This window comes from Nocardia wallacei (assembly GCF_014466955.1).
GTDB lineage: Bacteria > Actinomycetota > Actinomycetes > Mycobacteriales > Mycobacteriaceae > Nocardia > Nocardia wallacei.
The window spans coordinates 5,464,944-6,379,896 of sequence record NZ_AP023396.1; the positions used below are offsets into that span (position 1 = coordinate 5,464,944).

Annotated in this window: 843 protein-coding genes, 10 tRNA genes, 1 other RNA gene, 6 pseudogenes and 1 other annotated feature (2 of these 861 only partly in view); of the genes and pseudogenes, 372 read left to right on the forward strand and 488 right to left on the reverse strand. The window is 68.7% G+C overall.

The annotated features are described in order from the left end of the window. A protein-coding gene (locus tag NWFMUON74_RS24050) for a zinc-dependent alcohol dehydrogenase family protein (protein ID WP_187684055.1) crosses the window boundary here: on the forward strand, positions 1–558 show its 3' portion. It extends 444 nt beyond the left edge of the window; the window shows 558 of its 1,002 coding nt (coding positions 445–1,002); its start codon lies off the left edge, out of view; it ends in the stop codon at positions 556–558. Between the two features lie 131 nt (positions 559–689). Beyond that, positions 690–1,712 carry an alpha/beta hydrolase gene (locus NWFMUON74_RS24055; RefSeq protein WP_232110565.1) on the forward strand — a complete coding sequence of 341 codons (1,023 nt, stop codon included), beginning with the start codon at positions 690–692 and terminating at the stop codon, positions 1,710–1,712. Between the two features lie 3 nt (positions 1,713–1,715). On the opposite strand, the gene NWFMUON74_RS24060 is transcribed toward NWFMUON74_RS24055, so the two are convergent. From NWFMUON74_RS24060 to cysD (NWFMUON74_RS24090), 7 genes are all read right to left on the reverse strand, one after another. After that, positions 1,716–2,330 carry a class I SAM-dependent methyltransferase gene (locus NWFMUON74_RS24060; protein ID WP_187684056.1) on the reverse strand — a complete coding sequence of 205 codons (615 nt, stop codon included), beginning with the start codon at positions 2,328–2,330 and terminating at the stop codon, positions 1,716–1,718. Positions 2,331–2,579: 249 nt separating this feature from the next. After that, entirely contained in the window at positions 2,580–2,780 is a 201-nt protein-coding gene (locus tag NWFMUON74_RS24065; RefSeq protein WP_187684057.1) for a hypothetical protein, read from the reverse strand. 335 nt (positions 2,781–3,115) lie between these two features. Beyond that, a complete protein-coding gene (locus NWFMUON74_RS24070) occupies positions 3,116–4,252 on the reverse strand; it encodes a sulfotransferase family protein (protein WP_187684058.1) in 1,137 nt (378 codons plus the stop codon). Positions 4,253–4,271: 19 nt separating this feature from the next. After that, positions 4,272–5,057 (reverse strand): SDR family oxidoreductase, encoded by a 786-nt coding sequence (locus NWFMUON74_RS24075; RefSeq protein ID WP_187684059.1) that lies wholly within the window; start codon positions 5,055–5,057, stop codon positions 4,272–4,274. An 11-nt stretch (positions 5,058–5,068) separates the two neighbouring features. Further along, the gene (locus NWFMUON74_RS24080; RefSeq protein ID WP_187684060.1) at positions 5,069–6,268 is read right to left on the reverse strand and encodes a hypothetical protein; all 1,200 of its coding nucleotides are present in this window, start codon (positions 6,266–6,268) and stop codon (positions 5,069–5,071) included. Between the two features lie 40 nt (positions 6,269–6,308). After that, the gene (gene cysC, locus NWFMUON74_RS24085) at positions 6,309–8,168 is read right to left on the reverse strand and encodes an adenylyl-sulfate kinase (RefSeq protein WP_187684061.1); all 1,860 of its coding nucleotides are present in this window, start codon (positions 8,166–8,168) and stop codon (positions 6,309–6,311) included. After that, positions 8,168–9,073, reverse strand: a complete 906-nt coding sequence (gene cysD / locus NWFMUON74_RS24090) for a sulfate adenylyltransferase subunit CysD (protein ID WP_187684062.1) — start codon at positions 9,071–9,073, stop codon at positions 8,168–8,170. Before cysD (NWFMUON74_RS24090) ends, cysC begins: the two co-directional genes overlap by 1 nt. 188 nt (positions 9,074–9,261) lie before the next feature. On the opposite strand from cysD (NWFMUON74_RS24090), the gene NWFMUON74_RS24095 reads away from it, so the two are divergent. Continuing rightward, positions 9,262–10,083, forward strand: a complete 822-nt coding sequence (locus NWFMUON74_RS24095) for a helix-turn-helix domain-containing protein (protein WP_232110566.1) — start codon at positions 9,262–9,264, stop codon at positions 10,081–10,083. A gap of 67 nt (positions 10,084–10,150) precedes the next feature. Here NWFMUON74_RS24095 and NWFMUON74_RS36960 read toward each other — a convergent pair whose 3' ends face one another. Beyond that, positions 10,151–10,396: a S1 RNA-binding domain-containing protein gene (locus NWFMUON74_RS36960; RefSeq protein ID WP_187684063.1), complete on the reverse strand. Its 246-nt coding sequence runs from the start codon at positions 10,394–10,396 to the stop codon at positions 10,151–10,153. A 244-nt stretch (positions 10,397–10,640) separates the two neighbouring features. Continuing rightward, positions 10,641–11,231 (reverse strand): TetR/AcrR family transcriptional regulator, encoded by a 591-nt coding sequence (locus tag NWFMUON74_RS24105; RefSeq protein ID WP_187684064.1) that lies wholly within the window; start codon positions 11,229–11,231, stop codon positions 10,641–10,643. Positions 11,232–11,349: 118 nt separating this feature from the next. On the opposite strand from NWFMUON74_RS24105, the gene NWFMUON74_RS24110 reads away from it, so the two are divergent. Further along, positions 11,350–12,192 carry an alpha/beta fold hydrolase gene (locus tag NWFMUON74_RS24110; protein ID WP_187684065.1) on the forward strand — a complete coding sequence of 281 codons (843 nt, stop codon included), beginning with the start codon at positions 11,350–11,352 and terminating at the stop codon, positions 12,190–12,192. Between the two features lie 71 nt (positions 12,193–12,263). On the opposite strand, the gene NWFMUON74_RS24115 is transcribed toward NWFMUON74_RS24110, so the two are convergent. Together NWFMUON74_RS24115 and NWFMUON74_RS24120 are read right to left on the reverse strand one after the other, a co-directional pair. Further along, a complete protein-coding gene (locus NWFMUON74_RS24115) occupies positions 12,264–12,626 on the reverse strand; it encodes a hypothetical protein (protein ID WP_187684066.1) in 363 nt (120 codons plus the stop codon). 105 nt (positions 12,627–12,731) lie between these two features. Beyond that, the gene (locus tag NWFMUON74_RS24120) at positions 12,732–13,787 is read right to left on the reverse strand and encodes a beta-ketoacyl-ACP synthase III (RefSeq protein ID WP_187684067.1); all 1,056 of its coding nucleotides are present in this window, start codon (positions 13,785–13,787) and stop codon (positions 12,732–12,734) included. An 88-nt stretch (positions 13,788–13,875) separates the two neighbouring features. Here NWFMUON74_RS24120 and NWFMUON74_RS36300 point away from each other — a divergent pair, with 88 nt between their 5' ends. Both NWFMUON74_RS36300 and NWFMUON74_RS36305 read left to right on the forward strand, forming a co-directional pair. Beyond that, positions 13,876–14,235, forward strand: a complete 360-nt coding sequence (locus NWFMUON74_RS36300) for a TetR/AcrR family transcriptional regulator (protein WP_232110567.1) — start codon at positions 13,876–13,878, stop codon at positions 14,233–14,235. Between the two features lie 15 nt (positions 14,236–14,250). Next, positions 14,251–14,628, forward strand: a pseudogene (locus tag NWFMUON74_RS36305) (LmrA/YxaF family transcription factor); the annotation flags it as partial. A 7-nt stretch (positions 14,629–14,635) separates the two neighbouring features. Here the strand turns inward: NWFMUON74_RS36305 and NWFMUON74_RS24130 are convergent. Next, positions 14,636–14,917: a hypothetical protein gene (locus tag NWFMUON74_RS24130; RefSeq protein ID WP_187684068.1), complete on the reverse strand. Its 282-nt coding sequence runs from the start codon at positions 14,915–14,917 to the stop codon at positions 14,636–14,638. Positions 14,918–15,068: 151 nt separating this feature from the next. On the opposite strand from NWFMUON74_RS24130, the gene NWFMUON74_RS24135 reads away from it, so the two are divergent. Continuing rightward, the gene (locus NWFMUON74_RS24135) at positions 15,069–15,890 is read left to right on the forward strand and encodes a hypothetical protein (protein WP_187684069.1); all 822 of its coding nucleotides are present in this window, start codon (positions 15,069–15,071) and stop codon (positions 15,888–15,890) included. Here the strand turns inward: NWFMUON74_RS24135 and NWFMUON74_RS24140 are convergent, their stop codons facing one another. From NWFMUON74_RS24140 to NWFMUON74_RS24185, 10 genes are all read right to left on the reverse strand, one after another. Beyond that, on the reverse strand, positions 15,891–16,880 hold the full coding sequence (locus tag NWFMUON74_RS24140) for an SCO2521 family protein (RefSeq protein WP_187684070.1): 990 nt from the start codon (positions 16,878–16,880) through the stop codon (positions 15,891–15,893). Then, positions 16,877–17,896, reverse strand: a complete 1,020-nt coding sequence (locus NWFMUON74_RS24145; RefSeq protein ID WP_187684071.1) for an SCO2522 family protein — start codon at positions 17,894–17,896, stop codon at positions 16,877–16,879. Before NWFMUON74_RS24145 ends, NWFMUON74_RS24140 begins: the two co-directional genes overlap by 4 nt. A 2-nt stretch (positions 17,897–17,898) precedes the next feature. Beyond that, positions 17,899–18,813, reverse strand: a complete 915-nt coding sequence (locus NWFMUON74_RS24150; protein WP_187684072.1) for an SCO2523 family variant P-loop protein — start codon at positions 18,811–18,813, stop codon at positions 17,899–17,901. 4 nt (positions 18,814–18,817) lie between these two features. Continuing rightward, positions 18,818–20,737, reverse strand: a complete 1,920-nt coding sequence (locus NWFMUON74_RS24155) for an SCO2524 family protein (protein WP_187684073.1) — start codon at positions 20,735–20,737, stop codon at positions 18,818–18,820. Positions 20,738–20,942: 205 nt separating this feature from the next. After that, a complete protein-coding gene (locus NWFMUON74_RS24160; RefSeq protein WP_187684074.1) occupies positions 20,943–21,824 on the reverse strand; it encodes an NAD(P)-dependent oxidoreductase in 882 nt (293 codons plus the stop codon). A gap of 319 nt (positions 21,825–22,143) precedes the next feature. Beyond that, on the reverse strand, positions 22,144–23,025 hold the full coding sequence (locus NWFMUON74_RS24165) for a TIGR03854 family LLM class F420-dependent oxidoreductase (RefSeq protein ID WP_187684075.1): 882 nt from the start codon (positions 23,023–23,025) through the stop codon (positions 22,144–22,146). 211 nt (positions 23,026–23,236) lie between these two features. Further along, positions 23,237–23,581, reverse strand: coding sequence for a hypothetical protein (locus tag NWFMUON74_RS24170; RefSeq protein ID WP_187684076.1), 345 nt, complete (start codon positions 23,579–23,581; stop codon positions 23,237–23,239). 145 nt (positions 23,582–23,726) lie between these two features. Next, positions 23,727–25,679, reverse strand: coding sequence for a vWA domain-containing protein (locus NWFMUON74_RS24175; protein WP_187684077.1), 1,953 nt, complete (start codon positions 25,677–25,679; stop codon positions 23,727–23,729). Positions 25,680–25,701: 22 nt separating this feature from the next. Next, positions 25,702–27,096 (reverse strand): ATP-binding protein, encoded by a 1,395-nt coding sequence (locus NWFMUON74_RS24180; protein WP_187684078.1) that lies wholly within the window; start codon positions 27,094–27,096, stop codon positions 25,702–25,704. A 61-nt stretch (positions 27,097–27,157) separates the two neighbouring features. Continuing rightward, complete coding sequence (locus NWFMUON74_RS24185; RefSeq protein WP_187684079.1) at positions 27,158–27,496, reverse strand: MmcQ/YjbR family DNA-binding protein; 339 nt, start codon at positions 27,494–27,496, stop codon at positions 27,158–27,160. Positions 27,497–27,667: 171 nt separating this feature from the next. Between NWFMUON74_RS24185 and NWFMUON74_RS24190 the strand changes: the two genes are divergently transcribed. Then, positions 27,668–28,396 carry a DUF6008 family protein gene (locus NWFMUON74_RS24190; RefSeq protein ID WP_197986905.1) on the forward strand — a complete coding sequence of 243 codons (729 nt, stop codon included), beginning with the start codon at positions 27,668–27,670 and terminating at the stop codon, positions 28,394–28,396. Between the two features lie 45 nt (positions 28,397–28,441). Here NWFMUON74_RS24190 and NWFMUON74_RS24195 read toward each other — a convergent pair whose 3' ends face one another. Next, the gene (locus tag NWFMUON74_RS24195) at positions 28,442–29,080 is read right to left on the reverse strand and encodes a TetR/AcrR family transcriptional regulator (RefSeq protein WP_187684080.1); all 639 of its coding nucleotides are present in this window, start codon (positions 29,078–29,080) and stop codon (positions 28,442–28,444) included. A 141-nt stretch (positions 29,081–29,221) separates the two neighbouring features. On the opposite strand from NWFMUON74_RS24195, the gene NWFMUON74_RS24200 reads away from it, so the two are divergent. The 4 genes from NWFMUON74_RS24200 to NWFMUON74_RS24215 all read left to right on the forward strand — a co-directional run bounded on the left by NWFMUON74_RS24200 (position 29,222) and on the right by NWFMUON74_RS24215 (position 32,364). Beyond that, positions 29,222–30,403, forward strand: coding sequence for an FAD-dependent oxidoreductase (locus NWFMUON74_RS24200; RefSeq protein ID WP_187684081.1), 1,182 nt, complete (start codon positions 29,222–29,224; stop codon positions 30,401–30,403). Positions 30,404–30,798: 395 nt separating this feature from the next. Then, entirely contained in the window at positions 30,799–31,680 is an 882-nt protein-coding gene (locus NWFMUON74_RS24205) for a helix-turn-helix domain-containing protein (RefSeq protein ID WP_187684082.1), read from the forward strand. Further along, positions 31,670–31,882, forward strand: a complete 213-nt coding sequence (locus tag NWFMUON74_RS24210; RefSeq protein ID WP_187684083.1) for a DUF397 domain-containing protein — start codon at positions 31,670–31,672, stop codon at positions 31,880–31,882. The genes NWFMUON74_RS24205 and NWFMUON74_RS24210 overlap by 11 nt, the downstream gene beginning before the upstream one ends. Positions 31,883–32,151: 269 nt before the next feature. Then, positions 32,152–32,364, forward strand: coding sequence for a DUF397 domain-containing protein (locus NWFMUON74_RS24215; RefSeq protein ID WP_187684084.1), 213 nt, complete (start codon positions 32,152–32,154; stop codon positions 32,362–32,364). A gap of 94 nt (positions 32,365–32,458) precedes the next feature. Here NWFMUON74_RS24215 and NWFMUON74_RS24220 read toward each other — a convergent pair whose 3' ends face one another. From NWFMUON74_RS24220 to NWFMUON74_RS24230, 3 genes are all read right to left on the reverse strand, one after another. Then, complete coding sequence (locus NWFMUON74_RS24220; protein ID WP_342452772.1) at positions 32,459–33,652, reverse strand: cytochrome P450 family protein; 1,194 nt, start codon at positions 33,650–33,652, stop codon at positions 32,459–32,461. Positions 33,653–33,787: 135 nt separating this feature from the next. Further along, complete coding sequence (locus tag NWFMUON74_RS24225) at positions 33,788–34,960, reverse strand: aminoglycoside phosphotransferase family protein (RefSeq protein WP_187684086.1); 1,173 nt, start codon at positions 34,958–34,960, stop codon at positions 33,788–33,790. A 137-nt stretch (positions 34,961–35,097) separates the two neighbouring features. Then, positions 35,098–35,865 carry an SDR family oxidoreductase gene (locus NWFMUON74_RS24230; protein ID WP_187684087.1) on the reverse strand — a complete coding sequence of 256 codons (768 nt, stop codon included), beginning with the start codon at positions 35,863–35,865 and terminating at the stop codon, positions 35,098–35,100. Positions 35,866–36,976: 1,111 nt separating this feature from the next. Between NWFMUON74_RS24230 and NWFMUON74_RS24235 the strand changes: the two genes are divergently transcribed. After that, complete coding sequence (locus NWFMUON74_RS24235; RefSeq protein ID WP_187684088.1) at positions 36,977–38,263, forward strand: FAD-binding oxidoreductase; 1,287 nt, start codon at positions 36,977–36,979, stop codon at positions 38,261–38,263. A gap of 60 nt (positions 38,264–38,323) precedes the next feature. On the opposite strand, the gene NWFMUON74_RS24240 is transcribed toward NWFMUON74_RS24235, so the two are convergent. Further along, complete coding sequence (locus NWFMUON74_RS24240) at positions 38,324–38,740, reverse strand: cytochrome c oxidase subunit 4 (RefSeq protein WP_187684089.1); 417 nt, start codon at positions 38,738–38,740, stop codon at positions 38,324–38,326. 13 nt (positions 38,741–38,753) lie between these two features. Next, a complete protein-coding gene (gene ctaC, locus NWFMUON74_RS24245; RefSeq protein ID WP_483243758.1) occupies positions 38,754–39,842 on the reverse strand; it encodes an aa3-type cytochrome oxidase subunit II in 1,089 nt (362 codons plus the stop codon). A gap of 304 nt (positions 39,843–40,146) precedes the next feature. On the opposite strand from ctaC, the gene asnB reads away from it, so the two are divergent. Then, positions 40,147–42,099 carry an asparagine synthase (glutamine-hydrolyzing) gene (gene asnB, locus NWFMUON74_RS24250; protein ID WP_187684091.1) on the forward strand — a complete coding sequence of 651 codons (1,953 nt, stop codon included), beginning with the start codon at positions 40,147–40,149 and terminating at the stop codon, positions 42,097–42,099. A 90-nt stretch (positions 42,100–42,189) separates the two neighbouring features. Then, positions 42,190–42,459: a DUF2277 domain-containing protein gene (locus tag NWFMUON74_RS24255; protein WP_187684092.1), complete on the forward strand. Its 270-nt coding sequence runs from the start codon at positions 42,190–42,192 to the stop codon at positions 42,457–42,459. Positions 42,460–42,686: 227 nt separating this feature from the next. On the opposite strand, the gene NWFMUON74_RS24260 is transcribed toward NWFMUON74_RS24255, so the two are convergent. The 5 genes and pseudogenes from NWFMUON74_RS24260 to NWFMUON74_RS24275 all read right to left on the reverse strand — a co-directional run bounded on the left by NWFMUON74_RS24260 (position 42,687) and on the right by NWFMUON74_RS24275 (position 47,212). Next, the gene (locus tag NWFMUON74_RS24260) at positions 42,687–43,436 is read right to left on the reverse strand and encodes an adenosylcobinamide-GDP ribazoletransferase (protein ID WP_187684093.1); all 750 of its coding nucleotides are present in this window, start codon (positions 43,434–43,436) and stop codon (positions 42,687–42,689) included. Continuing rightward, positions 43,433–43,750, reverse strand: coding sequence for a hypothetical protein (locus NWFMUON74_RS24265; protein ID WP_187684094.1), 318 nt, complete (start codon positions 43,748–43,750; stop codon positions 43,433–43,435). The genes NWFMUON74_RS24260 and NWFMUON74_RS24265 overlap by 4 nt, the downstream gene beginning before the upstream one ends. A gap of 104 nt (positions 43,751–43,854) precedes the next feature. Further along, positions 43,855–44,949: a nicotinate-nucleotide--dimethylbenzimidazole phosphoribosyltransferase gene (cobT, locus tag NWFMUON74_RS36310; RefSeq protein ID WP_232111208.1), complete on the reverse strand. Its 1,095-nt coding sequence runs from the start codon at positions 44,947–44,949 to the stop codon at positions 43,855–43,857. A 543-nt stretch (positions 44,950–45,492) separates the two neighbouring features. Then, positions 45,493–46,005: pseudogene (locus NWFMUON74_RS36315) on the reverse strand (bifunctional adenosylcobinamide kinase/adenosylcobinamide-phosphate guanylyltransferase); the annotation flags it as partial. Between the two features lie 250 nt (positions 46,006–46,255). Further along, on the reverse strand, positions 46,256–47,212 hold the full coding sequence (locus NWFMUON74_RS24275; RefSeq protein ID WP_187684096.1) for a helix-turn-helix domain-containing protein: 957 nt from the start codon (positions 47,210–47,212) through the stop codon (positions 46,256–46,258). An 86-nt stretch (positions 47,213–47,298) separates the two neighbouring features. Here NWFMUON74_RS24275 and NWFMUON74_RS24280 point away from each other — a divergent pair, with 86 nt between their 5' ends. Further along, complete coding sequence (locus tag NWFMUON74_RS24280) at positions 47,299–47,475, forward strand: hypothetical protein (protein ID WP_187684097.1); 177 nt, start codon at positions 47,299–47,301, stop codon at positions 47,473–47,475. 301 nt (positions 47,476–47,776) lie between these two features. On the opposite strand, the gene NWFMUON74_RS24285 is transcribed toward NWFMUON74_RS24280, so the two are convergent. Continuing rightward, positions 47,777–48,463: a DUF3043 domain-containing protein gene (locus NWFMUON74_RS24285; RefSeq protein WP_187684098.1), complete on the reverse strand. Its 687-nt coding sequence runs from the start codon at positions 48,461–48,463 to the stop codon at positions 47,777–47,779. Positions 48,464–48,762: 299 nt separating this feature from the next. Between NWFMUON74_RS24285 and NWFMUON74_RS24290 the strand changes: the two genes are divergently transcribed. From NWFMUON74_RS24290 to NWFMUON74_RS24300, 3 genes are all read left to right on the forward strand, one after another. Continuing rightward, the gene (locus NWFMUON74_RS24290; protein ID WP_187684099.1) at positions 48,763–49,113 is read left to right on the forward strand and encodes an iron-sulfur cluster assembly accessory protein; all 351 of its coding nucleotides are present in this window, start codon (positions 48,763–48,765) and stop codon (positions 49,111–49,113) included. 216 nt (positions 49,114–49,329) lie between these two features. Then, positions 49,330–50,301: a carbohydrate kinase family protein gene (locus tag NWFMUON74_RS24295; RefSeq protein ID WP_187684100.1), complete on the forward strand. Its 972-nt coding sequence runs from the start codon at positions 49,330–49,332 to the stop codon at positions 50,299–50,301. A 173-nt stretch (positions 50,302–50,474) separates the two neighbouring features. Continuing rightward, positions 50,475–51,188 (forward strand): MBL fold metallo-hydrolase, encoded by a 714-nt coding sequence (locus NWFMUON74_RS24300; RefSeq protein WP_187684101.1) that lies wholly within the window; start codon positions 50,475–50,477, stop codon positions 51,186–51,188. Positions 51,189–51,197: 9 nt separating this feature from the next. Here NWFMUON74_RS24300 and NWFMUON74_RS24305 read toward each other — a convergent pair whose 3' ends face one another. The 3 genes from NWFMUON74_RS24305 to NWFMUON74_RS24315 form a co-directional block, all read right to left on the reverse strand. Continuing rightward, positions 51,198–52,298 carry a branched-chain amino acid aminotransferase gene (locus NWFMUON74_RS24305; protein WP_187684102.1) on the reverse strand — a complete coding sequence of 367 codons (1,101 nt, stop codon included), beginning with the start codon at positions 52,296–52,298 and terminating at the stop codon, positions 51,198–51,200. Between the two features lie 57 nt (positions 52,299–52,355). Next, on the reverse strand, positions 52,356–53,456 hold the full coding sequence (gene gcvT / locus NWFMUON74_RS24310; protein ID WP_187684103.1) for a glycine cleavage system aminomethyltransferase GcvT: 1,101 nt from the start codon (positions 53,454–53,456) through the stop codon (positions 52,356–52,358). A gap of 156 nt (positions 53,457–53,612) precedes the next feature. Next, entirely contained in the window at positions 53,613–54,227 is a 615-nt protein-coding gene (locus NWFMUON74_RS24315; protein ID WP_187684104.1) for a GNAT family N-acetyltransferase, read from the reverse strand. Positions 54,228–54,317: 90 nt separating this feature from the next. Here NWFMUON74_RS24315 and NWFMUON74_RS24320 point away from each other — a divergent pair, with 90 nt between their 5' ends. Beyond that, on the forward strand, positions 54,318–55,196 hold the full coding sequence (locus NWFMUON74_RS24320) for a TetR/AcrR family transcriptional regulator (protein WP_187689394.1): 879 nt from the start codon (positions 54,318–54,320) through the stop codon (positions 55,194–55,196). Between the two features lie 10 nt (positions 55,197–55,206). Then, complete coding sequence (locus NWFMUON74_RS24325; RefSeq protein WP_187684105.1) at positions 55,207–56,715, forward strand: leucyl aminopeptidase; 1,509 nt, start codon at positions 55,207–55,209, stop codon at positions 56,713–56,715. A gap of 276 nt (positions 56,716–56,991) precedes the next feature. Here the strand turns inward: NWFMUON74_RS24325 and NWFMUON74_RS24330 are convergent, their stop codons facing one another. After that, positions 56,992–57,912 (reverse strand): AraC family transcriptional regulator, encoded by a 921-nt coding sequence (locus NWFMUON74_RS24330; RefSeq protein WP_187684106.1) that lies wholly within the window; start codon positions 57,910–57,912, stop codon positions 56,992–56,994. Positions 57,913–57,996: 84 nt separating this feature from the next. Between NWFMUON74_RS24330 and NWFMUON74_RS24335 the strand changes: the two genes are divergently transcribed. Continuing rightward, positions 57,997–58,641, forward strand: a complete 645-nt coding sequence (locus NWFMUON74_RS24335; RefSeq protein ID WP_187684107.1) for a peroxiredoxin-like family protein — start codon at positions 57,997–57,999, stop codon at positions 58,639–58,641. Between the two features lie 171 nt (positions 58,642–58,812). Here NWFMUON74_RS24335 and NWFMUON74_RS24340 read toward each other — a convergent pair whose 3' ends face one another. After that, entirely contained in the window at positions 58,813–59,151 is a 339-nt protein-coding gene (locus tag NWFMUON74_RS24340) for an oxidoreductase (protein ID WP_187684108.1), read from the reverse strand. Between the two features lie 331 nt (positions 59,152–59,482). Here NWFMUON74_RS24340 and sucB point away from each other — a divergent pair, with 331 nt between their 5' ends. Beyond that, on the forward strand, positions 59,483–61,264 hold the full coding sequence (gene sucB, locus NWFMUON74_RS24345; RefSeq protein ID WP_187684109.1) for a 2-oxoglutarate dehydrogenase, E2 component, dihydrolipoamide succinyltransferase: 1,782 nt from the start codon (positions 59,483–59,485) through the stop codon (positions 61,262–61,264). 157 nt (positions 61,265–61,421) lie between these two features. Next, on the forward strand, positions 61,422–62,321 hold the full coding sequence (locus NWFMUON74_RS24350; RefSeq protein ID WP_187684110.1) for a TIGR01777 family oxidoreductase: 900 nt from the start codon (positions 61,422–61,424) through the stop codon (positions 62,319–62,321). A gap of 18 nt (positions 62,322–62,339) precedes the next feature. Here NWFMUON74_RS24350 and NWFMUON74_RS24355 read toward each other — a convergent pair whose 3' ends face one another. Beyond that, a complete protein-coding gene (locus NWFMUON74_RS24355) occupies positions 62,340–63,944 on the reverse strand; it encodes a sugar ABC transporter substrate-binding protein (protein ID WP_187684111.1) in 1,605 nt (534 codons plus the stop codon). A 230-nt stretch (positions 63,945–64,174) separates the two neighbouring features. Between NWFMUON74_RS24355 and NWFMUON74_RS24360 the strand changes: the two genes are divergently transcribed. From NWFMUON74_RS24360 to NWFMUON74_RS24380, 5 genes are read left to right on the forward strand one after another with little or no spacing between them, the layout of a single operon-like run. After that, on the forward strand, positions 64,175–64,717 hold the full coding sequence (locus NWFMUON74_RS24360; RefSeq protein WP_187689395.1) for a GNAT family N-acetyltransferase: 543 nt from the start codon (positions 64,175–64,177) through the stop codon (positions 64,715–64,717). Continuing rightward, entirely contained in the window at positions 64,714–65,535 is an 822-nt protein-coding gene (gene lipB / locus NWFMUON74_RS24365) for a lipoyl(octanoyl) transferase LipB (protein ID WP_187684112.1), read from the forward strand. The genes NWFMUON74_RS24360 and lipB overlap by 4 nt, the downstream gene beginning before the upstream one ends. A 21-nt stretch (positions 65,536–65,556) precedes the next feature. Continuing rightward, the gene (gene lipA / locus NWFMUON74_RS24370) at positions 65,557–66,612 is read left to right on the forward strand and encodes a lipoyl synthase (protein WP_187684113.1); all 1,056 of its coding nucleotides are present in this window, start codon (positions 65,557–65,559) and stop codon (positions 66,610–66,612) included. Between the two features lie 60 nt (positions 66,613–66,672). After that, positions 66,673–68,871, forward strand: coding sequence for an elongation factor G-like protein EF-G2 (locus NWFMUON74_RS24375; protein ID WP_187684114.1), 2,199 nt, complete (start codon positions 66,673–66,675; stop codon positions 68,869–68,871). A gap of 55 nt (positions 68,872–68,926) precedes the next feature. Continuing rightward, complete coding sequence (locus NWFMUON74_RS24380; protein ID WP_187684115.1) at positions 68,927–69,670, forward strand: DUF4191 domain-containing protein; 744 nt, start codon at positions 68,927–68,929, stop codon at positions 69,668–69,670. Between the two features lie 156 nt (positions 69,671–69,826). Here the strand turns inward: NWFMUON74_RS24380 and NWFMUON74_RS24385 are convergent, their stop codons facing one another. Continuing rightward, on the reverse strand, positions 69,827–70,285 hold the full coding sequence (locus NWFMUON74_RS24385) for an RDD family protein (RefSeq protein ID WP_187684116.1): 459 nt from the start codon (positions 70,283–70,285) through the stop codon (positions 69,827–69,829). Between the two features lie 397 nt (positions 70,286–70,682). Here NWFMUON74_RS24385 and glnA (NWFMUON74_RS24390) point away from each other — a divergent pair, with 397 nt between their 5' ends. Next, a complete protein-coding gene (gene glnA / locus NWFMUON74_RS24390; RefSeq protein WP_187684117.1) occupies positions 70,683–72,119 on the forward strand; it encodes a type I glutamate--ammonia ligase in 1,437 nt (478 codons plus the stop codon). Between the two features lie 21 nt (positions 72,120–72,140). Here glnA (NWFMUON74_RS24390) and NWFMUON74_RS24395 read toward each other — a convergent pair whose 3' ends face one another. Beyond that, a complete protein-coding gene (locus NWFMUON74_RS24395; RefSeq protein ID WP_187684118.1) occupies positions 72,141–73,049 on the reverse strand; it encodes an oxidoreductase in 909 nt (302 codons plus the stop codon). A 90-nt stretch (positions 73,050–73,139) separates the two neighbouring features. Between NWFMUON74_RS24395 and NWFMUON74_RS24400 the strand changes: the two genes are divergently transcribed. After that, positions 73,140–73,727 carry a TetR/AcrR family transcriptional regulator gene (locus NWFMUON74_RS24400; RefSeq protein WP_187684119.1) on the forward strand — a complete coding sequence of 196 codons (588 nt, stop codon included), beginning with the start codon at positions 73,140–73,142 and terminating at the stop codon, positions 73,725–73,727. Between the two features lie 824 nt (positions 73,728–74,551). Here the strand turns inward: NWFMUON74_RS24400 and NWFMUON74_RS24405 are convergent. Continuing rightward, positions 74,552–74,731, reverse strand: coding sequence for a hypothetical protein (locus NWFMUON74_RS24405; protein ID WP_187684120.1), 180 nt, complete (start codon positions 74,729–74,731; stop codon positions 74,552–74,554). Between the two features lie 156 nt (positions 74,732–74,887). Between NWFMUON74_RS24405 and NWFMUON74_RS24410 the strand changes: the two genes are divergently transcribed. From NWFMUON74_RS24410 to NWFMUON74_RS24430, 5 genes are all read left to right on the forward strand, one after another. Then, positions 74,888–75,799 (forward strand): oxygenase MpaB family protein, encoded by a 912-nt coding sequence (locus tag NWFMUON74_RS24410; protein WP_187684121.1) that lies wholly within the window; start codon positions 74,888–74,890, stop codon positions 75,797–75,799. Positions 75,800–75,891: 92 nt separating this feature from the next. Beyond that, complete coding sequence (locus tag NWFMUON74_RS24415) at positions 75,892–77,253, forward strand: M20/M25/M40 family metallo-hydrolase (protein WP_187684122.1); 1,362 nt, start codon at positions 75,892–75,894, stop codon at positions 77,251–77,253. Between the two features lie 173 nt (positions 77,254–77,426). Beyond that, positions 77,427–78,263 carry an alpha/beta hydrolase gene (locus NWFMUON74_RS24420; protein WP_187684123.1) on the forward strand — a complete coding sequence of 279 codons (837 nt, stop codon included), beginning with the start codon at positions 77,427–77,429 and terminating at the stop codon, positions 78,261–78,263. Positions 78,264–78,439: 176 nt separating this feature from the next. Continuing rightward, positions 78,440–79,165: a DUF2334 domain-containing protein gene (locus NWFMUON74_RS24425; RefSeq protein ID WP_187684124.1), complete on the forward strand. Its 726-nt coding sequence runs from the start codon at positions 78,440–78,442 to the stop codon at positions 79,163–79,165. Positions 79,166–79,364: 199 nt separating this feature from the next. Further along, positions 79,365–80,495, forward strand: coding sequence for a glycosyltransferase (locus NWFMUON74_RS24430; protein ID WP_187684125.1), 1,131 nt, complete (start codon positions 79,365–79,367; stop codon positions 80,493–80,495). 38 nt (positions 80,496–80,533) lie between these two features. On the opposite strand, the gene NWFMUON74_RS24435 is transcribed toward NWFMUON74_RS24430, so the two are convergent. From NWFMUON74_RS24435 to NWFMUON74_RS24455, 5 genes are all read right to left on the reverse strand, one after another. Next, positions 80,534–80,932 carry a PPOX class F420-dependent oxidoreductase gene (locus tag NWFMUON74_RS24435; RefSeq protein WP_187684126.1) on the reverse strand — a complete coding sequence of 133 codons (399 nt, stop codon included), beginning with the start codon at positions 80,930–80,932 and terminating at the stop codon, positions 80,534–80,536. Positions 80,933–81,024: 92 nt separating this feature from the next. Beyond that, positions 81,025–81,936 carry a DMT family transporter gene (locus NWFMUON74_RS24440; RefSeq protein WP_232110570.1) on the reverse strand — a complete coding sequence of 304 codons (912 nt, stop codon included), beginning with the start codon at positions 81,934–81,936 and terminating at the stop codon, positions 81,025–81,027. Between the two features lie 56 nt (positions 81,937–81,992). After that, entirely contained in the window at positions 81,993–83,420 is a 1,428-nt protein-coding gene (locus tag NWFMUON74_RS24445) for a neutral zinc metallopeptidase (RefSeq protein WP_232110571.1), read from the reverse strand. A gap of 189 nt (positions 83,421–83,609) precedes the next feature. Continuing rightward, on the reverse strand, positions 83,610–84,836 hold the full coding sequence (locus tag NWFMUON74_RS24450; protein ID WP_187684128.1) for an RNA polymerase sigma factor: 1,227 nt from the start codon (positions 84,834–84,836) through the stop codon (positions 83,610–83,612). Next, complete coding sequence (locus tag NWFMUON74_RS24455) at positions 84,836–85,231, reverse strand: YciI family protein (RefSeq protein ID WP_232111210.1); 396 nt, start codon at positions 85,229–85,231, stop codon at positions 84,836–84,838. The genes NWFMUON74_RS24450 and NWFMUON74_RS24455 overlap by 1 nt, the downstream gene beginning before the upstream one ends. A gap of 154 nt (positions 85,232–85,385) precedes the next feature. Here NWFMUON74_RS24455 and NWFMUON74_RS24460 point away from each other — a divergent pair, with 154 nt between their 5' ends. Beyond that, positions 85,386–85,985 carry a TetR/AcrR family transcriptional regulator gene (locus NWFMUON74_RS24460; RefSeq protein ID WP_187684130.1) on the forward strand — a complete coding sequence of 200 codons (600 nt, stop codon included), beginning with the start codon at positions 85,386–85,388 and terminating at the stop codon, positions 85,983–85,985. Next, positions 85,985–86,344 (forward strand): DoxX family protein, encoded by a 360-nt coding sequence (locus NWFMUON74_RS24465; protein ID WP_187684131.1) that lies wholly within the window; start codon positions 85,985–85,987, stop codon positions 86,342–86,344. The genes NWFMUON74_RS24460 and NWFMUON74_RS24465 overlap by 1 nt, the downstream gene beginning before the upstream one ends. Here the strand turns inward: NWFMUON74_RS24465 and NWFMUON74_RS24470 are convergent. From NWFMUON74_RS24470 to NWFMUON74_RS24500, 7 genes are all read right to left on the reverse strand, one after another. Continuing rightward, positions 86,337–86,996 carry a hypothetical protein gene (locus tag NWFMUON74_RS24470; RefSeq protein ID WP_187684132.1) on the reverse strand — a complete coding sequence of 220 codons (660 nt, stop codon included), beginning with the start codon at positions 86,994–86,996 and terminating at the stop codon, positions 86,337–86,339. The genes NWFMUON74_RS24465 and NWFMUON74_RS24470 overlap by 8 nt on opposite strands. A 2,352-nt stretch (positions 86,997–89,348) precedes the next feature. Further along, the gene (locus tag NWFMUON74_RS24475; RefSeq protein ID WP_187684133.1) at positions 89,349–89,747 is read right to left on the reverse strand and encodes a hypothetical protein; all 399 of its coding nucleotides are present in this window, start codon (positions 89,745–89,747) and stop codon (positions 89,349–89,351) included. Positions 89,748–90,001: 254 nt separating this feature from the next. Beyond that, positions 90,002–90,448, reverse strand: coding sequence for a VOC family protein (locus NWFMUON74_RS24480; RefSeq protein WP_187684134.1), 447 nt, complete (start codon positions 90,446–90,448; stop codon positions 90,002–90,004). Positions 90,449–90,570: 122 nt separating this feature from the next. Beyond that, positions 90,571–91,947: a bifunctional lysylphosphatidylglycerol flippase/synthetase MprF gene (locus NWFMUON74_RS24485; protein WP_232110572.1), complete on the reverse strand. Its 1,377-nt coding sequence runs from the start codon at positions 91,945–91,947 to the stop codon at positions 90,571–90,573. Positions 91,948–92,283: 336 nt separating this feature from the next. After that, positions 92,284–95,442 (reverse strand): bifunctional [glutamine synthetase] adenylyltransferase/[glutamine synthetase]-adenylyl-L-tyrosine phosphorylase, encoded by a 3,159-nt coding sequence (locus NWFMUON74_RS24490; protein WP_187684136.1) that lies wholly within the window; start codon positions 95,440–95,442, stop codon positions 92,284–92,286. Positions 95,443–95,537: 95 nt separating this feature from the next. Next, positions 95,538–96,878: a type I glutamate--ammonia ligase gene (gene glnA / locus NWFMUON74_RS24495; protein ID WP_187684137.1), complete on the reverse strand. Its 1,341-nt coding sequence runs from the start codon at positions 96,876–96,878 to the stop codon at positions 95,538–95,540. Between the two features lie 58 nt (positions 96,879–96,936). Further along, positions 96,937–98,487, reverse strand: a complete 1,551-nt coding sequence (locus NWFMUON74_RS24500; protein WP_425300702.1) for an alpha/beta hydrolase — start codon at positions 98,485–98,487, stop codon at positions 96,937–96,939. A gap of 166 nt (positions 98,488–98,653) precedes the next feature. On the opposite strand from NWFMUON74_RS24500, the gene panB reads away from it, so the two are divergent. From panB to NWFMUON74_RS24530, 6 genes are all read left to right on the forward strand, one after another. Then, the gene (gene panB, locus NWFMUON74_RS24505) at positions 98,654–99,508 is read left to right on the forward strand and encodes a 3-methyl-2-oxobutanoate hydroxymethyltransferase (RefSeq protein WP_187684138.1); all 855 of its coding nucleotides are present in this window, start codon (positions 98,654–98,656) and stop codon (positions 99,506–99,508) included. 359 nt (positions 99,509–99,867) lie between these two features. After that, positions 99,868–100,308 (forward strand): hypothetical protein, encoded by a 441-nt coding sequence (locus NWFMUON74_RS24510; protein ID WP_232110574.1) that lies wholly within the window; start codon positions 99,868–99,870, stop codon positions 100,306–100,308. Further along, positions 100,308–101,267, forward strand: a complete 960-nt coding sequence (pip, locus tag NWFMUON74_RS24515; RefSeq protein WP_187684140.1) for a prolyl aminopeptidase — start codon at positions 100,308–100,310, stop codon at positions 101,265–101,267. Before NWFMUON74_RS24510 ends, pip begins: the two co-directional genes overlap by 1 nt. Then, positions 101,267–102,136, forward strand: a complete 870-nt coding sequence (locus NWFMUON74_RS24520; RefSeq protein WP_187684141.1) for a CHAD domain-containing protein — start codon at positions 101,267–101,269, stop codon at positions 102,134–102,136. The genes pip and NWFMUON74_RS24520 overlap by 1 nt, the downstream gene beginning before the upstream one ends. Positions 102,137–102,478: 342 nt before the next feature. Then, positions 102,479–103,318, forward strand: coding sequence for a glucose 1-dehydrogenase (locus NWFMUON74_RS24525; protein ID WP_187684142.1), 840 nt, complete (start codon positions 102,479–102,481; stop codon positions 103,316–103,318). 34 nt (positions 103,319–103,352) lie between these two features. After that, positions 103,353–103,763, forward strand: a complete 411-nt coding sequence (locus NWFMUON74_RS24530; protein ID WP_187684143.1) for a hypothetical protein — start codon at positions 103,353–103,355, stop codon at positions 103,761–103,763. A gap of 122 nt (positions 103,764–103,885) precedes the next feature. Here the strand turns inward: NWFMUON74_RS24530 and NWFMUON74_RS24535 are convergent, their stop codons facing one another. The 4 genes from NWFMUON74_RS24535 to NWFMUON74_RS24550 are packed head-to-tail and all read right to left on the reverse strand — an operon-like array spanning position 103,886 to position 105,991. Beyond that, positions 103,886–104,914 carry a hypothetical protein gene (locus tag NWFMUON74_RS24535; RefSeq protein ID WP_187684144.1) on the reverse strand — a complete coding sequence of 343 codons (1,029 nt, stop codon included), beginning with the start codon at positions 104,912–104,914 and terminating at the stop codon, positions 103,886–103,888. A gap of 30 nt (positions 104,915–104,944) precedes the next feature. Further along, complete coding sequence (locus tag NWFMUON74_RS24540) at positions 104,945–105,436, reverse strand: hypothetical protein (RefSeq protein ID WP_187684145.1); 492 nt, start codon at positions 105,434–105,436, stop codon at positions 104,945–104,947. Positions 105,437–105,473: 37 nt separating this feature from the next. Continuing rightward, positions 105,474–105,686, reverse strand: a complete 213-nt coding sequence (locus NWFMUON74_RS24545; RefSeq protein WP_187684146.1) for a hypothetical protein — start codon at positions 105,684–105,686, stop codon at positions 105,474–105,476. After that, positions 105,683–105,991 (reverse strand): hypothetical protein, encoded by a 309-nt coding sequence (locus NWFMUON74_RS24550; RefSeq protein WP_187684147.1) that lies wholly within the window; start codon positions 105,989–105,991, stop codon positions 105,683–105,685. Before NWFMUON74_RS24550 ends, NWFMUON74_RS24545 begins: the two co-directional genes overlap by 4 nt. A 217-nt stretch (positions 105,992–106,208) precedes the next feature. On the opposite strand from NWFMUON74_RS24550, the gene NWFMUON74_RS24555 reads away from it, so the two are divergent. Then, the gene (locus NWFMUON74_RS24555; RefSeq protein WP_232110575.1) at positions 106,209–107,375 is read left to right on the forward strand and encodes a helix-turn-helix domain-containing protein; all 1,167 of its coding nucleotides are present in this window, start codon (positions 106,209–106,211) and stop codon (positions 107,373–107,375) included. Positions 107,376–107,721: 346 nt separating this feature from the next. Further along, positions 107,722–108,903, forward strand: coding sequence for a helix-turn-helix domain-containing protein (locus tag NWFMUON74_RS24560; RefSeq protein WP_187684149.1), 1,182 nt, complete (start codon positions 107,722–107,724; stop codon positions 108,901–108,903). A gap of 15 nt (positions 108,904–108,918) precedes the next feature. Here NWFMUON74_RS24560 and NWFMUON74_RS24565 read toward each other — a convergent pair. Both NWFMUON74_RS24565 and NWFMUON74_RS24570 read right to left on the reverse strand, forming a co-directional pair. Then, a pseudogene (locus NWFMUON74_RS24565) lies at positions 108,919–110,366 on the reverse strand (RNB domain-containing ribonuclease). 14 nt (positions 110,367–110,380) lie between these two features. After that, the gene (locus NWFMUON74_RS24570; protein ID WP_187684150.1) at positions 110,381–110,713 is read right to left on the reverse strand and encodes a hypothetical protein; all 333 of its coding nucleotides are present in this window, start codon (positions 110,711–110,713) and stop codon (positions 110,381–110,383) included. Positions 110,714–111,806: 1,093 nt separating this feature from the next. Between NWFMUON74_RS24570 and NWFMUON74_RS24575 the strand changes: the two genes are divergently transcribed. Both NWFMUON74_RS24575 and NWFMUON74_RS24580 read left to right on the forward strand, forming a co-directional pair. Beyond that, on the forward strand, positions 111,807–113,120 hold the full coding sequence (locus NWFMUON74_RS24575) for a hypothetical protein (protein WP_187684151.1): 1,314 nt from the start codon (positions 111,807–111,809) through the stop codon (positions 113,118–113,120). A gap of 4 nt (positions 113,121–113,124) precedes the next feature. Then, positions 113,125–113,991, forward strand: coding sequence for a DMT family transporter (locus NWFMUON74_RS24580; protein WP_187684152.1), 867 nt, complete (start codon positions 113,125–113,127; stop codon positions 113,989–113,991). On the opposite strand, the gene NWFMUON74_RS24585 is transcribed toward NWFMUON74_RS24580, so the two are convergent. Both NWFMUON74_RS24585 and rnpB read right to left on the reverse strand, forming a co-directional pair. Beyond that, the gene (locus NWFMUON74_RS24585; RefSeq protein ID WP_187684153.1) at positions 113,930–114,628 is read right to left on the reverse strand and encodes a phosphoribosylanthranilate isomerase; all 699 of its coding nucleotides are present in this window, start codon (positions 114,626–114,628) and stop codon (positions 113,930–113,932) included. The two genes, NWFMUON74_RS24580 and NWFMUON74_RS24585, sit on opposite strands and share 62 nt — an antisense overlap. Before the next feature lie 269 nt (positions 114,629–114,897). Beyond that, an RNA gene (rnpB, locus tag NWFMUON74_RS24590) (RNase P RNA component class A) lies at positions 114,898–115,321 on the reverse strand. A 382-nt stretch (positions 115,322–115,703) separates the two neighbouring features. On the opposite strand from rnpB, the gene NWFMUON74_RS24595 reads away from it, so the two are divergent. The 3 genes from NWFMUON74_RS24595 (at position 115,704) to NWFMUON74_RS24605 (ending at position 117,726) form a co-directional block, all read left to right on the forward strand. After that, positions 115,704–116,591, forward strand: a complete 888-nt coding sequence (locus NWFMUON74_RS24595) for an alpha/beta hydrolase (protein ID WP_269475361.1) — start codon at positions 115,704–115,706, stop codon at positions 116,589–116,591. A gap of 10 nt (positions 116,592–116,601) precedes the next feature. After that, positions 116,602–117,072: a GNAT family N-acetyltransferase gene (locus tag NWFMUON74_RS24600; protein ID WP_187684155.1), complete on the forward strand. Its 471-nt coding sequence runs from the start codon at positions 116,602–116,604 to the stop codon at positions 117,070–117,072. A 135-nt stretch (positions 117,073–117,207) separates the two neighbouring features. Further along, a complete protein-coding gene (locus NWFMUON74_RS24605) occupies positions 117,208–117,726 on the forward strand; it encodes a TrmH family RNA methyltransferase (protein ID WP_187684156.1) in 519 nt (172 codons plus the stop codon). Between the two features lie 5 nt (positions 117,727–117,731). On the opposite strand, the gene NWFMUON74_RS24610 is transcribed toward NWFMUON74_RS24605, so the two are convergent. Next, positions 117,732–118,952, reverse strand: coding sequence for a bifunctional RNase H/acid phosphatase (locus tag NWFMUON74_RS24610; protein ID WP_187684157.1), 1,221 nt, complete (start codon positions 118,950–118,952; stop codon positions 117,732–117,734). 78 nt (positions 118,953–119,030) lie between these two features. Then, the gene (locus NWFMUON74_RS24615; RefSeq protein ID WP_187684158.1) at positions 119,031–119,768 is read right to left on the reverse strand and encodes a zinc ribbon domain-containing protein; all 738 of its coding nucleotides are present in this window, start codon (positions 119,766–119,768) and stop codon (positions 119,031–119,033) included. Between the two features lie 143 nt (positions 119,769–119,911). Here NWFMUON74_RS24615 and NWFMUON74_RS24620 point away from each other — a divergent pair, with 143 nt between their 5' ends. Further along, positions 119,912–120,346 (forward strand): OsmC family protein, encoded by a 435-nt coding sequence (locus tag NWFMUON74_RS24620; protein ID WP_187684159.1) that lies wholly within the window; start codon positions 119,912–119,914, stop codon positions 120,344–120,346. A 9-nt stretch (positions 120,347–120,355) separates the two neighbouring features. On the opposite strand, the gene NWFMUON74_RS24625 is transcribed toward NWFMUON74_RS24620, so the two are convergent. The 3 genes from NWFMUON74_RS24625 to cobC form a co-directional block, all read right to left on the reverse strand. Then, complete coding sequence (locus NWFMUON74_RS24625) at positions 120,356–120,787, reverse strand: YybH family protein (protein WP_187684160.1); 432 nt, start codon at positions 120,785–120,787, stop codon at positions 120,356–120,358. Positions 120,788–120,895: 108 nt separating this feature from the next. Then, entirely contained in the window at positions 120,896–122,032 is a 1,137-nt protein-coding gene (locus tag NWFMUON74_RS24630; protein WP_187684161.1) for a Nif3-like dinuclear metal center hexameric protein, read from the reverse strand. Between the two features lie 231 nt (positions 122,033–122,263). Continuing rightward, positions 122,264–123,310 carry an Rv2231c family histidinol phosphate aminotransferase CobC gene (gene cobC, locus NWFMUON74_RS24635; protein WP_269475291.1) on the reverse strand — a complete coding sequence of 349 codons (1,047 nt, stop codon included), beginning with the start codon at positions 123,308–123,310 and terminating at the stop codon, positions 122,264–122,266. 130 nt (positions 123,311–123,440) lie between these two features. Between cobC and NWFMUON74_RS24640 the strand changes: the two genes are divergently transcribed. Together NWFMUON74_RS24640 and NWFMUON74_RS24645 are read left to right on the forward strand one after the other, a co-directional pair. After that, complete coding sequence (locus NWFMUON74_RS24640) at positions 123,441–123,935, forward strand: low molecular weight protein-tyrosine-phosphatase (protein ID WP_187684163.1); 495 nt, start codon at positions 123,441–123,443, stop codon at positions 123,933–123,935. A gap of 5 nt (positions 123,936–123,940) precedes the next feature. After that, positions 123,941–124,810 (forward strand): SURF1 family cytochrome oxidase biogenesis protein, encoded by an 870-nt coding sequence (locus tag NWFMUON74_RS24645; protein ID WP_187689398.1) that lies wholly within the window; start codon positions 123,941–123,943, stop codon positions 124,808–124,810. A gap of 20 nt (positions 124,811–124,830) precedes the next feature. Here NWFMUON74_RS24645 and infA read toward each other — a convergent pair whose 3' ends face one another. Beyond that, positions 124,831–125,055: a translation initiation factor IF-1 gene (infA, locus tag NWFMUON74_RS24650; RefSeq protein WP_187684164.1), complete on the reverse strand. Its 225-nt coding sequence runs from the start codon at positions 125,053–125,055 to the stop codon at positions 124,831–124,833. Positions 125,056–125,293: 238 nt separating this feature from the next. Beyond that, positions 125,294–126,256 (reverse strand): cobalamin biosynthesis protein, encoded by a 963-nt coding sequence (locus NWFMUON74_RS24655; RefSeq protein WP_187689399.1) that lies wholly within the window; start codon positions 126,254–126,256, stop codon positions 125,294–125,296. Between the two features lie 218 nt (positions 126,257–126,474). On the opposite strand from NWFMUON74_RS24655, the gene sigJ reads away from it, so the two are divergent. Then, positions 126,475–127,404, forward strand: a complete 930-nt coding sequence (gene sigJ / locus NWFMUON74_RS24660) for an RNA polymerase sigma factor SigJ (RefSeq protein ID WP_187684165.1) — start codon at positions 126,475–126,477, stop codon at positions 127,402–127,404. Between the two features lie 136 nt (positions 127,405–127,540). Here sigJ and NWFMUON74_RS24665 read toward each other — a convergent pair whose 3' ends face one another. Further along, positions 127,541–129,655 carry an amylo-alpha-1,6-glucosidase gene (locus NWFMUON74_RS24665; protein WP_187684166.1) on the reverse strand — a complete coding sequence of 705 codons (2,115 nt, stop codon included), beginning with the start codon at positions 129,653–129,655 and terminating at the stop codon, positions 127,541–127,543. A gap of 342 nt (positions 129,656–129,997) precedes the next feature. Between NWFMUON74_RS24665 and NWFMUON74_RS24670 the strand changes: the two genes are divergently transcribed. The 3 genes from NWFMUON74_RS24670 to NWFMUON74_RS24680 all read left to right on the forward strand — a co-directional run bounded on the left by NWFMUON74_RS24670 (position 129,998) and on the right by NWFMUON74_RS24680 (position 131,598). Continuing rightward, positions 129,998–130,513, forward strand: coding sequence for a gamma carbonic anhydrase family protein (locus tag NWFMUON74_RS24670; RefSeq protein WP_187684167.1), 516 nt, complete (start codon positions 129,998–130,000; stop codon positions 130,511–130,513). 165 nt (positions 130,514–130,678) lie between these two features. Further along, positions 130,679–130,858: a hypothetical protein gene (locus NWFMUON74_RS24675; RefSeq protein ID WP_187684168.1), complete on the forward strand. Its 180-nt coding sequence runs from the start codon at positions 130,679–130,681 to the stop codon at positions 130,856–130,858. A 92-nt stretch (positions 130,859–130,950) separates the two neighbouring features. After that, on the forward strand, positions 130,951–131,598 hold the full coding sequence (locus NWFMUON74_RS24680) for a TetR/AcrR family transcriptional regulator (protein ID WP_187684169.1): 648 nt from the start codon (positions 130,951–130,953) through the stop codon (positions 131,596–131,598). Between the two features lie 4 nt (positions 131,599–131,602). Here the strand turns inward: NWFMUON74_RS24680 and NWFMUON74_RS24685 are convergent, their stop codons facing one another. After that, complete coding sequence (locus NWFMUON74_RS24685; RefSeq protein ID WP_269475292.1) at positions 131,603–133,336, reverse strand: Eco57I restriction-modification methylase domain-containing protein; 1,734 nt, start codon at positions 133,334–133,336, stop codon at positions 131,603–131,605. Positions 133,337–133,515: 179 nt separating this feature from the next. Continuing rightward, the gene (locus NWFMUON74_RS24690; protein ID WP_187684171.1) at positions 133,516–134,307 is read right to left on the reverse strand and encodes a nuclear transport factor 2 family protein; all 792 of its coding nucleotides are present in this window, start codon (positions 134,305–134,307) and stop codon (positions 133,516–133,518) included. A gap of 126 nt (positions 134,308–134,433) precedes the next feature. Here NWFMUON74_RS24690 and NWFMUON74_RS24695 point away from each other — a divergent pair, with 126 nt between their 5' ends. Together NWFMUON74_RS24695 and NWFMUON74_RS24700 are read left to right on the forward strand one after the other, a co-directional pair. Next, a complete protein-coding gene (locus tag NWFMUON74_RS24695; RefSeq protein WP_187684172.1) occupies positions 134,434–134,748 on the forward strand; it encodes an ArsR/SmtB family transcription factor in 315 nt (104 codons plus the stop codon). Further along, positions 134,745–135,296, forward strand: coding sequence for an SRPBCC family protein (locus tag NWFMUON74_RS24700; protein ID WP_187684173.1), 552 nt, complete (start codon positions 134,745–134,747; stop codon positions 135,294–135,296). Before NWFMUON74_RS24695 ends, NWFMUON74_RS24700 begins: the two co-directional genes overlap by 4 nt. A gap of 4 nt (positions 135,297–135,300) precedes the next feature. On the opposite strand, the gene NWFMUON74_RS24705 is transcribed toward NWFMUON74_RS24700, so the two are convergent. The 3 genes from NWFMUON74_RS24705 to NWFMUON74_RS24715 all read right to left on the reverse strand — a co-directional run bounded on the left by NWFMUON74_RS24705 (position 135,301) and on the right by NWFMUON74_RS24715 (position 138,874). Next, a complete protein-coding gene (locus NWFMUON74_RS24705; RefSeq protein WP_187684174.1) occupies positions 135,301–136,230 on the reverse strand; it encodes a universal stress protein in 930 nt (309 codons plus the stop codon). Between the two features lie 84 nt (positions 136,231–136,314). After that, entirely contained in the window at positions 136,315–136,746 is a 432-nt protein-coding gene (locus NWFMUON74_RS24710) for a pyridoxamine 5'-phosphate oxidase family protein (protein ID WP_269475293.1), read from the reverse strand. Positions 136,747–137,104: 358 nt separating this feature from the next. Continuing rightward, positions 137,105–138,874: a GAF domain-containing sensor histidine kinase gene (locus NWFMUON74_RS24715; protein WP_269475294.1), complete on the reverse strand. Its 1,770-nt coding sequence runs from the start codon at positions 138,872–138,874 to the stop codon at positions 137,105–137,107. Positions 138,875–139,093: 219 nt separating this feature from the next. On the opposite strand from NWFMUON74_RS24715, the gene NWFMUON74_RS24720 reads away from it, so the two are divergent. Further along, positions 139,094–141,028 (forward strand): erythromycin esterase family protein, encoded by a 1,935-nt coding sequence (locus NWFMUON74_RS24720; RefSeq protein ID WP_232110577.1) that lies wholly within the window; start codon positions 139,094–139,096, stop codon positions 141,026–141,028. A 146-nt stretch (positions 141,029–141,174) separates the two neighbouring features. On the opposite strand, the gene NWFMUON74_RS24725 is transcribed toward NWFMUON74_RS24720, so the two are convergent. The 4 genes from NWFMUON74_RS24725 to NWFMUON74_RS24740 all read right to left on the reverse strand — a co-directional run bounded on the left by NWFMUON74_RS24725 (position 141,175) and on the right by NWFMUON74_RS24740 (position 147,497). Beyond that, positions 141,175–143,700: an ATP-binding protein gene (locus tag NWFMUON74_RS24725; RefSeq protein WP_187684176.1), complete on the reverse strand. Its 2,526-nt coding sequence runs from the start codon at positions 143,698–143,700 to the stop codon at positions 141,175–141,177. Then, positions 143,697–146,144, reverse strand: coding sequence for an ATP-binding protein (locus tag NWFMUON74_RS24730; RefSeq protein WP_187684177.1), 2,448 nt, complete (start codon positions 146,142–146,144; stop codon positions 143,697–143,699). The genes NWFMUON74_RS24725 and NWFMUON74_RS24730 overlap by 4 nt, the downstream gene beginning before the upstream one ends. 108 nt (positions 146,145–146,252) lie before the next feature. After that, complete coding sequence (locus NWFMUON74_RS24735; RefSeq protein ID WP_232110578.1) at positions 146,253–146,822, reverse strand: dihydrofolate reductase family protein; 570 nt, start codon at positions 146,820–146,822, stop codon at positions 146,253–146,255. 126 nt (positions 146,823–146,948) lie between these two features. After that, the gene (locus NWFMUON74_RS24740) at positions 146,949–147,497 is read right to left on the reverse strand and encodes a hypothetical protein (RefSeq protein ID WP_187684178.1); all 549 of its coding nucleotides are present in this window, start codon (positions 147,495–147,497) and stop codon (positions 146,949–146,951) included. 380 nt (positions 147,498–147,877) lie between these two features. On the opposite strand from NWFMUON74_RS24740, the gene NWFMUON74_RS24745 reads away from it, so the two are divergent. Further along, positions 147,878–148,783 carry a transglycosylase SLT domain-containing protein gene (locus tag NWFMUON74_RS24745; protein WP_187684179.1) on the forward strand — a complete coding sequence of 302 codons (906 nt, stop codon included), beginning with the start codon at positions 147,878–147,880 and terminating at the stop codon, positions 148,781–148,783. Between the two features lie 15 nt (positions 148,784–148,798). On the opposite strand, the gene NWFMUON74_RS24750 is transcribed toward NWFMUON74_RS24745, so the two are convergent. Beyond that, positions 148,799–149,530 (reverse strand): MerR family transcriptional regulator, encoded by a 732-nt coding sequence (locus tag NWFMUON74_RS24750; RefSeq protein ID WP_187684180.1) that lies wholly within the window; start codon positions 149,528–149,530, stop codon positions 148,799–148,801. Between the two features lie 134 nt (positions 149,531–149,664). On the opposite strand from NWFMUON74_RS24750, the gene NWFMUON74_RS24755 reads away from it, so the two are divergent. Then, on the forward strand, positions 149,665–150,018 hold the full coding sequence (locus NWFMUON74_RS24755) for a DUF1707 SHOCT-like domain-containing protein (RefSeq protein WP_187684181.1): 354 nt from the start codon (positions 149,665–149,667) through the stop codon (positions 150,016–150,018). Positions 150,019–150,021: 3 nt separating this feature from the next. Here NWFMUON74_RS24755 and NWFMUON74_RS24760 read toward each other — a convergent pair whose 3' ends face one another. Together NWFMUON74_RS24760 and NWFMUON74_RS24765 are read right to left on the reverse strand one after the other, a co-directional pair. Continuing rightward, positions 150,022–152,457, reverse strand: coding sequence for a serine/threonine-protein kinase (locus NWFMUON74_RS24760; protein ID WP_187684182.1), 2,436 nt, complete (start codon positions 152,455–152,457; stop codon positions 150,022–150,024). Positions 152,458–152,581: 124 nt separating this feature from the next. Beyond that, a complete protein-coding gene (locus tag NWFMUON74_RS24765) occupies positions 152,582–154,111 on the reverse strand; it encodes an amino acid permease (RefSeq protein WP_187684183.1) in 1,530 nt (509 codons plus the stop codon). Positions 154,112–154,317: 206 nt separating this feature from the next. Between NWFMUON74_RS24765 and NWFMUON74_RS24770 the strand changes: the two genes are divergently transcribed. Next, positions 154,318–155,385, forward strand: coding sequence for an SPFH domain-containing protein (locus tag NWFMUON74_RS24770; protein ID WP_187684184.1), 1,068 nt, complete (start codon positions 154,318–154,320; stop codon positions 155,383–155,385). 81 nt (positions 155,386–155,466) lie between these two features. Here the strand turns inward: NWFMUON74_RS24770 and NWFMUON74_RS24775 are convergent, their stop codons facing one another. The 17 genes from NWFMUON74_RS24775 to NWFMUON74_RS24855 form a co-directional block, all read right to left on the reverse strand. Continuing rightward, the gene (locus NWFMUON74_RS24775; protein ID WP_187684185.1) at positions 155,467–160,383 is read right to left on the reverse strand and encodes an NAD-glutamate dehydrogenase; all 4,917 of its coding nucleotides are present in this window, start codon (positions 160,381–160,383) and stop codon (positions 155,467–155,469) included. Positions 160,384–160,536: 153 nt separating this feature from the next. Next, positions 160,537–161,172: a hypothetical protein gene (locus tag NWFMUON74_RS24780; protein WP_187684186.1), complete on the reverse strand. Its 636-nt coding sequence runs from the start codon at positions 161,170–161,172 to the stop codon at positions 160,537–160,539. 167 nt (positions 161,173–161,339) lie between these two features. After that, positions 161,340–162,452 (reverse strand): discoidin domain-containing protein, encoded by a 1,113-nt coding sequence (locus NWFMUON74_RS24785; protein ID WP_187684187.1) that lies wholly within the window; start codon positions 162,450–162,452, stop codon positions 161,340–161,342. Positions 162,453–162,509: 57 nt separating this feature from the next. Beyond that, entirely contained in the window at positions 162,510–162,851 is a 342-nt protein-coding gene (locus tag NWFMUON74_RS24790; protein ID WP_232110579.1) for a helix-turn-helix domain-containing protein, read from the reverse strand. Between the two features lie 11 nt (positions 162,852–162,862). Further along, positions 162,863–164,638 (reverse strand): type VII secretion protein EccE, encoded by a 1,776-nt coding sequence (eccE, locus tag NWFMUON74_RS24795; RefSeq protein WP_232110580.1) that lies wholly within the window; start codon positions 164,636–164,638, stop codon positions 162,863–162,865. Next, the gene (gene mycP, locus NWFMUON74_RS24800) at positions 164,635–165,993 is read right to left on the reverse strand and encodes a type VII secretion-associated serine protease mycosin (RefSeq protein ID WP_187684189.1); all 1,359 of its coding nucleotides are present in this window, start codon (positions 165,991–165,993) and stop codon (positions 164,635–164,637) included. Before mycP ends, eccE begins: the two co-directional genes overlap by 4 nt. Next, positions 165,993–167,519, reverse strand: coding sequence for a type VII secretion integral membrane protein EccD (gene eccD, locus NWFMUON74_RS24805; protein WP_232110581.1), 1,527 nt, complete (start codon positions 167,517–167,519; stop codon positions 165,993–165,995). The genes mycP and eccD overlap by 1 nt, the downstream gene beginning before the upstream one ends. Then, positions 167,516–169,027, reverse strand: a complete 1,512-nt coding sequence (locus tag NWFMUON74_RS24810) for a MinD/ParA family ATP-binding protein (protein ID WP_232110582.1) — start codon at positions 169,025–169,027, stop codon at positions 167,516–167,518. The genes eccD and NWFMUON74_RS24810 overlap by 4 nt, the downstream gene beginning before the upstream one ends. Positions 169,028–169,057: 30 nt before the next feature. After that, a complete protein-coding gene (locus tag NWFMUON74_RS24815; RefSeq protein WP_232110583.1) occupies positions 169,058–169,969 on the reverse strand; it encodes an ESX secretion-associated protein EspG in 912 nt (303 codons plus the stop codon). A gap of 5 nt (positions 169,970–169,974) precedes the next feature. Continuing rightward, complete coding sequence (locus NWFMUON74_RS24820) at positions 169,975–170,289, reverse strand: hypothetical protein (RefSeq protein WP_187684190.1); 315 nt, start codon at positions 170,287–170,289, stop codon at positions 169,975–169,977. A 38-nt stretch (positions 170,290–170,327) separates the two neighbouring features. Beyond that, a complete protein-coding gene (locus NWFMUON74_RS24825; protein WP_187684191.1) occupies positions 170,328–170,711 on the reverse strand; it encodes a hypothetical protein in 384 nt (127 codons plus the stop codon). A gap of 42 nt (positions 170,712–170,753) precedes the next feature. Next, the gene (locus NWFMUON74_RS24830) at positions 170,754–172,082 is read right to left on the reverse strand and encodes a PPE domain-containing protein (protein ID WP_187684192.1); all 1,329 of its coding nucleotides are present in this window, start codon (positions 172,080–172,082) and stop codon (positions 170,754–170,756) included. A 59-nt stretch (positions 172,083–172,141) separates the two neighbouring features. Further along, positions 172,142–172,459, reverse strand: a complete 318-nt coding sequence (locus NWFMUON74_RS24835; protein WP_187684193.1) for a PE domain-containing protein — start codon at positions 172,457–172,459, stop codon at positions 172,142–172,144. Positions 172,460–172,563: 104 nt separating this feature from the next. Continuing rightward, a complete protein-coding gene (gene eccCa / locus NWFMUON74_RS24840) occupies positions 172,564–176,568 on the reverse strand; it encodes a type VII secretion protein EccCa (RefSeq protein ID WP_187684194.1) in 4,005 nt (1,334 codons plus the stop codon). Then, positions 176,568–178,121 carry a type VII secretion protein EccB gene (gene eccB, locus NWFMUON74_RS24845; protein WP_187684195.1) on the reverse strand — a complete coding sequence of 518 codons (1,554 nt, stop codon included), beginning with the start codon at positions 178,119–178,121 and terminating at the stop codon, positions 176,568–176,570. The genes eccCa and eccB overlap by 1 nt, the downstream gene beginning before the upstream one ends. A gap of 4 nt (positions 178,122–178,125) precedes the next feature. Beyond that, positions 178,126–179,937: a type VII secretion AAA-ATPase EccA gene (eccA, locus tag NWFMUON74_RS24850; protein ID WP_342212906.1), complete on the reverse strand. Its 1,812-nt coding sequence runs from the start codon at positions 179,935–179,937 to the stop codon at positions 178,126–178,128. 642 nt (positions 179,938–180,579) lie between these two features. Further along, positions 180,580–181,551, reverse strand: coding sequence for a C40 family peptidase (locus NWFMUON74_RS24855; RefSeq protein ID WP_187684197.1), 972 nt, complete (start codon positions 181,549–181,551; stop codon positions 180,580–180,582). 195 nt (positions 181,552–181,746) lie between these two features. Between NWFMUON74_RS24855 and NWFMUON74_RS24860 the strand changes: the two genes are divergently transcribed. Further along, entirely contained in the window at positions 181,747–182,901 is a 1,155-nt protein-coding gene (locus NWFMUON74_RS24860) for a hypothetical protein (protein WP_187684198.1), read from the forward strand. A 332-nt stretch (positions 182,902–183,233) separates the two neighbouring features. On the opposite strand, the gene NWFMUON74_RS24865 is transcribed toward NWFMUON74_RS24860, so the two are convergent. The 9 genes from NWFMUON74_RS24865 to NWFMUON74_RS24905 form a co-directional block, all read right to left on the reverse strand. Beyond that, entirely contained in the window at positions 183,234–185,147 is a 1,914-nt protein-coding gene (locus NWFMUON74_RS24865; RefSeq protein ID WP_187684199.1) for a type VII secretion target, read from the reverse strand. Positions 185,148–185,224: 77 nt separating this feature from the next. Next, positions 185,225–187,786 (reverse strand): hypothetical protein, encoded by a 2,562-nt coding sequence (locus tag NWFMUON74_RS24870; RefSeq protein WP_187684200.1) that lies wholly within the window; start codon positions 187,784–187,786, stop codon positions 185,225–185,227. Positions 187,787–187,793: 7 nt separating this feature from the next. Beyond that, a complete protein-coding gene (locus tag NWFMUON74_RS24875) occupies positions 187,794–188,102 on the reverse strand; it encodes a hypothetical protein (RefSeq protein WP_187684201.1) in 309 nt (102 codons plus the stop codon). A gap of 31 nt (positions 188,103–188,133) precedes the next feature. After that, on the reverse strand, positions 188,134–188,493 hold the full coding sequence (locus tag NWFMUON74_RS24880; protein WP_187684202.1) for a hypothetical protein: 360 nt from the start codon (positions 188,491–188,493) through the stop codon (positions 188,134–188,136). A 9-nt stretch (positions 188,494–188,502) separates the two neighbouring features. Next, entirely contained in the window at positions 188,503–189,240 is a 738-nt protein-coding gene (locus NWFMUON74_RS24885) for a hypothetical protein (RefSeq protein ID WP_187684203.1), read from the reverse strand. Then, the gene (locus NWFMUON74_RS24890) at positions 189,237–189,596 is read right to left on the reverse strand and encodes a hypothetical protein (RefSeq protein ID WP_187684204.1); all 360 of its coding nucleotides are present in this window, start codon (positions 189,594–189,596) and stop codon (positions 189,237–189,239) included. Before NWFMUON74_RS24890 ends, NWFMUON74_RS24885 begins: the two co-directional genes overlap by 4 nt. Beyond that, on the reverse strand, positions 189,593–191,074 hold the full coding sequence (locus tag NWFMUON74_RS24895; protein ID WP_187684205.1) for a PE family protein: 1,482 nt from the start codon (positions 191,072–191,074) through the stop codon (positions 189,593–189,595). Before NWFMUON74_RS24895 ends, NWFMUON74_RS24890 begins: the two co-directional genes overlap by 4 nt. 43 nt (positions 191,075–191,117) lie before the next feature. Continuing rightward, positions 191,118–192,950, reverse strand: a complete 1,833-nt coding sequence (locus NWFMUON74_RS24900; protein WP_187684206.1) for a hypothetical protein — start codon at positions 192,948–192,950, stop codon at positions 191,118–191,120. 9 nt (positions 192,951–192,959) lie between these two features. Then, a complete protein-coding gene (locus NWFMUON74_RS24905) occupies positions 192,960–193,454 on the reverse strand; it encodes a hypothetical protein (protein WP_187684207.1) in 495 nt (164 codons plus the stop codon). A gap of 247 nt (positions 193,455–193,701) precedes the next feature. Here NWFMUON74_RS24905 and NWFMUON74_RS24910 point away from each other — a divergent pair, with 247 nt between their 5' ends. Further along, positions 193,702–195,165, forward strand: coding sequence for a C40 family peptidase (locus NWFMUON74_RS24910; RefSeq protein ID WP_187684208.1), 1,464 nt, complete (start codon positions 193,702–193,704; stop codon positions 195,163–195,165). Positions 195,166–195,184: 19 nt separating this feature from the next. On the opposite strand, the gene NWFMUON74_RS24915 is transcribed toward NWFMUON74_RS24910, so the two are convergent. Further along, positions 195,185–196,075: a transglycosylase SLT domain-containing protein gene (locus NWFMUON74_RS24915; protein ID WP_232110585.1), complete on the reverse strand. Its 891-nt coding sequence runs from the start codon at positions 196,073–196,075 to the stop codon at positions 195,185–195,187. On the opposite strand from NWFMUON74_RS24915, the gene NWFMUON74_RS24920 reads away from it, so the two are divergent. Beyond that, complete coding sequence (locus NWFMUON74_RS24920; RefSeq protein ID WP_187684210.1) at positions 196,056–196,385, forward strand: hypothetical protein; 330 nt, start codon at positions 196,056–196,058, stop codon at positions 196,383–196,385. The genes NWFMUON74_RS24915 and NWFMUON74_RS24920 overlap by 20 nt on opposite strands. Positions 196,386–196,413: 28 nt before the next feature. Here NWFMUON74_RS24920 and NWFMUON74_RS24925 read toward each other — a convergent pair whose 3' ends face one another. From NWFMUON74_RS24925 to NWFMUON74_RS24965, 9 genes are all read right to left on the reverse strand, one after another. Continuing rightward, complete coding sequence (locus tag NWFMUON74_RS24925; protein ID WP_187684211.1) at positions 196,414–197,325, reverse strand: hypothetical protein; 912 nt, start codon at positions 197,323–197,325, stop codon at positions 196,414–196,416. Positions 197,326–197,331: 6 nt separating this feature from the next. After that, a complete protein-coding gene (locus NWFMUON74_RS24930) occupies positions 197,332–199,755 on the reverse strand; it encodes a hypothetical protein (protein WP_187684212.1) in 2,424 nt (807 codons plus the stop codon). A gap of 164 nt (positions 199,756–199,919) precedes the next feature. Beyond that, on the reverse strand, positions 199,920–202,439 hold the full coding sequence (locus tag NWFMUON74_RS24935; RefSeq protein ID WP_187684213.1) for an ATP-binding protein: 2,520 nt from the start codon (positions 202,437–202,439) through the stop codon (positions 199,920–199,922). Next, the gene (locus NWFMUON74_RS24940; protein WP_232110586.1) at positions 202,439–202,927 is read right to left on the reverse strand and encodes a hypothetical protein; all 489 of its coding nucleotides are present in this window, start codon (positions 202,925–202,927) and stop codon (positions 202,439–202,441) included. Before NWFMUON74_RS24940 ends, NWFMUON74_RS24935 begins: the two co-directional genes overlap by 1 nt. Positions 202,928–202,971: 44 nt before the next feature. Beyond that, entirely contained in the window at positions 202,972–203,235 is a 264-nt protein-coding gene (locus tag NWFMUON74_RS24945) for a hypothetical protein (protein ID WP_187684214.1), read from the reverse strand. An 18-nt stretch (positions 203,236–203,253) separates the two neighbouring features. Beyond that, the gene (locus NWFMUON74_RS24950) at positions 203,254–204,267 is read right to left on the reverse strand and encodes a conjugal transfer protein (protein WP_232110587.1); all 1,014 of its coding nucleotides are present in this window, start codon (positions 204,265–204,267) and stop codon (positions 203,254–203,256) included. A 70-nt stretch (positions 204,268–204,337) separates the two neighbouring features. Continuing rightward, positions 204,338–205,462 carry a GAF domain-containing protein gene (locus NWFMUON74_RS24955; RefSeq protein ID WP_187684215.1) on the reverse strand — a complete coding sequence of 375 codons (1,125 nt, stop codon included), beginning with the start codon at positions 205,460–205,462 and terminating at the stop codon, positions 204,338–204,340. A 280-nt stretch (positions 205,463–205,742) separates the two neighbouring features. Beyond that, on the reverse strand, positions 205,743–206,636 hold the full coding sequence (locus NWFMUON74_RS24960; protein WP_187684216.1) for an ROK family protein: 894 nt from the start codon (positions 206,634–206,636) through the stop codon (positions 205,743–205,745). A 50-nt stretch (positions 206,637–206,686) separates the two neighbouring features. After that, the gene (locus NWFMUON74_RS24965; protein ID WP_187684217.1) at positions 206,687–207,166 is read right to left on the reverse strand and encodes a hypothetical protein; all 480 of its coding nucleotides are present in this window, start codon (positions 207,164–207,166) and stop codon (positions 206,687–206,689) included. 262 nt (positions 207,167–207,428) lie between these two features. Here NWFMUON74_RS24965 and NWFMUON74_RS24970 point away from each other — a divergent pair, with 262 nt between their 5' ends. Then, on the forward strand, positions 207,429–208,142 hold the full coding sequence (locus tag NWFMUON74_RS24970; RefSeq protein ID WP_187684218.1) for a MerR family transcriptional regulator: 714 nt from the start codon (positions 207,429–207,431) through the stop codon (positions 208,140–208,142). Between the two features lie 9 nt (positions 208,143–208,151). Here the strand turns inward: NWFMUON74_RS24970 and NWFMUON74_RS24975 are convergent, their stop codons facing one another. The 3 genes from NWFMUON74_RS24975 to NWFMUON74_RS24985 all read right to left on the reverse strand — a co-directional run bounded on the left by NWFMUON74_RS24975 (position 208,152) and on the right by NWFMUON74_RS24985 (position 210,673). Continuing rightward, entirely contained in the window at positions 208,152–208,349 is a 198-nt protein-coding gene (locus NWFMUON74_RS24975; RefSeq protein ID WP_232110588.1) for a hypothetical protein, read from the reverse strand. A gap of 146 nt (positions 208,350–208,495) precedes the next feature. Further along, positions 208,496–209,947, reverse strand: a complete 1,452-nt coding sequence (locus tag NWFMUON74_RS24980) for an aminotransferase class I/II-fold pyridoxal phosphate-dependent enzyme (protein ID WP_187684220.1) — start codon at positions 209,945–209,947, stop codon at positions 208,496–208,498. A 120-nt stretch (positions 209,948–210,067) separates the two neighbouring features. Then, positions 210,068–210,673 carry a TetR/AcrR family transcriptional regulator gene (locus NWFMUON74_RS24985; protein ID WP_425300744.1) on the reverse strand — a complete coding sequence of 202 codons (606 nt, stop codon included), beginning with the start codon at positions 210,671–210,673 and terminating at the stop codon, positions 210,068–210,070. Between the two features lie 136 nt (positions 210,674–210,809). Here NWFMUON74_RS24985 and NWFMUON74_RS24990 point away from each other — a divergent pair, with 136 nt between their 5' ends. Beyond that, positions 210,810–212,360, forward strand: coding sequence for a succinic semialdehyde dehydrogenase (locus NWFMUON74_RS24990; RefSeq protein WP_187684222.1), 1,551 nt, complete (start codon positions 210,810–210,812; stop codon positions 212,358–212,360). 12 nt (positions 212,361–212,372) lie between these two features. Here NWFMUON74_RS24990 and NWFMUON74_RS24995 read toward each other — a convergent pair whose 3' ends face one another. Further along, complete coding sequence (locus tag NWFMUON74_RS24995; RefSeq protein WP_187684223.1) at positions 212,373–213,350, reverse strand: zinc-binding dehydrogenase; 978 nt, start codon at positions 213,348–213,350, stop codon at positions 212,373–212,375. Positions 213,351–213,482: 132 nt separating this feature from the next. Here NWFMUON74_RS24995 and NWFMUON74_RS25000 point away from each other — a divergent pair, with 132 nt between their 5' ends. Next, positions 213,483–214,220 (forward strand): AraC family transcriptional regulator, encoded by a 738-nt coding sequence (locus tag NWFMUON74_RS25000; protein ID WP_197986909.1) that lies wholly within the window; start codon positions 213,483–213,485, stop codon positions 214,218–214,220. Between the two features lie 37 nt (positions 214,221–214,257). Here NWFMUON74_RS25000 and NWFMUON74_RS25005 read toward each other — a convergent pair whose 3' ends face one another. Continuing rightward, the gene (locus NWFMUON74_RS25005; protein ID WP_187684225.1) at positions 214,258–214,467 is read right to left on the reverse strand and encodes a DUF397 domain-containing protein; all 210 of its coding nucleotides are present in this window, start codon (positions 214,465–214,467) and stop codon (positions 214,258–214,260) included. Next, positions 214,464–215,354 (reverse strand): helix-turn-helix domain-containing protein, encoded by an 891-nt coding sequence (locus NWFMUON74_RS25010; protein WP_232110589.1) that lies wholly within the window; start codon positions 215,352–215,354, stop codon positions 214,464–214,466. Before NWFMUON74_RS25010 ends, NWFMUON74_RS25005 begins: the two co-directional genes overlap by 4 nt. A 264-nt stretch (positions 215,355–215,618) precedes the next feature. On the opposite strand from NWFMUON74_RS25010, the gene NWFMUON74_RS25015 reads away from it, so the two are divergent. Both NWFMUON74_RS25015 and NWFMUON74_RS25020 read left to right on the forward strand, forming a co-directional pair. Then, positions 215,619–215,975, forward strand: coding sequence for a hypothetical protein (locus NWFMUON74_RS25015; protein WP_187684226.1), 357 nt, complete (start codon positions 215,619–215,621; stop codon positions 215,973–215,975). Positions 215,976–216,077: 102 nt separating this feature from the next. After that, a complete protein-coding gene (locus tag NWFMUON74_RS25020) occupies positions 216,078–216,392 on the forward strand; it encodes a hypothetical protein (protein ID WP_187684227.1) in 315 nt (104 codons plus the stop codon). A gap of 26 nt (positions 216,393–216,418) precedes the next feature. Here the strand turns inward: NWFMUON74_RS25020 and fadD8 are convergent, their stop codons facing one another. The 7 genes from fadD8 to NWFMUON74_RS25055 are packed head-to-tail and all read right to left on the reverse strand — an operon-like array spanning position 216,419 to position 223,214. Continuing rightward, a complete protein-coding gene (gene fadD8, locus NWFMUON74_RS25025; RefSeq protein WP_425300743.1) occupies positions 216,419–218,056 on the reverse strand; it encodes a fatty-acid--CoA ligase FadD8 in 1,638 nt (545 codons plus the stop codon). After that, on the reverse strand, positions 218,053–219,249 hold the full coding sequence (locus NWFMUON74_RS25030) for a thiolase C-terminal domain-containing protein (RefSeq protein ID WP_187684228.1): 1,197 nt from the start codon (positions 219,247–219,249) through the stop codon (positions 218,053–218,055). Before NWFMUON74_RS25030 ends, fadD8 begins: the two co-directional genes overlap by 4 nt. A gap of 29 nt (positions 219,250–219,278) precedes the next feature. After that, positions 219,279–220,067, reverse strand: a complete 789-nt coding sequence (locus NWFMUON74_RS25035) for an enoyl-CoA hydratase-related protein (RefSeq protein ID WP_187684229.1) — start codon at positions 220,065–220,067, stop codon at positions 219,279–219,281. Next, positions 220,067–221,224 (reverse strand): thiolase domain-containing protein, encoded by a 1,158-nt coding sequence (locus NWFMUON74_RS25040; protein WP_187684230.1) that lies wholly within the window; start codon positions 221,222–221,224, stop codon positions 220,067–220,069. Before NWFMUON74_RS25040 ends, NWFMUON74_RS25035 begins: the two co-directional genes overlap by 1 nt. Then, positions 221,217–222,296 carry a lipid-transfer protein gene (locus NWFMUON74_RS25045; protein ID WP_187684231.1) on the reverse strand — a complete coding sequence of 360 codons (1,080 nt, stop codon included), beginning with the start codon at positions 222,294–222,296 and terminating at the stop codon, positions 221,217–221,219. The genes NWFMUON74_RS25040 and NWFMUON74_RS25045 overlap by 8 nt, the downstream gene beginning before the upstream one ends. Continuing rightward, positions 222,289–222,762, reverse strand: a complete 474-nt coding sequence (locus tag NWFMUON74_RS25050) for a Zn-ribbon domain-containing OB-fold protein (protein WP_187684232.1) — start codon at positions 222,760–222,762, stop codon at positions 222,289–222,291. Before NWFMUON74_RS25050 ends, NWFMUON74_RS25045 begins: the two co-directional genes overlap by 8 nt. Continuing rightward, the gene (locus tag NWFMUON74_RS25055) at positions 222,762–223,214 is read right to left on the reverse strand and encodes a Zn-ribbon domain-containing OB-fold protein (RefSeq protein ID WP_187684233.1); all 453 of its coding nucleotides are present in this window, start codon (positions 223,212–223,214) and stop codon (positions 222,762–222,764) included. Before NWFMUON74_RS25055 ends, NWFMUON74_RS25050 begins: the two co-directional genes overlap by 1 nt. A gap of 140 nt (positions 223,215–223,354) precedes the next feature. Here NWFMUON74_RS25055 and NWFMUON74_RS25060 point away from each other — a divergent pair, with 140 nt between their 5' ends. The 5 genes from NWFMUON74_RS25060 to NWFMUON74_RS25080 all read left to right on the forward strand — a co-directional run bounded on the left by NWFMUON74_RS25060 (position 223,355) and on the right by NWFMUON74_RS25080 (position 227,034). Then, entirely contained in the window at positions 223,355–224,287 is a 933-nt protein-coding gene (locus NWFMUON74_RS25060) for an SDR family oxidoreductase (protein ID WP_187684234.1), read from the forward strand. Between the two features lie 186 nt (positions 224,288–224,473). Next, positions 224,474–224,854 (forward strand): WXG100 family type VII secretion target, encoded by a 381-nt coding sequence (locus NWFMUON74_RS25065; RefSeq protein WP_187684235.1) that lies wholly within the window; start codon positions 224,474–224,476, stop codon positions 224,852–224,854. A gap of 41 nt (positions 224,855–224,895) precedes the next feature. Continuing rightward, positions 224,896–225,201, forward strand: a complete 306-nt coding sequence (locus NWFMUON74_RS25070) for a WXG100 family type VII secretion target (RefSeq protein ID WP_187684236.1) — start codon at positions 224,896–224,898, stop codon at positions 225,199–225,201. A 3-nt stretch (positions 225,202–225,204) separates the two neighbouring features. Further along, positions 225,205–226,695, forward strand: coding sequence for a hypothetical protein (locus NWFMUON74_RS25075; protein WP_187684237.1), 1,491 nt, complete (start codon positions 225,205–225,207; stop codon positions 226,693–226,695). Positions 226,696–226,710: 15 nt separating this feature from the next. Beyond that, complete coding sequence (locus tag NWFMUON74_RS25080; protein ID WP_187684238.1) at positions 226,711–227,034, forward strand: hypothetical protein; 324 nt, start codon at positions 226,711–226,713, stop codon at positions 227,032–227,034. A gap of 103 nt (positions 227,035–227,137) precedes the next feature. Here NWFMUON74_RS25080 and NWFMUON74_RS25085 read toward each other — a convergent pair whose 3' ends face one another. Next, entirely contained in the window at positions 227,138–229,339 is a 2,202-nt protein-coding gene (locus NWFMUON74_RS25085) for a molybdopterin oxidoreductase family protein (RefSeq protein WP_187684239.1), read from the reverse strand. A 275-nt stretch (positions 229,340–229,614) separates the two neighbouring features. Beyond that, on the reverse strand, positions 229,615–230,184 hold the full coding sequence (locus NWFMUON74_RS25090; RefSeq protein ID WP_187684240.1) for a CGNR zinc finger domain-containing protein: 570 nt from the start codon (positions 230,182–230,184) through the stop codon (positions 229,615–229,617). A 103-nt stretch (positions 230,185–230,287) separates the two neighbouring features. Here NWFMUON74_RS25090 and NWFMUON74_RS25095 point away from each other — a divergent pair, with 103 nt between their 5' ends. From NWFMUON74_RS25095 to NWFMUON74_RS25140, 10 genes are all read left to right on the forward strand, one after another. Then, positions 230,288–231,463, forward strand: a complete 1,176-nt coding sequence (locus NWFMUON74_RS25095; RefSeq protein WP_187684241.1) for an epoxide hydrolase family protein — start codon at positions 230,288–230,290, stop codon at positions 231,461–231,463. 90 nt (positions 231,464–231,553) lie between these two features. Then, on the forward strand, positions 231,554–231,742 hold the full coding sequence (locus tag NWFMUON74_RS25100; protein ID WP_187684242.1) for a hypothetical protein: 189 nt from the start codon (positions 231,554–231,556) through the stop codon (positions 231,740–231,742). A 122-nt stretch (positions 231,743–231,864) separates the two neighbouring features. Next, positions 231,865–233,004 (forward strand): LLM class flavin-dependent oxidoreductase, encoded by a 1,140-nt coding sequence (locus tag NWFMUON74_RS25105; protein WP_187689410.1) that lies wholly within the window; start codon positions 231,865–231,867, stop codon positions 233,002–233,004. Between the two features lie 4 nt (positions 233,005–233,008). Continuing rightward, positions 233,009–233,674, forward strand: coding sequence for a CE1759 family FMN reductase (locus tag NWFMUON74_RS25110; protein WP_187684243.1), 666 nt, complete (start codon positions 233,009–233,011; stop codon positions 233,672–233,674). Positions 233,675–233,991: 317 nt separating this feature from the next. Then, the gene (locus NWFMUON74_RS25115) at positions 233,992–234,996 is read left to right on the forward strand and encodes an Acg family FMN-binding oxidoreductase (protein ID WP_187684244.1); all 1,005 of its coding nucleotides are present in this window, start codon (positions 233,992–233,994) and stop codon (positions 234,994–234,996) included. 147 nt (positions 234,997–235,143) lie between these two features. Continuing rightward, positions 235,144–236,310 (forward strand): acyl-CoA dehydrogenase family protein, encoded by a 1,167-nt coding sequence (locus tag NWFMUON74_RS25120; RefSeq protein WP_187684245.1) that lies wholly within the window; start codon positions 235,144–235,146, stop codon positions 236,308–236,310. Then, a complete protein-coding gene (locus NWFMUON74_RS25125) occupies positions 236,301–237,686 on the forward strand; it encodes a phosphotransferase family protein (RefSeq protein ID WP_232110591.1) in 1,386 nt (461 codons plus the stop codon). The genes NWFMUON74_RS25120 and NWFMUON74_RS25125 overlap by 10 nt, the downstream gene beginning before the upstream one ends. A gap of 140 nt (positions 237,687–237,826) precedes the next feature. Further along, complete coding sequence (locus NWFMUON74_RS25130; RefSeq protein WP_187684246.1) at positions 237,827–238,543, forward strand: 3'(2'),5'-bisphosphate nucleotidase CysQ; 717 nt, start codon at positions 237,827–237,829, stop codon at positions 238,541–238,543. Between the two features lie 120 nt (positions 238,544–238,663). Next, on the forward strand, positions 238,664–239,107 hold the full coding sequence (locus NWFMUON74_RS25135; protein ID WP_187684247.1) for a pyridoxamine 5'-phosphate oxidase family protein: 444 nt from the start codon (positions 238,664–238,666) through the stop codon (positions 239,105–239,107). 45 nt (positions 239,108–239,152) lie between these two features. Further along, positions 239,153–240,289: a Fic family protein gene (locus tag NWFMUON74_RS25140; protein WP_187684248.1), complete on the forward strand. Its 1,137-nt coding sequence runs from the start codon at positions 239,153–239,155 to the stop codon at positions 240,287–240,289. A 9-nt stretch (positions 240,290–240,298) separates the two neighbouring features. On the opposite strand, the gene NWFMUON74_RS25145 is transcribed toward NWFMUON74_RS25140, so the two are convergent. Further along, positions 240,299–240,985 carry a class I SAM-dependent methyltransferase gene (locus NWFMUON74_RS25145; RefSeq protein WP_187684249.1) on the reverse strand — a complete coding sequence of 229 codons (687 nt, stop codon included), beginning with the start codon at positions 240,983–240,985 and terminating at the stop codon, positions 240,299–240,301. Between the two features lie 128 nt (positions 240,986–241,113). Here NWFMUON74_RS25145 and NWFMUON74_RS25150 point away from each other — a divergent pair, with 128 nt between their 5' ends. Both NWFMUON74_RS25150 and NWFMUON74_RS25155 read left to right on the forward strand, forming a co-directional pair. Beyond that, the gene (locus NWFMUON74_RS25150; protein WP_187684250.1) at positions 241,114–241,959 is read left to right on the forward strand and encodes a 3-hydroxybutyryl-CoA dehydrogenase; all 846 of its coding nucleotides are present in this window, start codon (positions 241,114–241,116) and stop codon (positions 241,957–241,959) included. Between the two features lie 60 nt (positions 241,960–242,019). After that, positions 242,020–242,673, forward strand: a complete 654-nt coding sequence (locus NWFMUON74_RS25155) for a TetR/AcrR family transcriptional regulator (RefSeq protein WP_232110592.1) — start codon at positions 242,020–242,022, stop codon at positions 242,671–242,673. A gap of 2 nt (positions 242,674–242,675) precedes the next feature. On the opposite strand, the gene NWFMUON74_RS36785 is transcribed toward NWFMUON74_RS25155, so the two are convergent. From NWFMUON74_RS36785 to NWFMUON74_RS25200, 9 genes are read right to left on the reverse strand one after another with little or no spacing between them, the layout of a single operon-like run. Then, positions 242,676–243,728, reverse strand: a complete 1,053-nt coding sequence (locus tag NWFMUON74_RS36785) for a hypothetical protein (RefSeq protein ID WP_187684251.1) — start codon at positions 243,726–243,728, stop codon at positions 242,676–242,678. A gap of 27 nt (positions 243,729–243,755) precedes the next feature. Beyond that, a complete protein-coding gene (locus NWFMUON74_RS25165; protein WP_187684252.1) occupies positions 243,756–244,718 on the reverse strand; it encodes an MlaD family protein in 963 nt (320 codons plus the stop codon). Next, positions 244,715–245,776, reverse strand: coding sequence for an MlaD family protein (locus NWFMUON74_RS25170; protein WP_187684253.1), 1,062 nt, complete (start codon positions 245,774–245,776; stop codon positions 244,715–244,717). Before NWFMUON74_RS25170 ends, NWFMUON74_RS25165 begins: the two co-directional genes overlap by 4 nt. Next, positions 245,773–246,888 (reverse strand): MlaD family protein, encoded by a 1,116-nt coding sequence (locus NWFMUON74_RS25175; RefSeq protein ID WP_187684254.1) that lies wholly within the window; start codon positions 246,886–246,888, stop codon positions 245,773–245,775. The genes NWFMUON74_RS25170 and NWFMUON74_RS25175 overlap by 4 nt, the downstream gene beginning before the upstream one ends. After that, entirely contained in the window at positions 246,888–247,943 is a 1,056-nt protein-coding gene (locus NWFMUON74_RS25180) for an MlaD family protein (RefSeq protein WP_187684255.1), read from the reverse strand. Before NWFMUON74_RS25180 ends, NWFMUON74_RS25175 begins: the two co-directional genes overlap by 1 nt. Further along, the gene (locus NWFMUON74_RS25185; protein ID WP_187684256.1) at positions 247,931–248,938 is read right to left on the reverse strand and encodes an MlaD family protein; all 1,008 of its coding nucleotides are present in this window, start codon (positions 248,936–248,938) and stop codon (positions 247,931–247,933) included. The genes NWFMUON74_RS25180 and NWFMUON74_RS25185 overlap by 13 nt, the downstream gene beginning before the upstream one ends. Then, positions 248,935–249,945, reverse strand: a complete 1,011-nt coding sequence (locus NWFMUON74_RS25190) for an MlaD family protein (protein WP_232110593.1) — start codon at positions 249,943–249,945, stop codon at positions 248,935–248,937. Before NWFMUON74_RS25190 ends, NWFMUON74_RS25185 begins: the two co-directional genes overlap by 4 nt. A gap of 30 nt (positions 249,946–249,975) precedes the next feature. Then, positions 249,976–250,830 carry an MlaE family ABC transporter permease gene (locus NWFMUON74_RS25195; RefSeq protein WP_187684258.1) on the reverse strand — a complete coding sequence of 285 codons (855 nt, stop codon included), beginning with the start codon at positions 250,828–250,830 and terminating at the stop codon, positions 249,976–249,978. Continuing rightward, on the reverse strand, positions 250,830–251,672 hold the full coding sequence (locus tag NWFMUON74_RS25200) for an ABC transporter permease (protein WP_187684259.1): 843 nt from the start codon (positions 251,670–251,672) through the stop codon (positions 250,830–250,832). Before NWFMUON74_RS25200 ends, NWFMUON74_RS25195 begins: the two co-directional genes overlap by 1 nt. Positions 251,673–251,952: 280 nt before the next feature. Between NWFMUON74_RS25200 and NWFMUON74_RS25205 the strand changes: the two genes are divergently transcribed. The 3 genes from NWFMUON74_RS25205 to NWFMUON74_RS25215 all read left to right on the forward strand — a co-directional run bounded on the left by NWFMUON74_RS25205 (position 251,953) and on the right by NWFMUON74_RS25215 (position 255,379). After that, positions 251,953–252,495, forward strand: coding sequence for a DUF8020 domain-containing protein (locus NWFMUON74_RS25205; RefSeq protein ID WP_187684260.1), 543 nt, complete (start codon positions 251,953–251,955; stop codon positions 252,493–252,495). Between the two features lie 216 nt (positions 252,496–252,711). Then, complete coding sequence (locus NWFMUON74_RS25210) at positions 252,712–253,584, forward strand: hypothetical protein (protein ID WP_187684261.1); 873 nt, start codon at positions 252,712–252,714, stop codon at positions 253,582–253,584. After that, the gene (locus tag NWFMUON74_RS25215; protein WP_187684262.1) at positions 253,577–255,379 is read left to right on the forward strand and encodes a GMC family oxidoreductase N-terminal domain-containing protein; all 1,803 of its coding nucleotides are present in this window, start codon (positions 253,577–253,579) and stop codon (positions 255,377–255,379) included. The genes NWFMUON74_RS25210 and NWFMUON74_RS25215 overlap by 8 nt, the downstream gene beginning before the upstream one ends. Here the strand turns inward: NWFMUON74_RS25215 and NWFMUON74_RS25220 are convergent. Continuing rightward, positions 255,357–255,500 carry a hypothetical protein gene (locus NWFMUON74_RS25220; RefSeq protein ID WP_187684263.1) on the reverse strand — a complete coding sequence of 48 codons (144 nt, stop codon included), beginning with the start codon at positions 255,498–255,500 and terminating at the stop codon, positions 255,357–255,359. The genes NWFMUON74_RS25215 and NWFMUON74_RS25220 overlap by 23 nt on opposite strands. A 387-nt stretch (positions 255,501–255,887) precedes the next feature. On the opposite strand from NWFMUON74_RS25220, the gene NWFMUON74_RS25225 reads away from it, so the two are divergent. Further along, complete coding sequence (locus tag NWFMUON74_RS25225) at positions 255,888–257,135, forward strand: cytochrome P450 family protein (protein WP_187684264.1); 1,248 nt, start codon at positions 255,888–255,890, stop codon at positions 257,133–257,135. A 296-nt stretch (positions 257,136–257,431) separates the two neighbouring features. Next, positions 257,432–258,643 carry a cytochrome P450 gene (locus NWFMUON74_RS25230; RefSeq protein ID WP_187684265.1) on the forward strand — a complete coding sequence of 404 codons (1,212 nt, stop codon included), beginning with the start codon at positions 257,432–257,434 and terminating at the stop codon, positions 258,641–258,643. Positions 258,644–258,711: 68 nt separating this feature from the next. Here NWFMUON74_RS25230 and NWFMUON74_RS25235 read toward each other — a convergent pair whose 3' ends face one another. The 5 genes from NWFMUON74_RS25235 to NWFMUON74_RS25255 all read right to left on the reverse strand — a co-directional run bounded on the left by NWFMUON74_RS25235 (position 258,712) and on the right by NWFMUON74_RS25255 (position 266,921). Further along, positions 258,712–259,983, reverse strand: coding sequence for a cytochrome P450 family protein (locus NWFMUON74_RS25235; RefSeq protein ID WP_342213077.1), 1,272 nt, complete (start codon positions 259,981–259,983; stop codon positions 258,712–258,714). A gap of 305 nt (positions 259,984–260,288) precedes the next feature. After that, positions 260,289–262,049 carry a 3-deoxy-7-phosphoheptulonate synthase gene (locus NWFMUON74_RS25240; RefSeq protein ID WP_187684266.1) on the reverse strand — a complete coding sequence of 587 codons (1,761 nt, stop codon included), beginning with the start codon at positions 262,047–262,049 and terminating at the stop codon, positions 260,289–260,291. Between the two features lie 24 nt (positions 262,050–262,073). Next, a complete protein-coding gene (locus NWFMUON74_RS25245) occupies positions 262,074–263,555 on the reverse strand; it encodes an NAD(P)/FAD-dependent oxidoreductase (RefSeq protein ID WP_187684267.1) in 1,482 nt (493 codons plus the stop codon). A 572-nt stretch (positions 263,556–264,127) separates the two neighbouring features. Then, the gene (locus NWFMUON74_RS25250) at positions 264,128–265,186 is read right to left on the reverse strand and encodes a hypothetical protein (RefSeq protein WP_187684268.1); all 1,059 of its coding nucleotides are present in this window, start codon (positions 265,184–265,186) and stop codon (positions 264,128–264,130) included. A gap of 388 nt (positions 265,187–265,574) precedes the next feature. Continuing rightward, positions 265,575–266,921, reverse strand: a complete 1,347-nt coding sequence (locus NWFMUON74_RS25255; protein ID WP_187684269.1) for a family 1 glycosylhydrolase — start codon at positions 266,919–266,921, stop codon at positions 265,575–265,577. 140 nt (positions 266,922–267,061) lie between these two features. On the opposite strand from NWFMUON74_RS25255, the gene NWFMUON74_RS25260 reads away from it, so the two are divergent. Genes NWFMUON74_RS25260 through NWFMUON74_RS25270 form a run of 3 tightly spaced genes read left to right on the forward strand, consistent with a single transcriptional unit; the run spans position 267,062 to position 268,112 of the window. Beyond that, on the forward strand, positions 267,062–267,475 hold the full coding sequence (locus tag NWFMUON74_RS25260) for a phage holin family protein (protein WP_187684270.1): 414 nt from the start codon (positions 267,062–267,064) through the stop codon (positions 267,473–267,475). Beyond that, positions 267,472–267,852 (forward strand): DUF3618 domain-containing protein, encoded by a 381-nt coding sequence (locus NWFMUON74_RS25265; RefSeq protein ID WP_187684271.1) that lies wholly within the window; start codon positions 267,472–267,474, stop codon positions 267,850–267,852. Before NWFMUON74_RS25260 ends, NWFMUON74_RS25265 begins: the two co-directional genes overlap by 4 nt. Beyond that, on the forward strand, positions 267,852–268,112 hold the full coding sequence (locus tag NWFMUON74_RS25270; protein WP_187684272.1) for a DUF4235 domain-containing protein: 261 nt from the start codon (positions 267,852–267,854) through the stop codon (positions 268,110–268,112). Before NWFMUON74_RS25265 ends, NWFMUON74_RS25270 begins: the two co-directional genes overlap by 1 nt. Positions 268,113–268,184: 72 nt before the next feature. On the opposite strand, the gene katG is transcribed toward NWFMUON74_RS25270, so the two are convergent. From katG to NWFMUON74_RS25290, 4 genes are all read right to left on the reverse strand, one after another. Next, positions 268,185–270,416 (reverse strand): catalase/peroxidase HPI, encoded by a 2,232-nt coding sequence (katG, locus tag NWFMUON74_RS25275; protein WP_187684273.1) that lies wholly within the window; start codon positions 270,414–270,416, stop codon positions 268,185–268,187. Positions 270,417–270,451: 35 nt separating this feature from the next. Then, positions 270,452–270,856, reverse strand: coding sequence for a Fur family transcriptional regulator (locus tag NWFMUON74_RS25280; RefSeq protein WP_269475362.1), 405 nt, complete (start codon positions 270,854–270,856; stop codon positions 270,452–270,454). Between the two features lie 112 nt (positions 270,857–270,968). Beyond that, complete coding sequence (locus NWFMUON74_RS25285) at positions 270,969–271,904, reverse strand: sigma-70 family RNA polymerase sigma factor (protein ID WP_187684275.1); 936 nt, start codon at positions 271,902–271,904, stop codon at positions 270,969–270,971. A gap of 10 nt (positions 271,905–271,914) precedes the next feature. Then, entirely contained in the window at positions 271,915–273,102 is a 1,188-nt protein-coding gene (locus tag NWFMUON74_RS25290) for an NAD(P)/FAD-dependent oxidoreductase (protein WP_187684276.1), read from the reverse strand. Between the two features lie 218 nt (positions 273,103–273,320). Here NWFMUON74_RS25290 and NWFMUON74_RS25295 point away from each other — a divergent pair, with 218 nt between their 5' ends. Together NWFMUON74_RS25295 and NWFMUON74_RS25300 are read left to right on the forward strand one after the other, a co-directional pair. Further along, a complete protein-coding gene (locus NWFMUON74_RS25295; protein WP_187684277.1) occupies positions 273,321–273,632 on the forward strand; it encodes a hypothetical protein in 312 nt (103 codons plus the stop codon). 129 nt (positions 273,633–273,761) lie between these two features. Then, positions 273,762–274,964, forward strand: a complete 1,203-nt coding sequence (locus tag NWFMUON74_RS25300; protein ID WP_187684278.1) for a glycoside hydrolase family 76 protein — start codon at positions 273,762–273,764, stop codon at positions 274,962–274,964. A gap of 398 nt (positions 274,965–275,362) precedes the next feature. Here the strand turns inward: NWFMUON74_RS25300 and NWFMUON74_RS25305 are convergent, their stop codons facing one another. Both NWFMUON74_RS25305 and NWFMUON74_RS25310 read right to left on the reverse strand, forming a co-directional pair. Next, positions 275,363–276,283, reverse strand: coding sequence for an SAM-dependent methyltransferase (locus tag NWFMUON74_RS25305; protein WP_187684279.1), 921 nt, complete (start codon positions 276,281–276,283; stop codon positions 275,363–275,365). 11 nt (positions 276,284–276,294) lie between these two features. Then, positions 276,295–276,573, reverse strand: a complete 279-nt coding sequence (locus tag NWFMUON74_RS25310; RefSeq protein ID WP_187684280.1) for a hypothetical protein — start codon at positions 276,571–276,573, stop codon at positions 276,295–276,297. Between the two features lie 177 nt (positions 276,574–276,750). Here NWFMUON74_RS25310 and NWFMUON74_RS25315 point away from each other — a divergent pair, with 177 nt between their 5' ends. Further along, positions 276,751–278,712, forward strand: coding sequence for a UvrD-helicase domain-containing protein (locus NWFMUON74_RS25315; protein ID WP_187684281.1), 1,962 nt, complete (start codon positions 276,751–276,753; stop codon positions 278,710–278,712). A gap of 21 nt (positions 278,713–278,733) precedes the next feature. Here NWFMUON74_RS25315 and NWFMUON74_RS25320 read toward each other — a convergent pair whose 3' ends face one another. Then, positions 278,734–279,624, reverse strand: a complete 891-nt coding sequence (locus NWFMUON74_RS25320; protein WP_187684282.1) for a LysR family transcriptional regulator — start codon at positions 279,622–279,624, stop codon at positions 278,734–278,736. A gap of 79 nt (positions 279,625–279,703) precedes the next feature. On the opposite strand from NWFMUON74_RS25320, the gene NWFMUON74_RS25325 reads away from it, so the two are divergent. From NWFMUON74_RS25325 to NWFMUON74_RS25335, 3 genes are read left to right on the forward strand one after another with little or no spacing between them, the layout of a single operon-like run. Further along, complete coding sequence (locus NWFMUON74_RS25325; protein ID WP_187684283.1) at positions 279,704–280,627, forward strand: EamA family transporter; 924 nt, start codon at positions 279,704–279,706, stop codon at positions 280,625–280,627. After that, positions 280,624–281,490 carry an NmrA/HSCARG family protein gene (locus NWFMUON74_RS25330; protein WP_187684284.1) on the forward strand — a complete coding sequence of 289 codons (867 nt, stop codon included), beginning with the start codon at positions 280,624–280,626 and terminating at the stop codon, positions 281,488–281,490. The genes NWFMUON74_RS25325 and NWFMUON74_RS25330 overlap by 4 nt, the downstream gene beginning before the upstream one ends. Next, positions 281,487–282,413, forward strand: coding sequence for an SMP-30/gluconolactonase/LRE family protein (locus NWFMUON74_RS25335; protein WP_187684285.1), 927 nt, complete (start codon positions 281,487–281,489; stop codon positions 282,411–282,413). Before NWFMUON74_RS25330 ends, NWFMUON74_RS25335 begins: the two co-directional genes overlap by 4 nt. 349 nt (positions 282,414–282,762) lie before the next feature. Here the strand turns inward: NWFMUON74_RS25335 and NWFMUON74_RS25340 are convergent, their stop codons facing one another. After that, the gene (locus NWFMUON74_RS25340; RefSeq protein WP_187684286.1) at positions 282,763–283,155 is read right to left on the reverse strand and encodes a nuclear transport factor 2-like protein; all 393 of its coding nucleotides are present in this window, start codon (positions 283,153–283,155) and stop codon (positions 282,763–282,765) included. 36 nt (positions 283,156–283,191) lie between these two features. On the opposite strand from NWFMUON74_RS25340, the gene NWFMUON74_RS25345 reads away from it, so the two are divergent. The 4 genes from NWFMUON74_RS25345 (at position 283,192) to NWFMUON74_RS25360 (ending at position 286,197) form a co-directional block, all read left to right on the forward strand. Continuing rightward, positions 283,192–283,680, forward strand: a complete 489-nt coding sequence (locus NWFMUON74_RS25345) for a MarR family winged helix-turn-helix transcriptional regulator (RefSeq protein ID WP_187684287.1) — start codon at positions 283,192–283,194, stop codon at positions 283,678–283,680. 34 nt (positions 283,681–283,714) lie between these two features. Beyond that, positions 283,715–284,230 carry a hypothetical protein gene (locus NWFMUON74_RS25350; RefSeq protein WP_187684288.1) on the forward strand — a complete coding sequence of 172 codons (516 nt, stop codon included), beginning with the start codon at positions 283,715–283,717 and terminating at the stop codon, positions 284,228–284,230. Between the two features lie 319 nt (positions 284,231–284,549). Then, a complete protein-coding gene (locus tag NWFMUON74_RS25355) occupies positions 284,550–285,299 on the forward strand; it encodes a nucleotidyltransferase domain-containing protein (protein ID WP_187684289.1) in 750 nt (249 codons plus the stop codon). Positions 285,300–285,738: 439 nt separating this feature from the next. After that, on the forward strand, positions 285,739–286,197 hold the full coding sequence (locus NWFMUON74_RS25360) for a hypothetical protein (protein WP_187684290.1): 459 nt from the start codon (positions 285,739–285,741) through the stop codon (positions 286,195–286,197). A 969-nt stretch (positions 286,198–287,166) separates the two neighbouring features. Here NWFMUON74_RS25360 and NWFMUON74_RS25365 read toward each other — a convergent pair. From NWFMUON74_RS25365 to NWFMUON74_RS25385, 5 genes are all read right to left on the reverse strand, one after another. Then, positions 287,167–288,072: a hypothetical protein gene (locus tag NWFMUON74_RS25365; RefSeq protein WP_187684291.1), complete on the reverse strand. Its 906-nt coding sequence runs from the start codon at positions 288,070–288,072 to the stop codon at positions 287,167–287,169. Next, a complete protein-coding gene (locus tag NWFMUON74_RS25370; RefSeq protein ID WP_187684292.1) occupies positions 288,036–289,835 on the reverse strand; it encodes a hypothetical protein in 1,800 nt (599 codons plus the stop codon). The genes NWFMUON74_RS25365 and NWFMUON74_RS25370 overlap by 37 nt, the downstream gene beginning before the upstream one ends. Positions 289,836–289,903: 68 nt before the next feature. Next, positions 289,904–290,194, reverse strand: coding sequence for a hypothetical protein (locus NWFMUON74_RS25375; RefSeq protein WP_187684293.1), 291 nt, complete (start codon positions 290,192–290,194; stop codon positions 289,904–289,906). A 110-nt stretch (positions 290,195–290,304) separates the two neighbouring features. After that, complete coding sequence (locus tag NWFMUON74_RS25380) at positions 290,305–290,502, reverse strand: hypothetical protein (RefSeq protein ID WP_187684294.1); 198 nt, start codon at positions 290,500–290,502, stop codon at positions 290,305–290,307. Positions 290,503–290,604: 102 nt separating this feature from the next. Next, a complete protein-coding gene (locus NWFMUON74_RS25385; RefSeq protein ID WP_187684295.1) occupies positions 290,605–290,910 on the reverse strand; it encodes a hypothetical protein in 306 nt (101 codons plus the stop codon). Between the two features lie 1,105 nt (positions 290,911–292,015). Between NWFMUON74_RS25385 and NWFMUON74_RS25390 the strand changes: the two genes are divergently transcribed. Next, on the forward strand, positions 292,016–293,419 hold the full coding sequence (locus tag NWFMUON74_RS25390) for an AAA family ATPase (RefSeq protein WP_187684296.1): 1,404 nt from the start codon (positions 292,016–292,018) through the stop codon (positions 293,417–293,419). 34 nt (positions 293,420–293,453) lie between these two features. Next, on the forward strand, positions 293,454–293,870 hold the full coding sequence (locus NWFMUON74_RS25395; RefSeq protein WP_187684297.1) for a hypothetical protein: 417 nt from the start codon (positions 293,454–293,456) through the stop codon (positions 293,868–293,870). 160 nt (positions 293,871–294,030) lie between these two features. Here NWFMUON74_RS25395 and NWFMUON74_RS25400 read toward each other — a convergent pair whose 3' ends face one another. From NWFMUON74_RS25400 to NWFMUON74_RS25495, 20 genes are all read right to left on the reverse strand, one after another. Continuing rightward, the gene (locus tag NWFMUON74_RS25400; RefSeq protein ID WP_187684298.1) at positions 294,031–294,570 is read right to left on the reverse strand and encodes a hypothetical protein; all 540 of its coding nucleotides are present in this window, start codon (positions 294,568–294,570) and stop codon (positions 294,031–294,033) included. 141 nt (positions 294,571–294,711) lie between these two features. Beyond that, positions 294,712–296,310 (reverse strand): DNA cytosine methyltransferase, encoded by a 1,599-nt coding sequence (locus tag NWFMUON74_RS25405; RefSeq protein WP_187684299.1) that lies wholly within the window; start codon positions 296,308–296,310, stop codon positions 294,712–294,714. Positions 296,311–296,458: 148 nt separating this feature from the next. Continuing rightward, the gene (locus NWFMUON74_RS25410; protein WP_187684300.1) at positions 296,459–297,163 is read right to left on the reverse strand and encodes a hypothetical protein; all 705 of its coding nucleotides are present in this window, start codon (positions 297,161–297,163) and stop codon (positions 296,459–296,461) included. A 734-nt stretch (positions 297,164–297,897) separates the two neighbouring features. Next, the gene (locus NWFMUON74_RS25415) at positions 297,898–298,743 is read right to left on the reverse strand and encodes a DUF5131 family protein (protein WP_187684301.1); all 846 of its coding nucleotides are present in this window, start codon (positions 298,741–298,743) and stop codon (positions 297,898–297,900) included. After that, positions 298,740–299,759, reverse strand: a complete 1,020-nt coding sequence (locus NWFMUON74_RS25420) for a helix-turn-helix domain-containing protein (RefSeq protein WP_187684302.1) — start codon at positions 299,757–299,759, stop codon at positions 298,740–298,742. The genes NWFMUON74_RS25415 and NWFMUON74_RS25420 overlap by 4 nt, the downstream gene beginning before the upstream one ends. Positions 299,760–299,795: 36 nt before the next feature. Then, a complete protein-coding gene (locus NWFMUON74_RS25425) occupies positions 299,796–300,821 on the reverse strand; it encodes a toprim domain-containing protein (RefSeq protein WP_187684303.1) in 1,026 nt (341 codons plus the stop codon). 5 nt (positions 300,822–300,826) lie between these two features. After that, complete coding sequence (locus NWFMUON74_RS25430; RefSeq protein ID WP_187684304.1) at positions 300,827–301,189, reverse strand: hypothetical protein; 363 nt, start codon at positions 301,187–301,189, stop codon at positions 300,827–300,829. A 2-nt stretch (positions 301,190–301,191) separates the two neighbouring features. Next, positions 301,192–301,554, reverse strand: coding sequence for a hypothetical protein (locus tag NWFMUON74_RS25435; protein WP_187684305.1), 363 nt, complete (start codon positions 301,552–301,554; stop codon positions 301,192–301,194). A 3-nt stretch (positions 301,555–301,557) separates the two neighbouring features. After that, on the reverse strand, positions 301,558–303,306 hold the full coding sequence (locus NWFMUON74_RS25440; protein WP_187684306.1) for a hypothetical protein: 1,749 nt from the start codon (positions 303,304–303,306) through the stop codon (positions 301,558–301,560). Positions 303,307–303,342: 36 nt separating this feature from the next. Continuing rightward, positions 303,343–303,708, reverse strand: coding sequence for a hypothetical protein (locus NWFMUON74_RS25445; protein WP_187684307.1), 366 nt, complete (start codon positions 303,706–303,708; stop codon positions 303,343–303,345). 6 nt (positions 303,709–303,714) lie between these two features. Then, positions 303,715–304,071 carry an ASCH domain-containing protein gene (locus NWFMUON74_RS36325; RefSeq protein ID WP_232110594.1) on the reverse strand — a complete coding sequence of 119 codons (357 nt, stop codon included), beginning with the start codon at positions 304,069–304,071 and terminating at the stop codon, positions 303,715–303,717. After that, the gene (locus tag NWFMUON74_RS25455; RefSeq protein ID WP_187684308.1) at positions 304,071–304,700 is read right to left on the reverse strand and encodes a hypothetical protein; all 630 of its coding nucleotides are present in this window, start codon (positions 304,698–304,700) and stop codon (positions 304,071–304,073) included. The genes NWFMUON74_RS36325 and NWFMUON74_RS25455 overlap by 1 nt, the downstream gene beginning before the upstream one ends. Positions 304,701–304,740: 40 nt before the next feature. Beyond that, the gene (locus tag NWFMUON74_RS25460) at positions 304,741–306,801 is read right to left on the reverse strand and encodes an ATP-binding protein (protein ID WP_187684309.1); all 2,061 of its coding nucleotides are present in this window, start codon (positions 306,799–306,801) and stop codon (positions 304,741–304,743) included. Then, entirely contained in the window at positions 306,798–307,877 is a 1,080-nt protein-coding gene (locus tag NWFMUON74_RS36630; protein ID WP_187684310.1) for a hypothetical protein, read from the reverse strand. The genes NWFMUON74_RS25460 and NWFMUON74_RS36630 overlap by 4 nt, the downstream gene beginning before the upstream one ends. After that, positions 307,874–308,656 (reverse strand): hypothetical protein, encoded by a 783-nt coding sequence (locus NWFMUON74_RS25470; protein WP_187684311.1) that lies wholly within the window; start codon positions 308,654–308,656, stop codon positions 307,874–307,876. Before NWFMUON74_RS25470 ends, NWFMUON74_RS36630 begins: the two co-directional genes overlap by 4 nt. Before the next feature lie 158 nt (positions 308,657–308,814). Then, positions 308,815–309,198 carry a hypothetical protein gene (locus tag NWFMUON74_RS25475; protein WP_187684312.1) on the reverse strand — a complete coding sequence of 128 codons (384 nt, stop codon included), beginning with the start codon at positions 309,196–309,198 and terminating at the stop codon, positions 308,815–308,817. Beyond that, complete coding sequence (locus tag NWFMUON74_RS25480) at positions 309,195–309,545, reverse strand: hypothetical protein (protein WP_187684313.1); 351 nt, start codon at positions 309,543–309,545, stop codon at positions 309,195–309,197. Before NWFMUON74_RS25480 ends, NWFMUON74_RS25475 begins: the two co-directional genes overlap by 4 nt. After that, a complete protein-coding gene (locus NWFMUON74_RS25485) occupies positions 309,542–309,754 on the reverse strand; it encodes a hypothetical protein (RefSeq protein WP_187684314.1) in 213 nt (70 codons plus the stop codon). The genes NWFMUON74_RS25480 and NWFMUON74_RS25485 overlap by 4 nt, the downstream gene beginning before the upstream one ends. A 137-nt stretch (positions 309,755–309,891) precedes the next feature. Continuing rightward, a complete protein-coding gene (locus NWFMUON74_RS25490) occupies positions 309,892–310,074 on the reverse strand; it encodes a hypothetical protein (RefSeq protein ID WP_187684315.1) in 183 nt (60 codons plus the stop codon). Beyond that, positions 310,071–310,322: a MerR family transcriptional regulator gene (locus tag NWFMUON74_RS25495; RefSeq protein WP_232110595.1), complete on the reverse strand. Its 252-nt coding sequence runs from the start codon at positions 310,320–310,322 to the stop codon at positions 310,071–310,073. Before NWFMUON74_RS25495 ends, NWFMUON74_RS25490 begins: the two co-directional genes overlap by 4 nt. A gap of 147 nt (positions 310,323–310,469) precedes the next feature. Here NWFMUON74_RS25495 and NWFMUON74_RS25500 point away from each other — a divergent pair, with 147 nt between their 5' ends. Together NWFMUON74_RS25500 and NWFMUON74_RS25505 are read left to right on the forward strand one after the other, a co-directional pair. Further along, positions 310,470–311,237 (forward strand): helix-turn-helix domain-containing protein, encoded by a 768-nt coding sequence (locus NWFMUON74_RS25500; protein WP_187684316.1) that lies wholly within the window; start codon positions 310,470–310,472, stop codon positions 311,235–311,237. A 3-nt stretch (positions 311,238–311,240) separates the two neighbouring features. Continuing rightward, complete coding sequence (locus NWFMUON74_RS25505; protein WP_187684317.1) at positions 311,241–311,711, forward strand: NUDIX hydrolase; 471 nt, start codon at positions 311,241–311,243, stop codon at positions 311,709–311,711. Here NWFMUON74_RS25505 and NWFMUON74_RS25510 read toward each other — a convergent pair. After that, positions 311,688–312,257, reverse strand: a complete 570-nt coding sequence (locus NWFMUON74_RS25510) for an HD domain-containing protein (protein WP_187684318.1) — start codon at positions 312,255–312,257, stop codon at positions 311,688–311,690. The two genes, NWFMUON74_RS25505 and NWFMUON74_RS25510, sit on opposite strands and share 24 nt — an antisense overlap. Positions 312,258–312,344: 87 nt before the next feature. Between NWFMUON74_RS25510 and NWFMUON74_RS25515 the strand changes: the two genes are divergently transcribed. Beyond that, positions 312,345–313,436 (forward strand): tyrosine-type recombinase/integrase, encoded by a 1,092-nt coding sequence (locus NWFMUON74_RS25515; protein WP_187684319.1) that lies wholly within the window; start codon positions 312,345–312,347, stop codon positions 313,434–313,436. A 75-nt stretch (positions 313,437–313,511) separates the two neighbouring features. Here the strand turns inward: NWFMUON74_RS25515 and NWFMUON74_RS25520 are convergent. The 4 genes from NWFMUON74_RS25520 to NWFMUON74_RS25535 form a co-directional block, all read right to left on the reverse strand. Further along, positions 313,512–313,586, reverse strand: a tRNA-Val gene (locus NWFMUON74_RS25520). A gap of 63 nt (positions 313,587–313,649) precedes the next feature. Beyond that, positions 313,650–314,114 carry a peroxiredoxin gene (locus NWFMUON74_RS25525; RefSeq protein ID WP_187684320.1) on the reverse strand — a complete coding sequence of 155 codons (465 nt, stop codon included), beginning with the start codon at positions 314,112–314,114 and terminating at the stop codon, positions 313,650–313,652. 99 nt (positions 314,115–314,213) lie between these two features. Continuing rightward, complete coding sequence (locus NWFMUON74_RS25530) at positions 314,214–314,573, reverse strand: DUF3052 domain-containing protein (protein WP_187689416.1); 360 nt, start codon at positions 314,571–314,573, stop codon at positions 314,214–314,216. A 141-nt stretch (positions 314,574–314,714) separates the two neighbouring features. Next, on the reverse strand, positions 314,715–315,275 hold the full coding sequence (locus tag NWFMUON74_RS25535) for a hypothetical protein (protein ID WP_232110596.1): 561 nt from the start codon (positions 315,273–315,275) through the stop codon (positions 314,715–314,717). A gap of 243 nt (positions 315,276–315,518) precedes the next feature. Here NWFMUON74_RS25535 and aceE point away from each other — a divergent pair, with 243 nt between their 5' ends. The 7 genes from aceE (at position 315,519) to NWFMUON74_RS25570 (ending at position 324,509) form a co-directional block, all read left to right on the forward strand. Beyond that, complete coding sequence (gene aceE, locus NWFMUON74_RS25540; protein WP_232111217.1) at positions 315,519–318,398, forward strand: pyruvate dehydrogenase (acetyl-transferring), homodimeric type; 2,880 nt, start codon at positions 315,519–315,521, stop codon at positions 318,396–318,398. 76 nt (positions 318,399–318,474) lie between these two features. Continuing rightward, positions 318,475–319,773, forward strand: a complete 1,299-nt coding sequence (locus NWFMUON74_RS25545) for a PucR family transcriptional regulator (protein ID WP_187689418.1) — start codon at positions 318,475–318,477, stop codon at positions 319,771–319,773. A gap of 128 nt (positions 319,774–319,901) precedes the next feature. Beyond that, on the forward strand, positions 319,902–320,816 hold the full coding sequence (locus NWFMUON74_RS25550) for an ACP S-malonyltransferase (protein ID WP_187684322.1): 915 nt from the start codon (positions 319,902–319,904) through the stop codon (positions 320,814–320,816). Between the two features lie 130 nt (positions 320,817–320,946). Further along, entirely contained in the window at positions 320,947–321,249 is a 303-nt protein-coding gene (acpM, locus tag NWFMUON74_RS25555; RefSeq protein ID WP_187684323.1) for a meromycolate extension acyl carrier protein AcpM, read from the forward strand. A 12-nt stretch (positions 321,250–321,261) separates the two neighbouring features. Further along, on the forward strand, positions 321,262–322,512 hold the full coding sequence (locus NWFMUON74_RS25560) for a KasA/KasB family beta-ketoacyl-ACP synthase (RefSeq protein ID WP_187684324.1): 1,251 nt from the start codon (positions 321,262–321,264) through the stop codon (positions 322,510–322,512). 130 nt (positions 322,513–322,642) lie between these two features. Then, positions 322,643–324,088, forward strand: coding sequence for an acyl-CoA carboxylase subunit beta (locus NWFMUON74_RS25565; protein WP_187684325.1), 1,446 nt, complete (start codon positions 322,643–322,645; stop codon positions 324,086–324,088). Between the two features lie 181 nt (positions 324,089–324,269). Then, a complete protein-coding gene (locus NWFMUON74_RS25570) occupies positions 324,270–324,509 on the forward strand; it encodes a hypothetical protein (RefSeq protein WP_187684326.1) in 240 nt (79 codons plus the stop codon). Positions 324,510–324,584: 75 nt separating this feature from the next. On the opposite strand, the gene NWFMUON74_RS25575 is transcribed toward NWFMUON74_RS25570, so the two are convergent. The 3 genes from NWFMUON74_RS25575 to NWFMUON74_RS25585 form a co-directional block, all read right to left on the reverse strand. Next, the gene (locus tag NWFMUON74_RS25575) at positions 324,585–325,118 is read right to left on the reverse strand and encodes a DUF3145 domain-containing protein (RefSeq protein WP_187684327.1); all 534 of its coding nucleotides are present in this window, start codon (positions 325,116–325,118) and stop codon (positions 324,585–324,587) included. A gap of 94 nt (positions 325,119–325,212) precedes the next feature. Further along, positions 325,213–326,046 (reverse strand): serine hydrolase domain-containing protein, encoded by an 834-nt coding sequence (locus tag NWFMUON74_RS25580; protein WP_187684328.1) that lies wholly within the window; start codon positions 326,044–326,046, stop codon positions 325,213–325,215. A 65-nt stretch (positions 326,047–326,111) separates the two neighbouring features. Beyond that, the gene (locus NWFMUON74_RS25585; protein WP_187684329.1) at positions 326,112–327,176 is read right to left on the reverse strand and encodes a phosphotransferase family protein; all 1,065 of its coding nucleotides are present in this window, start codon (positions 327,174–327,176) and stop codon (positions 326,112–326,114) included. Between the two features lie 142 nt (positions 327,177–327,318). On the opposite strand from NWFMUON74_RS25585, the gene pabB reads away from it, so the two are divergent. The 10 genes from pabB (at position 327,319) to NWFMUON74_RS25635 (ending at position 337,663) form a co-directional block, all read left to right on the forward strand. Next, positions 327,319–329,442: an aminodeoxychorismate synthase component I gene (gene pabB, locus NWFMUON74_RS25590; RefSeq protein ID WP_232110597.1), complete on the forward strand. Its 2,124-nt coding sequence runs from the start codon at positions 327,319–327,321 to the stop codon at positions 329,440–329,442. A 70-nt stretch (positions 329,443–329,512) separates the two neighbouring features. Then, positions 329,513–331,132, forward strand: a complete 1,620-nt coding sequence (locus NWFMUON74_RS25595) for a TerD family protein (RefSeq protein WP_187684330.1) — start codon at positions 329,513–329,515, stop codon at positions 331,130–331,132. Between the two features lie 485 nt (positions 331,133–331,617). Then, a complete protein-coding gene (locus NWFMUON74_RS25600) occupies positions 331,618–333,648 on the forward strand; it encodes a helix-turn-helix transcriptional regulator (protein WP_187684331.1) in 2,031 nt (676 codons plus the stop codon). Positions 333,649–334,027: 379 nt separating this feature from the next. Then, entirely contained in the window at positions 334,028–334,408 is a 381-nt protein-coding gene (locus tag NWFMUON74_RS25605) for a hypothetical protein (protein WP_187684332.1), read from the forward strand. Continuing rightward, positions 334,405–335,169: a F0F1 ATP synthase subunit A gene (gene atpB, locus NWFMUON74_RS25610; RefSeq protein WP_187684333.1), complete on the forward strand. Its 765-nt coding sequence runs from the start codon at positions 334,405–334,407 to the stop codon at positions 335,167–335,169. The genes NWFMUON74_RS25605 and atpB overlap by 4 nt, the downstream gene beginning before the upstream one ends. 55 nt (positions 335,170–335,224) lie before the next feature. Continuing rightward, positions 335,225–335,482, forward strand: a complete 258-nt coding sequence (locus NWFMUON74_RS25615) for a F0F1 ATP synthase subunit C (protein WP_187684334.1) — start codon at positions 335,225–335,227, stop codon at positions 335,480–335,482. 6 nt (positions 335,483–335,488) lie between these two features. After that, the gene (locus tag NWFMUON74_RS25620; RefSeq protein ID WP_187684335.1) at positions 335,489–335,998 is read left to right on the forward strand and encodes a F0F1 ATP synthase subunit B; all 510 of its coding nucleotides are present in this window, start codon (positions 335,489–335,491) and stop codon (positions 335,996–335,998) included. Next, complete coding sequence (locus NWFMUON74_RS25625; RefSeq protein ID WP_187684336.1) at positions 335,995–336,570, forward strand: F0F1 ATP synthase subunit B family protein; 576 nt, start codon at positions 335,995–335,997, stop codon at positions 336,568–336,570. Before NWFMUON74_RS25620 ends, NWFMUON74_RS25625 begins: the two co-directional genes overlap by 4 nt. Positions 336,571–336,732: 162 nt before the next feature. Next, a complete protein-coding gene (locus NWFMUON74_RS25630) occupies positions 336,733–337,149 on the forward strand; it encodes a group I truncated hemoglobin (protein WP_187684337.1) in 417 nt (138 codons plus the stop codon). 94 nt (positions 337,150–337,243) lie between these two features. Further along, a complete protein-coding gene (locus tag NWFMUON74_RS25635) occupies positions 337,244–337,663 on the forward strand; it encodes a hypothetical protein (RefSeq protein WP_187684338.1) in 420 nt (139 codons plus the stop codon). Positions 337,664–337,720: 57 nt separating this feature from the next. On the opposite strand, the gene NWFMUON74_RS25640 is transcribed toward NWFMUON74_RS25635, so the two are convergent. The 3 genes from NWFMUON74_RS25640 to NWFMUON74_RS25650 form a co-directional block, all read right to left on the reverse strand. Further along, complete coding sequence (locus NWFMUON74_RS25640) at positions 337,721–338,956, reverse strand: DUF8176 domain-containing protein (protein ID WP_187684339.1); 1,236 nt, start codon at positions 338,954–338,956, stop codon at positions 337,721–337,723. After that, on the reverse strand, positions 338,949–340,325 hold the full coding sequence (locus NWFMUON74_RS25645; RefSeq protein ID WP_187684340.1) for a hypothetical protein: 1,377 nt from the start codon (positions 340,323–340,325) through the stop codon (positions 338,949–338,951). Before NWFMUON74_RS25645 ends, NWFMUON74_RS25640 begins: the two co-directional genes overlap by 8 nt. Before the next feature lie 257 nt (positions 340,326–340,582). Beyond that, positions 340,583–340,909, reverse strand: a complete 327-nt coding sequence (locus NWFMUON74_RS25650; RefSeq protein WP_187684341.1) for a hypothetical protein — start codon at positions 340,907–340,909, stop codon at positions 340,583–340,585. A gap of 226 nt (positions 340,910–341,135) precedes the next feature. Between NWFMUON74_RS25650 and NWFMUON74_RS25655 the strand changes: the two genes are divergently transcribed. Both NWFMUON74_RS25655 and NWFMUON74_RS25660 read left to right on the forward strand, forming a co-directional pair. Beyond that, on the forward strand, positions 341,136–342,005 hold the full coding sequence (locus tag NWFMUON74_RS25655; protein WP_187684342.1) for a hypothetical protein: 870 nt from the start codon (positions 341,136–341,138) through the stop codon (positions 342,003–342,005). A gap of 918 nt (positions 342,006–342,923) precedes the next feature. Continuing rightward, the gene (locus NWFMUON74_RS25660; protein ID WP_187684343.1) at positions 342,924–345,308 is read left to right on the forward strand and encodes a hypothetical protein; all 2,385 of its coding nucleotides are present in this window, start codon (positions 342,924–342,926) and stop codon (positions 345,306–345,308) included. 1,073 nt (positions 345,309–346,381) lie between these two features. Here NWFMUON74_RS25660 and NWFMUON74_RS25665 read toward each other — a convergent pair. The 17 genes from NWFMUON74_RS25665 to NWFMUON74_RS25745 all read right to left on the reverse strand — a co-directional run bounded on the left by NWFMUON74_RS25665 (position 346,382) and on the right by NWFMUON74_RS25745 (position 357,013). Next, on the reverse strand, positions 346,382–346,822 hold the full coding sequence (locus NWFMUON74_RS25665) for a hypothetical protein (RefSeq protein WP_187684344.1): 441 nt from the start codon (positions 346,820–346,822) through the stop codon (positions 346,382–346,384). 209 nt (positions 346,823–347,031) lie between these two features. Then, positions 347,032–348,000, reverse strand: coding sequence for a DUF2637 domain-containing protein (locus tag NWFMUON74_RS25670; protein WP_187684345.1), 969 nt, complete (start codon positions 347,998–348,000; stop codon positions 347,032–347,034). Continuing rightward, positions 347,997–350,063 carry a hypothetical protein gene (locus NWFMUON74_RS25675; protein WP_187684346.1) on the reverse strand — a complete coding sequence of 689 codons (2,067 nt, stop codon included), beginning with the start codon at positions 350,061–350,063 and terminating at the stop codon, positions 347,997–347,999. Before NWFMUON74_RS25675 ends, NWFMUON74_RS25670 begins: the two co-directional genes overlap by 4 nt. A gap of 56 nt (positions 350,064–350,119) precedes the next feature. Further along, entirely contained in the window at positions 350,120–350,446 is a 327-nt protein-coding gene (locus NWFMUON74_RS25680; protein ID WP_197986911.1) for a hypothetical protein, read from the reverse strand. Between the two features lie 36 nt (positions 350,447–350,482). Beyond that, positions 350,483–350,980 (reverse strand): hypothetical protein, encoded by a 498-nt coding sequence (locus tag NWFMUON74_RS25685; RefSeq protein ID WP_187684347.1) that lies wholly within the window; start codon positions 350,978–350,980, stop codon positions 350,483–350,485. A 3-nt stretch (positions 350,981–350,983) separates the two neighbouring features. Beyond that, positions 350,984–353,023 carry a type IV secretory system conjugative DNA transfer family protein gene (locus tag NWFMUON74_RS25690; RefSeq protein WP_187684348.1) on the reverse strand — a complete coding sequence of 680 codons (2,040 nt, stop codon included), beginning with the start codon at positions 353,021–353,023 and terminating at the stop codon, positions 350,984–350,986. Then, positions 353,020–353,793, reverse strand: a complete 774-nt coding sequence (locus tag NWFMUON74_RS25695) for a hypothetical protein (RefSeq protein WP_187684349.1) — start codon at positions 353,791–353,793, stop codon at positions 353,020–353,022. Before NWFMUON74_RS25695 ends, NWFMUON74_RS25690 begins: the two co-directional genes overlap by 4 nt. Further along, positions 353,790–354,128 carry a nucleotide exchange factor GrpE gene (locus tag NWFMUON74_RS25700; protein ID WP_187684350.1) on the reverse strand — a complete coding sequence of 113 codons (339 nt, stop codon included), beginning with the start codon at positions 354,126–354,128 and terminating at the stop codon, positions 353,790–353,792. Before NWFMUON74_RS25700 ends, NWFMUON74_RS25695 begins: the two co-directional genes overlap by 4 nt. Further along, positions 354,125–354,505 carry a hypothetical protein gene (locus NWFMUON74_RS25705; protein WP_232110598.1) on the reverse strand — a complete coding sequence of 127 codons (381 nt, stop codon included), beginning with the start codon at positions 354,503–354,505 and terminating at the stop codon, positions 354,125–354,127. Before NWFMUON74_RS25705 ends, NWFMUON74_RS25700 begins: the two co-directional genes overlap by 4 nt. Then, positions 354,502–354,783: a hypothetical protein gene (locus NWFMUON74_RS25710; RefSeq protein WP_187684352.1), complete on the reverse strand. Its 282-nt coding sequence runs from the start codon at positions 354,781–354,783 to the stop codon at positions 354,502–354,504. The genes NWFMUON74_RS25705 and NWFMUON74_RS25710 overlap by 4 nt, the downstream gene beginning before the upstream one ends. Further along, on the reverse strand, positions 354,780–355,121 hold the full coding sequence (locus NWFMUON74_RS25715) for a hypothetical protein (protein ID WP_187684353.1): 342 nt from the start codon (positions 355,119–355,121) through the stop codon (positions 354,780–354,782). The genes NWFMUON74_RS25710 and NWFMUON74_RS25715 overlap by 4 nt, the downstream gene beginning before the upstream one ends. Beyond that, positions 355,118–355,552, reverse strand: a complete 435-nt coding sequence (locus tag NWFMUON74_RS25720) for a hypothetical protein (protein ID WP_187684354.1) — start codon at positions 355,550–355,552, stop codon at positions 355,118–355,120. Before NWFMUON74_RS25720 ends, NWFMUON74_RS25715 begins: the two co-directional genes overlap by 4 nt. Beyond that, positions 355,549–356,001 carry a hypothetical protein gene (locus NWFMUON74_RS25725; protein WP_187684355.1) on the reverse strand — a complete coding sequence of 151 codons (453 nt, stop codon included), beginning with the start codon at positions 355,999–356,001 and terminating at the stop codon, positions 355,549–355,551. The genes NWFMUON74_RS25720 and NWFMUON74_RS25725 overlap by 4 nt, the downstream gene beginning before the upstream one ends. Positions 356,002–356,006: 5 nt before the next feature. Beyond that, positions 356,007–356,162, reverse strand: coding sequence for a hypothetical protein (locus tag NWFMUON74_RS25730; protein WP_187684356.1), 156 nt, complete (start codon positions 356,160–356,162; stop codon positions 356,007–356,009). Next, positions 356,159–356,464, reverse strand: a complete 306-nt coding sequence (locus NWFMUON74_RS25735; protein WP_187684357.1) for a hypothetical protein — start codon at positions 356,462–356,464, stop codon at positions 356,159–356,161. Before NWFMUON74_RS25735 ends, NWFMUON74_RS25730 begins: the two co-directional genes overlap by 4 nt. After that, complete coding sequence (locus NWFMUON74_RS36335; RefSeq protein ID WP_232110599.1) at positions 356,457–356,624, reverse strand: hypothetical protein; 168 nt, start codon at positions 356,622–356,624, stop codon at positions 356,457–356,459. Before NWFMUON74_RS36335 ends, NWFMUON74_RS25735 begins: the two co-directional genes overlap by 8 nt. A 101-nt stretch (positions 356,625–356,725) precedes the next feature. Beyond that, positions 356,726–357,013, reverse strand: coding sequence for a helix-turn-helix domain-containing protein (locus tag NWFMUON74_RS25745; RefSeq protein WP_187684359.1), 288 nt, complete (start codon positions 357,011–357,013; stop codon positions 356,726–356,728). 327 nt (positions 357,014–357,340) lie between these two features. Here NWFMUON74_RS25745 and NWFMUON74_RS25750 point away from each other — a divergent pair, with 327 nt between their 5' ends. Continuing rightward, on the forward strand, positions 357,341–358,033 hold the full coding sequence (locus tag NWFMUON74_RS25750) for a GntR family transcriptional regulator (protein ID WP_187684360.1): 693 nt from the start codon (positions 357,341–357,343) through the stop codon (positions 358,031–358,033). A gap of 15 nt (positions 358,034–358,048) precedes the next feature. Here the strand turns inward: NWFMUON74_RS25750 and NWFMUON74_RS25755 are convergent, their stop codons facing one another. The 3 genes from NWFMUON74_RS25755 to NWFMUON74_RS25765 all read right to left on the reverse strand — a co-directional run bounded on the left by NWFMUON74_RS25755 (position 358,049) and on the right by NWFMUON74_RS25765 (position 360,070). Beyond that, positions 358,049–358,882, reverse strand: a complete 834-nt coding sequence (locus NWFMUON74_RS25755) for a hypothetical protein (protein ID WP_187684361.1) — start codon at positions 358,880–358,882, stop codon at positions 358,049–358,051. Positions 358,883–358,964: 82 nt separating this feature from the next. After that, on the reverse strand, positions 358,965–359,897 hold the full coding sequence (locus NWFMUON74_RS25760) for a tyrosine-type recombinase/integrase (RefSeq protein ID WP_187684362.1): 933 nt from the start codon (positions 359,895–359,897) through the stop codon (positions 358,965–358,967). Positions 359,898–359,996: 99 nt separating this feature from the next. Next, positions 359,997–360,070: transfer RNA gene (locus NWFMUON74_RS25765), tRNA-Ile, on the reverse strand. Positions 360,071–360,174: 104 nt separating this feature from the next. Between NWFMUON74_RS25765 and NWFMUON74_RS25770 the strand changes: the two genes are divergently transcribed. After that, the gene (locus tag NWFMUON74_RS25770) at positions 360,175–360,606 is read left to right on the forward strand and encodes a nitroreductase family deazaflavin-dependent oxidoreductase (RefSeq protein WP_187684363.1); all 432 of its coding nucleotides are present in this window, start codon (positions 360,175–360,177) and stop codon (positions 360,604–360,606) included. Between the two features lie 64 nt (positions 360,607–360,670). On the opposite strand, the gene NWFMUON74_RS25775 is transcribed toward NWFMUON74_RS25770, so the two are convergent. After that, entirely contained in the window at positions 360,671–361,687 is a 1,017-nt protein-coding gene (locus NWFMUON74_RS25775) for a zinc-binding dehydrogenase (protein ID WP_232110600.1), read from the reverse strand. A 237-nt stretch (positions 361,688–361,924) separates the two neighbouring features. Here NWFMUON74_RS25775 and NWFMUON74_RS25780 point away from each other — a divergent pair, with 237 nt between their 5' ends. Continuing rightward, positions 361,925–362,938, forward strand: a complete 1,014-nt coding sequence (locus NWFMUON74_RS25780) for a TerC/Alx family metal homeostasis membrane protein (protein ID WP_187684364.1) — start codon at positions 361,925–361,927, stop codon at positions 362,936–362,938. A 57-nt stretch (positions 362,939–362,995) separates the two neighbouring features. Here the strand turns inward: NWFMUON74_RS25780 and NWFMUON74_RS25785 are convergent, their stop codons facing one another. The 7 genes from NWFMUON74_RS25785 to NWFMUON74_RS25815 all read right to left on the reverse strand — a co-directional run bounded on the left by NWFMUON74_RS25785 (position 362,996) and on the right by NWFMUON74_RS25815 (position 368,230). Next, on the reverse strand, positions 362,996–363,133 hold the full coding sequence (locus tag NWFMUON74_RS25785; protein ID WP_187684365.1) for a hypothetical protein: 138 nt from the start codon (positions 363,131–363,133) through the stop codon (positions 362,996–362,998). Between the two features lie 51 nt (positions 363,134–363,184). Beyond that, on the reverse strand, positions 363,185–363,367 hold the full coding sequence (locus tag NWFMUON74_RS25790; protein WP_187684366.1) for a hypothetical protein: 183 nt from the start codon (positions 363,365–363,367) through the stop codon (positions 363,185–363,187). 61 nt (positions 363,368–363,428) lie between these two features. After that, positions 363,429–365,192, reverse strand: a complete 1,764-nt coding sequence (locus NWFMUON74_RS25795) for an SDR family oxidoreductase (protein WP_232110601.1) — start codon at positions 365,190–365,192, stop codon at positions 363,429–363,431. A gap of 38 nt (positions 365,193–365,230) precedes the next feature. Continuing rightward, on the reverse strand, positions 365,231–366,340 hold the full coding sequence (locus NWFMUON74_RS25800) for a PDR/VanB family oxidoreductase (RefSeq protein WP_425343073.1): 1,110 nt from the start codon (positions 366,338–366,340) through the stop codon (positions 365,231–365,233). Then, positions 366,337–367,242, reverse strand: a complete 906-nt coding sequence (locus NWFMUON74_RS25805; RefSeq protein WP_187684367.1) for a metal-dependent hydrolase — start codon at positions 367,240–367,242, stop codon at positions 366,337–366,339. The genes NWFMUON74_RS25800 and NWFMUON74_RS25805 overlap by 4 nt, the downstream gene beginning before the upstream one ends. 121 nt (positions 367,243–367,363) lie before the next feature. Further along, a complete protein-coding gene (locus NWFMUON74_RS25810) occupies positions 367,364–367,810 on the reverse strand; it encodes a hypothetical protein (protein WP_187684368.1) in 447 nt (148 codons plus the stop codon). 90 nt (positions 367,811–367,900) lie between these two features. Then, positions 367,901–368,230: a winged helix-turn-helix transcriptional regulator gene (locus NWFMUON74_RS25815; protein WP_232110602.1), complete on the reverse strand. Its 330-nt coding sequence runs from the start codon at positions 368,228–368,230 to the stop codon at positions 367,901–367,903. 52 nt (positions 368,231–368,282) lie between these two features. Here NWFMUON74_RS25815 and NWFMUON74_RS25820 point away from each other — a divergent pair, with 52 nt between their 5' ends. After that, complete coding sequence (locus NWFMUON74_RS25820) at positions 368,283–369,020, forward strand: SDR family oxidoreductase (RefSeq protein ID WP_425300790.1); 738 nt, start codon at positions 368,283–368,285, stop codon at positions 369,018–369,020. A 7-nt stretch (positions 369,021–369,027) separates the two neighbouring features. Here the strand turns inward: NWFMUON74_RS25820 and NWFMUON74_RS25825 are convergent, their stop codons facing one another. Further along, on the reverse strand, positions 369,028–369,807 hold the full coding sequence (locus NWFMUON74_RS25825; RefSeq protein ID WP_187684370.1) for an enoyl-CoA hydratase-related protein: 780 nt from the start codon (positions 369,805–369,807) through the stop codon (positions 369,028–369,030). A 205-nt stretch (positions 369,808–370,012) separates the two neighbouring features. Between NWFMUON74_RS25825 and NWFMUON74_RS25830 the strand changes: the two genes are divergently transcribed. Further along, a complete protein-coding gene (locus NWFMUON74_RS25830) occupies positions 370,013–371,005 on the forward strand; it encodes an LLM class flavin-dependent oxidoreductase (RefSeq protein ID WP_187684371.1) in 993 nt (330 codons plus the stop codon). Here NWFMUON74_RS25830 and NWFMUON74_RS25835 read toward each other — a convergent pair. The 6 genes from NWFMUON74_RS25835 to NWFMUON74_RS25860 all read right to left on the reverse strand — a co-directional run bounded on the left by NWFMUON74_RS25835 (position 370,951) and on the right by NWFMUON74_RS25860 (position 378,593). Continuing rightward, positions 370,951–372,063 (reverse strand): XdhC family protein, encoded by a 1,113-nt coding sequence (locus NWFMUON74_RS25835; RefSeq protein ID WP_269475363.1) that lies wholly within the window; start codon positions 372,061–372,063, stop codon positions 370,951–370,953. The two genes, NWFMUON74_RS25830 and NWFMUON74_RS25835, sit on opposite strands and share 55 nt — an antisense overlap. Positions 372,064–372,068: 5 nt before the next feature. Continuing rightward, on the reverse strand, positions 372,069–373,502 hold the full coding sequence (locus NWFMUON74_RS25840; protein WP_187684373.1) for an NCS2 family permease: 1,434 nt from the start codon (positions 373,500–373,502) through the stop codon (positions 372,069–372,071). Positions 373,503–373,568: 66 nt separating this feature from the next. Then, positions 373,569–375,899: a xanthine dehydrogenase family protein molybdopterin-binding subunit gene (locus NWFMUON74_RS25845; protein WP_187684374.1), complete on the reverse strand. Its 2,331-nt coding sequence runs from the start codon at positions 375,897–375,899 to the stop codon at positions 373,569–373,571. Positions 375,900–375,904: 5 nt separating this feature from the next. After that, positions 375,905–377,251: an 8-oxoguanine deaminase gene (locus tag NWFMUON74_RS25850; protein ID WP_187684375.1), complete on the reverse strand. Its 1,347-nt coding sequence runs from the start codon at positions 377,249–377,251 to the stop codon at positions 375,905–375,907. Further along, entirely contained in the window at positions 377,248–377,724 is a 477-nt protein-coding gene (locus NWFMUON74_RS25855) for a (2Fe-2S)-binding protein (RefSeq protein ID WP_187684376.1), read from the reverse strand. Before NWFMUON74_RS25855 ends, NWFMUON74_RS25850 begins: the two co-directional genes overlap by 4 nt. After that, positions 377,724–378,593 carry an FAD binding domain-containing protein gene (locus NWFMUON74_RS25860; protein WP_187684377.1) on the reverse strand — a complete coding sequence of 290 codons (870 nt, stop codon included), beginning with the start codon at positions 378,591–378,593 and terminating at the stop codon, positions 377,724–377,726. The genes NWFMUON74_RS25855 and NWFMUON74_RS25860 overlap by 1 nt, the downstream gene beginning before the upstream one ends. A 140-nt stretch (positions 378,594–378,733) precedes the next feature. Here NWFMUON74_RS25860 and NWFMUON74_RS25865 point away from each other — a divergent pair, with 140 nt between their 5' ends. The 3 genes from NWFMUON74_RS25865 (at position 378,734) to NWFMUON74_RS25875 (ending at position 384,262) form a co-directional block, all read left to right on the forward strand. Next, entirely contained in the window at positions 378,734–380,230 is a 1,497-nt protein-coding gene (locus NWFMUON74_RS25865; RefSeq protein ID WP_187684378.1) for a PucR family transcriptional regulator, read from the forward strand. Positions 380,231–380,583: 353 nt separating this feature from the next. Next, entirely contained in the window at positions 380,584–383,046 is a 2,463-nt protein-coding gene (locus NWFMUON74_RS25870) for a hypothetical protein (RefSeq protein WP_187684379.1), read from the forward strand. 34 nt (positions 383,047–383,080) lie between these two features. After that, on the forward strand, positions 383,081–384,262 hold the full coding sequence (locus tag NWFMUON74_RS25875; protein WP_187684380.1) for a PucR family transcriptional regulator: 1,182 nt from the start codon (positions 383,081–383,083) through the stop codon (positions 384,260–384,262). Positions 384,263–384,269: 7 nt separating this feature from the next. Here the strand turns inward: NWFMUON74_RS25875 and NWFMUON74_RS25880 are convergent, their stop codons facing one another. Beyond that, complete coding sequence (locus tag NWFMUON74_RS25880; RefSeq protein ID WP_187684381.1) at positions 384,270–385,181, reverse strand: alpha/beta hydrolase; 912 nt, start codon at positions 385,179–385,181, stop codon at positions 384,270–384,272. A 449-nt stretch (positions 385,182–385,630) separates the two neighbouring features. On the opposite strand from NWFMUON74_RS25880, the gene lpdA reads away from it, so the two are divergent. The 5 genes from lpdA (at position 385,631) to pnuC (ending at position 391,346) form a co-directional block, all read left to right on the forward strand. After that, entirely contained in the window at positions 385,631–387,079 is a 1,449-nt protein-coding gene (lpdA, locus tag NWFMUON74_RS25885) for a dihydrolipoyl dehydrogenase (protein ID WP_187684382.1), read from the forward strand. Between the two features lie 12 nt (positions 387,080–387,091). Then, complete coding sequence (gene pdhA / locus NWFMUON74_RS25890; RefSeq protein WP_187684383.1) at positions 387,092–388,183, forward strand: pyruvate dehydrogenase (acetyl-transferring) E1 component subunit alpha; 1,092 nt, start codon at positions 387,092–387,094, stop codon at positions 388,181–388,183. Between the two features lie 20 nt (positions 388,184–388,203). Continuing rightward, entirely contained in the window at positions 388,204–389,187 is a 984-nt protein-coding gene (locus NWFMUON74_RS25895; RefSeq protein ID WP_197986912.1) for an alpha-ketoacid dehydrogenase subunit beta, read from the forward strand. Positions 389,188–389,223: 36 nt separating this feature from the next. Continuing rightward, positions 389,224–390,567 carry a dihydrolipoamide acetyltransferase family protein gene (locus tag NWFMUON74_RS25900; RefSeq protein WP_187684385.1) on the forward strand — a complete coding sequence of 448 codons (1,344 nt, stop codon included), beginning with the start codon at positions 389,224–389,226 and terminating at the stop codon, positions 390,565–390,567. A gap of 146 nt (positions 390,568–390,713) precedes the next feature. Beyond that, positions 390,714–391,346: a nicotinamide riboside transporter PnuC gene (gene pnuC, locus NWFMUON74_RS25905; protein ID WP_197986913.1), complete on the forward strand. Its 633-nt coding sequence runs from the start codon at positions 390,714–390,716 to the stop codon at positions 391,344–391,346. 25 nt (positions 391,347–391,371) lie between these two features. Here the strand turns inward: pnuC and car are convergent, their stop codons facing one another. After that, a complete protein-coding gene (gene car / locus NWFMUON74_RS25910) occupies positions 391,372–394,875 on the reverse strand; it encodes a carboxylic acid reductase (protein WP_187684386.1) in 3,504 nt (1,167 codons plus the stop codon). Positions 394,876–395,151: 276 nt separating this feature from the next. Here car and NWFMUON74_RS25915 point away from each other — a divergent pair, with 276 nt between their 5' ends. From NWFMUON74_RS25915 to NWFMUON74_RS25925, 3 genes are all read left to right on the forward strand, one after another. Further along, the gene (locus NWFMUON74_RS25915; protein WP_187684387.1) at positions 395,152–396,234 is read left to right on the forward strand and encodes an S-(hydroxymethyl)mycothiol dehydrogenase; all 1,083 of its coding nucleotides are present in this window, start codon (positions 395,152–395,154) and stop codon (positions 396,232–396,234) included. Continuing rightward, the gene (locus tag NWFMUON74_RS25920; RefSeq protein ID WP_187684388.1) at positions 396,231–396,851 is read left to right on the forward strand and encodes an MBL fold metallo-hydrolase; all 621 of its coding nucleotides are present in this window, start codon (positions 396,231–396,233) and stop codon (positions 396,849–396,851) included. Before NWFMUON74_RS25915 ends, NWFMUON74_RS25920 begins: the two co-directional genes overlap by 4 nt. Positions 396,852–397,119: 268 nt before the next feature. After that, positions 397,120–397,965, forward strand: a complete 846-nt coding sequence (locus tag NWFMUON74_RS25925; protein ID WP_187684389.1) for a 1-acyl-sn-glycerol-3-phosphate acyltransferase — start codon at positions 397,120–397,122, stop codon at positions 397,963–397,965. Between the two features lie 7 nt (positions 397,966–397,972). Here NWFMUON74_RS25925 and NWFMUON74_RS25930 read toward each other — a convergent pair whose 3' ends face one another. Continuing rightward, positions 397,973–398,722 carry a thioesterase II family protein gene (locus tag NWFMUON74_RS25930; RefSeq protein WP_187684390.1) on the reverse strand — a complete coding sequence of 250 codons (750 nt, stop codon included), beginning with the start codon at positions 398,720–398,722 and terminating at the stop codon, positions 397,973–397,975. A gap of 106 nt (positions 398,723–398,828) precedes the next feature. Here NWFMUON74_RS25930 and NWFMUON74_RS25935 point away from each other — a divergent pair, with 106 nt between their 5' ends. Then, the gene (locus tag NWFMUON74_RS25935) at positions 398,829–399,233 is read left to right on the forward strand and encodes a hypothetical protein (RefSeq protein ID WP_187684391.1); all 405 of its coding nucleotides are present in this window, start codon (positions 398,829–398,831) and stop codon (positions 399,231–399,233) included. A gap of 12 nt (positions 399,234–399,245) precedes the next feature. Here the strand turns inward: NWFMUON74_RS25935 and NWFMUON74_RS25940 are convergent, their stop codons facing one another. Continuing rightward, positions 399,246–399,791 carry a DUF8020 domain-containing protein gene (locus NWFMUON74_RS25940; RefSeq protein WP_187684392.1) on the reverse strand — a complete coding sequence of 182 codons (546 nt, stop codon included), beginning with the start codon at positions 399,789–399,791 and terminating at the stop codon, positions 399,246–399,248. 207 nt (positions 399,792–399,998) lie between these two features. On the opposite strand from NWFMUON74_RS25940, the gene NWFMUON74_RS25945 reads away from it, so the two are divergent. Continuing rightward, the gene (locus NWFMUON74_RS25945; protein ID WP_187684393.1) at positions 399,999–401,027 is read left to right on the forward strand and encodes an FAD-dependent oxidoreductase; all 1,029 of its coding nucleotides are present in this window, start codon (positions 399,999–400,001) and stop codon (positions 401,025–401,027) included. A gap of 144 nt (positions 401,028–401,171) precedes the next feature. Next, positions 401,172–401,244 (forward strand) — tRNA-Asn (locus tag NWFMUON74_RS25950). A gap of 365 nt (positions 401,245–401,609) precedes the next feature. On the opposite strand, the gene NWFMUON74_RS25955 is transcribed toward NWFMUON74_RS25950, so the two are convergent. Together NWFMUON74_RS25955 and NWFMUON74_RS25960 are read right to left on the reverse strand one after the other, a co-directional pair. Continuing rightward, positions 401,610–402,050 (reverse strand): hypothetical protein, encoded by a 441-nt coding sequence (locus NWFMUON74_RS25955; protein ID WP_187684394.1) that lies wholly within the window; start codon positions 402,048–402,050, stop codon positions 401,610–401,612. Further along, on the reverse strand, positions 402,047–403,156 hold the full coding sequence (locus NWFMUON74_RS25960) for a helix-turn-helix domain-containing protein (RefSeq protein WP_197986914.1): 1,110 nt from the start codon (positions 403,154–403,156) through the stop codon (positions 402,047–402,049). Before NWFMUON74_RS25960 ends, NWFMUON74_RS25955 begins: the two co-directional genes overlap by 4 nt. Positions 403,157–403,305: 149 nt before the next feature. Between NWFMUON74_RS25960 and drmD the strand changes: the two genes are divergently transcribed. From drmD to NWFMUON74_RS25990, 6 genes are all read left to right on the forward strand, one after another. Further along, entirely contained in the window at positions 403,306–406,515 is a 3,210-nt protein-coding gene (gene drmD, locus NWFMUON74_RS25965) for a DISARM system SNF2-like helicase DrmD (protein WP_187684395.1), read from the forward strand. Beyond that, positions 406,512–410,525 carry an Eco57I restriction-modification methylase domain-containing protein gene (locus NWFMUON74_RS25970; protein ID WP_187684396.1) on the forward strand — a complete coding sequence of 1,338 codons (4,014 nt, stop codon included), beginning with the start codon at positions 406,512–406,514 and terminating at the stop codon, positions 410,523–410,525. Before drmD ends, NWFMUON74_RS25970 begins: the two co-directional genes overlap by 4 nt. After that, entirely contained in the window at positions 410,522–414,277 is a 3,756-nt protein-coding gene (gene drmA / locus NWFMUON74_RS25975; RefSeq protein WP_187684397.1) for a DISARM system helicase DrmA, read from the forward strand. The genes NWFMUON74_RS25970 and drmA overlap by 4 nt, the downstream gene beginning before the upstream one ends. After that, on the forward strand, positions 414,274–416,325 hold the full coding sequence (drmB, locus tag NWFMUON74_RS25980; RefSeq protein ID WP_187684398.1) for a DUF1998 domain-containing protein: 2,052 nt from the start codon (positions 414,274–414,276) through the stop codon (positions 416,323–416,325). Before drmA ends, drmB begins: the two co-directional genes overlap by 4 nt. Continuing rightward, positions 416,294–417,040: a DISARM system phospholipase D-like protein DrmC gene (gene drmC, locus NWFMUON74_RS25985; protein WP_187684399.1), complete on the forward strand. Its 747-nt coding sequence runs from the start codon at positions 416,294–416,296 to the stop codon at positions 417,038–417,040. Before drmB ends, drmC begins: the two co-directional genes overlap by 32 nt. 215 nt (positions 417,041–417,255) lie before the next feature. Then, positions 417,256–419,145, forward strand: a complete 1,890-nt coding sequence (locus NWFMUON74_RS25990) for a UvrD-helicase domain-containing protein (protein ID WP_232110603.1) — start codon at positions 417,256–417,258, stop codon at positions 419,143–419,145. A gap of 58 nt (positions 419,146–419,203) precedes the next feature. Here NWFMUON74_RS25990 and NWFMUON74_RS36965 read toward each other — a convergent pair whose 3' ends face one another. Genes NWFMUON74_RS36965 through NWFMUON74_RS26010 form a run of 4 tightly spaced genes read right to left on the reverse strand, consistent with a single transcriptional unit; the run spans position 419,204 to position 420,614 of the window. Next, positions 419,204–419,482 (reverse strand): RNaseH domain-containing protein, encoded by a 279-nt coding sequence (locus NWFMUON74_RS36965; RefSeq protein WP_187689426.1) that lies wholly within the window; start codon positions 419,480–419,482, stop codon positions 419,204–419,206. Next, positions 419,418–420,002, reverse strand: coding sequence for an IS3 family transposase (locus NWFMUON74_RS26000; protein ID WP_187689379.1), 585 nt, complete (start codon positions 420,000–420,002; stop codon positions 419,418–419,420). The genes NWFMUON74_RS36965 and NWFMUON74_RS26000 overlap by 65 nt, the downstream gene beginning before the upstream one ends. Continuing rightward, entirely contained in the window at positions 419,944–420,306 is a 363-nt protein-coding gene (locus NWFMUON74_RS26005) for an IS3 family transposase (RefSeq protein WP_187683990.1), read from the reverse strand. The genes NWFMUON74_RS26000 and NWFMUON74_RS26005 overlap by 59 nt, the downstream gene beginning before the upstream one ends. Positions 420,307–420,308: 2 nt before the next feature. After that, positions 420,309–420,614, reverse strand: a complete 306-nt coding sequence (locus NWFMUON74_RS26010; RefSeq protein ID WP_187684040.1) for a transposase — start codon at positions 420,612–420,614, stop codon at positions 420,309–420,311. 132 nt (positions 420,615–420,746) lie between these two features. On the opposite strand from NWFMUON74_RS26010, the gene NWFMUON74_RS26015 reads away from it, so the two are divergent. Continuing rightward, a complete protein-coding gene (locus NWFMUON74_RS26015) occupies positions 420,747–421,565 on the forward strand; it encodes an AAA domain-containing protein (RefSeq protein WP_232110604.1) in 819 nt (272 codons plus the stop codon). Between the two features lie 566 nt (positions 421,566–422,131). Here NWFMUON74_RS26015 and NWFMUON74_RS26020 read toward each other — a convergent pair. After that, entirely contained in the window at positions 422,132–425,935 is a 3,804-nt protein-coding gene (locus NWFMUON74_RS26020; protein ID WP_187684400.1) for a WD40 repeat domain-containing protein, read from the reverse strand. Then, positions 425,932–426,306, reverse strand: a complete 375-nt coding sequence (locus tag NWFMUON74_RS26025) for a hypothetical protein (RefSeq protein ID WP_187684401.1) — start codon at positions 426,304–426,306, stop codon at positions 425,932–425,934. The genes NWFMUON74_RS26020 and NWFMUON74_RS26025 overlap by 4 nt, the downstream gene beginning before the upstream one ends. A 210-nt stretch (positions 426,307–426,516) precedes the next feature. On the opposite strand from NWFMUON74_RS26025, the gene NWFMUON74_RS26030 reads away from it, so the two are divergent. Further along, complete coding sequence (locus NWFMUON74_RS26030; RefSeq protein ID WP_187684402.1) at positions 426,517–426,951, forward strand: iron chaperone; 435 nt, start codon at positions 426,517–426,519, stop codon at positions 426,949–426,951. Between the two features lie 57 nt (positions 426,952–427,008). Further along, entirely contained in the window at positions 427,009–427,404 is a 396-nt protein-coding gene (locus tag NWFMUON74_RS26035; protein ID WP_187684403.1) for a hypothetical protein, read from the forward strand. Positions 427,405–427,493: 89 nt separating this feature from the next. Here the strand turns inward: NWFMUON74_RS26035 and NWFMUON74_RS26040 are convergent, their stop codons facing one another. From NWFMUON74_RS26040 to NWFMUON74_RS26060, 5 genes are all read right to left on the reverse strand, one after another. Then, entirely contained in the window at positions 427,494–429,884 is a 2,391-nt protein-coding gene (locus tag NWFMUON74_RS26040) for an ATP-binding cassette domain-containing protein (protein ID WP_187684404.1), read from the reverse strand. Further along, positions 429,881–430,300 (reverse strand): VOC family protein, encoded by a 420-nt coding sequence (locus tag NWFMUON74_RS26045; RefSeq protein WP_187684405.1) that lies wholly within the window; start codon positions 430,298–430,300, stop codon positions 429,881–429,883. Before NWFMUON74_RS26045 ends, NWFMUON74_RS26040 begins: the two co-directional genes overlap by 4 nt. Before the next feature lie 5 nt (positions 430,301–430,305). Beyond that, the gene (locus NWFMUON74_RS26050) at positions 430,306–430,755 is read right to left on the reverse strand and encodes a helix-turn-helix transcriptional regulator (protein WP_187684406.1); all 450 of its coding nucleotides are present in this window, start codon (positions 430,753–430,755) and stop codon (positions 430,306–430,308) included. A gap of 85 nt (positions 430,756–430,840) precedes the next feature. Beyond that, positions 430,841–431,140 carry a hypothetical protein gene (locus NWFMUON74_RS26055; protein ID WP_187684407.1) on the reverse strand — a complete coding sequence of 100 codons (300 nt, stop codon included), beginning with the start codon at positions 431,138–431,140 and terminating at the stop codon, positions 430,841–430,843. Positions 431,141–431,216: 76 nt separating this feature from the next. Next, positions 431,217–431,618, reverse strand: a complete 402-nt coding sequence (locus tag NWFMUON74_RS26060) for a hypothetical protein (protein WP_187684408.1) — start codon at positions 431,616–431,618, stop codon at positions 431,217–431,219. A 351-nt stretch (positions 431,619–431,969) separates the two neighbouring features. On the opposite strand from NWFMUON74_RS26060, the gene NWFMUON74_RS26065 reads away from it, so the two are divergent. Further along, on the forward strand, positions 431,970–432,269 hold the full coding sequence (locus NWFMUON74_RS26065; RefSeq protein WP_187684409.1) for a hypothetical protein: 300 nt from the start codon (positions 431,970–431,972) through the stop codon (positions 432,267–432,269). A 35-nt stretch (positions 432,270–432,304) separates the two neighbouring features. Here the strand turns inward: NWFMUON74_RS26065 and NWFMUON74_RS26070 are convergent, their stop codons facing one another. The 3 genes from NWFMUON74_RS26070 to NWFMUON74_RS26080 are packed head-to-tail and all read right to left on the reverse strand — an operon-like array spanning position 432,305 to position 434,412. Then, positions 432,305–433,003 (reverse strand): L,D-transpeptidase family protein, encoded by a 699-nt coding sequence (locus NWFMUON74_RS26070; RefSeq protein WP_187684410.1) that lies wholly within the window; start codon positions 433,001–433,003, stop codon positions 432,305–432,307. A 38-nt stretch (positions 433,004–433,041) separates the two neighbouring features. Continuing rightward, positions 433,042–433,830, reverse strand: a complete 789-nt coding sequence (locus NWFMUON74_RS26075) for a class I SAM-dependent methyltransferase (RefSeq protein WP_187684411.1) — start codon at positions 433,828–433,830, stop codon at positions 433,042–433,044. Between the two features lie 24 nt (positions 433,831–433,854). Further along, positions 433,855–434,412: a TetR/AcrR family transcriptional regulator gene (locus tag NWFMUON74_RS26080; protein WP_187684412.1), complete on the reverse strand. Its 558-nt coding sequence runs from the start codon at positions 434,410–434,412 to the stop codon at positions 433,855–433,857. Positions 434,413–434,501: 89 nt separating this feature from the next. On the opposite strand from NWFMUON74_RS26080, the gene NWFMUON74_RS26085 reads away from it, so the two are divergent. Next, on the forward strand, positions 434,502–435,218 hold the full coding sequence (locus tag NWFMUON74_RS26085; protein ID WP_187684413.1) for an SDR family NAD(P)-dependent oxidoreductase: 717 nt from the start codon (positions 434,502–434,504) through the stop codon (positions 435,216–435,218). Between the two features lie 345 nt (positions 435,219–435,563). Continuing rightward, positions 435,564–435,809: a hypothetical protein gene (locus NWFMUON74_RS26090; RefSeq protein WP_187684414.1), complete on the forward strand. Its 246-nt coding sequence runs from the start codon at positions 435,564–435,566 to the stop codon at positions 435,807–435,809. Positions 435,810–436,036: 227 nt separating this feature from the next. Here NWFMUON74_RS26090 and dnaG read toward each other — a convergent pair whose 3' ends face one another. The 7 genes from dnaG to NWFMUON74_RS26125 all read right to left on the reverse strand — a co-directional run bounded on the left by dnaG (position 436,037) and on the right by NWFMUON74_RS26125 (position 443,140). Further along, positions 436,037–437,947: a DNA primase gene (dnaG, locus tag NWFMUON74_RS26095; RefSeq protein ID WP_187684415.1), complete on the reverse strand. Its 1,911-nt coding sequence runs from the start codon at positions 437,945–437,947 to the stop codon at positions 436,037–436,039. After that, positions 437,928–439,223 carry a deoxyguanosinetriphosphate triphosphohydrolase gene (locus tag NWFMUON74_RS26100; RefSeq protein WP_187684416.1) on the reverse strand — a complete coding sequence of 432 codons (1,296 nt, stop codon included), beginning with the start codon at positions 439,221–439,223 and terminating at the stop codon, positions 437,928–437,930. The genes dnaG and NWFMUON74_RS26100 overlap by 20 nt, the downstream gene beginning before the upstream one ends. 17 nt (positions 439,224–439,240) lie before the next feature. Beyond that, complete coding sequence (locus NWFMUON74_RS26105; protein ID WP_187684417.1) at positions 439,241–439,933, reverse strand: YdcF family protein; 693 nt, start codon at positions 439,931–439,933, stop codon at positions 439,241–439,243. A 68-nt stretch (positions 439,934–440,001) separates the two neighbouring features. Further along, a complete protein-coding gene (locus NWFMUON74_RS26110) occupies positions 440,002–440,679 on the reverse strand; it encodes an MBL fold metallo-hydrolase (protein ID WP_187684418.1) in 678 nt (225 codons plus the stop codon). A 45-nt stretch (positions 440,680–440,724) separates the two neighbouring features. Beyond that, positions 440,725–441,138: a VOC family protein gene (locus NWFMUON74_RS26115; protein ID WP_187684419.1), complete on the reverse strand. Its 414-nt coding sequence runs from the start codon at positions 441,136–441,138 to the stop codon at positions 440,725–440,727. Positions 441,139–441,163: 25 nt separating this feature from the next. Beyond that, the gene (locus NWFMUON74_RS26120; RefSeq protein ID WP_187684420.1) at positions 441,164–442,084 is read right to left on the reverse strand and encodes an NADP-dependent oxidoreductase; all 921 of its coding nucleotides are present in this window, start codon (positions 442,082–442,084) and stop codon (positions 441,164–441,166) included. 117 nt (positions 442,085–442,201) lie between these two features. Next, on the reverse strand, positions 442,202–443,140 hold the full coding sequence (locus tag NWFMUON74_RS26125) for an MBL fold metallo-hydrolase (protein ID WP_187684421.1): 939 nt from the start codon (positions 443,138–443,140) through the stop codon (positions 442,202–442,204). An 84-nt stretch (positions 443,141–443,224) separates the two neighbouring features. Here NWFMUON74_RS26125 and NWFMUON74_RS26130 point away from each other — a divergent pair, with 84 nt between their 5' ends. Continuing rightward, positions 443,225–444,178 carry a LysR family transcriptional regulator gene (locus NWFMUON74_RS26130; RefSeq protein WP_187684422.1) on the forward strand — a complete coding sequence of 318 codons (954 nt, stop codon included), beginning with the start codon at positions 443,225–443,227 and terminating at the stop codon, positions 444,176–444,178. Here the strand turns inward: NWFMUON74_RS26130 and NWFMUON74_RS26135 are convergent. Further along, positions 444,133–445,032 (reverse strand): serine hydrolase, encoded by a 900-nt coding sequence (locus NWFMUON74_RS26135; RefSeq protein ID WP_187684423.1) that lies wholly within the window; start codon positions 445,030–445,032, stop codon positions 444,133–444,135. The genes NWFMUON74_RS26130 and NWFMUON74_RS26135 overlap by 46 nt on opposite strands. Positions 445,033–445,058: 26 nt before the next feature. Continuing rightward, entirely contained in the window at positions 445,059–446,450 is a 1,392-nt protein-coding gene (locus NWFMUON74_RS26140) for a glycine--tRNA ligase (protein WP_187684424.1), read from the reverse strand. Between the two features lie 198 nt (positions 446,451–446,648). Here NWFMUON74_RS26140 and NWFMUON74_RS26145 point away from each other — a divergent pair, with 198 nt between their 5' ends. Beyond that, complete coding sequence (locus tag NWFMUON74_RS26145) at positions 446,649–447,044, forward strand: ArsR/SmtB family transcription factor (protein WP_228823488.1); 396 nt, start codon at positions 446,649–446,651, stop codon at positions 447,042–447,044. A 3-nt stretch (positions 447,045–447,047) separates the two neighbouring features. Beyond that, positions 447,048–447,491, forward strand: coding sequence for a Fur family transcriptional regulator (locus NWFMUON74_RS26150; RefSeq protein ID WP_187684425.1), 444 nt, complete (start codon positions 447,048–447,050; stop codon positions 447,489–447,491). A gap of 62 nt (positions 447,492–447,553) precedes the next feature. Here the strand turns inward: NWFMUON74_RS26150 and NWFMUON74_RS26155 are convergent, their stop codons facing one another. Beyond that, positions 447,554–448,510 carry a hypothetical protein gene (locus NWFMUON74_RS26155; protein ID WP_187684426.1) on the reverse strand — a complete coding sequence of 319 codons (957 nt, stop codon included), beginning with the start codon at positions 448,508–448,510 and terminating at the stop codon, positions 447,554–447,556. Between the two features lie 102 nt (positions 448,511–448,612). Between NWFMUON74_RS26155 and NWFMUON74_RS26160 the strand changes: the two genes are divergently transcribed. Further along, a complete protein-coding gene (locus tag NWFMUON74_RS26160) occupies positions 448,613–449,227 on the forward strand; it encodes a TetR/AcrR family transcriptional regulator (RefSeq protein ID WP_187684427.1) in 615 nt (204 codons plus the stop codon). Between the two features lie 10 nt (positions 449,228–449,237). On the opposite strand, the gene NWFMUON74_RS26165 is transcribed toward NWFMUON74_RS26160, so the two are convergent. From NWFMUON74_RS26165 to NWFMUON74_RS26175, 3 genes are read right to left on the reverse strand one after another with little or no spacing between them, the layout of a single operon-like run. Continuing rightward, positions 449,238–449,645, reverse strand: coding sequence for a hypothetical protein (locus tag NWFMUON74_RS26165; protein WP_187684428.1), 408 nt, complete (start codon positions 449,643–449,645; stop codon positions 449,238–449,240). After that, positions 449,642–450,451: an isoprenyl transferase gene (locus NWFMUON74_RS26170; protein ID WP_187684429.1), complete on the reverse strand. Its 810-nt coding sequence runs from the start codon at positions 450,449–450,451 to the stop codon at positions 449,642–449,644. Before NWFMUON74_RS26170 ends, NWFMUON74_RS26165 begins: the two co-directional genes overlap by 4 nt. Before the next feature lie 48 nt (positions 450,452–450,499). Next, positions 450,500–451,150: a hypothetical protein gene (locus tag NWFMUON74_RS26175; protein WP_187684430.1), complete on the reverse strand. Its 651-nt coding sequence runs from the start codon at positions 451,148–451,150 to the stop codon at positions 450,500–450,502. A 91-nt stretch (positions 451,151–451,241) separates the two neighbouring features. Here NWFMUON74_RS26175 and NWFMUON74_RS26180 point away from each other — a divergent pair, with 91 nt between their 5' ends. Both NWFMUON74_RS26180 and NWFMUON74_RS26185 read left to right on the forward strand, forming a co-directional pair. After that, on the forward strand, positions 451,242–451,862 hold the full coding sequence (locus tag NWFMUON74_RS26180) for a TetR/AcrR family transcriptional regulator (RefSeq protein ID WP_187684431.1): 621 nt from the start codon (positions 451,242–451,244) through the stop codon (positions 451,860–451,862). A gap of 82 nt (positions 451,863–451,944) precedes the next feature. After that, on the forward strand, positions 451,945–452,697 hold the full coding sequence (locus tag NWFMUON74_RS26185; RefSeq protein WP_187684432.1) for an NYN domain-containing protein: 753 nt from the start codon (positions 451,945–451,947) through the stop codon (positions 452,695–452,697). Positions 452,698–452,704: 7 nt separating this feature from the next. On the opposite strand, the gene NWFMUON74_RS26190 is transcribed toward NWFMUON74_RS26185, so the two are convergent. After that, entirely contained in the window at positions 452,705–453,931 is a 1,227-nt protein-coding gene (locus tag NWFMUON74_RS26190; protein WP_187684433.1) for an erythromycin esterase family protein, read from the reverse strand. 112 nt (positions 453,932–454,043) lie between these two features. Between NWFMUON74_RS26190 and NWFMUON74_RS26195 the strand changes: the two genes are divergently transcribed. Together NWFMUON74_RS26195 and NWFMUON74_RS26200 are read left to right on the forward strand one after the other, a co-directional pair. Beyond that, on the forward strand, positions 454,044–454,529 hold the full coding sequence (locus NWFMUON74_RS26195; RefSeq protein ID WP_187684434.1) for a MarR family winged helix-turn-helix transcriptional regulator: 486 nt from the start codon (positions 454,044–454,046) through the stop codon (positions 454,527–454,529). An 87-nt stretch (positions 454,530–454,616) separates the two neighbouring features. Continuing rightward, positions 454,617–455,090 carry a hypothetical protein gene (locus NWFMUON74_RS26200; protein WP_187684435.1) on the forward strand — a complete coding sequence of 158 codons (474 nt, stop codon included), beginning with the start codon at positions 454,617–454,619 and terminating at the stop codon, positions 455,088–455,090. Positions 455,091–455,104: 14 nt separating this feature from the next. Here the strand turns inward: NWFMUON74_RS26200 and recO are convergent, their stop codons facing one another. The 3 genes from recO to NWFMUON74_RS26215 all read right to left on the reverse strand — a co-directional run bounded on the left by recO (position 455,105) and on the right by NWFMUON74_RS26215 (position 457,053). Further along, positions 455,105–455,872: a DNA repair protein RecO gene (gene recO / locus NWFMUON74_RS26205; RefSeq protein WP_187684436.1), complete on the reverse strand. Its 768-nt coding sequence runs from the start codon at positions 455,870–455,872 to the stop codon at positions 455,105–455,107. A 540-nt stretch (positions 455,873–456,412) separates the two neighbouring features. After that, positions 456,413–456,643: a hypothetical protein gene (locus NWFMUON74_RS26210; protein WP_187684437.1), complete on the reverse strand. Its 231-nt coding sequence runs from the start codon at positions 456,641–456,643 to the stop codon at positions 456,413–456,415. After that, positions 456,640–457,053, reverse strand: coding sequence for a hypothetical protein (locus NWFMUON74_RS26215; protein ID WP_187684438.1), 414 nt, complete (start codon positions 457,051–457,053; stop codon positions 456,640–456,642). Before NWFMUON74_RS26215 ends, NWFMUON74_RS26210 begins: the two co-directional genes overlap by 4 nt. Positions 457,054–457,228: 175 nt before the next feature. Between NWFMUON74_RS26215 and NWFMUON74_RS26220 the strand changes: the two genes are divergently transcribed. Continuing rightward, positions 457,229–458,644, forward strand: coding sequence for an amidase (locus NWFMUON74_RS26220; RefSeq protein WP_187684439.1), 1,416 nt, complete (start codon positions 457,229–457,231; stop codon positions 458,642–458,644). A gap of 19 nt (positions 458,645–458,663) precedes the next feature. Here NWFMUON74_RS26220 and NWFMUON74_RS26225 read toward each other — a convergent pair whose 3' ends face one another. The 7 genes and pseudogenes from NWFMUON74_RS26225 to NWFMUON74_RS26255 all read right to left on the reverse strand — a co-directional run bounded on the left by NWFMUON74_RS26225 (position 458,664) and on the right by NWFMUON74_RS26255 (position 467,273). Next, positions 458,664–461,459, reverse strand: coding sequence for a type 1 periplasmic-binding domain-containing protein (locus NWFMUON74_RS26225; protein WP_187684440.1), 2,796 nt, complete (start codon positions 461,457–461,459; stop codon positions 458,664–458,666). 170 nt (positions 461,460–461,629) lie between these two features. Then, positions 461,630–462,532 (reverse strand): GTPase Era, encoded by a 903-nt coding sequence (gene era / locus NWFMUON74_RS26230; protein ID WP_187684441.1) that lies wholly within the window; start codon positions 462,530–462,532, stop codon positions 461,630–461,632. 146 nt (positions 462,533–462,678) lie between these two features. Further along, positions 462,679–463,002: pseudogene (locus NWFMUON74_RS36340) on the reverse strand (cytidine deaminase); the annotation flags it as partial. Continuing rightward, a complete protein-coding gene (locus tag NWFMUON74_RS26240) occupies positions 462,995–464,317 on the reverse strand; it encodes a hemolysin family protein (protein ID WP_187684443.1) in 1,323 nt (440 codons plus the stop codon). The pseudogene NWFMUON74_RS36340 and the gene NWFMUON74_RS26240, both read right to left, overlap by 8 nt. 34 nt (positions 464,318–464,351) lie before the next feature. Then, a complete protein-coding gene (gene ybeY, locus NWFMUON74_RS26245; protein WP_187684444.1) occupies positions 464,352–464,906 on the reverse strand; it encodes an rRNA maturation RNase YbeY in 555 nt (184 codons plus the stop codon). A gap of 215 nt (positions 464,907–465,121) precedes the next feature. Then, positions 465,122–466,180, reverse strand: a complete 1,059-nt coding sequence (locus NWFMUON74_RS26250) for a PhoH family protein (protein WP_187689427.1) — start codon at positions 466,178–466,180, stop codon at positions 465,122–465,124. A gap of 205 nt (positions 466,181–466,385) precedes the next feature. After that, on the reverse strand, positions 466,386–467,273 hold the full coding sequence (locus tag NWFMUON74_RS26255; RefSeq protein WP_232110605.1) for a LysR family transcriptional regulator: 888 nt from the start codon (positions 467,271–467,273) through the stop codon (positions 466,386–466,388). 101 nt (positions 467,274–467,374) lie between these two features. Between NWFMUON74_RS26255 and NWFMUON74_RS26260 the strand changes: the two genes are divergently transcribed. Both NWFMUON74_RS26260 and NWFMUON74_RS26265 read left to right on the forward strand, forming a co-directional pair. After that, on the forward strand, positions 467,375–468,610 hold the full coding sequence (locus NWFMUON74_RS26260; RefSeq protein WP_187684446.1) for an MFS transporter: 1,236 nt from the start codon (positions 467,375–467,377) through the stop codon (positions 468,608–468,610). A 213-nt stretch (positions 468,611–468,823) separates the two neighbouring features. Beyond that, a complete protein-coding gene (locus tag NWFMUON74_RS26265) occupies positions 468,824–469,099 on the forward strand; it encodes a hypothetical protein (RefSeq protein ID WP_187684447.1) in 276 nt (91 codons plus the stop codon). Positions 469,100–469,132: 33 nt separating this feature from the next. Here NWFMUON74_RS26265 and NWFMUON74_RS26270 read toward each other — a convergent pair whose 3' ends face one another. The 10 genes from NWFMUON74_RS26270 to NWFMUON74_RS26315 all read right to left on the reverse strand — a co-directional run bounded on the left by NWFMUON74_RS26270 (position 469,133) and on the right by NWFMUON74_RS26315 (position 477,554). Then, entirely contained in the window at positions 469,133–469,873 is a 741-nt protein-coding gene (locus NWFMUON74_RS26270; protein WP_187684448.1) for a 16S rRNA (uracil(1498)-N(3))-methyltransferase, read from the reverse strand. A 7-nt stretch (positions 469,874–469,880) separates the two neighbouring features. Further along, on the reverse strand, positions 469,881–471,029 hold the full coding sequence (gene dnaJ / locus NWFMUON74_RS26275) for a molecular chaperone DnaJ (protein ID WP_187684449.1): 1,149 nt from the start codon (positions 471,027–471,029) through the stop codon (positions 469,881–469,883). 60 nt (positions 471,030–471,089) lie between these two features. Beyond that, entirely contained in the window at positions 471,090–472,121 is a 1,032-nt protein-coding gene (gene hrcA, locus NWFMUON74_RS26280) for a heat-inducible transcriptional repressor HrcA (RefSeq protein WP_187684450.1), read from the reverse strand. Between the two features lie 166 nt (positions 472,122–472,287). Beyond that, on the reverse strand, positions 472,288–472,491 hold the full coding sequence (locus NWFMUON74_RS26285) for a hypothetical protein (RefSeq protein WP_187684451.1): 204 nt from the start codon (positions 472,489–472,491) through the stop codon (positions 472,288–472,290). Between the two features lie 110 nt (positions 472,492–472,601). After that, entirely contained in the window at positions 472,602–473,798 is a 1,197-nt protein-coding gene (hemW, locus tag NWFMUON74_RS26290) for a radical SAM family heme chaperone HemW (protein ID WP_187684452.1), read from the reverse strand. A gap of 48 nt (positions 473,799–473,846) precedes the next feature. Beyond that, a complete protein-coding gene (locus NWFMUON74_RS26295; protein WP_187684453.1) occupies positions 473,847–474,602 on the reverse strand; it encodes an ESX secretion-associated protein EspG in 756 nt (251 codons plus the stop codon). A gap of 99 nt (positions 474,603–474,701) precedes the next feature. Beyond that, positions 474,702–475,877: a hypothetical protein gene (locus NWFMUON74_RS26300; RefSeq protein WP_187684454.1), complete on the reverse strand. Its 1,176-nt coding sequence runs from the start codon at positions 475,875–475,877 to the stop codon at positions 474,702–474,704. After that, positions 475,874–476,392, reverse strand: coding sequence for a hypothetical protein (locus NWFMUON74_RS26305; RefSeq protein ID WP_187684455.1), 519 nt, complete (start codon positions 476,390–476,392; stop codon positions 475,874–475,876). The genes NWFMUON74_RS26300 and NWFMUON74_RS26305 overlap by 4 nt, the downstream gene beginning before the upstream one ends. A 53-nt stretch (positions 476,393–476,445) precedes the next feature. Further along, positions 476,446–477,012: a DUF3558 domain-containing protein gene (locus NWFMUON74_RS26310; protein WP_232110606.1), complete on the reverse strand. Its 567-nt coding sequence runs from the start codon at positions 477,010–477,012 to the stop codon at positions 476,446–476,448. A gap of 140 nt (positions 477,013–477,152) precedes the next feature. Beyond that, positions 477,153–477,554 carry an SgcJ/EcaC family oxidoreductase gene (locus tag NWFMUON74_RS26315; protein WP_187684456.1) on the reverse strand — a complete coding sequence of 134 codons (402 nt, stop codon included), beginning with the start codon at positions 477,552–477,554 and terminating at the stop codon, positions 477,153–477,155. Positions 477,555–477,959: 405 nt separating this feature from the next. Between NWFMUON74_RS26315 and NWFMUON74_RS26320 the strand changes: the two genes are divergently transcribed. Genes NWFMUON74_RS26320 through NWFMUON74_RS26340 form a run of 5 tightly spaced genes read left to right on the forward strand, consistent with a single transcriptional unit; the run spans position 477,960 to position 483,490 of the window. After that, positions 477,960–479,759: a nitrite/sulfite reductase gene (locus tag NWFMUON74_RS26320; protein WP_187684457.1), complete on the forward strand. Its 1,800-nt coding sequence runs from the start codon at positions 477,960–477,962 to the stop codon at positions 479,757–479,759. Positions 479,760–479,773: 14 nt separating this feature from the next. Next, positions 479,774–480,490, forward strand: a complete 717-nt coding sequence (locus NWFMUON74_RS26325; RefSeq protein WP_187684458.1) for a phosphoadenylyl-sulfate reductase — start codon at positions 479,774–479,776, stop codon at positions 480,488–480,490. Then, on the forward strand, positions 480,469–481,398 hold the full coding sequence (gene cysD / locus NWFMUON74_RS26330) for a sulfate adenylyltransferase subunit CysD (RefSeq protein ID WP_187684459.1): 930 nt from the start codon (positions 480,469–480,471) through the stop codon (positions 481,396–481,398). Before NWFMUON74_RS26325 ends, cysD (NWFMUON74_RS26330) begins: the two co-directional genes overlap by 22 nt. Next, positions 481,398–482,699, forward strand: a complete 1,302-nt coding sequence (locus tag NWFMUON74_RS26335; RefSeq protein WP_187684460.1) for a sulfate adenylyltransferase subunit 1 — start codon at positions 481,398–481,400, stop codon at positions 482,697–482,699. The genes cysD (NWFMUON74_RS26330) and NWFMUON74_RS26335 overlap by 1 nt, the downstream gene beginning before the upstream one ends. Before the next feature lie 23 nt (positions 482,700–482,722). Continuing rightward, positions 482,723–483,490, forward strand: a complete 768-nt coding sequence (locus tag NWFMUON74_RS26340; RefSeq protein WP_269475364.1) for a sirohydrochlorin chelatase — start codon at positions 482,723–482,725, stop codon at positions 483,488–483,490. Positions 483,491–483,591: 101 nt separating this feature from the next. Here the strand turns inward: NWFMUON74_RS26340 and NWFMUON74_RS26345 are convergent, their stop codons facing one another. Then, a complete protein-coding gene (locus NWFMUON74_RS26345) occupies positions 483,592–484,386 on the reverse strand; it encodes an HAD family hydrolase (RefSeq protein WP_232110607.1) in 795 nt (264 codons plus the stop codon). 314 nt (positions 484,387–484,700) lie between these two features. Between NWFMUON74_RS26345 and NWFMUON74_RS26350 the strand changes: the two genes are divergently transcribed. Beyond that, positions 484,701–485,462, forward strand: a complete 762-nt coding sequence (locus NWFMUON74_RS26350; RefSeq protein WP_187684462.1) for an SDR family NAD(P)-dependent oxidoreductase — start codon at positions 484,701–484,703, stop codon at positions 485,460–485,462. 235 nt (positions 485,463–485,697) lie between these two features. Here NWFMUON74_RS26350 and NWFMUON74_RS36635 read toward each other — a convergent pair whose 3' ends face one another. The 10 genes from NWFMUON74_RS36635 to NWFMUON74_RS36790 form a co-directional block, all read right to left on the reverse strand. Further along, positions 485,698–488,157 carry an Hsp70 family protein gene (locus NWFMUON74_RS36635; protein ID WP_187684463.1) on the reverse strand — a complete coding sequence of 820 codons (2,460 nt, stop codon included), beginning with the start codon at positions 488,155–488,157 and terminating at the stop codon, positions 485,698–485,700. 549 nt (positions 488,158–488,706) lie between these two features. Next, on the reverse strand, positions 488,707–490,293 hold the full coding sequence (locus tag NWFMUON74_RS26360; RefSeq protein ID WP_187684464.1) for an FAD-dependent oxidoreductase: 1,587 nt from the start codon (positions 490,291–490,293) through the stop codon (positions 488,707–488,709). A gap of 11 nt (positions 490,294–490,304) precedes the next feature. Then, positions 490,305–491,306 carry an AurF N-oxygenase family protein gene (locus tag NWFMUON74_RS26365; protein WP_187689430.1) on the reverse strand — a complete coding sequence of 334 codons (1,002 nt, stop codon included), beginning with the start codon at positions 491,304–491,306 and terminating at the stop codon, positions 490,305–490,307. Between the two features lie 251 nt (positions 491,307–491,557). Then, complete coding sequence (locus NWFMUON74_RS26370) at positions 491,558–492,706, reverse strand: Hsp70 family protein (RefSeq protein ID WP_187684465.1); 1,149 nt, start codon at positions 492,704–492,706, stop codon at positions 491,558–491,560. A 291-nt stretch (positions 492,707–492,997) separates the two neighbouring features. After that, on the reverse strand, positions 492,998–493,606 hold the full coding sequence (locus NWFMUON74_RS26375) for a hypothetical protein (RefSeq protein ID WP_187684466.1): 609 nt from the start codon (positions 493,604–493,606) through the stop codon (positions 492,998–493,000). Between the two features lie 324 nt (positions 493,607–493,930). After that, positions 493,931–494,926, reverse strand: a complete 996-nt coding sequence (locus NWFMUON74_RS26380; RefSeq protein WP_187684467.1) for a sulfate/molybdate ABC transporter ATP-binding protein — start codon at positions 494,924–494,926, stop codon at positions 493,931–493,933. 22 nt (positions 494,927–494,948) lie between these two features. Next, positions 494,949–495,758, reverse strand: coding sequence for a sulfate ABC transporter permease subunit CysW (gene cysW / locus NWFMUON74_RS26385; protein WP_187684468.1), 810 nt, complete (start codon positions 495,756–495,758; stop codon positions 494,949–494,951). Then, positions 495,755–496,615, reverse strand: coding sequence for a sulfate ABC transporter permease subunit CysT (gene cysT, locus NWFMUON74_RS26390; RefSeq protein WP_187689431.1), 861 nt, complete (start codon positions 496,613–496,615; stop codon positions 495,755–495,757). Before cysT ends, cysW begins: the two co-directional genes overlap by 4 nt. Before the next feature lie 8 nt (positions 496,616–496,623). After that, on the reverse strand, positions 496,624–497,664 hold the full coding sequence (locus NWFMUON74_RS26395) for a sulfate ABC transporter substrate-binding protein (RefSeq protein ID WP_187684469.1): 1,041 nt from the start codon (positions 497,662–497,664) through the stop codon (positions 496,624–496,626). A 195-nt stretch (positions 497,665–497,859) separates the two neighbouring features. Beyond that, entirely contained in the window at positions 497,860–497,949 is a 90-nt protein-coding gene (locus NWFMUON74_RS36790) for an Ms4533A family Cys-rich leader peptide (RefSeq protein WP_324194030.1), read from the reverse strand. 65 nt (positions 497,950–498,014) lie between these two features. Between NWFMUON74_RS36790 and NWFMUON74_RS26400 the strand changes: the two genes are divergently transcribed. Beyond that, a complete protein-coding gene (locus NWFMUON74_RS26400; RefSeq protein WP_187684470.1) occupies positions 498,015–499,049 on the forward strand; it encodes a M48 family metallopeptidase in 1,035 nt (344 codons plus the stop codon). Positions 499,050–499,068: 19 nt separating this feature from the next. On the opposite strand, the gene NWFMUON74_RS26405 is transcribed toward NWFMUON74_RS26400, so the two are convergent. Together NWFMUON74_RS26405 and NWFMUON74_RS26410 are read right to left on the reverse strand one after the other, a co-directional pair. Next, entirely contained in the window at positions 499,069–499,332 is a 264-nt protein-coding gene (locus NWFMUON74_RS26405; protein WP_187684471.1) for a hypothetical protein, read from the reverse strand. A 92-nt stretch (positions 499,333–499,424) separates the two neighbouring features. Next, on the reverse strand, positions 499,425–499,652 hold the full coding sequence (locus NWFMUON74_RS26410; RefSeq protein WP_187684472.1) for a hypothetical protein: 228 nt from the start codon (positions 499,650–499,652) through the stop codon (positions 499,425–499,427). A 110-nt stretch (positions 499,653–499,762) separates the two neighbouring features. Between NWFMUON74_RS26410 and NWFMUON74_RS26415 the strand changes: the two genes are divergently transcribed. After that, positions 499,763–501,802 (forward strand): glycoside hydrolase family 15 protein, encoded by a 2,040-nt coding sequence (locus tag NWFMUON74_RS26415; protein ID WP_187684473.1) that lies wholly within the window; start codon positions 499,763–499,765, stop codon positions 501,800–501,802. Positions 501,803–501,805: 3 nt separating this feature from the next. Here the strand turns inward: NWFMUON74_RS26415 and NWFMUON74_RS26420 are convergent, their stop codons facing one another. The 4 genes from NWFMUON74_RS26420 to lepA all read right to left on the reverse strand — a co-directional run bounded on the left by NWFMUON74_RS26420 (position 501,806) and on the right by lepA (position 508,874). Further along, entirely contained in the window at positions 501,806–502,075 is a 270-nt protein-coding gene (locus tag NWFMUON74_RS26420; protein WP_187684474.1) for a hypothetical protein, read from the reverse strand. 59 nt (positions 502,076–502,134) lie between these two features. Beyond that, complete coding sequence (locus NWFMUON74_RS26425) at positions 502,135–503,928, reverse strand: P-loop NTPase family protein (protein WP_187684475.1); 1,794 nt, start codon at positions 503,926–503,928, stop codon at positions 502,135–502,137. Further along, on the reverse strand, positions 503,925–506,768 hold the full coding sequence (locus NWFMUON74_RS26430) for a hypothetical protein (RefSeq protein ID WP_187684476.1): 2,844 nt from the start codon (positions 506,766–506,768) through the stop codon (positions 503,925–503,927). Before NWFMUON74_RS26430 ends, NWFMUON74_RS26425 begins: the two co-directional genes overlap by 4 nt. Positions 506,769–507,029: 261 nt before the next feature. Next, positions 507,030–508,874, reverse strand: a complete 1,845-nt coding sequence (gene lepA / locus NWFMUON74_RS26435) for a translation elongation factor 4 (protein ID WP_187684477.1) — start codon at positions 508,872–508,874, stop codon at positions 507,030–507,032. A 427-nt stretch (positions 508,875–509,301) separates the two neighbouring features. On the opposite strand from lepA, the gene NWFMUON74_RS26440 reads away from it, so the two are divergent. Both NWFMUON74_RS26440 and NWFMUON74_RS26445 read left to right on the forward strand, forming a co-directional pair. Continuing rightward, positions 509,302–509,871: a type II toxin-antitoxin system PemK/MazF family toxin gene (locus NWFMUON74_RS26440; protein WP_187684478.1), complete on the forward strand. Its 570-nt coding sequence runs from the start codon at positions 509,302–509,304 to the stop codon at positions 509,869–509,871. A gap of 33 nt (positions 509,872–509,904) precedes the next feature. Further along, positions 509,905–510,756 carry a class I SAM-dependent methyltransferase gene (locus tag NWFMUON74_RS26445; protein ID WP_197986916.1) on the forward strand — a complete coding sequence of 284 codons (852 nt, stop codon included), beginning with the start codon at positions 509,905–509,907 and terminating at the stop codon, positions 510,754–510,756. A 7-nt stretch (positions 510,757–510,763) separates the two neighbouring features. Here the strand turns inward: NWFMUON74_RS26445 and NWFMUON74_RS26450 are convergent, their stop codons facing one another. Together NWFMUON74_RS26450 and NWFMUON74_RS26455 are read right to left on the reverse strand one after the other, a co-directional pair. Then, positions 510,764–511,555, reverse strand: coding sequence for an aquaporin (locus NWFMUON74_RS26450; RefSeq protein ID WP_187684479.1), 792 nt, complete (start codon positions 511,553–511,555; stop codon positions 510,764–510,766). Positions 511,556–511,704: 149 nt separating this feature from the next. Further along, positions 511,705–512,907 (reverse strand): cytochrome P450 family protein, encoded by a 1,203-nt coding sequence (locus NWFMUON74_RS26455; protein ID WP_187684480.1) that lies wholly within the window; start codon positions 512,905–512,907, stop codon positions 511,705–511,707. Between the two features lie 212 nt (positions 512,908–513,119). Between NWFMUON74_RS26455 and NWFMUON74_RS26460 the strand changes: the two genes are divergently transcribed. From NWFMUON74_RS26460 to NWFMUON74_RS26480, 5 genes are all read left to right on the forward strand, one after another. After that, on the forward strand, positions 513,120–514,043 hold the full coding sequence (locus tag NWFMUON74_RS26460; protein ID WP_187684481.1) for an AraC family transcriptional regulator: 924 nt from the start codon (positions 513,120–513,122) through the stop codon (positions 514,041–514,043). 160 nt (positions 514,044–514,203) lie between these two features. Then, positions 514,204–514,467, forward strand: coding sequence for a 30S ribosomal protein S20 (gene rpsT / locus NWFMUON74_RS26465; protein ID WP_187684482.1), 264 nt, complete (start codon positions 514,204–514,206; stop codon positions 514,465–514,467). 158 nt (positions 514,468–514,625) lie between these two features. Next, entirely contained in the window at positions 514,626–515,660 is a 1,035-nt protein-coding gene (locus NWFMUON74_RS26470; protein WP_187684483.1) for a phosphatidylinositol-specific phospholipase C, read from the forward strand. A 49-nt stretch (positions 515,661–515,709) separates the two neighbouring features. Then, positions 515,710–515,967 carry a FitA-like ribbon-helix-helix domain-containing protein gene (locus tag NWFMUON74_RS26475; protein ID WP_187684484.1) on the forward strand — a complete coding sequence of 86 codons (258 nt, stop codon included), beginning with the start codon at positions 515,710–515,712 and terminating at the stop codon, positions 515,965–515,967. Further along, positions 515,960–516,367, forward strand: a complete 408-nt coding sequence (locus NWFMUON74_RS26480; RefSeq protein ID WP_187684485.1) for a type II toxin-antitoxin system VapC family toxin — start codon at positions 515,960–515,962, stop codon at positions 516,365–516,367. The genes NWFMUON74_RS26475 and NWFMUON74_RS26480 overlap by 8 nt, the downstream gene beginning before the upstream one ends. A 9-nt stretch (positions 516,368–516,376) precedes the next feature. Here the strand turns inward: NWFMUON74_RS26480 and holA are convergent, their stop codons facing one another. The 15 genes from holA to NWFMUON74_RS26555 form a co-directional block, all read right to left on the reverse strand. Further along, positions 516,377–517,348 carry a DNA polymerase III subunit delta gene (gene holA / locus NWFMUON74_RS26485; RefSeq protein ID WP_232110608.1) on the reverse strand — a complete coding sequence of 324 codons (972 nt, stop codon included), beginning with the start codon at positions 517,346–517,348 and terminating at the stop codon, positions 516,377–516,379. Positions 517,349–517,358: 10 nt separating this feature from the next. Further along, positions 517,359–518,888, reverse strand: a complete 1,530-nt coding sequence (locus NWFMUON74_RS26490) for a ComEC/Rec2 family competence protein (RefSeq protein ID WP_187684487.1) — start codon at positions 518,886–518,888, stop codon at positions 517,359–517,361. A 434-nt stretch (positions 518,889–519,322) separates the two neighbouring features. Continuing rightward, positions 519,323–520,372 (reverse strand): ComEA family DNA-binding protein, encoded by a 1,050-nt coding sequence (locus NWFMUON74_RS26495; RefSeq protein WP_187684488.1) that lies wholly within the window; start codon positions 520,370–520,372, stop codon positions 519,323–519,325. 316 nt (positions 520,373–520,688) lie between these two features. Further along, positions 520,689–521,576, reverse strand: a complete 888-nt coding sequence (locus tag NWFMUON74_RS26500) for a class I SAM-dependent methyltransferase (RefSeq protein WP_269475365.1) — start codon at positions 521,574–521,576, stop codon at positions 520,689–520,691. Positions 521,577–521,588: 12 nt separating this feature from the next. After that, a complete protein-coding gene (locus NWFMUON74_RS26505) occupies positions 521,589–522,431 on the reverse strand; it encodes a DegV family protein (protein WP_187684490.1) in 843 nt (280 codons plus the stop codon). Between the two features lie 196 nt (positions 522,432–522,627). After that, on the reverse strand, positions 522,628–523,365 hold the full coding sequence (gene octT, locus NWFMUON74_RS26510) for a diglucosylglycerate octanoyltransferase (protein ID WP_232111226.1): 738 nt from the start codon (positions 523,363–523,365) through the stop codon (positions 522,628–522,630). Between the two features lie 350 nt (positions 523,366–523,715). Continuing rightward, positions 523,716–524,630, reverse strand: a complete 915-nt coding sequence (locus tag NWFMUON74_RS26515; protein WP_187684491.1) for a hypothetical protein — start codon at positions 524,628–524,630, stop codon at positions 523,716–523,718. 178 nt (positions 524,631–524,808) lie between these two features. Then, entirely contained in the window at positions 524,809–525,450 is a 642-nt protein-coding gene (locus tag NWFMUON74_RS26520; protein WP_187689434.1) for a histidine phosphatase family protein, read from the reverse strand. Between the two features lie 68 nt (positions 525,451–525,518). Next, complete coding sequence (gene rsfS / locus NWFMUON74_RS26525; RefSeq protein ID WP_187684492.1) at positions 525,519–525,914, reverse strand: ribosome silencing factor; 396 nt, start codon at positions 525,912–525,914, stop codon at positions 525,519–525,521. After that, entirely contained in the window at positions 525,911–526,549 is a 639-nt protein-coding gene (gene nadD / locus NWFMUON74_RS26530) for a nicotinate-nucleotide adenylyltransferase (RefSeq protein ID WP_187684493.1), read from the reverse strand. Before nadD ends, rsfS begins: the two co-directional genes overlap by 4 nt. 58 nt (positions 526,550–526,607) lie before the next feature. Then, a complete protein-coding gene (locus tag NWFMUON74_RS26535) occupies positions 526,608–527,318 on the reverse strand; it encodes a hypothetical protein (RefSeq protein WP_187684494.1) in 711 nt (236 codons plus the stop codon). Between the two features lie 66 nt (positions 527,319–527,384). Next, positions 527,385–528,824, reverse strand: coding sequence for a vWA domain-containing protein (locus NWFMUON74_RS26540; protein ID WP_187689435.1), 1,440 nt, complete (start codon positions 528,822–528,824; stop codon positions 527,385–527,387). Positions 528,825–528,868: 44 nt separating this feature from the next. Next, entirely contained in the window at positions 528,869–529,744 is an 876-nt protein-coding gene (locus NWFMUON74_RS26545; RefSeq protein WP_187684495.1) for an AAA family ATPase, read from the reverse strand. Between the two features lie 193 nt (positions 529,745–529,937). Further along, positions 529,938–530,981, reverse strand: a complete 1,044-nt coding sequence (locus NWFMUON74_RS26550) for a DUF8017 domain-containing protein (protein ID WP_187684496.1) — start codon at positions 530,979–530,981, stop codon at positions 529,938–529,940. Positions 530,982–531,320: 339 nt separating this feature from the next. Next, positions 531,321–532,589: a glutamate-5-semialdehyde dehydrogenase gene (locus tag NWFMUON74_RS26555; protein ID WP_187684497.1), complete on the reverse strand. Its 1,269-nt coding sequence runs from the start codon at positions 532,587–532,589 to the stop codon at positions 531,321–531,323. 23 nt (positions 532,590–532,612) lie between these two features. Here NWFMUON74_RS26555 and NWFMUON74_RS26560 point away from each other — a divergent pair, with 23 nt between their 5' ends. After that, entirely contained in the window at positions 532,613–533,479 is an 867-nt protein-coding gene (locus NWFMUON74_RS26560; RefSeq protein ID WP_187684498.1) for a ribokinase, read from the forward strand. Here NWFMUON74_RS26560 and NWFMUON74_RS26565 read toward each other — a convergent pair. Both NWFMUON74_RS26565 and NWFMUON74_RS26570 read right to left on the reverse strand, forming a co-directional pair. Then, entirely contained in the window at positions 533,467–534,270 is an 804-nt protein-coding gene (locus tag NWFMUON74_RS26565) for an NAD(P)H-binding protein (protein ID WP_187684499.1), read from the reverse strand. The genes NWFMUON74_RS26560 and NWFMUON74_RS26565 overlap by 13 nt on opposite strands. Before the next feature lie 53 nt (positions 534,271–534,323). Beyond that, positions 534,324–535,223 (reverse strand): helix-turn-helix transcriptional regulator, encoded by a 900-nt coding sequence (locus NWFMUON74_RS26570; protein ID WP_187684500.1) that lies wholly within the window; start codon positions 535,221–535,223, stop codon positions 534,324–534,326. A 74-nt stretch (positions 535,224–535,297) separates the two neighbouring features. Here NWFMUON74_RS26570 and NWFMUON74_RS26575 point away from each other — a divergent pair, with 74 nt between their 5' ends. Next, on the forward strand, positions 535,298–535,975 hold the full coding sequence (locus NWFMUON74_RS26575; protein ID WP_232110610.1) for a methyltransferase domain-containing protein: 678 nt from the start codon (positions 535,298–535,300) through the stop codon (positions 535,973–535,975). 10 nt (positions 535,976–535,985) lie between these two features. On the opposite strand, the gene NWFMUON74_RS26580 is transcribed toward NWFMUON74_RS26575, so the two are convergent. Then, positions 535,986–536,546 (reverse strand): TetR/AcrR family transcriptional regulator, encoded by a 561-nt coding sequence (locus NWFMUON74_RS26580; RefSeq protein WP_187689436.1) that lies wholly within the window; start codon positions 536,544–536,546, stop codon positions 535,986–535,988. A 109-nt stretch (positions 536,547–536,655) separates the two neighbouring features. Here NWFMUON74_RS26580 and NWFMUON74_RS26585 point away from each other — a divergent pair, with 109 nt between their 5' ends. Together NWFMUON74_RS26585 and NWFMUON74_RS26590 are read left to right on the forward strand one after the other, a co-directional pair. Next, a complete protein-coding gene (locus NWFMUON74_RS26585; protein WP_187684502.1) occupies positions 536,656–538,494 on the forward strand; it encodes a nitroreductase family deazaflavin-dependent oxidoreductase in 1,839 nt (612 codons plus the stop codon). Between the two features lie 103 nt (positions 538,495–538,597). After that, positions 538,598–539,419, forward strand: coding sequence for an IclR family transcriptional regulator (locus NWFMUON74_RS26590; RefSeq protein WP_187684503.1), 822 nt, complete (start codon positions 538,598–538,600; stop codon positions 539,417–539,419). Between the two features lie 64 nt (positions 539,420–539,483). Here the strand turns inward: NWFMUON74_RS26590 and NWFMUON74_RS26595 are convergent, their stop codons facing one another. From NWFMUON74_RS26595 to NWFMUON74_RS26605, 3 genes are read right to left on the reverse strand one after another with little or no spacing between them, the layout of a single operon-like run. Continuing rightward, a complete protein-coding gene (locus tag NWFMUON74_RS26595; protein WP_187684504.1) occupies positions 539,484–540,152 on the reverse strand; it encodes a class I SAM-dependent methyltransferase in 669 nt (222 codons plus the stop codon). A 54-nt stretch (positions 540,153–540,206) separates the two neighbouring features. Then, the gene (locus tag NWFMUON74_RS26600) at positions 540,207–540,614 is read right to left on the reverse strand and encodes an MmcQ/YjbR family DNA-binding protein (protein ID WP_187684505.1); all 408 of its coding nucleotides are present in this window, start codon (positions 540,612–540,614) and stop codon (positions 540,207–540,209) included. A gap of 10 nt (positions 540,615–540,624) precedes the next feature. Beyond that, on the reverse strand, positions 540,625–541,536 hold the full coding sequence (locus NWFMUON74_RS26605) for an LLM class F420-dependent oxidoreductase (protein ID WP_187684506.1): 912 nt from the start codon (positions 541,534–541,536) through the stop codon (positions 540,625–540,627). A 151-nt stretch (positions 541,537–541,687) separates the two neighbouring features. Between NWFMUON74_RS26605 and NWFMUON74_RS26610 the strand changes: the two genes are divergently transcribed. The 3 genes from NWFMUON74_RS26610 (at position 541,688) to NWFMUON74_RS26620 (ending at position 545,021) form a co-directional block, all read left to right on the forward strand. Beyond that, positions 541,688–542,728 (forward strand): glycoside hydrolase family 172 protein, encoded by a 1,041-nt coding sequence (locus NWFMUON74_RS26610; RefSeq protein WP_187684507.1) that lies wholly within the window; start codon positions 541,688–541,690, stop codon positions 542,726–542,728. A 57-nt stretch (positions 542,729–542,785) separates the two neighbouring features. Further along, a complete protein-coding gene (xylB, locus tag NWFMUON74_RS26615) occupies positions 542,786–544,183 on the forward strand; it encodes a xylulokinase (protein ID WP_187684508.1) in 1,398 nt (465 codons plus the stop codon). A 103-nt stretch (positions 544,184–544,286) separates the two neighbouring features. Further along, positions 544,287–545,021, forward strand: a complete 735-nt coding sequence (locus NWFMUON74_RS26620; RefSeq protein ID WP_187684509.1) for a nucleotidyltransferase domain-containing protein — start codon at positions 544,287–544,289, stop codon at positions 545,019–545,021. Between the two features lie 76 nt (positions 545,022–545,097). Here the strand turns inward: NWFMUON74_RS26620 and NWFMUON74_RS26625 are convergent, their stop codons facing one another. Further along, positions 545,098–545,934 carry a glycoside hydrolase family protein gene (locus tag NWFMUON74_RS26625; protein ID WP_187684510.1) on the reverse strand — a complete coding sequence of 279 codons (837 nt, stop codon included), beginning with the start codon at positions 545,932–545,934 and terminating at the stop codon, positions 545,098–545,100. 158 nt (positions 545,935–546,092) lie between these two features. Then, the gene (locus NWFMUON74_RS26630) at positions 546,093–546,689 is read right to left on the reverse strand and encodes a class I SAM-dependent methyltransferase (RefSeq protein ID WP_187684511.1); all 597 of its coding nucleotides are present in this window, start codon (positions 546,687–546,689) and stop codon (positions 546,093–546,095) included. A 165-nt stretch (positions 546,690–546,854) separates the two neighbouring features. Here NWFMUON74_RS26630 and NWFMUON74_RS26635 point away from each other — a divergent pair, with 165 nt between their 5' ends. Both NWFMUON74_RS26635 and NWFMUON74_RS26640 read left to right on the forward strand, forming a co-directional pair. After that, entirely contained in the window at positions 546,855–547,733 is an 879-nt protein-coding gene (locus NWFMUON74_RS26635) for a TIGR03619 family F420-dependent LLM class oxidoreductase (RefSeq protein ID WP_187684512.1), read from the forward strand. A gap of 146 nt (positions 547,734–547,879) precedes the next feature. Next, entirely contained in the window at positions 547,880–548,290 is a 411-nt protein-coding gene (locus NWFMUON74_RS26640; RefSeq protein ID WP_187684513.1) for a hypothetical protein, read from the forward strand. Positions 548,291–548,296: 6 nt separating this feature from the next. On the opposite strand, the gene NWFMUON74_RS26645 is transcribed toward NWFMUON74_RS26640, so the two are convergent. Further along, positions 548,297–549,013, reverse strand: a complete 717-nt coding sequence (locus NWFMUON74_RS26645) for an SDR family NAD(P)-dependent oxidoreductase (protein WP_187684514.1) — start codon at positions 549,011–549,013, stop codon at positions 548,297–548,299. A gap of 66 nt (positions 549,014–549,079) precedes the next feature. On the opposite strand from NWFMUON74_RS26645, the gene NWFMUON74_RS26650 reads away from it, so the two are divergent. Continuing rightward, positions 549,080–549,592 (forward strand): MarR family winged helix-turn-helix transcriptional regulator, encoded by a 513-nt coding sequence (locus tag NWFMUON74_RS26650; RefSeq protein ID WP_187684515.1) that lies wholly within the window; start codon positions 549,080–549,082, stop codon positions 549,590–549,592. Positions 549,593–549,606: 14 nt separating this feature from the next. Here NWFMUON74_RS26650 and NWFMUON74_RS26655 read toward each other — a convergent pair whose 3' ends face one another. Continuing rightward, on the reverse strand, positions 549,607–550,860 hold the full coding sequence (locus tag NWFMUON74_RS26655; protein ID WP_187684516.1) for an erythromycin esterase family protein: 1,254 nt from the start codon (positions 550,858–550,860) through the stop codon (positions 549,607–549,609). Positions 550,861–550,970: 110 nt separating this feature from the next. Next, complete coding sequence (locus NWFMUON74_RS26660; protein WP_187684517.1) at positions 550,971–551,435, reverse strand: DUF6194 family protein; 465 nt, start codon at positions 551,433–551,435, stop codon at positions 550,971–550,973. Positions 551,436–551,497: 62 nt separating this feature from the next. Between NWFMUON74_RS26660 and NWFMUON74_RS26665 the strand changes: the two genes are divergently transcribed. Continuing rightward, positions 551,498–552,247 carry a MerR family transcriptional regulator gene (locus NWFMUON74_RS26665; protein ID WP_197986918.1) on the forward strand — a complete coding sequence of 250 codons (750 nt, stop codon included), beginning with the start codon at positions 551,498–551,500 and terminating at the stop codon, positions 552,245–552,247. Positions 552,248–552,308: 61 nt separating this feature from the next. On the opposite strand, the gene NWFMUON74_RS26670 is transcribed toward NWFMUON74_RS26665, so the two are convergent. After that, positions 552,309–553,256, reverse strand: a complete 948-nt coding sequence (locus tag NWFMUON74_RS26670) for a TIGR03564 family F420-dependent LLM class oxidoreductase (RefSeq protein WP_187684518.1) — start codon at positions 553,254–553,256, stop codon at positions 552,309–552,311. A 99-nt stretch (positions 553,257–553,355) separates the two neighbouring features. Here NWFMUON74_RS26670 and NWFMUON74_RS26675 point away from each other — a divergent pair, with 99 nt between their 5' ends. Next, positions 553,356–553,928, forward strand: coding sequence for a TetR/AcrR family transcriptional regulator (locus NWFMUON74_RS26675; RefSeq protein WP_187684519.1), 573 nt, complete (start codon positions 553,356–553,358; stop codon positions 553,926–553,928). A gap of 279 nt (positions 553,929–554,207) precedes the next feature. Here the strand turns inward: NWFMUON74_RS26675 and NWFMUON74_RS26680 are convergent, their stop codons facing one another. The 3 genes from NWFMUON74_RS26680 to NWFMUON74_RS26690 form a co-directional block, all read right to left on the reverse strand. Continuing rightward, the gene (locus NWFMUON74_RS26680) at positions 554,208–554,720 is read right to left on the reverse strand and encodes a hypothetical protein (RefSeq protein ID WP_187684520.1); all 513 of its coding nucleotides are present in this window, start codon (positions 554,718–554,720) and stop codon (positions 554,208–554,210) included. Positions 554,721–554,956: 236 nt separating this feature from the next. Next, positions 554,957–555,223, reverse strand: a complete 267-nt coding sequence (locus tag NWFMUON74_RS26685) for a hypothetical protein (RefSeq protein WP_187684521.1) — start codon at positions 555,221–555,223, stop codon at positions 554,957–554,959. A 204-nt stretch (positions 555,224–555,427) separates the two neighbouring features. After that, the gene (locus tag NWFMUON74_RS26690; protein WP_187684522.1) at positions 555,428–556,012 is read right to left on the reverse strand and encodes a TetR/AcrR family transcriptional regulator; all 585 of its coding nucleotides are present in this window, start codon (positions 556,010–556,012) and stop codon (positions 555,428–555,430) included. A gap of 148 nt (positions 556,013–556,160) precedes the next feature. Here NWFMUON74_RS26690 and NWFMUON74_RS26695 point away from each other — a divergent pair, with 148 nt between their 5' ends. Both NWFMUON74_RS26695 and NWFMUON74_RS26700 read left to right on the forward strand, forming a co-directional pair. Beyond that, positions 556,161–557,033, forward strand: a complete 873-nt coding sequence (locus NWFMUON74_RS26695) for an LLM class flavin-dependent oxidoreductase (RefSeq protein WP_187684523.1) — start codon at positions 556,161–556,163, stop codon at positions 557,031–557,033. An 11-nt stretch (positions 557,034–557,044) separates the two neighbouring features. Next, positions 557,045–557,263 carry a hypothetical protein gene (locus tag NWFMUON74_RS26700; protein WP_187684524.1) on the forward strand — a complete coding sequence of 73 codons (219 nt, stop codon included), beginning with the start codon at positions 557,045–557,047 and terminating at the stop codon, positions 557,261–557,263. Here the strand turns inward: NWFMUON74_RS26700 and NWFMUON74_RS26705 are convergent. Both NWFMUON74_RS26705 and NWFMUON74_RS26710 read right to left on the reverse strand, forming a co-directional pair. Next, on the reverse strand, positions 557,254–557,877 hold the full coding sequence (locus NWFMUON74_RS26705) for a hypothetical protein (protein ID WP_187684525.1): 624 nt from the start codon (positions 557,875–557,877) through the stop codon (positions 557,254–557,256). The genes NWFMUON74_RS26700 and NWFMUON74_RS26705 overlap by 10 nt on opposite strands. 152 nt (positions 557,878–558,029) lie before the next feature. Further along, positions 558,030–559,607, reverse strand: a complete 1,578-nt coding sequence (locus tag NWFMUON74_RS26710; RefSeq protein WP_187684526.1) for a serine/threonine-protein kinase — start codon at positions 559,605–559,607, stop codon at positions 558,030–558,032. Between the two features lie 325 nt (positions 559,608–559,932). Here NWFMUON74_RS26710 and NWFMUON74_RS26715 point away from each other — a divergent pair, with 325 nt between their 5' ends. Genes NWFMUON74_RS26715 through NWFMUON74_RS26725 form a run of 3 tightly spaced genes read left to right on the forward strand, consistent with a single transcriptional unit; the run spans position 559,933 to position 563,184 of the window. Continuing rightward, the gene (locus tag NWFMUON74_RS26715; RefSeq protein ID WP_232110611.1) at positions 559,933–562,419 is read left to right on the forward strand and encodes a sensor histidine kinase; all 2,487 of its coding nucleotides are present in this window, start codon (positions 559,933–559,935) and stop codon (positions 562,417–562,419) included. Beyond that, positions 562,397–562,813: a roadblock/LC7 domain-containing protein gene (locus NWFMUON74_RS26720; RefSeq protein ID WP_187684527.1), complete on the forward strand. Its 417-nt coding sequence runs from the start codon at positions 562,397–562,399 to the stop codon at positions 562,811–562,813. Before NWFMUON74_RS26715 ends, NWFMUON74_RS26720 begins: the two co-directional genes overlap by 23 nt. Beyond that, the gene (locus tag NWFMUON74_RS26725; protein WP_187684528.1) at positions 562,810–563,184 is read left to right on the forward strand and encodes a DUF742 domain-containing protein; all 375 of its coding nucleotides are present in this window, start codon (positions 562,810–562,812) and stop codon (positions 563,182–563,184) included. Before NWFMUON74_RS26720 ends, NWFMUON74_RS26725 begins: the two co-directional genes overlap by 4 nt. 27 nt (positions 563,185–563,211) lie before the next feature. Here NWFMUON74_RS26725 and NWFMUON74_RS26730 read toward each other — a convergent pair whose 3' ends face one another. Then, positions 563,212–565,167 (reverse strand): GMC family oxidoreductase N-terminal domain-containing protein, encoded by a 1,956-nt coding sequence (locus NWFMUON74_RS26730; RefSeq protein ID WP_187684529.1) that lies wholly within the window; start codon positions 565,165–565,167, stop codon positions 563,212–563,214. A gap of 168 nt (positions 565,168–565,335) precedes the next feature. Here NWFMUON74_RS26730 and NWFMUON74_RS26735 point away from each other — a divergent pair, with 168 nt between their 5' ends. Further along, positions 565,336–566,187, forward strand: a complete 852-nt coding sequence (locus NWFMUON74_RS26735) for a crotonase/enoyl-CoA hydratase family protein (protein WP_187684530.1) — start codon at positions 565,336–565,338, stop codon at positions 566,185–566,187. A gap of 14 nt (positions 566,188–566,201) precedes the next feature. Here NWFMUON74_RS26735 and NWFMUON74_RS26740 read toward each other — a convergent pair whose 3' ends face one another. Together NWFMUON74_RS26740 and NWFMUON74_RS26745 are read right to left on the reverse strand one after the other, a co-directional pair. Further along, complete coding sequence (locus NWFMUON74_RS26740; RefSeq protein ID WP_187684531.1) at positions 566,202–567,005, reverse strand: hypothetical protein; 804 nt, start codon at positions 567,003–567,005, stop codon at positions 566,202–566,204. Between the two features lie 94 nt (positions 567,006–567,099). Beyond that, positions 567,100–567,582 (reverse strand): hypothetical protein, encoded by a 483-nt coding sequence (locus NWFMUON74_RS26745; RefSeq protein WP_187684532.1) that lies wholly within the window; start codon positions 567,580–567,582, stop codon positions 567,100–567,102. Positions 567,583–567,731: 149 nt separating this feature from the next. Here NWFMUON74_RS26745 and NWFMUON74_RS26750 point away from each other — a divergent pair, with 149 nt between their 5' ends. The 4 genes from NWFMUON74_RS26750 (at position 567,732) to NWFMUON74_RS26765 (ending at position 572,964) form a co-directional block, all read left to right on the forward strand. Next, on the forward strand, positions 567,732–568,658 hold the full coding sequence (locus NWFMUON74_RS26750) for an alpha/beta fold hydrolase (RefSeq protein ID WP_187684533.1): 927 nt from the start codon (positions 567,732–567,734) through the stop codon (positions 568,656–568,658). 182 nt (positions 568,659–568,840) lie between these two features. Beyond that, positions 568,841–570,916, forward strand: a complete 2,076-nt coding sequence (locus NWFMUON74_RS26755; RefSeq protein ID WP_280334446.1) for a RecQ family ATP-dependent DNA helicase — start codon at positions 568,841–568,843, stop codon at positions 570,914–570,916. Positions 570,917–570,959: 43 nt separating this feature from the next. After that, a complete protein-coding gene (gene ligD / locus NWFMUON74_RS26760) occupies positions 570,960–571,925 on the forward strand; it encodes a non-homologous end-joining DNA ligase (protein WP_187684535.1) in 966 nt (321 codons plus the stop codon). A 103-nt stretch (positions 571,926–572,028) separates the two neighbouring features. After that, positions 572,029–572,964, forward strand: a complete 936-nt coding sequence (locus tag NWFMUON74_RS26765; protein ID WP_187684536.1) for a D-isomer specific 2-hydroxyacid dehydrogenase family protein — start codon at positions 572,029–572,031, stop codon at positions 572,962–572,964. A 19-nt stretch (positions 572,965–572,983) separates the two neighbouring features. Here NWFMUON74_RS26765 and NWFMUON74_RS26770 read toward each other — a convergent pair whose 3' ends face one another. From NWFMUON74_RS26770 to NWFMUON74_RS26790, 5 genes are all read right to left on the reverse strand, one after another. Further along, the gene (locus NWFMUON74_RS26770; RefSeq protein WP_187689439.1) at positions 572,984–573,652 is read right to left on the reverse strand and encodes a sterol desaturase family protein; all 669 of its coding nucleotides are present in this window, start codon (positions 573,650–573,652) and stop codon (positions 572,984–572,986) included. Positions 573,653–573,687: 35 nt separating this feature from the next. Continuing rightward, the gene (locus NWFMUON74_RS26775; protein ID WP_187684537.1) at positions 573,688–574,413 is read right to left on the reverse strand and encodes a FadR/GntR family transcriptional regulator; all 726 of its coding nucleotides are present in this window, start codon (positions 574,411–574,413) and stop codon (positions 573,688–573,690) included. A gap of 31 nt (positions 574,414–574,444) precedes the next feature. Beyond that, the gene (locus NWFMUON74_RS26780; RefSeq protein WP_187684538.1) at positions 574,445–574,630 is read right to left on the reverse strand and encodes a hypothetical protein; all 186 of its coding nucleotides are present in this window, start codon (positions 574,628–574,630) and stop codon (positions 574,445–574,447) included. Beyond that, positions 574,602–575,360: an ABC transporter permease gene (locus NWFMUON74_RS26785; RefSeq protein WP_187684539.1), complete on the reverse strand. Its 759-nt coding sequence runs from the start codon at positions 575,358–575,360 to the stop codon at positions 574,602–574,604. The genes NWFMUON74_RS26780 and NWFMUON74_RS26785 overlap by 29 nt, the downstream gene beginning before the upstream one ends. A 128-nt stretch (positions 575,361–575,488) precedes the next feature. Next, on the reverse strand, positions 575,489–576,769 hold the full coding sequence (locus NWFMUON74_RS26790; RefSeq protein WP_187684540.1) for a glycosyltransferase: 1,281 nt from the start codon (positions 576,767–576,769) through the stop codon (positions 575,489–575,491). A gap of 61 nt (positions 576,770–576,830) precedes the next feature. Between NWFMUON74_RS26790 and NWFMUON74_RS26795 the strand changes: the two genes are divergently transcribed. Next, complete coding sequence (locus tag NWFMUON74_RS26795; protein ID WP_187684541.1) at positions 576,831–579,416, forward strand: cytochrome P450; 2,586 nt, start codon at positions 576,831–576,833, stop codon at positions 579,414–579,416. On the opposite strand, the gene NWFMUON74_RS26800 is transcribed toward NWFMUON74_RS26795, so the two are convergent. Next, positions 579,401–579,823, reverse strand: coding sequence for a pyridoxamine 5'-phosphate oxidase family protein (locus tag NWFMUON74_RS26800; protein WP_187684542.1), 423 nt, complete (start codon positions 579,821–579,823; stop codon positions 579,401–579,403). The genes NWFMUON74_RS26795 and NWFMUON74_RS26800 overlap by 16 nt on opposite strands. Positions 579,824–580,020: 197 nt before the next feature. On the opposite strand from NWFMUON74_RS26800, the gene NWFMUON74_RS26805 reads away from it, so the two are divergent. Then, positions 580,021–580,794, forward strand: a complete 774-nt coding sequence (locus tag NWFMUON74_RS26805; protein ID WP_187684543.1) for a GAF and ANTAR domain-containing protein — start codon at positions 580,021–580,023, stop codon at positions 580,792–580,794. Between the two features lie 125 nt (positions 580,795–580,919). Then, entirely contained in the window at positions 580,920–581,522 is a 603-nt protein-coding gene (locus tag NWFMUON74_RS26810) for a hypothetical protein (RefSeq protein ID WP_187684544.1), read from the forward strand. Between the two features lie 7 nt (positions 581,523–581,529). Here NWFMUON74_RS26810 and NWFMUON74_RS26815 read toward each other — a convergent pair whose 3' ends face one another. The 8 genes from NWFMUON74_RS26815 to NWFMUON74_RS26850 all read right to left on the reverse strand — a co-directional run bounded on the left by NWFMUON74_RS26815 (position 581,530) and on the right by NWFMUON74_RS26850 (position 592,720). Next, positions 581,530–582,078 carry a DUF4254 domain-containing protein gene (locus tag NWFMUON74_RS26815; protein ID WP_232110612.1) on the reverse strand — a complete coding sequence of 183 codons (549 nt, stop codon included), beginning with the start codon at positions 582,076–582,078 and terminating at the stop codon, positions 581,530–581,532. Between the two features lie 438 nt (positions 582,079–582,516). Next, positions 582,517–583,449 carry a hypothetical protein gene (locus tag NWFMUON74_RS26820; protein ID WP_187684545.1) on the reverse strand — a complete coding sequence of 311 codons (933 nt, stop codon included), beginning with the start codon at positions 583,447–583,449 and terminating at the stop codon, positions 582,517–582,519. A 34-nt stretch (positions 583,450–583,483) separates the two neighbouring features. After that, positions 583,484–584,431, reverse strand: a complete 948-nt coding sequence (locus NWFMUON74_RS26825; protein WP_187684546.1) for a ScbA/BarX family gamma-butyrolactone biosynthesis protein — start codon at positions 584,429–584,431, stop codon at positions 583,484–583,486. Further along, positions 584,428–585,336, reverse strand: coding sequence for a nucleoside-diphosphate kinase (locus NWFMUON74_RS26830; protein ID WP_187684547.1), 909 nt, complete (start codon positions 585,334–585,336; stop codon positions 584,428–584,430). Before NWFMUON74_RS26830 ends, NWFMUON74_RS26825 begins: the two co-directional genes overlap by 4 nt. After that, complete coding sequence (locus NWFMUON74_RS26835) at positions 585,333–586,421, reverse strand: SDR family oxidoreductase (RefSeq protein WP_187684548.1); 1,089 nt, start codon at positions 586,419–586,421, stop codon at positions 585,333–585,335. Before NWFMUON74_RS26835 ends, NWFMUON74_RS26830 begins: the two co-directional genes overlap by 4 nt. Continuing rightward, positions 586,418–586,666, reverse strand: coding sequence for an acyl carrier protein (locus tag NWFMUON74_RS26840; protein ID WP_187684549.1), 249 nt, complete (start codon positions 586,664–586,666; stop codon positions 586,418–586,420). The genes NWFMUON74_RS26835 and NWFMUON74_RS26840 overlap by 4 nt, the downstream gene beginning before the upstream one ends. Next, on the reverse strand, positions 586,663–590,052 hold the full coding sequence (locus tag NWFMUON74_RS26845) for an AMP-binding protein (RefSeq protein ID WP_187684550.1): 3,390 nt from the start codon (positions 590,050–590,052) through the stop codon (positions 586,663–586,665). The genes NWFMUON74_RS26840 and NWFMUON74_RS26845 overlap by 4 nt, the downstream gene beginning before the upstream one ends. Next, positions 590,042–592,720 (reverse strand): phosphoenolpyruvate synthase, encoded by a 2,679-nt coding sequence (locus tag NWFMUON74_RS26850; RefSeq protein WP_232110613.1) that lies wholly within the window; start codon positions 592,718–592,720, stop codon positions 590,042–590,044. The genes NWFMUON74_RS26845 and NWFMUON74_RS26850 overlap by 11 nt, the downstream gene beginning before the upstream one ends. Positions 592,721–592,995: 275 nt before the next feature. On the opposite strand from NWFMUON74_RS26850, the gene NWFMUON74_RS26855 reads away from it, so the two are divergent. The 3 genes from NWFMUON74_RS26855 (at position 592,996) to NWFMUON74_RS26865 (ending at position 595,418) form a co-directional block, all read left to right on the forward strand. Continuing rightward, the gene (locus NWFMUON74_RS26855; protein WP_187684552.1) at positions 592,996–593,700 is read left to right on the forward strand and encodes an ESX secretion-associated protein EspG; all 705 of its coding nucleotides are present in this window, start codon (positions 592,996–592,998) and stop codon (positions 593,698–593,700) included. Positions 593,701–593,775: 75 nt separating this feature from the next. Next, positions 593,776–594,150, forward strand: a complete 375-nt coding sequence (locus NWFMUON74_RS26860) for a hypothetical protein (RefSeq protein ID WP_187684553.1) — start codon at positions 593,776–593,778, stop codon at positions 594,148–594,150. Next, on the forward strand, positions 594,147–595,418 hold the full coding sequence (locus NWFMUON74_RS26865) for a hypothetical protein (RefSeq protein WP_187684554.1): 1,272 nt from the start codon (positions 594,147–594,149) through the stop codon (positions 595,416–595,418). The genes NWFMUON74_RS26860 and NWFMUON74_RS26865 overlap by 4 nt, the downstream gene beginning before the upstream one ends. A gap of 234 nt (positions 595,419–595,652) precedes the next feature. On the opposite strand, the gene proB is transcribed toward NWFMUON74_RS26865, so the two are convergent. The 10 genes from proB to NWFMUON74_RS26915 all read right to left on the reverse strand — a co-directional run bounded on the left by proB (position 595,653) and on the right by NWFMUON74_RS26915 (position 609,474). Then, positions 595,653–596,780 (reverse strand): glutamate 5-kinase, encoded by a 1,128-nt coding sequence (gene proB, locus NWFMUON74_RS26870; protein WP_187684555.1) that lies wholly within the window; start codon positions 596,778–596,780, stop codon positions 595,653–595,655. A 57-nt stretch (positions 596,781–596,837) separates the two neighbouring features. Next, on the reverse strand, positions 596,838–598,298 hold the full coding sequence (gene obgE / locus NWFMUON74_RS26875; protein WP_187684556.1) for a GTPase ObgE: 1,461 nt from the start codon (positions 598,296–598,298) through the stop codon (positions 596,838–596,840). A 99-nt stretch (positions 598,299–598,397) separates the two neighbouring features. After that, positions 598,398–598,664: a 50S ribosomal protein L27 gene (gene rpmA / locus NWFMUON74_RS26880; RefSeq protein ID WP_187684557.1), complete on the reverse strand. Its 267-nt coding sequence runs from the start codon at positions 598,662–598,664 to the stop codon at positions 598,398–598,400. A gap of 43 nt (positions 598,665–598,707) precedes the next feature. Beyond that, a complete protein-coding gene (gene rplU, locus NWFMUON74_RS26885) occupies positions 598,708–599,019 on the reverse strand; it encodes a 50S ribosomal protein L21 (protein WP_040747090.1) in 312 nt (103 codons plus the stop codon). A 275-nt stretch (positions 599,020–599,294) separates the two neighbouring features. Then, positions 599,295–602,732, reverse strand: a complete 3,438-nt coding sequence (locus NWFMUON74_RS26890) for a translation initiation factor IF-2 N-terminal domain-containing protein (RefSeq protein WP_425343074.1) — start codon at positions 602,730–602,732, stop codon at positions 599,295–599,297. Between the two features lie 461 nt (positions 602,733–603,193). Beyond that, on the reverse strand, positions 603,194–603,610 hold the full coding sequence (gene ndk / locus NWFMUON74_RS26895) for a nucleoside-diphosphate kinase (RefSeq protein ID WP_187684558.1): 417 nt from the start codon (positions 603,608–603,610) through the stop codon (positions 603,194–603,196). 197 nt (positions 603,611–603,807) lie between these two features. Next, the gene (locus NWFMUON74_RS26900) at positions 603,808–604,197 is read right to left on the reverse strand and encodes a DUF4233 domain-containing protein (RefSeq protein ID WP_187684559.1); all 390 of its coding nucleotides are present in this window, start codon (positions 604,195–604,197) and stop codon (positions 603,808–603,810) included. Between the two features lie 13 nt (positions 604,198–604,210). After that, positions 604,211–605,584: a bifunctional tetrahydrofolate synthase/dihydrofolate synthase gene (folC, locus tag NWFMUON74_RS26905; protein WP_187689442.1), complete on the reverse strand. Its 1,374-nt coding sequence runs from the start codon at positions 605,582–605,584 to the stop codon at positions 604,211–604,213. A gap of 100 nt (positions 605,585–605,684) precedes the next feature. Continuing rightward, a complete protein-coding gene (locus NWFMUON74_RS26910; protein ID WP_187684560.1) occupies positions 605,685–608,369 on the reverse strand; it encodes a valine--tRNA ligase in 2,685 nt (894 codons plus the stop codon). 187 nt (positions 608,370–608,556) lie between these two features. Further along, on the reverse strand, positions 608,557–609,474 hold the full coding sequence (locus tag NWFMUON74_RS26915) for an NAD(P)/FAD-dependent oxidoreductase (RefSeq protein ID WP_187684561.1): 918 nt from the start codon (positions 609,472–609,474) through the stop codon (positions 608,557–608,559). 77 nt (positions 609,475–609,551) lie between these two features. Here NWFMUON74_RS26915 and NWFMUON74_RS26920 point away from each other — a divergent pair, with 77 nt between their 5' ends. Together NWFMUON74_RS26920 and NWFMUON74_RS26925 are read left to right on the forward strand one after the other, a co-directional pair. Then, positions 609,552–610,136, forward strand: a complete 585-nt coding sequence (locus tag NWFMUON74_RS26920; RefSeq protein WP_187684562.1) for a helix-turn-helix domain-containing protein — start codon at positions 609,552–609,554, stop codon at positions 610,134–610,136. Positions 610,137–610,191: 55 nt separating this feature from the next. Then, entirely contained in the window at positions 610,192–610,857 is a 666-nt protein-coding gene (locus tag NWFMUON74_RS26925) for an AAA family ATPase (protein WP_232110614.1), read from the forward strand. Positions 610,858–610,869: 12 nt separating this feature from the next. On the opposite strand, the gene NWFMUON74_RS26930 is transcribed toward NWFMUON74_RS26925, so the two are convergent. Both NWFMUON74_RS26930 and NWFMUON74_RS26935 read right to left on the reverse strand, forming a co-directional pair. Continuing rightward, positions 610,870–611,805 carry a YegS/Rv2252/BmrU family lipid kinase gene (locus NWFMUON74_RS26930; protein WP_187684563.1) on the reverse strand — a complete coding sequence of 312 codons (936 nt, stop codon included), beginning with the start codon at positions 611,803–611,805 and terminating at the stop codon, positions 610,870–610,872. Between the two features lie 130 nt (positions 611,806–611,935). After that, entirely contained in the window at positions 611,936–613,513 is a 1,578-nt protein-coding gene (locus tag NWFMUON74_RS26935) for an FAD-binding oxidoreductase (RefSeq protein WP_187689444.1), read from the reverse strand. A gap of 113 nt (positions 613,514–613,626) precedes the next feature. On the opposite strand from NWFMUON74_RS26935, the gene NWFMUON74_RS26940 reads away from it, so the two are divergent. Both NWFMUON74_RS26940 and NWFMUON74_RS26945 read left to right on the forward strand, forming a co-directional pair. Continuing rightward, complete coding sequence (locus NWFMUON74_RS26940; RefSeq protein ID WP_187689445.1) at positions 613,627–614,241, forward strand: TetR/AcrR family transcriptional regulator; 615 nt, start codon at positions 613,627–613,629, stop codon at positions 614,239–614,241. 542 nt (positions 614,242–614,783) lie between these two features. Then, positions 614,784–616,382, forward strand: a complete 1,599-nt coding sequence (locus NWFMUON74_RS26945) for a glycerol-3-phosphate dehydrogenase/oxidase (RefSeq protein ID WP_187684564.1) — start codon at positions 614,784–614,786, stop codon at positions 616,380–616,382. A gap of 23 nt (positions 616,383–616,405) precedes the next feature. Here the strand turns inward: NWFMUON74_RS26945 and NWFMUON74_RS26950 are convergent, their stop codons facing one another. After that, positions 616,406–617,200, reverse strand: a complete 795-nt coding sequence (locus NWFMUON74_RS26950) for a VOC family protein (protein WP_187684565.1) — start codon at positions 617,198–617,200, stop codon at positions 616,406–616,408. A 191-nt stretch (positions 617,201–617,391) separates the two neighbouring features. On the opposite strand from NWFMUON74_RS26950, the gene NWFMUON74_RS26955 reads away from it, so the two are divergent. Both NWFMUON74_RS26955 and NWFMUON74_RS26960 read left to right on the forward strand, forming a co-directional pair. Next, positions 617,392–619,662, forward strand: a complete 2,271-nt coding sequence (locus NWFMUON74_RS26955; protein WP_187684566.1) for a molybdopterin-dependent oxidoreductase — start codon at positions 617,392–617,394, stop codon at positions 619,660–619,662. After that, positions 619,659–620,156 carry a winged helix-turn-helix transcriptional regulator gene (locus tag NWFMUON74_RS26960; protein WP_187684567.1) on the forward strand — a complete coding sequence of 166 codons (498 nt, stop codon included), beginning with the start codon at positions 619,659–619,661 and terminating at the stop codon, positions 620,154–620,156. The genes NWFMUON74_RS26955 and NWFMUON74_RS26960 overlap by 4 nt, the downstream gene beginning before the upstream one ends. A 4-nt stretch (positions 620,157–620,160) precedes the next feature. On the opposite strand, the gene NWFMUON74_RS26965 is transcribed toward NWFMUON74_RS26960, so the two are convergent. After that, the gene (locus NWFMUON74_RS26965) at positions 620,161–620,601 is read right to left on the reverse strand and encodes a MarR family winged helix-turn-helix transcriptional regulator (RefSeq protein ID WP_187684568.1); all 441 of its coding nucleotides are present in this window, start codon (positions 620,599–620,601) and stop codon (positions 620,161–620,163) included. A 99-nt stretch (positions 620,602–620,700) separates the two neighbouring features. On the opposite strand from NWFMUON74_RS26965, the gene NWFMUON74_RS26970 reads away from it, so the two are divergent. After that, the gene (locus NWFMUON74_RS26970) at positions 620,701–622,134 is read left to right on the forward strand and encodes an MFS transporter (RefSeq protein WP_232110615.1); all 1,434 of its coding nucleotides are present in this window, start codon (positions 620,701–620,703) and stop codon (positions 622,132–622,134) included. A 4-nt stretch (positions 622,135–622,138) separates the two neighbouring features. Here NWFMUON74_RS26970 and NWFMUON74_RS26975 read toward each other — a convergent pair whose 3' ends face one another. Together NWFMUON74_RS26975 and NWFMUON74_RS26980 are read right to left on the reverse strand one after the other, a co-directional pair. Then, complete coding sequence (locus NWFMUON74_RS26975; RefSeq protein WP_187684569.1) at positions 622,139–622,561, reverse strand: tautomerase family protein; 423 nt, start codon at positions 622,559–622,561, stop codon at positions 622,139–622,141. Between the two features lie 43 nt (positions 622,562–622,604). After that, the gene (locus tag NWFMUON74_RS26980) at positions 622,605–623,306 is read right to left on the reverse strand and encodes an SDR family oxidoreductase (protein ID WP_187684570.1); all 702 of its coding nucleotides are present in this window, start codon (positions 623,304–623,306) and stop codon (positions 622,605–622,607) included. Positions 623,307–623,428: 122 nt separating this feature from the next. Between NWFMUON74_RS26980 and NWFMUON74_RS26985 the strand changes: the two genes are divergently transcribed. Further along, a complete protein-coding gene (locus NWFMUON74_RS26985) occupies positions 623,429–624,004 on the forward strand; it encodes a TetR/AcrR family transcriptional regulator (protein WP_187684571.1) in 576 nt (191 codons plus the stop codon). Between the two features lie 33 nt (positions 624,005–624,037). Here the strand turns inward: NWFMUON74_RS26985 and NWFMUON74_RS26990 are convergent, their stop codons facing one another. The 3 genes from NWFMUON74_RS26990 to NWFMUON74_RS27000 all read right to left on the reverse strand — a co-directional run bounded on the left by NWFMUON74_RS26990 (position 624,038) and on the right by NWFMUON74_RS27000 (position 626,018). Then, positions 624,038–624,532 (reverse strand): hypothetical protein, encoded by a 495-nt coding sequence (locus NWFMUON74_RS26990; RefSeq protein ID WP_187684572.1) that lies wholly within the window; start codon positions 624,530–624,532, stop codon positions 624,038–624,040. 183 nt (positions 624,533–624,715) lie between these two features. Beyond that, positions 624,716–625,471: a class I SAM-dependent methyltransferase gene (locus tag NWFMUON74_RS26995; protein WP_187684573.1), complete on the reverse strand. Its 756-nt coding sequence runs from the start codon at positions 625,469–625,471 to the stop codon at positions 624,716–624,718. 127 nt (positions 625,472–625,598) lie between these two features. Continuing rightward, complete coding sequence (locus NWFMUON74_RS27000) at positions 625,599–626,018, reverse strand: hypothetical protein (protein ID WP_187684574.1); 420 nt, start codon at positions 626,016–626,018, stop codon at positions 625,599–625,601. Between the two features lie 157 nt (positions 626,019–626,175). Here NWFMUON74_RS27000 and NWFMUON74_RS27005 point away from each other — a divergent pair, with 157 nt between their 5' ends. From NWFMUON74_RS27005 to NWFMUON74_RS27025, 5 genes are all read left to right on the forward strand, one after another. Next, positions 626,176–628,479 carry an FdhF/YdeP family oxidoreductase gene (locus NWFMUON74_RS27005; protein ID WP_187684575.1) on the forward strand — a complete coding sequence of 768 codons (2,304 nt, stop codon included), beginning with the start codon at positions 626,176–626,178 and terminating at the stop codon, positions 628,477–628,479. 19 nt (positions 628,480–628,498) lie between these two features. Continuing rightward, entirely contained in the window at positions 628,499–629,350 is an 852-nt protein-coding gene (gene fdhD / locus NWFMUON74_RS27010) for a formate dehydrogenase accessory sulfurtransferase FdhD (RefSeq protein WP_187684576.1), read from the forward strand. 28 nt (positions 629,351–629,378) lie between these two features. Further along, the gene (locus NWFMUON74_RS27015) at positions 629,379–629,759 is read left to right on the forward strand and encodes a nuclear transport factor 2 family protein (RefSeq protein WP_187684577.1); all 381 of its coding nucleotides are present in this window, start codon (positions 629,379–629,381) and stop codon (positions 629,757–629,759) included. 122 nt (positions 629,760–629,881) lie between these two features. Beyond that, positions 629,882–631,042: a class II histone deacetylase gene (locus NWFMUON74_RS27020; protein WP_187684578.1), complete on the forward strand. Its 1,161-nt coding sequence runs from the start codon at positions 629,882–629,884 to the stop codon at positions 631,040–631,042. Positions 631,043–631,136: 94 nt separating this feature from the next. Continuing rightward, positions 631,137–631,667, forward strand: coding sequence for a hypothetical protein (locus NWFMUON74_RS27025; RefSeq protein WP_187684579.1), 531 nt, complete (start codon positions 631,137–631,139; stop codon positions 631,665–631,667). A 234-nt stretch (positions 631,668–631,901) separates the two neighbouring features. Here NWFMUON74_RS27025 and NWFMUON74_RS27030 read toward each other — a convergent pair whose 3' ends face one another. Next, the gene (locus NWFMUON74_RS27030) at positions 631,902–632,360 is read right to left on the reverse strand and encodes a MarR family winged helix-turn-helix transcriptional regulator (RefSeq protein ID WP_187684580.1); all 459 of its coding nucleotides are present in this window, start codon (positions 632,358–632,360) and stop codon (positions 631,902–631,904) included. 68 nt (positions 632,361–632,428) lie between these two features. Here NWFMUON74_RS27030 and NWFMUON74_RS27035 point away from each other — a divergent pair, with 68 nt between their 5' ends. Further along, positions 632,429–633,022 (forward strand): TIGR03086 family metal-binding protein, encoded by a 594-nt coding sequence (locus NWFMUON74_RS27035; protein ID WP_187684581.1) that lies wholly within the window; start codon positions 632,429–632,431, stop codon positions 633,020–633,022. Positions 633,023–633,177: 155 nt separating this feature from the next. Further along, complete coding sequence (locus tag NWFMUON74_RS27040) at positions 633,178–633,750, forward strand: carboxymuconolactone decarboxylase family protein (protein ID WP_187684582.1); 573 nt, start codon at positions 633,178–633,180, stop codon at positions 633,748–633,750. A gap of 79 nt (positions 633,751–633,829) precedes the next feature. Here the strand turns inward: NWFMUON74_RS27040 and clpX are convergent, their stop codons facing one another. The 7 genes from clpX to NWFMUON74_RS27075 form a co-directional block, all read right to left on the reverse strand. Further along, on the reverse strand, positions 633,830–635,110 hold the full coding sequence (gene clpX, locus NWFMUON74_RS27045) for an ATP-dependent Clp protease ATP-binding subunit ClpX (RefSeq protein WP_187684583.1): 1,281 nt from the start codon (positions 635,108–635,110) through the stop codon (positions 633,830–633,832). Positions 635,111–635,427: 317 nt separating this feature from the next. After that, the gene (locus tag NWFMUON74_RS27050; RefSeq protein ID WP_187684584.1) at positions 635,428–636,096 is read right to left on the reverse strand and encodes an ATP-dependent Clp protease proteolytic subunit; all 669 of its coding nucleotides are present in this window, start codon (positions 636,094–636,096) and stop codon (positions 635,428–635,430) included. 31 nt (positions 636,097–636,127) lie between these two features. Then, positions 636,128–636,715, reverse strand: coding sequence for an ATP-dependent Clp protease proteolytic subunit (locus NWFMUON74_RS27055; RefSeq protein ID WP_187684585.1), 588 nt, complete (start codon positions 636,713–636,715; stop codon positions 636,128–636,130). A gap of 213 nt (positions 636,716–636,928) precedes the next feature. Then, positions 636,929–638,320, reverse strand: coding sequence for a trigger factor (gene tig / locus NWFMUON74_RS27060; RefSeq protein WP_425300372.1), 1,392 nt, complete (start codon positions 638,318–638,320; stop codon positions 636,929–636,931). A 121-nt stretch (positions 638,321–638,441) separates the two neighbouring features. Beyond that, positions 638,442–639,014 carry an FKBP-type peptidyl-prolyl cis-trans isomerase gene (locus NWFMUON74_RS27065; RefSeq protein ID WP_187684587.1) on the reverse strand — a complete coding sequence of 191 codons (573 nt, stop codon included), beginning with the start codon at positions 639,012–639,014 and terminating at the stop codon, positions 638,442–638,444. A 374-nt stretch (positions 639,015–639,388) separates the two neighbouring features. Then, a complete protein-coding gene (locus tag NWFMUON74_RS27070; protein WP_187689447.1) occupies positions 639,389–640,822 on the reverse strand; it encodes a sensor histidine kinase in 1,434 nt (477 codons plus the stop codon). A 141-nt stretch (positions 640,823–640,963) separates the two neighbouring features. Next, positions 640,964–641,449, reverse strand: coding sequence for an NUDIX hydrolase (locus NWFMUON74_RS27075; protein WP_187684588.1), 486 nt, complete (start codon positions 641,447–641,449; stop codon positions 640,964–640,966). Positions 641,450–641,578: 129 nt separating this feature from the next. Here NWFMUON74_RS27075 and NWFMUON74_RS27080 point away from each other — a divergent pair, with 129 nt between their 5' ends. The 6 genes from NWFMUON74_RS27080 to NWFMUON74_RS27105 all read left to right on the forward strand — a co-directional run bounded on the left by NWFMUON74_RS27080 (position 641,579) and on the right by NWFMUON74_RS27105 (position 646,341). Then, the gene (locus NWFMUON74_RS27080; RefSeq protein WP_187684589.1) at positions 641,579–642,118 is read left to right on the forward strand and encodes a hypothetical protein; all 540 of its coding nucleotides are present in this window, start codon (positions 641,579–641,581) and stop codon (positions 642,116–642,118) included. 76 nt (positions 642,119–642,194) lie between these two features. After that, the gene (locus NWFMUON74_RS27085) at positions 642,195–643,190 is read left to right on the forward strand and encodes a hypothetical protein (RefSeq protein WP_187684590.1); all 996 of its coding nucleotides are present in this window, start codon (positions 642,195–642,197) and stop codon (positions 643,188–643,190) included. A 56-nt stretch (positions 643,191–643,246) separates the two neighbouring features. Further along, positions 643,247–643,849 (forward strand): TetR/AcrR family transcriptional regulator, encoded by a 603-nt coding sequence (locus NWFMUON74_RS27090; protein ID WP_187684591.1) that lies wholly within the window; start codon positions 643,247–643,249, stop codon positions 643,847–643,849. A 75-nt stretch (positions 643,850–643,924) separates the two neighbouring features. Continuing rightward, complete coding sequence (locus NWFMUON74_RS27095; RefSeq protein ID WP_187684592.1) at positions 643,925–644,821, forward strand: alpha/beta hydrolase; 897 nt, start codon at positions 643,925–643,927, stop codon at positions 644,819–644,821. Between the two features lie 28 nt (positions 644,822–644,849). Continuing rightward, on the forward strand, positions 644,850–645,311 hold the full coding sequence (locus tag NWFMUON74_RS27100; RefSeq protein WP_187684593.1) for a hypothetical protein: 462 nt from the start codon (positions 644,850–644,852) through the stop codon (positions 645,309–645,311). A 160-nt stretch (positions 645,312–645,471) separates the two neighbouring features. Beyond that, positions 645,472–646,341 carry a polysaccharide pyruvyl transferase family protein gene (locus NWFMUON74_RS27105; RefSeq protein WP_232110616.1) on the forward strand — a complete coding sequence of 290 codons (870 nt, stop codon included), beginning with the start codon at positions 645,472–645,474 and terminating at the stop codon, positions 646,339–646,341. Here NWFMUON74_RS27105 and NWFMUON74_RS27110 read toward each other — a convergent pair. Beyond that, entirely contained in the window at positions 646,328–647,329 is a 1,002-nt protein-coding gene (locus NWFMUON74_RS27110) for a saccharopine dehydrogenase (protein ID WP_187684595.1), read from the reverse strand. The genes NWFMUON74_RS27105 and NWFMUON74_RS27110 overlap by 14 nt on opposite strands. 83 nt (positions 647,330–647,412) lie before the next feature. Here NWFMUON74_RS27110 and NWFMUON74_RS27115 point away from each other — a divergent pair, with 83 nt between their 5' ends. Both NWFMUON74_RS27115 and NWFMUON74_RS27120 read left to right on the forward strand, forming a co-directional pair. Further along, positions 647,413–648,018 carry a TetR/AcrR family transcriptional regulator gene (locus tag NWFMUON74_RS27115; protein WP_232110617.1) on the forward strand — a complete coding sequence of 202 codons (606 nt, stop codon included), beginning with the start codon at positions 647,413–647,415 and terminating at the stop codon, positions 648,016–648,018. Positions 648,019–648,511: 493 nt separating this feature from the next. After that, positions 648,512–649,717 carry a hypothetical protein gene (locus NWFMUON74_RS27120; RefSeq protein ID WP_187684596.1) on the forward strand — a complete coding sequence of 402 codons (1,206 nt, stop codon included), beginning with the start codon at positions 648,512–648,514 and terminating at the stop codon, positions 649,715–649,717. Between the two features lie 3 nt (positions 649,718–649,720). Here NWFMUON74_RS27120 and NWFMUON74_RS27125 read toward each other — a convergent pair whose 3' ends face one another. Then, complete coding sequence (locus NWFMUON74_RS27125) at positions 649,721–651,691, reverse strand: NB-ARC domain-containing protein (RefSeq protein ID WP_187684597.1); 1,971 nt, start codon at positions 651,689–651,691, stop codon at positions 649,721–649,723. Positions 651,692–651,825: 134 nt separating this feature from the next. After that, on the reverse strand, positions 651,826–653,130 hold the full coding sequence (locus tag NWFMUON74_RS27130) for a flavin-containing monooxygenase (protein WP_187684598.1): 1,305 nt from the start codon (positions 653,128–653,130) through the stop codon (positions 651,826–651,828). A 112-nt stretch (positions 653,131–653,242) separates the two neighbouring features. Between NWFMUON74_RS27130 and NWFMUON74_RS27135 the strand changes: the two genes are divergently transcribed. Beyond that, positions 653,243–653,677 carry a MerR family transcriptional regulator gene (locus NWFMUON74_RS27135; RefSeq protein WP_187684599.1) on the forward strand — a complete coding sequence of 145 codons (435 nt, stop codon included), beginning with the start codon at positions 653,243–653,245 and terminating at the stop codon, positions 653,675–653,677. A gap of 95 nt (positions 653,678–653,772) precedes the next feature. Further along, positions 653,773–654,114 carry a cupin domain-containing protein gene (locus NWFMUON74_RS27140; RefSeq protein WP_187684600.1) on the forward strand — a complete coding sequence of 114 codons (342 nt, stop codon included), beginning with the start codon at positions 653,773–653,775 and terminating at the stop codon, positions 654,112–654,114. An 80-nt stretch (positions 654,115–654,194) separates the two neighbouring features. On the opposite strand, the gene NWFMUON74_RS27145 is transcribed toward NWFMUON74_RS27140, so the two are convergent. Both NWFMUON74_RS27145 and NWFMUON74_RS27150 read right to left on the reverse strand, forming a co-directional pair. Beyond that, positions 654,195–654,271: transfer RNA gene (locus tag NWFMUON74_RS27145), tRNA-Pro, on the reverse strand. A 6-nt stretch (positions 654,272–654,277) separates the two neighbouring features. Next, positions 654,278–654,348 (reverse strand) — tRNA-Gly (locus tag NWFMUON74_RS27150). Positions 654,349–654,799: 451 nt separating this feature from the next. Between NWFMUON74_RS27150 and NWFMUON74_RS27155 the strand changes: the two genes are divergently transcribed. Both NWFMUON74_RS27155 and NWFMUON74_RS27160 read left to right on the forward strand, forming a co-directional pair. Then, a complete protein-coding gene (locus tag NWFMUON74_RS27155; protein WP_187684601.1) occupies positions 654,800–655,795 on the forward strand; it encodes a GGDEF domain-containing protein in 996 nt (331 codons plus the stop codon). Between the two features lie 44 nt (positions 655,796–655,839). Next, positions 655,840–656,670 (forward strand): DUF1542 domain-containing protein, encoded by an 831-nt coding sequence (locus tag NWFMUON74_RS27160; RefSeq protein ID WP_187684602.1) that lies wholly within the window; start codon positions 655,840–655,842, stop codon positions 656,668–656,670. A gap of 9 nt (positions 656,671–656,679) precedes the next feature. On the opposite strand, the gene NWFMUON74_RS27165 is transcribed toward NWFMUON74_RS27160, so the two are convergent. Together NWFMUON74_RS27165 and NWFMUON74_RS27170 are read right to left on the reverse strand one after the other, a co-directional pair. Continuing rightward, on the reverse strand, positions 656,680–657,495 hold the full coding sequence (locus NWFMUON74_RS27165; protein ID WP_187684603.1) for an Fpg/Nei family DNA glycosylase: 816 nt from the start codon (positions 657,493–657,495) through the stop codon (positions 656,680–656,682). A gap of 22 nt (positions 657,496–657,517) precedes the next feature. Beyond that, entirely contained in the window at positions 657,518–657,988 is a 471-nt protein-coding gene (locus NWFMUON74_RS27170) for a ribose-5-phosphate isomerase (RefSeq protein ID WP_187684604.1), read from the reverse strand. A gap of 96 nt (positions 657,989–658,084) precedes the next feature. On the opposite strand from NWFMUON74_RS27170, the pseudogene NWFMUON74_RS36350 reads away from it, so the two are divergent. Further along, positions 658,085–659,119: pseudogene (locus NWFMUON74_RS36350) on the forward strand (M48 family metallopeptidase); the annotation flags it as partial. A 596-nt stretch (positions 659,120–659,715) separates the two neighbouring features. Here NWFMUON74_RS36350 and NWFMUON74_RS27180 read toward each other — a convergent pair. Next, positions 659,716–660,375, reverse strand: coding sequence for a mycothiol-dependent nitroreductase Rv2466c family protein (locus tag NWFMUON74_RS27180; protein WP_187684605.1), 660 nt, complete (start codon positions 660,373–660,375; stop codon positions 659,716–659,718). A gap of 155 nt (positions 660,376–660,530) precedes the next feature. On the opposite strand from NWFMUON74_RS27180, the gene NWFMUON74_RS27185 reads away from it, so the two are divergent. The 4 genes from NWFMUON74_RS27185 (at position 660,531) to NWFMUON74_RS27200 (ending at position 664,343) form a co-directional block, all read left to right on the forward strand. Continuing rightward, positions 660,531–661,751, forward strand: coding sequence for an NAD(P)/FAD-dependent oxidoreductase (locus NWFMUON74_RS27185; protein ID WP_187684606.1), 1,221 nt, complete (start codon positions 660,531–660,533; stop codon positions 661,749–661,751). 88 nt (positions 661,752–661,839) lie between these two features. After that, the gene (locus NWFMUON74_RS27190) at positions 661,840–662,241 is read left to right on the forward strand and encodes a YciI family protein (protein ID WP_187684607.1); all 402 of its coding nucleotides are present in this window, start codon (positions 661,840–661,842) and stop codon (positions 662,239–662,241) included. Between the two features lie 495 nt (positions 662,242–662,736). After that, positions 662,737–663,939, forward strand: coding sequence for an RNA polymerase sigma factor (locus tag NWFMUON74_RS27195; protein WP_232110618.1), 1,203 nt, complete (start codon positions 662,737–662,739; stop codon positions 663,937–663,939). Next, positions 663,936–664,343: a DUF1801 domain-containing protein gene (locus NWFMUON74_RS27200; protein ID WP_187684609.1), complete on the forward strand. Its 408-nt coding sequence runs from the start codon at positions 663,936–663,938 to the stop codon at positions 664,341–664,343. The genes NWFMUON74_RS27195 and NWFMUON74_RS27200 overlap by 4 nt, the downstream gene beginning before the upstream one ends. Here NWFMUON74_RS27200 and NWFMUON74_RS27205 read toward each other — a convergent pair whose 3' ends face one another. After that, a complete protein-coding gene (locus NWFMUON74_RS27205; RefSeq protein WP_187684610.1) occupies positions 664,344–665,171 on the reverse strand; it encodes a phosphoribosylaminoimidazolesuccinocarboxamide synthase in 828 nt (275 codons plus the stop codon). 120 nt (positions 665,172–665,291) lie between these two features. Here NWFMUON74_RS27205 and pepN point away from each other — a divergent pair, with 120 nt between their 5' ends. The 4 genes from pepN to NWFMUON74_RS27225 all read left to right on the forward strand — a co-directional run bounded on the left by pepN (position 665,292) and on the right by NWFMUON74_RS27225 (position 669,778). After that, positions 665,292–667,883 (forward strand): aminopeptidase N, encoded by a 2,592-nt coding sequence (gene pepN / locus NWFMUON74_RS27210; RefSeq protein ID WP_187684611.1) that lies wholly within the window; start codon positions 665,292–665,294, stop codon positions 667,881–667,883. Positions 667,884–667,970: 87 nt separating this feature from the next. Next, a complete protein-coding gene (locus NWFMUON74_RS27215; RefSeq protein ID WP_187684612.1) occupies positions 667,971–668,579 on the forward strand; it encodes a ClpP family protease in 609 nt (202 codons plus the stop codon). After that, complete coding sequence (locus NWFMUON74_RS27220; RefSeq protein WP_187684613.1) at positions 668,576–669,166, forward strand: ClpP family protease; 591 nt, start codon at positions 668,576–668,578, stop codon at positions 669,164–669,166. Before NWFMUON74_RS27215 ends, NWFMUON74_RS27220 begins: the two co-directional genes overlap by 4 nt. A gap of 36 nt (positions 669,167–669,202) precedes the next feature. Beyond that, positions 669,203–669,778 carry a YdeI/OmpD-associated family protein gene (locus NWFMUON74_RS27225; protein ID WP_187684614.1) on the forward strand — a complete coding sequence of 192 codons (576 nt, stop codon included), beginning with the start codon at positions 669,203–669,205 and terminating at the stop codon, positions 669,776–669,778. A 3-nt stretch (positions 669,779–669,781) separates the two neighbouring features. Here the strand turns inward: NWFMUON74_RS27225 and NWFMUON74_RS36970 are convergent, their stop codons facing one another. From NWFMUON74_RS36970 to NWFMUON74_RS27250, 5 genes are all read right to left on the reverse strand, one after another. Beyond that, positions 669,782–670,213, reverse strand: a complete 432-nt coding sequence (locus tag NWFMUON74_RS36970; protein WP_425300705.1) for a helix-turn-helix domain-containing protein — start codon at positions 670,211–670,213, stop codon at positions 669,782–669,784. A 152-nt stretch (positions 670,214–670,365) separates the two neighbouring features. Beyond that, on the reverse strand, positions 670,366–670,833 hold the full coding sequence (locus tag NWFMUON74_RS27235; protein WP_187684616.1) for a DUF5130 family protein: 468 nt from the start codon (positions 670,831–670,833) through the stop codon (positions 670,366–670,368). Further along, the gene (gene ctaJ / locus NWFMUON74_RS27240; RefSeq protein WP_187684617.1) at positions 670,820–671,095 is read right to left on the reverse strand and encodes an aa3-type cytochrome oxidase subunit CtaJ; all 276 of its coding nucleotides are present in this window, start codon (positions 671,093–671,095) and stop codon (positions 670,820–670,822) included. Before ctaJ ends, NWFMUON74_RS27235 begins: the two co-directional genes overlap by 14 nt. Positions 671,096–671,164: 69 nt before the next feature. Continuing rightward, on the reverse strand, positions 671,165–672,763 hold the full coding sequence (locus tag NWFMUON74_RS27245; RefSeq protein WP_232110619.1) for a glycoside hydrolase family 13 protein: 1,599 nt from the start codon (positions 672,761–672,763) through the stop codon (positions 671,165–671,167). Positions 672,764–672,886: 123 nt separating this feature from the next. Further along, on the reverse strand, positions 672,887–673,303 hold the full coding sequence (locus NWFMUON74_RS27250) for a globin (protein WP_187684619.1): 417 nt from the start codon (positions 673,301–673,303) through the stop codon (positions 672,887–672,889). A gap of 185 nt (positions 673,304–673,488) precedes the next feature. Between NWFMUON74_RS27250 and NWFMUON74_RS27255 the strand changes: the two genes are divergently transcribed. Together NWFMUON74_RS27255 and NWFMUON74_RS27260 are read left to right on the forward strand one after the other, a co-directional pair. Then, on the forward strand, positions 673,489–674,184 hold the full coding sequence (locus NWFMUON74_RS27255; RefSeq protein WP_232110620.1) for an HNH endonuclease: 696 nt from the start codon (positions 673,489–673,491) through the stop codon (positions 674,182–674,184). A gap of 230 nt (positions 674,185–674,414) precedes the next feature. Continuing rightward, positions 674,415–675,368 (forward strand): NAD-dependent epimerase/dehydratase family protein, encoded by a 954-nt coding sequence (locus NWFMUON74_RS27260; protein WP_187684620.1) that lies wholly within the window; start codon positions 674,415–674,417, stop codon positions 675,366–675,368. Positions 675,369–675,384: 16 nt separating this feature from the next. Here NWFMUON74_RS27260 and NWFMUON74_RS27265 read toward each other — a convergent pair whose 3' ends face one another. Then, on the reverse strand, positions 675,385–675,957 hold the full coding sequence (locus NWFMUON74_RS27265) for a helix-turn-helix domain-containing protein (RefSeq protein ID WP_187684621.1): 573 nt from the start codon (positions 675,955–675,957) through the stop codon (positions 675,385–675,387). A 72-nt stretch (positions 675,958–676,029) separates the two neighbouring features. Between NWFMUON74_RS27265 and NWFMUON74_RS27270 the strand changes: the two genes are divergently transcribed. Both NWFMUON74_RS27270 and NWFMUON74_RS27275 read left to right on the forward strand, forming a co-directional pair. Beyond that, positions 676,030–676,719: an AzlC family ABC transporter permease gene (locus NWFMUON74_RS27270; protein WP_187684622.1), complete on the forward strand. Its 690-nt coding sequence runs from the start codon at positions 676,030–676,032 to the stop codon at positions 676,717–676,719. 122 nt (positions 676,720–676,841) lie between these two features. After that, positions 676,842–677,162: an AzlD domain-containing protein gene (locus NWFMUON74_RS27275; RefSeq protein WP_187684623.1), complete on the forward strand. Its 321-nt coding sequence runs from the start codon at positions 676,842–676,844 to the stop codon at positions 677,160–677,162. Between the two features lie 40 nt (positions 677,163–677,202). On the opposite strand, the gene NWFMUON74_RS27280 is transcribed toward NWFMUON74_RS27275, so the two are convergent. The 7 genes from NWFMUON74_RS27280 to NWFMUON74_RS27310 form a co-directional block, all read right to left on the reverse strand. Next, positions 677,203–677,895 (reverse strand): DUF8010 domain-containing protein, encoded by a 693-nt coding sequence (locus tag NWFMUON74_RS27280; protein ID WP_187684624.1) that lies wholly within the window; start codon positions 677,893–677,895, stop codon positions 677,203–677,205. A gap of 51 nt (positions 677,896–677,946) precedes the next feature. Further along, positions 677,947–678,375 carry an acyl-CoA thioesterase gene (locus NWFMUON74_RS27285; protein WP_269475366.1) on the reverse strand — a complete coding sequence of 143 codons (429 nt, stop codon included), beginning with the start codon at positions 678,373–678,375 and terminating at the stop codon, positions 677,947–677,949. A gap of 209 nt (positions 678,376–678,584) precedes the next feature. Next, positions 678,585–683,486 (reverse strand): NAD-glutamate dehydrogenase, encoded by a 4,902-nt coding sequence (locus NWFMUON74_RS27290; RefSeq protein WP_187684626.1) that lies wholly within the window; start codon positions 683,484–683,486, stop codon positions 678,585–678,587. A gap of 283 nt (positions 683,487–683,769) precedes the next feature. Next, positions 683,770–685,446 (reverse strand): energy-dependent translational throttle protein EttA, encoded by a 1,677-nt coding sequence (ettA, locus tag NWFMUON74_RS27295; protein WP_187684627.1) that lies wholly within the window; start codon positions 685,444–685,446, stop codon positions 683,770–683,772. A gap of 44 nt (positions 685,447–685,490) precedes the next feature. After that, complete coding sequence (locus tag NWFMUON74_RS27300; protein WP_187684628.1) at positions 685,491–685,946, reverse strand: single-stranded DNA-binding protein; 456 nt, start codon at positions 685,944–685,946, stop codon at positions 685,491–685,493. Positions 685,947–686,130: 184 nt separating this feature from the next. Beyond that, positions 686,131–687,087: a threonine/serine dehydratase gene (locus NWFMUON74_RS27305; protein WP_232110621.1), complete on the reverse strand. Its 957-nt coding sequence runs from the start codon at positions 687,085–687,087 to the stop codon at positions 686,131–686,133. Further along, the gene (locus NWFMUON74_RS27310) at positions 687,084–689,123 is read right to left on the reverse strand and encodes a bifunctional copper resistance protein CopD/cytochrome c oxidase assembly protein (RefSeq protein ID WP_187684629.1); all 2,040 of its coding nucleotides are present in this window, start codon (positions 689,121–689,123) and stop codon (positions 687,084–687,086) included. The genes NWFMUON74_RS27305 and NWFMUON74_RS27310 overlap by 4 nt, the downstream gene beginning before the upstream one ends. A 188-nt stretch (positions 689,124–689,311) precedes the next feature. On the opposite strand from NWFMUON74_RS27310, the gene NWFMUON74_RS27315 reads away from it, so the two are divergent. The 4 genes from NWFMUON74_RS27315 (at position 689,312) to NWFMUON74_RS27330 (ending at position 690,539) form a co-directional block, all read left to right on the forward strand. After that, positions 689,312–689,385: transfer RNA gene (locus NWFMUON74_RS27315), tRNA-Arg, on the forward strand. A 185-nt stretch (positions 689,386–689,570) separates the two neighbouring features. After that, the gene (locus NWFMUON74_RS27320; RefSeq protein ID WP_187689452.1) at positions 689,571–689,879 is read left to right on the forward strand and encodes a PadR family transcriptional regulator; all 309 of its coding nucleotides are present in this window, start codon (positions 689,571–689,573) and stop codon (positions 689,877–689,879) included. Next, entirely contained in the window at positions 689,876–690,232 is a 357-nt protein-coding gene (locus NWFMUON74_RS27325; RefSeq protein WP_187684630.1) for a DUF1048 domain-containing protein, read from the forward strand. The genes NWFMUON74_RS27320 and NWFMUON74_RS27325 overlap by 4 nt, the downstream gene beginning before the upstream one ends. A 1-nt stretch (position 690,233) precedes the next feature. Beyond that, entirely contained in the window at positions 690,234–690,539 is a 306-nt protein-coding gene (locus NWFMUON74_RS27330; RefSeq protein ID WP_187684631.1) for a DUF1048 domain-containing protein, read from the forward strand. Positions 690,540–690,597: 58 nt separating this feature from the next. On the opposite strand, the gene NWFMUON74_RS27335 is transcribed toward NWFMUON74_RS27330, so the two are convergent. The 3 genes from NWFMUON74_RS27335 to NWFMUON74_RS27345 all read right to left on the reverse strand — a co-directional run bounded on the left by NWFMUON74_RS27335 (position 690,598) and on the right by NWFMUON74_RS27345 (position 693,881). Continuing rightward, on the reverse strand, positions 690,598–692,160 hold the full coding sequence (locus NWFMUON74_RS27335; RefSeq protein WP_187689453.1) for an AMP-binding protein: 1,563 nt from the start codon (positions 692,158–692,160) through the stop codon (positions 690,598–690,600). 70 nt (positions 692,161–692,230) lie between these two features. Continuing rightward, positions 692,231–693,196, reverse strand: a complete 966-nt coding sequence (locus NWFMUON74_RS27340) for an SDR family NAD(P)-dependent oxidoreductase (protein WP_187684632.1) — start codon at positions 693,194–693,196, stop codon at positions 692,231–692,233. A 4-nt stretch (positions 693,197–693,200) separates the two neighbouring features. Then, positions 693,201–693,881, reverse strand: coding sequence for a TetR/AcrR family transcriptional regulator (locus tag NWFMUON74_RS27345; RefSeq protein ID WP_187684633.1), 681 nt, complete (start codon positions 693,879–693,881; stop codon positions 693,201–693,203). Positions 693,882–694,061: 180 nt separating this feature from the next. On the opposite strand from NWFMUON74_RS27345, the gene NWFMUON74_RS27350 reads away from it, so the two are divergent. Beyond that, positions 694,062–694,637: a putative immunity protein gene (locus NWFMUON74_RS27350; RefSeq protein ID WP_187684634.1), complete on the forward strand. Its 576-nt coding sequence runs from the start codon at positions 694,062–694,064 to the stop codon at positions 694,635–694,637. Here the strand turns inward: NWFMUON74_RS27350 and NWFMUON74_RS27355 are convergent. Together NWFMUON74_RS27355 and NWFMUON74_RS27360 are read right to left on the reverse strand one after the other, a co-directional pair. Beyond that, complete coding sequence (locus NWFMUON74_RS27355; RefSeq protein ID WP_187684635.1) at positions 694,615–694,968, reverse strand: hypothetical protein; 354 nt, start codon at positions 694,966–694,968, stop codon at positions 694,615–694,617. The two genes, NWFMUON74_RS27350 and NWFMUON74_RS27355, sit on opposite strands and share 23 nt — an antisense overlap. A gap of 104 nt (positions 694,969–695,072) precedes the next feature. Then, on the reverse strand, positions 695,073–696,575 hold the full coding sequence (locus tag NWFMUON74_RS27360; RefSeq protein WP_187684636.1) for a flavin-containing monooxygenase: 1,503 nt from the start codon (positions 696,573–696,575) through the stop codon (positions 695,073–695,075). 458 nt (positions 696,576–697,033) lie between these two features. Here NWFMUON74_RS27360 and NWFMUON74_RS27365 point away from each other — a divergent pair, with 458 nt between their 5' ends. Then, entirely contained in the window at positions 697,034–697,927 is an 894-nt protein-coding gene (locus NWFMUON74_RS27365; protein ID WP_187684637.1) for a helix-turn-helix domain-containing protein, read from the forward strand. Between the two features lie 9 nt (positions 697,928–697,936). Here the strand turns inward: NWFMUON74_RS27365 and NWFMUON74_RS27370 are convergent, their stop codons facing one another. Together NWFMUON74_RS27370 and NWFMUON74_RS27375 are read right to left on the reverse strand one after the other, a co-directional pair. Next, positions 697,937–698,344, reverse strand: a complete 408-nt coding sequence (locus tag NWFMUON74_RS27370) for a nuclear transport factor 2 family protein (RefSeq protein WP_232110622.1) — start codon at positions 698,342–698,344, stop codon at positions 697,937–697,939. A 24-nt stretch (positions 698,345–698,368) separates the two neighbouring features. Further along, positions 698,369–699,454 (reverse strand): fatty acid desaturase family protein, encoded by a 1,086-nt coding sequence (locus NWFMUON74_RS27375; RefSeq protein WP_232110623.1) that lies wholly within the window; start codon positions 699,452–699,454, stop codon positions 698,369–698,371. Between the two features lie 170 nt (positions 699,455–699,624). On the opposite strand from NWFMUON74_RS27375, the gene NWFMUON74_RS27380 reads away from it, so the two are divergent. Together NWFMUON74_RS27380 and NWFMUON74_RS27385 are read left to right on the forward strand one after the other, a co-directional pair. Further along, on the forward strand, positions 699,625–700,296 hold the full coding sequence (locus NWFMUON74_RS27380) for a hypothetical protein (RefSeq protein WP_187684638.1): 672 nt from the start codon (positions 699,625–699,627) through the stop codon (positions 700,294–700,296). A gap of 88 nt (positions 700,297–700,384) precedes the next feature. After that, positions 700,385–700,699, forward strand: a complete 315-nt coding sequence (locus NWFMUON74_RS27385; protein WP_187684639.1) for a DUF3349 domain-containing protein — start codon at positions 700,385–700,387, stop codon at positions 700,697–700,699. A 306-nt stretch (positions 700,700–701,005) separates the two neighbouring features. Here the strand turns inward: NWFMUON74_RS27385 and NWFMUON74_RS27390 are convergent, their stop codons facing one another. From NWFMUON74_RS27390 to NWFMUON74_RS27415, 6 genes are all read right to left on the reverse strand, one after another. Beyond that, complete coding sequence (locus NWFMUON74_RS27390) at positions 701,006–701,626, reverse strand: alpha/beta fold hydrolase (protein WP_187684640.1); 621 nt, start codon at positions 701,624–701,626, stop codon at positions 701,006–701,008. Continuing rightward, entirely contained in the window at positions 701,623–702,309 is a 687-nt protein-coding gene (gene biuH / locus NWFMUON74_RS27395) for a biuret amidohydrolase (RefSeq protein ID WP_187684641.1), read from the reverse strand. Before biuH ends, NWFMUON74_RS27390 begins: the two co-directional genes overlap by 4 nt. Further along, positions 702,306–703,604: a cytosine permease gene (locus NWFMUON74_RS27400; RefSeq protein ID WP_187684642.1), complete on the reverse strand. Its 1,299-nt coding sequence runs from the start codon at positions 703,602–703,604 to the stop codon at positions 702,306–702,308. The genes biuH and NWFMUON74_RS27400 overlap by 4 nt, the downstream gene beginning before the upstream one ends. Beyond that, complete coding sequence (gene atzD / locus NWFMUON74_RS27405; RefSeq protein WP_187684643.1) at positions 703,601–704,647, reverse strand: cyanuric acid amidohydrolase; 1,047 nt, start codon at positions 704,645–704,647, stop codon at positions 703,601–703,603. The genes NWFMUON74_RS27400 and atzD overlap by 4 nt, the downstream gene beginning before the upstream one ends. Continuing rightward, complete coding sequence (locus NWFMUON74_RS27410; RefSeq protein WP_187684644.1) at positions 704,644–705,960, reverse strand: nucleobase:cation symporter-2 family protein; 1,317 nt, start codon at positions 705,958–705,960, stop codon at positions 704,644–704,646. The genes atzD and NWFMUON74_RS27410 overlap by 4 nt, the downstream gene beginning before the upstream one ends. 120 nt (positions 705,961–706,080) lie before the next feature. After that, the gene (locus NWFMUON74_RS27415) at positions 706,081–706,725 is read right to left on the reverse strand and encodes a GntR family transcriptional regulator (protein WP_232110624.1); all 645 of its coding nucleotides are present in this window, start codon (positions 706,723–706,725) and stop codon (positions 706,081–706,083) included. Positions 706,726–706,804: 79 nt separating this feature from the next. Here NWFMUON74_RS27415 and NWFMUON74_RS27420 point away from each other — a divergent pair, with 79 nt between their 5' ends. Further along, complete coding sequence (locus NWFMUON74_RS27420) at positions 706,805–707,014, forward strand: hypothetical protein (RefSeq protein WP_187684646.1); 210 nt, start codon at positions 706,805–706,807, stop codon at positions 707,012–707,014. A 4-nt stretch (positions 707,015–707,018) separates the two neighbouring features. Here the strand turns inward: NWFMUON74_RS27420 and NWFMUON74_RS27425 are convergent, their stop codons facing one another. Beyond that, entirely contained in the window at positions 707,019–707,933 is a 915-nt protein-coding gene (locus tag NWFMUON74_RS27425; protein WP_232110625.1) for an alpha/beta hydrolase family protein, read from the reverse strand. 50 nt (positions 707,934–707,983) lie between these two features. Continuing rightward, positions 707,984–710,095, reverse strand: a complete 2,112-nt coding sequence (locus tag NWFMUON74_RS27430; RefSeq protein WP_187689457.1) for an acyltransferase family protein — start codon at positions 710,093–710,095, stop codon at positions 707,984–707,986. A 265-nt stretch (positions 710,096–710,360) separates the two neighbouring features. On the opposite strand from NWFMUON74_RS27430, the gene NWFMUON74_RS27435 reads away from it, so the two are divergent. Together NWFMUON74_RS27435 and NWFMUON74_RS27440 are read left to right on the forward strand one after the other, a co-directional pair. Next, positions 710,361–710,933 carry an Rv1733c family protein gene (locus tag NWFMUON74_RS27435; protein WP_187684647.1) on the forward strand — a complete coding sequence of 191 codons (573 nt, stop codon included), beginning with the start codon at positions 710,361–710,363 and terminating at the stop codon, positions 710,931–710,933. 354 nt (positions 710,934–711,287) lie between these two features. Then, positions 711,288–712,976: a serine/threonine-protein kinase gene (locus NWFMUON74_RS27440; RefSeq protein ID WP_187684648.1), complete on the forward strand. Its 1,689-nt coding sequence runs from the start codon at positions 711,288–711,290 to the stop codon at positions 712,974–712,976. 24 nt (positions 712,977–713,000) lie between these two features. On the opposite strand, the gene NWFMUON74_RS27445 is transcribed toward NWFMUON74_RS27440, so the two are convergent. Next, positions 713,001–713,735, reverse strand: coding sequence for an FHA domain-containing protein (locus NWFMUON74_RS27445; protein ID WP_197986919.1), 735 nt, complete (start codon positions 713,733–713,735; stop codon positions 713,001–713,003). Positions 713,736–714,018: 283 nt separating this feature from the next. Here NWFMUON74_RS27445 and NWFMUON74_RS27450 point away from each other — a divergent pair, with 283 nt between their 5' ends. The 3 genes from NWFMUON74_RS27450 to NWFMUON74_RS27460 all read left to right on the forward strand — a co-directional run bounded on the left by NWFMUON74_RS27450 (position 714,019) and on the right by NWFMUON74_RS27460 (position 716,137). Continuing rightward, positions 714,019–714,567: a TerD family protein gene (locus tag NWFMUON74_RS27450; protein ID WP_187684650.1), complete on the forward strand. Its 549-nt coding sequence runs from the start codon at positions 714,019–714,021 to the stop codon at positions 714,565–714,567. 88 nt (positions 714,568–714,655) lie between these two features. Beyond that, on the forward strand, positions 714,656–715,093 hold the full coding sequence (locus NWFMUON74_RS27455) for a nuclear transport factor 2 family protein (RefSeq protein ID WP_187684651.1): 438 nt from the start codon (positions 714,656–714,658) through the stop codon (positions 715,091–715,093). A 36-nt stretch (positions 715,094–715,129) separates the two neighbouring features. After that, positions 715,130–716,137, forward strand: a complete 1,008-nt coding sequence (locus tag NWFMUON74_RS27460; RefSeq protein WP_187684652.1) for an MsnO8 family LLM class oxidoreductase — start codon at positions 715,130–715,132, stop codon at positions 716,135–716,137. A gap of 100 nt (positions 716,138–716,237) precedes the next feature. Here the strand turns inward: NWFMUON74_RS27460 and ctaD are convergent, their stop codons facing one another. Beyond that, positions 716,238–717,977, reverse strand: a complete 1,740-nt coding sequence (ctaD, locus tag NWFMUON74_RS27465; RefSeq protein WP_187684653.1) for an aa3-type cytochrome oxidase subunit I — start codon at positions 717,975–717,977, stop codon at positions 716,238–716,240. A gap of 216 nt (positions 717,978–718,193) precedes the next feature. Beyond that, complete coding sequence (locus NWFMUON74_RS27470) at positions 718,194–720,383, reverse strand: glycosyltransferase family 39 protein (RefSeq protein WP_187684654.1); 2,190 nt, start codon at positions 720,381–720,383, stop codon at positions 718,194–718,196. A 171-nt stretch (positions 720,384–720,554) separates the two neighbouring features. Here NWFMUON74_RS27470 and NWFMUON74_RS27475 point away from each other — a divergent pair. Beyond that, positions 720,555–720,630 (forward strand) — tRNA-Gly (locus NWFMUON74_RS27475). A gap of 42 nt (positions 720,631–720,672) precedes the next feature. After that, the gene (locus NWFMUON74_RS27480; protein WP_269475367.1) at positions 720,673–721,227 is read left to right on the forward strand and encodes a Uma2 family endonuclease; all 555 of its coding nucleotides are present in this window, start codon (positions 720,673–720,675) and stop codon (positions 721,225–721,227) included. A 46-nt stretch (positions 721,228–721,273) separates the two neighbouring features. Here the strand turns inward: NWFMUON74_RS27480 and NWFMUON74_RS27485 are convergent, their stop codons facing one another. From NWFMUON74_RS27485 to uraD, 4 genes are all read right to left on the reverse strand, one after another. After that, positions 721,274–722,050, reverse strand: a complete 777-nt coding sequence (locus NWFMUON74_RS27485; RefSeq protein ID WP_425300516.1) for an IclR family transcriptional regulator — start codon at positions 722,048–722,050, stop codon at positions 721,274–721,276. 87 nt (positions 722,051–722,137) lie between these two features. Further along, positions 722,138–723,043, reverse strand: coding sequence for a factor-independent urate hydroxylase (gene pucL, locus NWFMUON74_RS27490; protein WP_187684656.1), 906 nt, complete (start codon positions 723,041–723,043; stop codon positions 722,138–722,140). A gap of 6 nt (positions 723,044–723,049) precedes the next feature. Beyond that, complete coding sequence (gene uraH / locus NWFMUON74_RS27495) at positions 723,050–723,385, reverse strand: hydroxyisourate hydrolase (RefSeq protein WP_187684657.1); 336 nt, start codon at positions 723,383–723,385, stop codon at positions 723,050–723,052. Further along, a complete protein-coding gene (gene uraD / locus NWFMUON74_RS27500; protein WP_197986920.1) occupies positions 723,382–723,879 on the reverse strand; it encodes a 2-oxo-4-hydroxy-4-carboxy-5-ureidoimidazoline decarboxylase in 498 nt (165 codons plus the stop codon). The genes uraH and uraD overlap by 4 nt, the downstream gene beginning before the upstream one ends. 247 nt (positions 723,880–724,126) lie before the next feature. On the opposite strand from uraD, the gene NWFMUON74_RS27505 reads away from it, so the two are divergent. The 6 genes from NWFMUON74_RS27505 to NWFMUON74_RS27530 all read left to right on the forward strand — a co-directional run bounded on the left by NWFMUON74_RS27505 (position 724,127) and on the right by NWFMUON74_RS27530 (position 730,227). Next, positions 724,127–724,945: a hydroxypyruvate isomerase family protein gene (locus tag NWFMUON74_RS27505; RefSeq protein WP_187684659.1), complete on the forward strand. Its 819-nt coding sequence runs from the start codon at positions 724,127–724,129 to the stop codon at positions 724,943–724,945. Beyond that, a complete protein-coding gene (locus NWFMUON74_RS27510; RefSeq protein ID WP_342212974.1) occupies positions 724,915–725,862 on the forward strand; it encodes an NAD(P)-dependent oxidoreductase in 948 nt (315 codons plus the stop codon). Before NWFMUON74_RS27505 ends, NWFMUON74_RS27510 begins: the two co-directional genes overlap by 31 nt. After that, positions 725,862–727,553 (forward strand): glyoxylate carboligase, encoded by a 1,692-nt coding sequence (gene gcl / locus NWFMUON74_RS27515; RefSeq protein ID WP_187684661.1) that lies wholly within the window; start codon positions 725,862–725,864, stop codon positions 727,551–727,553. The genes NWFMUON74_RS27510 and gcl overlap by 1 nt, the downstream gene beginning before the upstream one ends. After that, positions 727,550–728,758 carry a glycerate kinase gene (locus NWFMUON74_RS27520; protein ID WP_187684662.1) on the forward strand — a complete coding sequence of 403 codons (1,209 nt, stop codon included), beginning with the start codon at positions 727,550–727,552 and terminating at the stop codon, positions 728,756–728,758. The genes gcl and NWFMUON74_RS27520 overlap by 4 nt, the downstream gene beginning before the upstream one ends. A gap of 424 nt (positions 728,759–729,182) precedes the next feature. After that, a complete protein-coding gene (locus NWFMUON74_RS27525) occupies positions 729,183–729,560 on the forward strand; it encodes an allophanate hydrolase-related protein (RefSeq protein ID WP_187684663.1) in 378 nt (125 codons plus the stop codon). Positions 729,561–729,678: 118 nt separating this feature from the next. Then, positions 729,679–730,227 carry a hypothetical protein gene (locus tag NWFMUON74_RS27530; protein ID WP_187684664.1) on the forward strand — a complete coding sequence of 183 codons (549 nt, stop codon included), beginning with the start codon at positions 729,679–729,681 and terminating at the stop codon, positions 730,225–730,227. 132 nt (positions 730,228–730,359) lie between these two features. Here NWFMUON74_RS27530 and NWFMUON74_RS27535 read toward each other — a convergent pair whose 3' ends face one another. Together NWFMUON74_RS27535 and NWFMUON74_RS27540 are read right to left on the reverse strand one after the other, a co-directional pair. Beyond that, positions 730,360–730,506, reverse strand: a complete 147-nt coding sequence (locus tag NWFMUON74_RS27535; RefSeq protein WP_187684665.1) for a DUF1059 domain-containing protein — start codon at positions 730,504–730,506, stop codon at positions 730,360–730,362. 44 nt (positions 730,507–730,550) lie between these two features. Continuing rightward, positions 730,551–731,372, reverse strand: a complete 822-nt coding sequence (locus NWFMUON74_RS27540; RefSeq protein WP_187684666.1) for an LLM class F420-dependent oxidoreductase — start codon at positions 731,370–731,372, stop codon at positions 730,551–730,553. A gap of 163 nt (positions 731,373–731,535) precedes the next feature. Between NWFMUON74_RS27540 and NWFMUON74_RS27545 the strand changes: the two genes are divergently transcribed. The 4 genes from NWFMUON74_RS27545 (at position 731,536) to NWFMUON74_RS27560 (ending at position 736,025) form a co-directional block, all read left to right on the forward strand. Continuing rightward, positions 731,536–733,164: a cutinase family protein gene (locus tag NWFMUON74_RS27545; RefSeq protein WP_187684667.1), complete on the forward strand. Its 1,629-nt coding sequence runs from the start codon at positions 731,536–731,538 to the stop codon at positions 733,162–733,164. Positions 733,165–733,376: 212 nt separating this feature from the next. Then, on the forward strand, positions 733,377–734,159 hold the full coding sequence (locus NWFMUON74_RS27550) for an ABC transporter permease (RefSeq protein ID WP_232110627.1): 783 nt from the start codon (positions 733,377–733,379) through the stop codon (positions 734,157–734,159). Continuing rightward, complete coding sequence (locus NWFMUON74_RS27555; RefSeq protein WP_342452773.1) at positions 734,152–735,000, forward strand: ABC transporter permease; 849 nt, start codon at positions 734,152–734,154, stop codon at positions 734,998–735,000. The genes NWFMUON74_RS27550 and NWFMUON74_RS27555 overlap by 8 nt, the downstream gene beginning before the upstream one ends. After that, the gene (locus NWFMUON74_RS27560) at positions 734,997–736,025 is read left to right on the forward strand and encodes an ABC transporter ATP-binding protein (RefSeq protein ID WP_187684668.1); all 1,029 of its coding nucleotides are present in this window, start codon (positions 734,997–734,999) and stop codon (positions 736,023–736,025) included. Before NWFMUON74_RS27555 ends, NWFMUON74_RS27560 begins: the two co-directional genes overlap by 4 nt. On the opposite strand, the gene NWFMUON74_RS27565 is transcribed toward NWFMUON74_RS27560, so the two are convergent. After that, the gene (locus tag NWFMUON74_RS27565) at positions 735,947–736,624 is read right to left on the reverse strand and encodes a DUF4389 domain-containing protein (protein WP_187684669.1); all 678 of its coding nucleotides are present in this window, start codon (positions 736,622–736,624) and stop codon (positions 735,947–735,949) included. The genes NWFMUON74_RS27560 and NWFMUON74_RS27565 overlap by 79 nt on opposite strands. Positions 736,625–736,748: 124 nt before the next feature. Then, positions 736,749–737,069, reverse strand: coding sequence for a hypothetical protein (locus NWFMUON74_RS27570; RefSeq protein WP_187684670.1), 321 nt, complete (start codon positions 737,067–737,069; stop codon positions 736,749–736,751). A 373-nt stretch (positions 737,070–737,442) separates the two neighbouring features. Between NWFMUON74_RS27570 and NWFMUON74_RS27575 the strand changes: the two genes are divergently transcribed. Further along, positions 737,443–737,997 carry a DUF4254 domain-containing protein gene (locus tag NWFMUON74_RS27575; protein WP_187684671.1) on the forward strand — a complete coding sequence of 185 codons (555 nt, stop codon included), beginning with the start codon at positions 737,443–737,445 and terminating at the stop codon, positions 737,995–737,997. A gap of 5 nt (positions 737,998–738,002) precedes the next feature. Here NWFMUON74_RS27575 and NWFMUON74_RS27580 read toward each other — a convergent pair whose 3' ends face one another. From NWFMUON74_RS27580 to NWFMUON74_RS27590, 3 genes are read right to left on the reverse strand one after another with little or no spacing between them, the layout of a single operon-like run. After that, positions 738,003–738,326, reverse strand: a complete 324-nt coding sequence (locus NWFMUON74_RS27580) for a hypothetical protein (protein WP_187684672.1) — start codon at positions 738,324–738,326, stop codon at positions 738,003–738,005. Next, positions 738,327–739,475 (reverse strand): fatty acid desaturase family protein, encoded by a 1,149-nt coding sequence (locus NWFMUON74_RS27585; protein WP_187684673.1) that lies wholly within the window; start codon positions 739,473–739,475, stop codon positions 738,327–738,329. It lies immediately after the preceding gene. A gap of 16 nt (positions 739,476–739,491) precedes the next feature. Continuing rightward, on the reverse strand, positions 739,492–740,652 hold the full coding sequence (locus NWFMUON74_RS27590) for a ferredoxin reductase (RefSeq protein WP_187684674.1): 1,161 nt from the start codon (positions 740,650–740,652) through the stop codon (positions 739,492–739,494). 163 nt (positions 740,653–740,815) lie between these two features. Here NWFMUON74_RS27590 and NWFMUON74_RS27595 point away from each other — a divergent pair, with 163 nt between their 5' ends. Next, positions 740,816–741,430 (forward strand): TetR family transcriptional regulator, encoded by a 615-nt coding sequence (locus NWFMUON74_RS27595; RefSeq protein ID WP_425300548.1) that lies wholly within the window; start codon positions 740,816–740,818, stop codon positions 741,428–741,430. Positions 741,431–741,486: 56 nt separating this feature from the next. Further along, entirely contained in the window at positions 741,487–742,365 is an 879-nt protein-coding gene (locus NWFMUON74_RS27600; RefSeq protein ID WP_187684675.1) for a Vgb family protein, read from the forward strand. Positions 742,366–742,374: 9 nt separating this feature from the next. On the opposite strand, the gene NWFMUON74_RS27605 is transcribed toward NWFMUON74_RS27600, so the two are convergent. Continuing rightward, positions 742,375–743,250, reverse strand: a complete 876-nt coding sequence (locus tag NWFMUON74_RS27605) for an alpha/beta fold hydrolase (RefSeq protein WP_187684676.1) — start codon at positions 743,248–743,250, stop codon at positions 742,375–742,377. Between the two features lie 137 nt (positions 743,251–743,387). Between NWFMUON74_RS27605 and NWFMUON74_RS27610 the strand changes: the two genes are divergently transcribed. Then, the gene (locus NWFMUON74_RS27610; RefSeq protein WP_187684677.1) at positions 743,388–745,367 is read left to right on the forward strand and encodes an AfsR/SARP family transcriptional regulator; all 1,980 of its coding nucleotides are present in this window, start codon (positions 743,388–743,390) and stop codon (positions 745,365–745,367) included. Positions 745,368–745,373: 6 nt separating this feature from the next. Here the strand turns inward: NWFMUON74_RS27610 and NWFMUON74_RS27615 are convergent, their stop codons facing one another. Continuing rightward, complete coding sequence (locus NWFMUON74_RS27615; protein ID WP_187684678.1) at positions 745,374–745,931, reverse strand: type 1 glutamine amidotransferase domain-containing protein; 558 nt, start codon at positions 745,929–745,931, stop codon at positions 745,374–745,376. 181 nt (positions 745,932–746,112) lie between these two features. Here NWFMUON74_RS27615 and NWFMUON74_RS27620 point away from each other — a divergent pair, with 181 nt between their 5' ends. From NWFMUON74_RS27620 to NWFMUON74_RS27630, 4 genes are all read left to right on the forward strand, one after another. Further along, a complete protein-coding gene (locus tag NWFMUON74_RS27620) occupies positions 746,113–747,024 on the forward strand; it encodes an SDR family oxidoreductase (protein ID WP_187684679.1) in 912 nt (303 codons plus the stop codon). A gap of 389 nt (positions 747,025–747,413) precedes the next feature. Then, positions 747,414–747,977, forward strand: a complete 564-nt coding sequence (locus tag NWFMUON74_RS36355; RefSeq protein WP_232110628.1) for a helix-turn-helix domain-containing protein — start codon at positions 747,414–747,416, stop codon at positions 747,975–747,977. A 17-nt stretch (positions 747,978–747,994) separates the two neighbouring features. Next, positions 747,995–748,993 carry an XRE family transcriptional regulator gene (locus tag NWFMUON74_RS36360; RefSeq protein ID WP_232110629.1) on the forward strand — a complete coding sequence of 333 codons (999 nt, stop codon included), beginning with the start codon at positions 747,995–747,997 and terminating at the stop codon, positions 748,991–748,993. A gap of 106 nt (positions 748,994–749,099) precedes the next feature. Beyond that, positions 749,100–749,582, forward strand: a complete 483-nt coding sequence (locus tag NWFMUON74_RS27630; protein WP_187684680.1) for a hypothetical protein — start codon at positions 749,100–749,102, stop codon at positions 749,580–749,582. A 7-nt stretch (positions 749,583–749,589) separates the two neighbouring features. Here NWFMUON74_RS27630 and NWFMUON74_RS27635 read toward each other — a convergent pair whose 3' ends face one another. The 4 genes from NWFMUON74_RS27635 to NWFMUON74_RS27650 form a co-directional block, all read right to left on the reverse strand. Further along, a complete protein-coding gene (locus NWFMUON74_RS27635) occupies positions 749,590–750,345 on the reverse strand; it encodes an AraC family transcriptional regulator (RefSeq protein WP_232110630.1) in 756 nt (251 codons plus the stop codon). A gap of 27 nt (positions 750,346–750,372) precedes the next feature. Next, positions 750,373–750,738 carry a DUF4345 family protein gene (locus NWFMUON74_RS27640; protein ID WP_187684682.1) on the reverse strand — a complete coding sequence of 122 codons (366 nt, stop codon included), beginning with the start codon at positions 750,736–750,738 and terminating at the stop codon, positions 750,373–750,375. Beyond that, on the reverse strand, positions 750,735–750,878 hold the full coding sequence (locus NWFMUON74_RS27645; RefSeq protein WP_187684683.1) for a hypothetical protein: 144 nt from the start codon (positions 750,876–750,878) through the stop codon (positions 750,735–750,737). The genes NWFMUON74_RS27640 and NWFMUON74_RS27645 overlap by 4 nt, the downstream gene beginning before the upstream one ends. A 117-nt stretch (positions 750,879–750,995) precedes the next feature. Then, positions 750,996–751,895 (reverse strand): helix-turn-helix transcriptional regulator, encoded by a 900-nt coding sequence (locus NWFMUON74_RS27650; RefSeq protein WP_232110631.1) that lies wholly within the window; start codon positions 751,893–751,895, stop codon positions 750,996–750,998. Positions 751,896–751,998: 103 nt separating this feature from the next. On the opposite strand from NWFMUON74_RS27650, the gene NWFMUON74_RS27655 reads away from it, so the two are divergent. Beyond that, positions 751,999–753,138 (forward strand): MFS transporter, encoded by a 1,140-nt coding sequence (locus tag NWFMUON74_RS27655; RefSeq protein ID WP_232110632.1) that lies wholly within the window; start codon positions 751,999–752,001, stop codon positions 753,136–753,138. 50 nt (positions 753,139–753,188) lie between these two features. Beyond that, positions 753,189–753,416: a hypothetical protein gene (locus NWFMUON74_RS36365; RefSeq protein ID WP_232110633.1), complete on the forward strand. Its 228-nt coding sequence runs from the start codon at positions 753,189–753,191 to the stop codon at positions 753,414–753,416. Positions 753,417–753,533: 117 nt separating this feature from the next. Here the strand turns inward: NWFMUON74_RS36365 and NWFMUON74_RS27660 are convergent, their stop codons facing one another. After that, positions 753,534–754,505 (reverse strand): YihY/virulence factor BrkB family protein, encoded by a 972-nt coding sequence (locus NWFMUON74_RS27660; RefSeq protein ID WP_187684685.1) that lies wholly within the window; start codon positions 754,503–754,505, stop codon positions 753,534–753,536. A 202-nt stretch (positions 754,506–754,707) separates the two neighbouring features. Here NWFMUON74_RS27660 and NWFMUON74_RS27665 point away from each other — a divergent pair, with 202 nt between their 5' ends. The 3 genes from NWFMUON74_RS27665 (at position 754,708) to NWFMUON74_RS27675 (ending at position 756,282) form a co-directional block, all read left to right on the forward strand. Beyond that, positions 754,708–754,884, forward strand: a complete 177-nt coding sequence (locus NWFMUON74_RS27665) for a hypothetical protein (protein ID WP_187684686.1) — start codon at positions 754,708–754,710, stop codon at positions 754,882–754,884. 170 nt (positions 754,885–755,054) lie between these two features. Beyond that, positions 755,055–755,492 carry an ATP-binding protein gene (locus tag NWFMUON74_RS27670; protein WP_187684687.1) on the forward strand — a complete coding sequence of 146 codons (438 nt, stop codon included), beginning with the start codon at positions 755,055–755,057 and terminating at the stop codon, positions 755,490–755,492. Further along, positions 755,482–756,282, forward strand: coding sequence for an RNA polymerase sigma factor SigF (locus NWFMUON74_RS27675; RefSeq protein ID WP_187684688.1), 801 nt, complete (start codon positions 755,482–755,484; stop codon positions 756,280–756,282). Before NWFMUON74_RS27670 ends, NWFMUON74_RS27675 begins: the two co-directional genes overlap by 11 nt. A 7-nt stretch (positions 756,283–756,289) precedes the next feature. On the opposite strand, the gene NWFMUON74_RS27680 is transcribed toward NWFMUON74_RS27675, so the two are convergent. The 5 genes from NWFMUON74_RS27680 to NWFMUON74_RS27700 form a co-directional block, all read right to left on the reverse strand. Further along, a complete protein-coding gene (locus tag NWFMUON74_RS27680; RefSeq protein ID WP_232110634.1) occupies positions 756,290–756,682 on the reverse strand; it encodes an anti-sigma factor antagonist in 393 nt (130 codons plus the stop codon). 57 nt (positions 756,683–756,739) lie between these two features. Further along, complete coding sequence (locus NWFMUON74_RS27685; protein ID WP_232110635.1) at positions 756,740–757,414, reverse strand: TetR/AcrR family transcriptional regulator; 675 nt, start codon at positions 757,412–757,414, stop codon at positions 756,740–756,742. Between the two features lie 3 nt (positions 757,415–757,417). Next, the gene (locus tag NWFMUON74_RS27690) at positions 757,418–757,882 is read right to left on the reverse strand and encodes a response regulator (protein ID WP_187684689.1); all 465 of its coding nucleotides are present in this window, start codon (positions 757,880–757,882) and stop codon (positions 757,418–757,420) included. Continuing rightward, positions 757,879–759,495, reverse strand: a complete 1,617-nt coding sequence (locus NWFMUON74_RS27695) for a sensor histidine kinase (protein ID WP_187689464.1) — start codon at positions 759,493–759,495, stop codon at positions 757,879–757,881. Before NWFMUON74_RS27695 ends, NWFMUON74_RS27690 begins: the two co-directional genes overlap by 4 nt. Positions 759,496–759,917: 422 nt before the next feature. Then, on the reverse strand, positions 759,918–761,168 hold the full coding sequence (locus NWFMUON74_RS27700; protein WP_187684690.1) for a PP2C family protein-serine/threonine phosphatase: 1,251 nt from the start codon (positions 761,166–761,168) through the stop codon (positions 759,918–759,920). 292 nt (positions 761,169–761,460) lie between these two features. Here NWFMUON74_RS27700 and NWFMUON74_RS27705 point away from each other — a divergent pair, with 292 nt between their 5' ends. From NWFMUON74_RS27705 to lysA, 6 genes are all read left to right on the forward strand, one after another. Beyond that, entirely contained in the window at positions 761,461–761,835 is a 375-nt protein-coding gene (locus NWFMUON74_RS27705) for an ATP-binding protein (protein ID WP_187684691.1), read from the forward strand. Positions 761,836–761,845: 10 nt separating this feature from the next. Next, positions 761,846–762,397 carry a PadR family transcriptional regulator gene (locus NWFMUON74_RS27710; protein WP_187684692.1) on the forward strand — a complete coding sequence of 184 codons (552 nt, stop codon included), beginning with the start codon at positions 761,846–761,848 and terminating at the stop codon, positions 762,395–762,397. Continuing rightward, complete coding sequence (locus NWFMUON74_RS27715) at positions 762,394–764,430, forward strand: NADPH-dependent 2,4-dienoyl-CoA reductase (RefSeq protein WP_187684693.1); 2,037 nt, start codon at positions 762,394–762,396, stop codon at positions 764,428–764,430. Before NWFMUON74_RS27710 ends, NWFMUON74_RS27715 begins: the two co-directional genes overlap by 4 nt. Next, the gene (locus tag NWFMUON74_RS27720; protein WP_187684694.1) at positions 764,430–765,104 is read left to right on the forward strand and encodes a VOC family protein; all 675 of its coding nucleotides are present in this window, start codon (positions 764,430–764,432) and stop codon (positions 765,102–765,104) included. Before NWFMUON74_RS27715 ends, NWFMUON74_RS27720 begins: the two co-directional genes overlap by 1 nt. Further along, positions 765,101–765,898 carry a mycolate reductase gene (cmrA, locus tag NWFMUON74_RS27725; protein ID WP_187684695.1) on the forward strand — a complete coding sequence of 266 codons (798 nt, stop codon included), beginning with the start codon at positions 765,101–765,103 and terminating at the stop codon, positions 765,896–765,898. Before NWFMUON74_RS27720 ends, cmrA begins: the two co-directional genes overlap by 4 nt. A 162-nt stretch (positions 765,899–766,060) precedes the next feature. Then, complete coding sequence (gene lysA / locus NWFMUON74_RS27730) at positions 766,061–767,404, forward strand: diaminopimelate decarboxylase (RefSeq protein ID WP_187684696.1); 1,344 nt, start codon at positions 766,061–766,063, stop codon at positions 767,402–767,404. A 253-nt stretch (positions 767,405–767,657) separates the two neighbouring features. On the opposite strand, the gene NWFMUON74_RS27735 is transcribed toward lysA, so the two are convergent. Further along, on the reverse strand, positions 767,658–769,328 hold the full coding sequence (locus NWFMUON74_RS27735) for a helicase HerA-like domain-containing protein (RefSeq protein WP_187684697.1): 1,671 nt from the start codon (positions 769,326–769,328) through the stop codon (positions 767,658–767,660). Positions 769,329–769,715: 387 nt separating this feature from the next. Between NWFMUON74_RS27735 and orn the strand changes: the two genes are divergently transcribed. Both orn and NWFMUON74_RS27745 read left to right on the forward strand, forming a co-directional pair. After that, on the forward strand, positions 769,716–770,330 hold the full coding sequence (gene orn / locus NWFMUON74_RS27740) for an oligoribonuclease (protein ID WP_187689465.1): 615 nt from the start codon (positions 769,716–769,718) through the stop codon (positions 770,328–770,330). Positions 770,331–770,383: 53 nt separating this feature from the next. Further along, positions 770,384–770,456, forward strand: a tRNA-His gene (locus tag NWFMUON74_RS27745). On the opposite strand, the gene NWFMUON74_RS27750 is transcribed toward NWFMUON74_RS27745, so the two are convergent. Beyond that, positions 770,448–770,783 carry a hypothetical protein gene (locus tag NWFMUON74_RS27750; protein WP_187684698.1) on the reverse strand — a complete coding sequence of 112 codons (336 nt, stop codon included), beginning with the start codon at positions 770,781–770,783 and terminating at the stop codon, positions 770,448–770,450. The two genes, NWFMUON74_RS27745 and NWFMUON74_RS27750, sit on opposite strands and share 9 nt — an antisense overlap. A gap of 187 nt (positions 770,784–770,970) precedes the next feature. Between NWFMUON74_RS27750 and NWFMUON74_RS27755 the strand changes: the two genes are divergently transcribed. Next, entirely contained in the window at positions 770,971–772,518 is a 1,548-nt protein-coding gene (locus tag NWFMUON74_RS27755; protein WP_187684699.1) for a PucR family transcriptional regulator, read from the forward strand. A 49-nt stretch (positions 772,519–772,567) separates the two neighbouring features. Here the strand turns inward: NWFMUON74_RS27755 and NWFMUON74_RS27760 are convergent, their stop codons facing one another. The 3 genes from NWFMUON74_RS27760 to NWFMUON74_RS27770 form a co-directional block, all read right to left on the reverse strand. Further along, the gene (locus tag NWFMUON74_RS27760; RefSeq protein WP_187684700.1) at positions 772,568–773,095 is read right to left on the reverse strand and encodes a hypothetical protein; all 528 of its coding nucleotides are present in this window, start codon (positions 773,093–773,095) and stop codon (positions 772,568–772,570) included. A 141-nt stretch (positions 773,096–773,236) separates the two neighbouring features. Then, positions 773,237–774,580, reverse strand: coding sequence for a DUF2252 domain-containing protein (locus NWFMUON74_RS27765; RefSeq protein WP_187684701.1), 1,344 nt, complete (start codon positions 774,578–774,580; stop codon positions 773,237–773,239). A gap of 94 nt (positions 774,581–774,674) precedes the next feature. Then, positions 774,675–775,886 carry a L,D-transpeptidase gene (locus NWFMUON74_RS27770; protein WP_187684702.1) on the reverse strand — a complete coding sequence of 404 codons (1,212 nt, stop codon included), beginning with the start codon at positions 775,884–775,886 and terminating at the stop codon, positions 774,675–774,677. Between the two features lie 315 nt (positions 775,887–776,201). Here NWFMUON74_RS27770 and NWFMUON74_RS27775 point away from each other — a divergent pair. Then, positions 776,202–776,277: transfer RNA gene (locus NWFMUON74_RS27775), tRNA-Lys, on the forward strand. Positions 776,278–776,553: 276 nt separating this feature from the next. On the opposite strand, the gene NWFMUON74_RS27780 is transcribed toward NWFMUON74_RS27775, so the two are convergent. The 11 genes from NWFMUON74_RS27780 to NWFMUON74_RS27830 form a co-directional block, all read right to left on the reverse strand. Continuing rightward, the gene (locus NWFMUON74_RS27780; protein ID WP_187684703.1) at positions 776,554–778,077 is read right to left on the reverse strand and encodes a recombinase family protein; all 1,524 of its coding nucleotides are present in this window, start codon (positions 778,075–778,077) and stop codon (positions 776,554–776,556) included. A gap of 44 nt (positions 778,078–778,121) precedes the next feature. Next, entirely contained in the window at positions 778,122–778,514 is a 393-nt protein-coding gene (locus NWFMUON74_RS27785) for a recombinase family protein (protein ID WP_187684704.1), read from the reverse strand. A 209-nt stretch (positions 778,515–778,723) separates the two neighbouring features. Further along, positions 778,724–779,209, reverse strand: coding sequence for a hypothetical protein (locus tag NWFMUON74_RS27790; protein WP_187684705.1), 486 nt, complete (start codon positions 779,207–779,209; stop codon positions 778,724–778,726). Beyond that, positions 779,199–780,122, reverse strand: coding sequence for a replication-relaxation family protein (locus NWFMUON74_RS27795; RefSeq protein WP_187684706.1), 924 nt, complete (start codon positions 780,120–780,122; stop codon positions 779,199–779,201). The genes NWFMUON74_RS27790 and NWFMUON74_RS27795 overlap by 11 nt, the downstream gene beginning before the upstream one ends. A gap of 166 nt (positions 780,123–780,288) precedes the next feature. Beyond that, positions 780,289–782,466 carry a type IV secretory system conjugative DNA transfer family protein gene (locus NWFMUON74_RS27800; protein WP_187684707.1) on the reverse strand — a complete coding sequence of 726 codons (2,178 nt, stop codon included), beginning with the start codon at positions 782,464–782,466 and terminating at the stop codon, positions 780,289–780,291. Continuing rightward, a complete protein-coding gene (locus NWFMUON74_RS27805) occupies positions 782,463–782,675 on the reverse strand; it encodes a hypothetical protein (protein ID WP_187684708.1) in 213 nt (70 codons plus the stop codon). The genes NWFMUON74_RS27800 and NWFMUON74_RS27805 overlap by 4 nt, the downstream gene beginning before the upstream one ends. A gap of 153 nt (positions 782,676–782,828) precedes the next feature. Continuing rightward, complete coding sequence (locus NWFMUON74_RS27810) at positions 782,829–783,026, reverse strand: hypothetical protein (RefSeq protein ID WP_187684709.1); 198 nt, start codon at positions 783,024–783,026, stop codon at positions 782,829–782,831. Continuing rightward, positions 783,023–783,607: an MT-A70 family methyltransferase gene (locus NWFMUON74_RS27815; protein WP_187684710.1), complete on the reverse strand. Its 585-nt coding sequence runs from the start codon at positions 783,605–783,607 to the stop codon at positions 783,023–783,025. Before NWFMUON74_RS27815 ends, NWFMUON74_RS27810 begins: the two co-directional genes overlap by 4 nt. Before the next feature lie 345 nt (positions 783,608–783,952). Then, on the reverse strand, positions 783,953–785,035 hold the full coding sequence (locus tag NWFMUON74_RS27820) for a hypothetical protein (RefSeq protein WP_187684711.1): 1,083 nt from the start codon (positions 785,033–785,035) through the stop codon (positions 783,953–783,955). A 20-nt stretch (positions 785,036–785,055) separates the two neighbouring features. Then, positions 785,056–785,886: a hypothetical protein gene (locus NWFMUON74_RS27825; RefSeq protein ID WP_187684712.1), complete on the reverse strand. Its 831-nt coding sequence runs from the start codon at positions 785,884–785,886 to the stop codon at positions 785,056–785,058. A gap of 103 nt (positions 785,887–785,989) precedes the next feature. Continuing rightward, on the reverse strand, positions 785,990–786,244 hold the full coding sequence (locus NWFMUON74_RS27830) for a hypothetical protein (protein ID WP_187684713.1): 255 nt from the start codon (positions 786,242–786,244) through the stop codon (positions 785,990–785,992). A 169-nt stretch (positions 786,245–786,413) separates the two neighbouring features. On the opposite strand from NWFMUON74_RS27830, the gene NWFMUON74_RS27835 reads away from it, so the two are divergent. The 3 genes from NWFMUON74_RS27835 to NWFMUON74_RS27845 all read left to right on the forward strand — a co-directional run bounded on the left by NWFMUON74_RS27835 (position 786,414) and on the right by NWFMUON74_RS27845 (position 790,393). Next, positions 786,414–786,950: a hypothetical protein gene (locus NWFMUON74_RS27835; RefSeq protein ID WP_187684714.1), complete on the forward strand. Its 537-nt coding sequence runs from the start codon at positions 786,414–786,416 to the stop codon at positions 786,948–786,950. Positions 786,951–786,968: 18 nt separating this feature from the next. Then, a complete protein-coding gene (locus tag NWFMUON74_RS27840; RefSeq protein ID WP_187684715.1) occupies positions 786,969–788,798 on the forward strand; it encodes an ATP-binding protein in 1,830 nt (609 codons plus the stop codon). A 330-nt stretch (positions 788,799–789,128) separates the two neighbouring features. Then, positions 789,129–790,393 (forward strand): IS3 family transposase gene (locus tag NWFMUON74_RS27845; RefSeq protein WP_425301314.1). Its coding sequence is split into 2 segments (ribosomal slippage): positions 789,129–789,411 and positions 789,411–790,393, totalling 1,266 coding nucleotides; the frame shifts between segments, so codons are not numbered across the junction. A gap of 227 nt (positions 790,394–790,620) precedes the next feature. On the opposite strand, the gene NWFMUON74_RS27850 is transcribed toward NWFMUON74_RS27845, so the two are convergent. The 3 genes from NWFMUON74_RS27850 to NWFMUON74_RS27860 all read right to left on the reverse strand — a co-directional run bounded on the left by NWFMUON74_RS27850 (position 790,621) and on the right by NWFMUON74_RS27860 (position 791,899). Further along, positions 790,621–791,307, reverse strand: a complete 687-nt coding sequence (locus tag NWFMUON74_RS27850; RefSeq protein ID WP_187684716.1) for a histidine phosphatase family protein — start codon at positions 791,305–791,307, stop codon at positions 790,621–790,623. 134 nt (positions 791,308–791,441) lie between these two features. Then, a complete protein-coding gene (locus NWFMUON74_RS27855) occupies positions 791,442–791,624 on the reverse strand; it encodes a hypothetical protein (protein ID WP_232110636.1) in 183 nt (60 codons plus the stop codon). Then, positions 791,621–791,899: a hypothetical protein gene (locus NWFMUON74_RS27860; protein ID WP_187684717.1), complete on the reverse strand. Its 279-nt coding sequence runs from the start codon at positions 791,897–791,899 to the stop codon at positions 791,621–791,623. The genes NWFMUON74_RS27855 and NWFMUON74_RS27860 overlap by 4 nt, the downstream gene beginning before the upstream one ends. 92 nt (positions 791,900–791,991) lie before the next feature. On the opposite strand from NWFMUON74_RS27860, the gene NWFMUON74_RS27865 reads away from it, so the two are divergent. Further along, positions 791,992–793,238 (forward strand): IS3 family transposase gene (locus NWFMUON74_RS27865; protein ID WP_425300524.1). Its coding sequence is split into 2 segments (ribosomal slippage): positions 791,992–792,286 and positions 792,286–793,238, totalling 1,248 coding nucleotides; the frame shifts between segments, so codons are not numbered across the junction. Continuing rightward, positions 792,273–792,404 (forward strand) — a sequence feature (AL1L pseudoknot). It overlaps the preceding gene by 132 nt. 405 nt (positions 793,239–793,643) lie before the next feature. Further along, positions 793,644–794,885: a helix-turn-helix domain-containing protein gene (locus NWFMUON74_RS27870; RefSeq protein ID WP_187684719.1), complete on the forward strand. Its 1,242-nt coding sequence runs from the start codon at positions 793,644–793,646 to the stop codon at positions 794,883–794,885. Between the two features lie 17 nt (positions 794,886–794,902). Here the strand turns inward: NWFMUON74_RS27870 and NWFMUON74_RS27875 are convergent, their stop codons facing one another. From NWFMUON74_RS27875 to NWFMUON74_RS27885, 3 genes are all read right to left on the reverse strand, one after another. Beyond that, a complete protein-coding gene (locus tag NWFMUON74_RS27875; RefSeq protein ID WP_187684720.1) occupies positions 794,903–795,757 on the reverse strand; it encodes a helix-turn-helix domain-containing protein in 855 nt (284 codons plus the stop codon). Continuing rightward, the gene (locus tag NWFMUON74_RS27880) at positions 795,754–796,290 is read right to left on the reverse strand and encodes a DUF6879 family protein (RefSeq protein WP_187684721.1); all 537 of its coding nucleotides are present in this window, start codon (positions 796,288–796,290) and stop codon (positions 795,754–795,756) included. The genes NWFMUON74_RS27875 and NWFMUON74_RS27880 overlap by 4 nt, the downstream gene beginning before the upstream one ends. A gap of 87 nt (positions 796,291–796,377) precedes the next feature. Then, positions 796,378–796,602 carry a hypothetical protein gene (locus NWFMUON74_RS27885; protein WP_232110637.1) on the reverse strand — a complete coding sequence of 75 codons (225 nt, stop codon included), beginning with the start codon at positions 796,600–796,602 and terminating at the stop codon, positions 796,378–796,380. 251 nt (positions 796,603–796,853) lie between these two features. Here NWFMUON74_RS27885 and NWFMUON74_RS27890 point away from each other — a divergent pair, with 251 nt between their 5' ends. The 5 genes from NWFMUON74_RS27890 (at position 796,854) to NWFMUON74_RS27910 (ending at position 800,859) form a co-directional block, all read left to right on the forward strand. Further along, positions 796,854–797,120: a hypothetical protein gene (locus NWFMUON74_RS27890; RefSeq protein ID WP_187684722.1), complete on the forward strand. Its 267-nt coding sequence runs from the start codon at positions 796,854–796,856 to the stop codon at positions 797,118–797,120. Between the two features lie 160 nt (positions 797,121–797,280). Beyond that, a complete protein-coding gene (locus NWFMUON74_RS27895; RefSeq protein WP_187684723.1) occupies positions 797,281–798,243 on the forward strand; it encodes a nucleoside triphosphate pyrophosphohydrolase family protein in 963 nt (320 codons plus the stop codon). Between the two features lie 22 nt (positions 798,244–798,265). Next, positions 798,266–798,859 carry a hypothetical protein gene (locus NWFMUON74_RS27900; protein WP_187684724.1) on the forward strand — a complete coding sequence of 198 codons (594 nt, stop codon included), beginning with the start codon at positions 798,266–798,268 and terminating at the stop codon, positions 798,857–798,859. Further along, positions 798,856–799,815 (forward strand): TylF/MycF/NovP-related O-methyltransferase, encoded by a 960-nt coding sequence (locus NWFMUON74_RS27905; protein ID WP_187684725.1) that lies wholly within the window; start codon positions 798,856–798,858, stop codon positions 799,813–799,815. Before NWFMUON74_RS27900 ends, NWFMUON74_RS27905 begins: the two co-directional genes overlap by 4 nt. 21 nt (positions 799,816–799,836) lie before the next feature. Beyond that, a complete protein-coding gene (locus NWFMUON74_RS27910; RefSeq protein WP_187684726.1) occupies positions 799,837–800,859 on the forward strand; it encodes a nucleotide kinase domain-containing protein in 1,023 nt (340 codons plus the stop codon). Positions 800,860–801,033: 174 nt separating this feature from the next. Here the strand turns inward: NWFMUON74_RS27910 and NWFMUON74_RS27915 are convergent, their stop codons facing one another. Both NWFMUON74_RS27915 and NWFMUON74_RS27920 read right to left on the reverse strand, forming a co-directional pair. Beyond that, a complete protein-coding gene (locus tag NWFMUON74_RS27915; RefSeq protein ID WP_187684727.1) occupies positions 801,034–801,369 on the reverse strand; it encodes a histone-like nucleoid-structuring protein Lsr2 in 336 nt (111 codons plus the stop codon). A gap of 129 nt (positions 801,370–801,498) precedes the next feature. After that, a complete protein-coding gene (locus NWFMUON74_RS27920) occupies positions 801,499–801,828 on the reverse strand; it encodes a hypothetical protein (protein ID WP_187684728.1) in 330 nt (109 codons plus the stop codon). A gap of 273 nt (positions 801,829–802,101) precedes the next feature. On the opposite strand from NWFMUON74_RS27920, the gene NWFMUON74_RS27925 reads away from it, so the two are divergent. Genes NWFMUON74_RS27925 through NWFMUON74_RS27935 form a run of 3 tightly spaced genes read left to right on the forward strand, consistent with a single transcriptional unit; the run spans position 802,102 to position 803,915 of the window. Further along, positions 802,102–802,686: a hypothetical protein gene (locus tag NWFMUON74_RS27925; RefSeq protein WP_187684729.1), complete on the forward strand. Its 585-nt coding sequence runs from the start codon at positions 802,102–802,104 to the stop codon at positions 802,684–802,686. Between the two features lie 33 nt (positions 802,687–802,719). Continuing rightward, positions 802,720–803,025 carry a transposase gene (locus tag NWFMUON74_RS27930; protein ID WP_187684040.1) on the forward strand — a complete coding sequence of 102 codons (306 nt, stop codon included), beginning with the start codon at positions 802,720–802,722 and terminating at the stop codon, positions 803,023–803,025. Positions 803,026–803,027: 2 nt separating this feature from the next. After that, on the forward strand, positions 803,028–803,915 hold the full coding sequence (locus tag NWFMUON74_RS27935) for an IS3 family transposase (protein WP_187684730.1): 888 nt from the start codon (positions 803,028–803,030) through the stop codon (positions 803,913–803,915). Between the two features lie 204 nt (positions 803,916–804,119). Here the strand turns inward: NWFMUON74_RS27935 and NWFMUON74_RS36640 are convergent, their stop codons facing one another. Then, on the reverse strand, positions 804,120–804,248 hold the full coding sequence (locus NWFMUON74_RS36640; RefSeq protein WP_269475295.1) for a hypothetical protein: 129 nt from the start codon (positions 804,246–804,248) through the stop codon (positions 804,120–804,122). Positions 804,249–805,027: 779 nt separating this feature from the next. On the opposite strand from NWFMUON74_RS36640, the gene NWFMUON74_RS27940 reads away from it, so the two are divergent. The 5 genes from NWFMUON74_RS27940 (at position 805,028) to NWFMUON74_RS27960 (ending at position 808,574) form a co-directional block, all read left to right on the forward strand. Beyond that, positions 805,028–805,441, forward strand: coding sequence for a hypothetical protein (locus tag NWFMUON74_RS27940; protein WP_187684731.1), 414 nt, complete (start codon positions 805,028–805,030; stop codon positions 805,439–805,441). Between the two features lie 111 nt (positions 805,442–805,552). Continuing rightward, positions 805,553–805,987 carry a hypothetical protein gene (locus NWFMUON74_RS27945; RefSeq protein ID WP_187684732.1) on the forward strand — a complete coding sequence of 145 codons (435 nt, stop codon included), beginning with the start codon at positions 805,553–805,555 and terminating at the stop codon, positions 805,985–805,987. Beyond that, positions 805,980–806,639 (forward strand): antirestriction protein ArdA, encoded by a 660-nt coding sequence (locus NWFMUON74_RS27950; RefSeq protein ID WP_187684733.1) that lies wholly within the window; start codon positions 805,980–805,982, stop codon positions 806,637–806,639. Before NWFMUON74_RS27945 ends, NWFMUON74_RS27950 begins: the two co-directional genes overlap by 8 nt. Positions 806,640–807,066: 427 nt before the next feature. Then, entirely contained in the window at positions 807,067–807,957 is an 891-nt protein-coding gene (locus tag NWFMUON74_RS27955; protein ID WP_187684734.1) for a nucleotidyltransferase domain-containing protein, read from the forward strand. Continuing rightward, positions 807,954–808,574, forward strand: coding sequence for a Cap15 family cyclic dinucleotide receptor domain-containing protein (locus NWFMUON74_RS27960; protein WP_187684735.1), 621 nt, complete (start codon positions 807,954–807,956; stop codon positions 808,572–808,574). Before NWFMUON74_RS27955 ends, NWFMUON74_RS27960 begins: the two co-directional genes overlap by 4 nt. A 1,077-nt stretch (positions 808,575–809,651) precedes the next feature. Here the strand turns inward: NWFMUON74_RS27960 and NWFMUON74_RS35770 are convergent. After that, on the reverse strand, positions 809,652–810,089 hold the full coding sequence (locus NWFMUON74_RS35770) for a helix-turn-helix domain-containing protein (RefSeq protein WP_197986923.1): 438 nt from the start codon (positions 810,087–810,089) through the stop codon (positions 809,652–809,654). 482 nt (positions 810,090–810,571) lie between these two features. Between NWFMUON74_RS35770 and NWFMUON74_RS27970 the strand changes: the two genes are divergently transcribed. Further along, positions 810,572–811,087, forward strand: coding sequence for an MmpS family transport accessory protein (locus tag NWFMUON74_RS27970; RefSeq protein ID WP_187684736.1), 516 nt, complete (start codon positions 810,572–810,574; stop codon positions 811,085–811,087). A gap of 71 nt (positions 811,088–811,158) precedes the next feature. Next, a complete protein-coding gene (locus NWFMUON74_RS27975) occupies positions 811,159–811,536 on the forward strand; it encodes a PLD nuclease N-terminal domain-containing protein (RefSeq protein ID WP_187684737.1) in 378 nt (125 codons plus the stop codon). Here NWFMUON74_RS27975 and lepB read toward each other — a convergent pair. Continuing rightward, positions 811,533–812,285: a signal peptidase I gene (lepB, locus tag NWFMUON74_RS27980; protein ID WP_187689468.1), complete on the reverse strand. Its 753-nt coding sequence runs from the start codon at positions 812,283–812,285 to the stop codon at positions 811,533–811,535. The two genes, NWFMUON74_RS27975 and lepB, sit on opposite strands and share 4 nt — an antisense overlap. 207 nt (positions 812,286–812,492) lie before the next feature. On the opposite strand from lepB, the gene NWFMUON74_RS27985 reads away from it, so the two are divergent. From NWFMUON74_RS27985 to NWFMUON74_RS27995, 3 genes are all read left to right on the forward strand, one after another. Then, positions 812,493–813,746, forward strand: a complete 1,254-nt coding sequence (locus NWFMUON74_RS27985; RefSeq protein WP_187684738.1) for an MFS transporter — start codon at positions 812,493–812,495, stop codon at positions 813,744–813,746. 32 nt (positions 813,747–813,778) lie between these two features. Further along, positions 813,779–815,218 carry a proline--tRNA ligase gene (gene proS / locus NWFMUON74_RS27990; protein WP_187684739.1) on the forward strand — a complete coding sequence of 480 codons (1,440 nt, stop codon included), beginning with the start codon at positions 813,779–813,781 and terminating at the stop codon, positions 815,216–815,218. An 80-nt stretch (positions 815,219–815,298) separates the two neighbouring features. Beyond that, positions 815,299–815,940, forward strand: a complete 642-nt coding sequence (locus NWFMUON74_RS27995) for a TetR/AcrR family transcriptional regulator (RefSeq protein WP_187684740.1) — start codon at positions 815,299–815,301, stop codon at positions 815,938–815,940. 12 nt (positions 815,941–815,952) lie between these two features. On the opposite strand, the gene NWFMUON74_RS28000 is transcribed toward NWFMUON74_RS27995, so the two are convergent. Next, a complete protein-coding gene (locus NWFMUON74_RS28000) occupies positions 815,953–816,327 on the reverse strand; it encodes a cupin domain-containing protein (RefSeq protein ID WP_187684741.1) in 375 nt (124 codons plus the stop codon). 80 nt (positions 816,328–816,407) lie between these two features. On the opposite strand from NWFMUON74_RS28000, the gene NWFMUON74_RS28005 reads away from it, so the two are divergent. From NWFMUON74_RS28005 to NWFMUON74_RS28015, 3 genes are read left to right on the forward strand one after another with little or no spacing between them, the layout of a single operon-like run. After that, positions 816,408–816,866 (forward strand): MarR family winged helix-turn-helix transcriptional regulator, encoded by a 459-nt coding sequence (locus NWFMUON74_RS28005; protein ID WP_232110638.1) that lies wholly within the window; start codon positions 816,408–816,410, stop codon positions 816,864–816,866. A gap of 43 nt (positions 816,867–816,909) precedes the next feature. Further along, positions 816,910–817,242 (forward strand): hypothetical protein, encoded by a 333-nt coding sequence (locus NWFMUON74_RS28010; protein ID WP_187684742.1) that lies wholly within the window; start codon positions 816,910–816,912, stop codon positions 817,240–817,242. 33 nt (positions 817,243–817,275) lie between these two features. Next, complete coding sequence (locus tag NWFMUON74_RS28015) at positions 817,276–818,316, forward strand: crotonase/enoyl-CoA hydratase family protein (protein WP_232110639.1); 1,041 nt, start codon at positions 817,276–817,278, stop codon at positions 818,314–818,316. A 43-nt stretch (positions 818,317–818,359) separates the two neighbouring features. Here NWFMUON74_RS28015 and NWFMUON74_RS28020 read toward each other — a convergent pair whose 3' ends face one another. Further along, on the reverse strand, positions 818,360–818,827 hold the full coding sequence (locus NWFMUON74_RS28020; protein ID WP_187684744.1) for a MarR family winged helix-turn-helix transcriptional regulator: 468 nt from the start codon (positions 818,825–818,827) through the stop codon (positions 818,360–818,362). Between the two features lie 59 nt (positions 818,828–818,886). On the opposite strand from NWFMUON74_RS28020, the gene NWFMUON74_RS28025 reads away from it, so the two are divergent. Further along, the gene (locus tag NWFMUON74_RS28025; protein WP_187684745.1) at positions 818,887–819,864 is read left to right on the forward strand and encodes a pirin family protein; all 978 of its coding nucleotides are present in this window, start codon (positions 818,887–818,889) and stop codon (positions 819,862–819,864) included. 129 nt (positions 819,865–819,993) lie between these two features. Continuing rightward, positions 819,994–820,308, forward strand: a complete 315-nt coding sequence (locus tag NWFMUON74_RS28030; RefSeq protein ID WP_187684746.1) for an excalibur calcium-binding domain-containing protein — start codon at positions 819,994–819,996, stop codon at positions 820,306–820,308. A gap of 79 nt (positions 820,309–820,387) precedes the next feature. Here the strand turns inward: NWFMUON74_RS28030 and NWFMUON74_RS28035 are convergent, their stop codons facing one another. Next, positions 820,388–820,612 (reverse strand): DUF3618 domain-containing protein, encoded by a 225-nt coding sequence (locus tag NWFMUON74_RS28035; RefSeq protein ID WP_187684747.1) that lies wholly within the window; start codon positions 820,610–820,612, stop codon positions 820,388–820,390. A 110-nt stretch (positions 820,613–820,722) separates the two neighbouring features. Here NWFMUON74_RS28035 and bcp point away from each other — a divergent pair, with 110 nt between their 5' ends. Beyond that, positions 820,723–821,193: a thioredoxin-dependent thiol peroxidase gene (bcp, locus tag NWFMUON74_RS28040; protein WP_187684748.1), complete on the forward strand. Its 471-nt coding sequence runs from the start codon at positions 820,723–820,725 to the stop codon at positions 821,191–821,193. Between the two features lie 55 nt (positions 821,194–821,248). Here bcp and NWFMUON74_RS28045 read toward each other — a convergent pair whose 3' ends face one another. Continuing rightward, positions 821,249–822,514 carry a DUF7159 family protein gene (locus tag NWFMUON74_RS28045; protein WP_187684749.1) on the reverse strand — a complete coding sequence of 422 codons (1,266 nt, stop codon included), beginning with the start codon at positions 822,512–822,514 and terminating at the stop codon, positions 821,249–821,251. Positions 822,515–822,687: 173 nt separating this feature from the next. Between NWFMUON74_RS28045 and NWFMUON74_RS28050 the strand changes: the two genes are divergently transcribed. Continuing rightward, positions 822,688–823,374 carry a TetR/AcrR family transcriptional regulator gene (locus NWFMUON74_RS28050; protein ID WP_187684750.1) on the forward strand — a complete coding sequence of 229 codons (687 nt, stop codon included), beginning with the start codon at positions 822,688–822,690 and terminating at the stop codon, positions 823,372–823,374. Positions 823,375–823,383: 9 nt separating this feature from the next. Here the strand turns inward: NWFMUON74_RS28050 and acpS are convergent, their stop codons facing one another. Further along, positions 823,384–823,806 carry a holo-ACP synthase AcpS gene (acpS, locus tag NWFMUON74_RS28055; protein WP_187684751.1) on the reverse strand — a complete coding sequence of 141 codons (423 nt, stop codon included), beginning with the start codon at positions 823,804–823,806 and terminating at the stop codon, positions 823,384–823,386. A 246-nt stretch (positions 823,807–824,052) separates the two neighbouring features. Next, positions 824,053–833,442, reverse strand: coding sequence for a type I polyketide synthase (locus tag NWFMUON74_RS28060; protein WP_187684752.1), 9,390 nt, complete (start codon positions 833,440–833,442; stop codon positions 824,053–824,055). 385 nt (positions 833,443–833,827) lie between these two features. Here NWFMUON74_RS28060 and NWFMUON74_RS28065 point away from each other — a divergent pair. After that, positions 833,828–833,909, forward strand: a tRNA-Leu gene (locus NWFMUON74_RS28065). Positions 833,910–835,559: 1,650 nt separating this feature from the next. Here NWFMUON74_RS28065 and NWFMUON74_RS28070 read toward each other — a convergent pair. After that, a complete protein-coding gene (locus tag NWFMUON74_RS28070; protein ID WP_187684753.1) occupies positions 835,560–839,288 on the reverse strand; it encodes an nSTAND1 domain-containing NTPase in 3,729 nt (1,242 codons plus the stop codon). A gap of 197 nt (positions 839,289–839,485) precedes the next feature. Here NWFMUON74_RS28070 and NWFMUON74_RS28075 point away from each other — a divergent pair, with 197 nt between their 5' ends. Beyond that, positions 839,486–839,674, forward strand: a complete 189-nt coding sequence (locus NWFMUON74_RS28075; protein WP_187684754.1) for a hypothetical protein — start codon at positions 839,486–839,488, stop codon at positions 839,672–839,674. A gap of 81 nt (positions 839,675–839,755) precedes the next feature. Here the strand turns inward: NWFMUON74_RS28075 and NWFMUON74_RS28080 are convergent, their stop codons facing one another. Beyond that, positions 839,756–840,097: a hypothetical protein gene (locus NWFMUON74_RS28080; RefSeq protein WP_187684755.1), complete on the reverse strand. Its 342-nt coding sequence runs from the start codon at positions 840,095–840,097 to the stop codon at positions 839,756–839,758. Between NWFMUON74_RS28080 and NWFMUON74_RS28085 the strand changes: the two genes are divergently transcribed. Both NWFMUON74_RS28085 and NWFMUON74_RS28090 read left to right on the forward strand, forming a co-directional pair. Beyond that, positions 840,090–840,335: a hypothetical protein gene (locus NWFMUON74_RS28085; RefSeq protein ID WP_187684756.1), complete on the forward strand. Its 246-nt coding sequence runs from the start codon at positions 840,090–840,092 to the stop codon at positions 840,333–840,335. The genes NWFMUON74_RS28080 and NWFMUON74_RS28085 overlap by 8 nt on opposite strands. Before the next feature lie 114 nt (positions 840,336–840,449). Beyond that, on the forward strand, positions 840,450–840,908 hold the full coding sequence (locus NWFMUON74_RS28090; RefSeq protein ID WP_187684757.1) for a hypothetical protein: 459 nt from the start codon (positions 840,450–840,452) through the stop codon (positions 840,906–840,908). 504 nt (positions 840,909–841,412) lie between these two features. On the opposite strand, the gene NWFMUON74_RS28095 is transcribed toward NWFMUON74_RS28090, so the two are convergent. Continuing rightward, complete coding sequence (locus NWFMUON74_RS28095) at positions 841,413–843,635, reverse strand: SulP family inorganic anion transporter (RefSeq protein WP_187684758.1); 2,223 nt, start codon at positions 843,633–843,635, stop codon at positions 841,413–841,415. A gap of 342 nt (positions 843,636–843,977) precedes the next feature. On the opposite strand from NWFMUON74_RS28095, the gene NWFMUON74_RS28100 reads away from it, so the two are divergent. After that, positions 843,978–844,205: a PepSY domain-containing protein gene (locus NWFMUON74_RS28100; RefSeq protein WP_187684759.1), complete on the forward strand. Its 228-nt coding sequence runs from the start codon at positions 843,978–843,980 to the stop codon at positions 844,203–844,205. 97 nt (positions 844,206–844,302) lie between these two features. Here the strand turns inward: NWFMUON74_RS28100 and NWFMUON74_RS28105 are convergent, their stop codons facing one another. Then, the gene (locus tag NWFMUON74_RS28105) at positions 844,303–844,626 is read right to left on the reverse strand and encodes a rhodanese-like domain-containing protein (RefSeq protein ID WP_187684760.1); all 324 of its coding nucleotides are present in this window, start codon (positions 844,624–844,626) and stop codon (positions 844,303–844,305) included. A gap of 100 nt (positions 844,627–844,726) precedes the next feature. On the opposite strand from NWFMUON74_RS28105, the gene NWFMUON74_RS28110 reads away from it, so the two are divergent. The 14 genes from NWFMUON74_RS28110 to NWFMUON74_RS28175 all read left to right on the forward strand — a co-directional run bounded on the left by NWFMUON74_RS28110 (position 844,727) and on the right by NWFMUON74_RS28175 (position 865,410). After that, positions 844,727–845,182: a MarR family winged helix-turn-helix transcriptional regulator gene (locus NWFMUON74_RS28110; RefSeq protein ID WP_187684761.1), complete on the forward strand. Its 456-nt coding sequence runs from the start codon at positions 844,727–844,729 to the stop codon at positions 845,180–845,182. Between the two features lie 492 nt (positions 845,183–845,674). Next, positions 845,675–847,126: an ABC transporter substrate-binding protein gene (locus tag NWFMUON74_RS28115; RefSeq protein WP_187684762.1), complete on the forward strand. Its 1,452-nt coding sequence runs from the start codon at positions 845,675–845,677 to the stop codon at positions 847,124–847,126. Positions 847,127–847,242: 116 nt separating this feature from the next. Beyond that, positions 847,243–849,876, forward strand: a complete 2,634-nt coding sequence (locus tag NWFMUON74_RS28120) for an oligopeptide/dipeptide ABC transporter ATP-binding protein (protein WP_232110640.1) — start codon at positions 847,243–847,245, stop codon at positions 849,874–849,876. 48 nt (positions 849,877–849,924) lie between these two features. Further along, positions 849,925–850,926 carry an ABC transporter permease gene (locus tag NWFMUON74_RS28125; protein WP_187684764.1) on the forward strand — a complete coding sequence of 334 codons (1,002 nt, stop codon included), beginning with the start codon at positions 849,925–849,927 and terminating at the stop codon, positions 850,924–850,926. A gap of 568 nt (positions 850,927–851,494) precedes the next feature. Beyond that, a complete protein-coding gene (locus tag NWFMUON74_RS28130; protein WP_187684765.1) occupies positions 851,495–852,544 on the forward strand; it encodes an isopenicillin N synthase family oxygenase in 1,050 nt (349 codons plus the stop codon). An 88-nt stretch (positions 852,545–852,632) separates the two neighbouring features. Further along, positions 852,633–853,682, forward strand: coding sequence for an isopenicillin N synthase family oxygenase (locus tag NWFMUON74_RS28135; RefSeq protein ID WP_187684766.1), 1,050 nt, complete (start codon positions 852,633–852,635; stop codon positions 853,680–853,682). Continuing rightward, on the forward strand, positions 853,675–859,902 hold the full coding sequence (locus tag NWFMUON74_RS28140; protein ID WP_269475296.1) for a type I polyketide synthase: 6,228 nt from the start codon (positions 853,675–853,677) through the stop codon (positions 859,900–859,902). The genes NWFMUON74_RS28135 and NWFMUON74_RS28140 overlap by 8 nt, the downstream gene beginning before the upstream one ends. Further along, positions 859,889–860,542 carry a hypothetical protein gene (locus NWFMUON74_RS28145; protein ID WP_187684768.1) on the forward strand — a complete coding sequence of 218 codons (654 nt, stop codon included), beginning with the start codon at positions 859,889–859,891 and terminating at the stop codon, positions 860,540–860,542. Before NWFMUON74_RS28140 ends, NWFMUON74_RS28145 begins: the two co-directional genes overlap by 14 nt. A gap of 48 nt (positions 860,543–860,590) precedes the next feature. After that, complete coding sequence (locus NWFMUON74_RS28150) at positions 860,591–861,385, forward strand: cupin-like domain-containing protein (RefSeq protein ID WP_187684769.1); 795 nt, start codon at positions 860,591–860,593, stop codon at positions 861,383–861,385. A gap of 9 nt (positions 861,386–861,394) precedes the next feature. Further along, a complete protein-coding gene (locus tag NWFMUON74_RS28155; protein ID WP_187684770.1) occupies positions 861,395–861,667 on the forward strand; it encodes an acyl carrier protein in 273 nt (90 codons plus the stop codon). A 19-nt stretch (positions 861,668–861,686) separates the two neighbouring features. Beyond that, a complete protein-coding gene (locus NWFMUON74_RS28160) occupies positions 861,687–862,142 on the forward strand; it encodes an ester cyclase (protein ID WP_232110641.1) in 456 nt (151 codons plus the stop codon). Further along, on the forward strand, positions 862,139–863,488 hold the full coding sequence (locus NWFMUON74_RS28165) for a cytochrome P450 (protein WP_187684772.1): 1,350 nt from the start codon (positions 862,139–862,141) through the stop codon (positions 863,486–863,488). Before NWFMUON74_RS28160 ends, NWFMUON74_RS28165 begins: the two co-directional genes overlap by 4 nt. Before the next feature lie 78 nt (positions 863,489–863,566). After that, positions 863,567–864,457 carry a phytanoyl-CoA dioxygenase family protein gene (locus NWFMUON74_RS28170; protein WP_187684773.1) on the forward strand — a complete coding sequence of 297 codons (891 nt, stop codon included), beginning with the start codon at positions 863,567–863,569 and terminating at the stop codon, positions 864,455–864,457. A gap of 50 nt (positions 864,458–864,507) precedes the next feature. Continuing rightward, entirely contained in the window at positions 864,508–865,410 is a 903-nt protein-coding gene (locus NWFMUON74_RS28175) for a phytanoyl-CoA dioxygenase family protein (protein ID WP_187684774.1), read from the forward strand. Here NWFMUON74_RS28175 and NWFMUON74_RS28180 read toward each other — a convergent pair. From NWFMUON74_RS28180 to NWFMUON74_RS28190, 3 genes are all read right to left on the reverse strand, one after another. Beyond that, positions 865,347–865,853, reverse strand: a complete 507-nt coding sequence (locus NWFMUON74_RS28180; protein ID WP_187684775.1) for a DUF6879 family protein — start codon at positions 865,851–865,853, stop codon at positions 865,347–865,349. The two genes, NWFMUON74_RS28175 and NWFMUON74_RS28180, sit on opposite strands and share 64 nt — an antisense overlap. Positions 865,854–865,921: 68 nt before the next feature. Next, positions 865,922–866,980 (reverse strand): 2OG-Fe(II) oxygenase family protein, encoded by a 1,059-nt coding sequence (locus NWFMUON74_RS28185; protein WP_232110642.1) that lies wholly within the window; start codon positions 866,978–866,980, stop codon positions 865,922–865,924. A gap of 141 nt (positions 866,981–867,121) precedes the next feature. Next, on the reverse strand, positions 867,122–868,627 hold the full coding sequence (locus NWFMUON74_RS28190; RefSeq protein WP_187684776.1) for an MFS transporter: 1,506 nt from the start codon (positions 868,625–868,627) through the stop codon (positions 867,122–867,124). 175 nt (positions 868,628–868,802) lie between these two features. On the opposite strand from NWFMUON74_RS28190, the pseudogene NWFMUON74_RS28195 reads away from it, so the two are divergent. The 6 genes and pseudogenes from NWFMUON74_RS28195 (at position 868,803) to NWFMUON74_RS28220 (ending at position 876,032) form a co-directional block, all read left to right on the forward strand. Next, positions 868,803–870,912 (forward strand): annotated as a pseudogene (locus tag NWFMUON74_RS28195) (acyltransferase family protein). A 201-nt stretch (positions 870,913–871,113) separates the two neighbouring features. Then, positions 871,114–872,250: a glycosyltransferase gene (locus tag NWFMUON74_RS28200; RefSeq protein WP_187684777.1), complete on the forward strand. Its 1,137-nt coding sequence runs from the start codon at positions 871,114–871,116 to the stop codon at positions 872,248–872,250. A gap of 142 nt (positions 872,251–872,392) precedes the next feature. Next, the gene (locus NWFMUON74_RS28205; protein ID WP_187684778.1) at positions 872,393–872,761 is read left to right on the forward strand and encodes a hypothetical protein; all 369 of its coding nucleotides are present in this window, start codon (positions 872,393–872,395) and stop codon (positions 872,759–872,761) included. A gap of 24 nt (positions 872,762–872,785) precedes the next feature. Next, complete coding sequence (locus NWFMUON74_RS28210) at positions 872,786–873,475, forward strand: response regulator transcription factor (RefSeq protein ID WP_187684779.1); 690 nt, start codon at positions 872,786–872,788, stop codon at positions 873,473–873,475. Continuing rightward, the gene (locus NWFMUON74_RS28215; RefSeq protein ID WP_187684780.1) at positions 873,472–874,899 is read left to right on the forward strand and encodes an ATP-binding protein; all 1,428 of its coding nucleotides are present in this window, start codon (positions 873,472–873,474) and stop codon (positions 874,897–874,899) included. Before NWFMUON74_RS28210 ends, NWFMUON74_RS28215 begins: the two co-directional genes overlap by 4 nt. 128 nt (positions 874,900–875,027) lie before the next feature. Next, on the forward strand, positions 875,028–876,032 hold the full coding sequence (locus tag NWFMUON74_RS28220) for a small ribosomal subunit Rsm22 family protein (RefSeq protein WP_187684781.1): 1,005 nt from the start codon (positions 875,028–875,030) through the stop codon (positions 876,030–876,032). Between the two features lie 40 nt (positions 876,033–876,072). Here NWFMUON74_RS28220 and NWFMUON74_RS28225 read toward each other — a convergent pair whose 3' ends face one another. Then, positions 876,073–877,047 (reverse strand): helix-turn-helix transcriptional regulator, encoded by a 975-nt coding sequence (locus NWFMUON74_RS28225; RefSeq protein WP_187684782.1) that lies wholly within the window; start codon positions 877,045–877,047, stop codon positions 876,073–876,075. Positions 877,048–877,156: 109 nt separating this feature from the next. On the opposite strand from NWFMUON74_RS28225, the gene NWFMUON74_RS28230 reads away from it, so the two are divergent. The 4 genes from NWFMUON74_RS28230 (at position 877,157) to NWFMUON74_RS28245 (ending at position 903,525) form a co-directional block, all read left to right on the forward strand. Beyond that, on the forward strand, positions 877,157–877,579 hold the full coding sequence (locus NWFMUON74_RS28230; protein WP_187684783.1) for a VOC family protein: 423 nt from the start codon (positions 877,157–877,159) through the stop codon (positions 877,577–877,579). 351 nt (positions 877,580–877,930) lie between these two features. Continuing rightward, the gene (locus NWFMUON74_RS28235) at positions 877,931–879,343 is read left to right on the forward strand and encodes a hypothetical protein (protein WP_232110644.1); all 1,413 of its coding nucleotides are present in this window, start codon (positions 877,931–877,933) and stop codon (positions 879,341–879,343) included. Then, the gene (locus tag NWFMUON74_RS28240; protein ID WP_187684784.1) at positions 879,340–880,914 is read left to right on the forward strand and encodes a hypothetical protein; all 1,575 of its coding nucleotides are present in this window, start codon (positions 879,340–879,342) and stop codon (positions 880,912–880,914) included. The genes NWFMUON74_RS28235 and NWFMUON74_RS28240 overlap by 4 nt, the downstream gene beginning before the upstream one ends. Before the next feature lie 9 nt (positions 880,915–880,923). Continuing rightward, positions 880,924–903,525 (forward strand): helix-turn-helix domain-containing protein, encoded by a 22,602-nt coding sequence (locus NWFMUON74_RS28245; RefSeq protein WP_187684785.1) that lies wholly within the window; start codon positions 880,924–880,926, stop codon positions 903,523–903,525. A gap of 4 nt (positions 903,526–903,529) precedes the next feature. On the opposite strand, the gene NWFMUON74_RS28250 is transcribed toward NWFMUON74_RS28245, so the two are convergent. Next, positions 903,530–904,009 carry a GbsR/MarR family transcriptional regulator gene (locus tag NWFMUON74_RS28250; protein WP_187684786.1) on the reverse strand — a complete coding sequence of 160 codons (480 nt, stop codon included), beginning with the start codon at positions 904,007–904,009 and terminating at the stop codon, positions 903,530–903,532. Between the two features lie 87 nt (positions 904,010–904,096). On the opposite strand from NWFMUON74_RS28250, the gene NWFMUON74_RS28255 reads away from it, so the two are divergent. The 5 genes from NWFMUON74_RS28255 (at position 904,097) to NWFMUON74_RS28275 (ending at position 909,019) form a co-directional block, all read left to right on the forward strand. Further along, complete coding sequence (locus NWFMUON74_RS28255) at positions 904,097–904,915, forward strand: class I SAM-dependent methyltransferase (RefSeq protein WP_187684787.1); 819 nt, start codon at positions 904,097–904,099, stop codon at positions 904,913–904,915. 103 nt (positions 904,916–905,018) lie between these two features. Then, positions 905,019–905,987 carry a TIGR00341 family protein gene (locus NWFMUON74_RS28260; RefSeq protein WP_187684788.1) on the forward strand — a complete coding sequence of 323 codons (969 nt, stop codon included), beginning with the start codon at positions 905,019–905,021 and terminating at the stop codon, positions 905,985–905,987. 85 nt (positions 905,988–906,072) lie between these two features. Further along, positions 906,073–906,513: a putative copper homeostasis (lipo)protein LpqS gene (gene lpqS / locus NWFMUON74_RS28265; RefSeq protein ID WP_232110645.1), complete on the forward strand. Its 441-nt coding sequence runs from the start codon at positions 906,073–906,075 to the stop codon at positions 906,511–906,513. A gap of 101 nt (positions 906,514–906,614) precedes the next feature. After that, complete coding sequence (locus tag NWFMUON74_RS28270) at positions 906,615–907,742, forward strand: PLP-dependent cysteine synthase family protein (RefSeq protein WP_187684789.1); 1,128 nt, start codon at positions 906,615–906,617, stop codon at positions 907,740–907,742. A gap of 47 nt (positions 907,743–907,789) precedes the next feature. Further along, positions 907,790–909,019 carry an MFS transporter gene (locus NWFMUON74_RS28275; protein WP_187689473.1) on the forward strand — a complete coding sequence of 410 codons (1,230 nt, stop codon included), beginning with the start codon at positions 907,790–907,792 and terminating at the stop codon, positions 909,017–909,019. A gap of 9 nt (positions 909,020–909,028) precedes the next feature. On the opposite strand, the gene NWFMUON74_RS28280 is transcribed toward NWFMUON74_RS28275, so the two are convergent. From NWFMUON74_RS28280 to NWFMUON74_RS28290, 3 genes are read right to left on the reverse strand one after another with little or no spacing between them, the layout of a single operon-like run. Then, the gene (locus NWFMUON74_RS28280; protein ID WP_187684790.1) at positions 909,029–910,198 is read right to left on the reverse strand and encodes a zinc-dependent alcohol dehydrogenase; all 1,170 of its coding nucleotides are present in this window, start codon (positions 910,196–910,198) and stop codon (positions 909,029–909,031) included. Between the two features lie 12 nt (positions 910,199–910,210). Next, positions 910,211–910,723: an SRPBCC family protein gene (locus NWFMUON74_RS28285; RefSeq protein WP_187684791.1), complete on the reverse strand. Its 513-nt coding sequence runs from the start codon at positions 910,721–910,723 to the stop codon at positions 910,211–910,213. An 18-nt stretch (positions 910,724–910,741) separates the two neighbouring features. Continuing rightward, complete coding sequence (locus tag NWFMUON74_RS28290) at positions 910,742–911,221, reverse strand: DUF4383 domain-containing protein (protein WP_187684792.1); 480 nt, start codon at positions 911,219–911,221, stop codon at positions 910,742–910,744. 182 nt (positions 911,222–911,403) lie between these two features. On the opposite strand from NWFMUON74_RS28290, the gene NWFMUON74_RS28295 reads away from it, so the two are divergent. The 3 genes from NWFMUON74_RS28295 to NWFMUON74_RS28305 all read left to right on the forward strand — a co-directional run bounded on the left by NWFMUON74_RS28295 (position 911,404) and on the right by NWFMUON74_RS28305 (position 913,273). Then, the gene (locus tag NWFMUON74_RS28295; RefSeq protein ID WP_187684793.1) at positions 911,404–912,294 is read left to right on the forward strand and encodes a manganese catalase family protein; all 891 of its coding nucleotides are present in this window, start codon (positions 911,404–911,406) and stop codon (positions 912,292–912,294) included. Positions 912,295–912,321: 27 nt separating this feature from the next. Beyond that, positions 912,322–912,906, forward strand: coding sequence for a hemerythrin domain-containing protein (locus tag NWFMUON74_RS28300; RefSeq protein ID WP_187684794.1), 585 nt, complete (start codon positions 912,322–912,324; stop codon positions 912,904–912,906). Positions 912,907–913,081: 175 nt separating this feature from the next. Beyond that, on the forward strand, positions 913,082–913,273 hold the full coding sequence (locus NWFMUON74_RS28305; protein WP_232110646.1) for a hypothetical protein: 192 nt from the start codon (positions 913,082–913,084) through the stop codon (positions 913,271–913,273). A 5-nt stretch (positions 913,274–913,278) separates the two neighbouring features. Here the strand turns inward: NWFMUON74_RS28305 and NWFMUON74_RS28310 are convergent, their stop codons facing one another. Together NWFMUON74_RS28310 and NWFMUON74_RS28315 are read right to left on the reverse strand one after the other, a co-directional pair. After that, a complete protein-coding gene (locus NWFMUON74_RS28310) occupies positions 913,279–913,929 on the reverse strand; it encodes a nitroreductase family protein (protein ID WP_187689474.1) in 651 nt (216 codons plus the stop codon). Between the two features lie 24 nt (positions 913,930–913,953). After that, on the reverse strand, positions 913,954–914,953 hold the 3' portion of the coding sequence (locus tag NWFMUON74_RS28315) for a fumarylacetoacetate hydrolase family protein (protein WP_232110647.1). The gene runs 245 nt beyond the window's last position; only the last 1,000 of its 1,245 coding nucleotides appear in the window; the start codon falls outside the window, past its right edge; its stop codon occupies positions 913,954–913,956.

Sequence of the window (914,953 nt, forward strand, 5' to 3'; positions counted from 1 at the left end):
GGCCTGCGCCCCGGCGACCACGTGCTGATCACCGCCGCCTCGAGCGGCGTCGGCATCGCCGCCCTGCAGACCGCCGCCCGTATCGGCGCCATCCCGATCGCGGTGACCAGGACCGGCGAGAAGCGGCAGCACCTGCTCGACAACGGCGCGGCGCACGTCCTCGCCGCGGCCGACACCGATGTGGTCGCCGAGACCCGCCGCATCACCGGCGGCGTCGGCGCGCAGGTCGTCTTCGACGCCGTCGGCGGCCCCGGGTTGGCCGAATTGAGCACGGCCGCAGCGCATGACGGCACCATCGTCGTGTACGGCTGGCTCGACCAACGGCCGATGGCCATGCCGATGAACTGGCCGCTGCGCGTTCACGGCTACGCCAACATGGAGCTGTCCGCCACCGCTGCCGGCCGCCGCCGCGTCAACCATTGGATCGCCTCCGGAATCCGCGACGGCGTGCTGCGACCGCACGTCGGCGCGGTCTTCGACGGCCTGGACAGCATCCGCGACGCCCATCGCCTGATGGAATCGAACGCACACACCGGCAAGATCGTCGTCAAACTCTAACCGCGACAGCGTATTCCAGCAGATACAGTACGGCTACGGAGCGGTTCGCCGGATCGGTGGCAGGCGCGCCGGCAGTCTTGCGTGTCGCAATGCCGGGAGTTAACCTGCGTCACCGACGAAAGGAGCCCCGCGTGCGAGCCTCGACACGGACCGCGGTGGTATGTCTTGTCGCGGCACTGCTCTCGTTCGCGGGGAGTGCGGCCCGGGCCGACGAGACCTCGTCTCCGGATGCCTGCCGATCCTTCTTCGTGCCGGTTCCGCAGGGACAGCTGGCCGCGACCCTGTGCCGACCGGATACGCCGACCGATACCGTCATGGTGCTGATGTCCGGGTCCAATTACAACGGCACCTATTGGGATTTCGCGTACCAACCGGAGACCTACAACTTCCGGCAGGCGATGAACCGCGCCGGATACGCGACACTCGTCGTGGACCGGCTCGGCAACGGCGCCAGCACCCGGCCACCGGCCCTCTCCCTGACCGCCTCGGCCACCGCCGATGCGCTGCACGGCATCGTGCAGGGCCTGCGGCGGGGGCTGGCAGGTGCCGAGCCGTTCGGCAAGGTCGTCACCGTGGGTCACTCGCTGACGTCGGGAACCTCGGTGATGGAGGCCAGCGCCCACCACGACGTCGACGGCGTGGTGCTGACCGGATATTCGCATTCGCTCGAGATCGGCGAGACGCTCGGGGTCATCTCCACCTATCACCGAGCCATCGAGGAGCCCGAATTCGCCGGGCGCGGTTACGATTCCGGCTATCTCGTCTCTCGCCCCGGTACCCGGCTGCACGACTTCCACGCGCCCGGCAATATCGACCCGGAGGTGCTCGCGCGGGACGAGCGGACCAAGGAGCCCTTCTCGCTCACCGAATATCCCGACGGTCTGCTGTCCACCCTGCCGGGCATGTCCGGCCGCATCGACGCGCCGGTCCTGGTCGTCAACGGCGGACTGGACAGATTGTCCTGCGGTCACGAGTACGCGGTGTGCGCGGATTCCGCGACGCTGCACGCCGCGGAAGCACCCTACTTCGCCCCCGCGGCCCAACTGCGCACCTTCGTACTGCCCGGCAGCGGGCACGCCGTCAATCTCGCCGGCAACACCGTCGAATATCAAGCGGCAGTGATAGATTGGGCGAACTCCACCATCGGGCACTGATGCTCACTCCGTGCGGGACAGCACCGCCACCAGGAAATCGGAGTCGTCGGCGAAGGGACGCAGATCCCAGGTCGACAGCCGCAGATCCGCTGTGAGCCCGGCGGTTTCGGCGTCGGCCAGGAATTGCGGGAACTCGTAGCCGCGCTCGGCGCCGAAGCCCACGACAACCCGGCCGGCCGGCGCGAGGTGGCGGGCGAAGCCTCGCAGCACCACCTCCCGGGTCGACGGCGCCAGGAAGGTCATCACATTGCCCGCGCACACGATGACATCGAAGCCCTCGGCGATCCCCCGAGCGGGTAGATCCAGTTCGGCGAGATCACCGACCAACCAGGTCGGCCCGGGATAATCCTGCTCCGCCGCCGCGATCAGCTCGGGATCGACATCGACACCGACCACGACATGCCCGGCCCGGTGCAGATACCCACCGATCCGCCCCGCCCCGCACCCCGCGTCCAGCACCCGAGCGCCCCGCCCCACCATCGCATCGACCAGCCGCGCCTCCCCGACGATATCCCGCCCCTCGGCCGCCAAAGCCCGGAACCGCTCCACATACCACGCCGAATGCGCAGGATCGGCAGCAGTCATTTCCTCCCACTTACTGGGGACACGTCCACTCATCGACCACTCCTCCGCCCTCACGCCACTACGAGTCCACTGTGCCACCGCCACATCGCCGATGATCATGCACCCTTCTGCATGGCGCTGGATTGGTGCGTTGGGCACGGCTCTGTCCCTGAACAAGCATGGGCTACCGCGTTGAAACCGATGATCTGGGGGATGCGCAGGTCTGCGCAAAGCCGACTCAGGACTCGATCTTCGTACCCACACCACAAGCAATACTGATTGAACTGAGGAATCTATCTTCGGCTAGTTGCCCTGCGCCCAATTCGCGAATGTCGTCCAAGGAATCGGAATCGCACGATGCTGGCCCTTCGGCCGCCAGTCGAGACTACCTTCGGAGACCGACAATGTGCCCAGCACGGCACCGTCGACTTTGACATCGAAATGCAGGTCGATGCCGTTGATACGCAGGTTGTTGGTCGAAAGTCGGACATCGTGATCGGCCATGGTGAATACCTCCTCGTGGTACAGCCCAACCTCGCCCTGTCACGCGGAGCGCAGGGCGCGTTGACATCCGTGAGATCGCCCGGAGCACCGCGCGTGTGACATGCGATGCCGCGCGATAGCGGACGACGCACGACCTGGTTGCGGGGATGAGCTCACGACCCGGCCGCGCTCCATCAATGTTCGGTGAGGGATGCGCGGTGGTTCGTGGCCGAGACGGCACCGGCGATGCGGGATCGAGCAGCTCAGCTCGACGAGTAGGTCGGTAAATGTCTCCTGACCGAGCAGGCGAGACGGCATGGCGCGAAACCGTTTGAACGTAGCGTCAGCTCTGACACCTACGAGGTGCGGAAGTGGGCCTCCACCTCGGCCTCGCTGAGGCCGTAGTCGGACAGGGAATAGCGGTGGGCGGGTTTGCGGTCGCCGGTGCGGCTTTCCTCGTCGAGGGCGGTCATGGCGGTGCGGGCCTCGTCGGTGAATTCGATGCCGAAGGAGCGGTAGATCGACTCGACGGTGCCGAGGGGGTCGGCGCGGAGGTCGGCGAAGTCGATGTCGAGGAATTGGGCCTGGTCGTAGCGTTTGCGGGCGGCGGTGAACTCGTGCAGGCCGCGCGACCAGAGTTCCAGTTGGGTTTCGCCGATGCGGCGGCCGGTGAAGGTGTCGGACCAGCCGCGGGCGGCGTGCTCGGACAGGCTGCAGACCGAGGCCAGCACCGTCGCGGGGGCGCGGTGGGTCTGGATCACCAGCGCGTCGGGGTAGACCGCGAGCAGCGCGTCCAGGGCGAACAGGTGACTGGGATTCTTCAGGATCCAGCGGCGGTCGTCGCCGAGGCCGATCAGCTGCAGGTTCTTGCGGTGCCGGGCGTAGGCGTCGGTCCAGTCCTGTGTGCGCAGCCACTGCGAATAGGTCGGCAGGTACGCCAGGCATTCGTAGGACACCGACTTCACGGTCTGCCGCAGCAGCTGCCAGCACTCCTCCACCTCGGCGGCGGTCATGTAGTGCAGGCCCATGAATTCGGGATTCTCGACGTGATGCTGGGCGAACCCGGCGTCGAGCTGCCGATAGACCGGATTGTCGGCCCAGGTGTCGCGGGGCGGCCGCGGCTGCGGGAATTCGGCCAGCCACATCTCCAGCGCTTGATGGCGGGGGTCGGCGGCGAGCAGCCGATGCAGCGCGGTGGTGCCGGTGCGCGGCAGGCCGGTCACGAAAATCGGCCTGGTGACCGGTGTTTCGGCATACTGCGGGTTGGCCTTCCAGGCCGCCTCGCTCAACGCGCGAGCCACCAGGGCGCCGCGCAGGAAGTAGCGGTTCATCTTGCTGCCGAGTTCGGTCAGGTCGGCGTCGCGCTGGTAGGACTCCAACAGCACGCCGAGCGCCTCGCGGTACTCGTCGGAGCCGAAGTCGGTGAGCCCGCAGGCTTTCGTGGCCGAGGCGTGCAGGTCCTCGACGGTGCCCACGTCGGTGCGAACGGTCATGAGAATCGGTCCTCGGGGCTCAGGCGTGGTATTCGCCGCAGTTGACGTCGAGGGTCTGGCCGGTGATGGCGCTGGACCAGTCGGAGGCCAGAAACACCACCGCGCGGGCGATTTCGTCGGGTTCGGGCAGGCGCTTGAGATCCGACCGGTCGGCGGTCTGCTGATAAACCTGCTCGGTGGTGATGCCGTATTTCTTGGCCACCTCACCGAAGTACCACTTCAGCTGATCGCTCCAAATGTAGCCGGGCGCAACGCTGTTCACCCGGATCCGCTGTTTACCGAGTTCGGAAGCGAGCGTCTGCGACATGGCGAGCAGCGCCGACTTCGCCATCTTGTAACTGCCGTACCGGGGTTCGGAGTGCCGCAGCACCGCGGAGTTGATCATCACGACCGCGCCCTTGGACGCCGCCAGCGGTTCGGTGAACGCCTGTGTCATCCGCAGCCCGCCCAGCACGGTGAGGTCGAGGCTGTCGCGGATCTGCTGAAAATCCGTGCGCGCCAGCGGTTTCATCGAGGGCACCGCGAAGGCGTTGTTGACCAGGGCGTCGACCCGGCCGAAGGTGTCCAGGGTGCGCCGCACCAGGTTGGCGACCGCCTCGTCGTCGGTGATATCGGCGGGCACGCACAGGGTTTCGCCGCCGTTGGCCTCGATCTGCGCGGCCACCTCTTTCAGCCGCGACTCGGTGCGCGCGGCCAGCACCACCTTCGCACCGGCCGCGGCCGCCTCGGTACAGATGGAACGGCCCAGCCCGGGCCCTACGCCGCTGACGACGACGACCTTGTCGGTCAGAAGTGCGGTACTCATCGAAGTTCCTCTCATCCCAGCATCCGTTGCGCGAAACCGCGCTGGCGCGCCGCGATGCGGTCCCGCCAGGCCGCCTCATCGACGGTGTTGTGCTCGTAGTGCGGCAACAGGTCTCGGACCTTCTCGAACGGCACCAGCTCGAGCGCGGGCCCGTCGGCGGCGGTCAGCGGCCGGTCCACGCGCTGCCAGCGGAACTGCAGAATGCCCTGTGTGCAGCCCGTGGTCTCCACCCAGTTCGCGATGCCCGGATCGCGTGCCGAGACCACCATCCGGATCATGCCGTCCGGATCGACCTGCGCCTGCGCGGAATTGAGGCTGGTCTGATGGTTGACGTAGTCCAGCGAGATGTACCACCGGCTGCCGAGCTGGAACCCCTGATAGGGCATATCGGATTTGGGCACGGTGATGACCAGCGCCTGATCGTCCGCGAGATCGAAGTGGCCGACCGAGGAGTACTGGGTACTGAGGCCGCCGGGTGTGAGCCTGGGCTCGGTGAGGGTGTTCACCGGCAGATCCAGATAGAACCATTTCGGGAAGTTGAACCAGGTGTGGATGCGCTGCAACAACATTCGCGCGGCCGCCCGATAACGCTTGCGCAGCTGATCGGCCGTCGGCGCGGCGGGCGCGGTGCCGACGGTGTCGAGCCGTTCGATGCGGATGCTGCCCTGCCGCTCGGCGGTCCAGTCGCCGTACACCTCGCGCACGGCGAGCATCGACGCGCCCTCCCCCAGCACGAAGTAGTTCGGGCCCGGATTGTCCTTGGGCGGACCGAATCTCAACTGATAACTGCCGTCCGCGGCGATGTCGAGGCGGCGGTCGTCGAAGGCGTCGTCGCCGTTGGGCACGTCGGTGGCGCTGTAGTCGCCCTTGAGCACCTGGAAGCTCAGATCGACGGTGCTGCCGCGGGTGCCGGTGATCAGGTACTCCGCGCCCGGCTCGACATTCGCGTGATAGTAGAGCGTGTCGGGATTGTCCAGGCCCATCTTGGTGTACGGGCCCGTGGAGGTGACGAAGTACGGGTGGCTGGTGCCGTGCGCGCGCGACAACTGCATGACGGCCTGGATGCTGCCCGCTAGATAGTCGTAACCTTCGGCAAGATCGCGCTGGTCGCGGATGAATTCGGCGGTGGCGACCAGCTTCTCGGCCTCGGCGATCGCCGCGCGCAGCGGTTCGGTCAGATCCGCGGCGGGCTCGGTGGGTGGATGGGACATCTGCTTCCTAGGTGTCGGTACGGAAAGGCTTGCGGCACTGTCACAGTCGCAGTTCGCGCCGGATCAGCGCGGCGACGTCGGCGGGATTGCCGTGGTCGGGGGTGATGACCAGGTCGGCGTGCTGGGGCCGCTCGTAGGGGGAGTCGATGCCGGTGAAATCGCGGAGTTCGCCCGCGCGGGCCCGGGCGTACAGGCCCTTCGGGTCGCGACGCTCGCACACCTCCAGCGGCGTGTCGACGAAGACCTCGTGCAACGGTAATCCCTTGTCCCCGTGCACCGCTCGGGCCAGCTTGCGCTGCGCGGCGAAGGGGCTGATCACCGAGACGATGGCGGTCACCCCGGCGTCGGCGAACAGCGCCGCGACCTGCGCCACCCGCCGGATGTTCTCGCGGCGGTCGGCATCGGTGAACCCGAGATCGGCGTTGAGCCCGTGCCGCAGGTTGTCGCCGTCGAGCAGATACGCCGGGCGGCCCGCGGCCACCAATTGGCGCTCCAGTTCGACTGCGATGGTGGACTTTCCGGAGCCGGACAGGCCGGTGAGCCAGATCGTCGCGCCCGTATGCTGCCGTTCGGCGCGGGTGACCGCCGAGCTGTGCCAGACCACGTCGGCGGTGGTCGTCGCGCGCGGCCCGGTGTCGCGGGCCAGGATCATTCCCGCGGCGACAGTGTGATCGGTCGCCTCGTCCACGAGAATGAAGCTGCCGGTCCGGCGGTTGTCGCGGTAGTTGTCGAACATCAGCGGCCGGCCGCTGCGCAGCGTCAACCGCCCGATGTCGTTGAGCGCCAGGCTGTCCGCGCCCGGCACGCGGTGCAGGGTGTTCACGTCGAGGCGGTAGTCCAGCTCGGTGACCCGGACGCGAGTGGTCTGCGCGGCCGTGCGCAATTCGTATTCCGCCCCGGGGCGCAGCGTGGTGTCGTCGGAGAACCAGCACACCATCGCGTCGATATCGCGGTCGAGGTGCGGACGGTTGCCCGGGCGGGCGAGCATGTCGCCGCGCCCGACATCGACATCGTCGTCCAGCGTCAGCGACACCGCCATCCCGGTGAACGCCTCGTCCACCTTGGCGCCGCCCGGCCCCCAGATGCGCGACACCCGCGTGCTGCGGCCCGACGGCAGCACCACCACCTCGTCACCGGGCTTGAAGATCCCGCCCGCGACCGTCCCCGCGTAGGTGCGGTGCGCGCGATCCTCGGCATTCCCGGCGGCGGGGCGGATCACGTACTGCACCGGCAGCCGGGCGTCGATGAGGTTGCGGTCCGAGGCGATGTGCACGTCCTCGAGATGACGCAGCAGCGGCGGGCCCGCGTGCCACGGCGTATGCGGCGAGGCGTCCACCACATTGTCACCGTGCAGTGCCGACACCGGGACGAAACTCAGATCCCCGACGGTCAGCTTGGCCGCGAAATCCGCGAATTCCGTGCGTATTTCGTCGAACCGGTGCTCCGACCAGTCGACGAGGTCCATCTTGTTGACGCACACCACCAGGTGCGGCACCCCGAGCAGGGTGGCCAGGAAGGCGTGCCGCCGGGTCTGCTCGACCACGCCCTTGCGCGCGTCGACCAGGATCAGCGCCAGGTCCGCGGTGGACGCCCCGGTCACCATGTTCCGGGTGTACTGCACGTGCCCCGGAGTGTCGGCGATGACGAATTTCCTTCGCGGCGTGGTGAAGTAGCGGTAGGCGACGTCGATCGTGATGCCCTGCTCGCGTTCGGCGCGCAGCCCGTCGGTGACCAGCGCCAGATCCGTCGCCGCGTCGCCGCGCTGCGCGCTGACCCGTTCGATGGCGGCCAGCTGATCGGTGAACAGGCTCTTGGAGTCGTAGAGCAGCCGGCCGATCAGCGTGGACTTGCCGTCGTCGACGCTGCCCGCCGTGGCCAGCCGTAACAGATTGCGGCTCATCAGAAGTAGCCCTCCCGCTTGCGGTCTTCCATGCCGGACTCGGAGATCCGGTCGTCGGCCCGGGTCGCGCCGCGTTCGGTCAACCGGCTGACGGCGGTCTCGGTGATCACCGCCGCCGGGTCGGCGGCCTCGCTCTCCACGCAGCCGGTGCAGGTGGCGTCGCCGACCGTGCGGAAACGCACTGTCGCCTCGAAGGTACGCTCGCCCTCGCGCGGCGTCAGGAAACGACCGGCGGCCAACAGCATTCCGTCCCGTTCGACCACCGTGCGGCGATGCGCGTAGTACAGCGACGGCAGTTCCACCGCCTCCCGGTCGATGTACTCCCAGATGTCGAGTTCGGTCCAGTTCGACAGCGGGAACACCCGAATGTGCTCGCCCGCACGATGTCTGCCGTTGTAGAGATTCCAGATCTCCGGCCGCTGAGCGCGTGGCTCCCAGGCGCCGAACTCGTCGCGGAAGCTGAACACGCGCTCCTTGGCGCGCGCTTTCTCCTCGTCGCGGCGCGCGCCGCCGAACACCGCGTCGAAGCGGTGCTCGCGGATGGCCCGCAACAGCGTGGTGGTCTGGAGCCGGTTACGGGTCTGCCCCGGGCGCTCGGTCACCCGCCCGGCGTCGATGTCGTCCTGCACCCGCGCCACCAGCAGCCGGGCCCCGAGGCGGGCCGCGGTGCGGTCGCGGAAGTCGATCACCTCGTCGAAGTTGTGCCCGGTGTCGACGTGCAGCAGCGGGAACGGCAGCGGCGCGGGCCAGAACGCCTTGCGCGCCAGCTCCAGCATCACCGCGGAATCCTTGCCGCCGGAGAACAGCAGCACCGGCCGCTCGAAGGTCGCCGCCACCTCGCGGAAGATGTGCACCGACTCGGCCTCGAGGGCCGCCAGATGCGACAGCTCGTATCCCGTCCGCATCACACGCTCACCCACTCACCGCGCCGAATACCGCTGCCCGGGCAGTGTGCACGGGTTGCAGTGTCGAATATTCGACGCTATCGTTCGATATTGTGACACCGACGATAGGCCGATCCGGCCGCGCCGGTCAAGAACCTGTTTCAGAAAACGGGTCCGCGGCCGCCGCATCACCGCCGACGCACCGCGTGGTGCGGGTGATCGAGCTGCTCTCCCGGCACCCCGTCGAACACCTGTCGCTCGCGCGGATCGTGCGCGACACCGGGTTGTCCCGCGCCACCGCGCACGCCGTGCTCACGCAGTTGACCGCCGACGGCTGGACCGCCCGCGACGACGACGGCAACTACGGACTGGGCCTGAACCTGCTGACGGTGGCCCGGCGCGCGGAGGCGGCGTTCCCGCTGCGCCGGCTGGCCGCCGAGCCGATGCGCGCGCTGTCCGCGCGCCGCCGCACTCCGGTGTTCCTGGCCGAGCGTGACACCGATGCCATCGTCATCACCGAGGTGGTCGGCACGCCGTCGGTGCCCTGGATCCGCGCGGGCCGCCGGCTCCCCCTCGCCCCGCCGGTGGCCCGCGAATTCGTCGCGTGGGCAAGCGATTTCGAGCGCGCCGCCTGGCTGGACCGCGCCGACCCCGCCCACCGCGACCGCCTCGAGGCCGTGCTCGCGGCCGTCCGCGACCGCGGCTACTCGGTCGAGCGCCTGGCCGACGAGTCCGCCCCCATGCTGGAAGCCCTTGCCGCCCTGCGCAATTCCCCGGTCACCGACCCGCTGCGCAACCGCCTCGGCGCCATGATCGCCGACCTCATCACCATCGACTACCTACCGAACGAACTCGGCGACGAGAACGCCGTCGTCACCGTCGCCGCCCCGATCCACCTCGGCGACACCGTCATAGCCGCCCTCGTCACCTGCCCCGACACCCGCCTGTCCGCCACCCAGCTCGCCCAACTCGGCACAGCCACCGCCACCACCGCCGGCACCATCTCCGCCGCCCTGGTCTCAGCACGCTGACCGCCCGCGGGGAGCGGCCTATGATCGCCGGTGTGGGGCCAGCCTGAACCTGGCCCCACACCAGGTATTACCGAACGGGAGTGACGCTCAGTCGCGGTGGTCCCCACTCCGCGATACGAACCGGTATCGAGTCACCGACCCGTGGGGTCCGGTCCCAGGAATCCTTGTGCAGCAAGCCATGGATTCCGGGCGCGACTTCGACGAACGCGCCGAACGGAACGACCGTGACCACGGTCGCGTCGACGACGGTGCCAACCCCGTGCCCGTCCTGGAATGCCTGCCATCGGGCAAGCGAAACCTCATGAGGGGACATTGATTTCACCTCCTTCCGCAGTCCCGAGAGATCGTTGGGATGCGTTCGGAGGGCGGGCCTCTGGCCCGCGCCGCGCTCACCGCGCGGCCGGGAAACCTGTCTGTGTGCGGCCTACGGCCGACCCGGCAGTCACGAATGCCAGGGTAGCAGAGCCGAGCGGTGCCGCGGTGCCGTCGTCACAGGGGGCGGGTGCGGCGATGGAAGATATTGCGCGGGAAATGATTCCGTGTGCCGGGGCGCAGCATCACGAGGTGCGGGTCGATGTTCCGGAAGGCCAGTTCGACAGTGTGTGATGGAGGGCCTCGAGGATGCTGCGCCAGGTGGCGTCGGTGGGGCGGGAGTGGGCGAAGCCGCCTGCTGCCTCGAGGGTCGCGAAACCGTGGAAGGTGGCGCGGAGTAGGCGGGCCGCGTCGAGGGCCTCGGTTTCACCGAGGTCGTAGCCGCGCAGCATGGCGGTGGTCACGTCGATGCTGCGGAGCAGTTCCGGCTCGTCGCCGACTTCGGCGGGGTCCATGCGAATCTGGGTGGCGGCGTAGCGGCCGGGGTGTTCGAGGGCGTAGGCGCGGTAGGCGTCGGCGAAGGCGATGAGTGCCGCCTTGGCGGAGCGGCCCGCTATGGCCGCGCCGATGCGGTCGTTCAGTTCGGCGCCCGCGCGCAGGGCCAGCCGGACCCGCAGGTCGTGCAGGTTGCGCACGTGGACGTACAGGCTCGGATCCTTCACCCCGACCTTGCGGGCGAGGGCCGAGAGGGTGAGGTTCTCGAAGCCGATCTCGTCGGCGAGTTCCGCCGCCGCGCCGACGACTCGCTCCGCTGTCAAGCCCGCCCGCGGCGACATACCTCCACCTCCCTACCGACATCGAATCGGGCCAACCCTAGTACGACCGTCGATCGGGCACGAACTTGCACCTAATGCCATTAGGTTTTAGCCTCATAGTCCAAGGAAAGGAGGTCTCATGCAATCCGAGACCCTGGCCGTCCCCGGCGCGACGCTGTACTACGAACTGCGCGGCGACGGCCCGCTACTGCTGCTGATCCCCGGCGGCGGTGGTGACGCGGGCGTGTTCGACGAGGCGGCGGAGGTGCTCGCGCGGCATTTCACCGTCGCCGCGCTCGACCCGCGCGGCTACTCGCGCAGCACCCTCGACCGGGGCGAACCGGAAGAACAGCAGGTCGCGGTGCAGAGCGACGACGCGCACCGGCTACTGAATCAGCTGACCGACGAACCCGCCTTCGTCTGCGGCACCAGCAACGGCGCAATCGTCGGCCTGGACCTGCTGGCCCGCCACCCCGACCGGATCCGCACCCTGATCGCCCACGAACCGCCCTGCTTCGCGGTACTTCCCGACGCCGCAACGCATCTCGCCATGGTCGAGGAGGTCTACACACTGTTCCGGACCGAGGGGCTCGCCGCCGCCTCGGCACGTTTCCTCACCGGAATCGGCGGCGCGATGAAACCGGCACCGGACATCTCCGAGTTGCCGCCTCGCACCGCCGAGCTGTGGCAGCGGCTGGCGGCCAACGCCCCCCGCATGTTCGAACACGAGCTACGCCAGTTCACCGCCTACACACCGGATTACGCGGCACTGGCACCGGTGGCCGACCGGCTGATACCCGCCGCCGGTCGCGAGACCCGCGGCAGCCTGCCCTACCGGCCGATCGCGGAAATCGCCGCCCGCCTGGGCCGCCCGGTCACCGAATTCCCCGGCGCCCACAACGGACTACGCACCGACGCAGTCGATTTCGCACGGCAACTGATCGGGATTCTCGTTCCCGCGCGGGCCGCCGACCGCTCGTAGCCGTCCGACGGCCCTGCCTGGACCGCACTGTGCTCCGGCGGACCCGGCCGCCGGAGCACAGTGCGCGTCGATCACTGGAACGACGAGAACCGGATGTCGATGATCGCGCCCGTCAGCGTGATCGGCACGCCGGGGGCCTCGTTCGGGTGCAGCCGGGCCAGGACCGGGCCACCGCACTCGCCGCCGTTCTCGGCGCGGGTGTAGATGGTGGCGTAGTACGGGGTGGTGTTGCGCCAGTACATGGTGCGCGGCGCCTCGGCGGTGATCACGGCCGGGTAGCAGGTGTTCTCGGCCGGGTCGTCGACGTGGGCGGTCGCCGCCAGGTTCTCCATCACCACGAACTGGCTGACCGGTTCCTGCGCCCACGACGGGCCGAAGGCGAACAGCGAGGCCGCAACTGCTGCCGTTGCCGCGGCGACGGTGCGTTTCATCATCAGGCTGGTTCCTCTCGAGAAGCGGGCTTTCCGCCCCGTACCCTTATCACGGAAAACCGTTCCGTGGCATGGTGCCACGAAGTTACTCCGCGGTGAAGCCGTGGCCTACGCCCGGTCTTCGGTGGCGAGCACGGTGGGCAGGTGCACGACCTGGCCCGCGTAGGCCAGGCCCGCGCCGAATCCGAGCAGCAACGCCGTATCGCCGGGCCGTGCGGCGCCGGAACGCAGCAGCTGCTCCATGGCCATGGGGATGGACGCCGCACTGGTGTTGCCGGTCTCGATGATGTCGCGGGCCACCGCGACGGAGTCGGGCACGCGCAGCGCGCGGACCAGCGCGTCGGTGATCCGGATATTGGCCTGGTGCGGCACGAAGGCGTCCAGGTCGTCCACGGTGACACCGGCGCCGTCCAGCGCGTCGCGGCACGCCTTCTCCAGAAACGTGACCGCCCAGCGGAATACGGCCTGCCCGTTCATCCGGATGTAGGGCCGCACCGAGGTGCCACCGGCGGCCTCCGCGGCGGCGACCTCGGCGAAGTACTCCTGAAAGTCCTTGTCCTGCTTGATCGCCGCGGTCTGGCTGCCGTCCGAGCCCCACGCCGCCGGGCCGATGCCCTCCGCCTCGGCCGGTCCGACCACGACCGCGCCCGCGCCGTCGGCGAAGATGAACGCACAGCTGCGGTCGGCGGGGTCGAGCAGATCCGACAGCCGCTCCACGCCGATCACCAGCACATACCGGGCCTGGCCCGCCCGGACCAGGCTCGCGGCGTCGGCCAGCGCGTAGCAGAAGCCCGCGCACCCGGCCGAGACGTCGAAGGCGGGGGTGTCGTGCAGGCCGAGTTCGGTCGCCACCACCGCTCCCGCCGACGGCCCGAGCACCATCTGCGAGGAGGTCGCCAGCACCACCGCGTCGACCTTCTCCGGCGCCAGGTCCGCCGCGGCGAGCGCGTCGCGGGCGGCGGCGGTGCTCATCGAGACGATCGTCTCGTCCGGCTCGGCCCAGCGGCGCTCGGCGATGCCGGAGCGGGTCCGGATCCATTCGTCGGAGGAGTCGATGCGATCGACGATCTCGGCGTTGGGGACGACCCGGCGCGGTCGATAGACGCCCAAACCGAGCATGGCGGCGTGGGTGACCGGGGTGGCGGTGGCGATGTGGGCGGGCATGGGCATCCTCTCCGGGTGAACCAATCGGTCCACACGGATTACGTCTAGCATGGACCGAACGGTTCACACAAGTGTCGAAGGAGATCCGTTGACGACCGGACCGCGCGGCCGGCTGATCGCGAGCACCATCGCCACGGTGCAGGAACACGGCGTGCACGCGGCCGGGCTCAGCGAACTGCTGAAACGCAGCAACGCCTCACGTAATTCGCTGTACCAGCATTTTCCGGCCGGCAAGGGCGAACTCGTGGAGACCGCCGCCCGGATCGTGTCGCGGGTGGTGTACTCGCACGTCAGCGTCGCCGCCGAGGCGCTGGCGCAGGCGCCGTCGGTGTCGCGGTGGCTCGACGAGCTGTTCGCCTTCTGGCGCGATCCGCTGGAGTCCAGTGAGTACCGCGAGGGCTCGTTCATGATGGCCGCCGCCCTGGACGAACTCGATCCCGCGGTGTAGGCCGCCGCCGGGCAGGCATTCACCGAGTGGACCGATCGCCTGGCCGCCGGGCTCGTCGCCGCGGGTGCCGCACCGCACGCCGCCGACGCCCTGGCCGGGGTGCTGCTCTCGGTCATCGAGGGCGCCATCCTCCAGAGCCGAGCCCTCAAGAGCGCCCACCCCTTCGACGACGCCCGCACCCAACTGACCCTCCTCCTCGAACACCAACTCCCACCCCGCCCCACTCACCCGCACCGCGACGGGAACACCACCGCGCCCGACAACGCCACCCACACAGCCCACGGCGGCGACACCCCCGCCCACGACACCACGCGCCCAGCCCACGACAACCACACCGCGATTCCCGACACCACCCCCACGGCCCGCGGTGGCGACGCCGTGGTTGTCGATTAGCGCGGGCTCAGGCGCCCTGCAGCCGGATCTCGGTGTTGAGGGTTTCGGCGGCTACGGTCAGTTCAGCTTCGCCGGGGTTGTCGCCGATCTGGGCGGCCAGGTCGCCGCGGGTGATCAGGGTGAGGCCGTCGGATTCGTCGGCGGCGCCGGGGACGAGCTGAATTCGGCCCTCCAGCAGGACGAGTCGGGTGCCGGGGCTGCCGGTTTGGAGTAACTGGCGCAAGTCGCTCTCGGTGACCTGCGACGGCGAGCCCGCGGACCGTGGTTGCTTGTGATCGTCGGGGGTCATACGGCCCGGGTGCCCGCCCGCGGGAGCAACAAACACCGGCCCTCGAGGCGACGTTGCTATCGTGGAAGCGCGCCCGGGGTCGGCGCCGATCTTTGTAGGGGGCCTGCGGACTGTGGACGAGCGACAGCAGGATTCGCCTTTCGTCCGCTCGATGTCGACGCGGGTGGAACGCCGCGCGACCTCTTACGCCGCCGCCGTGGACCAGTTCCTCGCCGGAACGCCCACGGAACCACCCCGCACCGACGAACAGCAACTGCTGGATTCCTTTACCGCACATGTCGAATCGGTCGTGGCCCGCTACGACCCACCCGGAATCCGGCGCAACAGCGACAGTCTCGTGTTCCGCCGCATCTACGCCGCCGCCCGGCAGCCGCGTACCACCCGACCGCTACGCGGCGAGCGGATCGTCTCCCCCGAACTGCTCGCCGCCCTGCTCGCCGCCGAGGTCGAATACCGCGGCCCGCTGCGGCTGAGCCGCGCGCAGACCAGAAACCTCGCCGAGATCTACGAGCGCCTGGGCGACACCCTCACCACGGTACTTCCGGCCCACGCCGCCTTGGCATTTCGGCGCGCGGCCAGTCTGTACCGGCAGGACGAGGATGTCGACGGCGAGGACCGGTGCAACCTGGAGTTGGCCCGCGCCCGCCGCCGCGCCCAGCCCGTCCGCTGGCGCCGGGTCGCGAACCTGTTCCCGGACCTGTTGTGCGGCTACGGTTATCGGCCGTTCCGGATGCTGATCTGGATGGCGTTGCAGCTGCTGTTCTTCACCACCATCGTGCGCGCGCTGTCGACGCAGTCGACCATGACGATCATCTACGAGTGCCTCACCAACTACCTCAACCCGCTCGGCCCCGACGACACCGCCGGACTCGAGGGCGTGGAGCGGCTGGTGTTCGTCGTCGAGGCGTACACCGGGCTGCTGACCACCTCGGTCTTCTTCGCCCTGCTGGTCCGGCGCTGGTTCCGGCTGTGATCACCAGTCGTTGCTGCTGATCTTGGAGTTACGCAGCGCGTTGAGCGTCGCCGTCATCATCCGGTCGCGCAGCTGTTCCGCGCGCGCCGACCACTGCCGGGTGAAACCCGGGGCCGCCTCCAGCTCCGCCCAGAGCGCCCGCAGCGGGGGCGGGGTGTGCGCGCCCGGCATCCACAGCGGCACCAGCTGTTCCAGCATCGGCGCGAGCAATATCGAAGCGTCGCTGGAGGATTCGAAGCGGTCGGCGTCGCGCAGCAGCTGCGTGATGGTGGTGAGCAGCCAGTCGTGGACGGCGAGATCCTCGCAGAACCGCTGCGCCGCATCGACATCGCGCGCCGCCACGGTGACGCGCACCGAGCGCAGCGTGTCGTTGTCGAGCCGGAACGAGAAGCTGGGCGGCTGCTCGGGCGCGGCGGCGATCTCCACGGCCCAGCGCAGTCGGGTGGTCGCGGCCCGGATCGGGACCTGCCGGTCGAGCCGGGTGTCCATCCGGACCAGCGTCGCGAGTCGGCCGCTGATCGCCGCCAGATCGAGCCGGTCGGGCTCGTTGCCGCGCAGATAGCCGTCGGCGAGCCGGCGTCCGGAGTCGGGCCCCAGTTCGGTCACCGCCTCGACCGTGCCCGCCCGGGCCAGGTAGTGCACCCAGGGCTGACGCTGGTTCACGCTCGCCTGGGTCACCGCGGTCTGGGTGGAACTCTGCATCACCCGGCCGCCGATCACGATCACGCGCGACAGCACGGTGCCGATGCCGTGCACGGCCCGGCCCGACGCGGTGGCCAGCGTGCAGTCCACGCCTTCCACCCGCGGCGACGAAACAGCCAGCGGCACCGGGCGTTCCAGCGACGTCACCCCGCTGCCGGGCTTCACCGCGTCCAGCACCTCGACCACGGCCGAGGTGTCGAGCACGGTCCGCGACGGCAGCAGGCAGGTGTGGATGTCGCCGAGTAGGGCGACGGGTGTCTCGGCCGCCCCCGGGCCGGCGGGAGTCATGTGAGGCACCCGTCCAGCAGCACGTGAGACAACCGTTTGCTGGTCTCGCGCGGCACCGCGACCGGAACCCGTTCGCGCCCACCGCGGGCCGCGATCAACTCCCAGACCTTCTCGTCGAGTTCGAGATGGTCGAGGATCACGTGCACAGCGTGCTCGATACCCAGGTAGTTCTGCGGCAGTATCGACAGCGAGCGGTACGCGGCGAACGGTTTCGCGTCCGGGTTCAGCTGGATCACCGCCGGCATCTCCCACCAGTGGTCCTCCCACCCCTCCTCCCGCTTGCGCAGCTGGGGATGGAACGGCGCCGCGCCCTCGACGCGCACCATGCCCAGCCGCAGCAGCTGCCAGATCGACGCCAGGAACGGGCACGACCAGCGGGTGTGCTTGTCGCCGACGCCCTCGATCGGGCTGTCCCACATCTCGGTGTCGAGGAATATCGAATGCACGCGACGGCCGTACGCTTGCGGCGGCCGGTATTCCTGCGCGCGCATGGCTTGCGCGGGATCGTGGTCGGAGGAGCGGCGGCCGTTGCACAGCCAGCCGGACTCCACGTCGGGCGGCCGCCGGCCCGTCGTGTTCTCCGCCGGTTCGGCCACCACTCGCGCGGCCATGGTTTCCGCCAGCTTCACCATCGACCCCGTCGGAACGCCGTCGACATATATCGGGAATTCCCAGCACCCGGCCTCGCGCGCGAGATAGTCGATGCGCAGCCCGCAGTCGTCGGCGGCGTCGAGGAGTTTGTCCAGGATCTGGGTCGGGTCGGTGTCCGGCGCGAAGTAGTCGTCGATCAGGAAACAGGTGCTGACCCGCGCGGCGGGCCCGAATCGTTTGCGCGCCGAGGCGGTATGGAACTCGACCTGATCGGCCACCTCGCGAAATTGCGCGCGGATGTTGTCCTGCCCGTTGATCAGTTCGTTCATGTAGAAGTGGCCGGTCTCGATCGACAGATGCGACAACGGCACCTCGGCGACCCGGATCTCTTCGGTCGCCTCGCTGTACACGGGTGACTCCGGCACTGTCAGACCCCTTCCCACACCGCGTCGTCGGTCAGACCACCGGCCAGCTCCTGAAAAGCCACCACCGTTTTCTCGTTCGCGATCTTCGCGGACACGTCCGCGTCGAGGATGACCTGCTCACGCCACTGCAACATCGGCTCCATCGGCGTCGAACCGAGGACCACACTCCACCCCAACTGATTGGCCGTTGCCAATTTACGCAACGCGTCGTCCTGCGCGCGCAGCCACGCCGCCTGCGGCCCGCTGTCCGCCGACGCGTGATCGTTGGCCGAGGGCACCGCGGTGCGCACATAACGGATCGCGGCCGCCAGCTTCTCGGGATCGTGGCCGCACTGGGCGCCCGTGGCCAGCAGTCCGTGCGGGCCGTGCACCAGGCCGTTCGTCGCCAGAATGTGCTGGCGCGTCCAGCGATGGAACACCAGCCATCGGGTGACCGCACCACGCAACTGCTGTTTCTCGGTGGCGCGCAGGGCGATCTCCAGGGCCACCGAGCGCCCGGCGCTGAGATCCACGATCGTCACGTCGAATTCCTGCTCGCAGGCCACCAGCAACTCGACGCACCGCCGCACGGTTTGGTCGTCGGCGGTCAGGAATTCCGCGCCGCCGCGATCGCCCGGGTAGAGCATCAGCTTGTAGGGGTGGCGGGGCTCGCGCAATTCCGCGCGACCCGTTTCCGAGCGGACATTGCGCGGCGTGAGTTTTCCGCCGGCGCCGAGCAGATAACCATGCAGCCCGTCGTTGTCGGGCGTGCCCCGCTCCATCCGGTTGACCTCGAACAGGGCGCCCGACGTCGGCGATCCGAAATCGAAGTCGAGATAGGCGACGTTGCGGCCCGTGATGCTCAGCCGATACGCGACATTACAGCTGGTCACCGAGCGTCCGGTGCCGCCCTTGTCCGAGGTCGAGAAAACGAGCACGGCGCTACACGCTCCTTTGCGCGTCCTGGTCGGCGAACACCAATCCGTCCAACTCGCGCAGCGCCTCCGCGCACAGGCTGTGCGCGGTGCCGGGCCGTTCGTCGATCACCGCCCGCGCGCGTTCCAATTGCTGGTGCACGGTTTCCAAGGCGAGGCGATTCTTCGTCATGTCCTGTTCGCTGAGCTGCAGCAATTTCTGGTTGAGCAGATGCTCGGCCTCGTTGAGCAGTTCCAGCGCGCGCACCGCGGAGGTGGTGGACCGCAGCGGCGGCTCCCGGAAGGTGAGGTCGGCCGCGACGAGGCACTCGATCACGCGCTCGGTCAGATACCAGGACGGCAGCGAATTCTCATCGTCCGCCGATTCCGCGGACGGCGGCTGTTCGCTCGACCGGGCCGGGGCCGAGCCGGGTGGGGACTTGACCTTGAACACCTCTTCGGCGTTGTCCCACAGGCCCTCGGCACGACCCTTCTTGAAGGCGCGGCGCTCCAGGTGATCCATTGTCGACTGCGCGAGTTCGAGCAGGCGATCCCGCGTCGTGAGCGTCCCGGACAGCCTGGCGGCCTGCAGGGTTCGCTTGAGCAGGACCGGCGCGTAGTCCGACACCGTCCATTCCAGCAGCGGGCCCTTGTCGATATCCCTGCTGCCCAGCAGCGACAGCCGGACGCCCGGCACGTGCAGGTCGCGGGCGCGGTCGTCCTCGGTCAGGCGGCGGATGATGCGGCCCCGGCGCGCCAGCTCGTCGAAAACCGGTGTGGCCCTGGTGAGATCGTCGTCGCTGGCTTCCCGGTTGATCAGGTCCTGGATCAGCACCGCGGACACCGACAGACTGAAGTAGTCGGACTCCTCGCCGTCGGAGGTGCGCCAGGGAATGTCCTCGAGCGGCCAGCGGCCCTCGCCGTAGCGCGCCATGGCCGACCAGTACCGCTGCGCCAGGTCCCACCGCAGCTGCAGTGCCTCGGCGAGCCGCCGCTGCTGCGCGTCGAGCAGGTCCAGTTCGCGGGTCCGCGGCGAGGTCAGGTCGTTGATACCGTCCAGCGCGACCACGGTGAAGTACAGATAGGGCCGCCCGACCGCGTAACCCGGCTGCGAACCGATGGCGGCCTCGACGAATTCGATGGGCGCGGCCTGCCGGGCGACGCCCCAGCTCCAGCCGCACTCGAACAACAGTGTCTCGTCCTCGAGGTCGATGTCCGGGGTCTGGCTCAGGGTGACGTCGCGGCGCAGCCGCACGCGCAGCCGATCGAGCCGCCGGTTCACCGACGCGACCACTGTCTCGTCGGAAGCGCCGGTCTGGTTGAACATGGTCAGCATGACCCGGCCCGCTTCGTCTTTCGGGTCCACGGTGTTGACGACGAAACTGCGCACCAGGCCGGTCATGGCGGCCGTCAGCCGCGCGCCGACCTGCTCCTCCAGCGCATCGATGCGCGCATCGATCGACCTGGCCGGAGTGGGACGGGTCATCACCCAGCGCCGGAACGCCCGCAGGAATTTCAGCGTGGCCAGGCACAGCGTCAGCGACATCGAGTAGGAGTCGACCACGTCCAGCTCGCGCTGCCGCGCGGTCGGCGGATGCGCGTCGTCGCTGGAGCGCAGGTAGGTGCCGGCCGAGAAGATCGGTTCGCCGTCGGGCCCGGTGTAGCGGGCCCAATAGTCCTCCAGCACCTCGATGAGCTTGAGCCCGATCTTCGCGCCCCGGCCCAGCGGCGCCATCACCACCTCGACGTCGTCGGACAGCTCGTCGGGGTTGTCCAGGGCGAAGCTGGCGATCTCGGTGGCGGGGTAGAGCAGGCACAGCAATTGCTCGGCATCACTGATGGAATTGGAACCGTCGCGGCCGCCCCAGACCCACGTGCCGTCGGCGTAACAGGTACGCAGCATCGACCGCCAGACTGCCAGGATCTGCCGCCGTGGCTGAATTCTCATCGACCGCCGTCCCCTTCACCGCTCGTCGAAAGCGTCTCGCGCACACGGGCGTGCGTCGGTCCCGCAGCGGCGATGCCAGGCGAAATTAGCATGGGTTGCGACCTTTCGCTGGTATCGGCGCCGCGGCGGCCGACGTCGTCCGCGTTGCGCGGTAGGACTCTATTGTCCGTTACGACAGGCAAATCCGGAATTCGGCGGACCCCGTTCAGCGACCCGGCCCGGCCAGCCCCTCGTACATGCGCTCGGTGGCCTCGGCGCCGTGCCCGTCGGCGATCTGGCGGTCGACGAGCGCCTGCACCGGTCGCAGAACGTCGAGCGCCACTCCGGCGTCGCGGCCGGACCGCACGATCGCGTCCAGCGCCTTCTTGGTGAATCGCAGGTCCTGCACGGGTTTGCCGTAGTCACCGCTGTCGATCACGCGGCCCTGTTCGGGCAGTGTCGACGACACCGCGGAGAACCACGCCGCGGCGCGGTTGCCGAAGTCCTCGGCGGAGCCGCCCACCGAGCGCACCATGGCCGCGCCGTGCTGGAATCCGGCGAACATGATGTACATGCCCGCCAGCAGCGCGAAGTCGTAGAGCGAGGCCATGCCCGCGTCGTCACCGAAATACTCTGCGGCGCCGAGCAGTTCGAGCGTCGGCCGGTGCTCGTCGAACACCCGCTGCGAGCCGCTGTAGAGAATCTTGGACCCGGGGCCGCCGATCATGTCCGGAACGGCCATGATGCCGCCGTCGAGATAGTCGATGCCGTGCCCGGCCGCCCAGCGCGCCAGCTCCCGCGCGTCCTCGGGCGCGGTGCTGGTGAGGTTGACCACCGCCCGCCCGGCCAGCTCGCCGGCGATCGGATCGAGGGTCTCGTGCACCGAGGCGTGATCGAGCAGGACCACCACGACCAGGTCCCCGGCCCGCACCGCCGCGCGCGCCGAATCGGCCCGTGCCGCTCCGGCCGCGACCAGTTCGATGTCCTTGCCCGCGCTGCGATTCCACACCGTGGTCGGGTGCCCGGCCGCGAGGAACGCCGCGGCCAGCGCACCGCCCATCGCACCGAGGCCCAGTACCGTCACGGGAGTCCGCGAGGTTGTCGTCATATGCCGGTCAGCTCCTTCGAAAACGAAACGAGTGGTTTCGCGCGCGCTGACCTCAGATTTGCCCATACCCTGCCGCCGGACAAGTACTTACAATTTCGTCGGGTACTCACCGGAAGGTATGTGAACAGGTGGGGGAATCGGGCCCGGCGAAAATTCGACCAAACCGTTCGGCGGGCAGGTCCGACTACTGGATGGTGTCCGGTGGTTGCCTCGCGGCCTGCCGGGCACTGTCTCGGATACAACCGGCGCCGATGGACGGACGCACCATGAGCCGCTTCCGTCCCTCGGCGCCGGCCCCGAAAAGGTATGGGGCGCAAGCTCAGTTCTGCCGCGGCAGCAGTTCCGTGATGAATCCGTCGAGGAACTCGCCGACCGGAGTCTCCCCGACCGTGCCGACGACGAACTTGCTCAGCCCGGCCTCCAGGTAGCCGTCGATCAGCCGGTGCAGTTCCTTCCAGCTGCCCGCGACGAGATCCGACGGGTCCACCCCGGGCCTGCGGCGCACGATCGCGACCGCCAGGTCGTCGGGCAGGCCGTCCGGCGCCAGCAGCACGCTGGTACCGAAATGGTCGGCCTCGATCTCGCGGCCCGCCTCGGCGGCGGCCGCCTGGATCGTCTTGCGGCCGTCCGCCGCCTCGGCGGGCGTCAGGAAGCTGCCGAGCCAGCCGTCGGCGAGACGGCCGATCCGGCGATACGCCGCGGGCGCGGAACCGCCGAGCCAGATGTCGAGGGGCCGCGCGGGGCGGGCGCCGAGACCGGCGTCGCCGACGGTGAAGAACTCGCCCTGGAAAGCGAACCGGTCACGGTCGAGTGCGGTCCGCAGCAGCCGCAGGGATTCATCGAACACCGCGCCGCGCTTGCCCTGTGGCACGGGAAACAGCTCGCGTTCACCGGCGCGCGCCGGTTGCAGGCCGAAGACCGGCAGCACCCGTTTGGGCGCCAGCCCGGCGAGCGAGGCCAGCTGCTTGGCCACCAGCACGGGATGTCGGCCCGGCAGAATCGCCACCGAGGTGCCGACCTTCAGCCGAGTGGTCCGGCCCAGCGCGAACGCCATGCCGACGAACGGATCGACCGACCTCGAATACACCAGCTCCGACAGCCACAGCGAATCGACTCCGGCCGACTCCAGCCGGTCCACGAGGGCCGCGAACTCCTCCGGACCGGTGCCCGAACTCGTCCCGACGCCGAAACGAATCTTCACTCGCCTACTCCTCCACCGGTCGGGTCGATCGTGCCAACCGTCCGCGGCGCGCGATCCATTCCCGGACAGCAGGAAACCCGCGCGGCTGGGCCCTGGAGGGCCCGGCCGCGCGGGTCGGAGTCGAGGACCGGTGGTCACCGCCGGAAGACTATGTCCTCTGGCCCAACGGTCACCGCCGTAAGACGCTGCCGTCGGGGACCGGTGGTCACTCTCAGAAGGCGCTGCCGGTCGACGGTCCGCGGCCGTACCAGCCCGGGTTGTATCCGCCGTACCAGCCGGGGTAGTACCCGCCGTACCAGCCACGGTGACCCCAGCCGCGGTGGCCCCAGCCACCATGGCCCCAGCCGCGGTGGCCCCAGCCACGGCCGTGGATGTCCTGCGCGGCCGCGTCGCCGGGGGCGGCGGCGGGCTGCTGCTCGACCACGAGCGGCACCCCGGCCTCGGGAGCGGCGAACGCCGGCGCGGCGACCACGATGGGTGCGGCGACGACAGTCAGAGCGGCGACGACCCGGAACAGACGCTGCCGGGAACGTACGGTTGTGTGATTCCGAGACATCGGAACGTCCTAACCTGCAATAGATTTCACGGATGGGCGACCGCCGCGGCCAGGCAGCCGCACGAGCCATCCCTTACCCTGAACAATGTACCGTTGTTTAACGGCACGTTCAATAGTGGGGTACCGGGAAATCTCGCCCGGCCGGTTACCCCCGCCGCCCCCGCAGGTAGTCGCTCACCACGGCCGCGCCCAGCCCGTCGAGATCCGGCGCCACCACACGCCCGCCGCTGCGCCGCGCCATCAGATCGACGAACGCCGCCAGCCGCGGATCCTCGCCGAGCATGAACACGGTGACCGACGCGCCCAGTTTGGCGAGGGCGTCCACCTGGGCCATCGTCACGCCCAGCGTGCGCGGGTCCGGCGGCCAGTCGAAGTAGGCCTCGCCGTCCGGTTCCAGGTGCGCGGTGGGCTCGCCGTCGGTGACGACCAGCACCACGGGCACCGCGTCCGGATGCCGGCGCAGGTGCCGCCCGGCCAGCAGCAGCGCGTGGTGCAGGTTGGTGCCCTGCTCCCAGACCGGTTCCAGCGCGGTCAGCTCACCGAGGTCGACGGTGCCCGCGTAACGGCCGAAGGTGATGAGATCGAGTGCGTCGGAACGGAATCGGGTGCCGATCAGGTGGTGCAGCGCCAGCGCGGTGCGCTTCATCGGCACCCACCGGCCGTCCTGCACCATCGACCAGGAGGTATCGACACACAGCGCGACGGCGGCCCGCGCGCGCTGCTCGGTCTCCATGATCTCGACGTCGGAAACGTCCAGTGTCACCGTGCGACTGCCCGTGGACGCCGAGCGCAGCACGGCATTGCGCACGGTGCGCGGCACGTCCCACGGCTCGGTGTCGCCGAATCGCCAGGCGCGCGCGGCACCGGTCGGCTCGCCCGCCGCCCCCGCCCGCGCGGTGTCGCGCTCGCCGCGCCGGGAACGCAACTGCCCCACCACATCTCGCAGCGCCGTTTCGCCGAGTCGCCGCAACGCCCTGGGCGTCAAACGCAGTGCGCCGTCGGGCGCGCGCTCGAACAGGCCCTGGCGGCGCAGTTCCCGCTCCAGCTCGGCCAGCCGGGCGGCATCCACCCGCGCGTCGTCGCCGAGCTGGCGGGCCAACGCGTCGAGGTCGATGTCCTCGAGTCGCGCACCCGGATAAGACTGGCCGAGTTGCTCTGCGAGAGCGTCCAATTCGGCCAGGTCCTGTAGCGCCTGGGCGCCCTCGCCGAGCCCCAGCGGGTCCTCCCCACGGAAGCGCTGCGCCGACTCCCAGTCCTCGCCCGGCCGCAGCGCGCGCAGGTTGGCGTCCAGCGCGGCGACCTGTGCGGCGATGCGCGGATCACCGAACGCCTGCCCGGCCAGCTCGGCCAGTTCGGCCCGCTGCTCGGCCGACATCGAATTCATCATGCGCTGGGCGGCGGCCGAGCGGGCGGCGAGCGCATCGATCAATTCGTCTGTGTCGCGCGGGTTCTCGGGGAAGAACTCGCCGTGCCGGGCCATGAAGTCGGCGAACTGCCGGGTGGTGTCGTCACCGCGGGCGTGCGCCGCGAGCAGGTCGTTGAGATCCGACATCATCTCCCGGATGCGCTCGACATCCTCGGGCGTGGTGCTCTCCAGCGCCTGCTTCATGCCCTGGAAACGCGATTCGAGCAGGTCCCGGCCGAGCAGGTCGCGAATCTTCGCGTAGTTCTCCCGGCCGGTCTCCGAACGCCAGGTGTACTCCGACAATTCGCCGACCGCGGCGGCCGTGCTCGACGGCAGCGCGTCCAGTTGCGCCTCGGCGAAACGGGCGTCGTCGGACGGGTCCGGGAACAGGGCACGGCGTTCGGCCTCGAGGGCCTGGTCGAGCAGTTCCCGGATCTGCTGCAGCGACCCGTCGAGCCGGTGCCGCCGGGAGATCTCCGCACGACGCTGCCACAACCGGCGGGTCAGCTCGTCGAGGCCGCTGGTGTCGCGCATGCCGCGCCGCAGCAGCTCCTCCAGCGCGGAACGCGGTGAGCTGCCCTCCATTACGTCGCGGCCGATCTGGTCGAGCGCCTCGCGCAGGTCCAGCGGCGGCGCCAGCGGATCGGGGCCCTCGTGGTACGGGCCGTAGGAATAGCGATCGGGCAGGGTCATGATGCCTCACAGGCTGGAACGGTCACCGGCCGTACACCGTCGTGCCCTCGTCGGAGTCCTTGGCGATCTGCCGGGCCAGATACAGCGACTCCAGCGCGAATTCGACGGCGGCGGCGATGCGGGTCGGGGAATCCTCGGCGCCCACCCCGAGCCGGGTGGCGACCTCGTGCAGCACCGGCAGTTCGGGCAGCGCCGCGAGCACCTCCTGGCCGGGCACCCGCTCGCCGGTGGTGACGAGGTTGCCGTCGCCGATCGCCTCGGCCAGCGGTCGCAGGTTCAGTCCGCCCAGCCGCTCGCGCGCGGTCTCGGCGAACGAGCGCCGCAGCAGATGCGTCAGGTGCTCCTGCTCGCGTCCCTCCTCACCGGATTCGAATTCCAGCTTGCCGCGCAGCACGGCGGGCACGGACTCGAGATCGACCGGGCGGGCGACCGCGGGCCGCTCCCCCGTGATCGCGGAGCGGCGCAGCGCGGCGGCCGCCACCGTCTCGGCCGCGGCGACCGCGAACCGCGCGGACACGCCGGAACGCTGGTCGATGGCGGCCGATTCGCGCAGCTGCCGCACGAACCGGGCGAGGACCTCGATCAGCGGATCGCCGACCTCGGCCACCAGGTCCGCCTCCTGCCGGACCAGATCCACCTCGGCCTCGATGCTCAGCGGGTAGTGGGTGCGGATCTCGGCGCCGAACCGGTCCTTCAGCGGGGTGATGATGCGGCCGCGGTTGGTGTAGTCCTCCGGGTTCGCGGTGGCGACCAGCAGTACGTCCAGCGGCAGGCGCAGGGTGTAGCCGCGCACCTGGATGTCGCGCTCCTCCATCACATTCAGCAGCGCGACCTGAATGCGCTCGGCCAGGTCGGGCAGCTCGTTGATGGCGACGATGCCGCGGTGGGCGCGCGGGACCAGGCCGAAGTGAATGGTCTCCGGGTCGCCGAGACTACGGCCCTCGGCCACCTTCACCGGGTCGACGTCGCCGATCAGGTCGCCGACGGAGGTGTCGGGGGTGGCGAGCTTCTCGGCGTAGCGTTCGGAACGATGCCGCCAGGCGACGGGCAGGTCGTCCCCGAGTTCGGCGGCCAGCCGCCGACCGGCCGGGCTGATCGGCTCCAGCGGGTGCTCGCCCAGTTCGGCGCCCGCGATCACCGGCGTCCACTCGTCGAGCAGGCCCGCGAGGGTGCGCAGCAATCGGGTCTTGCCCTGGCCGCGCTCGCCCAGCAGCACCACGTCGTGCCCGGCCAGCAGCGCGCGCTCGAGTTGCGGCAGGACGGTGCGGTCGAAGCCCACGATGCCCGGCCACGGATCGCCGCCGGAACCCAGCAGGGTCAGCAGGTTCTCGCGGATCTCGGTCTTGACGCCGCGCGGCTGGTAACCGGCGGCGCGCAGCTCGCCCGCGGTGCCGGGCAAGTGTTCTGGAACAGTCACGACATCGACGCTACGACGATTTCGCCCTCCGGTCGACGTGGAGTAACTCCAGCGAACCCGCTCACCCGGCCTCGTCCACCAGGTTTCGCGGCGCGGCCAGCCGCCACGAGTCGGTGACGATGGCTTTCAGCTCGTCGCGATCGTCCAGCGCCGCCAGCCGCACCCGCACCCAGGCGTTGTTCGCCTCGTGCGCGGCGATCCAGAATTTGGCGGGCTCGGCGACGACCAGTTCGTCGCGGTCGACGATCGGGCAGCGCACGGCCATCGACGTCTCGTTCTCGGGCAGGGTCAGGAACAGCTTGCCCGCCACCCGGAAAATCGGCATACCCCAGGCGAATTGCTCCGACGTCTCCGGCAACGACAGAGCAAAGGCGCGGACCTCGTCCCCGGTGGCACTCATGCCACGTATCTTTCCAGGCGAGCCCACCGTGGGATTTTCGGGCGAATTGTGAGATTTTTCAAGGCCGCTGAAAACCGGCACGGACGATCTTGCGCCGATGTAGGTTCGAGCCGCAAACGATCGGACGCCACGATCGGCGCGGTCGCCGGGCGAGCCGGAAGGCGGTTGGAGATGCAGCACACTGCCGAGGTCAGCGGATGGGCCGTCGCCGGGGCCATCGGGATGGTCGTCTGGATGGTGGTGATGTGGGCGGGGGTCGCCGTCCTGTTCCTGTGCCTGCGTAAGCCGTTGCGGCCGTGGATGTTCCAGACCGGGCTCGCTGTCGTCGGACTGGGCGTGCTGGCGCAGCTCGGGCACTTCCAGGAGCACGTCGCCCAGGTCGCCTACTGGGTCGGGCATTCCAACGAACCGGGCTGGATGACGCCGTGGGGCACCGCCCTGGCCAACGGGTTCGGCCAGGTGGACCATATGAAACCCGCATTGGGCATGGAGATCCTGCACCTGGTCGGCAACTTCCACTTCCTCGCCGGGCTGGCCGGTGTCGCCCTGATCACCCGGCACGCGGTGGCGAGCCGGGCGCGGCGCTGGGGGCGGATGGGCGTGCTGATGCAGGGCATCCACGGGCTCGAGCACATCGCCCTCACCGTGTCGGTGCTGTTCGGGGCCAAGGCGATCGGTCTGTCCACCTGGTTCGGCCTGCTCGACGCCGGGCCCGGCCTCTGGACCTACCGCGTCTGGTGGCACTTCTTCGCCAACGTCATCGGCACCACGATCTTCGCCATGGCGCTCTACCACCTGTGGCGGGAGCGGGCGGCCATCGCCGCGCCCTACTACGCCGCGACCACCGGCAAGGCCGCGACCACGACCACGGCCGACGAAGCGGTCCCGGCCCTCACCTAGTATTGAAACAGCACTCTTCGCGCCCTCGTCATCCCGGGTGCGGTATCAGCCGGGGAGCTGCTCCAGCCTGAGCAGCCGCGCCAGCACCGCCGCCTGGTCGGCGAAATGGGCCAGGAATTCCGGGGATCGGGGGTCGACGCCGCACACGCCCTCGACCACCTGCGGCAGCGTGGTCGGCGCCATCGCGGCCGCCATCAGCATGACCAGCAGGCACGCTGGGTCCACCTCCTCCGGCAGGTGGCCCGAATCCCGCAGTGCGCGTAGCTCGTCGACGCTCTCGCCCAATATCCGCGCGCGCGGTTCGTGGTCCGGGTCGCTGTCGGGCCCCGTGTACTGCAACCCGCTCCAAGCGAGCAGGCGCGCGCCGTCCGGATTGTGCACCGCCTCCATGGCATAGCGGCGCAACTGTTCGGGCAGCGGCGTGCCCGGTGGCACCAACTCCCGCCGCCGCTCCTGCCACTGCTGCGAAACAGCCTGGTACAAGCCTTCTTTGCCGTCGAAGTAGTAGGAGATCAGCTGCACGTTGACGCCCGCCCGGGCGGCGATGGCACTGATTCGCGCGCCCGCGTACCCGTGCGCGCCGAACTCGGCGGCGGCCGCGTCCAGGATCAGCGCGCGGGTGCGTTCCGGATCGCGCTGCCGCTCCTGCGGCTTGGGGGACCTGCGGGGTTTCGGGACGGACACACCTCGGATCATACCTCCGCCTGCTTTTCTCAATCCTCTACATGAACTAATCAAACAAATACTTGACAGAGTTGTGCGAGCGATTGACGATGAAATGGTGGCGCGGGCGACAGCACCCGCCGGAGGACGAAGGATCCCGAAATGCCTGACGTACCAAGAATTCTCATTGCCGGTGCGGGCGTCGGCGGGCTGGCGCTGGCCCAGGCGCTGCGGCAGGGCGGGCTGGCGGTCGCCGTCCACGAGCAGGACCCCACGCCGCAGACCCGCAATCAGGGCTACCGGCTGCACATCGACGCCGACGGCAACGCCGCACTGCGCGCCTGCCTGCCGCCACAGACGTTCGACCTGGTGCGCCGCACCAGCGGCCGCAACGACGACGTGCTGGGCATGTACACCCACCGCCTGGAGCAGGTGATGGTGCAGCACTTCCCCGGTCTCACCGACGACGAGATCACCAATGTCGACCGCAACGTCTTCCGCCGGGGTCTGCTCACCGATCTCGACGTCCGATTCGGGCACACCCTGACCGGATACGAGATCACCGAATCCGGCCGGGTGCGAGCGCATTTCGCCGACGGCACCGCCGACGAGGGTGACCTGCTGGTGGGCGCCGACGGTGTCGGCTCGGCAGTGCGGCGGCAGTTGCTCCCGCATGCCACGGTGCGGGATCTGGGCATCCGCTGTGTCTACGGCCGGATGGTGCTGACGCCGGAGACCGAGGCGCTGTATCCGGCCGCGATCCGGCGCGGGTTCAACTGGGTCTCCGACGACACCGGATTCGGGGCCGGATTCGCGCCGGTGCGCTACCGTTCCCACGTCGACGGCGCGCCGGACTACACGATGGTCACCCTGCTCGCACGCCCGGAGCGGTTCGGCGTGCCGGACGCGGAACTGTTCACGCTGCCCCCGGAGAAGCTGTGGCAGCTCACGCTCACCGCCACCGCTGGATGGCATCCGGAGCTGCGGGAAATCTTCGCCCACGCCGAACCCGGCACGTTCTTCACGATCGCGTTGCGGGCCGGGCAACGGGTCCCGGCGTGGCCGTCCGGCCCCGTCACCCTGCTCGGCGACGCCATCCACACCATGCCCCCGACCGGTGGCGTCGGCGCGAACACCGCCCTGCGGGACGCGGCGACCCTCGCCGGAGAGTTGCTCGCCGCGGCGCGCGGCGAACAGTCACCGACCGAAGCGGTCGCCGCCTACGAAACCGTCATGCTCCCACGCGGTTTCGACACCATCGATGCCTCGCTCCGGATGGCGGATCAGCTCTTCGGCGCACAGCCGGAGTCGGACCGACCGAAAACGGCGATAACACGCTCGTAATATGGACGCTTGCTCGAATTCCCGCGTCCCGCACCGTATTTCCGCGACACGTCGCGACTCGCCGAGACGTTCGCTACCGGAAACGTGTCGAACATGTATTTTGTTCGAGACGAATTCGGTTGTACCTCTTGTACATTGAGCATCATTCGGGACCTTCGGTCGATGTTGTCGTTCGGGGGCGAGTAGTCCCGGCACATTTCCATCCAGGGCAGGGGAGATATGTGCCGAGGACCGGGCTCGTCCGTGGTGGGAATAGGACACACCAATCAGCAGTGACCGGGAAGGCGAAACGGGAAACCGTTCGGATCCGGCCGAAAGCCCAGCACATGTGCCGGAATTCGTGCCGGAACCTTCCCGAATCGGCAACACCGGACGATCGGAAAGGGGACGAATCTATGGGGGACAGCAGCATCACACGCCGTGAGCTCGGGCGGTTGCTCCGCGAGGCGCGCGAGGCGATCGGGCTGACACTGGACAGCGCCTCCCGGCTTTTGGATTGGGGCACGAGCACGTTGCAGCGATACGAGAAGGGTCAGAATCAGAAGATTCGAGACCGCGACCTGGATGCGATGATCGAGATCTACCGCATCGATCCGGAACAGGGCGAGGCGCTGCGCGGTCTGGCCAAACAGGCAGCGGAGAAGTCGTGGTGGCACGAGTTCGGCGATCTGATTCCGGCGAACTTCAGTGTGTTCATGGGGTTGGAGTCGGCGGCAGAGAACTTGACGACCTATCAACCGGACCTTGTTCCGGGCCTGCTGCAGACGGCGAACTACGCGAGCGCACTGGCTCGGCTCTCGAATCCTGGTGACACGGACGAGGAACATGAGCGTCGCATCGAAATGAAGATGCGGAGACAACACCTGATCACTCGAAGGATCAAGCCGACGCAGCTCACCGTGGTACTCGGTGAGACGGTGCTCCGCCGAGTGATCGGCGGTGGGTCGATCATGGCGGCTCAGCTGAAGCATCTGGCCGATATCGGCACCCGGCCCAATGTCAGCATCCGCGTGCTGCCGTTCGCTTCCGGCATGCCGACGGGCGACTTGATCGGAACGTTCGTCATCCTCGAGTTCCCGGAGGACAGCCGAGGTGCGCCGATCGAGCCGACGATCGTCTACGCCGAGAACTACACCGGCGACATGTACTCGGAGAAAGTTGGCGTCGTGCAACGGTATTGGGCAGCGTACGAACGCATTCGGCAGGTAACGTTGGACGAGGTCGGCAGCAGGGCGCTGTTGCGCAATATGGTAAGGGAGTACCAGCGTGAACGTTGATCTATCCGGAGCCCGGTGGTTCAAGAGCAGCCGCAGCGGTGGGTCGAAGGACTGCGTCGAGGTCGCCTTCCTCGATCAAGGCTTGGTCGGTGTCCGGGATTCCAAGAACCCGTCCGGCCCAGCACTCGTCTTCACCCCGGGCGAGTGGGACGCCTTCGCGGCGAGCGTGCGAGGCGGCACGTTCCCCGCCTCCGGTGAGTAGTTCCGGCGCACCGCCGGGCGAAGAGAGTACCGAACGGCCTCGTACCGAACAGGATTCGGTGCGAGGCCGTTCGACCGGAGCACGGTCCGCGGGGTCAAGCCGGACGTGCCGATCCGTTCAGGTTCAGCGACGCCGAGAACTACACGAGCGTTCGTCTCGGCGAAAGAAGGCGGCGCGCAACGGTATTGGGCAGCACGAACGAATCTGGCATGTAGCGTTGAACGAGATCGGCCGCAGGACACTGTCCCGCAGACCAAGGGAGTACCAGCGTGAACGTTGATCTATCCGGAGCCCGGTGGTTCAAGAGCAGCCGCAGCGGGGCTTCCAAGGACTGCGTCGAGGTCGCCTTCCTTGAACAGGGCTTGGTCGGTGTCCGGGATTCCAAGAACCCGTCCGGCCCGGCATTGGTCTTCACCCCGGGCGACTGGGACGCCTTCGCGGCGAGCGTGCGAGGCGGCACGTTCCCCGCGTCCAGCGAGTAGTCCCGGCACAAGCCCGGCGAAGCGAGTACCGGAACGGCCTCGCACCGAACAAGATTCGGTGCGAGGCCGTTCGACCGGAGCACGGCCTGTGGGGTCAAGCCCGGTGTCCCGACCCACTCAGGTTCAGCGGCGCGGAGGGCGGGAAGCTGACCGGCAATGCCGTCAATGCCCGGTGGAAGGGACCCGGACGCCAGGCGGGCGCGCCCTCCGAGACGTCGAGGGTGATCTCGGGCAGCGCGTCGAGGAGCTGGTCGATGGCGTCCTGGGCGATCAGGCACGCCAGCGATTGCGCGGGGCAGGCGTGCGGGCCGATGCCCCAGGCCAGATGGGAGCGATTGCCCGTCAGGGCACCCGTGCGGATGGCGGGATCGTTGTTGCAGGCGGCCATGCTGATGACGACCGGCTGATGGGCCGGCAGCCAGACGCCATCGATGAGGATCGGCTGCCGGGGATAGGTGATCAGCAGATTCGCCAGCGGCGGGTCGTCGAACAACACCTCGTCCAGGGCGTCGCGGGAGGACAGGCTCCCGCCCAGCACGCTGTCGCCGAACCGATCGTCGGTGAGGATCACCAGCAGGGTATTGGCGATCAGATTCAGTTCGAATTCGATGCCCGTCCCGTAGACCTGGGACACATGATGCGATACCTCCACATCGTCGAGCGCCGACGAATGCTGTTGCAGCACAGAGGTGATGTCGTTACCCGGCTCGGAGCGTTTGAGAGTCACCAGACTCATCAACGCCTCCCCGAGGATCCGGTTGCCTTCCTCGGCGTCGACGCCCTCGAGCAACGCGGCCGTACCGGCGGCGACCTGCTGCCCGATCTCGGGCGGGCAGCCGAGCATGTAATTGACGACCTCGAAAACCAGCGGATACACGTACTGACTGATCAGCTCGGCCCGGCCGTCCTGGCAGAAACCGTTGATCAGCGGAATCGCGATATCCTCCACGATCCCGTGCAGCGCGTACAGATCCACGGTGTCGATGCCCGCCGTGATCGCCTGCCGATACCGCGCGAAATCCGCCCCGGTACTGCGGCTGGCCATCGGACGCCATTCCAGCAGCGGCAGGATCGGGCAGTCGGCGGGCACGGACTGCTGCCAGACGCGCGGGTCGGCGGGAAAATGCTCGGGGTCGTTGAGAATTCGCACCGCGGTGCGGTAACCGATCACCAGCGTGGCCGGTACGCCGGGCGCCAACTCCACCGGAGCCAGCGGGCCGTACTGCGCCCGCATCTCGCGGTAGACATCGTGGGGGTCGGCGGCGAACTCGGGTGAGTACAGGGCCACCCGGGGGCCGTCGGAATCTATCGGTGAATTGTGAATAACGGGACACGTCTGCCCGCGCGTCCCGGAATGCGAGGTACTCAACAATAACTCCAGACTATTCGGATCGAATGTGGAGAGAAGGTGATCGCCCGCCGATCAGACACCGAGAGCGGTCAACGCGTCGTGATCGTCGATCGCCGTGGTGATCCGTTTCAGCAGCGTCAGGCATGTTTCGGTGGATTGCATCTTGGGCTGATAGGCCGCCCGGCCGATCGTGAAAGCCCATGCGGCATAGGCGAACATCGACTGCTGGCGGTAGAGCAGCCAGGCGTCATCGAAGGACGGCGCCGCACCACCGGCCTGCCCCAGCTCGTCGAGGTAGGCCGCCAGCAGGTCGCGGTCCCACGCGCGGCGGTCCTCGGGCTCGCACCCGGAGTTCACGGCGTAGGCGAAATCGTGTGCCCAGCCGCCGCGCATCACCACCTGCCAGTCGACATGGCCCATCCGGCCGTCGCGGGTCACGTAGGTCTGCCCGATGTGCGGGTCGCCGTGCAGCAGGGTCGGGGGAATGTCGTGGGTGGCGATCTCGATCGCGCGCTCCACGCCCGCCCACAACCGCTCGCTCTGCCCGTGCAGGGCCTCGGGCACGACCTCCGCCGCCCGCTGCAAGCCGACCTCGCAGCGCTTCTTCATATCGATCGCGGCGAGATAGGCGTCGAGCATGTAGGCGGGGGTGTTCAGGACCGCGATGGACGGGTCCGCCCAGAACGTGCGGTGTAGTCGGGCCAGATTGCGGACCAGGTCTTCGATCTGGTCGCGGGCGATGGGAGCGGTCGGCTCGCTGAACACCGCGCCGCGCGTCGCCGCGATGTTCTCCATCAGCGCGATCGACCGCCACGACGACGGATCGGAGACACCCCAGTAGCCGATGGGGGCCTCCAGATCGACTCGCGGGCGGAAGTCCCTGAAGAAGCGGGTCTCCCCCTCGATCATCTGACCGCCGCCCAGCAGGATCCGCTGACTGAACGCGGTGGTGGTCTTCGCGAACAGTTCGGTGGGCAGGCCCGCCGCCACGCCCGCGTCGTTGTACTCGACCCGGATCGCTACCCGGGTCGACGTGCCCTGGCTGCCGTCGGCGTTATCGAACGACAGCACCTCCGCTCCCGGCACGTCACGGCACAGCACCGCCGTGAGCCATTCCGGGGTGATCGTCTCGCCCGAGACCGGCACGTCGTCGATGGACCGCGCCTTGGGCCGGGTGATCTTCTCGCCTAGTAGGTGAGCACCGACCACGACGGATCGCCCGAGCAGCCAGAGCTTGTGGTTCATGCGCTTGCCTCTGTTCCGAAGTACGACAACACCGTCCGAGCCACCCGCGGCTGGATCACAGCGGCGCGGGGCCCGGACATGGTAGCCCGTCGTGCCGGAAATCTATGCACAACAACCACATTGCCCAGCCAGACGCGCTACCCTCGGAGGCGATACGCTCCGCCCGGGTCTCCGGCGACGTAGCGGGCCCAGGTCTGGGTGCCGTCGGCGTGGTCCGGGCAGGTATTGACGCCTTCCCGGAAACCGCGAGCGACCCTGCCCCACAGCGGGACACGCAGCGTCCGGCGGGGCCGGCCGCGTTCGGCGCGCCACTGTGCGGCCAGTTCGGCCAGGGTCAGCACCTCGGGCCCGCCGAAATCCGGTGCCCGGCGCAGCGGCTCGCCCTCGATCAGATCGGCCACCCGCACGGCCACGTCCCCGGTGGCCACCGGCTGGAAACGGAAGTCCAGCGGCAGCGGGGCCAGCGGCAGTCGCTCGACTGCCCCGAGCGCGGCGGCGATCAGGTCGTGAAACTGCGTGGCCCGCAGGATGGTATGCGGCACACCACTGTTCGCGATCAGCTCCTCGCAGGCGAGCTTGTTGCGGTAGTACCGGAACGGAATCCGATCGATCCCGACGATCGATACGTACAACAGCTGCCGCACCCCGCCCGCCACCGCGAGCAGATTCCGGGTCTGCGCCGCATCCGGTCTGCCGAACCGCCGAAAGTCGGAAGCGGCATGCACGATCAGCTCGGCCCCCTCCGCCGCCGCCCGCACGCCTTCCCCCGTCGCCAGATCACCGACATGCGTGCCCACCTCCTCCCGCCGCGACAAGACTCTGACGTCGTGCCCCCGCACCCGCAACCGCTCCACAATGTGCCGACCGAGCGCCCCACTACCCCCAGCAACCAGAACCGTACTCATCGACCCGCTCCCCTTCCCACAGCAGCCACGCCCTCGAAACAAACCCGCCCCACCTGATTACCCCCCTCCGATCCCCACCACAACCGCCACCACTCGACCCACTTCCCCGACCACCCACCCACTACTCGACCCACTTCCCCGACCACCCAGGACCCGCCCGCCTCCTACCAGACCGGCCTGGTGCGCCTCGTCCAGGCCACGCGCCGGCTGCGGCTTGGTGTGGCGGCCCATCTGCACGCCCTGGCCAAAACCGTCCCCCGCCCAACACTCACTCCAGTTATCCCCCACCACCCACCTCCGTTCTCCGACCGAGCACCCGTTGCACCACGCTCGATGCCACCCTGCGATCGAGCACCTGTTGCCCCACATTCGATGCCCACTCCCCAACCAACGACCCACCTCCCACCGCGCGATGCCCACTCACCACCCAAGATCCGGCCACTTCCAAAACCGCCCAACGCTCGCGCCAGTTCCTCCCACCAACCACTCGTTGCCGGACACTCGCCCCGTTCCAAGACCAAACAGTCCTTGCCCCACACTCGATGCCGTTCTCCGACCGAACATCTCGCTACCCGAACACCGAGCCGTTCCCCGACCAAAGCATCCGTCGCTCAACATTCGATGCCCGCCCGCGCCCAAGGCCCCGTTGCCCCAACACTTGTTACCTGCCCCGCGCCCAAGCATCCCGCCACACCGACCCGGTCTCCAACCGAACAGCCGCAGCCCACCACTCGACCCCTTTCCCCGACCAAGCAGCGCTGCTCAACACTCGATGCCCACCCCGCGCCCAAGCCCCGTTGCCCAACACTCCACCCGGCCTGCGAGCGAGCAGCCGTTGCCCAACACTCCACCCGGCCCTGCGAGCGGGCAGCCGCTGCCCATCACTCCACCCCGCTCAGCCACCGAGCACCCCGTTGCTCATCACTCGACGCCCACCCTGGCGACCTGTTGTGGGCGACGCGCCGGGGTCCCCATCCACGACGCGGGCTCGGGGCAGACGAACGGGCGCGACTGTGGTTAGCTGTGGGGCCATGAGCGTGCGCAGCGAGCGAGTCCTGAAATACCATGCGCCCGTGCGCATGCCGGAGCCGAACAGGAGCGAGGCGACGGTATGAGCACCCCTTTGGCCGATCCGCCGGAAGAATATCTACCCCGCGACACCGCCGACGTCGTCCGCACAGTGCGTGACTCCCGGCCCCAGCCGCTGACCGTCCGCGGCGGCGAGCGCGGCGAACACGGCGGCGACTACGAGGACGACCTCGCCCCGCCGGACCGCCGCGTCGTGCTGTCGCTGCGGCGGATGAACCGCGTGCAGGCCGTCGACGCCGACGCGCGGCTGGTGCGAGTGCAGGCCGGCGCGCGCCTGTCCGATGTCGACCGCACCCTCGCCGCGCACGGCCTCGGGCTGCCCATCGTCGGCGACCATCGCGAGATCACCGCGGGCGGATTCGCCGCCGTCGGCGGTCTCAGTGCCGCCTCGCACCGCTACGGCATGTTCAGCGACAACGTCGTCGCGCTCGAATACGTCGATCCCGAGGGCAGATTCGGCACGTGCGGGCGCACCCACCACGCCGACCGCTTCCGCCGCATCCTCGGCGGCGCGGGGCGCACGGGCATCATCACCGCCCTCACCCTCGAGGCCGTCGAGGTCGACAAGGACCACACCTGGCTGGCCTCCGACCCGCACCGCTTCCTCGACTTCGACACCTTCGTCGAACATTCCGTCGCCGAGATCCGCAACCCCGGCGACGCCATGCTCCAGGTCGGCCGCTGGGTGGACACCTCCCCGCTGCGGGTCTCGCGGCCGGTCGGCACCGGGCACGTGCAGCTGGGCACCGTGCGGTTCGGGCAGTGGTCGAGCCTGCACCCCACCACCGCCACGCCGTCGCTGCGCGCCCGCCGCGAACTCGGCGCCCGGGCCCGGAAGTCGCTGGGCGCCATCGCCTCCGCCGCCCGCGGCCCCGCCGGTATGCCGGTGCGCAACGCCGCCGCCGGCGCGCTGATGTTCGCGCCGAAGGTACTCACCCTGCGCGACGCGGAGTTCCTCGCCGACACGGTGATCACCTCCGCCGAACGCGGCCCGGCCCACCGGGTCGCGGTGTTCGCCCCGCTGTCGACCTACACCGCGGTGTTCCACCGGCTGCACGACCTGTTCACCGACTACCGCGAGCGCAGCGGCTGCTTCACCGTCATCTCCGCCATGACCTACGGTGTGCGGTCGCCGTACCTGCACGAGCTGTCCGGCGAGGACCACGGTTTCATCACCTTCACCTGCCGCGTGCGGCCCACCGGGACCTACACCGGCAAGTCCGGCACCCCCGAACTGCTGCGCGAGATCGACGCCGCCATCGAGGACATCTGCCGCTCGGAACGCGCCCGCCGCTACGACACCGAGTAACCGGCAACACAGCACGGCGCCCCGGTCGGAATTCGACCGGGGCGCCGTGTTCGTCTGCGTCTAGTGCTTCTCCGGACCCAGGTGGTACTCGAAGACCAGTCCGCCCACCGCGATCAGGATGCAGACCACCCCGATGCCGATCAGCCAGAACTGGAAGAACGCGAACCCGATCGCGGTCACCGAGGCGGCCGCGGCGATCAGGATGGGCCAGAAGCTGCCGGGCGAGAAGAAGCCCAGGTCGCCGGCGCCGTCCGCGATCTCGGCGTCCTCGTAGTCCTCCGGCCGCAGATCCAGCCGGCGGGCCACGAAGCGGAAGTAGGTGCCCACGATCAGGGTCAGGCCCGCGGTCAGCACGATCGCGGTGGTACCGGCCCATTCGACGCCGGTGCGCGACTGCGCGGTGAAGAAGGCGTAGACGATCGCCACGATGATGAAGAACACCGTGAGCAGCTCGAAGATGCGTGCTTCGACCTTCATGTCAGTTCTTTCCTCACTTGCTCTCGGCCTGGGCGGCTTCGCGCGCGGTGCGGTTGCTGTCGAACGGGTGCGTCGTCACGGCCACCGGCGACTCACCGATGCTCGCCAGCGCGTCGGCGTTGGTCGCGCCCTTCTCCCGCGCCTGCAGGTAGCGCTCGAACTTGTCCGGCGAGACGGCCCGGACCTCGAAGTTCATCATCGAGTGGAAGGTACCGCACATCTCGGCGCACCGGCCGACGAAGGCGCCCTCCTTCTCGATCTTGGTGATCTGGAAGGTGTTGTCGGAGTGGTTCTGCTCCGGGTTCGGCATCACGTCGCGCTTGAACAGGAACTCCGGCACCCAGAACGAGTGGATGACGTCGGCCGCGGCGAGCTGGAACTCCACGACCCGGTTGGTGGGCAGCACCAGCACCGGGATCTCGTTGGTCGAGCCGATCGTCTCGACCTTGTCGTAGTGCAGGTAGGAGATGTCGTTGGCGGGCAGGCCGTTGTTCGGGCCCGGCTGCGCGTGGCCGTCGACCTTGCGCTCCCTGTACTCCTCGACGATCTCCTGGTTCAGCGCCTGCCGGTTGGCGTCGACACCGTCGTAGACCCGGCCGCCGGACAGCGTGGCCTTCTGGTAGCCGAACTTCCAGTTCCACTGGAACGCGGTCACGTCGACCACGACGTCCGGGTTGTCCACCTTCTCGTGCACGTAGTTCTGCACGACCACGGTGAAGTAGAACAGCACCGCGATGATCACGAACGGGATCGCCGTGTAGGTCAGTTCCAGGGGGACGTTGTAGCCGGTCTGCCGGGGGAACTCCGGCGAACTGGACTTCTTGCGGTGGAAGGCCACCGTCCAGAAGGTGAGGCCCCAGACCAGGACACCCATCGCCAGCGCGGCGACCACGGACCAGGTCCACAGTTCGCGCATCCGGGTCGCCTGCGGGGTCACACCCGTGGGCCAGCCGAACCGAAGCACGGGGTTGTCGATCGAGCAGCCCGAGACGAGCAGCACGGTCATCCCCAAGGACACCGCCAGCCCGGCCCGCCGAAGGATGCGGCCCCGCCCGGCTCGGGCGGGTCGTGCCCCTATCGCTTCGCTCGCCTTGTGCGCCACGCTCAACGCCTTCCTGGTCGTCTCTCCGACTCGCCGCCGCCCGGGTGGGGCCGGACAGCGCGTATCCAGCATGTTCGGGTGGCCCGGGACCGGACCGGCACAAACGCACGATCCGGGCCGGGAGTTCCCGAGTACTACGCAGCGTAGACCAAACCGGGTACCGCGTTGTGCCCGGGTCGCATTCGACACACCGGAAAGCGGCCGACGACCGGGACAGCACGCCGACTCCCGGTACGGCATACTCGGAGACTGGGTTTCGCTCCTCCCGCCCGCACCCGATCCCGGAAACGAGGTTCTCGACGCAGTGTGTGGACTGCTCGGATTTCTGACAGCTGACGTGGCGAGCAGCGCTGGTTCCCGCCCTATTCCCCCCCGCGATGTCGTGCAGCAGGTCTACGACGCGTTGCAGTGTGGCCGCCACCGCGGGCCCGACGAGCGCGGTACCTGGCACGACGAACACATCATCCTGGGCTTCAATCGGCTGTCGATCATCGACATCGAGCACTCGCATCAGCCGCTGCGCTGGGGGCCGCCGGACAGCCCGGAGCGCTACGCGCTGGCGTTCAACGGGGAGATCTACAACTACCTGGAACTGCGCGAGCAGCTGCGCTCCGAGCACGACGCGCGGTTCACCACCGAGGGCGACGGCGAGGCGATCGTCGCCGCCTACCACCACTGGGGCACCGACGCGTTCGCGCGGCTGCGCGGCATGTTCGCCTTCGCGATCTGGGACACCGAGACGCGGCGGCTGGTCCTCGCGCGCGATCCGTTCGGCATCAAGCCGCTGTTCCTGGCCACCGGCCCGAACGGCACCGCCTACGCCAGCGAGAAGAAGAGCCTGCTGGAACTGCTTGCGCCGCTGGGCCTTTCGGACGAGCTGGACGTGCGGGCGCTGGAGCACTACACGGTGCTGCAGTACGTGCCGGAGCCGGAGTCGCTGCACAAGGATGTGCGCCGACTGGAGTCCGGGTGCTACGCCACGCTGGAACCGGGTGCGGCGCCGCAGATCACACGGTACTTCGAGCCGAAGTTCCGGGTGCGGCCGTTCGCGGCGGGCAGCGCGGAGCGGCGGTATCGCGAGATCGCCGAGGTGCTGGAGGATTCGGTCGCCAAGCACATGCGCGCCGACGTCACCGTCGGCTCGTTCCTGTCCGGCGGTATCGACTCGACAGCCATCGCGGCGCTGGCGATCCGGCACAATCCCGATCTGCTGACGTTCACCTCCGCATTCGAGCGCGAGGGGTATTCGGAGGCCGACGTGGCCGCCGAGACCGCGGAGGCGATCGGCGCCAAGCATTACATTCGCACCGTGAGCCCGGAGGATTTCGCCGGGGCGATCCCCGAAATCGTCTGGTATCTCGACGATCCCGTGGCCGATCCGGCGCTGGTGCCGCTGTACTTCGTCGCCAAGGAGGCGCGCAAGCACGTCAAGGTGGTGCTGTCCGGCGAGGGCTCCGACGAGCTGTTCGGCGGGTACACGATCTATCGGGAACCGTTGTCGCTCAAGCCTTTCGAGTATCTGCCCCGGGGTGTGCGGCGGTTGGCGGGCAAGTTGTCGGAGCGGATTCCGGACGGCACCCGCGGCAAGAGCCTGCTGCACCGCGGCTCGCTGCCGCTCGAGGAGCGCTACTACGGCAACGCGCGCAGTTTCAGCGACGCCCAGCTGCGGGCGGTGCTGCGCGATTTCCGCCCGGAGTGGACGCATCAGGACGTCACCGCGCCGATCTACCAGCGATCGCGAGGCTGGGATCCGGTCGCGCGCATGCAGCACCTGGACCTGTTCACCTGGCTGCGCGGCGACATCCTGGTCAAGGCCGACAAGGTGACCATGGCCAACTCGCTGGAGCTGCGGGTGCCGTTCCTGGACGCCGAGGTGTTCCGGGTCGCCGAGCAGATCCCGTTCGACCAGAAGCTCACCAAGGAGACCACCAAGTACGCGCTGCGCCGGGCCCTCGAGACGATCGTCCCGCCCCACGTGCTGCACCGGCCCAAGCTGGGTTTCCCGGTCCCTCTGCGGCATTGGCTGCGCGGCCCCGAACTGTACGACTGGGCCGCCGCCCAGATCGCCGATTCGCAGACCGACCACCTGCTCGACAAGTCCGCGATCAAGGCGATGCTGGAGGCACACCGCACCGGCGCCGCCGACCACAGCCGCCGCCTGTGGACCCTCCTGGTCTTCATGATCTGGCACGGCATCTTCGTCGAGAACCGCATCAAGCCGGAGATCCAGGAGCCCACCTACCCGGTGCGGTTGTAGGCGGCCTGTCCGAATTCGCCGGCCGCCGCGAGCCCTGCGCTGTTGCGATCGAGGCGGCTAGGTGTCCGACCTCGGCGCTACGCTCGGGGCATGTGTAGAAACATCACCGCGCTGCGGGGGCTGGAGCCGGAGGCGACGGCCGAGGAAATTCACGCGGCGGCGCTGCAGTACGTGCGCAAAGTCGGCGGCCTGTCCAGCATCTCCGCGTCGAACCGGGCGGCGGTGGAGGCCGCGGTCGCCGATATCGCCGCGGCCACCACCCGCCTGCTCGCCGACCTGCCCGAGCGCAAGGTGCCGCCGAAGTCCGTCCCACCGCTGCGCCGTCCCGAGGTCCGGGCCCGCATCGAGGCGCGCTCCTGAGTAGGACACCGACGTCCGAATCCACATCCGCGTGCGCCGGGCCGTATCTGCGGAGTCTTACCGCTGTTGCAGAGTTCTTACCGCTGTTGCCCGGTGCCCCGGGAATCGCGTGCGCCGGTCGTCAGGCGTATCTACAGAGTCTTGCCGGTGTTGTCCTGTGGGAAGAATGACCGTCGCGGATAGGGCCGCCGATCGTCTCGACCTTGTCGTAGTGCAGGCAGGAGAGGTCACCGCCCGCACGAAGCGATGACGGCGGTGCAGGTGACGGCGAGTTCGAGGGTGGCGCCGAGGACGTCGCCGTTCAGGCCGTCGAAGCGGCGTACGCAGTGTCGGACGAATATCCAGGCGATACCGAGACTCGCGGCTACGGCGAGTACTCCGAGCCAGCGATGGTCGGGTGTGGCGAGAACGCCCGCACCGAGCGCGAGCAGCGTCCAGAGGCCGATGGTCGGCAGCGACTGTGTCCCCGCCACCAAACTGCCGAATCCGGCCCCCGGTGCGGACGGGTATCCCCGGCGGCAAGCCAGGACGACCGCGACCCGCCCCACCGCGACCGCCAGCGCGATCGCGAGCCAACGACCGTCCGCCGCCAGCGCCGCGAACGCCAGCGCCTGCCCGCCGATCGCGAACACCAGCGCGGCCACGCCGAACGGCCCCGCCCCGCCACTCTTCATGACTTCCCGCGCCCGCTCGGGCGGCCCGTAACTCCCGAGACCGTCCGCCGTATCGGCCAGCCCGTCCAGATGCATCCCCCGCGTCGCCGTCGCCAACGTCCCCACCCCCAACAGCCCCGCCAACCCGAAACTCATTCCCGCCGTACCCGACACCCACATCACCCCGGCGACACCCGCACCGAGCACCACCCCCACCACCGGCGCAAGACCGATAGCCCTTCCCGCCCCCACTCGGTCCACCGTCTCCGGCCCCCGCACCGGCACCACCGTCAACCAGGAGACCACCAACCGAACCGAATTCACCCCCACCACCCCCACACCCCAACGATCGACCCGCCCACCACCCGCGACCCCACCCCACCCGCAGCGCACCACGCCGCCAGCACCGCCCGCGACCCCGCCCCACGCACCAACCACCGCGCCAATTCACCCGCAGCGCACCACGCCACCACCACCGCACCCTCCACCGCCCGCGACCCCGCCCCGTGCACCGATCGCCGCGCCGACTCACCCGCAGCGCACCACGCCGCCACCACCGCCCGCGACCATGCCCCACGCACCAACCACCGCGCCGACTCACCCGCAGCGCACCACGCCGCCAGCACCGCACCCTCCATCGCCCGCGACCCCGCTCCACGTACCGATCGCCGCGCCGGCTCACTCGCGGAGTGCCGACTCGGGGGTCGGGGGCCGGGGTGGTGCCGCCGATCGAGGCGCATGGTCAGGGGGTGGGTTCGGAGGGGACGCGGGTGGTTTCGTCGGCGGTGCTCACGCCCGCGTCGGCGAAGGTGGCCATGTCCGCGAGGGTGGCGACGGCGGCGCGGAGGACGGGGAGGGCGGTGAGGGCGCCGGAGCCTTCGCCGAGGCGCATATCCAGGTCGACGAGCGGGTCCAGGCCGAGGCGGTCGAGGGCTCGGGCGTGCGAGGGTTCGGTGGAGCGGTGCCCGGCGACCCACCAGGCCCGGGCGCCGGGGGCCAGCATGTCGGCGAGCAGGGCGGCGGCGGTGATCACCACGCCGTCCAGGACGACGGGAGTGCGGCGGGCGGCGGCCTGCGCGAGATAGCCTGCGGCAGCGGCCAAATCGGCGCCGCCCGCGACGCGCAGCAGCACGACCGGGTCGTGGCGGTGCGAGCGGGCCCGCCACATGGCGTCGCGCACCGCGGCGGCCTTGCGCATCCACGCGGCGTCGTCTATGCCCGTGCCGCGACCCACCGCCAGCACCGGCTCGGTGTCGGTGAGTGTGGCGATGAGAACCGTTGCGGGAGTGGTGTTCCCGATTCCCATGTCACCGGCGATCAACAGGTCGGCGCCCCCGTCGATCTCCTCGTCGGCGATCGCCTTCCCGGCCGCCAGCGCGGCGTTCACCTCGGCCTCGGTGAGCGCGTCCTCGCGGTCGATGCGCCCGGAGGAGCGCCGCACCTTGTATTTCGACACCGACGGATCGGTGTCGCCGTCGACGGCGATGTCCACCACCCGCACGGTCGCGTCCGCCAGCCGCGCCAGCACGTTCACCGCCGCTCCCCCGGCGAGGAAGTTGGCGACCATCTGCGCGGTCACCTCGCTCGGATACGCCGAAACCCCGTGCCGCGCAACACCGTGGTCCCCCGCGAACACCACCACCCGAGCCCGCTGGAACTGCCGCGGCGGGCACACCCCCTGGCAGGCCGCAACCCAGTTCCCCAACGTCTCCAACCGCCCCAGCGCCCCGCCCGGCTTGGTCAACTCCGACTGCCGCGCCTCGGCCTGCCCCCGTACCTGCGCGTCGGGCGCCACCACGGGCCCGAATTCCGGTGCGACAGCGGGGAACTCGCTGATCCACGCTCCCTCATCGGAATCACCAACCGAGGCAACCGGCCCAACATCCGTACCGAATCCGGCTGTGCCCGCGGCTGCCACTTCTTCCGAGAGCACGCCCCCTGCCACGGCATGTGTTGCCCTGGAGGGGGTTTCATCGTAAGGCCCGGCTGGCGTGGAGGTAGACATGCCCGCATGCGCACCACCGACTGCCGATGAAGCAGACTCCGCGCCTCGTGCCCGGGCCGAGGTACCGGAATCCACGGCCCCGGCCTGCGCTGGAAGGCCGGACTCCCCGGCCGTCGCCTGCGCGGAGATGGCGGGGCCCGCCGCGGTACCGATCCCGGCCTTCCCGTACGTGGCATCGGACGCTGATCCGGCAGGGCCGGGACCTTCGCCACTCGACGGAGGTGCACTCCCAGCGCGGGCGGCGTCGTCCACGACGGCACCCGTGGAAGACGCGGCGCCCACAGCGTCGTCCGCGACGGCACCCGTGGAGGACGCGGCGCCCAGCATTGCCACCGGCGCACCGGCGGCGGTCGCGTTCGGTTTGATCCTGGTCGGGATCCCCGCCACTACCAGGTACACCTCGTCGCATACCGCCGCCAGGCGCTGGTTCAGCTCGCCGAGTTCGTCCTGGAACAACCGGCCCGAACGGGTCGCGGGGAGGACACCGAGCCCTACCTCGGGGCTCACGATGATCAGCCGGTGCCGGTAGCCGGTCACGGCCGCGACGAGGTCGTCGGTGTCGGGGCGTACGGTGCCGCGGGGTCCTTCCCACGCCGACCGTGCATCGATGCGCCCGGTCAGCCAGGTGCCGAGGTCGTCGATGAGCGTCACCGCAGCCGGTTCGGCGAGCAGCGCGACCGGATCACCCTCGACCACATTCCACACCCCCGGCCGCCGGACCCGATGGGCCGCAACCCTTTCGGCGAAGTCCGCATCGGACGGATCGACCACGGCCGTCGCCACATACCGCACCGCCCCGGCCCGCCCGGCCAGCTCCTCGGCGAACGCCGACTTCCCAGACCGCGCCCCGCCGAGCACCAGCGTCCGCACCCCAGCATCCTTCACCACGCCAGAACGGTACCAACCCGACCCCTCCGGAGACGCGCACGCCCGCCCACCTCCACCCGCAGCTCACCTCAGCAGTACCGCACCGGCGACAGACAACATCTGCCGCGTGTCGGCTGCGCCCGCACACCGGTCGACCACACGTGCCGTGTAGTGCCGAACACATACACGGCGGCATCCCGCACAACGGCGAACAACACCTGTAGCGCTCGAAGCGTCGACCGGGCGGCAACCGGGTTCGGGCCTGTTGCCCTCAGCCGCCGAACCGGCGACGGTAGTCGGTCGGGGCGATGCCGACGAGGCGTTGGAAGTGGTGGCGGAGGAGGGCCGCGGAGCCGAAACCCGAACGGGAGGCGATGGTTTCGAGGTCGAGGGTGGTTTCCTCGAGGAGGTGTTTCGCCAGCAGGACGCGCTGGTTGGTGAGCCACTTGACCGGCGTGGTGCCGGTTTCGGCGACGAAGCGGCGGGCGAAGGTGCGCGGCGACATGGCCGAGCGGGCGGCCAGATCCTCGATGGTGTGTGCGAGGTCGAGGTGCTCGGTCAGCCAGAGGAGTGTGTCGCGCAGACTGTCGGTGGTGCATTCCGGCACGGGCTGCTCGATGAACTGGCGCTGGCCGCCGTCGCGCTGCGGCGGTACCACCATGCGGCGGGCGATCTTGTTGGCGACCGCGCTGCCCAGTTCGCGCCGCACCAGATGCAGGCAGGCGTCGATGCCCGCCGCGGTACCGGCGCTGGTGATCAGATTGCCCTCGTCGACGAACAGCACATCCGGATCGACGGTGGCCGAGGGATACCGTTCGGCGAGCTGGCCCACATAGCGCCAGTGCGTGGTGCATTTGCGCCCGTCCAGCAACCCGGCCGCGCCGGCGAGGAAGGCGCCCGAGCACACGGTCAGCACGGTCGCCCCGCCGTCCGCGGCGGCACGCACCGCCCGCACCACGCGCGGATCGAACTCGTGGTCCGGTGCGACGGGAAACGCCGGAATCGCGACCAGGTCCGCATCACCCACCGCGTCCAGGCCGTGTTCCGGAGTGAGCGTCACCCCGGGCGTACTGGACTGCAGCGGCCGCCCCGGCTCGGCACCGCAGACCCGGAAGTCGAACGACGGCAGCCCGTCGTCGCGGCGATCCAGCCCGAAAACCTCACAGACGACGCCGAATTCGAACATGGCGACGTTCGCGCTGAGCACCGCGGCGACCTTGGACAGCATCCGACGAGTCTACTTGGCCGGATATTTACGAACAATGTCTTTACTGCCACTGGTGGCAGTAAGTGATTGGCAGAAAACTTACTGCCATGCTTACCTTGCTGCTCACCTTCCTCTTCGTTCTCCTGATCGTCCTGGCTGTGCGCGTGTTCCTGCATCACGGGCTCACCCTGCCGCCCACGGGCTCGAGCGCCGTGGACGACCGCGACGCCCAGCGCCTGGATCAGGAACTCCGCGCCATCACCGCCATACGCGAACACGGTTGAACCACACCGGAACCTGCGCCGTCCGGTCCGGCCACATTCTGACATCCCACCCGGCTACGCTCGGCCATCCCGCCCGGCGACGCTCCGACAACCCACCCGGCCACGTTCGACCAACCCGCCCAGCCACGCTCCGACAACCCGCCCGGCCACGCTCCGACAACCCACCCCGCCACGTTCGGCCAACCACCCAGCCACGCTCCGACAACCCACCCGGCCACGTTCGACCAACCCGCCCGGCCACGCTCCAACATCCCGCCCGGCCACGTTCGACCAACCCGCCCGGCCACGTTCTTCGGCCGGGCTAGACCGAATCGCCCGGGTTCACCCGTGGCTTGGGCGCGCGCATGCGGCGGATCTGCGAGGCCCGCACGAACGCGTACCAGCCCAGCGACCACGACGAGGTGGTGTCGTCGGGGAAACGCTCCTGTACCCGCTTGTTGATGGTCCGGCCGATCAGGAAACCCTCGCCGACCATGAACACCATCATCACCAGCATGGCCAGCGTGACGTAGGCCTGCACCGCAGGCGTCAGGAACATGGTGAGAATCAACACCAGCGCCAGCGGCATGAACAGCCCGACCAGATTGCGCCGCGCGTCGACCAGGTCCCGCACATAGGCGCGTACCGGTCCGCGATCGCGCGGTAACAGGAACTTGTCCTCCCCGGCGAGCATGCGGGCGCGCCGGTCGGCAGCGGCGGCGCGGCGCTCGGCCGAGGCCACCTTGCGATCGGCCCGGCTGCCGCGCGCGGCCTTGCGGCGGGCACGGGCTTCCTTCGAGGTCATGGGCGCGGGCGCGACCGGCCCGCGCCGCCTGTTCTCGGCATCCCGGCGCTTGGGAGTGGGCCGCCCCTTGCCGGTGGTGGCCGTGGCGGCCGGCCGCTCGGAGGGGGTGGCCGAGTCGCCGCCGGACGCGCCGGCCTGGGCGGCCGAGGTCTCGTCGGCGAGGTCGTCGGTCTTGCTGGCATCGCCGCGGCGGAGGAACTTCACGCCGACCAGGCTATTCGATGGCACATCGCCCTGGAAATCCGGTTCGCCGAGTCGCTGTGTCCTGTGCCATAGTCGACTGTTCACCCCCCGCTAACCGGTCGTTTCCGGCCGTGACGAGAGTACCGTCGAGAGCGGACAGCCACATTCGGCAGGCATGACGCCGGGGTGCGGTGGGGTACACGGACTAGGGCGCCATCGACCACGAGTGGCAAGATTGGAATAGCCACCCGCGAAGTGGCGTTGACAGCTTCCGAGCCGTGCGCTGTTCACGGGTTGAACACGGGTCCCGAGGAGACTTCATGACTGTGCAGAACGAGACCACCACTCACGGTGTGACGCTGACCGACGCGGCCGCCTCCAAGGCCAAGGCGCTGCTCGATCAGGAGGGCCGTGACGATCTGGCGCTGCGGATCGCCGTGCAGCCCGGTGGCTGTGCGGGCCTGCGCTACCAACTGTTCTTCGACGACCGCGCGCTCGACGGTGACCTCACCGCCGAGTTCGGCGGCGTCAAGCTGACCGTCGACCGGATGAGCGCCCCGTACGTCCAGGGCGCCGCGATCGATTTCGTCGACACCATCGAGAAGCAGGGTTTCACCATCGACAACCCGAACGCCACCGGCTCCTGCGCCTGCGGCGACAGCTTCAACTGAGCAGCCACCTCAGCGCGGAATCCCAGTGGGATTCCGCGCTGACTGCTGCCCGAGTGCCATGAGTTCCGTTGCCGCACAAGGGGTCCGGCGACCCAGACACTCCGGTGCGCTGGGGTGGTGAGGTCGCAGTTCGACGGTGTACGTTACGGACGACTGATTTCGCCCGCTCATGGGTAATAGACCAGTGCGCCCGAGACCCGACACCGAAGGATTCCCGTGACCATCGCCGTGTCCGCATCCATTGCGACGGACAATCTCATGCACTTCCCCGGACGTTTCTCCGAGGCATTGCTTGCGGATCAGCTCCAGCACGTCTCGCTGAGCTTCCTCGTCGACGATCTGGCCATCCGCCGCGGCGGTGTCGGCGGCAACATCAGCTACGCCATGGGCCTGCTCGGCCGGTCGCCGCTGTTGCTGGGCGCGGTCGGCGCCGACTTCGCCGAGTATCGCGAATGGCTCGAGCGCCACGGCGTCGACTGTTCGGCGGTGCTGACCTCCAGCACGGCGCACACCGCCCGCTTCATCTGCACCACCGATACCGAGATGGCCCAGATCGCGACCTTCTACCCGGGCGCGATGAGCGAGGCCCGTGACATCTCGATCGCCAAGGTGTCGCAGACCCGCGAGCTGGAGCTGGTGCTGATCGGCGCCAACGATCCCGAGGCCATGCTGCGCCACACCCGCGAATGCCGGGAGCTGGGCATCCCGTTCGCCGCCGACCCGTCCCAGCAGCTCGCCCTGCTCGACGGCGAGCAGGCGCGGCAGCTGATCGAGGGCGCGGCGTACCTGTTCACCAACGAGTACGAACTGGGCCTGCTGCGGCAGAAGACGGGCCTGACCCTGGACGAGATCGGCGCGCGGGTCGGCATCCGGGTCACCACGCTGGGCGCGAAGGGCGTGCAGATCGTCGACCGCGACGGCACCGAGGTGAACGTCGAGGTGGTGCCCGAGCGGTCGAAGGTGGACCCGACCGGGATCGGCGACGCGTTCCGCGCCGGATTCCTCACCGGCCACACCGCCGGGCTCGGCCTGGAGCGCGCTGCGCAACTGGGTTCGCTGATCGCGGTGCTGGTGCTGGAGACCGACGGCCCGCAGGAGTGGACGCTCGACCGCACCGAGGCGCTGGAACGGCTGCGCGGCGCCTACGGTCCGGCGGCCGCCGACGACATCGCGCCGCTGCTGCACTGACCGAAATCGACTGCGCCGCCGCCGCAGTCGGCGCGGCGCGATTTCGCAATCCGTCACAGGTGAACCGGCGATTCCGCCGTGCGAGTTTCGTTTCGACTGCGCCCGCACTATGCGGTGACGACTCACAGTCGGTCGAAGGTACGCCGGTCGCCACCGAGCCATAGGGTATACGCATGGGATCCGACCGTTTGTATTTTCGTCAGCTGCTGGCCGGCCGGGATTGGGCCGTGGGCGATCCGATCGCCACGCAGATGCGCAATTTCGCGTATTTGCTGGGCGACCGAGACAGTGGCGAGTGTTTGGTCGTGGATCCCGCATATGCCGCAACCGATCTGGTCGATATCGCCGAGGCCGACGGGCTGCGCGTGAGCGGCGTACTCGCCACCCATCACCACCCCGATCACGTGGGCGGGACAATGCTCGGATTCACCTTGCGAGGCGTGCGCGAACTGCTGGAGCGGGTGCAGGTCCCGGTGCACGTCAATGCCGAGGAACTGCCGTGGGTCGCCAATGTCACCGACATCGCGCCCAGCGAACTGACCGGTCACGCGCACGGCGACAAGGTGACCGTCGGCGGGTTCGAGATCGAATTGCTGCACACTCCCGGGCACACGCCGGGCAGCCAGTGCTTCCTGTTCGAGGATCGGCTCGTCGCAGGCGACACACTGTTCGTCGACGGCTGCGGACGCACCGATTTCCCGGGCGGCGATTCCGACGCGATGTTCCGCAGTCTCCGATATCTAGCGGGCCTATCGGGCGACCCGACCGTTTATCCGGGCCACTGGTATTCGCAGGAGCCCAACGCCGCGCTGTCCACGGTGCGCGACAGCAACTATGTGATGCGGCCGCAGACGCTCGAGCAGTGGCACATGCTGATGCCGGGATAGCGACCCGGCTCAGATCAGCTTGCGCATCCAGCCGTGAATATCGGCGAACGTGCCGCGCTGAATTCCGGTCAGCGTCTCGCGCAGTGCCATGGTGACCTCACCGGGTTCGCCGTCGCCGATGGTGAATTCGCCCTCGGCCGAGCGCACCGACGCGACCGGGATGACGACCGCCGCGGTGCCGCAGCCGAACACCTCGGTGATCTCGCCCGACTCCACGCCCGTGCGCCATTCGTCGACCGAGATCTTGCGCTCCTCCACCTGGTAACCGGAATCGGCGGCCAGGGTGAGCAGCGAGTCGCGGGTGATGCCCGGCAGCAGAGAGCCGGACAGTTCCGGGGTCACCAGCCGCGCCTGCGAGCCCGCGCCGTACACGAAGAACAGGTTGTTGGTGCCCATCTCCTCGACGTAGCGGTGTTCGCAGGCGTCGAGCCAGACCACCTGGTCACAGTCCTGGTCGGCGGCCTGCTTCTGGGCCAGCAGCGAGGCGGCGTAGTTGCCCGCCACCTTGGCTTCGCCGGTGCCGCCGGGCGCGGCCCGCACGAACTCGGTGGACAACCACACCCGCACCGGCTTCAGGCCGCGCGGAAAGTACGCTCCCGCAGGCGAACCCAGCAGCAGGTACTTGTATGCCTCGGCCGGTTTCACGCCCAGGCCCGCCTCGGTGGCGAACATGAACGGCCGCAGATACAGCGAGTCCTCCCCGCCCGCCGCCGGCACCCAGTCGGCGTCGACCTCGAGCAGCTGGCGGATCGATTCGATGAACAGTTCCTCCGGGAGTTCGGCCATCGCCATGCGCCGCGCCGAGCGCTGGAAGCGGCGGGCGTTGGCGTCGATGCGGAAGGTCGCGATGCTGCCGTCGCCGTGCCGGTAGGCCTTCAGTCCCTCGAAAATGGCCTGACCGTAGTGGAACACCATGGTCGAGGGGTCCATCTGCAAGCTGCCGTACGGCTCCACCCGCGGATTGGTCCATTCCCCGCCCACATAGTCGATCGACACCATGTGATCGGTGAAGAAGCGCCCGAAACCGGGTTCCACCAGCATCTCCTGCCGCCGCGCCGCCGGGGTGGGCGAGGGATGCGGGATACGGGTGAACTGTGCGGCAACGGTCATGATTCCGATCCTAGAACCCGGCGTTCCGCCCGCGATGCCAGGCCTACCTCGGTGGATTCAGGAGGTGTGGGGGGTGACGAAGGGCGGGCGGGTCACCTCCGCGCGGAGGCGGCGGCCACGGACGTCGACCTCGACCTCGTCGCCCGGTTGCAGGCCCGCTGCCGTGTCCAGCAGGGCCAGGGCGATGCCGACCTTGAGTGTGGGTGAGAAGGTGCCCGAGGTGGTCTCGCCCACGACCTCATCGCCGCGCAGTACCGTCTGGCCCTGGCGCAGCACGCCGCGGTCGAGTGCCACGAGTCCCAACAGGTTCCGGCGCGGGCCCGCCGCCTTCTCGGCGGCGAGCGCGTCGCGGCCCCAGAACTCCGGCTTCTTCCAGCCGACGGCCCAGCCGCAGCGGGCCTGCACCGGTGAGATCTCCGGCGACAGTTCGTGACCGTGCAGCGGGTAGCCCATCTCGGTGCGCAGGGTGTCGCGCGCGCCCAGCCCGGCCGCCTGGCCGTCGCGGGCGCGGACCTCCGCCAGCAGCGCCCGGAACAGCGGTTCGGCGTCCGACCAGCGCGGCAGCAGCTCGTACCCGTGCTCGCCGGTGTAGCCGGTGCGGCAGACCCGGACCGGGCGGCCGTCCCACTCGGCGTCGGCGAAGGCCATGTACTCCATGGCGGTCGGCAGGCCCAGCGCGTCCAGCACCTCCGCCGAGCGCGGCCCCTGCACCGCGAACACCGCGTACCCGCGATGCTCGTCGGTGACGGTGATGCCGTCCGGCGCCGCCTTCCCCATCTCCGCCACCACGGCCGCGGTGTTGGCGGCATTGGGCACCAGGAACAGTTCGTCGTCGCCGACGTAGTACGCGATCAGATCATCGATCACCCCGCCCCGCGGCGTACAGCACAACGTGTACTGCGCCTTCCCCGGCCGGATCCGCCCCAGATCATTGGTCAGCACCGAGTTCACGAACTCCGCCGCCCCCACCCCGCGCACGGTCGCCTTCCCCAGATGACTCACATCGAACAACCCGACCGCGGTCCGCACGGCCGTATGCTCCGCCACCGTCCCCCCGTACTGCACCGGCATCTCCCACCCCCCGAACGGCGCAAAACTCGCCCCCAACTCCACATGCACGTCATGGATCGGGCCCCGCAGCAGCATCGAGTCACTCACCCGAGCGAGCTTATCGAGTGCATTCCTCCGGTACTCGGGCAGCGCGATCAACCGGTGTGGCACGCACCGGCGGCGCTCAGCTGGAGAACCACAGGGGCAGCACCCACCGGGAGCCATCAACCGGGAAACCGAACGGGTGATACCCACCAGGAGCCCTCAATTCGGGAACCACATGGGATAGAGGGTGGGGCCGTTCTCCGGAAGTGCGATCGGGTCGCCCTGGTGGGCGAAACCGTGGCGGGCGTAGAGGCGGGCGGAGCGTTCGGTGCTGGCTTCGAGGTAGGCGGGAAGGCCGTCGCTCGCCGTGGCTTTCACGCGGGCCTCGACGATGGCTCCGCCCGCGCCCGAGCCGCGGTGCCGCGGAAGAGTGACGATCGCCTGGAGGTAGCGGTGCGGGAACTGGGTGGGGTGGCGTTCGGCGATGGCGGCGGTGACGGCCGCCATGCGGCGGAACGGCGGGAGCGGAGTGTTCTCGAACAGGTGCCGCGCCTCCTGCGCCTCCTGCCGGACCCGGTCGAGATCCGGCAGCGTCTGCCACAGCGATACCGACCAGATGTCGTCGCCGGCGCCGGCCACCCAGATCTCGTCGTCGCGCAGGGCGCGGGCGACCACCTCGGGCACGTACTCCGCGCGGAAGCGCTCGGCGATGTCCGGGTGGCCGTCCAGCACCCATGCCGAGACCGCCTCGTCGGCGCTCGCTTCGGCGAATACGCGCGCCACCGTCTCGGCCTCCGCCGGTTCCGCGCGGCGCACCGTGAGCTGTGTCTGCATTTGACCTCCCGAAAGTGAACACTGTGCTTGTTCGCCAACATATGGGGCGGCTAGCGGTGATACGAGTATTTCGTCACACTGCAATGTGTGATGAAAACGGCCTGCGCGGTGTGCGGTGGCGAGCTGCCGCAACCGCGGCGTGGCCGCCGACGCCGGTACTGCTCACGCGCGTGTCAGGCCCGCGCTTACCGCGCGCGCCGCGACACCGCCGCGATACCGCCGCGCCGGGCCCGGCCGCGACGGCTCACGACGGTCGGAATCGTCCGCGCCGCAGTGGAATTGGCCGATCGCGACGGCCTGTCCGCCCTGTCCATGCGTCGGCTCGCCACCGAATTGCAGGTCGCGACCGCCGCCCTGTACCGCCACTTCCCCGATCGCGACACCCTGCTCGCCGAGATGGCGGAACTGGTCATCGCCGAAATACCGCCGCCGCCAACGGATCTCGTAGGCTGGCGGGAACGCATCGGCTACGAGGCCCGGGGGGAATGGCAGCTCTACCGGCGACATCCGTGGATGCTGCCGGTCCTCGCACGGACCCAGCCGCCGGTGGGACCGGCCCTGCTCGACAGTCTGGAAAGGTTCTTCGCCGCCTTCGAAGGGCCGGACATCGACCGCGATGCTGTGCTCTCGATCTACCTGTCGGTCTCCGGTCTGGTCCAGGGCCTCGCGCTGCTCCCCGCCTCCGAACGCGCCGGATCGGCCGAGACCTTCCGCGCCACGGCCCTCGAGCTGGTCTTCGCGCACACCTACCCGACTCTGTCCCGTTACTTCGCCGCGCCGACCGACAGCATCGACCTGGATTTCGACCGGCTGTTCGAGGACGCCCTTGCCCTGCTCCTCGACGGCATCGCGGCCCGGCGCCCGCCCACCGGAAACGGCCGATCGGAGGCGCCCACCGCGCCGCGCGGCGCCGTCGGAAGCGCGCCGCCGGCACCCTGCCCGACGCTCACAAATCCGCCCGACCAGTAGCCTTGTCCGCATGACAGCTGTTGCAGATCGTTCGCTCGGACCGGAACTGGCACGCACCGTAGACATCGGCGCCGACACCGATGTGCTCGTCATCGGGCTCGTGACGACCGACGACGGACCGGCGGTCACCCCGGACGACGCGTTCGAGGACGTGCTGAGCGCGGAGGTCCGCGCGGCGCTGACCGAGCAGTTGCGGGCCGTCGGCGCGAAGGGCAAGGCCGAGGAGCTGACCCGTATCCCCGCCCCCGCGGGCCTGGGCGTCACCAGCGTGCTCGCAGTGGGGCTGGGCGCGGCGGACAAGCTCGACGCGGAGCAGATCCGCAAGTCGGCCGGGGTCGCGGCGCGCGCGCTCGCCGGCGTGGACACCGCCACCACCACACTGTCGGGGCTGGATCTGGGCGCCGCGGCCGAGGGCTTCTACCTCGGCGCCTACACCTTCACCCCGTTCCGCTCGGGCAAGTCCGCGCCCAAGCCGGACGAACAGCCGGTGCGGCGCATCGAGTTCCTCGTTCCCGAGCCGGATTTCGGGGAAGAGGCGCTGTTCCGGGCGCAGTGCACCGCGGAGGCCGTCGCCACCGCCCGCGACTTCGTCAACACCCCGCCCAGTCACCTCTACCCCGCCGAATTCGCCTCGCGCGCACAGCAACTGGCCGAGGCCGCCGGGCTGGAAGTCGAGGTGCTCGATGAAAAGGCGCTGGAGGCACAGGGTTTCGGTGGCATCATCGGTGTCGGCAAGGGTTCCTCCCGGCCGCCGCGGCTGATCCGCATCACCCACCGCGGCGGCGCGAAGAAGGTCGCCCTGATCGGCAAGGGCGTCACCTTCGACACCGGCGGCATCTCCATCAAGCCCGCCGCCAACATGGAGAACATGACCTCGGACATGGGCGGGGCGGCCGCGGTCATCGCGACCGTGCTGCTGGCGGCGCGGCTGAGCCTGCCGATCACGGTGACGGCCACCGTGCCGATGGCGGAGAACATGCCCTCGGCCACGGCCCAGCGGCCCGGTGACGTGCTGACCCAGTACGGCGGCACCACTGTCGAGGTGATCAACACCGATGCCGAGGGACGGCTCATCCTGGCCGACGCCATGGTGCGCGCGGGCGAGGACGAGCCCGACTATCTCATCGACGTCGCCACCCTGACCGGCGCGCAACTGGTCGCGCTGGGCACCCGGACCCCGGGCGTGATGGGCACCGACGAGTTCCGCGACCGCGTGGCCCGCATCTCCCAGGAGGTCGGCGAGAACGGCTGGGCCATGCCGCTTCCCGCCGAGCTGCGCACCGACCTCAACTCGAAGATCGCCGATCTGGCCAATGTGACCCCGCACCGCAACGGCGGCATGCTCGCGGCCGGTCTCTATCTGAAGGAGTTCGTCCCCGAGGGCGTCGAGTGGGCCCACCTCGACGTCGCCGGCCCCGCCTACAACACCGGCGGCCCCTTCGGCTACATCGGCAAGGGCGGCACCGGCGTCCCCGTCCGCACCCTCATCGCCGTCCTGGACGACATCGCCGCCGAGTAGCCCCTCGGCCCGCGCGGACACCTCGTGGTCGAGACGGCGCAGTCCGCCACGTCGAGGTGGAAGTATCCGCGCGGGCCGGGCCTTTCCCGTCGCCAGTCACACGAACACCACGCCGAGTGAAGTCGGATAGGGTCGGTGCGGGCGAGTGGCTGCCCGATACGGTCGGATGCGTGAACGGAAGAGTCACCGCTCGAGCGGGCCGATGTGGCTGGTGCGGAGCACTTTCGCGGCGACAGGCGCCCGGCGCGCGAGTGGGAGACCTCCCGTGGCAGGAGCTCAGGAGGCGTGGCGGCGGGAGTGGCGGTAGGCCGTCGGCGCTTGGCCGTGCACGCGTTTGAAGGCGCGGGAGAAGGCGAATTCGGAGGCGTAGCCGATGCTGCGAGCCACCGCTGCGACGGAGTCGGGGGTGTCGCGCAGGCGGCGGGCGGCCAGTTCCATGCGCCAGCGGGCGAGGTAGGTCAGGGGCGGTTCGCCGACGAGGGTGGTGAAGCGGCGGGCCAGGGTGGCGCGGGAGATCCGGACGCGGTCGGCCAGCTCGGCGACTGTCCACGGGTGCGAAGGGTTTTCGTGCAGCAGGGCCATGACCCGCGCGATCTCGGGGTCGCGCAACGCCAGCAGCCAGGACGCCGCCGCCTCGGTGCGCGACTCCGTCCACGCCCGCAGCGCGTGGATGAACAGCACATCGACCAGCCGGTCGACCACGGTCTGCGTGCCGGGCCGCTCCGCGCCCACCTCGGCGGCCAGCAGGGTCAGGGTGGCGGCCAGTTCCGGCCGGTGCGCGGCCTGTTCCGACGACAGGTGCACCACCGGCGGCAGCAGGGTGAACAACGGATGCGAGCCGTAGTTGTCGTAATGGTAAGCGCCGCAGACGGTTCGGGTGCTGGGGCCGGGACCGTCCAGCACGATGGCCCGGCGGCCGGGCGGCGGAGCGATCCGCTGATACGGCGTGAGCGGCGCATCCGGCGCGCTCGCCAGCGCGTGCCCGCCGCCGGTGGGCAGCAGCACGAAATCACCGGTCGCCAGGGGCAACGGCGCGAAACCCGGTCGCAGCAGCCAGCAATCGCCCGCCACGACCGCATGGAAGGCCGCCATCGGCACCTCGTCCAGCCGCACACCCCACGACCCCGCCGCGGTCAACTGGGCCAGGACCACACCACCCACTCCGGTCGCGGCCAGCACGTCGGTCAGCACATCCACGACACCAGTGTATGAGACGCGCTGCTATCCATTCGCGACGCAGGGTCATGGCCGCGGCGACCGTGCGGACATACCGTCGAGGACATGCCAGAAAGCTACTCGCACAACCTGATTCGATTCCAGGAACAGTACGCCGCCATCCTGCCGGAAGAGCTGCTGCAGCAAGCACAGCAGCACGCCGAAAGTCTCAGCGGTCTCGGCTCCGACGCCCTCACCACCGGCGCACTCGCTCCGGACTTCACCCGCACCGATCAGCGCGGCACACCCTTCACCCTCACCGACGCGTTGCGCGAGGGTCCGGTCGTGCTGACCTTCTACCGCGGCGGCTGGTGCCCGTACTGCAATGTGCAGCTGCACACGCTGCAACAGGCCCTTCCGGAGTTCCGCGCCCACGGCGCCCGGCTGGTGGCGATCTCACCGGAGCCGCCGGACGATTCGCTCACCACCGCCGAACGCCACGCCCTGGAGTTCGACGTGCTCTTCGACGACCGCAACGGCGTGGCCCGCGCATTCGGACTGGTGTTCACCGTGCCCGAGGATGTTCGAGAGCTGTACCGGACAGCGGGCGCCGATCTCACCGCCACCAACGACGAACTGCCGATCCCCGCAACCTATGTCATCGACACCGATCGCCGCATCCGCTACGCCCACGTCGACGGCGACTACCGGCACCGCGCGGAAGCCGCCGACATCCTCACCGCCCTGAGCGAACGAGCCTCGGCCACATAGAGCATGGTGGACTCACACCTCGAGCCTCGGCCACACCCCCGTCGTGGACTCACACCTCGAGCCTCGGCCACACCCCCGTCGTGGACTCACACCTCGAGCCTCCGCCACGCCCCCATGGTGGACTGACACCGCCGCGAGCTTCCGCCCAACCCCGCGTCGCGGACTGACGCCCTACGGTTCCCCCAATTCCTGTTCCAATGCGCGCTTGCGTTCGATGCGGCGACGGGCGTCGAAGTCTCGCATGCGTTGGGGGTAACCGGTGCGGCGGACGTCGTAGACGGGGATGCCGAGGCGGCCGGACAGACGCCGGGCGCCTTGCTCCCCGACCACCCGCCGCGTCCATTCACCATCCGTGGCAACAAGAACCACCGTGACATCGGTCACGGTGGTTTTCGGTTCCACGTAGGCCTCGACACCGATGTGGTTGCGGACCCAATCGTCCAGATAGCGGAAATCGCCGGCACCGGAACCGCCCGGCCCGCTGCGGCGGAAACGATCCAGCAAACCCATCTCCGCCCCACCTCCTCGTTCCAAGAACCGGACACGCTCGGACCCGGTCCATCGATACTGCCAGTAGGACGGTGTGCGCGGCGCGAGCCGGGTCCGCCCGCCGCGAACGCCACCGGTCCGGACGGGGTAGCACCCCGGACACGGCACGCCCTGTGCTACGCGCCGCGGCGGCGAGTGCAAGGATGGAGACCCGGAACATGAACCACACACGGATCTCCGGTGCCACACAGAATGTTCGGTGGCAGTTCGGGCAGCCGCCGCGATCGCGGTGGGCGCCCGCCGAGAGACGAACTGTTGTAGACCCGTCGAGCAGTTAGAGGAGTCAACGGACATGGCCTTCTCCGTCCAGATGCCAGCGCTTGGTGAGAGCGTCACCGAAGGCACCGTGACCAGGTGGCTGAAGCAGGAAGGAGACACGGTCGAGGTCGACGAGCCCCTGCTCGAAGTCTCCACCGACAAGGTCGACACCGAGATCCCCTCACCGGCCGCCGGCGTGCTGACCAAGATCGTGGCCCAGGAGGACGACGTCGTCGAGGTCGGCGGCGAGCTCGGCGTGATCGGTGAGGCCGGCGAGGCCCCCGCAGCCGAGCCGGCCCCTGCCCCCGAAGCCGCCGCCCCGGCACCCGCCCCCGAGCCCGCACCGGCTCCCGCGGCCGCCGCCCCCGCTGCGGCGCCCGCACCGGCGTCGGCCCCCGCGCAGTCCGCCGCGAGCGGCACCCCGGTGAAGATGCCCGAGCTGGGCGAGTCGGTCACCGAGGGCACCGTGACGCGCTGGCTCAAGCAGGTCGGCGAGCAGGTCGAGGTGGACGAGCCGCTGCTGGAGGTGTCCACCGACAAGGTCGACACCGAGATCCCGTCGCCGGTGGCCGGCACACTGCTGGAGATCAGCGCGAACGAGGACGACGTCGTGGCCGTCGGCGGCCAGCTCGGCGTCATCGGAAGCGGTTCCCCCGCCGCTGCTCCCGCGCCAGCCCCGGCCCCCGCACCGGCGCCCGCGGCTCCGGCTCCGGCGCCCGCGCCGCAACCGGCACCCGCACCCGCCGCGCAGCAGGCACCGGCACTGCAACCCGCCGCCGCGCAGCAGGCGCCCGCGCCCCGGCCCGCCCCTCAGCAGGCTCCGGCACAGCCGCCCGCTCCGGCCGCCTCCGGCGGCAACGGCGAGGCTCCGTACGTGACCCCGCTGGTCCGCAAGCTGGCCGCCGAGAACAACGTCGACCTCGCATCGGTCAAGGGCTCGGGCGTGGGCGGCCGCATCCGCAAGCAGGACGTGCTCGCCGCCGCCGAGAGCAGCAAGCCCGCGGCGGCACCCCAGCCCGCCGCCGCACCGGCCGCGGCCCCGGCGCAGTCCTCCGCTCCCGCCGCCTCGGTCGGTGTCCGGCCGCAGCTGCAGGCGCTGCGCGGCACGGTCCAGAAGGCCAGCCGCATCCGCCAGATCACCGCGGTCAAGACCCGCGAATCGCTGCAGGCCACCGCGCAGCTGACGCAGACCCACGAGGCCGACGTCACCAATATCGCGGCGCTGCGGGCCCGCGCCAAGGACGCGTTCAAGGAGCGCGAGGGCGTCAACCTGACGTTCCTGCCGTTCTTCGCCAAGGCCGCGGTCGAGGCGCTGGGCGTGCACCCGAACATCAACGCCTCCTACAACGAGGACACCAAGGAGATCACCTACCACTCGGCCGTGCACCTGGGCATCGCGGTGGACACCGAGCAGGGCCTGCTCTCCCCGGTCATCCACAACGCCAGTGACCTGTCGCTGGCCGGCCTGGCGCGCGCCATCGCCGACATCGCCAACCGGGCCCGCACGGGCGGCCTGAAGCCGGACGAGCTGGCCGGTGGCACCTTCACGATCACCAATATCGGCAGCCAGGGCGCGCTGTTCGACACCCCGATCCTGGTGCCGCCGCAGTCGGCGATGCTGGGCACGGGCGCGATCGTGAAGCGGCCGGTGGCGATCGCCGACAACGGCAACGAGTTCATCGGCATCCGCTCGATGTGCTACCTGCCGCTGACCTACGATCACCGCCTGATCGACGGCGCCGACGCGGGCCGCTTCCTCACCACCATCCGGCACCGGCTGGAGGAAGCCGCGTTCGAGGCCGACCTGGGCCTGTAACAGGAGACTCGGTGACCGCATGAAGGTTGTGATCGCAGGGTCCCCCAGGATGAGCGGGACGGCCCGATGGAGGTCGTGATCGCCGGATCGTCCGGGATGAGCGGGACGACGCTATGAAGGTCGTGGTCGCGGGATTCTCCGTGAGCGGGACGGCCCGATGAAGGTCGTGATCGCCGGATCCTCCGGGTTGATCGGGACGGCTCTGGTGGCGGCGCTGCGACGGGACGGGCACGAGGTGGCTCGCCTGGTGCGCCGCCCCGCGGCCGGTCCCGACGAGTTCTCCTGGGATCCGGTCCGCGCCCGGGTGCCGCAGCCGGCGCTGCGGGACACGGACGCGGTGGTCAACCTCTGCGGCGCCGGTCTCGGGTCCCGGCGCTGGACCGGCAGCTTCAAGCAGGAGCTGCGCGACAGTCGCCTCACGCCCACCGACGTGCTCGCCGAGGCGGTCGCCGCCGCGGGGGTGCCGACGCTGGTCAACGCCAGCGGCGCGCACTACTACGGCGGTGCCACCGGCGACCGCGTGATGACCGAATCCGATTCCGCCGGAACGGGTTTCCTCGCCACCCTGTGCCGCGACTGGGAGGGTGCGACGCAGCCCGCGGCGGAGGCGGGCGCGCGTGTGGTGTTGCTTCGCAGCGCCGTCGTGCTGGCCCGCCGCGGCGGCCTGCTGGGCATGCTGCAGCCGCTGTACTCGCTGGGTCTGGGCGGCCGATTGGGCAACGGCCGCCAGTACCTGCCGTGGATCTCGCTCGACGACGAGATCGGCGGCATCGTGTTCGCCCTCACCCACGACACCGTGTCCGGCCCGGTGAACCTGACCGGCCCCGCCCCGGTGACCAACGCCGAATTCAACCGCGCCCTCGGCCACGCCATGCACCGCCCGGCCCCGTTCGTCGTCCCCGCCGTCGCCTTGCGCCTGGCCCTCGGCGAGTTCGCCGACGAGGCGATCCTGCACGGTCCCCGCGCCATCCCCACGGTCCTGGAAGCGGCCGGATATCGCTTCCAGCACAACACGATCGGCGAGGCCCTGGCCGCGGCCGTAGGCAGATCCGCCTGATCCACGGTAATTCCCGGACTATCGGTACAGCCGTTCGATATCGCGCGCCGCCGCGACGGCCGCCGCCTCCGGATCGCCGCCCGCCACCACCGCGACCTCCATCCGGGCCAGTGCCGCCCAGGTCTGTCTCATCTGCGGGAACGACGGCATCGGACGACCCCGAGCGCACAGTCGCGCATAATCCGCGACCGCCGGATCGTCGGGTACGCGGTGCGTGCCGACCGGCGCGACCACGTGCCGGCACAGCGCGTCCATCACGTCGTCGTGCGCGAGGTAGTCGGCGAACAGGTCGAGCGCGGTCACCCGGCTGCGGCCGTGCCGTGCCAGCATGAGCCCGTGCACCGCGGTGAAGGCCGGTTCCGCCCGCGCTCCGTCGAGTCCGGGCACGGCGCTGACCGCCACCGGAACCTGCGCGGCCCGAATCGGTTTCAGCGCGTCCGCGGTGGTGACGAGAAACGGCGCGCGGCCGGAGACGAAGAGTTCGAGCGCCTCGGCCTTGCCGACGGAGCGGCGCAGCACGCCCATGCCCGCCTCACCCAGTTCGCGCAGGCACTCGAGGGCGGCCACGGATTCCGCGGTGGCCAATCGGACCCGGGAGGTGTCCCAGCCGTCTGCCGTCGTATCGAACAGCCGTCCCCCGGCACCGGCGAACAGCGGCCACATCTGGAACGGCTCGCCGTCGGCGCCGACCCGCAGGGCGAGCGGCTCACGCACTCGCCCCTCCGCCCGCAACGCCAGACCGATCTCGAGCAATTCGTCGAGGCTCGACGGCGCGTCCGGGACGAGGTCGGTGTTCCGGAGCAGCGCCGTGGTGTCGATGGTGGTGGGAATCCCGTAGAGCCGCCCGTCGACGGTGAGCGCCTCCAGCGTCCACGCGGGGAACGCGGCGCGATGGTCGTCGGTCAGCAGGATCGGCGCGATCGAGTTCCGCTCGATGAGTTCGCCGATCCAATCGTGCGGGTAGACAGCGGCATCCGCGTCCGGGATGGCCGCCAGCTCGTCGGTGATCCGGTCGAGAGTCAGGGTGCGGCCCTCGGTGACGAACGAGACGCCGACGCCGTAGGTGTCGCGGAAGTCGTCCTTGAAGTTCGACAGGGCCTCGGACCGTACGCCGTCGGCCACCACGGTCACGTGCGGCTGCAGTTCCTGCAACCGCCCGTACTGGTTGCGCTGCCAGCGCACCCCGGACGCATCGGTGAAGGTCACCATCACCCGGCGCACCGCGCGCCGCCGCTCTGCGGGCCCGGCGGAGATCCGGAGGAAGATCGGGTCCGGCGCGGGCGGCACCACCATGTGCTGGATCTTCGCGCCCTCGCCCGTTCCGTCGACCGGCAGGATCGTCGCGTACAGCTGATACACGGGCGCCTCGGAGGCATTGCGCACGAAGACACCCGGCTCACCGTCCGCGTTCTCGCCCCACCACGCCGAGATCCGCGCGGCCTGGCTGCGACGTTCGAATAGATCCTGCTTCTCCCGGCGTTCGGCATCGACCCGATCGCGCTCCGACTCGATCCCATAGGTGCGCCTGGCCACGACGACCGCGATCGAGGCGAACACGAGCGCCAGCAGTGACCCGGCCCCCTGCATCCACTCCGGCGCCTGCTCCACCACCCCCGCGGCCATGTGCTACTCCTGCCGTGCTGCCCGGACGACCTCCCTGCATCTTGGGTCCTGCGGCGCGTACTGTCCACCGAGTCGGAAGATCCTCCGGCGCAACGACACTCACAGCACACGTCGGCAACCCCGCCCGTCCGGACCTACTCCCAGATCAGCGGGCCGCGACCGACCCGGACCACTGCGGATCGCCGCGCACCGCTACCGTTTTCCCGGTGGGTGAGAACGGAGCGGTCGGTGTGGTGATCCGGGATGCGCGGGAGACCGATCTGCCGGAGATCCTGGCGATCCACAACCACGCCATCGCCGCGACGACCGCGATCTGGGACACCGAGACGGTCGGGCTCGAGGAACGGCGCGCATGGTTGCGCGAGCGCCGGGCCGGTAGCTACCCCGTGCTCGTCGGGGAGATCGACGGCGCGGTCGCGGGATACGCGAGTTACTCGCAGTGGCGGCCGAAATCGGGCTACCGGCAGACCGTGGAGAATTCGGTGTACGTCGCCGACAGCTATCAGCGCCGCGGCGTCGCCACCGCCCTGCTGACGGAGTTGCTGGCGCGGGCCGAGCGGTCCGGCCGGGTGCACGCGGTGATCGCCGCGATCGAGTCCGCCAACACCACCTCGATCACGCTGCACCAGCGGTTCGGCTTCCGGGTCATGGGCGAATTGCCCGAGGTGGGACAGAAATTCGGCCGCTGGCTGGATTTGACGTTGATGCAGTTGACACTGCCCGCCGACCCTGTCCCCGAGGCCGGTAACCATGGCGTAACCTCGCTCTGGTGAGCGAGCCTGCCAGCGCACCTTCCACCCGGGGCGAGCCTACGAGCAAACCCGCGCCGCCCGGCGTCGCGGCCACCGACGGCCACCGCGCCGCACGCTCGGCCCGCTACGACGACGCCCCCGTGCTCGTCGAGCATCTGGGCCTCATCGACTATCACAGCGCGTGGGACATTCAGCGCACCATCGCCGCGGAGCGAGCCGAGGGCCGCGGCCAGGATCGGCTGCTGCTGCTCGAGCACCCCTCGGTGTTCACCGCCGGCCGCCGCACCGAACCGGGTGACCTGCCGCTCGACGGCAGCCCGGTGGTCCGGGTCGACCGCGGCGGCAAGATCACCTGGCACGGCCCCGGGCAATTGGTCGGCTACCCCATCGTGCGTCTGGCCGAGCCGGTCGACGTCGTCGATTACGTGCGCCGCTTGGAGGAGGCCCTCATCGCCGTGTGCACCGGCTTCGGCGTCGACTGTGGCCGGGTGTCGGGCCGCTCCGGTGTCTGGGTGCCGGCGACGGCCGCGCAGCCGGAACGGAAGGTCGCGGCGATCGGCGTGCGGGTGCAGCGCGGCGTCGCCCTGCACGGCATCGCCTTGAACTGCAATTCCGCCCTGGAAGGCTTCGAGACGATAGTGCCCTGCGGCATCCACGACGCCGGGGTGACGACACTGAGCCGAGAGCTGGGCCGCGAGGTCACCGTCACCGAGGCCCTCACGCTGGTCTCGGATGCGATCCTGCGCGCGCTCGACGGCACGCTGCCCGTCGCCGACCACGATGTAGCCCGGGTCACACCCCTCGCTACCGGGAACGGAGCACCCGTCGAGGCCGAATGATCACGGCGTAGCATCGGTTCGGTGACCTCCGTCGACACCCCGACATCGAACCGCTCGGCACCACAGCACGCCGCAGCGCCCAACGGCCGCAAGCTGCTTCGCATCGAGGCCCGCAACGCGGAGACCCCGATCGAGCGCAAGCCGTCGTGGATCCGCACCCGCGCCACCATGGGCCCGGAGTACTCGGAACTCAAGGGCCTGGTCAAACGCGAAGGGCTGCACACGGTCTGCGAGGAGGCGGGCTGTCCCAACATCTTCGAATGCTGGGAGGACCGCGAGGCCACCTTCCTCATCGGCGGCGAGCAGTGCACCCGGCGCTGCGACTTCTGCCAGATCGACACCGGCAAACCGGCCGCGCTGGATCGCGACGAGCCGCGCCGCGTCGCCGAGAGCGTGCAGACCATGGGGCTGCGCTACTCGACCATCACCGGTGTCGCGCGCGACGATCTCGAGGACGGCGGCGCCTGGCTGTACGCCGAGACGGTGCGCGCCATCAAGCGGCTCAACCCGCACACCGGCGTGGAGCTGCTGATCCCCGACTTCAACGCGATTCCCGAGCAGCTGGCCGAGGTGTTCTCCGCCCGGCCGGAGGTGCTGGCGCACAACGTGGAAACGGTGCCCCGGGTCTTCAAGCGCATCCGCCCCGCCTTCCGCTACGAGCGGTCGCTGCGGGTCATCACCGCCGCCCGCGAGGCCGGGCTGGTCACCAAGTCCAACCTGATCCTCGGCATGGGCGAGACCCCGGAGGAGGTCACGCAGGCGATGCGCGACCTGCACGAGGCCGGGTGCGACATCCTCACCATCACCCAGTACCTGCGGCCCTCGCCGCGGCACCATCCGGTCGAGCGCTGGGTGAAGCCGGAGGAGTTCGTCGAGCACTCCCGGGCCGCCGAGGAGATGGGTTTCGCCGGTGTCATGGCCGGGCCGCTGGTCCGTTCCTCCTACCGCGCGGGCCGGTTGTACGCCCAGGCCATGCAGCGCCACGGCCGCGAGCTGCCCGCCGAGATGGCCCACCTCGGCGACGAGAGCACCGCCGCGCAGGAGGCCACCTCGGTGCTGGCCCGCTTCGGTTCCTGACCCCGGCCGGGATCTGACGAATCGCTGACAGGCCGCGGCCTCCGGTGGGAAGCTCGGACTATGGCCGAGCGAGCGAGCACATCGGCAGGCGCCAACGGCGCGACCATCACGGCCGAGCGCCCCGACACGATCCGCAACGTCGTCCTGGTCGGCCAGAGCGGCTCGGGCAAGACCACGGTGGTCGAGGCCCTCGCCGTCGCCACCGGTGCGGTCACCCGGGCCGGCCGGGTCGAGGACGGCACGTGCGTCTCCGACTACGACGACATCGAACAGCGACAACACCGGTCCGTCCAGCTGTCGGTGGTACCGATCGGCTGGGACGGAATCAAGATAAACCTGCTCGACACACCGGGTTACGCCGATTTCGTCGGGGAGCTGAGGGCCGGTCTGCGCGCCGCGGACGCGGCCCTTTTCGTCGTCTCGGCCGCCGCGGGCGCGGCGGGGGTGGGCGGGCAGACGATGGCGCTGTGGGAGGAGTGCGCGAGCGTCGGCATGCCGCGCGCGCTGGTGATCACCCATCTCGACGCGGCCCGCGCCGATTTCGACGAGATCACCGCGACCTGCCGCGAGCTGCTCGGCGGCGGCGCGGCGGAAAGCATGCTGCCGCTGCACCTTCCGGTGTACGGGCCGCGGGGCGCCGACGGGCACCGGCCCGTGACCGGCCTGATCGACCTGCTGAGCACGCACGTCTTCGACTATTCGCAGGGTGCGCACACCCAGGCCGAGACCACCCCGGACCAGGCGGCGCTGATCGACGAGGCGCGCGGACGGCTCATCGAGGGCATCATCGCCGAGAGCGAGGACGAGACCCTCATGGATCGCTACCTCGAAGGCGCGGAGATCGATCTCACCACCCTGGTCACCGATCTGGAGCGGGCCGTGGCGCGCGGCACCTTCCATCCCGTCCTGATCGCGGCGCCGCCGCCGGAGGGCGCCCGCGAGGGGCTGGGCATGGTCGAGATCCTGGAGCTGATCACGCGCGGATTCCCTACTCCCGCAGAGCATCCCGTGTCGGCGTCGGGGCTCGACGGTCAGCGCCCCGCCCCGCTGTCCTGCGATCCGGACGGCCCGCTGGCGGCGGAGGTCATCCGCACCGCATCCGATCCGTACGTCGGGCGGCTGTCGCTGGTGCGGGTGTTCTCCGGGACGCTGCGCGCCGACGAGACCGTGCACGTCTGCGGGCACGGCCCGGTCCAGGAGCGCAATCACGACATCGACGAACGGGTGGGCGCGGTGTCGCTGCCGTTCGGCAAGCAGCAGCGCCCGCTGGGCCGGGCCATCGCCGGGGACATCGCCTGCGTGAGCAAGCTCGGCCACGCCGAGACCGGTGACACGCTGTCGGCCAAGGACACTCCGCTGCTCATCGAGCCGTGGCGGATGCCGGAACCGTTGCTGCCGGTGGCCATTCGCGCGCACGGCAAGGCCGACGAGGACAAGCTGTCGCAGGGACTGGCGCGGCTGGTCGCGGAGGATCCGGCGGTGCGACTGGAACAGAACGGCCAGACCCGTCAGCTGGTGCTGTGGTGCCTGGGCGAGGCGCACCGGGAGGTCGCGCTGGAACGGCTGCGGTCGCGGTTCGGCGTACAGGTGGACACGATCGAGCACCGGGTCGCGCTGCGCGAGACGTTCGCCACCACCGCCTCCGGGCGCGGGCGTCACGTCAAACAGTCCGGCGGGCACGGCCAGTACGCCATCTGCGAGATCGAAGTGGCGCCGCTGCCGGAGGGCTCGGGCATCGAGTTCGTCGACAAGGTGGTGGGCGGGGTCGTGCCGCGGCAATTCATTCCGTCGGTCGAGAAGGGCGTGCGAGCGCAGGCGGCCAAGGGGGTGGCTACCGGATATCCGCTGGTGGATGTGCGGGTGACACTGTTCGACGGCAAGGCGCATTCGGTCGACTCCTCCGACGCCGCCTTCCAGACCGCGGGTGCGCTGGCGTTGCGGGAGGCCGCCGCGGCCGCGCGCATCAGCCTGCTGGAACCGATCGCCGAGGTGGCGGTCACCGTCTCCGACGATTACGTCGGCGCCGTACTGAGCGATCTGTCGAGCCGCCGCGGCCGCGTCCTCGGCACCGAACCGACCACCGGGGCGCGCACCGTGATTCGCGCCGAGGTCCCCGAAATCGAACTCAGCCGCTACGCCATCGATCTGCGTTCGCTCGCGCACGGCAGCGCCCAGTTCACCCGCGCCTACCTCCGCCACGAGCCGATGCCCGCGCAACGCGCCGAGGCCCTGCGAGCCGAGTCGAACAACTCGGGCTGAGGCCCCCCGCGTCCCCCCGCCGAAGCGACCGGGCATTCCCGATATCCTGGTGTCCATGGCAGCAGGTAAGGGCGGGAAGCCGTCCAAGGAAGCGAAGGCCGCGGCGAAGGCGGCGCGCAAGCAGGCGTCGAAGGAGCGGCGCCAGCAGCTCTGGCAGGCGTTCAACATGCAGCGCAAGGAAGACAAGCTGCTGCTGCCGCTGATGCTCGGCGCGTTCCTCGGCATCGCCGTGGTGCTGTTCGTGATCGGCCTGTTCGTGCACCTGCAGTGGTTCTTCCTGCCGGTGGGTCTGCTGCTGGGCGCGCTGGTGGCGTTCATCATCTTCGGTCGCCGGGTACAGCGCAACGTGTACGCCAAGGCGGAGGGCCAGGCGGGCGCCGCCGCCTGGGTGCTGGACAATCTGCAGGGCAAGTGGCGTGTCACCCAGGGCGTCGCGGCGACCACTCAGCTCGACGCCGTGCACCGGGTGATCGGCCTGCCGGGTGTCATCCTGGTCGCCGAGGGTTCTCCGTCGCGCCTGAAATCCCTGCTGGCGCAAGAGAAGAAGAAGACCGCCCGGCTCGTCGGCGATACTCCGATCTACGACGTCGTCATCGGCAACGAGGAGGGCCAGGTCCCGCTCAAGGGCCTGCAGCGCTACCTCACCAAGCTCCCCCGCAATATCGACACCAAGCGCATGGACCTCATCGAGGGCCGCCTCTCGGCGCTCGCGACCCGCGGCGGCCCCGCTCTGCCGAAAGGCCCGCTGCCAAGCGGCGCGAAGATGCGTGGAATGCAGCGCACGATCCGCCGCCGCTGAAATCTCGCGTCAGGCCCGCGTCGAGTACTGCAGACGCGGGCCTTCGTATGCCGTCCTGGCGCTTCAGGACGCTGGGCTTCACAATGCCTGCCCGGCACTCCGCACTCCGACTTCGTATGTCGCGGAACTCCCTCGGTGGAGCGAGCATGCACGCGGTCAGCGGGCGCGGACGAGGGCGGTGCCGGTGGCGCGGTCGTGCATGCCGCGGCCGTCGGAGTCGGTGAACAGGGCGGGCACCACGAAGATCAGCAGCACCTGCCGGGCCAGGGCGCGCACGAATCCGACCGTGGCCTCGGCATCGATCCGGATCACCCGCAGGCGCAGGAAATACTGCCCCGGAGTGAACCCGAACAACGTCACCGTGACGACACCGATCACGAACCACACCAGCAGCGTGAGCGTGTTGATCGACCCGCCCCGCGCGATGATCGCGGCGATCCCCATGGCGATGAACCAGTCGACGAACAGCGCGACGATCCGCCGCAGCAATGACACCAGCGACCCGGCGCCGTCTTTCGGCAGCCCCAGCAGCTCCCCCGGATATTCGCCCGCACCCGGCTGGTCCGGGTCGGCCGCATCGGGTCCGGACAACCAGGAACCGGTGATTCGCGCCATGCCCCCAGCTTAGGCCGCGGGTCGGAGTCGACCGCATCACACCCGGGGGGCATCGCCCACGCGGTGCGCTGTCTCCGCGCGACTCACGAGCCGATGGTTGCGCGCGGGAAGCTCTCCGCCCCGGACACCGCGCGCGGGGTGGTTCTCAACACATGTTCGCCGGGTCTTCGCGCACACCGGTATCCGGGTAATGGCAGGATATGCGTGCTGGTCGGGCGTCGATCGGCCCCGGGCGCGGTATCGATCCGCTCGGTCCGGGGCAGACGCCTGCGGCTAGCAGTACGTGTAACACTGGCGAAACACAGTCTTGATTGTCGGGAAACACCGCGTCCATAGCGTTCATCTGCGACACCCAGCAATCGGCACAGGCTGGGAACCGATCCGTAAGGAGTACTAAGTGGCGTTCAGCACGGCCGACGAGGTCATCAAGTACATCAAGGAGGAGGAGCTGGAGTACGTCGACGTCCGGTTCACCGACCTCCCGGGTGTGCAGCAGCACTTCTCGATCCCGGCGAAGGCGTTCACCGCCGACCTGGCCGAGGAGGGCCTGGCATTCGACGGATCGTCGGTGCGCGGTTTCCAGTCGATCGACGAGTCGGACATGTTGCTGCTGCCCGACTTCAGCACCGCGCGCGTGGACCCGTTCCGGGCGGCGAAGACGCTGAACATGAACTTCTTCGTGCACGACCCGTTCACCCGCGAGGCCTACAGCCGCGACCCGCGCAACGTCGCCCGCAAGGCCGAGGAGTACCTGCGCAGCACCGGCATCGCCGACACCGCGTACTTCGGCCCCGAGGCGGAGTTCTACATCTTCGACTCGATCCGCTACGACTCGGCGATGAACGGCTCCTTCTACGAGATCGAGTCGGTCTCGGGTTCGTGGAACACCGGCGCGGAGTTCAACCCGGACGGCACCCTCAACCGCGGCTACAAGGTCCGCAACAAGGGCGGCTACTTCCCGGTCGCTCCGTACGACCACTACGTCGACCTGCGCGACAAGATCTCGACCAACCTGCAGAACGCCGGCTTCGAGCTGGAGCGCGGCCACCACGAGGTGGGCACCGCCGGACAGGCCGAGATCAACTACAAGTTCGACACCCTGCTGGCCGCCGCCGACGACCTGCAGCTGTTCAAGTACATCGTCAAGAACACCGCGTGGGCCGAGGGCAAGACCGTCACCTTCATGCCGAAGCCGCTGTTCGGCGACAACGGCTCGGGCATGCACGTGCACCAGTCGCTGTGGAAGGACGGCAAGCCGCTGTTCCACGACGAGGCCGGCTACGGCGGGCTGTCGGATCTGGCACGGCACTACATCGCCGGCATCCTGCACCACGCGCCGTCGCTGCTGGCGTTCACCAACCCGACGGTGAACTCCTACCACCGCCTGGTCCCGGGCTTCGAGGCCCCGATCAACCTGGTGTACTCGCAGCGCAACCGCTCCGCGGCCGTGCGCATCCCGGTCACCGGTAACAACCCGAAGGCCAAGCGCCTCGAGTTCCGCGCGCCGGACTCCTCGGGCAACCCGTACCTGGCCTTCGCCGCCATGATGATGGCCGGCCTGGACGGCATCAAGCGCAAGCTCGAGCCCGCGGCCCCGGTCGACAAGGACCTCTACGAGCTCCCGCCGGAGGAGGCCAAGAACATCCCGCAGGCCCCCACCAGCCTGGCGTCGGTCATCGACAAGCTGGAAGAGGACCACGAGTACCTCACCGAGGGCAACGTCTTCACCGAGGATCTGATCGAAACCTGGATCACCATCAAGCGCGAGCAGGAGATCGCCCCGGTCAACCTGCGCCCGCACCCCTACGAGTTCGAGCTGTACTTCGACGTGTAAGTCGTCGTACCGCAAGCATTCTCACGGAGCCCCAGCCGAGTCCGGCTGGGGCTCCGGCGTTCCCGGAGCGCCTGTGGTGTTCGCCGAAGCCGTCCACAATGCTGCCTGTAGCCGCGGATCATGGGACCGCGCGGCGGATTGCACGACCTCCGGATGTCCGCGGATCTCGAAGAGTCCGCCGGGACCGTAGTACTCGCCGCCGCGGGCGGTGGGGTCGGTGGCGGCGCGCAGGGTCGGCAGCGCACCCATGGCCGGGGTGCGGCCGAACAGCTTGGCAATGGCCAGGTTCGGGATGCGGAACCACGGTGGGGAATACCGGAAGACCTCGGTACTCGCGCCGCCGGGGTGGGCGGCCAGCGCGGCCACCGGGCGGCCCGCCGCGCGCAGCCTGCGATCCAGTTCGTAGGTGAACAGCAGGTTGGCAAGCTTGGAATCCGCGTATGGGCTGATGCCGCAAGGCTTTCCGGTCTCGTCGAAGCGTCCGAAGCGATGTCCGATGCTGCTCACGGTGACGACGCGACCGCCCGGCGCGAGCAGGTCCAGCAGCAGGACGGTGAGCGCGAAGTGGCCGATGTGGTTGATGCCGAACTGAACCTCGAGGCCGTCGGCGGTGTGACCGTCCAAGCCCGTGACTCCGGCATTGTTGATCAGCAGGTCGATCCGATCGTGGCGCCGGATCTCGGCGGCCGCCGTGCGGACGGATTCCAGCGACCCCAGGTCGAGCCGCACCGTCTCGACCGTCGCGCCCGGCGCCGCCGCGCGGATGCGCCGGGCCGCGTCGGCCGCCCGCTCGGGGTCGCGGCAGGCCAGCAGGACCGTCGCGCCCCTGGCCGCGAGCGCCCGTGCCGTCTCGTACCCGATTCCGGTATTCGCGCCGGTCACCACCGCGACCCGGCCGCGTTGATCCGGCATGTCCGCCTCTGTCCACATGTCCGCTCCTAAGATGAACCAACTGTTCATATTAAAAATGAACTACTCGTTCATGTATTGTCAAGAGCGACCGACGACAGGGAGCTTCCGATGACCGCACGAACGCCGCGCCGGGCCGACGCGCAACGCAATCGGGAGGCGATCCTGCGCGCTGCCCGCGACCTCGTGATCGCTCGCGGGCCGCAGGTCGGCATGGACGAGATCGCTTCCGCCGCAAGCGTTGCCGTCGGCACGCTGTACCGGCACTATCCGACGAAGCAGGACCTGATCGAGGCGATCGTCACCGAACTCGAAGCCCGGATCTCCGCCTCGCTGGACGACGCGGCCGCTCGCGTGCGCGCCCGCGAATCCACCGCGCTGGACGAGATCGTCCGCCTGCTCCACCAGGTCACGGTCGAACTGCGTGAGGAGCGGCTACTCCGGCACACCGTCACCGACCATGCGGGCGATGCCCTGCACCGGCTCCGGAACAATGCCGCCGCGGCGGTCGCACGGCTGATCGCCGCCGCCCATCGCGACCACAGCCTTTACGCCGATGTCACGGTCGACGACGTGATCCTCCTGCTCACCACCGCGCCGGACGACAACGCCACGCGCGCAACACAATCCCGCTGGCTGACCCTCGCGCGCCGCGCGCTGTCCCCCGAGCCGGACCAGGCTTCGGGCACACAGCAATGAACTCCCGAGGTTCACGACTCAGCGCTCCAGATGCGGGTTCAGCGGTCGAGGCCCCGCAATCCACGACCCGGCACTACAGGTGCGGGCACAGCGGTCGAGGCCCCGCAATCCACGACCCGGCACTACAGGTGCGGGCACAGCGGTCGAGGCCCCGCAATCCACGACCCGGCACTACAGGTGCGGGCACAGCGGTCGAGGCCCCGCAATCCACGACCCGGCACTACAGGTGCGGGCACAGCGGTCGAGGCCCCGCAATCCACGACCCGGCACTACAGGTGCGGGCACAGCGGTCGAGGCCCCGCAATCCACGACCCGGCACTACAGGTGCGGGCACAGCGGTCGAGGCCCCGCAATCCACGACCCGGCACTACAGGTGCGGGCACAGCGGTCGAGGCCCCGCAATCCACGACCCGGCACTACAGGTGCGGGCACAGCGGTCGAGGCCCCGCAATCCACGACCCGGCACTACAGGTGCGGGCACAGCGGTCGAGGCCCCGCAATCCACGACCCGGCACTACAGGTGCGGGCACAGCGGTCGAGGCCCCGCAATCCACGACCCGGCACTACAGGTGCGGGCACAGCGGTCGAGGCCCCGCAATCCACGACCCGGCACTACAGGTGCGGGCACAGCGGTCGAGGCCCCGCAATCCACGACCCGGCACTACAGGTGCGGGCACAGCGGTCGAGGCCCCGCAATCCACGACCCGGCACTACAGGTGCGGGCACAGCGGTCGAGGCCCCGCAATCCACGACCCGGCACTACAGGTGCGGGCTCAACGGTCGAGGCCCCGCAATCCACGACCCCGGGTATTTCAGGTGCGGGCTCAGCGGTCGAGGTGCGGATGGCAGCCGAGGGAGGCGCTGTACACGGCCGGGCGACGATCGGCGGCGGGGCGGGGCGTGCGCTCGGCACCACGGAACCGGCCGAGCGCGCGGCGGGCACGGTCACCGAGCGCGGGCAGCGAGGGACGGTTTTCGAAATGCGGAAGATGAACGTGGATCACAACAAACTCCCTTCACCGCCAACCGAGCGAGACCCCCATTCTTCCACCAATAGGTGGTCCGCACCGTCAATTTTCCCGCCCTTGCCGACCCCGAGATAGGGTGAGATGATTCGGTAGTAACTTTCTCATGTTGTCTAGTGGTCAGAGGAGATCACCATGACCGCGTCGGTAGCCCGGATCGACCGCACCGCCAGCGAACTTCCGCCCCGGCAGCCCTTCCGCCCGGGTACCAAGATGTGGGACGAGACGGGGCTGATCACCTTCTCGCTCACCGCCGGTTCGGCGTTCCTGCTGCAGACCATGGAGCCCACCATCGCCGCGGTCGTGGACGAGCACTCGACCTTCCGTACCGATCCGATGGGCCGTGCCACGCGCAGCCTCGCCTCGGTGATGATGTGGATCTACGGCGGCGAGGAGGCGCTGGCCGAGGCGGACCGGCTGCGCAAGATGCACGCGACGCTGAACACGGTCGACGCCGCGGGCGTCCAGCACAAGGCGCTGTCGTCCGGTCCGTGGGCGTGGGTGCTGCACACCGGCACATTCGCCTTCACCGAGGGCAACCGATACTTCACCCGCAAGCCACTCACCGCCGCGGAGAAGGACGAGTACTACCGCGAGACCGTGCAGTTGATGCGCAATTTCTCGGTGCCGCCCAAGGAGATTCCGGCGACCTTCGGCGATTGGCAGAAGTGGTTCGACGAGATGGTCGACAACCATCTGGTGGCAACCGATGTCGCCCACGACTACCTGCGAGTCATCCGCCATATCGCCCCGCCGACCTTCCTGCCGCGCGTGCTGGCGCCGCTGTGGCGGGCCGTCACCGCGCCGATCGGCCGCATGCAGTACTTCTGCACCGTCGGCACCACCCCGGAATCGGCCCGCCGCAAACTCGGTCTCACCTGGACCCCCGCCGATGAACGCAAACTCCGCGTACTCGGCTGGGTCATCGGCCGCACAGTACCGATGCTCCCCGAGCGGATCCGCTACTTCCCCATCGCCTACGAGGCCCGGCGTCTGGAACGCGACCGCGCCCGGCTGCGGAAGATGATCGACCTGCGCCCGCGCTGACGCGACGACGCGGCGCGGTGGTGCTTCGCCGCCGGGGCGCACGTGCTGAACAATGCAACGGTGACAGTTTCCTCTCTCGAGCGTGGTAACCGATGACCAGCACGCCCGCGGCGACCGGCGTAGACGACCGGACCGCCGAACGGCTGGCCGCGGCGCTGCGCTGTGCGACCGTCTCCTCCGACACCGGTCCCGCGTCCTGCGCGGCCGAGGCCGAGTTCGACAAGCTGGCCGCACATCTGGAGCAGTGCTTCCCGCTGGTGCACGCGGAGCTGGAGCTCACCCGTTTCGGCCACAGCCGCCTGTATCGCTGGGCGGGCGCCGAAACCGGCACGGCGGCGATTCTGCTGGCGCATCTGGACGTGGTGCCCGTGGACGACGAGCAGCGCTGGACCCATCCGCCGTTCGCGGGCGCGGTGGACGACGAGTTCGTGTGGGGTCGCGGCGCCATCGACGACAAGAGCCGGGTACTGGCGATCCTGGAAGCCGTCGAGGCGGCGCTGGCCGCGGGCCGCCGGCCGGACCGGACGATCTTTCTCGCCTTCGGCCACGACGAGGAGGCGCTCGGCTGCGAGGGCGCCGCCCGGATGGCCGCGCATCTGCGTTCGCTGCGGGTGCGGGCGGATCTGCTGATCGACGAGGGCGGCGTGGTGACCGACGGCATTGCGCCGGGCGTGCGGCGCCCCACCGCCTTTCTGATGCTCGGCGAAAAAGGCTGGGCGACAGTGCGTCTGGCCGTGACCGACCCCGGCGGGCATTCCTCGATGCCCGGCCGCCAGACCGCGGTCGGGCGGATCGCGCGGGCGGTGGCGCGGCTGCAGGACCGGCCGATGCCCCTGCGCATGCCACCGGTGACCGCGGACATGCTCACCCGCATCCGCCCTGCCCTGTCCACGCTCCCCCGCGCGGCGCTGGGCCTGCTGCCGCAGGCGAACGCCGCGGTGACACGGCTGATGGCGGCGCGACCGCAGACCGAGGCGCTGGTGCGCACCACCACGGCGCCGACCGTCATCCGCGGCGGCGTGAAGGCGAACGTCCTGCCCCAGTCGGCGGAGGCGTTGGTGAATTTCCGCATTCTGCCCGGAGATTCGGTGGCCGGGGTGCTCGAGCACTGCCGCCGCGTGGTGCGCGACAGCGGAATCGACCTCGAGCTGGTGGGAATGTCGTCGGAGCCCTCGGACATCACCGGGCCCGGCCCCGCCTTCGAGATCGTCGCCGACATCGCCCGCGCCGTGGTGCCCGGTGCGGTCGTCACCACCGGAATCGTCCCCGGCGCCACCGACTCTCGCTATTACGACGGCCTCGCCGCCACCCGCTGCAATTTCGCCCCGGTCATCCTCGACGCCGCGGACCTGAAACGCATCCACGGCACGGACGAACGCCTCTCCCGCACCAACTACGCCCGTCTCATCGACTTCAACCGACGCCTGATGGACCACTACACCCGCCGGACGTAACCCGCCGACCGAACTCGTACCGGGACTCGGCAGGCACGGCCCCCGGCATTTCGCCTGGCTCACACTCCCCGAGACGAATCGGTAGACGATCGGCATGTCCCGCGCACCTGCACCTCGGGCCGACCGGAACGTGCGAGACTGGGCGGCGGTGCGGGGCGGCGGACGGAGGAACGATGACGCGGACCGAAACCGGGGAGTTCGAGGGGCGGGGCGGGACCGTGTTCTGGCGGGCCTGGCTGCCGGATGAACAGGCGCGGGGAGTCGTCGTGCTCGTGCACGGCGTGGCCGAGCACTCCGGGCGCTACGAGCATGTCGGCAAATGGCTGGCGGACAACGGCTTTGCCGTATACGCCCCCGACCACATCGGACACGGCCGCTCCGCCGGAGCCAAGGCGAACATCGATTCGGTCGACGGTGCGGCCGACAATGTCGCGACGCTCCTCCGAACCGCGAGCGCCGCGCACCCCGACGTGCCGAAATTCCTTGTCGCGCACAGCATGGGCAGTCTGATCACGCTCTACCTCGCCACCCGCGCGCCCCTGGACGTGGCGGGCATCGCGGTATCGGCGCCCCCACTGGTCATCTCCGCGGGCAATCCGCTGCAACGGCTGCTGGCTCCGGTACTGAGCCGGCTGACGCCGGGACTCGGTGTGCTGCAACTGGATTCATCCGCGATCAGCCGCGACCCGGAGGTGGTCCGCGCCTACGACGAGGATCCACTCGTATTCCGCGGCAAACTCCCCGCCCGCACCGGCGCGGAAATCCTCCGGGCCACCGAGATCGTGTCCCACCGCCTGGACCGCCTCACCGTCCCCACCCTCGTCCTGCACGGCACCGCCGACGCCCTCGCCGCCCCGGACAGCGCCGACCTCATCGAACAGCACGCAGCCACCCCCGACCTCACCGTCAACCGCTACCCCGGCCTCTACCACGAAGTCTTCAACGAGCCGGAACAAGAAACCGTCCTCACCGACCTCACCACCTGGCTACACCAGCACCTACCCGCCTGAGCGGCGTACCCGCCCGAGAACGCGCGATCGGCGGACGCCATGTTGTGCCTGGGTGGTGCGTTGATCGCCCCGGGCGAACTACTCGGCCTCGCCCGCCATCGCACGATCCCCAATCGGCCCGTAAGATGACCGGAACTGTTCAGCTGGTGGCAACCGGGCGCTGCTAGCGTGCGCGCGTGCCTGCACGCTTGGTGGTGAGTGTCCATGACGTGGCTCCGGCGACCGCTGCCGAGACCGAACGGTGGTGTGCGGATGCCGATGCGTTCGGAATTCCGGTGTCGCTGTTGGTGATTCCGGGGCCGTGGCGGGGAACGAGTTTGGCCGACGCGCCGGAGTACGCGACATTTCTGCGGGCGCGACGTGCGCGCGGTGACGAGATCATGGTGCACGGCTGGGAGCATCGAGCGCTGGGAACGGGTCCGTTGCCGCGGCGCGCGATCGCCCGGCTGGTCGCTCGCGGGGCCGCCGAATTCGCCGCGCTCGACGCCGAGGCGGCCGAGATGCGGCTGCGCCGCGCCACCACGGTGATGGGCGAGTTGGGCTTGAACAGCACGGGATTCACCCCGCCCGGCTGGCTGGCGTCGCCCGCTGCCGAGCAGTCCTTGCGGCGGGCGGGGTTCTCGCACACCACGGATCATTTCGGCGTGCGAGACCTCCGCTCCGGCAGACGAATCCGTGGATTCGCCCTTTCCCAGCGCCCGGGTGGCGGCGGGGAGCGCACCGCGGCGCGGCTGATGCAGACGCTCTCCCGGCGGACCGCGGCCCGCGGCGGTTTCGTCCGCATCGCACTACATCCCGACGACCTCCACCGCCCCGCCCTGCGCGAGGCCGCCCTCCGCGCGATCGACGCGGCACTCTCGGCGGGCGCGAACGCCACCACCTACGCCGAGGTGATCGGGTGACCTCCCGCGCCGGGCGCCCGACACCGCTCGTCCGGGCACCTGCGGGGCGCCGGAGAGAACCCGGCCCCGAGCACCTACGACTCGGGGCCATCTGTTCCGCGCGTCCTCGAAATCTCGTGCGCACCAGCCGACGCCGATGCGCGCGTCGCCGGTCTGTCTTCAGTGGGACACGATCGGGTTCGGCGTCAGGGGTCCGCTGATGCGGATAGTCCAGCTGGCGAACTTCTACACCCCCGCCTCGGGTGGTCTGCGTACCTGCGTCGACGAGATCGGGCGCGGGTATGTGGCCGCCGGGCATGAGCGCGTGCTGGTGGTACCGGGGTTGGTCGATGCGGACGAGCACACGGCGGCGGGACGTCGAATCACCGTGCGGGGGCCACGTTTCGGCAGCGCCGGGTATCACGTGCTCACCGCCCGGCGCACCCGCCCACTCCTGCGGCACCTGCGGCCGGACGTGCTGGAGTGCAGCGACAAGCTGAGTATGCGGTGGCTCGCGCCGTGGGCCCGGCGAACCGGTGTGCCGCTGGTCCTGTTCTCGCACGAGCGCATCGACGCCATCCTGCGGACCCGTGTGCCACCGGGATTCCCGCTCGTCACCGCCGCCGACCTGGCCAATCGGCGGCTCGCGGCCCGGGTGGAGCGCATCGTCGTCACCTCCGAGTTCGCCCGCGCCGAGTTCACCCGCATCGGCGCCCGCAATGTGCACCGCATTCCGCTGGGCGTGGACCTCGACACCTTCCGGCCGGCAGCTACCTCGACGGCCGAACGTGGCAGGCCGACGACCGAATCCGGTAAGCCACAGCTGATCCTGGTGAGCCGACTGTCCCGCGAGAAGCACCCCGAGCGCGCGATCGAAGCGCTACAGTTGCTGCGGCACAAGGGAATCGACGCCGACCTCACCGTGGTCGGCGACGGTCCCCTCCGCGCGGACCTCGAGCATCTCGCCGCCGGACTACCGGTGCGCTTCCAGGGCCATGTCCCCGGTCGAAAAGCGGTGGCGGACATGATCGCCGCGGCGGATATCGCCTTGTGCCCCTCTCCCGCGGAAACATTCGGCCTGGCCGTGCTGGAAGCCCTCGCCTGTGGCACCCCTGTGGTCGTTCCGCACGCGGGCGCTGCCCGCGAACTCCTCGGCAGCCCGGGGTCCGGCCTCGCATGTGACGGCACCCCAGCAGGTCTCGCGACCGCGACGCGCGACCTGCTGTCCCTCCCCCTCGCACAACGCCGCCGCGCCGCCCGCCACAGCGCCGAACGCTTTCCTTGGTCGCGCACGGTCACCGGAATGCTGGACCTCTACGAGAACTTCGAACCTGCCCTACGCTCCGCCTGACGATCCGCACGCAGGTGGTGACGGCGATGCGGGCCCGGCTACTCGCCGCCACGACTCGTGAAGTCGAAGGATCCGCCGTCGATACCCCAGGAGATGATGCGGTCCGGGTGAATCCGGATCACCGCCCGCTCCTGGGGCGGGAACGGCGGCTCCTCGTCCGCGAGCGCCACGGCCGTGCCCCGCACCTCGATACCGCGAATCACGTACGGCTCCAGGGAAACCTGCTGGTCGACAACGAACGACACCCGGCTGCCCGCCTCGACGTTGCGATACTTCCGGCTGGCACGCATCCGCATTCCCCCGATATCGATCGTGCCGTCGGCGTTCACCCGGTAATTGGTCGGGTTGTTCTGCACGACACCGTCGGGCGAGACGGTCGCCAGCCGGCCGATCCCGGCCTCCGCGAGGAACTGCTGTTCGTTGCTGGTGAAGGTCATGTCGGTTACTCCTAGGCTCCAATTTCTAGCGTCGCTAGAATGTAGAGCGACAGTAACATCCCCTCGGCCACGTTGTCTAGCGCTGCTAGGTCTTACGCCCGGCCGCGCACGCCCACCGGGTCTCCCGCCCCGGCGGCCCCGACCGGTGTATCGCGTTCGTCATGCAGCGTGGGCGAATTCGCCAGCAGGACGACACCGCCGATCACCGTGACGGCAGCGGCCGTGAGAGGCAACGCCCGCGGGTAGGCCGAGGCGGTGAACAATGTGAGCCCCGCGGCGTAGCTGAGGACCGGATCGGTGATCGTCATGGTGGTGAGCGCGGTGGGGAGCGACCCGCGGGCGAAGGCCTCCTGGGTGAGGATGCCGCCGATCACGGTGGAGAACGGCACCCCGAGCCACGCCCAATGTGGTTGCGGCAGCGCGGGAGTCGCGACAGCCATCAGCACGGCGGTGGCGGCGAAGCACCATCCCGCCGCCACCGCCGTCAGCGCCGAACGCCACTGGGTGCCGCCGAACACCCGGCCCGCGACCAGCAGCACAGCCACCGCCACAAGGACGAGGCACCCGGCGATCGGCAGCCGGTCCGCACGCACCGGTCCCACCGGAACGGATTGCGCCACCAGCATTGTCAGCCCGCAGCACACCGCGACGGTGCCCGCCCAGTCGCGGGCCAGCAGCCGGATCCGGCGCCGCCGAGCCGCGAACGGCAGCGCGAACAGCAACTGCACCACCAGCAATGCCTGCACCGTCGAAATCGACCCGTACCGCAAAGCGACCGCGTGGCACAGGAATCCGGCGGCACTGCACGCCTGCCCGAGCAGCCAGCGCCGGTTGGTCAGCAGGGTCCGCGCGATCCCGGCCACGGCCAGCGGCCCGGACGCCGACTCCACGGCGAGCGCCGCTCCGCGCACACTGCCCTGCTGCCACGCCGCCGACACCGCGAACAACAGGGCGGCCGGCAACGCCGCAGCGCTACCGGCCGCCCACGGCCCGAGTGTCAGCACAGGCCCATCCTCGGCGTGTCCGGTGAATCCGGAGTGTCGCCGGAATGGACCCTGGGCTACTTGTAGGTCGCCAGGCAGGCGCCCTCACCATCGAGCACCCCGGTCCGGAACGCCTCCAGCCGCTGGTAGCCGCCCGGCACCAGCTTGCCGTCCACGTCACTGGCCGCGAGACCGTCGGACAGCAGGCCCGACACGGCGGCATCCAGGTCCCCGGACGTCAGCCGCGGATCGCTGGCCGGGTCGCTCAGCTTGGTGGTGATCACCCCCGACAGGCACGCCGTGCGCAGGCCCGCGGACTCCGCGCCGGACAGCGGCAGGTTGCGCTCCTTCTCCACGGCGAGCGCATAGCGCGAGATGAACACCAGGAAGGCGTTGTAATTGCCTTCCACCACCGCCGACAGCGGTTCGTCCGCGCCCGGCAACGCCCCGGCTCGCGCGGCCAGTCCCGGCACATTGGCGCCGATCTTGTTGGCGGCGGGGCAGTACGAGACCGGCTCCACCGCGGTGTCCTGCGGGCAGTTCCGCACGATGCCGGAGTAGTCGTACTGCGGCGGCTGCGCCAGCGGGTAGATACGGCCCAGCGCCTGGGCGACCAGATCGAGCGACGCGTTGTCGACCGGCAGCTGGTTCTCCTGGTCGTCCTCCTCGAAGCTGGTCGGCAGTCCGCCGCGACGCTCCTTGATCTCCTTCTTGTTGATCGTCTTGCAGCCTTCGGTGCCGTCCTGCCAGCCGATCTGCACCGCGGTCACCCGCTCGAACGCCGAACCGTGCGAGTTGTTCCTACCCTCCGGATCGTGATCGCGGACGGCGACCGCCGCACCCAGCACCCCGTTGAGCCCGTCGGTGGTGTTGAGGGTGAAGTGCGCCGAGCCGCCCTCCGCCACCCGACGCAGGAACACCCCGGCGAAGCAGTCGGCCTGCTGCTCCAATACCAGTGTGGGAGTGAAGAATCCGTTCAACCGGGCCTGATCCTGCAGCGAATGACCGTACTCGTGGGCGAGCACCATCACCACCGCCATCTTCCCGTACTTGTCGGTGATCAGCGGCAGCAGTTTGCCGCGGTCCCAGCCGATGGTCTTGTCCAGCTTGCAGTACGCCGCGTTGACCATGCGGTAGGTCGTCGACTTGCAGAATTTCACCGCCTGCTCCTCGGGAGCGCGCGCGTCCCAGGAGATGAAGCGGTCCACGGGTTTGAACGTGCCCTTGAAGAACTTCGGATACTCGGCGCCCCAGTACTCCTGGAGATCCGCCAGCGTATTCAGCGCCAGCCGGTCCATCTCCCCGCCGTCGCCGTTCTCCGCCTGCAGCGGCGCGTCCGGCACGCCCGAGCGAGGGCCGCTGGGCCCGTTGCCCTGGGTCGCGCCGGCGACCTCCCACGGGTCACCGGAGTCGGTGACCCCCGCCTGCTGGACCGCGGTGCCCGTCGACTCTCCGCCGCATCCGGCCAGCGCCGCGACCAGCACGAGCAGTCCCGCGAGTGCCACGAACCGCGGCCGTATGTGTCGTATCAAATTGTTCGCCTCCCCGATTACCGTCACGCACCCGGACCACGACGATCCGGTTCCGCGCCAGCGGTTCCCCCGTCTCCGAGCGCCCACATCGTAATCGCTTGCCACGCCGTTGGCGCAACGTCGCCTCGACACCCAGGTGCGGGAAGTTCGGCGTTTCGGGGTTCACGCCAGCCGGGAGGCGCGCGCGTTCAGATATCGCTGCTGCGGGAGGCTTCTCGCGCGCGCCGCCGCCGCGCGGTAGGCGGCTCGGGCGCCGTCGCGATCACCGAGCATCTCGCGCAGATGCCCTCGCACGGCATCGACGCGGTGGTCGTCCGGCAGTCGTTCGGCGACCTGCTCGACCAGAGCCAGGCCCGCGGCGGGTGTGCGGGACATCGCCACGGCGACGGCGTAATTCAGCAGCACCATCGGATTGTCGCCGAACTCCAGAAGCCGCTCGTACAGCAGCGTGATCTGCGGCCAATCGGTCGAGGCGTAGTCCGGTGCCTCGTCGTGCAGCGCGGCGACAGCAGCCTGCAATTGGTAAGGGCCGACGGGACCCTGCGGCAACGCGGCAGTGATCAGCTCGACACCCTCGGCGATATCTCGTGCGCGCCAACGGCTCCGGTCCTGCTCCTGCATGGGAATCAGCTCGCCCGCGGGGCCGGTTCGCGCCGGGCGGCGGGCATCGGTCAGCACCATCAGCGCCAGCAGACCCGCGACCTCGCTCTCGCCCGGCAGCAGGCGATTCAGGAGCCGGGTCAAACGGATTGCCTCCGAGGACAATTCGGATCGATGCAGATCCGCACCGGACGTCGCCGCGTACCCCTCGGTGAAGATCAGATACAGCACGTGCAGGACCGCCGCGAGCCGTTCGTCGCGTTCGGCCGGCGAGGGCGCGGCGAAACGGATCCCGCTCTCGGCGATCACCTTCTTGGCCCGGGTGATGCGCCGGGTCATCGTCGCCTCGGACACCAGGAAGGCACGGGCGATCTCCGCGGTGGTGAGGCCGCCGACGGCGCGCAACGTCAGCGCGATCTGCGAGGACGCGGACAGCGCCGGATGGCAGCACATGAACAGCAGGATCAGCGTGTCGTCGGCGTCGGCAGGCCGGTCGGCCGCCGGTGCCAGCCATTCCTCCGGCAATCGCCGGTGCACCACGGCATCCTCGCGCGCTCGCCGCGCCTGCTCGCTGCGCAGCAGATCGGTGAGCCGCCGCGCGCCGACGGTGATCAGCCAGCTCAACGGCCGCTCCGGCAGCCCCTCCGCCGGCCAGCCGGTGGCGGCCGCGAGCAGCGCCTCCTGCACCGCGTCCTCGGCAGCGTCGAAATGCCCGAACCGGCGCACCAGCGCGCCGAGGACCTGCGGCGCCAGTTCGCGCAGCAGGTCGTCGAACTCGGTGCGGGACATCAGATCTCGTCCGCGGACTCCATGATGGGCCGGACGTCGGCGTAGGCGCGGTCGTAGGCTTGCTGCGGCGCCGGGCAGCCCCGCAGCCGCGCCGCGATCTCGGTGGCGCGGTCGAAGCTCTCGCACTCGACGATCCAGTATCCGGCCAGTACCTCCTGGGTCTCGGCGTAGGGGCCGTCGGTGACGAACGCCGCGCCGTCGCGGTTGCCGACGCGGCGGGTGTGCACCGGGGCGGCCAGGCCACGGGTCTCCACCAGCTCGCCGGACTCCTCCAGTTCCCGGTTGAACGCGGTCATGAACTCGGTCATCTTCGCGAAATCCTCCGGGGTCCAGGCGGATTCGCCGCTGCCGCCCATGCCGTCGTAGTCCTGCTGCGAGCCGTAGCTGAGGATCATGTACTTCACGGTCACTCCTTTCGACCGGCGCCCCGTCGGCGCCTCTCACCGGGTACGTCGGAGCTGTCCCTCAGTTTCGGACATCGCACGGCGGAACGCACGGAACAATTTTCTTATGGAACTCACGGTTCCGTATGTGCTAGGTTTCGGAACCGTGAGTTCCGAAACTTCGCCGCCGCGGCCGGGCCGCCCGTTGTCCGGCGACACCGACCGGGCGGTGCGAGAGGCCACGCTCGCGCTGCTGGCCGAGGTCGGTTACGCCGGGCTGCGGGTGCAGGACGTGGCCGACCGGGCCGGGGTCGGCAAGGCCGCGCTGTACCGGCGCTGGCCGTCGAAGGCCGCGCTGGCGCTGCATCACCTCATCGGCGATCTGCGTCCGCGCGAGTATCGCGACACCGGCAGTCTGCGTGGTGACCTGCGGGAGGTGGCAACGGATTTCGTCACGCGCATGGCCCATCCGCGGGTGCGAGCGGTGCTGCCGGAGATCCTGGTCGACCTGCTGCGCGACCGCTCGCTGCAGAGCGTTTTCGAACAGGTCTGCCTGCTGCCGGAGCAGGAACTCATCCGCCGGGTCGCCGTGCGGGCGGTACAGCGTGGCGAACTCGCCGCGCTGCCCGACTTGCGGTGGGCACACGCACAATTCGCCGGGCCGCTGTTCCTGTGGCTGCATCTGCTCGGCGGTGACGACTCGGGCCTGGTGGATCGAGTCGCGAATACGGTGGCGGCCGCCTGGCTGCATCCTGAGGAGTACTGATGAACATCTGGTTGTGGGTGGGGCAGATCGTCCTCGCCGCTTCCTTCATTCTCGGCGGACTCGCCAAGGTCGCCGTACCCGAGGACAAGCTGCGCGGCGCGATGCCGTGGGTCGACGACCTGTCACAGCGCGCGGTGACCGGGATCGGCGTGGTCGAAGTGGTGGGTGGCGCCGGTGTCGTGCTGCCCTGGGCGACCGGCATCGCGACGATCCTCACCCCGGTCGCGGCGGTGGGGCTGGCGCTGGTGATGGTCGGCGGGTTCGCCACGCACCTCCGCCGCGCCGAGTACGGCCGTTCGCTGTCGAACGTCGTGTTGTTCGTGATCGCGGTCCTGGTCGCGGTCGGCCGGTTCACCTGACAAGTTGCGAACCGGACTCCGGGGCAACGTATTTCGGCACGGCCTCGGCCAGTGCGTCGTGCAGGACCGTGGCCGTCTTCCCGGCGCGTTTGCCGTGCAGTACCACCTCGGTGAACCCGTCGACGAGCGCCTGGGCGGGATCGAGCGGGTTGTAACTGCCGCCGAGCAGGGAGTCGGTGAGCGCGGTCTGCCACGCCTTCTCGTGCGCTTTGAAGCCCCCGGCCCGGTCGAGGGCGTGACCGTATTCCTTGACGACGGCCGCGTACACGGCACGCTCGAACTTGCGTCTGGACCACCGCCGTCGCGGTTGCTCGGACTCTTCCGGCCGGATCACGGTTCGATCCAGCACGAGCCAGAAACCGCCGCTGTCCTCGGTACCCGGCCCGGGTCCGGTCCGCTGCACCGCGGCACCGCCGGGCTCACCGATCTCGATGCCGCGCAACGGAATCGGATACTTCGCATGCAGATCGTCGAGCGCCGACGCGATCACGCGAGCCGTACGTGGATCGAGCCCGTCCCGATCACATCCGATGATCTCGAGACTGCGGACAGGCGGCTCCTGCCGAGGGTCCGGCAGCGGGTCCGTAGGCAGTTGCGGCGGTTGCCGCAGCACAGGTTGCGACCCCGACTCCGCTGCCACGGGTTCGCCCACCGAAGGTTCGGTGGATCGCGGTCCGGCCGACCGAGGCCGAGGCCGCAACAGATCCGCCGACGAAGGATCGGCCAACACCGGACCACCCCGAACCTGCGAGCCCGCCGCCGAAGGCCGCGGCCGCAAGAGGTCGGCCGAGGACGGATCCGCCAACACCGGACCACCACCAACCCCAACCTCGGCCCGCGAATCGCTCACCACAGGGCGGGGACGCAGCAGATCGGTCGAGGAGGGATCCGCCAGCAGGGGACCACCGACCGCACCTGCTTTCGACCGCGATTCCGTCAGCACAGGACCGAGTACCTCTGCTTGCGATTGCGTCTCCGCCACCATCGGGGGCACAGCACTATGAGGGTCGTCCGCTGTCCGCGATTGCGGTACCCGAGGGCGAGGCCGCAGCAACTCCGCCGACGATGGGTCCGCCAGCACCGGACCGCTGGGGACACCTGCCTCCGAACGCGCCTCCCTCGACACGGGGCGCGACCGCAGGAGCTCGTCCGACGACGGATCGGGCAGCACCGGACCACCCGGGACGCCGGTCTCCGACCGAGGTTCCTGCGGCGCGGACCGAGGCCGCAAGAGGTCCGCCGAGGACGGATCGGGCAGCACCGGACCGCTACGCACACCTGTCGGCGGTCCGGATTCCTCGAACGAAGGTCCGGGCGGCGCGGCGTTCGTGAGCGACGGGGTCACAGGGATCGCCTCGGCGCGCTGTTCCGAAGGCCGTTTCCTCGAAACAGGCTGGGGCCGGGGAACATCCACCGACGCCGGTTCGGCAGGCACGGGCTCGGGTGGGGGAGGCTGCGGCGCCGGTGTCCGGGCTCGCGGCGGTCGCTTGGGCGGGGGCTGGGCCGACAGCCGGCCGGTCTGCAGACGGCCGGGCGGCAGGGGCTTGGCGGTGCCGTACGCGTGGGTGTGCCGTGGATCCGGCTTGCGTACCGGCTGCGGTGGTGAGACAGGTTGTCCTGACGGCGAATCGGTGTCGGTAGCGGGAACGGATGCCGAAGCCGTCGAGGGCTGGGCCGCTGATGCCGGATTCGAACGGACAGAACGTTTGGTCCACGGCGTCGGGCCGGGCTTCCCGGCCCGCGTACCGGAGGACGAAGTAGCGACAGCATCCTGACCCGGCGCAGCCTCCGCCCTTGCCCTCCGCACTCGCTGCCCCGTCACCTCCGACCCCGCCCGCTGAACCGGCACGGTCCCATGCGCCGCCGTGCCCAGCATCCGCCGCCGCTCCGCGACATCCGACAACGCCGACTGCTCCACCACCACCCGTCGCGTAGCACCGGTCCATGCGTACCCCGGCCCCACACTCGACATCGACTCCCCCGCCGAATCCCGCCCCTGTGCATCCGCCAGCGCACCTTCGACGGCCGAATCCCCCACCACCACATGCGACAACACACCCTCGACCCCTGAATCCCGCGCAGCCGCATCCGGCAACCCACCCCCTACCGCCGAATCCCCCACCACCGCATGCGACAACACACCCTCGACCGCCGAATCCCGCGCGGCCGCTTCCGGCGACCGACCCTCGACCGCCGAATCCTGTGCCGCTGCAACGGGTAACGCGCTCCCCACCGCCGCACCCGACGCCGAGCTCCGCGCCACGACGGGCTGCGCCGAATCCCGCGCCGAGTCCTGCCCCGCTGCGCCCGGCGACCACATCTCCCTCGCCCCTGCGTGCGGCGACGGATATTTCGCCGCGACGCCCGGTATCGCCCCGTGCGTCGCCGGGTCCGAGCTCGCTTCCCGCGCCGCCGAACCCAACATCGCCCGCGGGTTCACGATGCCGGGAAGCCGCCCCCGCGTCACCCCACTCGGTGGCGCTGCCCTTTCCGCCGAGCCGGGCATCACTCCCGACGGAGCCGTACCTGTCTCCACAGGCGCCCGAGCCTCGCCCAGATGAGTTTCGGCGGCGGCGATGGCCTCCTTCAAACCGTCGACGGTCCGCGAGGCCTGGGCGATGAGCTGCTCCAACGTCGCCACCAGCGCACGCAATGTGTCCGTGTCGGACTGCGGGTGCTGGCTCACCGATCTCTCCTGCTCGTTTCACCGCTCCAGCACCGGCCAACAAGACCGATGCCACCGGCGGCGAGAACTACTTTCCCACGCCCGGCGCGACTCAGCCTCACCAACAGCGAGGATGGCTGTGTCATGCCCACGATCGATCGAATCATCGAAACGTCATCCGCGCCAACAGCAGCGGCACGGAGCCGTATGGCCGGGCTGTTCGATCCCATGCTGTTCAGGCTGGGTGACTCCTACGGCCGATCGCGCAGTCGGCACCATGTCCCGTGTCGGGAAGGCAATGGCCCGAAGGGGTTCGGCCATTGCCTTCCCGGCGACACATCAGGCGGCCAGGGCCGCGGTGATCTTGCGGGCCATCTCGGCCGCCGCCGGGCCGGGCTGCCCCTGCCGCGTCCGGGTCGCGGACTCCACCGCGACGGTGACCGTGCCGCGGAAGTTGTCGGCCTCCGCCGGGTCCTGCCGCTCGAGCAGGTTCACGGCCGCGGCCAGGGCGGGGAGAACCTGGTCGGCGAGTTCGGCGACAGTCTTTCCGGTCAGCTTGATGTCCTTGGACTTCGCCGCGAGCACGTGCCCGGTCAATCCGGTCGCCGACGCCAGTGCGAGGGTGCCGTCCGTCGCCGCCCGGTGCGAGGATCCGCCCGCGGCCGCCATCAGCGTGACCGCGCCGTAGGCGGCGACGCGCAGGGTGGACTTGTCCTGGTCGGTCAGGGTGATGGTCATGGTGTGTACTCCTTCATCGTCGGTGCCGCCCGGATCCTCTGTGGCCCGGCCGTTTTGTTCGATGTACACACTGTCGCCGCCCCGGCTGACAGCCCCCTGACGCCGACCTGACACCTCCCCTGACACGGATGACGGAGCTGGAAACGGTGGATGGACGGCGACCTCAGCGCACGGGAGCGGGCACGAGTGAGAGCATCGACCGCGGCGGGGGGTGTCGTCCTTGGTTACGTCGACTTCCGGATCGGAGACGATCCCTACTGCACGCAGAATTCGTTGCCGTGCGGGTCGGCCATGGTGGTCCAGGCGCCGCCGAGGTTGCCGTCGTAGAGGCGGCGGGCGCCGAGTTGTTCCAGGCGCGCCACCTCGGCCGCGCGGCGGTCGGGGCCTACCTCGAGGTCCAGGTGCAGGCGGTTCTTGGCGGTCTTGGGCTCGGGGACGCGCTGGAAGACGATGCGGTCGCCGCGCGCGATCCCGGTCTCCGGGTCCACCTCGGCCCGCGGTTCGCAAATCGCGGCGAAGTCCAGCCAATAGAGCCGGTCCGCCACGCGCACCACGCGATCGGCCTCGAGTTCGGCCGTGTCGACCATGCGCCGCAGCAGCGGCGTGTGGTTCTCCACGACATATCCGAGAGCCTCCGCCCAGAACCGGGCCAATTCGTTGGGATCGGGTGTATCGATGACAACCTGGTAGCGAGTGGTCATACCGCTCCTCGACGACGACATGCGTGAATGTCGTTCCACTCAACCATCATTCCGCGGAGCGATGTGCCGAGTCCTGCCGTGGATCACACCGAGCGGGCGCACGCTCCGCAGACCAGGCGGACTCAGTCCTGCTTGCGGTGCGGTACGAACTCCAAGGTCAGCAGAGCCGCTGCGGTGAAGACGATTTCGCGCCAGCGGATGAGGACGAAGCGGTCGTCACCGAAGGAGTTGAACTTGCGCAGGAAGCGATACAGCGACTCCAGGCGGATCAGCGGGTCCAGGGTGCGGGCGGCGACGTAGACGGCCTGGCGGGAGCGGGTGCGCTCCTTCTCGGCGAACAGCTCGGGAAATGCCGCGAAGGCCAGGGAGATACGCTGGACGCCCTTGTCCCGCCCGTAGTCGACCAAGTCCACGATCATGCGCTCGTCCAGGCCGTTCGGCGCGTCCTTGCGGCGCCACGGCACGTCCAGGCTCAGCTCGGTGCCGCCGTTGGACTCGCCGTAGCGCTGGAACCCGACCACCCGGCCGTCCGCGTCGCGCGCGATGACCAGCAGCATCCCGGGGTGCCGTCCGTCGAGCAGGTGGTCGAGGATCATCGAGAAGCCGCGCGTCTGATGACCCTTGCCCCACTCGTCCACGATGTCGAGCAGCGTCGAGCGCAACGGCGCACCGATCTCGATCTCCTTGACGATCTCGGTGCTCACCCCGAAATTGCGCGTACGGCTGACCGCCTGGCGCAGATTACGGAACTTGCGGCCCACCATGTCGAAGTGCTCGACATCGATGACCACGTCGCGGCCGATCGGAATCGCCCGTAGCCCGTGATGGTCCACCGCCCGGCCGCGCCACAGCTCGGTCAGCTCCGGGCTGGCGCCGAGTACCGCGATGCGCCAGCCGTGACTCATCGCGAACTCGGAGAACTCGCTGATCAAAGCGGGAAAATCGGCGCGGTTGCCGACCGGGTCACCGGCCACCACCGCGATGCCGAACCGGGCCCGATAGCCCACGGCAGCGGTCGAATTGGCGTTGAAGAAGTACGACTTCGCCGAATGCAGGGCGAAGGGCGCCAGCGGATCTCCGACGGTCCGATCGACCAGCGCCGCCACCCGATACTGCTGATCAGGCTGCGGGCGCGAGTTCTGCGGCAGCATCAGGATGAACCCGGTCGAGGCCAGGCAGACGAAGCCGACGCCGGGGTGCCCGTTGTGGTAGGCGATATTGGAGACGCCGAGCACCAGCACCGCCACCGTGAAATGCGGCAGCGTCAGGGGCCGCCGCAGGTGCAGCCCGCGCGCCACGAACAGCCCAGACAGCGACACGGCCACGAACCAGCCGTGATCGACGCCCTCGCGCGACGCCCGGTCGGCCGCGTACACCAGCACCACGCCGACGAGCACCAGCACCACGATCAGCGGCACCCGCACCGCGCGCGTGGGCGACAGCGCCGCATCCCGGTAGGTCTTCCGGTAACCGGCGACGGCAGAGTTCAGTTCGGGCACGTCGGAGCCCCCGGCCACACGCCCACGAACATCCTCGTCATGTCCGTCCTCCCGCTGATCGCGTCCTGCACCACAAGCATGCAGAACAAACGTTCCGGTCGGTAATGCCGAGCGCGACGAGACCCACAGCGATACGGTCTCACCCGCGAGGCATTCCCCCGGATCGGCATCCACCCGAATCATAGGATGAATCCGACGGCGCAACGCGCACGTAATTCAACGGATACTCCCCCGCCGGTGTTCCCGCAATGGGTTTATGCCTTGTGCCACACCGCGATCCGCCGATCGCGTGACGTACCGATTTCCGCAGGTCGGTAGGCCGTGCGCCTCCGCACCTCAGCTCCCGAACACGCGCTCCACGACGAATTTGGCGCGCCTCGTCACCCGCATGTAGTGGTCGAGGAATTCACTGCCGTCGTCGTTGGGCCACCCGGCGACCTTGGCTACCGCCGATAGTAGGCGTCCCGGGCCGGGCAGCTGATCGGCCGGCTTGCCGCGGACCAGGACCAGGGCATTGCGGGCACGGGTCGCGGTCAGCCAGGCGTCGCGCAGCAGCTCCACGTCATCGGCGCCGAGCAGATCGGCGCGCTCGATGGCGTCCAGGGACTCCAGCGTGGACGTGTTGTGCAGTTCGGGCACCTCGTGGGCGTGGCGCAACTGCATCAGCTGGACGGTCCATTCGATGTCGGCGAGACCGCCGCGACCCAGCTTGGTGTGCGTGGCGGGATTGGCGCCACGCGGCAGCCGCTCGGAGTCGACGCGGGCCTTGATCCGGCGGATCTCGCGCACCGCCTCCGCGGACACCCCGCCCTCGGGATAACGCACCTGGTCGATCATGTGCAGAAACCGCACGCCCAGCTCCTGATCACCGGCGATCTGGTGGGCGCGCAGCAGCGCCTGCACCTCCCACGGTTGAGCCCACTGCTGATAGTAGGCCTGATAAGCGGCCAGCGTGCGCACGAGCGGACCGTTGCGGCCCTCCGGGCGCAAGCCCGCGTCGACCTGCAGCGGCGGATCGGTGCTCGGCGCGCCCAGCAGCCGCTGCACCTGTTCGGCGACGCCGATCGCCCACTTCACCGCGACCGTCTCGTCCGCGCCGGACCGCGGGTCGCAGACGAACAGCACGTCGGCGTCGGAGCCGTAGCCCAGTTCCTTGCCGCCGAGCCGGCCCATGCCGATGACCGCGATGTCGGCGGGCGCGGGCACGCCCGATTCGGCCTCGCTCGCCCGGATCACCGCCAGCAGCGCGGCCTCGAGCACCGCGACCCACACCGACGACAGCGCGTTGCACACCCGCGGCACCTCGAGCATGCCCAGCACATCGGCCGACGCGACGCGGGCCAGTTCGTGGCGCCGCAGCGAGCGGGCGGTGGCGATCGCGCGCTTGGGATCGTCGTAGCGGGCCGCACCGGCGAGGATGCCCGTGCGCACGTCATAGAGCTTGGGCGACAGCAGTAATGGGCCCGTGGGTCCGTCGGCGAACATGCGGATCGTCTCGGGGGCGTTGATCAGCAGGTCCGGCAGATAGGCCGAGGAGCCGAGCACGATCATCAACCGCTCGGCGACGGCGCCCTCGTCGCGCAGTTCGCGCAGGAACCAGGTCTGGGACTCGAGGCCCTCCGAGATCCGGCGGTAGGCCAGCAGGCCCTGATCGGGATTGGGGGTCTCGCCCAGCCATTCCAGCAGCGTCGGCAGCAGCAGCGCTTGGATGCGGCCCTTGCGGCCGACCTCGCCGGTGAGTGCCTTGAGGTGACCGAGGGCGTTCTCCGGTGCGGCGTAGCCGAGCGCGGCCAGCTGTCTTACCGCCGCCTGCGGGCTCAGCCGCAGCGCGGCCGCGTCCAGGCGGGCGACCGATTCCAGCAACGGCCGGTAGAACAGCTTGGCGTGCAGGCGCCGCACGCGCAGCCCGTTGCGTTTGATCTCGCTGCGCAGCACGCCCACCGCGTCCTGACGGCCGTCGGGGCGCATGTGCGCCGCGCGCGCCAGCCAGCGCATACCCTCCTCGTCGTCGGGGGCGGGCAGGGTGTGGGTGCGCTTGAGCCGCTGCAGCTGCAGCCGGTGCTCGAGCAGGCGCAGGAACTCGTAGGAGGCGGTGAGGTTCGCGGCGTCGTCGCGGCCCACGTAGCCGCCGGCGGCCAGCGCGGTCAGCGCCTCCACCGTGCCCTGCACGTGCAGCGACTCATCGGCCTTGCCGTGCACCAATTGCAGGAGCTGCACGGCGAATTCGACGTCGCGCAGGCTGCCGTGGCCCAGCTTCAGCTCGCGCTCGCGCAGATCCGCCGGGACCAGGTCCTCGACGCGGCGGCGCATGGTCTGCACGTCCGCGACGAAATCCGGCCGCTCCGAGGCATTCCAGACCATCGGCATGACCGCCGCCCGGTACCGCTCGCCGAGCTCCAGGTCACCGGTGGCGGGGCGATTCTTCAACAGCGCCTGGAACTCCCAGGTGCGCGCCCACCGCTTGTAGTAGGCGAGGTGCGACTCGAGCGTGCGGACCAGCGCGCCCGCCTTGCCCTCCGGCCGCAGCGCGGCGTCCACCTCGAAGAAGGCGTTCCCGGCGACCGTCATCAACTCGGCCGCGAGCCGGGTCGCGGTGTGGTCGGCGGGCTCGGCGACGAACACCACGTCCACATCGGACACGTAATTCAGTTCGCGCGCACCGCATTTGCCCATCGCGATCACCGCGAGCCGCACCGGTACCGGCCCGTCCGGGCACACCCGCGCCACCGCGACCGACAGCGCCGCGGTCAGCGCCGCATCCGCCAGGTCGGTGAGATGGCGGCCGACCCGCTGGTACGGCAGCACCGGTTCATCCTCCACGGTGGCGGCCAGGTCGTGCGCGGCCAGCAGCATCAGCTGATCCCGATACCGCTTGCGCAACAACGCGATTGCCTCGGGGCCCGCGACGGATGCGCGGTACAGCGTAGCGGTGGTGTGCTCCGTGGTTCCACGGGCGACCGCCTCCTGGCTCGCGTGCTGCGCCGGGGGCGTCTGCTCTCCGGTCCCGCGAGCCTGGACCGGCTCGCCCGCGGACCCCGCCGAGGACGTCCGATCCACGGGTCCGCGCTCCGCCCCCGCGGGCTGGGGGCCGGGTTCGGGCACGGCCCCGACAGCGTCGAGGAGGTCCGCGACGAGTTCGGCGGGCGTGGGCAATTCCGTGCGGCGCAACAGTTTCCAGGTATCCGGTTCGGCTACCAGGTGGTCGGCGAACGCGCTGGAGGAACCGATCAGCGCGAACAGCCTGCCGCGCACAGAGATCTCGGTGCGCAGCGCCTCGTCCAGTTCGTCCCAGCCGGGGCCGAGCCGTTCGCGCAATCGCACCAGTGTCAGTAACGCCAGGTCGGCATCGGGGGCGCGCGAGAGCGCCCACAACAGTGGAATGCTTTCGACGTTGTCCCACGCCAATTCTCGCAGCGAATCGGCGGCCGTCGGTTCGAGCAGCCCGAGCCGACCGGCGCCGGGCACCGCGGGACGGGCAGTCGGTGGCCGTACCATGCCCCACAAATTACAGGGTCGGCGGCGGCAGCCGAGCACACATCCCGGGGAACGGAGAAAGTGTTCTCGGTTCGTGCCGCGGCCGGACACCTACCTCACAGATCCAGGTATTCCTGGAGTTCCCACTGCGTGATCTGGGCGCGGTAGCCCGCCCACTCCCGGCGCTTGTTGCGCAGGAAGAAGTCGAACACGTGCTCGCCGAGGGTCTCCGCGACCAACTCCGAGCGCTCCATCGCCTTGAGCGCCTCGTCCAGGCTGCCCGGCAGTTCCTTGAAGCCCATGGCGCGGCGCTCGGCGGTGGTCAGCGACCACACGTCGTCCTCGGCCTCCGGCGGCAGCGTGTAGCCCTTCTCGATGCCGCGCAACCCGGCGGCCAGCAGCACCGCGAACGACAGATACGGGTTGCAGGCCGAATCGGGGCTGCGGATCTCGACGCGCCGCGAGGACTGCTTGTTCGGCGTGTACATCGGCACCCGCACCAGCGCCGAGCGGTTGGACCGGCCCCAGGAGGCCGCCGTTGGCGCCTCGCCACCGTGGATCAGGCGCTTGTAGGAGTTGACCCACTGGTTGGTCACCGCGCTGATCTCGTTGGCGTGCTCCAGGATTCCCGCGATGAACGCCCGCGCGGTCTCGGAGAGGTTGTTCGGATCGTCCGGGTCGGCGAAGGCGTTCTGCTCACCCTCGAACAGGCTCATGTGCGTGTGCATCGCCGAACCCGGGTGCGCGGCGAAGGGCTTGGGCATGAAGGTCGCGCGCACGCCCTCGTCGATGGCCACCTCCTTGATGAGGTAGCGGAACGTCATCACGTTGTCGGCCATCGACAGCGCGTCGGCGTAGCGCAGGTCGATCTCCTGCTGGCCGGGCGCGCCCTCGTGATGGCTGAACTCCACCGAGATGCCCATCGACTCCAGCGCGTCGATGGCGTGGCGGCGGAAGTTCGGGGCCTCGTTGTGCACGGCCTGGTCGAAGAAGCCGCCCTTGTCCACCGGGATCGGGTCGCCCTTGGTGTCCATTTCGGCCTTCACCAGGAAGAATTCGATCTCGGGATGCACGTAGCAACTGAAGCCGAGATCACCGGCCTTGTTCAGCTGCCGCCGCAGCACGTGCCGCGGGTCGGCCCACGACGGCGAGCCGTCGGGCATCGCGATATCGCAGAACATGCGCGCGGAGTGCTGATGTCCCTTGCTGGACGCCCACGGCAGCACCTGGAACGTCGACGGGTCCGGCCGGGCGACCATATCCGCCTCGGACACGCGGGCGAAGCCCTCGATGGCCGAACCGTCGAACCCGATGCCCTCCTCGAAGGCACCCTCCAGTTCGGCGGGCGCGATCGCGACCGACTTCAGATACCCCAGCACGTCGGTGAACCAGAGTCGTACGAAGCGGATGTCCCGCTCCTCGAGCGTCCGCAGCACGAATTCCTTCTGGCGATCCATACGCGCGAGCGTAAGCACCCGGCGTTAAATCCGTGTTACATAGCCATTGTCAGGCAAATTAACCGCATGTGAGACCGGCCGGAGGCTCGGTCAGATCGATGAGGTAGCCGATCACGGCGTCGTCCACGCACGGCACGCCGCCGGACAGGAACGCCGTGTGGCGGGTGCCCTTGTTGGTGATCAGCGCCGCGTTCAGCTCCTTGGCCAGGTTCACCCCCGCCTCGTAGGGCGTCGCCGGATCCTGGGTGGTGGAGACGACGACCGTCTTCGGCAGTCCCGACACGGTGATGTTGTGCGGGGTGGACGAACTCGGCACCGGCCAGAACGCGCACAGCTCGAGCGGCGCCTGCCCGCTGGCGTGGCCGTCGTCCAGGAACGGGGCGACCTTGCGGTATTCGGCGTCCTGTTTGTCGGCCACCGCGCGGTCCTTGACGGCCGGGTCGTCCACGCAGTGGATGGCCATGAACGCGTCCTGGGAGTTGTCGTAGGTGCCGTCCTGGCGGCGACCGTCGTAGAGGTCGGCCAGGCGCAGCAGGATGTCGCCCTGGCCGGTGGCGAGCTGGGACAGCCCGGCGCTCAGCACATTCCAGTTGTCCTCTGCGTAGAGGGTGTTCTGCACGCCGGTGATCGCGTCGCCGTAGGTGAGCGGGCGGCCGTCGTCGGTGGCCGCCGGATGGTCCCACAGCGGGCCGACCAGGGCCTGGAACCTCGCTACCGCCTGCGCCGGGTCCGCGCCGAGCGGGCAGTCCGGCTGCCGCGCGCAGTCGGCGGCGTATTCGTTGAACGCCCGCTGGAAACCGGCTGCCTGCTGCACCGATTCCTGCACCGGATCGGCGTCGGGATCGAGTGCGCCGTCGAGGACCAGAGCGCGTACCCGGTCCGGGAACTTCTCGGCGTAGGACGACCCCAGGCGGGTGCCGTAGGAGTAGCCGACGTAGTTGAGCTTCTCGTCGCCGAGCACCGCGCGGATCACGTCCATGTCCTGCACCACCTCCCGGGTGCCGACGTGGGCGAGGAAGTCGTTGCCGGTGCGCTCGGTGCAACGGGCGGCGAACTGCTTGTTCTCCTCCTCGGCCGCCGCGATGCCGCCGGGGCTGTTGTCCTTCGGCGGTTCGGCGCGCTCGTCGTCCCATTCCTCGGCGGTCATGCACGAGATCAGCGGCGTGGACGCGCCGACGCCGCGCGGGTCGAAACCGATGCGGTCGAAGCGCTCCGCGAGCGGGGTGTCCTGGCCCTGCTGCGACATCCACAGGCCCGGCTGACCCGGCCCACCCGGATTGAACAGCAGCGAGCCGATGCGCTGGCCGGTCGCCTTGATCCGGGAGATCGCGATCTGCGCGGTCGCGCCGTCGGGCCGGGCGTAGTCGACCGGCACGGTGACCCGGGTGCACTCGGCCGACTTGGGGAAGCGGTCGGTCCCGTCGCCGAAGTTGTCGCAGCCGCCCCACTGCGGCGCCTGGGTGTAGAACTTCTCCAGATTCGCCGGGGACGGCGTCACCGCCGAGGGCGTGGTGATGTCGTCGTTCGACGAAGTGGAGCAGGCGGTGACCACCAACGGGGTCACGCACATCAGGGCCACCGCGGCGAGGAGACGGCCGGTTCGCGACAAGGGCATACGGACGATCCAACCAGACGAAGCTGTGTGATGAATTGCATGGTCGGCGAGCCTTAAACGGGGTGTCGGGCCGGTGGCACACTGGACGGGTCCGCAAGGGACGAGTCACGACAACCCGGGGACCCGTACGGGCCTCGAGGAGACGACGAAAGGGACGATGATGTCCGCATCCGAAAAGTCCGCCGAAACCGCTGCCTACGGCGCCGCACCGACAACTTCCCGACGGAAGACGCGAGTACAGCACCTGCAGCAGCTGAAGGCCGCGGGCGAGAGGTGGTCCATGCTCACCGCCTACGACTACTCCACGGCGAAACTGTTCGAAGAAGCCGGGATTCCGGTGCTGCTGGTCGGCGACTCGGCCGCCAACGTGGTGTACGGCTACGACACCACCGTGCCGATCACGATCGACGAACTGGTGCCGCTGGTGCGCGGGGTGGTGCGGGGCGCGCCGCACGCGCTGGTGGTCGCGGACCTGCCGTTCGGCAGCTACGAGGCCTCGCCCGAGCTCGCGCTGGCCTCCGCCACCCGGTTCATGAAGGAGGGCGGCGCACACGCGGTGAAACTCGAAGGGGGCGAACGGGTTTCCGAGCACATCGCGCGGCTCACCGCCGCCGGCATCCCGGTGATGGCGCACATCGGGTTCACCCCGCAGAGCGTCAACACCCTCGGCGGATTCCGGGTGCAGGGCCGTGGCGACGGCGCCGAGCAGCTCATCGCCGACGCCATCGCGGTGCAGGAGGCGGGCGCGTTCGCGGTGGTCATGGAGATGGTGCCCGCCGAACTCGCCGGCCAGGTCACCCGCAAGCTGACCATTCCCACCGTCGGCATCGGCGCCGGCGCGGACTGCGACGCCCAGGTGCTGGTGTGGCAGGACATGGCCGCCTACACCAGCGGCAAGACCGCCAAGTTCGTCAAGCACTTCGCCCAGCTCGGCGACCAGCTCCGCAACGCCGCGGCAGCCTACGCCGACGAGGTCCGCCGCGGGGTCTTCCCCGCCCCCGAACACAGTTTCTGAAGTTTGTCGGCAGGCGTGCTCCGACCGGCGAGTGCACTGTCCGGGGAGACGCGGCGGTAGTCGCTGCTGTCCTGACGTGCCTTCCGGTTGCGCGGTGTCGGTCCCGGCCGAGAACATGCCTGGACGAGAACCGGTTCACCGTGCGTCGACCACGGCGGCTCCGTCCGGGACGTCGCGGCTTCGTCAGCGGCGGCATGCTCCCCTTCTGTGCCGAAGGCGTGCCGTCGCCGCGTCAATAGCTCGGATCGGGCAGGGTTGCTCTCCGCGACGGGAACGGCGGCGGCCGGGGATCGGTGGCAGACTCGAAGTCCGACCGAGCACGGAACGAGCAGAGGGAACTGATGTCGCAGAGCCGTTGGATGACTCGCGGAGCGCTGGGGACGGCCGGGCTGGCCGCCATCGCACTGATCGCCGGATGCGGGGGCGGCGGAACCACCGGATCGCCCGAGCCCGCCGGATCCAGCGGGTCCGCCACCTCCACGGCCGCGCACGCCAGCGGCTCGGCCACCGCCGGCAAGACGCAGGGCCCGGTCGAGGTCCCCGACCAAGTCGCCAAGCAGCTGTGCGACCGGATTCAGCCGCAGCTGTCGGACTGGCGGGTGCAGGGCCCCACGCTGGGCCGGGTGGCGCTCAACATCACCGTGCACGAGTGGGCTGCCTTGAACGGCGGCCTCAATATGCAGGTCCTCGGCGACAAGTCGGTGGTCGACCGTATCACCACCACGTCCTGCCCCGACGTTCGCAGCCAGGCGCTACAGGCGCTGGAACTGTCCGACCTCGCGGCGGGGATCGCGTTCTGATGCGCACGCTGTACCCGTCGCTGCCGCCACACCGCGAGGGCCTGCTCGATGTGGGCGACGGACAGCAGCTGTACTGGGAGGAGAGCGGCAACCCCGACGGCAAGCCGGTGGTGTTCCTGCACGGCGGTCCCGGCGGCGGTACCGCGCCGTTCCACCGCCAGTTCTTCGACCCGCGCGCGTACCGGATCGTGCTGTTCGACCAGCGTGGTTGCGGCCGGTCGGTGCCGCACGTCGCCGACGGCGCGAGCCTGGAGACCAACACCACCTGGCATCTGGTCGCCGACATCGAGAAGTTGCGCACGCATCTGGGCATCGAACGCTGGCAGGTGTTCGGCGGCTCGTGGGGTTCGACGCTGGCGCTGGCCTACGCGCAGACCCACCCCGATCGTGTCACCGAGCTGGTGCTGCGCGGCATTTTCCTGTTGCGGCGCAAGGAGATCGACTGGTACTACAACGGCGCCGCCGGTTACGTCTATCCTGACGAGTGGGAGAAGTTCCTGGCCGCGGTGCCGGAATCCGAACGCCGGGGAGATCTCGTGAGTGCCTACCATCGCCTGCTGCACTCCCCCGATCCCGACGTGTACGTCCCGGCCGCCGTCGCCTGGTCGAGCTGGGAGGGGGCGACGAGTTCGCTGCGGCCGCAACCGGATCGGGTCGCCGAGACCGCCGAGCACCGGTTCGCGCTGGCGTTCGCGCGCATCGAGAATCACTACTTCATGCACGGGGGCTTCCTCGACGAGGGGCAGCTGCTGCGCGACATCGACCGCATCGCCCACATTCCCGGCGTGATCGTGCAGGGCCGCCACGACATCGTGTGCCCTGCGGTGAGTGCGTGGGATCTGCATCGCGTGTGGCCGAACTCGACCCTGCACCTCGTCGCCGACGCCGGTCACGCCGCCAGTGAGCCGGGCATCACGCACCACCTGGTGGAAGCCACCGACAAGTTCCGGAGTACCTGATGCGCACCGCAACCGGCCCCGCTCTCCGCGCCGCTCTCGACGAGGACGTGGACCGGTTGCTGTCGGCCGAACCCGAGGTCCGTGCCGACGCCCACGACTCGGTGCACCAGATGCGCGTCGCGACCAGGCGGCTGCGCAGTGTGCTGCGATCGTATCGGGATGTCTTCCGCCGCAAGGAGATAGACGAGATTCGCGAGGAATTGCGCTGGCTCGCCGGGCTTCTCGGTGTGGCCCGCGACGCCGAGGTGCGTGCCGAACGGTTCGCGGCACTGGCCGCGGAACAGTCCGGTGAGCAGCGGCGCGTCTGCCGCCGACTGGTGACGGTGGAACGCCACCGGTACGCCGAGGCCCATCGCGAGGTGCTGCGCGCACTCGACGGCGAGCGCTACCGGCGCTTGCGGAGACGGCTGAAGGCGCTGCGCCGCGACCCCCCGCTGCGCCGCAAACGCGTCCGCGCCGACGCCACCCGGACGTTCTCCGGTGTACTGCGCGACGACTTCCGGCGGGTGCGCCGTCTGGTGCGCGCAGAGGAGACGGTCGAGCCCGCCGACCGCGTCGAGCATCTGCACGAGATCCGCAAGGCCGCCAAGCGTTTACGGTATTCCGCGGACGCCGCCGTCCCGGTCCTAAACGGCCCCGCCGAGGAGCTGTCCGCCCGCGCCAAGAAACTCCAGACCGTCCTCGGCGACCACCGCGACGCGATCGAGGCCATGACCACCATCCGCGCCCGCGCCGCCGCGGCCTCCACCCGCGGCATCGTCACCGCCGACTACGACCGCCTCTACGACGCCGAATCCGACGCCGCCCGCAAGGCCCTGGACCAATACCCCGCCGCCACCGAATTCCTCCGCCACAAATACGGCCACTGACTTCCGGCCCACCGCCCCCAGCCCACTCCCCGCGGCCACACGCGTCCGCTCCCCGCGGCTGCACGGCACGAGTCGCACGCCCAAGGCTGCACGCGGGGCCTTCTGCCGACGGGGATGCACGGGTTGCACTCCCTCATGGCTCACGCGGTGCCATTTCACGGCCGCACCAGTCCTCGTGCCAGCGGCTGCACGGGTGCAGTCCACACGGCTGGACGGTGAGTGGCTCGTGAGGACGGTGGTTCGGGGGCGGGGCGTGTTTCGGTGCTTGCGTGCCGGGTAGCGCCGCGGTGTAGGGGCAAGTGCGTAGTGGGCGGCTTGCCGGACCATGGAGGGAGCGAGCGGATGGGATTCGCCGAGCAGCAGCAGGATGTTCCCGGTGTGCAGTCGGCGATGGAGCCGGTGCCCGACTGCGGTGAACACAGTTATCGCGGTAGCGGGAAGCTCACCGGCAAGGCGGCGGTCGTCACCGGGGCCGACAGTGGCATCGGGCGTGCGGTGGCCATCGCCTTCGCCCGTGAGGGCGCGGACGTCCTGATCTCGTACCTGAACGAGCACGAGGACGCCAAGGAGGTCGCCGAGCTGGTGCGGGAGGCGGGGCGCACCGCCGTGCCCGTGGCCGGTGACGTGTCCGATCCCGCGCACTGCCAGGCGCTGATCGATACCGCGGTCGCGGAGTTCGGCAAGATCGACATCCTGGTCAGCAACGCCGCCTACCAGATGACGCACGAGACCATCGAGGAGATCAGCACCGAGGAGTTCGACTACACCTACCGGGTGAACGTCGGCGCCTACTTCGCCCTGGTGAAGGCCGCGCTGCCGCACATGCCGCCGGGTGGGGCGATCATCGGCAGCTCCTCGGTCAACTCCGATATGCCCTCGCCGACGCTGGCGCCCTACGCCGCCACCAAGGCGGCGATCGCCAACCTGTCCGCCAGCCTGGCACAGCTGTTGGGGCCCAAGGGGATCCGGGTCAACAGCGTGGCGCCGGGACCGATCTGGACGCCGCTGATCCCGTCGACCATGCCGCCGGAGAAGGTGGCGAAATTCGGCGACGACACTCCACTGGGCCGGGCCGGGCAGCCCGCCGAACTCGCGCCCGCGTACGTGCTGCTCGCGAGCGACGAGGGCAGTTACATCTCCGGCGCTCGCCTCGCCGTCACCGGCGGCCGGCCCATTCTGTGAATCACCCGGCGGACCGAATACGGAGGTGGTAGTCATGACCGATCCACAGGACACCTGGGACCCGCCGCAGGACACCGGCGCGCCCGACTCGGTGGAAACCGATCCCGGTGCGCTGAACAGCGCGGAGGATCTCGACGAGGACCGTCTGCAGTCCGACCCGCTCGAAGCGGGCATGGATCCCCCGGAACGCTGGTCGGAGGCCGACCGTTACGGCACGACGCCGTGGGAGGAAGCCCACGACCGGCCGCTGCGCGACCGCCTCGCCGAAGAACAACCCGACACCGAGCCGTCGCCGCCGGAGGAGGACACGCGCCCGGCGGAGGTCGACGCCATCGACATCCCCGACGGCGTGCCGGACAGCTACGACGAGGAACTCGGAACCTCCTCCGATGTGGCCGGAGGCTCTGTCGCCCAGGGCATTCGAACTCCCGAACCGCCGGACTGAACGCGACTCGTCCGTGATTCGGCCCGCGCGGCGACAGTTGTCGCGGCGCGGGCCGAAAGCCTCACTGCGGCAGCGACTCTCGGCGTGCGGTTGCGGCATGTCGGGGACGGCATCATAGCCGCTCAGTCGCGGGTGCGTTCCCGTCTGCCGCGCTCCCTTTCCCGTTCCTCCCTGCCACCGCGCGTCCGGCCCGCTTGTGGCGGTTCACGGTGCGGCGCTTCGTTTCCGGGTGTAGGGCGACTGACATGCACGATGTCCGCTACCTCGCGGACCATCTCCCCGGGCCGTCCGGTCGCCGCCGCTTCCCGCGCCCGCCGGGCCTGCTCCGCGAGCCGATCGGCCGCCTCCCGCTGCCGCTGCCGCTCCATCTCATCGGCCTCGGCACGTTCCCTCTGCTTCACCTTCTCGGCCGCATCCGCTTCCTCCCGCGCCCGCACCGAGTTTTCGACATTCGTCTCTCGATCCCGGGAGAACAATGCCCGGTACTTCTCCGCGAACTCCCGCACCACCCGATCAGCCGCTTCCTTCTGAACCCGCGCACGCTCCTCGCGAGCTTCCCGCTCACGCTCGGCCCTTCCCCGCGCCTCCTTCGCCTCGGCTTCTCTCCGACGTACGATCTCCCGGATATTCGCAAGTCGTTTACGAGCTCGATCGGCACGATCCAACTCGTAGACCCGGATCAATTCAAGCTGCTTCGCGGCAATAGATTGACCGAGTTTCATCGCACGTAGGGCATCGTCGCGCGAAATGACTTCGTGCCGAAATCGCCCAGGGAAGTCACGGGCCATGCTCGACATCTCTTCCTGAATAGTCCTCGGAACGGCCTCCCCCGACACGGTCTCCCAGCCGCTGTGCGTAAGCTGCCCGATTTCGAGCGCTGATCGCTCTTTCTCCAGTTGCCTATAGGTCTCGCGTTCGTTGAGCCGTCCCGATTTGCGCTCCATAGAACGCGTTCCCCTGCCGTCCGTCTTCGCATTGTCCAGAACGCGCGAACCTTTAGGGGTTTCCATCTTGAATTGCCGGACCCAACCCCGTTCTGCGGTTTCACCGCGTTCGTGCGCCCTGCCCAGCTCGAAGTACAGACCTTTCTCGTAGTTAGAGAGATTTCGCCGGAACTTGTCGTACTCGTCATCGGGCACGGTTGTATCCACCCCCCGTCAATACTTCCCGACGAACTCTTCCTATCCCTTGCGGGTTTTCTGTATATCTCGAAGCGCTGCGGTGATAACGTAATCTGCCATCTCGGCATCACGGCGGAACAAATAGTCCGTCATCGACAGGACGCTCATGACTTCTTCGCCGTCACCGTACTGCACTGCAGGACTGAAGTCGGTATACAAAGGTGCACTGCTCCATTGAGGGCGGTTGGTCCATGCCATTCCGGCCCGGCGTATAAAACATTCGCCATAGAACCGGATGAATTGATCCGCAGCGTCCCGGTTTTCGGCGGCGCGCAATCCATGACTGTCACCGAAGTATTCTTTCGATGCTTGAAGTATCGCCACCGTCAGTGGACTGTTCCACCACGCTTCAGAATAGCCAGCGATTCCGGGAACCGTCTCGGTGAGAAATTTGCGAACCTGCGATTCCATATGATCGGACGCAACCCAATCCAAGAACGCTTGTGTCTTGGCATCGAATTCGATGTCGAAACCGAGTTGTTCGTCGCTCATCGTTTCCCCTCGCGTCGGCTGTACCGGTGTGCGGAGCCTATCGGGTCCGGCCCGAATCGGGCCTGATCCGCCCGGCCTCGACCAGCGCCCGGAACGCGGCCCGCTTGCGGGGGCAGTCGCCCACGCTGCACTCCACATGCATCTGCATGATCGCGTGGGCATGATCGAGTGTCAGCGGTCCGATCGGGGCGTTGTGGGTCCACCAGAGGGCCGACAACTCCCGACGGGGCGACGCCGGGTCGTCGGTCACGCGAACACCCCTTCCCGAATCAGCGTCCAGCGAGCGAAACTCAGTCGCGGAGAGACTGTTTCGATTTCCGCGAGGTACAGAATGCCGTTCACCTCCAGCGGGCTCAGATGCTGCGGGGACGGGGTGATCACCACGTCCACGTCGGCGGCACGTACCTGGTCGGCAAGCGGGACGAGCGACGGCTCGGGCCAGACGACCACATAGCCGAGGTGCCGTGCCATACGTTGTACCTGGGCTCGGTCCCACATCGGCGCGTCGGATACTTCCGGATCGATCCATCCCAGCGCGGTCGGTCGAAATCTCATACTCGGCACTCCCTCCCGTTGTCGGTGTCGGAGGCGTCACAGCGGGGGAGCCGGACGGGCGATCTGCCGGGCTACAACCCCTGTGTGAAGCCGAAACCGACGCTAGAACCGGCGGGAACGACCGAGTGACAGTGCGGTGACAGCTGTCCGGGCAGTGGAGTGGTCGGTACGCTCGTGGTCAGAGCGTGTTTCCTCCCGACGTGCTGGAGTGGTGGCAGTGACGACAACCGGTAAGCGAATAGCCGCCGAACGAAAGCTCGCTGGCCTGAAACAGATACAGCTGGCGCAGCGGACGAACTACAGCTTGTCCATGGTTCGCGCGGTCGAGCAGGGCCGGGAACCTGCTTCGCCCGCGTTCATCGCCGCCGCTGCTCGGGTACTGCGGGTAGAGCCCGAGTTGCTGACCGGCGTCCCCTATCGCGACACCATCGAGCAGGACGGGCCGCTCGAGGGTTCTGTCGAGCTTCGAACCATCCTCGCCGAGGGCAGCTACGTTGAGCCACTGGAGCCTTTGCCGTTGGTGCGGTTACAGGCAGAACTCGACGACATCGACCGGGTGTACTTTGCCGACAAGGGCAGGGTGGCGCTCGCTCGGCTGCCGGAGGTAATCAGACGGTTGTACGGGGCGTTGCACACCGAAAGCGACCCCGCCCCCGTGTACACCACGCTCGCGCAAGCGTTTCTTACCGCTGAGCGATTGTGTCGCCGCTTCGGATTCACCAGCCTCGCTCCCACGGTCATAGACCGGCTGGAGTGGGCGGCAGAACGAGCCGACGATCCCCTGTACGTACCGCAATCGCTCATCAAACGCGCACGTGTTCTCATGTATTACGACCGTGCCGACGTAGGGCTGAAGCTGATTGAACGCGGACTGAACGCGATCGAGGGCACAGGCGAAGGCGTGGATGCCGTGCGCGGTTCCGCACACCTCACGGGCGCAATCATTGCGGCGCGGGGCTTCCGTCCCGATACTGCCGAGGAGCACTTGCACGAAGCACGGCGAATCGCCGGACCCATGAAGCACGAAAGCGACGCGTACGGAACGTTGTTCGGCCCCGCGAACGTCGGGATACATTCGGTCGCCGTAGCGCTCGAAGCCGGAAATCCCGATAAGGCGGCGCGCGAAGGAACACGTCTCGTACTCCCGAAGAAAATCGCCCCGCCCCGAGCCGGTCACCACTGGCAGGACGTAGCCCGCGCGTGGTTGCTTATCGGACAGCCGGACAAAGCACTTCACTCGCTGAACTTGGCGCGGCGGATCGCTCCCCAGCAGACGCGGTTGCATCCGTCGGTGCGCGAGACGTTGCACGGGATCGCGTCGGCGCAGCGGCGGCAGTCGGAGACTCTGGTCAGCTTCGCGTCGTGGGCGGGTGTGGCGCTGTAGATCGGAGGCCGGAACGTAGCGCTCGGTCGCAGGCGCGTTCTCGGCCGCATCGCTCCGTTTCCATACCGTGATCGGGAATGTGCGGCTCGAATATGCGATCCATTGTCATCGAATTCGATGTCGGAACCGAGTCGTTCGTCGCTCATCGTTTCCGCTCATGTCGGCTGTAGCGACCAGCGCCCGGAACGCTGCCTCCCGTTCGTCGGACTACTACCCTCTGTGATGACGAATCCGGCGCTAGACCCGGCTGGAACCATCGAGGGACAGTACGTGACAGCTATCCGGGAGAGTGGAGTGGTCGGTACTCTCGTGGTCAGAGCGTGTTTCCTCCCGACGTGCTGGAGTGATGACGGTGACGACAACCGGTGAGCGGATTGCGGCTGAGCGTAAGCTCGCCGGCCTGAAACAGATACAGCTCGCGCAGCGGACGAACTACAGCCTGTCCATGATCCGTGCGGTCGAGCAAGGGCGAGAGCCCGCGTCCGCCGCGTTCATCGCCGCGGCGGCGAAGGCGCTGCACGTCGAGCCCGAGTACCTGACGCAGACGCCTTTCTACGACGTCCTGGAGCAGGACGGCCCACTCGAGGGCATTGCGGAATTGCGGTCGATTCTCGCGGAAGGCGCTTACGTTCGCCCGGTCGAACCGACTCCCATTGCCGAACTGACCACGGAGATGCAGGGCGTAGACACGGCTTACCGCAACGACAAGGGCCGCATCGCGCTTCAGCGCATTCCCCCGCTTATCCGGCAGTTGTACGGCGCTCTACATGCCGCACGAACCGACTCGGAACGCGGCCGGGTCTACACGCTGCTCTCGGCGGCATACGTCACTACCGAACGGCTGTGCCGCCGGTTCGGATTCACCGCACTGGCACCTGTGGTTCTGGATCGGCTCGAATGGGCGGCCGAAGGTGCTGATGATCCGCTCTACGTCGCTCAGGCAAAGGTGAAGCGGGCGCGAATCTTGATGTACCACAACGCGAACGACGTTGGTCTGCGGCTAGTGGAGGACGGGCTGGACCTGATCGAGGGCAATACCGAGCGAGCGAACGCTGTACGTGGCTACGCGCATCTGTGCGGCGCGATAGTCGCCGCTCGTGGCTTCAACGCCGACACGGCCGTAGCTCACATCGAGAGCGCGCGTCGGCTGGCGTGTGGCTTCGACCGCGAATCCGATTTGTACGGAACGCTCTTCGGGCCTGCGAACGTCGGTATTCACTCGGTAGCAGTTGAACTCGAATCCGGAAATCCCGACAAGGCCGCCCGTACGGGGGCCGCGCTCACCTTGCCCGACGAGATCGCCCCGCCCCGAGCCGGTCACCACTGGCAGGACGTAGCCCGGGCATGGTTGCTTGTCGGGCAGCCGGACAAAGCACTTCACTCGCTGAATTTGGCGCGGCGGATCGCTCCCCAGCAGACGCGGTTGCATCCGTCGGTGCGCGAGACGTTGCACGGGATCGCGTCGGCGCAGCGGCGGCAGTCGGAGACTCTGGTCAGCTTCGCGTCGTGGGCGGGTGTGGCGCTGTAGGAACCAGCGAGGCTGTCAGTCCTGCGGGAAGGCGAAGGTGACCGTGCGGGTGGTGGGGTCGGCCGTGATGAGGCGGACTCGGACGTGGCGCCCTTCCGGTGGCGCGCCGAGGCATTTGGCGAGTACCGGGGGTTGGGCGATGAAGACCTCCGCCGCCCGGGAGCCGTTCGCTTCCCGGACGACGACGGCGTCGAACTCCGTGCCGAGGCGCTCGGCGAGGATCGTGGACTCGGTGAGGTCCAGGCAGGCCCGTTCGAGCTTGCCCGCCAGGGCGTCGCTGCGGCGCATGGAGTCGGCGACGGCCGTGAGGCCCTCGGTCGCCCACCGCGGGACCGGCGTCCCGGCGCAGCGGGCCAGGCAGATCTCCGCGACGTAGCGGTCGCCCAGACGTCGCAGCGGCGCCGTGGCGTGGGCGTAGGGCGCACCGATTCCGCTGTGCTGCAGCACATCCGGAATGTCCCCGGCGAGCACCGTGTAGGACGCGCCGCGCAGCAGCGAGGTCGCCTCGGACAGAGCACCAGCGCGGCGGGCGAATCGGCGTCCAGCGCGGCCAGCAGGCGGCCCACAGGCGCGTCGGCGGGCCAGTCCAGCCCGAGGGCGGCGGCGGTGCGGCGCAGCGAGTCGATCGCGGCACGCGGCGGGACGGGCATGGTCCGCAGCAGGCCGAGTGGCTCGGCGTTGTCGCCGCCGAGCATGATGCGCGCCGCGCACATACCGGTGAGCAGCGAGACCTGCTCGTTCCAGTCGTCGGCGGCGGTGCGGGGTTCCACGATCAGCTGCCAGCGCGCGGCGTCGTCGGGCGCACGGTCGTGGCTGTCGCGCACCACGGTCTGCGCGGGCAGCCGCAGGCCGATCGCGCCGCGGCCCAGTCCGGCCTCGATGCGCAGTCGTCCGAATTCCGGCAGCGCGGCGATCGAGGGGTGCGGACGCCCGGCGTCGGCGTCGGCCTGCACGCCCGCGTAGTCCAGCCGGGCGCGCGAGCGCACCATGGCGCGCCGCACCGAAACCTGTTGGGGCTCAGCGGATTCGTCGCACTCGATGGTCCACAGCACGGCGGGCCGCTCGAGATCGGGGAGCAGGCTCGCGGAGCCTTCCGACAACACCTCGGGGTGTAGCGGCACCGTGCCGTCGGGCAGATAGAAGGTCTGGCCCCGGGACAGCGATTCCCGGGCGAGCGCCCCGTCGGGGGCGACAACGGCGCCGACGTCGGCGATCGCGTACTGCAGCAGGAAGCCGGTGGGGGTGCGTTCGAGATACAGCGCCTGGTCCAGATCCAGCGCGCCGGGCGGGTCGATGGTCACCAGCGCAATGTCGGTGCGATCGGCCCGGACGCCCGCGAACGCGTCGACCGCGTCGCGGGCCTCCGAGACGGCCTCGGACGGATAGTCCGAGGCCAGCCCGAATTCGGTTCGGACGGCGCCGAAATCGACCGGCGCCGACACGATCCTGGGATGAAGCTCCACGCGGGGCGCTGAAACTACTGCAGCGCCAGCATGGTGCCGTTCAACTGATCGAACGGCCCGTACACCGTGAACACGACCCGGCCGTCCGGGTACTGCGACGACAGCCCCGACGCGGCGTCGAGCGCCTTGCCGAAGGACGACGCCGACGGATGCGGCAGACCGGAGATCGCCTGGCCGATGTGCGACTGGTGCACCCACTGGGTGTCCCCGTGATTGAGGTCGACCTGCACCCCACCCGGCAGCGGAGTCACCGCGACCGCGTTGGCGGACCCGGCCCCCAGCACACCGATAACCGAAGCAGCACCGGCGATCATCGCACCGGCAACCAGCTTGCGAACTACTCGCATAGAGATAGAACCTGCTTTCCGACGTTCGTTGACACCCACAGCCCCGTTGCCACCCCCAGCAACGGAACCTTCCAACGCGCAACACTTTATGACGTCGATCACCTATACGGCCAGTTGAAGACCGATAGTCACCTCGAAAACACCGACCGCGGCGCGGTTCTCCCCCTATATGGCCGGTTTCCGCGACGACGGCCCGGCGCGTCGGGCGTGGCGGGACCAGCGGGCATGGGGTACCTGCGGTCACACGAACCCGGACCGTGAGGACCGGACGGTCGACTTTCGTGCGACCACCACACCCCGCCTCGCCTCATATGCCACATGCTCCCCATTGGTCGCAACCTGGCAACCACCGTGGCCGAGCGACAGCCGAGAGCGGTCGGCTATGAAATCCGGGCCCTCCGGAGTTTCCGGACAGACGGGACAGGTGCCACGAACCGCCGCGATCCCCCGGCCAAAGACCGATTTCCGCTGGTAGTGCGCCGGGTCGCGGTCGCTGTTACTGTGACCCGAGCGCGTCAGGGACGTCTGTTCCCTCAGTCGTGCGCGCAATTGTCACCATCGTCGAGAAACAAGGGAGTTCCGCACCGTATGTCGTCCATCGTCTACGACTACCTGTTGCCGCTGCTCGGGCCCGAGCAGGCCGCCTACTGGGCACAGATCCTGGTGATCAGCCCGGCGGGCTGAGGACGTCCCAGCTCCGGCCGGCGATCGCGCCGGCCGCGCGGCGGTACCCGAATCCGGGTGCCGCCGTTGCTGTTTTCGGCCCCACCAAGATTGCAATTCGAACGCGGACCGGTCCAGGTCCGGTTACGCGCCGAACCGCGCTGCCCCGCATCGCGATACCCGAACCGCCGGGAATTCCTCCGGGTGCCGACCCGTTCGACCACGGAACTCTTTCGCTCCCTGCCGAATTGACCGGACCGATGCCGGACAGCAGACCGTTCCGTCCGTGATATGTAAACGAAACACGCAGCGGCGCCGAGTGATTCGAGGTTCTCCAGTCCGCTCCACTTGTCGGACCACCCGAGTAGCGTGGCAATTACCAGCGCCCCATCGCGAGTTCGCGGGGCCGTGTTCCAGAGGCGGAAGGGCCGTGTCGAACATTGACGAGCGCATCCGGATGGCGGTGGAATGGCTGCGTGGCAGCCAGCTTCCGCATCCCAGCGGCGGCGCAGGCTGGGGCTGGATTCCCGACGTGCCGCCGAACCCGCAGAACACCGCCGAGGTGGTCTGCGTACTGCACCGCGCCGGCTGCGAGATCCCCCGTGCCGCAAAGGTTGCCGCGCTGGTCCGGGCCACCGTGGTGGAGCGCCCGATCGGCGACGAATGGTATTTCCGCACCCCGATAGACGTGGCCTGGCGCATCCGCGCGCTGCGTTGCCTCGAGGTCGAGGAGACCGATCCCGGACTCCTCGGCGCGCTCCGATCGCTGCTGGATCAACAGGATTCGGAGACCGGCGGGTGGCGCATGTCCGGCTTCCTCGGCCCGGTCTCGGTGACCGCGACGGCCGCGGCGGTGCAGGCCCTGATCGGCGGCGGTGGCTTCGACGGCGAACGGCACCAGGCGATTTCGCGCGGGATCGCGTTCCTGGTGTCGTCGGTGTTCCAGGAGCCGCGAACGCTGCCGATGTACGCGGCGGCGCACATCGCCACCGTGCTGTCGCGCCCGGAGATCGCCGAGATCGGTGACAAGCGCGCCGAACGAGCCTGCACGCTGGCGGTCAAGCGGCTGCTGACGGGCCTGCGCCGCGACGAATGCGAGATCGACACCGAGATCTTCCGCCGCGACGACCTGGTCGATACGTGGCGGCACCTCACCCTGCATCTGGCCGTCGCCGCCGTGGTGTCCGCCGACAGCCGCACCATCTTCGATCCCGCCGTCCGCGCCGGAATCGTCGAACTGCTGGAGATGCAGGAGGTGGACGCGCTGGCCATCTACCGCGGCGGGTTCCGCATCTCCTCCGAGGGGCCGGTCACCTCCTACGCCACCACGCAGGCGCTGGAGGCGCTGCTGCAGGTGCGCCCGGCGATCAACGAACGGGTCAACCCGGCGAAGGTGTACGACGAGATCTGCCGTGCCGACGGCGCCCACCACACCGACCCGCAGGCCGTGGCGACCGTGCGCGGCCGCCGCATGCTGATGAATTCCACTGCGGGGGTGGCCCTGCTGCTGCTCGGGGCCGCCGCCGGGGCCACGGTATTCGCGCTGGCCGTGGGCTTCGATCAGGCGCTCGGCAAGATCGGCAGCCGCGCGCTGGTGGTGTGGGGTACGGCGCTCATCGCGTCCGGCACCTACTGCGGACTCGCCACCAGGTTTCCGCGGCTGCCGAAACGGCGGGTGGCCGGCGCGGTGTTCGCCGCGTACACCGCGCTGGTGCTGCCGGTGATCAGCTTCCTGCTCGCGTAGTCACGTGCGCGCCCCACTGGTCCCGGTCGCCCTCATGGTGGCGGTGACCTGTCTGTGGGGCACCTCCAGCGCGCTGCTGGCCGTGCTGGCGGCCCCGGCCACCGCGGGGCTGGTGGCGCTCGGCGGCGCGGTGACGCTGCTGTTGCTGGCGTGGTCGCGCGGCGAGCGGCCCTGGGAGACGCTGGCCGCGCAGCCGGCGCTCTACGTCCGATTGGGCGCGCTGGAGACTGCGAATCTGGCGCTGTATGTGGCGGCGCTGCGGATCGGGCCGCTGCCGGTCGTGGTGGCGCTGCATCTCACGGCCCCGGTGCTGATCATCACGATGGCCCTGGTGCGCGGCCGCCGTGCGCCGACCGTGCCGGTGCTGCTGGAGCTGATGCTGGTCGCGGTGGCGATATGGCTGGTCACGGGGAGTCGGCCGGAGGCCGGGGCGGGCGGGTTCGCGGTGGCCGGGTGCCTGCTGGCGCTCGGCAGCGCGGCCTGCGTCGCCGCTCTGGTCAGCCTCGTCGCACGGGAGGCCGGGCCGGGCAGCACGATCACCTCGGCCGGTCTGCAACTGCTGCTGGCGGGGGTGGCGAGCAGCCCGCTGCTGGTTGTCGAACCGCCCAGTGCGCGAACGGTTGTCGCGCTGGCCACGGTGGGCGCGTTGCTGCTCGGTCCGGGGTTCGCGCTCTACTGGCAGGCGCTGCGCTGGCTGGACGCGGCCACGGCCAGCATCATCGGACTCAACGAGGCGGTGGTGGCGGCGCTGGTCGGCGCGTGGTGCACCGAGACCCGGCTGACCGCCGCGACCGCCGCCGCGGGGGTGCTCATATTGCTGGCAGTCGGGCTGGAGCAGCGGTCGGCGTCGCGGCGGCGTGTGCCGCCCTGACGAATTCGGCGCAGGCGCTCGGGTCCTTGTCGCCGCGTCGACCGTCGACACCGGAGTTGACGTCGACCCAGGACGGACGCACCGCCTCGATCGCCGCCGCCACATTGCGCGGGTTGAGCCCGCCGGCCAGCATCACCGGGAAATCCTCGCCCGCGAGCTTGTCCACGATGCGGGCGCTGATCGACCAGTCGTGGGTGCGGCCGGTGCCGCCGAGCCGGTGCGCCGAGCGCGAATCCAGCACCACCCCGTCGCAGTCCGGCGCCGCCTCCACCGCAGCGTCGATCGCCTCGGGGCCGGTGACGTGCACCGCCCGGATCACCCGGCGACCGGCCGCCCCGGCCTTCACCGCGCGCACGGTGTCGAGGGTGATCAGGCCGTGCAGCTGGATGCAGTCGACGCCGATGTGGTCGGCCAGCCGCAGCACCGCGTCGGCGTCGGTGAGATGGGTGACCAGCACCCGCTCCACCGTGGGCGGCACCAGCCGCGACAGGCTGCGGGCCTGCTCCGCGGAGAGCACGTCCTCACTGAAATGTGTTGTGCCCGAGATGAAACCGGCCGCATCGGCATCGGCCGCCAACACGGCCCGGAGATCGGATTCGCTCCGGATGCCGCAGATCTTCGCTCGGACGTTGATCATCCGGCACACGATACTGCCTAGTCTGTGCCGCATCCGGCGGGCTAACGCCGGAGAAGGATCGCTTACTGTTGCCGACGCCGGGCACCGGACCGGCCGTCGTCAGCCGACACCAGCGCCGCCCAGCCCGGGACGGCCGCGTCGACGTTGATGCATACCCCCTCAGTATGAATACCCCCAACACCGGGAAGGTATCACGCCCCGATCACAACGCGACAGAGCCTTTCGCCCCCACCTCGATAGCCTGCCCGTCGCTACGGCACGAAAAGGTGGGGACGAGTCGGTCTGTAAGCCGGATCCTGTCCCAGCTGGTGCTGGGGGCGGCCATCCATCTGGGTGTTCCGTTGCCGGGCACCTCGAGCGGTCCACCCGCAGGCTCGGGCGAGCAGCCCTCGGGCGCCTGCGCAACCGCACTCCGGGGAGTGCGGCCTTCGACCTTGCTCCGGGCGGGGTTTACCTAGCCGCCCCGGTCACCCGGGGCGCTGGTGCGCTCTTACCGCACCGTTTCACCCTTACCGGCGCTTCGCCTTCGGAAAGGCTCGGCGCCGGCGGTTTGTTTTCTGTGGCACTGTCCCGCGGGTCACCCCGGGTTGCCGTTAACAACCGCCCTGCTCTGTGGAGTCCGGACTTTCCTCGGCGACAGGCGGCGGCACAGCCCGTGCCCGTTCCTGTCGACGCGGCCGCCCGACCGACTCGTCCGCCGCTATTGTGCCGTCCGGGCTCACCGGGCCGCGCACGACCCCCTGATCACCAGAGATCCTGCCGGTTCTCGGCGTCCCCTGATCCGCTGCCCCAGTATGCGGGCGGCCGGGCGAGACCGGCGCCCGACTCGGTGCCATGGGCGCAGGTGGCCGGGCGAGACCGACGTTGTTCACTGCCCCATGAAGCAGGCGGCCGGGAGAGGGCGGGTGGGTTGGGGCCGTGGGGGTTTCGGGTCGTGGGCAGACTGACGACCATTGACTTCTACCCGGGCCGCGACACCCCGAAACCTCGGCACGTCGTGCGGGCCGCCGGACCGGCGATCCGGACAGGGATCCAGGTCAGCGCTCGATCCCGCAACGAGTTACGGTATTTCGCCATGGAGCGTGTCGAGGTGGGGTTCCCGTCGGGAAGCGAACAGTGTGCAGCGTGGCTCTATCGCCCTGACGGTCCGCCGAAGCCGCGGCCGCTGGTGATCATGGCACACGGACTCGGCGCCGATCGGGAAATGGGCCTGGACCGATACGCGCGCCGCTTCGCCACCGCCGGAATGGGCGTGCTGGTATTCGACTACCGGCACTTCGGCGCCAGCGGCGGCACCCCGCGACAGGTGATCCACATCGGCCGCCAACGCGAGGACTGGCGGGCCGCCATCGCCTTCGCCCGTACCCTGCGCGGTTTCGACGCGACCCGAATCGCGTTGTGGGGCACCTCGTTCGGCGGCGGGCACGTGCTGTCCATCGCGCACGAGGACGACTACCTCGCCGCCGTGGTCGCGCAGTGCCCGTTCACCAGCGGCTGGGCCGCGGCGCGGGCGAAGGGGCCGATCAGCCTGTTCAAGACCGGCACCGTCGCCACCACCGACGTGCTGGTGGGGCCGATCCGGCGCAAACCGGTCGGGGTGCGGCTGGCCGGCCGCAAACGGTCCGCCGCCTTGATGAGCGCCTCCGACGTGCCCGAGGGTTTCGGGCGGCTGGCCGAGGAGAGCGCGCAGTACCAGCCGAAGGTAGCCGCGCGCATCGGGCTGTCGGTGCTGTTCGACTCGCCCTGGCGGCGCACCAAGGGCATCAAGGTACCGGTGCTGTACGCCGTCTGCGACAACGACTCGGTCGCCCCGGTCGCGCCCACGCTCAAGGCCGCCGAGCGCACCAAGCACGCCGTCGTGAAGCGTTACCCCATCGGCCATTTCGACATCTATTTCGACGACTGGTTCGAGAAGGCCGTCTACGACCAGGCCGACTTCCTGGTCTCGGTGCTGCGGCCCTGACGAGCACGGCATGATCGTGCGGCAGGTCGGCGTCGACGAGTGGCCGGTGGCCCGGATGGCGCGGCTCGACGCGCTGGCCGGGTCCGCACCGGGCACTTTCTCGCTGTCCTACGGCGAGGCGGCGGAGTGGGACCGGCAGCGGTGGCGGCGGTGGCTGGCCGACCGGACGTTCTTCGTCGCCGAATCCGCGTCGGAGGTGCTCGGGTGTGTGGGCGGGGTGACCGAATTCGGTACGCCGACACTGGTTTCGATGTTCGTCACCGCGCACGCCCGGGGCACCGGGACATCGGACCGCCTGGTGGAGGCCGTGGTGGACTGGGCGCGCGCGGCGGGGCACGATCGACTGCACCTATGGGTGACGCACGGCAACAGCCACGCCGAGAAGCTCTATCTCCGGCACGGTTTCGCGCGGTCGGGGCGGAGACGGCCGGGCTCGCCGGCGCAGCCGCGGATCGACTACGAGATGGTGCGGGCGCTGTGAGGACCGCGCGCGGTATCCTGGATCGAGATCAGCGGGCGCTCCCAGCCGCCCGCCCGGCGATGGCCCCGGTGCGCCGCGAAGCACCGTCCGCATGAAATGCGTTGTGCCCCACGGGAAGGTTGTTCCCGTGCACCGATGAGTGCCGCGCGGGCCCGCACGCCCGCCGACATCCGCCGGCAGCGGCGGCCGCGCGCACATACCTGCTGGAATCACCTGATCGCGGCACCGCTGTGGCCCAAGCACGGGGTGAATCTCGGTACGCTGCTGCGCACCTGCGACGCCGTCGGGGCCTGCCTCGCGGTGCCGCGCAAACCATGGGTGCCCGAGGCGCTGCAACGCGGCAACACGCTGCGGCACCGGCAGTGCGTGCACTGGGTGGACGGCCGCGTGGACCGCTGGCTGGACCGGCAGCGGCGCGGTGGTTCGGCGGTCGTCGGGGTCGAGCTGACCGACGAATCGGTGCGGCTCGGCGACCTCCCGGCCGCCCGCAAACGCACCGTCGTAGTGCTCGGCAACGAGGGGTCCGGGATCCCGCCGGAGGGCATGGAGCGGCTGGATCTGGCCGTGGAGATCCCGATGGTGGGAACCGGGCACAGTCTCAATGTCGCGGTCGCGGCGTCGCTGGTGCTCTACAAGCTGGCCGGATTGTGTTGAGCGGGTTACAGATACGACGTATCGTTCACCAAGCGCACCGACGCGCCGCCGTCGGGATAGAACTCTGCGATCGACAACGACGCCAGATCCAGGTGCAGCCGGTACAGCAGCGACGGGCCCACCCCCAGTGCGAGTTGCAGCAGCGTTTTGATCGGCGTCACGTGGCTGACCACCACCACGTTCTGCCCCGGATACAACGCCACGATGTCGCGACGGGCCGCCTCCACGCGCTCGCGCACCCGCTCGAAGCTCTCACCGCCCGGGGCGGGCAGGCTCGGGTCGCCCAGCCAGCGCGTGTGCAGGTCCGGATCCCGTTGCGCCGCTTCGGTGAAGGTGAGGCCCTCCCACTCGCCGAAGTCGGTTTCGATCAGACCGTCGAGGACCCGCACCGGCGCGTTCAGGGCCTGAGCGGCGGCCTCGGCGGTCGCACGCGCGCGGCCCAGGGGGGAGGTCACGACGGCGGCGATATCACCTTTCGCCGCAAGGTGTTCGGCCGCCCGCGCGGCCTGCTCGCGGCCCAGCGCGGTCAGCGGCGGGTTGCCGCGGCCGGAATACCGGCGCTGGACGGAGAGTTCGGTCTGCCCGTGCCGGAGCAGCAGCATCCGGGTGGGGCGGCCGCGCGCGCCGGTCCAACCGGGGGCGGTGGTCGTGGTGGGGTCAGACGAATGAGCTTGCGTCGCTACGGTTTGCGCCGATTCGGCGGATTGCGATTCCGGGCTCGCCGCTCGGGCGTCGGCCACCTCGTCGATCCAGCTGGGAAGTTCCTGTTCGATGCCGACCGCCGACCCCCGCGCCTCGGCCTCGCGGACCTCGGTGATCAGTTTCGCGTCGTCCATCGCCTCGTTGGCCAGGCGGTCGGCGTGCGAATTCTGCGCGCGCGGAATCCATTCGAACCGGACCACGTCGAAACCGGCGACCAGCTGCCGGGCCCGCTCGGCGAGGGGCACCATCGCGGCGTGCTTGACCTTCCAGCGGCCCGACATCTGCTCCACGACGAGTTTGGAGTCCATGCGAACCTCGACCTCACGGGCGCCGAGTTCGGCCGCGGCCGCCAAACCCGCTATCAGGCCGCGGTATTCGGCGACATTGTTGGTCGCGATGCCGATCGCCTCGCGCCGCTCGGACAGCACGCCCACGTGCGCGGCATCCCACACCACCGCGCCGAATCCGGCGGGCCCGGGATTACCGCGCGAACCACCGTCGGCCTCCACGATCACCTTGGTCACCACCGCACTCCCTCCACCTGATCCGCACCGACGGCGTGCGGCGACGCCCGTCGTACTCCCGTCCCGAAATCGCTCCGCTTACAACCCGGATTGCTTGGTGCGCACCAGGATCGCGCCGCACTCGGGGCAGCGGACCACGACCTCCGGGTCGGTCTTGGCGATCCGGGCGATCTCGCCGCGGTCGAGTTCGATGCGGCAGGCGCCGCAGCGCCGAGCCTGCAGCAGCGCGGCGCCGACGCCGTGCTGGGCGCGTTGCTTGTCGTAGATGCCGAGCAGTTCCGCGGGGAAGGCGGTGAGCAGTCGTTCGCGGTCGGTGGCGCAGCGTCCGGCCGCGACCTCGAGGTCGGCCAGCGCCTCGTCGCGGCGGCGGCGGGCGTCGGCGAGATCTTCCTCGGCCTTCGACAGGTTGGCGCCCGCGTGCTGATGGTCGGCGACGGCCGCCTCGCGGCGCTCCATCACGTCGAGCATGTCGTCCTCGAGCACCGTGCGGCGGCGTTCCAGGCTGGTGAGTTCGTGCTGCAGCTCCGACAGTTGCTTGGCGCCGACGCTGCCGGACTCGAGCATGCCGCGGTCGCGCTGTTCGCGTTTGCGGACGCTGTCGACCTCGGTCTCCAGTTTGCGGATGTCCCGATCCAGGTCGTCGATCAGGATCTCGACCTTGACGGCCGCGTCCTTGCGCGTGCTGCGCTCCGCCTCCAGCCGCTGGACCTCCTGCTGCTCGGGCAACACCTTGCGGCGATGCTCGATCCGGGTCAGCTCGGCGTCGACGGCGGCGAGGTCGAGCAGCTTGGACTGGATCGATGGTTCGACATTCAACGCGGAACTTACTCCTCGACGCTATGGACGGTTCGGCGGCAGCGGTGGCCCGGTCGGGCGCCCGACACCGAAGTTCAACCGTACTCCGCCCACGGCTCGTTTCGTCCCAACCCCGCGACGAGCGCTGTGGCAGGCTCGTCGGCATGCATCATTACGAGGTGGAGGTCGTCTGGAGCGGGGCGACGACGGACTATCGCTCGTATTCGCGCAACCACGAGGCGCTCGCGCCTGGCCGCCCGCCACTGCCCGGCAGCGCCGATCCGGTGATCGGCCGCGGCGACGCCGACCGGTGGAATCCGGAGCTGCTGCTGGTCGCGTCGCTGTCGGAATGTCACATGCTGTGGTACCTGCATCTGTGCACCGAGTCGGGCATCGTCGTCACCGACTACCGTGACGCCGCCGAGGGGACCATGGACGATCAGCGCTTCCAGCGGGTCACGCTGCGGCCTCGGGTCACGATCACCGATCCGGCGCGCGTGGATGCGGCGCGGGAACTGCACGCCGCGGCGCACCAGCGCTGCTTCATCGCCAACTCGATGAATTTCCCGGTGGTGCACGAGCCTGCGGTCACCGCCTGAGGCGGTCGGTCAGGTCGCGGGCGGGGTGAAGTCGTCGAGGCCGTTCACCCGGGTGTTGTGGGCGGCTCGGATCAGCCAGGTGTCCGCGCGTCGGACCATGACCAGGGTGATGTAGCCACGCCGGTCCGAGGCCGAGTCCTGGCCCGGCAGGACGTGATCGGGCCAGCTCCAGGCGGTGTGCACCAGGGCGACATCCGGGGCGAGTTCCCGTACGCTCACCACCTCTTGCGAGTAGTTCTTCTTCTGGGCGAGGACCGACTCCGGGACATCCTCGTGCCCTTCGACATTCTCCCGCCGCGTCCGCCACCAGATCCCCCGGTGGGTGATGAAATCCGAGTCCTCGGTGAAATAGGCGCCCCACCGGTCCATCTCGTGCCGGATCCAGAGATCGGTGTGCGCTGCCAGAATGTCGCGAATCCGCTGTTCGTCGTCGGCGTCCATACACCGAGGATGCAGGCTCAACATTGGTTGAGGTCAAGCGGAGCGGTCCCGGTGACCGCGGTGTCGGTCGTGCGACGAGCAGGTGTCCCGACGAGGGTAGGCGCGGGCTCAGTCGGCGGCGCCGAGGGTCCACGGGTCGGTGCGGATCGAGCAGACGCGAGTTTCCACGGCCGGCAAGGCTTTTCCTACGATGTCGGCGGCTTGGGCGCACCAGGGGAATTCGGTGGCCCAGTGGGCGGCGTCGATCAGGGCGGGTCCGCCCGCGCGCAGATGTTCGTCGGCGGGGTGGTGGCGTAGGTCGGCGGTGACGTAGGCGTCGACGCCGAGGCGGGAGACGGTGCCCAGGAAGGAATCCCCCGCGCCGCCGCAGACCGCGACCGTGCGAATGGCCCGATCCGGGTCACCGGCCGCGCGCACGCCCCACGCGGTACTCGGGAGCGCGGCCCGGACTCTGGCGGTGAATTCGCGCAACGATTCCGGCCGGGGCAACTCGCCCACCCGGCCCAGGCCGCACTCGGACGGCAGCGTCGCCCGCTCGGTGACGTGGAAGGCGGGTGATTCGTAGGGGTGAGCGGCATGGAGGGCGGCCGATACGGCGGAGCGCGCCGACGGTGGCGCCACCACCTCGATCCGGTCCTCCTCGACCCGCTCCAGCGAACCCACCTCTCCGATAGTCGGATTCGCGCCTTCCAGCGGCCGGAACCGGCCGGTGCCCGGCACCTGCCAGCAGCATTCGCGGTAGTGATCGCTACCGCCCGCACCCGCGGCGAACAGTGCCGCGAGGACGGCCTCGGTGTGCGCACGAGGCACCTGCACGACCCATTTGTCCACTGCCGCAGCCGGTTTCGGCTCCAGCGGGCCGGTGACGGTGAGACCCAGCGCCTGCGCCAGCGCGTCGGACACGCCCGGATCGGCGGAATCGGCATTGGTGTGCGCCGTGAACAAGGCGCATCCGCCGCGAATCAACCGGTGCAGCAGCGCACCTTTGGGCGTAGCGGCCGACACGGTGTCGACCCCGCGCAACAGCAGCGGGTGGTGCACCACCAATGCCTGTGCGCCCCAGTCGATCGCATCGTCGACCACGGCAGCGGTCGCGTCCACGGCGAACACCACCCGCGACACCGATTCGGCCGGATCACCACACACCAGCCCCACCGAATCCCACGATTCGGCCAGCCGCGGCGGATACGCCGCATCCAGCACCGCGATCAACTCCGACAGCGCCACCGCTTCCGTCCGGGTCACCGAACCACCTCCACTCCAGTCACATTCGCTCTACCCACACCGATCGCGTCAGGCCGACGACCGCCCCGTTCGGCATGCCGCGCCGATGCCCGTTCCGCTGCCTCGTAGGGGCCAGGGTCGTTACGCCACAGCGCTGCCCTGCCACCACGGTCGAAGTGCGAGCGCCCGACACTCGCACCGAACGCGCCTTCACGGCAAGTGGGCGCGTCCGGTGCGCGGGGGCCGGGTCGGTCATAGGCCCACCTCTCGGATCGCGGCGACCAGGCGGTCCACGTCGGCGGGGCCGCGTACCGCGAGGCGGAGGTGGCCGGGGTCGAGGCCGGGGAAGGTGTCGCCGCGGCGGACGGCGATGCCCTTGTCGGCCAGGCGTTTGCGCAGGAGCTCGGCGTCGGGTACGCGGACCAGCAGGAAGGGCGCGTGGGCGGGCTCGTGCACCTCGATGCCGAGTTCTCGCAGGCGGGGGATCATCGCGGCGCGGTCGGCCGCGATATGCTCGGCGCGGGAACGGGTTTCGGTGACGGCGCCCGGTTCGGCCGTCGCGGCGATCGCTTCCAGTTGCAGCGTGCCGAGCGGCCAGTGTGCCCGGCCGTGGTTCAGGCGCGCCAGGACGTCCGGCGCGCCGAGGAAGTAGCCGCAGCGGAGTCCGGCCAGGGCCCAGGTCTTGGTGAGGCTGCGCAACACCAGGAGGTCCGGAAGGGACTCTGCGGCAACCGATTCCACTTCCCCCGGCACCGCGTCGGCGAATGCCTCGTCGACCACGACGATCCGTCCAGGCCGCCGTAGCGCGCGGATCGTATCCGCCGGATGCAGCACCGAGGTCGGGTTGGTCGGATTGCCCACCACCACCAGGTCGGCCGCGTCCGGCACCAGATCCGGCTCCAGGACGTACGGCGGCGCCAAGACCACTCGGGCGACCGGCACATCCGCTTCCCGCAGGGCCAGTTCCGGCTCGGTGAACGACGGATGGATCACCGCGGCCAGCGCGGGCGACAGGCGCGGCACCATCGCGAACCCTTCGGCCGCGCCCGCGAGCAACAGCACCTCCTCGGGATCTCGCCCGTGCCGAGCCGCCACCGCCACCCGCGCGGCCCGCTCCTGCGCCGCATCGGGGTAACGCCCCAGCTCCCCCAGCCGCGCCGCCAACCGCCCCCGCAACCACTCCGGCGGCCCACTCCCCTGCACGTTCACCGCGAAGTCCACCATCCCCGCCCGCACCTCGACATCCCCGTGATGTCGCAACCTTGCCCGATCCACCTCGTCGGCGAACTCGCCACTCACCGGCGCACCTCCCCGGCCGCACCCCGCGCCCCGGCGGCAGGGTGCGGGGCGTTCCTTCGGCGCGAGGTGGTGGTGTCCTGGGGCACAGCCAACCACCCTACGTGGGCGGGGGCGGTGGGGACCGGACAGAATGGCTGTTGTGGGTGAGCTGCATGTGACCTTTGTCTGCACCGGGAACATCTGCCGGTCGCCGATGGCCGAGAAGATCTTCGCGGCGCATCTGGAGCGGGCGGGGCTCGCCGATCGGGTACGGGTGAGCAGTGCGGGAACCACCGCGTGGCACGTCGGGTCCGATGCCGATCCGCGCACCACGGCGCTGCTGCGGCGGCACGGCTATCCGATCGGTCATATCGCCGCCATGATCGATGCCGATCATCTCGCGGCCGACCTGGTGGTGGCGCTGGCCACGTCGCACGAGCGCGAGCTGGCGCGGCTGGGCGTGCCCTCGGCGCGGCGGCGGCTGCTGCGCGGTTTCGACCCGCTGGCCGACGATCCCGATGTGCCGGATCCGTATTACGGCGACGATGCCGAGTTCGAACTCGTCCGCGAGCAGATCGAGGCGGCGGTGCCCGCCATGCTCGACTGGGTCCGCGAACAACTCGGCGAAAGCGTCCCCCGCCGATGACTCTGCTGCGCCGGCTCACGTTCCTGCTGCGACCCAGCTGGCTGATCCTCGCCGTCGTCGTGGTGGCGTTCGCCTACCTGTGCTTCACCGTTCTCGCGCCGTGGCAGCTGGGCAAGAACAACTCGACCTCGCATCGCAACGATCTGATCGCCGCATCGGTGAACGCCGCCCCCGTGGACGTGACGGCCCTGCTGGACGACCCCGGGGCCGCGGACACCGAGTGGCGCCGAGTCGTGGCCACCGGCAGTTACGTGCCGGGCTCGACGGTGGTCGAGCGGCTGCAGCGGCTGAACGACGCACCGGCCTTCGGCGTGCTGGCCACGTTCCGGCTCGACGACGGCCGGACACTGCTGATCGATCGCGGACTGGTCGCCGCCGCGGACGGCGTCCGCATCCCGCCGATCGCCGAACCGCCCGCGGGCCCGCAACGCATCGAGGGCCGGGTCCGCCGATCCGAGGGCGTGGCGCCGGGCAAGGAACCGATGACCCAGGACGGCTACCGCCAGGTGTATTCCGTCGACACCGGCCAACTTTCGACCGTCCTGGGCAGTCCCGTCGACGCCATCCCGCCCGACGGCGGCTACCTGCAGCTCATCGAGGGACAGCCGGGCGCCTTCACGCCGCCGCCCCTGCCGCAACTCGACGCCGGGCCGTATCTGTCCTACGGCCTGCAGTGGATCGCCTTCGGCATCATGGCGCCGCTGGGCCTCGGCTATTTCGTGTGGGCGGAGATCCGGGAACGGCGCAGGGAACGTGCCGCCCCGGCCCCGATCGAAACTACCGGTGGCACAACCGAACCGGATTCACCGGCGCACTCGGCCGTCCGATCCAATGCCGACCGCCTGGCGGACCGGTACGGCAATGCCGAACACTGAATCCGCCGGGCGCGTCCGCACTACGTCCGGTACCGGAACAGGATTCGCCCGCGCGTGAGGTCGTACGGGCTGAGTTCCACGAGCACCCGATCCTGCGGCAGGATCTTGATGTAGTTCTTCCGGATCTTCCCGCTGATGTGCGCGAGCACCTTGTGCCCGTTGTCGAGTTCCACGGTGAAGGTGGCGTTGCGCAGACACTCGATCACGGTGCCCTCGATCTCGATGCCCTTCGATGTCTTCGTCATCGCAGCGCCACGGGTGCGACGTGGGATGCGCGCGCATCCGCAGCGGTGTTCACAGAATTCATAGGTATTGCCTTTCGGGATGCCTTGTTGCGCAGGCACTCCCGGCGACACCTAGGCCGATCGCCGAACCGTGAACACGAGGGGGAGCACCCACATCGATACAGCGTTCATGGGTCTCACCTCCTGGCGTGATGTCACGGTTCCCGGACGGTAACAGCCCGGACTGTGTCCCGGCTATTCATTTTCCGCGAGCGCGGAGCCGGGCGGCGGCGACGGCCACGGCCAACGCCGCCGCGGCGAGCTGGACCGCCTCGGACAGGCGTACGGCGCGGCGCAGGTCGGGGACCTGCGGGGACGGCCCGTCACCGAGGGTCGGGCGAATCTCGGTGCCGTGCCGGTAGCGGGTGGGACCGCCGAGCCGGACACCGAGCGCACCGGCCATCGCGGCCTCGGCCACGCCCGCGTTGGGGCTCGGATGGGCGGCGGCGTCGCGGCGCCAGGCTCGGACCGCGGCCGCCGGATGACCTCCGACCGCCGGGGCCAGCAGTGCGGTCAGCGCTCCGGTCACGCGCGCCGGGAGCAGGTTGGCCAGGTCGTCGGTGCGGGCGGCAGCCCAGCCGAACCGCCGGTAGCGATCGTCGCGGTAGCCGACCATGGCGTCCAGGGTGTTCACCGCCCGATAGCCGAGCAGGCCCGGCACCCCGGCGACCGCGCCCCAGAACAGCGGGGCGACGGTGGCGTCGGAGGTGTTCTCCGCGAGGGATTCGACGGCGGCGCGAGCGAGCCCGTCCGCGTCCAGCGATTCGGGATCGCGTCCGCACAGCGACGGCAATATCCGCCGCGCCGCCGCGACGTCCCCGGATTCCAGGCGCCGGGTCATGTCCGAGCCGGTCCGCGCGAGTGTCGTCCCACCGAGCGCTATCCACGTCGCGATGGCCGTCGAAACACCTTGCGCCACAGTGCTTCCCGCTCCGCGCCGAGTTGCGAGAAACCGTTCCACCCCGGCCGACACCGCGACCACTCCCCCGACGAGCACCAGCTCGTGGGCTACCCCCGCCCCGCGCGCGTCCCGGTGAGCGACCTGCTCCAACGCCCCGGCCACCGCGCCGAATCCCGCCACCGGATGCCACCGCCGCGGATCGCCGGCCACCCGATCCAGCACGAACCCCAGGCCCAGCCCGATCGCCCTCGCAGTCCCCATACGCACCGGCCGAGCGTAACCGGGCCGGTTCCGCAACCCACCCGGCAGCTTCGCATCGGACCCGCCGAGCGGCTGCCGATCCGACGCCACGCCCCGCACGATTTCCGCTGGCCGCCGATCGACGAGTACGCCGGGGCCCACCCGATGTCACACCCGGCCGACCTGCGTCGTCACCTCCATAACGCACCGATAGGCTCGGGCGGACGGAAGGAAGCAGGGTGACGACTGAGGGGTTGATCGGCGAGGTCGATCGGGCGGAGTTGGCGCGGCGGTTCGAGGAGCATCGGCAGTATCTGCGGCGGCTGGCCTACAGCACGCTGGGCAGTCTCAGTGACGCCGACGATGTGGTGCAGGAGGCCTGGCTGCGGTTGCAGCGGTGGCACGAGAACCGGGGCGCGGACGAGCGGATCGACAACCTGCGCGCCTGGCTGAGCACCGTCACCGGACGGCTCGCCCTGGACCAGTTGGGCTCGGCCCGTGCCCGGCGCGAACAGTACGTCGGGGAATGGCTGCCCGAACCGGAGGTCACCACGATGGACGATCCCGCCGACCGCGTCACCCAGGACGAGCGGGTCACCACCGCGCTCCTGGTCGTGCTGGAGTCGCTGTCACCCGCCGAACGCACCGCGTTCGTGCTGCAGGAGGTGTTCGGCATGAGCGCTCCCGAGGTGGCCGATGTGGTGGGCCGGACACCGGCGGCGGTGCGCCAGTTGGCCTCTCGCGCGCGCAAACACGTCGAGCAGGGCACGCCGCGCTTCCCGGCCAGCCGCGACGAGCACGAGAAAGCGGTATCGGCGTTCGCGGTGGCGTGGCGGTCCGGCGACCTGAGCGCGCTGCTCGGCGTGCTCGATGAGAAGGTCGTGCTGACCGCCGACGGCGGCGGCAAGGTGCCGGCCATCCGCAAGCCGGTGCGGGGTGCGGAGCTGGTCGCGAAGATGTTCCTCGGCTGGTACCGGGCGGGCACCGGCGCGTGGGGGCGGCACGTGCTGGTCAACGGCGGTCCCGGCCTGCTGGTGTTCGACGGCGCGCATGTCGGCGTGTTCTCCTTCATCGTCGAGGGCGACCGAATCACCGGCATCAACGTCGTCCGCAACCCCGACAAGCTGCACGACCTGCCCCCAGCCGAGGAACCCGACTGGTACCTCTGAGCGAGGGCGGGCCGCGGTAAGCCCGGTCGGGCAGATCTCGCGGTCCGGCACGGTCGACGCGGAACCGCGCGGCCGGGCAGGACTCACCGCAGATCTCGCGGTCCGGCGCGGACGGCGGGGAACCGCGCTCGTCACCTCAGGACTGGCGGAGTTCCCAATCGCTCGGTAGGCCGTCGACCTTCACGGTGGTGCCGCGTGCCTGGATGGTGATGGTGGCGGGGCCCAGGCGGAGGTCGGCGAGACGGACGCGACCGGCGCGGTCGGGCAGGCGCGGGGCGATGCCCAGGGTGCGGTTGGGGACGTCGGGCTGCAGGCCGAGGTAGGAGCGCATCAGCAACAGGGGCGCCGCGCTGGACCACGCCTGCGGCGAGCACGAGGTCGGGTACGGCACCGGCGCGGGAAAGTCCTTGCGGGCGAAGCCGCAGAACAGCTCCGGCGGCCGCGCGCCGAAACCCATGATCGCCTCGAGCAGCCCACCGGCCAGGCGTTCGGCCAGTTCGGTCGCGCCGGGGATGTGGTGGTAGCGCAGCAGTCCGGCGATGGCGATCGCGGTGTCGTGCGGCCACACCGAGCCGTTGTGGTAGCTCATCGGGTTGTAGCGGCCCATGGATTCCGACAGGGTGCGCAGCCCGAACCCGCTGTCCATCCCGGTCTCCGACAACCGCTCGATGAGGGTGGCCGCGCGCTCGTCGGGCACGATGCCGGTCCACAGGCAGTGCGCGACATTGCTCGACAGCGCGTCCACCGGATTCTTCCGGGCATCCAGAGCCATCGCGTACCAACCGGATTGGGGTAACCAGAACGCCTCGTCGAAGCGCGCCGCGAGTTCCGCCGCCTGGGCACGCAGCCGGGCGGCGCCCTCGGCGTCACCGAACGCCTCGGCGATGTCGGCCCGTCCCAGCCGCGCCGCGTAGACGTAGCCCTGCACCTCGCACAGCGCGATCGGCGGATCGGCGAGGCGGCCGTCGGCGAAGGAGATCGCGTCCCAGCTGTCCTTCCACCCCTGATTGGCCAGGCCCTGATCGGTTTTGCGGCGGTACTCGACGAATCCGTCGCCGTCGGTGTCGCCGTAGGAGTCGATCCAGGTGAGCGCGGCGTCGGCGGCGGGCAGCAGCGCCTTGACGATCGATTCCTCCGCGCCCCAGCGCCAGCATTCGGCCAGCAGCATCACGAAAAGCGGTGTGGCGTCGACGGTTCCGTAGTAGACGGTGCCGCCGAGTACCTCGTCACCGGCGGGTCCGTGCCGCATCTCGTGCATGATGCGGCCCGGTTCCTCCTCGGTGATCGGATCCACGTGGGTGCCCTGCAATGCCGCCAGCTGCTGCAGCGTGCCCAGCGCGAGATCGGAGTCCAGCAGCAGCGCCATCCACGACGTCAGCAGGCTGTCGCGGCCGAACAGCGTCATGAACCACGGCGCGCCGGCGGCCACGTAGGTCGGGGCGTCGCCGCCCTGGTCGTCGATGCGCAGCGCGCCCAGATCGCCCTCGGTGCGCTGCAGGATCGAGGTGAGGCCGGGGTCGCCGGCGGTCAGGCTGGTGGCGGTGGCGCGCCACTGCTTCATCCGGTAGGTGGGGCTGTCCTGGTCCTCGTCGCTGAACGTCGCCTCGATCGCGCGGTGGCCGATGATCGGGCGGCAGCGCACGGTGGTCTGCCAGTGCCCGCGCCGCGGCACGACGATGCGCCAGGTCAGCGTGCCGGGCTGGGCGGCCGGACTGCCGTCGGCGGTGATGGTGAGGCCGCGTCCGGGGTCGTCGCGGTCGGCGAGATGCAGTTCGCCGTCGGCGGCGGCCAGCTCGCAGCCGACGCTGTGCACCTGCCCGGCCTTGACCGCGAACAGGTCGGCGAAGTCGGCGTCGACGTTCAGCGACAGGGTCATCGCGGTGTCCTCGTCGCCGAGGTTGTGCACGGCGATGATCTCGCGCATGCCGTCGCCGATCATCCTGCGGCGCAGGATCAGCACGGTACTGTCGGCGACGCCCTGCCGGGCCGGTTTCCGCAGCACGAACCGCGCGCGGAAGGCCTCCGACATCATCACCGACAGCTGTTCGGGCCGGTGGCCGTCCAGGCGCAGTTCCCACCGGGAGACGACGCGGGCGTCACGGTAGAACAGCCCCTGCGAGGTCCCGGCGTTGATGTCGCCCAGCGGATCGGACAGGCAGAACGTGCTCGCCTCGACCATCGTCACCACGCCGCCTCCGCCGCCGATGATCGGCATCGGCTGACCGGCGTTGAACACCGAGGGCGCGCTCATGCCCGCACGCTCCCCGCGATCCGGGCAATTTCACGAAACGGCACGAGACTCATCGCCTGTCTCCTCGTCGGTGAGGTGGGAAGAGCGCGATCTGACAACCAGCATCGGAAAGTGACACACGCGTGCGCTGCCCACGCTGTCAGAAACCCCCACCCCACTCAAGATCGCACGATTGACCGCTCCCGGTTGTTACCCCATCGTTGCCGGGACGGCGGTCGCTCACACCTCGGTCGAGCCCGAGATCGGAATCGGCTTGCGCAGCCACGACCAGTCGATAGCCTCGCTCATGCGGTCGGCGTAGCCGCTTCGGAGTTCGGGTGGAGCCGACTATGTTCGGTGACCATGAGGATTCGGTTGGGTGAGCACGCGCCGCAGATCGACGAGAGCGCCTGGGTCGCGCCGAACGCGACCGTGATCGGGCGGGTGCGGCTCGCGGCGGAGGTGAGTGTGTGGTACTCGGCGGTGCTGCGGGGGGATATGGAGGAGATCTCCGTGGGGGCCGGGACCAATATCCAGGACGGGTGCGTGCTGCATGCGGATCCGGGTGTGCCGCTGACCGTCGGCACCGGAGTGTCGGTGGGGCACAATGCGATTCTGCACGGCTGCACGGTCGGTGACGATGTGCTGGTCGGGATGGGCGCGACCGTGCTCAACGGCGCGGTGATCGGCGCGGGCAGCCTCATCGCCGCCAACGCGCTGATCCCCGAGGGCGCCCGGATCCCGCCCGGATCACTGGTCGCGGGCGTCCCGGGCAAGGTGCGCCGCGAACTCGGCGAGGCCGAACTGGAACGTATCCGGCTCAACGCGACGGTCTACCGGCACAGCACGGCCGTGCATCGCGACGGCGTCGAACTGTGATACAGCGCACACTGGTCAGATGACCAGCTACTCCTCTTGTTAGCATTTGGCCAGCGTGCCCGGGGTTCGGTCGACGGCGTCGACACGACGGCGGACGGCTCGTTACGCGAGGCGAGCCACGCCCGGACGACGGGCTCGGCAGGTGGGCAAGCAGGAGGTTCAGCGGTGGCGTACGAGCAGTCCGGTATGCACCGGCCCAAGGGGCGGATCAGCGTGGCCGATATCGCGGCCCAGCCCGGGGGGATCGAGGCACTACATCGTCGAGTACACGAATTACGCTCCAGCGGAATAGATTTCGCCGCGAATGCGATCGAGCAGGAGATGACGGCGCTGAATCTGCGCTGATCGGCGCCGGGGCGCGACACGCCAGCCGCGGTTGCGGGTGCGATCCGATGAGATAATGATCCGCACCCCTTCCGCATTCGACTGGAGATTCGATGCCCTCGGTTCCCCCCATCCTGGCGCGCATCCTCGAGAAGCCGCGAGCCGACGGCGAGCAACTGCTGGAGAGCGCGTTGTCGGCATTCCTGGATTTCGGGATCAAGCGCACCAGCATGGGCGAGATCGCACGCCGGGCCGGGATCAGCCCCGCCACGCTCTATCGCCGCTTCGAGTCGAAGAACGAACTGATCGAGGCGGTCGGCGTGCGGGAGGCGCAGCTGTTCGTCGCCGAAATCGACCAGCGCGTCGCCGAGATCACCGGCGCGAGCACCGCCGAATCGGCCACCGCCGCCGAGGATCAGCTGGTCGAGGTGTTCGTCGCGTTCATCACGCTGCTCGCACGCAACGAATTGCTGCGGCGGCTGCTGCGCACCGAGCCCGATCTGATCCTGCCGCGGCTGACCACCGAGGCCGGGCCGATTCTCGCGGTGGGGCGCGCCTACCTCGCCGAGAAACTGCGCGAACTGCAGAAGACGAACCCCGCGCTGGACTTCGACGCCGACCTGGTCGCCGAGATCATGGCCCGGCTGGCGCAGTCGCTGGCGCTGACGCCCGACGGGCTGATCCCGGTCGGCGACCAGCGAGCCGCACGGGAATTCGCCCGCCGCACTCTGATGCCGATGGTGGGAGTGCCGCGCGGCTGAGGCGTCAGAGGCGGAAGGCGGCCGCCACCCGCTCGTCGAGGAGAGCGGAATTCGGTTCGGCCGCACCGTCGACGAAGCTGCGCACCAGGTCCGTGAGTGCCGCCGCCGCGGGAGTCGCGGGGTCCGGGAGCGGCAGGCGGCCGACGTACTGGGTGATCCACCGGCGGCGGCCCGCATACAGGCGGTTGCCGCACACCGCATCGTAGAAGCGCAGGCCCAGGGTCGAATTCGCCACTCCCATCAGTAGATACGCGAGCGACTCGGCGCCGCGGTCGGGCAGCGAGATCCAGTAGCAGTCGCCGTTGACGATGGCGCCGCTGCGGTCGAGCGCGAACCGCGGGCGCACGCTGATATCGGGAAACACCAGCTTGGGCCGCGACCACAGGTGCGGGCGCTGCGGGACCCAGATCTCGAACCACTCCCGGCCGCCGGCGGTGACGTAGCCGCGTGCGGCCAGGGTCTCCTTGTGCGCCGCGAGATATGCGGCGGCAGCGGGGAATTCGGTCAGATCCACCGGCGTGCGGCGCGAGCGGGTCACATCGTAGGGATAGAGCACCCGGGTCGGTTGCGCCCGCGCGATCCGCCACGGCGCCAGGTCATGATGGGTCAGCAGATCGAACAGCAATTCCCCCTCCGGCCGCGGATCCCGCTCCTCCCACCGATCGGAGATGAATACCCGATCCGCCGTCGTCTTGATTCCCACCCGGATCCGCACCACCTCCCCGAACGTCCGCCAGGTCCCCGCCGCCACCCGCCGCAACCAGTCGTCCACGCCGGGGCGCGACATCCGCCACGGGATGGCGGGGTCGGGGGCGGGCGGCCGGGCCGAGACGGGTTGCGGCACGGGCGCCGGATCGCGGGTGGGTGCGGACAGGTCGTCGCCGGTGGCCAGGGCGCCGATCTCGATCGCGATGGTTCGGCCGCCGTGGGTGATCACGGTGTCGGCCGGGCCGGTCAGGGCCGTGTAGAGGTCGAGGGTGGAAGTCGTCGGGGCAGTGTCGAGTTCGTATGCGGAGACGTAGCGGCAGGGGGTGGTGGCCCGGGCACGGACGGCGATGGTGATCGCGGGGAGGACGGCGGCCTCGAACAGCCGGGTGTCACCGAGGTCGTACAGCTCCACCGGGGTCAATTCGGACCGCAGCAGGGCGCGCAGGTTGGTACCGGCCTTGGTGGTCAGAAAACGGTTGGCGCACAACAGCCCCAGCACACCGCCGGGCCGCAGCAACCGGGGCACGCTCGCGACGAACGGGTGTGTCAGGTCGATCCGGCCGGTGAGGCCGAACTGACGGGCCAGCAGCCGAGCAGCCGTCGAACCCAGCTGCTGCGTCCGCACATAGGGCGGGTTGGTGATCACCGCATCGAAGTCCGCGGCGGCCAAATCCGCTGCCGCGGTGAGGAAGTCACCGGCATACCACTCGATGTCGAGACCCGCGGCCCGCGCCCGGGCCGCCCGCACGGCCTCGGCGTCGAGATCGAACCCGGTCAACCGCAACCGAATCCCCGGAAACCGCCCCGCCAGCTCTCGCCCCACCGCCAGCAACAACTCCCCATCGCCGCACGCCGGATCCAACACCCGCACCTCGCCCCGAGGCACCACATGCTCCACCACCCGCTCCGCCAGGAACCCGGCCAGCCGCTCCGGGGTGTAATGCCGCCCGTGCCGCTTGCGCACCCCCGCCCCGCCGGACCCCGCACTCGCCCGCCGGTCGGCCGATGCCCGCCCGCCCCAGCCATCCATACCGGGCATTGTGCCCGCCCGCACCGCACACCGCGCGCAACCGAGCAAACCGACGCGACGATGACGACGATCGGTCGGCCACCCGGGAAACCGCGCTCGACAGCCGAAGCGGAAAAGTGGCGAAAGACCGCGTGCTCCTCGCCGGGGAGTATTGCGCCGCCCGACGCCGAGCACGCGCCTCAAACGTAGATGCGAGCGGCCTTGATCTGCTCGCTGTTTCGCGTGAACTCGAGTTCGGCGATGCCTCGGGCGGTGGGGGTGGTGATCGTCGTGGTGATGAAATTGCCTGCGGCTATGGCGGTTTCGGAGCGGAGGTCGGTTGCTTGCTGGAGGAAGCCCGCGACGCCGAGTGGGGTGCCCGACCAGAGGAGGGTGGCGTCGGGGGTGAGGGCCGACCGGGCGGAGGTGTCGCCGCGGGCGGCCGCATCGAGGAAAGTGGCGGCGGTGCGTTCGGCGGTCGCGCCGACTCGGCGGAAGCCGCGGGCGAAACCCAATGCGCCGCCGAGGCCTTGGTTGCCGAGCAGTTGTGGCGCCAGCTTGGCGGCGGCGAGCAGGCCCGGCGGGCCCGACATGAGGAGTTGGCCGACCATCACGGGAAGCTCCCAGTGCGCGCGCAGTGTGCGGATGCGCAGCTCGTCGGCCGTGCGGGTGAGGTCGTAGCGCAGGTGCATGGGGACGCGCAGCGTCACGCCGGTGGACATGGTGGTCTCGATGGTCAGGTCGCGGTAGACGGTCATGCCGCAGACCACGTCGTGGTGGACCCGGAACGCGATGCCGTTGGGCGCGATGAAGGTGTCGTAGAACCGCTCGATCGCGGCGGTCCCCCGGTGTGGCCGCGACCCGACCGGATCCTCCACCAGTGCGTCGGGGGCGAACAACCCGACCCACGCGGCCCGGTCGTGGACGGCGACGGCCTGCGGCGACCGCTCGACGGTCGCCAGCAGTTCGGCAGCGGAGGCGGTGGCGGACATGGTTTCCCTTCACATCGGAGCGGCGGCCTCCCACCAATCTATAACTCGTTCCAATTCAACGATCCCGAAATGATGATCCGTTATATGCCTTGTAAGGTATATACCCCACAGGGTATATTGAGCGGCGTGACGACCGATCTCTTCGCGGTGGTGGCCGAACCGCAACGCAGGCGCATCCTCGATCTGCTGCGCACCGGTGACGCCACCGTCGGCGAACTCGTCACGCGGCTGGAACTACCGCAACCGACGGTGTCGAAGCACCTGAAAGTGCTGCGCGACACCGGCTTCGTCACCTGCGAAGTGGCGGCACAGAGACGGATCTACCGCCTCGCTCCCGGCCCCTTCGAACAGCTCGACACCTGGCTCACGCCCTACCTGCGGCTGTGGGACCGCCACCTCGACGCCCTGGGCCGGCACCTCGACCGAAAGGACCCCCCATGACCACCCGCCGATATCACCCCAGCCCCCTGCATCAGGTCGAACTCGTCGATGAGAACGGCCACTGGTCGCTCGTGTTCACCCGGGAGTTCCCGCAGGCCCGGGCGGCGGTGTGGACCGCCCTGACCGAACCGGACGAGCTGCGCGAGTGGGCGCCCTACACCGCCGACCGCGCACTTTCCGCGACCGGTCCGGTCACCCTGATCATGATCGACGGCGAGCACCGGCAGGAACTGCCGGGCCGGGTCACCACCGTCACCCCGCCCGAGGTCCTCGAATACACCTGGGCCGGCGACGTGCTGCGCTGGGAGCTGGCCGAGCACGACGGCGGCACCCGGTTGCGCCTGACCCACCGACTCCCGGAGCGAGCGGTGGCGGCGCAGCTGGCCGCGGGCTGGCACCTGTGCCTCGACGTGGCCGCGGAGCTGCTCGCGGGCAGCCCGATCGGCCCCATCGTGGGTGCGGCGGCGCTGAACTACGGCTGGTCCGACCTGAATCGGCGATATTCCGAACGACTCGGCGTGGCGGAACTGGACCCGCCCACCTCCTGAACGCCTACGAATCTTCTTGCCCGGCCCCGCCTTTCGCGCCCTCCCGGACGACCACGATCGGGCACTCCACCGCTTGCACCAGCGCGGAACTGGTGGAGCCGAGCAGCATCCCGGTGAATCCGCCCCGCCCGTGACTGCCGACCACTACCAGCTGCGCCCCCTCCGATTGTTCCAGTAGCGCGCGAACGGGCCTGTCCTGCACCAGGATCCGGCTCACCTCGACATCCGGGTAACGCTCGGTGTGCCCGGACAGCGACTCGGCGAGCACCGCGTCCTCGCTGTCGCGGATCGCGTCCCAGCCGCTGACCGACACGTCCAGCGCGGCACTGACATCCGTCCAGGCGTGCAACGCGATCAGACCGACCTTGCGCCGCGACGCCTCCTCGAACGCGAGTTCCAGTGCGGGCACGCTGTTCTCGCTGCCGTCCACGCCGACCAGCACCGGCTTGCTCGCCGACACCGCATCCGCCGCCGCACGCACCACCGCGACCGGGGAGTGCGCGTGCCGGGTCACCGCCGTGCTGACCGAACCCAGCAGGCCCCGCCGGAACGCCCCGAGGCCGCGGCTGCCGACCGCGACCAGCCGGGCCCGGCGGGAGCGGTCGATCAGCACCGGAATGATCGGTTCGGTGACCACCTCGGTGGTGATCGCGGGCGCCTCCCCCGGCGCGGCGGCGCGGGCCGAGCGGGTGGCCTCGGCCAGGATCCGCTCGGCATCGGCGTGCAACCGAGCCAGGTCGTCCTCACCGAGCACCGGGACCGGGCCGAACACGGCCGGTAGCGACACGGACGTGAGCAGGTGCAACGCACAGCCGTGCAGGGCGGCGGCGGCCGCCGCCCAGGCCGCGGCATGATACGACACCTCCGATCCGTCGACCGCCGCCACGATCGGCGGGCGCGGGTCGGATTCCGAGGTGGCCGGATTGTCGGTCATCGCACTCCTCCTGTGTCGGAACCTGGTTCTCGCCCTCCATCATGTCGCGCGAGCGGGCCCATGCGACGTCCGGCGGGTGTCGCACTAGCAGCCGCGCTCGACGAGCCTCATGCCCGTGACGATTTCGGGCTCGATCGACACCACGGTGGCCTGCTCCCCGTCGACCCACGACTGCAACAGCGATTCGTAGCGCGCGACGCGGCCGGGATCGGTGACCGGGCGCGCGAACCCCACCACCACGACCGACCAGCCCACGCGCCGCACCGCATCGATGTCGTCCGCCTCGTACGCGACCACCACCGGCGAGCTGCCGCCCATGGCGGTGGTCAATTGCGTGGTGAAGCGGGTGCGCAGCACCACCGCGCCGTCCTCGACGAGATGATTGACCGGGCGGATAGCCGGTAACGCGTTGCGGGTGAAGACAATTCGGCCGACCGCGGCACCGGCCAGCAGTCGCATCGATTCGGTGCGGTCCAGGTGCACCACGGCACGGCCGCCGCCGGAAGCGTCGGCCACGACGCCCTACCGAGCCCCGGCGTCGCCGCGTGCCGCCGTATCGGTATCCCATCGCAGCTGCGCCGTGCTCACCGCCACCGACCCGCTTCCCGTCTCATGATCGCGACCCCTGGGGAAATCCCATCACCGCGCCGATACGGGCATGTAGGGCCGAAGGTCCCAGGAATGTGCCCACAGGTCGGTTACCACCGGTGGCGGCCCGCGGCGCGGCAATGTGATTACCCCACGAAGGCCGTTCGGCCCTTCAGTGGCACCGGTCCGGACGGCAGTGTGGCGGCCGGCGCTACGACGCCGACCTCGGTCTCGTCACCCCGAACCACCGCTGACCTCCGCGGGGCCGCACCGGCGGGCACTGGGGTCAGGGAAGTGGCACGGACCAACGCACGAGGGTGCCCGGGCGTTCGCCGGAGTCGGTGGAACATGGTGTGACAGAGCAGTTTCCGCCCGCGCGTTCGGCGCGGCGCGCCATATTGACCAGGCCGCTCGCGGTGACGGCGGCCGGGATGCCGCGGCCGTCGTCGGCGATGGAGACGACCAGGTCGTCGCGCACGTCGACCTCGACGGTCAGCGTCGCGGCGCCGGAATGGCGGACGGCGTTGCTGACCGCCTCGCGCACCACGGCTTCCGCCTCGTCGGCCAGGTCCGCGGGCACCACCGACAGCGGGCCGGTGACGCGCACCGTGACATCGATGCCCGACTCGGCGGTGTGCTGCCGGACCGCCTTCTCGATCCGCTGCCGCAAGCCGCCGTACCCGACCTCGGCGACGTGCAGATCGAAAATGGAGGTGCGGATCTCCTGCACCACCGACTGCAGGTCGTCGACCGCCGCCGAGATCCGTTCCCGCACATCGGCCCGGCGGCTGCGCGGCACCGTGCCCTGCAGGGTCAGCCCGACCGCGAACAGCCGCTGGATCACGTGGTCGTGCAGGTCGCGCGCGATCCGATCGCGTTCGGCGAGCACGTCCAGCGCTCGCATGCGCTGCTGGGCGTCGGCCAGTTGCATCGCCAGCGCGGCCTGCGCGGCGAACGCCTCGGCCAGCTCCAGGACCTCCGCGTCGTAGGGCGTGCTGTCGGTCGGACGGGCCGTCACCAGCAGGCCCAGCGCTGCCTCGGGCGTATACAGCGGCAGCATCAGCAGCGGCCCGGCGCCCACGCCGACCTCGGCACTGAGCCCCGCCGCCGTGGCGTCCTCGAACCGCAGCGCGGACCGTCCGGCGAAGGCGTCGCGGGCTGCGGTGTCCGCCAGCCGGAGACTGCCGCCGGGATCGACGCCACAGCCGACCGAGTACGCGATATCGAGCTCCGCCACTTCCTCCGGCGCGCGGTCCGGCTCGGGCGCCACGGCCAGGAACACCCGATCCGACCGGGTCAGCCGCCGGACATGATTGACCAGATGTGCGAACACCCGCTCCGGCGCGGTGCCGGCCAGGAACTCCGTGGTCAGGTCCCGGGTCGCCGCGATCCACGCCTGCCGGGTGCGCGCCGCCTCGTACAGCCGGGCATTCTCGATGGCGATGCCCGCCGCCGCGGCCAGCGCCTGCACCATCACCTCGTCGTCCTCGGTGAACTGCCCGCCGCCGACCTTCTCGGTGAGATACAGATTGCCGAAGACCGCCGCCCGCACCCGCACGGGGACCCCGAGGAAGCTCCGCATCGGCGGATGGTTCTCCGGGAAGCCGACCGACGCCGGATGCTCGGCCAGGCGGTCGAGCCGGATCGGCTTGGGCTGATCGAACAGCAGGCCCAGCACGCCGTGTCCGCGCGGGAGGGCGCCGATCCGCATCCGGGTGGCGTCGTCGATGCCCTCGTACACGAATCGGGACAGTTCGTGTCCCTCGCCGCGCACCCCGAGCGCGCCGTATCGGGCGTCGACCAGGGTGATCGCCGTGTGCACGATGGTGCGCAGAGTATCGTCCAGTTCCAGCCCGGCGGTGACCGCGAACATGGCCTCGACCAGCGCGTCCATCCGATCCCGGACATCGATGATCTGGTCGACCCGCTCGCGGATCTCGGCCAGCAGCTCACGCAGCCGGAGCTGGGACAGCGCGTCACTCACCGAATAGCGCCCGGATTCCGGGCCGCCGTCCGGACCAGCGGTCTCAGCCTGCTGTCGGTCGTGCGGCTGCACAGCTATTCATTCCCCTCCCCGGACGCAGCCGGAGTTCGGTGTCCAGGCGCCGCCGCGACGGCGAAACCTCACGTACCCGAGTTTAGGTCAGGGCACGGCTCGTGCGACGACGCTTGCGTCTCGCGGCCGAAGATCACCGGTCGACCAGCCCGGCGCATACGAGACCGGATGCCGGGTACCCGCCCGAACGCAGGCCCACGAACATTCGGAGACGCTGCCGTGCCGACCCTTCCCGTGCTGAGCGACCGCCCGCCGCCGGTCTTCCGCGACCGGCGCGAGGCGGGCCGGGCGCTCGCCGCTCTGCTCGAGCACTACCGCGGCGACGAGACCGTGGTGGTACTGGGGCTGGCCCGCGGCGGGGTACCCGTGGCCTGGGAGATCGCGGCGGCGCTGGCGGCGCCGCTGGATGTCCTGGTGGTCCGGGCACTCCGGGCGCCGGGCCGTCCCGAACTCGTCATCGGCGCACTGGCCCCCGACGGCCGCGTCGTGGTCAACGACGACATGGTTCGCGGCCTGCGGCTCACCGCCGAGCAGGTGCGCACCGCCGCCCGCGACGCGGCCGCGGAACTGCCGCGCGACCGGGCCACGTGTCGCGGCGACCGGGCGCCCGCCGCGCTCGCCGGGCGCACCGTGATCGTCGTCGACGACGGATCTTCCACGGGCGCAACGCTGTTCGCGGCGATCGACGCCGTCCGTGCCGCGGAACCGGCCCACCTGGTGGTCGCGGTCCCCGCCGCGCCGGAATCCACCTGCCGGGAGGTCCGCGGCCTCGCCGACGACATGGTGTGCGCCACGATGCCCTCGCCCTTCCTGGCGGTCGATGCCGCGTTCTGGGATTTCACCCAGGTCGGCGCCGAGGAGGTGCGGCAGCTGCTGGCGGCGCCCACCACCGGTGCGCCGGCGCCGCCCGATCCGGTCGCGGCCCTGCGCAGGGCCGCGGTCCCCGCACCGGCGGGCGTCCCGCCCGGCGACGTGCTGGACGAGCTGGTCGGCGACGCGCGTTTCGTTCTCGTCGGGGAAAGCTCGCACGGCACCCACGAGTTCTATGCGGCGCGGGCCGCCATCACCCGCCGGTTGCTCACCGAGCACGGCTTCGATGCCGTTGCGGTGGAAGCGGATTGGCCCGACGCCTACCGCGTCGACCGTTTCGTGCGCGGCGCGGGCGCGGACCGAACCCCCGACGAGGCGCTGCGCGGCTTCGAGCGTTTCCCGGCCTGGATGTGGCGCAACACGGTGGTGCGCGACTTCGTCGGCTGGCTGCGCCGGCACAACGACGGCCATCGTCCGGCCGGTTTCTACGGCCTGGATCTGTACAGCATGCATCGCTCGATGCGGCGGGTGATCGACTATCTCGACCGGGTCGATCCCGCCGCCGCCGAACGCGCCCGGCGGCGCTACGCGTGCCTCGACCGGGCGGGCGAGGACGACGGGCAGGCCTATGGGTACGGGGCAGCGTTCGGCGCGGGCGAGTCCTGCCAGGCCGAGGTGCTGCGCCAGCTGGCCGATCTGCAACGCAACGCCGCCGCCCACGACGGCGACGCCGGGTTCGACGCGGTGCGCAACGCCTGGACGGTCCGTGCCGCCGAGTCCTACTACCGGGCGATGTTCGGCGATCGGGTGTCGTCGTGGAATCTGCGTGACGAGCACATGGCCGACACGCTCGACGCCCTCGCCGAATATCTCGGCCACGACGGCGCACCGGCACGAATCGTGGTGTGGGCGCACAACTCCCACGTCGGCGATGCCCGCGCCACCGAGATGGCCGCCGACGGTGAGCTCTCGCTCGGTCAGCTGGTGCGCGAGCGGCACGGAAAGGACTGCCGCAGTATCGGTTTCGGCACCTGCCACGGCACCGTGACCGCGGCGAGCCGCTGGGGCGGCGACAGTGAGCGCAAGACCGTCCGCACCGCTCTGCCCAGCAGCTACGAGGAACTGCTGCACGACACCGGGCACGAGTCGTTCCTGATCCGCACCGATTCCGCCGCCGACGCCCTGCGGCAACCCCGCCTGGAACGCGCCATCGGCGTGGTCTACCAGCCGGAGACCGAACGGCACAGCCACTACTTCCACTCTCGCCTGGCCGACCGGTTCGACGCGTTCATCCACGTCGATCGCACGACGGCGCTGACACCGCTCCCGCCTGCCGGGCGGTAGTACTCCGCCAACCCTTCCCGAGTCGGGAATGATTTCGCCTCGGTCGACGGCCCCTCATTCCCTGTATCGAGCAGCTCCGGCGGCCACGGCTGCGTGGCGGACGCGTCCGCGAAGTGCGGCAGCGCGCGCTGACCTGCCCGATTCGATCATCCCCGCGGGCGCAGCCGCACGGGACGCTGCCGGTACGCGGCCCGGACCCGGTCGGTCAGTTCCGCCGGAACATGTTCGATGACAGCGGCTCTGGTGGCGGCCGGTAGTTTCCGGCGGATCGCCACCACCTGGGCGTCCACCGTCCGTACCGACGTGCCGCGCCGCACCGCGATGGCGCTGTTGGCCCAGCCCGCCGCCACCAGGACGGCGATCTCGCGTTCGGCCGCCGACAGGTCGTGCCAGCGGGAACCCTTCCCGGCAGCGGCGGGCGGATCCTCCCTCGGTTCTCCCGCGCGCAGGGTGCCCAGGAAATACCGCTGCAATTCGTTCAGTTCGGGACGCAACCGCGCGCCGCGACGAACCGCCGCCGCGTAGCCGTCCGGGCCCAGGACCGCCGTCGCCGTCGCGGCGGCGTGCCGGATCCCCCGCGCCACCAACGGCACCGCGTCGGTGTCGACGCCGATCGAACGGTGCAGTGTCGCGACACCACCCTGCAGGACGGCGATTTCGGTCGCGGCCGCGGTCAACTCCGCCGGGTCCGCGGTACCGTCCGCGCGCCGCTGCGCCAGATCGAGCGCCAGCGCCCCGGCGCAACAGTGCACGATCCATCCCGCGGTCCACGTATTGCCGGTTCCCACACGGTCTGTCAGCAGAGCGCGCCCCAGCTCGACCACGCCCCGGGGCCCGTCGCCCGCCGCCGCGGTCGCGGCGTCCAGCTCGGCCGCGGAAACCACCCAGCCCGCCACCGCCTCGAGGGCGCGGACCGGCCATCGCCGGCCGGGCGAGTCGTCCGCGGTGTCGAAATAGGCGCGCGCCAGCGCGAGGCACAGCTCGGCCCGCCGCGCACCGGTGTCGCGGCCCGCCGCGGCGAACTTGCGCACCGCCCTGGCCAGCACCTCGATCGATCGCGGATCCTCGTGCAGCAGCAGTAGTTCCTGGCCGCGGGCGAATTCGAGCACGGCGGGCAACCCGATGTCGAATGCCGCGGTGTCCCGCCATTTCCGGCGTACCCGCGGATCGGCCGAATGCACCGCGACGCACTCGTCGAGCAGCTGCCGGACGCGGTCGGGGCGGCCCTGCCACAGCGCGACGACGGCGAGCCGGGCGGTCGCGACGATCCGGAGTTCCGCGGGCACCCACGCGGTTCCGCGCGTCACGTCCAGCGCGCGCTCGGTGAGGCGGGCGACGGCACGGTTGGCGCCGGTGACGAACGGCACCCGCAGGGCCAGCAGGGTGGCGGCGCTGTCGAGCCCGACCGCCGCCTCCGCCGGGTCGGTGAGCCCGCTCTCGATGCCGAGCAGGATGTCGTCCCAGGACGAGCGGGCCCAGCGCAGCCAGTCCTCCTCGTCCGGGCCGTACCAGGCGGTCAGGCCCGCGACGACCTTCTCCCGGTAGTAGCGGCGGTGGCGGAACAGCAGCCGGGCCTCGACCCCGTCGCGGCGGCGCAGCCGCTCCCGCGCGAAGACCCGCACACTCTGCGGCAGGTAGTACCGCACCGTCGTCTCGGTCATTCGCGCGCCCACCAGTGAGCAATCCACCAGCCGGTCGAGCCCGCGAAGCAGTTCGTCCGGCGGCAGTTCGGGATCGGCGCAGACCGCCACGATCGCCTCCGCCTCCGCGCCGCCGCCGCGGTCCTCGGCACCGGCCGGGTCGAAAGCCGCGAATACCGAGAACCTTTCGAGCAGCAGCCGCTCGGCGGGCGCGCACAGCTCGAACGACCACGCGATGACATCGGCGACGCTGCGATGGCGGTCCTCGATACCCGCGCGGACGCCGTGCGACCACCGCAGCCGCCGGTCCTCGCCGTCGCCGCCCAGCTCACGCAGCACGGCGGCCGGTGGCCGGTGCCGTAGGCGCGCGGCGGCCAGGCGGATGAACAGCGGATTGTCGTCCACCCGGCGGCAGATCCGCGCCACCAGCGCGCGATGCTCACGGTCGTCGGGTACGGGCCGCCCGGTCAATTCGGCGCGGCGGCGGAACAATTCGGCCGCGTGCTCGACCGGCAGCGAGGGCAGCACGACCACGTACTCGTCGATCCAGCTCACCGGCTCCCGGCTGGTGGCCACGATGGTCAGCCCCGGCAGCGCGGCCAGTAGCGCGCTGATCAGCGGGCGCACTCCGGCCAGCACGTGCTCGCAGTTGTCCAGCACCAGCACCGTCCGCGGCGCGCCGACGGTGGTGAACGCCTCGAGCAGGCAGGTCCACGCCGGACGGCCCGCGATATCGGAACGCACGACCGACGCCACCATCTCCTCCGCGACGACCTCGGCGTCGGCGCCCGGAGGCAATCGGGCCAGCCGGATCCAGTGCACCGCCGCCCGGGTCGTCCCGCGGTACCGGCGCAGCGCCTCGGCCGCGAGCGTCGTCTTCCCGACACCGCCCGGCCCGACCAGGGTGATCATCCGGGTGGCGGACACGTCCAGCAGCTCGCCGAGCCGGTGCAGCTCGCCTCGCCTGCCCACGAATTCGCTTGCCGCCGAAGGGATCTCGTCTCGACGCGGCGCGGATGCGGCAGCGTTCACGGCCGGTCCACCGGTCGGCGCGGCGCGCGGCGGGGCCGGCGCCCGGCCTCCCGTCGCACGGCGTCGGCCAGCTCGCCCGGGATGTGCTGGATGATCTCCTTGCGCGACGGGGTCAGCAACTTCTGCCGGATGCTCGCGACCTGCGCGTCGACGGTGCGTACCGAACTGCGGCGCTTGCCCGCGATCGCGCTGTTGGACCACCCGGCCGCGGCGAGCACCGCCACCTCCCGCTCGGCCCGCGACAGCGTGTCCCACCGCCTGGGCACCGACGCGGGCTCGGCGCCTTCGGAACTCGGGTCGTCGGGCGCGCGGTCCAGCACGTACCGCCGCAGCGTGTCGAAGTCCGGTGAGACAGCGGCCCCTTCGTCGCGCGCCGCCGCGTAGGCCCGTTCCCCGATCACCACCACCGACAGGTCCGCGGCCCGCTGCAATTCGGTGGTGATCAACGGAACCGTCTCGATCACCGTGCCCGTGGCGCGCACGCACGACCGGAACGCGCCCACCAGCCGGGCCATCTCGGTGGCCGCGGCCGTCCGCACGGGCTCGTCACCGGCCACCGACGCCTCCAGGACCGTGCGCGCCGCGACCATGATCCGGGCCCCGATCGCCCAGCTCACCGTCCAGACGTCACCGTCGATGAGGTGCTCGGTCAGGACGCTGCGCGACATCGCGGCGGCCTCGGTGAGGTCGCCGTGAGCGACCAGGGCGACCGCGCGGGCCAGCCGGGCCCACCCCCGGGACAACTGCGAACCGCTCGCCGTCGAATGCTCGAGGATCCGCGCGGTGGTGTCCAGCGCCACCTGCCGCTCCCCCACGAAAGCCGCGGCGAGTGCGACGAATACGCCGCTGAGTTCCTCCCCGACCAGGTCACCGGCAGCGGCGCCCTTGCGGCGGGCCCGCTCCAGCACCGCGATGGCGCGCGCATCGGCGTGCACGAGCATCAGTTCCAGTCCGCGGATCCATTCCACCGGCGCGGGTAATCCGAGATCCCGCTCGGCGTGGTCCCGCCAGGTGGGGACGGCCGCGGCCGGCAGGCAGGTGGCGGCGCACTCGTCGAGCAGGCGCGCGGCGTCCTCGATTCGCCCCTGCCACATGGCGACCCACGCGAGCAGGGCCATCGCCCGCACGCGCAGCTCGTCCGGACGCGGGTCGGCCGCGCGGGTCGCCTCGACGGCGAGGGCGGTGAGCCGGGCGAAGGCCGGGCCGCCGTGCGTGGCGAAGGGGATCCACATCGACAGCAGCGCGGCCGCCGTCTCCAGCGCCACCACCGCCTCGTCCGGGGCCGACAGGCCCGTCTCGATCGCGAGCAGGATGTTGTCCCAGCTCGAATGCACCCGGTCGTGCCGGTCCTGCGCCTCGGGTGTATTCCAGATCGATTGCCCCGCAACGACTTTGTCCCGGAAGTAGCGGCGGTGCCGGGCCGCGGTCGCGGCGGCGTCGACCCGGCCGCGCAGGCGGTCGTAGGCGAACACCCGCACGCTCTCCACCAGGTACCAGCGCACCGCCGTGGCGGTGTGGTGCTCGGACAACAGTGATCGCTCGGCCAGCTGTTCCAGCAGCGGTTCGATCGTGTCGGCCGGGAGGGTCGCGTCGGCACACACCGCCAGTACCGCGTCGAGGTCGATGCCGTTGCGCAGCGACCGCTCGTCGTCGGTTTCGCAACCGGCGGCGAAGACCGACAGCCGTTCGAGCAGGAGCTGTTCCGCGGGCTCGCACAACTGATAAGACCACGCGATCACGTCGTAGACGCCTCGATGGCGCGGCTCGGCGCCGGCGCGGGCGCCGTGGCGCCACTGCAGGCGCTTGTCGTCGGCGTCGCCGGTGAGTTCGCGCAGCACCATGGCGGGGGGCCGCTGCCGCAGCCGGGCCGCGGCCAGCCGGATGAACAGCGGATTGTGGTCGACGTGGCGGCAGATCTGCCCGACGATGTGGAGCAGGGCGGGATCGTCGCCGATCGGCCGCCCGGTGAGTTCGGCGCGACGGCGGAACAGCGCGACGGAGTGCGCCGCCGCGAGCGGGGGCACCGGCACGATGTGCTCGTCGACCCACCCGAGCGGCTCCCGGCTGGTGGCCAGGATCGTCAGGTCCGGCGTCCGGCGCAGCAGGTCGGCGACGATGCGGCCGACCGCCGCCAGCACATGCTCGCAATTGTCCAGTACGAGCACTTTTCGAGCGGTGTCGACGCGGATCGCGGACCGGATCAGATCCTCGGTCACCGATTCGGGGCCCAGTTCGGCGAGGCCGACCCAGGACACCGGCACGTGCGCGCCGCGCAGCACCTCGGCCGCGAGCCTGGTCTTGCCGATACCGCCCGGGCCGATCAGCGTGACCAGCCGCGCGCCGCCGTCCAGCAGCGACCTCACACGCTCGACGTCCGCCCGGCGGCCGACGAATTCGCTGGTGGTAGCTGGGAGGACCGTGCCAGGTACCGGTACCACAGACATAATGAGGGAAACTTAACCTACTCGGCTCGGGCTCGTCGCGGCTTTTCGGTTCTTCCGTACCAGGTCACGCCCGTGACCGAGGCTGCGCCCCTACGCTTTTGGGCCCGGTCAGCGCGGCGCGGGAGCCGATTGCTGGTAGTGCACCTGCACGACCGCGCTGTCGAAGGTCATCACATCGACCAACTGCAGTCCGGCCCGGTCCAGCGCCGACGGGAACAGCGGAACGCCGCCACCGAGCAGCAACGGGTGCACGAACAGCCGGTACTCGTCGATCAGGTCGTGCTCCATGAACAGCGTGGCGGTCTGGAGGCCGCCGAACAGCACCATGTCGCAGTCCGGCCGCGCCCGCAGCGCCGCGACCTCCTCGACGATCGAGTCGGCCACGATGCGAGTGTCCCAGCCCGCCGCGCGCAGCGTGCGGGAGAAGACGAGCTTCGGTGTGGTCTTCCAGCAGCGCGCGAAATCCACATAGAACGGCGAGATCGCCGGATCCGCGTCCGCTGTGGGCCAGAACGACGTCATGATCTCGAATGTCTTGCGCCCGTAGAGAAACAGATCGGCCGCCCGCAGCTCGTCGAGGAACGAGGCGCACAGTTCCTCGTCCACCACCGGCCAGTGAATCTGCTGGTCGGGGCCCTCCGCGAAACCGTCGAGTGACATCTGCATCCAGAGCGTCACGCTTCCCATCACATACCCATCTGCGCGTCGGTGTGAAAGTGGGATTTTGGGCACAATCACAGTCGACGCGCATCGGTAGTTCTGGATGGAATATACCTAAGTAGGTCCGCTCCGGCCGGTTTCGCCTCAGAGCAGCGAACCCTCCCGGCAGGATCCCGACGAGCGCCAGGTCGGCTCCGGACGCGCGCCGTCGAAGCGCCACTGCGAGACCGGACCGGCTGCGCGCCAATACAGTCCGCCGCCCACCGGCACCGCCTCGTAGACGTCCTCGGTGCCTTCGATCAACTGGTCGCCGACGCAGTAGTCGGTGTAGGAGGTGCCGGGCTGGCGCGCACCGGGGCTGAACCGGCCCGCCGGGTTGGACCCGGCACCCGGATTGCTCACGGTGCTCGCCTGATTCGCGATGCCGCCGCGGTTCCACCGCGGCCCGCCGAGCAGGTCGGTGCCGCAGGTGAACGCCCAGCCGCCGGCATAGACGGTCTGGCCCTGCGGATGCAGCTCACCCGCCCACAGGCACGGCGCGGTCGACTGCGCGGTCGCGGTGGCCGGCACACCGAAACCGAGAGCGAGGCCGAGGCCCGCCGCGGTCGCCGCAGCCGCGGCACCGGCCGCCCTGATCAGGGCGGTGCGCCCCGGCCGCGTCGGGATGCTGCGCAGTTCAGTGGTGGTGGTCATCGGCGTGGTCTCCATTCGCCAGTCCAGCGGTCGACATCGACTCATCGACACACGAGTGAATGTACCGTTAGTTGACGGCACATAGCGCATGGCTCATTACCAGTCGTGGGAACAGGGCTCCGAGCGGCTGCGGACTTCACCAGCACCCCCGTTCCCATCGGCGGGAAGTGTGGTGACGGTCGGCCGGGCATCTCCGTTTATGCTGCGAGGGCACCACCGATCAGGGCGTCGGCGGACGAAATCATCCAGTACTGGAACGAATTACGGAGAACACGCCATGGCGCGGCGGAAGGTGAGCGATGCCTCCTAAAGAGATTACGCTGACGCCGCCAGCCGAAGCCCCGGTACTGGCCTCTTACACGTCACATACCCAGACGGTTTTGAACAAGTTGCTCAAGGCCCTCGGTGACGGCACCGCGGACACGATCACGATCCAGAAGCTGGACGACCTCGATCAGGCCGAGGACATCACCGGCGAGATGGCCACGCAGCTCAATCAGGATCAGAGCAAGAAACAGGACTATCTCACCCGGCTCAACGACCTGGACACCAATATCGCCGACATCGCGAAGAAGTCGGCCGGTGTCTCGAATACCGCGGTCAGCGAGGTCGAAGAACTCGGCACCGAAGTCCAGGGCATCCTCGACGCGGTCCCCGACAAGCCCGATCTGCCTCGGCAGTTTCTCGCCATCAGCGCCATCGACAAGGCCGTCGGTGACAGCGAGCAGTCGGTCACGAATGCCCACCAATGGCTGACCGAACAATCGGTCAACATTCCCGGGTACGACGGGCCCGGCAGTGGCCCGGTATCGACTCCCCGGGTGCCGCACAACAACTCCGGCAGCTACGACAGCAGCTACACCGACCGGGTGAGCAGCGTGTCGGGCAGCACCGCTCGGAATGTACTCAGCGAAGAGCAGGTGCGGGCGCACATCAAGGAAGCCCTGAAGGCCCTCGGAATCACCGATCCGGTCGCGATCCAGAATTGGACGGAGGGTTATATGACCCTCATCAAACGCGAATCGGGCTTCAATGCCGGCGCGATAAACCTCAACGACTCGAATGCCGCGGCGGGTCATCCTTCGCAGGGCCTGACGCAGACCATTCCGTCCACTTTCGAGGCATACCACGTGGCAGGCACGTCGAATGTCATCACCGATCCCACCGCGAATATCGCGGCCAGCATGAACTACGTGATGCACAGGTACGACGTTTCCCGCGACGGTTCGAACCTCGCTGCCAATGTGCAGCAGGCCAATCCGAACGCCTCACCGAAGGGCTACTGATCGGCGGCAGCCGTTTCAGGCGCCGGGTAGCACCTCGGCCAGTTCCCTGTCCTGGTCCAGATATTGCGCCACCGAGCGGCTGATGAGTTCGCCCGCTGCCTGTTCCGGGCCGACGCGGGTGGCCGACAGGCCCGACACCAGCTTCGCCAGATCGGTCGCTCCGCCCTCGGACCGGCGGAACTCGGCCCAGGAGGTGCGTTCGAACAGGTCGACGAACCGCCGGGCGATGCGCTCGCAGTCCGACCGCAAACGCTCCAGCTCGTCGATGATCGCGTCGTCGGGCACGCCCGCCGCGGCGAAGCGCTCGGCGACATCGAGCAATTTGTGGTTTCGGACCCGGTAGGTCGCGGCGTCCACCGGCTCGTAGACACCCAGCGCGACCACCCGCGAAAGCCCCTGCGGCACCGAGCTGTAACGCTGTTCGAGTTCGGTCGCGGTGAGCGTCTCGCCCGGCGGCTCCGCCGGGACCGGGCCCGCGACCTCGCCGACGCCGAGGATGTCGCCGAGATCGTCGCCGCGGTCCCAGGCCTCAAGCAACTCCTTGATGCCGTTGAGTTTGATCCCCCGATTCAACAACCGACTGATCACCCGGACCCGGTTCAGATGATCCGGCCCGTAGAAACCCGTCCGCCCCTTCACCTGGGGCGGCGGCAACACCCCCCGCTCGTGATACACCCGCAGGCTGCGCACGGTCGTACCGGCGGCACGCGCCAGCTCATCGATCGTGTACTCGGTACCGGCTGTCATACCTCAAGGAAACCACACCGAAACAACGCGGAGCGTCGCAGCAGGCCGTGCCGATCACCGGCATCGGGATTTCTTCCCTGCGATGGTTATTCGGATAATTCGGGAGAAAACGAGTCCGAGCTATCCTGCACGGCATGACAGAAATTCCGGATTCCCGCCTCATGGCGGCCGACCGGGAACGCGCGCTACGGGAACTGTCCGAACAACTCGGCGCGGGCCGACTGTCGCTGACGGAATACGACGAACGCAGTGCGCTCGCGGCGTCCGCCACGACCAAGGCGGAACTGGCCGAACTGTTCATCGACCTGCCCGTGGCGGCACAGGCGCCGCCCCCGCCGGGCGACACCACCCTTCCCAGAATGGCGACCCTCGCGCTCGTCGTGGTGGTGTTCGCCGTCGTCTGCGCCTTCGTCACGGGCAACTGGTGGTGGTTGCTGTTGTTCGCCGCGTTGCCGGTGATCGTCGTGACCGGGCTGCGCTCGCGCTGACGACTACCACCGCGTCCGCGGCCGCACCTGGTTGGCCAGGTCGACCAGGCGGTAGCGGTGCATGCGGTCGGCCGCGGTGCGGGCCAGATCGCGCAGACAGGCTTCGACGCCGCGCCGCAATCCCGGCACGGTGAGCGGGAATCCGAGCAGTTCGGCGTCGGGCACCCGCGGCCGCCCGCCCGCGCGCAGCCATTCCAGCGCCGCCCCGACCACTACCACCCGAAGTTGCAGCGCGCGCGGCGCGTCGGGCACGTCCTCGAGCCGGGCCGCGGCCTCGGCCAGATCCTGTTCGGTCACGTCGGCGACCGGACGCGACACCAGCAGCAGGCAGCCGGTCAGATGCGCGACGCTGTGGTGGCGGGATTCGGCGGGAACCTCGTCGAGCACCGCGACGGCCTCGGTGATCTCGCCGTCCGCGGCCAGCCGGCGGGCCAGGCCGAAGGCCGCGCTCACCACACCGTGATTGGTCCGCCACACCCGCCGGTAGTAATCGGCGGCCGCGCGGTGCCAGAACTCGACGTCACCGGACTCGCTCAGATGCTGGAGCACGAGTTCGGCGGTGGCGGCCAGGGCCAGGGCCGGGGCGATCTCGCCGGGCAGCATCGAGTGCACCGCGTCGAAACTGCTGTAGGCGCGCTCGAAGCGACTGTCGAGCAGCGCCGCGACGCCGGTGTACCACTCCAGCCGCCAGTCCGCCTCGTACCGCGGCCGCAGATCCGCGAGCAGCCGCAGCGCGGGCACGATCTCGCCGAGCTCGAGATGCGCGCGCACCGCGGTGAGCGTGCCCTCCAGCTGGAACGACGCGGGTTCGGCGATGACGCCGGCGGCGATGCGATCCCGGGTGCGCCGCAGGGTTTCCAGCGCGTGCTGCGGGTCGCCGTGCAGCAGCGTGGACAGCAGATCGGCGCTGGGGTCCTCGCTGTCGATGAGCGGCACCGGCAGCGCCGCGCAGACCCGCCCGGCGTCGAGGGTGGGCATCCGCTCCGTGCCGTCGAGCATGCCGTCGGTCTGGCCGATCACCGTGTCTATGCCGAAATCACCACGCAGCGAACCGAATTCGACCGAAGCCTGCGGATGTTCGCGACCGGTCTCGCAGGCCATCACCATCCGCAGCACGCCGGTGAGCTGACAGTACATCGAATAGGTGGACGGGAACCGGCGCTGCGGATCGGGGTCGGTCGCGCGGCAGAGCAACCGGTACAGGGCCGGGTGCGCGGCCAGCAGCGGGTCGTCCTCCGGTGCGGGAATCCCGGGGAGGAAGTGCCCGCCCTTGTCCCGCGGCAGGTCCAGCACCAGCGCGGCGAGCGTGCGGCCGACGGTGTAGATGTCGGACACGACCGTGGGCCCGGTGTCGGTGATCTCGGGCGCCTGATAGCCGGGGGTCCCGTAGATGCTGCCGTAGGACTCCATGGCCGCGACCGCACCCAGGTCGATGAGCTTGACCTCGTCCTCGCTCACCATGATGTTGTCCGGTTTGAGGTCGTTGTAGGACAGCCCGAACGAGTGCAGATAGTCCAGTGCCGGAAGCACTTCCATGATGTACGCGATGGCCTCGGCGATCGGTATCCGGTCGGGCGCGCGCTCGTCGAGCACCTTCTTCAGCGACTGCCCGCCGACGTACTCCATGACGATGTAGCCGTCCTCGACGTCGCGCCGGGACTTGTGCTTGACGAAGTTGTGGATCTTCACGATGCCCGGATAGGCCACCTCGGACAGGAATTGCCGCTCCGCCAGCGCCACCACGTGCGCCTCGAAATCGAGCGGATTCTGCAGCCCCTTGAGCACCACCCAGCGGTCGCTGACATTGCGGTCGACGGCCAGGTAGATCCAGCCCAGCCCGCCGTGCGCCAGACAGCCCTGCACCTCGTACTGCCCGGCCACCAGTTCGCCCGTTTCGAGCTGCGGCCGGAAGTTGAACGGCGAGTTGCACTTCCCGCACACCCCGGCCACCGCGCCGGGCTCGCCGTCGGCGGACCGGCCCACCGGGGCCTCGCATTTCCAGCAGAATCGCTTGGCTTCGGCGACCTCCGGGGTGGCCAGCACGGCCGACCGCGGGTCCACCGAGGCCACCTTGGGCATCTCCACCATGCCCTCGCCGAGGCGGCGCGGGCTGGGGCGCGAGCGGGCGCTGCGGCCGGATCCGGCGTCGGCCTCGGCCAGCAGCCGCAGCTCCGCTTCGGTCGCCGACAGTTCCTGGCCGGCCGTGCCCGGGCCGTCGTCGTCCGCCGTGGCTCGCTCGGTACCCCGCGAGAACAATTGCGCGGGTTGGGTTCCCGACACCAGCTTGCCGGTCTGCGGACCACCGAACCGCTGCGCCGGATCGACGGGCCGCCCGGCGGACCAGGGGTGCGCGTTGGCCGGAATCTCCGTGCCGCGCATACGCCGGTTGGCCCACGGGTGCGGCAACGGGTGGTCGGGCGTCCCGGACCGTTCCGACATGAGGAGCCTCCCGAACCCGCGGATGAATCGCGCCCTCATTCTGGTCCGCCGTACGCTACGGGTGACATAGACCATTCCCCTCGGTGGGAAGAGGATCGCCCCGGCCGCCGGGGCGATCGTCGAGCTATTCGGTGTCCGGCTTCTCGGCCGCCGGAGTGGCCTGCTCGGCCTCGTTCTGCAGCGGACGCTCGGCCAGCACGGGGAACTGCCCGGTGTAGCCCAGTCGCTCCTCGGCAACCCGCAGCACCCGCCGCCGCGCCAGGAACCAGCCGACGATCAGGCCCGGGAGCATGACGCACACCATGGCCAGCACCGCACCGCGCTGCACGTCGTCGTCGCTGGTGGCCATCAGCACCACCACGGCGGCGAGGAAGATCAGCGTCGCGACGGAGGTATAGGGCGCGCCGATCAGCCGGAAGGCGGGCCGCTCCGCCCGTCCGGCGCGCGACCACCGCCACAGTTGCAGCTGGCACAGCACGATCGCCGTCCACGCGGTGATGGTGCCCAGCGCCGACATGTTCAGCACGATCTCGAACGCCTTGTCCGGCACCACCGCGTTGAGCCCGACGCCGATCAGCGCGATCGCGCCGGTGGCGAGGATGCCGACGTACGGCACGCCCGAACTCGACATCCGCGACGCGACGGCCGGGGCGCTGCCGTTCATCGACATTGAGCGCAGGATCCGCCCGGTGGAGTACAGCCCGGCGTTGAGGCTGGAGAAGGCCGCGGTCAGCACCACCAGATTCATGGTGGAACCCGCGCCGCCGACGCCCAGCTTGTCGAAGAAGGTGACGAACGGGCTCTCCCCCGAGGTGAACGAGGTGTAGGGCAGCAACAGCCCGAGCAGCACCAGCGAGCCGACGTAGAACAGCGCGATGCGGGCGATGACCGAGTTGATCGCGCGCGGCATGATCTTCTCGGGATTCTCCGCCTCACCGGCCGCGGTGCCGACCAATTCCACTGCCGCATAGGCGAATACGACACCCGTGGTGACCGTGATGAGCGGTAGCAGCCCGGTCGGGAACAGGCCGCCGTGCTCGGCGATCACCGCCGGGCCGGTGGGCTCGCCGTCCACGGTGAACCGCCCCGCCAGGAAGACCGTGCCGACGATCAGGAAGGCCACCAGCGCGACGACCTTGATCAGCGCCGCCCAGAATTCCAGCTCGCCGAACCAGCGCACCGAGATCAGATTGATGCCGACCACGATCGCCAGCGCGATCAGCGCGATCGCCCACTGCGGAATACTGCGGGTGCCTCCCCAGTAATGGACATACGTGGCGATGGCCGTGATGTCTACGATCCCGGTCATACACCAGTGGAAGAAGTACATCCAGCCGACGCCGAAGGCCAGCTTCTCACCGTAGAACTCGCGGGCATAGGAGACGAACGATCCCGAGGAGGGCCGATGCAGCACCAGCTCGCCGAGCGCCCGCAGGATGAAGAAGACGAAGATGCCGCAGACCGCGTACACCAGGAAAAGCCCGGGACCCGCCGTGTGCAGCCGACCGGCCGCGCCGAGGAACAGCCCGGTGCCGATGGCCCCGCCGATGGCGATCATCTGCAGCTGACGCGGCCGCAACGCCTTGTGGTAGCCCGCGTCCTCGGCGTGCAGCGCGTCGGCCGGCGTCTCGGCGGACGGTCGAACTGTGGTCATCGTGCGGGCCTTCCCGTGACGCGGGTCATACCTTCGTCAATGTACCGTCGAACAACGGCACTATCAATAAGGAGACACTGTTTCGGGCACATCGCAATGTGTCTGAAACACAACGCATCCGGTGCCGCGTCACCGCTGGTCGGCGCGTTGAGCGGACCGTCACACAGCGGTACGCTGGCTATTGATTCGCCTGATGGAGCGTAGTTATGGCATGGTTCGAACGGGAGTTCATCGCGGTCCCCGAGGACCGCAAGAACCAGATGGTCTACAAGTGGCCGGACGTCAACATCCGGCGCTTCACCCGGGCGATCGTCAACGCCGACGAGGTCGCGCTGTTCGTCCGGACCGGGCAGGTCGTCGCGGCGCTCGGCCCCGGCCGCCATCGCATCGACGCGCAGGAACTGCCGGTCCTCGGCAGCCTGGTCGACACCCTCAGCGGTGGCAACTTCTATCGCGCCGAGCTGTACTTCATCTCCACCCGGGAGTTCTCCGGCGTCAAATTCGGTGGGCGACTGGCGGATATCGTCGACCCGGTCAGCGAGCAGGTCGTGACGCTGCGGGCGTTCGGTGAATTCGCCCTGACCGTGCGCGATCCCGCGGAGCTGATCACCTCGCTGGCGGGCACGGCCGATCTGGCCAGTCCGTCGGGGGTGCAGTCCTGGAGCGCGGACCTGCTCCTCAAGGCGATGAAGGTGGCTGTCACCCAAGGGGTTTCGAGCGGCGAGTGGCCGATCCTCGGACTGTCCGGGCACCTGCGCCCGATCGAGGACGCGGTGGTGCGGCAGACCAATCTCACCCTGTACGAGTACGGCCTGCGCATCGCGCGGATGGGCAACTTCGACATCACCCTCGCCCCCGAGGACGCCGATCGGCTCAAGCGGCTGGCCAAGGACATCACCTACATCCGGCTGACGGGCGACTTCCAGCGGTACGCGGCCGGTGAACTCGCGCTCGGCGCGAGCGCGGGCCTGTCCCGTCCCGGCGGCGACACCGGGGCCGGGATGCTCGGTGCGGCCTTGGGGCTCAACGCCATTCAGGCGCACACCAACGGTCAGCCGCCGTCCGCCCCGCCGCACTCGGCCGCCCCGGGCGACGCCGCGGGGCAGACCGCCTGTGCCGCATGCCATACCGCCAATCCCGCGCACGCCCGGTTCTGCATGAACTGCGGCGGGCAGCTCGCGCGGCAGCGCTTCTGCGGCAGTTGCGGCACCGAGATGCCCGCGGCGGCGCAATTCTGCACCGCCTGCGGCGCACCGGCCGCCACCGACGGCTGAGCCCGAGCCGGAAGCATCCGGCCCGGGCTCCGGGTGTCAGGCGTGGTCGGCCGCGGGTTCGGCCGCGGCCGCCGGCGGGTGTCAGGCTTGGTCGGCCGCGGGCTTGGCCGCGGTCACCGGTTCACCGCTGCTGACCATGCTGCGCACCTGGCGGGCCGCGACCGACAGCGTGGCCAGGTCGTAGCTGCCGGTGGCGTCGATCTCCGCGAGCGCCGCCCGGGCGCGCACCAGCCGTGACCGGTTGGTCGACTCCCAGTAGGCGATCTTCTCCTCGGTGCTCTCCAGCGGCTCGGTGGTGGTGAGCACGTCGACGGTGAGCGCGCGCAGCGAGTCGTACAGATCGTCGCGCACGGCGAGCCGGGCCAGCGTGCGCCACCGGTCGCCCCGATCGAGGCGGGCGACCGCGGTGAGCAGCCGCTGAATCTCGAAGTGCTTGTCGAGCGTGTAGTACAGCGCGGCCACCTCGGCGGCGTCGCGGCCGCAGATGTCGGCGATGTCGAGCACGTCCAGCAGCGTGAAGCGGTGGATGAGCAGGTACACCTCCTCGGCCAGCTCCCGGGGCGCGCCGCGGTCGATCGCGCCCTGCGAGCGCCGCAGCACGTCGTCGGCGACCGGACCGGGCCGCCGCGCGGGCACGGCGTCGGCCAAGGCGCGCACGCCGTCGCGGTAGCGGGCGATGCCCGCGCCGATGGCCAGCGGCTGCGGCCGGTTGATCAGCAACCAGCGCGAGGCGCGGTCGAGGGTGCGCTTGGTCTCCAGTTCCAGCTCGTCACGCACCGACGTGGGCAGCGCCGCGGTCCGGATCCGCTGCCACAGCGACCGCAGATCGAAGATCTCCACCGCGGCGGTGTAGGCGCGCACGGCGTCCTCGGTGGTGGCGCCGATCTCCTCGGCCAGGCGGAAGGCGTAGCTGGTGCCGCCGAGGTCGACCATGTCGTTGACGACCATGGTGGCGAGGATCTGCCGCCGCAGCGGATGCCGCTTGATGGCGGCGCCGAACCGTTCCCGCACCGGCGCCGGGAAGTACGTCGGCAGCAGCGTCTCGAAAGCCGACTGGTCCAACAGGTTTCCGGCCAGCAGATCGTCCTTGAGCGACAGCTTCACGTGGGCGAGCAGGTTGGCCAGCTCCGGGGAGGTGAGTCCGGTGCCCGCCGCGGCGCGCCGATCGATCTCCGCGTCCGAGGGCAGGGCCTCGAGCGTGCGATCCACCCCGCGCCGGTTCTCCAGTTCCGCGATCATCCGCCGGTGGACCTCCAGCATCGGCGCCGCGTGCGCGCGCGACAGGCCCATGCGGAAGTTCTGGGAGATGTTGTCGCGCAACACCAGTTCGGAGACCTCGTCGGTCATCGAGGCGAGCAGCGCGTTGCGTTCCTCGGCGGGCAGTTCGCCCGCCGACACCAGGCTGTCGATGAGGACCTTGATGTTGACCTCGTGATCGGAGCAGTCCACTCCGGCCGAATTGTCCAGCGCGTCGGTGTTCATCCGGCCACCGTTGCGGCAGAATTCGACTCGGCCGAGTGCGGTCGCACCGAGGTTGCCGCCCTCGCCGATCACCTTGACCTGCAACTGGTTCGCGTCGACACGCACCGAATCATTGGACTTGTCACCGACATCGGCGTTGGTCTCGCCCGCGGCCTTGATGTAGGTGCCGATGCCGCCGTTCCACAGCAGATCCACCGGCGCCAGCAGGATCGCCTTGATCAGCTCCGGCGGGGACAGCGTGGTGACACCCGGGTTCAGGCCGAGCGCCGCCCGCACCTGTGGCGAGACCGGCACCGCCTTGGCGCCGCGGTCGTAGACGCCGCCGCCCTCGCTGATCACCGACGCGTCGTAATCGCGCCACGACGACCGCGGCAACTCGAACAACCGCCGCCGCTCCGCGAACGACCGCGCCGCATCAGGATCGGGATCCAAGAAGATATGCCGATGATCGAACGCGGCCACCAACCGAATGTGCTCCGACAACAACATCCCGTTACCGAACACATCCCCCGACATGTCACCGACACCCACCACAGTGAACTCCTGCGACTGCGTATCGATATCCATCTCCGCGAAATGCCGCTTCACCGACTCCCACGCACCCTTGGCGGTAATACCCATCGCCTTGTGGTCGTAGCCGGCCGAGCCACCGGAGGCGAAGGCGTCGCCGAGCCAGAATCCGTAGGATTTGGCGACGTCGTTCGCGATGTCGGAGAAGGTGGCCGTGCCCTTGTCGGCGGCGACCACCAGGTAGGTGTCGTCGCTGTCGCGGCGCACCACCCGGGCGGGCGGTAGCACCTCGCCGGTGTTGTGGTCGACGTTGTCGGTCACGTCCAGCAGACCCGAGATGAAGGTGCGATAGCAAGCGACGCCCTCGGCCTGCAACGCCTGCCGATCCACCGCCGCGTCGCCCGTCGCGGCGGGCGGATGCTTCACCACGAAGCCACCCTTCGCGCCCACCGGCACGATCACCGCGTTCTTGACCGCCTGGGCCTTCACCAGACCCAGGATCTCGGTGCGGAAATCCTCCAAACGGTCCGACCACCGCAACCCGCCGCGCGCCACCGGACCGAACCGCAGATGCACGCCCTCGACCCGCGGCGAATACACGAAGATCTCGAATTGCGGCTTGGGCCTGGGCAATTCGGTGATCGAGTGCGGGTCGAACTTGAACGAGAGGTATTCGGTGAGGTTGCCGCTGTCGTCGGTGCGGTAGTAGTTGGTGCGCAGTGTCGCGGTGATCAGGCCCAGAATCGCGCGCAGGATGCGGTCGGTGTCGAGACTGACGACCGCGTCGATCTCGCCCTGCAACCGCTCGGCGGCGGCCGCGGCGCGCGCGGAGGCCACCGGCCCGACGCCCTCCGGATCGAAGTAGGCCTCGAACAGTTCGGCGAACGAGCGCGCCGTGGTCGGCTGCGTCAGCAGTACGCGGGTGATGTTGCCGAAGGTGTAGGCGAAGCCGACCTGCTGCAGGTACTTGGCGTACGCGCGCAGCATCGACACCTCCCGCCAGCCCAGACCGGCCCGCAGCACCAGCTCGTTGAGACCGTCGATCTCGGTGCGGCCGAACCACATCGCGGCGACGGCGTCGGCGAACCGGCGGCGCAGGTCGTCCTCGGACACCGTCGGCGCGCCGGGCGCGGCGGGGACCGACGCGCCGCGCAGCGCCGTCACCGGGATCCGCAGCCCGAAGTCGTAGATCCAGCGGCGGGCACCGCCCGGGAGATCGAGCCCGTAGGGCCGCTCCTCGACCACCTCGACGCCGAGGCTGTGCAGCAGCGGCAGGATGCGGCTCAGCGACACCTCGGCGCCGGTGACATAGAGCGTGAAACGCCATTGGTCATCCGCTGCCCCGGCCCGCCGGTACAGGTTGGTGTCGATGTCGCCGTCGGCGAGCCCTTCCAGCCGCTGCAGATCGGCCAGCGCGCGCGAGGGCTCGTACTCCTGCTGGTAGCCGGGCGGGAACGCCTCGGCGTACCGGCGGACCAGTGCGGCGGGAACCGTCGGCACCCCGGCCGCCTCCGCCACCAACCGGTCCGACCAGGTCAGGGTGGTGGCGAACAGCAGTTCCTGAATGCGCTCGCGGTTCGACTCGGAGATGTCGGCGGGCTCCGCGCCGGGCCGGCGGTGCACCGTGAAATACACGACCGCCAACTCCGATTCGGTGGCCCGCGCGGAGTACGCGAGCTGCTCGGCGTCGAACTCGGCGCGCAGCACGTCGGCCATCCGCAACCGGACCTCGGTGCCGTACCGGTCGCGGGGCATGTAGACCAGGCAGTAGACCGCGCCGCTGCGCCCGTCGCGCCGGATGAACAGTCGCACCTGGCGGCGCAGGCCCAGATTCATGACCGCGGAGACGGTTTCGAACAGGCGCCGGGCGTCGGTGGAGAACAGCTCCACACGCGGGAAGGTCTGCAGCATCTCCAGCAGCGCCTGACCCGAGAACGAGTTCAGGCCGAACCCGGCCCACTCGATCACCTGGTGCACCCGCCGCGAGATGACCGGGATGTCGAGAATGTTCTCGTGCGAACCGGCCACGGTGAACATGCCGACGAAGACGTGCGCGCCCTTCGGCCGGTCCGGGCGCTGCCCGCCCTGCTGAGCGCGCGGGTCCGGGTCGCCGTAGTCGCCGACGCTGACGAAGTAGATGTCCGGCGAGCCCGGCATCACCGCGTCCGCCGACCCGTTCGCCAGCCGCAGCACCGAGCTGTCGCCGTCGAAGGCCGGCACGGCGATCTGCGCGCCCGACTCGCCGCGCAGCACGCCGAGCGCGGTGCCCGGAACCTTGTCCGGCTCCGCGAATCCCGGCTGCGGCGTCGAGCCGGACAGCTGGTAGTAGCCGTACCCCAGCAGGGTGAAATGACCGTCGGCGAGCCAGCGCAGCAGCCGAGCGCAGTCGGTGACCTCGTCGCCGGGCAGCCACTCCGAGGCGTGGTCGAGGCGGTTGGCCAGGCCCAGCATGGTGCGCACCATCGCCTGGGAGTCGTCGTCCACCTGCCGGATGGTCTCGAGCAGCCGGAGCAGCGTGGACTCGATCCGCTCGATCAGCTCGTCTTCGACCTCGGCGCCGAGCTGCACGTGCATCCAGGACTCCCGCACGGCGTGCCCGCCCCGGCCCGCCACGGCGGTGCCGTCGCCCTCGGCGGGCGCGAGCGCGCGCAACCGTCCGCGGCTGTCGCGCAGCACGTCGAAGACCGGATGGACCACCTCGGTGACCGGTGCGCCGAGACGCCGCAGCGCCGAGGTCACCGAGTCGACCAGCAGCGGCATATCGTCGTTGACGATCTGGATCGCGGGGCCGAAACCGTCGCCGCTGCGATAGACGCGCGCGAGGATGCGACCCGGCGGGCGCAGTGCCGCGAGTTCGAGGTGCTGGCGGTAGATCTGCTGGGCCCGGTCGCTGATCGCCGGTGTGGCGGCGCCGGGCTGGATCCAGCGGAAGTAGATCGCCTCCAGATCGGTCGGATTGTCACGGAAACGCTTCCACGAGACCGTCTGCTGGGTGGTCGCCACCATTCCTGTGCCTTCCCTGACTGCGAATTCCCGCCGACCCGATCTGTCTACCAAAGATTGGTACATTACTTAGCGGTACGTTATAAATTGTAACATTATTTTGTGGGAAGGTTGTCCCCACCAGCAGGAACAGCGCGCCGGACACGGCGCGGGCGATCAGCGGAGCAGACCGGACCGCTGCAGGAAGGTGCGCGCACCCGACCGGTCGGTGAACGCGCCCGTCTCGAGCCGCAGCCCGCTGCGGCTGTCGGCGTACATCACCGTGGACGACGGGCCCACCGCCGCGAACACGGTGCCGTCGGCCACGGTCGTCGCCCCGGCGGCGCGCCAGCGCGCGATGGTGTCCGCCACCCGATTCGGCTGCTCCCGCTGCACCGACACGGTCAGCGCCCGGCCGCCGGTGATGCCGCCGGAGAGCAATGCGGAATTCGCCTCGACGACACAGGATTCCGAGGCGCCAGAAGGATCGGCGGAGCGGCACTTCGCCGCCCCGCGCAACGGTTCCGGCAGCGCCTCGGCCGAGGAGGACCCGCCCCCGAGGACGCCGTCGGCCCCGCCGAGCCCGCCGACCGACGACAGGTCCGGCGCGCTGCCGCTACACGACCGCATCACCACGATGGCGAGAATGACCATCGCCACCAGAATCGCGACCGCCGTCCGCCACGACATCGACGCCAGCCGCTCGGTGATGATCTTCGCCGCGTCCGACGCCACCTCCTTGCCGGCGCCCTCGGCGGTCTTCGCCACGTCCGCGGCAGCGTGCTCGGCGCCGTTCAGCAGCCGGCCCGTCATGGTCGAGAACTGCTGTCCCGCAGGATGTTCCGCGTGCTCCGGAGCCCCGGGATGCCCCGCATGGCCCGGGTGCGCCGCCGCCGAGAGCGGCGCACCGCAGTGGGCGCACCGGGAGTCCGCCCCGCTGTTGCGGTGCGAGCAGTACTGGCAGATCAGATGCGACAGAGTCAATGTCCGGTGATCACAATCGAGGAGATGGCGGTGGTGTTGACCGACGGCTCACCCTTGGACTCCAGGACCGTCAGCGTGATCTTCGATGCGCTCACCGCCGGTTTGATCTCTGTGGTGACCACGTTGCGCTGGTCCAGCGTCTGCTGGGTGTAGGTGGTGGCGTTGGCGTCGTCGAACCGATAGGACACCCGGCTCACGGTGCGATACTTGTTCCACTGGTCGGTGCCGTCCGAGCCGACGGCGTCGAACCCGGGCACGATCCCGATCGAATCGACCTGATAGGTCTTGCCGAGATCGATCGTCAGCACCTGGCCGTCGACCCGGTAGGCCCGCGGGCACCGCCACGCCTTGCCCGACTCACCGGAAAATGCCTCCATCGCGTCGGTGCCGCCCTGCGGGCAGTGCGCCTTCGCGGACTGCACCTGGATCGCCGCGGCGGCCGGGGTGGCCGGGGGCGCGGAGGTCTGCAGCGGGGTGCCGCCGGAGGCCTGCGTGACCACCACGTTCTGGCTGGAATTGTCCTCGCCGCCGGTGGTCACCAGGACCAGGATCAGCACCAGCACCAGCGCTCCGGCGACGGCCAGCGCCACCTTCGGTTTGCGCAGATGCACCACCGCGGTCTTGCCCAGCTCGCCGACGCTGGTCGGTTGCGAGGCGGCCGACTTCTGCTCCGGCGCGGGCGGTTTCGGCTCCGACCGGGTCTCGGCGGGTTCGCCCGAGGCACGCAAGCGGGACGCGGCCGCCTCGGAGTGGTCGGCGGTGAACTCCAGACCGGCCGAGGAGTCCGGCGGCTGTCCGTTCAGCAGCGCGAGAATCCGGTCACTGGCCTTCGGCCCGGAACTGGGACGCCGCCGAGCGGACTCGGGCGCCCCGGAGATCTCCGGACCGGCGAGGGACGCGGACGACGCCTCGGCCGAGTCGGTGTCGTCGGTGGCAAGCTCGTCGCCCAGAACCGCGGTGCCGGTCACGGATGCCGACGGCTCGCCGACCGCTGCCGCCCCGGTCGGTTCCAGCCCGGGATCGGCGAGCAGCGCGTCCAGGACCGCGCTACGGTGGCGAAGAAATACGTCTCCCGGATCCTCGGCGGGCATGGTCAGGATGGTATCCATACCCGCTACGGGCGCGGGCGGGCCGAGCTTCCCGTTGCTGAGAACAGCAGACGCCGGTCAGGAATTGCTTTCCGCGGTGATGAAATATTCGGGCGGCACGTCGAAAACCCGGGCCAGCGCGATAATCAGATCCAGCCGCGGAATGGCCTCGCCGTGGATCAACCGATACAGGCCCGACTGCGACACCGGTACATCCGGATAAGCCAGCTCCAAGTGCTGCGCCAGCGAGTACAGCGTCAACGACCGCGTCGAACCGTCCTCGGTCGACACCACCGATTCCGAGATCAGTTCCGACAATCGCCGGGAAAAGATCGCGGCCGCCGCCTGCCGCGGCGTGAGCGCGCCCTCCCCGTCCGGTTCGTGCCGTGCATCGCCTTCCGACTGGGAGTCCGCTACCACGCCGATAAACATTACCGACCCATTTCTTCCCGACCTACTTCGCCACGCCCTACCGACCGGTCACCTAGGGGCGGCACCGGCGGCACGGGGCCGTGCCCGTTCTCGGGCGGGACCACCCCGGGGCCGCCCGCCATCGGATTGTCGCCGGGATCCAGATAGTCCAGATACCGGGTCTCGCCGCGCGGCTCGATCAGATCCACCCGCACGGTGCGCATCGGGATACCGACATCGACGGCCGACGGGCTGACCTGATCGATGGCCAGATCCGCGGTGCGGCGGCGCGGCTGGCCCGGATCGCTGATCGTGACGGTGGTCGGCGCGGCCGAGGCGCGCGGCGGCACCTGGTCGAAGACCGTCACCATCGCCTGCGACTCCGGTTCGGCGCCGGGGGTGCCCGACTGCCCCTCGGGTACCAGCCGCAGCGACGCCGGATCCCCGACCGCCGCCACCAGCTGCTCCCACCGCTGCGGTCGCGCCGAGTACACCTCGACGTCGGCGCCGACCACCATCGCGCGCAGCACGATCTGTTGTGCCACAGGCAATTCGGCGCGCACGTCGATGGTGCGACGCTGCGGGTTGTACAGCGACGGATCGAACAGCGGCATGGCCAGCGTGTGCCGCGGCTGCCCGCTGATCGAGCCCAGGATCTGACCGTTCGGACCGATGGCCATGGTGAGCCCGTCGACGACCTCCTGGGAGGCGATGTCGCGGCCCTGCTCGTCGCTCGGCACGGCACGCACCGACGTACCGGTCGGCAGCGAGGCCAGCAGCGCGGCGGACTGCCGCCCGCCCAGCGGCAGCAGGTAGTCGACCGGCGCGCTGGTGACCGCCGGGCCGACGTAGCGCACCAGGCCGCGAGCGCCCACCGCGCCACCGGCCAGGCTCACCACCACGGTGGTGCGGCCGCGGTTCCACGACCAGCAGTCGTCCAGGCCGGTGTCGCCGAGCCGCGTCCAGTCGATCAGGAAGCTGCTGATGCTGCGGCTCGCCACCGAGGACTCCAGGTGGCCCCACTTCTCCCGCAGATCCGACAGTTCCACGCCCGCGTGCAGCAGCCGGGCCGCGCGCCAGAGCGCGTCGGCGGGCAGCGGCTGTGCGTTGACGCCCCGCTCCCGCAGCCGCCCCGCGATCCGATGCGCCGCGCTGGCCAGTGCCTTCGGCGCGACCTCCGCGCACGGCCCGCGGCGGGTCAGCGCCTCGAGGTTGCGCTCCTGATCCAGGCGGACCACCAGCCACGACATCCGATTGCCGACCACCGGGTGCGAGCCGAGCAACTGGTCGTAGAGCATGCTGTAGCTGCCGCCCGGCCGGACTCGCTGACCGGTGGTCACGATGTCGATGTCCACGGCGATGCCGTACTGGTCCAGCAGCGGCATCAGGGCCTCGGCGCTGATGGTGTCCTCGGTGTAGATGGTCTGTTCGGCGATGACCGTCGGCAGGTCCAGATCCGGCGCCAGCTGGATCATCGCGACCAGCGTCGTGCCGTCCTCGTGCACGCCGCACACCCCGGCCGCGACCTGGACATCGGTCACCTCCCACGGCCGGGACCGCTCGCGGGCGCGGGACTCCCGGCCGACGCGGAACGCCATCCAATCCAGCAGCCATCGCACCGCGGTGCGATGGCCGAAGCGCACGGTCACCGCCGCCACCAGCACGCAGACCACCACCCCGAGCACCCACCACGGGGTGTGTGCGGACATCCCGGCCAGCACCGGACCCCCACCGACCGTCAGTACGGCGAACGGGCCGCGTTCGACTCCCCCGACCCGAACACTCGGAAAACTCACCTACGCCTCCGCAGTACACCGTCCGCACCCACACCCAGCAACACCGTTCCCACGACGATCGCCGCCGAGACCACGAGCGGCTTCAAGTCGCGCGGCCGCGGTGGATCGGGGATCACCAGCGTGGCGCGCTTGTACAGGTCCTCGGGTGGTTTGGGTGGGGTCCGGTAGCTCAGTGCGGCCAGCGGATCGATCATTCCGGCGCCGGCCAGGTTGTCCAGCCCACGCGGCGTGCCGTGCGCGCTGACCTGCAACCGCGCCATGATCTCGGACGGGGTCTCGGACGGGAACCGCGAGCGCAGCAGGGCGGCCACGCCGCTGACGTACGCCGCCGCGAACGACGCTCCGCCCACCGGCACCAGCTTGCCCGCCGATCCGACGCCGTTGATGAGCTGGGTGCCGCCGGGCCCGAGCGACTCGATGCCGGCGCCCGGGGCGGCGATACCGACCCACGGTCCCATCAGCGAGCCCGACATCGGCGTTCCCGACGCGGTGGTGAACCCGACGGTCAGCACATCGGGGGCGAACCAGCCGGGCGCGGAGATCGTCTTCACGTCCCGCCAGTTGCGCGGGTCGCTCGGCCGTCCCGGGTCGACGTCGGGGTTCTGCGCGCAGCCCGTGCCACTGGTATTGCCCGCGCCGGCCACGATGAGCGCGCCGCGCACGTGCACCGCGTAGCCGATGGCGGCCGCCAGCATCGACTGATCGACCTGAGCGTCGGCGGTGACACAGACCGGCAGGCCGACGGTGATCACGCCCGCGCCGAGATTCGCGGCGTGGGTGATCGCCCGCGCCAGCGTCCGGATGTCGATCACGGACTGGTTCTCTCGGGACGAGTCGGGCTTCTCCGGGCGAAAAGCGTTGGAGCGGTAGCGAATCGAGATGATCTGGGCCTCCGGCGCGACGCCCACGAACTTGTCGGCCGGATCGGAGGCCGCGCCGATGATCCCCGCGACCAGGGTGCCGTGCGCGTCGCAGTCGGACAGGCCGTCGCCGCCCGCGGCGACGTAATCGCCGCCGCCGACGAGGTTGGGCAGCCGCGGGTTCGGCGTCACTCCCGTGTCCACCACGGCCACGGTGACCCCGGCGCCGCGGCTCAGCGCCCGCGCCCGCGACAGCTCCAGCGAGGTCTCCGGCGGCGGAGCCTGTGTGGTGTCGCTGTTGGGCAGCAGACCGGTCGCCAGGCAGCCGTCCTCCTGCTTCATCGGGACCTCGGGTCCCGGCGGTCCGTCCGGCGGCGCCGCCCCGACGATCACCTCCGGCGGCGCCAGCGCACCCGCCGGACCGGCCGCTACGCCGAGGATCACGCCGACGACCACCGCCGCGCAGATCCGGATGCCGATTCCGGCAGGGTTCATCAGATTCCTCGCATGGCGGTGTAGATCCCCATGATCCAGAACGCGAGCACCGGGACGACCAGGATCAGCGCGTACTCGATGAGATCGATGACGCGGCGGGTCACCGGCGACAGGCGCACACCCGGCAACCGCAGCGCGGCCACGCAGGCCGCGGCGGCGGCCACCGCCATCACTGCGACCACGACCATGCGAGCGATCGGCGTCTCGTAGGCGCCGACCAGCACGGCGCCCACCCCGACCACGGTGACCGCCGATGCGATGACGAGGGCCACGGCCTGAATGCGATCCGGGTACCAGCGCGTGCGCAGCGCGACGATGCCCGCGACCGCCGCGGCCAGCACGATCTCGCGGATGCCGCCGGGGCTCGCGGCGGCCGAGAGCACGGTCGCCACCGACAGCACCGTGGCCGACCCGATGATCAGGCCGCGCAGGCTGGTCACCGCCAGCCGGGCGCGGTCCTCGATGCGCAGCGAGCGGCGGCGATCGTCCTCGGTGCGGTCGGGACCCGGATCGTCGGCCGTGGCGGTCTCGGCGTCGAAGATGTCGGTCAGGGTGGCCGGGGCCACCTCGGTGCCCGGGTCGGGCAGGTCGGGGGGCCGAATCCGGGCCGCCACCACGGCAAGTCGCGGTGCGGCGGTCAGCAGGATCAGCCCGATGAACACCGCGCCGCCCGTCATGTGCTGCTCGGACACCTCGAGGTAGGCCATCGGCAGCGCGGCGATAGCGACGGCGATGGCGATCACCAGCACCGCCGTCAGGACCGTCGTACTCACCTTGGTCAGGCGCAGCGTCGTCACCGCCGCCGTGGCTGCCATCACGGCGCCCGCGGCGATATTGGCCGCGGCGAACGGACCGGGTTCGCTGTAGGCGGCCGGCACCAGCATCGCGCCGCCGGCGAACAGCAGCGGCAGCGCGGACAGCACCAGCCCGAGGCACAGCATGTCCCCGTCGGCCCGGCGGCGCAGCGCGAACCCCGCACCCCAGCAGATCAGGCCGAGCAGCAACGCCGGCAGCCCGCACCACAGGACCGAACCCGACCGCATCCACGACCACGAGAGCAGCGCGGCCGCGGCGACGGCGCCGACCCCCAGCGCGGACACACCGGTGACGGCCACCGTGCGCGGGTCGAATTCGGAGAACTCGCGCTCGTTGATCAATGCCAGCGCGTCGGTGATGTCCTCGACGACCGGAGTGAACACCTCGGAGGACTCCACGGCCGACAACATCAGCACCGTGCCGTCGATGACGTCGTGGTCGGCGAGGCTGCGCCAGCGCGGCATCGGCAGTTCGCCGGGACGGGCGAGACTCCACTGCCCGCTGGGCGGAGCGAAGTCGACGTTCTCGTCATCGATCGCCCGCGACAGGACCGCGAGCAGGTCGTCCATGAACGTTTCGATCGTGAACTTGGTCGGCACCACCACGTCGACCTGGTACGAGGACACCATCACCGCGATGCGTGCTCGCGCCACTTCCGCCGATGCCTGGGTCGGCGACGCCGCCGCCGGCCCGGCCACCGCTGTACTCACAACCGTCCTCCACGACCCGTGGCGACCTGCCCCGGGAACCCGTCACCGAGCGCTGCCGCCAACTCTTCGAACGCCAGCGCCGTCTCCTTCTCGAGCAACCGCAGATCCACCTCGCCGCCCTCGGCCAGGTGTTCGTCGTAGGGCAACTGGAACGTCGGGCGCTGCGCGGTCGCGAAGAGCTTCTCGATCTGCGCGACCTCCACCATCGGCTTCGCCGCCTGCGGGTGCACGATGGCCACCACCGAATTGGCGATCAGGTGCTGCAGGCCGTGCGCCGCGAACCAGTTCAGCGTGGCGACCGCGCCCTTCACACCGCCCACCGTCGGGGGTGTCACGACCACGACGGCGTCGCTGGTCTGCAGTACCGCGCCGGTGACCGAATCCAGCACGCCGGTGCCGCAGTCGACCATCACCAGGTTGTAGTGCCGGCGCAGTACCGCGACCGCGTTGCCGTACTCCGGCCCGGACAGCGCCTCGACGGCCTCGGTGGACCACGGCGAGGCGAGCACGGACAGGTCGGCCTCGTTGATGGAGGTGAACGAGTGCACCGCGGAGAACGCCTCGAGGTTCTGCGCACGGACCAGATCCCGCAGCGTCAGGCCGTAGGGATGTGGCCTGGTGCGCGTGGGCAGGTCACCGAAGTCGGGATTGGCGTCCACCGCCACCACGCGGTCGGGCCGCAGGCTCGCGAACGTCGAGCCGAGGGCCGCGGTGACGGTGGTGCGGCCGACGCCGCCCTTCACACTCACCACCGCGATCTGATAGGTCGAGGTGAGCTGCCGCCGGATGCGCGCGCGGCGCTCCTCGGTGCGCTGCTCCGCCGGGGACAGTCCCAGATTGAAGCCGACCTTGTTCAGCGCACCGCGCATGCCCTGGGTCGAGCGCAACTGGGCGCGCCTGGTGGCGGAGATCTCGGCCAGCAGGTCCATCGACGTCAGGGAGGCGGGCAGCACCTCGGGGTACGCCACGTCGGTATGCGGGCGGTCGATGCGCTCCAGTCCGCGGCCTTCGTCGGTGACCGAGCGGCTCGGCGGCGTCGGCTCGGCGGCGCGGAGCGGCTGCTGGGGCCGGACCTGCGCGGCCGTCGTCTCCGACTGCTGCATGGTGTGCTGCTGCGCCGAATAGTGTTGTGCCGCAGGCTGTTGCGGCGACCGAGCGGGCCGGTCCGCCGCGGGCTGCGCGGTCGGGGGCGGCGCGGACGCCGACTGGGCGGGCCCGGATGGCGCGGACGCCGACTGAGTGGCCCCGGGCGGCGCGGCGGGGGGTGGCGGCGCGGACGGCGTCCGATCGGGCTGTGACTGGCCCGGGGCACCGACCGTCGGCGCCGACGCGGCCTGGGTGGGCAGTCCGGAGGTGTAGCGGAAGGCATCCGACCGGTCCTCCGCGGGTGCGGGCTGTTCCACCGGCGCCTCGACGGCGCTCTGCTGCGGGGAAAAGTACGCGTCGTAGCCACCCCGAGCCCGCACGGACTCGGCCGGATGTCCGTTCGTATTCGGTGCTCGGTTCATGTTCCCTCGTCCCTCTCGATCAGCCGGATGTCACCCGGTCCGGCTGGTAGCGAACCAGCTGCGGTTCGGCAGTAGTTCCACCAGGGCGGCGATCCCGGCCTGCAGCGCCGCGTCGTCGCCCGGAGAGTACGTCGCCCAGACCGTCCCGTCGACGGCGACGCTGGGGGTCACCACCACCCGACCGGACAAAGTATCCAGCACGGTCAAGGCATTGGCCGGGTCGGCCGTCCTGCCGTCGTGGTGCTCGATCATCACGACTTCGGCGCGCCGCGCCACCTCGTCGAAGACCCGGTCGAGCACGCCGGCGGTGTGCGGTTGTGCGCCCAACTCCAGCAGCGCCTGGCGACGCTGCTCCACTGGTTCGGCCTGCACCTCGGCGATCTGCTCCGAATTCGCGCGCATCGGCTCGAATCGCACCGGCGGGCAGGGGCCCAGCGCGGCGGTCAGAGCCGCGGTCAGGGTATCGAGCTGCTCTCCTTCCTGGAAGACCTCCTGGATCACGACGTGGTCGTCGTTACGCACCGCCAGCACGTGGGTCTCGCCGGAACGCACCAGCGACATCCGCAGCATGCCGGCCGGTTGACCGTCCAGGCCGGTGTCGAGCACCCGTACGGCCAATTCCGTATCCGGCCGGTACAGGCACTGCAGCCAATGCTCCACCGTAGGGTGAACACCGCCGCCGACGAGAATGCCCGCCTCAGCGAGCTGCCCGGCGACGACAGCGTTCACCCGATCCTGGTCCTCGATGCGGTACACGTTCGACACCAGGGCCAGCACCAGCGGATAGGAGTCGATGCCTACCATCCCCTGCAGGAGCAGGGCGGCATCGACGTTCAGGTCGATCGCGACCGGTTCGCCTTCTGCTCCCGGACCGGCCGTGTCGCCCTCCGGTTCCAGCCCCTCGTCTGCCGACAGGAATGCCGGGTGAACAGTCGACGACACGGTGATTACGACCTGCCGAGAGCCGCGAACCGGTTGCCTTCCTGAATGTCGACCTGGTTGATGTGCCCGCCGGAGTTGACGTTGGCGGAAACGGTCGAGTTCAGCTGCTTGACGGCACCGTCGTAGTTGGCCAGATCGGTGTTGAAGCTGGTCATGGTGGTCGAGTAACCGTCACCCATGGCGCCCTTGAGAACGGCCTCCAGGCCCTTCTGCAGGCCGCGCAGGCGCTCGGTGTTCTCCATCATCGCGGCGACCAGCTGGCCGATCGTGCCGGTGGCGATTTCCGCGGCACCGTAATCGACGTGAATAGGCTTCGTCATGAGAATTTCCTTCCTAGATACCTTCGGGATCGTTCGAGTCAGATGTTGAGGTTGAGCCGGTCGGCAGCGCTGCGGGCGGCGCTGTCGCTGACGAAACCGTCGTTCGCCCCGATACTGCCGTCTCCACCCATCTGGGCGTAGACCTTTGCCGCGGCGTCCATGTCACCCTCGTTGAAGGAGACGTGGTTCTTCTGCATCACGTCGACGATGCCCTGCAGATCCTTGGCCAGCTTCGTACCCTTTTCGTACGCGTCGGCCAGGGCCTTGTAGATTGCGTCACCCGTCTGGCCCTTGACGGCCACGTACAGCTCGTCCTGGGCGCTCGACATCGTGCGGAGGTGGGTTTCGAGTTCACCCATACCGACGAATGTGTTGTTCGCGGTCTCCCGGACCAGATCGGGATCTACGTCCGTAATGGCCATTACTGTTCCTCTCCATGAACCTGGATACTCGACCTCGGTGCGTTACCGGGGACGTTCTGACAGGGCTACGGGGGTGTCGTCCTCTTCGCGTTCGATCACGCCCACGGCCACTGCTTGTTCGGCCAAGTCGTCGCGGCGATCGCTGTCGGCATATTCGATGACGCCGACGATCGGAGGCTTCTCGAGCACCGGCACCTCCTCGAATTCGCCGGGTACGAACACCTTCGACTTCTTGTTCTCCTCCTTGTCCCGCCGACGGCGGCGCATCCGCGCCTCGGGGGCCGACACACCGCGGCGCGGTGCCCGGTTCGCCGCCGGTCCGACCGACGGCTCGCTCGCCACGGCGCCGAATGCGCGGCCCGCGCCGGGATTCCAGTTGGAGGGCATCCGGAATCCGGTCGATGCGCCCGACATCTGGCCGACGCCGCCGCTCAGCATGCCGAGCCCGACGAGACTGCCCATGCCGCCGTTCAATCCGGCCAGCGTGGTCGAATAGGGCGAGGTTCCGTAGAACCCCTGCTGATCCGCCGAGATGCCGTCGATCCCGTTGACCCCCGAATCCCCGCCCGTGCCACCGGAACTCATATCGGGTGCCAGCCGCTCGGCATCGGTCGGCGTGGTGGAATCCCCCGCCGGATCGGTGGGCCGCAGATCGGTCGGATCCTTGTCGCCGAGCGAGCCGAGATCATCGCCGTTGGGCGTGGGATCGTTCGTCCCGGTCGGCCCATCGGTCCCGGTCGGCCCGTTGGGCGGACCGCCCGGGTCGGTCGGTCCGGGCGGCGGGGTGCTGGGCGGGCCGGGCGGACCGGGCGGGTCGCCGATGTTCAGGTATTGCGTCGGGTCCGAACCGCCGCCGGTCACGATGGGCGGCGCGGTCAGCGGCGGCGGCAGCGCCGCCAGCGCCGGAACCACCTCGCCCGCATAACCACCCATCACTCCGGCGGCCGCGGCCCAGATGGCCATGTACTCCGCCTCCATGGCCACCAGGCCGGCCGCGGCGCCGGGCATCGTCGCCGCGGCGGCGAGCATGACCGTTTCGCGAGCGCGGAACGAGCTGAGCCAGGCGGCTACCGCCGACATCTCGCTCTGTGCCGCGGAGAACGCACCGGCCATGGTGTCCACGAGTGTCCCCGCCTCCGCGGCCACGGCGGCTTGTTCGCGCAGCCACGCCGCGTAATTGCGGAATGCACCCTGTGCATTACTCGAGGAGAGCCCCTGCCACGTCGTCGCCATTTCCGATGTCGAGCCGTCGAAAGTAGCGGCGGTGGCATTCAGCTGAGCCGCCGCCAAGGAGAACGTGGCCGAACTGATCAGTGTCGTGAATACGCCCGGGCCGCCGAGCAGACGCAGAATATTGATTTCCGGTGGCATAGCACCGAAAGCAAGTGGCATCGCCATGGCAGAGACTTCCGCGTGGAAGGGATTGAAACCTACGGTCCGATGGCCGCGCCCTTGGCCTGTACGGCCTCACCACTCAGGATGTCGCTGCCGGAGTAGGACTGCCCGACCACGGGCAAGGTCACCGCGCCGGTGGCGCCCAGCTCGATGCCCTGCGCGGTCACGCCGAAGACGGATTCCGCATAGGGCGCCAGGACCTGGGTGATAAGCAGGCTGACATCGTCCAAACCCGGTGGGAACGGCACGGCCGATGGCGCCGCCGCCAGCATCGACTCCATCATCGCGGTGGCGTTGACACCCAACCGAGTACCGATGCTGCTGAGATGGTCGCTATCTACCTGGAGATACATGGAAGTCTCCTAACAACTGACGCCGACTCTTGTCGAGCGGTACAGAAAGAACGCTAAGGCATCCCCAATCTTGGGAACACGGCCCCGACCGGCCGGTCCGCTACTCATTCCGCGTGCGTGGGCACGGCGCCCTGCACCAGGTCGCGGCGGGACAGCAGCGGCTCGACGAAGATGCCGCGGCCCACCGGTTGCTTCGACGGCCGCACGTCGCCGATCAGCATGCCGTCCATCTTGGTGCCGTCCATGATGAGCCCGGAGCAGTTGAGGTTCTTGACCTGGCCCAGCACGCTGTCGTACAGCGCCATGTCGGCCTGCGCGATATTCCGCGCCGCGATGAAGTGGAATCCGGTATCGCGGCCGTCGACGATCAGATCCTTCAACGAGTCCAGCGGATTCATCGCGCCGCGCTGCACCACCATGTGATAGTCGTCCACCACGACGAAGATTTCCGGACCGCTCCACCACGAACGATCCCGCAATTGCTGGGGCGTGACATTATCGGGCGGGCGGCGTTCGCGCATCTTGCGGGCGAATACCGGCAGGGCCTCGATCAGATCGCGTTCGCTGGTCAGATATCCGACCAATTGTTCCTGCGGAACGGCCTCCATGTGCTGGCGGCGGTAGTCGACCAGCAATACGCGTGCCTGATCGACCGTGAAACGCGTCCGAATCGATTCCAGCAGCGACGCCAGGACCGTCGATTTACCGCAACCGGACGAGCCCAGAATCGCCAGGTGCGGCGAGTTGCCGAAATCGATCGTGGCGGGCCCGAGATCGGATTCCCGGACACCGAACGGCACGACGAGACGCTGTGCCAGGGTGGTCGGCTGCGGAATGTTCGCGAGGATCTCGGTCAGGGCGATCCGGTCCGGCAGCAGTTTCACCGGCGGTGCTTCGCGTCCGGCGTACCTGGTGTTCAGCTCGGTGATCGCGCCCGCCACCCCGGCCGCGGCCGTGTCGGCGTTCCCGTCTCCGTCGATGCGCGGCAGCGCGGTGAGCATGTGCAGGCCCTCGCTCGAGATGCAGCGGCCGGGCCGGTCCGGCGGGATCGCGGTGACGATGGCGCGGTGGGAGGTGAAGACGGTGTCGGTGAGGTCGCCGAGCCGCAACTCCAGCCGGGTCTGCAGCATGTCCTTGATGTTCGGCCGGATGGCGGCCCAGCGGGAGCTGCTGGCGACCAGGTGGATGCCGTAGTTCAGGCCCTGGACCGCGATCGATTCCATGATCGGCATGTATTCGTCGTAGAACGGCCCGTTGACCGAGAAGCCGATATCCCAGCCGTCGATCACGACGAACACGTCGCCGTGCAGGTCGCCCCGCGCGGTCAGTTCCGCCGATTCGCCCGGCGAGCTGCGGCGGCGGCGGAACTCGCGCATGGAATCGATATCCAGTTCGCTGAACAACGCCTGCCGGCTGGCGAGCAGGTTCGTGATCAGCGCGAAGGTACGCCGGATGCGGTCGATGTCGCGGCCCTGCGCGACCGAGCCGACATGCGGCAGGTTGCGCATCGCGGTGAGGCCGCCGGAGAAATCCAGGCAGTAGAACTGCACCTGTTCGGGCGTGTGCGTCAGCGCGGTCGACATGATCATCGTCTGCAACGCGGTCGACTTGCCCGACTGCGGGCCGCCGACGACGGCCATGTGCCCACCGGCCCCCGACAGATCCACCGACCAGACGTCCTGCCGCTGCTGGCGCGGCTTGTCCACGATCGCCATCGGAACCTGCAGCGTGCCCGCCTGTACCGAGGGCACCAGCTTGTCCAGCGTGGGCGGGACGTTCAGCGGCGGCAGCCACATCTTGTGCGCGGGCCGGCCGATGCCCGCGAACTGCTGCAGCGCCGTCTCCATCAATGTCACCGGCTCGGCGTCGTGCGTCTCCGGATCCGGCGCCACCGCCTCCTGCTCGATGATCGGCTGCGGCTGGACGTCGATGATGTGCGCGGCGGTGAACTGCTGCGGCGGGCGATAACCACCGCCGGCGCGGCGGGCCCGCCGGACCGAGGCCGCCGAGGTCTGTGCGGGCGCCACGTACGGCGAGCCCACGTACGCGGCCTGGAACCGCTGCAACTCACCCGCACCCACCCGCAGATACCCGGCGCCGGGCTTCTTGGGCAGATGGTAGGCGTCGGCGGTGCCGATCGCGTCGCGCGAGTCGCTGGTCTGGTTGGTACGCAACGCGACCCGGTAGGACAGGTGCGCCTCCAGCTCACCCATCCGGTTGGCCGGAACCTTCTGCGAGGCCAGCAACAGGTGGATCCGCAGCGAGCGGCCCAACCGGCCGATCGCGACGAACAGCTTCGAGAAACTCGGGTACTGCTCGAGCAGCTCGGCGAACTCGTCGAGAATCACCAGCAGCGTCGGCAACGGTGGCAGCCGGGCACCCTGCTCGCGGGCCCGCTCGTAATCGGCCACGCTGGCGAAGTTCCCCGCGTCGCGCAGAATCCGCTGGCGCCGGGCCATCTCGCCGTTGAGCACGTCCTCCATACGAGTGACGAGGTCGGCTTCCTCCTCCATGTTGGTGACCACCGCCGTGACGTGGTGCAACCGATCGAACCCGAGGAAGGTAGCGCCACCCTTGAAGTCCACCAGCAGCAGATTGAGCACATCCGGCGAATGCGTCGCGATCGCCGAAAGCACCAGCGTCCGAAGGAATTCCGACTTACCCGAACCGGTCGCGCCGATGCACATGCCGTGCGGGCCCATGCCCTCCTCGGCGGATTCCTTGATATCGAGATACACCACCCCGCCCGCCGGATCATGCCCGAACGGGATGTTCAGCCGCGCGCGGTCGGAGTCGCTGCGCTGCACCCAATGCCGCTCCACCCGGATCGCGCCCGGGTCCGGGATACCGACCATCTCCTCCCACGACGTCCCACCGCTGGACTGCTCGGCGACCACCGCCTCCACCACGGTCGAGAGCCGATACGGCGACACACTGCGAGCCAGCGCCGTCATCGCGGGCACCGACATGACATCGGCCGTCCCGACCTTGCGGGTGCCCCGGCTGTTCACCTCGAACAGCGTCCGATCGGCATCGACGGTGAACCGCAGCGACCGCGGCAGCACCTGCTCCACCGGACCCAGCCGCAACCAGGTACAACCGTCGATACCCGAAATATCGCGGTCGCTCACCCCCGCGCCCATATCGACGACCAGCAGGAAGTGCTTACGGTCCGCGCTGGGTTCACTGTTGGCCGAGAACGGCCCCCGGTTCAGACCCACGAGAACCTTCGCCCGCAACTCCGCCACATTGCGATAGATCATCCGGCTCGACCCGATCGCGTCGGTATCACTGGGATGCTGGGTATGCGGCAACCACTTCAGCCACGACCACTGCGGCGCATCCGGATCCGACAACACCGCGGCCACCGCGACCTGGTCCGGTCCGTGCGTCACCACGATCTCCGCGAGCATCGCGCGAACCAGCCCGTACACCTCCTCCGCCCCGTCGAACGCCACCAGCGGCGCGGACAGCAGATTGATCGCCACCGGCATCCCGCCGACGGTCGAATACGCCTTCGCGAACCGCGTCAACTCGACCACACCGACCGGATCCAGATCCGAGGTCGGCGCCGCCTCGGGCACGATCACCCGCACCTGATTGGCGATCCGGCCCCGCCCCACCCGCGCGCGCAAGAACTGCGGACTGGCGACCTGAACCTCCCACATCCGAGTCGTGCCGACCAGCCGCGACAACCCGTCCGGGCCCGGATGAGTATGGCGCAGATAGGTATACAACTCGGTCTCGGCCGTATGCACCGACTTCCGGTTGTCGGCCAAGCTGCGCAGATAGTCCTTACGCTCCTCGTTCAGACTCGCCGAATTCGAGCCACCCCCGGCCGCCCCGCCCAGCATGCCGAACATCGACCCCAGCATCATCATCGGGAAGAACAACATCATCGGTGACAACTGCCCGCCGTTGCGGAACATCATCACCATCATCCCGACCATGGCCGCCACCATGACCACCGGCATGATCATCCGCAGCCGCGACGCGGGCACCGGCTTCGGCAACTCCGTCGGCGGCTGCAAACGCAACTCCGTAACCGCCGGCGCCTTCGGACCCCGCACCATGCGGGCCGGTCGCACGAAGCGACGGGTGCTGCTCATTACCCTCCACCTCCGAGCCCGACCGCGGCGACATCGGGTGCGATGGCGTCGTGCGCGATCTTCGCCTCCTCCTGCGACAGCGCGGGGCCGGGAGCGAACAGCGACACGATGCTCCACGGTGCCAGCACCGGGTTCTGCAACGCGAGCGAGCGCAGCGTCTGGTCCCCGCCGCCGGGCGATTCGAGCTTCACGTTGATCCCGTAGCGAACGCCGCTGTCGGAGATCCAGAACAGCGATTCGCGGCGCGGCGACACCGGATCCGCGCCCGTCACCTGGACGAAGCGACCGCTGCCGCGGGGCAGGTACGCCGCGTCGGCGGTGGCGCCGCCGGAGAACGGCGCGGTCACCAGCGGGGCGGGCCGGTTCTGTTCGTCGGCGCTCAGCGGCAACCGCCGTCCGACCACGAGTTCGGTCAGCGCGTTCGCGTCGTTGCCGGTCTTGGACCAGTGGTAGCAGGTGACCGCGGATTTCTCGGGATCGACCAGGCGCACGGGGCGATCCGGGAAGTTCTGGGTGCCCGGCCAGATGCCCGGCCGCAGATTCGCGGCGATCACGTCCGGCCCGACCGTCCGGCTGCCGGCGATGCCCTGCGAGTCGGCGTTGCGGATCATCGCCGCCACCACCGAGCTGATCTGGACCACTCCCGATCGCGAGACGACGTAGTACGCCGCGCCGCGATCGGGCAGCGACACCGTCAGCACCGCACCGATCGGCACGGTCAGCCCGGTGACCAGCGTGACGGTCGAGCCCGCCTCGGGAATCTGCGGTACCCGCAGCGGCGCGGTCTCGGGAACGCTCTTGACCAGGCCGGGGGACGCGGGCATCACCGGTGCCGTGGCATCGATGCCCAGCGCCAGGGCCACCGCGGAATCACCCGGATCGATCGCGGCCCGCACCACGCCGGAACCCTTGCGGTAGACCAGCCAGGTGGTGTTGCCGTCGCGCAGCAGCCGGGCCTCGCCCTCGCCCAGCAGCCGGGTGCTGTCGCCGTCGATGGTCAGGGTGGTGCCGATGGCCGTGGTGCGCACCGGCGATTTGGCCCGCGTCGGCAGACCGGTCTGCTGGTTGATGGGCGCGGACGCACCGATCTGCACGGCGTCGCACACCGCCCAGGACGAGGTGCTGCCGCCGCTGTCCACCATGTTGCCGGGCGCGCCGGGGATGCCCACCGTCGGACCCTTCGCGTACTTCTCCAGTTCGTCGCGCGAGACCGGGACCGGATTGTCGGGCGAACCGACGATCAGCCGGGCGGAGGAGAGGTTCAACGCCGGGAACAACCGGTCGCCCAGGTGGACGAACAGCGCGCCGGAATCCTTGTCCGACACGATCTTCGCCTCATCGACGTGTTTCGCGGGTTTGAAGAACGCCATCACCGCCGCACCGGCCACGGCTACGCAGGCCAGCGCGACGCCGACCGCCAGGGCCGTGGACCGGCCGCGTTGCGGGTCGTCGATCATCGAGGCGTCGCGCCGCACCAGAGCGTGCTCGATCCGGCGCAGCAGGAACCGCCAGCCCGAGATCTGGTGCTTGGTCACCACCCGGAAACGCGCCACGGCGTCAGCTCGTCGTCGTCGGTGCCAAACCGGCCAGCGCGGCGCTGATGTCGAAGGCGTCGATCGTCATCAACTCTTCGTTGGTCATCGAAGCGACATCGACGTTGTCGCGGGTGAACCGGTAGTCGCGCTCCGCCTCTGCCGACTCGACCACATTGCGCACGAAGCGCCCGTTGCCGGCGAGGTCGATGAGCCGCCGGCCCTTGCGGGTCTGCTCGGACAACTGCTCGCAGCGATCCCGCAGCACACCCCGCGCCTGCTCGGACAACAGCGAATCCTTCTTGCGGGCAATGTGATCGGCGATCTGAACCAGTTCGTCCGCGCTGTAGCTGGAGAACCGGATCCGCTTGGTGAACCGGGACGCCAGACCGTCGTTGGAGGACAGGAAGCGGTCGATCTCGTCCTCGTATCCGGCGATGATCACGACCAGTTTGTCGCGGTCGTTCTCCATCCGCGCCAGCAGCGTGTCGACGGCTTCCTTACCGAACGCGTCACCGCCGGACAGGCCCTCCTGGATCAGGGTGTAGGCCTCGTCGATGAACAGCACGCCGCCGAGCGCGGAGTCGATGAGCGCGTTGGTCTTCGGTGCCGTGTGCCCGAGGTGGGTGCCGACCATGTCGTTGCGCGAGACCTCCACGACCTCCGCGTTCTCGACGACGCCGAGCCCGGCGAGGATCTTGGCGATGACCCGGGCGATGGTGGTCTTGCCGGTGCCCGGCGGGCCGGAGAAGATCAGGTGCTGCGAACGCCCTTCGACGGCGAGGCCGCGCCGGGCGCGGACCTGATCCATCAGCACGCCGGACTTCAGCCGGTCGACCTGCTCCTTGACCGAGTCCATACCGATCTGGGACTGGAGTATCTCCGACGCCTCGGCCAGCAGCGCCTCGCGTTCCTTGCGGGCCTCGCTGGCGGCGGCCTCGGTCGGGTCGTCGCCGGACTTGGGGTCCCACTTGTCGCGGCGGGACGCGAGCAGCGCCGGTGTGGTGACCTCGAGCCGGTACGCCTTGTCGCGCACCGCGCGCTGCCACTCCTCGCGCTCGGGCCACAGCGAGGACCCCTGCAGGCCCTTGAGGACCCGTTCGGACGCCTCGTGATCGCCGGTGTGCCGCAACAGCATTCCGAGCAGGAAGTGCGCGTCGGCCCAGATGTAGGACAGGTTTCCCGAGGAGCTGTCCTCGACGATCCGCTGCGCCCGCGGCATCGCCTCGCCGAACCGGCCGAGGTGGGTCAGCGCTTGGGCGGCCATCAGCTCGGCGGCGATGTCGAGCAGCCCGTCGTCCAGCATCGGCCGCTCCGACCGGGCACTGAGCACGTCGGTCCACCGGGCGGTGCGGAAGTACAGCGACATCCGCACGAACGCGGACACGTCGTCGCGGGGCACCTCGTCGAGGATCGACTCGGCCTCCTGCCATTCGCCGGCCTCGGCGTAGGAGCATGCCTGGGCGATCGCTATCTGATCGCGGTCGGCCATCGCCACGCGTAGCCCGTACATCCCGATCTCGACCTGGCACCACAGCGAACGGTCGACCAGACCCGCCCGCTGCTGATCGCGATACAGGTTGTGCACGGAGCGATAGGCGCCGTAGATCACCTCGGAGGTGACCTCACCCGCCATCGCGCGACCCAGCCAGGCATCGCACATATCCGGATCTAGATCGGTTGCCGCCCGGAAGGCCGCTGTTGCCTGTGCTTCATTGCGCACGCCCCCGGCGACCAACCCCAAAGATTGAACACCTGTGTAGAACGCGTCCTCGGCCGCTGACACCTGGACTTCCCTTTCGCCATGTCGCCTGACCGAACGATAGACACACCGCACTCGGCGACCACGAATAAACCTTCCCAGATTTGAGAAGGGACGACCCGCGGCCACCAAGTTAACTGCCGGTGGACAGAAAATTATAACGTTATTGAACGGCCCATTATATAACGATAGTATCCGACCGGGTCGCGCCTTCCCACCAATCCTCACGGTGCGACCCCACGACAGCGGCCGGTGAGCAATCCCCTCCCGGCCGCTGTCAGCGTCCCGCCCGGTTGTCAGCAAGTTTCATGGACCCGCTCGACACGCCCGGCAATCATTCGATGATCCGTCAGCGATACCGCCCCACCTGCGCAAACGGATTGTCAGAAGATTTCCACGTTCCACTATTGAATGAGCCGTTATTTAGCGGTACATTGATCTCAGGGTCAACAGTTCCTCATCCTGGTGACCCTCTCCGGGCCGGCGGCCCGGTGGCCGCGATCCGGCCGCCAGCCGCCGCGAAGGATGGTAGTTCCCTCTATGTTGCTGTCGGACCCCCTCATCCCGACAGCTTCGCCGCACTGTGGCCGGAGGGCCGGTAACCGCCGGCCACAGTGCGGCAATCTGCCGCTCCGAGCGCGGGTTCGCGCTCGATTCTCCGGCTCACATCACCCGCACGGCTCACATCACCCGCACAGCTCACATCACCCGCACAGCTCACATCACCCGCACGACGACCGCGTCGCTGGGCATCCGCGACCAACGCACCGTCGATCCCGAGTGCGGCGCCTCGATGACCATGCCGCCGCCGGCCGCCAGTTGCACATGCTCCGGCCCCCGCACGCTGAACGAACTGGCCGGGAACACCAGATCGCCGGGCCGCACGTCCTGCGGGGGAATCCGGACGCCGCTGTAGATCTGCTCGTAGGTCGTGCGCGGCAGGTGCACGCGGCCGTCGGTGGCCTCCGCGACGGCGTACTGCGTGAGACCCGAGCAGTCGAACCCGCCGCCGGTGGGACCGCCGACACCGCCGCCGCCCCAGATGTAGGGCGTGCCCAGCCACGCGCTCGCGGCCTGCACGGCATTGCCGCCGGCCGTGCCGTCGGAGGGGATCGGCTTGCCCATGCGTGGCAGCCGGGTGGGGCCGTGCGCCGCGGACGGCGTCGCCCGCGACCGCCGCCGGCGCCGCCGCCGCGTCGGCGTAGCCGCATGGCGCTGGCGCTGTTTGGGCATCGGTGGCGGCGAGATCTGCGCGGCCTGCCGCTGTGCCGCGGCGACATCGGCATCGACCTGCCGGGTAGCGCCGGTGATCGTCTGGTGCGCCACGTCGAGCATCGCGGGGCCGCTGAAGCGCGAGTCGCCGATCGAGGCGATCGCCCGCAACCGGGCCTGCAGGTCGGAGATCTGGTTACTGATGTGGTTGCGGCCGTTGACCGTATCGTTGCCCGCCGTCCCGACGGCCTGATGGACGACGCCGTCCTTGTCCGCGTGCGTGGCCACCACCGAGGCCTGCATGGCTCGCGAGTCGGCGTAGCCGTTGGTGCCCGCGCCGCGATGGCCGTTGGCCATGTTCTCCGCGAGATCGCGCAGCGCGGCGGCCTGCGTGGCCGGGTTGGGCTGCCCCGTGCCGTAGAGACCCAGCAGGTTGCGCAGGACCGAGTCCACATCGTCTGTCAGTGCCGGCGCCATACGACCTCGCCATCGTTCATCACCGACTGCCTTTCAATGTTTCGGGCCAGCACACTGCACCGGCGCGAATCACGCGGAATGCGCACGCAGAAGTTGTCAACGACTATGCGCTATAGCATCTCCCGATCGAAACGCCTCTCCTTCCCAGTCGCGGGAAGAAGTAACAATGGGTAGGGAATTCGAGGAGGCGAAGGTATGACGGCGAGTACTGCGGACTCCGGTCTCGGCAACCCGTTGTCGTTTCTCACGGGCGCGTCGAACACCGTATCCGGCACCGGCCCCGCCGGTTCGGCGCAGTTCGCCTCCCTGCTCGGCGGCACCCCGCCCATGCTGAAGTCCGTCGAAACCACCGCGACCGATGTGACCGACAGCGAATACGGTGTGGGCAAGCATTATTGGACGGTCAAGCTGCATCGGCCCGCCGGTGCCTCGGCCGGGCTGAAGGCCGTCATCCAGCTCGCCGAGACCGCCATCCAGACCGCGGTCGACCTCCTCGGCCGCGGCACCCCGGTGCTGCCGCCCAAGGTGGACGACCTGTTGAAGCCCGCGGTGTACGAGGACCTCGGCGAGGGCAAGGCATCCGAGGAGTACACCGAGGCCTTCGAGAAGGTCCAGAAGCGGCAGAAGGCTCTGGTGGGCCTGGACGACGAGGTGGTGAAGGCGGCGATCGTCGTCGCCGACGGCAAGGACAAGACCCTCGCCGCGATCAAGAACATCGTCAAGGCCCTCAACGCGAAACTCGAGGCGGTGGGCGGCGGCAAGCTCAAGGCCGCCCAGGAGCAGCAGCTCATGACGTTGATCGCCCGCGCGGTGGAGGCGGTCTACAAGCTGGTCAACGCGGCGGCGGAGGTCAACGACGAGGTCGCGGGCGGCTCCGAGGGCGCCGCGCAGGGCGCCTCCCAGGCCGGTGGCGGCGCCGGAGGCGGGGACGCCGGTTCGCTGGCCTCCCTGCTCCCGATGCTGGCGATGATCCCGATGGGGCTGATCTCGATGGCGCCCGCGGCGATCGACATGGCCCAGAAGTTCAACGAGAAGCAGCAGGAACAGGCCGCCGGCGGACCTCCCCCGGGCGACCCGAACGCGGCCCCCGGCGCCCCCGACGCGGCCCTCGCGGCCGCGCCTCCCGGCGACCCGACCGCGCAGCCACCGGCAGGCGCCGCCCCGCCGGCGGGCACCGAGAACAACTCGACCGGCGCCGCCGTCCTGCCTACCACCGGCCCCCTGCGCGCCCGCCGCGACCGCCCGGCCGGAAACAACCCCGCGGCCCCCGACAAGCCCGCCGAGGACCCGGAACACCCGGACACGGGCGACGACGGCACCGCCGTGGCCGGTGCCCAGATCATCACCTGATCACCAACCGAAAGCGCTGCATCCCAAGGCTTTCCGGCGCGTCACCCACACCTGCCTACGCCACGTCTGCGTAGTGCGCTGCACCGCAACGACTTCACCGCATCCTTGCCCCGCAGCACATCTCCGCAGTCCGGCCATCGACCGTACGCCATCTCGCCCGGCCCGACCGGGTGTCTCGGCCGATACGGTGTGCTTTCGGCCGGAACACCAAGGCGGACCATGGGTTCCGGCCTGGTGCACGCCGGGATGGCAAGATCTCGTGCAGCGCCGAGGTGGGAGCCAGAGGCAGGCCGGGTCGAGACCCCGTCCTCAGAGCGAGGACGGGGCGCTGGTCACGACTGGTTCTGCGGGCCACCCGGGGGCGGCGTGGCAGGTGGTGTGACGGCGACCGTCGGGGCGGAAACCGGCGGCGGGGCCGAAACCTGACCCCCGGGCGCGACGACCGAGGTCGGCGGGGCAGCCGGGCGGACGACGCGCTCGTCCACGGCGGTGGCGACCGCCGCGGGGGCCGCGACGAACTGCGGATGCTCGACGATCTGGGCGTGCGCGTAGACGGCGTCGCGGAGTTGCTGGCGGGTCGGCTCGTCGGCCAGCAGCAGCGCGAGTTCGTTGCATCGCCGCTCGAAGACCATGGCCCGCAGGGCCGGATTGTCGTCCACCCGCAGGGCACCCGGCTCCACGCGGCCCACGTCCACCCGCCGCGACAGCATCGCCGCGGCCAGCAGGTCGTCGGCGTCGCGCAGTTCCCGCCACAAGGCCGCAGGGACCTCCTGCCCGTTCTGCAGCAGGCCGATGATGCGCTGGCGCACCCCGCGCGACAGCGCCGCCTCCGCGGGCGTCGTGCCCGCCCGGCCGACCTGCGCGTGCGCGTCGGTGGCCAGGTCGAGACAGGTGGCGCGCACCCGGTTGTCCGGGACCGAGGCGACGTGTTGCAGCGCCGCCGCCGACCCGGTGAGACCGAGCCGGTCGGCCGTGTCCACGGTGAACGCCCGCAGATCGAGATCGTCCGACGGGCCGACCAGGCCCTCCATCGGCACGTCGGCGAACCGGCTGCGCAGGCTCGGGTCCAAGGGTCCGGACGACACCAGCGCGCTCAGCCGGGCACCGGCCTTCGGACCCCAGGCCAGGCCGAACTCGACCAGGATGCGCGCCGGGTCCGACACACCCTCCCAGGGCGATCCGTCCTCCTCGGCATCGGACAGCACCTCGTCCCACGACCAGGGCGTGGACACCTCCTGCGGCAGGAACACACCGGGCGGCAACCACCCCCGACCCTCGTTGGAGGTGATGAACACGCCCGTACCGGCCGGTCCGCGCAGCACCGCGACGGCCCAGTGCAGGCCCACGGCGGTGGTGTCGGCGGCGGCCAGCACTCCACCGAGCAGTGTCTTGGCGAGCACCAGATCCTCGTCGACCGCGTCACCGACCACGTAGGCCGGCTCGGCCGCCTCGTCCTTGGCCTTCGCCACCGCTGCCGCGAACGGCGTGACCACCGGCATCGGCGGGACATCGGACCGCGCCCCGGAGGACTGCACGCCGGACCGCTCGTCGAACGATCCGCCGCCCGGCCCGCCACCCGGTCCGCCGCTGGGGCCACCCGGCGGGATCGAACCGACCGGCGGCACCACCGAACTCGCCGGTGCGGTACTCGTGGCACCCGGACCACCGGACGATGCCGCCGCCGGGACGCTGCCCGGCCCGGCGGTGTCGGCTCCGGTCACGCCGGACCCTGGGCGGCCGTTGTCGGTCCCCGCCGGACCGCCTTCCGGTCCGGACGGACCGGAAGGTCCGGCGCCGTTCGGCCCGGTGCCGGTCGACGGCCCGCCTGCCGGACCACCCGGCGGCGTGCCCGCGGGCCCACCTCCCGGCGGGCCGGAGGGCGGCGTGGTACCCGGGCCACCGGGCGTCACCTGGGGCATCGGCTGCGGGTTGACGTTGTCGCCCGCCAACTTGATGTCGCGGCTGCCGTCCTGGTCGGCGCGCTCGTAGGCGAGCGCGGCCTCGCGCAGCGAATTCGCGGTGTACTGGTGTTCGTCGGCGAGCGCGTTACCTGCGCGTTCGCGCGCGGTGTAATACCGCACCAGCGCCTGATGCACCGGATGCGCGATTTTTCCGTACGTCTCGGGGAAGGCGTTGAGCCAATCCGACGGCGGCTGCGCCCATTTCCGAGTGTCGTCGGCGATGCCGTCGTGCTTTTCTGCCAGCTGACGCAACAAGTCGGGATCGATGTACACGTTGTCCGGCATGTCGTATCAGATCCTTTCCCAGCACCGACGTGCTCATTGTCGCGTCTTCCCAGCAGTGGCAGGAGTTTGTCGCCGCGTTATCGCCGCCGATCCGGGCCGGTACTGATGGCAGCGCGCTGTCGTGCCGCCGCCTGATCCGCGGCGGCCGCGGCCATCCGCCCGAACAATGGATGGTCGACAATCTGCCCGTGCGCATACACCGTGTCGCGCAGCGTCTGCCGGGTCGGGTCCTGCGCCAGCAACAGCACGGTTTCGTTGCAGCGCCGTTCGAACGCCAGGGCGCGCACCGCCGCCGTGCCGGAGACCGAGCGTGGATCGGAATCCTCGTTCCGCAACTGCCCGACCGCGATTCGCGACACGTCGGCACGCAGCGGCAGGACCGAGGCCGCCATCAGATCGTCGGTATCGCGCAGCTCTTCCCACCACTCCGCCGCCACCGGCCGGCCGTGCTGCATCGCCCCCAGAATCCGTTCCCGCAGCGCGGGCGCGCCCAGTGTCGCGGGATTGCCCGCGTTCATCTTGGCCACCCGGATATGCGCGTCGACGGCGAGTTCGAGACAGCGGCCCCGCAGCCGCTCCGGCCGCACACCCGCCACCTGATCCAGCAGTCGCGGGGCGCCGACCAGGCCGAGCCGGTCCTCCAAACCGCTCGCGGGAGCGGAGTAATCCATCGTCGGCGCGGCCTGGACCGAACCCTCGGCCGCGATGTCACCGAGCTGGCGCAGCATGTCGGCATCGATCGGCTCGGAGGACACGAGCGCCGACAGCCCCGCACCGGATTTCACGCCCCATGCCGCCGCGAACTCGACCAGGATCCGGGCGGGGTCGGCCAGGCCCTCCCATGGCGCCTGCTCCGATACCGACCACGTCCACGGGGTCGACAGCTCCCGGGGCAGGAAGACCCCGGCGGGCAGCCATCCCCGGCCCTCGTTGGAGGTCACGAACGCGCTGACCCCGCCGGAATGCCGCATCACCGATACGGCCCACGACACGCCCAGCGCCGTGGACTCGGCCGCAGCGAGCAGGCTGCTCAGCAGCGACCGCGCCAGCACCAGGTCGCCGTTCACCCGCTCCCCGACGACGAACGACGGGCCCGAGGCCGCGATCATCGCGAAACCGACCGCCTCCCTGAGCTTTTCGTGCCCGTCCGCGGCATCCGCGGGGGCCGCCGCGGCGTCCACGCGACGGTCCTCGGCGCCGGTCCTGTCGGGCGGTTGCGGGCGCACGGGCGTCGGCTTGCCCGCCGCGGTCGACGCGCTCGCGGGCGGCGGTGCGGACCCGGCCGGTACCTTCGGTCCGCCCGGGGTCGACTTCGAATCGACCGGCGGCGGCGCCTTCACCTCCGGCGCGGACACCGACCGAGCCCGATCCGGCGGCCCGCCCGGCGCGGCGGCGGTCGGACCCGGCCGGGACGTGGCCGTGCCCGCCTGCGTGACGGTGCCGGGCGTCGTCGTCTGCGCGGGCACGACACCCATCGGCGTGCCGAACGGCATCGCCGGGTTCGCCGCATCGGCCGGGGTGACGTTGCCGGACACGGTGTTTCGAGTGGAGGTGGATGCGGGGTCGGCTCCATCGGCGTGCTCCCCGGCCGCCGAGTCGGACGTGCCGGTCCGGCCGTGCACCGGAGGCCCCGGATCGTCCAGTGCCGGCTGCGGCCCGTCACCGTGGCCGCTGTCACCGTGGCCGCTGTCGGCGTGCGAGGGCCCCGCCGAGGTCGCGGGCCCGGCCGGGGCGTAACCGGGAGCGGAACCGGTGGGCGCCGCCGACACCGGGCTCGGCCCGGCCGACACCGGCGGCGCGGCGGGCGGGGCGTCCGAGGGCCCGTTCGGGTCGCCGATGGGCGCGTGCGGCCCCGGCGGGAAACCCGGCAGGTGCGGCAGCAGCGGCCGCCCGTCCGGCCCCACCGGTCCGTCGGGACCCCACTGAATCGGAAGCGGGAACGGGAGATTCGGCCGATCGAGCGGCGTGTCGCCGGGCCCGCCGGGCCCTGGTCCGCCCGGCCCCGGACCGGTCGGCCCGGTGTGCGGTCCCCCGGGCGCGTCGGGGTGGCCGGGTCCCCAGTGGCCGGGCGGGCCCGAATGCCCCGGGCCTCCGGTCGTCCACGGTCCCGGCAGTCCGAGCGCCTCGGCGATCAACGACAGTTCGGGCAGCCCGTTGGGTCCGAGTTCCTGCAGCGACAAGGCGACCCGTTCGTCGACGGCCCGCCGCGCGTTGTCGATGATGCCGGCGACCCGCCGGGCTTCCTCGTCGGAGTTGTCGCCGTCGCCGTCGGTGTCCTCGGCTCTGCCGTTGCCGATCGCGCGGGTGGCCTCGTCGACGATGTCGAGAATCTTGTTCCGGGTCCGATACACCAGATCGGACATGCGCCCATAGGTGTCGGCCGCGGCGACCAGCGCGTCGACGAACGCCTGCGGCGTGCCGACCTGGGCGAGCATGTCCCGCTTGACCGGCTCCAGCCCGTGGCTGGCGCGCACCCGCTCGTCGAACGCGCGGCGGGCGCGCTCGGCCTCCTGCGGGTCGATCGCGGCGGCGCCGTCGCGGGCCTTCGTCTCGAGGCCGTGCCAGTCGCCCGGCGAGATCACCGGCCAGTTGTTCTGGACGATCGCGCCCCAATACGGGCTGTTCCGCTCCGGCTCCATCCGGTACTCAGACGGGTTCGGCCCGATGCACCTGCAAGCCGCCATCGATATCGGCGGTCGCCAGCACGGTGGTGGTTTCCGTGGCGTTCTGGTTGGTCGTGATGGCGTAGCCCGCGTGCGCGGGCGTCGCTTCCCGCAGCATCGCCGGAATCAGCCGATGCACGCCGGCGCAGCCGTGGTCCAGCGGGGACTGCGGGCCGCGTGGCAGGTTCAGATCGTCGGCGACGGCGTCGACATGATCGGTGACCGACGTGACGGCCGCGCGGAACTTGCCGGCGGCGGCGATCACCTCGTCCGGCTCGTCCATATCCAGCATGTCGCTGCTCCTGTTCTCTCGGTGCGGGCGCTCAGGCGGACTGGCCGAACTCGGCGTTCTCCATTGCGCGGTACGACGTTTCGGTCGGCAGGTCGAACGCGTCGATGGTGTAGGGCCGCGCGCCGTTGCGTTCCATCTCGGCCCGCAGGCCGACGCGGGACTTGGCGTGCGCGAGCCGGGCGAGCCGCACGATCTCCTTGGACAGCCAGGCGTCGCCGTTCTCGCGGGCCTCATCGGTCAGGTGCAGGCCGACGATCTCGCCGTCGCCGTTGCAGGCGACCCCGGCCGTGTGGTCGGGGTTGAAGACCTCGTAGATCGTGTGCTGGCGATCCGGCGGTGGCGCCTGCTCGACGTCCTCGTCGAATTCGTCCGCTTCGTAATTCACGGTCATGTGCTGCTCCTAGGTCGCGCGGGCGTCGGGGGCGCTCACCGTCACCCGGTCGGGTGGCGGGGCCACGGTCGGACGGTCGGGCGGCGCGGCGCTCTGGTCGGCCGCCTCGAGTTGGTCGGCGAGCACCCGCCACTGGACGTCGTCGAGAGTCAGCACCTGACGCAGCCGCCAGAAGCGGGCGCGCAGATACATCTCGCCGCTGCCGTCGTCCGCGACGTCGATATGGTCGGGCTCCTCCGTGGTGGGGTTGAACGAGATCGTCGTCACCGGCGGCCGCTCGTCGTCGACGCTCACGATCGTGGCGCCGCCGCCCGGAATGAAGCTCTGCCGCAATCGCGGACTGTCGACCAGCGCCACATCGCCGCTGTTGGTGACGATCGTGATCTCCGGGTTCAGCAGCAGCTGCAGCACCCATGACCGGGCTACCGTCTCCGGCCGGGCGGCGTTGATCGCGAGATCGAGGCTGGCCGAAAGGTCCAGCACCAGAACCGATTCCGCCGTGGTGACGCCGACGATCACCAGCCGCCGCGACGTGCCCGTCGGATGCGGCAGGTCGTCGGCGGCCAGCGTCATCACGTCCGAGCCGACACCGCCGCCGGCGGCCGGATACACCGTGACCGTGCCCGTGGCGATGTCGACGGTGAAGGCGGAGATCGGGTGCGAAACCCGGTCCGCGACACCGACCAACCGGCTCAGCCCCTCCTCGTGCAGCCACCGGATGGTGTCGGCGACGGTCACATCGGTCATGCCGATCGTCCCGGTGCCGCGGGTTCCGGCTCGGACGCATCGATCGGGTCGGAGTCGACCCCCGGCTCGGCGTCCATCAGCACCCGATACTGCCGGGCCGCGTCGCCGGTGCTGTCGCGAATCGCACCGATGATCTCGGCGACCAGCTCCTCGCTGGTGAAGCGGTCGGCCGTACCCGGCGCGAGATAGAGGCCGGTCAACCGGCCCATCGCGTCGACCTCGGGGATGACCGCCCCGCTCGCCGAGGGGCGGCGGGCGCGGATCCCGTCGATGCGTTCGCGCAGATCGGCGATGCGGTGGCGCAACTCGCGCGCGGCGTCGAGCGCCGCCTGCACGTCGGGATGGATTTCGCTCATGTGGAACCTCCAGCTCGTGTCTGGTCCTGGCCGGCCGGTCCCGGCGTCGGTGGTGTCACGGTCGGCGCGATGGTCGGCTTCTCGCCGATCACCTGCTCGGTGTGCGGCGTGTCGTCGACGTACATCAGCCGGTCCGGATGCCAGGCGACCACCCGGTTGCGCTCATTGCTGCCGCCGGCGTTGGCCCCGCCCATACCGGGTGTCATCGGCATGTACGGCATCATCCCCGAGCCCGCGCCGGCGCCGCGCGCCGCCCCGCCGCCGACCGGATTTCCGGTGCCGCGCAAGGGTTCTGCCACCGATGCCGTGCCCGCGCCGCTGAACCCGGCCGCCGAGGCGACCATCGGGCCCATCGCCGGACCGGACGTCTGGTTGATCGCGCCGGAGACGTCGCCGACGGACGGCACCGCGCCCCCGGTGAAGTCGCCGCCGCCACCGCCGCCGAGGCCGGACATGTAGTCCGCGCCGAGGCCGTAGTCGCTGTAGTCGTAGTCGCTCAGGCCCTCCGAGGAGTCCCCGCCCTGATCCCCCGCGAGCTGGCCGGCGCCGCTCATCATGGAGCTGAGCAGACTCGGCAACATCTGCATCATCGCGTCACTACTGGAGGACGAGGCATTCTGACCGGAGGACTGCGCCTCCCCCGCCGCGTTCTTCCCGTTGACCGTGCTGGAGTAGCCCGTCATCGTCTCCGCCGAGCGCGCGTTCTGTTCCTCATACTCGGCCAGCGCCTTCTGGATACCGAGCTGGTCCTTGGTGCGGATGGCTTTCAGCAGCTTCTTGCGGGTGGCGATGATCTCCTCGGGGGTCGGGTGTTTGGCTTTGGCCGTATCGAATGCACCGGTGTAGGTGTCGACCATGTCGAGCAGCTTCTCCAGTTCACCACGTTTGTCGTCCAGCTGGCTCCGGTAGCGATGCAGGTGCCCGGCCGCCTCGGCACCGACCGGGGTCCAGTGTTGCAATGCCTGCGCGGCCGCATCCACACCGGAGACGATCTTCGGGTGGGCTCCAGCCAGGAAGTTGCGCACATCGTTGGTGAATCCGTTCGCGGGCCCCGTCCCAGGCCCGGCGCGCAGCTGCTGCGCATAGACCAAGGGATCTCCTGCCGCAGCGGCTGCGGGCATATTGAATGTCGGCGGTCGCCACTGTCCCGGCATTGCCACAGGGGCGACGGGATTATCGATGACCTCACCGCCACTGCCATTCACTTCACGCGCGCCTTCGGTGTCGGCGCCGGTGTAGTCCGATGCCGACGCGCCGACCTCGTGGGCCAGGCGGTGGATGTCGTTCAGCACGCCGGCCATGCCGTTGAACGCGTCCGCGGCCTTGTTGTTGAGGTGCGGGACCGAGCCCGCCGAGATCGGATCCGACCCCGCGGGCATGACCCACGACGTCGGGATCTCGCCGCCGGTCCCGTCAGCGAGCTCGGCGAGTTTGGACGCCGCTGCGGCCAACTGCGCCGGATCGACATTCAGCGCCATGACTGCCTCCTCTCACCTTCGGCTCCACCTCGCGGATGGCCGATCACGCCGGGGCCGCGACGGCCGGGGCGCCGGCCGTCGGGTCCGAACCTGTCGGCAGCGCCGGAGCCTGGTCGCCATGACCGCTCGCAGAGCCGTCCCCTTCGACGCCGTTCGGGTGCGCGAATCCGGAGAACTGCCCGAAATCGCCCTTCTTGCCCGACATCTGGGGGGAGAACTGCTGCAGCTCGCCGTCGATGATGACCTCCAGCGTCCCTTCGCCGCCGGAACCGCTCGAGCTGCTCGAACCCGACCCACTCGAACTCGACCCGCTCGAGCCGGAGCCGGACGACCCCGAACCGGAGTCACCCGAGCCGAGCGACCCGGGACCGGAGTCGACGGGCCCGCCGGTCGGCGTGATGGAACCGTCCACCGCGAGATCCATGCCGGTGCCGGAATCCATGCCGCCACCGCCGTCGCCGGACTTCCACACCACCAGCAGCGCGGTCTGGCCCTCCCAGGTGGCGACGTCGCCCGTCTCCAGCTGGTACGGATCGATCCGCGCGCCGATCTGCTTGTCGTCGGTCCACTTCGCGGGCGTGTTCTCGTAGGCCTTCTTGGCGGAGGTGTCGGCGTGGTTGCCGAAGGCGGCATCCAGCGCGGCGGCCACCGTCGGCCAGACCCGTTGCGTGCGTCCGTCGGGGAACGTGTAGAGCACCTTGCCGTCGGCGCCCGGCTCGCGGGTCGGCGGCGGGCCCTGCGGCGGAGCATCGCTCTTGGGCGGCGGCGCGGCCTGCGACGACGGCGGCGGCGCGGCCGGAGCCTGCTGCGCGGGCTGGGCGGCAGTGGGCGGCGCCGCGGGCTGTGGCACCACCGGTTGCGGGTAACCGCGCATATTGCGGTCGGGGTCCAGCTCGTTGCGACGGTCCTCGAGGTCCCGATCGTTCATGCCGCGCTGCATCATCTGCGACATCAGCATCGGCAGCAACATGCCCATCATGTCCATGCCGCCACCCATCCCGGCTCCGGCGCCGGCCGGGGTCAGCCCGGCTCCGGCGCTGGGGTCCAGGCCGCTGCCGTTCGAACCATTGCCCAGGCCGTTGGAGCCGTCCAGGCCGTTCGAACCGTCGAGGCCGTCCTTGCCGGTGCCCAACGGATCCTTGCTGCCGGAGGGGTTGAGCCCCGAGTCGTCGGCACCGAGGTCGATGGGCTTGAAGCCGGGGTCTGTGGTGGCGCCCGTCGGACTGGTCGGGTTGAGCCCGGTCGGATTGTAGGAGGGGTTGGCATTTCCCGGGTTGACGGCGCCGAGTTTGGTCTCCAGCGCGTTCAGACGATCCAGGATCGCCTGCATTTCGCTGGTTTTGCCATTGGTCTGGTCGCCGATCCTGTCCTGAGCGGTCTTCGCCTGTTCGACCGCTGTCTGGGTTTCTTTGATGGCCGTATTCAGGTAATCCAGGATGAAGTCGTCCTGAGATCCACTCGGCGCGGGTACCGGAGCCTTCGCACGGAGTCCCTCGATCACCGTATTTATACCCTGCTGGGCAGCGGTCGAGACCGCAGCGGAGTCCTGAGCCAGTGGAGATATATCCTTGTCGAGCGCGACCAGCTTGCGAAGTGACTCGCGGAGAGTTCCGCTCAGCGTGACATAGTTCGCGATGACGCTACCGGCCAAGCTGTGACCGAGGCCATCCGAGGCCTCGGCCTGTGGAGGAATTTCCGGCGATTTGTCCGGAGGAGGCTTCTTGGTACCCTTTCCCATACTGTCGAAAGTCTGTTTGAAGAATTTGGGCAGACTTTCGTAGATACTCGCGGTGGTTTGGCTGAAACGAAATGGCTCATGCTCCGGACGGTATTTCGACATATCCGGCATATTGAGCGACGTCATCTCCAGCGGCATATTTCGCCCCTACGCCGGAGTCGGCAGTTCTTTTGTCGGCAGGGGGCCTACGGCCCCTTGCCCGTTCGGACCGGACTGCGCCGGGTGCATATAACCCCCGAGTTTATTACCGCCTATGCCGGATAACGCGGCGGCGGCGGTACCGCGGCCCATATGCCCCATCGACATGAGGGCCAGCTCCCGCCGGAAGCCGAGCCCCACCGAGCCTCTGCTGAATGCCAACCCGAGATCCGAGGACAGGCTGCGGCCGAGATTTCCGAGTCCACCCTTGAACAGGCCGCTGGTGGCACCGCCCACCAGGCCACCGCCCAACATACCGAGTCCACCGCTGATGAGTCCGGTTTCGAGACTGTCGCCCCAGCTCTTGCCATCGATGTAATGAGCCGCCAGGGTGCTCGCGGCGCCCCCGAGCAGCGCGCTGCCGGCCGGACCGCCGAGCGCGAACCCGACACCGGTCGCCACTCCGCTGACGACATCCGACCAGCCGAGACCGAAAAGACCCATTACATCACCATTTCCACGAAATCGACAGCCGTAACCGATCCGGTGGGCCTGCTGGACTCATTGTCGAGGATTCCCAGTAATGGGAACCGCCTTCCAGCGGCCGCGCGTCAGGATGGAGCCGGAGGACGTAGACTGACGTGCGCGAATTGCCCTGACGGCCACCGAGTTTCCCGGCGCCGAGCTGGATGGGGAGGCGAGGAATGAACTTGGACCACGTGCCCCGATGGTGTGTGCCCGGCGGTGACCGATGACGAGCCCGGCCGAGGTGACGCCCGAGGTCGTCGAAGACGCCGAGGCGACCGGCACCGACGGCGCCCCGCAGCCCACGCCGTGGTCGAGCCGGTCCGGGCCGCAGCGGTCGCGGTCCGGTGACCGCACCGCGACCCCGGGCGGGCCGGCCACCCCCGACCAGAACCGGCCCGCGGCGCAGGGACAGCCCGCGCCGAACCCACCGAGCACCGGGCCCGGCACCACCCCGGCGCCGGGCCCGGGAACAACGACTGCCGGGCCACAGCCCGCGCCACCGGCAGACGCCACCGCAACCACGGCGCCACCGAATCCCGCTGCCCCGCAAGGCGCGACGACTCAACTCCCCCAACCCCCGCCCGCCGCCGCACCGCCCGCCGAGGAACCGGGACCGGACCTCGACGCGCTCGCCGAACTGGCCCCGGCCGCGCTCTCGGCCGGTGCGATGGCCATGACGATGCTGCCGATGCTGGCATCCGCGCTGTCCGGACTCAACGGCGGCGGCTCGAACGGACAGACCGGCACGGGCGGCGCGACGGGAACCGGCGGGTCGACCGGGACCGGCGGCGCGGCGGCCGGGAACGGACAGCTCTCCCCCGAGGCGCAGCACGCGCTCGCGGTGCTCAAGAAACTGCAATCGGTCTACGGCGAGGGCGACCCGCTGAGCCCGAAGACGAAGAGACTCGCCGACGAAGCCGGTTCCACGGCGACCGGGACCGGATCCACCGCGAAGGCGGTGAAGCTGCGCCGCCTGTACCAGCGCACCGTGTCCACCGCGTTCAACAATCTGGACAACCAACTTGTCCGGTACATGAAGAGCCTCGCGGGCAATCACTCGCTCGACAAGGCGGCCGTCAACAAGCTGCTGCGCGATGTCGATGTCGCGCTCGCGGAACTCGGTCCCGCCGCCTATACCAAAGAGGGCCAGATGCGCGTGCACCAGATCCTCACGGTGGCCGTGCAGCGCGCCGAGAAGATCGTCACGGGCGGACAGGCCTCCTCGTCGGCGACGACCGCGCAGATCAACGAACTCACCAGGCAGTACATCTACAACCTGGCAGGCCAGAACTACACGCCCAGAACCGTTTCCGCCGCCGGCGCGTCACCGACGGCGCAGCGAGCGATTCAGGAGGCACTGGCCCAGGTCGGCGATCCCTACGTGTGGGGCGCCGAGGGGCCGAATTCCTTCGACTGTTCCGGGCTGATGCAGTACGCCGCACGGGCGGCGGGTGTCAACATTCCGCGCGTCGCGGCCGACCAGTACCGCCAGCTGCCCAAGGTCCGGCCCCAGGATATCCAGCCGGGCGATCTGATCTTCCCCGCGGCACAGTACAACGGCGGCAATCCCGGCCACGTGATGATGTACATCGGCAACGGAAAATGCGTCGAGGCACCCAGCGCGGGCAAGAATGTCCAGGTGACATCGTTGCCGAGCAGCTACTACGCCAGCCGCTTCACCGGGTGACCTGCTGACCCCGCGCGGGTCAATAACCCACATAGGAACCGCCCGCACGCATCTGCGCGATACCGGGCACGTCGCTCACCGATCCGTAGCGGGCGATGGAGTACCGCACCCCGGCGATGATGTTGTCGACCGGATTCCAGATGTCGCGGTGACCGGGCAGCGCATACGCGTTGAACGTGGAATCGATGGTCTGCATGAGACCTTTCGACGGATGACCGGCGGCGGCATTGCTGTCCCACAGGTTGATCGCGTGCGGATTGCCGCTGGACTCGTGCTGAATGATCGCCGCGATGGCGGATGGATCGATCTGCCTGATGTCGTAGCCGTGCTGCTGCAGGATGTGCAGCGCCTGGTTGATCCACACGCCGGTGTTACCCGACGGAACCCCCCTCGGCGGTCCGCCACCGGCGCTCGCGCGGCGCACCGCCTGCGGCGCGCGAGCCGGATTCGACTCGGCGACATACCGATTCGCGAGCGCGGTCACCTGTTCGGCCGTCACCGCGGTCGCCGCCTGCCCTTGTCCGAGCACGGCCCCGGCACGTTGCAGCGCGTTGCCGAGCGTCTCGATCACCTGGCGCTGGCCGGCCGCGGTGTTGGCGACCGGGCCGAGTGCCGTGAGCGCGGCATCGGTTTCGGCGATGATGGCCGTGACCGCCGCACGACCGGCCGTGGTGTCGGCGGCCGCGCCGCCGAGCAGCCGCGACAGCTCCGCGTTGAGGTGGCCCATCGCGTCGCCCTTCCCCGCGCGGCTGTGATCGCCGGCCGTATAGGTCCGGCTGACAGCGTTGTCCCAGGCCACCGGTCCGGTCGGCGCATCCGAGGGCGTCAGCTGCGGCGGCGCGTAGGGTTGCTCGGCCTGACCCGGTGCGCCGGAACCGTACTGGGCCGCGATGGCGACCAGCGCGCCCATGGCCGCCGCCGCCATCGGCATCGACGCCGCCGCGGAGGCGCCGTCCGCCGCCGAAGCGGTTGTCGCGGAAGGGTTCTGGGTTGCCGTCGCACCATTGGTCGTGGTGGGCGTCTGGTTGGACGTTGCGGTCGGCCGGGGCGCGGCGGACGCGGCGGGTGCCGGTGTGCGCGGTGTCGACTTCCGTCCGTCACGGTCGCGGCGCGGCTCGGCGACGGCAATACTCGCGCGGGCATCCGGCCGGCCGCCGCCGCTGGGATCAGTCCCGTCGCGCTCCGTAACCATCCGCCGCCTCGCCGTTCATCCGCCGTGACGCCGTCTTCGGCGATGCGGCCGCCCGTTCACGCCGCACCTCGCAGCACCCGCTTCACCCGCACATCGGCATTCGCCGGAACGAACTGCTGGACCGCTTGCCCGGTCCCGGGCTCGACGGTGACCAACTGCGCCCCGCCGACCGCGACGCCGACCCGGGTGGGCGCGTTGTCCCGGAAGTCCCAGAACACCAGATCGCCGGCCGACATCGCCGACACCGCGACCCGCTGGCCACACGCGGCCTGTCCGGCCACGGACACGGGCAGAACCACGACGGTCGGGAACACGTTGGCGTTGGTGATGGCGGCGCAGCCGCCCTGCGTGTACCCGGCTCCCCCGGCTCCCGCTGCCGACGCCGACCGGTCGGCGTCCTGCCCGGTTGCCCCGCCGGTGTCACAGCGGCCGGTCACCAAGGTCGCCGACGCCTGGGCGATCACCGACCTGGCGAGCGCGGCATCGTTGGATTCGCCACCCGCATTCTGCGCCGAACCACCACCCTGCAGCTTGCTCAGCGCGAGTTGCCGCGCGCACTCGGAGGCCGGCCCGTTGTTGAAACTGCGCAACGGCGGCAGCTGATAGGGGGCCGCCCGCATCGCCGTCAGGCAGGTGCGCTGCCAAGCGGACACGGATTTGTCGTCCGGCGCGGCGGTAAGGCTCGCATAAGGATTCGTGGTCGGCGCCGCCGACGGCAGCTGCGTCGGATACCGCGATTCGTCGCCACCCGGAACCGGTTGCTCGGTCCGGACGACCGCGGAATCGGGCCCGATCGCGCTGTCGCACTGGTAGTGGAAGTCCGACGACAGCGCCTCGGTGGTGCTGCCGGTGACCACGACCACCAGCAACATGATCAGGATGATCAGCACGACCACGACGAGGATGATCCACCCCCACGTCGGGATGAGTGCCACCAGCATCGAAAGCATGATCACGCGATTGAGCATCGGGACCTACCTCAGCAATCTCGCCACATCGGCGAGCCCGCTGCGCCAACGCGCATGGCTGGGGTTGCCCGAACTCGGCACCACCGACAGCGCCGGACTCTTGGTGGATCCCGTCAGCCTGTTCTGTGTCTGGATCGTTTCGTAGAGTTCGTTCCGGACGTCGCGCATTCGTTGCTGGTCGGTGATGTCGGCCATCAGGCCCCTGCTGCGGTCGGCGACGAGTTCTTCCATGTCCTTTGCGTGCTCGTTGACGATCCAGCGCCGCATGCGCTCCGCGTTTTCGGGGGTGAGGTTGTTCAGCATCGCGTGCTCCGCGCCCGTGATGTGACCGTTCCGCAACAGGTCGGCCGCGGTTGTAGGGTTGTTGCCGGCGGCGACGTCGTTCAACGCCGTTATCATGTCGTTCTTGGCCTCCCGAGCCGTCCCGCGCCGCATATACCGCTCCACGAAAGCGGTCTGTGCACCGGCGTTCGTTCCGCCGTCCAGATCGATACCGCCGCGCCTGGTGCGCCGGTATACCCGGACGGCTTGGCGCAGGGTTGCGTAGTCGGCGGCGACCTCTTCCGCATCGATCCTGCCGAAGGGCTGTCCGGACTGCGCTCGGTTCAGATAGGCGATAGAGGAGTTCTGCGCGCGCTGCACGGAAGCCACCATGAGCGAAAGGTCGGCGTCGGTGAATGCCTCGTTCTTACTCATCGTCTCGACGATCTGTCGGGAACGTGCCCCGTACAGCGCCATCTTCTCGTTCTTGCCGCCTGCACGGCGGTGTGCGCCCAAGACGTCGGCGACGGTGCCGCCGGCGTCCAGTACACCCTGGACACCCGCCGCGGTGCCGCGGATGGTATCCATGCCCCCGTAGACCTCGGCGTCCAGGCCGTACTGTTGACCAATCTGTTGCCACTTCAGGTAGGACGCGTTGTACATGCCGTCCAGGCCACCCATCCGGGTCTCGTCCACCCAGACGCCTCCCTGCGCCCTGGCCATCTGCGCCTTCAGCCGGGACTGCGGATGGAACGACCCGGGCAGGCCGCCCAGCAGCCATTCCGTCAGCGGTGAGTTGGCCACGGTGCTCACCGCGGCGAATGTGGCCAGACCGTGCAGGTGGTGATCGGTGCCCACCTGCCCCATCCCGATAGCTCGGCCGCCGCCGCCACCGCCGCCACCGCCTCCTCGTCCCAACGCCCCCTGTGTGGCGAGGGCGAACCGGTTGGCGACCCAGTCGTTGCCGTGATCCAGGCTGTCACTCAGCTTGCTCAACTGCATGATCGCGACGATCATCACCACCGCGCCTATGAAGAAGACCGCCATCTGCTGGCCCTGCGCCTGATGGAACAGATTGCCCAGGAACAACACGTAAAAGCCCAGAAACACGGTATAGGCGGCCATCTTCCCGGCCGCGATGAATCCGTCGGCGACATTGCGGATCAGGAAGGTCTGGGTCGGGCCGTAGATGAAGCCACCCGCCGCGAACCCGACGATCGACATGAACCCGTGGTAGATCGCGTCCAGCGCCGCCTTGATGACCTTGAGCGAAAGATACACCGCGAACAACAACAGTACCCCGCCGCAGAGCAGCAGGATCAACCCCGCACCGATCTGGCTCACCGAGGCGTCGCTGGCGGCGGCATACGCCGCAGAATCGCCACAAGCCTTCATACCGTTCTTGATTCGCTCACCGCTGCCGGAATTGATGCCTGCCGACCACATGGCTTCGCAGCCGGGTCGTTGATCGACGATGTGACCGAAGTTCCAGACCTGCAACGGCCGCCGCGCGAAATTATCGGCGAGATCGGCCTGCATGGTTTCCACCAGTGCGGTCGGATCGGGATTCCCATTGCCGTTGAGCCCAGCGGCCACCGTAATACCCAGGTTGCGTCCCTGCGCGAGCCATCCGTTGGAGCCCAATACCTCACCGAGCGGCTCGGACAGAAACAGCGTGCCCACGATCGCGACTACGAGCATGGTCACGACCTGCAACGTCGCCTTGGTGTAGAAACCCCGACCGACGAAATACGCGACGAAAAAGGCCCCGACCGTCGCCGCCGTGATCAACATGAGCGGGGTGGCGAGCTGCCCGGTGAGATTGACCGCCACACCGTGCAGCGCCGAGCTGAAGGCATCGAGCCACCGGAAACTCAGCGCCCATCCGATCAACCAGATCGAAGAGGTGACAAGCACACTCCAGCCCGCGAACTCCAGATTGATGATGATGGATATACCCGTGTTCACCGGCTCGAACAGACTGCCGCGGTCGGTCACCAGCTGGTATCGCGACAGCGGCACCCCGCTGGAATCGTGAATGTTCATCCAGCTCAGACCGCTGTTGCCGGGTTCGGTGTGGCTCGTCTCGGTATCGGTGATCGTGCTGGTTTGCGCCGTCGCGACCGCCCCGATGATCATCGGGAATACGACCAGCAACAGCACGGTCACTGTAGACCACACGGTCCACCAACGCCGCCGCGTGACGGCGGTCCACCCCACGAACCGCCGCCACAGCGCCGAGGGACGCCAGTGACGGCTGTCGAACAGCGCCAGCTGCCAGGCCAGTAGCCTGTGTTCGTCCTCCACCCGGCGATCGAGACCGCCGATCGCGCTCATGACACAGCCTGCCGTTCCGGCACCATTTTCCGAATCACCTCGGGCGTACTGCCGATCGCCTCGGCACGATCCTCCCGGGCGGGTCCGAGGATTTTGCCCCGGCCGATCCGATTGAGGGCGTCGCGCATGAACATCTCACCGCGTCGCTCCTCGGGCACCTGCCGCCCCTGCCCGACCGGCGGCGATGTCTCCTCGCGCAGCACCTGGAGCAGGAACGGCGCCTCGTTCAAATCCACGCCCAGCCATTCGAGGCTGTTGCGAGCCAGCGTCTCGTCGCGCTGCCGGAACACGAAACGGTTCGGGATCAGGTTGTGCGCCGCGCCCTGGAAGTCGGTGGCCGGGTCGTGTGACGCCAGTCCGATCGCGGCCAGGTGCTTGCGGCCGTCACGGCTGAAGTCCGAGGTCACCGCGCCACCGACCTGAGTCTGGGTGAAGTGGTGCGCCTCGTCCCCCACCAAGAGCCCGAATCGTCCGTTGTCGGTGAGGAACGCGTCGCGGGCCGCGACGCCCACCAGCTCGTACAGCGCGGTGCCGAGTCGCTTGGTCAGCGGCAACCGGTTGTACAGGTGCGGGGTGGTGAGTTCCTCCGCGGACGGCAGCGTCAGGTTGTGGCTGCGAACCACGGTGGCCGCGGCGTCCAGCCGCAGCGTGGGCAGCCTGGGATCGAACAGCACCGGCATCCGGTCCACGATGGTGCCCAGCCGGGCGGCCAGATCGGCGTACTCCTCCCCGTACCGGCCCTCGTCGCGCATCCGGCGCACCACATGGAACAGATCGAGCATGCTGCGAATGCCGTGTTCCTCGATGCCCTTCTGGCTCAGCAGGTTTCCCATCGCCGCGCCCGCGCCGCTGGTCGGCGAGAGATCCAGCAGCGGCAGGATCGAGTCGAGCGCGCGCTCGCCCGCCACGCGCCGCGGAAACAGCCGCAACGGATCGAGCGAGACCGACGGATTGCTCAGGTCGATCACCACCGCGTCATCGATGGACGACGCGAAATGCTCCCACTCCCCCACCTGACTGCGGTCGATGGCGAGGAACTGCCCGCCCATGTCGTGGACCAGCACCGCCATCAGTTTCAGGAAGTACGACTTACCCGAGCCCAGCTCGCCGGTGACCGCGAACGAGGCCGACAGGTCGTGCAGTGCCGCTTCCATGATCCCGAAATGAATCGGCTCGAAATTGCCCGACAGCAGATTGACACCGATCACCGGCCCGCTGTCGTCGCCGATCTGGCTCGTGGTGAACGGAACGAATCCGGCCCACATGTCCGACGGGACGATATGCGCGAAGTCTTCGTACGCGCGCCGGGGCGGGCTGCCGGGAATCATCATCGACCACAGATCGACCTGCGCGCCCAGCGGCGTGGTCATCTCGACCTGAAAACGCTTGTAGCGCCGCTTGATCTTGTTCACCGCGTCCATCGTCGCCTCGTGCGACGGGCTGCCGACGGCGATCACAGTGGTGAACGAGACCTCCGATTCGCCCCCGTTGACCTCGAAGTGGTGGTTGTATTCACCGAGCGTCTGCGCCTTGGACATCAATGTGTTCTGCGCGAAGGAGACCTCCTGGTCGCGCTGATCCATCTGCTCGCCCAGCCGGCGCAGATTCAGTTCGTTGTTCTTGAGCACCTGCTCGGCGGGCTTGGTCGACACCCGGATGCCCCAGTCGACGGTGACGTCGTCGAAGCCCTCCAGCACCGCGAGAAATTCGCTGCCGCCGGGGAAGGTCATGCCCGCGTAGGGGAACGAGTGCGGTGTGATCATCGCCTGATACGAAGGCCAGTAATCGAATTCGGGCTGGACGACCTTGATCACGGGAACGAAGGAGGGCCGCAGTCGCCGCTTGCTGTCGGACTGGGCGCCCTCGTCGAGCGCCGCGGAGCGGAACACCGCCGCGGTCGCGTCGTCCAGGATCCCGGCCCGGGTCGGGGCGACCGGATCGCCGCCCGCGCCGCGCGACAGATAGTGCTCCCACAGCCACTGGAACAGCGAGGCAGGCACGGGCGTCGGCTCGAAGTCGGCGCCGATCCGCGACAGGATCTCCTTCGCCTTCTGGTCGTACTGTTCGAGATCGCCGCGAGAGATCATCGACGTGTCCACGGTCGTGGCACTGCCACGCCATACTCGCGACAGGCCGGAGATGGCCGAACCGGTGGTGCCCACCGGGATGGTGAGCAGATGCAGCCGGGTCTGCGGCGAGATCGCACGCACCCGCTCGTAGGAGGAGACGACCTCGAGCGCGTAATCCTCGCACTCGTCGAGATCGACGCCCTCGACCATTTTGCTCAGCACGTCGAGCGTATTGAGCCGAGCTTGAATTCCCAGCAGCAGCGAACCGCTGGGCAAATTGTTTATCAGTGCGTGGTGCGCGGCCTTCACATCGTATTTATCGCTCTCCTTGCGGAGACCGTAGCCGAGCGGAGTGATGAAATACGTCGCGGTGACGAGACCGGAATGCGTGAATTGGAGGTTGCCCCGAATAGCCGCGGTGGGCTGCAGCTCCCGCTCGAATGCCATCAACCCTGCCCTTCAACCGATACGCCGCCACCGTTCGAGCTCGACACCCGCTTGGACACGGCACTCCATTTTTCGACAATGCTCGCCGCCGGCTCGTACACCGTCGTCGGCGTTTCGGCCACCTCGACCGCGAGGCTCTCCCGATCGGGAAGAATCACCACAACACTCTCCTCGATGAACATGGTGTGCCGCGCGGATTCCTCGGTCACCGGCATACCGGACGCCGAGACCGGCTTGCGGATGACGAGCAACCGGCCCACCCACAGAATTCGCGAGGTCATCCGCACGCCGGTGTAGGGAATCAGCCCGAGACCGAACACCGCGGCAATGGTCACGATCGTGCCCGTGATGAAGGTGACCGCGGGGTTCAGCGGCAGCGTCATGGCGAATACCGAGGTGATCAGCATGAGCACCACGCCACCCACCACCTGAGGCAAGGTATACGGCCCGAACGGCAGCTTCTGCCCGTTCTGCGCCTTGCCGACCATGGTCGGCACCCGTTTGACCGGGGTGTATACCTTGATCAGCTGACTCAACGATAACTCCCGATCGGGTGATCGGGCACCACGTTGTTGGCGTCGACGCGCGCGTAGTTGATCAAGGTGGGCAGGATCCACAGCAGCACGGCGGCAAGGATTGCCGACCCGGCGACCATCAGGATCTTGCTCGGTGACAGTTTCGACTTCGCACCCTCGGAGATCAGCAGGCCGATGCCGACGATGGCGATGATGATCATCCCGAGCCAGCGCACCGTTTCCAGGATGTACTCGAGGATGATGCCGAGTTGAGTGCCCATGTGACTGCCCTTTCCGGATCAGTTCTGTCGTGCGGGCGGAACCGACACCGTCGTCGACGGCGCGGTCGTGGTGGCCTGCGCGGGAGCCCCGCCGCCCTGAGTCTGGTCGGCCACGATGGTCAGCGGAGTACGCAGCGCGGGAATCGGATCCACGGACTGCACCTGCCATTGGCCGGTGGTGCGCACCAGCGTCAGCGGATAGGCGAGCGTGGGTATCCCGCCCTCGGCGCCCTTGGCGTTGACCGTGGCCAGCACATGCGCCGTGGAACCGGTTGTGCCGCAACCGGAGTCGTCGGAGGTGACCGATGCCGTCTCGACCGAGGTGAACGGCGACGGCGACGGCGCGACGATCTCGGAGTTCAGCACGGTGTAGCGGGACAGATCCCCGTTCCCGGACAGGTACGCCTTCACGAAGCCGGTGGCGACCTGGGTGAGCGGGGTGTCCGCGGCACAGGTCGCGGAGTAGGACAGCGCCAGGTCCCCACCGCGGGCCGGGCGCTCCACGAGGGTGGGTATGGCCAGCGCCCGCAGGCCGTCGGTGACCGACACGGCGACCCGGTAGTACTGGCGCGTCGGCCCGTCCTTACCGGCGGCGGCCGCGCCCGAGGCCCCGCCCAGTTGAACCGACACGGTCACCGACCACACCTCGACGTTGCCCGCCGACACCTTGCGCGCCGCGTGCACCACCTGCGAGTCCGCGATCTGACGATGATTGCTGGGCAACGTGATCTGTTGTCCCGCACTGACATACTGCGCGACGCGCTCCTGCTGATCGGTCGTCGCGGTGAGATAGGTGACCACGAACTCGCGGGCGAAGGACTGCGCCAGCTGCGAGCGGCCGATGATACCGACGGTCGTCTCGTCGGACGGGCCCTTCGGTGGCGTGGAGAACCAACTGAGCACGGCGTGGCCGCCGCCGAGAACGGCCAATACGGCCAGGACGCTGACAACAATATTGTCCCGTCGGCGTCGCGCGGCCATCTGACGAAGCAGTACTTCGCCCGAATCCCCCGATCGCGACTTTGTTCTCACCCTCGAAATAGTAGAGATCGCACTGGTCGGCACCGGCGCACTTTCTTCCCGGTACTGGGAATGCCGGTAATCAGCATGCGGGGCTGCGATTCATGCGCCCGGACAGCCAATGTCGCAGTTGATCATCGTATCCGATCGGGGATCGCGTCGGCTGCGGTTCCAGCGCGTTGCGATGCGGCTCGACCACCGGGGTATCCACCGCGACGCGCACCATCTGCGCGATGGCCAGCGGTCTGCTGGAATAGCCCGGATACGGGTACAGCAGCAGCGATGTCGGCGTGTAGCCGCCGGCGTAGTTGAGCGCCCGCACCGTCACCCCGGCCGTGTCGCCGGTGCGCAGTCGATCGCCGAGTTCGACCAGGCGGGCGCGGTCGTCGGGATGGAACACATCGATCGGCCGGAACAGATAATCCCAGCGAATCCACGGCGCCGGATCGGTGAGCCAGTGCGAAATGCTGGTGTATTCGAGCTGCACGACCGCCAGATGGGTACCGGCGCGCCGATGCGCCTCCCGCAGCCCGACCCGCTCCAGCGTCGGCCACGCCGGGGAGGTGTGCTCGGAGGTGATGTCCTCGATCAGCAACCACGCGCCCCGGGTGCGTTCGTCGTCGCGCACGCGAATCGTGATGCGCCACTGCCCCAGCCGGCCCATGCCGTCGGTCACCGCGACGTCGAACTGCATCTTGCCGCCGGGCTTGGGATCGTAGAGCAGATCCAGCATCTCGGCGTGCCGATCGAACGACGAGATCCGGTGGAACAGTTCCGCGATCGACATCCGCGGCACGTACTCCTCGGGCGCGATGCCCGCCAGCCGCGTGATGCCGCTGGGTTGCTGGAGCGTCTGCGAGTGCAGGTCCCAGATCGCCCCGACCGCGGGACCCGGTGTCGGTGGCATGGACAGGGCAGGGCCGAGCCACAGCCGCACGGCATGGACGTCACCCGCCGGGCCGAAAACGGGCCGCACCTTCAGTACATAGGGCCCGGATCTGGTGGAGATCCGGACATCGGCGTCCTCGGCCTGCTCGCGCGCGGCCTGGATCAGCTCGGCGATGCGGGTCGTGCTGATGGCGTCGTAGCAGGCGGGCATCTTGGCCAGCAACCGCTGGATAGCCCGCTGCCACCCGGCGAACTCGCGCGCCGAATCGCCGACCGACGCCACGGACATCTCTTGCGCGCTCAGGGTCTCGATCGTCACCCATGGGATCACTGCGTCGCTTCGCATGTGCCTGCCCGTACCAGCCCGTTCCTTCGCCTGCATGACCCAGTCGAGCCATGCGTTACTCGAAGTAATGTACCGTTAGATAGTGGCCCATACAATAGGTACTGGTAGGTAAACCGGGACACGGTGTCCTGTCTACGGCTCACAAAAAACCAGAGTCTTAACAGTGCACCAAAACGAACTTAAGGTCCAGTCGACCTCCATGGGGGTGAAGTCGGCGAATTCGCCGAAAATCGTGCAGCCGGTCCGGGCGCGGTCAGTCGCCGTCGGGAGTCATCGCGAGCACGCCGGCGCCCGCCAGCACGCCGACGTCGCCGAGTTCCGATGGCACGACCCGCAGTCCGGTCAGGAAACCGAGCCGGGCGTGGGTGGCCACGGCCGCGCCGATCGCCTTCCACAGCGGCGAGCCGGCCACGGCCAGCGGGCCACCGATCACGACGAGATCGATGTCGAGCAACGGAGCCACGGAGGCGATCACGCGCCCCAGCGCCGTGCCCGTCCGCTCCATCGCGGCCACCGGAATCTCCTCGCCGGCAAGCGCACCGGCAACGAGGTTTTCCGCCGAGCCGCCCGTCCAGCCCTGCCCGGTCGCCCACCGCACCATGGCGTCGGCGCCGGCGACCGCCTCCAGACAGCCTCGGCCACCGCAACCGCACCGTTCGTCGAACCCGGGCACGAGCATGTGACCGATGTGCCCGGCATTGCCCGTGCGGCCCACGACGGTGAACCCGCCCACCGAGACACCGGCGACCACGCGATCGGACAGCAGGATCGCCAGCGAGTCCATCACGGTGCTGGTGGCGCCGAAATTACGTTCGGCCAGCGCCAGGCACACACCGTCGAACGCGAGGCGCACCTCCGCGGCCGGAAACAGCTTGCGCACCTGCTCGACGATGGCGAACCCGGTCCGCCACTCCGAGATCTCGGCGGGCGCGACGATTCCCGCGGCCATGTCGATCGGACCCGCCGCCGCGATCCCCACCGAGGAGACCTCGGCGTTGCCCGCGGCATCCAATAGCAGTTCCCGGCAGGCGTCCCAGACGCCGCGGGACGGTACGGCGATGCGCCGAATCTCGTCCTCGCCCACGTCTTCGGCCACCCGGCCGGCGGCGAACCGCGCCGGCCCGATCTCCAGTGCCAGTTGTGTCATCAGTTGCCCACCGCCGAGATATTCCGGAATGTCGAGGCACGAACCATAACTCAGTGGCCGCCGGTTGTGGCGACAACCCGGCGACGGCCCAGCACGATACGCCGGTGCGGCGTCGGCGGCGCGGGCTCGGTGCAGACCGGCCGCGGCCCGTTGTGGATGATGCGCAGCGGCCGCTTGTGGTCGATCGGCGTGGCGCGGTGGCGATCGAGGTTCTCCACGACCCGGCCGGCACTGTCGTAGGCGACTCCGGCCCAGATCATCGCGCGCGGGGCGTCGCCGCGCGCGATCAGCGTCTGCGCCAACTGATCACAGTTGGCGAACAGCGGGCAACTGTGGCAGGTCCGAATCGCGGAGCGCCAGGATTCCGGCGTACCGACATCGAGATCCCAGTCGTCGGGACCGTCCGCGCAGGGTGGCCGATGGGTGGATTTGGTGGTGGTGACGCGGGCGGTCGAGGTGATGATTGCGGCCGGGAGTTGCACCGGCGCAGGGGTTTCCGAGACCAGCCGACGAGGCTGAGTGGTACGCATAGCCGTCTCCGAGGATGCCGAGGGCACGCCGAGTTCGCGTGACCCGTGGTCGGGCGGACATCAGGGCTGCTCAACAGTCCCCGGAAAACCAGCAGTGAACTGCTGTAGCTCGCACGTTAATGGACGATTCGAAGGTGGGCAACCACTTCCACGCTACTTAACGGCACGTTGACCAAGTCGTGATGCTGGCGTATCGTCGCTTAACGGCTCGTTCAGCCACGGTCCGTTTCAGTGTGGCGTAGGTTGTGGTTTCCTGTGAGGTATGGCTGCAGTGGAGTACACCATTGATGAACTGGCGCGTGCAGCCGATACCACCGTGCGCAGCGTGCGCGTGTATCACGAGCGGGGCCTGCTGCCCTCCCCCGATGTCCGGGGCCGGATCGGATACTACGACACCGACCACCTGAACCGCTTGCAAACCATCAGTCGGCTGCTGAGCCGGGGGATGAAACTCAACGGCATCCGGGAGTTGCTCGACGCCTGGGATCGCGGCGACGGCCTGGCCGAGGTGCTCGGTGTGACCGACCAACCCCCGGCCGCGGCGCCCGCGCCCGCCGCCGCCCCCGAATCCGCCGATGCCCCACCCGAACTCGAATTGCCCGATTACGTCAAGGAAGCACTCGCGGGCAGCGACGACCCGCTCGACGCCTACCGGGTGATGAATCCGCGCTGCCACGACCTCGCCTCGCGGCTGGTCGATTCCGGCCTGCCCACCGAGTCGGCGATTCAGCTGGTGGAACGGCTGCGGCAGGAATGTGACCGGCTCACCGGCAGTTTCGCCACCGAGGTCTACTACCTGCTCGCCGGCCAGCAGTACGAGCGGTCCGAGCGCACGCCCAAGGACTACGCGAAGCTCGAGACCGAGTTGGCCATCGCGCGGCTCATCGCCACCCGCGCGGCAGCCGAACTCATCGACCAGTCCTTCGGCCGGCACGCCGAGACCCCGCCGCACACCGCCGCCCGCAAGCCGGCCTGAGTCGCGCGGCTACTGGGTCCAGAGGTCGGCGTTCGGCAGGTCGGCCAACGCGTCGGTGACCTGGTCGTCGATGTGCACATCCACGCCGTGGCGCGGCATTTCGGTGGCGACGCGGGCCGCGATGGTCGGCGCGGCGCGATAGTCGAGCACGACTCCGCCCTGCGGGAACCTCATCTGCACATGGACTACACGCTGAATTTCAGGCATTGCGTCACACCCACCAGACTTCGGTTTGCACGATTGCGTCCAGCATCCTTCGAGCAACTCTCAGTGTATCGACGTTGCCTGGCTCCGGCTCGCCACCGGCAGGACATCTACCGGACAACCGCGTCACCGCAGGCGTCCACCGACGCTCACGCTACGACGCGCAGCGTCCGCAGTTCCGGATCGGAGGGATCGGGCACGTTCATGCCCGCCGCCAGGCCGGAGCGCAGATAGTCGACCACCGCGCGGTCCACCAGTTCGCCGGGGATGATGACCGGAATGCCCGGCGGGTACGGCGTCACCTGCTCGGCGGCGATCCGGCCGGGCGCCTCCTCGATGGGCACCGCGACGGTGGGGCCGAAGAACGCGTCGCGCGGCCGCAGCACCGACTCGAGCTGCAGTTCCCGCGGCGACGGCAGCCGGATATCGTGCGGCTCCGGATCTTTCAGTTGCACCCGCCAGGCGGTGAGCGCGTCGACCAGCGTGTCGATGGTGGTCTTGTCGTCGGCCATGGACAGTGTCGCGAGGACGCGGCGGTGGTCGCTGTGGCCGAGGTCGATGCGGCGGTTCTCGCGCAGCCAGTCGACGATCTCGAAACCGGTCGCGCCGGTGGCCGATACGTCCATCAGCACCTGCATCCGGTCGAGGTCGTGCGAGGCCTCGACGCCGAGCAACTCCTCCTCCATCACCTCGATGCCCGGAATCCGCGCCAGTTCCGTGCGCGCGCGGGCCGCGTTTTTCAGTGCGGCGGTGAGCAATTCGCGGCCGTGCTCGACCATCTGGCGACGCCAGCCGTCGATGGCGCTGTAGAGCAACACGTTCGGGCTGGTGGTGGTCAGCAGGTCGGCGCACAGCTGCAACCGGCCGCGGTCGACCAGGTCGCCCTGCACGTGGAACACCGAACCCTGCTCGAACCCCGCGCCCATCTTGTGCACGCTGACCACACAGATGTCCGCCCCGGCATCCATCGCCCAGGTCGGCAGGTCGTCGTGGAAGGGCAGGTGCGCGCCCCACGCCTCGTCGATGATGAGCGGCTTGCCGCGTTCGTGGCACACCTCGGCGATACCGGCGATATCGGCGCAGGTGCCGTATGGGCTCGGGCTGACGATCAGCGCGCCCGCCGCATCGGGGTACCGTTCCCACACCTCGCGGACCTGCTCGGGCGACGGCGGATGCGAGATGTGGCGCTCGGCGTCCCACCGCGGGGTCACCCAGTACGGCTGCACGCCGGAGAACACCAGCCCGGCGATGATCGACTTGTGGCTGTCGCGGCCGACGATCAGCCCGCCGTCGCCGCCCGCCACCGCCATCATCGCGGCCTTCACCGACAGCGAACTGCCGCAGGTGCTGAAGAACGCCGTATCCGCGCCGACCGCGTCGGCCATCAGCGATTCCGCCTCGCCCAGCCGGTGCCCGAGCGACCGCCGATCGTCGAGGCCGGGCGTCGCCAGCACATCACAGGCCAGCGCGTCGCCGAGTATCTCCCGGACCCGCCGGTCCGCGCCGCGTCCCTGCCGGTGGCCGGGCGGTGTGAAGCCGTAGCGGCCCAACCGCTGGTACTCCGCCAGCGCGTCGAGTATCGGTGCACGTGAATGGTCCATCACTGCCGTCATACCCGGCCGCGCCGGCGATATGCACGCGAGCCGATCTTGATTGCGCGAACGATCGGCTATCGCGGCGCCGGCGACTGTCCCGGCCGCGGTCACCACATGCGCACGGAGCTACACGGGCGGGCCCGCCAGGATGGCGGTGACGACGTCGACCAGTTCGCCCATCACCTGCTCCGGGCCGAGTTGCACGCCGGAGATGGCGAGCAGGTTCTGGGTCTGGTGCACGTCGCCGAGCACCTGGAAGGTCAGGGTCATGGCCTGGGCGAGGCGGAAACGCACTGTGTGGCGCGGCAATTCGGGATACCGGCGCTCGAGCAGCGCGGTGAAGCGGACGGCCTGATCGGTGAATCCGTCGGCGACGGTGCGCAGCGCCGGATGGCCGCTGCCGAGGATGCCCGCGATGAACTTCACCCACGCCGCGCCCTCCCCCACGGCCATCTCCCAGACCGGCACCACGAACGCCTCGGCCAGGCCACGGGCGGTGACGGCGCCGGTCTGCTCCATCTCGTCGAGCAGCACGGTGCGCCGGGCGGCCACCGCGTCGCTGCGCTGCCGGATCAACGCTTCGATCAACGCGTCCTTGGAGCCGAAGTGGTAGTGCACGGACGCGACATTCGTTCCGGCGGCGGCCATGACGGCCCGCAGCGACACCGCGTCCACCCCGCGCTCGGCGAACAGGCGCTCGGCGGCCAGCACCAGCCGCTGATCCGTCGGCATCGCCAGTTCGTCCGCGGTTACCCGGAGTTCGGCCTCGCCCGTTCCATTGGTCACCCGCCGCATTGTAATCAGGTGCGGACCAGCATTTCCGACTATCTCTATCAAGTGATCTAATCAACTGATAGAGTGCCTCGGCATGAGCACGCCGACCGCCCTCGTGCACGACCTCGCCGAGCTGACCGGGCTCGTCACCGGGGACCTGGGCAGCGCGGTACCGGTGGTCGAGGTTTTCACCGGCAAGCCGGTCGCGCGGCTGCCGCAGTCGTCGGAGGCCGATGTCGACCGTGCCTTCGCGCGGGCGCGCGCCGCGCAGGCCGAGTGGGCCCGGTGGCCGGTGCGCCGGCGGCTGGCGGTCTTCGAGCGGTTCCACCGTCTCGTACTCGAGCGGCAGTCCACGATCACCGACCTGATCCAGCTGGAGACGGGGAAGTCGCGCCGCATGGCGTTCGAGGAGCTGTGCGACATCCCGATGGTCATCAGCCACTACCTGAAACACGCCCCCCGACTGCTGCGCCCGGTCCGGCATCCCGGCGCGATCCCATTCGTCAGCACGTCCACCGAGTTGCGCAAGCCGCGCGGCGTGGTGGGGGTGATCGCACCGTGGAACTTCCCGTTCGCGATCGGCTTCTGCGACGCGATTCCCGCCCTCATGGCCGGGAACGGCATCGTGCTCAAACCCGACAACCGCACGCCGCTGAGCCCCGCCTACGGCCTGAAGTTGTTGCGCGAGGCCGGAATTCCCGACGGCCTGGTCCACATCGTCTGCGGCGACGGCCCGGTGGTCGGCCCCGCGGTGGTGGACCGGGCCGACTTCGTCATGTTCACCGGTTCGGAGCCGACCGGCCGCCGGGTGGCCGCGCAGGCCGCCGGACGCCTGGTCGAGGCGTGCATGGAACTCGGCGGCAAGAATCCGATGATCGTGCTGTCGGACGCGAATCTGGACGAAGCGGTCGAGAGTGCCGTCGCCGGGGTCTTCGACAACACCGGCCAGCTGTGCCTGCACATCGAGCGCGTCTACATCCACGAATCGGTGTATCCGGCGTTCCGGGACCGTTTCGTCGCGCGGGTCGCCCGGATGCGCGTCGGGCCCGGCTACGACTTCGACGCCGAGATGGGCGGACTGGTCTCGCAGGACCACCGCGACCGGGTGGCCGCCCAGGTCGACCGGGCGGTCGAACACGGCGCCCGGGTACTCACCGGCGGCCGCGCCCGCCCGGATCTCGGACCGACCTTCTACGAACCGACCGTGCTCGAAAACGTCACTGCGGGAACGGATCTGTTCACCGACGAGACCTTCGGCCCGGTGGTCGCGCTCTACCCGTTCACCACCGTGGACGAGGCCGTGCGGCTGGCGAACGACACCCGCTACGGGTTGAGCGCCAGCGTGTGGAGCCGCGACCTGGCGGCAGCCCGCGCACTCGGCGCCCGGCTCGAAGCCGGGCACGTGAATGTCAACGACAGTGCGGCTCTCGCGTACGCGAGCAAGAACGCGCCTTCGGGCGGCTTCAAGGCGTCGGGCATGGGCGTGCGCAACGGCGACCAGGGGCTGCTGAAGTTCACCGAATCGACCAACATCGCCACGCTGAAGCGCCAGGTCCTCACGCCGCCACCGGATCAGCCGTACGACGAGTACGTGGACCGCACCCTGCGCATGCTCCGCGTGATGCGCCGCTTCCGCCTGCGGTGAGCGAAGCGGGCGCTAGGGGATCACCACAACCTTTCCGGTCGCCCGGTCCGCTTCCATGTAGCGGTGGGCCGCCACGATGTCCTCCAGGCCGAACACGCGGTCCACGTCGGGGCGATAGGTCCCGGCCTCCACCTCATCGACGATCCGCTGCAGGGCCGCCGCGCTGCCCCGGCAGTCGTCGCTGTGGAACGAGGTGAGTTTGGTTCCGGAGGGGATCATCGCGATCGGCTCGAAGTCCCGCAGCGTCCACCCGCTGAGCGAGCCTGCCACGCACACCGTGCCGCCGCGCCGGACCAGGCGCAGCGACTCCGCCGCCGTCCGCGCCCCGACCAGGTCCAGGACGTGGTCGGGGCCGTCCGGCCACACCGCGCGCACACTCGCCGCCAGCGATCCGCCGTCATCGATGAGCACGTGGTGCGCTCCGGTCAGCGCCCCGGCTTTGCCCGGCTGCCGGGTGGTGGCGGCGATCTCCGCGCCGCGGGCCGCCGCGATCGAGGTCGCGGCCATGCCCACCGAGGAGGTGCCGCCGCGAATCAATAAGCGCCACCGGGCATCCGGCGCGGGACCGAGCGCGTCGAGCGCTCCCTGCGCGGTCAGGTACGTCTCCGGCAGCGCCGCCAGGACGTCCCACGGCAATGTCGTCGTGATCGGCATCAGGAGCGCGTTCGGCAACAGCGCGTACTCGGCGTAGCCGCCGTCGAAGGCCCGGCCCATCTCGCCCATCACCGCCGCCACGGTCGTTCCTTCGGGCAGCGCCGGATCGGTGGACGCGGCGACGGTGCCCACGCATTCGATTCCGAGTACTCGCGGGAAGGTCACCGTCGGCGAATGTCCTTGGCGGGTCCGCAATTCCGACCGGTTCAGACCCGCGCCGCGCACCCGCACCAGACTCCAGCCCGCCCGGACGACCGGTACCGGCAGCTCACGGATCTCCAGCATTTCCGGGCGGCCCGCTCCGGTACAGACCGCCGCTCGCATCGTCGCACTCATGCCTCCACTGTCGCGACAGGACGGCGTGTCCGGCTACCGATAGATTGCCAGGTTATGCCCGTAGGTCGCCAAACTCCCCCGAAGTCTCTCCTGTGGCCGTCCGGTGGCGTGCATCTGTGGTCGTCCGGAGGCGTGAGCGCGGTGGACACCCACACCCGGGGACATCTGGTCTACGCGGCGAGCGGCGTCCTGACGGTGCACACCGAGGCGGGCACCTCGATCGTCCCCGCCAACCGCGTCGCCTGGACCCCCGCCGGCGTCGCCCACCACCACCGCGCCCACGGCCCGACAGACATGCGAATCGTCTTCCTCCCCCACTCCCACGCCCGCCTCCTACCGCCCCGCCCCACGGTCTTCACCGCCACCGCCCTCGCCCGCGAAATCCTCCTCGCCCTCACTGTCCCGCCGGGCGGATCTGATTGCGAGCCAAAGGATTGCGGCCGGACGCGGAATCGCGGCAAGGCAGCGCGCAGCCGTCTGCGGCGAGTTCTCGTGGATGAACTCTTCGAAGCCCGCGAGCGGGCTCTGGAGCTACCCGAGCCGCGCGACGACCGCCTGCGGGCCGTGGCGGAGCTGCTGTACGAGAACCCGGCGAACAATTCCTCACTGACCGAACTCGGGCGTGCGGTAGGAGCCAGCGCCCGCACGCTCAGCCGACTGTTCCACGACGAACTCGGCACAACCTTCTACGCCTGGCGCACCCAGCTACGCATCTACCACGCGCTGGTGCTCCTCGCCGAGGGCCACGACACCACCCATGTCGCACATGCCTGCGGTTGGGCGAACCCCAGCAGCTTCATCGCCGCCTTCACCACCGTCCTCGGCACCACCCCGGGCCGCTACCGGACAGGCCACCGCGCCACTTCATAAGCAGCACTGCCCGGTTACCGCGCGTCGTATATGGCCGTCACGCGGAGGGGCGATCGAACTCCCCGCCTCGAACGCCGGAAGTGAAGGCATCCCACTCACCCGGCGTGAAGATCAGCGCTGGGCCGGACCGGTTCTTCGAGTCACGCACGCCGACCATGCCCCCGTCGAGATGCGCGACCTCCACGCATGCTTGCGCTTCCTTGCTTCGGCTGGACTTGAACCACTTCGCCCCGGACAGGTCGATCACCCTTCGTACTCCCTTGCGATCTGGGCGACCAGTTCTCTGGATGCGCCCTCCCCCAACGCTACACGGCGGATACCCGCAAGCCCCTGACGATATTGCCGAATCTCTGCCTCTCGCTCCAGGTAGAGGGCACCCGTGTAGCCATCGACGTAGACCAGTGGAGGTTCCGACAGGTAGGCCCTCGGATGCTCCGGAAACTCCAGCATTACGAAGCTGCCTACCTGCAATCCGACATGCATTCCGGCACTCAGCGGTACGACCTGGAGAGTCACGTTGGGCATCTCACTCACTTGCTCCAAATGGCGCAGCTGCCGTCCCATGACAGCAGGGCCACCGATCGGATAGCGCAGAACCGACTCGCACAACAGCGCCTGAACATTGAAACTATCCCTGTCCTGATTCAGTCTCTCTTGCCGCTTGATGGTCAGCTCGACGTTTCGCTCGACCTCTGTGGGGCTTGCCTGTGGTTCGAGCGCCCATACTCCAGCACGGCGATAGTCGGCCGTCTGCAGAATCCCCGGCACCAGGGTGAGCTGGAACGTCGTCCATTCGCGAGCAAACTCTTCGAGGCCGATGAAAAGGGCAAACACTTCGGGGATCACGTCTTCGTAGGGCTGCCACCAGCTCCTTTGCTCGGCCAACTCCACGAGACCGACGAGAGCTCGCATCTCTTCCGGCGCGGCCCCGTAGAACTCACACAGAGCTTGCACATAGATTTCTTTCAACTTCGGCCCCGGCTGGCCGGTCTCGATCCGCCACAGGGTCTGTGGTGACACTCGAATGGTCTTCGCGGCCTCCTTGGGCGGCACGCCCGCCCCTTCGCGGAGACGCTTGAGGGCACGGCCGAGCATGCGCCGCGCCAAAGTGGAACCGGTTGCGCTCGTGGACATTCGTTAGCCTCGCTATCGGACGTTGTCAGTTTGGAATCGATTTGCTCTACCGCGTGGAATTTCGGAAGAAACTCGACTGCTGCGCCCCCTGAACCGTTCCGAGCTGGTGGTGGGAGGCGTACTACTGAATGCACCGATGGCGGAGACTCACTATTGGTGAGGCCAAATCGTCCCCGCGCTACCGGGTCGCAACCGGTGTGGGCGATGTGAGTCTACTCCGAGCACCGGTCATCGAGTCAACAAACACACCGAACGAAGGTTCGAATGATGACGAACATGCCTGCGGCACAACCAAATTCAATGCGCATTCTGGTCGAACCACCTGAGTTGTGCGATTTCGCCGACCTGCGACTGGCGCACGAATTGATGCGTCGCCATCGCGCGTGCCGCGCCGGGCGGTGCCTCTGGAAGTCGGCAGCACATCACACGCTGGCGCTGGCGGGACACCTTGCGCCGCAGTCGAAGACGCCTCGCGAGCGCGCCGCCGAGCGCGGCGTCGATTTCCCGGCGGTCGGCACCGATGGACCGCCGACCGCTGACGGCCCGCCGCTGCGGACCTTGCGTGAGGTTCTCGATCGACTGACGGAACTGGGGCGGCCGAACACGAACGAGGGGATCTGAGCGGTGCGAGGCGAGACGAGCGCGCATGAGACCAGGGCAGACGGCTGGTCCGCGACCTGGCAATTGCATCACGGCCGACTGCGAATCACGCTGGTACGCAGGGTGTCCGAGAACGAGCCCCTCCTGTCGAGCCCACTCGCGACCGCTCCCGACCTCACCGTGCTCCGCGAACGACACCCGGAGCTGTCACGGCTGTGGGACGAGGTGCGGGCCGACTTCTGGCGACCGACACGTACGGCTGCCGCATCCCCGGCGGCGCGCATCCAGCAGGTCACACTCCGCTCGCGCCGCGCCGGATACCGCATGGTGCGACAACCCCAGCCGCCCCGCCTCTGGACCCTGCTCGACGCGGACGACGGCATGCCCCTGCACACCGCCCGAACCCTCGACCAGCTCGAACAATGGCTGGACGAGTGAACGGGCGGCCGGTACCTCCTACGCCGTCAGCGGTCGAGGTGCTCCGCCGCGATCGCCCGCACCGCCTTCTTGTCGATCTTCCCGAGTCCCGTGAGCGGCAGGTCGTCCACGACGAGGACGTGTTTGGGTACCTGCACGGAACCCTTGCGGCGCTTGACTTCCTGCTGGATCTCGTCGGTCACCGCCGCCACGGCGGCGGTGTCGGCGGCGATCTCCTTGTCCAGCACCACGACCGCGGTGACCGCCTCGCCCCAGCGCGGGTCGGGGACGCCGACGACGGCGACGTCGAGCACCTTCGGGTGTTCGGAGACAACGTCTTCCACCTCGCGCGGGAACACGTTGAATCCGCCGGTGACCACCATGTCCTTACTGCGGCCGACGATGTGCCAGTACCCGTCGGCGTCCTCGCGGGCGAGGTCGCCGGTGTGCAGCCAGCCGTCGCGGAAGGTCTCGGCGGTCACCTCGGGCAGATTCAGGTAGCCGCCCGCGAGAAGTGGTCCGGAGACACAGATTTCGCCGACCTCACCCGGCGCGACCACAGTGCCCTCGGCATCGATCAACGCCGTGCGCAGGGCCGCCGACGGCCGCCCGCACGAGGTGAGGCGCTCGCGGGTGTGCTCGCCCTTGGGCAGATAGCTGATGGCCATGGGCGCCTCGGACTGCCCGAAATACTGCGCGAAGATCGGCCCGAACCGCTCGATGGCCTGGGTCAGCCGGGTCGGATCGATGGCGGACGCGCCGTAGTAGACCGTCTCGAGCGACGACAGATCGCGCTTGTCGATATCGGGATGATCCAGCAGCGCGTACAGCATCGACGGCACCAGCATGGTCGCGGTGATCCGGTGTTCCTCGATGGCGCGCAACACATCTCCGGCGTCGAACCGCGGCAGCACCACGCACTGCCCGCCGAGCAGCACCACCGGCAGGAAGAACGCCGCGCCCGCGTGCGACAGCGGCGTGCAGATGAGGAACTTCGGCCGCTTGGGCCATTCCCACTCCGACAGCTGGATCTGCGTCATGGTCGCCATGCCCCCGGCGGTACCGATGACGCCCTTGGGCTTTCCGGTGGTGCCGCCGGTGTAGCTGATCGACACCACGAAATCCGGTGGCACATCGACGGCTTCGATCGGTTGCGGCTCGAATTCCGCTGCGGCGGCGATGAGGTCCACCCCGACGTCGGCGAGTTCCTCCGGCACCGGCCCGAGCACCAGCACCCGCGTCAGCTCCGGCACCCGGTCCACCAATTCCCTCGCCCGCTGGACGAATTGCGGGAGCGGGTCGATCACCAGGCTGGTGATTCCGGCGTCGGTGAGCACGTGCACGTGGTCGTCCAGGCCGCCCATCGGGTGCAGGGCGGTGCGGCGGTGGCCGCGAATCTGCCCGGCGCCCAGGATGAACAGCACCTCGGGCCGGTTCAGCGCGAGCAGCGCGCTGGGCGTGCCGGTGTCCACGCCGTGCGCGGCGAACGCGGCGGCATAGCGGCTGATCGCGTCGATGACGTCGGCGCCGGTGAGCACGGTCTCGCCGAGGGTCATCACCGGATCGCGCCGGTGTCGCCTCAATCCCGCGAGCAGCGAGTGGCCGTTGTGGACCGGCAACCGCAGGCGGGTGGCCGGATCAATCGCGTCGGTCGATGTTTCGAGCACTGTCTCTCCCATACTCATGCGACACCGGGTGCTGCGTAGACGGTAACCATGCAGGCTCCGCCGAGGCCGAGATTGTGCGCCAGCGCCACCCGCGCGCCGGCGACCTGCCGCTCCCCCGCCAGCCCCCGCAGCTGCCAGGACAACTCGGTCGCCTGCGCCAGTCCGGTGGCGCCGAGCGGATGACCCTTCGAGATCAGGCCGCCGGACGGGTTGACCACCCAGTCACCGCCGTAGGTGGTGGCCCCGGAGTCGACCAGCGCGCCGGATTCGCCCGCCCCGCACAGGCCGAGGGCCTCGTAGGTGATCAGTTCGTTGATCGAGAAGCAGTCGTGCAGCTCGATCACGTCGACCTCGCCGATGCCGAGTCCGGCGGTCTCCAGCGCGCGCCGGGCGGCCGTGCGGGTCATGGGCGCGCCGACGACGTCGATCATCGAGCCCGTGTCGAACGCCGACGCGTCGTCGGTCACCAGTTCCTGCGCCAGGATCTCCACGGCCTGGGCCTCGAGGCCGTGCTCGCGGACGAAGCCCTCGCTCGCCAGCACGGCCGCGCCCGCGCCGTCGGACATCGGCGAGCACTGCGACCGGGTGAGCGGGCCGTGCACCGGACGGTCGCCGAGCACCTGGTCCAGGGTGTAGGGAACTTGGAACTGCGCCAACGGGTTTCGCGTGGAATGCTCGTGATTCTTCACCGCCACCCGCGCCAGCTGCTCGGCCGTGGTGCCGTAGCGCTGCATGTGTTCCACGGCCGCGTTGCCGAAGAACTGAGTGGTCATCGGGGCGGTACCGAAGTCGTACTCGGCGGCCATCACCCGCAGGTGGGCGTCGATAGTGGTGACGGCCGGTTTGGTGGCCGGTCCGGCCATCGCCTCCTTGGTCATCTGCTCGAAGCCCACGGCCAGCGTCACGTCGGCCAGGCCCGCCCCGACCCACTCGCGGGCCAGCATGATCGCGGTGGAGCCGGTCGCGCAGTTGTTGTTGACATTGACGATCGGGATGCCGGACAGCCCGACGTCGTAGAGCACCCGCTGACCCGCCGCCGACGGTTGGAACACATAACCCACCGCGGCACGCTGAATCCGGTCGTAGGTCAGGCCCGCGTCGTCGAGCGCGCCACGCACCGCCTCGCCCACCATCTCGGGATACGTCCACTCCCGCGAGCCGATCTTGACGAACGGCGTCATCGCCACCCCGACGACGAAAACACGACGCATACTCGATCCATCCTCCACTTCCGTGCGGGTCACTTGCCCGTGAACCTCGGTTCGCGCTTCTCCACGAACGCTTTCCGGCCCTCCCGGGCGTCGTCGGAGGTGATGACCTCGCGCACGAACCTGCCTTCGATCGCCCGCGCGTCCTCGTCGGGCAGCCAGCCGCTCGCCAGCAGGGCCGCCTTGGCGTGCTGCACCGCGAGCGGGGAATTGCGGGCCACCCGGTCGGCGATCTGGTGGGCCTTCGCGAGCGCGGTCCCGGTGGGGACGACGTGGCCCACCAGGCCGAATTCGTAGGCCTCCCGGGCGGTGAGCGGGTCGCCGGTAAGGATCATCTCGACCGCCTTGGTATAGGGGATCTGCCGTTTCAATCGCACCGTCGACCCCGCGCCGGGAATGAGTCCGCGCCGCACCTCCGGCAGCCCGAAGGTCGCCTGCTCCTCCGCGATGCGAATGTCGGTCTGCTGCAACATCTCCAGCCCGCCGCCGAGGCACGCGCCGTTCACCGCCGCGATCAGCGGCTTGCGCAGCGAACGGGTGAGCAGCAGGCCACGGCCGATCGCGGCCGGGTCGAAGTCGGCGCGGTCGCGCCCGCCGGTCATCCAGCCGTCCCCGAGATCGCCACCGACACAATAGGTTTCACCCGCACCGGTGAGTACAGCGACCCGGATGTCGTCGTCCGCGTCGATCTCGTCCCAGGCGCGGGCGAGCAACCCGATCATCTCCAGGTTCAGGGCGTTGCGGCGCTGCGGGCGGTTCATGGTCACCACAGCCACCGCACCGGCGCGCTCGAACCGAATGGATTCGCCGGTGCCACTCATCAATTCGGCCTTTCACTGCCGACGACCCACAGGGCGTGGAACTGTGACGCACCGCCCATGGCGTGCCCCACCGCCCGGCGCGCGCCCTCGACCTGGTGTGCCCCGGCCAGTCCCCGCACCTGCAAGGCCGCCTCGAGAAAACGGACCAGACCCGTAGCGCCGGTCGGATTGCCGGACAGCACACCACCGGACGGATTGATCGGCAGCGCCCCGTCGAAGCGCGTGGTGCCGTCGTCGACGAGCTTCCAGCCCTCGTGCAGCGGCGCGAGGCCGATGTTCTCCATCCACATCGGCTCGTACCAGCTGTACGGGATGTACAGCTCGGCGACGTCGATTTCCGCGGCGGGAGAACCGATTCCGGCCTGCCGGTAGGCATCTGCCGCGCATTCGGCGCCCGCGCGCGGGTTCACCTCGTCCCGACCCGCGAAGTGCCCGGTCTCGGTGCGCCACGACATGCCGTGGATCCACGCGGGCGGGCGAGCCGGGTTGCCGACGTCGGCCGCTCCGGCGAGCACGATCGCGGCCGCGCCGTCGGAGGACGGGCACGACTCCAGATACCGGATCGGGTCCCACAGCATCTTGGACTCACGGACCTTCTCGACCGTGATGTCCGGCATGTGCACGTGCGCGAAGGGATTGCGCAGCGCGTTGAGCCGATGGTTGACCGCGACCTGCCAGCCGATGTGCTCCGGCGCTCCCGACCGGCGGATGTACTCGCGGATCACCGGGGCGAAATGCCCGCCCGCTCCGGCCCCGAGCGACGCGCTGAACGGCAGCCCGCGCGAGAGCGCCCATGTGAAATTCCCTTCGGACTCTTTGGAATACGCCGCGACCAGCACCCGGCGCGCGAGCCCCGCCTCGATCAGGTGCGCGCCGTAGATGGCGGCGTGCCCGCCGACGCTGCCGCCGGTGAACACCCGCGTCACGGGCAATCCCCGGGCGCCGAGCGCGTCGGCGAGATACAGCTCCGGATTCATGACCCCGTCGAACAGGTCGGGCGTCTTGGACAGCACGACCGCGTCGACGTCGCCGAGTTCGAGTTCGGCGTCGGCCATGGCGGCGGCCACGGCCTCGCGCACCAGCGCGCCGATGGTCGTCTCCCGGCGCTTGGCCTGTTTGCCCTGGCCGATGCCGATAACGGCGATGGGTTCAGGCACGGGTGTCCCCTTCCAGCAGGCAGACCATATTCTGTTGCAGCGCTTGGCCGTTGGTGGCGTGGGCGAGGGCGCGCCCGGCCCGGCCGGTGCGCACGGCGGCGGCCGCCTCGCTGATCCGCAGCAGCCCGGTGGCGGTGGTCGGGCGGCCCGCCAGCGGCCCGCCCGAGGGGTTGATCGCCGTGGCCGCGCCGAGTCCGAGTTCGCGGGCCAGCAGCGGCTCCTGCGCGGAGTATTCGATGTGCAGTTCGGCGACATCGACGTCCGCCGCGGCGAAGCCCGCGAGCTTCGCCGCCTCGGTCGCGGCCCGGCGTGCCGACGGTGCGTGGGTCAGGTCCCGCGCGCCGGGGTAGTGGGTGTCCATCCGGTGGTCGATGCCGCGCACCCAGGCCGGGTGCTCGGTGAGCGATCGGGCCACGTCCCCGGCGGCCAGGACCACCACGGCGGCCGCGTCGCCGACCGGGGCCACGTCGTGACGGCGCAGCGGCGATGCCACATACGGTTCGCTCAACAGGGCGTCCGTGGCGTACTCACCGCTGACCTGCGCGTGTGGGTTCGACCGGGCGTCGGCCAGGCTGCGCGCGACGATGCGCGCCATCTCCTGCTCCGTCGTGACGCCTGCCTCCAGCAGCGCGCACGCCTGCAATCCGCCGATCGCGTCCTGGTGCGGGCGCAGCGGGGTCAGCAGGTACGGATCGAGCTGGGTGGGCACCACCTGGTCCAGGTCTCGGGGCAGCGAGCCGCGCCCGATCCCGTACACCAGCGCGATATCGCCGTGCCCGAGTTGCAGCCACGCCCACGCCTCGTAGAACGCCCACGCGGCATCCATCTCCACATGGGACTCGGAGATCGGCGGCCACGCGCCCACGGCGTCGAGCGAATCGATGTAGGCGAAGGTGCGGCCCTCGTGGAAGTCGTGGCTGCCGGAGACGACGAAATCGACTCTGTCCCGGCTCAATTCGATGTCCGCGAGTGCCTCGCGGATCACCGGCAGCAGGATGCCGGACATGTCGTCGCGGCGGTTGGCCGCCAGGCACGGCGACTGGGCACTGGTGACGACGGCGACCTCACGCATCGCGCACCTCCGTGACGGGCCGGTAGTGGCGGATGCTCATCCAGGACGGTTCGAGATCGCCCTCGGCCCAGACCGGTTCGACCTCCATGCCGATGTGCACGTCGGCGATGTCGACGTCGCGGATCAGGTGCATCAGCCGGGTGTCCGCGCCGTGCGGGCGGATATAGGCGACCACGTAGGGCGGGTCGATGGTCTGGCCCGGGAACGGGAAGCTGACCACGCAGAAGGTCGACACGGTCCCGCGGCCGTCGAGTTCGGCGGGCTGGTCCAGTTCCACCAGGCAGCGGGCGCAGAACTCCGGCGCGGGCAGGTAGACGTGCTCGCACGAGGGGCAGGTGCGGGCGAGCAGGCGGCGTTGCGCCAAGCCGCGCAGGAATGTGGACCGGCCGGTGCCCGCGACGAAGGTGTACTCCATGCGCAGCGGTGTCGGCATCAACCGGACTGGTTGCGGCAGTGGGCGATTCATCACGCGTCCTCCGGTTCGAAACAGGCGAGATCGCGCATCTCGCCGCGACGTTCGGCCGCCCAGCGGGCACGCACGCGCAGACCCCGGCGCGGGACCGACGGGTCGCCGCCGGTATCGAGGGCGTGGAAGAAGGTGCCCTCCGCGCCGTCGATGCGGATCAGCGCCCAGGCGAAGTCGTGCGCGACCGGGTCGCCCGGCCGGTGCGGGACCCAGGTCCACGACTCGACACTGCCCACCGGGGCCAGATCCACCAGGTCGGTCAGCTCCTCTCCGGTCACCGGATCGAACTCGGCGGGCGGGCACACGACGGTGCCGCGCGCGGTTCGGGCGCCCAGCAGTCGCGCGTCCCGCAGGCCGCCGAGAAACGTTCCGAGGACCGGGCCCACCGTGCGCTCGAACGGGAACTCGATCTCGTACGGGGCGCACAGGCTCTCCTCGCCACCTGCCGGCATCGGCCATCTCCTCTCGTCGACCGAAGTGTGCCTCAATCACCTGATTCAATCAAGTGATTGAGGATGGGCGGTTTTCCGCATACGCTGCGCACAGACCGCGGTCCGGGCGCGGTCCGGGGTGAACGGCGAAAGGGCGAGACATGGCACGGACATCGAAATACGTCCCGCTGACCGGGCGGGTCGCGGTGATCACGGGTGGGGCGCGCGGCATCGGGCGGGCGACCGCACACGCGTTTCTGGCGAAGGGGGCGAATGTGGCGCTCGGCGATATCGACGCCGACCTGGCCGTCCGGACCGCGGAAGAACTCCGGGTCCCCTCGCACACCGCCGGCTCGCCGTCTGCCGCCAGCGGCCGCGGCTCCGCCGCCGAACAGGGGGGCCGGGTCGTCGGCCTACCGCTGGACGTGACCGATCCGGCCTCCTTCGCCGCCTTCCTAAACGCGGCCGAGACCGCACTCGGCCCGATGGACGTGCTGGTCAACAATGCAGGCATCATGCCCTCCGGCATGTTCGCAGATGAAGCCCCTGACCTCACCGACCGCATTCTCGACATCAACGTCCGCGGCGTCATGACCGGCACCCGCCTGGCCCTCCAGCGCTTCGTGCCGCGCGGCACCGGCCACCTGATCAACATCGCCTCACTGGCAGGCACCGCGGGCATGCCCGGCCTCGCCACCTACTGCGCGAGCAAACACGCCGTCATCGGCTTCACCGAGGCGATCCACCTCGAACTCGCCGACACCGACATCCAGGTGACCGCGATCCTCCCCGGCAACGTCCGCACCGAACTCTCCGCAGGCGCGAACATGCCCGCCTGGATGCTCAAAGCCACCACCATAGAACCCGAAGCCGTTGCCGCCGCGATCATCTCGTCCCTCGGCCGCAACCGCCCCTTGATCACCGTCCCCCGCACCCTCACCCCGGTAATCCGAGCCAGCTCCCTACTCCCCCACCGCCTCCGCCGCCTCACCTCCGACCTCTCCGGCATGACCACAGCCTTCACCCACCCCGACCCCCAAGCCCGAGAGACCTACCACCGCCGCATAGCCGAGACGATGCTCGAGAACAAGTAATCTCTTCGACCACACTCCAGCCACTCATCTCACCGGGCCGACCTGGCCTGACACAGTGCGCCACAGTCGATTTCCACGCCGGGGGCCTGCCCGTACAGCATCGCAGATCGATGAGTGTGACGTCATGAGGTCTCGCCGGGCCGACAAGGCTGGCGAGATCGCGCATGGCTTGGGAAGGTTGAGTACGTGGCAGATACAGGCAACAGCGCTCCCGCCTCGTTCGCGGTGGTGCCCGACCATGTGCGAGATACCGGGCAGTTCGTCCAGCAGACCGCACAGGCCCTCATCTCCGGCCTGCGCAGCGCCGACACGGAGGTTCAGGGCCTGATGTCAACCTGGACCGGCCGGGCCGCCGACAGCTATTCGCTCGGCTGGGATGAAGCACGGCAAGCGGCAATCGATGTCCTCGAAGCGCTCGAGACCATGGCAGAACTGCTCGGCGTCACCATCGAATCATTTACCGATTTGGAGAACAACAACACCGCCGACCTCACCGGCGATGGGCTGCTGGACTTCAGCACCCGACCCGCCGCGGCCCCGTCCACCACGCCGATACTCGACACTTAGCAGGCAGATTCGATGACACAACCATCCGTGAGGCGACTGCCGTGACCACCACCAACAGCGGCGGATACAGTGTCGACCTCGAGCACCTGAACGACGTCACGACCCGGCTCGGCGGCCTGGTCGGGTTCATCGCCGACTCACTGGCCGGGCTAGATTCCAGAATCGCTGCCGCACACCAGTCCTGGAGCGGGCAAGCGGCCGACGCGCACGCCACCGCGCACCGCGAATGGTCGCAGGCCGCCACCGAGGCCCGCGAGGGCATCGACACCATGCGCGCCGCCGCCGCGACCGCGCACACCGCCTACACCGACGCGCTGACCACCAATCTCGGCATCCTGGGCCGGTAACGCGTGACGACACCCCTGGTGATCCGGCCCGCTGTCTACTATGACGCCGCGGGCGCCTTGACCACCGCCGCGAACAACCTGTTCACCGAGGTGGATAGCCGTTATGGTGCCCTGTCGGCAGGGGCGAGCATGGCCGGCACCTACGAGGAAGCGAAGAAGTGGGCCGAGTCCTACGACCAGCACGCTTTCGACGCACTGACCGGCGCGGCCGCGCTGGCCCGCACCATGGCCGCCTACGCCGGAACGCTGCGCACCCTGGGTCACAACCACGACGTGGCCGAGCACACCGCCACCCACGGCGACAACACCCCTGCCCCGGATCCGCCGCCGCTCCCGGCACCGCTGCTCTACACCTGCCACGCACCGCTGCCGTCCGCGGGCGGCCCGGTCAATGGACTGGACGAGCCACTGAGAATCGCCGAGAAGGTGGGCATCATCGTGCCCAACGGCGACACGGAGAAACTCGGCTCGGTCGCCGATGTGTGGACGCAGATGCAGACCGCGCCCGCGGTGTCGAACCTTCCGGCGGAAATCGAGCGCATCAAAGGGTTTTTCGCCGACATCCAAACCCCGGAATGCGAGTACATCGAGGGCCACCTGGCCCAACTGAAAACCGCGGCCGACGCGGTCCCGGCATCGTTCGGGGTGCTCGCGACCGCCTGCCGCGACCACTCCACGCAGCTCGCCGCGCTGCGGGAAGAGCTGAAAACCCAGCTCGAGGATCTGGGCAAGGAACTCGCCAAAGAGCTGGCGATCACCGCTGCGATCGGCATCGCCACGTCGTTCGTCACGTTCGGTATCGGCGCCGCGGTGGCGTCGGCGAAGGCGGTGGAAATCGCCGCGCGGTTCGCGCGCCCGATCCGCGCGATTATCGACGCCTGGAAAGCGCGCAACAAATACGAGGGCGGTATCAAAGGCGCGCGGACACTTCAGGATGTCGCCAAGGAGCGTAAAGCGCTTCAGGATATCGAGCAGCTCGGCAAGAAATCCGCCGACGATCTGGGCAAGCCGTCCGGAATGGCGACCCGCGCCGAACTCACCCAGGAAGAGAAATTCATTCTGAACCGTGGGCCGACCGACCGCTACGGCAACGACATGATTTCCGCGATTCGCGAGAACCGCGTGACACCGCAGATGCAGGAGGATATCAACGCCTACAATCGTGCGCTCGACAAGTTGCCGCCCTACGAGGGCAAGGTGGTGCGGCACACCGAATTGCCCAAGGATGAACTCGACTCCTACATCCCTGGTCAGCCGAAGACCGAACGCGCCTACACGTGTACATCGACCAACCCACTCGGCACCGGCGGTGGTGTCAACGTCGGTACGAAAGATGTCGAGTACCGCATCACGAGCAAGACCGGTCGCCAAATCCACGAGTACGGCGGCACCAAGGACGAAGTGCAGTTCAAGGACCAAACCGATTTCTTCGTCCGTAACAAGTATTTCGACGACGAGTCACAGCGATGGATCATCGTCATGGACGAAATCTAGGAAGGAATGTACGCCATGCCGAAAAAAGTCGGCGGGAAGACCTTCTACACCCGCGAGGAATACGAAGAACTGCACCCCGGTGTGAAACTGCCACCCGTGCCGACCCCCGAGGAACAGGAAGCCAACCGCGCCGAGTGGGACGAGTGGATCCGCACCACGCCCCCGCTGCCCGAAGGCGAACCGAACTACCTGAGCAGCAAGAACTATCGCGACGACCTGGTAGGCACCGAGTTCGAAGGATGGACCCGCACCGCGGACGGGCAATGGCTCGACAAGCACGGCCGTCCCGCCTATGACGCCAACGGGCAGCGCATCCAGTACGACACACCTGGTAACTGAGCCGCGATCAGCGGCGAACGCGGAGGGGCGGGCCGAACGGCCCGCCCTTCGTGCGTCGCGACCAGGACGGAGACGATGACTCGGATGTACTCGCGGGGCCGGACTACCGGGCGCTCGCGGCCGCGGTTTCGGCTGGGCGGCCCTGGGTTCCGGGCGATGTGGCCGTGACGCTCACCCACGTATTGTTCACCGCCGACGTGCCCGAGAGCGGGTCGACCAGGGCTGGGTCGTGGAGGAGGTTGACGTTGGCGCCGGGGAGGGAGGCGGCCAGTTGCCAGCCGACGCCGGGTTCGCTGTGGCCCCAGCCGTGCGGGATGGCGACTGTGCCGGGGCGGATGTCGTCGCTGATCTCGACGGTGACGACGATGGAGCCGGTGGTGGAGGAGACGGTGACCGGGTCGCCGGCGGCGAGGCCGCGCGGGTCGGCGTCGGCGGGGTGCACGAGTACCGTGCAGCGGTCGCGGCCCTTCACCATGGCGGGGACGTTGTGCAGCCAGGAGTTGTTGCTGCGCAGGTGCCTTCGGCCGATCAGGCGCAGGTCGTAGCCCTCGGGTCCGGCGGGCGGGGCCTGGCGTACGTCGTCGACGATCGCGCGGGCGGCGGTGACGAAATCGGGCGGGGCGATACGCACCCTGCGGTCCCGGGTACCGATCAGCTTGGGCAGCCGCGGGCGCAGCGGGCCGAGGTCCACACCACCGGGCGCCTCGCGAACATCCTTGACCCGCAAGCCTTTCCGGCCCCGGCGCAGCACACCGTACGGCCCGGCCGCGATGCCCAGCGCGCCCAGCCGCAGCGGGCTGAGCCGCTCGAACACGCCGTTGAGGGCGCGGCTGGTCAACCGGCGGGCGGGCAGCGGCACCACCTCGGTGATCATCCGCGCCAGAATCTGCCAGTCCTCCAGTCCGTCGGCCGGTGGCTCGAAGACCCGGGCGTCGTACCGCAGGTTGTTGCGCACGCTGAACACGGGGAACAGCAGGTTGACGTCCTCGCGTTCCAGCGGGGACACCGGCGGCAGGATGATGTCGGCGTGCCGGGTGGTCTCGGTGATGTACATGTCCACGGCCACATAGAAATCCAGCGATTCCAGCGCCGCGTCCAGGCGACCGGCCTGCGGGGTCGACAGCACCGGATTCCCGGCGTAGGTGATCATGGCGCGGACCTGTCCCTCCCCCTCGGTCAGGATCTCGTCGGCCAGCGCCGCCACCGGCAGCTCGGAGCGGAACGACTTGTACCTGCCCGAACGATCAGTCCACGCGCCGTGCGCCATTGGCAGGTACTTGCCGACCCTGGGCGCGTCGACCGGCGGAGTCGAGAACATCTGGCCCCCGGCACGATCCAGATTTCCGGTAACCGCGTTGATGGTGTTCACCAGCCAGTGCGTCAGCGTGCCGGTCACCTGCTGGCACACGCCGATGCGCGCGTACAGCACCGCCGACCGGGCGGCCGCGTGCTCACGCGCGAAGCGGCGGATGGTCTCCGCGTCGACACCCGCGTGCGGCGCGGCCAGCTCCGGAGTGAAATCCGCTACCAGAGCGCGCAATTCGTCCCAGCCCGCGCATTGCCGCCGAATCGCCGCTTCGTCGCAGAGGTTCTCGGTCGCCAGGACGTGCAGCACGGCCAGCAGCAGGTGGACGTCGCCGCCGGGGACGACCGCCATATGCTCGTCGGCCAGCCGCGCGGTCTCGGTGCGGCGCGGGTCGATCACCACGACCTTCCCGCCTCGGCCGCGCACATCCTTGATGCGCTGCTTGGCGTTCGGCATCGTGGTCACCGAACCGTTCGAGACCGCCGGATTCGCGCCGAGGATCACCAGCCGGTCGGTGCGGTCGATATCGGCGATCGGCATGAGCACGTTCGAGCCGAACATCCGCCAGGCCGCGAACTCCTGCGGGAACTGATCGATCGAGGACGCCGTGTAGAAATTGCGCGTCAACAACGCCATCCGCAGCAGCGCCCCGTACAGCACCGAGGAACTGTGCGCGGCCGGGTTACCCAGATACATCGCGATCGCGCTCGGCCCGTGCTCGCGCCGGATCGCGCGCAGCCGCCGCCCGATCTCCCGGAACGCCTCGTCCCAGCCGATCGGCTCGAACCCGTCGCCAACCCGCCGCACCGGCGTCCGCAGCCGGTCCGGGTCGTGGTGCAGTCCGCCCATCGCGGTCGCCTTCGGGCAGATATACCCTTGCGACAGAACGTCTTCCGGGTTCCCCTCGATCCGCGCGACCCGATCCCCCTCGACGGTGACCAGGATCCCGCAGTGCGCCTCACACAGAGTGCACTGCCGAGCAACAATGCGAGTACTCATAGCTCATCCTCTCAGGCGACGGCCCATCGCGAGCGTACCGCTCCCCTCTCCCCGGGTACACCCACCGCAGTCGGATATCGACACGCCAGGTTTCGGCTCGGCGTGTGCCCATCCATCGCGGCATCGGCGCCCGGCCTGCGGCCGTGAACGCACACCTTCGCAGGTCCGAAACCCCTTCCGATCGGAGGTCTTCGCACATGACCGTGACCGATGAGTGCCTGGACGACAACGCGCGGTCCGCCGAAGGGCTGCGGAACATCCGGCTCGGTATGTCTTTATGAGCTGGATTCCTTGCGGTGGCTGGCGTTGAAGCGGGCTTTCTTCTGACGGTTGCCGCAGGTGTTCATGTCGCACCATTTGCGGGTGCGGCTTCGGCTGGTGTCGAAGAAGGCGGCTCGGCAGGTAGGGGAGGCGCACAGGGCCAGTTTTCCGTCTCGTTCGCCTGCGATGATGCTGATCGCGTCGGCGGCGATCACGCCCAGGGCGTCTGCCACGCAGGTCGGCGAGCTGAGTTGCCAGTGCCGATTGCCTTCGGGCGCAAGGATTGCCGATGCGCGGCCCTGAACGCTGCAGTCGTTGATCACTCGGACCGCGGCGGCGGGTAGGGCGGCTCGGGTAGCGGCGGCCGTGGCAGCGGCGTGGATCGATTCCCGCAGTTCCCGGGCGCGTTCGAGCTGGGCGGGGGTGCAGGAGTCGACGGCGAGGCCGTTCACCCGCAGCCAGTCGACCAGGCGCTGCGGCGTGGGAATGCGCTCGATCGCGTCGCCGTGACGCTCCGACAGCGTCCCCGTGAAGCTGGTCGCCAGCACGTTACCGAGGCGAAAGTCGGGAAACCCAGCAGGCATGGAACCACCATAGCCGGTTGCAGCCCGGCTCGATCGCGTGTTAGAACCGTCTTAGCCGGTTCACGACGAGCCGCAGCCCGCTCAGCGACGGCCTGGAGGTCTCATGCACGGTTCACCCGCCGACGTGCGCGCATTCGAAACCCGCGCACCCGACGCCGACCTCGACGATCTGCGCGCGCGATTGGCCGCGGCACGCCTACCGGAGCCGGAGACGGTCCACCCCGCCCCGCCCGGCCCGCGCCGATGGGCACAGGGCGTCCCCCTCGCCGATCTCACCGAGGTCGTGAACTACTGGCGCACGGAGTACGACTGGCGGTCGTTCGAAGCGCGCCTCGACCGAATCGGCCAGTACCGCACCACAATCGACGGTCTGGGCATCCATTTCCTGCACCGCCGCTCCACCCGCGCGGACGCCACGCCCCTGATCGTGACCCACGGCTGGCCGGGCAGCATTGCCGAATTCATCGACGTGATAGACGAATTGGCCGATCCGGAAGACGCCGCCGCCCCGGCGTTCCACGTGGTGGTCCCGTCGTTACCGGGCTTCGGCTACAGCGATAAACCCGCCGCCACCGGCTGGGGAACCGAAAAGATCGCGGCCGCCTGGGTGGAACTGATGCGAAGGCTCGGCTACCGCAGATTCGTCGCGCACGGCGGCGATTGGGGAGGCGTGATCACCACGATCCTCGGCGGCAGATTCCCCGAGCACGTCCTCGGCATCCACACCACGACCGCGCAGTCCCCGCCCGGCTTGCCGACGGAGGGCCTGACGGCGCTCGAACGCGCATGGACCGAGGAGACCAGCCATTTCTGGCGTCACCGCGCGGCATACGCGAAACAGCAGGCGACCCGGCCACAGACCATCGGCTACGCCCTCGTCGACTCACCCGTCGGACTGCTCGCCTGGATCCTCGACAAGTTCGCGGAGTGGACCGACACCGAGGACAGCCCGTTCGAAACCATCTCCAGGGACCGCATTCTCGACGACGTCACGCTGTACTGGCTCACCCGCACCGGCGCCGCCGCGGCCCGCATCTACTACGAAAGCCACAACTCCCTCGACCCCGAACTCCGCGTCGACGTTCCGTCCGCGATCACCGTATATCCCCGCGACATCGAGAAATATCCGCGTGGCTGGGCCGAGAAGCGATTCCGGCAGATCGTCCGCTGGCGGTCCCCCGAAATCGGCGGGCATTTCCCGTCCCTCGAGGTCCCGGAGTATTTCGTCACCGACGTTCGAGAAGGACTTGCCGCGGTACTGGCCGCGAACCCTTCCTGAATCGGATTTCAGGCCCGTTCAGGCCCGCTTCAGCCACCCGTTGCGACAGTGGCCCCGCGATCGATACCACCATCGAGCGAGAGGCGGAATATGGACCACACAGTGCGCATCGGCCGGCACCCCTACCGGATCGTCGGCAAGGCTCCACTGTCGACGGTGTCGCGGGCCTGCTACGGCAAGCACCGATACACCTTGCAGCGCGTGTCGGACGGTTCACTGTGGCTGGCCTTCGGCGCCCGGCTCACCGCCGCGTCGGAACTGGTCTGCGCACGCCGGTAGTTCTCGGCCCCGGCGTGCGCCGTTCCGCACGCCGGGGCCACCGGAATAGGCCCGCACGGTACCGTGTTCCCTTGGTTGCCATGTCCACCAAATTGGTGGAGCCAGGAACCGAGGAGGACACCGTGCAGTTCGGAATCTTCAGCGTCGGGGACGTCACCGCCGACCCGACCACCGGCCGGACGCCCACCGAGGCCGAGCGCATCAAGGCGATGGTCGCCATCGCGTTGAAGGCGGAAGAGGTCGGGCTCGACGTGTTCGCCACCGGTGAGCACCACAATCCCCCGTTCGTGCCGTCGTCGCCGACCACCATGCTCGGCTACGTGGCCGCCCGCACCGAGCGGCTGCAGCTGTCCACCGCGACGACGCTGATCACGACCAACGACCCGGTGAAGATCGCCGAGGACTTCGCCATGCTGCAGCACCTGTCCGACGGCCGGGTGGACCTGATGCTGGGCCGCGGCAACACCGGCCCCGTCTACCCCTGGTTCGGCAAGGACATCCGCGAAGGCATCCCGCTGGCCATCGAGAACTACCACCTGCTGCGCAAGCTGTGGCGCGAGCCGCAGGTGAACTGGCAGGGCAAGTTCCGCACCCCGCTGCAGGGCTTCACCGCCACGCCCGCGCCGCTGGACGGGACGCCGCCGTTCGTGTGGCACGGCTCGATCCGCTCGCCGGAGATCGCCGAACAGGCCGCGTACTACGGCGACGGCTTCTTCCACAACAACATCTTCTGGAACGCCGAGCACACCGCGCAGATGGTGAATCTGTACCGGCAACGCTACGAGCACTACGGGCACGGCGCCGCCGACCAGGCCGTCGTCGGTCTGGGCGGGCAGGTGTTCATGGCCGAGACCGAGGCGGCGGCCAAGAAGTTCTTCCGGCCCTACTTCGACGACGCGCCCGTCTACGGCCACGGACCGTCGCTGGAGGAGTTCACCGAACTCACCCCGCTGACCGTGGGGACGCCCGAGCAGGTGATCGAGCGCACCCTCGGTTTCGCCGACAATGTCGGCGACTATCAGCGCCAGCTGTTCCTCATGGACCACGCCGGGCTGCCGCTCGAGGTGGTGCTGGAACAGCTCGAGATCCTCGGCCGCGAGGTCGTGCCGGTGCTGCGCCGCGAGTTCGAGGCCCGTCGCCCCGCGCACGTGCCCAGCGATCCGCCGACCCACGCCACGCTGGTGGCCGCCGGGCCGGACACGCCCTACCACCTCGTCGAGCCCGCCCGCGAACGTATGCTCGCCGCTGCCCCGAAGGAGTGAACCAGTGAGCCGCACCGTCGTCGTCCTGACCGCAGGACTGTCCCAGCCGTCCACCACCCGGCTGCTCGCCGATCAGTTGTCCGGCGCGGTGGCCGCCGCCGTCACCGCGCGTGGCGAGTCCGTCGACTTCGAGGTGGTCGAATTGCGGGATCTGGCAACGGATCTGGCGACCACCCTGACCACCGGCGGCCTGCCGACTCCGGCGGTCGCCGCGGTCCGGGAGAAGATCTCCGCCGCCGATGGGGTCATCGCCGTCACACCCGTGTTCGCCGCGAGCTACAGCGGCCTGTTCAAGATGTTCATCGATGTCCTGGACCCCGACGCGCTCAACGGCATGCCGGTGCTGATCGCGGCCACCGCGGGCACCCCGCGTCACGCGCTGGTGCTCGACCACGCCATGCGGCCGCTGTTCGCCTACCTGCGCGCGGTCGTGGCGCCGACCGGAATCTTCGCGGCGACAGAGGATTTCGGCTCCGAGGGGCTCGCCGATCGGGTGCGGCGCGCCGCCGCCGAGTTCGCGCCGCTCGTTCTCGCCGAACAGACCGCGGTCGCGGGCTTCCTCGACGAGCAGCCCCCTCGGGCACGCACCTCCGGCAACTCCCTCCCCGCCCCGACCCCGTTCGCCGAGCTACTCGCCGGGCACGACGGCGTGCTCGCCGGGACCGACTAGCGCCTCGTCCGGCCAGGTCGCGCGCGCAATAATCCGGCGACGTCGGCCGTCATCCTCGCGATAATGGCCGACGCGTGGAACACCTCGATCACGTCATCGACGGCTACGGGGCCGACGTCGACCTCGACGTGATCCGCGCATGGTGGTAGCTGCGCGCCTGACGACGGACAGAGCCCCCGGCCGGAGTCTGCCGCCTGCCACTAGCGCGGCGTTTGCGCAAACTCATGGCAACGCCCAGCATGGACAGTGACCCGTGGCCCGCCGCCCTGGACGCACGACCCCTGACGGGTCACCGACCCCAACGGAGGCTGGAAACCATGACCTTCCCGAACCCGTCCGGCACCCGCACCGAACCCGACGAGGAGACCATCCTCGCGGTGATGCGGCTCGCGCAGCGGGCACCGTCGGTCCACAACACCCAGCCCTGGCACTGGGTACTCGCCGACGGCGAACTGCATCTGCACACCGACCCCGACCGCATGCTGCCCGCGGCCGACCCGCACAGCCGCCAGCAGGTCATCAGCTGCGGCGCCATGCTGCATCACGTCCGCACGGTGCTCGCGGCCCGCGGCTGGCACACCGACATCACCCGCCTGCCCGACCCCGCGCGGCCCGACCACCTGGCCGTGCTCTGCTTCCGGCCCTGGCCCGATCCCCCGGCCGGCATCGCGACCCGCGCGGCAGCGATCGAGCGGCGGCGCACCGACCGCCTCCCGCTGCTCGAACCGCGCGGCTGGGACGAACTCCTACCCGCCCTGCGCAAACTGGTCGCACCACACGATCTGGTTTTCGAGGTACTCGAAGACGATGCCCGCGAACAGCTGGCAAAGGTTTCCGCACGGGCCACCACCGCCCGCGACGACGACGCCATGTATCAGATGGAACTGGACTGGTGGACAGGCCATTCCGGCGCCGCGGAGGGAGTGCCGGAAACCTCGCGGGTCTCAGCCGCCGAGGCCGCGCGAGTCGAGGTCGGCCGGGAATTCCCCACCGTCGCGCATTCGATGCGCCGCCCCGCCCTCACCGACCGCGCCGAGTTGGTCGCGCTCGGATCCTACGGTGACGCGACGCCGCAGTGGCTGCACACCGGCGAGGCGCTGTCCGCCGTACTGCTCGAGAGCACTGCCGCGGGCCTCGCGACCTGCCCGATCACCCATGTCACCGAACTCCCCGCGGGCCGCGGCGCCGTCGCCGACCTACTTCCCGACCGCGCCACACCCCAGGTCGTGATCCGGATCGGCACCGCACCCGCGGGCGAACCGGACCTGCCCGCCACCCCGCGCCGCCCGCTCGCCGACATTCTCACCGTCCACCACAGCTGACCGAGGAACTCCCGCGAGGTTCGCACCGTCGAAGACGATGCGCTGCCGAGAGCGCCCGTCGCCCGGATACTATTGGCCGGGCGACAATAACGCGCGGCCGGTGGAACGCAGCCGGCGACCTACGCGCTGCCTCGGAGGAGGTCCCACATGGACGAACTGGCCGAAACAATCTCGCGGATGCGGGCTTTCATCGATTCGGAGGTCATTCCGCACGAGCCGGTGCTGGCCGCCGACGATGCCGAGGCGGGCGCCGCGCTCGCCCGGCTGCGCGAGCGGGCCAAGGAACTCGGGTTGTGGGCGCTGGGTCATCCGGCCGAACTCGGCGGTGGCGGTGTGCCGTTCCTCGACTTCGTCTACCTGAACGAGATCATCGGACGTTCGGAGTTCGGGCAGCTGGCCGTGGGCTCGGTGTCCATGCAGGACACGCTGATGCTGCACCGGCACGGCACCGACGAGCAGCGCCGCCGCTGGATCCCGCCCATGGTGGCCGGTGACATCCTGCCGTCGGTGGGGCTGACCGAGCCGGAGGTCGCGGGCTCGGATCCGACCCTGATCGCCAGCCGCGCCGAACTCGACGGCGATACCTGGATCATCAACGGGCACAAGTGGTTCACCACCGGCGCGCGCCAGGCGGCGTACTGCACCGTGTTCGCCCGGACCGAACCGGAAGACGTGCCCGCGCACGCCAGGATCAGCGCGATCATCGTGCCGACCGACACCCCGGGCTTCGAGATCGTGCGCTCCATCCCGACGATGGGCCACGATCCGAGCGACCACTACGAGGTGCGGCTCACCGACGTGCGCGTGCCCGCCGCCAACCTGCTGGGCGAGCGCGGCAAGGGTTTCGCCGTGGCACAGGACCGCCTCGGCCCCGGCCGGATCTTCCACTGCATGCGGTGGCTCGGGCAGGCCCAGCGCGCCTACGAACTCATGTGCGCACGGGCCAACGCCCGCTACGCGCACGGCTCACTGCTCGCCGAGAAGGGCGAAATCCACAGGTACATAGCGGAATCCGCCGCCGAGATCCACGCCGCCCGGTTGATGACCCTCGACGCCGCCCGCGCGATGGACGCCGGGGAGGACTACCGGGTGCGCGTCGGCCTGGTGAAATTCTGGGGCGCGCGCATGCTGCACAACGTCATCGACCGCGCCATCCAGGTGCACGGCGCGCTCGGTCTGACCGCCGACACCCCGCTGGAACGTATGTACCGGCAGGCCCGCTACGCCCGCGTCTACGACGGTCCCGACGAGGTGCACCGCATGTCCGCCGCGCGCCGCCTGCTGCGTTCCCCGGAGGCCGCGCCGTGGCGGTGACACCGGTAACCCCTGCGGCCGAGGCGATTACGCTGGCCGACGGTGTCGGCGCGGTGCTCGCCGCGGCGACCGGCCGGGCGATCACCGATGTGCGGGTGCGGCCGTTCACCGGCGGGGCGAGCAGACAGGTGTTCGCGGTCGAGGCACGCGACCCGGCGGGCACTGCGGTACGGGCCGTACTGCGCCGCGACCCGCCCGGCCACGGTGACACCGCGCGGATGCGGGCCGAGGCGGCGTGCCTGCGGGCCGCCGCCGGAGCCGGGGTGCCGGTCCCGACCGTGCTCGCCGCCGGGGACACGGCGCCGGGGATCGATGCACCCTATCTGCTGATGGAGCTGGTCGGCGGGGAGTCGATTCCCCGTAAGCTGCAACGGAATCCGGAGTTCGCGCTGCTGCGCGACCGGCTCGCCGGAGAACTCGGCCGCGTGCTCGGACTGCTCCACCGCACCCCGCTCGATACGCTCGGCATGCTGGACGACGGTGACCCACTCGACATGATCGAGCAGGTCTACCGCGATCTGGGCGATCCCCGTCCGGTGGTCGAAATGGGATTGCGCCGGCTGCGCGAGGGTCCCCCGCCGCGACGCCCGAACACGCTGGTGCACGGCGACTTCCGGCTCGGCAACTTCCTCGTCGAACCCGACGGTATCCGCGCGGTGCTCGACTGGGAACTGGCCCACATCGGCAACCCCGTCGAGGATCTGGGCTGGCTGTGCGTGCGCGCCTGGCGTTTCGGCGCCGCGGCGCCGGTCGGCGGTCTCGGCAGTCGCGAACAACTGCTGGACGGCTACGAACAATGCACCGGCACCCGCCCGGCCGCGGCGGAGTTGCGCTGGTGGGAGGCGTTCGGAACGCTGAAGTGGTTGGTGCTCAGCATGTTCCAGGCCGAACGCCACCACAGTGGGACGGAACGCTCACTCGAGCTCGCGGCGATCGGCCGCCGTGTCTGCGAATCCGAGTACGACCTGCTCATCGCGCTCGATCTGCTCGACGGCACGGCGTCGGTGCCCGCGCCCACGACACCCCCGCCCACGGTGCACGACCGCCCCGGACCCGCCGAGATACTGGAACTCGTCGCCGAGGCCCTCACCACCGAGATCGGCCCCGCCCTGACCGCGGACCACTCCCGCGAGCGCTACACGCTCCGGGTCTGCGCCAACCTCCTCGCCATCGCGGCCCGCGAACTCCACGCCGGCCCCGCCGCCACCACCGTGGTCCGGCGCCTACTCACCGCCCTGGGGTGCGATTCCGAAGCCGCCCTGGCCGACCGCCTGCGCACCGGCGCACTCCCCTACTCCGACAACGCCATTCGCCACGCGGTGACCACCGCCGTCCTCTCGCGCCTCCGAGTCGCCAACCCCCGATACGCCGAATAGGGCACCCGCGCCGCATCCGTCCCCGTCCGTGCCGCCGGGCAGCCGCACCCGGTCAGGCGGCCATGGCGCGCGTGGACCGGGTGATCGACTTGCCGTGGCGGGCGGGCATACTCGGTCGGGGATCGAGGGTTAGGACTGGCATGGACGATCACTATCTGGCGGCGGCGCTCGCTCAGGAAGCCGGTGAGCTGTTGCTCGCCATCCGGGCGGAGGGCGGCGCGGTCGGCGACCGGCGGTCCAACACCCTGCTGCTGGACCGGTTGCGGCAGGAGCGGCCGGACGATGCCGTGCTCTCGGAGGAGAGCCCCGACGACGCGGTGCGGATCGGCCGGTCACGGGTGTGGATCGTGGACCCGCTCGACGGCACCCGCGAGTACGGCCAGCCGCCCCGCGACGACTGGGCGGTGCACGTCGCACTCGCGGTGGACGGCGTACCCGAAGCGGGCGCGGTCGCGCTGCCCGCCCAGGGCGGCCTCGTGCTGCACACCGGTGAACCACCCGTGCTCGCGCCCCCGCAGGCCGGACCCGTCCGGGTCGCCGTCTCCCGCAGCCGCATGTCGCGGGAGGTGCAGCGGTTGACGGCCGAGCTGTCGGCGACACCGGTGCCGATGGGTTCGGCGGGCGCGAAGGCGATGGCCGTCGTGCGCGGCCTCGCCGACGTCTACGCGCACTCCGGCGGTCAGTACGAATGGGATTCGTGCGCGCCGGTGGCCGTCGCCGCGGCGGCCGGACTGCACGTCTCCCGCCTCGACGGATCCCCGCTGCGCTACAACCGCCCCGACCCCTACCTCCCCGACCTGCTCATCTGCCGCCCCGAACTCGCCGAATCCGTGCTGACGGCCGTACACCGCGGCTGAGTCCGGCCCATCGCCTCGGCGCGCCGGAGCAGCCGACGCGTCCGGTCGTGGCGCTCGACGGAGACCGAGTCTTCGCCTTTCCCGACCGCGCGGCGGGCACGGCGCACGTAGACTCCGCACGTGACCGATCTCGCGGACTTCGCACGGCTGCTCGCCGGTGATCACGGCCTGTGCGTCGTGTCGACCGCGCGGGCCGACGGCACCATTCAGTCGTCCCTGGTGAACGCCGGGGTCCTGCCCCACCCCGCCACCGGCGAGCAGGTGATCGGCATGGTGGTGCGCGGCGGCACCCGCAAACTCGAGAACCTGCGGGCCCGCCCGCACACGACCGTCGTCGCCCGCGTCGGCTGGCAGTGGGCCACCGCCGAGGGCCCGGTATGGATCACCGGCCCCGACGACCCGGCCCCCGGCATCGACCCCGAACGCCTACGCCTGCTGCTCCGCGAGATCTTCACCGCCGCCGGCGGCACCCACGACAACTGGGACGAATACGACCGAGTGATGGCCGAAGAACACCGCACCGCCGTCCTACTGACTCCCACCCGTATCTACAGCAACAGCTGAAGCCGCCCGATCGACGTAATGATTACGTCATAGTAGTCTGGCATCATGCTGTTTCCGACGCCCACCCTGACTGCCATCGATGAACACGTCTTGGCCGAGGTGGATCGGATGCGAGCCGACCTGCGTCACGAAGTTCGGTCGAAGCCAGGTAAGTGGGTCGGCGGCCTACGCAAATTCCTGACAGCAGATGCTGTCGCGGCGTCGAACTCCATCGAGGGGTTCAAAGTTTCGACGGTCGACGTCGAAGACCTGATCGCAGGTGAACGGGATGTCGAGGTTTCCGAGGAGGACAAGGCCGAAACGCTCGCCTACGAGCGAATGATGACCTACATACAGACGCTGCACGATGTGGATGACTTCGCCTACAGCAAAGGTTTGCTGAATTCGCTGCACTGGATACTGCAGGGGCACCGGCACACCGAGCGACGACCGGCCGGCCAATGGCGGCGCGGACCGGTCTATGTCACCGACGCCCGCGATCCGAGCATCGCCGCGTACACCGCACCGGACGCGGATCGAGTGCCTTCGTTGATGGCGGAACTCGTGGACTGGCTCGAAACAGACGACGGCACACACCCGCTCGTCCGCGCGGCAATGGCCCATCTGCACCTTGTCTCCATCCACCCCTGGGCGGACGGCAACGGGCGAATGTCGAGGTCCCTGCAAACGTTGTTGATCGCTCGGGAAAGCGTTCTCGCGCCGGAGTTTTCGTCCATCGAAGCTTGGCTGGGTAGGCCCGGCAATACCTGGGAGTACTACCAGGTTCTCGGTCGGCGCGGCAATATCTATCAACCGGATCAGGATGTATCAGAATGGATCAGGTTCAATCTGACCGCCTATCACCAGCAGGCGCAGACGGTCCACGCCCGGTGGGTTCGGGCCGCCACCGTGTGGTCGATGCTGGAAGAGTACCTAGCAGGTATCCGCATAGACGAACGGGCGGTCAGCGCGCTGCATGATGTAGCTCTGTCCGGCCGGATCCGGCGAACACGCTACGAACTGGCCGAGGGGCTGAGTTTGCAGCAGGCCCAACGTGATCTGCGTGATCTCGTCACGCTCGGCGTCCTCGAGCCCGTCGGGCGCACCAGGGCCCGCTTCTACCAGGCGGGACCCGATTACCCGGCGGATGTGCTGGAGGTCGCCAGGACCCCGACCACGCTGACCGATCCCTATCGTCGTTAGTGGGGTGGGTCAGGGGAGGTGGGCGGACAGGAGCCAGGCCGGGATGGACTTGCGGCCGTTGCCTTCGTCTCGCAGGCCCGCGCCCATCAGTTCTTCGAGGTTGGGGAGGTTTTCGGGGAGTTGGGCGTGGATGCGGGCGGGGCGGATCTCGTCGATGGTCCAGTAGCGGCCGACGATGTCGCGCAGTTCGTCGGCGGTGACCGGGTTGACCGGGTCCACGGGGACGGCGGCCTTGTCGAAAACCAGCACGAAATAGGAGGCGCCGGGGGCCGCGGCGCGCACGATCGACTGCTGATAGCCCTCGCGTAGTTCGACCGGCATGGAGTGGAACAGGGTGCTGTCGACGATGGTGCCGAAGCGGTTGTCGTAGCCGGTGAACGAGCTGATGTCGGCGACCTCGAAACTCGCGCCGGTGAGCCCGCGGGCGGCGGCCGCCCGGCGCGCGAGTTCGATCGCCGTCGGCGACTGGTCCAGGCCGACGGTCGTGAAACCCCGCTCGGCCAGGTGCAGCGACAGCGCGGCCTCACCGCAACCGGCGTCGAGCACCTCGCCGTGGAACTTCCCGGCCGCGATGAGCGCGGCGATCTCCGGCTGCGGTTCGCCGATGCTCCACGGCGGGCGGCCGCCCGCGCCCATCTCGGGCCGCTCACCGCGGTAAGCGGATTCGAACATCTCGTCGGACGAAGGAGTTGTCATACCTCCCGGTGTACCAAAGGGTTCCGGTGCTCCGCACGCACCGGACGAGACCGCGGGACGGGGCTGTGCGACCCTCGTAGCGAAAGTTGTCGCGCCCGGTGCGGCGCCGGAGGACGAAGGAGAGACGCGTGCAGCGGATCGGCGTGATCGGTGGCGGAACGATGGGGGCGGGCATCGCCGAGATTGCCGCGCGAGCCGGCGGCGAGGTGCTGGTGCTGGAGCGCGACGCCGACGCCGCCGACGCGGCCGTCGCCCGCCTGGAGAAGTCGCTGGCGCGGGCGGTGAAGTCCGGGCGGCTGGAGCAGGCCGACGCCGACGCGGCGCGCGCCCGCGTCACGCTCACCGTCACCATCGACGACTTCGCCGACCGCGAACTGGTCATCGAGGCGGCCCCGGAGATCGAGGAACTCAAGGCCGAGTTCTTCGCCAAACTCGACGCCATCGTCTCCCCCGAGACCATCCTCGCCACCAACACCTCCTCCATCCCGGTGATCCGGCTGGCCAACGCCACCACCCGGCCCGGCCGCGTGGTCGGCCTGCACTTCTTCAACCCGGTGCCGGTGCTGCCGCTGGTCGAGATCGTGGTCACGCTGAAAACCGAACGGGCCGTGGCCGATTCGGTGACCGCCTACGCCCGCGACGTGCTGGGCAAGCGCACCATCGAATCCAAGGACCAGGCCGGATTCATCGTCAACGCGCTGCTCATCCCCTACCTGTGCGCGGCGATCCGCATGTTCGAGACCGGTTTCGCCAGCGCCGAGGACATCGACGAGGGCATGGTCTCGGGCTGCGCCCACCCGATGGGCCCGCTGCGCCTGACCGACACCATCGGCCTGGACGTCACACTCGCCGTGGCCGAGTCGCTCTACCAGGAGTTCGGCGAACCCCAGTACGCCCCGCCGGTGCTGTTGCGCCGCATGGTCGAGGCGGGCTATCTGGGCCGCAAGACCGGGCGCGGGTTCTACACCTACTGATCCGGCGCCTGCCTGCGCATAGAATGGCTGGTCGTCGGCTAGGTGGTGGGAGGCGTTGGTGTGACGCGGTTGTCCGGCGTCTACGACGCGTCCAAGCCGGGATTGCCGCGGGGGCGCAGCAGCCTCCCGGCCGAACAGGCGCGTGAGGAGCAGCGCTCCCGGCTGCTGCGCGGGGTGATCTCGGCGGTGGCGGAGAAGGGGTACGCCGCCACCACGGTCGCGGATATCGTTGCGCGCGCGAGGGTTTCGCGACGGGAGTTCTACCAGCACTTCACCGACAAGCAGCAGTGCTTCCTCGACGCCGCGCTGGCCGGCGCGGAGGTGGTGTTCGCCGCGCTGGAACCGCCCGCGGAACAGATCGACCCGCTGGACATGCTGCGGCGTAGCATCCGCGGATATCTCGGATTGTGTTCCGCCGAGCCGGAATTCACGCGCTGTCTGATCATCGAGCTGCCGGGCATGGGGGAACTGGGGCTGGCGCTGCGCAATGTCGGCTATCAGCGGATCGCGGATATCCTGCGGGAGTGGCACGTTCGGGCGCGGGAGGTTCGCCCCGAGTGGCCCCCGGTGCCGGGCGCGATGTTCACCGCGGCGGTGGGGGCGATAGAGGAACTGGTACTGGGGCCGATCAGCGCCGGGTGCCCGGACGAGCTGCCCGAACAGGAGCAGTCGGCGGTGGAGGTGCTGCTGCGGCTGTTCGCCGTGCCGGAGTGAGGTCAGCGGGTGGGCAGCGCGCCGTCCAGGCCGCCGACGTCGGTGATCTGCCAGCCGCCGTTGCTGTCGACGGTCACGTTGTAGGTGACCGTCATCTGACCGCCCTTGGGGTTCTGGGCATTGGTCGAGGTGACGTCGACGAAGACATTGACCTTGTACACACCACCGGACACCGAGGCGACCTTCGCCGCGATCGGCACGGCCGTGGAGGTCCACTTCAACGGCAGCAGAATCTCCTCCAGCTTCGGCGCCGTGGCGTCGAACTTGTTCGCCAGCTGCGGACTCGTATTCGCCTTGAGCTTGCTCACCCAAGCCGCCACATTCTGATGGTCGATGGTCGACGCCCCGACCGCGTAATCCGTCGCCACCTGCTCGGCGTGCCGCTCCCCCACCTCCCCCGCCCGCACCCCGTCCAACTCGTCCCGCGCCGCCCACCACCCGAAACCGGCCACGGCCAGCGCGGCCACCAACACCGCAACCCCAACCGCCACACCGATGGCCGAGACCGACACCGACACGGTCCGGCCCGTGCCGCCCCGCCGCTCCCGCCCGGTCCCAGCCGATTCAGCGTCGACTACCGCATGTGCCGCCGCTCCGGCCCGTCCCGCGGCCGCCCGGCGTCCACCGCGACTGCCCCCACCACGGCCCTTCCCACCCGCACGCCCGGCCCCCGCCTCGCCCGCGCCACTGTCCGCCTCGCCACCCGGCGAGCCGACTTCCTTCCCCACCGCTTCCGCGTCACCCGCCTCGGCCGCACCACCGTGCTTTCCGCCAGGATCCCCGCCCACCCCCGAGTCCGCGCCGCGAGTCGCCCCCGAGGCCGACCGGCCCGCGTCCTTGTCCGAAATACCCTGTTGCCCAAGGGCTTTGTCATCGCCCGCGCCTACCGAACCCGCAGCTCCGGAACCGGCGGCGGCCTCGACCGGCTCCCCGCCCGATTCGGCGACGACCGCGCCGAGCGGCTCGGCCGGTGTGGCGTTGCCGGTCTCGCCCGGGAGCGGTTCGCCTGCCACGGCGTCGGAGATTGCGTTGTCCGAGTTGGGTTCTGCGGGCATGGGTGATTCCTTTGCGCGGGTCCGGAGTCAGTTGAGGGCGATGCGGAGGTGGATGGCGCCGTCGTCGGGGTCGGTGGAGGCCAGGGCCGCGGAGATGAGGGCGCCCAGGTCGATGCGCGGGACCACCCCCACGACGGTGTCCACCAGCGGCCGCAGGATGGGGGCCAGCGGGGCCAGCTGCGGGCCGATCTCGTCGACCCAGGTGCCGAGCCGGTGGACGAAGGGCACCAGACCCATGTCCTCCTGATACATGCGGGGCGCGTCGCCGGTGCGGAACAGCCGGCCGATCGACTCGGCGATATCGTCCACGCGCTGGCCGAATTCGATGAGCGGCGGGCGGGCGACCGTCATCGCGGGCCCGGCGTCGGCCATCTGCGGGGCGATGCTCTGCAGGTCGCGCAGCAGTTCCCCGACCTCGGGCGACCGGTCGGCGATGGCGGCGGCGAGCAACCCGGTGGACCGCGACAGTTCGGGTATCACCGCCTCGGTCCCGGTCAATGCCGTGGTGAAGGTGTCGACGAGCGCGTTGGCGGCGGCCGGATCGATCCGCCCCAGCACCCGGGTGACCAGCCGGGCCAGCTCCGGGATCGACAGCGGCGGACGCACGAGTGCCGTATCGACCGCCTCGCCGTCACGCAGGTTCCGCCCGCCCGGCGTCCGCGGCGCGAACTCCACGTAGGGCTCGCCGAGCCAGGACAGGTTCTCGATGGTGACGAGGCTGTCGGCCGGAACCTGGTACGCCGCACGGATATCCATCGTCACCCGTACCCCGGCGGCGGTGGAGTCGACCGCGGCGATCTCCCCCACCTCGATACCGGACAGCAGCACCGGCGACCCGGTCGCGAGACCACCGGAGTCGGGCACCCGCATGGTGACGGTGGTGTACTGCGCGAACGGATCCGCGCCCACGACACCGAACGCGAGGTAGGCCGAACCCACCACCGACACCACGGCGATCGCGCCGAGCGACAACACCGAACGCGCCTTCATCGCACCACTCCGATCATCCGCAGCGTCCGCAGGATGTGTTCGACCTGCTCGTCGGCGGGCACCGGCGGCCCCTGCTCGGGTGTCACCGTCACCCCGCGCAACCGCACCTTCGGCCCGTGCTCGACGAACGGGATGATCTTGTCGCGGATCACCGCGACCAGGGCGTTGAGATTCGACGGCGCTTGCAGATCCAGTGGCCGGCTGGTGAACAGCAGCGGGAAGATCGCCCCGAGCGCACCGTCGGCGGACTGTGCCACGGGCGCGAGCCAGGTGAGCGCGTGCGCCACCGGAGCCATGCCGCCGAGCACGCCGATGACATTGACGATGGTGGCGACGGAGGCCGACAACTGTTCCACGGCGGGTTCGGTGAGCAGCTCGGCGAGGGTGTCGCGCCGGCGATTCATCACCTCGGAGTCCTTGGTGAAACCGTTCAGCAGATGGTCGACCTGATCCAGATTGGCCGACAGATCCGCGGCGTCGGCGCCGAGCACCTGGAAGATGCGCGCGGTCTGCGCCGGATCCTCCGGCAGCACGCCGTTGAGGTCGGTGATCAGGTCCTGCAGGTGGTCGATCGCGCCGCCCTGCACGAAGGTCGCGACCCCCGCCAGGGTGTCCTCGACGCGGACCGCGGGCCGGGTCTGGCCGACGGGAATGGTGTCGCCGTCGTGCAGGAGCCGCCCGAACCCGTCCGGCGGCGTGGTCAGCGCGATGTGGATGTCGCCGAGCAGCGTGTTCTGCCGCAGCACCGCGGTCGTCGTGGTGGGCAGCTGAACGTCGTCGTCGATCTCGGCGTCGACGATCACGTGCCCGCCGGGCCCGCGATCCGGCTGTGCCAGTGCGATATTCGTGGCGACGCCGACCTGTGCGCCGTTGGCGATCACCTTCGCCCGCGCGGGCAGATTCAGCACATCGGTGAACTCGATGCGCACGTGATAGCTGGGCCCGGCCACCCCGGCACCGGGCAGCGGCAGCTCCGCCGGATCGAAGGCGCAAGCCCCGCAAGCCGATACGGCCACGATCAGCGCGGCCGAGGCCGCGCGGCGCAGTCCCGCCCTCATCGCGCACCCGCCGAGGCCAGGACCATCCGCACCAGGTCGACGTTCGCCATGTCGTCGGCCGCCGAACATCGGCCCGGCGCGACCAGATCGACCGCGGCACAGATCTTCTCGGCGTCCGGCGTGGGAATCGCGACTCGCGGCGGCGCGAAGGTGAGTCCCGGCGCGCCGGTACGGGGGTCGAGGATCGCGGTGAACGCGCCGGTGATCACGGGAACCATGTCGAGGATCTGGCGCAGGGTGGCGATGTGCGCGCCGAGGAACCGGATCAGCGGCACCGACGCGTCCAGCAACAGGAAGATCGGATCCCCGAACATCGTGGTGATGTCGTTCAGCATGGGCAGCACTCGGCGGAAGTGGTCGATGATGACGGTGGTCTCGCTGAACAACTCGTTGTTCACCTGCCGCAGGATCTGCTCCAGCCCCAGCACCATCGCGTCGATCGTGCCCCAGTGTGTGGACACGCTGTCGGCCAGCGCCGAGAGGCTGTCGACGATGCCCGACAGTCGGCCGATGGCCGCGTCGGGATGGTCCAGCGCGGTACCGAGCTTGCCGATGACGGCGTTGAGCTGCGGCCCGGTGCCCGCCGTCGCCGCGTTCAATTGGGTTACCAGACGGCCGATCTCGTCGTTCTGCTCGGGTTCGGGCCCGAGCAGCTGTTCGGACAGCTCGGCCACGGCGTGCAGCGTCTCGGTCAGGCTCTTCGGCGTCAGCGTTCGGGTGAGACACTGCCCGGGATCCCACCGATCGGGCACGGCGCCGCTGTTGAGCACGGCCAGATCGCGGTCGGTGGTGACATTGCGCGACAGTGTCGTCGCGGCGGCATCGGCCAGGACCGGGTGCGCGGCGTCCACGGCGAACTCGACCCGCACCTTGTCCCCGGCGGGCCGGACATCGGTGACCGTGCCGACGGGAATGCCCCGCATCGTGACGTGATTGCCCGCGTACAGTCCGATGCTGTCGGGCATCAGCGCACAGTAGGACACCGTCTTGCGCAACGGATTCGCGACGACGAGATAGCCGACCACGGCGACCACGACCAGTACCAGCGCACCGGCCACCGACATCGTCACCCGCGAACCGAGCACGGTGTGCAGAGCGTGTCGTCGGATCATCAGCAGGCCTTTCCGGGTACCGGGACGCAGATCTGCCCGAGCAGCGTCCCGCCATCGACCGGCTGCTCGGCCACCACGGTCGCGGCGGGATCGCCGACCTGTACCCGGCCGTCGGGCAGCACCAGCCCGGTCAGGTGCTCGCCGATGCCGTGCACGGAATCGACCAGGCCGCTGAGCTTTTCACCGATGCTCTCCAGCTCGTCGATGGCATCGGCCAGCTGGCGGGCCATCGGCTTCAGCGTCGTCTCCCAGGACGGTTGCAGCGCCGCGACGCGGCCGAACACCGAACGCAACAGCTGCACGGCCTCGCGCACCTCGGCCCGCTTGTCCCCGAGCAGCGTCTCGAGCAGGGTGATCTTCTCGATCATGCGGCGCAGCTGGCCCTTTCCGAGATTCACCACGCCGAGGTACTCCTGGGCGACCGCGATACCCTTCGACACGTCGGCGCGCTGGCGATTCAGGACGTCGACGAGATGCTCTGCGCCGGTGAGCATTTCCCGGATACTGCTGGGCGCCTGGGTGAGCGAGTCGGCGAGCGCCGTGAGGTTCTCGCGCAGCGTGCCGCCGTCGATGCCCCGGACGGGGTCCACCGCGTCCTGGAAGGTCTCCATGAGGCTGTACGGCAGCCGCACGTGGTCGGCCGGAATCGCCCGGCTGCCGAGCGGTGTCGTCCCCGCCGGGAACAGGGCCACGTAGTGGCCTCCGACCAGGGTGAGCATCCGCACGTCCAGCGTGGTCTCGCTGCCCACGAAGACGTCGTTGTCCACGGTGAACCGCATGATCACCTTGTCCGGTCGCAGTTCGAGTTCGTCGACCTCGCCCACCGAGATACCGGCCAGCCGCACGTCGTCACCTGCCTTCACGGTCTCGGCCTCGGTGAGTTCGGCGGTGTAGGTGGTGCGGCCGAACGGGATCGCGTACACCGCGGCGGTCACCAGCAGCGCGAGGACCACCAGTACCGCGCCGAGCGCGCCGAGCCCGAATTCCCTGCGCCGCGTGCTGATCTCGTCTCGGCCGTAGAGCACCCGGCGCACCGTGCGGGTCACGCGTTGCATATCGACACCCGCTGTCCGTCGAGCAGGATCTGCAACGGCCGCGGCACGGCCGCATTCCCCTTGCTGCACACCGGCGACGAGCCCGGAATGCGCTGCGGTATCGACGCGTCCAGCGCGGCCAGCGCCGCGGGCAACCGGCTCAGCACGTCGACGACCAGCTGCGGGTCCGGAATCAGCAGGCGCAGAATGGCTTCGATGTCCGGGTTGTCGTTCTCGGTGAACCCCAGGGTGGCCAGCAGGCTGTCGGCCGGTCGCAGCACCGGCGGCGCGGTGAGCGAGAAGTCGATCAGGCCCACCACATTGCGCTGCAGGGAGTCGAAGATGTCGGCGGCGTTGCCGAGCAGCGTGATCAACGGCGCCGAGGCGCCGCCGATCTTGTCGTTGATCTGGGACATATTGCGTATCAAGGTGGTGATGACCCGCTGGCGGTCGGTGACGTAACCGGCCAGTTCCCCGATGGCGTCCAGGGCCGGGCCGACGCCGCTGCCGTTGCCCTCGATCACCGCGAGCATGCTCGTGGTGAACTTGTTGAGCTTCTCCGGCGACAGCGTGGCCAGCACCGGTTTCAGCCCGTTGAACAGGCTGGTCACATCGAACGAGGGCACGGTGTGCGCGACGCCGACGGTGGCGCCCGCACGCAGCGGCGCACCGGGCTCGGGCGCGTGCTGCACGTCGATGTAGCGCTGCCCCACCAGGTTCTGATACCGGACGGCGAGTTTGCTGTTGTCGAACAACGGCGCCGAGGTCGCGAGATCGAATCGCACCTTCGCCTTGTCGCCCTGCAGCGCAATATTTTTCACCTGGCCCACCGCGATCCCGCGCAGCCGCACCTCGTCTCCGGCGCGCAGGCCGTTGACATCGGTGAACAGCGCTGTGTACGTGCGGGTCTCGCCGTCCACCGGCTGTCTGATGACCGAGACGATCGCCACCAGCAGCAGCCCGATCACCGCGGCGAACAGGGCGAACCGCCAGGCGGCGCCGCGCGTTGTCTTCATCGTCCACCTCCGTCGGGAAGCGCGGCCGCCCCGACCGCGATCACGGGGATGTTGCGCAGGTCCACATCGGCCTGCAGCACCGGGCCGTCGGGAGTGTCGGGCAGCGCGGCGCCCATGCGCTCGATCAGCTCGCGCACCTCCGCGCCGGAGCGCCGCGGCTCCGGCACCATTCGCGCGACCACCTGCAGCACCGGTATCGCCAGCTCGGTGTAACCCGCGAAGCCGGTCTCGGCGTAGCGCAGCGCCCGCGCCACCTCGGGCAGCAATTGGTCGATCACCATCGAGATGCCACCGTCGATCCGTACGCGATCGTTGCGCAGCGTCTCGATCCGGTACACGCGGTCGAGCAGGTCGACGAGGGAGTCCATGAAGTCTCCGCCACCCTCGAGCGTGGTGCCGAACCGCCCGAGGATCAGCGACAGCGGCACATCCTGCACCTCGGTGACGGTGCGGGCCAGCGTGACGACCGATTCCAGGAAGGGGGTGAAGGCCCGGGTGTCGGCGGCCAGGGTGGCCAGCAGCGTCACCATGCGCGGGGTGAGCACGGCATCACCGACCTGCGACAGGCTGCGCAGCAGGTTGCCCATGGTGGCGTCGTACACCGCGTCGGACGCCGACAGGTTCAACACCGTGTCCGGCCGCAGCGGCGGACCACCCGGTCCCCGGCGCAGCTCGATCTCGCTGATGCCGAACAGGTTTCCGGTCGCGTAGTCCACGCGCAGGCTGGTGTCCAGGCCGGGCAGGCGCGCGGAATCCAGTCGGAGCGTGATGTTCTGGGTGCCGCGCTCGCCGGGCACGATGCCGGTGACGCGGCCGACCCGCACACCGTCGAGCCGGACCTCGGTGCCCGCGGTGACGCCGTCCCCGATGCGGCTGGTGCGCAACACGATCCGGAGTCCGGGCTCCGCACGCACCGCGCGATAGGTCACCGTCACGAGCGCGACCAGCACCACCACCGCGAGGGCCAGCGCACCGACGGCCAGCGCGCGGTGACGATCGACGGTCACTCCGGGAATCCCATAGTTCGGCATCGGCGCTCACCCCGTGAAACTGACCGCGGAGTCGATGCCCCACAGCATGATCGACAGCACCATGTCGATGGCGATGATCGCCACCGAACTCGCGCGCACGGCCCGGCCCGACGCGATCCCCACCCCTTCCGGACCGCCCGCGGCGAAGAATCCGTAGTAGGAGTGCACCAGGATGACCACGGTCGCGAAGACCGCCACCTTGACCACCGCGGCCACCACGTCGAAGCCGGAGACGAACTGGAAGAAGTAGTGGTCGTAGACCCCCGCCGACTGCCCGTGCACCAGCGTGATCAGCCCCCGGCACGCCAGATACGACAGGATCAGCGCGATCAGGAAGGTCGGCACCATCGCCACCGCGCCGGCGATCACCCGGGTCGTCACCACGAACGGCACCGACCGCAGTCCCTGGGCCTCGATGGCGTCGATCTCCTCGCTGATCCGCATGGCCCCGATCTCGGCGGTCATCCGGCAGCCCGCCTGACCGGCGAAGCCGACCGCCGCCGCGATCGGCGCCAGCTCCCGGGTGATGGCGTAGGCGGACACGATGCCGGTCACCGGGCCCATGCCGAGAATGTCGAGGGTGGCGAAGGATTCGATCGCGACCGACGCGCCCATCACCAGGCCCAGCACGATCATCATCGGCACCGTGCCGCCGCCCACGATCACCGAGCCCGCACCCCAGGTCATATTCGAGATCGCGCGCATCGTCTCCGCGCCGTAGCGGCGCAGCGTCAGCGGAATCGCCGAGAGCACCTGCCAGGTGAAGGCCAGCGCGAATCCGAGCGACTCGATCCAGGACAGCCCGAACCGGTGGCCGCGCAGCCGTCGCAATCCCTTGGGGGCGTAGCTCGATGCCGTCATCAGGCCAGCCTCGTCGGCAGGAACATGGCGGTGATCTGCGTGATGACCAGGTTCACCAGCACGATCGACACCACCGACAGCACCACCGCCGCGTTCACCGCGTCGGTGACCCCGCGCGGTCCGCCCTTGGCCTCCAAGCCGCGCTGGCAGGCGATCACCACCACCAGGAATCCGAAGATCATCGCCTTCACCAGCGAGATCCAGACGTCGGCGAGCGTGGTGAACGATCCGAACGTCGTCCAGTAGCTACCCGGCGTGACGTTCTGGCCGCCGACCGCCACCGTGTACCCGGCCAGCACGCCCACGAAGATGATCAGCACGTTCAGCAGCGGCGCCACCACCAGCATGGCGATGATCCGCGGAATCACCAGGCGGTGTATGGGACTGATGCCCATGGTGGTCAGCGCGTCGATCTCCTCGCGGATGGTGCGCGCGCCCAGATCCGCCGCGATCGCCGCCGCGCCGGCCCCGCCGAGCAGGAAGCCCGTCGCCAGCGGCGCGCCCTGTTTGATGACCCCCAGCCCGCCGGTCGCGCCCAGTAGCGAATCCGCGCCGAGCGTGCGAATCAGGTTGCCCACCTGTACCGACACGATGACGCCGAACGGAATGGCCATCAGGATCGCCGGAATCGCGGTCACCGTGACCAGCCACCAGCCCTGCACGATAGCCTCGCGCCAGTGCAATCGGCCGCGCACGAGGTCGGTAACCGCGCCGAGCACCGCCTCCTCGGCGATGCGCACCGCGCGCCCGAAGGTGCGCACCGCGGACACCGCGGTGTCGGAGAAGTTCCGTCGCAGCACTCGTGCGGCGGAGGGGAGCGGATTCGGAACGGTAACTGTCACAACGGCTTCGTTCGACGGCTGGGCGGTACGGCGTTCATTGGTACGAAATATTTCCTTTGGCCGACGCCGGATCGGCTCAACGCTGGAGGTGTCCCAATTCCGGACCGCGCGAGCGCCGCGTCGTCACAATGCGGCGGCCGCGCGGGCGGGCGCGTGTCGGTCCCGGACGGTAGTATCGGCATCCGGTCGCCGGGTTCGGTGACCGAACGAAATGTCTGGCCGGGCACGGCCATTCAGGGGATGTGTCGGCACAATACTGCCGACGGAATGTGGGGAATCGATGACAGTCGACAAGTTCGCCGCCGCGGCCCTACTCGCGATCGGCGCCACCGCCGCCACCGCCGGCATCGTGCACGCCCAACCGGCACCCGCCACCGAGATCGCCGTGCGGGCCACCGATCACGGCATCGGCTACACGACCGCACCGACCGCGGACCACCTGGGCGTGACCACCACCGTCGAGTCGGGGCGGTTCGTCGCCGCTCCCGACGCCACCTCGATCGCGCTCACCGACGCCACGGGCGCCACCGTCGCGGTCGTGCCGCTGGGCCTGCAGACCGCCGCCGGAGCGGTCGGGATCACCCCGCGCATCGACAACGACGGCCGCACCCTCACCCTCACACCGCACTCGGCCACGGCGGCGCAGTCGATCGACGAAGCCGCCGACACCCTGGCCCGCAAGCAATACAACGCCGGTGTCGGCGCGCTCATCGGCGCCGGTATCGGCGCGGTGATCGGGTTCTTCCTCGGCGGCGTCGGCGCGCTGGTCACCGTCCCGATCGGGGCCGGCCTCGGCGCGCTGATCGGCTACTCCACCCCGTAGCGCGCATCGGCATCACCACCCGCGGCCCGGCCGCCGGATATCCGGTGGCCGGGCCGCGGGTGTATACCGCACGCGGAAACCTTGGTGCAGTTCCCAATTCGCGGCCGATACCGGGAACGGTCACCACATAATTTCGCCGAACCTCCCTCGGCGTAGCTCCTCTCGTCTTCTCCTGGATCGCACAGCGATTCGTCCTCGGTGCGATCAGGAGTCACCATGTCGAACGAGGAAACAGCGTTCACGGCCGCGGGTCGCCGCGACTTCCTGCGGTACGCGGCGAGTTTCGCGGCCGCCGCGGGTATCGGCGCGGCGGCAGCGCCGATCGGCGCACGATCACCGGGCCCGCTCGGCGCCTTCGAGGCCCTGGTGCTCGACTCGGTTCGCGGCGTCTGCGTGATGGTGTTCCCGGGACCGGACGAATGGTCCCGGGTACAGGGCGTGACGTGGCCGGGCCGCGGGCCGATCGAGTCCGGTGGCGGCGAGTTCATCGTCGAGCTGTTCGACCAGTACCTCGCTACCGGCGACCAGCTGACCAGGCCGCTGGCCGCCGCGCTCGCCGCCGGACTGAACGACCTCGGCATACCCGCGGCCCCGCTGCTCGGGGTGTCACCGGAGCAGGGGCGCACCCTGGACCAGGCGCTGGGATTCGCCTACTCCGATCGCACACTGCCGTTGTCTCTGCTGGTAGGGCTGGTGCTGACCTTCGGTGCGCTGCTGATCGCGCCCGCCAGCCTGGTCGGACCGCTCGGGTCGCCGTTCGCCCGCCTGAGCCTGCGCGACAAGTGCCGGGTGATCGAGTTGCTCGAACGGCCCCTACCGGCCCTGGTCGGCCTGATCGACGGCGGACTGCCCGGCCCGCTGCGCGGTTCGGCGAGCGGCTTCCTGCGATTCGCGGGCGGGATCCTGTTGGAAGGCACCGCCTTCGGCGTGCATTCGGAGATGGCCATGTTCGACCCGGTGGCACGGGCCGTCGTCGGGCGGCCGCCGTCGTGGGAACTCACCGGCTACCGCCCGGCCGGCCTGCTCGAGGGCCACGACGAGCTGATCGGCTACTACCAAGGCCGTACGGAGGTGCCCGCGGATGCGTGACGTCATCGTGATCGGAGCGGGCGGCGGCGGGCCTGTCATCGCCGCCGAACTGGCCGGGCGCGGCCTGGATGTGCTGTTACTGGAGGCGGGCCCGCGCCACGGCGCGCCGAGCGAGCAGTGGTCGCACGCCGAGAACGACGCCAACAACCCCAACCACGGTTTCCTGCGGTTCGGCCCGCAGGACCGGCGCCAGCCCGCATGGTTCCGGGAGTGGGCGTCGAACGTCTACGCCTGGCAGCTGGCCGGGGTCGGCGGGACCACCGCGCACTACTTCGCCAACAGCCCGCGCCCGTACCCGGGCGTATTCCAGGGCTATTCGGGTCCCGACGCGGCCGCCTACGATCGCGCGCACGAATTCCCGTTCCCCTACGCGGAATTCGTGCCGTATCTGGAGTGGGTGGAGGCGACGCTGCCGGTGCAGACCGCGGCCATGGGCACCAAGGAGCAGCTGACCTTCCGCGGCTGCGAGAACGTCGGGCTGCCGGTGCAGACCACCCGCACCACCACCGGGGCCTCGTTCCGGCCCCAGCAGAACGCCATCCTGCAACCCGGCGGCAATGCCGGGCGCAGCGATCGCGCCGACCTGCTGACCTATCCGGACGCGACCGGCTGCACCTTCTGCGGGCACTGTTTCCAGGGCTGCTACGAGCCGATCGGGGCGCCACGCAACCGCGCCGCCAAACGCTCCACCGACAACAGCTATGTGCCGCTGGGCCTCGCCGCCGACGCCGTCCGTCCCGGCGGCCGGGCCGTCGAACTGCTCGCCGACAGCTTCGTACAGCAGATCCACACCGAACAGCACGGCGGCGAGCTGGTCGCGACCGGCGTCACCTGGCGCGACAATTCCAGCGGCGCGCGGTTCACCGAGGACGCCCGCGTGGTGGTGCTCGCGGGCGGCTCGACCGAGAGCCCGCGGCTGTGGCTCAACAGCGGGCTGCCCAACCCCAACGACTGGGTGGGGCGCGGGCACACCGACCACTTCCTGGACTGGGTCGTCGGCAGTTTCGACGAGTACACCGGTAACTCCAAGGGCGCCAACTCCTCGGCCCGCGTCGACTTTCCGGGCCACGGCGGCATCGAGAACGTCGGGCTGACCCCGGCCATCCAGGCGTTCTCGATGGCCCTGTCCGACAGCGGCGTACGCGGCGTCTACGACAACGGCCGCGCCCCGCTGGGTCCCTGGGACGGCCCGGCCGGGCGGCTGGTCGGCACGGAGCTGATGGAACTGCTTTCCGGCGGCATCGACCATCTGCTGAACTTCCTCGTCCTCACCGACGACCACGTCGAGCCGCGGAACCGGATCAGCCTGTCGCTGTTCCCCGCCGACGAGAACGGCGCCCCCGCCAAGATCGATGTCGCACGGCGGCAACGCGATCCGCGGACGCTGGCGAACCGGGAGTTCATGGCCGCCCGCGCCGCGGAGATCATGCGGGCGGCCGGGGCGCGCAAGGTGTACCGGGTGGACTGGGCGCCATTGCTGCTGCACGTGCACTCGTCTATGCGGATGGGCGCCTCGCCCGCGGACTCGGTGCTCGGCGCCGACGCGCAGGCCCGCTGGGTCCGGCGGCTCTACATCGCCGACAATTCGGCACTGCCGAACGCCCTGGGCGGGCCGAATCCGACCCTGTCCACCCAGGCGCTGGCGACCCGCACCGCCGAGCACATCTTCCGCGACTACTTCGGCGGCGACACCTGGGTCGACAAGGAGTCGCCGATCGTCAGCACCGATGCGCGGATCTCCGCGCGCCTGACCGACCTCGGCGACCCGGGCGTCACAGCAGGAGCAGGCCGATAGCCGCGGCGGCGACCAGCAGGACCCACACGGCCATGACGCCGTTCGCGGAAGTCGTGGAACCGAAGCACTCGGCCACCCGAATCGGTCGATGGTCTCTGGTCACCGGATCAGAGGTGTTCATTGTGATCATCCTCTCGGGACTCGCCATGTCGACGCGCACTGCGTCCTCATCGATCGCCATACCCGCCCACGTTGCGTACCAACAGGTTTGAAGTTCGCAATGCTGTGACCCCGCTCACCGCCGGCGGCGATCCGGCAAATGCCCGGACCGGTCGGTCATTCGACCTGCGGGACCGGCGGCGGGTGCGTAGGATCGGACAGCGTTGCCCGAAAGATGCTCCAGGGCAATACGTTTGCTAGACCTCGGGATACCGTCGGTGCGATCCGGCGTCAGGGTGGGGCGGTCGAAGCAGTGCCTTATCCGCGCGCGGCGAGTCGGCGGCGTCCCCGGTGACGTTCCCACCGCCGGACCCGCAACCGTCCGGCCGCAGTCAGTAAGGAGCTCCCGATGTTGGAGTCTGTGTCGCATCCGATCGTCCTGAATCCCGACGGCGTGGACATTCAGGGCGAGTCCGCCCGCATCCGCGCGCAGGGGCCCGTCACCGCGGTCGCGCTACACGACGGTGTGCGCGCCTGGTCCGTGACCGACCAGGCCATCCTCCGGGATCTGCTGCGCGACAAGCGCGTATCCAAGGACCCGCGGCAGCACTGGCCCGCCTTCCGGGAGGGCCGCATCACCCCGGCCTGGGGTCTGTTCACCTGGGTGGCGGTGACCAACATGTTCACCGCCTACGGCGCGGACCACACCCGCCTGCGCCGGCTGGTCCAGCCCGCGTTCACCCAGCGGCGCACCGACGCGATGCGACCGCGCATCGAGGCGATCACCGCCGACCTGCTGGATCGGCTCGCGCAGACGCCGCCCGGCGAAGCGGTCGACCTCCGCGAGGAATTCGCCTACCCGCTGCCCATCCGGGTCATCTCCGAACTGATGGGCGTGCCCGAGTCGCTCAATCCCGGCCTGCGCACCTGCGTCGACGGCATCTTCGACACCTCCCTGACACCCGAGCAGGCCCAGGCCAATTTCGCCGAGATGCAGCGCATCCTGCGCGAGCTGGTGGAATATCGGCGCGGCACTCCCGGTGACGATATGACCAGCGTGCTCATCGCGCACCGCAGCGAGGAGGACGGCTCGGCACTGACCGAACAGGAACTCGTCGACACCCTGCTGCTGGTGATCAGCGCCGGACACGAGACCACTGTGAATTTGCTGGATCAGGCGATCTACCTCCTGCTGACCCGGCCGGACCAGCTGGCGCAGCTGGAGTCCGGCGCGGTCGACTGGAAGAACGATCTGGTCGAGGAGGTGCTGCGGTACGAGGCGCCGGTCGCGCATCTGCCGCTGCGCTACGCCGTCGAGGACATCGATATCGAGACCGCCGACGGCGTCGTCCACATCGGCCGCGGCGAACCGATTCTCGCCTCCTACGCCGCGGCCAATCGCGACCCGAAGGTGCACGGCGACACCGCCGACCAGTTCGATGTGACGCGAATCAACAAGGCGCACATGGCCTTCGGCTACGGCGCGCACCTGTGCCTGGGCGCGCCGCTGGCCCGGCTGGAGGCCGAGGTGGCGCTGCCCGCCCTCTTCCGCCGCTTCCCCGGCATGCGGCTGGCTGCCGACCGGTCGGAACTGGGCACGGTGGCGAGTTTCATCTCCAACGGCCACAAACGACTGCCCGTGCGGCTGACCGCCTGACCCTCGCGGCACCGTCCGAACGGTCCGGTCGCCATGTTCCCGGCGGCGGCCGGACCGGCCGGTCAGCGCTGCGGATTCACGATTAGCCTGCGGGATGCTCCGAGGGTAGCTACGATGTAGGGCTGTTGCCCGAATTGTTCTCAGGGGCAACAGGTTTGACTCATCATGGGTTTGTTTTGCCGCGAGCGCCGGACGCACCCCGGCCGTCGGCTGAGAGAGGGCGCCGATGCCCGCATTACGTCTTGTCTACCGTTTGGAGATCATCTGTGACCGGTTCTCGTCCACCAGGCGCCTTCATGGACTCGCCGTTGTTCATCGAGGGGCAGCGATTCTCGATGTACACACCGGAATTCGCCGCCGACCCCCATCCCGCGTACCGGGAAATGCGCCGCCAGCACGGTTCGCTGGTACCCGTCATGCTCGCGCCCGGTGTGCCGGCCACCTTGGTGATCGGTTACCGCGCCGCGCTGGAGATCCTCAACGACCCGGGGCATTTCCCGGCCGATCCCCGCGCATGGCAGCAGTCCGTCCCTGAGAACTGCCCGCTGCTGCCGATGCTGGAGTGGCGGCCCAACGCGCTGCGCACCGACGGCCGCGAGCACGACCGCTACCGGGAGGCCAATACCGCCGCGATCGACGGCATCGACCTGAACGCGATGCACACGGTGGTCGAGCGGATCGCGATCGGGCTGATCAACACGTTCTGCGAGGAGGGCTACGCCGATCTGCTCGAGCAGTACATCTACACGCTGGTTCGCAGCACGCTCGACCACATGCTGGGCTGCACCGCCGATGTCGGCGAACGGGTCGCCACCGGCAGCGCGATGATGTTCGACGCCCAGGGCGACGCCGAGGCCGGTAACCGGATGCTGCTCGAGGCGCTGCAGGAACATATCGCCTACAAGCGCGCGCATCCCGGAAACGACATCACCAGCCGGTTGATCGGCCATCCCGCCGGGCTCGACGACGCGGAGATGGTGCACCAACTGGTCACGCTGTACGCGGCCGGTGTCGAGCCGGGGGTCCATCTGATCGCGAACACGCTGCGCATCATGCTCACCAACGACCGCCTCGGCGGCGATCTGGTCGGTGGCAGCCTGTCGACCCGTGACGCGCTCGACGAGGTCCTGTTCACCGATCCGCCGCTGGCGAACTACTGCGTCAGCTACCCGCGCCAGCCCATCCTCATCAACGACGTCTGGCTGCCGGCGAACCAACCGGTCGTGATCAGCATGGCCGCCGTCGGCGCGGACCCGTCCGTCACCGGGGGCGACCGCACCGGCAACCGGTCGCATCTGGCGTGGAGCGCCGGGCCGCACGCCTGCCCCGCCCGCTCGGTGGCCTACCTCATCGCGCAGGACGCGATCGACCAGCTGCTCGACGCCCTGCCCGACATCCGCCTGGCCGTGCCGGTCGAGGAACTGACCTGGCGGCCGGGCCCGTTCCACCGGGCGCTGGTGTCGCTGCCGGTGGCGTTCCCGAAATCCGCACCGTTCAACCTGGGCTGAGGACACCGGGCGCCCCGCGGCCCGCACATTCCCCGCGGCCGCGGCGGCGGTGGTCGGCGGCCTCCGGTTTACATGACGGGCAGCGGCGGCGACGGCGAGAAGGTGACCGGCAGATCCACCAGGGCGCGGTGGAACGGCCCGGGCCGCCACACCAAATCCCTTTCGGCCCTTGCCATTTGCATGTCCGGAATGGCGTCGAAGAGCTGATCGATGCCGGGTTGCACGGTCAGCCGCGCTACGTCCTGCGCCGGGCAGCGGTGCGGCCCGGCGCTCCACGCCAGGTGCGAGCGATTGCCGATGCTGCTCTCACCCAACTCCGTGCCGCGGATCTCCGGATCGTTGTTGCAGGCGGCCAGGCTGATCACCACCGGCTTGTGCGCGGGCAGCCACACCCCGTCGACCATGATCGGCTGGCGCGGGTAGGTGGTGCAGAAGTTCGCCATCGGCGGGTCGTTGAACAGCACCTCGTCGATCGCGTCCACGGTCGACAGGTTCCGGCCGAGCACGTTCTGGCTCTGGAACCGGTCGTCGGTCATCATCAGCCGCAGCGCGTTGGTGATCAGGTTGCGCTGCGCCTCGAATCCCGCGCCGTAGAAACTCATCAGCTGCGCGAAGACCTCGTCGTCGTTGAGTTCGTACTGCGGGTCGGCCAGCACCGAGGTGACGTCGTTGCCGCCGTACTCGCGCTTGAGCTGGATGAGTTCCATGAGCGCCATCTTCAGCGTCTGCATGCCCTCGGGACGGCCCTCGAACCGCTCGGCCATGCCCTGGGCCACCCGCGTCCCGATGTCGGGCGGGCAGCCGACCATATCGTTGATCACATCGAGCACGAGCGGAAAGGCGTACTGCGTCACCAGATCCGCGTAGCCGTTGCCGCAGAAGTTGTTGATCAGCGGCCGGGCCAGCCGCTCGACCGTGGCGGGCACGGCGTGCAGGTTGATGTTGTTGATGGCGGCGACCGAGGGCCGCCGGTACCGTTCGTGCGCGGCGCCGCTGTTGTACCGCGCGGCGGGCAGGTAGGCCATCATCGGGCGGACCGGCGAATCCGCGGGGATGGTGTCCTGCCAGGTGCGGGGGTCGGTGGGAAAGTGCTCCGGATCGTTGAGAATCCGTACGGCGGTGGCGTATCCGATCACCAGGGTGGCCGGCACGCCGGGCGCGAGCATGACCGGGACCAGGGAGCCATAGCGTTCCCGCCAGTTGCGGTAGGCGCCGTGCGGGTCGTCGACGAACTCCTGGGTGTACATGGGTACCCCGTCGTCGATGTCACCGGAGGCCGCGTGCTGGACGGGGCACATTCCGGTCGCGGTGGTGTAGGAGGGGGGCTGTGGTGTGGTCAAAGACGTGACTCCAGACAAGCGAACTGAGGTAAGCGATCAGTGAGCGCGGGCACGTAAAACACGTAATACCGGCCGCGTGCCGCGAGCGAATACCGCGGCGCGCCGGGTCGCTGAGGGGTCGAAACTGCAGCCTCCATGACCCGTCGACCGGAAACCTGGCGACTCGCCCACGGGTAGCAACATAGCAACGATCGCGATCGCGTGCGGCGGCATCATCCCAGAGCTGGCCCGAACTCACCATCGACGCGCGGATGTAGCTGCGCGCCGACCCGGCACGCCGCGGCCCAGAACCGGCCGTGCCCTGCTCAGGTTGCTCGCAGCTCGACCAGGGCCGCCATCACGCTGTGCAGAATGTGCGTTTCGCCCCATCCGCCGAATTCGGTGGCGGCGGACGCGCATTCGAGATGCAGCCCGCCGGGAACCGTACCGACCGCCCGGCAAACGCGGAGGAACTCCGCGATCGCGGCGCCGACCTCACCGACGCGAGAGCCGCTGTTGCCGTTACGGGTTCGCCCGCGGGCCCGCATCGGGTCGGCCATCCAGCACACCGGTGTCGACCGCGCGGCGGCCGCCTCGATCAGCCGCGGCAGCCAGTCGCCGATCGGCTCGGCGCCCAGGCGCGCCACGAGGGTGAGCCGCCCCGCCTGTTTGCCGGGATTCAGCTCCAGGCACAGCCGCTCGACCTCGCGGGGCGTGGTCTCCGGCCCCACCGATACGGCCACCGCGTTGCGGACCCGGGCGGCGAACCTGGTGTGCGCCTGCGTATTTCGAGCCCGGTCGCCGATCCAGACCAGCTGCGTCGAGCAGTCCCACCAGTCCGGGCCGTGGCGGGTGAGCGCGGCGGCGTACCGCAGCGTCGGCGCCTCGTGCGAGATCCGCAGCCGCGTCATCGAGCTGAACAGCTCGCGCGCGGCCGTCGGCGCGGCGGCGGCCAGCGGCAACAGCCCGGCGACCTCGCGGAACACGTCACGGGCCACCTGATCGGTGGACCGGTCGGCGGCATGGCGCAGCAGATCCGCGCTCGCCGCCACCGGCGCGTGCCGGGTACGCCAGTAATTGACCGCGGCCGCGGCGTGAAAGTAGGTCTGCAACAACGGATCCGGCGTCTCCGCGGCCGTGCCGAGGCGGCCGGACAGGTGGCTCACCGGCACCACCCGGACTTCCGCGCCGAGCCCGTGGGCGAGCACCGCGGTGGCGGCGTGGACGAGCGCGCGCCGGGCCGCGAGCGAACGGGTGTCGCAGACCAGGGGCGCGTCGTCGCCGTCACCGAGATGCAGCACGAAGGCCCGGCCGCGGGTGGCCGCGGCCAGGTCGCCGATCAGCGCCTCGCAGTCGCTCGGGTCGACCAGCGGGGGCAGCGCCCGCAGCCGCTCGACGCTGCCCGGCGGCGCCTCGTCCTGCGGGACCGCCGATTCCCACAGCGCCGTCGCCGGGTCGGCCGCGTCCGGCTCGGGGGTATCGGGCTCGTCGGACCAGGGCAGGTCGCCGTCGGCGGCGATCTCGGCGCAGTCCGGCGGAATCACGTCCGGGTTGAAGGACTCCCGGATGTAGCACAGCGGCCGATCACCGAGCACTATGACGTAGGCCTTGGCGGCGCACAGGCGGCCGTCCGGCCACCGTGCCACGCCCGCGCGCAACACCTGCCGCCGCTGGGACACCCCGCGCGACACCAGGGTGTACCCGATCGGCATCTGCACGTCGTCCACCCCGCATGCGGCGGCCGGGCCGCTGACGGTGACGACGTGGTTGACCGACACGGTCACCAGGTCGGGGTCGATCAGGCACGAGCGGCGGACGATGACCCGGTCGGCGCCCGACACCTGCAGGGCATCGGTGACCGCGGCCGGAATCCGCGCGGCCGCGACGTCGTCCTGCCGCAGCACCCGCACCTGGAGTTCGGTACGCAGGATCGCCTCCAGCACCGGCATCGTGAAGCCGTCACTGGCCAGCAGCATCCTGGTGAGCGGATGCGCGAATTGCGCGATTTCGTCTCTGGGGGACCGCGCCCCCGAATCGCCGGGCGACTGGTCGCCTGGCGATTCGGGGACGGAGTGAACGATGGTCACGACAACATCCGTGTCCGAGGACCGCTACACGGCCTCGGCGTCGCGCTTCGGCGGGATGAACGGCCGGACCACGCCCTCCATTTCCGCGGCCGTGCGCGGCCGGTTGGTGAGGCCGAGCACGGGCGCGGTGGTGATGCGCACGTCACCCATCACCGTGTCCGCACCCAGCGGGTCGCGCCAGATGTTCCATACCGGGGACATGTCCAGATGCCCCATGTACTTGATGTTCACGCCGTCCTCGTCGAGGTGCTCGGCCTCGGCGACGATGGTGTCGGTCTCGATGCGCCGCTGTTCGCCCGCCGACTCGCTCACGTCGGTCAGCCCGGCCATGATCCGGGTGAACGATTCCTCCGGTGTGTCACCGGCTTTCACGTCGGTCAGCGTGCTGGCGTGCGAGAAGTACTCGTTGGCCCCGATGTACTGCTCGTACATGCGCGACACCAGCACCAGGAAGCGCTCGTAGGCACGGCGATAGGTGTAGTCGAAGAACGCCAGTGCCTCCGCCTCGGGCATCTCCCCGCGCAGCGCGGTGGCGATGGATGCCGCGGCGCACAGCCCGCCGTACGTCGCCAGGTGCACGCCGGTGGACAGCAGCGGGTCCAGGAAGCACGCCGAGTCGCCGACGATGGCGTAGCCGGGACCGCAGAACCGGTCGGACACATAGGAGTAGTCCTGCTCCGCCCGTACCTCGGTGACCTGGCGGGCGCCCTCGAGCATCACCGCCAGCTTCGGGTTCTTGCGGATGGAGTCGTGATAGAACGCCTCCCGCGAGCCGAGTTCGCGCACCCGCGCCCCGGCGACCGTGGTGGGAACCACGTAGCCGACGCTGTAGCGGCCGTCCGCCAGCGGGATGTGCCAGAACCAGCCGCCCTCGTCGGTCGAGACCACGTTGATCGCGCCCTCGGGACTGTCGGGGTGCAGGTGCGCGCCCTCCCAGTAGGACCAGACCGCGATGTTGCGAAAAGCCTTGTGCTGCTTGCGCATATCGAAGTACCGACGAGACAGCAGCCCGGCCCGGCCGGATGCGTCGACGAGGAAGTCGAAGGTGGTGGTGCGGACCTGATCGTCACCGGCGAGGGTCCATTCGACCGCGGTCGGGCGGTCGTCGTCGAACACCACGTTCTGCACCGTGGCCTGCTCGATCACCTCGGCGCCCTGCTTGGCGGCGTTGCGGAGCAGGATGTTGTCGAATTCCGCGCGGTCGACCTGCCAGGACCATGCCTCGGCGTCGACGAGCTTGGACCAGTCCAGCAGCCAGGTGTCGTCCTTCCACTGGAAATATCCACCGCGCTTCACCTGGAACCCGTGGGCGGCAACCTCGTCGTACGCACCGGAAAGGCGCAGCGTCGACAGGCACGACGCCAGCAGCGATTCCCCGATGTGGTACCTCGGAAATTGGTCCTTTTCCAGGAGTGTTACTCGAATGCCCGAGCGTGCGAGCAGGGCTGCCGTGGTCGACCCGGCGGGGCCTCCACCTACTACTAGGACGTGCGGATTGTTCCCCATAGCAAACTCCCTGGAAACTGCCGACAACAAGAACGCGCGCGTCTACACCGGCGACCGGACCCACTCCGGGCTCCAGGCTGGCCAGCAACCCGAACCAAGCATTGCCGCTGGATAACTAGAAGACGTAGCGCAATAGTTATTGTAGGAAACGATCATTGAAAGCTCAAGTGCAAGAACATTTTTCGGCGGTCGACAGCGCCCCGCGCGGGGTGCTGAAAGGTAGCGGATATCCACAGAGGGCGCGGCGTGCCGCGCTGTCGCCCACGGCATGTCGGTATCGATGCCGAAGGAATCAGGGAAACCCGGAAGTACTACCGAGCCGAACGCTTCGCCGGGAACGTCACCGGAGGGACGGAAGGCCTGGCCGGAAGCGGCAACGAACATCTCGTCTCGTCATCACCCGCTCTTCCTCGTAAACATCGGTTTGGCGGCCTCGATCCAGGGTACGGCCATCGACGTCCGCACGGGGGCGTTGCGGGCAAATCGGTCGAAAGTCTGTGTTCGCACTATTGCGAATGCGCAGCACAGGCTCCGCCCCAGGGCGATTCGTCGATACGGCGGTGTTCGGCTGTCTACCCGCGTGGACCGGCGGCGAGGGCGACCGTCGTCGCGGCGGCCTGTTCCGCCTCCGCCACCGAGCATCGGCCCAGGCCACAGGCGGTCGCTATGCCGTAGGCCGGGCGGCCCGCCGCCGCCTCGAACAGGTCACGGGCGCGGGCACTCTCGTCGCCCGGGTCCGAGGAGGCCACCCCGGCGATCACCCGCCAGCCCGGATCGAGTTCGCGCAGCGGCGCGTAGAAACCCGGGTCCAGCGGCGCCGGCTCGGCGCCGAACGCGCACGGCACGTGCACCGGCGGCAGCGGGACCCCCGCCTTGTGCAGTCGTCGCGCGGTGTGATTGAGCAGCGTGACCGCCGGGGCGAGATCGCGCGGCGACAGCAGGCTCTTGTGCTGATAGTCGCCGTAGCACAGGTGCACGACCCGGTCCGCGCCGATCGCTTCCATGCGCCCGAGGAACCCGGCGAGCTGCCCGGCGACGAGTGGCGCCACCGCCCACTGGGAGCGCAGCTGCTGGGCTTTGACCATGCTGAGCAACGCGAGCGGCGACTCCACCTGCCAGACGACGCTGTCGCCGTAGCGCTGCTGGACCTCGGTCATCTCCCGCAGCACCGCCTCGGTGAACACCGGCAGATTGCGCAGCGCGGCGATGACGACTCCGCTGTGCCGCAGCGCCCTTCCGACCGGCAACCCGGCCGAAACCGCCGCCCCGGCGAAGACGAACATCGCCAGATCCAGCGGATTCGGCTGACTAATCTGCACTTTTACTCCAGCCAGCGCCGGTCGCTCGCTCCGCAGCGTCTGCCAGGCCGCGACGACGTCGCCGATGCGCTCGACGCGGTCCATGGCCACGTGCTCGGGCTGCAGCTTACGGCCCTGTCGCACACCGTAGCTGGGGAAAGCGCTGTAATCGGCGTAGTCACCGGCTGCGACGATCTCGAAGACATCATGCTTTTCACGGGTCCGTAGGTACTCGATGATCCAGTCGGGGTCCAGATCACACGGCACGCCCGTCACCGGGTTGCCCGCGGCGTGGTCGGCGAACCACTGCAGTACGGCCCTGTTTCCCGTCATCAATTCTCTCGGAAGAGACCCGACAAAGTGTGCGTACCTGGCCTGATGCGGCTCTGCTGTGCTGTTCATGCGGGCCCTGCCATCCGTTGCTCGAGCCGGGCGCTCGGCCCGGCCACGTCGTTCGTCAGCCTTTCCAGGGTACCCGCGCATACCGCCCCGCTACTCCCGTTCCTGAGAGACGACCGCATCGCACCAGCTCGGCGCGGTTTCGGGCAACCTCCCAATAGCATTAGCGGGCAACGGTTTTCACGACCAACCGCGAACCGGGCGCGAACATCGGCCGAACGCGCCGGGTCCGGCTCCGGCTCCCGGCAACCGCATCGACGGCCCCCGAACGCCATCCGGCGGCACCGGAATCGCCACGGTGCCGCCGGAGTGAGCCGGAGCGCTACCCCGCCGCCAGCGGGGTGAGGCAGCTCGCCGGCGGATCGACGAAGATGCACAGCGACGGCGCGTGCGAGGGCCGGTACCCGGCGGGGACGCCGCCCTCGGCGACGATCCGCGAATAGGCGCCCACGGCGTCGGTGGGGCGGCGGGTGAGCGACGGATCGGTGCGCACGTCGACCGTGTAGAGGCCGAAACGTGGTGTGTAGCTGCCCCATTCGTAGTTGTCGGTGATGCTCCAGTAGTTGTAGCCGATGACGTTCATCCCGTCGGCCTTGGCGCGCTGCAGCCAGTACACGGTGTCGCGGAGGTGATCAGCGCGGGTGTAGCCGTCGGCGCGGGGCAGGCCGTTCTCGGTGGGCATGCCGTTCTCCACGACGTAGAGCGGCTTGCCCGGAAAGCGCTTCGAATAGTGTTGCAGCGCATAGTAGATGCCCTCCGTACGCAACGGCATCTCCCAGATGCGCGGCCCCGGCAGGGTCGGGATCGCCGAGCCGCTGGCCCGGGAGATGGCGCCGAGCAGCGACTGCGCCGGATCGAAGCCGAAATAGTAGTCCACGCCCACGAAGTCGAGCCGGGCCGCGACCCGGTCGGCGAACGCGCCGTTGACCTGGTCCTCGGAACCGGCGACGTAGCCGACGTTGGCGGTCACCTGCGCGCCGGGCTGCACCTGGTGGATGTAGTCGTAGATGTCGTTGTGGGCCTGGACGATTCGGTCCTGCATGCTGCCCGCGTCGGCGGCGCCGCCGCGGATCTCGTGCTGGATGTAGGCCGCGGGTTCGTTCACGGTGACCCACAACGGGTTTCGCGAGGCGTAGCGGTCGACCACCGCGCGCATATTGGCCAGCCAGTCGCCGACCATGCCCGCGCCGCGCCAGCCGCCGCGATCCGCCGCCCAGCCGGGGTACACCCAGTGATCGAGGGTGATCATCGGCCGCATACCCGCCGCGACGATATTCGCCACGACGTCGTCGTAGAAGCGGAAGGCGTTCTCGTCCCAGACGCCGGGCTCGGGCTGCAGTCGCGCCCATTCGACACCCACCCGGAACACCCGCACGCCCATGTCGGCGGCCAGGCGAATGTCCGACGCGTACCGCTCGGTGAAGTCGACCGAATCCTGTAGTGGCTCGAAGCCGGGGTTCTTGGCGATGTAGCGCGTCCAATTACTGTCCGGCGCACGGCCTTCGGACTGGAATCCGGAACTCGCCACACCCCACAGGAAACCCGCGTCGAGTGGTGTCAGGGCGGCCGCCCGCAACGGCGGGGCGGCCAGGGACTGCGTACCGAGCAGCAGAGTCGACGCGATGACGACGAACGCGGCCAGGACACATCGTTGAAACCGAGATCGCATCGGCTCAGCGTAACGGCCCGCACCCGGTCGACGCCGGAGATCGCGGCTAGTCGATACAGCCGCAAAGGTTTCCGCGATTGACCGCCGCCCGACCGGGTAGCCGAGACAACGACACGCCTCAGCGAGGAAAGGAGTCCCTGGTGGTAGACGAAATCAGGGCGGCGCCGGCCCGGGAACGCCCGGTGGGCGAGCTGGTCGGCGACGCCTCCGAGCAACTGTCCCGCCTGGTCCGCGACGAGATGCGGCTGGCCGTCGCCGAGCTGCAGCAGAAGGGTAAGCGCACCGGAGTCGGGGCGGGCCTGTTCGGCGTCGCAGCCGTGCTGGCGTTCTACGGCGGCGCGGCCCTGGTGGCCTGTGTCGTGCTGGCGCTGGCGTCGGCGCTCGCCGGGTGGCTGGCGGCGCTGCTCGTCGGTGTGGCGCTGCTGCTGGTCGCGGGAGTGACGGCGCTGATCGGGGTCAAGCAGGTGCGCGCCGCGACGCCACCGGTCCCGCAGGAGGCAGTGAGCGGCGTGCAGACCGATATCGAGACGATGAAGGAAGGACTGCGCCGATGACCGGATCACATCGCGACACGGACGCCGAGGCGGCGACGCCGACCGAACCGGATGCCATCAGACGCGACATCGAGCGGACCCGCGCGGAACTCGGCGAGACTGTGGACGCATTGGCGCACAAGGCCGACGTCTCCGCCCGCGCCAAGGAGAAACTGCACGACACCTCGACCGCCGCACAGGCCAAGGCGAGTGAGTTGTCGGCACGGGCCGAGGACGCCGCCGGCCGGGCGATCGCCACGACCGAGGCGCGCGCCGACCAGGCCGGCGCGGCCGTGCGCCGTCGTCCGCTACCCGCCGCCGCGGCGGCCGCCGCGGCCGCGCTCCTGGTCACCTGGCGTCTGATGCGGCGCCGCAACCGCAAAGAACGGGCGTCGTGATGAAGCTGCTCTACAAACCGCTGGGCATGCTCGTCGGCGTCCTGGGTGGCCTGGCCGCGTCCGCCGTTTTCGCGCACACCTGGAAGCTGCTGACCGGCGAGGACGACGCGCCCGCCGCCACCGACCGCGACCGCGGCTGGGGCGAAATCGTGGCCGCGGCCGCCCTGCAGGGCGCGGTCTTCGCCACCGTGCGAGCCGTCATCGACCGCGGCGGCGCCGCCGGGTTCCGCAAGGTCACCGGCACCTGGCCAGCGGACTGAAAGACATACGACGCGTTGCAACGACGACGCCGGGCCGTCCCCTGTGGGGGCAGCCCGGCGTCGTCGGTGGAATCAGCGGAGGTCGAAGCGGTCGTTGTTCGCCACCTTGACCCAGGCGGCGACGAAATCGTTCACGAACCGCTGCTCGGCGCCCTGCTGGGCGTACACCTCGGCCACCGCGCGCAGCACCGAGTGCGAACCGAAGACGAGGTCGTTGGCGGTGGCGGTCCACTTGGCCGCGCCGGATTTCCGATCGAAGCCCTCGTAGACGTTCTCCGCCGACTCCGACGCCTTCCACTCGGTGTTCTGATCGAGCAGATTGACGAAGAAGTCGGTGGTCAGCGTGCCCGGCCGGTCGGTGAACACGCCGTGCGCGCTGCCGCCGTAGTTGGCGCCGAGCGCGCGCAGTCCGCCGATCAGTACCGTCAACTCCGGCGCGGTGACGTCGAGCATGTAGGCGCGGTCGAGCAGCAGCCGCTCCAGCGGCGCCTTCTCACCGGGGCGCACATAGTTGCGGAAGCCGTCGGCCCGCGGCTCGAGCACCGCGAACGACTCCACATCGGTGTTCTCCTGTGTCGCGTCCGTGCGCCCCGGCGCGAACGGCACCGTGATGTCCTGGCCCGCGTCCTTGGCCGCCTTCTCGATCGCCGCCGATCCGGCGAGGATGATCAGATCCGCCAGCGAGACCTTCTTACCCCCGGTCGCCGAGTCGTTGAACTCCCGCTGGATCTGTTCCAGCACGGGCAGCACCTTCGCCAGTTCGGCCGGTTCGTTGACCTCCCAATTCTTCTGCGGCTCCAGCCGGATCCGGGCGCCGTTGGCGCCACCGCGCTTGTCGGTGCTGCGGAAGCTGGCCGCCGACGCCCACGCCGTCTTCACCAGTTGCGGCACCGACAGGCCCGACTCGAGGACCTTGCCCTTCAGCGCCGCGATGTCCTGCTCGTCGATCAGCGCGTGGTCGACGTCCGGCACCGGGTCCTGCCACAGCTGCGGCTCGGGGACCCACGGGCCCAGGTAGCGGCTGATCGGTCCCATGTCGCGGTGCAGCAGCTTGTACCAGGCCTTCGCGAACGCCTCGGACAGCTCCTCCGGGTGCTCCAGCCAGCGGCTGGTGATCTCCCGGTAGATCGGGTCCTCGCGCAGGGCCAGGTCGGTGGTCAGCATGGTGGGCGTCCGCGCGGGGCCGTCGAACGGGTCGGGGATGGTGCCCTCGCCCGCGCCGTCCTTCGGCTTCCACTGCCATGCCCCCGCCGGGCTCTTGGTCAGCTCCCACTCGTAGCCGTACAGGTTCTGCAGAAAACCGTTGCCCCACTTGGTCGGAGTGGAGGTCCAGACGACCTCGAGGCCGCTGGTGATGGCGTCGCGGCCCTTGCCCGAGCCGTAGCTGCTCTTCCAGCCCAGGCCCTGCTGCTCGATCGGAGCGCCCTCGGGCTCGGCGCCGACCAGGTCGGGGTCGCCCGCGCCGTGGGTCTTGCCGAAGCTGTGCCCGCCGACGATCAGCGCCGCGGTCTCCTCGTCGTTCATGGCCATGCGGCCGAAGGTCTCCCGGATGTCGCGAGCGGCGGCCACCGGGTCCGGACGGCCGTTGGGGCCTTCCGGATTCACGTAGATCAGGCCCATCTGGACCGCGCCGAGCGGACCGGCCAGCTCGCGGTCACCGCTGTAGCGCTCGTCGCCGAGCCAGGTGTCCTCCGGACCCCAGAAGACCTCCTCCGGCTCCCAGATGTCGGGGCGGCCGAATCCGAAACCGAAGGTCTGGAAGCCCATCGACTCGAGCGCCACATTGCCGGCGAACACCAGCAGGTCCGCCCAGGAGATGCTGTTGCCGTACTTCTGCTTGACCGGCCACAGCAGGCGGCGGGCCTTGTCCAGGTTGGCGTTGTCGGGCCAGCTGTTCAGCGGTGCGAAACGCTGTGCGCCCTGCCCGCCGCCGCCGCGCCCGTCGGCGATGCGGTAGGTGCCCGCCGCGTGCCAGCTCATCCGGATGAACAGGCCGCCGTAGTTGCCGTAGTCGGCCGGCCACCAGTCCTGCGAATCGGTCAGGACCGCCGCGACATCGGCCTTGAGCGCGTCGACGTCGAGCTTGGCGAATTCCTTCGCGTAGTCGAAGTCCTCGCCCAGCGGGTTCGATTTGGACGAGTGGGCGTGCAGCACCGAGACGTCGATCTGCTCCGGCCACCAGTCCCTGTTGGTGCGCGGCCGGTGGTCGGTCTTGGCGGTCGGGGACGGGATCGCCGGGTTCTCGCTCTCGCTGTTGCTTCGAGTCGCGGTGTCGGAAGCGGGTGGGCGGCTATCTGATGTCACGTCATTCCTTCCTGAATGGGTGATGCGGGCTGCGGTCAAGGACGTTGTGATGCCGCGCAATCGGGGCACATGCCCCAGTAGATGACTTCTGCTTCGTCGATCGAGTAACCACGGTCGTCGGACGCGGTCAGGCAGGGCGCCGCACCGACCGCGCAGTCGACGTCGGCGATCGCCCCGCACGACCGGCACACGACGTGATGGTGGTTGTCACCGACGCGCGCCTCGTACCGGGCCACCGACCCGGACGGCTGGATGCACCGCAGCAGACCGGCCGCGGTGAGCGTGCGCAGCGAGTCGTACACCGCCTGATGCGACACCGTGGACAGCTGATCGCGCACGGCGCGGATGACGGAATCCGTATCGGCGTGCGGATGCCCGTGCACCGCACGCAGTACCGCGACCCGCGGCGCGGTCACGCGCAGCGAAACCCCCCGCAGCATCTCCTGGAACTCCGTGGCCGTTGGCACCTTTGGAAGTGTCGTCCCCATTCTGGAACGAGTCAAGCATTTGATTCGGAACGGGCGATGTCCCCGAGTGCGCGCGGGAAAGTGCCTACCAGGATTCGATCAAGGGCGCGTCGTGCTCGTGCCGCCGCCACTGCTCGGTGAGGCGGCCGAGCCGCGCGGGCGAGGCCATGCCGCAGACGGACGCGATCTTGTCGCCACGAACCTCGAGCACGGCGACGCCCACCACGCGGTCGTCGAGCACGGCGATGACCGCCGGGGCGCCGTTGATCACTCCGGTATGGATGGCCGGGGAGCCGCCGGCGAGTTTGCGTTTCGCCGGAGTCGGTTTGAACGCGGCACGGGTCGCGGCGGCGAACCGCTCCGGAACCGAGTACCGCAGCAGCTTGTCGTTCAGCCCCGCTCCGTCGGAGACCGCGGTCGCGTCGGCGGTCAGCAGCGCCACCAGCCGTTCGGTCCGGCCCGAGGCGGCGGCATCGACGAACGCCGCCGCGATCCGGTGCGCCGCGGCGCGATCGACCCGCGTCGTACCGCGCGCGGCGGCGAGGTGTCGCCGGGCCCGATGCGCGTGCTGCTGACTCGCGGACTCGGTGATGTCGAGTATCTGCGCGATCTCGGCGTGACCGTACGAAAACGCTTCGCGCAGAACATAAACCGCCCGTTCGACCGGCGACAGCCGCTCCATCAGCAGCAGCACCGCCAGGCTGACCGATTCGCGCTGCTCGACGGTGTCGGCCGGACCCAGCATCGGGTCGCCGTCGAGCAGCGGTTCGGGCATCCACGCGCCGACCGCGCGCTCACGCCGCACCTTCGCCGAGCGGAGCCGGTCGACCGCCAGATTGGTGACGATCTTGGTCAGCCAGGCCTCCGGCGCCACGATGTGGTCGCGGTCGGCGGCCTGCCAGCGGAGGAAGGCGTCCTGCACCGTGTCCTCGGCGTCGGCGGCCGAGCCGAGCAGGCGATAGGCGATCGAGGCCAGCCGGTCTCGGCTGGCCTCGAAACGCGCCACGGTGGCAGTGTCCATGCGCGACACCCTAAGCGGCGACGGCCTTCGCCGACCGCTCCCGGGTGGTCGCCAGGCGGTGCTTGCGGCCGGGCATCCCGTAGGTCGGGCGGCTGATGCTCCAGGCGGCGGTCGAGAGGATCGCCGACTTGAAGCGGGCGGCCGGCCGGCCGAGCAGCGCCCAGGATTTCGATCGCGCGTCACCGTCGACCATCTGGAAGATCCCGTCCCGCCGCCCGAGGCTGATGTGGTTGCCGACGTAGGCCAGCGTGGTCGTCGAGACCTTGCGCCCCGTCAGATCCCCGATGATCGTCGCGGTCGCCTGCATGCCGGTGTATCCCGCCGAGGCGCACGACATCGGCAGTGGCCGCCCGTTCTCGCCGATCACGAACACGCTGTCACCGGCGACGTAGACGTCCGGATGCGACACCGACCGCATCCAGCGATCGACCGTGATCCGGCCGTCCGGCTCCACCGCGATCCCGCCCGCCGCGGCTATCGGATGGGCGGCGAACCCGGCCGCCCACACCGTCGCGTCGGCGGCATACACGGTGCCGTCCGCGACGACGACTCCGTGTTCGGTCACCCGCTCGACGGTGGCGTGCTCGTGCACCGCGATCCCGAACCGATCGAACGCGCGCAGCAGGTGACGACGGGCCCGCGGCCCCAGCCAACCGCCCAGTTCGCCGCTCGTCACGAGGCTGACCCGCAGGCCCGGCCGGGATTCCGCGATCTCGGTAGCGGCTTCGATCGCGGTCAGGTTGCCACCGACGACCAGCACTTTCCCGTTCTCTCCCAGCTCGTCCAGCCGAGCCCGCAGGCGCAGCGCGGCCGGTCGGCTCGCGACGTGGAAGGCGTGCGTGTCGACACCTGGAATCCCATGTTCGGCGGCGGTGCTGCCGAGCGCGTAGACCAGGCTGTCGTATTCCAGCCGCTCGACACCCGCGTCGTCGGCGACCACGACGGCCCGGCGGTCGGCGTCGACGGCGGTCACGCGCGCCACCCGCAACCGAATCCCGGTGCCCGCGAACACATCCGCCAGCGGCCGGTACGGCAGCTCCTGCCCCGCCGCGAGCTGATGCAACCGCAGCCGCTCGACGAAGTCGGGCTCGGCATTGACGACGGTGATCTCGAAGTCGTCGGAATGCAGCCGCCGCGCAAGATATCCCGCGACGTAAGCTCCGGCGTATCCGGCCCCGAGAACAATAATGCGATGCATGGTCCGCTCCTGTCTGTTGCGTGCACACCCTGAACGAGACAGCCTCCGGTTTCCTGACAAGCTGTCCCCTATGGCGTGCATCACGACGGGTGCCATGCCAGGATTCGGAGACCCATGCCATGTCGAAACCGACGCCCGTACCAGACCGAACGACGGCCCGCAGGCACGTACTCGCGCTGTTTCTCATGTTGATCGCGGGAGTGTTCGTGGGAGCGGTCGTGACGACCGTCATCGCGATCGCCCTGTTCATGCATCGCACCGAAACGGTTCACACGTACCCGGCATCGCCGCGCGGCGGTGGTTACGCCGCAGCGGTGAAACGCGTCCACAGCCCCATGGACCTCGACAGCTACGAGATCTGGCTCGGACCGTACCTCGACGACGACGTGCCGCGCGGTCACGTCGTGGCGATACCGCTGGCCTGGAGCACCGAGCCACATATCGAATGGACTCCCGACACGGTCGTCATGCGTTTCGAGCCCGGCGGCGAGATTCGCGTTCCCATGACGATGGTGCTGGACAATCGATAGCCCTGCCCCGCTCTGCCCTCGTCCCCGCTCTGCCCTCGCGCAGCGGTCGCCGCGTTCCGTGTCCGGAGTTAGCATGTGGCCGCAGGATTCGGCTCCGGTGATCGTTGGCGGTAAAGGAAGTCCGAGCGGATGGATCGCCGGAAGAAGGGGATCACCCGGCGCGGTTTTCTCGTAGCGGCGGGCGCGTCGGTCGCGCTGACCACCATGGCGCAGCCGACGCGGGCCGTGTCCATCACGCGGCAGGTGTCCGCCGCTCCGGTGCGGCCCGGAGAACGTGCGAATCTGGCGGAACAGGCGACGGTGCAGCGCCATGTGCGCGCGCTGTGGGGTCGGCCGCGAAGACAGCTCGGTATGCTCGTCTGGCCGGCGTCCCTGCTGGACCAGTCCTTCGCCCGCTGGTGCTACTGGTGGCAGGCCCACCTCCTCGACTGCGCCGTGGACGCCGCGCACCGCGACCGCACCCCCGAACGCCTCGATCGCGTCGTCGCCCTGGCGCAGGGCATCCGAACCCGCAATCTCACCGGCTGGACCAACCGCTACTACGACGACATGTCCTGGCTCGCACTGGCACTCGAACGCGCCGACCGCCTGCTCGGCCTCCGGTTCGGTGACGCCATCGGCGAGCTGCGCGCCGCCCTGCTCGACGGCTGGAACCCCGTCGGCGCGGTGCCCTGGCGTTCCGACGACGATTTCTACAACACTCCCGCGATCGGACCGGCGGGGATCTTCCTGGCTCGTTCGGGCGAATTATCCCGCGCTACAATGCTTTCCGAATTTCTGCACACACGCCTACGCGATCCCGGCAGCGGCCTGGTCCTCGACGGCGTCCATGAGCCCGGCGGCCGACTCGAACGCACCGTCCACACCTACTGCCAGGGCGTAGCCATCGGTCTGGTAACCGAATTGGCCACGCGCACAGGCGCATCGATCCACCACCACCGCGCGGGCGAACTCGTCGACGCGACCGGGAAGCACCTGACGAACGCCGGAGTGATCACCGCCGCCGCCGGTGACGACTCGGGCCTGTTCATGGGCATCCTCGCCCGCTACCTCGCCGAAACCGCACTCGCCCTGGGCAATACCACCGCCGCCGACATCGTCCACGCCTCCGCCCGAGCGGCCTGGAGGCATCGCGCCGAAGTCCAGGACCTGCCCTTCTTCGGCATGGACTGGACCCGTCCCGTCACCCTCCCCACCCACCCGGAAACCCGCCCCGGCCTCACCCACTCCCCCGCCGCCTCGTCGGCGAACCTCAGCCGCGACCTCTCCGTCCAGCTCAGCGGCTGGATGCTCCTGGAGGCCGACCACCGCCTCACCGCCGCGGGGCTGTGAGCCCGCGCCAGCGCCGCAGGCCCGAGCACCTCGGCAACGGGCAACACCGCCCCCAGCCGCTCCGCGACGACAACCTCCACCACCGAAACCCGCCCGCACACCTCCCGAACCACCTCCGCCACAACAACTTCGGGCCAGTGACAATCACGAATCCCCCACCCGCACAGCCCCGCCCCCACCCCGCAGGACACATCCTCGACCCCGGCGAAACCACCACACTCAGTCCACCGGGCGAAAACGAGACCTGAACTCCCGCAAGCTCCGCCCACAGCCCCGCGCGTGTGTCAGCACCGCATCAATCGTCATGAAAAATCCCCTCCCCGCAATGAGCATCGGTGACAATCTCGCACTGACATCCCTCTCACCCCACGTCGCACCCTCAGCTTCCTCGGCCGCGGTTACTGCGTAGTCCCCGCCCGCACCCCGCTGACGTAGACAACATCCCCCATCCGCAATTCGTCGTCGCCGATCGGTGCAAGTCCGTTGGCGGCGAACAGCGCTCGACAACCAACCGTGTTCAGCACCCAGCCTCGATCGACCAGGTACGGTGCCGCCTCGTTACGTTCACCGAAGTACCGCAGCCTCGCATGGTCGAGATCGAATCCCTGCGCACGCCAGCGTTCGGAGAGCCGACGCAGCCCTTCCTTCGTCTCGGCATCGTCACCCGGCCGCGGATTGGGCCGACTCTCGGTAGCCACCCGGCTCCCCGGCACGCTGAGTTCGGTGATGGTGTCCAGCAGCCGATCCTGCGCCGCGGGCGGCAGATAGCCCAGCAACCCTTCGGCGCTCCACGCCGTCCGACTCGCCGGATCGAATCCGGCGTCACACAAGGCGGCGGGCCAATCGTCGCGCAGATCGACCGCGACTACTCGCCGATCGGCAGTGGGCTCAGCACCCAGCTCGGCCAGCGCACGAGTCTTGAACTCGAGAACCTTCGGCTGATCGACCTCGTACACCACGACCCCATCCGGCCATGGCAGCCGATACGCCCGGGAATCCAGCCCCGAGCCCAGAATCACCATCTGCTCGATACCCGCCTCGACCGCCTCGAGAAAGAACTCGTCATAGAACCGGGTACGCACCTTGGCCCCATCGATCGCCACCTGCTCGACCGAATCCTCAGCCGCCACTTCGCCGCTCGCCAGCCGAGTCAGGAAGTCGATGCCGACCGCCCGAACGAGCGGCTCCGCGAACGGGTCATTGATACGCGCCGGATCCATCCGAGTCGCAATAGCCCGCACCGCCGCAGCCATGGTCGCGGTCGCACCGACACTGGATGCCGCGTCCCACGAGTCGCCATCATGTCTGATGAAAGTCATGTTCCTCCCGCTCAACTATTTCCGGTCGAAGGGTCCGTCCGCGCGAGCACGTCGAGGTAGTCGATGAATCGCGGCGTCGGCCGGATCGTGACGCCGTCCTCGCTGGAGCGAGTGATGGCGGCCAGATCCAGAGTTCCGTTCTGCCACCAGTACACCCACGAGTTGATCGGCCACGGGCACCGACATCCCCCTCCCGCAGCGACCGACCACACGATTCGACCGAACTGTCCGATCCCCTCGTCCTCGAGCGCGGCGATCCAGGTGTCGGGGTCGGCTGTACGCCGGGACAATCGCGGCAGTGTCCCCGATCCCTTCTGCGACGAAGTGCGTCGCCCTTCGATCCCCGCATCGAGTCCGAACCATCATCTCTCGAAACCACCGGCCCCTGAACGTGTTTCGTGCCTCGCACCCGGGATCATTTGATTATTCTCATAATTGAACATTGTTCGAAGGCTCGAGGGGGAAATATGCCTGACATCAACCGTGAGAGACGTCGTAGGTGGATCGAGCAGCGACTGGCCGCGGTCCCGAATCTGACCGCTGAGCAGCGCCGATTCCTCTCGATCCCCTTGATGGAGCGCCACTGGCACGTCCTGATCGACCGCACGACACCCCGGAATGACCGGCCACGGGCGTTCGCGGTCGGACCGACCGGGGTGTATGCCTTGGTGTTCACCGAACAGGTATCGGACCGAGAGTGGCTGCGCGGCATCCGAATCCGTGCCGAGGAGGTCTTCGCCGGTGTGGCGGCGGGGCGTAGCCACTATGTGCCGCACATGCTGGAGGTCATGCTGCTCATGCCGCGCGCGGTCCACGTCGCCGCGCACGATCCGTTCGTCTCGGTGGACGAATCCACGATGCGACACGCGTTGCGCAGCGGCGAGAATACCCTGTCGACCCGGTGGATCGGTCATATCGCCGCCACGGTCGCCGGACGAAGCGACCGCTTCGATTGGATCGATGCGGAAGCGGCACCGGCCGCCGAACCGGTTGTGTCCGAAGGGTTGTTGGATGTCACCGAATTGCGTGAAGACGAGCGCAGCAAGATGCTCGGCAGGCCGTTTCAGGAATGGATGACCTTCCTGGACCCCGACCAGATCGGCCTGGTGAACGTCAACTTCAACGGTCCCGCGCGCTTCAGCGGCCCTGCGGGCACCGGCAAATCGGTGGTCGCGCTACATCGAATGGCCCGCTTCGCCAAACTGAATCCCGGTCGACTGCTGTTCACCAGCTTCGTGAAAACCCTTCCCTCCTACCACGAGTCGGCGTTCCTACGGCTGGCTCCCCAGGCGACCGACCGTGCCGAGTTCATCGGCTTGCACGCATGGACGATGCGTTTCCTGAAACGTCGCGGCGTGACCTACCGCGTCGGCGACGACGAGGTGTACGAAGACGCGTTCGCCCGCGCCTGGAGCAAGGCGCGTCACGTGCTCGGCAGGATCAACGACACCGACTACCAGTATTGGAAGGACGAGGTCGGGCGTGTGATCAAGGGCCGTGGCCTGCGAACCGTGGAGCAATACCAGGCGGTCGGCCGGGCGGGTCGCGAGGGTGTCGCCCTGGGCCCGAACCAGCGGGCCGACGTGTGGACCTTGTTCTATGAGCCCTACCAGGCACGACTGGCCGAGCGCGGAATCGTCGACTTCAACGACGTCATCAGCCAGGCCGTAGCCGAGTTGCGCGATCGCCCCCTGGACGATTCCGAGGACTACGCGCTGGTCGTGGTCGACGAGGTGCAGGATTTCACCTTGCTCGAACTGACGTTGGTCCATCACATCGCCGGCGGCGGACCGGAAGCTCAACTACTTCTGGTCGGCGACGGGCAGCAACAGGTGTACGCCGGTGGCTGCAAACTCTCCGAGGCCGGCATCCCCCTTCCGGGTGGCCGTGGACGAGTATTGCGGACCAACTACCGCAACCGCGCAGCGGTGCTTCGATTCGCCCAGCGCGTCGAGGCCGGCAACACGGTCGACGACCTCGACGGCGGCCCCGGATTCGTGCTGCGAGACAGCGATGCCGTATTGCCCGGCGGCAACGCCGTGGAGAAGGTGGTGCGGCGAGCCGACATCGACGCAGAACTGGTACGCGCGATCCAGGAATCCGGCTTCGCCGATTCGGACGTCGCAGTGATCGTCGGCAACCGACGCGATGCCCTGCACTACCAACGGCTCCTCGAGGGAGCCGGTCTCCCGGTGTTACCACTGGACCGATACGACGGCAGCCAGCACGCCCGGATCAAGGTCGGCACCGTACACCGCGCGAAAGGCATGGATTTCGCCGCCGTCTTCCACATCACCGAGAAACAGCAGAAGCCGCTGACCGAACTCACCGGCGGCGCCCGCGACCGCGCCGAACTACTGACCCGGCAAGCCCTCGTCGCCATGAGCCGCCCCCGCGACTATCTGTGGGTGGCGTATTTGACGGACTGACCGCCCGCACGGCTGTCAGGCTCACGATTGCCGCCCCGTGCGGTGGGGGATGGCGAGGAGATCGAGAAACGCGGCGGCCGCGGGCGAGCATCCGGTTCGGCTCCAGATGCCGTACTCCACGCGAGCGGGCGCGTCGGAGACCTCGAGAGCGACGACGCCGGCGAGCTGAGGGGCATACGCGGAGGGGAGCATGGCCACCGCGAGTCCCGGCTGCACGAGCCGGGTGATGTAGTCGGCGGTGGTGACCTCGAAGGCGACATCGCGATCCAGTCCCGCGGCGGCGAAAGCCTGATCGGACTGGACGCGTCCGGCAGTGTCGGCCGGCAGGTCTACGAACACCTCCGCCGACAGCCGCCGCAGATCCACGGTCGACTCGCCGGCGAGCGGATGATCCGGCGCCACAATGGCGACCAGCCTGTCGCGCGCGAGTTCGCGGGCGGCCACACCGCGCGGGCGGCCGGTGGTCGGCAACCCGAGAAACGCGACGTCGAGAACACCGTGCTCGACCTGTTCGATGAGGTCGTCACTGGCGCCGACACGCAGGTCGATGCGGACGTGCGGATAACGCTCGCGAAAGTCACGCAGCGCACCGGGTATATCGACGGCCGCCACGGTCGGGATCAATCCGAGGGCCAAGCGCCCTCGCACCTGACCGATCGCCGCGGCGACCTCGGCGACCGCTCGCTCGGCGGCGTCGACGCTCTGGCGCGCCGAAGGCAGAAACGCGGCTCCCGCCGGAGTCAGCCGCACCCGGCGACTGGTCCGATCGAACAACCTCGCGCCGAGTTCCCGTTCCAGGCGGGCGATCTGGTGACTGAGAGCGGACTGCACGACCAGGCAGCGTTCGGCGGCCCGGGTGAAGTTGTTCGTCTCGGCAACGGCGAGGACGTAGCGCATCTGCTGCAGTTCCATACATCGATCGTGGATCGAGATCGTTGCGGTGACAAGCATGTGTTGGACTCATGAATAGTTTCCCAGCAGACTTCGAAGTATGAAAAGCCTTGCACTACAGGGTGTTTCCGGCGTTCCCCGCGTCGCATCGACGGCGCTCGCCCCTGCCGCGTGGGGGACGACCTACATCGTGACCACCGAACTGCTGCCGCCGGGCCATCCGCTGTTCGCGGCGCTGCTCCGGGCGCTGCCCGCGGGTCTGATCGTGCTGCTGTTCACCCGGGCCCTGCCGAAGGGCGTGTGGTGGGCGAAGGCCGCGGTGCTCGGAGTGTTGAACATCGGCCTGCTCAACGCGCTGTTGTTCATGGCGGCCGAACGTCTGCCCGGCGGCGTGGCCGCAACGCTGGCAGCCGCACAACCGCTGATCGTGGCCTTGCTGGCCGTCCCCGTGCTGCGCGAGCGCCTGACCGTCCGGCGGCTCGCCTGGGGAGTGACCGGGGTGATCGGCGTCGGACTGGTGGTGATCGGCCCGGACGCGACGTTGAATCCGATCGGAGTCGCGGCGGGTCTGGGCAGCGCGGCGTCGATGGCTCTCGGGCTGACCCTGACCAAGCGGTGGGGGCGGCCCGCCGACACCACGCCGACCGCCTTCGTGGGGTGGCAGCTCACCGCGGCGGGTGTATTTCTGCTGCCGGTCACCTACCTCGTCGAGGGCACACCTCCGGCGATCGACGCCCCGGCTGCCCTCGGGTACCTGTGGCTTGGCCTGGTCGGCGGTCTGGTCGCCTATGTGCTGTGGTTCCGTGGCATCGCCCTCCTGCCGGTGGCCTCCGTCGCGGTACTCGTACTGCTCTCGCCGCTGGTCGCGGCGGTTCTCGGTGCCGCGGTCCTGGGCGAGACACTCGGACTGGTCCAGCTGGCGGGGTTCGGGCTCGCGCTCGCCGCGATCGTCGCGGGGCAGCTGCCGACGCCGGGCCGCCTGCCGGTCGCGACGACGCCCGCACTGGAACGAGCCGTTCGATGACAGCGGACAGAGTCTTTCTGGTCCTCGGCGCGACGGGGAACCAGGGCGGCGCGGTCGCCCGCGCGCTGCTCGGCAACGGGCGGCGGGTCCGCGCTTTCGTCCGCGATCCGCATACCGCGGCGGCGGCCGAACTCGCGAGGCTGGGTGCGGAGCTTGTCACCGGAGATCTCGACCGGGCGCGGTCGCTGCGTGCAGCCGCCCGCCGTGTGCACGGAATATTCAGTGTGCAGGCCGTCGATCCGGCCGATCCGCGTCCGGAAACCGAAGTGCGGCAAGGCAAGAGCGTTATCGACGCCGCGGTCGCCGAGGGGGTGGGGCATGTGATTTACAGCTCGATCGCCGCATACCGTTCCGGCGTCCCACATTTCGACACCAAGACAGTCATCGAACAGTACCTCGACACCGCAGGGCTGCCCGCGACCGTAGTCCGGCCGGTGTTCTTCATGGAGAACTGGAGATACCTGCTGGCGAAACCGGACAACGGCGTCCGTGTCGGCACGGTGCCACTGGACCCGGACACGCGACTTCAGATGGTCGCCGCCACCGACATCGGGCGTATCGTCGCAGACGCGTTCGAGCGGCCGGGAGAGTACATCGGCGAGAAGCTCGAAATAGCCGGTGACGAACTGACGGTGCGGCAGATCGCCGCGGCGTGCACCGAAGCGGACGGTGTGCCCACCCGGGTAGAGCGCCCGGACCGCTTGCCTCCCGCGGTGGCGGACATGTTCGCGTGGTTGGACGAGCACGGCTACCGGACCGACATCACAGCACTCCGCCGTCGCTTCCCACAGCTGCTGACGTTCGAGACATGGTTGCGGACCGAGGCGCGGCCTGCCCCGGCTCGGACAGGAACCGCGTCGTGAAGGCCCGTTTCGTCGTCTCCATCGTTCTCGTCGTGCTCGGCGTGGGGATACCGGCGCCCGCGCCGACGGCAGCCGCGGATACCTTGCCGACCGTCATCGAGCTGCCCGCGGGTTTCCGGCCCGAAGGGATCGCGATCGGAAAGCTGCCCGAAGCATTCGTCGGTTCGATGGCCGACGGCAGCGTCTACCGTGTCGACCTGACCACGGGGCGCGGCGCGATCCTGAGCCGCGGGCCCGGCACACCCGCGCTCGGTCTCGGACTGGACGATCGCGGGCGGTTGTTCGTCGCCGGCGGTCCCGCGGGCGACGCTCGCATCGTGGACACCCGCACCGGCACCGTGCTGGCGACCTACCAACTCGGTACGCCCCCGGAGACATTCGTCAACGATGTCGCGTTCACCTCGACCGGCGCATGGTTCACCGACTCCCGCTCACCGGTGCTGTATCACCTGCCTCTCGACACCGACGGCACGCTACCCGCTCCCACGGCCGTGGAACGAATCCGACTGACGGGCGACATCGCTTACGCCCCAGACGAATTCAACGCCAACGGCATCGTGGCCGCCCCGGCGGGTACCGGGCTGATCATCGTACAGTCCGCGACCGGCCGACTGTTCCACGTCGACCCCGAGACCGGCACCACACACGGAATCGATCTCGGCTCCGAATCGGTACCCGACGGAGACGGCCTGCTCATCACCGGCGACACCCTCTACGTCGTCCAGAACCGATTCGACACCATCGCCGAAATCGCCCTCCACCGTGGCGGCCTCACCGGCACCCTGCTCCGGCGACTCACCGACCCACACCTCGAACAGCCCTCGACAATCGCCGCCCACGCCGGACGGTTCTATCTCCCGAACACCCGCTTCGCCACATCCCCGGCACCCACGACTCCCTACACCGTGGCCGTCCTCGACTGACTCAACGCTTTCCACACGCTCACAATCCTCGATGACTCGCTGACGGCGGCGGGCGAAGTCGGCCTGACGGGCGCGAATCATGGCGTCGACCATGGTTTGCGCGCTCCCGTCCGGGCGAATATCGGGGAGGGGTGGCCGGATCGGTGGCCTCCTCCGAGGGCATCATTCGGCTTGGCCCAGTCGTCGGCGGCGCTGGGGAGCCGTTCCCGGTTGCGCAGCAGATCTGCCGGGCAGGACTCCAAGTCCGGTAGGTAGGAGACGTCGGTGGAGAAGTGCGCGCGGCCGGCGCAGCGGAACCGGGCCGGGCCGAGCGCCAACCCGAGGCCGCACCTCGAATACGAGGCCGTTGTCAGGGTGGGTAGCAGTCGTAGCTTTCCTGCCGCAGGACCCGGCCGGTGTCGTCGTAGGTGAGAAACAGCGCCACCTCGGCGTGGAGGAGGCTGCCCGCGCGGTGGCCTGCGACGTGCTGTGCGAGGACGCCGGTCCATCGCAGTCGCACGGCGACACGGTGTGCCTGGCTGATCATGTCCCGGATGTCGTATCGCTGCGACGCGAACAGTCGCCTTCCGGCCAGAGATGCCTCGAGCAGCGCTGCCAGGTCGCGGGTCCGGCCCGCCGGGACGACGCGGCTGGGGTGTTCGATGTGGGTCGCCGCCGGATGGAAGAAGGGTCGCAGCTGGTCTCCCGCGACGCCGCCTTCGAGAGCGGCGAGCAGCGCACGGGCCTTGTCCTCGAAACCCATGTACACAACCATAGTTGTGCAACTATGGTTGTGTACATGGGTGAGGTGACTCTGGAGAACTTGGACATCGCGACCCTTGCGATGCTGACCGGTGAGGCTGCACGCGCTCGTATGACCGCACGGATCAGGGCGCTGGGGTTTTCGGGTATCCGCTCCGCGCACGGGTACGTTTTCCAGCACCTGATCGACCGCGCTCCGACGGTCGGAGAACTCGCCGAGCAGCTCGGCGTGACTCAGCAGAGAGCATCGAAACTGGTCAGTGAACTCGAATCCCTCGGTTACGTCCGCCGCCACGGTGATCCGGCCGATTCGCGGGTCCGCCGCATCGCGCTCACCGAGCGCGGTACCGACTGCGTCGCGGCCGCACGCCGGCTCCGCGCGCAATGGCACGCGGCGCTGGCCCGGCGGCTCGGGACGAGCGCGATGACCGCGCTCACCACCGGTCTGGCCGCATTCGCCGACCAGCTCGGCATCGAGGAGCCGGTGCGTGAGCGGCGGGTGGCGCTGCCACCACACGAACGGTGACGCCGTTACCGGCAGGCACAGCAGGAGCGGGGCGATGACGCGATTCGGCTTGGGACGCAACGGCGCATGGTCGGCGCTGGCCGCAGGCGTCGCCACGCTCGGTGTCCTCGAGACCGCTGTGCTGCATTTTCTCGCGCGCGCGTATCTGCCCGCAGCGGCCGCGGTCACGGTCGACACGGTCGCGGTGGCCGTCACGCTGCTGGCGATCCTCGCCTTCGCTTCACCCCTGTGGGGATCGTTTCGCCTGGACTCCACCGCATTGCGGCTGCGTTTCGGCTGGCTCGCCTCGGTCCGTATCCCGCTGCCGGACATCGATACGATCCGCCCTGCCACAGCCGGCCTGCGTCACCCGGTCACGCTCGGCCTCGATTACGACCAGCGATCCGGGCTGCTGAGCGTGGTGCGCTCCCCGTCGTCCCCGCTCGTACGCATCGAGTTGACGACTCCGATCCGCGCCCGCACCCAAGGCTGGAAACATGTCCGAGTGCGCACCGTTCTCGCCACCATCGACGACCCGGACCTGTTGCGGCAGTGCGTGTCCGGCGCCTGATAGCCCGGCTCGTTTCACTGCTGGGCGGTGCTATTCGCCAGCTGCGCTATCCGCTGTCAGATCACAGCGCTGATGCGGAACGAGCCGGCGCTGGGTCGTGTCCCGCACCGTCTCCTTGCGGCCGAGATGGCGTCTGCACCAGGGGAACACCCTGGCCACCGTGGTGGCCGGACACGCGCTGGCACGGCGGCGCTGGCCGCTGGGGTACGATCAAGATCATGGCGTGACGTCGAATTCGACCACATCCGGTGAGCTACGGCACCGTTCGAGCCAACCCGCTCCGGTGCTGCTCTGTCGACTATCCGCCATGGAGAATGTCATGACCGACGAACAATTCTGCGACATGGTCGCCGCACACCTGGCCGCCCTGCCCACCGTGGAAGCGGTCACACTCGGCGGCTCCCGCGCCATCGGCACCCACACCCCCGACAGCGACTGGGATTTCGCCATCTACTACCGTGGCCGCTTCTCTCCTGACCGACTGCGTGAGATCGGTTGGCCCGGAACGGTTTCCGAGATCGGCGCATGGGGTGGTGGGGTGTTCAACGGCGGTGCCTGGCTCACCATCGACGGCCGGGCCGCCGACATCCACTATCGCGATCTCGACGTCGTCGAACACGAAATCGCCGAGGCACGCCGAGGCCGGTTCCATTGGGAGCCACTGATGTTCCACCTGGCCGGGATTCCCAGCTATCTGCTGATCGCGGAACTGGCCCTCAACAAAGTCTTGCACGGACAACTCCCACGACCGCAGTATCCCCAAGCCCTGCGCATCGCCGCACCGCCGATCTGGCGCGACAAAGCAGAACTGACACTGCGCTATGCCCGCACCGCCTACGCCGCGCGCGGCCAGGTCACCGAATTCGCGGGCGCACTCGCCACCGCGGGCATGCAGACCGCGCACGCTGTACTCGCCGCACGTGGCGAATGGGTCACCAACGAGAAACGGCTCCTACACCGAGCGGGGCTACGCGAACTCGACGACATCATCGCCGGACTCCGTCCCGAACGAGCGACCCTCGACCAGGCGCTCTCCCGCACGCAAATTCTGCTGCGCTCAGCGGAATAGCAGCGACCTCTCCGTGTCAGGTGTGCGCTGCCGTTCGAACGCCGGTGAGCGTTCAGCGGTGCGAGGATCCCACCGAAATCCCAGGCGATGAACTGGCGAGCGACCCGGCCGCCTCACCCACGGGGTTCCGCCGGGAGCGGCGAGTGTTCGATTCCGCAGATCCGCTTGCCAGGTCGTAAGTACGGAAGGTCGCTACAGCCTGCGCAATCCGCAAGAGCTTGCTGGGACCGTTTGCGCCCCAGGCGCATCGAAGAGTGGTGAAGGAGATGCCTTCAAGCTGGGGAGCCCCTATATCTTCGAAATCTTCGAAGGAACCGGGAGGAGTAAGGACGAGGCCACAATAGACGCATGGAATAAGGCCCAAACCGCAGTGCCCCAACGCAAATGGTGAAGCGCTGGCGTCGTGGTCACGCAGAAACGCTCACAGGAAGGAACCTGCGTGGAGGACGATGAGCGTCGAGTGTGGGAACTCGCAGTGGAGTTGGGGCTACCCGACGCCACCGGGGTCGGTGCCCTCGACGGGGAGGGGATCCATCCGATTGCACTGCTGCTCGAAGAGAGTGCCCATCGGATCCGTGGAATCAACCGCATCCCCTGCTTTACCGCATTCGGTCCCGTCGTGGAACTCGACGAGTTCGCTCAACGAGCATGGGGGGAATCGTACGACCCGGCACGTATTCCCGTCGAATGCCGCCTCAGCGTCTACGTGACTGATACCGAACTGGACGAACTGGCGCGGGCAGTCACGGATGATCTCGGCCTGGACCATGACGGCAATTCGACAACGGTAGGCCGGAAGGTCGCAGTGAGTCTGAGGCCGATCTCGTTGGAGTTGCACGAAAACCGCTTCTACCAGCACCTCGTCGATCAGTACGAAAACCGCCCTGGCGCAGACTGATACAGCCGCCAATTCGATCGGAACTCTGACGGTGCGGTCATCCGTCGGTACGCAGCAATCGTGACAGGCTCTCCCCCGCACGTGCAGCCGACCTGAGGTCGTGCCGACGCTGGACCAGCTTGACCGGTCCAGCAAGACGGCCGCAGCTGCGCGACCCGCTCGCAGAGCAGGTCATTATTCGGATAGCGTTTCTCTCATGAGCAGGCGTCAATCGGCGTGGTCGTGGAGGCTGAGCACCCATGGTTGATTCGTCCCTCATCGAGCAACTCACCACGTTGGAGGACTGACAACGCTGGCACTGACCGCCAACAGTGCAGCCGCGCAAGCAAATTCGGGGACCTTCGGCCCTATACCGAGACAGTTCCGGCCGAAAGGATCTTCTAATGCTGAAGTACGTCGTCGGCGCAATCGCCGCCATGGTCCTACTCCTCGGCTTCGGCCCCACAACGGCAACAGCGCAGCCTGTCCCGTCGTCCTCACGCAGACCGCGACGGAGGTATCCATGCCTCCGGGAGACACCGTGGAGGTGCGGACCGGCCTAGGGCCGGGATCGGAGCCGTCCTCGGCGGGCTCGCGGGTCTACCCTTCTTCGTCCTCGGAGCAGTCCCCGGCGCGGTAATCGGAGCGTTGATCGGCGCTGGCATCGGGGCGGCGTCCTGGTACATCGCAAACGCATATGTCGGCGGCTGACGACATGGATGGACTATGAAGTCCTTTATCGAAGTACGGACTGAGCTCAGCCCGAGTCGCCGAGACGCCCCTACGGCGCAACTTAATCTCCACCATCGCCCACGAACGGCGGTCCAACAGCGCGAGTACTGGAGCACGACTTTGGCTGGATCCGTCGCGGCAGCGGGCCCGCTCCGGCCACCCTCACTACGGGAACCACGATCTCGCGCCTCTCCACGCACGACGGCGGACATGAAGTTGCACGATCTGAATTCCATTCAGCCTGGGGCGGTTTCGTGGTCAACCAGTCAGGTCACCTCGCCGCATTCGCTCAATCACGGCATCCGACGTCAGTTCATCCCGGGCTTCCGGGTGTTGCCAGTAGAAGTGGATCAGGTGGTAGACGAGCGCCGAGTCGATATCGAACTCCAGGGTGTAGATCTCGAGCACCCCTGCGCTCTTGCGTTTCCGCGCCCACCGATCCGGCTTGTCGATGGTTATCGAGTTCGGTCGTGCGGGCAGTCTGATCGTTGCGAATCGAGGTTGCGGCACGGCAGCCACCTCGATGACATTCTTCCATTCGACGATCTGCCGCATGTGGCCGTCGCCGAGTTCGATTCCGGACGGGGTCAGTATGATTCGTTTACCGTTCTTGGCCGCAGTGAGCGTCCTGGCGAGCAGCCAGACGAACAGTGCGGAGGCCAACAGCAACGCCAATGCGCCCAGATAGCCGCGAACGGCCTGTCCCGATGTCGAATAGTCCTCGAACAGGCGGATCACGACCTGAGGGATCGCGAACACTAGTCCCGCGACCAACCACGCCGTGGTGATCAGCGGAAACCAGCGCCATGCCGGCACGATGAGACCGGTATCGCCGGTCCTGGATTGTCCCGTCAGTGCGGCGGAGGTTCGGCGTGTGCGAACGATGCGGACGGGAATCAGGGCGGTGGCCACCAGAAACAACGTGGCGGCGATGCCGAAGAGTGCCTGTTGTCCGTTACCGCTCACGATCGCGGCGAGCGTCATCACCAGAGCGATCAGCGTGAACAGGATGAGGATAGGGAGCGTTGCGAAAACTATGACCCGGCGGCGACTTTCCGGTCCGAAACCGTCTGGCCACGGAAGTGGCGATGACTGATCGATGCGGGACTCGCCTGGGGGCATTGTCATCACTTCACTGCCTTCACGATGTTCTCTCCTGCCCATCCGCCGACACCACTACCTACGAAACCGCCGATGATCGCGCCGCCGATGGCGCCAGGCGGTCCGAGCCACGCCCCTCCGGCTGCACCTGTAGCCGCACCCAGGCCAATACTCCCGAGAGCCGATCCGGCACCAGAGCCGACTGCTTCCCAGCCGTCCTTGCCGTGTTGCCAGTCGTCGTAGGACTGGTACGCGGAGAAGCCGATCGAGGCCAGCGGGCCACCGACTTTGCCCGCCCTCGACAGCATGTCGGTCTGCGACCCGAGCCGGGCGGCGTCGTCACCCAGTTCCATGGCGTGGGCTGCCTGCTGTCCGGCGTGTCCGCTACCAGGGTTCTGCAGGGCCATGCCCCCGAGGTTTCGCGATTGTTGGGCCAACAGCCCTGCCTCGTGGGCAAGGGATTTGCCGCCCTGGACTGCTCCCTCGGCGGTGCCGCTCGCTGCCGCGTCACCCGCGGTCGCGAACGGATGTTTGCCGGTTCCGTCGATGGTGGAGGACACGGGGTTGTTCCCCGCTACTGCTTCAGACCAAGATCGCACCATGTCCCAGGGGCCAGCGGCCGGTTTTCCCGGTTCCGGAGGCTTGGTTTGCAGGACCGAACCATCGGAAAAATTGACCAGAGTCGAGCCGTCGGGCTGTTGGGTCAGGTGACCCCATTTCCCTTCGCCGAATTGCATATTCACCGAACCGTCCGGGCCGATGAATCCCTTGTATCCGGCACTGTTGGACACGCCGACAAGTTGTTCCTGGCCATCGGCGCCGATCACGTTCGAGTAGGTCACCGTCGCGCCGTTCGGTGCGGTCCACGAACGGTTTACCTGATCACCGTTCTTTGCCTCGGTGATGACGCCGCGGCTGTCGGGCAGCTGGGTCGAAGTCGACACCAGGCTGCGGCCATTGGGACCCACAGTGTAAGTCTCGGTCACACCGGGCGACTTCGGGACCTGTTCCAGCTTCGTGGTGGACCCGTCCGGATGCGTCACCACGGTGTCGATGACACCGGAGCCATCCGACCGGGGCGTGGCGACCGACGCGGTGATCGTCCCGTCCGGGTTCCGGGTAGTCGTGTGCACTGTCCCGTCGGGGTCGGTGATCGATTCGATGAAATTCGGCGGGCCGCCGTTCTCGGGCGGCTTCAATGTAATCGTCTTGCCGTCGGCAGTGGTGACTTCGACCGGGCGGCCTTCCTCCAAGGCTTGGATCGCACCGGTCGGTGTGAATCCGGGGGGCGCAATGAGGCCCTGACCGGGATTCAAGGCGCGCAGGGTCTTCGACGGAGCTTCCTGGACAACCAGAGTGTTGAGTTCGGACTTGGCGGTAGCCAGCTTCGCCCGCACGCCATCAGCGACGCCGGCGGCGTGCCGCAGCGCGCCCAGCATGTCAAGAGTGTGCCGTCCGGCCTCGGTCGTCACCGCGAGCACGGCAGCCTGGACATCACCGCGGTCACCGCCCGCTTGTTCGAGTTGCCGCACCTTCTCCCGCGCGGTCACGATGCCGGTGTCGCCGACTTCGAATCCCGCGCCGACGTACCCGTTGCGCTTGTTGATTACGAAGTTTTTCGCATCCTGCAGCTCGGTCTGGCTCACGGACAACGCGTCCTTGATGGTGCTGATCTTGCCGGAGATGTGGCTACCGGCCGTCTTCTCATTCACCACCCGACGGGCCGCCGCGTCGGCGCCGGCACCCTTCCACGACTCGGCCAGATCGTCCTGCTCGATCAACATCGACCGCAGCTTCTCGTCGAGCTTGGTCACCAGCGTGCCCAATGCAGTTGCACCTGTACCGAGAGTGTCCGGCTTCCAGCCCTCGACGTCAGGTACTCGCAGCGGACCGGTCATTGCAGGCCCCGCATCGCTTGCAGACGACCTGCGAAGTCCTGGTCCTGAATCTCGTACTTGTCACCGGCACCGCGGGCGATCTCCGACATCTCCGCCGGTCGCGATGCGAAACTGACCAACGCGCCCTTGATCGCGTCGCACACCTCCGTCAGAGCGCCCTCCACGGTGGTGCCGGGAAACGAGCCGTCCGCGCCCATGGTGACACCGTCGGCCAGGCTCTCGATCTCCCCTGATAACCCGTCCAGCCATTTCGACCATGTACGCAGTGCGTCCGGATCAACCTGCACGTGCTCCCCCTCCTCACCGACAGCCGTAGCCCCAGGCCCTGGAATCAGGGACTGATGATACAGCCGGTATGGAGGTGAGACCGATCATACTGCGGCCCGGACCACGACAACTATCGCATGGCAACCATCAGGGTGTGGTTCGCCGTCACAGCTGTCTCGTGGCCGCGCAAGTGCTCGATGCTCGGAACGGCGGCGGTGTCGTACGGTGCGACCGCGGCGGGCAACTCGGCGATGCACATGTCCGCACGGAACTCGACCAGTTCACCCGCGACGATCTCAAAACCGGCATCGCCGCCCGGACCGACCATGGCGGACCAGGGACTCCCGCCGCCGTACGCTCAACGCGCTACGCGCCATGAGTGAAATGACCGGTACGGCAGTCGGTTTCGAATCTTCGGCCATTGGTTGCCCTACGGGATGCGCCCGGAGTCCGGCTTGATATGCCGGGCCTTCACGAGGACCTGATAGGTGACGCGCTTCCGTGGACAGTCCTCGCGGTTATACGCCAGGTGCTGCTGCATGATCCGGTGGGCTGCCGCGACCGTCACCGGGTACTCCGGCACCTCGTGTGTCCACCCCACGGCCCATAGAACTTGTGTCGACGCCTCGCTGTCGTGCCGCTCGTACTCGCGTTCAGCGCGAAGCAGCGGGTACACCACTCCCCCAGTGACCACAAGCAGCGCCGCGATCACCAACCAAAGCGCCCCGAGGTTCATACCTGCCCATCTGACAGGGAAGTATCGTCCAGCGGGCGAAACTCATACGGGGGCAGGCAGTTTCGACATCAACGATGCACATCAGCGCGTGCAGCTGGATCGTATCGAGATGGGTCGGCGACGGTACGATCACGGCGTCGACGTCAGCGTCACGCACCTGGTCGACAAGCGGAAGCACGGACGGTCCAGGCCAGCCACAGGCGATAGCCGAGTTGGCGTGCCAGCCTGCGGATTCTGGCGTTCTCCAACTCCGACCATGCGCTGACCGAAATGTCTACCCAGGAAGCCCTGCCCGGGGCGGGTGACGAGTGGGCGCAGAGGGGTTCGAACCCCCGACCGCTGGTGTGTAAAACCAGTATGTCCGTCAACATCTGAATAGCTTTGCTTCCTGCGTCTTTGGCGCGAACCGAACGTGCACTACAAGGCGGTTTCTGAACACAGGACGTGGACACGAAAGAACATTGAATCCCATCAATGGACACGTGTCTGCCCCATGTTTTGCCCCACACAAAGCCCTCGGTGCCCCATGTGCTTCCAAGACCAGATAGCCCGAGGGCGATTGGAGGTGCTGCGGAAGCCCACCACCGACGGATTATGAGTCCATTGCCTCAGAACACTGCCCTGACCTGCGTATATACTGCTCACAGGCGAGCAAAGTCGTAAAATCTAGAGCTGTTGAACGGCAGTCTTAGCGATCTTGTTCACTACGCCAGCGTCGTTGGCTCAAGCCCAGTATCGCGCACCAACATCTACGCAGTTCAGATCCGGCATTCGCCGGGCCGGGCCTGCCTTGCTTCGTGCCAGAACGAGACTCCTCCGCCATTCACTGCCCGACAGGGCTGCCGAGAACTCGGTGGCTGAGCGTAGTTCCGCGTTGGCAGATCCAGGGCGACCTCCGCGTACCAGGACGCCTAAGAGTCCCCGCAGGAGTACCACGAGTGCCGTAGGGCCAGCAGCTAATCTACCGCCTAGCACGGGCTTCGAAGCCAACGACCGTCGTGGACTACAAAGATTTTTCTTTGCTTTCAGAGTTAGACTGGAAGAGAAAAGCATGTATAGTAGCCGTTCGGACTTAGCTCTGAGCTGTCACGACGAAGGACGAAACGTGCGTTTACGATTGGTTAATACCGGTACGGTCCGAGAGGCCACCGTGGACCTGCGAGACCTCGTTGTTGTCATGGGTTATAACGGTTCGGGGAAATCTACTATTGCGACAGTGCTTTATGCAGCAGTAAAATCCGCGTCAAGGGGTCGACGCAGAGGTCCGGTCGCAGGTTCTCAACGAAGCATCCGAGCTTCGAGAGCTATTCGTAGTCAGGGACGAGAATTTCGTAGGGAAGCCAACAGAATTCTAGAATCTGCACCGGAGCTTGACTACGATGAGTTCGCAAACCGCATTGTAGATGCTGCGGGTTTGATTTATCGATCGATTTTGCAGGAGTTTGGCGCTGCCTTAGCACATGAAATTGCCGCAGGATTTGGTTGCTCCGTCGAAGACCTGCCGACAAGGAATGTCCAAGGCAAGAGACTTCCCATGCGAATCATCGTGACGAGCGAAAATCCACAGTGGGCTGTTACACTTCGAGTTCGAAGGAAAGACGTATTCGTCGAAGCAGAAGTGCAATCCGAGATCACATTGTCCGACATCGACAATGACGATTATATCAGCTATCTGGCGGAGCGCGTTTCTACAAGCAAAATTCCACTGTCGTCGTTTATATCGGCCAAAATTTTGGACTATGTCTTCGCTGATATCCCTCCTGCTGCCCACTTCCTTCCGGCTGCCCGTGCCGGACTCCTACAGTCCCATCGCCTAGTTGCTGCAACAATGGTTCAGCAAAGTCCATTCATTGGTATCTCTGATCAAATTGCCTTGCCAAGCCTTTCCGGTGTTGTGGCAGATTTTGTCGCGGAAATTCTCTTGGGAGAAAGGAGGAGTGACCGCGCGTTTACTCAACTGGCTCGAAAGCTAGAGCAAACGGTACTCGGCGGGCGAGTAGAACGCTTGGGCTCCACATCAGAGTATCCCGAGATTCAATACTCGGACAGAACCGGTGACTACCCGTTACACCGCACGAGTTCTATGGTATCCGAGCTAGCCACCCTCGTACTTCTACTCAAATCTCATGTTTCTAGCGGTGAGCTGCTAATTGTGGAGGAACCCGAGAGCCATTTGCACCCTCGGGCCCAGGCACAGCTTGCAGGGGTGCTTTATGAGGCTTCCCAAAAAGGTTTGAAGGTTATGTTAACGACCCACAGCGACTACTTCGTCTCAGAGCTTAACATAAAGATATCCGAAGAAGGCTCCACGAGGAGTTCTGGTATCTCGAACGGTAGAGTGGTGGCATATTGGGCCAACCGCATTCCTGATGACGGTACACGGCTGGAAAAATTGCCGGTAGATCCACTTGACGGCATATCTCAAATGTCGTTCACCGAAGTCGCGGAGGCCCAGTATGGGAGGCAAGTCCAACTGCAAACCAACGCGGCAAAAAAAGCGGAGGAGTAAAGGCGGAGAATCCTTCCCTTGGTGCGATTGTTGCATGGTAAATAAGGTGCAGGATTCTGGCACCGATGCCAAGACCCCTACGGTAGACCGCTCAGGTGAAGATATTGATTGGCAGATAGCCTCTGGTACATTAATACAGAAGAATCATGACACCACTGGCAAATTGTGCGATTTTCTGGTATCGCGCGAGTCGAGGGATCGCGCCTACATTACCGTAGAACTGAAAAGTAGAGTCCAGGACGTCCGGTCGATTATTGAGCAAGTTCAAAATGGTGCAAATATTCTTAACCAGTGCGGCGAAGATTCTCAGCAGTTCTTCGCAGTTCTAATTAAATCCAGAGGCATCAGCCCGCACGCCTACAAAATCCTCAAGGCGGCCAGAATAAACTATAGGGGTAGAAAATTCATGATTCGTGTCGAAAAATCCGGATTCGATCTATCACAACTATGATTGTTCGAAACATGGATAACGAGCGGTCTCCCGTTGATTCGTCACCGAACGCAATCACTCATCTGTTTCTCAAAATTCTTCTCCACCACGGGCGTGTCGCCGATGTTCTGCCGGTGAAGCAACGGCCCCCGGGCGATCCGCTCCACGGTGGACGAGAACCTCACCTCGGCGATTGATCCGGCGTGCCGCACCGCCGCCGACGATCGGCATCGCGATCGCGAGCCCTGCCATGCCCTTGCCGGTTGTTGAGTACATCGACCACATCGCGGGTGCGGTACGCGCGCCGCTTCCCCGTGCTGCTGTCCTGATAAGAGGCGTGCTCATCAAGGAAGGCCCGGTACTGAGTGACGGTCTTCCCGTCGACACCCAACAACCGTGCTATCGCGCCGAGCGTCCGATACTCGTCGGGGTCGATGGGCATCTCGTAGGCCGCCGGCCGACGCTCGTCCTGCCAGCGGGCCAGCCACGCATCGACCGCAGCACTGTCGTACTCGCGGGCACGCGGGCCGCTGCCGGTCCGCGCACGCTCCTGCTCGGCGGCGGGGAAGTCCGGGCGTGTGGCCCAATGGTTCTGCACGGTTTGCAGGCTGAGATTGCGTTCCGCAGCCCATTCGGCGAGCGTGACCAGCCGTCGACTCATCCTCCTATTGTGGTTGCCTGCGTAGCCGATTCGGTGGCGGGAGCCGGCCGTCTCGATCACCCCGGTTCTCCTTCCCGTGTACGGGCCCGCGGCCGGCGTTACGCTGGCGGTGCCCTCCTTCGTGGGTGGGCGCCGGGCGGCCGGTATGTCCGACCGCGACCTGTCCGGTCGCGGGTTACCGGCCGCCCATCCCCTTGCTGGTTACCGGCTCCAGCGGTCGATGTCCTCGCCGGTGATCGCTTCGACCAACGCCGATATCAGGATCTCCGCGACCGGTGGCGTGACGGCGTTGCCGTACTGGCGGACCTGCTCGCGGTTGTTGCCGAGCACGGTGTATCCGGTCGTGAAGGCCATCGCGTCGCCGATCTCGCGGGGCTTGAGCATGCGGAACCGGACATCGTCGATCGTCGTTTCGCTGATCGCGTCGACGAGCGCGTACCGGTCTCGGGTGGACTGCGTCCCCATCGGGCGGTCCACCGGCCGCGCGGCACCGGTGCCGTAGTACGGGACCAACAACGCGTCCCGCAGCTGCGGCGGCACACCACCGGGAGGCACCACCAGGCCGTGATGGTTGCCGCTGGCGGTCACCGTGGCGAGGGCTTCGGTCACCGCGCGGGCGTCGCTGCCGCCGCCGCGTAGTTCGGCGACGAACGGCAGGAACGCCAGCGCGGTCTCCGCCCGTGTCGTCTGCACCCGCTGCGGCCACGTGGCCGGGCGGGCCTGCTTGCCGTCGCGGCCCTCCACCGGCACCAGCAGCGGCGGAATCATCACCCCGTCGTTCTCCCGCGTGGTGCGCGCCGCAAACGGCAGCGTCACCGGCACCGGGGCCTCGCGCCAGGTGCCGCCGGTCGGTACGACCATCGGCATCGACGCGTACCGGCGCAGCCCAGCCTTGATCCGCTCCATCGTCTTCGGCGCCAGCGGGCCGACACCGATGACCTCCTTGGTCTTCTTGTCCCGGAACGTCTTGATCGGCTTGTCCCCGATCCGCTCCCCCGGCTCACTCCAGTCGATCGCGGCGGCGGCGGGCATCGTCGGTGGCTCCACCACCGCGTTGCGGCAGCGCACGCGCGGGCAGCGGTAGTGGTACTGCTGGCGGTACCGGCCCATATCGCTGCCCTGGTTCTTGAACACCTGGAGCGCGGCCACCCACTCCTCGCACGTCGTGCAATACGCCAACGGCCGCAACCACTTCGACCAATCCGGCTCACGCCCAAGCCCGGTATCCCAATACGCCACATACAGCCGGTCGCGGGACTGCGGCGCCACCGGCGTGCGGGTCGGCTGGGCGTGCATCGAGTTCATCGCGATCACCCGCGTCCGGTACCCCAAGGCGCGGATCTCGCCCAGCCAGCGGTCCCACTGATCCCACGCACGGACCTCGACGACGTTCTCGACCACCCCGGCGCGGACCTTGCCGCCACGCTCGATCACTCCCCGCAGATACATCGGCACCTCTTCCATCAGCGCCCGGCTGCGGTCGGCCGCCTCGTCGCGTGGGGTGTCGAACAGGTCGCCCTGCATCGTCCGGTCGTAGTCGCGGGTCTTGCCGCGCGCTGAGGACCATTGCGGGCATTCCGGGCTCGCCCAGAACAGATCGGCCACGGGCCAGCGCGCGACCTTGTCCTTCGCTTCGCGGATGTCGCCCAGGTAGTGGTCGGTGTCCGGGAAGTTCGACGCGTGCGTTTCGATCGCGCGGTCCCAGTGGTTCGCCGCGCGGCTCACCCGCACGCCCGGCACGGCGTGCGCGCCCTGCGAGCTGCCTCCCGCTCCGCAGAACCAGTCCATCAACTCCAGCATCGCTGTGTCCCTTCCGATTTCGTGGGTGGAAGGAAGTGGTCGAGGTGTCCGGCCGCCACCACTTCCAATCAACAGTTTACCCGTTTTTAGTCAACAAACGACCCGCTTTCGAATCGAGTACTACTCCAATGTCCTTGATGCGTATGCGTCAACCTCGCCCGTTCTCGGAACCACGGTCCTGCTCGTCGTCGGGCGCGGTGAACGGTTCCTGGCAGACGCCGCACAGGATCGGCCCGGCGTCGATGGTCTTCTTGTGGGCGCGGACGCGCCGGACCGGTGAGCACATGCAGACCAGCGCGCGGCCGTTGCGAGCGGCCTTCTCTCCGTTCTCGTCGCCGCCGTCGCCGTCGTCACCGTTCCCGCCGGCGGGCTGGTGCTCGGATCGGCGGTGCGCGACGATCGCCGCCGCCAGTGCCGCGATCTCGCGTTCGTGCCGCGCCGCGGTCGCGTCCGGCACGACGGTGCCCGACCAGCCGCGCTGATTGTCGCGGGTCACGGTCAGCCCGAGTTCCTGTGCGATGTCGCGGAATTTCTTGTTGTGGTAGGCGCCGGCCCGGCTGGTGTCGGTGACGCCGCGCGTCTGAGCGATGCCGTGCGCGGCTTCGTGCAGCAGTGTGCCGAGCACGTCCCGGGCCCCGAATGCGAGACCTTCACCGCCGACGAATAACTCCGGCAGCACCTGCTGACCGTGCTTCCACCGGTCCGGCCCGAAGTGACCGAGCTTGAGCCCGCGCCGGCCGACCGACCCCGCGGCCATTGTCACGACCACGTCCGGGATATCCGGGTATCGCGCACGCAGATTCGCCCACACCGATTCGATTGCGGCAACCAAAGAGCCAGCGATGGCAGTCATCGCACCCTCCCAGAATGTATTGATGATTACGCGTCAATTCTACCGGAATAGCCTGCTCAACAACAGATTTGATGGTTACGAATCAGCCGGAATTTGAGGCGTAAGAATCAATTTGATTTGAGTCATACGCATCAATTCAGCGTGGGCCGATCTCTCCTTTGTGGTCCTTTCCCCATCTCCCGGTCTACATGCCCGGCGAGCCGATTCCTGATGCGTACGAATCTAAACTATCCGCGCCCAGCCCGTCACCTCCCTTTGTGGTCGATGCTCGAAAACTGCGCGACCGCGCCACGTCTTGACCACGGCACTGAGCGCGTCCTGACGCGCGAACACGCATCCGCAGGATGCGCCGATATGCCAACGCGCCCAGCTCTACCAACGCGACGTACGCACCCAACCCCTCCTTTGTGGTCCCTCTCTTGTGGTCTCTACTTTGTGGTTCTCCCTCTTCTGATTCCTTTCCTTCCCAACTGTTTGGTGGTGGTTTCCCCCTCGCCCGGCCGACACTCTCTGTGAACAGCGAAGCCACAGAGAGTGTCGGCCGGGCGAGGGGGAAACCAGCGCCAAACACCCACGTCACAGGCTTAGCCGATCGGAATCTGATCGGAAAACCATTCCGATCCATTCCGCATTCATTCCGAAACGATTCCGCATTGGTTCCGCATCGGAAATCGTTGCTGGACACAGCAATAGGCCCGTCCGGCAGCTGCCGGACGGGCCTACGTGGTCGTGGTTTAGCGGGTTCGGAGCGGCGGCATCTCGTCGTGGATGCGGTCATCGAACACGCGCCCGTTCTGTTTCGGAGTCCGGCCTCCCCACTGCTTGAAGAAGAACGGGATACCGGCGTCGGCGCAGTCGTCACGCAGGTCACGCACCCATTCCGGCCGCATCGGGCGGGCACCCGGACCAGATTCGCCGCCTACGATCACCCATCCGATCGCTGGCGCCGGTGCCCAGTTCGAACACGGTCCCCTGCAGCCGCATTCGCTGCGGTCCGCGTCGTCCGGGCGGCGGCAACCACAACGACCGGGGCACTCGTCCGAGTACAGGTGGCCGACCAGGTCGAGCGGTCCCAGCAGCGGCTCGCACGACAGGAACCGCACCGCGGCCGGGATTCTCACCAAATGCTCGACCCTGGTCACAGCATTCTGGTTCTCCACCGAGACACCCATCCACAGGTTCGCCGGCCACTCCATCCGCTCCGCCAGTCGGCGCGCCCGCAGCGACCGTTTCGTGAGCACCTGGTAGGTGTGCTGCGGGGTCTCGCGGATCACGTCGAATACATCGCGGGTGAACACCTCCGGCACGTGGGCGTGGAACAGGTCGGACATGCTGTTGACGAACACCAGCCGCGGCGCCCGCCACCGGCTCGGAATGTCCAGGGCCGCAGGGTGAATCGTGACGCCGAACCCGGGTCCGGAGGTGCGCGGGTCGCCGTCGGCCTGGTATTTGGGTGCGCCCATCGCTTTGAGCCGTTTCGCCATCGCCATCGCGTAGCAGTGATCGCAGCCGGTGCTGACGCGGTCGCAGCCAGTGACCGGGTTCCAGGTCGTCTCGGTCCATTCGATCCCGGTGCTCATGCAGTTGTCTCCTTGTTCGCTGTCGCGGTGACGACATGCAAGCTGCGTCCGGCGTCGCTGCTGTCGGGGGCGGTGGCGCCCTCGGCGACGATCCGCGCGACGGTGGAGTGGTGCAGCCCGAACGCCTTGCCGACTTCTCGGGTCGACGACACCCGTCGGTACATCTCGCGAATACGGTTGTCGCGGTCGGCGTCGCTGCCGTTGTCGATTGCTGTCGTGTCCTGTCGCGATGACCGTTGCGGCAGTGGCGCGCTGTCGAATCCTGGTCCGCCGCTGTCGCATGACGTGTCCACTGCGAGGGTGGGCATGCTCTCGCGGTGCTGCGGCGGTGCGTCGTTCACGGTGGTGGTCGCCGGGTGGTGTTCGCCACTTTCGGAGAGCAGGGCGAAGCCGCAGGCGACCATGAGCCCGTCCAGTACCAGGGGACCGACTCCGGCCCCGACCTGTCCGTATCCCCAGCTGTCGAGGACGTCGTGGACGTGGCCGTAGGAGATGACCGCGGATCCTGCGGCGACGGTGCCGACGCCGGCGTAGCGGGCCAGCAGCCATGCCAGCCCGGGGCGCCACCGCACCCGGGACAGCACTTCGACCGACAGCAGCAGGCACACCGGCCACACCGCCGACCCGACTTGCGGTGCGACACCCGGTGCCCAGCCCGGCGGCATGTGATCGGCGGGAAGCCACGTGTGCAGCCAGTTCATCACGATCGAGAACACAGAGCCGAACACGAACCCTGCCCACGCCACGAACCGGCCACCACGCGGTGCGTCGCCGGTGTCGCTCGCGCGACGGGATTTTCGACGGTGCGGCGACGGCGCGACAGCCGTGTCGCCATGCATCGCGTCGGCCGCCATTCCGTCGGCAGTCTTGGTGACCGGTGCCGCGGCGATTGTCGTTTCGTCAGTAAGGCGCTGTGGGTTTGCCTCGACCGATGCGACGGGGGCTGTCGCGAGCGACACCGGCTCGTCGGCTGCTCCCTGCGCGGCGGCGGGGTGCTGGCCGTTGGAGATGGTCATCGGGGTCCCTTCTTCTTGTGGTCTGGCCGGTATCCGTCACCGGGTGCGGGCGGTGAATCGCTGCCGCGGCGGGCCGTGGTCTCGTTCGGGTGGTTGACGGAAGTGCCGGTCCAGGTACGGCAGCGGGGCCAGGTCCTCGATGCGGTGGCCGCTGTCGAGGTGGTCCGTGAGGTCTTTGCCAGCGGCGGCTTGCAGGACCCGGATCTCTCCGACGTGGCCGTGCAGGGTTTCGGCGACTTTTGCGGCGTGCCGGTACCCGACGGGGTCGCGGTCGGCGACGATGATCACCCGGCCCGCGCCGTGCAGCCATTTCGCGTGGTCGTGGGTCCATTTCCCGGCACCCATGGCGTTGCAGGTCGCGACCTGCCCCGCTGCTATAGCGCGGTCGACGTCCTTCTCGCCCTCGCAGACGTAGATCTCTCGGCCGCGTTGGACGGCGTCGATGAGTTCGGGGAGCCGGTACGGGATGGGCGCGAATCCGGTGTGTTCCCAGTCGGTCCCGGTCCATCGGGCCTGCCAGAACCCTTTCGCGTAGCCGTGCTGGTGCGGGGTCTGCATGCGGGTGACCGCGCCCTCCACCCGGCCGTCGGGCCACCGATACAGCGCGGTATCAACGGTCTCGGCCGGCCCGGTCTGCTCCCCCAGCTCCCGCCGCGCGGGCGGCGGGAGTCGGGCGTAGTCGATCGCCTTGTCCACCAGTGACTTCCGCGACCGCTGCTGCACCGGCTGTGCCGGTGCGTGCCGCTTCGATGGCTGCCAGGTGCGGCGGCGGTCGTCGCGTTCGGGGAGCCGGTCCCACAGGTCGCGCACCCGCAAACCGATCTGCTGCAGCACGTCTTCGTCGTCGCAGCGCGCCCAGCAGCGCACGATGGTCTTGCCCTGCCGGGCGTCGTAGCGCACGCCGAGACTCGGGTTGTGGTGGCCGCCGTCGCCCTCGTGTACCGGGCACAGGTAGTTCGTCCACTGCTCGGGGTTGCGCGGATACGGGGGCGGGCCGACGCGGCGGGTCAGCGCGTCGGTGACGATCTCGTAGGAACGGCCCTGCTCGTTGTGGTCGCGCATGGCCGTCACCGGGTTCTCGGGATCGGTGACCGGGCACGCTCTCGGCCGGTGAGCTGGCGGGCCTGGTACTGGCTGCGGTGCTCGGCATCCGACAGCCCGGCGTCATGGCCGTGGGCGCGCTGGTCCTCGACGCGGTCGAGGAACTCGGTCATGACCGCGGGATGCTGCCGCCAATCGGCGTACGCGGTCTTGAGGTAGGCCCACTGGTGGCCGTGCGGACCGAACAGCCACCGCTTGCTGATCTCCAGCTCCGCATCCCGGTCACGGTGCCGATCCTCGCCGGTGACACCCGGCGTCTCGGCGGTCCGGCGGAGGCCGATCACAGCGGCGAAATCCGCGCGCATGGCTTCCTCGTGCTCGCGATGCATGACTATCGGCCTCTCTCGGCCCTGCTGCGGGTCCGCTCGGTCTCCACGAGCCGACCGGCCTGCTCCACGCTGCGGTACTGGACGTCGGTGAATCCGCCGTTGTCACCGGTGGCGCGGCCGTGGCGCAGGTTTTCGGTCAACCGGCGCATGGTGTCGGGGCGGTCGCGCCAGTCGTGGTAGGCGTCATCGAGGAACTGCCAGTGCTCGGCGTGGGGGCCGTTCAGCCACCGCTGGTTGTACTGGCGGCTGTGGTCGTAGAGGGCGTCCATCTGCTGCTCGGTCACCCCGGACCGATAGGCGGAGTGGTTGAGTTCGACGCGTTCGGCGAACTCGCGGCGCATCGCTTCTTCGTGTTCGCGTTCCATGGGTTATCGGCTCCTTTCGATGCCGTTGCGGCCCGGCCGTCCGTGCCCGTTGCCGCTGCCGTTGATGTGTTCGGTGACCGCGTCGCGGGGCATCGGCTGGGTGTTGCCCAGCTCCTCGTCGGCGGCGATCCGTGCCGGGCTGCCGTACCGGTCGTGTTCGGGGGTTTGGCGGGCGAGTTTCTGCACCGCTTCGTCGCGTTCGGTTTTGAACCGGTCGCGTTCGGACTTGTAGCGGTCGCGGTCGATCTGCACCTTGACCAGGCGTAACCCGTTCTGCCGCAGGTCTTCCAGTTCCCGGGTCTGGCGCAGGTTCGTGTTCTTCAGCGACTCCACCTGTGCCTGGGCGGCCTCCCACTTCCGCTTGTGGTCGTCGCGGTCGGCGGTGACCGCGTCCACGCCGCGCTGCAAGATCTCCGCGCGCCGTTTCAGCTGATCGCGTTCGGCGACAACACCTCTCAACTCCGCGATCTGCCGCTCCAGCTCCGCCAGCCGATCCGCCTGCGACCCGCCCGCCGCAGCGGGCGGCATAGGTGCGGCGCCGTCGTCCCGTTCCCGACCGGCCGCAGCGGTGACGGCGCGCTGGCGGGCGGGGTGCCCGTTGGTCTGCTCGCGCCAGGCGGTGACCTCGTCGGTGACGAACCCGCTCGCGCCTTCGACGGTGAACAGCGGCTCCTCGCTGCCCCGCTCGGTGGCGGTGACCTGGATCGGGTGATCCGGGCCGGACGGCATCGCGGACACGGTGCGCGCCGCCCAGGCGGCGGCGTCGGCCTCGGTCGGGTGCAGCCCGAGCCGGTGGTGGCCGTCGACGGTGCGGACGGCGGTCTCGATGCGGGAATTCGCTGCGGCGGTGTTGAACTCGCGGGTGATGTCCTCCTCGGTCAGTCCCGCCTGCTTCGCCCGCGCCGCGGCGGTACGGCGGGCTGCGTCCAGCTCCGCCCGGCCGTCGGCATCCGCGTGCGGGGAATACCAAGTCCAATGCGCCTGCGCCAGCCGGATCTCCTGCACCGCCTCGGCCTGCTCGCCAGTCAACGGCGCGTCCGCGGCCCGTCGCTGGTTCGTGCCGGGCGGTGACGGCGTACCGGTGGTGGTTTGCACGGGGCGAGTGGCGGTCTCGGCGGTGACCCTGTCTCCGGAGTCCGGGCCGTTGCGGCGCGGGCCCGGCGCCGCGTGACTGTGCTGCGGCGGGGTCCAGGTCACCTGCGGCGGGGCGGGGGGACGCTGGTAGGCGGGCTGGCGTTCGATCCCGGCGGCGGCCTGGGCGCGGGCGACCTGCGCGCGGTAGCGCAGGGCATCGATGCCCTTCACCTTCCGCGCCGGGCCGAACAGGTTGCCCAGCTCGTACTCGGGGAAGCGTGTGGCCGCGGCCAGCCCGTCCAGAGCGATGCCCTGCTCGGTCGTAGTGAGCGCGTTCGACCGCAGAATGCGGTCCTCCATGTCGCTGTAGCGGCGGCCCAGCGCGGTCCGGTCCTGCTGCCGCTGCCCGGCGTCGGTGCGTGGATCGGCGGCGCGGGCGTTGACCTCGGCGGCGTAGCGGCGGTAGCCGTCGAGCATCTTCGCGGTGCTCTGCAACGCCATGCGCCGCATCTCCTCCTGCGCGCGCAGCTGCTCGCGCCACTGGCGGCGGATGTCCTGCTTGATCCGGTGGCGTTCCCGCCACGACACCGCCTGCGCCAACTGCAGCAGCGCCTGCCGCATCGAGACCACAAAACGGGAAGCCTCCCGCCCCATCTGGTCCATCTCGTTATCCGACATCTGCGTGAATTCCTTTCCTAGATTTGGGATTTCGGGCTATCGGGTGCGTTCGATCCGCCGATGACCGCGGCGGGTTTCGAGCTCGGCGGCGGCCTGATCGGTCAGCTTCAACCGGGTCGCGTGCCGGGCGCGGGCGACGGCCAGCTGTTGCTGGGCGCAGTCGAGTTCGCTTGCGGTCATCTCCAGCCCGTGCAGCACCGCATCGGTCGTGACCACGGGGTCGACCGGTTCCCCGAGGTTGTCCACCGCCAGCGCGGACGGGTGCGCCCGCAGCTGCCCGTACTCGCGGCGGATCTCGGTCACCTCCCGCCGCAGCTCGTTCAACCGGTCATCGACACCGTGCAAGCGGTCGTACAGGTCCGCCGGCGCGGTCCGGATCGGGTCGAAGTCGTTGTTGCTCATGGTGTTTCACTCCTGGGTTGTTTCGAGGTAGCGCCAGCTGATGCGGGTGACCTCGGTGGTGGGGGTACAGCCGCGGTGGGTGCGGCAGAAGAACGCGATGAACTCCTCGCGGCTGGCGTGCGGGAATCCTTCGGCGGTCACATCGGCGGCGGTGATCGCGTCCAGGCGCTCGCGGCGCACGCTGGTCACCTCTACCTCGGCCAGGCGCACCAGCGGCTCGCCGGGCTTGCGGCCCATGACTTTCCGGCACAGCGTCACCCGGTCCCCGGGCCGCAGCACCCGCCAGCCGAGGCGGCGGGTAACGGTCTTGCTGCGGTCGGTCACCTGCGGCTCGGTCAGCGACACCGACATCAACCGCGCCATCAGCACTCGCCGTCCTCGACCGCGGCAGCGGCGCGGGTGTTCTCGTGCCGGGTCCGCGTCGCGGCGGCGCGGCGGGCGAGCCACTGCACCGCCCCTGCCAGCACGCGGGCGAACGCGGCGCTCAGGTGGCCGACACCGGTCACGGCGGCGGCGAGGACATGCGGCAGCGGCGGGCGCAGCGCGGCGTTCCACCACAGGTAGGCCAGCCAGCCGACGCCGTACCCGGCGACCGGGATCAGCACCGGCGCGGGCTGCCCCCACCCGGCGGTCACCGCGACCGCGACCACAACAGCCGAACCGGCCGCGGTGCCGCGCACGACCGGGACCAGGCTGCGCCGATACTCCGGCAAACCCACCACCACCTCGGCCACCTGACCGCCGTCGCCGTCACCGGCATCGGCATCGGGGTTGTCGCGGTGTGGGACGGGCCTGATCGGCGCCGGGACGGCGGGCTCGACCGGCGGCGGGAGCTGGGCGGCGTGGCGGTCGGCAGCATCGCTGGCGGCAACGAGGTAGGCGCTGATCTCGTCGGCGAGAATGTCACCGAGCACCTTCGGGTCCTGCGACTGCTGGCGTCGCTGGTTGCGGTCGTTGTTGTCGTCGTGGTCGTCGTTGCGGATGATGCGCATGACGTTGTGCTCCAATCGGATTCGGCGAGTGGTGAGTGGGTTATGCGGTCGCGGCGGCGTCGCCGGCGACCTGGGTGCGGGTGGTGGCTTGCGCGGCGGCGGGGGTACCGGGCAGCGGCGACAACTTGCTGGTGTCGAGGGGGACGACGTGGCCGAACCAGGCGCGGCCGGCCTTCGCGTACACAAACTCGCCGGTGTCGAAGCGGCGGACCCGGTCGGGGTCGACCAGCCACTTCTCCCCCACCGACACCTGGCCCTCGTCGCCGTGGCGCTGGCCCTTGATCAGGTGCCGTGACGGCAACATGGAACGCACGGACCCGAAGTGCTTGCACAGCTCACCGACGTTCTCGCAGTAACCCAGCAGCACCCCGCCCGCGCACGCCTTCAACAGCCGGTTCAGCGACCACTGATCGGGCGCGATGGACTCCGGTGACTGCCCGGAGAAGATCAGCGCGACCCCCTGGGAGCGGCCGCGTTCGGTGATGTCCTCCAGCCCGATCGACCCCTTCTTCGTGGTCAGCGCTGACGCTTCGTCGAGGAACACCGTCACCGAGCGGCGCTCGTCGCGGGCGGTGCGGCCGGCGTGCTGCATCACCATCCGCAACGTGGCGCCGACCTGGGCGCGGGCAGCGTCCTTGTCCAGGGCGGGCACGGTCATGAACAGCATCGACAGCTCACCGATCCGCTTGCCGCCGTCGAACACCACCTGTCCGTCGTGGTCTTTGAGCTGGTCGAACAGATTGCTGCACTTGATCAGCGCGTCATCGATCTGCGGGACCTTCTCCTCCTGCATCGCATCGACCTGCCGCACGACATCGGGTGCGTTGCCCCAAATGTCCTTGAGCTTGTCGGGGTGCAGCCGCTCGAGGAACTCCGCCGAGCTGCGCGGCGGCCCGATCGGCGCGTCCACCACCAGCGCCGCGATCCGGGCGCGCATCCCGTCGAAATGCTCGCCCTCGCTCGTGGTGGCTTCCGCACCGCCGCTGAGCAGCTCCTCCACGATCGCGCGCAGATCCCGGGCGGGCATCCCGGACCAGATGTCGAGCTTGTCGCCGCCGGGCACGACGAACCCGATCTCCTCGCGGGGGATGCCGAGCGCGAGCATCGCGGCCAGCATCTCCAACCCGAGATTGCGGTCGTCCTCACCGCCCTTGCAGGTAATCAGCACCAGCTGCGGCTTCGGGTGCTTGACGGCCATGCCGGGCACGTCTTTCCACCGCTGCCACGCCAGGTACTCGTAGCAGAACAGGCCGATCCCGTACTTCTTGATCGTCTCGGTCTTGCCGCTGCCGGTGGTCCCGAACAGCAGCTGATGCCGCTTCGCGTCCCGGTGCGGCACCGCCAGCCACTGCTCGTGGCGCGTGGTCAGCTCCCGCCACAACCCCGCCGGCCGCGCCGTCGCCCGATCCGCGAGCGTGCCGAGCACGATCGAGGACCCGGCGCTGTGCGGGGCGCCGAGCTTCGCCGCCCGCGCCGCGGCCCGGAACTGCTTGACCGCCAACGCATCCTGCACCCGCTCCGTACGACCCAGCGACTTCAACCCGACCGTGTTCGTCTTCAACACGAACTTCGCCCAGCAGTACGTGCCCGCCAGCGCCGCCACCGGCACCCCGAGAGTCAGCATCAACCGCAGCCCGGCCAGATCACCGGCCGCGACCTCACACGCCCCCGTCCAGAACAAGCTCAGCGGGGTCGACCACGAACCCCCAGCGACCGCCGACAAGACGGGCAGCATCAGCGCGCCGATCGCGAAGTTTCGCAGCCGGTGCGGCGACAACGGCCACCCCGCCGCCACACCGACGATCATGACCAGCATCGCCACCACGACCAGCCCGCACACCAGCGACGTCCCCGCCACATGCGCGGCCTGAGAGATATCGGGCAGATGCCAGCCGTCGACGTGCGCCACGACCGGATCGGTCACCTGACGCACCGGCTCCGGGGTGCCGGGCGGCGCCTCGGGATGCACGGCGAACGGATCGAACACCATGCCCGCGTCGGCGCCGTCCGGCCCTGCCGGGGCGGTGTCGGGAGTGGTGGGAGTAGTGGGGGTGGTGTGGCAGTCGCCGGGGGTGATCAGCCACTGGCAGTTATCGGTCATGATGCTTCCTTGGAGATGTGAAGGACGGTGCGGGCGTGGCGATTTGCCTTCCTGGCCTCGCGCACGGCGCGACGTTCGGTGAGGAATTGCTGCCACTGCTCGTCGAAATCGCCGATCGCGAACAGCAGTTCGGGCAGGTCGAGTTCGGGCGGGATGCGGCGGCGCGCGGCCTCGACCGCGGCCATCACCGATGTGGTGCGGCACAGGTAGAGCACGCCGGTCATCCGCTGCGGCTCGGCGTGGATCGCGGCGCGGAACGCGCCCTGCATCGCGGTGTCGAGATGGCGGGGGTCCTTCTCGGTCAGCTCGACCTCCAAGGCCCACCAGCCGTAGATGCCGTCCACGACGCCGAGGAACCAGCCGTCATGCACATGCGGGCGACCGGGTCGCGGTTCGCGGCCGGTGCTGACCTCCAGCACCGCCTTCCCGCGCCGCATCTCCTGGCTCCGCAGCCGGACACCGGCCTGGTGGCGCAGCACCCGCTCGGACACCCACAGCTCCGGATCGGAGCCGACCAGCATGATCCGGGCCTGCGCCACCGCCCGGTAGTGGTTGGCGAACATCAGCGGCGGCTGCCACTCACTGGGCCGCCACCCCAGATAGCGGGCGGCGACATCGCGGCGCGGCCACACCCAGGCACGGCCGCGCTGCACCTTCGCCATCGACACCTGCCCGTTGTCGACCAGCAGCTTCGCGATCGCGTACGCGCTGGACTCGTAGACGTTCAGGAACTCCGCCAGCACATCGATCTGCATGCCGTGCATGTGCGACAACCCGCCCAGCACCTGCGCCTGCCGCTCGGTCACCTGATCCGACCGCGGCCCCGGCAGCACCCGGCCCATCGACCCGGCCGGCACCCCGATCTCCGCCGCCACCTCCGCCGCGCTAAACCCCTGCGCTCGCAAGGCGGCGGCCTCACCGAGGATCTGCTCGACCTTCCGCAACGGGATCCCGAGCTGCTCGCGGATCGCGGTGTAGGACAGGCCCGCATCGCGCAGTCCAGCCACGATCCGTACCCGATGCCGGCGCTCCAACGCGGCATACCGGTCCGGCCGGTTGTTCATGTTGTGGTTCATCGGGTGCGTTCCCTTCGACTCGGCCGCACCGGTGCGGCCTCGCGGCGGGCAGCGATGTCACGGCGCGCCTGCACCGCGACCGCGCCCATGGCCTCGATCTGCGAAAACTGCTGTGCTACCGGCTGTTTCGGATCGGAGCGGGTGTAGGCGCGATCGCGCTGCACGGTGCGGTCGGTGGTGCCCAGCCGTTCGGCGATCTCTTGGGCGGACAACCCGCGTTCGGTGAGTTCGGCGACCTGGTCGCGGCGTTCGTCGGTCGTCGATCGCGACGTCCAGCGGGCCCGCACCGGCTTGCCTCGCGGGTCGTCCAGTGCGGCTTCGTCCCACTCGAACGGCAAAGCCCAGCCGCTGCGGCGGCCCTTCGCCCGAGCCCGCTCCGACGGCCCGGGAAGGAACTGCAACCGGTCGAACAACTCCTTGACCTGCCGATCCCGCGCCGCCAGCACCGACTTCCCCGCTTGGCCACCGCGGTAGTTCTTCCCGATCAGCGCCTCCATCGCGCCACTGTTCGACCGCATCCCCAACAGCCGCGCCAAATGCGCACGCGGATACCCCGACGCGATCAACGCCTGAACCCGGCGCTGCGCACCATGGATCGGAACCAACGCGTTCTCGGGTGTCACATCGGCGGCCCGCTCGGGCACCTTCACCGCGAGAATCGCCGCCTCCACCTCCGCGGTCACCCGCGCCTGCGGGTCACGGGCCACCCGGCCGACCGTGACATGGTCGACACCGGCCAGCCGGGCCACCTGCGCGAAACCCAAACCCGCCGCCTGCAACCGGCCAATGTGCTCGCGTGCCGCGTCCGACTCAGCGGGCGATTGCGGATCCCACCGGCCATAGGCGATCTGCCGATTCCGGTACTGCTTGTAATGGCGCCGGCACATCCCCCGCGCATAACCCGGGCCGCCGCAACCGCAGCTCAAACGCTCGCCACTCATCGCGACCGCCCCCGCTCCGCGCGTCGCGGCTGCTGAGCGCGACGAGCGGCCAGATCAGCGCGGGCCTGCTCGATCAACTCCCGCATATCCGCGGCATCGATCCCGCGCCGCTCACACGCGGCCGCCGACCGCACCCACCGCGCAATCCGCAACGAATCCAACTGCGCCGCAGTCGGTTCCCGCTTCTCCCGCGTCTGCTGCGCGTCGTAGAGATACGCCTTCCGCCAGCCACGACCGCGCACCTGCGCCTCGTACTCCGCTGTCGGGCGCTTGTTCTCCGCGTCCAACTGCCGCCACGTCCGCAAATGCCGCGGCGCCATCCGCCACGGCCACGTCGGCAACCCGAACCGCCGACCCTCCGGATCCAAATAGGCGCTCACCGCGACCGCCGCCCATCACGAGCCGCGCACCGCTCCCGTGCCTCGGCAAGCTGCTGCGCGACGGCCGCCTTGGCCTCGGCCCGGATCTCGGCCGCGCGTGCTTCGCCGTACCGGGTTACGAGCAGGCGATCCCACGCCGCACGGCTTTCCGAACCGACCTGCTGCCTGGCCTCCAGGGCGTAGGTGTAGCGATCCCGCTCGAACCGGTCGTTCCTGAATTCCTTCGCCTCGCTGATGTCATGGGCAGCGTCTCCCATGTCGCGCAAGACATCCCAGACCGCATCGAGCCGCTGGTACTCGGCCTCCAACGCCGCAACCTCATCGCCGCTCTTGCCCGTTGCGGTCATCGCGCCACCCCCGGCAGTGTGGTCGGAGCGACACAGTCACCCGACAACTCCGCCCGCGTGGCGAGCTGGTCGTGGCGGCAGATGTTCGGCGACGGCCCGTAGTCCGGCTGCGTCACCATCGCCGCCGTGCAGCCCGCCATACCGACCAGCAAGGCACCCACGAACAGCACACCGGCCACGGCCGGCGGCAACGCGGTCAGACCCCGCAAGAACCCACCGACCAACTCACCGCCACCGGAGAATTCCCGGCCATGCATCGCATGCGCAGCGTTCCAACCAGCCGAGCCAGCGCCCGGCGCGAACCGGCCGTACCCGGAAACACGCGGGTCCTCGTGCGAAAACAGCGTCATCGCCGCCACCCCCGCCGACGCCACGCATGACCACCTGGGCCGAACACCCGCACCGCGATCAACCCGACCACCAGCACCGGCAGCACCACGCCGAACACCAGCGCACCCACCACGCCCGGCTGCGAATACACCGCCGCTGCGGCGACCAATCCGACAAGAAAAACCGACCGAGCCCTCATGACACGCCTTCGTGCTTCCCGGACGCCATGACGTATTCGGCTCCGATCGGCTGCGCCAACGCGCGCACAGCGCTTCGGCTGACAAACAACAGCCTCGGCCCTTGTCGATATCCCTCCAGAAGCTCCCGATCGATCCATCGACGGATCGTTTTCGGGTGAACTCCACCCGCCAGCTGAGCGGCGGCACGCAGAGAGATCAGGTCGTCTGGCAGCTGGCCGGACGACGCGGCTTTCACCTTCCTCGGCATGTGTCCTCCTGTGACTAAATGCGTCTTGATGTGTTGGGACACAGGAAGATTCGCTCAGACAGGAGGTACGACATCACCCCACAGCGGGACTTGTGCGGACGTCTCCGAGACGGCTAAGATGTCCCTAGACGTCCCAGGGAGGCCACCATGCCGAACGACCGATTGCGCGACGCACTGCTTCGCAGCGGACTCACCCCCGAAACTGCTGCGGAATCGCTAGGCGTAAGCGCGAAAACCGTCGAACGCTGGGTGAGGAATGGCAGGATTCCGTACCCGAAATATCGCTACCAAATCGCCGCACTCGTCAAGGAGTCGGAGCAGTTCCTCTGGCCTGATGCAATCAGCGCGGAGCGCTCGGCTGAGGTTTCGACGTCCGAAGTAATCACCGTCTATCCACATCGCCATGAACTCCCCCGAGACCTGTGGCTGAATCTATTCGATCAGACGGAACAGCAGTTGGATATCCTCGTCTACGCGGGCATGTTCCTGACGGACGACACCTCACTCTTGAAGAAGCTGAAGCAGAAAGCAAAGCAGGGCACTCGGGTACGAATAATGCTGGGCGATCCGGACTGTGACCAAGTTGCTCAACGAACTGCGGAAGAAGCTATCGGAGAAGGAGCCATAGCCGCAAAAATTCGCAATGTGCTCGCATTCTTCAAGCCGGTCTTCGGCGAGCCTGGTATAGAATTCCGACTCCACAGCACCACGCTGTACAACTCAATTTTCCGTTTCGATGATCAGATGATCGTAAACATGCATGTATACGGCCGGATGGCACCGCAGGCCCCTGCAATGCACCTGCGGCAATTGTTTGAGGGCAGCCTGTTCGAGGTATACGCAGAGAGCTTCGAGACAGTATGGAGCGAAGCTAAGCCGCTTGAACAGAGCCAAACATCGACGGCGAGGAAGTGAAGCATGGCTCGAACGGAATACTACAACGATCCCAACGCACCGCAACCAAATAGCATTGTCGTCGCGGCAACCGCTTTTGTTCTCAACGAGAATCGGCAAGTGTTGATGATTCAGCGCAGCGACAATGGCCGATGGGCTATACCTGGGGGTGGTCAAGATTTTGGGGAGACCATCGAAGAAACCGCAGTCAGAGAGACACGAGAAGAGACCGGTATCGACATCGAGATCACCGGCTTAGTGGGCATCTATTCCAACCCGAACCACGTGATGGCGTATACGGACGGAGAAGTCCGCCAACAGTTCTCGATCTGCTTCCGAGCGCATCCAATCGGCGGTCAGATGCACACTAGCCCGGAATCACCGAACGTCCGATGGGTCGCCCAGTCGGATTTGGATGAGATGGATATACATCCGTCCGTGCGCCTCCGTATCGATCACGGATATGCCGACCTACCTCAGCCTTATCTCGGCTAGATCGAATCCTGCTATCCGCGATTCAGTTCGCTGCACCGCTGCGGAAAGCTCGGCTCGTGCCTCATTGATAAACTCATAGACGAGAGTCCCTGCCCCATACCGTGACAGAATCTCTGCGATACGCTGATCAATAGTGAGTAGCTCACCATCAGGACCAGTGGTCATGTCGCAATACCAGAGAGCATCACGCAAGGGCGAGTCCTCATCAGCGAAGACAGACAACTCTTTGCCTAAGCCTCTCATTCGCGCTTCCCGAATAGCACAAGAATGCCGCGCGACGAGAAAAACTATCCTGTCATCCCATCCCAAAGAGCGCAGATACACCGCACCGTCCAGGGGATGAAACTTCGTGGTCGCTAGTGGCGGCGCGTACCCGATATCGTGAAGCCAGCAGGCAGCAATCAAGGTCTCGCCTTCGGCGCCAAGGGCTGGCGCGATTCGCGTACCCTGTCGAGCGACACCGCTGACGTGCCGCCACCGGCGCGGTAGATCCTCAGCGAGACGAGCCTCAGCGAGTATCCGGGCGTCGCTCACAAGTTCACTCATCGGACTGACGCTACCTCGACACTCAGACTGCGAACATAGGCATCGGGACTCTGCGGGGACACGGTGACGCAGGAGGGAGCAGTAAAGATGGGTTGGGCCGAGAAGCTGCCGAGCGGCCGATACCGCGGCCTCTATCGGGACAGGGAGGGCCGCAAGCGCAGCGCCGGCATCTTCGCGACCAAGGAGATCGCGCGACGCAAGGCCACGGCCAAGGAGGACGCGGAGCGGGAGAACCCCACGCGGCCAGTCCCGGCGCTCACCTGGGCCGACTGGCTGCCGCGGTGGACAGCTCAGCGGACCGTCGAAGAAGGCACCCTGTCGATCGACAACAGGCGAATCAACAAGCACCTCAAGCCCAAGTGGGGCCCGCTGCTCCTCACCGAGATCACTCAGCCGGACATTCAAGAGTGGGTAGCGAGTCTGCCGTTAGCGCCAACCACGGTGGACAAGTGCTACCGGCTCCTCAGCGGCTCCCTGAAGGCGGCAGAGCGAGCCGAGCTGATCCCGCGAAACCCGTGCGTCGACATCAAGCTTCCGAAACCAGGCCCATCGCCTGAGCGCTACCTCGAGGACGAGGAGTTCGCCGCCCTGCGGGATCCGCTCGAACCATTCGATCAGCTCGTGGTCGATGTCCTTGTCGGAACAGGCATGAGAATGGGTGAGGCCCAGGGCCTGCATAAGGAGCACGTCGACCTCAAACGCAAAGTCATCACCGTGGAATGGGCTTGGGACAAGGAGTCCCGGAGGCTTAAGGCGCCCAAGGACCATGAGCGCCGGGCGATCCCGATCGGCGACACTCTCGCGCAGACGCTCGCGGCGGTCATCAAACGTGACGGGCTCGGCGAACCGGCGCCGGTGCGATACTCCACCGGTCGATCCGTGCGGACTGGCCTCCTGCTCGCCCACACCGACGGTCGGCCATTCGATCAGGACAACTTCGGCAAGCGATTCCAAGCGGCACAACGGGTCGCCTGGGTCGGCGAAGGCGACGACCGACGCCGACTTGGAAAGGTCCGGCCGCACGATCTCCGCCACACCTATGCCGGCCGCCTGGTGCGCGCCGGGGTACCGCTGCAAGCGGTCCAGAAGCTCTTGGGGCACGCCTCGATCCGGACCACCCAGCGCTACGCCAGCCTCGCCGAAAGTCAGTGGGAGAACATCCGAAATGTGCTTGGCTGACGCACCCGTGCCCCACGTTTGCCCCACAATCATCGGCATGGGGCAGAAGTGAAACGGAATGACCAGCGAATTTGCTGGTGGGCGCAGAGGGGTTCGAACCCCCGACCGCTGGTGTGTAAAACCAGTGCTCTACCACTGAGCTATACGCCCGAGTCCGCGCCCGCCGGGAAGAAGCGGGACGGAGGTGCTGGTTGCCCGAAAGCTTGCAGCGGGTTACGAATCTAACGCAGCGAGGGCTTTCTCCCAAGCTGCCTGGTCACGGGGCTCGCCGGGGCCGTTCATTTCGGAGAAGCGGATGATGCCGTCCTTGTCGACGACGAAGGTGCCGCGGTTGGCGAAGCCGGTTTTGTCGTTGAAGACGCCGTAGGACTGGGCTACGGCGCCGTGCGGCCAGAAGTCCGAGAGCAGGGGGAAGGTGTAGCCCTGCTCCGCGGCCCAGATCTTGTGGGTGGGCGGCGGGCCGACGGAGATCGCGAGGATCTCGGCGTTGTCGTTCTGGAACTTCGGCAGCTCGTCGCGGACCTTGCACAGCTCGCCCTGGCAGATACCGGTGAACGCCAGCGGGTAGAACACGATCAGGACATTCTTGTGCCCGCGGTAGTCCGAGAGGCTGACGTCCTGGTTGTTCTGGTCCTTCAGCGTGAAATCCGGTGCGGCCGTGCCCTCTTCGAGTGGCATGCGCGGTCCTCCTGTGATCGATGCGGCGTCCACGATCCCGGCGTGGGGGCAGCGGCGGGCAGCACGGACCCACCCCCACAACCTTAATCGAACCGCCGGTCAGCGCTGCTTCGAGGGCGTCTTGGGCTGCATGAGCTTGGTGCCGGTCCAGTCGCCCAGGCTCACCGGTGTGGTGGAGGTCAGGCCGGCCGTGGGGGCCGACTCGGCGATCTCGCTCGGATCCACATGGCCGGGCTGTCCGGTCTTGGGGGTCAGCACCCAGATCACGCCGTCGTCGGACAGCGGGCTGATGGCATCCATCAGCTCGTCGGCGAGATCGCCGTCACCGTCTCGCCACCACAGCATGACGACGTCGACCACCTCGTCGGTGTCATCGTCCCAGCCCAGTTCTTGGACCACCATTCCGTGAGAGATGCCAAGCTTCTGAGCGTTGTTCTGCGCGTCCGCCGCGGCGACCACGGTGGTGTCCTCCTCAACTGCCGACAATAGATAGGTGCAAGCGAACATGGTTATCGGCCGCAGCGCAAGCCGATCCGCCCAAATACATTCCGAAATGTCGCGTAACGAGCCGTATCGTCCGAGGTCGGACCGGTAAGCCGGTCACCGTGCGGGACAAGCATTCCGCACCGTGTTGAGCGCGTCGTTGACCCGCTTGCTGGCGTCGTTGAGCGGTCCGACGGGTGCGGTGTAGGTCATCTTGCGCGATTCCTCCGCCAGCGCCCGCGCGGCCACCACGTAGTCGGTGAACTTCTGCGCCAGATCCGCCGGTAGCGCTTCGCCCGAGGCGGTCACACGGCTCTCGACCGTGCGGGCCGCGTTCTCCAGGGTCTCCGCCGCGGCGTCGCGCTTGGCGTCCTGATCGGGCGCGTTGGCGTCGTGGGCGTCGACGAACTCGTTGTACTTGGTCACCGCGACACCGGACAGATCGCGGAACGGGCTGCAGTTCTCCGAGACGGCCTTGTCCTGCGCGGCCGCCCGGGCCGAGGAGGTCGCCGCTGCCGACGACGCCGCCATCTCCGTCCGGAACGCTGCCGCGTCCACCTCGTTCACGGTGGCGGTACCGTGGACCGAGCTGGAGCATCCCGCTACCACCAGTCCGGTGCCGACCGCAAGGGTCGCGCACGCCAACCCGAACCCGCGTGGGTTCAGCAGTTTCATCATCCTCCCCGCTTCTCGACCTCGGCGGTTTCCATCGGGTGTTGTTCACGGTGCGCACACCGCAGTTGCCTGGAGAACGGTACTGGATTTCCGGCTGACATGATGACCTGGGACGCATCATCGACAAGGATGTGAGATGCGCCCCACCGTGAGGCACGGACAACCCGCCTACCAGCGCGGCTGTCCGGGGTTAGAGCCATCCGCTTGTCCACCCCTGTACGAGGAGCTTTGATTTTGACAGACGTGATGCACCCGAAGTCGTCGAGTTCCACCGCCAACGGCGCTGCCGCCGATTCGGAGTCGGCACCCGCGCGTCCGGCCGGTGCCCGTGTGCGTGTGATCCGCGAGGGGGTGGCATCGTACCTACCGGACATCGATCCGGAGGAGACCGGCGAATGGCTGGAGTCCTTCGACGAGATGCTCGATCGCGAGGGGCCGGGACGTGCGCGCTACCTGATGCTGCGCCTACTGGAACGCGCCGGTGAGCGCCATGTCGCCATCCCCGCGCTGACCTCCACCGACTACGTCAACACCATCCCCACCGAGAACGAGCCCTGGTTCCCCGGCGACGAGGAGGTGGAGCGCCGCTACCGCGCCTGGATCCGCTGGAACGCCGCGGTCATGGTGCACCGCGCGCAGCGGCCGGGAATCGGTGTGGGCGGCCACATCTCGACGTACGCGTCCTCGGCGGCGATGTACGAGGTCGGCTTCAACCACTTCTTCCGCGGCAAGGATCATTCCGGCGGCGGCGACCAGATCTTCATCCAGGGGCACGCCTCCCCCGGCGTCTACGCCCGCGCGTACCTCGAGGGGCGGCTGACCGAGGACCAGCTCGACGGGTTCCGCCAGGAGTACAGCCACGGCGGCCCGGGGCGCGGGCTGTCGTCGTACCCGCACCCGCGCCTGATGCCCGACTTCTGGGAATTCCCCACGGTCTCCATGGGTTTGGGCCCGATGAACGCCATCTACCAGGCCCGGTTCAACCATTACCTGCACGATCGCGGCATCAAGGACACCTCGGATCAGCACGTCTGGGCGTTCCTGGGCGACGGCGAGATGGACGAGCCGGAGTCGCGCGGCCTGATCCAGGTGGCCGCCAACGAGGCGCTGGACAATCTGACCTTCGTCATCAACTGCAACCTGCAGCGCCTGGACGGCCCGGTGCGCGGCAACGGCAAGATCATCCAGGAGCTGGAGTCGTTCTTCCGCGGCGCGGGCTGGAACGTCATCAAGGTCATCTGGGGCCGTGAGTGGGACGCGCTGCTCAGCGCCGACCGCGACGGCGCCCTGGTGAACCTGATGAACTCCACCCCCGACGGCGACTACCAGACCTACAAGGCCAACGACGGCGCCTACGTCCGCGAGCACTTCTTCGGCCGCGACCCGCGCACCAAGGAATTGGTGAAAGGCCTGTCGGATCAGCAGATCTGGAACCTCAAGCGCGGCGGCCACGACTACCGCAAGATCTACGCGGCCTACGCGGCGGCGCTGGCGCACCAGGGCCAGCCGACGGTGATCCTGGCCAAGACCATCAAGGGTTACGGCCTGGGCAAGCACTTCGAGGCCCGCAACGCCACACACCAGATGAAGAAGATGACGCTGGAGGACCTGAAGGCCTTCCGCGACGTGCAGCGCATCCCGATCACCGACGAGCAGCTCGAGGCCGACCCCTACCTGCCGCCCTACTACCACCCCGGCAAGGACGACCCGGCCATCCAGTACATGCTGGACCGCCGCCGCACCCTGGGCGGTTTCCTGCCCGAACGGCGCTCGGCGGCAAAGCCTCTGCAACTTCCCGGCGACGAGCCGTACCGCTCGGTGCGCAAGGGGTCGGGCAAGCAGAACGTGGCCACCACGATGGCCTTCGTGCGGCTGATGAAGGAGTTGTTGCGCGACAAGGAGATCGGCAAGCGGATCGTCCCGATCATCCCGGACGAGGCCCGCACCTTCGGGATGGACTCCTGGTTCCCTTCGTTGAAGATCTACAACCGCAACGGCCAGTTGTACACGTCGGTCGACGCGGAGTTGATGCTTGCCTACAAAGAGAGCCAAGTGGGCCAGATCCTGCACGAAGGCATCAACGAGGCCGGATCGACCGCCTCCTACACCGCGGTGGGCACCTCCTACGCCACCCACGGCGAGCCGATGATCCCGCTCTACATCTTCTACTCGATGTTCGGTTTCCAGCGCACCGGCGACGGCCTGTGGGCCGCGGCCGATCAGCTGGCCCGCGGATTCATTCTCGGAGCAACCGCCGGGCGAACCACGCTGACCGGTGAGGGCCTGCAGCACAACGACGGTCACTCGCTGCTGCTGGCGTCCACCAATCCGGCCTTCGTGGCCTACGATCCGGCCTTCTCCTTCGAGATCGCCCACATCGTGCGCGACGGCCTGCGCCGGATGTACGGCGGCGGCGCTCCCGCACCGGATTCGACGGTGCTGCCCGGCACCCGTCCGCAGATGGCGAACGACACCTTCGGCGGCGAGAACATCAGCTACTACATCACCATGTACAACGAGCCCTACCCGCAGCCGGCGGAGCCGGACGACCTCGACATCGAGGGTCTGCTCAAGGGCATCTACCTGTACAAGCGCGGTGGCGAGGGCGAGGTGCGCGCGCAGCTGCTGGTGTCCGGCGTGACCGTGCCCGACGGGCTGCGCGCGCAGGAACTGCTGGCCTCGGAGTGGGGTGTGCAGGCGGACGTGTGGTCGGTGACCTCGTTCAGCGAACTGCGCAAGGAGGCGCTGGCCAAGGAGATCGCCGCCCTGCGCGAGCCGGGCACCGATCCCGGCGTTCCCTATGTGACACAGGCGCTTTCGCGCGCGGAGGGCCCGTTCGTCGCCGCCTCGGACTGGCTGCGCGCGGTGCAGGACCAGATCCGCAAGTGGGTGCCCGGCGACTACGTCACCCTGGGCACCGACGGCTTCGGCTTCTCCGATACACGCCCGGCCGCGCGACGCGTATTCAATGTGGACGCGCAGTCGATCGTGGTCGCCGCGCTGCAGGCGCTGGCCCGGGCGGGCAAGGTCGACCAGGCCAAGGTCGCCGAGGCCGCGACTCGCTATCGCATCGGCGACGTCGACGCCGCGGAGAAGTCGACCAACACCGAAGACCAGCCGGCGTGAGCGCACCGGGCGCGGGGGCCCGGCCGCCGCGGGAGAGTATGGAGTAGTGGAACGTAAACCGCCGCGGCCGCGCCGGATCACCGACACGTCCTCGTCACACGAGGTATATCTGCCGACCGGCGCCCTCTCGCCGTATCAGCAGACCCGCGATCCGCTGCCGGACACGCTGCTGAAGCGGGTGAAGCAGTTCTCCGGGCGATTGTCCACCGAGGCGATCGCGTCGATGGAGGACCGGCTGCCGTTCTTCGGTGATCTGGACGCCGCGCAGCGGGCCGGCGTCCAGATGCTGGTGCAGACCGCGGTGGTGAACTTCCTGGAATGGCTGCAGGACCCCGAGAGCGATATCCGGTTCAGCCTGGACGCTTTTCAGGTGATCCCGCAGGATCTGGCGCGGCGGCTCACTCTGCGCCAGACCGTCGACATGGTCCGGGTGGCCATGGAGTTCTTCGAGCAGTGGCTGCCGGCGCTGGCCCGCAACGACCGGCAGCTGGTGGCGCTGACCGAGGCGGTACTGCGCTACGGCCGCGAACTCGGTTTCGCCGCGGCCTCGGTGTACGCCAGCGCCGCCGAGTCCCGCGGCGCGTGGGACACCCGGCTGGAGGCGCTGGTGGTCGACGCCGTTGTGCGCGGAGACACCGGGCCCGAAATGCTCTCGCGCGCGGCCACATTGAACTGGGACGCCACCGCGCCGGCGACGGTGCTGGTCGGCATACCCCCGAGCGACCAGGTCACCGTGGTCGGCTCGGTGCACACCCTCGCCGCCCGGCACGGCCGCGCCGCGTTGGCGGTCATCCAGGGATCGCGGCTGGTCATGGTGGTGAGCGGGAATCTCGGCGACATCGGCTATCCCTCCCCGTTCCTGGTCGATCTGCTGGCCGAGTCGTTCTCCGAGGGGCCGGTGGTGATCGGCCCGACCACCCGCACGCTGTCGGCCGCGCACGTCAGCGCGGTCGAGGCGATGGCCGGGATGGAGGCGGTGGTGGGCTGGCGCGGGGCGCCGCGGCCGGTGCACGCCTCCGAACTGTTGCCCGAACGGGCCCTGCTCGGAGATCGTGCTGCGGTCGAGGCTCTCAACGAGTATGTTGTGCTACCGTTGGCCGCCGCCGGATCGGCCTTGGCCGACACCCTCGATGCCTATCTCGATTGCGGCGGAGCCGTCGAGACGTGTGCACGCCAGCTGTTCGTTCATCCAAATACGGTCCGCTATCGGCTGAAGAGAATCGCCGATATCACCGGCCGTGATCCGATGAATCCGCGCGACGCGTACGTGCTCCGGATCGCCGCCACAGTAGGTCGTCTGACACGAACTCGTAACGAATCACCAACTTCCGCCCCAGAAGCCTCTCCGGCCACGTTTTACGAAGATGGGATGTAACGACTCCGGGGAACCGGTCGATCCCGGCGGTCCACTTGCCGTTTTGTGGGGTCCACACAAAACCCGTCCGGAAGCTTCATCGGCGTCGACATCTCGCCGGAGGCCCTCCACGGTGTTTTGTTAGAGGCGTGATCGCGTTGTACGCCCCAGGACAGGGCTCCCAGACACCCGGCATGCTCGCGCCTTGGCTCGATCTTCCCGGCGCGCGTGACCGTCTCGAACTGTGGTCCAAGGCTTCCGGCCTGGACCTGGTGCAGCTCGGCACCACCGCCACCGCGGACGAGATCAAGGACACGGCGGTGACCCAGCCGCTCGTGGTCGCCGCGGCGCTGCTCGCCTACGCGGAGATCTCCGACGAGTCGTTTCCGGCGGACACCATCGTCGCCGGCCACTCGGTCGGTGAGTTCGCCGCCGCGGCCATCGCCGGGGTCATCACCCCCGACGAGGCCGTGACGCTGTCGGCCATCCGCGGCGCGGAGATGGCCAAGGCCTGCGCGCTGGAACCGACCGGCATGTCGGCCGTGCTCGGTGGCGACGAAGCCGCCGTGCTCGACCGGCTCGCCGAACTCGACCTCGTCCCGGCCAACCGCAACGCGGTGGGCCAGATCGTGGCGGCGGGCCGCCTGGACGCGCTGGCCGAGCTGGCGGCGAACCCGCCGGAGAAGGCACGCGTCCGCGCGCTGCCCGTGGCCGGCGCCTTCCACACCGGGTTCATGGCTCCGGCCCAGGACGCCGTGGCCGAGGCCATCGCCCAGATCACCCCGGGCGAGCCGACCCGGACCCTGCTGTCGAACTTCGACGGTCAGCCGGTGACCTCCGGCCGTGACGCCGTCGACAAGCTCGCCGCGCAGGTCACCCGGCCGGTACGGTGGGATCTGTGCACCGAGACGGTGCGCGCGGCAGCGGTCTCCGCGGTGGCGGAGCTGCCACCGGCCGGAACCCTGGTGGGCATCGCCAAGCGGGAGCTCAAGGGCACCCCGAATCTGGCCCTGAAGACCCCCGAAGATATCCCCGCGTTGGCCGAACTGTCGGCAAACGGTTAGCTTTCCACGCGGTGCGCAACGATGCGGCCGCGAACGGGACGGACGGAAACGCCCGGCCGTCTCGGATCGACAAAGAAAACAGACCGAAAACCAATCGGACCCCCGAGAGTAATAAGAAGGGAGCCACCAAGTGGCCGCTCTGACCCAGGAACAGATCGTCGAAGAGCTCGGCAAGATCATCGAAGAGGTGACCGGCATCGAGCCCTCCGAGGTGACGATCGAGAAGTCCTTCGTCGACGACCTGGACATCGACTCGCTGTCGATGGTCGAGATCGCGGTGCAGACCGAGGACAAGTACGGCGTGAAGATCCCCGACGAGGATCTCGCCAGCCTCAAGACCGTCGGTGACGCGGTCAACTACATCCAGAAGCTCGAGGCCGAGAACGCTGACGCGGCCGAGGAGCTCAAGGCCAAGTTCGGCCAGGGCGAGTAAGGGCCCGATACCGTGACCACTCCTTCCACCTTGAACGGGAACTTTCCCAACGTCGTCGTTACGAGCCTGGCGGCGGCCACGTCGATCGCGGGCGACGTCGATACGACGTGGAAGGGTCTCCTCAACGGCGAGAGCGGCATCGACGTTCTCGACGGGGACTTCATCGAGGAGTACCAGCTCCCGGTGCGCATCGGCGGCCGGATCAAGCTCAATCTCGAGGATGAGATCCCGCGCGTCGAGCGTCGGCGCATGTCCTACGTCGAACAGCTGGCGTTCGCCCTCGGCAAGAAGGTCTGGGAGAACGCCGGCGCGCCGGAGGTCGACAAGGAGCGTCTCGGCGTCGCCATCGGCACCGGCCTCGGCGGCGGCGACGCGCTCATCGACTCGGTCGACAAGCTGAAGAACGGTGGCTACCGCAAGATCTCGCCGCTGGCAGTTCAGATGGTCATGCCGAACGGGCCGTCCGCCGTGGTGGGTCTGGAACTGCAGGCCCGGGCGGGAGTGGTCACACCGGTCTCGGCGTGTTCGTCGGGTTCGGAAGCCATCGCGAACGCGTGGCGGATGATCGTCATGGGCGACGCCGACATGGTCGTCACCGGCGGCGTCGAGGGTTACATCGACGCGGTGCCGATCGCGGCGTTCTCCATGATGCGGGCGATGAGCACGCGCAACGACGATCCGAAGGCGGCCTCGCGGCCGTTCGACAAAGATCGTGACGGCTTCGTCTTCGGCGAGGCCGGCGCGCTGATGGTCATCGAGACCGAGGAGCACGCCAAGGCGCGCGGGGCCACCATCCACGCGCGGCTGCTGGGTGCGGGCATCACCTCGGACGGTTTCCACCTGGTCGCACCGGATCCCTCGGGTGACGGCGCGGCGCGGGCCATGCAGCGCGCGATGCGTTCGGCGGGACTGTCGCCGCAGGACATCACGCACATCAACGCGCACGCGACCGCCACACCGATCGGTGACACGGCGGAAGCGAACGCGATCACCAAGGCCGTCGGCGACCACGCCTCGGTCTACGCGCCCAAGTCCGCCCTGGGCCACTCGATCGGCGCCGTCGGCGCCCTCGAGTCGGTGCTCACCGTGCTCAGCATCCGCGACGGCATCGTGCCGCCCACGCTGAACCTGGAGAACCAGGACCCGGAGATCGACCTCGACATCGTGCACGGCGAGGCCCGCCGTCAGGAGATCGAGTACGCGATCAACAACTCGTTCGGTTTCGGTGGGCACAATGTGGCGCTCGCCTTCGGCCGGTACTGACACGTAGCGGTCAATTCCACAGCGATCCCGGTGGGGTTTCCGGTAGCGGACAACCCGCGAAAACCCCACCGGGGCTTCCACATTCGCAGCCGCGTGAGCGACTCCACATTCCCCTCGAGGAGAGAACGCGATGACCATCATGGCCCCCGCCGCGGCGGACGCCACCACCGATCCCCGCGATCCGCTGGGCCGGTTGCAGCGCTTCTTCGATCCCGGCACCGTTCTCCCGCTACATCCTCGTGACAAGTCCGGCGTGCTGGCCGCGATCGGTGAGGTCGACGGCGTGCGCACCGTCGCCTACTGCTCCGACGCCACCGTCATGGGCGGCGCCATGGGCGTCGAGGGCTGCAAGCACATCGTCGACGCGATCGATACCGCGATCGAATCCCGCATCCCGGTCGTCGGCATCTGGCATTCCGGTGGCGCCCGGCTGGCCGAGGGCGTCGAGGCGCTGCACGCCGTCGGCACCGTATTCGAGGCCATGGTCCGCGCGTCGGGCCTGGTCCCCCAGATATCGGTGGTGGTCGGCTTCGCCGCCGGCGGCGCCGCCTACGGTCCCGCGCTGACCGATGTGGTGATCATGGCGCCCGAGGGCCGCATCTTCGTCACCGGCCCCGACGTGGTGCGGTCGGTGACCGGCGAGAACGTCGACATGGCCACCCTCGGCGGCCCGGTCACGCACGGCAAGAAGTCCGGCGTCTGCCACATCGTCGCCAATGACGAGGACGACGCCATGCACCGCGGGCGCAAGCTGGTGTCGATGTTCGCCGAGCAGGGCGAGTTCGATATGTCGGCCGCCCAGCACGGCGACGTCGACCTGAAGGCGATGCTGCCCGAGTCGGCCAAGCGCGCCTACGACATCAAGCCGATCATCCACGAGCTGCTCGACAATGTCACCAACACCGACGGCGACACCGAATCCTCCTTCGAAGAGCTGCAGGGCGGTTACGCGCGCAGCATCGTCACCGGTCTGGGCCGGCTCGCGGGCCGCACCGTCGGTGTGCTCGCCAACAATCCGCTGCGCATGGGTGGCTGCCTCACCTCCGAAAGTGCCGAGAAGGCAGCGCGTTTCGTGCGGCTGTGCAACTCCTTCGGCATTCCGATGGTAGTCGTCACCGACGTGCCCGGCTATCTGCCCGGTGTCGGCATGGAGTGGGAGGGTGTGGTGCGCCGCGGCGCGAAGCTGTTGCATGCCTTCGCCGAGGCGCAGATTCCGCGGGTCACGCTGGTCACTCGCAAGATCTACGGCGGCGCCTACATCGCCATGAACGCCCGTTCGCTGGGCGCGACCGCGGTGTATGCCTGGCCGGAGGCGGAGGTGGCCGTCATGGGCGCCAAGGCCGCGGTCGGCATCCTGCACAAGAAGGCCATCGCCAAGGCTCCCGAGGAGGAGCGCGAGGCGCTGATCGAGCGGCTCACCGCCGAGCACGAGGCCATCGCCGGCGGTGTCGGCCGGGCCCTGGCCATCGGTGTCGTGGACGAGGTCATCGATCCGGCCAAGACCCGCTCCACCATCGCCGCCGCACTGGCCGCGGCCCCGGCGAAGGCCAGCAACAACAAGAACATCCCGCTGTAAGTGGTTGTGCCGCAAGGGCGGGCGGTCCGGTGAGCCCGGACCGCCCGCCCTTGCGTCGTCTGCCCTGTGGACAACTCGCATGTTGTGGACAACCCCGGTCGCGAGACGGGTAGCCGACCCCTCCGGCGCGTAGGCTCCCAGACGTCCGCACACACATCGCGGCACCACCGAGGGGGATCACATGAACGCGGAAGAACAGCTCGCCGAGATGCGCACCGACCTGCTCGCCGCGCAGGAGGCGCTGGAGCAGGCGCACGACGACTACCGCCGCCTCCGCGACGACTACGTCCTCATGCAGTACGAGCAGATCGCCATCCGGCACGAGGTCATCGAGCTGGACCATCTGGTACGCGAGAAGATGCGGGAAATGGCCGAGGAACTGCGCCTGCTCCGCGGCGACGAGGGCTCGCCGGACGGTTGAGCCTCCCGGCCCACGTCGCGACGCACAGGGGCCTCGGCTCGGTGCGCGTCGTCGCGACGTGGCAGCGGGTCGGGCTCAGCCCACATCCCGGCGCAGCCAGGTGACCTCGGCGCCCTCGCCGCCCCAGCGGAAGGGCTCCAGGTCGTCGTCCCAGGGTGTGCCGAGGGCGTTGTCGATCTCGGCGGCGATCTCCGCGGGGGTGTGGCGGCCGCGCTCCCGCGCGACCCGCACTATTTCCCGCAGGCGGTTTTCCCCCACCATCACGTCGCCGTTGGCGCCCGTGGCACCGCGCCACAGGCCGAGGCCGGGGGCGAAACTGTAGCGTTCGCCGTCGACCCCTTCACTGGGATCCTCGGTGACCTCGAAACGCAGTACGGGCCAGGCCCGCAAAGCGGTAGCAATCCGAGATCCGGTGCCCACCGGCCCGACCCAGTCGGTGGTCGCGCGCAACTGCCCCCGGGCGGCTGGCTGCGATGTCCAGCGCAGTTTCGCGGGGGCCTTCAAGGTCGACGAGAGCGTCCATTCGATGTGCGGGCACAGCGCCGCCGGCGACGCATGGATGTACACGACACCAGACGTCGCGTCAGCGAACTGATTCGATGCGCGCACCTGTACCTCCAGCTTCGACGTAGGACGTCTTCCCCAACATCCCGTCGAGCCGGTGCGTTGCCCGAGTTTACTGGAGTGCCCGGAGTTACGGGTGTTACTTTTCGGCCGTGTCGCGTGACGTCGTGATTTCGTCGATCACCCCGTCGCTGAACGTCGGCCACACCGCGCGGGCCCAGTCGCCGAAGTTCTCGTCGCTGAGCGCCACGCACGCCACCCCGAGGGCCGGGTCCACCCACAGGAAGGTGCCGGACTGCCCGAAGTGTCCGTAGGTGCGCGGCGAGTTGGCGGCGCCGGTCCAATGCGGAGTTTTGTGGTCGCGGATCTCGAAGCCCAGACCCCAATCATTGGGGCGTTGGGTGCCGTACCCGGGCAGCACCCCGTTACGGCCGGGGAATTGCACCTCGGTGGCCTCGGCCAGCGTTTGCGCGGAAAGCAGTGCGGGCCGCAGCAACTCACCGGCGAATCGCAGCATATCGTGCAGTGAGGAGCGTGCCGCATGTCCGGCCGAGCCGGTGAGCACCGAGGATTTCATTTCGAGCGGCTCGAATACCGCCTCGTGCAGGTACTCCGCGAAGTCGATGCCGGTCTGGTCGGTCACGAACTGGGCCAGGCACTCGAATCCGGAACTCGAGTAGATGCGCCGTTCCCCCGGCTCGGCCATGATCACATTGGTGTCGAAGGCCAGCCCGGAGGTGTGCGCCAGCAGATGCCGCACCGTCGACCCCGGCGGCCCGGCCGGTTGGTCCAGTTCGATGGCGCCCTCTTCCACGGCCACCAGAACGGCGTATGCCACAAGAGGTTTGGTCACCGAGGCGAGCGCGAACACCCGCTCCCCGTCGCCCGCCACCGCGATGCCGCCCCGCGGGTCCGCCACCCCGGCGGCGGCATGCCGAACCGGCCACTCCCGAATCTGCTCCAGCGCTCGCACCCGCACGAGCCTACGACCCGCCTCCGTCGCCCTCGCAACCGGATCGGCGTGTCCCGCTGAGAGATTCACTCCATCAGGCCGCGCGCCATATCGAACAGCTCGAGAGTGATGGCGTGCAGGAAATCGCCGACCTGCTTGGGCGCCTTGCCCGCGAAGGCGCGGGCGTGCGTGCCCTCCAGGACGATGCCGAGCTTGAAGCAGGCCAGCACCGTGTACCAGGTGACGTTGCTCAGATCGCGATCGGAGAACCGGCCGTAGTGCTCGATCATCTCCTCCGGCGTCGGCAGTCCGCCCACCTCGCCCAGCTTGCCGATCAGCGCGCCCTTCGTGCCGCCGGGTTCCGGCCGGGTGGCGATCTGCCAGCCCAGGTCCAGCAGCGGGTCGCCGATGGTCGACATCTCCCAGTCCACCAGCGCCGCGACCTCGGGCCCATCGTAGGAGAACATGATGTTCGCCAGGTGGCAGTCGCCGTGCAGGATGCCGGGTCGCCACTCCGTGGGCCGGTTGCGGTCGAGCCAGTCGCCGACCTGCTCCACGCCCGGAATCTCCGGTCCCGGGTAGCCCTCGTTGGCGCTGTAGGACTCGAGTTCGCCCAGCCAGCGTGAGACCTGCCGCTCCAGGAACCCGTCCGGTTTGCCGTAGTCGGCCAGTCCGAGCGCCTGGTAGTCCAGCGAGCCGAGCCGCGCGATCGCCTCCACCGCCGACAGCCCCATCTGCCGCCGCATCTCCGGATCACCGGCGTACAGCGCGGGCAGCTCGTTCTGCGGATTGAACCCGGTGATCGGTTCCATCAGATAGAAGACCGCGCCGAGCACCGACTCGTCGGGACACGCGGCGATCACCTCGGGCGCGCGGACCCCGGTGCCGGTCAGCGCCCCGAGCAGCCGGGCCTCCCGCCGGATCACCTCATTGCTCTTGGGGCGCAAGTGTTTCGGACCCCGGCGCAGCACGTAGTCGCGCCCGCCGCGGGCGAAGCTCAGCATGATGTTCTGGGTGCCGCCGCCCAGTGCCGTCACCTGCTCGAACTCGCCGCCGGGCAGGCCCTGCTCGTCCATCCATTTTCCGACGATGGTGAAGTCGACGACGTCACGGTCCACTTCGGCCGGTTGCACCACAGACATGCCCCACATTCTGCACCAACGACCGCAGGCAACTGAAGGCATATGCCCTCAATGCGGTGTGCGGGCGGTTCGCCCGCACCCGATACGGTGACAGCATGAGCACGACCCGCTCCCGTCGGCACGGGAGCCGCAGCACCCGGTGGTCTCGTCGGTGACCGTTCCGCCCCTGCGCACGCTGCTCGTCGACAACTACGACTCGTTCACCTACAACCTCTATCAACTCATCGCCGAGGTGAACGGCCTCGAACCGGTCGTGGTGCGCAACGACGCGGCCGAGACGCCCCCGCTGTCCGGCTTCGACAACATCGTGATCTCCCCGGGGCCGGGCCGCCCGGACGTGCCCCGCGATTTCGGCATCTCCCACCGCCTCATCGCCGAGGCCGACCTCCCGCTGCTCGGGGTGTGCCTGGGTCACCAGGGCATCGTGCTGGCGGCGGGCGGGTCGGTGACCACGGCCCCGGCCGCACGGCACGGCCACCCCGACCGGATCACCCACGACGGCCGGGACCTGTTCGCCGGGGTGCCCGCCGAATTCATCGCGGTGCGCTACCACTCGCTGTGCGCGGCGCGGCCGACGCCCGACGCCCTGGAGATCACCGCGACCGCCCCCGACGGCGTCGTCATGGGCGTGCGGCACCGCGACCGGCCGCAGTGGGGCGTGCAGTTCCACCCCGAATCCGTCGCCAGCGCGCACGGCGCCACGATCCTGCGCAATTTCGCCCGCCTTACCCGCGACCACGCCGCTCGCCACCGCCCCGGACGACGCCCCGTTCGGGTGTCGGGCGAGACGGCGCGCGCGAGCGTTCCGCGAGCGGAATCGCGAGATCGCGTGGAGTTGCGGGTGCTGCACGACGTGGTGGGGCGCGCGGTCGATGGTGAGGCGGTGTTCGGGGCGCTCTACTCGGCGTCGGCGGAGGCGTTCTGGCTCGACAGTGCCCATGTGGAGCCGGGGCTGGACCGATTCTCCTTCCTCGGGGACGCGTCCGGCCCGCTGGCCGAGGTGGTGCGGTACCGGGTGGGCGACGGGTGCGTGGAGGTGGCGTCGCGGGCGGGGCGGCGCGTGGTCGCCGGGACGGTGCTCGACTATCTCTCCGACGGCCTGCGCCGCCGAACGGCCCGATTGCCAGACGTTCCTTTCGATTTCGCGGGTGGGTACGTCGGCTATCTGGGTTACGAGGTGAAGGCCGACTGCGGGGCCGCCGCCGCGCACCACTCGCCCACTCCCGACGCGCAGTGGATCTTCGCCGACCGCCTGATCGTCGTCGATCACCTCGCGGGACGCACCCACCTGATCGCCCTCGCGGACTCGGATTTCCTTGCGGACCAGCAACATTGGCTCACCGAAACCCGCGCTCTGCTCGGCACGCTGCCCGACTGGGCCGAGCCCGAGCCGCTGCCGCTGCCCGCCGACGAGCCGGAGGTCGCCGCCGGAGCCGGGCGGGGCCGCGAGCGCTATCTGGCCGACATCGAGGAGATCCGGGCGCAGTTGCGCGCCGGGGAGAGCTACGAGGTCAACCTCACCGACACCGTGCACGTCGCCGACGACGCCGACGGCGCGGCAGTGTATCGCCTGCTGCGCCGCTGCAATCCGGCGCCCTACGCCGCCTTCCTGCGCTTCGGCGACGTCGAGGTCGCGTGCTCGTCGCCGGAACGATTCCTGAAGGTGAACCGCACCCGAATGGTGGAGAGCAAGCCGATCAAGGGCACCGCACCGCGCGGGCACACCCCGGCCGCGGACGAGAACCTGCGTCGCGCACTGGAATTGGATCCGAAGACCCGCGCCGAGAACCTGATGATCGTGGACCTGCTGCGCAACGATCTGGGCCGGGTCTGCGAGGTCGGCAGCGTGCATGTGCCCGAACTGATGACCGCCGAGACCTACGCGACCATGCACCAGCTGGTGTCGACGGTCCGCGGCCGATTGCGTCCGGAGGTGGACGTGATCGATTGTCTGCGTGCGTGTTTCCCCGGCGGATCGATGACCGGGGCGCCCAAGCTGCGCACCATGGAGATCATCGACGGGTTGGAAACCGAAGCGCGCGGGGTGTATTCGGGCACCATCGGCTTCCTCGGGCTGAACGGCACGGCCGATCTCAATATCGTCATCCGCACCGCGGTCCGGCACGGCGGGCAGTGGCGGATCGGGGCGGGCGGCGCCATCGTGCTGGACTCCGACGCCCAGGCGGAATACCACGAGATGGCGCTCAAGGCGGCCGCCGCGCTGCGGGCGGTCGCGGCGGCGCGGCGGCCGAACCCCGCCGTGACAACGTCCTGAACACGCGCTCTACCAGCGGCAGCGTCGAATTTCCGGCATGTCGGCACCGCCTGGCATAGTTCGGATCACGATGACAGCCACCCACAGCGGTTCGACGCCGGTACCCACCTCGCTGCTGACCGTGCTGCTCTCCTGGCGGTCGGGGCACGCGGTGGACGCGCATGCCCTGCTGCTGTCGGACAGCGGGCAGGTGCGGTCCGAGCGCGACGCGGTGTTCTTCAACGCGCCCCGGCATCCGTCGCAGGCCGTCACGCTGGATCAGCAGCCGCTGCCGGGCACCGCGCGGCTGTCGGTGTCGCTGCCGCGCACGGCGTCCGAGGTGACCCGGATCGTGGTGGCGGGCTCGGTCGAGGAGGGGGAACTGGCCGAGGTGCCGGGGCTGACGGTCAGCGTCGAGGACGCCGCGGGGCTGGTGGCGCGGGCCGATATCGCGGCCGCGACGGGCGTGCGGGCGATGGTGCTCGGCGAGTTCCATCGGCACGAGGATCGCTGGTGGTTTCGCGGCGGCGGCCCCGGAAAGCCCGGACTCACCGAACTTTTCGTCGTTTTCGGCGTCACGCCCGGCCGCTCCCTCTCACTGCAGCGGACCACCGTCGACGACCGGGTAGGCGAAATCTTCGCCGCCCCAACCGATCCCGATCGCCCCGATTGGCATCCGGACCCCGGCGGCGACGCGCTGCGCTGGTGGGACGGCTCGGCGTGGACCGAGGAGACCGCATCGCGGCGGCCCTCGGATCCGCGCGCCTGTACCCGGTGCGGGCGGCGACGCGGCTGGCGGGTCCTGGGCGCCCCGGCACCGTGCCGGGCCTGCGCCGCCGAGATCGAGGAGTACCTGCGCGGCTGGCGGGTCCGGGCCTGGCGGGTGCTGACCGGCACCGGCCCGCGCTCGCCGGACTGGGACGAGCTGTGGACGGCGCTGCGCTATCGACACATCCCGGCCGACACCGGCCGGGCGGCGCTTCGTGCTCCGGGCTCGGCCTGGCTGGAGCGGCTCACCGCGTTCGCCGAGGTGGACGGCGAGGTCACCGCCGATACCGTGGACGACTTCGAGACGGTCGCCGAGTCGCTGCGGCTCGCCGGCCCGATGGTCGACGAACTGCGCCGCCGGCTGCACCGCGGCCGCACCCTGTCGCGCTTGCGCTCGGGCGTGCTGCCGCACGTACGCGCGACCGACCTGCACCTGGACCCGGAGGAGCGCGTCCACGTCGACGTCGCCGCGATCCGGGTCCGGCAGCTGGCCCGCGGGCCCAAGACCACCGCGGGACGGCTGATCTGCTCGAACAAGAAGCTCCGGTTCGTCGGCCCGGAGGCGGGGGTGGAACTGCCGTGGTCGCGCATCGTGTCCGTCACCGCCGCGGGTGACACCGTCTCGATCTCGGCGACCGCCGCGCGCGGCGGGGCCGACTTCGAGGTCGACGACGCGGAGCTGGTGGCCGCCGCGATGGAGGGTGCGCTGCGGGTGGCCAAACGGCTCGCCCTCGCGCCCGGTCGCCGCGACCGCCGCTCCATCCCGCCGGAGATCAAAGCCGAGGTCTGGCGCCGCGACGGTGGTCGTTGCGGCGAGTGCGGCGCCACCCACTATCTCGAGTTCGATCACGTCATCCCGCTCAGCCGCGGTGGCGCGACGAGCGCGGCGAACCTGCAGATTCTGTGCCGCGCCTGCAATCGCGCCAAAGGCTCACGGATCTGAGGTATTCGATTGACCGACAGGTCACCGGCGAACGGCCGGTCGATCGGATGCGCGCCGCACGCCGTTGTCCGGCACCACCTCCGACACGTGCGCCGTTGCACGTGCCTACCGTCCCGACACCTGTCTGGTACCCGGATTCCCGATCTGCGCGCCCGAAACCTCCCGGCTCCCGGAATCGCTTCCAAGCCGACTGACTGGTTTATTTTCCGAGGCACCGGTCTGCGATCCGGCTACAGTCCAAACTCATTGACGTGTAGCATGATTCACGCGGTGAGCCGCCGTCGGCCAGGGTGGGAAAGCGCCTCGGCGGTCACCATGGATTTGTGCACCGGCTGAATCCGGATGTCCCGCGAGACATCCACTGCCGCAACGATGCCGCTTCTACACACCTGGCTCCTGCCGGGGCCGCCACTCCGTTTCAGTCGGGCACATCCGTCCGATGAAGGGACTGGAGTATGCAGTTGTCGGTCGCTCGGGACCGAGCCGTGGGGGACGAGACAATCACCGCGCCGCCGCGCGGCGGGGATCCGGACCGGCTGCGGGCCGCCGCGGCGGTAGCGGTGCTGGGCGGTGACGCCACCGTCCAGCTGTCGGCCGCGCTGGCCGGGCTGGATTCGGGCCGAATACGCAGCGTCCTAGCGGATTTCGCGGAGGCGGGCTGGGTCGAGCGGGAACGCTTCGCGCATCCGGCGATCGCCGCGCGCGTCCTGCTGGACCTCCCGGACGAGCAGCGCCGCGAACTGCACGGCCGGGCGGCGGAGCTCCTCCACCGCAGTGGATTTCCCTGCACGGTCGTCGCCGGGCACCTGCTGGCGGCCGGCGACGCCCGCAGCACCTGGGCCGCGCGGGTATTGGTGGCCTCCGCCGACCGGGCCCTGGCGAATGACGAAATCGACAGCGCGGCAGAGCAACTCGAATTGGCATACCGGGCCGGTCGACGCGCGGACAGTCGAGCCGCGATCGCCGGGCGGCTCGTCTCGGTCGAGTGGCGGCGCAGTCCCTCCAGCCGCACCCGCAATTTCCGGCGACTCGAGGCGGCGCTCTACACCGGCCGAGTACCCTACGCCGACCTGCCCGCTGCTGTGCTGCACATGCTCTGGCACGGCTGTCACCAGCAGGCCGACCAGGCGCTGGCTCGGCTGGCGCGCGGCCCGGCGGGCACGCTGACCTTCAGCCCGCGCGTCGATTTCCTGTGCGCGTGGCTGCGTTACACCCATCCGCCGCATCTCGAACGACATCACCGGCTGTTCGCGGACCGGGTCCGGATCGGCGCGGGCAGCACCGCCGATCGCGAATCGCCCCATCGGCAGGCCGCCGACCTGCTCACCGCCCTGCGGGTCCAGCACCCGCCCGTCGACCTCGCCGCTGCGGCCCAGCGCCTGCTGGCCTGCCACCACCTCGGCCCCACCACCGTGGAGGCGCTGGTCGCCGCCGTCGACTGCCTCATCCACACCGGCCGCCTCGACACCGCGGACGCCTGGTGCGCCTCGCTGCTCGCCGAGGCGGCGGCCCGGCACGCGCCGACCTGGCGCTCGATCTTCGCCGCCCTGCGCGCGGACGCGCTGCTGCATCGCGGGAATCTCCCCGCGGCCATCGAATACGCCACGCTGGCAGTGGATCTGGTGCCGCCGGAACATCTCGGGGTATGGGCGGGCCGCCCGATCGCGGTGCTGGTGCGCGCGTTCACCGCGCAGGGCGACCACGCCGAGGCCGCCGCCCAGCTGCGCCGCCCGGTGCCCCGCGCGATGCTGGAGTCGCGGTTCGCGCTGCCGTATCTGCGGGCCTCCGGTCACCATTGCCTGGCGGCCGGGCGCCCGGCGGAGGCGCTGCGGCACTTCCGTCACTGCGGCACCCTGATGCGGCAGTGGGGCCTGGATTTCGCCTGGCTGGTGCCCTGGCGCAACGACATGGCGGCGGCCTACCTCGACCTCGGCGAGCGACGCCGCGCCCGGGCGCTGGCGACCGTGCACCTGGAGTTGATCGGCGGGCCGGAGCGGCATCCCAGCGGCGGGGTATCGCTGCGGCTGCTCGCGGCCACCGGAGACGCGCACCACCGGGTACCGCTGCTGCGCCGCGCGGTGACCGTGGCTCGCACGGGTTCCGATCACCTCGAACTGGCCACGGCCCTCGGTGATCTCGCGCACGCTCACCGGTCGATCGGCGACGCCGACACGGCCGGGCCGCTGCTGCGGGAGGCCGTCCGGCTGGCCGAGTCGTGCGGTTCATCCGCACTGGTCCGGCGGCTGCGCGGCGACCGCAACCCGCCCGCCGCGCCGCACCCACCGTTGCGGGCGATGCCGGGCCGCGCCGACGCGCTGAGCCCCGCCGAGCGGCGAGTGGCCGAGCTGGCCGCGCTCGGCAAACGCAACCGGGAGATCGCCGAGCTGCTCGAGATCACCACCAGCACGGTGGAGCAGCACCTGACCCGGGTGTACCGCAAGCTCGCGGTCGCCCGGCGCGGGGAGTTGCGTTTCGTCCTGGCCATACGGGAAACAGCCGAATCGGCCGCCGGATAGAGGTGGGCCGACCGCATTCGTGCGTATTTCGAGATATTAATCCCGATTGTCCGTAATTCTCCATTGATTAGCTTTTCCGGCGGCACCCCGATTCGCGGTGCGGTAGCGAATTGTGCTGATACACGGGGGGTTTCGATCGCGAGTCGAGGGACCGGCCCGGCAACAGGCCGCAATGGATTGCGGCCACGCATGCTGCGAAGTAGCCATTGATTTCCGCGAGGAATGCACCGGAATGGTAGCGGAGCAGTGGCTGCAAAACAATTCAAGATCAACTAAAGAAAGATCAAAAAGCTTGCTACCCAACGAACTTCGCCTGTGTATGCTGAGGATCGATCGAGTTCCCATAACGGAATGGGACGACGCGAGGGCGGTGTCGTAGGTGAATGTCAACAGGCTCCGGATACGCCGTGCGGCCATCGTAGCGATTGCTGTCGGCGTGCTGGCCCTGATGGCGGCGGGCGCATTGGATCATTTGTTGCTGGGTGTATTCACGTGCGTCGGCCTCGGATTGGGCTGGGCGAATGCACGACTCACCTGGTCTTCGGTCACCCGCATAACCCGGTCGGAAACGCCGAGCAAACAGGCCCTGACGGTATCCACCGCCGGACGGCTGTTCGGTATCACGGTGCTTTCCCTGCTGGTGGCGTTCCTGGCGCGTCCCGACGGAATCGGAATCTTCTTCGGACTGGCCGTATTTCAGGTCGTCCTCATTCTCCTCACCGTCGTGCCCGAAGTGAAAGGGCTCCGCCAGCTGCCATGACGACTCCCGCTCTACTGCTCGCCCAGGAAGGCGAGTCCGAACCGAAGATCAAAGTCGGCCACCACGCCGTGGCACACGCCTTCGGCATGGAATTCAATGTCGACACGATCGTGTCCACCTGCGTCGCCGCACTGATCGTCATCGCACTGGCGATCGCCCTGCGTATCAAACTGACCTCCGGCGTACCCAACGGCGTGCAACTGTTCTTCGAAACCGTCACGGTCGGCATGCGTAATCAGGTGGAGAGCGCCATCGGCATGAAGATCGCGCCCTTCGCGCTGCCGCTGGCGGTCACGCTGTTCACCTTCATTCTGCTGTCGAATTGGCTGTCGGTACTGCCGGTGCAGTACGGCGACGGTGAGCTGATCGCTCCCCCGGCCTCCGACGTCAATTTCGTCTACGCGCTGGCATTGTTCGTCTTCGCCTTCTATCAGGGCGCGGGTATCGCCCGGCGCGGGCCGCTCACCCACGGCAAGCTGCTGCTGAAGGGTCATACCGGCTGGGGCCCCATGGTTTTCGTGAACGTCATCGAGGAGATCGCGAAGCCGATTTCGCTCTCGCTGCGGCTGTTCGGCAACATGTTCGCCGGCGGCGTGATGATCTCGGTGATCACGCTGTTCCCCTTCTGGATCAGCTGGGGACCCAACGCCGTATGGAAACTGTTCGACATGTTCGTCGGATTTATCCAGGCGTTCATCTTCTCGCTGCTGACCGTCCTCTACTTCAGCCAATCCATGGCGTTGGAGCACGAGGACCACTGAGCCGAAACCTGATCGGCGCCGCCGGTCGACCAATGTTCGAGAACAGGAAGTGAAAATGGCAGATCCAGCAACCGCGACCATCATCCAGGGCGCTCTCATCGGTGGCGGTCTCATCATGGCCGGCGGCGCCATCGGTGCCGGAATCGGTGACGGTCTCGCGGGTTCGGCGTTGATCAACGGCGTCACCCGGCAGCCGGAGGCCGAGGGTCGGCTGCGCGGCAACTTCTTTCTGACCGTCGGTCTGGTCGAGGCCGCCTACTTCATCAACCTGGCCTTCATGGCGCTTTTCGTATTCGCTACTCCCGGTAAGTAATTCACCATGTCCCCGCGAACAGATGTGGCCGCCGAGGGGAATTTCCTCATCCCCAACGGTACCTTCTTCGCCGAGCTGGCGATCTTCCTGATCGTGCTCGGCGTCATCTGGTTCTTCGTCGTTCCGCCGATCCGGAAGGTGCTGGCGGAACGCGAGAACCGGGTCTCGGAGACCGCGGTCAACAGCAAGGAGGCGAAAGAGACCTTCGCCGAGGCCGAGGCCCGCTATCAGACCGCGCTCGAGAAGGCCCGCGCCGAGGCCGCCGACATCCGCAACCAGGCCCGCGCCGAAGGCCGGGCCATTCTGGAGGAGATGCGCGGCGAGGCGCAGCGGGAGGCCGACGAGATCGTCGCCGAATCCGCCGCGCAATTGCGCGCCCAGGCGGACCAGGTGGCCGCGGAACTTCGTCAGGAGGTCGAGCCCCTGGCTCAGTCGCTGGCCGCACGCGTGGTCGACGGCGATGATCGGCACGCCGGAACGGGTTCCGGCCATCAAACAGGACGGGCGTCGTCATGAAACATCCCAGTGGCGTGCTCGCCGAGGGCGTCTACGACATCACCATCGATTGGCCGGTGTTCCTCAGCCAGCTGTTCGGTTTCGCGGTCATCATCTTCGTGGTCGTGAAATGGGTTGTGCCCCCGGTGAAGACGCTGATGGCTCGGTCCCAGGAAGTCGTGCGCAAACAACTCGAGGAGAGCGAGCAGGCCGCGGTCCGGCTCACCGAGGCCAAGCAGGCCTACGACAACGCGATCGCCCAGGCGCAGGCCGAACTCGAGGTATTGCGGGCCGACGCGAAGGCCGACGCGGAATCCATCATCGCGCAGATGCGCGAGGCGGCCGCTGCGGAAGTCGAGCGGGTGCGCAAGCAGGGTCGCGCGCAGATCCTGCAATTGCGCCGCCAGATGATCCGCGACCTGGAGACCGATCTGGCCGCCGCCATGCTGGAGCTGACCGAGGAGAAGGTCCGCGATCGGGTCAGCACCCCGCAGGCCAAATCGGACAGCATCGAGCGTTTCCTGGAAGATCTGGAGGCGCTGGCCAATTCGGGCAGCGGAGTCGAACGCCAGGTGCAGCCGCGCTGGAACTGAGCACAGCGCCGCCGGGAGCAGTCCGTCCCCGGCGGCGCTGTACCGTGCGCCCGGGACCTCACACGGCATCGTTTCGCGCTGTGAGTGTGGCGCAACGCACATGCCATGGACCGGCGACTGTCGAATAACCGGATCGAAATCAACGGGTGCTGTCCTTGAAGCATGAGCATCACGTCATGGTTCAGGTCCAAGTCCGAGCCGGCCGCGGTGGCCGAGCCGGGCACGATCTACGAGCAGATCGGCGGCCGGGAAGCGCTCGAGGCAGTCGTCGAGGATTTCTACGTGCGTGTCCTCGCCGATGCCGAACTGGCCCCGTTCTTCACCGGTACCAACATGTCTCGGCTGAAGGGCCGTCAGGTCGAATTCTTCGCCGCCGCACTGGGCGGGCCCGAGCCGTATACCGGTGCGCCCATGAAACAGGTGCACCAGGGCCGCGGTATCACGATGCACCACTTCGGGCTGGTTGCCGGGCATCTCACCGACGCGCTGAAGGCCGCGGGTGTCCCCGACGATCTGGTCGCCCAGATCATCGGCGCCGTAGCCCCGTTGGCCGACGACATCGCCTCGGCCACCGGATAGCGATCGGTCCCAACACTGGGAATGGTCGCTGGTCGGGCGAGCCGCCCCGACGTACCGTTGCCGGGCCCAGACCACCCGTCAGCGGAACGAGGACATGCTCTACCTGAAGATTCTCGCGTGGGGCTTGGTCGCGGGCCTGGTCAATTCGGCCGCCATGGCGGTGCTCTACGGCAACCCGTGGGTGGCGCGTATTCACGCCGCGGATCAAGAGGCGAATACCGCCGGGCCGAGCGCGGGCGCCGGTTCGAGGAACTTCGGCGCCCATTTCCTCGGCACCCAACTCGAGGTGTACGTCGTAACCATCGGCTACGCCTGGCTGCACCCGCTACTTCCCCTGCACGGCCTCATCGGGGCGCTGGCCCTGGCACTCCTCTTCGCGGCCCTGCGAACCTGCGCGCCGGTCTGGGCCCTGTGGCTGCGGGCCACCCACTCCCCCCGCTATCTCGCGGTAGAGGTCGCGGCCGGCGTCCTCAGCAGCGTCGCCATCACCCTCACCCTCTACCCGCTCATGTAACCCGTTCATCGCAACCGAGAGCAGGGCATGACCGAGGTCCGGGGTCATGCCCGCGAGTCACTCGGAACCGTCGACGATGGCAGTGATCAAGGTGCGGCCGTTCTGACTGGTCACGGTGACCGTCTGCACGAATTGCGCCGGCAAGGTACCAGGCCATTGCTCGAAAAGATCCAGGCGCCACAGTGCGCCGCTGCCGACAGGCAGCGGTGTGATCCGGGTGCAGTATCGGGTTCCGTCCGGAGTGCGGTCTATACCCTTCTGGATCACGTCGGCTGACGGGACATTCGCGTCCGGGGTTACCACCGCGCGGGCAGCAGCGCCGGAGCGCTGTACGTAGTAGGCGTGTTCGAAGGCGAGGATGGCGCTGGGCGCGTCGGCGGTGCCGCCGGGGCCGGTGCCGGTGGCGAAATCCGGACCACGGGTGTCGCGGCACTCCGCGGTAGCCATTGCGTCCCCGGGCGGTGCCGGGGCAGGACCGATCGAAGGCGCTACCGGGGCGCCGTACCCGGGGACCTCGGCCGGCCGCGTGCCGACGTCGCTGGAACCGCCGGCTGTCAGCACTGCGGCGTCGATCAGCATCGCACCGGCGATCACGACCAAACCTGCCCCGGCCACCAGCGACAACGTCAGCGCAGCACCACGGCGACGCCGTGCGGCACGCGGCTCACCGCGACCACGTTGTGACCGTCGACGTGCCGCCGCGCCGCGGGACGGGTCGACCAGTGCCGCCGCGACCGCGGTGTCGGGAATGGCCCACCCGCTCTGCGGCGGCCGGTCGTTGAATGTCTTCTCGTCGTCGCCGCGCCAGGTTTTCCAGACCTGCGTGTCCGCGACATCGGGGTCGAAGTCGTCGTCGCGCGCCGGAGGAAGCGGCTTCTCATAGCCCCGCGCATCGGCACCGAGGTACGCGGCGACGTCGATCTCCTCGATCCCGGCGCCCACTGCTGCCGCCGCGGCACTGCCAGGAGTGGTAGTCGGCGGTCGTCGGGCGGCGTCCAGGTGCTCGATGTCGTCCTGGCGCGGTGCGCGGTCCCGGCGTACGGCGTCGATCCAACGTACCTGGGCGCCTTGTTGTTCGGCGTTGTCCAGGCGGTCGCCTCGATGCTCCTGGCCGGGGGGTGGCGCGGGGTTGTCGCCGGTGTCGGCGTGCTGCTCCCCGGCCATGGCCGCTGGTGGTTCGGCCGGGGAGATACCCGCACGCAGCAAGGGCAACGGAGGTGCGAACGGGTTGGATCCGGCGCTGCCGGTCTGCTCGGCGCCCGCCTTTTCGGGGCCGGTATCGCGGTCACTCATCGGCGGAAAGGTCGGCGGGGAACGGTCCGGTAGCGAGCACCGTATCGACAGCGTCCGCACTGATCTGCTGCCCGACCGGAATCACGGTGACGCCGAGTTGCCCACGGCGCGGCATCTGGACCCCGGGCGGTGGCGGCACAACATCAGGCGATGGCGACGGCGCCACAACATCAGGCGATGGCGACGGCGCCACAACCTCAGGCGACGGTGGTGGCGCCACAACCTCAGGCGACGGTGGTGGCGCCACAACCTCAGGCGACGGTGGTGGCGCCACAACCTCAGGCGACGGTGGTGGCGCCACAACCTCAGGCGACGGTGGTGGCGCCACAACCTCGGGCAACGGTGGCGGCGCCACAACTTCAGGCGATGGCGCCACAACCTCAGGCGACGGCGCCACGGTGCCGGGCGGTGGTGGCGGTTCCTCGACACCGAGGCCTGCGAGCGGCGGGTTGGCGGGTGGGGGCGGCAGCGAATCGTATGGCGGGGCAAGCGGTTCCGGCGGAGGCGAGGCCGACGGCTGGTCCGGCCCGCCCCCGGCGTCAGGCGAAGGAACCGGAACGTCGCCGGGCCCGGCATCAGGTGCGGGCACCGAATCATCACCCTCGTCGGCGACCGGTGGCGGCTCCGACTCAGCACCCCTCCCAACCTCGGGCGTCGGCAGCCGATCATCGCCATCGGCACCGCCATCGGCACCGGCACCGCCATCGGCACCGGCACCGGCACCGGCATCGGCATCGGAGGACGGTGCTGAGGCGTCGCCCTCCGCAGTGCTCTGGTCACCCTGTCCGGGCTGGTCACCGGCCTGGTCTGGGCCGGTGCCGTCCTGCGGTGGCAGGCCGAGGACGGCCGGGAGGCACTCTTCGACGCCGTACCCGACTGCCTCGGCCACGCGTTCGACAAGGCCGGTTCCGGCCTGCACCGCCGCGTTCAGCGCACTGGTGCCCAGTTGCACCGCCGCTTGCAGAGCTGCGATTTGCACCTGGGCCTCCGCCAGCTTCGTCATGGCGGGAGATGCAGCCGCGCCGGCGCCGAGACTGGAGGTGTCGGGCTCTGCGGTCGTGGCGGCCTCGGAGACGGGAGTGGTGACGGCGTCCAGGCGGCGGCCGTGGTCGTCGAGCTCGGTGCGCGCCGCGGTGATCACCACCAGGGCCTCACGCAGTGCCAGCGCGCCACGGTCGATCACCGCGTCGGTGTCCGAGAGCGCGCTCGCGACGGACATCATTCCATTTGCGTCGCTACGGAATTCGGCGATGATGCGGTCCATCCGGGCACGGGCGATGCTGGTGGTGGTGTGCGCTGCGGCCAGCAGATCCAAATAGGTGCCGGTGCGGTCGTGCAGTGCGATCACATCGGCGGCGGCCGCGCGCATCACCGGGACCGCGGCATCGGCGGCCGAACCGATGGCGGTCGACTCCACCGCGGCGATACCGGCACGGTGCGCATCCTCGGTGCCACCGAGGTGGGCGGCCGCGTCGCCGAGGGCACCGGAAATGGCGGCGGCCGGCACACTCGCACCCGATCCGAGCGCGGTCCGCAACGCATACAACGGCCCGGCCAGAGCAGCAACCAACGGCGGATCGGGGATGTCGACGCCGGTCACGCCCGTGCCCGCGGAAGTCAGGCCCCTCATGCGAGCGCCCACCCAGCGTCACTGATCCCGGCCGCGACGTCCGCATCGGTCACGCTGGTGACGTCGGCCAGATAAGACAGCGCCTGCCCGCAATGACCTATCTGCCCCGATGCGGCGGTCAGTGCATCGACGTGGCCGCCGACCGCGGACACCCAGCGAGTGACGAAGTCGCGGCCGATCTCGCCGAGATCCCTGATCAGAGCGTCGATGTCGGTGGCATCCGCGGCGGATCGTGCCGCGATGCCCAATACGGCGGCCACGTCGGCGGCAGCCGCGGTATAGGCAGCCACGGCCGCAGCATCGACGTGTAACTGCTGCTGCATGGGGCCTCCCTCACCCTCGCATCGGTCGAATACTTGGACGGCGGACGGACCCGTTCGGTTCCCTCTCCACGAATCCATCGAAGGAGGCGGCGACACCGCAGGTCACCGCTGCGGCTCCGAATCACATTCGCGCGAGGTAGAGGTCGCGGCGGGTCCTCAGCAGCGTCACCCTCACCCTCCACCCGCTCATGTCACCGTTCACATTGGCGCAGTTACAATCTGGGCCATGCCTCCGAGTTCAGGGCCCGCTATTGGAAACAGTCTGGTTATCTGCACGACAGTTCTGACGCCGGGCCCGAACTATCAAACGTGGATCGATTACCACCTGCGCCGCGCCGACCTGATCCTCATATTCATGGACGACCCCGGCGAACGGCCCCTGTTCGAGCCCTTCGCAAAGCATCCGAAAGTGATACTGCTCCCCGGACACGAGCGCAGTGATCTGACGCCGTCCGGCCTCATGGATCGAATCAATACCAACACGCAGTTCGTGGTCAATTTCGCCGCGAATCACGGGATCGACTGGGTCATGGCGCTCGACCAGGACGAGATCCTGTTCGACGGCGGTGACACCAGCTGGCGGTCCATGCCCGACGTGGGTCACATCACGTTCGTGAACCACGAAGCCGTACCGGTCGATCACGAGGTTTCCAACTTCTACACCGAATGCACCCTGTTCCGGATCAACGGCCGAAGCGAATTCATGGCCTACGGCAACGGCAAGAGCGCCGTCCGCGCCACCTCCGGCGTCCACGCGGGAGCCCACGACTTCTCCGGCTACCGCGGTGAGCATCGAATTGTCGAAAAACCCGCCATCCTGCACTACCCGAACCCTACCTTCGACAGCTGGGTAACCAAGTTCAGCAACTTCACCAACTTCTCCGACAATTGGCGCGACAACCCGGACGACCCCATCCGCCTCTCTTTCATGCTTCGCTCCCGCGACCTGGTACACGCCGCCATCGAAAGCGGCGACTGGGACGAGGCCCGCGCCTACTTCCACTCATGGATCCCCGACACCGACACCCGCGAAAAACTACTGACCACAGGCGCCTTACAACACTTCGACCCCATGGCGGAACAGCCCGGCCGCTGACCATACTGATGATCGTCAGCGCTATTGCCATCACCCCCAAGCCGAGATACGTCAGGAACTGCACGAATCACGCAGCCAGGCTCCTGTCCTTGGGCAAATGAGCCGGAACACTGACAGAGCCTTCGGGCAAACCCGCCATAAGAGCGAGACGATCCGCAGTAGGCGTCACCGTATCGATGATTACTCTTGCCTGTCGGCCGTGTGCAGCGCGGCCTATGCCGCCACGCGACTCGGGTCGGCAATCGTGGAGGTGCGCGGTCCCATGTTCGACTTCCCCGACCATCCGATCGTGACCACTGCGAACCAGCAGCCACGTAGGTTCCATGCGGCCCCGAACCGCCCTTCCCCCAGCATCTTTCAGGTCGTCCAACGAAGTCGCCAGGGCACAAAGCACTCGATCGGCCACTGCGAAAGAACTTGCAGAGCGTCGTGCTGCCGTCGGCGACTCGTCGGCCGACTCTGCGCTTGCGGGTCTCCGACGATTCCGACGATGTAGCCCTGACGCATGTGAAGTGGGACGGGTGGGGCTCGAACCCACGACCAACGGATTATGAGTCCATTGCCCCAGAACACTGTCCTGACCTGTGTATACGCGGCTCAGAGCCAAGCAAAATGGTAAAATCTAGAGCTGTTGGGCGGCAACGTAATGATCTTGCTAGCTAGCCCCGCGTCGCTGGTTCAAACCGCAGTCTCGCGCACCAACGTTCACGCAGGCCCTGCCCTGGGCCTTTTCTCGGTTCATGCCAGAACGGGCAGCAGACATCCCCTGCCACACGGCCGGCAACCGCCAGCTGTTGGCACTGCCCTCTAGCTTTCCGCCAGCTCAGCCACAGCCGGGTGCAACACCTTAAGCCGACCAAGCGATGCGCATGTAGCACGTTCCATCTACCCGGTACCGCTCATCGAGAGGACGTAAACGTGGATCTCTGGCCCCTACTCGTAGATGACCTGCTGACAGGCTCATACTCAATCGAACGACAGCTTCGGCCTCGTGCTGTTGCGATTGCCACACGGCGCAACTCGATCGAAGATGCAACTGAAGTAGTAGTCGCGCTTTGCTCAAAATGGGCAGGAGGCGCGATGCCAATAATCTCGATCGACCCTGCGAAGCCCGAGATAAGCGAAAAACTCTCCCATATCATCCAGGCAAGCAATATCGACGCTCTCGAAGGGCGAAAGATCCTGCCCCAAGAAGTAGAAGAACGTTATTCCGATATACACGGGAATGCAACACAGTATCTCCTTCGGCAACTCGTAGAGGATGCCATAGACCGTCGGGTGCAAACATGCAGGGGGATAGATTTTCAAGACCCATGGTACATCTCATATCTAGCCATCTTTGGCAACCTCCCAACCACCGCCGATCGAGACAAGAACCAGTACAACGACCTCAGATTAGATCTGACATTCGACGATCTGATCGATATTAGGGGAGTCGAAGCCAAACCTTCTGCTAGAGATTTGGTGGAAAGGATTAAGAGCGGAGACGCAATATCTGCCGTAAATCTGACAAGAATTCGCCTACCAGCAGGGCTATCCGCCGGATATAATAAAGGTTTCCCAAGTACATCACGGTTTACCTACGGCCAAAGCACGGCATCGTCTAAATTTGGCCCCAACATTGTCGTCGTTTACGATCCCGGTAGTGTTGATGATCTGGCATTAATATGGAATCTCCGAGCACGATTCGCGCATATCGACGGATTGCCAGTGGCAATCCCCTACAGCGATTCAACATCAGATGACATTGAAATAGTAGCCGGATCAGACGGCCTTTGCCACTACTTTGGATTTGACCACAATGTTGCCCTGACTTCGTTCTCCATTTCACAAAGTGCCCTACAAGAAATAGATACGGACGAAATATTCAGTGTTGTTGACCCAAACGATTTGCTTGGCGAAATCTATGGATACTGTGTTTCATCGACAGAAGTAGTACAGTTTACAGAGGGATCAGCTACTATACCATCGTTTTCTTCGACTGACATCAAGGAACTCGGCCAAGGCTATCTCGGCAGTTCCCGTGCTACATGGCTAGTCCTAACTACGATCATCAAAAACAACGTATTGCCATACAGCGAGACCATGCGACGCGGGAAGTGGCGCACCGAGCCAGGCTACCTCCGAGGGAAGATCTCTCACGTGGGAGAACTAGACTCGTTCCGGTCAATATCGCACCCTTCCGGCCTCGAAACGTTGCATGCGCTCGGTAGGGATCAAAATATTGAACTGCGTCCTAGTGACGCCGGTCGGGCAGCTGAGCACTTAATACGAGCTGCAGACGGAAATATTGCAATGCTCACGGCTCCTGGAGTTGTTGCAGTTTTATCGGAAATGAGCCGTCGAGGGCATGCCAGCCTTGTGAAGCGACGCCTCGATCAGTATCTGGCGGGCTCAGATATTATTGAGGGCTCGGATCGCTACGAAGAATTGCGGGCGAAGCTCGACCTCGCTATTGGCACGCCCGACCTCGAAGAGGTCGGATATATGACCTTTAATCGAATTCGAGAAATTCTCGGAATTTCGAGAAATGAAGCTTCCGTATGGGTGGAATGGGCCATTGCGCATCGCATCCTGATACGCGGGTTCGAGGCGGAGTGCCAGTATTGCAATTATCATCAATGGCGAGCATTTGCGGACTCCGTTCCTGAACTAATCTGCCACGGGTGCGGCCGCGTAATTGTCAATCCGTTCGGGGTTGACAGGATTGAACACAGATACCGTCCTAGTGAAACCTTGCTTCGTGCTATGAATAGCGACGTTCTAGCGCCTATTCTTGCAATGCGCCATCTCGCAAAGATACTCGGCAAAGGGGCAATGTTTGGAGCATATCCAGGCATCGAGCTATTCGAGCCAGGCGCAAAACAATCGATGGCGGAGATTGACGTATTGGCAGTAATCGCCAACGGAAAATGGGTTCTAGGCGAATGCAAAGCTCGGGCACGAGGTCTCAATGAGGCTGAATTGGCTAAACTTTGGAAAGCTGCGGACCGCGTGAATGCGACTGTCACTTTCTGCGCAACTCTTGACCGCGCTAATATCTGTGGGGACGTCTGGCGAGTCTTGGCGGATCCGAACGGCCGACCGCACTTCTCCTTGACCGCCGAGCATCTTTACGACTTACAGTCCATCGGACCTACGTACGGCCAAGATTATTTTTCTTGGCGTAGCGACTATACGATTAGAAGAGCAGACGGAGCTGAAGTTTCCGAAAAGGAATTAAATGCCGAGTTTGGCGAATTCCTACTTCGGGTCAATTCAGATACAGGCAAATGGCGACGCGCGCAATGGGAAGTCGAATAGAGGAAAGTACGCCAGCGCAAATTCTTGCCCCTGGGTGGGACCGCCTGCGTGACCATCCCGGGCAGGCCACCGGCCTGCCCCTCAAGAGCCTGCTCGTCGCGCGTAGAGGCTCCAGGGTCAAGGGTGGCCGAAGGCCATCGGCGCAGCCGACGCGAAGCGCCCTTGAGGCTGGAGGGGCGCGCGATCACAATGCAGGCGGTCCCACCCAGGGGCATGTGGCCGAAGGCCGCACCAGTCCTTCCGCGAGCCGTGCTCGCGCACGACGGCGGCCTACGCCGTCGCACCTACAGCGAAAACCGCTGGCCGCGGCAGCAACCCTAACACGAACACGAGTCCGGCGGCACCAACCGAAGCCTAGGCACACGGCGTGCCCAGCAAGCCGGAGGTGACCCAACTTAGCGACGCTGGCAACAGCGTGGCGAACAAAGGCCGTTCACGGCCGACTTCGACACGCTAGCCCGTCGCGGAACCACCTTGCCAACGCAACATCCGCACCCAAACGCAACCACGCACCCCAACTCGATCTCGGTACCCACCGGATTCCCAACCGCACCCCACAACCCAACTGTCCCGTTCCACCCGCCACCAATGGAGAGCACATGCGCACGAAGTGGGTATGTGCTCTCCATTGGTGGCGGGTGGAACGGGACACCCCGAAACCCCAGCTCAGGGTGGGAATCCGGTGGGTACCGAGATCGACATCAGACGTTAGCTGAGCTAACGTCTGTTATCCAACACTTGTTGAACAACTTTCGAACGCCGATCGACCATCGAAACAGCCGAAAACCGCTCTCGCATCGACCACGGCCCGCCTCACGAAGGACGTAACCCGCTCCCTCAGCGGTGCGATTGTGGCCGACGAGTCGTCTGCGTCAAGGGCGCCTGCGGCGTCGCTGCGCGATGGCCTGCGGCCACCCTTGACCCAGCCGCCCGCGTCGGCGCGTTCCGCTTCGAGAGGGAGCGGGCAAAGAGTGGGTTACCTGCTGGTGTCACGTTTCTCGGTGGTTGCTTGCTGTGCACACGAGAAAGCCCCCGGCCACGTGGGCCGGGGGGCTGGCTGCCGGGGCTGCTGGTTACGCGGTGGGCGGGGTGTAGGTGCCGCCGTCGTAGATGCGGCCGCCGCCCTGGGCGTGTCCGGCGAGCATGAAGCCCTCGATCCGGCCGCCGATCGCGATGCCCTTCTCCCCTGCGGCGCGGATCGCCTCGGACAGGGCCTTTTTGACGTCGCGGTCCAGGCGCAGCGACCGCTGCCCGTCGTCGTCTTCGTGGTCGCGAGTGTCGGTCTGCACGATCAGCACGTTGTCGATGACCGGCTGCCCGGTCTCGATGGGGCTGGGCTTGCGGTCGACCCAGTAGAGCGGCTGGCCGGTGCTGTCGCGGCGGTGACGCCGCTCGACGGCCACGATCTCGCCGGTCAGGGTGTCGCCGCGCTGGGCGTCGCGGCCGAAGGCGTTCGGGACGCCGGCAGTCATCAGGTCGGCGTTGATAAGGTCCAGATCGGTCGATGCGGTCATTTCAGTTACCTCCAAATAGGGTTGGAATCTGCTGGTGGTGAAGGGGATTGGTGGGGCAGGCTCCCCGCCTGCCCCTTGGTTGGGCTTGCCCTCGGGTGGTGCGAGGCTCGCGGGTCCAGGGTGTTCATCGCGCCAGCGACGCCGCAGGCGCCCTTGACGCGGGAGGATCACCACCCGGCACACACTCCCGAACCACCCAGTGGGGCCGGTCAGTCGGTCAGGGTGGCCGGTTCCTCCTCCCTGTCCTCGCGGTCGCGCTCGATCCGCGCGGGCACCGCGGCGTCGACGTCGTACTGCTCGCGGGCCGCGGTGATGGTCCGGGTGACCGCGGTCTTGCTCAGCTCGACGTGTTCGGCGATCCGCGCGTGGGACCAGTTCTCCTCGAACTTCAACCGCAAAATCGCGGCAACCTTGCCGGTGTCGCGGCGCCCGGCCGGGTCCGCACCGCACACCGATTCGGCGATGCGCTGCCACGGGTCCGGTGCGCTCGGTTCGAGGGCGGTGCGCGGGCCGGTCTCGATCACTCCGGCCGGTTGCTGTGCGGTCAGTTCCGCTGAGCGCGAGTAGGTCTCGGTGCGGACCTCGCGCACCGACACGGTGCGTACGGGGTCGTCGGTGCGCACCGGTTCCGGCGCGGTGCGCACCTCGTCGGCACCGGCGGTGCGGTCGGTGCGTGCCAGCACCAGTAGTGCGATGGTGGCTTGCCCGATGGCGCCGTCGATGATGAGCGGGAACAGCCACGCCAGGTGTTCGCTCATCCCGACCTGGGTCGACAGTTCCCGCAAGGCGTCGAACGACAATCGGAACGCGACCCCGGCGATAGCGGCGGTGAGCGCGACAACAGCCCAGTACGCGAGGCGGGCTTTGTTCTGGGCGCGCACGAGCAGGCCGACGCCGTGGGTTGCTGCCAGCAACGCTACTGGCGGGAAACTTGCCACGAACGCGGCGACCCAGTGCTTTCCGGTCGGTGCGTTGATCCAGGCGTGCACGATGTTGCCCGCGATCGACATCGCCGCCACGAGCAACAACTCACCCCAGAAGAACCGGATCGCCGCGGTCTCCTCAGCGGTCCGCGCACCAGCCGGTTTCCCGCCCTGCGCACCGGTCGCGGCGCGGTGGTGCGCAGGGTCGCTACTGCGCACCGCGTGCGCACCGGCCCGGTAATCGGTGCCGGTCATCGGTCGAACCCTCCCCATTCCAGCCCTGTGATGCCGTTGGTCGACGGCACCGTCTCCATCGCCGGGACATCCGGCGCGGCAGGTGCGGACCCGTCGTGGTCGTGGCTGGCAACGCTTCCGCGATCGATCAGCAGATCGTCACGGCCGCGTAGCAGGTCGTCACGCTCGTCGAGGGCTCGAGCCAGTTCGCCACGCAGGTTGCGGTTCTCCTCGGCGAGCCGGTCGAGTTCGGAGATGCCTCGTTCGCTGGGCGCGGTCGCGGATTCAGGCATGTCCGGGTTCGCCGTGGTCGCCATCGGCCCAGTTGCCCGCGGCGGGAGCGGGCTACGGACGGGGTCGTGCATGTACTCGTCCCACGCCAGAGAGTCGACGGCACACACGATCTCCTCCTGGCCGTCCCGGGCCGAAGGTCGCGGTGCGGCATGCCCGTTGCCTGCCTGCCTGCTGGGCCGGGTGGCCGCTTCCTGCCGCTCGAATGCCGCGATTACCTCCGGCATGCTGAGCACGTCCTCGAGTTGGTGCCGAAGCTGGTCACGTTCGGCCCGCACAGCGGACAGCTGCGGCAGCAGGTCGGCCGCCGACTCCCGGCCCGCCCGCGCCCCGCCGGACACGTGCATCTGACCGCGGTCGATGCGGAGTTCGTCAGCCCCGGCGAGCGTGGCCCGCGTCAGGTCCGCCGCGCCGCCGCGTTCGAATCGAGCCCGGTCACGCTCGAACTCATAGCGCCGATCCAGTTCGCGGTCGACATCAGCCAGGGAGCCATGCAGTTTGTCGATCGAGGACGGGTGGGTATCGCCATCCGCTCCAAGCGGGACACTGCGGTCCCATACCACGACGGCGACCGTGGTCCGCTCGTCTGCCGTGATCCATGGCAGCTTGTGCTGCGCCCAGTCGTACGCCTCGGTCGCGGTGCGAAAGGTTTGCACATGTAGCCCCGTGGGGTCACCACTGTTGAGTACCGTCACGAACCGGTCGTCGGAATCGGGAGCGTACGGCTGCCAATCCGCCGGTGGGGCCTCGAGCTCTTGAAGGAGAGCCCGTTCGCAGTCCGGACTCTCCTCGTGTGCCCAGAACCGACCCATCCACGGCGTGTCCGCGATCTCGTCGGCCGTGCCGGGCTCGGCGTCGGTCCGGAATACGCGTTCCAGCTCCCAGCGGCCCGCGCGTTCGGCGTGGCGCACCATCGCGTGCGACGGCTCGGCCGCCATGTCGGCACGGACCTGGCGCCATTGGTCATAGGTCAGCCCGGACGACTCGATCGCCTGGTTGATCCGGGTGTCCAACTCGCTCAGCGTCCGCAGATGCCGCTGCAGAAGGTCCGGGTCGTAGTCGTGCAACCGCTGCCCGCGCTCGTTCCACAATCGGTCCTCGAACACACGGCCGGTGACCTGCGTGTACTGGCGGACACCGATCAGCCGCCGCACCTCCTCGAGCCGCTCCTCGGGAGTGAACTGCGCGGGCCGGTCGGCGCGGCCCCGGACCCCGGTCCGGCCGCGGTCGAGAAATCCGTGCCGGATCCTGGCCAGCCGGTCAGCGGCTCGCGCTTTCAATGCGGCGACACCGGCCAGCGGGCGGCGCTCGTTCCACGGCTCCCACTTCTGCACACCCCGGATTCCGGCGAAATGCGCCGCGTCCAGGGCCTTGTATGCCTGCCCGCGCTCCTCGCGGGTCAGCCACGGCGCGCTGTTGATCTGCTGCGCGAGCTCCTGGCGCCGCGTGGCCAGCTCCCATTGCGCCCGCGCGTACAGTTCCGCCGACGCCGAAGGCGAATGGTGCAGCGCCAACGAACTTTCCTGATGCCGTTCGAACTGCCGATCGAGATGGTTGTAGAACGCGCGGCGGTCGGTGCGCCGCTGCTGGCCCTGCTCGCGCAGATCGGCTTTCCACTGTCGCTTGATTTCACGGCGATGCTGCTTCATCTGCCGCGTCATCTCCCGATGCAGCCACGACGGCACCCGCGTGGCCTGCGGGTTGAACCGGCGCCACTGCTGGAACGTCGTCACCGCGGCATGCCCGAACCGGGCCAGTTCGCGGGTGATGTCGTCAACTTCGTGTTCTGTCATGGTGTTTCACTCCTCGATGGGTCGAATGATGGGGCGTATCTGCGCGGAGCTGGTGGTCACCAGTCCCGCAGCCCTTCGAACTTCCGGCGCGCGGTGATGGCCTGCCGGAGCACTCGTCTTTGCAGCTCGGCACGGCTGAGCCGGTCCACTCGTGTCAGGTGCAGTTCGCCAGCGAGGGCCAGCAGGCTCTCGCGGTCCAGCTCCTGCGTGCTGAGGTACGCGGCGCCGTCCTCGACGGTGCTCAGCGTGCGCAGGTGATCGGCGATGTCCGCGGCGGAACTGGTTACCGGCTCGGCTGGAACGTGGTCGGTCAACGGCGCGGGATCGAGGTCGGAGGACGTCTCGGCCGGGCGCTCGGGCAGATCGAATTCGTAGTGGGACAACGCATTTCCTCTCAATCAGCGGATGCTCAGGGGAAGTCAGTTCGCCGCCGCGGGCCGGGTCTCCGCCGACCGGGACCCGGTGCGCGTCACCGCGCGGGCGGCGCGGCGGGTCTGGTTGAACACCCAGATCGCGGCTGCGGCGATCCAGCGGCCGACCGTGGCCGCGGTGCGGCCGATCAGGACAGCGGAATCGCGGGGGCCGGGGCGGCCCGCGGAGACCCACAGCCCGTAGCCGAGCCAGCCCAGCGCGTACACGATCAACGGCCCCGTTTTCGGCGCCGGGGACAGCAGCAAGACCAGGAACACCACGGTCGCGGCCAGCGCGGGCGACCACACCCGCGCCGTGTCGCGGACGCTGCGCGTCTTCGACATCGCGGGCTTGGCCCACTGCTCCACCCGGCCGCCCGACGGCACTCGGGGGTCACGCATGCGGGCGATGGCCTGATCGGCATCGGCGATGGCGTCGAGGTCGGCGGCGAACCGCTCGACCAGTACGTCCTCGTCGTCGTTGATCTCATGGGGGTCGATGCTCATGGGTTATGCGCCTTCCGTGACGGTGGCCTGGTCGGCCTGCGGGGTGGTGGATTCGGTGAGCCCGGGAAGTGGGCGCACCTGGTCGGGATCGAGTGCGGAGACGTGGCCGAAGGTGGCCTTGCCGCCGATGACGTGCACGACGTCGCCCGGGGCGAACGATGCGAGAACCGCCGGCGGGACGATGAAGGAGTCGTCGGGCTGGACGTTGCCTTCGTCGCCGTCGCGGGTGCCGCCGATCAGCTTGCGGGACTTGGCGAATGTCGGGCGGGTGCCGATCTTCTCCGCGAGCTGTCCGGCGCTGTAGGAGCGCATCACGAACACCCCGCCCGAGCAGGAATCGAGCAGCCGGTGCCGGGCGTCGTCGTTCGGACCCAGGCCCATCCACGACTGGGTGAACCAGCCCGAACCGCACCCGGCCGACCGCAGCAACTCGACCGTGCGGGCCGCGCCTTCGTCGCCGCACACCTGCGCGAACTCGTCGCAGAACAGGTGCACCGCGCGGCCGTGGTCACGGCCCGCGAGCGCGAACACCATCGAGATCAGCGCCGCGAACTGGGCCTTCGCCAGAATCGGCGCGGTGGTGCCCTCCAGGCAGCAGTACACCAGGTCGAACTCGGCGAGGTCGCGTTCGCCGTCCAGCGCGGACCCCAGTTCGCGGAACAGGTTCGCCATCGCCGACCGCTCACTGAGCAGGATCGGGGTGGTCTTGCCCTCGTAGGTGATCGCGGTGATCTCGTCCTGTTCGCCGTCGTGCCCGGCCCAGCCCTTCACCAGGACGTTCTTGTTCATGCGGCGCATGAACTCCACCGAGTCACGCGGCGGGTTCTCCCCCGGCCCGAGTTTCTTGGCCCGGTCGGGCATGTCGATCACCAAGTGCAGCAACGTTTTCCGTGCCTGCATGTAGTACGCCTCGGCCGGATCCATCCCGCTCGCGTCGACCCCGGCCCCGATCAGGGCCTCGAACCGCGGCCGCATGTCCTCGGCCGTGCCGGTCCACAGCGACAGGTGGGTCTCGTCGGGGAAGATCCCGATCCGCTCCCGCGGAATGCCGAGCCGCATCGCCGCGGCGGCCACCTTGCGGGCGTTGCGGCGGGCGTCCTGCGCGCCCTTGAGATCGAGCACGATCGCCAGCGGACGGCCGGGCCGGTCCGTGCGCCACCACTGGGTGTGACGGCGCCAGCCGGTAGTCCACCACGACAGGATCATGCGATCCATCGCGGTCGTCTTGCCCGACCCCGGCCCGCCGACGCAGGCGAAATGCTCACCGAACGCCAGCCAGTCCACCGTGAACACGTCGTCGTGGCGGCCGGACAACCGGCCCGTGACCGACTTCGCCGGAGCCACGCTCACCCGCCGCGCCGCCCGGCCGATCACGATCCGTGGATTCACCGTGCCGCGGGTCAACGGCAGCTCCGTGCGCGACAGCCGCGCCGCTGACCGCTGCTGCCGCTGCTGGCGCGCCCACTCCGACCGCTTGGTGCGGTCCATCGACTTGCGGCCCCGGGTCTCCAGGATGTGGGCGAACCGCGCCGACATCAACGCCGCCATCATCCAGCCCGTGGGCACCAATACCACGCTGGCCGAAGCGATCCCGGTGATCGGCATCCCGGCGGCAACCTCGGCCGCGCCGTGTGCCACGGCGTTGCTGGGACCGTGCCAGCCGTCCAGTGCCAGCGACGACGCCGGGAGCAAGCCCGCGCCGAACGCGAAGTTCCGCAGCCGCACCGGCGTCCACGCGAACAGCCACGACGAACCCGCGACCATCGCCGCCGCGGTCACTGCGGTCACCGTGCCACCGAACGCGGCCGTCACCTCCGCGGCGTGCAGTAGATCGGAGGCGTCGATATCGGGCAGGTGTAGCCCGTCCAGGTGCTTGAGCGGCCCGGAGTCCGCGCCGGGGATCGGCGGGGCTTCCGGCGTGATCCGGATGACCTCCTGCGGTGCGTCCGCCGGGGCGGGCTGCGCCGACGTGGCCGGGCTGCACTCGGGGCGGAAATCGAGAACAGGCGCGCAATCGGTCGGGCGCGCAATCGGACTGGTCATGATGCTGTTCCTCCGACAACAGACAGACCCCGGCCGTGACCAGCCGAAGGGTTGAGAAGTGTGGTGAGATCCCGCGAGACAACCTGCGGGCCACCGGGAGATTTGTCGAGGTCGCGCGCGGCGGCCGCGAGACGGGAACGAACCTCCGGGGAGTCGACGTAGTAGCGCAGGCTCACCGCCCCGGCGTCCTTGGCCGCGTCGTAGGCGGCTTGCATGGTCGTCCGCGCGTCCGCCGACCCTTTGCGGGTCAGCTCGACTTCGATCGCGTGCAGATCGCCGTCGTCATCGGTCCAATGCCCGTCATGAACATGGGGCATCTGCTCCCCCGCCCGCGTGGCGAACCCGTTGCGGTGCCGCAACACTCGCTCCGACACCCACGAGTCCTCGATCCGGCCCTCGGCCAGCGCGAGCCGTACCCGCGCGACCGTCGCGAGATGGTTCGCCATCATCGGGCCGGGAACCCATGGCTTGACCGTGAATTCGAGCAGTTGTGACGCCACCGGAGCGGTTGGCACCACCCACGACGGACCAGGCACCGGGCGGGGAAGGTTGTCGAAATCGTCGACGACGATCTTTCCCGCAGTGCGGAACCGTCGCGTGACCCGATATGCGTTGATCTCGCTGCCGCCGGTCTCGGCGGCCATGCCGGGCCGCGGCTTGCGCAGCGGCCAGCAGGCCAGCAGAGCGGCGAACACGTCCATCGGCGCGGCGCCCATCTGCGACAGCCACAGCAGCGCCCACGCATCCCGTGGTCCCAGCCGTACACTCATCGGTCGAATCCCTCCCACCGCAGGCCCGCCGCCGTGCTGTCCAGCTCCAGCGATGGCGCTACCGGGGCGTGCCGGGCACGTGCGGCACCGAGCCGTTCGAGCGAGGCCGCGGTGGTCAGCCGTTCCATGTCCGGGTCGTAGACGTGCATGGTTTCGCGGTCCAGCAGGTCATCGACCCGCCGCTGCATCCCGCCCAACTCGCTGGTCAACTCCGCGATCCGCCGATCCCGCTCGCCGACCTGACGGCGCAGCCGCTCCACCTCCGCGGTCAGCTGCGCGACCCGCTCGGTGCTCAGGTCAGCCGCCGGAGCAGCTGGACGTACATCGAGGTTCATCGGTCGAACCCCTGCCACTCGGGTTCGGCGTCGACGCGCGGCAGTCCATCGCTGTCGGGCGTGCTGACTGCTTGACTCGCCCAGTCGGCGTACGGGGACCGCTCCAGCGCTCCCGGTGCTTCGCGCTGGCCGGACAGGGCGGTCGGCAGGTCCTCGGGGATCTCCGCGTAGGGGCGGATGGCCTCGATCGCGGCGTCCGGGGTGTCGATCTCGCCGGGCTCGTTGCCCAGATCCAGGCTCAGCACGTCTTCCCCGTCGACGTCGACGCCGTCGTAGACCTGGGCGAAATAGGTGCCCAAGCCGCGGTCCCAGCCGACGTAGATCTCCCGATCCGGGACGCTGTTATCGAGCGGGGTCAAACGGACACGGTTGTTCATCGGTCGAATCCCTTCCACGGTTCGGCCTGCTCACGCTCGGGTGACCAGGGATCAGGTAGGTGCTTGCCGGAGGCCAGCCACTGGCCCGGCGCACGGTTCGGTGTGTTGATCTGCACGGGCTCGGGCAGCTCCACCCGGATCAGGCGATCGGTCTGCCCGCTGCGCTTGGCGGCCTCGGCCAGATGCGGAAGCTCGGTGATCGGCACCAGCACGGACCGCTGCGGATCCGCCGGCCGTTCCTGAGGCGCGTCGTCACGGCGAGAGTGGTTGCGGCTCATCGGTCGACCTCGTCCCACAGCGGACCGTTGACCAGGTCCCACATGACGGGCAGCTGGCCGACGTCGAACCGAAAACCTTCGGCCCAGCCGATCGCCCAGCCCGGGTACTCGTCCTCGAAATCTGCGTGTGGACGGTCGACCACCCAGGTCAAGGTGCCGTCGACCCGCAACCACGCGTAGACGTCGAACCACAGCCCGTCTGCGAACACCACGACGGCGTCGCCGCTGCGAGCGTGCGGAATACCTCGCGCTGTCAACTCCGCCACCAGCAACCACGACCGCAGCCGCCTCGAATGCGCCAGTTCGTGAACGACTCCGGCCAATACACGGCGGCTCATCGGTCGAACCCCTGCCACGCCATATCCGGCGGCTCCGGCTGTTCCCACTGCGCGCCCGGATCCCCGATCACGGCGGGATCGACGTCGGCCGGGTCGATCCCGCGCCGCTGCATCGCCCGCAGCCGCTGGGTCCGGCGGCCCTTCTCCAGCCCGGCGAGACGGCCCGGGTGCGGCGGCTGCTTCGGCACCGCTTCCTCGACCCGGTACAGGTACGCCGTCAACGGTTCCCGGCCATTGGCTCGCGGCCGGACAACCTGGCCCGCAATATCTTTCGCGTCACCGGGTCGCAACGGCGGATCCAGCTTCGCCAGCTGCCGCCGCGTCTTGCCCAGCTCAGCCGGAGCGGTGTTCCAGTAGAAGGTCGGCACACCGAACCTCGCGCCGTCCGGATCCGGAAGATCGCGGGTGCGAACATCTTTCGGCCCGATCACCGCGCCACCTCCGGCCCCTCGGCCGGAGTCGGCTCCGGTGCGCAATGCGCCGGTACCGGACCCTCCGCCGGAGCGAACGGATACGACGAGCTGGTCTGGCACACGTACACCACCGGCGCGTGCGGCTCGCGGTCGCCGAAGAACAGGCAGCCCGCCACGATGCCCGCCGCGAAAATCACCGCGACGCCGTAGCCGTAGAGCTTCCACCGCTGCTGCTGCGCCCGGATCACCTCCGGGCGGCTCGCCACCGTCACCGGCCGCGGCCGCCACACCTGAGGCTCAGGCTGGGCCACCTGCACCGGCTGCGGCGGCTGGTACACCGCCGAGTACTGCTGGTGCACCGCCGGGCCGTGCACCACGCCCTGCGCGCCCTGCGGGCTGTAGTAGGTGTCCAGAATCCCGATCGGCTCACCTGTCGACCGATCGAACGTCCAGTGATAACGCTCCATGCCGCTCATCGCCGCGCCCCCGATCGGCGCGGACGGCGCCGCCAGGCCGCCACCAACGCGACCACGAACACCACCGCCAGCACCGTGCCCGGTGACCAGACGAACAACACGACCGCCAGCAGCAGCGGAACGACCAGGAACTCAGCCGGAAGCAACCTCATGCCGGATCACCTCCGACAGGCAACGCAACCGTCGACTCCACCACGGTCGCGTCGTTCGCATCCGCAATGCCGGCATCCAGCAGGTCCCGGAGCAGAGTGGCCTGCTCCAGCGTCAGCTGCATCGTCGTGCTCGCCCGGCCCGGATAGCCTTCCTCCACCGCGACACAGACCTTGTCGATGTGGTCGGCGTAGCGCACACGGAACGAGCCCCACACGGACGTACTGACATTGACTCCGTCGACGTCAACGGCGTGCCCGTGCTCGTCCACCTGCGCTACGTGAGCACCCATGAAGTCACGCATCACGCCGCCCCTTGCCCGGATTGCGCCGCCGACGAGCCTGAGCAGACTTCAGTGCGAGCCGGGCGAAATGCGCCTTCCGGGCATGCTCGGCCCGCCGCGCCCGTTCCTCGGGCGAGAGCGCACCGTGCGGGTCGACTTCGTGCTCAAACTTGCTTGCCATAGCGGCTCGGGCCTTCGCTGTCCGCGCGGCGCGATCTGGGGTCTTTGCCCAGGACGTATGCGCAGCGATCCGGGCTTGAAGCACTCGATCGTCACGGGTGCTCATGCGACACCGCCCGACTCGACCGGCTGCACCAAGGCGGTGACATCTGCCTTGCTCACGTAGAGGGCACCCGACGGAAGGCGGCGGTACGCCTTGAGAATGCCGCGGGCGATCCACCTGCGAACCGTTGTCGGATGTACGCCATCAGCGACAAGGGCCGCTTCGCGAAGTTTGATCAAATCTCCTGGAACACAGGGTTTTTCGGAGATTTTGGATTCGACCCAACTGACGTGCCTGCGCTGGCTGCCAGGCGTCACCGTTGGACGCACGCGATTTACACTGGACATGCTTCAGGGACTCCTATCCATCTGAAGTGCAGAAATGCTGGAGCGGGCGGCAACCCGCTTCGGTGATCAGCTCCCCGGCGGCGGCAACCACCGGGGAGCTTTTTCGTTGGCGTCACCTGCCTGATCGACGGCGACAACTCCAGTGTATATACACAGCTGTGCATGCACAAGACTGTATATACACAGATTCGCTCCGGTCGGCGCAGTCGGTGGCTAACACAAGGACGGCGCGCCTGAGCTGCACAAAGAGGCCGCGTGTGCATATACAGTTGTGTATGCTAAGAACGATTTTCAATAAGACGCCAGCGCGCCCGGAAGGATCGGTTCATGCCTGAACCCGCATACGTTGCCATCGCCGCGGAGTACGCACGTCAAATCCGAAGTGGTCAACTCCCCGCCGGCACCCAGATGCGGAGCCTCAACGAACTGGTCGAGCGGCATGGCGTATCGAAGATCGTCATCATCCAGGCGATCCAGCTGCTGGAGCGCCAAGGGCTGGTTCGGACCGTCCCCCGTCGCGGTACATTCGTCACCGACCATCCGCATCTAGTTCGCGTGGCACCTGAGCGGCAGATGGAAGACCCTGAGGACACGTTCGGTCACGAGGCTGGCGGAGAGGTCCGTGTAGTGCGAGAGACCGAGCGGCTGTCCGCGTCAGAAGATCTCGCAGACATGCTCGAGATCTCAACTGGGGCCGAGGTGCTGCACACGGTCACCCGCGCCACAGAGGATGGCCGACCGATCTCGATATCCGACACCTACCAGCCAACCGAGGCGCCGGACATCTCGGCAGCCAAGGTGCTTGAGGAAACGGTGGCGGATCGCATCCCGCGGGATCAGCATGCCAAATGGCTTGGCACGCCTGCGGGCGACCTCGTCAAGACGATCCAACAGCGGTACCTCGGTCCCGATGGAGAGGTGCTGATGCTGTCCGACATCTCCTACCCCCGGGACCGTTACGACAAGTTCGTCTTCCGGATGGAACTCACGCAGCCGCTGAAGCAGTCCCCCACCGAATAGCGGAACCTGCGCGGCTCATCGACGGACCCAGCCTTGCGCCGCGTCTGAAAGGTTCCACCACGAAACATATTGCGGGTCTTCGCATTCCAGCTTCCAATCGGATGCCAGACCATCGAAAAAGGCATCGTCTCCGGTCTTGCCGCCTTTCGGCTCGCCCACATACACAAGCCGCTGCCCTCCAGCGCGGCCGAACTCCGCGAGTGCAGTGGAGGCCATCGTGTTGCCCCAGCCCGGAGGCCAGCACAGGAACAACACGTCATCGGGCCTGAATGACCGCGCCGTGAACTCCTCGAGGTCGCCAACCCGGTACCAGGTGTCACGCTGTCCAGGCGCGCCCGGGAACGACACGTTGTCCGTCGCATCCGGCGGTTCGGAGTCGTATGCGTCGATTTCCAGACCAGAGGCAGCCAGTTGCGCCGCCCAATAGCCGCGGCCAGCACCGAGTTCGACCACTCCCCTGTCGCCGCAAAACTCCCTCATCCAGTTGATCGTCTCCGGCGAAGGGATCGCGTAGGCGTAGACCGCCTGCAGGATCGTCTGTGCGAACCCGAGCCGCGCACTTCCTTGGCGGCGTCCTCCATCCGCCAGGCGGCGCCCTTCCTCTTCGCTGACCGAAGGCGCAACGATGTCCCAGTACGGATTCTGACTCTCCGCGGTGCCGCCGGTCATGTAGTGCACGAACCGAAGGTCGAATGCAGCGTCAGCCCGATCGTCACCAGTGCCGGGCAGCATGGGTGCCGTATCGAGGTACTCGGCCACCTTCGGATACTCGGCCTGGAGGCGATTCGGGTCACCGAGCAGAGCGGCCAGTTGATCACGACGTTCGGTCGACAGCACCAAATCGGACATGCTGTTGATTCTGCCTTGAAACACCAGGGTTTCGAGATCAACTTGCCGAAAGATGCTGGCTGGCGGTGAAGTTCGGGCGAGCCTACAGCTGGTCACCCAACCGCGCTCGGCGGTGCGCCGCCTTCGCGCGTTCATCCGCGACAGACTTTCCGTACTTCGCCAGCATCTGCCGTGACCGCCAACCCGCCAGCATCATGAGGTCTTGTTCCTGGCCGCCGTTGTCGAGCCAGTTGTGCGCGAAGAAGTGCCGGAACTGGTGTGGATGGATGTGGTCGATGCCGGCGGCCTGACACCGGCGCTCGACCATCTGTCCGATGCCGTGATCGGTCATCGGCCCGAACTTCCCCAGCCACAGTGCGGGTTCCTCGTTGACGGCCTTCGGGTGCTGGGCTCGGATCCGCAAGTACCGGCGTAGCGCCGTGCGCGTCTTGTCCCCGAACGGGACAGTCCGCGGTCGGCGGCCTTTGCCCAATACGGTCGCAGTGTTCTCCGCGAAGTCGAGGTCGTCGACGGACAAGGCCGCGAGTTCGCCACGGCGACAACCGGTGTCGAGGAACAGGCGGATGATTCCGGTATCGCGGCGGTCTTCGAAACTGGTGCCCCCGCACTCGGCGAGTAGTTTTTTCAGGTCATCGAGAGGTGGCACCGGAACCTGTTGCTCCGGCGCGTCCGGCAGCGTCATCCGGTCGAACGGGTTGTCGACGATGATTTCTTCCGCCTTCAGGTACTTGAAGAACTGCTGAAGGCTTCGAAACTGGCCGCGGGCGTACTCCGGTGACAACGGTTCACCGGTCCGCAGATTCGTCCGGGTGAGCAGGGTCTCCATGTACCTGCCGAGGTGGTCTCGTGTGATCGCCGGTGCGACCGTGGGAAGCTCGTTCGCGATCAGCCAGGCGGCGAAATACGTGATGTGCTGGAGGTAGCCGTCGATGGTGCGCGGGCTACGGTTCTTGCGCCGCAGCTCTGTCGCGAAGTCATCCGCCAGCTCCCGGATGTCGTCCAAATCCGAGGTCATACCGCCCAACGCTACCCGCAAAGTCTAAAGCTGGACAAGCGCTGTTCTGGATCAACTCGGCTGAACGATTCAGCGTTTCCGCTGGTGAAATCGGTTGAGTGGGACGGGTGGGGCTCGAACCCACGACCAACGGATTATGAGTCCGCGGCTCTAACCGACTGAGCTACCGTCCCCCGGCTGCCGCATGAGATGCGGGCGTTGCGAATGGTACCGGGTTCGGTGGAGCGGGACCTAGTCGGATCGCCGGATAGGGGGGGCGGACGGATGGAGGTTGGTTGTGGCGGGATTGTTCGTGCGGGTTCTGCGGGGGCATCAGTGGGTGTACGAGAAGTCGGGTGGGGTGGTGGGGCACCGGCTGCTGTTCGGGAATCCGACGTTGTTGCTGCGGACGGTGGGGCGGAAGACGGGGCAGGCGCGGACCAGTGCGCTGACCTATGCGCAGGACGGGACGGATTATGTGGTCACGGCGTCCAATGGCGGGTCGCCGCGGCCGCCGGGGTGGCTGGCGAATGTGAAGGCGCGGCCCGACTGCGAGATCCAGGTCGGGCGGCGGCGGATACCCGTCACCGCCCGCGCCACCTATCCGGACGACCCGGACTACGCCCGGCGGTGGCAGCTGGCCGACAAGGTGAACAAGGGCCGGTACACGCAATACCAGACGATGACCGAACGGCCGATCGCGCTCGTCGTGCTGAGCCCGCGGACCTGACGCGACGAGCCGACGACCGAGCGGCCGATCATGCCGGCCGGGCTCGGAGCGCCCACGGCGGCCCCTAGACGGTCAGGATCGTGCGTCCCACCGCCTGACGAGCCTCGATGGCGGCGTGCGCCTCGGCGGCTCGTTCCAGCGGGAAGGTCTGGCCGACAACAACTTCCAGGTGTCCCTCGGCCGCCAGTGCGAACGCCCGTGCGCCCAGCGCGTGGAAATCGCTGCCCGCGGCAGTGATATCCATCAGGCTCGACACGCTGATGCCCTGCGCTGCAGCGTGTTCGGTGTCGAGTTCGGCGAATCCCCCTGCCGCGTTGCCATATCCGAAGAAGCGGCCGCCCGGTGCGACAACGCCGAGCGCGTCGCGGCCGATCGGCCCGCCCGCGCCGTCGAGCACCACGGCCACGCCCGCGCCCCCGGTCACCTCCAGCACGCTGTCCGCCCAGCCGGGTTCCTCGTAGTCGATCACCTCCGTCGCGCCGAGCCGCCGCGCCAGATCGAGCTTCCGCTGTCCGTGCGCCGCGGCGATCACGGTCGCCGCGGCTGCCCGCGCCAACTGGGTGAGCAGGATGCCGAGACCGCCACCGGCCGCCGTGATCAGCACCGACTCACCGGCACGCAGCGCCGCCTGCTCGGCCACCGCCAGTGCCGTCGTGCCGTCGTGGACCAGGGCCGCGGCGGGCACGAAGTCGCCGGGCAGTTCGGTGAGGGTCCGCGCCTTGGCGAGCGCCTGCTCGGCGTACCCGCCGATGGGCAGCCCGCCTCCGATACCGCTGGCGGCCGTCGCGCTCGCTACCCGTTTGCCCAGCCACTGCGGATCGACGCCCTCCCCTACCGCCGACACCACTCCGGCGACCGCGCCGCCCGGCACGTACGGCGGGCGCACGGGAAAGAAGTCGGTGCCCCACCCGCTGCGCAGGCGCGCGTCGAGGAACATCACATCCGCCGCCGCGACGTCGATCACCACCTCGCCCGTTCCGGCCACCGGAGTCGGCGCCGTACCCGGCACCAGCACATCCGGTCCGCCGAAAGTCTTCGCCTCGACCACTCGCATCCTCGCCACGTCCCTTCGAATCGGCATTGCGGAATCCAGCCTGTTACCTGAAGCAAGGTTCAGGTCAAGGGGTCGAATGCCGGAATTTCGCCACACGGTCGCTCGGTTGGAGATCGAGCGGAAACTCGGTTACTCTGGTCGCCGAGGGGAGTACTTCCCAAGCGCCATGCCGGTCAGTACGGATTCCGCCATCGGAATCCCCGGGTGGCCACCCGAGTGAGGGTGAAGGAGACCTCGGGTGCTTTGCCATGCCCGAGGAGACTTATGAGCCCCACCGATACCGTTCTCGCAGCCGAGGGATTGCACACCATCGGCACGCCGTGGCTGTGGGCCGCGACCGTCGCCGGTGTGCTGGTCCTGCTGGCGCTCGATTTCGTCGTCACCCGCAAACCCCACGAGGTGTCGATGCGCGAGGCGGTCGGCTGGTCGGTCTTCTACATCGCGCTGCCGGTGATCTTCGGATTCGTCCTCTGGGCCGGCTACGACGGCACCGTCTCCACCGAATTCTTCACCGGCTATCTGCTGGAGAAGTCGCTGTCGGTCGACAACCTGTTCGTCTTCATGCTGTTGCTGGCCGCCTTCGCGGTTCCCGCGGCGCTGGCGCAGCGGGTGTTGTTGTTCGGCATCGTCGGTGCGCTGGTGTTGCGCGGCATCTTCATCGCACTGGGCGCTGCCGCGCTCGCGTCGCTGGACTGGGCGTTCCTGCTGTTCGGCGCCATCCTGCTGGTGACAGCGGCGAAGCTGCTCATGGACGCGGCGAGCGGGCACGAGCAGGAGGTCGACATCTCGCGCATGCGGTCGGTGCAGCTGCTGCGCAAACTGATGCCGGTCACCGACGACTACCGCGGCACCCGGATGACGGTGCGCGAGGCGGGCAAGCGCGCCCTGACCCCGCTGGCCCTGGTGGTGACGGCGGTAATGGCCACCGACCTGGTGTTCGCGGTCGATTCGGTGCCCGCGGTGTACGGCGTCACCGGCGATCCCTACCTGGTGTTCGCGACCAACGCGTTCGCGCTGCTCGGTTTGCGCGCCCTGTACTTCGTACTGCAGGCGGCGCTGTCGCGGCTGGTGCACCTGGCGTACGGCCTGGCCATCATCCTGGCGTTCATCGGGGTGAAGCTGGTGCTGCACTGGGCGCACGGCATCTGGGACTGGCTACCCGAGATCCCGACGGTGGCGTCGCTGGGTGTGATCGTGGTGGTGCTCGCGGTGGTGACGCTCACGAGCCTGCGGGCGACACGCGGCGACAAGGACGCGGCAACCACCGCGGCGTCGTAAGGCCGACTTGCCTGCCCGCGTGAAGATCGGCTGACGGATTCCTTGTACGCCCGGGCTTCAGTCGGTCCCGCTGTCACTGTCGCCGGAGTCCCCGGAGTTCCAGCGGCCGCGGCGGGGACCGGCGACGGTGTGCTTGACGACGATGAGCACGAGCCAGAGCAGATACAGCCCGGCCGCGACGAGCATGACGTTCATGACCGCCAGGCTATGAATCCACGCCAATGATCGGCCAAAGATCCGGTTGCCCTAGCCGATACCGCAGGACTGCGAGCACAACACGTCGTCACCGTCGTAGCCCGGGCCCTCCTCGTCCCCGGACCCGGTGTGGCCCCGATCGTTCGGCGCCTGGGCATCGACCACCGCCCTGACGATCAGGGCGATGCACCCGCAGACCAGGACTACGGCGGCGACGAGGGTGACGGTTTCCATAGCCGCAACCTAGGAACGTCGACCTATGGGCTGCTTAACGTTCGGTTGGAGACCGACGGGCTTACGTCAGCTTCACCCGGGCTGCGACGAAGCGGGCCAACGCCGGGGCGAAGCGGTTGAAGTGGTACTGCAGGTGCGCTTCCGGAGTCACCGGCACCACCGCGCGCCCCCGCTCGACGGCCCGGACGATCTGCGCCGCCACCTTCTCCGGGCCGTAGCCGCGCATCCGGTAGAGGTTGTCGTATTTGACCTGCCTGCGGGCCTGCTCCTCACCCGAGACACCCGAGAATCTGGTCGTGGCAACGATATTCGTGTGGACGATGCCGGGGCAGACGGTGTGTACCTCGATGCCCTTCCCCGCCAGCTCGGCACGCAGGCAGTCGGAGAACATGAATACCGCCGACTTGCTGGTCGAGTACGCGCTGAACCCGCGCTGCGGCATGTAGGCGGCCATGCTGGACAGGTTCACGATGTGCCCGCCGAGCCCACGCTCGGCCATGGCGGCACCGAAGGTGCGGCAGCCGTTGATCACGCCGCCCAGGTTCACCCGCAGCACCCGGTCGAATTCGCTCGCGCTGGTGGCGAAGAAGTCGCCGGCCTGCCCGATGCCCGCGTTGTTGATCAGGATGTCGGGCACACCGTGCGCGGACTGTACGGCGGCGGCGTGCTCGGCCACGGCGGCCCCGTCGGAGACGTCGAGCGCGTAGGGATGCGCGAGACCCCCTGCGGCGGTGATGAGTTCGGCGGTTTCCTTGGCCGCGTCCGCGTCGATGTCGGACAGCACGATCTCGGCGCCGCGGCGCGCGAACTCCAGCGCCGTCTCCCGGCCGATCCCGCTGCCGCCCCCGGTGATCACGACGAGCTGATCCTCGAACGGCCGGCGCTCCCGGCCCACCTCGGCCCGTCGCAGCGCCCGCGTGGCCGTGCCGCCGCCGACCGACTCCACGAGTTCGGTGGTCGCCGTGGCCAGCAGTTCGGGGTGTGAGAACGGCAGCCAGTGGCCGCTGCCCACCTCGCGGCGCCACAACCGCGGCGCCCACTGCTGGGTGTCGGCGTATCCGGCCGGTCGTACCGCCACGTCCCGGCGCGCGATGACGAGTTGCACCGGAACCTCGGTGCGGCGTTCGCGCGGATTCAGCAGGCGCTGCACGATATTGGCGCGGTAGATCCGCATCCCGTCGAAGAAGTCGGAACGGAACGCCGGGCCCAGTTTCACGTTCCGCGGCTCGGTCTCGTTCATCAGCCCGACGAAGCGCTGCCACACCTTCTCCGCCGACAACGGCCGCAGCACCACCCGCGGGACGCCCGGCGTCATGAACAGGAAGGTGTAGGCCGAGGACAGCAGCTGGGTGAACGGCCCCCACACCGCACCGCGAGACAGCTTGTCGCGCATCCACTTTCCCAGGTGGTCCAGGTTGGGTCCGGAGACCGAGGTGAACGAGGCGATCCGGTCGGCGGCGTTCGGTTCGCACACCGCCTCCCACATCTCGACCGAACCCCAGTCGTGCGCGAGCACGTGGACGGGCCTGCCGGGACTGACCGCGTCCGCGACGGCGAAGAAGTCGGCGGCGAACCGATCCAGCCGGTAGTCCGCGGTGCGGGTGGTGCGGGTGGACCGGCCGTGCCCGCGGGTGTCGTAGGCGACCACATGGAACCTGTCGGCGAGCAACGGGATTACCCGGTCCCAGAGGTGATGGTCGTCGGGCCAGCCGTGCACCAGCACGATGGTTTCGGCGTCCGGGTCACCGTATTCGTAGACGGCTAGGTCGAATTCGCCGCTGCGGACGGTCCGCTCCACATCCGGAACGGGAATCTGGTCGGTCACGATGTTCTCCTTCGGCATGTCGCCGGGCGGGCGGGGATTCACAGATCCAGTACCAAACGGTCACCGTCGCAACGGGATACGCAGATCAGCATGGCACCGTCGGCGCGCTCGTCCGGAGTGAGCACGGTGTCGCGGTGGTCGACCGCGCCGGACAGCACCCGGACCTTGCAGGTGCGGCAGAATCCCTGCCGACAGGAGTACGCGGTGTCGGGTCGTGCCGCCAGCACCTGTTCCAGCGCCGTCCGGTCGGCGGGTACCGCCACCACCTCGCCGGTGCGGGCCAGCTCCACCGTGAACGGCCTGCCGTCGACGACCGGCGGCGCCGAGAATCGCTCGGAATGCAGTTCCACGCCGGGCATGTCGCGCACGGCGGCGGCGATCGCGGCGGTCATCGGCACCGGGCCGCAGCAGTACACCGAGGTGTCGGGCCCCACTCGCGGCAGCAGGTCCGCGGCGGTGGGCAGGCCGTGCTCGTCGTCGGTGCGCACGGTCTCGCGCGCGCCGAAACTCTCGATCTCGGCCAGGAACGGGATGGTGTCGCGGCTGCGCCCGGTGTACACCATCGACCAGTCCACGCCGAGCCGGTGGGCCATGCGCACCATCGGCAGAATCGGTGTGATGCCGATCCCGCCGGCCACGAAATGCACTCGGGTGGCGTCGGATCCGTAACCGGGCAGGACGAACGGGAAGGCGTTGCGGGGACCGCGGACGGTCACGCGCGCACCGGCGCGCAGCGACTCGTGCACCTCCAGCGATCCGCCGCCGCCGTCCGGGATGCGCCGCACCGCGATCCGGTAGTGGCGCCGGTCGGCCGGGTCGCCGCACAGCGAGTACTGCCGCAGCGTGCCCGAGGGCAGCTCCAGATCGAGGTGCGCGCCGGGCCGCCAGCTCGGCAGCTCCCGGCCGTCCGGCGCGGTGAGCAGCAGGCTGATCACGTCGGAGTCGTGGGCCTCCACCCGGCGCTGCACCACCGTCATGCTCAGCCGGCGGTCGTCCACGCGACCGGCGGGGCGGCGCCGGTTGACCAAGGCGCTCCAGCGGAAGCGGGTTTCGGCGACGGTGTGGAACACCCGCATCGCGCGATCCGTCCGGGGGCGGCCGTACAGATCGGCCGGTGGTCGATCGGGCCCCGTGCGATGCGTGGTCACGACGAGATCGCCTGCGCAGCCGGGGATTTCGCCAGGTACGCCACGGCCTGGGCGGTGGACCCGACCGACGCCGGGGTGTAGCCGGGCTGGAACACCGACAGCGCGCTCCACAGCAGCGACGGGACGCCCGGCAGCGCGCCACGCCACATCGCGCCGAAGATCTTCAGTGTCAGTCGCGGATAGCGCAGGTTGGGCAGCGAATCGTCCTGCTGCACAAGGTACTTGGTGCCGCGCATCAGCAGCGCGACGAAGATCGGGAACGTGATGAGCATCAGCGCGCAGCGCCGCACATAGCCGATGTCGAAATACTCGGCGACCTCGTGCGCGACGAAGCGGTGCTCCACCTCCTCCGCCCCGTGCCAGCGGAACAGATCCAGCACGTTCAGGTCCGCGCCGAACCGCTCGAGGTCGGCGTTGAGCACCCAGTCGCCGAGGAAGGCGAAGAAGTGCTCGAGGGTGGCGATGAAGCCGAGGCGTTCGACCAGGGCCTGGAATTCCGCGCGGGCGGACCGGCCGTCGCGGGGGCCGAGCGTCGTGCGGAACAGGAATTCCATCTGGCGCACGTACGGCTCGACATCTATGCCGTGCGCCGCGAACACCTCGTCGAGCACGCCGTTGTGAGTTTCGGCGTGCATCGACTCCTGACCGATGAACCCGAGCATCTGCTCACGCAGCTTCTCGTCCTTGACCAGTGGCAGCGCCTCGGAGAACGTCCGGCAGAACATCCGCTCGCCCTCGGGCAGCAGCAGGTTCAGCGCATTGATCAGGTGGGACCCGATCGGCTCGGCCGACATCCAGTGCAGCGGGGTGTCGCGCCAGTCGAAGTGCACATTCCGGGCCTGCAGAGCCACCTCGCCCGGATCGATCGTCTCGCGACCTGCCCGAAGAGGAAGTAACTTCATCGGTACTCCTGGTGTTCCGGTCACAGCGGCCGGTGTCGGCCGTTGCTACATGACCGTAGCAATAGTGCACCTGTATCCGCTACCAGGAGTTACACCTAGAGTCGCGTCACGGAACCGCCGGTCAGCGGCGTGTCATCGGGCTGGTCAGCGTTTTTCCGTTCGCGTCGGTGGTCGTGGCGGTCGTGAAGACGTGCCCGGGTTCGACCACATCGGACAGCACGATATGGACCGGCACGCTGACGAAGTTGCCGGCCGCGCAGTTGGGGTCGCAGGTGTTGAAGTGCTGCACACCGTCACCCTCGGCCCGGTCCGGTCCCCAGGACTTCCAGTCGATCCGCTCCACTCGCAGCCCGAGATCCGCGCACGCCATGATGACATTCGCCGGGCGGACCGCGGGCTTGCCGAACGGACAGTCGATCACCTCCGGCAGCTCGTTCGCCGTCGGCGACTGACCCGCCGCGTCCGTGTCCTGCCCGCCGCAGCCGGCGAGGGCAATCACCGCCGACACCACCGCCGCAACGGCCGGCCGACGGTGGCGTGCCGGGAAACCGATCGTCCGCACCGTCATCTCCATCCCACTGTGTACCGGCGTGCCCGCACGCCGCCCCTGACCGGATCATGGTCCATCCGCGCCGCCTTCGCACGCGGCACGCGCAAATTACCGCGTCGCGCCCGAGTGGCCGTCGGTCCAGCGCCGCGACCAGTCCCAGAGCGGCTGCAGCGCGACGGCGAGTTCGCGGCCGATCGGAGTCGGCTCGTAGGCCTTGTCCGCACGCTTCACCACCAGCCCCGCGCTCTGCAGATGCTGCAACCGCACCGACAGCATGCTCGACGAGCAATTGCCCATCCGGCGCCGCAGCTCCAGGAAACCGATGGGCCCGGGCTCCAGCTCCCACAGCACACGCAGCATCCAGCGCTGGCCCAGCAGTTCCATGGCCGCGTGAATCGGCGCCGGATCCGCCGCCTCGCGCCGTCTTGCACTTCTCATTTCGAACTACCATAGTGATTCTGAAATAGAAGCGATCGAGTGGGAGTGCATGGTGGGTTCGCAGCGAATCGTGGTGGTGACCGGGGCGTCGCGCGGTATCGGGGCGCAGACGGCGCGGATCCTGGCCGCCCGCGGCGACCACGTGGTACTCAACTATCGCGAGAAACGCAGGCGCGCAGAGCAACTCGCCGACGAGATCGCCCAGAACGGCGGGAGCGCCTCGATCGCCGGTGCGGATCTGTCGGACGAGGGCGCGGCGCGGGCGCTGGTCGAGCAGGTGGCGAGCCGGTTCGGCCGCCTGGATGTACTGGTGCTCAACGCCTCCGGCGGTCTCGAGCACGGCGCCCCGCCGGACTACGCCATGGCCATCAACCGCGACGCCCAGGTTCGCCTGGCCCGGATAGCGTTGCCGCACATGCCTTCCGGCGGCCGCATCGTGTTCGTCACCAGCCATCAGGCGCACTTCCACGGCCGCAAGCCGGTCCCCGACGCCTACCGGCCGATCGCGGCGAGCAAGCGCGCCGGTGAGGACGAGCTACGGGCGATGATTCCCGAATTCACCGCTCGCGGTGTGGGTTTCACCGTGGTATCGGGTGACATGATCGACGGCACCATCATCGTGCGGCTGCTGCGGCGGCGCGATCCGGCGGCCGTCGCCGCGCGCACCGAGCACGGCGAACTGCCGACGGTGGACGAGTTCGCCACCGCCGTCGCCGATGCCACGACCACCGCGGCCGAACCCGGCCACACCGTGTACGTCGGCGGCGCGGATTACCTGGCGCGGCAGTGATTCCGATTCAGTCCGGCCACACCGGATCGCGCTTCTCCAGGAACGCGGCCATGCCCTCGCGGGCGCCGGGCAACTGTGAGGCGGCGGCCATGACCTCGAGGGCGAGGGCGTAGCCGTCGGCCTCGGGACGATCCAGCTGAGCGTAGAGGGTGCGCTTACCGAGGGCCTTGCTCGCGCGGCTGCCCCGGGTGGCGCGCGACATCAGCTCGTCGACCGCGGCGTCCAGTTCGGCGTCGGGTACCGCGCGATTGATCAATCCCCACTGCTCGGCGGTGTGGGCATCGATCGGGTCGCCGGTCAGGGCCAGTTCCATCAGCCGTTTGCGCCCGACCGCGCGGGCCACCGGCACGGCCGGGGTGTGGCAGAACCATCCGCCCTTGCCGCCCGGCAGCGCGAATCCGGCCGATTCCGCCGCGACGGCCAGGTCGCAGGAGGCGACCAGCTGGCATCCGGCGGCAGTCGCCAGCCCGTGCACGCGCGCGATCACCACCTGCGGTACCGATTCGATGGTGGACATCAGCTCGGTGCACAGCGTGAGCAGCTCGCGCACCTCGAGCAGATACCGCGCGGCCACGTCGGCGAAATCGTGCCCCGCGGAGAAGACCGGGCCGTTGGCGGCCAGCACGATACCGGTGGCGTCGCTGTCGCCGGCGGCCCGGAAGGCGGCCAGCAGCTCGGCCAGGTGTTCGGCGGACAGGGCGTTGCGCCGCTCCGGCCGGTTCATGGTGATCCGGAGGGTGCCGTCCGCCCGTGCGACGAGCAGGTGCTGATAGTCCGCTGCGGTCATGGCTCCCACCGTAATCCCGGACGGGCCATCGATGCCCGATCGTCACCTGTAGCCGCGGTCGATCCGCGCCGACGCGGTCACGGCCCACGCTGTGGTCCCGGGTGTGGTCACCGACCGGCAGTCGCGCGGACATCGCCCGCACCGACCCGTCCCGATACCCTCCGGGGAATTGTTCGCCGCCTGGCTGCGGCGAATGCTCGGCCACATGAACGACACTCGATACGGGCTGCTGTTGCCCGCCGGACAGGCGCAATTGTCGGCCGGAGGTTCGGCGCGAGCCCTGCTGGATCTGGTGGTGCGAGCGGAACGCCTGGGCTTCGACTCGGCGTGGGTCGGCGATTCGCTGCTGCGGGCCCGCGTGGAACCGCTGACGCTGCTGGCCGCCGCGGCCGCGGCGACCGAACGCATCACCCTGGGCACGGCGGCGCTGATCCCCGCCTATCGCCAGCCCGTGCAGACGGCGTTGACCCTGGCCTCGCTGGATCTGCTGACGGCGGGACGGCTGATCCTCGGTGTCGGGGGCGGGTTCCCCGGGCTCAGCGAGCCGGAATTCGAGCTGTCCGGGGTGCGGTTCAAGACACGGTTCTCACACCTGGACGACACGGTGCGGCTGTGGCGGCGACTGTGGGCGGGCAACTCGGAGCCGTTCCACGGCAAGGTGCTTCGCTACGACTGGCTGCCCGAGGTGCCGCCGCCGCACCGGCCCGGCGGTCCCCCGATCTGGCTGGCCGGAATCACCCCCGCCGCGCTCGCGCGCACCGGGCGGCTGTACGACGGCTGGCTCCCCTACCCGCCCGATGTCGCCGACTACCGCTCGGGCCGCCGGGCCGTCGCGGCGGCGAGCGAGGCCGCGGGGCGGCCCGAGAACGCGGTCACCCCGGCACTTTTCGCCACCGTTCACATCGACGACGACGCGGAACGCGGTCGGGCGGCGCTGGAGGAGTACTGCCAGGCGACCTACCGGATGTCGCGGGACGCGGTCGGCGCCATTCAGGTGATGATCACCGGCTCGGCGGAGCAGGTCGCCGCCGGACTGGACCGCTACGTCCAGGCCGGTGCGCGACACCTGCTGATCCGCATCGCGGCCGTGCGACCCGAGGACTTCGAGACCCAGCTGGATCGCGTGACGGACCTACTGGGCAGCTACCGGCTCGCGCCCATCGGCGGCGGACCCACGGCCTGCGGTGCCACGAAGTGATGAATGGGGCCGTCCGTCGCGGCCAGCGCGCGGCCCGAGCCACCACGGCGCACCGCCACGATCTCGGCGGCCACCGCCACGGCGGTCTCCTCCGGCGTGTGCCCGCCGAGGTCGAGGCCGATGGGCGAATGCAGCTGTGCCAGTTCGGTTGTGGTGAGTCCCGCCGCGCGCAGCCGGGCCAGGCGGTCGCGGTGGGTGCGTCGCGAGCCCATGGCGCCCACATAGGCGGCGGGACCGCGCAGCGCGATTTCCAGAACCGGCACATCGAACTTCACGTCGTGGGTGAGCACGCAGATCACCGTGCGCGCGTCCACCCCGGTGCGGGCCAGATAGCGGTGCGGCCACTCCACCACCACCTCGTCGGCCTCGGGGAACCGTGCCGGGGTGGCGAACACCGGCCGCGCGTCGCAGACGGTGACGTGATAGCCCAGGAACTTGCCGATCCGCGCGACCGCTCCCGCGAAGTCGATGGCCCCGAACACGATCATGCGCGGCGGCGGAACATACGACTCCACGAAGATCTCGGCGGCAGCGTCCGCCGAAACGCCTGGACCGCAGCCGATCACGCGCACGCCGGTGACGCCGAGGTCGAGCATCGCCCGCGCCTCGGCCATCACCTTCGCATCGAATCCGGTGCCGTGTGCCCAGTCCGGCCCCAGCGCCAGCGTGGCGCCGCTGTCCATATCCCGGACCAGGGCCACCGGACCGACATGGGACAGGGCCGTGTCGATGATCTCGCGTTCGCGTGGACCGACCGGATGGACGAATACCTCGAGCGCACCGCCACAGGTCAACCCGACCGCGAACGCGTCGGAGTCGCTGTAGCCGAAGGTCTCTCGCCGTGGCCGGCCGGTGCGCAGCACTTCCCGGCAGAGCTCGTAGACCGCGCCTTCCACGCAACCGCCGGAGACGCTGCCGACCACCGCGCCCGTCTCGTCCACCGCCAGCGCCGCACCCGGTGGGCGCGGGGCGCTGCCGGTGACGCCGACGATGCTCGCCACCGCGTACCGCGTACCGGCCGCATGCCATTGCCGCAGTCGCTCGGTCAGTTCACGCACGATCTTCACCCGCCCAGCAGTACTTCGATACCGGAGATGGCGAAGTAGCCCGCGAAGACCACGCTCACCACCCATACCAGCCAGTGGATCTCGCCGAATTTGCCGCGCGCGGCCTTGATCACCGTGTACGCGATCAGGCCCGCGCCCACACCGTTGGTGATCGAGTAGGTGAACGGCATCGCGACGATGGTCAGGAAGGCGGGTACCGCGACCTCCGGATCGCCCCAGTCGATCTTGCGGGCCTGGGTCATCATCAGCGCGCCCACCAGCACCAGCGCCGGTGCGGCCGCCTGGATCGGCACCACCCCCGCGACGGGTGTGAAAAAGATTGCCAGACAGAACAATCCGCCGGTCACCACGCTGGCCAGGCCGGTGCGGGCGCCCTCGCCGACGCCCGTCGCCGACTCCACGTACACCGTGCTGCCCGCGCCGCCCGCGGCCCCGCCGATGACCTGCGCGACGCCGTCGGTGGTGAGCACGCGGCCCAGGCCGGGCATGGTGCCGCGCTCGTCCAGCAGTCCGGCCTCGTCGCACACTCCGAAGATCGTGCCCATCGCGTCGAAGAAGCCCGTCAGGACCAGCGTGAACAGCACCACGCCCGCCGTCATGGCACCGGCCCGGGCGAAGCCGCCGAGCGGGTCGATGTGCAGCGCGAGACCGAAATCCGGCGCGGCGAACAGCTTGTCGGGCAGTTCGGGAACGACCGTGCCCCACGCGCCCGCGTCGATGTCGGCGACCGCGTTGACGAGGATGGCCAGCGCGGTGGCGATCGCGATACTGATCAGGATGGCGCCCGGCACCTTGCGGATGTAGAGCGCCAGCATCACCAGCAGGCCCACGCCGAACACCAGCACCGGCCAGCCCCGCAGGTGCCCGTCCGGGCCCAGCCCCACCGGCGGCCCGGTCGGCGAGCCGTGCCCGACCACCCCCGCCGACACCAGCCCGATCATGGCGATGAACATGCCGATCCCGACACCGATCGCGTTCTTCAACGCCAGCGGGATGGCATTGATGATCATGGTCCGCAGCCCGGTCGCGGCCATGATCACGATGATCACGCCCATGAGCGCCACCAGGCCCATGGTCTGCGGCCAGGTCATGTGCGGCGCGGCCTGGTAGGCCACCACCGGTACCACGCCCAGCCCCGCCGCCAGCGCCAGCGGCACGTTGCCGACCAGCCCCATCAACACGGTGGACAGTCCGGCCGAAAACGCTGTGGCGGTGGTGAGCTGGGCGATGTCGAGACGGCGGCCGTCGATGTCGGTGGCGCCGCCGAGAATCAGTGGAACCAGCAGGATCACGTAGGCCATCGCGACGAAAGTCGTGACGCCGCCACGGATTTCCCGAGCGACGGTGGTGCGCCGCTCGCGGAGACGGAACAGCCGGTCGAAGGCGGACCGGGCGGCCGCGGGACTGGTACGGATCTGTACTTGGGTCATTGGCGGGTGCCCTCCTAAGGGCAGACCTGCGGTCCGTGCCGTCTTACGAACCGGGCGGACGGTGGATCAGCGGCTTCGGATGATGTCCGTCGGACGGACCGGCACGCGGGTCAGGTCCCCGGTGCCGCCGGCGGCCCGGCAGGCCTGGCGGATCGCCGAGACGATGGCCGGGGTGGACGACAGCGTCGGGGGCTCTCCGGCGCCGCGCAGCCCGTAGGGGGCGTGCGGGTCGGGGTTCTCGAGGATCTCCAGCCGCTGTGACGGAGTGTCGAGAATGGTCGGGATGAGATAGTCCGTGAACGAGGGGTTGCGCACCTTTCCGTCGGTGACCTGGATTTCCTCCATGACCGCCAGACCGAGGCCCTGCACGGACCCGCCGTGGATCTGGCCCTCCAGCGACAGCCGGTTCATGATCTTGCCGACGTCCTGGACCGCGTCCAGCGCGACGACCTTGACCAGGCCCAGCTCGACATCGACGTCCACCACCGCACGATGCACGCAGACGGCGAGCTGGGTGTGGCTGTTGCCCTGACCGGTGACCGGGTCCATGCCGGTGGTCGGCCGGTGCTGGTACACGCGGGTCTCTTCGACGAACCCCTCATCCAGCACGTCGACGAGCGCCGCGAGTACCGCACCGTCGCGGGCGACCACCTTGCCGCCCGCCAGCTTCGCCGCGCCGGTGTGCCCCTGCGCGACGGCCAGTTCCAGGACCCGGGCCCGGACCGCCTCGCAGGCGGTCTTGACCGCGCCGCCGGTCATGTAGGTCTGCCGGGAAGCCGAGGAGGAACCGGCGTCCCCGACGCCGTTGTCGGCCGGATGGATCGTGACCCGGTCGACGCCGAGTTCGGTCCGGGCGATCTGCGCCTCGACCGTCACCAGTCCCTGCCCGACCTCGGCCGCCGCGGTGTGCACCAGCGCGACCGGTTCTCCCGCAACGACTTCCAACCGCACCCGAGCCGTGGAGTAGTCGTCGAAGCCCTCGGAGAAGCAGATGTTCTTGATGCCGACGCCGTACCCGATCCCGCGCACCACGCCCTCGCCGTGCGTGGTCTGCGAGGCCCCGCCGGGCAGGTTGCGAATGTCATCGGCGTCCAGCGGTTCCGGCAGTGGCATGCGCTCCAGCTGACCCAGCATCTCGCGCAACGGGGTGGGCGCGTGCACGATCTGCCCCGTGGCCAGCTTGGAACCCTGTGTGACGACATTGATCTGGCGAATGTGCACGGGGTCGAGGCCGAGCGCGTCGGCCAGCTTGTCCATCATCGACTCGTGCGCGAAGCACGCCTGCACCGCGCCGAAGCCCCGCATCGCACCGCACGGCGGATTGTTGGTGTAGACGCCGTACGCGTCGACCTCGAGATGCGGAAACTCGTAGGGGCCCAGCGCCAGTGACGACGCGTTGCCGGTGACGTTGAGCGTCGCCGAGGTGTAGGCGCCGCCGTCGAGGACGATCCGCACCTTCGCGAAGGTGAGCTTGCCGTCGCGGGTCGCGCCGTACTCGTACCACAGCTGCGCCGGATGCCGGTGCACGTGGCCGAAGAACGACTCCTCCCGGTTGTACACCATCTTGATGGGCCTGCCGGTGTACATCGCCAGCATGCCGGCGTGGATCTGCATCGACAGGTCCTCGCGGCCCCCGAAGGCGCCGCCGACCCCGGCCAGTGTCATGCGGATCTTCTCGTACGGCAGGCGCAGGCACGGGGCGATCTGCGACAGGTCGTTGTGCATCCACTGGGTGGCGACGAAGAATTCCAGGCCGCCGTCCTCGGTCGGCACCACCAGGCCCGATTCCGGCCCGAGGAACGCCTGGTCCTGGATGCCGACCTCGAACTTCTCCGACACCACCACATCGGCGAGCGCCCGGCCCACCTCGATGTCGCCGACCCGGACCGGCTGGTGGCGGGCGATGCCGCCGCGCTCCTGCACCCGATGGGTCTGCGGATCCTCCACCACCGCAACGGGATCGGTGACCGGCTCCAGTACCTCCCACTCGATCTCGATGGCCCGCATGGCGCGCCGGGCGATCTCGGGGTGGTCGGCGGCGACCAGGGCGACCGGCTCGCCCTGGTGGCGCACCTCGCCGATGGCCAGCACGGGCTGGTCCCAGGTGTGGTCGAGACCGTAGTGCTTGCGGCCGGGTACGTCATCGCAGGTGAGCACCGCGTGCACACCGGCAACGGCCAGCGCGGGAGCGATATCGAGGGCGACGATGCGGGCGCGGGGGTGCGGGCTGCGCAGCGTGGCGCCCCACAGCATGCCGTCCATCCAGAGGTCGGAGGAGTAGGCGAACTCGCCCTTCACCTTCAGGGTGCCGTCCGGTCGCAGCGGGCTGGCGCCGACGCCGCCCTTGCCGGGCGCGGCGACTCGCTCCGGGAACCTGGTCGAACGAGTGGATGTCATGGCTGTCACTCCTCGCGCAGTAGACGGTGGCGGGCGGTGGCCCCGGCGCGGGCGACGGCGTCCCGGGAGACGGTGCGCAGTTCGTCGTCCGCTACCACCGTGCGACCACCGACGAGCAGTCGCGCCAGGGGCGGGGTGGGCCCGAAGACCAACGCGCAGACAGGATCTCCGAGAGCGGCGCGGAAGCCGTCGACCCGCCACACCGCGAGGTCGGCGAGCTTGCCCGGCTCGAGGCTGCCGATCTCGCGGTGGCGGCCCAGATTTCGGGCGCCGCCCAGGGTGGCCATGCACAGCGCCTGGCGCGCGGTGAGGGCCTGCGGGCCGTGCACCGCCCGCTGGAACAGCAGGGCCTGGCGCATTTCACCGGCCATCGAGGTCAGCTCGCTGGACGCGGCGCCGTCCACCCCGAGCCCCACGGTGGCGCCCGCGGCCAGCAGATCCGACACCCGCGCGATGCCCGCTCCGAGGCGGGCGTTGGAGGTCGGGCAGTGCGCCGAGCCGCTGCCGGTGTCGGCGAAGCGCCGAATGTCCTTGTCGTGCAGGTGCACCGCGTGGGCGAACCATACGTCGTCGCCGAGCCAGCCGATCTTCTCCATGTATTCCACCGGTGTGCAACCCATGTGCTCGCGGCAGTACTGTTCCTCGTCCAGGGTCTCGGCGAGGTGGGTGTGCAGGCGCACGCCCTTGTCCCGGGCCAGGGCCGCCGACTCGCGCAACAGGGTCTCGCTCACCGAGAACGGCGAGCAGGGCGCGACCGCGACGCGCAGCATGGAGTCGAACGACGGGTCGTGGTATCTGTCGATGGTTTCGGCTGTGGCACCGAGGATCTCGTCGGTCCGCTCGACCACCTCGTCCGGCGGCAGGCCGCCCTCGGACTGCCCGCGGTCCATCGAGCCGCGGCACGGGTGGAAGCGCAGCCCCACCTCGGCGGCGGCGCGCACCTCGGCCTCGAACAGGTCGCCGCGCCCCTTCGGGAAGATGTAGTGATGGTCGGAGGAGGTGGTGGCGCCGCTCAACGCCAGCCACGACAGGCCCGCCGCGGCGGCGCCGTAGGTGATGTCGGCATCGATGTGTGACCAGGTGCGGTACAACCCCGTGAGCCACTCGAACAGGGTCGAATCCTGGTACATCCCTTGGGTGGCCCACTGGTACAGGTGATGGTGGGTGTTGACCAGGCCCGGAGTGACCAGGCAGCCGGTGCCGTCGATATGTTCGGCGCCCTCGATACGCGGTGCGGGGCCCGCGCCGATTCCGGTGATCCGGCCGTTCTCCACAGTGAGGTGTCCGTTGGGGATCTCCTCGCCGACAACCGGTGCGAGGTAAGCGTTCTCGACGATCAGCCGGTGCGTCATTCGGTCACCGCCTTCCGTTCGGCCGCCGCCCGGACCGCGTCCAGGATCTTCTCGTAACCGGTGCAGCGGCACAGGTTTCCGGCGAGCGCCTCGCGGATCTCCACGTCCGAGGGTCGCGGGTTGCGCTCGATCAGGTCGTGCGCCTGCACGATCAGGCCCGGGGTGCAGAAGCCGCACTGCACGGCACCGGCCGCCAGGAACGCCTGCTGCACCGGATCCAGTTCGTCGGCCGTCGCGGCCAGGCCCTCCACCGTCCGCACCGAGCGGCCGTGCGCCTGCCCGGCGGCGACCAGGCACGAGCAGACCGGGGCGCCGTCCAGATACACTGTGCACGAACCGCATTCGCCTTGTTCGCAGGCGTTCTTGGAGCCCGGCAGGCCCATCCGCTCGCGCAGCAGGTAGAGCAGGCTCTCGCCCTCCCAGACGTCGTCGACGTCCTCGGTCGATCCGTTGACCTCGCAGCTCACTCGCATCAGGCCGCCCTCCGCCGCGCCGTGTGATCGTTCCAGGCCCAGGTCAGCGTGCGGCGCGCCAGCACCGACAGGGCATGCTTGCGATAGTCGGCGGTGCCGCGCACGTCGTCGATCGGCCGGGCCGCGGCCGCGACCAGTTCGCCGAATTCGCGCGCCACCGCATCGGTCAGCGGCGCCGGGTCGTCCCACGGCAGCGTCTCGGCCAGATACCGCTCTGCCGCGCCCGCGCGCAGCGGCGTGGGCCCGGCCGAACCGATACCGGCGCCGACCGCGCGCCGATCCGGATACACGGCGACAGCGAACGAGCAGACGGCGATCACCATGGCATTACGGGTGCCGACCTTGGCGAAATACTGCGGCCCGGACGCCGGTTCCAGCCAGATCGCCCGGATCAATTCGTCCGGCTCGAGCGCATTCCGTTTGACCCACACGTAGAAATCGTCGATCGGGATCATCCGGGGGCCGCGCGCCGCGGATTCCACCTCGATCACCGCGTTCGCCGCCAGCAGCGCCGGATGCGTATCTCCGGCGGGCGACGCGGCACCGAGATTGCCGCCTACCGAAGCGCGGTTGCGGATCTGCGGCGAACCCACCGTCCGAGCCGCCTGCGCCAGCGCGGGCAACTCCCGTCCCAGGTCACGAATGATTTCGACGTACGGTACGCCGGCACCTATCCGCAGCCGCCCGCCGATCCGCTCGATGCGCCGCAATTCGCGGCACGGATTCAGGTCCAACAGCGCGTCGGGGCGGCCTTTGTCGAAATTCAGTTCGACCATGACGTCCGTGCCGCCCTGAATCGGGGTGGCCCGCGGGTGGTCGGCCCGCATTTTCAGCGCCTCCGCCCAATGTCCGGGTCGCAGGAATTCCATCGTCACTCCATCGGGTTCGATCGGTGTTCCCCGAGTACACCCGGGCGCGGGCGGACGCGGCCACGACCGGACCGACGAACTGTGCGCCAGTTCACACGGCGGTATTCGTACTTATCTCCAAACCGGTAGCGTCGAAGATCATGCGCCTTCGCTCGCTGCTCACCATGGACCTGGGGCTCGAGCTCGTCACCGGGGAAGACGAGCTCGATCGGTTCGTGCGCTGGGTCGTCACCCAGGATCTGCTCGATCCCGGCCGGTATCTGTCCGGCGGCGAGCTGGTGCTCACCGGCATGCAGTGGCGCGGCGGCCCCGCGGACAGCGAGACGTTCGTCGCGGCGCTCGCGCGGGCGAAGGTGGCGGCGCTGGCGACCGGCGACGCCCGCTACGGCGCCCCGCCCGACGATGTGGTGCGGGCCTGCCGCCGCCACCGCATCCCGCTGTTCCGGGTGCACGAGACGGTGGCGTTCGCGACGGTCACCGAACGCATCACCCGCGACCTGTCGACGGGCCGGGCGGCGGACCTGTCGGCGATTCTGGACCGGCACCGGCAATTGGTGTCCGGGGCCGGACTGGGCTCGGTGCTGGAGCTGATCGAACGCGATCTGGGCATGCGCTGCTGGGTGATGTCGTCGACGGGCCGCGTGGTGGCCGGGCCGCACCAGCGCCCGCCCGCACAGGTCGTCACGGATTTCCTGAGCGCCCGCCGCCTGCCGTGCGTCACCGCCGCCGGCGGCCGCCCGTACTCGCTGTTCGCCGTCGACGAGCACGGCACCTCGCGGGCCGCCGACTGGGTGCTGGTGTTCGACGGCGACTGGTCGGACTGGACCGAGGAGCGCCGCGCCCTGACCGGCGAGCTGGCCGCGGTCGTCTCGCTGGAACGCGCCCGGCACGACGACCGGCAGAGCGCCGAGGGACGCCTCGCCGAGGAACTCGTTCAGCTGATCGTCTCCGATGCCAAACCGGCAGAGATCGTCTCGCGGCTGCAGCTGACCGGACTCGGCGCGGCCGACAGTTACGTCGCGGTGGCCGCGGCCGCCGAAGACGGGTTGCGGCCCAGGGAATTACGCGCGCTGTTGCGCGAAATCCTGTACGGGCGAACGCCTGCCGCCGGTGTCGTGGACGGCGAGGCGATCGCCCTGGTACCGACCGACCAATCCGTGCTCGACCTCGTGCACGCGGCACTCGACACCCTCGAGCCGGGACTGGGCGACAGCCGGCTGTCGATCGGGGTGAGCGGCATCGTGGACGGCGAATCGCTGCGCGGCGCGGTCGAGGAGGCCCGGCACGCCCGGCGAGTGGCCGCCGACCGCCGTCGCCCCGCCTGTGTGGTGGGCCACGACGAGCTCGCCACCCACATGATGCTGCTGGCCAGCGTGCCCGACGAGGTGCGGCGCATGTTCCGGCTGCGTCTGCTCGACCCGCTGATCAGCTACGACCGGAACAACAGCGCCGATCTCGTGCACACCCTGGAAATCTTCCTGGAGACGTCCGGCTCCTGGGCCCGCAGCGCCGAATCGCTGCACGTGCACGTCAATACGCTGCGCTACCGGATCGCCCGCATCGAGGAACTGACCGGGCGCGACCTGTCCCGACTGGCCGACCGCGTCGACTTCTTCCTGGCCCTGGCTTTGCGCTGAACCCGCGGCGGGCTCCGCACGGCACGAGCGGGCGGACCGATTCGGAATTCCGCGAACATCATGATATGGCAACAAGATTCACCGCTACGAATATCTCACACGGCGGGTGACGGCCCGGAGACGAGTGTGAACCGGCAGTGAACACCCGACGGCGTGGCGGAGACGAAATACCAACTGGTTCCGGCTGTTTCGGAGTTCTCTGTTCACCGCTGCGAGGTCGGTCGTTCATTCCGCGGCGATAGCCTTCGAGAGTCGTTTCCGGGGACTGTCGAGCAGCCCCGAGGTTTGCCTATGCCAATGCTCTCCTTCGTGTGCCGAGCTTCGGTCCGACGTGCACAGAAACGAAACAGGTTGTGGCGGTCAATAACTGGAAATCCGATCGGTGGCAGCCGGCCCTCTGGCGGCTCCCCGAGGTGATCCGGCATTGCCGGGGGTGGATAGTCGCGACGCGGCGGCGGCGTTGGACGGCGGGAATCCTGCTCGCCGTCTTCGTCCTGTTCGTATTTCCGGGTCTGCTGGGCACGGCGGCCACGGCCGACACCGCCTCCGGCCGCACCGCGGGATCGTCGGTGGGCAGCGCGCTCGCCTGGACCCATGTCGCCGACTCCTCGGGGGTGGAGGCCTCCAATTATCTGTTCGCCACCGACCACGGCGGCCTGCTGACGCCGGGCAACACCGCGCTGTCCATCGTGCTCGGAATGGAATTCGCGGGCTGGAAGATCATCGTCGTCACCGCGATCTGGCTCATCGGCTATGCCCTCAGCTTCGAGTGGCTGAACCTGCTCGCCAAGCCGCTGCTCGGCGTGGCGCACAGCTTGTCCGGACAGCTCGCGACGCCGATCATGCTGATCACGGCCGCGACGATCGGCGCCTTCTGCGTCGCGTGGTTCGTCGCCCGCGGGTTCTATTCCAAGGCGACCATGCAGGTCGTGACCATGCTGCTGATCGCGGTGCTCGGGCCGATGTTCCTCGCCGAACCGCTGGCCGATGTGCTGTCGCCGCACGGATGGCTCTCGCAGGGACGGGATCTCGGCATCACGGTGGCGGCGGGCCTGCACGGGGACACCGCCGTGAACCCGGAGCACATGGTCTCCACCATGCAGGCCACCCTGACCGACAACACCGCGCGGCGGCCCCTGCAGGTCTGGAACTACGGGCACGTGATCGACAGCCGGCCGAACTGCCGGGCCGCCTGGTCGGCGGCGATCTCCTCCGGTAACGAGGAACGGGTCAAGAAGGCGATCCAGGCCTGCGGCGACAGCGCCGCGAAGGAATCGATGGACAATCCGAACTTCGAGCAGATCGCGACCGGTCTGCTGCTGCTCATATCCGGGGCGATCCTGCTGTTGTTCGGGGCCGTGCTGGCGCTCAAGATAATCAAGTCCGCGCTGGACACCATCTACCACGGGATGATGTCGATATTCGGTTTCGCCGCAGGCGGTTTCGTCTACGGTCCCACGCAGACGTTCCTCATCCGCAATATCGTGGACAGTTTCGTGGCCGCCCTGCGCATGACGGTGTTCACCGTCTTTCTCGGGGTGTACATGCTGATCCTGGGCGAGTTGTTCGCGCTGGCCGGGGATCAGGTGATGGTGGTGTTCATGATCGGGGCGATCGTGGAAATCGTCGCGATATTCCAGTTGCGGAAACTCAGCAAGAGCCTGGACAACGGCAATGAATGGATCGCCAACCGGTTCGCGCTCGCTGCTCAGGGCAATCGCGCGGGCGCCGGTGGTGGCAGCGGCGGTGGCGCGAAGGCACTGGGCATGGGGACCGCGAGCGTCAATCGTTCGATGGGCGCGGGCCTGCTGCCCGCTCTCGCCGCGGTCAGCACGGTGAGCAATTCGCCGGTCACCGAATGGCTGTTCGGGGCGACCCGTTCCCCGCTGCGGCCGAACGCTCGCATGGAGCGGGCGGCGCAGGTGGGGCAGTGGGGTTTCTGGGGTTCGCCCGGTGTCGGCGGTCCTGGGGGCACGTATGCCCGGTCGTACATGAAATGGGAGCAATTCGAGCGGGGCGCGCGCGAGGCGGCCATGCAGAACGGCGGTATCAACACCTTCCGCGGAGCGGCCGCGGCCCTGCAGGGTCTGGAGGACCTTGGCGGCGGTGGCAGCGACGCCTGGGCCGTGCTCAGGTCCATCGGGTTCACCGACCAGAACGTCATGCACCACTCCATCCGGTCGTGGCAGATCGTGGATGCGAACGCCGACGACGAAACCCTCGCCGACAAACATCTCGGGCACGTGGTCGCCGCCGCCAAACGAGCGCAGGAGTCCGCGAACAATCTCGTGCACGGCCGCGGCAGCGCCGAGGAGGCCGCCGCGGACATGGCGACACTGCAGGCCGCCGCGTTCCGCTTCCATCGCGCGAATCCGTTGGGCGTGACGCTCGACGGCGGCGCCTACACCGGAGCGCAGCAGGCGTTCATCAACGACTACATGGCCGACCCGACCAAGGCGAAGATCAAGCAGTTGCAAGACCTGGCCAACGGCGATACCTCGCAGGCCACGGGGATGCTCGCGAACGTCGGTGGCAAAGACGGCGCGGGCCGCATGCTGGCGGCCATCGGTAACCGCCACGCGACCCAGGTGCTGGACTCGGTCAACAACGTCATGCGCGATCCCGGCAACTACCAGTTGCTGCGGGACGCCAGGCGTCATATCGCCGCAGCGAGCACCACCGACCAGTGGGCCTCGGGCCGGTCGAGAACGCCGTGGAACTCGCTGGCGACACCGGGCGGAATGCCCGCGACGTCCTCGTGGCAGTCGGCGTGGCGCGGGGCCATGAGCGGCGAGTTCGCGCGCATGCTTCGTTGATGACCGCGCGGCGCGGGCGGTAGCGTGAACCGCCATGGCCGCGCCGCATCCGCCCCTGTCGACTCCGGGGACCCGGACGCTGGCGGACGCGTGCCGGGCCGATATCCCGCGACTGACCGGCCGGTTGATCTCGGCGATCTTCACCGACAACCCGGAATGGACCGATTACACCTCGGTGCCCCGAGCCGAATTGCGCGACGGCTGCCGCCGTTACCTGACGCGCATCCTGCAGTTGCTCGGCGGCGAGCCCGGCGACCCCGAGCGCGACGACGTGGCGGCGGCGATCGGGCGGCACCGGGCCGAGCAGGGCGTTCCGCTGGAGGCGATGCTGCGGACGTTCCGGCTCGGCGGCGGCATCGTGTGGGAGGCGCTGCTGGACAAGGCCGACAGCGCCGGGCCGCAGGAGATCCGGGAGGCCGGGACGGCGATGTGGGCGGTCATCGACGGACTGTCCTCCGCGCTGGTCACCTCCTACCGCAACACCGAGCTCGAGCAGGTGCGCCGCGACGAGCGGCGCCGCCACGCGCTGATCGAGGATCTGCTCGCGGGCCGAGCGCACGACGCCGGGTTCGCCGCCCGGGCCGCGCGGGAATTGAATCTGCCGAGCCACGGGGCATATCTGGTGGTGGCCGCCCGCGGCGACGACCGCCCCTTGCGCGCGGGCGCCGAGACGACGTTGTCCGCCTTGGGAATTCGCTCGGTGTGGCACGACCACATGGACACCACCATCGGCCTGGTGGCGCTGGAGACCCGTGACAGCGCGGCCGTGCTGCGGCAGCTGCGGCCGCTGGTGCGCGGGCGCGCCGGCGCCTCCCCCGCCGTTCCCGGTCTGGCGCAAGTGGATTCGGCACACGCGTCGGCGCTCACCGCGCTGGAGACGCTGCCCGGCGACGCCACGGGCTTGGTATCGCTGGACGAGCGCTACCCGGAGGCGCTGCTGACCCGCTCGCCCGACCTGGCCGACCAGCTGGTCGCGCACATCCTGGGCCCGGTGCTCGAGCTTCCGGCGAAGGAACGCGACATCCTGCTGCAGACCCTCGCCGCCTGGCTGGCGGAGAACTGCTCGGCCGCCAATGCCGCCCCGCGCCTGCATTGCCACCGCAACACGGTGATCAACCGGCTGCAGCGGATCTCGACGCTGCTCGGCCGGTCGCTGGAGGGCCAGCGCTCCTACGTGGAGCTGTCGCTGGCCCTCGCCGCACTGCGGTTGCCCTGACGATCTCTCATGCGCCGAGCGCGGCGGCCAGATGCGGCCACGAGTCGTGCAGGTCGGCCTCGAACTGACCCCAGGTGTGCGAGCCCTCCGGCCGGTTCACATGGATCGCGGGGATGCCGAGCTGGGCGAGCCGCCCGGCGAAGGCGCCGGTGCAGGCGCTGGCTATCGCCTCGACCGGCGGGAACGGCAGACCGCCTTCGTCGATGGCACCCGGCGCGCCGGTGGCCGCCGACAGGTAGATGGTCTTTCCCGCCAGCGCGCCGGCGCGGGCGAACGCGTCGTGCACGGGCCAGGCCCCGGTGCCCGGGAAGCCCCACATGTTCCCCGGGTTCGCGCCGCCCTTGACGAGTTGCGCCGAGACCAGGCCGATTCCGGCGGGATCCGAGGACCACGGGCAACCGCTGTAGGCGGCGACCGCGCTGTAGCGTTCCGGCGCCTGAATGGCCAGGTCGATGGCCGAGGCAGCGCTCATCGACACCCCGGCGACCGCGTTGCGGCCGGTGCTGCCCAGGTGCGGGTCGAGCGCCGCGGGCAGCTCCTGGGTCAGGAAGGTCTGCCAGCGGCCGCGGCCGACCACGGGGTCGTCGGAGAGCCAATCGGTGTACATGCTGTAGGCGCCGCCGATCGGCATCACCACGTTGACGTGCTTGTCGGCGAAGAAATCCCGGACGTCGGTGTCGTCCCACCAGGAGATGCCGTCCAGGCCGCCGCCGATACCGGTCAGCAGGTAGAGCGTGGGCGCCGATCCCCCGGCGGCCCGGATCACCCGGTTGCTCACGACGCGATCCATCGCCGGGGAGTAGACGTCCACCTGCGAGACGGAACCGCCCAGGGGGTTCTCGCCGACCACCCGCGCCTGCGCCGACGCCTCGCCACTGGACCAGATACCTATCGCGACGGCGCCCATCAGCACACTCATGAGCGCGGCCGACCATCTCGAAGCCCTCACCATTCCGTTGTACGCGGAAGATCACCCGAGCGCAGCAATCCCGGGCAGATCAGCGCGTCGGAGCCCGCGTGTCATCGATCGACTTGCGCGCCAAGCGGTTCGCAGCAACCCGGTGTGGCGGCCGGTGCCCGGCGTCGGAGCACAGGTCCGGCCGTGTGCTGCGCCCGGACGCGACCACTACGGCAACCTTCCGGCACAGAACCGCGCCGAGCGGTCGAAAGTTCGGCCACTCGGCGTGTCTCGCTGTGCGGTTCCCCAGCGAATCAACCGGACCAATTGGGCACTGAGCCCATTTTCGGAGCGTGATTCCTGGGCTTCCGGGTCATTGTTTGTGCACTGCGTGGCGACGAGACTCTTTCGCGATGACCCGTGCCACAACCTGGGCGGGGTCGGAATCGTCGAGATTAGGAGCACCACGAGTGCCGGAGTTCGATCTTTTGGTCGTGGGCGGCGGCCCCGGCGGGTACGTGGCCGCCATCCGCGCGGCGCAGCGCGGGCTGTCGGTCGGCCTGGTGGAGAAGGAGCGGCCCGGCGGCGTCTGCCTGAACTGGGGCTGCATCCCGACCAAGGCCATGCTGCGCTCCGCCGAGGTCTTCCAGACCGTCAGTGCCGCAGCCGATTTCGGCGTGCTCGCCGAGAACGTCCGGTTCGACTTCGACGCGGTGCGCCAGCGCAAGGACGGTGTGGTCGAGGAACTCACCGACGGGGTCGCGGGCCTGCTGCGCGCCAACGGCGTGACGGTGCTCGAGGGTCACGCCCGGTTCACCGGGCCCACCACCGTCGAGGTACACGAGGTGGGCCCGTCGCCGGTCTTCCCCGGGGGCCCGCGCTACGCCGCCGCCCCGACCACCGCGATCCGCCGCGTCGACGCGCGCGACGTGATCATCGCGACCGGCTCGGTTCCCGCCCGGCTGCCGATCCCCGGGGCGGACCTGCCCGGCGTGATCACCTCCGACGGCGCGTTCGGGCTGACCGAGGTGCCCCGGCGGCTGGTGGTGGTCGGCGGCAGCGCGGTCGGCGCCGAGTGGGCGAGCCTGTTCGCCACCTTCGGCAGCGAGGTCACCATCGTCGAGTTGCAGGACCGCCTGGTCCCCTTGGAGGACACCGACATCGGGACCGCGCTGGGCCGTTCGTTCGCCAAGCGCGGCATCACCGTCCTGACAGGATCGACGGTCGAATCGATCACGGCCGCGGCGCCGTTGCGCGTCACCGTCGCCGGGCCGCACGCCCGCGCGCTCGACGCCGATGTGGTGCTCGTCGGGGTCGGCCGCCGTCCCAACACCGCGGACCTGGGCCTGGACGCCGCCGGAATCGGCACGGACGCACGGGGTTTCATCGAGGTCGACGACCAGTTGCGCACCGACGTCGAGCACGTCTACGCCATCGGCGACGTCACCGGCCGAGCACTGCTCGCGCACGTCGCGTCGCATCAGGGACTCACCGCCGCCGACGTGATCGCCGGACGTCCCGCCCACATCGACTACACGGTGATCCCCGCGGCCACCTTCACCCATCCCGAGATCGCCTCGGTCGGTCTCACCGAGGAGCAGGCGCGCGCGGCCGGCCACCAGGTGCTGACCGCGAAGTTCCCGTTCGCGGCGCTGGGCCGGCCACGCACCTTCGGCGACACCGAGGGCTTCCTGAAGATCGTTGCCGGACAACAGCATCAGGAAGTGCTCGGCGTGCACATCATCGGCCCGTCGGCCAGCGACCTGATCACCGAGGGCGCCCTGGCCATCGCGCTGGAGGCGACCCTCGACGAACTCGCCGACACCATCCACGCCCACCCCACCCTCGGCGAGATCGGCATGGAAGCGGCCCTGACCGGGCTGGGCCTGCCGGTACACATCGCGCCGCGCCAGCGTTGAGGAGTCCCACCCGTGACCACGACCACCGCCCCGCGCAAGAGCACCCGCAAGGCCGCCGCCAAGCCGACGACCGAGGCGGACAACAGGTTCGCCGACGAGGACCCGCGGACGCTGCGCGGGCTGTATCGCGACATGCTGTTCGTGCGCCGGTTCGAGGAGCGCACCGCGCAGAGCTATCAGCAGGCCAAGATCGGCGGCTACTGTCACCTCAATCTCGGTGAGGAGGCCACCGTCGTCGGCCTGGCGGCGGCCATGCGCCCCACCGACTACCTGTTCACCAACTACCGCGAACACGGTTACGCCCTGGCCAAGGGCATCGAGCCGGGGCGCGTGATGGCCGAGTTGTACGGCCGCACCACCGGCACCTCCAAGGGCTGGGGCGGGTCGATGCACATGTACGACACGGCGACCCGGCTGCTGGGCGGCTACGCCATCGTGGGCGGGCAGGTCCCGCTGGCCGTCGGCGCCGCGCTGGCCATCGACTACCGCGGCGGCGACGATGTCGTGGTGTGCCAGATGGGCGACGGCACAACGAATATCGGCGCCTTCCACGAGTCGCTGAACATCGCGGCGCTGTGGCGGCTGCCCGTGCTGTTCCTGGTGATCAACAACCGGACCGGCATGGGTACCACGGTCGAGCGGTCCTCGGCCGAGCCCGACCTGTACAAGCGGGCCGACTCCTACCGGATGCGCGGCGAACGGGTGGACGGCACCGACGTGCTGGCGGTCCGCGATATCGCCGCCGAACTGCTGGAAGGCGCACGGCGCGAAGGCAAACCGGCGCTGCTGGAGGCGGTCAGCCACCGCCTCAAGGGGCACTCCGTCGTCGACCCGGCGAAATACCGTTCCGCCCAGGACATCTCGGCCGCCCGCGAGCACGACCCGATCGTGCGGTTCGCGGCCGAACTGGTCGCGGCCGGAGTGCTGTCGGAACAGGACACCGCCGACCTCGAGGCCGAGGTGCGCGAGGGTGTCGAGGCGGCCGTGGCATTCGCCGACGCCAGCCCGCATCCGGAGCCGGACAGCCTGTTCGACTACAACTACGCCACCCCGGTCCCCGGCGACTCCCGCCGCCTGCCCGCCGACCCGCTCTTCACCGTCTGAGGACTGCCACCGTGCCTGTCATGACCTATCGCGAGGCCCTGCGCGACACCCTGCGCCAGGAGATGCGCCGCGACGACGACATCCTGCTGATCGGCGAGGAGATCGGCGTTTTCGAGGGTTCCTACAAGATCACCGCCGGTCTGCTCGCCGAGTTCGGCGAGAAGCGGGTGCGCGACACACCGATCGCCGAGGAGGGTTTCGTCGGCGCCGCCATCGGCGCGGCCATGCTCGGGCTGCGACCCGTCGTGGAGATCATGACGATCAATTTCTCGCTGCTCGCGCTGGATCAGATCGTCAATCACGCCGCCAAGATCTACGGGATGTTCGGCGGCCAGACCAGTGTGCCGATGGTGATCCGCACTCCCGGCGGCGGCGGACAGCAACTGGGCGCGACGCATTCGCAGAACATCGAGCTGTACTACGCGTTCGTGCCCGGGCTGAAGGTGGTCGCGCCGAGCACTCCCGCCGACGCCCGCGCCCTGCTGCGGGCGGCGATCGCCGACGACGATCCGGTGCTGTTCCTGGAGAATCTGGCGCTCTACAACACCAAAGGTGAAGTGCCCGAAGATCTTCCGCCGATCCAGATTGGCAAGGCCGCGGTCACGCGACCGGGTACCGACATCACGCTGATCGGCTACTCCCGGATGGCCACCGTCGCCACGCAGGTAGCCGAACGGCTGGCCGCGGAAGGGATCTCGGCGGAGGTGATCGACCTGCGCAGCCTGCGGCCGCTGGACCGGGACACCCTGGTGGCGTCGGTGCGCAAGACCGGCTGCGCGGTGATCGGCGAGGACGACTGGCTCACCTACGGCATCGGGGCCGAGGTCGCCGCCTCGATCTCCGACGGGGCCTTCGACTACCTCGACGCGCCCGTGCGGCGGGTGGCGATGGCCGAGGTGCCGCTGCCCTACGCCAAGCCGCTGGAGCGGCTCGCGCTCCCCTCCGCCGACTCCCTGTACACCGCCGCGGTGGAAACCCTTGCGGCCGTGGGCCGCCGCCGGTGAGCGCCGCCCGCACGCCCACTCCGAAGGACACCCCCCTTGCCTGAAATCACCATGCCCCGCCTGTCCGACACCATGGAGGACGGCGTCATCGCCTCCTGGCTCAAGCAGGTCGGCGACCAGGTCACCCGCGGCGAGGTGCTCGCCGAGATCGAAACCGACAAGGCCCTCATGGAATTGGAGGCCTACGACGACGGAGTCCTCGAGCAGATCCTCGCCGACGCGGGCGCCCGCGTCCCGATCGGCGAGCCGATCGCCATCGTCGGGGACGGGACCGGACCGCGGACTACCGCGGGCGCACAGGCGGTTCCGGGCGCATCGGCCCCGGCAGCACCGGCTGTCGAGGCGTCCGGTTCGGCCAGCCGGGCATCGGCCGTGCAGACCGGCGGCTCGAGCTCGGCCGAGGAGCCGAAGCCGGGACAGCGGCCCAAATCGTCTCCGCTGGCCCGCAAGATCGCTCGCGAACTGGGCGTCGATCTGGCCGCGGTCACGGGCACCGGGCCCGGCGGCCGGATCACCCGCCGCGATGTCGAGTCCGCCCGTGCCGCAGGCGTTTCCGCGCCGCGGACCGGCGCCGAAGCCGTGGTCGGCGACACGGCCTACGATTCCGGTCCGGGCGGCCGATCCACGGCCCCGGCGCACACCGAACCGGCCGAGGCCACCGGGACCGTCGGCGGCGCACCGGCATCCGGCGATCACGACGAGGTGCCGCTGACCACGATCCAGCAGGTGTCGGCCAAGCGGCTGGCCGAGAGCATGCGGCAGGCGCCGCACATCTATCTGACGAGCGCGATCGACGTCACCGAACTGTTCACGTTCCGCGGCCGGATCAACGCCACGCTGGAGGCCGCGGGCAAGGGCAAGGTCAGTGTGAACGATCTGCTGGTGAAGGCGGTGGCCTCGACACTGCGCGCGGATCCGGCGGTGAACGTCTCCTTCGCCGGTGACAAACTGGTGCGTCACCACGGGATTCACCTCGGCGTCGCGGTGGCGACACCGGCCGGGCTGCTGGTGCCGGTGCTGCGCGACGCCGACCGCAAGAGCGTCTCGGAGATCGCGGCCGAGACCCGGGAGCTGGCCGGGCGGGCACGCGACCGCAAGCTGCGCGCGAACGAGATGTCCGGCGGCACGTTCACCATCTCGAACCTGGGCATGTTCGGCATCGAGCAGTTCACCGCGGTCATCAACCCGCCGGAGTCGGCGATCCTCGCCGTCGGCGCCGCCCAGGACGAAGTGCGTCTCGCCGACGGCGAGGTGGTCGCCCGCAAGATCCTGCGGGTGACCCTGTCCGCCGACCACCGCGCGATCGACGGCGCCGTGGCGGCCCAGTTCCTGCAGCACCTGAAGGAACTGCTGGAACACCCGCTGCGCATCATCACCTAGCTCTGCACCACAAGTGCACGAGGAACCCGATCCCCACCTCGGGCGGGCGGGAGTAGTGCCGGGGTGACGGGCAGGCCACCAGCCGCCCGTCACCCCGGTCCGTTCCGGCGGGAATACCGCGCGCCGCCTCGCGGGTTGGGCGAGAGGTGGACGCGGGATTCCAGCTCTTCGGCGAGCACATTCTCTGGACCGACCTGATCGGGAACGTGCTGTCGCTGGCCGTGGTCTGGCTGGCCATGCGCAAGACGATGTGGACCTGGCCGGTCCAACTGGCCGGTGCGCTGCTGCTGCTCGCCGCCTCGCTGGACGCGCACGTGCCCGGGAACGCGCTCAAACAGCTTCTGTTCCTCGCGCTCGCCGGATACGGCTGGGTCGCCTGGACCCGCGGCCGGCGCGACAGCGGCGGTCTGCTGGTACGTCCCGCGACCGCGCGCGAACGCGCCGTCCTGCTGACCGTGCTGGCGCTGGGCACCGTGCTGGTGGCCGAGCTGTTCATCCGGCTGACCTGGCTGCACATCGCGTGGTCCCCGTGGGCGAACGCGTACATCTTCGTCGGCAGCGCGATCGCCACCTTCGCGCAGAGCCGCGCCCTGGTCGACTTCTGGATCATCTGGATGCTCGTCGATCTGGTCGGAGTCCCGCTGGCCTTCCATTCCGGCCTGTACGTCTCCGGCGCGGTCTACGGCATCTTCTTCGTGATGGTGCTGTTCGGCTTCACCCGCTGGCGCCGCGAGTATCGGGCCCGGCAGCGCCTGCTCGCGCCGCCGATCACCGCGTGAACGGCCGCGCGAGCGGCGCGCCCGCTTACAACAGCCCGCGCAGGCGCAGATCCGCCGCGTACTTCTCGATCAGCGCGGGAGTCAGGTGCGGGATATCCGCGGTCGCGCCGATCCGCTCCTGCTGCACGGCTGCCTGAAACTTCTTCGCGGGCAGGACCGCTCCCGGCATCGGAACGTCCGGTTGCCGATAGGCGTGCAGCAGCGGCAGCACCGAATGGCGGCGCTGCGCCTCCGGCAGGGCCCGCAGGGCGGTCTCGAACCGCGACAGCCAGTGCGCGTAGTCGTCGATGCGCTCGATCGGATGGCCGGCGGCGATCAGCCAGTCCACGAACACATCCAGCGACAAGCCGTCGTCGTGCGGGTTGAGCACGTCGAAGCTCTCGAACCCGTTGTCGACCCGGGCACCGAGGGCGGTGATCGCCGCCGCGGTGAAGTCGGCGGGCAGGCCGTCGTAGTGCGCGCGCTGTCGATTACCGCCGGAATCGGTGCGGTAGAACGACTTCGGCGCCACCCCGGTCGCGAGGACGCTCAACAGCAGCCGCGTGAACATATCGGGCAGGTTGAACTGACCGGCGTAGCGGCTGTGCGCCAGGATCATGTCCGAGCGGAACACCGCCACCGGCAGCCCGCACAGGTCGTGCGCCTCCCGCAACAGCACCTCACCCGCCCATTTGCTGTTGCCGTAACCGTTGGCGTAACTGTCGTCGAGCGAGCGCCGCGCGCTGATCTCGCGGATATCGCCGTCCTCGGTGAATCGCTGCGGGTCCACCTGCGCGGCCACGCCGACCGTGGACAGGTAGGTCACCGGCTTGAGCTGCCCGGTCGACGCCAGCCGGATCACCTCCGCGGTGCCGACGACATTGGGGCCGAACAGCTGGTCGTAGGGCAGCACATGGTTCACCAGCGCCGCCGGATGCACGACGAGGTCCACGGTGTCGGTCAGCCGACGCCAGTTCGACTCGCCTACACCGAAATTCGGCTCACCGATATCTCCCGCGAGCACTTCCAGCGTGCCGTCGGCCAGCTCGCGGTACCGCCGCAGCAGCTCCGGGTCGCCACTGTCGAACACGCCATCCAGCCGTGCCCGGGCCGCCGCGGCGTCGCGGCCGCGTACCACGCAGACCAGCGTGCCGCCCGAAGTATGCAGCCGCTCCAGCCATTCCAGGCACAGGAATCGTCCCAGGTAACCGTTGGCGCCCGTCAGCAGCACCGTCCGCGGCGGGTGTGGCGCGCGGGGCAGGCCGGCCGCGTCCGCGAGGGTCGCCGCGTCGATGAACTTGTCCAGGGTCAGGTCCGCGGCGCGGATCTCGGTACCGCCGCCGTGCACCGACTCCGCCGTGGGCCGGGTGCCGCCCGTGCGGCGCTCGGTCTCGATGTAGGCGGCCAGCGACCGCAGATCAGTTGCCGGACCGACGATTACGCTCACCGGCACGTCGACGTCGAAGATCTCGCGCAGCAGATTCGACAGCGACAGCGCCGACAGCGAATCACCGCCGAGGTCGGCGAAATGCGCGTCGGGCATCAGATCCGTTCCGGCGCAGCCCAGCAGCGCCCTGGTGGCACGGCCGACCGTATCCAGCACGGGCAGCTCGGCAGCGGCCGTGCGCAGCGCGGACAGCTCGTCCTCCTGCTCGCGCGCCAGCTCCTCGTAACGCTGCTCCAGTCGCGGCCCGTAGCGTTGCTTCAGTTTGGGCCGCAACAACTTCGCGATGCCCGACAGCAACCCGTTGGCCATGCTGAACGGCTCGGTCTCCAGCAGGAAGTCGCGCGGAATCTCGTAGGACTCGAGTCCGGCGTCCTTGGCCACCCGCTGCAGCGACTCCGCGATGGCCGCCTTCAGGTCGGCGACCTCCGGGTACGCCGATACGGCGGCGGCGGTCGGCACGACCACCGCCAGCAGGAAGGCGCGCTCGCTGGAGCCGTACACATAGATCTGGCGCACCAGCGGGCTTCCGGCGTAGACGGCCTCCAACTTCGACACCGCCACGAACTCGCCCTGGGACAGCTTCAGCACGTTGTTGCGCCGATCGACATACACCAGCTGGTCGGGGCCGATCTCGGCCATGACGTCGCCGGTGCGGTAGAAGCCGTCGGCGTCGAAGATCTCGGCGTTCAGTTCCGGGCGCTTGTAGTAGCCCGACACCAGCGTCTCGGCCTTGATCAGCAGCTCGCCCCGCGGATAAGGCTTGTCGGTACCGAAATACCCCAGCTCCGGCACGTCCACCAGCTTGTAGTCCTGCACCGGCGGACGCTGCAGCCGATTGTTGAGCAGCACCCCGCCGCCGGTCTCGGTGGCGCCGTAGCCGTCGAACATCCCGATGTCGAGCACCGACTCCATGAACGCACGCATATCCGGGGACACCGGCGCGCTGCCGACCAATGCCAGCAGTAGCCTGCCGCCCAGGAAGTGTTCGCGCAGTTCGGTTTTCAATTCCCGCTCGACATCAGCCGGGTCGCCACCGGCCGCCACCTTGCGGTCCACCTCGCTGCGGAAGCGCTGGAACACCATGTCGCACACGCGCGGAACGAAGAACACCAGTGTCGGCCGGGCCAGCGAGATGTCCTCGAACAGGGTGGACATATCGCTGCGGGCCGCGAAGTACACGGTGCCGCCGACCGCCAGGCAGCCGATCACCGACGCTCGCCCGGCGATGTGGCTCATCGGCATGTAACCGAACCCGATCGCGGGCAGCGGATGATCGCCGCCGCTGCGCCACATCCGGGCCAGCATCCGCTCGGAATACATTGCGCCCTTGGGTGTTCCGGTACTCCCGGAGGTGTAGATCAGCAACGCGAGCTCGTCCTCGGCCGCGCCGGTGCGCAGCGGGGCGGGCGGCAGCGCGCGACCGCGGTCCAGCGCGTCGTCCAGCGTCTCGACGAGCACCGATCGACCGGCCAGCCGGGCGCGGGCGGCCGTGAGCGCGCCGCGGTGGTCGTCGTCCCCGGCGTGATAGTCGAAGACGACCAGCGAGCGCACCGACTCGGCGGCGAGCGCCAGATCGACTGCGGCACCGAGCTGTTCGACGTCGCTGGCGAGTACGCGGGGCTCGGTTTCCGCCACGATCGGCGTCAGCTGTGCGAGCGACCCGCCCGCCTGCAGCGGCACCCCGACTGTTCCCAGGTAGGTGCACGCGAGATCGACGATGGTGTAGTCGATACTGGTGAAGCCGAGCACGGCGACGAAATCGCCTGCGCGCGTAGGCCGTTCGGGATCGTGATGCCACGCGGCGGCCAGCGCCCGCACCCGCTCCCACAATTGCCCGTAGGTGATGGTGTCGAATCGGGGCAGCAGCCGCGCATGGCGGCGGCCGCTGTCGTCGGCGATGTACTCCACGGCACGCTGACCGGCCGCCGGTCGGTCGGCGTATCCCGTCATGAGAGTGGCCACAACCTGCGCCGATCCCAGCTCCGGCGCCTGCACGGCCCTGCTCACGGCGTCGTCCGGCAGCGCGGCGCGAAGCTGCTCGTCGCGCCCGATCAGCTCCGTCGCCCGCCGTACCAGTCGTTGCTGTTCCTGCGTGATATCCATCCCCAAGACGTCCATACCCGACCTCTCCGAGTTGTCCGGCACCCTGCTCGACAGTCGATGCGCGCGGGGCAAGCACATCCCGCCGCAATTAATTTCCCACGCTAACTATCACTACGGTCGCGCCGTCCGCGACACACTGTCAAGTGCGTCGTCGCGGGTCACGGCATCGCCCGAGCTAGGCGGCATTGAGGCGTGCGTCACATCACGCGCGGCGGACACGGTTACGATCCGAGGTGGTGGCTCGCCGCGGCGAGCGGTGGCAGTGAGGAGAGGTCCATGTCCCAGAAGGTTCGCGGCGTCGTCGCCCGCAGCGCCGGAGCGCCGGTCGAGATCGTCGACATCGTCGTCCCGGATCCGGGGCCGCACGACGTGGTGGTGCGGGTGCTGGCATGCGGGGTGTGCCACACCGATCTGACCTATCGCGAGGGCGGCATCAACGACGAGTTCCCGTTCCTGCTCGGCCACGAGGCCGCGGGCGTGGTGGAGACCGTGGGCGACGCCGTCACCCATGTGCAGGCCGGTGACCGAGTGCTGCTGAACTGGCGCGCGGTGTGCGGCGCCTGTCGTGCCTGCAAGCGCGGAAAGCCGTGGTACTGCTTCGACACCCACAACGCGAGCCGCCCGATGACGCTGGCCGACGGCACCACCCTGACCCCCGCGCTGGGTATCGGCGCGTTCGCCGACAAGACCCTGGTGCACGAGGGCCAGTGCACCGTCATCGACGCGGAGACCGACCCGGCGGTGGCCGGGCTGCTCGGCTGCGGCGTGATGGCCGGACTCGGCGCGGCCATCAATACCGGCAACGTGCGCTACGGCGACTCGGTGGCCGTGATCGGCTGCGGTGGCGTCGGCGATGCCGCCGTCGCCGGGGCCCGGCTGGCCGGCGCGACCACGATCATCGCCATCGACCGGGATCCGCGAAAGCTGGAGTGGGCCACCGAACTCGGCGCCACCCACACGCTGCGGGCCGGCGACGACGTGGTGGAGCGGGTGCAGGAGCTGACCGGCGGTTTCGGCGCGGACGTGGTGATCGACGCGGTGGGCCGCCCGGAGACCTGGAAGCAGGCGTTCTACGCGCGCGATCTGGCGGGCACCGTGGTGCTGGTCGGCGTCCCCACGCCGGACATGCGCCTGGAGATGCCGCTGATCGACTTCTTCTCCCGCGGTGGGGCGTTGAAGTCCTCCTGGTACGGCGACTGCCTGCCCGAACGCGATTTCCCGATGCTGCTGGACCTGTACCGCCAGGGCCGCCTGCCGCTGGAACGCTTTGTCACGGAACGCATTCCGCTCGACGGGGTGGAACCGGCGTTCACCACGATGCACCACGGTGAGGTGCTGCGCTCGGTGGTGGTGCTGTGAACATCGAGCGCGTGGTCACCTCCGGCACCTTCGAATTGGACGGCGGTTGCTGGGATGTCGACAACAACGTCTGGGTCGTCGGCACCGACGCGGAGGCGGTGATCGTCGACGCCGCTCACGACCCGGCGCCCGTACTCGCCGCCGTGGGCGACCGCAAGGTCACGGCGGTGGTCTGCACCCATGCCCACAACGACCACATCAACGTCGCACCGCAGCTGGCCGCGGCGACCGGAGCGCCGATCCTGCTGCACCCCGCCGACGACATGCTCTGGCGCGCGGTGCATCCCGAGGTCGACTACCGTCCGCTGGCGCACGGCCAGCGAATCCCGCTCGGCGACACCGCTATTCAGGTGTTGCACACGCCCGGCCACTCGCCGGGCTGCTGCAGTCTGTACCTGGCCGAACAGCAGGTCGTATTCACCGGCGACACGTTGTTCTCGGGTGGCCCCGGCGCGACCGGACGGTCGTTTTCGCATTTTCCCACCATCATCGAGTCCATCCGAACCCGGCTGCTGGCGCTGCCGGGCGACACGATCGTGCACACCGGGCACGGCGACTCCACCACCATCGGCGCCGAGGCGCCGCACCTCAGCGAGTGGATTCACCGGGGGCACTGACCGATTCGCCGCCGCGGTCGGCCTGTTGAATTTCACACATCAACTACCAAGCAATCGCTTGGGTTGGTAACCTCGGCAGGGTAGGAGGACGGTGACCGGCATCGGTCGGGCAGACGATGCGCACGCACCGTGCCGGTTCGCGCACACGCGACCATCAGGGAATATCAATGGGGATGTGACCAAGGGCAATTCGATTCCGTCCGGCACCGCCGGGCCGGTCGCGGCGTGCCGCCGTCCGTCGATGACTCGACAGACAGGAACACCACCCATGACCAGCCGGAAGATTCCGGATCCGAACCACCCGCTGCTCCCCCTGGCGCGGGCATACACCAACTACTTCACGCCGACGGTCACCGGCGCGCAACACGTGCCGGAATCCGGTCCGGCACTGATCATCGGCAACCACTCGTCGATCTACTGGGCACCGGAAATTTGGATCACCCTGCTGACGATGATGGACCGCAGGCCGACCGAGCCCAGCTTCGGGCTGGCGCACGAAATCCTGCTGCGCACACCGCTTCTCGGCGACAGCCTGCGCGATCTCGGCGCCCTGCCGGCTTCGTGGGAGGCCGCGACGACCGGTGTGAAGGACGGCGGCGCCGTGCTGGTGTACCCGGGCGGCGATTGGGAGGCGTGCCGTCCCTGGACCGACCGCGGCCGCATCGACTTCGCCGATCGGAAGGGATTCGTCCGTCTCGCACTGCGACTCGGTGTTCCGGTGATTCCCGCCGTCGCCACCGGCGGCCACGACTCCATCTTCATCGTCAGCCGCGGCGAACGCACCGCACGGCTGCTGCGGCTGGACAAATTGCTGCGCGCCAAGGTATTTCCGTACACCGTCGGCCTGCCGTTCGGCTTGGCGCCGATCGTGCCGCAGTTCCCGCTGCCCGCCACCGTGCAGCTGAGTTTCCTGCCGCCGCTGAGCTGGTCCACCGAACCGGGCGATCCCGACAACCCGGCCGAGGTGGACGCCTGCTACCGCGACACCGTGGACACCATGCAGCGCGAACTCGATCGGTTGCGCGCCGAGATCCCCAATCCCGTCGCCACGGGCATCAAACGGCACCTCGCCGACCTGCCGGGCCCGCTGTCGAGCCTGGCCGCGATCGTGTGAGCGACGATCACGACGACATCACCGCCTCCATCGAGGCCACCAGCCGGGCGGCGTGCTCGCCGAGATAGAAGTGGCCGCCGTCGTAGGTGGTGAGTTCGAAATCGCCGGTGGTGTGGTCGCGCCAGGCGCGCACCTCCGCGAGGGTCACCTTCGGATCGTGCAGGCCGATGTGCGCGTGGATCGGCGCGGAGACGATGGCGCCGTCCTCGCCGCGGTAGGTCTCGGCGGCCTTGTAGTCGGCTCGGAGGGCGGGCAGGATCGCGCGCAGCATCTCCTCGTCGTCGAGGACCCGGGCGTCGGATCCGTCGAGACGCCGCATCTCCGCGAGCACACCGGCGTCATCGAGCAGGTGCACGGTCTCGTTGCGCACCTGCGACGGCGCCCGGCGGCCGGAGACGAACAGGGCGGCGGGCCCGGTGCCGCGCGCCTCCAGCAGGCGCGCCACCTCGAACGCCACCGACGCGCCCATGCTGTGCCCGAACAGGTACAGCGGCCGGTCGAGCCACGGAACCAGTTCCGCCGCAACGTGTTCGGCCAGTTGCGGCACGCTCTCGAGGCAGCGCTCGTGGCGGCGGTCTTGGCGCCCGGGGTACTGGACGGCCAGCACCTCGTGCGCGGGCGCGACCATCCGGGAGACCGGATGGAAGTAGGTCGCCGACCCTCCGGCGTGCGCCAGGCAGACCAGCCGCGCGGCCGGATCGGCGCGCGGATGGAACCGCCGCAGCCAGGACCCGGCTGTTCGTTGTCCGTCGGTCATCGAAACCCTCTCGTGCGATGTCCTCCGACATTGTCGCGGTGTTCGGTCGTTCCGGCCACCGCAGGTCGGCCGGACAGCGCGAAAGCCCGGCGGCCGAGGAGTTTTCGTGTTCGACTGCGGGCACGGCCGAAGGGAGGTTCCCCTTGCTGGATCGTTACGGCAGCTCGAGATCGGCGACCCCGTCACCGTGCAGGTTCCCTGCGACAATCCGCACTGCCTGTCCGGGGCGCACGGTGTGGTCGCGGATTTCCGTTCGGAACATGTGCTGGTGCGCCTGGCGGCCACGCCGATCGGGCACGCGGACGAGACCGTGGTGTCGGTGGGTTCGAGGCAGGTCGAATACGGGCACACCGGCGTCGATGCGAATTCGGCCGCGCGGCAGCGTTGTTCGCCGGAGGACTATGCGGCGGCCTGCGTCCGCGCGGCGGCGGCGCTCGCGACCGATCGGAAGATCATCACCGGTGCGCAGGCGGCGCGAATGCTCGCCGCCTGGCAGCGGTCACGGCGGTAGCGGACCGCGCGATCACGGTGTGGAGTAGCCGATCAGCGCGCCGATCCCGGCCCCGATCGGCACCGTCACCAGGGCGCCGACGCCGCCCAGGAAGAACCCGATGACCGCGCCGATTCCGGCGCCGATGAGCGCGCCGACGACCGCGTTGTGCTGCTTGCGCGCCTGGGTCTCGGCCTCGTCGATGTGCTGGGCCACCTGCGCCGCAGCGGAGTCCGCGGTCAGTGTCAGCGTGCGGCCGGCCGGGTCGATGCGCGGTGTCAGGCCGACGGTGCCGCCCGCGACCCGCACGGCCAGCGGTACCGTCACGACCTCGCGGCCCGCGACATCGGTGAGCGTGACCGCCCGGCCGTCCGGGGCGAGCGTGAATCTGCCTGCGGTGACGGTGGTGCTCACCCCGGTGTGGTCGGCCGTGGGCGCGGACACGTAGGCGATGCCGTGGTCGACACCGCTGATACCCGCCTCGGCCGCCGGTGCGGGCGCCGCCCCGACGACCCCCGCGGTGACGCCGGTGGCCCCGATCGCGAGCAGGGCGGTAGCAGCGATTCGCTTGGCTCTCATTGCCTTCCCCTAATTCCCTCGGCTCGGTAACAGCCGAAATTCCCCGGGCCGGATCTCGGCCGCTCCCATTGTCCCGCGAAAACCCTGCGCAGCGGTCCGTTCCCGGAATCTCGTGGTCACGTCACGACAAAGCCCAGGTATCGTTGCTTTTCGGATCGAAGGCATCAGTGGACACCCATCGCTCGGCCGCACGCTAGGAGCCACCACATGGTCACGATCATCGGCGGCGGTATCGCCGGCACCGTTCTCGCCGGAGCGCTGGCGCGGCACGGTCACCCGGCCACCGTGTACGAGCGGCAGGCGCACCCGCGCAACGGGCAGTTCCTCGTCCTCGACGGGCGCGCGCACGCCGCGCTGCACAGCCTCGGCGTGCCGATGGACCGGCTGCACAACGTGTCTCACCCGCTCACCGCGATCCGCATCGCCTACACGGACAACGAGCGCACCCGGCCCAGCGACGGCCACCGCCTGTATTTCCGCGACGACCTCATGGGTGTGCTGAGCGATTTCGCCGGGACCGCGGGTGCGCAGCGGCACGACGGCATCACGATCACCGACCTCGATCCTGCCACCGGCACCGTGGTCAACCGTGCCGCGGCCGTTGCGGCCGATGACCTGATCATCGGCGCCGACGGCGCCGACTCGCTCGTCCGCGCCCGCCTCGAACCCGCCCGGTCGGCTGAATACGCCGGGCAGACGGTTGTCTACGGCACCACGCGCGTCGCGGTGCGGCCCGGCAGCGCGCCCTCGGTCCTGCACTTCCAGGGCCGGGTGGGCACCGGCACACTTCCCACGAGCACCTTCGGTCACTTCTGGAACGACGAAGTGGCCGTGTGGTTCTGCCGCATCACCCAGCCCGAACTCTCGCCCGAGGACCTCGGGACCCACCCGGCGCCGGACTGGACCGAGGCCGTCCGGCAGTCCGCCCCGGCCATCGCACCCCTCGTCGACACCATGCTCACCGAGACCGACACCGTCCGGGTCATCAACGCCCGCAACGTGCCGCTCGCCACCGCCGCACCGCCCCGCTCCCCCGTCATCCTCTGCGGCGACGCCGACCATGCCCTCACCCCCGCCGCCGGCGTAGGCGCCCGCGACGCCATCGAGGACGCGGCGGCCCTCGCGACCGCCCTCACCACCGGCGCGGACCCGGCCGCGGCAATGGCGGAACGCCGGCGTCAACTGGTCGAGGAACGAGACCGCATCGCACGGCTGTACGAGCGACCCCGGAAGTAGCGCAGGCGCGCAAACCACACCCACCGCCGTCCCACACCGCCACACCCGCCCCGAGAACCCCCAGGTAGAGCCCCGATTTGGGCCCCCGACAACCCATACGCTAAAGTTTCTCCTCGGCCCGCCCAACACAACGAGCCACCACAGTCCCCTATAGCTCAATTGGCAGAGCAGCCGACTGTTAATCGGCAGGTTTCTGGTTCGAGTCCAGATGGGGGAGCATAAATTGCCAGGTCAAGCGCTGATAGCCAAAAGCCCGGTCCGGTCGGACTGGGCTTTCACCAAAAGTACGCCAAGTATTCAGCGCCGGGGCTTCGTCAGCTGGTCATTCCCAGCCCAATCCAAGTTCCAGCGACGAATCCTATGCCTGCTCGGGCAACACGATGTAGTGCCGCTCGGTGACACTCTCGCGCGAATGCCCCAGTTGCTTGGCGACCGTCTTTCGAATCCCGATGCTTCGGCGATCAGCGTGGCGACAGCCTTCCGGGACGTGTACTGGGTGAATCGTTGTGAAGCTCGCGGCGCAATGAGGGTCTCGACGAGGCCCCCAAACTGAGTGCTTCTCACTGGTCGAGTCGCACATGATCAAGTGGGCTCGCGAAGTGTGGGCGACAGCATGGTCCGTTGCGTCCGGACTCCCCACCGGTGTGCGTGTTGCAGTAGCGCCGGATCGTCGGTAACTAGGATTCCGTCTGCGTACGCGGCCCACTCGCGCAGCACATGCCACGTTTCGGCCTCACTGAGGCGGGACAGCGGGTCGTCGGGATGTCCGCCGAACACTGCCCGTCGCCGCAGTTGCACCTGCTGAATTTCGTCTGGATCGGAGATTTCCAGCGGCTCGCCGAGCCAGCCTTGCGACACGATCGAAGCGATGGCCGTGCTCGCGCCGTGCGTCCGGCCGGCCTCGAAAGCGGTCGCGGCCGTCCATCGACCGCGACCGTGCAACAACGACCGCAGGGTGTCCAGGCGACCTGACATCGCATAACTGCGCACCACCGTGACGTCCGGAAACAGGTAGGCGCTCACGAAATTTGGTACTCCCCCGGATCTGATTCCAGCGCTGCCCGCAGTCCTGCCTCATCTAGTCCCGCCAAGGTGGCGTAGGGCCGCAACGTAGCTACTCCCCGCTCATAGGCAGTGTAAGTGTCCCGGACCAGCAAACCCGGCGGGCGGGCTGTGCGCGCGGCGATGACCTGCCTGCTGTAATCCGCGCTGCGTCCAGCGATGGCCGCGGCTTTTGCCGCGCTCAGGCGGCGATACTCGTCGCAGAGTCCGGCATCTATGAGCCGCAAATCGAGCATTCGATAGGCCAGCGCAGCGGGGGAAACCACGAGATCACAGACGAGCTCCGCGAACGTCGCCGTCCCGAAGCCGTCGGCTTCCACTGCCCCGCGCAGAGTCGCCTCCGGCATAAGGAACGCCGCAGCGAAGGCGTTCGCCCGCTGCTCGGTGGGGTCCCGCCGCTGCTCGGGTCCGAAGATGTTCTCGTCGAGATGGATTCCTTGATCGTCACCGGCGAGGAGGTGACCGAGTTCGTGGGCGAGAGTGAACCGTTGCCGGGCCGGCACCGCGACGGTGGTCAGCACGATCAGCTTCACATCGTCCGCCGAAATCGCCAGCCCGTCGAACTCTTGGTCCGAACTGATGTCGGCGATGCAGATATCGGCCCCGAACGCTGACTCGACGGCGTCCAGCAATTCGGGGCCCCAAAGGGGGGTGGCGTCGGCCGACAGCCGGGCCGCGGCCGCCGCCGCCAGTCGCTGACCCTGTGCTCGATATGTCCCGTCCACCAGGTCGAGCGAGAGCGGTTGCCACGGTTGCGGAAACCCGAGCGCGGCCATGTCGGAACGCATGGCACCGTATTGCCTGGCGATGCGCAAGATGTCCGTCGCGTTGCCGCTCGAGGTGCGCGCGGCGACGGCCAGCTGTGGTTCAGTACCAGTCACAAACCAATCGACGGTACGGCCAGACAGTTCGGCGATGCGCGCAAGATCTACCGAGGAGAAGCGCCGGATGCCTTTGAGCGACTTGGAAAGCTTGGACTCGTCGAGACCGATGCGCGCCCCGAAGTCGCGCTGACTCAGGCCGGATGCCTGGATAACGTCGCGCACTCGGTCTGCGATGCTGGTCACGAAGCGTAGCTTACGGCACTTGCGAAAATCGCAAACTACGCGCATGATTGCTACCCGAGACGGTCGAAGCCGGTGTCGTTACGGCAGCGCCGTCGCCGTTGCACCATCGAGAATTCTCAGCGTGCATGTGTAGTGGGGAAGGTCCAGACATGACAATCGCATCCGACGAGCGCCCGGCCGCCGAGCAGGCGCGGTCGGCCGGTGTGCCGGCCGTGCCGGAGCCCGGCCAGCTTGTCAACGTGCGCGGTTCGCGATGGGTTGTCGCGGACGTTCGTGTACAAGGGCTACCGCGCAGCCCGGCGGACGAAGGCACGCCGGGGCTAACCCACGTGGTCACGTTGCAATCTTTCGAGGAAGACCGGCTCGGTGAAGAGTTGGCCGTGGTGTGGGAGCTCGAGGTCGGACACACACGGGAGCCGGATCAGGGATTGCCCCCGACGATCGGCGCGGAGAATTTCGATGATCCGAACACCCTCGCCGCCTTTGTCGACGCTGTGCGCTGGGGCGCGGTCACCTCGGCCGACCCGAACGCTTATCAGGCGCCGTTCCGTAGCGGCGCGAATATCGAGGCCTACCAGCTCGAGCCGTTACGTCGCGCGCTGCAATCGGCCCGGACGAATCTCCTTCTCGCCGATGATGTCGGCCTCGGCAAGACGATCGAGGCCGGGCTTGTCATACAAGAGCTACTGCTGCGCCACCGCGCCCGATCCGTGATCATCGTCTGCCCTCCGAGCCTGGCGCTGAAGTGGCAGGACGAGATGCGGGAGAAGTTCGGCCTCGAATTCGTGATCGTCAACCGTGAACTGATGGCTCAGGTGCGTCGCACCCATGGGTTGGATGCCAACCCCTTTCGCCTTTTTCCGCGGGTGATCGTGAGCATGGCTTGGCTGCCGACGTTGCGGGCCCAGCGACTGCTGCGCCACATCTACGCCGACGCCAAGAACAGCTCGACAGCCCGGCGATTCGTGTTCGACATCCTCGTCGTCGACGAAGCCCACCACGTCGCGCCGTCGAGCCCCATTTCCCCGTCGGGACGGCGTGGCTATGCAATCGATAGTCAGCGCACCCTCGCAACCCGTGAGCTCGCGGCACGTTGCGAACATCGCCTGTTCCTCAGTGCGACACCGCACAACGGCTATACCGAGTCGTTCACGGCCCTGCTCGAAATGATCGACGGCCGCCGGTTCAGCCGGGGCGCAATCCTGGACGAGCAGGCGCTGCGTGAGGTCGCGGTGCGGCGGCTCAAGACCGAGATCACCGGTATGGGATTCAAGCCGCGGAAGCTGCGCACGCTGTCGTTCACCCCGGCCGAGGATGAGCAGGAGAAGTTCGCATTGCTGGACCGGTTGCTCACCGAGAGTGCACGCAAGAACCGGAAGGCCCGTTCCGGCGACATCGTCGCCATGCTGCTGAAGAAACGATTCCTTTCCAGCCCATGGTCTTTCGCGCGCACTCTGGAGCTCTACGACGCAGCCGCGGCGACCGGTCGCTTGCCGGATATTGATGACGACGACAGCGAGTATTACCAAGAGGTGCTCGGCAGCAGTCAATCCGACGAGGAAGAGGGGGAGCAAGACCAGCCGGAATTCACCACGCTTCGGCGCAGCAAGGGCTCCGATCCGCTGCTGGCCGCAACCCCCGCGGAGATCTCCGAGCTGGTCACTTGGGGATACAGCTACCAGCACCGGGCTGACTCCCGCCTCGAGACACTGGTCGGGTTCCTCGACAGCATCTGCCGGCCTGCCGGGCCCACGAGCTGGTCGAACGAGCGGGTCGTGGTGTTCACCGAGTACGCCTCGACTCTCGAGTGGATCGCTGAGGTTCTTCGCCAGCGCGGCTACAAAGATCGCCTCGCCATCATCCAGGGTTCGACGCCGACGGAAGATCGAGAGTTGATCCGAGCGCGCTTCACCCGCGCCCCCAGGAACGAACCCGATGATGTACGAGTGCTTTTGGCGACAGACTCGGCCGGCGAAGGCATTGACCTGCAGTCCCACTGCCATCGCCTGGTCAACTACGACGTGCCGTTCAATCCGTCCCGGCTCGAACAGCGAATCGGCCGCATCGACCGCTACGGCCAGCGGGAGGCGCCGCAGATCTTCCACTTCGCCCCTGACTCGGCCTCGGCCACGTACGCCGCGGATCTGGATTTCATGCGCCGGATCGCCGAGAAGGTCGGGCAGGTCGCGGTGGATCTGAGCTCGGTGAACCCGGTGATCGACGCGGAGATACAGGAGCATTTCAGCCCGACCGGCATCAATCGCCGCAAGCAGCGACCGTCGACCGAAGACAGCGGCGCGGCAATCATCACCGGCGCGCTGGCCAGCGGCCGTGAACTCAACCGTCAGCTGACCGAGCTGGCCGAAGGCTACACAGAGCAAAAAGCCGGAATGCACCTTACCCCGGCCAATGCCCGCCGCGTTGTCGACACCGCGCTGGCGCTCACCGCTCAACCGCCGTTGATCGAATACGGGGATCAGGACACCGCGGCCGAGGTGTTTCAGGTCCCCGACCTCGGTACTGCGTGGCAGCCCGCGCTGCGCGGCCTGGACACTCGACTCGAGCCTGGCGTGCTGCGCCCGATCACCTTCGACGAGGAGGCGGCGCGCGGCCGGGCCGACCTGGTGCACATCCATCTCGGTCACGCCCTGATGCAGCGGTCGGCCCGCATCCTGCGCAGCACCCTATTCAGCGCGGATTCCGCGATCCACCGGGTGACCGCGGTGGTGGTCGAGGACCTGCCGGAATCCTGCGTGGCCGCCGTGTCGCGGCTGGCTCTGGTAGGCCGCGGGGGCGTGCGGCTGCACGAGGAGGTGTTCCTCACCGGCATCCGCATCCGCGGCCAAGCGATGGCCGAGGAGAAGGTGGAGCGACTCCTCGACAACACGCTCGACGCCGAACAATTAACCCTCGCCGACGCCGATGTGCGGTCCACCTTGGCCCGCCTATGGAATGCCGACAACTCGCGGCTGCGAACTCGTTTGCTGGCCGCGATGGAGCGCCGCGCCGAATCCAAACAGCGCATCGTCGAGACGACGCTCGAGCGACGGCGCGACACCGACATCTCGCGCGCACGAGAGATTTTCGGCGCGTTCCGCCTCAATCTCGAACGATCCCGGCAGCTGCTGGCCGACGAGATCGCCGGCCAGGAGGAGATGCTGTTCCCCGACGACATGCAGCGTCAGCGCCGCCGCGACCTGCGCGCCATGGAAGACCGCCTGGCCAATTTGTCCGATGAGGAACGCCGCGAGGTCGATTCGATCGCCGAACGCTATACCGACATCAAACCGCACGTGTCCGCCGCCGCCGTGGTGTTCGCGTTGACACCCGCCGACGCGCGTCCTGGAGTTCTGAAATGACCTCGCCGAAACCCCGCCCGAAATCGAGCGCCGATCTGCACCGCGCCTGGCTGGAACTGGTCGATGCCGACGGACCGTTCTTGTCGGTGCCCGCACTGAAAAGACTATGGCCACAAGGCATGCCGCAGCTGGGCTGCGATCAGCTCGCGATGCTCCGGGATGCCAAGCCCGTATTCGAGAAGGCCTGGGAAGAATGGGACAGCGACCGCGAGAGCGTCGGCGCCCTAGAACGTTACCGGGCGGCGCGCGACGAATGGGTCGATCTCATTCTGCGTGACGTCGCCGGGTGGGGTGCGAAACTTACTGCGCCGCAAGGACATCTGGCGGAGGTAGCGGCCCACTCGCCGGATCGTTCCGTGACGGTCCGCCCGACCGCGGCGCTGGCGCATGGCGACCTCGTGGGGGCACTGGTGCTCGTCGTCGACCCGGTCGATTCCCTGCGCGACGGGCTCGGCGACGGCTGGGCGGCCGCGCCGATCGACCGGATGGAGGAGTTGCTGCGCACCGCCGCGGTGCCGGTGGGCATCGTGACCGACGGGCGCTGGTGGGCACTGGTCAGCGCGCGGGAAGAGACGATGGTCGCCTCCGGCATCGTGGACGCGCAGACCTGGATCGAAGAGCCGATCACCCGCAACGCGTTCTTCGAGTTGCTCAACCGACGCGGCCTCATCGGCGGGCGGGCCGAAGACCGGCTCACCGAGATCTTCGCCGCGTCGGTTGCCGCCGCCGAGGAGATCACCGAAACCCTCGGCATTCAGGTCAAGCGTGCGGTGGAGCTGCTGGTGCAGGCCATGTCCGAAGGGGCCGCCGGCAGCATCGAGCACGGCGAACCGAACCCGCTGCCCGCCGATCGCGGCCAAGTGTACGAGGCGGCGGTGACGGTGATGATGCGGGTAGTGTTCCTGCTGTTCGCCGAGGAACGCGGACTGCTGCCCCAGAGCGAGCTGTTCACCCAGGGCTACGGCATCAGCGACCGGTTCGACGTGCTGGATCGCCGGGCTCACGAAGAGAACAAAGAAGCTTTGGACGCGACCTTCCACACCTGGCACCGGCTACTGGCCACCTCCCGCGCCCTGTATCTGGGCGCGTCTTTCGAAGACCTGCGGCTGCCCTCCTACGGCGGCTCACTCTTCGACCCGGACCGGTTCCCGTTCCTCACCGCCCGCACGGCCCATGACACCCTCGCGGTGACCATCAGCGACCGGGTGATGCTCGAGGTGCTGCGGGCCGTCCAGTTCGCCCAGCTCAAAGGCGAACCGGCGCGGCGCATCTCCTTCCGCGACATCGACGTCGAGCAGATCGGCTACATCTACGAAGACCTCCTCGGCTACACCACCAAAGAGGTCGACGTGGTCACCGTCGGGTTGATCGGCAGCAACGGCGAGGAACCGGAGATCCCTCTGGGACTGCTGGAATCGCTGGCAGACCCGAACCCGGACAAATTCGCCGCCGCAATCCTCGATTGGGTGAAGAAGGACCAGCCCGCCGCCAAACCGCCCTCGAAAGCGGCCCTGGTGAAGGCCATTCGAGCAGCTGACATGGTAAAGGACACCGAGCGAGCGTTGCGCGCCGTGACCACCGACGCGCCGCTGCGCGACCGGCTGCGCCCGTTCATCGGCATCATCCGCCGCGATCTGCGCGACCGGCCGCTCGTCGTCCTGCCCGGCGGTGTGCTGGTGGTCGAGACCCCTTCCCGCGCGAACTCCGGCGCCCACTACACGCCCCGCGACCTCGCCGAGGAAGTCGTCCGGTACGCGCTGGAGCCGCTGGTCTATTCGCCTGGCCCGCACGATACCGCCGACGCCGACGGCTGGCGGCTGGTGTCCTCGGAGCAGATCCTCGACCTCAAGGTCGCCGACATCGCCTGTGGTTCCGGCGCTTTCCTCGTCGCCGCCGCCCGCTATCTCGCGGCCCGGCTCACGGAAGCCTGGCAGCGGCAGGGCGAGGCCGTCGGCAATGCGCACGGCCTGTACATCCGAGCCGTCCGCGATGTGGTCGCCTCGTGCCTGTACGGCGCCGATATCAACGGCATGGCCGTGGAGATGTGCAAATTGTCGCTGTGGCTGGTATCGCTGGACCCGAAACTGCCGTTCTCCTTCGTGGATGACAAAGTACTGCACGGCAATTCACTGCTTGGCCTCACCGACCTCGACCAGCTGCGGCATCAGCACATCTACCCCGACCCGCAGCAGCTGATGACCTCCGATATCGATGTAGATGCTGTTATCAACAAGGCGATCCGGTTGCGCCGAGCTCTCGCCAGTCCGATCAGCGATGCCGATCCGCAGCGGTTGGCAACCACTAAACGGCGGCAGTGGCGCGAATTTGGTGAAATCACCGAGCAGCTGCGCCGTATCGCCGACGGGGTCGTGGCAGCCGGGCTGCCGCTGGGTGGTAAGCCCGGCCGTGCGTTAACCGAGGCGTACGAGAACCTGCGCATCGCCGTCGGCATGGCGTACCCGGCCGATGGCAGCGCGCCAGATTCGGCGATGCTGGACCGGATCATCGAACGCGGCCTCACGCCCACTGTGCCCACCGACTACGAGCGTTGGGAGCCGTTGCACTGGGTGCTAACCGTTCCGGACGTGCTGGAGCGGGGTGGGTTCGATGCGGTTATCGGCAACCCGCCATTTCTCGGTGGCCAGAAGCTCACAGGCACTTTGGGTACCGACGTACGAGACTGGTTAGTCCAGGTGTTAGCTGCCAGACAGAGGGGCAAAGCTGATCTCGTCGCCTACTTCTTCCTACGCGCCATGTCACTACTCACTCCCCACGGCAATCTCGGGCTGATTGCGACAAACACCGTTGCGCAGGGAGACACCCGGGAAGTCGGCCTCGATCGCATGGTGACGAATGGGCTTACCATTACCCGAGCCGTCCAGAGTAGGACATGGCCAGCTGCCAGTGCGAACCTGGAGTATGCAGCGGTGTGGGGCACTCGGAATCATGTGGCGGACGGGGTGCCACGGAATGCAGATGGTATTCGGGTGCGGCGGATATCGTCGCTTCTTGAGTCTGTCGGACGCGTGGACGGATTGCCTGTTCGATTAACTGAGAACTTAGGCGTATCGTTTATTGGATGCTACGCGTTAGGTATGGGATTTTTCCTTGAACCCAAGGAAGCTTTGGAATGGCTGGAAGCCGATCCGAAAAACGCCGAGGTGTTGTTCCCGTACATGAACGGCGAAGATCTTAATTCCCGACCTGACACGTCACCTTCCCGGTGGGTAATTGATTTCTACGACCGCACTGAGGAGGAAGCATCATTGTATCGGCTGCCTTTTCAGCGGATTTCGGAAACGGTAAAATATGAACGACAAAAGAACAACCGCAAAGCAGTCCGGCTCCGCTGGTGGCAACATGCCGAGAAGCGCCCTGCGATGCGCAGAGCCATATCTAAACTAGATGAAGTGTTGGCGATCGCCCGAATCAGCAAGGCGGTGATGCCTGTGCGCGTAAAAAATAACCGGATTCTTAATGAGATGACCGTCATATTCGCCACAGATTCCTATGCCGACCAAGCGCTGCTGTCTTCCGCTGTGCATCAAGTGTGGTCGATCACCTACAGCTCGACTCTAGAGACGAGGGTCAACTATGCACCGTCCGATGTATTCGCAACCTTTCCGCGTCCAGAAGCCAGCGTCGACCTTTATAATCAGGGCCGAATTCTCGATGCCGAGCGCCGCGAGATCATGCTCCGTCGCGAACTCGGCGTGACCAAGCTCTACAACCTGATCAACGACCCGAAAGTCTCCGATTCTGCCGACCCGGATATCGCCCGCCTCCGTCGGATCCACGTCGACCTCGATGAGGCAGTCTTGTCCGCCTACGGCTGGGACGATGTCCCCTTGGACCACGGCTTCCACACTTACCGTCAGATGCAGCGCTGGACGGTGAGCCCCAGCGCCCGCGTGGAGATCCTGGACCGACTCCTGGAGGAGAACCACCGCCGCGCCGCTCTGCAAGGTAAGGCGCCGGCGGCGCCCGACACCGAGGAGGACGACCAGTGACCACCACCGAGCCCGGTCGCTCCACGACACCCGCCGACGCCCCGGCCGCCAATTCGTCCCGCTGGGACGGCTCGGCGTACCGCCTGAAGCACCCACCGGACGGCCGATCGTGGACCGCCCGGGAAGACCTGGTCGACATTCTGCACCGCGAACTCCTCGGCCCTGCCCACGGCGAGCACGAAATCCTCGACACCACACCTGATTCCGCATATCTGATCGGCCGCATCGCCCCGTACAAGCTGACCGCGGGCCGCGCCGCCCCCACGAACGCCGACACCGGCGAACCGGACACCGATGTGGGTGACGACCTCGACGCGCAGGAAGTGCAGGGCGTTCCGGTGCCTCCGGTCGACGAGACCACGACAGGCTCCGACGAGGACACGGTAGAGGACCAGCCACAGAAGCGCGGCCTGGTGATCCCGTCGTCGATGGGGTTGCGCTGCCAGATCCCCGCCGATCTGGAGCAGTTCACGGTGACCGCGTCGTGGGCGATCTACCGGCCGTTCACAGACGCCCCGGAGGGCGAGAGCACCGGGCATCCGCGGTTCCAGCGAATCCCGTTCGAGTTCGCCACCCCGATCAGGGTGGCCGATCTCGAGCAAGGCGCCACTACCGAAGTGTCGCTGCGGGATTCGGTGGTGCTGCGCATCGATCGTTACGACGATGACCGCAACGATCGCCGAGTCATCGAGATCGCGCTGTGCAACAACCGGGAGACGCCCCGCAAGATCCCCACCGACGCCTGGCTCTACCAGACCGAGATTCTCGTGACCGCGGACGGAGCCGAGGTGTTCCTGCCGGTGCAGGACCCGCTGCTCGAGGACCGGTTCGACCGCGGCGAGGACAACCGCCTGTACCTGCAATACCGCAACCGGCTCGAGTTCGCGATCGGGCGCACCTGCTCGGTCGATTGGAAGGTCGCCGCGGGCGCGCGCCGCGCGAGTGCGGTGTACACGACGTGGCTGCCGGTCACCGAAACGCCACACACCGTGCCAGGCGAGGTCGAAGCGCTGCTCGATATGCGTTTGCTCGCCGAAGCCGATGTCGACGAGCTGCGCGCCGGGCTGGAACCGATCGTCACCGGTTACGCGGCCTGGCTCGATGATGAACTCGCCCGCGCCGAAGGGCGCGGAGAAGAACCCGCGCTGCCGCCGCACCTGCTGGCCGAGGCGCAGGATGCCATCACCGAGGCCCGCCGGGTGCACGAGCAGCTGGCCGCCGGGCTCAAGCATCTGCTCAGCGACGAACACGCGCTGCGCTGCTTCCGGTTCATGAACGAGGTGATGGCGCAGCAGCGCATCCACAGCCAGATCGCGCAATTGCGCACCGAGAAGCCATTTCTCGATATCGACGCCGCCCGCAACGAGGTGCTGTCGCAAGGCGCACGCGCGCATTCCTGGCGCACCTTCCAGCTCGCCTTCGTTCTCATGCAGCTGCCGATGCTCACCGATCCCGCCGCACCACGCCGCTCCAGCGACCTGGCCAAGGCGCAGCTGCTGTTCTTCCCGACCGGCGGCGGCAAAACTGAGGCCTACCTAGGCCTGGCGGCCTATACCTTCGCCATCCGCCGACTGCAAGGCGTGCTGAACACGCCCGACGGCGCGCTGGACGGCAATTCCGGCATCGCGGTCCTGATGCGTTACACGCTGCGGCTGCTCACCGCCCAGCAGTTCCAGCGCGCCACCGCGTTGATGTGCGCGGCCGAGATGGTGCGCCGCGCGGACCCCGACACGTGGGGCGCGGAGCCGTTCCGGATCGGGCTGTGGGTGGGCACCGATGTCAGCCCGAAACGGGTCGACGAAGCCGAAGAGCAGTTGAAGAAGGCCAGCGAGGGGCGCGGCCACCGGATGACGGTGCTGCAGATCCAGCGGTGCCCCTGGTGCGGCAACAGCATCGACGGACATCGCGGCGACGTAGAAGTCGACATGAGCGCCCGCCGGGTCCGCGTGTTCTGCAGCGACGACCTGGCCGAATGCCCGTTCTCCCGCGGCGGCTCGGCCGTCGAGGGGCTGCCGGTGCTCACTGTCGACGAGGAGATCTACCGGCTCGCGCCCACCTTCCTCATCGCCACCGTCGACAAGTTCGCGCGTCTGGCCCGCGAAGGCGAGGCGGCAGCGCTGTTCGGCTACGTCTCCACGCGATGCGAACGCCACGGGTACGTGCACCCCGATTACGCCCATTGCAAGGTGAAGGTCGGCGAGAAGCACAATGCGAGCAAGGAGAAAAACCTGCCAGCGGCGGCCGTGCGGTCGACCGGGCGCTTGCGGCCGCCGGACCTGATCATCCAAGACGAGTTGCACCTCATCACCGGCGCGCTGGGCACGACAGTCGGGTTGTTCGAGTCCGCGATCGATGTACTGTGCTCATGGCGCACCCCGGACGGGCGTAAGGCGCAACCGCTGATCGTGGCCTCCACCGCCACCGCCCGTAACTCCGCCGAACAGGTGAAGCGACTGTACGGCCGCGGAGTCACCATTTTCCCACCGCAAGTGCTCGATGCCGGCCGGACATTCTTCTCCCGCGAAATCGGGGTGCGCACCGAACGCGACGACCCCGACTCTTCCGATAAGCAGCCCGGTCGCCGCTACGTCGGGATCAGCACGACGGGCGTGCGGATCACCACCGCCCAGATCCGGATCTCCGAAATCCTGCTGGCCGCCGGACAACTGCTGCTCAACCGTTTGGGCACGGCAGCCGACCCCTACATGACCCTCGTCGGCTATTTCAGCGCCACCCGGGAACTCGCCGGCATGGTCCGCTACCTCGGCGACGACGTGCAGACCCTGCTGTCCAAAGGTCGCCCGTGGTCGCTGCTGCCGCGGCGCGACGGCACCATCGGCAGCCTCAATACCGAGGAACTGACCTCTCGACGGTCCGGCGCCGACATCACCGCCATCCTCGACAAGATGGCGGTGAACTTCGACCCGGCCTTCGACGCCACCGGCGCCAAACGCGGTGACAAACGACGGCCCACCGCCCCCTACGACGCGGTGCTGGCCACCTCGATGCTGCAGGTGGGCGTCGACGTCACGCGGCTCGGCCTGATGATGGTGGTCGGTCAGCCGAAGAACACCGCCGAATACATCCAGGCTTCCTCGCGAGTGGGCCGAGATCCTGCCCGGCCGGGGCTGGTGGTGTCGGTCGGCAACTGGGCGCGCCCCCGCGACCTCGCCCACTTCGAGCAGTTCAGGCACTATCACGAAACCTTTTACGCCCAAGTCGAGGCGCTGTCGGTGACGCCGTACTCGGTGACCGCGCTGGACCGCGGTCTCGACGGGGTGCTGGTAAGCGCAGCCCGCGTCCTGCAGGCAGGCAGCCGCGACGGCCTCTCCCCAGAAGCGCACGCAGGCCGCGTCGTCGACTGCAAGGCCTTCCTCGACGAACTTTTGGAACAGCTGGCCGCGAGAATGGCGCGAGCGAGCGACGAAGCAGCCGTCGAGCATGCCCGGTCGCGGCTACGCAACCGGGTCGATCACTGGTTCGATCGCCGCGCCGAGGCCGATAACCGAGGCCACCAACTGGCCTACGAGAAACTGCCGAACGACAAGTTCGAGCCGTTGATGATGAGCGCGGAAGACGCCGACCAACTGCGCGACAGCCGCACCGCCGCGCCGTTCGAAGTGGCCAACTCCATGCGCGAAGTGCAGCCGGAGATCAATCTGCTCGTCAGTCCCGATCCGGCGAAACTGCGCTACGACATTCCGCTCAGCGCGCCCCGCTGGGAGCTGCCCGAGGCGAAGGACAACGCATGACCACCCCCGCCGACACTCACCCGGCCGACAATTACATCTACGACGACAGCCAGACCGTCGACCCGCTCGGCGACATCGACATGCAGCACAAGAAGGGCGTCAAGAAGAACCGGGCGAAGGTCGGGTCGGCGCGACCGTCGTCGCTGCTGTACACCTACGGCCCCGGCTCAGTGCTGGACCTGCCGAACTTCACCATCATGCCGATGGGTCTGGACGAGTGGGACCTCATCTGGGAGCGCCGGGCCACCGCGCCGGTCATCCATGCACCCAGATTGAAGGATGCCGTCCGAGTGCTGCTGCGGTCGCGCGATGTCGAGCTGCGTCCGTTCCCCCGGCAGGCGAACACCACCTCCCGCAGCGACGAAGGTAAGGACCTCGGCGTACCGGCTCGGGTGTTCCCGCAGTGGCTGCGCTGCACCGGCTGCGACCTGCTGGCACCGCTGGACGAGTTCCAGTACAGCAACACCCATCCGTATCGGCCGGACCTCGCGGCGTTCGAACATGCTCCGTGTCCGGGGCGTCGAGGGGAGAAGGCGCGTTTCAAGTCTCGGCCGACAACGCCCGCACGCTATCTGCTGGCGTGCGCATTCGGCCATGTCGACGAATTCCCGTACCAGCAATGGGTGCATCGCGGACGCTCGTGCACCAAGGCCACCCATCCCACGTTGAAGATGTCGGACCGCACGACCGGTAAGGGTGGTGTCGCCACGATCACCTGTACGGCGTGCGAGAAGAAGCGGGCGATGAACGAGGCGCAGGGTGAGCTCGGCCGGGAGCGGTTGCCGAAATGCCGTGGCAGACATCCACATCTGGACGCCTTCGCGACCCAGGGCTGTGGGGCCGATCTCCACCTGATCCTGGTCGGCGCGTCGAACCTGTGGTTTCCGGTCAGCCAGTCGGTGATTGTCATGCCGGAATCGTCCGCCGAACACAATCAAGACCTGGCCGACCGAATCCGGCTCGCGCTGGGGGAGGAAAGGCTCGCCAAGTACCGCAATGCACCAGATATCTTGCGCGACTTCCTTCGTGATGATTTCGACCTGTCCGCTGTGGACGACGCCGATCTGCTGAAAATCGCCGCTGCTGCCGCGATGCCCCCAGCAGAGCCCACCGACGAGGACGCCAACGCCTGGGACCCCGTCGATCTGCTGGTGCCCGAATGGCAATACCTGCAACGTGATCCGCTCGGTGATGGTCACTCCGATCGTGCCAAGGACGAGGCGAGCGGTCTCACGCTTTCCACCCGGAACCGTGGACCGAACCTGCCTACCGTAATCAGCCGTATTCTCGCGGTGGAATCTCTGCGCAAGGTCAATGCTCTCGTCGGTTTCACGCGGATCGATGAGTTCGACCGGGTAAACGATGTCGTCGGGCGGATGGTGCGCCTGACCCGGAAACCGAAACCGCGCTGGACGGTCGCCACGGAGGATCGCGGCGAAGGCATTTTCATCCAGCTGGACGAGTCGGCGGTTGCCCCATGGGAATCCGCGATCGTTGATACCGAGCCGTGGATTCTGCACCGGGCAGCGCACGAACGCAACTACCGTAATCGGACGTCGGACACGGCAGACAACTACGATCCGCACAGGCGGTTTCGGCCGCCGCGGTACTGGCTGGTGCACAGCTTCGCCCATATCCTGATCCGGGAGCTGGCCATGACCTGCGGTTACAACGCTGCCAGCCTCAGCGAGCGACTCTATGCCTGGCCTGCCGAGAACGGCCGCCCGCCGGCCGCCGGCCTGCTGATCTGCACCACTGCGTCCGACAGCGACGGCACGCTCGGCGGACTGGTCGAGCAGAGCCGTCCCGACCTCTTCGAAGCGGTGGTGAATCGTGCGCTACGCAAGGCCCGCCGCTGCGCCTCGGATCCCATTTGCGCCAACCGCATTCCGCAGGATCCGGAGGAGTTCCTGCACGGCGCGGCCTGCCACTGCTGTCTCATGGCCTCCGAAACCTCCTGTGAACGCGCCAACCGGTTCCTCGACCGACGGTTTCTGATCGATCTACCCGGACACGATGGCTTTGGCTTCTTTTCGCACCCCAAGTGATGCTGCTCGCGCGCTCGGTGAATTGCTCACCGGAACTGAAGCCCACGCTGTCGCCGACCGGCTCGCCGACGGTGACACCGTCACCGTCGCCATGACCTGGGTAGCCGGTCAGCGCCGGACTCGGGTACGGGCGCTGCTCGACGCAGTGGGTGACCGACAGCAAGCAGTCATCGTCCTCCGTGCCATCGCCGGAGCGCGTGCCGCACACACCTCGGTCGAACCGCTCTGGACGCTGCCCGGCGCGCTCGCCGGAAGCGGCCGCCTTACCAGTCAGGTCACCCACCTGGTCGATGGCGCCCGGCAGTCGGTGGTCTGCTCCACGTTCAACTTCCAGCGCAGCTCGGGGCTGTGGACGGCGCTGCGCCGCGCGGCGCAGCGTCCAGGGGTCGCTGTGCGAGTGTACCTGGATACCCGGGCCGCAGACCAGCGGCCCGCAACGTGGTCGCCGACCACCGCACAGGTCGCCGACCACGTGAAGCCAGGAACAGTGCTGCGGACGAAAGTCTTCGACGGCGGCTACGTCCGCAATCACGCCAAGTTCCTCATCATCGATCACCGGTTCGTACTGGTCACCAGCGCGAACTTCTCTCGCAGCGCCGAACATGAGAACGTGGAATTTGGTCTGTACGTGGACAATTCGAATCTGGCAGAGGCAGTCGAGCGACAGCTTCACGAGATCGAAGACCTCGTCTACGAGCCGATCGGCGACGAGTGACGTGCGGTTAAGGAGAAGCGAATGGCCGTCCTGCGCATCGGCAAAGAGTTCCTGCTCGATTACGGCAAGCTCGACCGGCCCCTCCAAGTGAAGATCTCCGAGGTCTTCGGCCGGTTTGCCGATGCCACGCACACCGGAATACATCTGGAAAAATCAACGCCGCCCGCCATCCGCGGTACCGGTCCATTCGGATCGACAACTTCTGGCGCGGCATCGTGCTGGCCCCGGAATCGGGCAGTACCTACCTGCTGCTGCGAGTTCTGCCCCACGACGACGCCTACGCCTGGGCCAGTCGGCACGAACTGACCGTCAACCGTGCCACCGGCGGTATCGAAATCGGCGATATCGCTGCCCTGGACGCACTGGTGCCCGACCTGGAGTCGGAAAACCAGCAAACGGCGACCAAGCTGTTCGAGCACGTCAAGGATAAAGACCTCGTCCGGCTCGGGATCGACGAGCGCACAAGGCGTTTCGCCCGCTCCCTCACGTCCGCCGAGCCGCTGGAGGCAGCGCAGGAGTTCCTGCCCAGCACCCAATGGCAGGTTCTGTACGGGCTCGCCGCCAGGATGACACCGGACGAGGTCTGGGCCGAGTTGGGCGCCGCGCTCGCGTCCGAGAACATCGACGTCGACGATATCGACGCTGCGATCGAGCGCAGCCATGACAGGGTCGTCGTGGTCGATGGGCCGGACGAGCTGAAAGCTGTCTTCGACAACCCGTTCGCGCTGTGGCGCATCTTCTTGCATCCATCCCAGCAAGCCGTGGTCGACGCTACCTACAACGGACCCGCCCGTGTCAGCGGCGGGCCGGGTACGGGTAAAACCGTAGTGGCGCTGCACAAGGCACGACGGCTCGCCGAAGCCGGAGCCGGCCCCGTCCTGTTCACCACCTTCACCTCTACGCTCGGCGACTCGCTTCAGGACGGGATCGGCATGCTGATCGATGATCCGGTCACGGCTGCACGAGTTTCCGTCTGTCACATCGACCGGCTTGCGAATCGCATTTTCCGCGAAGTGCATGGAACCCCGGCTTTCGTCACCGATGAGGCCGAGCTGTGGCGAGCCGCTGCCGTATCCCAACCGCATCCGTTCACCGAGACCTTCCTCGCCGAGGAGTGGCGGCAGGTGGTACTCGCCCAGCAGATTGCCGACGAAGACGGCTATCTACTTGCCGATCGCCGCGGGCGTGGCCGACGGCTCGGCATCCGCCAGAAGTTGCAGATCTGGGGCGTGATAGCCGCTTTCGAGCAGCTTCTGCGCGATCGTGGACTGTGGACCTACGAGACGATTCGGCGCGAAGCCACCCGAATCCTTGTTAGTCGGCGCGACAAGCCGTATCGCCATGTCGTCGTGGACGAAGCACAAGACCTCAGCCCCGATCAGTGGCGCCTGCTGCGCGCCGCGGTCACGCCGGGTACCGACGACATCTTCATCGCCGGCGACCCGCATCAGCGAATCTACGACAACCACGTCACACTCCGCGATGTCGACATCAACATCACCGGCAGATCGCATCGGCTATCGATCAACTACCGCACGACGGCGGAGATCCTGTCCTGGAGTCTCGGCATCATGCGCGGTGAACCGGTCGACGACATGGCGGGCGGAGTGGATTCGCTTGCCGGATGCCGTTCGGAAGTACATGGTCGAGCACCCGGAGCAGCCGGGTTCGATTCCGCCGGCGCCGAAGTGAACCACCTGGTCGAGAGAGTGCGCAACTGGCTCGATTCCGGAATCGACCCGTCCGAGATCGGGATCGCCACCCGGGCGAAGTACTTCGGCGAACAAATATATCAAGCCCTGCGCATCGCTGGTATTCCCACGCATCTCCTGGTGCAGGGCCGAGCCGCAACCGACGCCGTCTCGGTCGGCACGATGCACCGCATGAAGGGCCTCGAATTCCGCTGCCTCGCCGTCGCCGGCGTGGGCGCCACCGCCGTGCCGTCCCCGAGCGCCGTCACCCCCGCCGACGAAGACCGCCACACGCATGAGCGCGATATCCGGCGCGAGCGTTCCCTATTGTTCGTGGCCTGCACCCGAGCTCGCGAACAGCTCTCGGTCACCTGGCATGGGCCGGTGAGCCCGTTCCTGTCGAAACAGGTGTGACTCTCCTTGCCTGAGTTGACGAAGCACCTCCGCTAATCCGGGTTCTCCCTTCCCATGTTCAGGCTTCGGAATGCTCCGGCTCGTAGCGGGGATGATCTTCGTCAGCGCACTGCGCCAAGTGCAACGGCGTGGGCAGCCGGGTCCGGTCGTCCCAGGAGACGGCCTGTTGGCAAAGGCGCGCTGTGAGCGCCGCGAGTTCGTCCATACGCCAGCCGCCCGGTTGAGGAATCGAGATCTCGATGTGAGGTTCCCCCGCCGAGCCGGAGAGCGGATTATCTGGTTCCGGCCAGAACCCGTTGATGGTAGCTGGCTTCGTACTCGTCGGGTGATCGCCAATCCAGCTTCTTCTGGATGCGCTGGGTGTTGTACCAGCCGTCGATGTAGGAGAACAAGGCGTTCTCCGCGTCTTCCCTTGTGCGCCAGGAGTTCCGGTACACCAGCTCGGTCTTCAGTGTGGAGAAGAAGTTCTCCATGAGCGCATTGTCGTAGCTGTCTCCGACCGACCCCATCGACTGGGCTATTCCGTTGTCGGCCAACCTGTTTGCGAACCGAATGGCTGTGTAGGTCGAGCCGCGATCGGAATGATGGACCAGTTGTCCGTCACGCACATCCCGCACCCACACCGCGTATTCCCGGGCCCCGAGTACCAGCTCGGTGTCGCAGCGGTCGGAGCATTTCCAGCCCACGATCCGGTTGGAGAACGCGTCCCGGACCGCCGCCAGCCAGAACACGCCCTCGCCGGTCGGGATCCGCGTCGCATCCGCCACCCGCAACCGGTCCGGGGTGTCCGCGGTGAAGTCACGGTTGACCAGATCCGGTGCCGGCGTGGCGCGGCGGTCCTGCCGCGTCGAGGGAATACGCCATTTTCTTACGCAGGAACGCGCCCTGCAGCCCCGCCCGCCGCATCAGCCGCTCGACTCGTTTGCGGCCGACCGCGATACCGCGGCGGCGCAGCATCGCGTGCACTCGCGGCGATCCGTAGGTGCCGCCGGAGCTGGTGTGGATATCGACGATCTCAGCCAGCAATTGTTCGTCGGCCAGCCGCCGCCGCGAGGGGTTCTTGGCCTGGGCCAGCCATCCATAGAACGTCGACGACGCGATGCCCAGCACCCGCAATACGAGCTCGACCGAGTGCTGCGGGTGATCTTTCACGAACCGCACGATCACCTCCGGGTCTGGCCGGGCTCCGACGCGAAATACGCACTCGCATCACGCAATACGGCGTTCACGCGTTCGAGTTCAGCGACCCGCTTGCGTAGTTGCTTGTTCTCTTCGGCCATGTCGGTCGTCGGCCGATCGCTACGCTCGCCGGCGTCCGCTTCGGCCTGGCGGATCCAGTTCCGCAGAGCCTCGTGATGCACCCCCAGCTGCGCGGCCAGCTTCCGGATCGTCGGCTTGGGATCCGCATCCCGATACAACCTGACCGCCCGAGCCCTCAACTCGTCCGGATACTTCTTCGATGCTGCCACTGATGAACTCCTTCCGGCCCCTATCGGACCACGTCAGAGCTCTCCGTGAAAGCGGGGGAACCTCAGATCGCGGAACGATTCGATCGTGGTCTGTTCGTAGGCGATCCGGGACAGCTGGACCCTTTCACCATCGTGGGAACCGAACGCTGGATCGGACTGCCCCACGACCCGACCCAGAACGGCGTCACCGTGATGCTGCAGCACAACCCGGACACCCCCGAGCACCGACTGCCCGTGTCCTGGCGCCTGCCACCCACCGCCGCCCCCACCATCGCCGAGGCGTTCTACCCATTTACCGGCGGCTTCACCGCCGGAATCGACACCGGCACACGTTCCTTGGAATTCCGCACCGCAGCCTTCGGCAACACCGATCTCGACGAAACCCTGGCTATGGCCCTCGCCACCGGATGGGCGTTGCACGAACTGCCCCGCCGCCACGTTCCCCGCACCGACGCTCAAACCATCCAGACTGCTGCAAACTTGGCCGGCCGACTGCTCGACCGTGGCGCCGTCGCCACCTGCGAGCGCCACCGCGACGGCCGCCTGCTGGACGCTACCGACATCGCGATCGGCGTCGCACACCGCGACCAGGCCGACCTGGTCCGGGCCGCACTCTCCCGCACAGGCAACCCGAACGCGGCACGGGTCGTGGTCAACACCGCGAATCGGTTGCAGGGCCGCGAGTTCGAGGTCGTGATCGTGGTGCACCCCTTGTCCGGCCGCCGGGACGCCACCTCTTTTCACCTCGAGGCCGGCCGACTGTGCGTGCTCACCTCCCGCCACCGGCAGGCCTGCATCGTCATTGCCCGCGAAGGAATCACTGACCTCCTCGACAGCCATCCCTCGACCGACCCGGTCCACCTGTCAGTGCCCGCGAAGTTCCCCGACGGCTGGGAAGCCAACCAAGTCGTAATGGCCAAACTCATCGCCGATCACCGCGTCGCCGCATGATCGCAGAAGACCAGGGCCAGGCACACCATCAACCCGACAAGGGCTTGTTTGAGCCGGATGCATAGAAATTGTGCACGTCCGGTTCTGAGGGGCCGGGCGCAGCAATGCGCCCCGCCTACCCGGGCGTTGGACAGGCCGCAGGTCGGCCTGTGCGCTCGCAAGGTCCTTCACCGATCGACTGCAGGCTGGCCATATGAGGTGCTGGTGTCGATCAGGTGCCGCTCGTCCGCTGTTCGGTGTGGTCGACGGCGCGCGTTCGGATTCGACCCCTGCCCAAATATTCGCCAAAGATTCGAGTCGATTTCGAGAGTTCCGCATGCAAACCTGCTGGGTGCATGGGGAATTTCGTCCGTATTAACTCGAACCCTTAAGCGCACAGAGCCCGCAATGCTTGGCGTGGCCAGTGCCTTTTCGGAGCTCGTTATCGGCAGGTTTCTGGTTCGAGTCCAGATGGGGGAGCGTAAATTGCCAGGTCACCGGACGGTTCTCGGGTCGCTGCCCTCGGGTTGAGGGTGTGTGGTCGGATCCGGCAGGGCCGCTCGGCCGGGCCGAATCCCGAGGGAGTGTTACGGGCACAGCTGCTGATACTTCTGCTCTTTCGGCACGTAGCGGTTCCACTCGTCGCGGGTGAAGCGTCCATCGGCCCAGTCGCAAAGATGTTTTTCGGGCTCGGCCGTGAACGTGACATCCCAGAGCCGCACGGTGCCGTCCTTGTTGCCGACGGCGAGGGTGCCGCCGTCCGGCGAGAACGCCACCGAGGTGACTCCGCCGGCCGGACCGGCAAGGGGGTCGCCGATCTGCCGCCGAGTCCGCGTATCCCAGAGCCGCACGATGCCGTCGTCACTGGCGACGGCAAGGGTTTCATCGAGCGGGGAGAACGCCACCGACGACACCGGGCGGGTTTGCTCGCCGAGTTGACTTGGGGCGGTTCGTTTTCGCGTATCCCAAAGGCGCACTGTGCCGTCGCTGCCGCCCGCGGCGAGGGTTTCGCCGTCCGGGGAGAATGCCACCGAGGAGACCGGATGGGAGATATCGGGGGACGGATCGCCGAGACTCCGATGCCCGCTCGTGTCGTAGAACGCCACCAGGCCCCTGACACTTCCGACCGCGAGGATGCCACCGTTCGGGGAGAACGCCACCGACGAGATGGTGTCGGAGCCGTCCCACCGTAACGGATCGCCGATCCGCGACCGGCGCTGAACGTCCCACAATCGCACTGTGCCATCGTGGGCGCCGGTGGCGAGCACCCCGCCGCCCCGGTCGAACGACACCGAACTCAGCCAGCTGTACGAGCTGTCCGGCAGGACATCGATCTGCTGCCGATTCCGCACGTTCCACAGTCGCGTTGTGCTGTCGTGGCCGGTGGTGGCGAGCATCGTCGCGTCCGGGGAGAACGCCACCGACGAAACCGCTCCCTCGTGACCGGACAAAGAGTCGCCATTCTGCCGCTGTCTCTGCGTGTCCCACAACCGTGTTGTGCCGTCCTCGCCGGCCGTGGCCAGCGTCCGCGCGTCCGGAGCGAACGCCACCGACGAAACGGGCCCGGCATGGCCGTGCAAGGCGTCGCCGATCGGCCTGCGAGACCGCACGTCCCACAGTGTCACCTTCTGGTCGAGGCCACCGGCGCCGAGCGTCCCGCCGTCCGTGGAGAACGCCACCGACGAGACACCGCCGGAATGATTGGTGACTGGGGCCCCGATCTTCGCCCCGGTGGTCACATCCCACAGTTGCGTAGTGTCGTCGCTGCCGCCGGTGGCCAGAGTTCTGCTGTCCGGAGTGAACGCTATCGCGGAGACGGCGCCGATGTGGCCGGACGATTCGCCACCAACCTGCTGCGGCCTCGTCACGTCCCACCACTGCACAAGACCGGAAACTCTGCCTACGGCAAGGGTTTTCCCATCCGGCGCCATGGCGACCGCGGAGATCGCGGCAGTGTCGGCACCGGGAATCAGGTCACCGAGGGGCTTTCCGGTCCGGACGTCCCACCGTCGCAGCGTATCCCCACCGGTGATCAAGGATGCGCCGTCCGGTGTGAACGCCATCGAGCGGACGTTGCCCAGATCGACGAGAGAGGTGAGATATTTCCGTGTACGCACCTCCCACAGCATCACCGAGTTGTTCCACGGCGTGAACATGCCGCCGAAGCTCTCGACCGCCATCGTCCCGCCGTCCGGGGCGAACGTGATCGAGGCGACCTCACCACCACGGCCTGCCGGTACCGTCAACGGCTCCGTCATGGCCTGCCTGGTCTGCGTATCCCACAGCGCCATTCCGTTGACGGTGCCGATCGCGAGGGTTTTCCCATCCGGTGCGAATTGCATCGCGGTGACGAGTGGGACAGGCACGATGTCGCCGATCTGTCGTCGCGCCGCGGGATCCCACAACGTCACCCCATAGATGTTGCCCACAGCCATGATTCGGCCGTCCGGAGAGAAGCTCACCAGAGCGCCGCGGTCGGGACGATCGGCGAAGGGTGTGTTCCACGGATTGCCGCCGTCAATCCTCCCGATCAAGGGGCTGCGGGCCGCGGTGACCATGGCCAACCGGGACTCGGACTTGGAACCCGGATCGATCCGCCAGGCGGCGAGGGCGGAGAGCCTGGCGCCCAAGGGGTCCGTTCCGGCGAGGAGTTCACTCTGGGCGATCAGCTGACGCGCCACAGCGATATCACGCTGCCGCGAAGATTCGTTGCTCGCCCGGAGCGCGACGACAGCGGTGGTAGCCAGGACGACGACCATTGCCGCGAGGAGGCCGACCAACGCGCGCCGGCGGCGGACTCGGGCACGGTCGGCGGCCTTGGCAGCGGCGAGGAACCGCGCATCGATGTCGCCGAGCGGTGCGTGCCGGGTGGGATCGGCGGTGGCGCGGTCCACAGCCGCGGTCGCGACCTCGAGCACGCTGCCGGTGTAGAGGTAGGACGCGTCGCGTCCGTGCCGGGACCATTCCTCGGCCGCGGCACGCAGGCGCGCGAGAACGACACGGTCGGCCCGCGTCTCGGCCAGCCAGGTATCCCGCAGCAGCGGCCATGTGGTGAGCAGGACCTCGTGGCTGATCTCCACGGTGTCGGCCCCCAGTGTGAGTAGCCGCTCGGCCGCGAATGCCTCCAGGACCGCCGCGATATCGCCGGGGTCGCCGACACCGGTGATGTCGCGGCGTCGCAGGCGATCGGCGTAATCGGCGCCGTCGGCGCCGGGAACGGTGAGCCGGGTGAAGATCCGCCGCGCCACCGTGCGCTGCGGCGGGGTCAGCGAGTCGTAGGCCCGCTGTGCGTTATCGGCGACGGCACGGTCTATCCCCCCGGCGTTTTCGTAGTCGGCAACCGAGAGCGTGTCGCCGCGCCGGGCGTGCCATGTCCGATCCAGGGCGTAGGACAGCAACGGCAGTACCCCCGCCGTCGACCGCTCCGTGACTCGTGCCGTGGAATCGGTTGTGCGGGTGCGGATTTCGCGCAGAAGTTGCTCGGTGAGATCGTCTTCGACACGGGAGCCCGCTCGTTTGGCCGGTTCGGTGATCGCCAGCCGCAATTGCCGTTCGGTCATTGCCGTGACGAAGTAGTGCTGCTGGACCGCATCTGTCAACTGTTCGTAGTCGCCGCAGTCGGCTTCGAAATCGGCGCGCACCACGAGCACCACGAGCACCGTGGTATCCGCATGACGGGTCGTGGCAGCCGCGTGCAGCGCGGTGACGAACGCTTGGCGCTGTGCGGAGTCCGAGCACTGGGTGAATACCTGCTCGAACTGATCGATTATCAGGACCAGTCCACCGGCGTCGCCCGACTCGGGTGCGGACAACGTGCGGGCGGCGTGGGCGGCGGTCACGGCGAATCCGGTCGGATCATCCCGCACTTCGCGTCGTACGGTCGCCGCCTCGAGTCCGGCCAGGTGCGCGGTGGCCACCGCCAACTCGTCGACCGGGGAGTGCCCGGGGGTCAGCAGCAGACAGGGCCACGCGTGTGCCCGCGGCACCCCGCCCAAGCCCTGCCCGCGGATACGGGGTATGACACCGGCGCGCATCAGCGACGACTTCCCCGCGCCCGACACACCCGACACCAGCACGATCCCGGGCTCTCGCACCCGCCGCGAAAGCCGATGCAGCACTTGGTCGATCGCCGCGTCGCGGCCGAAGAAGAACGGCGCGTCCCGCTCGGAAAACCAGCCCAGACCCCGATACGGCGACTCGACCTCACCGCTGACACCGATCAGCGGAGCCGGTGCCACCCCGTCGGTCCACGTCCCGCGGTAGCTGTAGATCACCTGCGTGTTGTGGTCACCGATCTGCACGCCCTGCGCCGCACGCGCATCGACCACCCGGTTGGCAGCGCTGCCGGACTCCTCGCCCACGCCACCGGGATCGCGACCGCCGCCGGTCATCCGAAGGTGTTGTGCTGGGTGCCGTGATCGCCGATCTGTACACCCTGAGCCTGGCGCAAATCGATCCTGCTGCGGGCGTCCTCGACCCGGTCCGACGGCAACTGCGACAGAATGGTCTCCGCGACCGACCGCAGTTCGTCGTCCTCGGCCCAGCGATGCCGTCGCAGCACGTCCTCGAGTTCATCGATATTGCTGCCCGACGCGGCCTCGTTCGCCTCGATCACCGCGACGGCGGCGGAATCGTCGCCACCACTGGTGAGCCGCTCACGCAATGCCGCATACGCGTCCCGGACGGCCGCCGACGCGGCGTCCTTACCCCCGGCTGCCGCCCCCGCGATCAACGCCGTCGTGATGATGGTAAACGGATCCACCCGTGCTCCTCCCGAAACACCGTGCGTGCACGGTAGCACAACTGCACCTCTACAGATGGCCGATGAAGTCGAATCACGTTGCCGAACAGCACAAGTCGGATCTCCGCGGGAACTCCGGCCGTTCAGCCGATCAGGAATCGAGAAGCATGCGGCGTGCGCGCATCCCTAGGCTGAGGTGATCCGTTCGATCTCCCTGGGAAGGAGCAGCGTATGTCGGCGGCAGAGGAGGATCAGGGGCTCAGCGTGGAAGAGCGGGCCGCGGTCAAGGAGCGTGCGAAGGAGGTACGCGGGTCGCGGCGGCGGTCGAAGAAGGATCCGGAGGCGGAGGTGTTGGCGAAGATCGCCGAGATGCCGGAGGAGGATCGGGTCCTCGGCGAGCGGATCCACGCGCTGGTCAAACAGTATGCGCCGGGCCTGGCACCGAAGATTTGGTACGGGCAGCCCGCGTATGCCAACGATGCGGGGAAGATCGTGTGCTTCTTCCACTCCGCCGCGAAGTACAAGACACGCTTCGCGACTCTCGGGTTCGAGGAGGGCGCCGCGCCGGGAGAAGGCACGGTGTGGCCCACCGCGTTCGCTGTCACCGGGCTGACGGATGCCGATCTCGAGTATCTCGGCGGACTCATCCGCCGAGCAGCCGGCTGACGGAAAGTTCGAGAACCCAGCGGTGTTCCTCCGCCACACCGTGGAAAGCTGGTTCGTATGGCAGCGGATGAGCGCCGGGTGATTGTGGTGGATGCGGCGAATGTGGTGGGGTCTCGGCCCGACGGGTGGTGGCGGGATCGGGCCGGGGCGGCGCGGCGGTTGCTTGCCGCGTTGGCGGCGAGTGCGGAGCTGCCGGGCGGGGTGGTCGTCGTGTTGGAGGGGGCGGCTAGAGCTGTTGCGGGCGAAGGGTTTCCGGGGTTGCGGGTGGAGTTGGCGGAAGGGTCGGGGGATGACGCGATTGTCGATGTGGTGGCGGAGGCCGTCGGGGCCGGCAGCGGGCCGGTCACCGTGGTGACTGCAGACCGTGGGCTCCGGGGCCGGGTGGAGGCCCTCGGAGCCGAGACGGTCGGGCCACGGTGGCTGCTCGAGCGCATCGAGCGTACGGCGCGATAGCCTCGTCGGCATCGGACCGGCCGGGGCCGACGAGACTACTGCGGCGCCGAGCGGCTCGACGCCGACGAGGTGACGAATTCCCTTGCGGCTCAGGACCCTACGTAAGCCGCGAGGTGCTTGCCGGTGAGGGTGGTGCCGTCGGCGACCAGGTCAGCGGGGGTGCCTTCGAAGACGATGCGGCCGCCGTCGTGGCCGGCGCCGGGGCCGAGGTCGATGATCCAGTCGGCGTGGGCCATGACGGCCTGGTGATGTTCGATCACGATGACCGACTTGCCGGATTCCACGAGGCGATCGAGCAGGCCGAGCAGCTGCTCGACGTCGGCCAGGTGCAGGCCGGTGGTGGGCTCGTCGAGGACGTAGATGCCGCCCTTGTCGGCCATGTGGGTGGCCAGCTTGAGCCGCTGCCGCTCGCCACCGGACAGCGTGGTGAGCGGCTGGCCGATGGTCAGGTAGCCGAGGCCGACGTCGGCGAGCCGCTCCAGGATCTTGTGCGCGGCGGGCGTGCGCGCCTCGCCGTCGGCGAAGTACCGCTCGGCCTCCGCGACCGACATGGCGAGCACCTCGGCGATATTGCGGCCGCCCAGGTGATAGTCGAGCACCGCCGCCTGGAACCGTTTGCCCTCGCAGACCTCGCAGGTGGTGGCTATCCCGGCCATCATCGCCAGGTCGGTGTAGACCACCCCCGCGCCGTTGCAGTTGGGGCAGGCCCCCTCGGAGTTCGCGCTGAACAGCGCCGGCTTCACGCCGTTGGCCTTGGCGAACGCCTTGCGGATCGGGTCGAGCAGGCCCGTGTACGTGGCCGGGTTGCTGCGCCGCGAACCGCGGATCGGGGTCTGGTCGACCGATACCACTCCGGCCGCAGCCGGGATCGAACCGTGGATCAGCGAACTCTTGCCCGAACCCGCGACTCCCGTCACGACGCAGAGCACGCCGAGTGGCACATCGACGTCCACGTTCTGCAGGTTGTTGGCGTTCGCGCCGCGAATCTCCAAGGCGCCGGTCGACTTTCGCACCGACTTCTTCAGTTCGGCGCGGTCGTCGAAGTGGCGGCCGGTGATGGTGCCGCTGGTGCGCAGTTTGTCGACGGTGCCCTCGAAGCAGACGGTGCCGCCGCCCGCGCCCGCCCCGGGACCGAGATCCACGACGTGGTCGGCGATCGCGATGGTCTCCGGCTTGTGCTCGACCACCAGCACCGTATTGCCCTTGTCGCGCAATCGCAGCAGCAGGTCGTTCATCCGCTGGATATCGTGCGGATGCAGGCCCGCGGTCGGCTCGTCGAAGACGTAGGTGACATCGGTGAGCGAGGAGCCGAGGTGGCGGATCATCTTCACCCGCTGTGCCTCGCCGCCGGACAGGGTGCCCGCCGGGCGTTCGAGCGAGAGGTAACCCAGGCCGATCTCGACGAACGAGTCGAGGGTGTGGCGCAGCGAGTCCAGCAGCGGCGCCACCGACGGCTCGTCCAGCCCGGCCACCCACTCGGCGAGGTCGGTGATCTGCATAGAGCAGGCGTCGGCGATGCTGACCCCGGCGATCTTCGAGGATCGTGCCGCCTCGCTGAGCCGGGTGCCGCCGCATTCCGGGCAGACCTGGAAGGTGACGGCGCGCTCCACGAAGGCGCGGATGTGCGGCTGCAGCGCGTCGACGTCCTTGGACAGCATCGACTTGCGGATCCGCGGGATCAGGCCCTCGTAGGTGAGGTTGATGCCGTCGACCTTGATCTTGGTCGGCTCCTTGTGGAGCAGGTCGTTGAGCTGTTTCTTGGTGTACTTCTTGATCGGCTTGTCCGGATCGAAGAAGCCGCAGCCGGTGAAGATGCGGCCGTACCACCCGTCCATGCTGTAGCCGGGGATGGTGAGCGCGCCCTCGTTGAGCGACTTGTTCTCGTCGTACAGCTGGGTCAGGTCGATGTCGTTGACCGAGCCGCGCCCCTCGCAGCGCGGGCACATACCGCCGGTGATGCTGAACTCGCGCCGCTCCTTCACCTGGGCGCCGTTGCGCTCCACCGTTACCGCCCCGGCGCCGCTGATCGAGGCCACGTTGAAGGAGAACGCCTGCGGCGACCCGATGTGCGGCTGCCCGAGGCGGCTGAACAGGATGCGCAGCATGGCGTTGGCGTCGGTGGCGGTGCCGACCGTGGAGCGCGGGTCCGCACCCATGCGCTCCTGGTCGACGATGATGGCCGTGGTCAGGCCCTCGAGGACGTCGACATCGGGACGCGCCAGCGTCGGCATGAAACCCTGCACGAACGCGCTGTAGGTCTCGTTGATCAGCCGCTGCGACTCGGCGGCGATCGTGCTGAACACCAGCGAACTCTTGCCCGAACCGGATACGCCGGTGAACACCGTGAGCCGCCGCTTGGGGATCTCGACGCTGATATCCCGCAGATTGTTCACCCGCGCGCCGTGCACGCGGATCAACTCGTGGCTGTCGGCGGCTCTCGGCGCAGGCGGCCTCGCCTCCGTCCTGGTGGCCTTGGTCATGGTGCCTCTTTCAGTTCCTGGACACGGACCATATTGCCCGCGGGATCCCGTACGGCGAAGTCGCGGATGCCGTACGGCTGCTCGGTCGGCTCCTGGACGACCTCGGCGTCGCCGGCCTGCAGGCGCTCGAACGCGCCGTCGAGATCCTTGGTGCCCAGGTTGATGCTGGCGTAGGTGCCCTTGGCCATCATCTCGGCGACCGTGCGGCGTTCGTCGTCGGTCAGGCCCGGGGTGGCGTCCGGCGGGTACAGGACGATGGACACGTCGGGCTGATTCGGCGGGCCGACGGTGAGCCAGCGCAACCCGTTGTACCCGACGTCGTTGCGGAGTTCGAAACCGAGCACGTCGCGGTAGAAACTCAGTGCGGCCTCGGGGTCGTCTTGCGGCAGGTAGCTCTGATTGATGGTGATGTCCATGGCGATCACGCTAACTGCGGCGTGCTGACCGGCGCTTCTCGATTCCTGATCGGTCTGGTGACCTGTTTGGCCACGCAGGACGGCATGCCGACCGTCGCCTCCGCCGCCTCCCGCCGGTAGGTGCTGGGCGGCATGCCCACCAGTTCGGTGAAGCGCGTGCTGAAGGTGCCGAGCGAGGAGCAGCCGACCTCGAAACAGACCTCCGTGACGCTGAGATCGCCGCGGCGCAGCAGCGCCATCGCGCGCTCGATACGCCGCGTCATGAGGTAAGAGTACGGCGATTCGCCGTAGGCGAGCCGGAACTGGCGGCTCAGATGCCCGGCCGACATGTTGACTCCGCGGGCCAGCGCCTCCACGTCCAAGGGTTGCGCGTACTCCCGGTCGATCCGGTCGCGCACCCGGCGCAGCAGCGCGAGGTCGCGCAGGTGCTGCCGAGCGGATGGTTTGCTGGTCACGTAGGGAATCGTGCCATACGCCACCGACAAGTAGCCGACGAACGGCGCATATGCGCCGGTGACCCGGCGCCCCGCGAAACAACCCTTATCGGCCCGCGCGCAGGCCGATGTCGTGACCCGCTCGCCGATACCGCGAGCCGCGGTTGGAGGGACCGCGCATGGGCGGCAGCGTCGTGCTCGGCCGCCCGAGCACCCACCGCGCGGTCGCCTGTGCCTCGGAGCAGCAGGCGATGAGCCGGAGGCGGTCGGCCTGGCCGTAGTCCGCGTCATCGATCTCGGCACGCAGGTCTACGGCACGGCGCTCCATCAGCCGCGCGTCGGCCTCGTCCAGACCGCGCCGCGCGTGCTGGACCGTGGTAAGAATCCTGCGTTGCAGATCATCCATCCGGACCTACTCTCCCCGCCGAGTCGCACCGATGACGAAGCCGAATCGCGTTGTTGCCGGAAGCCGACCTCGCCGCCTAGATCGGTGGGTACCCGTGCGCGTGATCGACAAACAGATCCGATCCGCGAACGCGGTCCGCGCGACGTAAGTTGTAGCGCCACAAACCATTCGATCGACTTCGCGGCCAGTCGAAGGCAAACATGTTGTGGCAGAACCCGATCTGGCTCTCCAGGAACGGCCCGGCGGGCGGCTGCACAAGATAACGTTTCGATAACCACCGACCGGGGTACACCTCCTGCATGACAGCCATGAAGCACTCACTCGCGCGCTTGGCGGGGGTGAACAGCGGATCAGCGATTCTGGCTGCGATGATCTGTTTGATTGCACTGCTCGGAATCGGCGTGATGACGCGCTCGGCACCCACCACCGCGATCGCTACGGCCGCGGTCACCGCGGGAGTGCTCGCGACATTGCGCATCCTGCCGCACGACCGATAGGTTTACCGCCTTCTGCCGGAAGGCTTTTCGACGCCGCCGGTGCGGTCGCCCCCCACCCTGAGGCGGAAGACGGCCCCTCGGGACGAAGCCTTCCCGCGCATTCCCGCGCGACCGACTGCGCCGACGAATCCACCGACGGACCACTCCGTGGCGTACCACCGTCAAGTGGCATAAACCGCCGCCATAGCAACCCCTGACTGCTCACCGCGCACAACCCGCGAAAACCCCTTCCTCCACCCCGCAATTCTATGTACCATCAAATGGCGGCACATTAGTCAGGTGCAACACGGCGCCCGGCCGGAGCCCCTGCCGCGCAGATGAAGGACACAGCGATGAGCACAGCACGTCGGATACTCGCCGGGACCCTGGTCGTGGGTGCCCTGACGGTGGTCCCGGCCACGATCGCACCGGCCGCGTTCGCCGCGCCCGGCGGCTCCACGTCGGGCAACAGCGAGAACCACTCGGGTACTCGCAACGGCGGCACCCGGGAGAACTACAGCAGCGACGCCAACGGCACCGGCTTCGGCGATGCCGGCGGGACCGACGCACAGACCCGCCGCCGGTCGCCCTACCTGGACCGGTACGGCTACCAGGGCCCCTACCGGCAGCACAACCCGTACGGCAGCCGCTAGCATCCAGTCCGGCGCCGTCCAGGCATGAAACACGTTCAGCTGGAATATATTCCGATGACCGGTCGCCGCGCGGGCTGCAAGGCGCCGAGCAGGGCTCGCATCACCTCCGCGGCGACCGCCACACACCCCGCGGTCGGCGCGCCCACCTCGACGTGGACGAAGAACGCCGACCCCCGGCCCGCCACGACCGGGTCGCGGTTGTAGTCGATGACCAGGGCGTAGTCGTATTGCGGCGCAGTCCTTCCCAGGTTCTCCGCGGCCCGGGTGTCGAACGGGCACTCGGACTCGGCACATCGAAAACTGCGGTTGTACAGCGGGCTCGCCGTGTCGGAGACCCACCACCAGGTGTTTGAGGAGTCGACTGACAGGTACGGCAGCCCGGAATCCACCGGTAACCGCCCGAAGCCCTCGGTCAGCGGGAAGATGCCTGCCGGCGTGTACGCCGAGCCCTCCGCGGCGCGATCCGAAATCCCTTGCCTGCCAACCCATGCCGGAGCGGTAAGCGTCTGTTGCCACCGCCCGGGCCCGCGCTCCCACAGTTCCAGCGTGCCGTGATCGGCGCCCGGCGCCGCGGTGACCCACACGACCTGGGTGCCAGGCACGGCCGCCGGATCGAACGGCGGTCGCGCACCGGAGTTTCGAGGCAGCGCGACGACGAGTCCGGCAGCCGCGAGCAGGACGGCCGCGGCCGCCCAGCCGACCTTTCCACGGAAGGGGTTGCGGGCCAGCTTCATTCATACTCCCGTCGGCGCTGAACGGAACCGGACGACTGTCACCTCCGATACGGCACACACTCCACGAGCAGGAACAGCGGGCGGACGAAGTGCTCGTCCCACCACGGATCCTGCTCCCGCATCTCGTCGGTCGGATGCGGTTCCAGCAGCCGCGTGATCGCGAAACCCGCCGAGGTGATCATGCCCAGGTACGTCTCCAGCGAGTGGAAACTCTGGACCGACGGCACAGGTGAAACCCTGCCCGCCACCTCGAAGCGCTGCTGCACGGTGCGCACGCCGAAGTAGGCGTCGATCGCGAAACCCGTGTCCCCACCGGCACGTTCCGTGCGTGCGGTGTAGAAACACGGGTGCATGCCGAGCAGCAGCATCCGCCCCGACGGCCGCAGGACTCGGCCGAACTCGGCGAAACGCCGCTCGGGCGCGGCGATACCGTTCGGCAGGCGGTTGGCGACGACCACGTCGATGCTGGTGTCCGCCAACGGTAGTGCCGCCACATCGGCGTGGTGGAAGGTCGACGACGCGGGCCGATGGTCGGGATGGGTGCGCGCGGCGACGATGAACTCCGCGCAGGTGTCGACCCCGTGCACGTGCGCGGCGCCGCGCCGGAGCAGCTCGCGGGACAGGTAGCCCTCGTCGCACCCCGCGTCGAGGATGGTCAGCCCGCGGCAATCACCGAGCAGCTCGAGCAGTGCCGGATCGGTCAGGCGGTCCTGATACGGGTCGAGCCGCTCGCGCACGATCTCGATCCAGTACTCCGCGTTCTGCGCGTAGGCACTGGTCACCGCCTCGTCTCCCAGCAACCGCTCCTCGCTTTCGCCTCGGGACACCGCGGTCATGGTAGCCAGTCCGCGTCATTCGCGACCGGCGCGCAACCCGTCGAGTACGAACGGCAACGACTCCCGCCATGCCGACGGCCCGGTGTTCTCACCGAGCAGCGACAGTGCCCAGATCAAATGCACCACATTCTGATCGGTGGCGTCGGCGCGGATCACCCCGGCGCGCCGGGCACGGTCGAGGACCGCCGAGAAATGCGTCATCCCCCGAGCGCAGGCCTCGGCCAGCCGCGCCGCGGCGGGGTGGTCACCGGTGAAGGCCTCGAGCAGACCCCGGTCGGTGGTGAGCTGGGTCAGCATCCGCTCGACGAAACCGGCGAACGCCAGCCACGGGTCCGGTTCGGCCGCAGCCTGTTCGGCGAACTCGTCGAGTGCGTGCAGCCGGGGCGGCAGCAGTGCGTCGATGAGCGCGTCGCGGGTGGGGAAATGGTTGTAGAGGGTGCCGATGCTCACCCCGGCGCGCCGCGCGATCTCCTCCAGTGACCCCGCGAGGCCGTGCTCGGTGAAGACACCGGCGGCCTCCCGCAGCAGCCGGTCACGGTTGCGGGCGGCGTCGCGGCGCATCGGTTTCGTCACCGGCCCATTCTACAAACTTGAGGGCTCCCTCAATCTAGTGCTAGCCTGCGAGTGAAAATGAGGCACCCCTCAACATTTGGAGGAACACCATGAGCACACCTGTCGCGGCGATCATCGGCGTCGGTCCCGGGCTCGGAATGTCGATGGCACGCCGCTTCGGCCGGGCCGGGTTCCGCGTCGCCGTGGTCTCGCGGAGCGCGGATCGGCACCCCGGTTACCTGGCCGATCTCGCGAGCCACGGCATCGCGGCGACCGCGCACACCGCCGACGTCACGGACCCGGCCCGGCTCGCCGCGGTGCTCGACGACATCGCGCAGACCGGCGACATCGGCTTCGCCTACTACGGTCCCGGGCCGACCACACAGGACATCGTTCCGATCACCGACCTGGACATCCCGACGGCGCAGTCGGCCTTCGACTGGGTCTGGCCCGCCGTGCGGGTCGCGGGTACCGTCCTGCCCGGCATGCTGGAGCGGGGAAGCGGCGGACTGATGTTCGCCGGTGGACTGTCCAGTGTCCGGCCGATGCCGATGCTCGGCCAACTCGCGCTGGCCGCCGCGGCGCTGCGCAACTACGCCCTCACGCTGCACGCCGCCATGGCCGAGCGCGGCGTGTACGCGGGCACACTCACCATCGGCGGCCTGGTGGAACGCGGCGACATCCATGCCATGGTCACCGCCGATCCCGCGAAATACGGTGTCGCCGAGGGACATACCCTCGACCCCGACTCGATCGCCGATACGGCGTGGGAGATGTACGCCTCCCGCACACGCGCCGAAGCGGTGTTCGACGTGCTCGGCGGATGAGTACGCGTCTCGCTGAGGTGAAATGCGCGACGGGCCCCGGTGAACACTTCCTAGGCAGACAAGCACACTGTCTCCACTGAGGTCCGGGACCCATGGAACGCTTCGTGGGCAGATGAGCGCGCGGCCTTCGCTGTGGTGAGTGCGTAGCAGGCCCGGCGAATCCCGTCCGGCATGGTCGATCGGTGGGATCGGCCTGGTGGGCACGGCGCGGTCTGTGGGAGTTGTCGGACCCTTCTGGCATGGTGAGCTGGTGTCGTCTGGTGCGGGGGGACAGCCGGATCGACAGCGAGACGAGGCGTCGGGCAGGATGTACGGCGCGGACAGTGACTGGGAGGAGCCCAAGGAATGCTGCGGTTGATCATCGGCCTCGCAGCCGGATACGTGCTCGGCACCAAGGCCGGGCGAGCCCGCTACGAGCAGATCAGCAAGACCACCCGCGCCATCACAGCCAGTCCGGTCACCCGCAAGCTCGTCCAGGTCAGCCGTCAGAAGCTGTCCGACAAGCTCAGCACCCAGCCCAAACTGGAACCGATGCAACCGATCGACGAGCGCACCACCATCCTGGTCCCCCACGACCAGCTCCGCCGCTGAACCCAGGCCGCAGCTACCCACTGCTCGGCTCCCCCGGCCAGCCGCGACCCCCGAGCAACCGCGCTGCCTCGGCAGCCCCGCTGCGCAGCAACCTCACCACCGCAGCAACCCGCTGCTGCAACAACCCCCCGCAAGCCGCAGCAGCCCCGCGGCCGCAACAACCCCCGCAAGCCGCAGCAGCCCCGCCGCCGCAACAACCCTCTACCGCAACAACCCCGCCGCCGCTGCTACCCCGCCGCGAAGTCGGGGCCGTTGCCCATCGCCTGGGCCAGCAGGCTCTTGCGGTACTGCTCCAGTGCGACCAAGTCGCCGAACAGGGCCATGTAGGCGTCCGGTTGCTCGGTGGAGGAGACGCGTTGCAGCTTGGATTTCAGTTCCGCGATCTGGCGCCCCACCCAGGCCTCCTGGGTGCGGGCCAGCACGCCGGTGACGAAGCGCTGGATGTCGTCCACCGACTTCACCGGCAGCGGCTCGGCGGACAGTTCGGATACCAAGGCGCGCAAGGTGAGATCGTCGGTGTGGTCGGCGACCCGGCTCACCCATTCGGCGCCGCCCAGGCCCGCGCCCGTGCCGCCGGCCTCCGCGATCGCCGCGCGCACCGCGACGAACGCCGGGTGGGTGAACGCCTCCGGTTCGAGGGAATCGAACACCGGTCCGGCCAGCGCCGGATACTGCAGCGCGGCCGCCAGCACCTGCCGCTGCGGCACCAGCACCGGATCGTTCGGGTTGGGCCGCGCCGCCGGATGCTCGGAAACCGTTGCGGCCGAGGTGGATTCGCGGACCGGAGCGCCGTTCTTGCGGGGGCCGCGCCGGGCGGCGTCGCCGACCCGCCGCACCACCAGTTGAATGTCGTCCCAGCCGACCCACCCGGCCAGCTTGGTCGCGTACGCCTTGCGCAGCGCATTGTCCTTGATCTGCGCCACCACCGGCACCGCGCGCCGCAGCGCGTCCACCTGCCCCTCCGGGGAATCCAGATTGTGCTCGGCGAGCAGGCCGCGAATCACGAACTCGTACAAGGGCACCCGGCGCGCCACCAGATCGCGCACCGCGCCGTCGCCGGAGCGCTGGCGCAGTTCGCACGGATCCTGGCCGTCGGGAGCGACCGCGATGTAGGTCTGCCCGGCCAGCTTCTGATCACCGGAGAACGCCTTCAGCGCCGCCGCCTGACCCGCCTCGTCGCCGTCGAAGGTGTAGATGATCTCACCGCGCCAGAAGTTGTCGTCCATCAGCAACCGGCGCAGCACCGACAGATGCTCGTCGCCGAATGCGGTACCGCAGGACGCGACGGCCGTCTTCACCCCCGCCAGATGCATGGCCATCACATCGGTGTAGCCTTCGACCACGACCGCCTGGTGACTCTTGGCGATCTCCCGCTTCGCCAGGTCCAGGCCGAAGAGCACCTGAGACTTCTTGTACAGCACCGTCTCCGGGGTGTTGATGTACTTGGCGGTCATCTGGTCGTCGTCGAACAGCCGCCGCGCGCCGAAGCCGATGATGTCGCCGCCCAGATTGCGGATCGGCCAGAGCAACCGGCGGTGGAAGCGGTCGATGGGGCCGCGACGGCCCTGCCTCGACAGCCCGGCCGCCTCCAGCTCCTTGAAGTCGAAACCCTTGCGCAGCAAGTATTTCGTGAGGGTGTCCCAGCCGCCGGGCGCGTAGCCGCAGCCGAACTGGCGGGCCGCGTTGCCGTCGAAATTGCGCTCGGTGAGGTATTTGCGGGCCGCCTCGGCCTCGTGCTCGTCGAGCTGCGCGGTGTAGAACTCGTGGGCGGCGGCGTTGGCGGCGACCAGGCGCGAGCGCGTCCCGCGGTCGCGTTGCACCGACGTGCCGCCACCTTCGTAATTGATCTTGTAGTTGAGCCGGTCGGCCATCTGCTCGACGGCCTCGACGAACCCGATGTGCTCGATCTTCTGCAGGAACGCGAACACATCGCCGCTCTCCCCGCACCCGAAGCAGTGGAAGTGACTGTGGTTGGGCCGCACGTGGAACGACGGTGACTTCTCGTCGTGGAACGGGCACAACCCCTTCAGCGAATCGGCACCGGCCCGCTTGAGCGACACGTACTCGCCGACGACGTCCTCGATGCGTACCCGCTCACGGATTGCCGCGATATCACGATCAGGGAGTCTTCCGGCCACGATCACCGAGTCTAGCCCCGCCGTCCAGCCCCGCGGCGACCCGCTCCAGGCGGCTCTCGGTGTAGGAGGCGATCTGGTCGACGATCACCCGGACGCGTGCGGTGTCGTCGCCCGCCTCGTCCCACCACGGCAGCAGCACGGCGTCGAGGCTGTCCGGCGCGGTGCGCAGCAGATGCTCGGCGACCAGCAGCAGCCGCTCGCGTTGCGCGGCTTGCCGCTTGTTGTGCGCCGGATCGGACATCACATAGCGCAGCGCGACCGTCTTGAGCATCGCGACCTCGGCGGCCACGATCCGCGGCACCTCCAGGTCGGCGCCGTAACGGCAGAGCCGCCGCCCACCCCACGCCTCGCGGGTGGCCTCCACGGCCGCGGTGGCGAACCGCCCCACCAGGTCGCTGGTCAGCCGTTTCAACGCGACCGAGGCGCGCAGCGTGCCGTCGTACTCGGCGGCCGCCGCGATCACCGGCAGCTCGGACAGCCGCCCCGCCGCGGCGATCAACTCCTCGAGACTCAGCGTGCGGTGCTGGATGCGGCCGAGTTCGGCGAGGGCTCGCTGTTCGCTCGGATCGGCGAGCGCGCGCAGATCGATGCGGCCCGCGATCACCCCGTCCTCGACATCGTGCACCGAGTAGGCGACATCGTCGGACCAGTCCATGACCTGCGACTCCAGGCACTGCCGGCGCTCGGGCGCGCCCTTGCGCACCCAGTCCAGCCGCGGCAGGTCCACGTCGTACGCGCCGAATTTCGTGCCCGGACCCGTTCTGCCCCAGGGATATTTGACGGTGGCGTCCAACGCGGCGCGGGTCAGGTTGAGGCCGAAGCTCTCGGCGCCGTCGAAGACCTTCGGCTCCAGCCGGGTGAGGATGCGCAGATTCTGCGCGTTGCCCTCGAAACCACCGTGCGCGTCGGCGAATTCGTCGAGGGCGCGTTCGCCGTTGTGGCCGTAGGGCGGATGGCCGATGTCGTGGGCCAGCCCGGCGAGATCGACCAGGTCGGGATCGCAGCCCAGGCCCTCGGCGATGCTGCGGCCGATCTGGGCGACCTCCAGCGAGTGGGTGAGCCGCGTGCGTGGCGTGTCACCGTCGCGCGGGCCCATCACCTGGGTCTTGTCGGCGAGCCGGCGCAGCGCCGCCGAATGCAGCACCCGGGCTCGGTCGCGGGCGTAGTCGCTGCGCCGCGCGGGCGCCGGCGACCAGCTCAGTCCCGCGGTGTCGGAGGTCTCGGCGACCATCCGCTCGCGATCCGGATCACCGTAGGCGTCCGTGCCGCCATTCATGCCTGCTCCTGCGAAAATCACTGCTCCGCGGTGTATTCGAAGTCCGCGGAGAAATGGGTGAGGTGGTACCACAGCAGCGCGATCGTCTCGCGGGCGATGCCGTGCAGCTGAGACTCCCGGGTGTAGACGGCCGGGCCGGTGCGGGTCGGCGCCGTCCAGGCCCGCAGGTTCTCGTCGCGGGTCATGGTGCGGGTGCGCAGCGAATGCCACGGGTCGCTGACCAGCACCGCCGACGACAGCTCGCGCTCGTGCATGGCGGAGGCGACCGCTTCGATGCTCTGGAGGGTGTCGGAGCCGGTCTCCACCGCCAGGATCCGGTCCGCGGGCACGCCCTGATTCACCAGGTACCGCTTGCCGGAGGCGGCCTCGGTGTAGTTGTCGCCGATGCGTTTTCCGCCGACGGTGATCACCAGCGGGGCCACGCCGCGGCCGAACAGCTTCTGCGCCTGCTGCAGCCGCGCCTCGAACACCGACGAGGGGGTGCCGTCGTATTGCGCGGCGCCCAGCACGACGATGGCGTCGGCGCGCGAGTAGTCGTCGATGCGGGCAACCTGCCACACCCGGATCGCGGTGCCGCCCACGACCGCCAGCGCCATCAGCACCGTGCCCGCGATCAGCCGGCGCACCCAGCGCGGTATCGAGGAACCGCTGGTGCGGGGCGCGGGCATGGCCGAGCGGGCGAGCGCGGGACGAGTCGGAGCCGAGGGCATTCCCCGAGTCTGCCAGTGCTCGATCACGCCGAGGTTGCGGTGTGATGTGTGCTGCACCCAGCGGGTTTTCACCAACCGCGCTGACGCCACTCGGCCAGTTGCGGGCGCTCGGCGCCGAGCGTGGTGTCGTCGCCGTGACCGGGATAGACCGCTGTGTCATCGCCGTAGCGATCGAACAGCTTGCTCGTGACGTCACCGAACAGCGAAGCGAAGTCCCCCGGTGAAGTGGTGCGGCCCACACCGCCCGGGAACAGCGAATCACCGGTGAACAGATGGGTGCGCCCGGCGTTGTCGGTCAGCGCCAGTGCGACCGAGCCCGGCGTGTGCCCGCGCAGATGGATCACCCGCAGCGCCAGCTTGCCCAGGTGGATCGTCTCGCCTTCGGCCAGTAGACGATCCGGCGGCACCGGCAGCGGCTCGGCGTCCAGCTCGTGGGCGGCCGTCGGGACGCCGGTGCCCGCGACGACCTTCTCCAGCCCCTGCCAATGATCGAAATGCTGATGGGTGGTGACGATCTGCCGCAGCTGCCCGGGCGCCTCCTGGCCGAGCAGCTCGAGGATGCGGTCCGGCTCGTTGGCCGCGTCGATCAGCAGGGCCGCGCCGGTGGCGGTGTCCTGCACCAGATAACAGTTGTTGTCCATCGGGCCGACCGACATCTTCACGATGCGTGCGCCCGGCACGTCGCGTTGCTGCGGATTCGAACCCGGCGAGACATGACCCGTATACGGGGTATCGATCGCGATCATCCTGCCGATCGTAGCGGCCGGGTGCGACCGGAACGCGGATCCCGGTCAGCTCGCCGGTGGCACCGGCCCGCCGGAACGGGTGGTCAGCCACTGCTGGATCTCGATCAGGTTGCCCTCCAAATCCCGCAGGTAGGCGCAGCGGACCCGGCCACCGAATTCGACCGGCCCGGCGGCGATTTCGGCGCCGCGCGCCCCGAGTTCGGTCAGGTACCCGCCGAGATCGTCCACGCGCAGCGAGATCAGCGCGGAGTCCGGCGATCCCGGGCGCAGGATGCCGCCGAGCGCGGCATCGAGGTCCTTGCGATCGTGCAGCGACAGACTGCTGCCGAGGTCGGGCTCGAACGCCGCGTACGGCGGCTCGGGCCGCTCGAGCTGGGGCTTCAGGCCGATGACGTCGCGATAGAACTCGAGACAGCGGTCGAAATCGGTGACCAGCAGCCGAATCTGGGTCAGGTGCACGGCGTCGAAACTACGCCCTCCCCGCTCACGGACGAAGGACGATCTTCCCGCGGGTGTGACCCCGCTCGAGTTCGCGGTAGGCGTCGCGGACCCGGTCGAGGGGGTAGGTGGCGGCGATGGGGATGGTGAGGGTTCCGGCGGCAGCCAGGTCGGCCAGTTCGGCGACGACGTCGATGGTGTCGGCGGCGGCATTGCCCTCCGCCTTCACGCCGTACTTCTCGACCGCCGCGAAGTCGATGACGGTGTCGACGCGCTCCGGCGGCACGCCGAGTTCCAGGGCCAGGTCCACATAGCCGGAGCCGTGGAAGTCGAGGAAGGCGTCGAGGCCGTCGGGGGCGGCGGCACGGATGCGCTCGGCGAGCCCGTCGCCGTACTCGACCGGCATCACGCCCAGCGACCGCAGCCAGTCCGCGTTGCCGGGCCCGGCGATGCCGATGACCGTGGCGCCGCGCGCCCGAAGCAGTTGCACGGCAACGGTTCCCACTCCCCCGGCCGCCGCAGAGACGGCGACGGTGTCGCCCTCCTTGGCCTCCACCGCGCGCACCGCCGCGAACGCCGTCGTGCCCGCGACGAACAGCGACCCCGCCACCTCCCACGACAATCCGGCGGGCTTGGGCGCCACCTGGTCCACCGGCACCACCACGTGCGTGGCGTGGCTCGCCCGCTGATGGGTGAACCCGACCACCTCGTCACCGACCGCGATCCCGCTGACGCCCGCGCCGAGGGCCGTGATCCGGCCCGCGAGGTCGCTGCCCTGCCCGGACGGGAACGTCGCCGGCCAGCGCTCGTGCAGCAGCCCGGCCCGGATCTTGGACTCGCCCGGGTTGATACCGGCGGCGACCACGGCGACCACCACCTGCCCGGCCCCCGGTTTCGGGTCCGGGACCTCGACCACGTCCAGCACGTCGACATCGCCGTACCGATCGAACCTGACCGCCCGCGCCATGGGTTGCCCCTTCCTGTTGGAGGTCTGCTGTACGGGCCGGACAGCGCGCCCGGCGCCGAAATTTCCGGCCCACATCTGTGCTGTTTCCGGTCCGGGCCGGATTCACACCCCGGCGCGTCAGGGGGTGAAGGTTTCCAGGTGTCCCAGCACGACGAATTCGCTGTCCGGACTCGCCGCCGCCACGGCGCCGCGCAGCGGTTCCAGGCCACCGGCGTCTCGGGCCGGCTCGGCCAGCGGGTAGTCGAAATCGTCCCAGTGCGTCGGGAGCACGTATCTCGGGTTTCCCACCGCGCGCAGGAGCCGCGCCACGTAGTCACGCACCTTGGCGCCGCCCGTCGGCAGCAACAGCACCTCCGGCCGCAGCCCGGCGAGCTCGGATTCGATGTAGTTGGAGCCGCCGAAGTCCAGTACGCTCACGCCGCCGCCGGTGACCTGGTAGGCCAGCGTGCCGCCCTCGACCAGGTCGCTGATCACCTGCGGCCGCGGCAGTTCCACCGCGCCCAGGCCCGGACGTGTTCCGGGATAAGGGATCTGAGCGCGAGCGCCGAGTTCGGAGTGCAGGGACCGCAGCACCCGGATCGAATAGCCGTCGAACACCAGCTCCTCGCCGCCGGTCACCAGCGCCAGCTGGTCCTCCGGAGTTCCCAGCGCGGCCAGTAGATTCAGGTGCGTCTCGGTGCCCAGCACCGTCGCGCCCGTGCGCTGCGCGAGGTACGGGACGTCCGTGAGGTGGTCGTAGTGGCCGTGCGTGACCAGGATGTGGTCGGCGCGCAGTCCGGCGGCGAGATGGGCGTCGATCAGCGCGGTGTCCACCGACAGCGGCGTCTGCGGGTCCGCGCCCTCCTTGCTGTACGTGCCGGTGCGGAACCGGGTCAACCACGGATCGATGAGCACGCTCCTGCCGCCGACCCGGATCTCCCAGCCGTTGTTGCCCCACCAGCGCAGGGTCACGCCGCCCGGGGCCGGGCCGCCGCCCCGGCTCGCGCAGGCCGCCGTCAGCGCCGCCGCGGCGGCCGCGCCGACACCGAACAACCGTCTCCTGTTCAGCTCTGTCATGCCCGGTACCGAACCACGGGTATGAGACGTACGTCCAAGACCGATCCACGCGCCGACCGATATCGGCTCCGCTATCGTCGCAGCGTGGACCCGCTGCGCAAGCTCCGATACTTCGTCGCCGTCGCCGAGGAACTGCATTTCGGCCGCGCCGCCGACCGGCTCGCGATAGCGCAGCCGTCGCTGAGCCAGCGCATCCGGGAACTGGAGCAGGACCTCGGCGCACGGCTGTTCGACCGCACCAGCCGCAGCGTCGAACTCACCGCGGCGGGCCGGATCCTGCTGGCCGAGTCGCGCGCCCTGCTGGCCCGCTGGGATCGCACGAAAACTCTTGTCGGGAAGGCACATCGGGGCGAGATGGCCGCGCTGCGAGTGGGGGTGCCGCCGGATCTGGCGGGCCGGGTGCTGGCCGCGATGCTCACCGCGTTCGAACGCGAGTGTCCCGAGCTCGGCGTGGACCTGCAGGAGTTGACCACCGCGGAGCAGGTGCGCCTGCTGGCGGATCGGCAGCTCGACGCCGGGCTCCTCCAGCATCCCGCCGATGTCACCGGCCTCGAACTCGGTCCGGCCGTCGACACCCCGCTCGGCGTGGTGCTGCCGCGCGATTCGCCGCTGGCGGCACGGTCGGAGCTGGCACCGGCGGAGCTGGCCGGGCACGGCCTGGTGCTGTTTCCGCGAGCGGCCGCGCCGGGTGTCTACGACGCCACCCTGCACACCTGCGCGGAACACGGTTTCCGCCCCACCGCCGTGGTGCACGCGCGGAATCCGGAATTCGTGCTGGGACTGGTGCTTTCGGGTCAGGGTGTGGCATTCGATCAAGGGATGGTGGCGCAGAAGGAGCCACGGGTGGTGTGGCGGCCGATCACGGGCGGCGTACTACGGCGGCGGATGTCACTGACGTGGCCGTCCGAGGCGCCGCATCCTGCGGTCCGGCGGCTCGCCGAACTGATCGTCGAAGTCCTTCGCACGGACGGGGTTTCGACACTGGCACCGGCTCAGGACGAGGCACTGCCCTGGCACGTACTGATCGGGCGGCGGTGACCGATGGCCTCGATCGCCACCCGCGCGGCCTCCCCGATCGCCCTGTCCACGTGCGGCATTCGCGGATCCAGCACCTCGGCACGAGTGAAAACCGCTACGGCACAGCGCAATCCGCCGGGATACTCGACCACGCCGATCTCGTTGCGCACGCTCGGCAGCGTTCCCGTCTTGCTCCACACGCGCACGTCCGACGCGAACGCCGAACCCAGCCGATGCTGGTTGAGTTGCAGGCCCATCAATTCCCGCACCCAGGCGCAGGCTTGCGGGGAGCCGGCACGGTCGCGCGCGATCAGCTCCAGCAGCCGGGTCATCTCGCGAGGCGTGCTCGCCGAGGTACGGGCGGGATCGAGGATGCGCAGCGCGAACACCTCGTCGTCGGACAGCGCGGGATAGCGGCGCGCGAACGCCGCGGCGTCGGCGACACCCATGTCCTCGGCCATCGAGGCGAGCAGATCACGCAGCGAGCCGACGATCCGGGTGTGCTCGAGCCCCAGTTCGCGCACCAGGGACCGGACATTGTCCAGCCCGACGCGGTCGAACAACAGGTCCGCGGCGGAGTTGTCGCTGACCGACAGCGCCAGGTAGGCGGCATCGCGCAGACTGAACTCGACATCGTCACGGCAGCCCGAGGTGCCCGGACCGCCCAGCCGATACGCCGCCGTCGAGCGCACCCGGTCGGCCGGATCGAGCTGCCCAGCGCCGAACTGCCGCGCCAGCTCGAGCACCAGCGGCACCTTCACCACCGACGACAGCACCACGGGTTCGTCCGCGCCCCAGCCGGTTTCACCACCACAGCCCAGACATCGGGCGTGCAGCCAGCCCCGCACGCCGACGGCATCGAAAACGGCTCTCATGCGGGCGATTTCGGCGCTCGGACGCCCTACGCCCCGATCAGCCGCTGCGCCAGGTAGCCCTCGACCCGGTCCAGCGCGATCCGCTCCTGCGCCATCGAGTCGCGCTCGCGCACCGTCACCGCCTGGTCCTCGAGGGTGTCGAAGTCGACGGTGATGCAGAACGGGGTGCCGATCTCGTCCTGGCGGCGGTAGCGCTTGCCGATCGCCTGCGCGTCGTCGAACTGCACGTTCCAGTTCTTGCGCAACTGTGCGGCCAGATCGCGCGCCTTCGGCGACAGGTCGGCGTTGCGGGACAGGGGCAGCACGGCGGCCTTCACCGGCGACAGGCGGCGATCCAGCCGCAGCACGGTGCGCTTCTCCATGGCGCCCTTGGCATTGGGCGCCTCGTCCTCGGTGTAGGCGTCGATCAGGAACGCCATCAGCGAGCGGGTCAGACCGGCCGCCGGCTCGATCACGTACGGGGTGTAGCGCTCGCCGGTGGCCTGGTCGAAGTAGTTCAACTCCTGGCCCGAGTGCTCCGAATGCGTCCTCAGGTCGAAGTCGGTGCGGTTGGCCACGCCCTCCAGCTCACCCCACTCGCTGCCCTGGAAGTGGAAGCGGTACTCGATGTCGACCGTGCGGGTCGAGTAGTGCGAGAGCTTTTCCTTCGGGTGCTCGTAGAGCCGCAGGTTCTGCGGGTCGATGCCGAGGTCGGTGTACCAGGCCAGGCGGGTGTCGATCCAGTACTGGTGCCACTGCTCGTCGTCACCCGGCTTGACGAAGAACTCCATCTCCATCTGCTCGAACTCGCGGGTGCGGAAGATGAAGTTGCCCGGCGTGATCTCGTTGCGGAAGCTCTTGCCGATCTGCGCGATGCCGAACGGCGGCTTCTTGCGCGCGGTCGTCATCACGTTGGCGAAGTTGACGAAGATGCCCTGCGCGGTCTCCGGGCGCAGGTAGTGCAGGCCCTCCTCGGACTCGATCGGGCCGAGGTAGGTCTTGAGCATCATGTTGAAGTCGCGCGGCTCGGTCCACTGGCCGACGGTGCCGCAGTCCGGGCAGGCGATGCCGCTCATCGGCACGGAATCCGGGTCGGCGATGTCGTTCTTCTCAGCGAACGCCTCCTGCAGGTGGTCCTGCCGGTGCCGGCGGTGACAGTTGAGGCATTCGACCAGCGGGTCGTTGAACACCGAGACGTGACCGGAGGCCACCCACACCTGACGCGGCAGGATGATCGAGGAATCCAGGCCCACCACGTCGTCGCGGCTGGTCACCATGGACCGCCACCACTGCCGCTTGATGTTCTCCTTCAGTTCCACACCCAGCGGGCCGTAGTCCCACGCCGACCTGGTGCCTCCGTAGATCTCGCCACTGGGGAAGACGAGACCCCGGCGCTTGGCGAGGTTGGCGACGGTGTCGACCTTCGACTTGGGTGCCACGACTGGAGCTCTCCCTCTGGATGAGTGTGGTAAGCGATTCGGTCCAGAGTATCGGCACGGCCCCGGCGCGGTCGAAGCAGTATCCGCACATCACGGGCATCCCGCCCGCGTTCGCCCGGCCCGAACCAGAGTGTCGGATTGACATGCGCACTTTTGCATACCAATAATGGCATCGGTTTCCAATAAGGAGTTGGTTCGATGACCGCCGACAGTGGTGCCCCCGCACGGCGTAGCCGCGTCGCCGTGGAGGCGCCCACCCCCATCCCGCACGACCCGTATCCGTATCGGGCGCCCTCCGCTCCGGCGGTGCCACCGCGAGGCATCCTGGACAACGCGGGCGAGCTGCTGCGCGCGCTGGCCGCACCGGTGCGCATCGCGATCGTGCTGCAACTGCGCGAGTCGCCGCGCTGCGTCCACGAGCTGGTCGATACCCTGGGCGTGACGCAGCCTCTGGTGAGCCAGCACCTGCGCATCCTGAAGTCGGCGGGCGTGGTGCGCGGGGAACGTACCGGGCGCGAGGTGATCTACGAACTCGTCGATGATCATCTGGCACGTATCGTCGTCGATGCCGTCGCACATGCCGAGGAAGGGTGATTCGTGCCGGAGAACACGGGCATAAAGGACAAGACCGTCGGAGTTCGCAGCACTCGCCAGCGCAGCGCCATCGCGGCGCTGCTGGGCGATATCGAGGAGTTCCGGTCCGCCCAGGAACTACACGACGAACTGCGCCGCCGCGGTGAGGGCATCGGCCTGACCACCGTCTATCGCACACTGCAATCGCTGGCCGACGCCGGAAAGGTGGACGTGCTGCGCACCGACACCGGTGAGTCGGTCTACCGCCAGTGCTCCAAGGGACACCACCACCATCTGGTGTGCCGCCACTGTGGCCGCACGGTGGAGGTGGAGGGCCCGACCGTCGAGGCCTGGGCCGAGACCATCGCCAGTCAGCACGGCTTCACCGAAATCAGCCACACCATGGAGGTTTTCGGCACCTGCCGCCACTGCGCCGCCGTCCACGAAAGCCACCGGGCCCACGCCTGATCGCCGAGGCGAACGGCAGAACCGCGCCCCGACCGGACGACCGGGGCGCGTTCACTCGCCGATCAGGCGGGTACCGGTTCCGGGGCCGGGGAACGGCGGGGCAGTAGGGCGCCCGCGCCGAGCATGAGCAGTGCCGCACCGGCCCAGCAGAGCAGCACGATCAGCGGGGCGGCGGCGCCGTGGCCGTCGAAGAAGGCGACCGAGCGGATCAGCGTGGCGGCGGCGCCCGGCGGCAGCAGCTGGCCGATCGCGCCCCACGGCTGGGGCAGCAGCTCGGGCGCGGAGGTCGCGGCCGAGAACGGGTTGCCGATCAGCAACATCAGCAACGCTCCGAGACCGATTCCGGCGTTGCCGATGAGCGTCGCCAGCCCGGCGACCGTCCCCGCCACCGCGAACGACACCAGCCCGGCGATCGACGCCAGGGTGAGGTAGGAGCCGGGCACCAGCTGCATCCAGGTCTGCACCACGACCATGCTGAGCAGTCCCCCGGCGATGCCGAACGACAGCACGCCGATCGCACGCGCCGCGGCCGTCGGCACCAGCAGGCTGAGCAGCACTCCGCCCGCGATACCGGCCATCACCAGCGGCAGCACCATCGCACCGAATCCCGTACCGCGCGGATCGTCCGGGTCCGCGGGCACCACGTCCTGCACGGCGGCGGCCGGAGCGCCCGACATCTGCTGGGCGATGGCCGTGAGCTGTTGCGCCACAGCGGGACTCGCCGCCGAGGCGACCAGCACCCGGGGTGGCCCGCCGTCGGTCACCACGGCGCCGTAGGCGTCACGCTGCTCGATGGCCGCGCGGGCGGCCGCCTCATCGGTCACGGTGGTGATGTCGAAGGCGTCGCGATCGCGCTCGGCCAGCTTGGCGGCGACCATGCTCGCCGCCGGACCCGATACCGCGACCGGTAGGTCGCGCGGCCCGATATTCGCGGCCGGCCAAGCGAAGGCGATGAGCATGACAGCTTGCACCAAGGCGGCGGCGAGGCCCACCGCGACGGCGCGCGACGTGGCATTCATGACGTACTCCCAAAGAAATCGGAGGATCGTTCTTTTTGTGCACCCACCGTCGCACCGGCGACCGAGCTTGTCAAGAACGGATATTCGTTTTATTTTGGGGACATGCCCCGTGTCAGCGAGGAACACCTCGAACGCCGTCGCCAGCAGATCCTCGACGCGGCCCAGACCTGTTTCGCGAACAAGGGCTTCCACTCCACCTCGATGCAGGACGTGTTCACCGAGTCGGGGCTGTCCGCGGGCGCGGTATACCGATACTTCAAGAGCAAGGACGACCTGATCGCCGCCCTGGCCGCCGACGCGACGCAGCTGCTGCGCGGCATCCTGGACGACATCATCAATCGCGATCCGCTGCCCACACCCGGCGGTCTGATCGGCGCGCTGACCGCGGAGATCGTCCACCTCGGCGAGCGCACCGGCCGCGTTCGCCTGGCCCCGCAGGCCTGGGCGCTGGCCCTCACCGACGAGACGGCCGCGCACTACGTCCGCACGGCGATGGGTGCGCTGCGCGACCGCTGGCAGGACTATGCCGAGCGGATGCGCGCGATCGGCTGGCTACCACCCGATGCCGACACCGACGCCGTGGCCAAGGTTCTGCTGGGGCTCATGCCCGGATTCATCCTCCAGCATCTGGTGCTCGGCGATGTCACACCGGACGATATGAGCCGCGGCATCGACACGCTGTTGCCCGGCTACCGGCACGCCCCGGCCGCGAGCTAGCGCGGAACCCTCAGGGCACCAACCCTTTCCGGGCCTCCCCCGCCCCGGCCAGCACGAGCAGCAGCATGGTCGACAGCGCCTCGTCACCGAGCCCGGCGGCCGGGAAGGTGTAGCGCAGCATCACGTCGGCGAGCTTGTCGCGCACCTTCACCGTGAGCGAGCCGAATTGCAGCGCGCCGTTGCGGTCGGCGACGCGCTTGTGCAGCTGCGCCTTCAGCGGGCGGTCCCAGGCCAGCAGGCAGGTGAGGGTCAGCACGTCCAGCCCGGGCGCCAGGTTCACCCCGCGCAGCGAGCACAGCGCTCCGTCGTATTCGAAGCCGATCCCGCCGTCCTCGACGCGGACGTCGATGTCGTATCCGGCCAGGCAGGCGCCCGCCCGGGCCTGCAGTTCCTGTGCGGCGGCGGTCTCGCTGGTCACTTCACGCCGCCGAAACGCCGGTCCCGCTTGGCGTACTCCACGCAGGCTTCCCACAGGTTGCGGCGGTCGAAGTCCGGGAACAGCGTGTGCTGGTACACGAACTCCGCGTACGCCGACTGCCAGATCAGGAAGTTCGAGCTGCGCAGCTCGCCCGAGGGACGCAGGAACAGGTCCACATCGGGCATGTCCGGTTCGTCGAGGTACTGCGCGAACGTGGACTCGTTGATCTTCTCCGGGTCGAGTTCACCGGCGGCCACGCGGCGGCCGATCTCCCTTGCGGCGTCGGCGATCTCGGCGCGCCCCCCGTAGTTGACGCACATGGTGAGAGTCATCACCGTGTTGTCCCTGGTGAGTTCCTCCGCGACCTCGAGCTCCTTGATCACGCTGCGCCACAATCGCGGTCGGCGTCCGGCCCAGCGCACCCGCACACCCATCTCGTGCATCTCGTCGCGGCGGCGGCGGATCACGTCGCGATTGAAGCCCATCAGGAAGCGGACCTCGTCGGGGCTGCGACGCCAGTTCTCGGTCGAAAAGGCATAGGCCGAAAGCCATTTCACGCCGATCTCGATGCACCCCTCGACGGTGTCCATCAGCACCGCTTCGCCGCGCTCGTGCCCGGCGGTGCGCGGCAGCCCCTGCTCCTGCGCCCAGCGCCCGTTGCCGTCCATCACCAGCGCCACATGCCGGGGCACGAATTCCAGCGGCAGGTTCGGCGGCGTCGCGCCCGAGGGGTGCGGTGCGGGCGGGCGAATCGTGCGGGTGGGCGACGCGGCGGTTGGGGTGCGGTTACCGATCACGGGTTCCATCCTGCATCACGCGGCCGTGGGCCGGTCCGCTGCTCCCCGCCTCGGCGGTCATCCCCGCAGCAAGGTCACGCTGTAGACGACGATCCAGCCGATCCACCCGAGCCAGCCGACCAGGCCCGCGAGCGCGATCCGGTTGACGCCCTCCACGTTGTACGGGCTGGCCGACGCCGCGACGAACAGTAGTGCGGCGCTCGAGTAACCGAGCCAGGCATGCCAGTCCGGGATGAAACCCGCGGTGGTCCCGGCGGCGGAGAAGCCCAACAGCGCGATCGCGAGGAACATCTGGTTGTAGCCGAACAGCACATTGCTCAGTCCCCACAGCGCCACGGTGGAACCACGGTCGTGCCGCGCGGCCGCGGCCATGCCGAACCGCAGCGCTTCCACGCACGCGAAGGCGACGTTCTGCATGAGCACCCCGGCGAACCCCACCAGCGCCCAGGCCCGGGCCGCCGACCCGCCCTGCCACAGCCGGTCGACCAGCCCGGCGGCGAAGACCGTCGTGCCCAGCCACAGCGTCGGCACCAGCACCGACGGCAGTTTCAAGGCGTTCCCGACGGTCGCGAAGGAGTCCACGACCGCGTCGAGACCCTGGCCCGCCATCGGCATCGGCAGCCGCCCGCGCGCATAGATGATGTTGATGACGACCCCCGCGAGTACGAACCCGAGACCGCCCAGGGCCGCCAGATCGGCGAAACTCATGCGGGCACCCCTTTCACCAGGCCAGGCAACCCGCCCGATATTGGTTTTACGCTAACTATATTGAATATAGACACACCCGAACAGGAGGGCAATGACCCCGCCGGAACGACGGCGCTACGACTCGCTGCGTCGCCAGGAACAAGCGCACCGGACCCGCGCCGACATCGCCGAGGCCGCGCGGCGGCTGTTCGTGAGCCAGGGCTGGGCGGCGACCACGGTGCGTGACGTGGCGCGCGAGGCCGGAGTCTCGGTGCCGACCGTTTATGCCGCCTACACCAACAAGCCCGGCTTGGTCTGGGCGCTCGTCGAGGCGGCTGACCTGTCGGCCGATATGTCGCGGATGCTCGCCGGTCTCGAGGGCTCGGCGGACCCCCGCGCGCAGCTCGCCGCGATGGCCGGTTACGACCGGCGGTTGTTCGAGCGATCCGGCGATCTCATCGGGCTGATCCGCGAGGCGGGCCGCACCGAGCCCGAGCTGGCGCAGGTGTATCGGCAGGCGCGGCGGCTGGCCGACGACACCCGGGTGGAAGTGTTCTCCGCGTGGCCCGCGGCGACGCTGCGCGCGGGCCTCGACATTCCGGCGGCCGTCGACATCTTCGCGGCGCTGTGCAATATCGACGTCTACAACACTCTGACCGGCGAACGCGGCTGGTCCCCCGGCCGGATCGAGCACTGGTGGGCCGACACGCTCGCCCGCGAACTGCTCCGCTGACCCACCCCGCGCGCAACCGCCCCGCGCGGCGGCCTCGCGATACGGTGGTGCCGACCGCCGCCGAACGACGAAGGGTATCGCCGTGACCAGCGAGAGCACGACCAGGCTAGCGGTGCTGATCGATGCGGACAACGCCCAGCCGGCGATCGCGGACGGCCTGCTGGCCGAGGTCGCCAAATACGGCACCGCCCATGTGAAGCGGGCCTACGGCGACTGGACGAGCACCAATCTGAAGGGCTGGAAGGACCGGCTGCTGGAACAGTCGATTCAGCCGATCCAGCAGTTCGGATACACCACCGGCAAGAACGCCACCGACTCGGCGATGATCATCGACGCCATGGATCTGCTCTACACGGGCAAGCTCGACGGCTTCGTGATCGTCTCCAGTGACAGCGATTTCACCCGGCTCGCCAGCCGCATCCGCGAATCCGGGCTCACCGTCTACGGTTTCGGCCAGCGCAAGACGCCGCAGCCGTTCGTCGCCGCCTGCGACAAGTTCATCTACACCGAAAACCTCACCGACACAGCCGAAGAGGCCCCGGCCAAACCGCATCGGACGGGCGCCAATCAGCTGAAGGGTGATGCCAAGTTGATGAATCTGCTGCGCAATGCCGTCGACGCGGCCTCGGACGATTCGGGCTGGGCGATGCTGTCGGGTGTCGGCTCGATAATCAACAAGCAGCGTCCCGACTTCGATCCGCGTACCTACGGGTACCGCAAGCTCGGCGACTTGTTCGCTGCCACAACATTGTTCGACATCGAGGGCCGCAGCCCCGGCGAGGGCAAGCCGGAGATCACCTACGTCCGGGATATCCGGTACCGGCCGTCGACCTGATCGAGGTCTACCGGGTCAGGGGCGGCGGATCGAGCGGATGGGTGGGCGTGACACTACGCACGCGGAACAACAGATCGAACCAGTCGCCGAGCCCCGCGCCGGAGATGTGGTGGTCGGTATCGCGCTCGGGGCGATAGGTTCCGACGATCAGGCGCAGCCGCGTGGGGCGATGCAGCCACTGCCGCACCGAATCCGGCTGCGGTGCATGCAGATCGAGCAGATAGCCGTCGTGCCCGGGGATATCGAGGACGGTGTCGGCGAACTCGGGTGCCGGGGCGGGCACGGCGAGATCCGCACGCAGGCGGCCGTCGTGGAAGGTGATTCCGGCCGAGAGGTAGGCGGCTCCGAAGCGCTTGCGCAGCAGGTAGCCGGTGGTCGGAAATTCCTGCGCCAGCGCCGACAGCGTGAGCCGCCCGGCGACAACGGTATTCGACATCCCCTCCCAATACACGATTCGCTGGCCCGTCGCGTCGTGCCAGGCGGTGATGCGGTCCGCCGCGGCCACCGCCTCCGCGGCGAGGTCGCGCCCACCGGCGGCGAGACTCGACTCGTGGTACCGCAGGATCAGCCGCGCCGCGTCGAGCACGGTGGCGGAGTTCGGCAGCGACTCGACCAGGGTCAGCGCATCGCGGGCGTGGTCGGCGAAAGGGCGTCCGGGGTGCGTGCCGTCGGCCCGCTGGATGTGCTCCCCCAGCCGGTGCGCGGTGATGATCGGGTCGTAGTGCGCGCGCAGTTCGCCGAGGCGCTCCGGCGCCACGTGCGCGACGAAGTCCGAAACCAGCGCGTAGTGCGACAGCTTGGCGGCCTCGGGCGTCAGGCCGAACAGTCGCAGCGGATCGTCCGGGTGAGCGCGATTGAACGCGCGCGCCCATTCCAGGACCGCGAGGGTTTCGGTGGTGCGCCACGGTACCCAGGCATCGCGCAGCAGTGCCGCCGGATCTCCGATTCCACCCCTGACGTAGGCATCCAGCGCGGCGACGACCGTCTCGTCGTCCAGCAGGGCCAGTGCACGGAAGCCCTTCCGCTCCACCAGCTCTCGCAGCACCCGATGCGCCAGCACGGCGACCTCGTGTGCGGCGCGGGTGGCCGTGCCGAGGCCGACGACGACCGCGTCGCCGATCCGGTCGATCAGCGTGTCGGGCAGCGGCGCATCGGGCGACGAGCCGTCGAACGGCCGCGCCGCCGCGCGGATCCAATTCGTGACCTCGTCGGTGTCGAATTCTCGATGCGCCATGACGCCCTCCTACAGTTGAGCCGATGACCGTGCCGTGGGCACGAGCGAAACAGGTATCTTTGCAGTCAAAGATATTTACCTTTGACCGCAAAGGTAAATGGAGGTGAGGTGGATGTCAACAGCGAACTCCGCGGCGGGTGACGCGGGACCGGACACCGACGACGCGATCCGGGCGATGCTGTTGCTGATGCCCCGGCTGGTCGGCCGGGCCAAGCGCACCCAGCCGCCCGCGGAACTACGCTCGCTGGCGCCGCGCCACCTGTCGATGCTGTCGTACCTGCTGTTCGACGGGCCGATGACGGTGAACGAACTCGCCGCACGCCTGGCGGTCGCACCGACCACGGTCAGTCTCATGGTCAGCGACCTGTCCCGGGCGGGCGTGCTCGAACGCACCGAGGACGACGCCGACCGCCGCCGCAAGATCGTCAGCATCGCCGAGGCGAGACTGCCGGCCATCCGCGACTGGCTCGCCCGCGGCGCCGACGCCTGGCGCACCGCACTCGACCCGCTCACCCCCGGCCAGCGACAGACGGTGATCGATACCCTGCTCGCCTACGAAAAGGCCGTCACAGAGCCAACTCCGGATCCTGAGCGGTAATCAAGGTGAGGACATTCCTGCCGCAGCACTTCTCCGGACGGGCGTTGTCCGGGTAGCGTCGGCCGCCGAGAACCAAGGAGTGGAGGCGTGATGACACGGTTCGGCCTGTGGCGGCCCACCGTCACCTTCTGGCGGGTGGCGACACTCGTCCTGGTCGCACTCCCGCAGCTGCTCGACACCCGCATTCCGGACCTGTGGAACGGCGCGGCCGAGCCCGTGCACGACGACACGGCGACGGTGATGGCGGTGACCTACCTGTCGTCGCCGCCGCTGCCGGAGCAATGGCTCGAGTATCTGAGCGAATCCGGACTCGCGGTGCTGGTGCCCGCGATCGCCCTCGTCCTGCCGAGCAGCTACGCGCGGACCGGAACGCTCTGGGCCGCAGGGATTCTGGCCGCGCTCGGCCTGGCGGACGGATACCTCGGCATGTCGGCTCTCGAAGGTACCGGCGGGTCGACCACGCTGCTGTTCATGTCGCCGTGCTACCTGCTGGCCGCGATCACGCTCGGGCTCAGTGCCCGATCGGCCCACACCGAACCGAGCGAGCCCACGCCGAATTAGGCGGGAAGGTCGACTCAGCCGACGCGGCTCTCCTCCGCCACCCCGTGCGGACGAGAGCGCTCGATGAGCGGCAGGGTGCGTAGCTGGCGTTCCAGATGCCATTGCAGGTGAGCGGCGGTGAGGCCGCTGGCCTGGCGGCGGACCGGTTCGGGCACGGCATCGATGCCGGACCATTCGCCGCGATACAGGGCGTGCATCAGATCCAGCACACCGACGGCCGGAGTCGCCGAGCCCGGCGGGCGGCAGTGCACGCACACCGCTCCCCCGGCCGCCACGTGGAAGGCCCGGTGCGGGCCCGGCGTGGCACACCGGGCGCATTCGTCCAACGCCGGGGCCCAGCCCGCGAAACCCATGGCGCGCAACAGGAATGCGTCCAGGATCAGCTCGTGCGGGCGCTGGTGGGAGGCGAGGGCGCGCAGGGCGCCGGCGGTCAGGGTGTGCAGCCGCGGCGCCGGAGCGCGCTCCTCACCGGCCAGCCGCTCGGCGGTCTCGAGCACCGCGCACGCGGTGGTGTAGCGCCCGTAGTCGGCGACGATCTCCGACGCGAACGCCTCCACCGTGTGCACCTGGGTGACGGTATCGAGGTTGCGCCCCGGATACAGCTGAATGTCGACATAGGCGAACGGCTCCAGCCGAGCCCCGAACTTCGACCGCGTCCGCCGCACCCCCTTGGCCACCGCCCGCACCAGCCCGTGCTGCCGCGTCAGCAACGTGACGATACGATCGGCCTCCCCCAGCTTGTGCTGGCGCAACACCACCGCATGGTCCCGATACAAACGCACGGCCCCATCCTCCCACGCCCCGCCGACGACGCGGGACACCACACCGTCACGGGAATCGCCGAAGACCCGGCACCGAGTCCTGGCGGATCAGTAGGCACGGCCGGAGTCCGGCTTGATGCGCCACGCCTCCACAAGAGGCCGACAGGCCGCGCCCTTGCGCGGGCAATCCTCCCGGCGACAATCCCGATGCTGCTGCATCGCGGCGAGCGCCTGCGGCACCGTGAACGGCCGCCCCGGTACTCATGACTGCCCCAGCTGACATGAGAATGCCGTCCAGCGAGCGAAACTCATTCGCGGCCAGACGGTTTCGACGTCTGTGATGCACATCAGCGCGTGCAGCTGGACCACGTCCAGGTGGCTGGGCGATGGCGTGATCACGGCATCGACATCGGCGGCACGTACCTGGTCGACCAGCGGGAGCACCGATGAGCTCGGCCAATACAGGGCATACCCGAGTTGCCTTGCGAACCTGCGGATAGCGACAATGGCACTTTCACGGACACGGCCGAAAGAGTGCCACGTTCAAGCAAACCGCTGTGGTCAGTATTCCAATTCGAGCATGTCCGAGAGCTGTCGCGTCTCCGGTGTCAGCATGCGTCGACGGCTGACGATCCGGCCGAGCAGATCCTTCGCCATGCGCTGTTCGACCAGCCACGGTCCGGCCTCGTGAAACAGCTTCGTGGCAAGAGTGGGTCGAGATGAATCCAGGCCTGGGCCTTGGCTGCTGACCACGTAGTCCGGATACAGACGCACGGGCTCGCCTACCGTCACGGCTGGACCCCCACCCCCTCCGCATACACCTGGATGATGCGGGGGGCGTGGATCGTGCGCAGCATGAGGGTGGTCCAGCCGGTGCGGGAGCGGTTTACGGCGAAGTCGTCGGCCTCGAGGAGCATGCGTTCGGGGCCCTGGTGTTCCATCGTGACCGCCGGGTGACCGAGTGGCACGTCCACCAGGGCCGTGCCGTTGCCCCAGACGATCAGGCGGCGGCGGCTCATGGCGATGGTGCCGGCGGCGATGTTCTCCCAGTTGGAGGAGGCGTAGTGCAGCGTGGTCCGATAACTGCGGTGTGCCACCGACCCTCCGACCGGGCCGAAGACCACGATCCCTTCCGATTCGAGATCCGAACGCAGTTGCAGCGGTAGCTCTTTCGAGCCGAACGCTCGGGACATCCACTTCACGGAGTGCCATCGTAGGGGGATCGCGCCGTTCGCGCCGATGGAGCTGGTCGAGCGACCTGCGCAAATGCCGAAACCCGACATCACAATTCGAACACGTCTCCGCAACGCGTACCAAGCTGGACGCACGACCAGATGCGCGCTAGGTTTCGAACGACACCAGGAGAGGGAGACCACCATGACCTCGGCGCCCGCCCGTGACCTCGGCCTGGCCGAACTGGCCGCCGCGATCGGCACCGGCACCACCTCCGCGGTGGCCGCCACCACCGCCGCCCTCGACCGGATCGAGGAGTCGCAGCCCCAGCTCAACGCCTTCCGGGTGGTACGCCGCGAGCGCGCCCTCGCCGAGGCGGCCGACGCCGACCGGCGGCTCGCGGCCGGGGATCGCCTGCCGCTGCTCGGCGTCCCGATCGCGATCAAGGATGACACCGATATCGCCGGGGAGCCAACCGCTTTCGGCTGCGGCGGCGACTTCCCACCCAAGACCGAGGACGCCGAATCGGTGCGGCGGCTGCGCGCGGCCGGTGCGGTGATCGTCGGCAAGACCAACACCTGCGAGATCGGCCAGTGGCCGTTCACCGATGCCCGGGCGTTCGGTTACACCCGCAACCCGTGGCACGCCGGGCACACGCCCGGCGGTTCCTCGGGCGGCTCCGCCGCCGCCGTCGCCGCCGGACTCGTCCCGGCCGCACTGGGTTCCGACGGCGCCGGGTCGGTGCGGATCCCGTCGTCGTGGACGAATCTGGTCGGCATCAAGCCGCAGCGCGGACGCATCTCGACGTGGCCGCTGGCCGAGGCTTTCAACGGGCTCACCGTGCACGGCCCGCTGGCGCGCACGGTCGCCGACGCGGCCCTGCTGCTCGACGTGGCCGCCGGGCCGCACCCGGGCGACAAGCACACCCCGGCCCCCGTGCGCGTCTCCGACTCGGTCGGGCGCGACCCGGGCCGCCGCAAAATAGCCCTGTCGCTGCGCATCCCGTTCACCGCCACGCGGACGGCGCTGGACCGCGAGGTCGCCGCCCGGGTGCACGCGACCGCGGGCGCCCTGCGCCGCCTCGGACACGAAGTGATCGTCGCCGACCTGCACTACGGCCTGCTGCTGGGCGCCACCTTCCTACCGCGCTCGATGGCGGGCATCCGGACCGAACTCGCGAAACTGCCCGGCGCTCAGGTGGATTCGCGCACCAGGTGCAACGCGGCCCTGGGCCTGCTGCTGGGCGGCCCCGCCCTGTTCGCGGCGCGGGCGGCCGAACCGTTGCTGCACAAGCGCATCGGCCGCTTCTTCGACGACTACGACCTGGTGCTCGCGCCCACCACCGCCACCCCGCCGCCGCCGGTCGACGCCATGGACGGCCTCGGCGTCTCCGCCACCGACGCGCTCATCACCGCAGCCTGCCCCTACACCTGGCCGTGGAACGTCCTGGGGTGGCCCAGCATCAACGTCCCGGCGGGCTTCACCGATGCCGGACTTCCGGTCGGCGCCCAGCTGATGGGTCCGGCCGAGTCCGAGCCACTGCTGGTTTCCGTTGCCGCCCAACTGGAATCGGAACTGCGTTGGGAGCGGCACCGCCCCGAGCCCTGGTGGGCGCGGTAGCCCGCTCGGACCACCGGTATCAGAGCGCCGGCGCGCTCCATGCCTCGTCGTCGACCCGGGAGGCGTCCGGGCAGCGATTCGACCGCGGATCGCCCGATTCCAGGTCGATCGCGGAGCCGTACAGGAGCACACAGCGCTGTTGCTGTCCCGAATCGCGAATATTGTCCGTGCGGAGAATTCCCAGCGTGGCATCGTGCGCGACGCGGTCCTGGTCGAAACGCAACGTCCCGGTCAAGCCGACATAGGGCTCATCGCGCATCTCCATGGCGACGGCGGCACGGTTCGGGACGGTTTCGGCCGCACCGACCCGCTCGAGTCGGCCCGCATTGCGCCGCGCCGCGTCGAGAATCATTCCGGCCACCTCGTACGCCAAACCGGTCCGGTCGGCGGGCCACGCCGGTCGATACCTCTCGCTGTCCTGGCTCAGTTCGGCAAGGAGGGCGCAGAACTCCGAATACGCCGGGCTGGCCTGCGGCCTGCCGACTCGCCCCGCGCCCGCGACGCAATCACGACCGCCCAGCACGGCCGGGGCGCCCTTGGTCACGTAGCGCACCGACAGCCCGATCGGGACGGCCTCGAGGCCGTGCGGATCGGCGATCACCCGGGTTACCGCGTCGTCGCCGAGGACGGTCGGCAGGTCGGCGCCACCGCAGCCCCGCACCGCGGACTCGAGGAACGGCACGAAATCGTAGTTGCGCCCGGCGAAGAAATGCACTGTGCTCGACTCGGCCACACCGTCGGAGCACAACGGATCCATCCCGCTCAGCTCACTCTGATGGGCCCACGGATGCGACTCGACGCGAATGGGCCTGGAGCCCAGCTCTTTTCGCAAGGCCGCGACGAGCGACCGCACGTACAGATCGGCGGGCTCGTCCGGATAGTAGATGACCACCCTGTCGTAGCGGCGCTGCCCGGCACGGGCACTTCCGTCCGGAAACCGCGCGCCCACAACATAATCGGAGACCAGCCGGGCCTGCTGCACGTTGTCCGGCACCGGCTGCAGGTACAGCGGTGACGCATCTGCGAGACCGTCGCCGGACAGCGTGGTAGGGACGACCGGCACACCCATCTCCCCGAAGCGGCCGATGACCTGCTCGGTGTCTTCGCTGCTGCGATCCATCCCGACCGCGGCCAGCACCCGGGGATCCGCGCGCACCAGCGGGCGCAACAGGTTGTCGACGACCCAGGGCGCGGCCCGCATGTTCAGCCCGCCGTTGGCCACGACCACCCGCAGCAGCGGCGCCGAGGCTTGCGGCGCCCGGTTCAGCTGACGTTGCCGCATGGCGAGTCCCGCAAGCTCTTCCGCCTGCGCCCGGGGGTAATACTCGCTGCTGTTCGCGGAGTAGGTCAACCCGGCGAAATAGATCAGCGACACCAGCGGCCGCCGCGGGCTCGCCACATGCCGCTGTTCGGCGATCTCGTTCTGGCGGAACACCTCTCGCTGCATATCGGTCAGCACCGGATCGGAGCCGAAGGTCAGCCGGTCGTCGGCGCTGTAGCCGACGCACTCCCCCGCGCGAATCACGGTGCCCGCGTGGGATTCACATGGTGCCTGCGGCGGCAGCAGCGACCGGGCCACCGGAACAGCGGCCACCAGCAGGACGACCACGGCCACCATGGCGACGACCTGCCGGCGCCGCGTCCAGAACGGCGGCAGGGGCGGCAGAGACCCGGGTCCGGCGGGCAACGGCGCGTCCGCGCGTGCCAGTGCGCCGGGCAGCGCCAGCGCCAGGTACCACGCACCGTCGGCATGCCGCCGCCGCAGCGCGCCGATGGCGTCCCGCCATTGCGCCAGCGGTCCGCGCGGCGCTCCGGTGCGGCCGGGCGGTTCGGCGAAAAACTGCTCGATCTCGCCGACGGGCCGATCGTCCGGGGCAACGGTCATCGTGGCGACGACTGCCAGCGGATCGAACATCCCGGTGTCGTTGCGAATGTCGTTGATCGCGCGCAGGAATTCGCCCGCGACGCTGCCCGGTTCCGCCGACTGCAGCAGCACCACCGGGTAGGCCGTGCGCCGCCAGCTCGACGGCCGCAGCAGGCGGCGGCGATACGCGCACCGCAGATCCTCCAGAAACGCGTGCACGAGCAGCTTGGCAACCTGCTCGGGGTCCTCGTGCCGCCGGTTGGGCTGGACCAGGCGGCCCGCGAAACCCAGGAAACTGACCGACAATTCGGGGCTGAGGTACCGCTGACCCATGAACCAGCGCGCCTCCCGCGACAACCCCGGCGCCCGCCCGCTGACGAACAGCCACAGCTGCAGCGCCGGCCACAGCCGCACCAGCACCTGCACCGGCCACGGGGTCTTGTCCGCGGCGGCGTCGGCCGCGTCGTGCACGGCGCCCTGCGGGCGGCCCCGGGCCACGCGCAGCAACTCGGGCACGCGATCCTCGAGTTCCGCCGTGACATCGACATCGGCGGCGAATTCCCGGCCGACCAGCCAGGCCGCGATGCGGTAGCGCGGGAAGGTGATCGGCCCGGCGCCGGAGTTGTCCATGGCCAGCCCGATCCGCAACCGGTCGAGCAGTCCGACCAGCGCGGTGAGGTCAGCGGTCGCCGCACCCCTCCTCGGCGGATCGGCGGTCACCAGGACCCGCGGGGCCGCCCGCCCGTTGCCCCGCACCAACCACGCCGACGTCCGCTCCAGCAGTGTGCTGTCGGCGGCGTTCGCGCCGACCAGGCATACGATCGGCGGTGGCAGCGGCCGCCGCCGGTGCCGCAACACGGTCCGCCAGACATGCGGCCACACCCGCGGCTTCTCGTCCGGCACGAACAGCGCGCGCAGCAGCGCCAAATACTCGACGACGATCTCCGGCACCCTCAGTCCCCATTGTGCAGCGCGTGGCGGGCACGGCGGTCACCCACCCGGTACGACGTGTTCGCCCGCACCGTGCTGCTCATCGCTGCGGTACGGCTGAAAACCCGAGTGTGCCAGGTAATCCCGGATCGTGCCGGGCTTCGCGTCCCGCGAACGACGCCGAGCCCGGTTCAGAAGCCCAGTTTGCCCAGCTGTTTCGGATCGCGCTGCCAATCCTTGGCGACCTTGACGTGCAGGTGCAGATAGATGCGGGTGCCGAGGATGTGCTCGATCTGCTTGCGGGCGGCGGTGCCGACTTCCTTCAGGCGCGAGCCGCCCTTGCCGATCACGATCGCCTTCTGGCTCGGGCGTTCCACGTACAGCAGCGCGTGGACGTCGAGCATGTCCTCGTGTTCCTCGCGCGGCAGCACCTCCTCGATGACGACCGCCAGCGAATGCGGCAGCTCGTCGCGCACGCCCTCCAGCGCGGCCTCGCGGATCAGCTCGGCCATCAGGGTTTCCTCGGGCTCGTCGGTCAGCTCGCCGTCGGGGTAGAACGCCGGGCCCTCCGGCATTTTCGAGGCGATGACATCGACCAGCACCTCGACCTGCTCGCCCCGCACCGCCGAGACCGGGACCACCTCCGCCTCCGGGCCGAGCAGTTGCGACACGGCGACCAGTTGCTGGGCGACCTGGTCCCGGCTCACCTTGTCGATCTTGGTGACCACGCCGAGCAGGGTGGTCTTCGGCGCCATCTGGGTGATCTGCTGGACGATCCAGCGGTCGCCGGGCCCGATCTTCTCGTCGGCGGGGATGCACAGGGCGATGAGGTCGACCTCGGAGTACGTGTCGCGCACCAGATCGTTGAGCCGCTGGCCCAGCAGCGTGCGCGGCCGGTGCAGGCCGGGCGTGTCGACGAGGATGAGCTGGGCGTGCTCACGGTGCACGATGCCGCGGATGGTGTGCCGGGTGGTCTGCGGGCGCGAGGAGGTGATGGCGATCTTCCGGCCCACCATGGCATTGGTGAGCGTCGACTTGCCGGTGTTCGGGCGGCCGACGAAACAGACGAAGCCGGAACGGAATTCGCCGGTCATTCGAACACCCCGGACTCGGCGTCGGGATCGAAATCCTCGGGCAGGTTGCCCCGGCGCGGTGCGGTCACCTCACCGCCGATGGGGTTTTCCACCCCGTACGGATTCTCCTTCGCCGCGCTCCCCGCCGCCGTGCCGGTGAACGTCGCGACCACCTCGCCCTTACGGTCGGTGAGGACGATCCGCGCCTGCCGCGACACCTCGTGCACCGCGGCGGCGCCCGGGTCCTGGCGTTGCCCGCCGACCACCACCGCCGCCTCGAAACCCTCTGCGCCACTGGAGATCGCGGCCGCCACGGCCGCCTGCAACGCGGTCAGCGACAGGGCCCGCAACTCCACGGTGCCCGCGGCGTAGGTGCGGCCGTCGGTGTCGCGCACCGCCGCGCCGCTGCCGCCGCCGCTGCGGCCCATCGCGCCGCGGGCCAGCACCAGCAGCTTGTTGTCCTCGGCGTCCAGCCCCGCGGTGTCAGTCATCGCCTTCTCCATCCTCGTTCCCGGCAAAACCGTTGTCCCCCTTGCTTTTCGCGTCCACCTTCGCCGGTGCGCGCTTGACCACCACGGTGTGCACCCGCACCCGGCCGCGCGCATCGGCGCCGCCCTCGCCGCGCAGCTGCAACCCGTGTACCACGATCTTCGAACCCGGCAGCGGCACGCGGCCCAGGGCGTGCGCCAGCAGGCCGCCCACGGTGTCGACGTCCTCTTCCTCGATCTCCATGTCGAACAGCTCGCCGAGGTCGTCCACCGACAGCCGCGCCGACACCCGGTACTTGCCGTGGCCGAGGTCCTCGACGGGGGCGATCTCGTCGGTGTCGTACTCGTCGGCGATCTCGCCCACGATCTCCTCGAGCACGTCCTCGATGGTCACCAGTCCGGCGATGCCGCCGTACTCGTCGACCAGCAGCGCCATGTGGATGCGGCGGCGCTGCATCTCATCCAGCAGCGCGTCCAGCGGCTTGGAGTCGGGCACGAAGACCGGCGGCCGCATCACCTCGCTGACCCGGACCTTCCTGCCCCGATCGGCGTAGGGCACCAAGTCTTTCAGATACACGACGCCCAGAATGTCGTCGACGTTCTCGCCGACCACCGGGATGCGGGAGTGCCCGGACCGTACCGCCAGCGACATCGCCTGCGAGGCGGTCTTGTCCGCCTCGATCCACACCATCTCGGTACGCGGCACCATCACCGCGCGCGCCGGGGTGTCGCCGAGTTCGAAGACCGACTGGATCATCCGGCGCTCGTCGGAATCCACCACGCCGCTCTGCTGGGCCATGTCCACGACCTCGCGCAGCTCGACCTCGGAAGCGAAGGGGCCGTTGCGAAAACCTTTACCGGGGGTGATCGCATTACCGATCAGGATCAGCAGGCGGCTCACCGGGCCCAGCAGCGACCCGATCGTCTGCAGCGGCAGCGCCGCGCCGAGCGAGATCGAATACGCGTGCTGGCGGCCCAGCGTGCGCGGACCGACACCGATGACCACATAGTCGACCAGCACCATCACCACTGCGGTGACCAGCAGCGCCCATCCGGTGCTCAGCCAGTCGGCCAGCGCGGCCGCCAGCAGCACGGTGGCGGTGATCTCACAGACCAGGCGCAGCAGCACCATCAGGTTCACGTAGCGAGGGCGGTCCACCACGATGCGGGCCAGGCGACGGGCGCCGCCGCGGTCGGCGCGCACCAGATCGTCCACGCGGGCGGGCGAGATGGTGGCCAGGGCCGCGTCGATGGCCGCGAACACGCCACCGACGGGGACGAGCAGAATCGCCAGCAGCAGCAGGGTCAGCGAATTCACGCGCGGCCCTTCGCGGGTGGTGACGGGGCTCGGCTCATGCCGGGTCCAGAGGGTCGCCGGGTGCGGTGAACCCCGTCTTGCCCAGCAGGCGGCGATCGCGTTCGGCGAGTTCGGCCCGGCGCTGCGCCTCGCGCAGGCTCTCGTACCATTCGGCGAGCAGACGGTTCTGCAGGCCGAACATCTCCTTCTCCTCCTCCGGCTCGGCATGGTCGTAGCCGAGCAGATGCAGGACGCCGTGCACGGTGAGCAGCGCCAGTTCGTGGTCGAGCGCGTGCCCCGCCTTGGTCGCCTGCGCGGCCGCGAATTCCGGGCACAGCACGATATCGCCGAGCATCGACGGTCCCGGCTCGCCACTGTCCGGGCGGCCGCCGGGCTCCAGCTCGTCCATCGGGAACGACATCACATCGGTCGGTCCCGGCAGGTCCATCCACCGCATGTGCAGGTCGGCCATCGTGTCGAGATCGACCAGCACCATGGACAACTCGGCCGCCGGATGCACATCCATCCGCCCGATCACGAACCGCGCGACACTGACCAACTCTTCCTCGGATACGTCCATACCCGACTCGTTGGCGATCTCGATACTCACCCTGTCAGCCTAATCGGAGGCGCGGTTACCACCGGGCAGCGGTGCACACCAGCCCGCCGCCCACCACAAGCAACTCACCCGACCACCACGGTTTTCGGCGCGGCTCGGTTTTCGGGTGCCGCTGCGAAGCGACGAAGGAGCCAGCAGCGGCGCCCGAAAACCGAGCCACAGGGCGCCGAAAACCCGCCGCAGCGAAGCGAAGGCCAAATTACAGCCTACCGCCGGGTGGATCGGCTGGCAGCGCGGCGCTGGGCCCTGTTGCCCGGGTAGTGCGGGACCTGGGGGCGGTCCTCGGCCTCGTAGCGGTCGTAGGCGTCGACGATCTCCGAGACCAGGCGGTGGCGCACCACGTCGCTCGAGGTGAGTTCGGCGAAGTGGATATCGTCGATGTCGGTGAGGATGTCGCTGACGACACGCAGGCCCGACCGCGTTCCGCCGGGCAGATCGACCTGGGTGATGTCGCCGGTGACGACGATCTTGGAGCCGAAACCGAGCCGGGTGAGGAACATCTTCATCTGCTCGGGCGTGGTGTTCTGCGCCTCGTCCAGGATGATGAAGGAGTCGTTGAGCGAACGGCCGCGCATATAGGCCAGCGGCGCCACCTCGATGACACCGGACGTCATCAGCTTCGGGATGGCCTCCGGGTCCATCATGTCGTGCAGCGCGTCGTAGAGCGGGCGCAGGTACGGGTCGATCTTCTCGTTCAGCGTGCCGGGCAGGAAGCCGAGACGCTCGCCCGCCTCCACCGCGGGACGGGTGAGGATGATCCGGCTGACCTGCTTGCCCTGCAGCGCCTGCACGGCCTTCGCCACCGCCAGATAGGTCTTGCCGGTACCGGCGGGGCCGATGCCGAACACGACGGTGTGCTCGTCGATGGCGTCGACGTAGCGCTTCTGGTTCAGCGTCTTGGGCCGGATGGTCTTGCCGCGACGGGACAGAATGTCCAGGCTCAGCACCTCGGCCGGGGAATCGGAGGATCCCTCGGTAAGCATGGAGAACGTGTGCCGCACCGCCTCGGGTGTCACCACGCGGTTGCGTCCGGTCAGCGCCACCAGCTGCTCGATGACCCGCTCGGCGAGTGCGACGTCGGCGGCCCGGCCGGTCAGCGTGACCGAATTGCCGCGGACGTGAATATCGGCGTCGAGCAGACGCTCGAGTTCCCGAAGATTCTCGTCGGCCGAGCCGAGGAAGCCGAAGACTGATTCAGGAGCGAGTTCGATGCTGGAACGTACGGTCCGTGCGGCGGGGCTGGAGCCGTTGCCGCCGGCACCGATGCCGGCCTGGGGAGTAGTCGGGTCGCCGATGTCGCCTGAGGTTCGCAATAGGTGCTATGGCCTGCTTTCGTTCTCGAGCGTGTCGATTCGTTGTGCTGAAAGTTTAGCTCGGACCACCGACAACTCCCAGTGAATATGTGGCCACCACCAGGTCACGGGCCCGTTCCGCTCGGTTTCGCCGAACGCGAACAGGGGTACGCGCGACTCAGCGCTGCGACCAGTCGAAAGCGAAGTCGCGGAAGCGCCCGACGGCGTCGGTGGGCGCCGCGGCCGCGGACCAGATCAGCCCGGCCGCCCGCACGGCGCCCGGGTCGGCCAGTGGTACCAGGACCGGGCCGGGTTGCGGTCCGCGTACGGGCGCCTCCTCCATGGGCAGCAGCGCGACGCCCAACCCCGCCGCCACCAGGCCCGCGACGGTCACCAGATCCGTCGACTCCAGGCCGATGCGCGGCCGGAAATCGGCCGCGGCACAGAGGTCGTCGAGGATGCGGCGCATGCCGAAGCCCGTGGGCATGGCGATGAATTCGGTGTCCGCGGCCTCGGCCAGCCGCACCTGCCGCCGCCCTGCCAGCCGGTGATCGGCGGGGACCGCCAGCGCCAGCCGCTGCCGCAGCAGCGTTCGCCAGCCGAGCCCCGCGACCGCCGGTTTCGGCGACACCAGGCCCAGATCGGCGTCGCCGTCGAGCACCTGCGCCGTCACCACCTCGGCGGCGTCCTGGCGGAGGCTGAAGGTGATGCGGCCGGAGCCGCGGCGGAATCCGGCGACCAGGTCCGGAACGATCCGCGCGCCGAACGAGTGCAGGAACGACAGCCGCACCACGCCTGCGGCCGGGTTCACGAGGTCCGCGAGTTCGCGTCGGGCGGCATCGAGTTCCGCTTGGGCACGGCGGGCGTGCTCGTAGTAGACGCGGCCGGACGCGTTGAGCGTCAAGCGTTTTCCGTGTCGGTCGAACAGCCGGACGCCGAGCCGGTGTTCCAGCCGGGCCAGCATGCGCGAGAGCGTCGGCTGGGCGAGGTGCAGCTGATCGGCGGCCGCGCCGACTCGCTCCCGCTCGGCGAGGGTGAGAAACCAGTGCAAATCGTCACTCGGCACGCGCGCGCACTCCCGTCGGACCTTCGCTAATGCCGTCTCGGCATGAACTTCGTGATCATTATGCATTTCCTTTCGAAGGAGCGGGTGTCGAAGCTGGAGATATGACGACCGCGCCCGCCACGGCCTCGACCGCCACCTCGGCACACGAGCGCCGGATCACGCTGGCCCTGTTCGCGGCGGGGCTGACCACCTTCGCCTCGATGTACAGCGCGCAGGCGCTGCTGCCGAGCCTGTCCACGGCGTTCTCGGCGACACCGGCGCACGCGGCGCTGGCGGTATCGCTGACCACCGGGCTGCTGGCGCTGGCGATCGTTCCGGTGAGCGTGCTGTCGGGACGGTTCGGGCGGACGCGCGTGATGGTCACCGCGGCGGTGGTGTCGAGCGCGGTCGGGCTGGCGCTGCCGTTCAGCCCGACGCTGGATGTGCTGCTGGCCGGGCGCGCCGTCCAAGGGCTGGCGCTGGCGGGGGTGCCCGCCGTGGCGATGGCCTACCTGGCCGAGGAGGTCGGCACCGCAGGGCTGGGTGCGGCGATGGGAATCTACGTGTCCGGCACGACGATCGGCGGGCTCGCCGGACGGCTGCTGCCGGCCTTCACGCTGGAACTGGCGTCGTGGCGGTGGGCGGACGCGGTGGTGGCGGTCGCCGCGGCAGTGTGCACGGTGTGGTTCGCGCGGTCGCTGCCGCCGTCCCGGCGGTTCGTCGCCCAGCCACTCGGAATTCGTTCGCTGGCAAGCGATCTCGGCGGGCATCTGCGCCATCGCACCCTGCTCCCGTTGTTCGGGCTGGGGTTCGTGCTGATGGGCGGCTTCGTCTCGATGTACAACTTCCTCGGCTACCGGCTCATCGGCGAGCCGTTCGGATTGTCCGCGGCCACAGCGGGTTCGGTCTTCCTGATGTACCTGGCGGGCACCGTCACCTCCGCCACCGCGGGCCGCCTGGCCGACCGGCACGGCCGCGCCCGCATCCTCACGATCTCGGTGGCGACCATGGCAGCCGGTCTGTTGATCACCCTGCCCGACAACCTGCCGCTCGTCCTGCTCGGCGTCCTGCTCTGCACCGCAGGCTTTTTCGGCGCCCACTCGGTCGCCAGCGGCTGGGTCGGGGCCGCCGCCACCGGCAACCGCGCCACCGCCTCCTCCCTCTACCTGTTCGCCTACTACCTGGGCAGTTCGCTGGTCGGCGGGGCCGCGGGCATCGCCTACAGCCGGCACGGCTGGGCGGGCCTGACCACCTACGTGGCCGCCCTACTCACCATCGCCGCAGCCCTGTCCACAACTCTCGCCCTGCGATCCCGCCCTCACCCCATACCATCCGGAAGCACCCGGAAGGCGGCGTAGTGAGCCAGTGGCCGGAGCGTACGAAAACCCCGCCGGTCCGAGGTAAGTACCGCGCAGGTGTCGTATCCGGCGGCCAGCGCAACGCAGTCCGCGTCGACCGGGTCCGAGCGAGCTGTGTGATGCCGGTCACAACATTGCTCTGCGGGGAACCGCGGTCACTCCCGAGCGTCCAAGGCCATGAGGGACAACATCTTTCGGAACGAAGGAAATCGCATGGGACTTCGGATGGCTACTATTCTCGCCTGCACGGCGATCTCGGGATTCGGTCTGGTCACCGCCGGTGCGGCCGTGGCGACGCCGCCGGTCGTGCAGGTGGACCATCAGCAGCAGCCCGGGCCGCCGGAAGGCTGCCCGCCGCCACCGCTGGGTCCGGACGGCAAGCTGCTGCCGCCGCCGCTCGGTCCGGACGGCAGGCCACTGCCGCCGCCCACCGGCGCCGACGGCCGCCCCTGCACGCCGCCCCACGGCAAGCGGCCGCCGGGAGCCTGACGGCCTTCGCATACAGGTCAGGGTGGCGCCCGGTCACCAGCGGGGGGTCAAGGCGCCCAGGGCGCCCAGGGCGACGGCGGCGGCGGTCGAAGTGCGCAGGACGGTGGGGCCCAGTAGGGCCACGGAGGCGCCCGCTTCGGAAAGGGCCGTGAGTTCGCCGTCGTCCAGGCCGCCTTCCGGGCCGACGATCAGCACGATCCGGGAGGCCGCCGCGACGGGCAGGTCGACGAAGCGCGATCGGCCGGACTCGTGCAGGGCGACCACGATCCCGTTGTCCGCCTTGGCTTCTCGCACCAGGTCCAGCACGTCCGGTGTGCGATGCAGGTCCCGGACCTCGGGAATGTAGGCCCGGCGGGACTGCCGGGCCGCCGAGCGCGCGGCGGCCCGCCACTTCTCGACGCCCTTGTGCGCCTTGCCCTCCCAGTTGGCGACGCAGCGCGCGGCCTGCCAGGGCACCACGACGTCGGCACCCGCCTCGGTCATCAACTCCACCGCCAGCTCGGACCGGTCCGATTTCGGCAGCGCCTGCACCACCGTCACCGGCGGCGAAACAGCTTCCGCGACAACCCGATTCAGAACCTGCAGCTCCAGCATGTCCTTCCGCGCCGCGACGACCTCGGATTCGGCCAGCACACCGGCGCCGTCGGAGAGCGTGACCGGCTCGCCTACCCGGATCCGGCGCACGGTCGCGGCATGGCGGCCCTCGGGACCCGCCAGCACCGCGACACCGCCCGGCTCCGGAATCTCGTCGAGGTAGAAGACCGTCGCGGCCACGGCCCGCTCAGCGTCCGCTGAACGAGGCCCGCAACCGCGCGAACAGGCCGCTGTTGTGTTCCGACTGCGCCGAGAGCACCTCGGTGCGCTCGCCGTTGCGCGTCGCCTTGTACTTGCGCAGCAGGTCGGACTGCTTGCTGTCCAGTTTCGTCGGCACCACGATGTCCAGGTGCGCGACCAGATCACCGCGCGCGCTGGATCGCAGCTTCGGCATGCCGTGCCCCCGCAGCACCGACACCTCGCCGGGCTGGGTCCCCGCGGGAATGGTCAGCTCGGTCGGGCCGTCGAGAATCGTGTCGATCACCACGGTCGCGCCGAGCGCCGCGTCGACCATCGGCACCCGGATCGTGCAGTGCAGGTCGTCGCCGTCGCGCACGAACATGTCGTGCGGCTGCTCGACGATCTCCACGTACAGGTCGCCCGCGGGGCCGCCGCCGGGACCGATCTCGCCCTGCGCGGCCAGCCGCACCCGCATGCCGTTGGCCACACCGGCCGGAATCGGCGCGGCGATCTCGCGACGCGACCGCACCCGACCGTCGCCACCGCACTTGCGGCACGGATCCGGGATGGTCTCACCGGTGCCGCGGCAGGTGGGGCACGGCCGCGAGGTCATCACCTGGCCCAGGAAGGACCGCTGCACCGTCTGCACCTCCCCGGCGCCGCCACAGGTCTCGCAGCGCACCGGCTTGGAGTTGCCGTTGGTGCCCGCGCCCTGACACACATCGCAGAGCACCGCGGTGTCGACGGTCAGGTGCTTGGTGACCCCGACCGCGCATTCGGCCAGCGACAACCGCGTCCGCAGCAGCGAATCCGCGCCCGGCTGCACCCGGCCGCGCGGCCGGCGCGGACCGGCGTTGCCCATACCGCCGAAGAACGCCTCGAAGACATCGCCCAGACCCCCGAACCCGGCCCCGGCGAAACCGGCACCGCCGCCCGCCGACTCCATCGGGTCGCCGCCCATGTCGACGATGCGCCGCTTCTCCGGGTCGCTGAGCACCTCGTAGGCGGTCGACACCTCGCGGAACTTCTCCTGCGCGTCCGCGTCCGGGTTGACGTCGGGGTGCAGCTCCCGCGCCAGCTTCCGATAGGCGCGTTTGATCTCCTGGTCGGTCGCGTTGCGGCCGACGCCGAGAATTCCGTAGTAGTCCCGTGCCACTTGCGTCTCTAGTCCTGTTCCGAATCTGTTCCGCTCACAACCGTTGCGGCCGTGGCCAACTCATCGCTCGGCGAGCACCTCGCCGATGTACCGGGCGACCGCCGCCACCGAGGCGATCGTTCCGGGGTAGTCCATGCGGGTCGGGCCGACAACTCCCATGCCCCCGAGCACCGTACCCGGCACACCGTACCCGGTGGACACCACGGAGGTTCCACGCATCTGTTCCACCTGCGTCTCCTCCCCGATCTGCACGGTCACCATGCCCGGCTGCTGCGCCGCGGCCAGCAGTTTCAGCACGATCACCTGCTCCTCGAGCGCTTCCAGCACCGACCGCAGCGAACCGGGGAAACCGAAGTCGCCGACATTGCGGGTGAGGTTGGCGGTACCGCCGAGCACCAGCCGCTCCTCCGGATGCTCCACCAGCGTCTCCACCAGGACCGTCGAGACCCGCACCAGCACGTCGCGCAGCCGCGGCGGGGCGTGCTCGGGCAGTTCGGCCACCGCCGTGGACGCCGCCGACAGGCGCTTGCCGTCCATGGCCTTGCCCAGCATGCCGCGCAGCGCCGCCAGATCCTCCTCGTCGACGACCGTGCCCAACTCGACCAGGCGCTGATCGACGCGGCCGGTGTCGGTGATCACCACCAGCAGCAGGCGCGCCGGATTCAGTGCGACGACCTCGAGGTGGCGGACCGTCGAGGCCGAGACGGTCGGATACTGGACCATCGCGACCTGGCGGGTCAGCTGTGCCAGCAGGCGGACGCCGCGGCGCAGCACGTCGTCCAGATCGACGCCGTTCTCCAGGAATTCGATGATGGCCCGCCGCTCGGCCGGTGACAGCGGCTTCACCTCGGCGATGTTGTCGACGAACTGCCGGTAGCCCTTGTCGGTGGGTATGCGACCGGAACTGGTGTGTGGCTGGGTGATGTAACCCTCCGCCTCGAGCACCGCCATGTCGTTGCGTACTGTGGCGCTGGACACGCCCAGATTGTGCCTGTCGACCAGCGTCTTAGAGCCGATCGGTTCCTTGGTCGCGATATAGTCCGCGACGATCGCACGCAGGACCTCGATCCGCCGTTGCTCCGTGCTCGGCATCGGCCCCACCTCCTCGCTCGCCATCGGTCCGGCCGGGCGCGTGACCGCGTCACGACACGGCGCGATCACACGGATCCCGGGTTCATCCGGAACCCAGTCTAATTGCCCAGCGGACAATTACCGGCGCACACGTCCTGACCTGTGTGGGGATGGGGCGCCGCGCAGGTTATTCGGGGCCGGCGGCCTTACCGGCGGCCGCGTCCAGACCGAGCATGGCCAGCAGCGACGTGCAGTCGTCGGCATCGGTGGCGTAACTGGCGACCGCCCGCGCGGCCATCGCGCAGCGCCGCGTGTTCTCCGCCTTCTCCGCGGCGCGGGACTCGGCGAAATCGCTCTGATCGTTGACAAGGGTGATGCGTGCCTGCGGCATGAGACTCCTCGGGGTTGTGTCGAACGCTACACCCCCGCTCGCGCGCTCTCGGCCCCAACCACGGAATCGCCGAGGGAGCACGGCGGCAGATCCGGCGAATCGGGCGGCCGTCAGGTGAGCAGTTCGCGAACGACCGCGTCGGCGAGCAGGCGTCCCCGCGCCGTGAGAATCATGCGGCCGCGGACTTCTCGGGCCAGGCCGTCCGCGACGATGCGGTGCGCGGCGGCGCGCCCGGCGGCATCGAGGTCGTCCAGCGGCAGGCCGGAGCGCAGGCGGACCACGAGCATGACGCGTTCGGTGTACCGCTCCGCCGCCGTCAGCGCCTCCCAGCCCGCCGCCGGGAGCCCGCCCGCCGCGACCCGGTCCGCGTATCGCGCCGGATGCTTCACGTTCCACCACCGCACGCCGCCGAGGTGACTGTGCGCGCCCGGACCCGCACCGAGCCAGTCACCGCCGTCCCAGTAGCCGAGGTTGTGCCGGCAGCGGGCGGAATCGCTTGCGGCCCAGTTGGATACCTCGTACCAGGTGAGCCCCGCGGAGACGAGACGCGCGTCGATGCGTTCGTAGCGGGCGGCGAGGACGTCGTCGTCGGGGGCGGGGAGTTCGCCGCGCCGGACCTTGCGGGCCATGGCGGTGCCGTCCTCGACGATCAGCGAGTAGGCCGAGACGTGGTCGACGCCGGCGGCCAGCACCGCGTCGAGACTGGCGTCCAGATCGGCATCGGTTTCGCCCGGCGTGCCGTAGATGAGGTCGAGGTTGACGTGGTCGAATCCCGCGGCCTCGGCCTCGCGGGCAGCGGCTACCGCGCGGCCGGGCGTGTGCGTGCGGTCGAGCACCTTCAGCACATGCTCGGCCGCGGACTGCATGCCCAGCGATACCCGCGTGAATCCCGCCTCCCGGATGCGCTCGAAGAATTGCGGCGAGGTCGATTCCGGATTCGATTCGGTGGTTATCTCGGCGTCGGGGGCGAGGGTGAAATTCGCGCGGACCGCGGCCAGGACCTCCGCCAACCCGTCACCGCCGAGCAGCGAAGGGGTCCCACCGCCGACGAATACCGTCGACACGTCCGGCTGCGGGCTGGGCAGCGCGGCGAACGATTCCGCGGCTGCGGCGAGTTCGCCTCGCAACGCCGCCAACCACGATCCCGGCGACGCGGAGGTGCCCAACTCTCCGGCGGTGTAGGTGTTGAAGTCGCAATATCCGCACCTGGTCGCGCAGAACGGCACGTGAACGTAGATGCCGAACGGGCCGCCGCCGAAGTCCCGCAGCGCGGGATCGGTGTCAGGGCGGATGGCAGACGAGGTCACCGGTCCAGTCTGCCGATACGCCGAGTGTGACGTGCACCTGGGTGATCGCTACCAGGTGGCGGGCTGATCCTCCCGCAGACGTGCCAGGCTTCGCTCGATCCAGTTCTGGAAATGGCCCGCCAGATCCTGGGCCGTGGCGGGACGCACGGTGATGTGCTCGCGGGTCTGCTGCTGCACGTAGCGACCGTCGCCGGTGACCTCGAACCAGCCCATGGCGTACCAGGGATCGGGGCGGCTGTGCAGGTAGCCGGTGAGCAGTCCGGCCACTCCGGTGCCGTCGAACGGGCGCTCGGTGAGGCGGTCGAATCGTTCGCGCGGGGCGTTGCGGCTGTACCCGTCCGTTCGGGCGCTCAGGTCGCCGACATGGAACGTCTCCGGCTTGGCGGTGCCCGGCGGAGCGGCGGGCAGGATGGCGGCCAGTCGTCCCGGCAGTTGTTCGGTGCGGAACAGGCGGCACCGGATCGGACCGTCGACGCCGTCGGCGGCCGTCTGGGTGAGCATGACCGCGTGGTAAGGGGTCCGGGCGCCGAGCACCCGGTACTCGCGAGGTCGTCCCTTGCCGAGAACCGTTGACTCACCGCCGATTTCGATTCGGAGTTCGGAGGTGGTGAGGGTGTGGAAGGCCAGGTTGATCTGTTCCAGTTCCTCGTGGTCGTACCGTGCGCGCACGGCCACCCGGTGCGCGGCGACCTCATCGTTGGTCGCAAGACGGCTGGTGTAGCGCAGCGGATGCGGCAGGCGGTCGTTCGCGTCGCTGTACCACAGCACCGCGAAATCGTCGGGCTCCCAGCTCCATTCGGCCATCGTGAGATCTTTCGTTCGGTCGTGCGCAGCGCAGCTGCACCCGAAAAAGGTGCCGGGTCAGCGGAACTTGGGCGGAGAGATAGTCGAGTGCGCCGAGGGTCAGCCGGCAGACGGTGGCGGATCGGCATAGTCGCCGCCGATCACGCCGCCGGGAATCGTCTTCGGCGCGGGACCGAGCAACTCCTCCGCGTTCTCCATGTTCCGCAGCCAGTCGGGCAGTTCGTGGTCCTTCTCATCGTCCTCGGACCTGCCGCGGCCACCGCCCAGACCACCCATCCCGGGCATGCCCGCCGGGCCGTACCCTGGCACACCCGCACGGCCCGCGCTCGCCGCCGCAGCAGCACCGCCCGCGCTCGGCTGCCCGCCGACGAAACTGCGCCCCGGGCCGGCGTTACCGAGACCGCCACCACCCAGACCACCGCCACCGCCGAGACCGCCGCCGTGCCCCGCCGAGTATCCACTCGCCGTCGTCGGCGCACCGATACTGGCAGGAGTCGTCCCGGCCGACTGCTCGCCCAGCACACTTGCCGGGGTCGCCTGCGGCGATTGGGTGCCGGCGGGACTAGTGGAGGACGGATCTTCCGGGGTCTCGCTGGATTGCTCGTCGGTTTGCGACGGAACATTCGGCCCACCCGTGCCGTCGTCGGATGTGTTCCCGCCGATGCCGGGAATTCCCGCACCTCCCGGCACGTAGCTGTTGTCGTTCGTCTCCGGCGGTTTGTAGAGCGGGTTCGTCGGGCTGTCGGGTACCGGGAGAACTGGAATCTGCTTGTCGGCCTGAACAAAATTCGCAACGTAATTGTTCTTCATGGCCTCTCGCGCGGCATTCTGGCAGTCGTTGCGCACGTGAGCGGAATTGGGTCCATGCCATATCCCGAGATTCCAGCTCCGCGGGTTGTAGGCGGCGCCACCGTCCGGCGGGCGGTCCACGGCGTTCTTGGTGTTGTTCACACCATCGATTGCCGACGCGACCTGCTGAGCGAGATTCTGCAACGGAACGGTCAGGTCCAGCGCACGTTGGGCGTAGTTGCCGATCGCGGTCCTGGACATTTCCGCCGCAGGGCCTTCCCAGGCCGCCTCACTGGAATGACGGATCCGATTGGCGAACAACTCCGCTGCCGAAGTCCAGCGACGTGCTATCTGCCCATACTCATCGACGCTCTTATTAGCCTCGGTCGTATTCAACGGATTGAAGGCATTGTAAATACGCCAATGATCCCAGCTGTCGGTATGCTCACCACCATCGGTAATCCGAGGATTTTCGGTGCCACTCATTCCGCCGCCCCGATCGCCGGGGGCGGCGTAACGCCTGGCTGAATCTGCTTGGTGCCGATCGGACTGGGCGGCGTGTTCGCCATCAACTCGTTGTAGCGAGCAGCAAATTCTTGATCGGTCGACATGTAATTCTGAGCTATCGTGCGGTGTAGAGTCTGAATTTCATCGACTATGTCATAGTGCTGTTGCAGGATATCCCACACATTGTTGGCGCTGTCTTTCGCCGGATCGACGATCTGGGCTTTACCACGGAACCAGCCGACCACAGTCGCGGCAGACTTCAACCCATCCGTTGTCTCGCCGAGCCCCCAATGCTCACGTCGAGAAATAGTCTGCGCTATTCGCTGGAGTTGCTGAATCTCGTCCTTGAAGGCTTGACAGTCACGTTCGATGTATACGAATTCGTCAGCGTTCACCACGACTTTATCACTGAAGCTGACAGTCAGATTGCCACTCTCTGCGTCTTTCACAAGACCCGCAATAGGGCTTGCAGGCTGCGTGTCCCCATCAGCCATGATCACCGTCCTCCCCACCGCCGGTCGACGAGAATCGACCGGAGATTACGATATTACGCTCCCGCTGCGATCGCCGGGGCGATTCCTTCCGCCAGCGTCTTGGCAATATCACACGAGTGCTGCGTGCCAGATTTCTTGCGTGATCTCGGGTTATCGATGCTGATCTCGAGACTCCCCCCTTTCATCTCGACGTTGATCGCACAATCCACATGTGGATCCTGCCCGCCGAGATAGGACGTAACCGCGGGACGCCCAGCAATGGTCAACTCCTCGGCGACGGTGAATTCCTTGTTGGCGCGGACCATGTCCAACGTAATGTTGGTGGTGTCGATCGTGGCGCTGTATCCGTCGGATTGGATCCACCCGCACCCACGCCACTTGATACCTGCGTTGCCGTCCTTGCTGTCGACTTCCGGCTTGATCAGCTGCTCCGACTGCAGGAGCGACTGTGGGATGTCCTTGCAGGCGTCGAATCCTGCGGGTACCTCTGCTGCGATCGTGGGTGTCGGCGAGGCGGAGCTACCGACCGAGTCGCCGTCGCTGGAATTGCATCCGGACAGGACGGCGGTCAGGCCCAGGATCGCGATACCGCCCCGCATTGGTTTCCCCCAGCTCGCCATGTCGTCCTCTCACCGGTACGGTCCCGTTCGAGGCCGGACCGGCTCCGCCCCCGTCGAGCTCGAATAGACCGTACCGGCGAGGTCACAGGCGCGCAAAGGATGTGGGCGGTCCGCGGCGCGGCTGGGGCGGGGGCGGCGACTCAGTCCGTGAGAACCCCGGTGTTCTGGCAAGCGGTCAGCAGCCAGCGGCCGTCTTCCTTCGTCATCACGTACAGCGGGGAGCCCTCGCCCGTGATCTGCCCCGCGTTGTCGAAGTAGAGCTGGCGGACCTTGACCGCGGCCACGTCGGGGCGCAGGTGGCGGATCAGCACCACCTCGTAGGTGGCGGTGCCGTCGCGCATGGCGCCGGGGAGGACCTGTGCGGTGAATTCGGCGATGGCGGCGCGGCCGACGAGGAGCTTGCCGTGGGCGGTGGTCCAGATGGCGTCGGGGTGGAAGAGGGCGACGAACTCGTCGACGAGTTCGTTCTGCTGGGCGTGCTGGACGGTGGCGACGATCTCGCGAATGGCGGCCGTGTCGCGGTCGGCCGAAGTGGCTGTCATGAACCGATCTTCGAACCCCAACCGAACTCGAGGTCAAGGGGTCGAGATCATTCCGGGCGGAGGTTCTGCCGCCGATCTATGACCGATCTCACAAATTCGATCAATCGTCCAGGGAATTTCCCTCGAAATTCCGGAAAATATGGGTGTGCGGTCGGAACGACCCTGCTGACATGGCACAATAGGGTCCATGACTGGGCTTGGAGTACGACTGGTGGCGCGTCGCCACGTCGACTACAAGCGTGTCTGCAGTGCCCGCTGTCTGCCGGATCGCCTCCGGTAGCGCGGCCTTTCCCGACTCCGGCGTCCTCTCGCGGCGCCCGACTTCCCGGCCGCCCGAATACCGAAGGCGTGAGCCAGCCCCTCCCGCCTGCCGCAAGGCCTGATCCACCCCGCAGGAGCGACCCTATGACGTCGAGTACCGACGCCGGTCCCACCCCCGAATCCACCCGCTCCGAGCGCGAGCAGGAGATCGCGCGCGAGCGTGCCGCCGCCGCACGTGAGCGCCGCGCCCGCCCGCGCCCGGCAGCCGGTCCGCGCGAGCGCACCGGCAAGCCCGTCCGCCGCAAGTCCGAGGGCCAGTGGGCGCTCGGCTACCGCGAACCGCTCAACCCGAACGAGCAGAGCAAGAAGGACGACAACCCGCTCAACGTCCGCGCACGCATCGAGAACATCTACGCCAAGGGCGGTTTCGACTCCATCGACAAGAGCGACCTGCGCGGCCGCTTCCGCTGGTGGGGCCTCTACACCCAGCGCGAGCAGGGCTACGACGGTACCTGGACCGGCGACGAGAACATCGACCTGCTCGAGGCGAAGTACTTCATGATGCGGGTGCGCTGCGACGGCGGCGCGCTGAACGTCGAGCAGGTGCGCACCCTCGGCGGCATCTCCACCGAGTTCGCCCGCGACACCGCCGACCTGTCCGATCGCGAGAACCTGCAGTACCACTGGATCGAGATCGAGAACGTGCCCGAGATCTGGCGCCGTCTCGAAGCGGTCGGGCTGCAGACCACCGAGGCCTGCGGCGACTGCCCCCGCGTGGTGCTGGGCTCCCCCCTCGCCGGTGAGTCGCTCGACGAGGTGATCGACGCCTCGCCCGCGATCGAGGAGATCGTGCGCCGCTACATCGGCAAGAAGGAGTACTCGAACCTCCCGCGCAAGTTCAAGACCGCGATCTCGGGCCAGCAGGACGTGGTGCACGAGATCAACGACGTCGCGTTCATCGGCGTGGAGCATCCCGAGCACGGCCCCGGCCTGGACCTGTGGGTCGGCGGCGGGCTGTCGACCAACCCGATGCTGGCGCAGCGGGTCGGCGCGTGGGTGCCGCTGGACGAGGTGCCCGAGGTGTGGGAGGCCGTGGTCGCGCTGTTCCGCGATTACGGCTACCGCCGCCTGCGCACCAAGGCCCGGCTGAAGTTCCTGATCAAGGACTGGGGCATCGAGAAGTTCCGCCAGGTGCTCGAGGAGGAGTACCTGAAGCGCAAGCTCGTCGACGGCCCCGCGCCGGACAAGCCGACCCGGCCCATCGACCACGTCGGCGTGCAGAAGCTGCGCAACGGGCTCAACGCGGTCGGCTTCTCCCCCATCGCCGGCCGTGTGACGGGCAGCATTCTCACGCAGGTCGCCGACGCGGTGGAGCGCATCGGCGCCGACCGCATCCGCTTCACCCCGTACCAGAAGCTGATCGTGCTCGACGTGCCCGACGACAAGGTCGACCGGCTGATCGACGAGCTGGAACCGCTGGGCCTGCACGCCCGTCCGTCGATGTGGCGGCGAAACCTGCTGGCGTGCAGCGGTATCGAGTTCTGCAAGCTGTCGTTCGTGGAGACCCGCAAGCGCTCCCAGGTGCTCGCGCCCGAACTCGAGCAGCGGCTCGCCGACATCAACGCCCAGCTGGACGTGCCGATCACGATCAATATCAACGGCTGCCCCAATTCGTGCGGCCGTTCCCAGATCGCCGACATCGGGTTCAAGGGCCAGCTCGTCGACGACGGCGACGGGAATCAGGTGGAGGGCTTCCAGGTTCATCTGGGTGGCAGCCTCGGGTTCGACAGCGCCTTCGGTCGCAAGCTGCGCCAGCACAAGGTGACCAGCCTGGAACTCGGCGACTACATCGAGCGTGTGGTGCGCAATTTCGTCAAGAACCGCAACGACGGTGAGCGGTTCGCGCAGTGGGCTGTCCGCGCCGACGACGCCGACCTTCGGTAACGGGAGATTCAACTATGGCAACCACTTTGGAGAAGCTCTCCGAGCACGAACTGCGCAAGATCGCGGAAGACGGTGCCGCGCAGCTCGGTCCGGACGCCTCGGCGACCGAGCTGCTGCAATGGACCGACGAGACCTTCGGCCCCGGTTACATCGTCGCCTCGAACATGCAGGACGCGGTGCTGGTGCATCTGGCCGCGCAGGTCCGCGGCGGCGTCTCGGTGCTGTTCCTCGACACCGGCTATCACTTCGCCGAGACCATCGGCACCCGCGACGCGGTGGAGACGGTGTACGGCGTGAACATCGTGAACGTGCGGCCGGAACACACTGTGGCCGAACAGGATCGGCTGCTCGGCAAGGATCTGTTCGCGCGTGACGCGGGCGAGTGCTGCCGCCTGCGCAAAGTGGTGCCGCTGCGGAAGTCGCTGTCCGGCTACAACGCCTGGGTGACCGGCATTCGCCGCGTGGAGGCGCCCACCCGCGCCAACGCCCCCCTGATCTCCTTCGACGAGGGCTTCGGCCTGGTGAAGATCAACCCGATCGCCGCCTGGTCCGACGACGACATGGCCCGCTACATCGACGAGCACGGGATTCTCGTCAATCCCCTTGTGGAGGAAGGATATCCATCCATCGGTTGCGCTCCGTGCACGCGGAAGCCGGAACCGGGATCCGATCCGCGAAGCGGCCGCTGGGCCGGCCTCGCCAAGACCGAATGCGGGTTGCACGCGTCATGACCACTGCCACCGACACACGATTCGACACCCTGGCCGCACTCGAGAGCGAGTCCATCCATATCTTCCGCGAGGTCGCGGGCGAGTTCGAGCGGCCGGTGATCCTGTTCTCCGGCGGCAAGGACTCCACGGTGCTGCTGCACCTGGCGCTCAAGGCGTTCTGGCCCGCGCCGCTGCCCTTCGCGCTGCTGCACGTGGACACCGGGCACAATCTGCCGGAGGTGCTGGCGTTCCGCGACCACGTCGTCGAGAAGTACGGGCTGCGGCTGCATGTCGCCTCGGTCGAGCAGTACCTCGCCGACGGGCGGCTGACCGAGCGGGCCGACGGCATCCGCAACCCGCTGCAGACCGTCCCGCTGCTGGACGCCATCGCCGAGAACCGGTTCGACGCGGTGTTCGGCGGTGGCCGCCGCGACGAGGAGCGCTCCCGCGCCAAGGAGCGCATCTTCTCGCTGCGCGACGCGTTCGGCCGCTGGGATCCCAAGCGGCAGCGGCCCGAGCTGTGGAATCTGTACAACGGCCGGCACGCGCCGGGTGAGCACGTGCGGGTGTTCCCGCTGAGCAACTGGACCGAGCTCGACATCTGGCGCTACATCGCCCGCGAGGACGTCGAGCTGGCGACCATCTACTACGCCCACGAGCGCCCGGTCTACCAGCGCGACGGCATGTGGATGACGCCCGGCTCGTGGGGTGGCCCGGCCGACGGCGAGGAGCTGGTGGTGAAGTCCGTGCGCTACCGCACCGTCGGTGACGGATCCACCACGGGCGCAATACTTTCGACCGCCGCGACCAACGAGGACATCCTCGCCGAGGTCGCCGCGTCGAGGCTCACCGAGCGCGGCGCCACCCGGGGTGACGACCGGGTGTCGGAGGCCGCGATGGAAGACCGCAAGCGAGAGGGTTATTTCTGATGTCCGACCTGTTACGACTGGCCACCGCCGGCAGTGTCGACGACGGCAAGTCCACACTGGTCGGACGCCTGCTCTACGACACCAAATCCGTGCTGGCGGACCAGATCGACGCCGTGACCCGCGCGTCGGTCGACAAGGGCCTGGCCACGCCGGACCTGTCGCTGCTCGTGGACGGGCTGCGCGCCGAGCGGGAGCAGGGCATCACGATCGACGTGGCGTATCGCTACTTCGCCACTCCCCGGCGGACTTTCGTGCTGGCCGACACCCCCGGCCACGTGCAGTACACCCGCAATACGGTGTCCGGCGCGTCGACCGCGCAGCTGGTGATCCTGCTGGTCGATGCCCGCAAGGGCGTGATCGAGCAGACCCGCCGCCACGCCGCGGTGATGGCGCTGCTCGGGGTGCCGAAGCTGGTGCTCGCGGTGAACAAGATCGATCTGGTGGACGACGCCGCCGGGGTCTTCGACCGGATCTCGACCGAATTCAACCAGCTCACCACGAAACTCGGCTGGGCGCCGGAGGACGTGGTGGAGATCCCCGTGTCGGCGTTGCACGGCGACAATGTGGCCTCCCGTTCGGAGAACACCCCGTTCTACGACGGGCCGTCGCTCATCGAGCATCTGGAGTCGGTGCCGGTCGACGCCGACAGCTCCGGCAGACACCAAGTGGGACTGCGCTTCCCGGTGCAGTACGTGATCCGCCCGCGCACCGTCGAATACCCGGACTATCGCGGTTACGCCGGTCAGGTGGCGGCGGGCGTGGTGTCGAAGGGTGACGAGGTGGTGGTGCTGCCGTCGGGCATCCGCAGCACGGTGGAGCGGATCGACACCCCCGATGGCGAACTCGCGACCGCGCATCCCGGCCACAGCGTCACGCTGGTGCTCACCGACGATGTCGACATCTCCCGCGGCGACACCATCGCCGCGGCCATCGACGCGCCCGAGCCGATCGATTCGTTCGACGCGACGGTCTGCTGGCTGGGCGACAAGCCGCTGCGCCCGGGCGCGCGGCTGCTGCTCAAGCACGGCACCCGCACCACCCAGGCCATCGTCGGCGGGCTGCTGGAGCGCTTCGACGAGCAGCGGCTGGCGGCCGACCCCGACCCGGAGTCGCTGTCACTCAACGACATCGGCCGAATCTCGGTCCGTGTCGCCGATCCCATCGTGGCCGACGACTATCGCGTCAACCGGCACACCGGCAGCTTCCTGCTCATCGATCCGGCGGGCGGCAACACCCTCGCCGCCGGGCTGGTCGGCGACGTGCTGACCGCGGTCGAGGTCGGCACGGAGACCGGGGTCTGAGAGTGAACCGTTCGTGCGGCCCGGTGGGCAACGGCGCGACCGGCCCGGCTCGTCGGCCGGGTGCGCCCGCGCTGATCGCGGTGGCGCATGGCAGCCGTGATCCGCGTTCGGCCGCAACGATGTTCGCGTTGATCACCGATCTCGCGGCACGGCGGCCGGATCTGGATGTCCGGCTGGCGTTTCTGGACCTGAGTACTCCGTCGGTGGAGCAGGTGGTGGATGCCGTTGCCGCCCGAGGGCATACCGAGGCGGTGGTGGTTCCGCTGCTGCTGGGCAGCGCGTTCCATGCCCGGGTCGACCTGCCCGGTCTGCTGGCGGCGGCGCGGGCTCGGCACCCGCGGCTGCGGCTGAGCCAGGCCGACGTGCTCGGTGCCGACCATCGCCTGGTCACCGCCGTGCGCGAGCGCGTCGTGGCGGCCGGGGCCGATCCGGCGGACGCGGATGTCGGTGTCGCGATCGCCGCCGTGGGTTCCTCGTCGCCGGAGGCCAACCGGTGCACCGAACGCATCGGCCGCTTGCTCGCCACCGGTACCGCGTGGCGCACCTCGGTCTGCTTCGCCACCACGGAACCCGCTCTGCCCGAGACGGTTTCGGACCTGCACGCCCAGGGTTGCGGGCGCGTCCTGGTGGCGCCCTGGTTCCTGGCACCCGGCCTGCTCACCGATCGGCTGATCGCGGCCGCGCCCGGCCTCACCCACGCGGACACCATCGGCCCGCACCCCCTGCTCACCGAGGTCGCCCTCGAACGGTACCTCGACGCCGCCACGCCCCACCTCGATCTGTCGGCTTGACGGTCGAGACGCCGTTCGAACCGTCCGGCGTCGCAACTCGCGTCCAGCGCTCCCGAACGATCGGGCGGGCAGTGCGCCGTCCACCCGTCCTCCGGTGTCGTTCAATTGCGAAACCAACGCTCCAGGATGACGGCCACACCATCGTCCGCCACATCGGCGGTCACCTCGTCGGCCAGCGCGAGAATCGGCTCGACGGCGTTGCCCATGGCCACGGATTGCCCTGCCCAGGAGAGCATTTCCCGGTCGTTGTAGCCATCGCCGATGGCCAGGGTGGCCGCGAGCGGGATGCCCAGTTCCTGCCGCAACAGTTCGAGCGCCCAGCCCTTGGACACGCCCTGTTTGGAGGCCACCAGCCAGGGCTCCTCCTCGCCGTGCACCCAGCCGGCACCCGGCAGGCTCTGCTCGGCCATCACCTGCACCATGTCGGCGAGCGAGCCACCGGGCCACCAGCCGTTGAGGCGGGTGGTGGGCTCGAGGCTCAGGTCCCGATCCTCGACGAAACGGAATTCGCCCAGCCGGAAACTCCCGGGGTAGTACCCGGTCGCCCACGTGCCCACCCCGACCTTCTCCACCGACAGCACCATGTCGGGAAACAGCTTGCGTAGCACCGCTATCGAGGGCTCCGGGTCGAAGGTGTGCAGAGACACCGGGGTCCAATTCGAAATGTCCACGTGCACAGCGCCGTTCGAGCACAGTGCCCGGCCCTCGGCCAGGCCCAAGTCCTCCAGCACCAAGCGAGTGGCCAGCAGGGTGCGGCCCGTGGTGATCACGACGTGCGCACCCGCGGCGACCGCGGCGCGCACCGCGTTGCGCACGCGAGGGGTGATCGACTCACCGGTGCTCAGCAGCGTGCCGTCGACGTCGAGGGCTATCAGCTGCGGAATCTCTGTCTCCACGCGCTTCATTGTCACCGATGACGCGCCCGCGTATGCCCTCCCCGCGGAGATCACCGCCGGTCGTCGCGCTCCTGGGGCGGCAGGTACGGCGTGATCGCGTGGGTGAATCCCGTGCCACCGAAGGTGACCTCGAGGACCGGCATCACGGTCCCGATGATTCTCGCGTCCACTCTCCCCAGTGTCCGCTCGGTCCCACCTCGAATGATATATGACACATCAACTCTACGTCCGGTTTCCGCCAGCTCGACTCCGATCGCGTTGGTTGACTGAGTTCTGTCAGCGAAAAACGAAGAACCGCAATGAGAGTGGAGACGATGAGCGAACGATTCGCGTCCAAGGTCGTGCTGGTGACGGGTGCCAGCTCCGGTATCGGGGCGGCGGTGGCGCGCCGGGTGGCGGCCGAGGGCGCCGCGGTGGTACTCGGGGCCCGGGACAAGGCGTCCGGCGACCGGGTGGCCGAGGAGATCCGGGCGGCGGGCGGGCGCGCGGTGTTCGTACCGACCGATGTCACCGTGGCCGACGAGGTGGCGCGGCTGACACAGGCCGCGCTCGACGAATTCGGCAGGCTCGACGCGGCATTCAACAACGCGGGTGCGGTGAACGCGTTCGGCCCGATCCAGGACATCGACGAGGGCGGTTGGCGGGCCGACCTCGAGCTGAACCTCACCGGCGTGTATTACGGCCTGCGGCACCAGGTTCCGGCGATACTCGGTTCCGGGGGCGGCGCGATCCTGAACAACGCGTCCAATCTCGGCGTGGTCGGCATGGGCTCGGTGGCACCGTATGTCGCGGCCAAACACGGCGTGGTCGGGCTGACCCGGGCGGTGGCGCTCGAGACCGCGCAGCAGGGTGTGCGGGTCAACGCCCTGGTCTCCGGCGCGGTCGATACTCCCGCCTTCCGCTCCTCGATGGGCGCCACGCCCGAGGGCGCGGCCGCCGTCGCCGCTCTCCATCCCCTCGGCCGCATCGCCCGCCCCGACGAGATCGCTTCCCTCTGCGCCTATCTGCTCAGCGACGAATCCACCTTCGTCACCGGTGCCGCGATAGCCATCGACGGCGGCTTCACTGCCCAATAGTTATGGTGCACAAAGAAAATGGGTGACACTCAGCGCATGGCGGCAGGGCGACGTGCGCGCACGGCAGAAGCGCACGCACCCGTCGGAGTACTCGGTCGGGTGTGAGTTCGGGCGTGGACCCCGCACGGCTCCACGTCCGGCCTCGAGCTGGACGTGGAGCCGTGCGGGGTCATCGGCGCCGTATCCCGTCGCGATATGTGCTGCGGTGCGGGCATGTCGGGTCCGGTCGACTTCGTCATCGGCGGGAGCCTCCCCCGCCGCCACCGTTGCTGCCGTGGGAGCCGCCGGAGGAGGAACCTCGCGATGAGGAACCTCCGGGCATCGAATCGCTTCTCGAGCCGCGGGAGGTTCCGGCTGTCGAGGAGCCGGAGGTGCCGCCGGAGCGCCCGGAGGACATCGAACCGCCGCCCGTGGTCCCGGTGTTCGAGGAATGGCCGCCCGCGGCCCCGCCGTGCGATGGACCACCGCCGGACGCGGATGTGCCGCCGGAAGTTCCACCTCCGGAAGAGCTTCCGCCATCTGACGCGCCACCGGAAACCCCGCCCCCGGAGATCCCACCGCCACCCTGAGACGAACCGCCCCGCGCCCCATCGGCGCCACCGCCCGACCCACCGCCGCCCTGCCCAGACCCAACACCACTACCACCTGATCCCACGCCACCACTGGCACCGCCCGATCCCACCCCTCCATTAGCACCACCGGGGCCCACGCCTCCATTAGCGCCGCCAGATCCGACACCACCATCGCCACCGCCAGATCCCGCACCACCATTGGCACCACCCGAACCAACACCACCACTGGTACCGCCAGATCCGAAACCACCATTGGCACCACCTGATCCCACGCCACCACTGGCACCGCCCGAACCCGCCCCTCCATTAGCACCGCCAGATCCCGCACCACCATTGGCACCGCCCGAAGCAACACCACCATTGGCACCGCCAGATCCCGCACCACCATTGGCACCGCCCGAAGCAACACCACCATTGGCACCGCCAGATCCCGCACCACCATTGGCACCGTCCGGCCCCGTCCCGGAGCTCGCTCCACCTTGTCCCGTATCCGGGCCGGTGCCGCTGTCGACGGGATTGGTTTGCCCTGTGCCGCTGCCTTTCCCGGGGCTGCCGGTTCCTGCGCCGTCGGATCCGGCTCCGCCGGTGCTGGTGCCGGGAGACCCGTCCGGTCCGGCTCCGGGGGCGTGGCCGAGGTGGTCGGAGATCGGGGGGCCGGAGGTGTCGGACGGGTTGGGCAGGGAGGTTCCGGGGAGGTGGGGGGACGGTGCCCCGGTAGCGGGGCGGGGTGTTGCGCCGGATGGGTTGCCCGGCAGGCTGATCGACGGGATGGCGCTGACCGGGCCGATCGTCGGCGAGGTGAACGGCAGGGGGTTGGTGAATCGCGCCGGGTTGGCGTAGGTGGTCACCACCGGGCGGTCGGTCGGAACGCAATGGGTGCCGCGGTCGCGAACCGTGCGGTCGGCGGTCGATGCCGAGTTCGGCCCAGCCGACATCGACTGTGCCGACGCACCTTTCACACGCAGGGCGGCCGTCGGCGACAGCAGTCCGTCGGCGCCGGCCGACCAGGCGGGCGCGGGCGCGCCGGCCGACCACGCGACATCGCCATCGAGCGCCTGGAACACGCGGCCGCCGCGGAACTGGTTGCCGGCGGGACCGGCCAGCGCGGGTGCGAATTCCAGTGCGGGACCGTCGGTTCCGAGGGGCGCGCTGCCGAGCATGGAGGCCGCCGACATGGCCACCGCCGACGCGACCGCGGCGCCCGAGATCGCGGCCGCGCCCCGGGCGTACCTGCCGAGCTGTATGCCCGGGTCGGCCATCCGGGCGGCGGCGAGTGCGGCGCCGATGGCCACGGTGTGCGCGGGATCCTGCGACATCACCAGGGGGCGACCGAGTTCGCTCAGCACCCGGGCCACTTCCGGCGGCCGCGCCGCACCGCCGACCAACAGCACCCGATCGATGTCTCCCACGGTGAGCCCCGCCGCGTACACGCACTTGCGAACCAGCCGAAGCGAATTGCGGACCGTCCACGTGCGTAATCGGGTGGTGTCGTCCAGCGGCACCACCTGCGAGACCGGCGGCGGCGCCCCGGGCGCGAGGGCACGCGCGTACCGGGCGAGTACGGTGCCCAGCGGGCGGCCACCGTACTCGTGCGAACGCATCGACTTGCCGAGCACGCCACGCTTGTCGCGATCCCCCTCAGTGCGCACGACCGCGACATCGAGGGTGTTGCCACCCAGGTCGTAGACCAGCGTGAGCCCGTTCTCGGACACGCCGTGCTCGGCGTCGAGCCATTCCACCGCCGCGACCGCTTCCGGCATCAGGGTCACGTCGGTGGCGCCCGCTCGCTCCAGTGCGTGCCGCAGCGGCGACAGCCGTCGGTCGGAGTACACGGCGGGATAGGTGGCGACCGGCCCGGCAGCCGACTCGTCGATCGCGAGAAGGCAGGCGATCACCGCTGCCACCAGATCGGCCTGGGTCCAGATCCGCCCGTTCACGACCACCGGCTCGGTATAGCGCGTGAGATCGGCGAAATCCGTTATCACCGGGGCGAATCGCGGCAGCGTACCCATTCGCGCGCCACCCGCGCTGTCGAAGGTGACGGCCGTGCGACGCACGCGCACGGCAGGTTGATCCCGATCACCGGCAGCGACCCAGACGGAGTTCACTGTGCCGATGCTCATACCGAAACCGACTGTCATTGCCATCCCGTCAACGCACCGAGACCACGGCCTCACGCAATCGAACCATGTGGTCGCGGTCGTTTACCAAATAGCGCACACAGGTTAGCTGTCGACCGGCTATTTCGAATACCGAACGGCCGGAAAAAGTTTCATACCCACCGGTCCATAACACAAAAGCACTGATAGGCCAGCGTCCAAGGCCCTGAAGGTAGTTCGGCTTCCTGCCCAGCGGTCAACCAGCAACTAAAAGTGGCTACCTTTCAGTAATCACCCGCGCATACCGACCGGTGTGCCGCAATACGCGGAAATTGATCACGCGCCACCCGGATAGAGGCCGCGGAACCCCAATGGCTGAAAGATTGCTACCCCCACTCTTCGAAGCGATTCCGGCAGATCCCCCACCACGTACGAACCGCCCGGTTCGTTCAAAACGAAACCCTGTCAAGCTTTCTCACGAGGTCACACCACAGCGCCGCAGCCGATGCGTCCCCATACGAAACCGCGCCCGAGCCCCGCACAGCGCGGGACTCGGGCGCGACAACAGTGCGATCAGGCGCGGGCGAGCACCTTACGCTTCCACCAGGACCGACCGGCGGTAGCCCCACCGCGGATCGCCGCCGGTCGCCGCGCGGCGATCAACCGGTCGAACTCCGCGGCCCCGGCGGCCGGTTCGGCCAGCCGCCCGGAGTTGAAGTCATCCACCAGCTGCCGGATGGTCTCCTGCGCGCAGGACTTGTTGGTGCCGATGAAACCGGTCGGACCGCGCTTGATCCAGCCGGTCACGTAGGTCGCGGGGAACACCGCGCCGCCCGGCGCGTCCAGCACCCGGCCCTGCTCGTTCGGGATCACGTCGGCCCGCTCGTCGAACGGCAGCCCGGGCAATGCCACACCGCGGTAACCGACCGAGGTCAAAACCAGTCCGGCGTCGAGGGTTTCGACCACGCCGGTGCCGGCCGCACGCACCGTACCGTCCTCGGTCGTGCGAAGTTCGTTGCGCTCCAGCTCGATTCCCGCCACCCGGTCGGTGCCCAGCAGCGCCGTGGGCGACGACAGATAGCGGAACACGATGCGCTTGCGGGCACCCACCGGCCGATCGGCGACACCGCGCAGCAGGCGCAGCTTCTGCTCCACCTTCTGCGACATACCCGGAATCGCCTCGGGCACTTCACCCTCCACGACGATATCGACGTCGGAGCCCAGGAGGCCCACGAATTCCGGGACGGTGAACGCCGATTCGGCCGGACCACGCCGACCGACGACGACGACTTCCTCGATCTTGCTGTGCCGCAACGCCTCCAGCGCCGCCGGGGACACGTCCGTGCCGGACAGCGTCTCGGGATCGACGGTGAGGATGCGAGCGACGTCGAGCGCCACATTGCCGTTGCCGACGATCACCGCGCGCCGCTGCGACAGATCGAACTCGCGGCCCGCGTGATCGGGATGCCCGTTGTACCAGGCCACGAACTCGGTGGCGGACACGTTGCCGGGCAGGCCCTCGCCGGGCACCCCGAGCTTGCGGTCGGCCGAGGCCCCCACCGCGTACACCACCGCGTGGAAGTGCCGCAGCAGCTCGTCGTGCGAGACATGCTCGCCCACAGCCACGTTCAGATACGACCCGAAGCCGGGCTGGGCGGCGATGGTGTCGAACAGCCGGCTCACCTGCCGCGTGCGGGTGTGGTCCGGCGCCACGCCGTGCCGGGCCAGCCCGTAGGGCACCGGCAGCCGGTCGAAGACCGTCACCGAGACGTCGGGCTGGGTCAGCAGCTCGTCGGCGGCGTACATCGCCGACGGGCCGGAGCCGATGATCGCGACCCGCAGCGGGCCGCGGCCGGGCTCGACCGCGGCCGCCGGGATCGGCTTGGCCAGCACCGGCCGGGGCCGGGCCTGCCGGTAGAACTCGGCGTTGATCTCGATGAACGGCTTCTGCTCGTCGGTGAGCTTCTTCGACGAGGTGATCGCGTCCACCGGGCAGGCCGTGGCGCACGCGCCACAGTCCACGCACGCCTGCGGGTCGACGTAGAGCATCTCCGCCGACAGGAAGTCCGGTTCGTCCGGCGTCGGGTGGATGCAGTTGACCGGGCAGGCGTAGACGCAGGAAGCGTCGCTACAGCACGACTGCGTGACTACGTAGGGCATCGCCGGTCCGCTCAGCCGGCCCGGGAGCGCAGCGGCTCCGAACGGTACCGGGTGGTGTGGCCGTCGATGTGCAGCAGCTTCCACACCCGCTTGGCGATCGGGTTCATCAGCCCGATGTCCTTGGCGAGCGTGCGCACGTCGCCGAAGAAGTCGCTGAACTCCCGCTTGGCCTCGTCGGTGCCGTAGAACAGCTCCTTGCGCACGTAGTCCGGGATGTCGAACTCGCGCCAGAACGACCGCGGCGGGGTGTAGATCGAGCGGCCCAGGATGTACATCACCACCGGCATCAGCAGCGACAGCGCGAACTTGTTGAGCGGCTTCGCCTCCGGCACGTGCTGCTTGAGGAACTCGTGCGCGAACGAGATATGCCGCGCCTCCTCGGCCACGTGAATGGACATCACGCCGCGCATGATCGGGTGCACTTCCTCGCCCGAGCGCAGAATGGCCTTCTGGATGTGGTCGATCGGCTCCTCACCGGCGAGCACGGCCATGAAGAACAGGTTCGGGAACTTGGCGGCCACCGGCGCGCCGATGTACTTGAACTTGCTGACCAGCGGGCCCATCCCGGGCACGTCCAAGCCGATGCGGTTCACCATCTCCTGGAACATCAGGGTGTGGTTGTGCTCCTCGATCATCTCGTGGGAGCAGTACCGGAACTCCGGCGAGCCGTTGGGCAGGCCGAAGTTGTGCGTCACCATGCCGCTGATCAGGATCGACTCGAACTGCAGACCGACCTTGGCCACGTTGGCCTGGCGGTACTTGCCGATCGCGATCTTCCGTTCCAGCGGCAGCGCCTGGTACCAGGGATGGCGGCCGAGGGCGTCACCGGACACCGGCAGCACCCAGCGCTCCTCGCCGGCGTCGGCGGCGAAGTCGGGGTTGTCCCAGTCGATGTCCTCGAACGGGTCGAAATGCTTGTTGACCGAGCCCTCGGACAGCAGCATCAGCTTCTGCGCATACTCCTGAGCCTGGGCGACCACAGGGTCGACGTCGGGCGTCGCGGCAACAGACATTGTCGTCACAGCCTCTCCATCTCGCTTACTAACTGTGTCCCATAGTTACACCAACACCCGAGATGGTCAATAGCGACATGACACCGGGACGGATTCGAGTGCACATCTGTACACCGAAGATCCCCCAGTATCGCAACGCAGCGCAGGCCAGGGCCGCATAAGCGAACCCCTACCGTGCGGTACCGTGTCTCGGATCACGTTCACCGAGTACCGCGCATGAGGCGGTTTTACACGATGGCGATCATGGAAAGTCAGCGATACAGATGTACCAGGCAGGAATCGGCGGTCACCGCGCCGACGGTGGCCTCGTCACCGGCGACGGCGGTCGCGGCGAACAGCGCGCCCGTGGCGACCAATGACACGGTGATCGCCGCTCGGCTCAGCCGCCGCCCGAGCAGGCGGCCGGCACCGGCCCGCTCGGCACCGGCATGGCCCGTGCTCCACCAGCTCCGGCGGACCCGGACCGGACCGAATTCCTCCTCCGCGGCACGCCGGGCGAGGATCGCCGCGCCCTCGGCGACCGTGCGCTCCGGGTCCGGCGCCACGATCACCGGTCGGGCCAGCGCGGACGCGAGCACTTCGGCCACCTCGGGCGGACGGGCTGCGCCGCCGACGACCAGGACGCGGTCGACGTCGGCCATGGTCACGTCGGCGATGCGCAGGCACTGATAAACGACTTCGAGGGATTTGCGCACATGAGCCGTGCGGCGCTCGGTGATCACCGTGTCGGTGTCGGCGTCCGGGTTCTCCTTGGACCGCCACTCGGAGCGCGCCATCTGGGCGCCGAACGCGCGGCCGCCGAATTCGGTGGAGCGCAACGACTCTCCGACCACCGGATTACCGGGGCTGCCCGCCCCGACCCGGACCAGCGTGACCCGCAGGCCGGAACCGCCCAGGTCGTAGACCAGCGCCAGGCCCGGCATCAGGGGCCCGCACGTCTCCTCCAGCCAGGCCGCGGCCGCGACCGGTTCGGCGGCCAGCACGGCCTGCCGCAGGCCCACGGAGTCGAGCGCCTCGCGCAATTCGTCCACCCGCTGCGGTGGATAGCCGACGGGGTGGGTGACGGTGATGCCGTGTTCGGGCGCCGGTTCGGTGCCGAGCACATCGACCAGCACGGTCGAGGCGACCGTCGCGACCAGATCGGCCGGTGACAGCGCGCGGTGGCCGACCCGCGCGGCCGGGGCCGTGCGCTGGGTCAGGTCGGCGAAATCGGTGATGACACGGCCGTGTTTGGGAATGCGGCCGACCCGCGCGGTGCCGGTGCTGTCGAAGGTGAGCGTGGTGCGCCACGTCGCGGGCTGCCCGCCCGACCGGCGGCCGCCGGCCCTGCCGCCGATCCCGCCCTCGACGGCACACACGGTGTTGACCGTGCCGATACTGACTCCGAGCCCAACCCGCATCAACGTCCCACCTCGATCGACTACCGCAACCGAACCGTGATCCGAACGAGATACAGGCAACCATGGTGCTGAGAGATTGCCAACTACCGGACAAGTGGTTGTCCGCAAGAGCGCCGGTTGCGTGGCGCCCCGCCGGGCTATCCGACATAACCACGTCAAGCTGGGTAGAAGTTGATCTTCGAGGCGTCTCGAATCGCCGCTGCCAGCGGACGCACCGAGTCGAGGATGGTTTGCCGAAAAGGAACTCGCCATGTCGAAGCCGCTGCGACGCAACGCTTCCTTCCCGGCCGGTCATTCGGCAAGGATGTCGGCGACCATGGCCGCGGCCTGCTCCTCCCATTGCGCGTAGGCCGTCGGGAACGCCGAGACCTGGGCGGCCTGCGCCGACTGCCACAGCGGCAGCTCCCGGTAGTCCGGGACGCGGGCCGTGAGCGCGTCGAGGAAGGCTCCGGCGGCGTACGCGGGATCGGTCACCTGCTCCGGCGCACCCCAGCCGGTCGACGGGCGTTGCTGGAACAGGCCCAGCGAGTCGTAGTCGACGGCCACGGTGAGGTTCTCCAGCAGCGACTCCTGCAGGGCGGTGGCCAGCGCGATCACCGCCGCGTAGACGGGAAGCGCGCGCTCCCGGGCCGCCGCCACGACAATCCGCGCGTTGTCCCATTGATGCGGACTCGGCTCGAAACGCTGCTGGTATCCGATGGTTTCGTGCGGGAGCAGTTCATCCGGCGCGGGGTCGGTATAGGCGTCGCGCGGGGGCAACACGATCGGGTCGGCGTAGTTCCGGGTGAGTTCTGGCGCGATCGGGAGCGACCGCTCGTGCGCCGCGGCATTGTTTCCGGCGCAGAGCGCGAGCACCCCGCAGACGGCCACCACCGCCAGCGATATTCGTGGAAATGGCATGGAAGCAGGCTTTTCTGTGCAGCCGACGCTCCCCCACCCGATTCCTTGCTCGCAATGTCGTCACACGGCAGCGACGGCGGTGACAGGGACTACCCGGCGCAATTTCCACCGGGCGAGAATATGCGATCGCGCAGCCGCGCGACCCGACGAGCGCACGTTCCGTAAGACAGCGGAATTACTCGTTTCGCATGAGTGGTATTCGATCACATTCAAGCGAAAGCAGACGCTATTTCTCGACGGTGTGTCGCAGCGCGCGGCACACCGGCGGCCCGTGATTTCCGCATGATCGAAACGTGATCGGGCGAGCGCTGTAATGGAGGTGCGTCAACTCGCCGACAGGTCTGGAATTCTCGTTGCCCGGGCGTAGACGGTTTCGCCGTCGGCCAGCCGCAGCGCCTCCGCGTCACCGCGGGTGACCTGCGCGGTGAACAGATCGCCGGTGGCCGCGTTGCGCAATTCCAGCCGTACTTCGAAGCCCAGCCGGACCACCCGCTCCACGGTCGCGCGGGTGACACCGGCCGATTCAGCGGTGCCCTCGTGCTCGGCCAGGGCCATGCCGGGATCGCGTCCGATCCGAATATCGTGCGGCCGCACCAGATGCCCGTTCAATTTCGCCACCGCGCCCAGGAACGACATGACGAAATCATTGGCCGGGCGGTCGTAGACGTCCTCGGGGCTGCCCACCTGTTCTATGCGACCGGCATTCATCACCGCGATCCGGTCGGCCACATCCAGGGCCTCCTCCTGGTCGTGGGTGACCAGCACGGTGGTGACGTGCACTTCCTCGTGCAGGCGCCGCAGCCATTTGCGCAGGTCGTGGCGGACCTTGGCGTCCAGCGCGCCGAACGGCTCGTCCAGCAGCAGCACCTGCGGGTCCACGGCCAGCGCCCGCGCCAGGGCCATGCGCTGGCGCTGCCCGCCGGACAATTGCGCCGGATAGCGGTGCTGGAAACCGTCGAGGCCGACGATGCCGAGCAATTCGTCGACCCGCTTGCGGATCTCGCTCTTGGGCCGCTTGCGAATCTTGAGCCCGAAAGCCACATTGTCGCGCACGGTCATGTGCTTGAACGCCGCGTAATGCTGGAAGACGAATCCGATATCCCGCTTCTGCGGCCGGACCCGGGTCACGTCGCGACCGGCGATGGTCACCACACCGGAATCCAGCGACTCCAATCCGGCGATGGACCGCAGCAGCGTCGACTTACCCGAACCCGACGGCCCGAGCAGCGCGGTCAGCTCGCCCGAGGGAATCTCGATGCTCACATCGTCGAGGGCCGCGAAGGTGCCGTAGGACTTGTTCGCGTTGGTGACAGTAATCATTTTCCTGCCTCCGGCATCGTGATCATTTCGCTGTGCCCCGCTTACGTTCCAGAACGGTCATGAGAAGAAGAGTGACGAGTGCCATGCCCATCAGCAGGGTTGCCGCACAGTAGGCACCGAAGATATTGCGGTCGTTCATGTATCGCGCGTTGACCAGCAGGGTCAGGGTCTGCCCGCCGCCGGGCAGGCCGGTGGCGACCATGATCACCGCGCCGAATTCACCCAGCGCACGCGCGACCGTGAGCACGATGCCGTAGGTCAGGCCCCAGCGAATCGCCGGGAGGGTGATCCGCCAGAACGTCTGCCAGCGCGAGGCGCCCAGCGTGGTCGCGGCCTGCTCCTGATCGTCGCCGATCTCGTGCAGCACCGGCTCCACCTCGCGCACCACATAGGGCAGCGTGACGAAGACCGTGGCGATGACCATGCCGGGCAGTCCGAAGATGACCCGGAAGCCGAGGCTCTCCACGCCGCCGAACCAGCCGCTCGCGCCCCACAGCATGATCAGCGAGACGCCGACGACCACCGGCGACACCGCGAAGGGCAGATCCACCACGCCCTGGACCAGAGTGCGGCCGGGGAAGTTACCGCGCACCAGCGCGATCGCGGTCACGATCCCGAAGATGACGTTCAGCGGCACCACGATCAGCACGATGACCATCGAGATGTTGAACGCCGAGATGGCCGCCGGGGTGGAGATCCAGTCGACGAACTGGCCGATGCCGTTCTCGAAGCTGCGCCAGAGGATGATGACCAGCGGCAGCACGAGCAGGGCCAGCAGATACAGCAGCGCCACCGTACGCAGCGACAACCGGGTGAGGACAGACAGTTTCATCGCGTCGCCTGCTCCTTGCGCGCGCTGCGGTCGGAGAACAGCCGCAGCACCAACAGTGTCACGAACGAGATCACCAGAAGCGCCACCGACACCGCCGCCGCGTTCACCGGGCGATCGACCTCGATCTGCTGCTGGATGTACTGCGAGGCCACCTGGGTCTTGCCGGGGATGTTGCCGCCGATCAGCACCACCGACCCGAACTCGCCGATCGCGCGGGCGAAGGCGAGCCCGCCGCCGGAGATGATCGCGGGCACCAGCGTCGGCAGCACGATGCGGCGGAAAGTGGTCCAGTTGTCCGCGCCCAGCGAGATCGCCGCCTGCTCCACTTCGGCGTCGGCCTCGATCAGCACCGGCTGCACCGAACGCACCACGAACGGCAGCGTCACGAACGCCAGCGCCACCACCAGGCCGGGTTGGGTCGCGTTGAGATGCACGTCGATCGGGCTCTGCGGACCGTACAGCGAGAGCATGACGATGCTGGCCACGATGGTCGGCAGCGCGAAGGGCAGATCGATCAGCGCGTTCACCACGGACTTACCCGGGAAGTCGTCGCGCACCAGCACCCACGCCACCAGCGTGCCCATCACGACGTTGAGCAGCGCCACCACCACCGACACCAGGACGGTCACCCGCAACGCGTCCAGGGCGGCCGGAGCGGTCACCGCGTCCCAGAACCCGGACCAGCCGTTGTCGAAGGAGTGAAAGGCCAGCGCGGCCAGCGGCAGCAGCACGATCACGCTCAGCCAGAGCACGGCTGTCGCGATGCCCAGCGGTCCGACCGACCCGGTCACCCGCAGCCACGAGCGCAGGCCGCCCTTGTTTCTCGGCGGCGCGGGAGACCCGGCGCCGACACTGATGTCGCTCACTATTTGGTCGCCTTGTCATAGATGGCCGCGATACTGCCGGAGCCGGGCGCGAACAGCTCCTTGTCGACCTGTTTCCAACCGCCCAGATCCGCGATGGTCCACAATTGCTGCGGCTGCGGGAAGTCCTTGTTGAATTCCTCCGCCACCTCCGGGTCGACCGGACGGAACCCGGCCTGCGCCCAGGCCCGCTGTCCCGCCGGGGTGTACTGGAAGTCCTTGAACGCCACGGCCTTGTCCAGGTTGCGGCTGGTCTTCAGCACCGCGATGGGGTTCTCGATCTTGAAGGTGACCGCGGGCACCGTGTACTCGATCGAGTCGCCCTGGCGCTGCGAGAAGATGGCCTCGTTCTCGTAGCTGAGCAGCACGTCGCCGGTGCCCTGCAGGAAGGTCTCGGTGGCCTCGCGGCCGGATTTCGGCTGCACCTTCACATGCTCGGGGGTGACCAGTTTGCTCAGGTAGTCGAGCCCGCCCTGCGGGTTCTTGCCGCCGTCGCTCTTCGCGGCGTAGGGGGCGAGCAGGTTCCATTTGGCCGATCCGGAGCTGAACGGGTTCGGCGTGACCACCTCGACGCCCGGCTTCAACAGGTCGTCCCAGGTCTTGATGTTCTTCGGATTGCCCTCGCGCGTCACGATCGCCACCACCGAGCCGAACGGGATGCCCTTGTGGGCGTCGGCGTTCCAGTTCTGGTCGACCAGGCCCGCGTCGACCAGCCGGGTGATGTCGGGCTCTACGGAGAAGTTCACGACATCGGCCTGCGCGCCGTCCTTGACCTTGCGGGACTGGTCGCCGGAGGCGCCGTAGGACTGCTGCACCTGCACCCCCGACCCGGCCGAGGTCTTGTTGAATGCCGGGACGACCTTGTCGAATCCCGGCTTCGGCGTCGCGTAGGCGTACAGGGTGAGCGTGCCGCCCTTGCCGCCGCTCGCGCTGGTGCCGGGAATGTCGCTGGCGCCGCCGCTACAGGCGCTGAGCACGGCCATCAGCACGACCAACGCGACGACCGGCGTGACCCTGATCCGGACCCACGGGCTGCGAGACATCGGATGTGAACCCTTCCTGTGCCCGCCGGTACCGGTCACGACCCCGACGGTGAAACTCCGACTTTGCCGCTACTCTTTGCCGCACAAGGGATTTCGGCAATGGCGCGGCCGACCCGAGGGGCCGCCACGACGGAAACGCTCCGAAAGGTGCGTCGGCAAGTCTAGGGGAGCCGATCCGCGCGAGCGTCACCGCGCTCAGCGACAGTGAATGTCCGCGACCACGAGGCAGCCGACTGCGATCAACGCCAACTCGTGGCGGACCTGCGGCAAAACACTCGATGACACGGGCAAACTGTAGCAGAGCAGAATGACTACCCGCTAATCAACCGAAAACGAACCGGGGGAACCAAATGACCAGTCCGGACCGTATCCGACGCAGCTTTCCGGGCATCAGTACACGCGCCTGGGAGCACCCCGCCGACCGGACGGCCCTGGTGGCACTGCGCTCGTTCGCGGGCTTCGACACGGTGCTGCGCACGCTGTCGGGACTGCTGCGCGAACGCCAGCACCGGCTGCTGTATCTGGCCACCGCCGTGCGGGTCGACGAACGCCAGTTCCGCACCCTGCATCAGCTGCGCGCGGACGCCGTCCGGATCCTCGACGCCCCGGCGGCACCGGAGATGTACGTGCTGCAGGACCCGTCGGCCAACGCGCTCACCATCGGCATGGACCAGCCGTTCATCGTGCTCACCACGGGCCTGATCGAACTGCTGGACACCGAGGACCTGCGCTTCGTGATCGGCCACGAACTCGGCCACGCGCTGTCCGGGCACGCGGTCTACCGCACCATGCTGATGCATCTGCTGCGCCTGGCATCGAATGTCGGCTGGATGCCGGTGGGTGGCTGGGCGCTGCGGGCCATCGTGGCCGCGCTGATGGAGTGGAGCCGGAAATCCGAACTGTCCGGCGATCGGGCGGGACTGCTGTGCGGCCAGGACGTCGATGCCTCGGTCCGGGTGCACATGAAGCTCGCCGGCGGGGCCATGGTGCACGAGATGAACCACGCGGCGTTCCTGCAGCAGGCCGACGACTACGACCGCACCGGCGACCTGCGCGACGGCGTGCTGAAACTGCTGAATCTGGAACTGCGGACGCACCCGTTCTCGGTGCTGCGGGCCGCGGAACTGCGGCGTTGGATCGCGGCGGGCGACTACGACCGGATTCTCGACGGCCGCTATCCGCGGCGCGAACACGACCGCAACACCCGGATCAGCGACGAGATCCGCGAGGCCGCGCGCGCCTATCGGGAGAACTTCGACGCCTCCGAAGACCCCCTGATCCGCACGGTGCGCGACCTCGGACGCGATGTCGGCGCCGCGGTGAGCACCGTGGGTCAGGAAGTGGGTGATCGAGTGTCGAAAATCGGAAAACGGTTGGGGCTGTGAGGAACTCGGCGTCAGCCGATCACTCGTCCTCGACCTCCGGCGGGCTCTCGAGCAGGTCGAGGATCCACTCCTCGGTAGCGGATTCCTCGCCGTCCTCGTTGGTCTCCTCCACCCGCAGCTGGTTGTGCAGCCGCACGCCCAAGCCGAGCACCTGAGCGGCCCGCACCATCTCCACGGCCTCCTCCGGAGACGCGTAGTGGGTGGCGAGCACGCGCGGTCCCTCGTCGAGCTCGTCGGAGTCCAGCAACTGCGTAATCTCCGCGAATTCCTCATCGGTTGGCATGCCGTGCACAGTACCTCAGCGGGTCAGCAGCCAGGCGACGATCACCAGCACCAGCAGCGCGACCAGCGCCAACTGCACGCGGGAGCGCGGCATCACGCCGCCTCCTCGTGCATCGGCGGCGCGGGCCGCCCACTGTCGGCGCCCGTGGACCGGTCGCGCCCCAGCAACCGCAGCACCACGCGCAGGGCGCGGTCGAGCAGGAAGGCGATGGCGAAGCTGGCCGGGATGGCGCCGATCATGACCACCAGGAATTGCGGGAGGAACGGCAGCCCGGCCACCCACAACTCGAAACCGTCCCACCAGCCTGCTATGCGATGCACGACCTCAGCCTAATGCTTGTCTCGGTGGCGCTGTCTCCGGCGGGCTCGGTGCGGCCGGTCGCGACCGTCGCGCTGTGGACTTGGTGTATGGGAGCGCCGATGATGTTCGTATGTCGTCCTACGATGAGCCGATCAGCGACGTGCCGGGTGTCGCGCAGCCCCTGGAACCGGCGGTCCCGCGCGACGCGCTGGAGGATGTGCCGGACGCGTCGCTGGCCGGGGGGTTCATTCCGGCGGCATCCGGGTCGTCGCATCGGTCGGCGTATCCGCCCATCGACGACTACGCCTTCCTGTCCGACTGCGAGACCAGTTGCCTGATCGCGCGCAACGGCGCGGTGGAGTGGATGTGCCTGCCGCGACCGGATTCCCCGAGCGTGTTCGGGGCGATGCTGGACCGGAGCGCGGGACATTTCCGGGTGGGGCCGTACGGAGTGAATGTGCCTGCGGCGCGGCGCTATCTGCCGGGCGGCATGATCGTGGAAACGACCTGGCAGACCGAGACGGGCTGGCTCATCGTCCGCGACGCGCTGGTGCTCGGGCCGTGGCACAACAACGACAAGCGCAGTCGCACCTACCGCCGCACGCCGCGCGACTGGGACGCCGAGCACATTCTGCTGCGCACGGTGAAATGCGTGAACGGCGTGGTGGAGCTGGAGCTGACCTGCGAACCGTCCTTCGATTACCACCGCGGCGTGGCCTCGTGGGCCTACACGGGGCAGGTCTACGAGCAGGCGACCGCCACCTGCTCGGACGTCGCGGGCGCGCCCGAGCTCACCCTCACCACCGATATGCGGCTGGGTCTGGAGGGCCGGTCGGCCCAGGCCCGCACCCGCATGCAGGAGGGCGACGAGGTGTTCGTGGCGCTGTCCTGGTCGCCGCTGCCGCCGCCGCGCACCTTCGCCGAGGCCGCGCAGAAGATGTGGGCCACCACGGAATACTGGCGGCAGTGGATCACGCTCGGGAAGTTCCCGGACCACGAGTGGCGCGGCTACCTCCAGCGCAGCGCGCTCACCTTGAAGGGCCTCACCTACGCCCCGACCGGGGCACTGCTCGCGGCCGCCACCACCTCGCTGCCGGAAACCCCTGGGGGCGAACGCAACTGGGACTACCGCTACAGCTGGGTGCGCGACTCCACCTTCGCCCTGTGGGGCCTCTACACACTGGGCCTCAACCGCGAGGCCGACGACTTCTTCGCCTTCCTCTACGACGTAGCCAACAGCGACAACGGCGACACGCTGCCGCTGCAGGTGCTCTACGGCATCGGCGGCGAACGCGAGATCACCGAGTACGAACTCGGGCATCTGCACGGCTACGACGGCGCCCGCCCGGTCCGCATCGGCAACGACGCCTACCAGCAGGACCAGCACGATATCTGGGGCACCATCCTGGATTCGGTGTACCTGCACGTGAAGTCGCGCCAGCAGGTGCCGGAATCGCTGTGGCCGATCCTGGAACGACAGGTGCAGGCCGCGATCGAGCACTGGCGCGAACCCGACCGCAGCCTGTGGGAGGTGCGCGGCGAACCGCGACACTTCACCTCCTCGAAGGTCATGTGCTGGGTGGCGCTGGACCGCGGCGCGAAGCTGGCCGAGATGCACGGCGAATACGACTACGCCGAGAAGTGGCACGACATCGCGGCGGAGATCCACGCCGACATCCTCGACAACGGCGTCAACGCCGACGGCGTCTTCACCCAGACCTACGGCGGCGACACTCTCGACGCCTCACTGCTGCTGGTCCCGCTGCTGCGTTTCCTGCCGCCCGACGACGCGCGGGTACGCAAGACCGTGCTGGCCATCGCCGACGATCTCACCGAACAGGGCCTGGTGCTGCGGTATCGCACCGAATCCACCGACGACGGGCTGAGCGGCAAGGAGGGCACTTTCACCATTTGTTCGTTCTGGCTGGTGTCGGCGCTGGTGGAGATCGGTGAGGTGCAGCGCGCGCGGCATCTGCTGGAGCGACTGCTCGGCTACTCGAGCCCGCTCAAGCTCTACGCCGAGGAGATCGACCCGAGATCGGGGCGGCATCTGGGGAACTTCCCGCAGGCCTTCACCCATCTGGCGCTGATCAACGCCGTGATGCACGTGATCCGGGCGGAGGAGACGGTCGGCGCGGGCGAGTTCCACCCGGCGCACCGGACCGCTTGAGCCTCACCGGTCGGCCGGCGACTGGCCGCCCGTCGGCGTGCAGCGGATCGTCTCGAACTGGGCCTGCCCACGCCACTCCGGGCGCGCCCGCAATCGCGCCTGGGAGACTCCGTTGCGAGCCTCCACGACGACGGGCTCCAGCTGCTGACCGTCGTAACCCTGGGCGGTGCAGCTGTAGGTCGGTACGGCGGCCGCCTCGGGGGCGACCATGACGGCCACCGCGGACCCCAGCAGCAGCGCGACCGGCAGTCCGGTGAGAAGTTTGGTGCGCACAACGACTCCATCCCGCGACAACACGTTCGGCCAGGTAACTTACCCCACCCGGCCGCGGGCTAGGCCGCGTCGGCGCGTTCGCGGATATCGCGCAGGCGAACCAGGGTCTTCTCGATCTCGGTGAGGCGGCGGTCGCGGCTCTCCGGGGAATGCACGGCGGCGGCTTCCTCGGCGGCGCGCAGGGATTCGTCGACCGTGCGCAGGGTCTGGTTGGCGATCTCGGTGAAGTGGTCGCGCAGGGTGCGCTGCACGTTGCGCAGCCGGAACCGCGATTCCTTGCTGACCTGGAAGATCACGTCGTCCATCAGGCGCGCCACGGCGACCTTGGCCTCGGCCTGGCGGCGGTCGCGGCGCATCTTGCGGTCCTCCCACACCGCGTTGACTCCGAGCGCCGCGGCGGCCGCGCCCGAATACCAGTTCACCAGCGGCAGATTCAGCAGTTGGGTGAGCACGCCGACCATCAGCAGGCCGCCGTAGGAACCGCGCATGGCGTTCAGAACCGATTGGGTGACACTGACCTTCGCGCTGCCCAGCGGTTCCAGTGAGGCCACCGGCTCGAGCACCTCGCCCGGATTCTCCAGCCGCATGTCCGGCAGCGGCACATCCCATTCGGTGTGCGGGAACTTCTCCGACACCTGCTCGGCCAGCTCGATCGAGCGGTAGTGCGCGATGACGAAGTTCTCCTCGACCGCCTCGCAGATGCGGGCGTCGAGGTCGGCGCCGAACTCCTGCCAGCGGCGGGCCGGGTCGCGCTTGCCGATCTCCGTCTCGGCCTCCCGGATCAGCGTGCGCAGCCGGTGCCGCAGGTCGTGTTCGATGTCGGCCATCAGTTCCGAACAACCGTCGGCCAGGGTGACCTGCCAGTTCGCCGAGCGCTGCCGCAGTTCGTCGGCGTCGGCGCGGGCGGCGCGCAGTTGCTCGGTGAGGGCGCTGCGGCGGCGCGGGTCGCGCAGCGTCTCGGCCTCGGTGCGCAATGCCATCGCCAGGTGGTCGGTGCTGGTCCGGATGTCGCGGACCGCGGCTTCGCGGGCCACCGCGTCGGCGCGGCCCAGTACGTACTCGCGCAGGTGATCCAGCAACTGCGGCACGCCGGACTCGAGGTCGCGGCGCTGATCGCCGGACGCACGCAGGTGCAGTTCGGCCGAGACGGGCGCGACGGCGAACCCGAGACCGGCCGCGTCCAGCAGTTCCCGATTGCGCTGCTGCACCCGCGCCCAGTACGGGTAGCGATCGATCTTGTTGAGCACGCAGATCACCGTCGGGCACACCTGCTGGATGCGCTGCAGCAACGCGATCTGGTCGGGCGTGTACTCGGCCCCGGCGTCGGCGACGTAGAGGACGGCGTCGGCGGCCGCGATCAGCGACCAGGTGGTAGGGGTGTCGGCGGGGGCGCCGGGCGCGTCCATCACCACGAAGCCCTCGGCCAGCAGCGGGCTGGGCTCGGTGAACTCCGCGCGGATGACGTCCGCGGCGGCGAGTGCCGGGCCGGGGTCCAGGGGGTCGACGGCCTGGCGTTCGGTGCGCCCGCCGCCGATCGCGCGGACCAGGGTGGCCGTCGGCCGCGGGCCGTACTCGGCGATCGCGGGCACGCTGATCGGGCTGTCGGTCGGGCTGACCGCCGTCCCGACCAGGCCGTTGACCAGCGTGCTCATCCCGTTCTTGGGTTCGCCGACCACGACCAGGCGCACCCGGGGATCGGCGACCCGCGCGCGGGCCATGCCGAGGCGGGCGGACAGATCGGCCCGCCCGGCCGCACGGGTCTGCTCGAGCAGGTCGTCGAGCAGCCCGAGCAGCGGCGCCATCGCGTCCGGATGCTTGGCGGCGGCGGATTCCACTGCGGCCGTTCCGGTCACAGCATGATGTGGTGGTCGGTGACCGGATGCAGCACCGGGTGATCGAGTTCCGCACCGGTCGGGCCCGGCAGCAGCGGGCCCGACAGCGCGTGGTGGTCGGCGGCGGACAGGCCCACCGGCCAGGCCGTGGCATCGGCCGAATCGGCTTGGTACGACACGGGTTTCACCGGGTGCACGCCACCCGGCGCCGGGTCGATGGTCGTCGGCGGCTTCACCGTCTGCGGCTGGGTCATCGGCTGCGTGTGGGTCGCGGCGCCGCCGCTGTCGCCGGGATCCGGCTGCACCGGCTTGCTGATGCTGGGAACCGTCGGGGCATGACTGGGCATGGTAGTGGGGTCGGAGCCGGTCGGTTCGTGGGAGGGCAGGGCGGGTTCGCGGCTCGGGCCCTCGTGTGCGGGGAGGGTCGCGGTCGGCTCGACGCTGTCGGACGGGGTGGGGCGGTGTACGCCGCCGGGCTGGTCGGAGTCGGTGTCGCGCGGCGGCGTGACCGTGGGGGTGACGCTGGTGGGGTCGGTGTCCCTGGTCCCGCTCGGGGACGTTCCCGGCCTGGTGGTGCTGTCCGGCGTGGAGGGGTCGGGTTTGGTGGTGGTCGGCTCGGTGGTCGGCGCGACCGTGGTCGACCGGCCCGGGCCGAAGATCGGCAGGCTCGGCGCGCTCGGGTCGGTGCTGTGCGGCGACGTGCCGCCGGGGGTGGTGGGCCCGACATGCGGCAGGGTCGACGGCGTGGCGCTGCCGGTCAGCGCCTGGGTGGGCGTCGACGACGGCGAATCACCCTGCGGGCGAGCCGAACCCGGGTGCCCGGCATGATCCGAACCACGGTCGGACAGCGACGGCCCGGCCACGACGGGAACGGTCAGCGGCACCGAACCGGGGTGGGCGAACAGGACATTGCCGACCGGATGCGCGGCCACCTCCGGCTGCACGGTGTTCTGCAGCGGTGTCACGGCGACCGGCTGCGCGACGACCGGGGCGGGCGGCGGCACCGGCGCGGGCGGCGCCGCGATGGGCGCGGAAGCGGTCGAAATAGGTTGCGCGACAGCGATGTTCGATACCGGCGCGGCGGCGGCCATGGGCGCGGGAGCGGCGGCCGCCAAGGGTGCGGGAACCCCCACCGCGCTCACGGCAACCGGAACCGGCGCTCCACCCACCGCGGGTGCCCCACCCACCAACCCCCCGGCCTGACCACCCGAACCAACCCCCGGCACCCCCGAACCAGCGGCCTGAGAACCCCCCGAACCGCCGGGCTGCACCCCCACGCCCCCAACCCCCTGTCCCCCGACGTCATTCACACCCGCCGACTCAACCCCCTGCCCACCTTGCGAATCACCGGCCGACGCACCCCCAACCCCCGGCACGCCCACCCGGCCAACACCCTGCACGCCATGCGCCCCCACACCCTGCACACCTACCGAGCCAGCGCCCTGCGCACCAACGCTCTGCGCACCCACCGCGCCAGCACCCTGCACACCGTGTCCGCCAACGCTCTGCGCGCCCAACGGATCAGCACCCTGCACACCGTGTGCACCGACGCTCTGCGCGCCCGACGGATCAGCGCTCTGCGCACCGACGGGCTGCGTGCGCAAGGGGACGGCATCCTGCATGCCGTGGGGATCGGCGGGCTGCGGGTCCATCGGGCCTACGGTGTGCGCGCCAATGGTGTTCGCGCTCAATGTGTCAGCGCCGTGTATGCCGGTGATGGGCGCTCCGCCTGTTGCACCGTGTGGTTCGGTGGGTGCGGAATCTGTTGCGGTGCCCGCGAGGTTCGGGGCGGAGGACGTGCCCGGGGCTTGTGCGCCGAGGGCGGCGAGGTCGCCGTCGTCGGCGGAGGCGCTCGAGGTGTTGCCGAGCCAGTCGCCGTAGTGGTCGAGTTGGTGGCCGACGTCGCCGACGACGATGTCGAGTTGGGCGCTGCCGGTCACCCAGATGCCGTCGAGGCCGATGTGGGCGTCGAGCGTCGCCTGCGTGTCGAAGAACACGCCGAACATGTCGCCGTCGCCGATGCCGTCGAACGCGTAGCCGGGGGCGGTGCCGTCGGGCAGGCCGAAGCCGTTGGCGCCCAGCCCGTTCATGCCCGGCAGATTCAGGCTGCCGGTGCCGGGCAGACCGAGGCCGTGCCCGAACGAGCCCGCCGGATGCGGGTGCGCGTCGAACGGCCCGAACCAATGCCCGTCCTCGTCGTCGGGCAGCACATGGCCGGACGAGGCGACGTCCCCGACCGTGGAGCTGGTCGGATGCGTCAGATAACCGGGCAGGTCGAAGCCGTCGTCGCTGAAGCCGGGCAGGCCCGGCAGTCCGAAACCGGGATCGCTGAGCGAACCGAACGGCACCGACCCGGAATCGCCGTAGTCGGGCATCGTCGACTGCCCCGAACCGGGCGCCTGTCCCCCGGATCCACCCGACGTGACCGACGGCGAATACCCGTCACCCGTCGGGACCGAGTACCAGTACCCGCCACCGTTGAAAGAGCCGTCCGGCGTGGACAACCCGAAGCCACCATCCGGCGGCGGAGCCCACTGGTGCGGAGCGGGCGCGGCCGGAGCCGCCGGAGCGGTCCCGCCCAGCGCCGGGGGCGGCACGGAATCCGGATCCGGATCGGGATAGGTCACCACCGGACTCGGCGCGTCCGGCTGCGGATCGTTGGGAACCAGACCCGTGATGCGGCTGGTGTGCGACTCGTTGGTGGGCGCCGGGGAACCGTTGGAAGCGATCAGCGCGCCGCCGGTGACATACGCGCCCGCCCGCGCCACCCGCGCGACGCCGGTGGCGACACGATATGCGGCGTCTCCCGCGTGATCGCCCGCGCCCGGATCGTCGTCCTCGATGGGCAGGTCACGCGTCATACAAACTCCGCTCTCAGGTGTTCGGTGTCCGAACCGAACGGTGGTGTTGCCAATTGAGATCGCTTTACACCTTATTTCCGGACAACCGGCCTGTCACATCCTTCGGCCCTGGTCGGCCCGGCCGTCATTGAACCGCCGGACGGGAACGCCCGCATACGCCGGTGCGCTCCACATCCTGGCAGCGCTCGTTTCAGTATGAAAGCCCCAAGATCAACGGGCAATACCAACCGGTCAAGCGCTCAGACCAGCGGTTTCGCGCCGCTACTTGCCCTTCGACTTATCCGCCGACGACTCCGTGGAGAGCGCCGCCACAAAGGCCTCCTGCGGCACATCGACCCGACCGATCGTCTTCATGCGCTTCTTGCCCTCCTTCTGCTTCTCCAGCAGCTTGCGCTTGCGGCTGATATCGCCGCCGTAGCACTTGGCCAGCACGTCCTTGCGAATCGCGCGGATATTCTCGCGGGCGATGACCTTCGACCCGACGGCCGCCTGAATCGGCACCTCGAACTGCTGGCGCGGGATCAGCTCCTTGAGCTTCTCGGTCATCCGCCGCCCGTAGGCCTGCGCCGCGTCGCGATGCACGATCGCCGAGAACGCGTCGACCGCCTCGCCCTGCAGCAGGATGTCCACCTTCACCAGGTCGGCCTCCTGCTCGCCCGCCTCCTCGTAATCGAGGCTGGCATAACCGCGGGTGCGCGACTTCAGCGAATCGAAGAAATCGAAAATGATCTCCGCCATCGGCAGCGTGTACCGCATCTCGACGCGCGTCTCCGACAGATAATCCATGCCGCCCAGCTCCCCGCGGCGCGACTGGCACAGCTCCATGATCGAGCCGATGAATTCGCTCGGCGAGATGATGGTGACCTTCACGATCGGCTCGTACACCGCCCGCGACTTGCCCTCCGGCCAGTACGACGGATTCGTGACGACGTGCTCGGTGCCGTCCTCCATGAGCACGCGGTAGATCACGTTGGGCGCGGTGGAGATCAGATCCAGATCGAATTCGCGCTGCAGTCGCTCGCGAGTGATCTCCATGTGCAGCAGGCCCAGGAACCCACAGCGGAAACCGAAGCCCAGCGCCACCGACGTCTCCGGCTGATAGGTCAGCGCGGCGTCGTTGAGCTGCAGCTTGTCGAGAGCGTCACGCAGATCCGGATAGTCCGAGCCGTCCACCGGATACAGGCCGGAGAACACCATCGGCGACGGCTCCCGGTACCCGGTGAGCGGTTCGGCGGCGCCGCCCCGCGCGAAGGTCACCGTGTCACCGACCTTCGACTGACGCACATCCTTCACACCGGTGATGAGGTAGCCGACCTCACCGACGCCGAGCCCCTGCGTCGGCTTCGGCTCCGGGGAGACGATGCCGATCTCCAGCAACTCGTGCGTCGCGCCGGTCGACATCATCTTGATCTTCTCGCGCGGCGTCAGCTTGCCGTCCACCACGCGGACATAGGTGACCACGCCCCGATAGGTGTCGTAGACCGAGTCGAAGATCATGGCGCGCGCCGGCGAATCGGACTCGCCCACCGGCGCCGGGACCTTCTCGATCACGGTGTTCAGCAACTCCGGCACGCCCACACCGGTCTTACCCGACACCCGCAGCACGTCCTCCGGCTCACAGCCCACGATATGGGCGAGTTCGGCGGCATAGCGATCCGGATCCGCGGCGGGCAGATCGATCTTGTTGAGGACCGGGATGACCTCGAGATCCTTGTCCAGCGCCAGATAGAGATTGGCCAGCGTCTGCGCCTCGATCCCCTGCGCCGCGTCGACCAGCAGGATCGCGCCCTCACACGCCTCCAGCGCCCGCGACACCTCGTAGGTGAAGTCGACGTGACCCGGAGTGTCGATCAGGTGCATCACGTAATCGGTGCCCTCGACCGACCACGGCAGCCGGACGTTCTGGGCCTTGATGGTGATACCGCGCTCGCGCTCGATATCCATCCGGTCCAGATACTGCGCGCGCATCTGCCGCTCCTCGACCACCCCGGTCAGCTGCAGCATCCGGTCGGCCAGGGTGGACTTCCCGTGGTCGATGTGGGCGATGATGCAGAAGTTCCGGATCCGCGCGGGATCGGTGAACGTCGTATCGGCGAAGCTAGGCACTCCACTCCTGTGTCTGATTGCGCCGCCTCCGGCGTCGCGGGTTTGCGGTGTTCGATTGCCGCGGCTCCGCCACGGCGGGTTTACGGCGCCCTTGTGGCTCTGTTTTCGGTGGCCGCCGCTGGCTCCTTCGTCGCATGCGCGGCGACCACCGAAAACAGAGCCGCGCCGCAAACCGTGGTGGTTAGGCGGTGGGGTTCACTTACGTTTCAGCTTATGGGCAAGCTCGGGTGAAGTTGTAACGCCCCTCCCCATGGGGCAGGTCTGTGGCGTGCCAGGCGACCCAGATCACAGCTCGAGCTATGTCCCTGGTCTGCCACATGCCTGTTCGTGATCGGGTCCCGCAGGCTGGCGGACGGCAGTTTCGCCCCTCGCGCAAAGGGGTTGGGGTGGGGTGAGTTTGCGTGCTCGCGCCGTTATAGTCCGACTCATGGCCAGCACGTGGAGCTCACTCGGCAAGCAGTTGGGGACCATTGCCAGGGAGCAGGGGCCCAAGATCGTGAAGAAGCAGGCGCCGAAGCTGGTGGGGCGGGTGCAGCGGTCGCCGGTGTGGGAGCGGGCGCTGGGGCGGCGGAAAGCGCCGGTGGTGGCGGTGCGGCCGACGGCGTCGACGCCGGTGCCGACGCGGGAGCGGGCCCGGCAGGTGGTGTACTGCCCGCAGTTGGACGGGCGGGCGGATCCCGGTGAGATCGTCTGGACCTGGGTGCCTTTCGAGGAGGACCCGAGCAACGGCAAGGACCGGCCGGTGCTGGTGGTGGGCCGGGAACGGAAAACGCTGCTGGGGCTTATGCTCTCGTCGAACCCGGAACGTGCTCACGACCACCATTGGATCGAGATCGGTTCGGGGCCTTGGGATTACGCGGGGCGGCCGAGCTGGGTGCGACTGGATCGGGTGCTGGACGTGCCGGAGGCGGGCATCCGCCGCGAGGGTGCGGTACTGCCGCGCAAGACCTTCGATCGGGTCGCGCACCGGCTCTGCGCGGAGTACCACTGGTTCTGAACAAGCCGGGCGGACGACGACGAAGGGGGCGCAGTGGACAGCACGCCCGAGGACAGCACCGCGGCCCTGCGACGAATCATCGAACGCAATTGGGACGCACGCACTCCCATCCATGTGGCCTCGCGGTTCTACGGCGTCGACGGCAGCCGGGACGCGGACTCGTGGTTCGCTCCGTTCGAATGGGACGACCTCGGCCCACTCGCCGGCCGCGACCTGGTGCACCTGCAATGCCATCTGGGCACCGAGACCATCGCCTTCGCGCGGCGCGGTGCCCGCGCGACCGGGCTCGACATCTCCGGCCGCGCGATCGAGTACGCGCACCGCATCGCCGACGACCACGGCGTGCGCATCGACTACGTCAGATCCGATGTGTACGACGCGGTCCGCGCCCTCGGTCCCGAGCGCTTCGACATCGTCTACACGGGCAAGGGCGCGCTGTGCTACCTGCCCGACCTGGACCGCTGGGCCGCGGTGGTCCGCGACCTGCTGCGGCCCGGCGGCCGGTTGTCCCTCGTGGAGTTCCATCCCCTGCTGACCTCGCTGGGCCCGAAACCCGGCCCGGACGACGGCCCGGAACTGCTGCTGCGCCACGACTATCTCGAAGGCCGCGGCGCCGTGGAGCACAACGCCACCCACACCTACACCGACGGACCCGCTCTGCCCGCCGACGCGACGCGCGTCTACGAATGGGCGCACGGGCTCGGCCACGTCGTCACGGCCCTGGTCCGGGCGGGACTGACGGTCACCGGCCTGCGCGAGACCGAACTGCTGCCGTGGCCGCGCTGGGAACGTATGGTCCGCGACGAGGCGAGCGGATGGTGGCGGCTACCCGAGAACGACCCGCGGGTGCCGCTGCTCTACGCCGTCACCGCCGCCAAGCCGTGACACCGAATCACGAGGCCATGTTCCGGGAGCGGCCGAACAGCAGCCCGTACACCAGCGCGCCGAGCAGCCCGCCGATGAGCGGGAACACCACGAACACCCAGACCTGAGCGAGCGCACCCGGCTGGTAGGGCGCGACGGCCAGGCTGCGGGCCGGATTCACCGAGGTGTTGTCGATCGGGATCGAGATGAGGTGGGCCACCGCGAGCGTGATGCCGATGGACAGCCCGGCCAGCGGCACATCCGACAGCTGATCGGTGGAGGCCAGCACCACGAACACCAGCAGCGCCGTCAGGATCACCTCCACGGTGATGGCCGCGGCCAGGCCGTAACCGTTCTGCACCAACGTCCCCATCGGACCGTCCACCTGCAGCTTCGACGGACTGTGCGCGCCCCATCCGTTCGCGCCGAGACCGTCGCGGACGCGGTGGTAGCTCGGCAGGTTCTGCGCCAGCGCGTACACCACCGCGCCGGCCGCGAACCCGCCGATCAACTGCGCCACAACGTAATAGAACGCGGTGATCGCGGTGATCCGCCCCAGCACGAACTGGCCCAGCGTCACCGCCGGGTTCACGTGACATCCCGAGATCGGCCCGATCGCGTACACCAGGAACAGCAGCGTGAACCCGAACGCCAGCGCCACCCCGAGCGCGCTCACCCGCTCCCCCGCGATGACCGCGGTGCCCACGCCCCCGAGCACCAGCACGAAGGTGCCGATCGCCTCGGCCAGCAGCTTGCGCGTCAGCGGCACCGGCCGCCGTTCGACGTCTTCCTCGACAACTTCCTGAGCAGTCGGAGACATGTATCTGCCACCCTTCCCGTTCGAACGGAATGCTTCGAGATCAGGTAACGCGCGGAGAATTCGGACGCTACGCCGGCCGGTACCCCGGCACAACGGAAACCGCGCCGCCACGCCGGACTTTCATGAATCGGGCACACGGCGCGCGGCGATCAGCCCGCGGAATCGAGCAGTATCGGCAGCTCGATCGGCCCGGTCGTGCTGATCTGCGGCGCGTATGCCAGATCCGCCGGATCGCAGGCGAGCGCCAGCCGCGGAAACCGGTTGAACAGCATCGACAGTGCGATGCGGCTCTCCAGCCGGGCCAGCGGCGCGCCCAGGCAGAAATGCGGTCCGCGGCCGAAGGCCAGCTGGTCGCGGTGGTCGTGGTCGATGTCGAAGGTGTCCGCGTCGGGGTAGTGCCGCGCGTCGCGGCCCACACCGCCGTGCCAGAGCACCATGCTGCCCGCCGGGATGTCCACGCCCGCCACCGTGACGTCGCGCAGCGGATAGCGCATGAGCGCGCCGACGACCGGCGAGCCGTAGCGCAGCGCCTCCTCCACCACATCGGCCCAGCGGGACTGCTCGAGCGCCTTGGCGCGCTGCTCCGGATTCGTACACAGGGTGACCACGGCCGTGCTCAGCAGATGCACGGTCGTCTCGTGCCCGGCGACGATCACCAGCCACAGCATGTTGACCAGTTCCTCGGTGGTCAGATCGTTGTCCTCGTTGGCCCGCAGCAGGGCGGTGGTCAGGTCGTCGCCGGGTTCGCGGCATTTGCGGTCGAGCAGTTCGGTGAAGTAGCCGATCATGCCGGTCATCGCGTTCTGGGCCTGCTCGCCGGTGCTCGTGGCCGACACGATGGTGGCGGTCCAGTCCTTGATCCGGGTCTGCTCCACGCCGGCGGGCACGCCGAACAGCTCGCAGATCACCCGGACCGGCAGCGGCGTGGTGAAATTCGCGACCAGGTCGATCTCGTTGCCGGCCGGGAAGTTCGCCATCAGATTCGCGGTGATCTGCTCGATCCGCGGTTCCAGCGCGGCGATCCGGGCGGGGGTGAAGGCCTGGCCGATCGTCTTGCGCAGCCGGCGGTGCTCGAGGCCGTCCAGGTTGAGCATGTGGTCCATGTCGGTCAGCGCGCGCAGCGGCCAGTCGGCCGGGATGGTGCCGTCGCGCAGGGCCGGGCAGTTCGCCGCGTTCTTGCCGAACACCTTGTCGTCGAGCACCTCGCTGACGGCGCGGTAGCTGACCGCGACGAACGCGGGCACACCCCCGGGCAGTTCGATCGGCACCACCTCACCGGCGGCACGGATGCGGGCGTAGGTCGCGTGAACGGATTCGCCAGCGGTAGGAAGCTGGATGACCGCGTCGGACATGATCGTCTCCCAAGAGTTTTCCGGCTGTTCCACCGCAGTCTCGGTGCTGCCGGGCGCCCGCCGGTACCTCTTGCGGGATCTCCTGCCCGCCAAAACAATTCATCGGCACAAAAACGTAAGTCATCGGGCGGCGGGCTCGCGCCGCTGTCGCGACTGGTGGAGAATTTCACGCACGCACCGGTCGCCGTCCGAGCCGAGGGATCGAGCCAGCCATGAGATACGACCAGCTGACCATCGAGGACGCCCAGCAGTGGACCGAACTCACCAACACCTTCGTGCCGATGGATCATCGGATCGGCGCGCCGGAACGCTGGACCTCCACCCTGAGCGTGCAGCAGACGGCGACCTACAGCCTGCTGCGCTGGGACGAGCCGGGCGACCGGGTCGCCTACCGCACGCCCACCCATGTCCGCCGCACACCCGCCGACGATTTCTATTGGCTGGTCATCCCGCGGCATGCCGCCTTCACCCTCGGCTGGCACGGCGAGGTGCTGTCGGTGCCCCCGGGCCGGGCGCTGCTGATGGGACTGGACCAGGTGTGCCGGATGCGGCCGGGGCCGACCGCGCTGGCCCTGCAGTTGCCGCGCACCGAGATCGACCACGCGCTGCCGGCCGAGGCGCCGCGGCGCACCGTCCTCGATCTCACCTCGGGGCTCGGCCGCGTCACCGGGTCGCTGATCCGCAGCGTGCACGCCGAGCAGTCCCGGCTCGGGGATCGGGAATTCGAGGGGCTGTGCGATCGGATCGGCGAGTTGCTGTGCATGCTGGCGCTCGGAGACCTGCGGCCTCAGCGCGCGCAGCTGGACGAGACGGTGGCGACGGTCCGGCGCTACGTGCGCGACACGGTGGGCGTCGGCGATGTGCGGCTGCCCGCCGTCGCCCGCGCGCTCGGCTGGTCGCCGCGGCAGTTGCGGGCGGTCCTGCAGCAGGCCGGCACCACCTATCGCGATCTGCGCCGCGAGGAGGGCCTGCGGGTCGCCCGCGACATCATGGAACGCCCCGGGCCGCCCGCGATCAGCATCACCGAGATCGCCGCGCGCAGCGGTTTCACCGCGACCTGGTTCTCCGCCGCCTTCAAGGCGCGCTACGGTGAGACGCCCCGGGAGTTCCGGCAGCGGCGCACCCGTTCCGAGTGATCTCCACCACGGCGTTCCTCGCCTCGGTCCGGGGGGATTTCGCCTCGGACCGTGCCAACTGGTAACCTCGATCGTCGGCGAGAGGCCGCGCAGCTGGCGCGGCGCGCCCGGAGACTTCAGAGCACGAAACCAACTGACGACAGGAATCAGAGGAACAGGCGTGGCCAACATCAAGTCCCAGATGAAGCGGATCCGCACCAACGAGGCGGCGCGGCAGCGCAACCAGTCGGTGAAGTCCGCGCTGCGCACCTCCATCCGCAAGTTCCGCGAGGCCGCGGCTTCGGGTGAGAAGGCCAAGGCGCAGGAGTTGCTGGTCTCGGCGAGCCGCGACCTCGACAAGGCCGCCTCGAAGGGCGTCATCCACGCCAACCAGGCCGCCAACAAGAAGTCGGCGCTGGCGCTGGCCTACAACAAGCTGGGCTGATCGCGCGCGGTAGCACTACCGCGCACCTACGTTCGTGATGCCGCCGTGGCAGAGGGTCTGTGAGAGCAGACGACCACGGCGGCTTTTGTCGTGTCCCGCAAGCGGACTCGCCAGGTAGGTCCCCCGTCGGATACCGTGAGTGGGTGTTCGGTGGGGAGTTGAGCAGGATAGCGGTACTGATCGCGGCGGGGGCGGCATTGGCCGGATGTGGCGGATCATCCGCTCCCGCAACGCATCCGGAGCCGGTGGCGGCCACCACGGCGGTGGAGTCGGCCGGGTTGCCGGGGTTCGGGTCGACCGGCGCCCACGGGAAACTGGATTCCGCGCGCAATCCCGACTGGATGGCCGCGGTGCCCGACGACCGCCCGCTGAGCCGGATCTCGATTCCCGGCACCCACGACACCCTGGCCGTGCACGGCGGTAAGGCCGGTCCGGCGGTGGTCACGCAGGAGGCGTTCGACAAGGGCTGCGCGGACGATCGCTGCACCTCGCGACAGAGCCTGCGCGTTCAACTGGAGGCCGGTATCCGGGCGCTGGACGTGCGGGTGCGCCGCGACGAGACCGATTCGCTCGCCGTGCAGCACGGGGGTTTCTTCCAGCGGGTGAATTTCGACGACGTGCTGGGCGTGGTCGACGACTTCCTGTCCCGGCATCCGCTCGAGACGGTGCTGATGCGCGTGAAGGCCGAATGCACCACCGTCGCCAGGCCCTTCGGCTGCACCGACGCCGGTGGCGTGCCGCCGGATCTGGCCCGGATCGACCGGTCGCTCGCCGCGCATCCGCGGGTCTGGCAGCCGTCGGCCACCGGCCGTGCCGAGATCCCCGCCCTGCGGGAGGTGCGCGGGCGGATCGTGATCACCCAGTTCAGCGATATCGCCGACGGCGGCGGTCGCGGCATGGCGGTCGACGCGCAAGACCTCTGGGACGGCCCCGACATGGACGTGAAATGGGCCGCCATCGCCGCCCACCTCGACCGCGCCGCCACCGCCGCCCCCGGCACCCTCTACCTCAACTACCTCTCCGCCAACGGCGCCCCCGACCCCACCAAACTCCCCCGCCGCTACGCCTCGGTCGAGAACCAGCACACCCTGGACCACCTGCGCACCACCCCCGGCACACCGACCGGGGTCCTGATGACCGACTTCCCGGGCCCAGCCCTGGTCGAGGAGATCATCCACCACAACGTGGGGTAAGCGGGTTCTGCAATAGCTGCAATGCAGGCAATGCAGCTACACTGATGGCATGACCGCGCTGACCATACGCGACGTCCCCGACGAGGTGCTGCAGGCCGTCAAAGTCCATGCCGCACAGGCCGGTTTGTCTCTTCAGGCGTACATGCTCACGTTGCTCGAGCACGAGGCCACCCGTCCCGCTCCGCTGGCGCCGGTGGGCGAGACCAGGGGCCAGCGCGCGGTCCGTCGCGCTCGCGGCAGTGCGAACAACCCGGAGACCAGGGGGATGTCGACCGAGGAACTCATGAAACTGCTGCGCGGTGCCTAAGACTCTGGCCGATACCTGCGTTCTGCTCGACATGCTGGGCGACGACCCGAAATGGGCGGACTGGTCTACCGAGCGGATACAAGCGGCCATCGATGGCGACGGCTTGGTGATAAACCCGATCGTGTACGCCGAGGTCTCGATTCATTTCGCAGAGATCGAAGCGCTGGAGGCGGCGCTGCCACCGGCGGACTTCCACCGTGAGGCGCTGCCCTGGGAGGCGGGATTTCTCGCCGGGCGTGCCTATCTCCATTACCGGCACCGGGGAGGCGCGAAGACTTCGCCGCTGCCGGATTTCTATATCGGTGCACACGCACTGCTGAACGGCCACCGCCTGCTGACTCGCAACCGCAAGGACTTCCGCAGCTACTTTCCCGCCCTGGAGATCATTGCGCCCGAATAGATAAGTGGGTCAGCGGGTTTCGTGGAGGTCGAGGATGCGGGAGAGGGCATGTTCGAGGGCGAAGTCGGTGTCGGCGGCGCCGCCCTTGACGTCGGCGTTGAGGGCCGCGACGACCTGCAGGGCGGTGCCGATGGTGGCCGGGGTCCAGCCGCGGGCCTGCGCTTGGGCCTTCTTGACCTTCCACGGCGGCATGCCGAGTGAGGAAGCCAGTTTGAACGGGTCGCCGCGGCCGGCCGAGCCGACCCGGGCGATGGTGTGCACGGAGTCGGCGAGGGCGTCGGCGAGCAGGACGGCCGGGACGCCGCGGTCGGTGGCCCAGCGCAGCGCTTCCATGGCGGCCGGGCGGTCGCCGGAGACGGCGAGTTCGGCGACGTCGAAACCGGTGACCTCGGCGCGCCCGGAGTAGTAGCGGCGCACGGCGGCGACGTCGATCTTGCCGCCGGTGTCGGCGGCCAGCTGCGAGCAGGCTGCGGCGAGTTCGCGCAGGTCCGAGCCGACGGCCTCCAGCACCGTCTGCACCACCTCGCCGGGGACGCGGAGACCCGCGGCGCGGAACTCGTTGCGCACGAACTCGATTCGCTCTCCGGCTTTCGATACCTTGGCTGCCGGATGCACCACAGCTCCGGCCTTCTGCAGGGCCGGGGCCAGCGCCTTCGCCCGCCCGCCGCCGGTGTGCAGGATCACCAGCACCACACCCTCCGGCGGGGCCGACGCCGCCTCGGTGATCACCGCGACGGCATCCTTGCCCGCCTCGGCCGCCGACTCCAGGACGATCACGCGATCCTCGGCGAACAGCGACGGGCTCAACAGTTCCGCCAGCTCCGAACTGCTCGCATCACCCGCCCGCAGCCGATCCACCGGTAGTGCCTCCGGATCCGGTGCGGCCGCGCGCACCTGCGCCACGATCGCGGCGACCGCGCGCTCGATCAACAACTCTTCTTCACCGAGCACGAGATGGACGGGTGCGAGGCGTTCGGTCACGCGCCCGATCCTACGGGTGCGGTCCGACATCCCGACCCGCGCCCGAGGACCTTCGCCCCCGTTCACGGTCGCTCTCCCGGCGGGTGGCCGGGTGGGCGAGGCGGTACAGCACGAGCACCAGGACGCCGACTGTGGCGGTGGCTGTCAGGCCGGTGCGGACGCCGCCGGGGACGGTGAGTGAAATATCCAGGGCGGCACCGTGTTCGGCGACGGTGAGTAGCCACCACAGGGGCGGGCCGGTCAGCTGGAGCAGGAGGGTGGCGGCGGGCTGGTACAGGCAGGACAGGGCCGCGGCGAGGGTGCCCAGGATCGTGATGGGCGCTACCACCGGCTCGACCAGCACGTTCGCCAGGATGGCCAGCAGGCCGACGTGGCCCGTCAGCGCGGCGATGATCGGTGTCGTCACCAGGAAGGCCGCGGTGGCTACGGCGAACGCCTCGGCCAGCGGGCGCGGCCAGCCATGTCGCCACAACCACAGCGCCCAGGTGGGCGCCAGCAGGATCAGCCCGGCCGTCGCGAGCACCGACAGTGCGAATCCGGCGTTCACGGCGAGTGCGGGCGAGTACGCGAGCAGCCCGAGCACGGTCGCGCACAGGGCGGGGAGTGCTTGTTTGCGGCGCCCGGTCGTCGCGGCCAGCAACGCGATCGCGCCCATCGCGGCCGCGCGCAGCACCGAGGGCGACGGACGCGCCAGGATCACGAACATCACCAGCGCGGCCGCCGCGAGCGCGATACCCAGCCGGGCGTCCAGGGTCAGCAGCCGCACCGCGAGCAGCACGGCGGCGAAGAGGATCGAGACGTTCATGCCCGATGCGGCCGTCAGGTGCGCCAGGTCGGTCTTCTCGAAATTCTCCCGCACGTGCTCGGGCAGCCGCGACACGTCACCGGCGACCAGCCCCGGCAGCAGCCCGGCGGCATCGTCGGACAGCGCGCGATCACACGCGGCCACGAACCTCGCCCGCACCTCGCCCGCGACGTCCTGGTACCACGGCGCTTCCGAGACCGTTCGAGGCGGCCCCTGCGCCCGCAGCACCACGACCGTCAGATCCCGCCGCCACGGCCGGTCGGTCCGCGCCCGGAATTCCACCCGCTGCCCCGGCAACACCGTCGACCAGCCCTTGTCCGGCGCGATGATCACCACCGCTCCACCCGCCCGCACCGGCACCTCCCCGTGCCGATACTCGATCAGATCGGCCCGCACCAACCATTGTCGCCCGCCGAAAGCCTTGCGGGTCAACGGTTTCGGATCATCCACCGGTGTAGCCACGATCGTCACATAGGTGCCCGGCGCCGCAGCCCCCAGCGGATGCGTCACCACCCGATACTCCTGCCACGCAGCCGCCACCGCGAACCCCCCGCCAGCCAGCACCGCCGCCAACACCGACATCACCACACCGCGTCGCCGGGTTACGTAGCGTGCGGGCCGCGCTCTGACCCGCGCCGAACGCCACACCCACCCGATCAGTACCGCCCCGACCACAGCCAGCCCCGCCGCCAATCCCAGCCCCACCCGCCACCCGCCGACCACGGCCACAACCATTGCGCCCCAACATATCCCCACCGCGGGAACCAATCGAACATCGAGCGGCTGCGGCCCGACAACCGGCGCTTCCTCGCCTCGCCGCTCTCGTCCCGACCTCGATCCAGCGGAACCATCGACGGCCGCCGCAGACGCGGCGGCGGACACCCCGTGACGGGTCGGTCGAACCTGCGAGTTCCGGCCGCCGTCATCCCGCCGAGCCCGCCACCTGGGCTGCGCGAACAACCGCGCGCCGGCGTGGCCGATGCGGTCGACAACGGTGTCGATCAGCGACGCACTCGCCCGACCTCGAAGCCACCGAGACTCCGCATCACCGTGCCGAATTCGCCGCCGTGGACGCGGATTCGATCGCGAGCCGGCGCCGGGCCGACTGTGGGACGGTGCGGCGGTGGGTCTCGGAGTCGGATCGCGGGACGGGTCAGGGTCGGGCGTGTTCATACCGTCACCAGGTCGCGGATGCGGGCGAGGCGGGACGGGCCTATTCCCGTGACCTCGGAGAGTTGGTCGACGGAGGTGAAGCGGCCGTGTTCGGTGCGCCAGGCGAGGATGGCGCGGGCCGTGGTGGGGCCGACGCCGGGGAGGGCGTCGAGTTCGGATTCGGTGGCGGAGTTGAGGTCGACCTTCGCGGTGGGGGACGGCGGCGGAGCGCCGGAGCTACCGGGGGTCGGGGACTGGCGGGTGCCGGGGATGACGACGCTGCCCAATTGTGGTGGGCCGGGATGCGATCCGGCCGGGCCGACCACCACCTGATCGCCGTCGGCGAGCCGCTGGGCCAGGTTCAGGCTCGCCAGATCGGCGCCGTCGCGGGTCGCCGCGGCCGACAGGGCGTCGGCGACACGGGCACCCGGCGGTAGGCGCAACAGTCCGGGATGCTCGACCAGGCCGATCACGCTGACCACCAGCTCAGCGCCACGAGTGGGCACGGACGTGGCAGCTCCCGCGTCCGCCCCGCGAGTGCCCGGGGACGCCGGTGTGGCCGCGCCGGAGTCGGTCCCCTGGCTGTCCGGCGCTGGTGCGACCGCGCCGATCGCACCCGCAGTCGGCAACGCGTCGAGTTCCGCAGCCGCGCCGGTGGCGCTCACCGCACTGGTCCGCACGGCCGGAAGCGGCGGAACAGGTTGCGCCACAGGTCTTTCCCGCTGTGCCGCGGCGCCGGCGACGATCACCGCCACCACCCCGGCCACGGCGAGCACCAGCACTCCCCGCCGCCCCGGATCGAGCCGGGTCCCCCGGAACCTCTCCGGCACCAGCCGTTCGTGCCACGTCGAGAGACCTCCCGACGGTTCACTCAGCCACTGCGGTGTGCGCGGCCCCTCGACAGTCTCGCCCCAGTCGTCGGCCGCGGACCGTTCCGGCCCCCGCTCCTCCGCCCCGAACTCGTCGAGATCCCAACGCCCACCCGGAACCGACCGTGTACCGGCCGGATCACCGGCCAGCACCCCGAGCCGCGCCCGCACCCGCCGCTGCTCCTCGTTTCGCGCCATGCGAGCCACCGTAGGACTCCGCCACACCGAGACCTCCGGGCCGACAAGCCCTTTCGACAAGCCTGGGGACAACCGATCCACTGTGCACAACCGGCCCCGCCGAGTCCCGACATGTCACACCGACCTGATAGCCCCGCAAGCCTGTCCATCCGGCCTCCCCTCGCACCGCCCGGGAAGCCCGTGCCGATCTCGGCCTCCCCGCCGCCGACAATCGGCACCGAGACGATCCCCACGGTGACCGACCGCCCTGAACGACAGAGCGGCGACCGATCAGCACCGGTCGGCCACGACTGAAGACCTTCGCCTGGAGACCGCCTCAGGCTCGAGGACGGCGGGCGTAGTGGACGGTTCTGGCGGTCAGGAGAAAAGCGTCGGGACGTTGGTCGATGCCCTGCGGGTCGGTGGGGTCCAAGAGGCGGTCCAGGGTGGCGCGGTCGTCGGGGTCCAGGTCGTCCTGCATGCCGCGGTAGCGTTCGAGCCACTGGCGTACCGAGCGGCGGGGGCCGGGGGCCAGCGGGGCGGGGTGGTCCACGAGGAAGCTGCGGCTGTGGGCGTCGACCAGGCCCGCGGCGCGCAGCAAGGCAGGCCAGTCCTCGGTGACGGCCACCGCGCCGGGCAGTTCGGCACGCATCCGGTCGAATCGCTCCGCCATCGCCGCGTCCAGGCGAACCTGCAGGCCGGGGCGTCCGAATCCGATGTCGCGCGGCAGCCAGCGCGCCGACAGGCCGCCCTCGGCGATGGCCAGCACGCCGTCGGGCCGCAGCAGTCCGGCCATGCGGGTGAGCGCGTCGAGCTGGTCGCCGACATGGTGCACCACATTCGCCGACCACACCAGGTCGGCGTCCGGCAGTCCGCTGAGATCCTGCGGGAATTGCGCCACTCGGGTCTGCACGCGCACGCCGAGGTCACGGGCCCGCTGCTCGGCCCGGGCGAGCAGTTCGGGCGTGCCGTCCACGGCGACCACTTCGGCATCGGGGAACCGCTGTGCCAGCAGGCCCGCCGCCACGCCGGGACCGGCGCCGATATCCAGGATCCGCTCCGGCTTCAGGTCCGACAGCTCGTCGAACGCGCCGTGCAGGTAGGGGCTGTATGCCTCGGCCTCGTCCACCAGCATGTCGGCCATCGCGGCCCAGTCGAAATCGTCGTGGTTCATGACCTCCACGATGCCGACAGGATGCGCGCGACGGCAAAGATTGTTGCCGATCCGGCAAACGGGTCAAGCACAACCGCCGGGCACCACCAGCACGCCGACCGCTCCGGACCCCAGATGTACCGCGAGCGTCGGCCCGAATTCCGCGCTGACCAGTTCGCGGATGCCGGGGATGAGATCGCGGAGCTGCGCGGTGATGGTGGTAGCGGCCTCGGGCGCGCCGAGATGCTGGACGGCCACGGTGGCGCCGCCCTCCCCGGCCGCGTCGACGGCGGCCGCGACGAGTTTCGCGTGCGCCTTGGATCGTGTGCGGGCCTTCTCGCGCAGTTCCAGACGGCCGTCGACCATCTGCAGAATCGGCTTGGTGACCAGCTCGGTGCCGAAGAAGGCGGCCGCCGAACTCAGGCGGCCGCCGCGCCGCAGCTGCTCCGTGCGATTGACCACGATGAACGCCCGGCCGCGCGCCGCCGCCGAAGCCGCCGCGTCGTAGACGACGTCCAGCGTCGCGCCCTCGCGAGCCCGGCGCGCGGCGGCCAGCACCGGCAGTCCGGTTCCGAGCCCGGCGCTGAGCGAATCCACCAGCCGCACCCGCTCGGCGGCGTCCATGTCCCGGACCGCCTGCCGTCCCGCCTCCCAGGTGGCCGACAGCTGCCGCGAAATGTGCACGGCCACAACGCCGTCGCCCTCACTGAGCGCCAACGCCCGCTCGTAGGCGACACGCAGTTCGCCCGGCGCGGCGGCCGAGGTCGTCACGGTCGAGGACGCGTAATCGATCGGCTCCTCGTCGACGCCTTCGCGGTACGCCCGATCATCGACCAGCACGTGCAGCGGCACGACCAGAATGCCCAGCTCCTCGACCAGGGCAGCGGGCAGGCTTGCGGAGGAGTCGGTCACCACCACGACAGCCACGGCTACCCGGCCTCTTCCGAGCCGAGTGGTCCAGGTGTCATCGGACGTCGCCGCGACTCAGCGCCCGACCGCGGACAACCGGAATGCCCGGTGGCGAAGCGGGTTCGGTGAAGGTCGTGGGGGCGAAGCCGCGGCGGTTGATGGTCGAGAGCGCGAAGCGCCGAGCGGGATCGTTCGGCGTCCGGGAGGATCCGGTTCATGCACCGGCCTCGGGTGCGCGGGCTTCCGCCAGCGCCTTGACCATGGCGCGGGCGACGGCCGTGTGGCCTTCCCAGCCCCAGTGGATGCCGTCGGGATTGGCGTCGCCGTGGAAGATGTTGTCGCGCACGGCTTCCGCCAGATCGACGAGCGGTACGCCGGACGTCTCCGACCAGGCGCGCAAGGCCCGCACCGCCGGTTCGCGACCGGTATGGACGCGGCCGTAGGCATCGCAGTCGTGCACCGACGGCAGCACGCCGATGATCGGGAGTTCGGGTCGCAACTGCGCCAACGCGTTTCGCGACTGCTCCAGGTAGCCGACGCTGACGTGCGGCGGCAGCGCCACCGGCCGCCCCAGCTTGGACAGCCGCGGTTGCAGCCACTGGTAACCGGTCCGCACTCGCCGCCGCAGCGCGGGCGGTCGCACGTAGCGGATGAGCTCGCGCAGCGCGGTCGGCAGCGGCGACGGCAGCGAATCCATACCGCCGGTGGCGAACACCACCGCACCCGCCCGCGGCACCGCCGCCCACACTCGCGGATCGCCGATCAGCGCCCAGTGTGCGTCCCGGCACGTCCACCCGATACGAGCAACCAGCTCCACATCCCAATCCAGTTCAGCCGCAACCAAGTTCGGCCAAATGCGCGGATCGTCAGCCGCCAGCCCGCCCTTCGGCCCGAAGTAGGCCAGCGAATCCGCGAGCACCAGCAGCACCGGCCGACCTCCCCCAGCACTCACCGCCGCGTCGCCGTCCGGACCTGCCGTCGGGGTGTCGGCGAAGGCCACCGCATCGCCTGCCGAACCCGCCGCCGGAGCATCAGCGAAGGCCACCGCATCGCCTGCTGAACCCGCCGCCGGAGCATCAGCGAAGGCCGCCGCGTCACCGTCCGGACCTGCTGTCGGGGTGTCGGCGGAGGCCGCCGCGTCACCGTCCGGACCTGCTGTCGGGGTGTCGGCGGAGGCCGCCGCATCGCCTGCCGAACCCGCCGCCGGAGTATCAGCGGACGCCGCGGAGTTGCCTGGTGCGGTGGAGGGGCGTGGGTCGGGCTGTTCGAGGTGGTTGTCGGAGTCGGCCGGGCCGGGTGGGGTCACGTCGATCGTCCTCGGAACAATCGCGATACCGCCCGGCGCAGACGGCCACCGGAACCGGGATCCGCCTCCGGCGCGGCGGGAGTCGAAGTTGCGTCCGTCTCATCGCTCGCGGAGGCACCTCCGGGCTCCGACTCGGCTTCGGTATTCTCCTCCGCCGCAACGGGATCGGGTGCCGACTCCGCCGACACACCAGGCTCGACAGCGCCCGATTCCGCAGCGCTACCCGCCTCGCCGTCGACCTGCTCCGACATGGCCTCACCCGACGGGCCGTCATCCTCCGCAACCGGCTCCGACACGGCCTCGCCCGACGCGACGGCCTGCTCAGTAACCGCCTCCGACACGGCCTCACCCGGCGCGTCAGCCTGCTCCAACAACGCCTCCGACACGGCCTCGCCTGACGCGTCAGCCTGCTCCGCAACCACCTCCGGCACAGCCTCACCCGACGCGTCAGCCTGCTCCGCAACCACCTCCCGCACAGCCTCACCCGACGCGTCAGCCTGCTCCGCAACCACCTCCGGCGCGGCCTCGTTCGACCTCTCGACCTGCTCGGTTGCTTCGGTCGCCGCGGTCCCGGCATCGGGAGCGGTATCGTCCTGTCCGACAGTCGGATCCGATGCCGCGGCCGGTTCGTCTACCTGGGCAGCGGCTACGGTCGGCGCAGCCTCGTCACCCGCTGCCGTAGGTGTGGCGCTGGCGCTTTCGGCCTCCGAGGTCTTCCCGTCCTCTCCGGACACAGACCGATCCGCAACAGGCTGCGACTGCGACGGTTCCGCCGTCGCATTCGCGCTCTCCGATTCTCCCGGCACGGTCTCCTGCGGTGCGGCCGGTGGCGTCACCGGACCGCCGAACAACACGTCCGGCAGATGGCGCACCGGCGCTTCGGAGGCCTTACGGAACAGTTCGTCGGGCACGGATTTGCCGCGCTCGTAGTCGGATTCGGCCTCCGGTTCCGGATCGTGCTCTGCCTCGGTGGGCGCGGGCCCACCGAACAAGGCGTCCGGTAGGCGCCGCACGGGCACCTCGGACGCCTTGCGCAGCAATTCGTCGGAAACCTGCCGGACCGGTTCGTCCCGGTCGTCGGAGGACTTTTCAGAGGACATCAGGTGCTACCTTCGCCGCCGCGTTCCACACATCCAGTCGCCACCCGGGCTGCTCGATGCTCGGACCGTGACTGCTCAGCTGCACCCAGCTGGTATTGGCCAGCCCACCGAGCACGGGCCAGTTCTTCCGGGGCAACTCCAGCAGCGCGGCGGTCAGAGCGGCGATCAACCCGCCGTGCGCGACGAGGATGATGGTACGACCGGGCCAGTCGGTGCGCGCGGCGAACAGCTCACGAACCACCGGCAATGCCCGGGCTCCGACCTCCAGCTTGCTCTCCCCGCCCGGCGGGGTGAAGTCGGCGTTGAGCCGCCAGGTCTGGCGCGCGCCCGGATACCGCGTATCCACCTCGAGGTGCGTCAGCCCTTCCCACTCGCCGAGGTCGGTTTCGCGCAGCCGCCGGTCGCGCACCACCTCCAGCGACGTGTGGTCGGCCAGCGCCACTGCCGTGTCGTAGGCGCGCCGCAGATCCGAGGACACGATGGCGATCGCGTCGTGGCCCAGCAGCTCGCGGGCGGCGTCCTTGGCCTGACGGCGGCCCAGCTCGCTCAGTTCGGTGTCGATCTGGCCCTGCATGCGGTCGGCGGCGTTCCACTCGGTCTGCCCGTGCCGCAGCAGGATCAGGCGGCGCACATTGGCGTGCTTGTCGTAGCGGGCGCCCTGCTCCTCGGACTCGTCGAGGGCGTCGCCGAACCCGAGGCTCACTCGGAAACCCCGGTCTCGTCGCCGCGCGCGCCCCCGATCCCGTCCACCGGAACCTGCGGGCAGTCCTTCCAAAGCCGTTCCAGGCCATAGAAATCGCGCTCGTCGCTGTGCTGGATATGCACGACCACCTCGACGTAGTCCAGCAGCACCCAGCGCCCTTCGCGGGTGCCCTCCCGGCGCACCGGCTTGTGCCCGGCCAGCCGCAGTTTCTCCTCGACGTTGTCGACGATCGCGTTGACCTGCCGCTCGTTCGGCGCGGACGCGATCACGAAACAGTCGGTGATCACCAGCTGTTCGGAGACGTCGAGCACCACCACGTCGGAAGCCAGCTTCTCGTCGGCCGCGCGCGCGGCGATCCGCGCCATCTCGACCGCTTCGACGGATGCCGTCATCCAGCTCTCCCGTTCCCTCCCGGCACGTACAGGTGCCGCTTCGATATGTACTGCACGACCCCGTCCGGGACGAGATACCACACCGGCCGCCCCTCGGCGGCCCGGCGACGGCACTCGCTCGACGAGATCGCCAGGGCGGGGATCTCGATGACGGTGACCGCGTCGGCCGGCAGGTCCCGCAGGTGCTCGGCGAGGTGGTCGATGTTCAACTCGTACCCCGGACGACTCACCCCGACGAATTTCGCCAGCTCGAACAGTTCCGCCCAATCCTGCCACGTGAGGATGCTGGCCAGCGCGTCCGCACCCGTGATGAAGTACAGGTCCGCGTCGGGATGCTGACTCTGCAGGTCACGCAGGGTGTCGACGGTGTAGGTCAGCTTGGCCCGGTCGATGTCGGCCCGGCTCACCGAGAACCGCGGATTGGACGCGGTCGCGATGACGGTCATCAGATACCGGTCCTCGGCGGGACTGACCTGCTTACTCGATTTCTGCCACGGCTGCCCCGTCGGCACGAAAATAACCTCGTCGAGGTCGAAGCGATGCGCGACCTCGCTGGCGGCAACCAGGTGCCCGTGGTGGACGGGATCGAAGGTCCCACCCATCACACCCAGTTTGCGCCGACCTGTTTCTTGCACGAATGCCGAGCTTACTGGGCGCGCGACAAAGTACCCGGCACCGCGGGCGGTACAGCGCTCAGTCGGACAGCGGGGGCCGGACATCCCGTGGGCGCGCCGCGGCACGCCCTCTGGCCACCGCACCGGCGAGCAGCCGACGAACCATCGCCACCGGCCGCGCGGCGGCACGGGCGGCGGCGGCCGCGGCCAGCAGGTCGCGATGCAGGTCGCGGCAATCGCGATCGTGCGCGGCGAATCCCGCGCCGATCTCGAATACCGTTGCCGCGCTGCGATATCGACGCACCGCAACCAGACAGGTGCCGAATTGCTCGTGCAGGATCGCGATCTCGGGAGCCGGGTAGGGGAGTCCCGGGCACGACAGGCCGCGCCGGTAGAGAACGGCGGCGGCGCTGTGGCGTCCGGACCGGTAGTGAATGCGGGCGGCCAGCAGCGTGTGGTGAGCGGCGTCAGCGGCCGACAAACCCTGCCAGTGGTCGGCGGCGACGAGCGCCGCGGCGGCCAGATCGGCCTCCCGGCCGGGTTGCCCGCAGATCGCCGTGACGATCAGCGTGTGCAATCGGGCGAGCTGTTCGGCGGACAGGATCCCCGTCCCCGCGCGCACCGCCCGCCGCAGCGCGCCCTCGGCCACCGCGGGGGTGTCGGCCAGTCGCGCCGTGCCGAATTCGATCAGTGCCGACAGCGCTTCGGGGCCGGACCCGGAATCGTCGGACGATACGAACCGCGACGGGTCGGCTGGGCGCTCGTCGGTCTCCCGGGGTCGGCTCGGCACGCGTGCATGGTCGCCCGCCGCACTTGCGGGCGGCTTAACGACTTCTAATGCCCGGCAACGTCGCTGTCACACGGGCAGCAGGCGGCTGACCACGGTGGTGAGTTGACGGGCCGAGCGGCACTCGTGCATCTCGATCACCTCGGCGTACCGCTTGGCAGCGGAATCGCCTGTGCCCCACATCTTTTCCGACTCCGGATTGAGCCAGTAGGCGTGCTTGGCGACCCGCACCAGTTCCTCGAGCGTGCCCAGCGCCGGATCGCGGTAGTTGGTGCGGGCGTCGCCCAGGATCAGCAGCGAGGTGCGGCTGGTGACGGCGTCCGGGAAGTTCTCGGCGAAACCCTCGAGGGCGGTCCCGTAATCCGAGTGGCCCTCGATGCCGACCACCCGGGCCTCGGTGAAGATCCGCCGCGTCACCTGGTCCAACGGCGTGACCTGGTCGAACAGGTCGGTCACCTCGTCGACGCGGTCGACGAACGCGAAGATCCGCACCCGGGAGAACTGCTCGCGCAGCGCGTTCACCAGCAGCATCGTGAAGCTGGAGAATCCGGCCACCGAACCCGAGATGTCGCACAGCAGTACGAGATCGGGCCGTCCGGGGCGCGGTTTGCGGGCGGCCAGCTTGATCGGGACGCCGCCGGTGGACATGGATCTGCGCAACGTCTTGCGCAGGTCGATCTCCCCGCGCCGGGACCGGCGACGCCGCGCCGCGAGCCGCGAGGCCAGCACGCGAGCGAGTCGCTGGCTGCCCCGGCGCAGTTCGGCGAGCTCGTTCTCCGAGATGCGCAGGAAATCGGCGTCCTCGGCCTGGCGCTGCACCCCGTAGGTGGCGACACGATCGCGGCCGATGCGCTCGGCGACGCGGCGGCGGGTCTCGGATTCGACGGTGCCGCGGAAGTCCTTGATGCGCTGCCGGGCGGTGCGGCGGGCGACCTCGTCGTCGAAGTCGGAGGTGTCCGTGCCCGCGGCCAGTCCGGCGAGGATCTTGCTCACCAGCAGTTCGGGCTGCAGGTCCTTGAGAGTCTGATACGCCGAGAACGACGGGCCGTTGGCGGACTGGTACCGACCCATCTGCTCGACCATCTGCGCGGCGAGATCCTGTAACTGCCGCGCCCGCTCGCCCGTGGGGTCGGCAACGAGCAACTCCGCCAGCATCTTTCGCAGCTCGATGATGTCGACCTCGCCGTCGGGTTTGCGCGGGATCTCCACCTGCTGCGCACCCGCGCGCTCGCCGAGGGCGGCCGGGAACCAGAGGTCGAACATGCCGTCGAAGGTGGGCCGCTGCCCGGCGCGGCGCACCAGCGCGCAGGCCAGGCCCTCGCGGAGCATCTCGCGGTCCATCAGGTCCAGCACCGTGAGCACCTGGGCTGCGTCCACGGTTTCCGACGGACCCACGGGAATTCCGCGGCCGCGCAGCGCCGCCACGAAGCCGACCAGGTGTCCCGGCAGTCCGTGCGGCGCAAGGGGTTCCGGTTCCGTCGCCGGCGGTTTGCCGGAGGCGGACCGCAGCGCCGCCGAGACCAGGGAGCGGGTGCCGCGCGTGCCGGACACGATCAGGCCAGCTTCAGCTCGGCCAGCGCGCGCTGGTGGTCGCTGCGGTGTTTGAGCACCACGCCCAGGGTGGCGCGGACGGTCTTGTCGTCGAGGTCCCGCAGGCCGAGGGCCAGCAGTGTGCGCCCCCAGTCGATCGACTCCGCGACCGACGGCAGCTTCTTCAACTGCATGCCGCGCAGCACGTGCACGACCCGGACCAGCTGCGCCGACACCGCGGGCGCGAGTTCGGGCACCCGGCTGGCGAGGATGCGCCGCTCCAGTTCCTCGTCGGGGAAGTCGATGTGCAGGTAGAGGCAGCGGCGCTTCAACGCCTCGGACAGTTCGCGGGTGGCGTTGGAGGTGAGCACCGTGAACGGGCGGCGCACCGCGGTGATGGTGCCGAGTTCGGGGACGGTGACGGCGAAGTCACTGAGCACCTCGAGCATCAGGCCCTCGATCTCGACATCGGCCTTGTCGGCCTCGTCGATCAGCAGCACCGTCGGGTCGGTGCGGCGGATCGCGGTGAGCAGCGGGCGCGACAGCAGGAATTCGTCGCTGAAGACGTCGGCCTTGGTGTCCTCCCAGCCGTTCTCGCTGGACGCCTGGATGCGAAGGATCTGCTTGGCGTGGTTCCACTCGTACAGCGCCCGCGCCTCATCGATGCCCTCGTAGCACTGCAGGCGCACCAGCTCGGCGCCGGCGACCTGGGACACCGCCCGCGCCAGCTCGGTCTTGCCGACACCGGCCGGACCCTCGATCAGCAGCGGCTTGCCCAGCCGGTCGGCGAGGAACACCGAGGTGGCGGTCCCCTTGTCGGACAGGTAGCCGGTCTTCGCCAGCCGCTCGATCACATCGTCGACCGACGCGAAGATCGGCTCGTGCACTGCGGTCTGCACTGATCCTCCTCCGGACTGCACTGATCCTCCTCCGGAGCGGCCCGCCACTCCCGTACGGCCCGCCGACCCGCAGGCCGCGGGCACAGTGGTATGCACCGTATAGACATTCTCGTCCGACGGTACACATCCGGCGTACCCCGCTGATACCGGGTGTAAGGAATCGCACGCCGTTCGGGCCGCCGACTCGGGCTGGTCAGAGGGGGCGGACGCTGCCGAGGATCTGCTGGGCGGTGGACGGGGTCAGTTCATCGGTGGTGCCGGTGTCGGCGACGATGCCGAGGACCAGCGTGGAGCCGCTCGGCGCGGTGAAGGCGAAGGTGTGGACGGTGTACGTGGTGGTGGTGCAGCCCGGCTTGGAGGGGCGCCAGGTGCCGGAGACCTGAATTGCCTTGCCCGTCATGCCTTTCGCGGTGAGCGATCGCGGCGGGGTGGGTGTGGCATCGGTGGAGCTGCTGTAGCCCGACCTGGCCGCGCTCATCCCGATGGCGCGGGCGGCTTCCGCGAGATCGGTGGACGGGGACGGGGATACGAAGGAGACCGTGCGGTAGGCCGAACCCGGGCAGTAGCTTTCGCCATCGGAAGCCGTTGCCGTGCCCGCGATCCGGTACGTACTCGTCGCGGCGACGGTCCAGGTAGCCGGGACGTCGTAGGCGATGCCATAGTTCAGTGCGGCGACCGTTCGAAATCCCGGGACAACCGGGGTCGGTGCCTTGGCCCCGCTGGTCCGTGGCGCACTCGAACGGGTACTGCTCGCCGAACTCGCCTGGTCCGGCGACGAGTCGCGATTCACCACCAAGACCACGGCTCCCACGATCGCCAGCACCACAACCACACCCGCGGCCAGCAACCCGATCAGCAGCCCCTTGTTCCCCCCGCCCGGCGGCGGCGGATAGCCACCTTGATACGGATACTGCGCCTGCCCTGGATACCCGTACGGCTGCCCGGGATATCCCGCCTGCCCGGGATACTGCGGCGGGACCTGACCGTATCCCCCAGCCCCGGGTTGCCCCTGGTAATTCCCCTGTCCCCCAGGAAATTCCGCAGGATACGCATACCCGGCCGGCGGCTGCCCCGCCCCTCCGTACAACACCGTCTCCGGTGCCCCGGACTGCGCCACACCATGCCCGCCGGTCTGCCCCTGCCCGCCGTACAGCACAGTCTCCGGCGCCCCGGCCTCCGCACCCTGCCCTGGCCCGCCGGGTTGTTCGAAGCCTTGGTCACCGGGCTGACCCGGCATGCCCGGTGGAGGGTAGCCCTGCTCGCCTGGCTGGCCCGGAACGTCGGACTGCATCGGGACCTGACTACCGGATCGGCCCGATCCGCTGGGCTGGGCGTGGCCCTGCCCGGCGGTCCGATTCTGTCCCGGCTGACCGGGTTGGGCGAGATCATGATCGCCGGACTGACTCTGCCGCGGCGTTTCGGGTTGGGAGAGACCATGGTCGACTGGTTGCCCTGGACTGGCCGGTTGCTTCGGGGGCTGGTCGGCTGGGTGGGGTGCCGCGTTCCACCACTGGTCGTCTGTCATCGTGTTCTCTCTGTTCGTTCGCCCGGGGTGGGGCGAACCGGTGCCGCGGGGTCAGGCGGGGCGGGTCTGGCCGTCGCCCCAGACGATCCACTTGGTGGAGGTGAGTTCGGGGAGACCCATGGGGCCGCGGGCGTGCAGCTTCTGGGTGGAGATGCCGATCTCGGCGCCGAAGCCGAACTGCTCGCCGTCGGTGAACGCGGTGGAGGCGTTGATCATGACGGCGGCCGCGTCGACCCGGTTGCCGAACTCGCGGGCGGCGGCCAGATCGCCGGTGACGATCGCCTCGGTGTGCCCGGTGCCCCAGGTGTTGATGTGTTCGACGGCCGCGTCCAGACCGGCGACCACCCGCAGCGCGATGTCCATACTCAGGTACTCCTCGCCCCAGTCGGTGTCGTTCGCCGGGATCAGGCCGGGCAGGTCGCCGTGCACGGTGACACCGTGCCGCTCCAGCGCCTCGATCAGCCGGGGCACCGCGACGGTGGCGATGGCGTCGTCGATCAGCACGGTCTCGGCCGCGTTGCAGACGCTGGGGCGGCGTGTCTTGGCGTTGAGCAGGATCGCCTCGGCCATGTCCAGATCGGCGGCGGCGTGCACGTAGACGTGGCAGTTGCCGGTGCCGGTCTCGATGGTGGGCACCTGCGCGTCGCGGACCACGGCGTTGATCAGACCCGCCCCGCCGCGCGGGATGACCACGTCGACCAGGCCGCGCGCCTGGATCAGATGGGTGACGCTGGAACGATCCGCGCTGGGCAGCAACTGCACCGCGTCCTCGGGAAGTTCTTGCGCCGCAAGGGCTTCCCGCAGCACCTCGACGAGCGCGGCATTGGACCGGGCCGCGGAGGAGGAGCCGCGCAGCAGCGCCGCGTTCCCCGACTTCAACGCCAGCCCGAACGCGTCGACGGTGACGTTGGGCCGCGCCTCGTACACCATCCCGACCACGCCCAGCGGCACCCGCACCTGCCGGATCTCCAGCCCGTTCGGCAGCGTCGAGCCCCGCACCACCACACCCACCGGGTCCGGCAGGCCCGCGACCTGGCGCAGCCCTGCGGCGATCCCGTCGACGCGGGCCACGGTCAGGCGCAGCCGGTCGAGCAGCGACTCCTCGGTGCCGGCCGAGCGGGCGCTCTCGACGTCCTCGGCATTGGCGGCGAGCACGCGGTCCGCGGCGGCCAGCAGCGCGTCGGCGGCGGCGTGCAGCGCGGAGTTCTTCTGTTCGGTGGTGAGCTGGGCGAGCGTTCGCGACGCCACCCGGGCGCGGCGCGCCGCGTCGTGCACCACCGTGCGGACGGTGTCCTGATCGGTGGCAGTGGGAGCAGTCATGGGTATCAGCCTACTGTGCGGATATGGCGCGAATCGCGGTGGTGGGCAGCATCAACATGGATCTGGTGACGACGACCGGGCGGCGGCCGGAACCCGGTGAGACGCTGCTGGGCCGGGGCTTCGAGATGGTGCCCGGCGGCAAGGGCTCGAATCAGGCGATCGCCGCACGGCGGGCGGGGGCGGAGGTCGAGTTCGTGGGGGCGGTCGGCGACGACCTGTTCGCGCCCGTGCTGCGCGAGGTGCTCGGCGACGCCGGGGTAGGGACGCGGCGGCTGCGCTCGGTGTCGGGCCCCAGCGGGGTCGCCTCGATCGTGGTGGACGACACGGGTGAGAACACCATCATCGTGGTCGAGGGCGCCAACGCGGCGCTGACCGAACTCGCCCCCGCCGACCTCGCGGCGGTCGCGGCGGCGGACGTCCTGCTGTGCCAGTTGGAGATTCCGCTGCCGACCGTGCTCGCCGCCGCCCGGCACGCCCGCGCTTCGGGTACCACGGTGCTGCTCAATCCCTCTCCCGCGCAGGAGCTTTCCGCCGAGTTCTGGTCGGTCGTCGATATCGCCGTGGTGAACGCGGGCGAGGCCGCGCGCCTGGCCGCGCCGCTGGAGAGCGTGGCGCACGTCGTCGTCACCCGAGGCGCGGCGGGAGCGGTGTACCGCGGTCCCGAGGGCGAGGTGGCTCAGCCGGGCATCCGGGTCGAGGTGGTCGACACCACCGGCGCGGGCGACATCTTCACCGGCGCACTCGCCGCGCACTGGCACGAAGGCCCCGCCGCCGCCCTCGCCTGGGCCTGCACGGCGGGCGCCCTGGCCACGACGAAACTCGGTGCCAGCGCGGCGATCCCGAGCCGCACCGAGATCGAGGCGGCGCTGGATCGGGCTCAGCGGAACTGATCGGCGTGAGCGGCGGCCCATTCGGCGAAGGTGGTGGCGGGGCGGCCGGTGAGATCGGCGATGGCGGTCGTCGCCTCCTGGGGGTGCTCCACCATCGCCGCCAGGCCGTCGACGTACCACTCGGCGAACTCACCCATCGCCGGGCGCAGCCGGTCGACGGTCTCCTCGCGGGATTCGGTCTCGAACGACAGGTCGCGCCCCAGCGCCACGCCCAGTTGCCGGACCCGCTCCGCCCTGGTGAGGGTCTCCGGCCCGGTCAGCGGGTAGGCGATGCCGTCGTGGCCGTCCTGCGTCAGCACCGTCGCGGCGACGCGGGCGATATCGTCCATCGCGATCGGCGCGTTCGCGGACTCGGGATACGGCTCGCGCACCGTGCCGGTGGCGCGCACCTGCTCCGCCCACATCGTGGTGTTCTCCATGAATTCGCCCGCGTACAGGTGCGTCCACGGCACGCCCGATTTCTCGACGGCGCGCGCGATGGGCTGCCAGTCGGTGGTCTCGTCGCCGGACAGGTCGACGATGCGGCCGACGCCGGCCTGCCGGGCCAGCTCCACCACCTCGGTGACGGTTTCCAGCACGGGCGCCAGATACATCCGCTGCACACCCTCGAGTGCCGCGGGCAACGTCGACACCCGGCGCAGATACCCCCGCACCACCTCGACGCCCTCGGGTAGCTCGGCGCGTTCGGGGTGATTGGACAGGGCGCGAATGTCGTCCGCGCCCAGCGCAATCAGATGATCGACCACTTTCCTACCGATGTTCCCGGTGGCTCCGGTGACCAGAATCTTCATGGGAGACAGGCTAGTTGCCCGCACCCGGCCTCAGCACATCGAATTCGGTCCCGTCACGACGGGGCCGCGGCCGCGGCGCGCCACCGGCGGGGCGGGGCGCCGTGCGTGCGATGGAACAGGCGGGTGAAGTAGCCGGGGTCGGCGACGCCGACACGACGCGCGACCTCGGCGACCGGCAGTTCGGTCTCGGCCAGCAGGCGCCGCGCCTCGGCCATCCGGCGGTCGACGATCCAGTCCTGCACGGTGCGGCCGGTGCGACGGCGCACCACGGTGGTCAGGTGTCCGGGCGTCATGCCGACCGCGCGTGCCACGTCGCGCAGCGACAGCGGCTCGCCGTGCCGCCGCTCGATCACGTCGAACACCTCGGCCAGCAGGGGTTCGCCGCTGCGCCGCAGATCGCCCACGACATCGGCGGCCAAGCGGGCGAGATCGATGAGCAGCAGGGTCAGGTGCGCGCACGCGGCCTGCCGATACCCTTCGTGCCGTTCGGCGAGTTCGGTCTCGATCGCCGCGATCGCCGCGTCCCACAGGGGGCGGCGATCCGGGGGCACCTCCAGCCGCAGCAAGCCACCGGAACGGCCGTGCAGGAACGGGAACAGCAGCGGATGCGACCGCCACGCCGGCCACGGCGTCCGGCCGTCGTCCAGGACGGCCGGATCGAAGAACACCCCGACTCCGCTGCCGACCGTACGAGCCGCGGCGATGTCGACGACCTGGCCTGCTCCGATCACGTACACGACGGCGTCGCCGGCATAGAACAGCACCGGGAAGTCGTGGATGTGCGGGCGCACCTCCCGCCGCACGCCCGGTGCGCCGCCGTCGCGCATCAGCATGGTGTGGCCGTCGACAGCACTGAAACGCAGCAGCGACACCGGCGGGACGGCGTTGTCGGTCCGGTAGTCGTACACGGGCACACCCCGCCGGTGCCCCACCACTCTGGTCGACTCGCGCACGTCACCGAAGATAGTCCCATTTTCGCCGATAATCACCCCACTACCCGCGGCTACCGGCGCTCACCATGGATCGTATGACCGAACATCGTCCACATTCCGTCACCACCGCGATGGGCAACCGGCACGACTACCTGCCCGCCGCGGGTCGCGACGCGTTCCTGCCCGCCTACGATCTGCTGACCCGGCTGCTCGGCGCGCCACGGCTGCACGAGCGTCTGGTCGACCAGGCCGAACTGCGCGACGACCACAGAATTCTCGAAATAGGCTGCGGCACTGGCAATCTCACGCTTCGGGCGAAACGCGCCCGGCCTGCCGCCGAGGTGATCGGCACCGATCCCGATCCCCGCGCTCTGGCCCGCGCGGCGCGAAAGGCACAGGGACAGCAGGGCATTCGGTTCGAACACGCCTACGCTCAGGAACTCCCGTACGGCGACGGCGAATTCGACCGGGTGCTGTCCTCGCTGATGCTGCACCACCTCGACGCCGACATCAAGCAGGCGCTGGCCGCCGAGGCATTTCGGGTGCTGCGCCCCGGCGGGCGGTTGCACGTGGTCGACATCGGCGGTCCGATGACGCCCGCCGACGGCCTCGCGGCGCGGCTGACGCTGCGCGGAGAACACATCGGCGGGAACCTCGGCGACGGTATCCCGCGACTGTTGCGCGACGCGGGTTTCGACTGCGCCGTGGTGGACTCACAGCCGCACCGGCGCCTGGGTCGCGTCACCTACTACCGGGCGGTCCGGCCGGACTGAGAACCACCGATCATCGGGTGTATCCGGCGACCAGATCCGACAGCTGGGCGCCCACCCGTTCGAGCGGCTCGGCGGAGCGGGTGGCCAGCGACATCACCACGGCGCCCTCGATCGCGGCGATGATGGTGGTAGCCAGCGACAGCGCGCGCTCGGGAGCCACCCGCTCCGCGCGCAGCCGCTCGGCGAGGATCCGCTCCCAGTCGGCGAAGGTCGCGCCGGCCGCGTCCGCCGCCGCCGGTGCCTCCGAACGACCCAGCGCCGCCGCCACGATCGGGCATCCGGCGGTGAAATCGCTCGACACCATCGCCTCGCGCCACAGCGACGGGAATGCCGCCACCGCCGCGGCCAGGTCGGCACCGGCGGTGAGCTTGCCGATCAGCACGCTCGCCGCCTGCCCGGCCGATCGGGTGGCCGCGGCCACCAGCTCCGCCTTGCCCTCGGGGAAATTCAGATAGACCGACCGCCGCGAGATGCCGCTGTGCTGCAGCAGCTGCGCGATGCCGGTGCCCGCGACCCCGTTGCGGCGCATCAGATCGACGGTGCTGTCGATCAGCCGCTCCCGCGCGCCCATGGTCCGATTCCTCTCCGTCCGCACTGCGAACAGCCTACCTTGCCCTAGACCGATCGGTGTACTACCGTGCTGATAAACCGATCGGTCTACCGCGACGGAGGAGCATCCGATGGCGAGCCTGCACGACCCACTACCCCTCCCGTGCGGGCAGACGCTGCCCAACCGGATCGTGAAAGCGGCGCTGAGCGAAGGGCTCGGCGACTCCGGCGCGGGCCCGGACGAGCGACTGCACCGGCTGTATACGCGCTGGGGCGCAGGCGGTTTCGGCTTGATCGTCACCGGCAATGTGATGATCGACCGCACCCAACTCGGCGAGCCGGGCAATGTCGTCATCGAGGACGAACGGCATCTCGACGAGCTGACCCGGTGGGCGAAGGTCGCCAAGGACGGGGGTACGCCGGTGTGGATGCAGCTGAATCATCCAGGGCGGCAGGCGAACCCGCTGGCTACCCGGAACCGCCCGGTGGCGCCGTCCGCCGTCGCGCCCGGTATTCCGGGCCTGCCCGTGCCGCGGGCGCTGACCGAATCCGAAATCACCGACCTGATAGCCCGTTTCGCCACCGCGGCGCGGGTGGCCGAGGCCGCCGGGTTCGACGGGGTGCAGATCCACGGCGCGCACGGTTACCTGGTGTCGCAGTTCCTGTCGCCGCTGGCGAACCGGCGCGCCGACGATTGGGGCGGCGACGCCCGGCGGCGCGGGCGTTTCGTGCTCGAGGTGGCGCGGGCGATCCGCGCGGCGGTGCGGCCCGGATTCGCGCTGGGCATCAAGCTCAACTCGGCCGACTTCCAGCGCGGTGGTTTCACCGAGGAGGAGTCGCGGGCGGTGGTCGAAGCGCTGGCCGCCGAGGGGCTGGATCTGATCGAAATCAGCGGGGGCAGCTACAAATCGCCCGCGATGATGGGGCGGGCGCGCGGCACGTCGGCTAGCACGCGGGCGCGGGAGGCGTACTTCCTGGAGTACGCCGAGACCGCACGGCGCGCGGCGGGCCCTGTGCCGCTGGCGGTGACCGGCGGCTTCCGCTCGCGGTCGGCGATGTCGGCCGCGGTCGGCAGCGGCGCCTGCGACGCCGTCGGCCTGGGCCGGCCCGCCGCCGTATTCCCCAGCGCCGCAGCCGATCTGCTCAGCGGGCGCACGGCAGCACTGCATCCCCCGGCAATCTCCCTGGGCCTGCCCGACCGATGGACTCGCGGCCGCATGAGAACCGTCGACGGTGCGCTGGACCTGCAGTGGCACACCGACCAACTGCACCGTCTCGGCGCCGGCTCCGCCCCCGACCTCGCCCGTTCCCCGTGGTGGACCGCCCTTTCCATGGTGCGGCGCAATGGAATCGACGCATTCCGGCCGCGCCGCCGCAGCAGCGAACCGGGCCACGACCGACTCCCTCGCTACAGCTTCCCCCGCAACGGTTTCGGGCGCGCATTGGGACGAAGCAAGTTCGAGCGTGGGGCGGGGCGGGGTGGGTGCGCGTCGAGGCGGGGCGAGGGCGACGTGATTCGTCGGGAGGCGCTGGCGCGCAAGTTTCGGATCGAGCGGAATGTGGGCCGGTACGTGGCCAATCCGGCCTTCCGGGTGCTGGATCGGCTGGGGGTGCGGTCCACCTTGGCTACGGAGCTCGAGACCGTCGGGCGGAAATCCGGTCGGCCCCGGCGGGTGCCGGTGTCGGCGCTTTTCGACGACGAGGGGGCGTGGCTCATCTGCCAGCACGGCATGCGTTCGGGGTGGGGTAACAATGTGCGGGCGAATCCGCGGGTGCGGCTGCGGCGCGGGGACCGGTGGTACGACGGGACGGCGGAGTTGCGGCCCGACGACGATGTGGTCGCCCGGGCGCGCGCCTTCGCGCCACATCCGCTGCTCGCTCCGCTCACCGCGGCCGGGTTCGCCGCGTTGCAGACCACGCCGGTCTCGGTGCGAGTCACGTTCACCGGCAACGATTCCGCCGCGACGTGATTCGTGCGCGAGGCGCCGACGTTGTGACCGCAAACACAAATTGGGAAATTCCACATGTCGCGGGGATGTACTTCTAGACTCCACGTGAACAACGGAGGTACCCATGACCGTCACCGTGCCGCCCGCGGAACGCTCCACTCCCGCCCCGCGTCACGCGACGGAGAACCGCAACGCGCTGCCCGTCTCGATGATCGAGCGGATGACCCTGATTCTCGACGCGTTCGACGTCACCACCCCCACCCTCACGCTGCTGGAATTGGTCGAACGCACCGGCCTGCCGCGTTCCACCGTGCACCGCATCCTGGACCAGATGATCCGCCTGCGCTGGCTGGCGCACACGACCGGCGGCTACCGCCTCGGCATGCGCACGCTGGAGCTGGGCGGCCTGACCGCCGACCACAACGAGATCCGCGACGCGGTCGGCCCGCTGCTGCACGAGCTGTCCCAGCGCACCGGGATGGTCGGCCACCTCGCGGTGCTGGACGGCCGCGACGTGGTGTACCTGGACAAGGCCGGTGGCCGGTTCGCCACCGCCCTGCCCACCCGGCTCGGCGGCCGCATGCCCGCCCACGCGACGGCGCTGGGCAAGGCGGCGCTGGCGGCGCTCGAACCCGCCATCACCGAGGCGGCACTGCGCACCCGGCTGCCCCGCCTCACCCCGCGCACCGTCTCCGAGCCCGACGCCCTGCGCCGCGAACTGGCACAGATCCGCCTGCGCCAGGGCGTCGCGGTCGATCGCGAGGAGGCGGTTGCCGGAATCGCCTGCGTCGCAGCGCCTTTGCGAGTTCGCGGCACCGCACCGGCCGCACTCTCCCTGTCCGGCCGAGCCGAGGCCATGAGCTTCGACCGCTTGGCCCGCGTGGTGCTGGAGGTGGCCCACGAGGCGGGCCGCGCCCTGTCTCCCCACCACGCGACCTGGCACTGAGCCTGGTTCCCCACCACCTCGAACGTTCTCAGCTCCCACGGACGATTCCGCAGCCGCGGCCGGTTCAGAGGCGGCGGATGCGGGCCAGCCAGGCGGCGGTGTCGATGATGCCGTCGGCGGTGGGCTTCAGGTCGAGGGTCTCGACCTCCGCGGCGACCAGGCCGGTGACGCGGCCGCGGTAGCTGCTGGGCTGGAGATCCTCCAATTCCCAACCCGTGCCGAAGGATTCGCGGATCAACGTGTCGCTGATACGCGGTCCGATACCGGGTTCGGCGGTCGAGAGCGCCAGCACGTGCACATACCCGCCCGGCTCGGTGAGAGTGTGCAGGGCGCGCACATAGTCGGCGCGGGCCTCGGGCTCCGTGCCGAAGATGTGGAACAGCGCGCTGTCGACGATGGTGTCGAACACTCCGAGTTCCGCGGCGGCCGCGGGCTCGCGGCCCAGCCGCAGTGCGTCGGCGACCCGGAATCGCGCTGCCGGAACACCCTTCTCGGCCGCGTTGCGCCGGGCGTGGGCGACGGCGCTGGGCGACAGGTCGACGCCCAGCACGTCGTAGCCGAGCCGGGTGAGCATGATGGTGTGCTCGCCCGCGCCGGTGCCGGGGTCGAGCACCCGCCCGCGGATGTGGCCCGCGCGCTCGAGCGCCACGATCGCCGGCTGCGGCTCGCCGATGACCCACGGCGCGGTGTCGTTGTCGTAGGCGGTGTTCCAGAACTCTGCGGTCTGCGTCATGCCCTCACTGTGCATCCTCAACCACACTCGAGGTCAACACCGGCGCTGCGCGGTTCATCCGCGCTCCGCCAGCCAGCGCTTCGCCCGCGTCGGCGAGGCGCGGGACAGCCAGGCGTCCTGGACCACCTCGGTCAGCTCGTCCAGGCCGAGTTCGCCGATCCGGCTGCCCCGCAACAACACCGACAGATGGCCGTCGAAGTGCGGCGTGCTGAAGAACGGCGAATCCGGATCCTGCACCAACGCCAGCTTGTCCGACTCCGACGGCACCCAGAACACGATCACATCCGCGAAGCGCTCCCCCGTGGCCGGGTCGAACGCGTCCGGGCGCGGCGTTCTGAAGAAGATGAACGACTTGCGCCCGACCTGGTAGATCGCATTGCCCTGCGGGCCGTACTCGACCGTCACGTGCGGCATGGCCTGTGCCAGCTCGTGCACATCGTCCACCCGGGCGCGCCGTGCCATCTCCCCTACCTCAATCGGCAAGTCCGGCAAGGAGTTTGCGGGTGCGAGCCGCCGCGTCACCACCGGCGAACACGACGCCGTAGAACTCGGTGGCGCCCGCCTGGGAGACCTCCCGCAGCCGCGCCGCCACGTGCTCCTCGGAGCCGATGATCGCGAGATCCGCCGGCCCCGCCGCACCTTCCCGATCCATCATCGCCCGATACGACGGCAGCGAACCGTAGGCCCCGAACACCTCCGCCGCCGACTGCCGTGCCCCGTCGACGTCGTCGGTGACCAGCACGGGCAGGGCGCAGACCACGCGCGGCGCCGGGCGGCCCGCCTCGGCCGCGGCGGCGGTGATGGTCGGCGCGATGTGGTCGCGAATGGTGGCCGGGCCGGTCATCCACAACACGGTCCCGTCGGCCCGCCGACCCGCCAGCTTCAACATCTGCGTGCCCATCGCCGCGACCAGGACCGGTACCCGGCCCTCGTTCGGGACGCTCAGGGCCAGCTCGGCGCTGAGGGTCTCGCCCCGGTAGGAGACCGTCTCCCCCTCGAGCAGCGGCAGCAGGATCGACAGGTACTCCTTCATGTGCCGGGCGGGCCGCTCGAACCCGTAGCCGAACATGTTCTCGATGACGACCTGATGCGACAGGCCGATACCGAGCGTCAGCCGCCCGGGGCCCACCGCGAGCACCGCGGTGCGGGCCTGCTGGGCCATCGCGGCCGGATGCCGCGGATAGGTGGGTACGACGGCGGTCCCCAGCTCGATGCCCGGCACCTGGCTCCCGGCGACCGCAAGCGCGGTCAGCGCGTCGATGCCGAAGATGTGCGACAGCCACGCCGAGGCGAATCCCTCCTCGGCCGCCTGCGCCAGGTCGTCGGTGATCCGGCGCAGTGCGTCGGGGCCGGTCGGTTCGTTGAGCAAGATGCCGATCCGCACGGTGGGGCCTCCTCGGTCGATGTATCGAACACGTCGGTGAGTCGAACACACAGCGTCCGTCAGTTCATCCAGCCTATGCCCCGGGCCGCCGGGTTCGGCTCTCTCGGGGCCAATCGCGACCGCGCGGGCCGGGTCGCATGTCAAAATCCCGATGGTGCACGAACTATGGCGGCTCGACCAGGGACGTACCCGCTCGATCAGTCCGGAGAACCCCACCGGGGCGCCGGGAGCGGGCGCACGCGCGGCGACCGGGACCGGCGCGACCGCGGCCGGCGACCTGGGGATCGGCTGGAAGGTGTCCCCCTCGATCGACCTCGCGCCGGACGAGACGGCCACGCTGGCCGACGTCTCGGGGCCCGGCGTCATCCGGCACTTCTGGCTCACCACCGACCGCACCGCCCTGAACCGGCTGCGGCTGCGCATGTATTGGGACGACGAGGCCGACCCCGCCGTGGACGTGCCGCTGGGGGCGTTGTTCTGCAACGCGTGGGACGAACTCGCGCTGGTGAACTCGGAAATGGTGGTGGTCGCGGCCGCCGGGGGACTGAACAGCTTCTGGCCCATGCCCTTTCGCGCGCACGCCCGGGTCACCCTGCACAACGGTGGCGCGGCGCCGGTGCCGGTGTACTACCAGCTGACCTATCTGGAGCAGGAGGTGCCGCGCTCGGCGGGTTACCTGCACGCGCGGTGGCGGCGGCGCAATCCCCTGGGCCGTCCGGCCGTGCACACCATCCTCGACGACGTGCCCGGGCCGGGCCGCTACGTCGGCACCTACCTTGCGATCACGCCGAACGCGCCCGGCTGGTGGGGTGAGGGCGAGGTGAAGTTCTATCTCGACGGCGACACCGAATACCCGACCATCTGCGGCACCGGCACCGAGGACTACTTCGGTGGCGCCTGGAACTTCGACCTCGACGACGCCTACCGGACCTACTCCACCCCGTACCTCGGTTTCGTGCAGGCCCTGCCCGACGACCGGATATATCAGCCCGAGCAGCGGTTCGGCATGTACCGCTGGCACGTGCGCGACCCGATCTGCTTCGACCGGAGCCTGCGGGTCACCGTCCAGGCGCTCGGGTGGCGCGACGACGGCTGCTACCTGCCGCTCGATCGCGCCGATATCGCCACCACCGCACTGTGGTACCAGCATCGATCGGTGACCGGGCGGCGTCGGTCGCCGATGTCGCGGTGATCGGCCGGACACCGGCATGGTGCAGGTGGCCGGTGCGCCGCGGAAGGAGTGAAGCCGATGTTGGTAGCCGGGGTCGACAGTTCGACTCAGTCGTGCAAGGTCGTGGTGTGCGCCGCGGACAGCGGAAAGATCCTGCGGCACAGCAAGGTTCCGCACCCGGACGGCACCGAGGTGCCCGCCGACGCCTGGTGGCGGGCGCTGCGGTCGGCGCGCGACGGCCTGCTCGACGGCGTATCGGCGATCGCGGTGGCGGGTCAGCAGCACGGGCTGGTCGCGCTGGAGGCCGCGGGCACGCCGGTGCGACCGGCGCTGCTGTGGAACGACACGCGTTCCGCGCAGGCCGCGCAGGACCTGGTCGCCGAGTTCGGCGGACCGCGGGCCTGGGCCGACGCGGTCGGCATCGTGCCGCTCGCCGCGCACACCGTCGCCAAGTTGCGCTGGCTGGCCGATCACGAACCGGCGCACGCCGATCGGGTGGCGCGGGTGCTGCTGCCGCACGACTACCTCACCTGGCGGCTGCGCGGCGGCACCCCCGACCTCGAACCGACCACCGATCGCGGCGACGCCTCCGGCACCGGCTACTGGTCGCCGAAAACGGGCGAGTATCGCAAAGACCTTGTCGCCCTGGCCTTCCGGGATCGGATGCCGGAGCTGCCCCGGGTGCTCGGTCCGGCCGAACCGGCCGGGCACACGTCCGACGGCCTGCTGGTCGCGGCGGGGACCGGCGACAATGCCGCCGCCGCACTGGGTCTGGGCATCGACGCGGGCGATGTCGTGGTGTCGCTGGGTACCAGCGGGACGGTTTTCACCCGCGCCCTACATCCCAGCGCCGATGCCGGCGGGGTCGTCAACGGCTTCGCCGACGCCGCGGGCGCCTACCTTCCGCTGGTGTGCACGCTGAACGCCGCGCGGGTGCTCGACCGCACGGCCGCCCTCGCCGGTGTCGGCCTGCGCGAGCTGGAAACCCGTGCCCGCCAGTCGGTCCCGGGCGCGGCGGGACTCACCCTGCTGCCCTACCTCGCCGGGGAGCGCACGCCCAACCTCCCCGACACCACCGGCACCCTGCACGGCCTGACCCTGTCGAACATGACCCCGGAGCATCTGGCCCGCGCGGGCATCGAGGGCATGCTGTGCAACCTCGCCGAGGCATTGGACCGGCTCCGCGCCGACGGCATCCGCCCGCGCCGAGTGCTGCTCATCGGCGGCGCGGCCGCCAACCGCCTGGTCGCCGAAATCGCCGCCCAGATCTTCGAGGTGACCGTCGCCGTCCCCGAACCCCAGGAATACGTAGCCCTCGGCGCCGCCCGCCAAGCCGCCTGGGCCCTCACCGCCACCCCCGAACCACCGCCCTGGGCCGCGCCCCCGCCCCAGGAATTCCCCGCCCCCGCCGACGGCCCGGGCCGGGAAATCCGAGCGCGCTACGCACACACCCGCCGCCTCATCCACGGAAAGTAGCCGCGCGGCCCGTACCGACACACGTCGCGACGGTCTCCGCCCTCCGACGTGGATCTGTGGCCGGGCCCTTCCCTGCCGCCTACTCCGATGTCACCATGGCGACATGCGGCCGGACGACTTCGAACTTGCCGAACTGCTGGTGCGGGAACGGTTTCCGGAGGCGCGGGCGGCGTGGCTGGGTGGGAGTACGGCGGACGGGAGTGCTACCGCTACCTCGGATCTGGATATCACCGTGCTGCTCGCGGGGCCGCCCGCGCCGTATCGGGAGTCGCTGGTGCACCGGGGGAAGCCGGTGGAGTTGTTCGTGCAGACCGAGACGTCGATAGCGTATTTTCGCCGGGTCGAGGGCGAGCGGCGGCGGCCCGGGACGTTGCGGTTGATCGGGCGGTCGGTGGTGCTGGTCGATCGGGACGGTAGCGGTGCGCGGATGCGCGCGGAGTCGTTGCGGAAGCTGGCGGCGGGACCGAAGGCGTTGAGCGAGAGCGAGTTACGGTCCGCGCGCTACGGGCTCACCGATCTGCTGGACGATCTGTGCGGCGCGACCGATCCCGACGAGCGGCTGCTGATCGGGACCGCGCTGTGGACGCAGACCGCCGACCTGATCCTGACCGGCAATCGCTGCTGGAGTGCGGGCGGCAAGCGGCTGCATCGCGAACTGGTGGCGTTCGATCGGGCCGATGGCACCGACCACGCCCGGTCGCTGGCAGACGCCCTGCGTGCGGTCGCGGGCGGTGACGCCGGGCCCATGACCGCGGTCGCCACCGCCGTCCTGGACACGTTCGGCGGCCGCCTGTTCGACGGATACCGACTGGACGGGCCGACCGCCGGAAAGCCGTAGGCCCGGAAACCGAGCTTCGTATAGACCATCCCCCGCCCCGGATTCTGTCACGGGCCACGCACACCTGTCACGACCGTCAGTCCGCGAACCGCAACCGCGCGAGGTGTACCCCGCCCTGCCCCCACCCCGCGCGGGTGATCCACAGCGTGCCGTCGTCATCGACGATCTCCGCCGCGTGCGCCGCGATATGGCCGACCCGGTCCGCCGGACGGAAGTGCAGGGGATCGTCGCTGCGAAAGACGTCGGTACCGACGTAGCGGGGCCGCGGGCCGAGGAACAGATACCAGAAACCGTTGTGGCACAACACGAACGGCGATTCCGTGGGTCCGGCGCCGGTGCCGGTGCGTGGGTCGGTGTAGGCGATGGCGCGCTCGCTCCAGTGCACCAGATCGGTGCTGGTCCGATAGGCGACCACGTGGTGTCCCCCGCCCGGTGCGCTGGTCGCGCAGTAGTACATGACCCAGCGGTCCCCGAGCCGCAACACCATCGGATCGCGGGCGTCGTACCCGTCGCGGAACAGCGAGCCGTCCGGGTGCCGAGTCCAGCGCCACAGGTCGGTGGAGGTGGCGAGGTTCATCGCCGTGGCGGTGCGGTCGGTCCCGCCGCCGTCGTAGTACATGAAGTACCGGCCGTCGGCGCGAACCACATACGGCGCCCACAGGTGGGTCTCGCCGTAGTCCGGGTCGACGGTCAGGGCGGGCGGGCGTTTCGTCCACGGTCCCGTCAGCCGATCCGCCGTGGCGTGCGCGAACGCGGCCTCCCGCCACGGGTCGGCCGGTTCGGTACCGGTGATGCCGAACAGATGCCAGCCGTCCGCGCCCCGCACCACCGTGTGATCGTTGATGTACCACGGCCGCGTCTCCCCCACGCTCGGGTCGTAGACGCGACGAAATCGGCCCGCACTCACCTGCACCCGTATACGGTGCCCGCTCCGGCCGTCCCCGCACACACGGACACGCCGTCGAATCGCACGGCGCGAATCGGGCACATGGGGTCACCTGTCGCCCAGCGCTGTTCGCCGCGGCCGGTTTCTCTCCTGCTGTTCCGCGACTACTCCTGGTCGCGCGACGCTCAGCGGTCGCGGCGGGCACGCAGGACGACGTCGTGGGTGTGGTGGGTACCGGCAGGCGGCGGCCCGATGCGTCGGCGGGTCTCGGATACCTCGATGTCCCAGCCGGAATCGAGCAGTGCCGCAACGTCGGCGGGGTGATAGAAGGCGTGGGGATCGAAGTCTTCGTGACCGGTGAGATCGGCGAGGTCGTGGCCGACGAAGAGCAGGATGCCGCCGGGCGCCACGGCGTCGAGCAGGCCGCGCAGCGCACGATCACCGGCTTGCCGGGGAAAGGGAAAGTACTGCACCGATACCAGGTCGAAGGCGGCGGCGGGCGGCGGCGTGACGGTCAGGTCGGCGCGAGTCCACGCGACCGCGCCCGGCCCCGGCACACCGGCGGCCCGAGCCCGTTCCAGCGCGACCCGAGAGATGTCCACGGCGGTGACCTGCCAGCCCTGCCCGGCCAGCCAGCGCGCGTCACCACCTTCGCCGCAGCCGACATCGAGCGCCTGTCCGGGCGGCAGGCCCGCGGCCTCGGTGACCAGCACCGCGTTGGGCTCGCCGCTGAACAGTAGATCGCGGCTGCCGTACCGCTCGTCCCAGAACTGTGCGTCCATGGTGGTTTCGTCTCCTGACTGCCGAGGCCGGTGCACGAACCGGCCTTCCCCAATCTGCCTCCGCCGCCACGGTTCCGACAAAGTCCTTTGCCGAATCAGCAAATCCCTGCTACCGATCGGTCATAAATATTGAACTAGCCAGTTTTTCTCGCTAGCCTGACCGGCATGCTGGGATTCGCGCTGCCACAGTTCGGAAAGTCCGCCTACGACGACATCGCACACTTCGCGTCGACCGCCGAACGGCTGGGCGCGGGCAGCCTGTGGGTCGGCGACCGACTTCTCGCCCCGACCGATCCGGCCCGGGGTTACGCCGGCACGGACAGCATCCCGCCGGAGTTCCGCACCGTGCTGGACCCGCTGGTCGCGCTGACGGTCGCGGCGACGGCGACCACGACCGCGCGGCTGGGCAGCAATGTGCTTGTCGCGCCGTGGTATCCGCCCGTGGCCCTGGCCAGGCAATTGACCAGTATCGACGTGATCAGCGGCGGTCGGCTGCTGCCCGGGTTCGGCATCGGCTGGTCGCCGGAGGAGTTCCAGGCGGCGGGTGTGCCGCTGCGCGAGCGCGGCGCCCGGCTCGACGAACTGCTCGACGTGTTGAACGCGATGTGGACCACCAATCCGGTCGAGCATCACGGTCGGCACTGGACGATCCCGCCGTCGTGGGTCGACCTGAAACCGGCGCAGCGCCCGCACCCGCCGATCCATCTGGGGGCGTTCACCCCGCCGGGCCTGAAACGGGTCGGGCGGCGCGCCGACGGCTGGCTGGCGGTGGTGCAGGTACCGGGTCGCACGCATCGCGCCGACGAACTCGAACAGCAACGCGCGGTCATCGATGACGCCGCGCGCGCCGCCGGGCGCGAACCCGAGGCCGTCCGCACCGTCGTGCGCGTCAATGTCGCGGCGGGCAGCCGGGTCGAGCAGGTCGCCGACACGCTGCGGTTGCTCACCGACGACGGTTACGAGGACACCTTCGTCGACCTGATGTTCGCCGTCTCGGGCCTCGACGAGCACCTGGACTGGGCGAACCGACTGCTCAACCCCTGACCCCCGCAGGTCAGCCACCTTTTGTCGCGATGTGCTATGCCGCGGGCGAGCGATACGGGAGCATGGACGGGTGGTGCGCTGCGCGCCGCGGTGTTCTCCAGATCGTGTCCGTGATCCACTTCCGCTACGCAGGAGGACCGAGATCCATGGCGATTTATCGGAACTACCGACGTCCCGCCCTGATGGCGACCACCTTCGCGACGATGGGCCTGGCGATCGCGGCGACCGCCGCTCCCGCCTTCGCCGCCAACACCATCGACCTCACCGGCGTCGGCCCGGCCAATATCGGCGTCGACTACACCTGCGAGGCCGCGGCCGGGGTGACCGCCATCCGGGCGATGGTCGGCGACCCGAACGCGGACAGCCCCTCGGCCTCGGGCGCCCAGAACCAGGTGACGTGCGACGGCACCCAGCAGACCGCCGTCATCGTGCTCACCGGAACGAACGGCGAGGAGGCGCCGCTGTCGGCCGGTCAGACGGTGCAGGTGCGGGTCGCGCTGGTGGACGCCGACGACATCGTCGTCACCGGTCAGGCGAAGGTGGTCGGGCTGCGCTGAACCCGCTCAGCGGGTGGTGTACGCGCCGCCGTTGAGATGGATGGTCTGCCCGGTGAGGTGGCGGGCCTGCGGCGAGGCCAGGAACTCGACCAGCCCGGCCACCTCCGCGGGCCGCCCCGGCCGCTTGTCGTGCGTGGCCGCGACCAGCTGTGCCAGCCGTTCGTCGGTGAGGCGGCCCTGGAAGAAGTCGGTGTCCTCGATGTATCCGGGAGCCACCGCGTTCACGGTCACCCCGGCCGGACCCAGCTGCGCCGACAGCCCCGCGGACCAGGCGGCCAGGGCGGCCTTGGCCGCGCCGTAGGAACTCCCGGCGTACTCGGCGCCGATCGACCCGATATTGATCACCGACCCGCCCGCACGCAGCCGATCCCGCAGCGCCGTCGTGGTCAGCACCGCGCTGAGCACGTTCGCGGCCAGATTGTCGTGCCAGCGCTGCGCGGTAGCCGCCAGCGAGTCCGGTTCGGGACCCGAGAAATCGGCATTGCCTCCGGCCATGTTCACCAGTACATCCACACTCGGCCCCACCTGCGCGGCGAAATTCTCGACGCTCGCCGGATCCGTTGCGTCGCAGCGAATTCCGACCACCCCCAGTTCGGCCGCGGTCCGCTCGACCCGGTCGGAGCGCCCGGTGATCACCACCTGCTCGCCCAGTTCGGCGAAGCGCTGCGCGACCGCCCGCCCGAGTCCGCGGCTGCCGCCGGTCACCACGATCGTTCTTGCCATCGGTTCCCTTCCATCGGTATATTTAGCGCTAAACATACACCGCTCGGGAGAATCGGGACAGGACGAATGACGCTCGACACAGTGCCGACGGCGGCACAGATCGCCGCGGCCTGGGACCGTGAACTACCCGGCGCGCGAACGCGATCCATCGAGATCATCACCCCGCTGTGGGGCGTGGCGAAACTGCTCGCCGACGAGCGGCAGCGCACCCTGCTCCGGCTGGGCATCGATGAGTCGACCCTCGACCTGCTCAGCACCCTGCGCCGGGCGGGCCCGCCGTATCAACTCACCACCCGGCAGATCACCGCCCGCAGCCTGGTCACCGCCGGTGCCATCTCCCAGCGCTTGACACGCGCCGAGGCCGCGGGGCTGATCACCCGCGCGCCGACCACCTCGTCGCGGCGCGGTGTGCTGGTGACGCTGACCGCCGAGGGACACGAGGTGATCGAGCGGGTCGTGCGCGAATTGCTGGACTACGAAACGACTCTCACCGATCGACTCACCGCCGACCAGCAGGCCGCCCTCATCGACGCCCTGCGCTGCCTCGCCGCCGCCGTGCGGCCGAGTCACGAGTTGTGAACCACGGCAAAGGATTACCCTGAGTTCCGCGCGGAATGGAACTCCGGCAGCCACCGCACCGGCGCGGTCTCGCGAATGTGGATCAGCACGTCGAAGGCGCCGTGCAGCGAGGACAATCGCAGGCGCGCGTCGGCGTCCTCGGCGGGATCGTAGACTCCGCTGATCACCCGGGCCTGCGCCGAACCCTGCCGCCACTGTTCGGCCGCGGCCGGGACCTCGCCGCGCAGATCGATATAGAAGGCAGGCAGATCCACGACCGCCAGGGTCGCATCGATCAGGTCCGGCGCGGGCGCCGGCGCGGTGGCCACGCCGAGGTCGCCGTGGTGGAAACCGACGGCCACCGCCGCGTACCGGGCGACGAAGTGCCGCCGCAGGTGCGCGCCCGTGCCGATGAAGGATTCGGCATTCTCGCCACCGACCTCGATCGCCAGCCCGGCCGTGTGCGCGAGGCCGTCCCAGTAGACGATGCGCGCGCCGGTGGCGTCGTGCCGGTCGATGACGGTCTGCGCCGACGGTCGTTCGTCGCGGCCGAAACCGCCCAGTCCGGCGACGCTGTTCTCATGGAAGGCGACGATGCGGCGCATCCGCTCGACCGCCTCGGCGTGCTCGGCGGCGGCCGCGTCGCTCGGCGACAGCGACTCCACCAGCGCCAGCGCGTCGCGCGCGTGCTCGGCGAACGGGCGGCCGGGATGGATGCCCTGGTGCCGCTGCACATGCTCGTCGATGCGGTGCGCGCTGCGGATGACCGACAGGTGTGCCTCGAGCTCGGCGGCTCGCTCGGGTGCGATCCGCCGGACGCGCTCGAGCGCGACATCGTAATCGGAGGGCTGTGCCGCGACCGGTTCGACGCCGAACACGCGCACCCGATCGTCGGGATGGTTCCGGTTGAACTCCCGGATCCATTCCAGCGTCGCCACCATCTCGGCGGTGCGCCAGGGCCGCCACGCCTGTGCGAGCACCGACCGGACGTCCCCGGCCCCGGTCGCGACATACGCGTCGATGCGCTCCCCGGACGGCACGGAATCCTGGATCGCGAGGGCGCGGAACCCGTGCTCGGTCACCAATCGGCGGAACAGGCGCTCGCGCACGCCGTAGGTCTGCCGGGAGAACCGGGTCGACTCCCCGATGCCCACGACGGTCGCGGTCGCCAGACTGTCGGCCAGGGCGTCCAGGTCGGCACCCGCGTCCGTCGCCTCGGTGCCGAGCACGGGATGTGCCGCCGCGCGCAGCCACTCGTGCAGTGCCGTGTCGGTGATCGTGGTGGTCATGCGGTCCTCCCGGATCCTCGAGGTGTCGAACGCCTTCAGCCTCACCCCTCAACAATGGTTGAGGTCAAGGCGCGCGCACAGTGACCCGGGTCGCACCTGTGGCGAGTCCGCTACCGGGCACGCCGCTGGTAACGCGTGCGGGCACGGTCGTGGGCCGCGCGCAGCAGTTCCCGGAGAGGCTCGCGAGTGCGCGGACCGGGGTCGACCACGGCCAGCCAGCCCGCGCCACCGTAGACGGGATGGGCCAGCACGGTGTCGGTGATGCTGGAATCCCCAGCGCGGCCGGCGCTTTCGCGCGGCGGGTAGCCGGTCCACGCGGTGAAGGCGTCCTTGCCGGCGCTGATGTTCACGCGGAAGGCGCCGGGCCGATCCAAACGGGAAGCACGATCGTCGGGGTAGTCCTTGGTCACGATGGTCGCGAAGGGCTGGGTCGCGGTCGGCACCTGGCCATCGGGTGCGTAGTAGAAGAACGCGTCACCCCACGCGATCTCGGGGGTGCCGTCGCCGGGGCCCGGTCGCAGCACCAGCACGCCGCCGAGCGATTCGATGAACTCGATGATCTCGTCGATACTCACGCATTCCAGCGTTACATTGAAGTGCTTGTGGAGACTCTAGGTCGAAGTGCCGAGGTGAAGGCGTGAGAAGTCGCAACTCGCTGCGGACGGTCGAGGTGGCTCGGCGCACCGGCTACTCCGTGCAGCAGATCCGCAATCTGGAGCGCCGCGGCGTACTGCCCGCGGCGACGCGCACCGGCAGCGGTTACCGGGTCTACGACGAATCCCACGTGCACTCGGCTCGCGCCTATCGAGCACTGGCCGCGGCCGCCGGTCCGGTCGAGGCCAAGGAGATCCTGCGCGCGGCACATCGACGCCCGCTCACCGGCATGCTCGCACTGCTGGACGCGGCGCATGCCCGTCTGGACCGCGAGCGCCACGACCTCGCACTGGCTACCGCGGCCGTCCGCGCCATCGCCGCGGAACCACTCGCGGACCCGCGGCCCTCGGACGCGATGACCATCTCGGAGCTGGCCGACGCGCTCGGCGTGCGCCCGTCGACGCTGCGGCACTGGGAATCGGCCGGACTGGTGACGCCCGGCCGGTATCCGACCCGCGCTCGGAGATACGCGCCCGACGATGTGCGGGATGTACGGATCGTGCACCAGCTGCGCCTCGCCGGATACCGCATCCCCGCGCTCCGGGACCTGTTGCCACGATTGCGGGACACCTTCCGAGACAAAGATATTCACGCCGCCGATATTCACGCCGCCCTGGCGGCCAGGGAGGCGAGCATCGAATCGCGCTCCCGCGCCCTGCTCGACGGTTCGGCGGCGCTCGGCCATCTCCTCGCCCGAGACTCTCTCACCGAAACGGGGGAGCCGCAGCGGTGACATGGGTGACGATCCGCGTGGGCCCCTATTCCATCGCCGAAACAGCGTGCACCACAACATGTCAGGGTGTCGCGAGTTGCCCGGAGAAGTCCCGGCGGCCTGCCGGCAGGTCGGCGAGCAGGGCAACGGTGCGCCGCTGTTCCGCGGCAGTACCGTAGGGCGCGGCCATGAACTCGGTGACCCCGACATCGCGAAAGCGCGTGAGCGCCTGTGCCACTACGGTTTCGGTGCCCACCACCGCTACGTCCGCGGGCCCTGCCGCGCCCTCCCGATCGAGGGTCGCGCGGTACTCGGGCACCTGACCGGCGAGGGCGAATTGGCCGGCGATCCGGGCGCGCACCCCGTCGGAATCGTCGGTGACACACACGGGGAGTCCGGCCACGATTCGGGGAACCTGCCGTCCGGCCGCGGCGGCCGCCGCGGTGAGCGCCGGAACAATGTGCTCGCCAAGTGTTTTCGGCCCGGTCATCCAGGTCACGACCCCGTCGGCGAGTTCGCCCGCCAAGCGCACCATGCGCGGCCCGAGCGCCGCGACCAGCAGCGACGGCGTCGGAATCGGGCCGGGTACTTCCACCGCGCCCACGGCGGTCAGCGTCTCCCCGTGGTGGTCGACCCCGTCCCCGCGCAGCAGCGGGCCGAGCACGGTCAGGTACTCGCGCATGCGCCGCACCGGCCGGTCGACGGGCAGCCCGAACATTCCCGACACCATCGCACCGACACCCGCACCCACGCCCAGCGTCAACCGGCCCGCCACCGCGGCCTGCGCCGTCAGCGCCTGTCCGGCCAGCACCAGCGGATGGCGTTGCGGCACCGGCACCACGGCCGTACCCACATCGATTCCGGGCACGGCGGCGCCGGCCACCGCGACGGCGGTCACAGCGTCCCAGCCCAGCGCCTGGCTCGACCAGGCCGTGCCGAACCCAGCGTCGGCCGCCTCGCGCACCTGGTCGACGAACGCCGCCAAGGTCGTGGGTCCGCGCACGTCACCGACTGCCACACCGATCCGCATTCTTCGTTCTCCTCGCCGAATGAAATGGGGTGCCCACCCCACTTTCGTCTCGGTACCATACGGAGGACCCACCCCATTTAGCAAGAGGTGCCGGAACGAATGACGGAAAGAACCAACTCCCCCGGACGGCGGGCCGACGCTCGACGCAACCGGGACCGGCTGGTGTCCGCGGCCGGAGCCGTTGTCGCCGAGTCAGGGCCCGACGCTTCCCTGGAGGAGATCGCCCGCCGGGCGGGAGTCGGGTCGGCCACCCTGCACCGCCACTTCCCCCGGCGCGCCGAACTGCTGGCGGCAGTGCTCCACGAGCGCGTGTGCGCACTGTGCCGACGCGCGGAAGACCTTGCCGCCGAACCCGATCCGGGCGCCGCACTGCTGACCTGGCTGCGCGCCGTGGTGGCGCACGCCGCCACCGTCCGGGGCCTCGGCCCGGCCCTCACGGGTTACGATCCGGACCCGGAGTTCGCGCCGCACACCATGATCCGATCGGCGGCCGCACAATTGGTCACCCGCGCTCGGGCCGAAGGCGCCATCGCCCGAACCACCACGGTCGACGATGTGCTGCAGCTCGCCAACGGAATAGCCCTGGCCACCGAATCCCTCCCCGACCCGACCCACCGCGCCGAGGCTCTGGTCACCCTCATAGCCCACGGCCTGCTACGCCCGAACGAATAGACGCCCAGGCGATTTCGCTCATCGGAAACCACGATCCCCCGCCCGGCCCGACGAGGTTCGAGCCAGGCGGCAGGCCAGCGGGACCGAGCCCGACAGCAGGCCAGCGGAACGCAGCCGGGCAGCAAGCCAACAGGACCGAACCAGGCAGCAAGCCAGCGAAACGCAGCCAGGCAGCAAGCCAGCGAAACGCAGCCGGGCAGCAAGCCAACGGAACGCAGCCGGGCGGCAAGCCAACAGGACGGAGCCGGGCGGCGGGTCGGCGGGACAGGGAGGCGAGGGTCAGCGGGACGGGGGGAGCATCAGCACGGGGTCGTGGACGGTGACGAGGATGATGACGTCGCCGTAGGGAGCTGTGCCGCGGGCCAGGCGATGGGCCATGCGGGCCAAGGGTATTTGCCAGCGGTATTTGGCGTCGAGTTCGGACTGGACGAACGGGACCAGGGTGCCGCCGGTGACCACCTGGGCGCGCCCCTGCAATTGATGTGACCCGAGCACGGGACTGCCGCGCCAGTCGCCGGGCTGCACGACGACGCGGCCGTCGCGCGCCAGCTGCTCGGCCTCGGGCGCGTAGGACGAGGTGCGGAACGCGAGCTGGTTGTGACCGATCGGAACCACCAGCCGCGGCTTCGTCACCAGCTGCTGCGGGCCCGCCACCCACGTCACCAGTACCGTCTTCGCCTGCTGCCACATGTTTCGCGGGCCCGGCCGACCGGCCGTCGGCTGTGGAACGGCGGCGGGGTCCGGCTGGGCGACCTGCAGGGAGGTCGGAACGTCGACCAGGGTTCCTGTCATCACATTCGATCCTTTCCGGTGCCGATACCACCGGCCGGTTCTCGGGCAGCACGACCCGGCGAGCGCGGGACCACACAGGCCCACCACAGATTTCGCCGCCGATGCCGAAAGCCGCGCCCGACACTGCCCGAACGTCGTCGGCCGGCTACCTCCGATACTCCACACACCTCGGCAACCCGGCAACAACACTGATCAGAGCGGTTCGGCGGGTGGGGTTCACGGGCCCGTTCCCGGATTCAGTTGCGCCGCACGCTGTCCTCGTGGGCGAAGTCGCCGGGCGTGCGGTCCTCCCTGTCGCGCCGCTCGCGGGCGGTTCGCCGGGAGGCGACGACGTAGGGCACCGTGCCGAGCCCGGCACCGAGCAACGCGCAGGAGACCACGCCGACCACGAACGTCGGCACACCGAACGAGGACGCGGCGGGTGTCAGGAATCCGAGCCCCAGCGCGAACACCAGCACAGCGCCGGATGGTAGGGCGAACAGGGCGATCAGTCGCTTGCTCATGAGGTATCCCCCTTGCAGGACAAAGAGAATCGGCACGACCCGATAGCGGCCCGGGTGAGCGTCTCCCCCCGATGGAGACCGTCGCGCAAGATCATACTGACCGGCCGGACTGGCACAACGCCAGTAGCACGAGCGACTTTCGGGCAGATTAGGGACCAAAGTCCCTAACGGATTGAACGCCGTTCCGTTTGTTCTCGCTTCGGTTCAGATGCGGCGAAGGCCCGCGACGAGGAGTTCGACCATGCGGCGGGCGTCGTAGCGCGGGTCGGCGCCGGCGCCGATGCACAGGTTGCCGACGGCGCGCAGCAGCTCGTATGCCTCCATGTCCGGACGGATGTCGCCCGCCGCCGCGGCGGCGTCGAGCAGGTCGGCGCACACGGGGACGAGGCGGTCGAGGAAGTAGGTGTGCAGCGTGCCGAAGGCGGCGTCGTCGGCCTGCAGCGCCTCGGCGAGACCATGCTTGGTGACCAGGAAATCGACGAACAGATTGAGCCAACGGGCAAGTGCCGCACGGGGAGTGCTGCTGGTCGCCGCGAGCGTCGGACCGGCCGCGGCGCAGGACTCCACCTGATGCCGATAGACCGCCACGATGAGATCGGCCCGCGTCGGGAAGTGCCGGTAGATCGTGCCGACACCGACACCGGCCTTGGCGGCGATGTCACGCACCGGCACGTCGACGCCGGAGGCGACGAACGCCGCGGCGGCCGCGTCCAGCAGCGTCTGCTCGTTGCGCCGCGCGTCGGCACGCTTGCGTGCGGCCGGTCTCGCGCCGCCGTTGTCGTCGGCCATCGCGCGGCCACCTCTCTCATCGCCCTTGGCAAACGGAACACCATTCCGTATGTTTGTTATCGGAACAAGGTTCCGCTTGCTCCAGCATGCCACACCCGGCACGAGGCCGCCGCCCATTGCTCGACGCGGCCCGGAAGGACGAACCACCATGGCGCACAATCCCGCTCCCAGTTTCGGCATCATGACCGCGCCGATGCAGGTCGACTACCACGACATTCTGCGAGTGTGGCGGGAGGCGGACACCGTTGCGGAGATCGAGCACGCGTGGCTGTTCGATCACCTGCTGCCCATCGCCGGTGATCCGACCGGGCCGATCCACGAAGGCTGGACGCTGCTGTCGGCCCTCGCCGCGCAGACCCGGCGGCTGCGGCTCGGACTACTGGTGACCAGCAACCGGTTCCGGCCGCCCGCCGTGCTGGCCAAGATCGCCACCACGGTGGACATCGTCTCCGGCGGGCGGCTCGACTTCGGTATCGGCGCGGGCTCGCGGCCCGACATCCCGATGGCGCGCCGCGAGTACGAGGCGCACGGGCTCCCGTATCACGACGCCCGCCACGCCGTCGAAGATCTCGCGGAGGCCCTCACCGTGATTCGGCGGTTGTGGACCGAGACCGAACCGTTCGACTTCCATGGGGAACACGTGCACCTCACCGGTGCGAACGGCAACCCGCGCCCCGTCCAGCGCCCGCACCCACCGATCATGATCGGCGGACGTTCCACCGGAGTCCTGCGCCTGGCCGCCCGGCACGCCGACCTCTGGAACATCCCGGGCGGCGACCTGGACGACTGCATCGAGCGCAGTGCCCGGCTCGACCGCTACTGCGCGGACATCGGCCGCGACCCCGCCGCGATCACCCGCTCGATCGTCCTCCCGGCCTCCTACGACCGGCCCGACGACACCCGCAAGGCGATCCGCGCCGCCATCGCCGCCGGTTTCCCCCACCTCGTCCTCAGCCTGTCGTCCCCCTATCCCCCGCAGGTCGCCCGCTGGGTCGCCGACGAACTGATCCGGCCGCGCTGAGCCTGCCGCAGGTGATCGATGCCCTGCGGCGGCTGGGCTCGACCCCGCATCTGGAACGGGTGCTGCCCGAGGCGCTGGCGGGACGCGATATCGATGTGCGCGATATCGATGTGATGGCCTTCGCCGTCACGAGAAACCTTCTCCGCCATGCCGTTCAGTGCTGGAACCGGCACGCACACCCGTGGCGCCCGAGCCGCGTGCTCGGGCGCCACGGCGGGCGTCAGTTGTAGACCGCGCCGAACGACGGGACGGAAATGGTACCGAGCTGATACTGGAAGCCGTCGGGGTTGGCGTCGCTCACCGGAACCGGCCAGCGGTGCCACAGGGTGCCGTAGACCGCGGCCGCGATGGTGCCGGGCCCGGGGTCGAGGACGGGGGTGCGGATGGTCGTGTCGACCGGGATGTCCTGGTGCTCGATGAGGGTGTTGGTCCCGCTGCGACCGTTGGACAGGTTGAGCCACACCACGTCCAGCCGCGCACCGCTCTGGTTCGGCGCGATGGTGCCGGGTCCGCCGAAGAACCCGAACCGGAACCCGTCCAGCCCGAGCGCGATTCCCGAACCGTAGACGCCGGGCCCGCCGCCGCGGCCGATGTCGGACTGCGCGGGGATCTGGAACGGCTGTGCCGGCAGCGCCACGTCGAAGCTCGCGGGCAGGGCGGCGGCGAGGCGGTCCACGGCCTGCTCGGCGGCGGGATTCCCGGCCGCCACCGCGTGCAGACGCTGTACCGCGGCGGTCCAGTCCGGCGCCGGATCGGCGGCGGCGGGACCGGCCGCGAGCCCGGCGGCCAGCAGCCCGGCCGCGACGGTCACGGTGAGACGGTGGGTGAAGCGGGATCTGCGCATATCGGATCTCCTCGAATTGTGCTGTACCGCATGGCCACCGGGTACGCCTCGCACCCGATCCACGCATAAAAGCACTTTCCCGGCGGCGGCGAGCGGGGGCTCGCCGGGCGCCGGGCGGGATTTCGGCACTCCGCGTCCCGGCGCGGCCCAGGCTAATAGGTCCGCAAGGTCCGCACAGCGCCTTCGAAGAGGTCGTCGCCGCCGGTGTTCAGCTCGCTGTCGATGGCCCAGTCGACGATGACGCGCCACGGTCGGCCGTCCGCGTCGTAGAACAGTTCCCGTTTGCGCCACAACTGCCCGGCGTCGCCGCGGAACGTCATGGTGATCGACATGCTCGGCCGCCCGTTCGCCTCCACCTCCGCGAGCGTCACCTGCTGTTCGGTGATCCTGGTGCTCTCCCGGTACAGCCGGTACCAGTAGTCCGCGCGCTCCCGCGGTGTCCCGACCGGCACATCCCAGCGCAGCACCAGCAGTTCCTGATGGATCTGCCCCTTCGCCAGCTGGAACGCCACCCCGCCGCCGTGGTCGTAGAGATCGTAGGGCTCGTAGGCGTCGGGGACCGCGACGGAGATGCCGCCCCGGCGCTCGGTCTTCCAGCCCGCGGGCACGGCGGCGGGCCCCGGCCCGGAGCGCCCGCCGAGATCACCGGCCCACACGGCCCCGGCGACACCGGCACCGGTGACGACGACGGTGATCAGCGCGGCGAGCGCCGTCCGGAGGCGGCTCCGGCGACCCGCACGCAACCCTGCCGGAACGCGAGACTCCTTGCGCGACAGACTCTTGCGCGCCGCTCCCGGCGCCGCGACGCGGGCGAGGACGGCGGCGGCCGCCTCGGCGCTCGGCCGCTTGCCGGGATCCTTGTCGAGCAGCGCCATGATGAGGTCGGTCAGCTCACCGGCGTGCAGCGGCGCCTGCGGCTCGGCGCGGAGCACCGCCTGCAGGGTGGCGTGCCGCGTCTGCCGCCAGAACGGCGAGAAGCCCTCGACCGCGGTGTAGAGCAGCGCGCCGAGCGCGAACAGATCCGACTCCGGCCCCGGCACCCGGCCCAGCACCCGCTCCGGCGCGGTGTAGTCGGCCGAGCCGATGAGCGCGCCGGTGCGTGTCACCGGTGTCTCGCCCTCGATGTGGGCGATACCGAAATCCGTCAGCACGACACGGCCACCGGGTCCGAGCATGACGTTCGACGGCTTCACGTCGCGGTGCAGCACCTTGCGGACGTGGGCGGCCGCCAAGGCGCGCACGATCGCGAGCCCGATCCGCGCGGCCGCCGCGGGCGAGAGTGTGCCGCCGGTCAGCACGTCGGCGAGCGTGCGGCCCTCGATCAGCTCCATGACGATCCAGGGCCGCCCGTCCTCGGAGACCACGTCGAAGATGGTGACCACCGCCGGATCGTCGATCTGCGCGGCGGCGCGGGCCTCGCGTTCCAGCCGCGCGAACGCCGTGCGCCGGCTCTCCTCGGGCAGCGGCTCCGGCAGCCGCGGCTCCTTGACGGCGACATCGCGGTCGATCACGGTGTCGTGGGCGCGCCACACGGTGCCCATCCCGCCTTGCCCGAGCCGCTCGGTCAGCCGGTACCGATTGCCCAGCAGCACACCGTCTTCGAGCGTGTCCCGGTGGGCCCGATCGGGGGTCGTCTCGCGCGCGGCGTCCGGGAGTGCGGAGGTCTCGGTGGGCGCGCTCCACTTGCCGGCCTCGTCCGGCTGCGGCGGAGCTGCCCGGGTGACGTCCATCGCTGCATGATTCTTCGCTGGTCCCGGGCACGACGGTGCTGTCGGCGGAACCCGCGGTCGCGGTGCCCGGCGCGGGTCAGTTTAGCCGGGAATCGCGGCGGCGGTGCGGGATACGGCGCGGCCGCGGCCGAGCACCTTCGGGCAGAACATATTACGCGTCGGACAATGTCGGGGATACATGGTCGGTTCGCGGTGTTTTCGCTACCCTCTGGGCGGAAGAAGTTAGGCGCCGTTCTGGTACAGCGGTGCAGAGGAGGTGGCACGTCGGTGACTCGGATGCCGATGCGGCCGGGCGCGTGCGAACTCGGAGACGGACGGATCAACTGTGGATAGTGGGCCGGAACTGCCCAAAAATCGTCTGGGAATCACCGGTTGGGGCCGCCGCGGCGTACGCGGCCGGGTCAGCGTCCGGGTTCGCCTGCTGGCGATCGTGCTCATCTCGAGCACGACGCTGCTGGTGATCGGCGTGGGCGCGGCCGCCTACCTGGTGAAGTCGGGCCGGGAGGCCACGCAGTGGGCCGACCTGGCCAGCAGCACGACGACACCGGCGATCCTGATGGTGCAGGCGTTCGAGGAGGAACGCCGACTCTCGGTGCTGCACCTGGCCGGTGACCCGCAGGCCCAGACGCAACTCGTCGACGCGCGCAAGCGTTCCGACGAGGCGCTGGCCGCGGTCATCGCCAAGGGCGACGCGGCCCGCAAGCTGAACCCCGACGGCTCGGCCGCCGATATCGAAGGCTTCAACAAGCTGTTCGCGATGGTGCCGCAGCTGCGCGGCGGCGTGGACGCCCGGCTGGCGCCGCAGGACGAGGTGTTCGCGGTCTTCACCAGCATCATCGAGACCATCGTCGGGGCGTCGATGATCGCCGCGCGGGTCGCGCCCGACGCGGCCATCGCCATCGAACTCGGCTACGGCGTCGAGCCGCTGCGCGCCGCCGAGGCGCTGTCCAAGGCCGATACGCTCGGCGCGACGGCGCTCACCGTGGGCGAACTGACAGCGGCGCAGCTGACCGAGTTCACCCGCTACGTCGGCGAATTCCGCGGTGCCGTCACGTATTCCGGTGCTGTGTTGAAGGGCACCCGGCTGGCACAGCTGAAGGCGATCACCGACAGCCCCGCCTGGCAGCAGCTGACGGCCATGCAGGACGCCGTCGTACTGCGCGGTCCGGTGACAGCGGACGACACGCGCCCGGAGAGCAGCGGCCGGTCCCGCGACGCGCGGGCGACGCGCACCACGGATCTGCCGCTCGGCGTCACCGATTGGCAGCGGGTCTCCGTCGAGGTGAACTCGGCGCTGCTGCGGTTGTGGGAGGACCAGAGCCGCGACGCGCACGTCATCGCCCGCGAGCAGGGTGACGACACCGCGGCCCGCTCCCTGGCGGGCGGCGCGGCGGTGCTGGTGATCGCGACGCTGGCCTTCGTGGCCGCGCTGATCCTGGCCAACCGGTTCATCGGGCGGATGCGCCGATTGCGCCGCGATACTTTGGAATTGGCCGACCAGCGGCTGCCCGACATCATGGGCCGCCTGGAGGCGGGCGAGGCGGTCGACACTCGCGCGGAGGTGCCGCGCCTGGACTACGGCACCGACGAACTGGGCCAAGTGGCCGAGGCGTTCAACCGGGCCCACCTCGCCGCGGTGTCGGCGGCGGTCGCCGAGGCGACCACCCGCGCCGGAGTCAACACCGTGTTTCTCAATATCGCGCATCGCAGCCAGGTCGCGGTGCACCGGCAGCTGGCCCTGCTCGACCAGGCCGAGCGGCGCGAAGAGAACCCCGACCAGCTCGAATTGCTGTTCCAGCTGGACCATTTGGCGACGCGCGCCCGGCGCAACGCCGAGAATCTGATCATCCTCGGCGGCGAGCAGCCCGGCCGCCGCTGGCGCAAACCGGTGCCGCTGCTGGAGATGATCCGCAGCGCGGTCGCGGAAAGCTTGGACTACACCAGGATTCAGACCGGACGCGTCCCGGAGGTGCGCGTCGCCGGCAAGGCCGTCGCCGACCTCATCCACCTGATGGCCGAGCTGATGGACAACGCCACCGCGTTCTCCCCGCCGCAGGCGCGCGTCGAGGTGACCGCGACGACGGTCGGCCGCGGCGTGGCCGTCGAGATCATCGATCAGGGCCTCGGCATGTCCACCGAGGAGATCGCCGAACGCAACCGGGTGCTGGCCGAGCCGCCGGACTTCAGCGTGGCCGCGCTGTCCTCCGACACCCGGCTGGGACTGTTCGTGGTCGCCAAACTGGCTACGCGCCACGGTGTTTCGATCAGACTGGGCGAGTCGGTCTACGGCGGCATCCGGGCGGTCGTGCTGATCCCGACCGCCCTGATCGAATCGGGCGAGCCCCGCGACGGCGAGTCTGCGCCGGACACCGGCGAGTACACGGCGGTCGATGCGCGCTCGGGTGCCGGGTCCGGGTCGAACGGCAGCGCATCGGAGACCTCGGCCGCGCCCAACGGTAGCGCTCCGGCCGCGTCGGCGTGGTTCGAGCCGGGACGACCCACCGTCGCGGTCGCGGACCCGCAGGACGACCGCGAGGCCGTGACCGGGCCGCAGTACCGGCCGCCACCCACACCCGCCACCCCGGCCCGGCCACCGCTGCCCCGCCGCCGCCGGCAGGCCACCGCCGTGCACGACGAGCAGGCCGCGCCCGTCGCCGAGCCGCCGCGCCAGCGCACCGCCGACGAGGCCCGAAACCTGATGTCCGCCATCGAGGGCGGCACTCGCCGGGGTCGCCACGTGCGCCCCGACGAGCCGACCGAAACAGAACAATTCCGAGGAGACGGCAACGATGACCACTTCCCAGCGCACTGACCTCGGGTGGCTGCTCGACGAGCTGATCAGCGGCCTGGTCGGAGCCCGATCGGTGGTACTGCTGTCCACCGACGGCCTGCTGCTCGGCCACTCGGCGCAACTCGAGCGCGCGGACGCGGAGAAGTTCTGCGCGATGGCGTCGGCGCTGCACAGCCTGGCACGCACCGCCGGCGGCCACTTCGACGCCGGTGGCGTCTGCCAGACCGTGGTGGAACTCGACCGCGCGGTGCTGTTCGTCACCGCCGCCGGTGAGAACGCCTGCCTGGCGCTGCTGGCGTCCGAGACCGCCGATATGGGTATGGTCGCCTACGAAATGAATCAAACCGTCCAGCGGGTCCGCGCCCACCTGGCCGTCGACCTGCGGCAGCAACCGAATATCCCGAGACAGCAATGAGTTACCCGCGCGAGTCCTGGTACGAGGAGGATGCCGGCCCCCTCGTCCGTCTCTATGCCGTCACCCGCGGCCGAGGCCGCGCGGCACGATCGGAGCTGAACACCGGCACACTACTGCTCGACGCGGGCGCCGGGCTTCCAGTGCGGCGCAGCGAACCCGAGTACACCGCCATCGTGCGGCTGTGCCGGGTGCAGCAATCGGTGGCCGAGGTGTCGGCGCGGCTGGGCCTCCCGCTGACTCTCACCAAGGTGCTGGTCGGGGATCTGATCGATGACGGGCGGCTGGTCTACCGGTCACCGGCCCCCGTCGCGGAGACCGGCGCCGACGTCGACCTGCTCCGGGCGGTGCTGAACGGCATCAAGGCCCTCTGACACCGTCCGGAGCCGACGACGGAGCGATCAGATCAGCTGCGCGGCAAGACGTTTCGCGTTCATGTAGGCAATCGCCTCGATCGTGACCATCGGGTTGACCCCGGAGGCGGTCGGGAAGCTGGAGCCGTCCGCGACGACAATGTTCGGCACGTCCCAGGTGGCGCCGTCCGGGTTGGTGGCCGAGGTGTCGGGCGAACCGCCCATGCGCGCGGAGCCCATGATGTGCAGCGCACCCATCGAGCACTGCCCCGGGCCGTATCCGGCCGCCCGGCAGGCCGCGACGAACTCCTCGTGCGATCCCCGCTTCCCCGGCTCGTAGGCCACACCGGCCTGATGACCCGAGAAGATCCGGCGCGCACCGGCGGCCGCGAGGATCCGTGCCGAGCCCTCGAGGCCGGTGTGCAGGTGGGCGGCGTCGTAGTCCGAGAGCCGGTACTTCACCACCGGCTCGCCGCTGCGATCGACCGACACGGTGCCGTGGTCGCGGTCGCGGGTGATCACACCGACGGAGTTGGAGTACGCGAAATCCAGCATGGTGGAACGGAATTCGGCGGCACCGCGCCAGCTCATGAAACCGGTTGCCAGCGCCGGGTTGATCGGGCCCGTCTCGTAGATGACGCCGTAGCCCCGGCCGTCGAGATCGGCGTGCTCGCGGCAGATCCGCGCCTGCATCCCGCCCTCCCACGGGCGGATCTCCTCGTCGAACACGCCGAACACCACCGCCGCCGGGTGCAGTCGCAGATACCGCCCGATGTTGTTGTTGCGCAATCCGGAACGCCGCAGCAGCGCCGGGGTCTGGATCGCGCCCGCGGCCACCACCACCGCCCGCGCCCGCACCCGAAATTCGACCCCGCCGGAGGTACGTGCCGAAACCTCCTCCGCGCGGCCGCTTTTCACCGAGATCCGCCGCACATCGGCGTCCACGACCAGGCGGGCGCCCCGCGCGGCCGCCTCGGCCAGCCAGGTCTTGGTCACCGATTGCTTGGCGCCCAGCCGACAGCCGTAGCCGCACCGGCCGCATTCGGCGCCGGCATCGCAGGCATCGGATACGTTGCGCGGCAGGGTATCCACCGCCCAGCCCAGCGCCTGTGCGCCGCGCTCGAGTACGGCGTCGCGCGCCGACAGCGGGGACCGGCGGTCGTTGACGCCCAGGCGGCGCTGCACGGTTTCCAGTGCCCGGGTGTACTCCGGCTCGGCGAACTGCCGGGCGCCCAGTTCGGCCCATTCGGCGCGGACATTGTCCGGGGTCGGCAGCGACGTACTCCAGTTCACGACGGTGCCGCCGCCCAGGCAGGTACCGGCGACCAGGGTCAGCTGCCCTTCGGCGGTGGCGGACGGGCCCGGCGCGTACAGCGTTCGCAGGGCGTCGAGTTCGCCCTTGCCGAAATCCCGGTCGTCGTAATAACTTCCGCGTTCCAGGACCACCACGTCGAGACCGGCCTCGGCCAGCACCGCCGCGGCCGTCCCGCCGCCCGCGCCCGAACCGATCACCACGACGTCACAATCCAAGGTGTCGGGCTCGGTGATGCGCAGCGGTGTCAGCGCGGGCTGCGGCGCGGTCCGCAACGGGCCGAAGGGTGCGGCGTAGCCGATCTCCTTCCACAGCGGGTTGGCGCCCGTCGGGCCCGGAGTCGCGTTGTATGCCAGCAGCGAGGCCTGCTTGAGCGCCTGGAACACCGCCCGGACGGGGGCCAGGCGCGAATCGCCGAGCCGCAGCAGCGCCCGCTCCCGCTCGGCCTGCGACAGCGTGGAGTAACGCCGCGGTCCGCTACCGGTCAGCAAGCCGAGCAGCCGCGAGTCCCACAGGTCGAGCAGCCGGGCCAGCTGCTGCTGCTCCGCCTCGCGCGGATTGCGCGCCAGCAGACCGAAAACCGTGTCCACCGCGCCGAGTTCGGACGCCGACGGCAGCGTCAGTCCGTCACCGGGAGTGAACGTATCGCAGATCATGCCGAGCGCCGCGCGCTGCTTGGCCGTAGGTTCCATCAGGCTCCACCCTTCGTGCTGCCTGGATTTCTACCATGGTGGGAGAACCTTCGCTCACAAAGAACCTAAGTACCGGGCGGTATCTCCGCACTCTGGTTAGGAATGGCCGATCACTTGTATGGGCGGCCGAAGCAGCTCCGAGCCGACGGGGATGGCATGCTCTGCGCCATGGCCGATATTCGCCTGGACATCTCCGATGCCGTCGCCACCGTCACCCTCGACCGCCCGGCGCAACTCAACGCCTTCACCCTCACGATGCGCGACGAGCTCATCGGCGCGTTCGACGCGTGCGACCGCGACGATCGGGTGCGGGCGGTGGTTCTCACCGGCGCCGGGCGCGCGTTCTGCGCGGGAGCCGATCTGTCGGCGGGCGCGCAGACCTTCGAGGCGCCCGAGGACGACGGCACGGAGCCGTTCCGCGACAGTGGCGGCGAGGTGGCGCTGCGGATGTTCGATTCCCGCAAACCGATCATCGCCGCGGTGAACGGGCCCGCCGTGGGTGTCGGGATCACCTTGACGCTGGCTGCCGACTTCCGGCTGGCCGCCGAGGGCGCGCGCATCGGGTTCGTCTTCAATCGCCGCGGCATCGTGCCCGAATCGTGCTCGAGCTGGTTCCTGCCGCGCCTGGTGCCGATGCAGACCGCGCTGGACTGGGTGTACTCGGGCCGGTTGGTCGAGGTGCGGGAGGCGTACGAGGCCGGGCTGTTCTACGCACTGCACCCAGCCGGCACGCTGCTCGACGAGGCATACGCGCTGGCCGGTCGCCTCACCACGCATTCCGCACCCGTGTCCGTCGCGCTGGCACGAAAGATGTTGTGGCGCAACCTCGGCGCCGACCACCCCATGATCGCCCACCGCGTCGAATCCCGGGCCCTGCGCTCGCGCGGCGCGAGCGCCGACGCGCGCGAGGGCGTGTCGTCGTTCCTGGAGAAGCGCCCCGCCCGCTTCCCCGACAGCGTCGACCGCGACCTCCCCGAAGTCTTCGCCCCCGACCTGCCGGTCCCCCCGTTCACGCCGTAACGGGCGGCCGGAATTTATTCGGGTGTGCCGCGCCCCTTCGACCGCTGACGACTCAACCTCCACCGCCTCATACCGACACTCTTCTCGGTTCGCCCGAGCAACTGGGCAAGCTCCTTTATTGTGCGGTTCGACAAGATCTCCGCATCCTCATCGCGCGTCCATGCCCTCCGGGCACAGCCGTACCGCAAGTTGGGAGCCACCCACCGACCTATCTCATGTGCCGCCCCGGCTTTGCGGCGGATCGACAAACATCGCCGTGGATAACACCAACGTGCCAATTCCACCGCTGGACCGTTGGCAACCATCACGTTGAAGACGCCATCGCGTCGATTGCGGCGTGCTGTGCGCGTGACTCCACAAACCGCTGCGATCTCTGCGCAAAAGTACTGCGCAATGAAGGAACTTGCCGTGACCAGGCTGATGAACGGATATCCGCGAGCGGTGAACCCGACCGCGCCGTCGCCGTCGATAATTCCACGAAGATAATCCGGACTGGAGAAATCCTGAACCGGCGGCCTGATCCGGTCGTGCTTTCTACCCACCAGCACGCCGAACTCTTCGAACTCCGCACGAGCTGCGCGAGAGTAGATATGCATGAAGCTCGTGATATAGACATCCGAGTAGTTGGTTCGTCGAGTCCGCGTTCCGATATGCGTATGCACCGGAATATGACGTTGCAGCCGCGGCAGTATATCGGCGTCGCGCTCGGAAACTTCGATGGTCAATCGACCCTTTCCTGAGGTGCTACCAGAATGCGTGGCATCAGTTTGGAAGAGTCCGACCATATAGGAAACGGCTGGCGAGTTCAATTCGAACATATTTGCATGATATGCCTGCTGTCTCCATCGGGGAGAATTACAGAGCATTCATCGTACAGATCATCGGTTGATATCTGTACATCGGGCTGAGGGTTCAGTTCTTTCGTAGGGTGCCGACGATTCCCGCGCCGAGGAGGAAGAAGCCGGAGATGAGGGCGAAGCCGTAGGTTACCCAGGCGTGGAGGGCCACCTGCATCGATGGGTCGAGGAAGGGCAAATCGGTTATCAGGGCGAAGGTTTCGTCGGGGAAGAGTAGGTGCAGGATGCCGGGGAGGATGCCCCAGACCAGTGCCGCCACGGTGGTGCCCAGCGGCGCGAACGCGGCCGTTACGACGACGAGCAGGAGCAGCAGGGAGCCGCCGATGATCTCGAGCGACGCGGTCCAGCGGTCGGTGACCGCGCCGACGATCACCCAGTAGCGAATGTCCGCGCCGCCCTTGGCCGCCAGGGCGATGCCGATCGGCGTCACCACGAGGCCGAACAGCACGCCGCCCACGGTGCGGCCGCCGAGGCCGCGGTTCTGGAACTGTGCCCCGGGCGGCGCCCAGCCCGCAGGTGACTCGAACTTGTTCGGCATCGCCCGTCCCTCCTGCAGGTCCCGCACGCCCGCGAGATCTCGCCGCCTGTGCCGCACTCATTGTCATGCCTGGGTCGGAAAAAGTCCGCCCCTGGTCGGAAATGTTCGCGGCGTGGCCTTCTGGCGGTCGCCGCTGGTTAGCATCGGGTATGCGCTCGACCGATGTCACCTCCGAACCGCCCGCGCTGCCCGGTGTGCGCCGCTCCTACGTCACCGCGCGAGGCGTGCGGTTCCATGTGACCGAGGCGGGTCCGGCCGACGGGCGGCCCGTGGTGGTCCTGCACGGCTGGCCGCAGCATCACTACACCTATCGTCACCTGCTCGCCGATCCACCGGCGGGGATGCGGATCATCGCACCGGATCTGCCGGGGTACGGCTGGTCGGGGCCGCCGCCGCACCGCTGGGCCAAAGAGGATGTCGCCCGCGATGTGCTGGCGCTGCTCGACGCACTCGAGGTACCGCGCGCGCTGCTGGTCGGGCACGACTGGGGCGGTTATGTCGGTTTCCTGATGGTGCTGGCCGATCCGGGCCGATTCGACGGTTATCTACCCCTGAACATCGCCCACCCGTGGCAGACCGCCCGCACGATGGCACCACACTTCTGGCGTTTCCTGCTCTACCAGCCGCTGGTGGCCGGTCCGGGTGTGCCGTTGCAACGGCACACCGGCTTCCTCGAGCGCGTCTTCCGGCTCGGCGTCACCCGAGCCGACGAGTTCACTCCCGAGGTGATCCGCACCTACACCGACCGCTTCCGCGATCCGGTCACCGCCCGCGCCGCCACCGACACCTACCGCACCTTCCTCCTGCGCGAGGTCCCGGCGAGCCGCCGCCCCGAACGCCGCCGCGCCACCGTCCCGATCCGCGCCCTGTTCGGCACCGACGACGGCGCCATCCATCGCGACCTGGCCGCCGCCGAGACCGCGAACGCCGACGACTACACCGTCGAATACGTCCCCGGCTGCGGCCATTTCATCCCCGAGGAGCGCCCCGACCTGGTCCGTTCCCGCCTCCTCGACCTCGCCGCCGCAACCACCGCCGACCGCTTCGAAAACGAATCCGGTTCGAGCAACGCCTGATTCGCTGCTGTCACCATTCCGATAGACCGAGCACGCTCAGTTCGTCGTGACGCGGGGGCAGTGGCTGCAGGCCGCGTATTCACGCACCCGGCTGGTCCGGGAGGGGGTGCGGGAACGTGGGAGGGGTGCGGGAAGCGGCAGGGCGTCGCTCGGTGTCGGGGTGGTGAGGCACGATGGAGCGCGTGACTACTACCGAGCTGCGGGATTCCGCCGAGGCACTGCTGCGGGAGCTGGCTGGGCCGCGGGCGCGGCTGCGGGAGGACCAGTGGACGGCGATCGAGGCGCTGGTGGTGCAGCGGCGGCGGGCGCTGGTGGTGCAGCGCACCGGGTGGGGTAAGTCGGCGGTGTATTTCATCGCCGCCAAGCTGCTGCGGCGTGACGGACGAGGGCCGACGGTGATCGTGTCGCCGCTGTTGGCGCTGATGCGCAACCAGGTCGCGGCCGCGCAGCGCGCCGGCGTGGTCGCGGCCACCATCAACTCCGGCAATGTCACCGAGTGGGACGATATCCGCGCGCAAGTGGCGGCGGGCGAGGTGGACGTGCTGCTGGTCAGCCCGGAGCGGTTGAACAACCCGGATTTCCGTGATTCGGTACTGCCGAAGCTCGCCGCCGACGCGGGCCTGGTGGTGATCGACGAGGCACACTGCGTCTCCGACTGGGGGCACGACTTCCGTCCGGACTACCGCCGCATCCGCACCCTGCTCGCGGACCTGGGCAGCGAGGTCCCGGTGCTGGCCACCACCGCCACCGCCAACGACCGGGTCGTCACCGATGTATCCAGCCAGATCGGCACCGATACCCTGGTGCTGCGCGGTTCGCTGGACCGCGAGTCGCTGCACCTGTCGGTGGTCCGCATCGACGACGCCGTGCAGCGCACCGCCTGGCTGAGCAAGCAGCTGCACGAGCTGCCCGGTTCCGGAATCATCTACACGCTGACCGTGTCCGCCGCGCACGACCTGGCCGATCTGCTCGCCACGCGAGGCCACCGGGTCGCCGCCTACACGGGGCAGACCGATACGGCCGAGCGGGAGTCGCTCGAGCAGGCCCTGCTGGACAACGAGGTCAAGGCCCTGGTCGCCACGTCGGCGCTCGGCATGGGCTTCGACAAACCCGACCTCGGATTCGTCGTGCACCTCGGCGCGCCGTCCTCCCCCATCGCCTATTACCAGCAGGTGGGCCGCGCGGGCCGCGGCACCGAACGCGCCGAGGTGCTACTGCTGCCCGGCCCGGAGGACCGCCGCATCTGGAGTTACTTCGCGTCGGTGGCCTTCCCGCGCGACCATGTGGTGCGAGCCGTGCTCGCGGTGCTGGATCGCGAGCACGCCCAGTCGACGGCCGCGCTGGAACCGCTGGTCGAGCTGAACCGCTCGCGCCTGGAGATGGTGCTGAAGGTCCTGGACGTGGACGGCGCGGTGCGGCGGGTGCGCGGTGGCTGGCTCGCCACCGGCGCCGAGTGGGTCTACGACACCGAACGCTACGAGCGCCTGTCGACCGCCCGCGAGACCGAGCAGCAGGCCATGATCGACTACCAGTCGACCACCGAGTGCCGGATGAATTTCCTGCGCCGCCAGCTCGACGATCCCGCGCTGGGTGCGGCGGGCTGCGGCCGCTGCGACAACTGCACCGGGTCCCGTCCCGACACCACCGTCGGCACCGACGAGCTGACCGCCACCCGCGCCCGCCTCGACCGCCCCGGCATCGACCTGGCCCCGCGCAAACAGTGGCCGACGGGAATGGCGAAACTGGGAATCCCGTTGTCCGGCAAAATTTCCGAGGGCGCGCAGCCGGGGCGGGTGCTCGGCCGTCTCAGCGACCTGGCGTGGGGCAAACGCCTGCGCGCCCTGCTCGACGGTCCGGACGAACCGGTCCCCGACCACATCGTGCAGGCGTGCATCACCGTGTTGCGCGAATGGGATTGGGACCGGCGCCCGACCGCGGTCATGGCCCTGGAGTCGCCGACGCATCCCCGCCTGACCGCCGATCTGGCCGCCCGGCTCGCCCGCATCGGCCGCCTGCGCGATCTGGGCGCCCTGCGCACCCGGACCGACCGGCCGCCGGTGTCGGCCGTCAACTCCGCGCACCGCGTCGCCGCGCTGTTCGACTCCTGGGAGCCGCCCGACCTGTCCGCCGCCGACGGCCCGATCCTGCTGGTCGACGCCCTCACCGATACCGGCTGGACCTTCACGCTGGCCGCACGCACGCTGCGGCTGGCCGGGGCCTCGGCGGTGTTGCCGTTCGCCTTGGCGACACCCACCTGATGCACCCTGCCCGCGGCGGTGATCACCGACTATCGTCGGACCGATGGTCGGCAAGTCTGGCTCGCCGGCGGTCGAGCTGACCGTCGGGGAGCGCACGGTGCGAGTGTCGAATCCGGATCGGGTGTACTTCCCCGAGTCCGGAGCGACCAAGCTCGATCTGGTGCAGTACTACCTGAGCGTCGGTGACGGGATCGTCAACGCGCTGCGGGACCGGCCGTGCATGTTGCACCGGTTCCCGAAGGGGCTGCCGGGTGGGAAGGTGCACCAGAAGCGGCTGCCCGCGGGTGCGCCGGATTGGATTCCGACCGTGCGGGTCCATTTCCCACGCTACGGCCGGACCGCCGACGAACTGTGCGTGAGCGAACTCGCCGATGTGATCTGGGCCGTGCAGATGTCGACCGTGGAGTTCCATCCGTGGAACTCGCGGCGCTTCGACACCGAGAAGCCCGACGAGTGGCGCATCGATCTGGACCCCATGCCGGACTGCCCGTTCTCGCGGGTGCAACGGGTGGCCGGTGTCGTGCGCGAGGTGCTCGGTGAACTGGGCGCGGTCGGCTGGCCGAAGACATCCGGCGGCAAGGGTTTACACGTCTACGTGCGGATCGCGCCGGACCACGGCTTCCAGGACGTCCGCCGAGCCGCGCTCGCATTCGCCCGCGAGGTCGAGCGGCGCGCCCCCGAGGACGTGACCACCACCTGGTGGCGCCGCGACCGCGACCCGGAAATGCTGTTCGTCGACTACAACCAGAACGCTCGCGACCACACCATCGCCGCCGCCTACTCGGTGCGGGGTGTTCCCGAGGCCACCGTCTCTACCCCCGTTCACTGGGACGAGATCCCCGATCTCGACCCGCGCGACTTCACCATTGCCACCGTCCCCGACCGTTACGCGAAACTCGGTGACCTGCACGCCGGCATCGACAACGCGGTCTTCGATATCGACCAGCTCCTGGAATGGGCCGATCGGAACAAGGTCGAGGTCGACCTCGACGATCCGCCCGAGTCCTGACCCGGGCCCGCCGATCACCTCCGCCCTCCGCCGGGTACGGTCGCGCTCGGGCGGGTGCGCCCGGTGCCATGGCGCGTCCATCGTGTGCGGAGGAGAGGTGCGCATGTCCGAGGCTGGTGTTCCGATCGCTCTCGGTCCGGCGGCGAGCGGCCTGCTGGAGCAGGCGATCGGCGCGGGCGGAGCCGTGGTGGCGCCGCTGGCGCAGGCCAGAGCGCTGGTGTGGGACGGCGGTCCGGCGGGATTCCCGCGCGAGTTGCCCGCGGGGATCGAGTGGGTGCAGTTGTTCTCCGCCGGGGTCGAGGAGTGGTTCGACGCCGATGTGTTCCGGCGGCACCCGGACGTGGTGTTCACCTCGGCGGCGGGGGCTTTCGCGCGGAGCGTGGCCGAGCACGCGTTGCTGCTGTTGCTGGCCGGGGTGCGTTACCTGCCCGAGCATCTGCGTGCCCGCGAGTGGCGGCAGACCGAATTCTTTCCGCATGTCGGGACGTTGCGCGGCGCCACGGTGGCGATCGTCGGCGCGGGCGGCATCGGGCGGGAACTCGTCACGCTGCTGCATCCGTTCGGTGCGCGAGTGATCGCCGTGAATCGTTCCGGCACCCCGGTTTCCATGCCCGGGGTGGTGGAGACGGTTGCGGCGCACCGCCTTCCGGAGGTGTGGCCGCGCGCCGACCATGTGGTCGTCGCCGCACCCGCCACCCCGCAGACCCGCCATCTCGTCGGCAAGGCCGAACTGGCCCGATTGCGGCCGACCTCGTGGGTGATCAACGTCGCCCGCGGCAGTCTGGTCGACACCGACGCTCTCGTGCAGGCGCTGCGGGACGGCACGATCGGCGGTGCGGGGCTCGACGTGACCGACCCGGAGCCGCTCCCGGACGGGCACCCGCTGTGGGAACTGCCGAACGCGATTGTCACGCCGCACGATTCGAACCCGCCCCACCTGCGCAATGCCGCGTTCGCCGAGCGCGTCCGCGACAACGTCGCCCGCTTCGTCACCGGCCACGACCTGATCGCTCGCATCGACGTGGTCGCCGGGTACTGAGCCCGGGCACTCGTTCGCGTCACACCGCGCCGGAGGCGTGCAGCGCCTTGACCGTCGGAGATGCGGGAATCGCTCCCGGATCGGGGTGCGTGCCCAGGACTCGATCGGCGGTGCCGGAGGTGGTGACCGTGAACCAGTAGTGCTCGTTCTTGAAGTGGTGCAGCCGGTGATTGCGCCGCACCGCCTGGAACAGCCGGGTGCGGGGTTGGTAGTCGGTGTGGATCAGATAGTGCGTCCACTCGTAGTTCAGCCCGAGCAAACCGAGGACCATGAGGAAGGTCAGTCCGAGACCGAGGCGCGGAAAAGCAAGTGTCGCAATGAGAATCAGTACCGGAAGCAGCCACAGGAACGTCTGCCACGGGATGAAAACGAGCGGCACGTCACGCGGATCGGCATGATGCTCCCGATGTTTGCGGGCCAGCAGACTGTCGATCGTGAGCGGGCCCAACCGGCGCGGCCGCCAGTGCAGCACGCACACGTGGATCACCCACTCCGCGAAGGGGAACACGGCCGCCATCGCCACCGGCACCACGGCATCGGTGAGCTGCCAGTCGCCGACCACCACCCGCGCGGCCAGCGCCACGACCAGCATTCCGGCAATGATCCACGGCGACGGCCGACGCGCGAATACGCGAAACGCGCCCCCCAGCGTCACCTGGCGTCGCCCGCGACTCTGCTCGGCGGCCATCCGGCCGCGACGCGCGTGTATCCGATCGATGACTCTCATTGCGGTTCCTCCTCGAGCCGACGCAGCATCGCGTCGAATTCCGTTGCGGCCAACGACAGCAGCGCGTGCGCGGCCGCTCGGGCCGCGGTGCGATCACCGGCCCCGATCGCCTCGGCCAGCACGCGATAGCGATCGATCCGGCCCACCTCGGCCGCCATCACCAGCGCCAGCGCCGACAGAGCGGGCTCATAGACCGCGCGCAGGTTGTTGAACAGCAGCCGGAACACGATCGAATCGGCACCGTCCACCACGTGGTCCCAGAATTCGAGAGCCACCACCTGTTGCCGGACCGGGTCCTGCTCGGCCGCGAGCTTTTCCAGCGACTCCCCCAGCACGGAGGCGAGAGTGGCACCGGCACGGTCGGCCGCCAGCGCGGCGACCTCGCACCCCATCGCCAGCCGCGCCTCCAGGATGCTGCGGATCACCGCCTGGTCGAGTTCCCCTTGCCGAAAGATGAGCCGCGGCAGCATGTCGACCCCCGCGAAACGCCGGAAGTCGCGGATCGTGGTCGCGCCGCCCTGACGCACCTCGACCAGACCGGTGTGCGCCAGCCGCTGCAGCGCCTCCCGCACGGTCGGCCGCGACACACCGAGCACCTCCGCCAGCTGCCGTTCGGCGGGCAGGGTGGCCCCCGGCGGCAGCTCACCGTCCAGTACCTCGTCGACGAGCTGGTCGAACACCGTGTCGGGAACTGTCCGCCGATCGATTCGCTGCAAGGCCATGCGCCGACAGTAGATGCGGATTGGTAAGAGGTCAAGTGGTCAGACCAGTTGCCCCCAGCGCGCGTTCGTACCGCTCGATCAGAGCGCGAACGGCCGCCACGAGCCCCGGGGAGGCCACGACCTCGAAATCGGTGTCGACCATGCCGAGATACAGCGCGAACAGCTGCGGACCGTCCGAGTCCGGCGGTTCACCGTCGCTCGAAAAGTACTGCGGCACCGAGGAATCCGGCGGCGGCCAGCGCCAGGCACCACACCACCGCCGCCACCGGGCTCGTCCCCACCGCGGTCCCGGCGAGCAGGCCGCGGAGGGTGGCGACGACAGGGGTGGCGGGCTGATGGTCGGCGACACCCCGCAACCAGGACGGCATGGTGGCGGTCGGGACGAACGCGCTGCTCACGTACGGGATGAACATGATCGCGTAGGTGAATCCGCCCGCCGCTTCGGGATTGCGGGCCAGCAGGCCGAGCGCGATCGCGATCCAGGCGACGGCGTGCACGAACAGCAGGATCACACCGAGCACTGCAGCCCATGCGAGCGGCCCCGCGTGCGGGCGGAAGCCGAGCGCGACCGCCGCGACGAGCACGATGGCGATCACCCCCGAATTGCGCAGCACCCCTTCGCCCACATGCCCGGCCAGCAGCGCCTGCCGGAACGCGGGCAGCGTCCGGAAGCGCTCGATCGCCCCGCCCTGGACGTCGCGCGCCACCGCCGTCGCCGTGATGGACGCCCCGAACCCGGTGCACAACAAGATGATTCCCGGCACGGCATACGCCACGTACGGCATGTCGACCTGTATCGCGCCGCCGAACACATACACGAACAGCAGCATGATGAGAATCGGCAGCAACATCGAGATGAGCAACGTATCCCGGTCCCGCAGCGTACGCCGCAGACAGCGCCGCACCATCACCCACGAGTCCGCCCCGGCCGCCGCGATCACCGCCATACGCCGCCCCCCGATTCCACCGCACCCCACCGACCAGCCGGCCCACCGTCACCACCGCACCCCACCGACCGGCCGGACCCACCGGCACCACCGAATCACCCCGCCCCGCTGTCCTCGTGCGCTCGGGTTCATCGGCCCGCGGCCTCGACGATGTCGGCCGTGCGCGCGGTGGCGTCGTCGTTGGATTGCAACCGCGCCGCAAGGTCTTTCGCGCGGGCGGCGAATTCCGGGCGCAGGATGCGGCGGACACCCGCGGCGAGCCGTTCGCGATCCAGCCGCCGGAAACTCACGTGCGCGCCGACTCCGAGACGTTCCACCTGCGCGCCCCACATCGGCTGGTCGAACGACACCGAGCACACCATGGTCGGCAGCCCGGCGCGCAGTGACTCGAAGGTGGTGCCGATGCCGCCGTGGTGCACGGCGGCGGCACACAGCGGGAACACCAGGTCGTGGGCGAGCGGGCCCACCACCCGGATCTGCGGCCCGGTTTCGGCGTTCGCGGCGTCGAGATCGCTCCACCCGGCGCTGACCAGTCCGCGCAGTCCGAGTTCGGCGCACACCTCGGTCACCATCGCCAGCACCGCGTGGGTGTCGCGAATCGGCATGCTGCCGAAGCCGAAGTACACCGGCGGCGCGTCCTGCCGCAGCCAGGACATCAGGTCGGTGTGGTCGTCGGCCAGTTCGCCGACCGCCTCGCGCGTCGTCCGCTCCAACGGCAGGAATCCGACGAACGGCCGCCGCGGACCCCACTGCTCGGGCAGGCCGGGCACCAGCGCGGCGTCGTAGATCTGCACCTCGGGCACGTTGTCGCGTTCGAGCTCGGCGGCGGTGCTCGCGGTGGTGCGCGGCAGGCCCAGCTCCCCGCGCAGCCGGTTCAGGTAGCGCATGAACACGACGCGGCGCAGATTCTCCGCCACCGCCCAGGTCGCGCGATTGATCGCGGCCGGGGGACGCCACCGCGGCGGCAGCGCGCCGGGGAACGGGTAGGCCGCGTTGGCGCGCGAGGGGAATCCGTGCAGCGACACCATCGGCACCTGCGCCGCCTCGGCCACCGCGTGCGCCCGGTCCTCGGTGAGCAGCGTGGACACGATGATGTCGGCGCCGGCGCACACGTCGATCACCTCCCGGTTCATCCGGTCGGCGTAGTCGGCCATCTGCTTGCCGACCAGCTGCATGAGCCGGAAGCTGCTGCCCGCGGCCAGGGCCCGCTGGCCTTCCGGCGAGGAGTACAGCTGCTGCACGTCGGGGCCGCAGCTCTGCGCCGGGAGCCCGGCGCGGGTGGCGAAGTCGATCAGATTCGGCGGTGCGCCCAGCCGGACGTCGTGGCCCCGGCGCCGCAGCTCCAGCCCCAGCGCGACAGCCGGTTGCACGTCACCGCGTGTGCCCGTCAACGGGATCGCCACCTTCATTCCGTCTCCTTCCCGATCGAACGTTCGCCCGCACCGTCCGCGCCACCCGTAGGGTGAGGGCGTGCACATCGCGATGTTCACCGATTTTCACCCCGGCACCGTCGGCGGCATCCAGACTTCGGTGAATTCACAATGCCGCGCCCTGCGACGGCTCGGGCATCGTGTCACGCTGTTCACCAGTCCCGGACCGGCGACCTCCGATCCGGATGTCCGAACGCTGGCCGGCCTGGCGGGCGTACGCGTGAACGGTTACCCGATGGTCATACCGACCAAGACCAACAATCGGTTCATCGATGCGGAATTCGCCGCGCACGAGCCGGTCGATGTGGTCCACGTCCACACCACCTACGGCGCGGGCATCCTGGGCGTGCGGGCCGCCCGCCGCCACGGCTTGCCGCTCGTGCAGTCGGTACACAGCCGCGACGACGCCTTCATCGAACACACCTCGCCCGCACCGTATCTCAGTGCGGTGGCCATGCGGGCCCTGCACGGGTTGTTCCTGCGCGATCCCGCGCCGATCCCGCGCAACGACGAGTCGCGCGCCGCCCGGCACGCCTGGAGCACCGTCGTCGGGCACGCCCGCGCTGCCGACGCGGTGGTGGTCCCGACCGAGCACTTCGCCGCCCGATTGCGCGCCCACGGCCTCGAGCGCCCGATTCACGTGGTGTCCAACGGCGTCGACGACGATCTGCTCGATTCGCTCGGACCGGCGGCCGACACCGGGGACACGACGCCGTTGCGGGTGCTTTGGTGCGGGCGGCTGTCGGCGGAGAAGCGCGCCGTGGCGGCCGCCGAGGCCGTCGCCCGCGTGCCGGGCTGCACTCTCGACATCTATGGCGACGGTGACGACGAGGACCGCGTGCGGGCCGCCGCCGGGACGGCGGCGGACCGGATTCGATTGCGGGGCGCGGTGTCTCAGGCCGACTGCCTGGCGGCCATGCGCGAGCACGACGTGCTGCTGTTCCCGTCGAGCGGTTTCGACACCCAGGGCATGGCGCTGCTGGAGGCGGTCGCGGTCGGGCTTCCGGTGGTGTACTGCGATCGCGATCTGGCGGAGTCGCTGCCCGACGGCGGGGGCGTGTGCACCCGCGACGCCTCGCCCGCCGCGATCGCCGAGACGCTGCGCGAGCTGGCCGCCGACCGCTCGACACTGCGCGCCATGCGCGAAAAACTCTCCGCCCGGGCCGATTCCGTTCGCCAGTCCCGGCAGACCGACCGCGTTCTGGCCGTCTACCGCGAAGCGGCCGTGACGGCGGCCACCGGCGAGGCGGCGAAAGACGCTGTGCCAGAGCCTTCTTCCGGTATTCCGACCGCGCCCGGCGCGCTCCCCCTGCTCGGCCACAGCCTGCACGTCCTGCGGGACGCGCTGGGTTTCGTCGCCTCGCTCACGCCGCTCGGTCCGGTGGTGCGCGTCCGGCTGGGCCCCCGCCCGGCCTATGTGCTCACCACGCCGGAGCTGATCCGCGAAGTCGCCTTCGGCGCGGCGGGTGAATTCCACCGCGAGGACCTGCGCGAGGCGGTGGGCGACATCATCCACGCCGCCTCCAACGTGCTCAGCGGCAAGCCGCACGAACTGCGCCGCCGGCTGGTGGCCCCGGCCCTGCGGCAGCGCCGCCTGCTCGAATACGCCGAGGTGGCAACGGATATCGCCGAACGCTGGGCGAGCACCCGCCGTCCCGGACCGGTGAACCTGATGGACGAGGCGCACGCCCTGGTCCTGGACACGGTCTCGGCCACCCTGTTCACCGCCGATTTCGGCGCCGACGCGAAACAGCAGATCCGCGAACACATCCCGTGGCTGCTGGGTCAGGTGATCCAGCGCGCCGCCCTGCCCGCTCCCGTGCGCCGGATGCGGCTGATCGCCGATCACCGTTTCCGGACCCGGGCGGCCCGGCTGCGTACCGAGATCGGCGCGGTCGTCACCGAATACCGCCGCCGCGACCACGATTTCCACGATGTGCTGTCGGCGCTGGTGCGGCACGTCGATCCGGAGACCGGGGTCCGGTTGTCCGACGAGCAGATCGTCGACGAGCTGCTGCTGATGCTGGCCGCCGGCGTCGGCTCCACCGCCTCGATGCTCGGCTGGCTGTGGCACGAACTCATGCGGAATCCCGACGTGGCCGAGCGGGTGCGCGCCGAACTGGACTCCGTCGTCGGCGCCGGGCCGGTCCGCCCGGAACACGCCGCGGCCCTGCCGTATCTGCGGCTGGTGCTGCAGGAGACACTGCGCGTGTGGGCGCCGTGGGTCAGCACGGAGACCGCCGCGAGCGAGGTCCGCCTCGGTGACATCACGCTGCCGCCCGGCGCGGTGGTGGCCTTCAGCCCGTACATGATTCATCACGACCCGCGCTGGTTCCCGGAGCCGGAGACCTTCGATCCCGAGCGCTGGGCGCCGGGCCGGGTCGAGTCGATCGACCGCGCGGCCGTGCTGCCCTTCTCCGTCGGCCCCCGGCACTGTCCCGGAAGCAACTTCGCGATCCTGACCATCACACTGCAGACGGCGGCGCTGCTGACGCGCTGGGATCCGATTCCCGATCCCGGTTACCGGGTGCGCCCGTCCAATCGCGACTTCGTCGTCGCGCCCAGCCGGCTGCCGGTGACCCTGCGCCCGCGAACCGCATCCGCCGCCCCTCAGGGCGGCGACTGATCCTCCGGGTCGACGAATTCGACGCCGGTGATGATGTCGGGCTCGATGCGCACGATATGGTCGCGGGGACCGGGTAACCAGGGCCGCAGCAGGGTCCGATAGCGCTCGATCTCGTCCGGATCGGTAACCGGCTCGGCGGTGCCGGTGATGATGACGCACCAGCCGCGCCGCGTGCGCTCGTCGATGGTGTCGGCCTCGTAGGCCACCACCTGCCGCTCCGGGCTCATCGCGGCCCCGCGGTTGGCGTGGACGACGATCGCGTCGTCGTCGACGATGTGGTTGACCGGGCGGATGGTCGGCAGCGCGTAGCGGGCGAACACGATGCGTCCGAACCGCACACTCGCGAGCAGCCGCAGTGCCTCGGCGTTGGTCAAATCGCGCGGTACCTGCTGCGCGGGAGCGCCCATACCGTCGATTATCCGCCGATGCTCGCCATCGTGCAGAGGGGAGGTGAGTGGGCTCGACGGCCGCCGCTGCCGTGGGTGATCCTCGGCTCCGCTGGTCATTCGCTATATGTCCCACTCGTCGTGAACCGCGTGCATCGGGGTCCTAACGACGTTCCCGTAATCGCACCCGGTCAAACTGCGAGGTGCTAGAAAGGCTGATGGCCGCGGCACCGTACCACCCCGACGAATTCGCGTTCGGGCTGGCGGAACTGACCGCGCTGGTGCTGTCCACCCCCGATGTCGAGACCTCGCTGCGCGACGTCGCCGATATCACCGCGAAGATGTTGCCGAATCACCCGATGGTGGCGATCACGCTGCGCCGCAACGACGCAGCGGTGACGGTGGCCTCGACCGGTCCGCACGCCACCGTGATCGACGAACTGCAACGCGGCCAGGGTCTCGGCCCCTGCCTGGAGGCGCTGAACACCGCCGAGCCGGTGGCCGTCACCGATATGGCGGCCGAGAAGCGCTGGGGCCGCTACCCCGCCCGTATGCTGGAACAGGGCATCATTTCGGTACATTCGCAGCCGCTGCTGGCCGGCGGCGCGGCGGTGGGCACGCTCGATCTGTACTCGACGCATCGGGGCGCGTTCGAACAGCCTGCCCTCCAGGCCATTTCGCTCACCGCCCAGCACACCGCCGTGCTGCTGAGGTCGGCGATCAGCACGGCGCGCCAGACCGAGCTGACCGCGCAGTTGCAGGCGGCGCTGGCGTCGCGCTCGATCATCGACCAGGCCCTGGGAATCACCATGGCACAACGCCATTGCGACCGCGACGGCGCGTTCGAGGTGCTGCGTGCCGCGTCCCAGCGCGGCAATGTGAAGCTCGTGACCGTCGCGGCCGCCGTCATCCGCGGCGTCACCGGGGCCGATCCGACGCCGCCGCATTTCAACCGTCCCAGCCGGTCTCGATCGGCACGGCGAGATATCTGACGGCCACGATTGTTCGACGGCACAGCGGCCTCGGCCGGTATCCGAGGCGGTTACACTTCTGGCAGAAGTCATTCCCGAGTCCAGTAGCGCGGCTGGGGACCTCTTTCCTATCGCAGAAGGTTGCCATGCCCGCTGTCGCGCATTCCGCAGCTCGGTCCGCTCACGCGGTCACCGCACCCCACCAATCCGGCGCCCTCGGCCATCCCCTGCCCCCAGTCACCGCATCCGACGAAACCGATACCCTCGGCCATCCCCTGCCCCCAGTCACCGCATCCGACGAAACCGATACCCTCGGCCCTCTCCTGCCCCCAGTCACCGCATCCGACGAAACCGATACCCTCGGCCCTCTCCTGCCCCCGGTCACCGCATCCGACGAATCCGATGCCATCGGCCGTCTCCTGCCCCCGGTCGCCGACCACGCCGAGCCGGCCCACGTCGCATTCGGCACCGAAGTCGCGTTGCCGCAAGCGCCGCAGACCATTCCGGAATCCAACGACCGCCTGGTCCGGCACCTGTTCGACATCGGACTGCAATTGCATACGGTCCGCGCGGTTTTCGAACAGGAGTTCAGTACCCCGGAGCAATTGCGCGCCGCCCGCGCCGCGGTGGTGACCGTGCTGGACGATCTCGACACCCTCATCCGCGACGCCGGAACGGCGATGCTGGACCTGGCCGTGCAGCAGGCCCCGACCGCTCCCGCGCGCACCCGCCGACGGCGGCGGCGCTGACGACCAGTCAGCCGCTCTCCCCGGCCACGCTGCGATCGGGCCGCGGCCGGCGCGGCACGGCCGTCCGCTGCACCAGGCCGGTCCAGTCGTCGGCCAGCGTCGCCAGCAGGAACCAGGCGGCGTAGACCCGCTCGTCGCCGACATCATCGATGCTGCGCAATAGGTGGGCGGCGCGGACCTGGGCCGCGGCCATGGCGTCGACGGCCGCGCCCAGCGACCGGGTGCGCGGCCGGGACACCGTGTGCTCGGCCGCCCAGCGGTCGATGCGCGCGATGAGTTCGCCACGGCGGCCGTCGATTTCGGCCGAGCGCAGCGGGTCGCCGCGGCGCTGGTGGTGCAGGGCGGCGAGGGCCTGCGCCCAGCGGGTCACCGGGTGGTCGCCGGGCTGGTCACCGATGTGGCCGAGGAAGGCGGCAAGCAGTTCGTGCCAGTCCGGCAGGATGGGGGCGGGTCCGTCCGTGCGCCACCGGGCGGCGCGCGAGCGGCGCACGCCTCGACCGGAGACCACGGGCCCGGCGGACGGTCGGTCCACACCGTCCGGTTGCGGTACGAACATCTCGGTGTACCTCCAAGCGGCGAACGGGCGCACCCGGCGCCACACGCGAAACGCCGGACCGCGAGCCCGGTGCGGCAAGGGCGGACCGCACCGGATCCGGCGCGCCGCAATCTGCGAAGGGGACATCTCCTGCGGCGCCGGGTGCACTGTCAAGCATGCGCGTTTCCCCCGGCCCTCCCACTGCCCTTCCGATGGCCCTCCGGTGACCATCGCACCGGCACAGGGCAACGCAAGCCATAGCCCTACGGTGACCACCGCACCCGTACAAGGCAACACGAGCCATAGCCCTGCCGTGACCACCGCACCCGTACAAGGCAACACGAGCGGTATGCCTGCCGTGACCACCGCACCTGTGCAGGACTACACGAACGGTAGCCCTGCGGTGACTACCGCACCAGCTCAGGACAGCGGTAGCCCTGCGGTGACTATTGCCTCGGCTCAGGGCAGTACGAGTGCCTGCGCGATCAGGGTCGCGTACAGGGTGAGTACGAACAGCACGGCCGGGATCAGGGGGTACGGTTCGTCGCGGGGGGCCGTGGCGAACCGGGTCGCGGCTGCTAGAGGGAAAGTCAGCAGGGCCGGGGGAATCCATGCGACCAGTGCGCCGGGGAGGTCGAAGGTCCAGGGCCGCACGAGAATCAGATCGCAGGCGACGGCGATCACCGCACACGCCACCCCGGCGGCCGTGCTCCCGGCCGCACCGAGCGCGTTCGAATAGAACCACTCCCCCGGGCGCGGCTCGCGAGCCGTCTTGCGGGCGAACTCGAACTGCAGGAAGGCACCGGCGAAGAGCACCGCCACCGCCGCGGCGGGCCACCCGGAGTCGACCTGACCGGTGTCGATCGCCGACACGACGAGGTAGCCGATGATGAACAGCTGCACCGGATAGGTGACCGCGAGATTGACCATGATCGCGTCACGCACGGTCGCCGACGCACGCTCCAGCCCCCACAGCGCCAGCCCGTAAGCCAGCGCCGCGGCGACCGCCACCGCCGAACCCACCGACAGCGCAAGCGATCCCGCGATCGCACCCGCAGCGATCAGCGCCATCGCCATCCGCAGGTCCGCGGCGCGCACCGCCCCGGTCACCAGCGGCCGATCCGGATGGTGGACGCGGTCGTAGTCGAGGTCCTTCTGCTCGTCCACCATGCGCAGGTACAGCAGCACGAACGCCACCACGACGATCCGGACCACGGTCGCGCCGCCGGGCCGCCACGACGCGTCCGGATGCGACACCAGCGCGGCCGTTCCCTCCAGCGCCAGCGTGAACAGCACCGCGTACAGCAGATAGTGCGGTTCGTAGCGCGCCCGCGTGAACCGGGCGAGCCGGACCGCGGCATTCCCGTCCCGCACCGCGACCCTGTCACTCATCCTCGTGCCCAACCCCTTTCACCGCCTACACCGATCACGCCGCGAACTCCAGCTCGATGTGGGCGGCCGCCGCGCCGCACTGCAGCACGTCACATCGAACGGTGTCCGGCGCCGAGCCGACGAGTTCGGCCGTGCACTCGGCGCCGCGGTCCAGCTCCACGAAGCGGTCGAACCGGCTCGCGACCCGCCGCAGCCGGGGTGTGCGCGGCAGCAGCATGGCCACAGCGGTCTGGCGGGCCGCCTCGATAAGCAGGCTACCGGGCACATGGTCGAGCGGATGATCGAACAGGAACGGGTGCGCGGTGTCCGCGGCGAGCGCGGCCGTGGCCGACCCGCCCGCGTGCCGGACCGGCGCGACCACCACATTGCGCCGGTTCTCCCGCCCCACCGCCGCCGCGTCCGCCCGCTCGGTGTGCCGGGTTGCGGTGTGAAAGGGTCCGAGCCCCAGGCTTTCCCGGAACTCGGTACGCGTGCGGGCCCACTGCCGCGGGGTGATCCAGAAGAACGACCCGTCGACGGTCATCATGGGCGTGCCCGCGCACTCGATATCGAGCACCATGTCCAGCCCGCAGACCACCCCCTGCCGCCGGTGCCGGCGGGCGATACCAACGGTCATCACCAGATCGGCGGGCGCCGAGCCGATCGACCACGCGGCGGTATCGGCGGCGGTGCCGTTGAACTCGCGCACGACGAACGCCATATCCTGTGGCACGGCGAAGAATTCGTGCGTGATAGCGATCGCGGCCTGTCGCGCGGCCTCCATCACCAGCAGCGGATCATACTGCGCGACAAGGGGTTCGATGTGATCGCCATAGTAGGCGTGCATGCGCGGCAGCTGCGCGCCCGCCACGAACTCCTCCGGCGACCGCGCGTGCAGCGAGGTGACGAAGACCTCGGAGACCGCGCAGCGGTGCGCCAGCTGCCGGGAGATGGTGCGCAGGTGGCTCGCGGCCTGCACCATCGCGGTGTCCGTCGTCGTCATGGGAGACCCTCCAACCAGTCGGATGCGCCTACCGACCGCAGCGTCTGCGGTCCGGTTCCGGTGCGCATGGGAAGTACCTGGGATCCGAGCACGATCACCGACCACGGATCCATCGCCCGGTCCGCCGCCCAGGCCGCGCGCAGCAGCGCGGCACAGGCTTCGTCGGACTCCGGATCGAAGCCGTCGGGTGGGCCGCCGAGATCGGCCAGGATGCGTTCCACCGCCGCAGCACGCGTGAATTCGCGTGCGGGCGTGCGGGAATAGAGCTCCTCGGCCAGGTCGGCGGCGTGCGCCGAGCACTCCGCGCCGGTGCCGATCTCCGCCAGCACTCGGGAGCGGGCGTGCTCGTCGAAATAGACGGCCAGTTCGCGCAGCACGTCGGCCGGGTCGTCCGGCGAATGCACCAGATTGAGCAGATAGCTGTCGCGGCCGAGCAGGTGACGCAGCTCGCCGGGGCGTCGCTTGCGCGGGTCGGTCGCGCCCTTCGCGGCGGTCAGGCGCACCGGTGTCGGGAGTTCGCCCACCGGTCCGCCGACCACCAGCACGAGGGCATCGGAGATGCCGACGAGCAGATCGGCGAGGCGACGCCGCTCGGGGGAGGCGATATTCCAGGCGTAGTACCACAGGGCCCGCACCAGATGGCGGTTCACCGCCAGGGTATGTGCGCCCACCACCCGGAAGTCGTTGTGGCGCAGCCAGTCCAGCGTGGGACGGACCGCGCGGGCGACGATCGCGTCCGGCTTCAACAGCAGCATCGAGTGCTCACACGCGAACTTCGCGGCGTCCAGCCCGGCCGCGTCGAGCTGTGCCACGGTTTCCTGCACGTAGGTGTCGCCCGCGTAGCACTCCGCCTTCCCGGGCAGCGGCGTGAGCGGGGTCAGCAGGTCACGCAGCGCGGGGATCACCGGCGCTCACCCCCGTCGATTCCGGCGGCCGCGAGGACCTCCTCGATCGAGGGCAGCGGTGTGCTGAGGTACCCCGACTCCAGGCAGTGGTCCAGCAGCACCCGCAGGTATTCCTTGCCGCTCTCCGGCGCCGGACGGCCCAGCAGCGCTTCGGCATTCGCCGTACCGAACCGCACCCGGCGGGCGAAATAACTGGTGTACAGCGCGCCCACGCGCAGGTAGTACTCCCGTTCGACCGGCTCCAGGTCGTCGGCGTCGAACGAGGCCTCCGGCACGAAGGTCGCGACGTGGAACGACGGGTACTCGGCCAGCACGTCCGAGACCTCCCGCAGTGACAGGCTGTCCCGGCCGACCGCGTGGAACGTGCTGCCACACCAGTTTTCGACATCGGTGGTGACCGCGGCGATCACCTCGGCGACGTGATCGACCGGCGCCGGCGCGAGAGTCGCGTCGTAGCGGCCCGGCAGGGACCTCAGTTTGCCTTCCACGATCAGCTTCACCACCGAGTACAGGTTCTTGTAGTCGCGGACCACTCCGGTACCGGTCGCGCCGGTGACGATGCCCGGCCGCACGATCGCCCAGCGCAGCCCCGGGGTACCACGGACGAGCAGCTCGGCGCGGAACTTGCTGTCCTCGTAGCCGTTTCCGAATTGCTGCCCGGCCTCGAGCTCGTCCTCGGCGATCGTCCCGCCGCGCAGGCCGCACACGTAGGCCGTGCTGACGTGCACCAGCGGAACGTCCCAGCGCAGGGCCTGCTCGACGGCGTGTGCCGTGCCACGCACGTTCAGTTCGTCGTACTCCGCGGCGGTGGCGTCGAAGGCCGTGGTGGCCGCCGAGTGCACGAGTACGCCCACCCGTTCCGCCAGCTCGGCCTCGGTCCGCGCGTCCAGGCCGAAGCCCGGTTCGCGGACGTCACCGCGCACCGTCCCGACGCCGTCCACAACGCCGCCGTCGTTGCGCACCAGTGTCGAATTGCGGTGCAGCACAGCGGTGACCGGATTGCCAGCGGCGGCGAGGCGGGCCGCGACCTCGGCGCCGACCAGCCCGGTGGCGCCGGTGATCAGTACCTCCGAGCGGCCCGTCATGACAGGGTCCGCTCGATCAGGGCGATCACGTCGCCGACCCGCAGTACCCCGGCCACCTGCTCGGGCCGGTAACGCGGCAGCCCGAAGGCCCGCTCCAGCACCACGGTCAGTTCCATCAGCCGCAGCGAGTCGAATCCGAGGTCCTCCACGAGGCGCCGATCGTCTTCCGTCTCGCCCGGTTCGGGGGCCATGGCGGCGACGAGCTGCCGGACACGTTGCGCCACATCACTGTGCACGCCGGTCATCGGGGTCCTCCTTCTCGCAGATGCGGTTGCCTGCCGCCGGAGGTGAGCAGATCGCGGGCCTCGTCGAGCGGCAGGTCGGTGTCGAGATAACCGGCGACGCGCAGCCAGTCGTAGCTGATGTCCAGGGTGCGCCGCCACTGCTCCCGAGAGTCGAAGGAGGCCGGGAAGTCGTCACCGCCGACATGGCCGCGCACCCGGGTCACGAGATCGTCCAGCCGAGCCAGCTCGGCCAGGGAGTCGGCACCGGCCGCGAGCGTCCGCGCGAAGTTTACCCGGCTCGCCTCCTCGACCGACCGCAGCAGTTCCCCGCGCAGGGAGGCCGCGCCCGGCAGCAGCCGGGCCAGCGTCGGCACCGGGGCGACGTCCGCGGGCAGTGGATGTATCCCGTACGCGCACAGCACCATTCGAACCGCCATCGCCACCATGCGGTGCGCGGCGATGTCGGCGACGGCGCCCTGCCCGGCCTTCATCGCGCCGACCAGGTCCTCCCGTGCGTTCTCCAGCACCACGTTCGACCACACCAGGTCGAGTGCGCAGGCGGTGAAGCGTTCGGCGGGCAGCGGGGCGAGCGTCGCGATCGCCGCGTCGGCTCGTCCGGCGCCCGACAGTCCCAGCACCGGCAGCGCCGGGGACGGCGCGGGGGTGTACGGGCGCAGCGGCTTGCACATCGCCAGTGCCGGTGTGATCGGGCCGTCACCGCGCCACTGCAGTCCGACCAGTCCCAGCCGCACGAACTCGGCCAGTTCGGGCCCGATGTCGGCGCGCCCCAGCACCTCGCGCAGCGACCGCCGCAGCACCACCGAACGCCACGCGCGACCGCCCGCCTCCGACAGCGCGAACACCTCGCGGTCCGCGCGCAGCACGTGCACTCGCTCGCCGATGCTCCAGGTCGTGACCCCGGGTATCCGCGCCAGTACCACCAGATCCGGATCGTCGGTCACCCCGGTCACACCGAATTCGGCGGCCAGCGCGACGATCTCGGCGACCGTCGCGGATCGCGGCAGCGCGCGGTAGCGGCCGATCAGCTCCGCCGCCCGTGGTCCCGGCGCACCGCTCACCGGACGGGTGAGGATGCGGTCCACTTGTTCGGGCAGCCACTTGGTTTCGATGTAGGTCTCGCCGTACGCGGTGGCCCAGGCCTTGACCGCCTGCAACAGCCCGTCGCGAGCCCAGGCCGCGGCCTCCTCCCGTTCACCGAGGGCGGCCAGGGCGACCGCGTAGCGCAGGGCCTGGCGGGCGCGCGCGGTCCACCATTCGCCGACCTTGCCCGCGAACTCCGAATTCGGCAGCAGGGCAAGCAGTTCGGCGAGTTCCGGGCAGCCGGGGTCGGCGCGCAGGACGGTGGCGCGTAGGAAACGCTGACAGCGGTTGAGCACGTCCTCGTCCAGAGTGGCCGGGTCCGCGGCCTGCGCCACCCGGCGCAACTGCGCGCGCAGCTGGGCCACCGAGCGGGTACGCACCTCCACCCGGCGGCCGTCCAGGAACAGCACCGTGGGCAACGTCGGCAGGTCCTCGTCGCCGGGCGCGACGGCCAGGAAGTCGACATCGGACCCCTCGTTGCCGAAGCCCTCCGCCAGCGAACCCTCGAACAACACCGCCGACCGCTCCGGCACGCTCACCTGGTCCAGGGCGCGGTCGAGCAGCCGCCGGGCCGCGGGGACGGTCAGCACGGGTTCGGGTCGCGCGTCGCCGGGTGAATCCTGCTCGGCATCGGTCGCCTCGTGGGTGACGGCACCCTCGAGTCCGCCGGCACCGAAGAGCTGCCACATGTGCCGCCGCCGCGGTTTGCCACTGGACGTACGCCGGATGAAGCCGCGCGGGCCGGTGACGATTCGCGCGGTCTGGGCCGGGCCGAGCGCGGCCCGCAGCACACTGCGGGCCTGTTCCAGCCATGGGCCGGGCGCGGTCTCGGCGAACAGGACGACACCCTGGGCGCCGGCCTCGGTGAGTGCGACGGCGGCGAGTTTGCCCTTGGTGATACCGGTTTCGCGGGCGACGCGGGATTCGATGTCCTCCATGAACACCGAGCGGCCGCGCACCTTCAGGCTCGAGCCCATCCGGCCGAGCACGAAAACCTCGTCGCGATAGCGGAATCCGGCGTCGCCGGTGTGGAGCCGACCGTTGTCGATGCGGGTGCCGCCCTCGGCGGGCACGGTGTAGCCCAGCGCCACCGAGTCACCGGTGACCACCATCTCCCCCAGCGTGCCGTCCGGCAGCTCGCGGCCGTCCTCGTCGACCACCCGCACCCGCGACTGCGGCGTGGAGAAGCCGAGCCCGGTGATCCAGCCCGGCCCCGCCACCCAGCGGCCGTCGCCGAGTTCGGCCTCGGCCACCGGCCGCACCGGCTGCCCGAACCGCAGGCTCGCACCGTCCAGCCGCAACGCCGTGATCGGCCGATCGCGGGCGGAGGAGGTCACCATCAGCGTCGCCTCGGCCAAGCCGTAGGCCAGCGTATAGGCCCGAGCCGAAAAGCCCTGTGGCCCCGCCAATTCCGCGAACGCGTGCAGATCGGCGACCTCCACCGGTTCCGAGCCCACCGCCAGCGTCCGCCATCCCGACAGGTCCAGCCCGGCCACCTCCTCGGGCGAAATCCGGTGCGCCACATAGCCGAGCGCGAACGACGGCGACGGGGTGTGCTGCGCGTGGGTCATCGCCCGCAGCCACCGCATCGGGTCGCGGATGAACTGGTCCGGCCGCATCAGATACAGGTCGCCCTGATTGGTGACGGTGGTGAAGAACGCGCCCACCAGGCCCATGTCGTGATACAGCGGTAGCCAGGACGCCATCGCCTCGCCGTCGCGCCAGTCCACCAGCCGGGTGATCATCGCGATGTTGTTGGCCAGGTTCCGCCACGACACCCGGACCCCGCGCGGTGTCCCGGTGGAACCTGAGGTGAACTGCAGCAGCGCGCACTCGGCGGGCGCGCCGAAATCACGCTCGGACACCGGTTCCGGATCGTCGGCGAGCACCGGGTCGTCGGTGCGGCCCGCCTCGGCCATGGCCTGGCACACCAGCGGCCGCAGCTCCGCCGCAGTCACCACCAGCCGCGGCCGGGCCTGCCGCAGAATGGCCGCGACATGCGAAATGTACTGGGCGAGATCACCGAAGGTGGGCGGGGCGATCGGGGTGAACACGCCGCCGCACGCCCACACCGCGTAGAACGTCGCGACGCAGGGGAACCCGGTCGGCATGATCACGCACGCGCCCTCGCCGTCGCCCAGTCCGGCGGCACGCAGGCGCGCGGCCACCGCCCAGGCCAGGTCGGCCAGTTCCCGATAGGACCGGAACTCCCAGCCGTCGGCCTCGTCGGCCAGATGAATGCCGGTGTCGGCGGCCGGATTCGCCAGCCAGCCCCGCACCGCGTCGATATCGTTGTCAGCCTGCATGGGGACCGTCTCCTTCGGCCAGTACGGTAACGGTGCCACCGGTGCCGTCGACTCGGATCGACATGCCGGTGCGGAGCATCGTGGTGGCGTCGCGCAGCTGCACGACGGTCGGCACGCCCAGCTCGCGCGCCACGATCGCGACGTGGGTCAGAGGGCTGCCGCGCTCGATCACCAGCGCGGCGGCCGACGGCAGCGCGGCCACCCAGCCGGGATCGGTGCGGTAGGTGACCAGCACGCCGCCCGATACGTCGCGCGGCTGGTCGACCACGACGGCCGGGCCGGTCCCCACCCCGGGGCCCGACGGCGTGCCGGTGAGCACGGCCCCGGCGGTCGCGGCGGGCATGTCTGCGATCGGCACCCAGCCCTGCGCCGCCAGCTCCGCGCGGCCGAAACCCGGTCCGCGCGTGACGAATCGCGAGGGCGCGACGAGCCGGGCATCGGCCGCTCGCTGCTGGGTGCGGGCGGCGATCAGGGCCCGCAGCGAGTCCGTGTCCGCCCCCTCGTAGCAGCCGCGCAACTCCTGCACGGTCAGCTGGAACACATCGGCGAAGTCGTCGATGACGCCGCGCGCGGCCAGATCGCGGCCCATCACCCGGATCATCCGCTTGACCATTCCGAACGCGCGGGTGCGGCAGAACCGCAGCCGCTCGCGGTGCGCGGCGCACCGGCCGACCTTGCGGCGCAACCGTTCGTACAGCGCCCGGCGCACGCCGTGCAGGTGCTCGTCCAGGTAGGTCTCGGCCTCGGTGCCGCGACGCGTCTGCTCCTGCGGCAGGGCGGCGCGCAGCAGCACGAACAGGCTCGCGGGATCCTCGCGCAGATCCGGCGTCTCCAGCTTCAGTTCGTCGATGCTGCGATAGCCGTAGCGCGCGATGTAGTCGTCCACGCGGGCGAGGAAATCGGTCCTCCCCGCGCTCGCCAGTTCGTCTCGAACGCCTTCCGGCGCAGTCGTTTCGACGAGGGCGCGCAGTTCCGGGTCGGCGCGCACGACCTCCGCCAGCGCCGCCATGGCGCGCGCCGGTTCGGCCGACTCCACCTCCTCGCCCGGGCCGGCGACCGCGTACAGGAACCACTCCGGCGCCTTGGGCAGCAACAGTTTGGTCAGCACGTAGAGCAGGCCGGTGAGGGTCAGCAGCATCGCGTCCAGCACCATCATCGGGCCCCAGCGCCGGACCAGTTCCCGGTCCAGCCGTCGGTAGCGGGCGTAGGCCTGCTCACCGGTCAGCGCGGTGTCGTCGACCGTGTCGAATTCGTCGTAGACGCGGTAGAACTCGGCCAGGAACCGCCGCATCATGGCGTCGATGCCCACGACGCGCCGCACGTAGACCGCCGTGGTCACCGTGCGCGACCACAATCGGGCGAGCGGATTGCCGAAGGTGAAGGGGCGCAACGTCTTCGCGAGGTCGTCGGACAGCGGCTCGGCGACGCCCAGGGCCGCCTCCAGCACCCGGCGGTTGAGCGGGTAGCCGGGGGCGATGCCTACCATCCGGTACCAGTGCAGCAGGTTGTAGTAGACGCGGCCGTGGAAGCAGCCGAGCAGCACGCCGGTCCAGTCGTCGGTCTGGCGCAGCTGCCGCGGCGGCACCCGCAGCGACTCCGCGTAGCCGCGGTAGACCCGGCCGTAGATGTCGGCGGCGGTGGTGAACGTCAGCGGCGAGGTGATGCCGTTGAAGCTCTCGAGGATGTTGGAGTTGTCCCAGATGCGCAGCTCATCGGGGCCGAGCCGCTCCCCCGCGCCACGGAGCTGGGCCCCCACCGGGGTGGTGATCGGGCGGGCCTGCAGTACCCACAGCCCGTCGGCGTCGGCAGCCCATTCGATGTCCTGCGGCCCGCCCAGCGCCGCCTCCACCCGGCGGCCCAGTTCGACCAACTCGCTCAGCTCGGCGTCCGACAGCACCGGCGCGTCGCGCTGCTGCTGCGGCACCGGGACCTCGACGCAGCCGTGCTCGCCGTCGGGCCGGACGGCGGTGGTCTTCTCGCCGTGCACCGATTCCACGACCGTGCCCGAAAGCTTGTCGACTACAAGGGAATCCGCGTCCACCGCGCCCGAGACCAGTCCCTCGCCCAGGCCGTAGACCGCGCCGACGACCAGTTCGTCCGGTGCGCCGGTCATCGGGTTCGCGGTGAACAGCACCCCGCTCGTCCGCGCCTCGACCAGGCGTTGCAGCACCACCGCCGGAACGCCCGGCAGCGGCAGGCCGTGAGCGAACGCGTAGCGGATCACCCGCTCGGCGAACGCCGAGGCCCAGCAGTCGCGCACGGCGGCGGCCACCGCCTCGACGCCTCGCCGGTTGAGAAACGAATCGAACTGCCCGGCAAAGGAATAGGCCGCACCGTCCTCGGCGGCCGCCGAGGAGCGCACCGCGATCGCCGCCGCGCCGAACCGCGCGCAGGCGGCCGCTACCCGGTCGGTGACCTCCGGCGGCAGTGGCGCCGCGGCGATCCGCTCGCGCAGCGCGGCGCCGCGCCGCAGGGCCTCCTCGACCTCGGCCGACTGCGCGAACTCCGCTGCCGCCGTGACCAACTCGTCGCCGAGCCGATCGAACAACCCGGCCTCCAGTACCACCCACTCCGGTACCCGAAACCCATTCTCCCGCAATCGCCACAGCCCACGCGCCTTACCTCCGCCGGCCTCGGCACCCTCGGTGTCGGGACTCACTACCTGCACACACCCTCCCGTCGCTGACGCGGCACCGCCTGCGTGGCGGTCTCGCCACGAGTACATCCGACATACCCGGCCTTCGGGCGGTTCCTCACTCGGAACGACCTCGAATTCGCTGGTGCGCAGGCGGACACCACGGTGATGCTGGGATATAGGCTCGGTATCCGGAGGTGTTAACGGGTATCTCCGCGGATCGCGGATTCGGTATCGCCTGGCCGCCCGCACGGGGCCGGGCTAGGCTACGAGGCGCTCGTGACCATCGGCGAAGGGTGTTTGTCGGCGTGAGTTGGTCTTTCACACCGGACGAGTTCGCACACATCTGGCGCGAGACCGACCTGGATCGGCACCCGTTCCCGCTGCGGATCCTGGAAACTCCGCGCACCGAGGACGAGGCCGCCGCGCTGCGGCGCACCCTCGAGGCCCGCCTGCCGCTGCGCGCCGACCCCGACCTGTCCGCCTGCCTGCGCATTCTCGCCCGGCCGCAGACCCGGGTGGTGGCCCTCGGCGGCGGGCACGCGCCCGGCAGCGAGATCCGGGTGCTCGGCGCGGCCGTCTACGACCACGCCGTGCTCGCCGTGCAGGAACCCGGCGGCAGTCCCGGCTTCGGCGGCAACGTGCGCATCTCCATCGGCCACAGCGCCAAGCTGGGTGCGCGAATCGCGGCGCTGCTGCCCGAGACGCCACCGGGCCGGGAGCCCGCGCGGTCGGCGCCCGCGGCCGCGGTCCGCGACGAGGAGACGGTAGCGGCCACGCAGCCGCCGGTCCCGCGCATCCGGCGGCTGCTGCTGCGGCCGCACACGGCCGAGGGGCATATCCGCATCGAGGCGGCCCTGGACCGGGACAACCCGCCCACGCCGGTCTACTACACCTGGATCGACGTCGCCGACGACGGCCGCTACCTGATCCGCGCCGGTGCCGAGGTGCATGTCGTTCCCGCCTCCGCGCAGCAGCTCGCCACCCACCTACAGAAAAGGATTGCGAGGTGAACCGGCCGCACGGCTGACCGGGACGCTCCCGACCGATTAGGCTGGGTCACGACCGACCGATCAGAGGGGGTGCGCATGACGATCGAGGCGAGTCAGGCCGACATCGCCAAGTTCCTGGACGCGGCGCAGCACGGCTCGGTCCGGTTCGACCCGGCAGCGGCGCGCCGGTGCGCGGAACTCTACGACCAGCAGATCGCCCGGCTGCGGCACCTGCAGCAGCGCCTGGAATCGGTGTCGCAGCTGCACGGCTTCGGCGGCTTCTTCTCCGCGGAACAGCTGCAGGCGGGGTTCTCGCGCAAGGCCCGCGACGCCTCCGAGCTGCTCGACCGGCACATCGCCGCCTCCTATCGGATGAAGGAGGGCTTCCTGATCAGCGCGGGGCTGTACGAGGAGGCCGATGCCGCGCACGCCGCCGCGCTGCGCGCGGTCTCGTCGAGGCTGTCGCGATGACCACGGAATTCCGGTACGGACCGCAGCCGCGCCGCAACGACCCGGACTACATCAGCGCGATGGAGCATTTCGAGTCGCTGACCCACGAGCAGATCCACGCCGGCACCCAGCGGATCGACGCCGGTGAGATCCTGCAGGCCTCGCTGGTGTGGCTGGAGGCGGCGGGCACCCTCACCACCTCCATGCCCCTGACCCGCAACGAGGTCGACCGGGCGATGAACGGCGCGGCCTGGCAGGGCGCGGCCGCCGACGCCGCCGACGCCTGCACCCGCGGCCTGGCCGAATCCGTCGAGGAGCTGGCCGCGATCATGGGCGAGGTCGGCGCCCGCCTCGGCGCGCTCGCGGCCGCGGCCGAAGCGGTGAAGCTCGCCGTCGTACCTCCCGGCAGCTCCGGCCCGATCGGCACCATCGCCCGAATCCTGGAAGCGGCACACGTCCTCGACGCCCAGCTGGCCCAGGAGGCCCTCCGCCAAGAGGCGCTGCTGGCCATGAACATGATCTACAAGCCCGCCTACACCGCCGCGGGCACCGCAGTACCGGCCCTCCCCGACTCCCCCGCCCTCCCGGGCGGCGCTCCCGAATCTTCCCACACGAAACCTGCTGCCCCACAATACCTTCCACAGCAGGATTCGTCCCCGAACTCGGCTCCACCGCAGGATTCGTCCCCCCACACCGAACCACCACAGGGAGCGCCCCCGCATACCGCACCACCACAGGAACCCGCCCCCGACACCGCACCACCGCAGGGACCGCCACCGCATACCGCACCACCACAGGCCCCGGCTCCGCACACCGCACCGCCGCAAGGACCGGCCCCGCACACCGCACCGCCGCAGGGCTCGGTGCCACCGGACTCCGGTCCCGGTCCGAGCGCGCAGCCGCCGACGCCGCAACCGCAGCCGGATTCCCCCGCTCCCGGCCAGCAGGCGCCCCCGCCGCCCCAATCCTCCACGCCCACAACACCTCCGCCGCCTGCCACACCCGCGCAACCGGCGCCCACACCCGAGCACGCCCCCGCTCCGCCTCCGGCCGCCCCCGCTCCGCCTCCGGCCGCCACAGCTCCGCCACCCGCCACACCGTCACCATCCCCGCTACCTCCGCCTCCCGAGCCCGTCCCGGCCCCACCTCCGCACACGCCCCCGCCACCGCTGGAGCCCGGCCCACCCCTCTCCGACGAAGAAGGCCAGCCCGGCATCACCGGTCCCATCCCGGACACCTCCAGCCCCACCACCCCCGAACAACCCGGAGTCAGCCCGCCTGCCCGCTGATCAGTTCGCCTGCGGTCACTGCCGTGATACCGCGACCGGTATCACGGCAGGTATCAGTTGCCAGCGGGGTATGCGGTGGCTTTCGCAGTGCGCTTGCCGGAAGAACTCGACCATTGGCTGGCCCGCCGGACCAACCGTGAACACGCCAACCTGATACAGCGACTGAGCGACGCGTGAGCATTCGCTACCTGAGCGCCGAAGATACCGTGGCCCTCGGTCGCGCGACGATCCCGACTACACCTTCACCAAGTCGTCCGCGTGAATGACGGGGCGCTGCATGCCTTCCGGGAGTTCGGAGGTGGAGCGGCCGACCATGGTCTGTAGTTCGGTGCTGTCGTACTCGGCGACGCCGCGGGCTACCACGTGCCCGTCGGGGTCGACCAGGTCGATGACGTCGCCGCCATGGAAGCGGCCGCGGACGCCGGTGATGCCGGCGGCCAGCAGGGAGCGGCGGCATTGGGCGACGGCCTGCACCGCGCCCTCGTCGAGGAGTACCGCGCCGCGGCTGTCGGCGGCGTGCCGGACCCAGAACTTGCGGGCGGACAACCGGACCGGGCGGGCGGCGAAAGCGGTACCCACGGAGGCGCCGGTGAGTGCGGCGGCGGCATCGGTCGCGGCAGCGAGCAATACCGGCACTCCGGCGTCGGCGGCGAGGCGCGCCGCCGACAGCTTCGACGCCATGCCGCCGGTGCCCAGCGCGCCGCCGCTACCCGCTATCACGCCGTCCAGGTCGGCGCTGCTGCGCACCTCGGGGATGAATTTCGCGGCGCCCTTGCGGGGGTCGCCGTCGTAGAGGCCGTCCACGTCCGACAGCAGCACCAGCGCATCCGCGCCGACCAGATGCGCGACCAGCGCCGCCAGCCGATCGTTGTCGCCGAAGCGGATTTCCTCGGTGGCGATGGTGTCGTTCTCGTTGACCACCGCGATCGCGTGCAGCGACCGCAGCCGATCCAGGGTGCGCTGGGCATTGCGGTGATGCTCGCGGCGGGAGAAGTCCCCGGCGGTCAGCAGCACCTGACCGACGGTCCGCCCGTACCGCGCGAACGACGTCCCCCAGGCGTGCGCCAGCGCCAGCTGACCGACGCTGGCCGCCGCCTGCTTGGTCGCCAGATCCCTTGGCCGCGAAGACAATTTGAGCGGCGCGATACCCGCGCCGATGGCGCCCGAGGACACCACGACCACATCGGATCCGGCCCGCATCCGCGCCTCGACCGCGTCGGCCAGCTTGTCCAGCCGCTCGGTATCGAGACCGCCCGCCAGACTGGTCAGCGCCGAGGACCCGATCTTCACCACCACACTGCGCGCGGTCGCGACCGCCTCGCGCGCGGCACTGGTCTCCCGGCCCGAATCAACCTGCGTCATAACAGAACTCACTCCACAACACCGAACATCGTTGCGCCGCGGTACCGTTCGACGGCCTCATCGGCCGTCCTCGTCCTCCGAGACCAGGCCGCGCCGCACCCGGGAGGCGTGCTTGCGCTCGGCCGCCGAGATGCGTTCGGTCTGATCGAGCCGGGGATCGGTACCGCGGCCGGTCATCACCAGATCCACACCGGCGGAGATCTGCGGTTCCCAGTCGAAGCTGATGTCGCCGATGGTGACCGGCGCGCCGGGCTCGGCGCCCAGCCGCTCCAGCTCGGCCTCCACGCCGAGGCGGGCCAGCCGGTCGGCCAGGTAGCCGACGGCCTCATCGTTGTCGAACTGCGTCTGGCGCACCCAGCGTTCCGGGCGCTCGCCGCGCACGATGAAGCCGCCCTCGACCTCCGGGTCGACGGTCACCGTGAAGCCGCTCTCGCCACGCACCACCGGCCGGATGACCGGGCGCTTGGGCGCCGCCTTCGGATGCGCCTGCCGGTACTCGCGAATCAGTTCGGCCAGCGCGAAGGTCAACTGGCGCAAGCCTTCCCGGCTCACGGCCGAGATCCGGAACACGGGCCAGCCGCGCTCGGCGAACTCCGGGGTCACCAGTTCGGCCAGTTCCTCGGCGTCGGGGATGTCGACCTTGTTGAGGATCACCACGCGCGGCCGGTCGGCCAGATCGCCGAGACCCGCATCCGCTTGCAGCGCGGGCCGATACGCGGCCAGCTCCGCCTCCAGGGCGTCCACGTCCGACACCGGATCGCGGCCGGGCTCGAGGGTCGCGCAGTCCACCACGTGCGCCAGCACCGCGCACCGCTCCAGGTGCCGCAGGAAGTCCAGGCCCAGGCCGCGGCCCTCACTCGCTCCCGGAATCAGGCCGGGCACGTCGGCGATGGTGAAGGTGGTGTCACCGCTGGACACCACACCCAGGTTGGGCACCAGCGTGGTGAAGGGGTAGTCGGCGATCTTCGGCTTGGCGGCGGACAGCACCGACACCAGCGACGACTTCCCGGCCGAGGGGAACCCGACGAGCCCGACATCGGCGACCGATTTCAGCTCGAGAACGAGATCGCGCTCCTCGCCCTCCTCGCCGAGCAGCGCGAAGCCGGGCGCCTTGCGTGCCCGCGACACCAGGGCCGCGTTGCCGAGTCCGCCGCGGCCGCCGCGGGCCGCGACGAATCGGGTGCCCGCACCGATCAGATCCGCGAGGACGTCGCCGTCCGGGCCGATCACCACGGTTCCGTCCGGGACCTTCAGCAGCAGCTCACCGCCCTGCTTGCCGTTGCGGTTGCCGCCCTCGCCGGGCTTGCCGTTGCCCGCCTTGGCGTGCGGGTGGAAGTGGAAGTCCAGCAGGGTGTGCACGTTGGGATCGACCTCGAGGATCACGTCCCCGCCGTTGCCCCCGTCGCCGCCGTCGGGCCCGCCCAGCGGCTTGAACTTCTCCCGATGCACCGAGGCGCACCCGTGCCCGCCCTTACCGGCGCGCACATGCAGCACGACGCGATCGATGAACTTGGACATATTCCTGATCATCCTCCTTCTCGAATGGTCGGCTGCAAACAGAAAACGGGCCAGGGTGTTTGTCACCCTGACCCGCTTCGAAGTGTGGTGGAAGGCGGCTCAGGCCTGCGCCGGCTCCGGGACCACGATGTTGACGGTCTTGCGGCCGCGCTTGGTGCCGAACTTGACCGCGCCCGCCTCGAGGGCGAACAGCGTGTCGTCGCCGCCACGGCCGACGTTCACACCCGGGTGGAAGTGCGTGCCGCGCTGCCGGACCAGGATCTCGCCGGCCTTGACGGTCTGGCCGCCGAAGCGCTTCACGCCGAGCCGCTGGGCATTCGAGTCGCGACCGTTACGAGAGCTGGACGCACCCTTCTTATGTGCCATGGTTGTTGAACTCCTCGTACATGGGGGGAAACCCCGTAGTCGCTTACTTGATGCCGGTGACCTTCAGGACCGTCAGCTTCTGACGGTGGCCCTGACGCTTGTGGTAGCCGGTCTTGTTCTTGAACTTGTGGATGCGGATCTTCGGGCCCTTGGTCTGCTCGACGACCTCGGCGGACACCGACACCTTGGCCAGCTTGTCCGCGTCGGTGGTCAGCTCGGAGCCGTTGACGACCAGCACCGGCGCCAGCGACACCGCGGCGCCCGGCTCACCCTCGATCTTCTCGACCTTCACCAGGTCACCGACCGCGACCTTGTACTGCTTTCCGCCGGTCTTGACGATCGCGTACGTTGCCATCGGTCGGCTACCCTCTTCCTCTACTAGTGCTCGGCACTTTGCTCATGCGGCGACTCCCGGTCGACAACCGGAGACCGCCGTAGGTCTGGTCTGGTAATCACGCTGCTTCCGCGCCTGCGCTTCGAGAAGCGCCACAGCTTTCAGGTGACACAGCGCAATGCTGTCACCGAGCAGCGACTGGCCAAGATTACAGGACCCGCACCCGCCCGGCCAAACCGGGGTCCCGGCGGATCGAAGCGGGCCCGCACCGATCGGCGCGGGCCCGCCTGCGAATCTCAGTTCGGCTGTTCCGGCGCTCCCGCGGCCCGCCCGGCGGACCGGCGGCGCGGACGGCTGCGCGGCTCGACCGGAGCGGCGGGGATATCGGTGAAGTCCACGGTCGGCTGCTCCTGCTCCGCACTGGAGAGCACGAACACCGCCGCCTGACTGTCGGTGCTGAGCGCCGCGCCGGTGCGCGCCACCCGGCGACGCCCCCGGCGCGTGGCCTGGGCACCGGTCTGCTCACCGGCAAGAGCCGCACCGGCGACTCCGGCCGCGGTCTCGTCGGAAACCCCGGCGCCACCGGTCGCGTCGGCCGCGGCGCCGCCGACGGCAGCAGCCGCGGCATCCACATCAGCGGATTCGGCATCGGTGGATTCGGCCGCCGCGACGCCGGACTCGACCGTCTCGGGCTCGGCCCCCGAAGTCACGACGGACTCCGGCGCCGCACCGGACACTGCCGGAGTTTCGGACGCCACATCGGATTCGGCCGCTGCGGCCTCGCCTGCCGTCGAACTCGGGGCCTCAGCGGCGTTCGCCTCGGCCCGAAGTGCGGCCGACCGGCTGCCACGCCGGGCCCGCCGCCGCGACCGACCGGGCGTTCCCTCTTCCGAGCCCGCCCGATCGGCGGCCCGGCCCGTGCTCGAATCCGCCTGCGCCGCAGTCGAAGCCACCACCTCGAGATCGGCCTCGGCGGCTTCCTGCACCGCTTCCGCGGCCGCCACCGCGACCTCGGCCTCGGCGGTCGCCACCGAGGCGGCCTCCTCGGCCTGATGCGCGGCCATCGCCAGCGCCACCGGGTGCGCCCGCTTGGCGGCCGCGTCCTCCTCGGAATGCGGCTCGGCCGATACGGCGGTGCCGTTGGTGGCGGGCACGGCCGGGACGGGCGCCGGCGCCTTGTCCTTACGACGGCGCCGACCCTCGCGGCGCCCGCTGCTCTCCTCCGCGGCCGGGGTCTCGACCGGATAGTTGTGCACCAGGATGCCGCGTCCGTGGCAGTGCTCGCAGGTGGTGGAGAACGCCTCGACCAGACCGGTGCCCAGCTTCTTGCGGGTCATCTGCACCAGCCCCAGCGATGTCACCTCGGACACCTGGTGCCGGGTGCGGTCGCGCCCCAGCGCCTCGGTCAGGCGGCGCAGCACCAGATCCCGGTTCGACTCGAGCACCATGTCGATGAAGTCGACGACGATCATGCCGCCGATGTCGCGCAGGCGCATCTGCCGCACGATCTCCTCGGCCGCCTCCAGGTTGTTGCGAGTGACCGTCTCTTCCAGGTTGCTGCCACCCGCGCCGGTGAACTTTCCGGTGTTGACGTCGATGACGGTCATGGCCTCGGTGCGGTCGATGACCAGGGTGCCGCCGGAGGGCAGCCACACCTTGCGGTCGAGCGCCTTGGCCAGTTGCTCATCGATGCGGAAGCTGCCGAAGACGTCGACGTTCGGGTTCTCGTGCCGCTCGACGCGGGCCAGCAGGTCCGGCGCCACCGTGCGGATGTAGTTCTCCACGGTGGTCCAGGACCGGTCGCCCTCGATGACCAGTTTGGAGAAGTCCTCGTTGAACAGGTCGCGGATCACCTTGACCAGCAGGTCGGGCTCCTCGTAGAGCGTCTTCGGCGCTCCCGAGCCGTTCTTGGACTGCTCCTCGATGGTCTTCCAGGTGGCCTGCAGCCGCTCCACGTCGCGGGCCAGCTCGGTCTCGGCGACGCCCTCGGACGCGGTGCGGATGATGACCCCGGCGTCCTGCGGCACGATGTCGCGCAGGATCTCCTTGAGCCGCTTGCGCTCGGTGTCGGGCAGCTTGCGGCTGATACCGGTGGACGAGCCGCCCGGCACGTACACCAGGAAGCGACCGGCCAGCGAGATCTGCGTGGTCAGCCGGGCGCCCTTGTGCCCGACCGGGTCCTTGGAGACCTGCACCAGCACGGTGTCGCCGGGCTTGAGCGCCTGCTCGATCTTGCGCTCCTTGCCGCCGAGCCCGGCGGCCTCCCAGTTCACCTCGCCCGCGTACAGCACGCCGTTGCGGCCGCGCCCGATGTCGACGAACGCGGCCTCCATGCTGGGCAGCACGTTCTGCACCTTGCCCAGGTACACGTTGCCGACCATGGACGCCTGGCCACTGCTGGTCACGAAGTGCTCGACGAGGATGTTGTCCTCGAGCACGGCGACCTGGACGGTGGCGGCCGGATGTTCGGGGAAGGTCTTCTCGCGCACCACCATGACCCGGTCCACCGATTCGCGGCGAGCCAGGAACTCCGACTCGGTCAGGATCGGCGGGCGGCGGCGGCCGGCCTCGCGCCCGTCGCGGCGGCGCTGTCGCTTGGCCTCGAGCCGCGTGGAGCCGGTGATGCCCTGCACCTCGTCGCCGGAACCGCGGCGCTTGTTGCGCGGCTCGCGCTCGTGCACGACGGTGTTCGGCGGATCGTCCTCGCTCGCCTCGGGCTCGGCGTCCTCGCCCGCCTTGCGGCGACGGCGACGGCGACGGCGGCGGCTGGAGCCCTCCGGCACGGCGTCGCCGTCATCGGACCCGTTCTCGGCGGACTCGTCGTCCTCGGCGGCGGAATCGGACTCGGACTCGGAGTTCTGGTCGTCCTCGGCCTCGTCGTCCTGGTCGCTGTGCTGTTCGCCACGACCGCGACCGCGGCCGCGGCGGCCCCGGCGACGGCGGCGGGAGCGATTGCTGTCGTCACCGTCGTCGCGGGACTGGTCGTCGTCCCACGCGTTCCCGGCGTCGTCGGCATCGGTGTCGGCGTCTTCGGCCCGCTGTTCGGCCGGTCTGCTCGGCTCTTCCGGGGCGGGCCGGTCGGCCTCGGCCTCCTCGACCGGCGCGGCCTTCGCTTCCGCGGGCGGGGACTGCCGCTCGGCGCGCAGCTTGCGCCGCATCTCCTGGGCGGCGGTCGCGTCGGGCGGCAGGAACAGCGGGGCGGCCACCACCGCGGGCGGCTCGAAGGCGACGGGTTCGGGAGCGGGCGGTTCGGGGGCGTGGAAGGGGCTGGTGAACAGCGACTGCCGCAGCGGGCGATCCGGGACGGCCAGCGTCTCGGCCGTCTCCGACGAGGGGTCGGCGGACTCCGCGTCACCGCTCGCTGCCGCCGTGCCGACGGATACCGCGGTCCGCGTCGACGCCTCCGAGCGCTCCGGCTCGGCGGGCTCCGCGGTATCGGCAGGCGCGGCGTCCTCGGCGGCCGGGGCGCTGCTCGACTCGGACGTCTCGGGGACGAGCGCCTCCCGCACCGATTCGGCCACCCTGCGGTCCAGGCTGGACTGCGCGCTGCGGGCCTCGGCGCCCAGTTCGGTCAGGTGGGCCAGAATGCGTTTGCTGGTGGTGCCGAGCAGTTTCGCCAGCGCATGGACCCGGATACGTTCGGGCAACTGCGCCGCCTCCCCTGCCCCGGCCGCCTCGTCAGAAGCGGATTCACCATTACTTTTCGACGTTCCCAGCGGCTCTTGATCGGCCACGAAATCTCCTCGGGCCCCCGGGCGCGTCCCTCCCGTACGGGGAGGTGACGCGGCCGACGCGGGGGCACTGTTCGTTCGCCTCACGCCGCGGGGGCGCGAGGTCCAATGGTCTCGCCCCGCGTGCCCCGTTATCACCTTGTCGTTCGTCGGTCGGCTAACTGGTCACGCGGCGCCTGGCTGTTGGCTTCAACACCGGATGCGAGCGCTCATCCAGCGTGCCCACCGGATGGCCGAGTCTTGGTAACCGTCCGTGGGCAGCGATGATCGGCGTCGTACCGCGGTGCCATGGCCGCGACCGCCACCTGCCGCAAACGGCGGGCGTCGATCACTTCCACAGCCAGTATCCCACACCGTGCGCCGGGCATTCGCCATCGACGTACTGCCGCGGCGGCGCACGGGCCCCGCGAACCCCGCCGAGCTCCGGCGGGGTGGCGGCGCCGGGCACGGTGTTCCGGGCGGTCCTACTGGGGAAGCTCGGGGAACCAGAGCGCGATCTCGCGCTTGGCGGATTCGGGCGAGTCGGAGCCGTGGACGAGGTTGTACTGGGTCTCGAGCGCGAAGTCGCCGCGGATGCTGCCCGGCACCGCCTTCTCGACCGGATCGGTGCCGCCGGCGATCTGCCGGAAGGCGCTGATCGCCCGGGGCCCCGCGAGGACCGCCGCCACGACCGGGCCGGAGGTGATGAACTCGATCAGGGAGCCGTAGAACGGCTTCTCGGCGTGCTCGGCGTAGTGGGCCGCGGCCAGCTCCTCGGACACCGTCTTCAGTTCCAGCGCCGCGACCTTCAGTCCCTTGCGCTCGATGCGGGTGATGACCTCACCGATCAGCCCCCGGGCCACGCCGTCGGGCTTGATGAGTACCAACGTCTGCTCAGTCACGGCGACACTCTAGCTGTGTTGTCTGGCGGCGCCTTCGGCGCCGCGGGTTCGCGGCCCCCTGTGGCTCGGTTTTCAGCGGACGAGACTCGCGCTTCGCGCATGCGCTTCGTCCGCTGAAAACCGAGCCGGGCCGCGAACCGTACCGGCTGGCCTTGGGCGGATGGTCTTTGGACGGATGGTCTTTGGACAGATCGGCTTCAGGCTCGCTGGCTCGGGAGGAGGCCCTGGTCCATGCGGCGGCGGACATCGGAGCGCAGGACGAGGATGAAGGCCCAGACCGCGGCGAAGACTACGCCGATCACGAAGATCGAAATATGGATGAAGCCACCCAGCAGGAGCAATACCTGTAGGCCGAGGTTGAATGGCAGTGCCCACGACCGCCGTTGCAGGCCCGCCCCGAGGATCATCAGTACGGCCAGGCCCACCAGGCACGCCACCGACCACCAGGCCAGGCCGCCGCCGACCGATGCCACCACCGGCAGTGCCAGCAGGACGGTGATCGCCTCCAGCACCAGCGCACCGGCCATCACGCCGCGCAGGCCCTTCCACGGATCGGCCGCGGGCGGCGGGACTTCCTGATCACTCATGGTTGTGCCTGCCTCATGCGGGATCCTTTCCGAACAGGGAGCGCGCCGCACCGGCGGTGACGACCGAACCGGTGACCACGATGCCCGCCCCGGACACCGGTTCGCCGGATTCGGCGGCCTCCTCCGCGATCGCGATCGCGGTCTCGACGGCGTCGGTGAGGGTGGTGGCGGTGACGACGCGTTCGTCGCCGAAGCGCTGAACCGCCAGATCGGCCAGATCGTCGGCGGCGAGGGCGCGCGGAGAACCGTTGGTGGTCACCACGATCTGGTCGAGCACCGGCTCCAGCGCGGACAGGATGCCCGCAGCGTCCTTGTCCGCCAGCACCGCGACCACGCCGACCAGCTTCCGGAAGTCGAACTCACCGGTCAACGTCGCCGCCAATGCCTGAGCGCCGGCCGGATTGTGCGCGGCGTCGATGAAGATGGTCGGCGCGCTGCGCATCCGCTCCATCCGCCCGGGGCTCACCGCGGCCGCGAATCCGGCTCGCACGGTGTCGATGTCGAGTTGTTTCTGCGCGCCCGCGCCGAAGAACGCCTCCACCGCCGCCAGCGCCAGCGCCGCGTTGCGTGCCTGGTGCTCGCCGTGCAGGGGCAGGAAGATCTCGTCGTACACCCCGCCCAGCCCCTGAATCTCGAGCACCTGGCCGCCGACCGCGACGCGCCGCGACAGCAGCCGGAACTCCGCGCCCGCCCGGGCCACGGCCGCGTCGGCGGTCACGGCCCGGCGCAGCAGCACGTCCATCGCCTCGGGGTCCTGCTCGGCGATGACGGCGACGGTCTCGCGCGGCACCAGCGGATCCTCGGGCGCCTTCTTGATGATCCCGGCCTTCTCCCCCGCGATGGAGGTCAGGTCCGGGCCAAGATACTCGGTGTGGTCCAGCCCGATCGGGGTGATGACCGCGACCTGACCCTCGACGACGTTGGTGGCGTCCCAGGTGCCGCCCATGCCGGTCTCGATCACCGCGACATCGACCGGAGCCTCCGCGAACGCGGCATAGGCCATGCCGACGAGTACCTCGAACTTGCTCATCCGCGGCCCACCGGCATCCTGCGACTGGCGATCGATCATCTCGACGTAGGGCTGCAGCTCGCGATAGAGCTCGACGTAGCGTGCCGGGCTGATCGGCTGATTGTCGACGGCGATGCGCTCGGTCGCCAGCTGCAGATGCGGGCTGGTGAACCGGCCGGTGCGCCGGTGCATCGCGGTGAGCAGCGCGTCGATCATCCGGGTGACCGAGGTCTTGCCGTTGGTGCCCGCGACCTGGATCGCCGGGTAGCCGCGCTGCGGCGAGCCCAGCACATCCATCAGGGTGGCGATGCGGGTCAGCGAGGGTTCGATCTCGGTTTCGCCCCAGCGCTGGTCGAGTTCGGCCTCGACCAGGGCCATCTCGGCGAGATCGACCGGAGACGGTCCCGAATGCAGGCGTTCGGCCCCGCCGCGCTGCCGCTCCGGTTCGTCGTTCACACCGCTCCCTTCCTGGTGATGGTCACTTGCGCGCCGCGATCTCGTCCAGCCGCGCCCCGATCCGCGCCACCTCCGATTCCGCGACCTCCCGGCGGCCGCGGATCTTGGCGACGACCTGATCGGGCGCCTTGGCCAGGAACGCCTCATTGCCGAGCTTGGCGGCGGTGCTCGCCAGTTCCTTCTGCGCGGCCGCGAGATCCTTCTCCAACCGGCGGCGCTCGGCGTCCAGGTCGACCGTGCCGGAGGTATCCAGTTCCACCGTCACGGTACTGCCGGACAGCCGCACCTCGACGGCGGCGGTGGCCGAGAAGCCGTCACCGGGCTCGGTGAGGCGGGCCAGCGCGGCGATCTCCGCGCGCAGTCCGTTCAGGTCGGCGGCCTCGATGCCGACCAGCTGCGCGGCCACCTTCTGCTTGTCGGTGAGGCCCTGGTCGCTGCGGAAGCGGCGGATCTCGGTGATGAGCTTCTGGGCGTCGGCGATTCGCCGGGCCGCGACCGGGTCGGCGGCGACCCCGGTGGCCTGCGGCCACTGCGCGATCACGATCGATTCGCCGCCGGTGAGGGCCTGCCAGAGCGTCTCGGTGACGAACGGGATCACCGGGTGCAGCATCCGCAGCAACGCGTCCAGCACGCTGCCCAGCACCACGCGGGTGCTCCCGGCCCGCTCCTCGGATTCGGCGAACTGCACCTTGGCCAGCTCCAGGTACCAGTCGCACAGTTCGTCCCAGGCGAAGTGGTACAGCGCCTCGCACGCCTTGCCGAATTCGTAGCGGTCGAACGCCGAATCCGTCTCGGCGCGAACCTCTTCCAGGCGATCGAGGATCCAGCGGTCGGCGTCGGTGAGCGCGTCCCGGCTCGCGACCGTCCCCGCGACGGCGCCGTTCATCAGCGCGAACTTGGTCGCGTTGAACAGCTTGGTGATGAAGTTGCGCGAGGCCTGCACGTGCGCCGGGCCGACCGACAGGTCGCTGCCGGGCTGCGCGCCCCGCGCGAGCGTGAAACGCGTTGCGTCGGCGCCGTATTCGTCGATCCAGTCCAGCGGATCGATACCGATGCCCTTCGACTTGGAGTACTTGCGGCCCTGCTCGTCGCGAATCAGTCCGTGCAGGAAGACATCCCGGAACGGCACCGGCGCCGCCCCCGGCTGCTTGCCCGCGGCGATGGCCGGATCGTCGGCGACGAACGTGCCGAACATCATCATCCGGGCGACCCAGAAGAACAGGATGTCGTAGCCGGTGACGAGCACGCTGGTGGGATAGAACTTCGCCAGCTCGGGTGTGGCGTCGGGCCAGCCCATCGTGGAGAACGGCCACAGCCCGGAGGAGAACCAGGTGTCGAGCACGTCCGGATCCTGCACGTAGCCCTCGGGCGCCTGCTCGTCCGGACCGACGCAGATGATCTCGCCCTCGGGGCCGTACCAGATCGGAATGCGGTGGCCCCACCACAGCTGCCGCGAGATGCACCAGTCGTGCATGTCGTCCACCCAGGCGAACCAGCGCGGCTCCTGACTGGGCGGGTGAATCACGGTGTCGCCGTTGCGCACCGCGTCTCCGGCGGCCTTGGCCAGCGACTGCACCTTCACCCACCACTGCATCGACAGCCGCGGCTCGATCGGCTCGCCGCTGCGCTCGGAATGGCCCACGCTGTGCACGTACGGGCGCTTCTCGGCGACGACGCGGCCCTCCGCGGCCAGCCGCTCGCGCACCTTCAGCCGCGCCTCGAACCGGTTCATCCCGTCGAATTCCGTGCCGGTGCCGGTGATTCGGCCGGATTCGTCCATGATGGTCGGCATCGGCAGCTGGTGGCGCAGACCGATCTCGAAGTCGTTGGGGTCGTGGGCCGGCGTGATCTTCACTGCGCCGGAACCGAATTCGGGGTCGACGTAGTCGTCGGCGACGATCGGGATCTGCCGTCCGGTGATGGGGTGGTAGAGGGTGGTTCCGATGAGCGATTGGTAGCGCTCGTCGTCGGGGTGCACGGCCACGGCGGTGTCGCCGAGCATCGTCTCGACCCGGGTGGTGGCCACGATCACGTGCGGCTCGTCGTCGTTCAGGGAGCCGTAGCGCAGCGACACCAGCTCGCCCTCGACGTCCTTGTAGTTCACCTCGATGTCGGAGATGGCGGTGCGTAGTTCCGGCGACCAGTTCACCAGCCGCTCGGCGCGGTAGATGAGACCGGCGTCGAACAGCCGCTTGAAGATCGTCTGCACCGCGCGGGACAGGCCGTCGTCCATGGTGAAGCGGTCGCGGCTCCAGTCGACGCCGTCGCCGAGGCGGCGCATCTGGCCCTGGATGGCGCCGCCGGATTCGCGCTTCCAGTCCCAGACCTTGTCGATGAACAGCTCGCGGCCGAAGTCCTCTTTCGTCTTGCCGTCGACGGCGAGCTGCTTCTCCACGATGGTCTGGGTCGCGATGCCGGCGTGGTCCATGCCGGGCAGCCACAGCACCTCGTACCCCTGCATCCGCTTGCGGCGGGTGAGCAGGTCCATGAGGGTGTGGTCGAAGGCGTGGCCCATGTGCAGATTGCCGGTGACGTTCGGCGGCGGCAGCACGATCGAGTAGGGCGGCTTGTCGCTGTCGGCGCGGGCGGTGAAGTAACCAGCGGCTACCCAGCGCTCGTACAGCTCGGCCTCCACCTCGCCGGGATTCCAGCTCTTGGGGAGGGCATCGGCACGATTACGTGAGTTCTCAGAGGCTGTGCTGGTCACCGTGCGATTCTAAGGAGGGGGGCCGAATACCCGAAGGGCGGGGTTTTCGGCGGATGAGGGACACCGAAAACCCCGCCCACGAGATTCAGACTACCGCCGATCCCGACCCGGTCGCACTATCCATATGCAATTCTCAGGTTTTGCCCGAAACCGTTGCGTTGGTGCGGGTTTGCCTCTCGGCCGCGGCTCAGGAAGCGGGTGAGACCTCGGCCTCGACCAGATCGGCGTTGATCGCCATGGCCGCCGCCGAGGCCGCGCCCGCCGCGGTGATCACCTGGGCCCGCGGATCGGCCACATTGCCCGCCACCCACACGCCCGGAACCGAGGTGCGACCCGAGGCGTCGGCGACCACCCAGCCCTCGGCGTCCAGAGCGCAGCCGAGCGCCGACAGCACGGTGTTGTCCGGGACGAAGGTCGGCGCGACGAACACCACCGAGCGGGGCACGACCTCGCCGTCGGCGAGCCGCACGCCGCACACGCGGTCGTCCTCGACGACCAGTCCGGCCACCTCGCCCTCGACGATTCGCACGCCGCGGCCGATGATGCGGTGGCGCTGCTCGGCGGTCAGCGTCATGGTGTGTGGGAAGAAGACGAGGTCCGCGGACCACTGCGGGAGCAGCAGGGCCAGGTGTACCGCGCGGGCCAGGGCGCCCGGCTCGGTTCCGCCGATGAGGCCGAAGGGCCGATCCGACACCTCGTAGCCGTGACAGTACGGGCAGTGCAGCACGTCGCGGCCCCAGCGTTCTCGCACGCCCGGCAGGTCCGGCAACTCGTCCCGCAGGCCGGTCGCGACGAGTATCCGGTGCGCCCGCAGTTCCCGGCCACCGGCGAGCCGCACGGTGCAGCCGGGCCCGGCGTCGACCACCCGATCATCGATCAGCTCCACCCCGTACCCGGCAACCTCGCGGCGTCCGGCGGCGAGCAGTTCGCCCGGCGGCATGCCGTCGCGGGACAGGAAGCCCTGCATGTGTTCGGCCGGCGCGTTGCGCGGCTGCCCGGCGTCGACCACCGCCACCCGCCGCCGTGACCGGCCCAGGACCAGCGCCGCCGACAGTCCGGCCGCGCCGCCGCCCACGATCACCACGTCGTATCTCGTCTCGCTCATGCTCGCGACGGTGCCGCATCGGTGCCGAAACAGCAAAGAAATTTGCCGTTTCCGGGAAAGCGCGGAAGATCGGGACGATGACCGGCAATCCCGCCCTCGACGCCGCCCTCGCCGACGTCGGACCGCGCCTGCGCATGCTGCGCACCCGGCGCGGCGTCACACTGACCGAACTCGCCGCCGCCACCGGCATCTCCAAGAGCACGCTGTCGCGGCTGGAGTCCGGTCAGCGGCGGCCGAGCCTGGAACTGCTGCTGCCGATCGCGCACGCGCACGAGGTGACCGTCGACGATCTGGTCGCGCTGCCCCGCTTCACCGACCCGCGGGTGCAGGGGACGGCCCGCCGGGTCGCCGGACGCACCATCCTGCCCCTCACCCGGCGGCCCGGTGCGATCCAGGCTTACAAGATCACCATTCCCGCCGACGAACCGCCCCCGGAACCGAAGGTGCACGAGGGGCACGAATGGCTGTATGTGCTGTCGGGCCGCCTGCGCCTGCTGCTCGGCGGGCACGATCTCGAACTGGGTCCGGGCGAGGCCGCGGAATTCGATACCCGGCAACCGCATTGGTTCGGCAGTGCGGGTCCCGGGCCGGTGGAAATCCTGAGCATCTTCGGCAGGCAGGGCGAGCGGATCCATCTGCGGGCACGACCCAGGACGGACTGAGATCTCAGGGTTTTCCCTGTTGCCGAACGGATTTCGAGGCGGGACCCTGGAATGGGTGAACCCTCCCCTGGACCCCGGGCGTGCTCCGGCACCCGACCCACGCATCGTGACCCCGGCGGCCGTCTCGGATCTGCGCGGCCGCACCGTCGCCGAATTACGTTATCCGGCAAGGGCTGCTCTGCTGTTCACCGGCGTGCCGGGGGCGGGCAAGAGCACGGCGCTGCGACAGCTGTTCGGCAGTGTGGACGACACGGTGGCGGCGGTCGTCCGCCGGGGCGCGACGCTGGTGGACTCCCAGCAATCGCGCAATTGGTGGCGGCTGCGCCTGGGATGGTTGCCGTACGCGCTGTGGCTGCCGATCGTGCACCTCACCCACTACGGCCGGATCCACCGCGCGCTGCGCGAGGCCCAGACCCCGGTTGTCGTGCACGACTGCGGAACCCGCCGCTGGGTCCACCGGATGATCACCGCCTGGGCCACCCGCAGCGGCCGCGAGGTTCACATCGTCATGATCGACGTCGCGCCCGGCGCGGCCCGTGACGGCCAGCGGGTCCGCGGCCGCCGGGTGAGCCGGATCAGTTTCGCCCTGCACAGCGCGCGGTGGCACCGACTGGTCGACCGGGTCGTCGCCGGGAGCGCACCTCGTCCCGCCCCGGCCTCCGTGGTAATCGTCGACCGGGCAACGGTTTCAGGTCTGCGAGCGGTCTCGTTCGACGTTTGAGCCCGCACCCGGTCAGGGCACGAGGACGGGCTGTGCGGCGGGTATGGCGCGGAAGGTCGCCGGGAGGACCCCCGCCGGTTCGCCGTCCGCGGTGGCGGGGGCGCCCGGCGCGGTCAGAGTTGTCGTCGCCGCGCGGTATTGGCTGACGGCCGGGTGGTCGATGCGCTTGCCCGAGGACAGGGCGGGGAGCAGGCGCAGCATATCGCGGCGCGACATGGCCCCGACGACGGTGAGGTCCAGCAGCCCGTCGTCCAGGCGGGCATCGGGACAGATCAGCATGCCGCCGCCGTAGGTGCGGCCGTTTCCGACGGCGACCATCACCGCGGGCGTCTCGATCACCGTGTCGCCGGATTCGCCTGGCGTGCCGGACAATTCGATGCGGTAGGGCACGGCCAGGCCGCCGGTGAGTTCGGCGAGCGCGGCGACGGTGTAACGCAGCGACCCCTTCGGCCGCCGCATCCGGTTGGCGCGCAAGGTGACCCGGGCGTCGAAACCGGTGCCGGTGACGGTGGCGAAGCGCAGCGGCCCGCCGTATTCGGCCCGCACCGTGCCGGAGTCGATCTCCCCGAGGTCGATCGCGCGAGCCTTACCGGCCAGGACGATATCGACGGCCGCTGTGACATCGTCGGGAATGCCCAGCTCGCGGGCCAGGTCGTTACCGGTACCGCCCGGCACCAGACCCAGCGGCACCCCGCTGCCCGCGAGTGCCTGCAGCGCCAGGCACACCAGACCGTCACCACCGGCGCACACCACGGCGTCCGGCGGCGTGCCATCGGCCAGTGCCGCCCGGACCAGCTCGACCGATTCCGCGGCGGTCGCGCCGTGCACCTGCGCCACCTCGACGCCGCGATCGGCGAACCGCGCCCGCGCCGCTGCCGCCGCCACCGCACCCCGGCCCTGCCCGGACAGCGGGTTCGTGACCAGCAGGACCGATGGGGTACCGCTCACAGCTCCGACCTCTCACCGTACGTGCGGACATCCGCCGAGATCCGCTTGGAGAATGCTACGGCCGACCCGTCGCCGTCCGCGTGGTCGCGGTCCTGCCTCGACAAACCCACAGCGGCGCAGCGGAACTCGCTCACGGGATCAGCTTGCCGGGATTGAGGATGCCGACCGGGTCGACCGCCGCCTTGACCGCGCGCAGCACCTCGACACCGAGATCGCCGATCTCCGCGGACAACCACGGGCGGTGATCCGCGCCGACGGCGTGATGATGGGTGATGGTCCCGGCCGCCGCAGCGATGGCATCGCCCGCCGCGCGCTTGGCCCGCAGCCACTGCTCGATCGGATCGTCGAGTTGCTTCGCCACCACGGTGAAATACAGCGACGCGCCGGTCGGATAGGTGTGCGAGATGTGGCACATCACCAGCGCCGGAGTGCCCTGGGCCGACAGCGAATCGGTGAGCGCCGCGGTCACCTCGGCCTTCAGCCGCGACAGGTTCGACCAGCTGGTCGCGGTTTCCAAGGTCTCGCAGAGGATTCCGACATCCAGCAGCGCGTCGCGCAGATACGGCGCGGCGAACCGGCCGCGCTCCCATTCCCGGGCAGGCTGTTCACCGAGCGCGGTGCCACCGGCCGTGGCGAGCAGCGCGGTCGCCTCGGCGGTGCGGGCCGCGACGTGCGCCGCGCTGCCCTCGAACGTGGTGATCGCCAGGCACCCCGTCACGGACTCGCCGCCGACGTCGCCCGAACGCGCCAGGTTGAGCCCCGTCTCGGCCTCGTCGGACAGGCGCAGCACGGTGGGCGCCGCCCCGGCTTGCACCACGGTGCGCAGCGCCGCCGCGCCGGTGGCGAAGTCCGGGAACGACCAGGCCTGGTACGCAACGGTTTCCGGCACCGGATGCACCCGCAGCGTGACCGCCGTGATCACCCCGAGTGTGCCCTCCGATCCGGCGAACAGTTCCCGCAGATCGGGGCCGGCGGCCGAGGCGGGGGCGCGCCCGAGGGCCAGGGAGCCGCCCGGGGTGGCGATCAGCATGCGCTGGATCATGTCGTCGAAGCGCCCGTAGCCCGCCGACGCCTGCCCCGACGAGCGGGTCGCCGCGAAGCCGCCGATGCTGGCGAACTCGAAGCTCTGCGGGAAATGGCCGAGCGAAAGGCCATGCTCCCCAAGGATTCTCTCCGCCTGCGGGCCGGTGAGTCCCGCGCCCAGGGTGGCGGTGCCACTCACCGGATCGATTTCGCTCACCGTATCGAGCCGCCGCAGGTCGACGGCGATCACGGCGTCGAAGCGATCGCGGACCGGGTCCACGCCGCCCACCACGCTGGTCCCGCCGCCGAAGGGCACCACGGCCAGACCCTGTGCGGCGCAATACGCGAGCACCGCTACCACCTGCTCGTGGTCGGCGGGATAGACGACGGCGTCGGGCGCGTCCTGCGGGCCGTCGGCGCGACGGCGCAGCAGATCGGGCGTGCTCTTGCCACCGGCGTGCAGGAGCCGGTCCCGGTGGTCGACCGATACGTACTCCGCACCGACCACCGCGGACAACCCCGCGAACCCCGCCGCCGTCAGCGTCGAGTCGCGGAGCGGCACGTCGCCCTCATCGCGACGAGCCACCGGCTCCCCGGACACTCCGAACACCTGCGCCAGCAGCGTCCGGATCCGCTCCGGAAGCGGCGCATGACCGGCCGGAACACCCCAGGCGTCCCACACCATACGCGGGCGCGACCCCGACTCGCCCGGCATTCGCGGCGAAGTGTGCTCATGCATGTCCGTCATGCGTTACAGTCTGACATAGAATGTCAAGCAGTAACGAAGGTGGCACCGCCATGCACACGATCGACACCACCGGCACCGACGAGATGTCCGCCATCGACGTGGCGATCCTCGACGCGGGTCGCGCCTGCGTAGAGGAATTCGGTGTCCGGCGCACCACGCTCTCCGAGGTCGCGCGCCGCGCCGGGGTCAGCCGGCCCACGGTGTACCGCCGCTGGCCCGACACCCGGTCGCTGATCGCGGAGCTGCTGGTCCGCGAAATGCGCGGCATCGTCGGCAAGACGATGCCCGCGCGCGGCCCCGCACGAGCCCGGCTGGTGGAGGGTGTGGTGGCGGGCGCGGCCATGCTGCGCTCGAACCGGTTGTTCGCCAAGATCTTCCGCACCGACACCGACCTGATGCTGACCTACGTGTTCGGCCGCCTCGGCCGCAATCAGCACGAGCTCATCCTCCTTTTCGCCGCGGTCATCCGAGAGGGCCAGCGCGACGGTTCCATCCGCGACGGCAACCCCGACCACCTGGCCACCATGGTCCTGCTGATGAGCCAGTCCGCGGTCCAGTCCGCCGCCACGGTCGGCGACCTCCTCGCCCCCCACCACCTCGACACCGAACTGGCCCGCGCCATCGACGGCTACCTCGTCCCCGACGGCGCCGAGCGACTCGCATGACCACCGCACCTGTCACGAAGACCTTTGCAGCCCAGACCATTACGCAAGCCGGCGTGGCGCGCTGTGCGCCCGGATGCCCGTCCACGGGACAACTCCGCGCCGGGCGGCCCAGCGGCACCGCGCCATGGTCGCGGCGGGATCGCCGTCCGGGTCGGCCCGGGCGACCGACGAACGAGAATGGACACCCGGCAGCGGCGAGTACGCCGATGAGCGGCGGACCGGAACAGCCGGTAGCGGCAGCGACGATACACGCCGATACGGCCTGGGCTACGACAGCCCGGACAGGGCGGGCGACGAGGTGCGCCGATACGGCCCGGGCTACGACGGCCCCGGCAGCGGGCAAGCGGCAGCGACGAGACACGCCGATATGGATATGGCCAGGGGTGGAACAGCCCAGGCAGGGCAAACGACGAGGTGCGCCGATGCGGCCTGGGCAGGGCAGCCCGAGCCGGTGGGCGGGCGAAGTGCCATGGGTGACGGGAGTGGCCGATGCGGGGCGGCCGGGACGGGCAGGGCGACCGGTGATCGAGAGGTGAGGTGCCATGGGTGATCGGAGTGGCGGGATATCCTGGGGGGCAAGTGGTTCGGGGGATTCGGCGCTCAACGCGGGGCGGCGGGAGCGGGAGTTGCTGGCGCTCGGGGATGGCGCGGTGGTGGATGTGCTGGTGATCGGGGGTGGGATCACCGGTGTCGGGACGGCTCTGGACGCGGCGAGCCGAGGGTTGCGGACCGTTCTGGTGGAGCAGCACGATCTCGCGTTCGGTACCAGCCGGTGGAGTTCGAAGCTGGTACACGGAGGGCTGCGGTATCTGGCCAGTGGCGGGGTGGGGATCGCGCACGAGAGCGCGGTGGAGCGCGACGTGCTGCTCACCACCACCGCACCGCACCTGACCCGGGCGCTTCCGCAGGTGGTGCCGCTGCTGCCGGAGGTCGGCGCAGCCCAGCGGACGCTGGTACGGGCCGGATTCGCGGCGGGTGACGTGCTGCGGCGCACGGCCGGTACCCCGGCGGCGGTACTTCCCCGGTCGCGGCGGATCGCGGCCGCCGAAGCCTTGCGCTTGGCTCCGACGCTGCGCCGCAACGGTTTACGCGGCGGCCTGCTCGCCTGGGACGGGCAGTTGGCCGACGATGCCCGCCTCGTGGTCACGATCGCCCGCACCGCCGCGGCCTACGGGGCGGCGGTCCTGACTCGGGTTCGCGCGCAACAGGTCACGGGCGATTCGGCAGTCCTGCACGACACCCTGACCGGCGCGACCCTCACCGTCCGAGCTCGTTCGGTCGTCAATGCCACCGGCGTCTGGGCCGACCGGGTCGATCCGAGCATCGAACTGCGCCCCAGCCGCGGCACCCACCTGGTGTTCGACGCGGCCGCGTTCGGCGGCCTGAGCGCCGCGCTGACCGTGCCCGTCCCGGGCAGCACCAGCCGCTTCGTCTTCGCCTTCCCGGCCGCGCACAACCGCGTGTACCTCGGCCTCACCGACGAGGACGCACCCGGGCCGGTCCCGGACGAGCCGGAGCCCTCCGCCGCGGAGATCGACTTCCTGCTCGAGACCGTCAACACGGTGCTGCGCGAGCCCTTGCGCCGCAGTGATATCCGCGGACGCTTCGCCGGTCTGCGTCCGCTGCTGCGCACCGCAGGCGACAGCACCGCCGACATCTCCCGCGAACACGCGGTGCTGCACTCCCCCGGCGGCCCGATCACCGTCGTCGGCGGCAAACTCACCACCTACCGCAAGATGGCCGAAGATGCCGTCGACGCCGCGGTGGCCGCCGCCGGGCTGTCCGCCGAGCCCTGCCGCACCAAGCGAATACCGTTGGTGGGCGCGGTCTCCGGCGCCGTTCGCGACCATCTCGCCGCGCCACCGGTGCTGATCGAACGGTACGGCGCCGACGCCACGGAGATTCTCCGCTCGGCTCGGGAGAATCCGGCGCTCGCCGAGCCGGTCGCACCCGGAATCGACGTGCTGCGAGCCGAGTTCGCCTATGCGGTCACCCACGAGGGCGCGCTGCACCCGGACGACCTGCTGGACCGCCGCACTCGCATCGGCTTGGTCGACTCCGACCGCGCGGCCGCCCTTCCTGCCGCCCGAGCCGCGTTCGCCGAGTCGCCGTCGGGCTCCGGTCCTACCACGCGCGCCTGACCACACACCGTGCCAACACCGCCTCAGGACTTGTTGCCGCCCAAGCGGAACCCCACTCCCGTGGGATCGGTCACGGCGGCCATTCGCCCGTACGGAGTGTCCTCCGGCTCCTGCACCACCGCGCCGCCCAGATCGACCACCGTCTCGACGGCGGCATCGACATCCTCGGCGCCGAAGTAGACGTGCCAGCCGCCCGGCACCTCGACGGGGAACACCGAGGTGTCCATCACCCCGCCGAGCATCGGCGTGGTGGAATGGATTGTCGTGTAACGGAACTCGGCGGCGTCGGAGATGGTGAACGGATCCTGCCAGCCGAACGCGTTGCGGTAGAACTCGAGTGCCGCCGGATAGGCGGCGGTGTGCAGCTCGAACCACGACGGAATACCGACGTGCTCGCTCCACCGGCCGTCGCTGACGGTCCCGAGCGCCCCGAATCCGCGGTGGACGCCCGGCTGCCAGACGCCGATGCCCGCGCCGCCCGGATCGCCGACGACGGCCATGCGGCCCAGAACCGCCACGTCCATCGGCGGCAGCACCACCTGCCCGCCGTTCGCGGCGGCGGCGTCGACCGTGGCCTGCGCGTCGGGGCTGTTCAGATAGACGGTCCACTGGTCGGGCCCGCCCGAGGTGCCGTCGTTGCGCATCGCACCCGCGACGGGCTCGCCGTCCTTGCTGAAGGAGATATACCCGCCCAGCTCCGGGCCGCCCCGTTCGGCGGCCCAGCCGAACAGCTCGCCGTAGAACGCGACGGCACCGTCCGGGTCGGTGGTGAACAGATCGACCCAGATGGGATCGCCGGGCTTGAAGGTATAGGTCATGATCGCTCCTCGGTCGCGGTCGAAGGTCACCGGTAGAGACGGCGCGACGCCCGCGAACTCATCGGGCCGCTCGGCCTGAAGAATGGTTCAGGTCCAATGGTGATCACCGACCGGCACGAGCCCGCTCGCCGGGAACCGAGCCGCCTCGACAGTGGGTAGCGTTTGTGAACTTACCGGCGTACGCTCCTCCCATGACCGAGTGGCAGCCCACCGCGTGCATCCTCTGCGAGTGCAACTGCGGCATTCAGGTCCTGGTCGGGCCCGACGGCCGTCGTTTCGAGAAGATCCGCGGTGACAAGCTGCACCCCGCCTCGGCGGGCTACACCTGCAACAAGGCCCTCCAGCTGGACCATTACCAGAACGGGCGCACCGGCCGCCTGACCGCGCCGCTGCGCCGCCGCCCCGACGGCACCTTCGAGGAAATCGACTGGGACACCGCGATTTCCGAGATCTCCGAGCGAATGCTGCGGATCGGCGCCGAACACGGCGGCGAGTCCATCTTCTATTACGGTGGCGGCGGCCAGGGCAATCATCTGGGCGGCGCCTACGCCCCGGCCACCATGGCGGCCTACGGCATGCGCTACCGGTCCAGCGCGCTGGCACAGGAGAAGACCGGAGACTTCTGGGTGGGCGCCCGCATGGCCGGGCATCCGCTGCGGGCGGATGTCGAGCACGCCGAGGTCGCGTTCTTCGTCGGCAAGAATCCGTATCAGTCGCACGGCTTTCCGCGTGCCCGCACGGTACTCAAGGAGATCGCCCGCGACCCGGGCCGCTCCATCGTCGTACTCGACCCGGTGCGCACCGAGACCGCCGAGCTGGCCGACTTCCACCTGCAACTGCGTCCCGGCACCGACGTCTACCTGCTCACCGCGATGGCCGCGATCCTGCTGCGCGACGACCTGATCGCGCACGACTGGCTGGCCGAGCACGCCGACGGTGTCGCGGAGGTGCTCGCCGTCCTGCGCACGGTGCCCATCGAGAAGTACTGTGCCATCGCCGATGTCGATCTCGACCTGGTGACCGCCGCGACGCACCGCATCGCCCGCGCCGAGTCCGTCGCCGCCCTGGAGGATCTCGGAGTCCAGATGAACCGCTACTCGACGGTGGTCAGCTATGTCGAGAAGCTGGTGTGGCTGCTCACCGGAAATCTCGGCAAACCCGGTACCCAGTACGCCTTTTCGGGTCTGACCGCACTCGGGCACGATCGCGGCCATCCCGCCGACGCCGGGCCGCGCAGCCCCGTAGCCGGCGCGCGGATCGTCAGCGGCCTGGTGCCGTGCAACGTGATCAGCGAGGAGATCCTCACCGACCATCCGGCCCGCTATCGCGCCATGATGGTGGAGAGCGCCAACCCGGCGCATTCGCTGGCGGATTCGGCCCGGATGCGGCAGGCGCTGGCCGCCCTGGATCTGGTCGTGGTGATCGACATCGCGATGACCGAGACCGCGCGGCTGGCCGACTACGTACTCCCGGCACCGACCCAGTTCGAGAAGTACGAGGCGACGTTCTTCAATTTCGAATTCCCGCGCAACGTCTTCCAGCTACGGCACCCGATACTGCCGGCACCGCCGAACGTGCTGCCGGAGCCGGAGATTCACGCCCGGCTCGTCGAGGCGTCCGGCGCCGTGACCGAGGACGACTACGCCCCGCTGCGCGACGCGCTCGCCCAGGGCCGGGAGGCGTTCGCCATGGCCTTCCTGGGCATTCTCGCCGACCGGCGCAAGGCGAAACTCGCACCGGTACTACTGTATCGGACGCTGGGCCCCACCCTCCCCGACGACGCCGACGCCGCCGCGCTGCTGTGGGCCGCCGCCTACAACTGCGCCCGCAAGAATCCGAAGGGTGTCGAACGCGCCGGATACGGCACCGGCCCGCAGGCCGGAGAGCGCCTGTTCGAGGCGATCCGCACCGGCAGGCACGGCGTGGTCATCACCGACGACGCCGTCGAGGAGACCTGGAATCGCCTGCGCGACGGCAGAATCGAACTGAACATCCCCGAACTGCTGGCGGTGGTGGCCGATCTGCCCGAGCCGCCGGCCGCGCAGGACTGGCCGTTCGTGCTGGCCGCCGGCGAGCGGCGGGCCTTCACGGCCAACACGATCATGCGCGACCCGCGCTGGCGCAAGCGCGACGACGGCGGCGCCCTGCGCATCAGCACCGCCGACGCCCAGCGGCTCGGCTTGGTCGCCGGTGACTTCGTGCGCGTCACCACGCGCCGCGGCAGCACCGAGGTGCCTGTCGAACCCACCGACCGGATGCGCGCCGGTCACCTCGCCCTGCCGAACGGCTCGGGCCTCACCGTCTTCGACACCGACGGCACGGCCGTCTTCGACACCGACGGCACGGTGCTCACCAGCGGCGCGGCACCGAACGAGCTGACCGAGTACGACGCTCGCGACGAATGGGTCGGCACCCCGTGGCACAAGTACGTTCCCGCCCGTATCGATACCGTGGACGCATGAAACGCACGACCTTCGCGAACTGGCCCTGCTCGGTCGCCCGCACCGTCGACCTGATCGGCGACTGGTGGACGCCACTGGTGCTGCGCGAAGCCTATTACGGCACAACGCGTTTCGACGACTTCGAACGGGTGCTGGGCCTGAGCCGCAACGTCCTCACCCAGCGCCTGACCCGGCTGGTCGAGGAGGACATGCTGCAGCGGGTCCGCTATCAGGAGCGCCCCGCCCGCTACGAGTACCGGCTGACCGACAAAGGACGGGACTTCTTCCCGGTACTGCTCGCGATCATGCGCTGGGGCGACCGCTGGGTCGCACCCGAGGCGGGTCCGCCGGTCGTCGCGCACCACGAGACCTGCGACCACGACACGCACGCCGAGGTGGTCTGCGCCCACTGCCGCGAGCCGCTGCGGCACGGCGAGGTGTCCTCGCGGCTGGGGCCGGGCTTCCCCGACCGGCACCGCGACACCGCCTTGGCCACCGGACGTTTCACCGCCTGACCGGTCAGTCCGCGTCCGCCTCCAGCTTGGGCACCAGGCGCTCCAGCATGCCCTCGAGCAGCCGCTCCTCCGCGGGCGACAGCTCGGCGAGCGCCTGGTAGGCGCGCACCTGCGCGCCGCGAATCCGCTCGGCCAGTTCGCGGCCCGCGTCCGTCGCGGCCAGGTACTTGACCCGCCGATCGGACGGATGCACCGTGCGCCGGACCAGGCCGCGCGACTCCATCCGGTCGGCGACCCCGGTCAGATTCGACGGGTCGCACGCCAGCCGCCCGGCCAGCACCCGCATGGGTAGTTCGGCCGGCGGCTCGTTGAGCGCCAGCAGCAGCTTCGCCTGCGTCAGCGTGAGCCCGTGGCCCTCGGCCGCGGTGAGGAAATCGTGCAGGTACGCGGACACGAATCGCGAGATCAGCACCGCGAGCGCACTCTGCGTTGTGCCCGGTGTCATTGCACCGATCCTACCGCCACGATTGACAACCGCGATCTTTGAGCCCTTAGATGCTTGAAGACTTCAAACATATCTTGCTTCAAGCTTCTGGAGGTGTCCGTGGCCGCACGCAACGGCTCGCTGCTGACCGGCATCCTGGCCTTCGCGGCGATGATCGTGACGGTGATGCAGACCCAGGCCGTGCCGATCCTCGGCCTGATCGCCACCGACCTCGGCGTATCGACCACCTCGGTGAGCTGGGTGACGACCGCGACGCTGCTGTCGGCGGCCGTGTGCACGCCGCTGCTGGGCCGCGTCGGCGACCTGTACGGCAAGAAACCGACGCTGCTGGGCGTGCTGGCGGTGGCCGCGGTCGGCTCGGCCGTCTCCGCGCTGGCCGGATCGCTCGGCATGCTGCTGGCCGGAAGGACGCTGCAGGGCGTCGCGACGGCGATCTTCCCGCTGGCACTGGCCATGCTGCGCGAAGAGATTCCGGCCGCGCGGCTGCATCACGCGATGGCCATCGTGAGCGGCACGCTCGGCTTCGGCGGCGGTCTGGGACTCGTCGCCACCGGCCTGCTCACCAAGGGCAGCGATCCGGACTACCACGTCGTGTTCTGGTTCACCGCCGGGCTTTCCGTGCTCGCGCTGCTCGCCGCCGCGATCGCGGTACCGGCCACCGGCGTGCGACACCCGGGCAGCGTGGACCTGCCCGGCGCGGGCACGCTGGGCGGATTCCTGATCCTGCTCCTCCTACCGATCTCGCAGGGTCACGAGTGGGGCTGGACTTCGGCCGCGACGCTGGGCTGCCTCGCCGCGTCGGCCGCGCTCGCGGTGCTGTGGGTGGTCACCGAGCGGAAGGTGGCGGCGCCGCTGGTGGATCTGCGGATGTTCACCCATCGTCCGGTGCTGTTCACCAACCTCGCCGGGATGTTCGTCGGTTTCACGATGTTCCTGCTGTTCATGGGCATCTCGTATCTGGCCCAGATGCCGCAGCACGTCACCGGGTACGGCTTCGAGGCCTCCATCCTGCGGGCGTCGGTGGAGTATCTGCTGCCGACCGCGCTGGCGTCGATGGTGGCGGCGCCGGTCGGCGGCATCCTGGTCGGGCGGCTGGGCGGGCGGCCGGTGCTCGTACTCGCCGGACTGGTCGGCGTCGCCGGATTCGCCTGGCTGGCGCTCGCGCACGCCGCCGCGGCCTCGGTGATCGGGGGCGGTGTGGTGGTCGGTGTGGCGATCAGCCTCGCCTACGCGGCCATGCCCGCGCTCATCGCGGGTGCGGTGCCGCACCATCAGAGCGGCATCGCCAACGGGATCAACTCCATCTCCCGGACGGTCGGCAGTTCGCTGGGCAGCGCCGTCATCACGACCCTGCTGACCGCGAAGCTGCTCCCCCGGCTGCCGCTGCCCGCCGAGGGACAGTTCACCATCGCCTTCTGGGTGGGCGCGGGCGCTTGTGCCGCAACGGTTCTCGCCGCGCTGGCCGGTCTGCGTCCGGAGTCGCGCGATGAGTTCGCCGAGACACCGGCGGCGGAGGTCGCGGCCGTGCGGTAGCCGCTCAGTACGGGGCGGGCTTGTTCGTTCGCGCCCACTCCTTTTCGGCGTCGGTGCCGGGGCCGGGCGGGAACAGTCCGGCGATCATCCAGAGATCGCGCGGCGACTCGTAGGTGTGGAACTCCCAGTGCAGTCCGCGATCTCGGGTGTAGGGCTCCATGACGGCGTTGAGTCGAGCGGTGGAGCGCCTGCGTAGTTCCGGGTCGTCCAGGTGACGCGCCAGGTGTTCCACGACGATTCGTACCGTATCGGCCGCGGGTCGCCCGCCGACGTAGAACGCGGACCGCGGGACCTCCTCGAACAGCACGACCACGTAGAAGGCGGGCAGTCCGAAGCCGGTGTACAGCTCGGTGACGTCCGCCGCGAAATCCTGTCTGTCCTGCTCCGAGTAAGTGTTCGCGGGATGGTAGATGCGCCACAGTGGCATGGGGGTGTCCTCTCGTGTGCACGGAATCCGTTGCGCGACAGCGTCAGCGGGCGATCCGGAGGGTGAGGTTCTCCACCGGTCCGGCCAGCGCCGCCTTCACCCGCCTCGTCACCTCGTCGACCAACACCTCGGTGTCACCGGCCTCGACACCGTCGAATACGGCCGCGGCCACTCGGCTCGGATCGATCTTGTCGACCGCCAGCTGCCGGACCATATCGGTATCGGCGAAGCCGAGATGCACCCCGACCACCTGGGTCCCCTGGGCGGCCAGTTCCAGCCGCAGCGAGTTGGTGAGCGACCAGAGCGCCGCCTTGGACGCGCCGTACGCCGCCGCGCCCGCGCCCCACGACAGGACCGAATGAATGTCCACCAGCGCACCCCCGCCCTTGGCCGCCAGCACCGGCGCGAACGCCTGGGCGACTCGCAGCGGGCCGAAGACGTTGGTATCGAAAGTCGCTACGACATCGGACATTTCGGCCGTCAGCAGCGGCGCCGGATGCAGCACGCCCGCATTGTTGACGACGATCTCGGCGTCACTCGCGCGCGCCGCCGCGGCCGCCACGGACGTCGGATCGGTGACATCCAGAGCGAACGATTCGACCCGGGGATCGTCGGCGGGGCCGGGCTCGCGCGCGGTCGCGTAGACCTTGGCGGCACCGCGGCGCAGCAGTTCGTCGACGAACGCCTGCCCGAGTCCGCGCCGGCCACCGGTCACCAGCGCGACCGCGCCCTCGATTGTGCTCATGTGTCATCTCTTCCGCGTCGTAGTAGATTTTTAGATTATGTCCATCATCTAACTGGATGCGCAAGACTGGAGGCGCCGATCGCATGCAGTGGGCGTGCGACGGCTCGACGGAAGGGGTAGGCGTGCCGAGAACGTCTCGGGCACAGGCGGAATCGCATCGCAGGGAGGTACTCGACGCCGCGGCGGCACGGGTGCGTGAACGCGGCACGGCCGCGGTGACCGTGCCCGAGGTGATGGCGGCCGCCGGGCTGACGCACGGCGGCTTCTACCGCCATTTCGACTCCAAGGACGACCTGATCGCCCAGGCGTGCACGGCGGCGTACGCCGAGAAGATCCGCGAGATGGAGCAGATCCGGGCCGCCAGCGCGGACGAGGCGGCGGCCCGGCGCGCGTTCATCGCCCGGTACCTGTCTGCCACCCACCGTGACGCCGCCGGGCGCGGATGCGGGATCGCCGCCCTGGCCGGGGATGTCGGGCGCGCAGAGCCGGACAGCCCGCTACGGCGCGCCTATCTCGACGGCATCCGCAATATGCTGGGCAAGCTCGCCGAATACGGCGAACGCCCCGCCGACGACCGCGCGGTTCTCGTCGAGTTGTCGGTGCTGGCCGGCGCCCTCCTGCTCTCCCGTGCCACCGCCGGCGACGAGCTGTCACAGGAGATCCTCGACGCGGCCAGGGAGTTCCTGCTCGACAGATGACCAGGCGTTACCCGCACCGAATCCGCCGCATCGTCAGTCGGATTCGCGCAGGCCCAGGTCTTTCTCGGCGTGGAGTAGGGCGAGGACGTCGAAGCCGGAGTGCAGCATCTCGTCGACGCCGACGTCGTCGGAACGCTGGTGCAGGTAGGCCAGGGCCTCGAGCGCCGTCTCGCTGCCCGCCACGCGCAGCGCTTCGGCGCGGCTGACCGGTCCGTCACCGCAGTTCTGGTGGATGACGTAGGCGTACAGGATGCGGCGGACGTCCTGCTGGACCTCGGTCGCCTTCAGGTAGGTGTTGATCTCCGCGGCTGCGGCGGTGCGGGAACCGTCGGACTCCACGACCGTGGCCGTATAGGTGTAGTTCCGTTCCGATTTGGTCCAGCGCGCGCCGGTCAGATGTCCGGTCCGGAAGCCCACATCCGCGAGCCGCTCGGCGATCTGTAACGGATCCTCGGAGCGCAGATAGCCGGCAGCCGGCTCATCGAGCCCCGCCCGCTGCGGGTACGCCTCGTAGACGACCTTGATCACGAGGCAACCCTAACCGACACCACCCCCACGAACGCCCCGCCTGCACAACCTCGGTCATCCCCCCAGCACCACACCCGCTTTCCCCACCCTCCCCCACCCGAAATCCCACGGGCACCGCACCCACCACCAACGCCGTGGTGCCCCATGCCGACCGAAGGCTGACCCCCGACGGATACATCGCCGCTAGGGTTTTCGGGCCTCGATGAGGGTGCGGGAGGAGTGGGCCAGGAAGGGGCCTTGTTGTTCGATCAGGTTGTGCAGGGTGTGGAGACGGGTGCGGTGGGAGTCGACGGTGAAGCCGGGGACGATCCAGATCACCTTGCGCAGGAAGTAGACGATCGCGCCGATGTCGTGGAACTCCATGCGCAGCCGCTCGTGCCGCTGGTCCACGACCTCGAGCCCGGCCGCGCGGGCCGCCGCGGCCTCGTCGTCGGGGTGGCGCTCGCGGCGGGCCTCGGGTTGCGGTCCGAGGAAATACTCGACCAGCTCGAACACGCTGGCCGGGCCGACGTGCTGGGCGAAATAGGTGCCGCCGGGCCGGAGCACCCGGGCGATCTCGTGCCAGTGGACGGTCGCCGGATGTCGGCTGGTCACGAGGTCGAATGCCGCGTCGGCGAACGGCAGCGGGGGTTCGTCCGGGTCGGCGACCACCACGGCGCCCCGCGGGTGCAGGAGCGCGGTGGCCTTCGCGATGTTCGGCGGCCACGACTCGGTGGCGACCATCGTCGGCGGGAACACGGCCGCTTCGGCGAGGACTTCACCGCCGCCGGTCTGGATATCCAGTGCGGCCGTCGCGCTCGCGAGCCGCGCGCTCATCGCGCGCTGATAGCCCCAGGACGGACGCTGTTCGGTAGCCCGCCCGGCCAGCCAGGAGAAGTCCCACCCCGCCACCGGTGCCGCTTCCGCCTCCGCCAGTAGGTCGTCGAATGTCCGGTCCATGCCCGCGCATTCTGCCGACAACTCGGCCGGGTTTCGAATGAATTCCCCACTACCGGTGCCGGGGGGTGTGGGGATTCTCCGGATCGGACCGAGTCGGTGATCGCGGCCGCCGCCGTCGATCCCCGGGCTAACCGCCGAAGACGCCGCAGCCGAATCCGAGCGGGACGCCCTGGCCGACGCGCAGGCCCAGCGGGGCGGGCGGCAGTTCGGCGGGCTGGCCGTCCTGGACCGCGGTCAGCGTGTGCGGGCCCTGGGTGGCGGGGACCCATCCGGCCAGCGCGTAGGCGCCGGCGGGCCGGACCCGGGCGACGGGAACTCCGTTGTCGTAGAAGGTGACCGGGGCCGCGGGGTCGTCCACGAACGCCTGCAGGGTGTAGCGGCAACCGGTGCCGTAGTTCGTCGCGCGGCCGACGCTCAGATCGGGTGTGGCGCCGAGCCTGGTCACCGACGCGTCGGCGGGCTGGGCCGCCAGCAGTCCGAACGCCGCGGCGGCGACGGCTCCCGCGGCGACCGTGCTCGCCCGGCGGGCCGGAGTCCTCGAAATCATGTGCATAGTTCCTCGTCGTATCGGGTGCTCGCTGCGCGGTACCCGGCACCCTACCGCGTAAGCTCGACCACCTGGGACGGTTTGTGCCGCCACTGGTCCCCGCCGGTCACCACCGGTCGATCGACGGATCCGTCGTAGGCAGGAGGACGAGACAGTCATGCATCGCAAGGCGCCGACACAGGACATCGACGAAGCCGAACTCACCGTCACCCCGCCCGAACACGAGGCGGCCGGACTCACCGCGGTCGCGGTCGCGCTGAATCGCGGTGTCGAGGAGATGGGCCTGATCCGTACCGGCCGCACCCTCGCCCGCCTCAACCAGCGCGCCGGTTTCGACTGCCCCAGCTGTGCGTGGCCCGACCCCACCGGCCCCCGCCGGGTCGCCGAATTCTGCGAGAACGGCGCCAAGGCCGTCGCCGAAGAGGCCACCCTGCGCACGGTGACACCGGAGTTCTTCGCCACGCACTCGATCGCCGAGCTGGCGACCAAGTCCGGATACTGGCTCGGCCAGCAGGGCCGCATCACCGAACCCATGGTGCTGCGCCCGGGTGATACGCACTATTCCCCCATCGCGTGGGAGGAGGCGTACCGCCTGATCGCCGACACGCTGCGCGGCCTCGGCAACCCGAACGAGGCCGTGTTCTACACCTCCGGCCGCACCGCCAACGAGACGGCATTCCTGTATCAGCTGCTGGCCCGCTCGTTCGGCACCAACAATCTGCCCGACTGCTCGAACATGTGCCACGAATCCTCCGGCGCGGCGCTGACCAGCTCGATCGGCATCGGCAAGGGCTCGGTGTCGATCGACGACTTCCCCAAGGCCGACCTGATCCTCATCGCCGGGCAGAACCCGGGCACCAACCACCCCCGCATGCTCACCTCCCTGCAGCACGCGAAGAAGCACGGCGCGCGGATCGTCGCGGTCAACCCGCTGCCCGAGGCCGGGCTGCTCGGTTTCCGCGACCCACAGACCGTGCGGGGCTACACCACCGGCCAGCGCATCGCCGACGATTTCCTGCAGATCCGGCTCGGCGGCGATATGGCGCTGTTCCAGGGCCTGGGCAAGCTGCTGCTGGAGGCGGAGGACCGCGCCCCCGGCACCGTCGTCGACCGCGCCTTCGTGGACGGCCACACCGCGGGTTACGACGCCTACGAAAAGCATGTGCGCGCCGTGGATCTCGATGTGGTCGAGGAGGCCACCGGCCTGACCCGCGCCGAACTCGAGCACACCGCGGCGTTGCTCGCGGAGTCGAACGCCACCATCATGTGCTGGGCGATGGGCCTGACCCAGCAGCGCTACGGCGTGCCCACCATCGAGGAGGCGACCAACCTGCTGCTGTTGCGCGGCATGATCGGCAAACCCGGTGCGGGCGTCTGCCCGGTGCGCGGTCACTCCAACGTGCAGGGCGACCGCACCATGGGCATCTGGGAGCAGATGCCCGAAACCTTCCTGACCGCATTGGATTCCGAGTTCGGCATCCGTTCTCCGCGCGAACACGGCTGGGACACTGTAGATTCCATCCGCGCGATGCGCGACGGCCGGGCGAAGGTGTTCGTCGCCATGGGCGGCAATTTCGTCTCGGCCACCCCCGACACCGAGGTCACCGAGGCCGCGCTGCGCGGCTGCGAGCTGACCGTGCACGTCTCGACCAAGCTCAACCGCAGCCACGTGGTGCACGGCCGGACCGCGCTCGTTCTGCCCACGCTCGGCCGCACCGATGCGGACATATCCCCCGACGGCGCCACACAGCGTGTCTCGGTGGAGGATTCGATGTCGATGGTGCATCTGTCGACCGGCCGGTTGCGGCCGGTCAGCTCCCAGCTGCGCAGCGAGGTCGCGATCGTGTGCGAACTCGCGCGCGAACTGTTCGGCCCCGCACACCCGGTGCCGTGGGACGAGTTCCGGCGCGACTACGACCGCATCCGCGACGCCATCGCCCGGGTGGTCCCGGGCTGCGCCGACTACAACGCGAAGGTGCGGCAGCGCAACGGCTTCCAATTGCCGCACCCACCGCGCGACGCCCGCGAATTCCGCACCGCCACCGGCAAGGCCAATTTCGCGGTCAACGAGCTGCGCTGGCTGCCGGTGCCCGAGGGCCGGTTGATCCTGCAGACCCTGCGCAGCCACGATCAGTACAACACCACCATCTACGGCCTGGACGACCGGTACCGCGGCATCCATCACGGCCGCAAGGTGGTCCTGGTGAACCCCGCCGACATCACCGCGCTCGGCTTCGCCGACGGCGACCTGGTGGATCTGGTCTCGGAGTGGACCGACGGCATCGAACGCCGCGTCGAGGGGTTCCGGCTGGTCGGCTACTCCACCCCGCGTGGCAACGCCGCCGCGTACTATCCCGAAACCAATCCCCTCGTGCCGCTGGACCACGTCGCGGAACGATCGAACACGCCGGTCTCCAAGGCGGTGACCATCCGCCTGGAACGTCATTCGCACACCCGATGAGCGACACCGAGGCCCCGCAGTGAGCAGAGTTACCGCACGCCGCAAGACACTACGACTCACGCCCGACGGCCAGATCCGCCGGCCGGACACCCTGGCCGTCGAGGAGCCCCTGGAACTGCGCGTCGACGGGCGCTCCCTCACCGTCACCATGCGCACACCCGGCAGCGACATCGATCTCGCACACGGCTTCCTGCTGGGCGAGAACATCATCGGCTCGCGCGACGACATCGTCTCGGCCCGCTACTGCGCGGGCACCGACGAGAACGGGCAGAACACCTACAACGTGCTCGATATCCAGTTGCGTACGCCCACACCGGTTCCCGCCCGCAACTTCCTCACCACCAGCGCCTGCGGCCTCTGCGGCAAGACCGCGCTCGACGAGGTCCGCACCCGCACCCGATTCCCCCTGCCCGCCACCGGCCCGCTTCTCGACACCGCCGTCCTCGCCACACTCCCCGGTGAATTGCGTTCGCGCCAATCGGTGTTCGACGCGACCGGCGGCCTGCACGCAGCGGGCCTGTTCACCGCCGACGGCGTCGCCCTCGCGGTGCGCGAGGACGTCGGGCGGCACAACGCGGTGGACAAGGTGATCGGCTGGGCGCTGCGCGAGAATCGCGTGCCCGCAACCGATCTCGTTCTGATCGTCAGCGGCCGCGCCTCCTTCGAGCTGGTGCAGAAGGCCGTCATGGCGGGGATACCCGTGCTCGGCGCCGTCTCCGCGCCCAGCTCGCTGGCCGTGGACCTGGCCGAGGAGTCCGGACTCACGCTGGCCGGATTCCTGCGCGGCGACACCATGAACATCTACACCGGGGCACATCGGCTGCGGCTGCCGGACACCGCGGCCGCGAACGGTGCTACGCTGCGCCACTAGAACACGTTTCAATTCAGTGGGAGTGTGCATGGCAGCGCAGCAGATCCGCGCGGCGGTCGAACGGTACGTGCAGCTGGTGGCCACCGGCCCGACCGCGGACATCCTGGCGCTCTATGCGCCCGACGCGATCGTGGAGGATCCCATCGGCAGCGAACCGCGCCGCGGGCACGCCGCCATCGGCGAACTCTACGACGTCCTCGCACAGGTCCAGCGGAAGACCGAACTGGACGCCGTACGCGTCAACGGCCGCCACGCCGCGGTCTCCTTCACCCTGATTACCGAAGCGGGCGGCACCCGCATGACACTGTCGCCCATCGACGTCATGGAGTTCGACGACGAGGGCCGCATCACCAGCATGCGCGCCTACTGGGGTCCCGACGACGCGAAGGTCGACCCGCTCGAGGGCTGAGAACCCACTCGGACCGGTTGCGAAGCGGTCGCCGGTGTGTCTCTATGGAGAAGCTTCGTCGGTCGATGAAGTGCGATTCACCCCGGCGGCCTGCCGCGTCGCCGGCTCCTAGGAGCTCCACCATGACAACTGGATACGTCTGGAACACCGTGTACGGGTGGGCCGACACCGGCTCGGGCAGCCTGTTCCCCTCCGACGCCACCGCCGGTCTGCAGCCGATCGGCCATCACCTCGCCCACCCCGACACCAAGCGGCGCTTCCACGAATTGGTTTCGGTCTCCGGGCTTCTGGACGAGTTGCGATCGATCCGGGCCGTCCCGGCCGGCGAGGAAGACATCCTCCGGGTACACACCCCGGAACATCTGGCGCGGATCCGGGCCGAGAGCCTGCAGCCCAAGGGCGGCGACGCCGGCGACGGCTGCTCACCGTTCGGCCGCGGCGGATACGAGATCGCGGCGCTGTCGGCGGGCGGGGCGATCGAACTGGTCAAGGCGGTCGTCGAGGGAACCGTGGACAACGGCTACGCGCTGGTGAACCCGCCCGGACATCACGCCATGCGGGCCACGGGGATGGGGTTCTGCATGTTCAACAACGTGTCCATCGCCGCGGCCTACGCCAAGGCGGTGCTGGGCCTGGAACGCGTGGCGATCGTCGACTGGGACGTCCACCACGGCAACGGAACTCAGGACATCTGGTACGAGGATCCCTCGGTGCTCACCCTGTCGATCCACCAGCACCTGTGCTTCCCGCCGCAGTCCGGTTTCCGCGAGGAGCACGGTACCGGCGCCGGACACGGATACGCGATCAACGTCCCGCTCCCGCCGGGCAGTGGCGACGCGGCCTACCTGCACGCCGTCGAGCGGGTGGTGGCCCCGGCACTGCGCGCGTTCCGGCCCGAACTCGTGCTCGTCGCATCGGGTTTCGACGCGAGCATCCTCGACCCGCTGGCCCGGCAGATGGTCACCAGCAGCGGCTTCCAGCAGCTCACCCGCGCGCTGCTCGACCTCGCCGCGCAGCTGTGCGCCGGGCGGATCGCCTTCGTCCAGGAAGGCGGCTACAGCCCGCACTACGTCCCCTTCTGCGGTGTGGCCGTACTCCGGGAGCTGCTCGGAAAGGAATATGTCGCCGACCCCTACACACCGATCGTCAGCACCCAGGGCGGCGACGTTCTGCTCGAGCACGAGGCGGCCGCCATCGAGGCCGCCGTCCCGTTGCTGACAGTGCTGACCGAGCGCGGCGGCGACCGTTCCGGCGGATCTCGCGAGCTGACCACCGCGCCCTAGTCCACCGCCCCCTTCGCCGCCCCTTGTCCACACCGAATGTCCGGTTTACGGTTGGCAGCATCCGATCTGGCGGGGCGGCGAACGGGAGGATCCCATGCGGATCTCGGTGCAGCGTGCGGGCGACAACTTGCGGGTGCGGATGCGGCTGGACGTGAACCGGCGGCGGTGGCTGATCACGACCGTCGGGCTGTGGTTGCTGACGCTGACCGGTGTGATCACCGGCCTGTGGGCGGTCGTGGCTCCGGCCGCGTGGTTTCGCGCCTATCCCGGCCTCGGGCTGAAGTGGGTGTCCGCCGACGGTCCGTTCAACCATCATCTGTCCGCCGATGTGGGCGCGTTCTTCCTGGCGCTGGCGGCCGTCTCCGCCGCGGCGCTGTACTACGCCGACAGCCTGCTCGCCCGCGCCGCCGGGCTGGGCTGGCTGGTCTTCGGGGTGCCGCACCTGATCTATCACCTGGCCCACCGACCGGACGAGATGTCCACCGCCAATTACGTTTTCAGCCTGATCGCGGCCCTGCTGCTACCCGTGCTCGGCGCCGCCGTACTCATCGCCGCACCCCGCGAGCGCGTCCAACTGCGCGACCCGGCGCCCTTCACCATCCGCCTGCCCGGCCGCAAACGCTGACGCGCGCGAGAAACTCTCGTCTGCCCGGCCGCACATATCGTCCTCGCGAGCATCTCCGGACCGGACGATGAATTCTCCCGCGCCGCGCCGTCGTAACAAGTACAGCCGCTCAGGCGATCCGGAACATACGGGATAAAGGTTCAACGGCGAACCACGGGGGATCAACGGCGATCCCCGGCAGCGGGCGCGGCCGGTACACCGGCCGTCACCGATTCCGCACCGAGATCGGCAGCGTCACGCCGAGGTGACGTCCCCGCCGACGATGTCGTCGCGTGGCAGGTCGGCGAGGGTGGCGAGGGCGCTGAGGAAGCCGCGGCGGTCGGCCGCCGACAGGCGGCTCAGCAGCCGCTCCTCCATGGCCTGGATATCGGCTTGCGCGGCAGCGGCCAGCGTGCGGCCGCGCGCCGTCACCGCGAGCAGCTTGGCCCGCCGGTCCGCCGGATCGGGCCGTCGTTCGATCAGGCCGCGCTCCTGCAGGTCGTCGAGGATCGGGATGATACGGGTCTTGTCCGCGCCGATCTCCTCCGCCAGCACCCCCTGACCGCGGGCCGGGCCACGCCCCAACGCCAGCAGCACCGAGTACGCCCACATGGTCAGCCCGTGCGAGTCCAGAATCGGCCGCTCGGCCGCCATCAGGGCGCGACCGAGCGGCGCGATCATCGCCGCCAGATCCGGACGCTCCGTCTTCGCCATGCGGACAAATCTACGTCCTCATAATAATAAGCATAGACATATTATATGCATCTGCTTATTATCTATACATGCTTGATATTCGTGAACTGAACCGGCGCGCCGTGGACTACAGCGTCGACGTCGTCTCCGCCGTGAAACCCGCCGACCTCAACCGCCCCACCCCCTGCTCGGCCTGGAGCCTCTCGGACCTGTTGTCGCACATGACAGTTCAACACCGCGGATTCGCCGCCGCGGCCCGTGGACACGGGGCGGACGCGGCCGTCTGGCAGGCCGGGCCGCCGCCCGCGGATCCCGTGGCCGAGTACGCCGCCGCGGCGGCCGATGTGATCGCCGCCTACGCCGAACCCGGAGTGCTGGAGCGTCCGTTCGCCCTGCCCGAGTTCGGTCCCGGCGTCGAGGTGCCCGGCGGCCAGGCCGTCGGCTTCCACTTCATCGACTACGTCGTGCACGGCTGGGACGTGGCACGCACCCTCGCCCTGCCGTATCGCCTCGACGACGAGCTGGCCGAACCGGCGTTGCAGATCGCCCTCGCCGTCCCCGACACCGAACAGCGCGAGCAGTCCGGTTCCCCCTTCGCCCGCGCCCTCCCGGTTCCCGACTCGGCCACCGCCCTCGACCGCATCCTGCGTTCCCTGGGCCGCTCCCCATCCTGGCCGGAGTGATCCCGGCGAAAAGCACGCCGGGAATGGAGCGGACGCACGCCGGAAATGGAGCGGACGCACATTGGAATGGCCTCGTGACCGTCTTCACACCTCCTGCCCGTCACGCTGGATCAGGGTTTCTCGTCCAAGGGGTAGTCCCCTCGGAAGGAGAGATCATGAGCAGCACCCGAATTCCCGCCGTCGCACCCGAGCAGGCGGGGCTGTTCACGCGGCTGATGTACCGGTACAGCAAGCGCCGGTTCGGTGAGGTGCCGGAGCCGTTCGCGGTCGCGGCCAACCATCCCAGGCTGCTCGCAGCCAACGCGGTGCACGAGGGCATGGTCGAAAAGGCCTGTACCGCACTGCCGTTCCACATCCAGGAGATCGCGGTCTATCGAGTGGCGTGGACGGTGGGCTGCTCCTGGTGCGTCGATTTCGGCGCCATGCTGATGCGGCTGAGCCATCTCGACATCGACAAGCTCGAGCACATCGCCGATTACGAGACCTCGCCCTCCTACAGTGACGACGAGCGCGCCGCCATCGCCTACGCCGACGCCATGACCGCCACCCCGACCACGGTCACCGACGAGCAGGTCACCGACCTGAAGAAGCGTTTCGGCACCAAGGGCGTGATGGAACTGACCTATCAGATCGCCCTGGAGAACTCACGGGCCCGCAGCTACTCGGCTCTGGGCATCACCGCCCAGGGCTTCAGCACCGATTCCTGCCGAGTCCCCTGGGCACAGTAGGGCGAATCCTCCACCGATCTCCCGGAAAAGCCGTCAGCCCACCGCAGAACAGCGGTGGGCTGACGATCGGAGGGAAGTCTCAGGCCGACTTCTCGCGGCGCTCCGGTGGCTGGCGCTTGCGGGGCACGATGGTCGGGAGCACGTTGTCGTTGACGGTGTCGGCGTTCACGACCACCTTGGCGACATCGTCGCGGCTCGGGATGTCGTACATCACCGGCAGCAGCACTTCCTCCATGATGGCGCGCAGGCCACGGGCGCCGGTACCGCGCAGGATCGCCTGATCCGCAACGGCTTCCAGCGCGTCCTGGGTGAATTCCAGGTCCACGCCGTCCATTTCGAACAGGCGGACGTACTGCTTCACCAGCGCGTTCTTCGGCTCGGACAGGATGCGCACCAGCGATTCCTTGTCCAGGTTGGTCACCGACGCGACGATCGGGAGCCGGCCGATGAACTCCGGGATCAGGCCGAACTTGATCAGATCCTCCGGCATCACCTCGGCGAAGTGATCGGCGGTGTCGATCTCGCTCTTGGAGCGCACCTCCGCGCCGAAACCGATGCCCCGCTTGCCGACCCGGTCCTGAACGATCTTCTCCAGTCCGGCGAACGCACCCGCCACGATGAACAGGACGTTGGTCGTATCGATCTGGATGAATTCCTGGTGCGGATGCTTGCGGCCACCCTGCGGCGGCACACTGGCCTGCGTGCCCTCGAGGATCTTCAGCAGCGCCTGCTGCACGCCCTCGCCCGACACGTCGCGGGTGATGGAGGGGTTCTCGCTCTTGCGGGCGATCTTGTCGACCTCGTCGATGTAGATGATGCCCGTCTCGGCACGCTTGACGTCGTAGTCGGCGGCCTGGATCAGCTTGAGCAGAATGTTCTCGACATCCTCACCGACGTAACCGGCCTCGGTCAGCGCGGTGGCGTCGGCGATCGCGAACGGCACGTTCAGCATCTTGGCCAGGGTCTGCGCGAGGTAGGTCTTGCCGCAGCCGGTGGGACCCAGCATCAGGATGTTGGACTTGGTGAGCTCGACGGGCTCGTTGCGGGAGTCGCGGCCCTTGTCCCCCGCCTGGATTCGCTTGTAGTGGTTGTACACCGCGACGGCGAGCGTGCGCTTGGCGGTGTCCTGCCCGATCACGTACTGCTCGAGGAAATCTCGGATCTCCGCGGGCTTGGGCAGCTCATCGAGCTTGACCTCGCTGGACTCGGCCAGTTCCTCCTCGATGATCTCGTTGCACAGATCGATGCACTCGTCGCAGATGTACACCCCTGGTCCCGCAATGAGCTTCTTGACCTGCTTCTGGCTCTTTCCGCAGAACGAGCACTTGAGCAGATCGCCGCCATCACCGATGCGCGCCATCTCGTGGGTCCCTACTTCCTTGTCCGCGTGCAACCGTCTGTCCAGCTGCCGACAAGCCGCCTTCCGAACAACGCTACCCGCCGCACATCGATCAATGTCCGACCCGATCGGATTTCGACGCTTCGGCAGTGTCGTTCGGGCCTTCGGCCGTGCCGTCAACCTCTGAGCAAAGGTCCCTAGAGTGACCGTACCCGGTAGATCCGACGGAGGTCGACAACTCGAGCATGTTTCTCATGTGCGCCTCCCGCCGCCGCAGCCCATATTGCCATCGCGACGGGTGCTCGCGCGGCGATACCGGACGACGGGAGGCGCGGTGATCACTTCTTCTGCGCGCTGAGCTTGCGGTACTCGAACACCTGGTCGATGATGCCGTATTCCCGGGCTTCCTCGGCGGTCAGGATCTTGTCGCGGTCGGTGTCCTTGCGGATGGTGTCGGCGTCCTTGCCGGTGTGCCGGGCCAGCGTGGTCTCCATCTGCCGCCGCATGCGCTCGATCTCGGCGGCCTGGATCTCCAGATCCGAGACCTGGCCCTGGATGCCACCCTCCAGCGACGGCTGGTGGATCAGCACGCGGGCGTTGGGCAGGCAGGCGCGCTTGCCGGGCGTGCCGGCGGCCAGCAGCACCGCGGCGGCCGAGGCGGCCTGGCCCAGGCATACGGTCGCGACGTCGGCGCGCACGTACTGCATGGTGTCGTAGATCGCCATCAGCGCGGTGAACGAGCCACCGGGCGAGTTGATGTACATGGTGATGTCACGGTCGGGGTCCAGCGACTCCAGTACCAGCAGCTGCGCCATGATGTCGTTGGCCGAGGTGTCGTCCACCGTGGCGCCGAGGAAGATGATGCGCTCCTCGAACAGCTTGTTGTAGGGGTTGGACTCCTTGACACCGAAGCTCGAATGCTCGATGAACGAGGGCAGGATGTAGCGGGCCTGCGGGCCCGCCGGGGCGATACCGGACAGGCCGGCGCGGGGATCGATGAGAGTCATCTCTGTCTCCAAAGGTTCTCGAGGCGGTGAGCTAGTTGGCGGTGCCGTTGGCCTGGCGGGCGTGGGTGATCACGCTGTCGATGAAGCCGTACTCCAGCGCCTCGGCGGCGGTGAACCAGCGGTCGCGGTCGGCATCGGCCGTCACCTGCTCGATCGACTTGCCGGTGTGGTGTGCCTGCAGCTCGTTCAGCTCGCGCTTGGTGTGGGCGAACTGCTCGGCCTGAATGGCGATGTCGGCGGCCGAACCACCGATACCGGCCGACGGCTGATGCATCATGATCCGCGCGTGCGGCAGCGCGTAGCGCTTGCCCGGCGCCCCGGCCGTCAGCAGGAACTGGCCCATCGAGGCGGCCAGGCCCAGACCGTAGGTGGAGATGTCGCACTCGACCAGCTGCATGGTGTCGTAGATGGCCATGCCCGCGGTCACCGAACCACCCGGGGAGTTGATGTACAGCGAGATGTCGCGCGTCGGGTCCTCGGCCGACAGCAGCAGGATCTGGGCGCACAGCTTGTTGGCGATGTCGTCGTCGACCTGGGTGCCCAGGAAGATGATGCGCTCGCGCAGCAGACGCTCGTACACCGAGTCACTGAGGTTGAGCCCAGCGGTCGGCGATGTCATGACCGGCTTGGCCCCATCAAAAGCGACAGCCTCATTGATTGTCACGGATACCTGCCCTCTCTCACCGGCTCGGTGCTCGCAAGCACAGCCTGAACTGATTCGCTTTCCCAAACCCTAACGAAGCAGGGCGGCACCGAACTCCCGGTACCGCCCGCATTCGCTCACAGCGCAACGTCGGCAACCGCACCGGGCGCCGGCGCCGCGCGCATCCGACTACTCCGCGTTCGCGCCGGCCTTCTCCGCCGACTCCTGCTCGGCCGCCTCCGGCTCGGCGTCGGAATCGTCGGGGCTGCCGAACATTTCGGCGGTGTCGACGACATTGCCGTCGGTGTCGGTGACCTTCGCCTGGCCGACCACGGTGGCCAGCGCCTTGCCCCGGCGCACGTCGGCGAAGATCGCGCCCAGCTGGCCGGCCTGCTGCACCTGCTGGATGAACTGCTCCGGCGACATGCCGTAGCGCTGCGCCTGGAACAGGATGCGCTCGGTCAGCTCCTGCTGGCCGACCTCGGTGTTCTCCGACTCGGCGACGGCGTCGAGCAGCAACTGGGTCTTCACCGACTTCTCGGCGGCCTCCTTGGAGTCCTTGTCGAACTCCTCGCGGGAGGACCCCTGCGCCTCGAGCGCCTCGGCGAACTTGGCCTCGTCGTGGTCGAAGCCGTGCACGGCGTCGTGCAGCACGGCGTCGATCTCGCCCTGCACCGCGCCCTCGGGCAGCGGCACCTCGGTCTTGTCCAGCAGTGCTTCGAGCACCTTGTCGCGGATCTCGCCGGCCTGCTGCACCTTCTTGCCCTGCTCGACCCGCTTGCGCAGGTCGTCCTTCAGCTCCTCGACGGTGTCGAATTCGCTGGCGAGCTGGGCGAATTCGTCGTCGACCGCGGGGAGCTCACGCTCCTTGACGGAGTTCACCTTGACGGTGATGACCGCCTCCTTGCCGGCGTATTCGCCCGCGACCAGCGTGGAGGTGAATTCCTTGGACTCTCCGGCCGACAGGCCGATCAGGGTCTCGTCCAGGCCCTCGATGAGCTGACCCGAGCCGACCTCGTGCGACAGGCCGGTGGTCGACGCCTCCTCGACCTCCTTGCCGTCGACGGTGGCCGCCAGATCGATGGAGACGAAGTCGCCGTCCTGAACCGGGCGCTCCACGCCCTTCAGGGTGCCGAAGCGCTGCCGCAGCGACTGCAACTGCTGCTCGATGTCCTCGTCCTCGACCGAGATCGGGTCGACGGTCACCTCGATGCTCGCGAAGTCGGGCAGGGCGACCTCGGGGCGGACGTCGACCTCGGCGGTGAACGCCAATTCCTGCCCGTCCTCGATCTTGGTGATCTCGATCTCCGGCTGGCCGATGACCTTCACCTCGGAGGTCTGCACGGCCTCGCCGTACTTGGTCGGCAGCGCGTCGTTGACGACCTGCTCGAGGATCGCGCCGCGGCCGAGCCGGGCCTCCAGCAGCTTGGCGGGGGCCTTACCCGGGCGGAAACCGGGAATGCGCACCTGCTGGGCCAGCGCCTTGTACGCCTTGTCGAAGTCCGGCTTCAGCTCCTCGAAGGGCACCTCGACATTGATGCGGACCCGGGTCGGGCTCAGCTGCTCGACGGTGCTCTTCACGGACATGCTCCTTGTTCGTTGTTCTCTGGGTTGACGTCGTCGGTTCCCCCCGATCGCATCCCGCCCAGCCTAGTCGACCTGCGTGAGCGGGCCGAATCCACCTCACCTCCGAGAGGGACCACTATCCTCCGACCTTCACCGCGTCGGTCACGAAGACCAGGGTCTCGTTGGGTCGCACACCGTTGCCGCCGCGCCCGTAGCCCAGATTCGGCGGGATGATCAGCAGACGGCGGCTGCCCTCGGTGACCCCGGCCAGGCCCTGATCCCAGCCGGGAATGACCTCGCCCGCGCCCAATGTGAGCTTGAAGGGCTCGCCGCGGTCGAAGGAACTGTCCAGCTTCTGGTGGTCCGACCAGGTGACCAGCGTGTAGTTCATGGTCAACGGCTGGCCGGGTTGTGCGGCCGGACCGGTGCCCACCACCAGGTCCTTGGTGATCAGCTGCTGGGGCGGATCGCAGTCGTCGGGGATGGTGATGGTCGGGGCCTCGCCGAAGCCGCCGGTGGTCTCGATGTCCTCGGCGGTGCACTCGCGGCCGTGGCGCTGCGGCGCGGCCTGCGCGCGCGAGGCGGCCGCCGCGGACGTCGTCGGCGACGCGGCGGAGCCGGACTCGTCGTCGTCGCTGCCGCACGCGGCCAGCGCGAGTACCGCGGCCGCGACCATCCCGGTCGACACGATCCTGCCCACCATGCGCATGCCGCGCTCCTCCTCCTGTCCGGGCCACGCCACCACGGCGTCAGCGGGTTGCCGCGCCGAACCTACACGCAGACACGCCCCCACGCATCGATCCGCCACGCAGCACCCGGCCCCCTGACGGAACTCCGCCGCACCCGTCCCGTCCCCAACCCGTCCCGCTCACCGATGCGGCATCGACCGGGGCTACCGCCGTGAACGTCACACCTCACCCGTTCGCTGTCCACGTTGCCCTGCCGCCGCGCGCGACGTCGCCGGGCCGGTACCACGTGCATGTCATGCCGCGTCCGGTCAACGCCCACACACACCCGGCCCAGCGCGCGCGGCGTCGACCGGGGCGGTACCACCGTGAACGTCGCACCGTTCGCCGACCACGCTCACCCGACCGCCGCACGCGAGGCCGACCGGGGCAGTACCACCGTGAACGTCGCGCCTCGTCCCGGTTCGCTGTCGACGCTCACCCGGCCGCCGTGGGCGGCGACCAGGGCCTGCACGATCGACAGGCCCAGTCCGGTGCCGCCGCTGGCGCGGGTGCGGGAGGAGTCGGTGCGGTAGAAGCGCTCGAAGACCTTGGACGCGGCCTCGGGCGACAGGCCGGGGCCCTGATCGGAGACGTCGATGCGGACCTCCTCGGCGCCGGGCGTGAGCCGCACGGTGACCGGCGTTCCGGGCGGGGTGTGCGCCAGCGCGTTGCCGAGCAGGTTGCCCAGCACCTGCCGCAGCCGGTCGGCGTCGCCCTGCACCTCCAGAGTGCCGGTGCCCGAGGCGATTTCGAGCGATATGGCACGGGTCGAGGCGCTCGATTCGCGGGCGGCCATCGCCTGCGCGCTGTGCACCGCGTCCCCGGCCAGCGACAGCAGATCCACCGGCTGCCGTTGCAGCGGGCGCTGCGCGTCCAGCCGGGCCAGCATCAGCAGGTCCTCCACCAGCAGGCCCATCCGTTCCGCCTCGACCTCGACGCGCTCCAGCACCAGCCGCGGATCCTGGCTCGCCCCTTGGCGATACAGCTCGGCGAAGCCGCGGATGGTGGTCAGCGGAGTGCGCAGTTCGTGACTGGCGTCGGCGACGAACTGCCGCATCTTCGCCTCCGAGCGCCGCGCGGCCTCCTCCGACGCCTCGGTCGCCGCGACGCCGTGCTGGATCTGGGCCAGCATCGAATTCAACGATCGCGCGAGGTGATCCACCTCGGTGTCGACCCCGCGCACCGGCACGCGGCGACTCAGATCACCGGCCGCGATGGCCGCGGCCGTCTCCTCCACCTGGCGCAGCGGGCGCAGGCTGCGGCGCACCACCACATAGCCGCCCACACCCAGCAGCAGCAGCGCCGCCGCACCGGTCCCGGCCTCGAACATCAGTAGGCGAGAGACGGTTTCGCGGTTGTCGTCCAGGGACAGGGCGATGGTGGTGGAGCCGTACTGGTTGGCGGTGGTGAGCACCCGCCACTTCGTCGACGAGCCGTCCACCGAGTCGACGGTCACCGGCGTGCCGACCGGTACCCCGGACAGGTCGGGCCCGTTCGCCGGCGCCGGGCGGCCGGTGTCGTAGACCTGCCCGTCGGGCGACTTGCGCACTTCGTAGAATTTGCGCGGCTGATCGGTGGGCGCGGGTTCGCGCGGCGGCGGACCGGGCAGGTCGGCCGGAATCCAGATGGTGCCCTGACTCCCCGTGACCTGCCGCATGGGATGTGGTCGCGCCCAGCCGCGCGCCGAATCGTAGAGCTGCTCGTCGGTCCGCTCGGTGAGCGAGCGCGACAGTGCCGAGGTGACCGCGAAGCCCGAGGCGACCAACACCACTCCGGCCAGCACCACCATCGCGACGACCAGGCCGATCCGCAGGGGGATCGCCGATATGCGTCGGCCGAGCGCTGCCCGCACCCTCAACGGAGCACCCTTCACGCACCCATCTCTACTCGGCGACACTGGGAGATTGCTGGAAGCGGGCTGGGCGTTTTCTCAGGAGTCCGCCCGGGCGCCGTCGAGGTGCTCGGCGAGCCGCCGCAGGAAGGGCCGCTGCCCGGTGCTCAGCTTCTCCTGCGCGGTGGTCAGATCGAACCATTCGGCGCGGTCGATCTCGGGAAACTCCCGCAGCCGCCCCGACCGCGGCGGCCATTCCATCTCGAAGGTGCCCGGAACCACCTGATCCGGGTCGAGATCGCCCTCGACCGCCCACACCAGTACCTGCTTCTTGCCGCGGCCGCTCCCGTAACGCACCTCCCCGAGCGCGACCCAGTCCCCGTCGGGCACCGGCAGCCCGAGTTCCTCGGTGAACTCCCGTCGCGCCGCGAGCAGCGAATCCTCGGTCTCCGGTTCGTATTCGCCCTTCGGAATCGACCAGGCCCCGGCATCCTTGCGTGCCCACAGCGGCCCGCCCATATGCCCCAGCAACACCCGAACCTCGGGCGCGCGTCGGAACAGCAGGACTCCGGCGCTGTATTTCATGGTCGTCCAGTGTGCCGCACACCGCGCCGCGGGAGGACACGCGATACCCCGCGAAATCCCAACGCGCACCGCAACCCACCTCCCGGCAGTGGTGACAGGCGCAACCGGTCGGCCACCTAGGCTTGTCGGATGACCACTCCGAGCACCCCGTGGTCGAGCCGGACCGAGGCACGATCCACCGAACAGCTCGGTACGACTCCCGCGAGCACGTCCACGCCGCGACCGGACGGCGAACCACCGCGACGGAGCAGGTCGACACCGCTGTTCGACGCCGGGATGTTCGTCGGAATCGGCATATTCACAATCCTTCTCATCGTTTTCGGCCACGACGCGTTCGAGACGTCGTCGAAAGCGCCGCAGTCGCCGGACCGGGCGGCCGCCGCGCCGCAGAATCCCCGGGCCGGTAATCCGGCCGTCCGGATCACCAGCGGTTTCACGGTCGGCAAGGTGATCGCGAACGACGGCGCGACCTTGCGGGTGCGGGGCGTGTCCGGGTCGACGACGGTCGTGCGCACGGACCCGGACACGCGCGTCATGGTGTTGCCGGGGTCGCGGGTGTCGGATGCGCGGCCGGGCACGATGGTGATGGTGTACGGCGACAAACAGGGCGACGGAGCCATCGTCGCCAACCTGATGATGGGCGTGACACTTCCGATTCCGGGACGCTGAGCACGTCGGCGCCGGCCTTCCCAGGAGCGGGACTTTTTCGGCGTTCGGGCTGCTGCGCCGCACCTACACTCGATTCATGGCGCACCCCACACCCTGGGGATCGAGCGAAGCCTCGCCCGATCCGCCCGATCCGCCGGGCCGGACGAAACGTGCCGCGTACCGCAGGCCCGACCTCGCGCCGTATCTGGCTGCGGCACGGGAGAACTGGGGTTACGTCACCGCCGCCGTCGCCGGTCTGGTCAGCCTCATCCTCTTGTTTCAACCCTGGCTCACCGCGTCCGGACCCGACGGCCGCGCCTCCACCAACGCGTTCGGCCGGATCGATGCGACCACCGCGTATCTGACCGCGTGGTCGTCGGACCACAACCCGATCGCGAAGATCACCGGACTCTGGGCGATCATGGCCGCCGCCGCCATCGTCGTCACCTGTGTCACGGCCGTACTCAGTCTGCGGCTGCGCACGGAACTCACCTCTCGCGCCGCGGCGATATCCGCCGTGGTGGCCGCGTTCTTCATCATCATGACGCTGGTCTACATCAACAGCAAAGCGCCCGAACTGAAGGCGATGACGGCCCGCAAGTACGACGCGGGCGGTCAGCTCGGATCGCTGATGGCCTGGGCCTTCGGCAACGGCACCCTGGCCATTCCGGGCATCGCGCGCAAGCCGTACTCCAGCGCCGGGCTGACGCCATGGGGCATGGTGGCAGGTGGGTTGTCCCTGGTGGCGGCCGTGGCCGCGGTGACGCAATGGCTGCTCGATCATCCGGCCAGCCGGATGCGGCTGCGGCTGAAGTTCCGTTCTCCGATCGTCGCGACCAGCGCGGCCGACGTCGCCCCGAGCGCGTCGGATGCCGCGTCCGGCCCGGCCGGGCAAGCCACGGCCTCAGCCCAGGCAGCCACCGGCTCGTCCGGGCAAGCCACTGCCTCGGCCCAAGTAGCCACCGACTCGTCCGGGCAAACCACCATCTCGGTCCAGCCGGGCTCGTCCGGGCAAACCACAGGCTCGTCGGAGCAATCCTCGCGTCCGGCCGAGAATGCCGGGGAGCCTGGCGGTTCCGGTAAGGCCGACTGATCCCGGCGCCACCTGCAGCGCGCGACCATCGGGCGAGCGCTGAGTACCGTGAGCGCATGCCGGACCGAACGCCGACGCGGGGAGGACGCCCGCGCGATCCCGCGGTGGACGCCGCGCTGCTGGCCGCCGCGGCGCGTCTGGTCGCCCAACGTGGTTACGGCGCACTGACATTGCAGGCGGTCGCGGACGAGGCCGCGACCAGCCGCCCCGCCCTGTACCGCCGCTACTCCGACCGCGCCGAACTGGTGGTGGCCCTGCTGATCGACCGGTTCGGCCTGCACCCCGGCGCACAGGATCTGGGCGGGATCGAGGCCGAGATGCTGGCCATCCAGCGGCATCAGGTCGAACTGTTCAACGACCCGGTATTGCGCAACGCCCTGCCCGGCCTGCTCGAGGACCTGTCGCGCAGCCCGGAGCTGGCACAGCGTTTCCTCACCCGTTTCCTGATTCCGCGGCGGGTCTCCACCGCGTGCATCCTGGATCGGGCGGTGGCCCGCGGCGAGATCGCCCCCGGCACCGACCCGGAGTGGATCTGCGACCTCATCACCGGCCCGATGCTGATGCGGGCCCTGGTCCCGATGCTCGGCCCGATCGACGAGACCCTGGTCCAGCTGACCGTCCGGTCCGCCCTGGACGCCGTGGGCTTCCCGCGCGACTGAACCCGATTGTGGTTGACGCCACACTGCCGTACCCATAAGCTCCATTACGTTACAGCGCGTAATGGTATCGGAGGCATGATGCGCGTCGATCTCGAATTCCGCAGCGGCGGAGCCACTTTGCGCGGTTGGCTGTACCGGCCCGAGCACGTGCCCGAAACCGGCGCCCCGCTGGTGGTCATGACGCACGGCTTCGCCGGGGTGAAGGAGTGGGTGGCCCCGTTCGCCGAGGTCTTCAGCCGCGCCGGGCTGGCGTGCCTGGTATACGACCACCCCGGCTTCGGCACCTCCGACGGCGAGCCGCGCTACGAGGTCGACCCGACCGCGCAGATCGAGGGCTACCGTGACGCCATCACCTTCGCACAGACCTTGGACGGCATCGACGCGGGCCGAATCGCGGTGTGGGGCACCAGTTATGCGGGCGCGCACGTGCTCGTGGTGGCGGCCACCGATCGCCGGGTGCGGGCCGTCGTGTCGCAGGTACCGCTGACCCACGGCTGGGCCACCTTCAGTCGATTGGTGCCGCCGACCATGCTGCCCGTGCTGCACGAGGCGATCGCCGCCGACCGCCTCGCCCGCGCCGCGGGCAAACCGCACCAGACCATCAAGGCGGCGTCCGACGATCCCGCCGACCTGGTGGCGATGCCGGGCACCGAGGTCTACGAGTGGCTGATGGCCAACGGCCCGCAGATCCCCACCTGGCGTAACGAGGTCACGCTCAGCAGCGTGGACAAGTTCCAGTCCTACGCGCCCGAGGCGTTCCTGCGCCGGATCTCACCCACCCCGCTGCTCATGGTCGTCGCCGAGCACGACACCCTCACCCCGACCGATATCGCCCTGGCCGGATACGCCGAGGCCCTCGAGCCCAAGCAGCTGGAACTGGTGCCCGGCGGCCACTTCGCGGTATACGAGCAGCGGTTCGATCAAGCCTCCGCCGCCGCCCGCGATTTCCTGCTCACCCACCTTGCCGGGTGACCACGAAGACTGCGGTGGGCATCGGTTCATGACAGTTCTGGCCTTGGCGATCGGCGACGCCGAATTCACCGCCAGCGCGGTGGCCGCCGGTATCGGCGCATCCGACGTCCGGCGCATTCCCGTTCCGGCGGCGGCGAAGTGGAACGCCTGTCGCGATCTCCTGCTCGAGGTCGCCGGAGACGACGAGATCACCGCGATCGGCATCGCCTGCCCGAATCCGAGCGATCTTCCGGCCGCCGCGGTGCGCCGAATGTTCCCGGTCGCCATCGTGCAGGTGGCGACCCGGGAGCTGTGCCGCCTGCTGGCCGAGCGAAGCCTCGGCCCGGTGACCGGCCCCGAGGTGGTGCTGGCCGGTGCGGGCATCCTGGCGCTGCTCGCCGAGGAGCGCGCACCCCGCGGCCCGTCCCGCCCGACCACCTTCACCACCGAGCCCCGCGCCACACCCCGCCCGAGCCGCCGCGCCCTCGCCTGCACACACCGCCACCGGTAACCCCCACCGCCGAACCGACCATCCCGGCCACCACGCAGCCCCACCGCGGTTCGGTCCCGCCGGGCCGACGAGTTCCGGCATCCACATACCGTTGGTGAAGACTCGCGGCGGGAGGATTGGGGTGGTCGGGAGCGGGTAGAGGGCTACCATGCGAGTCCTTGTGACCGGATGGCCCAGTTTCGTGCACGGCGAGGCGACCGCCGGGGATGTGGCGAGCATGCGCCGGGTGTGCGATGTGCTGGCGTCCGCGGGCATCCCGCACGACTCGGCGTGGAGCCCGGCGTTCCACCCGGACGCACTGCATCTGGACGATGCCGACTCCCGGCAGTACTCGCACCTGGTCTTCGTGTGCGGACCTGCCCACGGCGAACAGGTGCGGCAGTTGCACGAGCGCTACGCGACCTGTCGGCGCATCGCGGTCGGCGTCTCGGTGCTGGACCCGCAGGACGCGTCGGTGACCGGGTTCCACCGGGTCCTGCCTCGCGACGACCCGGAGACCGCGCGCCCCGACCTGGCCGTGGCGGCGGGCATGACCACGGTGCCCGTCGTCGGCGTGGCATTGGCCCCGGGGCAGTCCGAATACGGTGCCGCCCGGCGTCATCGGTCGGTCCACGAGGCATTGGAACGCTGGCTGGGCGAGCTCGACTGCGCCCGCCTCGCGATCGATACGAGGCTGGCCTCCGACGACTGGCGGCAGTGCGCGACACCCGATCAGCTCGCCTCGATATTCGCCCGGCTGGATGCGGTGATCACGACCCGCCTGCACGGTCTGGTCTTCGGATTGCGCGCCGGGGTCCCGGTGCTGGCGGCGGATCCGGTCGCCGGTGGCGGCAAGGTCACCGCGCAGGCGCGGGCGCTGGACTGGCCCGCGCTGGTATCCGCCGACCAGACCCTCGATCGGGATCGGCTCGACCGCTGGTGGCAGTGGTGCCTGTCGCCCGCGGGACGGGAACGTGCCGGTCGGCGCGAGTTCGTCGCCACCGAGCCGCTGGCCGGCAAGCTGCTCGACGAATTGCTCACGCGTCGGTGAACGTCGCGCCGACCTCGATCATCCGCTCGACCGCGTGCGCCGGGTCCACCAATCCTTCCGGGGTGTGCAGGCCCGCCGCCACGGGGTCCCCGCGCAGTCCCAGCAGTCGTTCGGCGCCGAGTGCGACACCGAGCGCGGTCAGCGGGCGTTGTCCGGCCGGATGGAAGAGGTAGCGGCTACGGGTCAGCGACGTTCCCGCGGGACCTACGCCCGCCAGCTCGATGCGGGTCTCGAGGGAGGGAGGCCCGCCACGGCGCCGACTCGCGGATTCGCCGACGGCGAAGTCGAAGCGGACCTCCGGCGCGCCGGTCGCCAGCGCCAGGCTCGGCACGTCGAGGATGGGAATGGTCCGGCCGGGCAGCGACGTGCCATCGATCCTGCGCACCTCCGCCCCTGCCTGCTCCTCCGGCAGCCAGGTGAAGACCCCGTCGCGGCGGATCAGCCCGGCCGAGGTCGCTGCCAGCAAACGCTCCAGATCGGCGATCGCGGCGGGCCCACCGGCGTCGGTCTCGTCCAGCACCGCGCCGATCCGGATGGCGTCGACTCGGTCGAACTCGCGGGCGAAGTGCAGGGTCGCGAGCACGACGAGACCGGCGAGATAGTGACTGGCCAGCAGGATCGGAGCCGCGCCCGGCCGCTGCGCGCCCGCGACGACCTCCGGTCCGATATCCACCAGGCCGCTGGAGATGCCCAGATACGGCACGGCATTGCGCTGCGCGTAACGCAATCCGTGCAGCTGCGCGTCCCACACCGCCGCGATCACCGCCGAATACGCGGGTTCGGCGGGCAGGCCGAGGTCGCTACGCCGCAGGTCGAGGGTCACCGCGGTGGCATTGCCGAGGTCCGCGGCGACCCGCGCCGCACGCTCCGCGTTGCGCCCGGCGATGGTCAGCGGCAACCGCGGATGCCACTGCCGCAGCAACGCCGCCGCGCCGCCTCCCGCCTGGCCGGAACCGCCCATGATCAGTACCGATTTCGATTGTGCCACTGGTGGAGTCCTCTCTCGGTGTTAACCTACAATTTGTAGTCTACATTTTGTAGCTATACTGGGCGGCAAACGCAAGGAGGATCGTGAAAAGGTCACCGGCTCGCCTGTCCAAGCAGGCGCGGCGAGAGCAGTTGCTCGACACGGCCATGGCGGTGGTGCGCGCCCACGGCGCCGACCGATTGACCCTGCCGACCCTCGCCGAGGCCGCCGGAGTGAGCCGGCCGATCGTCTACGACCACTTCGACACCCGCCCGCGCCTGCTGCTCGCCCTGTACCGACGCCTCGACGAACGCCACCGCGCCGCCACCGAACAGGCCCTGCGGGATGCCGCGCCGGAACCCCGCGAGATCGCTCGGGTCATGAGCGCCGCCTACTTCGCCTGCGCCACCGACATGCCGGAATTCAACGCCATTTCCGCGGCGCTGAAAGGAGATCCGGAGATGGAGGCGATCCAACACGAACTGCTCGACGGCTACACGGCGATGATGGCCGCCGCACTGGCCCCACACTCCGATCTCACCGCCGAGGCGCTGCGCCTGCGGTGCACCGGCGTGCTGGGCGCCGCCGAAGCGATCGCCACGGAGTTGAACCACGGCCGCACGACCGCCTCCGAGGCCGCCGCCGCCCTCGCCGACCTGATCGTCGGCAGCACGGCCGCCGCGAAACCGCGCTCGGCCCAGCGCAATTAGGGGGGCCGCTACGATCGTGGCCGTGTCACCCCCAGACAGCCGGCGTCACGGCTCCACATCGGACTGGTCCACCTATCCGAACATCCGCACGGTTCTGGCGGTCACGCACAATACGACGGCAGCGTCCCGGCTCTTCGATACTCTCGACCTGCTCGCGGCGGATCCACGAATCCGTATCGAATTCTCCTGCCCGGGGTCGTCGTACTTCGACACGGATCTCGCGTCGTTTCTCACCGACCGCGGTGTCCTAGCGATTCCGTGGCAGCAGGCGATGGCGGACGAGTTCGATCTCGCGATATCGGCGAGTTATGGCGGAGAATTACACCGCCTGCGCGCGCCATTGATTGTCATGCCACACGGTGCGGGATACAATAAATTACTCCACAAACCACAAACCACAAACCACAAACCACAAACCACAAACCACAAACCAGTATTCGGATTATCTCCCGAATGGTTGCTGCACGCGGGGCGCGTCGTCCCGTCGGTGATCGTGCTTTCACACACCGAGCAGGTGGAGCGTCTACGGCAGTCGTGTCCGGCGGCCGCGCCCAGGTCGCTCGTTGCCGGTGACATCTGCTTCGATCGACTGCGAGCGAGTATGCCGTTGCGGCCGAGTTACCGCCGTAGTTACGGTCTCCGCCGCGGGCAGCGCCTGATCGTCGTATCGACGACGTGGGGCAAGGATTCACTCCTGGGCACCGCCCCGGATCTACCACGCACAATCGCCGCGGCGTTACCGTCGGACGAATATCGGACAGTACTCGCACTGCATCCGAATATCCGCTCGTTCCATTCCCGCTGGCAGGTCGCGGAGTATCTGGCGGGAGTCGCACGGGCGGGCGTCGATGTTCTGGACAGTGTGCGGGATTGGCGCACGGCGGTCGCCGCCGCCGACCTGGTCATCGGTGACCATGGGTCCATTCCGTTCTATGCCGCCGCGGCGGGTATTCCGGTCTTGCTCGCCGCGGCGCCGTTGCCTGCCGTCGACCCCGTTTCACCCGTCGCCCAGCTACTGCGAACGGCGCCGAAACTCGACATCGCCACAGATATCGAGCGGCAGGTGGAGCGAACCATCTCATCCCACAATCCACAGGAATACGCCGAGCTGTCCGCGCTCGCGACGTCCGAACCAGGTGGCGGCGCGGCAACGCTGCGCGCCGCGGTCTATCGCGCACTGCGCCTGCCCGAACCCGCCGAACCCGCCGTCACCTCGGTGCTTCCGCTGCCCGAACGCGCCCTCGGCGGCCCGAATGCCCATGTCGTGCATGTCGACATCGCTGCCGATCGGTCGGCGACGATCACCCGCTTCCCCGCCGAACGCCTCCACACCGACCTGCCCAACGGCGCGGGCACGCACCTGGCGGTGGGTGTGACCGAAACGCACGCCCAGTGGCTGTACTCCGCCGATGTCCTGATCGGGGACACGGGCGCGGATACCGAGGGGTGGGTTGCCGAATCGCTGTCCCGGCTACCCGGGTGCGCGCTGGCCACGGCACCGACACCGGACGGCGACTGGCTGGTGGGCGACAGAACATCGCTGCTGCGCGTGGCCGCTTCCGATCCCGCGCACCACTTGTTCGCCTCCGTGGCGTACCAGCTCATCAGCCGAGGGCGGACACTGGGCGAACTGACAGGTCGGTGGATGATCCGCTGCGCCACAAGTAGTTTCGTCGTCACCGTCGCCGACGCGGCATGACCGTTACTCCGCCGACACGGTATCGATCTTCTCCTGCACCCCGGCGGCGATGGCGCGGAATGCGAGGTCGGAGTAGATCGCCTGCCCGGCTCGGTAGCGTTCCAGCGCCGCCGCCCGGTTCCCCGCCGCGCTCGCGCAATCGCCCAACGCCACAAGGATTTCCGCCTCGTCGAACCGTCGCCGTCGTTGCCGCATCACAGTGCGTGCGCTCTGCAGCAGATCCTCGGCCTCGCCGACCGCACCGCCTTGCTCGAGCAGTTTCCGTCCGCGCCAAGCCAGGATCTTCGCGACATTGTCCGGTTCGGGCCGCTGCGCCGCGGCGAAAAAGTTCTGGGCGTCCGCGAGCAAGGTCAGCGCCGGACCCGGCTCCTCCACCTTCGCCCGGTGCAACGCCGCCAGCGCCAGTCTGCGACCGTCGCCGATCCCGCGAGCGAGTTCGTAGTTGTGCCGCAAGGTGTCTCGCGCTTCCACGACTGCTCCGCCGACGAGCTGCGCCAGCCCGAGTCCTTCCAGCGCGGACGCCTCCAACTGAGCGGCGAGGCGGGAGGCCGGCAGCATCCGCGCGGCCTGGACCCCGCGTTCGAAAGACGCCGCCGCGGGCGACGCCTCCTGTCGCCAGTAATGCACGAAACCCGCCTGCGTGTGCAGAAAACTCGCCGCCTCCGCCATGGTCGACCGCTCCGCCGCGGTGATGCCGTGCGCGTTGACCGCGAGCATCGCATCGAGGCGTTTGTCCTGTTCCTGGAACGGCCACAGCAGCACACACCACCGCACGACGAGCGCGTCACGGTCGGCGCCCAGCGCGTACTCCAGCGCGACCACCAGATTGTCGTGTTCACGTCGCAGCCACTCGCGCGCGCCGTCCGCATCGGTGAACTCGCCGGTGCCCGGCCCGGGAAACCGCACGGAGGGAAACAGCAGGTTCCGCCACGGCCGGTTGGGCGCGAGCAGCGTGTCCGCGGCCTTCAGGCCGCGGTCGTAGTAGTCGATCAGGCGTTCTTCGCGGCGGTCGCGCTCGCTGTCGGCGAGCCCGCGCGCATGCACGCGAACCAGATCGTTGATCTCGTAACCGTGCTCGCGTTCGGCGATGAGGTGCAGGTTCGCCAGTTCGATTGCGCACCAGTCGACTTCGTCGGCCGGCAGATTCAGCGCCGCGGTCAGGGCCGCTGCGGACAGTGTCCCGGCATGCGATCGCAGGCCGAGTGCCCGGTAGCATTCCCGGGCGGTCTCCGACAGGGACGTGTACGCGGCATCGAAGATCTCCGGCAACGACAGCGCCGTCGACCGCCGCCGATCGCTGCTCAGCAGATCCGCGAACGAGCCGATCCGCCGCGCGGGGTGCTGCGCGATCATGCTCCCCACCACACACAACGCGAACGGCATGGCGGCGCAGAGGGCGACGATCCGCCCCACGGCGTCCGGCTCCGCGGCGACTCGCTGCGGACCGACTATCCGGCCGAGCAGAGCGCGCGCCTCGTCACCGGGCAGCGGATCCAGCTCGAACACGCGCCCTCCCCGGCTCAGGTCCGCGGCGGAGTTCCGCCCGGTCACCACGATCAGCGATCCGCCGTCGGCCGGTTCGAGCCACGACACCTGGGCCGCGGTGGCGGCGCCGTCCAGCACGACCAGCATGCGGCGACCGCGCGTGAGGGTGAGGTAGTGGCCGTGCCGCGCTTCCGCGAGGTCGGGCAGGTCCTCGCGCCGAACACCCAGTGCCACAAGGCTGTTGGCGAGCAGATCGGGGATCGACGTCGTGTCCGAGAGCCGATGGTAGAGCTGCCCACCGTGATAGTCCTCGGCGAGGCGATGCATCAACTCCGTCACCACGGCGGTCTTCCCGACGCCCGGTAAACCCTTGATGACCACCGTCGCATTCCCCGCCGCCCCCGCCGCATGGTCCTCGACCGCCGCCAGCACCGCCTGGCGATCCACGAAATTGCCGTTCCGCGGCGGGATCTGCCTCGGTACGTCCACCACCACACACCTCCCCTGCGCCGCACGCAGCCTACCCGAGTGGACCCCCCGCCGGAATGCCGACGCGCACAGCCGCACGACCGGGCGCGGCGCCCGGACCGTGCGGCTCGGCCCGCGCCGACCACCGGACGTCGCTACACCATGAGCGAGGCGCTGGAGCCGGAGCGCATGATGTGGTCGATGTGGATCTGGCGCGCGATGAACCGCCCGTTCTCGACATTGGCTGAAATCGCCGCGGGAGCAAGGGAATTGCCGTCTGGCAGGCCGGCGTAGTAGAGCCCCGGTATCGATCCGAGGATGCCCTTCTGCTGGATGGGTACGCCGTGCTCGTCGAGTGCGCGTCCGGGCAGGATCGCGTAATCGGGCCCGAAGCCGGTGCACCAGATGATCGTGCCGATGTGGTGGCGGGCCAGGTCGAGAGTCGGTCCGAAATCGGTGATGTGGTCGGTGCGCACCGTCGGTGCGGGGTGCTGCTCGGGCGCGACGAAACCCCGTCGACGCAGCCCGGTGTCGATCGTGTCGAGCACTTCTCGCAGCGAGCGCGCGGCGTCCCGCGCGATTTCCTCGACATTGTCCGCCAGCTCCAGGACGTGCCCCCGGGCAGCGCGCGTGGAGCCGACCAATGTCACGCCCTTTTCCGCCAGCGTGCCCAAGTTGAGCTCTCCGGCACCGTCTTTCACGGCTGTGACGGGCAAGCCCGGCAGTCGGCGCCGGTCCTCGCCGACATGCCGAGGGTCCGGGGTGACGAAATCGTCGTAGAGGGAGAAGACGTACATCCACTCGTGGATCGTGCGGCCGCGGTAGTGGCGCGGGTAGGTGCGATGCCGCCCGACCGACAGGAAGACACGACGTCCCCGATCGGCCAGTTCGTCGGCGATCTGCTGGCCGCTGATTCCCGCGCCCACCACCAGGACGGCGCCGTCGGGCAGGGATTCCGGATTGCGGTAGTCTCGCGAATGCAGCTGCACCACAACGGGGTCGACGTCGGAGGCCAGGCCCGGAACCCGAGGTTTCGCGTAACCGCCCACTGCCGCAACGAGATTGCGCGACTCCACCACTCCGCCGGTGGCCAGGTGCGTCCGAAATCGCACCTCGTCGCCGTCGTGGGCGGTTGCGGGGCATTCGACCTCGCGCACCGGTGTGTGCTGCCGTACCCGCAGCTTCCGCCGCGCCACGTAGCGGCGTAGATGCTCGGCCAGTTCCGGCCCCGACATGAATCCGTTCGGGTCGTCACCGTCGTAATCCCAGCCCGGAAACCGCACCGACCGATTCCCGCTGCCCACCAGCAGGCTGTCCCACCGTTCGTGGGCCCACGCCTGGCCGATCTCGGCCCGCTCCAGCACGACCGCCTCGCGCCCGATGTCCTGCAGCGCCGCGGCGACTCCGCATCCCTGCTGGCCGGCGCCGATGATCACCGTCTCGCAATATTCGACATCCACCCGAATCAATCCTTCCGAGGTCAGTAGAGCCAGCCAGTTGTTAGGCTTGCCTTACCGAATCATCTGAAGTCGGGTGGAGATCAAGTCCACGACGAGACGAACGGTGTGTGACATGAGTGACGCCCCGAACCATCCCGATGAGCTGGTCGGGATCGGTGCGGCTGCCCGCCGCTACGGTCTGGCCGAATCCGCGCTGCGCTACTGGGAACAGCGCGGCCTGCTGCGCCCGGCCCGGCGCCGGTCCCGCTGGCGACTGTACGGACCGGAGGAGTTGCACCGCATCGGGCTCATTCACATGTGGCGCGAGACCGGCCGGCTGAACCTCGACGAGATCGAACAGATCCTCACCGCGCGCAACGACAACTGGCGCCGCGCCGTCCGCGGCCGCATCGCCGCCATCGAGCAACAACAGCAGCGCCTCGCCGCCGCGCGGGCACACCTCGAGCACCTACTCCACTGCCCCGACGACAACCCCGCCGAGCAGTGCCCCTATCTCCGCGAAATGACCGCGGCCCGAGCGGTTTCGACAAGCAACCGTGACGCATAGGAGGAACTGCGGCAGCCGGGACTTGACCTGAAGCACAGTAGAGGTTCTAGGTTCGCGACCTAACTCGACGCCTGACCACTACGAAAGGTTCCACCATGGCAGTGACACCGCCGCGAGCCCGCAGGTTCGGCTCGGAGATCGGCTCCGACGCCGTCCGCTTCGGCGACCGGATCCTCATCGCCCCCGCTCTGGACAAAGCGGCCGGAGAGTCGATGAGCGCCTACACGACGTTCCTCTACGCCGGCGCCCGCGCCGACCTTCCGGCACCCTATGCGGAAATCTGGGTCGTCCTCGACGGAACACTGCGTGTAGGCGGCGAGGGCGACGCCGTAACCGTGGGCGCAGGTGACTTCGTGCACGTTCCGGAACAGACACCCGGCATCGTCGAGGCGGTCGAGGACACCACGATGGTTTGTGTGTCGGTGCCCGCTCACTGACGAGGGTGACGACAACCGGTCGATCCGACCTCGAACCACCCGCGGTCGGCTCGCCGACCATCGAGGTCTGTGCCGAATAGTGGTCGGGATGACAGGATTTGAACCTGCGACCCTCCGCTCCCAAAGCGGATGCGCTACCAAGCTGCGCTACATCCCGATAGAGAGCGGGCGACGGGAATCGAACCCGCACCATCAGCTTGGAAGGCTGAGGTTCTACCATTGAACTACGCCCGCACGCATACGACACCCTGGGATCGCCACGATGTCGTCTGCGCCTAGGACTGTACCGAATCCCGGATCCGAAACGCCAATCGCCGCGACGGCTCGGGCCGGCCGGGACGAAATCTTCGTCACAGTGCCGTGAACCCAGCATCCCTCCGGCGCGCCGCATCCGACACGCGTAACACGCCGCTCACGACACGCAGGCGAAGCTGTAACACTCCTGCCTGATCAGCGATGACAAGGACGGTCGCCATTCGCGAGATATCGGAACAGGTTGTAAAACACCATTTTTCGGTATCGAGTGGCTTGCTAGGATCCTTTTTGCCGGACGGGGGTATCTGGAAAGGGGGCGGTGAGCGTGCATCGAGCTAGGTGTACCGGACCGCAAGGTAGTGAGCACGATCCGGAGGGCGTGACCGGTCGGGGTACCGGCGCAGACGGCGTTCGCGTGAGGTGAGCATCGATGCCCGCCGATCTCGAGACGCAGGCCAAAGCGGCCACCACCCGGGACTGGGTTCGTGCTGTCTACAGCAGCAGCGGCCTGACCGTACCGCCCGCCCATCTGGAACAGGTTTTCGCAGGCATCATCGACGAACTGATGGATCTGGCGCGCTCCGAGCCGTTTCCGGTCGCGGCCGCGCGGGCCATCGGCCGCCGGCTGGGCGAGGCGCCGTTCGACCGCACCCGCATGCTGGCCCCGGCCACCCGCGCGCTGCTGGGCTTCGCACCCGGTGAGCCGGGTTCACTGGTGGCCACGCGCTGGCCGTTCGTCGCCAGCCATGCCATCGACGCCTACGCGGAGGCCCTGCAGCAGCGGGCCCTGGCCCAGCAGGAACGCAACCTGACCGAGGCGGTGTCGGTGCGAGTGCAGGAGATCGCCGCCCTGCAGCACCGGCTCCGGCACGAGGCCACCCACGACGCCCTGACCGACCTCGCCAACCGGTCACTGCTCCAGGAGCGGGTGCGGCTGATGGCCACCGACCGCTCCCGCGGCGTCGGCCTGCTGCTGATCGACCTGGACGACTTCAAGCAGATCAACGACGGCTACGGCCATTCCGTCGGCGACGAGGTCCTGGTGGAGATCTCTCGCCGCCTGCGCGCGACCTGCCCGCGCGACACGGTGGTCTGCCGGTACGGCGGCGACGAGTTCGTGCTGGCGCTCCCGGCCCGCCGCAACACCCTGAGCGAGCTGGCCATGCGCATCCTCGCCGCGCTGCGGGACCCGGTGCTCACCGCGAGCGGTCCGATTCCGGTGTCGGCGAGTGTGGGCACGGCCTATTGCCCGCCGGGCCGGTCGTGTGATTTCTCCGACCTGCTGCGCAGCGCCGACCGCGCGATGTACTCGGCGAAAACGGCCGGCAAACGCCGGTTCGCGCTGTCGGAAATGGACGAGGAGGAGCCGGAACCCGGCAGCTACGCACCCGCGCGGCTCGGCTACGACACGGCCGTCGCGGGCTGATCGGCGGCCGGTCGCGCCCGGCGCGCCCGCGTACCCTGGTCCCTGTGACAACCCTCTTTGTCCTCTTGGTTCTCGTTCTGGTGGTGTTTCTGGCCGTGTCATTCTTCGGACGTTCCGCGCAGCGCAACCGGCAGGCCACCGAGCTCGCCGACGCCAAGGCCGATGCCCGCCGGCTCATCGAGCGCCTCGGCGGGCAGGTCTACAACCTCGTCGGCAACGACGAGGCATCCAAGCAGGCCCTGGCCGACGCCGGTGAACGGCTCAACGCGGCCGGTTCTCAGATCGATCAGGCGAGCACCGTCGCGCAGGCTCGGCTGGCGAAGGAGACCGCGGTGGAGGGCCTGTACTACGTGCGCGCGGCCCGCACGGCGATGAACCTGGACCCGGGCCCGCCGGTGCCCGAGCTGGACGGGCAGCGTTCGGCCGGGCGGGTCACCGAGGACCGCACGGTCGACTTCGAGGGCCGGCGGATCGAGGCGTCGCCGTCGCCCTCACCGCAGACACCGAACTACTACCCCGGCGGCCGCGTCGCCGGACGGCCGGTCCCGGCCGGGTGGTACTCGGAGCCGTGGTGGAAGACCGCGCTGGTCGCGGGCGCCTGGGGCATCGGGTCGGTGCTGTTGTTCGACGCCCTGTTCAGCGGCATGTCCGGGGTCGCCTACGGCGCCTCCGGCTTCGAGAACGGGTACGGCGAGGGCTACGACGCCGGATTCGCGGCCGGGCAGGACGCCGACCAGGGAGCCATCGATCAGGGTGGCGACCAGGGCTTCGCGGACCAGGGCGGATCCGATGGCGGCTGGGACGGCGGCGGATTCGACGGCGGCGGCTGGGATGGTGGCGGATTCGACGGGGGCGGATTCGACGGCGGGTTCTGACGACTCCGGTCAGCCGGGCTGACAAGTAGGGCACCAGAACAGATTTCGGCCCTCCAGCACCGCGTGCAGCACGGTGGCTCCGCAGACGCGGCACGGTTCACCCGCGCGACGGTAGACGTAGGTGCGAGGCTTGCCCGCGGCGTACGACGGTGCGCCACGGTCGTGTTCGCGCCGCACGACGACGATCTTCCCGCGCCGCACCCCGACCCGCATCAGTTCCACCAGGTCGGTCCACAGCTCGTCCCATTCGAGCGCGGTCAGGTCGCGGCCCCGGCGCTGCGGTGAGATGCCGTGGCGGAACAGAAGTTCCGCGCGGTAGACATTGCCGACACCGGCGACGACGGTCTGGTCCATGAGCAGGGCGCCCAGCGTGCGGGTGGAGCGGCGGATGCGCTGCCAGGCACGGTCCGGATCGGCGTTGCGGCGCAAGGGATCCGGGCCCAGCCGGGCGGTGAGCGCCGCGACCTCCGGTTCGCGCAGCACCTCGCAGGCGGTGGGGCCGCGCAGATCCGTCCCGTACAGCGGGCCGTCGGAGCGGCCCGCGCCGACCATGCGCATCCGGACCTGCCCGACCGGGTCGCCCAGTGGCACGGCCGATTCCGTGAACGTTCCGTAGAGCCCGAGGTGAACGTGCACGACCAGGCCCGAATCGTAATGGTGCAGCAGGTGTTTGCCCCACGCCTCGGCACGCACCAGCGTCCGGCCGTCCACCAGCGCCGCGCCCGCAGCGAAACGGCCCTGCGGGCTGGAGACCCGCACCACTCCCCCGGCGAAATACTTGTGATGCGCTTTCGCCAGGCGATGCAGCGTATGCCCCTCAGGCATCGGCGATACTCACGCGGACGGCTCAGCTCTGCGGCGTGGGGGCCTCGCCGGACTTCTCGTACTCGGCCAGGATGTCGATGCGGCGCTGGTGGCGCTCCTCGCCCGACCAGGGGGCGGCCAGGAAGGCGTCGACGATGGCGAGCGCGTCCTCGGTGCTGTGCATCCGGCCGCCGATGCCCATCAGCTGGGCGTTGTTGTGCTCGCGGGCCAGGCGCGCGGTCTCGATGCTCCACGCCAGGGCGCAGCGGGCACCGGGCACCTTGTTGGCTGCGATCTGCTCGCCGTTGCCGCTGCCACCGATGACGATGCCGAGGCTGCCGGGGTCGGCGACGACGCGACGGGCGGCGTCGATGCAGAACGCCGGGTAGTCGTCGGCGGCGTCGTACACGTGCGCTCCGCAGTCGAACACCTCGTGACCGGCCCGGTGCAGGTGGTCCTTGAGGTGGTTCTTCAGCTCGAAGCCGGCATGGTCGGCACCCAGATATACGCGCATGGCAGCGATTGTGTCAGGCGCTCGAGCGACGGTGCGCCCGGGGCCGACGCGGTGTGCCGAGAGCGCGCCGGGCCGTTACTGCCTAAGGTTCAGCTCATGCAGTTCGACGACAGCACGTCGCCCCCGACAGTATTCCCGGGGCAGCAGCCCGAAGCCGCGGCCGGACGCAATCCCGTTGCGGCGCTGGCCGATTGGGATCCGCGGCTGGGTCCGCCGGGCTGGGCGCCGCAGACGCCGTACTCCCCGCCGCCGCCTCCGGTGGTGCAGCACTCGCGCGGGTTGTCGCCGTACGGCATGCCGGCCCGGCACAGCTGGGAGATTCCGCTGCTGGTGATCGTCATCGTGGTCACCACCGTCGGATATCTGCTCAGCATGGTGTTGTTGCTGGTCGGGGAGATCAACGACTACATGCTGCTGCTGTTGGGGGCGCCGATCCTGCTGTACCTCGGTCGTGGTCTGAACTACGCGACGCAGCGGCTGAACGCGGTCCGGATGTCGCCCAGCCAGTTTCCCGAGGGGTACCGGATGGTGGTCGAGGCGGCGCAGCGCTTCGGCATGGCCACCGTGCCCGACGCGTACGTGATCACGGGCAACGGGCAGATCAACGCGTTCGCGTCCGGGCACGGGTTCCGCCGCTACGTCGTGGTCTACAGCGACCTGTTCGAGGTGGGCGGGCAGGCCCGCGACCCCGACGCGCTGGCGTTCATCATCGGTCACGAGGTAGGGCACATCGCCGCCGGTCACGTGTCGTACTGGCGGCAGCTGGGCATGTTTTTGGTGCCGTTCCTGCCGATCCTGGGCAATTCGCTGATTCGTAGCCAGGAGTACACCGCGGACAATCACGGCTACTGCAACCGGCACGTCGGCGCGCCCGGCGCGATGCGGACGCTGGCGGCCGGCAAATGGCTCAACCCCCTGGTCGGTTTCGACGAGATGGCCGACCGGGCCGCGCAGGAGAAGGGCTTCTTCGTCTGGGTGGCCAACGCCATGTCCTCCCACCCGGTATTGACCTGGCGCATGTGGGCCCTGCGCGACCGCAGCCGCCACGGCAAACTGTTCTGGCGGCCCAGCGCCCCCTTCGCCCCACCTAATTCCGCTCGCCCCCAAGGCTTCCCACCACCCGGCGGCCCGGGGTACCCGCAATCCACCCCGCCGACGGGAACGTACTACTCGTCCCCCGGCCAACCTCTCCCGCCGACCGGACAGAACTACCCCGGAACCGGACATAACTATCCGACAATAGGACAAAGCCACCCAGCGGTCGGCCCGAGCAACCCGGCGGGCGGGCAGAGCTACCCGACAAGCGGCCCGAGCAACCCGACGGCCGGGCAGAGCAACCCGGCGGGCGGGCAGAGCAACCCGACGAGCGGCCCGAGCAACCCGACGGCCGGGCAGAGCAACCCGGCGGGCGGGCAGAGCAACCCGACGAGCGGGCAGAGCAACCCGACGGGCGGGGAGAGCTCGCCGACGACTGAGCACAGCGCACCGACAGCTGGAGAGAGCTACCGCCCGGCCGGACCGGCTTCCCCGTCGAACGGACCGGGGTACCCACCGCGGGACGGCGCCGCGACGGGCGAGAGGCCGGGCGAGCAGCCGAAGGATTCGCAGTAGCAGGCGATCCGGCCTGAGCCGGCACACTCCCGTGGGACGCGGCATATTCACCACCTCGGCGGTGATTCGCTCAGGCCGGTTGCCGGAGTGGGTCTCGCCGGCAGGCCCGCGGCCGATCAGTCGAACTGGGGATCTTCGGTGCGGGTTCGCTTGAGCTCGAAGAAGTGCGGGTAGGAGGCCAGCGCTACGGCGCCGTCCCAGACCTTTCCGGCGTCTTCGCCGCGGGGGATCCGGGAGAGCACCGGGCCGAAGAAGGCGACGTCGTTGATGTGGATGGTGGGAGTGCCGACGTCCTTGCCGACCTTGTCCATGCCCGCGTGGTGGCTGGCGCGCAGAGCCTCGTCGTAGTCGGTGCTCGACGCGGCCTCGGCCAGTTCGGCGGGCAGGCCGAGTTCGGCGAGCGAGTCGGCGATGACGGCGGCCAGCGTCGCGCCGCGGTCCTCGCGTTCGTATTCGTCGCGGCGGTTGTGGATGCGGGTGCCCATGGCGGTGTAGAGCGGCGACAGCACCTTGTCGCCGTGCTGCTGCGCGGCGGCGATGGCCACGCGGACCGGGCCCCAGGCGGTCTTCATCAGCTCCTGATAGATCTCGGGCAGGTCGTCGCGGCCCTCGTTGAGCACCGCCAGGCTCATCACGTGGAAGTGGGTCTCGATGTCGCGGACCTTCTCGACCTCCAGAATCCAGCGGGAGGTGATCCAGCACCACGGGCACAGCGGGTCGAACCAGAAATCCACCCGGTCCTTGGCGCCGGTCGGGTTGGTCGTCGTGTCGCTCACGTCGGGGTCCTCTCGGAAAGTCGGTCCGGCGCCGCCGAGTCTCGCGGGCGCCGTCGACAGTCATCAACGACGGAAACTTCCGGATATTTCCCGAGGCGCGCGGCGGGGCGCAGTAGGGTCGGAATCGACCTGGTTGCCGTCGCACGGAGGTTTCCATGAGCACAGATTCCAGGTTCGTCATCGTCGGTGGCGGGCTCGCCGCGGCGAAGCTTGCGGAGGCGTTGCGCGCCAACGACTTCGCCGGATCCATCACGCTGATCGGCGCGGAGGAGCACCTGCCCTACGAGCGGCCGCCGCTGTCGAAGGAGCATCTGCTGGGCAAGCAGCAGCTCGCCGATTTCACCACCGACCCCGCGCACTGGTACCGCGACCACCACGTCGAGCTGATGCTCGGCACCACCGTCACGGCCGTCGACCGCGCCGCCAAAACCGTTGCGCTGCCGGATGGTTCGACCCTGCCCTACGACAAGCTCGCGCTGGCGACCGGCTCGCGGCCCAGGCGGCTGCCCCTCCCCGGCGCCGACGCCGCGGGCGTGTACGAGCTACGAACCATCGAGCAGTCCGACGCGCTGATCGACCTGTTCGGCTCGGCGCGGCGGCTGGCGGTGATCGGCGCGGGCTGGATCGGGCTGGAGGCCGCCGCCGCGGCCCGCGCCGCCGACGTCGAGGTCACCGTGCTGGAGACCGAGCAGGTCCCGCTGCGGGCCGCGCTCGGCACCCGGATGGGCCAGGTGTTCGCCGACCTGCATCGCGCGCACGGGGTAGACCTGCGCTGCGGGGTCGAGGTCGGCGAGATCACCACCTCCGGCGGCCGGGCCACGGGCGTGCGGCTCGAGGACGGCACCGTGATCGAGGCCGACGCCGTGCTGCAGGCGGTCGGTGCGCGGCCGAATATCGAACTGGCCGCCGACGCCGGACTCGCCGTGGCGAGCGGCGTGCTGGTGGACGAGAGCCTGGCGACCGACGACCCGGACATCGTGGCCGTCGGCGATATCGCCGAGCACCAGCATCCGGTGCTGGGCCGTCGGATCCGCGTCGAACACTGGGCCAACGCGCTCAACCAGCCCGCGGTGGCGGCCCTGACCATGCTCGGCGAACCCGCCACCTACGACCGGCTGCCGTACTTCTTCACCGACCAATACGATCTCGGCATGGAGTACACCGGGTACGTCGCCCCGGGTGCGGACGCGTCGATCGTCGTCCGCGGTGACACCGGCACGCGCGAGTTCGTGGCCTTCTGGCTGGACTCCGGCAATCGCGTGCTGGCGGGCATGAACGTCAACATCTGGGATGTCACCGACCGGATCAAGGAGTTGATCCTCGCGGGCGACCCGGTCGACCCGGAGCATCTGGCCGACACCTCGACGGCATTGTGACCACGGTCACTCACCGGATGCGTCGAAATTCGACGGTCGGCTCCGACCTGTCCGCGAGAGCACCGCAGCGAACAACCAGGAGCCGATCGTGAAGTACATGCTGTTGAAGACCTACGGCCCGACCGCACACTGCGACACCCCGCCGGACCAGTGGACGCCGGAGGAGATCGCGGCCCACATCGAATTCCAGCGAACGCTGGGCGAAGAGCTGCGAAAGTCCGGAGAACTGGTGGACGCCCAAGGCCTCGCCTTCCCCGACCAAGCCCGCATCGTCTCGTCCGACGGCCGCTCGGCCCCGGTCGTCACCGACGGCCCCTTCCCCGAGACCAAGGAGTTCCTGGCGGGCTATTGGATCGTGGATGTCGAGAGCCCCGAACGCGCCATCGAGATCGCCGCCCGAGCCTCCGCCTCCCCGGGCCCCGGCGGCACCCCGATCGGCGAGTACATCGAGGTCCGCGCCATCATGTCCGCCCCCTCCCCCGACGCCTGACCCGCCATGCCCACCCCGCCCGGCCCGGCCCGGCCGCGCGAAGCAGACCCGTCGACCCGGGCGGAAGTAGTTCGGCCGGACGACACCGCGTCGGCCGCCCGAACCACCCCGGCAGCAGACCCGGTCCGGGCGGCTGAGGCAATTCCCGCACCGGAGGTCTCGGCCGCCCAGGCGCCAACGGTGGCACGGCCGAATAGCGCCGCAGTGACAGCACAGACGCTGGGGGTGGGGCCGACGGAACGCGCAGCCGAGACCGCCGAAGCGGCACGAACCGATCGCACGACGGAGACAGCACGGGCGGCGGAGGCGAAGCGAATCGATCGCACGGCAAAGACAGCGCGGGCCGTGGAGGTGGGGCAAACCGAACGCGCAGCAGAAACTGCGCGGGCCGTGGAGGCGAGGCGAACCGATCACGCAGCAGAGACAGCACGGATGGTGGCGGCGAGGCGAACCGAACGCGCAGCAAAGACAGCGCGGGCCCTGGAGGTGGGGCTGTTGCTGCGGGAGGTGGTGCCGGGGGTGGTGGGGGTGGTGGCGCGGCGGGCGGGGGACTTCTATGCGGCCGAGGAGGCTGTGCAGGAGGCGATGGTGGCGGCGGCGACGCAGTGGGAGGCGGAGGGGCTTCCCGAGAATCCGCGGGCGTGGCTCATTCGGGTGGCACAGCGGCGGTTGGCGGATTCGGTGCGGGCCGAGGTGGCGCGGCGGCAGCGCGAGGCGACCGTGGCGGTCCGGGAAGTGCTGCCGCCCGACGATTTCGATTCCGGTCAGGACGACACACTGACGTTGTTCCTGCTCTGCTGTCATCCGGCGTTGTCCCCGGCGAGTGCCATCGCGCTGACGCTGCGGGCGGTGGGTGGACTCACGACGGCGGAGATCGCCCACGCCTTCCTGTTACCGGAAGCGACCATGGCACAGCGCATTTCGCGGGCGAAGCAGCGGCTGGCGGCGCTGGAACGCCCGTTCGGAGCGCCGATCGAGCCGACTGACGGCTCCCGCCTCGCCGCGGTCCTGCACGTGCTGTACGTGATGTTCACCGAGGGGCACACCGCGAGCACCGGCCCGCAGCTGTATCGCGTCGATCTGGCCGCCGAGGCGATCCGCCTGACCCGGCTGGTGCACCGGCTACAACCCGACGATCCCGAGGTGACGGCACTGCTCGCGCTCATGCTGCTGACCGATGCCCGGCGTCTGGCCCGGACCGGCCCCAGCGGCGAACTGGTTCCCCTGCTCGAACAGGACCGCTCGCGATGGGACCGCGCGCGGCTGTCCGAGGGCATCCGCCTCGCCACCGCCGCGATCGGGCACGGCCTGCGGGGACCCTACCGCCTGCAAGCCGCGATCGCCGCGTTGCACGCCCAGGCCCGGCGCGCCGAGGACACCGACTGGGAGCGAATCCTGGTGCTGTACAACCTTTTCGAAACCCTGGCCGACAACCCGATGGTCACCCTGAACCGCGCCGTCGCCACCGCCATGGTGCACGGCCCCGCCGCCGGCCTGGAGCTGACCGCCACCCTGGCGGACCGATTGCCCGGAAACCACCGTCTCGACGCCGTCCGCGGGCACCTGCACGAAATGGCCGGCGACCGTACCGCCGCGGTCGCGGCGTACACCGCCGCGGCCCGGCGAACCACCAGCGTCCCCGAACGCGACTACCTGACCCTGCGCGCCGCGCGACTGAGAAACGAGAGCCCAGCATGACCGACCAGCAGCCATACGTGAAAGACGCCCGCGTCGACACTTACATCGATGCCCTGCCGGAATGGCAGCAGGCGATCTGCCGTCAGGTCCGCGACCTGGTGCACTCCGCCGATCCGGAGGTCACCGAGACCGTCAAGCGCCGCGTCCAGCCGTACTTCGTGCTGCAGGGCAACATCTGCGCACTACTGGCCACCAAGGACCACGTGAACATCTTCCTCTACGACGGCGGCATCGTCCCCGACCCGGAGCACATCATCACCGGCGGCCACGACAACAAGACGGCGCGGATGATCTCGCTCTACCGCGACGACGAGATCAACACCACCGCCCTGGTGGCGATGTTCCGGCGGATCATCGCCGACAACCGCGCCGGTGGATGGCGAAAGATCAAGGCGCGCAGCTGATCACGCGGGCCACACGGCTCCGGTGATCAATTGGTACGCCTCCCGGTACTTCCCTCGCGTGGCGTCCACGATCTCGGCGGGGATCTCCGGGCCGGGAGGTTCCCTGTCCCAGCCGGTGGAGGTCGCCCAGTCCCGCACGAACTGCTTGTCGAACGAGCGCTGCGGGCGGCCCGGCTCCCACTCGGCGGCAGGCCAGTAACGCGAGGAGTCGGAGGTCAGCACCTCGTCACCGAGGGTGAGAACGTCTCCGTCCCAGCCGAATTCGAACTTGGTGTCGGCGATGATCACGCCGCGCTCCGCCGCGTACGCCGCACCGCGGGTGTAGATGTCGAGGGTCAGGTCGCGCAGCCGCTCGGCGACCTCGCGGCCCTCCTGCTGGACCACGTCGTCGAAGGTGATCGACTCGTCGTGCCCCACGGACGCCTTGGTGGTGGGCGTGAAGATCGGCTCCGGCAGTTTGTCGCCCTCCCGCAGCCCGGTGGGCAGCGCGATCCCCGAGACAGCGCCGGTGCTCCGGTACTCCTTCAGCCCCGATCCCGACAGGTACCCGCGGGCGATGCACTCGACCTGCACCATCTTCAGCGGCTTCACCCGCACCGCGCGCCCGGCGAACTCCGCCGGGACGTCCGTGGTGGACAGCACATGATTCGGTACCCCGGCGAAGTACTCGAACCACCAGTTCGACAGCTGGGTCAGCAGCGCGCCCTTGTCCGGGATCGGTGTCGGCAGCACCACGTCGTACACCGACACCCGGTCGGAGGCGACGAGAAGCAGCGAGTCGCCGTCCTCGTACAGATCGCGCACCTTGCCGGCGTGGATGTGCCTCAACTGTCCTCCTCGTGGCTGGCCGAAACCTCAGCTTACCGAGGCCACCGGCCGCCACCACCACGGCCTCACGTGGCATTCTGGGCAGCGACGCACAGTTCTCCGACCGACGAAGGAGCCTCCTTGTCCGCACCGAATCTCACCCGAGAGCAGGCGATCACGCGTGCCGCGACGATCAGCGTGGAGAACTATCGCGTCGAACTCGATCTCACCGGACAGCCCACCAGCGCCGAGGCGCCCGCATCGGAGACGTTCTTCTCGCGCTCCACGGTGACCTTCACCGCGACGCCGGGGTCGGAGACCTTCATCGACTTCGTCGGGGCGGGCGTGCGCTCCGCGGTGCTCAACGGCACCTCGCTGGAGATCGGCGAGTACGACGAATCCGTGGGCCTGACCCTGACCGGCCTCGCCGAGCGCAACGAGCTGGTGGTGGAGGCCGACTGCGAGTACTCGCACACCGGCGAGGGCCTGCACCGCTTCGTCGACCCGACCGACAACAAGGTCTACCTGTACTCGCAGTTCGAAACCGCCGACGCCAAGCGGATGTTCGCCTGCTTCGACCAGCCGGATCTCAAGGCCACCTACGACATCACCGTCACCGCCCCGCAGGACTGGGAGGTCATCTCCAACGGCGCCGCGCTCGAGACCCGCGAGACCGGCACGGTGGTGACACACACCTTCGCCACCACCCCCCGCATGAGTACGTATCTGGTGGCGCTCATCGCCGGACCCTACGCCAAGTGGACCGACACCTACACCGACGCGCACGGCAGCATCCCGCTGGGTATCTACTGCCGCGCCTCGCTGGCCGAATTCATGGACGCCGAACGGCTTTTCACCGAGACCAAGCAGGGCTTCGGCTTCTACCACGAGAACTTCGGCGTCCCTTACGCGTTCGGCAAGTACGACCAGCTGTTCGTGCCCGAGTTCAACGCCGGGGCCATGGAGAACGCGGGCGCGGTCACCTTCCTCGAGGACTACGTGTTCCGGTCCAAGGTGACCCGGGCGTCCTACGAGCGGCGCTGCGAGACGGTGTTGCACGAGATGGCGCACATGTGGTTCGGCGATCTGGTCACCATGAAGTGGTGGGACGACCTGTGGCTGAACGAGTCGTTCGCCACCTTCGCCTCGGTGCTGGCACAGACGTCGGCCACCGAATACTCCAGTGCCTGGACCACTTTCGCGAATGTGGAGAAGTCGTGGGCGTACCGGCAGGACCAGCTGCCCTCGACCCACCCCATCGCCGCCGACATCCCGGACCTGGCCGCGGTCGAGGTGAACTTCGACGGCATCACCTACGCCAAGGGCGCTTCCGTGCTCAAGCAGCTGGTGGCCTATGTGGGGCTGGAGCCGTTCCTGGCCGGTCTGCGCGACTACTTCGCCGACCACGCCTACGGCAATGCCACCTTCGACGATCTGGTGGGCGCGCTCGAAAAGGCGTCCGGCCGAGACCTTTCCGGCTGGGGCGCGCAGTGGTTGAAGACCACCGGCCTGAACATCCTGCGTCCCGACTTCGAGGTCGACGCCGACGGCCGGTTCACCCGGTTCGCCGTGCTCCAGGAGGGCGCGTACCCCGGCGCGGGCGAGCGCCGCGTGCACCGCCTGGCCGTCGGCGTCTACGCCGATCAGGACGGAAAGCTGGTGCGTACCAAGCGGGTCGAGCTGGATCTCGACGCCGCCGAACGTACCGAGGTGCCCGAGCTGGTGGGCGTCCCGCGCGGCAAGCTGGTGCTGATCAACGACGACGACCTCACCTACTGCTCGGTGCGGCTGGACCCCGAATCGCAGGAGACGGTCGTCACCCGGATCGCCGACATCGCCGAATCGCTGCCCCGCACGCTGTGCTGGTCGGCCGCGTGGGAGATGACCCGGCAGGCGGAACTGCGGGCCCGCGATTTCGTCGCGCTGGTGCAGCGCGGCGTCGGCGCCGAGACGGAAATCGGTGTGGTGCAACGCGTTCTGATGCAGGCGCACACCGCGCTGGGCAGCTACGCGGACCCGGAGTGGGCCGCGCGGGAGGGCTGGCCGGGGTTCGCCGACCGCCTGCTGGAGCTGGCGCGGGCGGCGGAGCCGGGGTCGGACCATCAACTGGCCTTTGTGAATTCGCTGACCGGGGCGCGGCTGTCGGAGCAGCACGTCGAGGTGCTCCGCGCGCTGTACGAGGGCGACCCGGCGGAGGCGGGCCTGCCGGGGCTGGTGGTCGACACCGATCTGCGCTGGCGGCTGGTGCAGGCACTCGCCAAGTCGGGCGCGGTGGATGTCGACGACGACGCGACGCCGGTGATCGACGCCGAACTCGACCGCGATCCCACCGCCGCGGGTCGTCGCCAGGCCGCGGCCGCCGCCGCTGCGCGGCCGCTGCCGCAGGTCAAGGAAATCGCCTGGAACACGGTGATGACCGATGACTCGGTACCCAACATCACCGCCCGCGCCATCGTCGGCGGCTTCGCTCCGGTGGGCCAGGAAGAACTGCTGACCCCGTACGTCGAGCGCTACTTCGCGGAGATCCCCGAGGTGTGGGAGCGCCGTTCCAGCGAGGTCGCCCAGACCGTCGTGGTGGGGCTCTACCCGCACTGGGCCATCACCCCCGAGGCGGTCGCCGTGGCCGACAAGTTCCTCGCCGCCGACCATCCCCCGGCGCTGCGCCGTCTGGTCTCCGAGGGCAAGGCGGGCATCGAACGGTCCCTGCGCGCCAGGGCTTTCGACGCGCGCTGAGGCGCGCGCTGTCCGCGCTGCTGTGGGCAGATCTGCTCACAGCAGCGCGGAGCGGTTTTCGGGGGCCGGCTCGGGCACCGTGGGGTCATGGCTCACGACGACAACAAGGCCCCGCTGTTCAGCTGGCGCGCCCGCGAGCAACTGCTCAGCCGGCGCATCCTGGTCCTCGACGGTGGTCTCGACGACGACAACGGAACGCTGCTCGCGACGCAGATGCTGACGCTGGCGGCCGAGGACCCCGATTCCGGTATCTCCCTGTGGATCCACTCTCCCGGCGGCTCGGTGCCGTCGATGCTGGCGATCCGCGACGTGATGCGGCTGGTGCCGTGCGACGTGTCGACACTGGCGCTGGGGCTGGCGTGCAGCGCGGGTCAGTTCCTGCTCTCGGCCGGCGCGCGCGGCAAACGATTCGCGTTGCCGCACGCCAGGATTCTCATGCATCAGGGCTCGGCCGGTATCGGCGGGAGCGCGGGCGAGGTCGAGGTGCAGGCCGACGATCTGCGCCACACCGTCAACACCGTGCTCGGCCTCATCGCCGAGGACACCGGACAGCCGTTCGACCGCATCTACGAGGATTCGCTGCACGACCGCTGGTTCAGTGCCACGCAGGCGCAGGAGTACGGCTTCATCGACGGCATCGTCGACTCGTTCCACCAGGTGATTCCGCAGCGGCAGAAAGTGGGGATCTCGGCATGACCAGCTACACCATTCCCAATGTCATCGCCCAGCATCCGCGCGGCGAACGGATCATGGACGTCTACTCGCATCTGCTCACCGAGCGGATCGTGTATCTCGGCACTCCGATCGACTCCGGCGTCGCCAACGCGCTCATCGCCCAGTTGCTGCATCTGGACGCCGACAGCCCCGGACAGGACATCAACCTCTACATCAACTGCGAGGGCGGCGACCTGTCGGCGATGCTCGCGATCTACGACACCATGCAGCACGTTCACTCACCGGTGGCGACCACGTGCGTGGGCCAGGCCATCGGAGTGGGGGCGGTGTTGCTGGCGGGCGGCGCGGCCGGGCGGCGCTCGATGCTGCCGCACACCCGGATCGTGCTGCACCAGCCGGCGGCGCGCGGCCAGGGCGCCATCCCGGATCTGATCCTGCAGGCCGACGAACTGGTCCGGATGCGCGCGGAGATCGAGGCCGTGCTGTCGAAGCACACCGGTCAGGCGGTGGAGACCCTGCGCCACGACACCGACCGCGACCGGGTGTTCACCGCGGCCTCGGCGGTGGAGTACGGCCTGGTCGATCAGGTCCTCGGTCCGCGCGACTGAGGCGGCGAGGCCCGGCGGCGGCGATAGCCTGGGCCCATGGACACACTCGACGGGGTGGAGATCATCGCCTTTCCGGACGCCGAGGCTTTCGAGAACTGGCTCGCCGTGAATTACACCCGCGCCGAAGGCGTTTGGATCAAGGCGGCCAAGAAGCGGTCCGGTATCGCCTCGATCTCCTCGGACGAGATGGTCGACGCCGGACTGTGCTACGGCTGGATCTCCGGGCAGCGGCGGTCGCTCGACGAGCACTATTACCTGCAGCGATATCTGCCGCGCCGCCCCCGGAGCCTGTGGTCGCAGGTGAATGTCGACAAGGTGGCGACGCTGATCGCCGCGGGGCGAATGCGCGAACCCGGGCTGGCCGAGGTACGCCGGGCCCAGGAGGACGGGCGGTGGGCGGCGGCGTACGCCTCGCAGCACACGGCGACCGTGCCGCCCGATCTCGCGCAGGCACTTCGCGACGACGCCGAGGCCGCTGCCGCGTTCGAGACGCTGAACCGGACCGGGCGATATCGGGTGATCCTGCCGTTGCTCCAGGCTCCGTCGCCGGAGATCAGGCGGGCCCGGCTCGACAAGGCCGTGCGGGCGCTGCGCGCGGGGACCGCCCGTTAGCGCTCAGGCCGCGAGGGCCATGAGCGTCGGGCCGGTGTCGCGGTCGCGCCCGGCCCGTTCGGGGACGGCGGGCCGGGTGCGGACGATCCGGCGGCGCTGGTTCGCCAGCTCGATGAGGTCTGCGGGCGACAGATCCGGGGTGCCCGCGAGTGTCGGCAGGACAGCGGGGCGACGGACGGCCGGGCGGGCGAGGCGGCGCTGACGCCGCAGTTCGTCGGCGACCTGTTCGGTGAGACCGCCGAGGGAGGTGCCGAGCGCACCGGCCAGCGCGGCGATCATCTCGCTGGACGGTTCCTTGCGGCCGCGCTCGACCTCGGACAGGTACTGCGGCGACACGCCGGCGCGCTTGGCGGTCTCGGCCAGGGTCTCGCCGTGCTCCTGCCGCAGCGCGCGCAACCGCTCACCGAGCACCTCACGCCAGAGCGGTTCCCGCACAGGCTCTTCCGGACGCGCGGGCGAGCGATCGTCGCGTCCGCCGGGGATCGAATGAAGTCGCGGGTGCTCGGCCATACTCCGAGCCTAAGGCCGGGCGCCCGCGGCCCGCCCCCTGATTCCGCTCAGAGCGTAATCAGGGGCGGGTGGCAGGGTCAGGGGCGGCCGATCGCGGCGGCCATCACCCGCACGGCCGCCACGAGACCGTCGATCAGCTCGCCCTGCCGGAACGAGCTGAGCGCGGCGGTCACCCCGAGCTGGCAGACGCGGTCGTTGACCCGGTCGGCAACATCGCGGCCCGAGCGGACCTCGATGGCGCGATCGTTCGGCGAGACGGCGATGAGCACCGAGCGCGCCGCCTCCGGTGTGGCCGGGAAGAGCGCCTCGACGCCGGTCGCCGGATCCGGGCGCAGGTCGCCGATGAAGATGTTGAACCGCACCTTGGTCGCGCGGGTGGCCTCGGTGAGCGTGTTGTCCAGCAGCAGCCGTTCGGTGTCGTCGAACGGCGCCTCGTTGAACACATCGCCCGCCTCGTGCACGCCGGACACCCGGCCGCTGCTGGTGACGGCGTATCCGCGCGGCAGGTCGGCCTCGACCACCGCGGGCCACTCAGAACTTGCCACTTGCCCGGCCTCCGATCAGCTCCGCTCCGGATTCGACAGCCGCATGGGTGCCATGCGAATGGTCGGCGATGTGGTGACCGTAGACGGTCACCTCATCGGTCGCGCTCCACAGCACCGGGTCCGCGGTCCACTTGTCGCCGAGGTTGAAGTGAACCGGCTTCTCGCCGGGCAGCGGCTTGCCGAGATACGACAATCCGGCGATCACCGCGTATATCACCAGCGGGATGCCGACAAAGATCAGCACTGTCTCGAGAATGCTCACAGCCCAACGGTAGACGATGCGCCCGACTCGGGCGTCGACCGGTGAGCCCCGCGGCTCGTGTCGCGGCGCTCAGACCAGCCAGGCCGCCGCGTTCACCGGCAGCCGGTTGCCGTCGAGCGGGGCGCTGGACAGCAGCACCTCGCCGGGCGGCAGCGGAATCGGCTCGTCGGAGGCGTTCAGCGCGCACACCAGCCCACCCGGCCGCCGGAAGGCCAGGCAACCGGCCGGACTGCCGTACCAGTCGAGTTCGTCGCCGGCGAATTCCGGTCGCAGCGCGCGCATTTCGATGGCCGAGCGGTACAGCGACAGCGTCGAGTCCATGCGTTCCAGCTGCGCCTCGACGGTGAGATCGGCCCACTGCGGCGGCATCGGCAGCCAGGACCGGCCGGTGGTGAAGCCGAACGGTGGCCGGTCGCCCTCCCACGGCAGCGGCACCCGGCAGCCGTCCCGGCCGCGTTCGGTATGCCCGGACCGCTCCCAGGTCGGGTCCTGGAGGACCGCGTCGGGCAGGTCGTCGACGTTCGGCAGGCCCAGTTCGGATCCGTTGTAGACGAACACCGCGCCCGGCAGCGCCAGCTCCAGCAGCAGCATCGCGCGGGCCCGGTCCACCCCCACGCTGCCGCCGCCGTACCGGGTGACCTCGCGCTCGACGTCGTGATTGGACAGCGTCCAGGTGGCGCTGGCGCCCACGGCCGCCACCGCGTCGAGCGAGTTGTCCACGGCCGCACGGATACTCGTGGCGTCGAAGGGGGTCTCGGCGAGCCGGAAGTTGAAGGCCAGGTGCAGTTCGTCGGGCCGCACGTACTCACCGAAGCGGACGTTGTCGTCCACCCACACCTCGCCGATGGCGACCGCCCCCGGATACTCGTCGATGATCTTGCGCAGCCGCCGGTGGATGTCGTGCACGCCCGGGTTGTTGAAGCGCGGATCGTCGTCGTCGTGGACGAGCATGCGGGTGTCGACGGTGTCCATGTCCGGCAGGCCCGGCGGTTTGGCCATCCCGTGCGCGACATCGATGCGGAACCCGTCGATGCCGCGGTCCAGCCAGAACCGCATGGTCTGCTCGAAATCGGCCGCGACCTCGGGATTGTCCCAGTTCAGATCGGGTTGTTCGGGGGCGAAGATGTGCAGGTACCACTGGCCGGGGCTGCCGTCGGGTTCGGTCACCCGGGTCCACGCCGGGCCGCCGAACACGCTCGGCCAGTTGTTCGGCGGCTCGGCGCCGTCGGGACCGCGGCCGTCGCGGAAGATGTAGCGCGCCCGAGCGGAACTGTCCGGTCCGGCGGCGACAGCCGCGGTGAACCACGGGTGCCGGTCGCTGGTGTGGTTGGGCACCAGATCCATGGTGACCTTGATCTGCCGGTCGTGCGCCTCGGCGATCACCTCGTCCAGCACCGCCAGGTCGCCGAACAGCGGGTCGATATCGCGCGGATCGCTGACGTCGTAGCCGCCGTCGGCCATCGGCGAGCGCATGACCGGGCAGATCCACAGCGCGTCGACGCCGAGGAGTTCCAGATAGCCGAGCCGGTCGCGCAGGCCGGCCAGATCGCCGACCCCGTCGCCGGTCGAATCGGCGAACGACCGCGGGTAGACCTGATAGAAGACTGCCGAACGCCACCACGGCTTGTCCGACGGCGAGGCCTGCTCCCCGGGGGATGAAGCTGTCACAAACGCCAATAGTGCCAAAGGTTTCCGGCAAAAGTCGCCCCGGGGGCGCGTGTTGGCGAGATCGAGCTAACACCCAGCGAGAATCGGACACGCTCCGCTCCGTGCCCAGTTCTCCGCGCGCCGTCAGACAGGCGAGTTGATCAGCGAATTCGCCGCCATCTCCAGATAATCCAGCAGCGCCCGGCGATGCTCGTCGTCGAGCACCTCCGGTTCGATCTCCGCCACGCCGATCCGCATGCAGCGCAGCCACGCGTCCCGCTCGATCGGTCCGATCCGGAACGGCATGTGCCGCATCCGCAGCCGCGGGTGACCGCGTTCGTCGGAGTAGGTGCGCGGGCCGCCCCAGTACTGCTCGAGGAACATCCGCAACCGGCGCTCGGCCGGGCCGAGATCCTCCTCCGGATACAGCGGGCGCAGCACCTCGTCGGCGGCCACCTCTCGATAGAAGGCCGCCACGATGCGCCGGAACGTCTCCGCTCCGCCGACCGCCTCGTAGAAGGATGTCGCCGTCTGCTCGCCGGAACTCACGCTCGCCAGCATATCGCCGGGTTCCGGGGCCCAGCATCCCCGTCGCACATACCACCCGCAGGCGTAACCGCTCGTTCATCCACAGCACAGACGGAAAGTGTCAAATCAGCTGGCAAAGGCGTCGATTCCATGGTCAACTGGTTGGCAGTGTCTGCCGAGATACCACACGAAACGGATCTGACGAATTCGGGGTTCCCATGAAGCAGCGGCAGGGCGCTCGGTCACACGAGGCCAGAACGCACCGACAACTCCAGCCCGCCGACGTCCACAATCGTGGGTCGGGGGCTACTCCGCTGCATGTCCTGTCCGATAAACGCTCTCATCCGGGTGCTGCCTGGCAGCACCGCACCATCGAACCAGCGCCCCCGGTGGCCGCGTGGTCGAAGCGCCGGGTGTTGCTTCTGAACGCCACCTACGAGCCGCTCACCGCACTGTCGGCCCGCCGCGCGATCGTCCTGCTGATCTGCGACAAGGCCGATACCGTCCACCACAATCCCGAGGGTCCCGTCGTGCATTCCGCGGGCGCCTCCGTCGCCCTGCCGTCGGTGATCCGCTTGCGCAACTATGTCCGCGTGCCGTATCGCGCCCGGGTCCCCATGACCCGCGCGGCGCTGATGCATCGCGACCGCTACCGCTGCGCGTACTGCGGCGGCAAAGCCGAGACCATCGACCACGTGATTCCCCGCAGCCGCGGCGGCGCCCACTCCTGGGAGAACTGCGTCGCCTCCTGCGCACCGTGCAACCACCGCAAGGCCGACAAGCTGCTCAGCGAGCTGGGCTGGACGCTGCACCATCCGCTGGTGTCGCCGAAGGGCCCGCACTGGCGTCTGCTGTCGACCACCGCCGATCTGGACCCGGTGTGGTTGCAGTATCTCGGCGAGGGCGCCGCGTAATTCTCGCTCGCTTCGCTTCGTGAGCGTCGGTTCACGACGTCATCGGCCATCGTCATGCCTCCGGCGTAGTGCGTGAGCCTGTCGAAAGCCACCAGTCCGCACGCCGAGTCGGCGGCGGGCGTTCGGATCACGAGACTCTGAAGAGAGCACTGCTCTTGACAAGGGTGGGCGCACCGAGGCATGCTCGATACATCAGAGATCAGCGCTCACAAAAGTGAAAGGTGCGCACCATGACCGAACTGCACGTCGTCACCGGAGCCGGACCCGTCGGCACCACCGTGGCCGAGCAACTCGCGGCAGCGGGTAAGAACGTCCGCGTCCTGACCCGATCCGGGAGCGGCCCGGTCCATCCGCTGATCGAGCGTCGAAAGGTGGACGTCACTCGGCGCGAACAACTTTCGGCTGCGGTCGACGGCGCGGTGGCGGTCTACCACTGCACGCACGGCTCCAAGTACGCCGCCCGCACCTGGTGGGCCGAGTTGCCCGCCACCGAGCAGACCGTGCTGGAGGTGGCCGGGGCGGCCGGTGCCGTGGTCGTCTTCCCGGAGAGCTTGTACTCCTACGGGCCGGTCGACCGGCCGATGACCGAAAACATGCCGCGCGCAGCGGATTTCGGCAAACCCGCCGTGCGGGTGGCGCTGCTGCGGGCTCGCGACGCCTCGCCGACTCCGACCGTCAGCGTCGCGGCCTCGGACTTCATCGGCCCGCACGTGCGCATGTCGCACGCCGGGGAGCGGATGGTCCCGAATATCCTGGCGGCCAGAACGGTTCAGGTCTTCGGCAAGGCCGACCTGCCGCATTCGTTCACCTACATGCCCGACCTGGCGGCGGCGATGATCGCCGCGGCGGCGGATCGGGCGCTGTGGAACTCCTTCCTGCACGCGCCGACCGCACCCGCGGTATCGATGCGCGAACTGGTCGCGGCCCTGGCGCAGGCCGCGGGCGTGCCCGCTCCCAAGGTGCTCGCCATGCCCGGCTGGGCACTGCGGACGGTCGGTGTGGTGAACGGCATGATGCGTGAACTGGCGGAGATGAACTACCAGTTCGAGCGGCCCTTCGAGCTGGACTCCAGTGCCAGTGAGCGCAAGCTCGGCGTGCGGCACACGCCCCTGGACGAGGTCGCCCGCGGCACCGTCGCCTGGTGGAAAAGCGTTATGGCACAGGATGAGAGGACGGCCGCGTAGCCGGAGAAGGCCGCGATCAGCCGTACTCGCTGGCCTGGATACCCCAGGTGCCGGGCTCGAGGGCCTCGAAGATGTGCGGCTGATCGCCCGGGTAGCGGATGTAGTCACCCGGACCCAGTTCGACCGGATCGGCGGCCGGGCCGGCCAGGGCGCGACCGGCCGCCAGGATCAGATGCTCGATCTCGCCGCGCGAATGCGGCTCGGAACGGCGCGGCAGGCCCGGCTCGGCCGAGATGCGGTAGATGTCGCGGCGGGCGTTCGGCGGGCTGGCCGCGAGCAGCGCCACCTGGTAGTCGGCCTGCGCCGACGCCAGTATCGGACCCTCCCCCGCGCGGATCACCCGCACCTGCGGTCGCGGCGGGTCGAGCAGGCGGGAGAACGGAATGCCCAGCGCCACGCACAGCGCCCACAGGGTTTCGATGCTGGGATTGCCGACACCCGATTCCAGTTGCGACAGTGTGGATTTCGCGACACCCGCCCGGCGGGCCACCTCGGTGAGCGACAGACCGGCACGGGTCCGCTCGCGGCGCAACGCGGCGGCGATGGCCTCCTTCGGCGGGGCGGACTGGGCGTCGTCGTGCTCGGTCATGATGGGTTCAGACAGTACCGGGCGGCGACGGCGCGATTGACGCGCCCGGCTGCGACGTTCAATATAGTAGCCGTGCGTTCGATATGGCGAACACTCGATCGGAGTGATCTCACCGGGATAGCGACCATCTGCCTGGCGGTGGTGGCGATCGGCGTCTCCTACGGCGCGTCGGCCGTGACCGCCGGGATGCCCGCATGGTTGCCGATCCTGCTCAGCGTGCTCGTGCTGGCCGGGGGTTCGGAGTTCCTGTTCGTCGGCATCGTCGCAGCCGGGGGCGGGCTGGTCGCGGCCGTGCTGGCCGGGCTGGTGGTCAACGCTCGCCACCTGCCGTACGGGCTCGCGGTGCCCGACGTGGTAGGCACCGGATGGCGGCGGCTGCTCGGCACCCATGTCATGAACGACGAGTCGGTGGCGCTGGCCCTGGCCGAATCCGACCGCGACCGCCGCCGCGCCGCCTTCTGGCTGTGCGGCCTCGGCGTGCTGCTGGCCTGGCCGCTGGGGGCGCTGCTCGGCGTGCTGGTCGGCACCGCGGTTCCCGACCCGGACCGCTTCGGCCTGGACGCGGTATTCCCGGCGGTGCTGCTGGCCCTGGCATTACCCGCGCTGCGCGCCGACCGGGCCACCCGCCGCGCGGCGCTGGTCGGCGCGGGCATCGCCGCCGCGACCACACCGTTCCTCGGCGCCGGACTCCCCGTACTCCTGGCCCTTCCCGCCGCGCTGTTGGCGTTCGGCTGGGGCGGAAAGGCCGCCGAACCGGCCTGACCATCGCACGAGCGCATATCGGCGCCCTGCACCTGCGCGCGCCGGTTCATCCCACTCGATCCGAAGGGAATGACGATGACCGTTCGTACCGCCCGCCCACTCGACCCCGCAGCGACAAGGCGATGACCGTCGAGACCACGCTGATCGCCGGCGCGCTGGCCTTGGCGGCGGGCACCTACGCCCTGCGCTTCGCGGGGCCGGTGTTGCGCCGCCGCATCACTTTTCCGGCTCGCGTCACTCGGCTGCTGGAAGCAGGCTCGGTCGTGCTGCTCACTGCCCTGGCCGTCACCGAACTGGTCCCCACCGCTCACAAGGCCGGCTTCGCCCTTCCCGCAGGCGTTCTCGTCGCCGTCGTCCTGGCCTGGCGCCGCGCCCCGCTCATCCTGGTCGCGCTCTCCGCGGCCGTCACCGCCGCCCTGCTCCGCCTGCTCGGCGTGGCATGACCCGGCATCGGCGGATCGGACGGGGACCGGTCGGCCCGAATCAGCGGGGGGTCAGGGGCATGCCGGGCCCGCGGCGGCGGGCCACGGAGCCGTAGCGGGCGTCCAGGCGCAGCCACGTTCGGGCGGCGCGGACGCGGACGATTTCGGTGGGGGCGATACGACGGGAGTCGGCCTTGTCGCCGGAGTGCGGGATGAAATCCATGGCGGTGAGGGCGAATACGACGCGCATCGGGACCTCGACCTGTTGTCCGCCGCCGGTGACGGTGAGGACCGCCTGGTCCAGCAGCGAGACCGGTGGACCGAAGCCACTGCCGTGCTCGGCGGCCACCTCCGCACCGCGTTCGGCCAATTCGACCAGGCTGCGCGCCGGGACGTCATCGACGTGAACCCAGCCGTCCGCCGGCGGCAGCGCCGTGCGCCACGCCGAATCCATCGAGAATCCGAGGTCGATCGGGCCGCCCGCGCCGGGACCGGCCAGGCCCGACAACAGCGTGTCGCCACCCACGGTCACGTCGTCGACACCGAGGTCGGCGACCACGGTCCGGACCGCGAGCGCCTCGAAACTGGTTGCGGCCCAAGCCGCCACGTAGCGGTCACCGCGCCGGCGCAACCGGATCACGGCCGCGGGATCCAATCGCACCGCCCGACCGACGAAGGTCGCCAGATTCTCGCGCTCGGCCGGATCGGGCACCCGCAGCGCTCGCTGGTCCGAACGGTCGAATCCCGGCAGCATTGCCGCTGTCCTCATTTCCGCGCGACCCGTCCGGCCGCGCTCATCGCCTCGTCAGTCGGACTTCCACTGCGCGAGGTATTCGCGCTCGGCCGGGGTCAATCGGCGCAGCCGCTGAGTATCGATGTCGAATGCGGCCATCTGGGTGCTGGCGATCACCGCGGGCGCCGAATCCAGCGCGACGCCGTTCGCGCGCACCTCGTACCCGATGGTGAAATCGACCGCTCGCAGCTGGTCGATCCACATCGCCACATCCAGCGGCGTGTCCTCGTGGCGCAGCTGGCCCCGGTAGCGCACGTGCAGATCGGCCAGCACACAGCCGGAACGCAGCCCCGCCGTCGGGCGGTCACCCTCGAACAGCCACGGAATGCGCGCCTCCTCCAGCAAGGTCACCATCCGGGCGTGGTTGATGTGCTGGAAGACATCCATATCCGACCAGCGGACATCGACCTTGGCGTGAAAACGCTTGGGCAGTACGGCGATATCGGCCGACTTCGCGAGCCCGTTCACCGAACCGACACTCGTCACACGTAACCTCCGATCGGAGCAGCGGGTCATTCGGCTACCCAGTATGCCGGGTTGGCCGCGCACCCTCTGCTGCGACACCGCCGAGCGGACCGCGGCGCGTCCGGTCCGCGCCGGTCAGCGTGCCGATCCACGGCTTTCTGTGAATCGGCACAACCGGCTCGAGCTCAGCGCGGCACCTCCGACTGCGCGCCCACGCCGCTGACCATGCTGCGCACCTGGCGCGCCGCCACCGACAGCGTCGCCAGGTCGTGGGTGCCGGACTCGAACAGTTCCGCCAGCGCGGCGCGGGCACGGCCCAGCCGGGACTGGTTCTTCGATTCCCAGTACGCGATCTTCTCCTCGGCCGTCTCCTCCGGATCACCGCCGGACAGCACGTCCAGCGTCAGCGAGCGCAGCGACCCGTACATGTCGTCGCGCAGCGCCAGCCGGGCCAGCGCGTGCCAGCGGTCGCCGCGCTCGAGGTGGCTGACCGCCTGCAGCAGCCAGTCGATCTTCAAATGCTCGTTGAGCGCGTAGTACAGCGCGCCCACCTCTTCGCCGCTGCGGTCGGTGATGTCGGCGATGTCGATGACGTCCAGCAGCGGGAACAGGTTGAGCAGGCCGAAGACCTCGGTCGCCAGCTGCTCGGGCACGCCGCGGCCGACCAGCTTCGCCGACTGTGCCTCCAGCGTGTCGATGTGGTGGCCGCGCAGCCATCCCGGCACCTTGGGCGCCAGCTCCCGCACCGCCCCGCTGTAGCGGTGGATCTCGGCGCCGACCGCGATGGGCTGCGGCCGGTTGCTCAACAGCCAGCGCGAGGCCCGGTCCAGGGTGCGTTTGGTCTCGAGTTCCAGATCGTCCTGCACGGCGGTGGCGATGTCGGCCGCGCGGATGCGGGTCCAGATCGACTGCAGATCGAAGATCTGGGTCGCCGCCGCGAATGCGCGCACCGCGTCGGTCGCGCTCGCGCCGATCTCCTCGTTGAGCCGGTGCGCGTAGGTGATGCCGCCGAGGTCGACCATCTCGTTGACCACCATGGTGGTGACGATCTCCCGCCGCAGCCGGTGCCGCTTGATGGCCGCGCCGAAACGCTCGCGCAGCGGTGCCGGGAAGTACTGCGGCAGCCGGGCCGAGAAATACGCGCTGTCGGGCAGATCCGACTCGAGCAGATCGGTTTTCAGCGAGAGCTTCGCGTGGGCCATCAGATTGGCCAGTTCCGGCGAGGTGAGCCCGGCGCCGGCCTCGGACCGCCGCTTGATCTCCGCGTCCGAGGGCAGGGCCTCGAGTTCGCGGTCCAGGCCCCGGCGCGCCTCCAGGTCCTCGATCAGCCGCTTCTGCACGTTCAGCATCCGCGGCGCCTCGGTGCGCGACATGCCCATCAGGATGTTCTGGGACACGTTGTCCTGCAGCACCATTGCCGACACCTCGTCGGTCATCGAGGCCAGCAGCGGGCCGCGTTCGGCGGCGGGCAGCTCTCCCGCCGACACCACGCCGTCGATGAGGACCTTGATGTTGACCTCGTGGTCGGAGCAGTCCACGCCCGCGGAGTTGTCCAGCGCGTCGGTATTGCACTTGCCGCCGTTGCGGCAGAACTCGATCCGGCCGTGCGCGGTCAGCCCGAGGTTGCCGCCCTCGCCGATCACCTGGACGCGCAACCGGTTCGCGTCGACACGCACCGCGTCGTTGGATTTGTCGCCGACCTCCGCGTTGGATTCGGTACTGGCCTTGATATAGGTGCCGATGCCGCCGTTCCACAGCAGTTGCACCGGCGCCAGCAGAATCGCCCGGATGAGTTCGGGCGGCGACATCGACACGGTTCCGTCCGGCAGCCCGAGCGCGCGGCGTACCTGCGGGCTGATCGGCACCGATTTCACGGTGCGGTCGTAGACGCCGCCGCCCTCGCTGATCACCGACGCGTCGTAATCGCGCCACGACGACCGCGGCAACTCGAACAACCGCCGCCGCTCCGCGAACGACCGCGCCGCATCAGGATCGGGATCCAAGAAGATATGCCGATGATCGAACGCCGCCACCAACCGAATGTGCTCCGACAACAACATCCCGTTACCGAACACATCCCCCGACATGTCACCGACACCCACCACAGTGAACTCCTGCGACTGCGTATCGATATCCATCTCCGCGAAATGCCGCTTCACCGACTCCCACGCACCCTTGGCGGTAATACCCATCGCCTTGTGGTCGTAGCCCACCGAGCCACCCGAGGCGAAGGCGTCACCCAGCCAGAACCCGTACCCCTTCGCCACCTCGTTGGCGATATCGGAGAACGCCGCCGTGCCCTTGTCCGCGGCCACCACCAGGTACGTGTCGTCCCCGTCGCGGCGCACCACCCGCGGCGGCGGAATCACCTCGCCGGTCGCGTGATCGACGTTGTCGGTCACGTCCAGCAGACCCGAGATGAAGGTGCGATAGCAAGCGACGCCCTCGGCCTGCAACGCCTGCCGATCCACCGCCGCGTCACCCGTCGCGGCGGGCGGATGCTTCACCACGAAGCCACCCTTCGCGCCCACCGGCACGATCACCGCGTTCTTGACCGCCTGAGCCTTCACCAGACCCAGGATCTCGGTGCGGAAATCCTCCAAACGGTCCGACCACCGCAACCCGCCGCGCGCCACCGGACCGAACCGCAGATGCACGCCCTCGACCCGCGGCGAATACACGAAGATCTCGAATTGCGGTCTGGGTCTGGGCAATTCGGCGATCTCGCCCGGCTCGACCTTGATCGACAGGTACTCGCGCGGCGCGCCCTGCTCGTCGGTGCGGTAGTAGTTCGTGCGCAGCGTCGCCCGCACCAGGCTCAGGATGGCGCGCAGGATGCGGTCGGCATCCAGGCTCACCACCTCGTTGATGCGTTCGGCGACCGCCGCCTCCAGCTCCGCCGCCCGGTCCGCGGCGGCCGAGTCGGGGTCGAACAGCGCCGCGAACAGGTCCACGAACAGCCGCGCCGCGTCCGGTGAGGCGAGCAGCACGCGGGCGATATTGGCCTGGCTGTACGGAAAATCGGCCTGCTGCAGGTACTTCGAATACGCCCGCAGGATCGACACCGTGCGCCAGCTCAGGCCCGCGCGCAGCACGAGCTCGTTCAGGCCGTCGGCCTCGGCGCGCCCGTACCACAGGGCGTCGAATGCCTGGGTGAACCGCTCGCGCAGGCCGCGCTCCCGCATCCCGAGGGCCTCGAGGCGGTCGGTCTTCTCCACCAGCTCGGCGTCCATGTCGCGGTCCAGCGCCATGCGCAGCAGGTCGGGCCGGGCCTGCAGCCCGAAATCGTAGATCCAGGTCTCGCGGCCGTCCTCGAACTGCAGCTGGTACGGCCGCTCGTCGACCACCTCGACACCGAGGCTCTGCAGCAGCGGCAGCACCTGGCTCAGCGAGATGCCACCGCCGACGTAGAGGGTGAAGCGCCACGAACCCGGCTCGGCGCCGGGACGGCGGTACAGGTGCTGGTCGATCCGGCCCGCGCCGAGCCGTTCCAGGCGGACGATGTCGGCGAGCGCACGGCCCGCCGAGAAGTCTTCCTTGTAGGCGTCGGGCAGGGCGGCCGTGTAGCGCTGCACCACGGCCGGATCCAGCACCGTGGAGGCGGCCACCTCGTCGCGCAGGTGGTCGTCCCAGGTGCGGCTGGCCTCGGCGAGCAGACCCTGGATGCGCAGCCGGTTGGTCTCCGAGACATCCACCGGGGTGCCGGGTTCCGGCAGCCGCACGGTGAAATACACACTGGCCAGCTCGCTTTCGGAGACCCGGGCCGAATAGTCGATGGAGACGCCGCCCAGCTCGCGCACCAGGATGTCCTGGATCTCCAGCCGGACCCGGGTGGTGTAGCGGTCGCGCGGCAGGTAGACCATGCAGGCCACGAATCGGCCGTAGGAGTCCGAGCGCAGGAACAGCCGCACCTGCCGTCGCATACCGACATTGAGCACCGCGCCCGCGGTGTGCCGCATCGTCTCGACGTCCGCGGAGAACAGCTCGGTGCGCGGGAAGGACTGGATGACCTCGAGCATCGCTTGACCCGAGAAGGAGTCCAGGTCGAAGCCGCTCTGCTCGATCACCGATCGCACCCGGCGCTCGACCACCGGAATGTCGAGCACGTTCTCGTGCATCGCGGCCACCGTGAACACGCCGATGAACAAGTGCTCGCCGGTCACGGCGCCGGAGGAATCGAATTCCGCGACACCGACGAAGTACGGGTACACCGACCGGTGCACGGTCGCCGGCACCAGGCCCTGGGTGAGCATCAGCAGCGGGCGCTCCCCGCTGTCCACCGGGACCCGGAAGTCGGTGCCCACGTCGGGACGCAGCACGCCGAGTGAACTGTCCGCCACCACAACGGGTTTCCCCTGCGGATCGTCCGTGGCGGGGCGCTGGTACCGGGCGTAGCCGAGCACGGTGAAGTGCCCGTCGGCCAGCCAGCGCAGCAGGTTGGCGCAGTCGATCAGGTCGGTCGGGGAGAACGGTGGCGTGCCTTTCTCGGCCGCCGCGGCCAGCTCGTCGGCGAGCCGGTCCTGCACGGTGCGCATGGCCTCGGTGTCACCGATGACCTGGCGCACGTCGGTGAGGACGTCGGCGATGCCGGTCTCGAGTTCGGCCAGCAGGTCCGGGCTGGTCGAGGGATGCAACTGCACATGCATCCAGGACTCCCGGCGGCCCGCCGTGCCGTTGCCGTCGACCTCGTGCGGCACAGCGGATTCCAGCGCGCCCTCGGCGTCGCGGACCACCTCGAGGATCGGGTGGATCACCTCGCTGATGCTGACCGCCTGCCGGCTGAGGTAGGAGGTGACCGACTCCACCAGCAGCGGCATGTCGTCGGTGACCATCTGCACCGCGGCCCCGAGGCCCGAACCGTCGTCCGGGTAGTACACCCGCACCCGCGCCTGTCCCGGCGGGCGGAGCAAACCCAGTTCGATGTGCCGCCGGAACACCAGGTTCGAACCCCCGGTGATCGCGCAGTCCACATCGCCGGCGTCCACGTGGCGGAAGTACGCCTCCTCGAGGCTCGCCAGTTCGCCGCGCAACTGCTCCGGCAAACTCGCGACCCACGCCACGGTGGACATATCGGACGAGACCGTCATTTTCTTCGCCAACTCCCTCGGATTGGGTTCCGCAACAAAGTGACGCCGGAGTCGAGAGTAGCTGGGCGCCGCAGACGCCGCCGAGGAATCTCCCCAAACCTGCGACTACGGCAACCCGCCCGAACGTTCCGGTTGGTACGACCGCGCCCGCGCCGTGCCGAACTTCCAGGTAGCGCTCGACAAGCGTTGCGCCGGTGGTTATTTGGCACACGCTGGAAATATGACGAACGACACTGTTTGCTTCTGGATAACCCCTCGGTAACCGGCGCCGCGCGACGGAATATCAGTCGCGGGTCAGCTTGCGGTGGGTGACCCGGTGCGGGCGCGCGGCGTCCGGTCCGAGCCGCTCCACCTTGTTGGCCTCGTATGCCTCGAAGTTGCCCTCGAACCAGAACCAGGCGGCCTCGTTGTCGTCGTTGCCCTCCCACGCCAGGATGTGGGTGCAGGTGCGGTCGAGGAACCAGCGGTCGTGGGAGATGACCACGGAGCAACCGGCGAACTGCTCGAGGGCGTTCTCCAGCGAGCCGAGGGTCTCGACGTCGAGGTCGTTGGTCGGCTCGTCGAGCAGGATCAGGTTGCCGCCCTGTTTGAGGGTGAGCGCCAGATTCAGGCGGTTGCGCTCACCACCGGAGAGCACGCCCGCGGGCTTCTGCTGGTCCGGGCCCTTGAAGCCGAAGGCGGAAACGTATGCGCGCGAGGGCATTTCCTGACTGCCGACCTGGATGAAGTCCAGGCCCTCGGAGACCACCTGCCACACCGTCTTGTTCGGGTCGATGCCGGCGCGGTTCTGGTCGACGTAGCTCAGCTGGACCGTGTCGCCGATCCGCACCGTGCCGCTGTCCGGCTGCTCGAGGCCGACGATGGTCTTGAACAGCGTCGACTTACCGACACCGTTGGGACCGATGACACCCACGATGCCGTTGCGCGGCAAGGTGAACGACAGATCCTTGATCAGCTGGCGGTCGCCGAAGCCCTTGTCCAGGTGCTCGACCTCGACGACCACATTGCCCAGGCGCGGCCCGGCCGGGATCTGGATCTCCTCGAAGTCCAGCTTGCGCATCTTCTCGGCCTCGGCGGCCATCTCCTCGTACCGGCCGAGGCGGGCCTTGTTCTTGGCCTGGCGGGCCTTGGCGCCCGACCGCACCCACGCCAGCTCGTCCTTCAGCCGCTTCTGCAGCTTCTGGTCCTTCTTGCCCTGGACCTCCAGGCGCTCGGCCTTCTTCTCCAGATAGGTGGAGTAGTTGCCCTCGTAGGGGTAGGTACGGCCGCGGTCGAGCTCGAGAATCCACTGGGCGACATTGTCGAGGAAGTAGCGATCGTGGGTGACGGCCAGCACGGCGCCCGGATACTGCGCGAGGAACTGCTCGAGCCACAGCACGGACTCGGCGTCGAGGTGGTTGGTGGGCTCGTCGAGCAGCAGCAGGTCGGGCTTGCTCAGCAGCAGCTTGCACAGCGCGACGCGGCGGCGCTCACCACCGGAGAGGTTGGTGACCGGCTCGTCGGGCGGGGGGCAGCGCAGCGCGTCCATCGCCTGTTCCAGCTGGGAGTCCAGGTCCCAGGCGTCGGCGTGGTCCAGGTCTTCCTGGAGCTTGCCCATCTCCTCCATCAGCTCGTCGGAGTAGTCGGTGGCCATGAGTTCGGCGATCTCGTTGAAGCGGTCCAGCTTCACCTTGATCTCGCCGAGGCCCTCCTCGACATTGCCGCGAACGGTCTTCTCCTCGTTCAGCGGCGGCTCCTGCTGCAGGATGCCGACGGTCGCGCCGGGAGCGAGCCAGGCGTCCCCGTTGTTCGGCTGGTCCAGGCCTGCCATGATTTTCAGCACGCTCGACTTACCGGCGCCGTTCGGACCGACAACGCCGATCTTGGCGCCCGGGAGGAAGTTCAAGTTCACGTCGTCGAGGACGACCTTGTCGCCGTGCGCCTTGCGAACTTTCCTCATCTGGTAAATGAACTCAGCCATGTGCGAAAGCCTATCGGTGTGGGTGTGTGCGGGACGAAGCGGAGCTACCGCGGGGGCGCCGCGGAGGGGAATCGCTCGTCATCCGGCGCTCGATGATCCGCCTCGACATCAACGGGCGCGGGGACGGTGGAGTTCCCGCCCGGAGGGTGCAATACGGGGGCGGAGCAGCGGGCGAGGTCCGGGCCCAGGGCGGTCGCGCGCATTTCCAGGTCGTGCCGGGCCACTCCCTCTCTGGTCTGGTACTCCGCGGTGCGCAGTTGCCCGTAGGCGATGACGGGGTCGCCGCGGCGGATCGAGGCGTCCACCCCCTCGACCAGCCGCCGCCAGCAGTTGACGGTGAGATAGAGGGTGCCGTTGTCCACCCAGCTGCCGCTGTCGCGATCGAACCGGCGGGCGGTGCTCGCCATCCGGAACGACACCACCTGCTCGCCGCCGGGCAGGCTGCGCCGTACCGGATGCGTGACGACGTTGCCGATGACGGCCGTATTCGCCTCGTACATGTTCCGCCCCTTCGTTATTCGGTCCCTCGACGGCGCGCGGCCGCGCGGACCGATCCCCTGTGCCCCGTGCGATCGGGACACGTCCAGCCTGATCGATCGCCCGCCGCCGCAACAGACCGAATTCGGATCTGTGGATGAATATCCCGGCTGTGGATACCCGCCGTTCCGCTGTGCGCGGCCGCTCCTACAGCGTCGCCAGATCCGTGTTCGCCCCGCACAGCACGATCACCGGCCGCTCCCCCGGGCCGGGCACGTACGCGCCGCTCTGGATCGCCGCCAGCGCCACCGCGCCGGCCGGTTCGACCACGATCCGGAATTCCCGCCACAGATACTCGCGTGCCATCGCGATCGCGTCGTCGCTGACCAGCAGCGAGCCCATCCGGTACCGCTGCGCGAGTTCCAGCGGAATGTCACCGATCCTGGTGGCGCCCAACGCATCCGACGCCAGGCCGCTGACGTGCACGTCCACGGGGCGGCCGGCGGCCAGGGCGGCGTGCAGGGTGGGCGAGCCCTTCGGCTCCACGCCGATCACACGGCCCCGCAGCCCCAGTGCGGCCGCGATCCCCGACGCCAGTCCGCCTCCGCCCACCGCGACCAGCACCGGCGGACGGCCGCGGACCTGGCGCTCTATCTCGAGCCCCACCACGCCCGCTCCGGCCACCACGGCGGGCAGGTCGTAGGCGTGCAGTTGCAGCGCGCCGCGCTCCACGGCCAGCTGCGCCGCGTAACTCTTGGCGTCGGCGTAGGTCGTGCCGTGCCAGAGCACCTCGGCGCCGTAGGCCCACATGGCGGCCACCTTGGTGTGTGGCGCCGACTCGGGCACCACCACCGTGCAGGATCGTTCCTGTACGGCGCACGCCAGCGCCGCGGCGATACCGGCATTGCCGCCCGAGGCGATGACGACGCCGCGCCGATCGGACCGGTTCTCCAGCAGCGCGTTCAGGCTGCCCCGCACCTTGAAAGTGCCGCCGTGCTGGAGGTATTCGAGTTTGAAGGTCACCTTGATCGGACCGTGCGGCCCGGTCACCTCGGTGTGGAACACGGGCGTGACCCGCACCCGCCGGCCCAGCCGCAGGCGCGCGGCCCGCACATCGGACCGGTACAGCCGCTGCACATTTCCCGTCGTGGGCGCGTCGGTCACGGCCGGGTCCCCCGATCCCGCCGCGCCAGCTCGGCGAACATGGCATTGTGCGCGGCCAGATCTGCGTCGTGGTCGCGTTCGGCGGCGCGGTCCATCCGCTTGGCCATCCGGTCGTCGCTGCGCGACCACTGGATCAGCAGCGCCAGCATCACCAGCACCAGCGGGATCTCGCCGCTCGCCCAGGCCAGGCTGCCACCGGTGCGCTGATCGCCGAGCAGGTCGGTGTTCCACCCCAGCCCGATCGAGCGGTAGAACGAGGCGCCCAGCACGGTCGTCATACTCATCAGCGCGACGCCGAAGAACGCGTGGAACGGCAGCGAGCCGAACACCATGCCCACCTTCGTCATCGACTGCACCTGCCGCGGTTTCGGATCGATCCCGAGCACCACCCAGTAGAAGAGGTAGCCCGACACCAGGAAGTGCAGGTTCATCAGCAGGTGCGCGCCGTGCGAGTCGACCACCGAATCGAAGATGCCGCCGAGATACAGCGCGTAGAAGCCGACGACGAAGAACGCCGTGGCCACGACGGGCTGAGTCATGAAGCGCGAGACCGGATTGTGCACCGCGGCCAGCACCCACTCCCGCGGCCCCGGCGGTGCGTCGCGCCCGGCCGGTGGCAGCGCGCGCAGCGCCAGCAGCACCGGACCGCCGAGCGCGAACAGGATCGGGGCCAGCATCGACAGCAGCATGTGCTGGGCCATGTGCACGCTGAACATGGCCGGGGCGTAGCGGCCGACACCCGAACTGGTGGCGATCAGCAACACCGCGCAACCACACAGCCAGGCGACGGTGCGCCCGGCGGGCCAGGCGTCGCCGCGGGAGCGCAGTCGCCGCACCCCGGCCAGATACAGCACAGCAAGCACGAGGGACAGCGTCCCGAAGATCAGATCGAAGCGCCAGTCGAACAGGAGTCGCGCGACCGTGGGCGGGCCGGCCAGGTCGTATCCCAGCTCCACTTCCGCCGGGGTGGGCACCCGTCGTAGGTCCGGGGGCGGCGTGCGGCCCAGCCCGACGGCGAGCCCGACGGTGGCCGCGAACACCAGCGCCTCGACCCCGGCGTAGCGGATCAGCGCGGCACGGTCGCGCGGGTTCTTCCGCAGCGCGGGCACCGCGATGCGCCGCTGCAGGAAACCGATCACCCCGAGTGCGCACAGCGCGGCCGTCTTCGCGATCACCAATCGGCCGTAGGTGGTGGTGAACAATTCGCTGCCCGGCACCCGCACCCAGGCATTGACGACCCCGCTCAGCGCCACGACCGCGAACGCCCCGGCGGCCACGAGCGAGAACCGCCGCGCCGCCAACCCGGTGTGCTCGCCGCCGCGCACGGCGTAGGCCAGCACCGACAACAGCCCGCCCACCCACAGCGACACCGCGACCAGGTGCAGGATCAGGCTGTTGGTCGCCACGTCGTGCGCGCCGCCGGACGAGGAGTGCCCGGTCAGGGCGACCGGCATCAGGCACAGCACCGCGTACCCGAACAGCACCGGCGTCCAGCCCCAGCGCAGCGCGAGGCGGCAGCCGATCGCGAGGGCCAGGGCCATGAAGGCCGTCGTCCGCCACGAACCGGCGACCTCGACCTGCGCGATGGCATGCCACACCCGGTCCGGCCGCAGCGTCGACCGCACGGGTTGCCCGGTGGTGTCCGACAGCGTCAGCGGCACCAATACCGCGGCCGCTCCGGCCCATCCCAGCGCCGCGATCCCGGCGCGCCGCAGCGCCCGGTACCCGCCCACGTCCAGCAGTCCATTACGCTGCGGCGGCGTGAGGAATGCCGCGAACAGCAGCGAACCGACCGCCACCGCCGCGGCCAGATCGGCGACCGCCCGGACCGCCGGCAGACCGTAGGTGGTCAGCGGACCGGGATCCGGGATTCCGAGCAGCGTCAGCGCCTGAGCTGCGGACAGACCCACCACCAGCGGTGCGACCAGCGCCGCCAGGGCCGTGGCGATCGCGGTGAGCACCGGGAACATCGCCGCCGACTCCGACCGGACGCCCTGGGATTCGGGTTCGACGGACGGGTCCTGCGGTGACGACATGCGGTTCAGCCTAGTTCGGCGCCCACACCCCCGGCCGTCCCGGTCCGCACCTGCCGTCGCCGCCTGTGGCCCCGCTGACATGCCCGCGAGTTGCGCAGCGGCAGCTCGGACGAAATCTGGACGCTCGCTATACTAATCGCGCTGGACACCGTGCCGAGAACCCGGCATGGTGTGTGGTGCTGTGCACTGCCTCCGTAGCTCAGTTGGATAGAGCAAGGGCCTTCTAATCCCTAGGTCGCAGGTTCGATTCCTGCCGGGGGCACTTCACCTTCCGATCGGCGGCACAGGTCGCCGGATCAGGGGTACCCATACCGCTCGATGCGCAAACACCAGAACTTTCCGGCGGACACCCCCATGTCCTCGCTACTCTGTGATACAGTCTAGTGGTAGTCGGTACCACCGAATAGCGGTCGAGCGGAAGGAGTTGCCACGGACAACTTGACGGAGATGCTGAAGGGGACGTTGGAGGGGTGCGTTCTCGAGATCATCGGGTCCGAGGAGACGTACGGGTACGCGATCACGCGGCGGCTCAATGAACTCGGCTTCTCCGATGTCATCGAGGGCACTGTCTACACCATTCTGGTGCGGCTGGAGAAGAACAAGCTGGTCGATGTTTCCAAACGACCCTCCGAGGTCGGACCGCCACGCAAGTTCTACGCACTCAATGATGCGGGGCGCGCGGAACTCGCCACATTCTGGGCGAAGTGGGAGTACGTCTCGTCGCGCATCAACGAGCTCAAGGAAAGCAGGAAATGAACGTCTGGGACACGATCACGGGCAACGATCTCAGCAGGGAGTACAAGGCCTTCGAGGAACGCGCCGAAGCTCTCCCGGCCGAGTATCGAGCGGCATGGAACGAGATCAAGGCCAACCTCTTCCCCTACGCGGACTTCACCGGCCGCAACCTGATGCCGATCCTCGACAGCACTCTGGGCCTGCTCGAGGAGACCGCGGCGGACGGCCAGAGCGTGCAGGAGGCGCTGGGCGAGGACATCCGAGCCTTCTGCGCGGCGATCGCCGGTGAGGAAGGCGCCAAGAGTTATCGCGACAAATGGCGCGAGCAGTTGAACAGGAACGTCGCCCGAAAACTGAGCCGGCTGGGAGAATGAGATGGGTATTCGCGACATCATCGAGGGCAGGCGGGAGTGGCGAGCGCACATGGCGCGGGTCAAGGCGCTCCCACCCGATTACCAGATCGTCTACCAGGAGATGCAGAAGTACTTTTTCAAGGTCGGGCCGGTCGAGCTGGCCGACGGCAGCCTGCTGTCGGGCGTGGTCGATTTCTTCGAGGAAGGGGTCGCGGGCGGCAAAAGCGTCATGGAAATCGTCGGCGATGACGTCGCGGCATTCTGCGACGATCTGATGAAGGACTCGAAGACCTTTGCCGAGATCTACCAGGAGTCGGCGTCGCGGTAGCGGCTACACCAGCCGCCTACCCGGCCTTCGTGCAGGTCGATCTCCTCGGCGGGGCGGATCAGGAGGCGTCGCGCAGCCGCCCGCGCAGCACCTTGCCGCTGGCGTTGCGCGGGATCTCGTCGAGCACGACGAACCGCTTGGGCACCTTGTAGCGCTCCAGGCCGGCTCGCACGTACTGCCGGAGTTCGTCGTCGGACGGCGTCTCGACATCGGTGGCCGCGACGACGAAGGCATGCAGCACCTGCCCGAATTCGGCGTCGGGGACACCGATGACCACGGCGTCGGCAATGCCGGGATGCGTGGTGAGACGCTCCTCGACCTCGCCGGGAAACACGTTCTCCCCACCGGAGACGATCATGTCGTCGGAGCGGCCATCGATGTAGAGCAGGCCCCGCGCATCGATGTGGCCCATGTCCCCGGTGTTGACGTGACCGTCGACGACCTCCTTGGCCGTGGCCCGGGCAGTGGCGTCGGGGGTGTAGCCGGTGTATTCCAGGGCGGTGCGCACGAAGATCATGCCGGTCTCCCCGACCGGTGCGGCGGTGCGGTCCGCGCGCAGGATGCGCACCGACACGCCCAGCGCCGGACGGCCCGCCGTGTTCGGTGCGGCCACCAGATCGGCCGGGCCCGCGATGGTGACCAGACCCGCCTCGGTGGACCCGTACCCGTTGATCAGGATGGGACCGAACGCGTCGAGCACGCCCGCGACGGTGCCCGCCGAAATCGGCGCGGCGCCGGTGACAATGCTCCGCAGGGCCGAGCGGCTCGGGGCGGATGCCGCGAGTTCGGGGACGGCCAGCAGCCGCTGCAACATGACCGGAACCGCCATCAGCACCGTGACCCGATGCCGGGCCATGTCGTCGAGGGCGAGGCGAGCGTCGAAGCGGCGGCGGCAGATCGCGGTGGCGCCCAGTGCCAGCGGTCCGAGCAGCGCGAGCAGGCCGAAACCGTGGAAGAACGGCGGCGCCACCAGCACGCGGTCCGAGGAGCGCAGCCGCAGCAGCGCCATGGCGGTCGCGGTCAGCAGCGCGATCGCCTGCGGTTTCACCACGCGCGGCACGCCTTTGGACAGGCCCGTGGTACCGGAGGTCAGCAACGTCAGCCGCACTGCCCGGCGCACCGGCGGCGGAGCCGGATGGTGTTGCGCGGCAAGCTGGTCCAGTGTCGGCGGCCGCGCAGCCGATCCGGGCTCGTGCCAGGCCAGCACCCGTATGCCGGGGTAGCCGGCTTCCTCGACGGCCGCCGCGTATTCCTCGTCGTAGACGAGGACGTCGGGGTCGTGGCGGCGCAGGATCGCCGCCAGTTGCGGCGGCGGCAGCTCGGTATTGACGAAGATCAACTCCGCGCCCAGTTGCGCGCCCGCGCCCATCGCCTCGGCGAACCCGCGATGATTGCGGCAGACGATGCCCACCGATCGCGGCGCGGCGGGCGAGAGGGCATACAGCGCCGCCGCGATCGCCTCCGTGCGCCGCTGCAACTGCCGGTAGGTCAGCTCGCCGCGTTCGTCGATCACCGCGATGCGCTCGGGGAAGCGAATCGCGCTGGCCGCCAACAACATCGCCGGGGTCGGGCCGAACCGGCGGAAGTCCCGGGCCAGGGCCGCCAGCGCCCGCGGCGCCATCGGAGACAACAGCCCCGACGTCGCGATGGCCGGTACCGCCGCGGCCCACTGCCGCACACTCCGCCCGAAGTCAGCGCACACCGGAACGCACCTCCGGCGTCGGCTCGGCGGGCCGCGACGCCCGCACCCGGGCCAGCGAGGCCTGCGTATCGCCGAGGAACCGGTAGACGAAGCCGAGCAGCCATTCGTTCGGAACACGCAGCAGCGGAACGAGAATCGCCGACGGATGCCCGTAGACCGGGGTCAGCGTGCGCGGCTTGCGCACCACCGCGCGGGCGATCACGCGCGCCGCGTCGGTGGGTGTCTGGCCCGGCAGCAGCCGCATCCAGCGGCTCGGCGCGCTCATCCGGGTGTGCATGAGCCCGGCGTAGAACGTGGTCAGGGTGACGCCGTCGGCGCGCGCCTCCATCCCCACCGCCCGCAGCCACCAGTCGAACGCCGCCTTCGACGACAGGTAGAAGCCCCATTTCGGCACGACCGGGAACATGATGCCGACCGTCGACACGTTCACGATGTGCCCGCGCCCGCGAGCGCGCATCGCGGGCAGCAACGCCAGCGTCAGCCGCATCGGGCCCACGTAATTGGCTCCCGCGGTGGCGGTGACGTCCTTGGGCCGGTCGTAGGACAGGTGAACCGATCGCCGCAGCGACTTGCCCGCGTTGTGGATCAGGTAATCGACCTCGCCGAAATCGAACAGCACCGAGGCGGCGAACTCCGACACCGACTGCTCGCTGGTCAGATCCAGCGGATAGGCGAACGCCTGTCCGCCCGCCGCGGTGATCTCATCGGCGAGTTCGCCCAACCGGTCCATCGACCGCGCCGCCAGCACCACCCTGGCGCCTGCCCGCGCGAACAATCGCGCGGTGGCCTCACCGAGTCCGTAGGACGCGCCGGTGACGACGACGACCTTGCCCGCGACCTCGGCCCGCAGCGCGTCGCGGTCGCGCAGTCCGCGCGGGCCGATCAGGTAGGCCACCGCGCGGGCGATCGGGTGCGACGCCAGCCGGGAAGGGCTGGAGGGCAAGGGGTTCGACATCGAACTACTCCACAGTGTCGGCGGGACGGGTCAGCGACGGGAGGCCGAGCAGCGACGACAGCAGCTCCGAATCGGGTATCGCCGCGTCCAGCACCCGCTGGGCCAGTTGAATATCCGGATCCGAACGCAGCGCGCTGAGCACGGTGCCGAAGAGGTTGGCCACGATGAGATCCCGGACCTGTTCGCGCGAGATCTCCTCGCTGTGCACCCAGTGCAGTACGACGCCCTCGATGAAGGACAGGTAGCCGTTGATCGCCGTGCGCAGCACCCCGCTGGTGTCGCCGCCGGTGATCTCCACGGCCAGCGCCTCCGCGACCCGGCGGCGATGCCGATCGCGGATACTGCGTACCTCCGCGTCGGCCACGTCGGCGATCAGCGCCTCGAACCCACTGGCCTGATGCTCGGCGCGGTCGAGGAGCTGGTCCACTCCCCGGTGCAGCCGGTCCAGCGCGGGCCCGCGCATCGACACCAGGTCGCTCCAGAACTCCTCGGCCGCCTGCTCGAGCACCGCCAGGTAGAAACCCCGCTTGCCACCGAAGTGGTAGCTGATGGACCCCGCGGCCACCCCGATCGACCGAGCCAGGTCCACGATCGACACATCCTCGTACCGCTGCTCGCTGAACGCCGCCCGCCCCGCCTCCAACAAGGCGGCCCGAGAAGCCTCACCCCGCCGGTTGCCGACCACGACCCTCCAATTCTTGAACCAGATTCAAATCTGACCGTAGTGCGGGGACCAGGGGCTGGTCAAGGATTTGAATACACTTCAAAATGTCATGCCGACAGGCAGATTTGAGGGTTTCTCGCCATATGCCGACAGTTCCGCTGGAAAGTCCCCACCGAAGGTTCAACGATACTGTGCAACCACATGGCCGATCAGAAACCGACGATCGCACTCACCATGGCCGAGTTGCGCGAGATCACCGCCTACGCCCTCGCATGTGCCGAACCCGCCCTGTCCCTCTTCGAGCGTGACTGCCCGGCCGACCGGCGGCCCCGCGCCGTATTCGAGGAGGCGCGCAGGTTCACCGCGGGAGGCGGGCGGACCAAGGCACTGCGGGTGACCGCCCTGGACGCACACCGCGCCGCACGCGCGGCACTGGAAGTGGGACGCCTTGCCGCCGCCGACGCGGCGCGCGCCGCCGGGTACGCGGGAGCCGCGGCGTATCTGCATCCACTCGCCCAGGCGCATCAAGGCGGGCACATCCTCATGCCCGCGGCCCACGCCGCTCGCGCGTTCGAACTCGACGCCGATGATCACCGGGTGGGTGACGACTACCTCGAAACGGCAAGGGAGCTGGCCGGTCCCATCGTGGTGAGTGTTCTGTCGCGATATCCGGTGCCGCCCCCGGGCCGCGGGCGGGTGGGAGATCTCTGGCGGAAGCTGGACTCCGCGCTGCGCGGACTGGGTGACATCACAACTAGGCGGAGACCAGCAGGGTGATCAGTGATATCGACGCGGCCAGGAAGACCAGGGTCGCGACCCTCCGGACCAGGTGCCGATGCTGTCGCGGGAAGGCCCGGGGCACAACGACGGCGGCGACCGATCCGGCCACGATGCCCAGTACCGTGCCGAATATCAGTCCGTAGCCGTGCGGGTCGGTGAGTGGATCGGACGAGAAGCGCGAGTCGGCCACCAGGTAGACACACCGCAGCCACAGGCCGGCGGACAGTATCCCGACAACAGCGCATACGGCCGTGACCGCGAACTCCCACCAGCCGCCGATCCGTGCGCGATCGGACTTTCGGTTGGATGTACCCGCGAATTCCGACATGTCCCCTCCCCCCACCATGACACCAGAAGTTCCGCGATCACGCACCCGGGTCGACCGCTGGGCACCGCCGGAATCCCGGCGGCGCCTCGACCGGCATCACTCGGCTAGGCCGGAATGTTCTCGGTGGTATCTCTCGCGGCCCTCGCGATCGTGGTGAAGGACCGTGCCGGGGCATGCCGCAGCATGCGGGCGAAGGTGCGGGCCGAGGCCGGCCACGGGTTGGTGACGGCCCCGCTCTCGTGCTTGTACCAGCTCGAACCGGCGGACGACCAGACGGTGCGGCAGAGCGCGGCCCGCATCCACAGCTCGTAGGCGGCCATCGCGTCGGCGCTCACTTCGATTGCGGCGGCGTCGGTTTCGTCTCGCCACCGCAGGCACTTCATGATGTAGTCGATCTGCAGTTCCTTCATACTCGGATTGCTCCCCGCCGGATTGAACGAATTGGGCCCGGCGATGAGGAAGGCATTCGGGAATCCGGGCACCGCCAGGCCCATGAATGCCGAAGCGCCCGAGCGCCATTGGTCGTGCAGCAGCCGTCCGCCGCGACCGCGCACCGCGATCGGCGCGAGGAATTCGGACGCCCGGAAGCCCGTCGCGTACACGATGACCTCGGCGCGATGGCGCGTACCGTCGACCGTCTCGAGGCCGTCGCGGGTCAGGCGCGCGATCGGCGCCGTCACCAGCTCGACGTTCGGTTCGCTCAGTGCCCGAAGGAAATTGCTGTCGAACAGGATTCGCTTGGCGCCGATCGGATAGTCGGGCGTCAGCCGGGCGCGCAGTGCCGGGTCCGCGACCGAGCGACGCAGGTACGCGTTCGCGAGCCACCGAGCGGGCCGAGCCGACCAGCCACCCCGCATGATCGGCGACAACAGCGAATCCGCGGCCTGCGACAGCAGCCGACGATAGGCACGATGACCGCCGGGCAGGTGCAAGGCGGTCCGGGCGAGCACACCGAACTCCCGGCCGGGTTTGGGCAGGATCCACTGCGGCGAGCGTTGGAACACAGTGACTTTGCGCGCGGTGGCCCGCAGCATTGGCAGCACCTGCGCCGCACTGGAACCCGTGCCGACCACCGCGACGTCCCGGCCGCCGAGGTCGACGTCGTGGTCCCACTGCGCGGTGTGGAACGACGCGCCCGCGAATTCGCTGTGGCCGGGGAACACCGGCACATTCGGGCGATGAAGCTGACCGACGGCGAAGACGACGATGTCGGCGGTGAGACGAGTTCCGTTGGCGGTCACCAGCGCCCAGCAGGCGGCGTGTTCGAGATAGATCGCCTCGGTGACCGCCGAGTGCGGCCGCAGCCGGGCCGTCAAACCCTGTTCGGCGACCACCTTCCGGAGATAGTCCAGGGTGTGGCGCTGGTCCGGATATCTGGTGCGGGTGCTGCGATACGGGGCGAACGAGAACGAATACAGATGCGCCGGAACGTCACAGCTGCAACCGGGATAGGTGTTGTCGCGCCATACCCCGCCGAGTCCGGGGCCGCCCTCGAGGATGACGAAGTCGTCCACCCCGGCTCGCCGCAGCGCGGCACCCATGCCGATACCGCCGAATCCCGACCCGATGATCACCACTGAGTAGTGCAATCTCGTTACCACCTCCATGCGAGAAGACCTTCAGTAATCGATTGGCAACCCTACTGTCTCCTGCTCCCATATCTGTAAACGTGACGTCGCCACAGCGGTTTTCGATTTTCGGCAACTGTTGAGCAAGCACATGCTCGAGGCGGCCGGGCACACCACCGGCAATCACTGCGGGCCGGGAGCGCCCATCCCTGAATCACACGCGGAAAACGCACCGTCGCCGGTCGGTCGCGGTGCTACGAAGGCCGCCGCGGCGACCCTCCGCAAACCCGGCTCGGGGCACAGAGGTGGACGAATGCCCAGCGTCGCGCGCCATTACCCGGGAGACCAGCGACGACGGCAACGGCAGTCGGCCAAGAGATTCCGGACGGTACGGAACTCTGGCCTAGGCCCGCCGGAGGGGTATGATGTTGCATCGACGCGGTGTGGTCGGCGGTCTTGGACACCGCTGGTGATCGTCGAGCATCGGAGTAGAGGTCATGATCCCAGAACCGGTTCAGTCTCGGATCGGCAGCGTGGATTCGCTTGTCGCCGAACGTGGTCCGACAGCGCTGCGGATCGCCGTGGGCGGGCAGCTCCGCAAGCTACGCGAGCAGTGCGGGATCACCCGCGACGCCGCGGGCGAGCACATTCGCGGTTCGCACGCCAAGATCAGCCGTCTGGAACTGGGCCGCACCGGCTTCAAGGAACGCGACATCCGCGACCTGCTGACGCTGTATCGCGTCGACGATCCGCAGGATCGCGAGGCGTTCCTCGACCTGGTACGCAAGGCCAACCAGCCGGGCTGGTGGCACCGCTACAGCGACCTGCTACCGCAGTGGTTCGAAACCTACATCGGCCTCGAGCACGCCGCGCACTCCATCAGAACCTTTGAGGCGCAACTGGTTCCGGGCCTGCTGCAGACCGAGGCCTACACCCGCGCCGTCGTCGCGCTCGGGCACCAGGAGGACGAGGCCAACCGGCGCGTCGAACTGCGCCGCCAGCGGCAGAAGATCCTCGACCGCGAGGGCGGCCCGACGCTGTGGGCGGTGCTGGACGAGACGGTGCTGCACCGGCCGATCGGCGGCAACGACGTGCTGCGCGGGCAGCTGGAGCATCTGGTCGAGATGTCGGATCGGCTGAACGTGACGATCCAGGTGCTGCCGTACGCCGCGGGCGGCCATGCGGCCGCGGGCAGTTCGTTCACCATGCTGCGCTTCGCCGAACCCGAACTCCCCGACCTGGTCTACATCGAACAATTGACCAGTGCGATCTACCTGGACCGCCTACGCGATCTGGAGATCTACCGCCTGGTCATGGACCGCCTGAGCGTGCAGGCCGAGCCACCGGAGGTCTCGCGGCAGATGATGGTGGAGGCCGCCGCCCGCCTGTGAGCGGCCGGTTCATCCTTGCAGTGGCGTGCGGCGGGGCCGCACGATCCGGTGCGTGATGCGCCAGCCCGCATCGGTCCGCTCGACCGTGTCCTCGTAGGTGACACTGCCGACGGACCCGTCCGTCAGCACCCCGAACCCTTTGGACAGCGCGTGCACCGTGCCGTCCGTCACCGGGTTCAGCACGATGTTGGTGACGTGGTGGGCTACCGGATTCCCCTCGCCCAATGCGAGCGCGGCCTCGCGGCAGGCGGACAGTCCGGTGAGCACACCGCCACCGAGGGCGCGTACGTCGTAGACGACGTCCTCGGCGAACAGTTCGTGCCATCCGTCGAAATCACCGCGGTCGGTCAGGTGTCCGTGCAGGTTGATCAGATCCGTGATGGCGAACCGGTCCTCCACGGTCAGCACGGCGGTCACCTCTCGATGCTCGGGTGGAACTGGTCAGTGGACTTCGACGACTTCGCTGGCGTCGCTGCGCCGTTCGGCGGCCACGGGCGCGGGGGCCGCCGGCACGACCGGGGGGCGGCGGATCGACTCGCCGACGGCGTGCAGATGGCGCAGCGCCTGGGCGTAGGAGTCGAACAGACCGGTCTCGCTGTAGGGCACGCCGCGCTCGCGACAGAACTCCACGACGAGCGGCTGGGCGTGACGCAGATTCGGGCGCGGCATGGACGGGAACAGGTGGTGCTCGATCTGATAGTTCAGGCCGCCCATCGCGGTATCGATGAGCCGGCTGCCGCGCACGTTGCGGGAGGTGAGCACCTGACGGCGCAGGAAGTCGGTGGCCTCGTCCGTGGTCAGCACCTCCATGCCCTTGTGGTTGGGGGCGAAGGTGCAGCCCATGTAGAACCCGAACAGCATCTGCTGCACGGCAATGAACACCAGCGCCTTGCCCGGCGGCAGCACCGCGAACACCACGGCGAGGTAGCCGACGGCGTGGGCGGCCAGCAGCGCGCCCTCCCAGCAGCGGTGCGAAATGGGCCACCGCGCTACCGCACGCGCGCTCGCGAAGTGCAGGCTTCCGGCTTCCAGCAACAACATCGGGAAGAACAGCCAGGCCTGATAGCGGAAGACCAACCGCCGCAATCCCCGTCCGGCTCCCGCGCGGTCGTGCGAATGCGCCAGCACACCCATGACATCGGGATCGGCGCCCTCGGTATTGGGATGGGCGTGGTGACGGTTGTGGTTGCTGGTCCACCAGCCGATGCTGACGCCGATGGCGAGATTGCCGGCGATCAGGCCGAACAGGTGATTGGCGCGGCGCGTCCGGAAGATCTGCCGGTGCCCGGCGTCGTGGCCCAGGAAGGCGAGCTGCGCGAACACCACGGCCAGCCAGACGGCCACCGCGAGCTGCCACCACGAGTCACCGACGACAATGAACGCCGCCCAGCCGCCTACCCACGCCGCACCCGTGATCGCGCTCTTCCAGCCGTAGTACCGCAAGCGGCGCTCCAGCAACCCGGCCTCGCGAACCCGCCGCGACAACAGCGCGTATTCGCTGCCCCGCAAAACCCCATTGCCACGCACGGCCAGCTCCGCTCCGACTGTCGTTGTTCCCGGTACACGATGCCATGTCCGGCGACCGGTCTCCGGCTGCCGTACTTCCCGTCACCGGCGATGGACTGCGATCGCGGCGCACCCGTCCGGCGCCATGATCCCGTGACAACATGTCCGCCGGGTGAACGAGCGTCGGGTCGGTGGATCCGTCCGCGGCCACCGCCCGCGCCGCCATCGTCGCACAGTGCGCCGGACTCGCGGCGGCGGGGCTCGGGCCTGACGTGATCCGGGGCCATTTCGGGCTCGGTATCGCTTCTCCGGCGCGGTATTCTGCCGAGGTGGCGGGTCGGGGGAACGAATTCAAGCCGGATGCACGCGATCCCAAACGCGTGCTGTTGCGCACCGGATTGCCGGAGGGCGTCTCGCGGGCGGAGATCACCTTTCGCGTGGGCGGCGGAATCCGGGGAACGCGCGTGGTGCGCCGATCCGAAGCGGAGTTCGCCCACCTGCGGACCGCCGTGGACGGTGTCTACGAAGGTCCGTGGAGCGCGCCGGAACAGGTGACCCCGGCCGCGGCCACCCATTACATCGACCAGGCCGAGCAGCGAACGGCCCTGCGCGCGGCCGAGATTCAGCGGCACCGCGAGTCGATCGACCTGACCTGCCCGTGGTGTGCGCGGCCACGCACCTACATCGGTGTGCTCGGGTTCGTCACCGGCCATGCCGGGCTGCTCACCGACCATCCCAGCGAACTGGGCCAGCAGGTCGAGAAGCAACACGCCTACCGGTGCGACCGGTGCGGATCGATGCTGTACTTCGCCGACGGCTACCTGGCGCATCCGCTGCCCGGCCGCCCGGCGAACCCGTCCTGAACGACCGCGTTTGCGCTCGAAAAGCAGGGCGAGGACGATGATTCCCGCGCAGTTCCGAAGCCCCGACAGTCCGCAGAACCGGAGACCGATGGCACTTTCCGCACTGCTCACCAAGATCGTCGACTGGTTGCGCGCCGGATATCCGCACGGCGTGCCCGACACCGACTACGTGCCACTGCTCGCCCTGCTGGCCCGGCGCCTGACCGAGGACGAGGTGCGTGCGGTCGCCGAGGAATTGATCGCGCAGGGCGCCCTCCCCGCCGACCGAGCCGACATCGGCGTCGGCATCACCAGGATCACCGACGCGATGCCCCGCGAGGCCGACCTGGCCCGCGTCCGCGAGCACCTCCTCGCCGGCGGCTGGCCCATAGACGACAACACCTGGCCAGGCACCCTCCCCTGACCACCTCCGAACCAGCCACCCCGCCGCCACCACCCTGCCGCACACCTACGACCACCACACCAACACTCCCGCACCAACGGCCCAACGCACCCGCACCGCCACACACCAACAGCGCCACACACCCACACCCCACACACCAACGGCCCTACGCACCCGCACTCCCACACACCAACGGCCCTACGCACCGCACTCCCACACACCGACAGCGCTACGCACCGCGCTGCCACAACCCAGCGGCGCGACGCACCTGCCGAGGCCGTCGACTATCGCCCCCGGGCACGCCGCTCAACATGCAGCGCGCCGCCTTCACTCCGCGAAAGACGCGAGCAGGTGGGGGTTGGCCAAGCCGCCTTCCAGGTGCGCGGCGTGGCCGACGCCGGGCAGGACCAGGCGGCGGGTGTTCAGGAACCGCGCGAGTGCCGTGACCGCGCGGTGGCGCGGGCCGGGCGAGAGTTCGCCGACGGAGAGCACGATGCGATCGGGGGCGGGGAGCGGAGTGGGCTCGAACGCGGCGAACATGGCGAACTCGGCGGCGACCGTCGCCCGTGTCGCGCGGGTGCGGCCGGGCTGCCACGCCGGGCCGTAGAGCGCGTGCCCGAATCCCTCGATTCCGCCCGAAGCCAGCCCGGCCGCCACGTGGTCCAGCAGGCCCGGGGCGAGTGAGCCCGCGGCGGGTTCGTGCAGCAACGCACCGGCCAGCGGCACCCCGCGGGCCGCCAGTTCCAGGCCGAGGGTCGCCCCGCCGCTGACGCCGAACACGAAGGCGCCCAAGCACATCGGGGCGAGGAAGGCGATCTCGGTGTCCAGGTCCCCGGACTGCGGGCGGTCCGGGGCGAGCACCTCTGCGGTCCCGGACAGCGCGGCGGCCGTCGCGTCCCAGACCCGGGAATCGGTCGCGGCGCCGTGGATCAGGACGACACGTCTCATACGCCGAGCACGGCGAGCAGTTCCGCCGAGGTCGCCACCGCGCCGAAGATGCCGCCCTGCATGGTCACCATACTCAGCGCCGCCTCGTGGTGCCGGCGCTCGGTCGCGCCCGTGCAGTCCGACAGCAGCAGGCATTCGTAGCCGCGGTCGTTGGCCTCGCGCATGGTGGTGTGCACGCACACGTCGGTGGTGATGCCGGTCAGCACGAGATGGGTGATGCCGCGGGTGCGCAACAACAGGTCCAGGTCGGTGGCGTAGAACGCGCCCTTGCCGGGCTTGTCGATCACCGGCTCGTCCGGCAGCGGCGCCACTTCGGGCACGATTTCCCAACCGGGTTCGCCGCGCACCAGGATGCGCCCGCACGGGCCGACGCTGCCGATCTCGGCGCCGACGCGCGCCGAGCGCCAGCGCTTGTTGGCGGGCAGATCGGCCAGGTCCGGGCGATGCCCTTCGCGGGTGTGGATCACGGTGAGGCCGCGGCGGCGGGCCGCGGCGAGCACGCGCGCGGTCGGCTCCAGTCCGGCGCGGGTGAGAGCGAGGTCGTAGCCCATCCGGTCGACGTATCCCCCGGGCCCGCAGAAATCGGTCTGCCAGTCGATGAGCAGCAGTGCGGTGCGGGCCGGATCGACGGCGCCGTCGAACGGCCAGGCGTAGGGCCGCGCGGCCACGGTCGGCAGGGTCATACCCGAATCTCCTTGTCTCGAGCGGTAATCGCGCACGCGGCGGTGAAAACGACCGCGGCGGTCAGCAGGCCCACCACGGCATCGGACAGCTGCGGCGCGCAGGCATGGGTGAGCAGCGCGGCGGCCGAACCACCGAACCACCCGGCGAACGGCGGCCAGCGCAGCGCGCGCACCCGGCCGCGGGCGCCGAGACCGAAGCGCGGCAGGACGAGCTGGTCGAGAATGACCACCGCGCCGATCGGCGGCACGATCACGCCCAGCAGATTCAGCCACTGCTCGAACCACGACCAGATCCCGGCGACCGCCAGAATCACCCCGGCCGTGCCGAGCACGATGGTGAGCCGCCGCATCCGGCCGCGGGTGAGCTGACTCCAGCCGACCGCGCCGTTGTAGAGGCAGTGCGTGCACACCGAGCCGAGATTGACGAATACGAAGGCCACGGCCAGCGGCACCAGCAGTCCGCCGTGCTCGATGAGCAGGCCGAGAAAGTCGCCGCCGGCGGTGCCCGGATCTCGCGCGCCGCCGAGCGCGACGATCAGTCCGCCGATGACGAGCGCGATCGTCTGCCCGATCGGGAAGGCCGAGAACGCCGCGAGGAAACCCTCGCGGCCGCTGCGCGACCACCGCGTGAAGTCCGCCGTCATCGTCCCCGAATCCACGAACGACGCGATGACCAGCGTGACCGCCGCGCCGAAGCTCATCACACCCGTGCCCTGGTAGGTGGTGGGCGAGGCGGGCGCGTCGGCGGCGGCCAGCCCGACGGCCACCAGGCCGAGCACCACGTAGAACGGCGCGGCGATCATGCCGATCACCGACAGCGCCCGGATTCCGAGCAGCGTGACGGCGACGAACGCGACTCCGGTGCCGAGCGTGGTGAGTCGCTCGTTCCAGCCCAGGCTGTCGTGCAGGATCGCCCCGGCCATCCCGGTCTGGAAGGCGAACCAGCCGATCACGACGGTCGCGAGGAAGCCGGACGGGATCGCGGCGGCGCGGCGGCCGAAGGTCTCCGCCGCGGTGAGCGCGAAATTCTTGCCCGTGCGTCCCGCGAGGTAACTCAGCGCGCCGACGTAGAGCATCAGGATCAGGCTGCCGGTCGCGATGGCGAGCATCCCGCGGCCGAAGCCGAGCGACGCCACGATCAGACCGCCGAAGATGGCGCAGGTCAGCACCATCGGGAACCCGAACCACACGGCCGAGACGGACCACAGTCCGCGCCGGTGCTCGGCGGGTACCGGTACGTCCTCGAACTCCTCGATGCCCGGACCCGGCGTGCCGGTGATCGTGGTGGTGGTCATCGCCGCACCTCCGGCAGCTCGTATACGACGGTGATACTGCCGCCACCCGGACGGCCTTGATGCTCGGCGCCGCCGGAGACGTAGATCGCGCCGTCGCCCTTGAGCGCGGCGAGCAGACCGCCGACGGCGGCGCGGGCGTGGCGGGTGGCGTTGACATCGGAGTCGGTGAGCATGGTGTGCCGGTGACCGCGCACCGCGCCCGACGGGTCGGCCTCGGCCTTGGCGAAGATCTGCCGCACGGTGCCGCCGCGCCGCGCGACCTCGTCGAGCAGTGCGGTCACCGCCGCGAGGTCGAGCGCGTCGGCCATCTCGCCGTGCAGTGCCCGCAGCGGATTGGCGGCCGCGGCGCTCTCGGCGACGACGAGGACGTGGCAGTCGTCGAGTTCGGCTCCGGCGCTTGCCGATGCCCGCGCCGACGATACCTCGGCGGTCCCCGCCAACGCCGCCGCCGCGGTGCCGGTATCGCATTCACCCAGCGCGACCGCGATCCCGAGCGCACTGGCCGCGCGGGAGCGGCCCATCGACTCGTAGGTGTCCTCGCAGACCGGCTCCAGCCCGGCGACCCGCAGCGCGGCGATCTTGGCTGAGGTCAGCAACGGACACTTCACCAGCACGAAATGCACGTCCGCGGCCGCGACACCGAGTTCGGAGACGAGCTTGCCGACCGTCTCGGCGACGGCCGCGACCTGCGCGGGCCGCCCGATCTCCGCCGGGTCCAGCGCGCGGGTGCGTCCCGCGGCGGCGACCAGGCCGCGGTCGAATCCCGGATGCCGGGTCTCGTCGCGGACGAACAGGTTGACGTGCGGGCTCAGCACGCCCTCGGTGCCGCCGGAGAACACGGTGACCGCGGCCTCGGGCAACAGGGGTTCCCAGACCGCGGCGGCCAGGGTGCGGCTGAAGTCGTTGACGCAGCCGTTGCCCTCGGTCTTGCCGATGACGGCGACCACGTCGGCGGCGCGATGCCCGGCGGCGGTGAGCGCGGTCAGCGCGCGGACGTCGGCGGGACCGGCCGTGGGCACGGTGAGCAGGGTTATCGGGGTCATGCGGAGGCGCTCCTGCGAGACAGCGGGCCGAGATGGTGGAAGGCGAGATTGAGGCCGAAGGCGACGATGACCGTGCTGGTGACGGCCCCGCCGAAGATGATCTCGGCCGCCGACGGCAGCCCGGAGTACACGCCGGGCGAGACGATCGGGATCATCCCGGCGCCCATCGCCAGCGACACGATCAGCAGATTGCCGCTGCCGGAGAAATCGACCTTCGCGATGGTCGCGATGCCTACTCCGGCGACGGTGGCGAACATGACGAGGCTGACCGATCCGATCACCACGTCCGGCAGGCTCGCCACCAATTCGCCCATCTTCGGCGCCAGGCCCAGCGCGACGAGAATGCCCCCGGCCACCCCGGCGACCCGCCGGCTGGTCACGCCGGTCATCCGCACCAGGCTGACATTCTGCGCGAACACGGTGTCGGGGAACGAGGTCAGGAATCCGGCCAGCAACGCGGACACTCCGTCGGCGGCGAGCCCGCGAGCCAGCCGCGCGGGTGCCACACTCTCGCCGGTGGTCTCCGAGACGGCCAGCAGGTAGGCCGTCGACTCGGTATAGATCACCAGCATGACCAGGCACATCGAGATGATCCCGGCGACCGGGAAGGTCGGCGCGCCGAACAGGAACAGCTGCGGTAACCCGAACCAGCCCGCCCCGCCGACACCGGCGAAATCGGTCATCGAGAGCAGTGCGGCCACGCCGGTCCCGAGCACCAGGGCGATCAGCACCGCCGACTGCGCGAGCAGACCCCGGCCGTAACGCAGCAACGCCACGATCAGCAGCACGATGCCCGCCGCCAACGCCAGTCGCGCGCCACCGGCCGGTTGGTCACCGAAGATCATCGTGACCGAATTGCCGATCAGCGACAGTCCGATCATCGTCACCGCCGCACCCCGCACGACCGGCGGGAAGAACCGGATCAGCCGCGAGAACGGCACGGCGACAAGGACACCGAAGATACCGGCGGCGATCATCGCGCCGTAGACCGCGGACAGTCCGTACTCCTGGCCGATCAGGATCATCGGCGTGACCGCGGTGAACGACGCTCCGACCACGACGGGCATCCGCGCGCCGAGCAGGCGGCCGAGCCCGGCGGCCTGCACCACCGTGATCACACCGGCGACCAGCAGGTCTGCGTTGACCAGCACGGCCACGGTCGATTTCGCGAGGCCCAGCGCCGCCCCGAAAACGAGCGGCACGGTGACGCAACCGGCGTACATCACCAGCACGTGCTGCAGGCCGAAAAGTACTGTGCGCCAAGCGGACAGGTGGTGGGGTGGTGATTCGGTGCCGAGTGCGGCGGCGGTCATGCGGGCCTCCAGCGGACGAGCTATCTCACTGGAGATTTGTATACAAAGAGTATTTCTACTGCGTTTCCATTGGTTCAAGCCGCGTTACGGCCCAGCAAAGCGCAAAGGTTTGTATACGACCTAGTCGTTTCGCAGGCCCGCCACCAATGCCTCATCCTTCGCGATGTGCTCACCCATCAGATAGCCGGCTTGGATCGGCGATCGGCCGAGGATCGCCTGGGCGATGGCCGCGTGATCGCTCCACGAACCGGCCGTGCGAGCCTCCAGCTGCTGATCGAAGATCCACGACACCCGCCCGAGGATCTGGCCGAGCATGATCTGGAGCTGATGATTGCCCGAAGCGCGCCCGACCAGCGTGTGGAATTGCACGATCAGCGCGGGCAGCTCGTCGGGCGCGGCGGTGCTGCGCCCCAGCTCGACGACCCGCCGCAGTTCGTCGGCGACCTCTCCCCCGCCTCGCTCGGCGGCCAACTGCGCCGCCAGCACCTCGAGACCGCGCCGCACCTGCACCAGCTCCAGCGCGGCCGCACCCGCGGTGTCCGACACCGTCGCGCCGCGATACCGGACCAGGGTCACGAATCCTTCACTGTGTAACTGCGACAACGCTTCTCGGATCGGCACTCGCGAAACCTCGAAGCGCCGTGCCAGATCCGTCTCGCGCAGCCGGTCGCCCGGCGCCAGACGCCCCGCGAGGATGTCCTCCCGCACCGCGTGCGCGATCGCCTCCCGCGGTGCCACTCCGATACTCTCTTCACCGGCGGCCACGCCGAGAGCGTAGCGGCCGGCGGCGTGCCGGGGCCGCAGCTGCCATGATGGAAGGGCCGCCGGAACGGGGAGGATCGTCATGCGTCTGATCTCGCTGCTGATGTTCGTGTGGTTGATCGTCGGAGTGGTGGCCGCCGGCCAGCGGGGCTATTTCACCCAGATGTCGCAGAGCTGCGGCGATTTCGGCACCATCGCGCTGAATGTGCTCGCCGGTCCGCTGAATTACCTCGGTGTCGACCCCAAGGTCACCGAATGCACACTCCCCGAACCCAGTTCGACGCCGTCGTGACCGTTCAGCGCTCCCGTGCGACGTTGTCGAGGATGGTCTTCCACGCGCCGGCCCAGGCCGCCGAGGCGGGCGCGGTGAACTCGGCGTGGCCCACACCGGGCAGGATCTGCAGATCCGTCGAATTCCCGGCGCGGGTGGCGGCGGCGACGTAGCGACGGCTCTGTTCGAGGTCCACTACCCGGTCGGCCTCCCCGTGCAGCGCGCTGACATGTATGCCGCGCGGCAGCTGTTCGATCGGGGACGCCGCCAGGTAGCGGTCGGGAACCTCGTCCGGGGTGCCGCCGAGCAGCTTGCGCACCGCCCCGTCGCGGCCGTTCCGCACCGCCAGCACCGGGTCCAGCACCCCGGCCAGCACGGTGAGACTGCGGATCCGAACCGCTTGCCGGGCACCGGGATTCGCCGCGTGCCGCCCCGCCGCCAACGCGGCCAGATGGCCACCGGCGGAGTGCCCGGCCAGATGCACGCGCCGCAGGTCCAGCCGCCCGCCGCAACGCTGCTGGACCACGGTCGCCAGCGCCTCGACGGCCTGGTCGACGTCGGTGAGGGTGACCGGCCAGCCCCCGGCGCCGTTCACCCGCCGGTACTCGATGTTCCAGACCGCCACACCCTGCTGGGCCAGTGCCGTGGACTGCGGGGCGAACTGCGCCAGCGTCCGGTACTGCGCCCAGCTCCCGCCGTGGACCAGCACCACGACCGGATAGGGACCGCGACCGCTCGCGGGCAGGTAGAGATCACCGTAGGTGTCCGCGGCGTTCCCGTAGCCGATGCGCAGCGGCGTATCGGGTGTGGCGGGCGAGCCCGCGGCGACCACCTCGGGAGTCACCGGCTCGACCGCGCCGTATCCGGTGGTGAAGGCCACGGCCGCGGACACCGCCGCGACGGCCAGTGCCCGTAACCGGCCGCGCCTGGTTCTCAGCACGATCGGGCACCTCCGCACTCGGTGATCACTCCCCCGGCAATCCTAGCCGCCTACCACCAGCCGAGTATCGGCTGCAATCGGCGCCCCAGCGGCCCGGCCAGCGACCGGGAGTAGCTGGCCGTCAGGTGATGCTCGTCGTGATAGACGAGCACGTTGCCGCCGACCACCGGGCACACGTCCGGCTCGCAGACGGCGTCGGTCATGTCGATCGGGAAGACGTTGGGGAACCGGGAGGCGGGCTCGAGTTCCGGATCCACCGGGTCCAGCGCGTCCGCCCGGCGCATGCCGCACCCGATCGGATTGCCGCCCTGGGCAAGGCAATCCGCCGCCCGATAGCGCACGCCGTCGCGCCGCAGCCACGGGGTGTCGCGGACTGCGATGACGTTCAGCCCGCGTTCGCCCAGGGCCGACCAGACGTCGAGGTAGTCCTGCGGGGTCTCGTCGCCGCGGTCGTCGCGCGGGCGGGTGCCGGTGGTGAAGACCCAGTCCGGCCGGTCGGCGTCGAGGCGGTCGATGGCCGCGCGGGACCAGTCGCGGCAGTCCGGGATCGACTCGCCCTTGTAGGTGGCGTCCTCGGAGAGCGTAAGCGGGCAACCCATCTTCAGATACACCTGGATCCGGAACGAGTACTGCGCGGCCAGCACCTGCAAGGCCGGAACCCAGTGTTCGGCATGGGAACTCCCGGCCACCGCGAGCGTGCGGGTGGCGTTCGGATCGCCGTAGGTACAGGTGATGACCTCACGGGTGTCCCAGTCCGCGATGCACCCGTCCGCGGTCGGCGGCGGCACATCGGCCGGGGCCTCGAACACGCTGGGACGCATCGAGGCGTGCGGTACGGGCGCGCCGGAGTCCAGCGCCTCCGCACCCGGATACTGCGCCACGTCCAGCCCGGCGACCGCGTGCGGCGGGTTCAGCCTGGTCACCGCGACCTGCCAGGTACCCGCGGCCACGGCCACCAGCACCGCGACCAACGCGACCGCCAGCCCGGCGGCCCGGCGGTAGCCGACGAACGCGGCGAGACCGGCCCGCGCGGGGCGCGTGCGCAACCGCAGCGGCTCCTCGACCCAGCGCTGCGTCACCCACGCCAGCAGCAGCGACGCCACGATCACCAGCAGTCCGCCCGCGAAACCGGCGTCGGTGCGGTTCTGGTCGGCGAGGAAGAAGATCAGGATCGGCCAGTGCCACAGATACAGCGGATAGGCCAGATCGCCCAGCCACCGCGCGGTCCGGCCCGACAGCAGCCGGATCGGCCACGGCGACCGGCCGGCGGTGCGACCGGTGCCCGCGACGATGACGGCCACCGCAGCGCCCACCGGCAGCAGCGCGGCGGGACCGGGAAAACGGTTGGCGCCGTCGGTGATCAGCCATCCGCACAGCACCACCCCCGCCAGACCCAGCCCGCCCAGCACCGCGCGCACGATGCGCGGCGGCGACAGATACGGGGCGGCCAGTGCCAGCCCCGCGCCGATCAGCAACTCCCAGGCCCGCGCTGCGCTGTCGTAATAGTTCCAGCCCTGCTGCGTGGCCGTGCCGTGCGCCGCGTAACCGAACGACAGCAGCGCCGCCGCCACGACCAGCACGCTCAGCACCGGCCGCACGCTCTCCGGACGGCCGACCCAGCGCGCGGCCCGCACCAGCGCCGCGACGACCAGCACGGCCACCAGATAGAACTGGCCCTGCACCGACATCGACCAGAGATGTTGCAGCGGACTCACCGACGGGTCGGCCGCCAGATAATCCGACCACGTCGACGCCAACTGCCAGTTCTGGACGTAGCACAGCGAGGCCAGGGTCTGCGCGGCGATATTCGCCCACTGCGTATACGGCCGCAGCACCACCGCGGCCAGCAGACCGGCGCCGAGCACCACGACCATGGCGGGCAGCAACCGGCGCGCGGTACGGCGCAGCGTGAAAGCCACACCGACGGAACCGGTTTCGTCGGCCCGCCGCAGCAGCAGACCGGTGAAGAAGAAGCCGGACAACACCAGGAACACATCCACGCCGCCGGACACCCGCCCGAACCAGATGTGGAACACCACCACCAGCGCGATGGCCACCCCGCGCAGGCCGTCCAGATCCGCGCGGTAGCCGGAGACCGGCGGCGCGCCGTACCCCGCGAACGAACCGGCAGTCCCTGCCGCCGTGCGGGCCGCTCGATTCATCACCGCGCCGCGAACCACCCCGTCGCCGACAGCGGTCGCTTCCGACCGCGAGCTTGCACAGCAGGATGAAGGCGGATCGACGACGACACGACCATTCTCTTACCACGGGTAAAGATTCCGGGCCACTCGTTCGGAACTCTCGGGCCCGGCCGCGTAGCACCGAGCGTGCCGCGAACGACAAACAGGATGTGAGCGAGCGCCCAGGTCGAACACGGTGTGAATCATGGCCGCCGGGCCGGGGCGACATGGGAAGAGGGTCGTCGAGGTGCAGGATCATCCCTCGATCAGTATTCGCCTGCTACGGGCCGGGCCGTGGAGCGGCAACCCCCTGATGCGTCCGGGCGACCGGGTGCTGGGCGTGCTGCGCGTGGTCGCGGCGCTGGCCTGTCTGGTCGCGGTGCCGTTGGCGGGCGCGGTCGGCACCGCCGTCTACGGCGGCCACGCCGACCGGATTCGCGTCGAGCACGCCACCCGGACGCATGTCGAGGCCACGATAGTCGAGGACCCGCACAGGGTGCGGGCGGCGCGCGGCGGCACCGAGGCCACGGTGCGGTGGGAGCATGACGGGCGCACCGGAACCGCCGTCGTCGCGGTGCCCGCGTCCGCGTCGCGCGGTGCACGGGTGACGGTGTGGCTGGACCCGAGCGGTACCCCGACCGACCCGCCGATCTGGTCCGGCGCGGCCGTTATGGCCGGGATCGCCGCGGGCGCGGCCGTTCTCGCGGCGACCGCGCTGAGCGGGGCGGGCCTGTGTGCCGCGGTGCAGGGCGCGCTGCTGCGCCACCACACCCGGCGGCTGGATTCCGAATGGCGTCAGTTCAGTCCCGGACACCTCTGATCTCCCCGACACCTCTGATCTCCCCGACACCTCTGATCGTCGGGTCGGCCACGAGGTAAACCCGGGGCGCAGCGTGCAGCAACACCTGCGGCGCGTGAAATGCCGGTCCTGGGATGCGCTTGCCGGGAGGTTCCGAAACGGAAATCCGGTTTGACACGCTGCGCCCGGGTAGACGAGGAACGCGACAACGCACACGCTCCGTCCCGTACGCTACGGCCTTCCCGCCGCTGGGCAGTCGTCCGAAATGCCGCCCGGGACAACCGGACCGAGTTGCCGGAACCGCCCTGCCTCGACCGCCCGCACCGTCTACACTGCGCTCGCCGGGATCTGGGGTCGGACTACTAGGGCGGGCGCATGACGAGCGTCGGGGACATCATCGCGGGCCGATACACCTTGCTGGAACTGTTTCTATTGGGCGGCGAGGGCATGGTGTGGCGGGCGGCCGACGAGGAGTTGGGCCGCGACGTCGTCCTGAAGTGCCCGCGCCCGGGCGACGCCGGCAGCGCCGAGCGCCTGCGGACCGCCGCCCGCAACGCGGCCCGGCTGCGGCACCCGCACATCGTCGGCGTGCACGACATCCTCGTCCAGGACGGGGTGTACTGGCTGGTCATGGAGTACGTGCCGGGACGCTCGCTGGCCGAGATCGCCCGCCGGGAACGCGAACTCGACGCGTCGCGAGCCGCCGTCATCGGCGAGCAGATCGCCGCCGCGCTGGCCCACTGCCACGACAACGGCATCCTGCACTGCGACGTCTCGCCCGAGAACATCATCGTCACCGCCGCGGGCGACGCCTTGCTGACCGACTTCGGCAGCTCGCTGGATCTGCGCGACGCACCCACCGGTGAGAGCCCGAAGTTCGATGCGGCACGGGGCAAGTGGCAATATCTGGCCCCCGAGATCGAGCGGGGTGCGCCGCCCGGCCCCAAGGCCGACGTGTTCGCACTGGCCGCGTCGCTGCAGGCCGTCACCGCGCGCCGCCGCCATCCCGGTCCGCTCGAGGCGGTCCTGGCCCAGCAGTTGCGGCCGAGCCCGAATCACCGGCCCACGGCCGCCGCCGCGGCGGCCCGGTACGCCCGCGCCGAGCGCCCCGCGCGCGGCTGGAATCGCGTGCTGTTGCGGCGGACGGCGATCGCGGCGGTGGAGATCGTCGCGGTGGCCTCGTTCGTCGCGGCCGGTGCGATGCTGCCCGTCGCCGCGGCGGACAATCCGGTCGGCGAGCCGCGTACCGCCGATCCCTGCGCGCTGCTCGACCCGGCGGCGCTGGCGCCGTACGGGCGGATCGACCTGACCACCGACGACGCCAACTTCGACACCTGCGACCTGAGGGTGCGGCAGTGGGGCGAGGATTTCCACCCCGACACCGGCCATGTCCGGCTGACACTGTCGGCCGACGCTCCCGAGCAGACCTCGCAGATCGCCTTCACCCGCACCGGGAACGTCACGATCGCCGCCGAACCGCCCAGCGGCACGAGATGCGTTCGCACCCTGATCCTCTCGGCCGGTGGCAATGTCGAGATCACCGGCGAGCGCAAGGTGCCGGACGGGCCGGACCCGTGCGCGCTGGCCGACGCCGTGGTGGTCGGCGCGCGAAATACCCTGTGGCACGGCCCGATTCCACGGCGGCCCAGCCCCTTCGGCGCGAATTCGCTGGCTCGGCACGAGGCCTGCGGACTCGTGGACGGATCGATGCTCGCCCGGGTGCCGGGCATCGACGCGGTCCACCCGGCCGCCGGTTTCGGCGACTGGTCGTGCCGCTGGGACAGCACCATCGACGGTCATCTGACCCTGCGCTTCGACCGCGACACGCTGAAGACGGCCGCGGACGGGCAACCGCTGCTGCTCGCGGGACTGCCCGCCTTCCGCCGCTCGGACCGCAACGACTGCACGGTGCAGCTCGAGTACCGCCGCTTCCGTGGGCCGACGGGCGGCGACCGCGCCGAGGTCGTCGTGATCAGGTACGCCGGAACGCCAGCACCGCCCGAACAACGCTGCGCCACCGTCACCGAGCTGGCGACCGCCGTCGCGAACAACCTGACCCGGTAATCTGCCCCTCCCGCGGCAGGCGCGTCAGCCTTCGCCACCGAAGTCGATCAGGGCCAGATCGCGCGGGACCAGGGTGCCGGACAGCATCAGTTCCTGAATCAGATTGTGGTTCAGCATGTTCCCGATCGGCTGCGGTATCTCGTCGGCGGTCAGTCCGGCCACGCCGAGTCCGGACAGGCGCTGGCGGACACCGAGGACGAGGTCTTCCACCCGGCGGCGCTTCCAGCCCGCGTCCGGCTGGAGGTAGGCGAGTAGCCGCGCGGTCGCGTCCCACGTCCACGGCTGCGGACGCGCCTCGTGCCGCAGGTACCGCTGACCGAGCACGACCAGTGCCAGGCGTTCGGCATCGGTGAGGTCGTAGGACATCGCCGGGCTGGTCACATGCCGGTGCCGCGGGCCGGGCTCGCGCAGTTCGGCATTGCTGACGAAGATCTCCAGCAGATGCTCGCGCCGCTCCGAACCGCGGATGAACAGCGGCGTGTAGCCGGGCTCGAGCGCCACCGGGTCCTCGTCTCGAAACAGCAGGCACGATTCGGCGACCCGGATCGGCTGGGCGCCCAGGTTGCGCACCCACCATCGGCCGTCGCCGCACCGCAGGGTGCCCTGGTGGCGGCTGATCCGCAGATCGTTCTCCCCGACGCAGACGTGCACCAGCGGCCGGTTGCGGCCGAAGACCACCTCCCGCCCCTCCTTAGGGCCGAAGCTGACCCCGCCGACGAGCGACAGCGCCGACACCGTCCCCGCCACCGGTGCCGACACGCCTCGGGCGAGGCTGTCGTGCGAGGCAGGCAACCGCCGTCCACCTACGGGTTCCAACGTGCCGCACATCCGAATCACCCTGCCTCTCCGCTGCCGAGTCGCCGCTGCACCGATCCTGACATCGGCCTCCGGGACCGGTCCCGGAAATGTGCTGCGACGGGCGCCCGGGACCGGAATGCGGTCGGGGCGGGCCGCCGCCCCGGGGCCCGGATGCGGTTAGGGTAAGCCGCGAATCGCTTGGCGGTCCGACGGTTTCGGGGTCGCCGGAGGAAGGGGAGAGACGGTGCTCGTTCCGCTGCACGACGACGGCGGCGCCCCGCTGGACTACATCGGCATGGCGCTGGGCTGGGCCCCGGCGCTGGGCCGGCGCTGGTTCGGGGCACGCCGACGGCCGATCGACCTCAATGCCGCCGCGCTGCTGTTCGAGGGTCATCGGCTGCTGGAGGTCGTCTATCACGAACACTTCGACACAGCCGACGGTGCCGTCCGCCTGCACGGCGACAATGTCACCGGCGTGGGCCGCGGCGACGACGAGGTGCTCACGGTCGAGTTCACTCTGCTGCCGGACGCCGTCGACGCGGTGGTCCTGCTGATCACCTGCTACACCGACCAGACCTTCGACGACATCGACAGGGCGTTCTTCCGCCTGTTCGACGCCGACTCCGGCGCCGAGGTCGCCCGGTACAACCTGCCCCGCGGGCCGCACACCGGGCTGGTGGCGGGCGTGCTGGAACGCGGGTCCGACGAGTGGCGATTCCGGCAGGTCGTCGAGGGCATCGCGGCGCGGCACCCGGCCGATGCCGTCCCGCTACTGACCCGGTATCTCGGCTGAGGGCGCCGCCGATTCGCCGGTTTCCGCCCGCCCGCCGCCGAGTCCTGGTGACATGGTTGCCGGTGCGCGGCACCGGGAGGAGGCGAATATGTGGTCGCTACAGCAGATTTCGGACCGGCTGGAGATCGAGGATCTGATGGTCCGGTACTCGCACGCGGTCGACACCCGGCAGTGGGAGTTGCTCGACGAGATCTTCACTGCGGACGCGGAGATCGACTACACCGCGATGGGCGGGCCCAAGGGCGGCCTGGCGGAGACGAAAAGCTTTCTGGCGCAGACGATGCCGAATTTCCTGGCGTTCCAGCATCTCATCGCCAACTCTTCGATCACCGTCGACGGCGACCGGGCCACAGGGCGAACCATGTGTCACAACCCGATGGTCGTCGCCGACCAGGCGGGCAAGCAGAGCCTGATGCTGTGCGGCCTGTGGTACCTCGACACCTTCGAGCGGGTCGACGGCCGCTGGCGTATCGCCCGCCGCGAGGAGGAGAAGAGCTACCTGTTCGTCGCGCCGTCGGCGGGCTGAACGGAATCAGCGGGCTTCGCGTGCGTTGTCCTGACTATGACATCGTTGCAGTCGGTACGGTTCTCGATCCTGGACCGTTCCCGCGTCCGGCAGGGTCAGTCCCATCCGGCGGCGCTGCGGGACACCGTCGAGTTCGCGCAGCTGGCGGAGCGGTGGGGCTATCACCGATTCTGGGTGTCGGAACATCACAGCGTGCCGGGCGTCGCCGGGTCGGCCCCGACCGTGCTGGCCGCCGCCGTCGCCGCGGCCACCGAGCGGATCCGGGTGGGCACCGGCGGCGTGATGCTGCCCAACCACCAACCGCTCGTGGTGGCCGAGCAGTTCGGCGTGCTGGAGTCGCTGTTCCCGGGCCGCATCGATATGGGCCTGGGCAGGTCGGTCGGCTTCACCGGGGGCATCCGGCGCGCGCTCGGGCACGACCGGGAGGCCGCCGACGACTTCGACACCCAGCTCACCGAACTGCTCGGCTACTTCACGGATGGGCGGGACGGGGTGCACGCCTGGCCCGCCGAGGGTCTGCGAGTTCCGGCGTTCCTGCTTGCCATCGGTTCCGGCGCCGAGCGGGCCGCTCGGTTCGGGCTGCCGCTGGTGATCGCGGCCGCGCACGGCGAGGACGCGATGGTGCGCTCGATCGAGCAGTACCGCACGGACTTCCGGCCCACGCCGTGGGGTGGCGCGCCCACCGTGATCGTGTCCGCGTCGGTGGTCGTCGCCGACTCCGCCGAGCAGGCCCGGCGGCTGCTGATGCCGGAGGCGTGGTCGGCCGCGTATTCCCGCACCCGCGGCGAATTCCCCGCATTGCTACCGCCCGAGGCCATCGATCCAGCGACGATGACCGAACGCGAACGACGCCTCTTCGACGAATCCATGCGGGGACAACTGGCAGGTACCGAGGACACCGTCGCGGCCGGACTCGAGCGCCTGCTCGAACGCACCGACGCCGACGAGATACTCGTCCACACCAGCACCTACGACCGCGCGGCCAAGCTGGAATCGCATCGGCGGCTGGCACGACTGGCGGGGCTCGCGCGAATCCCCACATAAAAAGCTCTGTGCCCCATGTCGGGGCACAGAGCCTTGGTCGCCTCGAGGGCACGAACCAGTGCCGAGCCTATTTCCACTCGAACACCGATCCGAGCGGATACTAACTCGGCACGACCGGATGGTCGCGGACGTCGCCGTGCGGGTTGCGCCGGAATCCCACGTGCGCCTCGGCCCGCATTCGCTCGATCATGTGCGGGTAGTGCAGTTCGAACGCCGGACGCTCCGACCGGATGCGCGGCAACTCGTAGAAATTGTGCCGCGGCGGCGGGCAGGTGGTGGCCCACTCCAGCGAACTGCCGTAACCCCACGGATCGTCCACCGTGACGACCTCACCGTAGCGGTAGCTCTTGAAGACGTTCCAGATGAACGGCAACACCGAGGCGCCCAGGATGAAGGCGCCGATAGTCGAAATCGTGTTCAACAGCGTGAAATTGTCCGTCGGGAGGTAGTCGGCGTAGCGGCGCGGAAATCCCTCGGCACCCGCCCAGTGCTGCACCAGGAACGTGGTGTGGAAGCCGACGAATGTGGTCCAGAAGTGCCATTTTCCGAGCCGCTCGTCCAGCATCCGGCCGGTCATCTTCGGGAACCAGAAGTAGATGCCGGCGTAGGTGGCGAACGCGATCGTCCCGAACAGCACGTAGTGGAAGTGCGCCACGACGAAATAGCTGTCCGAGACGTGGAAGTCCAGCGGCGGGCTGGCCAGGATGACACCCGACAGCCCACCGAACAGGAACGTCACGATGAAGCCGACCGAGAACAGCATCGGCGACTCGAAGGTCAACTGCCCCTTCCACATCGTGCCGATCCAGTTGAAGAACTTCACGCCCGTCGGCACCGCGATCAGGAACGTCATGAACGAGAAGAACGGCAGCAGCACCGCACCGGTGGCGAACATGTGGTGCGCCCACACGGCGATGGACAGGGCCGCGATCGCGAACGTCGCGTAGACCAGGGCGGTGTATCCGAAGATCGGCTTGCGGCTGAATACGGGGAAGATCTCCGTCACGATGCCGAAGAACGGCAGCGCGATGATGTACACCTCCGGATGCCCGAAGTACCAGAACAGGTGCTGATACAGGATCGGCCCGCCGCTCGCCGCGTCGTAGATGTGGCCGCCGAGGTGCCGGTCGTAGGCCAGCGCCATCAGCGCCGCGGTGAGAATGGGGAAGGCCAGCAGGATCAGCACGCTGGTGACGACGATGTTCCAGGTGAAGATCGGCATCCGGAACAGGGTCATTCCCGGGCAGCGCAGGCACACCACGGTCGTGATCATGTTGACGCCGCCGAGAATGGTGCCCAGACCCGAGACCGCGAGGCCGAGAATCCACAGGTCCGCGCCGACGCCCGGGGCGTGCACGATATCCGACAGCGGGGTGTAGGCGGTCCAGCCGAAATCGGCCGCGCCGCCCGGGGTGACGAAACCGGCCGTCGCCATCGTCGCGCCGAACAGATACAGCCAATAGCTGAAGGCGTTGAGACGCGGGAAGGCCACGTCCGGTGCGCCGATCTGCAAGGGCAGCACGATATTCGCGAACGCGAACACGATGGCGGTGGCGTAGAACAGCAGCATGATCGTGCCGTGCATGGTGAACAGCTGATTGAACTGTTCCGGCGACAGGAATTGCAGACCCGGACGCGCCAATTCGCCGCGCATCAGCAGCGCCATCACGCCGCCGATGAGGAAGAATGTCATGGCCGTGGTCAGATACATCTGGCCCAGCATCTTCGGGTCTGTCGTGGTGATCGCCTTGTACAGGAACGACCCTTTCGGGCCGCCTCGCGCCGGATAGGGCCGCACGGCCTCGAGCTGGTCCTCCGGTTTCGGAGATACAGCAGTCAACACATCCTCCTAGGTCGTTCCCGCAACTCGTCCGCGCTGACGGAACCGGCATATGAAACCCACGAATGACGCGCACACCGAACGCAAGCAGCATACTTGCAGCTATTCAACGGCGTGCGGGGAACACTCCGGACGCTCGTCGGGCCCGGGGCCGCGGACGGCGGCAGGCCCCGCGTCCGGTGGGCGCGGGGCCTGCGTATCGAGAGGGAACTGCCGTCAGGAGGTCGGCTGGGTCAGGTCGTAGACCGTGGTGCCACCGACCGTGGTGGCGGTGAAGTGCTCCTGCACCCACGCGGTGATCTCCGCCGCCGATCCGGAACCGCCGCCCGGACCGCCCATGCCGCCACCGGCGATGAAGTAGCGCACCTCCCCGTTCGCGACATACCGCTGGAACTGTGCCAGCGTCGGAGCATCGTCACTACCGGTGAACCCGCCGATCGCGATAATCGATGTGCCGGTGGACAATTCGAGCCCGCCCGCCGACTGCGCCCCGACCGTCGCCGCCGCCCACCGGTTGGTGGTGCCCTTCAGCAACTGCTGCAATTCGGCATTGTTGCTCGCGGAGCCGCCGGGTATGGCGCCGCTGCCACTGGCTGCGACATCGCCGGGAGCTGTGGCGGACACGGTGCCACCGCCCGAGGCGGAGCCGGCGCCACTGGCCGAGGCATCACCAGCGGCGATGGCGGAGTTGGTATTCGGAGCACCGCCGGTACCGGTGCCACTACCGGAGGAGGCGGTGTTCGAGGCATCGCCCGTACCGCTTCCCGCGCCGGGCATCTGCCCTGGCGTGCCGTCGCCCGCACGGGCGCCGAGGCCCCGGCCGGCACCGCCCGCGGCTCCGTCGGGCCGCGCATCGCCGCCCGCTCCACCGGGGCCGCCCATGCCGTGGCCGGTCTGCGGGCCGGAGGTCGGGATGGAGCCGCTGTGCGCCGTGGTGACGGTGTCGATGGTGTAGGCCGTCGCGCCGCCGAGCCCGAACAGCAGGCCCGCCGCCGCCACGACCACCGTGAGGCGGCCGAGCCGGTGCGCACCGGCGACCAGGACCAGCGCGACCACGATCGAGCCGACCAGCACCGCCCACCGCAGCGCGGGGAACCAGTCCGGAGTTCGGCCGAGCAGCACGAAGTTCCACACGCCGGTCGCCGCGAGCATGCTCGCCAGCACCGCACGTACCGCGAAACGGTCTCGCTCACACCATAATTCGGCCGCGGAGAGACCGACCAGCGCCGCGATCGCGGGCGCCAGCGCGACGGTGTAGTACGGATGAATCGTGCCCTGCATGAAGCTGAACACCACCCCTGTGACGAGAAGCCAACCGCCCCAGAGGATCAACGCCGCTCGCGTCCGGTCCGTGCGCGGCGCGCGCCGGGTCAGCCACAGTCCCGCGACGAGCCCGATCAGCGCGGCGGGCAGCAGCCAGGAGATCTCCGTGCCCATCGAATCGCCGAACAACCGCGTGATTCCGGTGCTGCCGCCGAAGCCGGTGTTGGCACCGCCTCCACCACCGCCCCCGCCGCCGTTGCCCTCGCCGCCGAGCACCCGGCCCAGTCCGTTGTAGCCCAGCGCCAGCTCCAGCAGGCTGTTGTCGGTGGAACCGCCGATGTACGGCCGCGAGCCGCTCGGCCACAACTCGACCAGCAGGATGTACCAGCCGGCCGAGACCACGACCGCGAGCAGCGCGCCGAGGAGCTTTCCGATCCGCTGCCAGAATCCGATCGGGGCGGCGAGCAGGAACACCAGCGCGAACGCGGGCAGCACCAGGAACGCCTGCATCATCTTGGTCAGGAAGCCGAATCCGATCGCCGCCCCGGCGAGCGCGAGCCAGCGCCCGCTGCCGCGCTCGGTCGCGCGCACCGTGCAGTACGCGGCGGCGACCAGCAGAAACACCAGCAGCGCATCGGGGTTGTTGAATCGGAACATCAGCGCGGCCACCGGCGTGAGCGCGAGCACGCTACCCGCCAGCAAGCCGGCGCCCGGCCCGCTCCAGCGCCGGACCGCGGCGTAGACCAGGCCGACCGAAGCCACCCCCAGCAGCGCCTGCGGCAACAGCATGGAGAACGAACCGAAGCCGAACAGCTTCCCCGACAGGCCCATCAGCCACAACGACGCGGGCGGCTTGTCGACGGTGATGGCATTACCCGCGTCCAGCGAACCGAACAGCAACGCCTTCCAACTCTGCGTGCCCGCCTGCGCGGCGGCGGCGTAATACTCGTTCGCCCAGCCGTTTTCACTCAACGCCCACAGATAGGCGACGGCCGTGGCGGCCAGCAGTACCAGCAGCGCGGGAACAGCCCAGCGCGGCCGATCCGGTGGCCCGCCCGCACGGCGGTGCCGATGCCGTCGTCGGTCCGGCGGACTCGGGGGTGGCGGCGTCTCTCGCCGCACGGGCGCCTCGATCGTGGTCATATCGGTCCTCTCGTGTCTCGATCCCATGGTCGAGCCACCAACTGGGTCCGCCGTCTGCCCACGCTGTGGTGTTGCTGTGAGCCCCCTGCGCCCACCCATCCCGCACCACCAGCCGATTAGCCCTCCCCCACCCCCATCCGCTATCGTTTACCCGTCGCCGAACGGCACAATGCGGATGTAGCGCAGCTGGTAGCGCATCACCTTGCCAAGGTGAGGGTCGCGGGTTCGAATCCCGTCATCCGCTCCACGAATCAACGGATAGCCGGGGAAATTCACCAGCCAGATCGAGCTGCGGGAGGGCACGGCCGTGCGGGCTCGAGGCGGATCAGCCGAGCACCAGGACTGCAGCGTCGAGTTCCGAAATGCGTTGCGCCGCTGCGCTCATGACGCCATGACGACTCAGCCGGGGCATTGCTGGCGCGCCACAACCGAAACGGACGTCCTCTTCGGCGAACCCGGAAAATCCGACTTCTCGACCCCAGACTTCCTGGTCTACCGCTGCCTCGAAAGTCCGTACCAGGACATCCGCGCCACCGACGTCCACATCGCAGGAGTAGTACTGTCTCCCTCCGATACCGAGCGTGACATCGAGGCACAGAAGGCTCAATATGCGAGTGCGGGTATCCCCTGGTATTGGGAAGTCCTCCTCGGCAACAACCGTTCCATAGCAATCGTTCGGGCCTACGCCCTCGCAACAGGCCACGGACGCTTGCCGGCCGGGGCGTCACCACTGCGCCCCTCGAACTATGTCGTCGCCGGAGAATGGCCTGCCGCCACCACCGACGGAATCACGTTCGACTTCCCCTTCCCCATCCAGATCCCGTGGAAAGAACTGGAGTTCTGACCCCGGAACCCGCACTGCGCCAATACATTCCAGTGGGCCGCCGAGCTCAGGATCCGGCGTGGCTCTCGGCCGACAATTCCCGCCCCACGTTGGCGGCGGTTTCCTGGAGTAGCGGGATGATGGTGTTCATGTCCAGGCCCGAGACTCGGGATTGGGGGCCGGAGATGGAGATGGCGGCTCGGGTGGGGGCATCGGGGATGGCTACGGCGAAGCAGCGGACGCCTATTTCTTGTTCGCCGTCGTCCTGCGCATAGCCCTGGATGCGGATGCGGTCTATCTCGGTGCGCAGGACGGCGGGGTCGGTGAGGGTGTGGGGGGTGCGGGGGCTCATGGACAGGCGGGCGAGGACGCGGTCTGCTTCTTCGGGGGCGAGCGTGGCCAGCACGGCCTTGCCGACGGCGGTGCAGTGCAGGTCGACGCGCTGACCGACCTCGGTGAACATCCGCATGGCGTGCGGCGAGGGCACCTGCGCGACATAGACGACCTGGTCGCCGTCGAGCACGGCCATATTGGAGGTCTCACCGGTCTGATCACGCAGGCGCGTCAGGTGCGGCCGGGCCGAGGCGCCGAGCACCCGGCCGGCCGTCTCACCGAGCCGAATCAGTCTCGGCCCCAACGAATACCGCCGCGACGGCTGCTGACGGATGTAGCCACCCACGATCAGCGTGCGCAGCAACCGGTGAATGGTCGGCTGCGGCAACCCGGACGCCTCGGCGAGCTGCGACAGCGTGGCCTCACCGCCCGCGTCGGTCACCAGTTCCAGCAGTTCGAAGGCGCGGTCGACGGACTGCACCCCGCCGGTCCGCGGGCCCGCTTCGGTCACGGCGCTCCTTCCCTCGTCGATGGGCAGCCCTACCATTCTCGCAGCCGGGTTCCACTTGGCGGAAGTTCGTACCGCGGAATCGACAACCTAGCAAAAGCCGGGGATCCCCTGCCACGCCGCGCCCGGCTCGGTGGCGTCGTCCCGCTCGACGGTGGCTTCGATCAGGCCGTACGGGCGGTCCGCCGCGATGAACACCTCGCCCGGGTTGTCGAGGCCGAAAGGCGCCAGGTCGTAACGGAAGTGGTGCTTGTTGGGCGCGGAGAAGCGAATCTCCGCCACCTCCCGATGCTGCTCCAGCACCGCCCGGCCCATGCTGTAGAGGGTCTGCTGCAGGGCGTGCGAGTGCACAGCGGCGAACTGGCGCAACAGGATCGACCGGATGGAGTCGTAGGACTTGTCCCAGTCGATCTCCGTGTGGTCGTAGCGCCAGCGGGTGACCAGCGACGTCGCCATGATCCGGTCGTCGGTCTCGGCCAGCGTCGTGTACTTGTCCTTGAAGTAGCCGCGGAATTCCGACCCGGTCGACTTCAGCACCACCAGGTCCTTGATGCCGGATACGACGTGCGCGCGCCGATCCGGCCCCACGCCGTCCACGTTGATCACCGTGGTCCGCACGCCGCCACCACGGTGCACGAAGGAGTGGTCGTGGCCGATTCCGTCGACGGGGATTCTGTCCCATGCGTATTCGTCGAGTTCGATGCGCGCGCCGTCGGCGCCGGGACAGCGGGCGATGAAGTGGTCGGCGAGCAGGAGGCCGAAGTCCTCGATCGCCGCCACGCCGTGTTCCTTCGCGAAGGCGAACACGGTGTTTTTCTGGGTGTCGGTGGGCAGAACGTCACGCTGGTCGCCGGTGATGTGGGCGTCGGCGAACCGACCGCGCAGCGAGGTGGAGACATTGAGATCGCGAATGGAGTGCCGCGCTGTGTCGCGATGGACGCGCACGAGTCGGTTCTCGGCCTTGCCGTACTGATTGGGCCCGAGCTGGATGGCCATGACTGTTCAACTCCCTCGATAGGTGGATGTGGCGAACGGGGACAGCAGCAGCGGCACGTGGTGGTGCTGCGCGGGGTCGGCGACGGTGAAGGTCACGACCGCCTCGGGAAAGAAGTGCTCGCGGGCGCCGAAGTAGGCCGCAGTGTCGAAGGTCAGGCGATAGTCGCCCGGGGTCACCGTCGCGGGTCCGATCGCGGATACGCGGCCGTCGTCGTCGGTGTGCGCGGCGCCCAACTCCCGCCAATTCCCGGCCACGCGAAACTCCAGGCGCACCGGGATATTTCGCGCCGGTACCCCCGCTGCGGTGTCGAGCACGTGTGTGGTGATGGCACTGCGACTCATGGGGACACCGCCCCCTCCAGCCGCTTTCGTGCGATAGCGGCGAGTTCCCTTCGGGTGACCCGGATTTCGTCGACCGGGTCGTTGTCCAGCCGACTCGTGAGGTCGGTGAGCAATTCCCGTCCGCCACGCCCCGCCGCGCACACCAGGTAGATGTGACCGAACTTGGTCTCGTAAGCCAGATTGCCGACCCGCAGGCGTTCGGCCAGGTCGGCGTCGGTGACATCGACACCCGACTGCTCGCGCGCGGCGCGGGAGCCGTGCGCGGTGGCCGCCCCGATCCGTGGATGGTCCGCCAGCGCCTGCCGCAGCTGCGCTTCGGTGAGCGCGAGCGCCGCGCTCTCGGCCAGCGCTACCAGGGCGTCGCGGTCGGCGTACGGGCGGGCGGCATCGACCGTGTCGACCCACTCCGCCACGCCCACAACATCTTTCAGCACCTCGCGCCAGGTTTCCGTGGGTAGCTCGTTGATACGGAAGATCGGGAGCGGTTCTGTCACCGGATACACCTCCGCCCGGGGAACCGGGGATCTTGATTCTGCATTACGGAATCTTACTTCCATCAGCGCCGAACCTAAGCCAGTCCAACACGCAGTGTCAACGGCCCACCGAAACTTCGGCACAAGTGTTGACCACCACACTTGCCACGGGTTACCGTCGAAGTACGGAAGTTAGATTCCATAATATGGAATTCTATCGGAACGCTTGGCTCCCCCCGTCCGTGGGAGACGACCGAGAAGAGACCAAATGACCCCACCACTCCCCTACGCGGTGAACCTCTCCATACTGTTCACCGAACTCCCCCTCCTGGACCGCCCCGCCGCGGCCAGGGCCACCGGATTCGACGCGGTGGAGTTCTGGTGGCCGTTCACCACCGCCACCCCCGGCGAGACCGACATCGAGGATTTCGTCCAGGCCGTCGAGCAGACCGGGGTGCGGCTGATCGGCCTCAACCTGTACGCCGGAGACATGCCCGGCGGCGACCGCGGCCTGGTGTCCTGGCCCGGCCGCGAGCAGGAGTTCGCCGACAGCGTCACCGTCGCCGCGCGGATCGGCCGACGACTGGGCTGCCGAGCGTTCAACGCGTTGTACGGCAACAGGATCGACGGCATCGACCCCGCCCAGCAGGACGAGCTGGCCGTGCGCAATCTCGCACTGGCGGCAGACGCTCTCGCCGAAATCGACGGCACCGTGCTGCTCGAACCGGTCAGCGCGATCGCCGCCTACCCGTTGCGGTCGGCGGCCGACGTGGTCGGCGTGCTCGACCGGGTCCGCGCCGCGCACGGCTCGCCGAACCTGGGCCTGCTCGCCGACCTCTACCACCTCGCCACCAACGGCGACGACCTGGACCAGGTCATCGAACGCTACGGCGACCGCATCGCCCACGTGCAGATCGCCGACGCCCCCGGCCGCCACGAGCCCGGAACCGGCGACCTCGATCTCTTCGGTTACGTCGACAAGCTCGGCGCGGCCGGCTACCGCGGCTACATCGCCGCCGAATACGTCCCCACCGGCGCCAGCGCCGACAGCCTGGCCTGGCTGCCCACGACAAGGAGCAACGCATGAGCAGGATCGGATTCATCGGCCTCGGCATCATGGGCTCGCCGATGGCGGGCCACCTGGTGCGGGCCGGGCACGACGTCACCGGCTACACCCTGAACAGCGCGGCGCTGGAGAAGCTGACGGCCGAGGGCGGCACGCGGGCGGGCAGCGTCGCCGAGGCGGTGCGCGACGCCGAGTTCGTCGTCACCATGCTCCCCAACCACCCCGAGGTGGAGGAGGTGACGCTCGGCGCGGACGGAGTCTTCGCCCACGCGCCGAAAGGCGCTCTGCTGATCGACTTTTCGACCATCCGGCCGGAGAGCTCGATCGCCATCGCCGAAGCCGGTGCACAGCAGGGCTTCGGGGTACTGGACGCACCCGTTTCCGGCGGGCAGGCCGGTGCCGAAAAGGGCGTGCTCTCCATCATGGTCGGCGGCGCCGAGTCCGACTTCACGGCCGCCACAAGCGTTTTCGAGGCCGTCGGCAGCACGTACATCCATGTCGGCGAACACGGAGCCGGGCAGATCGTGAAAGCGGCCAACCAGCTCGTCGTCGGCGGCACCTACGCCCTGGTGGCCGAGGCGATCGTGCTCATGGAGGCGCTGGGGGTCGACCCGGGCAAGGGCCTCGAGGTGCTGGCGGGCGGCCTCGCGGGCAGCCGGATCCTCGAACTCAAGCGCGCCGCCATGGTGGCACGCGAATTCGCGCCCGGATTCCGGATCGACCTGCACCACAAGGACATGGGCATCGTCGCCGCTGCCGCGCGCCAGGCGGACATCGCCCTGCCGACCGGCGCGGTGGTGGCATCGCTCATCGCGGCGGGCCGCGCGCAGGGTTACGGCGCACTCGACCATTCGGCGCTGCTGAAGGTCGTCGAGAACCTCAACGGCCGCGGCGCGAACCAGCCCGGCCCGCAGCATCTTTCAGAAGGGAAGCAATAATGGCAAGAGTCCCGGTCATGCAGGCCGTACTCGACGTGCTGCTGTCCGAAGGCATCGACGTGACCTTCGGCTGCCCCGGCGCCGCCATCCTGCCGCTCTACGACGCCATGCGCCGCACCGGCATGCGGCACCTCATCGTCCGGCACGAGGAGGGCGCCACCCACATGGCCGACGGCTGGGCACGCACCACCGGCAATGTCGGCGTCGCCATCGGCACCTCCGGCCCGGCCGGGACCAACATGATCACCGGTCTCTACACCGCCCACGCGGATTCGGTTCCGATACTGTGCGTTACGGGCCAGGCCGAGTCGAACAAGCTGCACCAGGAGGCTTTCCAGGCCGTCGATATCGTCGCCATCGCCGAGCCGGTGACGAAGTGGGCGGTCCAGATCAAGGAAGCGGCCCAGGCGCCGTGGATCTTCCGCGAGGCATTCCGGATCGCGCGGTCGGGCCGCCCGGGACCGGTGCTGATCGACCTGCCGCTCGACGTGCAGAAACAGGAGATCGAATGGGATGCGAGCATCGACGCGCCGCTACCGGTGCCGCCGGTGCTGCCGCATCCGCCCCGGGTCGCCCGGGCACTGGATCTGCTGCTCGCGTCGGAGCGTCCGCTGATACTGGCCGGTGGTGGCGTGATTCTCGGCGAGGCGCACGCGGAGCTGGCCGAGCTGGCGGAACTCCTGGGCGTCCCGGTGCAGGTGACGCTGATGGGCAAGGGCGCCTTCCACGAGGACCACGCGCTGTTCGCGGGCATCACCGGCGTGCAAACCAGCCAGCGGTGGGCCAATGCGGCGTTCCTGGAGTCGGATCTGGTGCTGGCGCTGGGCGCCCGCTTCGGCGACCGGCACACCGGCAAGCTCGACGTCTATCGCGGGGATCGCAAATTCATCCACGTCGATATCGAACCTACGCAGCTGGGCAAGGTGTTCGGGCCCGACCTCGGGGTGGTGTCGGATGTCCGGCCGTTCCTCACCGCCCTGCTGGCCGAGGCTCGTAAACGCGAGCAGCGTAAGGATTTCGGGAGTTGGTCGGCACGGGTCGCCGCGCTGCGCGGGTCGCTCACCCGGCGCGACGACTTCGACGTGACGCCGATCAAGCCGCCGCGCGTGTTCAAGGAGATCAACGAAACCTTCGGCCAGGACACGTATTTCGTCACCGCGATCGGGCTGTACCAGATCTGGTCGGGGCAGTTCCAGAAGGCATACCTGCCGCGGCACTATCAGGTGTGCGGGCAGGCGGGCCCGCTCGGCTGGGAGATTCCGGCCGCCATCGGCGTGAAATCGGCCCGGCCGGACGCCGAAGTCGTCGCGGTGGTGGGCGATTACGGATTTCAGTTCCTGGTCGAGGAGTTGGCGGTGGCCGCGCAGTACGACGTGCCGTTCGTGATCGTGATGATCAACAACGAATATCTCGGGCTGATCCGCCAGGCCTCGCTGCCGTACGAGATGAACTATCAGGTCGACATCCACTACGACGAGTTCGGCACCGACAACATCAAGATCATGGAGGCCTACGGGTGCTCGGGACGACGGGTGTACGCACCGGGCGATATCGCCGACGCCCTCACGTGGGCGCGCGAGCAGGCGGAATCGAGAGCGCGGCCGGTGCTGGTGGAGATCATGGTCGAACGCGAGGCCAACACCGCCCACGGCCCCGCCATCGACGCGGTCCGGGAGTTCGAACCGGCATGAGCGGTCCGCGAATCGTGCTGGCCCCGGACAAGTTCAAGGGCTCGCTCACCGCCGCCGGGGTCGCCGACGCCGTGGCCGACGGCATCCGGCGGGTACGTCCCGACGCCGATATCCGCCTGGTTCCGGTGGCCGACGGCGGGGAGGGGACGGTGGACGCGGCGGTGCGCGCCGGATTCGACCGAGTGCCGGTCGAAGTCTGTGGCCCCACGGGTGCGTGGGTGTCGGCCGCCTTCGCGCACAACGGATCCGTGGCCGTCGTGGAGGCGGCCGCGGCGTGCGGGCTCGCGCTGCTGCCCGACGGCGTGCCCGCACCACTCACCGCGACCAGTCTCGGTGTCGGACAACTGCTCCGGGCCGCTCTGGACCTGGGCTGCCGCACGTTGGTGCTCGGTGTGGGCGGCAGCGCCTGCACTGACGGCGGCGCCGGTCTGCTGGCCGGTCTCGGTGCCGACCTGCTGCGAGCCGACGGCCGCCCGGCCGATCCGGGCGGTGGTGGGCTGACCGATATCGCATACCTGGACCTGCACGGACTCGATCCCCGCAGCCACGAGGTGGAGTTGGTGCTCGCCAGCGACGTCGACCATCCGCTGCTCGGGAACAGCGGTGCCGCAGCGGTTTTCGGCCCGCAGAAAGGCGCCGGCGCGAGGGAGATATCGGCACTGGAGGCGGGCCTGACGCACTGGGCCCGGCTGGTCGCCCAGCGCACCGGATTCGACGCCGCCGACCGGCCGGGCGCGGGCGCGGGCGGCGGCATCGGATTCGCCGCGCTCGCCGTGCTCGGCGCCCGCCGGGCCGGTGGTATCGAAATCCTGCTGGACGTGGTGGATTTCGACCGTCACGCGCGCGGCGCCGACCTGATCGTCACCGGCGAAGGCTCCCTCGACGCCCAAACCCTGCACGGCAAGGCACCGGCCGGAGTGGCCGCCCGCGCCGCGGCACACGGAGTCCCGGCGGTAGCAGTGGCAGGCAGGCAGCTACTCGACGACAAACAGCTCCGCGCCGCGGGTTTCACCGCCGCCTACGCCCTCACCGACCTCGAACCCGACCCGCGCCGCTGCCACACCCACGCCCCAGAACTCCTCACCCACCACGGAGAACACATCGCCCGCCAGCACCTACCGCCCTCTCGTGCCCATGACCGACATCCGAACGCACCACTGAACCGGCGGCAACCCACACCCCGCCCACCCGACACGCACCACTGAACCCGGCAGCAACCCGCACCCCGCCCACCGAAACGCACCACTGAACCCGGCAGCAACCCACACCCCGCCCACCCGACACGCACCACTGAACCTGGCAGCAACCCGCACCCCGCCCACCGAAACGCACCACTGAACCCGGCGGCAACCCGCACCCCGCCCACCCGACACGCACCACTGAACCCGGCGGCGACCCACACTCCTGCCCGCCTGAGACGCCTGGACCGCGGCGACCAGGCACCTTGCCGCCGATCACATTTCCGACTTCCGCCCGAGGGCGGAGGCTCCGCCGGTCCTGCGGAGGCCGGGCGCCGGTCAGCCGTCGACGGGCCCCGGTTTCCGTTGGATCGGCGGGGCGGTGTGGTCCGGGCGTGCCGGCGCCTCGGACCACACCCGAGACCATCCATCGACCAGAACGGAGATCCCCATGGTCCTGATGTTCCTCAACGGCGACGGCATGCGCGGCGGGCGCCTGCACGACCAGCTCGCCGGAGCCCCGCTGCTCCGCACCGCCCGCACCGCACCCAAATACCGCTACTACTCCGTCGGCGACCGCTTCCCCGCCATGGTCACCACCGAAACCGAGGGCCGCGCGGTCACCGGCGAGGTCTACGACGTACCGCTGGAAACCCTGCGCGACAACCTGATTCCCGCCGAACCACCCGAACTGGAACTCGGCCTCATCGAACTGGACGACGGCACCGCCTGCCTCGCCACCGTCCTGCGCCACAACCACCTCGACTCCCCCGAGCTGATCGACATCTCCCACATCGGCGACTGGCGCACCTACCGCACCGCCACCTGACCACCGCAGCGACCCCGCTTGCGCAGGTCTGCCACGGCGGAGTGGCCCGGGGAACTATGTTCGAGGTGCCCCTTGTCGCCGAACAACGAGGAAGCGGGGTGCGATGCACTGGGATCAGATGACGGCCACGTCCGACGACCTGCGCAAACGCGCGACAAGACTGCGCCGGGGCGTCGGACAGCTCGGCGTCGTCGAGTCGATCATCGATGCCGCGACCGGACCGTGGCTGGGTGCCATGGACGCCGACGGCCGCGGCACCGCCGAACTGCGCATGCACCTGGCCGGGCGCTACCGCCTCACCGCCGTCGTGACCAGCGCGGGCAAGCTCAACCTGGTGCAGATGCAGACGCCCGAGCCCGGCGCGGAGCGGGTGCTGTCGTCGAAGCCCGCGCTGCGGCGGGGCTGGGAACCACCCGAGGAGATGCCCAAACAACCCGACTGGCTCGACTACGTCGTGGACTGGGTCGCGAAGGCCAGCGCCGACGTCGACCGCCGCGCCGTCATCGAGTGGCATCTGGTCGGCGCCGACCGCAAACTGGCCGCCATGAACGACACCATCGACAGCCTCCGCGTCAGCCTGCTCGAACGCGAGCAGCTGCGCGACGAACTGGCCGCCGAGGTCGCCGAGCTGCGCTCCGAACTCGATGCCCTCGGCCCAACGAACTGACGAGCGCCCTCAGAGCTGCCGCACAACCGCGCCCTGCTCGTCGAGAATCGCGATGGACGGCGTGCCGTCGGCCGCGACGAGCAACCGAATGCGCGGACGTCCCTGCTGATCACAGAGCATCAGAGGCTCGAATCAGTATGCGATGAACAGGATTTCGTCGCGTGAGTACTCGTGCCCGGGGTGGTTCTCGGCCAGGTGCTTCTGGGTCTTCTCGACGAGGTCGTCCTCGTCGGAGCCGACGATGGCTTCTCCGCACGGGCAGTTGAGATTCCGCTTCATGAGCCGTCCTTTCTCCTCGACCGGAAGTCTAGGTGTTCACCGCGCTATCCGGCATAGCGGCTGGCGAGCTTCGCGTATTCGTCCAGCGTGCGCAGGGTTTCCGCTTCCGGGACGGTCGGCAGGGCGATGGTGACGCGCTCCACTCCGGCCTCGGCGTAGGCATCGAGGAGCTCCGGGTCCGGCGCCACGGGGGTGATCGCGACCGGCAGCTCGTGCCCGTCGAGGGCGGCGAGCTGGGCGGGAACCTCGGCCGCCGTCGCGACCCCGTTGGGCACCCACCCGACCCCGTGCCGGATCGCCCGGCGGGCAGCGGCCTCGCCACCACCGATGAAGATCGGCGGATGCGGCCGCTGGACCGGTTTCGGCCAGGCGTACATCGGGTCGAAATTCACGAAGCGGCCGTGATACTCGGCGAGGTCCTCGGTCCAGATCCGGACCATGGCCTCGAGTTGTTCGTCGAGCAGCGCGCCGCGGGTGCGCGGGTCGGTACCGTGGTCTGCCATCTCCTCCCGGTTCCAGCCCACGCCCACACCGAACACCACCCGCCCACCGGAGAGCAGGTCCAGGCTCGCGACCTCCTTGGCGGTGTGGATGAGATCGCGCTGAATCAGCAGGGTGACACCGGTTCCGAGCACGAGCCGCTCGGTGACGGCGGCGATGGCGCCGAGCACCACGAACGGATCGAGGGTGCGGTAGTAGACGCGGGGCAAGTCGCCGCCGCCGGGATAGGCCGACTCCCGGCTCGCCGGAATGTGCGAATGCTCGGCCAGGAACAGCGATTCGAACCCGCGCTCCTCCAGCGCCCGGCCGAGCGCCGGACCGCCGATGCCTTCGTCGGTGAGGAAGGTGTTGACTCCGATCTTCATACCCAAGCCGAACCTCCCCGGCACCGGCCCGTATTCCGCGCCCGGCGCGCCACCGGCGAACCCTCCGTAACATTCCGCTACCCGGAGGCGACGTCTCCGGTGACACATGGCCCGTCGGGGGGCTCGTCCATCCTCTTGTCGAAACCTGGAATGGAATCAGGACATGGCTCTTCGCGAGTTCATCGCGCGGCATCGGATCGCTTCGGCCGTCGCCGCGCCCGCCGCGCTCGGAGTGGCGGCGATCGTCGCCGCCTCCTTCGCGCTGACATCGACGCCACAGACCCGGGACACCCAGCTGACGTCGTCGGTCACCGAATGCCACGACATGGTGACCATCTCGGTCGCCGGGCGCAACGACACCCCGGTCGCCGGGACCACGAAACTGCTGGTCGACGCCAACGGCAACGAGTTGCCCGCCGCGCTGTCGGGCGACCACAGCAGCGAGTGGGTCGACCCGGTCGTGACCGCGCCCGCGGGCGCGGTCGAACCCGGCTCGTACGCCGCGGTCTACATCGCGTATCCCGCGAACATGGCCACCTACGAGGACGCCGTCACCGCCGGGGTCGCCAACACCCAGCAGGTGATGCGGGAGATCTCGCAGGCGTGCCCCGACACCAAGTTCTCGATCGTCGGCTACAGCGAGGGCGCCGATGTGGTGCGCCGGGTCGCCACGACCATCGGGCATCAGGAGGCCGACAAGGACGGCCGGTACGGCATCGTCGACCCGGACGACGTGCTCGGCGTGGTCATCCTCGCCGATCCCGGGCGTTCGGCGGGCGAGGGCCCGTTCCCCGGCGCCAAGGACCCGTACAGCAATCCCGACGGATTCGACAAGGCGTATCAGAACGGCAAGCAGCCCGTCCCCGGCCAGGGCGCACTGCCCGGAACCAGCGGTGACTTCGGCGCGCTGAACGGCAAGGTCGCGTCCTTCTGCTCCGACGGCGACCTGACTTGCTCTGCGCCGCAGAATATTTCGCTGCTGCAGCTGGCGGTCAACGTGGGCCGCCAACTGAACGTGGACCAGTTGGAGCGGGAGGGCCTCACCCCGGCGACCGGTCAGGACGTCGCCGTGGTGCTCGGCCGCATCGCGCTCGCCGCCTTCGCCGACATCCAGTCGCAGCCGAACTGGATGCAGAGCGACGAGACGTTCCTCCAAGTGCTGCTGCGGGTTTCGGACCCGTCCTACAAGCCCGGCCAGACGCCGAAGCCACCGGCTCCGGCGGACTCGATCTCGACCGGCGAGATGTCGCCGCTGGCCTATCTGCCGCAGAAGGTTTTCAACGAGATCGTCGGCCTGATCGTGACCAACCAGAACACGATCCCCGTCATCCTGAGTGATCCCTACCAGCAGACCTTGGGGCCGAACCACACCGGCCACCACTTCGACTACTGGAAGGACGCCGACCCGGCCAACGGCAAGCCGCTGACCTCCGCCGAGTACGCGGCCGCATGGCTCACCCACCTGGCGCAGCAGGCCCAGGCAGGCAAGAAGGTCGACCCCACCTCCCAGCCCGAAGCGGCCGACCTCGCCGCCGCCTACAAGGCAGCCACCACCTCCGCCTCGCCGACGACCACCGCGACCACGACGGCGGCGGCCACCACGACCACCACCGCGCCGCCGACGACGACCAGCACACCGACGACAACCGAAACGGCCACCACCACAAGCAGTCCCGCACCCACGACCCCACCGACCACGACCCCACCCACCACGACCACTCAGACCACGAAGCCGACCACCACCCAGCCGACCACCACCACGACCGGCCCGACCGTGGCCGCGGCGAAGTAGCCCGCACATCACCGGGCAGCGGGGACCGGCCACGTGCGGCATCACGCTGCGCGTGGCCGGTCCCCGCGCCGGTAGGTGAGCAATCTCGGCGCGGCCGGAGCGGCAACCGCTCGGTATCGGTTTCGGAACATCCTCGATTCGCCAATCATGTTGTGAACGCAACGCGATCGCCGTAGCGTGAATTGGTTGTGCGCGCTGATCCAGGTGTCTATTTGCGACTGGCAGAGGCAGGATTCCGCAGGCAGTGGCACTACCGGCTGGCAATGTTCGCCGGCATGTGCACCAATGTGGTGTTCGGGCTGGTACGCGCCTCGGTCATGCTCGCGGCCGTGCGAGCAACCGCCGAATTCGGTGGTTACACATCGGATTCGATCAGCGCGTACGTCTGGCTGTCGCAAGGGTTGCTGGGGGCACTCGGGGTGATGGGACCGCCCCTGGACATCGTCGACCGGATCAAGAACGGCGATGTCGCCATCGATTTCCTGCGCCCGGTCGACATCCAATTCTCGTACCTGGCCGGTGATCTCGGCCGGGCGGGCTGCGCCCTGCTGCTGCGGGGGCTGCCCAGCGTCGTCGCGGGCACCCTGACCTTCGAACTCGGCCTGCCGCGCACCGGGACGCCGTATCTGCTCGGTGTGGTGAGTGTGGTGCTGGCGGTGACCATCTCGTTCCTTCTGCTGTTCGCGGTGAGCCTGGTCGGTTTCTGGCTGGTGGAGACGCGCGGCATCCGGCTGCTCTACCAGATCGTCGCCACCTTCCTGGCGGGGCTGTTCGTGCCGGTGCACCTGTTCCCCGGCTGGCTGTACACCGTCGCCACGCTGACGCCGTTCCCCTCGCTGCTGCAGGGACCGATCGATGTGCTGTCCGGCCGCGCGACCGGCGCGGCGGCAGTGCAGATCCTGGGCGTGCAGCTGTGCTGGGTGCTCGTCGGCGTCGCCCTGGGCCGGCTGCTGCTGCGCGCGGGCCGCCGCAAGCTGGAGGTGCAGGGTGGCTGACCCGGCGGACCGACGAGCCACCGAACCGGCTGTGCCGCACTGCAACTGCTGCACGCCCTACATCGCGGTGCTGCGCTCGCGGATGCGCTCGCAGCGCGCCTACCCGCTGTCGTTCGGCGCGGATCTGTTGTCCTCGCTGCTGATCGGCATGGTGGAGTTCGCCGAGGTGTGGGTGATCTACCACAACGTGCACGTGCTCGGCGGGCTGAACATGAACGCGATGCTGCTGCTGTTCGGATTGTCCAATCTCACCTTCGCCCTGGCCCAGCTCGCGGTGGGCCACACCGACACCCTGCCCACCTACATCCGGATGGGCACTCTCGACGCGTTCCATCTGCGCCCGCAACCGCTACTGTTGCAACTGATCACCAGCGACGTCTCGCTGCGGCGGCTGGCCCGCGCGACCGTGGCGGGCGCGGTGTTCGGCACCGGCCTCGTCGTCAACGACATCGCCTGGACCGCACGGACCTTCACGTTGCTGGGGATATCGCTGCTGGCCGGTGTGGCTATCTTCGCCGGGCTGTTCGTGTGTGCCGCGGGGTTGCAGTTCTTCCTCATCGACGGCTCGGAGTTGACCAACAGCTTCACCTACGGCGGCTCGTTCGCCTCCCAGCAACCGGCGTCGGTGTTCTCCCGGCCGCTGACGCTGGTGTTCGGCTTCGCGGTGCCGGTGGCTTTCGTCGCCTACCTGCCCACGATCGCGCTGCTCGGCCTGCCCGGCCCGGCGTGGTTGCCCGCGGCACTGGCGTGGGCGACTCCGGTCGCGGCACTGTGGATCTGGGTTCTCGCACTGATGTGCTGGCGCACGGGTGTACGGCACTACCAGGGAGGCGGTGGATGAACGCGATCGAGATCACGGACCTGACGCGGCAGTTCGTGTTGCGGCGCAGGGAGGAAGGGCATTGGCGGCGCCGACGCGAGGTTCTCACCGCGGTCGACCGGATGAGTTTCACCGTCGAAACCGGCACGGCAGTCGGTTATATCGGGGCGAACGGGGCGGGCAAATCCACCACCATCAAGATGCTCACCGGGATCCTGGTGCCGACCGCCGGCACGGTGCGCACCTGCGGCCTGGAACCCGTGCGCCAGCGCCGCGAGCTGGCGGGGCGGATCGGGGTGGTGTTCGGGCAGCGCTCGCAGCTGTGGTGGGATCTGCCGCTGCGCGAGTCGTTCACGATCCTGGCCGCCATCCACCGCCTCGAACCGGACGCCGCCCGCAAGCGCACCCACGAACTGGTCGAACAGCTGGAGATGGCCGACACCCTCGACACCCCGGTGCGCCAGCTCTCTCTCGGCCAGCGCATGCGCGCGGAAATCGCTGCGGCGCTGCTGCATTCGCCGGAGCTGTTGATTCTCGACGAGCCGACCATCGGCCTGGATGTGCTGTCCAAACAGCGGCTGCGCGATTTCCTGTCCTACGAACGCGTCCAGCGCGGCACCACGCTGCTGCTGACCACCCACGACATGGGCGATATCGAGCGGCTGTGCGACCGGGTGCTGGTGGTCGACCACGGCCGGCTGGCCTACGACGGCTCGCTCACCGGCCTGGCCGCCACGGTGGGGGTACGGCGGGTGCTCGTGGTCGACCTCGCCGTGCCCACCACCGATCTGATCGGCCTGCCGGGCGCTCGGTTGATCTCCAGTGAGGGCGGCGGCATTCGGCAGCGCCTCGCCTTCGATACCGAAACCACCACGGCCGCACAGCTTCTCACCGCCGTGTCGGCGCGCGCCGAGGTCCGCGACCTGTCTATCGAGGAGCCCGATATCGAAGACGTGGTGCGCCGCATCTACGACGCGGACTCCGGCTCGCGCGGCCCCTGGTCCAGGCGGAAGGGCGGGTACTCGTCCCGCATCAGCGACGTATAGGCGCGCACCCGGATCGTCCACCGGTTCACGCCCATCACGAACGCGTACAGTCCGCCGGGATAGCGGCCGGTGAACAGCAATCCGATCACCGCGATGACGATGAGAATCCCGAGCAGCGGCGGGAAGTACATGCCGCCGCCGTCGTCATCGCCACCCCAGAACTGGCCGCCGCCGGTCAGCGCCCACACGATCAGATACTGCGGGATGGCCAGCAACCACCATTTGATCAGCACCAACCCCCGCGACAGCCGCTCCGGGTAGTCGACCTCCAGATCGGCCGGGTAGTCGTCGTTCGAGCGCAGACTGAACGGCGGATACCGGTCGGTGCCCAGCGCCGACAGCGCGTAGAAACGCACCCGCCACGACCAGCGCATGACACCCACATTGAAGTCGAAAAGCCCGCGGGGATAACGGGTTGTGAACAGAATGGCAAAGAAGGCGATGACGGTCACCACGGCATACGCGATGCTCAGGAACAGCAGCACGATGTAGTGCGGTACGGCCAGAATCCATTTGACGATCCACTGCCACCGCGACAGCGCGGGGTCGAGATCTCCGCGCACTCGGATCGGGTTCGGATCGACGGTTTCCGGGTTCATGATCACGCTCCTCTCGGGCGTTTCGGCCCAGCGGCCGGGCCGGTTGTGCCGTCAATTGTTTCTCATGCGACCGGAAATCCACGGGACTTTCCGCACTGGACGTGTCATGCGGGCGGGTGCGGGCTCACCCCGGCAGGTTGCCCTGCGACGAGTACAGGCTCACCGCGCCCTCGTCGTCGAGGAAGGCGTTCACCAGCATCGTGCGGGCGGCCAGCAGTTCCTCGCCGTCCGGGGCCGCGGTGGTGATCGAAATCTGGGGTATGGCCGCCCAATTCACGACGTAGCGCTCCGGCGGCCCCGCGGTGCCCGACACGTGGGCCAGCCGGAACACCGAAACGGTCCGGCGTTCCATGAGATTGCGCACCACCTCGGCGATTCGCTCGGGATCTTCCAGCGCGAACAGGAATCCGAAGGTCAGCTCCGGGGAGGACACATAGGCAGACACGAAGTAGCAGGCTATCGGACGAAACCCCCGCCGCGGCGCGGGATTGCTCTCGTGTCGCTGCCGGATGAGCACCGATCTTCGCGATCATGTGACCCCGTCGTAATGGTGTATAACGATTGCCCGCAGCTTCGGTGTTTCGGGCGTCCGGCTGTTGCGTGGGTTCTGCCGACGCGCTTTCCTGAATATGTCCCGCACTTCCCGGACACCCTTTCATCGCATCGTCGCGGATTTCCCGGTTTCTTCACCGTGAGCGTTTGTGGTGGGCTGCCGTGTCCGGGCCCGCGGGGCTGCGCCGGAGCCGAGGGGAGCCCCTCTCCGATACCCCCTCGGCCCTGGCGTATCCAGCGAACGCTAGTGCGAGGGTGGGAACACCATGTCCACCGAATACGCCGACGGCCGTATCGGATTCGGCGCACCGCCGTCCGCGGCGGAGCTCCTGCGGGCCTTCCGCGCGGACCGCGAACACCACACTCACCCCGTGCTCGACGCGGCCGCGGCGCTGGTGCGATGTCACGAGCGGCGGCGGCACGCCCAGCGCGACGCCCGCGCGCCCGGCGTACCCAGCAGCCGGGTGGCCGCGTGCAGTCAGGTCGTCGACGATGTCGACGTCGTCCGGATGCGGCTGATCGCGCGCATCGATACGTGGGTGGCCGAGAACATCCCGCACCGGGACGGCGCCTCGCTGCACACCGAGACGCTCGGCTCGGTCATCGATCGGATGGCGGCGAAATGGGTTGCCGCCCAACATGCTCTCGGCCTGCCCGCACCCGATGCGCGGCCGGGCAGCCGGTCGCGCACCGGGACGGCCCACCGGGGCGTGAACGGCGAGGCACACCTGCAATGGGTCCGCCTCGCCGAGCTCGCCGACGGCTACAAGGATCTCATCACCGACGTCACCGAACACCGCCGCCGACTACCGGTCTTCTGAACGGCTCAGCGGTCCCGCGGGTCGACGATCTCGACGTCCGCGTCGATATACGGCTGTTCGGTGGACACGTGTGGCGTCTGCCGCGGCTCATCGAGCAAGACGTCGGGCTCGTCGCGCCCGGCGTTCACATCGGCGGCGGCGGCCTGGTCGCGCGCCGCGGCGGCGGCCGCCTCCCGCATCTCGATCGCGTCGGTGACCCACTCGCCGATCTCCCGGGTCACCTCGGCGACGGTGCCCGTGATGATCGACGCGATATTGCCGACGTGCCGTGCCCCGGACGACGTCAGCTCCTGGATCAGATCCTTGTTGCTTTCGAACTTCCCGATCATTCACACGCCCGCTTCGCTAGGATGCCGCTCTCGCATCACGATAACACCTGGCTGCGGGGTATTCCCGGAGAGCGCGGGCGGCAGTGCGAGCCGGAACAGCTTCAGCCACACCTCGCCGACCTGCTTGCTCAGCGGGCCGGTGTTGTAGGGCAGGCCGTACTTCTCGCACAGCGCGCGCACCTCGGGAGCGATCTCGGGGTAGCGGTTGGCCGGCAGATCCGGGAACAGGTGGTGCTCGATCTGGTGCGAGAGGTTTCCGGACATGATGTGGAACAGCTTGCTACCGGTGATGTTCGCCGAACCGAGCATCTGGCGCACGTACCACTCGCCCCGGGTCTCGTCCGCGGTCTCCTCTTCGGTGAACGTCTGTACGCCCGCCGGGAAGTGGCCGCAGAAGATGATCGAGTAGGCCCAGACATTGCGAACGATGTTGGCGGTGGCGTTCCCGGCCAGGGTGGACAGGAACAGCGGCCCGCTCAGCAGCGGGAACACCACGTAGTCCTTGAGCACCTGCTTACCGGCCTTGCGCAGCTGCCCCTTGGCCAGCCGCTTGATGTCGGACCACTTGCGCTTGCCCTTGACGATGTTGTCGGCCTCGAGGTCGTGCAGCATCACGCCCCACTCGAACAGCATCATCAGCAAGAAGGCGTACACCGGGTTGCCGAGGTAGTACGGATTCCACTTCTGGCCCTCGTCGATGCGCAGCACGCCGTACCCGATGTCGCGATCGCGGCCGTGGATGTTGGTGTAGGTGTGGTGCATGTAGTTGTGCGAGTGCTTCCACTGGTCGGCCGGGCAGACCGTATCCCATTCGAAGACACGGGAATTGAGCCCCGGCTCACGCATCCAGTCCCACTGGCCGTGCATGACGTTGTGGCCGATCTCCATGTTGTCCAGGATCTTCGACACACTCAGCGCGGCGACACCCGCCAGCCAGAACGGCGGTAGGAAGCCCAGGTACATCAGGCCGCGCCCGGCGACCTCGAACCCGCGCTGCGCCTTGATGATCGAGTAGATGTACTCCCGGTCGCGCTCGCCCAGGTCGGCGGTGATCCGCTCGCGCAGTTCGTCGAGCTGACGGCCGATCTCCTCGACCTGCTGCGGGCTGAGCACCAGCGGGCCGTCCTTGGTTTCGGTGAGAATGGTCATGAGTTGTTCTCCCCTTTCAGATTTCGATGTCGACGTCGCCGACCGCGGCACTGACGCAGAGCTGGATGGGCTGGTCGGGGTCGCGGTCCAGCTCGCCGGTGCGCAGGTCACGGGTGCAACCCGACCGCTTGACGGCCGTGCAGGAGAAGCAGATACCCATACGGCAGCCGTAATCCGGTGTGAGACCGGCCGACTCGGCCTGCTCCAGCAGGCTGGCGCCGGCATTGGCCTGCTGCACGCCACTGGCCGAGAACGTGGTGGTACCCGTGACGTCGGCCGGATCCACCGGCGTGGTCGAGAGGACGAATTCCTCGGTGTGCAGCCGGTCTTCCAGCCCCTCGACCTGATAGACGCGGCGCACCGAGTCCATCAGCGCGGGCGGGCCGCAGACGAAGGTCTCCCCCGTCGCGAACCACGGCGCCAGTTGCTCCACCGTGTCGTAGTCGAAGTAGCCGACAGGACGCGCGTCGGCCGCGCACGACCAGGGCATGCCATCGGGTGCTGCCGCGGCGTCGGCGGGAGCGGCCGGTGCGCCCGGGTCGCCCAGGCGCTCGCCCACACCGCAGCTCGGGTACCGCAGTTCGATGCGGAAGTTGTCGTGCCGCGCGGCGATGTCCTCCAGTTCCGCGCGATGCGGCACCGCCTCCGGCGCCTTCGCGTAGTGCAGGAAAACCACTGCGCCCGAATGCTTCTCCCGGTCGAGTGTGCGCAGCATCGACAGCACCGGCGTGATGCCGCTGCCGCCGCTGATCAGCAGGACCCGCTCCGGACGCGGATCGGGCAGCGCGAAGGTGCCCGCGGCGGGAGCCAGGTCCACCACCATGCCGGGGGTGGCGTGCCGGTAGAGGTACTGCGACACCAGGCCGTGCGAATGCGCCTTGACGGTCAGCCGCAGGCGCCGGTTCCCGCGTCCCTGCGCGTCGATCGGCGAATAGCAGCGGGTGTGCTTCACGCCGTCGATCAGCACACCGACCTGCACGTACTGTCCGGCGCGATGGCCGGTCCACTGCCAGGTCGGGCGCAGCGTCAAGGTCACCGAATCCGACGCCGAGTGCCGCACGTGGGTGATCTCGGCGCGCATGTCGCGCAGGGTGAGCGTCGGCCGCACCAATTCGAGATAGCGATCGAGCGGGTGCGGCGAAGTCAATGTCTGCACCAGGTCGATGAGTCCCACCATTCGGTTCTCCCAGAGCCTCGACGTAACGACTAGATTTTCGGTGCACATCTGTACACTCAGATAGTGTGCCTGCTGGTGCCATACAAGTTCAACCAGCAGATGCTGTGACCGAGGCAACATCCCTAGGAGAAGACGAATCGTGAACGGATGTATGCTCAGCGATGTGAGTGAGCAGGTGGAGTCCCGAGTCGAGCGCAAGGAGCGCACGCGGCAGGCCCTGCTGGAGGGCACGCTGGCGCTCGCCGCCGACCGTGGCTTCGCGGCCCTGTCCCTGCGCGAGATAGCGCGCTCGGCGGGCATCGTCCCGACCGCGTTCTACCGCCATTTCGCCTCACTGGACGAACTGGGCACCGCGCTGGTGGACGAGGGGGTGCGCCAACTGCGCCTGGCCCTGCGGGAATTGCGGCGCACGCCGGATGCCCGGCTCGCCGAGACCGTGCGTTTCGTCTTCGGCCAGGTCGCCGGGCGAGAGGCGTTGTACGGCTTCCTGATTCGGGAGCGGCACGGTGGGTCGGGCGCCCTGCGCGGCGCGATCGCGGTCGAGATGCAGCTCATCACCCGAGAGCTGGTGGTCGATATGTCGCGGATCCGGGCATTGGACACCTGGTCTCCCGACGATCTGGAGCTGGCGGCCGACCTGATCGTGTCCACCGTCGCCGACCACATCGCCGACTACGTGGCCGCGACGCTGCGCGACCGCGTGGACATCGTCGATCGCACGGTCCGGCAGGTGCGCATGATCGCCCTCGGCATGGCCGCCTGGCGATCTTCCAGCTGAGGCGCGGCGATAGGGTGGCGGTCGTATCAACGGCGGCGACCATGGGAGAAGCCTGCGTGACCAGCGTATCGATCGAGGAGTTTCCGGTAGCCGACGGCGGGCCGTACGCGGTGACGACGGGGCCCGACGGCGCGCTGTGGTTCACCTTGGTACGCGACGGGCGGATCGGCCGGCTGATTCCGGGCGGCGATCCGGACTATCACCGGCTCGCGCCGGACTGCGGTCCGACGATCATCACGCCGGGCCCGGACGGCGCGCTCTGGTTCACGGAGTATCGGGCGCATCGGATCGGCCGCATCGGCGTCGACGGCTCGGTCGCCGAGTTCTCGCTGCCCACAACGGATTCCGGACCCTTCGGCATCGCCGCCGGTCCCGACGAAGCGTTGTGGTTCACCGCGACCGCCGCCGATAGGATCGGCCGGATCACCACCACCGGTGAGGTTTCCGAATTCCCGCTGCCGCGCACGGGCGCGTTCGCGTCGGCAATCACCGCGGGGGCCGACGGCGGCATGTGGTTCACCATGAACCAGGCCGACGCGATCGGGCGCATCGGCATGGACGGCGCGATCACCGTATATCCCTTGCCCACAACCGATTCGGCACCCGTGGGGATCGCCGCCGGTCCCGACGGGGCGGTGTGGTTCGTCGCGATCGCGGCGGGCTACATCGGACGTATCACCCCGGACGGCGAGGTCACCGAATTCCCGCTACCCGACCGCGCCGGGCGGCCGCACGCGATCACGGCGGGCGGCGACGGCCGGTTGTGGTTCACCGAGTGGGCGGGTAACCGCGTCGGCTCCGTCACGGTCGACGGCGTCATCGAAACCCATGACCTGCCCACCGCCGGTGCCGAGCCGCACGGCATCGCGCCCGGCCCGGACGGCGCATTGTGGACGGCGTTGGAAAACGGTGCGCTGGTACGTATTACACCGTGACGAGGGTTCTCATCGCTCCAGCAGGGCGCGCAGTTCCGCGGTGATACGGTCGGGGTCCTCCTCCGCCATGAAGTGTCCCGAGGTGACCGTGGCGTGGGTCAGGTGCTCGGTCCACGCGCGCCAGCGGGCCGCGGCGTCGAAGCCGAGGGCGGCGCCCCAATCCTGCTGAAGCACGGTCACCGGCATGCGCAGGAGGTTTCCGGCAGCGCGGTCGGCCCGGTCGTGCTCGAGGTCGGTCGTGGCGGAGGCGCGGTAATCGGCGACGATCGAGGGCACGGCCTCGCGACAGGCATCCAGGTAGGCGGCGCGGATTGCGGCCGGGAAGGCGTCGAGACCCCAGATATCCAGGAAGTGGCCGAAGAAGGCGTCCGGGGAGTTCGCGATCAGCTGCTCGGGCAGGCCCGGCGGTTGCGCCATCAGATACAGGTGGAACCCGACCGCCGCGTCGACGCCGTGCATCACGTCCCACATGTCGAGCGTCGGCAGCACGTCCAGGCAGGCCAGATGGGTGATGGTGGCGGGATGGTCGAGTCCGGCCCGGAAGGCGACCAGGGCGCCGCGGTCGTGCCCCGCCAGGGCGAACCGCTCGTGGCCGAGGGCGGCGGCCAGCGCGACGATATCGGCCGCCATGGTCCGCTTGCTGTAGGTGTCGCCGTCGGCCTCGGCCGGTTTGTCGCTGGCACCGTAGCCGCGCAGGTCCGGGCAGATCACGGTGAAGTCGGCGGCCAGCCGGGCGGCCACGTGGCGCCACATCAGATGAGTCTGCGGAAATCCGTGCAGCAGCACGATCGGACGCCCCCGCCCGCCGATCGCGACATTCAGCGCGACGCCGGGCGCGACCGGCACACGGCGGTACTCGAAATCAGGGATGGTCGGTGTATCCATGAATCACTTTCGTCGGTAGGGAAGCCGCCGGTGCGGCGGTCCTCACCGACTCTGCCGCGAGCGAATCAGCATCCGATCAGTACGGTGGCCAGGGGTGGAGGCGTTGTTCCATGGTCGTCGAGACGGTAGGGAGCAGGATGCGCGAGGTCACGTTCGGCGTGCTCGGGCCGGTGACCGCCTGGGGTGCCGACGGGGGCGTGCTCGGGTTGAAGGGGCCGCGGCATCGTGCGGTGCTGGCGCGGTTGATCGTCGCTCGCGGGCGCCTGGTGCCGGTGTCGCGTCTGGTGGAAGACCTGTGGGCGGACCCGCCCGCGAGCGCGGTCGGCGCGGTTCGCACCTTCGTCGGCGACCTGCGGCGCGTGCTGGAACCGGACCGCGCGCCCCGCGCTGCCCCGCGATTGCTGGTGACCGAGGGGCCCGGTTACGCGTTGCGGGTCGCGCCGGACGCGGTCGATTCGTGGCGTTTCGAAACGGCCGTCCACGCGGCGGCGGGGTTGCCGCCCGCGCAGGCGGTGCGGCGGCTCGACGACGCGCTGCGTTTGTGGCGTGGCCTGTCCTATGCCGAATTCGCTGCGGAGGAATGGGTTCGCAGCGAGCGTGCCCGCCTGGCCGAGTTGCGCTTGCACGCCGTCGAACAGCGTGCCCGGGCCCGGCTGACATCGGGTGCGGCGGCCGAGGTGATCCCGGACCTGGACGCCCACGCGGCCGACCATCCGTGGCGGGAGGACGCCTGGGCGCTGCTGGCGTCGGCGTTGTATCAGGCTGGGCGCCAAGCGGATTCGCTCGCGGTGCTGCGCCGCGCCCGTGCGGCGCTGGCCGACGAACTCGGCTTGGACCCCGGCCCGCGCCTGCGCCGGTTGGAGGCCGACATCCTGGCGCAGGATCCGCGCCTGGAACCACGCCCGAGTCCCGCGACGGCGGCCGCCCAGGTGTGGACGGAGGCCGCCGCCGCGTACGACCGCACCGTTTCCGCCGGAGCCCACGCCCGCCTGGATTCGACCGTGAGCCTGCTCCGCAACCTCGCCGTCACCGGTGGCACCGGCCTCGAACTGGCGCGGGGTCATCGGCTGGCGGCCATCACGGCCGCCGAGGAATTCGGCGACCCCGACCTGACCGCCCGGGTGATCGGCGCCTTCGACGTCCCCGCGATCTGGACCCACAGCGACGACCCGTGCCAGGCCGAGCAGGTGGTCGCCGCCGCCGAACGCACCCTGGCCGCGCTACCCGCCGACGCACCACACGACCCGGTGCGCTGTCGCTTGCTCGCCACGATCGCCCTCGAGATGCGCGGCAGCCGCTCACCTCGCGGGCCCGAGGCAGCCCTTCGCGCCGAGGAGATCGCGCGACGGCTCGACGATCCCGCGCTGCTGGCCTTCGTGCTCAACGGCAAGTTCATGCAGTCGTGCACCCGGGCCGGGCTCGCGGCGCGGCGTGGTGAGATCGGTTCGGAGCTGATCGATCTGGCGGCCCGGCACGGGCTGGCGTCGTTCGAGATTCTGGGGCATCTGATACGGCTGCAGGCATGCGCCGCATTCGGTGATTTCGATGCGGCGGATCGTCATGCCGCCACGGCGGACCGCTTGGGCGAACGGTACGAACGGCCGTTGACCGGCGTGTTCACCGAGTGGTACCGCGCCCTTCGCCGCGCCGCCGGGTCCGGAGCCGATGCGGAACTCGCCTATCGCGCTGCCGCGCATCGTCTCGACGGTGCGGGGATGCCCGGGGTGCAGCGCGGCCTGCTGCCGCTCGCGCTGCTGTGCTTGCGGCTGTCGAGTGGCTCGTCCGCTCGCGATGCCGCCGAACACGTTGACCCGGAACAGGATTGGGGGCCGTACCGGCCTTGGATAATGCCATTCGTCGCGCTTCGGGAGAATCGCGATCCGGACGCTCGAGCCGCCTTGCGAGCGCTGCCGGAGGCGCCCGCCGACCTCGTGTACGAGGCCCGAATCTGCTTGGAAGCGGCCGTCGCGCTGGCGATAGGCGACCGAAAGACGTTGCGGCAGGCGCACACTCGGTTGCTACCCGCCGCCGCGGAACTCGCGGGGGCAGGTAGCGGCATGATCACCATCGGGCCGGTGCGGGACTGGCTGGACCGAATCGCTCACGCGCTGGATTGAATCGCGTCAGCGGCTCGTTTCGGCGGCGATGGCGTCGACGAAGTCGGGCAGGTCGTCCGGTTTGCGTGAGGTGATCAGGATCCAGCCGTTGTGGTCGCAACGCATCACCGACTGATCCACCCATTTCCCACCGGCGTTGACGATGTCGGTGCGCAGCGACGGGTAGGACGTCAGCGTCTTGCCGGGCAGCACCTCGGCGTCCACCAGCAGCCACGGACCGTGACAGATCGCGGCGATCGGCTTTCCCGCCGACTTCATGGAACGGACCAGTTCGCGGGCACGGTCGTCGGTGCGGAGCGTATCGGCGTTCACCGTGCCACCGGGCACCACCAGCACGTCGATGTCGTCGGGTGCCACGGCGTCCAAGGTGACGTCGGGCTGCACCGATTCGGCGGGCTCCAAGTCGTGGCGATAGGTCTGCACCGCTTCGCCTTTCATCGCGGCGTGCCGCACCTGAGCGCCACGTTCGCGCAGGCCGTCGCGTGGCACCACCAACTCGTCGTGCTCGACCCCGGCATTGGAGGTGACGATCAGGACGCGCACACCCTCGAGTTCCGCGGACACGGTTACCTCCTCTTCTCGGTTACCTGTGCGACCTACCCGGCGCGAAACGGCCCAAACGGCGGCACGCATCGCGCCCTGATGACAGCGGCTGACATAGGCGCTATGCTGATGACAGCGGCTGACATGAGCCTCTCTCGCACCGCGGTGCGAGCCTTGAACTCATCGCAGGAAGGTGTTCACCATGCGGGTATTCGTCACGGGAGCGTCCGGGCACGTAGGTTCCGCCGTGGTCCCGGAACTCCGCGCTGCCGGGCACGAGGTCGTCGGCCTGGCTCGGTCCCAGCGATCGGCCGACGCGCTGGTCGCTGCGGGCGCCGAGGTACATCGCGGCAACCTCGACGATCTAGAAGATCTCGCCGCCGCCGCGACCGCCGCCGACGGCGTGGTCCATCTGGCCTTCAAGCACGAGGACATGATGGCGGGCGATTACCTCGGCGCGGCCGACGCCGACCTGCGTGTCGTGGAGGCGTTCGGCGACGCTCTGGCTGGGACCGGTAAACCGCTGGTCATCACGTCAGGCACCGGGATGCTCGCCGCTCTGAACCGGGTCGGCACCGAGGACGACGCGCTCGCGTCCGGGCCGCGCATCGACGCCGAGAACACGGTGATCGGCTACGCGGACCGCGGCATCCGGTCCAGCGTGATCCGGCTCCCCCCGACCGTGCACAGCGACCTGGACCACCACGGTTTCGTCCCGACCCTGATCGCCATCGCCCGCGAGAAGGGTGTCTCCGGCTACGTCGGCGACGGCGCCAACCGCTGGCCCGCCGCCCACACCCGCGACGCCGCCCACCTCTACCGGCTCGCCCTCGAATCGGCCCCCGCCGGCTCGCGCCTGCACGCCGTCGACGACGAGGGCGTCCCCTTCCGCGACATCGCCGAATCCATCGCCCGCCACCTGAACCTCCCCACCGCGACCATCCCCCCGGAATCGGCCCCCACCCACTTCGGCTTCCTGGCCCCCATGGTCACCATGGACAACCCCACCTCCAGCACCCGAACCCGAAACCTCCTCGGCTGGAACCCCACCCACCCCCACCTCCTCGAAGACCTCGACACCGGGCACTATTTCGAAGCCCCAAACAAGCCCTGAACGCGCGGGGCGCCCGAACCACGTCCGTGCTTCGTGCACAACGGACCAACTGATCGCGATTCGTCCACAGCGAGCGCGTACTCCCGGTCCCCGCCGACGGCTACGGCAATCCGGTCGACCAGCGCATCACCGTTCACCAGAGCAAGATCCACGTTCAGCGCGTGCAGTGCTTCCACACCCGATTCCAGGTGAGCGATATCGCCGGTCGCTGCATCGACCCGTATCGCATGCACTGTTCGTGGCGCGAACCACGAGTCGTACGTTGCAAAAGCCATGCGGTACGCAAGATGTCGACCTGCGGGTGCTGTCGATCGAACCGCCCCGCCATGGCTTCCAACAAGTCGGACAACAGGAACCGTCATGCTTCCCCCTTCGCATTCCATTGCTAGATGGCAGCAGCGGCCCGAACCACAACGACCGCGGGCGGTCTCGGCACGGGATCACCGGCGAACCCGTCCGCGCCCGGTACAGGTTGCGGCAAGCGCGATTTGGAGGCATCAGCCGATTCGTTTCTCGCGGTCCCAGGATCGAGCGCATCGCGCGATGGCTGTATCGGAAGGAAAAAGATTGCCGCAGTGACCGCTACCAACACGGCGACCAAGCTGATAATCAGGATCATTCGACACCTCGAGGTCGGTTCGTCAGGTGCCGTCGACCGTGGGCTCGACTCCGAATACGGCCGGGTACATTCCGTACCCCTGGCTGATTGGCTAGCCTTGATTCGGGGAGCGACGAGGAGGCGCATCGTGGATGGCGAGGAGAGCCTGGCGATCGGGCGGCGGATCAAGTCGCGGAGGGAGCGGGTGGGGATGTCGCGGCCGGTGCTGGCCGGGCTGATCGGTAAATCGGCGGAGTGGTTGAAAGCTGTCGAGAACGGCGGCTTCAGACGCCGAAGCTTCCGGTTCTGCTGCGCATCGCCCAAGCTCTCGAGATTCGGGACCTGGCCGAACTGACCGGTGACGGACATGCCGTGCCGGTCGCGGTGTTCGCTGGGGCGCGCCATGCGGCGTTGACCGAGGTGCAGAGCGCACTGACGGACTTTCGTGCCGGTCCGGCCGAACGGCGGACGCCGACGCGGCACCTAGCCGAACGGCTGCGGCAGGCGTGGAACATCCGGCATGCCAGCCCGGACCATCGCACACAGTTGGGTGCGTTGCTGCCAGGGCTGATTCGCGACGCGCAAACGGCCGCGCGCACGCCCGGCGCCGAACGCCGCGACGCCCGCCGAATCCTAGCCGGGGTCTACCAACTCGCCGACTTCTACGTTGCCTACCAACCTGCCCCGGAACTGGTCTGGATGGTCGCTGACCGCGGGCTCAATGAGGGCTACGAAGCCGATGATCCGTATGTGATCGCCTGCAGCGCATGGTCGATGGTGCAGGCACTGCGCGATTGCGGTCGATGGGAAGAGGCGATCGGACTCGCTCGCGACTCGATCGACCGTTTGACGCCCTACCTCGATAGGGACAGCACCTCGGACGATTGGCGCGGCATCGCGGGCGCACTCGACGCCGAGATCGCCTACGTGCACGCGCGGCGCGGGCGACACGGCGACGCCTGGCGCTACTGGGATCGCGCCGATCGCACCGCGAAGAAGCTCGGGCCGTCGTATCGGCATGTGCAGACATCGTTTTCGCAGCCGGTGATGGGTGCGCACGCGGTGACGCTCGGCGTGGAGCTGCGGCGTCCCGGCGAAGCGTTGCGGGCAGCGCAAGCACTCCACGCGGATCGAATCGCCTCCGTCCCCCGCCGCAGCAGGCACTTCATCGAAGTCGCCCGCGCTCACAACCACCGCGGTGATTCGGTCGCCGCACTCGCCCTGCTGTCGGAATCGGAACGCACCGCGCCGGAAACCATCCGATACAACGGTTTCGCCCGCGACCTGCTCCTCGGCCTGCTGAAATCACCTCCACCGGGTAGGCGAGACGAGGTACGAGCCTTGAGTCATCGCGTCGGCGTAGCAGCCTGATCGCCAGGGCTCGAGACAACGAGAGCGGCCGTGTCGCAATGCATTACGTCGCACGGGTCTGAGGAAATCCAGACCACTCGGCTGCCAATGGGCCTACACTTGGTAAGTGGGTCGGGAGCAGTGGGAAACACCGGAAGAGCAGGCCATTCGTCGGAAGAACCGGCTGCGGCTGGCCGTCGTGGGGCCTATCGCGATTTTGATTGTGGCGATTGCGGTGATCGCGTACGTCCGCAATCCGGAAGATACCGATTCGGCGACCCATGCCGCGCCGGTGTTCGTCGGGGGGTGGCAAGGGGCAGCCGACAACGGTCGGGAGACCTTCGATGTCGCCTTGACCATCAACGGCGAGGGGGCCGAGCAGGCCGCCACCTCGTCGCATACCAACAGAGCCACGGGGGCTCGCTGCGATCGGGTGGAGCGCGTGGTCAGCGCTTCGGAGACCGAGCTGACTCTCGCCGCGAAGTCGGTCACCGGAACGGGCTGCGACAAGGACGCGCAGTCGACGATCCAACTGCACACCGACGGGTCCATCGCTTATCGCACCGGCGCTGTCGGCACCACCATCAACGGTGTGCTGCACAAGGTTTGAGCCCAAGTCAACGACGCACCACGATCACCGTCCCCTGTGACAGCAGCGTGGTCGCGGTGAGGCCGAACATGGCGCGGAAGGTATCGCTGAAGTGGCTGGGTGAGGCGAATCCGGCTGCGGTGGCGGCGGTGGTGAGGTCGCTGCCTGCGGCGACCGCCGACGCCACCGAGAGCATTCGCACCCACTGGCGGTAACGCCGGAAACTGGTTCCGGCGCACGCGGCGAACAGATGGAGGAAACGAGAAGTCGACAGGCCCGCCGCGGCGGCGAGCTGTGGGGCGCCGAGATCCGCTGCCGGATCATCGAGGATCGTGTTCATGGCCTGCCGGATACGGTGATCGGCCACCCCGGGCGCCTCGCCCTCGAGCAGGATGCGACGTATCTCCTCGGGATCGGCGCGGCCGGACAGTGCCGCGAACAATTCGTCCTCGGCGCGGTGTGCCGACGCGATCGGCTCGGATCGATCCAGCATCGCGGCGCGCAGGCGGTCGGCGTGTACCGAACGCGGATCCAGGTAGAAGAACAGCATGCGGCCGTCACCGGCGTCGATGCGGTGCACGGTGCGAGCTGGCACCAGCACACTCCGGCGGGTGCGCACGCCGGTGGACGGGGTGGTGACACGGAACGGGGCGTCCACCCCGAACGCGAAACAGTGGACCGGCGTCGAATGCGCATCCAGGTGGAAAGACGGCCCGAGATACGCGGCATGACCGGCCCACAGCCACACCATCCGGGTGGCGCGTTCGGGCAACGCGGCAGTCATACCGGTCATAATCCCAGTTCGCACCGTTCAGGCGACGACCAGCACCACCGCCGCGCCAAGGGCTTCGACGAGGAAGTAGAACCAGATCGGATAGAAGGCGGTGGCGCCGTCGAGCACCCGGGACAGCACACGTCCGGCCGCCATTCCCGCCAACGCCACTCCCACGGTCACCGCGGCCCCGCTGCGCAGATCGCCGGTGCCCGACGCGGCCCACCCCAGCAACCCCGCGATCGCCAGCCCGAATCCGCCATAGACCGCACGGACCTCCGAACGGCTCACCGCGCTGTCCACAACCAGCCCGAACGGCCGAGCCAGCAACGCCGGCGCCACCAGCGCGTAAATCCCCATGCCCGCGAAGAACAGGCCGACCGCGGCGAGGACCACCGCCCTCATCGCTCGTTCCCACCGGCTCGCACCAGGATCGTTCCGCCCGCCAGCACCGCCAGCCCGACGAGATCGACGATCGCCACCCGGACCAGGGCATAGGCTTTGCCCACCGACAGCGCACCGAGCGCGGGCTGCCTGATTCCCACGGGTTACTCCTCGGGCTCGAATTCACCCGATACTCCCCCGCCCCGGCAACATCGCGCTTCCGAAATCGTGCTGCCCGGATCGACCGTGCGATAACCTCACGGGTCGCGCCGACGAACTCAGGCGGTGGCCTCGGCGTGATAGCGATCGAAATGCTCTCGCCAAGGCCGGGCGCGCTCCTCCGGAGACATGGCGAGCAGGCGGTTCAGCTTCTCCCAGTCGGAATTTTGGGCAGGAGTGAGTATCTGGACCCAGGAACCGCTCATCGACGGTAACGACATGCTGGTCATGACGACCTCCATATCGCCGCTGGCGACATTGCGAACCATACGGTACCGGCCCAGCGGCGAGGCGACGTCGTTGCGCGCCCACAGAGCGGCGAAACGCGCACTGCGCGAACACATGTCGTCGATGAACGCGGCCCATTCCGGATCGTGCAGATTCTTGGCGTAACCGCTGCGCAGAAACCCGACCATGCGGCAGATCTGCTCGGGCTGACCGGGGTACGGGTTGCAGCAATCCTCGGTGAAGAACACCTTGCGAATCACATTGCGCTCACCCCGGATGAACCCCGGGCACAACGCGGCGTAGGCCTCGTTGTGGGCCAGCACGTCGTATCGCGCCGACAGCAACACCGCCGGTAGCGGATACAGGTGATCCAGAATCACCTGCAATTCCTCGGGAACCCCCTCCTCGGCATGCCAGCTCGGCACGGTCGGCACATCCGCCAGCCGATAGAGATGGGCCCGCTCGACAGCATCCAGCGCGAGGGTACGCGCGATCGCATCCAGCACTTGCACACTGACGTTGATGTCCCGCCCTTGCTCCAGCCAGGTGTACCAAGTGACTCCCACGCCCGCGAGCTGGGCAACCTCCTCACGCCGCAACCCCGGCGTACGCCGTCGCGGGCCGGAGGGCAGCCCCACATCGTCCGGCGTGATCCGAGCCCGGCGAGTCCGCAGAAACGCCGCCAGCTCGGTACGCCGAACCTTCCGTACCGTCCGCGACTCGGCAACCATGCTCCCCATCCTCGCCGACCAGCAACCTGGTATCCAGGTGCTGCCACTACCAGGATGAGCAGGCTCCTGTTACCCGGATCCGGGGTGACGCAGGCTCGGCGGCATGACACGAACGTTGCCTGAAACTCCACCGGCGACCGGCGTATCGGCGCTGTCGTCCGGTCGGTCCCTGACCGTTCTCGCCGTGATTCTGCTCGGGCAGTTCATGGCGGTGCTCGATGCCTCTATCGTCAATGTCGCCATACCTTCCATCCGTACTTCGCTCAATGCCAGTGGGTCGGCGTTGCAGCTGATCGTGTCCGGTTACGTGATCTCCTATGCGGTACTGCTGGTGACCGGTGCGCGGTTGGGGGACAAGGTCGGGCAGCGGGCGATGTTCCGCACCGGGCTGGCGGTGTTCACGGTGGCCTCGCTCGCCTGCGGGCTGGCATGGAATACGTTGGCGCTCATCATATTCCGTTTCGTCCAGGGTGTGGGTGCGGCAACCATGGTGCCGCAGGTGATGACGCTGATCCAGAAGACGTTCGGCGGTGGCGCGCGGGCGCGGGCATTGTCGGCCTATGCGGCGGTGATCTCCGGCGCTATGGTGGTCGGGCAGATCGTCGGTGGACTGCTCGTCAACGCCGACATCGCCGGAAGTGGTTGGCGCGGCGTATTTCTGGTGAATGTGCCGATCGGCCTGGCACTGCTGGTGCTCGCGCCGAGGGTGCTCCCGGGCGCGACCGTCCGGGTCGAGCGCAAGCTGGATCTGGCCGGATTGGCCGCCCTCACCCCGGCCGTCCTGCTGCTGGTGCTGCCCCTCGTCCTCGGCCACGAGCAGCGCTGGCCGACCTGGACCTGGGTCGCGCTGGCTGGTGCGGTAATCGGTTTCGCCGTCTTCGCCCTCGTCGAGCGCCGCGTGCACCGGCGCGGCGGCGAACCGCTGTTCGCCGATCGGGTGCTGCGCGCGCCCGGTCTGGTGCTGGTCGCGGTCACGCTGTTCGTGATCATGTCCACCTTCAGCGGCTGGCTGTTCGTCACCGCGATTCATCTACAGGGCCCGCTCGGCTACTCCGCGCTGCACGCCGGTCTGCTGTTCATCCCGTTCGGCGGGGTCTACGCGCTCGCCGGACTGAACTGGCAGCGGATACCGAAACGCCTGCAGCCGTTCACGACTCCGGGCGGTCTGGCGGTCGGCGCGGTGATGATCGTGCTGCTCGGCCTGCGCCTGCGGGACGGCCACGCCATGGGGCCCTGGAACTGACGATCTTCGGCGTCACGGGCCTCGGGTTCGGAATCGCCTTCAGCCCGTTGATGACTCGCGCTCTGAGCAAGGTGCCGCCCGCTCTGGCCGCCGACGCCAGCGGAATCCTCGTCACCAGTGTGCAATTGGGCATCGTGATCGGCATCGCCGGTTTCGGCTCGCTGTTCCTGAGCCAAGCCACGGCCTCGTCCGCGACCCACGCCCTCGGCGTCACGGGCGTGGCCGAGGGGATAACGGTGCTGGTCGCGAGCGCGCTGGCGGCCCGCGCCGTGCGGTGACACGTGCAGAAGGGCACCCCGCGAGACTCCGCGAGGTGCCCTTCCCGTATCCGAGCTGGTGCGAGCACCGCCTCAGATGGTACAGAGAAAATCGGAATCTCTCTCTACCGCAACAGATCACCCGCAATATCGCGGCGGCGACGTCATCGCTCGCGTATCACGCGGCGGCAGAATGGGCTCGTCCTCCTCGGCCTCCGCGCCGTCCTCGATGAGCCGCCCCCGCGCCAGTTCGGCGTTCAGCCCGGCGCCGAGCAGCGCCGCCACATTGAGAATCCACAGCCACACCAGGAAGATCACCGCCCCGGCCAGCGATCCGTACACCTTGTTGTAGGAGCCGAAATGCGCCACGTACACACTGAATCCGGCCGAGGCGACGAGCCACACCAGCACCGCCAGCACACTGCCCGGAGTCAGCCACCGGAATCCCGGCTGCCGCGCGTTCGGCGCGACCCAGTACAGCAGGCTCACCACCGCGCCCATGAGCACGGCGACCACCGGCCACTTCGCCAGCGACCACGCCGAATTCACGAACCACCCGCCGCCGAGTCGATGCACGACGGCGCTGGTCGCCAGGCCGACGACGGCGCACAGCCCGATCAGCACCACGAGCGCGGCGGTGACGCCGAGTCGCATCGGCACCGTTTTCCACACCGGCCGCCCCTCCCGCACCTCGTAGATTCCGTTGGCCGCCCGCACGAACGCGCCGACGTACCCCGACGCGATCCACATCGCCACGGCCAAACCCACGAACGCCAGCGGCCCGGCGAGCTGCCGGCTGCCCTGTAGTTCGTTCACCACATCCACCAGCAACTCCGTGCCCCGGCCGGGCCCCAGCTCCCGGATGGCCCCGATCAGCGGTGAGGTGGCCGACGGCCGCAGCAGACCCACGAACGCCGTCAGCATGATCAAGCCCGGAAAGATCGAGAGCACACTGTAATAGGTGAGCGCGGCGGCCCGATCGGTCAGCGTGTCGTCCCACAGCGCGACGCCCAGCCGCCGCACCGCCGTCCACCACGTGCGCTTGCGGAGCCCGGTCGGACCCGCCGACCAATCCACCGACGCCTGGCCGCCTGTTTCGGATCCGTTCACCTGCGCCTCCCTCACCGGGGCGCGATACCCGAATCACGGAGATCACAAACTACGCCGACACGGGGTGAGCGGCCTACGATCGATGAGAACAGCTGCGCCGGAATGACAACGAACACACCTGTTTGAGATCTCCGTGGCTGTCTATGTACTTCACGGACGCGGCCCGCCGGGCCGCGCGTGAAGACGGTGAGGAGAGGTCGGCGTGGCCTGGGAGCTGGGTTGGCTGGTACCTGTGTCGGTGACGGCGATAGGTAGCGCGGCGGTGGTCGTGATCGCGATGTACTGGATGTTCGCGGTCGGATACGAACGGCAGATCCGCGCCCGCTTCCGTGGCAGCGCCGCCCGCCGCCGCTGGGACTCCCACTATCTCGGCATGTGATCGGAGGAGCAAGACCCCGATCGATCCCCGGCCGTGGCGCCCCGACCGCCGCACATCGTCGTCCGATGCGCGCGTCGAGGTAGACGCCGCGCCGGGAATTCCGCGGCAGGCCACATCACAGCGCGCTACGCCGGTACGCTCGCGCGACGGCACAGAACAGGAGTGAACGCATGGATTCGAGTGACGAAGTCGCCGAGCCGGTGACACCCACCCGGACCATCGGCGTGCGGGTGCGGGCGGATTTCGAGGACCTGGCGCTGCTGCGCGCCGTGACCGAAACCGTCGCCCTCTTCGCGGATTTCGCGATGGACCAGGTCGTCGACATCCGCCTGGCCGTGGAGGAGGTCGCGGGCGCCCTCGTGCAGGACAGCGTGCGCGACACCGAGCTCGACTGCGCGTTCGAGTACGACCGCGCGGGCATGCGCGTGCGGATCACCGGGGTCACCACGTCGGAGAAGGGCCCCGACGAGGGCGGCATGGGCTGGCACATCGTGTCGGCGCTCACCGATGCGCTGACGACGTCGGTGGGCCCGTTCGAATCGGCGCTGGGCGGGCACCGCGCGACCATCGAATTCTGCTGCACCGCGGCGGTCACCGATGACCGATGATCGCTCCACGCCGCGGCGGCCGCGGCGCTCCACCCCCGACAGCTATGACAACATCGAGCCGCTGTTCGTCCAGCTCCACGCGCTGGACCCGGACGATCCGCAGCGCCGGGCGCTCCGCGAAACCATCATCTCGCGGTGCCTGCCGGTCGCCGAGCACATCGCGCGCAAATTCTCCGGGCGCGGTGAGAGTTTCGAGGATCTCGTGCAGATCGCGCGGGTGGGCCTGGTCGCGGCGGTCGACCGTTTCGATCCCGAGGTCGGCAGCACATTCCTCGGCTACGCGGTGCCCACGATCATGGGCGAGGTCCGCCGGCACTTCCGCGACTACACCTGGGCGGTGCGAGTTCCGCGGCGGCTCAAGGAGATTCAGATCAAGCTGGGCCCGGCGACCGACGACCTGACGCACCGGCTGGGCCGGGTGCCCACGGCCCGGGAGATCGCCGAAGAACTCGACGTCGATCTGGCCGAGGTGACCCAGGCGCTGATCGCCCGCAACGGCTATCAGGCGAGTTCGCTCGATTCGGCCGCCGACACCGACGACGGCGCCTCCTCACTGCTGGACACCCTCGGCACGGAGGAGCCGCAATTCGGCGCGATCGACAACTATCTGGCCGTCAAACCGCTGCTGGCCGCGCTGCCCGACCGGGAGCGCCGGATCTTGTCCATGCGGTTCGGCGACTCGATGACCCAGCAGCAGATCGCCGAACAGCTCGGCTGCTCCCAGATGCAAATTTCCCGGATTCTGTCGAAAACGCTGAAGAAATTGCGGGATCAGGCGCTGCAGGAGTAATCGGGAGTCAGACCGCTTCGAATGCCTCGTCCACCGTGCTGCAGAGATTGAGCAGCTCCGAGAGCCCGGTGACGGTGATCGGCCGGGAGGTCGCCGGCTTGTCGGCGACCACCCACAGCCGCGCGCCCTCGGGAGCCGACCGGGAGCAGCCGGCGAGCACCGCCAGCCCGGCCGAGGCGAGAAACGTCACAGCGGTGAGGTCGACGATGGTGGCGGGCGGTTGCGCGCCCTCGCGCCAAGCGGTTTCGATCGCTTCCCGTAGCACCGGTGCGGTGAGAACGTCGATCTCGCCGCTGACACGCAGCACCGTTGCCTTGTCCCGTGCGTCGGCAACGATGTGAATACGCGTCTCGCTGGAGTTGTCGGTCACTGCACGATTCGGTTCGGCGCTATCGGTCACGCCTGGCAGTTTACGTTGTATCCACGGCGAGCGGGAACCGGAACCGGGATACGCTGATCAACGGCGGGTGAGCAGGGCCTCGAGTCGGTCCAGCAGAGCCTCGAGGGCGTCTTCGAACTCTTCCAGCGACTGGTCCTGCGCCAGCATCGGTTGCAATCGCCGCAATTGCGGGTAAGCGGAGAGATCGCGCACCGGCGCCGGGCCGGATGCCGAATCCGCCTGCGGCGACGGGGTGCGGGCCGACACTTCCAGCAGCAATTGCCCCAGCAGGAACGTCGTATACGACCGATACGCCACCACCGCGGCGACGTCGTCGAATCCATAGGACAGCAACGTATCCAGGAACGTTTCCATCCACTGCAGGCTGCGCAGCGGCGGGCGTACCCACGGCGCCTCCGGCGGGCGCGTGGCCACCAGCGGAAACAACTCCGGATGATCCAGCGCGATCTGCCGCACCCCGTGCGCCAGCCGCACCAGGAAATCCTGCCAGCCGTCCTCCTGACGGCGAGCCGCCAGTTGATCGGTTCGCAAACGGTCCACCAGATGGTCCACGATTCCGCTGAGCAGATCCTCCCGGCCGTGCACATATCGATAAAGGGCCATGGCCTCGACCCCGCATTCCGCACCCAGCCTGCGCATCGTCAACCTGTGCAGGCCCTCGCGATCGACCAGGTCGATAGCCAGTTCCAGGATCGACCTGCGATTCAGCGGCGGGCGCGGTTCATCGGGCACTGATCACAGCACCGGACCCAGTTTGTTCGGTTCGCGGGGCAGCCGGACCACCTGCACGAAGAACTCATCGATCTGCTTGATGGCGGCGATGAACTGGTCCAGATCCACCGGCTTGGTGACATAGGCATTCGCGTGCAGTTTGTAGCTGCGCAGAATGTCCTCCTCGGCCGCCGACGTGGTCAGGACGACCACCGGAATATGGGCGAGTTCGGCGTCGGATTTGATCGTCGCCAATACCTGGCGCCCATCGTATTTCGGCAGATTGAGGTCCAGCAGGATCAGGTCCGGGCGCGGGGCGTCGGCATGGTCGCCACGGCGATACAGGAAGTCGAGCGCCTCCTCGCCGTCGTGGGCGACGTGCATGGTGTTGCCGATCTTGTTGTCGGCGAAAGCCTCCCGGGTCATCAACTCATCGCCCGGATCGTCCTCCACCAGCAGGACGTCGATGGGTTGGCCTGCCACGGTCATGCCGGTGCTCCTTCCACCTCGGCCGGGGTGGCCGCGGTGTCTTCGTTGTTCGCCGGAAGTGTGAAATAGAGTCGAGTGCCGTCGGTGTAGGTGGTGTCCAGCCAGATACGACCGCCGTGATATTCGACGATCTTCTTGCACAGCGCCAAACCGATCCCCGTTCCACCGTATTCGTCGCGGCCGTGCAGCCGCTGGAAAATCACGAAGACCTTCTCGCTGAACTCGTCCGGAATGCCGATGCCGTTGTCGGTGACGCACAACCGCCAGATCTCGCCCTCGTCACCGGGTTCCGAGACACAGTCTATGCGTACCACCGGGTTCCGGTCGGGGTGGCGGAACTTGACGGCATTGCCGATCAGGTTCTGCCACAGCATGACCAGCAGGGTCGGGGCGGCGTGCAGTTCGGGCAACTGCTCGGGCCGGTGCACCCGCGCGCCCGATTCCTCGATCGCGGTGCCGAGGTTGTCCAGGGCGCGGTCCAGCGCCTGATCCAGGGAGACGACCACCTTGTCCTCACCCAAGCGGCCCACGCGGGAGAAGGTGAGCAGGTCGTTGATGAGGACCTGCATTCGCCGCGCGCCGTCCACGGCGTACATCAGGTATTGCGTGCCGCGCTCGTCGAATTTGTCGCCGTAACGCTTCTCCAGCAACTGGCAGAAGGAGGCCACCTTGCGCAGCGGCTCCTGCAGATCGTGGGAGGCGACGTAGGCGAACTGCTCGAGTTCGGCGTTGGAACGGCGCAGTTCGACAGCCTGCTCGTCGAGTTCCTCGGCTTGGCGCGCGAGGACCTGCTGCTGCGCGCGGGAGGAGGCGAGTTCCTCGACGATGCGCCGCCGCATCGCCTCCACCGTCTGGGCCATGGTGCGCAGATCGGCGGGGCCGCGCGCGGCGATGCGGTGCTCGAAGTCACCCCCGGCGACTCGCAGCGAGGCCGAGCGCAGATCCTGCAGCGGCCGCGTCACCAGCCGCCGGACCAGCACGGCCGACACCACGCCGGTGAGCAGGAACAGCGCCACCATGCCGCCCAGGACCCAGTCCCGCACGGCACGCGTGTGCGCCAATTCGGCGCGGTCGGCGGCGATCGCGGCGCTCAATTCCGCGTTCTGCGTATCGAATCGGGCACGCAGGCGATCGAATGTCGCCTTGCCGCCCAGCACCGCGTTCGGGCCCGCCGCCGGTGCGGAGTTCGCGGTGACGGCATCGATCAGTGGCAGGGCGTACTCGGTGCGCCACTGCGTCGCCAACTGTTCGACGGCATCGAGTTCGGCGACCAGCTCCGGCCGGTCGCCGATCAGGCTGCGCATCCGCGCGGCCGCCCGGGCCTCGTCCTGCTCGCCCTGGAAGTAGGGTTCCAGAAACTGCTCGTTCGCGCTGAGCGCGTATCCCCGCACGCCCGTCTGCTGGTTCATCAGCGCGGCCTGCAGCCGATACGCCTCGGTAGCGGCCGGTTCCGTCCGATCGATCAGCCGATCACTGACCTCCCCGGTCTGCTGCAGCAACCGCACCCCGACCCCGGTAGCGACAATCACCAACAGCACCATGCTGGCGAGCACCACATAAAACCACCTCTGCACGCTCAGTCGCCCGACCAAGCCCCCGGGCCGCGCCCCCATCACCGGCACCCGCCGCGAGGCAGCCACATCCGCCCGCGGGGAGTTCACCACATCCGACCGCGACACGTCCTCCCCCGACCGCGACGCATCCAACACATCCGACCGCGAGACATCCAACACATTCGACCGCGAGGCATCCATCTCTTCCGACCGCGAGTGGTTCACCACATCCGACCGCGACACATCCACCACATCCGACCGCGACACGTCCTCCCCCGACCGCGAGGCGTTCACCACATTCGACCGCGACACGCCTTCCCCCGACCGCGACACGTCCACCACATCCGGCCGCGAGGCATCCACCTCTTCTTGCTGCTGTGCAGGTGTCTCTTGCCGCGCCGGTGCGCCCACCTCGTCTCGCGGTGATGTGGGCGTCTCGTGCTGTGGCGATCCGGCCCCGTCCCGCGGGCTCGACGGGCCCGTCATCGGGACTCGTCCGTGTCGTGGGCCCAGCGGACGTAGACCGCGGCGACATCGTCGGCCAAGCCGCCCTTGTCTTCGGCCAGGGCCTCGGCGGCGGCGATCAGTTCGTCCACGAACGGGCCCGGGTCTCGTCCGGCGGCCGCGCCGGCCAGCTCGAGCAGGCCCTCCTCGCCGAGCCGGTCGTCGCCTGCGCCGTTGTGGCCCTCGAACAGGCCGTCGGTGAACAGCAGCAGGCCCGCGCCGGGCGGCAGGCTCATCTCGTGCACCGTGCACTCGATCGGGTCCGGGAGCAGGCCGAGCGCGGCGCAGCCGGGAACCTCCACCCATTCGACCGACTCGGCTCGGTGCAGCAGCAGGCCGGGGTGCCCGACCCGCATCAGCTGTACGGTCGTACGGTCCGGCAGCAGCGTCACCGTGGTCATCGTCGCGAAGATATCAGTGCCGACGCGCTCGGCGAGCAGCACCTGCTCGAGCAGCCGGAGTTGCTGCGGCCCGGTCGTTCCGGCGAGAACCAATGTGCGCCAAGCGATTCGCAGTGCCACGCCGAGTGCCGCCTCGTCCGGGCCGTGCCCGCAGACATCGCCGACCACCACGTGCACCGACCCGTCGCCGGTGCGGACCACGTCGTAGAAGTCACCGCCGAGCAATCCGCTCGCGCGGCCCGAGCGATACCGGGCGACCACATCGACGTCCCCGCTCGGGCCCAGCAGCGGGGTGGGCAGCAGGCCACGCTCGAGCCGGGCGTTCTCGCGGGCCCGCATCTGGCCCGCCCGCAACGCGGCGGTCGCGCGTTCGGCCTGCTTGCGCTGCACGGCATAGCGCACGGCACGGCCCAGCAATTCCGGCTCGACCCGGCCCTTGACCAGATAGTCCTGCGCGCCGGCGGTCACCGCCGCCAAGCCCGCCTCCTCATCGGCCAGGCCGGTGAGCACCACCACCGCGACGTCGTCGGCGCACTCCCGCACCCGCTGCAGGCCGTCCATGCCGGAGGCGTCGGGCAGGTTCAGATCGAGCAGCACACAATCGGGGAGCACGGTGTCGAGCTGTTCGATGGCCTCGCGGATCGAACGCACCCACAGCAGCCGCAGCGGCGGCGCGGTATCGGCGGCCAACTCCTCCACCAGCAACGCATCGCCCGGATCGTCCTCGACCAGGAGCACCAGCGGCTCCTGACCGTCCCCCACCGCGGCGGCGCGCGCGGACCGGGCGAGGGCGCCCTCGGCGCCCGCGCCGTGGTCTCGGGAAAGCATCGGCAAAACTCCTTCCATCGCACAGCGAGCCGTGGGGAAGCCGTGTGCGTCCGTCACGAAAGCCGGAGCTTCCAGCCGCTTTCTCGACGTAGAAGTGCCGCCCGCGGGAAGTTTACGTTGTAAGCGCTCAAAAGCGCATAGCCACCGGCCGGACGGGTATGCCAAACTCGTGGCGTTGCGAAACGACTCCCGCTCCCGCGGTGCCGGATCGGGCAGGAGAAAGCAGAGACAGTCGTCGAGCCGTGGCGGGGAACGCATCCGATTGGACCTCGACGCGACAACGCCTGCCCGATTGCGAAGTCTGGTCCAAGAACTGCTGGCCGACTGCGAGGAGTTGTCCACCGCGGACGCGGTACAGATCACCGATGAACTCGCCAGCAACGCGCTCAGGCACGCGGCAGCACCACGGACCTGCACGATCATCTTGTCGGATGGACCGCGCCTGCGGATCGAGGTCGCCGACGCCTCGCCGATCGACCCCCGGTTTCGTTCGCCGGACGCGACGGGCGGTCTCGGCTTGGTGCTGGTGGCTCAGATGTCCTCGGCGTGGGGTGTGATCCACCACGGCGACCGCAAGATCGTGTGGGCGGAGCTGACCGCCGAACAACGCGGAAACGGCCCGCCGTCGCTATGCACCGAGTTGCATAGTACACCGCGTATCAATTAACCTCGGGCGCATGGCCCTCGAACATGCGCTGCTGGTATCGCTGACCGAGCGCGCCGGTTCGGGCTACGAACTCGCGCGCCGCTTCGACAAATCCATCGGCTTCTTCTGGAAAGCCACCCACCAGCAGATCTATCGCGTCCTCAAGCGCATGGAGCAGCAGGGCTGGGTCACCGGCGAGGCCGTGCCGCAGGACGGCCGCCCCGACAAGAAGGTCTACCGCGTCAGCGCCGCCGGTCGCGCCGAACTGGCCCGCTGGATCGCCGCGCCGAGCGAGGACATCGGCCCGCTGCGCAGCGAACTCGGCATCAAGATCCGCGCCGCCGCCCATGGCGACCTGGCCGCACTGCTCGCCGAGGTCGCCCGGCACCGCGACCGGCACGCCCAGCGGCTCGACGTCTACCGGCTGATCGAGAAGAAGGACTTCCCCGCGCCACACCGCCTGACCGGCACGGCCCTGCATCAATACCTGGTGCTGCGCGGCGGCATCCGGGTGGAGTCGGGCTTCGTCGAATGGTGCGACGAGGTGCTGGACGCGCTGCGACCGAAAGGTGAAACCCGATGACGCCCAACCCGTATCCGCATCTGTTCCGGCCGCTCACCGCCGGCGGTGTCACCCTGCGCAACCGGGTGGTGATGGGCTCGATGCATACCGGCCTCGAGGACCGGGCCTGGGACACCAACCGGCTGGCCGCCTATTTCGCCGAGCGGGCCCGCGGCGGCGTCGGGCTCATCATCACCGGCGGCTACGCCCCGAACCGGGAGGGCTGGCTGCTGCCGTTCGGCGCCAAGCTCACCAACAAGACCGAGGCATACCGCCATCGCGCGATCACCGGCGCCGTGCACCGCGAGGGCGGCCGGATCGCATTGCAGATCCTGCACGCGGGCCGCTACGCCTACGTGCCGTTCAGTGTCTCGGCCTCCTCGATCAAGGCTCCCATCAACCCCTTCCGGCCGCGCAAGCTGTCGGGCAAGGGCGTCGAGCGCACCATCGACGACTACGTGCGCTGCGCGGAGCTGGCGAAGTTCGCCGGATACGACGGTGTCGAGGTGATGGGCGGCGAGGGCTACCTGATCAACCAGTTCCTCGCCCCGCGCACCAACAAGCGCACCGACGAGTGGGGCGGCTCGGCGGCGAACCGGCGCCGGTTCCCCGTGGAGATCGTGCGGCGGATGCGGGCCGCCGTCGGTGACGACTTCCTCATCGTCTTCCGGCTGTCCATGGCCGAGTTCGTGGAACACGGCCAGACCGAGACCGAGATCCTCGCGCTGGCAACCGAATTGGAGTCGGCGGGCGTCAGCATCATCAACACCGACATCGGCTGGCACGAGGCCCGGGTACCGACCATCGTAACCTCGGTCCCCCGGGCGGCATTCGTCGAGTACACCGCGAAAATCAAAGCGCGGGTGAGCATTCCGGTGTGCGCGTCGAACCGGATCAACATGCCGGAGGTGGCCGAGGAGATCCTCACCCGCGGCGATGCCGACCTGGTCTCACTCGCCCGGCCGCTGCTCGCCGACCCGGAATGGGTGGTCAAGGCGCAGCAGACCCGGGACGACGAGATCAACACCTGTATCGCCTGCAACCAGGCCTGCCTGGACCACGCCTTCGTCCACAAGACCGTGTCCTGCCTGCTCAATCCGCGGGCGGGGCACGAGACCGAACTGCGACTGCTGCCCACCCGGCGGATGCGGCGGGTCGCGGTGGTCGGCGCGGGCCCGGCCGGGCTGTCGGCGGCGGTCACCCTGGCCGAGCGCGGGCACAAGGTGGACCTGTTCGAGGCCGACGACAAGATCGGCGGGCAGTTCGACATCGCCCGGCGCATCCCCGGCAAGGAGGAGTTCAACGAGACCATCCGCTACTTCACCCGCAAACTCGAGGTCAGTGGGGTGCGGGTGTTCCTGAACCGGCGGGTCGACGCGGCGGAACTGGTCGAGGGCCGCTACGACCACGTGGTGCTGGCCACCGGCGTGCGCCCTCGCATCCCGGACATCCCCGGCATCGACCACCCGAAGGTGCTCACCTACGCCGAACTGGTGCGCGAGGAGAAACCGGTCGGCAAGAAGGTCGCCGTGATCGGCGCGGGCGGAATCGGTTACGACGTCAGCGAATATCTCACCGTGGACGGTCATCCGGCGCTGAAACTCGAGGAGTGGAAGCAGGAGTGGGGCGTGACGAGCGACGATCCGGAGGCGCCCGGACAGCTCACCGCGCCCAGGCCGTCCCCCGCCGCCCGGGAAGTGGTACTGCTGCAACGCAAGTCGTCGCCGTTCGGCAAGAGCCTCGGCAAGACCAGTGGCTGGGTGCACCGGGCGGCGTTGAAGGCCAAGGGCGTCGAGCAGGTGGGCGGGGTCAACTACGAACGCGTCGATGACCGCGGCCTGCACATCAGCTTCGGCGAGCAGCGCGAGCGGCCCACCGTCATCGAATGCGACAACGTGATCGTCTGCGCCGGACAGGAATCCGTGCGCGAGCTGGAGGCGCCCCTGCGACAGGCGGGAGTGTCGGTTCATCTGATCGGCGGCGCCGACGTGGCGGCCGAACTGGACGCCAAGCGCGCCATCGACCAGGGCACCCGGCTGGCGGCGGCGCTGTAATGCCGGAGTTGGTGAGCCTGGGCCTGCCCGGCGACGAAAAGGCTTGGACCGCACTCGGTTTCACCGTCGACGCGCACGGCAGAATGCCGGTCGGCGCGGTGTCGTGCGTCGTCGGCATGCCGCCGAGCTGGGGGTTCGACGAATTACGCGGCGACGCCTCGGAACTCGGTGTGCCGGAACTGCTCAGCGAGAACACAGCCGCCGCGGGACCGGAGCGGCAGCTGAAACAGTTGCTCGAGCATCTGTCCGACGATCCGGGCAGCGCCGACAAACACGATCGGAGCAGCACCCATCCCAACGGCGTGACCTTCGTCGACCACATCGTCTACCTGGTCAACGATCTGGACGAGTCCGTGGCCGCCCTGGCCGACGTGCTCGGCATGCCGCCGCGCCGCCGCTTCCATCCGCGCGGGCCGTCCGGTCCGGAGATGGCGTTCTACCGGGTGGGCGAGGCCTTCATCGAGGTCGTCGCCGCCCGGCAGCCACCATCGCTGATCGGCATCGCGTTCGGCACACCCGATCTGGATGCCACCGTCGCCGCCGTGCGCGCGGCCGGCGGGCCGATCGGCGACCCGAAACCCGCCGTGCAGGGCGGGCGCATCGCCAGCGTGTGGAACGGCCACATCGACTGGGGCATCGCGTTCATGGAGCCACCGGTAGGCTCCGGGTCGTGAGCCTGCCTGCACCGACCTCCGAGAACCGTGCCGTCGTCACCGGAGCCTCCTCCGGCATCGGCACCGCGCTGGCCGAGGAACTCGCCCGGCGCGGATATTCACTGATCCTGGTGGCCCGCCGGGGTGATCTGCTCGGCGAGCTGGCCGGGCGGCTGACCGAGCGATACGGCGTCGTCGCCGAGGTGCGCGCGGTGGACCTGTCCGACCGCGAACAGCGGGCGCCGCTGGCCGAGGAGCTGGCCCGCCGCGAGATCGTGATCCTGTGCAACAACGCCGGAGTCGCGACCTTCGGCCCCGTCGCGAAGCTGGACCTGGACTTCGAACGGGCGGTGATGGAGCTCAACGCGGTCGCCGTGCACGACCTCACGCTGGCCGTGCTGCCCGGCATGACCGCGCGCGGCGGCGGTGGCATTCTCATCACCGGCTCGGCGGCAGGCAACATGCCGATACCGAACAACGCCACCTACGCGGCGACCAAGGCATTCACCAACAGCTTCTCCGAATCGCTGCGCGGCGAACTCACCGGCACCGGCATCAACGTCACCCTGCTCGCGCCGGGCCCGGTCCGCACCGACAACCCCGATCAGGACGAGGTCGGCAGCAAGATCCCCGACTTCATCTGGGTGTCGGCGGCCTACACCGCCAAGATCTCCCTCGACGCGCTCGAGCGCAACAAGATGCGGGTGGTGCCGGGCCTGATCAGCAAGGGCATGAGCGTCGCCGGGCAGTACGCGCCGCGGGCGGTCACCGCGCCGATCGTCGGCACGTTCTACAAGAAGCTCGGCGGTAGCTGAGCCGGGCGTGCGGCCGATCACAGCGGTGTCAGGACGGCGTCAAAATCGCGCCGTCGCATGTCAAGGCCGTGTAGTCGGCCGTTTCGGCGCCCCCGGAAGCGGCGTAGTCCTGTCGGTGGCCCCGCAGCACAGGCGAAAGCGGGGAACACCGCAGGAGAGATCGTGACGCTGCTCGAGATATTCCCTTCGCTGCGATCGGGAATGCCGTCCCCACGCGTCGACACGACCGTCTGGCCGTGCGAGACCCACTACGACGAACTCGGACGCATCACCCTGGGCGGGGTCGCCCTGGCCGACCTCGCCGACCAGTACGGGACCCCGGCCTACGTCCTGGACGAGACCGAGATCCGCCGCCGCTGCCGGGCCTATCGCAAGCACTTCCCGGAGGGCGAGATCGTCTACGCCGCCAAAGCGCTGCTGACCAAGGCGGTGGCCGGATGGATCGCCGAGGAGGGGCTGTCGTTGGATGTGTGCTCGGGTGGCGAACTGGCCGTGGCGCTGGCCGCCGGGGTCGATCCGGCGCGCATCGTGCTGCACGGCAGCGGGAAACCGTTCGCCGAGCTGGAGGCCGCCGTGGCCGCGGGGGTCGGACGTATCGTGATCGATTCGCTCACCGAGATCACGCTGCTGTCGGCACTGGTGTCGCGACGGCAGCAGGTGCTGTTGCGGCTGTCGCCCGGCATCGATGTGCACGGGCATCCGGCCGTGAAAACCGGTGTGGCGGACCAGAAGTTCGGCTTTCCGCTGGGCAGTGCGCAGACGGCCGAGGCGATCGAGCGGGTGCTGCGCCAGCCCGCGCTCGAACTGGTCGGCTTCCACTGCCACCTGGGTTCGCAGATCCACGACCCGGATTTCTACGGCGAGGCGGTGCGGCGGCTGGTGGCCGAAATGGCCAGGGTGCGTGCGGAATACGGGACGGTGCTCACCCAGCTCGACCTCGGCGGCGGGCACGCGGTGGCCTATCGGTCGGGTGACGCCGAGTTGAATCTGTACGAACTGGCCGACATCGTCGAGGACGCGCTCGATGCCGCGTGCGCGCGAAATCGCTTCCCGCGCCCGCGGATCACCCTCGAGCCCGGCCGCGCGATCGTCGCCCGCGCCGGGGTGACGCTGTACCGGGTGATGACGGTCAAGCGCATCGAGGGCGGGCGCACGTTCGTCATCGTCGACGGCGGCATGAACGACAACCCGCGTGTGGCCCTCTACGGCGCCCGCTACGACGCCGTCGTCGCGAACCGCCACCCCACCGGCCCGTTCATGACGGCCACGGTCGCCGGCCGCTACTGCGAAGCAGGCGACATCCTCGCCCCCGACGTCCGCCTCCCCGCCGGCCTCCGCCCCGGCGAAATCCTCGCCGTCCCCTGCACCGGCGCCTACCACCACAGCCTCGCCTCCACCTACAACGGCGTAGGCCGCCCACCCCTCATAGCCGTCCGCGAAGGCCACACCCGCCCCCTGGTCCGCCGAGAAACCCCAGCCGACCTCCTGTCCCGAGACCTCGGCTGACCCTCAACCCACATCCACCCGCATTCTCGGCAACCCACCGACCACCGACCACCGAGCACCGAGCACCGAGCACCGAGCACCGACCACCGACCACCGAGCACCGAGCACCGAGCACCGAGCACCGAGCACCGAGCACCGAGCACCGAGCACCGAGCACCGAGCACAACAAACCACCCGACAGTACCCACCGCAACGGACCCCGCCCAGGACCCACCATTCCCTGTCTTCCCGCGCCCTGCGCGGGAAGACAGGGTCACCGCCGCCGAGTCCCGAAAATGCTCCGGCTGATCTCCCTGCCCGCTGCCGTGGCCGCGGAACGCAAGAAGCCCTTCACCGCGGGATTCCTCATGATGCGCTCGGCCGCAGAATCCTCGGCCCTCGTGGATCGACGTTCCGGCTCCGGCTCCGCCGCAACGACTTTCGCGGCGAGACGTTCGTACGCCGATTCCCGATCGATGGTCTCGCCGTACTTGGCGTGCAACTCGCTCCCCTGCGCGGCCGCGCGAATGGCGTCCTCCCCGATGGTGTCCATCAGCGACCGTGGCGGGCGCAGCCGCGTCCACGCCACGGGCGTCGGCGCGCCCTTCTCCGACAGCACCGTCACCACCGCCTCGCCGATACCCAGGGTGGTGAGCGCCTGTTCGAGGTCGTACGCGCTGGTCTTCGGGTATGTGCGCACGGTCTTGGTGAGCGCCTTCTGGTCCTCCGGTGTGAAGGCGCGCAGCGCGTGCTGGATCCGCGCGCCCAGTTGGGACAGCACCTGATTCGGCACATCGGTCGGCAGCTGCGTGCAGAAGAACACGCCGACACCCTTGGAGCGGATCAGCTTCACGGTCTGCTCCACCTGATCCAGGAACGCCTTCGACGCGTCGTTGAACAGCAGGTGCGCCTCGTCGAAGATGAAGACCAACTTGGGCTTGTCGATATCGCCGATCTCGGGCAATGTCTGGAACAGATCGGCCAGCACCCACATCAGGAAGGTGGAGAACAACACCGGTCGCGACGACTGCGCACCCAGCTCGAACAAGGTGATCACACCCTGCCCGCCGACCGTGCGCAGCAGATCGGACGGATCCAGTTCCGGCTCGCCGAAGAACGTGTCGCCGCCCTCGTTCTCCAGGTTCACCAGGGACCGCAGGATCACACCGGCGGTGGCGGCCGAGACGCCCCCGATACCCTTCAGATCCGCTTTGCCCTCGGGGCTGGTGAGGTGCTGAATCACCGACCGCAGATCCTTCAGGTCCAACAGCGCCAGGCCCTGCCGGTCGGCCCAGTGGAAGATCAGGCCGAGGGTCGACTCCTGAGTCTCGTTGAGCCCCAGCACCTTCGACAACAGAACCGGCCCGAAGGAGGTGATGGTGGCACGGATCGGAACCCCGATGCCGTCGGTACCCAGGGAGACGAACTCGACCGGGAAACCCGTTGGAGCCCAATTCGTTTCCCCCGTCTCCCGGGCCCGCGCGGTGATCTTGTCACCAGGCTCCCCGGGCCGCGAGAGCCCCGACAGGTCGCCCTTCACGTCGGCCAGCACCACCGGAATCCCAGCGGCGGAGAGCTGTTCGGCGATACCCTGCAACGTCTTCGTCTTCCCGGTACCGGTGGCGCCCGCGACGAGACCGTGCCGGTTCATCGTCCGCAGCGGAATGCGCACGCGCGCAGACGAATCCACGGACTCGCCCACCACTACCGTACCCAGCTCCAGCGCGGCACCCTCGAAGGCATATCCCGCCGCGATCTCCTGCGCGACCGCATGGCCGGACGCCGATTGCGGCGCAGAACTTTCCACACCACCGTGAGCGGCACCCGTCGCCGCAGCCGCCTCGCGCTCAGCGGCCTCCGCCGCGGCCGCCGCCTCCGCCGCGACCCGCGCCGCCTCCGCGGCCGCCTTGCGCGCTGCCGCGGCCTTCTCCTGAGGGGTTGTCATCGCCGATCCTCCGTCTGCCCTGCCAACTTTCCGCCAACATTGCCGACCGCCTGATCAAAGCACGGATCTGCGCAAACCATATCTCCCACGACACCAGCGCGGGAGCAACCGCAGCACAGCAACTTCACGGCGACACTGTGGCGGCAAGCGGGCAGCGCCCGCAACCGCCGCGCGGCGACGGCAGCAGCGACCGACCACACCCGACACCACCCCGCCGCCACGCGGGACCCGACCGCGACCCTCGTCGGCCGAGACGACACCGCCACCCCGCATATGCGTGGTCGGAGCGCACTCGCCGCGCGCACTCACCCGAGGTCCCGCGGGGTCGCCGGTGCACCGAACGCCTGCCGACCGAGCTGTAAGGTCGACCTGGTGTCGGAGAAATACATGGTGTGGATGGATTGCGAGATGACCGGCCTGCGGCTGGACAGCGACAAGCTGATCGAGGTCGCCGCGCTGGTGACCGACAGCGATCTCAATATTCTCGGCGACGGTGTCGACATCGTCATCCACGCCGACGACGCCGCGCTGGCCGCCATGCCGCCGGTGGTCCAGGAGATGCACGCCCGCTCCGGCCTCACCGAGGAGGTGCGCCGCTCCACGGTCACCATGGCCGAGGCCGAGCGACAGGTGCTCGACTACGTCAAGCAGTACGTGCCCACCCCCCGGACCGTCCCGCTGGCCGGCAACTCCATCGCCACCGACCGCGGCTTCATCGCCCGCGACATGCCCGACCTCGACGCCCATCTGCACTACCGCATGATCGACGTCAGCTCCATCAAGGAACTGTGCCGCCGCTGGTATCCGCGCATCTATTTCGGCCAGCCCGAGAAGGGCCTCGCCCACCGCGCCCTGGCCGACATCAAGGAATCGATCCGCGAACTCGAGTACTACCGCCGCACCGCCTTCGTCCCCGCCCCCGGCCCCGCGACGTCCGACATCGCCGCAGTAGCCGCCGACCTCCTCTCCCGCCGACAATCCCCAGCTCAGCAACCCGATTAGGCACTACACCGAGGTACGCGATACGATCTAGCCCGCCGGTGCAACCGGCAATGGTGGCTGTAGTTCAGTTGGTAGAGCACCAGGTTGTGATCCTGGCTGTCGCGGGTTCGAGTCCCGTCAGCCACCCTGAGAGGCCCGGGTCGGGCGGTCAATCCGTCGACTCGGGCTTTTTTCGTCCCCTACCTCGGCGCCGATGTCGTCGCTGAGGGTGATGAAGCCGCGGCAGCGGCAGCGCAGGTCGTAGGCGCACAGGGTCCAGTCGTCGGGGCCGACGCCGGGGAAGGCGCCCGCGCGGCCGCGGCACACCCCCACGGTCGGGTCGTGGGCTACGTACAGGTGGCCGCACAACTCACAGCGGCGGCGGGACACTTGTCGTGAAGTGACAACGAGCCAGACCACATACGAGAATGCGGCTGCCACACCGACGAGCTGTAGCAGTTGTGACGAATACATTCTCTGCCCTCACCTTTTTCGATCGACCGCGATGCGGCGCACTTGCCGACCTCCACAGTCAGAGTGACCCACCGGCGACCGGATGAGATTGTCCGATTCGCACAATCTGCCCGAGTGTCGTTGGGGATGCCGTACAGTCGACGGAGGCGGTGTGAGTTTCGTGCAGCAGGAGTAGCGGTCGGTAGCGATGGTCAAGTTGGATCGCCTGATCAATATCCTGGGCAGGTACGGCACCCGGCTGCACGGGCACGCGGCGGCACGCGGCGCCGAGTTGCACAGTGTGACGGTGCACGATCCGGTACGACCGCACTCCGCCGTCGGGGATGTCTTCCTCGCCGTGGGCATCGCCGACCTGCGCGAGGCCGTCACCCTGGCCACGCGCACGCGCGCCATGCTCGTCGTCGCCCGCACCACCGAGCAGCCCAGCCGAGCTCTCCTCGAGACTCTCGAAAAGGCCGGTACCGCACTGCTTCTCGCGGATCCGGCGGTGTCGTGGAGCCAGATCGCCTCGGTCGTCTACGGATTGGTGCTGGAGGGCCGCGAGACCGAATCGGGCCGCGGGCCGAGCGACCTTTTCGCCCTCGCCGATACCCTCGCGGCCACCCTCGACGCGCCGGTCACGATCGAGGACCAGCTGTGCCGGGTGATGGCGTACTCGAGCACGCCGCACGACACCGACCCGGTCCGGCTGGACACCATCCTCGGCCGCCGCATGCCCGACCACGTGCGCGGACTGCTCGAACAGCAGGGTGTGTTCGACCATCTCGCCCGCACCGACGCCCCGTTCCACATTCCGCCGTCGCCCGCCCACGGACTGCGCGGACGCACGGTGGCGGCCGTCCGGACCGGTCGCGAACTGCTCGGGTCGCTGTGGATCTCCTCCGAGGATCCGCTGTCCCCCTCGCAGTCGCGGATCCTGGAGGACGGCGCCCGCACCGTCGCGCTGCATCTGCTGCGGTCGCGGGTCAGCGCCGATCTGGAACGGCAGGTCGAATCCGAGCTGGTGATTCAGCTCTTGGAGGGCAGCCCGGACGCCGAGGCCGTCGCCGGGAAGCTCGGCATACCGGCCGAACACCTGCGCGTGATCGCGCTGCAAGCGCACACCGAACTGGAGCGGCACGCGGGAATCCTGCTCGCCTTCGAACGCGCCACCACCGGATTCGGCTGGTCCAGGGTCGGGCGCAGCACGCTGTTCGGCAATACGGTCTACACCCTGCTGCCCACCGGGGACGATCCGGCGCCGGCCTATCGCTGGGTCCGGGACCTGGCCGCCGGGCTGCCCGCGCACGTCGAGATATTCGCCGGAATCGGCGGCCCCGCGAACCTGCGCGAGGTCACGGCGAGCCGCCAGGAGGCCGACGAGTGCATGGCGTTGCACATGAGTTCCGACGATCCGGTTCCGGTCTGTTACGACACCGCGTGGGATCGGGTGCTGATCCAGCGATTGAAGTCGGTGGCGTCGAAAGGCCGCCTGCCCGCACGGGATCCGGTCGCGCAACTGGCGGAGTACGACGCCCGCAACGACACGCACTACCTGCCGACGTTGAAAGCGTGGCTGGAGGCACACGGCGAATTGTCCGCGGCCGCAAGGATGTTGGATGTACACCCCAACACCGTGCGCAACCGTATCAACCAGATGAGCCGGATCGTCCCACTACACCTGAACGATCCGCGGCAGCGGGTCGCCATGTTGATCGCGCTGTCGGTCCGCGCACCCGACTCACCCGTGGAGTAGTCGCTGGCATGGAGGGGTCAATGCCTTTGCGTGCCAGCGGATTCGACACTCACGATATGGTCTGCGCCGTAAGATCGTCGAGCAGGATCATGACCTCACCCTGACGCTTCACCACCTCGGTGAGCCGAACCCGCAGACCCAGCAATTCGGCCCCGGTGACAGCGGTCTCGGCCCGGTGCTGCACGCGCTGCCACTCGGCCTGCGCGGAAACGTTGCCCAGCAACAGATCTCGCGACTCACCCGCCGCCGCGATGCGCGCGTACACATCGATCGAGGCGTGCGGCGTACGTACCCACAGATTCACCGCCTCCAACTGCCCGGAGATCGACAGCGCCCGGCCCGGTTTGGCCACCAGCTCGACCTCCACCCCCTCGGCCGCGGAACGGACCAGCAGCACCAGCGCCCGATGATCGGCCCCGGCGGCGCCGTCGCTGTAGACGCCGGGCCGTTTGGCGGGCGCCCCCTCGGCGAACGTGGTCAGATGCGTACGGCTCGCCCCATCACCGGCGATCTCCCACTTCCCCTTGTCCTCGAAGTCGTCCAACAGCACCTCGACCGAGGCATCCGACATCGTCACCCTCCCGATACTCCGCAACCGATTCCGGCGCGATGAACCCTACCCGCGGTCGGCCGGAGGTTCACCGGACAGCAGGTAGCCAGTACCGGGAAAGCTCGCGACGCGGGAGCAACCCGCCGGTGAACCGGGACGGCCGAGTCGTCAGTCCTCCTCGACGGCCGGCAGCGCACCGCTTTTCACCGCACGAACCAACTCCTCGTGGTCGGCCTCGGTGCGATCGGCGTAGTCGAGCGCGTAGCGGGCGTACGCCGAATCCATCTTGTCGCCGTCGGCGCAGTACCCGGCCAGGACGCGCGGATCGATGGAGCGGCTGTGGGCGCGGGCCAGCAGGGCGCCCGCGAGGCGGCCGTAGTCGTCGAGATGGTCGCGCTTCAGCTCCGTGACCTCGATGGCGCCCTTGCGATTACGGAACTGGCGCACGATGTACGGGCGCCCGCCGATAGTCGCCCAACCCAGCAGGATGTCGGTCTCGGCCTGCACCAGCCGCGCGCCGTCCACGATTCGCCGTCCCTCGTGCGGCACCGGCGCCAAGCCCAGCGCCTGTTGCAACGCGCTCGGCCGAGCCTGCTTGGCCTGCAGCACCAGAGCCTCGTCGCCGTTGCCGCGCAACAGGATCAGATAATTGCGCAGTCCGACGCTGCCCGTGCCGACCACCCGGAACGCCACGTCGCAGACCGTGTACCGCCGCACCAGGTGCGCTCGCGACTCGCGCAGGGTGTCCACGTAATCGTCCAGGGCGGCGACGACCTCGTCGGCCGTCGCGGCGGACACCTCGGTGAGCACGGGCGGATCGGGGACGAACCGCCACTGCCCGCCCTCGGTCCGGGTCGTCTTCGCCGCGATCTTCGCGCTGGTGTTCTTCTTCGCCTTCCCGGCGGCCCTGGCGAAGTCGTCGAGCAGTTCGTCGGCCTCGACGCGGTCGATCACCGACTCGTCGCCCAGCGCCGTCCACGATTCCAGGAACGGCAGCCGCGCCAGGTGGTCGATGGTGCGGCGGTAGCTGCGGGCGGCGTCGTGCGCGGCCTCGCGGCAGCCGTTCTCCGACACACCGCCCACCCGTCCGGCCAGCACCAGGCTGGCGGCCAGGCGCTTCAGATCCCACTCCCACGGGCCCGGCGCGGTCTCGTCGAAGTCGTTGATGTCCATCACGATTCGACCGTCCGAGGTGCCGTACAGCCCGAAGTTCGCCGCGTGCGCGTCACCGCACAGCTGTGCGGTGAGGCCGCTGCTGGGCGTCGCGGCGAGATCACCGGCCATCAGGGCGGCGCTGCCGCGGAAGAACGCGAACGGCGACTCGAGCATGCGCCCGACCCGCAGCGGAATCAGCTCGGGCACTCGGTCGGCATTGCTCGCGTGCACGAAATCCACGATCGACGGACGGTCGTCGGGCAGTGCGAGTTCCCGATGTTCGCTGTGATCGGCGTCGGCACGCAGCGCGCGGCCGCGGGCGTACGCCTCCTCCGGATCCAGCCACTGGTCGAACATGCCCGCTCCTCGCTGTCAGCCCCTCGGACCGTCAACGTGCCGGCGGGCGAACGGGGTTCCGGGCGGCGGCGCGGGCATCGCCGGGATCACATCGTCACCAGCTGCTGTCGGCGTTGCCGGCCTTCCACTCCGACCACGGGATGTTCCAGTCGCCGAGCCCGTCGATGCCCGACAGCGTGTCGCCGATGGTGTTCTTCACGATGGCGATATCGCCGCGTTTGGCATTCTCGTAGACCCAGCGCGCGTCGGCGGGGCTGAGATTCAGGCAGCCGTGGCTGGTGTTCGAATAACCCTGCGCGCCCAGTGACCACGGGGCGGAGTGCATGAAGATGCCGCTGTAGGACATCCGGGTCGCGTAGTCGACGGGTGTACGGTAGCCGTCGGGCCCGGTCGCCGCGACACCGTAGGTGGAGGAATCCATGATGATGTGGTCGAAGCGGTCGCTGATGATGTAGATGCCGTTGTCGGTGGGCGCCGACGCCTTGCCCATCGAGGTCGGCATGCTGCGGATCACCTCGCCGTTGCGCTCCACCACGACCGTCTTGGTGTTGTCGTCGGCGGTGAAGATGGTGGGCTCGCCGATGGTGAACGCGGAGTGGATGTCGCTGTCGCCGATCAGGCCGTTGCCCAGATCTTTGCCGTAAGTGTTGACGTCGACATTGATCCGGGTGCCCGGCGCCCAGAAATGCTCGGGCCGCCACCGCACCTCGCGGTTGTTCACCCAGTAGAAGGCCCCCTCGACCGGCGGATTGGTTGTGATCTTGATCGCGTCCTGCGCGGCGCGCCGATCCGGAATGTTCTCGTCGAACTGCACGGCCACCGGCTGGCCGATGCCGACCACCTCGTCCTCCCCGGGCAGCAGCCACGGGTGCGTGCGGTTGCGCGGCGACAACGTCGTGAAACTCAGCGCGGTCGAGGTCTTGCCGCCCAGCCCGACCGCCTCCGCCTGCAACCGGTAGGTGCGGCCGAACCCGAGTTGCTCGCCCACCTGCCAGGACTGCCCGTCCGGCGCGACCTGCCCCGCCACCTGGACGCCCTCCGGATTGGTCAGCGTCACCGCGGCGAGCTTGCCGTCCTGAGCGCGGATCTGCAACGGCACGCCCGGGGACACCCCCGCCTCGCCGTCCTTGACCGGCACCACGAGCTTGGGCTTGATGAGTTCGGCGACGGGGTTGGGCTCGATCGCGGCCTGCGGTCCGTCGGCTCCCGAATTGCTGCACGCGGTCGCCGCCAGCCCCAGCACGGACAGCAGCGCCACCGCCCCCAGCATCGCCTTCGACCGCTGTCGACCACGCCATATGCCCATGTCCAACCCCGTTTCATGTTCTCGGCGCCGCCGGGCCACCCCGACGTGCTGCTCAACCCACCACGCTCGCGGGGATCGGTCGAGACCACGCCCCGCCTATTCTGCCAGCCGGAAGGGCCCGAAACGCGCAAACACGACGGCCCTCCACATGCTCTGCCCCTTCATCCGTTCCCGGCCCACATCCGTTACCACCCGGCGACCCATTCCTCCCCACCCGCACTGAACAGGCGATTTCACTTTCCCCACACCCGCCTGTTATGGTTTTCCCCGCACCGGAACGGAGCCCCCAGGGCCCCGCCACCGGCCCACGCACCAGCGCCATTAGCTCAATTGGCAGAGCAGCTGACTCTTAATCAGCGGGTTCGGGGTTCGAGTCCCTGATGGCGCACCATAAGACCGTTACTAGAAACATGGCCCGAATGAACGGCGCAAGCCAGGGCTGTGACCAGTTTGACACACTCGCCACCCGACCGGGTGGCGAGTTGCGTTTGTGGCAGATGTTGCCGGAGGACTCCCTCGGACACAGCTGCGGCTGTAGCTTCGTCATGGCCGCGCTGCATCGCGGCGTATCCCGCCTGGACCGCATGTAGTTGGGCGATCATCGGCTGGAACTCATGGTCGGTGACCTTATCCTCGGACACGTACAGCCGCTTGAAGATCGCCTGATTCAGGCGGCGGCGCACCTTGTCGCTTGCCCCCTTGTACAGGCGGTAGGATCACGCAGCAGCTCAAGGAAGCTTCGCAGGTACTCAGCGCTGGTGGACAGATCCAGCTGCACCTTGCCCAGCTCGGCTTCCAATCTCTCCCGATCGCGCTTGATCTCGGTCAACCGTGAGCGAATCTTGCCTTGGGGTAGTTCACCGTCGGCGGCCAGCTCGATCAGGTTGGTTTCCCGCGTGTCCAGATCCTTCAGCTGATCCTGCAACTGCTTCCGGTACAAGCGCTGGGCCGCTTCGCTCTCGGCCAGCATCTTGTCGATGGCGAGGCGCATGGCCTCGATGAACTCTGGTGAGAAAGCGATCGTCTTGTAGTGCTCGACCACGGCTTCCTCAACCCTGTCGGCGTTCAGATGGGGCGAGTGGCATCCGGCGTTCTTCTGGTTGCCGATGCAGAAGAAGTACCAGTAGTCCCCGCCATGTCGGCCGGGGGTGCGCTGGATGATCATTCGCCGAACGACCCCCTCCATGCGATCCTTGCCGCAGAACAAGCTGCCCTTGAGATAGTGGTGGTGCACTCGGCGGCGTTCGCCGGCCACGCCGTGTTCATCGAGCACCCGCTGTACGCGGTTGAAGGTCTCTTCGTCCACCAACGCCTGATGGCGTCCCGGGATCTCCTCGCCCTTGTAGGTGACGATGCCGATGTAGTAGTTGCTACGGAAGAACCGAGCCCACTCTTTGGACGTGACCGGCTTCGGGGCTCGCTTGGGCGTGCGGCGAGTGCGAAGGCCGCGGTCCCGCATGATGCGCTCGATGTCGATCAGGCTGTAATCGCCGGTGGCGTAGAGCTTCCAGGCTTGCTCCACCAGCGGCCCACGCTCGGGATCAATCTCCACCGTGCGGATCTTGCGGCCGTCTTCGGTCTGCAGCAGCACATTCAAGTACCCGATCGTCGCCTGCCCGAGGGTGCCGCCCTTGCGGGCCTTCTCTCCCATCTTGAACGAAACGTCGGCACCATCCTTGCGGGAGCGGTACTCGTTGAACGCGGCCAAGATGCCGTGCATCAGCTGGCCGACGGGGGTGTCGTCGATGGACTCGGTCGCGCTGATCAGCGTGACGCCGCGCTTCCTGAGGTCCGCCATGACGATCGCATCATCGAGCCGGTTCCTGGCGAACCGCGCCAGCTCGTACACGATGATGTAGTCCACGTCGCGTTCGCGTCGGATCCGGTCGAGCATGCGCTGAAACTCGACGCGCTTAGTGATCTCGGTGGCTGACCGCCCAGGTTCGATGTACTCACCAATGATGTTGAGCCCCAGTTGTTCTGCTTTGCGCTGGCCCGCGACGCGCTGCGCTGGGATCGAGATGCCTTCGGGGTCGTAGTCCGTATTCACCTGGCCTGGTGTCGATACACGAAGGTAGAGAAGGGTTCTCGTGCCGGGCGGCGCTTCCCCGTCGCTCACGAACGCGATGTCGTCGTCCACAGCTACGTCGGGTGCGATATACGGCATCTGCCAGTCTTCGGCGACGCCCACGAATGCACTCCGGAACGGCGCGGGTGGCTGGTCGCGATCCCCTGTCATCTCACGCCTCCCGGGAAGCGCTCATCCTGCTTCGACTCGGTGAGATACCGCACTGCCATCCCGATACTGGCCTCGATTTCCCCGCTGGCAGCGATGACACCATCGAAGGTGACGACGGAGATGTTTCTGGTCTTGAATTCCTCCAGGATCAGGCGCAGGTTTTTCCAGTTCTTGGATAGGCGTCCGATGCTGGGGACGATGAGGTAACGCACCTCCGGATGTTCATCGAAGTAGTTGAGCACGGCTTGAAACGCAATGCGGTTCTTGAAGGTGGTTGCCGACGCGCCCATCTCTACGACCTCGTGCACCAAGTGCAGCTTCGCCTCGTCCGCTCGTAGTCGCCCAAGCTCACGAAATCGCTCGATCCTCTTGTCGGGATCCTTGGGCACGGCCGCAAACGATATAAATAGTACGGCTGATCCGCGATCCTTACTCATAGTGTGATCACCTGCTATTTTGTCCATGTTCTTCACTCTCATATTCCCCTCCCGTTAAATTTATGCCATTTTGGCCGGTTTTTCCCTACCGTCCGAACGATAACTCTCTTTCCGCAATTTGTGGATAGGGTTCTTGGCGCGAAATTTACATCTTCGGCAGATCAGCGAGCGAATACGTGAAATCTGCCAAACAACGGCACGACGTCGTGCCGCTCCAAGTCAGGATCGTCCGCAATGGCGGCGCGGACGAGAGCTTCGTCCGTGAAACTGCCGCGATACGCGCCAGTGAAACCGCGATAGAGGTCATCGGATGGTTGAGCTGGTTGCAGGGCAAGAAACGCAAAGAATGCATCACCGTCCGCCAGCGGCCTGACCGCAGCTGCCACGTACGACGCCAACCAGCATGCCCACCGTTGACGATCATCGGCATCAGGTTCAGAGCGGAGGTCCAACTGAATGAGTTCTGACACCAGAGCATCGGCTACCACCCCGTCGTGAACGAATTCCGACAGCGCGGGATGATAAGTGTCCGTCCGGTCAAGCTCGACAGCGATCAGACGCGCTGTGGTGACGTCCAGCGCACGCCTCGCACTTATCGCACGGGCAATTCCAAAAGCGATGATGTCTTTGGTTCCATTACCGCCCATCGTCGCCGCCCTCCGTTCCACCGTCCGCCACGGCGGCTCGCATCTCATGCGGAGACGCTTCCTCGTTGCCGACTGTCCTGGTTATGATTTCTTCAAGAAACCCGTCGCAGGTACAGACTTGAAACAGCTCGGTACGGATTGATTCGGTCGCCTCGATGAGCCGGGCCAGCTGCTGGCCGCGCCTGATGTCTGGCACTACCCACAGCACTGACGGGAATAAACCGTGCTCGGTCTGATAGCGTCCACTATTGAAATATCTCGTATAGGCGTCGAGTTTGCGCCGCAGATGCGGTCCCCGTTCAGTCCCTCGGTCCAACTCGATGAACCAATGGTGCTCGTATTCGACACCTGCCGTAATCGCGTGGAGGTCCGGTTTGAGCGCGGCTCGTGTTCCCTGCCGACCGACGTAGTACTGGTGGGCAGCACCTTCGACCGCGAGGTTCACTAGTTCGATATCGCCGCGCATGGCGGCTTCGCGCAGGACAACTCCCAGTTCGCTGACAGCGAGGGTGTGCTGGATGAATTCGCGCGACGGCGCGGTGTAGCGCTTGCGGTGCCCTCCGGACCGCAGGTGGCGCAGCAGCAGGTCCCCTCGTGATGCCAGTTGCCATACCAGCTGATCCGACCCGCGCCGGGTGCCGCCCTTGCGGCGCTTCTGGTCGTTGAGCGCGACGATCAAGCCATCCGCGGCCAGCCGGCCGAGCACTCGGGTACACGCCCGTGTTGCTGCCCCGATGGAGCTGTGACCTTCGGCGAAGTGGAGTCGCTGAAGCTGGCGCGTAGTGAGCAGACAGAACTGCTCGACGTCTTCCAGCGCCGCCAGATCGCGCCGCGAGAGGCGTTCACGCAGTGTGCCCAGCTGGCGAGGGCCGGTCCGTCGGCGAATCGGAGATTGTTCAGCAGGGCGAGTCATCGGCCGACTCCAGGCACGGGCCGACTGAGACCGCTGAACCAGCGGTCAGTCACATCCCCAAAGGGAGGAAGGAGGCCGAACGACCCCGGAGAACGACGAGGCGAGAGCCATGCGGTCGGAAGGGCGGCCGGACATCGTCTCGTCCCTTCGTCTGCCCCCGTGAGCGTCATGCTTCACCTCCCTCACGCGGTGTCGTGCGGCGCTTGCGCCCCACCGCGATTGGACGTTCGGTCGCGTCCGCCCTATGGATCGCTGTCGATTCCGCGGCGGGGTCAGTGTTGCCGTATCGCTGGCGGCTGGTCGCGCGGATCTGTGAAGCCAGTCCAGTGGTGGGCGGCGGCGGCAGTGTCTTGATCGCCGTCCAGCCGCTCGACTCACCATCGGTCACGACACGTGCGTAGGCGTGGTGCTGGGGCAGCTTCTGGATGTCAGCGGCGTCGAGTTCCGGCGCCAGCTTGGCGATGTCGGCCGCATCCTTGGCGCTCTCCAACCGAAAGATCACCTTGGTACGAGCGTTCGAGTCCACCGATTCGAGCAGTTCGGGTGGCATCTGCTTCCGCGATTGATGAGCCAGTAGCCAGGCGACGCCGTACGACCTGGATTGAGAGAGCGCATCACCGAACGACGTCGGTAGGTGCACGAAGTTCTGGCATTCATCAACCACGACGAAGCCGGGCCGATTCATCGGCTGGTCCTCGCTGGCGCGCTCCAAGGTTGCCATCCACGCTTCGGATACAAACAGGCTGCCGATGAGCTGCGCTGTGATCGGGCCAATGAGTCCGTCATTGAGGGCGATCAGCACAACCTTGTTGTCGCGGAAGATATCTCGAAAGCGATACTGCGGCCGAGCTTGACCGAGCATGCGCGCTACGGACGGCCGCAGCAGATACCGGCGCAGTTTGTTCATCGGCGCGGCGATCATGGCGGCTTGGGCAGCGGGTGAGAGATCGTTGTAAGAAGCCCAAAAGCCTTCGAGCACTTCGTCATCGCCAACTTTGCCGATGGCCGAGCGTCGGACGTGTTCATCAGTGAGCAGCCTGGGCATATCCAGCAGCGTGAACGGTTCACCGCGCCGCTGTCCGGCTCGCGCCAGCGTCAGCAGGCTCGCCAGGAAGACGTCCTCGGTCCGCGGTCCCCAGCCATCCGCGAATACCGCCTTGAACACGGCCAGCAGTCCGTCGACCACCACATCGGGATCACGGTCGCCGACATCGAGCGGATTGAAACCAGGCGCCTGCGGATCGGCTGGGTCGATTATTACCACGCGGTCCATCTGGTCTGCTGGTATGCAGCGTTCGACGATGTCGTCGATCAGCTGTTTCTTCGGGTCGATCACCAGCAGGGCATGACCGGCTTCGACATCGGCCCTTATCTGCGCCTGGAGCACCGTGCTCTTCCCGGAACCCGTAGGACCGAGAATTATTTGATGCATCAATGAATCTCGGGCGCTGATCCCGATCGGTATCTCGGTGCCCGGAAGAGCAGTGTGTCCGATGAGCCGCCTCGTTTCGGATGGCATGCGCCTGGGCAGCAGCAACTTCGGGTGTACCGGCGCCACGCCAGGCAACTCGGCGCCGCCAAGTGGCCATCCCATCACGCAGGGCAGTTCGGCCGCCGTGAGGCGCAGAGGCCAGCGTTTCGGCGCTTCGGCCCTGTCGATACCGGAAGGCCGTATCCGTGCGGCCACGAGAGCAACGTCGGGCGGCTTCGCGTTGGATAGCGCCCCGAGTAAGCCGGTGCCGAGCCGTTTGGTCCGTCCCTTGGACGCTGCCGTGATACCTAGGCGCAGCGAAGCGCGGAAGCCGTTGTGCGCCAGGCGGTGCTCGATGGTCTTGGCAATGCCGGAGGGTGCCGGTTGCGTGCCCTTGGTGACGGTCCGCCAGAGCGATTGCCCGGGATCCGGGATGTGGCCGCGCACGGTATGGCCGGCAATGGTCGGACCCAAGAGGAGTTGCACGACCAGTTGCTCACCCGGAAGCAGTTTGGCGTTCAGCGCGGAGAGCAGTGCGGCGGTCGTGACGTCAGCCTTCGCTTCCAGCAATCCCAGCGAGCCAGGGCGGGACGAGACGCTCGCAGCGGTCGCCACGTTGGTGCGCGGTCGTTCTGGCGTGAGCGGCAGCATCGTTAGGCCGGGCAGGAGGTCACTCAGTGTGCGGTGAACCCACACAACGTGTTCCGCCTCGGTGCCCAGCAGGTGGCGAGTGCCCTTCGAATCGGCGCGACACTCCAACGCAATACGAGGTGAACCCATGTCGGCTGCCAGACGGCCGAATGGCCGGACGATATCCTCGACACTCAGCGGTCGAGGCAAGTACAGCTGCGAAAAGACCAGTGGCTCAGTCATATTCGTTCCTCCGACTGATCAGTACCGTCGTTCGCACTGTCGTCGCTTTGGTCAGTTCGCTGGTTCTCCTGCGTCACTACTGCCATCTCCTCGGCCATGTCGAACAGGGCTCGGGCCAGCAGGTAGGTGTCGGGCGGATCGTGGCGTTCGCCCCGGACATAGATGCGACGATCGGAGTTCTTCCGATATCTGCGTTTCGAATTACCCACGACTGTCCCCCTTCCCACGACGTGTCCACCGATGACCCGTCGAAAAAGCGGCAGTGGTTCCTATTCCATCTATGACGGAAGCTGACGAGCGATACAACGAAGTTTGTGGATTCCACAACACAAAACCAGTCGTCTTTAAGCAACAGTTAATAACTACCATGGCTGTCTCCGCGCCCGCCATACCTCGATACCGACCACCACGATGCCGACGAGAATGCCGACACCCACCAGCCACGGCCAGATTTGAATTAGTATGTCGATCGTCATCGACAGGGCCACGACGCCAAACAACACCATCAGGCAAGCTCTGAAGAACCACTTGATCGGATCCTTGTGTTCCGAGTCGCTCATCGCGGCACACCCCTGTCGTGCTTCGCGTCCGAGGGCACGGGGTAACCCGGAATCACAATGTCGGAGTCGATCTCATTGCCCCAGGCATCCCAACCAGGCTGACGACGGCGGGCAAACAGTTCCAGATAGGGGCCGCCGCTGACCCGCTCGATGATCGCGTATTGCTCCTCGGGCTTGTGGCTGTGATCTTGTACCGGCGCGAAGGTCCAGGTCGGTTGCCCCCGGAAGTTGACCGGCGCAGCGCCTCTGGTACCGAGCAGGATGTGCTCAGACATATTTCGGAGATAAACACCCAAGCCTAGTCTCGTCTTAATCCAGGTCAGAGGCGACCGTGGCGTGAATCCCCAGGCTTCGAGTACGTCGTAGCCATCTCGCAAAGTTGCATTCGTCACCCACAACCAGCAATGGCTATCGGACTCGACCAAATCGGTCACTGGCATCGCCTTGATTTCGCGGAGAGTCATCAAGTTGTAATGCTGGTCGGCGCCGCGGTGACCCTTCTGATGGACATCCCAGGGAGGGTCGGCAAGCACACACTTGTAACGGTGTGGCTTCATCGAATAGTTCAATTGGTCGGTCATATCCATTCTCCTTATAACTGCTTTCGAGCGCGCGAACCCCGGGAAAGCCGATGACTGGGCCCGAATTAACGGGGCGCGCTGCAATACCTTTAGTTAATATCTATGCGTTGGACGGCTCAACCGTCCGACCGGGTGACGTGTCGCCCGGTGCGACCGAGCATCGCGGACGGACCATACGTACTGACCGCCGACGACTTGTGCTCGCATGTGGTAGCGCTTTGCGCGTTGTTCGATCCTCAACACGCGGCGCTGAAACGGTGACTAATTCGGCCACTTCCGTATTCACTCGATCGATAGTGCGAGAGGGACTGTGGCCGTATCAGCCTCGGAATCGGTGAAGCGGAGTCAGCCGACCGAGGAGTTGCCGTTGCTCAGGGCAAGCCGCGGCTTGCGCCCGATCTCGCTGGCAGCTGGCCCGTGACCGGCGACCGCCGGGTTCTGGTGCAGCGCAAGATGTTTGGACGCCATCACCTGGGCATGCGCTGCCTGACCTTCCAAGGAATACCGCAACCTGATGCGCTGCGCTCGTTCCCGCGCCTGTTCGGCCCACACCAGCGGCCATGACCTCGACAGTCGCGCATGAGCCCGAAGCTCTCGCCGATACTCCTGCCGGGCTGCTTCGATCTTGTCGGCGACCGCGTCGGCATGCCGATAGCTGTTGATCCAGCTCCCCAGCGCGATGCCAATCGCCAAGCCGCCGAAGACATATCCGGCAGTCTGCCCCTCGATGGCGGCGCGCAGGGCGAAGATGCCCACCGCGACGAAGAGGGCGATCAGGGCCGCGATCGTCGACGCGACCATCACGTACTTCCGACCGGCCAGCGGCCCGAGCAGCAGCGCCCGATACGGTTCGTGCTCCGGCGTCAGCGTGCCGTCGTCCTTTTGCCGTTCCTGGGCCTGTTTCAGATACTTGGCCTCGGTGCCGACCATCCCGGCCAGCACGGTGGCGACGCTGGCGGAGACGGCCTGCATCACGGCCAGCGCGGGCACCTCGCCGTAGGAGATGGCCGCGCCGCCGAGGCCCGCAATGTCCCCGAGAAGCAGCAACAGCAAAGCCAGCACGTATCCCCAGCGAGATCCGTGCTTCCGCTTTGCGAACGGGCTCAGCACGGCTGCCACGCGGGCATAGCGATCCCGCGCCGCCGTCACCAACGACCAATTGGCAGCCACCAGGTCTTGCGTCGATTGGCGGGCGGACTCGAACCCGGCCGCGGTGGCCGAAGCACGAAGCGCCTTCCGCTCACCAGCGGCGACGTGGATCTGGAGCTGTTCCGCTCCAAGGTCGTCGAACCGCTTCTCGACGTAGAACTCCGCCACATTGTTCGGCCGCGGCACAGCCGCCGCTCCTTCGACGGGATGGATGCGCGTCTGGCGCGCCTCCACCTCCAGTTCGGACGGACCACCGACAGCCCGCTTCAGACGCTGCACCAACGTATTTCGATGCACGGCTACCGCCCCGCACCGTCGGTCACCACGACGCAGCGCGCCGCATGAGTCTTCGCACAGAACGCGGCGTAGAACGCCTTCAACGCATCGACGTACGAAGTCGACGGCGGCGGCCCCGCCACCTTCCCGATATCCGTCAGGCGGACGTCAGCACCCGAAAGATCCGGCGCCGGAAGGCGGTCCGCCAGCTGCACCGCCCGCTCCGGCATCAACGCAGGGTCCGCCAGCACCACGCGCTCGGTCTGCGCGCCATCGGTCGTGATGACCGTATGCAGCACATAGCGGCTACCGTCCGGATCGAGCTGCCGCACATACTCGGCGCTAAGGCCCAGTTGAGCAATGACGTCCGTTCCCCCTGCCGGGAGCTTGGCACTCGCGGCAGGCAGGTTCTTCGACACCTCCGCCATCACGGAGTCCGTCACTGCCGGCTCACGCCGAAGCCGGGCATTCTCAGTAGCACCCGGCAGGTGCAGATCGCCGTCGTACACCGCCGCAGTCGCGGCCGACGATCCCGAGAAGGCGTCGACCCGCAGGTGCCCGCCGCAGACTGCGGCCCGGCGAACGAGTTCACGGACTGGGTCGAGGCGACCGTCGTCGGCTGCCACCGTGCGACGGCTGCCGCTCACGTCGATGGCGGCCCGCCCGGCAATCTGCCGCCCTTCCGGGCAACTGGCTACGATCTGCTTGGCCTCGGCCAGGTCGTGCGGCGCGGTGCCGGACGAACAGCCGATCATGGTCACCGCCAGCAGGACGGCGATGAACGCGAGCGTTGCGGCGCGCATGAAGAACGACAGCCTGTTCCAGGCTGCCGCAGGTAGAGTTATGGATTCCACTTGGATACTCCTTGTCTGAATGTGGAAGTTCGGGATGCGGGAGAGGTTTGAGTGGTAGGGCGCGGTGCCGGGCTGCTACCCGGCACCGCGCCCGTCGAGGACATCACCGTTCGCAGTACTTGAGCCACTGCCGAAACTCGTAATCGAGGAGACCGTTCAGCACACGAGCCTGAAGCACGGTCGTCGGAGCGGCGTACTCACGCGGTTCGACGAACTCGTTGAGCTCGTCGCGGAACTGCTCCATCCGGTCGCGGATGAAGTAGATGATCTCGCTGGCGACGTCCGGGTAGTCCCCTTCGGGGACGTCGAGCACCCGGTCGGTGGCCGGGGGAAGTTTGCGGGCAGATTCTGGATTCATTGACCGGAGCTCCTATGTTTGCGTCTGTACTAAAAGGTCATATCCAGATTCGCACTCAAGCCCACGACGGTGCCAGAGCGTTGACCATCAAGCTCTTGACGGTCACCGTCGCCTGACCGTCAAAGCCGTTGACAAGAAAGGTCGAAGATGATTAATTCAATAGTGAAGTATGTCGCACGAATTACCATCATCATCTGCTCCGGAAAGAGAACGAACACCGGAAGTATCCTTCTTTAATCTTGATGTGATGACTGATGAGCAAATTATTGTGCTCCACCGTGGCATTGGTGTTGCCGCAAACCGGGGAGAGTATCGAGAAGAGGATGGCTTCAATGCAATGGTGGTGGGCGACAGCATCAGTGAAAATATCTGGATGTCATTGCGGCAGCTTGCAGAGCGGCAACCGGACCGGGTCAAGCGCATTGTCGAAAAATGCGCGAATAGTGACATAGAAGAGGACTGGGATCTTCCGGCGAATGCAGTGAGCGGTTTAGTCGACCAAGATTACCCATTTGTACGCGACACGCTCATACGATTCATTACCGACCGCAGCTATGGCACTGCCATTGCCACAGATGGCGCTGAGAGAGCCGCCGAAAAATTAATACGGGATCGGTTGACAGATGGCCAAATAGCCGACTTCAACTACCACTACATTCTCGCCGGTGGTGAAGACGAGTTGCGGGCAGCCGACCCAAATCGGTAGCGCCTTTCCCTACCGTTCATGACGAGCGTCGGGCATACTATGGTTGTGCACCGTCCGCAGAAGCCGAAGTCAGAGCTCGAACGGCTAGCAGAAGACCTAAAGTTCGTTAATCCTTACGTCGACCGTGCGTTCACCGTGGCAGGTGGAGTTGACGAGCGCAGCAAGTACCGGACTCTCGCGGCTGTGATCAAAGAAATCGTTGGCGAAGAGCGCTGGAAAAGTCAATCACATCCAGCCTTTAGAGATACACTGCGCCAGGCGATCGACGAGTTTGTTCCTGAATATTTCACTGGTCGTGAGGCAGAGGATTCCCTAGACATTGGGAGGAGTAATCTATGGAAAGGCAAGCAAGAACGTCTATGCGCGGCGATTCTTTATGGTTTCAACGACAGTGAAGTGCTGAAGCTTCAAGGAATTTCCGAAAATACTGATAAAGTCTTAACCTTCAGAAACGACTACCGACCTGCGGTGCTTCAGATAGCTGGACTTGAGGCGGTGGCGGAGTCATCGGAGATTCGCATGATGCGGGTCATCCGCGATGATATCGCCCGCGCCCTGCTTAAGCTACGAGACGAAGTAGTTGCTGCCAGGCTGCGTATATCGTCGGTCCAATTAGTAGACGACGAAAAGTACTTGGTAAGCCGCCCCGATCTGATGAGCAGGCTACGAACCACAATAGGTCTCGGATCATCCCGACTAGTGTGGATACATGGCGATCCCGGCGTCGGTAAAAGCATCTTGGTTCGCAGCCTCCTCCAAGAGAGTGGTGTTGATACCGTCTGGGTCGACTGCGCAATAGATCCGACCGATTCGCGTAAGCTGCATAGGCAGCTGGTCTCGGTGCTTCAGGCACACGGAGTTGAAATCTCTCGGAACGATGACGAGGTGCGGCTTCAGTTCTGGGAACTCTTGAAGAAGAGAAATATCGGGTCCTATGTGGTCATTGAAAACCACGAAGCGGATACCCTTCCCGAACTAGCCATGCCTGCCGAACTATCCTCGATGGTAATCATCGTATCGCGAAGGCCACCGCCGAAGCATGTGCCTAGTAATTACATTCTAAAAATACCCGATCTGGACGAGGAGGAGTGCTTTGATTTGATCCGTCACCATCTGCCAAACGCTTCCGATGAAGACTGTGCACAGCTTCGAGACAAGCTATACAGCCGGGCGATACTCCTCGATCAAGCTTGCAGAACGATGCGCGCGCTGAACAAGTCCATATCTTCGTATCTGAGCGACATCGACAAGCCGGGAGAATTCATCAAGTTCATCGACGGCGCTTCTGATGAATTCAATCGAAGCGTCGGGGCGCACTACCGATATCTCCTGCAGCAAATAATAGAGATATACCCGAAGGCTGCAACCATTATGGCGTTCGGCGGGTATCTGCACGACACCCCCATACCATTCCTGTTCTACATATGGGAGTCCAACAATAAGCCGCCTATCGAATTCGAACCAATACATGAGGCGGATACGGCTAGATATGAATTGAGGTACGATCCACCCAGCGGCGGGACGTCATACGGGATAAAATCCTGGAAGGTTGATAAGTTCGACCTGTCCCAGGTGAAGCCATCGACGTATGTTGAGGTAGAAAACTCACTGAAACTTCTTTCCAATTTTGGCCTGGTAGACATACACTCCGGCTCGAAGTTGGGATGGCTGTTCCCCGACGATCGCGGTCTGTCTATTCATGAACTCACCGCACACGTTTTTGATGCGCTGATTCGTAGCGACGACGAAGGTTTGTGGGTGGCACGTCACCTACACTTCGGTCTTAGGATGGTTGAGGCGCTAATGGGGTCAGTGATGGGCTATGAACCTGACGGTTCGGAAGGCTGAATACGCGGACGCTTTTGCACCAAACGACCGGAATACACGCAATATTCAGACGACCGCAGTGACACGCCCGGATTCTCCGAAAGACCAGCTCAATATGGCCTGCAACGCTCATCTCCCCACCCACGGCGGCCGTCGAATCGGCGTCGCCCGCGTAGGCGGCCGGATGTCCTGCAACCGCGGCAGCACCTCCGTGTCCTCATCGTCCCGCCACCGTCGCTGAGCCGTCCTTATCGCCGGCAGTGGCTGGATCGGATCAGTCACAGCGCTCATCCACGCCTCTGAATCCCCCCGGCATGTCCGGAGACTTCATCTCTTGGAGAGGATGTAGTCGTGTCGTCGAGGAAGAAGTACCCGGCCGAGTTGCGTGAGCGGGCCGTGCGGATGTTCGCCGAGATCCGGGAGCAGCATCCGTCGGAGTGGGCCGCGATGGGCGCGGTCGCCGAGTTGCTGGGGGTCGGGCATCCGGAAACAGTCAGGACGTGGGTGCGCCGAGCCGAGATCGACGAGTGCGCCCGCCCGGGCGTCACGACTGAGGAGTCGGCCGAGCTGAAGCGGCTGCGGCGCGAGAACGCAGAACTCAAGCGCGCCAACGCAATTCTGAAGGCAGCGTCTGCTTTCTTCGCGGCCGAGATAGACCGGCCACAGCGCTGATCTGCAGGTTCGTCACCGAACACCAGGGCCACCGGGAAGTCGGCGGCCTTGTGTGGGGTGTGGAGTCTATCTGCGCCACGCTGTGCGAGCTTGGCGTAAACCTCGCCCCCTCAACGTATTACGAGTATCGCAAGCGAGTTCCCACGAAGCGTGAGGAACGCGACGAGGAGCTGAAGGTCGAGATTTCCCGGGTGCACCGTGAGAACTTCGGTGTCTACGGGGCGCGGAAGGTGTGGCTGCAGCTGAACCGGGAAGGTCACCAGGTGGCCCGCTGCACCGTCGAGCGGTTGATGCGCGAACTCGGGCTGCGCGGGGTAACCAGGGGCCGGGTCAAACGCACCACGATCGCCGATCCGGCCGCCGAGCGGCCCGCAGACCTGGTGCAACGCAAGTTCGCGCCGGCGGCGCCGAACCGGCTCTGGGTCGCCGACATCACGTATGTGTCGACGTGGTCCGGGTGGGTGTACGTGGCATTCGTGATCGACGCTTATGCGCGCCGTATTCTCGGCTGGCGGACGTCGACGTCGATGACCACCGGGTTGGTGCTCGATGCGATCGAGCACGCGATCTGGACTCGGGAACGTTCCGGCTGGAGCGTGAAAGATGTTGTGCACCATACGGATAGGGGATCGCAATATACATCTATTGCGCTGTCGGAACGGCTCGCCGAGGCCGGGATCCAGCCCAGCGTAGGCGCGGTGGGCTCGAGCTTCGATAACGCCCTCGCCGAGACCGTGAACGGTCTGTACAAGACCGAGCTGATCAAACCCCGCGGGCCCTGGCGCACCCTCGACCATGTCGAGTTCGCCACCGCCGAATGGGTGGATTGGTTCAATCACCGACGCCTTTACCAGTACTGCGGGGATATCCCACCGGCGGAGATGGAGGCTGCCCACTACGCTCAGAATCCAGCCCAGCAACCCGCCGGGCTGTCACACCAGTAAGTCTCCGGACTCACCGGGGGGATTCACCTCAGTATCGTCGGATGTCCCTGCTTCGACGTACGCCGAAGCATCGTCACTGTGACGGCCATGGATTCTTCGGCGCGGGCTGAACTCATGCCTGCCGCGCAGCTGGGTTCCCCTCCACCACACCCCGATCCGGAAACCCAGCACTGCCGCAAAGAACACCGATGCGGGCCACAGAATCCCGAGAAACGGCGACATCGCGCTCAAGACACATACATCGGTGACGGCCTGACCGTCTCCCCCAGATGCCCCACATCATTCGCCCGCACCAACCGCCACCGCCACCGTTCCGCTTCAGGATCGCACCAGCTAAGCCGTTCCCGCTGCCACACCGTCTGGCTCGTAAAGTCCACCCCGAACGTCACCTCCGCCCGGCTCCATGGCAACAGCTGGAGGAAGTGCTGCGCCGCAGCCACCACCGTCTCCTCGTGTCCTACTACCATCACGGTTTCTCCATAGTGCCGCCGCACGATCGCCTCCAGCTCACGGCCCGTCCGCTGCACCAGCGTGATCCAGGATTCCGCTCCTTCAGCGAGCGGCAGATGCGGCGCCAGGGCTGGCGTCTGCCCGAACGCCGCGATCACCTCCGGCCACGGCTTCCCCTCGGCCGCACCGTAGTTCGGTGCCAGCAGCTCCGGGATCACCGTTCGCCCGAGTGCCTTACCCACACTTTCTGCCGTGTGCCGGGCCCGTGCCGCTGTGGTGCTGTACAGCGCCGAAATCCGACGGCCGTCATCTCCTCGAGCCAGGAATTCACCGAGCATCTCGGCCTGCTGACGTCCGCGTTCGGTCAGACCGGTGCAACTGCGTTCGCCGCAGACCAGATTGTCGACGTTGCAGTGGGCTTCGCCGTGCCGGACCAAGATCAGGCGGCAGGGATAGTCGGCCATAGGCATAGGGCTCTCGTTTCGGTGAGGGAGACGGGATGGCTGGGCAGCGGCCGGGCACGGATCGGCCAGCGCCAGAGGCAAAGGGAAAGCGTTGGGCCCCCGAGCACACCTCGGTGCGTACCTCGGCTGCGGGCTCAGTCCGCCGTATCGAGCAGGAATACGGCCACCGCCAGGTGGACGAGGCACTCGTCCGGATGGTGGTGCCGGTGCGCGTAGCGCAGTTCGAACGCCCGCGTTCGCGTCAGCTCCAGCAGCTGCACCTGGCACATGTGCTCGGCCAGCGGGCTGTCGGCCCCTATAAAACTGTTGGTGGTCAATGCAATTCGCCGCCTGAATTCCGCCACACCCGCCGTGGCGGAAACTCCGTCCCGTCTCCCTCCAGTCCCTGTTCCGGTGGCAACCGCAGCCGCCCATCCCGTACCGCCGTCACCAGCTCGTTGAACGACTCAATGCACCAGCCGAGTTCGGCCGCATCCCGCTCGCTGTGCTTCGGATCGTCCTGCCGCAGGGCATACAGCACGTACTTCCAGACCAACCACGACACCCACTGCCCGTACGTCGATGGGCTGAGCGGCGCATCTGCCTGGTACACAACGACTTTGGTATGTCCACCCGCCTCACGGTCGATGTGAACCGTCCTGGACTGGTTGGAGACTCCCGATTTAGCAAGGGAGACTGTCAGTCATGGGTGCACCACGGAAGTTCGACGAGGAGACTCGTGCGCGAGCGGTGAGGATGTACCAGGACCGGATCCGTGAGCACGGTGAGTCGATGGCGGCCGCGCGCCGGCATGTGGGCGCGTTGCTGGATATCAAGCCGGCGACGTTGCGGAACTGGGTCGAGAAGGCCGAGCAACCGGCTGCTGCTCCGGCTCCGGTGACCGTGTCGGAGTCCGAGGAGTTGAAGGTGCTGCGCCGCGAGGTGGCCGAATTGCGAAGGGCCAACGATATTTTGCGGACTGCGAGTGCGTTTTTCGCGGCGGCGGAGGTCGACCGCCGACTGCGGTGATCGTCGACTACATCGACGCTCACCGGGACCGGTTCGGGGTCGACCCGATCTGCCGCGTGCTCACCGAGCACGGGGTCAAGATCGCCCCGTCCACCTACTACGCCGCGCGCAAACGCGGCATCAGCGCTGCGGTCTGGTCCGACGCGCATGCGGCCAGCGTGTTGTTCGACCTGTGGACGGCCAACCGGCGCGTCTATGGGGTGCGCAAGCTCTGGCACGCGGCCTGCCGCGCCGGTCACGATCTCGGCCGCGACCAGGTTGCGCGCCTGATGCGGCTGGCCGGTCTCGACGGCATCGTGCGTGGGCGGCGCACGACAGTCACCACCGAACGAGACCGCGACCAGCCTGCACGGTATCCGGATTTGATCGGGCGGGCCTGGTCGCAACCGGCACGGCCGGATCAGTGGTGGGTCGCCGATTTCACCTACTGCTGGACGGTTTCCGGGTTCTGCTACACCGCGTTCTGTGTCGACGTGTACTCACGCCGCATCCTCGGATGGCGGGTGATGACCAGTAAGACAACACCTTTGGTGACATCGGTGCTCGAACAGGCATTATTCACCCGTCGCAGAACTGATTTCCGTTTCACTGCAACAGGTTTGGTGCATCACTCCGACGCCGGTAGTCAATACACATCGCTGGCTTTCACCGAAACACTGCGTGACTCCGAGATCGCCGGATCCATTGGCAGCGTTGGGGATGCCCTCGATAATGCCCTGATGGAATCGGCGATCGGGCTCTACAAGACCGAGCTGATCGACCGGCATCCGGCCTTCACCGGCCGGGCCGAACTCGAACGGGAAACGGCCTCCTGGGTGCACTGGTACAACACCCAGCGCCTCCACTCGTCGATCGGCTACCTGCCGCCGGTCGAATACGAACACCTCTACCATCAACAGAGCATCTCAGCCGAGGTGGCCTGAACCCGAGTCTCCACCGGATCCAGGACGGTTCACCGGCGCCAGATGGGTTTCCTGCTCGGTCAGGGCAATGGTGTGGTGCATGGCCAGGCTGTGCATGGTGGGACCTCGGTTCGTCAGGGGATCGAAGGTGCGCCCGGCACCGAGGATTCGTGATCACCGATCTGCCTGCCTCTCCGGCCAACCGGCGTGCGCCTGCCGAGGGGTAGGCGCGCCCTGGTGCCGAGCGCGGTCCCGACCGTAAGGCGGGCTTTAGGCCGTTTACCGGCGCATATAACCGAAACCTCTGAAATATGCGGAAAACCGTATAAAGTGCCGGAAAGGGCCAAACCCTTTGCCTGGCAACGTGTCCCGAGCGGCCAGACGATCTTGCAAATGCACGTTCACTTGAAGAGCAGGGACAACCGCATGCACATGACAACTGGCGAGGTCATCCGCCGGATCCGGAAATCCCTCGGGATGACGCAAGCCGAATTGGGCACGATCCTCGGGTACACCCAGCCGGTCATTTCGCAGCTCGAACACGATGGAGCCGCCATCCATGATGTGCGGGTGCTGCGCCGCATTGCCAAGGCACTTCGCGTTCCGCTTGCCATACTGGTGGTGGAGTCGGACGAGGAGGCGGACGTGAATCGTCGCAATTTCCTACGAGCCAGCGCCCTCGGGGTCGGAACTGCTACGGCGGCAGGAACCGCGGGACACGCAGCTGCAGCAACTTCAGCAACCGGAAGCGTTCATGTCGGGGCCACCGAGGTTGCCGAGATCACCGCCAGTACCAACCAAATTCATGAACTCGATCTGCTCGTCGGTGGTGACCGGCTGTGCCGCCTGGCCGCCAACGAAGTGCGCTACGTCGAGCAGCTGCTCGACAGTGGCAGCTACACCGAAGCGGCTGGGCAGGCACTCACCAGCGCCGCCGCTGAAATGATGACCGCGGCGGGGTGGGTGCACTTCGATGCGGGCCATTTGGATCGGGCCCGGCGTTACTACGCCGAAGCCGCCCAAACGGCGGCGGCTGCGAACGATGGGATCGCCGCGTCGCATGCCCTGCTCAACGCCAGCATGCAGAGCTTTCAGGGCGGCTTCGGCCCATCCAAGCCTTCTAAAGAGGCACGTCCAATGGATGGCGTCAACCTCGCTGAGGCCGCGCAAAATGCTGCTCGTCGTGATGGCGGCCCGAGGCTGCGCGCCGTGGGCGCGATCTACGAGGCGGGCGCCCACAGCGCGACAGGCGATAGCAGTGCGATGGTGAATGCCATCAGCCGGGCGCACCGCGCCTACGAATCGGGGCGCGGTCATGACCCGGACTGGGTGTATCTGCCACCGGCGGCTTTGGCTGGCATGACCGGATGGTCATACATGCGGATCGGCGACCACCGTGCGGCGACGGCTTACCTGCGAGAGGCGGTCGACGGCACGGCTGCCTGGCCACGGGAGAACGTCGGCTGGCGTATCAAGCTGGCGGAGAACGATATTCAGGGGGGCGAGATCGCTGCGGGCTGCCAACTCTTGATCGACCACTTCGAACAGATCTCCAGCATGACGTCGACACGGCTGCAATCCACCATCGACAGCATCGTGCAGGACGTGCGGCCGCACCGGGCGGTGCCCGAAGTGCGCGAGTTCCTGGAGCTGGTGGCCAGCACCTGATAACTGGTGACGGGCGGTCACGGTCCACCAGTGGGTCGTGACCGTCGCTGTTCCAGCGCTTTGGCGATCAGGGTGCGGGCAGTCTCGCCGAAGACCGCTCTGCGCGCGATGGTGTCGAACACCTCGGCGTATTGCGCGATTTCTCGCGGCTGGGTGATAGTCAGCTCCGCCGTAATCGCTTCCACCAGAACCATGCGGTTGTCGTAGATGACGAAATTGGTTGTGGCCATTGTCAGTTCGGCGTCAGCAGGCACGATACCCACCAGGACGCGGGGCAGGCCGATCACGGCGATGAGCCGGTCCAGTTGCCCGGCCATGACGTCGTCGCCGCCGACGGTGGTGTGCAGCGCCTGCTCCCCCATGATGATCCGGAACTGTCGCTTGCCGTGGTAAAGGACCTGTTGCCGTTCAAGCCGTTTGGCGACGCCTTGCTCCAGGTCATCCGGAATATGGAAGAAGTCGATGCTCTTGCGCAGAACGGCCGCGGCGTAGTCCGCTGTCTGGAGGATGCCCGGCACCATGATCGGCTGGTAGATGCGCATCAGCTTCGTCTGCTGCGCCAGCTTGACGGTTTCGTTCTGGACGCGCTTGGTGCCGGTATTGAGGATGCGCCGCCATTCCAGGTAGGCGGCCTCGATGTGGTGCAGGGTCGCTGCCAGATCCGGCAGCTGGTCGAGGGTGCCGGTGTGGGTGCAATAGGCCCGCAGATCGGCGTCGGACGGCTTGATTTTGCCGTATTCGATCTTCGACACCTTGGACTCGTGCCAGCCGGCCAGGCTGGCGAGCTGGCGACCGTTCAGCCCGGCCGCCCGCCGGATCTCCCTGAGCCGCAGGCCGAGTGCTTCACGTGCTTGTTGAACCGAGTCCGTCACTGACCGGCGTGCGTGGCGGCGTTCGCGGCGTAGTCGGTGTACGGGGTCGCCAGCTCCCACAGGCGCTGCTTCACGCTGCGGCAGTGGCCGACGAGCTGCGGATCGGTGGTGACGGCCAGCCCGGCTGGCTTGCCATTCGTGTCGACCAGGTTGAAGGCGAGCAGCTCGTCGTCGAACAGCCACCAGTCGTCGGGCGGCACTTCGCCCGCCAGGTGCCGCGGGACGTACCGGATGTCTTCACCGGCTTCGACGGACGGTGCCGTCGCCACCAGCACCCAACGGTGGTAGTCGCTGTGCGGCACGCTCACAACCCGAACCCGTCGTACCGCAACACCTTTCGCGATGACATCGCGCATCAGGGTCAGCCACGGCTGTTGGAAGGTCACGTAGTCGTCGGGCTCGCCGTCGAGGAACCGCCTGAAGTGTTCAGATTCAGCGGGCACGGCGTAGGCGTCCCTGACCTCCAGGTGGAACGCCTCGCCAGTGCACCGCTGAAACAGGTCGATCCACTCGTCACCGGGCAGCAGCTGCACCGAAGAACGTCCTCTCTAGCGCCGGTACTTCGATCGCCATCTCGTCCTCGGCCAGCTCCAACCGGCCGAGCGTTTCCGGATCGGCGATCACCCGACCCGACAGTGTGAAGGTACCCGGCCGGTGTCAGTGAGCACCGCACCGACATAGCTACCCTGCTCGATGAACCCGAGAAGAACGTGCGGAATTTCGACGGTGTCGGGTTCGTCGGTCTGCCAGCCCTGGATCACGAACGTCTCATGATCGGTGGCGTAGACGGTCGGGCAGTCCTTGTTGAGCGAACCGGCTTTGCCCAGAAATGTCAGGTCATCCATGGTGGAGCCCCCTGTCCAGATGGTGTGTCACCGCTGGCACGCGGTAGGCCGATGCTATCTCCAGCTTGCTCGCTCGCCGAAGTTTTGGCCGAATCCGAGCAAGACCGTGCAAGACGCTGGCTTCCCGGAGCCGAGCCGTCTTAGCGTCGACAGGCAGTAGTTCGGCGTCAGGTGAAAGCCCGCTCGGGACAGCGCAATTGGCTTGCTTGTCCCTGGCGCCGAGCTGCCCCATCACGGAGCGAGGGGAGCGTATGTCGCTGAGCCAGTATCTCGTCCGGGTGCATTGTTGCGGCAGCCGGTGGCTGATCGAAGTGCCGGCAGTAGGACGATGGACGACGGCCGACGACAAGAAGGCCATCGCCGACACCGCCAGGGCCATGATCGCCGGCGTCACCGAGGCGTCCACCGACGCATTCCGCATCGACCTGGCCGAGGGCCGGGTGCTCGGCAGCACCGACGAATTCGCCGCCGGTGCCGCCAGGATGCAGCGGTGGCACATGGCCGCGGTTGCGAGTTGATCGTTCTTCCGCAGACGGCCGTGCCGAGCGAGTGCTTTAGACCCTAGAACTGCTTGTGGGCGAAGGGAAGGATAGTCAGACAGCGCGGATCGGGGTCAGCGCGTGGTATACGGGGGATCGCTGGTAAGGCAGTGGTCACGATGAGATAGTTGAGAGTGCCATGGAATTTTCCACCTACCAGCAGGCGGCGCACGAGACGAGTCAGCTTCCTGCAGGCGGGCCGCGGGCGGCGCTTCAGCCGATGCTGGGATTGGCCTTTGAGACCGGTTCGATTCTCAATGTCTATATGAGATATCTCCGCGACGGTATTGATATGGCCTCGAACCTGGAGATTTTACGCGAAGAGATCGGTGACCTTCTCTGGTACGCGGCAGAAATCGCGACGGCGAGTAATCTGGATTTGGACGAGATCGCGGTCACGAATCTTAGCCGCATACGGGATAGGTACCCCAGCCCCGCGCAGCCGGTTGATCTGACGAGCCTTCCGATCTACGACGCCGATAGCCCCGAAACTGAGCGTTTCCCCCGCACGATGGTGTTCGAGTTTATCGAGCGTACATCGCCAAGTGGGTCGGTTGTGGCAGCTATGGAACTCGTTAGCGCCGAACCCAACGCGTTCAAGGACGGGCCAGTGAGTCTGCCGAACGGCAAAACGGCAGGCTATGCCGTCGGGAAGCAGCTCGGCGATCCGCTGACAGACAACTCTCGTCATTCGGACGGCTACCGCTACCACGATGCCATTCATTTCGGGTTTATGGCGGTGTTCGGATGGTCGCCGAACTCGCGGGCGCTGCTGCGTATCAAGCGAAAATCTGATCCAGTGAAAGATGAGTGCGAGGACGGCGCGCGGGCCATCTTCGCTGAGGAGGGGCTGGCGGCCGTGTTGTCGAAACTGGCCAAGCGGCGACTCGGGTTTCTGCATGAGATGAGTGTTGACGGCGAAGTTGTCGAGGCAGCGAGAGCTGCTGCCGCTGACCTCGAGGTCGCCGATGCGCCAGCCTGGCTGTGGCGGCGGGCAATCGCAAATGGATTCCGCGCCTACCATCAACTGATAGAAAATAAAGGTGGGTACCTGATCGCCGACTTGGATCAGCGGACGCTGACCTACAAGAAAGTCCACTAGTCGAGAGCGGAATGAGAGGTTCTTGGCCGAGGTAGCCGATAGTGCGTCGATAAAGGGCGCTATTATGCGCCTTCATGCTGCAAAGAATGCCGCGTACCGGGATGCCTGGAAGAAGCGCGGTGAAGTAATCGGCGTCATGGCGAACCTTGCCCGAAAGGTCGACCGCCTGGAGTACGTATCGGTTGACGCGATTGCCACAGCGGACGAATCGATGGCCGATACAGCCATCGATCTTCTCGTCTACTCGGTCAAATATCTGACATTCCTCGCCGATCGGGATACGTCGATAGCCGAGCACCTATACGGCGATACCGAAGTATCACCGCCATACAGCGATGGAACTGCCGGGTTCGACAGTCTGGTCACCCGCATCCAATTTTCGACGGACGGCCCACTCCCATCCTCACTCCCGGCAGCCGTTCAGGGAGTGGCGGCCACGTTTAACCAGCTTGAGCAATGCTTCGTTCCCGGTCGGCCTACGCCGATCGAGCGACGATTTCGCCTGGGGCAGCAGCTGGTGCGTGACGCGGTGAAGCTGGTTGGGATGTTGGTCCGTCACGCGCCCGAACAGCTCGTCCTCGCGTTTCATCCCTACGATCAGGGCAGGTACCAGTGAATACACCCGATTACGACAAGCTACTGGAAGACGTGGAGCACCACATTATGGGAGGTGCGCGGTCGATCGGCATCATCGGAGCCACACGTACGACAGCGCGCCTGATCGAATCCCTGACGCCGTCCGGGCTCATCGCCACTGTGGAGGCTGCCTACACAGCCGAACCGTGTCTCCTGTCGCTCACGGTGCCGGTTCGGACATTCGAAGCACTGGCGAAGGCCGAGCACGACGTCTTGGTCGTCGCCGCCGATGAGGAAAAGGAGGACCTGCTCCTTGCCGCGCTCCCGTTCGTCACCAATGCGCCGAAGGTAATCGTCGCGGGCTACGAGCACCTGGGGTTCCGTGATCCCGTGTTCCGCGAGGAACTGATGCAGGTGCTGGCGCCGAGTCTGGCGAACGGGTACCCCAACAGCCTGATCCATCTGTATCAGTGCCTGCTCAACGCCCATCGGCTCGGGGTCGACGGCATCGTTGCCGAGTTCGGGATGTACAAGGGCGGCACGACGATGTTCCTGTCGCGAGTGATCGAGCGGCTGGGCCGACCGTGGCCGGTGTTCGGCTTCGACACCTTCGGCGGCTTCCCGCCACGTCGCAGTGCCCTGGACATGTACGACCACCCGGACTGCGTCTTCACCGATTTGCCTGGCGTTGAGCGCTACCTGGCTGGGCGAAATATCCGCATCTTGCCGGGCGACATCGTAGAAACGGCGCCGCGGCTCGCGGCACACGACGTCATCCTGAGCTTCATCGACACCGACAACTACAGCTCAGCCAAGGCCGCGCTCGAAGTCGTCCAAGACCGTACTGTGGTCGGTGGTGCCATCGTGTTCGATCACTTCACCGGCGTGGACCGCTTTCGTTACACTCTCGGCGAACGTATCGCAGGCCGCCCGCTCCTCGATGATCCGCGATACTTTCACCTCCACGGCACAGGCGTATTCTATCGGCAGCGGTAATTATTGTAGAATGGACACAGGATGAAACGGCCGCCAACTCCCCGAAAGGGGATCTACGAATACTATTGGCACTTCGCCTCCGAGCGTCAGCGCGCGTTCGAACGTCGCGTGAGTGGCATGCAGTGGCCGTGGACCGATGACACTATCTTGCAAGAATTCAAATTCTGCAACGTCTTTCGGGCAGCCGATCGGGTGAGTCAGTACATGATCCGGGAGGTCTGTTATCACGCCGAACCGTGCTCGCCGGAAGATAGACTCTTCCAGATTACAGCCTTTCGCACATTCAGCAAGATCGAAACCTGGCGCTCCGTGCGCGACATACTCGGCCACTACCCAACACTTGACGATCTCGCGAGTGGCGCATTCACCAAGGCGCTGGATGAAAGCAAGCAACGTAACGGCGGCCTCTATACGGGTGCGTTCATTCTTTGTGCTACCGATGCTTACGGCCAGGGGCTGAAACATCTCAATCACGTCGAACTATTTCGGCACATGTTCCTGATCGACGGGCTCGGCGATGAACTCCTCAAAGCCCAGTCATTACGAGAAGTCTACGACCTGCTACACCGGTATCCACTCATGGGCGACTTCATGTCGTACCAAACCTCGATCGACCTGAACTACTCGGATCTGATCAACTTCTCCGAAAATGAATTCACCCAGGCCGGGCCAGGCGCTCTGCGCGGGATCAAGAAATGTTTCGAAGATCTAGGCGACTACACCCCGACCAATGTCATTCTGTGGATGGTCGAGCACCAACAGCAGGAACTGAAACGTCTCGGACTGCCTTTCGATGGCTTGTGGGGCCGACCGCTTCATGCTATTGACTGCCAGGGCCTGTTCTGCGAAACCGACAAGTACTGCCGCCAGGCCGCGCCCGAAATCGCCAGTGCCCGCAAGCGCATCAAAGCTAAATTCTCCGCGACGCCCGAACCGATCCAACTGTTCTTCCCGCCGAAATGGGGAATCAATGAAAAGCTCCCGACCAGCGGCGTATTCGGTGATGCGGTAGTAACCACTTCGGAGCAGACAGCTCTGTTCTAAGCCCAACCGGACACGCCACGGCTCCGAATACCTGACGGCCGGACCGAAGAAGTTCCGCCGTGCAGGGCAACCAGCCTGCTGGCGTCGGGTACCCCTTCGCGCCGGACTCCAGCAGGCTGGCTCCGGATACTGCCGGCTGTTTCACGCCGGGCGGAATCCTGGCGTCACGGTCAACTAGCTCGCCTTGTTGTACGCCTCCACGACATCTGCCGAGATGCGGCCGCGGCTGGACACGTCGTAGCCGTTCTTCCGAGCCCAATCCCGGATCGCGCCAGTCTGCTCCTTGTCGGCTGCGGTGCGACCACCAATCTTGCTCTTGCCCCTCGGGATTCGACCGACCTTGCGGGCGGGACCAGTCCACTGCTCGAACGCCTCACGCAGCTTGCCCGCGTTCTTCATCGACAGGTCGATCTCGTATTCCACGCCGTCGACTCCGAAGCGCACTGTCTCCTCAGCCTTGGATTTACCGTCGTAGTCGTCGATCAGCTCGACGGTGACCTTCTTCGCCATGCGTATCGCCCCTCGTTTCAGAAATGCTGGAGCGGTCAGTTTAGAACGCCGCCCGACCAGGTGCTCGACCGGCACGCGGGAACGCCTGCGGCTTTCCGCGTGCGCCGAGGAATCCGGAGCGGATAATCCCTACCGCTCGCCCGCTGCTTCGGCTTCGACGTGTCGGCCTGCCGCGGCGAGGATGGCTTGAAAGTCTTTGCCTAGTGCGTTCGTGAGGTGCTGCAGATCAGCGACAAGGTCGACCAGGGCAGTATCAATTTCCTGGGTATCGCCAACCCGCTTAGCGTAGTGCAGCAGGGTATCTGCCGCCCACAGGGTGCGAGTGTCAATGTCCGCCCCAAGGTCGTCGTCGGTGATGTGGCGCTGATCGAGGTTGATATCCCGGAGGTGTTGTTCCAGTTCTGGAACAGTCTTTGCCTCAATGGGTGTTGCTTTGTGGTTCGATGCTGCTGGGGGCATACATGTGATCTCCGTTTACTGTCCGAATTATATAACTACCTCTGTTGAACATCAATAGGGAATGTAGATAATACGTCACACAAGCGTCGTGGCGACGAAACTACATCTCTTTCTTCGCGGATCCTGTTGATGACAACCGCGAAGAGAGTTAAGACTGAAACATAGGGAAGGTGCACAGCACCCGCCAAAGAGGCACTTGTGTCCCCTCCCTAACATCAAGCGCAAGAAGGTAAAGGTTGACCGGATTATCTAATCCGGTCAAAATAGGATCGAATGGAAGACGAATATCCCAAATACGAACTCCTCGCAAAACACCTCGATCCACAGTTCGGCAATATCTACCGATACAACGTCGGCAATGGCGGCGACGTTGGCTTTGACATTCAAGAGTGGACACCAGAACTACGCGAGGTCATCAAGAACTACCTACTGCACCACTGCCCGGGCGCCGTGCTCGACCAATTGTTCCTCGACGATGCCGGGCGGTCGATCGAACCGAGTCAACGACTTGCCGCGGTCGAGGGCCTCATTGCCGGTTTGGAGCCGTGGGAGATTGCCTTCGATGTCCGCCGCGCTGCCGTCTCGGCCGTCCCCACGCTCCATGATCTGATCGGTCATCTTGAGGAATGGCCGAGCGAGGACGATCGCCTCGACGCCGAAACCTGGCTTGAAGCTCATAGCGATAACGTTGACTGGCAGGCGCTCGCCAGAGTGACCAACCACTTCGAACTGCTCCCGGTCACCATGCTCTCCGGCGCTACCCGCCAACCGTATGCTGACGATCTTGTCCGCAGGCTGACGCCAGCCGAACTGCTGTTCGCGTGGGTGAGGTTCCCCCGCTTTCACGGAGAGCTCTGACGTGGTCCGATAGGGGCCGGAAGGAGTTCATCAGTGGCAGCATCGAAGAAGTATCCGGACGAGTTGAGGGCTCGGGCGGTCAGGTTGTATCGGGATGCGGATCCCAAGCCGACGATCCGGAAGCTGGCCGCGCAGCTGGGGGTGCATCACGAGGCTCTGCGGAACTGGATCCGCCAGGCCGAAGCGGACGCCGGCGAGCGTAGCGATCGGCCGACGACCGACATGGCCGAAGAGAACAAGCAACTACGCAAGCGGGTCGCTGAACTCGAACGCGTGAACGCCGTATTGCGTGATGCGAGTGCGTATTTCGCGTCGGAGCCCGGCCAGACCCGGAGGTGATCGTGCGGTTCGTGAAAGATCACCCGCAGCACTCGGTCGAGCTCGTATTGCGGGTGCTGGGCATCGCGTCGTCGACGTTCTATGGATGGCTGGCCCAGGCCAAGAACCCCTCGCGGCGGCGGCTGGCCGACGAACAATTGCTGGCTGAGATCGTCGATATCCACACCAGCTCCGGCGGCACCTACGGATCGCCGCGAGTGCACGCGATGCTGCGCCGCCGCGGTATCGCGGTCGGCCGCAAACGAGTCGAGCGGCTGATGCGGCGGGCGGGGCTGCAGGGCGCGTTCCTGCGTAAGAAATGGCGTATTCCCTCGACGCGGCAGGACCGCCGCGCCACGCCGGCACCGGATCTGGTCAACCGTGACTTCACCGCGGACACCCCGGACCGGTTGTGGGTGGCGGATGCGACGCGGATCCCGACCGGCGAGGGCGTGTTCTGGCTGGCGGCGGTCCGGGACGCGTTCTCCAACCGGATCGTGGGCTGGAAATGCTCCGACCGCTGCGACACCGAGCTGGTACTCGGGGCCCTGGAATACGCGGTGTGGGTGCGGGATGTGCGTGACGGACAACTGGTCCATCATTCCGATCGCGGCTCGACCTACACAGCCATTCGGTTCGCAAACAGGTTGGCCGACAACGGAATAGCCCAGTCGATGGGGTCGGTCGGAGACAGTTACGACAATGCGCTCATGGAGAACTTCTTCTCCACACTGAAGACCGAGCTGGTGTACCGGAACTCCTGGCGCACAAGGGAAGACGCGGAGAACGCCTTGTTCTCCTACATCGACGGCTGGTACAACACCCAGCGCATCCAGAAGAAGCTGGATTGGCGATCACCCGACGAGTACGAAGCCAGCTACCATCAACGGGTTCTGGCCGGAACCAGATAATCCGCTCTCCGGCTCGGCGGGGGAACCTCACCTTATCTCCCGGTAACCGGCGGGGGCAACAATACACACTCAGGGGTGTATAGTTCGCCGAGCCGATATAGATACACTGGAATCATTAGCGCTTTAGATACATAGACCCACAGAAGGAGTCGGGTTATCCGCGAACACGACCCGACTCCCCCTGTGTAGCTGTGCGTGATCTCCTTAGCCGACCAAGCTCCGGATCACGTGCAGCAGCCACCCCGCCAGTTCGGCGAGAGCCCTTCTTGCCGTGCTGGCGGGGTTCTCCCACAGCTTCGGCAGGGTCCGAACCGTGACATCAACGATCGTCACGACGGTTCGGAACACCAGAAACAGCTTCCACCACCGGCTGGCACCATCCCGAACGTGCCGGGATGGATCTGACGGGTCTGCCATTACCTTCCTTTCGACTCACACAGTTGAGCCGCCACCGGAGCGGCGGCTGTAGCCACGCAGTTCGCGGCTACGCTCATGGACGCCAAACAGGCGGACGCACAGTGCAAGTCGAAGGATCGGCATGGCCAATCCGGTCAGACGGCATGAGTTTACGCATACCACCCTTGGGCCGTGTCAAGCGTCTCGACGCGAACCGGCGCGGCGGACGGATAAATGAGCTGGCGAGGGCAGACGACGTCATTATCGCCAATAGAGAATGCCCGCTCGGTGACGAGCGGGTTTGTTACCTTTGGTCCGCCCACCGATACCTCCGCAGCCGACACAGGCCCGTTTTCAGGCCCCGTCGGGCCGCGTGTCGGCCGTTCGCCCGACAACCGGCAACCGTGCCCGTTGTCGGTTACACAACGCGAAAACCGCTGCCACAGCGGTTGCTTCACGTGGCGCACTGTCGGCGTAACCGCCCGTCCGATCGTTCGTCCCAGCGCCCGACGCGCCGCCCGATAAGCGGATTGAGCCTGATGCCTCGCCGTTCTTAACTGAGATCGGCTCCACCCGAGCCAGCGGCCTCAGCAGGGCGACCCGCCCGACATACCCGTCGGTTGGGTCGCCCGTGACGGGCCGCATCGTCGGTGTCCTGCGGCCGAACCCGTAAGCGCAGCAAGCGTTTACCGGCCGCTCGCACCGAGGAGGACGCGATGCCCGAACCGTCGAGCAAGGAAATCACCCTTGCCATACGGATTGACACCGCCCGGCACGCCCAGCTCACCTGGATTGCCGAACTGCGCGGCAGCAGTCTGAAAGCCGAGTGCTTCCACGCTGTCGATGCCTACATCGAAGCCGCCAAGAACGATCCCGACCTGATGGCACGGGCCAACGCCGCCCGCGCCGCCATCGAGGAAGAGGCCCGCGCCCGGCAAGCGGCGATCGACAATCTGTTCACTGCGGCGCCGCCACCACCGCCCGACGACGATGACGAACACCCGGTCATCGAGACATCGGAAACGGCCGACAAAGCCGAGGGGGCCGAAGGCGAACCACCGCAGGGCAATCGCCGTGCGCGGGGGCGCCGCGGCGGACAACAGGCAGGAGGTGAGCAGACGGACAGCTGAGCCTGGCTCAGCGCCCGGTGCAAGAGGCCGGTGGGCAGCCGTTCGAGGAATGCGTGAGACCTCACCGCTGTCCACCGGCCAACACTCAAAGCTAACAAGAGGAGAAAGATCATGAGCGAGAAATACCCACATACACAACACAATTCAGGCGAGAACCCGCTCGACCAGCCCGTCGATGCGGCTCCGTCCACCGAGTCCGACGACCGCGAGCAGCAGCTCCGTTGGGACATCAGCGACGCGCTGCTCAAAGCCATTGACGACGCCGTCGTGCACCGAAGCGACCAACAGCCCGCGGCCACCGCCGAACTGGCGCTGGCACTCGTTCAGCTGACCCACTCGTTCGACCTGAACAGCGAGACAGGCAAGCACGCCCTCGCCACGCGGGCCAACTACATCAGCGACCAGTTGAATGGACTGGTTCGCCACTACGACGATCTGACCACCAGCGATCTGCAAGGTGGTGTGGAAGCGCTGGCGTTCATGCTGGTGAGCAACCAGCTCCCCACCGACAATGCCGAGTCATCGGAAGGAGGTGAGCATGAATGAGCGATTTCCAAACGCACTGGGCCACAATGAAATCGGTGTCGGAGAACAACTGCCAGCGGCCGAGGCCGACCAGGCCCATGAGCGGGAGCCGCAGCTCAACCCACGCATCTACGTCACTGCCGGCCTGCCCCTGCGGGCTGAACTCACCCGGGGCGCCTGGTTCGACATGGCCCGCGATCCGAATGCCGTTCGGGCCGACCTGTATGCCGTCTTCGGCGACCACAACGCCGTCGAACCCGAGGGACTCTACATCTGGAACTACGACGACTTCGCCGACTTCCAGGTGACCACCGGCGCGATCGGCCTGGAGGAGGCTCAGAGCATCGAACTGCTGTCGCAAGTTGCCCGCGGTATCGCTGAACACGGCCCAGCCTTCGCCGCCTGGGCCAGCGCCCACGAGGATGATCCGCGCCTGTTCGATCACTTCGCTACCGCCTACGAAGGCCACTACGACTCACTGGCTGCCTATGTGCGCGAACAATTTCGACCGGCTGACTACGACGAGATCCTGGACCGCACACTCCCCGCGGAAGTTCGGCCCTACGCCAGCATCGACTACGAGGCGATCGGCGAGGAATGGCAACGCGACATGGACATGGTGGTGTTCCCCGCCACGGGTGGCGGGGTGTGGATTTTCGATGAGAGGGCCTAACCTTCCCGCCACGTCCTACTCGCCGTGATCGATGCGCAGGGCCACCAGGCCAGGTTCTGCTCGACTCGACCGCAAGCCCACAAGCCGTCACGGCGGAGCCACAATAGGCCCACCCAGCCCAACCAATCGCCACATAGGCGACCAGCAAACTCTTGGATAGAGGCTAAAGTCCCAATTAAACACACAGCCTCTCCGTAACAATCGCAGGACCGGAAACGCTCATATTGGTACATGACCACGCAGTTGCGACCACGGATCCGCAAGGAGGAGGCTACATCCAGCATCGACTATCGACGGGACCGTATACCATTGATCTTTTGTTTCTTCATGAATTTTGGCATAATTTATTCATAGTTTAAAGTGAGGTAAAAGTGACTCAAATTCGTGACCATTCACACGGATCCCTCTCGGTACGAAAGCAGCAATCATGACCGCCCTCGAAGATATGCTCGGCGGATGGATTGGCCCCTCAACCTCAACGGAGCAGGACAAACAGGATCGAACGGAGAGGATGATCCGGGATGCCGTCAAAGAGCACCCCGCATTTGATTCGTGCGGCCTTACGGTCTACGCGAAGGGCTCCTACGCCAACAACACCAACGTCAGGGCCGACAGCGACGTGGACATCGCTGTGCAATGCAGCGATGTCATATATTGGGATGAAGCGACAGATGACGCGCATTCGGGAGGAAGCCCCTACACCGGCATCTGGACTCCAGCAAGGCTCCGTTCAGAGCTAAAGACCGCGCTCGAAGCGAAATTTCCTGACCAAGTAGACTCTTCTGGATCCACGGCTTTTCGAATTCACTCGAGCACCGCGCGAGTCGACGCAGACGTCGTCCCTTGTTTCGACTATCATTACTACTTCTCGCCGACACACTTCCGCGAAGGAGCCAAGGTATTCAAGAAGGACGGAGCATCACTTATAAACTATCCTCAGCAGCAGCTCGACAACGGTGTCGCGAAGAACACTCGCACAAACCGGCGATACAAGCAGGCCGTCCGCATCATGAAACGTGTCGAAAACAGAATGGTCGAAGACGACGTTCATCGAGAAGTGCCGTCGTTCTTTGTTGAGTGTCTTGTCTACAACTGCCCAGATAGCGTTTTACGTCGATCAACGTGGACTGAGGTTGTGCGGGGTGTCATCATACACATCTGGAATGAATTGGAGGGATCCGAACCGTCCGAAGAGCCAGAAAGGTGGCGAGAGGTCAACGAATGCAAGTATCTCTTCCACAGCGGCCAGGCGTGGACACGCCAAGACGGGCGTGATTTCGCAAAAGCGGCTTGGAATTACCTGGGATACAGCTCGTGAAGCACACCATCACTATCCGTGTCATCGTCGGAGTGGTGGTCTTGATAATCGTTGGGGCTACCTGGCTACAGGACGGACGGCCTGATCTCGCACTACTCAAGCTATTCTCTGCTGCCGTCCTTGCATGCGTGGCCGTACTCAATATTTGGGATTTTTGGCTTTGGCGAATCCCGCTAATTCAAAAAATACCGGGGGTGCCACGAAGCATACGAGGAACGTGGAAAGGCACCCTCACTTCCTTCTGGATTGACCCGACGACTGGCGCTAAACCTGACCCGAAGCCTGTCTACCTGGTAGTACGACAGACTGCCTCGCGTGTCATTGTGAAACTTCTGACTAACGAGTCACGATCCTCCTCGGCCATTGCCAGCGTGTCCGTGGTGGACGACTCCTGCATGCTCGCTTACTTGTACCTCAACAAACCTGATATGCGCGTTGAGCATCGCAGCCGCATTCACCACGGATCTACCGTATTAGATGTTTCAGGCAAGCCACCCCGAAGTTTGAAAGGACGCTATTGGACCGATCGGGATAGTAAGGGCGAGCTAGAGTTCGCCGAACATAGAAAAAAGTTGGCCGATAGCTTTGATGAAGCGGCAGAACTCTTTGCCGAATGATGACGGAGAGTTTAGCGGGCTGCATGGTCGCCCATACTACTGACGGGCTTAGTCAGTCATTTCGCACGCGAGCGATCACCGATGATCGACAGATGGCATTCAACGCCATCAATCGATTCTTACCCCAATAATCTATCAGGGGTTATTGAAAGGCTGAACCTTCAATACTTGATTTTCAAGGATGGTTTCCAACTCGTTTAGGGCGATAGGTGCCCTACTAATGAGCATAGGAGTGCAGACAGGAAGCCCTTGCAGATCTAGAGCAGCCTCCAATCCCGGCGTGCGTTGGAATGTCCTGAAGAATGGATCAATAACTATCCACAGCATCCTTTCATGAGATGACGGATCCTTCAGCGTCACATAGCGAACCATTCCATGTCTTTTGGAAATAGTTCCAACATACGATAGCTGATTCCCCGCAGGGTCGGTGTCGGATCCCGTTGTTCGGAGGAGAAGTCGGCCCGTGAGCAAAGAGTATTTTCACACGGTAATGCGCTTCGATAATCGTTCCGTCGCCGACCGTGCTTCGATGGTACGCCCAAAGGTTACCGAGAAACTTCTTCCTTGACGACTGGGTCGTATAGTTGATTAGGATGTATAACTGCCTGGCTACCAACGGAACGAGTCCAAGAGAAAAGCCCGTCATTACTTCTGGCCAGTTTATGTCGTTCAATGTGGCTCCGCGGCGGGTAATTGACTGATCGAGCGAATTGCATGTAGTCACCAGTTGTCGCACACCAATAGATTTCCCCCGTCTAGCCTTTAGACAACCACTGAACCTTACCCAGCTTGGCATTCGCATCTCCATGCCACATCATGAAACGCCAGTCACTGTCCACCGGCTAGAGGAATAGGTCCTCAGTATGCACGGCAACGTGTAACCACCATCCCGGCTGCTCTGCGCAATAGGCCACCATCGCTCACAACCCACTGGCTGGACAAGAGCCCATGACGAACGGGTTGAGGCCATGCTCAAATGGATATCTTCCACTTGGAAGAGCAACTCAAAAGTCGAAATCGGAATATAAATGGCAACGGCTGAACCAGACCCGATTCCCATTTTGGGGACGTCTGGTTCTACTTTCTCCTTGCCACCGACTCCCGCATCTTCACCCCTCGCCGTAGCAGCGCCAACCGCACCGTGCCAGCATCCGCGCCCAGCTTCACTCCAACCTGCTTGAGAGTCAGACCCTCCACATACAGCTCGGCCGCCCGGTCGACCTGCTCCTCACTGAGCCCCTGCTGTCGCATCGGCACGCCCATCCGGTGCAGGTGCTTGCTCACGGTTTGACGCTGGATCGAGAATTTCTCGGCCAACTGATACACCGTCAGACCCCGCGTGTAGTCCCGCGCCAGCTCGGCCTTCTCGGCATCCGACAGCTTCCGGTTTCGCGGCGACATCGGCACCACGGGGCGATCAACACCCTGTTCAACCTCAGCCTGTGCCTCCGCTAACAGGTTTGAAAGCCCCTGGCCTGCGGCAACGAGATTGGAGCTGTGCCTCAGAAACCGCACCTCGAGAAGCCTTGGCATCTCCACTGCCAGAGCTTTGTCATTTCGAGACTCCGATTCGTCCGTGGTAGAGGTCGCGGTCTCCGTTAACTTCCCACGGTTGCCCCACGATTGAGCGACCGTCCGCGAACCGTTCGAGCGCCGCACTCGAGTCAGGCACCAAAGTTCGCCGGACCACGCCAACCGCCAGCACGAGACGGGAAGGTCGGGGGACTCGTCGCCCTCGCTCCAGTCCTCAGCACCCAGTTCGATCAGGACCGCTGCCGCGAACCGCGGAAGAAATGCGTCAAGTCACCAATTCTCACCACATCCGGATCGTGTCACATGAGGCGTCGGAAGCTCGGCCGGCGCGGCGGCAGTACGCGAACGGGCAATGGACTCGACATCCAGCCACAGGGGGGCAAAGCAGGGACGAAATGCCCTATTGCGGTGAGGGAATCGGAGGTCAGGCTTCGAGGCATCGATGTTTCAGATGAGGACAGATCATGACGATGCCGCCGCTGTTTCCACCGCCGACGGGGTCTGCGCGCCCCCCGAGGGAGCGTCTGCTGTGGCCCTGGATCCTGTTCGGCGCAACGGTTCTCGCTCTCTGTGGATATGCCGCGGTGATCAGTGCCGCCGTGGACTCGGCGATCCGGTCGTCCACCGAGACTCCTGCTGCGGTTGCTCCCCCCGCGGAGAGCCCCACACCCACTCCGGCGGTGCTGATCCCACCGTTGCCTGCCATACCGCAACCCAAAACCATTACCTACGAAGTCATCTCGAATGCCGCCCTGAATACTGTCGTCTACTTCGACGAGCGGTCCGATCTCGCGAAGGAGCCGGGTGTTCGCGCGCCGTGGACGAGGACCGTGGTGAACAATTCGGCGGTGACCGTCTCAGGGCTCAGTGCGCAGACCAACGGCACGTCGATCACCTGCCGGATCACCGTGGACGGGGTGGTGGCGGACGAACGGACCGCCACGGGCAGGTATGCGGCGGTCAATTGCTCCGCGCGCTGATGTTCGCACGAATTGCCTTGCGCCCGAGGGGCTGTAGTATGAGCGTCTCGCGGTAGACGAAGGAGTGGGGGATGCCGTACGCCGTTGTGGGGGTTGTGACCCTCCTTTTGTGGGTGTATTGCCTGATCGATGTCATCACGGCGCCGGAGAGCGAAATTCGGCAGTTGCCGAAGGCCGGGTGGTTGCTGGTGGTCATCCTGTTGCCGACCGTCGGCGCGCTGCTGTGGTTGTTCATCGGGCGGCCGATCTCCGAAGGCCGTAGTACGACGCCGAGCCGGTATCCCGAGTATGACCGGCCCGGACGGTATGTACCGCAGAATCCGGAAGCGGACGAGGACTTTCTGCGGGGCCTGCGAGAGCGAGCGGAGCAGCAACGGCAGGAAGCACGGCGGCAGGAGGCGGCCAGGCAGGCCGAGATCGACCGGCAACGCGAAGCGGATGAACTCTAGTTTCGAGAACTCCGCACCGGCCCGATTCGGCTCGGCGGCCAGATCTTGAAGACGGCCCGGCCGCGGACATCGCTGACGGGAACAGTGCCTCTGAACTCGTCGGACGCGTGCGCTCGCGAATCCGATGAATGGTTTCGGTTGTCGCCCATGACCCACAGATAGCCCTCGGGCACTCGCACGGGATCGAATTCACGGCCTGACCCGTTGCTCGACCGGTAGGAAAGGCCCGGCCGGTACGGGACGGTGTACCGGGCGTAGGGCTCGTCGAGGGCCTTGCCGTCTACGATGACTCGTCCTTGCGGGTCACAGCACTGAACCGTCTGCCCGCCCACCGCGATGACGCGCTTCACGAGGTCGTTCTCGTCGGGCGGCGCCAATCCGAAGAACGAGAAGAAGTCCTCCACCGGCCGGATGACCGGATTGCTCGATCGGGGCGACGAGTATCCCTTGTTCCAGGAATCGGTCGGTCCCATGAACACGACCACATCACCCGGACGCGGGTCGCCGAAGTAGTAGCTCAGCTTCTCGACGAATATGCGATCCCCGGTGCATCCCGCACAGCCGTGCAACGTCGGTTCCATCGACTCCGACGGGATCAAATAGGGCCGCCCGACGAGGTTGACGATGACGGCCGCGATCACCGCGGCGATCACCACCAGGAACGGCAACTCCTGCCAGAACGGCCGCCTGACCTTCTTCGCGACCACCCGCTCGGCCGAAGTATTCGCGCTGTCGTCCGCCCCCGGCATCGGCACGGAGCCGCCCTCCACGTCTGCCACGCCGAACAGCGTAGCGGGTGCGCCCGGACGGAAATCACTTTCACTTAGGAAAGCTAATGAAATATCCTGGTAACAGCCGGTTCGACAGCAGAGGAGTACACAACGCGCAGGGACAACGACGACAACGACAGACCTTCGGCGGACCCGGTAGGCACGACTCCCGAACGGAAGATCGGGATGTTCGCCTCGTTGGCGGTCCGCAACTATCGCTACTATTTCGCCAGCCAGATGGTGTCGAATACGGGCACCTGGATGCAGCGGATCGCGCAGGACTGGCTGGTTCTGAGTCTTACCGGCAGTTCCTTCGCCGTCGGCATCACCACCGCCATGCAGTTTCTGCCGATGCTGCTGTTCGGGCTGTTCGGGGGGGTGATCGCGGACCGCTTCCGCAAACGGCGGCTGCTGCTCTTCACCCAAGGCGCCATGGGCGTGCTCGCCGCGGTGCTCGCGGTATCGACCCTCACGGGGATGGTGCAGGTGTGGCACGTCTATCTGCTGGCGTTCCTGCTCGGGCTGGTCACGGTGGTGGATAATCCGACGCGGCAGACCTTCGTGGCGGAACTGGTCGGGCCGGGGCAATTGCGTAACGCGGTGAGTTTGAATTCGGCGAACTTCCAGTCCGCGCGACTGGTCGGGCCGGCGGTGGCCGGTGTGGTGATCGCGGCGGTCGGCACGGGATGGGCGTTCGCGGTCAACGCCTTGTCGTTCGTGGCCGTCATCGGCAGTCTGCTGATGATGCGACCCGCGCAATTGCGGTCACTGCCGCCGGCGCCGCGCCGGAAAGGGCAGCTGCGGGAGGGGTTGCGGTATGTGAGTACGCGGCCGCAGCTGATCTGGCCGATCGTGCTCGTGGGTTTCATCGGGACATTCGGATTCAATTTCCCGACCGTGCTCTCCGGCTACGCCTACAACGTCTTCCACGTCGACGCCGGAATGTACGGGCTGCTCAACACGGCGCTGGCCGCCGGATCGCTGCTCGGCGCCCTACTGGCCGCGCGCCGGACCCAGGTGCGGTTGCGGATGCTGGTGATGACGGCCGTCGGCTTCGGCGTGCTGGAGGCGGTGACCGCGTTCGCGCCGGAGTACTGGCTGTTCACGGCGATGCTGACGGTCGTGGGCCTGCTCGGGCTGACGTTCAACACGTCCAGCAACTCGATGGTGCAACTGGCCACCGAACCGGTCGTGCGGGGCCGCGTCATGGCGCTCTACATGATGGTCTTCACCGGCGGCACCCCGATCGGCGGCCCCATCGTCGGCTGGATCACCGAACGATTCGGCCCCCGCATCGGCCTGTTCGCCTGCGGCACCGTCTCCGCCGCCGCCGCGGTAGCCGTCGCCCTGATCCTCGCCCGAGTAGGCCGCCTACGCCTCCAACTCTCCCGCCGCGGAGTCGAGTTCGTCCCCCGCGAACCCCTGACCGCCCTCGCATAGCCTCGTGGCACGGGCCAGTAGTGTCTCTGGGCATGGCACGGGATGAGCGCGGTGTGACCGCCCAGAGTGAGGACTTCGCTGCCTGGTACAACGAGGTGGTCTTCAAGGCCGGGCTCGTGGACCGGGGTCCGGCCAAGGGCACCATGGTCATTCGACCGTACGGGTATCGGTTGTGGGAGCAGTTGCAGTCCGAACTGGATCGGCGGATCAAGGCGACCGGGCACGAGAACGCCTACTTCCCGCTGTTGATCCCGCAGAGCTACCTCAGCCGCGAAGCCGAACATGTGGAAGGGTTTTCACCCGAACTGGCCGTGGTCACCCACGCCGGCGGCAAGGACCTCGAAGAGTCGCTGGTGGTGCGGCCGACGTCGGAGACGATCATCGGCGAGATGATGGCCAAGTGGATCAGCTCGCACCGGGATCTGCCGCTGCTGCTGAACCAGTGGTCGAACGTGGTGCGGTGGGAGCTGCGGCCGCGAATGTTCCTGCGCACCACCGAATTCCTGTGGCAGGAGGGGCACACCGCGCACGTCGACGCGGCCGACGCGCACCGGGAGACCAAGCTCGCGCTCGACATCTACCACGAGGTGGCACGCGACCTGGCCGCGATGCCGGTGGTTCCGGGCGAGAAGACGCCGGGCGAGCGGTTCGCGGGCGCGGTCGCCACGTTCACCATCGAGGGCATGATGCGCGACGGCCGCGCCCTGCAGGCGGGCACCTCGCACTACATGGGCACCAATTTCGCCACCGCCTTCGACATCCGGTACACCAGCGACGCCGGCCGGGACGAGTTGTGCCACACCACTTCCTGGGGCATGAGCACCCGCATGATCGGCGGCATCGTGATGACCCACGGCGACGACAAGGGCCTGGTCTTCCCGCCGCGGCTGGCGCCGTACCAGGCGGTGATCGTGCCGATCACGCGCGGCGGCAACACCGCGGTCGAGGCGGCGGCCGACGACCTGGCCCGCCGCCTGCGCGCGGCCGGGGTGCGCACGCACGTCGACGCCCGCCCGCAGCTGAGCCCCGGATTCAAATACAACGAGTGGGAGATGCGCGGCGTCCCGCTCCGGCTCGAGCTGGGGCCCCGCGATCTGGAAGCCGGGACCGCGATGCTGGTGCGACGACTCGGCGACGAGGGCAAGCAGGCCGTGCCGATCGACACCCTGCCGGATGCGCTGCCCGGCGTGCTGGACGAGTTCCAGGCTTTCCTGCTCGCCCGCGCTACCGAATTCCGTGACAGCCACACCCGAACAGTCGACGGCTGGGACGATTTCGCCGACGCCGTGTCGACCGGCTGGGCCCTGGCCCTGCACTGCGGCACCCCAGCCTGCGAGGAGGACATCAAGTCCGGCACCGCCGCCACCCCGCGATGCATCCCGCTGGACGGCGAACCGGCGACGGGTGCCTGCGTACGATGCGGCGCCGCATCGGCTTACGGCAAACGAGTGATCTTCGGCCGCGCCTACTGAGACAGCCGCGCGACCTGGTGACATAGGTGGCCTGCATCACAGTTTGACCGGGTCTGACGCGCTCGAGTAACGTCGCGGCAGTGGCTACGAAGCAGGGCGCCAAGGCCAGGCGCCACTACGGCGGTCGCACCGCCGAAGAGCGGGCCGGACAACGACGGGAACGACTGTTGCGGGCCGCGCTCGAGTTATTCGGCACCCAGGGGTATTCGGCCACCAGCATCGAGCAGTTGTGTTCCGCGGCAAGCATTTCCACGCGCAGTTTCTACGAGGAGATGAGCAGCCGGGAGCAGCTGCTGATCGCACTGGCCGACGACATCATCGGCCGCGCGGTCGCCGCCGCGCTGGCCGAGATCGAGGCGGCCGACGAGCTGCCCATCGCCGAGCGGATCGCCCGGGGAGTCCGCGTCTATCTCCAGATCACCTGTCGCACACCCGCTTCCGCGCGGGTGTGCTACATCGAGGTGGTCGGGGTCAGCGATGCCGTGGAGCGGTGGCGGGCCGGGTGGCGGACTCGTTTCCGTGAGCTGCTGCAGGACGAGGCCGAACGCGCGGTGTCGCGTGGCGAGGCCCGGCGGCGGGACTACCGGCTGTTCGCGATCGCGGTGATCGGCGCGGTGAACTCGATGGCCCAGGAACTCGCCCGCCACGAGCCGGAATCGCCGCTGACGCCGGACGATATCTGCGACGAGATCAGCGCGCTGGTGCTGGCCGGGATCGCCTGAGCCCCTGCGACTTCAGCTGACCCAGGGCGGGGTGAACCGGCTGACGTCGGCGAGTTCGCCGGAGAATCCGACCGGCACGCTCACCATCAGCACGGCCGGTGACTCGCCGGGGTTGTCGACCCGGATGCGAGCGCCGCCCGGCACGACGGCGGCGTCACCGGCCGACAACCGTTCGGGCACCTCGTCGATCGCGAGCACGATCTCGCCCGCCAGCATCACGAACACCTCCTCCCCCAGCACGCGATGCGGTGCTCCAGCGGTGCCGGGAGCCACCTCGAGCCGCCAGACGCACAGCTCGGTGCTGCCGGTGCCGGGCCGGGCGTAGGAAATGAAGCGGGCGTTGTGCATTTCGTGGACATCGGCCTCGGCGGCACGGACGACGGGCATCGGACATCTCCTCTTTTGTCAAGTTTCTTGACTATATAGTCAAGCTACTTGTCTTATCTGTCAAGTGCCAAGATGCAACCATGCCGACCCGCGCCGCCGCGCCCGCCCAGGACCTGCCCATGCTGCTGCTCGCGGCCGCCGCGGAGGTCACCGACGCCGTGCACGCCGCGGTGGCCGCGGCCGGTTTCGACGATGTGCGCCCCACCCACGGATTCGCCTTCGCCCGCATGGCGCCCCACGGCGCGACGGTCGGCGAGATCGCCGAACACCTCGGCGTCACCAAGCAGGCCGCCAGCCAGCTGGTCGAGGAATTGGTGAACAAGGGCTACGCCCAACGCAATCCGCATCCACGCGACGCCCGCTCCCGGCTCATCACCCTCACCCCGCGCGGGTGGGCGGCGACCCGGGCCGCCGACGCCGCGGCCGCCGAATTCACCGCGCGATGGGAAGCCGCCCTCGGCCGCGAGCGAACGGCCGGGCTGCGCGAGGCGCTCGCGCGAGTGGTCGCGCCGGGCAGAGTCCGGCCCTCGGCGTGGTGAGCGACTAGGCTCGACGCCACCGTCCCCGCGATACGAGTCCGCCATGCCCGACTACGCACACACCGACCACGCCGCCAAGGGCCGCGCCGACAAGGCCCGCCGCCTCGCGGCCTATCTCTGGCAGCGCGACATCACCGGCGCCGACCTGCTCGCCCTCCCCGCCGCGACCCGGCGCAAACTCGCCCGCGCGGCCGACACCAATCCGCCGAGCACCGACGAGACCTGGGCCATGGTCGCGCGCCTGCTCGACGAGAAAGACGACTGGGCCGCCCGCCACCCTGGGCACCCCGCGGCACGCCGATCACACCGCGACGAGAAGATCCTGTGGGTGAAGCCGCCGGTGAAGCCGTGGACCGCGCCCGGCCCGGGGTCTTGACAGCAAGAAATGAACAAGGGTTCACTCCTTGATGTGGCACCCGACTACGAACAGCATTCCGGCACCCGCCCCGCGGCCTGGCGCGACGACGCGACCAGCGGCGACGACTCGCCCTACGCCGGCCTTCCCGCGCCGGAGGCCGATATCGCCTACCGCACGCTGACCTACGAGGTGACCGGCCGCATCGCGCGGATCACCTTCGATCGGCCCGAACACGGCAACGCGATCACCGCCGACACCCCGATCGAGCTGGCACACGCGGTCGAGCGAGCGGATCTGGACCCGCGCGTACACGTCATGGTGGTGTCGGGCCGCGGCAAGGGCTTCTGCGGCGGCTACGATCTGTCGATCTTCGCCGAGGGCGGATTCTCCCCCACCGGCGCGGCTCAGCCCACCACGGGCACGGTGGTCGATCCCGCCGTACAGGCCCGCAACCACAATCCTTGGGGCACTTGGGATCCCATGGTCGACTACCAGATGATGAGTCGGTTCAACCGCGGTTTCGCCAGCCTGCTGCACGCCAACAAGCCGGTCGTGGCGAAACTGCACGGCTTCGCCGTGGCCGGGGGCACCGATATCGCCCTGTTCGCGGACCAGATCATCTGCGCCGACGACACCAAGATCGGCTACCCGCCCACCCGCGTGTGGGGCATCCCCGCCGCGGGCATGTGGGCGCATCGTCTCGGCGATCAGCGCGCCAAGCGGCTGCTGTTCACCGGCGACTGCCTGACCGGCAAGCAGGCCGTCGAATGGGGCCTGGCGGTCGAGTCCTGTCCCGCCGCGGAACTCGACGAGCGCACCGAGCAACTGCTGCAACGAATCTCGCAGGTGCCGATCAACCAGCTGATCATGGCGAAGCTGGCGCTCAACAGCGCGCTGCTGGCGCAGGGCGTGACGAACTCGGGCATGGTCAGCACGGTCTTCGACGGCATCTCCCGTCACACCCGCGAGGGCTACGCGTTCCAATTGCGCTCGGCCACCGTGGGTTTCCGCGAGGCCGTGCGCGAGCGCGACGAGCCGTTCGGGGACTGGAAGCGGGCACAGTTCGAGAAGGGTTCGGGCGCAGAAGAATAGAGTCTGTATCCCCGACCCGTACAGGACGACCGGAGAACGCCGCTCAGCCGAGATCGATATCCGTGCTGCGCTCAGCGCCCGCGATCACTCTCTCGGCCAGCGACCGGACCGCCTTCGCCTCGTCCTCGGTCATGTCGTCGATGAACAGCCGCCGCACCAGCTCGACGTGGTGGGGGGCGGCCTGCTCGAGGGCGCGGCGGCCGGAATCGGTCAGCCGCACCAGGACGCCGCGCGCGTCGTCGGCGGCGGGGGTGCGCGACACCAGGCCGCGAGTGTCCATGCGGCCCAGATGCTTCGACAGGCGGCTCTTGTCCCAGCAGATCTCGGCGGCCAGCTCCTTGGCCCGCAGGCAACCGCCCGGCGCCGCCGACAATGCCACCAGAATCTCGTAGTCGGACATCGACAGCCCGTCGCGGGCCAGCCCGGCCGCCATCGCCGCGTCCAGGCGCTGCCGCATCCGGATGTACGCGGACCAAGTCGCCTGTTCCGCGTCGCCGAGCCATCGCACCATGGGAATGATCCTAACCGTCGTTTGGTTGACATGGACACCAACCCATCGAGGAGGTCCCGATGCCCGCCGTCACCGTCGACAACATCCTGGTGCTACCGCGGCTCACGCGGCCGGACGACACCGCGCGGCAGCGTCCGGTCCGCGGTATCAGCACGGCGCACCGGCAGCGCGAGGGCGCAGGATTCGAGGTGCGCCGGCCGTTCCCCAGCACGGAGCTGCGCCAGGCCGACCCGTTCATCCTGCTGGATCAGATGGGCCCGGTCGCCTACGAGCCCTACGAGGCCAAGGGCGCGCCCTGGCATCCCCACCGCGGCTTCGAGACCGTCACCTACATGCTCGACGGCACGATGGTGCACCACGACTCGAACGGCGGCGGCGGTGTCATCAGCGAGGGCGACACCCAGTGGATGACGGCCGGCTCCGGCATCCTGCACGACGAACTGCCCGCCGAGGAGCTGGTGATCTCCGGCGGGGTCTTCCACGGCATCCAGCTGTGGGTGAACCTGCCGCGGGCGCGGAAGATGGCGCCACCGCGCTATCAGGACCTGCGCGCGGGCGAGCTGACGCTGGTGAGTTCGCACGACGGCGGCGCGCTGGTCCGCATCATCGCGGGCGAGATCGGCGGCTTCGCGGGCCCCGGCTCCACCTACACCCCGATCGCCTACGCGCACGCCTCCCTCAGCCCCGGCGGACGGCTGGAAACGCCGTGGCCGCAAGAGTTCTCGGCGATGGCGTACGTGCTCGCCGGTAGCGGCACCGCGGGTGCCGACGGCCGCCCGCTCACCGAGGGACAGCTCGCGGTGTTCGGCCCCGGCGACGCGCTCACCCTGACCGCCGACGAGGCCCAGCACACTCCGTCCGGTGCGCTGGAGGTACTGCTGCTCGGCGGCGCGCCGATCCGCGAGCCGGTGGTGCAATACGGGCCCTTCGTGATGAACTCGCGCAGCGAAATCATCGAGGCCATCGAGGATTTCGAGGCGGGCCGGATGGGGCACATTCCGGCCGAGCACGTGACCGGGCGACGACTGGGCGAGTAAGCGGCTCTCGGCCGCCCAGTTGACAATCCGCCGAGCCATCAGAACAGTAGACTCCGCGGATCCCGGTCCGGCCCCTCGGGGAGTGCCGACCGGCCCGTCTCAGACGACCCATCAGACATCGAGGAATACATGAACGTTCGCAGGCTAATCGTGTCCGCCAGCGCGGGACTGATCACCCTCGCGGCCCCGATCACGCTCTCCACCTCGGCCTCCGCCGATTCTTTCGTTCCCTCCGGCTCGGCCGGAACCGGCTCCTCCGGCATCGATGACGTCATCGGCGCCACCGGATCCTCGGGACTCGCCCAGACCGGCTCGGCCGGCGGCACTTTCAAGAACTGCGACGAGGCCCGCGCCGCGGGTCGGGCGCCGCTGTTCCGCGGCGAGCCCGGCTACTCCCCGCACCTGGACCCCGACGGCACCGGAATGGCCTGCCCGACCGTCTGAACGGCTCTCAGAGCGGCATTCGCGTAAACGACGACACCCGGTGTGGCAGCGTGCCACACCGGGTGTCGTGTGTCCGGGCTCAGCGGCGGAAGACCTTCACCAGCACCAGCAGCAGGACCAGCGCGCCCGCGCCGATCAGGCTGTACTTCACCTTCGGCTCGTTGACCTTCGCGACCACGGCCTGTTTGGTGTTGTCGGCGATCCGCTGCGGGTCCGCCCGCACCGCGAGTTCGTCGAGTGTGTTCGCGAGCCGATTGCGCGCGGCTTCGATCTCCCGCTCGATGCCCTCGGTTTCCTTCGCCACAAGTGTCTCCTGATATTCGTCGTCGGTCGGCGTGCGTTGCTAGGGGAGGAGTCTATCCGGCGCGGGGAAGTCGTCGCCGTTGTCACCGCTGTCGATTACCGTGCTTGGACATGACCGAGAACCGACTCAGTCCCGGCGACACCGCGCCGGAATTCACCCTCCCCGACGCCGACGGCAAGGAGGTGTCCCTCGCCGACTACCGCGGCCGGAAGGTGATCGTCTACTTCTACCCCGCCGCGAGCACGCCGGGCTGCACCAAGCAGGCCTGCGACTTCCGCGACAATCTCGCCGAACTCGGCGGCGCGGGCATCGACGTCATCGGCATCTCCCCCGACAAGCCGGCCAAGCTGGCCAAGTTCCGCGACAACGAGAAGCTCACCTTCCCGCTGCTGTCCGACCCCGACCGCGAGGTGCTCACCGCCTGGGGCGCTTTTGGCGAGAAGACCATGTACGGCAAGAAGATCACCGGGGTGCTGCGCTCCACCTTCCTGGTCGACGAGGACGGCAAGATCGCGCTCGCCCAGTACAACGTGCGCGCCACCGGCCACGTGGCGAAGCTCCGCCGCGATCTGTCGGTGTAGTCCGCCGCTGCCGACGAAACGGCCCGGGACATGCTGTCCCGGGCCGTTTCGTCGTTCAGACGCGCGGCATCATCTGGGCCGCCCACTGGACCATCATGCGCCAGTGGTTGTCCCACCACTTGCCGAATTCCGCGGTGCCGAACTGCGGCGGCGCGGCCTCGCCCGGGAACAGCAGCGAGCCGTTGGGGGCGCCGACCGGGACGGTGGGGGCCGGGATCACCGAGGACGGGCCCGTGGCCGCCGGTTCCGCGTCGGAGTGGTGCAGCAGCGTCTGGGGCTGTCCCTCCGAAACCTCGGAATCGGATGACTCCGAGTCGAATTGCCGTACTCCGAGGCGATCGGAATGGCGGGAGCGCCAATTGACGGTGGCCGGGTCGACGGTGATGATCTCGGGATCCTGCTCCGAGACGGCGGATTCGTCGCTGGCTCCCCACTCGGCGCTCCGCCGCTGTGTGGGGAACGCGCGGTGGGTCTGGGCCGCTACCCGGGCATCGGTCAGCTCGGAGCCGGAGCGCGACGTGCCTGTCGCGTGGTAGGCGCCGCCGACGACCAGACCGCCCGCCAGCACGCTCGCCGCCGCGAACACGGCTGTGGCGCCGCGCGAGACCCGGGCGCGGGCCTCGCTCTCGGCACCGGCCGAGGGCGGCTGTGCCACCAGCGCGGCGCCGATCGCCGATCCGGCCGCGGCCACCTTGCACGGCACGATCGAGGCGCCGAAGCCGGCGCCCAGCGCCGAGGTGACGGCGGTATCACCGGCGGCGGAACCGATCAGCACCACCGCGTCGGGCTCGACACCGGCGGCCTCGAACTGGTCCCACGCGGCCGTGACCGCGGGCCGCATCGTCTCGCGGGTGATCACGCCACCCGCCGTCGTCAGACCGGCCAGCACCCGGTCGCGGCCCGGGGAGATCAGCGAGAAGCCCTGGTAGCCGGGCACCACCTCGCAGATCACCAGATGGTCGAAGCCGTCGACCCAGGTCATGGCACGGGCCAGTGCGAGATGCGCGGACTTGGCCGACACCAGCGACGCCGTGCGCCACGGGCCCGAGGCCAGGCCGGTGACGATCGCGCGGCGCTCGGCCGCGTCGCGGTAGGTGACCGCCGCGCCGACGGCCTCGTAGTCGGCGCCGAGTTCGGCGTCGAGATCCGCCAGCGCGGTTTCGACCGCGTGGGCCAGATCGTGTGTGCCGTCGCCGCGGATCTGCTGGGTGCGATGGTGCAGAATTCGCTCCGGCAGACTGTCCGGGCCGTTGCGCAGCGCCACCGCCTGCACGGCGCCGCGCTCGGTGGAAACGCCGAATGTCACCACTAATCGAGCCACTACTGATCAGCCTTCCGCCTGGTCGATGGACGCTCACTCGGTTATGTGTTCGTCACCACATCTGGTACGGATGGGTTATGAACGGCAATCAAACCGGACACACTCGGTGCCGCCGCGTGTCATCAGCGTGTCGCTACCGCTAGCCTGGTGACGTGGTGGAAGCGCGCACGGCAATGAGGTCGAACCGACGTGCGGACCCCGCGTTGGAGTTGCAGGACGACCCGCGGGAACTCATGCCCCGCCGCCGCCCCACGCAGGAACGCAGCAAACGCAAGTTCGACGCCCTCCTGCAGGCATCCCGGGAACTGCTGGTGGAAGTCGGCTTCGAATCGTTCACGTGTGAAGAGGTCGCGGCCCGCGCCGAGGTCCCCATCGGCACGCTGTACCAGTTCTTCGCCAACAAGTACGTCATCGTGTGCGAACTCAACCGCCAGGATCTGGTCGCGGTCTCGCAGGAACTGGCCGACTTCCACGGCGAGATCCCGTCGATGGACTGGCTGCGCCACATGAACAAACTCGTCGACCACCTGGCCGACCTGTGGATGACCGACCCCTCCCGCCGCGAGGTGTGGCTGGCCATGCAGTCCACCCCCTCGACCCGGGCCACCGGCGCCATCCACGAGAAGGAGTTCGCCGAAGTGGTGCAGCAGATGCTGCGCCCCTTGATGCCCCGCACGCCCCGCGCCCGCCGCTCCATGATGGCGCAGGTCCTCGTCCACGTCGTCTACTCGATGATGAACTTCTCCGTCCAGGACGGTCTGAGCCACGAGGCCGCCGTATCCGAACTCAAGCGCCTCATGGTCGCGTATCTGCTCGTGGCGGAGAAGGAGTCCCGCACGGGCGGGCAGCGCGACGAGTAGGCGGAGTGCTCAGGAGTTGATGAGGTCCGCCAGTTCGCCCGGGTCTTCCAGGACGACCATGGCGGCGGCGGTGTCGCCGTCGTGGGTGAGGGAGAGGTGGACCCGGACCCGGGGAAGGAATTCGGCGGCGAGGCCGTGCAGTTTGATGCTGGGGCGGCCCCAGGCGTCGTTGACCACCTCGATGAGTGGGTACGGGTTGTCGCCGATCTGGGGGCTGCGGGCGAAACGTGATGAGGCCCAGGCCTTCAGGACCGCCTCCTTGGCCGCCCAGCGGGCCGCGTAGCTGCGCGCGGGGTCGGTGCCCTTGCTCTCGCAGTAGCGGCGCTCCCCCGCCGTGAAGCTCTCCCGGAGCATCGTGGTTCCGGCTCGCTTCAACTGTTCGGCGAACTCGGAAATTGTCACCAGGTCCAGCCCGATCCCCAAGATGGTCACAGCGTCGCAGCTCCTCAACCGTCTGTGCACCGCGGCGACCGCGTCACCGCCGTTCGTTCAATGAACTCGAACACGACGACCGCCGCTCGTGACGGCGATCACCGATCCGGCTGCAACATACCAGCGGCGCAGCCGTTCCTCACCGACAACGGGAGACGGACCGCGGGGATGTCCGCCCGCCGGGTGGCATGCGGCAACCGCTGCCGCGAATATGGCTGCGCGGCAGCGGTTTCCGTCGATTCGGGCTCAGCGGCAGGCGGGCCCGCCGTCGGTCACGTAGGTGCCGTCCTGCGCCAGGCGCGCCTGGGGCGAGAGCAGCATGTCGGCCTCCAACTGCCGGATCTGCCGCGACGGCGTGCCGTCCGCGCCCAGCCGGCGGTCGGCGGGCCGCTCGTACAGCGGAGCGCCGCCGCACATGGCCTCGACGAACCGCTGCCGTCCGGCCAGCTGCCGCTCCTGCGCCCGGCGCAGGTACTCCTCGCGCCGCTGCGGGTCGATGGCCTGAACGAATGCCTGCGGGTGCACGACCGCGAGCAGCCCGGACACATGGCCGAAGCCGAGCGAGGTGACCAGACCGGCCTTGAGCGCGAACCGATCTCCGAACCGCAGCGGCTCACGCGCCCACACCAGGTGCGGGTACTCGGCCATCTTGTCGTCGACGCAGTCGAGGCTGCGGTTCGGCGGGATCACGCCCTGTTCCAGCACCTGGCACAGCCCGATCAGCTGGAAGGCCGCCGCGCCGCCCTTGGCGTGGCCGGTGAGCGACTTCTGCGAGATCACGAACAGCGGCGCGCCCTCAGACCGGCCCAGCGCGCCCGCGAGCCGCTCGTGCAGCTCCGACTCGTTGGGATCGTTCGCGGCCGTGGAGGTGTCGTGCTTGGACACCACCGCGATGTCGTCCGGCCCCACTCCCAGCTTGCGCAGTTCGGCCGCCAGCCGCGACTGCGCGCCGCCCCGGCCCGCACCCAGCGCGCCCAGCCCGGGGGCCGGGATCGAGGTGTGCACGCCGTCGGCGAACGACTGCGCGTAGGCCACCACGCCCAGCACGGGCAGCCCGGCCTCCAGCGCGATGTCACCGCGCGCCAGCAGAACCGTTCCGCCGCCCTGGGATTCGACGAATCCGCCGCGGCGGCGGTCGTTGGCCCGGGAGAAGTAGCGGTCGCTGATGCCCTTGGCGCTCATCGCGGCCGAGTCGGCGGTGGCCGACATGTCACCGAAGCCGACGATGCCCTCGATACCGAGATCGTCGTAACCACCGGCGACCACGACCTCGGCCTTGCCGAGCCGGATCTTGTCCACGCCCTCCTCGACCGACACCGCCGCGGTCGCGCACGCCGCGACCGGGTGGATCATCCCGCCGTAGCTGCCGATGTAGGACTGCACCACATGCGCCAGAGCGACATTCGGCAGCGCCTCCTGCAGGATGTCGTTGGCGCGCGGCTCACCGAGCAGGTTGTCGATGTACAGCGACCGCATGGAGGACATGCCGCCCATACCGGTGCCCTGGGTGTTGGCCACCAGCGAGGGGTGCACCCAGCTCATCAGCTCGGCGGGGCTGAACCCGGCGGACAGGAACGCGTCCACGGTGCAGACGATGTTCCACAGCGCCACCCGGTCCACCGAACTCGCCATGTCCGGCGAGATGCCCCACTTGGTCGGATCCCAGCCCTGCGGGATCTGACCGCCGACGGTGCGCGACAGCTTCGCCTTGCGCGGCACGCGAATCTCGGTGCCGGCCTGGCGAGTCACCTGCCAGTCACCGGAATCCGGCACCGGCGCGACGATCGTGTGCTCCGGATCGGCGGCCTGGAAGGCGCGCGCCTCGGCCTCGCTGGTGACCACGAACGACAGGTCCTTGTCCAGGAACACCGAGGTCAGCAGCGGCGAGGTGTTGTCGACCATGGCGCCGTCGTCGCTGTAGCGGCGCACACCGCAGCGGGCCACGACCGTGTCGTGGTAGCGCTCGGCCACCTCCGACTCGTCCACGTACTCACCGGATTCGGCGTCGTACCAGCCGGGCTTGGGCTCGTTCTCCCAAGTCACCAGGCCGGTGGTCCACGCCAGCTCCAGCACGCCGGCCGCCGACAGCTCGTCGGAGACCTCCATCTCGAAGCGGGTGCGGGCCGAGCCGTAGGGGCCGAGTTCACCGGCGCCGACGATGACGACCATGTCGGTGAGATCGGCTGTCACCGTGCCCCATTCGGGCACCGGCAGCGCCGAGGTCAGCGTCGGCGGCGTGGGCAGGGCGGCGATGGTCCGCTCGGCGGACGCCGATTCCGCTGTGCCGGAGTCGGTTTCGGCGTTCTCCGCCTCCTTCGCCAGCGCGGGCAGATCGAGCTTGGCGCGCGCCAGGCCGCCGGTCAGGTCGATCTGCTGCGGGCCGGACGCGGTCACCACGCGGGCGCGGCTGGTGCACCACTTCAGCAGCTCGTCGGCGATCTCCGTGGTCGACCAGGTCTGCACACCGGCCTGCTCGACCGCCGCGACCAGCGGATCGTTGTGGCCCATCAGCCCGGTGCCGCGCACCCAGCCGATCAGCGCGTGCACCAGGGTGACCCGCTGCGACCACGACTTCTCCACCTTCCACTTGGCGACCACGGCGTCCAGCGCCGCCTTGGACTCGCCGTAGGCGCCGTCACCGCCGAAGATGCCGCGGTTGGGCGAACCCGGCAGCACCACATGCAGTTTCGCGTCCACGTCGTGGTCGGCGCCGAGGCCGGACAGGCCGCCGATGAGGCGCTCCACCGACCACAGCAGCACCCGCATCTCCATCTCGGCGCGGGCCCCGGCGTCGGCCAGGTCGCCCGCCACCCGCGGGGCCGCGAAGGGCAGCAGCAGCGTCGGCGTCATCGCCGGTTTGACGAGAATCTTCGCGCCACCGGCGTTGTCGGTCTGCTCGTTGCCCACCCAGTCGATCAGCGCGTCGACGTCGGCGTAGGACGCCATGTTGGCGGGCACCACCCACAGGGCCGCGCCGTGCCGGGCGTTCTCGCGGTAGAGGCGCTTGTAGAACCCGAGCCGGTTGTCATCGAGCTTGGAGGTGGTGACGACGACCGTCGCGCCGCCACCGAGCAGGCGCCCCGCGGCCGCGGCCGCGATGGAGCCCTTGCTGGCTCCGGTGATCACGGCGATGTCCGAGGACCAGGTACCGGCCTGCTCGGTGTCCAGCGCCGCCTCGGCGATCCGCTCGTAGACCCCGGCGAGCACCGAGCGCGCCTCCGCCATCGCCCGCTGCCGCCACCAGTTCGCCTGCGCCGCAACGGTTTCACCCGCACCGACGAAGGTGTCGACCGGCAGCTCACCGAGGTCGGCGTCGTCGCCGAGCCACAGCCGCGCCAGATCCTCGCGGGCGGTGGCCCAGCGGTCGTCGATCAGCACCGCCTTGCGGCCGTCGAAGGCCGGGGCGACCAATCGCGGCCAGTCCGAACCGAGTTCGGCCGACACCAGGTCGACCAGCGAGTCGTCGGTGGCCTCCGGCGCGGACGCCTGCTCGGCCAGCCCCAGCTGCTCCAACACGACTCGGGCGGCCGTGGCCAGTACACCGTCGCGACCGGTGATCTGCTCGGTGAACTCGCCCAGCGCGGCGGCGTCGACGGTCGCGCCGCCGCCACCACCGGCGGCGGGCAGCGAGACGCTGACTCCGCGCCGGGCGGCCACCGACTGCACGGCGGCGTCGATCGCGGCGTCCACGGCGGCACCGTCGCCGAGCGCACCCGAGACCAGGCCGCCCAGGTCGCCACCGCGCACGCTGGCGCCCTCGCGGGTCCCGAGCGACACCTCGGCGGTGACGTGGTGGGCCCAGCCGTCACCGAGTTCCCACACCTTCTTCACACGGTCGGCGATGGCCGCCGGGCGCTTGCCGGAGGGGCCGAACACCTTGCGCAGGTGGTCGCCGACGGCGTCGGACAGCACCGAGCCGAACGGCTTGTAGGTGCGGGCCAGGCGCTCCACGGTCGCCGAGAGCGCGCCCATGTCGGCGTCGGCGGCGCCGTCGATGGCGCCCAGCGACAGTTCCGAGCCGAGGTCGACCAGCAGCTGGTTACGCCGCGAGGACACGCCGTCGCACAGGCTCTCGATGGTGTCCACCGGGCCGATCTGGTCCAGGCGCAGCTTGGTCCACAGGGCGATCAGCACGCGGGTGGCGTCGGCGGCGGTGAACGGGATGTCGTCCGGACGCGGACCGCCGGAGGCGGCGACCGGGGCCGGAGCGGCAGCGGCCGGAGCGGCAGCGGCGGCCGGGACCTGTTCGGCCGCAACCTCTTCCGGCTCCTCCACCGGAGCCGGGTCGGTGTCGGTGGAATACACCACCCCGGCCTCGCGCTCGATATTGAGCACCTCGACCTTGGCGGTGGCGAACTGCGGCAGCTTCAACGTGTTGGTGGCCAGGTTCGCCACGGTCGGCGTCGCGGCCAGGCCGATCTCGACGAAACGCTCCACCCCGAGCCCGCCCTCGGCCGGGTCGCCGAACAGCAGGTCCTGGGTCTCGATCCAGCGCACCGGGCTGGCGAACTGCCAGGCCAGCAGCTCGATCAGCACCACCCGGCACAGCTCGTTCGGGCGCGCGGACCAGTTCTCCCAGTCGGCCAGCACCCGGGCCAGCGGCTCGGACGGGACCAGCTCCGCGATCTCGGTGAGGAACTCGCGCTCCAGCGAGAAGGGTCGCGGCACCAGGTTCGGAATGTAGCGTCCCGCAAGGACTTCGGGGTGCAGGTTCTCCGGCAGCAGGTCCTCGAGCTTCTGCCGGAACTCCGGCACGCCCTTGCGCAGCACGGTCGAATGGAACGGCACGTCGATGCCGGGCACCAGCACGAAGGCCCGCTTGCCGCCGAATTCCGCACGGCGGCGCTCGATCTCGGCCTCCAGCTCCTCGAGGCCCTTGACCGTGCCGGCGATCGCGTACTGCGAGCCGCGCAGGTTCAGGTTGACGACCTCGAGAAATTCACCGGCACGAGTTGCGACCTCCGCGACGAAGTCGACGACCTCGGCGTCGGGCAGTCCGATCTGCGACGGCCGGATGGCGGCCATGCGATAGTCGCTGCGGCCCTGGGCATCCCGCGGCACCAGCTCGTGCATGGCCGAGCCGCGCTGGAACACCACCTCGAGCACGGCCTCCAGCGGCAGCACCCCGGCGACCGCGGCGAGTGCGTTGTACTCGCCGACCGAGTGCCCGGCCAGCATCGCGCCCTCGACGAAGGCCCCGGCCTCGCGCAGCTCGGCCACCTGGGCGACGCCCAGGGTCGCCATCGCGACCTGGGTGAACTGCGTCAGGTGCAGCACGCCCTGCGGGTGGCGGTACTCCACGCCGCGGGCCTTGAGGTAGGTCGGGTTGTCGCGCACCACGGCCAGGATGGAGAAGCCCAGCGCCTCGCGGGTGTGCTTGTCGGCGCGGTCCCACACCTGCTTCGCCGCCTTGGAGCGCGAGCGAGCATCCAGGCCCATCCCCTTGGACTGGATGCCCTGACCGGGGAAGGCGTACACGGTCTTGGGCGCGGCGAGCCGGCCGGTGCCGGTCATCACCAGTTCGCCCGCGGCGCGGCAGGAGACCTCGATGATCTCGCTGCCCTGGTCGACGGCGATCCGCTCGACCCGCACGTCGATCTCGGCGCCGGGTCGCACCATGCCCAGGAACCGGGTGGTCCAGGCGGTGAGAGTCCGTGCGGGAACCGGGGATTCGGGGTCGACGGCGGACACCGCGTGCTGCGCGGCGGCCGACAGCCACATGCCGTGCACGATCGGGCTGCCCAGCCCGGCCAGCTTGGCGGCGTTGTCGCTGGTGTGAATCGGGTTGTGGTCACCGGACACCGCGGCGAAGGCGGCCATGGCGCGCGGCGCGACCATGGTGAGATCGCGGCGGCGGCGCCGCGGGGTGTCGGTGGCGGAGTCGGAGACGGTGCCCGCGGCGCGCGGCGGATCGGTGAGTTCACCGGCGCCGGTGCGGCCGCGAATCGCGAAGCGCTCCACCAGTTTCGCCACGGTCGGGGTCTCGAGGCCGTGATCGCGCATCACGCCGACGGTGACGTTCACCTCGACGACGCGGCCCAGGTCGGTGTCGAGCACCGACGCGGACTCGGCGCGCACGCTGAGCACCGCCGCGCTGTCGGGCAGCGCACCCACCAGTTCGATCCGGTGATCGAGGTGCACCAGATCCAGCATGCCCTCGATGACGGCGGCGCCCGCATCGGTGCGACCGGCACCGAGCACCGCGAAGACGGCGGGCCAGCACGCGCCCACCAGCACGTCCGGCACGGTGCGGCCGATGGTGCTCAGGCTCGGCGGCAGCCCGGAGCCGGTGACTCCGGCGTGGTCGGCGATCAGATCCGGGGTCCAGGCCGTGTTGACGTGCGCGACGTGGATGCCGTCGACGGACTTGACCTCCGGCAGCGACTGCCCGGCGGCGACCGCCAGCAGCGCCGACATGGCGGCCTCGGCATCGTCCTCGGTGATCACCGGCGCGCCGCCGTTGTAGACCGAGGCGGGCACGGTGATGCGGATGCGCACCGCGTCCCGGCCCTGCCCGTTTTCGCCCGGGTGGGAGCCCTGCGTGGTTCCGCTCGCCGCCGTCTCCGGGCTCTGACCACCCGGGCGGGGCAGCGGCACCGAAAGTTCCACGTACGCATGGTCGTTCGTGGGGCCCTCGGTGGCGCGCAGGGTCGCACCGGTCGGCGGGTGCTTGGCGCCCTTGCCGTTCATGGTCCACTCGCTCAGATCACCGAGCCGGTGGATCGGGTTGACCGTGGTGCGTCCGGCCCACTGCACATCCGGCGCGGCGAGCACGATGTCGATCGCGCCCGCGGCGACCTCGACGCGGCGGCGGCCGTCGACCGCCTTCGGCGTCACGCCGTCGCGCATCAGCGCGTAGGCAGTGTTCTGTTCGAACCGGTCCAGCAGCTCGCCGACCGGCTCGTCGACCCGGGTGATGCCCGCGACGGACACCGTGCCCGGGATGACACACACCTGGTCGGCGGAGTAGCGCGGGTCGTGGGCCTGCCACAGCGAGTCCGACCGCCACCAGCGCCGCACGTCCTGATCGACGACCGGCACGAAGTTCACCGGCTTGCCCGGGGTCTTGCACAGCGAGACGAAGAACGGCACGTCGGCCGGATGCAGCACGGTGTTCGCGGCGGCGGGGTACTGCTCCTTCAACGCGCAGATCGCCTGCACCGGCTGCTCGAACGCGTCGTCATCGCCGAACAGGGTCGCGATCTCGCCGCGGTCGGCGGGGTGCAGCCGCGATTCGGTGCGGCGCATCATCTCCGCGAACCGGTCGCGCCAGGTGATGTCCAGCCACACCGAGCGGGTGGCGTCGGCGATTGCCTCGCCCAGGTCGCTGCCGCAGTCGAAGTCCCTGCGGCGGTCCAGGCCGACCGCGAGTTCGACGTAGCGCTCCAGCCATTCCAGGTAGGTCATGGTGGCGACGTCGCCGAAGTACGGCTTGGCGGTGCTGTTGAGCGCCTCGATGATCTCCGCGCGCCGCTCGGCGACCGCGTCGGCGTCCCCGGCGACCTCGTCCAGCAGGCGGCCGGTGCGCGAGGCCGAGTTGTCGATCTCGTGGATGTCGGCGCCCAATTGGCTTCGGCCGGACGCCATTCCGCCGACCGCGGTGCCCGCGCCCACCCAGTCGGGGGTGCCGGGGGTGTCGACCAGCAGCTGCTTCACCTCGGGGGCCGTGGTGGCCTCCAGTGTCGCCATCGCGGCGGTGCCGACCAGCACACCGTCCAGCGGCATGGCCGGATAACCGTGTGCCACAGACCATTCGCCGGTCAGGTACTCGGTGGAGCGCTCGGGGGTCCCGATGCCGCCGCCGACGCAGACCACCACGTTGGCGCGGTTGCGCAGCTCGGCGTAGGTCTCCAGCAGCAGATCGTCGAGGTCCTCCCAGGAGTGGTGACCGCCGGCCTTGCCGCCCTCGATGTGCATGATCACCGGGTAGTCGCCGACCGCGTCGGCGATGCGCAGCACCGCGCGGATCTGCGCGACGGTGCCGGGCTTGAACGCGACGTGGGTGATGCCGACCTCGGAGAGTTCCTCGATCAGCGCCACGGCCTCGTCCAGTTCGGGGATCCCCGCGGTGACGATCACGCCGTCGAGCGGCGCGCCCGCCGACCGTGCCCGCTGCACCAGCCGCTTGCCGCCCAGCTGCAGCTTCCACAGGTAGGGGTCGAGGAACAGCGAGTTGAACTGCACCGCGCGACCCGGGTGCAGCAGCGTCCGCAATTCGGCCACCCGGTCGGCGAAGATCTGCTCGGTCACCTGGCCGCCGCCGGCGAGTTCGGCCCAGTGGCCCGCATTGGCCGCGGCCGCAACGATTTTCGCGTCGACCGTGGTGGGCGTCATGCCCGCCAGCAGGATCGGCGAGCGGCCGGTCAGGCGGGTGAAGGAGGTCTCGACCACGACGCGGCCGTTGGGCAGGCGCACCGGCCGGGGTGCGAACGCCGACCACGCCGGGGCCACCTCGGGCGCGGCGCCCGGGGTGAACAGGCTGCGCTGCCCGGGACGGGTCGCGACCGGGACGGCGCCGACGCCGGTGCCCTTCAGCGAGCCCTGGGTCAGCCGGGTCAGCAGATCGCCGGGGCCGAGATCCAGAATCCAGTGGGCGTCGGCCGAAACCACTCCGTCGACGATCTCCACCCAGTCGACCGGGTCGACCAGGATCGCGCGCGCCAGCTCGGCGGCCAGCTCGGTGTCGATGTCGCACTGGGTGGCCCATGCCGTCACCAGGTCGACCGTGTCGGCCAGTGCCGGGTGGTGGAACGCCACCTCGACCTCGACATCCTCGAACACCGGCGCGAACACGGCGCCGCCACGCTTCTTGGCGTCCCGGTCGCGGGTCTGCTCGTCGTGGATCCGGGCGCAGTGCTGCCGCACCCGGTCGAGCTGGGATACGGTGCCGGACAACACGACTCGACGCCGTCCGTTGCGGATCGACACCACCGCGGCAACATTCGGGTCCACGCCCCGCGAGACCTCGGCCACGACGGCGCGCAGCTGTTCCGGGTCGACGTTGGACACCGCGACCATCGGCGACTTCGCGCCCACCGGAATCAATCCGCGGCGGCGTGCCACCAGCGTCGCGGCGGCGCCGATCAATTGGGCCAGCGCCAGCAGTTCGGCGTCGCGCGCGCCGTGGGTCTCGGCGGCCTTGGCGGCGAGCAGGCCCTGCGAGTGGCCGACCACCGCGACCGGCGCGTGCTCGGCCGGGTCCAGTCCCTGCAGCCGCAGCGCCCGCAGCGCGGCCACCTGCGCCAGGAACACGCCCGGCATGGAGACCGCGGCGGAACGCAGCACCTGCTCCGAGGGTGCGGCCGACACCTCACCCTCCAGGTCGGCGAGGTCGTCCTCGAGCATCCACCCGATCGGATCGAAGCCGACGGGCCGCACCACCAGCAGCTGCTCCGCGACCGGCGCGAGCACGGCCGCGGCCTCGTTCACCAGGGCGGTCAGTTCCGGTTCCAGCGCGCTGTCGCGCCCGATCTCCTCCAGCTCACCCAGCCATTGCGCGCCCTGCCCGCCGAAGGCCAGCGCGTACGTCTCCCCGGCCAGCAGCCGGTCCAGCAGTGACGACTTGATCGCCGTATCCGGAGTTCCCCCAACAATCTTGGCGTTCGATCCGGTCTCGGTGCTCTCGTTGATCGTCAAGACGTTCGACTTCCTTACTCGTGGCGGCTGGTCCCTCGTGGGGGCCGCTGTCCATGCGCAGGTGTCCCTCGCCCCTGAGGACCTGATGAAACCCGAGGATCGCACAAATCATGAGGAAATCCTCACGTTTGCCGACCGGTCACCGTCACTACCGCCCAGTATTTCGGTACGTCCGTACAAGAACGATCCCAAACATGACCCTCCCTCATATTTGAACCCGCTGGTGGAGCCAGTTACACCGCCGTAGGAAAGTTGAGGGTCCCTCACATTGGCCGTTACCCTATTGTTATAATCCCAGGTCGTGTTACTCGTGGGTACGAAACACCCCGGGGGAACTTCATGATGGCGGTCAAGCCCGGTAGAGTTTGGACGGTCGTACCACCACGCGCGAGTGGCGGAATTGGCAGACGCGCTGGATTTAGGTTCCAGTGTCCTAGGACGTAGGGGTTCAAGTCCCCTCTCGCGCACAGATTCCCGGCAAATCTGCCGGATCTGCGTGCCGTGTGTTCGAGCGCACTCGAACACACGGAGGTGACCTGGGAAAATGCGCACCCACCTGCGACAACCTCTGACATGTCCGCCGGGATCGGCGGACAACCGCCCGGCCACCGGATGCGAACGGGGCCGCCCATGATTCCACCGCTGCTCCCTCCGCAGGCCACGCTCGAACAGCTGATCCGCGGACCACTGCCCGGACCACCGGAACCGGCTCCGGGACCCGACGACGACATCCTCTTCGGCGTCTCGACACTCGGCGAGGCCGGCCGAGTCCTCGACCGGTATCTGATGTCAGCACTCGAATGGGCACCGGGAACGCACCTGCAGATCCCGCCCCTGGACGACCTTCTGCTCGCAGGCCCCTCCCCTGACGGCCCGGTCCGTGTCACCGCCGAGGGCTATTTCCGCATCCCATTCCGCCAGCGACGCCGAGTCGGGCTTCTCATCGGCCACCGCGTCCTACTGAGCGGACCACATCACCAAACCCGAACAACGCGCCACTGCGTGCCTACGCGATCCGCCCGCGGGTTAACGACTTTCACCCCGCCCGTCATCGGCATGGGCTACATCGCCACCTACGCCGCCCGGCACGGGGTTCAATGTCGGTGTCCTCAACGCCGAGGCCCACGGCCTGGGCATCACCGAAACCATCGACCTGGTGAACACGGCCCGGCCGCACTGGGCAGGATTCAACGCGCCAAAGAATATTTCATGTGAGCACTAGTCCAGGCGCATTGTTGTGATTCCAGCCATAGATGGCGGTACCCAGGTGTTGTTGGCGGCCCACAACGCTGGATCACGGCCAGTGTGTGTCGTCGTACAGTCCCCACGTGGACGTCTTCGTCCTCGGGTTACGGATCTCCTTGCAGTAGAAGGAATGACCCGGCGTCGTCGACTGCGGATCTCGCCCCTGGGAGTTCAGCCTGTTGGCCTGCGCTTGACACGCCGCCTTCGAGTTGTACGTGTTGATCGGGCCGGCAGCGGCCGGCCCCGCGTTGATGGCGCAGAGCCCCCCGAATGCGGCAACCACCGCAAACGATGCCAGTGCCGAAGCTTTCCGACGCATTGTGTCCCTCTCCCGATCTCCCGCCGGCAGCAGGTGCCGCCGGGCCCTTCATGACTGGCGAGCTCGTCGAGAATGTTGCCCGCTATCTGGTTCGACGCACGGTCACCGCAAACGGTTCCGTCTTGGCGCCCAATATCTGACATCCACACACAGAGCGAGAGGAGACGACCCCGCGGAAGCGATGCGGAATTCTTCGGTCCTCCGGTGCGTCCTCGTGTGTGCAGTGCATCGCCGGACCTCGCGGTCTCGGGCAGAATGTAGTGGCCTCGGCGACGGCGCTGCGCACTCGGCGACCACAGCCGTTGACCGCTACCAGCCCGGCGGGCCGGAATACCGGCTACCCGAATACCGGCCCCTGCCGGTCCGGCCTCCCTGGCGCTCGCCTACGCCGTCTGTCGGGTCTGGGCGAGCCTCTGACCTTCGACGCAATGGGAACTAGCACTTCGGGTAAAGCTCCTGGGCACCGGCAGAACCAACAACTGTTCTGAGCCGAGTCGGGACGACATCTTGGTCGGTTGACGCTCCGCCCTCACGCTCGAAATTGCCGCTCGCTTCAGCATTTCCAGTCGTCGAGGAGGGACCCGAGGTCAGTCAGCTCGTCGATCGCACCGGTGGCGGCAGTGCACACGTCGTGTGTCACGTCGTCGGTATCGAGGGTCCATCGGCGGCGGCTTCCCTCTCGGTTCGCGGTAATGATCGCGGGACTGTTCGGATCGGTGCTGAATGCCAACGCATGTACGTTGGCCGGGCGCGAGGTGAGAATGAGAGCAGGCTCGAAACCGGTGGAAGTGCGCTGCCAGATGCGGATCGAGCCATCATCGCCGCTGACTGCGATACCGGCGCTGTCGGCACTGAATGTGATGGTGCGGTAGGTGAATCCCGCGCTGCCGGGTCGCCTGTCGGACGTTCCCGATGTGTTGAGAACGGAAAGTACCTGCGCCGCTGGTTTGTCGACTCCCGGCCGTAGGTCAGCAGCGGGGTAGACCGCGACTGTTCCGTTGTCGGCGGCGTAGGCGAGGTATTTTCCATCGGGGCTGAACGCCAGAGCTCGGATCGTACTGGCGATGGGAATGCTCACGGTGGGGGAAGTGGGTAGCACCGCACGCGTTCCGAGCCCCCACAGTTCGAGATGGTTCAGGTAGTTACCGGTCGCCAACAGCGTGTTGTCCGGACTCAACGCCAGCGCGGGAGGGAATCTGGCCACAGGGATGTCGACGCCGAGGTTGCGGTGGTTGGCCAGATCTGAGATCCGGACGTGACCGGGCCGGCCGTTGCAGCTGAGGACGGCGTAGCGAGCGTCAGTGCTGACCGCGACGGCGTCGGCCGTGCCGGTGGAGGCTTCCGCGCAGCCGGGCGCGGAGTTCACGGGTTCTCCGGTCGCGGTGTCATAGGTCGTGACTGTGCCGTCGCGGGCCGCCGCCGCGAGAATGGTGCCGTCGACGGTGTAGGCGAGTGCGGTGGCGTCGGCCCACCTGTGGTGTCGCATCAGAGTGGGGTCGATGCGCCACAGGGCGATGGTGCCATCGACACCCGTGGTGGCAAGCGTCGAGTAGTCGGGACTGAACGCCAAGCTGGTCACCATGTCGGTGTGGCCGACGAGGACAGCGAGGGAATTATCGTCTGTGGCAGTGTCGAGCAGACGTACCGAATGGTTTTCCTGAGTCAGGGCGATCACGAGGTTGTCGGCACCGAAATCGATGCTGCGCGCAGCGGTATCGAGAGCGACGAATCGGCCGGTTTCGTCGCCGGTGTCGAGGTCCCACCAACGCACGGTGCCATTGTGATCCGCCAACACGAGTCGTCGGCCATGCTGATCCAAGGCGATGGCTCGCAGCTCGTTGACTGACTCACGGATCGTGCGGGATGGTTTGCCGCCCCGATGGATTTGGACGATGCCGCTGTCGGCCAGAGCCATGGTTTGCCCGTCGCGACTGAACGCGACCGATTGCACCTTCGTGATCGTCCCAGCTGGTAGGGGGAGCGGATTCAGACCCTCCGCGTCCCACAACGCAGGCATTCCGGCCGCGTCGACGGTGGCCAGGACTGCAGTGACAGGGTTGTATCGCAGAGTTGCCGCACCGTCGTTGAAGCTGCCCGGCAGCACTGTCCACTGATCGGTCTCGACGTCGAATACCGAGATTCTGCGGCCGGCGTTGACGGCGATGCGACGGCCGGTCGGGTCCAATGACACCGCATAGGGTTTGCCCACGACGGAGGTCGAAACGCGAGGGGTCCACGTGGCGGTGTCGTACAGGGTGATCTTTGTGTTCGTTCCGTCTTGCGCGGCGACCACCATCCGAACTCCGGCGCGGTCGAAGGCGAGCTCGACATTGGGGCTGCCGTTTCCCGGTATCCGCCCCGCGAACATGTCATCTTGGGTACTGAGCAGGGCGCTGCGTGTCTGGAAGTCGGAGTACCCGCGCTCGGCGTTTGCGGCAAGTAGACCACCAACTTCGGGCGCGCCCGAACGCACCGTGTACGACGTCGCGGCTTGTTCGTGAGCGTGGGAAATCCGGTATTGGGCGGTTTGGTCTTGTTCGGCACGCACCGCAAACACTGCGGTCCCGACCATTACGGCCCCGACCAGCGTCAATGCGACAACGGCTTTGCGCAGTCGCTCACTACGCTGCTTTTCCCGCTGGAGTCGTCGCGCCTCGAACTCGGCGAGTTCGCCATGATGGGTCACGCTGGCATCGAGGAACTCGCGCTCGAGGATGCTCAGCTCGTCGTGCTGCTCGCTGGCCCACTTCGCGAAGTCCTCAGTCCTGCCCGCCGATAGCAGACCATCGACCTTCTTCCCCTCGGCCTCCCAGTGCAGAGCATCGACCGCGTACCGATGACGCACTGCTCGATCTTCGTGGCTGTCGGCGATCCATTTTCGTAGGAGTGGCCAGGAACGGAGCAGTGCTTCATGAGTGATCTGGATTCCGGACTGATCCGCAGTGAGTAGGCGCTCGTGAATGAACTTGTCCACCACTGCATCGACCACGTGCGGCGGAATATCTTTCCATTCGAGTTCGCGCCGTGCGACCGGCCGACGAGCCCAGATCTTTTCGCCTGTCACCGATCTGATCAGCACGCGCTCGATTGCGCGCTGTCCGTCGGAATCCAAACTCTCGTACACGCTGTTCGCCAGCTTGGCGATAGACCCGCTGATGCCGCGTGACTTTCGGTAATGCGCGACGGTCAGCCGTTTTCCACCGGGGGCACGTTCCTTCCACGCCTCCTGCAGGGCATGGGAAAGGTGAGGTAGCGCGCCAGGATCATGCGCGCCGTCGCCACCGCTGACTGCCAACTCGGTCAGGATCAGCTCGACCAGGTCTTCATCGGCGGTCACGCCACACAGGGCCGCAGGCCCGACGATGGCTCGGCGCACCTGTTCCCGAGTCATTGCTCCGACATTGACCGGCGCCCCCAGCCCGGCCGCCAGAAACTCGTGGTTCAACGCGGATCCGTAGAAATCCGCACGGATGACCACCACGATCACGGTTTCAGGTCGGTCCGCCACACTCTGCAACTGCTCGAAGAACGCCGGAGCCACCACCGGCCGCCCAGAACTGTCAGGCTCGGCATCCTCGACAGGTTCGGTACCGTGCAGAGTCCAGACCTCTTCGCATTGGTCAGCGACCAGAACCTGTCCCGCCTCGGACCCCGCCAAGTGCCGCACCGCGTCCGAGAGCGCCTCGAGCGGGTTACTTCCGGGCGTAAAGACCTCTACCTTGACGCCTTCACTGATCAAGGGAGCCAATCCGGCACCCACCAGCGACGATTTGCCTGAGCCCGAAACACCCACGACGACCACGAGGCGAGGGCCCGAACCGGCAAAGCCTGCCGAGATTCGTTGTGCCAGGTCCTGTGCCAGATCTTCACGGCCGAAGAACTCCTCGGCGTGCTCGGGACCATAGGACGCCAACCCACGAAATGGTGAGGTCGTTCGAGCGTCTCGAGCCTTCTGCTCGGCGGCGGCCTTCTCCCGCCAGCGTCGCCAGTTCGCCATCGGCTGACGGCCAAACGATCTGCCCTCGCGCTCGGCCGCGCGAGCAGCACGATCGGCAAGATCCTGCAGCACCACCTCGAGCGACTCGCTCCACGAACGAGGCACCCGCGGATCCGGGTTGTTCGGACCCGGAAGCCAGCCCCGGATCGTCTCGATGTTGGTCAATCTGGTCGTCGACACGATCTCCGTCACCGTCGGTGACCCCGCCTGCTGATACAGCCGCGCGAACCGACGGCCCCACTCCGATCGACCGGCCATCGGGCTGCCCGACATCACGATCCCCACCGTTCCAACCCGACTCGGGTCTCAAAAACCAAGCCATTACCGCAGATCAGGACCGGTCGAGCCACCGCCCACGGGCAAACAGATGATCCGACTCGAGGTCTAGTTGAACCCGAACAACACAAACCGCCCACCTCTCGGTCGGAAAGAACTGGCCCCTGGGTTGTTCACCATTCCACTCAATCAGAAGGAGACCCGAAATGGGTTATAAGAAGGGCGATGACGTCGTCGCCAAGAAGGATCTCGGCGGCGTCGTCCGTGACTCCGTCCGTGCCGGCAGCAAGGGCACCGTGACCGAAACCAATACGTTCGGCGAACCCACCAAGGTTGCCTTCCGCGACGGCAACAAGACCAAGGAGATCCGCGTCAACGGCAAAGAAGTCCGCTGACCACCTAGCTACTGCGGGGTGCGGTCGCTCGGCGCAGCCCTGACCTCCCGCAGTCCCACCCTCGGGCCGTCGCGGTCCGGTTCAAATGCTGAACCGCGCCGTCCCACACACCGACGGAGTCAACATGCACAGAACCCCAAGCCTCACTGTGACCGCGCTGCTCGCCGCTGCAGCGGTAACCGCGCTCGCTGGCCCCGCTGCGGCGGCGCCAGCCGATCCCTTCAGCCAGATCGCCCACATCATTGCCGACTCGATCTCGACCGGCTCGGTGGTACCGCTGCCACCCTGCACGCCCGGCACCGTCACCGACATCGGCTGTGAACCGAACTGAACTCCAACAGATTCTATGCCCCGCAGCCGGATCGGAATCGACCCTCCGAACACCAACTCGATACCACCTTCGAAAGGAACCACGATGAACATGCCATGGACCCGAATGACCCTGATGGCCGTCACGGCTTCGGCCCTTGCCCTCGGTCCGGCCAGTACCGCACACGCGGACTTCTACGGTCCCTTCCCTGACGCCGCCGCGTGCGAATCGGCGCGCAAGGCTATTCAGTCGGGAACGCATACCGGGGAAGACGGCGAGACCGAGTTCACGGGCTTCTACACCTGCTCCCGGACCGGTGACGGGAACTGGTATGTCGACGGCCCGGCCTAGCCGAACATTCCGCTCGGCAGCGCCCTCCGCGGCACCCGGAGAAGCTACATCTTCTGATCTTTCACCGGTGATACGCACTGCCCGCACGGGCGGCCACGAGCAAGGACCAAACCAATGACCATGAACCGCATCATCATCGCGGCAACGGTGGCCTCCATCCTCAGCAGTGTCGGCGTCGCCGGCCAGGCGTCCGCGGACACCTACGGGCCCTTCGGAAACGTGGAGGAATGCGTCGGACAACGACGGGATAATGAACACCGGCATCTGCTACCAGGACGACTACGGCGACTGGTACTTCACCCTCTAGATGCGGCAACCGCTGAAGGAACGAACATGACGAAACGAATTGCAGTGCTGTTGTCGGCAGCAGCCGCAGTGGGTGCATTGATCGCGGGAGGAGGCACCGCCAATGCGGATGAAGGGCCGTATGCCTCGTATCCGACCAAAGAGGACTGCGTCCGCGGTGCCGATTCGTACAACCAGATGCAGCAGGAGCGTGGGTACAAGACCCTACGCGTCATTCGGGACTGTTACCCCGCGTACGGCAGATGGTGGTTCGACGCCCGGTACTGAGGGCTACTGACCTGCACGAAGCACGAGTCCACGACAGAACTGACACTCCGTGCAGGTCGAACATTCCGCCGAAATGCCAGCCCGAGACCAGGTTTCAGTATCTGCCTCGGGCTCGGGTGCGTCCCGGGGAGAGAGAGTGGTTCGCCCCCCGGGGACGAGGACTCGACTGGAAGGAAGCTCTCGCATCACGACAGCAACATTTTCGACCTTGATAGCGGACTGATCCCTGACGCAAACTTGCAGCCGCCAACGAGCCCACATGCGCATGGACCCACTCTCGACGAAGAACGCCGCCGTGCTGTGCCAGGTGTTCGAGGAATGGTCGCCGGCGGCGCGACGACTTTTCCGCAGAAGGCTTCATGGAGCTTGTCCGCCACGCGGACGTATCGCTAGTTGTGCGCAAGGCCGGTGTTCTGGAGCGATTCGAGCCCGTATGGGGCTGACCATCGGGGAAGTCACAGGTGATCTCCCTTTGACGCAGCCGGGTTGCGATTCGGCGCTCTGCTAGTCGACGATCGATTCGACGGTCTGGTCGGTGATCTCACTGATGGAGTCGGCGGTGATCTCCAGGACACGGGCGGAGCCGATGTCGAAGAACAGGCCCGTCACTGTGAGTCCGCGTTCGGCGGTGGCTCGGCGAATCACCGTGTGCGCCTGCAAGATTTGCACCTGCACAGCCACGTTCACCATGCTCAGCTGGGCGGTCTCGTCGTAGCCCGCCGCCGCGGCGGCGACCCGCACCGGATGACCGGCGCGATAGGCTTCCAAGCTCGACCGGCCGTGCGCGAGCCAGGTGTCCAGGCCCGGCCCGGCGGAGGTGTCGGCGAGCAGCGCTTTCATTGCGCCGCACGAGGAGTGACCGCAGACGACGACGTTGCGGACCTGCAGATTGTCCACCGCGAAGGCGAGCGCCGCTTCCATCGAGGTATCGGAGCCGTCGGCCGGGACGAGGTTGCCCACATTGCGGACGGTGAACAGATCGCCCGGACCGCTGTTGGTGATCACGTTGGGCACGATCCGGGAATCCGCGCAGGTGAGGAACAATGAATGCGGATCCTGCTTGTCGCGCAGCTCGCCCAGATGCGGCCGCACCACATGCGCGTGACTGCGATGGTACGCGGCCACACCGGCCGCGACCGGGTCGTGGTTGCGTTCAGGCCACGGGCCCAGCAGTTCGTCCAACAGCCCGCGCGTGCGGCCGCGCTGCGGCGGCCCGCTCAGCGCGTGCGCCATCCGGGCGGTACCGATCTCCACGAATTCCACTGTGCCGCCGGTCTCCTCGTGCTGCCGCGCCCAGTCGTGGATGGCCTCGTACGCGGCGTGGTCGAGGAAGTCGATGGTCAGTTCGACCAGCACGTAGGTGCCGGTGGGGACTTTGCCGAACGCCTTGGACAGCTTCGGCAGGGCCAGGAATGTGCAGGTCCCCTCGATGCCGACGATCCACCGCCCGGTGCCGTCCGCCGGTGCGGCCTGGACCGACACCTTCACCACCCGCCACAGCAGCAGCGCGAACGCCAGCGCCAGGCCGATCAGCACGCCCTCGAGCAGGTTCAGGAAGACCACGCACGCGATCGTCACGACATAGACCAGCAGGTCGCCGGTGCGGCGAGCGAGGCGAATGTGCGCCAGTTTCACCAATTGAACGCCGATCACGACCAGCAGTCCGGCCAGCGCCGATTTCGGGATCTGCTGCACGACGCCGACCAGCGCGATGGAGAACACCAGGATCCAGACACCGTGCAGGAACGCCGAGGCTTTGGTTTTGGCTCCCGCCGCCACGTTGGTGGAGCTGCGCACGATGACACCCGTGACCGGCAAGCCGCCGAGCATGCCGGAGGTCATGTTCGCCGCGCCCTGTGCCATCAGCTCGCGATCGAAGTTGGTGCGCTCACCCGTGTGCATCTTGTCGACGGCCACGGCGCACAGCAGGCTCTCCACGCTGGCGATCAGCGCGATCGTCAGCACCGCCACCGCGACGCCGCCCCAGTCACCGCTGGGCAGGCCGGGCAGACCGATGGCGTCGAACAGCGAGCCGTCGATCTTGATCCGCTCCGGATCACCCGGCAGGACCAGCGACAGCACCGTGCCCACCACCACCGCCACCAGCGGACCGGGAATCAGGCGCGCCTTCTCCGGCACCCATCGCCAGGCGACGATGATGCCGATCACGATCACGCCGACGGTGAGATCGACGACGTGCAGATCGAGCAGCTGACTCGGCAACCCGGTGACGTTCGCGAAAGCCGAACTGCGCGACGTGCCGCCCAGCAGCACGTGTACCTGCTGCAGTGCGATGGTGACACCGATACCCGCGAGCATGGCGTGCACCACCACCGGCGCGATCGCCAGCGCGACCCGCGCGATTCGGCTCAACCCGAACATGATCTGCAGCAATCCGGCCGCGACGGTGATGAAACAGGTTGTCTTCCAACCGAATTGATGAATGGTCTCGGCAACGACCACGGTCAGGCCGGCGGCCGGGCCACTCACCTGCAACGGCGAACCACCCAGGATGCCGACAACGATTCCGCCCACCGCCGCGGTGATCAGACCGGCGGCGACGGGCGCGTCCGAGGCGATGGCGATGCCCAGTGACAACGGTAGGGCAACGAGGAACACCACGATCGAAGCGGGGAAATCGTGGCGCGCGATGGACGACAGACGAACGGACCAGGAACTCTGCGACGAGCGACCCGAACGGGGCGGGGTGTCGGTGTCGACGGACATATCTCTCCTTGACCGGAACCGATCGGACCGGTCGGGTCGAACATGTTCTCCAGGCATCGAAGCCGCTGCGGGACATCGATGTCCGGCGGCCCCCCGGAAAGGACGTGCACCGTAGATAGTAAAGAACCCTCAAAGTCCGAGAAAAGGTTCTTTAGCAAAGGGCAGCACATTTCGCCGAGCCAACGCCCAGAAATGATCTTGTAATGTTTACAACTTATCCCGGCAGAGGAGACATTCGACGGAATGCGTCACCCACTCACTCTGCCGCAGCGATTCCCGGCGACGTCAGCGGAACGTTTGCCGGACCCGACCGGGGGGTACGGAGGCAGCGGCAACTCACCGGTGACCAGTGCGGTAGCCGCCGCGAAGTCGACCGCGGTCGCCAACGCCCTCGCCGCGTCGACGCAACGGGCCAGCGAACCCACCGCGGAATTCGACGAACTGGAAATAGACACCGACGACACCGGCGCCGTCGTCTGGAAAGTCGACCTGGTGCGCGGCGACCACAGCGACGTCACCTACACCGTCGACCCGCACGACGGCGACATCATCGGCTCCGGCAGCCGCTGACGCTCGGGCTCACGGTTCGTCATCCCAGGTGTGGCGGGTGTCGTCCCACCTGTGACCGACCGAGACCATGGCCGAGAACTGCCCGGGCCGGAACGGGTCAGCTCTCGATCGGCAGCCCGGCGGCCGTCCAGTCCTGGATGCCGTCGCGATACTTGCGCACGTTGGTATAGCCGAGGGCCTCCAGCTTGGTGGCCACCTGCTGACTGTTGGCGCACGACGCGTTCGAGCAGTAGGTGACGATTGCTGCCGACTTGTCCGGAAGCAGCTGCGGTGCTGTGGTTTCCACGTCGGCTTCGACCAGGTTCAACGCGCCGGGCAGGTGTGCCTTGGCGTAGTACTCGGCACCGAGCGCGTCGAGCACGGTGACCGATCCGGCTTCGATTTCCTTGGCGAGTTCCTCGCGAGTAATCAGTGCGGTCATGACGTAGTGCCTCTCTCGAGCGTGCATTTATGTGCGTGTGCACGCTACTACATATGTGCGCGCGCACGCAATTGGTTATGGTCGAGGAGTGCCGACTCCCGTGAACCGAACTCACCCAGCGGTCACCGCCTGGGCGGCGCTGCTCCACGTGCACGCCAGACTGGTGCCCGAACTCGACGCCGCCCTGCGCCGCGCCACCGGGCTACCGCTGAGCTGGTATGACGTCCTGCTGGAACTGGATGCGCCACAACGCCTTCGGATGAGCGACCTGGGTGAGCGAGTGGTGCTGAGCCGAACGCGGGTGAGCCGGCTGATCACGGAGTTGGAGACCCAGGGTCTGGTGCGCCGGGAATCCAACCCGGACGACGGCCGCTCGGCCTTCGTGAGCATTACCGATTCAGGCAGGCGTCGGCTGCGCGAAGCCGCTCCGCACTACCTGTCCGGCATCGAGGAACGCTTCGCCGCAGTGTCCGTCGACGACCTGAACACACTGGCCGCGACCCTGCGGAAGGTACTGGGCCGAGCCGACCTACCCGATCCGGCCACGCCCGGCTGAGCTACCGCGCCCCAACTCGGCGCCCCCAACTCGGCGCCCCCAACTCGGCGCCCATGGCCCCCCGGCGCGTTCGAAAGGCCACGGCGGCAGCGACATTCACCTCGGACACCGAAACCCGCCGGTGCTCTTGCCTTTCCACCCCCGCCCCCGAAACCGGACATCCGGTTGTGGTCCGCGCGATTTCGGCATCCCGAGCCGGATGTTTGTGTGACACTGAGATTCAGATCATGTATCGGGTTGCCGCGTAGGTAGTCGGCGGAGCCTCCCAACGAATCAGATGTTGCTCGTGATGTCGGTAGTACTCGACGCCGTGCCCGCGAAGGTTTGGGGGTTGTCATGGGGTACACAGCGGATCGACGAACGCTTCTGAGGGCCGGTGCGCTCGTCGCTCTGGGAGCTTTCGGGATATCGGGGTTGGGAACGGCGTGTTCGGCGGGCCGTGGTGGGGCCGGAATCCGCGGCGACACAATACGATTCGGGTTCCTGGCGAACATGCAGGTGCCCGATCCGGACGTCTTCTACGAGGGAGAGGGCCTGCAGGTCACCCTGAGCGTCTACGAGGGCCTGGTCGCCTACCGACCCGATTCGCCCGAAATCGGGCCCGGGCTGGCCGAATCGTGGACGGTCAGCGACGACGGCCGCACCTACACGTTCAAGCTGCGCGCCGGTGTCACCTTCCACGACGGCACGCCGATGACGGCGGCCACGATGATCGCGAGTTTTCAACGGCGTACCGCGGTCGACCAAGCACCGGCCTATCTGATCGCCGACGTGGTCTCGATGTCCGCGCCAGACGACGCCACTCTCGTGATCGAACTCGGCCAACCGGTCGAGCCGTTCCTGGACTACCTCGCCTGCCCGTGGGGGCCCAAGGCGGTCAGCCCGACCGCGGTCCGGGCCCACAGCGTGAACGATGATCTGGCGCAGGGCTGGCTGAGTACACACGACGCGGGAACCGGACCCTACCGGATCACGGAGTTCGTGCCGAGCAGCCATTACACGCTGACCGCTTGGGACGGCTACTGGGGCACGAACCCGGAATTCACCACACTGCGTATCGAGATCATCCCGGACATCACGACGCAACGCCTGCTACTCGAGCAGGGACAGCTGGACGTCATCGCCAAAGGTCTGCCGATCTCCGCGATCGACGCGATGCGGACGAACCCGAAGGTGACCGTGACCGAACACCCGACGGCGTTCAAGACCTCGATCTTCCTGAACTGGAAGAAGGGCGCGTTCTCCCGCACCGAGTTCCGCCAGGCGATGCGCTCGGCGGTAGACGTTCCCGCTCTCGTCGAGCCGGCCTACGGCTCGACGGCCGCACGATCCACCCAGTTCTACCCGGCCGGCGTATTACCGGCCGGCGCCGCACCGGACCTGCCCGACCACGACGCATCCGAGCTGAGGGCGCTGATCGCGAAGCTCCCGGACAAGGAGAAGAAGATCGACCTCGCCTACGACGAGGCGGGCGGTGCGACCGATGCCCGTGTCGCCGAGTTACTCCACACGCAGTTGGCGGCACTGGGACTGGCTGTCACGGTGCGGGCCATGCCCACCTCGCAGGTGTTCGCACTACATTCGGCGCCCGTGGAGCAGCAGCCGCACATGCTGCTGCACGGCTCCGGCGGCGACGCGCTCGACGCCGACACCACACTGCGGATCTTCTTCCGCACGGGGGTGTCACCGATCAACTGGTTCAACTATTCGAACAGCCGTCTCGACGCGGTCATGGACGCCGGTAAGCGATCACTCAGCAAGAAGGACGCCCAGAAACATTGGGTCGAAGGCGCGGAGATCGTGATGGATCAGGCCTGGGTCATCAACCTCTGCGACATCAAGGACGCCATCGCGACCAACTCCGACCTCGGCCAAGTCGTGCACACGCTGCTCGGCACCGGGATGGTGCCCATCAACCTGCTCCGGAGGGTGACGACACCATGAAGCACGCACCGAGCGCCGCAGCCAGCACGGATGAACACGACCGGCCGCAGGCCACACGCGCGCCGCGTGCACGGGTGCGCGACCTTCATGTGACGTTTCGCGGCCGAGGCGCTGCGGTGCATGCGGTTCGCGGCGCGAGCATCGATGTCGCCGCCGGAGAGATCGTCGCGCTGCTGGGCGAATCCGGCTCCGGCAAGAGCGTATTGGCGATGAGTCTGCTCGGACTGCCGGTGGGCGACCCACCTGCCGCGATCACCGGACGGGCCGAGGTGTGCGGTGTCGACATGGTCTCGGCCTCGCCCGCCGAGCGACGCAGAATTCGTCGCGCCCACCTGGGGGCGGTGTTTCAGAATCCGATGACGTCGCTGAATCCGACGATGCGAATCGGCGACCAGATCCGTGAGGTCGCCGGTTCGACGGCGGCGGCGGTCCGGCTGCTCGAGCTGGCCGGCGTGCCGCAAGCCCGGCGCAGGTTGCGGTCCTACCCCCACGAGCTGTCCGCGGGATTGCGGCAACGGGTCATGATCGCGATCGCGATCGCCGCGGAGCCGGACCTGATCATCGCCGACGAGCCGACCACGGCGCTGGATGTCACGGTGCAGGCGCAGATCCTGGCGCTGCTGTCCGATCTGCGGGCCGAGCTCGGCTGCTCGGTGCTACTGATCACCCACGACGTCGGCGTCGCCGCGGAGGTCGCCGATCGGGTCGCGGTCATGTACGGGGGACGCCTGATCGAGATCGGCGCCAGGAACGACGTCATCACCGTGCCCGCACATCCCTACACGGCCGGGCTGCTGGCTTCGCGGCTCGATCTCGACCTGCCGCGCGACCACCGCATACCGGCGCTGGCCGGCTTGCCGCCGGATCCCCGCGACCCTCCCCCGGGCTGTCCGTTCGCTCCCCGTTGCTCGCTTCGCATCGACGACTGCGAGAAGTCGTCGATCGCCCTCGCACCGGCTGCCACCCACTCCGGTGACGCGGCGTGCATCCTTCCGGCCGAGGTCGACCGAACCCACGTGCACGGGCCGACAAAGGCTTTCGCGCCGTGGAACGTCCCTGCCCGTTCGCGGCCCGCCGTCCGATGTCTGGAACTCGGCAAGGGCTTCGGCAGGCGCAACGGTCCGGCCGGGCGCGAGGTCACGGTGCTGCGCAACCTCAACCTGCAGGTGGAAGCGGGCGAGGCCGTCGCGGTGGTGGGCGAGTCCGGGTCCGGAAAATCGACACTGCTGCGGATGATAGCGGGGCTGGAGAAACCCGACAGCGGTGTGATCGAGGTGTCCGGATCGTCGACACAGATGATCTTCCAGGACGTGAGCGCGTCGCTGACACCGTGGCTGACCATCGGCCGACAGGTCGGCGAACGGCTGCCGCGGACGCTCGGCCGGGCCGGTCGCCGGGCCCGGGTGGTCGCGGCGCTCGAACGGGTGGGGCTCCCGGCGGCGGTCGCCGACCTGCGTGCCGACGCCTTGTCGACGGGCCAGCGCCAACGCGTCGCGTTCGCGCGGGCGACGATCGTGGTCCCCTCGGTGTTGCTGTGCGACGAGCCGACCTCGGCGTTGGACGCGCCGCTGGCGGCGTTGACGCTCAACATGATTCAGTCGCTGCGGCGCGAGTTCGGGTTGACGGTCGTCTTCGTCACCCATGATCTGGCCGCGGCGCGTTTCATCGCCGACCGCGTCGCCGTGATGTATCGCGGCGAGATCGTCGAGATCGGCGCCGCGGACCAGGTGGCTCGGGAGCCGTCGCACCCTTACAGCAAGGCATTGGTCGCCGCGGTGCCCGCTCGCGGGAGTGCCCCGGCACAGCGACGCGACGCAGCGACGGCAGCGACGGCAGCGACGGCAGCGACGGCAGCGACGGCAGCGACGGCAGCGACGCATGGTCCGCCGTCGGCGGCCGTCACGAGCAATGGCGCGGTCAGCGGATCGGCGGGCGCGGCGGTAGCCAGGCGGCGACGCGCGAAACCGGGTGAGGTGGTCATGTTGTGCTTGCTGGCGACGCTGATCGCCGTCATGCTCGGCGCGCCGTGGCTCGTCCCCTACGACCCCGGTCTCCCGGTCGGGCGCCCGACATCACCGCCGGGAGCGGCACATTGGTTCGGCACCGACGAGGTCGGTCGCGACATCCTGAGCCGCGTTCTGATCGGCATGCGCTCCAGCTGGTGGGGCGCCCTCTGCGTGATCTGCTCCGGAATCGTCATCGGCGGCATCGTGGGGCTCGTCGCGGGCAGCCTCGGCGGGATCGTCGACCGGATTCTGATGCGTATCACCGATATCTTCATCGCCCTGCCCGCGACGTTGCTCGCCATCGCCGTCGTCACCGCGATAGGGCCGTCGTATGGGCATACGTTGTCGGCGGTGGCACTCGTCTGGTGGCCGCTGTACGCACGAGTTGTGCGGGGCGAGGTGACCCGGCTCCGATCGCTGCCACATATCGACGCCGCGCGCGTATCCGGTGCCGGTCGATTCGAACTCGCCTGGCTGCACCTGTTGCCCGGGGCGTGGCCGCCGACGATCATCGCGGCCAGTCTCGACGTCGGCGCCCTGATCCTGACGTTGTCGGGCCTTTCCTTCGTCGGGCTCGGCGCTCCCGCGCCGGCTCCCGAACTGGGCGCCATGTGCGCGCGGGGCCTGCCCTACCTGCTCGAATTCTGGTGGGTGTCGATCATGCCCGCCATCGGGCTCTTCGTGCTCGCCGTGATCGCGAACCTCGCCGGTGACAGCCTCCGCGACCGCCTGACCGATCGCTGACGGCCGCCGGGTTCGCCACTTCCTGCCACCGCAAGGGAGAAGCTTCGAATGCTCAAAGTCATCGCCCGGCGCGGCGGCGCGACCATCCTCGTGCTACTCGCGCTCGTTGCCGTGGTGTTCGTGCTCCGGCAAGTCTCGCCGGTCGAGCCGGCGCGGGCCTTCGTCGGCGACCGGGCGTCCGCCGAGGTCGTCGAGCGGGCACGGCACGACCTCGGCCTCGATCGGCCGCTGCCGGTGCAGTATGTCGACTACGTCGGGCAGGCGGCCACCGGAGACTTCGGCCAATCCGCCGTGACCCGTCGGCCGGTCAGCTCCGATATCGCCGAGTTCCTTCCCGCCACAGCGGAATTGATCGTCTGCGGATTCGTGCTGGCGGTCTTGCTCGGCTTGCTGCTCGGGGTGGCGTCAGCACTGCGGTGGCCCGGTTCGGGCGCGCTTCGGCTCCTGCTGATCGGCGGGTCATCGGTGCCGATATTCCTCGCGGCATTGCTCGGTATCCTGCTGTTCTTCAAGGAATTCGGCATTCTGCCCGCTCGCGGCCGCAGCTCCTTCAGTGACGCGCCCACCGGGCCGACCGGGTTCCTGCTCGTCGACGCACTGCTCGCCGGACGGCCACGCGTATTCATCGATGCCGTCGAACATCTGATTCTTCCCGTCGTGTGCCTGTCCCTGGTGCCCGCGATCGCCATCGGCCGGGCGCTCCGTAGCAGCCTGCAGCACACGCTGCGCTCGGACTTCGTTCGGACTGCCCGCGCGAAAGGCATGAGCGAGTGGCGCGTACTGGCCAGGCATGCGTTGCGCAATTCGGTGAACTCGACGCTGTCGATCGCGGGTATGCAGGTCGCCGCCCTGTTCGGCGCCGACATTCTGCTGGAACTGATCTTCGCGTGGCCGGGTATCGGCCTGTACACCGCACAAGCGATCAAGGTCAGCGATTACACCGCCATCGCCGGGATAACGGTGACCCTCGGCGCGATCTATGTTGTGACGAACTTCCTCGTCGACCTCGGCCAAGCCCTTGCCGATCCCCGGACCACAGGCGACCGATAGCGCGTCTCCGGCACTCGATCGGCCGCGAATTTCATGGCATCCGGGTAACATAGCTCGCAGCGAGCCCGTTGTGATCGCATACGGGAAGGGGAATCGTCCCCCATGTTCGAGCTGACAACATCCGAGTAACCATCAGCTGCCTTCCGAGGCGGACGTAGGGATCTACGTGGAGCGCCGCTGATGGATTGCGCGGAGTTGTTCGGCGCTGCAGACACAGACCGATACCTGAATGGTGACGCCTCGAGAAGCGCGTCATCGTAATAGTTTTGCCTCAGGAATCGACATCGAGATCCAGGGTGCCGATCGCGTTCCTCGGCGTGCGAATTGCGAGAACTCGGTATTACTGCCGACCACCTCCACAGACCCTCTGGTCGGATTGCCTATTCGTAGCCATCGGAATGACATCTCCGTGACAGCGGATAGCTTTTACCGAGGCTATTGACACGGTGCGAGCCGCTGGGGCAACCTTGTATATAGATCTTCCCTATCACGTGATCCAGCTCAGTCAATTCGGCCATCGCGCGGATCACCGCCCGGACGCTTGATCGGAATCTCGTAGGGGGCCGGCGTGACTGCCAACGAATCTTATACCGACCGCTCAGAGGTCGCGGTAGTAGAGAACGACCTCGACAATCTCGAGTATTCGCTCGTCGAAAGTCCCGATGATGTATTCGACGACAGTTTCGAGCCAGTAGTCTGCGACATGGCGGACCTCGACGGCGATACGGCAGCGCAACGTCGTTTCATCGATCGCCTCGGCCGGGCCATGGAGGACGTCGGGCTCGCCATCTTGATCAACCATGGCGCCGAAACGACGCTACCCGCGGCTGCTGACGCGGCATTGCAGATGTTCACGACGGTACCCCTCGAGCAGAAGATGAGGTACGTCGCGTCCGACTGCACGTTCGGCGAGCCGCTGATCATGGGGTACATCCCGATCCAGGAGAGTACGGAATCACTGCCGAATTCGGTCGAAGCGTGGGAACTCGACAAAGCGGCTTTCCGCATTCCGGGCGAAGACCCGGCAAAGGCTCTCACCTTCTGGCCGGACGAGCGTTTCGAAGTAGCGCTGCGCCCCTATTGGCAAGCTTGTGAGCGGATCGTACTTCCTCTCGTGCACGCGATGTTCCGGTATCTGGGAGTCGAGCCCACGTTGTACGACGAAGAACTTTCTCCGCCGAACAGCACGCTGCGATTCAATCATTACCCGCCGATCGATGACGCCGTGGTCGATGCCGGGCAGAAGAGCCGCGTCATCGCCCACGAGGACTACGGTCTGATCACTCTGCTGCCGGCCACCCCGGTGGAGGGACTGCAGCTCTACCACCCGCGGCACAAGACGTGGAGCTGGGTCGAGGCGCCGGCCGGGTCATTCGTCCTGAACAGCGGTGACTGGCTGAAAATGATCAGCAATGACCGATTCCATTCCTGTACGCATCGCGTCAGCGTGCCTCGCGACCCCGCCCAGTGGGCCGTGCCCCGCCTCACCATCCCGTATGTCGTCCATCCACACGAAACGTCGATGGTAGAAGTACTGCCGGGCTTCGAGCCGAGATATCAGCCGATCAATGGACGTGATTTCATGACGCGGCTGGCCGCCCGGTGGGCGGCTCGCTAATTTCTCCCCAGGTTTCGGACTGCTCGTCCGATCCACGCCGTATAGACAGTCGTCCATCGACGGCTCGGATTCGTTCTGAGGTAACAACGTGGGTTCCAGCAATTCCAAAAAAGCGCCCGGCAAGGTCGGAGTGGTGGACAAGGACCTCGATTACTCACTCGAGGAAATCCCCGAAGACGTGTTCGACGACAGTTTCGAAGCGCCGATCTGTGACGTGTCCGATCTGTCGGGAGACGCGGCCGCGCGGAAACGCTTCATCGATACGCTCGGTAGCGCCATGGCGGATACCGGGCTCGCCATCCTGACAAACCATGGCATCACCATCGAGTCGCTACAGGCCACCGATGCGTACGCGCTGGAACTGTTCACCTCTGTGCCCGCAGAACAGAAGCTCGCATTCGCGGCACGCGATTACGTGTACAGTGGGGCGTTCCGCCGTGGGTACTTCGCAGTCCAGGAGTGGACACCGACACGGCCGAACGCCGTGGAAGCCTGGGAATTCTTTCGCGATTCGTTCCGCGTGCCCGGCGAGGATTATGCCAAGGCCCTGACCTACTGGCCGGACGAGAAGTTCGAAACCGCGTTGCGGCCGTACTGGCAGGCATGCGAGCAGCTGACCCTGCCGCTCGTACGAGCGATGCTCGAATATCTGCACATCGACCCGTCGATCTACGATGAGGAACTTTCCCCGCCGTACGGTGTCCTGCGGATCAACCACTACCCGGCCTTCACGGGCGAAGCGCGTGACACCGAAAAAACGGGCCGCTTCATGACCCACGAAGACTACGGCCTGATCACGCTACTGCCGAGCAATCCCATCGAAGGGCTGCAGGTTTATCACCCCGAGCGCAGAACCTGGAGCCGAGTCACCGCACCCGCCGGATCCCTGATCCTGAACAGCGGCGACTGGCTGCAAATGGTCAGTAATGATCGTTTCCGTTCCTGTTCGCATCGTGTGTGCGCGCCCCGGAATCCCGAAGACCGGGCGGTGTCCCGGATCTCCGTCCCCTATCTCGTGCTGCCCCGGGAGACGTCGGTTCTCGAAGTCTGGCCCGGCTGCACGCCGAAATACGACCCCATCGGCGGCAAGGACTTCATGGCGAAGCTGGCCGGCAAGTACGTGGACTACGATGGCTGACCACGAAAACTCCGGGCCGAACGGATCGATAGCGATCGTAGGCATGGACTGTCGTTTCCCCGGTGCCGACGATCCGGATGGATACTGGCAGATTCTTTCCGAGGGACGACATGTCTCCTACGGTCTTCCCACGGAACGTGGCTGGGACCTTCGCAGTGTGTACAACGAGGACCCGGCCGTCGAGGGATCCACGTATATCCAGCGAGGCGGCTTCCTGCCGAACATCGGCGACTTCGATGCGAGTTTGTTCGGGATCGGGCCGCGTGAGGCCACCACGATGGATCCGCAACAACGGATGCTGCTGGAAAGTTCTTGGCTGGCACTGGAACGGGCGCGCCTGAGTCCGCGCTCGCTGAGCGAGGTCCGCTCGGGCGTCTACGTGGGGGCGACCGACAGCTATTACGGTCTGGCCGGTTCGAGAATTCCGGGGCTGGAACGGCATCTGCTGATGGGCACGATGCTGAGCGCGACCTCCGGCAGGATCGCCTATTCGCTGGGCCTCAACGGCCCCGCCATCACCGTGGATACGGCCTGCTCGTCCGCCCTGGTGGCCGTGCATCTGGCGATTCGAGCACTCCGGTCCGGCGAGTGCGATGTGACGATCGTCGGCAGTGCTACCGCGATCTCCGATCCATCGATGCTGGCACGATACTCGCGGCACCGGGTGCTGTCCGTGGACGGCTACTCCCGCGGATTCTCCGCGGACGGCAACGGATTCGCGCCGGCGGAAGGCGTCGCGTCGTTGGTCCTGATGCCGTTGGAACAGGCTCAATCCCTCGGCAAGCCCGTGCTGGCGGTGATCCGCGGCAGCGCGGTCAACGAGGACGGGGCGAGTTCCACTCTGCAGGCACCGAACGGGCGTGCCCAGCAGGCCGTGATCGCCGCCGCGCTCGGCGACGCCGGTTTGCTTCCCCAGCACATCAACGCGATCGAAGCACACGGCCCCGGCACTCCGCTCGGTGACGCGACCGAGGCCGCCACGCTGCGGACCAGCTACGCACAGCACCACCGGGCGGACGACCCCCTGTGGGTGGGTTCGGTGAAATCGAACATCGGCCACACGCTGGCCGCGGCCGGACTCGCGGGCCTGATCAAAATGGTGCTGGCGCTACAGCACGAGCGATTGCCCGCCACGCTGCACGTCGAGAACCCGATCGGGGGTGTGGACTGGTCGGCGGGGGGTATGCGGCTGCTACATCGGTCTCGTTCCTGGCCACGAACCGCAGCGCCGCGTCGCGCCGGCATCCTGTCGTACGGGATCACCGGCACCAATGCCCACGTCATCATCGAAGAGGCGCCCGAACCCGCCGCCGTCCGGCATCGGCCCGCGCCTCGGCGCGAACCCGCTGTGCGGCAGCATATTTCGATGTTGCCGCTCTACGCGGCGTCGCCGTCGGCACTCGTCGCCCAGGCTGCCACGCTGGCCGCGCACATGCGGCGCCACGGGGACCTCACCGCGGAGGATCTGAGCTGGTCGCTGGGCACCACGCGCAGCGCGCTGACGTATCGAGCGGTTGTCACCGGGGACGGGAAAGACGAATTGGTGGCCCGGCTGGACGCCTTCGCCGCGGCGGCGATACCGGACCCGGACGGTGTTGCCGTGGGGAAGGTGCGGCACGGTCCGGGTCCGGTCTTCGTCTTTCCCGGCCAGGGGTCGCAGTGGGTCGGGATGGGCGTCCGGTTGCTTTCCGACTCACCGGTTTTCGCTCGATCGATGGCACGCTGCGCCGAGGCCCTGCGGCCCTACTCGACCTTCGACATCCTGGAGGTGTTGCGCGGGGAACGGAGCGCACCGGTCGAGCGGGCCGAGGTGATCCAGCCGCTGCTGTTCGCGATGTACGTGTCGCTGGCCGAGTTGTGGCAGTGTCTCGGAATCACTCCCGCCGCCGTCATCGGGCACAGTCAAGGCGAGATCGCCGCGGCTCAGGTAGCCGGCGCCCTCACACTCGACGAGGCCGCCCGGGTGGTGGCGCTGCGCAGCGCCGCGCTGCGGGCAGTCGACCGGCGGGGCGCCATGGCGTCTGTGGTGGCGCCCGCCGAGCGCGCGCGAGAATTACTGGGCCCGTGGACCGACCGGCTCGACGTGGCGGTGGTCAACGGGCCGTCGGCCACGGTGGTCGCGGGCGATGCGGAAGCGATGCCGGAGTTTCTGCGGCACTGTGAACAACTCGGTGTCGAAAGTCGCCTGCTGCCGGTCGATTACGCGTCACACAGCGAACACATGGAGACGCTGCGCGCTCGGATACACACCGACCTCGCGGGCATCACACCGCGTGCGGCCCGGCTGCCCATCATCTCCTCGACCACCGGCGAGGTGCTCGATCCGGCCGACCTGGATGCCTCGTACTGGTTCGAGAACCTGCGCCGCACAGTTCATTTCGACAAGGCGATCCGCTGTGCGCTGACCGCGGGATACCGGCAGTTCGTCGAGGTATCGCCACACCCCGTACTGACCGGCGCCATCACCGAAATCGCCGCCGCGGTGGACATCGACGCCGGGGTCACCGGCACACTGCACCGCGACCGAGGCGGAGCGGCGGACTTTCTCGCCGCCGTGGCCGACGCACACGCGCAGGGCGCCGATGTGGATTGGGCGGCACTGTATCCCGGTGCGCGCGAGGTCGATCTGCCCACGTATTCGCTACAGCGCCAGACCTATTGGCTACCCACGACGACCGGCACCTCACGGAGGATGCGAGACGGATCATTCGATCCCGCGGACCACCCGCTGATCACCGCCACCACCGACCTCGCCGATGGCAGCGTGGTATGCCTCGGCCGGCTCGACCCCACAGAGCACGCGTGGCTGGCGGACCACAAGGTATTCGACCGGATCATCGTGCCGGCCACCGTGACGGTCGAGATTCTCGCCTGGTGCGCTTGCCGGGCGGGCGGAAACGGCGTACAGGATCTGGTCCTGACCTCTCCGCTCCCGCTGACCGATACCGCAGTCGACCTGCAGGTGATGTGCGCCCCGCCGGGCGAGGACGGCAGCCGACGGATAACCCTGCACTCCCGCGAGCACACGGACAAAGGGCCGTGGCGCTGCCATGGCGAGGCGACCACAACCATCGACGCCGCCGCCACTGAGCCCGGAGCCGGCGCAACGGGCCAGGCGTGGCCCCCGCAAGACAGTCGCCGCATCTCCGTGGACGATTGCTACCGCGCCCTGCGCGACCGGGGCTATGGCTACGGTTCGGCCTTCCAGAACCTGACGGCCGCGTGGAGCGCAGACGCCACGCTGTACGTCGAAGTCCGTCCAGCGCAACGACAGCGCGCCCGCGCCGAGGGCTTCGCCGTGCATCCGGCTCTGGTCGACTCGATCCTGCACGCTCTACTGCTGACCGGAACCGATCAGGACACCGTCCTGCCGTACGCCATCGGATCCGCGCGAATACTGCCGCGGCGGACCGACGAGCTGCGCGCCACGATCACCCCGGCCGGACCGGACCGTTACCACGTTCGGGCGACCGATCGCGACGGAAACCCCGTCGCGGACTTCCGGGATCTGCTGCTGCGTCCGGTGACCAAACACGGGTTGCGCAGCATGCTCGCGACCGCCGCCCGCCATGCGTTCCGAATCCGTTGGCAGCCGGTGGATTTGGACACGCGCAGCGCAGCGGATGGTGCACGGTGGGCGATTGTCGGCTCGCACCGCGACCTTCCCGGGGCGGATGTCCACCCCGATGCCTGTTCGTTGTCCCGCGCGCTGCGCAACGGGCGAGGCGTACCGGAGGTCGTTCTACTCGATCTTCGTTGCCCTACTCGCGTGAGCGAGTTGCCGGGCCGGATCGCCCTGCGCGAACGTCTTTCCCGTCTGCTGGCCGACGCGCGAATGCTGCTGTCCGACGACCTGCTCCGAGATTCGCTCATCGTCTGCCTCACTCGCCGCGCCTACAGCGCGAGCTTCGCCGAGGGCGCGCCGGACACGATCGGAGCGGCATGCGCGGGCATGATGCGTTCGGTCCTGAGCGAGAATCCGGGCCGGCTGCGATTGATCGATCTCGACATCGGCCCGCTCGAGCGCCGGTTGCTGATCGCCGCGATCGCCACCGACCATCCGCAGATCGCGCTGCGCGGGTCCGGCGCGTTCGTCCCGCGGCTCGCTCCGGCGTCCGACGGCCTACTCCGGCCCCCTGCCGTCGAGCAGCCCTGGCGGCTGGTACCGGGCGGGGACAAGACCTTGGCCGGTCTCATGACCGCACCGGCGCCCGACCTCACCGTGCCGCTCGAGCCGGGCCAGGTGCGCATCCGCGTGCTCGCCACCGGAGTGAACTTCCGTGATCCGCTCGTCGCGCTGGGCATGCTCGACGAAGCCGCGCTCGGTTTCGAGGTGGTCGGGACGGTGGTGGAGGTCGGCGCGCGGGTCACCGACGTAGCGCTCGGCACACGGGTCGCCGCGGTCGTGCTCCACGCCGGCGCGCGGCCTGGAGGCTATGGACCCGTCGTGGTCATCGACCGGCGTGCCCTGTTCACCGTGCCCGCGCACTGGAGCCACGCCCAGGCGGCGGGCGTGCCCATCGTCTTCCTCACGGCCTACCACGCGCTCGTCGAGCTCGCCGAGGTCCAACCGGGCACGCGGGTGCTGATCCACTCGGCGGCGGGAGGCGTGGGCATGGCCGCCGTCCAGATCGCCACCATGCTCGGAGCGGAGATCTACGCCACCGCAAGCCTTTCCAAGCAGGGGATCGTCGAGGCGATGGGGATCGCGCGCGAATGCATCGCCGACTCCCGCACCCTCGACTTCGAGCAGCGGTTCACCGATGTCACCGACGGCACCGGCGTCGATGTCGTCCTCGGCAGCCTGGCAGGTGAGGCGGTGGATGCTTCGCTGCGGCTGCTCCGGCCCGGCGGGATCTACCTCGAGATGGGCCGGACCGACCTCAGAGATCCTGCTACCGCCACCGCCGGATATCCCGAAGTCAGCTACGAGAGCGTCAATATCGCGGAACTTCCGATGTCCCGGGTCGAGATCATCCTCGACCATCTGTGGTGCATGTTCGCCGACGGTCTGCTGAGCCCGCTGCCCGTGCAAACCTGGAGCATCGGTCATGCGCGGGACGTACTGCGACACCTCAGTCAGGGGCACAGCACAGGCAAATTCGTGCTGACCCAGCCCGCCGCGCTCGATCCCGAAGAGACCGTTCTGATCACCGGCGGCACGGGCAGTCTGGGTCGGCTGCTCGCGCGTCATCTCGTCACCGCGCACGATTGCCGCCATCTCGTCCTGCTCGGTCGTCAGGGCGATCGGTCGCCCGAGGGCCGGAAACTGGCAGACGAACTTCGTGAAACGGGCGCGGAGATCACCTTGGCGGCCTGCGATGTTTCCGACCGCGCCGAGCTGTCGTCGGTGATCCGGAGTATCCCGTCGCGCCATCCACTCGGCGCCGTCGTTCATGCCGCGGGAATTTTGGACGACTGTCTGTTCACCGACCTGACTCCCGATCGGCTCCAGGCGGTGTTGTCGCCCAAGGCATTCGGCGCTCGACATCTTCATGAGCTCACGGCGGAGATGAACCTGCGCGCATTCGTGATGTTCTCATCGATCGCCAATGTGGTCGGCACGGCCGGGCAGGCGTCCTACGCGGCGGCGAACGCCTTCCTCGATGCGCTGGCCCACCACCGGCACAGCATCGGTCTGCCCGCGACATCCATCGCGTGGGGATTGTGGCGACAATCCAGTGCCCTCACCTCACACCTCGACGACACCGATCGGGCGCGACTGGCCCGGCACGGTATCGCTCCGCTCGACACCGCCGACGCTCTGGCCATCTTCGACATGGCCCTGGAGCTGGACGAGCCGCTGCTCGCCGCCACGGCGCCGGCGCCCGCCGACCCCGCCACACCGTTCGCCGCGGTGCTGGGCGAACTGCCGCGGCAACGCACGCCCGCACCGGCCGGCAACGGGTCCGGTCCCGGCCCGCAAGACCTCCCGCGACCGGAACTGCGGGGGCTGTCACCCAGCGAGCGCGTCAAAGCGCTGACCGCCTTGATTCGCACTCATGCCGCTCTCGTGCTGGGGCACCGAGATCCCGACGCCCTCGCGACGGACCGGACGTTCCGAGATGCCGGGTTCGACTCGCTGTCCAATGTGGAGCTGCGCACCCGCCTCAGCAGCGCGACCGGCGTCCGGCTCACGGTCGCGGGCATTCTCGATCACCCCACGCCGACTCGACTCGCCGTCTACATCAACGAGGTTCTCGACCATGCCAACAGGTGAAAACATTTCCTACGCCGCTACCCGAACCGTCGGCGGAAACGACATCGAGGTTCGACATCTCCGGCTGTCCGACCTGGACCGAGTCGTGGAGATGGAACGCGCCAAATGGGACCGCGAACAGGCCGCCACCGCGGAGGAACTCTTCGAGCGAATAGATCAGCTACCCGAACTCGCCGCCGGGGCGTTCGCGCAGGGCGAGGACAGGCTACTCGCGTCCATGTTCGCTCGACCTGTCACGCTGGAAACCATTCGCGAGGCGGAAAGCTGGCGGGCGTGTGCCTACGCCCCGCTGCCCCCACGCGGGAGCACCGATTGCCTGTTCGGCGTGAGTTTGACCAGCACCAGCGCGCGAGCGGCCGAAGCTCTCTTCCGCACCTTCCTGCCGCAACTGGCCGAATCGGGTTACCGGAATCTGTACGGCGGGTCGACCGTCCCGGGTCTGCGCGAATGGATCAAGGCCCATCCGGACGGGTCGCCCACGACATATGTGCACGCGACGAACGATGACGGCACTCCCCTGGACCGGCAACTGCGCTACTACTATCTGAACGGCTTCACGACGATCGTCTCGGTCAAGCCCAATTACTTTCCCCACCCGCAGTCCCTGGACTACGGGGCCGTTATTCACCGGCGCCTGTGATCGAGCTGTGGGTGACCGCACACGAGGCCGGATCGAAGGGGAGCAAGAATGGGGCAGCTACCAGCCGCGACGGCGCCATTGCGCGAATATATCGCCAGACGCGAGCCGGGCTTTTTCCCGAAGCTCGCCGCGGGCTGGCCGGCCGTGCGGCGCTGGGATTTCGACTTCCTGGGAAAACTGCGGCCGGAGTTGCCCATCGAGTTGGTTCGAGGGGATCGCGAGAGCGCCGCGACACATTTCACCCGGTCGACGCTGGGCGCGTACATGCAGCACCTCGCGCAGGGCGATTCCGGCGAAGTGCCCTTGTATCTCAAAGAATTCAACCTCCTGCGCAGATTCCCACACCTCGACGCCGACATATCCCCGCGAAAGCGGCTCTTCCCGCGTCGGGTGGTCGCCCCGCCTCCGGGCGTCTGGGTGGGTCCCGCGGGGGCGCGCACCGGCGCGCACTACGACCTGCTCGGAAATATCGCCATACTGATCCGCGGCGAAAAACGGTTCCGCATAGCGCCTCCCGGTTTCGTCGAAGGGGCCGGTGCGCTATCAGCGAAATACGATCCGTGGGCGCGCCTGTCGGCCGTCCCGCTTTCGGATATAGCCGCCGCATCGAATTACGCAGAAAGCCTGTACGAAGTCGATCTGGCGGCCGGCGACGCATTGTACGTGCCCGATCACTGGTGGCACGAAGTGCACAATCGCTCGGCCAGCATCCTGTTGAGCGGCTTCTTCGGCACCTACCGACACGTCACGCTGTGCGCGATCCGGGTGGCAGCACGCCAGCTTTCGCATCTCGCGCATCTCGACCGCGCAACCGCGTGTACCTGCCATGAATCCACCGGCTGAGGAGCACTGATGAAAGAGTTCGTTCTCGATGACTTGAGTCGACTGTATCGGGCGTGCGAGGGAGCCGATCTGGAGCTCACCGAGAAAACACTCGATGAGCCCTTCGAGGACCTCGGGCTGGACTCGCTGGGCACGATCGAATTGGCCGAACGCATCCAGCGCGAATGGCATGTCCCGATACCGACGCTGTTACCGAACGAGACCGTGGAGATCCTCCGGACGCCGCGCCTCGCGCTCGAGTACGTCAACAAGCTCCTGGCCGCACCGAACGGGAAGCAATAGCTGCGGAAGGAGCGCGCGGGTGACCAGACCAGTCGACGACTTGATCGAGACGCTCTACCGCGGTTTGAGTGGCGACGTCGCCCTGCTGGACGACGTCATGGCGCCCGAATGGGGTGACGCATCCTCCGGGCCCGCGTCCGGACGTGCGGGGATCGAACGTCTCGTTGCCGCCGTCAATCACGCCTTCTCCCAATTCACGATCGTCGTGCAGACGGTCGTCGACGGACGTGGCGAGGACGGCAACGGGATGGTCGCGGTCCGCGGGGAGATGCGCGGTGTACACGAAGGCGAGTGGCTCGGCGTACCCGCGACCGGAAAGGCCGTCCGGATCCGGATCCATGAATTCCACGAGATCTCCGACGGGCTCGTGATCCGGTCCTGGGGCCTCGAAGACTGGTTCGGCTGGCTGCGCCAGGTCGGGGCCGTCGGCAGCGACGGCCCCGGGGTCTATGAAGGGAAACCCGGCATCTCATGACAGAGCTCACCCGCGAGATACCGACCGCGCCGGGCGCCAGGCCCGTGGTCGGCCATCTGCTGCCATTCCTCAAGCAGCCCTTCGCCTTTCTGGCTCGGCTGCCCGAACACGGCGACGTCGTGCGAATCCGGCTCGGCCCGAAGACCGCGGTCGTCGTGTGCGATCCCGTGCTGACCCGCGAGGTCCTGGTCGACGACCGGACCTTCGACAAGGGCGGTCTGTTCCTGGAACGTGAACGCGAGTGGCTGGGCGAAAGCGTCGCCACCTGTACGCACAGCAAACATCGGCACAAGCGACGCCTGGCCCAGCCCGCTTTTCGTTCCCAACGTGTCGCGGGCTACGCGCACACCATGACTACTCGGATATCCGAGGTCGTGGACGGCTGGCAAGCCGATCAAGTCCTCGACGTATGCCCCGAGATGTTCACCATCACCTCCAGGGTCTTCGGCGCCACCATGTTCTCCAGCACCCTCCCCGCCGGGGTACTGAACCAGGTGATCAGCGATCTCACCGCCACCTTCGACGGCACTTTCCAACGCACCCTGCTGCCCGACGCGGTCACCCGCCTGCCGATACCCGGCACGCGGCGGTACAACCAGGCCAATCGGCGGTTACGGAACACGATGAACAGCATCATCGCCGATCGCCGCGCGAGCGGCGTCGACAACGGGGATCTGCTCTCGGCGCTCCTGTCGGTCCACGACCGGGAGAGCGGCCTCGACGGCGCAACCGACGACGACGTCACCGATGCCGTCGTGACCTTCTTCGTCGCGGGCACGGAGACCACGTCCTCCGCGCTGGCGTGGGTGCTGTATTTGCTTGCGCGCCATCCCGATATCGAGGCGCGGTTGCATGCCGAGCTCGACAGCGTGCTGTCGGGACGGGAGCCCGATTACGGCGACATCGAGCGACTGGAACTGGCGAGCCGGATCGCCACCGAAGCCCTGCGCCTCTACCCTCCGGCGTGGTTCTTCACCCGCACGGTCACCGCCGCGGCCGGGCTCGGGCCCTATGATCTGCCGGCCGGCAGCACCGTCGCCCTGAGCCCGTACCTCATCCACCGTCGAGCCGACCTCTACGACGATCCCGACCGTTTCGACCCCGACCGGTGGCTGCCGGACCGCGCGACGCCACCTCTCGGAGCCCTGCTGCCCTTCGGTGGCGGAGCCAGGAAATGCATCGGCGAAGCCTTCGGGATGACCGAGGTCGTTCTGGCATTGGCGATCATCGCGAGTCGCTGGCAGGTGCGGACCATCCCCGGTACGCATATCCGTCCCCCACTGTCCGTCTCCTTGGTCCCGGGAAAACTGCGTCTGCGCCTGCTCGACCGCCGGGCCGGTCGGTGACCGCGCCCGATGGTCTTGTCCGGACAGCCATAGCACGGCGTCCGGACGGTCGTACTGCCGATTTGAAAGGGGTGTCCGGTGTTCGAGTTGACAACTGCTGAACAAGAGTTGCTGCCGTCCGACGACGATGTCGAGTTCTATCAGCAGCATGGCTGGTTCACCGCACCGCGATTGTTCACCGAGGACGCGATCGACGATGCGCTGGCGGCGTTGGACGCCTATTACCGGCGTGAGCGAGATTACGACGCCCTGCCGGGCGCGATCGATGAACTCTACGATTGGTCCCCGGGCGCCGTTCACCAGATCCGATTCAACGATTATGTCGCACTGACGAATCGCCGCCTCGGCAAGTTCATGCTGCGGCCGATAGTCGCGGCCGTCGCCGCGCGGTTGGCACAAACCAGCCGGATCCGCTTGTGGCAGAGCAGTATCGTGTACAAGGAACCACAACGCGCCGAAGGCGATACCACGATCGGCTGGCACACCGACCGCGCCTATTGGCGTACCTGTACTTCGACGAAAATGTTGACCGCGTGGATCGCGCTGCAGGACTGCGACGAGTCCATGGGCCCGGTGATAATGCTGGATGGAAGCCACCGATGGCCGGATACCGAGGAAATACGCGCGATCAGATTCGGTCGAACCTTCTTCGGCGCCGATCCGGCGATGCTGGAGGATCGTCTGGAACGCAGCGGAATGCCGCTCCGGCGCGTCCCGCTATTGCTGCGCAAGGGCGAGGTCAGTTTTCACAACTGCCTGACGGTCCACGGCAGCGGCCCCAATCTGAGTAACCGGGCCAGGATCGGAGCGACGGTCGATATGCAGGATCACCGGAACCGCTACCAGCGGGTTTACGATCCCGCCGGAGAGCTGTACACCGCGGCCAACGATCGGATGTGCCGCAAATTACCGAACGGCGACGTCGACTACACCGACCCCGCGATTTGCCCCGTGCTCTGGGATGAATAGCACGCGTCGTCCCCATTCAGGCAGAGTTGTGCCGTGCGAGGAGAGGTACCATGTTCGAATTATCATCGACCGAACAGAAGTTGCTGCCATCCGACGACGATGTCGAGTTCTATCAGCAGCACGGCTGGTTCGTCACACCGCGATTGTTCAGCGACGAGGAAGTGGACGCGGCATCGGCCGCGTTGGCCGCTCATCACAATGGCAAGCGCGACCGGAAGCTGCCCATCACACTCGACGAGATGGACGATTGGACCGAAGGCTCGGGTCACCAGATCCGATTCAACGATCACGTCGCGCTGACCAGTGACCGTCTGGGACGCTTCATGCTGCAGCCGATAATCGGAGCCATTGCGGCGCGGCTGGCGCGGACGAGTCAGATCAGGCTCTGGTTGAGCAGCCTGATATACAAGTCGCCACACACGGAGGTGACGCTCGAATGGCACGCCGATCGTGTTCATTGGCATACCTGCACCTCCACGAACTTGCTGACCGCGTGGATCGCTCTGCAGGATTGCGAAGAGTCCATGGGTCCGGTGGTGATGATCGATGGGAGCCATCGCTGGCCGGATTCCGAGCAGATTCGTGCCATTCGCTATAACGACACATTCTTTCTCGGCGACGATCCGGCGAAGGCGGAGAGCATGCTCGAAGGCACCGGAATGCCGATTCGTCGGGTGCCGCTCCTGCTGCGCAAGGGGCAGGTGAGTTTTCACAGCTGCATGACGATTCACGGCAGCGGCTCGAATCTGAGCGACCTGCCCCGGGTGGGACTCATCGTGCATATGCAGGATCGCGCGAACCGCTACCAACGGGTTTACGACGAAGCGGGGAATTTGCAGTCGCATGTCAACGATCGGTTGTGTGGCCGACTGGCGAACGGAGACGTCGACTACAGCGATCCCGAGATCTGCCCCGTGCTCTGGGAGGATTCCTGTCCAGCGCCCGGAACGTAATCGGTGTGCCGGACAGCCCGCGCCCACAGCGCGTCGCGCACCGCTATCGCGCGGGCGACCTCGACCGGATCTTGCGTCAGGCCGTAACCCACGAAATCATCCTCGTCGAACAAGGTCCAGGCAAGCGTGTCGTCGTCGATCAGGCACCACTCGTCGGTGGTGTAGTCCTCCGGCCGCAACCAATGCCGCGGCAGCCAGCGAATATCCTCACCGTGTGCTTCGTTGCGCCCGGTGACCGCGTGGAGAAAGCGAATGTATTCGGTCAGGGGCTCGGTGACGACACGGACCCGCTGCATGGCGACACCGCGGGCGGTGGTCGCATCGCTCAGGTCCTCCCATTCCTTCCACAATATCGGGTAGTCGTCCGGATCCAGCGGCACCAGGCCCGCCTGGTAGCGACGCATCGGTTCGATCTCGTCGCTGACGACATGTTCGTCTTCCATTTCGAATTGAAAGGCTCGGTACCGGGCTCGGTCGAACAGCGCGGCAATGTCGGATCGGGGAAGAAATATCATTGGTCACCACCACCTATGGACAACTTATCGGACAATCGCCCAGCTAACCCTGTCATGAATTCTCTGCCGCTGGTCGGCCGATATTTCGAGGGGAGCCCCGGCAACGCTTCGATGATCGCGGATTCGTAAGGATGCAGCGTATAGAGGACGGTGACCCGAGGCGCGGCCCGTTGGACGGGCTCGCGCGGCACGCTGACCCGATGGGTGCAGGCGCGGAATTGATCGTTACTGACGATCCGCAGCCATTGGCCACTGATCACGACGAGAGAACCGGCCGGAGTGTGGACTCTGCTCCACGCCCCGCTGCGTGGGCGATACACCTGCAGCCCTTCGACCGGACTCGCCGTCATCAGGCTGAGGAGTCCGTAGTCCTCGTGAGCGAGAACGCGGGCCGGCGAGGCGAGGCTCCCGGCGGCAGCGCTGACGGGCGGATAATGATTGATTCTCAGCACGTCGTTCGTCGGGTAGATCTTCTCGTCGTAGACCGCGGGATCGACATCCAGATATCGGAGCAACGCTCTGCCGAGCCGCGGAGTCAATTCTTCGCACGCCTGCCAGAGATTTCTGAATGCGGCTTCGAACCTCTCGTCCGGCCAGCAACCGAGGGCCTTGCCCGCGTCTTCGCCGGGGATTCGGAACGCAGATCTGTCGAACTCCCACGCTTCCACCGCATGGGGCAGCGCGGGCATACTCTCCTGGAGTGGGACGTACCCGAGGTAATAGGGCTCGCCGTAGGCGCAGTCCGTCGGCACGAACGTCGATTTGCGTTCCTCGGGTACCGTGGTGAAGATTTTCAGCGCTTGGTCATCGACGGTCCTCAGCTCTTCCGTCCCGATACCGTGGTTGATCAGAATCGCGATCCCGACGTCCGCCATCGCAGTGCCCAGGACATCGATGAAACGGTCTCGTTCCGCCGGCCCGCCGTTCAGATCCGCCATGTCGCAGACCGCTGGCCGAAAATTGTCGTCGAATTTGTCGTCCGGACTCTCGATGAGCGTGTACTCGGAATAATTCAGATTTTTCGATACCGCGTCGTCGGTTTCTTTGCCACGCACGCTTGCACCCCCTGTCGAACAACGATGACATCCCAGCGAAAGTAACTCGAAGCGGCACTCGAGAATTATCGAACAGCCTTATTCAAGATTGCATCACCACCGCTGGGCTGTCAATAGCACAATAGCGGTCGATAAATTACGTCAGCGTCGGTGATCGGGGAATTTCCGCACGCGTGCACCGCGCGGCTTCGATCGCGATCCCAGCATCGCCGTAGCCGCGACGAAGAGCAGCAGGCCCGCACCGGTCGTGGTGGCGACGTGCATACCCGTGACGAACGCGTGCTGCGCGGCATCGGCCAGGGCGGGATCACCGCCGGTCCGCCCGAGCGTCTCCCCGAGCGTCGGGGCGAAATCGCCGCCGGAACGGAATACCAGCGCCGCGAGCGAGCCGAGCAGGGAAAGCCCAAGGGCATTGCCGAGTTCGAGGCTGGTCTCGGTGACGCCGACCGCCGAGCCCGCCCGTTCCGGTGGCAACGCGGCGACGGCCAGGTCGGGCACCAGCATGAGCACGATCCCGTACCCGACGCCGGCGATGGTCGAACCGGCCAGGTACCAGGCGATTCCGCCGGCGACGCCGGTGCCGAGCAGCAGCAGGTTACCGGCCGCGGCGGCGCCGAGCCCGACCACGAAGGCGTTGCGCAGTCCGAGCCGCCGCGCTACTCCGGCGCCGCACATCGAGAAGATGCCGATCGCCACCGCCGCGGGAATGCCGAGCAGCGCCGCGTCGAGTGCGTTGCGCCCGGCAACCGATTGCAGGTACACGCTGGTCAGCGATCCCATCCCGCCGCCGGACAAGGTGGCGACCAGGCTGGCGGACACGGCGAGCCGGAACCGTCCGTACCGGAACAACTGCGGTGCCACCAACGGTTCGGCAAGCCGCCGCTGCCGCCGCACGAACACCAGCAGCACGACCGTGCCGAAGACGCCCGCCACGGCCGTCCACACCGTCATGCCCGCCGCGGCGGCCTCCTTCACCGCGTACACCACCGACAGAATCCCCGCGATCGACAGCACCACGCTCGGCGGATCGAGCCGTCCCCGCCCGCCCGCCCGATGTTCGGGCAACAGGAACGGGCCCAACGCCAGCACGACCAGCAGCACCGGGGTGTTGATCAGGAAGACCGACCCCCACCAGAAGTGATGCAGCAGCACACCGCCGATGATCGGGCCGATCGCCGACCCGACCGCCGCGACCGCCGTCCAGACGGCGATGGCGTTGCCCCGCGCGCGGGGCTCGGTGAACAGCCTCGGGATCAGCGCGAGACTCGACGGCAGCAGCATCGCACCGCCCACACCCATCAGCGCGCGGGCCGCGATGAGCGCACCCGCGTTCGGCGCGAACGCCGCGAGCACCGAGGCCAGTCCGAAGATGGCCGCGCCGACGAGCAGGACGCGGCGCCGGCCGGCTCGGTCGCCCAGGTTCCCCATGGTGATCAGCAATCCCGCCACGAGGAACGCGTAGATATCGAGGATCCACAGTTGCTGCGTAGCCGACGGGCCCAGCTGTTCGGTCACCGTCGGCATCACCAGATACAGCACCGAGACATCCATCGACACCGGCAGAACCGGCAGGACCAGCAACGCCAACGCCAAGCCCAGCCGTGCCCGACCTGGCGGCGCGGTCCCACGGATATCGATACGGGTCATCCCATCTACCGCTTCCTACGCCGGAGGAGGCAGAACCGATCGCGATTCGCCCGGACGGTCGAGCACCCGCATGTTAGCTAGATATTTGCTATGTCATGGGTAAGAGTATGCCCATGTCGTGAAATTGGACAACCCGGACACTCGGCTCTGCGACGAGTAAGGAGCGTGGTTGGTCGTGGTATCGACCCAGCCGGATACGAGCCCAGCGGGGTTTCGCGCTGATGTCGAAGGATTGCGCGCGATCGCGATCGTGGCGGTCGTGTGCTTCCACGCTCACGTGCCCGGGATCACGGGCGGATACATCGGTGTGGATGTCTTTTTCGTCATCTCCGGGTTTCTCATCACCGGAATGCTCTATCGGGACGCCGCCAAGAGCAGAATCGAGCTGGCCCGGTTCTACGGTGCACGAGCCCGGAGGTTGTTGCCCGCGGCCGGACTGGTGATCGTGGTTACCGCTGTCGCGGTGGTTGTCTGGCTGCCGGCGCTGCTGGCACGCCCGCTGATGCGCGAGGCGGCCGCGAGCGCGTTTGTACGTCGAGAACTACGTGTTCGCGTTGCGGCGGACCGACTACTTCATCGGGACGAGAAATCCGTCGCCGTTCGAGCATTTCTGGTCGCTCGGAGTAGAGGAGCAGTTCTATCTGTTGTGGCCGGTGCTGATCGTCGTGACTGCTCGGTGCGCCAGCCGGCGAACCGGATCGGCCGGGCCGCTGCCGTATCTGATTGTTCTGGGAGTCGTTGCCGCGCTGTCGTTCTGGCTGTCGTTGCGATGGACACACACGGTGGCTCCCTGGGCCTATTTCTCGCTGCCGACGCGGGCGTGGGAGTTGGCCGCGGGTGGTCTGGTCGCACTTCTGGTGCCCATGTTGTCGCGCACGGCGAAACCGGTTGCGGCGCTGGCCGGATGGTTCGGACTCGTGCTGATAACGATGGCCTGCGTCCAGCTCGATCGTGGAACCCTGTACCCGGGTACCGCCGCACTGATACCCGCGACAGGGGCAGCGCTGATGATCGCATCGGGTTGCGCTGCTACACGATTCAGCGTCACTCGCATCCTGGTGCTACCTCCGGTGCGGGCGGTCGGCCGCGTGTCCGACTCCTGGTATCTGTGGCACTGGCCGGTGCTGGTGCTGGCCCCGGTCATCCTCGGACATCCGCTCGGGCCGGCCGGCACGGTGATCACGATCGCGGTACCCGCTGGACTCGCGGCATTGACGTGGTGGCTGGTCGAGAATCCGCTCCGCTTCGCGGACGCGCTGCGGCGTTCACCCGCGCGAAGTCTGGGGTGTGGCGCCGCGATTGTCGTAGTGGCCGCCGGTGTGGCCGTGTCGTTGACCGCGTGTGCACGCATTCCGGCCCCGCACGGGCCCAGCGGCGCGCCACTCGCATTCGTGACCGCCGCGGGTACACCAGGCGCCTCTGATCGGCCGGACGAGATGTTGCGAAGCCTCGAGGCACAGGCGGAGCCGGTCATCGCCGCGTCGGATCGGGTGCGTGTCGCTCCATCGAATCTCACTCCCCCTGTGGGTGATCAGCCGACTCTTCTCGATAACGAATGCCTGATTCCTCGTCGGCCGGAGCGGTCACCCGAGTGCGTATCGGGAGACCCGCACGCCGACACCCGGGTCGCACTGATCGGCGATTCCAATGCCACCATGTGGTTCTCGGCCTTCGAACCGCTGGCCGAGCAGCGGCACTGGCAATTGGAGACGTTGACCAAGGCCGCCTGCCCGCCTATGGATCTGCCGATCCATTCCTCGGACCTGGAGCGCGAGTACTTCGAATGCGACCGATGGCGTGCGTGGTTGCTGACACACCTGCGCGAAGAACACCCACATCTGGTCGTGGTGGCTATGACGCGAACCTATACCGCCGAGCTGGACGGCGTCGGTTCCTATAGCCGGACCTGGAACGACAGCGTGAACCGATTGGTCTCCGAATTGCGCGACACGGGGGCGGCCGTGCTGCTGCTCGGCGCGATTCCCACACCACCCACCGACCCGCAGGTCTGCCTTTCCGAACATCTCGACGACGTTGTGACCTGCACACCGGCCCGCACGGTCGCCGTGCGCGCGGATGGCATTGCGGCCGAACAGGAATCGGTACGCGCCGCGGGCGGCAGCTTCGCTGACCTCACCCCCTTGTTCTGCACCCGCCTGCGCTGCCCACTGGTGATCGGCAACAGCAACGTGTACCTGGACGACAGCCATATCACACCCGGCTACGCTCAGATCCTCGCTCCGGTCATGAGTGCCTTCGTCGACCGTGCCCTGAACGGGGGGTGAGCGCTCGGAACCAGCCGACACGCGGACACCGCGGGTGAGTGCTGGTACCCTCACAGTGAATGGCGCTTGCCCGTCGATTTGCTTTGCGGGACAAAGTATTACGTTCGCGGCGGATGTTCACAGGGAGGGTTGTATGCGCGCTGCCGGCCTTCTACGCGCTGCTGCCACGCACACCACCCGAGCCCTCCGCGAGTCGGCCACATGAAGATCGTCATCCTCGCGGTCGAGGCCGTAGTCGGTTGGGGTGGCAGCGAAGAGCTGTGGGCCGACACGGCCCGAGCCGCGCTGGCCGCGGGCCACGAGGTCTGGTTCACCCCTCGCGTGGACCCCCGCGGATACGCGGAGCCGCTGAACGAACTCGTCGCATCGGGAGCGACCGAACTGCCCCGAAGGTCATGGACGGACACCGATGGCCGAATGCACGCCGAGATGGTCCCCGCCGAACTGGTGGCCGTCGCGGCGCGCGCCGATCTCCTGTTCATCAGCATCGGCTCCATGCGCCATCTGCTGGACGACTCCCTGGTCGGCCTGATCGAAGGCGCGAAAGTGCCGGTGGCGGCCACAATTCAGCTCATCGGTGAAACCGATATCCTGCCGGACGCGCTGCGCGAGCGCGCGCGCCGGGTGATCGGACTGTTCGGAGCACTCGTCGTCCCCGCTCACCGGAGCCTGAAAACGCTACAGCGGGTCCTCGCGGCGAGGGTCGACCACGGCGTGGTAGTCCCGAGCCCGATTCGGCGCGACCTCACCGAACCTGTCCCGTGGCCGGACTCGGCTGTGCCGACCATGGCATGCGTCGCTCGGCTGAGCCCACTCCAGAAGGGCCAGGACCTGCTGCTGGAGGTGCTGTCCGACCCGGTCTGGAAAAACCGCCGATGGGCGTTGAATTTCGTCGGCAGAGGGCGGGCGGGCCCCTACCTCACCGAACTGGCCGCCTTCTACGGACTCACCGATCGATTGACGCTCACCGGATTTCAGAGCGATATGCGAGCCGTCTGGGCACAGAACCACATGCTGGTACTGCCGTCACGGGAGGAGAGCATGCCGATCGCGATCATGGAAGCGATGTTCTGCGCGCGCCCGTGCCTGGTGACCGATGTCGGCGACAACGCCCGCCTGATCATCGACGGCGTCAACGGCTACGTGGCCGAGGGCGACCGCCCCCACGCGTTGGCCGCCGCGCTGGACCGCGCCTGGGACGGCCGCCACGACTGGAAAACCATGGGGCAACGCGCCTTCGAGACCTACACCGCCGATCGCGACCCGACGCCGGGAAAGACGGTGCTGTCGCTCCTCGAGTCGATGTGCGCCACCGCACGCGGCCGGACGGTCGGCTGACCGGCGCGGAGCAGAACGCGGCCGGAGCGTTTCTATCGATTCCCTAACCGTTACCGAACGGTCCTCCAGCACTGGGCTCATAACGTCGACGGCGTTCGACAGATCGGACGAAACATCGTCCCCGAGCGCAGGAGTCGTACCCATGTCGTTGTTCACCGTTCGCCGCCTCGCCACCGTTCTCGCGGGCGGCGCCGCCGTCGTGGCGCTGGCGCTGCCCGCCGTGGCCGGCGCCGAACCCGTGCCCGGCCCGCCCGCACCGCCGCAGGTCGAGGTGGGCCCCGACGGGCAGCGTTTCATGATCGGCCCCGATGGACAGCGGATCGTCATCGGTCCCGACGGCCGGGGCGAGTTCAACGGCCCCGACGGACGCCGCGTGGTCATCGTCGCCCCCGGTGACGGCGCGCCCAGCGGCCCCGGCCCGTGCGCGTCCGGTGGGCCCGGCCAGGTCCACATCGAGCGCGACGACGTCGACGGAGCCGGCCACCACATCATCACCTGCTCCCGTCGCTGACCCGCGCGTCGCTATCGTCGAGTCGTGACGAGCAGTCGAGTCCTCGTGGTCGACGACGACGCCCGCGTGCTCACCTCGGTGGCACGCGGGCTGCGGTTGTCGGGTTTCGAGGTGGACACCGCCGTGGACGGGGCCACCGCGCTGGCCGCCATCGCCGCCGACGCGCCCGCGGCCATGGTCCTGGATCTGAATATGCCGCGCCTGGACGGGGTTCAGGTCGTCACCGCGCTGCGCGCGCTCGGCAACGACATCCCCATCTGCGTGCTCAGCGCGCGCTCGGAGGTCGTCGACCGGATCGGCGCGCTCGAGGCGGGCGCCGACGACTACCTCACCAAACCCTTCGATCTGGGCGAGCTCGCCGCCCGGCTGCGCGCCCTGCTGCGCCGCGTCCCCGCGCCGACCGCGGACCCCGGGCGCACCGTCGTCGGCCCGCTGACCATCCTGCCGGCCGCCCGCCGCGCCTACCTCGACGACCGGCCCTTGGACCTCACCAAACGCGAATTCGACCTGCTGGCCGCACTCGCCGCCGCTCCCGGCCAGGTCCTGAGCCGCACGCAGCTGCTGAATCGCGTGTGGGGCTACGACTTTCGCACCCAGACCAAGGTCGTGGACGTCTTCGTGGCCTACCTCCGCCGCAAGATCGAGGCCACCGGCGGCCCGCGCCTCATTCACACCGTCCGCGGCATCGGCTTCGTCCTGCGGGTGGAACCATGAAACGTCCGGTGTCCCTGCGTACTCGAGTGGCCTTCGCGAGCGCGACCGCCGCCACCCTCGTCGCCGCCGCCATGTGCGCGACCTTCTTCGCCCTCGCCCCCTCGGGCACCGAACAACAGGTCGACAAGGCCGTGCGCTCGCTGCGCATCACCGCCGTCGCTCCCGCCGATCCGAATTCCCCCGCGCCGCTCCCGGATTCGATCCCCCCGCCCCCGCCGAGGATCTCGGCGCCGGGCCGGACGGCGCCCGGCCGCCCGAGCGCATCGGACGGCTCCACCTCGGTTGAACCCGGCCCCGCGGGCCCTGCGGACGCCGTGAATTGCCCACCCCCGCCACCCGACTCGACCGCTCACCTCCCCGCACCCCCCGGCCGCTACCTCTTCCTGATCCACCGCGACGACGTCCCCGACTCCCACCTCACCTGGGACGTCCCCGCTCAGACGGCCCCCGGTGGCCCCGTCCTGCTCGCCGCCAGCGTCCCCCAGCAGACCCTCGCGCAGACCGTCGCCGATCAGCGCGATCGCATCCTCGCGGTCGGGGCGGCGGCGATCGCCATCGCGGCGGGACTCGGCTGGTTGTTCGCCCACCGCGCGGTCCTCCCGCTCCGCAAGCTGACCACCGCCACCGCCGACGTGGGAACCCGTCTGTCCCTGGACGTTCCGCCCGCCCAGGGCACCACCGAGACCGCCGAACTCACCGCGGCCATGAACCGCATGCTCGCGCGCATCGCGGAGCAACGCCACCACACCGCCGACGCGCTGGCCGCCGCCCGCGACTTCGCCGCCACCTCGGCCCACGAGTTGCGCACCCCGCTCACCTCGATGCGCACCGATCTGCAGGTCCTGCGCACCATGGACCTCCCCGAACCCGAGCGCCACGAGATCCTCGACGACATCCTCGCCACCCAACGCTCCGTCGAGGACACCCTGGTCGCCCTGGAACGCCTGGCCCTGGGCGAACTCGCCACGGCCGACGATTTCGACGACGTCGATCTCGACGACCTCATCGACCAGGTCGTCGAGGACGCCCACCGCACCCACCCCGACGTCACCGTCGACTCCACCGTCACCGAATCCCTGCGCCTGCGCGGCCTCCCCGGGGGCCTGCGCAGCATCCTCGAGAACGCCGTCACCAACTCCGTCCGCCACGGCCACGCCACCCGCATCGATATCATCGCCCGCCGCGCCGGCGACCACATCGAACTCACCGTCGACGACAACGGCACCGGCATCCCCGACCGTGACCGCGACCGCCTCTTCGACCGCTTCACCCGCGGCGACACCACTGCGGCGGGCAGCGGCCTCGGCCTCGCCCTGGTCGCCCAGCAGGCCCGATTGCACGGCGGCACAGCACAACTCGCCGACGGCCCGCTCGGCGGTACCCGCCTGCGCGTCACCCTGCGCGACACACCCCGCGATCGCTGACACAGGACACCCTCGGCGCGCGGCGAGAAGCCGTCCCGTGTCCGTCGCGGATCCGCGTCCGCGTCGGCCGACGTCGCAGGTCCGCATGACAGAATGACGGCCCGGCCAAACGGTAAGGAGCATTCGGGGTGGAGTTGCCTGTCGAACTCGTCGAGGGGCTGGATCGGGCTTGCGCGGGTGTTCCGCAGCGGCAGCTGGCCGCGTCGGTCGAGCGGCTGATCTCCCGTTATCGAGACCCCCGGCCCGCCGCGACACCCATTCTCGCGTCGGGCGCCGATGTCGCCGCGTACGCCGCCTACCGCATGCCCGCGACCTGGGCGGCAGTGTCCAGCGTGTTCGGGCGGTTCGCCGAACTCGTGCCCGGCTTCGACCCGCAGACCTTCCTCGACGTGGGCGGCGGGACCGGGGCGGCGCTGTGGGCCGCGGCGGACCGGTTCCCGTCGCTGTCCCGGGCCACCGTGCTCGACCAGGTCGACGACGCCCTGCGGCTCGGCCGCCGCCTGGCGACGGAGGCGGCGGCGGAGGCGGTGCGGTCGGCGAGCTGGCGGCGGGCCACGGTCACCGACCCCGCGCCGCTGGGCGGTGCGGACCTGGTCGCGGTGTCCTACGTGCTGAGTGAACTGTCGCAAGCCGATCAGGCAGCGCTGGTCGAGCGCGCCGCCGAGGGCACCGAGGTGATCGCCGTCATCGAGCCGGGGACGCCGGACGGATACCGCAGAGTCCTTGCCGCACGCCAGATCCTGATCGATGCCGGGCTGACGGTCATCGCCCCCTGCCCGCATCAGCGTCGGTGCCCGCTGGCCGGGAGTGCGGACTGGTGTCATTTCAGCGCCCGGGTCAACCGCAGCGCGCTGCACCGGCGGCTCAAGGGCGGCGAGCTGGGCTACGAGGACGAGAAGTTCTCCTATGTCGTCGCCGCACGCACCGCCCACGACCAGGCGCCGGGCCGGATTCTGCGCCATCCGCTGAAACGCAAGGGCCTCGTCACGATGCAGGTGTGCGAGCCGGACGCCGGCGTCGCGGCCACCCTGGTCGCCAAACGGCAAGGCCGGACGTATCGGCAGGCCAGAGATGCGGAGTGGGGCGACGCCTGGCCACCGGTCCGCGCCGATCCCGCGGTGCGAACCCGCTGATTCCGGCAGCGGTACTCTCGCCTGCTCGGCACCACCGTTCTCACGGTCGCGCGGCGTAGCGGGCCGCCATGTCGGCGGCGCGATCGCGCAGGGAGGCCCGTAGCCATTGCGGGGCAACGACTTCCGCGCCGGTCGCGAGCTGCCAGAGCGCCCACTCCGCGTGCCTGGCGTCCTGGAAGGTCACCTCCATCCGCAGTCGGCCGTCCGGGTCCGTATCCGCCGAATGGATGGTCAGCGCGGTCGCCGCCAGCTCCTCGCGCCGCGCCGGGTCGACTCTGGCCAGCACGGTGACCTGGTCGTCGCCATGGCGGAACCGGAAGCTGCGTTCCTGCCAGATCTTGTCGAGGTCGACCCGGTCGGGTCGCTGCGCCGGCTCTTCGAGCGCTTCGGCCGCCGAGATCCGGGAGAGCCGGTAGGTGCGATCGGCGCCGGCGTGGGTGGCGAGCAGATAACCCGTATCGCGCACGGTCACCAGGCCGATCGGGTCGACGGTGCGCGGCTGCGGTGATCGACCGGCGGCGGCGTAGCGGATGCGCAGTTTGCGACCGGCCAACACCGCGCGCCGAATCTCGACCATCGTCTCGTCGTGCCTGTCCTCGGTGACGAATCGGCGCGAGAGCAGGTCGGTCTCGGGATCGATGAGCAGCCGCTCGATCACGCCCGCCGCGGCGTTCCGATTGCTTTCCGGCAACGCGTCGACGACCTTGAGCATGGCCGAGGCGAGCGCGGAGCCGAGGCCGAAAGCCTGTGCGCCCCGCCGGGATCCGGCTACCAGCAGGGCGAGTGCCTCGTCGTCGGTCAGGCCGGTGAGTTCGGTCCGGAATCCGGGTAGCAGGGCGAAGCCACCGTATCGGCCGCGCTCGGCATAGACCGGGACGCCCGCCAGGGACAGCGCCTCGATGTCACGGAGCACGGTGCGGGTGGACACCTCCAGCTCGCGGGCGAGCACACCGGCGGACAGGCGTCCGCGCTGGCGCAGCAGTAGCACCAGGGAGACCAGGCGGTCGGCGCGCATACCGAAAAGACTTACCAGTAATCACGACAGGAGATGTCGTGATTATCCGAGATCTTGGTTCCCGCGACCCTCGGACAGCCCGAGGGGCACATCACGAAGGAGCGTCCACGTGGGATCTCAGGTCAATCCGTGCATGATGTTCGACGGCAACGCGCGGCAGGCAATGGAGTTCTATCGACAGGTCTTCGGCGGCGAGCTGGAGCTGGGAACCGTCGCGGACTTCGGCTCCCCCGACGCGCCCGACGCCGACAAGATCATGCATTCCCGGCTGGACACCCCGGCCGGCTACACGTTGATGGGCTGGGACTGCCCTGGTGACCGGCCGGGCCAGCCGCCCTACCGTCCCGGCAACAACATCGCGGTCTTCCTCGGCGGCGACGACGGCGAACTCCGCGACTATTTCCACAAGCTGTCCGTCGGCGGCACCGTCACCCTCCCGCTGGAAAAGCAGGTCTGGGGCGACGAAGCGGGCTCCCTCGTGGACCGCTTCGGCATCGGCTGGATGTTCAACATCACGGCCCAGCGCGACTGAGCCGAGCGGTATCTCGCTTCGGCAGTACCGATGAGTTTCGGCTACTTAGGTAGTCAGACTGGAAGAGCACGGCGCAAGGGAACGGCAAGGGTTATGTAAGGGACAGCGGTGAGGGTGGGCGGGCGCCGGTGAGGCGCGCACTGCCCCTCCACTCGAACGAGGTCCCCATCAATGGAAATACCTCCTTGCATCGCGTCGGGAACAGCGAAATCGTCATGCTGACGACGTGTGTGCTGATGACCAACCGACCGAGCGTATCCGGGGAATGGCTCATGATCTCTGCGTGGACCGCGTGGCGCGCCGGTGAACCGGCCGCGCGGACACGCGCGTCGTCAGAGTCTGGAGGGTGGCGTGTCCGGGGGCAGTGACGCCGATTCGGCCGGACTGGTCGCGGAGATCGCTGGCGGGCTGGCCGAATTCGCGCCGGAGGGATGGCGGCGACTCGAGGCATGGTTCGCGATGACCGTCGTCTGCGAGTCGGCGCTGCTGCTGGCCGACGACGGCACGCGGTCGGTCCGGTGCCCGGTGTCCGACGCGGTGTGGGACGCGGTGCGCCGGCACCGTGCCTCGTCGGCCGATTCCGGGGACGGGCCGTGGTGGCGGCTGCTGGTGCGGGTGGACGCCGACGGTGTCGAGGCCGTGCGTGACGACGGGACCGTCCCTTTTCCCGGCGAGCAGCTGTTCGCGCCCGAGGCCTATCGCGCCGATCTGGAGATCCATCCCCGCCGACGGCTCCCGGTGTGGCTGGCCGCGTACATCGGTCGCGCCGCGGTGCCGTCGAGACCGCCGCGGCAGGCCGCGGCGGACGCACGCGCGGACCGGAGTGCCGGGGTACGCGCGGTGCCGGTGCCCGACGAGCTGCCGGGTCTCCCGGTGCTGTGGGCCCGGTGGGCGGTGCTGGCGGCGGCCTTCGTGGCGGTCGGATCGCGGCGGGGACCGCGAATCGGGCCGTCGACGGGCGTGTTCGAGAGCGCGGGACGCAGCGGTTCGACCCTGACCCTGCTGCCCGGCGAACGCGCGGTGCTGTCGGGCGGCGTCTGGAACGCGCCGGTGCTGGACGCGGTCTACAACGACGGTGCGGCGGCGCCGAAACTCTTTGCGGGCGCGCCCAATTGGGTGACCGACCCGGTGCTCAACCCGCGGGCGGCGACCGGCACGCTGTCGTTCTGTTACTGGTGGGAGGCGGGGCGATGGTATCGAGGCGAGTCCGCGCCGATGTCGGAGTGCGCGCCGGCGGTGCCGGCCGTGTGGACGGTCGACGCGGTGGCCGGCGTCGTCGGGAAGCTGGCGGCCGAGCGCGGAGACGCGGCCGAGCAGACCGCGGCGGAGCTGGTGGACGCCGCACAGTCCGGCACGGTGACCCGGGCGACGCTCACCCGCGTCTTCGGTTACGACGACGACATCGATATCGACGGCGCCCTGTTCCAATTTGTGGCCGCGGGCCTGGCCGCGGAGGAGGCGGACGAGATCACCGAGGCCGACGCGGTCGCCCTCGTCCGGGAGCACATTCTCCGGCAGGGTTACGACACAGCCGGGTACCCGCTGTCGACCCTGAGCGCCGAACGGCTCGGTGCGGGCTGGGCGGTCCGTTCGCCGGTGCCCGCCGGGGAGATCGCACTGGATCGTGCGGTCTTCTACGTCGCCGATGACGGCGTGGTCGAGCGGTCCACATCGTCGGTGCCGCAGGCGGAGTTCGCGGCCGAGTTCGAGCGACGGTTCCGGCTCCGCCGGGACGGCCTCGTCGCGCCGGAGGGGCCGGCGTGAGCGAGGACATTCGGCTCGATCCCGACGCCCTGCGGCACGACGGCGCGCAGCTGGCCGAACTCGGCGACCGGGTCGGCCGGACCTACACCGGGTTGCGGCACGGCCTCGCCGCCGCGGAGGGCTGCTGGGGCGACGACGATCTGGGCGAGGCGTTCGCCAAGGACTTCACCCCGCACGCCGATCAGTTGCTGGCGGGCCTGCGGGCGATGGAGGAAAGCCTGCGCGGGGCGGCCCGCCAGATACGGGACGCCGCGGCCGACTTCGAGGCGCAGGATCTCGGCGGTGCGGACCGCATCGGGCGAACGGCCGACGAGTCGCCGGGTGTGGCTCCGGACTACGGCACCGGGACGCCACCGGCCTCGCAGTTCGCGCCCGCGTCGGCGCAGGGGCCGAGGAATGCCGCTGTCCCAACCGATTCCGCGATCAGCGACGGTGTGCCGACCGAGCCGTCGGCGTCCGGTCCCACATCCGCCCCGCAGTCGACCGGCACGCCGGGCGGGTCCGGCATACCCGATGGGTCTTCCGGCCGGCCCTCCTCGCCGCAGAGTGACCGGCAATCGCCGGATCCCTCGAAGCAGGCTCCCGATGCTCGAGGCGGTGGGAAGTCCGGCGAGCATGCGGGCCGTGGGCCCCGTGCCGCGGGCGGGCCGCCGCCTACCGGCGCGTCCGCGCCTGTCACCGGGCGCGACGCGCCCCGCAACGCGGCTGCCGCCGGGCGCGACGCGACACCCGGGCGCAAATCCGGAGTCGGTGCGGGACGTGAGACCCCTTGGACCGGACCGCCTTCGAGAACGACCCGCGGGCCCGCGGCCGACCAGAACCCGTCGAGTCCGCGGACGGGGGCGCCGCCGCGTTCGCCGAAAGACGCCGAGCGCCTACGTGACCGGCCGCGCGACCTGGGGCGATCGACCGGAAAGCCCGCTGCCTCACCGCTTTTCGCGTGGCTGGCGCGGATGCTGGCCGACCGGCACGGCGTCACTGTCGTCGGATTCGACCTGCCGGAACTGCAGGAAGCCCCGGTGCGGCAGTTCGCCGCGGCCATCGATCGAGTGCTGACCGATTATCCGGCGATCGAACTGGACGTCGTCGCGGTGGCGGAGCTGGACGACGACGCCGAGAATGTGCGCTGGCACAGCGAAACCCGTGACTCCGGCACCGTCCGGTCGATCACGCTCGACCAGCGGGTCGCTCGCGAACCGAGTGGCGACACCGGAACACCGGAATCCCCCACCGATTCCGACGCGTCCGCGGTCTACGCGGCGACCGTGCGCGAACTCGGCCTGGCACTCAACGACGCCGGGGGTGACGTCGCCCGCCGGACCGCCCAGCGCACCCTGATCGCCGAGTACATGCGGGTGGCGGCGGGACGATACACGACCTTGGCCGAACTGCTGCGCGGATATCGGAGCTGGCGGGCCGAGTTGCCCGGCGGTCCCGGCGAAACCGGCTTCGACGCGCGTCGAGCGGTGGCTGCCGCGTTCGCCCAGGTCGTCCTGCATCGTGAGCGGGCAGGCGCACCTGCCAAGGTCCTGCACGCCGCACTGGTCGACGCGGCGTCGGTGCGGGATTAGGCGGTGCCGGTGGGAGACGTGATTTCGCTGAACCCGGTGGTGCAGGTGCGGGAGGCTTTCGAGAGCCTGCCCGACCTGGTGCGGCGTCCGATCGAGATGGTGGTGTTCGGCGGCGACCTGCCACGCGCCGACATCTCCCGGATGCGAGAGCTTGCCGCGGAACTGCGGGCGCGGGCCGCGGCGCTGCAGGAGCATGCACATGACGCGGGAAATCTGCTGGCACAGCAGGATTCGATCGGCGCGTTCGCCGACGAACTGCGCGAGATGCTGCACATCCACCAGGACGGCGCGGGCAAACTGGGCCAGCAGGCCCTGACCCTGGCCGACCAGGCCGACGGCGCCGCCAACGACGCGGAGAAGACGCTGTGCGTGATGTTCGTGTTCGGCATCGAATTGGGCTGGCGGATCATCAGAATGCTGGCCGCCGCCTCCGCCGCCGGTCCCGCCGGGCAGGCGGCGGCCGCGCCGGCGGTGGAGGCGACCCTCGTGCAGGGGCGCGCCGAGGTCCAGCTCATGCGCGCGGGGTTGAAGGATGCCTACGGTCGGCTCGGGGCGAACACGGCCGCCAAGTTGTCGGCGTTGGGACCGGCAAGCTTCGCAATGACGGCGGGCCGGGCGGCAGTGCTGCCGGTGGCTGTGGACGGCGGCGTGCAACTGCTGCAGGTCGCCGAGGGCTACCGGAACATGTCCCCGATCGGGGAGAACCGAGAGAACCCTACCGGTTTCGACACCACATCGGTCCTCGTCGCCGGTGCGGCGGGCGCGGCCGGTGCGGCGGGCGGTCAACTCGCCGCCAAATTCGCGCCGAAGGTGTTGCCGCGAATGGAGACCAGCCGGACGCTGGCAGGGCTGGTGCACGGGACCGCGGGCGCGGCGGCCGGTCTGACCGCCGCGGCGATGATCACCGGCTGGCCGGAGGACTTCGATCACGTGCTGGCGCCGATGCTCAACGGCGCCTTCGCCGGGAGCGTGCACGCGCAACCCGGCGCCCACGCCAGATCCGGATTCGGCGCGGAGCCGGTGATCGACGGCAGCGAGATGTTCACCCGCCCCGACCTACCCCCCGCCGGGCCGTCGGTGAAGATCTCCGCGGAATCCAGACAGGCATGGGAGACCGCCCGTAAAGCCTGGAACACCGGCCCGGACAAGGTAATCGCCGGTGGCGCGAGCGCGCCACCGAGGTCCCCGGCAAACAATGGCACCGCCCTCGGCGCATCCCATGGCACACCCCGCGTAGCGGCCGGTGCGGAAACCGCCGCACCGCCCCGGGTCGGGGCAACGTCCACCCACACACCCGCCGCACCAGAGCACCGCCCGGCCGACGGAGAAAGCGCTCCCACGGGACGCCGCACGCAGCACGCGAATCGCCCGAGCGGCGAGGAACGAGGCTTTGCCGCGGCGGACGGCCCGCCCGCCAACCACCGACCTGGAGACGAGAACACCAGCACCACCACGGAACGCGGGACCCCCGCCGACCACCGGGCCGCCGAAAACACCAGCACCACCACGGACGCGGCACCGGCCAACCACCGGACGGACGACAACACCAGCGCCACAACGGAAGACGGGACGCCCGCCAACCACCGGGCGGACGACAACACGAGCCCCACGGCGGAAGACGGGACCGGCAGCTATCGGTCGGGTGAGGAGAGTCCGGGCTCCATTGCCGAGGACGGGACGGCCGCTGGGGAGCGGGGTGGTGGCGAAACGCACGGATCGACTCCCGAGGACGGCACCGGGCCGGGGTCACGTGATCAGGCGGAGGAGGTGCTGGCGGATTTCCATGCGCGGTCGGGTGAGCAGGTGCCCGAGGCGCTGAAGTTGTCGAATCTGTCGGACGAGGTGTTGCAGGCGGGGTTGTTCCACTCCGATGCGCGGGAGTCGTTGATCGCGGGGATGGAGATCATCCGGCGGGGGACCGTCGACGGCGCGCCGGGCGGGATGGTGTTGCGGGGGCCGCAGTTGGAGGGCGGGTTCGAGATGGCCCGGCGGCCGGTGCAGATGCTGCCGGGCCAGGGCAAGACGTTGATGTTCATGTCGTACTCGCTGCAGCAGGCGGTCCGGCACGGTTCGGTGTTGCTGGTGACGACCGCGGACGGCCTGGCGCATCGGGAGTACACCGAGTACAAGCGGGTGCTCAGCCGCTACGGGATCGACGTGTTGCGCGCCGATCAGAACACCGGATTCGGTGCGGTGACGCCGGGCCGCCCCGCGATCGTGGTGGCCACCGGGGAGACGGTCGGGCACCTGTGCAACGCGGGGCATACGCCGCCGCGCCGGGCGGTGATCGATGAGATGGACGCGATCGTCGACCGCGGCGAGCGGACGTTCATCCGCTCGGAGATGTCGGCTGCCGAAGCGCCCGAGCCGACCGTGCGGGAGGTGTTGGCCGCCCACGACTTCCTCGCCGACGCCCTCGCGACAGGCCGGCTGTCGCATGAGGATTTCGGTCTCAAGCAGATCGCCGAAGAAGTCGACGTGCACTTGCCGGACGGCACATTCGAGGTGGGGACGGAGTACTGGTACGACGGTCAGGCGGCATTGACGCCGGCGGGGCGGGCGAAGGTCGCGGCGCTGCCGGACGGGAAGCGGTGGCTCGAGGGTATGGGGCCCTCGCGGCTCGACATGGCCGCGGCTGCGGAGTTCACCACGCGCAACAAGACCCACTATGTGATCGATCGGGGCAAGATCGTCATCGTCGACCAGGGCGAGCACGGTCTGCAACGCAATCCGAAGACTTCGAGCGAATCACGCTGGAGCGCCGAGCCGGGCAAGGCGAGCCTGGCACAAGCGGTGGAGGCCAAGGAGATTCGCGCCGCCGAGGCGATCGGGATGAGCGCCGAGCAGCACGGGATCGTGGTGCGCGCCGACACCGACTCGGCCAAGTCCATCACCGCGGCCGAGATCTACGGCACCGACAAGTACTTCGATCACATCACCGGCGCCTCGGGCACGCTGACCGACCTCGGTCACGTGCTGAAGACGGTGTACGGGCTGGAGACGCCGCACGCGGTCGACCCGTACAACCCGTCGCGGCTGGTGGAGGGCCAGCCCGATGTGCACGAGAACACCCGGGCCAAGCTGAACGCGCTGGCCGGCTACGCGCACCAGATGTGGGACGGCGGGCAGGGCCGGTTCCAGGAAATCCTGTGCCACCGTAACGATCTGGTCGACAAGCAGGTCAATGCGCTGCTGCGGGCGGGGATCCCGCGTGACGCGATCGAGGCGGTCGACGCCGACCGGATCGCGAAGTGGGGCGCGGACTGGGAAACGAAGCTGCAGCAGGTCTTCGACGCGGCGGGCGAGCAGGGCAAGATCCTGGTGATCAACCGCCAGGGTCAGCGCGGCGTGGACATCTCGGTGTCGGACGCGGTGCTGGCCAAGGGCGGCATGCACGTGTGGATGACCGAGGTTCCCGAGCAGTCCTACATCTACGACCAGGCCAAGAACCGCACCGCCCGCAACGGCAAACCCGGTACGGCACAGGCGTTGATGTCGCCGCAGGACGAACTGATCCGCAAGGCCATGCATCTGCGCGGCGTCCGCGAGGCCGTGGTCACCTACCAGGACGCCGTCACCGCCCACCGCGCCGACCCGACACCGGCCACCCACGACAAGCTGGTCGAGGCCGGTGACCACCTCGGCTCGCTCGTGCCCGGTTTGCAGGAGCGCGCCCACCACCACGCCACCAACGACTTCATCTGGCGCTACGCGGCCCTCGTCAATCCGGGCGCCGTCACCGGGCCGACAACGCTCTGGGCTCCGACTGACCCCACGGAATCGGACGAACCGGCGGGCCGGTCCGCACGGCTCGCCGCACTGCTCGGGGTCCCCACCTCGACCGCGACCACCCTCATGACAGCGCTCGACCGAGACGACGCGGCCGACCAGGACGACCCGTTCGATCCTGATGACGGGCTCGGCAACGGCGAGATGGTCGGCCGACACCGAACGCCAGGCCGGGACGAGACGGTCGGCACCAACGAGCCGGTCGGCCGGGACGACGCGCTCGACCGAAACGACGCTCGCGACCTCGGCGACGCGACCGACCGGAATCGAGCCCGGACCGATCCGCTCGGCGGCGACCACACGCGCGGCCACGACAGCACCGGGCCGCTCGACCCGGCGAACCTTCCGCCCGCCGTCGTGGAGACGCTGCGCCAGCATCTCGACGCGACCGCGCCCGGAAAGGCCGTGCAATACGCGCTGTTCACCGACGAGCAGGCGCTCGCCCACCTGACCCCACGCCGCGACCGACTGGCCGCGACGATGGGCCTGGACCCCGCGGACTTCGACGGCGCGGAAGGGATGCGCCGGGCCGGGGCCGCGCTGACCGCCGCGAAGCACGACCTGGCCCTGGCCCTGGGTGTCCCGGTCTCCGACGTCACCGCCGCGACGGCCCGGGACGTCCTGGGCGAAGCGCTGTCCCGCCCTGGGACCGACGACGTCGTCGCCCCGGCATCGCTCTACCTGGCCACCGCAGCCCTGCTCGACCTTGTGGCCGAGATACATCGGCGCAGTGCGAACAATTGCGTCCGCAACGGCGTGACCGCCATGCGCGTGCTGTGCCCGCAGAACGCGGACCGGTTCACCATGCCGTCCGGCAAACCACCGCTGCGAGGCCACGACTGGGACATTGTGACATCGTCGTTCCGCGACGGCTCGCAACGACTGTTCGGCTCGCTGGACCAGGCCGTCGAATCGCTGAAAGGGCGGCCGGGCGGCGTACAGGTCCTGGTCTACAAGTGGAAGCACACCGAGAAGAAGGGCAGCGCCCACGCCGACAACCACCTGGTGCTGCTGGTCAACGACAGCAAGCCCGGTGATCCCCCGAATCTGGTCGTCGTGGACCTCGCCGCTTCCCGCGACGGCCGGACCGACGACGATTTCGGACCCGAGGATCTCGCCGACCGCCGCACCCTGCTGAACAAGGCCGTCGCGTTCGACAAGTGGCGGCGCGAACAGCAGAAGTTCATCAACAGGCTGCCCGAAGGGCAACGCGCCTTCTGGACAATCGATTTCGACGCGGCGGGCGATCTCGTCCCGGCTGCGCCCACCCGTGCCGCGACCGATGTACCGGACGAGATGATCCGGGAAATCAATGCCGCGGGTGCGGCGGTGCGGGTGCCCGTACCCTCCGGCACGGGAAGCCGCCCGGGATCAGACGATTCCGGTTCCGAAAAGCCGAGCACACGCGATGAGCGCGGGTCTACGCCGAAGGCATTGCGGGACGCGCTGGGTTTCCTCGAACGTGTCGACTGTGATCCGGCGGTGCTGCGCGACGCGAGAGAATTCGTCTTCGCGTGCTACCGCGAGTATCGAGGGCGCGGCGAGAGCGCGGCGACTGCGGCGAACAACACCCGACGGCTGATGGTCAATATTCGGCGCCGCGCGACCAAGGACAAGGCCGGTTTTCCGGAGCGCCTCGCCGACCTGTATCGGGGCGAGGCGACCGCGGCGACGTGGAAGCGGGTCTGGGTGGCCACCCGGCCATCCACCCGCGGCGCACGCACCGATCACCCGCCATCGGTCCCCGGCGACGGTGGTTCCGTCGGCAGTCGGCCACACGACGAATTCGACGGGGACCGCCACCGCACGACGGCAGGCCCGGCGGAACCCGACCCGATCCACGCCACCCGGGACGCGTTGTCGGACTGGGCCGCTCGCCTGTCGGACGAGGAACTGCGGGCATCGCTCGCCGACGTGCGGGCCCGCACGTCGGCGCACGTCGCCGCGGTGCGGCGCGGGGAGCCGCCGGTCGCCGAGGTGGCCATCGGTGCGGCTCGCGTACAGACCGCGCTGGCCGCCGAGCAATGGCGACGGATCGCCGACGGCGGCTCGGGATCGGTCACCGCTGTGTCGGAGGCCGCCGGAGGCGTATTCGACCTCATCGGAGCGCTCTCCGGTGCGGGAACACGATCCGTGCCGGAGGACGACCTCGATGTGCTGAACCGGTTCCCGGAGCGCGTGGCGGCCGCCGCCGAACTCGACGCCATGTGGATCGTGGACGGGGCGAACTGGGCGAGACTCGCCGACGACCACCTGGTCTCGGGTCGGGACGGCGACTGGGATCCGGAACTGATGCGATCGCTGCGTTCGCTACCGTCGCGGGCGGCGGAGTTCGCCGCGGCGAGCGCCGCGTCGGACCGGGCGTTCGGCGCGGCGGCGCGGCGGTACATACCTGACGCTTACCGGGCGGCACGATATTTCCTGACCTGCACCCGCGATACCGAGCAGGCGACCGCACTGCTCCGCGACGTGGACCGGGCGGTTGCGACGGCCGTCGACCGCCTCGGGCCCGACGCGCCCGCGATTACGGCGGGGCTGTCGCTGTTCCAGCTGCGCATGGACATCCATCAGTCGATCGCGGCGGCCGGTGGCGCGGCCGGATCCGCGATGCGGTCGGCCGCGCGGCAAGGCTTGGCGGAGAACGCTTTACCGGCGCAGCTGATGCGGCGGGTATCGGAGGGCCTGGATGGTCTCGCCCGCCACGGCGACGAGACCCCACGACAGCTCCGACCGTCCTACACGGCACACCGCATCGCGCCGGACGAGCTGCTGGACGACGAAGACGATCGGCCCCCCGCCGCCCGATCGCGAGCCATCGGTGTGCACGGTGGCAGCCTGGTCGAACCGAACGGCCCCTCGCTGGAACCGTTGCGCACCGGACCGCGCGACGTTTCCTTCCTGATGGATCCGTGGGGACGAATGATGGTCGGCGACGACCACGAATCCCTGCTCCGGCTGATGGCGGCCATGGGAGACGAATTGGCCGGCTGGGGCACACTGGCCACCGACGACGACGGACATCCCGACGGGCAGGTGCGGCCCTACCGGGTGGACGAGATTTTCGATCCCATGGGTACCACGCAATTGCGCGACGCCCTGACTCGCGGCGGACTCCACCTCGACGACAACAACTTCGACAACGAGAGCCAAGGCCGACTGTGGCGAGGCGATCCCACGCCGGTGCCCGCTGTGTTCGACATGGCGCCGGTGGGTTTCCAGGACAGCATCGAGGCGATGTTCTCCGGCTACGCCGAGCAGTTCTGGGTCAAACCCGTCCGTGACGGTATCAGGTTGAGCCCCAACCAGTTACGAGTGCCGCTGACACTCGCTCCGCTGCGCCGCGAACCGGGGCACATCGAGGTGGTCGCGTACAAGGATGGCGATCGCACGATCGTCGGCTACCGCGACCCCGACCCTGGCGCCGAACCCACTCAGGTCGCAACCGTCTTCGCCGCCCTGCACCAGCGCATGACGCGATGGGTAGCCGAATCCGACAATGTCGAATGGCACCCCGACACCGCCGCCACCGTCGATGCCTTCACCCGCCATCTCGACCGTTCGCAGCCGGACCGCTTCGACGGCACCGTCGGCAGCCGCCCCTCGGATGCCCTGCCGGACCCGGCCGAGGTCAAACCGTTCGGAAACTGGTTGCGAGCCGCCCGCAAAGCCTTGGGTATATCGCGAGGCGAACTGGCGACTCGCATGGGCGTACCCGGTTCGGCCACCTATATCGGCTCCTTCGAACGGGGCATCACACCGACCCGGGACATGATGGTCCGCATTCTCGCGGCGCTGGGGATCTCCGACGAACTGGCCGAAGCGGTCCTGCGCGAAGCGACCGGCCACGAGATCGACAACCTGCCCGATCCTCGCGAACCGAAATTCCTGTCCCCCAACGCCTGGATCCAGGCCGCGCGGCTGCGCAGGAAAATGCCACAAAGGGAACTCGCCGCGCACGTCGGCCTGAGTGTGACCCAGTGGGCGCCGAGAGAACGTGCCGAGAACCCCCGGACCAGGGCACATCAGATCACTCGGGAACAGGCGCAGCGCGCGCTCGACGCGCTGCAGGCCACGGAGACGGTCACCGCCGCGTTCATGGCGCGGTTCTATCCGAGTGCCACGCCGGATTCCGCGGCCCCGGACAGCGGAAATCCCTCAGGTAGCGTCGGCAGCCGCCCCTCGGACGACGAATCCTCGTTGCCGACGGGAGACGGGTCGCGTATGCCCTTCCGGATTCTCGCGGATCCGGGGATGTCCGGTGATCGCGAGGTGGAGCCGGGGTATTGGGGGCACTACGGGGCGGCGGGTGTGCTGGTGCGGTGTGTGGACCCGGACGGCGTCGAGCGGTTCCTCATCTGCAAGACAAAAGACCGCTTCTCCCAAGACAATTGGCAGTTTCCGGGGGGAGCGCTGGCTTCCCGGGAAACCCCGGCCGAGGGTGCGGCGCGGGTGATGAACGAAAAGCTCGGCGCGGACGCGGAATACCTGGCGCGTCTGGTACACCGGGGAACTCACGTGATCGGCGGGCCGCGCGGGTGGAAATACCACGTCCTCGTCGCCGACGCGCCGCGGCGGTTCGACCCGAACGTGCGCGGCACCAAAGGCTCGGCGGCCCGGTGGGTGACCCGCGATGAACTGGCCGAGCTGGCCGAGCGCGGGGAAGTGCACTCGGCCCTGACCAGGCATCTGCCTCACGTGCTGGCGGTGTTCGCTCCGGAGACGGAACAGCCGCCCGCACCGCCCGTCGCCGACTCGACGGTTTCACCGGCGGCACGGCCCGAGGGCTTCCGGCCGGAGCCGGCCTTTCGCCGCCTCGACCAGGCGATGTTCGACGATTATGTGCGGCTGGACGAATTGCGGCGAGCAGCTCGCGGCCAACCGTCGCACACCGCCGAGTTGACCCGCCGCAAAGACGAGTTCTTCGCTCGGTACCCGCAGGCACGCGAGCCGGCCGTTTACGGCCAGCTGTTGCAATACGGCACCCTGCGGGAGAACTCGAACCAGCTGGCCGCCGACCTGGGACTGCGCCCGGACGAACTTCGCGCGAGGCTCGCTGCCGAACTGACCGACCTGGTCGCAGGCAAGCCGCTGGCGATCCGGGTCAGGCGGGAGGCCCTGTTCGGGCTGCTCGCCGACGGCCGGTTCAAGACCCAGTTCGAGGGGGCGCTGGGAGGTGGTCGTCGGGATGAAGTGGCACGGCTGGAGAACCGGTGGTTCGGCAACCCCGAGGACATGGATCCGCGATTGCGGCCGGTCTACGGACTCGTACTGGTGGACGGCGAGCGCCCGGCCGGGCTGTCCGACGCCGCCACCCCGGCCGAACCGTCCGACATCCGCGCCACGCTGTACACCGAGAAGGCGGCGACGTACGGCCGCATCGAGGTGGTGCTGAAAGACGATGTGCGCCAACGGGCGACGTTCTGCGTCGGCGATTCGCTCGTCTACTCCGGCAGCCAGGCCGGCGGCAAACGGGCACGGACCATCCCGTCGCCGCTACTCGACCCGCAGCCGGAGTCCTTCGGCATCGTCCCATTGTCCGCGAAGGCCGTCACGGTGGACGACCAGCCGCTGCGCGGAACCGATCGCGACTACTCCGGCAATCTCTTCCGCCGCCACCAGTTCGTGGAATCCCATATTCACGGCGGCGTCACCCTCGCCGACATCGACCACATCAACCTTCCCGAGCCGCCCGATGCGGAACTACGCGCCGCACTCGACAACGCGGGCATCCCGTGGCGCGTGCTCGACAGCCATGCGATCGCGCGCAGTGGCGACCCCGAAGCCGTTGCGCGCGAACGACTTCGGCTCGAGCAGGACCTCGCTGTGGTCGAGACCAGAGCATACTACCTGCGCCGAGAACTGGACGCTGCCCGTCGACCGGATACTCCGCGCAAGGTGCTGGAGGAGTCCGCGAACATCCGAGTTCAACTCCGCAACGTCGAGGCCATGCGGGACCGGATCCTGGAAATGCTCGCTCCCCTGGCCGGACCGTCGGGCAGCATCGGCAGCAGGCCGTCGGACGGCCCGGACGGCAGCGCCATGTTCGACGGATTGGCGCTCACTGCCGCCGAGACCGAGATAGTCACTCAGGCCCGAAACGGCGCCACGTACCACGATATCGCGACGGCTCTCCACATCCCCGAGCGCGACGTGCGGGCGACCCTGGCCGGTGTCCGCCGCAAGCTCCGAAACCAGCGGGCACAGCTGGTGACGGCGGGCCGCCCCGGCGATCTGCCCACGGCATCCGAATCCGACCGCCTCCGCGACGCCATGGTCGCCGCGCTGATCGACGCCGACCAGCCCGATCCGCGACAACTTATCGCGGAGGCGAGCCCGGAGCAGCTGAAACGCGTTGTGCACGGGCCTGTTTCGGATGCGGGGCGGGCGCTGCGTCCGGCGGGCGGCCGCGCGCGCAATCAGGTGTTCCGCAATCTGACGCTGCTCGCCGCCCGCCGCTCGATACATACCCTTGCGGCCGAGCACAACCGGGCGCAGGCGGTACTGACGACCGCGCTGGCCGCGGCGAGTCCGGACGATCTGCGGGCCGCACTGGACGAACTCGACCCCACCCAACGGCAGATCCTGCTCAACCGATTCGGACCGGCAGCCCCACCCGCCGCGTTCGAACCCGAAGGCTCCGTGCGCGATTCGCGTGCGTTCGATCTCGTCCGGCAGGTCGCAGCCTCGATCGCGGCCCGCACGGGAACCTCCGCGGTCGACGAGAACAACGAACTGCTCACCGCGGTGCACCGCACGAATATCGCTGCCGCCCAGACCTATACGGCGAACGAGTGCCTGGACGCGGTCCTGGAATGGATGGACCGGCGGGACCGATCGCAGGCGGATGTCCCCCCGGCGCCGCACCGGCCGTCGTTGCCCGTGGATCACGGTTTCGACGACGAACAGCGACGGACGGCCGACGCGGCACTGCGTGCGGGCGGCTTCCGCAACGCGGACGAGTTGCAGCGCTGGGCCAATCACCTCCAGGCGGAGTTCTCGCAACGCCGTGCGACCGAGAACGGCGACTGGTGGGACTCACTGCGCGACCCCGACCAACCGGGCAGGCTGAGCAGCGCACAGCGGGCACTCATCCAGGTCTATCCGCACCAGATCGGCAACGCCGACGGCCTGCCCGCCGTGATCCGCGACCACGCCAACCGCCTGTCGATCCGCCGCGATCTGGACGAGTTCCTCGCCCGGCGGCCGGCCGGCACGGGAATGCTCGAGTGGGCCCGCAACGGGCTCACCGCCGCCGAGCGGAACCGGCTCAGCAACCTGATCCATATCCGAAATCATCTGCAGGAGTTGGACAGTCAGGCCGCCGGGATGCCGGGCAGTCCACCGGTGCACCTGCTGTCCTACGATTCGACCGCCTTCCGCGGTAAGGGAAAGGCCGTCGCCGCGCTCGGCAACGTCGACACCGCACATACGGTGAATTGGCATGTGCCCGGCACGGATACGACGTCGTCCTCACTCGCCTACCAGTTCAAGTCGGCGCGCAACCTCTACACGGAGTCACGCAAGGTCGATCCGTCGCTGGAACTGGCATCTATCATCTGGATCGGATACGAGGCGCCGACCGGGCCGGTGAAAACCGGCTTCGTGAAGGCCGCCTTCCGGCGCCGCGCCCGGATCGGCGGAGATCGGCTGGTCTGTGACGTCGCAGCGTTCCACGCCACTCGCCGCCGCGCCGGAACCGCCACGCCCGACAAGCTGGTGAACCGGCTCTACGGGCACAGTTACGGTTCGGTCACCACGTGCTACGCGGGCCGCGGGGGCAGGCTCGCCGGTCTGATCGGCTCGGTCATCCTGTCGGGGTCGCCGGGTGCGGGCCCGCTCGACCATGCCGAGGACTTCGGGATCGGCGCACACAACGTCTATGTCCTCGCGTCGTGGCGCGACCCGGTCACCATGTTCGGCGCGGACGAGCCCGGCGCGGGCAGCCGCTACCATCGCGGTCTCGGCCTCGGGATCGACCCCGCCACCGAGGCTTTCGGCGGCCAGCGGCTCGGCGCCGAGTTCCCCGACTCGCCGGACTTCGCCGGTGTGGAGGCGGTGCATCAGGGCTATCTGCATTACGACCCGGTGACCGGCCAACCCAACGAGGCACTGTTCCACTCCGCGCACATCACCGCCGGACGCGGCGACACCCTCACTCGAGTGCCGCCCCGTCGAGCCGGTCGCGTCGCGTTCCGCCCCATCGACGCCGAACGCGACCGCTACGCCGATCTCGGCGGCGATTCCGCGCCCGGCACCGGGAACACCGGCGGCTCGGCCGATCCGGGCGGCCTGATCGGCAGCAGGCCGCACGACGAAGAGCTGCTGCCGAACGAACGGTCGGCACTCGCCCACCGGCTCACCGAGCGCCGCGCCGAATTGCTGCGGGAGCTGTCCGCACTGCTGGCCCCGCACGGTATCGATCCCGCGGAGCTGCTGCGGACCGGCTCACCCACCTGGGCCGCGTGGTTCACCAGGTATCAGGAGGTGCGCCGCGACCTGGTCGCCGGGCTCGAGATCGACCGTGGCGCCGCCGTCGACGACCGATGGATCCGGCACGTGCTGGCCGAGTGGCGCGAGCAAGGCGTGGCGACTCCGGAAATCCTCTCCGCCGGAAGGGAATTCGACCGAATACTGCCGGTCGCGGCGCTGGTGGACGACATCCAGCGCCTGGACGACTGGGCCCGCACGGTCGAGGCGCTGGAAGCCGAACTGACGCGGCGCACGGTGGAACTGTCCGTCCTCCTGGGCCGGGTGCAAGGCATGCTGGGGACGATCGCCGACTTCCGGCCTGCGGGAGTACTGGTCGCGATACTCGACTCGGCACTGGCGACGGCGGATCGGCTGGCCGCGGCCCGGCAACGCCTGGAACAGCACGCACACGATCTCCACTCCTCGGGCACGGCCGTCGCCGAGCGTGAGCGCACCACATTCACGCCGTCGGACGAGGAGATCCTTTCGGCAGCCCGGCCCTACCGCCTGTCGTCGCTGGATTCGTGGCACGGGATGGCGCTGCTGCACGCCCGGCTGCAATATCTCGTCGCGGCCGCCGAGGACCCCGGCAACGAGCTGTCCGTGCCCGACGATATCGCGGAACTTCACCGGTTGGCCGCGCGGTCGCAGGCGGCGGTCGCACGCTACGAGACGACCCAGCTGCTCGACACCGGTCTGGATGTGACGCTCGACCTGGTGAAGCGGATGCTGGCCGGTCTCCCCACCGCAGCAGGCGGGACCGCATGGCAGCTGTCCGAGTTCTCCGACTCGGCGCCGTTCGAACAGCGCCTGACCGCCGTGCGTGACGATGTCGCGAAACGGTGGCGGCATCAGGTCGCCACCGCTCACCTCGGCCGCGAAACCTCTCGCGCGCGTACCCGGCTCAGCCGCATCGACACGGTGACGGCGGCGCTCGACGAGGCCGGGCACCGGATCACACTGGGCCGGAAGATGCTCATTCGGCAGATGTCCGAGCACCTGCGGAAATATCCGCTGGACCGCCGGATGGATCGCGGACAGCTCGAACCCGACCTGATGACGATCCTCAACGCGGTACGCGTCTGCGAAGCGGCGCTGCCCGGCGACGGTTGGGCGGAGTCGACCCCCGCGCAGCTGCGCCGACGGGTGGACCGATTGCGCGGCGACGCCGAGACGGCGCAGGTGGCGGACCAGGCCGAGCGCTACCTCAGCCTGCGGCTGCTGGTGGCGGCCTTCGAGGACGCAACCCCGTGGATCCACTGGCTCTACGAGTTGGTCGGTCACAGCCGCTCCCTGGAGCGCTTGACCGATCGGCCTGCGGCCGAGACTGGTTCGACCCGCGACCCGACCGCCGAGAGCGGCAGGTTCGACGCGGACCTGGACGAATGGCTGGATGCGGCGCTGGTCACCGTGGGGCGAGCGGGCGGGCTGGCCGTCATGCCCGAGGGCAGCGTCGGTAGCAGACCGTCGGCGTATGACATCGCCGGTGCGACAGCCGGCCTGACGGAACGGCCCGCACCCGAAGATCCCGGTCTGGTGCTGGACTTCGACCCGGCGGATCGAGACCGGGCGGACGCGGCGGTGGCGGCGCTGGCCGAACTGTTGCGCGCCCGAGGTTGGCGGAATACGGTCCACGCGGCCGCGGCGCCCGAACTGGCACGCCGGGCGATCGCGGACGCCCGCGACTATCTCGACGCCTATCGAGCCGAGCTGCCGCGGCACCTCGGCTCGATCCCCGAGGATCGCCGTGCGCGAGCCCTGCAGGACCTGGATATCCGGCTCACGGCCCGACTGTCGACGGCAGCCGACGGCAGCCGGTCGCTCCACCTGTCCGTCGAATGCCCCCAGTACCGGCCGCCGTACCGGCCGTACGAGCCGCACGGCGCGGCATGGCCGGCACCGCTGCACAGCGCCCGGCACGTGGGACCCGCTGTGCGGGAGCTGTTGTCGTCGGCGACGCGGGCCGGGATCGAGCAGTGGGGCGAGGTGTGGGCCGACTTCACCGAACCCCCCACCGGCGCGCCCGCGACCGTGCCCGCGCCGCCCGCCACCCCCTTCGAGGCGAAGGCACGCATGGTGCGCGCGCTGTACGAAGACCATCACGTGCGATTCGTCGGTTGGGAACCCGACGACGTACCGCCGCAGGCGCTGGAATCCCTCATCCGGCACGCCCGCGCCCGGTTCGCCGAGGACGGCAGGCTGCACCTGCGGGAGATCCGCATCGCGGACCTCGACGAGGACACCGGCGCGAAGCTCGGGCGGGCCGCCGGGCAGATCCGGTCGCGCGGATCGGGCGATCCGTTCGGCCACAACCACTACGTCACCCTCACGATCAACCGGAATCGGGTCATCGACCTGGAGCGGCATCGGCAGCAGACGAGGTTCGATGTCGCCAAGCACCACCTGGCGCCGATGGCCGACGCCCTGGGCGGGGTGTTCGACCACGAGTGGCGGCACGTGGTGGATTCCTTCACCGGGTACCGGCTGTCCCGCGTGGCGGAACCGCTGCTGACGTTCGTGTATTCCCACTACCTGCGGCACGGCCTGCTCCCACCCGCTTTGACATTCGAGCAGTGGCGCAATCAGCTTCCCCGCTACGCTCTCAACGAGCACGAGGACGGCGGATACAGCTGGAACGACAGCGAAGGATTCGCCGAAGGCAGCCGGGCCGCCACCGCGGATCCTTCGCTGCCGCCGACACATCCGGCCCGCGTCCTGGACTGGCTGGCCCACCGGTATCTCGACGGCACGCGGCCGGATCATGTGCTGGCGGACTGGCTGGCCGATCACCCGGCCGTCACCCCCGACTTCCCCGAGGCCCCGCACCGGGACGCCGTCCAACTGTTCCGCAACTACTACATGGCCCGCGACGAAGGCGTCCACGCCCGGGCCGACGTGTGGTGGAACCGTATCCTGCAGGGCATTCCGACGCCCGAAGGCCGCGCCTACGTTCAACGCCGGCTGGACAACGAACTGATGCTGTTCGCCACGGCAGCCAGTCCCGGCGTCCGGACGCGAGCGGAGCTGGACCGGGAGCTGACCGCGGCGGTGCGCAGGGCGTTCAGCGGCGAGATCGTCGCCCACGTCACCGCGGATACGCTGTGGCGCGTGCTGGCCGACGGCCGATTCCCGAACGGCATGGAGCACACCCAGCGCCCGGGTGGCCCGCACCTGTCGCCCGCGGACCTGGCTCGGCTGGAGTACGTACTGTTCGGCCATCCGACCTATCTCGCACCGGAATACCGGCCCGCCTATTGCGAGATCCGTTCTGGCCCAGACTATTCCGTGCCACGCTCGGACACGTCGTCGGATTCGGCCGACATCCGGGTCGTGCTGGGCGAGCACGTGGCGGACCGGACCACCGCCTGTGTCGGCGATGTGCGACAGGCGCCGGTGTTCCCGAGCCGGCTGGACGACCCCCGGCCCGAGTCGTTCGCGCCCGCTCAGCACCTGGTCCAGGCGCAGGTCCACGGCGGGTTCACGCTGATCGACGTCGACCACCTGGTGTTCCTGCGCCGTGCTCCCGACCGCGCCTTGCGTAAAGCCTTGGCGCAAGCCGGTATTCCGTGGCGAACCGCCGAGGGTATCCGGCCCGCCCGGCACGGGGACGGGCTGCCGCCCGCCCGGCGGAGCCTGCCCGCGCCCGAATACGCCCGCACCCGCGCCCGGTTCGACGCGGTGGCCGAACAGGACGCGGTCTTGCGCACCTTGGGGCCGAGGGAGAATACCCCCACGACCGCGCGCCCGAATTCCATCGGCGACACCGGTCCCGCGGGCCTGATCGGCTCCAGGCCCTCGACCGAGGACGTGGTCACCGCCGTCGCGCTGCTGCCGCCGCGACCCGATGCCGCGGACCCGGACCTGGTCCTGGACTTCCGGCCCGGCGACGAGGAACAGTTGGCCGCCGCGGCGAACGCACTCGCCGACCTGTTGCGTGCGCACGACTGGCGGGCACCGGCGCATCTGGCGGTGGCCGCCGACCTGGTGCGGAGGGCGGGGCGGGAGGCGCTGGCCTTCCTCGATCGGTCGTTCCGGACGCTGCGCCGCGAGCTGGGCGTCCCCGATCATCTCGACATCAATCCCCAGCACGCGGCGCGGCTGACCGTACGGCTGTCGACAGCGCCCGACGGCGCTCGCACGCTGCATCTTTCGGTCGAATGCGCCCAGCACCGGCCGGTGTACGAGCCCTACGCGGACACCACGCCGTGGCCCGCCCCGCTGCACAACGACCGGGAGGTCGGTGCGGAGGTCAGAGCCGCGCTGTCCGCGGCGACTCGGTCCGGGGTCGAACCGTGGGGCGAGGTGTGGGCGGATTTCACCGAGCCGCCCGCGGAATCGCGGCCGCCGGAGTTGCCGCCGCCCGCCACACCGCGGGAGGCCAAGGCGCGGATCGTGCGCGCGCTGTACGAGGACCTCCACCTGCGCCTCGGCGGCTGGGAAGATCCCGAGATCCCGCCCGAGGCGGTCGCGGCCCTCGCCGACCGAGCGTGCGTCCTGATCGCCGAGTTCGGCCGCCGGCGATTGCGCGAGATCCGGATCGAGCCGTACCGGGCGAACGGCGTCACCTTCAGTGAGGGTTCGGTCGATCCGGCCGGATTCAATCACCACACCACGATCGTGATGGACAAGCAGTACCTGCTACAGGTGCTGATCATCGACGATCTGCCGGCGCTGCGCGCCCGAGCGGAACACCATGAGGCCATCAATTTCTGGGGGCGGTCGGACGATCCGCTGGGCGGCGTCCTCGATCACGAATTCCGGCACGCGCTGGACGCTGCGAGCGGATACCGCCTGTCCGCGCTCTCGGAGCAATTGCTTCCCCTGATCCACACCGATCTCGTCGACCGCGGACTCCTGCCGCGCGACGTCACCTTCCAGTCGTGGTTCGACCAGCTGCCCGGGTACGGGCGGAACGTCGAACCCGTCGACGGGGTCTCCCGGCGCGCGGTCGAGAACTTCGCGGAGGGCGGCCGGACCGGCTCGTCGGACCCGTCGCTGCCCTCGACGCACCCGGCTCGCGCCTTGGACTGGCTGACCCGCCGCTATCTCGACGGCACGGTGCCGGATTCGGCGCAGGAGGTGTTCCGGGACTGGCTGGCCGACCACCAGGACCTCGCACCCGACACGACCGGCACCCATCCATCCCCGCCGTCCGTGCCGGAGAATCCACTCGCCCATCCGGTTCCGACTGTCATGCGGCCGGACCATCCCACGCTGAGCCGACAGATACGCACGGTTCGGGAGGCCGCCGGGCGGGCGCTCGAAACCCTCGGCGACACCGGCGATCCCGCTCGCCGCGAAGTGCTTCGCGAGGCGCTGGACCAGTTCGAAGCGGCGGCGCGCGAGCTCGATCGGGAACGGGGCCTGCGCGCCGCGGCGGCGGACGAGTACGACCGGGCCGTCGCGGCAGACAGCCTCGACGAGGAAGTGGTCACCCGACGGGACCATCACACGGCCCGGGTCGCGCGGCACGAGAACCGGATGTTGTCCGCGGTGGCGGAGCTGGCGGTGATCGTCGGTGCGCCCGCGCTGTCCGCCCATGCCCAGGTCGAAAACGACCCGGCGGACAACGACAGCAGCGCGGGTCGTCCCGACGGCGGGCCCGATACCGACGGGCCGACCGGGTCGATCGGCAGCCGTCCCGGGGAGGAGGACCCGTCACCGACCGAATTCCGGCCCGGCATGTCTGCCGCCGAGATCCGGGGGGCGGTGGCCGATGCGCTGCGCGACACCGGTGACACACCGGCGGGGGCGCCGCTGCAGTTGACGAATAGCGCTGCGCTGCTGGTGGATTACGCCCTGCGGGCCGCCGGAGGCGACGGCGTCCGGCTGTGGTGGAATACGACGCCGACGGCCGCCGGACACGCGGTCCGCGGACACGTCGAAGGGTTGCGGGTGCCCCGACCGCGCGGTGTACTGGCCGACAGCTGGGGTGGGGAGGTCTTCGGCGAATTCGAGTGGGCCGATCCGGGCGACGGCTCCGGCCCGTCGTGGTCGGTGCGGTTGTGGGGCGATCGCAAACGCTTCCAACGCTTCTCGGCCGAGCTTCCCGCGCAACTGGCTTCCTTGATGCCGAGTTATGCTGCTTCCCAGGCGCTTTCGCCGATAGCCGAAGCGGTGCGGGTGGTCTCGAGTCGAAAGGGCGTGGGACGCGGCGGAACCCTGGCCGTCGAAGCGCGGGACGGCCGGTTGCGCGTGCGGGTCAGGGAGGGCGTCGTACCGCTCATCGGGGTGCCCGACAGGTTCGCACGGACCATCGGTGAGTCCGAGCCGCCCGGCCGCATCGGTAGCCGACCACACGAAAACGATGCGCACGACGGGCCTTTCGATTCCCACCGTCCCGAGGGGCGGATCGGCTCCAGACCCGGCGACGAGGAACCGGTCTTGGTGAGCACCCAGCGGTTGCAGGGGCGGCCGGGAGTGAGAATGGACCTGCTGACCTACGAGTATCCGATTCGACAGGAGCAGTTTCAGATCGTTCGGGAGACTTACGACCGCACCTCGGACGCCGTCGTGACGTGGACCGAAGCGCTGATCGGCCGCGCACTGGGCGCGCCGATCAAGGATGTACGGGTGGAGCCGCCCCAATACCATGTGCTCTACCGAAATTACGGACCCCCGCCATCGCAGCGCGATGATCCACGCGCGGCCGACGCCCTCGGCATCTTCGATGCCATCACCGGCGAGCGAAGCCGGTTCGCCGACATATTCATTCGCCGCGCGGGCGGCCGCGCGATGTGGCGGGATCACCACCTGCGCGGGCAGGACATCGTGGATATGGCGGAAGGACTGCACCGGCTCGGCGTCATGCTGTGGCAGAGGTCGTTTCCCGAATCCATCCTGTCGATCATGCTCCACACGATCGACTCGGCCTTGGTCCAACTGAGCGAGATAGCAGAGCACGCGGATCACCCGGTGCTAATGGCCGGACTCGACGAAGAAACCCAGGCCAAAGCCCGACTGGTCGAGACGTTCAAGCTCAAACATCCGTATATCGAAGTCACCGGATTCGACACTCCCTACGCGTCGAAACAGGCGGTAGAGGAGATCCTCGGGAAACTGGACGAGCTGTTCGACAAGTACCGATACACACCGGGTTACCGGAAACTCAGGACGAACATTCGCGCCGTGCGGATCGAAGTCCTGGGGCGGCCGCGCGCGATCGCGGACCCCCGCTACGACGAGGCGACGGACACCATCGACGGGTCGGAACTGGTGTTCAATCTCCGGTATGCCATCGATCCGAACGCGACCTCCGCCCAAAGCAACCAGAATGCCACCGATAATTGGCATCCGGCGTCGGGTAAGCCGTATGAGGATGACGCACTGCACGAATTCGCGCACGCGATCGACGAAGCTACCGGCGACGAACTCAGCCGGAATCTTTCGGCCGTTCTGCGCGAAACCTACACCAAGCTGACACGGCTGGGCCTGTACGACAGTTACGAAGATTGGCTCGGCCAACTCCCCGGCCACGCGTACGCCTCGCCGACCATGAGCCATCGGGCGGCGATGGAAGCACTCGCCGTCGGTTTCGCCGATGCCGAGATCAACGGCACCGTCGTCGGCTCTCCCCAATGGGTGATTTACGAATACGTCACGAATCTCGAACCCCCGCGCATACATTGGAGCCTCCGGCTCGGCGACCCCGCCCACCCCGGCACCACCGGATCCATCGGCAGTCGGCCCTCGGAGGACTCACCCGGCGGCCCGGTCGCGCGCCGGATGACCGGGCTCGGGGGCCGGGACGACGACCAGGCCGGACCGCCCGCCGGTCCCGGGGAGCGGTTCGCGAAGCTCATCGACGACGGTCTCGCCGACGGCGTGACCCATACCGAACCGTTGCCGGGACCGCCGGGGGTGCGGCTCGAACTGGTGACATTCGACAACGGCTACCAGGCAGTCCGGGAGACCTACGGGGATATCGACAGCGCCGCTCGGGAATGGCTGCATTCGATGATGGGCGCTGCGATGGGCGCGCCTGTCGCCGAGACATGCCTACGGTCCGACGATTACCAGGTCCTGTACCGCGAACTCGTCCCCGGCCGGCCGGCGTCCACCGTCTTGCCGCAGTCCACGGCCCGAGCCTACGACCACGGCCTGGTGCACGAGGACCTGAGCGAGCAGCAGCGTGAGCTGGCGGCCCGGTTCGGCCCCCTGGACACCCGGCATCTGGCCTCCGCCGCTGCGGACCTGCTCGGGCTGTTCGACGCGGCCACCGGGACGAGACGCAGCACCCGGCATTGGAACATCGACGCGAACGACGCCGTCTGGGGAGGGCGCGGCGCGGTCGCCGCCGAGGACACTGGACCGAGCCCCTTCGCCGCGCGGTTCGTGCGGCACGTCGACGGCGCGACGGTGTGGCGCGACCACCACCTTTCGCGGGCAGACATCACGGACCTTCGTGAGCGCGTGTCCTACGTCGGGGAGCTCATAGAGCAGTGGCACGCCGAACTACCGCGGGCACAACGCGATACGCTGCACGCCACCCATGCCCGGGTGCTGGCCGCACTGGCCCGGGCCGAGCAGCACGCCGTCCACACTCCGGAGGAGATCTCGCACGTCAGCGGGTTGAGTGCCGACGCGCAGACCAAGACTCGGCTGGTCGAGAACTTCACGCTGGATCATCCGTACTTCGAGATAGCGGGTTTCGATCACCCCCTGCTGCCCGTGGATGCCGCCCGGGAAATCCTCGAGACGCTGGACCGACTGCTGTCGAGATTCCGCTACACGCCCGGATTCCGCGGGCTCATGACCAACATCCGCGGACTGCGAATCGACTTCATGAACCATCTCGACATCAACGCCGAGACCATCCCCGAAACCATTGCCGACGGCCGCGGCCGAACCCGGTGGATGACGTTCAATCTGCGCCGGGCGGCCGACCGAACTCAGGCGCGCAAGGACGACCGCGAAGACCGCGAGGAAGGATTCCACCCGGCCAGCGGCCGTCCCTACCACGACGATGTGGTCCACGAGTTCGCGCACGCGATCGACCACGCTCTCGGCGGCCGCCTCAGCGAGAATCTCGAGACGGTGTTGCATGAGGCGTGGGAAGCGTTGCAGCGCAACAACATGATCGCCGAAACGTACCCCGAATGGCTGCGGCGCCTACCGGGCGCGGCTTTCACCCACCGGGCGGCGAAGAAGAAGCTGGACCCATCCGAAGCCCTGGCGGTCGGCTTCATCGACGTGGAAATCAACGGCGCCGTCCCCGGCACCCCCCAATGGGTCATCCACCACTACGTCACCACCGCGCAACCGCCGAGGATCGGCCAGGCGGGCGACACGGCCGACGGGCCGAACGAACCGGCGACACCGTGGAGCAGGCGGCGGACCGATTCGCGGTCGAGATCCAATGGCGAGGAAGGCAATCCGCGCACCGAGGGGCCGAAGGCCACTCCGTGGTCGACTGTCGCGTCCGCCGAGGAAACGAATGTCTCCGGACGGCGGGGAGTTCCGCACCCCCACGGCTACGATCTCGCCCAGGACTGGTTGCGTGCCGCCCGCGATGGTCTGTCGCGCCTGCCCGAGCAGATGGATGCGACCATCGGATTGCCCGCGGGGACCTGGAGTGCGGTCGAACGTGGTGAGCGGCAACTCACCATCGAGGAGATGCGTATTCTGATGCGGCGGGAGCCGTCGATTCGACGACTGTATGCGCCGCTGGCGCAACACTTCTTCCCCGCTCTCGCGAGCGTGCCCGGCCCGGAGGTCGGTGCGGGCCTGCGATACTTCCGCGAGCAGGCCGGTCTCACCCCGGGCATGTTCGCCCATCGCCTCGGCGTACTGGAAGTGACTGTCTCCCACCGCGAATCGGCGAGTCGGCTGCCACCTGTCACGGCGGCGTGGCAGTCCCATGTGCGGGCGCTGGCCGCGGGGACCGGGCACATCGACGAGACCGCCGAGATCGGTGGCTGCCTCGCGACATTGCGGGAGCGCGTGGGCCTGCCGCTGCGGCATCTCGCCGAGCAGCTGGGAGTCACGCCGGACACCCTCGCCGACATCGAAGCGGGTCGCCGTCCACCCGAACGGGCCGAGGTGGAGGCGTACCTGCGCGCCCTCCCACCCGGCCGGCCGCGCTTTCCCGAAGGGTACTCACACACCGGCGAATACCTCCGGTTCCTGCGCGAGGACGCGGGCGTGTGGCTGCAGGAAGCCGCCCGCCGCGCGAGCATGTCGCGAGCGATGATCATCAACCGGGAAACGGGGCGGGCGAAGCTGTCGCCGGAGTTCGTCGAGATGTACCTGCGGGAGTACGGACAGGGCGCGGTGACCCTCGACGAGATCGCGGAACTGTCGGATCGTCCACTGGTCGAGCAACCGCGTGCGGGGGTTCCGCCGCGCCCCTGACCCGCTAGGTCTCGTCGGCCTCGGCCTGCAACCGCCGCCACTTGGCCATCGACTGCTCCATTTCCGCGCGGAGGAACTCGAAGAAGCGGCGGGTCTCGTCCAGTCGGCGGCCGGCGGGCGAGTCGCGGCCCAGCAGGTCGGCGCCCTCGGCGGCGCGGGTCCGGAGTTGGGCCAGCAGAGGGTCGGACTGGCTGATGTAGTGACTCCAGGTGTGTTCGTGGATGCGGCAGAAGTCGCGGCGGCTGCCGGGTTCGCGGCCGCGTTCGACCAGCCGGACCTGCACCAGATATTTGACCGCACCCGAGATCGCCGGTGCGCCGACTCCCAGTTGGTCCGCCAGTTCGGCGGCCGACAGCTTGCCGGAGTCGGTGACCACGAGCGCGGCGAATACGCGCGAGGCCATGCGCGGCATGCCGGACTCGGTGAGGATCTGCGCGAACCGTTCCCGGAAGGCGGCGAGCGCGGCCTCGCTCGTTCGCGTCATCGAAAACTTCCCTTCCGTCATGGTCGCGGCGGACCAAGCTGTCACAAAGTTCACGAATTTCATGAACTATCAGTAGTGTCGGCGAGTGTGAAAGATAGCGGACTCGTCGGGGTGCAGCAGACCGCCAGCCCCGTGCTCAAGGCCAAAGCACTGGACAATCGGCTGCCGGACCCGATTCTCGGCGACGAATACGCCGAGCGGACGATGCGCCGGCTCGACCCGGACTACGACACCGGACGGTTCGGCGCGAACCAGCTGGGCCTCGCCGCCGTGGTGCGCGCCAAGGCCCACGACGACTGGGCCCGGAGCTTTCTCGCCGACCATCCCGACGCCGTGGTCCTGCACCTGGGTTGCGGCCTCGACGCCCGGGTGTATCGAATCGACCCGCCCGCCACCGTCGACTGGTACGACCTGGACTATCCGGCCATGATCGAACTGCGGCGGCGACTGCTGCCGCCGCGTGAGCATTACACCCTGATCGAATCCAGCGTCACCGACCCGACCTGGCTGGACCGCGTCCCCCGCGACCGGCCGGTGCTGATGATCGCCGAGGGGCTGGTGCCCTACCTCACCGCGACCGCGGTCCGGCGTCTGCTGACCAGCGTGGTCGACGCCTTTCCCGCCGGGCAGATCCAGCTCGATACGGTGGCGGTCTGGGCGTGGCGCTTCTCGCGCTGGGATCCCACCCTGCGCAAGTACGACACGCGGTTCCACTGCGGCTTCGACGACCCTGCCGCACTGGCCGACTGGCACCCGCGCCTCGAGTACGTCGACGAGGCGCCGATGAACGACTCGCCGGTGCTGATGGCGAAGGCGCCCGCCACCGCCCGCCGCGTGTTCCGCCTGTTGAACCTGCTGCCCGGGATGAGACGGTCCACCCGAATCGCGCGGTTCCGCTTCCGGTAGTAGTCGGCCGAAATCACCTCGCCCGGGTGATCTCGGCGGACGGGAACGGCACGCACACTCCCCTGGCGCGGTCGGCGCGGGTCGTGCGGAAGGGAGCGGGAACGTGCAGCACCTACTTCCCGCCGGTCAGCGGCGGACGCTGGCCGAGTTGACGGACCGGCTGGATCTGGCAGTGGGTGAGGTGTCGGCGAAACGGTCGGCGTTCTGGATCATGCTGGTGTTGTCGGCGGTGATCGCGATTTCGGGTGTGGTGGGCGATTCGACGGCGACGGTGATCGGGGCGATGATCGTCGCGCCGCTGTCGGTCCCGATTCTCGGTGTCGGTCTGGGGATCGCGACCGGTGACGGCCGGTTGATCGGGCGCAGCGCGCTGCTGGTGCTGACCGGGATCGCGGTCGTGATCGCGCTGGGTTTCCTGTTCGCGCAACTGCTGCCGAATCCGGTGAACGTGCTGTCGAATTCGCAGGTGGTCGGGCGGACCTCACCGAAGCTCATGGATCTCACCGCGGCCCTGGCGACCGGCGTGGTCGCCGCGGTCGCGATCACCCGCCGCGACGTGGGCGACGTGCTGCCCGGCGTGGCGATCGCGATCTCGCTGGTCCCGCCGCTGGGCGTGGTGGGCGTATGCCTGGGCTCCGGTGCGCCCGCGCTGGCGCTGGGCGCGTTCGTGTTGTTCGCCTCCAACGTGGTAGCGATGATCATCACGACGACCGCGTTGCTGGTCGTCGCCGGGTACGGCCGGGAAGCGCGGGCGGGCGGTGCGCGGCGCGGGCGCGCCTACCTGGTGCTGGCCGCAGCACTGGTGCTGGTGGCGGCGCCGATGACGGTGAATTCCCTGACGTCGTTGTGGGCGGGGCAGATCGCCGACGCCGCCCGCGACTGGCTGCGGGCGAGCCCCGGAGCGGAGGTGACCGACGTGTCCCTGCACAGCGATACGGCCACGGTGTCGGTGCTCGCCCCGGCCGAGCTGCCGCCGCTCGCGGACCTGCAACGGGTGGTCGACGATCTGGTGCCGTGGGATCCGGAGGTGGTCGTGGTGCACACGGTGGGCGGCCGGGTTCCCGGCAGATGAGGCGCACCGGCTTGCGCTCGGATACGGGGCGGGGGTATAACTGGGGCCTTGGTTCCGAGTACCGATATCCGGGAGTCGCGGTCGAATGATGGGGCGCAGCAACGGTTTCTCGCGGGCGGCCGGTGGGTCGCGGCGCGGGGCCTGTCTGGTGGCGCTGCTCGCCGCGCTGCTGCTCACGCTGCCGATGGCCCATTGCGCGGAGGCGGGCGGCGTGGCGGCCCCGGGCCACCACACGCACGCGGCGATATCCGCTGCGGTGGTCGACCACGCCCACACGGTCGCCGGGAGCCCGCTCGACATCCACTGCGTGCTGCACTTCGATCACTGCCTCGCCTCGCCGGTACTGCGCGCCACCGCCGAAACCGTTCCGGCGCAACATATGCTGCTGCTCGCGCCGGCACCGGCGGTGCTCCTGGTGGCGGGTGCCGACGACATCTTCTCGGCGGGCCCGCGAGATCCGCCCTGCCGCCTGCCCGCCCGTGGTGGCCGGGCCACTCTGACTCAGTTCTGTATCGCTCGACGCTGACCGGTCAGCGCCAGGCCGACGCCGCTGTGCGCCGGCCGGTGTCCGCTGCCCGCTCACGTCCGCGCCGCCCCGGCGGCGGTTCGATACAGAAAGCGACAGTCATGGACAAGATCGTGCTCGACACCCTCGCCGATCCCGCGGCGGCACTGGTGGGTTCGCCCGCACCCGCCCGGTATCCGCACTCACTGGTCGGCAATACGCCGGTGCTGTGGGTGAGTGCGCCGCTGGCCCCGGCGGGCCGGGGCTTCTGGGCCAAGCTCGAAGGATTCAATCCCGGCGGCATGAAGGACCGGCCCGCACTGCACATGGTGCGCCGCGCCGAGCAGCGCGGTGAGCTGGCGCCGGGCGCCCGGATCATCGAATCCACCAGCGGCACCCTCGGATTGGGGCTGGCGCTGGCCGGAATCGCCGCACACCACCCGGTGACGGTGGTGACCGACCCCGGTCTGGAACCGATCGTCGCGCGGATGCTGGCCGCCTACGGCGCGCGGGTCGACGTCGTGCCCGAGCCGGGCCGGTCCGGCGGCTGGCAGCAGGCGCGGCGCGACCGGGTCGCCGAACTGCTTGCCCGCGAACCGGATTCGTGGTCCCCGGACCAGTACGGCAACCCCGACAACGTCGACGGCTACGAGCCGCTCGCCCTGGAACTGATCGAGCAATTGGGCGTGGTGGACGTGCTGGTCTGCGCGGTCGGCACCGGCGGGCACTCCGCCGGGGTCGCCCGGGTACTGCGCCGATTCAACCCGGAGCTGAAGCTGATCGGCGTCGACACCGTGGCCTCCACGATCTTCGGCCAGCCCGCCGGGCCCCGGCTGATGCGCGGGCTCGGCTCGAGCATTCACCCGGCCAACGTCGACTACGACGCCTTCGACGAGGTGCATTGGGTAGCACCGGCGGAGGCGGTGTGGGCAGCCCGCACCCTGGCCGCGACCCACCACGCCAGCGGCGGCTGGAGTGTCGGCGCGGTGGGTCTGGTGGCGGGCTGGGCGGCCCGCACCCATGACCCCGAGCTGCGCATCGCCGCGATCTTCCCCGACGGGCCGAACCGCTACTTCGACACCGTGTACAGCGACGCCTACTGCGCCGCCCATGGACTTCTCGACGCGCCGCCGCCGCTGGAACCGGACACGATCGGGCATCCGGCCGAGCGTGTCGTGCGCTCCTGGACGCGGACCACCACCGTTGTCGACCCGAAACGGTTCGTCCGAGACCAGGAGTGGGCGTCGTGACCGCCTTCGCGAAATTCCGCAGCTTCGACGCGGCCGCCCGGCTGTTGATGATCAACCAGTTCGGCATCAACCTCGGCTTCTACATGTTGATGCCGTACCTGGCCGGATATCTGGCCGGGCCGCTGGGCCTGGCGGGCTGGGCGGTCGGACTGGTGCTGGGCGTGCGGAACTTCTCCCAGCAGGGCATGTTCCTGATCGGCGGCACCCTGGCCGACCGGCTGGGCTACAAGCCGCTGATCGTCGCGGGCTGTCTGCTGCGCACCGGCGGCTTCGCCCTGCTGGTGTTCGCCACCTCCCTGCCGGGACTGCTGATCGCCTCGGCGGCAACCGGTTTCGCCGGGGCGCTGTTCAATCCCGCGGTGCGCGCCTACCTCGCCGCCGATGCCGGTACGCGGCGCGTCGAGGCGTTCGCGGTGTTCAATGTCTTCTATCAGGCGGGCATTCTGGCCGGGCCGCTCGCCGGATTGTTGTTGCTGGCGTTGGACTTCCGGGTCACCGCGGGCGCGGCGGCGGTGATCTTCGCGATCCTGACCGCGGCACAGCTGCTCGCGCTGCCGGCCCGCCGCGCCGAGGCGCCCGCCGAACGGCGTTCGGTGCTCGCGGATTGGCGCGTCGTGGTCGGCAACCGCCGGTTCGTGTGGTTCGCGGCGGTGATGAGCGGTTCGTACGTGCTGTCGTTCCAGGTCTATCTGGCGCTGCCGCTCCAGGCGGAGTTCATCGCGGGCGCGCGCTCGCAGGTGCTGGTGTCGGCGCTGTTCGTCGTCTCCGGCCTCGTCGCGGTCGCGGGCCAGGTGCGCATCACCGGCTGGTTCCGGGCCCGCTGGGGCACCGCGCGCAGCCTGGTGATCGGACTCGCGATCCTCGCTGCCGCGTTCGTCCCGCTGCTGATCGTGCCCGGTCCGGACCGGTTCGGCGCACCGGTCGCGGTGGCCGCGCTGCTGCTCTCGGCGGCGCTGCTGGCGGTGGGGACGGCAGCGGTCTTCCCGTTCGAGATGGATACCGTCGTCTCGATGTCCGGTGGGAAACTCGTTGCCACGCACTACGGTTTCTACAACACCGTCGTCGGCGTCGGCATCCTCGTCGGCAATCTCGCCACCGGCGCCGTCTTCGGGGCGGCGCGCGCCGCCGGGGCGGGGTGGGCGGTCTGGGCGGGTCTGGGCGTGATCGGTGTCGTCGCGGCGGTCGCCCTGCGCGGCTCCACCGCACCGCCGCGGGCCGGAGCGCCGGACACGGGCGGGGTCACGCCCTCGGAGGTGAGCGCCGATCGGATGCGATGAGCGGCGCGGTCAGGGGCGGAACACCGACCGTATGCAGCCCTCGGTCTTGTGCTTGAACAAGTCGTACCCCCGTGCCGCCTCCTCCAGCGGCATATCGTGCGTGATGAGGTAGGACGGGTCCAGGTCGCCTTGCCGAACGTAGTCGAACATGCGCGGCATGTAGCGCTGGCCGTGCTGCTGCGCGGTGCGGATGGTGAGGCTCTTGTTGGTCACCGCGGCCATCGGGAACTTGTCGGTGACGCCGTAGATGCCCAGCACCGACACCGTGCCGCCCTTGCGGCAGGCCAGGATCGCCTCGCGCAGCGGCGCCGCGCGGTCGGTGCTGAGGCGGAGCAGCTGTTTCGCGCGGTCGTAGAGCTGCTGCGGCCCGGCGCTGTGCGCTTCCATGCCGACCGCGTCGATGCACGCGTCCGGGCCGCGGCCACCGGTCATGTCGCGCAGTATCTCCCGCACGCTGTCGACGGCGGTGTAGTCGACCACCTCCGCGCCGAACTGCCTGCGCGCCAAGGCCAGTCGTTCGGGAATGCGATCGATCACGATGACCCGTTCGGCGCCGAGGAGGCGGGCGCTGTGCCCGGCCATCAGCCCGACGCCGCCGCTGCCCCACACCGCGACGGTGGCGCCGGGGGCGATGTCGCAGAAGTCCGCGCCCATCAGGCCCGTGGGTACCGCATCGGACAGGAACAGGGCCTGCTCGTCGGTGATGCCGTCGGGGACGGCGAAACAATTGACGTCGCCGAACGGCACCCGGACGTACTGCGCGTGCGAGCCCTGATAGCCGCCGAACGGGTGGGTGTAGCCGTAGATGCCGCCGGTCGGGTAGCCCAGGATCGGTTGTTGCAGTGCGGCATTCGGGTTCGTGGTGTCGCACAGCGAGTACAGGTCGTGCTCGCAGTACCAGCAGGACCCGCAGCCGATGAACGACGGCACCACGACCCGCTCGCCGACGCGGCGGTCGGTGACCTCCGGGCCCGCCTCGACGATCTCGCCCATGAACTCGTGGCCGATGACGTCACCGGCCCGCATACCCGGCAGGTAGCCGTCGATGAAGTGCAGATCCGAGCCGCAGGTGGTGGTCAGCCGGACCCGCACGATCACGTCGTGCGGGTTGAGCAGCGCCGGATCGTCCACGGTTTCGACGGCGAGATCGTTGACACCGTTCCAGCACAGCGCACGCATGGGGTCTCCTGTTCAGTGCGCGGCACGCGCGCTCGGATTGTGTGCCAGGGTGGGGATCTCGCCGGTCTGCAACAGCGCCCGGGCCCGGTAGAGGACGGCGAAAACGGCTGGGCCGGTGAGGATATCGGGCAGCGGGGTGCGCGCGTACAGCGTGACCTCGGTGCCGAGATCGTGCGGCGCGTCACGGAAGGTCAGCCGGATCTGCGGGCCACGCCTCCCGGAGTCGTCGTCCTCGATTCCGACGAACCGCAGGCCGCCGCCCTCCGCCAGCAGCTCGGTGTCCCAGGCGGCCTGGTCGGGAGTGTGCGGGAAGGTCCAGCGATACCGGCCGGGGCCGGTCTCGTGGACGTCCGCGACACCGTCGAACACCGCGGACAGCTTGTCCGGCTCCCGCCAGAACCGTTCGACCTCGGCCGCGGGCGCACCTATCGTGAGCGTCTGTGCCGGGCCACCACGGGAGACTGCCCCCGTCACCGTGCCTGCGAGCGCGACCAGTCGCTGTTCTATCTTCTCGAGGTAGGACATGGGTTCCGATCAGGTCGGTCAGGCGGCCGGGCTGGTGCCGCCGACGGTGCCGAGACGGCGAGTGCCCGCAGCACGTGGCAGAGCCAGTCCGAGCACGATCATGCCCGCGCCCAGCGCGAGGTGCAGCCAGTTGTCGGCGCTGTTCACCGGTACGAAGTTGGCATCACTCGAGCGATCGATGACCAATCCGTACAACCACAGCAGCAGGTAGACCAGGCCGCCACCGACCAAGAAGCCGCGGGCGGCGGTGGCCGTGCGGGCGGCGGCCAGACCGGCCACCCCGAACAGCAGGTGCACGATGTTGTGCAACGCCGACACCTGGAACACGCCGAGCAGCTTCGCCTCCGTATGGTGGCCTGCCCAGGTCAGGGTGTCGTAATCGGTGGTGATGCCGGGGATGAAGCCCAGCACACCCACCAGGAGGAACACCGCGCCGACCGCCAGCGACCCCAGCTGAACGGCCGAGCGGCCACGCGAACGCGCGTCGGAGACTGACATGACGAAAGCCTTTCGAGTCGGTCGGACGACAGCGAACTCCGCGCTGTCACAAGATGTCGGCGGCATACCCCGGCGCACTCGTCGAAAACACGCGCGGCCGATCCCTCGAGGGGTTTCCGTCGCAACCCGCCGGGTAGGCCCAGCGGGACATCCCAAGTGACCACACACCGAACGGAGCACGGATGTTCACTCACAACAAAGACCTGCAGTTCGAAGTGCGTGTGGAGCGGCCGGATCCGCGATTCGCGACACTGCTGCAGGAACAGTTCGGCGGGGCCAACGGCGAGCTGAAAGCGGCGATGCAATATTTCAGTCAGGCATTCGTGCTACGCCGTAAACACCCCAAGACCTACGACCTCTTCATGGATATCGCCACCGAGGAGTTCAGCCATCTCGAAATCGTGGGCTCGATGATCACCATGCTGCTCGACGGGCTCAACGACGACCTGAAGCAGGCCAACGAACGCTGCGACTGGATGCCGGTGGTCGCCGGGAGCGATGGTCGTGAGGCCGCGATTCATCAGGTCGCCGCGGACCCGCTGTACTTCGCGCTGCGCGGCGGCGGCCCGGATGTCGGCAACTCCGCGGGCGTGCCGTGGAGCGGCGCGTACGTGAACTCCAACGGCGAGCCGTCGGTGGACCTGCGCAGCAATCTGGCCGCCGAGTCCCGCGCCAAGATCGTCTACGAATACCTCAAGCAGTTCACCGACGATCCGGGCGTGCAGGATACCCTGTCGTTCCTGATGAGCCGCGAGGTCGCGCATTTCCAGCAGTTCACCGCGGCCCTCAACGATCTGCCGGTCAACTTCCCTCCCGGTGCCCTGCCCGCCGACGACCGGTTCCAGAACGTCGCGTTCAACATGTCCGACGGCGCCCAGTCCAGCCGCGGTCCGTGGAACGAGGGCCAGGGCCCGTGGCCCGACGGCATGCAGTGGGACTACGTCGAGGATCCGGCCGAGCAGTGGCTGCGCGGCGACAGGTCCAAGAACCGCGGTGCTCAGGACAATCCCACCGGCGAACCGGCGGTCAACGGCAACAAGCCGTTCACCCACGAACAGCATCTTCCCGGGTGACCCGGTACCGGTCGGAGGGAGAACCCGATGGACGCATTGAGTTTGCTGCGCGCCGATCATGAGAGCGTGCTCGGCATGCTGGAGAACCTGGAACGCGGCCGCGGCTTCGGCGACGCGGAAATCGCGGCCCGCGAGAAACTGGTGACCAGCCTGGTCATCGCCGAATCACAGCACGAGGCGGTGGAGGAACAGTTCTTCTGGCCCATGGTGCGCGACGCCGTGCCCGACGGTGACGCCCTGGCCGATCACGCCATCGATCAGGAGGACGCGGCGAAACAACTGTTGCAACGGCTCGACGAATGTCCGGCGGGCAGTATCGATTTCGAGGACGCGCTGTCCCGGTTCATTCCCGCCGCACGGGAGCACATCGAGTTCGAACAGACCCGGGTGTGGCCGCGCGTGACCGAATTCTGCACGCCGGAACAGCTGGAAACGGTCGGCACGAAAATGGCCGCGGCCAAGCACACCGCTCCCACCCGCCCGCACCCGAACACGCCCTCGACCCCCGGCGCGCAGAAGACCGGCGGGCTGGTGGCCGCGGTGCTGGACAAGGCCCGCGATCTGGTCAGCCACCGGCGCGCCCACCAGCCGCCGAACCCACCGCCCGCCTGACGGAAACCGTAGCGTCGCATGGCATCCGGCGTGGCTCCCGCGGAAGCGCCGGATGCCGGTCGGGTCGCCGTTCACCGGGCGGAGGTTTGGCGTTCACGCGGGCGGGTTAGCGTGTCGCGGATAGATTCCGGGGACTGTCGACAGCCCCGAGCAGGTGGGTCAGACGTGGGTGAGGGTGTTGCTCGGGAAAGTGCACGTGCAGTTGCGGTTTCGGCACAATGGGGCGGTTCTCGACTACCGTGCCAGCCGGGTTGCCGCCGCCAATCTGGCGACCGAACTCGTCCAGCACGGCGTCGAGGTCCGCGTGGACGAGGACGTCGACGACGCGCTCGCCGACCTGCCCTTCGCCGAACTCTGGTCGTCCTGAGCCGGTTACCAGGCGTCCACGTGGACGATCCTATCCAGGTCCATGCGGGCGGCGGGCTTGAAGTCGGTGCCCTTCGTGTAGGCGACGGGCAGCAGGGCGCCCTGGGCAACCTGCTCGTAGGGGATGCCGAGCAGTTCGGCGGCTTCGCGTTCGTACGCCAGATGCAGTGTGGTCCAGGCGGTTCCGAGACCACGGGAGCGCGCCGCCAGGCAGAAGCTCCACACCGCCGGGAACAGCGACGCCCAGTGCGACGCGCTGCGGGCGCCGGGGACATTGTCGACCCGGCCCGAGATGCACGGCACCAGCAGGACCGGGACCTCCCCCATGTGCTGCGCCAGATACTGCGCCGAACTCGCGACGCGCTGCCGCACGCCGTCTGCCTCGGGATCGTCGACCGCTTGGTTACCGGGATAGTCGGGCGAGGACGCGTACGCCTCGAACCCCCGCCGGTACAGCTCGCCCAGCGCGCGCCGCTTCTCGGCGTCGGTGACCACCACCCAGTGCCAGCCCTGCCGGTTCGACCCGCTCGGCGCCTGCACGGCCAGTTCGATGCACTCCCGGACGACCTCGAGGGGCACCGTGCGCTCCAGGTCCAGCCGTTTGCGGACGGCCCGGGTGGTCGACAGCAATTCGTCGGTGGAGAGGTCCAGCTCGATCGGCATACTCGGCTCCTGTCGCGTTCATGATCGGTCGGCTCGACCGTACGTCACGCGGCCGGCGCACTCACCGAAGGTGATGGTGGTGCCGGACGGCCCCGGGGCGGTGGCGCGCAGCGTGACCTCGTCGCCGTCGCGGAGGAAGGCGATCTCGCTGCCGTCGGCGAGGCGCAGGGGTTCGGTTCCGCCCCAGGTGATTTCGAGCAACGAGCCGCGCTGGCGCCGCCCGGGGCCGGAAACGGTGCCGCTGGCGAAGAAGTCGCCCGCGCGCAGACCCGCGCCGTTGACGGTCGAGTGCGCCAGCATCTGCGCGGCGGTCCAGTAGGTCGAGGCGTAGGGCGCGGTGGAGACGACCTCGCCGTTGAGGTCGATGTCGATGTCGATGTCGAAGGCCCAAGCGGCAGTGGCGGAGTCGTCCAGATACGCGGCCAGTGGCGCCTCGCGCGGCGGCGGCGCGACCCGTGCCCGATCGAGGCAGGCCAGCGGGGTCACCCACGCCGCGATGGAGGTGGCGAACGACTTGCCGAGGAAAGGGCCGAGGGGAACGTATTCGAACGCCTGGATGTCGCGGGCGGACCAGTCGTTGGTGAGCACCAGGCCGAAGATGTGGTCGTCGGCGTCGCGCAGGGCGATTTCCCCGCGCGGCACCGGCGATCCGAGGACGAACCCGACCTCGGCCTCGATGTCGAGGCGGCGGCTCGGCCCGAAGGTGGGCGGCCCTGCGGGCTCGGGTCGCAGGCCCTCGGGCCGCCGGATGGCGGTGCCGCTGGGGACGATCGTGCCCGCCCGCCCGTGATAGCCGATGGGCAGATGCTTCCAGTTCGGTGTCAGCGGCGGCTGCCCGGGACGGAAGATCCGCCCCACGTTGGTCGCGTGGAACTCGTTGCCGTAGAAGTCCACATAATCGGCGACGGTGAACGGCAGGTGCAGCGTGCAGGCGGCCAGCGGAACCGCCTCGCGTACAACGCTTTCGGCCACGGCCGCGTCCTCCACCGCGCGAACCACTCCCGCGCGCACCCGATCC

What these genes read in the sequence shown, in the direction of transcription:
- NWFMUON74_RS27505 (WP_187684659.1), top strand. Translation starts at nt 724,127, where the DNA reads ATGACCCCACCACTCCCCTACGCGGTGAACCTCTCCATACTGTTCACC.
- NWFMUON74_RS27920 (WP_187684728.1), bottom strand. Translation starts at nt 801,828, where the DNA reads ATGCCCCCAGCAGCATCGAACCACAAAGCAACACCCATTGAGGCAAAG.
- NWFMUON74_RS25895 (WP_197986912.1), top strand. Translation starts at nt 388,204, where the DNA reads ATGACCTATCGCGAGGCCCTGCGCGACACCCTGCGCCAGGAGATGCGC.
- NWFMUON74_RS25340 (WP_187684286.1), bottom strand. Translation starts at nt 283,155, where the DNA reads ATGGGTTTCGAGGACAAGGCCCGTGCGCTGCTCGCCGCTCTCGAAGGC.
- NWFMUON74_RS26560 (WP_187684498.1), top strand. Translation starts at nt 532,613, where the DNA reads ATGGCGCGAATCGCGGTGGTGGGCAGCATCAACATGGATCTGGTGACG.
- NWFMUON74_RS25080 (WP_187684238.1), top strand. Translation starts at nt 226,711, where the DNA reads ATGCCGAAAAAAGTCGGCGGGAAGACCTTCTACACCCGCGAGGAATAC.
- aceE (WP_232111217.1), top strand. Translation starts at nt 315,519, where the DNA reads ATGCACCCGAAGTCGTCGAGTTCCACCGCCAACGGCGCTGCCGCCGAT.
- NWFMUON74_RS36355 (WP_232110628.1), top strand. Translation starts at nt 747,414, where the DNA reads ATGGCAGCAGCGGCCCGAACCACAACGACCGCGGGCGGTCTCGGCACG.
- NWFMUON74_RS24915 (WP_232110585.1), bottom strand. Translation starts at nt 196,075, where the DNA reads ATGGGCGCGCTGGTCGCCATCGCGGCCCAGTACGGTTCCGGCGCACCG.
- car (WP_187684386.1), bottom strand. Translation starts at nt 394,875, where the DNA reads ATGGATATCACGCAGGAACAGCAACGACTGGTACGGCGGGCGACGGAG.
- NWFMUON74_RS28085 (WP_187684756.1), top strand. Translation starts at nt 840,090, where the DNA reads ATGAACATGCCATGGACCCGAATGACCCTGATGGCCGTCACGGCTTCG.
- NWFMUON74_RS25735 (WP_187684357.1), bottom strand. Translation starts at nt 356,464, where the DNA reads ATGCGTGACTTCATGGGTGCTCACGTAGCGCAGGTGGACGAGCACGGG.
- NWFMUON74_RS28010 (WP_187684742.1), top strand. Translation starts at nt 816,910, where the DNA reads ATGCCCGACTACGCACACACCGACCACGCCGCCAAGGGCCGCGCCGAC.
- NWFMUON74_RS28080 (WP_187684755.1), bottom strand. Translation starts at nt 840,097, where the DNA reads ATGTTCATCGTGGTTCCTTTCGAAGGTGGTATCGAGTTGGTGTTCGGA.
- NWFMUON74_RS25865 (WP_187684378.1), top strand. Translation starts at nt 378,734, where the DNA reads ATGCGCCTTCGCTCGCTGCTCACCATGGACCTGGGGCTCGAGCTCGTC.
- NWFMUON74_RS28115 (WP_187684762.1), top strand. Translation starts at nt 845,675, where the DNA reads ATGCAGGTGCCCGATCCGGACGTCTTCTACGAGGGAGAGGGCCTGCAG.
- NWFMUON74_RS27260 (WP_187684620.1), top strand. Translation starts at nt 674,415, where the DNA reads ATGACCGAACTGCACGTCGTCACCGGAGCCGGACCCGTCGGCACCACC.
- NWFMUON74_RS26320 (WP_187684457.1), top strand. Translation starts at nt 477,960, where the DNA reads ATGACGTCGAGTACCGACGCCGGTCCCACCCCCGAATCCACCCGCTCC.
- NWFMUON74_RS28155 (WP_187684770.1), top strand. Translation starts at nt 861,395, where the DNA reads ATGAAAGAGTTCGTTCTCGATGACTTGAGTCGACTGTATCGGGCGTGC.
- NWFMUON74_RS27400 (WP_187684642.1), bottom strand. Translation starts at nt 703,604, where the DNA reads ATGACCACCACCACGATCACCGGCACGCCGGGTCCGGGCATCGAGGAG.
- NWFMUON74_RS27135 (WP_187684599.1), top strand. Translation starts at nt 653,243, where the DNA reads ATGAGTGACGCCCCGAACCATCCCGATGAGCTGGTCGGGATCGGTGCG.
- NWFMUON74_RS26450 (WP_187684479.1), bottom strand. Translation starts at nt 511,555, where the DNA reads ATGTCTCCGACTGCTCAGGAAGTTGTCGAGGAAGACGTCGAACGGCGG.
- NWFMUON74_RS27455 (WP_187684651.1), top strand. Translation starts at nt 714,656, where the DNA reads ATGTGGTCGCTACAGCAGATTTCGGACCGGCTGGAGATCGAGGATCTG.
- NWFMUON74_RS25300 (WP_187684278.1), top strand. Translation starts at nt 273,762, where the DNA reads ATGGATCGCCGGAAGAAGGGGATCACCCGGCGCGGTTTTCTCGTAGCG.
- NWFMUON74_RS24730 (WP_187684177.1), bottom strand. Translation starts at nt 146,144, where the DNA reads ATGTCTGTGGTACCGGTACCTGGCACGGTCCTCCCAGCTACCACCAGC.
- NWFMUON74_RS25095 (WP_187684241.1), top strand. Translation starts at nt 230,288, where the DNA reads ATGCACGGTTCACCCGCCGACGTGCGCGCATTCGAAACCCGCGCACCC.
- NWFMUON74_RS25665 (WP_187684344.1), bottom strand. Translation starts at nt 346,822, where the DNA reads ATGACCGCATCGACCGATCTGGACCTTATCAACGCCGACCTGATGACT.
- NWFMUON74_RS25790 (WP_187684366.1), bottom strand. Translation starts at nt 363,367, where the DNA reads ATGGAAACCGTCACCCTCGTCGCCGCCGTAGTCCTGGTCTGCGGGTGC.
- NWFMUON74_RS26055 (WP_187684407.1), bottom strand. Translation starts at nt 431,140, where the DNA reads ATGGATGATCTGCAACGCAGGATTCTTACCACGGTCCAGCACGCGCGG.
- NWFMUON74_RS26065 (WP_187684409.1), top strand. Translation starts at nt 431,970, where the DNA reads ATGAGCACAGCACGTCGGATACTCGCCGGGACCCTGGTCGTGGGTGCC.
- NWFMUON74_RS26920 (WP_187684562.1), top strand. Translation starts at nt 609,552, where the DNA reads ATGACCGGCAATCCCGCCCTCGACGCCGCCCTCGCCGACGTCGGACCG.
- NWFMUON74_RS24870 (WP_187684200.1), bottom strand. Translation starts at nt 187,786, where the DNA reads ATGGAGCCGGAGCGGAACAGCCCGTATTGGGGCGCGATCGTCCAGAAC.
- NWFMUON74_RS25495 (WP_232110595.1), bottom strand. Translation starts at nt 310,322, where the DNA reads ATGCCGAGGAAGGTGAAAGCCGCGTCGTCCGGCCAGCTGCCAGACGAC.
- NWFMUON74_RS24070 (WP_187684058.1), bottom strand. Translation starts at nt 4,252, where the DNA reads ATGACCGTTCGCACCGACGTGGGCACCGTCGAGGACCTGCACGCCTCG.
- NWFMUON74_RS24685 (WP_269475292.1), bottom strand. Translation starts at nt 133,336, where the DNA reads ATGGATGGCTGGGGCGGGCGGGCATCGGCCGACCGGCGGGCGAGTGCG.
- NWFMUON74_RS24410 (WP_187684121.1), top strand. Translation starts at nt 74,888, where the DNA reads ATGACCGCGTCGGTAGCCCGGATCGACCGCACCGCCAGCGAACTTCCG.
- NWFMUON74_RS25225 (WP_187684264.1), top strand. Translation starts at nt 255,888, where the DNA reads ATGTTGGAGTCTGTGTCGCATCCGATCGTCCTGAATCCCGACGGCGTG.
- NWFMUON74_RS27870 (WP_187684719.1), top strand. Translation starts at nt 793,644, where the DNA reads ATGCACATGACAACTGGCGAGGTCATCCGCCGGATCCGGAAATCCCTC.
- NWFMUON74_RS25395 (WP_187684297.1), top strand. Translation starts at nt 293,454, where the DNA reads ATGGTAAATAAGGTGCAGGATTCTGGCACCGATGCCAAGACCCCTACG.
- NWFMUON74_RS27035 (WP_187684581.1), top strand. Translation starts at nt 632,429, where the DNA reads ATGCTTGATATTCGTGAACTGAACCGGCGCGCCGTGGACTACAGCGTC.
- NWFMUON74_RS28125 (WP_187684764.1), top strand. Translation starts at nt 849,925, where the DNA reads ATGCTCAAAGTCATCGCCCGGCGCGGCGGCGCGACCATCCTCGTGCTA.
- drmC (WP_187684399.1), top strand. Translation starts at nt 416,294, where the DNA reads ATGGCTTTGGCTTCTTTTCGCACCCCAAGTGATGCTGCTCGCGCGCTC.
- NWFMUON74_RS24665 (WP_187684166.1), bottom strand. Translation starts at nt 129,655, where the DNA reads ATGAGCGCGCCCTCGGTGTTCAACGCCGGTCAGCCGATGCCGATCATC.
- NWFMUON74_RS26555 (WP_187684497.1), bottom strand. Translation starts at nt 532,589, where the DNA reads ATGACTGCTCCCACTGCCACCGATCAGGACACCGTCCGCACGGTGGTG.
- NWFMUON74_RS26790 (WP_187684540.1), bottom strand. Translation starts at nt 576,769, where the DNA reads ATGAAGGTGGCGATCCCGTTGACGGGCACACGCGGTGACGTGCAACCG.
- NWFMUON74_RS27755 (WP_187684699.1), top strand. Translation starts at nt 770,971, where the DNA reads ATGGTCAAGTTGGATCGCCTGATCAATATCCTGGGCAGGTACGGCACC.
- NWFMUON74_RS27140 (WP_187684600.1), top strand. Translation starts at nt 653,773, where the DNA reads ATGGCAGTGACACCGCCGCGAGCCCGCAGGTTCGGCTCGGAGATCGGC.
- NWFMUON74_RS24935 (WP_187684213.1), bottom strand. Translation starts at nt 202,439, where the DNA reads ATGGCATTCGAGCGGGAGCTGCAGCCCACCGCGGCTATTCGGGGCAAC.
- NWFMUON74_RS25620 (WP_187684335.1), top strand. Translation starts at nt 335,489, where the DNA reads ATGTCCCCGCGAACAGATGTGGCCGCCGAGGGGAATTTCCTCATCCCC.
- NWFMUON74_RS26865 (WP_187684554.1), top strand. Translation starts at nt 594,147, where the DNA reads ATGACCACGGAATTCCGGTACGGACCGCAGCCGCGCCGCAACGACCCG.
- NWFMUON74_RS26310 (WP_232110606.1), bottom strand. Translation starts at nt 477,012, where the DNA reads ATGGCGAGCTGGGGGAAACCAATGCGGGGCGGTATCGCGATCCTGGGC.
- NWFMUON74_RS26400 (WP_187684470.1), top strand. Translation starts at nt 498,015, where the DNA reads ATGACCAGTCCGGACCGTATCCGACGCAGCTTTCCGGGCATCAGTACA.
- NWFMUON74_RS24620 (WP_187684159.1), top strand. Translation starts at nt 119,912, where the DNA reads ATGCATCATTACGAGGTGGAGGTCGTCTGGAGCGGGGCGACGACGGAC.
- NWFMUON74_RS27560 (WP_187684668.1), top strand. Translation starts at nt 734,997, where the DNA reads ATGAACGCGATCGAGATCACGGACCTGACGCGGCAGTTCGTGTTGCGG.
- NWFMUON74_RS27525 (WP_187684663.1), top strand. Translation starts at nt 729,183, where the DNA reads ATGGTCCTGATGTTCCTCAACGGCGACGGCATGCGCGGCGGGCGCCTG.
- NWFMUON74_RS28105 (WP_187684760.1), bottom strand. Translation starts at nt 844,626, where the DNA reads ATGACCGCACTGATTACTCGCGAGGAACTCGCCAAGGAAATCGAAGCC.
- NWFMUON74_RS26135 (WP_187684423.1), bottom strand. Translation starts at nt 445,032, where the DNA reads ATGAGAGCCGTTTTCGATGCCGTCGGCGTGCGGGGCTGGCTGCACGCC.
- NWFMUON74_RS27590 (WP_187684674.1), bottom strand. Translation starts at nt 740,652, where the DNA reads ATGGTGGGACTCATCGACCTGGTGCAGACATTGACTTCGCCGCACCCG.
- NWFMUON74_RS25510 (WP_187684318.1), bottom strand. Translation starts at nt 312,257, where the DNA reads ATGAGTGAACTTGTGAGCGACGCCCGGATACTCGCTGAGGCTCGTCTC.
- NWFMUON74_RS24135 (WP_187684069.1), top strand. Translation starts at nt 15,069, where the DNA reads ATGTCGACGCGGGTGGAACGCCGCGCGACCTCTTACGCCGCCGCCGTG.
- NWFMUON74_RS27910 (WP_187684726.1), top strand. Translation starts at nt 799,837, where the DNA reads ATGAAACGGCCGCCAACTCCCCGAAAGGGGATCTACGAATACTATTGG.
- NWFMUON74_RS25440 (WP_187684306.1), bottom strand. Translation starts at nt 303,306, where the DNA reads ATGTCGGATAACGAGATGGACCAGATGGGGCGGGAGGCTTCCCGTTTT.
- NWFMUON74_RS25165 (WP_187684252.1), bottom strand. Translation starts at nt 244,718, where the DNA reads ATGAAGGCGCGTTCGGTGTTGTCGCTCGGCGCGATCGCCGTGGTGTCG.
- NWFMUON74_RS25645 (WP_187684340.1), bottom strand. Translation starts at nt 340,325, where the DNA reads ATGCGCGCGGCCGCCGCCGATGTGATCGCACTGCACGACCGCACCGGC.
- NWFMUON74_RS24595 (WP_269475361.1), top strand. Translation starts at nt 115,704, where the DNA reads ATGGAGCGTGTCGAGGTGGGGTTCCCGTCGGGAAGCGAACAGTGTGCA.
- NWFMUON74_RS26915 (WP_187684561.1), bottom strand. Translation starts at nt 609,474, where the DNA reads ATGAGCGAGACGAGATACGACGTGGTGATCGTGGGCGGCGGCGCGGCC.
- NWFMUON74_RS26085 (WP_187684413.1), top strand. Translation starts at nt 434,502, where the DNA reads ATGAGCACACCTGTCGCGGCGATCATCGGCGTCGGTCCCGGGCTCGGA.
- NWFMUON74_RS27440 (WP_187684648.1), top strand. Translation starts at nt 711,288, where the DNA reads ATGACGAGCGTCGGGGACATCATCGCGGGCCGATACACCTTGCTGGAA.
- NWFMUON74_RS25120 (WP_187684245.1), top strand. Translation starts at nt 235,144, where the DNA reads ATGGACGAACTGGCCGAAACAATCTCGCGGATGCGGGCTTTCATCGAT.
- NWFMUON74_RS25415 (WP_187684301.1), bottom strand. Translation starts at nt 298,743, where the DNA reads ATGAGCACCGGGATCGAATGGACCGAGACGACCTGGAACCCGGTCACT.
- NWFMUON74_RS27720 (WP_187684694.1), top strand. Translation starts at nt 764,430, where the DNA reads ATGCCGGAGTTGGTGAGCCTGGGCCTGCCCGGCGACGAAAAGGCTTGG.
- NWFMUON74_RS26695 (WP_187684523.1), top strand. Translation starts at nt 556,161, where the DNA reads ATGGCGCACAATCCCGCTCCCAGTTTCGGCATCATGACCGCGCCGATG.
- NWFMUON74_RS25325 (WP_187684283.1), top strand. Translation starts at nt 279,704, where the DNA reads ATGAAAAGCCTTGCACTACAGGGTGTTTCCGGCGTTCCCCGCGTCGCA.
- NWFMUON74_RS24680 (WP_187684169.1), top strand. Translation starts at nt 130,951, where the DNA reads ATGCCCTCGGTTCCCCCCATCCTGGCGCGCATCCTCGAGAAGCCGCGA.
- NWFMUON74_RS28075 (WP_187684754.1), top strand. Translation starts at nt 839,486, where the DNA reads ATGGGTTATAAGAAGGGCGATGACGTCGTCGCCAAGAAGGATCTCGGC.
- NWFMUON74_RS26835 (WP_187684548.1), bottom strand. Translation starts at nt 586,421, where the DNA reads ATGACGGGCCGCTCGGAGGTACTGATCACCGGCGCCACCGGGCTGGTC.
- NWFMUON74_RS26100 (WP_187684416.1), bottom strand. Translation starts at nt 439,223, where the DNA reads ATGAATGGCGGCACGGACGCCTACGGTGATCCGGATCGCGAGCGGATG.
- NWFMUON74_RS28150 (WP_187684769.1), top strand. Translation starts at nt 860,591, where the DNA reads ATGGGGCAGCTACCAGCCGCGACGGCGCCATTGCGCGAATATATCGCC.
- NWFMUON74_RS24400 (WP_187684119.1), top strand. Translation starts at nt 73,140, where the DNA reads ATGACCGCACGAACGCCGCGCCGGGCCGACGCGCAACGCAATCGGGAG.
- NWFMUON74_RS28090 (WP_187684757.1), top strand. Translation starts at nt 840,450, where the DNA reads ATGACCATGAACCGCATCATCATCGCGGCAACGGTGGCCTCCATCCTC.
- NWFMUON74_RS25700 (WP_187684350.1), bottom strand. Translation starts at nt 354,128, where the DNA reads ATGAACCTCGATGTACGTCCAGCTGCTCCGGCGGCTGACCTGAGCACC.
- NWFMUON74_RS26260 (WP_187684446.1), top strand. Translation starts at nt 467,375, where the DNA reads ATGACGACCGCGCCCGCCACGGCCTCGACCGCCACCTCGGCACACGAG.
- NWFMUON74_RS26640 (WP_187684513.1), top strand. Translation starts at nt 547,880, where the DNA reads ATGGCGATTTATCGGAACTACCGACGTCCCGCCCTGATGGCGACCACC.
- panB (WP_187684138.1), top strand. Translation starts at nt 98,654, where the DNA reads ATGTCCGCATCCGAAAAGTCCGCCGAAACCGCTGCCTACGGCGCCGCA.
- NWFMUON74_RS26440 (WP_187684478.1), top strand. Translation starts at nt 509,302, where the DNA reads ATGGCCAGCACGTGGAGCTCACTCGGCAAGCAGTTGGGGACCATTGCC.
- NWFMUON74_RS26600 (WP_187684505.1), bottom strand. Translation starts at nt 540,614, where the DNA reads ATGGCACGGCGCGCCCGGGTGGACGATGTGCACGAGCTGGCACAGGCC.
- NWFMUON74_RS28200 (WP_187684777.1), top strand. Translation starts at nt 871,114, where the DNA reads ATGAAGATCGTCATCCTCGCGGTCGAGGCCGTAGTCGGTTGGGGTGGC.
- rsfS (WP_187684492.1), bottom strand. Translation starts at nt 525,914, where the DNA reads ATGACGGCATCCGTCGAAGCGGTCGAGATGGCGCGGATCGCCGCGCGC.
- NWFMUON74_RS27520 (WP_187684662.1), top strand. Translation starts at nt 727,550, where the DNA reads ATGAGCGGTCCGCGAATCGTGCTGGCCCCGGACAAGTTCAAGGGCTCG.
- NWFMUON74_RS24980 (WP_187684220.1), bottom strand. Translation starts at nt 209,947, where the DNA reads ATGGACCATTCACGTGCACCGATACTCGACGCGCTGGCGGAGTACCAG.
- NWFMUON74_RS27185 (WP_187684606.1), top strand. Translation starts at nt 660,531, where the DNA reads ATGAGCACAGATTCCAGGTTCGTCATCGTCGGTGGCGGGCTCGCCGCG.
- NWFMUON74_RS25270 (WP_187684272.1), top strand. Translation starts at nt 267,852, where the DNA reads ATGAAGCTGCTCTACAAACCGCTGGGCATGCTCGTCGGCGTCCTGGGT.
- NWFMUON74_RS27810 (WP_187684709.1), bottom strand. Translation starts at nt 783,026, where the DNA reads ATGAGCGACTCGGAACACAAGGATCCGATCAAGTGGTTCTTCAGAGCT.
- orn (WP_187689465.1), top strand. Translation starts at nt 769,716, where the DNA reads ATGGTGTGGATGGATTGCGAGATGACCGGCCTGCGGCTGGACAGCGAC.
- NWFMUON74_RS27225 (WP_187684614.1), top strand. Translation starts at nt 669,203, where the DNA reads ATGGACACACTCGACGGGGTGGAGATCATCGCCTTTCCGGACGCCGAG.
- NWFMUON74_RS25500 (WP_187684316.1), top strand. Translation starts at nt 310,470, where the DNA reads ATGCCGAACGACCGATTGCGCGACGCACTGCTTCGCAGCGGACTCACC.
- NWFMUON74_RS27290 (WP_187684626.1), bottom strand. Translation starts at nt 683,486, where the DNA reads ATGACGGTCTCGTCCGATATGTCCACCGTGGCGTGGGTCGCGAGTTTG.
- NWFMUON74_RS25285 (WP_187684275.1), bottom strand. Translation starts at nt 271,904, where the DNA reads ATGGACACTGCCACCGTGGCGCGTTTCGAGGCCAGCCGAGACCGGCTG.
- NWFMUON74_RS24770 (WP_187684184.1), top strand. Translation starts at nt 154,318, where the DNA reads ATGGCATGGTTCGAACGGGAGTTCATCGCGGTCCCCGAGGACCGCAAG.
- NWFMUON74_RS24900 (WP_187684206.1), bottom strand. Translation starts at nt 192,950, where the DNA reads ATGCCGCTGGAGATGACGTCGCTCAATATGCCGGATATGTCGAAATAC.
- NWFMUON74_RS27620 (WP_187684679.1), top strand. Translation starts at nt 746,113, where the DNA reads ATGCGGGTATTCGTCACGGGAGCGTCCGGGCACGTAGGTTCCGCCGTG.
- NWFMUON74_RS24385 (WP_187684116.1), bottom strand. Translation starts at nt 70,285, where the DNA reads ATGGCGCGAATCACCGGTTCCTGGTTGTCCGGACCCGATGCGGCCGAC.
- NWFMUON74_RS26550 (WP_187684496.1), bottom strand. Translation starts at nt 530,981, where the DNA reads ATGCCGGGTCAGCCCGGTGACCAAGGCTTCGAACAACCCGGCGGGCCA.
- NWFMUON74_RS25775 (WP_232110600.1), bottom strand. Translation starts at nt 361,687, where the DNA reads ATGCCGATTCGAAGGGACGTGGCGAGGATGCGAGTGGTCGAGGCGAAG.
- NWFMUON74_RS26145 (WP_228823488.1), top strand. Translation starts at nt 446,649, where the DNA reads ATGACCGCCGACAGTGGTGCCCCCGCACGGCGTAGCCGCGTCGCCGTG.
- cysD (WP_187684062.1), bottom strand. Translation starts at nt 9,073, where the DNA reads ATGCGGACGGGATACGAGCTGTCGCATCTGGCGGCCCTCGAGGCCGAG.
- era (WP_187684441.1), bottom strand. Translation starts at nt 462,532, where the DNA reads ATGACCGGCGAATTCCGTTCCGGCTTCGTCTGTTTCGTCGGCCGCCCG.
- NWFMUON74_RS24925 (WP_187684211.1), bottom strand. Translation starts at nt 197,325, where the DNA reads ATGCTCAATCGCGTGATCATGCTTTCGATGCTGGTGGCACTCATCCCG.
- NWFMUON74_RS26740 (WP_187684531.1), bottom strand. Translation starts at nt 567,005, where the DNA reads ATGTTCGAATTGAACTCGCCAGCCGTTTCCTATATGGTCGGACTCTTC.
- NWFMUON74_RS25850 (WP_187684375.1), bottom strand. Translation starts at nt 377,251, where the DNA reads ATGACGCACCGGCTGATCGTCGAGAACGCTTACCTCGCACCGGTTGTC.
- clpX (WP_187684583.1), bottom strand. Translation starts at nt 635,110, where the DNA reads ATGGCGCGCATCGGTGATGGCGGCGATCTGCTCAAGTGCTCGTTCTGC.
- NWFMUON74_RS25690 (WP_187684348.1), bottom strand. Translation starts at nt 353,023, where the DNA reads ATGACCAGTCCGATTGCGCGCCCGACCGATTGCGCGCCTGTTCTCGAT.
- NWFMUON74_RS26730 (WP_187684529.1), bottom strand. Translation starts at nt 565,167, where the DNA reads ATGGAACCTACGGCCAAGCAGCGCGCGGCGCTCGGCATGATCTGCGAT.
- rplU (WP_040747090.1), bottom strand. Translation starts at nt 599,019, where the DNA reads ATGGCAACGTACGCGATCGTCAAGACCGGCGGAAAGCAGTACAAGGTC.
- NWFMUON74_RS24160 (WP_187684074.1), bottom strand. Translation starts at nt 21,824, where the DNA reads ATGACGACAACCTCGCGGACTCCCGTGACGGTACTGGGCCTCGGTGCG.
- NWFMUON74_RS26175 (WP_187684430.1), bottom strand. Translation starts at nt 451,150, where the DNA reads ATGAGTTTCGCCGATCTGGCGGCCCTGGGCGGTCTCGGGTTCGTACTC.
- NWFMUON74_RS27575 (WP_187684671.1), top strand. Translation starts at nt 737,443, where the DNA reads ATGTCCACCGAATACGCCGACGGCCGTATCGGATTCGGCGCACCGCCG.
- NWFMUON74_RS26335 (WP_187684460.1), top strand. Translation starts at nt 481,398, where the DNA reads ATGTCCGACCTGTTACGACTGGCCACCGCCGGCAGTGTCGACGACGGC.
- NWFMUON74_RS28030 (WP_187684746.1), top strand. Translation starts at nt 819,994, where the DNA reads ATGAACGTTCGCAGGCTAATCGTGTCCGCCAGCGCGGGACTGATCACC.
- NWFMUON74_RS27695 (WP_187689464.1), bottom strand. Translation starts at nt 759,495, where the DNA reads ATGGGGGCGCGGCCCGGGGGCTTGGTCGGGCGACTGAGCGTGCAGAGG.
- NWFMUON74_RS25355 (WP_187684289.1), top strand. Translation starts at nt 284,550, where the DNA reads ATGACCGACGAACAATTCTGCGACATGGTCGCCGCACACCTGGCCGCC.
- mycP (WP_187684189.1), bottom strand. Translation starts at nt 165,993, where the DNA reads ATGAACCCTGCCGGAATCGGCATCCGGATCTGCGCGGCGGTGGTCGTC.
- NWFMUON74_RS26980 (WP_187684570.1), bottom strand. Translation starts at nt 623,306, where the DNA reads ATGAGCACAATCGAGGGCGCGGTCGCGCTGGTGACCGGTGGCCGGCGC.
- NWFMUON74_RS27255 (WP_232110620.1), top strand. Translation starts at nt 673,489, where the DNA reads ATGAAGCAGCGGCAGGGCGCTCGGTCACACGAGGCCAGAACGCACCGA.
- NWFMUON74_RS27410 (WP_187684644.1), bottom strand. Translation starts at nt 705,960, where the DNA reads ATGACCGCCGCCGCACTCGGCACCGAATCACCACCCCACCACCTGTCC.
- NWFMUON74_RS24895 (WP_187684205.1), bottom strand. Translation starts at nt 191,074, where the DNA reads ATGGCGCTGAATGTCGATCCGGCGCAGTTGGCCGCAGCGGCGTCCAAA.
- NWFMUON74_RS24340 (WP_187684108.1), bottom strand. Translation starts at nt 59,151, where the DNA reads ATGGGTTTGCTGGATCGTTTCCGCCGCAGCGGGCCGGGCGGTTCCGGT.
- NWFMUON74_RS25205 (WP_187684260.1), top strand. Translation starts at nt 251,953, where the DNA reads ATGACAGTCGACAAGTTCGCCGCCGCGGCCCTACTCGCGATCGGCGCC.
- cysC (WP_187684061.1), bottom strand. Translation starts at nt 8,168, where the DNA reads ATGAGCCGCAATCTGTTACGGCTGGCCACGGCGGGCAGCGTCGACGAC.
- NWFMUON74_RS25535 (WP_232110596.1), bottom strand. Translation starts at nt 315,275, where the DNA reads ATGATGAAACTGCTGAACCCACGCGGGTTCGGGTTGGCGTGCGCGACC.
- NWFMUON74_RS25345 (WP_187684287.1), top strand. Translation starts at nt 283,192, where the DNA reads ATGGGTGAGGTGACTCTGGAGAACTTGGACATCGCGACCCTTGCGATG.
- NWFMUON74_RS24625 (WP_187684160.1), bottom strand. Translation starts at nt 120,787, where the DNA reads ATGGACGCCGACGACGAACAGCGGATTCGCGACATTCTGGCAGCGCAC.
- NWFMUON74_RS24490 (WP_187684136.1), bottom strand. Translation starts at nt 95,442, where the DNA reads ATGGTACGGCCACCGACTGCCCGTCCCGCGGTGCCCGGCGCCGGTCGG.
- NWFMUON74_RS24995 (WP_187684223.1), bottom strand. Translation starts at nt 213,350, where the DNA reads ATGAGTGCGACGATGCGAGCGGCGGTCTGTACCGGAGCGGGCCGCCCG.
- NWFMUON74_RS27710 (WP_187684692.1), top strand. Translation starts at nt 761,846, where the DNA reads ATGGCCCTCGAACATGCGCTGCTGGTATCGCTGACCGAGCGCGCCGGT.
- NWFMUON74_RS24890 (WP_187684204.1), bottom strand. Translation starts at nt 189,596, where the DNA reads ATGAGCGAAATCCATCCCGACGTGCAGGCGGCGCTCGACGCCGCGCGC.
- NWFMUON74_RS28205 (WP_187684778.1), top strand. Translation starts at nt 872,393, where the DNA reads ATGTCGTTGTTCACCGTTCGCCGCCTCGCCACCGTTCTCGCGGGCGGC.
- NWFMUON74_RS26305 (WP_187684455.1), bottom strand. Translation starts at nt 476,392, where the DNA reads ATGGCTGATGGGGACACGCAGCCTGCAAGCCCTATTGCGGGTCTTGTG.
- NWFMUON74_RS27170 (WP_187684604.1), bottom strand. Translation starts at nt 657,988, where the DNA reads ATGCGCGTATATCTGGGTGCCGACCATGCCGGCTTCGAGCTGAAGAAC.
- NWFMUON74_RS27340 (WP_187684632.1), bottom strand. Translation starts at nt 693,196, where the DNA reads ATGTCGAACCCCTTGCCCTCCAGCCCTTCCCGGCTGGCGTCGCACCCG.
- NWFMUON74_RS25380 (WP_187684294.1), bottom strand. Translation starts at nt 290,502, where the DNA reads ATGGTCGGTCCGGGCGGCGATGCCGGTTTTGAGATCGTCGCGGGTGAA.
- NWFMUON74_RS24750 (WP_187684180.1), bottom strand. Translation starts at nt 149,530, where the DNA reads ATGACAGCCGGTACCGAGTACACGATCGATGAGCTGGCGCGTGCCGCC.
- pip (WP_187684140.1), top strand. Translation starts at nt 100,308, where the DNA reads ATGCGCACGCTGTACCCGTCGCTGCCGCCACACCGCGAGGGCCTGCTC.
- NWFMUON74_RS28020 (WP_187684744.1), bottom strand. Translation starts at nt 818,827, where the DNA reads ATGGTGCGATGGCTCGGCGACGCGGAACAGGCGACTTGGTCCGCGTAC.
- NWFMUON74_RS26805 (WP_187684543.1), top strand. Translation starts at nt 580,021, where the DNA reads ATGGCCGCGGCACCGTACCACCCCGACGAATTCGCGTTCGGGCTGGCG.
- NWFMUON74_RS28145 (WP_187684768.1), top strand. Translation starts at nt 859,889, where the DNA reads ATGCCAACAGGTGAAAACATTTCCTACGCCGCTACCCGAACCGTCGGC.
- NWFMUON74_RS26950 (WP_187684565.1), bottom strand. Translation starts at nt 617,200, where the DNA reads ATGACCTATACCTTCAAGCCCGGCGATCCCATCTGGGTCGATCTGTTC.
- NWFMUON74_RS27945 (WP_187684732.1), top strand. Translation starts at nt 805,553, where the DNA reads ATGAGCGAGAAATACCCACATACACAACACAATTCAGGCGAGAACCCG.
- NWFMUON74_RS26575 (WP_232110610.1), top strand. Translation starts at nt 535,298, where the DNA reads ATGACCGAACATCGTCCACATTCCGTCACCACCGCGATGGGCAACCGG.
- NWFMUON74_RS24570 (WP_187684150.1), bottom strand. Translation starts at nt 110,713, where the DNA reads ATGCGAGTAGTTCGCAAGCTGGTTGCCGGTGCGATGATCGCCGGTGCT.
- NWFMUON74_RS27025 (WP_187684579.1), top strand. Translation starts at nt 631,137, where the DNA reads ATGCGGATCTCGGTGCAGCGTGCGGGCGACAACTTGCGGGTGCGGATG.
- NWFMUON74_RS25045 (WP_187684231.1), bottom strand. Translation starts at nt 222,296, where the DNA reads ATGCGTGAGGTCGCCGTCGTCACCAGTGCCCAGTCGCCGTGCCTGGCG.
- NWFMUON74_RS27265 (WP_187684621.1), bottom strand. Translation starts at nt 675,957, where the DNA reads ATGACCGAGCACGACGACGCCCAGTCCGCCCCGCCGAAGGAGGCCATC.
- NWFMUON74_RS26090 (WP_187684414.1), top strand. Translation starts at nt 435,564, where the DNA reads ATGCTGCGGTTGATCATCGGCCTCGCAGCCGGATACGTGCTCGGCACC.
- NWFMUON74_RS24700 (WP_187684173.1), top strand. Translation starts at nt 134,745, where the DNA reads ATGACCACCCGCCGATATCACCCCAGCCCCCTGCATCAGGTCGAACTC.
- NWFMUON74_RS28140 (WP_269475296.1), top strand. Translation starts at nt 853,675, where the DNA reads ATGGCTGACCACGAAAACTCCGGGCCGAACGGATCGATAGCGATCGTA.
- NWFMUON74_RS25830 (WP_187684371.1), top strand. Translation starts at nt 370,013, where the DNA reads ATGAACGACACTCGATACGGGCTGCTGTTGCCCGCCGGACAGGCGCAA.
- NWFMUON74_RS25655 (WP_187684342.1), top strand. Translation starts at nt 341,136, where the DNA reads ATGCCTCCGAGTTCAGGGCCCGCTATTGGAAACAGTCTGGTTATCTGC.
- NWFMUON74_RS25035 (WP_187684229.1), bottom strand. Translation starts at nt 220,067, where the DNA reads ATGAGTGGCACCGGCGAATCCATTCGGTTCGAGCGCGCCGGTGCGGTG.
- NWFMUON74_RS27065 (WP_187684587.1), bottom strand. Translation starts at nt 639,014, where the DNA reads ATGCGCATGGTGGGCAGGATCGTGTCGACCGGGATGGTCGCGGCCGCG.
- NWFMUON74_RS26300 (WP_187684454.1), bottom strand. Translation starts at nt 475,877, where the DNA reads ATGAGTGGCACCGAAAATCCTCGGATTACCGATGGTGGTGAGCATACC.
- NWFMUON74_RS25425 (WP_187684303.1), bottom strand. Translation starts at nt 300,821, where the DNA reads ATGCGCGACCACAACGAGCAGGGCCGTTCCTACGAGATCGTCACCGAC.
- NWFMUON74_RS27300 (WP_187684628.1), bottom strand. Translation starts at nt 685,946, where the DNA reads ATGTACGAGGCGAATACGGCCGTCATCGGCAACGTCGTCACGCATCCG.
- NWFMUON74_RS24335 (WP_187684107.1), top strand. Translation starts at nt 57,997, where the DNA reads ATGCCAGAAAGCTACTCGCACAACCTGATTCGATTCCAGGAACAGTAC.
- NWFMUON74_RS25350 (WP_187684288.1), top strand. Translation starts at nt 283,715, where the DNA reads ATGACGCGATTCGGCTTGGGACGCAACGGCGCATGGTCGGCGCTGGCC.
- NWFMUON74_RS27895 (WP_187684723.1), top strand. Translation starts at nt 797,281, where the DNA reads ATGGAATTTTCCACCTACCAGCAGGCGGCGCACGAGACGAGTCAGCTT.
- NWFMUON74_RS26785 (WP_187684539.1), bottom strand. Translation starts at nt 575,360, where the DNA reads ATGGCGGTGATCGCGGCGGCCGGGGCGGACTCGTGGGTGATGGTGCGG.
- NWFMUON74_RS26375 (WP_187684466.1), bottom strand. Translation starts at nt 493,606, where the DNA reads ATGCCATTTCCACGAATATCGCTGGCGGTGGTGGCCGTCTGCGGGGTG.
- bcp (WP_187684748.1), top strand. Translation starts at nt 820,723, where the DNA reads ATGACCGAGAACCGACTCAGTCCCGGCGACACCGCGCCGGAATTCACC.
- NWFMUON74_RS25875 (WP_187684380.1), top strand. Translation starts at nt 383,081, where the DNA reads ATGGCCGCGCCGCATCCGCCCCTGTCGACTCCGGGGACCCGGACGCTG.
- NWFMUON74_RS24820 (WP_187684190.1), bottom strand. Translation starts at nt 170,289, where the DNA reads ATGACGAAGCCTATTCACGTCGATTACGGTGCCGCGGAAATCGCCACC.
- NWFMUON74_RS24740 (WP_187684178.1), bottom strand. Translation starts at nt 147,497, where the DNA reads ATGACCACCACCACTGAACTGCGCAGCATCCCGACGCGGCCGGGGCGC.
- NWFMUON74_RS24985 (WP_425300744.1), bottom strand. Translation starts at nt 210,673, where the DNA reads ATGCCGACGGATCAGCGGCTGGTGCTGGCCGCCGAGCGCCTGTTCGCC.
- NWFMUON74_RS24875 (WP_187684201.1), bottom strand. Translation starts at nt 188,102, where the DNA reads ATGCTGGATATGGACGAGCCGGACGAGGTGATCGCCGCCGCCGGCAAG.
- NWFMUON74_RS27585 (WP_187684673.1), bottom strand. Translation starts at nt 739,475, where the DNA reads ATGACCATTCTCACCGAAACCAAGGACGGCCCGCTGGTGCTCAGCCCG.
- cysD (WP_187684459.1), top strand. Translation starts at nt 480,469, where the DNA reads ATGCGGGTTGCACGCGTCATGACCACTGCCACCGACACACGATTCGAC.
- NWFMUON74_RS24455 (WP_232111210.1), bottom strand. Translation starts at nt 85,231, where the DNA reads ATGATCCTCAGCTACGGCTCGCAGCAGGACTACGACGGCATGGGCGGC.
- NWFMUON74_RS25245 (WP_187684267.1), bottom strand. Translation starts at nt 263,555, where the DNA reads ATGGGGAACAATCCGCACGTCCTAGTAGTAGGTGGAGGCCCCGCCGGG.
- NWFMUON74_RS24835 (WP_187684193.1), bottom strand. Translation starts at nt 172,459, where the DNA reads ATGTATCTCCAGGTAGATAGCGACCATCTCAGCAGCATCGGTACTCGG.
- NWFMUON74_RS27765 (WP_187684701.1), bottom strand. Translation starts at nt 774,580, where the DNA reads ATGTTCGACCAGTGGCTGGATCCGGAGGAGGCGTACGCCCGCGGCCGC.
- NWFMUON74_RS25410 (WP_187684300.1), bottom strand. Translation starts at nt 297,163, where the DNA reads ATGACTGCCATCGCTGGCTCTTTGGTTGCCGCAATCGAATCGGTGTGG.
- NWFMUON74_RS26360 (WP_187684464.1), bottom strand. Translation starts at nt 490,293, where the DNA reads ATGCCCTACGTAGTCACGCAGTCGTGCTGTAGCGACGCTTCCTGCGTC.
- NWFMUON74_RS26995 (WP_187684573.1), bottom strand. Translation starts at nt 625,471, where the DNA reads ATGGACCGGACATTCGACGACCTACTGGCGGAGGCGGAAGCGGCACCG.
- NWFMUON74_RS27165 (WP_187684603.1), bottom strand. Translation starts at nt 657,495, where the DNA reads ATGCCTGAGGGGCATACGCTGCATCGCCTGGCGAAAGCGCATCACAAG.
- NWFMUON74_RS25455 (WP_187684308.1), bottom strand. Translation starts at nt 304,700, where the DNA reads ATGCGCATCATCCGCAACGACGACCACGACGACAACAACGACCGCAAC.
- NWFMUON74_RS26380 (WP_187684467.1), bottom strand. Translation starts at nt 494,926, where the DNA reads ATGATTACTGTCACCAACGCGAACAAGTCCTACGGCACCTTCGCGGCC.
- NWFMUON74_RS27650 (WP_232110631.1), bottom strand. Translation starts at nt 751,895, where the DNA reads ATGGTTGCCGAGTCGCGGACGGTACGGAAGGTTCGGCGTACCGAGCTG.
- NWFMUON74_RS27155 (WP_187684601.1), top strand. Translation starts at nt 654,800, where the DNA reads ATGCCCGCCGATCTCGAGACGCAGGCCAAAGCGGCCACCACCCGGGAC.
- NWFMUON74_RS28165 (WP_187684772.1), top strand. Translation starts at nt 862,139, where the DNA reads ATGACAGAGCTCACCCGCGAGATACCGACCGCGCCGGGCGCCAGGCCC.
- xylB (WP_187684508.1), top strand. Translation starts at nt 542,786, where the DNA reads ATGTTGGTAGCCGGGGTCGACAGTTCGACTCAGTCGTGCAAGGTCGTG.
- NWFMUON74_RS25185 (WP_187684256.1), bottom strand. Translation starts at nt 248,938, where the DNA reads ATGAAGACAACGCGCGGCGCCGCCTGGCGGTTCGCCCTGTTCGCCGCG.
- ligD (WP_187684535.1), top strand. Translation starts at nt 570,960, where the DNA reads ATGGTCGGCAAGTCTGGCTCGCCGGCGGTCGAGCTGACCGTCGGGGAG.
- NWFMUON74_RS24760 (WP_187684182.1), bottom strand. Translation starts at nt 152,457, where the DNA reads ATGTCGGAACGGTCCGGGACGCCCGACCACCCGTTGCCGCACCCGTGG.
- NWFMUON74_RS24910 (WP_187684208.1), top strand. Translation starts at nt 193,702, where the DNA reads ATGACGAGCCCGGCCGAGGTGACGCCCGAGGTCGTCGAAGACGCCGAG.
- NWFMUON74_RS25615 (WP_187684334.1), top strand. Translation starts at nt 335,225, where the DNA reads ATGGCAGATCCAGCAACCGCGACCATCATCCAGGGCGCTCTCATCGGT.
- NWFMUON74_RS25215 (WP_187684262.1), top strand. Translation starts at nt 253,577, where the DNA reads ATGCGTGACGTCATCGTGATCGGAGCGGGCGGCGGCGGGCCTGTCATC.
- NWFMUON74_RS27430 (WP_187689457.1), bottom strand. Translation starts at nt 710,095, where the DNA reads ATGAATCGAGCGGCCCGCACGGCGGCAGGGACTGCCGGTTCGTTCGCG.
- NWFMUON74_RS26770 (WP_187689439.1), bottom strand. Translation starts at nt 573,652, where the DNA reads ATGGCCGCCGAGCAGAGTCGCGGGCGACGCCAGGTGACGCTGGGGGGC.
- NWFMUON74_RS27355 (WP_187684635.1), bottom strand. Translation starts at nt 694,968, where the DNA reads ATGTCGGAATTCGCGGGTACATCCAACCGAAAGTCCGATCGCGCACGG.
- NWFMUON74_RS25840 (WP_187684373.1), bottom strand. Translation starts at nt 373,502, where the DNA reads ATGACCCAAGTACAGATCCGTACCAGTCCCGCGGCCGCCCGGTCCGCC.
- NWFMUON74_RS24415 (WP_187684122.1), top strand. Translation starts at nt 75,892, where the DNA reads ATGACCAGCACGCCCGCGGCGACCGGCGTAGACGACCGGACCGCCGAA.
- NWFMUON74_RS24105 (WP_187684064.1), bottom strand. Translation starts at nt 11,231, where the DNA reads ATGTCGCCGCGGGCGGGCTTGACAGCGGAGCGAGTCGTCGGCGCGGCG.
- NWFMUON74_RS24300 (WP_187684101.1), top strand. Translation starts at nt 50,475, where the DNA reads ATGGGATCCGACCGTTTGTATTTTCGTCAGCTGCTGGCCGGCCGGGAT.
- NWFMUON74_RS26365 (WP_187689430.1), bottom strand. Translation starts at nt 491,306, where the DNA reads ATGTCTGTTGCCGCGACGCCCGACGTCGACCCTGTGGTCGCCCAGGCT.
- NWFMUON74_RS27280 (WP_187684624.1), bottom strand. Translation starts at nt 677,895, where the DNA reads ATGCTGCCGGGATTCGACCGTTCGGACCAGCGAGCGCTGCGGGTGCCC.
- NWFMUON74_RS28175 (WP_187684774.1), top strand. Translation starts at nt 864,508, where the DNA reads ATGTTCGAATTATCATCGACCGAACAGAAGTTGCTGCCATCCGACGAC.
- NWFMUON74_RS26705 (WP_187684525.1), bottom strand. Translation starts at nt 557,877, where the DNA reads ATGCGCAGATCCCGCTTCACCCACCGTCTCACCGTGACCGTCGCGGCC.
- NWFMUON74_RS26220 (WP_187684439.1), top strand. Translation starts at nt 457,229, where the DNA reads ATGACCTCGGCGCCCGCCCGTGACCTCGGCCTGGCCGAACTGGCCGCC.
- NWFMUON74_RS26125 (WP_187684421.1), bottom strand. Translation starts at nt 443,140, where the DNA reads ATGACAGAGCTGAACAGGAGACGGTTGTTCGGTGTCGGCGCGGCCGCC.
- NWFMUON74_RS24185 (WP_187684079.1), bottom strand. Translation starts at nt 27,496, where the DNA reads ATGAGTGCCACCGGGGACGAGGTCCGCGCCTTTGCTCTGTCGTTGCCG.
- NWFMUON74_RS25505 (WP_187684317.1), top strand. Translation starts at nt 311,241, where the DNA reads ATGGCTCGAACGGAATACTACAACGATCCCAACGCACCGCAACCAAAT.
- NWFMUON74_RS24235 (WP_187684088.1), top strand. Translation starts at nt 36,977, where the DNA reads ATGAGCACCCCTTTGGCCGATCCGCCGGAAGAATATCTACCCCGCGAC.
- NWFMUON74_RS24475 (WP_187684133.1), bottom strand. Translation starts at nt 89,747, where the DNA reads ATGACCATCACCCTGACCGACCAGGACAAGTCCACCCTGCGCGTCGCC.
- NWFMUON74_RS26415 (WP_187684473.1), top strand. Translation starts at nt 499,763, where the DNA reads ATGTCGTCCTACGATGAGCCGATCAGCGACGTGCCGGGTGTCGCGCAG.
- fadD8 (WP_425300743.1), bottom strand. Translation starts at nt 218,056, where the DNA reads ATGAGTATGGGAGAGACAGTGCTCGAAACATCGACCGACGCGATTGAT.
- NWFMUON74_RS27915 (WP_187684727.1), bottom strand. Translation starts at nt 801,369, where the DNA reads ATGGCGAAGAAGGTCACCGTCGAGCTGATCGACGACTACGACGGTAAA.
- NWFMUON74_RS25030 (WP_187684228.1), bottom strand. Translation starts at nt 219,249, where the DNA reads ATGCGTCGTGTTTTCGTCGTCGGGGTGGCGATGACGCCGTTCGTCAAG.
- NWFMUON74_RS26155 (WP_187684426.1), bottom strand. Translation starts at nt 448,510, where the DNA reads ATGAATGCCACGTCGCGCGCCGTCGCGGTGGGCCTCGCCGCCGCCTTG.
- NWFMUON74_RS27700 (WP_187684690.1), bottom strand. Translation starts at nt 761,168, where the DNA reads ATGCTTTCCCGAGACCACGGCGCGGGCGCCGAGGGCGCCCTCGCCCGG.
- NWFMUON74_RS26045 (WP_187684405.1), bottom strand. Translation starts at nt 430,300, where the DNA reads ATGGACATCACCATCAATCAGAGCTACCTGCCGCAAGACGACCCCGAG.
- NWFMUON74_RS24395 (WP_187684118.1), bottom strand. Translation starts at nt 73,049, where the DNA reads ATGTGGACAGAGGCGGACATGCCGGATCAACGCGGCCGGGTCGCGGTG.
- NWFMUON74_RS25250 (WP_187684268.1), bottom strand. Translation starts at nt 265,186, where the DNA reads ATGACGGGAAACAGGGCCGTACTGCAGTGGTTCGCCGACCACGCCGCG.
- NWFMUON74_RS26680 (WP_187684520.1), bottom strand. Translation starts at nt 554,720, where the DNA reads ATGACAGGAACCCTGGTCGACGTTCCGACCTCCCTGCAGGTCGCCCAG.
- NWFMUON74_RS27530 (WP_187684664.1), top strand. Translation starts at nt 729,679, where the DNA reads ATGACGGCCACGTCCGACGACCTGCGCAAACGCGCGACAAGACTGCGC.
- NWFMUON74_RS26595 (WP_187684504.1), bottom strand. Translation starts at nt 540,152, where the DNA reads ATGACGCAGACCGCAGAGTTCTGGAACACCGCCTACGACAACGACACC.
- NWFMUON74_RS27985 (WP_187684738.1), top strand. Translation starts at nt 812,493, where the DNA reads ATGTTCGCCTCGTTGGCGGTCCGCAACTATCGCTACTATTTCGCCAGC.
- NWFMUON74_RS25100 (WP_187684242.1), top strand. Translation starts at nt 231,554, where the DNA reads ATGGACCACACAGTGCGCATCGGCCGGCACCCCTACCGGATCGTCGGC.
- NWFMUON74_RS25420 (WP_187684302.1), bottom strand. Translation starts at nt 299,759, where the DNA reads ATGACCATCTCCAACGGCCAGCACCCCGCCGCCGCGCAGGGAGCAGCC.
- NWFMUON74_RS26190 (WP_187684433.1), bottom strand. Translation starts at nt 453,931, where the DNA reads ATGGCGCATCGAGAATTCGACACCGACGAGGTCACGAATTGGATCCGC.
- NWFMUON74_RS26565 (WP_187684499.1), bottom strand. Translation starts at nt 534,270, where the DNA reads ATGAAGATTCTGGTCACCGGAGCCACCGGGAACATCGGTAGGAAAGTG.
- NWFMUON74_RS26120 (WP_187684420.1), bottom strand. Translation starts at nt 442,084, where the DNA reads ATGGCGCGGGCGGTCAGGTTCGATCGGTACGGCGATGTCGACGTGCTG.
- NWFMUON74_RS25220 (WP_187684263.1), bottom strand. Translation starts at nt 255,500, where the DNA reads ATGAACACCTCTGATCCGGTGACCAGAGACCATCGACCGATTCGGGTG.
- NWFMUON74_RS27610 (WP_187684677.1), top strand. Translation starts at nt 743,388, where the DNA reads ATGCGCGAGGTCACGTTCGGCGTGCTCGGGCCGGTGACCGCCTGGGGT.
- NWFMUON74_RS27635 (WP_232110630.1), bottom strand. Translation starts at nt 750,345, where the DNA reads ATGACTGCCGCGTTGCCCGAACGCGCCACCCGGATGGTGTGGCTGTGG.
- NWFMUON74_RS24600 (WP_187684155.1), top strand. Translation starts at nt 116,602, where the DNA reads ATGATCGTGCGGCAGGTCGGCGTCGACGAGTGGCCGGTGGCCCGGATG.
- NWFMUON74_RS24375 (WP_187684114.1), top strand. Translation starts at nt 66,673, where the DNA reads ATGGCCGAGCGAGCGAGCACATCGGCAGGCGCCAACGGCGCGACCATC.
- NWFMUON74_RS27250 (WP_187684619.1), bottom strand. Translation starts at nt 673,303, where the DNA reads ATGCTGGCGAGCGTGAGTTCCGGCGAGCAGACGGCGACATCCTTCTAC.
- NWFMUON74_RS27790 (WP_187684705.1), bottom strand. Translation starts at nt 779,209, where the DNA reads ATGGGCGGTAATGGAACCAAAGACATCATCGCTTTTGGAATTGCCCGT.
- NWFMUON74_RS24110 (WP_187684065.1), top strand. Translation starts at nt 11,350, where the DNA reads ATGCAATCCGAGACCCTGGCCGTCCCCGGCGCGACGCTGTACTACGAA.
- NWFMUON74_RS27795 (WP_187684706.1), bottom strand. Translation starts at nt 780,122, where the DNA reads ATGACTCGCCCTGCTGAACAATCTCCGATTCGCCGACGGACCGGCCCT.
- NWFMUON74_RS26735 (WP_187684530.1), top strand. Translation starts at nt 565,336, where the DNA reads ATGGCCGATATTCGCCTGGACATCTCCGATGCCGTCGCCACCGTCACC.
- NWFMUON74_RS27940 (WP_187684731.1), top strand. Translation starts at nt 805,028, where the DNA reads ATGCCCGAACCGTCGAGCAAGGAAATCACCCTTGCCATACGGATTGAC.
- NWFMUON74_RS25880 (WP_187684381.1), bottom strand. Translation starts at nt 385,181, where the DNA reads ATGAGTGTGCTGATGGGCGCCGTCGCGATAGGTATCTGGTCCAGTGGC.
- NWFMUON74_RS36960 (WP_187684063.1), bottom strand. Translation starts at nt 10,396, where the DNA reads ATGTCCCCTCATGAGGTTTCGCTTGCCCGATGGCAGGCATTCCAGGAC.
- NWFMUON74_RS25290 (WP_187684276.1), bottom strand. Translation starts at nt 273,102, where the DNA reads ATGCATCGCATTATTGTTCTCGGGGCCGGATACGCCGGAGCTTACGTC.
- NWFMUON74_RS24200 (WP_187684081.1), top strand. Translation starts at nt 29,222, where the DNA reads ATGCCTGACGTACCAAGAATTCTCATTGCCGGTGCGGGCGTCGGCGGG.
- NWFMUON74_RS25945 (WP_187684393.1), top strand. Translation starts at nt 399,999, where the DNA reads ATGGTCACGATCATCGGCGGCGGTATCGCCGGCACCGTTCTCGCCGGA.
- NWFMUON74_RS27605 (WP_187684676.1), bottom strand. Translation starts at nt 743,250, where the DNA reads ATGGATACACCGACCATCCCTGATTTCGAGTACCGCCGTGTGCCGGTC.
- NWFMUON74_RS25940 (WP_187684392.1), bottom strand. Translation starts at nt 399,791, where the DNA reads ATGAGAGCCAAGCGAATCGCTGCTACCGCCCTGCTCGCGATCGGGGCC.
- NWFMUON74_RS26860 (WP_187684553.1), top strand. Translation starts at nt 593,776, where the DNA reads ATGACGATCGAGGCGAGTCAGGCCGACATCGCCAAGTTCCTGGACGCG.
- ettA (WP_187684627.1), bottom strand. Translation starts at nt 685,446, where the DNA reads ATGGCTGAGTTCATTTACCAGATGAGGAAAGTTCGCAAGGCGCACGGC.
- NWFMUON74_RS26060 (WP_187684408.1), bottom strand. Translation starts at nt 431,618, where the DNA reads ATGCGCAATGTCGCGAGCACTCCCGCGGTGACCGCGGCCGTAGCGATC.
- NWFMUON74_RS24920 (WP_187684210.1), top strand. Translation starts at nt 196,056, where the DNA reads ATGGCGACCAGCGCGCCCATGGCCGCCGCCGCCATCGGCATCGACGCC.
- NWFMUON74_RS27675 (WP_187684688.1), top strand. Translation starts at nt 755,482, where the DNA reads ATGACCGATGATCGCTCCACGCCGCGGCGGCCGCGGCGCTCCACCCCC.
- NWFMUON74_RS27335 (WP_187689453.1), bottom strand. Translation starts at nt 692,160, where the DNA reads ATGGCGCCGCGGGCGCTGGCGGCCCTGGCCCGGGACTTCCGCCGGTTC.
- NWFMUON74_RS26460 (WP_187684481.1), top strand. Translation starts at nt 513,120, where the DNA reads ATGAGATACGACCAGCTGACCATCGAGGACGCCCAGCAGTGGACCGAA.
- NWFMUON74_RS26745 (WP_187684532.1), bottom strand. Translation starts at nt 567,582, where the DNA reads ATGCCGAACAAGTTCGAGTCACCTGCGGGCTGGGCGCCGCCCGGGGCA.
- atzD (WP_187684643.1), bottom strand. Translation starts at nt 704,647, where the DNA reads ATGACCCCGATAACCCTGCTCACCGTGCCCACGGCCGGTCCCGCCGAC.
- NWFMUON74_RS24975 (WP_232110588.1), bottom strand. Translation starts at nt 208,349, where the DNA reads ATGCCTGAAATTCAGCGTGTAGTCCATGTGCAGATGAGGTTCCCGCAG.
- NWFMUON74_RS27390 (WP_187684640.1), bottom strand. Translation starts at nt 701,626, where the DNA reads ATGAGACGTGTCGTCCTGATCCACGGCGCCGCGACCGATTCCCGGGTC.
- NWFMUON74_RS28300 (WP_187684794.1), top strand. Translation starts at nt 912,322, where the DNA reads ATGGACGCATTGAGTTTGCTGCGCGCCGATCATGAGAGCGTGCTCGGC.
- NWFMUON74_RS24860 (WP_187684198.1), top strand. Translation starts at nt 181,747, where the DNA reads ATGACGGCGAGTACTGCGGACTCCGGTCTCGGCAACCCGTTGTCGTTT.
- NWFMUON74_RS28050 (WP_187684750.1), top strand. Translation starts at nt 822,688, where the DNA reads ATGAGGTCGAACCGACGTGCGGACCCCGCGTTGGAGTTGCAGGACGAC.
- NWFMUON74_RS26810 (WP_187684544.1), top strand. Translation starts at nt 580,920, where the DNA reads ATGCCCGCTGTCGCGCATTCCGCAGCTCGGTCCGCTCACGCGGTCACC.
- NWFMUON74_RS25860 (WP_187684377.1), bottom strand. Translation starts at nt 378,593, where the DNA reads ATGGAATTCCTGCGACCCGGACATTGGGCGGAGGCGCTGAAAATGCGG.
- NWFMUON74_RS24130 (WP_187684068.1), bottom strand. Translation starts at nt 14,917, where the DNA reads ATGACCCCCGACGATCACAAGCAACCACGGTCCGCGGGCTCGCCGTCG.
- NWFMUON74_RS26160 (WP_187684427.1), top strand. Translation starts at nt 448,613, where the DNA reads ATGCCCCGTGTCAGCGAGGAACACCTCGAACGCCGTCGCCAGCAGATC.
- NWFMUON74_RS26775 (WP_187684537.1), bottom strand. Translation starts at nt 574,413, where the DNA reads ATGGCCTTGCAGCGAATCGATCGGCGGACAGTTCCCGACACGGTGTTC.
- NWFMUON74_RS24430 (WP_187684125.1), top strand. Translation starts at nt 79,365, where the DNA reads ATGCGGATAGTCCAGCTGGCGAACTTCTACACCCCCGCCTCGGGTGGT.
- NWFMUON74_RS25640 (WP_187684339.1), bottom strand. Translation starts at nt 338,956, where the DNA reads ATGAGTGACCGCGATACCGGCCCCGAAAAGGCGGGCGCCGAGCAGACC.
- NWFMUON74_RS28285 (WP_187684791.1), bottom strand. Translation starts at nt 910,723, where the DNA reads ATGTCCTACCTCGAGAAGATAGAACAGCGACTGGTCGCGCTCGCAGGC.
- NWFMUON74_RS26585 (WP_187684502.1), top strand. Translation starts at nt 536,656, where the DNA reads ATGGCGAGCCTGCACGACCCACTACCCCTCCCGTGCGGGCAGACGCTG.
- NWFMUON74_RS26725 (WP_187684528.1), top strand. Translation starts at nt 562,810, where the DNA reads ATGAGTTACCCGCGCGAGTCCTGGTACGAGGAGGATGCCGGCCCCCTC.
- NWFMUON74_RS28225 (WP_187684782.1), bottom strand. Translation starts at nt 877,047, where the DNA reads ATGCGCGCCGACCGCCTGGTCTCCCTGGTGCTACTGCTGCGCCAGCGC.
- NWFMUON74_RS25265 (WP_187684271.1), top strand. Translation starts at nt 267,472, where the DNA reads ATGACCGGATCACATCGCGACACGGACGCCGAGGCGGCGACGCCGACC.
- NWFMUON74_RS24205 (WP_187684082.1), top strand. Translation starts at nt 30,799, where the DNA reads ATGGGGGACAGCAGCATCACACGCCGTGAGCTCGGGCGGTTGCTCCGC.
- NWFMUON74_RS25635 (WP_187684338.1), top strand. Translation starts at nt 337,244, where the DNA reads ATGCTCTACCTGAAGATTCTCGCGTGGGGCTTGGTCGCGGGCCTGGTC.
- NWFMUON74_RS27540 (WP_187684666.1), bottom strand. Translation starts at nt 731,372, where the DNA reads ATGAAGATCGGAGTCAACACCTTCCTCACCGACGAAGGCATCGGCGGT.
- NWFMUON74_RS26180 (WP_187684431.1), top strand. Translation starts at nt 451,242, where the DNA reads ATGACCCCGCCGGAACGACGGCGCTACGACTCGCTGCGTCGCCAGGAA.
- NWFMUON74_RS25915 (WP_187684387.1), top strand. Translation starts at nt 395,152, where the DNA reads ATGTCCCAGAAGGTTCGCGGCGTCGTCGCCCGCAGCGCCGGAGCGCCG.
- NWFMUON74_RS25695 (WP_187684349.1), bottom strand. Translation starts at nt 353,793, where the DNA reads ATGAGTGTACGGCTGGGACCACGGGATGCGTGGGCGCTGCTGTGGCTG.
- NWFMUON74_RS27070 (WP_187689447.1), bottom strand. Translation starts at nt 640,822, where the DNA reads ATGGTGGTGCTGGCCGGAGTGGTGTTGGTCGCCTCGGGCTTCGCGGTC.
- NWFMUON74_RS25090 (WP_187684240.1), bottom strand. Translation starts at nt 230,184, where the DNA reads ATGCCTGCTGGGTTTCCCGACTTTCGCCTCGGTAACGTGCTGGCGACC.
- NWFMUON74_RS25515 (WP_187684319.1), top strand. Translation starts at nt 312,345, where the DNA reads ATGGGTTGGGCCGAGAAGCTGCCGAGCGGCCGATACCGCGGCCTCTAT.
- NWFMUON74_RS27090 (WP_187684591.1), top strand. Translation starts at nt 643,247, where the DNA reads ATGCCGGACCGAACGCCGACGCGGGGAGGACGCCCGCGCGATCCCGCG.
- NWFMUON74_RS24585 (WP_187684153.1), bottom strand. Translation starts at nt 114,628, where the DNA reads ATGATCAACGTCCGAGCGAAGATCTGCGGCATCCGGAGCGAATCCGAT.
- NWFMUON74_RS27040 (WP_187684582.1), top strand. Translation starts at nt 633,178, where the DNA reads ATGAGCAGCACCCGAATTCCCGCCGTCGCACCCGAGCAGGCGGGGCTG.
- NWFMUON74_RS26030 (WP_187684402.1), top strand. Translation starts at nt 426,517, where the DNA reads ATGTCGGCGGCAGAGGAGGATCAGGGGCTCAGCGTGGAAGAGCGGGCC.
- NWFMUON74_RS26395 (WP_187684469.1), bottom strand. Translation starts at nt 497,664, where the DNA reads ATGTCTCGCAGCCCGTGGGTCCGGATCAGGGTCACGCCGGTCGTCGCG.
- NWFMUON74_RS27055 (WP_187684585.1), bottom strand. Translation starts at nt 636,715, where the DNA reads ATGACATCGCCGACCGCTGGGCTCAACCTCAGTGACTCGGTGTACGAG.
- NWFMUON74_RS25670 (WP_187684345.1), bottom strand. Translation starts at nt 348,000, where the DNA reads ATGACCGGCACCGATTACCGGGCCGGTGCGCACGCGGTGCGCAGTAGC.
- NWFMUON74_RS26020 (WP_187684400.1), bottom strand. Translation starts at nt 425,935, where the DNA reads ATGACCGGCGGCGGTCGCGATCCCGGTGGCGTGGGCGAGGAGTCCGGC.
- infA (WP_187684164.1), bottom strand. Translation starts at nt 125,055, where the DNA reads ATGACGAAGACATCGAAGGGCATCGAGATCGAGGGCACCGTGATCGAG.
- NWFMUON74_RS25175 (WP_187684254.1), bottom strand. Translation starts at nt 246,888, where the DNA reads ATGATCCGACGACACGCTCTGCACACCGTGCTCGGTTCGCGGGTGACG.
- lpqS (WP_232110645.1), top strand. Translation starts at nt 906,073, where the DNA reads ATGATGGGGCGCAGCAACGGTTTCTCGCGGGCGGCCGGTGGGTCGCGG.
- NWFMUON74_RS24450 (WP_187684128.1), bottom strand. Translation starts at nt 84,836, where the DNA reads ATGTCCCGCACCGAGTTCGACGACCTGCTGCGCGAACTGGCGCCGCAG.
- NWFMUON74_RS27890 (WP_187684722.1), top strand. Translation starts at nt 796,854, where the DNA reads ATGTCGCTGAGCCAGTATCTCGTCCGGGTGCATTGTTGCGGCAGCCGG.
- NWFMUON74_RS27200 (WP_187684609.1), top strand. Translation starts at nt 663,936, where the DNA reads ATGACCGACCAGCAGCCATACGTGAAAGACGCCCGCGTCGACACTTAC.
- NWFMUON74_RS27275 (WP_187684623.1), top strand. Translation starts at nt 676,842, where the DNA reads ATGACCGTCGAGACCACGCTGATCGCCGGCGCGCTGGCCTTGGCGGCG.
- NWFMUON74_RS25685 (WP_187684347.1), bottom strand. Translation starts at nt 350,980, where the DNA reads ATGAGCATCGACCCCCATGAGATCAACGACGACGAGGACGTACTGGTC.
- NWFMUON74_RS25825 (WP_187684370.1), bottom strand. Translation starts at nt 369,807, where the DNA reads ATGACCGCAGCGGACTATCAGCACCTGCTCGTCGCACGGGCGGACGGC.
- NWFMUON74_RS27030 (WP_187684580.1), bottom strand. Translation starts at nt 632,360, where the DNA reads ATGGCGAAGACGGAGCGTCCGGATCTGGCGGCGATGATCGCGCCGCTC.
- NWFMUON74_RS26635 (WP_187684512.1), top strand. Translation starts at nt 546,855, where the DNA reads ATGCTGGGATTCGCGCTGCCACAGTTCGGAAAGTCCGCCTACGACGAC.
- NWFMUON74_RS25925 (WP_187684389.1), top strand. Translation starts at nt 397,120, where the DNA reads ATGACCAGCCGGAAGATTCCGGATCCGAACCACCCGCTGCTCCCCCTG.
- NWFMUON74_RS25745 (WP_187684359.1), bottom strand. Translation starts at nt 357,013, where the DNA reads ATGTCCAGTGTAAATCGCGTGCGTCCAACGGTGACGCCTGGCAGCCAG.
- NWFMUON74_RS26350 (WP_187684462.1), top strand. Translation starts at nt 484,701, where the DNA reads ATGAGCGAACGATTCGCGTCCAAGGTCGTGCTGGTGACGGGTGCCAGC.
- NWFMUON74_RS25280 (WP_269475362.1), bottom strand. Translation starts at nt 270,856, where the DNA reads ATGCTGCGGGGGGTTTCGCTGCGCGTGACCGCGCCGCGGGTCGCGGTA.
- NWFMUON74_RS24865 (WP_187684199.1), bottom strand. Translation starts at nt 185,147, where the DNA reads ATGCCGGACAACGTGTACATCGATCCCGACTTGTTGCGTCAGCTGGCA.
- NWFMUON74_RS28270 (WP_187684789.1), top strand. Translation starts at nt 906,615, where the DNA reads ATGGACAAGATCGTGCTCGACACCCTCGCCGATCCCGCGGCGGCACTG.
- drmB (WP_187684398.1), top strand. Translation starts at nt 414,274, where the DNA reads ATGACCACCCCCGCCGACACTCACCCGGCCGACAATTACATCTACGAC.
- NWFMUON74_RS24315 (WP_187684104.1), bottom strand. Translation starts at nt 54,227, where the DNA reads ATGCAGACACAGCTCACGGTGCGCCGCGCGGAACCGGCGGAGGCCGAG.
- NWFMUON74_RS27850 (WP_187684716.1), bottom strand. Translation starts at nt 791,307, where the DNA reads ATGGCCGACTATCCCTGCCGCCTGATCTTGGTCCGGCACGGCGAAGCC.
- NWFMUON74_RS26490 (WP_187684487.1), bottom strand. Translation starts at nt 518,888, where the DNA reads ATGGTTGTGGCCGTGGTCGGCGGGTGGCGGGTGGGGCTGGGATTGGCG.
- NWFMUON74_RS27885 (WP_232110637.1), bottom strand. Translation starts at nt 796,602, where the DNA reads ATGGATGACCTGACATTTCTGGGCAAAGCCGGTTCGCTCAACAAGGAC.
- NWFMUON74_RS25565 (WP_187684325.1), top strand. Translation starts at nt 322,643, where the DNA reads ATGACCATCATGGCCCCCGCCGCGGCGGACGCCACCACCGATCCCCGC.
- NWFMUON74_RS25930 (WP_187684390.1), bottom strand. Translation starts at nt 398,722, where the DNA reads ATGACCGACGGACAACGAACAGCCGGGTCCTGGCTGCGGCGGTTCCAT.
- NWFMUON74_RS27220 (WP_187684613.1), top strand. Translation starts at nt 668,576, where the DNA reads ATGACCAGCTACACCATTCCCAATGTCATCGCCCAGCATCCGCGCGGC.
- NWFMUON74_RS26720 (WP_187684527.1), top strand. Translation starts at nt 562,397, where the DNA reads ATGACCACTTCCCAGCGCACTGACCTCGGGTGGCTGCTCGACGAGCTG.
- NWFMUON74_RS24560 (WP_187684149.1), top strand. Translation starts at nt 107,722, where the DNA reads ATGACGGTGACGACAACCGGTGAGCGGATTGCGGCTGAGCGTAAGCTC.
- NWFMUON74_RS26935 (WP_187689444.1), bottom strand. Translation starts at nt 613,513, where the DNA reads ATGGTGTGGGACGCCTGGGGTGTTCCGGCCGGTCATGCGCCGCTTCCG.
- NWFMUON74_RS24290 (WP_187684099.1), top strand. Translation starts at nt 48,763, where the DNA reads ATGACTGTGCAGAACGAGACCACCACTCACGGTGTGACGCTGACCGAC.
- NWFMUON74_RS27535 (WP_187684665.1), bottom strand. Translation starts at nt 730,506, where the DNA reads ATGAAGCGGAATCTCAACTGCCCGTGCGGAGAAGCCATCGTCGGCTCC.
- NWFMUON74_RS24540 (WP_187684145.1), bottom strand. Translation starts at nt 105,436, where the DNA reads ATGAGCGACGAACAACTCGGTTTCGACATCGAATTCGATGCCAAGACA.
- NWFMUON74_RS27840 (WP_187684715.1), top strand. Translation starts at nt 786,969, where the DNA reads ATGACGAGCGTCGGGCATACTATGGTTGTGCACCGTCCGCAGAAGCCG.
- NWFMUON74_RS36635 (WP_187684463.1), bottom strand. Translation starts at nt 488,157, where the DNA reads ATGAGCATCGGCACAGTGAACTCCGTCTGGGTCGCTGCCGGTGATCGG.
- NWFMUON74_RS26800 (WP_187684542.1), bottom strand. Translation starts at nt 579,823, where the DNA reads ATGGGCGCTCCCGCGCAGCAGGTACCGCGCGATTTGACCAACGCCGAG.
- NWFMUON74_RS24960 (WP_187684216.1), bottom strand. Translation starts at nt 206,636, where the DNA reads ATGACACAACTGGCACTGGAGATCGGGCCGGCGCGGTTCGCCGCCGGC.
- NWFMUON74_RS25705 (WP_232110598.1), bottom strand. Translation starts at nt 354,505, where the DNA reads ATGAACAACCGTGTCCGTTTGACCCCGCTCGATAACAGCGTCCCGGAT.
- NWFMUON74_RS25010 (WP_232110589.1), bottom strand. Translation starts at nt 215,354, where the DNA reads ATGTCCACGAGCGCAACCGGTTCCACTTTGGCGCGGCGCATGCTCGGC.
- NWFMUON74_RS26195 (WP_187684434.1), top strand. Translation starts at nt 454,044, where the DNA reads ATGTCAACAGCGAACTCCGCGGCGGGTGACGCGGGACCGGACACCGAC.
- NWFMUON74_RS24435 (WP_187684126.1), bottom strand. Translation starts at nt 80,932, where the DNA reads ATGACCTTCACCAGCAACGAACAGCAGTTCCTCGCGGAGGCCGGGATC.
- NWFMUON74_RS26495 (WP_187684488.1), bottom strand. Translation starts at nt 520,372, where the DNA reads ATGGCGCGAAACGAGGAGCAGCGGCGGGTGCGGGCGCGGCTCGGGGTG.
- NWFMUON74_RS26655 (WP_187684516.1), bottom strand. Translation starts at nt 550,860, where the DNA reads ATGACCACCACGATCACCGACACGGCACTGCACGAGTGGCTGCGCGCG.
- NWFMUON74_RS25675 (WP_187684346.1), bottom strand. Translation starts at nt 350,063, where the DNA reads ATGACAGAACACGAAGTTGACGACATCACCCGCGAACTGGCCCGGTTC.
- NWFMUON74_RS25650 (WP_187684341.1), bottom strand. Translation starts at nt 340,909, where the DNA reads ATGCAGCAGCAGTTACACGTCGATGCTGCGGCCGTGGCTGCCTATACC.
- cysW (WP_187684468.1), bottom strand. Translation starts at nt 495,758, where the DNA reads ATGAAACTGTCTGTCCTCACCCGGTTGTCGCTGCGTACGGTGGCGCTG.
- NWFMUON74_RS27015 (WP_187684577.1), top strand. Translation starts at nt 629,379, where the DNA reads ATGGCAGCGCAGCAGATCCGCGCGGCGGTCGAACGGTACGTGCAGCTG.
- NWFMUON74_RS27215 (WP_187684612.1), top strand. Translation starts at nt 667,971, where the DNA reads ATGGCTCACGACGACAACAAGGCCCCGCTGTTCAGCTGGCGCGCCCGC.
- NWFMUON74_RS24855 (WP_187684197.1), bottom strand. Translation starts at nt 181,551, where the DNA reads ATGGCGCCGGCACTGACAGACGATGTGGACTCGGTCCTGCGCAACCTG.
- NWFMUON74_RS24670 (WP_187684167.1), top strand. Translation starts at nt 129,998, where the DNA reads ATGAGGATTCGGTTGGGTGAGCACGCGCCGCAGATCGACGAGAGCGCC.
- NWFMUON74_RS27330 (WP_187684631.1), top strand. Translation starts at nt 690,234, where the DNA reads ATGGGTATTCGCGACATCATCGAGGGCAGGCGGGAGTGGCGAGCGCAC.
- NWFMUON74_RS26580 (WP_187689436.1), bottom strand. Translation starts at nt 536,546, where the DNA reads ATGGGCGCGCGGGAGCGGCTGATCGACAGCACCGTCGATCTGATGCGC.
- NWFMUON74_RS25570 (WP_187684326.1), top strand. Translation starts at nt 324,270, where the DNA reads ATGAACGCGGAAGAACAGCTCGCCGAGATGCGCACCGACCTGCTCGCC.
- NWFMUON74_RS25490 (WP_187684315.1), bottom strand. Translation starts at nt 310,074, where the DNA reads ATGAGGGCTCGGTCGGTTTTTCTTGTCGGATTGGTCGCCGCAGCGGCG.
- NWFMUON74_RS25210 (WP_187684261.1), top strand. Translation starts at nt 252,712, where the DNA reads ATGTCGAACGAGGAAACAGCGTTCACGGCCGCGGGTCGCCGCGACTTC.
- NWFMUON74_RS26370 (WP_187684465.1), bottom strand. Translation starts at nt 492,706, where the DNA reads ATGCGGGTTGGGCTCGGAGTCAGTATCGGCACGGTCAACACCGTGTGT.
- NWFMUON74_RS27655 (WP_232110632.1), top strand. Translation starts at nt 751,999, where the DNA reads ATGACACGAACGTTGCCTGAAACTCCACCGGCGACCGGCGTATCGGCG.
- NWFMUON74_RS24970 (WP_187684218.1), top strand. Translation starts at nt 207,429, where the DNA reads ATGGCTGCAGTGGAGTACACCATTGATGAACTGGCGCGTGCAGCCGAT.
- NWFMUON74_RS27460 (WP_187684652.1), top strand. Translation starts at nt 715,130, where the DNA reads ATGACATCGTTGCAGTCGGTACGGTTCTCGATCCTGGACCGTTCCCGC.
- NWFMUON74_RS24060 (WP_187684056.1), bottom strand. Translation starts at nt 2,330, where the DNA reads ATGAGTGGACGTGTCCCCAGTAAGTGGGAGGAAATGACTGCTGCCGAT.
- NWFMUON74_RS24905 (WP_187684207.1), bottom strand. Translation starts at nt 193,454, where the DNA reads ATGGGTCTTTTCGGTCTCGGCTGGTCGGATGTCGTCAGCGGAGTGGCG.
- NWFMUON74_RS26940 (WP_187689445.1), top strand. Translation starts at nt 613,627, where the DNA reads ATGCACACGATCGACACCACCGGCACCGACGAGATGTCCGCCATCGAC.
- NWFMUON74_RS27950 (WP_187684733.1), top strand. Translation starts at nt 805,980, where the DNA reads ATGAATGAGCGATTTCCAAACGCACTGGGCCACAATGAAATCGGTGTC.
- NWFMUON74_RS24640 (WP_187684163.1), top strand. Translation starts at nt 123,441, where the DNA reads ATGGCTGTTGTGGGTGAGCTGCATGTGACCTTTGTCTGCACCGGGAAC.
- NWFMUON74_RS24825 (WP_187684191.1), bottom strand. Translation starts at nt 170,711, where the DNA reads ATGGCCATTACGGACGTAGATCCCGATCTGGTCCGGGAGACCGCGAAC.
- NWFMUON74_RS27835 (WP_187684714.1), top strand. Translation starts at nt 786,414, where the DNA reads ATGTCGCACGAATTACCATCATCATCTGCTCCGGAAAGAGAACGAACA.
- NWFMUON74_RS25145 (WP_187684249.1), bottom strand. Translation starts at nt 240,985, where the DNA reads ATGACAACTCCTTCGTCCGACGAGATGTTCGAATCCGCTTACCGCGGT.
- NWFMUON74_RS25810 (WP_187684368.1), bottom strand. Translation starts at nt 367,810, where the DNA reads ATGACGGTGCGGACGATCGGTTTCCCGGCACGCCACCGTCGGCCGGCC.
- NWFMUON74_RS27925 (WP_187684729.1), top strand. Translation starts at nt 802,102, where the DNA reads ATGGAAGACGAATATCCCAAATACGAACTCCTCGCAAAACACCTCGAT.
- uraH (WP_187684657.1), bottom strand. Translation starts at nt 723,385, where the DNA reads ATGAGTCGCAGTGCCATCACCACACACGTGCTCGACACCGCAGCGGGG.
- NWFMUON74_RS25435 (WP_187684305.1), bottom strand. Translation starts at nt 301,554, where the DNA reads ATGGAACGCGAACACGAAGAAGCGATGCGCCGCGAGTTCGCCGAACGC.
- folC (WP_187689442.1), bottom strand. Translation starts at nt 605,584, where the DNA reads ATGGCCCTGGTCGAGGCCGAACTCGACCAGCGCTGGGGCGAAACCGAG.
- NWFMUON74_RS26840 (WP_187684549.1), bottom strand. Translation starts at nt 586,666, where the DNA reads ATGACCGGCGTGCACAGTGATGTGGCGCAACGTGTCCGGCAGCTCGTC.
- NWFMUON74_RS24530 (WP_187684143.1), top strand. Translation starts at nt 103,353, where the DNA reads ATGACCGATCCACAGGACACCTGGGACCCGCCGCAGGACACCGGCGCG.
- NWFMUON74_RS25785 (WP_187684365.1), bottom strand. Translation starts at nt 363,133, where the DNA reads ATGAACGTCATGCTCGTCGCGGCCGGGCTGTATCTGCTCTGGCTCGTG.
- NWFMUON74_RS24940 (WP_232110586.1), bottom strand. Translation starts at nt 202,927, where the DNA reads ATGGTCGGCAAGGCGCAGAACGGGCAGAAGCTGCCGTTCGGGCCGTAT.
- NWFMUON74_RS28250 (WP_187684786.1), bottom strand. Translation starts at nt 904,009, where the DNA reads ATGACGCGAACGAGCGAGGCCGCGCTCGCCGCCTTCCGGGAACGGTTC.
- NWFMUON74_RS26110 (WP_187684418.1), bottom strand. Translation starts at nt 440,679, where the DNA reads ATGATCGCGATCGATACCCCGTATACGGGTCATGTCTCGCCGGGTTCG.
- eccCa (WP_187684194.1), bottom strand. Translation starts at nt 176,568, where the DNA reads ATGAGCAGCACCCGTCGCTTCGTGCGACCGGCCCGCATGGTGCGGGGT.
- NWFMUON74_RS25725 (WP_187684355.1), bottom strand. Translation starts at nt 356,001, where the DNA reads ATGGAGCGTTATCACTGGACGTTCGATCGGTCGACAGGTGAGCCGATC.
- proS (WP_187684739.1), top strand. Translation starts at nt 813,779, where the DNA reads ATGGCACGGGATGAGCGCGGTGTGACCGCCCAGAGTGAGGACTTCGCT.
- NWFMUON74_RS24190 (WP_197986905.1), top strand. Translation starts at nt 27,668, where the DNA reads ATGCAGCACACTGCCGAGGTCAGCGGATGGGCCGTCGCCGGGGCCATC.
- NWFMUON74_RS27750 (WP_187684698.1), bottom strand. Translation starts at nt 770,783, where the DNA reads ATGTATTCGTCACAACTGCTACAGCTCGTCGGTGTGGCAGCCGCATTC.
- NWFMUON74_RS26960 (WP_187684567.1), top strand. Translation starts at nt 619,659, where the DNA reads ATGAAACGCACGACCTTCGCGAACTGGCCCTGCTCGGTCGCCCGCACC.
- NWFMUON74_RS26405 (WP_187684471.1), bottom strand. Translation starts at nt 499,332, where the DNA reads ATGCCAACCGATGAGGAATTCGCGGAGATTACGCAGTTGCTGGACTCC.
- NWFMUON74_RS28275 (WP_187689473.1), top strand. Translation starts at nt 907,790, where the DNA reads ATGATCAACCAGTTCGGCATCAACCTCGGCTTCTACATGTTGATGCCG.
- NWFMUON74_RS25050 (WP_187684232.1), bottom strand. Translation starts at nt 222,762, where the DNA reads ATGAATCGCCCACTGCCGCAACCAGTCCGGTTGATGCCGACACCGCTG.
- NWFMUON74_RS25715 (WP_187684353.1), bottom strand. Translation starts at nt 355,121, where the DNA reads ATGAGCCGCCGTGTATTGGCCGGAGTCGTTCACGAACTGGCGCATTCG.
- NWFMUON74_RS27690 (WP_187684689.1), bottom strand. Translation starts at nt 757,882, where the DNA reads ATGACCGTGGCAGGCCAACCCATCGACGTCCTGCTGGTGGAGGACGAT.
- NWFMUON74_RS27670 (WP_187684687.1), top strand. Translation starts at nt 755,055, where the DNA reads ATGGATTCGAGTGACGAAGTCGCCGAGCCGGTGACACCCACCCGGACC.
- NWFMUON74_RS25115 (WP_187684244.1), top strand. Translation starts at nt 233,992, where the DNA reads ATGACCTTCCCGAACCCGTCCGGCACCCGCACCGAACCCGACGAGGAG.
- NWFMUON74_RS24170 (WP_187684076.1), bottom strand. Translation starts at nt 23,581, where the DNA reads ATGTCTCGGAATCACACAACCGTACGTTCCCGGCAGCGTCTGTTCCGG.
- NWFMUON74_RS25140 (WP_187684248.1), top strand. Translation starts at nt 239,153, where the DNA reads ATGCTGTTTCCGACGCCCACCCTGACTGCCATCGATGAACACGTCTTG.
- NWFMUON74_RS27580 (WP_187684672.1), bottom strand. Translation starts at nt 738,326, where the DNA reads ATGATCGGGAAGTTCGAAAGCAACAAGGATCTGATCCAGGAGCTGACG.
- obgE (WP_187684556.1), bottom strand. Translation starts at nt 598,298, where the DNA reads ATGTCCAAGTTCATCGATCGCGTCGTGCTGCATGTGCGCGCCGGTAAG.
- NWFMUON74_RS24350 (WP_187684110.1), top strand. Translation starts at nt 61,422, where the DNA reads ATGAAGGTCGTGATCGCCGGATCCTCCGGGTTGATCGGGACGGCTCTG.
- NWFMUON74_RS24880 (WP_187684202.1), bottom strand. Translation starts at nt 188,493, where the DNA reads ATGACCGTGAATTACGAAGCGGACGAATTCGACGAGGACGTCGAGCAG.
- NWFMUON74_RS24605 (WP_187684156.1), top strand. Translation starts at nt 117,208, where the DNA reads ATGAGTGCCGCGCGGGCCCGCACGCCCGCCGACATCCGCCGGCAGCGG.
- NWFMUON74_RS28025 (WP_187684745.1), top strand. Translation starts at nt 818,887, where the DNA reads ATGCCCGCCGTCACCGTCGACAACATCCTGGTGCTACCGCGGCTCACG.
- NWFMUON74_RS24775 (WP_187684185.1), bottom strand. Translation starts at nt 160,383, where the DNA reads ATGGTGGCGACCACCCAGCAGACGGTCTCGTGGAAGCGTTTCCGTGAC.
- NWFMUON74_RS27815 (WP_187684710.1), bottom strand. Translation starts at nt 783,607, where the DNA reads ATGACCGACCAATTGAACTATTCGATGAAGCCACACCGTTACAAGTGT.
- NWFMUON74_RS26670 (WP_187684518.1), bottom strand. Translation starts at nt 553,256, where the DNA reads ATGCGGATCGGTGTGGCAGTCGGTGACGTGCGCGGACCCACGACCTTG.
- NWFMUON74_RS26645 (WP_187684514.1), bottom strand. Translation starts at nt 549,013, where the DNA reads ATGGCAAGAACGATCGTGGTGACCGGCGGCAGCCGCGGACTCGGGCGG.
- NWFMUON74_RS25595 (WP_187684330.1), top strand. Translation starts at nt 329,513, where the DNA reads ATGACAGCCACCCACAGCGGTTCGACGCCGGTACCCACCTCGCTGCTG.
- NWFMUON74_RS26650 (WP_187684515.1), top strand. Translation starts at nt 549,080, where the DNA reads ATGACGCTCGACACAGTGCCGACGGCGGCACAGATCGCCGCGGCCTGG.
- NWFMUON74_RS26040 (WP_187684404.1), bottom strand. Translation starts at nt 429,884, where the DNA reads ATGACCAAGGCCACCAGGACGGAGGCGAGGCCGCCTGCGCCGAGAGCC.
- proB (WP_187684555.1), bottom strand. Translation starts at nt 596,780, where the DNA reads ATGACGCAGGTTGATTCGGGCCGGGAGACCAGTGCCGCGCGCGAGGCG.
- NWFMUON74_RS26825 (WP_187684546.1), bottom strand. Translation starts at nt 584,431, where the DNA reads ATGACGACGACGGACACCGCGATGGTGCAGGCCGCGAGCCACCTGCGC.
- NWFMUON74_RS25460 (WP_187684309.1), bottom strand. Translation starts at nt 306,801, where the DNA reads ATGACCGATAACTGCCAGTGGCTGATCACCCCCGGCGACTGCCACACC.
- NWFMUON74_RS24175 (WP_187684077.1), bottom strand. Translation starts at nt 25,679, where the DNA reads ATGACCCTGCCCGATCGCTATTCCTACGGCCCGTACCACGAGGGCCCC.
- NWFMUON74_RS27970 (WP_187684736.1), top strand. Translation starts at nt 810,572, where the DNA reads ATGACGATGCCGCCGCTGTTTCCACCGCCGACGGGGTCTGCGCGCCCC.
- NWFMUON74_RS25630 (WP_187684337.1), top strand. Translation starts at nt 336,733, where the DNA reads ATGAGCATCACGTCATGGTTCAGGTCCAAGTCCGAGCCGGCCGCGGTG.
- NWFMUON74_RS26295 (WP_187684453.1), bottom strand. Translation starts at nt 474,602, where the DNA reads ATGGCCGAATGGAGCTGGGAGCCCGACGATTTCGCGGTGCTGTGGTAC.
- NWFMUON74_RS24325 (WP_187684105.1), top strand. Translation starts at nt 55,207, where the DNA reads ATGACAGCTGTTGCAGATCGTTCGCTCGGACCGGAACTGGCACGCACC.
- NWFMUON74_RS27365 (WP_187684637.1), top strand. Translation starts at nt 697,034, where the DNA reads ATGATCCCAGAACCGGTTCAGTCTCGGATCGGCAGCGTGGATTCGCTT.
- NWFMUON74_RS25405 (WP_187684299.1), bottom strand. Translation starts at nt 296,310, where the DNA reads ATGCTGGAGTTGATGGACTGGTTCTGCGGAGCGGGAGGCAGCTCGCAG.
- NWFMUON74_RS25230 (WP_187684265.1), top strand. Translation starts at nt 257,432, where the DNA reads ATGGACTCGCCGTTGTTCATCGAGGGGCAGCGATTCTCGATGTACACA.
- NWFMUON74_RS24320 (WP_187689394.1), top strand. Translation starts at nt 54,318, where the DNA reads ATGAAAACGGCCTGCGCGGTGTGCGGTGGCGAGCTGCCGCAACCGCGG.
- NWFMUON74_RS25055 (WP_187684233.1), bottom strand. Translation starts at nt 223,214, where the DNA reads ATGCCGGCAGGTGGCGAGGAGAGCCTGTGCGCCCCGTACGAGATCGAG.
- NWFMUON74_RS27830 (WP_187684713.1), bottom strand. Translation starts at nt 786,244, where the DNA reads ATGAATCCAGAATCTGCCCGCAAACTTCCCCCGGCCACCGACCGGGTG.
- NWFMUON74_RS27000 (WP_187684574.1), bottom strand. Translation starts at nt 626,018, where the DNA reads ATGATTTCGAGGACTCCGGCCCGCCGGGCGAGCACGGTCGCCGCGGGA.
- NWFMUON74_RS24885 (WP_187684203.1), bottom strand. Translation starts at nt 189,240, where the DNA reads ATGACCGATGTGACCGTCGCCGACACCATCCGGTGGCTGCACGAGGAG.
- NWFMUON74_RS25320 (WP_187684282.1), bottom strand. Translation starts at nt 279,624, where the DNA reads ATGGAACTGCAGCAGATGCGCTACGTCCTCGCCGTTGCCGAGACGAAC.
- NWFMUON74_RS27565 (WP_187684669.1), bottom strand. Translation starts at nt 736,624, where the DNA reads ATGAACCCGGAAACCGTCGATCCGAACCCGATCCGAGTGCGCGGAGAT.
- NWFMUON74_RS24115 (WP_187684066.1), bottom strand. Translation starts at nt 12,626, where the DNA reads ATGATGAAACGCACCGTCGCCGCGGCAACGGCAGCAGTTGCGGCCTCG.
- NWFMUON74_RS26325 (WP_187684458.1), top strand. Translation starts at nt 479,774, where the DNA reads ATGGCAACCACTTTGGAGAAGCTCTCCGAGCACGAACTGCGCAAGATC.
- NWFMUON74_RS24510 (WP_232110574.1), top strand. Translation starts at nt 99,868, where the DNA reads ATGACTCGCGGAGCGCTGGGGACGGCCGGGCTGGCCGCCATCGCACTG.
- NWFMUON74_RS27545 (WP_187684667.1), top strand. Translation starts at nt 731,536, where the DNA reads ATGGCTCTTCGCGAGTTCATCGCGCGGCATCGGATCGCTTCGGCCGTC.
- NWFMUON74_RS26430 (WP_187684476.1), bottom strand. Translation starts at nt 506,768, where the DNA reads ATGACGCGTGACCTGCCCATCGAGGACGACGATCCGGGCGCGGGCGAT.
- NWFMUON74_RS26105 (WP_187684417.1), bottom strand. Translation starts at nt 439,933, where the DNA reads ATGCCCTCGGCTCCGACTCGTCCCGCGCTCGCCCGCTCGGCCATGCCC.
- NWFMUON74_RS24785 (WP_187684187.1), bottom strand. Translation starts at nt 162,452, where the DNA reads ATGGATACCATCCTGACCATGCCCGCCGAGGATCCGGGAGACGTATTT.
- NWFMUON74_RS27955 (WP_187684734.1), top strand. Translation starts at nt 807,067, where the DNA reads ATGACCGCCCTCGAAGATATGCTCGGCGGATGGATTGGCCCCTCAACC.
- NWFMUON74_RS36365 (WP_232110633.1), top strand. Translation starts at nt 753,189, where the DNA reads ATGACTCGCGCTCTGAGCAAGGTGCCGCCCGCTCTGGCCGCCGACGCC.
- NWFMUON74_RS24990 (WP_187684222.1), top strand. Translation starts at nt 210,810, where the DNA reads ATGAGCACGCCGACCGCCCTCGTGCACGACCTCGCCGAGCTGACCGGG.
- NWFMUON74_RS26820 (WP_187684545.1), bottom strand. Translation starts at nt 583,449, where the DNA reads ATGAGTGACAGGGTCGCGGTGCGGGACGGGAATGCCGCGGTCCGGCTC.
- lepB (WP_187689468.1), bottom strand. Translation starts at nt 812,285, where the DNA reads ATGCCGGGGGCGGACGACAGCGCGAATACTTCGGCCGAGCGGGTGGTC.
- NWFMUON74_RS26900 (WP_187684559.1), bottom strand. Translation starts at nt 604,197, where the DNA reads ATGAGTGATCAGGAAGTCCCGCCGCCCGCGGCCGATCCGTGGAAGGGC.
- NWFMUON74_RS24355 (WP_187684111.1), bottom strand. Translation starts at nt 63,944, where the DNA reads ATGGCCGCGGGGGTGGTGGAGCAGGCGCCGGAGTGGATGCAGGGGGCC.
- NWFMUON74_RS24140 (WP_187684070.1), bottom strand. Translation starts at nt 16,880, where the DNA reads ATGACTCCCGCCGGCCCGGGGGCGGCCGAGACACCCGTCGCCCTACTC.
- NWFMUON74_RS25255 (WP_187684269.1), bottom strand. Translation starts at nt 266,921, where the DNA reads ATGCGATCTCGGTTTCAACGATGTGTCCTGGCCGCGTTCGTCGTCATC.
- NWFMUON74_RS24830 (WP_187684192.1), bottom strand. Translation starts at nt 172,082, where the DNA reads ATGCCACCGGAAATCAATATTCTGCGTCTGCTCGGCGGCCCGGGCGTA.
- NWFMUON74_RS25170 (WP_187684253.1), bottom strand. Translation starts at nt 245,776, where the DNA reads ATGAGGGCGGGACTGCGCCGCGCGGCCTCGGCCGCGCTGATCGTGGCC.
- NWFMUON74_RS36335 (WP_232110599.1), bottom strand. Translation starts at nt 356,624, where the DNA reads ATGGCAAGCAAGTTTGAGCACGAAGTCGACCCGCACGGTGCGCTCTCG.
- NWFMUON74_RS25845 (WP_187684374.1), bottom strand. Translation starts at nt 375,899, where the DNA reads ATGACATCCACTCGTTCGACCAGGTTCCCGGAGCGAGTCGCCGCGCCC.
- NWFMUON74_RS27715 (WP_187684693.1), top strand. Translation starts at nt 762,394, where the DNA reads ATGACGCCCAACCCGTATCCGCATCTGTTCCGGCCGCTCACCGCCGGC.
- gcl (WP_187684661.1), top strand. Translation starts at nt 725,862, where the DNA reads ATGGCAAGAGTCCCGGTCATGCAGGCCGTACTCGACGTGCTGCTGTCC.
- NWFMUON74_RS28280 (WP_187684790.1), bottom strand. Translation starts at nt 910,198, where the DNA reads ATGCGTGCGCTGTGCTGGAACGGTGTCAACGATCTCGCCGTCGAAACC.
- NWFMUON74_RS25730 (WP_187684356.1), bottom strand. Translation starts at nt 356,162, where the DNA reads ATGAGGTTGCTTCCGGCTGAGTTCCTGGTCGTTCCGCTGCTGCTGGCG.
- NWFMUON74_RS25855 (WP_187684376.1), bottom strand. Translation starts at nt 377,724, where the DNA reads ATGCGAGTGAGCTGCGAGGTCAACGGATCGACCGAGGACGTCGACGAC.
- NWFMUON74_RS26475 (WP_187684484.1), top strand. Translation starts at nt 515,710, where the DNA reads ATGACCGCGCTGACCATACGCGACGTCCCCGACGAGGTGCTGCAGGCC.
- NWFMUON74_RS24280 (WP_187684097.1), top strand. Translation starts at nt 47,299, where the DNA reads ATGCTTACCTTGCTGCTCACCTTCCTCTTCGTTCTCCTGATCGTCCTG.
- NWFMUON74_RS25970 (WP_187684396.1), top strand. Translation starts at nt 406,512, where the DNA reads ATGACCTCGCCGAAACCCCGCCCGAAATCGAGCGCCGATCTGCACCGC.
- NWFMUON74_RS27800 (WP_187684707.1), bottom strand. Translation starts at nt 782,466, where the DNA reads ATGACTGAGCCACTGGTCTTTTCGCAGCTGTACTTGCCTCGACCGCTG.
- NWFMUON74_RS26955 (WP_187684566.1), top strand. Translation starts at nt 617,392, where the DNA reads ATGACCGAGTGGCAGCCCACCGCGTGCATCCTCTGCGAGTGCAACTGC.
- NWFMUON74_RS26630 (WP_187684511.1), bottom strand. Translation starts at nt 546,689, where the DNA reads ATGGACGCACAGTTCTGGGACGAGCGGTACGGCAGCCGCGATCTACTG.
- NWFMUON74_RS24965 (WP_187684217.1), bottom strand. Translation starts at nt 207,166, where the DNA reads ATGCGTACCACTCAGCCTCGTCGGCTGGTCTCGGAAACCCCTGCGCCG.
- NWFMUON74_RS25385 (WP_187684295.1), bottom strand. Translation starts at nt 290,910, where the DNA reads ATGAACCTCGGGGCGCTTTGGTTGGTGATCGCGGCGCTGCTTGTGGTC.
- NWFMUON74_RS25060 (WP_187684234.1), top strand. Translation starts at nt 223,355, where the DNA reads ATGGCACGGACATCGAAATACGTCCCGCTGACCGGGCGGGTCGCGGTG.
- NWFMUON74_RS28180 (WP_187684775.1), bottom strand. Translation starts at nt 865,853, where the DNA reads ATGGAAGACGAACATGTCGTCAGCGACGAGATCGAACCGATGCGTCGC.
- NWFMUON74_RS27050 (WP_187684584.1), bottom strand. Translation starts at nt 636,096, where the DNA reads ATGACTCTCATCGATCCCCGCGCCGGCCTGTCCGGTATCGCCCCGGCG.
- NWFMUON74_RS24265 (WP_187684094.1), bottom strand. Translation starts at nt 43,750, where the DNA reads ATGGAGGGTGCGGTGCTGGCGGCGTGGTGCGCTGCGGGTGAGTCGGCG.
- NWFMUON74_RS24225 (WP_187684086.1), bottom strand. Translation starts at nt 34,960, where the DNA reads ATGAACCACAAGCTCTGGCTGCTCGGGCGATCCGTCGTGGTCGGTGCT.
- atpB (WP_187684333.1), top strand. Translation starts at nt 334,405, where the DNA reads ATGACGACTCCCGCTCTACTGCTCGCCCAGGAAGGCGAGTCCGAACCG.
- NWFMUON74_RS24305 (WP_187684102.1), bottom strand. Translation starts at nt 52,298, where the DNA reads ATGACCGTTGCCGCACAGTTCACCCGTATCCCGCATCCCTCGCCCACC.
- NWFMUON74_RS24765 (WP_187684183.1), bottom strand. Translation starts at nt 154,111, where the DNA reads ATGACCACAGTTCGACCGTCCGCCGAGACGCCGGCCGACGCGCTGCAC.
- NWFMUON74_RS24065 (WP_187684057.1), bottom strand. Translation starts at nt 2,780, where the DNA reads ATGGCCGATCACGATGTCCGACTTTCGACCAACAACCTGCGTATCAAC.
- NWFMUON74_RS27325 (WP_187684630.1), top strand. Translation starts at nt 689,876, where the DNA reads ATGAACGTCTGGGACACGATCACGGGCAACGATCTCAGCAGGGAGTAC.
- NWFMUON74_RS26710 (WP_187684526.1), bottom strand. Translation starts at nt 559,607, where the DNA reads ATGGACGTCACCCGGGCAGCTCCGCCGCAGCCGGACGAGGCCGGCAAG.
- NWFMUON74_RS25445 (WP_187684307.1), bottom strand. Translation starts at nt 303,708, where the DNA reads ATGAGCAACAACGACTTCGACCCGATCCGGACCGCGCCGGCGGACCTG.
- NWFMUON74_RS24120 (WP_187684067.1), bottom strand. Translation starts at nt 13,787, where the DNA reads ATGCCCGCCCACATCGCCACCGCCACCCCGGTCACCCACGCCGCCATG.
- NWFMUON74_RS26975 (WP_187684569.1), bottom strand. Translation starts at nt 622,561, where the DNA reads ATGCCACTGTGGCGCATCTACCATCCCGCGAACACTTACTCGGAGCAG.
- rpmA (WP_187684557.1), bottom strand. Translation starts at nt 598,664, where the DNA reads ATGGCACATAAGAAGGGTGCGTCCAGCTCTCGTAACGGTCGCGACTCG.
- NWFMUON74_RS26610 (WP_187684507.1), top strand. Translation starts at nt 541,688, where the DNA reads ATGGTGCACGAACTATGGCGGCTCGACCAGGGACGTACCCGCTCGATC.
- NWFMUON74_RS25365 (WP_187684291.1), bottom strand. Translation starts at nt 288,072, where the DNA reads ATGGGCAGGAGAGAACATCGTGAAGGCAGTGAAGTGATGACAATGCCC.
- NWFMUON74_RS27320 (WP_187689452.1), top strand. Translation starts at nt 689,571, where the DNA reads ATGCTGAAGGGGACGTTGGAGGGGTGCGTTCTCGAGATCATCGGGTCC.
- NWFMUON74_RS25015 (WP_187684226.1), top strand. Translation starts at nt 215,619, where the DNA reads ATGATGACGAACATGCCTGCGGCACAACCAAATTCAATGCGCATTCTG.
- NWFMUON74_RS28000 (WP_187684741.1), bottom strand. Translation starts at nt 816,327, where the DNA reads ATGCCCGTCGTCCGTGCCGCCGAGGCCGATGTCCACGAAATGCACAAC.
- NWFMUON74_RS24755 (WP_187684181.1), top strand. Translation starts at nt 149,665, where the DNA reads ATGACAGAAATTCCGGATTCCCGCCTCATGGCGGCCGACCGGGAACGC.
- NWFMUON74_RS24520 (WP_187684141.1), top strand. Translation starts at nt 101,267, where the DNA reads ATGCGCACCGCAACCGGCCCCGCTCTCCGCGCCGCTCTCGACGAGGAC.
- NWFMUON74_RS25750 (WP_187684360.1), top strand. Translation starts at nt 357,341, where the DNA reads ATGCCTGAACCCGCATACGTTGCCATCGCCGCGGAGTACGCACGTCAA.
- NWFMUON74_RS26315 (WP_187684456.1), bottom strand. Translation starts at nt 477,554, where the DNA reads ATGACAGCCACTTCGGCCGACCGCGACACGGCCGCCATTCGCGAGATC.
- NWFMUON74_RS26765 (WP_187684536.1), top strand. Translation starts at nt 572,029, where the DNA reads ATGTCCGAGGCTGGTGTTCCGATCGCTCTCGGTCCGGCGGCGAGCGGC.
- NWFMUON74_RS25780 (WP_187684364.1), top strand. Translation starts at nt 361,925, where the DNA reads ATGAGCCCCACCGATACCGTTCTCGCAGCCGAGGGATTGCACACCATC.
- NWFMUON74_RS27085 (WP_187684590.1), top strand. Translation starts at nt 642,195, where the DNA reads ATGGCGCACCCCACACCCTGGGGATCGAGCGAAGCCTCGCCCGATCCG.
- NWFMUON74_RS25585 (WP_187684329.1), bottom strand. Translation starts at nt 327,176, where the DNA reads ATGTGGGGCATGTCTGTGGTGCAACCGGCCGAAGTGGACCGTGACGTC.
- NWFMUON74_RS27095 (WP_187684592.1), top strand. Translation starts at nt 643,925, where the DNA reads ATGATGCGCGTCGATCTCGAATTCCGCAGCGGCGGAGCCACTTTGCGC.
- NWFMUON74_RS24550 (WP_187684147.1), bottom strand. Translation starts at nt 105,991, where the DNA reads ATGAGATTTCGACCGACCGCGCTGGGATGGATCGATCCGGAAGTATCC.
- NWFMUON74_RS25760 (WP_187684362.1), bottom strand. Translation starts at nt 359,897, where the DNA reads ATGACCTCGGATTTGGACGACATCCGGGAGCTGGCGGATGACTTCGCG.
- NWFMUON74_RS24655 (WP_187689399.1), bottom strand. Translation starts at nt 126,256, where the DNA reads ATGGGGACTGCGAGGGCGATCGGGCTGGGCCTGGGGTTCGTGCTGGAT.
- NWFMUON74_RS28095 (WP_187684758.1), bottom strand. Translation starts at nt 843,635, where the DNA reads ATGTCCGTCGACACCGACACCCCGCCCCGTTCGGGTCGCTCGTCGCAG.
- NWFMUON74_RS25315 (WP_187684281.1), top strand. Translation starts at nt 276,751, where the DNA reads ATGCCTGACATCAACCGTGAGAGACGTCGTAGGTGGATCGAGCAGCGA.
- NWFMUON74_RS28005 (WP_232110638.1), top strand. Translation starts at nt 816,408, where the DNA reads ATGCCGACCCGCGCCGCCGCGCCCGCCCAGGACCTGCCCATGCTGCTG.
- NWFMUON74_RS27075 (WP_187684588.1), bottom strand. Translation starts at nt 641,449, where the DNA reads ATGAAATACAGCGCCGGAGTCCTGCTGTTCCGACGCGCGCCCGAGGTT.
- NWFMUON74_RS27310 (WP_187684629.1), bottom strand. Translation starts at nt 689,123, where the DNA reads ATGTCGTCACCGCAGGACCCGTCCGTCGAACCCGAATCCCAGGGCGTC.
- NWFMUON74_RS36325 (WP_232110594.1), bottom strand. Translation starts at nt 304,071, where the DNA reads ATGGCGCGGTTGATGTCGGTGTCGCTGACCGAGCCGCAGGTGACCGAC.
- glnA (WP_187684137.1), bottom strand. Translation starts at nt 96,878, where the DNA reads ATGGATCGCCAGAAGGAATTCGTGCTGCGGACGCTCGAGGAGCGGGAC.
- NWFMUON74_RS25805 (WP_187684367.1), bottom strand. Translation starts at nt 367,242, where the DNA reads ATGAAGTTACTTCCTCTTCGGGCAGGTCGCGAGACGATCGATCCGGGC.
- NWFMUON74_RS26070 (WP_187684410.1), bottom strand. Translation starts at nt 433,003, where the DNA reads ATGAAGCTGGCCCGCAACCCCTTCCGTGGAAAGGTCGGCTGGGCGGCC.
- NWFMUON74_RS26455 (WP_187684480.1), bottom strand. Translation starts at nt 512,907, where the DNA reads ATGTCCGACGCGGTCATCCAGCTTCCTACCGCTGGCGAATCCGTTCAC.
- NWFMUON74_RS24155 (WP_187684073.1), bottom strand. Translation starts at nt 20,737, where the DNA reads ATGAGAATTCAGCCACGGCGGCAGATCCTGGCAGTCTGGCGGTCGATG.
- NWFMUON74_RS24275 (WP_187684096.1), bottom strand. Translation starts at nt 47,212, where the DNA reads ATGCTGTCCAAGGTCGCCGCGGTGCTCAGCGCGAACGTCGCCATGTTC.
- NWFMUON74_RS26285 (WP_187684451.1), bottom strand. Translation starts at nt 472,491, where the DNA reads ATGCCGCAGGCACGCATCACCCTTGTCAACGATCAGAGCGATTTCGCC.
- NWFMUON74_RS25330 (WP_187684284.1), top strand. Translation starts at nt 280,624, where the DNA reads ATGACAGCGGACAGAGTCTTTCTGGTCCTCGGCGCGACGGGGAACCAG.
- NWFMUON74_RS28290 (WP_187684792.1), bottom strand. Translation starts at nt 911,221, where the DNA reads ATGTCAGTCTCCGACGCGCGTTCGCGTGGCCGCTCGGCCGTTCAGCTG.
- NWFMUON74_RS25525 (WP_187684320.1), bottom strand. Translation starts at nt 314,114, where the DNA reads ATGCCACTCGAAGAGGGCACGGCCGCACCGGATTTCACGCTGAAGGAC.
- NWFMUON74_RS24480 (WP_187684134.1), bottom strand. Translation starts at nt 90,448, where the DNA reads ATGACCACTCGCTACCAGGTTGTCATCGATACACCCGATCCCAACGAA.
- NWFMUON74_RS25430 (WP_187684304.1), bottom strand. Translation starts at nt 301,189, where the DNA reads ATGCATCGCGAGCACGAGGAAGCCATGCGCGCGGATTTCGCCGCTGTG.
- NWFMUON74_RS27770 (WP_187684702.1), bottom strand. Translation starts at nt 775,886, where the DNA reads ATGGGCATATGGCGTGGTCGACAGCGGTCGAAGGCGATGCTGGGGGCG.
- NWFMUON74_RS25755 (WP_187684361.1), bottom strand. Translation starts at nt 358,882, where the DNA reads ATGTCCGATTTGGTGCTGTCGACCGAACGTCGTGATCAACTGGCCGCT.
- NWFMUON74_RS25195 (WP_187684258.1), bottom strand. Translation starts at nt 250,830, where the DNA reads ATGACGGCATCGAGCTACGCCCCCAAGGGATTGCGACGGCTGCGCGGC.
- NWFMUON74_RS25085 (WP_187684239.1), bottom strand. Translation starts at nt 229,339, where the DNA reads ATGAGTACTCGCATTGTTGCTCGGCAGTGCACTCTGTGTGAGGCGCAC.
- NWFMUON74_RS26750 (WP_187684533.1), top strand. Translation starts at nt 567,732, where the DNA reads ATGCGCTCGACCGATGTCACCTCCGAACCGCCCGCGCTGCCCGGTGTG.
- pucL (WP_187684656.1), bottom strand. Translation starts at nt 723,043, where the DNA reads ATGGCCATCCAGCTCGGGCCCAATCAGTACGGCAAGGCCGAGAACCGA.
- NWFMUON74_RS27735 (WP_187684697.1), bottom strand. Translation starts at nt 769,328, where the DNA reads ATGACAACCCCTCAGGAGAAGGCCGCGGCAGCGCGCAAGGCGGCCGCG.
- NWFMUON74_RS27360 (WP_187684636.1), bottom strand. Translation starts at nt 696,575, where the DNA reads ATGGAGGTGGTAACGAGATTGCACTACTCAGTGGTGATCATCGGGTCG.
- NWFMUON74_RS26170 (WP_187684429.1), bottom strand. Translation starts at nt 450,451, where the DNA reads ATGGAACCCGTGATCGGTAACCGCACCCCAACCGCCGCGTCGCCCACC.
- NWFMUON74_RS26035 (WP_187684403.1), top strand. Translation starts at nt 427,009, where the DNA reads ATGGCAGCGGATGAGCGCCGGGTGATTGTGGTGGATGCGGCGAATGTG.
- hrcA (WP_187684450.1), bottom strand. Translation starts at nt 472,121, where the DNA reads ATGCCGAGCACGGAGCAACGGCGGATCGAGGTCCTGCGTGCGATCGTC.
- NWFMUON74_RS24255 (WP_187684092.1), top strand. Translation starts at nt 42,190, where the DNA reads ATGTGTAGAAACATCACCGCGCTGCGGGGGCTGGAGCCGGAGGCGACG.
- NWFMUON74_RS26265 (WP_187684447.1), top strand. Translation starts at nt 468,824, where the DNA reads ATGGGACTTCGGATGGCTACTATTCTCGCCTGCACGGCGATCTCGGGA.
- NWFMUON74_RS24525 (WP_187684142.1), top strand. Translation starts at nt 102,479, where the DNA reads ATGGGATTCGCCGAGCAGCAGCAGGATGTTCCCGGTGTGCAGTCGGCG.
- NWFMUON74_RS26965 (WP_187684568.1), bottom strand. Translation starts at nt 620,601, where the DNA reads ATGACACCGGGCACAACGCAGAGTGCGCTCGCGGTGCTGATCTCGCGA.
- NWFMUON74_RS24380 (WP_187684115.1), top strand. Translation starts at nt 68,927, where the DNA reads ATGGCAGCAGGTAAGGGCGGGAAGCCGTCCAAGGAAGCGAAGGCCGCG.
- NWFMUON74_RS27640 (WP_187684682.1), bottom strand. Translation starts at nt 750,738, where the DNA reads ATGAGGGCGGTGGTCCTCGCCGCGGTCGGCCTGTTCTTCGCGGGCATG.
- NWFMUON74_RS26945 (WP_187684564.1), top strand. Translation starts at nt 614,784, where the DNA reads ATGGGTGATCGGAGTGGCGGGATATCCTGGGGGGCAAGTGGTTCGGGG.
- NWFMUON74_RS26845 (WP_187684550.1), bottom strand. Translation starts at nt 590,052, where the DNA reads ATGCAGGCTGACAACGATATCGACGCGGTGCGGGGCTGGCTGGCGAAT.
- NWFMUON74_RS27080 (WP_187684589.1), top strand. Translation starts at nt 641,579, where the DNA reads ATGACCACTCCGAGCACCCCGTGGTCGAGCCGGACCGAGGCACGATCC.
- NWFMUON74_RS26815 (WP_232110612.1), bottom strand. Translation starts at nt 582,078, where the DNA reads ATGTTCGTACCGCAACCGGACGGTGTGGACCGACCGTCCGCCGGGCCC.
- NWFMUON74_RS27420 (WP_187684646.1), top strand. Translation starts at nt 706,805, where the DNA reads ATGCGTCTGATCTCGCTGCTGATGTTCGTGTGGTTGATCGTCGGAGTG.
- NWFMUON74_RS25625 (WP_187684336.1), top strand. Translation starts at nt 335,995, where the DNA reads ATGAAACATCCCAGTGGCGTGCTCGCCGAGGGCGTCTACGACATCACC.
- NWFMUON74_RS26685 (WP_187684521.1), bottom strand. Translation starts at nt 555,223, where the DNA reads ATGAGCAAGCGACTGATCGCCCTGTTCGCCCTACCATCCGGCGCTGTG.
- NWFMUON74_RS25130 (WP_187684246.1), top strand. Translation starts at nt 237,827, where the DNA reads ATGGACGATCACTATCTGGCGGCGGCGCTCGCTCAGGAAGCCGGTGAG.
- sucB (WP_187684109.1), top strand. Translation starts at nt 59,483, where the DNA reads ATGGCCTTCTCCGTCCAGATGCCAGCGCTTGGTGAGAGCGTCACCGAA.
- NWFMUON74_RS25180 (WP_187684255.1), bottom strand. Translation starts at nt 247,943, where the DNA reads ATGCAACGCGTGACCCGCACGGTGCGCCGGGTGCTCTACGGCCGAGAC.
- NWFMUON74_RS27470 (WP_187684654.1), bottom strand. Translation starts at nt 720,383, where the DNA reads ATGACCACGATCGAGGCGCCCGTGCGGCGAGAGACGCCGCCACCCCCG.
- NWFMUON74_RS36630 (WP_187684310.1), bottom strand. Translation starts at nt 307,877, where the DNA reads ATGAACCACAACATGAACAACCGGCCGGACCGGTATGCCGCGTTGGAG.
- NWFMUON74_RS27385 (WP_187684639.1), top strand. Translation starts at nt 700,385, where the DNA reads ATGGCACTTTCCGCACTGCTCACCAAGATCGTCGACTGGTTGCGCGCC.
- NWFMUON74_RS25480 (WP_187684313.1), bottom strand. Translation starts at nt 309,545, where the DNA reads ATGACCGCAACGGGCAAGAGCGGCGATGAGGTTGCGGCGTTGGAGGCC.
- NWFMUON74_RS25815 (WP_232110602.1), bottom strand. Translation starts at nt 368,230, where the DNA reads ATGAGAAGTGCAAGACGGCGCGAGGCGGCGGATCCGGCGCCGATTCAC.
- NWFMUON74_RS24780 (WP_187684186.1), bottom strand. Translation starts at nt 161,172, where the DNA reads ATGACGGGCCGGCTGCTGAACGGCGCCGAGCACGCTGCCGCGGACGTG.
- NWFMUON74_RS24690 (WP_187684171.1), bottom strand. Translation starts at nt 134,307, where the DNA reads ATGTCCGCCACCGCCTCCGCTGCCGAACTGCTGGCGACCGTCGAGCGG.
- NWFMUON74_RS25710 (WP_187684352.1), bottom strand. Translation starts at nt 354,783, where the DNA reads ATGAGCCGCAACCACTCTCGCCGTGACGACGCGCCTCAGGAACGGCCG.
- NWFMUON74_RS36785 (WP_187684251.1), bottom strand. Translation starts at nt 243,728, where the DNA reads ATGCCCGCAGAACCCAACTCGGACAACGCAATCTCCGACGCCGTGGCA.
- drmD (WP_187684395.1), top strand. Translation starts at nt 403,306, where the DNA reads ATGACAATCGCATCCGACGAGCGCCCGGCCGCCGAGCAGGCGCGGTCG.
- NWFMUON74_RS24080 (WP_187684060.1), bottom strand. Translation starts at nt 6,268, where the DNA reads ATGTCCCATCCACCCACCGAGCCCGCCGCGGATCTGACCGAACCGCTG.
- NWFMUON74_RS27005 (WP_187684575.1), top strand. Translation starts at nt 626,176, where the DNA reads ATGCATCGCAAGGCGCCGACACAGGACATCGACGAAGCCGAACTCACC.
- NWFMUON74_RS24230 (WP_187684087.1), bottom strand. Translation starts at nt 35,865, where the DNA reads ATGAGTACGGTTCTGGTTGCTGGGGGTAGTGGGGCGCTCGGTCGGCAC.
- NWFMUON74_RS28190 (WP_187684776.1), bottom strand. Translation starts at nt 868,627, where the DNA reads ATGACCCGTATCGATATCCGTGGGACCGCGCCGCCAGGTCGGGCACGG.
- NWFMUON74_RS26590 (WP_187684503.1), top strand. Translation starts at nt 538,598, where the DNA reads ATGACCGTCACCGTGCCGCCCGCGGAACGCTCCACTCCCGCCCCGCGT.
- NWFMUON74_RS25305 (WP_187684279.1), bottom strand. Translation starts at nt 276,283, where the DNA reads ATGACTTTCATCAGACATGATGGCGACTCGTGGGACGCGGCATCCAGT.
- NWFMUON74_RS27100 (WP_187684593.1), top strand. Translation starts at nt 644,850, where the DNA reads ATGACAGTTCTGGCCTTGGCGATCGGCGACGCCGAATTCACCGCCAGC.
- NWFMUON74_RS27350 (WP_187684634.1), top strand. Translation starts at nt 694,062, where the DNA reads ATGGCCGATCAGAAACCGACGATCGCACTCACCATGGCCGAGTTGCGC.
- NWFMUON74_RS24465 (WP_187684131.1), top strand. Translation starts at nt 85,985, where the DNA reads ATGAACATCTGGTTGTGGGTGGGGCAGATCGTCCTCGCCGCTTCCTTC.
- NWFMUON74_RS24420 (WP_187684123.1), top strand. Translation starts at nt 77,427, where the DNA reads ATGACGCGGACCGAAACCGGGGAGTTCGAGGGGCGGGGCGGGACCGTG.
- NWFMUON74_RS27020 (WP_187684578.1), top strand. Translation starts at nt 629,882, where the DNA reads ATGACAACTGGATACGTCTGGAACACCGTGTACGGGTGGGCCGACACC.
- NWFMUON74_RS24705 (WP_187684174.1), bottom strand. Translation starts at nt 136,230, where the DNA reads ATGACCGACAATCCGGCCACCTCGGAATCCGACCCGCGCCCGCCGATC.
- NWFMUON74_RS28215 (WP_187684780.1), top strand. Translation starts at nt 873,472, where the DNA reads ATGAAACGTCCGGTGTCCCTGCGTACTCGAGTGGCCTTCGCGAGCGCG.
- NWFMUON74_RS24075 (WP_187684059.1), bottom strand. Translation starts at nt 5,057, where the DNA reads ATGAGTACCGCACTTCTGACCGACAAGGTCGTCGTCGTCAGCGGCGTA.
- NWFMUON74_RS28295 (WP_187684793.1), top strand. Translation starts at nt 911,404, where the DNA reads ATGTTCACTCACAACAAAGACCTGCAGTTCGAAGTGCGTGTGGAGCGG.
- biuH (WP_187684641.1), bottom strand. Translation starts at nt 702,309, where the DNA reads ATGACCCTGCCGACCGTGGCCGCGCGGCCCTACGCCTGGCCGTTCGAC.
- NWFMUON74_RS26675 (WP_187684519.1), top strand. Translation starts at nt 553,356, where the DNA reads ATGACGGAAAGAACCAACTCCCCCGGACGGCGGGCCGACGCTCGACGC.
- NWFMUON74_RS26690 (WP_187684522.1), bottom strand. Translation starts at nt 556,012, where the DNA reads ATGGCCGACGACAACGGCGGCGCGAGACCGGCCGCACGCAAGCGTGCC.
- NWFMUON74_RS26620 (WP_187684509.1), top strand. Translation starts at nt 544,287, where the DNA reads ATGCGGCCGGACGACTTCGAACTTGCCGAACTGCTGGTGCGGGAACGG.
- NWFMUON74_RS24945 (WP_187684214.1), bottom strand. Translation starts at nt 203,235, where the DNA reads ATGGGCACTCAACTCGGCATCATCCTCGAGTACATCCTGGAAACGGTG.
- NWFMUON74_RS24240 (WP_187684089.1), bottom strand. Translation starts at nt 38,740, where the DNA reads ATGAAGGTCGAAGCACGCATCTTCGAGCTGCTCACGGTGTTCTTCATC.
- NWFMUON74_RS24810 (WP_232110582.1), bottom strand. Translation starts at nt 169,027, where the DNA reads ATGAACCGAGCACCGAATACGAACGGACATCCGGCCGAGTCCGTGCGG.
- NWFMUON74_RS27975 (WP_187684737.1), top strand. Translation starts at nt 811,159, where the DNA reads ATGCCGTACGCCGTTGTGGGGGTTGTGACCCTCCTTTTGTGGGTGTAT.